Here is a 900867-nt window from a genome sequence, read left to right on the forward strand (position 1 = left end):
GGATCGCCAGCCTCGATCGCCTGCTCATAATAGCCGAGCGCCTTCGATGCATCAAGCCCAAGGGTCTCACCCTGGCGATAGAGATCGCCAAGCTTCGTCGCCGCTTCCGTGCGCCCCTTGTCCAGAGCCTGCTGGTAGAGATCGATAGCCTTGGCGATGTCCTTCGGAACGATCTTGCCGTCACGATAGATATCACCCAGAAGGAGCAAGGCGGATGGCTCACCTTCGTTCGCCGTCGCTTCGACGCCCTTGATGGCGTGATCCAGCTCTTCGCCCGGTTTGCCGGCTTTGATGATGGACTTCCATTGCTCCAGTGTTTGCTGTTGTGGCACGCCCGTGGCGTCCTGGGCGAATAAAGACCCGACGGCAAACGAGGTCACCCCCAAAACGCAGCCAAGAAAAATCGCTTTGTGATTCAACATGACAGTAAAATCCTAAACCAGAGAAAAGAAATACAATTTTTGGCCCGGAAAAGAGCCGCAAGCATAAACGTCAGGTGATCATCAAAAACGCGTTCACCACGCCACCTGCTCACCTAAATTATGACCAATAAAACGCGGACCTTAACCATATCATCTCGCAACTGCGAAAGTCTCTATGAAATCATGTTTAATTATGTGAAAACAATTTCGTGTAATCAAGCCCAAAAAAGACCATTGCGGGGGCGCTGTATGGTGGGTTTCAAGTTCTCTCCTGTTACTATAATGGCGGCGTAAAGCAGGAAAACGGGGAAAACACGCGCGAAACTGCGCTGCTGATTGTGTCAAAAACTCTTAATGGCTTGTTTTAATATAATTTCTTAATTCCGGGCAGATGTCTTTTTAATCGTCACGACACTCTGCCGAACGTGGGAAAACTGAATGAAAGTAGCAATTTTCGGCTTGGGTTATGTCGGCTTCACCGCCATGTGCTGCATCGCAAAAGAAGGCCATGATGTCATTGGCTTCGATGTCAGCGAGAAAAAAGTAAACCAAATCAATCAGGGCATTGCACCGATCACCGAGCCGGGCGTCGATGAACTGCTGCGCCAAGGCCTCGAAGCGGGGCGGATCAGCGCGCATACCGAGATCAGGAATTACATCGACGATTGCGACATGGCGATCGTCTGCGTGGGAACGCCGAGCGCGCCCGATGGCTCGCACAACATGTCCTATATCGCCGAAGTCACGCGCCAGATCGCTGCCGCCGTCAACCGCGATCGCACATCGCCGCTCACCGTCGTCTATCGCTCAACCATCCGTCCGGGCACGGTCGAAGGCCTTATCTCGCCGATCTTCGCCTCCGAACTCGGCGACACCTTCGAGCGCAGCATCGAACTCGTCTACAATCCGGAATTCCTGCGCGAATCCTCAGCCATCAAGGACTATTTCGACCCGCCGAAGATCGTCATCGGCACCGTCGATGGCCAGGCGAACGCACGCATGGATATCCTCAACCAGAACATTTCCGCGCCGACTTTCTACGTGCGCCTCGGCGAATCCGAGATCACCAAATTCGTCGACAACACCTGGCATGCGGTCAAGGTCGCCTATGCCAACGAGATCGGCCGCGTCTGCCTGCAGTTGGGTTTGAGCGCCAGCAAGGTGCACGAGATTTTCGTGTCCGATACGAAGCTGAACATCTCGCCCTACTACACACGCCCCGGCGGCGCCTTTGGCGGCTCCTGCCTGCCGAAGGACGTGCGCGCCATGCAGTATATCGCGGCGGATTGCGGCGCTCACACCCATCTTGTGGATTCCCTGCTGCGTTCCAACGAGGCGCACAAGTACCGCCTTTTCCAGCACGTGACCCAGGATCTGGCGCCCGGCTCGACGGTTCTGCTGGTCGGACTGGCCTTCAAGGCCGATACCGACGACCTGCGCGAAAGTCCGAATATCGATCTTGCCCGCGGCCTTCTGCGCGAGGGCTACAAGCTGTCGATCTTCGATCCGGCGATCAACGCGACCAAGTTGGTCGGCGCCAATCTCGGTTACGCCTATACCCAGATCCCGACGCTGTCCCAGCTTCTCGTGTCGAAGGAAACGGCTGAGGCCGCCGCCTACGACCGGGTCATCGTGACCAACCATACCTACAAGAGGCTCAATCTCGAAAAGAATGGCGACATCGTCAATCTGAACGCCCTTTCCTGAGATGACGACCATGGATCACGTGTTTCAAAGCAATGACATCAATGCCGGTACCCGCGACGCCGCTATTTCCGGGCAACTTGCCGGTAGAAAAGTCCTGATCATCGTCGAGAACTTGCCGGTTCCCTTCGACCGGCGCGTCTGGCAGGAGGCGAGAACGCTGAAGTCCGCAGGAGCGGAAGTGGCGATCATCTGCCCGACCGGCAAAGGCTACACGGAGCGCTACGAACTTCTCGACGGCATCCACATCTATCGGCATCCGCTGCCGCTGGATGCCGGCGGCGCGCTCGGCTACCTCCTGGAATATGGCGCCGCTTTGTTCTGGGAGACAGTTCTCTCGTGGAAGATCTTGTTCCGCCACGGCTTCGACACCCTGCACGGCTGCAATCCGCCGGACCTGATCTTCCTCATCGCCTGGCAGTTCAAGCTGCTGGGCAAGCGCTACATCTTTGATCACCACGATATCAATCCGGAACTCTATGAGGCCAAGTTCAACAAGCGCGGCTTCTTCTGGCGGCTGATGTGCCTGTTCGAATGGCTGACCTTCAAGACCGCCGACACGGTGATCTCGACGAACGAGAGCTACAAGAGGATCGCCATCGAGCGCGGCGGCAAGAATCCGAAGGATATCTTCGTCGTTCGCAGCGGACCGGATCTGACGCGCGTCAAGGCCGTTCCTGCCAATCCGGCCCTGAAGAACGGCCGTGACTTTCTCGTCGGTTATGTCGGCGTCATGGGCGAGCAGGAAGGCATCGACCTGCTTCTCGAAGCGGCTCGCCATCTGGTCTATGATCGCGGACGGAAGGATATCCAGTTCGCATTGGTCGGCGGCGGCCCGAGCCTGGCCGCACTGCAGACCATGTCTGAAAAGATGGGCCTCAAGGACTACGTCACCTTCACCGGTCGTGCGCCCGACCAGACCCTGTTCGAGGTCCTGTCGACATCGGATGTCTGCGTCAATCCCGACCGCGTCAACCCGATGAACGACAAGTCGACGATGAACAAGATCCTCGAATACATGGCAGTCGCCAAGCCAATCGTCCAGTTCGACGTCACCGAAGGCCGCTTCAGCGCCCAGGAAGCCTCGCTCTACGCCAGGGCCAACGATCCCGTCGATTTCGCCGACAAGATCGCCGAGCTTCTGGCCGATCCGGAGCGTTGCGCGAAAATGGGTGCATTCGGCCGAAACCGCGTGGAAACGCAGATGGCGTGGAGCTACGAGGTTCCGAAACTGATCGCGGCATACAAGACGTCGGCAAAGACACGTGATTAAAAGCACGCTGATCTATCTGCCAGCGTATATCCTACCGAGAGTGGCGGCCCTTGTGGTCATCCTTTTCGGGACAAGGCTCCTGACCCCGAGCGAATTCGGATATTTCTCGCTGACGATTCTCATCGGCGAATTTGCCGACACGGTGCTGACGAACTGGGCCCGCATCGGGATCGCACGCTTCGGCGTGCAATCCGGCGGAGTTTCCCGGCCTTTCGTCATCCGCATGGCCTGGCTGATGTCCGGCACGACGATTGTCGCGCTCGCGGCATCGGTTGCCATCAGTTGGGGTCTGGCCCCGGAGCGGGCCTGGGAAGTCGGACTCGCCGTCTGCTGCTATGTCGCGTCCGCCGCGTTCCTGAGGTTCGGTATCCGGCTCAACCAGATCGCCGAACGCACGAAGACCGCGTCGTCGCTGGAAGCGCTGCGGGCGGCGATCTATCTCGCCCTGACCCTGGGCGTCATGACCCTGAGACCCGACAGTTTCCTGGACGCCTCGCTGGCGGGCTGTATCTCGGGCGTCGTGGTGGGCATCATCGCCTGCCGGCAAGGTATCGCCCATGCGCGGCCGGACCTGCCGGATACGGTCGACTGGAAAGTCGTGATTGCCTTCTCCTGGCCGCTGGTCACCTTGACCCTCTTGGGACAGTTGGTCAGCAGTCTCGACAAGGCAACCCTCAAGGCCGTCCATGATGCCGCAACGCTCGGCATCTATACTGCGGCTTTCACGGTCGGACGCGCGGCATTTGACGTTGTCGGCGCCTCGTTCAATACCGGCGCCTTTGTCAGGCTCTCGGCGCTGTTCAACGAAGGCAAGACGGAAAAGGCGCAAAACCTTCTTTCGCAACAACTTGCCCTTATCCTGTCCGTCTTTTTGCCCGGGGCAGCCGTGCTTATCATAAGCGTGGAACTCATCGCGACCGTCCTGTTCAAGCCTGAATTCCTGCCGACATTTCTGACGGTCACGCCGCTTGTCGTCGTCGGAGCGATGGCAATCAACATCAAGTTCTTTGTCTACGACAATATCTACCACATGTTCCTGAGGAACATCCGGCAGATCCCTACCCTGGTGATCGGCTCCGCGGTATCGGTCGTCGTGGGTTTTCTGGTCGTCCCGGTTTTTCCGGAATACGGGGCGGCCTTGATGTTTGCCTCGGGCAGTCTTGCATCGCTCGCGATGAGCATCCTGTTGTCTTACAAACTGATGCGCGTGCCGCTGCCGGTCTCAAGCATTCTCACGTCAACGCTTTTGGCAATCTTCGCCTTTGTCGTGATCTGGTTCCTCAAGGTACACATACTCTACGCCGCTCCGGCCCTGGCTGCCCTGATCTGCCTTTGCATGGTGGGTGTTGTCTTCATCGGCGCATCCCTGTTCCTCTGCCATCGCAGCATGAAACGCATCCATGCCGAGCGGACCGCTTCCCCCCGCCGCCGCTATGCATTTCTCGCCAACAGCATGAAGCATGGCGGTATCGAGCGCGTTGTTCTGGCGCTTTGCAACGGCATGCAGGAGCGCGACGTCGACATCACGCTGATCCTGCGGATGAAAACGGGGCAGTATGTCGAGGATCTCCATCCCCGGCTGAAAGTCATCGAACTGGGTCACGCGTCCATGGCGCGGGGTTTCCCCAAGCTCCTGTGGCTGTTGCTGCGAGAGCAGTTCGACGTCGTTGTCTGCGGCGGCGACCAGCAGGCCATCGCCGCGGCGCTGGTCAATCTCGTCCCTTTCCAGCGGACGCGTTATGTGATCACCGAACACAGTAACCCGATCCTGAACGACAAGGCGACGAAAACCATCAAGACGAAGGTCGCGCGCCTGTTCCGGTCATGGCTGTTTCCGCGGGTGGCACATATCATCACCGTCAGCGGGGGGCTACGCGCGCCGCTTATCCAAAGCTTCGGTTGTGATCCCGATCGCACCACGACGATCTACAACCCGATTCCCGTCGCGCAGATTCAGGAGAAGGCAGCCGCGCCCGTACAGCATCGCTGGCTCGCGCAACACGACATGCCCGTGATCCTTTCCGTTGGGCGTCTGGATATCGCCAAGAACTTCATCGGGCTTATCGAAGCCTTTGCGATCGTTCGCAAAACGCGGGACGCCCGGCTGCTGATCGTCGGCGACGGACCGGAGCGGGACAGTCTGGAGAAAAAGGCAGCCGGACTAGGGCTGGGTCACGATATCGATCTGCCCGGCTTTTCCGAAAACCCTTATTCCTACATGTCGAAAGCCGACATCTTCGTGCTGTCGTCACAGTGGGAGGGTTTTGCCATCGTCGTGGCGGAAGCACTGGCCTGCGGCCAGAAGGTTGTCGCAACAGATTGCCCATCCGGCCCGGCCGAAATCCTGGACGGCGGACGCTACGGCCGCCTGGTGCCAGTCGCCGATCCACAATGCATGGCCGAGGCCATCATCGAAGTCCTGGACGAGGATTCGGACAAGGCTGCGCTGCAGGCACGGGCAGCGGAATTCTCCGTCGATATCGCGGTCGATCGTTATCTTGCCTTGATGGAGCGCATTTCAAAATGACGGTCTCTTCATCTTGCTTGCCCGTTGAAACAGCAGAAACGACACGGAACAAATTTAAAAAATATATTCAGCCGACAAGGTAATTCAGATGTCGAAAATGCCGAAGTATCCGTTGCGGAACTCGCTGATGATTGCCTGGAAATCGGAATGCTTCCGATCGACATCCACGGCCATGCTTTTCGGAACCAAGCTTTTCCTGATCGGCTCCAACAAACGGCGCGGAAAAGTTGCGCTGGGCCTGTATTATCTGTCACGGATGATCGAAACACTCCGGATATTGATGCGCGAGCGGCCTTCCTCCGTCATCTGCCTGAACCAGCCGCCGATGCTGCCATTGATGTGCTGGCTGTACGGTTGCTTCACCGGAGCGGCAGTGATCATGGACTTCCATTCGGGGGCGATTTCCAAATCCCAATGGAAGATTTTCCTGCCGCTCATCAGGCAGATCGCCCGCAGGTCGCCTTTTACCATCTGCCACAATCGCATCGACGGCAAAGCCGTTGCGTCCTGGAATGCGCGGGTCGTTCATATCCTGTCAATTCCGCGCGACGGGCTGGATGGGGTGACCTACAAGCTCCGGGACGGGCGTCCCCTCTTCCTGTTTTCCTGCTCTTTCGCGGAGGACGAACCGGTCGAGGTCGCGCTGGAGGCGATGAAAGCCTGCCCGGAATTCGATTTCGTGATTTCAGGCAACTACCGCAAGCGTCGGCTCGATCCCGCATCCCAACCCGCGCACATCAAGCTCGCCGGCTTCATGGATTTCAGCGACTACCTCGCCACCATGGCACAGTCCACCGCGGTCATTTCCTTGTCGACGCGTCCGCACATCATGCAGATGGCGGTGGAGGAGGCTCTTTCCGCTGGCATCCCGGTCGTCACGAACGTATCGCCGACATTGGCCGAAGTGCTCGGCGAAGGCGGCGTGTTCAGCGAATTGAACGCACCCTCCCTGGCCGCCGCCTTTCGCGATGTTGCTCGGCAATATGATTTTCGTATCAAGGGCATTTTGGAGGCCAAGGAGGCTGTTTACGGACAGATCGCCAAGGAAGTCCAGCAAGCCAGACAAATTCAGCCAGCAATTTTCGAGTGATTTATGGATTATTTGTGGGTCATCAACCGTTTAAGAGCCATGAGTCCGGCCGAGATCGTTCATCGGGCATTCGAAAAAACAAAAAAAATCACCGCAAAAGGCAAGTTCGAAGGCTGGGATCGATACGAGGCTTCAAATTTTGCCGAACCACTTCCAGGTTTGAAAGACCGGTTGCTGAACAGTTCGCCGGAACTGCGTGAAGCGGTGCAGGACGCGAGCCGGTCCATCCTGTCCGGGAAGTTTACAACGCTTGGCGTGAAATGGCCGCCGCGCCAGCCGGCTGGCCTATTCCCGAAGGACATCTGGCGTCTGGATCCCGTCACCGGCAAGCTCTGGCCGGGCGCCGACATTTATTGCTTCGACATTCCCTATCGCCATGAGAAACAGCTCGGCGACGTCAAATATGTCTGGGAATTCAACAGGCTGCAATTTCTTCAGCCGTTGGCGGCCGATGTTGCCCTGACCGGCAATCCGGAAGCACTCGCGGCTGTCGAAACGGCCATAGAGAGCTGGGCAGGTTCCAATCCTCCCTTCCGCGGCGTGCAATGGGCGGAAATTCTCAATGTCGCCATGCGCGCCATCAGTCTGCTCATCGTTTCCAGCTTCTGCGAAGGGCATCTTTCGCTGGAAACCGAGAAGCGGATTTCCACGCTGCTGCGAGCGCATGCGTTCTGGCTGGAGCGCTTCCCGTCGGCCTTTTCATCCGCCAACAACCATCTCATCGCGGAAGTCGCCGCCGAATATTTAGTTGCCGTCGCGATGGACCGAAAGGCCCCGTCCCATGCGCAGGAGAAGGCGTGGCGGATCCTGTGCAATGAGGTTGAAAAGCAATTTCTGCCGGATGGGATGAACGCCGAGCAATCACCGACCTATGGCGCATTCTCCGCCGAATTCGCCCTTCTCGCGATTGTCGTGGCCGAAGCAACAGGACGCACCGTGCCCGAAGGCATGCGGTCGAGGCTGGCGCGTTTTGCCGAATATGTCTTTTGCCTCGCGGACGGCCAAGGTCGTGTTCCCAATATCGGCGACAATGACGAGGGACGTGTCCTGATTTTGTCCCGGTATGAGGAACGTTATCCGGCATCCGTCGCAACGGCGATTGCCGGCGTTACCGGTGCCGACATAGCCGGCGTGGTTCATCCGTACCCGACGCTTCGGGACATCTTGTGGACGAAACAGCCGCCTATGTCCTCCCCGACCTCCGGCAATCGTACCTTCAGTGATGGTGGCTTGTCGATCGTTCGCGACACGATTGCCGAACGCTCCGTCATCATGACGTTCGATCACGGTCCGCTCGGATATCTGTCGATTGCGGCGCACGGGCATGCGGATGCACTGTCCATTTCCCTCAGCCTCGACGAACAGCCCGTGCTGGTTGATCCGGGAACATACCTTTATCATTCCGGCGGTACGTGGAGAAACTGGTTTCGCGGCACACGCGCGCACAACACGCTGAATATTGACGGGATGGATCAGAGCACGATTTCCGGATCCTTCAACTGGTCGCACAAGGCCAAAGCAACGCTGACCGCGCGGGATGACGGGCCGCCCTGGACATTTTCGGGGCGCCACGATGGTTACCTGAAGCGGTTCGGCGCGATGCACGAGCGGACCGTCGAACGGGGGAGCGAAACCGTGTTGATCACGGATCGTCTGACCGGAAGCAGGATCGATAAGGATGTCGAAATCGCCTTTCAGTTTGCGGCCGATCTGACCGTGGAGGTCAACGATCAGCAGGCTGTTGTCGCGCGCGGTGACGACCGGCTCCTGTCGATTGCCTTCTCCCATCCGGGAGTGGTGGACGTCCGGCGCGGCGGCGATATCGGCGACGGCGGATGGGTCTCGGAAAAATTCGGAGAAAAGCATCCTGCATGCCGCCTGACCTGGAAGGGCAGAATGCCGAGCGAGGGCGTCCGCACCAGCATGAACATCATTCAGAGCAAACAGAAGGCTGCTCCCGGCCGACAAGAGGACGTCAGATGACAAACATGGTTCAGCTGCCTGGAACGGACATGACCAGCAGCGTCATTGGCTTTGGATGCGCCTCGCTTGGCTCTCGCATTTCGAAACAGCACGGTCTCGCGGCCCTGAATTCGGCCTTTGACAAGGGCGTCACCTGGTACGACGTTGCGCCGGCCTATGGCGCGGGTGAAGCCGAGCCGATCATCGGGGAGTTTTTGCGTGGCCGTCGTGACAAGGTGCTGATCTGCTCTAAGGTCGGTGTCGTGCCGCCCGCCCGCAACGATATCCTAAAACTGGTCTACGCGCTGGCGCGCCCTGCCCTGACGGTCGCATCGGGGCTGCGCCGCAAATTTCGCAAGATGTCTGCGACCCGAAACCAGACACTTCCGCTGACGCCGGATTTTATCCGCGGATCGATCGAGCGCTCTCTGAAACGGCTTGGCACCGACCATCTGGATGTCTTCGCGCTGCACAAGCCCTCGGTCGAGGACATGCGGCGGGACGATGTGCAAAGGACGCTTGAAGACGTCCTGAAGAGTGGTAAGGCGCGCTACATCTCGGTCGCCGGCGGAGTGGACGCGGCGCGCGCCGCCATTGAGCATCCGGATATCTACCGGCTCGTCCAACTGGCCGATAATCCGACGTCGAGCCTCCTGCCGCAACTGACGGCAGAGGCCGGCCGGCCGCTGGCTTTCATCACCCATTCCGTTCTCGGCGTGGACGGCGCCATGGATCGCCTTTTGCAAAGCCTGTCGGAGCACCCGGACGATCTGAAAAAGATTCGTGCGGCAGGTTACGAAGGCAGCGAAAAGGAAGCGGTCGCGGCATTGCTTGTCGATCGGGCGCTGGCCTCGAACAGGCAAGGCGTGGTCCTCGCCAGCATGTTTTCGCAGAAGCACCAGGCGAGCAATATCGCCCGCGCAACGCGGCCGGTGAATCCGGATGCCATTCGGCTCGTCGATGCACTGGTCAAGGGAAAAATCCGCATCGAGAGCGTCGTATGATCGTTGAAGGACTGGATGGACTGGCGGAAAGCACGCACGATGTCTGCGTGATCGGCGCCGGCCCTGTTGGCATCACCCTCGCCCTCGAGCTTGCGAGCAAGGGAAAGCGCGTCCTGGTGCTGGAATCAGGCGGCCGGACACCGTCGCCGGTTACCCAGGAGCTTTCCCGTGCCGAAATCGCCGATCCGGTCGTCCATGACGACATGCGCATTACGGTCTCGCGCCAGTTGGGCGGCACATCCAATCTGTGGGGCGCGCGCTGCCAGCCGCTGGACCCTGTCGATTTCGAGCCGCGCGGCGCGCTTTTCGACGCAAGCTGGCCGATCAGGCACGCCGACATATTGCCATATTATGAAAAGGCCTGCGCCTATGCCAATTGCGGTGAACCGGTCTTTCGCAGCCATTTCGAAAGGTTGAGCAAGGCGGATGATCGGTTCGACACGGAGCGGATGGAGCGGTTCAGCCGCCGGCCGGCCTTTCAAAAGGCGCATGCCGAAGCGCTTGAAAGCAACCCGCTGATTTCCATCCGGTTGAACGCCACGGTCAGCGACCTCGTTCTGGACGACCAGGGCATAGTGAAATCGATCATTGTTTCGGATGCCTCCGGCAGCAGGATCGATCTCACGGTGAAGACCGTCGTTTTGGCGATGGGCGGGTTGGAAACGACAAGGCTTCTTCTGGCGTTACAGCGGAAATCGCCGGGCCTTTTCGGCGGACAGGATGGCGTGCTCGGCCGCTACTATATGGCCCACGTCATCGGAGAAGTCGCCGATGTAACCTGGACTGACGCGGAAATCGATGCAGCCTACGATTTTCAAACAGATGGTCACGGTTCCTACGCACGTCGGCGGCTCATTCCCAGCGATCGTGAGATCCTCGAAAAGAACCTTCCGAACGTTTCCTTCTGGCCGGTCGTGCCTCCCGTCGCGGACGCGCGACATCGCAGCTCGATTCTTTCCATGGTTTTCCTGGTATTTGCCTTCAAGCCAATCGGCAGCCGTCTGGTCGCGGAAGTCATCCGCCGCTACCATGCCCCTCAGGGCGTACCAAAAATACCGCATATTCTCAACGTCTTGCGCAATCTTCCCTCTGCAGTCACGTATGCGCCGTGGTTCCTGTATCATCGCTATATCAGCAAGATGCGCATTCCGGGCTTTTTCGTCCGCAATCCCGGTCTGACCTACGGACTATCCTACCATGCCGAGCATTTCCCGGCCGCCGACAGTCGAGTTTGGCTAACGGATGAAAAGGATGCGGCCGGATTGCCCCGCCTTGCGATCGATCTGAAATTTTCCCGCAAGGATGCCGAGGCGTTGCTCGACGCCCATCTTCTTCTCGACCGGTGGCTCCGGGACAACAGGCTCGGAACGGTCAATTTCCGGCAGCCTGTGGAACAGTCGGCGGCGGCCATCCTCGCGAGCGCCAATCACGGCACCCACCATATCGGCACCAGCCGGATGGGCAGGAACCGCGACGAAGGCGTGGTGGACGGCAATTTGAGAACGTTCGACGTCGGAAATCTCTACGTGGCGAGTTCGTCCGTATTCCCGACGTCAGGGCAAGCAAATCCGACACTCACGGCCGTCGCCCTTGCCGTCCGGCTTGCCGATCATCTGGCTTCGGCACAGCAGCCTTGACCGGTTGAGGTCACCCAAGCGACCTCAGCCCTTTTGGTTGGAATGATCGTTCGGCAGCGCGCCTGCCCTCACTCCTGTTATTTCCGCTTCATCGCCTCCGCCAGCGCAGCCCCAAACGCTCCTTGAGCCGGCGCCTGCGGTTTTTGCTGTTGGGTGCGCGCCAGAGTCTGGCGGGCCTGTTGGGCGGCTTTCGGGTCCTGTTTGGTATCGCGGCCGCCTGACTCCGCGGCACCGTCCTTGCGCATGGTAAGGCCGATGCGCTTGCGGGGGACATCGATCTCGGTGACGCGGACCTGGACGACGTCGCCGGCCTTCACCACTTCGTGCGGATCCTTGACGAAGCGGTCGGCGAGTTGGGAGACGTGGACAAGACCGTCCTGGTGCACGCCGATATCGACGAAGGCGCCGAAGGCGGCGACGTTGGTGACGGTCCCTTCAAGCAACATGCCCGGCTTCAGGTCCTTGATATCATCGACACCGTCGGCGAAGGTCGCGGTCTTGAAGCTCGGGCGCGGGTCGCGGCCGGGTTTTTCGAGTTCGGTAAAAATGTCCTTCACCGTTGGCAGGCCGAAGCGCTCATCGACGAAGTTTTTCGGATCGATTTGTTTCAGGGCCGCGCTGTCGCCCATGATCGCGCGCAAATCCCGGCCGCAGGCCGCGACGATCTTCTTGGCGACACCATAGGCTTCCGGGTGCACGGACGAGGCATCCAGCGGTTCCTTGCCGTCGCGGATGCGCAGGAAGCCGGCGCACTGCTCGAACGTGCGGGCGCCAAGGCGCGGCACCTTCATCAATTCCTTGCGGCTGGTAAACGCGCCAGTCGCGTCGCGATGGGCGACGATCGCTTCCGCCGAGGATTTGCCGAGACCCGAGACACGGGCCAGAAGCGGCGCCGACGCCGTGTTCAGATCGACGCCGACTGCGTTCACCGCGTCTTCGACGACGGCTTCCAGCGATCGGTTGAGGCGGCCCTGGTCGACATCGTGCTGATACTGGCCGACGCCGATCGATTTCGGTTCGATCTTGACCAGTTCGGCCAGCGGATCCTGCAGGCGGCGGGCGATGGAGACGGCGCCGCGCAGCGAGACATCGAGACCGGGGAATTCGTCGGCTGCGGCCTGCGAGGCGGAATAGACCGAAGCGCCGGCTTCCGAGACGATGACCTTGGTCGGCTTGGGGCCAGCCGGCAGCTGGGTCAGCATGTCGGCCACCAATCGTTCCGTCTCGCGACTGCCGGTGCCGTTGCCGATGGCGATCAGTTCGATCTTGTGCTTGCGGATCAGGCTGGCAAGCTCGGCCTGCGTGCCGCGAATGTCGTTCTTCGGCGGGAACGGATAGACGGTGGTGGTTTCCAGCAGCTTGCCGGTGCCGTCGACGATAGCGACCTTGACGCCGGTGCGGATGCCAGGGTCGAGGCCCATCGTGGCGCGCGAGCCGGCGGGGGCGGCCAGCAGCAAATCCTTCAGATTGCGAGCGAAGACATGGATCGCCTCCTCCTCGGCGCGCTCGCGCAATTCACGCATCAGGTCGAGCGACAGTGACATGGAGAGTTTCACCCGCCAGGTCCAGCCGATGACCTCCATCAGCCATTTGTCGCCCGGCAACGTGCCGATCGCAAAGACCGCAGCAATGGTGCGCTCGACCGGCTTGACCGGCGAGGTATCGTCCTGGTCGACGACGATATCGACGGAGAGGAATTCCTCGTTCCAGCCGCGCAGCATGGCGAGCGCCCGGTGGCCCGCGACTGTTGCCCATTTTTCGGAATGATCGAAATAATCCGAGAACTTGGCGCCGGCCTCCTGCTTGCCGTCGACGACCTTGGAGCGCAGGAACGCCACTTGCCGCATATGGGCGCGCAGCCGGCCGAGCAGGTCGGCATTTTCGCTGATGCCTTCGGCGATGATGTCGCGGGCACCGTCGAGCGCGGTCTTCACATCCGGCACATCGGCGGTGATGAAAGCCAGCGCGCGTTCGGCGGGCGCAATGCGGCGGTCGGCCAGGATCGCCTCGGCCAGCGGCGCCAGGCCTCGCTCGCGGGCAATTTCCGCCTTGGTGCGGCGCTTGGGCTTGTAGGGCAGGTAAATGTCTTCGAGTTCCGCCTTGGTGGTGACGGCGGCAATCTTTGTCTCCAGCTCGGCCGTCAGCTTGTCCTGCCCACGGATCGAATCGAGGATGGAGGCCCGGCGTGCTTCCAGTTCGCGCAGATAGACCAGCCGCTCCGACAGGTTGCGCAACTGCGTGTCATCCAGCCCGCCCGTCACTTCCTTGCGGTAGCGCGCGATAAAGGGAACGGTCGCCCCCTCGTCCAGAAGCTCGATGGCCGCAATGGCCTGGGCCGGTGTGGCCTTGATTTCCTGGGCAATGAGAACGGCGATGGATTTGGATGGCTGGGACATGGCATTCCGTGGCTTGCTGTGATTTGCAGGGACCATAGATGCACATGCCTTCGAGGCCAAGTGAAGGCATGGAAACAGCCGGCGGACGTCCACAGTCCTATACCCGTCGGCCCAGAAAGATCAGAAGGTCACCGGCTCCAGCGGTGGCCGTGCCTGTTCGAACGTGCGCAAGACCGTCTCGCGTTCGCCGATATAATCGCGGTTATAGGGAACACTTTCCAACTGATGCGACAGCTGGATCTGGAAGATCAGCAACTTGTCGTAAAGGAAGGCGGTTTCAGAGGCGGCGAGATAGAATTCCCACATCCGAAAGAATTTTTCGTCATAGAGACGGATCGCGTCGGCCTTGCGCGCCGTAAACCGCTCGCGCCATGCGCGGAGCGTCCAGGCATAGTGCATCGGTAGGATTTCGACGTCACGGATCATCAGCCCTGATTTCTCGATCGCCGGCACCACCTCCGACAGGGCCGGCATGTAGCCGCCCGGAAAGATATATTTTTCGATCCACGGATTGGTCGCCCAAGGCTTCTGCGCCTGGCCGATCGCGTGCACCAGCATGACACCCTGCGGGGCAAGCAATTGCGCCATCTTGTCGAAGAAACCGCCGTAATTGGCCATGCCGACATGCTCGAGCATGCCGACGGAGACGATGCGGTCGAAGAACCGGCCTTCCATGGTACGATAGTCCTGCAACTCGAAGCGGACGCGATTGCCCAGGCCGCGCCTGACGGCGCGGTCACGCGATACTTTCAGCTGTTCGCCGCTGAGCGTAATGCCGGTCACATCGACATTTTCCGCCTCGCACAGATACATGACCATGCCGCCCCAGCCGGAGCCGACATCAAGGACGGTTTGCCCCGGTCTGAGCAGCAGCTTGGCGGCGATATGTCGTTTCTTGGCCAGTTGCGCCTCGTCCAGCGAAATGCCCGGCGGCTCGAAGTAGGCACAGGAATATTGCCAGTCCTGATCGAGGAAGAGATCAAACAGCTTGCCCTCAAGATCGTAATGATGGGCGACATTGTGCCGGTTGCGGTTGGCCGGCAGGCGGCTCTTGATCTGTTGTTCGGCAACATGCAACAGCGCTGTCACCGTGTTGCTGACCGTCGCCGCATTTTCGAGCCCGTTGGCCTTCATCATGGCGATGATATCGAAAATGCCGCCCTCCTCCACAACGAGCCTGCCCTCGACATACATCTCGCCGAATGCCATGCCGGGATCGCGCAGGATGGCCTTTTCCGCCGCCTCGTCGAGGGTGCGCAGGGCAAGCGGCGGGCCGGAACCATCACCCAGCACGGCCTCTTCGCCGGATGCGATGGTCACCTTCAGATGTCCCGCTCGAACCAGCCGGCGCAGCATTGTCAGAAATGTCGTGTTCATTCCGAACCTCGGCGAAAACATGCGGATCGTCCGGTGGATCGCGATGCCGCCGAAGGTTCCCGGACTGGATCTGAAGAAGCGGGGCGCGATCGGACAAGATCCGGCGGCACCGGGCGAAAGATCAATCCATCAGCTTGGCCATGAAACTAGTGTTGCAGGGCTGTTCGGCAATAGCTTGGCAGGTCCTTATAGATTTATTTTCTCAGCAATTTGGGCCTCGGAGGTCGATCACGCCCTGCCCTTGAAGCCGCGCGCGGTCATGCGGCTGCTCGAGGTCCTGCACCGGACCAAGCGGCACGATCCGCGTCGGATTGATATGGGCGATCGAGTAATAGCCGCGCTTGATATGGTCGATCCGCACGGTCTCGCGGACGCCCGGCCACTGGTAGATCTCGCGCAGATAGTTCGAGAGATTGGGGTAATCCGCAATCCGGCGCAGGTTGCACTTGAAGGCGCCGTGATAGGCCGGATCGAAGCGGATCAGCGTGACGAACAGCCTTATGTCCGCCTCGGTGAAATGGTTTCCGGCGATATAACGGCTTGTCCCCAGATGCGCCTCAAGCCCATCGAGCGTCCCGAACAGACTGGCCACGGCTTCTTCATAGGCCTCTTGCGTCTTGGCAAAGCCGGCCCGGTAGACGCCATTGTTGACGGTGTCATAAATCGGCGTGTTCCAGCGATCAATCTCCGGACGCAGCGCCTGCGGGTAGAAGTCGAGCGTATTGCCGGTCAGATGGTTGAAGGCCGTGTTGAGAATGCGGATGATATCGGCGGATTCGTTGTTGACGATGCGCCCTTCCTTGCGATCCCACAGGACCGGCACCGAGACCTTGCCGGTATAATGAGGGTCGGAGGCGGAATAGAGTTCATGCTGATAACGAATCTTGCCGACGCGCGGGCCGGCATCCTGCGGTTCGGCGTAGGTCCAGCCGTTCTCACCGAGTTCAGGCTCGGAAATGGAAACGGAGATGATGTCCTGCAGCCCCTTGAGATTGCGCATCATCAGCGTGCGCGATGCCCAGGGGCAGAGATAGGCGACGAACAGCTGATAGCGGCCCTTTTCCGCCGGAAGCGCCTTCTGGCCGTCCGGACCGGGCGAACCATCCGCCGTGATCCAGGTGCGGAAGCTGGTCGGCTCGCGGTGAAAGGCGCCGCCCTTCATTTCGCTTGCCGCGACATCGCCCTTTTCCCATTTTCCATCGACCAGTTGCGGCATATCGAGCGTCCTTGTTCATCCGACCCAGGTGGTTTCTTGCCCAGGAATCGCATGCGCGCGCGGCACGAGCAAGCCGCAGCTTGCTCGACAGACTGTTCGATAAGTCGTGCAGACAGCAAAAAGGCGCCATTTCCGGCGCCTCTGTCTTACTTCGGGAATTCAAGTCCCATTTCGCGGAACCGCTCGGGATCGTCGCCCCAGTTTTCGCGGACCTTGACGAACAGGAACAGGTGCACTGGCTGATCGAGAATTTCGGAGAGTTCCTTGCGCGAGGCCATGGAGATCGCCTTGATGGCTTCACCATTCTTGCCGAGTGCGATCTTCTTCTGGCTGTCGCGCTCGACATAAATGACCTGCTCGATCCGCACAGAGCCGTCCTTGCGCTCTTCCCATTTCTCCGTCTCGACATGCGAGGAATAGGGAAGCTCCTGATGCAGGCGCAGGAACAGCTTTTCGCGGGTGATTTCGGCGGCAAGCTGGCGCATCGGCAGATCGGAGATCTGGTCTTCCGGATAATACCAGGGGCCTTCCGGCAGCTTCATGGCGAGATAGTCGAGGACGTCGTCGCAGCCGGAACCATTGAGCGCCGAGATCATGAAGGTACGTTCGAAATCGACAAATTCGTTGGCGGCGGTCGCGAGCTTCAACAGGTCTTCGCGCGACACCTGATCGATCTTGTTGAGCACCAGCATCTTCGGCTGCTCGACATGCTTCAGGCCTTCGAGAATGGTCTCCGCATCGCCCTTCAGGGCGCGTTCGCTGTCGATCAGCATCATGATGGCGTCGGCATCCTTGGCGCCGCCCCAGGCGGTCGTCACCATGGCGCGGTCGAGGCGCCGGCGCGGTTTGAAGATGCCGGGCGTATCCATGAAGACGATCTGGGCGGTCTTATGGATGGCGATGCCGCGCACGATGGCGCGGGTCGTCTGCACCTTGTGGCTGACGATCGACACCTTTGCGCCCACCAGCCGGTTCACCAGCGTCGATTTTCCGGCATTGGTGGCGCCGATCAGCGCCACAAAACCGGATCGGGTCGGGCCCTTGTCGGTGGTTTCCGGGATTGCGTCTGTTTCGCTCATACTGTCCGTCATTTCCAATTGGGCGATCGGGCGCCGGTCCGGCACGCGCAGTCGCATGTGTTTCTTACTACTTAGCGCTACAGCGACCTTTGCACGTCATGACTGACGCGCGGCGCTGTCAAGGATTGCCTGATCTTTCGGGAGAAAATCGCCTCCGGACAGATCAAGCCGTCTTCGTTGTCTTCCAGACGCCTTCGCGTTCCAGAATACTGGTGGCTGCCACCTGTTCGGCGGCGCGCTTGGAGCGATCGGCCCCCATGGCGGGCGCGATGCCCTGAATCTCGACCGTGACCGTAAAACGGGGATCATGGTCAGGTCCCGATCGGTCCTCGACGCGGTAGCTTGGCGTCACGCCGAATTTGGCGTGTGCCCATTCCTGCAATTCCGTCTTCGCATCACGGCGCGCGCCATCGACACGCACCGCCCGCGCGGCCCAATGGCGCTGGATGAAGCCGCGTGCCGCTTCCAGCCCGCCATCCAGGTAGATCGCGGCAATGAGCGACTCTACCACATCGGCCCGCACATTCAGCATGTGTTTTCCGGTGAGCATCTTCACGTCCGCGCCGGTGCGAATGAAGAGATGCAGCGAAAGCGCATCGGCCACGAGCGCGCAGCTTTCGGCACTGACGAGTTGGTTGAGGCGAACGGAAAGCTCGCCCTCGTCGGCATCCTTGAAGGTCTGGAACAGAAGTTCGGCGACGCAGAGCCCCAGCACGCGGTCGCCGAGAAATTCCAGCCGCTCGTAGTTCGATCCCTTGGCATTGCGGGCGCTGGCATGGGTCAGCGCCCGGTCGAGCCGCTCCTTCTGGGAGAAGCTGTAGCCGATCGCAGCCTCGAGCCGATCCCGGTCCTCATTGCCGAGCGATCGGTTCCTGCTCATTCGACGCCCTTGAAAATGCGGTCGTAGCGCAGGTTGGCCGGCCACTTCCAGATATGCGTGAACGATGTGTCGTTGCCGAGCGAGAAGAAGATCATCGAGGCGCGACCGACGAGGTTCTGCGCGGGCACGAAACCGACGTCGAAGCGGCTGTCGGACGAGTTGTCGCGGTTATCGCCCATCATGAAATAATGGCCCTCGGGAACGAGGAACTCGCGGGTATTGTCACCACGTGAATTTGAATCCTGGTCGAGCGTGTCGAAATTGACGCCATTGTCCAGTGTTTCACGGTAGACGGGCACATCGACCCCCTTGTCCTTGCCGTCGTCAGCCTGGAACATGCCGTCCGGCACGCGCTTGACGGCCTGGTCGTTCACAAACAGGATGCCGTCCCGCACCTGGATCTTGTCGCCTGGCAGACCGATCACGCGCTTGATGTAATCGATGTCCGGGTTCGGCGGGAAGCGGAACACGACGACATCACCGCGCTTGGGCTCGCTGGCGAAGATGCGGCCCTCGAAAAGATCGGGCGAAAACGGCAACGAATATTTCGAATAGCCATAGGCGAACTTGTTGACGAAGATGTAGTCGCCGATCAGCAGTGTCGGCATCATCGAGCCGGACGGGATGGTGAAGGGCTGAAAGAAGACCGTGCGGATCACCACGGCGAGAAGCAGCGCCTGGATGATGACCTTGACGTTTTCCCACAGGCCGCTGTCTTGCTTCTTCTCGATGTTTTCTGCCACGCCTGTCGTTCCTTGATCTGTTCTCCGCGGCATCGTGATGCCGGGCGGATGGAATGAATTCTGTTGTTCAGCGGCTGGTCGTCCGAGCCGAGGCTGCCTTATAAATATCGTGCGCGGCGCCATCATTTCAAACGAGCCAGGCCCGCTTGCGGGTCCGCTTCATCCGGACATGCTCTAAACTTTTCCTCAATCGGGAGCAACGGGCAGCGCTTCGATTATCACGAAGGCCTGCGCGAGCGGAAAATCGTCGGTGATGGTCAGGTGGATGACCGCCCGATGCCCGGCCGGCAGCATGTCCTGAAGCCGCTCGGCCGCACCGCCGCTCAGTTGCATCGTCGGCTTGCCGCCCGGCAGGTTGACGACGCCCATATCCTTCCAGAAGACGCCCTGCGCCATGCCCGTGCCGAGCGCCTTGGAACAGGCCTCCTTGGCGGCAAAACGCTTGGCGTAGGATTCCGCCCGGTTCTTGCGGCCTTCAGACTTGCGGATCTCGACGTCGGTAAAACAGCGCTGGGTGAAGCGCTCACCGAAACGGTCCAGCGAACTCTGGATGCGCCTGATGTCGATCAGGTCACTGCCGATACCGATAATCATCGAAACACGATACCCCTATGCGGACTGATGCCGGTCCGACCGGACAGAAGCAAACCGTTGAAGGTCTGCCAAGTTACAAATTCGTCAGGTTCAAAGGCTGTCCGCCGACCCAGCAACGCGTGGGTGGATTCTGCTCTGCCGACGGACCTGGCGGCGCGCCTGAAACAGCTTGGCCGCATAGAAAGCAATGACATAAAAGAACAGGGCGCTGAGGGCGGCAAGCGGCAAAGAGCCGACCAGCATCGGCTTCAACACCGGGGTCCACAGATGAGTGAGTTCCAGATGTCGCAGCATGTCAAGAATATCGTGTCCCGAAAGCGCGGCACGATCACTGGTACCCAGCAGGATGACGCCGAGTTCGTAGGTCGCCGCCAGAATGACGGGAATGGTCAGGGGATTGGCAAGCGCCGTCGATATGCCGGCGGCAATCAGGTTTCCGGAGAGGAGATAGGCAAGCGCGAGCGCGATGACGATATGAAGCCCGACAAACGGGGTCGCCGAGGACGCCGCACCGGCGGCGACGCCGACCGCGATGGAGTGGGGAGACGAGGACAGCCGCAGGACACGCATGGACATATAGCGCAGCCCGCGCGAAAACCCCTTTCGCGGCCACAGGAACTCACGGAGCTTGCCCGACAGCGTCGCCGGCTTCTTGCGTCTGAACAACATGCTGCTCTGATAAACGATGCGGATATGGCTGTTCAATGGCGCGGGCGCGAAAATCGGCATTTGCATCGGACGGAAGGCAAATATGCCGCAGGACCGATCATCGGGCCGGGCATTCCGTTCAACAATGCGCATCATGCGCAGAGGGTCATCTCGATATTCGCCTGATGCATACGTCCCGGCAGCCTGCCGAAACAGGCAGCCGGACATCAGGCATCAATCAGAAGGAGTTGCGGAACAGGCCGCGGTCGATCTGACGCTGGCGGTATTCCAGGTCGATACGGTCGATCGAGCCGTTCAGATAGTTCAATTCCCGCTCTTCAGCGGTCGGAACGCGCAAGGCGCGGGTGATGCTCTTCAGTTGCTTAAACATGGTAAACCTCTTTCGTTTACCTCCCGAGACAAAAGATAGGTGAGAATGCCCGAACTCACCAGAGCTACAAAAAGCGGGCAGCCATGCGCAAGTTGCATGGCCTGCACTTTTTGGCCGCATGAAATGCCCATTCAAAGTGCATTTGCCGTCGGGCTATGCGAAAATGGCGCCAATCATGGTCGAATGTAGACATAGCCTTCGGTCTGAAGTTGCGCGATGCGAACCACGCCGCCCTCATCGGCCCGCACAAACCCCGGCAGGAGATCGGCAATCTCGACCTTCTGCGCGGTCATGGTATTGCCGCAGGCCGCGAGGTGTACGCCCTCGGCGGTGATACGCGCCACCTGCTGGCTGGTCTTCGGATTGGCCTTTTGGAGGTGAAAGAAGCTGAGCGCCGGGCCATGCACGACAAGCACGATATCCACCGCCTGCGGGCCGCCCATTCCGTCTATATGGTTGCGGATATTGCCGAGCGCAAACATCACCTTCTCGCTATCGGCCAGATGATAGACCACCTTCTGTTTCGTCGACCCGGCAGGAACGGCGGTCGCGGCAGATGCAGCCCGTCCGGCAAACAGTCCGGCGATCGATGCCGCCAGGGCACGGCCGAAGATTGCACGGCGCTTGAATGTCATGGTCACCCCCCAGCGTTCGGATTCGAACTGAAATCAGTGCGTCGCCAAGGCGGCCTTGGCCTCATCGCTGCTCGCAAGCGGCAGGCAGGTCGAAAGATCCGTGCGGTCGAGACGGAAAACCATATCGTCCGAACCAAACTTCGCTCCTTGCGGCAGTTCGCTCCGCTCTTCCTCGAAATAGTCCTCGCTGACCCGCGCCCCGTTCGGAATATCGACGAGAATAGATGTCTCGTCCTTGATGCGCACGCCGATCGTACCGCCGTCGCAGTCGATGCCGCAGCGCAGGGCCTGCTTACCGTCCTCTCCGGCCGAGCAGCCGCCATAGGTGCTGAAGGTCTGCTTCAGATAGCGGAAGTTCACGGTCATGCCGAGCAGATACTGGCGCCCCGCCCCCTCCTCGTCCAAATGACTATCGACGAAGACCATCATGTCGCGGACATTCTGGTCGGGATGGCTGGCGAGATGAGCCTTGCTATATTTGCGGATATAGCAGGCATAGGCGTTCTCCTGGCCGACCGCCTTGCCGAACAGTTGCAGGTCGGCATCCGAGGCTACCGCGAAGCCTGCGGGCAATGTCAGGGTCATTCCGAAAACCAGTGCCGACATCCGCAGCCTTGAACGCATCCCATCCTCCATCCGACAGAGCGACAGTCTCCCACGAAGTCGGAGGCGGAACAACCGGTCTCACAGGGAACGGATGACGGGAAACGCTTATTCGAAAGAGCCTGAAAGACGCCGCAAAAGGCGGCGTCACTCGAAGACGCGCTTGACCGTCGAGACGCTCGGAAGGTCACGGATCTGGGTGATGAGGTGGTTGAGCTGGCGCAGGTCCCAGACTTCCAGATCGAGGTGGAATTCGCTGAAATCGGCGGCCACCTGGCCCATGGTGAGCAAGCGGATATTGATGTCGCTGGTCGCGATCGCCTGGGCGATTTCGGCGAGCGTGCCGGGCTCGTTCAGGGCATTGATCAACACGCGCGCCATGAAGCGGGTATTGTTGGCCTCGTCGAGGTCCCAACGCACGTCGATCCAGCGCTCGGATTCCTCGTCGAACTTCTGCAGGCTGGGCGACTGGATCGGATAGATCGTGATGCCCTTGTCCTTTTCCATGATGCCGACGATCCGGTCTCCCGGAACAGCACCCGACGGACTGAAATGCACCTCGGCATTGCCGGACAGTCCGCGGATCGGCAGCGCTTCCGGCCCCTCGCCTTCCAGCACGTCGAACATATCCTTCGGCCGTCCTGGCAGCTTGAACACCATGCCGGCGGCGCTGCGCATGTTGAACCAGCCATCATCCGTGTTCGGCTTGACGGTAACGCGCTCGTCCTGATGATCCGGGAAGACCGCCCGCAACACGTCGAGCGACGAAAGCTCGCCACGGCCGACGGCGGCGATGGCGTCTTCGATCTCCTTGTGACCAAGCCGATGCAGCACCGGTTTCATCGCTTCACGGGTGAAAGACTTTCCCGACCGCTCAAAGGTGCGCTCCAGAATCCGGTAACCCAGGCCCGAATATTGCTTGCGAATGGCGGCACGCGTGGCGCGGCGGATGGCGGCGCGCGCCTTGCCGGTGACGACGATTTCCTCCCAGGCCGGCGGCGGCACCTGAATGCCGGAACGGACGATTTCCACCTCGTCGCCATTGTTGAGCCGCGTCACCAGCGGCATGATGCGGCCGTTGATCTTGGCGCCGACGCAGGTGTCGCCGATATTGGTGTGGACAGCATAGGCGAAATCGATCGGCGTCGCCCCGCGCGGCAGCGCGATCAATTGCCCCTTCGGCGTGAAACAGAAAACCTGGTCCTGGAAGAGTTCGAGCTTGGTGTGCTCCAGGAATTCTTCCGGATTGTCGCCTTCGGCAAGGCTCTCGATCGTCCGCCGCAGCCAGGAATAGGCGTTCGACTTCGGCGACAGCTTGACCTCGCCGACCGGCTCGACGCTGTCCTTGTAGAGCGTGTGGGCGGCAATGCCGTATTCGGCGATCTCATGCATCAGCCGCGTGCGGATCTGCAACTCGATGCGCTGGCGCGACGGGCCGACGATGGTCGTGTGGATCGACTGGTAGTCGTTCTGCTTCGGCGTCGAAATATAATCCTTGAACCGGCCGGGCACGACGCGCCAGCGGGTATGGACGATGCCGAGCGCGCGGTAACAGTCCGGAATGTCGGCGACGATGATGCGAAAGCCCCAGACGTCGGACAGTTGTTCGAAGGACAGTGATTTCGACTGCATCTTCTTGAAGACCGAATAGGGCTTCTTCTGGCGTCCCTTGACGAGCGTTCCGGTCAGACCCTTGGCCTGGATGAGTTCGTCCAGTTCATCCTCGATCTTCTTGATCAGACCTTCGTTGCGGGTCGAGAGTTCGTTGAGGCGACGCGTGACAGTCTCGAAAGCTTCCGGATTGATATGGCGGAAAGAGAGGTTCTCCAGTTCCTCGCGCATGTCCTGCATGCCCATGCGGCCGGCGAGCGGCGCATAGATGTCCATCGTCTCTTCCGAGATGCGGGCGCGCTTTTCAGCCGACATGTGATCGAGCGTACGCATGTTATGCAGCCGGTCGGCCAGCTTGACGAGGAGGACACGCACATCGTCGGAAATGGCAAGCAACAGCTTGCGCAGGTTTTCCGCCTGCTTGGCCTTCTTGGTCACCAGATCGAGCTTCTTGATCTTGGTCAGGCCCTCGACCAGGGCGCCGATGTCCTCGCCGAACAGATCGTCGATTTCGGCCCGGGTCGCCGTCGTGTCCTCGATCGTATCGTGCAGCAGCGCGACGGCGATCGTCGATTCATCGAGATGCATCTCGGTGAGGATCGCCGCGACTTCGAGGGGATGGGAGATATAAGGATCGCCGCTCGCCCGCTTCTGCTGGCCATGCTTCTGCATGGCGTAAACGTAAGCCTTGTTCAAAAGCGCTTCGTTGACATCGGGCTTGTATTTTTGAACGCGCTCAACGAGCTCGTATTGGCGCATCATCCGCGGGCGGCTCCAGGAGAATCCGGAAAAGAAAAGGTGCGCCAATGATAGGAGTGGCGCACTGCTTTGCAAATACCGGCCTCACGCGAATTCCGAACGGAAGCGCGGCATTGTCTCGGCGCGTTGCTTTCGCCCTCCGGGCGAACGCGAAAGCGGCTCAGTAGTCGTCGCTTTTTTCCGGCGGGACCAGGCCTTCGATGCCGGCCAGCAATTCTTCTTCCGACATGCGGTCGAAGGTCACGACTTCCGGCTGATCGTCGTCCTGGCCGGACTGATCAGCGAAAACATTGGCAGCGTCGCCGCTGATCATCGATGCCGGATCGGACTCGGGCTCGTCGACTTCAACATGCTTCTGCAGCGAATGGATCAGGTCTTCCTTCAGGTCGCCGGGCGACAGCGTCTCGTCGGCGATTTCGCGCAGGGCCACCACCGGGTTCTTGTCGTTGTCGCGGTCGATCGTGATCGCAGCGCCCTGCGAGATCAGGCGGGCGCGGTGGCTTGCCAGAAGCACGAGTTCGAAACGGTTATCGACTTTGTCGATGCAATCTTCAACGGTGACGCGGGCCATTGCCTGTCCTTTGGATCGTGAGGCGCAGCGTGATCGCGAGTGCCGTGACACGCCCGCCGCTGTGCTGATTGACAAGATCGGAACCCGTCCAGCCGCCGGCTTGACGGTATGCGTGGCTCCGATTTCAGGAATTAAACTGCCCGATACAATCAAACCCGCAGGAATTCAAGTTTTTCCTGCATTGCGGAAAAGATATCCGCGCGATTTCGACGGTGAGCTGGATCGCAAACAAAAACGTCATCAGGCCATAATCCCCCAGGGATAGGCTTTGACATCCGCTTAAATGATGATTGAATGCCGCAAAATCCTGTTGCCACCTTGGGGAGCGCAAAACTCGGCACGGTCAAAAACAGGGAAAAATTGTCGGCAAAAAATTCCTAAAACAAGGTGGATATTTCTCGTTCTTCGCAAAAAACTGCGAGAAATAGCTCTTTCACTAGGAATTTTCTTAGATTAAAGCGAATGGTGGCTCGGAAAGCTGGCATATGATGAAATCTTAATGTAATCGAATATTCGCAAGGCTTGCGTCATTCTTTGCGCGGTCAGGTTGAAGATCAAAAAGACATTGAGACAACAAAAAGGAAATATGATGTTCGACCCACGCGAAAAAATCGCGCTCTTTATCGATGGGGCAAACCTCTATGCCGCGTCGAAAAGCCTTGGTTTCGACATTGACTATCGCAAGCTCCTCAAGGCGTTCCAGAAGCGCGGCTATCTGCTACGCGCGTACTATTACACGGCCTTGATCGAGGATCAGGAATATTCGTCCATCCGCCCGCTGATCGATTGGCTAGACTACAACGGTTACAAGGTTGTGACAAAGCCCGCGAAAGAGTTCACGGACTCGCTCGGTCGCCGCAAGATCAAGGGTAACATGGATATCGAACTGGCCATCGACGCGATGGAACAGTCCGAAACCGTCGACCACCTCGTCATCTTCTCCGGCGACGGCGATTTCACCACATTGGTGGAGGCGTTGCAGCGCAAGGGGCGCAAGGTCTCCGTCGTTTCCACAATGTCGACACAGCCGCCGATGATCGCCGACGATCTGCGTCGCCAAGCCGATCACTTCATCGAACTGGTCAGTCTCAAGGCCGAAGTCGGCCGCGATCCCTCGGAACGCCCCGTCCGCGTCACCGAACCGGTCAGCGGCGAATTCAACGACTAAGGCTTCAGCGCACAAGAAAAGGACCAGCCGACTTCTCGCCTGGTCCTTTTTTTGACTGAATGGCTCAGGATCAGTGATCCTTGAGAAGACGGCTCTTCTGGCGGTTCCAGTCGCGTTCCTTCTCGCTCTCGCGCTTGTCGTGCAGCTTCTTGCCCTTGCCGAGCGCCAGTTCGAGCTTTGCCCGACCCTGCTCGTTAAAGTAGATCTTGAGCGGAATGAGGGTCATGCCATCGCGATTGATGGCGCCCTGTAGCCGCGTCGATTCGCGTTTTGTCAGCAGCAGCTTGCGGCGACGACGCGGCTCGTGGTTGAAGCGATTGGCCTGCAGATATTCCGGAAGATAGGAATTGATCAGCCACATCTCGCCGCCCTCATCGGTGGCGTAGGACTCGGCGATATTGGCCTTGCCTTCACGCAACGACTTGACCTCGGTGCCGGTCAGGACAAGACCGGCCTCGTAGGTGTCGATGATCTCGTAATTGAAGCGGGCCTTCCGGTTTTCCGCGACAATTTTCTTGACCACGCGCTGGCTGCCTTTGGGTGCCATCAGTTCATCAGCCCCGCATGGCGAAGAGCCGCATCGATCGCCGCTTCCGTCGCCGGCTCGAGCGTGGAAAGCAGCGGCGAACGCACCGTGCGGCTCATCTGGCGCAGGCGGTTCAGCGCATATTTCGCGCCGCAGAGGCCGGGCTCCATGAAGATCGCCTTGTGTAGCGGCATCAGCTTGTCCTGATAATCCAGCGCCTTGGCATAATCGCCGGCAAGCGTGGCTTCCTGGAACTCGGCACAGAGGCGCGGCGCGACATTGGCGGTCACGGAAATGCAGCCCACGCCACCATGGGCGTTGAAGCCGAGCGCGGTCGCATCCTCGCCGGAAAGCTGGACGAAGTCGGGGCCACAGGCCATGCGCTGTTCGGAGACGCGCTCGATCCTGCCGGTGGCATCCTTCACGCCCATGATCGACGGATAGGCCTTGTGCAGGGCAGCCATCGTCTCGACGCTCATGTCCACGACCGAACGGCCGGGAATGTTATAGATGACGATCGGCAGTTTGATGGCTTCGGCAATCGCCGCATAATGCGCGAACAGGCCCTTCTGGGTCGGCTTGTTGTAATAGGGCGTCACGACCAGAACAGCGTCCGCACCAGCCTTCTCGGCGTGCTGCGCCAGTTCGACGGCCTCGGTCGTATTGTTCGAGCCAGCGCCGGCAATGACGGGGACGCGTTTCGCCGCGGTCTCGATGCACAGTTCAACGACGCGTTTGTGTTCGGCATGCGACAGGGTCGGCGATTCACCGGTGGTGCCGACCGGCACGAGGCCGTGGCTGCCTTCGCTGATCTGCCATTCGACATGCGCGGCAAAACTGTCCGTGTCCACGGCGCCGGAGGCGGTGAACGGTGTGACGAGAGCGGGAATGGATCCCTTGAACATGCACGACTCCTGACGGCCCGGGAGCTTGAAAACCAACCCACGCTTTAGCCGCATTTCATGGTTAGAAAACTGGCGCACCATAATCATGTGAGGTGCCTGCGGCAAGCACTCTATCACGCCATTCGGTGCCGGTTGGCGTATATCGGCCCGGCTTCAGCGGCGATTTCAACGTGTTTTCCGGACTAAACCGCCTGTCCGCGTGGACGAACCTGCCTTTATGGGATTGAATGGAAGCGAGTAACCTTTCGTTAGCAAATGCATCGCCAAATGACAGGATATCACGGGGCAGCGTGGGGTTGTTTATGCACGGGCATATGTCTTCAAAGCTGATCGCGATGCTCGGCGCGTCGGCGCTGACGTTGTGCGCCTTTACGGCCGCCGCCGAAACCGGAACCATTCCCGTACCGAAATCAAGAGCATTGGCGCTGGCGGCCACGCAAACCGTCCCGTCCCGCGATGTCACAGGCTCGATCCCCTCCATCACCGCAGCTATTCCCGTCAGCTCGGATCTCAAGACCGGGCTGGATGCGTTGTCCAACAAGGATGCGCCCAAGGCGATCGCGGCACGGAACGGAATGGCAAAAGGGTCGCTTGACAGCCATATCCTCACCTGGGCGATTGCCGTCTCCGGACAGAAGGGCGTGCCGTCCTACGAGATCGCCCGAGCCCAGCAGGAATTGAAAGGCTGGCCCGGTCTCAGCGGGCTGCGCGCCAATTCCGAGCGGGCGCTTTACCGCGAAAACCCGCCGCCCGCCGATGTTCTTGCGGCCTTCGGCACGACGCAGCCGGAAACGACCGATGGGACGATCATCCTGGCGCGCGCGCTCCAGGCGAACGGGAGGTCCGCCAAGGCAGCGAAATTGCTGCGCGGCCTCTGGGCTTCCGAAGCGCTGGATAAGGCGACCGAAAGCAATATCCTTGCGGAATTTCCCACCCTCCTGACAACCGCCGACCATAAGCGGCGGATGGAAATGCTGCTTTATCGCAGCCGGCTTGATCAGGCCGTCCGCTTCAGCGATCTCGGCAAGGCGCAATCGCTCTACCGGGCCTGGGTCGCGGTTTCGAAAAAGGCCGGCAATGCGGCGGCGCTGATCGCCGCTGTTGATCCATCCTGGCATGCGGAACCCGCCTATCTGTTCATCCGCATCGAATATCTGCGCAAGCAGGAAAAGTATGAAGAGGCGGCCAAGCTGCTCGCCACCCTGCCCCGCGACAAGGACAAACTGGTCAATCCCGGCGAATGGTGGGTCGAGCAGCGGATCATCAGCAGGGGCTTGCTGGATGACGGCAAGTTCAAGGCCGCCTACCGGATCGCCGCCGATCATGTCGCGGCCTCTGCGACCGATGTCGTCGATGCGGAATTTCACGCCGGCTGGTATGCCCTGCGTGGAATGGAGGACCCGGCGACGGCCGTCCAGCATTTCCAGCGCATCCTGAAAGCCTCGAACCGTCCGATTTCGGTAGCACGGGCCTGGTACTGGATGGGCCGCGCCGTCGAGGCTGGCGCGCCCGGAAATTCCACCGAATATTACACCAAGGCGGCGTCCCTTCCCGGCACGTTCTACGGACAGCTCGCTGCCGCTCGTCTTGGTCGCACGGCGCTGAATGTTGCTTATCCCTCGCCGACGACCGAAGACCGCGCGCGTTTCGACGGCCGGGAAGCGGTTCGCGCCATCGCGCGGCTGGAAGAAACAGGGCACGCCTGGCGGGCCAATAGTCTCTACCGGGTCTTGGCCGAAGACCTGACAAGCCCCGGCGAACTGGCCATCCTCTCATCGAAGGCGGAAAAGGCGGGCGGGCACCAACTCTCCCTGCAGATCGGCAAGATCGCCTTCGGTCGCGGCATCGATGTTGCTGCGCTTGCCTTCCCGATTGGTGTCATTCCGGCAAGCGCCAATATCAGCGGCTCCGGAAAGGCGCTGGCCTATGCCATCGCCCGCCAGGAGAGCGCTTTCAATCCTGCCGCCATCTCGCCGGCCAATGCGCGCGGGCTGCTGCAGATTCTTCCCGGTACCGCCAAGGGCATCGCCAGTCGCCTTGGTCTCGCCTATTCGAAGGAACGACTGACCACCGATACCGCCTATAATGCGACGCTGGGCGCGCAGTATCTCGGCGAGCAGATCGACGATTTCGCCGGCTCCTACATCCTGACCTTCATCGCCTATAATGCCGGTCCGCGCCGGGTGCCCGAATGGATCAACCGTTACGGCGATCCGCGCGGCAAGCCGATCGACGAGGTGGTCGACTGGATCGAGCGCATTCCATTCAGTGAAACCCGCAATTACGTTCAGCGGGTGATGGAGAATTACCAGGTCTACAAGTCCCGGCTGGGACAGACGGCCGACATTGTCCATGACCTGCGCATGGGCCGCTGACGTCCCTCCTCTCCTGCGAACATCAGCTGAACGCCTGAACGTGGCGGATCGCAGGCATGCGATCGGCTCTTCCCGCATCGCGCGCTTGCGCTATGGTTGCTCTGTCAAGGATGAAGGAGCATAGCGTTGGACACGGACAACAGCGGATTCGAGGAACGGTTTTTTACGGCAAGCGATGGATTGCGGCTTTATGCCCGCGATTATGGACATGCGGACGCTCAAAAAGACCTGCCGATCGTCTGCCTGCCGGGTCTCAGCCGCAACAGCCGTGATTTTCACCGGCTTGCCCTCCAGCTTTCCGGACAACCGGAAAGACCGCGCCGGGTCATCACTTTCGATTATCGTGGACGCGGACGCTCGGAATGGGATGCCGATACCGGCCATTATGCCCTTCCCGTCGAGGCGGACGATGTCCTGACAGGCTGCGCGGCACTCGATATCTCGCAGGCGATTTTCATCGGGACATCGCGCGGCGGCCTGATCGCGCATCTTCTGGCTGCAATGCGTCCGGTAATCCTGCGCGGCGTCATCCTCAACGATATCGGGCCGGTCATCGAAATCGGCGGCCTGCTGCAGATCCGGCAGTATCTTGAGGCACGGCCAGTGCTGCATTCCTGGGCAGAGGCCGTCGACAATCTGCGGCGGGTACACGGACCAGCCTTTCCAGCGCTCGATCCATCCGACTGGACCGGCATGGCGCATGCGATCTTTACCGAAAAGGACGGCGTCATTATTGCGGACTTCGATCCTGCCCTGATCGAACCGTTGCGCAGCCTCGACAAAAATACGCAAATCCCCGATATCTGGTCGCTTTATGAAGGGCTGAAACCGATCCCGCTCATGACGATCCGGGGCGAGAACTCCACCATTCTCTCGCAAGCGACATTTGCCGAGATGAAAGCCCGACGTCCAGACATGAAAGCTGTGACGGCGAAGGGCCAAGGACATGCGCCACTGTTGCATTTGCCTGAACTGGCCGCCGAGATCAGCGCCTTCATCAACACGCTTGCTTAGCCGCGCTTTCGACGGTTGAGACAGAACAACGACAGGTCTCAAAACGAAAAGCCCGGTCTTTCGACCGGGCTTTCCATCACTGACATGAAGCCAGAGATTAGAAGTCGCGCTGCAGACGGATGAAGCCCGAGACTTCGTCGCCGCCGACGCCGAAGCGACGCGAGTCGTCGATGTCCTGGTACTGAATGGTCGCGAGCGACTTCAGGCCATCGGTGATCTGGTAGCCAACCGTTGCGCCAACGCGCCATGCATCGACGTTGCTGATGAAAGCGTAGTCGCCGAAGTACTGACCAGCGATGTTCAGGGTCAGCTTTTCAGTTGCCTTGAACTCGTACGATGCTGCAACGGTCCATTCGGATTCGTTGTAGTATGCGTTCGGGTCGGTTGCGTAGACGCCAGCGAGGCTGAACGTGCCCGGGCCGACTTCAGCCGACAGGATAGCGCGGATGGCGCCGTCTTCGCGTTCGGTGTCGTAGCCACCGAGCAGGGTAGCCGTTACGCCACCGATCGAGCCGGAAACCATGGCAGCAACGCCAACGCCGTTGTCCTTGCGACCGAAGTCGTTCGGCAGACCAGCCGGAACGCCAATTACGCGGCCGATGCCTTCGAGTTCGTCAACCGAGATACCGGCCTTGAATGCGCCGCCATCGTAGGTGTACGAGATCGAGTTGAACAGGGTGTTGGTTGCGAGGGCGTCGGTTTCACCAGCGATGCCATCATCCCACCAGCTGTAGTAGTAGCCGAACTTGAAGCCAGCAATACCGAACGAAGCCGTGTCGAGCTTCGTTGCGCCGCCGTTGACAGAGCTGTCAGCGTTGGTCTGCAGAACGATGACGCTTTCGAGCGTGCCGAGTTCGGTGTCGTTCTTGGCGTCGAACTGCAGCTGACCGCGGGTGAAGGTATCCCAGTCGGACGTGCCGGACTTGTCACGACCGAAGTCGGTCTGGAAACGGACGAAGCCGCCGATCTTCAGGCAGGTTTCCGTGCCCGGGATGTAGAAGTAGCCCGTGCCGAAAGCGTCGCAAACGCGAACGTATTCCATGGGCTCCGGCTCAGCAGCTACGATAGCGTCAGCTGCCTGGGCGCCGGATACTGCTGCGAGAGCCGCAGCGGAGCCGAGAAGAAGGCTCTTGATGTTCATTTCTGACCTCCAGTCAAAAGTTTCAAACAGGTCTGGGTATTATACTGAAGGACAGTATTCCCTGCCCCATCCCCAACATTTAAGAAGTCGGACGATCAACCGCCCTTGCTTCCGGAGTTGAAAATACAAGACCGGACCGTTGGCGCAATCACCAACTTGCGAGTTCGTGCTGTTTGATGCGCCCTTCCCCATGTCCTGTTGCTGAAACGACACAAAATCGCCCCAAGCCGCCTTAAGTTCTTAACAAGAGATTAAGAAAACCCTTTATCCACCATGGGTTAGCCGGACCGGGAAGCGCCTTGCGCGTGTCATAACGAGGCAAGAATCAGGCAAAATCCGGGTCTGATGGCGGATTCGGCGGCAAACACGACACGTCGGAAATCTCCTGCGACGCATTCACAGCGACTGGAGAAAACGGAATCAGCGGGTCATGCCGATGACGGAACGGGCAGATTCGCGGAATCATCGCCAAAGCTTCTTCCGACTCGAACCGCTCTGATTCTGATCGGGCCGAATTCAAGGGGGCCGCCACGACAGCCTCGTGGTCTTCATATATAGTGTCGTCCGCACTGTTATAATGTCGAGCACCGCACGATGGAAAACGCGGTGGTAAATGGCTGCTTCTTTCGCGCGGGTTCCGCCTGTCCGTCTTAAAATTGTAAAACGAATTATGATAAGGCCCGCGTTTGGGGGTGGACTGTGGCGAGCCGCGATCAATATATTGCCCGGCGTCCGGCGTCCCCGTATCCGAGACTCTTGATAGGTCCGCCATACAGTGATCGACTACATCGAAAACAGCATCGAGAACGGCCGGCATATCGGGATGATCCGCGTGCTTTTAGGAACGGCATCGCTCGGGCTGCAACCTTTTCCAGCCCGAAAATTCAAGCGTCTCGTCGCGGACGGGCGCATGTTGCTGGAATACAAGGCCAATCGACCCAACAGGGCCGAAGAAATCCTTTTCAGGTTCTGCCGTCATCAGGCCCCGAGCCCCTGGGCCGTCACCTCTTATATCGCAAACGTCGTCAATCTGGGTGTTGACCGCCGATCCGGGGAAATCGCGCAGTCCAGGCATATGCCGCCGGAGCTCCTTCCCCTGATCGTTTCCGCAATGAAGCAGCGTGATGGCGATCTGGACGGAGCATTGCGCGCGCTGGAGGGCTCGGGCGGGGATTATCATGTGCGGAGCAAGATCGCTCATGCCCGGCGGGCGATCTTTCACCAGAAGCAGGACCACAATTCCCTCGCGATCGAAGGCATGAAATTCCTTCAGGACGAACCGGACCGGCTGCTGATACCCTTCACGATCACGACTGCCGGCGCGGCGGAATATGTAAAGCGCGACGACATTCTACGCTTCGCCATCCGCAGACTTCTGAGGGATCGCGATCGTATCTTGGATGATCCGGATTTGCTTCGACGCTTCTGGAACCACGGGCTGTCCGCGAGTTTGACGGTGTTCGACATCGATGGCGCGGTCACATTGCTGCGCGCAGCGAAAGGATTGAGAGTTCCAGGTGCCGCCGCGCGCCTGGAGGATCTTCTCCAGCTTCGTCAGGAAACCGAGGATTGGCGAGATATCATCGATGCGGTCTACCAGTCCATGCGAGCGAGAATGGATGACCCGTCCGATTCGGTTGAAACGGGACTTGTCAAACTGGTCGTTCCCGCCGCGGCCTTTCGCAAAAACCCGATCGACTATCCGGGGTTTAGAAGCGATATCCGCTTCGCGGTGAAAACGATAGCGAGGACGCTGACGTCCGCCGGATTGGATTTTCAGGTGACCGGCCAGATCCTCAATCACGGCAAACTGAGTTTTTCAGTTCCCTCTTTTTCCTATCACACGATCTCGCGTGACAGGAAAGCGTTGCATTTCAAGGAAACGGACAGGCCGTCCCGCTTCAGCTTCGATACGGGCGGTTACGCCGGATGGTCGGATTTCTCGACGAAATCCGTGGATGAACTGGATCTGCCAAGCGTCGACTACGACGAAGCGCTGGCTTTTTTCCGATCCGAGCAAGTCTCGATCATCGAAGGCAACATTTCCAAATATGCGCAGGCCGACCTTGCCTTCGCGGAGAAGCTACCGGACAAATTCGTCTTTATCGGACTTCAAGTGATCGGCGATGCCGTGCAGCGGCTCGCCTATGCATCGCCGTTCGCCATGATGGACGAGGTGATCGAGACCTGCCTGGAAAGAGGTCTATCGGTTGTGGTCAAGCGGCATCCCCAGGACAAGAACGGCCAGATCAGCGACTATCTGCGCTGCCGTGTGGAAAAAGGCCACATCAACCTGTCGACCGCCAGTATCCACACGCTGATCGCAAAATCCGAAGCCGTCTGCGTCATCAATTCCGGTGTCGGCGCGGAAGCGCTGCTGCACGAAAAGCCGGTCTATGTGTTCGGACGGGCCGATTATATGCAGGCCTGCTTCGTTTGCGAACATGCCGGTGATTTTACAAAACAATTCAGCCCTGGCCGCACGCGACTGCCTGCGGACCAATTGCATCGCTTCTGGTACCTGCTGCGCAATAGCTATGCCGTCAGTATCACCGACCGGGAAAAAAGCGCCCGGTGGATCCGCGAACGGGTCCTGCGGCATTTGCGTGAAACCGGCGTCCTGTCGACCTGATGTTATCATTTGGGCAGCCGCACCCACTCCACACGTCTTTCGTCTCGCCACAATCAGTGGACAAATCGAAAAATCGTTGAAATCAATAAGAGCGTTGCAATTATTGTCCGCATCCAACTGTCCCCTCGATCTCCCGGTCCGCACCAATGGCATGGCTCAAACAGTTCAATCGGTGGCGCCGCTCGCTGCGCTATCTGCTAAAATATCGCCTCAATCGGCCGGAATGGCCGAAACAGCCGCTGACCACTCCCGCATTGATCGTCGGATCAGCGCCGGTTTCTCATAAACCGCCGGGATTCGACGACCGATTCTTTGTGATTTGTATCAACGGCTCCCAGGCAGCAACCGAGGCCTGGAATATTGGCCGGCCGGATGTCACTTTCCTGCAGTTCAACCAGGTCAAGGGAAAGGGCGAACGGGCGGTCGCCGTCCGCAATGCGCTGAGCGGAAAACGCTGCGGCACGCTCCATGTCATCAGATGGCCGGAAAGCGAACAGGCCCTGCGCCAAGGGCTGGCGGCTTTTGACTACGGTTTCGACGACCTTCGCCTCATCGGGCAGTATCACCGCACCCGCCTGGCGGAAGATGTCCTTGGCCGCATCATCCGCGAGGGCGATAACGAAGCCAAATTCTCCAATGGCATCACCGCGGTTCTCTACGCCTTTCATAACGGGGCGCCGGCTGTCGTGATCACAGGCATCGACCCCTTCTCGAGCGGCCATGTCTATAACAGCCTCAACAAGGAGCGGCTGCATACGAACATGGATGTCGAAATCCTGCGTGAACTGTCGAATCGCGGCTTTCCGTTGTTCACCAGTGATCCGCAAGTGGCCGAATCGGTCGGGCTGCGCCTTTGGACGGGGGAAGCGATTGTCGCGGCCCGGTCCGCGTGACAGCACTGGTTACTCAATTCGCCGCCATGGCAAACCGCAGGCGCGCGCGGCGATAGGCATCGGGGATCGACAACGCCCAGATGAAAAGACCACCCGCATGCCGTCCCAGGAAGGATGTTTCCGGCGTGGTGGTGATATAGGTCAGGAACGAGAAGAGCACGACGAACAGCGCGAAGACCAGCCCACGTCGTGCTTCGCCGACCGCGACATGGCCACCGCCCGGCAGGATGACCGCCAGAAGAAGAACGAGATATGGATTCAGCGGTTTTGGCATAACAGGCCCTTATGCGGCTTGGAAAGCATGGGATGGTTGGACATCCTTGGTAAAAATGGCACTGAGTTCAACCGCCAGTTCGATCGCCCGCTCGATCGTTGATGCCGGCACGGTCTCCAGCGAGAACCGTGCCTGGCGCAGGAACATATGCGCGGCGCGCGTTCCCTGCGACGCCTGATAGATCACCCTCGTCGCTTTCTGCGTCATCACCGCCTCCTTGACCTGCGGATCGGCAAAGAGTTCTCCGAATTTCTCCCGGGCAGCAAGAGCCTGCTCCGGTGTCGCGCGGCCATCGCCGCGCATCAGCAGCGGCACCTCCGTTGCGGGCGGCGTCATCCAGTCCGGCAGGCCATGGACGAGCGAATAATATTCCGATCCGGTCGGACGGGCGAGCGCGCCCATTGTCGGAATGTCGCGCGCCTGCGTTCCGAGGAGCGTGACCGACAGCCAGAGTTGCGGCAGGCGGCGCGTCACCATCGTGTCGGCGATCAACTCGAGCCTGATCCTGCGACCGTCGGCGATTCGCCCTGTGACGACTGGAAATTGATCCGGCGCGAGACGAATATCCGGATCGCGCAGCAGGTCATGGGCTTCATCCAGCAGCCTGTGCCGTTTTCGAATGGCAGACCGATGTTCGGCGACGCCGGCGGCAACGATCAGGGCAAAAACCAGGAACGCCAGCACGCTGAACAGATAGGTGATCATCGACCTCTCCATGAACGAAAGACCCGCGGCCGACTTTCCGGCCGCGGGCAACTGTCTCGTCAATAGCCCTGCGGACGCGGCCAGGGCATGGTGAACTGATCACCCCGGCGCACATAGCGATAGCGGCGGAAATGGAACCAGAGGGAGGCAATGATGTAGAAGCTGACCATTGCGATAAGCTGCGTGCCATAGCCGAGGAACACGGCAACGTAGGCGGTGGCGCAGAGGATCAGAAGCACGATCGTCGGCAGCGGATGCATCGGGTGGACATAGCCGCGCTTGATCGTGTCGAGCGGCCATTTCTTGCGGAACATCACCATGTTGAAGGTCATGAACGTGTAGCCCAGCAGGCCCGACAGGATCGAGAAGGTCACCACCTGGTCGAGCGGCGCGCCGAGCGCGAAGATCAGTGCGATCGGCACCAGGAAGATGATCGAACGATACGGCGTGCGATAGACCGGATGCACCGCGCCGAACCAGATCGGCAGATAGCGATCGCGGCCCATCGAGAACCAGGCCCGCGAGGCGTCGTTGATGCAGCCATTGGCCGAGGCAAGCGTCGAGAACATGGTGCCGATGAACAAGAGCACCATCAGTCCGCTATTGCCGGTGACACGAGCCGCGTCGAAGAGCGGCGTGCCGGCCTGCCCGAGATATTCCCACGGGATCAAGCCCGAGCAGACATACCAGGTCATGGTCGCGGCGATCAGCAGCGTCATGATGCCGGCCATCGTGCCGTAGGGCAGCGAGCGCGCCGGCGAGCGCACTTCTTCCGCCGCCTGGCAGGTGCCTTCGATGCCGAGATAATACCACAGACCGAAATGCAGCGATGCAAGGATGCCGATCCAGCCATAGGGCATCGGATCCGTCGTCACGGCCGAGAAATCGAGTGGCACGCTCGACACCCCGAACTGCACAGCCAGGAAGAGCGCGATGATGGCGACGAAGGCAATGGCGGTGATGACGAGATTGAACGTCAGCGTCGCCAGAACACCGCGATAATTCAGCCAGGCGAGAAACAGCACGCAGAGAACGATGAACGGTTGCTGGTGCAGGCCGGTATGGCCCTGCATTCCGGCGACGGTATCGAGCAGGAAACCGATGGTGATGGCATTGGCCGCCTCCAGCATCGTATAGGCCATGACAAGGAACAGGCCGACATTGAAGGCCATCAATGGGCCGACGATATGCTTGGCTTGCGCATACTGGCCACCGGCGGCGGCAACCGTCGAGGTCACCTCGGAATCGATCATGGCAACGCAGGTATAGAGCAGGCCGGCCACCCAGCAGGCGACCAGGCCGGCGATCATGCCGCCCTTTCCGACGGCGAAGTTCCAACCCATATATTCGCCGACGAGGACGATGCCGACGCCGAGCGCCCAGATATGGGCGGGGCCGAGGACGCGCAACAACTGCAGCCGTTCGGGCTGCGCGGCGGTTTTCGTATCTACCATGTCGCGACCCTCACAGCGTGTGGCGTTCGGCTGCCGCTTCGATCTCGCCTTCGCGGGACGATGTCAGCAACTCGTTGTCATAGGTGGTGTCGATGCGAACCATGTCGAACAGCATCCAGGCGGCGAAGAGGGCCGAAAGCGCCCAGGCCGCGTATTCCAGAACAGTCCAGATATCCATTGAACTTCCCTACTTCTTCTTGTCGCCGAAGCGTTCCTGGATGACGTCGCGATATTCCCTGTCGGAAAGTCGCACCACCATGACGAAATAGCCGATCACCAGAATGGCCATAATCAACAGGGCAGCCCAACTGAACGAGTAATCGAAACGGGCAGTGATGATGTCGTTGGCCGCGGCCGGATCGGTGATCCCGAGCGCCGTCCATTGCTGCTGTTCGGTGGCGTTCTGGCCAAGCGCCTCCCAGGTTGGATTTTCAATTGGCGCCGGGGTCTTCGCGGCGCCCGCCAGACCGAGATAGAGCGGCAGATAAAGCGCTCCGATCGTCAGGACGAGAAGGGTGATGACGTCGAATATCTGTCCGGCGAAGCTCTGTTGCGGTGGTTTGTAGGCCATGGTCCCCTCCTAGCGCCGACGACGGCGCATCTCGTCGAGATGCTTGAGATCGAGCCCGTAGATGAAGTGCTTATCCTCCCGATAGTGCTTCAGCATCGCGAGGATGGCGGCCGTGTTGAACACCAGCACCAGGGCGCAGGCGGTCGCCAGGATGAAGCGAATGGCCGGCACGGAAATATAGGGCCAGACCCGGACCAGCGCGAAAAGCATCGTGCACCAAAGCACGGCGACAAAGATGATCAATCCAGCCTTGTCGCGCGAATGCATCCGATCGATGCGCGTCGCAAGATGCGCGTCGGCACCTGCTTCATGCGTTACCATGCGTTCCTCCCAGACCATGAAATGATGTTCCCGACTTGCCTTTCAGGCAAATTATTTTCTTTAGGAGAATATCGAGAAGAAACACGGCTCCGTCAAGGAGAACCTGCGCGCAAATGTCGCATTTGCACGAAAGTGAAGCAGAAAGTTTTGAAAAAGCCGATGTCCGCAGCGATGTCAATCGCCGGATGCCGGCGGCGCGGAGGGCGAAGCGGCGAGGTTCGGGATGCGGATTCGCATCCCGAAATCCCCTGGCCGGGCTTCAGGCCGCCACCGGCTCGCGCTGCCGGACGAAGGCGATCAGATCTTGAATGGTAATGAGCGGCATGGCGTGCGTTTCGGCGAAAGCCAGAAGTTCGGGAAGGCGCGCCATGGTGCCGTCGTCATTGGCGACTTCGCAGATGACACCTGATGGCATCAAGCCGGCGAGACGGGCGAGATCCACGGCAGCTTCCGTGTGACCCGGACGGGAGCGGACGCCGCCGGGATGGGAACGCAGCGGGAAGACGTGGCCGGGACGGGCAAACTCCGCCGGCTTTGCAGCGGGGTCCATCAGAGCCTTGACGGTCGCGGCGCGGTCCGACGCGGAAATGCCGGTGGTCGTTCCCGGCAGGTAATCGACCGAGACCGTGAAGGCGGTCTTGAGCAGTTCGGTGTTGTTGGGGACCATCAGGGGAATGTCGAGCGCATCCAGCCGCTGGCCTTCCATCGCTACGCAGATCAGCCCGCGTGCGTGCTTCATCATGAAGGCGATCGCCTCGGGTGTTACCGCTTCGGACGCGACGATGATGTCGCCCTCGTTCTCGCGGTCTTCGTCATCCACCACGACGATCATCTGGCCGCGCGCAAGGGCCGCGATCGCATCTTCAATTTTCGAGATTGCCATTTCATTGCCTTTCAAGGGTGCCGGTTTCGGCGTTAAACCACGGCTTTCGGCCGCCATTCATCCCTTGGGCGAACAGGCCCACGCGCCGCCCGAAAGGGCGGTTCCGCAGACATGTCCTCTTCCATCCGGACTCTAACCGTCGGCTCCGGCATCGCACCGGATCTGCTGACCCTTCCATTGGAAGGCGCTCGCGGGCTCCCGGATCGCTCCGGATACCGCCGGTGGGGAATTTCACCCCGCCCTGAGAACATTCTTTCAATAGCTTGAGGCAAGAGCCCCGTTCAAGCAAAAAAATTGCAACAATCTGTTCAAAATAACCGAACGAACTTCCGAAGCGCCATCACCAGCAGCAAAAGCCGCCATCGACCAGCAGATCGACGCCGGTCACGAAACTTGAAGCATTCGACAGCAGGAAGACCGCCGGGCCGACCATTTCATCGACATTCGCCATGCGCTGCATCGGCGTCTGCTCCTCGAACAGTTTTGTCTGATGCACCATTTCCGGCCGGGTATTCATCGGCGTTGCCGTATAGCCGGGGCTGATCGTGTTGACGCGAATGCCACGATCGACCCATTCCATCGCCATCGACTTGGTCATGTGGATGACGCCGGCCTTGGACGCATTGTAGTGGCACTGGTTGAGGCCCCGGTTGACGATGACGCCGGACATGGAGGCGATGTTGACGATCGAGCCGCGGCCGCTCTTCAGCATGGCGCGCGCTTCCGCCTGGCAGGACAGGAACACGCCCTTCAGGTTGATGTCCATCATCGTCTGAAACTGGCTTTCCTCCATCTCCTCGGCCGGATTGGCATTGGCGATGCCGGCGGCGTTGACGGCGAGCGTCAGCGCGCCGAGTTCGGCCTCGGTGCGCGCGACGGCGTCATTGAGCGCAGCGCTGCTCGTGACATCGGCGGCGATCTGGATGCTGCGGCAGCCTGCCCGCGCGATGAAATCGGCGGTATTGGCAAGACCGTCGTCGGTACGACGATCGAGAAGGGCTACATCCGCGCCGCACTGGGCAAGGCCCATCGCGATGCGCTGGCCGATGCCGCTGCCCGCCCCTGTGACGATTGCGACATTTCCAGAGAGATCGAAAAGCTTCGGCGCGTTGAGCTTGATTTCAGACATAGAGCATTTCCTTTCAGATCGTCGCCAATTCCATCACCGAGACGTCGTTTGCATCTTCGCGGTTCAGGATACCGGCCTGTTTTCCCTGGGCCATGACCATGATCCGGCCGGAGACGCCGAGCACCTCCTCCAGGTCGGAACTGACCACGATCACGGCAACGCCCTCGCGGGCGAGATCGATGATGAGATCGTAGATCGACGATCGGGCGCCGACGTCGATACCGCGTGTCGGCTCGTCGAGAACGACCACCTGCGGCTTGCGCGCCAGCCATTTGGCCAGCACCACCTTCTGCTGGTTGCCACCGGACAGTTCGCCCGCATTCTGGCCGCCACGCCCCTTGACGCCGAAGCGCTGGATGAACCCGTCGGCGAACTCGCGGATGCGGCGCGACGATATCCAGCCGTTGCGCGAGATTTCACCGAGATTGGCATAACCGATATTTTCCGCGATGGAATGATCGAGAACCACACCTTGCAGCTTGCGATCCTCCGGCACCAGAACGATGCCGTTGCGGATCGCGTCGATCGGCGAGCGCGGCGTCACGGGCTTGCCATGCAGCAGGACCTCGCCGGCGGAGATCGGGTCGGCGCCGGTGATGGCGCGCACGAGTTCGGTCCGGCCAGCGCCCATCAGGCCGGCAATGCCGAAGACCTCGCCCTTGCGGACGGAAAAATTGATGTCGCGGAATGTGTTGGCGGGCGAAGACAGGCCACGAACCTCAAGCGCCACATGCTCGGACGGTGTCGGCAAGCTCGGGAACATACGCTCCAGCGAGCGGCCGACCATGGCTTCGACGATGGTGCGGATCGGCACATCGCCCGTGTCGAATTCCTGAACCTTGGCGCCGTCACGCATGACGACGATGCGGTCGGCGATCTGGCGGATTTCCTCCAGCCGATGCGAAATATAGATGATGCCCACGCCATCCGCTTTCAGGCGGGCGATCTGCTGGAAGAGAAGCTGGGTTTCCTCGCCCCCGAGCGCTGCCGTCGGCTCGTCGAGAATGAGAAGGCGCGCGTTCAGCGTCAGCGCCTTGGCGATTTCGATGAGCTGCTGCTTTCCCGTCGACAGGCCCTCGACCAGACGATCGGGCGAGACGTCGAGGCCGAGCCTTTTCAGGCCATGGCGCGCCCGTTCCTCCATGCCCTTGCGATCGATGCGGCCCTTCTTCATCGGGTAACGACCAAGGAAGACGTTTTCGGCGATCGAGAGCTTCGGGAGCAGTTTCAACTCCTGATGGATCATGCCCACGCCTTCGTCCATCGCAGCGCGGGGATTGGCGGGGGCATAGGCTGCCCCCGACCAGGTCATGTCTCCGGCAGACGGCTGGACGGTGCCCGAGATGATGTTCGACAAGGTCGACTTCCCGGCACCGTTTTCACCGAGCAGCGCCACGACCTCTCCCGGATAGATGTCGAGATCGACACCATGGAGAACCTTGATCGGACCGTAGGATTTCTGCACCCCACGGAGCGAGAGGATGGGAGAGCGGGTCGTCATGGCGCTGCCTTTCGCATCAGGACGGATTACGGATGGTTCTTGACGAATTCCGGTGCATTTTCGCAAGTCGTCAGAACCGCGTTCGGGGTCTGGCGCTCTTCGACCTTCTGGCCGGCAGCGACCGCGATCGCGGATTCAACGGCGAGGACACCCATCTTCTGCGTGCTCTGGGTCGCGGTTGCGATGAACGGACCCTTGCACTTGGCAAGATATTCGAGCGCCGAGACGTCGCCGTCGTAACCGCCGATGATCACCTTGTCCGAAAGGTTGGCAACATCGACAGCCTTGGCGGCGCCCATGGCGAGACCATCGGCCTGACCGAAGATGATCGTGATGTCCGGGTTTGCCTGCAGCATGTTCTGGGCGATCGAGAAGCCTTCGTCCGCCGACCACATCTGGCTCCACTGCTGGTCGACCAGTTCGACGCCGGAGTTTTCATCGATGGCGCGCTTGCAACCGGTGAAGCGATCGACTTCCGGCGTCGTGCCCTTCTGGCCGTGGATGATCGCCATCTTGCCCTTGCCGCCGGCCTTTTCGATGATGTGCTTGCACACGGCATAGGCCGATTCGACGCTTTCACCGGCGATGAACGTGTCGCCCGGTGCGCCCTCGGGAACACGGTCGACGTTGATGACCGGGATGCCGGCTTCGCGAGCAAGGCGGGTCGGCACGGCGGCGGCGGCGGCGCCGGCCGGGATATAGATGAAGGCGTTGATGTCCTGTGTCATCAGGTCCTGCACCTGGCTGACCTGGGTGTTGGTGTCGTTCTTCGCGTCGACGACGACGACCTCGATGCCCTTTTCCTTGGCATGCTTTTCGACGCCCAGCTTGATCTGGTTGAAGAAGTCAGCCTGCAGGTTCGGAACGGCAAGGCCGATCTTCTTGACGTCGGCGGCGGCGGCCGGAAGTGCCAGGATCGAAGCAGCGGTTGCTGCGAGAAGCAGTTTGGACAGTTGCATTGGTTTCTCCTCCGAGTTACCCGGTGATCTCCTGCGCTTGCAGGTGCCACCTTCCCTTTTGCCGGCTCGCACCATTGCGAACCGTTATCAGCCCCTCGCCACGCTCCAGCCGCGAGGGGAAAGCCGTTATTTGCGCTTGCGATAGGTTTCCGCCGTGACGGCGAGCACGATGACCGCGCCGATGATGACCTGCTGCATGAAAGGCGAGACGCTGAGCAGGTTGAGGCCGTTGCGCAGGACACCGATGATGAGGACGCCGATAATGGTGCCGCCGATGCCGCCCGTGCCGCCCGACAGCGATGTGCCGCCGATCACGACCGCCGCGATGGCGTCGAGTTCATAGGAAACACCCGAGGATGGCTGGACGGAGTCGAGACGGGCCGCAAGCACCATGCCCGAAAGGCCGGCGAGGAAGCTGCAGACCACATAGACGAGCACCGTCGCGCGCGGGACGTTGATGCCGGCGAGGCGGGCGACTTCCGGATTGCCGCCGATGGCATAGAGCACCCGGCCGCCGTGACGGTAGCGCTGGTAGAGAAGCCCGACGATGAAGACCACGACCATCACGGCAACCGTCAGGGTCAGGAAGCCGCCAAAGCGCACGATGGCCATCATGTTGAACCAGGCCGGGAACCCGATGATCTGCTGGCCATCGGTGATCATGTTCGCAACGCCGCGCGTCATCGACATCATCGCCAGTGTCGCTATGAACGGCGGCACGTTGAAACGCGTGATCAGCAGGCCGGCGATAAGGCCGTTCAGCGAGGCAGCGACAAGCGCCAGCGAGATGGCGAGCCACATCGGCACACCCAGCACGACGTTGAGATAACCGAGCACCATCATCGCCAGCGCCAGCACCGAGCCGACGGCGAGATCGATGCCGCCGATCAGGATGACCATCGTCATGCCGACGGCCATCACGCCCAGAACCGTGATCTGGTCGAGCACGTTGAGGAAATTCCGGATCGACAGGAACTTGTCCGTTGCGAACGTGAGGAACAGGCAGAGCACGATCAGGCCTATCAGCGGACCGGTCGCGCCGCGAAGCGACGGTAGGAACCCGCCAGCGAATGCCTGTCTTTCCTTTACTGCCGCCACCATCAGCGCTTCTCCTCCCGGGCCGATGCCCTGCATCAAGGCAGCGCATCGCATAAATATTCAGTAATGTGTGTAAATTCGTATCCGGCAAAAATCCGAGTGTCAACACATGGCGAAAAACTTATTTTAGGCATTCTACACACATTTGAACTTGACTTGCCGAACTCTCATGCAAATATAAAGGCAACTGTATATTTATTCACAATGAGGTTTACATGCAGCCGAACGATCTCGACCGCATCGCTCGACAGATTCGCCTTCGCGATCTGCAGGCGGTTTTCGAAGCCGGCGCCGGCCATATCGGCGGGGAAATGTCGGCTATCGACATATTGACGGCGCTCTATTTCCGCGTTCTGCGCATCTGGCCGGACCAGCCGAAGAACCCGGATCGCGACCGTTTCGTCCTGTCGAAGGGGCATGTCGCGCTGGCGCTCTATGTCACGCTCGCCAAGCGCGGCTTCATTCCGGAGGAAGAGGTCGCCACTTTCCTGAAGCCGCATTCGCGCCTCAACGGCCACCCGAACTGCAACAAGGTGCCGGGCGTCGAGACCAATACCGGCCCGCTCGGCCATGGCCTGCCGGTCGCGGTCGGGATGGCAAAGGCGGCCAAGCTGACGGGCGCGAAGTACCATACCTATGTCATGACCGGCGACGGCGAGATGCAGGAAGGATCCAACTGGGAGGCGATCGCATCGGCCGCACAGTTCGGTCTCGACAACCTGACCCTGATCATCGACCACAACCGCTTCCAGCAGGGCGCCTCGTTGAAAGACACCAACAATCTCGCCCCCTTCCCGGCAAAGCTTTCGGCCTTCGGCTGGGACGTCACCGAAATCAACGGCAATGCCATGGACGAGATCGTTCCGGCGCTGGAAAAGCGTGGCAGCGGCCCGCATTGCATCGTTGCTCATACCAACAAGGGTCACGGCATCTCGTTCATGCAGGATACGGTCGACTGGCATCACAAGGTGCCGAATGCCGAACAGTACAAGATTGCCGTTGCTGAGCTTTCGGAGGCCCTGTGATGAAAGACGTAATGACCTCTCCCAAGCTGCATGACTGCCGCGACGCCTTCGTTGCCACATTGGAACGCCTCGGCGCCGACAATCCGAAGATCGTCGCCGTCTGCAACGACTCGGTCGGATCCTCCAAGCTCGGCGGCTTCAAGTCCAAGTGGCCGGAACGCCTGGTCAATGTCGGCATCGCCGAACAGAACATGGTCGGCGTCGGCGCCGGCCTCGCCAATGGCGGCCTGATGCCCTTCGTCTGCGGCGCCGCCTGCTTCCTGACAGGCCGGTCCCTGGAGCAGATCAAGGCCGACATCGCCTATTCCAATGCCAATGTGAAGCTGATCGGCATCTCGTCGGGCATGGCCTATGGCGAACTCGGACCGACACATCATTCGATCGAGGATTTCGCCTGGACCCGCGTCCTGCCGAATCTGCCGGTTGTCGCCCCCTGCGATTCGATTGAAACGGCCGCCGCCGTCGAATGGGCAGCGGGCTATGATGGCCCCGTTTTCCTCCGCCTCTCCCGCGTGGGCGTTCCGGATCTGCTGCCGGCAGGCCATAAGTTTGAGCTCGGAAAGGCAAACCTGCTGCGCGATGGCGACGCCATCACGCTGATTGCCAACGGCACCGTGACCCATCGGATGATGAAGGCCGCCGCCATCCTTGCCGAGCAAGGCATCGAGGCGCGCGTGCTGAACATGGCGACCGTTCGTCCGATCGACGTCGATGCCGTCGTCGCAGCCGCCCGCGAAACCGGCGCGATCCTGACCGCGGAAGAGCATTCGACCTTTGGTGGTCTCGGTTCGGCGATCGCGGAAGTGGTCGTCGCCGAAGCGCCGGTGCCGATGAAAATTCTCGGCGTTCCCGGTATCTTCGCCCCGACCGGTTCGGCGGAGTTTCTGCTGGATGAATTCGGAATGTCGCCCGCAGCCATCGCCGAGGCGGCCGTTGCACTGATTGCACGGACATCTTCCCGCATATCCTGATGTGCGATTAGATTCCGTGTGAGGCGCGACGAGTCCTTCCTAGTCGCGCCTCTAGTTTCTGCCGCAGGAGCAAATCATGACGACCGCCATCCTTGCCATCGACCAGGGCACGACCAACTCGAAAGCCGTGCTTGTTTCCACGGTCGGCGATATCCTGTCGCGCGGCGCGTCTCCGGTCGGCATCGAACATCCGCAGCCCGGCTGGGTCGAACAGAACCCGGTGCGTCTGTGGCAGTCCGTTCAGGAGGCTATCGCCGCCTGCCTTCAGGCGGCACCCGCCGTCGATATTCTCGGTATCGCCATTTCCAACCAGCGTGAATCCGTCACCATCTGGGATGCCAAGACCGGAAAGTCTCTCGGCCCGGTGGTCAGCTGGCAATGCCGCCGCAGCGCGCCAGCCTGCGCAGACCTGATCGCAGCCGGTCATGCGCCGCGCGTTCAGGCGCTGACCGGCCTTCCCATCGACCCGATGTTCCCCGGCCCCAAGATGAAATGGCTGCTGGATCGCGTTCCTGCCGGAAGCGATATCCGGCTCGGCACGATCGACGCCTGGCTGATCCATTGCTTCACCGATGGCGTCGTCCACGCCTGCGACGCCGCTAACGCCGCGCGCAGCCAGCTTTATGATCTCAACGAACAGGTCTGGAGCGACGAACTCTGCGACCTCTTCGGCGTGCCGAAATCCGCCCTGCCCGAAGTGCGCGACAGCGCCGCTCGGTTCGGCGTCACGAAGAACGTGCCCGGTCTCCGGGACGGCATTCCGATTGCGTCGGCGATCGGCGACAGCCACGCGGCTCTGTTCGGCCACGGTGCCTTCGAGCCTGGTGATGGCAAGGTGACATTCGGAACCGGCTCCTCGATCATGACGACCCTGCCGCGTTTCATCGCGCCGGAACAGGGCATCACCACCACCATCGCTTGGTCGATCGCCGGAAAGCCGACCTATGCCTTTGAGGGTAACATCCTCGTCTCGGCGGCATCCCTGCCCTGGATGGCGGAGATGCTCGGGCTAACCGACGTGCAGGCACTGACGGAACTGGCCGCAACGGCGGAACCGCAAGGCCCCGGCTTCGTGCCAGCCTTCGTCGGCCTCGGGGCGCCCTATTGGCACTCCGACGCCCGCGCGCTTTTCTCCGGCATAACCTTCAACACCACCCGCGCCCAGATGGCACGCGCCGTGACCGATTCGATCGCATTCCAGGTTCATGACGTCTTCAAGGCGATGTCGTCGCAATCCCCCACGGCGCTCGGCCGCCTCTATGCTGACGGCGGCCCCAGCCGAAATGATTTCCTGATGCAATGCGTGGCAGATATGTTGAACCACACCATCATCCAGTGCGATGCACCGGAAGCCTCCGCCCTTGGCGCGGCCTATCTCGCCGGCCTTTCACTGGGCATCTGGCCGGATCTCGCCGCGATTGCCGCCCTGCCGCGTTCGAGCAAGCCTATCACACCGCGTGCCTCCGATGCAGCAGCGCGTCTCCAAGTTTGGCAGGACGCAATCTACCGCTCGACCGCTCACAACCCTTCATTTATGAGTGAATAAAAATTCACTAATGGAGACCTCCGTGGGACGACTGAACGAGTTGCGACTGATCGCCAGAATAGCGCAAATGTACCATGTCGAGGGCAAGCGGCAGGCCGAGATCGCCGAGATCATGCATATGTCGCAGGCCACTGTTTCGCGCATGCTGAAGCGGGCCGAGCAGGAAGATATCGTGCGCACGACGGTCATTCCCCCGGCCGGCACCTTCGCGGATCTCGAAACCGCGCTGCGTGACAGATACAGCCTCACCGAAGCCATCGTCATCGACTGCTCGGAGGACCGTGACGGCGCCATCATGGCGCGGATCGGCGAAGCGGCGGCCCATTTTCTCGAAGTGACGCTGCAGCAGGACGAGATCGTCGGCGTCTCCAGCTGGAGCCAGACGATCCTGCGGATGGTCGACAATATCCATCCGCTGAAAAACGCCAAGGCGAAGTACATCGTGCAGATTCTTGGCGGCATGGGCGATGCTTCCGTGCAGACCCACGCCACGCAGCTGACGGCGCGCCTTGCCAAGCTCACCGGCGGCGAACCGCGTCTGCTGCTGGTGCAAGGCATCACCTCTTCGCGCGAAGCCAAGCTCGTCATGCTCGCCGATCCCGTGGTGCGCGAGACGATGGACCTCTTCGGCCGCTTGAGCCTTGCCATCGTCGGCATCGGCGCGGTGGAACCGTCGGAACTGCTCGCCCGCTCGGGCAACACGTTTTCCCGCCAGGAAATGACGATGCTGCATGAGGCCGGTGCCGTCGGCGAAATTTCCTACCGGTTCTACGACAGGCAAGGAAAGCCGGTCGAGACGCCACTCAACGAACGGGTCATCGGCCTGTCACTCGAGGAACTGCGCAAAACCGACCGCGTCATGGCCCTGGCCGGCGGCGAATCCAAGACACAAGCCATTGCTGGCGCTCTGAAACTGGGCGTCATCGATGTGCTTGTCACCGACAAGTTCACAGCAGCCCGGCTGACGGCCTGATCCATCCCGGACCAGTCCTGGCCTGCTGCGCATTATGGAGAAGAGACCATGACACGTTTTGCAGGCCAGACCGTCTTCGTGACCGGTGGCAACAAGGGGATCGGGCGCGGCATCGCCAAGCGCTTTGCCGAAGAGGGCGCGAAGGTCGCGATTGCCGCGATTGAGAACGATACGGTCGAGGCCGCAGCCACGCTCGCCAAGGAAACCGGCGCGGAAATCCTCGGCCTCGTGCTTGACGTCACCGACGCCAAGGCCGTGCAGGAAGCCTATGGAGAGGCGGAAGCCAAGCTGGGCGCGATCTCCATTTCCGTGCAGAATGCCGGCGTCATCACCATCGCCAAGGTCGAAAACCTGACCGAACGTGAATGGGACCTCAACCTCGACGTCAATACCAAGGGCGTCTTCCTCTGCTGCCAGGAAGCGATCCGCCGTTTTCGCGCCAGCGGCACCAAGGGCCGGCTGATCAACACCGCCTCCGGACAGGCCCGCCAGGGTTTCATCTATACACCACATTACGCCGCCTCAAAATTCGGCGTCGTCGGACTGACCCAGAGCCTTGCCAAGGAACTCGCTCGTGAAGGCATCACCGCCAACGCCATCTGCCCCGGCATCATCCACACCGAAATGTGGGACTATAACGACCGCGTCTGGGGCCAGATGCTCGGCGAATACGGTCCCGGCGAACTGATGGCCGAATGGATTGAAGGCATCCCGATGGGGCGCGCCGGCACCCCGGCCGAAGTCGGCGCCCTTGTCGCCTTCCTTGCCTCCGCCGACGCAGCCTATATCACCGGCCAGACCATCAATATCGATGGCGGCCTGATCATGTCGTAATCTTCGGCGACCGCATGACGTCGTGCCTTGGATGGCGCCAGATACAGGACCACATCACGATCCCGCGGCGCGGTGTGGTCGTTTCTCTCGTCAATTAATGCTCCAGTTGCCTCGCCCCTCGCCGATGTCCTTCAGAGCCGCATCACCATCTTGATCCGCTCCGCAATCCATGCCTCTATTCAAACGCATAGGCGGAGGATGGATCGTGACGGCAGAACGGGGAACGGTTAATTTGCGCAAGAATTCCAACCGTGTTGGGCCGGGCTATCCGCAGGTCGTCGTGCTTGTCGGCGCGACAGGCGACCTCTCCCGGCGCAAGCTGTTGCCGGGGCTGTTTCATCTGATCAATGCAGGCTTCATCCCGGGCTGCCGGATCGTCGGCGTTTCCCTCGACGACATCGATGTCGATGCCTTCCGTACCATCGCCCGGGAATCGCTGGACACGTTCCTGACCCGCAAGTTCACCAAGGCCGAATGGGAGGCTTTCTCCGAATCGCTTGACTATGTCTCGCTTTCCGCCGGCGCCGGGGCACTGAAGGAAGCGGTCGCCAAAGCCGAGGAAGCGCTCGGGCCTGAGACGCGGCGCGTGCATTACCTCTCGGTGCCGCCGAAGGCAGCGCTTCCGGCCGTCCAGCTTCTCTCCGAGGCCGGGCTGGTCGAACGCTGCCGCATCATCATGGAAAAGCCTTTCGGCACCGACCTTGCCAGTGCCGTCGAGCTGAACCGGAAACTGCACGAGGTGTTCGAGGAAAAGCAGATTTTCCGAATCGACCATTTCCTCGGAAAAGAACCGGCGCAGAATATCCTCGCCTTCCGCTTCGCCAACGGCCTGTTCGAGCCGATCTGGAACCGCAATTTCATCGACCATGTGCAGATCGACGTGCCGGAAACACTCGGCCTTTCCACCCGCGCCGCGTTTTACGAGACCACCGGCGCCTATCGCGACATGGTGGTCACGCATCTCTTCCAGATCCTTGCCTTCATGGCGATGGAGCCACCGACCGCGCTGGAGCCGGCGCCGATTTCGGAGGAGAAAAACAAGGTGTTCCGCTCCATGCTGCCGATCGAGCCACGCGACGTGGTGCGCGGCCAGTATGTCGGCTACCGCAAGGAGCCGGGCGTCGATCCCGAGAGCGATACCGATACGTTCATCGCGCTCAAATGCGCCATCGACAACTGGCGCTGGGCCGGCGTGCCGTTCTTTCTCAGGACGGGGAAGCGCCTGGCCGAAGGGCAGCGCATTATCTCGATCGCCTTTCGCGAGCCGCCGAAATCGATGTTCCCGGCAGGTTCGGGCGTCGGCGCGCAGGGGCCGGATCATCTCACCTTCGACCTTGCCGATGCCTCCAAGGTCTCGCTGTCCTTCTACGGCAAGCGCCCCGGTCCGGGCTTCCGGCTCGACAAGCTCTCCCTGCAGTTCGCAATGAGCGAAACCGGCCTGATCGGCGAAGTGCTGGAAGCTTACGAGCGCCTGATCCTCGACGCCATGCGCGGCGACCATACGCTGTTCACCTCCGCTGAAGGCATCGAGCGGCTCTGGGAAGTCTCCCAGTCCCTGCTCGACAACCCGCCGCCGGTTCGGCTCTACGATCAGGGCAGCTGGGGACCGAAGTCGATCCACCAGCTTATCGCTCCGCACGCCTGGCGCTTGCCGTTCGAGCGGGCATGGCGGGATTCGTCGAAGGGGTGACCTGAGGAAGCGAGGCGGCTGCGCGAAGTTTGAGTTGACCGTTTTCGATCGTGAAACGAGACTTGCGGCTGATAGCAAGGCAGGAGGAAGAATGATGGATGAGCCAAACCGCTGGCGCCATATGGAAAGCGCCCCCAAGGACGGCCGCCGGATCCTGGTCACCATCCATCCTTCCGAGCAGGGGGCATCGGAAGTCGATCTCGCCTATTGGTCGCATGGCGATCAGTTCGGTGCGGAAGGCTGGCGGGCCGCGGACTCATCGCCCGGCTGCGTCATCGAATATGCCGAGCCCGAATTGAAATGCTGGATGGCAATGCCCTCGGCAAACCCCAGTCGTACGTCCATGCCTTCGCCATGGAAAGGCGAAGAAGATCAGGAACTCGACGGCTCCGGTATTTGATACTGGAGAAGCCCAAGGTGAGATCGCCGCTGTGGGCGCAACCGCGCGTTATTATACCGCGACGCCCGCTCGGCACGGACGAATACTACAAATAGCAGCAGAGCAACCACGCTACGTGGATATACCCAAACGTGTTCAAGCCGTAATTAACGCGTTTTCCGGCTGATCGCCGCCGTCACGATCGGCACCGCCATCGCTGCGAGGGAGCCGAGCGGCAACCGTCGCAAAGCCATCGTCATAAGACATGAACTCGCGGTAAGAGCAGCAAACTTTGCCCACGGATAAGCACCGAGTTGGGATCGGGCGCTGGAATTGGCCCATCTGACGCTGGAGCGGGTCACCACGCCCACCCGCGCACGGATCAGGTCCAGCCTGGCGCGCAAAAGGTCGATATCTTTTTCGAGAATGTCGTGGCGAAGCCTGGCGCGCTCATCCGGCGTCGCGACGGTCTCCACAAGCGGATCGGCATCGTCGGAGCCGTAGAGGAAAACCTCCTCCTGCGGGATATGGGCCTTGTTCAACATAACAGCTCCTATCGTGACGGATGATGGTCGCCCTTATCGCCCTCTCCGGGCTTGGCCTTGGTCTTCGCCTTGGTGCGGCGGTCGGCGGACAGCGACTTACCGACATCCACGGACTCCTTGAAGCGGCCTTGCTCGTCTCGCCGAACATAACGCTTGTCGGTTCCGGTATCGATGGTTTCACGCTTGGTCATCATCCTACTCCTCTTGGCGGTGTCATCGCTGAAACGCCGGAGATTCCAAAAAGATGCATGCCAGCGCGCATTTTTCGCCGGAGACTGGAACCATACACGCTGGACAGATGTTTTTCCGCTGAACAGGGGCGCATCATGTCTGTCTTTCAATTTCGTTTTTCGGACCAGGAGGGGGACGTTGCTCCCGAAGAATTTTATGAATTCCAGGATTTGTTGGCGGCGATCGACGAGGCAAAGCGCGTTCTGGCGGAAATGGCGCTCGATGGCCTGCCAAACGAGCCGGGCGGTTCCATCGCCATCGAGGTCGTCACCGCTACCGGATCCGTTGCAGCCAAAGTCGGCCTGACCCTGAGCGTGGATTTTCCGATCGGGTAGGACCGAAAGCATAGACGGTTTCCAGTCGCATCAGGACGTTGCGGCTCTCAGGAATTCTTCGGTCGTGCAAAGATCGAGTTGAACGGAAAACCGGTTGCCCAGCAGCGCGAGCGAGGCATCATGGGTTCCGTCAGTCCCGCTACAGACGCCATCCGACAGCAGCACGACATGGTATCCAAGATCAATCGCGCCGAGTACGGCGGCAAGAACACAGACATCCGTCTCACCACCGCTGATCACCAGCGTTTCGATACCGGCGGATTTAAGCGCACCATCCAAATTGCCCTCCGTCCAGGGAGAATAGGTCCGTTTATCGAAAACCTTTGCCGGCGGCACGAGCCTGGAGAGAGACGGCACGAGATCGATGAAGCCGTCGGGCAGATGTTCGCGCGTCAGCATCCACCATTTTGTATAATAGTCCCGCCACGTCCCATTCATGTCGGACGCGTGCTCAGGCGGAATGAATCGGGTGAAGATCGTCGCTTCCGGAAAATGTCCGGCCACTTCCTCTACCTGCGGAAGGACGATGTTCATCCAATCGACATGCCATGGGGTGTCCTCCGCAAACAGCCGCTGCATGTCCACGCAGAGATGCCGCCAGTTCCCAAGCGCCCGCATCATCGTCTCCTTCATGTCAGCAACTGGAAAAGCGGCGAACGGTTCCCATCGGATTTCGATGGAAACACCGGCTCAGCTGCCAGAAACGAAACCCTCAATCCACCGCCGGTCCGACCGTATCGGCGACATAAGCGCCGCGCTCGCCCATCGGCACTGGCGGTCCCGTCGTCGTATCGCGGGCGGTTTGGTGTTCCAGTTCGGCGTTCAACTCGGCGCCGACGATCACGATGATGACCGAGATCCAGGTCCAGATCATGAAGCCGATCAGCGCGCCGAGCGCACCATAGGTCGCTTCGTAATTGGCGAAGGTCGAGAGGTAGAAGGAAAACAGGATCGAGGCCGTGAGCCAGAGCAGCGTGCTGAACACCGCCCCCCAGGTCAGCCAGCGGATCTTCGCATCTTCGCGGCTTGGTCCGACGCGGTAGATCAGCGCGACACCGGCGCCGATGACGACAAGGACGATCGGCCAGCGCAGGAGACGGATCAAGATTTCCTGCCAGCGGTCGAGCCAGAGATAGGAGAGAAGTGCCGGCACCCCGCCGATTGCCGCGATGAACACGGCCGCCAGCACCAAGGCGATCCCGGTGAAGGCCAGCGAGATCAGATTGAGGCGGATGATGCCGCGCTTTTCCGCCTCGCCATAGGCGATGTTCATCGCATCGAACAGCGCCTTGACGGCACTGTTGGCGCTCCACAGCGCGATGGCAAGGCCGACCACGAAGCTGATGCTCAGCGTCGAGGCTTTCGCCTGAACGAGCACATTGAGTTGCGTCAGGATGATATCGAAAGCGCCCGGCGGCAGGATATCGGCGAAAAAAGTAATGTGTTTGGCCATGGTGGCGGGATCGGCGATGAAGCCATAGAGCGACACCAGCGCGCCCAGCGCCGGAAACAGCGAGAGCAGGATGTAGAACGTCACACCGGCGGCAACGAGCGTGACCCGGTCTGCGATGACTTCACCGACCAGCCGCCAGAAGACATCCCGCAGCCCGCGCGCCGGAATCTGGTTCGGAGTGGTCGCGTCGCGCCCACGCCCGGGCTCACTCCGTTCGATCTTGGATGAAGTCTTCGTTTCGTCGTCATACCGCATGCGCCATCACCTCTCTTGTCGGAGATAGTGCGGATGACGCGCTTGACGATTACAGGAAGGAAGAAAGAACCAGACATTTTCATCTTGCCGTTTCGAACGTCACTTCCATGGATGGAACATCCGGCAGCAAGGCGAGTTGATCTCCTTCAACAGGAGAGCAGCCATGGAACAGAACACACCCAAGCCCGGTCCGGCCGGCACCACCGATCAGTCGCCCCGCTGGGAAGGTCCGAAGGAAACACGCCCGCGCGGCTACCTTCCGGCCACCGACGATCCGGAGATCGATCGCGATGCCGTCGGGGAAAACCTGAACGATCCCGACCGCAACAAGCTGAAAGACGCTGGCAAGACCAAGGGAGACAGGTGATGGCTCCCAAGACATCCTCCGCCAATACCATCCAAAAGGATGCCGAAGGACAATATGCGAAAGGGCTCGAACGGAGCGACAACAACGGCGTGTCGAGCGCCAAGCCGAGGGTGATCACCGGGTCCGACGACGCGACAGCCAACCGGACACAGCCTGGCAAGAAGCCGCCCGAAAAGGATTGGGACGTCAATAGCGACGAACGCGATATCAAGGACGACGAATTCAGAGGATAGCCGCTCTTCGTGCCGCACTACGGGTTTGCGATGCATTTGATCGAAGCCCCGTCGTTTCGCGCCGAATCGCGGTTCGCTGCGGCACCGTCCTGCCCTACCGAAAGCCGTGTCCATCTTGCCTTCCTAAGCGCGCGCCCTGCCACACGGCCTGAAAATTCAACTTTGTCGCATAGAACCGCAAAAATCCCTTGCAATAGAGGGCTCCTGACTCTAGTCAGGCGCTAACGGAGAGGTGGCCGAGTGGTCGAAGGCGCTCCCCTGCTAAGGGAGTATACCCGGAAGGGTATCGTGGGTTCGAATCCCATCTTCTCCGCCATTTTCCCGAATGATCCAATCCCGTCATTGCCAATTGCCCCAGACCCGTGTCCTGGGATAATCCTTGCCGTCAGTGGTGAACGCCCCGATTTCAGTAGGGCGCAACAAGAGATTCGGGAGCATCCATGAACAGCGACAACAAGCCGGTCACGCAAGTGACGATCGAGAAACGCCGCAATGGCCGCTGGAGCTTCGTGCTCAAGCGCGGCGCGGTGGTCTATCCCGCCCAAGGCCAGTTCACCAGCCAGTTGCAAGCGCATGCCGCAGGCCAGATGGCCTTGAAGGCGTTGGACAACAAGCGCTGACACGCCTGCCGTCAAGAAGAATGGCCGGGTCTGCAGCGGCAGCCCGGCCATTTTCGTTTCATCGGGTTGATCGGCCTCAGGACTTCCGTGCCAGCCGGTCCATCGCGGACTGCGTGGCTGCGCCGAATTCGCCGTCCAGCGGGCCGCCGTAATAGCCGCGGTCACGCAACAAGGCCTGAAGCTCCTTGCGGAAGGCCGGCGTGAAGTTGTTCGGCGAGGTCTTCATTTCGTTGAGCTTGGATGGATCGCCACCCTCGACACTGGCTGCGGCCCAACGCACGGCCTCCTTCGGGTCGGCCTTGGTGCCGAGACCAAAGTCATAGAGGCGGCTCAGATTGCCCATCGCATAGGCGCTGCCGGCATTCGCCGCCATTTCGTACCAGTTGCGGGCCTGGGCATAATCCTGCGGTACGCCATTGCCGACATCGTAGAACCAGCCGAGCAGCGCCATCGAATAGGCATCACCGACATTGGCGGCCTTTTCGTACCACTTCTTGGCTTCGGTATAGTCCTGTGTCGTGCCGAGACCGTTCTGGTAGGCCCAGCCAAGCGAGGACATGGCATTGGCGTCGCCGCCCTCGGCTGCCTTCTGGTACCAGGCAAGCGACTGGTTGAAGTCCTTCGGAACACCGTTTCCTTCACGGTAGAACCAGCCGAGCGTCGCCATGGCATTGGCATAACCCTGATTGGCGGAAGCCTGGTACCATTTCAGCGCCTCGGCATAATCCTGCTGAACGCCGCCATAGCCTTCACGATACAGCCAGCCGAGCGAGGCCTGCGCATAGGAATTGCCGGCATTGGCGGCCTGCTCGAACATGCTCTTGCCATTCTCGATATCGACCGGACCGTCTGTGCCGTAGATCGAGAACCAGGCGAGGTTGGTGAGCGCGTACATGTTGCCGCCGTCGGCGGCCTTCTGATAATTGCTACGCGCATCGACATAGTTGCGGCCGGCATCCTGGGCACGACCCAGCATGTTGACCAGCATCATGTCATCCGGATTTTCGTTGACCGCCTGGGCGCAGGCCGTCAACGCCCGTTCCGAATCGATCTTCAGGAAACCGACGCCGAGGAAACCCGGCATGGATTGCGGCTCGCCCGCGAGAAGGTAACAATCGCGCGACGCCTGCGTATCCTTGCCGGTTTGCGAGATGTTCAATCCCTTCTTCGGCTCGAGCGCGGCGATCTGGATTTCCGCCTCGGCCTTGTGCTTGCTGTCGGGATAGCGCTCCATGAAACGCGTCAAGGCAGCGGCATCGGTCGATTGCTTCAATGCTTCCCAGGCGATTTCATCCGGGGTCACGGTGGTCTGGGCTGCTTCTTCGAGCAGTTTCAGCTTCTTTTCCGCCAGCATCTTGTAGACCGGATCCGAGCCGTGCTTGGAAAGGAACACTTCGATCAGGTCCTTGTCGGCGAGATCGCGGATATTCTGCCAGTCCGCAGCGGCGGCGGACTGGCCGTTCGGCGAGACTTCCTGCGTGTTGCCGTTGTTGGTGACGTTGATATTGACTTCCTTGATGTTCAGGAAGATCTGCGCACCACCGAGCGAACCGTAGACGAAGGGCTCCTGTTCGCGGTTTGTCGCGCTCACCACATCGTCACGCACCTTGCCGAGCGCGATGCGCACGTCCACGCCCGGTTCCGTCAGGTATTTGGAGAGCGCCGTCGCGAACGGGCTGTTCCTGCCCTCGCCGTCCATCGCGACGGTGCCAGCCTTGGAAGCAAAGGCGACCAGAAGATCGGCCGACTCGGGCTCGACTCGGGCTAGACCACGGCTGACGGCGCGCGTCGAGATCGACCGGGTCATCGACTGCTCGAACGGATTGTTGCGGCAGGCGTCGAGAATGACCAGCTTCAGGCGGGTCGCGCCTTCCAGCGATCGCTGCACACGATCGAGCGGAATCGCCTCATCCTCGACGTCCTTGTCGGTCTTCAACGAAACATCGACCGGCAGCAGGAAATTCTGGCCGTTCATCTCCATGCCGTGGCCGGAATAATAGATGATCGCGACATCGGCGCCGGTGGCCGTATCCTCGAAATCACGCAGGGCCTTCACCATGGAACCGCGATCGACGTCATGAACGGTGGTGACGATGTCGAAACCGGCATCCTCGAACGACTGCTTCATCAGTTCGACGTCGTTGGCCGGGTTGTTCAGTTGCGATGTCTCCTCGTATTTTTCATTGCCGATCAGCAGGGCGACGCGTTTTGCTGCTTCGGCAGCACCCGCCTGAAATGCGAGAATAGAAAGCGAAATGAGAAAGACGGGCACCCAGCGCCGCGAATGAGCTTCAAACATGATTTCCCTCCGCGCCCGCACAGCCGTCCGGACGTCTCCGCCCCGCAAAACCGTACAGACATGATCCCTTGTAGATTCGGCGCGAGATTTTATCGCCGCGCTCTTTGCATGGAAGTATTACGTATGACCCACCTTGTTTCAATGTCCGCTTTTGCGCTTTTTTAAGCAAGGATGAAGACATTAGGGTGAAAATATATCCGTTCGGACAAAGGCCGGCGAACCAACCTGATTTTCGGAGTTTTCAATGTCGATGGTGATGCATCTCGCGGAGGCGAAGTTTGGCCAGCCGAGCATGACATACAAGCACTATTACATCGAGCGGCCCTGCCGCATTCTCGTCGTCGGCGAACACCTGAAACCGAAGACGAAATACCGGTGCCTGCTGCGTCATATCTCCGTTGGCGGCGCGATGCTCGATTTCAACGCCAATCTTATCCTGCCACGCCATTTCTTCCTGCAGGTCGAGGGCTTTCCGGAGGAGATAGGCTGTTCCGAGGTGCACCGGCGGCGCACGGAACTCGGCGTCCGCTTCAACGTACCAACGCCGCCGGAATTCGTCAGCCGTCTCATTCGGGCGAATTTTACCAGCGGCATGATCTGACACGCGGCTAATTCTGAAGCCTCCAGCAATCCAAGCGGTTCCCGATTCCGTAACACAGGGAAACGAGGATGAGCGCACATGAAATCCATGCTTTTCGCCTATGCCGGGACGCTCCTGTCGTTTCTGGTCGTCGATGCGATCTGGCTGGGGCTGGTCGCCCGCACCTTCTACCGAGACCAGTTGGGTGCCTTGATGCTGCCATCGCCGAACTTTGCGGTCGCCGCTATTTTCTACCTTTTTTTCGCCGTGGCGATCGTGTTGCTGGCTGTCATGCCGGGGTTCAAAGCGGGCTCTTTCACTCTGGCCGCGGGGTATGGCGCGGTCCTTGGACTGGCGGCCTACGGAACCTATGACATCACCAATCTCGCGACGCTGAAGGGCTGGCCCCCGATGGTCTCGATCGTCGATATGGCATGGGGCACGTTCGTCACGGCGCTCTCGGCCGGCTGTGGCTTCGTTGTAGCCCGCTTCTTTGCCGGCGAAATTGCCTGATTTAGGCACGCGCCGATCGCCGTTTGTCGCAATTTCGGTCCTAGTTAAATTTTTAAGGAATGTTTTCAACGGATTGCAACATCCCTGAACAATTGTGTGTCAAATCGATCATTGTCTTCGGAGGAAGGCTTTGGCCGACGAGGCCCACCAGCGCGGCAGCCGGATCCTGCTCCACCGCCCGCTGCAATCGAGGAATGGGTGATGCAGAATTCGACGATGTACTCCACGGTTAACTCGAAACTGTACGAGCAGCGTTTCGAGCGCTTCTCGGTCGCGCAGGCAGGGACGCTGATGGCCGTCAGACCCGCGCTTGGCGGCGTATCGACCCGGACCTGCAAGATGATGGAGATTTCGCGCGGTGGCGCCAGCTTTGTCGTCAACACGACGATCGGCCTGCCGGAGCATTACTACCTGACGATCGTCGGCACCAAGAAGCGCATCGGATGCGCCGAGGTTTACCGCCGCGACAACCAGATCCAGGTGCATTTCATCAAGCCGATCGACGAGGAATTTCTCCACCAGATCGTCCGCTACGAATTCTTCACCGGTGGTGAGCTGAAGAAGCATTGAGGAACGTGTCTCGCCAGTGGCGTATTTCGCTACCGGTTTCGGTTTCCTTGACGAGGAAACATCGCTAGTCTCCGCTGCGATTTCACCCACCGTCAGGCCGATCCAGCATGTCCGCATTCTCCAGGTTCACCCCCCTCGTCTCCTCCCTGCCCTCCACCATCCCCTTTGTCGGGCCAGAAGCAATCGAGCGTCAGCGCGGCCGCGCCGTTTCGGCACGGATCGGTGCCAATGAAAGCGGCTTCGGTCCTGCTCCGTCCGTCCTTCAGGCCATGACGGCTGCGGCGACCAGCGTCTGGAAATACAATGATCCGGAAAATTTCGAACTGAAGGAGGCGCTTGCCCGGCATCTGGGTGTTTCCGCTTCCAATATCGCCATCGGCGAAGGCATCGATGGCCTGCTCGGCCAGATCGTCCGGCTGGTGATTGAACCGGGTATGCCGGTGGTGACCTCGCTCGGCGGCTATCCGACCTTCAATTTCCATGTCGCCGGTCATGGCGGCCGGCTTGTGACGGTGCCCTATGTCGATGACCGCGAGGATCTCGACGGTCTTTTGGAGGCGGTGCGGCACGAAAACGCACCGCTGGTCTATTTTGCCAATCCGGACAATCCAATGGGTAGCTGGCATGATGCCGAGAGTGTCGTGGCTTTCGCCAAGGCCTTGCCGGAAGACTGCCTGCTGATTCTTGATGAGGCCTATGGAGAGACAGCGCCTGATGGTATGATCCCGGCCATCGAGGCGCTGATCGACAGGCCCAACATCATCCGCACCCGGACATTTTCCAAGGCCTATGGCCTTGCCGGCGCGCGCGTCGCTTATGCGATCGGGACGCCGGGCACGGTGCAGGCCTTCGACAAGATCCGAAATCATTTCGGCATGAACAGAATCGGCACCGCGGCGGCGCTGGCGGCGCTTGCGGATCAAGGTTATCTCAGGGAAGTCGTTGGGAAAATCGCGGCATCACGCGACCGGATCGCCGGGATCGCAATAAACAACGGGCTGAAGCCCTTGCCGTCGGCCACGAATTTCGTCGCCATCGATTGTGGGGAAGACGCGGTTTTCGCGCGCTCGATCGTCGATCGCCTGATGGCTGATCATGGCATTTTCATTCGCATGCCAGGCGTTGCGCCGCTCAACCGTTGCATCCGGATCAGCACCGGGCCGGAGGCGGATATGGCCCTTCTGGAGGAAGCCTTGCCCAAAGTCCTGAAAGCAATCGGTCGACGGTAGAGGTCGCGCCCCATCTTCGGAGGTCTTCGCCCCTACCGCCGTCCGGCGATGCGATCATATCTCAATGCATTGTCATCCATTCGCGAGCAGCGCGCAGGGCAAGGGCGAGGTCCGTCTTGCTCATCGACATCGTCAGGTCAGCGCGCAGCGCTGCTGCCCGGTCCGAACCCTTGATCGCAGCAATATTCAGCCATTTATGCGCGGCGACGAGATCGACATCGCAACCACGTCCGGTTGCATACATCAAACCCATTTCGCAGAAGACGTCCGCGCGGTTTTCGCCACCCATCGTGGCATTCGAAGCATTCTGAATGTCAAAGCGTGCCATTTTCTCTGTCCCTGTTTTTAAGGTTGTTACTGTCTGCAGTCCCTGTTTTTCTGCCCTTTTAGAGCTCCTCAGGAGGGCTGCCGTCTTGTGCGGCTTTCACCCTTCAGAGGTTGTCGGCGGGGTGTTTCCCCCTGCTCGTCTTATGGATTTGAGTATGCAGCAGTCGTTTCAATACACGCTTAAAATGCATGATTAATGTGAGACGAACAAAGTTCAAAGGATTGGTAAACTTGGCTTTTTGTTAAACATCGGACTGCCTTGTAAAGCTGGCTTTTGCTTCAATCTTTACGGAAAATTCAATTCCGGATTTCAACCAATCGCTAACCACGCGAAACGGTGCGCCACGATCAACTTCCCGGAAAACCCGGATCGCCCTGCTCCGCACACGGATTTTTTCGGCGGCAAATCGCAAAAACGCCTGTTTACGTTTACGTCCGCGTAAGTTACTTTTGAGGCGTTGAGCAGGGAGGAGACCGGCTCTGGAAACATATCGACTGGACCATGCGGCACAGCATGTGGTTCCGGCGAGCTCTACGGGAGGATAATCATGATCCGTACATTCATTCTGGCGGCCGCGATGACCATGGCCACGGCAAGCGCCGGCTTCAGCGCCGAACCGATCGTCGGCAACTGGAAGACGGCCAGCGGCGAGACGGCGGCCATCAGTTCCTGCGGTGGCGCCTATTGCATCACGCTGAAGACCGGCAAACATGCCGGAAAACGCATCGGCAGCATGAGCGGTGGCGGCAACAGCTATTCCGGTGAGATCACCGATCCCGCCAACGACAAGACGTATAGCGGCAATGCATCGATCAGCGGCAGTTCGCTGAAGATGCAGGGGTGTGTCCTCAAGGTTCTCTGCAAGTCGCAGACCTGGACACGCATGTAACCGACGAACGATCCGGCGGGGCCAGCCCCCCGCCGGAGCCTCTCTGCCTGTTCGTGTGCCCTCTGACCGAGCAGGATGGCTTGCGCATCATTGTCATCCGACAGGCCGCCGCTTCTTCCCCTTCCACATATACCGAAACACCCACAGATCGAAGCGAGCATCGCTGTTTGCGGCCGGCATCTCTGTCGAACACGAGAAGACATGCCGATACACTGCATGCATACGAAACCGGCAAGATGAACGGGAGATGAACCGGGATCTCAGGAAGAGTTCAGTTTGGCTGTGCGAAAAGGTCATCATCGAGTTGAACCCCGATCGACACACAAGACCAAACGGACAAAACCATGGACATTCTCGCCCGCCGCCTCACCATCATCAGCATGCTCATGGTCGTCTTCGCAATGCTGCTGGCAGCAGCCGTCAGCGCCGACACGCAGCGCCGCCGCCACCACAGCTTCGCCGGCTCGCTGGCTGACTGCACTGTCCACACCGCGCAATTCTGCGAACAAGCCAAACTCTAAGGAAAAGACGATGTCCGCCCTCTTCCAGTCCGCGACCACTGCACTGCGCATGCTCGCACTGGCGAGCCTGCTGATGGCTCCAATAGGGGCAGTTGCCTACAGTAAGGCTGCCGGCCACGGCATCGGCAAGCAGGGCGCAGGCCTCGTTCTCTTCGTTACGCTGCAGCGCCAGTCGATGAGCTAAACAACGGGTGGCGACAACAGCCGCCCTTGCGCTAACGATCCCTCTACCTTCCTATGTGCCCGCCTCAGGAAGGAACGCCATGCCCATCTCCGCATTTGCCATCTACGCGCTTGCAGCGCTTGCCGAAATCGCCGGCTGCTTCTCCTTCTGGGCCTGGCTGAAGCTCGACAAACCAATCCTTTGGCTGCTGCCAGGCATGGCCAGCCTCGCCCTTTTCGCCTGGTTGCTGACACTCGTCGATTCCGCCGCCGCCGGTCGCGCCTATGCGGCCTATGGCGGGGTCTATATCGCCGCCTCGCTCGCCTGGCTCTGGCTTGTTGAGGGTGTGCGGCCCGACCGTTGGGATCTGGCGGGCGTGACGCTTGCTCTTGCCGGAACCGTCGTCATCCTTGCCGGACCGCGCTGACGAATTGCGCCGCGTGGGCGCCGTCGGGACAATCCAATCTTGTCGTTTGCTTGTCAAAAACCCCACCCTATAATGCCGCATGAGCAAACGAATCTCTTCCCTTTCCGCCCTTTCCATCGCCACGCCGGACGCCTTTGAACCGCGGACGTTCGATGATCCCGTCGCCGCCGTCGATGCGCTGTCGGCGCTGTATGAGCGCAACACCAAATTTCTGGTCGATGCCTTCACGGAACTTGGACGCACCGGAACGCCGGTCTCCCGCTACCGCGCCTGCTATCCGCAGGTCAGCATCGAGACCAGCAGTTTCAGCCATGTCGATTCGCGCCTGTCCTACGGTTACGTCAGCGGCCCCGGCGTCTATACGACGACGGTGACCCGGCCAAAGCTGTTCCGGCATTATCTGAAGGAACAACTCGGCCTGCTGATCCGCAGCCATGGCGTCGGGGTCACCGTGTCGGAATCGGCAACGCCGATCCCGCTGCATTTCGCCTTCGGTGAAGGCGCCTATGTCGAGGCATCGATGGCCGAGAATATCGACATCCCGCTGCGCGACCTGTTCGACACACCGGACCTGACGACGACCGACGACGAGATCGCCAACGGCTCCTACGAGCCCGGCCCCGGCGATCCATCGCCGCTTGCCCCGTTCACGGCGCAGCGCATCGACTATTCACTCGCCCGGCTGAGCCACTATACGGCGACCAGCGCCACGCATTTCCAGAATTTCGTTCTGTTTACCAACTACCAGTTCTACATCGACGAATTCTGCGCCTGGGCGCGCCAGCAGATGGCCGATGGCGGCAATGGCTACACGTCCTTCGTCGAACCCGGCAACATCGTCACCCAGGCCGGCTCCGACAAGCCGGACTCCGACCTGACACTTGCCCGCCTGCCGCAGATGCCCGCCTATCACCTGAAGAAGAAGGGCCATGGCGGCATCACCGTCGTCAATATCGGCGTCGGCCCCTCCAATGCCAAGACGATCACCGACCATATTGCCGTTCTGCGCCCGCATGCCTGGCTGATGTTGGGTCACTGCGCCGGCCTGCGCAACAGCCAGACGCTCGGCGACTATGTGCTGGCCCACGCCTATGTGCGCGAGGATCACGTGCTCGATGACGACCTGCCGGTCTGGGTGCCGATCCCGGCGCTGGCCGAAGTGCAGGTCGCCATGCAGGACGCTGTGGCGGAGGTGACCGGCTATGAAGGCTACGATCTCAAGCGGATCATGCGCACCGGCACCGTCGCCACCATCGACAACCGCAACTGGGAACTGCGCGACCAGCGCGGGCCGGTGAAGCGCCTGTCGCAATCGCGCGCCATCGCGCTCGACATGGAATCGGCGACCATCGCCGCTAACGGCTTCCGCTTCCGCGTGCCCTACGGAACGCTGCTTTGCGTTTCCGACAAGCCGCTGCATGGCGAGTTGAAGCTGCCGGGCATGGCGACGGCCTTCTACAAGACGCAGGTCAGCCAGCATCTGCAGATCGGCATTCGCGCTCTTCAGAAGCTCGCGGCCATGCCGCCGGAAAAGCTGCATTCGCGCAAGCTGCGCAGCTTCTTCGAGACCGCCTTCCAGTAAACGTCACCGGCGCGGCGACAACAGGATCGACAGGAGCGTGCCGGCAACCGCCGACACGAGGATCAAGAGATGCGCATTGACGCTGGCGCTTGCCAGCAGATCAAGGGCCGCGCCCTGTGCCGGCGCGCCGAACGAAATAGCGCCGGCGGTGATGCCGGCCGGATAGGTGCCGACGCCGGCGGGCGCATGGACCGGCAAAACCGATGACAATTCGCCGCCGAGCGCGCCGCCGAAACAGGCGCTGAGCGGCAAAACGCCCATCGTGGCGAGCACCCAGGCAAGCACGGCGACCTTCGTCGCCCAATTGAGCACCGTCATCAGCCAGGCCCGCACGAAGGCGGCGGGAGACGCCGGCAGCCCCGCCTCAACCTCGGACAGCAAACGACCGAGCTTTTCCGGCAGGCGCCGCTGCAAGAGAGCCAGCACCCTGCCCTTCAGCAGGAACAGCGCCAACGGCGCGAAGAGGAACAGTCCCCACAGTAGCCAGCCCAGTGTCCGGTCGTCGCACGTGATGACGAGACCGACGCCGGCGGCGGCAAACAGGGCGTGCAGGTCGAGCAGCCGCATCAAGAGCAGCGCCGAGGTGCTGCGCGTCAGCGGAACCGAGAATTCCGAGCGCATGAGGATGGGAAAGCTGGTTTCCCCCGCCCGGAACGGCAGCATGATGTTCAGCAGATTATGAACCTGAGTCACCCGCAGCAGCGTCAGGAAGTGGCCACGGGTCTCGTTAGGAAAATAGTCGTAGATCCGGTAGCAGCGGATGAAATAGGTGCCGACCAGCAGTGTGAGCGCGGAAAGCACCGGCAAAAGGCCCATCTTGGCCCACTCTTGCAACAGAACCGGCCATCCCCATATCCACTGGATGAAGGCGGAATAGGCGATGACGGCCATCAGGGAGATGACGGTCACCCGGTTGCGGACGAGCCACCTATCCCGGCTGGCATCCCCTGCTGCATTCATCTATTGCTACTTTCCTGTCCGGTGCTATGGGACGGCTGGTTATCACGATAAGCCGGGCGAGAGAACCTGCAGCGTTTCAAAGGTTTTGATTTTGGATCCCATCTTGGAAGCAAACAGAGTAGCGACCGCCACCGACGAGGCGATCGAACTGTCCGTGGTCGTGCCGATTTATAACGAAGAGGAAAGCGTCGGGCCGCTGGTTCAGCGCATTCGCGAGGCCATGTCGAATTTCGACCGATCATGGGAGTTGATCCTCGTCGATGACGGCAGCACCGATGCGACGCTGCTCAACGCCCGCAAAGCGCTTTCGGACACCGGTCTGCGCCTGAAGATCGTCGAACTGCAGCGCAATTTCGGCCAGACGGCGGCCATGCAGGCAGGCATCGACACGGCGGTCGGCCGGCTGATCGCCACGCTCGACGGCGACCTGCAGAATGACCCGCGCGACATTCCGGCCATGGTGACGGCAATCGAGGAACGGGAACTCGACCTTCTGGTGGGCTGGCGCAAGAACCGGCAGGACGGGCTGCTGCTGCGCAAGATTCCGTCCTGGTGCGCCAATTACCTGATCGGCAAGATCACCGGCGTGAAGCTGCACGATTACGGTTGCAGCCTGAAGGTCTACCAGGCCTCGATCATCAAGCAGGTCAAGCTGATGGGCGAGATGCACCGCTTCATCCCGGCCTGGGTGGCGGGTGTCGTGCCATCAAGCCGGATCGGCGAAATGCCGGTCACCCATCACGCCCGCCAGCACGGCACGTCGAAATACGGGATTTCACGCACCTTCCGCGTCATTCTCGACCTGCTCTCGGTGCTGTTCTTCATGCGCTACAAGGCGCGGCCGGGTCATTTCTTCGGCTCGATCGGCCTGGCGGCCGGCGGCATCAGCGCGCTGATCCTGTTCTATCTGTTCATCGACAAGTTCATCTTCGGCAACAATATCGGCGGAAGACCGATGCTGATCGTCGGCGTCATGCTGTTCCTGTCCTCGGTCCAGTTGATCACCACCGGCATCCTTGCCGAGATGATGGCGCGGCTCTATTCCGGCGAGAATGACACGCCGCCCTATATCGTCCGCAAGATTTTCGACACCGACAGCACCGGCGCCTGACGACCTCACGCGGCCGGAGTAAGCTCGGCGCCGACCAGAAGCTTCAGTTCGCCGGGATGAATGCGCAAGGCGACATCGCGACCGATCGGCAAAAGCTCGCCATCGATGACACAGTTGATCTTATGGCGGGCGCGCGGAAAATGCAGATCGACCGAGGTTACGCTCATCTCGGTGATCAGCGGGCTTTCCCGGAATTTTCCGCGCAGGATATCGAAGGTCAGCTTGGCGACGCCCGACGGCTTGAGCGGTGGCGCGGTATAGAAGCCCAGATGCCCGCCGGTAACGTCATCGGCATACATCAGCGCGTTCGGGCCGAAGTGATTGTTCGACACCGAGATGGCCGAGACCTCGCGCTTTTCGCGCATGCCATCGACCTCGAACTCGATCTCGAATTCCGGCGGATTGAGCATGACGCCAAAGGCGGCCCGCGTACTGGCACGGATCTTTCCAAGCCTCGAGGCAAACGTATAGGATTCGCGGTAGCGCACCATGCGGGCATGCAGCCCCATGGAGAACTGGTGCACGAAGGCACGGCCGTCGGCGCTGCCGATATCGCCATCCACCACCCTGCCACCGGCCAGCACGTCCAGCACCGTCCAGATGTCGAGCGGCAGCTTCAGCGCGCGTGCAAACAGATTCATCGTTCCGGCCGGCACCACCCCGAGCGGAATGCCGTTTTGCCAGGCGACCCCGGCGGCGGACGAAATCGTGCCGTCGCCGCCGCCGGCGATCATCGCATCCAGATCGTCGCGCCGCGCGGTCCTTTGGAGCGCACCGCTCATCTCGCTGCCATTGACGACGGCGATCTCAATGTCATGTCCCGCAGCGCGAAAGATTTCCTCCGCCTTGGCGCCATATGCTTCCATATCCGTCGTGCGGAACGTGCCGCCATCGCGATTGAAAATGGCCTTGATCTTCATGAATTGTCCTTGGACTGTGCCGTGCGGAAGTTTATCATATAGGGTGACGGTCACGGATTTGCAGGTGGGCGCGCGCACCCGTGCGTGAATCCCGGCAAGCGGTTGTCAGGGCCTCGCCATGCGGCTATGTCGTCCACTCCAGACCACCATCCCTTCAGGACCGGACGAAAACAGGCATGAATTTTCTGGTCAGGCATCTTCAGACGCGCCCCGCCACGTTCATCTTTCTGGTTGCCGCCTATTTCGCGCTAAATGTAATCGTCCGCCTGTCGCTGCCCAATTCGCTGGAAATGGACGAGGCCGGCCAAATCCTGATGAGCCAATGGTACGCTCTCGGATATGACACGCAGCCACCCTTCTTCAACTGGATCCAGCATCTGATAATCGATGCGATCGGCCAGTCGCTGCTGGCGTTGAGCCTCGTCAAGAACCTGTTCCTTTTCTTAAGCTACGTCTTCTACTATCTCGCCGCCCGCGAGATTCTGACAGGCAAGGGACTGGCTGCAGCGGCAGCACTCGGACTGCTGACCATCCCGGAAATCGGCTGGCTGGCGCAGCGCGACCTGACGCATTCCAACGCCTCGCTGTTCGCCGCTTGCCTTTTCCTCTACGGGCTGTTTCGCACCCTTAGTCGGCCAAGTCTTTGCAGCTATGCCGTGACCGGCATCGCCATCGGCATCGGGCTCCTGTCGAAATACAATTTCTCGATTCTCTGCCTCTGCACCTTCGTCGCGGTCCTGGCCGTTCCCGCCTATCGCCAGCGCATCCTCGATTGGCGCATCCTGCTGACCGCGGGGGTCGCGGGATCGATCGTCTTTCCGCATGCGTTCTGGCTGTTGCAGAACTTTGAAATCGCATCCCATGACACCGTCAACAAGCTGGAAACCGGCGGGCAGGATGGTGTGCTCCTCCAGATGGGCCGTGGCCTCTCGGAACTGCCACTGACTGTCCTGAGCTTCTGCGCCCTGACGATTCTCGTCTATGCGACGATCGCCCGCGATCGTTTCTGGCCGAGCTTGCGTGCGCAGAACGATCGAATTCGGCTGGTGGAAATCATGTTCGGCGTGCTGCTGGTCTTCCTGCTGTTTCTGATCTTTTTCGTCGGTACGGCTGAACTGAAGACCCGCTGGGTATCTCCGGTCCTCTTCATGACGCCCCTCTATCTCTGCCTGAAGCTCGATGCACACGGGATCGATGAAACGGTTTTCCTCAAGCGATTCTTGCCGGTCATCCTGTTGCTGATGGTCTTGATCCCGGCATCACTGGTCCTGCGGATCGTCGCGGCCGGGCCGATGAACGTCCATCCGAAATTGACCGTGCCATACCAGGCCTTCGCATCAGAACTCGTCGCCAAGCCCGGCGTCCAGCCCGCTCTGGTGATCGCGCAGGACGCCTTCCTCGCGGGGAACCTGCGCATGCAACTGCCGGACATCCCGGTCGATACGGAAACCTACAGGCTCTACAGTCCACCCTTCGACTGGTCGGAGGACAAGCCCATCCTGTTGGTCTGGCGCGCGGGAGACAAGAATGCGCTGCAGGTTCCGGCAAACGTCGAGAGCCGCCTCAGGCAGCGGATCGGTACCGTGCCGCCGCTGCAGCCACAAACGATCGCGCTGCCCTATATCTACGGCAGCGACGGCGATCTCTTCCGCTTCGGCTATGCCTGGGTTCGCAAACCCTGATTGCTCGCCTCATGCGGCCGCCTGCGGCATGATGTTGTCGTCTCCCCAGCGCTTCATCGCCATGATCACCGGCTCGAGGCTGCGCCCGCGCGCCGTCAGGCAATAATCGACCCTTGGCGGCACGACGGCAAAGACCGTGCGATCGATCAGCCCGTCGGCCTCCAGTTCGCGCAACTGCTTGGTCAACATGCGCTGCGTGACGTTCTGCAGGCGGCGGCGCAATTCGTTGAAACGCATCGTGCCATCGAGAAGGTGATAGAGGATCACGCCCTTCCATTTTCCGTCGATCAGGTTGAGCACGCCCTCGACCGGACAACCGGGAGAGCAATCGAGTGTCTGATGACGAACGCGCGGCATTTCACGGTATCCTTTTGGGTACTATATACACTTTATGTGCATTCTTGCAGGCTTTGAATATAATGCGCATCTAGCTTCCATTCAAACCCGAAGGAGCCAACATGCGCGCTGTCGCCTACAAGATCCCTCAAGCCATTTCCGCCGAAACCTCGCTGATCGACGTCGACCTGCCTGTCCCTACTCCCGAGGGCCGCGATCTGCTCGTCGAGATCAAGGCCGTTTCCGTCAATCCGGTGGATGCCAAGGTCCGCGCCGGTTCCAAGCCGGAGCCCGATCAGTTGCGCGTCCTCGGCTTCGATGCTGCCGGCATCGTCAAGGCAATCGGCCCGAAGGTAAAGCTGTTCCAGCCCGGCGATGCGGTCTTCTATGCCGGCGCCATCGATCGGCCGGGGTCGAATGCCGAATTTCATCTGGTGGATGAACGCCTTGTCGGCAAGAAGCCGGAAACGCTTGATTTTCCAGCCGCCGCCGCCCTGCCGCTCACCGCCATTACGGCTTGGGAAATGCTTTTTCATCGGCTGAAGGTCAATGATCCCGTGCCCGGTGCGAACGCCATCCTGATCATCGGCGGCGCCGGCGGTGTCGGCTCGATCGCGATCCAGCTGGCGCGGGCGCTGACCAACCTCACGGTGATCGCGACGGCGTCACGACCCGAAACGCAGAAATGGGCCTATGATCTCGGTGCGCACCACGTGCTCGATCATTCGAAACCACTCGCCCGACAGATCGATCAACTCGCACTCGGAGCACCGGCGTTCGTCTTTTCAACGACCAACACGACTGATCATATCGGCGACATCGTCAACCTGATCGCGCCGCAGGGCCGGTTCGGACTGATCGACGATCCCGATACGCTCGATGTCGTTCCTTTCAAGCGCAAATCGGTCTCCATTCATTGGGAACTGATGTTCACCCGCTCGCTATACCAGACCAAGGACATGGAGGAGCAGCACCACCTTTTGGACGAGGTCTCTCGCCTGGTCGATGCCGGCAAGATCCGCTCGACGCTGACGGACAGCCTCGGAACCATCAATGCGGCAAACCTGAAGACGGCTCATGCCCTGATCGAGAGCGGCCGGACGAAGGGCAAGCTTGTGCTGGCTGGATTCTGACCAGTTCTCGCTTGTCGAATGAGGACTCAACGCAGTTCCCACGGGAACGCGTCCCTGCCATGCGCCTGCGTAAACAGGGGACAGCGCGGCACATCGAACACCTCCCAAGCCGGTGAAGCCGCGCTGCCCCGGAACCGCGCTCCGTAACGAAAGCGAAGCGCGGTTCCGGGGCGGCCCCTTCATCTGCCACCGGAGAACACAATGCCGTCCTTCATTGCCACCCTCGTCAATTCCCGCGCGTTCGGTTATCTCGCTCGCACTATCCTAACCTACATGTTCTGGGCCAGCGGTCTGGCCAAGCTCCTCGACTTCAACGCCGGGGTCGCGGAAATGGCCTTCTTCGGACTGGAGCCCGCCCCGTTGTTCAACATTGCGGTGGCGGTCACGCAGCTTGGCGGCTCGGCGCTCATTATCGCCAATCGCTGGACCTGGCTCGGCGCCGGCGCGCTCGGCATCTTCACCGCCCTCACCATCCCAATCGCCCATCCGTTCTGGACAATGCAGGAGCCGATGAAGACGCTGGAGTTCTATGTGGTGATGGAACACATCACGGTCATTGGCGCGCTGATGGTGGTTGCCTGGAAGTCCGCCCCGGCACGCGATGCGGTGGCTTCTCCCCACGCGGCTCTTGCTACGCAGGCAAACACGTAACGACACAAGCGAAGGCCTGCCGGATACGAGCCGGCAGGTCTTATCTGGGTTCCGGCAGTTTCAGCGTGCCGCCGGTCTTGATGGTGCGGATGGCAAAATTTGAGCGGATATCCGAAACACCCGGCAATGCCAGCAAGGTCTGTGTCAGCAGCGTCTCATAGGCGGCCAAATCTTCCACCACCACTTCCGCCAGGAAATCGGCGCTTCCGGAAATCAGGAAGCAGGACACGACCTCCGGGATCGCCAGAAGCGCGTCCTGCTGCGACACGGCGTTTTCCAGGCTGTGACGCCCCACCTTGATCTCGACGAAGACAGTGAGCCCGAGCCCGACCTGCTTGCGGTCGATATCCGCGCGATAGCCCCGCAGCACGCCGGACTTTTCGAGATTGCGGATGCGCCGGAGGCAAGGCGACGGCGACAGGTTCACGCGCTCGGCAATTTCCACATTCGTCGCCCGCGCGTCCTCCTGCAGGATGCGAAGGATGGCAATATCGAATTTATCCAGATTTGGCATTTTTGCAAACTATTCCCATCAAAATTGGCACATCATAGCGTTCAGTATAAATTCTTGGGCATTGTTCGCAAGGACATGCCCTAGCCTCCGGCGCTAGATTTTCTTTCGAGGAAACGGATTTCCGTTTCGAACAGAGAGGATAGCCCCATGACTACGCTCGCCTTCACCCGCACCGGCACCCCCTCGGCAGCAACTGGTTATCTTGGCGGCACGGTTACCGTCCTGATCTGGGCCAGCTGGATTCTTGCCACCCGCCACAGCGCGGCGACGCCGCTCGGGACGATCGATATCGGCCTGATCCGTTATGGCGTTCCCGCGATCGTATTGGCGCCGGTCTGGTGGCGGATCGGACCGTTGCCGAAGGGCGTGCCGCTTCATCTGCTCCTGCTGATGGTGGCGGGTTCGGGCGCGCTGTTCTTCCAGTTGACCACCTATGCCATCCACCAGACGCCGGCGGCGTCGGCTGGCATCCTGCTCGGCGGCTCCATGCCGCTGGCGGCCGCCCTGATCGGTGTTTTGATCTTCAAGGAGCGGCCGGATCGCAGCCGCTGGCTGGGGCTTGCCGCCATTCTCGCCGGCGTCGCCATCCTGCTTTACAGCAGTCTTTCGAGTGCCGGCATTCCCTGGACGAGTTTCATCCTGCTGCCCTCCGCCGCCCTGCTCTGGGCCAGCTATACCCATGCCTTCAAGCGCTCGGGGCTGACCGCCGTCGAAGCTGGCGCCGTCATCGCCTTCTGGTCGGCACTGATCCATATCGGCCTCGCGCTGATCTACGGATCAACACTGGCCATCACCCCGGCAAACGAGATCGCCCTGCAGGTCCTCAGCCAAGGCATCCTATCCGGCCTGACGGCGACGGTCGCCTATGGCACGGCGGTGCGGGTGCTGGGCGGCACGCAGGCGGCCGCCTTCACGGCGATCACGCCGGTCCTGGCGACGCTGGGCGGCGGCATTCTTCTGGGCGAACAGATCGGAGCGTTCGAGATCGGCGCGGCCGTCATCACCGGCCTCGGCGTTGCCTTGTCCACCGGCCTGTTTGCGGCCCGGCGCTGATCATCGTCACAATTCGATCAGAAGCGGCGGCCCGGTCAAACCGGGCCGGCCTTTGTGTCTCAAGCCTGCAGCACGACGACGCGGCCGCCGACTCCGACGCGTTCATAGAGATCGACCACGTCATGGTTGAGCATACGCACGCAGCCGCTCGACATGGCCTGCCCGATTGACCAGGGCTGCGTCGTGCCGTGGATGCGGAACATCGTGTCATTGCCGTTCTGGTAGAGATAGATCGCCCGCGCGCCGAGCGGATTGTTCGGCCCGCCGGGAACGCCGCCGGCATATTTGAGGTTCTTGCCGGGATCGCGGCGGATCATGTTGCCGGTCGGCGTCCATGTTGGCCATTCGGCCTTGCGGCCAATGTAAGCGGAACCCGCCAGCGCATAGCCGTTGCGGCCGACGCCGATGCCGTAGCGCATCGCCTCGCCATCACCGAGGATATAGTAGAGCCGCCGCGCCGGCGTATCGACGACCACCGTGCCGGCATCATGTTTCGTCGCATAGGCCACCTGTTGGCGACGCAGTTCCGGCTTGATCTTGTCGAGCGGCATGGCCGGCATCGGAAACTTCTCGTCGGGTTTCGCCGCATAGTTGGCCGCATGGTTCGGCCCATTGGTGGCGCAACCGGCAAGCAGTGCAGAAAAGCCGATGAGCAGGCCACGGCGGGAGATCGACATCGTGAGTTTCCTTAAGATCCGGTTGATGCGACCGAAATTAAGGAGAACATGGTTAATGGGCGGTTAAGCGCGTTGAAATCGTGCACGATTTGGATGTTCGCGTGCCTGCGACGACGCTCGACAGCAAAGGCAGGTTTTGTTGGCGGGCTCAAAGTGTCCTCCCTCATCAAGTCAGTCGTGCATCGGCGGCTTCATATTCCTTGAGCCTTGCATTTGCGATGACGACGATGTGTCGCATGAGGGCGCCGAGGGCTGTCATCTTTGATTTTCCCGCGGCCAGGAGGCGTCGGTATATGACGGCGAGGTGGCTTTTGCTGTGGCTTGCGGCCATGGCGGCGGTGAAGAGCAGCGGGCGGAGCTGGCGGCGCCCGCCGGTGGCAAATCGCCGTCCTTTATAGGTGCCGCTGTCGCGGGGATGCGGCGCACAGCCGGCGAGACTTGCGGCCTGCCTGCGGTCGATCCGGCCGAGTTCGGGCATGAGGGCGAGCAGGACGGGAGCGATCACCTTTCCGATGCCTGGGACACCGCGCAGGATCGCCTGACGCTCCTTCATCCGGCGGTTGCCGCTGACGGTCGCCTCGATCTGCCGGTCGATGGCATCGATGCGCCGCTTGATCTCGGCGACATGCCCGGCGATTTCGCGCGCGATCGGCTTGTTGCGCGGCGCCTTCAGCCGGTTTTCTTCCTGCACCCGCATGGCAACGAGGTCGGCCCGGCGTGCGACCAAAAGCTTCATGCGCGCGTCCTGTGGCTCCGGCGCCTGGAAGCGCGGCAGCGATTTTGCCCGCAGGAGGCCGTATTCGGCGATATGGCGGGCATCGATCGGGTCGGTCTTGGCCATCGTGCCGCAAGAGCGGATGAAGGCCTTCACCCGCGCGGCATCGGCGCGGTGGGCCGGGATGGCCAGGCTCTCCAGAACGCGCAGCAGTTCGTCTTCGTAACCGCCGGTCGCCTCGCAGATGGCAAGCATGCCGGTGCGTCCGGCATAGGGCTTCAGAGCCGCCTTCAGAGCAGCTGTCGTGTTGGAGACGGTGAGAGTTTTCAAGGTGCGGCTGTCGAAAAGGGTGACGGTATCCTTGGCGACATCACAGCCGAGGGTGGACTGGATTTCATCGGCATTCGCGATCATGATGGGGCTCCATGCTTGGCATTGTCTGCGGGCGCGGTGAAAACCGGCCCATTCAAGTCAACAAGCGATGCGAAGCTGGTGCGCTCACGGCCCAGGATGAGGCCGGTCGTCAAGACCTATTCCTGTTCGGGCGCGTGACCGCATCATGCCCGGGGTGGCCACCCCGGGCATGATCCAGCTTCACCCCATTAAAGCATGATTCAGACAGACAATTCCTGTGCCCGCCACAGGAATCCAGCCAGATCAAGTCATTGAGCTGAAAGAGTCTTTCGACCCGACGGACGTCGGGTCGCTGGATCCCCGCCACGAGGGCGAGGATAACGGGAGTTGAAGGAGCGCCGCAGAAAAAAACGAGCTTTCGGCAGACGATACGTCCGTCTACCCGTCTGATCCATGCAACAGAGTTACCACCCACCAACGACGACGGCCGACCTCTGCATCACATATTCGGATAAACTGGCCCTTCGCCGCCCTGCGGGGGCACCCAGTTGATATTCTGGTTGGGGTCCTTGATATCGCAGGTCTTGCAGTGGACGCAGTTCTGGGCGTTGATGACGAAGACGTCCTGTCCGTCCTTTTCCACCCATTCGTAGACGCCGGCCGGACAGTAGCGGGTCGAGGGACCGGCGAAGATGTCATGTTCGGAGCGCTTCTGCAGGTCCATGTCCTTGACCAGGAGATGCACCGGCTCGTTTTCCTCGTGATTGGTGTTCGACAGGAACACCGAGGAGAGACGGTCGAAGGTCAAAACGCCATCCGGCTTGGGATAGGCGATCGGCTTGTGCTGGGATGCCGGCTCCAGCGACTGGGCGTCGGTCTTGCCGTGCTTCAGCGTCCCGAAGAAGGAGAAGCCGAACAGTTGGTTTGTCCACATGTCGAGGCCGCCGAGCGCGACGCCGATGGCGGTGCCGAATTTCGACCAGAGCGGCTTGACGTTGCGCACCCGCTTCAGGTCCTGGCCGATGGCGCTGTCGCGCCAGCCGTTCTCGATCTCGACGACTTCGTCATTGGCGCGCCCGGCCGCGATCGCATCGGCCAGCTTTTCGGCGGCGAGCATGCCCGACAGGACCGCATTGTGGCTGCCCTTGATGCGCGGCACGTTGACGAGACCGGCCGAACAGCCGATCAGCGCGCCACCGGGGAAGGTCAGCTTCGGCACCGACTGGTAACCGCCCTCGGTGATGGCGCGGGCGCCATAGGTCAGCCGCTTGCCGCCCTCGAAGGTGCCGCGAATGGCGGGATGCGTCTTGAAGCGCTGGAATTCCTCGAACGGATAGAGATAGGGGTTCTTGTAGTTGAGGTGGACGACGAAGCCGACAGCGACCAGATTGTCCTCGAGATGATAGAGGAACGATCCGCCGCCGGTCTTCATGCCGAGCGGCCAGCCGAACGAATGCTGGACGAGGCCCTGTTTGTGGTTTTCCGGCCTGACCTGCCAGAGCTCCTTGATGCCGATGCCGAATTTCTGCGGCTCGCGGTCCCTGGAGAGATCGTATTTTGCGATCAGTTGTTTGGCGATCGAGCCGCGCACGCCTTCACCGATCAGCGTGTATTTGCCGATGAGTTCCATGCCGCGGGCGAAGTTCGGGCCGGGCTCGCCGTTCTTCTCTATGCCCATGTCGCCGGTCGCCACCCCCTTGACCGCGCCTTTCTCGTCATAGAGCACTTCGGTCGCGGCAAAGCCGGGATAAATCTCGACGCCCAGCGCTTCGGCCTTTTCAGCCAGCCAGCGACAGACGAGCCCGAGCGAGACGATGTAGTTGCCGTGATTGTTCATCAAGGGCGGCATGGCGAAGTTCGGCAGACGGATCGAACCGGCCGGGCCGAGCAGCAGGAACTGGTCGTCCGTCACCTTGGTCTTGAAGGGATGCCCCTCTTCCTCGCGCCAGCCCGGCAGCAGCCGGTCGATGCCGATCGGATCGACGACGGCGCCGGACAGGATATGCGCGCCGACCTCGGCACCCTTTTCCAGGACCACGATCGACAGGTCCGGATTGACCTGTTTCAGCCGGATCGCCGCAGAAAGACCTGCCGGCCCCGCGCCAACGATCACAACGTCGAATTCCATGCTTTCGCGTTCGGGAAGCTCTTGTCCGTCGCTCATCTTATCGTCTCCAGTCACACCCGGCCATTTTGCGCGGTTTTGTTCCCAATTCTGTCTTCCGTCATGGCAAATGCGGCCCCACTTGTCGAGCCAGTCTGCGACGGCAGCCAACCGCATTTGCGCATGAGGTCATGACGCAGGATACAAATACATGACGTGTACGTAAACGTCATATATTTTGTGCCGATTTGGATCGTGTCCACAAGATCAATGGTCGCCACTTCGACATGCAAACCCGCCTTGCTTTTGCCCGCTCCCTGTGCGAGGAGCCGCCCTTCAAAAATGCGCTGTCGCAGTCGCTCCCTACGTGACTGCCAAATTCCTGCCTTGAGAAGCGATGCAGAGGTCCCGCGACACCGTGGGCGCCTTGATGCGCGGTTGCGGGATCAAAGACTGGAGATAACCATGGCCAAGGCACTCGGCTTCGATTTCGGCACGACCAATTCGGTTCTGGCCGCGTCGCACGGCGACACGACCCAATCGCTGAATTTTACCAGTGCTGCCGGCACGACCGATTCGATGCGCACCGCGCTATCCTTCATGAAGCATGCGCAGTTAGGGGCGGCCGCCGTGAAGATCGAGGCGGGCCAGGCGGCAATCCAGCAGTTCATCGATAATCCCGGTGAAGCCCGCTTCCTGCAGTCGATCAAGACCTTCGCCGCCAGCCCCCTCTTCCAGGGCACGCTGATCTTTGCCCGGCGCAATAGTTTCGAAGACCTGATGCGATCGTTCCTCACCCGGCTCGCGGACTATGCCGGCGATGGCTGGCAAGAGGACTACAAGCGCATCGTCGTCGGCCGTCCCGTCCGCTTTGCCGGCACCAGCCCGGACGAAAACCTGGCGCTGGAACGTTACGAGCGGGCGCTGTCGTCCTTCGATTTTCCGGAGATTCATTATGTCTACGAGCCGGTCGCGGCCGCCTTTTATTTCGCCCAGAACCTGAAGAAGGACGCCACCGTGCTGGTCGCCGATTTCGGCGGCGGCACCACCGACTATTCGATCATCCGCTTCGAAAGCCATGCCGGCAAGCTGACGGCCGTTCCCGTCGGCCATTCCGGCGTCGGTGTGGCCGGCGACCATTTCGATTTCCGCATCATCGATACGGTGGTTTCGCCGCTGATCGGCAAGGGCAGCCAGTTCAGGAGCTTCGACAAGCTGCTGGATGTGCCCTCCAGCTACTATGCCAATTTCGGCCGCTGGAACCAGCTGTCGATTTTCAAGACGTTGAAGGACTTTACCGACCTGAAGCAACTGGTGCGCTCCGCCGTGGAGCCGGAAAAGCTCGAAGCCTTCGTCGACCTGGTCGATCACGACGAGGGTTACCCGCTTTACCAGGCGATCTCGGCCACGAAGATGCGGCTGTCGCAGGCGGAGGAAACCGAATTCTTCTTCAAGCCGCTGGGCGAAAAGAGCCGGCAGACGGTGCGCCGCAACGATTTCGAAAGCTGGATCGCGCCCGATCTCGCCCGTATCGAGGAAGCGCTGGAGGAGGTGCTCACCACGACCAACACCCTGCCTGAAGGCATCGATAAGGTATTTCTCACCGGCGGCACGTCCTTCGTGCCAGCTATCCGCCGCATCTTCGAAAACCGCTTTGCCAACGACCGCATCGAAAGCGGCGGCGAACTGCTGTCGATCGCCCACGGCCTGGCGCTGATCGGCGAACGGGACGATATCGAACGCTGGACTGCGATGGCGGCCTAAGCGACCGAAAGACTGGCACCGGGGGATGAAGGCAGTTTCCTCTTTCCCGGCCGCCCGGCCTTCTGTAGAAGGTGAGGCATGATTTCCACCGACAGGATGAGCCCGGCCGAACTTGCCGCCCTTCTGCATTTCCATGCGGAAGCGGGCGTCGAATGGCTGCTGGAAGACGATCCCGTCGATCGCTTCGCCGAATTCGAGCAGGCCAAAGCCGCGCGCGGCCCCGCCCCATTTGCAGCAACGCAAGCCGCGCAAAGAGCGCAGAGCTTCGAGCGCAACGATGTACCGCAAGCGCCGGCTGCCCGTGAAAACGGCAATCGCACAGCCGCCAAGGCACCGGCGCCGACCGCCGCGACCCCGCAGGTGGCTATTCCCCACGAGCAGGCGATTGCGGAAGCGCGCTTCGCCGCCGAATCCGCCCGCTCCCTTTCGGAATTGAAGAGCGCGATGGAAGCCTTTTCCGGCTGCAACCTCAAAAACAGCGCGCGCAACATGGTCTTCGCCGATGGCAATGCAGCGGCCGGTATCATGGTGATCGGCCCCGTGCCGAACGGCGACGACGACCGCGACGGCATCCCCTTTTCCGGCAAGCAGGGCCAGATGCTGGAACGCATGCTGGCGGCGATCGGGCTCGACCGGACATCCGCGCTGCTCACCAACGTCATTCCCTGGCGACCGCCGGGAAACAGGCCGCCGTCGGTGCGCGAAACCGATATCTGCCGCCCCTTCATCGAGCGGCAAATCGCGCTTGCCGAGCCCCGCCACCTGCTCGTTCTCGGCAATTTTGCCTGCCGCTTCTTTTTCGGCGGCAATGACACGATCCATCACATGCGCGGCGAATGGCGTGACGTCACTTTCGGCGGCACGACCATCCCTGCCATAGCCACGCTGCACCCGCAGGACCTCATGTCGGCTCCCGGCAGCAAACGCCTTGCCTGGCAGGACCTGCTCGCGTTTCGCGCCCGGATACGTGGTTAAAAGCCGGTTTCCAAAGGCTTGCCCGATTTGTGAACAAACGATGAAGAAAGCCATGCGGATTGCGCATACCAGCAACGCGCCGCTGTCCGTTGCGGAATCGATGTTGCGGTGCAATATAAAACCACGGGAGGAATGGAATAAGGAATTGAACCATGACGACCCGTTTTCGCCCCCTGCATTCGAGTTTTGAGACGCTCCGCCACGCCGGCTCGGCCTTGCGCACGCCTTTCAACAGCTTCGGCTCGGCTGCGAACGAACAGATGACGGCGGCCGGCTATGGCCACAAGACGCGTCCGAACCAGATTTTCGCGGAATTCATCCAGCGCTAAGCTGAGACAAGCGGCGCGCACCAATGCGCGCCATCGCTTCGATCTCTAAAAAGGTGTCCGATCATGTCAGTCCGTTCGCTCCGTTTCCTCATCGCCGATATCGGAACGGCCGTGCGCGCCTCGCGCGAATACACCCGCCTGAGCCAGGAATGCCCGGCAACCGATGCCAAGCGCAACACGGCCAGCGGCTTCCTGCCCCGCTGAGCAGCCAGGGATCTTCGGGTCGGGGGCCAGCAATTGCGCGACCTGCATAACTCTTTCGAAACCGAAACACGAAGGCCGGGGAGTATTTCCTCCGGCAACGGCGCGCTGTCGCCGGAACAACCACGGGTTTGACATCCGGCGAGAACGTTGATTGAGTACAGCTGCGGTTGTATTTTCGTCAGCGGTGCAAGGTTAGTGATGTCCCTGCTTTCAAAGGCCTTTTCGCTGATTCTTCGAAATTGGCCCTATTATTTGCTGTTCTGCGTCCTCGATCTCGCCTTGACGAGCATCGGCATCATCGCGATCAGCCAATGGAATCTGGGACTTCACGTCTCGCTCACCGCTGCGATGATCCTGCTCTGGCTGGCTTTCCTGTTCTTCATTCTCAGGGCCTCGATCCTCCAGAACCAGCCTGTACCCCATGGTGCCGCGAAGCCATCACTTGGCGCCTTCGTGCCGTTCGTGGCCAAAGGCTTCGTCCTCTATCTTATCGTTTTCGCCATATGCGCGCCGGTCTTTTTCGCCTTTGCCGGTCAGGCACCGTTGGGTCTCTTTCCGGACGCGACCATGTTCGGCCCCCTCCCCCTCTTCGTACTGGCGTTTTTCGCGGGCACGACCCTTGTTTTCTCGTCCATCTTCGCGCTGCTCGGAACCTGGTTGCCGGCGACGGTGCATGGCATCCGTCCCCAGTTCTCCGATGCCGCCGCTCGAGGATCGCGGATGTTCTGGCGGAGCTTTTTCCGGATACTGCCGCTTCTGATCGTCTTTCCGGCCATTTCCTGGGGCGTAACCGCCGTCCCGTTTCCGAGCCCCAGCCTGTTTCCAACCGGCTTGGCCGGTATCATCACGGTTCCGATGATCATCGAAACCGCCGTCAGCTACATTCTGAGCGCGCTCTTTGCGACGGTTATGATGGTCGCTCTCTCGGAAAACTATTTCGACGGAGAAAGGCTGTTACGCACCGCGCCGGTCGCAGCGTCCTGACCATCGGCGTGACTTATTCTTATGCCCTGCATTTTTGCGCCACTCCTTGTCGCAATCGACAGCGACGGCAAAACCGCATGCGACGACACTCTTGTGTAATTTCCGCAGCGGTGTACCAAGCTGGCACCCACGATAACCCGTTCCCGCGCTGCTGCTGAGCCGCCCAACATTTTGCACACTGGTCAGGCATCAGGTGCCCAGGAGCCCGCATGATTTCCAGCCTCAGATCCGTGTTCAGCCTGATGCTCTCCACATCGCTGATGATGGTCGGCTTCGGATTGGCGAGTTATGTGCTGCCGGTGCGGTCGGTGGCCGAGGGCTGGTCGACGCTGGTCATTTCGTGGATCGCGACAGGCTACACGCTGGGCTTCACGATCTCCTGCGTCATCACGCCGAAATTCGTGGCGCGCGTCGGCCATGTCCGGGTGTTCGCCGCGCTGATCACCCTGCTCAGCGTTGCCATCCTGATGTGCGGGCTTGTGGTCGATTGGCGAGCGTGGATCTTCTTCCGCGCGATTTCCGGCTTTGCGATCGCGGGCAGCTATCTCGTCATCGAGAGCTGGCTGAACGAGCGCGTGACCAATGAAAACCGTGGCATGCTGTTTTCGCTCTATCTGATCACCACCATGGTCGGCACGATCGGCGGCCAGTATCTCGTGCCGCTCGGCGATCCCACCAATTCGTCGCTGTTCATTCTCTGCGGCGTGCTGTTTTCCCTCGCGCTGTTGCCCACCGCGCTCTCTTCCTCGGCCATGCCCGCACCGCCGGCCCAGGCGAAGTTCGACGTGCCGGGGCTTTATCGCCGCTCCCCGGTCGCGGTCGTCGGCGCGTTTCTTGCCGGCGCCATGTCGGGTGCCTGGCTCAATCTCGGCGGCGTGTTCACGCAGAAGATCGGCCTATCGACGACCGAGGGCGCCACGCTTCTGGCAGCGCTGCTGGCCGGAAGCGCTGTCTCACAGATCCCGATCGGCCGCACCTCCGACAGGGTCGACCGGCGTATCGTCATGGTTGGCTGCGGCATTGTCGGGGTGATCTCGTGTCTTGCCATGGTGGCCTTCGTCGATGCAGGTCCGCTGATACTCTATGTCATCGCCGCCTTCGTCGGCTCGGTGCTGTTTCCGATCTATGCGCTGAACGTCGCCCATGCCAACGACCTCGCCCGGCCGAACGAATATGTCGAGGTCTCCTCCGGCATGATGATCACCTATGGCGTGGGCACGATTTCCGGCCCGCTGATGGTCGGCCCGGTGATGGACCGGTTCGGCCCGGCCTCGCTCTTTCTGGTCCTGGCGGTCTATTTCGCGCTCTATGCCGCCTATGCTGCATGGCGCATCGCCCAGCGCCACCAGCATGACGGCCTCGTTGCCAAGACGGATTTCCAGGCGAACACCGTACCGACACCGGGGACCGAAGCGGTCAACGCCATGAATCAGGCCGTGCGGCCGGGCGGGCTGATCGACGACGACACGGTGCCGCCCCGGGCGTACTGATCGCTATCCCTGCGGTGTGACGTGCTTGCGGGCGCCCTTGCGCTCGAGGCCAAGCTGGTGTTCGCGGAAAATGATGAAGATGCCGGCCGCCACCACGATCGCCGTGCCGATCAGCATGACACCGGTCGGCACCTCGCCGAACAGGAAATAGCCGATCAGCAGGCCGAGGATGATCGACGTATATTCGAACGGCGCGATGGTCGACATGTCGGCGTAGCGGTAGCTCTGGGTCAGCAGGATCTGCGCGACGCCGCCACAAAAGCCGGCCGCCATCAGGAGAAGGAAGGAATTCCACGGCAGCGGCTCCCAGCCGAACGGCAGCGTCAGCAACGAGAAGCAGGAGGCCGAGAGGGAGAAATAGAGCACGATCGTGTGCGTGCGCTCTTTCGCGATCAGTTTGCGCACCAGCACCATCGCGACGGCACCCAGCGCTGCCGACAAAAGCACGGCCAGCGCGCCGAGCGCTTCGCCCGAGCCGAATCCACCGTCCCGCAGCAAGGTCAGGCGCGGCCAGGTGATGATCATCACCCCGACAAGACCGATCAGAACCGCCGACCAGCGATAGACCCGCACAGTCTCCTTCAGGAAGACGGCGGCGAATACCACGGCCAATAGCGGCATCGCATAACCGATGGCGATCGCTTCCGGCAGAGGCAGATGCACCAGGCCGTAGAAACCGAAGCTCATCGCCAGGATGCCGATGAAGCCCCGAGCGAGATGGCCGAAAATATCCTTGGTGTGAAAGGCGGTGCGCAAGTGCCCCTTGACGGCGAGATAACCGAGGATCGGCACCATAGCGAAGGCGGAGCGATAAAAGGTGATCTGCCCGGTGGCGATCTCCGTTCCCGCCGCCTTGATCAACGTCGACATGCAGACGAAAACGAGTACGGAAAAGACCTTGAGCGCGATGCCCTTCATCGGGTGTGGAAATTCGGCATCCATGCAATCGGGCTCGTCAGGCAGGCGGCAGCGGGCCGAAAGTCTTTGCGAAACGACGGGCTGCGGGAGATGCGACAGAGAATCCATCGCTGGAATACAAATACTCTAGCGCGCCTCGGCTGCACGAGGGATCAATTTTCGTGATGCGAGCCGGAAATATTTGATGCACGTTCATCGATATCATAGTCTGCTGCTACCGGCGCAATAGACCGTATTCGCCCAAGCTCCCGGAATTTCTCTGGAAATTTGCGTCGCTTGTGCCAAAAATGCACAGCCGGTTTAAATATTGTTAGGGCGAATTTCGTAAATGTCTGATGCAAGTAAAGGGAGGATGGATTGGCGCGGTGAAAATGCGCACGCGCGATCGAAACTCCAGATCTCAGCCACCCCGAAGCTCCGCGTGTGTCGCTGAGCCTCATCACACTGACCAGGCCTTTCCGGCGGCATGACGCGACGGAAAACAAACGGGACACACAATGCGGACAGATACGGGCGAAATCATTCATCTGGAAGACTACCGGCCGACGGATTTCGTCCTTGAGAGAGTGGATCTCACCTTCGAACTGGACCCGACCGAAACTAAGGTCGAAGCTCGGCTGATCTTCCACCGGCGCGAAGGCGTGGCCGGGGATGTGCCGCTGGTTCTCGATGGCGACGAACTGAAGATGACTGGCTTGCTGCTCGACCAGGAAGAAATTCCGACAGCCAATTATGATGCCGCCGAGCATACGCTGACCATTCGCGACCTGCCGGCGTCGGCGCCGTTCGAGGTGACGATCACCACCGAAATCAACCCGGAGGCCAACACCAAGCTGATGGGCCTTTATCGCACCAGCAATGTCTATTGCACCCAGTGCGAGGCGGAGGGCTTCCGCCGCATCACCTATTTCCCCGATCGCCCCGACGTGCTCGCGGTCTACACGGTCAACATCATCGCCGACAAGGAAACCGCGCCGCTGCTGCTGTCAAACGGCAATTATCTCGGCGGCGCCGGCATGGGCGACGGCCGGCATTTCGCGGCCTGGTTCGATCCGCATCCGAAGCCGAGCTATCTCTTCGCGCTGGTAGCCGGCGATCTCGGCGTCGTCGAGGATACTTTCACGACGATGTCCGGCCGCGACGTCACGCTGAAAATCTATGTCGAACACGGCAAGGAGCCGCGCGCCACCTATGCCATGGACGCCCTGAAGCGGTCGATGAAATGGGACGAGGAGCGGTTTGGCCGCGAATACGATCTCGACATCTTCATGATCGTCGCCGTCTCCGATTTCAACATGGGCGCCATGGAGAACAAGGGCCTGAATGTCTTCAACGACAAGTACGTTCTGGCCGACCCCGAAACAGCGACCGATGCCGACTACGCCAATATCGAGGCGATCATCGCACATGAATATTTCCACAACTGGACCGGCAACCGCATCACCTGCCGCGACTGGTTCCAGCTCTGCCTTAAGGAAGGCCTGACGGTCTATCGCGACCACGAATTCTCGGCCGACCAGCGCTCGCGCACGGTCAAGCGCATCGCCGAAGTCCGCCACCTCAAGGCCGAGCAGTTCCCCGAGGATGCCGGCCCCCTCGCCCACCCGGTTCGCCCAACAAAATATCGCGAAATCAACAACTTCTACACGACGACTGTCTATGAAAAAGGCAGCGAGGTCACCCGGATGATCGCGACGCTCTTGGGCGCCGATCTCTTCAAGGCGGGCATGGAACTCTATTTCGATCGCCATGACGGACAGGCCGTCACGATCGAGGATTTCGTCGACTGCTTCGCCGAAGTCAGCAAGCGTGACCTGACGCAATTCTCGCTCTGGTACCACCAGGCCGGAACGCCGCTCGTCAGCGCGTCGACCGCCTATGACGCCGCCAGGCAGACCTTCACCCTGTCGCTGGAACAGATGGTGCCGCCGACGCCCGGGCAGAGCACCAAGGACCCAATACACATCCCGCTGCGGTTCGGCCTGCTGTTGGAAGACGGCTCAGAGGCTGATGTCTCATCGGCAACGGGCGCCGAAATCACTGGCGACGTGCTGCATCTCGTCGAGCGCAACCAGACCATTGTCTTCAACGGCATTACCTCGCGCCCGGTCCTGTCGCTCAACCGCGGTTTCTCGGCGCCGATCAACCTACATTTCGAGCAGGCGCCGGCTGATCGCGCCCATATCGCCAAGCACGAACGTGATCTCTTCGCCCGTTGGCAGGCCTTGAACGATCTCGCCCTGCCGAACCTCGTCGCGGCGACGGCCAGCGCAAGGGCCGGCAAGCCCGCGCAATGCGACGCGGCCCTAACCGAGGCACTGCTCGCGGCGGCAGCTGACGGCACGCTGGAGCCAGCCTTCCGTGCGCAAGCGCTCGCCCTTCCAAGCGAAGCCGACATCGCTCGCGAAATCGGCAGCAACAACGATCCGGACGCCATCCATACCGGACGCCAGCAGATCATGACGGCGATCGCACAGGCCGGTCGTGAGATTTTCACCAAGCTCGCCGACGAACTGGTCGATACAGGCGCGTTCAGCCCGGATGCTGCCAGTGCCGGACGCCGGGCGCTGCGCAATACCGCCCTCTCCTATCTCATCTATGCCGAAAACGCCCCCGATCGCGCCGCAGCAGCCTTCAAGGCGGCCAACAACATGACGGACCTCAGCCAGGCACTGACAATCCTGGCACATCGCTTCCCTGCGTCGGCAGAAGCAAAGGAAGCGCTCGCCACGTTCAAGGCACGCTTCGCCGACAACGCGCTGGTCATCGACAAGTGGTTCACCATTCAGGCGACCATTCCCGGCGCTGAAGCACTCGACCGCGTCAAGGCGCTGATGGGCGACCCGTCGTTCAACGGTTCCAACCCCAACCGCGTGCGTTCACTGGTCGGCACGTTCGCCTTTTCGAACCCGACCGGTTTCAACCGCGCCGATGGCGAGAGTTATCGCTTCCTCGCCCGCCAAATCCTCGATATCGATCCGCGCAATCCGCAACTGGCGGCGCGCATCCTGACGTCGATGCGGTCCTGGCGCTCGCTGGAGGAAATTCGCGCAAACCACGCACGCGATGCGCTGCGCGAAGTCGCAGCTGGCGCCAAGCTTTCGCCCGACGTCAGCGACATCGTCGAGCGCATGCTCAAAGGCTAGGAAATATCAAGAGGAATGCTCGGACAAACCCTGCGATTGCAGGGTTTTTTCGTTTCTGAAGGCGTCATGCAGTCCCCGATACGATTTTCCAATGACGAGAATTGGTTAACAAAGTTTTACGTTTTTCTCTGGACAACCCGAATCACAATTGATTCATTGGGGCAGGTTCGAGCGAGCGGCGCATCGAATCAGACGAGGGTTTACAGATTTGACCAAGATGGCGGAAGCGCAGCGGGGACGCGCAGCCGGCGAGCGGCTGCGTCCAAGATTTCCCGGCTTTTCGAGCCTGGAAAAGGACGTGATCCAGCACGCACGGATTTTCACCGAGCCGGCGGCTTTGCGCCTGGCCCGTGCCGAGCCGCTCCTGAAACGCTCGATCCCGATCCTGATCACGGCCTTTCTTCTCGTCGTCGCGATCTCGCGGATGAGCGGCATCATGGTCGAATATGCCCGCATGGAAGCAAGCTCGCGCCAGGCGACGATGCTTGCCGCCGCAACCGCCAGCGCCGCCCTGCAGGACAAGGGCGTCGAACTTTTCGACAAGGCGCAGAAATGGGATGTCGAGCAGCGCCTCAACCGAGCCCTTCCGCCCGACCTGCTCGAGCCCGGCGCCTTCATTCTGACGGTTCGCAATGACGGACGGATTTTTGCAAGCTCGCCGTCCGGCTCGCCCTATACCGGCCACACGCTTCCCAACGTGGCACCCGAAGTGGCCGCCTTTCAGTATTTCGGCGAACAGTCGACCGTGATGAAAACGTTCATCGGCGGCGGCGAGCATATCGTTGCCCTGATGCAGGTACCGGACGGCGCCGGCACCCTGATGGTCGCGACACCGCTGGCCCGGATCGACAAACTGTGGCGCGACGAGGTCTCGCTCAACGTCACGCTTTTTGCCGGCATTTCGGCCATCCTGCTGGTTATTCTCTACGCCTATTACATCCAGGCCAAACGCGCGCGCGATGCCGACCAGATCTTCGCCGAATCCAACCTGCGGGTGGAGACGGCGCTGTCACGCGGCCGCTGCGGCCTGTGGGATTTCGACATGCCGAACCGCCGGCTGTTCTGGTCACGCTCCATGTATGAAATGCTCGGCATGCCGCCGAAGAGCAATGTCCTGTCGTTTGGCGATGCCGCTCGCCTGATGCATCCGGATGACGGCAGCATCTACAAGGTGGCGCGCACCATTGCCAAGGGTGACGCCCGCCAGATCGACCAGATTTTTCGCATGCGCCATGCCGATGGCCACTACGTCTGGCTGCGTGCTCGCGCCCAGGTAATCCGCACGACATCCGGCCGCGTGCACCTGATCGGCATCGCCATGGACGTCACCGAACAACACCGGCTTGCACAACGCTATGCCGAAGCCGACCAGCGTCTGGCAGATGCCATCGAATGTACCTCGGAAGCCTTCGTGCTGTGGGACAAGAACGACCGTCTCGTGATGTGCAACGCCCACTACCAGCAGGCCTACAAACTACCCGACCGCGTCCTCGTGCCCGGCACCGAGCGTTCGGTGGTGACGGCCGCCGCGGCCCGGCCGATCATCGAACGCCGGATCGCCGATCCCGATCGCTCCAACCATTCGCAGACATCGGAAGTCCAGCTCTCCGACCAGCGCTGGCTGCAGATCAACGACCGGCGCACCCGCGACGGCGGCATGGTGTCTGTTGGTACCGACATCACGCTTTTGAAGCGCCATCAGGTGCGCCTGCGCGAATCCGAACGCCGCCTGATGGCCACCATCGGCGACCTATCGACATCGCGCATCACTCTGGAACGCCAGAAGGCCGAACTGTCGGTCGCCAACGCCAATTACCAGGCGGAAAAGGAACGGGCGGAAGCCGCCAACCGCGCCAAGTCGGAATTTCTCGCCAACATGTCGCACGAGTTGCGCACGCCATTGAACGCCATTCTCGGCTTTTCCGAAATCCTACAAAATCAGATGTTCGGCCCGCTCGGCTCGGAGAAATACGACGAATATTCCCACGACATCCATGACAGCGGCAAACATCTGCTGAACGTCATCAACGACATTCTCGACATGTCGAAGATCGAGGCGGGCCAGATGAAGATCAATCGCGAAACGATCGATCTGGCGCCGTTGATCGAGGAAACGCTACGCTTCACCACCATTCCGGCGCAACAGAAGAACATCTGTGTCGATCAGCAGATTTCCTCCGGCCTGACCATCACCGCTGATCGGCGTGCGATGAAGCAGGTCCTGCTCAATCTCCTGTCGAATGCGGTGAAATTCACCAATGAAGGCGGCAATATCTCGCTGCGCGCCCGCAAGGTCTCCGGCGCCGTGACGCTGACGATCGCCGATACCGGCATCGGCATCCCGCGCAGTGCGCTGCAGAAGATCGGCCAGCCGTTCGAACAGGTGCAGAGTCAGTATGCCAAAAGCAAGGGCGGTTCAGGCCTCGGGCTCGCCATCTCCCGTTCCCTAACGCTTCTGCATGGCGGCACGATGAGGATCCACTCGACGGAAAATGTCGGCACGATCATCACGTTGCGCATCCCCGATGCATCCCCTCGCCCGGGAGTGGAAAACAAGGCCGCAATTCCAGTCTACGCCTGAAGCGAACCCGAATTCAGGATTTCACGACCGTCTGGAATATCCGGCGGACGGCCTTGGAAAGGCGGCGAATATCCGCCTCCAGCACCTTGATATCCGGCGCGTCGCCGGCCCGGCACAAGAGGTCGATCAGGCCGGCCGGCGCGTCCTTGAGTTCCAGATCGCCTTCGATGCAAAGCCGCACCATCTGCGACAGATCCGTAAACAGCGCCAGCGCCTCCAGCACCGTGTCGAGATCGTTCGTCGTCAACAGGTCAGGGCCGAGCGCGCGCAAGACATCGGCGGTCGATGTCCCGCTTGCCGGCACCGCAGAGGCCTTCGCCGGCGCGATCAGGATCAGGTACTGGGCGATGAACTCGATATCGACGAGGCCGCCGGGAATGAGCTTGAAATCCCAGACATCCGCCGGCGGCTTTTCCTTGTCGATCAGATCGCGCATCTCGGCGACATCGGCGGTGACTTTCTTGATGTCTCGACGCTGTCCAAGAATATCGCCGACAATCGCGTTTGCCTGCTTGATCAGGCTCTGGTCGCCGCAGAGCACGCGGGCGCGGGTCAGCGCCATATGCTCCCAGGTCCAGGCCTCTTCCCGCTGGTACTTCTCGAAAGCGTTGATGCGCGTCGCGACCGGGCCCTTGTTGCCGGAGGGGCGCAGGCGCATGTCGACCTCGTACAACACGCCTTCCGCCGTCGGTGCCGAAAGGGCAGCGATCAGCCGCTGGGTTATGCGGGTGAAGTAACGCATGGAATCCAGCGGTTTCGGCCCATTCGATTCCGACGCCGCTTCGTCATAGTCATACAGCAGGATGATATCGACATCGGAGCCGGCCGTCAGTTCGTGGCTACCGAGTTTGCCCATGCCCACGACCGCCACGCGCCCACCGGGAAACGTCCCATGCGCGGCTTCGATTTCCCGCAATACGGCATCGAGCGCGGCGGTGATGATCAGGCCGGCCAGGTCGGTGAAGGCATGTCCAGCTTGCGTACCGGCAATGACCCCGGTCAACAGCCGGATGCCGATCAGGAAGCGTTGCTCGGATGCGGTGATCCGCAGGCGATCGAGGATATCCTCATAATGCCGGGCACCGGTCAGAAATCCCGTGATCCGGTTGGCCAGGTAGTCCCGCGTCGGCAACTCGACGAGAAGCCTCGGGTCGAGCATACCGTCGAAGACATGCGGCTTGCTGGCAATGACATCGGCCAGTCGCGGCGCTGCCGACATGATGTTGACGATCAGTGACAAAAGGCCCGGATTGTTGCCGAGCAGCGAGAAAAGCTGGATGCCGGCCGGAAGCCCCGCGATGAAGTGATCGAAGCGCAACAGCGCCTCGTCCGCCCGCTTGTTCTGGCCGAACACCCGCAGAAGCTCTGGCGTCAGTTCCGTCAGCCGTTCGCGCGCTTCCACCGATTGTGTCGCACGATAGCGACCGTAATGCCAGGTGCGGATCGTCCGGGAAATGTCCTGCGGCCGCTCATAGCCAAGATTCTTCAAGGTTTCGAGCGTGTCCGGGTCGTCCTTCTGGCCAGTGAAGACGAGGTTGCCGGTCTCGGTCGACAGTTTCGCCTCCTGCTCGAAGAGCTGGGCGTAACGCCGTTCCACCGTTTTCAGCGTTTTCGACAAGGCTGCGGAAAAGGCCGGTACGTCTGCAAAATCCATCATGTAGGCGATGCGCTTCAGCTCGGCATCCGTCGTCGGCAGCACATGCGTCTGCTCGTCGCGCACCATCTGGATCCGGTGCTCGACATCGCGCAGGAACCAGTAGGCGGTGACCAGTTCATCCGCCGTCGTCGCATCGATCCAGTTGGCCTTGGCAAGCCCGTTGAGCATCGGCTCGGTCGCACGCAGCCGGAGCTCCGGCATCCGTCCGCCGGCGATCAGTTGCTGCGTCTGGACGAAGAACTCGATTTCCCGGATGCCGCCGCGCCCGAGCTTGACATTGTGCCCCTTCACCGCGATCTCGCCATGACCCTTGTGGGCATGTATCTGCCGCTTGATGGAGTGGATATCGGCGATCGCCGCGTAATCCAGATATTTGCGGAACATGAACGGTGTCAGCTCGCGCAGGAAGGCTTCCCCAGCCTTCAGGTCACCGGCGACCGGACGCGCCTTGATGAAGGCCGCGCGCTCCCAGTTCTGTCCTCGGCTCTCATAATAGAGCATCGCCGCTTCGACGGAGATGGCGAGCGGCGTCGCGCCAGGGTCCGGACGCAGGCGCAGGTCGGTGCGGAACACATAACCGTCGCCGCTGCGTTCCTGCAGGATACGGATCAGCCGGCGCAACAACCGCGCGAAAACTTCCGGCGCTTCTTCGCGATCCGTGATCAACGCCGCCTGCGGCTCGTAGAACACGACAAGGTCGATATCGGAGGAGTAGTTCAGCTCGAACGCGCCGAGCTTTCCCATGCCGAGGACGACGACACCCGACTTTTCGCTGGGATGCTCGACATCCGCGACGAAGAGCTTGCCGGCATCATGCGCGCCCAGAAGCAGATGATCGATGACGGCCGAAACAGCGGCACCGGCGAAGTCGCTCAGCCAGCGGGTCGTCTCGCGCGCGTCAAAAAGCCGGGAAAGGTCGGCAAGCGCCACGGCAAAGGCGATGTCGCGTTTCGCCTGCCGCAGCCGCGCCATGATCTCGGCATCGGACAGCGGCTTGCCGGGCTCCGCCCCCTTCCAGGCCGAACGTGCCGTCGCGATGCAGGCTTCAAGATAGGGGAGAAGCGGACCAGCCAAGGCGTTTACAAGGACCGCCGGATGGGCGCTCGCCGTGTCTCGCAGATAGGGAGAGAGCGAGAAGGCAGTCGTCAGAAAGTCCTTGAGCGGTGCATTTGATGCCAGAAGCTCGCCGATTTCCGGGTGGGACTTCGTCATGTCCTTCAGGCTGGACTGAACGGACTTGGCGTCCGTCTGGCTCATCGGCCGAATGGAAAAATCACTGATCTCGGCAAGGCACCGTCCGTCCGTCTGCATCGTGACCTCTCCCATGTTCCCGATTTCGACGTTTCATGGGTATCAGGCCGATGGCGTTCGGAAAACCATGCTGGCGGTCAAACCACGATTGTTTTCAGATTCCGCCACAGTGTCGCTGAGTTCGAGCGCGCCTTGATGCATCTCCATCACCGCCTCGACCAGCGAAAGCCCAAGACCGGTGCCCGGCTTGCTACGGCTCTCATCCAGGCGCACGAAACGCTCGACCACATCATCGCGTTTGTCCTCAGGAATGCCGGGCCCATGATCGGCAACGGACAGGACGATCATGTCGTCGCGCCGGGCAAGGCTCACCCGGATCAATGGATCGGCTCCGCCCTCGGAATATTTGATGGCATTGTCGATGAGATTGCCGAGCGCTTGGCCGATCAATTCGCGATTGCCCGAGACATGAATGCCGGGTGGGACATCGGCCTCCAGCTTCAGTGCCTGATCATCGGCCACCGGTTCATAGAGTTCGACGCAATCGGCGACGCTACGCGACAGGTCGACATCGCTCATCTCGGCAGCAGCGGCCCCCGCCTCCACCCGCGAAATCATCAGCAGCGCATTGAAAGTGCGGATCAACTGGTCGGATTCGCCGATAATTTCCTCGAGCGAGGCACGATAACCCGAATTGGTCGCCTTGTGCGCCAGCGCCGCCTCCGCCTTGTTACGCAGCCGCGTCAGGGGTGTCTTGAGGTCATGGGCGATATTGTCGGACACCTGTCGTAATCCCTCGTTCAGCTTTTCGATCCGGCCGAGCATGGCGTTGAGCGATTCCGACAGCCGGTCGAATTCGTCGCCGGATCCGCTCATCGGCAAGCGCTGCGAGAGATCGCCCGCCATGATCCTTGTGCTCGCATCCGACATGCGGTCGATCCGCTTCAAGGCGTTGCGGCCGATGGCAAACCAGATGATCAGCGCGCCGATGACCATGACGCCGAGCGCCACCACCAGCGCCTGGCGCACCAGCACACGGAATTTCTCAGGCTCCTGCAGATCTCGGCCAACCAGAATGCGCAACCCGTTGTCGAGCACCAATACATGCGCCAGCGCCACATGGCTTTCCTTGCGGCTTTCGTCGGTATAGCGCTGATAGCGGAAGGCCTCGCCCGTCCAGCCCTCCCGGTCAAGCAGACCTGGCTGCAGGGAAGCGACATTACCGGCCAGGATTTCGCCCGTCGGACCGGCGATGACATAGAGATTGGCGCCGGGCTGACGCGCCCGCCGCTCCAACGCACGCAGGAGGCCGTTGACACCGCCACGGCTGTAGATGCTCTCGATCTGCGACACTTCGGCCGTCACCGCGTCGCGCGTCTGCTGCTCCAGCAACCGCTCGGACATCGCGGTCACATAGAAGACGAGAAAGGCCGCGCATAGCGCGAAGAGCACCAGATAGAGCGCTGAAAGACGAAGGGCGGTGGTGCGAAGGAGAACGCGCAGTCGGCTCATGGATCGGGGCGTCCGTCACCCTTGGCCATTTCGTCCTTGATCATGTAGCCCGAGCCGCGCACCGTGCGCAGCAGCGGCAGATCGAAGTCCTTCTCGATCTTCGAGCGCAGCCGCGACACATGCACGTCGATGACGTTGGTCTGCGGATCGAAATGATAATCCCAGACGTTTTCGAGCAGCATGGTGCGAGTCACCACCTGCCCCGCATTCTTCATCAGGTATTCCAGAAGTCGGAACTCGCGCGGCTGCAGCAGCAGTTCGCGGCCCTGCCGCCGAACGGTGTGCGACAGCCGGTCCAGTTCGAGATCGCCGACACGGTAGACCATGTCCTGCTCGGGCGCGCCCTTGCGGCGGCCAAGCACCTCGACGCGGGCAAGAAGTTCGTTGAAGGCATAGGGTTTGGGAAGATAATCGTCGCCGCCGGCGCGCAGCCCCGTCACACGGTCATCGACCTGTCCAAGCGCGGACAGGATCAGCACCGGGGTGTGAATAGCCTTGCGGCGCAATTCGCTGATCACCGAGAGCCCGTCGCGGCGCGGCAGCATGCGGTCGATGACGAGCACGTCATAAGTATTTTCGCTGGCCATGAAAAGGCCGCTTTCGCCGTCGCTGGCATGATCGGAAACAATGCCGGCCTCGCGAAAGGCCTTGGCCAGATAGGCAGCCGCCTCCAGGTCATCTTCGATAATCAGAATCTTCATGCGCGTGACCATAATCCCGGACCTGTCTCTTCCACAACCGGTTTGACCTTGGGAAATCGTGTCCTTCCGCCCGGCTGCGCGGCAAGACTTGCTCCTGAAAAGCCATGCTCCTGGAACGTCGGGCGCCGCGAAACTCTTGGGAGAGCTCGCGGCGCCCGGTTGTTCAGTGGAGCCGCATCAACCCTGGTTGATCGGCAGGGCCACGAAGCGGCTGGCATTGTCCACCTCGATCTGGAACAGCGCCTTGGTGCGGCCGTCCTTCTTGGCGGCTTCGATCACCTTGAGGATGTCGTCGGCCGACTTGACCTCCTGGTTGTTGACCGAAACAATCTTCTGGCCTTCCTTCAGCCCGCGATCACTCGCATCCGAGTCCGGATCGACCGAAGAGATTGTCACGCCATTGCCGTCATCAGCCGGCAGGACGGTGACACCGAGGTCGGCCAGAGCCTTCTCGCTCGAAGGCTGCTCATCCTGCTGCGGTTGCTGTTCGGCACCGGCGGAAGCTTCCTTGTCGGCCGGCAGCGTGCCGACTTCCAGCTTGACGCTTTCAGCCTTGCCGTCGCGCCACAGCGTGACGTCGACGCTGGTGCCCGGGCGCATCGCGCCGATCTTGCGGGCCAGTTCACGCGGTCCCTTGATCGTGTCGCCGTCGACGGCGGTGATCACGTCGCCCTTCTTGATACCGGCCTTTTCACCCGGAGAACCGGCCTGCGGCTCGACGACAAGAGCGCCGCCCGCTTCAGCAAGACCGAGCGATTCAGCCACGTCCTTGTCGACGGGCTGGATTTGCACGCCGAGCCAGCCGCGGGAGACTTCGCCGTCCTTCATCAGGTCGTTGACGACGTCCTTGGCAACGGATGCCGGAATGGCAAAGGCGATACCGACATTGCCGCCGGAAGGCGAGAAGATCGCCGTATTAATACCCACGACTTCGCCGTTGAGGTTGAAGGTCGGGCCACCGGAATTGCCGCGGTTCACGGCCGCATCGACCTGCAGGTAGTCGTCATACGGGCCGGAACCGATATCGCGGCCACGGGCCGAAATAATGCCGGCAGTCACCGTGCCACCGAGACCGAACGGATTGCCGACAGCCACCACCCAGTCGCCGACTCGGACCTTGCCGTCGTCGGCAAAGCCCACATAGGCAAACTTGCGCTTGTCATCGACCTTGAGGACCGCGAGATCGGTACGGCTATCCTTGCCGATCAGTTTGGCGTCGAGTTCGGTGCCATCGTTCAGAATGACGGTAAAGGCCGAGCCGTCGGATACGACGTGGTTGTTGGTAACGAGATAGCCGTCTTCGGAGATGAAGAAGCCGGAGCCTTGCGAGGTCGGGCGCAGACGACCGGGCTTGCCGTCACGCGGGCCATGGCCACGATCGGCACGCTTGTCATTGTCTTGGCCTCCGTTCGGGCCGCCAAATTCCTTGAAGAAGCGCTTCAGTGGGTGATCGTCGGGAAGGTCGTCAAAGCCACGACCGCCGAAATCGAAGCTGAAGCCGTTGCTGGCGTCATCGGAAACCGGGTTGGCCCGCGACTGGACCCGGACGGAAACGACGGCCGGCGAAACGGCATCGACCACGTTGGCGAAACTCGGAACCTGCGGCGCCTCGATCTTGACGGCGGCGGCAAAGGAATGGGTAATGGCGGCAGGAATGCCGGTCGACAACATGACAGCCGCGAGACCCGCGACGGTCGAGGTTTTCAAAACAGTCTTCAGGGAAGGACGCAGTGAGTGGTTCTTGAACATCCGATTTGCCTTTTCTCTTGAAAGTCTGGCTGACTGGAGGAACAGCCGATGAGAAAGGTTTAGTCGAACGCACCTTACTAGCGCGTGTCCGAGACGTGAACTTTTGGTAATGTTGGCTGAGTTGCCAAACGGGGTAATGTGTATAAAATTTCAACTCCATACACACGGAAGTACCATATGCGCACCAACATTGATCTTGATGACGACCTGTTGTCTCGAGCCATGGCGGCCACCGGCCTACCGACGAAGAAGGCGACGGTCGAACATGCGCTCAGACTTCTTGTGCGCAACGACCTGCAACGCAAGGCTATCGATGAAATGAGCGGATTAGGCTGGGATGGGGACCTCGAAGCGACGCGCCTTGATCGATCGGCCTGATCGGCTGTCGCAATGATCGTTGTCGACAGTTCAGTCTGGATCGCCAATCTGCGGGGCCTCGACACAATCCCTGTGCGCAAACTCAAAGTGATTGAGGACATGAACGAGATACTCGTCGGCGATCTCGTTCTGCTGGAAGTGTTGCAGGGAGCCCGCAACGAACGACATGCGCTACAGATAGAACGAAATCTCCGCCAGTTCTCGATCGAGCCAATGCTCGACGACGCGATCGCCGTTCAAACGGCACGAAACTACAGGCTTTTGAGAGAGGCCGGGCACACCCCGCGCAAGACGATCGACATGATAATCGGAACATTCTGCATACAGAACGGACATCGCCTTCTGCACGATGATCGCGACTTCGAACCCCTGACGAGAATTCTTGGTCTACAGACCCTTTAGCGGCTGGAGTCCTGCTCCGTTTCGGAGAGGGTTGCCGCCAGCCTCACCTTTTCCTCTTCCGTCAGAGGCGTCCCCGTGAACCCTGTGGGCCGTCGCCGAACAGCAGTCAGCATCGCGGCAACTCCGGCCAGCAGCAGAATGACCGGCGCCCCCCAGAGGATCAGCGTCTTCGTCTCGAAGCGGGGCTTGAGCAACACGAATTCGCCGTAACGCGATACGACATAGTCGATAACCGCAGCATCGCTGTCACCATTGGCGATCCGCTCGCGCACCAAAAGTCGCAAATCCTTGGCGAGTTCCGCGTTGGAATCGTCGATCGACTGGTTCTGGCAGACCATGCAGCGCAACTGCGCCGACAGTGCTCGTGCGCGCGCCTCCAGCGCCGGATCGGCCAGCACCTCGTCCGGATTGACGGCAAAGGCCGGCCAGGCCGAGAGCATCAGGAACAGGACGAAGACTAGGCGACGGATCATTGCGCCGGCTCCAGAACCTGCTTCTTCTGCTTTTTCGCCCGTGACGGAGCGCCGACGCGCAGGCGCCGGTCGCTGAGGGACACCGCACCGCCGGCCATCATGAACAGCGCGCCGCCCCAGATGCATAGGATCAACGGCTTCCACCAGACCCGCACCACGATACCGCCATCGGCCATGTCGTCGCCCAGCGACACGTAGAGCTGGCTGACGCCGAATGTGCGGATGCCAGCCTCCGTGGTCGGCATCTGCCGCGCCGTATAGAATCGCTTCGAAGACCAGACGTCTCCCAGCGGCGTACCTGCGCGGCTGATGCTGAAATGCCCGCTTTCCTCGCTGTAGTTCGGGCCGTTGCCATTGCGCAAACCGTCGAAGCGCAGCGTGTAACCACCCGCTTCCGTCGTCATGCCCGGCTTCATTTCGGCTATATGTTCGGTCGCGAAAGCCGTGACCGCAACAATGCCGATCAACGTCACGCCAAGCCCGACATGCGCCAGCGCCGCGCCGAACACGGACCGTGGCAGGCCGATCAGCCGTCGCACGGCGACCGAGCCGGCAACCTTGCCGAGGCCGGAACGGAGATAGAGCTCCGTCAGAGAACCGACGATCAGGTAGACCCCGAGGGCAAGGCCGAACAGGGCCATGATCGGCCCGCCGTTCTGCGCATAGTAGATGGCGGCGCCGGCCACCAAGCCGACAGCAACCGCCGCGAACAGACGTTGTCCGGCGCCCAGGAGATCGCCGCGTTTCCAGGCCAGCAGCGGCCCGAAGGGAACCGCCAGCAAGAGCGGCAGCATCAGCAGGCCGAACGTCATGTTGAAGAAGGGCGGCCCGACGGAAATCTTGTCGCCGGTCAGGGCTTCCAGCACCAGCGGGTAGAGCGTCCCGGTCAAAACCGTGGCGGCTGCTGTGGTCAGGATCAGGTTGTTGAAGACCAGCGCGCCCTCGCGCGAAATCGGCGCGAACAGTCCCCCGGCCTTCAGCCGCGAGGCACGGAAGGCAAACAGCGACAGCGAACCGCCGATGAACAGGATGAGAATGAACAGGATGAAGACGCCGCGCGTCGGATCGGTGGCAAAGGCGTGAACGGAAGTGAGAACGCCGGAGCGGACGAGAAACGTCCCCAGCAGCGACATCGAAAAGGTCATCAGCGCCAGGAGCACCGTCCAGATTTTCAGCGCCTCGCGCTTTTCCATCACCAGTGCCGAATGAAGCAGCGCCGTACCGGCAAGCCAGGGAATGAAGGAGGCGTTTTCCACCGGATCCCAGAACCACCAGCCGCCCCAGCCGAGTTCGTAATAGGCCCAGTAGGAGCCCATGGCGATGCCGGCGGTCAGGCAAATCCATGCGGCCAGTGTCCACGGCCGGACCCAGCGCGCCCAGGCCGCATCGATGCGGCCCTCGATCAGCGCCGCGACGGCAAAGGAGAAGCAGACGGAGAAGCCGACATAGCCGAGATAAAGCAGCGGCGGATGGATGGCGAGGCCGACATCCTGCAGCACCGGGTTCAGGTCACGGCCCTCGCCCGGCGCCTCGAGCAGCCTGTTGAAGGGATTAGAGGTCAGCAGGATGAACAGCGTGAAGGCTGTGCAGATCATCGCCTGAACCGCCAGCACATTGGCCTTCAGCGTATCGGGCAGGTTGTTACCGAAAACGGCGACCAGCGCGGAGAAGAACGCCAGGATCAGCATCCACAGCAGCATCGAGCCTTCGTGATTGCCCCAGACGCCGGAGAACTTGTAGATCAGCGGGATTTGCGAATGCGAGTTCTCCCAGACGTTCTGGACGGAGAAGTCCGACGTGACATGGGCATAGGTCAAGACGCAGAATGACAGCGCCACCAGCAGGAAGGTCGCCTTGGCCGCGACCGTGCCGATCTCCATCAGCGGACCATCGTTGCGCAGCGCGCCGATAATCGGCAGCACCGCCTGGATGAGCGATGTCGCCAGCGCCAGCACCAGCGCGTAATGACCAAGCTCGATGATCATCGGATATTCTCCTTGCCACCGAGCGAGACGCCCTGGGCCTCCAGCCGGTCCGCGACATCCTTCGGCATATATGTCTCATCATGCTTGGCAAGGACGGTGTCGGCAACGAAAAGCTGGTTGCCGTCCTTGAAGCTGCCTTCCGCGACGACACCCTGCCCCTCACGGAAAAGATCCGGGAGAATGCCGGTATAGCTGACCGGCACGTTGCCCAATGTATCGGTGACACTGAAGGTGATCGTCGCTCCCTCGCCGCGCTTCACCGAGCCGGTCTCGACCAGCCCGCCCAGCCGGATGCGTGTGCCCGGCGACAGGTTCGCCTTGGCGAGATCGCCGGGAACATAGAAATAGGCGACCGACTGGCTGAAGGCGAACATGACCAAGAGCACGGCGGCGGCGATGAAACTGACGCCGCCGCCGATGATCGTCAGGCGCTTCTGCTTGCGGGTCATTGCGCGCCTCCGTCGGTCTTCAAGCCAAGTTCGCTGGCCAATGCCAGCAGTTGTTTACCCTCGCTGCCGTCGGCCGGAAAGGCGGTCAGCCCCTGCTTCAGGGCATCCGCCGCCTTGTCCTTGTGGCCGAGCACGGCATAGGAGCGGATGATCCGCATCCATCCTTCGAAATTGTTCGGGTCAGCCTTCAGTTTTTCCGCAAGACTGCCGACCATACCTTCGATCATCGCGGTCCGGTCGCCGGCACTCATGTCCTGCGTCGCCGCGATATCGTCCGCTGTCGGGTTCCCGAGTTTGGCGCCGGCCTCGGCACTCTGCACCGGCTGGCCACCACCTTGAAGGCTTGTGATGTGATCGTTGACCAGCGGTAGCCAGGGCGCATCCGCCGGCGACGATGCGACGATCTTTTGGAAGGCGGTCAGGGCATCGGCCGACTTGCCTTCCTGCTTCAGTGCCAGTGCCAGATAGAATTGCGCGCGTGGATCATCCGGCTGGATGGCCAGCGACTTCTCCAACGCTTCCTGCGCCTCGCTCGTCACCAGCCCGCCCGACAGTGCGATCAGGCTTTCGGCGTAGCCGCCGAGCCGCACCGGCGTCGGTCCGAGAATGCGTAGCGCATTGCGGAACGCGTTAGTGGCGTCCTCGATCCGGCCGCTGCGATAATAGATCGGCGCCAGAACATCCCAGCCGGCGCCGTCCTCCGGATTGACCACCAACTGGCGCTCGGCTCGTGCGATCAGGATATTCATGTCATTGCCGGGATTGGCAAGACGGGAGGCGAGCGGCGCATCCGGCACGTCCGGATGTCCGGTCCGCAAGTAAAGACAGAGACCGACGGCAGGCAGGACGAGGACGATGGCAAGCTGCGCCAGCCGGTTGCCCCGGCGCGGTGCCGACACTGTTCCCGCAGCCTTGACGGCGTCGGATGCGGCCAGCAGGCGGCGGGCAATTTCGGCGCGCGCAAGCTCCGCGTCTTCGCCGGAAATCAGTCCGCCGGCCTGATCGCGCTCCAGTTCTTTCAACTGGTCTCGATAGACCTCGACGTCATGCGATTGGGGGGCTTCAACGCGGGCGCCAGCGCGCAGCAGAGGAAGCAGCAGAACGGCAGCGACGGCCGCCGTCAGGGTGGCAACGAGAATCCAGAACAGCATGTCCGCTCAATTACTATGCGGACGGCGCCATTCCAACCATTAAACCGTAAATGACGGAAATTTGAGGCGTTTCGCCGCAAGGGTCCCAACTCACTAGGGCGAGTGCGTCAGGTCAGGGGCGTCCAGGTTCCATTCGCATTGCGGCAGGCGGCGCCGCGGGCCACACTATCCTGCCCCTTGACGGTCACCGTATGGCTGTATTGCCGGCAATTCTGCGATCCGACCTGATAGGGCGCCGCTGCCACGACCGAGCCGCTGATGCCGGACCCTTGCCAGACCACTGGCTGTCCGCCGCGTGCGGCTTCGAGCGCGCGATACTCGGCTTCGAGCGCTCGCTGGCGGTCGCCCTTGCTGATCGAAAGACCGGTCTCGCGGCCGATGATACCACCGCCGAGGGCAGCGATGTAGGATGCCGACATGTTGGATGTCGTCAGCGTGCCGGCTTTGGCGCCGTTCGCCGAGGTCGTGCCACAGCCGCTCAGAAGCAGCGAGGAGGCGATCAGGCACGCGGCCGGGGGTGCTGAAAAGATGGTCGGAAAACAGGCCAGGTTTTTCATCGTGCGGGGCAGCTTTCGCGATTCCGTTGCATCGGCAGATCATGGGCGGCTCTACAACCGATTCCATGGTTGATTATCTTTTTACATTCCCCGCCGGGGCAGGCAATATCGCAGTGCAGAAAGCCGAGCCATTCGAACATTTTGCCTGTCATTCCGTCAAAAAAGTCACGGCGAACCGAAATCCGCCTTTTTATGACACAGCCGGCAGCACCAGCACCGCGCTCAGGCCCCCGCGCTCGCCGCGCGACAGCGCAAGCGTGCCCTGATATTCGCCGGCGATCTCGCTGACGATCGAAAGCCCCAGCCCCGTGCCCGGCTTGGTTTCGTCCAGACGTTTGCCGCGCTTGACCGCAACCGCGATCTGGTCCGGTTCCAGGCCTGGCCCGTCATCGTCCACCTCGACGATGATCCAGTTTCGCCGCCCGGGATCCCTGCCCTGCACACCTTCCGGTGCAATCTGCGCGGTGACGCGGACCTGGTCGTTGGCGTAGCGCGCCGCGTTGTCCAGAAGGTTCCCGACGGTTTCCTCGACGTCCTGCTGCTCCATCGCCAGGATCAGGCCGGGCGGCGAGACCGTCAGCAGGAAGGTCTTTTCCGGATGCAGCCGCCGCATCACCCGCACCAGCCGTTCCAGCACGGGCTCGACCTCCGTGCGCGCCAAAACGGATTCGCGCTGCGCGGCGATCCGGGCGCGGTTGAGATAGGATTGCACCTGCACCTGCATGGCGTCGGCTTGCGCCTTGACGAGATCGCCATGTGGCGCCTCCAGCACCCGCGCCTCGTTGATCAGCACCGCCAGCGGCGTCTTCAGCGAATGGGCGAGATTGCCGACCTGCATGCGTGCCCGCTCGATGATGCGGCGATTGCTGTCGATCAGCGCATTGACCTCACTCGCCAAGGGCTGGATTTCACGGGGAAATTCGCCGTCCAGCCGTTCGCTCTCGCCCGCTCGGATTTTTTCGAGCGAGCGCCGCGCCTGGTCAAGCGGCCGCAGGCCGAACAGGATCGCCAGCGCGTTCATGCCGAGCCCGCCGAAACCGAAGATCGACAGCGCCAGATAGAGATTGCGATTGAAATCGTCGATATCGGCTTCCAGCACATCGCGGTTGCCCGCTACCCGAAACCGGGCGGTGTGCCCCTGGATGTCGAGCACGACTTCCGTCTCCGCCACTTCTACGTCGTTGTTGAAGGAATCGACGGTCGTATAAAACCGCTCGTAGCGAATATCGAAGGGAACCTCATCGACGCTGGCGATCGGCAGCTTGCCGGAACCGAGCGATGTCGAGATCAGCGGCGGCGTCGCGAATTCGCCGATCGGCTCGACGATCCAGTACCAGCCGGTCTGCGGCTGCGAGAACCTGAGATCGCCCAGTTGCGGGCTTCCGGCCAGCACCTGCTTGTCGTTGACGACGATCGAGTTGATGACGTTGTAAAGCTGCGCGCGCAACAGGTCCTGGAAGCCGCGCTCTGACCCCTGACGATAGAGAGCCGAGATCACCACGCCGATCACCACCAGCGCCGCCACCGCCCAGATTGTGGAGACCAGAAGCACGCGTGCGGTCAGGGATTGCGGCCGCAGCATCAGCGGCACCGCGAAAAGGAGAGAAACGGAAGAGCGACAAGCCCGCGACCGGCGGCCGACATTGGCTGTATTGCGGAGATGATCATGTCCGCCGCCGCGCTCAGGTCTTGGCGTCCTTGTTGACGAGGCCCGGCGCCTGCATCCGGTAGCCGAGCCCACGGACGGTCTCGATCAGGTCATTGCCGATCTTCTTGCGCAGCCGGCCGACGAAAACCTCGATCGTATTGGAATCACGGTCGAAATCCTGGTCGTACATATGCTCGACCAGCTCGGTGCGTGACACCACCTGTCCCATATGGTGCATCAGGTAGGAGAGAAGCCGGAATTCGTGCGAGGTCAGCTTCAGCGCCACGCCGTTGACCAGCGCCTTGGAACCCTTGGTATCGAGCCGCACCGGCCCGCAGACGATTTCGGAACTCGCATGACCCGCCGCCCGGCGGATCAGCGCGCGGATGCGTGCCAGCACTTCCTCGACATGGAACGGCTTGGTCACATAGTCGTCGGCGCCTGCGTCGATGCCGGCCACCTTGTCGCTCCAGCGATCGCGGGCAGTCAAAATGAGGACCGGCATCGTCTTGCCGGCGCCGCGCCATTTTTCCAGAACAGTGATGCCGTCCATTTCGGGCAGGCCGATATCGAGGATCACCGCATCATAGGGTTCGCCGTCGCCAAGATAGTGGCCTTCCTCACCGTCGAACGCCTGATCGACGACATATCCCGCCTCCTTCAGCGTATCCGTCAACTGGCGATTGAGATTGACGTCGTCTTCGACCACGAGAATGCGCATGAACTGACTTTCTTCCCTCTACAGCGCCGCGCGTCAAATATGACGCGCAAAGGTCGCTGTAACACTTTAAATGTGCTGCGCGACCGATCCGGACAGGCCGCGCGTACTATCAGACTCACTGCATACCTCATTCTCAACCGTCCGAAAATATTGCGAGGCAGATGCAGGAGATGTTCCCTCACATGGGAACGCGCATCGTCACTTTCTTGGGACGTCCGCCATTGCCGGGAATCAGTACGGTGACCACGCATTGGCCATCGCCGGTGGGCTGGGCCGACAAAAGCTCGCCGCCGGTTTTGGCCACGACTTCCGCCGCCGCCTGGCCACAATCGCCGTCCACCGTGACAACCATCGATGGCACATCAATCGCCGGCGGTGCGAATCCGGTCAGACCCGCTGCAAGCGTTGCTATGATCAAAGGTGAAGACATGAACGCACTTTCGGCTCGAAAACATGGGCGATTTGGGAAGCATCACTGCAAATTCAATAAACGATACAGTCTGAATGGCAAATGAATGTCTGGATAGCGCCCTGTTTTGATCCATATGGATCGCTTCAGCGCAATCGCGTCCGCGCCGAAATCCGGCCCCAGATCGCAACCAGACCACCAACAGCGGCGACAAGCGTGGTCAGCCCGTCCACAACCCCGCTTTGATCTTCCGGCGCGATGTCCAGTCCGAACAGATTGCCGCAAGACGCAAGGATGGCGACAAGGCCGCCCCATACGGTTTTCGACAGGTACCAGTTTTTCAATTCGTTCATTTGACGCTCCTTTGAAAAATATTGGCGGATCTCACAGCGCCAGCACCGCTTGCGCGGGCACGCCGAGCGCAACCTTCTCGCCCCGTTGGCGCACCCGGATCGACAGGCTCGCCTGCACCGTTCCGAAATCGGCAAGCTCGAAAGCGCTGACATAATCGAAGACCGGCTCCGACACGTCGATCCTGCGCTTGACCACCCCGCCATCAAGGATTTCAACGCGGTAGCGCTCCTGCGGCTCGTCGAGTGCGATATCGCCATCGAGCCAGTGGTCGGCATCTCGCCTGGCGCAGCGTGTCCAGTGGATGCGGATCGCACCCGTTTCCAGCCGCCGCGCCCGCAGATGCACCGGCGCAATCGGGGTTTCAGCCCTCAATCCTCCGGCAAACACAAAAGGTCCCTCGGCCGTGGTCGCCAGTCCACCAGCTTCGACGATCCAGTTCATCACCCGCCCCGCCTCGTCGCCGTTCAAGCCCAGCTGCTTTACCGCACCGTTCAACACGGCAGCGGATGTGCCAGCCACGGCACCAGCCAGCATCGCATCCGTTGTTCCATGAAGCCCCCGCAGTAGTCCTGAAAGCCGCCAGCGCCCAGCGGCGATTTCCGTCGCCGACCGAAATCCAATGATCTCCCAGACACCGTTGGCGGCAAGCACCGCAATCCGGTTCTGCCCGTTCAACACCGCAGCCCTGCCAGCCGACGACAGTCCGCTGAAATGAAGGTCGAGCGTCAAGCTCCGTGCGCTATCGAACCGCCCGAGCACGCCGGCACCAAGCGCTTCGGTGAGGACACCTGTCTGCGCCGGCTGGTCCAGCCGTACCCGCGTCCTATATCCCTCCGTCGTCGCCGACGAGGATAGCAGCACCGAATGCCAGGGACGCGCAAACACCGCCCCGCGCGCAAAGCTTGCCGCCTCCCCGGCCTCGTATTGCGGCAGGTCCATCAGGTGGACGACGGGTGAAAACCCGTCGGAGGGCGTGCGCGGCTGATCGACATGACGCGGAGGCACGCTCTGCCCGCCGCCACTCGACGGCACATAGGCCCGCGCCTCGACCGCCCTTACCGCCCCGTCCTCGATCCGCCCAACGATAAAATGTCCGGCCGGTCCGTCCTCGAAGGCAATGATATCGCCCGGCTCAAGCGTGATATCCGCCGGAGACAGGGAAAACCGCACGCTGCGCCGCGAAACCTGATGGTCCCGCAGCGCATCCTCGACCGCCGAGGCCGCCGCGCCCTCATGAAGCGCGCCCGGCACAGACAGTCTCAGCACCCGTTCATTGGCCGGCGAAACCCGCCGCGACCGCGCAGTGGTCTGCCCATAAGCATTGGCCGGATCGAAATGGTCGAGAATAGCCTCGCTGCCGAAATCACTGTCGTGACCCCGCGCCTCTTCGTAAAGCGGCTGCTCGTCCAGATCCGCGAAGACCGAGACCACCGCCGGCGCAGCCGCCTGTTTCATCCGCGAGCGAAACTGCAGAATTCCTCCCGTTTCGACGGCGTCGATCTGCAGCGCCGCCATCAGCGGCTCCAGCACATCCCGGGCCGATGCCTGGTCCGATTGCACATAGCCGCCGAGATCACCACTCACCAGATCGGTATTCCCGTCCTCGAACCCATGGTCTGCGAGCACGGCGGCAATCACGTCAGCTGCGGTCGATGCGCCGAGCCGGCCATTCAGCCAATGCCCCACCTGCCAGTTGTCTCCGTCCGACCAAAGCTTGGTGTTTTCCGGAAAGGCCGGCAACGGCCGCGCATCCCAGGTCCAGACGAAGATATGATCCGGGTCGATGCATTCCGGTGCATCTACTCCAGCCCAGAAGTCATATTGTGCCTCCAGGAACCGGCGCTGCATCGCATCCCGACGTGCACCATTGGAGAAATACGGCACCGCTGTCTCCGAGGATTTCGGATCGGTGAAAACATTCGGCTGGTTCGCCCCCTTGTCGATTGCCGGGCAGCCAAGCTCCGTGAACCAGATCGGCTTGCTGCCGGGAACCCAAGCCGTCGGCAGCGCCTGCTCGACGCCGCCGATCCGGTCGTGGTGCGCCTGCCCCCACCAGTTGGCGATGTCCTTGTAGCGATAGACCCAGTGTTTTCCCGCCAGTCCGTCACTGATCGGCGTGCGCACCCGGTCGCGCCGGTCGGCATCGCCAGCATAGTACCAGTCATAGCCCTCGCCGGCCGCCACCATCGCCCGCATCGCATATGCATCGTCCACCACCCGGAAACCATCGGGATTGCCCTCGGTCAGATCGCCGTCGCGCCAGTCGGAGAGCGGCATGTAATTGTCGATGCCGACAGCATTGATCGCTGGAGACGCCCAGAGCGGATCGAGATTGTAATGAACCTCCCCCGATCCGTCCGCCGGGTGATAGCCGAAATACTCACTCCAGTCGGCGCCATAGGTCAGTTTCGTGGCCGGCCCCAGAACCGCCCGGACATCGGCACCGAGCGTTACCAGTTGCTCGACAAACGGAAACGCGCCGGTGCCGTCACGCAATTGCGTCAGTCCGCGCAGTTCCGAGCCGATGATGAACCCGTCGATCCCACCCGCCGCCTGCGACAGCAGCGCATAATGCAGGATCAGCCGGCGGTATCCCTCGTCGGCTCCTGTCGAGGTGACCGAGGTTCCGGAAACATCGAAATCCGTCACAGTCGCGGCTCCGCTGAAGGCCTCGACCTGGCTGCGCGCCGCACCTGTCTTGTCGGCACTTCCGGTCAGGCCCGGCGCCGGATGCGCGGTGATGCGCCCGCGCCAGGGATAGGCCGGCTGTCCCGTGCTGCCATAGGGATTGGGCAGCGTGTTTTCGGCCGGAATATCCATCATCACGAAGGGATAGAGATAGATCTTCAGTCCTCTCGTCTTGAGGTCGGCAATCGCCGCCACGACACTCGCATCGCTCGGCGTGCCCCCATAAGCCGGTCCGCCACCATTCCGGCTGACCACGGACGCACCGCCGCGACCAATGCCAGACACCAACCATACCCGGCTTTCGTCCTCGCGAACGGCCGTCTCAACGCCCGGCACGATCCGGCAATGCCCGGCGCGAAGATCGGTCCCGAACCAGGAGACGACCAGCGCCACCCGCTCGAGATTGGGACAAAGCGCCTGCAGTTCGTCGAGGGAAGCCTGCCAGTCCGACCCGGCATGGAAAACATTCCGGTTGATCAGCCGGCTTGCCCCCGCGCCGATCTTTTCCTTGACCACACGCGGATCATAGCCATGCTCGCTCGATCCGGGAATAATGGTCACAGCCCGGATATCCTTTTCCAGGCTTCCCACCGGTCGCAACACCTCGAACTGGATCAGCGGAATGCGGTTGCCGTAACCGTCGAGCGGGAAGCGCTCGAATACCGCATAGGCAAGCCCGCGATAGCCCGGCGCCTTGCCCGCCCCCTGCTTGGCCTCGATCAGCGGATCGGGCAGTTGGTCCGGCGTGCCGCGATGGACCCGCATCTCGATGCCGGGCAAATCCAGCTCCCGACCATCGGCCCAGACCCGCCGCACATGGGCGATCTCGCCTTCACAGATACCGAGCGCGAAATTGGCATGGTAGCGAAACGTCTCCACGCGCGGGCCGCTCGCCTTGCCGCCCTGCCGCTCGACACGCACCTCCTCCTCGAAACGCGTCGCCCAGATCAGCGTGCCACCGACACGCACCGTCCCATAGGCACGCGTGATCGCCGTTCCCTCGTCCGCGCCGGGAATGCGGGCATTGCCCAGCCGGGCGCCGGAGACGGTCGTCATGCCGTTGACGATCGAGCGATTGATAACGGATCCCGCCAAGGCACCGGCTGCGCGACCCAGCATCGCCCCGACCGGGCCGAACACGCCACCGAGCGCCGCACCCGCCGCCTGCAGAAGAATGGTCGCCATTGGGATCAGACCTTTTCGGGAAAACGGAAAACGCCGGCAATCCGCCGGCGCCAGGAGGGAACGAGCGCAGATCGGATCACCGCCGCCTGCTCATAAGCATGGATGAACCGGTCGTCGCCACAGGCGATCCCGGCATGCTTGGCCGGCAGGTCCGGCCGCCAGCGAAACAGCAGGAGATCGCCCGGTCGCATTTCGTACAGCGGCTCGCCAAAATGCCGCCGCGCCGCCTCAAATAACCGATCCGTGCCGCCTCGCTCCGCCCAGTCCGGCTGATAGGCCGGCGGCAATTCCGGCTCGGTGCCATAAAGTTCGCGCCAGACCCCACGCACCAGCCCCAGGCAATCGCAACCGACACCCTTCAGGCTCGCCTGATGCCGGTACGGCGTCCCGATCCAACTCTCCGTCAGTGCGACGACCCGCAAGGCAAATGGTATCCCTCCCTCTTCTCCCCACCGGGGAGAAGGTGGCGCGAAGCGCCGGATGAGGGGGGCGTCAGCCCCAAATCCCTGGCTCTGACGTTCCTCGCCATTCTCACTCATAGAGCGGTCGCCCATCATGCACGGTATCGCCATCGGCATAACCGAAGGCGAAATCGGACCCTGGCAGATGCGGAAATCCGCGAAAATTCAAGATGTTGGAAAATTTCGCGCCACAGGTGCCAAAACTCTTGTCACACCCCGCGGTCACCGTGAACGTATCACCGACCGCCAGCGGCAAGGGCGGCGGCAGCCAGAGCGACAGGACCACCCCGTCCCCACCCACACAATGATCCTCGATATCGCCGGCATGGCCGGCATTCGCGCCGGTGACGAAGCGGCAGACGCCCTGGCGATAAAATCCGCCAAGCGCCGCGTCGAGCCCCGACACCCTGACCTGCGTCTGGCTGAGAACCGCGACAACAGCCCCGCTTCCCCGATAGGCCGGATCGGTCAGGTCGACCTTGCACCAGCCGTCTCCCAGCACCGCATCGCAGCGTCGCCCGTAGATCCGCCCTTGCACCTGGTCGAGCCGATGCGTCAGCCGCCGCAACTCAGCGCGAAACGCTCCGCCCGCCCGCACCACCTCGCCGATCTCCTGCACCCGGAGCAGAACATGCTGTTCCGCCGGCGCCTGCCAGTTGGCCTGGAACACCTCGACCGTTGCGCCGTCATACCGCCCGGCGATCACATCCGCCTCGCTGATCGCCACGCTCGAAAACCCGCCGCTCACCTCGCCCGCCTCGACGGAAAGCCCGCTCGCCGTCTCGCTGTCTGCGGCCTGAAAACCGCTGGCCGCGAGGAAATCGGTGCCATCGAACGTGAGAACATGGTCATGCTCGGTAAACCCCAGCACGATCCCGTCCCGGCGCGTCACCCGCCAGCAATGGCACATCGTCGTGGCATCGCCGGCGAGATGGCTGGCGAGCGCGGTAGGCAGTGTTCTCATGGCTTGATCTCCACCAGCGGTATCGACGGAATGCGCCCGGCCTGGAACTGCGCCAGATCGACATCGATCCGGTCCGTGTCGAAGCGCACCGGCACATCGAATTCAAAGCCCGCCCGCACGATGGCGCCATCGGTCGGAATTTTTCCCGGTACGAAGGTCACCCGTCCACTCGCCGCATCCAGCGCAAAATCCGCTGGCGCCGCATCGACGCCGCCGACCGATAAGAGCAGCGTCCCAACAACCGGCTTGGCAATCTCGCGCGCGCCCGCCCCGCCGGCATCGCCATAGGTCTTGGCGAGTTGGAACACCGCCGTCACCCCGTCCCCCGTCCCGATCTCCTGGTCGACGGCACTCACCGCCTCTCCCGGCGCGCAGGACTTGAAATCCAGCGGGTCGCGAAACCGGAACCCGTAAACCTGCCCCGCCCGCGCCTCGAAGAAGGAAAGCATGGCATAGAGATCGCCGATCGACCTGATACCCGACCCGGCATCATAATGCCGCCGCGCATCGCGCCAGCGCCGGTTGCGGTTCTCGCGGCCGTTCGAAAGGCTGACAATATCCGTTCGCCTGACCGGCCCGCCGCTCGTGCCCAAGGCAAGACGCAGCGGAAACCGGACTTCATGGAAGCCTGTCGACATGATGATGTTCCGTGTGTGGAGTTGAAGGAAAAGAGCCCATGCGATTGTCAGCGCTTGACTAAAACGTATGCAGTGGCACTCTGCACAAACGGGACGGGGCAAGTCCTGTTTCAGTTGATTGCAAGAATTTCAGCTTCCGCGCGGGCCTACTGCATAATTCCTTAAATCGAAATCGATTTAAGGATAAAATTAGGCAGAATATTTAAAGTGTTACAGCGACATTTGCGCGTCATATTCGACGCGCGGCGCTGTAATCCTGGAACGGCGACAAGCATGCAACGCATCATGCAATACAGATTTCATCCCATCGATTCACATCGGCGAACAACACTTAAGTCACAGGAGGAATTCCAATGGCCACGATCAAGCTGGGCAGCAATTTCGCCCTCGACATGCGCAGTTTCAATTACGATATCGATGACCTTCCAGTTCTCACCGGCGCAAGCTACTCTTCTACCTTTATCCGCGGTACCTTTTCCAATGGCGTAAAAGTCTCGATCGAAGGGACCGACTTTACCTATAATAGCAAGGGCCTGCCCACCGGCGGCTTCGTGCGCAAATTCTTCGAAACACAGGGAGGTGTTGATCTGATCTCCGTAACCGGGATCAAGATCTCCGTCGCCAGCATCTTCAAGGCTGCTTCGACACCCACCACCGCCGACGACATCGCACTCTTCAAGGCGGCTCTCGGCGGCAATGACAGCCTCCAGGGCAGCAACAAGGCCGATGTACTGACCGGGCTCGACGGCAACGACAAGCTCTACGGCCGGCTCGGCAATGACAAGCTCTACGGCGGAAACGGCGACGACCTGCTCTATGGCAGCACGGGCCACGACTACCTGACGGGCGGCGGCGGCAAGGATACGTTTGTGTTCCGCAGCCGGTATGATTCCGAAGCCGACTCGGCCAAGCGGGACACGATCTACGACTTCTCCAGCCAGGACAAAATCGATCTCGCCGGCGTCGATGCAAATCATCTGCTGAGCGGCAACCAGGCCTTCACCTATATCGGCAAGTCCGTCTTCCACGGGGTCGCCGGCGAGCTACGCTTCCAAAAGCAGGCGTCCGACACCTATATCTACGGCGATGTCAATGGCGACAAGAAAGCCGACTTCGCCATCCACCTCGACGATGCCATCGATATCCAGAAGGCGTTTTTCATCCTCTGATCCGCGCCTTGCGATCGAAGCTGCCATCGCAGGAGGCCGGGTCATGCCCGGCCTCTTTGCCGTCAGAGGCGGTTCACCGCGTCAGATTCACATCCCCCGCCGCCCGCGCCCCACCGTCCGCGTCAGCATGGCCGCGATCTGCCCCTCGGATTTTCGAAAGCTCTGCACATCCGAGGCCGTCACATTGAAGACGACGTTCATCGCCCCGCCACCGGTCGAGGCCACCCCGAGTGCGCCGTCGGCGCCGCGCTTCAGCGGCAGGATCGCCTCCGAACCCGCCTCCCCCATCAGCCCGGTCTGCCCGTCCATCGGAAAATAGGTCGGCATCGAGACGACGCCACCATCGGCAAACGGCGTCACCCGGCCCGGCACGCCGCCATCGGCAAAGGCGCTGACCCCGCCAAAGCTCCCGGTCAGCCCGGAAAACAGCGACCCGATCGCCCCTTCGAGCGGCTTCAAACCGGCCGAAAGTGCGATCTCCGTCAGCCTGAGCCCCGCGCCCCGCAACACATCCTCCAGCCCCTTGCCGCCCCGCGTCGCCGAAGCCAGCGCCCCGGTCAGTGCCGAGCCGAACGACCGCGACCGATGTTCCAGTTCGTCGAGCACATCGCGCAACGCCGCCGCATCGTCCGTCGCCGCGGCAAAATCCATCTGTTCATCCGCCACGCCCATCTCCTTCCAACCTTGCGGCCGCCGCAACCGGGACCGCCTTCACCCCGCCTACTGCCTACTCACTACCGCCTATTCCCTCTCTCTATCCGGAAACGCCCGCATCAGCGCCTCGAACCCCTGCCGCCCCGGACCGGTCTCGCGCGGACGCAAGCCGCCCATGGCCGCCTGCATCTCGCGCGGCGTCATCATCCAGAAATCCCTTGCCGGCAACCGCAACAGGCAGAGCCCGGTGTGCATAGCCGGTCCCCAGGGAAAGGCCGGCGGCGAGCCGGCGCCCGTTGCGGCGCTCAAGGGTCCGGCGCCTCCTGCGCGCTCCCGAAGGTCGCCGCCAGCAGTTCACCCGTCAGGCGCGCCAGGCCGGCTATGCCGCCCTCGACGCCCATACCGGCGACGTCCTCGTCCGAAACCAGATTGCCGCCGCCGCGAAGACCGGCGCCAAGGATGCGGATCATGTCCTCCGCCTTCAAAAGGCCGGTGGAAAACCGCGCCGCCAGCGCCATCAGGTTGTCGGCGGCGAAGGCGGTTTCCAACTCAGCCAGGCTGCCGAGCGTCAGGCAGAGGATTCTCCGCTCGCCGTCGATCACTGCCTCCACCTCGCCCCGATGCCGGTTGGCGCGGGCCGTAGCTACAATGTGCCGCATCATCGTCACAGCGCCGTAAAGGTCAGCGCGCCCGCCGATTCCAGCGCCGCCTCGAACAGGATTTCGCCATTGTACTGACCGGAATATTCAAGCGCCGTCAGTTGGAAAGCGCCGGTCAGCGTGCCGAAATCGGGAATGACGATCTGCCAGTCGAGGATCGATCCGTTAAAGAAGGCGGCGCGCACCAGCCCGTCCGAGCTCTGGTCCTTGAAAATGCCGGCGCCAGAAACGGCGGCCCGCTGCACGCCTGCCCCACCGAGCAGTTCGCGCCATCGCCCGGTCGATTCCGCGTCGGTCGCATCCACCGTCTCGGCGTTGAAGGCAAGCCGCTTGGAGCGCAACCCCGCCACGGTCACGTAACTGCCGCCATTGTCGATCTTCAAAAGAAGATCCTTCCCCTTCTGCGCCACCATGTCGTTATCCTTTCAGAAACAAAGGCGCCCGTGAGGGACGCCTGTAAAATCATTGTAGAACTTGTGAAACGTCATTCGGTCACCGCGCGAAACCGCATCTCCGCCACATGCCCCTTCGCCCTGGCCTCCCGCCTCGTGCGCGTGCGCCGGTGAAACAGGTTGACCAGTACAAACCCGTCGAGGTCGAGATCGGCGTCGTCGAGCAACGCGCGCACCCGCGCCGCGATCGCCTGAACCGCGAGATTGCCCCCTTCGCCGGTGCGCACCTCAAGCGTCATCAGATGCTCTTCGCCCGGCTCGCTCGCCGTCGACGCGTCGCGGCTTTCGATCGAGGCGATGAAGACGACGGGCCGCTCCATCCGCGCCTGCAGATGGTCCCGCACGCCGTCGCCGCCGATCAACCCGGTCAGCGCCGCGTCATTGGAGAGCGCGAGGAAAATCGCCTTCTGCAAGACTTCAGCGGCGCTCATTGCCTCTCCTCCGTGCAGTTGCAGACCAGGTAGCGCCGCGTCTCGTCCGGATCGTAGAAAGCCCGAACGGTGAACATCCGGCCTCCCTTGCGAAACCGCATGCCGGCGGAAAGATCGTCACGAAAACGGATCCAGAGCCGGTGCGTCACGCTGAAGACCGCCTCGTCCGAACGTTCCTCTATGCGCGTCGCAACCGGTTCGATCCGTGCCCAGAGCGTTGCGAACGTCGTGAAGGTCGTCACAACGCCGCCCTGTCCATCACTGGCGTCGCTGCGCATCTCAAGATCCAGCCGGACCGACAATTGCCCCGGATCCAGTGTCATCGCTCCCATGGTCAAAGCTCCCGGCGCCGGAAAGGCGCGATCAGCCGGTCGTAACCGGCGGGCACGGCGGCCGGCTGACTGTCCGGGCAAACCGCGCCGCGAAACTCGTAGAGCAGCGCCGCATGCAGCAGCATCGCCCGTTTCAACGTGTCGGGAACATCCGTTCCCGTCGAACCGAAACCGGCCGAAAAATCGATCTCGATGCCGTTGATTGCCTGTCCCGGCGCCGGCTGTTTCGGCAGCACCAGCCGGGCCGGCCTTGCCTGACCGTCGAGCACGAAGCCGGACACATCGATCTCCTGCGGCAGCCCGGCTGCATCGTAAACCGTAACGCTCTCAATCGTTTGCACCGGTCCCCTGCCAATCTGAATCACGCGGGACGAAGGCCAGATGTCGAGATACATCCGGAATGTGCGGGTCAGCAGCGCCAGCCCGGTCGCCCGTTCCAGATGCTCGCGCACGGTGCGGATCAGCCCGGTGATCAGCGTATCGTCTGCGCTCAGATCGACACGCAGATGCGCCTTCGTCTCGGCAAGCGTCAGCGGCTCGCCGACCGGCGGCGCCAGTTCGGTAATGGTCATGGAAATCTCCGTCATGGGGATAAAATGGGTGGACGCAGCGGGAGGGGAGCTGCGTCCACCCTCGCGCACACGCAGCAGGGAAGACCGCCGGCGCGAATGGTCGTCACCCTTGAGAAAGGGCAACCTTACGTTTAGTCAAGATGCCGCGAATTTAATAAGCTTGATAGCCTCGAAATTCTGCACCCCGCCGCCGACCCGCTTGGTGGTGTAGAACAGCACGTAGGGCTTGGCGGAATAGGGATCGCGCAGCACCCGAACCCCGGTGCGATCGACGACGAGGTAGCCGGCGGCGAAATTGCCAAAGGCGATCGACGTGCTGTTGGCAGCAATATCCGGCATGTCCTCGGCTTCCGCGATCGGAAAGCCCATGAGCGAGGCCTGCTGCCCGGCAACGGCCGGCGGACGCCAGAGATAATTGCCATCGGCATCCTTGAACTTGCGGATTTCGGCCTGCGCCTTGCGGTTCATCACGAAGGAGGCATTCTGCCTGTGCCCGGCCTTCAGCGCATAGATCGTGTCGATCAGCGTGTCGGAGGGACCGCTCGCCTTGAAAGCGCCGGCGGCGCCCGTCGCGATATAACCGATATTGCCCCAGCTCCAGCTCGCCTCGGCAACATTGGTGTAGCTCAGGAAGCCCTTCGGCTTGTTGGTGCCGTCGCCGGAGACGAAAGCCGTGCCTTCCTGCTCGCCGAAGGCGATGTCGACCTCCGACGCGACCCAGTTCTCGATATCGACCGCGGCATCGTCGAGCAGCGCCGCCGTCGCCGCCGGCATCGCATAGAGTTCCATGGTCGGAAAGGACAGCTCGGCCAGTTGCGGCGTGGCGGTCTGCGGCCGCGCCGCCGTTTCCGCCACCCAGCCGGTCGCCATGCCGGCCAGCGCGAACGGTTTCTTCAGCACCGCGCCCGACACCTGGCGCACAGTCGAAAGCGCCCGGATCGGCGAAACCACCGACAGCCTGCGGCCGATTTCCGTATCCGTCTCGTTCGGCACCAGATAACCGCCGTCGCTGGAAGAGCCGATCGAAAATGCCTTGGCCTCCAGCTCGCGAAGTGCCTGCTCGTCGCCCCTGCGGATATAGCTTTCGAACGCCGCCTTGTGCTCCGTCGCCTCCAGGCTCGCCTCGCCGCTTCGACCGAGCGCCGGGCGCGCCTTCTTCAGCGCCATCTGGTCCATCAGCCGCTTCTGCTCGTCCATGGTGCGCGAGATGCGGTCCATCTTTTCGCGGGTGACGACATCGGCCGTCAGCTTGCTTTCGAGTTCGCCCAACCGGCGGTCGTTGGTTTCCTTGAAGGCTTCGAAGGCCCCCATGAAATCCTCGAACGCGGCGGTCATCGTCTCCGGCGCCGTCTTGATCTCTGGCGCCACCTTCATACCGGGCGCCACGCTGCTCAAATCGCTCATCAGCTTTCCTTCCTGTCAGAGCTTCGTCATCATCATCCGGGCCGCCCGCCGCATGGTGCGCACGAGCTCCGTTTCCTTGTCGCGGAAGAACCGCGCATTCTTGACATTCGACACACGCGCCGAGGGCAGCATCGGAAAGGTCACGATCGAGATTTCCCAGAGGTCGGCTTCGAGGATGCGGCGCACGCCGGTCTTGCCGTCGGTCTTCGCCTTCACCGTCTGGAAGCCGATCGACAGTCCGTCGAGCGCACCCGCCTTCATCAGCATGTGCACCTCCTTTGCGCGGGCAACGCCGGGCGACAGCATGCCTTCGACATAAAGCCCGCGCGCATCCTCCCGGATCGTCTTCCAGGCTCCTAAGGGTTCGCCGGGATCATGCTGGAACAGCATGCGCACCCCGGCTGCACCCCGCCGCGCCAGGGAGTGTGAAAAAGCCCCCGGCTCGATCGCATCCTTACCGAGATCGACCTCGCCGAAGATGCTGGCATAGCCGGAAAACCGTCCCTCCCCGGTCACGCCGGAAAGCGTCAGATTGGCAAACTTCTGCGTTCGCCAGACAGGCATCCTGTCGGTCGTCATGGTTCTCTCCAGAGTTTGATGAATTGCGTCGGGATGAATCGCGAATAGCGAATGGGGAGTAGCGACTGGCGAATAGGGAGCATCAAAAAGTGATCACCAGCGCGCCATTGCTACGCCCGGCCCACCCGCTCACTACCCACTGCCCCCTACTCACTAATCGCTATTTCCCCCTCCCGAACCTTTCCGCCACCCGTGCCGCCGCCCCCAGCACCCACCAGGCCGAAAGGCTGGCCGCCGCCGATCCGGTCAGCATCACTTCGGTGCCGGACAGGCTGCCGGCGATCCCGAGCCTCGAAACCAGCCACAGCCCGACCGGCCCCCCGAAGATCAGCCCGCAGATCAGCCCGGTGAAAAACCGCGACCCGGCTTCGCGTCGGCCCTTCGGCAGCATGTAGACGAGCGATACGGCCGCACCCGCGACCGAGCCAAGGCCCTTGGCCGCCCAGATCCCCGGGTCATTGCCAAAATCAGCCATTTGTTAAGTCCTTGATGCTATTATGGGAATTGACAAGAGATAACGGAACGGCAATCTCCTGCCGCAACGAAAGGCTTCGCTTGACGCAACGTCAAGGCGGTAAAATCCGTGAATCTTTTGAATCGCTTGCGGTCAGATGCTTTGAAACTGAATCAACCAGTTAAAAGATTGAATCCGACCGTCAGGGTCATCAGCGCAAAACATGCGCCAAGCCATTGATGATATTGTTTTTATCAACCTTCGAACTGATCCGGCAGATCGTCACCCTGGTCCGGCGCGATCGGATTTTGTCGTCCATGCCGAATGGCGACCACGACAATAACGCCGCCTCGCTCAGCATAGTCGATGACATAGGGTGCTGTCACATATCGCCGAACGCCGGGCAACAACGGCACAGCTTGGGCCGATTGCGGATATTCCCCGATGATCTCAGCCGCTTTCCGGATTTGCCGAACCAGCGCCCTGGCGGCCCGCTTGTCGAACCGACCAAGATAGGCCTGTTCCGCCCTGAGATAAGCCAATGCCCGTTCAGAGAATTGGACTTTCATCAGGCGGCATCATCTTCCGCCAGACGATCGAGCTCACGCAGAACGACATCGAGGTCGTAAACTTTGCCATCCCTGACGTCTTGGAGACCTTGCGCGATCTCCAGAATCTCCGCACCTTCATTGAGAAGATAATACCGCATCGCCCGCACCATCACCCAACTACGGGTTCGGTCGGATGCGGCGGCGATCGCCTCGATCTCCTGTAGCAAATCGACAGGCAGACGCAGGGTGATCGGGTCGGACAGGACAGGCTTGGCCATCTTCGCTTCCATTTTGTCATACGGCGTATTACAAAATAGCAGCAACACCCCCCTCGCTCAATAGCCCACCGCCTGCCGTTTCTCCTCGTCGCTGAGGAAATCCGCGTCCTTCATTCGCGCCCAGACCTCGCTGCGTTCGCCGGTCAGCCCGGTCACCTGGTCGAGATCCGGCACCAGCTTCAGGCCTTCGCCGAACCGCCCCGCAAGCCAGCCCGACAGCGCCCCGATGCTGCGGAAGATCAGCGGCAGCACGGTCAGCCGGTAGAACGCCCGGTTGGCCTCCTGGTAGTTCGCATAGGTGTTGTCGCCGGGAATGCCCAGCAGCATCGGCGGCACGCCGAAGGCAAGGGCGATGTCGCGCGCGGCACCATTCTTCGCTTCGACGAAATCCATGTCCTTGGGTGAAAGCCCCATCGCCTTCCAGTCGAGCCCGCCCTCCAGCAGCAGTGGACGACCGGCCCGCATCGGACCGGAATAACCCTCGTCGAGTTCGCTCTTCAGCCGGTCATACTGGTCGGCCGACAGATTGCCACCCTCCTTCGGCTGGTAGACCAGCGCGCCGGACGGCCGAGCCGAATTGTCGAGCAGCGCCTTGTTCCAGGTCGCCGCCGCATTGGAAAGGTCGAGCGCCATCTGCGCCGCTGCTAGTGGGGGAAAACCGAGATGATCGTCGAGCGGATGAAACAGCCGCAAATGCAGCAATCCGTCCCCGTCGGCCGAAATCCGCCGCACCATGTTCCCGACCCGATATTCGTAAGCCTCCGGCCAGCCGTCCCTGCCCTCGAGAATGCGCAGCCGGTCCGGTCGCAGCAGATGCAGTTCCCGCACCTCCCCGCCGATCGCGGCACTATCGACATAGGCATTGCCGGCGAGCAGCAGATGACCATAGAGCGTCTCAAGGAAATCGACGCCCGCCATCCGCCCGTTCGGCCGCGCCATCAGCGCCAGCAGCGGATGCTCGCTGCGCTCCTCGGTCCCCTCGTAGAGCAGCAACGGCACGCTGGCCGCGGTCTCCGAAATCAGCCGCACGGCGCGATGCGCCACCGGATTGCGCATGAAGCCTTCGCGCGCCAGCGCCGCATAGGAGCGCCCCGTCCAGTGCGCCCGCCCTCCTGCGCGATCGCGATGAAGCCGGAGCCGGACTTGGTTTCACGCTGAAGCTCTCCCGGGCGACGCCACGGCAGACGAAACGGATTTTTCATGAGATTGATGTCCTTGATTGAAGATCAAGCGAACGTAGAATGCAGTGAAGGGGCCGAAGCCGCTCAGACTGCTGCCAGGCCCCTAAGCCGGTTGTTTGTGAACGTGGTATCCCACCCTCCCTCATCCTCGCCCTTGTGGCGGGGATCCAGCGACCCGACGTCCGTCGGGTCAAAAGACTCTTTCAACCGAAGGATCGGGCTTGCTTTAGATGAGCCGAAGGCCGAATCCGCAACCGCTCGGTTCAATCCGACCCCGTCCGGATCGCCGCCCAATACTGCCGCCCATAGCTGGCCACCAGCGCCGCCCGGTCGCCGGCCGTTGATGATCCGCCGCGCGCCGGTCCAGTCCTGTCGCGCCGGGGAAAAATAGTCGCCGAGCTTGCGGCCGGTAAAGGCGCCTGTCTCCATCCCCTTGAACAGGATATCGACAGCCACGTCGGGCTCCATCGCGCGCTCGGGATGGGCGACGAGATCGATCCCCGTCATCCGGCTCATGCGCTCGTAGTTGGTCCGGTGCGTCAGTTGCACCAGACCGCGCCCCAGCCAGCTTCGTCCTTCCTCGTCCCGTCGCCAGTACGGCACGGAGACGGAGGGCAGCTTTCCGCGCCGCCAGGCGGCGTCCAGCAGCGCCATCGCCCGCTCGTCGCTCGCGGCGAGCGTTTCGCGCACAGGCTGCATCGTGCGGCCCGTCTCGTGATGCGCGGTTGCCAGCATATAGGCGAGAAAACGCTCATCCGCGCCAGTCGGTTCTCCCTCCCACCGGTCAAGTATAAGCGACAGCCCATCGACCTGTTTCTGGTTCAGACGCCCGTCGAAAAGTGATGTACGTACCGCTTGAAAGAAGTCTCGACGCCGGATCGCCATCGCCCACCTCTGTTGTTAATCACACTTGGAAAAAACCTGTCGATCTAAATCGATTTAACGAGTTTAAATCGTTTAAACAGTTTAATCGCCTGATTTACTTTGCGTTTAAGATGTGAGATCGAAATCCAGCAATATGATATTGCCTGAGATCGAGGAGGATCGCATGAACGTCGATGCCAAAAACCCGTCCGATGCCACCCGCTCGACCATCCCCCAGCACATCCTCGATCGCTTCGAGAAGGAATGGCACCAGATGCGCTCCAGTGCGGCCTCTGTGGCCAAATCCTTTCAGCGCGAAGACGACAAGCGCTGATCACTTTTCCCGCGTTCAAAGTCCTGTCGAGAGGGAATCTATCGGGTTCCGCAGACTGCTGGCAAACTCCCAGGCCGGTTGTTTGAGAACGAGCTATCCCCACTTTCCCTCATCCTCGCCCTCGTGGCGGGGATCCAGCGACCCGACGTCCGTCGGGTCAAAAGACTCTTTCAGCCAACGACTCGGGCTGGCTGGATTCCCGTGACAAGCACGGGAAAGACGGAGAGGAAGGTGGCTCCGAACGTCCCAAATGACGTCCGAAATCGTGGAAAGATGACTTTGTCAGCAGTGTGGGGAACCTTTCGGGTTCCGCCGTGTTTGCGCAGGTTGCAATAGCAGATTGAGAGGATCGCATGCCCGCTTCGTCCGTGCCCGCTTCGTCAATACCCGCACCGTATATCTCCCAGGCCCAGTTCGACCGTCTTGAGAACGAATGGCGCCAGATCCGCGAAAGCAGCGGCGCGAGCCCCAAGCCGCAGGCCCCGGGCAAATAATCCCGATCACCCGCCGCGCCGTCATATCCCCCGGACCCGCGGTTCGCCGCCGCCGTCCAGCATCAGCGCCGTCAGCGCCCAGACCAGCGCGTCCAGCCGGTCCGGCGAACGGCCGGATGACAGGCCGTCCGGACCAAAATCGCACATCTGATCTTCCAGTGCCGGAAACGAGGCGGCATGCACCACCCGACCCTGCTCGTAAAGCGCTGCCACCGGCTCGGCCCTGAGCCATTTTCCGCGCGACGCCCGAACAGCCGTCACCGGCAGCTGCGCATCGATGCCCTTGAGCACCGCCGCCACCATGTCGCCGCCCTGGTTCACTTCCGCGACGATCCGGTCGGCGTCGAACCGCTTGTAGGCCCTGACGACGGCATTCGCCCATCCGGCCGGGCTCGCGCCCTCCACCGAACAGTCGGCCACGACCACACCACGCCCTTGGCGATCGAGCCCCGCCACGACAATGCCGCAACAGGAGCCCGGCCCGGTTCCCGCCGGCGGGTCGACCGCGACGACGATCCGACCAAGTGGCCCGGTATCGCGCAGCCGTAACGCCTCGATCCCGGCGCGCGACCAGAGCGCATCCTCACGATCCTCGATCATCTCGCCGTCCAGTTCCTGCCGACCCAGCCGCGTACCGCCATAGCGTCCGGCCATGGCGGCGATGAAGCCCGGCGCCAGGTTGCCTTCATTGTCGCTGGTGCGGATGCGCCGCGTCTGCGTGCCGGGATCGGCCATCAGTGCCTTCAGCACCGGCACCGGCCGCGGCGTTGTCGTCACCAGCGCGCGCGGATCGGCACCCAGCCGCAATGCGAATTGCAGCATGTCCCAGGTTTCCTGCCCATGTTTCCATTTGCCCAGTTCGTCGCACCAGGCATAGTCGAATTGCGGCCCGCGCAGGCTTTCCGGATCCTCGGACGAAAAGATCTGCGCCACCGTCCCGTTCGGCCAGACGAGCCGTCGCCGCGACGCCTCGAAATCCGGCCGGTTGTTTCTCGCGATCCGGCAGATGCCGGAAACCCCATCGATCATCACCTCGCGCGCATCGCCCAGCGTCTCCGCCACCAACGCGATCCGCAGTCCCGGCCGCGCGTCCTTGCCTGCAGCCAGGGCCTGAACCCATTCGGCCCCCGCCCGCGTCTTGCCGGACCCGCGCCCACCCATCAGCAGCCAGACCCGCCAGTCGCCCGGCGGTGGCTTCTGTTCCTCGCGGCCGATCCGGCTCCAGTCGTTGCGAAAACGGATCAGATTTTGAAAGTGCTGGAGACGATCGAAGGGCGGACCCGCCGGCTCCACTTCGACCGACGTTGCGCCGCCAGCGGGATCGTCCGCGTCCGCCTTCATTGACCCGGTTTCACCCCGCATCGCCTCCGAAACACCCGTCCGTATCCCTTGTCCCACAGCCTCCGTTCCGGCATCGGCACCGGGCGCGACGACCGATGGCATGATCGCCGATGGCAAGCTTGGCAACGGCAGGTCAGCAAATTCCGCGCCATCCGTCTGCGCCTTCAAACACACCGTTACGCCCCGAATGTCCGCCCGGACGATGCCGAGGCGCTCCATCGCCGGTGAATAACGCCTTGCCTTCTTTTCAAACCGCCGAAACTCGGCATCAATCTTCCGGCGATCCTCGCGGGGCACCCGCCGTACCACAGCCACCTCCCCCGCCGGAAGGCTCGTGTCCATCCCGTCCGTCAGCACGTGCAGCGCCGGTGGCCTTTCGGGCAACCCGATCCTCGACGCGCTGGTCGAATTCGGCAAGCAGGGCCTTGTAGCTTTCCTCGTCGAAAGCGGCTTCTGCTTGTACTTGTCGGTCATGCGCAATCGTCCTCTGCAGGCTGTCGATCTTTTCCAGCGTCCGCACGATCACCGACATGGCCTCGATCGCCGCCTTGGCATCCGCCTGGACAAGCTTGCGGTCGATCTCCTGCCCCTCCGCCTGTGCCGTCTCGTCAGCCGCGCGCCGCAGCCGCTGGAACTGCTGCATCTGCTCGCGCAATTCCTTCGTCATGCCGTTCAGCATGTCCTGCAGGTCATCGAGCGGCGACACGGCCTCCGCCTTGGTCTCGAGGATCACCCGTCGCGCCAGATCCTCCAGCGCCGCATCCTCGCCCGGTGACACCCCGTCATAAACCGCCGCCTTCGGCCACAGACCGAAGAGCGCCGGATCGAAATCCAGATCAGACATGATGATATTGTCCTTGAATGTTTTCTCACCGCATGGGCGAAGATGTCGGTTCGCCCCTCTTCTCCCCGCCGGGGAGAAGGTGGCCGAAGGCCGGATGAGGGGGCCGAAGGCCACACCACGATACTCCGGCTCCCGCCGAAGCATCCCGCTTCACCCACTTTTCCGACTGTGCAATAACCCTATCAAACGACCGTCACGCCGTCAAGGATTATTTTCCTATTTCAAGAAAATTTTCTCTCCATTGCGCAAATCCCGCCCCGTGTTACACTTCCCGCCATGAGAACCGAGGACTTGGAAAAGCGGGCCTTGGGCCTGCCCGGCGCGGTTGAGAGCGCCCATTTCGGCAAGCGCGATTTTCGCGTCGGCAAGCGCATCTTCATGTCCCTGCCGGAAGCCGGTCGCGCCGTCGTCAAGTTCACGCCCGACCAGCAGAAACTCTTCCTCGAAACCGAACCCGGCCTCTGCGCCGCCGTGCCGGGCGGCTGGGGCCTCAAGGGCTGGACATCGGTCTATTTCTGCGATGCCGACGAGGACGTCATCGACCACCTGATGGAAACCGCCTGGCGCAATGTGGCGCCGAAGTCTCTCGTAAAAATTCCGGCGGAATAATGGCTTAGGACTGCCCCACCGTCAGCGGCCAGTCCACCAGGTAATCCTCGAAATCCTCGACATCGACGTTGTCCTCCGACACGGTGCGGCCGCGCACGGAAATGCCGGCTTGGTGCACGGTCTCCGGATCGCCCGACACGAGCGGATGCCACCAGTAGAGGTCGATGCCGTCACGCACCAGCCGGTAGCCGCAGGTCGGCGGCAGCCAGGTCAGCGTCTCCACTTCCTGCGGCGTCAGCTGGATGCAGTCCGGAACCGTCGCCTGCCTGTTCGGATAGTCCTTGCAGCGACAGCTTGTCCCGTCGAGCAGCGTGCAGCCGATATTGGTCCAGGCGATCTCGCCGGTGTCCCAATCCTCCAGCTTGTTGAGACAACAGAGCCCGCAGCCGTCGCAGAGGCTTTCCCACTCCGCGTTGGTCATCTCGGCCAGCGATTTCGTCTTCCAGAAGGGCAAGTCGCCCATGCCGATTATTCTTCCATCTGTTGAAATTCAGCGACAATTCTACAAAACATTGCCGGATTTTTAAGGCTCATTACCGATATCGACGTAGATTGGAAACCCGGCCCATGCAAATATCGGCCGGGACTTGAAGCCACTAGGATGCGACCGCATTGCAGGATCCAAGCCGAGACGAAGCCCCGGATGTCAATGGAAGCGCCCCGCAGGACGACCGTCCGCGCAAGCGCCATATCCTGTTGCGCATCGACTCGTGGATCGATTCGACCGTCTGGAATGCCGGTTTCCGGCTCGGCGTCTGGTGGGAGGATATCACCATCTTTTCCCGCCGTTTCACCGTGCGCGGCTGGAAGAAGGTGCTGTTCGAGGTGCTCGGCGAGGGGATGACCTGGGGCACGGCCGGTTCCGTGCTGATGCTGGCGCTCGCCCTTCCCGCCTTCGAGGAAACCAAGGGCAACTGGCGGGCCCAGAGCGATTTCGCCGTCACCTTCCTCGATCGCTACGGCAACGAGATCGGCCATCGCGGCATCATCCACGAGGATTCCGTGCCGATCGACGAGTTGCCGGACACGCTGATCAAGGCGGTACTGGCAACGGAAGACCGCCGCTTCTTCGATCATTACGGTATCGATTTCCTCGGCCTTGCCCGCGCCATGACCATCAACGCCCAGGCCGGCGGCGTGGTCCAGGGCGGCTCGACGCTGACCCAGCAGCTGGCGAAAAACCTGTTCCTGTCGAACGAGCGCACCATCGAGCGCAAGATCAAGGAAGCCTTCCTCGCCGTTTGGCTGGAATCCAATCTGTCGAAGAAGGAAATTCTCCGCCTCTATCTCGACCGCGCCTATATGGGTGGCGGCACGTTCGGTGCGGCCGCCGCCTCGCAGTTCTATTTCGGCAAGAGCATCACCGACATCAACCTCGCCGAAAGCGCCATGCTCGCCGGCCTGTTCAAGGCACCGGCCCGCTATGCGCCGCATGTCAACCTGCCGGCCGCCCGCGCTCGCGCCAACGAGGTGCTGACCAATCTCGTCCAGGGCGGCCTGATGACGGAAGGCCAGGTCATTGCCGCCCGTCTCAACCCGGCGACCGTCATCGATCGCGCCGAGGTCAGCGCCCCGGATTTCTTCCTCGACTGGGCCTTCGACGAAACCCGCCGCATCGCCGCCCCCTTCGCCCAGCATTCGCTGGTCGTGCGCACCACGATCGATATGGGGCTGCAGCAGGCGGCCGAGGAATCGGTCGAATCCAGCCTGCGCCAATATGGCGAGAGCTACAGGGTCAAGCAGGGCGCCATGGTGATGATCGAAAATGGCGGCCCGGTGCGCGCCATGGTCGGCGGCCGGGATTATGGCGAAAGCCAATTCAACCGCGCCACCAAGGCGCTGCGCCAGCCGGGCTCGTCCTTCAAGGTCTACACCTACACCGCCGCAATGGAAAAAGGCTTCAAGCCGACGTCCACCATCAGCGACGCGCCGATCACCTGGCGCGGCTGGTCGCCGCAGAATTATTCCAAGGGCAGCTATTCCGGCCGCGTCACCATGCTGACCGCGATCGCCAAGTCGATCAACACCGTACCCGTCCGCCTCGCCAAGGATGAACTCGGCACCGAGGTTATCGCCGAAACCGCGAAAAAGATGGGCGTCGAAACCCCTATCCGCACCGACAAGACCATGCCGCTCGGCACGTCGGAGGTGACCGTGCTCGATCAGGCGACGGCTTACGCCGTCTTCCCGGCCGGCGGCATGCAGTCGCGCCGCCATGGCATCAGCCAGGTCCTCAATTACGCCGGCGATATTCTCTATGATTTCAATCGCGACGAACCGCCCGCCAAGCGCGTCGTCAGCGAAGAGGCCAATGCCTCGATGAACTATATGCTGACCCAGATCCCGATCATCGGCACGGCCCGCAAAGCAGCCCTCGACAACGGCATCGTCGCCGGTGGAAAGACCGGCACGACACAAGCCTATCGCGACGCCTGGTTCGTCGGCTTCACCGGCGATTACACCACCGCCGTTTGGTTCGGAAACGACGACTATACCTCGACCAACAACATGACCGGCGGCTCACTGCCGGCCATGACCTTCAAGCGACTGATGGATTATGCCGAACAGGGCATCGAGCACCGCGCCATTCCCGGCATCGAAAACCCGTTGCCCGGTCCGGGCAAGAAGAAGGAGGCCGAGATCGCCGCCGCCAAGCCCGGCGACGAAAACGCCTTGCCGCCGCTCGTGCGTCCCCGCTCGCTGTCGGGCGACGTGACTCGTCTGCTAAAATCGCTCGGCGAAAAATTCAACGCCGCGCCCGCTTTGAAGGCCCCCGCCGAACTCCCCGGCAAGGTCGCGGAAATCGATCCGCAATCCACCGGCACGGTCATCAAGGGCGGCCGCAATGCGGGGCGGTAACGGGATGAATTTGAAGTTGATGGCCAGCCCCTCGCCCAGTCGCCCCCCTCTGTCCCTCCGGGACATCTCCCCCACAAGGGTGGAGATCATCAGAAAAATTTTTGGCCGCCTAGCTGGTTGGGCACAGAGAGCGCGGTCAATCTCCCCCCTTGTGGGGGAGATGTCACGGAGTGACAGAGGGGGGTACACCGCCGCATTCTCCGAACAATCGTCCCTCCCGTTTCTCCCCGCAAATCCCCGGTAAATCGCTCTTGTTCCGCATCCCCCTCCTCGTCGCCCTTGCTTTGTCCATCGCCTTCGGCGTCGGCATCGTCTCGACCGTCTCGGCCCTGAAGGCAACGGTTGGCTTTGGCGCGATCTCGCTCGGGCCCTGGGTCGCCTTTCCCGATGCGCAGACGGAGAATACCGACCCTTACGCGAAAGCGCATCGGGCACGGGCGGGAAAGCTGCTTTATGGTGGCGCGGAAGGCCTGCAGTTCACGGCGGCGGTCGATACATCGGGCGAACGCCTTTCGTCCGGCTGCACCTATGATATTACCGGCATAACGCCGCCGGCCCGGTTCTGGACGCTCTATGCCACCACCGCCAACGACCAGCCGATGAAGGCGCCGCCGGAACTGCCGACGGCCTTCAATGCCTGGACCGTCCAACGCCAGGCGGACAGTTCCTTCGTGATCCACGTCTCGCCGGTCGCCCAGCCGGACAACTGGCTGGCGATCCGCCGCGTCGGCGCCTTCGAGCTGGTGCTGACGCTGCTCGACACCCCGACCGCCGGCTCCTCCGGCGTCATCGATCTCGCCATGCCGACGATCGTCAAGACGGGGTGCCCGGATGCGTAGCCTATTGTTCGCCATCATCACCGGCCTCGTCGGCGCGGCACTGCTGCATATCGTCATCATCCTGACCTTGCCGCGGTTCACCGGCAAGGACGCCTATAGCCGCGTGCTGGGGCTCTATGAAATGGACAGCTTCTTTTCTCTCACCAACGAGCCCGGGCCGACAGGACTTGCCAATGACGATCCGTTCCTGCGTGTCGCCGTCTGCGGCTTTGCGGTCACGGGCGGTCCCGCCCGCTTCATCGCAAAGGGCTCGGTACCGTTCTGGTCGCTGTCGATCTATGATGCCGATTCCAACGAGGTCTTCAGCATGAACGACAAGACCTCGGTCAACGGCAATCTCGACCTGGTGATGGCCACGCCGATTCAGCTTGTCGATATCAGAAAGACGCCGCCCGAAAGCCTCGCCCAGTCGATCCTGGTGGAGATGCCGGAAGAGGAAGGTTATGCCGTTTTGCGCGCGCTGGCGCCGACCGACAGCTTCGAGGAACCGGTGCGCAATTTCCTGTCGGAAGCGAGCTGCGAGCCCTTCCGCCGGTAACCGTCAACAATGTTCAAAAGTCGGTTTGGGCCGAACAAAGCGGCCTCTGGGCAACAGGGAACAATCGTCCTGCGCCGCAATGTTCACATCTGCACGATGGGCGCAGATGAGTATCTTCGGAAGCGCCGCGGCGGGAAGCGGCACGAACCGGATCATGATGTCAGTGTTTCTTCGCCCTGCTCGGAACGGGCTTGGCCGGGGCTCCGCCCGGATGGCCGTCAAGCCGCTCGTAGCGGATGCCGGTAAACAACAGGATGACGGCATTGCTCGGCACAACCGGTCCCATCGAGGGTTTTGGCGGGGAACGCACGAGGCGGTCCTCTATTCTGATAACTTCTGCCATTCTCGTCTCCAAAACGGTGTTGAGACGGATGAACTACCGTACTGATTTCACCCTGCCCTTGCTGTGGGCTGACGCCTCCGGAACACCGGGTTCCGAACATCTGCGCCTTTCTCGTTTGCTCCTTCTTCCGGGACATCCGGACAATCGATGCATTCTTACATGCGGGATAGCAGGACCGTCGAGTGACCGAACACCTGCCATCTGATTGAGCCATACGATAGTTAATAGCTCCTTAATGGTCAAAACCCCAATCTTAGCGATAGAACCCGCTGTAAGGGCTGATTTGCCCGGTACACTAGCACCGGGCCCCGCTTGCAAGAACAACATTATTGGAAAAGTCCTGCCCGCGCCGTTCCCGACGGAACAGGAGTTATGAACGCATCAACGCCGGAAGAGCATCCCGAACACGAAAGACACACCGGCGACCGCCAGCAATGTGGAGACCGGCTCCTCGCGTACCCGTTCGCGCAATCGTTCCGCCAAGACCTCGGCCTCGGATGTCACGACAGCCTTTGCGCCGGTGCCGATGGCGGAGACGGATTCGGTCAAGCGCGCGATCTCGGCGCGCAGGTCCGAAATCTGGTTGTCGAGATCGGTCTTGGCCGCGCTTGCCTGGAGTTCAGCGTCGTTCGGCACGGTTGCGAATTTCTTTTCGACCATTGTCAGGGCTCCTTTTGCAATGATCCTTTTAACGCGACAGTCGATCATTGGTTCCCTTTAAGCCCAGCATGAAACCGGATGCGGAACGAACCGGCGTGGTTTGCGTTTCGTGGTCAGGCCTGGAAATTCATCAGACCGTGTCATCTCAAAAAAGACACAAAAACAAACGTGTAGTGCCTCACGAACAGCACGGAGCTGTGGCCGGGGGGCCATGTGAACAGGGATGGAACCTCAATGACCCGTCAAAAATATTCAATCAAGGCTCTAGCGCTGGGGGCGATTGCAGCGCTCGCCTCGCTGGTGCCTGCCACGGCATGGGCCGTGGAAGGTTTTGCCACCGCCAATGTCAACATGCGCTCCGGACCCAGCACCCGTTATCCGGCGGTCACCGTCATTCCCGTCGGCACATCCGTCGAAATCCACGGGTGCCTTTCGGATGTGCCGTGGTGCGACGTGTCCTTCTATAACGGTCGCGGCTGGGTTGCCGGTCGTTACGTGCAGGCCGAATATCGTCAAAACCGTGTCTATGTGGAGCCGAATTATTACGACAATCTCGGCATCCCGACGGTCACCTTCGAACTTGGTACCTACTGGGACCGCAACTATCGTAACCGCAATTTCTACCGCGAGCGTGATTACTGGCGCCGTGGTCATGACGGCGACCGGGTGCGCGACCGCGACCGCCGGCCCCGCGACAACAATTACGAACGGCCGCGTCGTGATAACAACTACGAGCGTCCCCGCCGCAACAACGATGATATCTCCATCGGTCGCCCCCGTCGTGGCGACAACGATAACAATGTCGAACGTCCCCGTCGCGACCGGGATCGCGACCGTATTGACAACCGCCGGGGCGACAGCGACCGCGATATCCGGAACCGCGAAAATCGTCGCGAACAAGAGCGGAACCGTGCCGAACGCCGTGATCGCGATAACGACAGAAATCAGTTCCGCAACGATCATCGTCGAAACGACGAACGCCGCAACAGCGACCGTCGCAGGGATTCCGACAACAGGGACAAAGTCGACAACAACCGGGGTCGGGACGGTGGAAACAACGACCGTGGCCGCCGTTGCCGCCCGGGAAGTGAAAACTGCACGTGAGGTCGTCCATTCAGGCTTCAATCCAAAGGCAGGCGGCTTGAAAAAGCCGCCTCAGACTGCTGACAAACTCCAACGCTGATTGTTTGAGGGCGTGGCAACCCCACCCTCCGTCATTCTCGCCCTTGTGGCGGGAATCCAGCGACCCGACGTCCGTCGGGTCAAAAGACTGTTTCAGCTCAAAGACTTGAGTTGGCTGGATTCCCGTGACAGGCACGGGATGACGGAGGAGATGGTAGTCGCAGAATGTCTTAAGCGACCTTCTGGGCGTCAGGAAATGACTTTGTCAGCAGTCTGAGGCGGCTTGAAAAAACCGCCTGTTCCCGTTTTCACGATGACGGCCCCGACGAAGTGACGCGACTGGAACAAAATCATCCCGCATGAGTTGTTCTCTCTTCTTGGGAGGGTATCATGCTTCATGGTCCGCAGCCGCATTGGGCAGGAGAGTATCGCCGTCGGCAATGCCGCAAGATGCTGGCGCCAGCCATCAGTGTCCTTGCCGAACATGCTCATCTTTCCGGATGGACGATCGAGGAGGTTCTGATCGCCATCGGCGACATCGCCGACGACCAGCTTTTCGACACCACCGCCCCCTCGCCGGCCACTTTCATTGAAAACGACGATGCACGCGCCGAGAAAGCGGTGGAAAAGCTTTATCCGTTGCGCGCTTCCCCGATGTCGTATCGCCGGTAAAGGGAATGTTAACCACGTCCGCGTAGGCTGGAAACACATTCAGCCATGATCGGCCAGATCGACATTCAATCCGTCGGCGCCAATGTTTTCAGCGTTTTAGCCTGTTCAACTCTTGGTGTCGCCCTCATCGTTTGAAGATAACCCTCCGATCCTTGCCTGAAATTTCGGTCCCTGTTCAGACATCGGCTCGACCCGGTGCCCCAGATTGGGAATGTGATGTTTTGCGTATGAGTGGGTGTATCAGTGGCGGACCGGTTTCGTGAGTTGGAAAGGCCGCAGGCGGGGCGGCTGAAGGACGTGGTCCTGATGGCGACCGTGACCGGATTCGAAGGGTTGCGGCATCCGCGCCGCAACGATCTCAAGCAATTCGCCGAACTGTTCGACCCGCTGTTTTCCGCCTCCAGCGACGAAGCTCGTCGCCAGACCGCCGCTGCACTGTCGCAGTGCCCGCATGTGCCGCAATCGGTCGCGCTGCGGATCGGCAACGCACCGATTTCCATCGCCGCCATCTTCCTCACCCGCTCGACTTCGATGACCGACGCGACGCTGATCGAGATCATCCGGACCCAGGGCCCGGCCCATGCGACCGCGATCGCGCGGCGTGAAAACCTCTCGGTCCAGGTGGTCGATGCACTGGTCGAACGGCGCCAGACGGGGACCGCTCCGGCAAAACAACAGGACGAAGCGTCCAGGCCGGCGCGACCGGACATACGCCTGCGCGAACCTGCCTCTTCCGACCCGACTGAAACGCGATTGCTGCGCGAAGAGCAGTTGCGCTCCGATATCAAGAACCTTGCCCGCACCGCCGTCACGGCCCACGCGCCCGCTGCCCAGCCTGGTCCGGCGATTGAGCCGATCAATGCGCTGCACGAGGCCCTGCTCGTCCGCTTTGCGCGTTCGCGTGAGGCCAATCTCTTCGCCGCCAGCCTTGCGGCCGCGCTTTCGGCCGGCCCGGAACTCGGCGAACGTATCCTGCTCGACATTTCCGGTCAGCAACTCGCCACTGCGCTGACCGCATTGGAAATGCCGCCGGAGGATAGTCTTTTCGTCCTGTCAGCCTTCTATCCGGATCTCACTGAGCGCCATGCCGGCACCACGCGCGGCGATATGCTGCTGGATTCACTCGACCTTCCGGCAAGCCGCGCCCGTGTGCAATCCTGGTTGCAGGCCGAGCAGGAAGAAAAATCCGGCGCCACCTACCAGCCGCATCTCGCACCCGATCGCGCCGCCGATCCGCGCCAGACCGCCGCTCGGCAGGACGCATCGGCACGCCGTCTCGTGGACGCCCGCAAAACCCGCGCGTTCGGTCGCGGCCGCTGATGAGCTAATCGTCCTTCCCGACCACGACGTCGAACAGGTCGCCGCGTTCGTCCACCTCGATCTCGACCACCCAGCAGTCCGGATCGAAGCGGATTTCGCGCGCGATCGCCTCGTCGACCATGTGAGATTCGACTCCTTCCATGCGGATTTCGAACAGCCGGTTCGGGGAGGGTTCCTCGAAAAAGCTCTGCGGTGCGGGAGCATAGAGTGTTTCAGTGCCAAGGCGCGACCGTTGGCGAATGAAGATCGCGCCGGCTTCCTCCGCTCCCTTGTGCAGCACGGCCGCATAACCGCCGAGCGTAAAGACGCGGCGAACGAGTGCGGAAACGACGATATCGGATTTCAGGCGCATGCGGCGGTGATACACCGGCGCGGATCAGCGTGCAAATCGCCGTTCCCGATGGAATGGACCATGTTCACGCCGGTTTTTCAGCCTTCGCGCGCAACCGCGCTTCCTTCAGCGCTTCGGTCTTCTTCCTGTCGGCGGCAACCCGCATTCCTTCGCTGGCGGTCGCCGTCGCCTTGGCCTGGTCAAAGTCGCCACGAGGCGATGCACCACGAGGCCTGCGATTGGGTATCTGGAACTGTGTCATGCGTTTTCTCCGACATTCGCGTTCCGGATCCGCAACCCCTGTCGCACCACATCCAGGAATTGCCCTTCTTGAAATGGTTTGGGCAGCCAGAGCGGCTGACGAAACGTGGCGGGGATGTCGCCGGGATCGGCACCCGAACAAAAAACGATGGGAATATCGCGGTCCTGCAGGAGCAGGGCGACATCCGTGCAATCTCCATCCCTCAACTGAAAGTCCAGAACCGCGATCGACGGGGTCTGGGAAGAAAGCCACGCCATTGCGTCTAAACATGAAGCTCGGACCTCAACAGCGAAACCCCCACCTTGCAGGATTTGTTCCATGTCGAGTGCAATAAAAGGCTCGTCTTCCAGTACGAGTATGGTTGGAGCGCGAGGCTGTGCGGACGCCATTTTAGCTCGTAACGCCTCAATGAAATCCGGCCCTCCCCCATCGGCGGATTGGGCAAGCACGACAGCCGCCGCCACAGCCTTGCGCCCATCCTTGTCGGAAATGTCGGATCCCCGCTCCGCGCACCATTGGCGAACGGCTGCGATCACCGTGCCGGCTTGGGGTACCTTGAGGAATAGCAAATCAAGAAGAGACATGGCTCTGCTCCATTCGATTGGGCAAGAGCAGAATGTCTCTTAAACAGTCACGGCCGGGAATGATATTGGCGTAGTGAGACTGGTGTTTTAGTTATACGCTACAACGCTCCAAATCGCATTAAAAAATTTAAATCCGCTGGTCGAATGTTCGGCGTCGTGTCGAAGAGCGTCTGGTCATTTCCCACGATGATAAGCGTGACACTGTCCGGGCCCTTCAAGGAGAGAAGACTGCGGTAGAGGCTGGCGAGGACGCGGCTGGACGCCAAAAAACCTGACGCCGGCAAGCCGGGTTTAGAGCATCGTTCCCTTAATACGCCCCATTCTGCTGGAAGGAATTTTGGCCAGAACCAAGGCGGCTGGCGAAAAGCGCAGCAGAAGCTGCGGTTGAGACGGCCACCGCCGGTAGTGGCCAAAATTCATCCAGTCCTTCGGGTTGGCTGAAAACGGCCGCCCACTGCGGCGGATGGCTGGACTGATGGATCTCGCATCGCTCTGCGCCATCCATCTTGTGGATCGGACGTTTTCAGCCAACAGAATGGGGCGTATTAAGGGAACGATGCTCTAAACTCCGATCAGACGCGGATCGCCAGCCTGAGCCCGCCCCAGTGGCGGCCGTTGACGAAGATCGGCGCGGAAATATCCTTCATCAGCACGAAATTGCCCGCCCCCATGTCGCGCCTATAGGTCTGGACGAGGAACGGCTGCGTGTTGCGACCGGCGGCGAGCCCTACCCGGTCGTTGAAGATGCGGCGGTTGCGGCAATTGGCGGTGTTCCAGTCGGTATCGCCGGGGCGCTGCGGATGCGAGAACTTGCGATTGTGCGTCGGCAGGTAGCCGTTCTCGTCGACAGCGGCGCAAAAGGCGATGCGATCGTTGCTGCCCGCGACCGGTTCAAGGATGCCGGGCAGGACACGGTCGGTGAATTCGGTGAAGCGGGTCATCATCTGCACCGGCGTGCTGCCGGGGATTTGCCGGTACTGCCGGTCAAACAGCGCATCCATGCCGATGCCGCCGCTCGCCACCTGGGCGTCGAATAGGGCGGAGATCGTCGCCGCCACGTCGCAGGCGCTGCGGATGAAGGGACTGTCGGGCGTTTCGAGGCCGGCGCTCGCCGTGACCTGGATGATCTTTTCCGAAACCGCAACGACGGCATCGACGCGCGACGAAGCTTTCTGCAAGGCGCCGCTGGATGTGTGGATTTCCGCCGCGATGCCGGTCAACTGTTCGGCGAAGGCCGCATATTGGCGATCCACCGCATCCGTCGTGCCGGCCACCGACGAAGCGCTGTCGAGAATGGTCGACATCACCTGTTCCATGCTGGCGAAGGACCCATGGATATCCCCGGCCTTGTCCTTGACGCTCTCGGCCGAGGACGCGGCCTGCGCGCCGGCCACCGTCAGCCGTTCGATGCGGCTGCGAAGCTCGCCCAGCGTCTTCTGGATCGACGCCGTGGTCTGCGAGGTCTGGAGCGACAAGGCCCGCACTTCCGCCGCGACGACGGCAAAACCCTTGCCGGCCTCGCCTGCCCGGGCCGCCTCGATTGCCGCGTTCAAGGCAAGCAGGTTGGTCTGGCGGGCGATCGTGCCGATCTCGCCGGCAAAACGATCGACATCGGCAAGCGCGCCGGAAAAGGATGAAATCTCCGCGCCGATTTCGCGCGTCGTGGCGACCATGTGGTCGATCTCCGACAGCGAGCCCTGCAACCGCCTGCCCTGTTCGCCGAGCACCGTGCGGGCAGTGGTCGCCGAGGCATCGGTCGCATGCAGCGAACGGGCGACCTCGCCATTGGCGGCCGCGATCGAACGGGCGGTGTCGGTGACGGAGGAAAACACGCTTGCATGGCGGGCGGACAGCGCCGCCGCATCCTGGATAGCGCCGGCGATGTCGACGAGATCGATACCCAGTCCCGCCGCCTCGCGCGCCAGATCGGCGACCACCTGTCTCAGAACCGTGGCTCCGGTGTCGCTATCGTCTTCGCCGGGCCCCAACCCCGTCTCGGGCATGCGTAAAGCCGTAGCCATCGTCCCAACCGCCTCCTCATCCGCAAGAGGGTGGCAGGACATGGTTAACGAAGTGGAAATGCCGGGTTTCGACTTTGGTCGTAAGGAAATCAGTTCAGAGAGCGCCGATTTCCTTCATCTTCTTCAGCACCTTGTCGCTCGGCTGGCCGGTTTCCGGCAGGCGATAGTGCTTTTCGAAGTGGCGGATCGCCGTGCGGGTCTGCTCGCCGGCGACGCCGTCGATCGACACGTCGGTATAGGCAAGGTTTGTCAGGCCCTTCTGGATATTCATCACCAGTTCGCTGGAGGCCGGAATGTCGACCTTCGGAATATAGTTCGGATCGATCTCGGCATTGCGGATGGCGGCGGCAACCGGATCAAGGTCACCCTTGCTCGCCTTGACGTTTTCGTAAGGGCGGGAGGCCGGTAGTGCCGCCGCCTGCCGCTTGCCCTTCTGCTCGCGGAGTGCTGCCAGCAGCGTGTCGGTCGCGGCGCCCGTCTCCGGGCGATCCGTCTGCTTTTCGAAACGCAGAATCGCCGCCGATGTTTTCGGACCCGTCTTGCCATCGGCCGGGCCGTCGTAGAGCCCCCGACGTGCCAGTTCCTTCTGGATGCTCGTCACCAGTGCCGAACCGTCCGCCGGCTTTTCCACCGGCTGGCTCTTTTCGATAGTTTGACCGGCGATCACATCCTCGATGCTTTCGCTCGGCTGAGGCTTCGGCTTGGCAATGCTGGCGGTTTCAGTGCCGGCTTCCGTCTCTGTTTCCGCGGCGGCAGCCTCATCCTCGCGCTGGATGACGAAGGTGGTCACCTTGCGCGGCTCGACACCTGTCTGCTCGTCCTCGACACCGAGATTGGCGGCCTGGGGATGCGTGAATGGCAGGCGGGTGCGCAGGAGCGGTGAAGGATGCGCGCCGGGCTGGTACCAGAGCGCATTGGCGGCGACGAAGCTGAAGACGACGGCGAACGCCATCGAGCCGCCGAAGACGCCGGGATTGCGCGCGGCAAGACCACCGGCATGGCTCAGGCCGCGCACCGCCAGGCTGGCCATCACCAGACCCGCGCTGCGCTGCGCCTTCTTTTTCTTCTCAGGCTGTTTTCGCTTGCGAGCCGTCATGCCCAGCGCTCCTGTTCACTCCGTCGGCATCCGTCCATCCCTCCGGATTGGCCTGACCGTTCGTCTTCTCCCGCGTACGCTCCTTCAGGCGCGGCGGGAACTCCACCATTGTCTGTTCCACAAGTTCCTGCTCCTCGAGCGGACGGATGCCCGATCCGTCGAGCGCGATGGTCACCGTGATCACGGTGCCCTCGCCCGGGCGACTGCGGATATCGAACCGTCCGCCATGCAGCGCCACCAGCCCCTTGACCAGCGACAGGCCAAGCCCGGTGCCTTCATACTTGCGGGTATAATCGTTCTGAATCTGCACAAACGGCTGGCCGAGCGTGGCCAGCTTGTTTTCGGCGATGCCGATGCCGGTATCGCTGACGATCAGGTTGAGATCGCTGCCGGCGATTTCGGCATCGATGGTGACCAGACCGCCGCGATCGGTAAACTTGATGGCATTGCCGACGAGATTGATCAGGATCTGCTGGATCGCGCGCTGGTCGGCATTGACCTCGCCGACACCGCGCATGATCCGGCTGGTGAGTTGCACGCCCTTTTCATGCGCCTGCAGGCTCAGCATCGCCTCGCAGGCATTGACCACATCGGCGACCCGGAACGGCTCGGGAATGAGTTCGTAACGGCCGGCCTCGATCTTGCTCATGTCCAGCATCGTGTTGACCACCGACAGCAGATGCGCGCCGGACTGGTTGATCAGCGAGACATATTCGCGCTGACGATCGTTTTCGAGCTTGCCGAAATATTCACCCGACAGAATGTCGGAAAAGCCGAGAATGGCATTGAGCGGCGTGCGCAACTCATGACTGACGGCCGCCAGGAACCGGGTCTTGGCGTCATTGGCGGATTCGGCCAGCCGCGCCTTCTGCGCCGCCTCCGTGCGCAGGCGTGCCTCTTCGGAGACGTCGCGCGACTGGACGAGGATCGCGGTAAGCGGCTCGTCTGAACTGCCGAGCGCCGTCATCTCGCAGCGCATGTGAACGAACTGCTCGCCTTCGGCAAAGACGTTGGGCTGCTCCAGCCTTATATCGATAGTCGCCTGGCGCTCACCCTGCCGCAGGTTATCGATCGCCTGCAGGAAGAGGATGCGGTCGGACACATGGATCTGCTCGATGAAGCCGCGGCCGTGCGGATTGCGCATCCAGGAAAGATAGGACTGCGCATCGCGGCCATGGATTTCAGTCACCGAGCCCCGGATGTCGTGGACGGTAACAAGGCCGGCGAAACAATCATAGTGAGCGCCGCCATTATCGATGACGATGGTCTTCACCTCGGCGATGTCGGCTGCGATCCTGCGGTTGCGCATATAGGCAATGGCGGCGACGCCGGTCATCAGCGCGGTCGAGGCAACCAGCGCCGCTCCGACCGGCAGCGCAACCGAGATCGGCAAGGCGGCGGAAAGGGCGAGCGGAACGGACGGGAGAGCGACGAGCGCTGTTGCGGCGATGGCACGGACGACGGCGAATTCGCGGCTTGCTTCCGGCTCGCCGGCCACCGGGCGCGGCAGCCAATGGCGCGCGACGTCATCCACCCGGGATGCCATCCTGCCAGCAATGTTACGCAATACGCTCAACGTCTAACCCTGTATGCTCGTTCTTTTCCGGAGCCATCATGGTTCCGTCCTTTATGCGGAAGTGCTCATCACCCCGACCGAAAACGGCCGTTTCAGGCGATGTCTCTACCCGTTCGAATTTCGCATCGGCGGCTTAATGAAAGGATAAATCAAATTGCGACAAAGCCCGTGAAACCGCTCGAAAATCCCATTCCGGGACAATTCGCGGCGGCTTTCTCTTTTGTGGTTAATGGGGTGTAAGCAACGGATTTCAGGTGGTTTTTCGCGGGACATTAACGTTTGTGGCAAGGGTTCTGGTTGCGGAATCCCGCATTTGCAGCCTTGCCGTCCGACCCCTCGCCTCGAACCTTAATGGCGGTCGTTAAAATACGCGCAAAATGCCATTCAAATGCAGATATTTCCAATTTTACGAAAAGTCGGTGCAAATGCCGCGTGTTTTGGCAAAGGCCTATTCCGACTCTCCTCCTAAGGTGTGATGACAAGGCGCCAAGGAGGCCAATCCGGCAAAGACCGGAGGCAAGGTTTGGACGCCGGACCAAAGGATGGGCAAAACGATGTGGTTTCTGATCAAGGGAACATTCTGGTTTTCGCTGGTGCTGGTAGCCCTGCCGTTTCTCGACCCGGCAAGCACCTCGACACTTGAAAACGGGCCGAAGGTCGATGTCGGCGACACGGTTTCGGCCGCGACCGAGGCCTTCGGCTATATCAGCGCGATCTGCGTCGAGAAGCCGGATGTCTGCGAGAAGGGCGCCGAGACCTTCGTTGCGCTTGGACACCGGGCGCGTGAAGGCGCACGGATCGCCTATCTCTTTCTCGACCAACAATTCGCCGAACAGAGCGACAAGGTGATGACCGGCACGATCGCCGCCACCCCGGATGCAATTGCCGATGCCGCCTCGAAGGTGGACCTGCCCGAAATTGAGCCGAAGGCCGCCGTCGTCGCCGAGGCGGAGGTCGAACCCTTCCTCGAACGGATCCCGGTGCCGGAAAAGCGCATCGAGCCGAAGAAGGTTCGCCAATAGATTTTCACGCCCTTCCCTGAAGTCTGCCGCTGCATAATTCCATCCTTAAAGCGGAACCGATATAAGGATAGAATTATGCAGCATCTTCAAAATGCTACAGCGACCTTTGCGCGTCAGGACTGACGCGCGGCGCTGTGGTCACTGGAAGACTGTCTTGAACTGCTGCGTTTGCGGCGGCCGTGAGGAACGCCCATCCCCTCACGGCCTTTTCTTTTTTAAGGTTTTCACCGGCTCCCGGTTTTCACGAGGGCGCCGATCGCCTATATCCAGCGGCATGGACCAGATGACATCACCGATCACGCCGCTTGCCGAGATCATCGACAATTGCGCCTATCTCGACGACTGGCAGGATCGCATGAGCTATGTGATCGAGCTCGGCCGCAAGCTGCCGGACATGCCGCAGGCGCTGCGCACCTCCGACAACAAGGTCCAGGGCTGCGCCAGCCAGGTCTGGCTGGTCACCCATGCCAACGACGACGACAGCGACCCGATCCTGACTTTCGAGGGTGAATCCGACGCCCATATCGTGCGCGGCCTCGTCGCCATCGTCCTGTCGATCTTCTCCGGCCGCCCGGCCTCCGACATCGTCAAGACCGACGCGCTCGACCTGTTTACCCGCATGGGCCTGATCGAATACCTCACCGCCCAGCGCGCCAACGGCCTGCGCTCGATGATCAAGCGCATCAAGGACGAGGCAGCGCAGAAATTGGTGGGGTGACGGGGTTTTTGGCAGGTCGGCTTCGGGGAACTGAGGCCAACTCCGTTCGGCCCGTTCCGACCCTCTGTCAAATCGCGGTAGCTGCAGACTCGAACAAGCTCGGTGATTAACGGTATTATGAGGTCTCTGGGGCTCGCGCGGAAAATATTTCCAGTACACATGACTTGATTATCCGCCCAGCCAATTCCCAATCCGCCTGCCCCTGTTCGGGAATTTCAGTCATTAACGCATGAGAAGTATCTGCCGGGAAATCGTCATTGGCCTTTATCGGATCATGGATTAGCCTCACCGCGCTGAGGCTCGATTGCGCGTTTAGCTCCGCTATTACCGTTCCCGCATTGATGCGAACTAGCTTTGCGTTCGCACCGTATTTGATCCGCGCCAAACTGCGAATAGTTTGCACAGAGTGGTCGATGTTGGATCCGAAACATTCCATCCAATTGTAGGATGGCTTATTGTTATCACTCGGTCTCGAAAGAAACGCGGCCGGATCAATGAACAATTGCTCGTCAACGGTGTCGACGAATTTAGCCCCTATTGACCTAAGGACGTGGTCGGTAGCAGGGATGTCTTGGTCCATTAAATGGCCGGAGCACTTGGGTCGCTAATCAAGAAGTTTCGAACGTTTGATAAAGGAACGTTATTCCACCGCTCAACCTTTTCCGTCGATTTGCCGAAAACGAGTGCCGATAGCCCATATCCAAGAAACTGCGCGGTGATCTGAAAGTCACCGTTCATCCAAGTCGCTCTATATTCGCCATTGTCTAGCATCGTAACTGCAGGTCGTTTAGTCAGCCGCCTATCGGAAACGATTGAGAGTAAGTCCAACCTTGATGCTGGCCGTGGTCTGATACCCTCCTCACGCGCGTCTTCATCCAAGACGGCTATGCGCTTTAGGACCTGTTCATAAACCTTCGTCGCCGCCATGTGACGCTTTAGATTTGTAAAGTCAGGCTTAGTTTCATGGGGAGCCATGGCAGCCCTCATAGTCGGCTTTGCAGGTCCACCACTAGGTCGATACGAAACTTTTGTCTCTTGCCGGAATCCGGTCGGGGCCGCTTGAACGCCTCGGGACGTCCCTGAGCCGTCCGCTTGCTGCAGCCACCTATTGGGTCGTGCGCTCGATCCACCCGATCCTGAAAACCGATTTTTCATAACAATATTCCCGCCATTGGGAACCGAATTCGGACCATATATCCGCGGGACTTGCTTGCGAGCCGGCATCATGTGCGCAACCGCCTCGCCTTGACAACCGATTCAATATCTTGATCGGAAAGCCCCTGTAAGGCTCCAAGTTCGAAGATTTTTTGTTCAAGCCAACCATACATCGCTGTTGCGGTACCCAGATCCATGACAAGTTCGCATTCTACCTGTCGGGTTATCCTGGAATCGGCCCGGGATAAAAGTTCGGGACCCACGGGTTGGCCGTTATCGTCTACTTCGAGTTCATTGAAAGTAGGAATGCTGTGGCCATCGTTTGTTATGGCCATCCGAACATAGCCAGCGGGCGAAGTTCCGCCCCACACACCTTCCGCGTGGACGACTCTGAAAAACGGACTTTTCTCGAATTTGATATCAATTTTTTGGTTCATGCCGGCGCACTCTTGTTACTATTACAACCCTATATAATGGCTCGATGGTGTCAACACTATCTCAACAACGCCGATGCTCCTTAAATCGCACGCCGTTTAATAGTTTAATCCACGTCGCCGGCTAGTCAAACCCATCCTCGATCTCTGGCGATTACACGTTCCGAAGCGACAGCGACGCTTATCTCCAAAAGGGGCACGATGTCGAACATCAACCGCCCGAGCCGAGTTCACGGTCAAATGAGAAATATCGTCGACGTAGGAAGAACGCGGCTCCAATGTCAGACTCATCTAAATTCATGCCCCCTTGTTTCTTTAGTACAAAATCTCCGGCCGATACCCCTCAGCACCCCAGCTGTGATTTCGCCGGTCCGCCGTCCGCGGCGGCGCATAATGGCGAGATAGCGCCATCAGCGCGGTGCGCAGCATCAGCTTGGCGGATCGTGCCGGCCATTGCCGTTCACGTTCCACAAGCTCCAGCCCCTTTTCAAAACAGCAGACATCGAGCGCCACGCCGCACAGTTCCGGCCCGACTGCCTCCATTGCCCGCGCTACCCGTCCTCGTGCCGCGAGCGCCGTGTCGCAGAGATCGGCGATGCCGCCTGCCCCACCCTTTGTCTTCGTCGACAACAGCGGTTCGTAGGTCATCGTCAGGCGCGGCTGCAATTGGCCACGGGTGAAATCGGCATGCAGTCGCTCGCCCGCCGAAATAGCCTCGGGCGGCATGAAGGCCTGGCCGCTTTTCTCCTTCAACCGAGTGAGCGCACCGAGCGGCGATTCCAGCCGGTTGACCCGAACGGACTGGCGAATGCCGCCGATCGTCGTGGTTTCGGTTTCGCTTAAGCGATGCTGTTCCTGGAAGGCTTCTTCCGGCGCCAGCATCGCGCGGCGCAGGAAGGCCGGCGCCTCCACTGTCGCCTGGATACCGGTTTCGTCCCGTACGGCAAGCCCGAGCGCCACCGCCTGTTCGATCGCGGCATGCGGGAACTGCCGCGCCGCACCGCCTTCGCGACGGATCGCCACGCCCGACACCATTGTTTCAACCGACAACCGGCCATGGCCGGTGATGTGGCGCAGCAATCGAACGATATCCTTCTTGCCCGACATCGCCTCACTCATGCTCGCGGCCTCCCGGCGCGCCGAAAACGGACGTGATGACGCGCTCCACCGACGAGACGAAATCGTCGTAAGCAGAATCGTCGCGACGATCCTCGACGACATTGCAGGCATGACTGACCGTCGTCCGGTCGCGGCCGAAAGCATGGCCGATGTCGGTCAGCGAAATCTGCAGCACGACATGGCAGACATACATGGAAATTTGCCGCACATGGCAGCTGGTGCGGCGGCGATCCCGGCGCAGCGGCACGCGTTCGCCGACCAGCATGACCATTTCCGCCGTCAGTTGGCGCACGACCCGGCAGCGCAGATGGGCCGCGACGGGAAGCACCGGTCCCCAGGGTTCGGTCACTGTCACGGCGCGATGCGCCGGCGGCACGGAAATCGCCTTTGTCTCCACAACGCACGGGATAAGCATGCTGCGGATCTTGGTTGGCGGGCGGTGGGAAGACTTGTCGATGTGCATGGCTCACTCCTCTGAATAGGAATTAATTCATACACCCTAGTGCGATCGCGAGGATGAATGAAACATCGCCCCCACAACCAGCCGTTGTTTTTTCACTGTTTTTACGCATTTTGACGGAAAAAATAGGTATATTTTCCTCATCGCAAAAATCCGAGATGAGATTCCATGCACGAAAAAGCCGGCCTGGCGATGCCAGACCGGCTTTTGGACTCACGGACAACAGGCCCGCGGTGCAGAGAGTTTACTTGCCGCGGCGCTTGCGGCGCTGGCCGAGGCCCATTTCCTTTGCGAGACGCGAGCGGGCTTCGGCATAGGCCGGAGCGACCATCGGATAGTCGGTCGGCAGGTCCCACTTCTCGCGATAATCTTCCGGCGACAGGGTGTGATGGGTCATCAGGTGACGCTTCAGCGACTTGAAGGTACCGCCGCATTCCAGACAGGTGATCTGGTCGTCCTGCACGGACTTGCGCACCGAAACGGCCGGCTTCGGCTTTTCGATGACGACAGCGGCCGGAGCCGGGCTGCTGGTATTGTTGAGTGCTGCGTGCACATCGCCGATCAGCGTCGAGAGTTCGGCGACCGGGACGACATGATTGCTGACATAGGCAGCAACGATCTCTGCGGTGAGTTCAACCAGTAGATCGTGGCCTGAGCCAAGCGGTAAATCCGTCATTCTTTCTTTCTCCTATCGGAATTCTTCTCATATGTCCGCGATGGGTTTATCGCGGACACAACCATGACATGCTGTGAAAATGTCCGAAAACCACGCCCTGCACCGCAGCTCGAAAGAACTTCTCCTCTCGGCTACCAAGCATCAAACCGCGACAAACCTTCATATTACCGCGGATTCCAGGGCGGAATGCGTTGCCAAAGCGCCGAACCGGCCGGCGCCTCAAAGCAACAATCAATATTCACAACCCATGCTGGAATTTCAGTACGAAGTAATATGGAAATGGACACTTTGCCTTTACTCGAATAACACTGATCTGACAAAAGTCCAATAATATTTTGTGCGATATTTAGCCTATTCATCTTGAAATGTGCGCACCGCCGCAAGGTGTTCGGAAACACTACGATACATTTGAAATCAAACGGCCCATGCGCGGACGATCCGCGCTTTTCTACTTCGAAAATGGCGATCCCGTGGCCGAAAGAACAACCTATGACGCAGGGCCGGACGGGTGCTTGCCCTGCGTCATCTGGTCGGTGACGGAAAGGTTCGTCAGCTTGTAACCGGCCTGGTGCGTGGCTTTCGCCAGCAGATGGGCCGAGATCGGCGCGGTCAGGACGATGAAGACGAAGCCCGCGAGCGCCCGCATCAGAATGGTGACATCGAGCGCATGCACGCCTGCCGCCAGTAGCAGCAGGCTGGAGCCGATCGTGCCCGCCTTCGAGGCCGCGTGCATGCGCGTGTAAAGATCGGGAAAACGCAGAAGACCCAGCGCCGCCAGGAGACTGAAGACCGAACCGATGACCAGCAACAGGCTGACGATGACGGCGACTGCGATATCGGGTTGCGGCGAGGTCATCGGGCTCTCCCGCTCTTGCGACGGGTCGAACGCCCGCCACGCTTTGGATTGCGCTCGCCGACAGTGCGCTCCACACGTCCTTCGGCTTGCTCCGTCCGACCGCGTGTCAGGATGAAACGGGCAAAGGCTATGGTGGCAAGGAAACCGGCGAGGCCGAGCGCGATGGCGATATCGATGTAGAGATTGTAGCCGCTGCGGATGGCGATGACGGCAATGAAGCCAATGGCGATGGCAACAAGCATGTCGAGCCCCAGCACCCGGTCCGGCAGTGTCGGCCCGCGTACGATCCGCACCACCGTCATGATCAGCCCGAGTGACAGGGCGACGAGCGCGAACAGGGTGGAAAAGGACAGGATGTCGGATGCGCTCACAGCGGAAAAGCCTCCCGAATGCGGCGCTCGAAGCCCGTCGAAATCGCCCGCCGCTCGGCGGCCGGATCCCGGCAGTCGAGCGCGTGTACATAAAGCGTCTTGCGATCTTCGGACACGTCAACCGACAGCGTGCCTGGCGTCAGCGTGATGAGATTGGCGAGAAGCGTGATCTCGAAATCGCGTGTCAGCGCCAGCGGATAGGCGAAGATGCCTGGCCTCAGCCGCATGTTCGGTCGCATCACTAGAATGGCGACCTTGAAGGCCGACAGCCACAATTCGCGGAAAAACAGGCCGGTCAGCAACAGCAGTTTGAGTGGCCGGACGATGGGAAGGCTCGCCGCCAATTGACCACGCACCAGCGCCAGCGACAGCGCCCCGACGGCGAAGCCGAGCACCAGATTGTGCGGGCTGAAGCTGCCGCTGACAGAAGCCCAGACAAGGGCCAGGAACAGGTTGGTGACGAGGAAGGTCATGGCGCTCCTCCGGCCGGAAAGACGCTGTCGAGATAGGCGGACGGCGTATCGAGCGTCAAGGCGGCGCTGCGGGCAAGGCCGAGCAGCGGCTCGGGAAACAGTCCGATAAGGATACCGATACCCGTCAGGACCAGAAGCGGTAGGAAGACCGTGACCGGTAGGGCGATGGCCGGCCCGGCAGGTTCGACGCTTGCGGGCCGCCAATAGGCAAGCAGGAAGACGCGGCCGGTTGCGATCATTGCCAGGAAGCCGGTCAGCAGCAGGCTTGCCGCCAGCCCCCAACTGCCGCCATCGAGCGCCGCCTTGACCAGCATGACCTTCGGCCAGAAACCGGAGAATGGCGGCAGGCCGGAGACCGAGAAGAACAGGACGAGCGACACCGCCGTCAGTAGCATGTGGCTCCGGTAGAGCCCGCCCATCTCTTCAAGCGAAAAACCGCCACCAATGCGCCCTGCAAGGCCGGCGGCCAGATAGAGCGCCGTCATCACCAGCATGGAATGCAGCGCGTAGAGGATCGTCCCGGCAATCGCATCCGCGCCGCCGAGCGCAATGCCCGCCAGCATGGCGCCGATGCCGGAGATCACGAGATAACCGAGCAGCCGGCGGATATCGTGTTGCGCCAGGGCTCCAAGCGCGCCGGTGACCATGGTCAGCACCGCGACACCAGCGATGACGGGGCTGAGCGCCAGCCGCTCCAGCGGGAACAGCATGATGAGAACGCGGATCAGCGCGTAGATCCCAACCTTGGTCAAAAGGCCGGCAAACAAGGCGGAGACGACGATGCGCGGCGTGTGATAGGAGGCCGGCAGCCAGAAATTGACCGGAAAGGCGGCCGCTTTCATGGCGAAGGCGAAGAGATAGAGCGTCGTCAGCGTCACGAGCGGCGCGGTTTCCTTCAGTTCCGGCGCCTTGCGGGCGATGTCGGCCATGTTGAGCGTGCCGAATATGCCATAGAGATAACCGGTGGCGATCAGGAACAGCGTCGTCGCGACGAGGTTGAGGAAGCCGTATTTCACCGCCCCGTCGATCTGGCCGCGTTCGCCGCCGAGCACCAGAAGGCCGAAGGACGAGATCAGCAGGACCTCGAACCAGACATAGAGATTGAAGATGTCGCCAGTCAGGAAAGCACCGCTGACGCCGGCCATCAGCAGCATCAGGAAGGGATAGAAGCCGTAGCGCCGGCCGCTGGCATTGATGTCGGCCAGCGCTGCCACTGCGCCGGCCAGCGCCACGATCGCAGCAGCGAGCGCAAACAGCGCGCCGGTCAGGTCGACCGTGAAAGCTATACCGAACGGCGGCAGCCAACGGCCCATGACCATCGTCACCGGTCCGTGCTGGACGACATGCCAGAGAAGCCCGGCATCGAGGCCAGTGAGGACCAGCAGCGCGAAAATCGCGATCAGCGGCTGCAGCTTGCCGCTGTGCCTCACCATCATCAGCACCGCGCCGATGCCGACGCACCAGGCGACCGGCAGGATCACCAGCCAGTCGAGCGGTGCCACCGGATCGAGGACCAAGGCGGCGGAGAGATCGAGGGAGGACGAGGAAAGGGCCATGGTCTGTCAGTATCCGAGCGGCGGCAGGGTATCGTCATCGGGCTCGGCCACCCGCATCGCATCGGTATTGTCGAATTTCAAATCGACATAGGCCCGCCAGGACAGCACCAGCAGGAAAGCAAAGAACGAGAAGGAAATGACGATTGCCGTCAGGATCAGCGCCTGTGGCAGCGGATTGGCCGTCGGGCCGGCCGGCACGTAGAGCCCAGCCCCGATCACCGGCGGCACTTCCCGCATGATGCGGCCGGAGGTGAAGATCAAAAGGTTGACCGCGTTGCCGAGAATGGCGACGCCGAGCAGCATGCGGACGATGAATTTCGACAACATCAGATAGACCGCGATCGCAAGGAAAATGCCGGTGAGAACGGAAAGGATCGGTTCCATCACTCGTCTCCTCTTTCCTCGAGCGACAGCGCGATCGAGGTGACGGCCCCGACCACCACGAGATAGACACCGATATCGAAGCTCATGACGCTCGACAGCGGCACTTCCTGGCCGAGGATGACCGGAGTGACCCAGAGCCCGGACATGAAGGGCACATGGAACAGCATCGACAGCAGCCCCGATAGCGTCGAGAGCAGCAGCCCGGCGCCTGCGATGGCGAGCGGATGAAAGACGATGGCGCGCCGCACGGTCTCGACGCCGAAGGCGATGCCGTGGATCGACAGGGCAGCAACCGCGATCAGGCCGCCGATGAAGCCTCCGCCCGGCTCGTTATGGCCGCGCAGCAGCACGAAGATCGAAAACAGCAGCATGACGGCGACGATGAAGGGGGTGGCAGTGCGCAGGATCAGCGATTTCATCGGCCCGCCTCCGGCTCGTCCGGATCATTGTCGGCGATGCGCTTGAGCGAACCGGCCCGCAAACGGATAAGCGACAGGATCGCGAGCCCGGCAATCATCACCACGGCGATCTCGCCCAGCGTATCGGTGCCGCGGAAGTCGACGATGATGACATTGACGACATTGGCGCCGTGCGCGATCGTTTTCGAATAGAGGTTGAAGAAATCGGTGAGCGTCGTGTCGAACGGCGCCTGCGTTACTTTCAGAAGGAACAGCGTGACACCCATCCCGCAGGCAAGCGCGATCGCCGCATCCGGCAGCGTCTGGCGGAACGGCCGGCGGTCGGTGGGAGACAGTCTCAGGCGTGTCATCACCAGCGCCAGGATGACCACCGCCAGCGTTTCGATCATGAACTGGGTGAAGGCAAGATCCGGCGCGCCATAGAGCAGGAAGATCACCGCGACCGAAAAGCCCTGAATACCGAGCGAGACGATGGCCGTCAGCCGGTCCCTCGCCAGAACCACGGTGACGAGGCCGGCGACCGCGATCACGATCACGGCAATCTCATGCAGCGGCACATCGCCGGGAAAGACCGGCGCGCTTGCCAGTTCCCCGAACAGGAAGGGTGGCACAAGCAGGACGAGCGCGAACAGTATGAAGGTCATCGTCATATAGGTGTCCAGCCGGCCATTCTGCAGCCGGCGGGTCACCGCCACGGACAGGCGGACAAGCCCGCGGATTGCCTGGTCGAACCCACGGTCCGGTCCCCAGCCGACGGCAACGAGGGCGTTGCCGATCGCGGAGCGGATCTGCGCCAACCGAAGATAGACGGCGATACCAAGGACGATCGTCAGGACCGACAGGGCAAGCGGCAGGCCGACATGAACAGCAAGAGACATGGCGACGGTGCGCCTCTCGCCGGCAATGGCCGATGCCATGGGCGAGGATATCGACGCATGCAGCGCACCGGAAAACACGGCAGCCGCCAGACCCGCGAGAGCCAGCACGGCCGGCCCCAACCAGAGCGGAAGCGGCGCTTCGTGCGCATGCCGCGGGGTGTCCACCACCTTGCCGGTGAAAGGTTTCAGTGCCACGGCAAAGGCAATAGTGAACATCAGCGCATTGCCGATAACGACCGGTACGGCAAGCGCGATCGCCCATGCATCGCCGGTTAGCAGCGCGGCGTAGATTTCCTCCTTGGCAAGGAAGCCGAAGAACGGAAACAGACCACCCATCGACAGGGCCGCCCCGAGCGCGATCGTAAATGTCAGCGGCATGGCCCGGCGCAAGCCGGAAAGCCGGGTGATGTCGCGCGTTCCCGTCTCGTGGTCGATGATGCCGGCCACCATGAACAGCGCGCCCTTGAACAGCGAATGGGCGACGAGATAGAGCACCGCTGCCTCGATCGCATGCGGCGCGCCAAGGCCTGTGAGCAGCACCAAGAGCCCGAGCGACGCCATGGTCGTGTAGGCGAGCATCAGCTTCAGATCCGTCTGGCGCACGGCAAGCAGCGCACCGATGACCAGCGTCGCCGCCCCGAACACCGGCAGGATCACCTGCCATTCGGTCGTGCCGCCCAGCACCGGATTGAGCCGCATCAGCAGATAGACACCTGCCTTCACCATGGTCGCGGAATGCAGGTATGCCGAAACCGGCGTCGGCGCTTCCATGGCATTGGGTAGCCAGAAGTGGAACGGGAATTGCGCCGACTTTGTAAAGGCGCCGCCCAGCACGAGAATGAGCACGGCGAGATAGAATGGGCTTGCCTTGACGATCGAGGCAAGCGGCAAAAGCGCCGAGAAGGCGGCGACGCCGGAGACGTTCCAGAGCAGCAGCAGGCCGGCGAGCAGGAACAGCCCGCCCGCACCCGTCACCACCAGCGCCTGGAACGCGGCGCGGCGCGCGGCTTCGCGACCATGATCGAAACCGATCAGCAGGAAGGAGGTGATCGAGGTCAATTCCCAGAAGACGAACAACATCAGCAGGCTGTCGGACGCGACGACACCGAGCATCGAGCCCATGAACAGGAGCAGGAAGGAAAAGAACCGGCCCTGATGCGGATGGCCTTTGAGATAACCGCCGGCATAGAGCACGATCAGCGCGCCGATGCCGGAGATCAGCAGGAGGAAGGTCAGCGACAGGCCATCGATCAGCCAGGAAAAGGTGAGATGGAGCGAGGGCACCCAGGCATAGCCGCCTGTGACGACCTCGCCTTTCGAGATGGTATCGGCAAAGCCGGCGAAATGGGCGAAGATGGCGACGGGGACCAGCGCCAGGATCCAGGCGGCGTTGTGCCCCAGTAGTCTTGTGAGCAACGGCGCGACGAGCGCGCCCAGGAACGGAAGGCAGAAGGCCAGAAATGTCAGGTCGACGACATTCATGGTTCCGTTCGTTCCTCCCCGGTATTACGGCAGCGAAGGATGTAAGATCCGGCGCCGATGACAGACCCTTTCGGGATAGGGCAAGCGACGGGCAAACTCAAGGATTGTCGGAACGGATCGGCGTCCCTCCCCAACATTTAGAGCATCGTTCCCTTAATACGATCCATTCTGTTGGCTTAAAACGGCCGATCCACAAGAAGGATGGCGCAGAGCGATGCGACATCCATCGGTCCAGCCATCCGCCGCAGTGGGCGACCGTTTTCAGCCAACCCGAAGGGCTGGATGAATTTTGGCCACGACCGGCGGTGGCCGTCTCAGCCGCAGCTTTTGCTGCGCTTTTCGCCAGCCGCCTTGGTTCTGGCCAAAATTCCTTCCAGCAGAATGGGCGTATTAAGGGAACGATGCTCTAGCCCTTTCCTCCAGGACGTATCGCCATAGATCAAGCCGTTGACCGACCGGCGGTGGCGTTTGCCGCCACGCGCAAGCCTCTTATATCCGACGAAATCAGGGAGAAACCGATGCAGAGTATCAGCACCTTGAAAGTGATGAAGACCGATGAGGAATGGCGTGCGCAGCTGACGCCCGAACAGTATCGGATCACCCGCCAGCACGGCACGGAGCGGGCTTTCTCCAGCCCGGATTTCGATCTCGACAAGAAAGGCGTCTATCATTGCATCTGCTGCAACCGGCCGCTCTATCGCTCGAACACCAAGTTCGATTCCGGCACCGGCTGGCCGAGCTTCTCCGCGCCGATCTCGCCCGACGCGGTGACTCAGCATCACGACCTGTCCTATGGCATGAGCCGCACCGAAATCCGCTGCGCCGATTGCGACGCCCATCTCGGCCATGTCTTTCCCGACGGTCCGCCGCCGACCGGCCTGCGCTATTGCATGAACGGCGTGGCGCTGACCTTTGAACAGGAATAATCAGCAAGCCCTCACAATGGGCGTGCTTTGCTCTCGACGACCGTCTCGATCGCCAACGGTGCACCGAACGCTTCCGAAAAGAGCGCGAACAGGCCGAGCGCCAGGCCGACGAGTGTCACCAGCGGCACGATCGCGAAGATCAGGATGAGCGACCAATTGCGCCCCGGCGTCTCATCCTCGTCGCCGTCCACCCAAAGCGGCAGCCGCTCGTCATCGACGCCGGAGCCCCGATGCGAGCCGGGGTCGCTGTGATCAACGCGCTTGCTACGCTTGGACATGTGCTCTTCCCTGTGCACCCACCATTTAAACGAGACCGGCGGGCATGGTTTGTGAAACATCTAAGAATGCTAACAATGTATGAATGCGCCCCGCCGGCCACAAACGCCCTCTACGGTTTCAATTCAGAAATAGTTTCAACTTGTGTTTCTTTTTCGGCAGGACGCGTGAATAAAGTTTCACGGCGTGGCGTTCCGAAATAAACGGTGCGCCGCACCGCCCAGGAGACTGAAAATGAGCCTGAAACACGTGTTGTCGGCAGTCGTCGCGCTTGCCGTCTCCTTCCCCGCTTTCGCCGCGGATGACTGGACGGGCTACGTCAATCCCCGCTTCGGGTTCAACGCGGCCGTTCCGCCCGGCTTTGCGCTCGCGCGCGAAAGCGACAATGGTGAAGGCGCGACCTTCCGTTCGGATGACGGACGCTCCGAACTCCTGCTGTTCGGCACGACGATCGTGGATGGGGATTTTTCCGACGAGGTCCGCCAGCGAATCGTCTGGAACAGGAACGAGGACTGGAACATCACCTATGACAAGGTGACCAAGGGGTGGGCGAGCTATTCCGGCGCCAAAGACTCGGACATTCTCTACGTGCGCGGCGTCCTCCTGTGCGACGGAAGTGCTGCCTATTTTCACCTGCGCTATCCGCAGGATGCCCTGAAGCACTTCAATCCGCTGATCGGCCGGATGGTCAAAACGCTGCGCCCTGCCGGCGGATGCGAACAGTCGCCGAAGGCAGCGCCGGGCGCCGCGCAAAACTGAAACCGGCGGGGACTGGAAGGGTCAGAGCGAAGCGCCGCTGATGCAGGTCAGCACGGCGGAATAGTGGACGGCTGCGGCGGTGACCACGAAACCGTGCCAGATGGCGTTCTGGAAACGTAGCTTTTCCCAGACGTGGAAGATCACGCCGCAGGAATAGATGATGCCGCCGACCAGGATCAGGATCAGCGTTGTCTCGGTCAGCTGCGACAAAAGCGGACCTGCGGCGAAGACGCCGCTCCAGCCCATGGCGAGATAGAGCAGGATCGCCACCCGGTCGAAGCGGCCGGGAAAGACGCATTTGATCAGCACGCCGACAAAGGCGATCGCCCAGATGCCGATCAGCATACCGAACAGGAAGGGATCATCCCAGCCGCGCTGCAGGAACGGCGTATAGGTGGCGGCGATCAGGATGAAGATCGAGGAATGATCGAAGCGGCGCAGGAACCATTTGGTCCGCGAGACCGGATAAAGATTGTAGAGGAAGGAAATCGACAGGGTCGCGACCAGGCCTGCGCCATAGATCCAGGCTGCTGCGAGCTGGCCGGACGTGCTCCAGACCGTGGCATAGAAGATCATCGCGGTAACGCCGATCAGGGCAAAGGCAAGCCCGACGCCATGAACGACGCCATCGGCGATCAGTTCGGAGCGATCGTAATTCCACTTAATGCTCTTGATCTCCACGACGGCCTCTCGAAACTTCCCTGATATGCTTGTAGCAGCATTTGTTTACAAAGCCGTGCATGCCCCGGCAACAGTGCGACAAAGGCAATTTGACACAGGGTTAAGAGCCGAAACAGGGCGGCCGGAATCAACAATTGCAACAGATCGACATCTGGCCGGCAACCGGGCGCGCTGTTCCCGGGGAGACTTGCGAAAGCGCCGGTTTTCAACACAATGCGCCGGACAGCCCAAGCAAGCGGGTCGCGAAAGGACATCGTCATGGCAAAACACCGTCACATCCGTGGGCTTTCCCCCCGCCTGCCCGTCGCCGCGATGCCGATCCTCACCCTGCTTGCCGCGACTGTTCTTCCCCTGCCGGCGCTTGCCCAGAGCGATCCAGCGACGGGACACGGTCATGCCTATCCGCCGCAAATGGCGCCACCGGCCTCCAATACCCGCGACGGCGCCTCGATCGGTACGATGCAGCCCATCAAACCCATGACGGACACCAGCGGCATCAACCCATGCGACACGCTGGCGGCTGATCCGCTCGACGGCGACCGGGCCAAGAATGTGACGCCGATCGAGATCAGCGCCATGGACGGCGATGCCGCGCTGGCCGCCTGCAAGAGCGCCTATGAAACCAAGCCGAACATCCTGCGCTTTACCTATCAATACGCCCGCGCCCTGGAAAAGCAGGGCGACTATGCCGCAGCGCTCGATCTCTACCGCACGGCCGCCGGCCGCGGTTATCCTGCGGCCTTTGCCGCCGTCGCCTATGCCTATGACAACGGCCAGGGCGTGAGCCAGGACGAGAAGGAGGCGATGCGCTGGTATGTCGACGCGGCGCAGCGCAACAATGCCTGGGCGATGTTCAATCTCGGCTATTTCTACGATTCCGGCCGTGGCGTTCCCGAAGACGACACGGTGGCGCTCGACTGGTACACGAAGGGTGCGCTCGGCGGGAATGCCCGCGCCATGAACGATGCCGGCTTTCTTCTGGAAACCAGCAATACGGTGCCGCGCGATCTGGAGGAAGCACGCCGCTGGTACGTCAAGGCGGCCGAGGCCGGCAATGCCGTCGGCATGACCAATGCCGCCAATTTCCACCTGAACGGCATTGGCGGACCGGTCGATACGACCCGGGCCTTCGACTGGTACAGCCGGGCGGCGGATTTCGGCAATGTCAACGCCATGAACGGCCTGGGCTACATGTATTTTTCCGGCATCGGCGTCACCAAGGACGTCGCCGAGGGCATGCGCCTCTACCGCCGGGCCGCCGATGGCGGCAATGCGACAGCGCTCACCAATATCGGCTATGCCCACGAGACGGGAGAAGGCGAGGTAAAGGACCTGAAACAGGCGATGGACTACTATCGTCGCGCCGCCGAGGCTGGCGATTCCATCGCCTTCAACAACGTGGCCAATTTCTACGACAAGGGCCTTGCCGTGAATGCCGATCCTGAACTTGCAGCCGAATGGATGGAAAAGGCGTTGCGTGCCGGCGCCAATTTCAGCCGCGGCCAGATGCGTGACAATGCGCAGAACTGGTCGCTGCCGTTCCGCAAGGCGCTGCAGCGCCGGCTTGCCGACCAGAAACTCTATTCCGGCCCGATCGACGGCGGCTTCGGCCCGCAGACACAATCGGCGATCGACAGCATCTTCGGTGTCCGCTAACGAAATCCCGCGACAGATTTTACCGGTCGATCAGCACGGCACAGCGGCAATGGCTGGCGACCCGGCTGGCGGTCGAGCCGATGAAATAATCGATCAAGCCCGGCCGGTGCGAGGCGATGATCACCAGGTCGCCTTCGGCTTCCTCGGCAAAGGCGTTGATGACGCCGGCCGCGCCGCCGATGCGGATTTCGACCCGGCCGTTGATGCCGTGCTTGTCCTTCAGTTCGGTCAGCGTCTGCGTCGCCTGCTTGCGTGACGTTTCCATCAGTTCCAGCGGAAAATCGACGATCATGTAACCCTGCGCATAGGCGTTCAGGTCCTCGACGACATTGAGCAGGATGATTTCGCCGCCATCATCGAGTAGCGACTGGGCACGTTCGAGAGTCTTCTCGCCATGCTCGAGATGATCCATGGCAATCGGAACGATGATTTTCTTGTACATGACAGTCTCCTCGGGTTCGCAGCGCCAGTTTCGGGCAGAGATGTTGCCGGGATCTCGCTGTGTTGCGCGACAGACTCAATATAGGCCCGAGCGCCTGAGAGTCACAGTCCCTGTGGCGAAGCGCCACGGATCATTGTCAACACTAGGAGAACGGTAAATCCTCAATACCGCACCTTCCGTGAACGCCGCGCACGCGTCATATATCTCTTCGAACCCATTCGACAGGCCCAATGAACAGGATTGCGCCATGGCCACTCTCGACAGACGCACCTTCCTCAAGTTTTCCACGACCGCAATCGTGACCGGAACCGCTGCCCGCACCGCCGGGGCAGCAGAAGAGATCAAACCGATGACCGAGCAAGCCGAAAACCACGCCATCCGCATGCCTGCCTATGTCGACCATTCGCACCTTGTGGTGCGCGACCTGCCGATGGTCTCCTCCTGGTACCAGGCGATCATGGGGCTGACGCCGATCGAGAAGACGGCGAGCGGCGAAACGCTCGGCGTCGCCGGCCGGTCGCTTTTGACGCTGACCACCGAAGGCAATGCGGCGATCGCGCCGCAGAACGCGCCCGGCCTGTTCCACACCGCCTTCCTCGTTCCCGACCGCGCGCAACTCGGCCGCTGGTTGGCGCATATCGCCCACAACAATGTTCCCCTGCAGGGCGCGTCCGATCATCTCGTCTCAGAGGCAATCTATCTCGGCGATCCGGAAGGCAACGGCATCGAGGTCTACCGCGACCGGCCGCGCGCCGAATGGGACTACCAGCAGGACGGCATGGTGAAGATGGCGACGCTGCCGCTCGACCTGCAGGCGCTCTATGACGAGGCGCCGAAGGACGCGTGGAACGGCATGGCGGATGGAACGGCGATCGGCCATATCCACCTGCAGGTCGCCGATATTCCCGAGGCCAATGCCTTCTTCCAGGGCGTGCTCGGCCTCGACCTGATGGCCACCTATCCCGGCGCCAGTTTCTTTGCCTCGGGCAAATACCACCACCATGTCGGCGCCAATATCTGGAACTCGCGCGGCGCGCCGAAGCGCCAGGCCAACATGACGGGCCTTGCCGATTACACGGTGCGCTTCAACGATCCCGCCAAGCTGCAGGCGGCATTGGCGGCGTTGGAAAAGCTGGAAATCCCGGTGACCCGCAATGGTGACACCCATTCGCTGGTCGACCCGTGGGGCATCGGCCTGAGACTGGAGGCCTGATAAGGCCTCCAGCCAGACTGCTGACAAACTCCCAAGCCGGTTATTGGAGAGCGCGGCGCCCCACCCTTCCTCATCCTCGCCCTTGTGGCGGGGATCCAGCGACCCGACGTCCGTTGGGTCAAAAAGCTCTTTCAGCCCAAAGACTGGCGTGGCTGGATTCCCGTGACAAGAACGGGAATGACGGGGAGGATGGTGGGTCCGTACGTCCCAGTGACGTCCGAAATCGCGGAACGATGATTTTGTCAGCAATCTGACTGGAGGCCTGATAAGGCCTCCAGTCTCAGGCCTTACCAGCCCTGCGGCTCGATATAGCGGCCATGGACCCAACCGACCTGCCAATGGGCGTTCTGGCCCGGATCGTGCCAGATCTGGCACCAGGTGGACCGCACCGCATTGCGCTGGGCGCCGCGCGACCAACCAGCGATATCGTTGAGATCGATGCCGTTCATGCAGCGACCGGTCATCTGCAGTCGGGCGCCGTTCGGATATCCGGCGCGGATGGCCGATTGCGACGATGGCCAGGCGCGCGCGTTCAGAACGTCGTTCCACGCGACGCCCGACACCTTCCAGGCAACGAATGTATTGGCCATCGCCATCGGCGCGGCAATTGCGACGACCGCGGCAGCCAGCGCGATTTTCATCAGGGTCTTCATGATCATGGTCTCCTCGGGCGGCATTTTAGCCGGCCACTGTTCTTGTCCCTGATCTTGGTTTAGCAGCTGCCGCCGGTATGGGTGGTTCCGGATGGAACAGGGTGGTTTCGGACAAGGCGGATATGGCTCAGGTCTCATGCGTCAACGCCAGCCTGCCACTACGGCTGGCAGGAAGAGACACGCCAATATTTCAGGAAATATACCTCGCCCAGCCTAGACTTTATTCATGATACATGCATCCTCAATTGAATAGAACAATGCGGGAGAATATCATGAACCTAATCTACAATGACGCGTTCAACGGTCAATCACATACTGTATCTCTGCCCGACTTCGATATTCTGAAAGTTTTCATTTATGGCTCCATTGATGTCGCGGGACAGGACCGAATTTTGGGAATTCGAGTCAATAAATCTATTTCAGGCTATCGCTCATATGTGATCCAAGACGGCGGCCACAAGGAAGGACGCAACGACGATACGTGCTTCGTTTTAGGAAGAACTGCGTGGAACTTGATGGCCCGCATTGGAGTAGAATATACGCTATTCAAATCAGTAGGAATTACTGGAATTGGCCAAACAACATTCTATCACAAAGCGAATTCAGGCGCTTTAGGTGCGCTTTTTTGTGGGGAATGCAGAGGTGCGTTCGACCCTTTCACATCGATCGAAAGTATTACATTCTTTGCGAGTGGCGGTCATTTTGACGGCAGAATGAAGTTGTATACTGTTTGAACCTCTCTGCCAGATCGGCAGTCTCATTTAATTAAGGCGCCCTCCGTCAGCTTGGCAATTGAATTACAGGCCAAGCCCCATGCCTTTGGCGAGATATTTGATCAGGGTGTGGGAGCAAACCCTGATCATCGATAATGCCAAAACCTCAGCACCTGATCAGGTCTTCGGAAATCTTCTCTCGCAAGCGGGAGGAGGATCAGATTGAGCAATTTCAGGATAGTGCACCTTCCTCACACTCAGTCTCTAGTGCCTCTCCCCCGATCCACCGACGGCGACGATCGAGAAAGGCTGGCCCTCGACCGGAATCGTCCGCTTCTCCTTCAGCGTCGCGGGGTCGATCATCCGCACGAGGCTGTGGCGCGGATCGGTGACGGCGATGGCGTCGTCGGCCATGGCGAGACGTGGGCGCGGGTCGCGCCAATGGCCATCCTTGCTATAGGGTTCGGTAATCACTTCGGAACCGGTGATCTCGCCCTTGACTACATCCAGACGATGCAGCTTGCCGTCCTCCGTGAGGATATAGCCATGGCGGGCATCCGCGGGATCGAGCACGAAATCGACGCGGCGGGTTGAAAGCTCCACGAGGCGATAGGGTGTATCGCTGTCGGGATCGATCAACACTACCTTGTCCTCCCCGTAATTGCCGAGGAAGAACTGCATGGATTTTCCGCCGAGTAATGTCGAGACTTTGCCTTTCGGCAGGTCCGGATCATAAGCCAGCATGTCCAGCTTCGGCCCATCAATACCGCCCGGTCGAGCGATCAGCACACCCTCCGCGCAACCGAAGGCAACGAGCCGTGCCGAGACGGCCTCTCCATGCAGCCCGGTGCAGGTGGCGACATCGCCTCGTTGCTTGCCATCGCGATCAACGACGCGCAGGCCCAGGCGCGGCGGCAACTCGTCCGGCTTCACCTCCACCGCCATGTTCGGCACTGAAACGAGAATACTGCTCCCCATCGGCACCGCCACGCCATGATGCGGCGCGGTCGTGTCGATCGCTGCGCCCTGCCCTTTGCAATCAAGAAGCGCGCTTTCCGCAAGAAGATCGACCTTGCCGCCCCGATCATAAAAGATCGCCACATCATCGCCATGGGTTACGACATGGCCCGGCTTTTCGCCGGTGATGACGGCGGGCAAGAGCTTCGGCTCAGAAACCTCGATATCGCGATGCTCGCCATGATCGGAAATGGCAATACCGGTCGACAGCACATTCACGGTGCCGACATCGCCCTGCACCGCGAACACCGTCCTGCCGCTCTCACTGGCGCTCAGCGCTGCATAACCTTTGAGATCATAACGCCCGAGTTCAGCGCCGCTCTTGGCATCGATCGCCCGGACTACCGGCTGTGTGTGATCGGCAACAAACAACCGCCATGTGTCAGTGCCATCGTCGGCGATCACGGGGACCGGAACGAGTGCGCTGACAAATGCAGCATTCCGCATCAGGCGGGTGAAATGGGTTCGCATCGGCTTCTCCTGATTTAATGTAATAACGTTACGTTTGTTATAAAGTTACATTCGCAATGTCTAGACCATGCACGTGAATTTCTCGGGAAAAACGAAAAAGGCCGCATGCGCGATCGCATGCGGCCTCTCAAGAATTTGATTTAATTTATATTATGCCGCGTGGCGCATGCGCCGCGCCATGGTGGACAGGGCGTCGCCGCCGGCGCTGCCACCCTCCAGCTTGAACCGGGCGAGCAGCGTCTGCAACTGGCGGCTTTCCTCGGCGAGCGTTTCGCTGGCGGCCGTGGTTTCCTCGACCATGGCGGCGTTTTTCTGGGTCATCTGGTCCATGTGGTTGACGGACGTATTGATCTCGGCAAGCGCGGTCGACTGCTCGCGGGCGGCGGTCGCGATGCTTTCGACGTGATCGTTGACGCGCAGCACGAGCTGTTCGATCTCCACCAGTGCATCGCCGGTCGCGCGCACCAGCGCGACGCCGCCGCCGACCTCGGAGGCGGACGCGCTGATCAGGTTCTTGATCTCCTTGGCGGCATTGGCCGAACGCTGGGCGAGTTCGCGGACTTCCTGGGCGACGACCGCGAAGCCACGGCCTGCCTCGCCGGCACGGGCAGCCTCGACACCGGCGTTGAGCGCCAGAAGGTTGGTCTGGAAGGCGATCTCGTCGATCACGCCGATGATCTGGCTGATCTTGCTGGAGGATTCCTCGATCCGGCCCATGGCGCTGACGGCGCTGCGAACGATCTCGCCGGACTTGCCAGCGCTGTCCTTGGTCTCGCGCACCATGTCGCGGGCTTCGTTGGCGCGCTGGGCGGAGGTGCGGACGGTGGCGGTGATCTCGTCGAGCGCCGCTGCCGTTTCCTCAAGGGCGGCCGCCTGCTGCTCGGTGCGCTTCGACAGGTCGTTGGCGGCGGAGGAGAGTTCCGACGAGCTGTCCTTGATCGTGCCGGCGGCGCCGCGCACATTGTGCATGGTCGAGCGCAGGGTCAGCATGGTGGCGTTGACATTGGCCTGCAGTTCGGCGAACGCACCCTGGAACTGGCCGTCCATGCTCTGCGACAGGTCGGCATCGGCAAGGGCGGCGATGACGCGGCGCACTTCGGCGATGGCATGATCGATGCTGCCGACCAGTTCGTTGACGCTGCCGGCGAAACGGTTGAGGTCGTCGTTCTGGTAGTCCTTGCCGATCCGGCCGGTGAAATCGCCGGCGACGGCGGCGGCAACGACAGTGCTGATGCTCGACTGCAGATCGCTGTTCAGCGCCTGCAACGAGGCCTCCTGGGCCTTCATATCGCGCATGACGAGCGCGTTGCGGCGGAAAACGTCGACAGCGCGCGCCATCTCGCCGATTTCGTCCTTGCGCTCGGCATCCGCGCCGGTGACCTCCAGATTGCCTTCGGCCAGGCGGCTCATGGCGGCAGTGAGCGAACGGACCGGCGCGGCAATGCCTCGGCGGGCGACGAGCAGGCTGACGACAGCGCCGAAGACGATGCAGGCGACGATGGCGGCAGCGACAACCAGCATGGCCGTGCTGGATTCTTCGAGCGCGGCAGCGCGGGCACCGGCAAGCGCCTCACCGGAATAGGTGCTGTATTCCTTGACCGCCGCAGTCACGATCTTCTGGCCATCGAGCGCGACACCGAGGGCAGCCTTGATCGCCTCGCCATTGGCCGGGTCGGCTTCCGCGACATCAACCATCGAGCGGATGCTGGCGAAATAGCTTTCCAGCGTCTGGCGGATCTTGCCGAGCTGCTGGACTTCCGTCGCATCTGCGGCGGCTTCGATCTTCGGCAGGCGAGCCAGCATTTCGCCGGAGCGCTTCTCGGTTTCAGCGCGGAAATCGGCGGCCTTTTCCGGCGCGGCGGCAAGCTGATAGGTCATGCGGCTGATGGCGATGATATCGACGCGCAGGTCCATCGCCTCGCGGGCAACCTCTTCCTCGGCACCGACGGAAACGATCGCGGATTCCAGCGCCGAAATGCCTCGGGCGCCGACAAGACCGATGACGAGGGAGGAAAGTCCCATGACAAAGACGACAAGGCCGATCTTCTGGAGGATGGAAAGATTGCGAAAGGTCATGACAGGACTCCGGCAGGCGCATGCCCGCGAACGAAATACGAAGGGAGAATTCAAGGCCTGATGCCTCTGGCACTGCGCATTGGGAGGGACATCGCGCTGCAGTGCACATTTGACGCAATCGCGCTAATGGACGGTTAAGGTCGTGTCCCAAAAGGTGGCAGAGGGCGGGTTGGAAAAGGCAGCGCGGCCTTTCCGATCAGGCGGGAATTTTCGCCGAAAGTTCCAGACCAAGCGCCTGCATCACCGCCAGCATGGTCTTCAGCGTCGGGTTGCCGTCCTCACTCAGCGAACGATAGAGCTGCTCGCGGGACAGGCCCGTCTTGTCGGCGATCTGTCCCATGCCTTTTGCACGCGCAACGACACCCAAAGCCTTGGCGACATAGGCGGAATCTCCCGTTTCGAAAGCTGCATCGAGAAAGGCGGCGATCGCGCTGTCGCTCGTCAGGTAATCGGCCGGATCGAATTCCGTAAATCGTTCAGCCATTGTGCAATCTCCATTCAGTGAGCAGCCGTTTTGCAAGCCCGATATCCTTGGCTTGGCTCGATTTGTCACCGCCACATAAAAGAAGGATGATCGTGTCGCCGTCCTGATGGTAATAGACCCGATATCCCGGCCCGTGGTGAATGCGCAATTCACTGACACCATCACCGACGCCTTGCGCGTCGCCCGCGTGACCGTCCGACAGGCGGTGAAGATGGGCGGTGAAGATGGGCGGTGAAGATGGGCGGTGAAGATGGGCGGTGAAGATGGGCGGTGAAGATGGGCGGTGAAGATGGGCGGCAATCAAACCCTTCGCCCGCTCGTCGCGAAGCTTTTCAAGCCACTTCCTGAACGTCTCGGACTGGATGAGGTTCATGAAATGAATGTAGTTTTTAAACTACGAATTGTCAAGCCTGTTCCCGACTGACGCCCTCGGCGGGCGGAGCGGGGCATATCAAGTACACCACTTTCCGCCTTGAACCTCCCTGCCCCGCCCTCTATCTCTGACACACCTTCCTTGCCACCGATTTGGCCCCGCCCGATTTGCCGGAGATTTTCCTTGTCCATCTTCAAGAACCTGCCGCCCGCTCCCATCGCCCCGAAAAAGCCGGTGACGGATACCCGTCATGGCATCACCCGGACGGACGATTATGCCTGGCTGCGCGCCGACAACTGGCAGGCGATGTTCAAGGATCCGTCTATCCTCGATCCGGAAATCCGCGCGCATCTGGAGGCCGAGAATGTCTACATGAAGGCAGCGATGGCCGATACGGAAGCGCTGCAAAAGACGCTGTTTGCCGAGATGAAGGGCCGTATCAAGGAGGATGATAGTTCCGTTCCGATGAAGGACGGGCCGTTTGCCTATGGCACCTTCTACGTCACCGGCGGCGAGCAGCCTCGCTATTTTCGGACACCCCGAGATGGGGGTGAGCGCACCGTACTTCTCGACGGTGACAAAGAGGCCGAGGGCAAGGCCTATTTCCGGCTGGCCGGCATCGACCATTCCACCGACCACAGCCGTGGCATCTGGGGTTATGACGACAAGGGTTCGGAATATTACACGCTGCGGGTCCGCGATCTTTCGACCGGTGACGATCTTGCCGACGTGATCGAAAGCACCGGCGGCGGCGGCGCCTGGGCGCCCGATGGCAAGAGCTTCTTCTACACCGTGCTCGACGACAATCACCGCCCGTCGAAGATCTTCCATCACATCATCGGCGAGCCGCAATCCGCCGACCGGCTGGTCTACGAGGAAGAGGATCCGGGCTTCTTCATGGGCGTCGGCGGCTCGATGCTCGATGACTTCATCTATATCGACATCCACGACCACGAGACCAGCGAATACTGGCTTTTGCCGACATCGGATCTCACGGGCAAGCCGCAACTGGTGGCGGCCCGCGAGACAGGGCTGGAATACTCCCTCTCTGAAGGCGGCGATGTCTTCTACATCCTGACCAATGCCGATGGCGCCAAGGATTTCAAGATCATGCAGACTCCGGTCGACAAGCCGGGCCGCGAAAACTGGGTGGATGTGGTGCCGCATACCGCCGGCCGGCTGATCATTTCACACGGCGCCTATGCCCGCCATCTGGTCTGGCTGGAGCGCGAGGCCGGCCTGCCGCAGATCAAGATTCGCGACCGCAAGACCGGCGAGGAACATGCGATCGCCTTTGCCGAGGAAGCCTTTTCGCTCGGCCTCTCGGGCGCCGCCGAATACGATACCGACGTCATTCGCTTTTCCTATTCCTCGATGACGACGCCGAGCCAGCTTTACGACTACAACATGGTGACGCGCGAGCGCACGCTTCTGAAGACGCAGGAAGTACCGTCGGGTCATAATCCGGACGACTATATCACACGCCGTGTCATGGCGCCGTCCTTCGATGGCGTGCCGGTTCCGGTCACCCTGCTCTACCGCAAGGATACGCCCCTCGACGGCTCCGCCCCCTGCCTGCTTTATGGCTACGGTGCCTACGGCATCGCCATTCCGGCCTCGTTCAACACCAATTGCCTGTCGCTCGCCGATCGCGGCTTCGTCTATGCCATCGCCCATATCCGTGGCGGCAAGGACAAGGGGTTCCAGTGGTACGAAGACGGCAAGATGGAGAAGAAGACCAATACGTTCAAGGACTTCATCGCCGCGGCCGACTATCTGAATCAGGAGAAGTTCACCTCCTACGCGAACATTGTCGCCGAGGGCGGATCGGCCGGCGGCATGCTGATGGGCGCGATCGCTAACATGGCGCCGGAAAAATTCAAGGGCATCATCGCCGCCGTTCCCTTCGTCGATGTCCTCAACACCATGCTCGACGACACGCTGCCGCTGACGCCGCCGGAATGGCCGGAATGGGGCAACCCGATCGAGGACAAGATAGCCTACGAGCGCATGGCGGCCTACTCCCCTTACGACAACGTCTCGGACAAGCCCTATCCCGCGATCCTGGCGCTCGGCGGCCTCACCGATCCGCGCGTCACCTATTGGGAACCGGCCAAATGGGTCGCGCGCCTTCGGGAAAAGACCACCGGCAAGGAACCGATCCTGATGAAGACCAACATGGACGCCGGCCACGGCGGGGCGTCCGGCCGCTTCCAGCGACTGGAAGAGATCGCGTTCGAATATGCGTTTGCGATCAAGGTGGCGGGGAAGATGTAGGGGGACGCACCAGGACTTCGTAATCCCGGCTTCCGGACTGAACGCTGGTGATGCGGACAGTCGTCTTTTGAACGACGTAAAGGATGACGATACGGCGCTCGAAGACGGCCATCCGCAATTCCGGAAAAATGTCGGGACGCTCGACATATGCCAGAGGCGCCGTGCCGATTTCGTCACATTTTCTTTGAATGCGCTTCACGTAGTTCAACGCGGTTTTGCGGCTGCCGCTTTTTTCCAGAACATATGAAAATATTGCGCGCAAATCCGCTAAAGCGGTTTTTCTGAAGACCACCTTATACGGCTTCATCAATGGCGGTTTTCTTCGGCCAGTCGTTCCAGCCAGTCATCCATTTCGTCCATGCTGATATCAGCGGAGCCGTCACTCAGCGAAGCGGCAACTTTCGCCCGTATCGTTTCCAGTCGGAGTTCATCCTCGCTTTCGCGCTGAAGCAGCAGTTCCACCGCCTCCTGCAGTACGTCACTGGTAGAAGCATAGCTGCCCGCCTTCACCCGGCTTTCAATCGCATCCACCATCTCGGATGGCAATGATACCTTCAATATCTCGTTCATGGAACACTCTCCAAATCCGTCGGCAAAGTAAAACAGTGGACGAAAATTGGCAATTCGTACTCTGCGTTTGGGAGAGCAGCCGAAGCGCTGATTGCTTCGCCCCCTGCAAGCCCCGCACACGCCCCACGCCATAATTCTCTCTGCAACCTTGAAGGGAGAATCGGCATGAAAATCGGCGACAGCATCAGCAGCTATTATCGTTCGCAAAACAACGGCCCGGCATCCGGCAGTGCGGCCTCCAGCCTGCTCATTCCGACAGATGGCGGCAACCAGCGCATGTCGGCGCCGTCTGTTTCCATCGGCGGGCCGGCGTCGTCCTCGTCGCTGTCGTCTGCTCTGTGGTTGTCGATGGCCGACAAGATGGAGGCAGGCGGGGGTTCTATTGCTGAAGCGCCGCAGGAAAAGGGTCCGGCCGACGAATTCCTGGAATGGTCGTCCATGTCGCTTGCCGAAAAGATCCGGGCGCAGTTCCTGGCCGGCAAGGATCTGACCGAGGAAGACCTGGCGAACATGGATGCCGACGCGCGCGCGGCGATCGAGGCCGAAATCAAGGCGGCGATCCAGCGCCAGCTCGGCATCGCCGAGAATGGCGATGCGGCACAGACCGAAAACGGTAATGTAGGCCTTTGAACGTGTGGCGCTCTTGTGATTCATTTGCCATACGAATAGCAAAACTGGGCGTCAATAATGCTCAGTTCCGCTCATCCTTCATCCTCAGCAAGGCTTCATAGTCCTTCCCTCCGGAGAAGATATTTGTGATGCAGACGCATTTCTTCTCAACGACATAGAGAATGACAACGCTACGCTCGAACACTGCCATGCGGATGCCGTCGCCAAGATCGTTCCTGGCAATACAGGCGAAAGGCGCACTGCAGATTTTTCGGCAACGATCGCGCAGCCGCCGGACATAATGCAAAGCCGTTACGGCGCTTCCGGTCCGTTCAAAGATGTAGTCGGCAATGGATTCGATGTCTCTTTGCGCAGACGGACGATATTCTATGGAAAAGATCTTCAAGCATCACCGGTATTTTGCAGCGAGACCCTCTATCCATTGGTCCATCTGATCAGCGGTAATGCTGGGCCGGGGATCGTCGAGCGAGGCTTTAACGCGAGCACGGATGGAGGCCATCGCTGCTTCGTGCTGCTGCTCATCGGCCAGAAAAAGCTTCATCGCGGCCTGCACCACATCGCTCGATGATGCGTAGAGACCTGCATCAACGCGGTTGTTGATGATTTCGACCAGTTCGGCCGGGAGCGTGACGTTGAGCTTCTCATTCATGGCGCGATCTCCATCGTGAGATCAAAATAAGCGAGAAAGCCAACCGTCGCAACACCGTTGCCGATCTGGGCGAAACCAAGGGCATTTTACGGAACGGCCGACGCAGGTTACTCTTCTCTGTCCGCGGTGATTTGCGGATAGATGCGGAGGAGATGCATGCCCGTTCATATTGCCCTCCTGCGGGCCGTCAATGTCGGCGGCACCGGCAGGCTTCTGATGAGCGAACTGAGAGCCCTATGCGAGGACGCGGGCTTTACCGACGTGAAAACCTATATCCAGAGCGGCAATGTCCTGTTCCGCTCGCCGCTGCTGGCGGATGACGCTGCCAAGAGGCTGGACGAGTCGCTGGCCCGGATCATGGGCAAGGCGCCGGGCGTGGTGGTGCGCAGCCGCAGGCAGCTCGAAACCATTGCCGACCAAAATCCCTTTCCGGATGCCAGGCCGAATTACCTGATGGTCAACTTCCTCCCCGAGCCGGCGCCGACCAATGCGCTGAGCGATCTCGTCACGCCGGATGGGGAAGAGGCCCATGTGTCGGGCCAGGAAATCTATGTGCATTATCCCAATGGCTCCGGCCGCTCGCGCATGACGCTGAAAATCCTGCGGCGGGCAACCTCCCGTAATCTCAACACGGTGCACAAGCTGGCGGAAATGGCCGCGGAGATGGAAGCACACTGATCTTTCGCTTTGAAGCGCGACGCCAGCATATTTTCGCCTCCTCCCCTTGCGGGCTGAACGCGAAATAGCACGCTCGGTCCCGCCGCCGGTTGAATTGTGCTCGGTGACAGAACATCTATGGGGATGTATTGCAAAGCGACGTCGTCCTGGATGGCTTACGCTCCTGTACAACTCAATTTCAGAGGTAAGGGACGACGATGGACAATCGAAATCAGCAGGCGGAGACCCGCAAGGCTGTCATTCCCTTCGATAACAGCTATGCCCGGCTGCCCGCGCATTTCCATGCGAGCGCCATCCCGACGCACGTGGCCGAGCCCTGGCTGATCAAGTTCAACCGGCCGCTGGCGGAGGAACTCGGGCTCGACGCCGATGCGCTGGAGCGTGACGGCGCCGCGATCTTTTCCGGCAACAGCATCCCCGAAGGTGCCGAACCGCTCGGCATGGCCTATGCCGGCCATCAGTTCGGCCAGTTCGTGCCGCTGCTCGGCGACGGCCGGGCAATCCTGCTCGGCGAAGTGATCGACCGCGCGGGAAAGCGGCGCGACATCCAGTTGAAGGGCGCCGGCAAGACGCCCTATTCGCGGCGCGGCGACGGGCGCGCGGCGCTCGGTCCGGTCCTGCGGGAATATATCGTCAGCGAGGCGATGTTTGCGCTCGGCATTCCCGCCACCCGGGCGCTTGCCGCCGTCGTCACCGGCGAACCCGTCTACCGCGAACAGGTCCTGCCCGGCGGCGTTATTACCCGGGTGGCGGCCAGCCACATCCGCGTCGGCACCTTCCAGTTCCTCGCATCGCGCGGCGATACCGACGGGCTGAAGACGCTGGCCGATTATGTGATCGACCGCCACTACCCCGACCTCAAGAGCAGCGACCGGCCCTATCTCGATCTCGTCAAGGCCGTCGTCGAGCGGCAGGCGGCGCTGATCGCCCGCTGGCTCTGCGTCGGCTTCATCCATGGCGTGATGAACACCGACAATTGCGCCATATCCGGCGAAACCATCGACTTCGGCCCCTGCGCCTTCCTCGATGCCTATGATCCGACCAAGGTTTTTTCTTCGATCGATCGCGGCGGCCGCTACGCCTATGCCAGCCAGCCGGCGATCGGACAATGGAACATGGCGCGGCTGGCGGAAACGCTTTTGCCGCTCATCGACCCCGAGCCGTCCGAAGCGGTCAGTCTCGCCAATGACGTGATCGCCGGATTTGGCGGCCTGTTCCAGGCGCATTGGCTCGACGGCATGAAGGCGAAGATCGGCCTGTTCACCGAGGAGGATGGCGATCTCGACCTTGTCCAGGGGCTTTTGACCGCGATGCATCAGGGAGGCGCCGATTTCACCCTGACGTTTCGCGCGCTCTGCGATGCCGCCGAAAGCGCCGACAAGGACGAGGCACTGAAGGCTCTCTTTGCCACGCCGCACCAGATCGAGGCCTGGCTTTTCGCCTGGCGCGAGCGGACCGGCCGTGAGCCCCTGTCGGACGCAGAGACCGCAGCCAAGATGCGCGCCGTCAATCCCGCTTTCATTCCCCGCAACCACCGCATCGAACAGGCGATCCGCGCGGCCGAGGATGATGGTGATTTCTCGCTGTTCGAGGCACTGCTGACGGTGCTGGCGAGGCCCTATGAGGATCAGCCGGGGTTTGCGGCTTACACGGCGCCTCCGCTGCCGCAGGAAGAGGTGTTGCGGACGTTTTGCGGGACGTAGGCAAAGCAGCTGACTCTTAATCAGCGGTTCTTCCCTTCACCCGCAGGGCTATCGCATATGGAAAGTCCCCTCCCCACAAGGGGGAGGGGCTTAAACTGCCGTCCCCTCCGTCATTGAAAACAAGGGGGCTGCGGCTGGGTCTCTCCCCCCTTGTGGGGAGATGGCCGACAGGCCAGAGGGGTCTTTTTCCATATGCGATCGCCCTGCCAATCACTCCCATCCGCCACTCCCGTCCGCCGCCGCGCAGCCATAGGGCGGCAGGCGGGATTCGAAGTTGGATTTCAGCTGGGCGCAGCCCCATTGCCGCAAGGGTTCGGGCACGCGGCTGTTCAGTTCGATGCCGACTTCGTCCAGCGGGTCGCTGGTATTGGTGACATACATCAACCAGCGGCCACCGATCACGCCGAAAACAGCGATGATGGCAACGATCAGCACGGTCAGCAGTCTTTTCATGGTTCCTCCCGGTATTTGGCGGTCAAAATAGCAGCGCCTGTTGGGATGGCACCCGTTCCGTGGTGCGCATCCACAGGCAGTGTGCAACCCATTCCGCCTTGACGCTGCCGCAACTCTGGAATGCCGGACATGCGCATAATGCATGGCTCGGGCGAACTGTGGCTATTGAAAGGCAGGCATGGCGCGTTAGTTGCCTTGTCACGGATCTTCTGGGCATCCCGCATTCCTGCTCGACGCGCACCGCTCCGCTTCGCTCCATCCTCCGCGTGCCTTTCCCGCAAGCGGATCCAGTCTCGTGACGGTTCATACCGTCACGTCTCTCCACCTCTGGGAGACCACTCATGCTTCTCATTCTGACGGCCATCGTCTTCGCCCTGATCGGTCTGGCACTTGGCGGCGGCGGGCTCTGGCTCATCGTGCTCGGCGGCAGCTGGTATTATCTCATTGCCGGCCTCGCCTTCCTCGTCACCGCCTTCCTCCTGTTTACCCGGCGCGGGGCGGCGCTCGCCGTCTATGCCCTCCTCATCCTCGGCACGCTCGCCTGGGCGATCTGGGAGGTCGGCTTCGACTGGTGGCAGCTTGGCCCGCGCGGCGGCATCATCATCCTGCTCGGGCTCTGGCTGCTGATCCCGGCGATCCGGCGGCAACTCGGTTTCATCAGCCCGACCGGTCAGGTGTACAAGGCAAGCGCCCTGCCCCTTGGTGTGGCGGTGATCGTCTCGATCGTCGTTGCCGGTTATTCGATGACGCAGGATCCGCTTGATCTTGCCGGCGAGCTGCCGGCGGGAACATCGGCAGCGACGCCCGATCTCGGCGGCAATGTGCCAGACGGCGACTGGCATCAATATGGTCGCACGCCCTATGGCCAGCGTTATTCGCCGCTCGCCCAGATCACGCCGGAGAATGTCGGCACGCTGGAGGTCGCCTGGCAATATCAGACCGGCGACGTGAAGCGGCCGGACGATGTCGGAGAGACCACCTACCAGGTGACGCCGCTCAAGGTGAGGGACACGCTCTATATCTGCACGCCGCACAATCTTGCCATCGCGCTCGATGCGGCGACAGGTAAGGAGAAGTGGAAGTTCGACGCCAATTCCGGCATGAACCCCGACCGGCAACACCAGACCTGCCGGGGCGTCAGCTATTATGCCGACCCCACGGCCGTTGCCGGTAGCCCCTGCGCCGAAAGGGTCTATCTGCCGACCGCCGACGCCCGGCTGATCGCGCTCGATACCGCCAATGGCCAGGTTTGTGAGAGCTTTGCCGACAAGGGCACGCTACATCTGGAAACCGGCATGAAATATAATCCGGCCGGCTACTACTACTCGACCTCGCCGCCGGTCATCGTCGCCGGCAAGATCATCATCGGCGGCGCCGTCAACGACAATTATTCGACCCAGTCGCAATCCGGCGTCATCCGTGCCTTCGATGTCGACAGTGGTGCGCTGATCTGGAACTGGGACTCAGGCAATCCGGACGTGACCGTCCCCCTGCCCGCGGGCCAGACCTACACGACCAACTCGCCGAACAGCTGGTCCGTCTTCAGCTATGACGAAGCGCTCAACCTCGTCTATATCCCGCTCGGCAACCAGGTGCCCGACCAGCTCGGCATGAACCGCAGCGAGGCGGTGGAGAAATATTCCTCCTCGATCGTCGCGCTCGACCTTGCCACAGGTGCTGTACGCTGGGTTCGCCAGACCGTGCATCACGATCTCTGGGACATGGACGTTCCGGCCCAGCCGGTGTTGCTCGACATCACGGCCAAGGACGGCCAGACGGTGCCGGCGCTGGTCGGCCCGACCAAGCAGGGCGATCTCTATGTGCTGGACCGGCGCACCGGCGAGCCGATCATTCCGGTGAAGGAAATCCCCGCCCCGACCGGCGCCATCCCGGAGGATTTCACCAGCCCGACCCAGCCGATCTCCGACCTCACCTTCTCGCCGCCGCCGCTGACGGGCAAGGATATGTGGGGCGTGACGATGTTCGACCAGCTCGCCTGCCGGATCGACTTCGCGCGGTTGAAATATGACGGCCGCTACACGCCGCCCTCGCTGGAAGGCACGCTCGTCTATCCCGGCAATTTCGGCGTGTTCAACTGGGGCTCGGTGGCCGTCGATCCCGAACGGCAGGTGATGTTCGGCATGCCGACCTACCTCGCCTTCACGTCCAGGCTCGTGCCGCGAGACCAGATCCCGCCGAAGGAACAGGATGAAAAGGGCTCCGAACAGGGCCTCAACCGCAATGACGGCGCGCCCTACGGCGTCTTCATGGGTCCGTTCCTGGGACCCCTCGGCATTCCCTGCCAGGCACCGCCATGGGGCTATGTCGCCGGGGTCGACCTGAAGAGCGGCGAGATCGCCTACAAGCACCGCAACGGCACCGTTTACGACATGACGCCGCTGCCCCTGCCCTTCAAGGTCGGCGTGCCCGGCATCGGCGGCCCGATGATCACCAAGGGCGGCCTCGCCTTCCTTGGCGCTGCCGTCGACAATTACCTGCGCGCCTATGACCTGACCACCGGCAAGGTGCTCTGGACCGGCCGCCTTCCGGCCGGCGGCCAATCGACGCCGATGAGCTACGCGACCGACGATGGCACGCAATACGTCCTCATCGTCGCCGGCGGCCATGGTTCGGTTGGGACGAAGCCGGGGGATTATGTGATCGCGTACAAGCTGGCGAAGTAGGCCCTAAGTACAATGGAAGCGGCAAAGCCGGGCGTCTCAAACGTCCGGCTTTTTTTATGGGACAGGGGTGCCGGAAACGATAGCATATATCCGTCATGTCGGACATGCCGGTATCGAGATTCGTCCGGGCACGAGATCGACTTCAGCCGGCCTGCGCCACTGACTTCAGGCGACCATTCCTGCGATCAGCTTACCGACCTCGGCGAAAACCGGCTCCAGTTCCTTCGTCTTTTTCGTCCCCTCGGCGATATAGACCGATGCCAGGATCGTATGGCCTTCGGTCGGCCGCATGAAGCCGATGTCGCCGGCTTCGCCATGGCCGCTGGTGCCGGTCTTTTCACCCACCGTCCAGCCGCCGGGAAGCCCTGCCCTGAGGCGTTTGCCCCCTGTCTTGTTGCCGACCAGCCAGGCGGCAAACTGGTCGCGCGATGACGGCGACAACGTATCCTGCAGCAGCAGCTTGCCGAGCGTCTCCGTCATCGCCCTCGGCGTCGTCGTATCGCGGGGATCGCCGACCTTCGCTTCGTTCAGCTCCGGCTCGGTCCGGTCGAGACGGGTGATGCTGTCGCCGATGGTGCGCAGCCAGGCGGTCAGGCCTTCCGGTCCGCCAAAGCTCGCCAGCAGCAGGTTGGCGGCTGCATTGTCGCTCATCGTCACCGCGGCATCACAGAGTTCGGCAACCGTCATGCCGCCGCCGACACGTTTCTCGACGACCGGCGAATAGGATAGGAGATCGCCCTTGGAAATCGGAATGCGCCGGTCGAGCTTCTCCTGCCCCTTGTCGACCCGCGCCAGCACGAACGCCGCCGCCAGCGCCTTGAAGGTCGAGCACATGGCAAAGCGCTCGTCAGGCCGGTGCGCGAAGGAGGCCTTGGTTTTCGTGTCGAGAACATGGACGCCGAGACGACCACCGGTGCGCTTTTCCAGCGCGGCAAGCTGTTTTTTGACATCGATGCCGGCGGCAAAGGCCATTGCAGGCGCCAATCCGGCGGCAGGCAGAAGCAGGCTGGAGCCGATGATGAAAGACCTGCGATTAAGCATGAAGGACATGTGAAGGGTTCTCCCGGAATGATTCAACGGGCGACACCAAGTCGTTGATCAGGCTAATGAATATTAACCGTTCCGCAGCGGTTGGATCGTCGCTGGCGATGATGCGTAGAGAGCGAATGTGGCCGGTCTTGGCCGGAAAAGCGGCAGTCCGGAATCTTGTTTTCGCCGCAGCGGTAAACGCCGACAAGATTCCGGTTGACAAAATCCAGGAAAAGGACAAATTGCCCGCCATGATCAGATCCGCGAACATCAACCGTTGGTATTTTACGCTGCTCCCATAGGTGCGGCTGTCTGATCTCGTTCAACAAGCCGCCATCAGGCGGCTTTTGTTTTTGACGGCACCTGATGGCGCAAAGCCCTAAGGAGCCTCGAAATGCTGCAGACCGCCACCCCGACTTCCCTCCTCCATCCGGCGACACGTGCCCCCATGGTCACCATCCGCACCGCCAAGCAACGCGACCTTCCGGCGCTCCGCGAACTGATCGCCGAGCTTGCCGCCCATCACGGCGACGCCGCCGTCGTCACGCCGGAAAATCTCGAGCGCGACCTGTTCGGCCGCATGCCCTGGATCACGGCGCTGGTGGCGGAAGCCGGCGGCGAACTGATCGGCTACGCCATTCTCGTTCCGCTCTACCGTGCCCAGCAGGGCGCGCGCGGCATGGAACTGCATCATCTCTACGTCCGCGCCGCCCATCGCGGCACCGGCATCGGCCGCCACCTCGTCGGCAAGGCGCGCGAACAGGCACGCATGGCCGGCGCGACCTACCTCTCCGTCAGCGCCGCCACCGGCAACTTCCAGGCTCACCGCTTCTACGAATCGGAAAACTTCACCCCCGGCCCGGTGACCGGCATGCGCTACCTGCAGACGCTGGCGTGATGAACGGCCTGACAACGCACCGTGCTCCCTTACCCCTCATGCCCGGCATCTGCAGCTGCCGTGGCATGTCGGGCGGGCGGACATCATGCCTCAGTAAGGGAGATTCGATGACGAGGCGACCCTTCCCAGCCGATCACGCAGCCTTGGACGCGGCAGCTTTTTTCAGAACCTCGGCGGCCCATTGGTTGAGGCTCTTGCCGGATAGTTCCGCAGCCTTTGCCGCCTGGGCATGCACGTCGGGATCGACGCGGAACATCATCTTTCCGGAATAAGATTTCTGTGGGTCCTTGCCGATCTTCGCGCAGGTCTCGATGTAATCATCGACGGCCTCGTGGAAGGCAGTCTTCAGGTCCGCGACCGTATCGGCATGGAAACCCACACCGTCGGCAATGCCGGCCAGCTTGCCGAAAAAGATTTCATCGGCGGCGTCGAATTCGATGCGGGCGGTGTAGCCCTTGTAGGACATGGTGTTCATGCTGCCGAGCATAAGGATGCTTGCATTAATTGCAAGCATCCAGACTGCTGACAAAGTCATCTTTCCGCGACTTCGACGTCATTTGGGACGTGCGGAGCCACCATCCTCTCCGTCATCCCGTGCTCGTCACGGGAATCCAGCCAGCCCAAGTCCTGGGCTGAAAGAGTCTTTCGACCCGACGGACGTCGGGTCGCTGGATCCCCGCCACAAGGGCGAGGATGACGGAGAGAGGGGGATGCCTCGTTCTCAAACAACCGGCTTGAGAGTTTGTCAGCAATCTGAATGCTTGCATAAAATGCAAGCACTACTCCACCGCAGGCACCGCCTTCAGATAGGCGGCGATCGCCTCGCGGTCGCTGGCAGGCAGCCTGGCCATGTTCCGCTGCACCTCGACCATCGAGCCGCCGACGGAATCGAATTCGGGTGTGAAACCGGTTGCGAGATAGCTGACGATATCGCTTTCGCTCCACGAGCCGATGCTCTTCGAGCCCGGCGTGATGTTGGGAATACGGCCCTGGCCTTCCGGATTGGGCGCGCCGGCGAGCCATTGCGCGCTCTCGAAACCGCCGAGCGCATTGCGCGGCGTGTGGCATTCGCCGCAATGGCCGGGGCCTTCGACCAGATATTGGCCACGGGCGAGCTTCGGATCGCTCGTATCGACCGTCACGCGCGGCTTGTCGGTGAAGAACAAAAGCTTCCAGCCGCCAAGCGCCAGACGGATGTTGAACGGAAATGGCAGGTCATGCGGCGCGGCGACATTGGCGCTTTTCGGCAGCGTCTTCAGGAAGCCCCAGAGGTCGTTGACATCCTTCGGCGCCAGCCGGGCATAGGAGCCGTAGGGAAAGGACGGGTAAAGATGTTCGCCCTTCTTACCGACGCCGCGCGTCATCGCATTGCCGAAATCGGCGAGCGTCCAGTTGCCGAGCCCGGCTGTTTCATCGGGAGAGATATTGGGCACATGGAAGGTGCCGAAAGGGCTGTTCAGCGGCAGACCGCCGGACAAGACCAGCTTGGCGTCGCCTTCGGATTTCGGGGCGGCGTGACAGCCCGTGCAGCCGCCTGCCCAGAAGATCTGTTCGCCATTGGCAATATCCGGATTGCCGAGGCCTTCCCAATGTGCGGCCGGCCAAGGCTCGGGTTTTGTCAGGAACCAGCCGGCGCCGGCAGCGACGACGCCGAGGAAAACCACCGTCGATACCAGTCTTCGAACCCGCGTGCCCATCCGTCTCTCCCGCCGTCGGTATTATAGTGGATCAGGCGCACCGGCGAAATGCCGGGCGCCTGATCGATCGCGTTGAAGGAGAAAGCTCTATCGCTACTTCTTGATGCGATAGAGCTCGTGACAGGCGCCGCAATCCTTTCCGAGCATGCCGGCGGCAGCACCAACGCCCGCCTGGTCCGCCGGAAGCTGCGCCAGCAACGTATCGGCGTCGGTGCCGAGCTTGGCGGCATGGGCCTTGAAGTCGTCCATGTTTTCCCAGATCTTCGGGCTCGCTTCCGAATTGGCGTCGGAGCCGGCCGGGAACTGATCCGGGAAGGCCTTGATATTGGTGCTGATTGTCGTCAGCGCCGTCTTCACGACGTCGGCGTCATACGGCTTTTGACCCTTGGCGATGCCGGCAAGTGCCCCCATCGATCCGCCGATCCCCTTCATCAGCCCTTCGCGGACCTTGACCGGGTCATCCGCGGCAATGACGGCGCTCGCGCCGCAGCCTGCAATCACCATTGCCGTCAGTATCGTTTTCAGCTTCATCCAAATCTCCAACTCTGGCGAGACGCCTCCCGGATTCGGCAAGCGGGTTCTCTTGATCGATGCGCCAGCATGATTGCATTTTGCGTTGGCGATGAAAGTAACATTTTTTTGAGATCGAATTTATTTCAGCGGGTGCAACGGCTTGATTTAACAGGAGCATCCTTTGTATGGCGATCAAGCCGGTGTCACCCATCCGTGCCAGGCCGTCAGCGCCGCCACCACGATCAGCACAACACCGACCGTCCTGCCGATGATTGCGGTGGCGCGCGGGCTGGCGACGATGACGTTGCGGCTCTTTCCGGCGGCGAGCGCGAGGCTGCCATAGACGGCGAGCTGCGTCACCGAGATCATGATCGCCATGACCAGCACCTGCGACCAGAGCGGCCCGAACTGGGGTTTCAAGAACTGCGGATAGACGGCGAGCATGAACAGATAGGCCTTCGGGTTGAGAAGGCTGGTCAGCGCGCCACGGCGGAAACTGGTCCAGAGCGACAGCCGCGCGCCCGGCTCCACCGAGGCAATGGCGATGCTGCTGCGGGCGAGCGAAACGCCAATCCAGGCGATATAAGCCGCGCCCGCCAGAAGCAGGACATTGAAGAGTTGCGGCACGAGATGCAGCAGGAAACCGACGCCGAGAGCGGCGTAGAGTGTGTGGAAGATGCCGCCCGCCATGATGCCTGCGGTTGCCGACAATCCCGAGGCGCGACCGCCGGTCAGCGCATTGGCCATGACGAAGACCATGTCCATGCCGGGCACGATGATGATGCCGAACAGAAGGGTAAAGAAGAGCCAGAGATTTTCCGCGTAGGTCATGTCAGTTGTCCGTCTTTGCAGAGGCTTAAGCCTGGAAAGGAGCACTTGTTTTTCAAGCGCTTTCAGACATTCTATAACCTGCCCCAACCGACAGGGTTCTGTCAGGAGCCTTCATCGGAATGCTTCAATCGAGCCAGAAAGGAGATGCTTGCGCAAGGCATCGCGACTGTTCGAGATCATCCAGATTCTGCGGCTTTCGGCGCGCCCGGTGACGGCGGCGCAGATCGGCGAACGGCTGGAGGTGACGGTGCGCTCGATCTACCGCGACATCGCAGCTCTTCAGGCGATGCGCGTGCCGATCGAAGGCGGACGCGGCATCGGCTATATCCTGAGGCCCGGCTTCGACCTGCCGCCGCTGATGTTTTCGATCGAGGAGACGGAGGCGATCGTGCTGGCGCTGGCGCTCCTGGAGCGCACCGGCGACGACGAACTGAAAGCGGCCGCCAAGCGCGTCAACCAGAAGATCGCCGGCGCCATGCCGACACCGCTACGCCAGACGCTGCAATCGAACGCGCTGCACGCCTGGGGCACGATCACGCCGCCGCCCTCGGGTCTCGACCTCGCCTTGGTCCGCAGGGCGATCCGCGACGAATGCAAGCTGCTGATCGACTACCGCGACGAACTCGGCCGCGCCACCGAACGCACCATCCGCCCGCTGGCGCTGATCTATTATTCGGCGACGGCCGTCATGGTCGGCTGGTGCGAGTTGCGCGCCGCCATCCGCAACTTCCGCGCCGACCGGGTGGAAAGCTGCGAACCAATGGACGATCACTTTCGCGGCGAGGGCGACGGCCTGAGAGACCTGTGGATCCGCGGATGGACGGTGAATGGCGGGATGGCCGGGCCCTGATCAACGCCGCGAAAGCCACGTTTGCATGCATCCCGAAAATAAAACTTCACGTCCCTGGCAGATGACCGCGCGGCCTTTAGAGCCGTCGAAAGAAGCAACGACGGAAAGTTCAAACCGTCCGGCCCGGCCGTAGCCGATGGAGGATTGACTCCGTCCCATTCCGCTGAAATACTTCACCACATGGCGAAGTATTTAACATCCGGCATGGACCGCACGTTTTCCGCGCTCTCCGACCCGACGCGGCGGGGTATTCTGGCACGGCTGGAAGGCGAGCCGGGTGTGTCGGTGAGCGAACTCGCACGGCCGCTTTCCCTCAAGCTTCCCGGCCTGATGAAGCATCTCGATGTCCTGTCGGATGCAGGACTGATCACACGAACGAAGACGGGCCGCACCGTCTCGGTCCATCTCTCGGTCGGGCCGATGCAGGAAGCGATGGACTGGCTGCGGCGCTACGAACGGCTCTGGACGGTCAGTCTCGACCGCCTTGCCGCGCTTGTCGAAGAGGATGACGAACAATGACGAAGCACCTGCCGAGCGTGACCATCGTGCGGCGAATCAAGGCGACGCCAGCGCGGATTTTCCAGGCAATCACCGAGCCTTCGCAGATGCTGCAATGGTGGGGGCCGGATGCCGGGCCGACGCTCAGTGTTGAAGCCGACGTGCGACCGGGCGGTCGCTTCAGCATCGTCTTCCGCCTCCTGAACGGAGACGAGCACAATCCGACCGGAATCTACAAGGAGGTCATTCGCGACCGCAAGCTGGTCTTCACCTGGGAATGGCCAGACATGCCGGAGCGGGAATCGCTCGTCACGTTCCTGCTCGAACCGATCGACGGAGGTACCGAACTGACGTTGATCCACGCGAACCTGCCCGACGAGGAGGCGCGCCAAAGCCACGAGACCGGCTGGTGCGGCCTGCTCGATAAACTGCCTGTTTTCCTGGGAGAAAAGATATGAGCGACCTGATCCTGACGACCTACGACTGGGTTCCCGAGATGCCGCGCGGCTTTGTCCGCGACATTCGCGTCCGCTGGGCCCTGGAAGAAGCCGGCCTTCCCTACCGCGTCGAGAGCGCTCCCTTCAAGGATCGCGGGCCGGAGCATTTTTCCCACCAGCCGTTCGGCCAGGTGCCCTGGCTGACCGATGACGGGATTTCGATCTTCGAAAGCGGCGCGATCCTGCTGCATCTGGCCGAGCGCAGCGACACGCTGATGCCGACCGATCCGCGCGGCCGGGCGCAAGTCCTGGAATGGCTGTTTGCGGCGCTCAATTCCGTCGAAATGGCAAGCCTGCCCTGGTCCCTGCTCAAATTCATGGGCCATGCCAGCGACACGCCCGGCTGGACCTTCCTCGACGACTTCCTCCATAAACATCGGCTGACGCATATGGAAACGGTACTCACGGATCGAGAATGGCTGGCAGGCGGTTTCAGCGTCGCCGACATCCTGATGGCCGACGTGCTGCGCCTCGTCGATCGCTTCGATGGTCTGGCGGCCTACCCCGCCTGCCGCCGCTACGTCACCCGCGCCACCACGCGTCCCGCCTTCACCAAGGCCCATGCGGACCAGATGGCGCATTTCGCGGCGGCGGATCGAGAACGCCCTATTTGAACAAATCCGGGTAACGTGTGCGCAGCGCCTGGATGGCGATGAAGGTTTTCATGCAGCTGATCTGAAAACTGTCGGCCATCTCGGCGAGCTTCGCCAACGGCAGTTCATGCACCTCGATATCCTCGTGCTCGGCCGCCAGCCCGCCGCCATCCTCGACCCGGTCGGCGAGGCTGTAGGGGGCGAGATAGATGCTGCTGCGTTCCGTCGAGATGCCGGGCGAAACCCAGAAACTGCCGAGATATTCGAGCGACTTGACGGCGACACCCGCCTCTTCCAGCGCTTCGCGGCGGGCGCATTCCTCCGCGCCTTCGGTTTCGATGACGCCGGCCGGCGCCTCGTAAAGCCGTTCGGTCTCGCCGGCGAAGATCAGCGGCGGGCGCACCTGATAGACGAGGATAGCCACCTTGCGCTCCGGATCATAGGGCAGCACGCAGGCGACCGCGCCATGGTCCTCGATCTGGTAGGTCCGTCTCTTGCCGTGCCGGTCGAGCAGGTGCAGCAGATAGCATTTGCTCCAGCCATCATAGAATTTTTCGGCTTTTTCGATGGTGATCAACGGCATGGCTGGGTTCCGGGGTTGGAGGCTTACTGCATAAAAGTGTTACAGCGACCTTTGCGCGTCATATTTGACCCGCGGCGCTGTAGGCGGCGCCAATCTAGCGAGTTGCTGGAAACACGCAAACCCATGCGCGGCGTCATCCACATCGCTTCGGTTCGCTCACGCGATGGCGAAGTCGGCATGGGTAAGGCCAAGGCCCGCTGCCACGACGGCAAGGGCAATGCCCGCCATTCCGTCGCTGCCGTCGGCATCATAGAACAGCTTGCCGGTTGCCGTGTCGTATATGATCCGGTCGTCGGCATCCCCGGCCAGCCCGCTCGTATTGGCGCGAAACGCGGATGAGGCAAGCGTTCCGGGCGCAAGCACCGTGAAGATCGCGTCGGAGAGCAGGAAGCGGTCGTCAGCGGGGTTGAAATCGATGATCGTATCGACATTGCCGGCGCCGGGCGTCGTGTTGAAAACGAAGGTATCATCGCCGGCAAAGCCGCGCAGCGTGTCGCTTCCACCCCGGCCCTCCAGCCGGTTGTGGCCCGCATTGCCGATGATTTGCTGGCCGAACTCGTTGCCCGCCAGATCGACGGGCGCGGTGCCGCTCGCGCCGTTGGTGGTCACGATTTCGACATGGATGCCAGCGCCGAGCCGGTAATCCACCGCCGCCATCACCCGGTCGGCGCCACCCTCCGCCGACCCTTCGACGATTGAATCCGCCGCATTGAAAACACGGTAGATGTCGTTGCCACCGAGGCCGCGCATCACATCGGCAGCACCCTTTCCGCCATCGTGCAGGATGTTGTCGCCGGCATTGCCGGTGATATCCTGTCGCATCAAATTGCCGGTCAGGTTGATCGCCGCCGTGCCGCCGGCCGATGTCGTGCGCAGGACTTCGATATCCGCCGTCTTCGACAGGACGTAGCTCGCCGATGCCGTCACCCGGTCAGCACGTCCTTCGCCCGCGGCTTCGATGACGACGTCGGATTGCGTGTTTACGTAAAAGATATCGTTGCCCAGACCACCCGTCAGGCGATCCGCGCCGGCGCCGCCATTCAGGATGTCGTTGCCGGCGCCACCGCTGATGACATCATTGCCGCCGAGCCCGAAAAACGTGTCGGCAGCGCCGGCACCGACGATCGTGTCCGAAAAATTTCCGCCGGCAAAGGTCCCGCCGACGGCCGTGGCGTGGAACTCGGTGGGGTCGAAGACCTGCTGGCGGATGCAGGTGCCGCTCCCATCGCCACCATCCTCGGACTGCCAGGTCACGACGAACCGGCCGTCGGCAAATGCCGCCACCGCCGGATTGAGTTGCTTGCCGGCGCTCACCGTATTGACGACGAAATCGTCGCCGGACAGGCTGCCGTCGACATTGAACAGGCGGGCGCGCACACAATAGGACGACCCGTCGCCGGCATCGCCGGAATACCAGACGGCAACGGCACGTCCATCGGCAAGCGCCACGATCTTCGGATCGACCTGGTTGGTGGCGGTGGTGGAATTGACGATGAAATCCGGGCCGGTGGGCACGCCGTCCTTCGTCAGAATACGCGCGCGGATGCAGCCGAGCGCACCATCACCGATATCGTCGGACTCGAAAATGACAAGCACGCGGCCATCGGCGAGAACCGTGAGGCCCGGATTGGTCTGGCCGTCGGAAATCGTGCTGTTGACGATGAAATCGCCGCTCGCCGCCGTGCCGTCCACGTCGAAGATCCGGGCGCGAACGCAGCCGCCGCTGCCATCGCCCGTATCCTCCGACGCCCAGGCGACCATGAAGCGGCCATCGCCAAGCGCCGTGATGACCGGCGTGATCTGCGCGCCCGTCGCGGTAGTATTGACGATGAAATCCGCGCCCGTGGCCTCACCATCGGCATTAAACAGCCGCGCGCGGACGCAGGTCGGATCGCCGTCGCCTGTGTCATAGGACTGCCAGATGGCGACGAAGCGCCCATCCTCTAGCACCGTCACGGCGGGCCGCGTCTGGCTTGCCGCCGCTGTCGAATTGACGATGAATTCAACCGCAGCCGGATCGCCATCCGCCCCGAATATCCGGGCGCGGATGCACGATGACGAACCGTCGCCCGCATCAAAGGAGGTCCAGAGCGCAACGAAACCGCCGCTGGGCAGCGCGCTGACGGTGGAAATCACCTGGTTCTTGTCCGTGATGGCGTTCAACACGAAATCGCCGCCGGCCGGGCTGCCATCGGCCTTGAAGATGCGCCCAAAGATATCCTGGCCACTCGACGGCGTATCCGACCGCCAGATCACCACATAGCCGCCATCGGCAAGACCGGTCACCTGCGACACGATCTGACTGCCTGACGTCGTGGTGTTGACGATGCTGTCCGTACCCAGCCGCTTGATCGGCACCGGTTTCTCCTCCGTCGGGACTGGATTTGATTAGGCTCAGGACTCATTAATCGAGCCAATAGCAGCAGGTTGCTGCGATGAGGATTGCTGAGAAGAATGTGTGGGCACATCGGTCGTATCTGGTCGCGATGCGCCTCCAATCCTTGATCCTGCCGAACATGTTCTCGATGCGATGGCGTTGCCTGTAGAGGATTTTGTCGTAGTCGGCTGGGTTCCTGCGTTTCTTGCGCGGGGGAATGCAGGGTGAAATTCCTTTGTCTTTCAGTCCGTTGCGAAACCAATCGGCATCGTAGCCACGATCTGCCAGCAGTTCCCTGGCGTTTGGCAGACGATCGAGAAGGTGTCGTGCACCCTGATAGTCGCTGGCATTGCCTGCGGTGAGGAAGAACAGCAAAGGTCGTCCCAGCCCATCGGTGACGGCATGCAGCTTGGAATTCAGGCCGCCTTTTGTTCGTCCGATACAGCGGGAAAGAGCCCCTTTTTTTGCAGACTGGCTGCGGTTCGGTGAGCTTTCAAATGGGTGGCATCGATCATCAGCCTGTCAGGCTGACCGGCTTTGCCCGCAAGCGCTTCGAAGATCCGGTTGAAGACGCCCAACTCGCTCCAGCGAATGAAGCGATTGTAGAGCGTCTTGTGCGGACCATATTCTTTCGGCGCATCTTTCCACTGAAGTCCATATTTTAAAACGTAAATAATACCGCTCACCACCCGGCGGTCGTCAACGCGCGGGATGCCGTGAGCCAGCGGAAAATAGGGCCTGATCCGGCCAAACTGTGATGGCGTCAGCAAAAACAAATCACTCATGGCAAAATCCTCCTGCCGTGAGTGAATCAAAACCCAGCCAAATTGGGAAGAGGCTTAATCAATAGGGTCTGAGCCTAGCAGGCGGAGGAAATGGGCTCAAGGGGGGGCGGTGGTGTCTCAGCTGTCGAAGTTTAATCGTTATATTTCTTGGCAGTGGCGCGCAATCGGTCGGTATGATCGTAAATCTGATCCAAGGAATCTATGATCAAACGCTCTTCTACTTCTCCGTCAAACAGCCCTATGTACTTAACCGATCTGTTGAAGTGCAGCCTCACAAGAGGTTTCCGATTATTGTTATCGATGAGCACCGCACAGTATGATTTGGCATCCCGCATCACCACGCGCTTCGGGCTGATAGTGTCGCGCACAATGGCCTTCACAATCATGTAACCTTCCCGCTCGTCATCGGTGGTTACGATTTCGGGATCCTCGGCTACGGGCTCGTCAATCTTCTCAATGACCTCAACTGTGTCCGCCAACGCATTTGAAAGACGGTTTTTCACCGTATCCATGATGACCTCACGGAAGGCGGCGCGCACAACACCCGTCATCAGTTCTCTGATCTGTGCCGTCATCCGACCTTCGTAAACACTGCTGGCAACCATTTTAACAAATTCCTCGGTGGGCTCCTCAATGAGCTTGGAAATCACCTGCTTAACGCCAGAGGTGTATTTTAACCGTTCCGCCGTAGCGAGAATGGCGTTTACGTCGAACGCCGCCTTTTCGAATTTACGCAACTCGGTCACAATTCCGGTATTGAAATCGGTCACGTCGAAAACGAAAAACGGCCTCGTATCAAGTTTGTTTGGTGCCTCCAGGTCGGTGTAAAAATTAAATGTCCGCCCGTTTGTCAGAATGGCAAATTTCGCATTTGTTACGCTGAAATATCGGTAGAGCTGGTCCAGATGTTTTTTCTCTAGAGCAACTGATATGGGCTTGCACTCGACCAGAATACGGATCTCATTGTCGATCTTGATCGCATAATCGACTTTCTCACCCTTCTTGCCAACCGCATCAGCGGTGAACTCGGGGATTACCTCTGACGGGTCGAACACATCGTATCCAAGGCATCGGAAAAACGGCAATACGACCGCCGTTTTAACGGCTTCCTCGGTCACCATTGTACTGGAATGCGACTTCACACGCTCAGATATAGCGCGCAAGCTTTCTTCGATCGTGCTCATGAGTCTCCCAACCCGTTATTCGTGTAGAGTTGCCGAACTACAAGCGAACGTCAACCCACCGTCCGAGTCAGCGTCCTGCTCTCCTCCCGCCCAAAGCCTTTTATCTCTATCCGGTCCTCGAAGAGTTCGACGATCGCGAAGGTGTTTTCGTCCGGCGTATCGACCATGCCCTTGAAGGCCACGAAAGGACGGCCGGCGGCTTCGCCGAAATTGCCGTCGTGGTTATGGCCGCAGACATAGCCGCGGAAGCAGGAAAAACCGGTCAGGAGATCGAGGAGGCGCTCGCTGTCCCAGAGGTTATGCCGATTGGGCGGAAAGATCGGGTAATGACAAAGGATCAGGACGGATTCGCCATCGGATTCAGCTTTTTCGAGGACGCCGGACAGCCAGGAAAACTGTGCATCGCTGAGCGAACCATTCCAGGGATGGGCATTGATGGCGCCGTTCGCCTGCAGCCCGCGCAGCCGTTCCGCCGCCAACACCGAGCGCGGATCACCGGCGGGGGCGGAGAAGACGCTGACATCATTGCCGTCGAGGATGACGAAACGCCATCTGCCGATGGCGAAGTCGTGGTAGCTGGCCGGCATGGACAGGCGGGTGGAGACCTCGGCGAGACGCTGCGGCGCGACCGCGAAATCATGATTGCCGAGCAGGAACAGGGTCCTGTGACGCAAGTCATCATAGACCGAGAGGATGGCGTCGAAATTCTCCCAGCCGCGATCGATGATGTCGCCGAGCGTGATGACGAAATCGAGCTCGGTCGCATTGAACGTTGCGACGGCCTCGGACACCTTGGCGAGACTTGCGGCACAATACCGGTTCATCGCCTCGTCCGGCTCGATATCGGCATATTGCGGGTCGGCGATGACGCCGAAGCGAAGAACGGGATTTTCTGTTGTCATGGCGGCTGGATAACGGAGCTGCGTGACGGTTTGGTGACGTCACTTCTGTCCGGCACGATCGCGTAAAGGGGATGACACGCAATTAAGAAATACACGCTATAGTGCCGTCGGATGCGGGCTGCTGAGACCTCTCAAGCCGATGATTTGACGAAGCAGTTCCCCACTCTCCGTCATACTCGCCCTTGTGGCGGGTATCCAGCCGCAGCGCGTCTGCGCTGCGAAAAGACTTCTCCGGCCCAAGGACTTGGGCCTGCTGGATTCCTGTGACAGGCACAGGAATGACGGAGGAGATAGTCGCTGTTCGATTTCTTAAGGTTGCCTACAGAATCGCCCGAGAATGCCTTCACCAGCAACAAAAAACCCGGCATCGCTGCCGGGTTCTGATGTCCAGTGACCGCGCCTTACGCAGCGGCTTCGTAAAGCTCGAGCACGTAGTCCCAGTTGATCAGGCTGTCGACGAAGGCTTCGAGATACTTCGGACGCGCGTTGCGGTAGTCGATGTAATAGGAATGTTCCCAGACATCGACGCCGAGGATCGGCGATGCGCCATGCACCAGCGGGTTTTCGCCGTTCGGGGTCTTGGAAATTTCCAGCTTTCCGCCCTTGACGGAGAGCCAGGCCCAGCCCGAACCAAACTGACCGGCGCCGGCGGCGATGAAATCGGCGCGGAACTTGTCATAGCCGCCGAGATCGGACTTGATGGCCGCGTCGAGCTTGGCCGGCAGGTCCTTGCCGCCACCGCCCTTCTTCATCCACTTCCAGAAGTGCAGATGGTTGTAGTGCTGGCCGGCATTGTTGAACAGCGGCTGGTTGGTACCGTAGGACTTCTTGACGATTTCCTCGAGCGAGAGATCGGCAAGGCCGGCTTCCTCGGCGAGCTTGTTGCCGTTGGTCACGTAAGCCAGGTGGTGCTTGTCGTGGTGATATTCGAGCGTTTCGCGCGACATGTAAGGGGTGAGCGCATCATAGTCGTAAGGCAGGTTCGGCAATTCGAAAGCCATGGTGGTGTCTCCTCTGCTGGCGGGATTCATGAAAGCCGGGCTGGAATTCATGACGGAAATCTGTGAGCCGGAACATAGGGACCACCGCCGCAACAGGCAACCGGCGCCATGCCAAATTTCGCTACAGGCTTGGAAAATACTTTTTGCTGGCGATTGTTCCATTTACCGGCAGGGGCACAGAATGGACACGATCCTCTTCCAGGCTTGTGGGCGACCCGTCCCGCAATCAATTCAAGGAATCACATGTCTTTCCACTATCGGTCCGCCGCGATCGCCCTGCTTGCCGCCAGCCTCTTTCCGACCGCTGTCCTTGCATCTTCGGACGATGCCTGGGAAGCGATGCGCGCGGATGTCTCGGCCAAATGCCTGGAAGCGGCTGCCGGCTCCATCGAGACGCCCCAGGCCGTCGTCGATCCCTTCGGCTCGGAAAGTTTCGGGCTGGCGCTCGTCAGCGGCAAACCAAAGGGCGCCGAGGGCAGGATCAGCCAGATCTGCGTCTACAACAAGCAGACGAAAGCCGTGGAACTCGGCGGCGAGCTGACCGAAGACATGCTGAAAACGCCGGCAAAATGACACCGGGACAATCCCGACGTTGATTTCGGTCCGGCATGCCGTCACAGATGAGGCATCATCGCGCAACACGAGATTCCGCCATGCTGTTTCACGGCCTGTCCGCCTTCCCGATCACGCCCATGGACAGACAGGGACGCGTCGATACCGGCGCGCTGAACGTCCTGCTGCAACGGATCGACACGGCCGGCGTCGATAGCGTCGGCCTGCTCGGCAGCACCGGATCCTACATGTACCTCTCCCGTAGCGAGCGGCGGCGGGCGATCGAGACCGCCACCGAATGCCTCAATGGTCGCACGCCGCTGATCGTCGGCATCGGCGCGCTTCGCACAGACGAGGCGGTGGCGCTCGCCCGTGACGCGCGCGATGCCGGCGCGCAGGGCCTCTTGATGGCGCCCGCTTCCTACACGCCGCTGACCGACGACGAAGTTTTCGAGCATTATGCCGCCGTTGCCGGAGCAACGGACCTTCCGCTCAGCGTCTACAACAATCCCGGCACGACGCATTTCACTATCGGCAATGCGCTGCTCACCCGGCTTGCGGAGGTTGATACGATCGTCGCGGTAAAGAACCCAGCGCTGCCCGCCGCCGACATCGCTGCCGCGCACCAGGCAACGAAGGCGGTCGTCCCCGCGAGCTTTGCCATCGGCTATAGCGGCGACTGGCTGGCGGCAAACGCCATCCTTGCCGGCGGCGTCACCTGGTACAGCGTCATCGCCGGACTGCTGCCGGAACCGTCCGTCAAGCTGATGCGGGCAGCACAAGCCGGCGATACGGCGGAGGTCCCCCGTATCAACGGCCTGTTCGAACCCTTCTGGACCCTGTTCCGCGAACTCAGCAGCTACCGCGTCGTCCACGCCACTGCCAACATCCTGGGCCTTAGCCCGCATCAACCGCCGCGTCCGATCCTGCCTCTGGCAGACGGCGAGCGGGTGAGATTGCAGACGGCGCTGGAGAGTTTGGCGGACGTGTGAGGACGACAACTGTTGATTTTATTGACATTTCCGATGCGGCCCTATGCTTCGCCGGCACATTCGATTCCATCGTAGAATCCGGCATTCGAAAGCCAGCCTTTACGGCCGTCCGTTGACGCCACCAAGCGAGAACAAGCCGGCGAGCGCGGGAAATAGCGAACGGCGGACGGGTTCTTCGGGCTCCGTCGCAGAGACATGTTTCTGCATCGACGCTTTACGGGCGGATAAATCGAAGGCCCGCTCGGCTTCCGACAGAAGTTCGTCGTTGTCGACAGGATGGTATTGCTGACCCATAGCACTCCCCTTTGTACAAGGATGATAAACCAGACAGGCGCGAGATTGTTCCACAGCGTGACGTCTGCGGCGTTCATGCGCGACGCACGCTTCGACTTGAAACCGCTCCTGCGATCCACGTTTCAAAACTAACCCATTGCGCAACAATCCGGAACAGAACAAACTCCCGCCGGGCCGCCTTAGGCAATATTGCGCCGCTGTCCCGCTTGATTTCGTACCCATCGATATTTGCGACATTCATCATTCAGGGGAAATTTCATGGCCAATCCGTTGTCCACGCTGGGTATTGTCCACACCGTCATCAGCGTCGTTCCGGTCGTTGCCGGCCTCTATTCCTTTTCGAAGTATACGGCGATCATTCCGAAAACCAATTCGGGGCGGATCTACGTCATCACGCTGTTTCTCTCCGCCATCACCTCCTTCGGCCTTTCGAGCACCGGCGGCTTCAATGCCGGCCATGCGATCGGCATCCTCGCGATGCTGGCGACGATCTTCTCCATCGTGATCGCCGGGCTCGGCTGGTTCGGCCGGCTCAATCGTTACCTGCAGGCTTTGTCGATGTCGTTCACCTTCTTCCTGCTGATGGTGCCGGCGATCAACGAGACGCTGTCGCGCCTACCGCCGGAGAGCCCGATCGGTAACGGCCCGGATTCGCCTCCGGTGCAGACGGTCACGGCCATCTGGGCCGTCATTTTCCTTGCCGGCATCTGTCTGCAGGCCTGGGTGATGCATCGCCGCGCGGGCGCGCCTGGGGTGCCGGCTTGAGACGGGGTTTGCTTGGTGGGCTCCGAGTTTGAGGAGGCTTACCCCCCTCTCAAGCGCTTCGAATAAAACCCACCCACTTCCCCCAACGGAACCCTCGTCCGCATTCAGCGTTCATGCACAATCCACTTTTCAGGGAGAAAGACGATGGAATTTCATCGGGGACGGTTGATCGACCATGTCCATCTGCGCGTCGGGGACCTCGCCGCGTCGAAACGCTTCTACCGGGCCGTGCTCACGACCGTCGGCGTCGACATCCAGCATGAGAGCGACACGGCGTTTGCCGCCGACGAACTCTATGTCGATGCCGCCGACGACACTGTCAGCCGCCTGCACCTCGCGTTCCAGGCCAAGACCCGCGAGGAGGTGAATGCCTTCCACGCGGCCGGGCTCGCCAATGGCGGTACCGACAACGGCAAGCCGGGCGAGCGGCCCTATCATCCCGGCTATTATGCCGCTTTCATCCTCGATCCCGACGGCAACAATATCGAGGCCGTGCACCATGGCCCGAACGTGCGCTCCGCCGCTGATGTGACCATCAGGCCGGCGTGAGCACAAAGCCCCGGCCGGCTGGAGTCGATAGCCTTCATTTCGCCGGGATTTTAATGGTTTGTTAAGTCACGACAAACCGGGAACATCCATATGGCGCTGGGCGCATCGCATCGCTTGCAGGACGGGATCGAAGCCGTCGAGACCATGACCCGCTTCGCGCTCGCCGTCCTGGCTCTGGCGTCGGGCGTCTATACCTATCTCGGGGTCCGCTCGATCCTCGACGGCTCGGCCACCGCCGTGTTCTTCGCGGCCCTCATCTATTCCAGCGCCGTCTCCGTCGCCATCTATGCGTTCTGGAGTTACATGGCGCGCTTTTATCCGCATGTGACCGGGGCTGGCGGGCGCGGCGCGATGATCGGCGTCATGGCGCTCGGCTGCGCCATGATCATTGCCATGTCGAGCTGGCTGAATGCGGCAGCACTCGCCGGCTCGGCCGCGCTCGAACAGCATCTGGCCGAAACCCTGGAGGACTATACCGCCGACCTCGACCGGGCCCACCAGAACGCGCTCGCGGCCCAAAGCCTGCTGCCCGACATCCAGCGCACATCCGAACGCTTCCAGCGCCTATCCGACCAGGAGCGGGAAAGCGGCGCGCTGACCGGCACGACCGGCGCCGGCAGCGTCGTGCAACTGCTTGGCCAGATGGCCGCCCAGTTGAACGAACTGGAGACCGGAATTTCGGCATCGCGTGAACGGGTCGCGTCGCTGTTCGGCGAGGGCCAGGCACATCTGGCCACCATGCGCGGGCTGGTTTCCGCCCCCGGCGCCATCGATCCGCGCGCCGACCAGTTCGCGGCCGAAGTCGTGGCGCTGACCGGCACGATCACCGCGCTGGAACAGACCTCGATCGCAGCCTCGGTGAAACGCGCGGCGGAAGACCTGTCGCTCGGCTTCATCGCGCCTGTCGCGAGCGGCACGGAAGCCGATCTCGCCAACCGGCAGGATCAGGTGATGGAGACCATCCGCACCTCCGTTGCCGCCCAGTCCAAGGTGCTGTCGGAAGCCGCCGACCAGATCCTGACGCGCGAGCCGGTGGGTGAACGGCGGTTCGTGCCCTTGTCTTCGGCCGCCGCCGTGTTGCGCTATGCCCCCGATTTCATCCCGAGCTGGGCCGGTGCCATCGCCATCGACCTCTTGCCGGCCGTGCTGGTCTTCATGCTGTCGATCGCCCATGGCGCACTACGACGGCAGGAACAGAGCCTGCCCTTTGCCGAGCGGATCACCGCCGCCGAGCTTCTTGAGGCCCTGGAAGTGCAAAAGGCGCTGCAGCGTAGCGGCATCGATATCGAGACGGCGATCACGGAAGCGGAAGCACGCGACCAGTCCAACATCACCAGCTTCGACCTCTCCGGCAAGGGACCGCGCAAATGACGGCGCAGGCACGTCTGCAAAGTTTGGGACAGCGGCTGAAAAGCTCACTTTTTTCGGTCGATGACGGCACGCTGATGCGCCACGCCTTCCAGTCCCTGCTGGCGATCTCCGCCGTCTTCATCATCATCGACTGGAACGAGTTGAGCGCGGCCGGCAATGCCAGTCCCGGCCTCGACCTGACGCAGCCGTTGACCGCGCCGGTCCTGCCGCCGGCCCTGACCGAGGGCGAGCCGGACAATGCCCCCTCCGAGATCACCGCCGATCCGACCGTGCTGAAACAGCCGATCCGTTTCGAGCTCCGGCCCGGTGGCATCCTGATGGCGCAAGGCTCGATCGAACCGGGGGCGGCGGCGCGCTTTGCCGCCGAGATCGAGGCGCGCGGCGAATATGTGAAGACCGTCGCGCTCGACTCTCCCGGCGGCTCGGTCAGCGATGCGCTCGCCATGTCAAAGCTGATCCGAGAGAAGAAGCTCGGCACGAAGGTCGCCGCCGGTGCGCTCTGTGCCTCCTCCTGCCCGATCGTCATGGCTGGCGGCATCACCCGCGAGGCCGACAAAGGCGCCGTCGTCGGCGTCCACCAGATCTTCAACGGCTCGACACAGAAGCTCTCGCCCGAACAGGCGATGTCCGACGCCCAGCGCACCACCGCCGATGTCAGCCGCCATCTCGAAACCATGGGCATCAAATCCGGCGTCTGGCTGCACGCCATGGAAACTCCGCCGGACCGCCTGTATTACCTGACGGCGGACGAGATGAAGGAATTCGGACTGGTGACGGCCGGGACGAAGACGGCCGAGACCAAGCCGTAGCGGCTGCGCTCATATCCGAATTAATTTCAACTCGGACAAAGCACCGAAATCGACTTCAAGTTGCGATTCCCCCCTCTTCTGCGGGTTGCAGCTTCTGCGACTCGCCGATAGACTTTTCGCTGCCCACCCACCAACCCACCGCACCCGTAACTCATCGCTCTTTCAACACCCGCTGCAAGGAAGAGTCCTGCTGCGCAAAGACCAAACAGGATATCGGAATGGCCGACATTACAGGTACCGCTGACAAAGATGTTCTGGTCGGCACGGATTCCCATGATTTCATTGAGGGCTTGGAGGGTGCCGATAAGATCAATGGCGCGGGGGGTGACGATGAAATCTATGGCGGCGCCGGCAACGATAATATCTCCGGCTCTTTCAGCGGTGACTATCTCGCGGGCGATGAGGGCAACGATACGCTGATCGGCAACAGCGGCAGCGACACGCTCGAAGGTGGGGAAGGCAAGGACAGCTATTACGGCGGCAGCGGCCGGGATACGATCAGGCTCGGAACGTTGGCGATGGCATCCGGTGAAACCGTGGACGGTGGCTCGGGGCGCGATGAGCTCGAAATCGACTATACGCTCTCATCGGTCAAGTTGAACATCACCATCAAGGACTGGATTTCCACCCAGACCCTGGCCGGTGGCATTCAGGTGATCAACGTCGAGCGTTTCACCATAACCGGAAGCAACTTCGGAGATGCGCTTACCGGCGGCCATTACTCGGACACGCTCAACGGCGGCGGCGGCAACGATGTGCTGTCCGGCGAACGGGGAGACGACTGGCTGGACGGCGGCGATGGCAATGACAAGCTTTACGGCGGCCTCGGCTCGGACAACCTTTCTGGCGGCAGCGGCACGGATTACCTTTCCGGCAGCAGCGGCGATGACACTCTGTATGGGGGCGATGGGAACGACACGCTGAATGGTGGTTCGGGAAATGATCAACTTTCCGGCGGCGGCGGCAACGATATCATTGAAGGCGGCAGCGGTGACGACACCGTCTCGGCAGGCTCCGGCAAGGATACCATTACGGATTCCAGCGGCAGCGATCGCCTGGTGCTGCATGGCCTGACGGAGAATTTCACAGCCAAGGCGTCCACCGAGATCACCACGCTCAAGAACGGAACATCATTCACCGGCTTCGAACATCTCACAATCGAGCTATTGGACGACGTTTCCCACCAGATTACGACCGGTGCCGGGAATGATGTGGTTTCCGTTTACCTGTCTGAATGGCTGGATAAGAGCGCCGGTAGCGACATCCCCAATGCGGATATTAATTCCTACAAGATCAGCACCGGTGCTGGGAATGATGTGGTCACCATCGACAATACCAGCAACGACTGGATCGATGGCGGTGCCGGCGATGACATCATTAGTGGCGCGGCGGGCAAGGACACGATCTACGGCGGCAGCGGCAACGACACGGTGATCATGGGCTGGGGCGGCAGCCATTTCGCGGACGGCGGCAGCGGTACGGACACCGTCGATATCTATCGCGACTATGGACAAGATCAGATTTTCTCGGTGACCGGGACGACGGCGACAATAACCGGCGGCATGACTCTCAAGAATTTCGAGCACTATGACGTGTGGTTTGGCGAGCAGGATGATGTCGTCAAATCCGTCGGATCCGCACTGAGCGTCACCTTCCACGGAGACAGGGGTAACGATACGTTGATCGGCACCGCAGGGGCGGACAAGTTGTATGGGGGCGACGGCAACGATAACCTGACGTCAGGCGATGGCGACGATCTCATCTACGACAATGAAGGCACCAATATCATCTCATCGGGCGATGGCAACGACAGCGTCTATGCAAGCGACCCATATGACACCACCTGGGTCGGCAATTACACGGTCAATCTGGGAACGGGAGACGACAGTTTCTACGGTACGGAATGGACCAAGAAGCTCAATCTCCAGGCTGGGGCAGGTATCGACTTTGCCTCGCTCGATTTCAGCAAATATACGACAGGCATCACCTTCCAGCTTTCCAGCCTCGTTACGGTTGCCAATGCACCTGTCACGGTCAAGAATGTCGAGCGGATCGCGCTGGTTGGAAGCAGCGGCAACGACGTCTTCACCGGCGGCGGCCTGAACGACGATCTGCGCGGTGGCAAGGGCAATGACACGATCAAAGGCGGCGCCGGCAACGACACCCTATACGCTGATGCCTATGGCCTCAGCGGTGGCAAGGACAAGGTTTATGGCGGGGCCGGCGACGACCTCGTCTATACCGGCGTCGGCGACAGGGCAGATGGTGGTGCTGGCAGCGATGTGATCATCCTAAACGCCTCTGAACAGACAAAGGATATCAGTTTCGTCTTCTCGACCGGGAAGGTCGATATCGACGCCGCGACGTCGTTTAATGCTTTCGAGATGCTCAGCTACCAAGGCGGCAAAGGCACGGACACCGTGACCGGCGGCGAACTGGCCGATTTTCTCGTCGGCAATGGCGGCGACGATATCCTGAAGGGCGCCGGTGGCAACGATCTGCTCAAGGACGGCGCTGGCAGCGACAAGCTCTACGGCGACAAGGGCGATGATATCCTGGCCCGCACATCAACGGCCGGCAAGGATGTTTTCACCCCTATCGGCAAGGATGTGTTCGATGGCGGCTCCGGGACGGACACGCTGTCGTTCGAGGAACCCTTCGTCGGGTCAGGCTTCGTCATCATTGATCTGATGACCCAGAGCAGGAACAACGGGTTGGCTCTCGGCCTGACGGTCAAGAACGTGGAGATTATCGAAGGCAGTGCGCTAGACGACGACATTCGCGGTGACGCCAATGCGAATATCCTCAAGGGAGGCGAAAGCGACGACGTGCTCCACGGCCGAGACGGCAATGATACGCTGAACGGAGGAGAGGGTGACGATTGGCTAACGGGCGGAAAGGGGAACGACAAGTTCGTCTTCGACGTCCATGGGCGCAGCGACTTTGGCGATGTCATCACAGATTTCACCCGCGGCCAGGACAAGCTGGCGATCGATCGGAGCGACTACGGCATCGCCGCGGCGGACAAGACGGTCACCCTCGTGGTTGGTGCCGATCCCGTCGCGACCGGCACGAAAGGTACGTTCCTGTTCGAAAGCGACAATGGCCGCCTCTGGTTCGATGTGGACGGCAAGGGGACAGTGGCCGATCTCGAACTCGTCGCCATTTTGCAGACCGTCAAGACGCTCTCGACCAGTGATTTCATCCTGATCTGAGACTGACAGGCTTCCGCTCCCACCCCTTCGTGGTATTGGGCGGAAGCTCCCGCAATATTCCCGGCTACAGGATGAACATACCCTTTGTCAGAGTGACCGCATCATCCAGATGCAGGACGAAATCGGCTTTCTTGTCGCCGTTGATGTCGCCATAGATGTAGGTATCGGATGCCGCCTTCTCGGTGCGGAGTTCGCCGGCTTTTCCGGTAAAGGCCTTGGTGGCGATGAGGGTGAAGGGCTGGTCGCCGGCGAGCTTGCTGTTCGCGTCGATGGCGGAAAGATCGATCTGGTCGTCCTTGCTGAAATCGAAGATCGTGTCGGTCGCGGTCTTGGATGTGCCGAGGTCCTTCACGGACTTGAAGATGAAGCTGTCTTTTCCGGTGCCGCCATAGAGATCGTCCTGGCCTGCCCCACCCGCAAGATAATCGTTTCCGGCGCCGCCGCTCAGCAAATCCTTGCCGGCGCCGCCTTCGAAAACGTCGTTGCCCTTGCCGCCATAGAGCTTGTCGGCGCCGCGCTGGCCGTGCACGAAGACGCTCTCGTTGCCGGCGCGGAAGGTGATCGGCGCATCGGTCTTGGTCTGGAACACGACATTGAAGCGGAGGTAGGATTGCTCGAAGGTCGTCGCGCCCTTGAGATCGACGGCGATCCAGTCATGGCCGAAGTGCATATCCCGGGCGTCGATATCCTTGATATTGGTCTTCAGCCGCACGCCGATGATCGGCTCGATCTTTCCCTTCAGGTCCGTGAAGACCGGTCCGTTGAAATCGACCGGCTTGTTTTTGCCCGTGGTCAGGTCGAGATAGCCCGTGTGCCAGAGCGCCGTGCCGTGAAAATCGAGCCCGATCCCCGTATTGGTCACGGTGGTGGTGTAGACCTCCGTCCCCTTCACCGTCAGGCCGGCGATCTCGGTCGGGCCATGGATCAGCGTATCGGATCCCCGACCATAGGTCATGCCGATCCTGCCGAAAAAATACTGATAATGCAGAACCTTGCCGTCGAAACCCATTCACCCACTCCGCGTCGTCAGAGACTGTAGAGCGAGCGGGTAAACGTTTCGTTAACCATGATTAAAGGGCGCTTTGCTTCCGCGAAGGAGGCCAACCCGTGAGGCGCCTCTATTCAGCAGCCGTGCGGGCGGTCCCGGCGAGATGTTCGCTGACGGCGAGATTCGCCATTGCGAGCGCCGCCTCACGGGTCTTGGCGGCGGCGACGAAACGGCCGTTGTGGCAGAAGCTGGCGCCCTCGACACCGCAAACCGCCTCCAGATCGCCATTGGTCAGGCCGGCCCAGGAGGCGGGCAGATCGGCGCGCACCTCGAAACCTTCATCGGCGCGGCGGATGGTGGTCAGGCACCAGTCCCGCTCGCGCGGATGGACGACGAACAGAAGATGATCGGCGCCGGCCCTGACGATGGCGGGGCGGAACGGCATGCCGGCCGGCAGTTCCAGCACCCGCCCCTCGCCGGTATCCTTGATTGCCTGCTGCACGATCGCCTCGGCGCGCAGCTTGGCGGCGATCTGGGCGATCCGGCCTTCAACGAAGAGGCGGGCGACAGCAAGCGCCGCATGGAAGCCGCGATCGTCGGCCTGCGGGTCTGCATCGTCAAACACAGGCTTCAGCGTTTCCAGAAGGACCGGCAGCGTGAGCGGGCTCAACGGACCGGCGATGGCGGGGCTGAGCGCGCCGTTGTCGACGAGATCGACCGGCAGCACGAAGCCGGCATCGAAGGTCGCATGCACGGGTTCGACATGCGCTTGCGGCAGGCCGTAGGCCAGCAGATAATCGCGGCCGAAATGCTTCCAGATCAGGCCGAACGAACTGTAGGGCTGGCCGTCGTCGCGCAACGGCGCGCCGCGCTGGTGGTGGTCGAAGATCTGCTGCGCGGTATCGTAGGCGCCGCCAACATCATAGATCACCCGGTCGGCGCCCGGCGTTATCCATTCCGGCGTCCGGCTGCGCACGATCTTCGCCTGCGGAAAGAGACGCGTGAGGATGACGCTGGACAGCAGTTCATCGGCATGGAAGCCACCGGAATGGGTGACGAGAAAGTCTGGGGTCATGCCGGAATGTGCCTTGTCGCTTGCGGTTGTCTCTGGTGGGCATCAGATAGCGGTTGGCGGCGGTTCGCTCAACCCGTCATTCCCGATTTACGCCTCGATTGACCTCATTGCCCGCGATCATGACGGGCGGCGGACGGGAATGGGCACATCCGACACATTTTCGTTCGGCCAAGTGCGAATCAGATGGACCTGCTCCGGGATATCATCCCGCAAATAGGTCTCGTTCCCCGGCAGCCCCATTGGATAGAGGGCGTTTCGGCTGGCTTCGTAAGCCACGCTCTGGTCCGTGCAGAGCAGCAGGCGCATGTCTTGCGGCGCGACATCCTTCCGGTTTTGCAAGGTCTCCACCGGCCCTGCATCGGACGACAGGCGCCCGTCGAAAGCCTGTGTCAGATATTGCGCCGATCGCTCGTTGCGCTCCCTTTCCGTCGTCGCGCCCATCATGACCACCATGACACGCCGGTCGTCTCGCTCCGCCAGCCCGACATAGTTTCGCCCGGAGGCACAGAGAAAACCGGTCTTCATGCCGACCGTGCCGCGGAAACGGGTCAGCAACTGATTGTTGGACTTGATCTCCTTGCCGTCGATCTTGACGGAAGACGCCAGGAAGAAGCGGCGATATTCGGGAAACAGCCGGTCCACTTCCAGCCCGAGGATCGCGAGGTCGCGCGCGGTCGTATAATTGTTCTTGTCGAACAGGCCGTTCGGGCTGGTAAAATGGGTTCCTGTCATGCCGAGACGCGCCGCCGTTTCGTTCATGCGGCGGACAAACGACACCTCGTCGGATGCGACCGTTTCGGCGAGCGCGACGGCAACGTCATTGGCAGACGCGGTGATCGTCGCGAAGAGGGAATCCTCCAGCGTCATGGTCCGCCCGAACGTGAGGCCGGATTCGAGAAAGGCCTGTTTCGAGGCATTGCGGCTCAGCGTCACCGGGGTCGTCAGCATCACCTCGCCGGAGCGAAGGGCTTCGAATGTAACGAGCGCCGTCATCAGCTTGGTGGTGGAGGCCGGATACCAGGGCACGCCGGCATCCTCCTGATAGAGAACCTTGTGGCTGTCGGCATCGACGACCAGAACGGGCGTGGCGCTTGCGGATGTCGCGGCCAGAAGGCATGCCGCGGCCGCCAGTCCTTTCCATGATCGCCCAACCATACCGCTTGTGTCCCTGTTCATATGCCTGTCTCCGAAGGAAGGCATCTCATTGCATCATGTGTCGCAAAAGGACAAGCGATTTACCGTCATCCCGCCGCGTCTGATCCGCTCGATAACGGGCGGTTCTCTCCTCACAAATCCGTCGCCGTCGCGTGTGCCCAGTCCATATAGAGGTCCTTCGCCTTGGCGGCGATCGGGCCGGGCTGGAGGTCGCGGTCTTCGAGCCTGGTGACGGGCACGACCTTGGAATAGTTTCCGGAGGTGAATATCTCGTCGGCGCTTTCGAAATCGGCGAGCGTCAGCGTGGTTTCGACCACGTCGAAGCCGGCGTCGCGCAGAAGGGTGATGACGCGGGTGCGGGTGATGCCGGCAAGGAAGGTGCGATTGGCGGCGGGCGTGAAGACGACGCCGTCCTTGACCATGAACACGTTTGACGAGCCGGTTTCGGCGATATTGCCGAGCATGTCGCGCACCAGCGCATTCGAGAAGCCGCGCTTGCGGGCCTCGATCAGGATGCGGCCATTGTTGGGATAGAGGCAGCCGGCCTTGGCATCGGTCGGCATGCATTCGATGGTCGGGCGGCGGAAGGGCGAGACGGTGAGCGTCTGTCCGCCGGGGCCTTCACCCATTGGGGCTTCGAACAGGCAGAGCGCAAAGCGGGTCGAATCCGGATCGACGGCGACGACGCTGCCGGGCATGCCATGTTCGCCCCAATACATCGGCTTGATATAGATCGCGGTCTTGCCGTCGAACTTCTTGCACCCTTCCCAGGCCAGCCCTTCGATATCTTCCGCTGTCACGATGGGCTTCAAGCCGAGCGCCAGCGCCGAGCGATTGACACGCTGGCAATGCAGGTCGAGATCCGGCGCGATGCCGTCGAACCAGCGGGCGCCGTCGAACACGGTCGAGCCCAGCCACATGGCATGCGAGGTCGGCCCGATCAGCGGCGGATTGCCGGACACCCATTCGCCATCGACATAGGTCCATGTGGTGCTGCGCGGGGATGTATCGACGGCCATGATGGTCTCCTTTTCTTTCGCTTTCTGCAATCGGCATAACCCGAAAATCGAGAACTGGGGTAAATAGGTACATCAAAAAAAGTCATGCCGTCCAACGTGGATTTTCCTCGCCTCTTGTGGGAGAGGATAAAAAATCAACATCTTAGCTTCAGCTCAGTGTTAGATTTTTGTTGGTGAGGGGGCGCTTCGTGCGTCCATACCTACCCCTCTCTTGCAATTTCTAACACTTAGCTGCGCTAAGAGTTGAAATTGCTTTCTCCCCCGCCGAGGGGAAGATAGAGTTTCGCGTCACCAACCAGGACCTTCCCCGATGAAAGCCATGTATTACGACGCCTTCGGCAAGACGCCCGAAATCCGGACGTTGCCGAACCCGACGCCGAGCGCGGATGGCGTCGTCATCAAGGTCGAGGCGACGGGGCTTTGCCGCAGCGACTGGCATGGCTGGATGGGCCATGATCCCGATATTTCCCTGCCGCATGTGCCGGGTCACGAACTGGCTGGCACGATTGCCGCGACCGGCAGGCAAGTGCTGCGCTACAAGGTCGGCGACCGGGTGACGGTGCCGTTTGTCTCTGGTTGCGGCCGCTGCGGTGAATGCCATTCCGGCAATCAACAGGTCTGCGCCAACCAGTTCCAGCCGGGCTTCACCCATTGGGGTTCGTTTGCCGAATATGTGGCAATCGATTTTGCCGACCAGAACCTCGTGCACCTGCCTGAAAACCTCGATTATGCCACGGCGGCCAGCCTCGGTTGCCGGTTCGCCACCTCCTTCCGCGCCATCGTCGACCAGGGCCGGGTGCGCGGCGGCGAATGGGTGGCGGTGCATGGCTGCGGCGGCGTCGGCCTGTCGGCGATCATGATCGCCACCGCGCTCGGCGCCAATGTCATCGCCATCGACATTTCGGAAACCAAGCTCTCCTTCGCCCGCGAGATCGGCGCCGTCGCCACCATCGACGCCAGCGTCACCGCCGATGTGGCGGACGCCGTGCGCGAGATCACCAAGGGTGGCGCGCATGTCTCGATCGATGCGCTGGGCTCCCCCGTCACCTGCTTCAACTCGATCAAGAATCTCCGCCGTCGCGGCCGCCATGTTCAGGTCGGCCTGATGCTCGGTGACCACGCAAGCCCGCAGATCCCGATGGCGCAGGTGATCGGCCATGAACTCGAAATCTTTGGCAGCCACGGTATGCAGGCCTGGCGCTACCAGGGAATGATGGCCATGCTGGAAACCGGCAAGCTCAACCCGCAAAAGCTGATCGGCCGCCATATCAGCCTGGAAGAAGCCGTGCCGGCGCTGATGACCATGGACACGGCGCAGGATCTCGGGATCAGCGTGATCACGCGGTTCTGAGAAACTGCGCTTTGAAAATCCAAAGCGGCTGATTTTATTCAAACATCAGAAAAAACTAACGCATGGCTGAAGAGACCGCGTGACACAGGGAATGTTGCAGTATATTCATTAACGCATATTCGCAAAAGTGACCTATAGTTCCCGAAAATCCAGACACGGATGGACGGGAGGAAATCATGGCGACGTTTCAGGCTGGCGGTTCCGGCATCAACATGCTGTCGATGCAGATTCAGACGCTCGATCCATCCGAATTCAACGACTTCAATTCAGTCACGACGACAAGCACCAGCATCGATTATTTTCTTTACGATGGCGACGGCGGCACCAACGGCTTTAATATCCACGACAGGTTCTTCGGCCAGTTCACCTATCAGCGAAACAGCAACAATAAGATCATCGACGTTTTAGGCACGGTTACCAGCCTTTCCTACAGCCTCAAAGGTTATTACAACGACGGACAGCCGGACAGCCGGAGTTGGTCCATCGATGGCGTCAGTATCGATGTCGGCGATTTCCGGTCCATGAGCAGCGGCCTGCTGCTCGAAAAGATGTTTTCAGGCAACGACACCCTTCGGGGCTCCCTGTATGCCGATACATTGCTCGGCTTTGCTGGCGATGACCTGATGTACGGCAATGGCGGCGGCGACACGCTGAATGGCGGCACGGGCGCTGACATCATGATCGGCGGCAGCGGCAACACCACTTATTATATCGACAACGCCTACGACGCGGTGGTCGAATTCTTCGGCGGCGGAACCGATACGGTCCATAGCAGTATCGACTATACGCTGGGACAGGCCGTGGATCGACTGGTGCTGACATCGGGGGTTTCCGGAACAGGAAACGAACTGAACAACATCATCACCGGCAACTACCTGAACAACGTGCTCGATGGCCGCGACGGTAATGACGACCTGCGCGGCGGCAATGGCGATGACATTCTGATCGGCAGCTACGGCGCGGACAAGCTCGATGGCGCCACGGGTCTGGACACAGCCGATTACAGTTCCTCGCGCATCGGACTGACCATCAGCCTTCTGTCGAGCAAGCTCAACACCGGGGATGCCGCCGGCGATACCTACAAGTCCATCGAGAACCTGACAGGCACCAGGTTTGCCGACCGTCTTGCCGGCAACAACAGCGCCAATGTCCTGACCGGCGGCAATGGCGACGACGTTCTGACGGGTTATGACGGCAATGACACACTGAACGGCAACAGCGGCAACGACACGCTGATGGGCGATGCGGGTGACGACATATTGAACGGTGACGCCGGCAACGATCTCCTGTTCGGCGGCAGCGGGGCGGATGCCCTGTTCGGCGGCGACGGAACCGATACAATCTCTTATGCCGCGGCTCTCACAGGCGTGATCGCCAGCCTCGCCAATGCCAGCATCAACAAACAGGATGCGGCCGGCGATACCTATAGCCAGATCGAGAACATCACCGGCTCGGGCTTCGATGACTATGTTTTCGGCAACAGCGGCAACAACCTCATCGACGGCGGCGCGGGCAATGACATCCTCAAGGGGTATGCCGGCAACGACCATCTGATCGGTAATTCCGGCGATGATGTCTTCGTCTTCAACACCGGGCTCAACGCCGCCACCAATGTCGATTCCGTCCAGGGTTTCAAACCTGCCGATGACGCCATATGGCTGGACGATGTCGTCTTCAAGAGCCTGAAGATCGGCTCTTTGTCCGGCAGCGCCTTTCACAAGGGCGCGGCCGCAGCCGATGCGTCCGATCGCATCATCTACGATCCGACGACGGGCAAGCTCAGTTACGATATCGACGGTGCCGGTGGCGCGGGCGCGACGCAGTTCGCGCTCCTGTCCAAGAACCTGGCGCTGACCTCGGCGGATTTCATCATCATCTAACGTATCCGTTTGCAGCATTCATCGCGTGCGATGGCTTTCAATCGGTCCGGCCTGCCCTATTTCCATGGACAGGCGCCGCGTGGCGTCGTCATAAATGGAGTAGACAATGGCAACATCCATGCTGATCAGCATCCTGATCACGTTTCTCGTTATCGTGCTTGTTCTGTATCTGGTTGCCAGACTGCCGATCGATGGCCGCGCCAAGCAGATCGTCCAGATCATCGTCATCATTATCGGCATCATTTCATTGCTGAAATATCTCGCGGTCTTCTGATCACGGGCGGGAGAGCGATCTCCCGCAGTCCTCTCCCCAACCCGGAAAGCGAGTGCATCCATTGGTAAACAAGAATGACGTCAAGGCCTCACCGAAGCCGACGGTCCGCCGAAGCGCGGAGGAGACGACCGCGGCGGCTCTCGACATCATCAACGCCGAACTGATCGCCCGCAACAAGAAAACCGCGATGCTCAAGGCACTGCGGCTCGCCCAGGAGCCGACCGTTGCAACCCCGGTCAAGAAGGCAGCGGCGAAGAAGAAAAAGGCATAGCCGCCGCGATTTTGCTCTTTTCGCGTCCGTGAGGCATCGCTATTTTCCTGATCAGGGGAATCAAAGAGGCGATCCATGGCACTGGCGGCGGAAAAGCAGGCAGTCGAGAAGCAGGCGGAGGCGCTCTACGGCCCCCTGCTCGAAACCAATCCCGCCCATCCGAACGGCTGGCCAGTCCGGATCATCGTCAGTTCGCAGACCGAAGCGCGGCACAATCGGGCGCTCTGGGCGCCGACGCACCTGATTTCGATCCGCGCGACCGGTTCGAAGCTGCTGTCGATGATCGACCTTCCCGCGGAGCGCCATCTCGAACTGCTGTTCGGCGACGTCATGGATCCCGACGAGCCTGATGCGGCCCGCGCCGAGGCGATCGAACGAGCCTTCGCCTTTGTCGATCAGTTGCCTGAGGACGCGCATTTGCTCATCCACTGCCTGCGCGGCATCGGACGCTCGACGGCGCTGACGCTCGGCATTCTCGCGCGCTATCTGACTCCGGACGAGGCCGCCGCCGCGCTGCACCGGCTTCGTCCAGAAGCCAAGCCGAACCGCCATGTGACAGGGCTTTGCGACACCGTGCTCGGGCTCAAGGGCAAGCTCGCCAAACAGGCCCTGCGTTTTCCCGCCAAGGTCTGGAAACCCGCCAAAAGTTGATCCCGCTTCCGTGCCGAACGATTGTGCGTCGCACAAATTTTTGACATGATCCCGGCCAACAACCGCAGACAAGCAGTAATCGCGAAATCGCCGGCTAAAACCGGAGGTACGCGATCGATAAAGACGCGACGATCCGCTTTTCAGAAGCAAGCGACCGCCGTGAATGGAATGACGGGAGGATAGTCGATGTCTCATGCTGCCTATGTGTTCGATGCCTATGGCACGTTGTTCGACGTGCACTCGGCCGTGCGCAAACATGCCGGATCGATCGGTGCGGACGGCGAGGCGTTTTCGACCCTCTGGCGCGCCAAGCAGCTCGAATATTCCTGGATCCGGGCACTGATGGGCAATTACACCGATTTCTGGACGCTGACGGAACAATCGCTGGACTACGCCTTCGCGCGCTTTCCCTCCGCCGACCGCAGCCTGAAGGCAGCATTGCTCGATGCCTACTGGCAGTTGGATTGCTATCCGGAAGTCCCGGCGGTACTGAAAAACCTCAAGGATCGCGGCGCCCGCATCGCCATCCTGTCGAACGGCACGCCGCAGATGCTGCAATCGGCGGTGAAGAAGGCCGGGCTTGACCTCATCATCGACGATATCTTTTCGGTCGAGGCCGTGCGTTCCTTCAAGACGGCGCCGACCGTCTATGACATGGTGACGACCAGCTACCGGCTTTACCCCGATGCCGTGTCCTTCCAGTCGTCCAACCGCTGGGACATTGCCGGGGCCACCAAATTCGGCTTCCGCACCGTCTGGATCAATCGCAGCGACATGCCCGACGAATATGCCGATTTCGGCCCGGCGCTGATCCTGCCTTCGCTGGAAAGCCTGTAAGACAAGGAGACGACGATGGCCTGGTCGGCGGAACAATATGTCAAATTCGAGGACGAGCGCACCCGCCCTGCCCGCGATCTGCTCCACCAGGTTTCCAGCATTCCCGACGGCCCGCTCTACGATCTCGGCTGCGGCCCGGGCAATTCCACCGAACTGATCCGCGACCGCTTTCCCGTCTACCTGCTCACCGGCATCGACAGCGACGGCAACATGCTGGATGCAGCCCGCAAACGTCTGACCGACATTGCCTTCGAACAGGGAGATTTGGCGCAATGGGAGCCGCCCGAGCCGGCAGCGCTGTTCTTTGCCAATGCCGTGTTCCAGTGGCTGCCGGATCACCTGGATGTTTTCGACAACCTGATGGACGCGCTTCTGCCGGGCGGGGTGCTGGCCGTGCAGATGCCCGACAATCTCGACGAGCCGACGCATGTCAGCATGCAGGAACTGGCCGAGGATCCGCGTTTTTCGCTGTTCTACCCCAAGGGCTGGAAGCGCCGCGATCCGCTGCCGGGACCGGATGTCTATCTCAACCGGCTGATGCCGAAATCCGGCTATGTCGATGTCTGGCACACCGTCTACTACCACCGCCTCGCCAATGCCGAGGCCATCGTCGAATGGGTCAAGGGTACGGGTCTTCGCCCCTATCTCGATGTGCTGCCCGAGAGCGTGCGGCAAGATTATCTGGCCGCCTATCTGGAGCGGATCCGGGCCGCCTATCCGCCGCTTTCGGATGGACGCGTCGTTCTCAGGTTTCCGAGGCTGTTCATCGTCGCGGTGAAGGGCTGAAGACCGGATGCGGTCTTTCTATTCCACAAATGGCTGTTCAAGCCCATGGATGGAGTGGATTTCGCGCGCCACCAGATGCTGAAGCCGCCAGAGGTTGCGGTCGCGGATGCCGAAATCCTCGAGGTGCGAGACGGTGTTGTAGAGATATTCCGCGCAGGACCCAACGTGGCCACAGGCGCGCGCCAGGATGGAGGCGACGACTTCCGGTGATTCACCGGGCAGTGCTCGCCGCTCTCCCGTCACGCCCACCCAGAAGCCCAGCGCCTTGAGCGCGCCTGTGGCGGTGCGGACCGGCAGCCAGCGCACCGAGCGCACGCCCTCGTGATAGGTCACCTCGCGGCGCAACATGCGCTCGATCTGCTGTACCCGGTCGTCGTCCGGCAGGCGGTAGATGACGCCCTCGCAGCGGCCGCCGCGTTCCAGCGCCATCATCAGGCCCGGCTGCTCGGTCGAACCGCGCCACCGCTTGATCGACAGGGAGAAGGCCCGATGCCAGCCGAACGCGGTTGCCCGCATACTGTCGATCGCCTCGAATTCCGGTTTCCAGATCAGCGAGCCGTAGGCAAAGACCCATAGTCCGCCCGGATCGCATTCGCTTTCGAGCTTCTCGGCAAGCCGCCGGTAATCGGCGTCATCCAGCTTCGAGAATGTCGGATCTGGACCGGGATCGGCTTCCTCGCGGTGGCAGAGGGCGACGAGATCGGGCGTCAGCGACATGGTTCTTTGCTTGGGCATTCACGGATCTCGATCAAGGATTTTCAGGTCGGCGGGTTTTGCCCCCGGGGATCATGGCCGCGCCGGCATCAAAGATACGACGCGGGTCAATAATGCCCCAAAGTTGGACGCTGCCTCCAGCGGAATTTCAGGTATTTCTAGGCATGTGGACCGATCCGAATGGCCTTTCAAGGCCTGATGCCCGGCGGACTGAGACCGACACTGTCATACGATGCCGGCAACGGCCGGCAGAATTGCCTTTATTCCTATGAACCAGACTGCTTCCATTCCAAAGAACCCGCGAAATGAGGAGGTACCCCTATGAAGAAATTAATCGCCGCGGCATTGTTCGCCGCCTTCCTGCCGGCCGTATCCTATGCCGCAGCCCTTCAATTCCCGAGCGAAGAGCCGGCTGCGTCGATCGACATTCCCGACAGTTGGAGCCCGACGGTCACCGATGACGGTATCGAGGCCAATGCCGGCGACGACGCCATCTACCTTTCCATCGACGTCACCGACGAGAAAGGCACGCAGGAAGTCATCGACGGCTGCATTGAATACCTGAAGACCAGCGGCGTCACCGTCGATCTCGCCACCCAGAAGGAATCGAGCGGCGAACTCAACGGCATGAAGGCCACCAGCCTGGACTGGGACGGCAAGGACAATGATGGCGATGTCAGCATCAGCCTGACCTTCGTCTCGCCGAAACCCGACAAGATCATGGTCATCACCTATTGGGGCACCAAGGGCATGCAGGAAGCGCATGGCGCGGAACTGCAGGCAATGATCGCCTCGCTGAAGCCGCTTTAACGAGACAATTTTCGGGCGGGTGGCATGAGGCCATCCGCCCGGGATCTCACATCTTCGCAGCCAGGAAATCGATGAAGGCCCGGATGCGGGCCGCCAGATGGTCATGCCCGGCAAAGACGGCATGGACCTGTTCCGGCTCGTGCGGATTGTAATCCGCCAGTACCTCCACCAGCGCCCCCTTTTCGATGAACGGCTCGACATCGAACCTGCCGATGCGGGCGATCCCGAGGCCGGTGAGGCAGAGATTGCGGGCAATCGAACCGCTGGAGGCCTGAACATTGCCGGGCGCTGGCCGGGTGTAGGTGGTACGGCTGAGCGGATCGCGAAACAGCCATTCGCGCGGATTGCGCCCGAAGCTGAAGGTGATGCAATTGTGGTGGATGAGTTCGTCCGGCGTCCGAGGCGCACCATGCAGCGCCAGATAATCCGGCGTCGCCACGGTGATGCGATAACTCTCCATTAGCTTGCGCGCCTTCAGCGTTGAATCCCGCATCGGGCCGACGCGGATGGCGATATCGGTGCGCTCCTCGATCAGATCGATGACACCGTCGGTCAGGGAAATATCGAGCCGCACCTCCGGATGGAGTGCCAGGAACTCGCCGGCGAGCGGCAGGATGTAACGCTCGCCGAAGCCGACCGTGGCGTTGATCCGCAACAGGCCGCGCGGCGTCGCCCGGCCGCCATTGGCAACCATCTGCTCGGTCTCGGCGATCTCGGCCAGTATCCGTTGCGCCCGGGCGAGATAGACCTCCCCTTCAGGCGTCAGAAGCAGTGAGCGGGTGGTGCGCACCAGCAGGCGCGTGCCGAGACGGTCCTCGATCCGCGTCACCAGCTTGCTGACAGCGGATGGCGACAGGTTCAGTCGCCGCCCGGCGGCCGAGAAACTCTTGAGCTCCGCCGCCGTGACGAAGACTTCCATCTCTCCCGCCCGATTGTCCATGACCTTATCCCTGTGAATTCATTTCACAGCCATTTATCCATTCCTCCGGATTATCGCGCAAGTGGCTTTGGCCCATATTCCACTCAACGAAACCCCGACGGTCCTCGACCGCCACCAACCACGCCCGCCTCCCAAGGGCGACAAAGGTGCTCCAATGCCACTTGCCCTCTTTGCGCTGACGATCGCGGCTTACGCGATCGGTACCACCGAATTCGTCATTGTCGGCCTGCTGCCGACGGTGGCCACCGACCTCGGCATCACCCTGCCGCTCGCCGGCCTCATCGTTTCCATCTATGCGCTCGGCGTCACCTTCGGCGCCCCGATCCTGACCGCGCTCACCGGCCGGATCGAGCGTAAACCCTTGCTGCTTGGCCTGATGGCCCTGTTCATCGCCGGCAATACGCTTGCCGCACTCAGCCCGTCCTATGAATTGCTGCTCGTCGCCCGCGTCCTGTCGGCCTTCGCCCACGGCGTCTTCTTCTCCGTCGGCGCCACCATCGCCGCCGATCTCGTGCCGGAAAATCGCCGCGCCTCAGCCATCGCGCTGATGTTCATGGGCCTGACGGTCGCCATCGTCACCGGCGTTCCGCTCGGCACTCTGATCGGCCAGACATTTGGCTGGCGTGCCACGTTCTTCGCCGTTGCCGGCCTCGGTGCCGTTGCGCTGATCTCGATTGCCGTGCTCCTGCCCGCGACGCTGTCGAAGGCTGCCCCGGCCAGCATTCTCGATCAGGTCCGGGTTCTCGGTTCGGGCCGGCTGCTGCTCGTGTTCGCCATGACGGCGCTCGGCTATGGTGGCACCTTCGTCACCTTCACCTTTCTGGCACCGATGCTGCAGGACGTCACCGGCTTTGCCGCCTCCTCGGTCAGCCTCGTGCTGGTGCTCTATGGCCTGGCGATCGCCGCCGGCAATATCATCGGCGGCCGCATCGCCGACCGCAATCCGGTGAAGGCGCTGATCTGGCTGTTTGCCGCGCAGGCCGCCGTTCTCGTGATATTCACCTTCACCTCGGTCTCGACTGTTCCGGCCCTGATCACGCTCGTTGCTCTCGGCTTCCTGTCCTTTGCCAACGTGCCCGGCCTGCAGCTTTATGTCGTGCAGCTTGCAAAGCAGCATCGCCCCGGCGCCGTCGATGTCGCCTCGGCGCTTAACATCGCCGCTTTCAATCTCGGCATCGCCGCCGGCGCCTGGATCGGCGGACTGGTCGTCGCCTCGCCGCTCGGCCTGCAGGCAACGCCGTGGGTCGGCGCGATCCTGGTCGCCGGCGCGCTGGTCCTGACGCTGATCAGCAGCGCGCTCGACCGCAAGCCGGAAGCAATCGCACAAGCGGCCGCTTGAACCGGCCGGCAAACGCCACAACTATAACCAGTCATTCCAGATCCGGCCGGCCGCCGGGTCTTCTCCCCGAAAGGACATTTCCATGCAGACTGTCAGCGCCAATGGCACCAATATTCCCGTTCTCGGCTTCGGTACCTTTCGCATACCCGGCCCGGAGGTGCTGCGCATCCTGCCGCAGGCGATCAAGATCGGCTTTCGCCACATCGATACCGCCCAGGCTTACCGCAACGAGGCGCAGGTCGGCGAAGCAATCCAGTCCTCCGGTGTTTCGCGCGACGACATTTTCCTCACCACCAAGGTCTGGGTCGACAATTACAAACATGCCGATTTCCTCGCCTCGGTGGATGAAAGCCTGAAGAAGCTGCGCACCGATCATGTCGATCTGCTGCTCCTGCACTGGCCGAGCAGCGGCGTGCCGCTGGCCGAGCAGATTGGCGCGCTGAACGAGGTCAGGAAGGCCGGCAAGGTGAAGAATATCGGCGTCAGCAATTTCAACACGGCGCTGATGGCACAATCGGTGGAACTCAGCGAAGCGCCCATCGCCACCAACCAGGTCGAATATCACCCCTATCTCGACCAGACGAAGGTGCTGGACGCCGCCCGGGCCACGGGCATGTCGATCACCGCCTATTATGCGATGGCCGACGGCAAGGTGCCGGCCGAGCCCCTGTTGAAGGATATCGGCTCGAAGCACGGCAAGACGGCGGCGCAGGTCGTGCTGCGCTGGCTGATCCAGCAGAAGGACGTGGTAACGCTCTCGAAGACGGCGACGGAAAGCCGCTTGGCCGAGAATTTCGACATTTTCGATTTCGAACTCTCCGCCGATGAGATGGCCGCGATCCACAAGCTCGCCCGGCCGAACGGCCGCATCGTTAGCCCCGGCGGACTGGCGCCCGACTGGGACAAGGCGGCCTGAGACGGGCTACAGACTGTCAGTGAAGGTAATACCTGGTGATTTGCAGGTCACTTGGAAATGATGCGGCTCATATCCTCCGTCATCTCTGTGCTTGTCAAAGAGATCCAGCCAGCTCAAATCATTGATCTGAAAGAGTCTTTTGACCCGACGGACATCGGGTCGCTGGATCTCCGCCACGAGGGCGAGGATGAGGAGAGTGGGGTGCGGATCGCGTTAAAGAACAGGCTGCGGTATCCAAGGCGACAAACAACTGTGATGCGCTCCGAAAAGAATCCATCGCAATTTGCTACGCCAACGCCAGCGCCGTCACATGCATGTCCGATCGCAGCTTGAATCCGATCGAGCCGTAGAGCGTGATCGCCGCCGTGTTGGTGCTGTAGGAATGCAAGTAGACGCGTTCTCCGCGCGCGCAGATTTTCCCCGCGACATAAAGCGACATCAAGCGGCCGAGACCCCGCCCGCGTACATCCGGATGGGTACAGACGCCGCTGAGTTCCGTGTAGCCGGGTTGCTTCAGCCGCTCGCCGGCCATGGCCACCAGCCGTCCATCCTGCTTGATGCCCCAGAACGAACCGAACTTTTGCGCGCCCAGCGTGAACGGCCCCGGCTTTGTCAGGATCGCCAGTTCCAACATCTCCTGTGCGTCGCCGTCGCCCAAGAGTTCAACGCGCGGATCGGTGATCTGCGGGAGTGGCTCCGCGGCCACCATCTGCACCAGCGAGGCGCGCGCCACGGTGGCCATGCCGTCCGGCACCAGCCCTTCGGTGGACTGCACCACCAGCAGCGTCTCGCCGGGAGAGGCAAGCGCGCGAAGAGCCTCGAGGCTTTCGGGACGATCATCGCCTGTCGCGGAGAAAAGGCTGACGGATGGCAGATAGCGGCGGGCAAGCGCGCCGCCTTGCGCCAGGGCGGAATGGCGCGTGCCCAAGGCACTCCAGATCGGGCGATCGAGGATATGGCTCATGGCTTTTTCCCCGAGGCGTCGGGACCACGCTGGGAGAGCGGTCGCTCGGCCAGCCCGTCCTCGATGGCGGCAAGCTGGGCGAGCAGCGGGCCATCCAGTCCGCCGCAGAGATCGATGACGGCGTTTTCGATGCGCGGCCAGACTTCTGTCTTGGCCTGCGCGATGAGGCGTTCCCCTTTTGTGGAGAGGCTTGCCGCCTTTCGCCTCTGGTCGCCGGGGATCGACTGGATTTGAACCAGATCGAGCGCTGCCAGTTGCGAAAGGCTGCGGGTTACGCCCGGCTGGCTGACGCCAAGCGCATCCGCAAGCTGCCCGACGGTCAGCGGACCAAGCCTGTCGAGTGCCGCAAGCAACGGATACTGTCCCGGCGCGATGCCGACGCCGACCTCGTCCATGATCTGCTGGGTATCGGCCTGCAGGCGCTCGCCGATCCGCTTCAGGCGGGATCCGAGACAGAGAAAACCCAGATTGCGAATGACATCTTCCATGACCGAGCTCCACTTACATAACAGATTATATAACGCGTTATACAAATGTCAATCCGTCTACCATGCCGGTCGCTGAAAGCGGTAGCGGTCAGGTGATGATAAAATCTGCTTCCGTCAGCACGAGGTTCTTCGTCACCAGCGCGAACTGGATACCAACCGCCGACCCCGTACCATCGGCATCATAGAACAGCTTGCCGGTATCCTTTTCAAAGATGATCCGGTCGCTGGCATCACCGGCCAAGCCTGTCAGGTTGATCGCGAAGGCGGTGGCCGACAGCGTTCCCGTGGTGGCAAGCGCGGTGAAAACGGCGTTTTCCAGATGGATCGTATCGTCGATGACACTGAAATCATTGATCGTGTCGATGTTGTCGGTCGACAGTATCGTGTCGAAGATGAATGTGTCCTCACCGAGACCGCCGACGAGTTTGTCGAGCCCAAGACCGCCGTTCAGCGTGTCGTCGCCATCCTTGCCCTGCAAAGTGTTCTTGCCGTTGTTGCCGATGACGATATTGGCAAGCTCGTTGCCGGTACCGTTGAAATCCAGCGTGCCCGTCAATGTCAGGTTTTCGACATTGGCGGCCAGCGTGTGGGCTGCCGACGCCTTGACGAGATCGGTTCCCTCGCCCGCCGCCTCCACGACAGTATCGCTGCCATCGACGATATAGATGTCGTTGCCGATCAGCCCCGTCAGCCGGTCGGTACCACCGCCGCCATTCAGCGTATCGTTGCCGGCACCACCGATGATCGACTGCTTGAGATTGTTGCCGGTCAAGGCGACGTCCTTGACGGTGTTCGAAAGGTTGGCAAAGATCATCTGCTCGACGGACTGGTCGTATTCCAGCGCGAAGCTGACCAGAGCGAACAGAACATCATTGCCGCCGCCCGAAACCTCGATCACGCGATCCTTGGCATTATCCACCAGATAAAGATCGCTGCCGGAGCCGCCGATCATGCAATCGGCCCCCGTTCCACCATCGATCGTGTCCTGCGCCGCGCCGCCATGGATCTCGTCATTGCCGGCGCCGCCCGTCAGCCGGTCGGTGCCCGCGTCGCCGACAATGTAATCGTTGCCGGCGCCACCGTTGATATCATCGGCATCAGCGCCGCCCTCGAGATGATCCGCTCCCTTGCCGCCGATGAGGTAATCCTGTCCGGCGCCGCCATAGACCGTTCCATCCAGCAATCCATTCGTGCCATCGTACCAGTCGTCGCCACTGCCAAGCAGAACATCGCCGACGATCGCGCCCTTGTTGACGATGCTGTCGACGGCCACCGCCTGCGACGAGAATGCATAGGCCGTGCCTTCGATCGTCCCTGTATTGACGAGGAACAAAGCGTCGCTGTTCTTGTTCAGGATGGCGGTTTCGCCCTCGATCGTGCCGCTATTCTTGATCTCGGTCGTTTTCAGGTTGCCGATCGGCGACGTAGCGTCGATTTCGATACCTGTGCCGGCGCTCCATATCGTGCCGCGATTGTCAATGCTGCCATCGAAACCCGTCATGGAAATGCCGGTGGCAAAGCCGCCGACATAACCGCTCTTTCCGATGAAGAGATTGCTGCCGAAGTTGCTTGCCGCGCCCCACGCGATCGCCGCCGTCTGGCCGATGACGGTCCCCTGGATATTGATGTTGATGCCATCGCCGATACCGTTGATCGCGATTCCGTCCGTCGATCCGACGGTGACGCCCAACCCGACGAATGCCGTCTCATAGGTCGCCAGCGACGCGCGGATACCCGTACCAACCGAATCCGTATTGAAGATACTGGATGCCATGACGCTGCTCCCCGTCGTTGAAGGAATGAAAGAGCGCGCAGCTTACCCTCGCGCCGCCAAAAGTCTTGGGGGCAGTGCCGACTATTTTTGGGTGATTGCGGACCGGAAAGAGGGGGATGGGCAATAGGAGCGATCGAAATGGTGCAGAATTCCGTCTGCATCGCCATCAAATCATCGGTGACCAGCACCAACTGAATCGACGTCGAACATTGTCATTTCTCCCCATTCCGATGCAGCGCTATCGCATATGGAAAAGTCCCCTCCCCAACCCCTCCCCACAAGGGGGAGGGGCTTAAACTGCCGTCCCCTCCGTCATCGAAAACAAGGGGCTGCGGCAGGGTCTCTCCCCCCTTGTGGGGGAGATGGCCGACAGGCCAGAGGGGGTCTTTCTCCATATGCGATAGCCCACCATTCCGTTGCTACGGAAGTTCGGATATGAGAGAGCCAAGGTCCGAACTTCGGATCGCCGGGAGGACAGCATGCACACGCAAAACGCCACAGCCGATTTCATGCCCGACTGGGCGGCCATCGTTGCCGTCATTCTCGGCGCATCGGCCTTTTCCGTGGCGCAGGGAATCACCTATCCGTTGATTTCGCTGACGCTGGAAAGCCGTGGCGTGACGCCGGCGATGATCGGTTTCAACGCCGTCGGTTTCGCCTTCGGTCTCGCGGCCTCGACGCTGATGCTCGGGCAGTTGACCTCGCGCATCCGCACCGACCGGCTGATCATCGTCAGCCTCATCGGCTGCTCTCTGTGCCTTGCAACCTTTGCCGCCACCGCCTCGCTGCCGGTCTGGTTCCTGGCGCGTTTTCTCCTCGGCTTCTTCGCCAGCCTGGTCTTCATGCTCGGCGAGGCCTGGATGAACGCCGCCTGCCCCGACCGGCTGCGCGGTCGCGTGTCCGGCCTCTATGGCGCCGGCGTCTGCGGCGGCTTCGCCGCCGGCCCGCTGGTCATTCCGCTTGTTGGCACCGAAGGCGGCTTCGGCTTTGCGCTGACGGCCGTCTATGTCGCGCTCGTCGCCTTTGCCACAGCCATCCTGACGCTGTCGACGAAGACCACGCCCGAGGCATCATCGACCCGCAGCGTCTTCATCTTCTTCGGCAAGGCGCCGCTTTTGATCGCCATGGTGCTGGCTTTCGGATTTTCGGATATCGCGGCGATCTCGGTCATGCCGGTTTATTTCGTCAAGACCGGCCATTCGGAAGCCTTCGCGGCGCTCAGCGTCACCGTTCTGGCGCTGCCGACGGCGCTTGCGCAACCGTTTATCGGTGTGGCGCTCGATCGCCTGCCGCGCCGGCAGGTGGCGACCGTGACCGCCGCAATCGCCGCCATCGCCTTTCTCGCGATCCCCTTCCTGACATCGCAGGTGACGATCCTGATCGACTTCGCACTCCTGGGCGCCGCGAGCTTCTCGCTCTACACTTGCGCGCTGACGATGCTGGGGGAACAATATCGGGGCGGGATGCTGGTGGCGGGCAGCGCCGCCTTCACGCTTGCCTATGCCGTCGGCAGCGGCGCCGGATCTGGCGCGACAGGCGCCGTCATGGACCTGCTCGGTCCTTCAGCAGCACCAATCGGCGTCGGCCTGGCGCTGGTCGTGTTCACGGCCGTCTTTGCGTCTGCAAAAACGGCCGTGAAAGAAAACGCTGGCTGATCAGACGAACTGGCTGAGACCCGGAACCGAGGCAACGACTTCGTCGACCGTTTCGGCACCGGCCTTTTCCTTGGCGTAACCGATGGTTTCCTTGGCGAGCGCGGTGATCTCGCCCATGCCGAGGCCCTGGCTCATCAACTGCTGACCGAGCGCCATGACGCCGCCGCCGGCACCGACAGCGCTGAGCAGGCCGCCGAGAAGACCGCCGCCGCCGGAGCCCTCTCCATTGAACTTGGCAACGAGTTCGGACGCGCCGGGTATGGCTTCGATCATCTTGGCAACCGGGCCATCCGCAGCTTCGCGCTGCAGGAAGCCGAGCATCATGCCGATGGCCTTTTCAGCCGTTGCCGGGTCGATGCCGACATTCTCCGCGACGCGGGTGACCAGTTCGTTCATGGGTGATTCTCCTCGTTTAATTGACGTGAACGTCAAGGTAAATTATCTCGGATTGAAACTCAAGCGCCGACCAGATCGGGTATCCACGGCGCGAGCACAATCATCGTTTCATGCCTTGAGCCAAATGACAATGCGACGCGAGCCCCATGTCTGGGGCCATTCATGGTCGTAATCCTTCTGTTGCCGGTGACGGGCACTCCTCCTATAACAGCGTTGAGAAAACAATGCGATGAAGGCGGCACCCCACGCTTTCAACACGAAACGGAAACGAGGCCCGCATGCTTGAGGACGGAAAGCTCTATATCGGCACCAGCCGCAAACCGGACGACACGATCAACAAGGGCGAGTATCTGGAGCTGAAATTCGGCAACCGGCACGGCCTCGTGACCGGCGCCACCGGCACCGGCAAGACCGTGACGCTGCAGGTGCTGGCGGAGAGTTTCTCCAATGCCGGCGTGCCGGTCTTCTGCGCCGACGTCAAGGGCGACCTGTCGGGCATCGGCGCGATCGGCGAAGCCAAGGACTGGGTGACCAAGCGGGCCGAGCAGATCGGCTTTACCGATTTCGCCTTCCAGGAATTTCCGGTGATCTTCTGGGATCTCTACGGTGAAAAGGGCCACCGCGTCCGCACCACCATGTCGGAAATGGGGCCGCTGCTGCTGTCGCGCCTGATGAACGCCACGGATGCGCAGGAAGGCGTCATCAACATCGCCTTCAAGATCGCCGACGAAGGCGGCCTGCCGCTGCTCGACCTGAAGGATTTCCAGGCGATGCTGAACTATATGGGCGAAAATGCCGCCGCGCTTTCCAGCAAATACGGCTTCATTTCCAAGGCCTCCGTCGGCTCGATCCAGCGCGAACTGCTGATCCTCGAACAACAGGGCGCCAAGAACTTCTTCGGCGAACCGGCGCTCAAAGTTTCCGACATCATGCGCACGACCCGTGACGGCCGCGGCGCGATCTCGGTGCTGGCCGCCGACAAGCTGATGATGAACCCGCGCCTCTACGGCACTTTCCTGCTCTGGCTGATGTCGGAACTGTTCGAGGAACTGCCCGAAGTCGGCGATCCCGACAAGCCGAAGCTGGTGTTCTTCTTCGACGAGGCGCATCTCTTGTTCAACGACGCGCCAAAGGTGCTGATCGAGCGTGTCGAACAGGTCGTCCGCCTGATCCGCTCCAAGGGCGTCGGCGTCTATTTCGTCACGCAGAACCCGCTCGACGTGCCGGAAACCGTGCTGGCCCAGCTCGGCAACCGCGTCCAGCACGCTCTGCGCGCCTATACGCCGCGCGAGCAGAAGGCGGTGAAGACCGCGGCCGACACGTTCCGGCCCAATCCGGACTTTGATTGCGCCACGGTGATTACCAATCTCGGCACCGGCGAAGCACTGATCTCGACGCTCGAAGGCAAGGGTTCGCCCTCAATGGTCGAGCGCACGCTGGTGCGTCCGCCCTCCTCCCGCGCCGGCCCGCTGACCGAGGCCGAGCGCGCCAATGTCATGAAGATCAGCCCGGTCGCTGGCCTCTACGACGAGGATTTCGACCGGGAATCGGCCTATGAGCTGCTCGCCAAGCGGGCCGCCAGGGCAACGCAGCAGGCCGAAGAACAGCGCCAGGCCGAAGAGGCCCCGCCGCCGGCAGCTCCCGGCGGCGGCGGCTGGACCTTGCCCGGCTTCGGCAATGACAGTGCGCCGGCGGAACCCAAACCGAAGGCCCGTTCCGGCTACCAGCGCGAAACCATCGCCGAAGCCGCGATGAAATCCGTCGCCCGCACGGTTGCGTCGTCGCTCGGACGGGCTCTCGTGCGGGGGATTTTGGGCAGCTTGAAGCGATAGAATCTATCGGCATTCACAATGCAAACGGCGGCCCGATGGAGCCGCCGTTCTTGTTTGGTGGATGTATCCGTTCTGCCGAACGCAGAGCACTCAGAGCATGAAATACCCCTTCGACAGGGCGACCGCGTCGTCGAGATGAATCGAGAAATCGGCTTTCTTGTCGCCGTTGGTATCGGCGTAAATGTAGGTGTCGGATGCCAGCTTGTCATAGCGCAACTCGCCGGCCTTGCCGGTGAAGGCGCCTTTTCCGAGATAGATGAACGCCTGGTCGCCGGCAACCTTCGTGCTGGCGTCGATATTGAAAAGATCGATACGATCGCCTTCTTCTCCAGAGAAGTCGAAGATCGTATCACGCGCCTCGTCCGAGTTGTTGGAGTCGGTGATATAGTTATATAGAAAGACATCCGCGCCCTTGCCGCCGGTCAGCTTATCTGCATCCCGTCCGCCATAGAGCAGGTCGTTGCCATCTACGCCGGACAGCACGTCAAAACCGTTCATACCGGCGAGCCTGTCATTGCCGCCACCGCCGATAAAGGTGTGAGAAGAGTCGTTGCTAACCATGATGTCATCGGCGTCCGAACCATCGAAAATCTCGACCTCATAATAATTCGAGCCTTCGGCTTCGCCGGTGTTGAGCCTGCGGTCGTCCAGACTCAGCGTCACCTGTCGTGAGAAATCCACTGTGTCAGAACCCCAGATGCCACCATAAACATCATCATAACTGCTGGCGATGATCAGATCGTCGCCAAGTCCACCATCGATCCGATCCTTGCCAGCACCTCCACCCAACACATCATTACCGTTGCCGCCCAACACCTTGTCGTTGCCATCGCCGCCGTCGAGCCGGTCATTGCCGTCTCCACCCCGAAGCACGTCGTTCCCACCCATGCCCTTCAAGGTGTCGTTGCCGGCCTCACCATAAAAAATATCGATGCCGCGAGTTCCGACCATGCGATCGGATGCCGCTGAACCGTGGAACTCCTCGATATTGAGATAGGTGGTAAACTGGGCTTCGCCGGTACTGTTGGTCGGAGTGGTCAAATCGAGGCTGGTTTTCAAAACAAAACGGACCTTGTCGAGGCCTAAACCACCATCGACGGAATCCTTGCCGAGGCCGGTATAAATCGTGTCATCACCATCACCGCCACGAATGACATCGTTACCTGCTTCGCCGTGAAGGATATCCCGGCCTTCGCCGCCATCAATGGTGTCATTACCCAAGCCACCATAAACGGTGTCATCAAGCCCTCCCCCATCCAGGATGTCGTTGCCATTTCCGCCCAAAAGATGATCGTTGCCGTCGCCACCCTTCAGCGTATCCGCCTTGACGCTGCCGAAATACCAGTCATCGCGGCTCGTCCCGGTCAGATTGAGGGCTCCCCGCTTGGAGAAGATGAAATCCCGCGATGTGAAAGAGGACAGCGCGAGATTCATCCAGGTTACCGAGACAAAACGGCCATCCACCTCAACTGTGAAGCCGATATCCGTTGGACTCTTCGATACCATGATGGCTTGAACCTGATCCAGGCTCGATATGCCGATCGTGGTTAGATCGATCTTTTCGACACCGACCTCGAAATCGGCAATCACCATGCTGACAGAGTAACGGTCGGAGAGAAAGAACGTATCATTGCCCGTGCCGCCATACAGGATATCCCCACCTCTGCCGTCGAGAATATCGTTCCCGGCGCCTCCGAAAAGCTTGTCGATGCCATCGCCGCCAATCAGATAGTCGTTTCCGCCGCCGCCGTAAATTTCATCGTCGCCAGCGCCGCCGTTGAGCGTCTCGCCCTCCCGGCTGCCGAACATCCGTCCCGAATAATGATTGCCCGTCTGGTTCTTCGCTCCGCTCATCGAAAAAATGAAGTCGGAAGCCTTCAAGTCGTGCATCGACACATTCTTGAGCGTTGCGCCGAAATTGAACTCTTCGGATGTATAGGCGTCGAAAACCGTATCCTTGGCATTCCGCATTTCAAGGATCGCCTGCATCTGGCCGAAATCCGATATTCCCAGTGCGGAAACGTCGATCTTGTCCTTTCCGACTTCGAAATCGGCAATGACATCCCAGGTGCCTTCCAGTTCCGCGGAAAACCGGGCAGCCAGCTTGAACGTGTCGGCGCCACCCATTCCATAGAGCGTGTTCCATCCGCCCTGGCCGTCGATGATGATATCGTCACCGTCGCCGGCAAACACTTCGTCGGAACCGGCGCCCGCCTTCAGGACATCGGCGCCATTGCTGCCGAGGAGGAAATCGTTGAGGGCGGTCCCGTTCCTCGGCTTTACATCGGATGACGTGAAGATAAAGTCGGAGGCACTGAGATCACCAACCTTGAGATCGCGAATCCTGTGCTCAGAAGGACGGGCGTAATTGGGCGCGTCAGAACCATAATACGTAACGATAGAGGCAAAGCCGCCGCTGAACGATGGTTTCAGGACCAGTTTCAACTGATCGAAACTGTAAATTCCAAACTCCGAAAGATCGATCTTGTCCACCCCGATCTTGAAATCTTCAATCGTGGAGGACGAAAAGCCGTAACCAACCAGCTTGAAGACATCCCTGCCGCTGTCGCCATAGACAGAACCACGGCAGATCAGGGTATCGTTTCCCTTGCCGCCGTGGGAAACATCATATCCGTTCAACATATCATCGCCCGCTCCACCATAGAGCGTCCCGCTTCCCCTTAAGGTGTCATTGCCGTCCCCACCATAAACAGTATCGCTCACACCGCCGGTCAGCGTATCGTCGCCCGCACTGCCGAGAATCGTATCAATATATTTGGTGCCGGACAGAACCCGGGGGCCGGACGTATCAAAGATGAAATCGTCCGCTGAAAGCTGATCGAACGTTATGTTCGACAGGTTCAGGATATGCCGAACCTTGTTGTATTCCAAACCAATGCCGACAGAGGTTGGGCCACGGTACACAAGGGACTGAAACTGATCCCAACTGGAGACACCGAGTACCGACAGATCGATCTTGTCTACACCAACCTGGAAGTCCTTGATCGTATCGTAGGTTGAACTCTTCGTCGTGATCAGGTTCGCCTTGATCACGAAGGTGTCGGCGCCACCCTTGCCATAGAGGATGTTCGTTCCCGGGCCACCGATGATGATGTCGTCCTCGGCCGTGCCGATCAGCTTTTCCTCAGCACTCGTCGTCCCGACAATCTTCGCCATGCTTTCCGCCATCCACCCAATTTAATTCGATAATCAGGCGGTTAAGCTGTGACGAACCTAATGCCCTGCCGCGCTATGCGATGATGGATTTATAGCAAGGGTTGCATTGGAAACAATCGCTGCGGGAGGATTCTTTTTCATCAGAAATGGATGACACCAAGCGAAACGGCCGCGGCGGCGAGTTCGGCACGGGTGGCGGCTTCGAAGCGCTTGCGGGCGTTTTCGACATGCTCGTGCGCGGTCGAGACCGCCATACCGAGTTCGGTAGCGATCTGGCGGTCCGACATGCCCCGGGCGATCAGCGCCAGGCAATCGAATTCGCGCGAGGTCAGGCCGGCAGGCGGTACGGGCAAGCGTTGCGCGGAGACGAGGCCGCGCAGGCGTTCGTGATAGCAGATGCAGAGTGCCGGCAGCAGGTGCTTCTGGGCATCGCTGATCAGTGTCCGTCGCGCAACGATGCTGACAATGCCCACACGCTTGCCGCCGCCGCGCGGCAGGGGAACAACAAGGCCGTCGACCCAACCGGCCTCCGCCGTGCGCTCCAAGGCTTCGGTCCCCGCCTGCGGCAGGGTGCGGTCCGCCCGCAGTTCCGCCCAGGTGAAGGGGCTGACGCGATGTTCAAGCGCGGTCACCAGCGGATCGCGGTGAACGAGGCCGGAAGAGAAATAATAATGTCGCCAGTCGTCCGGCCAGTCGATGACGTGAAAGACGGAACGGGAGCGGGATCGGAGATCCACCTCCCCTGTCGCGAATGTATCGATATCGCATCGATCGAGAACGGCGCGGAAGATCGCGGTGCAGGCCTCCGCTGTCTTGGCCCGCAAGACATCATGGATCGCGGCGAAGATATCGCCCGGCTCGACATCACCGATGAACATGTCCATGCGCGTATCCTCGCCCCACTGAACAGTGGAGAGCATAGGGCGGATTTTGACAAGCCGCCATCCCGATCAGCCTGTGAAGACAGAAACGCCCGGCGGATCGATCCACCGGGCGTTTTTTTGTCCTGATCCGATGAAGCCGTCTCAGGCCAGCTTGGCCGAAACTTCGTTTGAGGTGCGCAGCGCGTGGCTGTAGGGGCAGACGATATGGGCGGCGGCGACGAGTTTTTCGCCGATTTCGCGATCGATACCCGGCAGGTTCACCGAGATGGACGGGGTGATGTAGAAGCCGGTTCCGTCTTCGCGCGGGCCGATGCCGACGGTGGCGGTGACAGAGGCGTCATCCGGAATTTTTACCTTTTCCTTGCCGGCAACGAACTTCAGCGCGCCGAGGAAGCAGGCGGAATAGCCGGCCGCGAACAGTTGCTCGGGATTGGTGCCGGTGGCGCCATCGCCGCCGAGTTCCTTCGGAACGGTCAGCGTCACATCGAGAACGCCATTTTCACTGACGGCATGGCCGGCGCGGCCACCGGTGGCGGATGCCTTGGTTGTGTAAAGAATGGGCATGTCTGTCTCCTTGGTTCTGGGTTTGGCGGGAAAATTACGGGCAATGCATTTGCTTGTGTTTTCAATAGCGCATAATTTAATTTGACGCAATACAATTTTGCAAATTGCAAATCGTCGGCAAAACTGAGAGAATGCAGCATGGACGGAAATGATGACAACGGTAAGGGCATACTGAAGGATGGTGAAGCGCTGGCGCTAGGCCAGCAACTCTGCTTTGCCGTCTATTCCGTCGCGCATGCGTTCAACCGCACCTACAAGCCGCTGCTTGACCGTTTCGGTCTGACCTATCCGCAATATCTCGTGCTGCTTGCCCTCTGGCAGAAGGACAGCATGACGGTGAAGGGGATCGGTGAGGAACTCGGGCTTGATTCCGGAACGCTCTCCCCCCTGCTGAAGCGGCTGGAAACAGCCGGCTTCGTCAGCCGCACGCGCGACAAGAGCGACGAGCGCCAGGTCATCATCAGGCTGACCCCGAAAGGCCAGGACCTGAAGACCGAAGCCTTTGGTATCCTGATGGAAATCGGCAAGGCGACCGGCTGCAGCATGGAGGAGGCCGCGGCCCTTCGTTCGGCGCTCGGCGATCTCAATCGCCATCTGGATGACAATCAGCGCAGCTAAAACACCAGTCGATCCTTCCAATATGCAACCATCGCGGTATATCTGTCCGAGCGATTCTTGTCGCTGGGAGACGGTGGTTGCGCAACGGGTTTACATGGGAACGGCTCGGCCTCTTCGCGGGAGGGCTGAGCATCGCCGTAAGCCTTGCGATCATGTCGCTCTGGCTGATGCGTCCTGATGCGCTGGCGAAAGCTGCGCCTTTGCTGTTTGCCATGCAGTTCAATACCGCCTTGAGCTTCCTGTTGACCGGCATCGCCTATTCCTTGCTATTTTCAGGCATGCCTCGCCAAGCCATGCTACCGGCTTTGCTCACGGCAACCTTCACCGCGCTCATCCTCTGCCAGCATCTTTTTTTAGTCGACTTCGGGATCGACCGCTTTTTCGTCACCCCTTTTTTCACCACCAACACGGCCCATCCCGGGCGCATGGCACCCAATACCGCCGCCTGCTTCATCCTGATCAACGCCGCCGTGGTGCTGACCGCGTTCCTCAGGCGCCATTCGAATGTCAGGCTGATCTGCGCCGCCCTCGTCTGCATGATTTCCGTCAGCGCACTCATTGGCTATGCGCTCAGCATCACCACGGCGCAGGACTGGCTGCCCTTGGCGCGCATGTCGCCACAGACGGCGCTCTGCTTCTTCGGGCTTTCGACGGGGTTGATCTTCGCCGGCGTCGAGAAGCTCGGCTATAGCCAGGCGATCGTGGCAGCGACACTGGCGGCCTCCACCTATCTCCTGCTTCTGTCGCTGACCTATGTCGAGATGATGCGGCAGGAGGTTATGTTCACACAAGAGCTTCCGGCCGGCGAAAACGCCAATGCCCGCACCACCCTGCTCGGCGTATTGCTTCTCTCCGGTAGCGTCTTTGCCTGCCTGATCGTCTATGCCTTTCGAAGCGCCGAAAGCTCGCGCAGGATGGCGGTGCAGCTTTCCGAAAGTCGGCAACGTCTGGCAGCAATCATCGACACGGCGATCGATGGTTTCATCACCATCGACGATCGGGGCACCATCCTTTCCATCAATCCCGCCTGCGAACGGATATTCGGTTATTCCGCCGAAGAAATGCTGCGGCAGAACATCCGCATGCTGATGCCCCCGCCCTATCGTGACGAGCATGACCAGTATCTGGCGAACTACAAGAAAACCGGCGAAGCCAAGATCATCGGCGTCGGCCGGGAAGCGGAGGGGCAGCGCAAGGACGGATCGACTTTTCCGGTCGATCTCTCCATTGCCCGCATCGATCTCGGTCGCCAGGTAATCTACAGCGGCGTCGTTCGCGATATTTCCGAACGCAAGGCGTATGAACGCGATATTCTGGATGCGAATGCAGAACTGGAGGAATTCTCCTACCGGACCTCGCACGACCTGCGCTCGCCGATCGCCTCGTCGCTGGGGCTGATCTCGATTGCCGAGGACATGATCCGCCAGGGTGCCGGCGGACCGGAGGTGCAACCGGTGCTATCGCGCATCGATCAAAGCTTCCGCAAGCTCGATCATCTCATCCAGAACATCATCTATCTTACCCGTGCGAAGATGATGGACGAGCCGGATACGCCGATTGCCGTTGCCGCGGCCGTGCGCGAGACGGTGGAGAAACTGCATTTTACCGATGGCGGCCGCCGCACGGCCATGCATATCGATATTCCCGAAACGATGACCATCCACAAGAAGCTCAGCCGCTTCCAGATCATCCTCGACAATCTGCTGTCGAACGCGGTGAAATATCACGATCCGGCCGAGGCATCGCCGGAGGTCTTTATTCGCGCCTCGACCGTCAAGGGCCGCTTCGTCCTGTCGGTAACCGATAACGGGCTCGGCATTCCGCCGCAGAACGAACAACAGCTGTTCCAGATGTTCAAGCGCTTCCACCCGACGCATGCCCAGGGCAGCGGGCTGGGGCTCTATATCCTGCGCAAGAGCGTCGAGCATCTCGGCGGCACCGTTGCCTACAGGCGGCAGGACAAGGGCAGCATTTTTACCGTGACATTGCCGGAGGACCAGAGGAGATGAGCATGCATTCGATATTGACCGTCGATGACGATGAAAACGATCTGTTCATCTGCACCTACACGATCCGCCGGTTCGACCCCGCCATCAAGGTGGTGAAGGCCATGAACGGCCTGGAGGCGCTGGGCGTACTCAAGGACATGACACCGGATGCCATCATCCTCGATATCAATATGCCTGTCATGAACGGTTTCGAATTTCTGGAACACTATACCAAGGAGTTCGAGACACATGCTCCGGTGGTCGCGATGCTGACCAGTTCACACCATGCCGCCGACCGGGAGAGGGCGCTGAAATACGACTTTGTCAAAAGCTATTTCGAAAAGCCGTTGACGCCGGAAAACCTGCGCGTGATGACGGCGCTTCTCGGAGAAGAAAAGTACGGGGCCTGAAGGCCCCGTGCCAGCGCATATGCAAGCCCGAAACGATCAGATCACGAGGATCGGCGCCTTGTCGCGGACGCGGCCGTAGAGGTCGATGACATCCTGGTTGATCAGCCGCACGCAGCCCGACGACGTCGCCTTGCCGATCGACTGCCATTCCGGCGTGCCGTGCAGGCGGTAGAGCGTGTCCTCGCCATTCTTGAAAATGTACATGGCGCGGGCGCCGAGCGGATTGTTCAATCCCGGCGCCATGCCGCCATTGGCGATGGAATATTGCTGAAGATGCGGCTGGCGGGCGACCATCTCGTTCGGCGGCTTCCAGCGCGGCCAGGTCTGCTTCCACTGGATGACGCCCCTGCCCGACCAGGCAAAGCCCTCGCGGCCGATGCCGACGCCGTAGCGCATCGCGCGGCCGTTCGACAGGATGAGATAGAGGAAGCGTTCGCCGGTATCGACGATGATCGTGCCCGGCTTCTCGCCGAATGTGTTGTCGACCTCCTGGCGGTAGAAGCGCGCATCGACCTGCTGATAGGGAACGGCGGGAATGCTGAAGCCGCCATCATATTTGGGGCCGTACATTTCTGCATAATAGGCCGACTGCGCCGGCAGGCCGCTTGGCTCCATACGGGTTTCCGGCAGGCCGTTGCCGACGGCCTGTTCTGGCGTGCCATCGAAGCGGGGGCCGAAGTAACGGCCTTCCAGCCGCGGATCGCGAAAATAGGGGGCTGTCTCGGCCCGGAAACGGTCGGTATTCATGGATGACGTGCAGCCGGCAAGCCCTGCGGACGCGACAGCCAGTCCGGACGCGGTAAGAAACTGCCGGCGGGAGAAGGATTTGGAGAGGGTCATGAACTCTATAAATTCCGTTGACGCGGATTGGCGGATACGCGGCAGGGACCACGTGAGGCATCTACACCGGAGATGAGACACCGGCCCCTGCCACAAGTATGGCAATTGCGGCTGGAACGGGGCTTGCGGCTATCCGGTTCCACTGCTGCAGCGCAACAACAGATGACCGATGCAAAAAGAGCACATACCGGTGGTGTCTCAGCGCGACAGGAGAGCCACGAAGGCATTGGCACCGACAGGCCGGCTGACGAAATAACCCTGGATATCGTCGCAGCCGCTGGAACGAAGGAAATCGACCTGGGCCTGTGTCTCGACACCCTCGGCGATGACCTGCATCTGCAGTTTCTGCGCCAGCGAGATGATCGCTCCGGTGATCGCCTTGTCATCGGTATCGCTGGGGATATCCTGAACAAAGGAGCGGTCGATCTTCAACCGGCGGACCGGGAAACGCTTGAGCGCGCTCAGGGACGAATAACCGGTGCCGAAATCATCGATGGCCAGATGCACACCCAGTTCTTCCAGTTCGTGCATGGTGGCGATCGCGCTGCCGACATCCTGCATGATCAGGCTTTCGGTCAGTTCAAGCTCGAGATAGCAGGCTTCCAGCCCGCTTTCCTCCAGGGCGGCTGCGACGCGCGACACCCAGTTGCGTTCGCGGAACTGCCGGGCCGACACGTTGACGCTGACGACGATCGGCGGCAGGCCCGCATCTTGCCAGGCCTTGTTCTGGCGGCACGCTTCGTTCAGCACCCAGTCGCCGATCGGCACAATGAGGCCGGTTTCCTCGGCCAGCGGAATGAAATCGCCAGGCGACATCAGGCCGCGCTGCGGATGCTGCCAGCGCAGCAGCGATTCGGCGGCGAATATCCGGTTGGCCTTCAGGTTCATCTGCGGCTGGTAATGCAGCACGAATTCGCCGCGGGCGACAGCCTCGCGCAACTCCTCGTGCCGCTGAAGCTTTTCATGCGCCTTGGCCGCCATTTCGGCGTCGAACACCTGAAGATTGTTGCGGCCGGCTTCCTTGGCGCGATACATGGCGGAATCGGCATTGGCGAGCAGTTCGGTGGCGATCTGGCCATGATCGGGATAACAGACGACACCCATGCTGCAACTGACCTGCAGGGTGCGCCCGTCGAGGGTCAACGGGGCGCCGATGGCCGCGCGGATCTCTTCCAGCCGCGACACGACGACGCCGCTCTCGGTCGGCAGGCCGTTGAGCAAAATGATAAATTCGTCGCCGCCGACACGCACGATCATGTCCGACTTGCGCACGCAGCCGAGCATGCGCGCCGCAACCACGCGCAACAGTTCGTCGCCGGCCTTGTGACCGAGCGTATCGTTGATCAGCTTGAAATTGTCGAGATCAAGGAAGGCGAGCGCCACCCACTGGCCGCTGGCCCGCGCCTGCTGCAAGGCATTGGCGACGCGTTCGTCGAACAGGACGCGGTTCGGCAGGCCGGTCAGCGCATCGTGATGCGCCATGAAATGGATGCGCTCTTCCGACTGCCGTCGCTCGATGGCGATGCCGGCCAGATGCGCGGCCATGGAGATCAACTCGCATTGTTCGGTCGTCGGAACGCCGGGACTGCAGGAATAGAGCGCGAACGTGCCAAGCACGTCGCCTTGATAGGACCGGATCGGCGTCGACCAGCAGGAGCGATATCCGAACGGCCGCACGAGTTCGGCATAATCCTCCCAAAGCGGGTCGGTCATGATGTCTTCCACGAAGACCGGCTCTCCGCGCCAGGCGGCGGTACCGCAGGAACCGACCTTGGGACCGATCGGCACGCCGTGGATTGCCGCGCAATACGCTGTATCAAGCCCCGGCGCGGCACCCGTCAACAGGTGTTTCTTGTCCGGCGACAGCAAGAGGATCGAGCCGATGATCCCCGGCAGATGCGCCTCGATCATCAGGATGAGTTCGTTGAAGAACGTGGAGAGCGGTGTGCTCGCGGCGATCAACTCCAAAAGCCGGGCCTGGCCGACCAGCAGGCGCTCCGCCCGCTTGCGATCGGTGATGTCGCGCGAGACGCCGACGATCCCGATCGTGGCGCCCTGCTTGTTGCGCAGTGGCACCTTCGAGGTCATCAGCCAGCGCTCCTTGCCCTTGCTGACGAAGGCCTTTTCCTCCATGCCGAAGATCGACTGCCCCGTTTCGATGACATTCCGTTCCGTCGCCACCATATTCCCGACAAGTTCGGCGGGATGCAGGTCGAAATCGGTCTTGCCGACGATATCCTGCATTTCCTGGAATCCGTTGTCGGCGACCGTCGCCTGGTTGGCGATAAGGAAGCGGCCTTCGAGGTCCTTGGCGTAGATATAGTCGGGAATGTGGTTCATCATCGCCTCAAGCCAGTAGTGGCGATCGGCGATGTCGGGTTCGGGGCCGAACATGCGAGAGACTTCCGCACCCAGGCGCTGGCTTGCGGCGATCAGGCGCTGCGTGTCGTCGTTGCTGGCGATCCTGGTCGCGCCATCCTTGCGAAAACGGTCAAAGTTCTTCGTCAAGCAAGCCTCCAGGGACGGATGCGTCGATCAAACCGTCGATTTTCCTTGATTTCTCCCACGGTTTTAGCAGCGAGAAGTTATTCTTCCCTAAAGACAGTATTCGCAAAGGGCCGAATAATGCTTTTCTCCTCCGCCATTTTTGGTTTTCTCCATCGCCAGATGCTTAAATTTCGTATCATTTCGGTGCATGAAGCAATGGCATGATCTATGCTTGGCAAGTATAAAGGATTGCTCATGTACACCCGCCGCCTGCTCCTCTCCTCGATCGCCTCGCTCGGCATCTGCGCCACCACAAGCAGGGTTGCCATGGCCGCCAAGCTGAAGCCGCAGACGGACGGGTTGCGCGGCACGATCGACATATCCGGCTATGATGTCATCCCGAACGGCGTGTCGGACCAGAGCCAGGCGATGAACCGGCTGTTTATCGATGCGGCCGAACGGGGCCTGCCGGTTTTCCTGCCGGCCGGGGACTATCTGGTTTCCGGCATCACCCTGCCCGATACCCTCTGGCTCAGCGGCGTTCCCGGACGCACCCGGCTGATCCATGCCGGCGGCGGACGCTTCATGGCCGGCGAAGCGTTGGCCAAGCTGACCCTCTCGGACCTCGTCCTCGACGGCGGCGGCAAGTCGCTCGACGAGGAAGTCGGGGGGCTTCTCAACCTGCGCGCCGTCAAGGACCTGACGATCAGCAATTGCACGATCACCGGCTCGGCGAAACATGGGATCAACGCCGAACATTGCGGCGGCCGGATCGATGAGAACAGCATTTCCGGTGCGGCCTCTTCCGGCATTTACGCGGTGGAAAGCGAGCGACTGGCGGTCACCGGCAACACCGTCTTCGATTGCGGCAATGGCGGCATCCTGGTGCATCGCTGGCAGGCGGGCGAGGACGGTACGCTGGTCAGCGGCAACCGCGTTTACCGCATCACCGCGACCGACGGCGGCACCGGCGAGAACGGCAATGGCATCAATGTCTTCCGCGCTGGCGGGGTGATGGTGACCGGCAACCACATTTCCGACTGCGCCTTCTCGGCCATTCGCGCCAACAGCGCCAGCAACGTGCACATCGCGAACAACCAATGCCTGCGCTCCGGCGAGACGGCGATCTATTCCGAATTCGGCTTTCAAGGCGCGATCGTTTCCGGCAACCTGATCGACGGCGCGGCGAACGGCATCATCATCTGCAATTTCAACGAGGGCGGCAGGCTCGCGGCTGTCAACGACAATATCGTCCGAAACCTGCATGTCGACGGACCCTATATCCATGACGGCGCGGGCTTCGGCTTCGGCATCGCCGTCGAGGCGGATACGGTCGTCACCGGCAATATCATCGAGAACGCGCCGAAATGGGGGCTGATGCTGGGCTGGGGGCCCTATATGCGCGACGTCGTCGCGACCGGAAACCTGGTGCGCGGCGCAGGCGGCGGCTGTTACGTCACCGTGGTCGAGGGTGCCGGCACCGCCCTCATCGCCAACAACCTGTTCCAGGACGTCAAGGACGGCGGCATTCTCGGCTATCGCTGGAACGACAAGACGACCGGCGACCTGATGACATCCGGAGCCGGGGCTTTCGCGCACCTCACCCTCTCGAACAATCGCGTCAGTTGAGCCGAACCATCACAAGATTTCATGTCTGGTATCAACGGCTTCCGCTTCAAGCGGCGGCGGCATTGCCCTAACCTGCGCCCTATTCGACAAGAGGGGAAACAATCATGCTGACGATCTACGGTGTCTACCGCTCGCGCGCATCGCGCAATTACTGGATGGCGGAGGAAATGGGCATTCCCTACCGGTCCGTGCCGGTGATCCAGGCGCGCAGGCTCGCCGATCCCCTGGCGCCCGACGCGCCGCTCAACACGAAATCGCCGGCCTTCCTCACCGTCAACCCGATGGGCCTCATCCCGGCGATCGAGGACGACGGGCTGGTTCTGTCGGAATCGCTCGCCAACAATCTCTACCTTGCCCGCAAGCATGGTGGCCCGCTTTCGGGCGCCGATGTCCGCGAGGAAGGCGAGATGACCGCCTGGACGCTCTGGGCGGCGACCGAAGTCGAGCCGCACAGCGTCAGGATCGTGCTGACCTATGATAATGCCCGGGACAACACGCCGGAGGGACAGGCAGTCATAACAACCGCCGTTCACGGGCTGGAAAAGCCGCTGGCGCGGCTCAACACACATCTGCAGGCGACCGATTATGTGGTTGGAAACCGTTTCACCGTCGCCGATCTCAACCTGGCGGAAGTGATCCGCTATGCGATGAGCGAAACCTATCTGTTCGAAAAATACCCGCATATGAAAGGCTGGCTTGCCCGCTGCCATGCGCGGCCGGCCTTCGAGCGGATGATGGCGGGACGACACAAGGAAGTGGCGGACGCCTGACCGCCGTCAGGCAAAGCCCAGGCGCTGCATGCTGTCTTCGATTTCCTCTCGCACCCACTGCTTGAAGGCCGTAACCGTTGGCGTCTCGCGCCGTGACGGCGGCGTGACGAAATAATGCGCGAACCCCGTCTTCACCCGCACCGGAAACGGCACGACAAGACGACCTTCGATGATCGAGTAACCGGCCAGCGTCTGCCAGGCGAGCATGACGCCCTGGCCGGCGATGGCGGCGTCTAGGCAAAGTGACGCGTCGTTGAAGACATGGCGCGTGTTCATTGTTTCACCCGATAGACCGACGTCGCGCAGCCAAGTTTCCCAACTGAACATCGAACGGCCGTCGAGAACGGCGGGGACACCGAGAAGATCGCGCGGCGTCTTCAATCCTTCCGCCATTGTGGGCGAGCAGACCGGGAAGACCTCCTGCTCCAGAAGCAACTCGGCCTTCACATCCGGCCAGTTGCCCAAGCCAACGCGGATACCGACATCGACGCCGGAATTTTCCAGATTGACCAGAGCCGTCGTCGCATCGATGCGCAGGCGAATGTCGGGATGCTTCTCGGCGAAGCGATCCAGCCGGCATACCAGCCAGCGGGCAGCGAAAACCGGCGCCACGGAAATCGTCAGGATCGATTCGTCACGCCTGCGGGCGGTCGATACCGCCTGTGCGAGCGTCTCGAACCCGCCTGTCAAACGCGGCAGGAAGGTCTCCGAAAACGGAGTGCCTGTCAGCCCGCGCGGCGTCCGCTCGAACAGAACCCGGCCAAGCTGCTTTTCCGTCTTGATGATCTGCTGGCTGACGGCGCCGACGGTGACGCCCAATTCATCGGCAGCGGCCTGCAGCGAGCCGAGCCGGCCGACGGCCTCGACCGCGCGCAATCCATTGAGATGGACGGCATTCAGGTTTTCCATATAGTTTTTCTATACCACAGTCGCGGCAATCTCAATTGAAAATGCCGCTGTTTCGGACGAGCATCCTTTCCGTAACGAGAATAGGTGATGCCATGCTGAAGATTTTCTCCAATATCGGCAGATTGCTGCCCCGCCTGCCACGGGGCGAGGACATGACCGAGATCACCTGGCTGCGCGACGTTCTCAGGCACCCGGACATTGCCCGGATGGACGCGCGGGAACTCGGCGACCTGCCCTTTCCCACGCAGCCGATGCACCGAGATGCCAGCGCCGCCTGCCAGGCCTGATCAGATCGCGGCCTTGGCGCGCTTGACCGCCGGCCGCTCGGCCATGCGTCGGATGTGATCGGCGATACCGGGGAAACGACTGACATCGACGCCGTCGCCTTCAAGCCAGCCGCAGATCGTATAGAGATATGGATCGGCGATCGAATAGCTCTCGCCCATCACCCAGGGACCGGCCAGCATCTCGTTTTCGATCAGTGCGCAGCAATCGCTCATATTGCTGGCGACCTTCAGCGTCAGCGCCTCGATCACCGCCGGATCATCCGACCATCGGCTGCCGCGCCGCTTATGCGCATGGGCGACATGCACGGTCGAGCAGAGATAGGCATTGAAGGACTGGATCCGGGCAAATTCGAACGGGTCGCCGGGGACCGCCACAGGCGAATCCGGGAAACTCTGGCCGATGAAGGCAAGGATCGCCGGGGTCTCGGTGAGGATACCCCTGTCCGTCCTCAACGCCGGAACACGCCCCTTCGGGTTGATGCTCAAAAACTCGGGCGAGCGCTGTTCCTGCTTTGAAAAATCGACCACATGAAGCGAGAAATCGGCGCCCGCCTCCTCAAGCGCTATATGTGAAGCGAACGCACAGGTGCCAGGCGCGGAGAACAGTGTCAGCATGGTTTTGTCCTTTTCCGAAAAGCGATTTCAGGCCGCACGCGGCGTGATCAGGTCCAGCGCTGCTCCGATCTCGCGTCTCTTTTCCATCAGTTCGTAATCTGTCTGGAGCCTGAGGAAAAAGCCCTCGGAGAGACCAAAATAGCGGGCAAGCCGCAGATCCGTGTCAGCCGTGACCATGCGCTTGCCGAGAACGATTTCATTGATGCGGCGCGGCGGAACATGAATGGCCTTCGCCAGACCGTTCTGGCTGAGCGACATAGGCTGCAGGAAATCCAGCAGAAGAACGGCGCCCGGATGCGGGTTCTCGATCAGGTCCCCGTTAATGATAATCTGCGATTTCGACATTCTGCGCTTTTCCTTCAACCCATAAGAAGCAGATTCGCCACTGGTCGTTGACCCGGATGGAATATTGCCCTGCCCTGTCTCCTTTGAGCAATTCAAGCCGATTTCCGGGTGGTATCCGCAAATCATTCACGGTGGCTGCGGCGTTGATCAATCGTAATTTCCGAAGTGCAACGGCCTGCATGTCGGAGGGAAGCTTGCGACTGCGCTTGCCCTCCCAGATAAGTTGCGTTTCCTTGTCCGCAAAACTTCCGATCATGGAAAAACATAACGCGGTGCGTTATGGTTTTCAAGCGTCCGTGCTCAGGCAAAGGCCTGCGTGACCCGGACGTCGCCGACATGGATGCCGTTCCAGTTCTTCATCGAATGATTGGCCTGGATCATCAGGGCGGCGTGAAGCTCCGGTTCGTCGGTGAAGAAGCGGGCGAGCGTGGCGGCGACCATGGCTTCGGCGGCGCGGGTGGTGCCGTCCTCGCATTTCAGCGCGATGGCGATGCCCTTTTCCGGGATGGCGGCGCAGAACACACCTTCCGCGCCGGTCTTGGCGAAGATGCGGCCGGGGGCTGTCTGCATCAGGCGGGTACAGGCGCGTTTCGAGCCGGCGACAAAAAAGGGCTCGGCCATGCAGGCCTCGATCAGGCGCTTCGAGCCTTTGGCGCGCAGGGGATCGAGGCCATTGCCCGTCGCCATTTTCGCAAAGCCGTGGGCAAGGCCCTTGAGCGGCACGGCATAGGTGGGGATCGAGCAGCCGTCGGTGCCGCAATTGTCATGGGCGAGGACGGCGCCGGTCAGGCTTTCCATGACGCCGCGGATTTCGCGCTGCAACGGATGATCGTAGGTAACATAACCCGCCGTCTCCTCGCCGCTATGGCAGCAGGCGCAGATGAAGCCCACATGCTTGCCGGAACAATTGTTGTGCAGCGCCGTCGGTTGCGACAGGGTGCGGGCCTGGTTGATGATCGTATCCTGGTTGAACGACCAGTGATCGCCGCATTCCAGCGTCGCGACATCCCGGCCGGCCGCGGCCAGCATCGCGGCAGCAAGCTCGACATGCTCGCGCTCGCCATTGTGCGAGGAGCAGGCGAGCGCCAGCGCCCGGTTGTCGAAGCCATAGGCATCGGCCGCCCCCGTCTCCATCAACGGCAGCGCCTGCATCGCCTTGCAGGCCGAACGCGGGAAGACGCCGGCATCGGCATCGCCAAGCGAAAACACGGTTTTTCCGTCGCCATCGACGGCGATCACCATGCCGCGATGGCGGCTTTCGACGAGATTGCCGCGCGTGACTTCAACAAGTACCGGGTTCGACATGTTTGTGCCCTCAAAAATCCAAGTTCCGGCAGTGTCTTATCCCAAGACGAAACCTTTCAAAACCCGGACCCGCCCATGAAATTTCTGCGACGGCTGTTTCTCGCCATTCTGATCGTCTACCTCTTGCCGACGTTGGCATCGGCCGGCTGGTGGTATGTCAAGGACAGGCCCGGAAACTGGCGGGAAGCGGACTGGTCGTCTGCCAACATCCTGCCGAAACCGCAGGACAGCAACGAGGCTGCCGTCTACATCTTCTCCGCCACGACCGGCGGCCTGAAAGGTGCTGTCGCCAGCCACTCCTGGATCGTCACCAAACAGGAGGGCGACGACAGCTACAACCGCTATGACAAGGTCGGCTGGGGATCGCCGATCCGCCGCAACGCCTATGCCGCCGATGCACGCTGGTATTCCAACCTGCCACATCTGGTAACCGCCATCCACGGCGAGGAGGCCACCCGGCTGATCCCGAAGATCGAAGCAGCCATTCAGTCTTATCCCTATTCGAAGCCGGGCGCCTACCGCATCTGGCCGGGACCAAACTCCAACACCTTCGTCGCCTATGTGCTGCGCTCCGTGCCGCAGATCGGCGCGGTGCTGCCGCCGGATGCCGTCGGCCGCGACTATCTGCCGGAGGGCAAGCTGTTTGCGATCGATGCCGACGGGATGGACGCGCATGTGACACTCTATGGTCTGCTCGGCGTCTCCGCAGGCGTTCGGAGTGGGCTGGAGCTGCATTTCATGGGTCTTGTGGCGGGTTTCGACGTCATGCGTCCGGGTGTCAAGATTCCGGCGCTGGGGCGGTTTGGGGTGTAGGAAAAATTTGGTTCTGGGGTGCGATTACAGAAAACTATGGTAGGATTTTCTTCGAAATTCTTATGGAGACAAGGATGTCGCAGCCGCTCAAGCGCCAAGTCGTGGAACTTCCGGAACGCCTGGAAGCGCAGATCGCATCGCTGGCCGAAAAAACCGGCCGGTCTCGCTCCGTCATCGTCAGCGACGCGGTCGATACTTATGTCAACAATCAACTTCGCTGGCTGACGGACATGGATGCCGCCGTTCTTAATGCGAAGGAAGGGCAATCCTACGAGGGCGACGACGTGTTGGATTGGCTCTCAAGTTGGAGCAGCGATACGGAAAAAGGCAGGCCCCAACCTTCGAAGCGATAGAACCGTTTGATGCGCATACGGTTCACCTCTCATGCCATGCGGGATCTCGATGATCTGAAAGAATGGCTTCGCCGCAAAAATCCTGCCGGCTTCAAACCGGTGGCGGCGCAGATATCCAAAACCATCGAACCTGTTGCCAAGCATTCGGCGATTGGTCGCAAGACCTTGCGGGAAGACATTCGCGAGCTTGTCGAACCTCGCTACGGCTTCATCATTCCCTACACGATCATCGACAATACCGTGTTCATCTTGCGCATCTACAGCGCCAAGCGTTATCCGCTCGACCCGGCCACGGTTCCTGATCCCAGCGATCCAAAATAATCGGGCTGGGGCAGTCAGGCGCTACAAACAAACAAACAAAAAGGGCCGCTTCGCAGCGACCCTCCATGAGTTTTGGCCAGGTAACAGGCCGGGACCATGCTCTGCTGGAACATGACCCGCAGGAAGGCTGGTTCAGATCGAGGACTGCCTCGTCGTTGCCACCACAATTCCCATGCCTGCTACGAGGTTCGAAATCTCATTAGACACTGGATCACCTTCCTTTCGTTCCGTTGACGTTACATTGAAGGTAGTCCGTTTTCGCCAGATTGCAAGGGCGACGGATATAGACTTTAGAACGTCAGGACGATCTTGCCGATGTGATCGCCGGCCTCCATCAGGCGATGCGCCTCGGCCACCTCGGCGAAGGGCACGATCGCATGCATGACCGGCGCAATGTCGCCGTCTTCCAAAAGCGGCCAGACATTGTCCTCGAGGTCGTCGCGGATCGCCTCCTTTTCGGGCGCCGTGCGCGGCCGCATGGCCGAGCCCATGATATGCAGGCGCTTGCCGAGAATTGCCGCGATGTTGGCTTTTTCGACAACGGCACCGCCGAGGAAGGCGATGATCGACAGGCGGCCATCCTTGGCAAGCGAGCCGATATTGCGATCGAAATAAGGCGCTCCGACCATGTCGAGGATGACGTCGACGCCTCGGCCACCGGTCTCTTCGAGGATCACCGCCTTGAAATCCTCGTCGCGATAGTTGATCGCCCGCTTGGCACCGAGCGAGACGCAGGCATCGCACTTGTCCTTGCTTCCCGCCGTGACAAACACCTCCGCGCCAAAGGCCCGGGCGAGTTGGATGGCGGTGGTGCCGATACCGCTCGATCCGCCGTGGATGAGGATCTTTTCGCCTTCCACCAGATCGGCCATCTGGAAGACGTTCGCCCAGACGGTGAAAAAGGTTTCCGGCAGGGCGGCGGCGCGGGCGGCGTCATAGCCTTTCGGCCAGGGCATGGCCTGCGTTGCCGGCAGCGCGCAGAATTCGGCATAACCGCCTCCGTTTGCCAAACCGCAAACCTTGTCGCCGACGATGAAGCCTTCCGCCCCCTCGCCCATCGCTACGATCTCGCCGGCAACCTCCAGCCCGAGGATCGGGCCCGCGCCCGGCGGCGGCGGATAATTGCCGAGGCGCTGCAGCACGTCCGGACGGTTGACGCCGGAGGCTTCGACACGAATGAGGATATCGCCGGGCTTGAGGTCCGGCAGCGGGCCTCGTGCCAGCACCATCTTTTCCCGCCCGCCGGGAGACGGAAGATCGACATAGGTCATTTCGGTGGGCAGGCTCACGGCATTCTCCTTGGATTTTCTCGTTGCCGAATATCTAACGCGACCGGCGAAAAGGGCAAAGCCATGTTTGCCTCCGGCATCGTTTAACCCTTGCGGCGAAATCTCAACGAAGCAGCCGATGCTGCGCCGCATCATGGCGAAATTGCGCTCGCTTAAGCGGTCCGAAAATTAAACTTCTTTAATTTGAAACGACGGAAAACCGGGCCTAGCTTCATCCTCGAAACCGGGAGACGCCGGCGGTTCCCCCAAACCGCGACGCGACGAACTCCGGACGGTTTCACGACGATCGGTCCCGATGACTGGACCATATCAAGGACGACACCCATGCGTGCTCTTCTGACTTCCCTTACCCTCATTTCCGCGATCTCCCTTTCGTCCGCCGCATTTGCGGCCAATACCGCAACCGGCACCGTCCGCGCCTTCGACGCCAAGACGCTGACGTTGAAGGACGGGACCAGCTATATGCTGCCTGCCAGCTTCAAGGATCCCGGCATCAAGGTCGGCGAAAAGGTAAAGGTCGCCTATGACATGATCGGCAAGAAACATCAGGCAACGGCGGTAACGCCAGCGCAGTGACACGCAGAGCGTCCGCATGAGCGTACCCGACCGCGGCCAGACGCTTCGGGATCATGCAAAGACGGGCTGAACCCCATGATGGAGTTCAGCCCGTTTTGTTTTGAAAGCGTCATCTTGGCAGCCTTCGCAGCAGAAGGTCTCGATACGTTCCTCTCGACCGGCCAAACTTTCCCAGATCCGCCCAATATTTTTATTGATTGATGGATCAATCAAAAATAAGCTGCGTGCAATAGGGAGTTTTCGAATGCCGAAGGTCGGGATGGAACCGGTGCGCCGGAAGGCGCTGGTGGATGCGACGTTGCGGGCCGTGGGCGATCATGGGTCGCTGACCGTCACCATGTCAGAAATCGCCCGCCATGCCGGCGTTTCGGCGGCGCTCGCGCATCATTATTTCGGCTCCAAGGAACAGCTCGTTCTTGAGACCATCCGCAGCCTGCTTCGGCAGTTGCGGGCCGATGCGGTCGCGGCGCTTCGCGATGCAGCGACCCCGCGGGAAAAACTGTCGGCGGTGATCCGGGTGAATTTCCAGGCGCATCAATTCGCGCCGGAGACGGTTGCCGCCTGGCTTGCGTTTTATTCGGAGGCCCAGCGCTCTGAAGAAACCCGCCGGCTGCTGGTCGTTTATGCTCGCCGGCTGCGCTCGAATTTCCTGGCAAGCCTGCGCGCGCTCTGCCCGCTTGCCGATGCCGCCCGGATCGCCGAAGGCGCCTCCGCGATGATCGATGGGCTCTACCTGCGGCAGGGCCTGAAATCCGCCCCCGTCAGCATCGACGCTTCGATCGCGCTGGTGGAAGACTATGTGACGGCGCATCTGCGGCTTGTTTCAAACCAAATCATTTCCATGCAGAAAACCAAAGGACCGACGCCGTGAGCGCGCAGAAGCCCAATATCCTCATCATCATGGTCGATCAGCTGAACGGGACGTTCTTCCCCGATGGCCCGGCCGACTTTCTGCACGCGCCGCACATCAAGGCGCTGGCCAAGCGGTCGGCGCGGTTCCGCAACAATTACACGTCCTCGCCTCTCTGTGCCCCTGCCCGCGCCTCGTTCATGGCCGGCCAGCTGCCGAGCCGCACGCAGGTCTATGACAATGCCGCCGAGTACATTTCCTCGATCCCGACCTATGCGCATCACCTTCGCCGCGCTGGCTATTACACGGCACTGTCGGGCAAGATGCATTTCGTCGGGCCGGACCAGTTGCACGGGTTCGAGGAACGTCTGACGACGGATATCTACCCAGCCGATTTCGGCTGGACGCCGGATTATCGCAAGCCGGGCGAGCGCATCGACTGGTGGTATCACAATCTCGGCTCCGTCACCGGCGCCGGCGTGGCCGAGATCACCAACCAGATGGAATATGACGACGAGGTGGCCTTCCTCGCCAACCAGAAGCTCTATCATCTGAGCCGCGAACATGGCGACGAGGCCCGCCGTCCGTGGGCGTTGACCGTGTCCTTCACACATCCGCACGACCCCTATGTCGCGCGCCGCAAATTCTGGGACCTCTACAACGACTGCGACCAGCTCCTGCCGGAGGTGGGCGATATTCCGCTGGCCGAACAGGACCCGCATTCGCAGCGCCTGATTCATGCCTGCGACTACCAGAACTTTTCCGTCACGGAAGAGAATGTTAAGCGCTCGCGCCAGGCCTATTTCGCCAATATTTCCTATCTCGATGAAAAGGTCGGCGAACTCGTCGATACGCTGACGCGCACCCGGATGCTCGACGACACGCTGATCCTGTTCTGCTCGGACCATGGCGACATGCTGGGTGAGCGTGGTCTCTGGTTTAAGATGAACTTCTTCGAGGGTTCGGCCCGCGTGCCGCTGATGGTCGCCGGCCCCGGCGTGGCGCCCGGCCTGCATCTGGCGCCGGTTTCCAATCTCGATGTCGCGCCGACGCTGTGCGACCTCGCCGGCATTTCCATGGACGAGATCATGCCGTGGACCGATGGCGAAAGCCTGGTGCCGGTGATCAACGGCGCCGAGCGCGTCGCCCCCGTCGTGATGGAATATGCGGCCGAGGGGTCCTATGCGCCGCTCGTCGGCATTCGCGAGGGCAAGTGGAAATATGTTCACTGCGCGCTCGATCCGGACCAACTCTACGATCTCGAAGCTGACCCGCAGGAACGGACCAACCTTGCCGGCGTGCCTGCTCATGCCTCGACGCTGCGCGCCTTCCAGGCGATGCGTGATAGCCGCTGGGACATGGAAGCCTTCGACGCGGCCGTGCGCGAAAGTCAGGCGCGCCGATGGGTGGTCTACGAGGCCCTGCGCAACGGCGCCTATTACCCATGGGACCACCAGCCGCTGCAAAAGGCATCCGAACGCTACATGCGCAACCATATGAACCTCGACAATCTCGAAGAGTCCAAACGCTTTCCGAGAGGGGAGTGACCATGTCGAAATCCCGCAAGACGGACGGTATGCGCAAGTCTGTTTATTCGAACGATTTTTTGGGCCCCTGCATGGACAGCCCCGCCGACGAGATCGTCGACAATGCATGGGACGCGGATACGCTCGCAAAGCGGATCAAGTTCGCACGGCAGGCGCTCGACCTGGATCTCGACGCACTGGACGCCTACAACCTCCTCGGCATCCACGCCGCCACCCATGCGGAACGGATCGCGCTCTTCCGCGAAGCTGTCAGGATCGGTGAGCGGCAGTTTGCGCCGTACATCGCGGAAACCGCCGGACAGGACGCTGAGGAGGCCGGGTGGTGGAGCTTCATAGGCACCCGGCCGTGGATGCGCGCACAGCACAATCTCGGCCTTGCCCTGCTCGAAGCCGGCGACCGGCAGGAGGCGATATCGGTCTTCCAGACGCTGCTGAAGCTCAACCCAAACGACAACCAGGGCATTCGCATGCTTCTGATGAGGATCGCGGCGGAGGACGGCGACTACGGCGCCTGTAAGCTGCTGTTTGTGGACTATCCCGACGACTGGTCACTGGACTTTATCGCGACGCGGCTGCTTGTCGATATCGCCACGCGCAAGAAGATCGACTTTGCCGCCCATTTCGCTGCGATCGGGGAGAACAATCGTTACCTCCTGCCGCTGCTTTCCACCGCCGCGAAGGCTGACCGATGGCCGCGCCCGCCGCAGACCGACATGATCACCTTCGGCAGCAAGGACGCCGCTGCGATCTATCTGGACGCTTTCAGAAAGGCCTGGCAGCGTCGCCCCACCTTACTCGAACAATTCCGTCAGGCCTACGAAGCCGACAGACCGAATGCCCTGAAAAAGGAAGCGCCATGAGAGCCCAACCCAAAGCCTCCCACTTCATCGATGGCGAATACGTCGAGGACATCGACGGTACCGTCTTCGAGAGCATCTATCCGGCGACCGGCGAAGTCATCGCCCGGCTGCATGCCGCGACGCCGGCCATCGTCGAGAAGGCGATCGCCAGCGCCAAACGCGCGCAGCGCGAGTGGGCCGCGATGAGCCCGACGGCGCGCGGTCGCATCCTCAAGCGCGCCGCCGACATCATGCGCGAACGTAATCGCGAACTTTCGGAGCTCGAGACGCTCGACACCGGCAAGCCCATCCAGGAAACTATCGTCGCCGACCCGACCTCCGGCGCAGATGCCTTCGAATTCTTCGGCGGCGTGGCGGCGGCGGCGCTGAATGGAGACTATATCCCGCTCGGCGGCGATTTCGCCTTTACCAAGCGCGTGCCGCTCGGCGTCTGCGTCGGCATCGGCGCCTGGAACTATCCGCAGCAGATCGCCTGCTGGAAGGGGGCGCCGGCCCTCATCGCCGGCAATTCCATGGTTTTCAAGCCGTCGGAAAACACGCCGCTCGGCGCCTTGAAGATCGCCGAGATCCTGATCGAGGCCGGCCTGCCGAAGGGGCTCTACAACGTCATTCAGGGCGATCGTTCGACCGGGCCGCTCTTGGTCAACCACAAGGACGTCGCCAAGGTGTCGCTGACCGGCTCGGTGGAGACCGGCCGCAAGGTGGCGGGTGCTGCCGCCGCCGGCCTCAAGCATGTGACCATGGAACTCGGCGGCAAGTCGCCGCTGATCGTCTTCGACGATGCCGACCTCGAAAGCGCCATCGGCGGCGCCATGCTCGGCAATTTTTATTCGACCGGCCAGGTCTGCTCGAACGGCACCCGTGTCTTCGTCCAGAAGGGCATCAAGGACCGGTTCCTCGCGCGCCTGAAGGAGCGCACCGAGGCGATCGTCATCGGTGATCCGATGGACGAGGCGACGCAGCTCGGCCCGATGGTGTCGCGCGCGCAGCTCGACAAGGTCTTCTCCTATATCGAAAAGGGCAAGGCGGAAGGCGCGACGCTCGTTACCGGCGGCGGCATTCCGAACAGCGTCTCGGCGCAAGGCACCTATATCCAGCCGACCGTCTTTGCCGATGTCACCGACGACATGACCATCGCGCGTGAGGAGATCTTCGGGCCTGTGATGTGCGTTCTTGATTTCGACAATGAGGAAGAGGTGATCGCGCGGGCGAATTCCAGCGAACTCGGCCTCTCCGCCGGCGTCTTCACATCCGACCTCACCCGCGCCCACCGCGTCGTTGACCAGTTGGAAGCCGGCACGCTCTGGATCAACACCTACAACCTCGCCCCGGTGGAAGTGCCCTTTGGCGGCTCGAAGCAATCGGGTTTCGGCCGGGAAAATTCGTTGGCGGCACTCAACCACTACACGGAGCTGAAGAGCGTCTATGTTGCGATGGGGAAGGTCGAGGCGCCTTACTAAATGCATTGAGGGATACCCCCTCACCAAGTTCGTCCAGCCAATCGCCTTCGGCTCTTGGGGACTTCCTATCCTCTCCCGCAAGGGGAGAGGTAGGGTGCCACAAGCTCAGTCTTGATCGAGGCAAGGCAGTGCCGCGAGTTTACCTCTCCCCTTGCGGGAGAGGATACGAAGGCCGGGTAAGCGCAGCGAACCCTTGGCCGAAGTTGGTGAGGGGTTCGATGCCACCCACCGAAGTTCATTTAGCGGTTCCGTAAAGAACCCAAGGGGAATTTCATGCAGGCAGATTACATCATCATCGGCTCCGGCTCTGCCGGATCGGCACTCGCATACCGCCTGTCCGAAGACGGGAAGAATACCGTGCTGGTGTTGGAGTATGGCGGATCGGATATCGGGCCGTTTATCCAGATGCCGGCGGCGCTGGCCTGGCCGATGAGCATGAGCCGCTACAACTGGGGTTATCTTTCCGAGCCCGAGCCGAACCTCAACAACCGGCGGATCACGGCCCCCCGGGGAAAAGTGATCGGCGGGTCGTCATCAATCAACGGCATGGTCTATGTGCGCGGCTCCGCCGAGGATTACGGCAAGTGGGAGGCCTCCGGCGCGCAAGGATGGGGTTATGCGGATGTGCTGCCCTATTTCAAGCGCATGGAAAATTCCACGGGCGGCGAAGAGGGCTGGCGCGGTTCCGACGGGCCGATGCATGTGCGGCGCGGCTCGTTCAAAAACCCGCTGTTTCGGGCTTTCGTCGAGGCGGGCCACCAGGCCGGCTTCGAAATGACCGACGACTATAACGGTTCCAAGCAGGAAGGTTTCGGCCTGATGGAGCAGACGGTCTACAACGGCCGGCGCTGGTCGACGGCATCGGCTTACCTGCGCCCTGCCCTGAAGCGCCCGAACGTCCGACTGCTGCGCTGCTTTGCACGCAAGGTGGTGATCGAGAACGGCCGCGCCGTCGGCGTCGAGATCGAGCGGACTGGTCGGATCGAGGTGGTGAAGGCCAACCGCGAGGTCATCGTCTCCGCTTCCTCGTTCAATTCGCCGAAACTGCTGATGCTGTCGGGTATCGGCCCGGGGGCGCACCTGAAAGACATGGGCATCGAGGTGAAGGTCGACCGGCCGGGTGTCGGCGCCAATCTGCAGGACCATATGGAATTCTATTTCCAGCAGGTTTCGTTGAAGCCCGTCTCGCTCTATTCCTGGCTGCCCTGGTTCTGGCAAGGCGTTGCCGGCGCGCAATGGCTGTTCACCAAGTCGGGGCTCGGCATTTCCAACCAGTTTGAATCCTGCGCCTTCCTGCGCTCGGCACCGGGCGTGCGCCAGCCGGACATCCAGTATCACTTCCTACCGGTCGCCATTTCCTACGATGGTAAGGCGGCAGCGAAGAGCCATGGTTTCCAGGTCCATGTCGGCTACAACCACTCGAAATCGCGCGGCGATGTGACGCTTCGCTCGCCGGACGCGAAGGCCGATCCGGTGATCAGGTTCAACTATATGAGCCATCCGGAAGACTGGGAAAAATTCCGCCACTGCGTGCGCCTCACCCGCGAGATCTTCGGGCAGAAGGCCTTCGACCCGTATCGCGGTCCGGAAATCCAACCGGGCGAAGCGGTGCAGACCGACGACCAGATCGACGCCTTCCTGCGCGAGCACCTGGAAAGCGCCTATCATCCCTGCGGCACCTGCCGGATGGGCGACAAGAACGATCCGATGGCGGTCGTCGATCCGCAGACCCGCGTCATCGGCGTTGACGGCCTGCGTGTCGCCGACAGTTCGATCTTCCCGCATGTGACCTACGGCAACCTCAACGGCCCCTCGATCATGACCGGCGAAAAGGCCGCCGATCATATCCTCGGCAAGGGCATGCTGGCGCGCAGCAATCAGGAGCCCTGGATCAACCCGCGCTGGGAGACGAGCGATCGGTAAGGCCAAGGAGACTGATGAAGGGAACCCATAGGAATTCTATCATCGGTCCTTCGTATAGGGCTCAGTGGTAATCCTCTTCGCGCTGATGGCGGACGGCCAGAATGGTGATCGTTTCGGCATCTTCGATTTCGAAGAGCGCGACATAGCCCGACGATCCGAAGGGGATGACCAATTCGCGCAAGAAGGTGTTATCCGCATCTGCCTTGCGGGCGGAAAATGGAAAGTCCACGAGAGCGGCCAACGCCTTTCGAATGGCCGTCGTCGCGCGACCGGCAATTTCGACATCGAACGCCAAAAGATAATCGTAATGTCTGTCAAGATCATCCAGCGCCTGCTTGGAGAACCGAAGACTGTAACTCATTTGCCCTGCTTCAGTTTAGCCGCCGCAAGTTTGTTTTCCAGGTGAGCCAGCACCTCTTCGGCGCTGTAGTAAATTCCGGTGCGCTTGGCCTCTTCGCGGGATGCAAGGCCGCGGGCGATAAATTCAGCCTGTGTTTTTCGATAATGAACCTGCGCCTTGACGGCATTTTCCACGAAGGCGGACAGTGTCTCGCCCTTTTGCAGCACGCCTTCGGCGGCGGCTCTCAATTCAGGATCGACCCTGAGCGAAGGAAGTGTCGCAGTTTTCATAACCGTGCCTCGCGCGTTGCAATTGCGATGCACGATATCAAAAACAGGCGACCGTTTCAACGAAACAGCGCAACCCGCTCGCTACGCGGATCACAATGAAAGACGCACAGATAAACTACAAAAATTATAGATTTAGGCATAAATCGCGCCTTTTCACCCACTATTCTGCGATTTTTGCCGTGCGGAGAGATATTTGCTCTGATCCGCTGACATTAGAAATCCGTTTTTCTGTCTTTTGTCACACATGACTGCGATATTCCGGCATACGAAAATCAGGATATCCTCCCCATGACATCCGCATCGCTTGAAAACCGCGCCCAAGCGCTCAACAGCCAACTCGAAAGCCTCGATCTTTCCGGTCGGCTGGCGCTCGTTGCGTCGCTTGAGGGAAAATCGGTTTTCACCACCAGCCTTGGCATCGAGGATCAGGTCATTACCGCCGCGATCGGTATCGGCAAGTTCGGCATCGACGTCTCGACGCTGGAAACCGGCCGCCTGTTCAACGAGACAGTGGCGCTGATCGACAAGACCGAAGAGACCTACGGCATTCTCATCAAGCGCTTTTACCCCGAGCAGGACGATATCGATGCCTACGCCGCAAAATACGGCATGAACGGCTTCTACGACAGCGTCGAAGCCAGGCATGCCTGTTGTGGCGCGCGCAAGGTAAAGCCCCTTGCGCGCGCACTCGAAGGGGCAACCTTCTGGATCACCGGCCTGCGTCGCGGCCAGTCGGGCAATCGCGCCGACACGCCGTTCGCCGAGGCTGATCTCGACCGTGGCCTGATCAAGATCAATCCGCTTGCGGACTGGGACATCGAGACGATCCACGCCCATGTCGCGGCGGAAGAAATTCCGGTCAATCCGTTGCATGCGCGCGGTTACCCTTCGATCGGCTGCGAGCCCTGCACCCGCGCCATCAAGCCGGGCGAGCCCGAACGGGCCGGCCGCTGGTGGTGGGAAAATGACGAGAAGCGCGAATGCGGCCTGCATGTGCCGGAAACCGCTGCCTCGGCCCTTCCGCAATCTTCCATTCTGGCAAGCAGCATTGCGCGTTGATCCGCGCGGACTGCCCGCCAACCAGACCTTCTCCCGGAGACTTGAAATGCCCAGTACCCTTCCGGAAACGGAACTGCATAATCCCCAGTCGGCCAAGACGCCGCTCGATCCGCATCTGAAGGCGCTCGAAAACGAAGCGATCCACATCTTCCGCGAAGTGGCCGCCGAGTTCGACAAGCCGGTCATGCTCTATTCGATCGGCAAGGACTCCTCCGTCCTCCTGCATCTCGCCCGCAAGGCCTTCTATCCCGGCCGCGTGCCCTTCCCGCTGCTGCACGTCAACACGGGCTGGAAATTCCCGGAGATGATCACGTTCCGAGACGAGATCGCCAAGCGCTATGATCTCGACCTGATCGAGCACAAGAACCCGCGCGGCGCGACTGAAAACATCACGCCGTTCACCCACGGTTCGGCGCTCTATACGGACATCATGAAGACCGAGGCGCTGCGCCAGGCGCTCGACGCCGGCAAGTATGACGCGGCCTTTGGCGGCGCGCGGCGCGACGAGGAAGCCAGCCGTGCCAAGGAGCGCATCTATTCGTTCCGCACGCCGGACCACAAATGGGATCCGCGCAACCAGCGCCCGGAACTCTGGAACGTCTATAACGGCATGATCCGCCGCGGCGAAAGCGTGCGCGCCTTCCCGCTGTCGAACTGGACCGAAGTCGATATCTGGCGTTACATCCAGGCGGAAGACATTCCGCTGGTGCCGCTCTACTACGCCGCCAAGCGGAAATTCGTCGAGCGCGACGGCATGCTGGTCTGGGCCGAGGATCGCCGCTTCGAGCCGCTGCCGGGCGAAATGGTCCAGGAAGACGACATCCGCTTCCGCACGCTCGGCTGCTGGCCGCTGACGGGCGCCATCCGCTCGCAGGCCAAGACGCTCGACGAAGTCATCGCCGAACTCGAAATTGCAACCGTGTCCGAGCGTCAGGGCCGGGCCATCGACCGCGACCAGTCCGGCTCGATGGAAAAGAAGAAGCGTGAAGGATATTTCTGAGATGACCGCAAGCGTAACAGCACTCGCCGCCTCCGTGGCAACCGCCCTGCCGGACGCCCGGACCGCCGTCGTCTCCCGCGATACGCGGCCCTTGCGCCTTATTACCTGCGGCTCGGTGGACGACGGCAAGTCGACCCTGATCGGCCGCCTGCTCTGGGACACCAAGGCCGTCAAGGAAGACCAGGCGGCGACCCTGCGACGTGACTCAGGCAAGCAGAACGATCTCGGCCTGCCTGATTTCGCGCTGCTGCTCGATGGCCTCCAGGCCGAGCGCGAACAGGGCATCACCATCGATGTCGCCTATCGCTATTTCGCCACCGACAAGCGCTCCTTCATCGTCGCCGACACGCCCGGTCACGAGCAGTATACCCGCAACATGGCTACCGGCGCCTCGACCGCCGATCTCGCCGTGCTGCTGGTCGACGCCCGCACCGGCCTGCTCGAGCAGACCCGCCGCCATGCGACCATCGCCTCGCTGATGGGCATCAAGCAGTTTGTCCTCGCCGTCAACAAGTTCGACCTCGTCGGCTATGACCGTGCCCGTTTCGAGCAGATCACCCACGACTTCCGCGAACTGGCGCTGTCGCTCGGTGTTCGCCAGATCACCGCCATCCCGATGTCGGCGCTGAAGGGCGAAAACGTCGTCTATGACGGCAAGGCCTCGATGCCCTGGTATGATGGCCAGACACTGGTCGAAGCGCTGGAACTGGCGACTGTTCGCTCGACCCAGACCGTCGGCTTCCGCCTGCCGGTGCAGCGCGTCTCGCGTCCGGGCGAAAGCTTCCGTGGCTATCAGGGTACGGTTGCCGGCGGCTCGGTCAAGCCTGGCGACTCGGTCGTCATCCTGCCGTCCGGCATGGTCGCCAATGTCGCCAAGATCATCACCTTCGACCTCGTGCGCAACGCCGCCGTTTCGGGCGATGCGATCACGCTGGTTCTCGACCGCCAGGTCGATGTCGCGCGTGGCGACATGATCGTCTCGATCGACAGCCAGCCGCAGGTCGGCCTCGATTTCGACGCCCAGCTCGTCTCGCTGCAGCCGGAGGGCATCCAGCCCGGCCGCCGCTACTGGCTGAAAAGCGGCGCGCGCCGCCAGCGCGTCAGCGTCAATCCGGTGAGCCAGCTCGACCTGAAGACCGGCAGCTGGAGCCCGCAGGACGGCGCTCTGGCGATGAACGCGATCGGCAAGGTTCACCTGTCCTTCGACGAACAGGCTGTGTTCGACGCCTACGACCAGAACCGCACGACCGGCGCCTTCATCCTGATCGATGCCGACACCCACAACACGGTCGCCGGCGGCATGATTACCGCCAAGCGCTCGACACTGACCGGCATCCGCTCGGAAGAAGCGCGTGTTCTCCTCTCACTGCCGGCCGACCTTGCCGACCAGCTGATGGCAACCGAACTCTTCTCCCGCCGCCGCGACGAAACCGAAGTGCGCCGCATGACCTCGACCGAGGCCGCGGACATCTTCAAGGACGCCGCGATCGACATCTGAATGGATGTGCAAGGCTGTAGTTATGGGAAAGGGGCCATTTGGCCCCTTTTTCTTTCTGGCAAAGGGTTTCTCCTGGACGGACGTCAGCCTACGTCCGACCGCCCTCGATGATCGCCTTCAATCTTGCCAGGTCATCCGCCTTCAGCGTGTCCGGCTCAATCTTGTGGATCGGCCGGAACCAGGCGGCGGCCTCTTGCAGCGGCGCGGCATAGGGCGGCGGATAGAAGCCGAGGCCGAGCACCCATTCGCGCACCGTTTCCCGTTCCATCCGGCCCGCTCTGTAGCGATCGTGAATGCTGGTGACGGAGGCGATGAGATCGTCGATCTTCTTCAAAGAGAGGTCCTTATGAAGCCAGTGGCGCGACCTTAGCGGACGAGCAGCGCCGTCCAGTACATGCCGACGGCAAAGACCGTGTGGGCGACGAGATTGAGGACGCGGACCTTTGTGGGGTTCGGTGTTTTCGACGCTGCCCAGCCGATGCCGAGTCCTGGCTGCAACAGGAACCACCCTGCCCCGACCGTGACAATGCCGATGATCCATGCCGGCAGGAAGGTCGGTGCCGCAAGCCAGCCGGTGCCGGCGATCACCAGCGGCAGGAAACCGTAGATGATGCCGACGGCATAATGGCCGATCCATCCGAGCGCCAGCTCATGTTCATACGGCTCGGCCTTGCCGATATCCTCATGGAACACCTTGCCGTTGCGCAGATGCCAGAACCAGCGGCCGACCGGCGCCCAATTCGGCTTGCTCTGCCCCGGCAGGAAGGACAGCAGGATGGCCCAGAGGTCCATCAGCACCGTGCCGCCAATACCAATCGCCACGCAGCGCCAGAAGATATCGAACATGGCACGGGTTCCTGTCTGCTCGGACAGCATGATCGCCGGACATGCGAACACGCAAAAAACGGAAGCCCGCAGGAATGCAGGCGCCAGACGTTGTAGTGCATGTTCGGTTTTTCGGTCAAGGAAGGCGGTGACGCGATACAGGGAGTTTCGGCGCAAGGTTCGAAGGCAAAGGCTTCATGGGAAAAATGCGATTTTCGGGAATTTCGCGCCCTGACCGGCACGTGGTTGTCACCCATGTCTTAGGTACAACATGGTACCTATGTCTCCGGGCTGGACAGATTTTAGCTGGTCGGAGTGAGAGGATTCGAACCTCCGACCCCGTCGTCCCGAACGACGTGCGCTACCAGGCTGCGCTACACTCCGTGACCAGCGGGGCCTCTATAGAACAGCATTTTCCTTTCCACAAGCCGCAAAAGGCAAAAATATGAGACCCCGGCGGAAAAGTTTTCGAGCGGCCGGAATTTGCTGCCGCGCGGCGTATGCCCATATCGCAGATGGGGATGAAGCATTTGATTTTGTTGGACAACGCTTGACGGGGTCAACATCCCTTGGTTCAGTGCGGCCCGGGGACAAATGAGCAAGGCCAGGACGCGATTGTGCCGCGCGGCCGGGCGACACGAGGGGATGACCATGACATACCGTTTGACGATGCTGGCGGCAGCGCTTTCGATGCTTGCCGGCTGCACCACCACCGAGGAGGCCAACACCGCCATCCAGTCGCGCTGGATCGGCCAGCCGGCCGACGCCTTCTTTACCCGCTACGGACCGCCGGTCAACGACTTCCCGACCCGCGACGGCGGCACGATCTACACCTGGCGCGGCGGCGAGAAGACCAACTATATCCCGGCGCAATATGCGACATCAGACAATGACGACGATGATTTCGCCCGCACGAAGACGCGCACCGTCACCCGCACCTCCGACGATGGCGACGAGCAGGTGACGACGACGACCCGCACCTCGATTGGCTTTTCCGACAATACCCCGCGCATGATCTCGCCGGCGCGTACGGAAGACCTGTTCTGCGAGGTACAGATCAGCGCCGGCGAGGACGACCGGATCACCAGCATCCGCGCCAGCAACGACACAACCGGCGAAGGGCTGAGCCTGTCACGCTGCGCCGAGGTCCTCGAGGTGACCAAGTAGTCGGAAATCCCTGCCCGTGGGGCCTTTCGGCAACGCTTGTGAATTTAAGCGCGCAACCCTTCATATAAGTGCTTGACCCGATTTTCTTTCAAACGGTTTAGCGCTAGAGGCTGGGTTGAAAAGCCTTGGCCACAAGCGATTACGCCGCCTTGGCAGACCGATGTTTCAGAACGAACGCCAAAGGGACTTGGACAGATGAATTTCCGCTTGATGACCGTGGCCGGCCTTGCGCTGGCACTTGCCGGCTGCACGACCGTGGGACCCGCCCGCAACGCCGTTGAATCCCGCTGGAATGGCCAGCCGGCCGGCACCTTCTTCGCCCAGTTCGGCCCGCCGCAGTCCGATGTCTCGAGCGGCGACAACACGGTCTATGCCTGGAAGGGCGGCTACAAGAAGCGCACGATCCCGGCGCAGTACGCCGAAGGCGAAAACGGCAAGAAGGGCAAGAAGATCGCCTCTGCCCGCACCGAATTCCTCTCCTGCTCCGTCCAGCTGACCGTCTCCTCCGACTACGTCATCCGCTCCATCCACGTGCTCGGCGACGTCAAGAAGTCGTCCGGCCCGAGCTGGTGCGACGAGTTTTTGGGTGGCGAAAAGGCCGAGAAGGCGAAGTAAGTCGTTTGACGATTTGATTGGATTGATGGACCTGTCGGTGCAGATCGGCAGGTTTTTTTGGCAAAACGCATCAGAGGGCCAAAAATGCTTCCCGACAGCAGACGTCAGGTGATGCTGTCGCGATCATTCAGGGCGAGGATCATGCGAAAAACGTTGAACGACGACTTTGTTCGCCTCGATCACATCGGCATCTGCACGTAAGGTCGGCTTTCCTCCTGAAGCCATTTGATCAGCGATTTGATGACGGGAAGGTTCTTCCGCTCATTCTTCACGACCAGGTAGTGGCCGTCCGTGCTCGGCATGGTGTGAGGCAGGAAGCGCACGAGCTGTCCGGCGGCAATCTTGTCACTGACATGCGACTGCCAACCCATCAGAATGCCATGACCGGCGATCGCGGCGACCAGCGCGTCCGTGTAATAGGTATAATGATGCGCGATGTTCAGCCGCTCGCCATGGACATCGTGATACGCCATGAACTGCGACCAGTCCGGCCATTCACCGTGGTTGTCGCAATCAATGATCTTGTGGCGCCAGAGATCCTCCAACCGGATTTCGCCTCCGTACCTCGCCAGATAATCGGGGCTGCAGACCGGGAACAGCCGGTCATGAAACAGGTAATACACCTCGCCATCGGTCCATCCGCCCTGGCCATATCGCAGCGCGACATCGACGGAGCCCATCTGCAACTCCGCGCCACGATGCTGGCTCACCGTATGGAATCTGACATCGGGATGGTTTTCCCCAAACTGCATGATCCGCGGCACGAGCCAGAGGCTGGAGAACGAAACATAGGATGTGATCTTGAGCTCGACGGTTGTCCGGTTAACGCGCAGGCGCTCGACCGAGCCCGCGATCTCCTCAAGGCTGCGTGTCAACGTTTGTGCAAGTTCTCTGCCACGCTCGGTGAGTTCGACAGAGCGGTGGAGCCGATCGAAAAGCGGTGCGCCGATCATGTTCTCGAAGTCGCGGATCTGCCGCGTGACGGCCGGCTGACTGACGCCCAACTCGTTGGCGGCGCCGGTGAAACTCTTCAACCTGGCAGCCGCTTCGAAAGCGATGAGAGCGGCGAACGGGGGCAGCCGCGTGCGGAACTTTGTCATGGAAAACTCCTCGTCGTGTATGTTTCCGATAATCCACGGTTATGTCAAGGTGAGGCGAATTCGCGTTGACGCTTTGCATTACGGGCGCTGTAATAAGGTCACAAGCACGGCAAAAAACTGCTGGCAAAGGGGATGTGATGTCTGAGTTAATGCAGCCGGCGTCGGGCGATCGCCCCGCGCAAGAAATTTTCCACGTCGTGGCGAGCGCAGCTCTGCCTTGGGGCGATGGCGGCGGTGAGGGGTTTCTTGCGAAGGAACTGCTCAACGCCGAGGACGGGCGCCAGGCCTACATCATCAAGGTCGAGCCGGGCGCCTACGCCGGAAGCCATTCGCATGATCGCATGGAACATCTCCTCGTGCTGGAGGGAGATTTCTACGACCAGAACCAGACGTATGGAAAAGGCGACTTCGTCGTCCGCGAGCCGAAGGCGAACCACATTGCCGGGAGCCGCAACGGCGCACTCATCTTCCTCATGTTCACGTAGCCTGCGCCGCAGGGTCACATGCTCAATTCGCTCCTCCGCCAGGAGGCATGTAAGCCAAGCCTTGTCGCACCTGCGCGGGCAATAGCTAAGGACAAGCCATGAAGGCGTCCCCCGTCGTCCAACTGCAAGGCATCTGCAAGAGCTACGGCAATCATGCCGTGCTGAAAAACGTCGACCTGGCGGTCCAGGCCGGCGAAGTTCTGGCGATCATCGGCCCCAGTGGGTCCGGCAAATCCACGCTGCTGCGTTGCATCAATTATCTGGAAAAGCCGGACTCGGGCGTCGTCGCGGTGAACGGGCTTTCCATGCACGGCGGCACCGATCCCAAGCGGCACGAGCTGTTCCAGCTGCGCCGGAGCTTGGGCATGGTCTTCCAGTCCTTCAACCTCTTCCCGCACATGAGCGTGCTGCAGAATGTCAGCCTGCCGCAGCAGCGGGTGCTCCGCCGGTCACGCGCCGAGGCTGACAAGGTCTCGATGCAGCTTCTGGATCGAGTCGGGCTGGCTGACAAGGCGCAGCAATATCCGGGCCGGTGCTCGGGAGGCCAGCAGCAGCGCATCGCCATCGCCCGGGCGCTCGCGCTGGATCCGAAAGTCATGCTTTTTGACGAGCCGACATCGGCGCTCGATCCGGAACTCGGCCTCGAAGTGCTCGCAGTCATGCGCCAGCTTGCCGAAAGCGGCATGACGATGATTGTCGTGACGCACGAGATGGGCTTTGCCGAGAACGTGTCGGACCACGCGATGATCATGGCCGACGGCCGGGTCATCGAATATGGACCGAGCCGCGACGTCATCCGGTCACCGAAATCGGAGCGCGCCATCCGCTTCCTGCGCGCGGTCAACGAACGATGACCTTCGATACCGCGCTCTATATTCTGGCCGGACTGCCGACCACGATTGCATTGACGGGCCTGGCCCTGCTCTTCGGGGCGATTGTCGGCTTTCCGCTGATGCTGGCCGCGCAATCGACCGTCGCGCCGGTTCGTCTCCTGACGGTCGGTATCATCAGCTTCGTGCGGTCGGTCCCGCCGATCCTTTGGCTCTTCCTGATCTTCTTCGGCTTGGGTTCCGGACTGATCACGCTGACTGCATTCTCTGCCGCGGTCGTGGCATTCGGCCTGATCGCCGCCGTCAACATGGCCGAGATCTACCGTGGCGGAATGGTCGCGATCCATCCTGGGCAATACGAGGCCGCGACCGCGCTCAATTTCAGCACATACCGCCTCTACCGCGATGTCCTGATCCCGCAGATGCTGCGCGTTTCGATCCCTTCCGCCGCGACATATGCGATCGGCCTGTTGAAGGACTCCGCGATCGCCTCGACGATCGGCGTCGCCGAGCTTGCCTTTCGCGGCAACCAGATCTCGCTTCAAACCTATCGCGGCCTCGAAGTCTACGCGGTCGTAGGCCTCCTCTATATCCTTCTGAGCCTGCCGATCGCCGCCCTGTCGCGTGAGGCCGAGCGCCATCTACGTGCAAAGGTATCTCGCTAATGGACGCATTGCTCATGGGCGTAACCTGGGAAGATGTCCGCAGTTGGCTTCCCTCGTTTTGGAACGGCTTCCTGATCAGCGTACAGATCACGCTGGTTTCGCTCGCGATCGGGGTCCCGCTGGGCTTCCTGTTCGCCCTGGGCGTCCAGGTCAAGAGCCGGGCGGTTCGCTATCTGTGTCTGGCGCTGGTCGAGGTCGGCCGCGGCGCGCCTGCGCTGGTGCTGCTGCAGTTCGTCTATTTCGGCTTGCCCAGTGCCGGCCTGTCGGTCGGCGCCTTCGTCGCAGCCTGCATTGCCATCAGCTTCAACACCGGCGCCTATACGAGCGAGATCATCCGCTCGGGCCTGGAAGCCGTGCCGGCAGGCCAGAAAGAGGCGGCGATGGCGCTCGGCATGACCCGCTGGGACGGCTTGCGCTTCGTTATCATCCCGCAGGGTGTTCGCGTCGCGATCCCGGCCCTGCTCGGCTTTGCCATCCTGGTCTTCCAGGGCACGTCGCTTTGCTTCGCGATCGCCGTGCCCGAACTCATCAGCCGCGCCTACGATATCGGCTCGATGCAGTTCTTTTACTTTCCCGCGCTCGGCGTGGCCGGGATCTTCTACCTGGCCGTCTGTATTCCCGCCTCTTTCATCGTTTCATGGGCGGAACGCAGGGCAGGCGCATATTCGCAACGATAACTCCTGGAGGAACACCACATGGACATGACCAGACTGCTCGCTTCCGTCGTCGCCACGACTGCCATCATGACCGTCTCGGCCTATGCGCAAGACTGTAAGCCCAAGCACGAGATCACCACGGCCGAGGCGGGCTTCATCACAGTCGGCGCCGTGACTTTTGCGCCGTTCTCATACATCGACAACTCGGGCAACGTGCAGGGCGTGGACGCCGATATCCTGGCGGAGATCGCCAAGATGGAATGTCTCGAACTCAAGACGCTGCCGACCGATGCCGCAGCCGGCATCCAGACGATCGTCTCGGGTCGCGCCGATGTCAGCACCGGTGCTTGGTACCGCACCAAGGAACGCACGCGCGTCGTGAACCTTTCGGCACCGCTCTACCTCGACCAGATGGCGCTCTTTTCGAAGGACGGAATCACCGAGATGAGCACGCTGGAAGGCAAGACTGTCGGCTCCGTGCAAGGCAACCTCTGGGTCGCGGATCTGCAGAAGGTGTTCGGCGAGAACCTCAAGCTCTATCCGACCTCGGTCGCCATGCACCAGGATCTCGTTGCGGGTCGCCTCGCGGCTGCCTTCGATGGTTACTCGACCGGCATGAGCGCAATCAAGCAGGGTACGCTGAACGGCATCGAGGTGAAGGTCATGGAGGCCGACGAGCGCATCGGCGCCTCGCGCGAGGCCGGCCAGGGCACCTTTCCGATGAGCAAGAAGAATGAGGCCTTCACGGCCGCGATCGACGCCGACATCGCCGAATTGCACAAAAACGGCAAGATCGCCGAGATTCTGGTGAAGCACGGCCTCGAAGCCTCCGCCGCCGACACCGGCGCGCCGCGCCTCATCGAATAAAGCCCGCTTTCGACGGATCAAGCTCGCAAAATGCGCCAGCAGGCGGGAGACCATCCCGCCTGCGACATTGAACTCGTTCATTTTCTGGAAAAGTCACGTGCCCGAACCCACGACAGCCATGCTCGGTATTCTTGCCTTCGGCGTCCTGATCGCCGTCGTCAGGATTGCCATGCTTGCGATGCGCTGGCGGGTGGGTGCTGGCGCCCGGGTGCCGGTTCTTGCCGGACTTGCCGCGATGCCGCGGCGATACCTGCATGACGTGCATGAAGTGGTGGCGCGCAAGCCGGAAAATGCGCGCATGCACGCCACGCTCGCCGGCGGCCTGCTATCGGCGCTGGTTCTTGTCGCTGCTCTCGTCTTCCACGGGGGGACGCGGGCCCTGTCCTGGATGATCCTGGCCGCCTGCGCCGTCACGCTCTGCGGCCTGGTTCTGCAGGGGCGTCGCCGGTTGCCTCGTCGGCCGGCACATCTCTCCGGCGGCAAATGGTCTCTGCTCACGCCGGCTTTCGCGCTGGTCATCGCATCCTTCGCAACCCTTTCCATCGCCACGCTCGCCGGGCCGTCCGCTGCCTCGACCATATCCAGCGGCGTCGCTTTCGCATGTGGCCTGGCCGGTCTCGGCTGGCTGGCCTGGACCGTGACCAACGGCCCGATGCGCCATGCCGTCGCCGGCGCCCTTCATCTTGCCTTCCATCCCCGCCCGGCTCGCTTCGGAGCGAAGAAGCCGGATGCCGCCCTGCGCCTCCTGGATCTCGATGCACGCGTTCTGGGTGCCGAGACTGCCGGAAGCTTTGCATGGAACCGGCTGATCGGCTTCGATGCCTGCGTTCAATGCGGTCGCTGCGAAAGCGCCTGTCCGGCCTTCGCCGCCGGCATGCCGCTCAATCCCAAGCGCTTCATCCAGGATATCGCCGCCAATCTTTCCGCACCCGGAACGCCTCTGAGCTATGCCGGAAGCCCGCATCCCCATATCGATCTGGCGCATCGTGCCGCCGGGCCGATCGCGCCGCTGGTTTCGGATCAAGCGGATACGATGCTTGGCATCTCGCCTGAAACGCTCTGGGCCTGCACAACCTGTCGCGCCTGCGTCCAGGAATGCCCGATGATGATCGAACATGTCGATGCGGTCATCGATATTCGCCGCTTCCAGACTCTTGAAGAGGCCGCCGCTCCTGGCAAGACCGCCGAGGTGCTCGACAATCTCGACAAGACCGACACGGCCTGCGGCCGGGCGCTGTCCGAACGTCTCGACTGGGCCGCCGACCTCGCCCTGCCGGTGGCAAAGCCGGACTGCGAGGTCGATGTCCTGCTCTGGCTCGGCGAAACGGCCTATGACCGTCGCAACCAGCGCACGCTGCGCGCGCTTGTCACGCTCCTGCGCCAGGCCGGTGTCGATTTCGCCGTTCTGGAAGAGGAGCGCGACTGCGGTGATCTCGCGCGGCGCCTGGGCGACGAGGCGGGCTTCGTCCGGCTTGCGTCGGAGAACACGCGCATTCTTTCCGGATTGAGGTTCGGGCGGATCGTCACGATTGATCCGCATGTCCTCCATTCGCTGCGCAACGAGTATGCTCAATTCGGTGCTTCGCTGCGCGTCGAACACCATACCGAAGTGCTGATGCGTCTGGTGGAGGAAGGAAGGCTCAAGCCCGATCGCCTGGAAGACCGGCGCTTGACCTATCACGACCCCTGTTATCTCGGCCGCTACAACGGCGAGACGACTGCGCCGCGCGCGCTGCTGTCCGCCATCTCGACGGATTTTGTAGAGATGGAGCGTTCAGGCACGCGTTCGCGCTGTTGCGGCGGCGGCGGTGGCGCACCGATCACCGATATTGCGGGCGACAGGCGCATTCCCGACATGCGCATGGAGGATGCGAGGGAAACCGACGCGCAACTCCTGATCACGGCCTGCCCATACTGCACGCAGATGCTGGAGGGCGTCGCGCAGCCTCGGCTCGAAATCATTGACATCGCCGAGCTTTTGTTGGCGACGGCCGGCGAGGCCCGCCCATGATACGTATTTGCAGGCAAAGGCGGGCTCCTTCGGCATCCGGCACCGTGCCACGCATTGATCCGCGCCGGCATGAGGCGGATCATCGCGATGACGCCGTCGAACGTTTTGGCGCCGACGGCCTTCCACGTCGCGATCCCCACAAGGAGAAGAACCAGAGGCTTCGCCGCGAGCTGCGCACCCACTCGGCGATCCGCATCGGCCAAAACGCGCGCCGGCCTGCGGCGGCGCAGCGGATCGTGCTGGCCGATGACGTTTCCTGGATCATCGTCGTCAGCCTCTCGGAAGAGCCGTGGCCGGATGCCGAACGCGAACTGCTGGGTGCGGCACACACGGTGGCCGATGAAATAGGTGGCGGTGTAGTCCTGGTCCGCGTTGGTTTTCTGGATCCCGCGACAGACCTCGGGCAGATCGGCGCCGATCGTACCGTCCTCTTGCCGCTGATGACCGATCCGAATGCGCTCGCAGCGCATGTCGCGGCCGTGATTGAGCGCTTCAAGGCTTGCCATGTGTTCTTTGGCGAAGGCGGAGCCGATGCCGATGTCGCACGGCGTACGGCCATCCTGCTTGGGGAGCGACCGGCCACGTCCCTGCATCTGCTTTCGAGCGAGCGAGCCACTTTCCAGGAGGCCGGAGGCCGGACCGAAGTGTCCCGACCGCTGCCGAAGGTCGCGACGCTCGCGTCGGGCCGATTCGATGCCTATGAGAGCGGGATTGCGCGGGAAGGCAGAAGGATCGAGATCGAACTCAATGCCCCCGCCCCCGGCGTTCGCGATCTCGGCGTCGTCATCACCTCGCAAGCCGATGCGCCGCTCAACGAGGCGCGCTTCATCGTCAGCGCCGGCGACGGCGTCACCGACTGGGAGGCGTTTCGCGGCGTCACGGAAGCGCTCGGTGGAACGATTGCCGGAAGCCGTCAGGTCGTCGACGCCGGACATTTGCCACGGCATCGCCAGGTCGGCGCCTCCGGTACTCTGGTGGAGGCGCGCTGCTATCTGGCCTTCGGCATTTCCGGTGCGCCTCAGCATCTTCAGGGCGTGCAGCGTTGCCGCCATGTCATCGCCGTCAACACCGATCTGCACGCAGCAATGGTCAAGCGCGCCGATCTCGCCATCATTGCCGATGCGCAGCAGGTCATGCCGGCCTTGACCCGGCTTGCCGGAGGGCATGTCGATGCGTGATCCGAAGGTCGTCGTCCTTCTTTCAGCGGGCATCCACCCCGTCTCGGGTAGGGCACGCATGGCGCCCGGCGATGCGCGCGCGCTGGAAATGGCCTTGCGCCTCAGCTCCCATCCCATCGCCCTCCATGTCGGCGATTCATCGAACACAAGCCTGCGAGACTATCTCGGCATGGGCCTGGACACGATCGAGGTCCTCGGGACCTGGACCGACGGCGACGACATCGTGCCCACGCTTGGCGAGCGCCTCTCCGAACTGAAGCCTGATCTGGTGTTGACCGGCACGGCTGCCGATGCCGGTGAGGCGAGCGGGATGGTGCCCTATCTCCTCGCGCACGGTCTGGGCTTCAGGCACGTTTCCAGCATAGCCGCGATCGATGCGATCGAGGCTGGCGAGGCGATCGTGGTCCAGGCCTATCGCGGCGCGACACGCCGGCGATTGGCGGTCCAGCTTCCCGCGATCTTTTCCGCGAGTGAACTGGCACCGGTACCGCGCGCGCCGGCCTTTGCCCGTTCGAGGCGGGGCACCTTGCAAGTGACGGCCGGAACTTTTGCGAAGGATCACGAGGCAGCGACCTGGACACGAGCGCCGGCGCGCCGGAGGCCGAAGAAGATCACGGCCGGGCAGGTTGGCGGCGACAGTGCGCCTCTGGTCGGCCTGACACCGGATGAGGCCGCGCACCGCATCCTCGACTTCCTCAGAGACAAGAACATCATTCAGGAAAGCGGACAATGACAGTTAGCGTTTACGACGTCGTCGTCATCGGAGGCGGCATCATCGGGGCTGGCGCCGGCCAGCATCTCGCAGCCGCCGGTTACAAGACCGCCCTGCTGGAGCGCGGCGACTACGGGGCAGCCACGAGCAGTCGCACCTCGCGCCTGCAGCACTGCGGCCTGACCTATTTTTCGGCGGCAAACCACTCGATGTGGAGCTTCATCGGCCGTCCGGGTTATGCGCTGGAATGCCTGGAACTCGCCAGACGTGCGATGCGCGAGCGCGGCGACTTCGTGAAGACGTCGCCTCAGCGCGTTCGAAAGCTCGAATTCGTGGTTCCTTTCAATGCCCGTAGCGCGATATCGGGCCCGCGCGCACGACTTGCCTTCGGCATCCTGTCTCTCTTCGACAAGGGCGTGCCTCTCGACCTCAAGGTCATGTCGGCCAGTCAAGCCCGGCAACATCCCGGCCTGCAGGGCATGGCCGATCTGGACGAAGTGCGTGGTGCACTTGCCTTCACCGAATATCAGTATGTCTGGCCCGAGCGCATCGTCATGGACACGGTGATGAAGGCCCGCGATATCGGGCTGGAAGCCTTTAACTATGCCGAGGTCGTGGCGGTCCGGCGCTCCGAAAGCCAGGGTTGGCAGGTCGACGCGCGCTTTGCCGACGGAACGAGCCGGACCTTCGAGGCGAAGGCAATCGTCAATGCCGCCGGCGCCTGGGTGGACGACATTACCGGTCTCTGCTCGAACGCGGCACCGCGCCTCAACTCCGGCGCCAAGGGAACGAATGCCGTGGTGCAACTCCCGGCTTCGATGCGTGGCATCGGCATGGAGACGATCACGCCAGAGGGCGCCCCCTTCTATCTCATTCCTTGGGGCGATTTGCATTATGCGGGTCCGTGGGACACGCCGTCGGATGCCGATCATGCGGGCTACAGGGCTGGAGAGCCCGAGGTCGAAGGCATCCTGAAGATCATGAACCAGGTCTATCCGGGCCTTCCGTTGCGCCGCGACGACGTCCTCTATACCTGGGCCGGCGTCCGTCCACGCACGGCCCGCGAGGGCGAGCCGATGGGATCGATGGAGGTCATGGAACATGACCTGACCGATCAGGGCATGACGAACTTCTTCGTCTTCACGGGTGGCCTGCTGATGACCCACCGCGACGCCGGACGCAGGCTGACTTCGGCTGTGGCGCGCCGGCTTCAGCCCTCGGGTCCGAAACAGCGGCTGGATTATTCCGCCCGGCTGGTCCCCGAGGGCAATCGGGCGACAGAAGCCAGCGTGCGATATGCCGTCGAAAAAGAACAGGCCCGTTCGCTCGAGGACATACTGCGCCGCCGGCTTTCCCTGGGCTGGGACGAAGACCTCGGCCTTGCCCATGTCGAGGCAGTCTCCGTCATCGCCGCACCATTGCTCGGCTGGTCCGAGGACGAGCGCCGGATCAATGTCGCGGCATACATCCAGGCAACGATTTCCGACTTCAACCCGCGCGACCCGAGCCGCTGGAGCAGACCCGAATGACCGACACCCAAGCTCTTCTCAAGCCCTTCAAGCTGAAGCACCTGACGTTGCGCAACCGCATCATGTCGACGTCACATGCGCCGGGCTATGCCGAAGACGGCATGCCCAAGGACAAATACCAGCTTTACCACGCCGAAAAGGCGAAGGGCGGCATCGCCCTCACCAGCTTCGGCGGCTCCTCCTCCGTGTCGAAGGACTCCCCTCTGCCCTTCAATCAGATCGATGTCAGCGACGATCGCGTCATTCCGTATTTCGAGCAATTCGCTGACCGCGTCCATGCGCATGGCGCCGCCATCATGTGTCAGATCACGCATCTGGGCCGCCGCGGCTCGTGGGACTCGCGTGACTGGCTGCCCCTGATCGGCCCGAGCACCAATCGCGAGGAAATGCACGGTTCCTATGCCAAGGAGATGGAGGATTTCGACTTCCGCCGCGTGCGCCGCCATTTCGCGGAAGCAGCGGGCCGCATCCAACGCGGTGGCATCGACGGCTGCGAACTGATCGCGACGGCGCATCACCTGCTCGACGCCTTCCTCTCGCCCGTCGTCAACAAGCGAACCGACAAATACGGCGGCTCGCGCGAAAACCGCATGCGGTTCGTGATCGAGGTCATGGAGGAAATCCGCACCGTCGTCGGCAAGGACTTCATCCTCGGCATGAAGTTCGTGGCCAATGAATTGCAGGAAGGCGGGATGGACGCCATCGAGTGTCTGCGCATCACCCAGGCACTCGCCGCCACCGGCCTGCTCGACTACATCAATGTCCACCAGGGACATGGCGACACGGTGCGCGGCCTGCAGAGCATGCTGCCGGACATGTCCTACGATTCCGGCGCGTTCCTCTACCTTGCCTCCGCCGTGAAGACGGAAGTGGACATCCCGGTCTTCCACTCCTCCGCGATCCGTGACCTCGCCACCGCCGCGCGTGCCGTGTCGGAGGGCCATGTCGACATGATTGCAATGACCCGCGCTCACATTGCCGATCCGCATCTCGTTCGCAAGATGATGGAAGGTCGCGACGACGACATCCGCCAGTGCGTCGGCGCCAACTACTGTATCGATCGCGTTTCCGACGGCCATCCGGCAAGCTGCATCCAGAACGTCTCGACGGGACGCGAGGGCCAGCTGCCGCACGAGGTGACGAGCTCACCCGCCCGCAAGAAGGTGGTGATCGTAGGCGGCGGACCGGGCGGCATGGAAGCCGCACGTGTCGCGGCGCTGCGCGGCCACCAAGTGGTCCTGTTCGAGAAGGAATCGCAGCTTGGCGGCCAGTTGCGGCTCGCCCGCGCGCTGGGATGGCGCGAGAACATGGGCGGCATCAGCCGATGGCTCGACATGCAGGTCCGCAAGCTGCGCGTCGACGTGCGAACATCGACCGCGGCCACCGCGCCAGCCGTGATGGCCGAAGAGCCGGACGTGGTGATCATCGCCACGGGTGGGCGCCCGATGGTGCCGGAGATTGCGGGCCGCGAGCACATCACGTCCAGCTGGGACATTCTGTCCGGCGCCGTGAAGCCCGGCGAGAATGTGCTCCTCTACGATGTGACCGGCGACACGCAAGGCCTCACCGTCGCGGACTTCATGTCCGAACGCGGCTCGCTGGTGGAGATTGCCGCACCCGATCAGATGATCGGTGCCCACATGGGCGGTACGGGGCGTATCAACTTCATGAAGCGTCTGCACGAGCGCGATGTGATCATGACCCCCGGTTACTACCTGCGCTCCGTCTATCTCGAAGGCAACGCGCTGATCGCCGTGCTGCGCGAAGCCTACAGCGATCGCGATCAGGAGCGTGAGGTCACGCAGGTTGTCTGCGAGGCAGGTGTGTTACCGATCGACGATCTCTACCACGAACTGCGGCCGGCCTCGACGAACCTTGGTGAACTCGATCACCAGGCTTTCATCGACCTGGCCCCGCAGACCCTGGCGAACAACGAGGCGGGGGGCTATCAGCTTTTCCGCATCGGCGATGCCGTCTACAGCCGCAACATCCATGCCGCCATGTTCGATGCCGCGCGGCTCCTGCGAGGTCTTTGAGGAGCGTATCATGATCCATCTCGACGCCGGACGAATCCGCGAATTGCTGGACTATCGCTATCTGGTCGAGGCGCTGAGGAGCGCCCATGCCGGACAGGGCATGCCGCTGCTCGACCGGCGCATCACCGATGCGGGCGGGAACATGTTCGTCAATCTCACGGCCTGGTCTCCGGGGCGGGCCATCGCGGTCAAGCTGGTCGGCGTTTTCCCCGAAAATGTCGGGCGTTCGCCGCCCGAACCGTCGATCCAGGGCATCGTCGTGCTTTTCGACGGCGAGACGGGCAAGGCGTTGATGACCTGCGACGGCGCCGAGATGACCTATCGCAAGACCGCTGCGGATTCCGCGCTGGGCGCAAGCTTGCTCGCCCGTCGGGACGCACGCACCCTCCTGGTGATCGGCGCCGGCGGTCTTGCCCCGCACATGGTGCGCGCCCACCGCGCCGCGCGGCCGGAGCTCGACAGGTTTCTGATCTGGAACCGAAGCTCGGAAAAGGCGACGGCAGTTGCGGACGAACTCGCGAACGAAGGCATCACGGTCGAGGTCCAGACCTCGCTCGAGGCCGCATTGGCCATGGCCGATATCGTCTCGTCCGTCACCATGGCGACCGCACCGCTGATCAAGGGTGCTCTCCTGAAACCGGGCGCGCATGTCGATTTGGTCGGCTCCTACCTTCCGGATATGCGCGAAGCTGATGACGACGTGATGAGCCGTGCCGCCCTGATCTGCATGGATATCCGTGAGGGTCATGATTCCACCGGCGACATCATCCAGCCGATGGCGAACGGTGTGATCCGCTTCGAGGATATCCGCGCCGATCTCTTCGAGCTGGCAACCGGTGCCCATCCAGGGCGCATGTCTGACAGCGACATCACGGTGTTCAAGAATATCGGCGGTGGTCATCTCGATCTCTTTACCGCCATGGCGCTGCACCAGCGTGTCGCGGAGATATAAATCTGCGGCTTGTCCGCACTCCGAAGAATTCAGGCATTCCCGGACCAAATCCGTGAATGCCGTCCAAAGCCGAATCGATCGGCAAGCCCCCTGGAGGAGATAGACGATGTCATCGAACAACCCGGCCCGGACCGTGTCCGAGCGCTTCTCGACCGAACCGAAAAGCTACCGCAACTACATAGGCGGCCGCTTCGTCGAGCCATCCGCCTCGCAGATCGACGTTCTCAATCCAGCCACGGGCGCCATCGTCGGTCGCGTGCCGGAGAGCACCGCGCAGGAGATTGACGCGGCCGTGCGGGCCGCCAGGGCCGCCCAGTCCGCGTGGGAACAATTGCCGGCGATCGAGCGCGCCGGCCATCTGCGTGCAATCAGCGCCAAATTGCGCCAGCACCGCACCGAACTCGCCGACGTCATCGTGCGCGAGCAGGGCAAGATCCGCGGCCTTGCCGAGGTCGAGGTCGATTTCACGGCAGATTACATCGACTACATGGCCGAGTGGGCACGTCGCCTCGAAGGCGAGGTGCTGACGAGCGACCGACCGAAGGAGACGATGCTCCTCCTGCGTAAGCCGATCGGTGTCGTCGCGGGCATACTGCCCTGGAACTTTCCGTTCTTCCTGATCGCGCGGAAGATGGCGCCGGCTCTTGTGACCGGCAACACGATCGTCATCAAGCCAAGCGAGGAGACGCCGATCAATGCCTTCATCTTCGCCGAACTCGTCGCCGAAACGGATCTGCCGGCCGGCGTCTTCAATCTTGTCGGCGGCAAGGGCGCCAACGCCGGTACGGCGCTGGTCAAACATCCGGAGGTCGATCTGGTAACCTTCACCGGAAGCGTCGCTACCGGTACCCGCATCATGCAGATGGCCGCAGAGAACCTGACGCGAGTGAATCTCGAACTCGGCGGCAAGGCACCCGCGATCGTTCTTGCCGACGCAGACCTCGACCTCGCGGCCAAGGCCATCCATGCCTCCCGCGTGATCAATACCGGTCAGGTCTGCAACTGCGCCGAGCGTCTCTACGTCGAAGAGTCGGTGCACGACGCCTTCGTTGCGAAGTTGAAGGTTCTTTTCGAACAGACGCGCTGGGGCGATCCATCCGAAACGGACGATCTCGACATGGGGCCGCTCATCAACCGCGCCGCCCTCGACAAGGTCGAGGCAGCCGTGCGCAAGGCAACCGAAGAAGGCGCCAACGTCGTGACGGGCGGCAATGTGACCGGTCAGGACAAGGGCCATCATTTCGAGCCGACACTGATCACCGGCGCGACGGCTGCGATGGAGATCATGCGTCGCGAGACCTTCGGCCCCGTTCTCCCGGTTCAGGCCGTGAAGAACCTCGACGAGGCGATCGCGCTTGCCAACGACACCGAATACGGCCTGACCTCGTCCATCTATACGAACAACATCAACTCGGCGCTACGTGCCTGCCGTGAGTTGAAATTCGGCGAGACCTACATCAATCGCGAGAATTTCGAGGCGATGCAGGGTTTCCATGCAGGCCGCAAGAAGTCGGGCATCGGCGGTGCGGACGGCAAGCACGGTCTCTACGAATTCACCGAGACTCACGTGATCTACATCCAGGGTCAGTAACGCTCATGACGACAGGCCGGAGCTTCGCGCTTCGGCCTGCTGCATAATTGAAATGTCACAGCGCCGCGCGTCATATTCGACGCGCGGCGCTGTAGGCGCATTTCGGGAAATTTGAGTGTCGGGCGGAACGGTCCGCAACATAGGCAGGGTTCAGGATTGCCGGGTCGGGTTATCGACAACGGATAGCTCAATACCCGGTATCAAAAACACCACCAGCCTCGAACGAGACGCCCAGCTCGTGCCGGAAAACTGTCCGACAGTGCGAAATTAAGTTAAATCATTGATATATAAATAAAATATGGCTGGGGCGCCTGGATTCGAACCAGGGGTGCCGGTACCAAAAACCAGTGCCTTACCGCTTGGCTACGCCCCACCATTTGGCTTCCAGCAAATCACCGGGCCAAATCGAGAGCCGGTTTAGCAAAGGTGGGCGGATGCGACAACGCTTAAATTCGGGTTTGCGGCTGTTTTTCGTTGGATATCGCGCATTGGGTGGGCTGAGGGAAAGGAATGATCGGGAGATGTCACGAAGTGACAGAGGGGGATGAAGCGGCATGGCCGGGCGACCATGGGACGCAGCGATTCCCCTTCCCATCCCCTGCCACGCGCTCTAGTCTCCCTTTCAGAATCCGGAGACCCACATGAGCATCTTTCGCGCCCGCCCGCCTGCCAAGCCGACCGTTCTTCTTGATGACGACGTGGTCAGGATCACCCGGTGGGATTTCGAGCCGGGGGCGGATACGGGGCATCATGTGCATGGGATGGGCTATGTCGTCGTGCCGATGACGGATTGCGAGTTCCTCCTGGAAGAGCCGGGTGGCGAGCGGCGGGTGGATATCGCCAAGGGACAGGCCTATCGGCGCGAGGCCGGCGTCGAGCACAATGTCGTCAATGCCGGCAAGGAATTCATGTCCTTCATCGAGATCGAGTACAAGTGAAGAGACGGCGCATGAGCAATGCGGACGTGGAATTCGATGTCGATTTCAAGCCGGCCCATGGCGAGGCGGTTGATGTCGCCGATGGTGTGCAGCGGCTGACGGTCAACAATCCCGGCCCGTTCACCTTTCACGGCACCAACAGCTACATCGTCGGCGAGCGCTCGGTGGCGGTGATCGATCCCGGCCCGGAGGACGAGGCGCATTTCCAGGCGCTGATGGCGGCGCTGAAGGGGCGCGAGGTCACCCATATCGCCGTCAGCCACACGCATCGCGACCATTCGCCGCTCGCCCGGCGGCTGAAGGCTGAGACCGGCGCGCTCATCGTCGCCGAAGGGCCGCATCGCGCGGCAAGGCTGCTGCATGCGGGCGAGATCAATCCCTTCGCCGAAAGCTCCGACATGGAGTTCACCCCCGATATCGCGCTTGCCGATGGTGACACGGTTTTCGGCGACGGTTGGTCGCTGACGTCGATCCTGACGCCCGGACATACCGCCAACCACGCGTCCTTCGCGCTTGGCAATGCGGGCGGCCACACCGGCACGGTGTTTTCCGCCGATCATGTCATGGCCTGGGCGACGACGATCGTGGCGCCGCCGGATGGCTCGATGACCGATTACATGGCGTCGCTGGAAAAGATGCTCGGTCGCGACGACCGGCTCTATCTGCCGGGCCATGGCGGCCCGGTGCGGGAACCGGCCGCCTTCCTGCGGGGGCTGCGCGCCCATCGGCGCATGCGCGAACGCGCCGTGCTGGAGCGGGTACGGGCCGGTGACATCCTGATCCCCGACATGGTCAAGGTGATCTATGCCACCACCGATCCGCGCCTCCACGGTGCGGCGGCGCTCTCGGTCTTTGCCCATCTCGAAGACCTGCTCGAACGCGGCCAGGTGGAGACGGATGGCGTGCCGTCGCTGACCGGCGCCTTTCGCCTGGCACCCGGCGGAGCGAGCTGATGCACGAGCTGCCGGCCTATAGCTACCGTAACGATACCACCGTTCCCGCCTTTGCCGACGATCACCCGATCATCGTCTTCGACGGCGAATGTATCTTCTGCTCCGGCTGGGTGAACTTCGTGCTGCGCCATGACCGGCAGGGCCGCTACCGCTTCATTCCCGCTCAATCGCCGCTCGGCGAAGCACTTTACCGGCATTATGGCCTGAACAGCCGCGACTACGAAACCAATATCCTGATCGAGGACGGCACCGCCTTCTTCAAGTCGGAGGGGTCGCTGCGCATCGCGGCGGGCCTCGGCTTTCCGTGGACGCTGACCGGCATCTTTCGGCTGATCCCAAGGGCGATGCGCGATCCGCTTTATGAACTGGTGGCGCGCAACCGCTACCGGATCGCCGGACGGCGCAAGGCCTGTTTCGTGCCGACACCGGAGCATCGCAGCCGGTTTCTCGCATGAGCGAGCCGCATCCGCGCGTGCTGATCCTCGGCGGTTACGGTAGCGCCATTCCGAGGGACTAAGGGCTTGCCGAATGGATCGCCGAGGATCAATCTCCGGCGATCCCCAACAATTCAGCGTCCAGCGCATGCAGGAACTGGTCGGCAAAGGCGGCGCCCAGGCCCAGATCGTGCGGGCCGTAGCGGGAGGCGACGCGCATGTCGACGAAGGTGGTTTCGGCCTCTTCCCGCAGCCGGATGAGCACATCGAAACGGAAGCCGACGATCAGCGTGCGCCACTCGCCTTGCACCAGGATATCGGAGGGACGCTGGCCGGGGCGCGCATCGTCCGGGAGCGTTTCGGGGCGCGATAGAGGGATCGGCACGTCATCGGGATCGCTGTCGGCCGGGGCCGCCTCCTCGGACTTCACCGGCATGTCTTCGAGATCGGCCTCGGCATTTTCAACGCCGTCCTGGGCAACGATGGTGATGCCGGTCTTCTGCGTGACGATCTTGACGCCCTGGAAGACGCGGTCGAGCGCGCCATCATAGCGGCGGCCGGTCAGGCCGGGATAGGCAACGATCTGTGCTTCGCGGTCCTCCGGCGTCACCTCCTGCGGCCGCTTCAGCCAACCCTGATCGACCTCCGGCACCTCGATCCATGGCGGCGGCGTCACCGTGTCGGTGCTGACATCGTAGATCGCCGGCTTGGAAAAATATTCGCTGAGCGCATAACCGGCCGCCCCGATCGGCACGATGGCATAGACGAGCGCAACGAACGAGGCGATGCCACCGATAGCCGCGATCTGCCAGAGACGCACGAAGCCGATGACGGCCAGCACCACGGCCAACAGTGCCAAGCCCGCCGACAATGCCGCAAGCGCCGTGAAATGCGGCGTGATCAGCGGCCCGAAGCGATGCGCGAAAAGAGCGGCAGCGAAGAGACCGAAGGCGAAGCGGGCGATCCTGCGGGCCCAGCGGGCGGCAAGGGACGTGGGGCGCTCATACTTGATCATCATCTGGCAGAATCAATCCCCTGGTCGGACGCCACAACCTCTCGCTCCTGTTTAGAGCATCTTGGCGAAGACTGTGAAGCTGTTTTCGAAGCACCAGCAGGCCGCCATTGGACGCGGCAAAGCCTGCAACCCCTGTCCGCCAAGGGCTGCGCCGCAAATTCGCCATTCTCGTTCAGCATGTCTTGATAACGGGGATCAGGCGTGTTTCCCGGTCCCTGCGGCTTCGGACCGGTTTGCACACACATCGACATTTGCAGGCAGCGGCAAAACACCAGTTTTCCGGCGGCTTGAAAGGAGAGTGACATGCTATCATCCGAACCGAATACCGCCGTATCCGGCGCGCAAGCCGCCGCTTCCCCGGCCGATCCAGGCCTGACGATGGAACTGCTCGAACTGGAGCTTTCTCTCGATGGCTTCGAGCCCGATACCGGCACATTCGCCGACCATGTACGCGCTGCGGCCGCCGCCATCGATGGCGCCCTCCTGTTTGAACTTCCGGCTTCCGGCCTGGTCGCCGATTGCGAGCGGATCGCCGTCATGCGCATCCCGCAGGACGGCAGCCCGCTGATGACGACCGTGTTTGCCTGCCTGGAAAGCGACGGCACGACGATCCGCATCGAGAAGCCGGACGAACGCACGGCGGACCTGCGCAATTTCGCCGAAGCTTTTGTGGATGTGCTGCAGCGCATCTGATAGACGGTCGGATTGGATAGACATGACAAGGCGAGCCTATGCAAACCCGGAAATTCCTGTTCCTGGCGCTCCTTGGCGCCGTTGTTTCCAGCTGCGCGACGGTCACACCGGAAGAGCGCCGCGCCGCGGATGAAAAGACCTGCCTCTCCTACGGTTTCCGTCGCAATACGGATGCCTTGGCGACCTGCCTGCAACGGATTGAACTCGACCGGCGCGCCGATAGCCGCGCTTTTCGCTACGGCAATGATCCGATGATGTGGGGCTGGAACCGGCCGGTCGTGTATCGCTGACAACGTCGGCCATCAAGCCTCCCCGCAGCGCTTGAAAGCGGAACGGATTTTTCTCCGATCGGCCGCTGATCCCCGTTTCTTTTGCTTTGGCGGCGGCAATTCATGCCTATGATACTCGCGCCAACAACGGGAGATCATGTCATGAAAATCACTGCCGTGCTCGGTGCGCTCTGCGCACTGCTTGTCCTTTCCACAGCGCCTGCCTTGTCCGCCGAACGCTGGGAAGAATTGCCCGAACCCGCCGCCCTGCCGCAGGCCGCCAAGTCCGGCACGGCGCCGGTCAACGGTATCGACATGTACTACGCCGTCTATGGTGCCGGTCCTGCCGTTCTGCTGATCCACGGCGGTCTGGGCTATGCCGATGTCTGGGGCGCGCAGGTGGCGGACCTGTCGAAGGACCATACGGTCATCCTCGCCGAAAGCCGCGGTCACGGGCGCTCGACCCGCAATGCCGACCCTTACAGCTACGATCTGATGTCATCCGATTATCTGGCTCTGCTCGATTACCTCAAGGTCGACAAGACGGCGATCGTCGGCTGGAGCGACGGCGGCATCATCGGCCTCGACATCGCCATCCATCATCCCGAGCGGCTGACGAAGCTGTTTGCCCATGCCGCCAACTCGAAGACCGACGGCGTCATACCGACCGTGATGGAGAACAAGACCTTCGCCGCCTATATCGAGCATGCAGGGGAGGTCTACAAGAAAATCTCCCCGACGCCGACCGAATACGACGCCTTCGTCACCCAGATCAGCAACATGTGGGCGACCCAGCCGAACTGGAGCGATGACGACCTGAAAAAGATCACCACGCCGACCGCCATCGTGCTCGGCGACCACGACGAAGCGATCAGCCGCGAGCACACCGATTACCTTGCCAAGACCATCCCGGGCGCGCAACTGATCATCCTCAAGGACGCCAGCCATTTCGCGATGTTGCAGAACCCGGATGGGTACAATAAGGCGGTGCGGGAGTTTATTGATAAGTGAGGCTTCCGACGAACCAAAAGCAAGCCGGCAGCCGCAGTTAAAATGCCTTGGGCAAACCGGCTTGCTTCAATGTTTCATTGGCCGTGTGGCGCGATTTTACACCGTGGTCGACTGTGAAATGTCGCTGTGAAATTGGGCTAAACCAAATTTCGTGATCGCCCTTTCCGGCCCTTACAAACCGGCAGCCAGCCTTCGTCAACAAATCCTTGAGATCGCGCAGATAGCTGGACATCTTTGCTCAAAAATGCGGATTTGAAACTCTGGTCAAATGCTCCGACATGATGTGAACCGGAATTTCGCGGAGGTCCGAGGAAATATCGTTCAATTCCAGAAGATCCGAAATCGCCCCCAAAATCTTCGGCTCAAGCAGTTCCATCGTGTCGGCCTCGACAGCGAGCCCTTCAATATCCTGACTGGTAGCCACCCAGACCTTCGCCTCGTCATCCCATGCGGCGCGAACAATGATCGAGACGTGCTTCACGGAAATCTCCTCGGAGAACTTGGCGCCAATGTTGGCGTTAACTCGTAAAATATAGCATTGCCCAAGTCAATTTTCAGCCGCCCCTCACCCCTTCCCATTGATCGCCGCCTGCGCCGCTGCCAGCCGTGCGATGGGCACGCGGAAGGGGGAGCAGGAGACGTAATCGAGGCCTGTCTCCTCGCAGAAGCGGATCGAGGCCGGGTCGCCGCCGTGTTCGCCGCAGATGCCGAGCTTCAGGCCGTTCTTGGTGCGGCGCCCGCGTTCGGCGGCGATCTGGATGAGTTCGCCGACGCCATCGAAATCGAGCGAGACGAACGGATCCTTCTCGACGATCCCCTTCTGGATATAGGTGTTCAAGAACTGCGACGCGTCATCGCGGGAAATGCCGAAGGTCGTCTGCGTCAGGTCGTTGGTGCCGAAGGAGAAGAAATCGGCGCTTTCGGCGATGACATGGGCGCGAAGCGCGGCGCGCGGCAGCTCGATCATCGTGCCGACGAGGTAGTCGATCCCGATGCCGGATTCGCCGATGACTTCCTTTGCGATCGCATCGATGCGGGCCTTGACGTAATCGAGTTCCGATTTCAGGCCGACGAGCGGCACCATGATCTCGGGAACCACCGGCGCGCCGGTCTCGCGGGCTGCCTCGACGGCGGCCTCGAAGATGGCGCGGGCCTGCATCTCGCAGATTTCCGGATAGGAGATCGCCAGCCGGCAGCCCCGATGGCCAAGCATCGGATTGAACTCGTGCAGCGCATCGACGCGCTGGCGCAGTTCCGCCGGCTTCAAGCCGAGAACGGTCGAGACATCGGCGATCTCCTCGTCGGTCTTGGGCAGGAATTCGTGCAGGGGGGGATCGAGCAGGCGGATCGTCACCGGCAGGCCATGCATGATCGAAAACAGCTCGGCGAAATCGGATCGCTGCATCGGTAGCAGCTTGGCGAGCGACACCCGGCGGCCGGCCTCGTCGGCGGCCAGGATCATCTCGCGCATGACATTGATGCGCTCGCCTTCGAAGAACATATGCTCGGTGCGGCAAAGGCCGATGCCCTCGGCGCCGAAGGAGCGCGCCGCGCGCGCATCGGCCGGCGTTTCGGCATTGGTGCGCACCGTCATGCGGCGGCTGGAATCGGCCCAGGCCATGATCTTGCCGAAGTCACCGGACAGTTCCGGCTGCAGCATCGGGATCTCGCCTTTCAGCACCTGCCCGGAAGAACCGTCGATGGTGATGATGTCGCCCTTCTTCAGCGTGCCGCCGGCAGCGATCAGCAGTTCGTTGCGGGCATCGACACGCAGATTGCCGGCACCGGAGACGCAAGGGATGCCCATGCCGCGGGCGACCACCGCCGCATGGCTGGTCATGCCGCCGCGCGAGGTGAGGATGCCCTCCGCCGCATGCATGCCGTGAATGTCTTCCGGGCTGGTCTCGACGCGCACGAGGATGACCTTGCGGCCTTCTTTTTCGGCCAGCACCGCCTCATCCGAGGTGAAGACGATCTCACCTGTCGCGGCCCCCGGGGACGCCGGCAGGCCGGAACCGATAATGTCGCGGCGGGCACGCGGGTCGATGGTCGGATGCAGCAGCTGGTCGAGCGAGGCAGGATCGATGCGGGCGACGGCCTGGTCGTTGCTGATCATGCGGGCCTCGGCCATATCGACGGCGATGCGGAGCGCCGCCTTGGCGGTGCGCTTGCCGGACCGCGTCTGCAGCATCCAGAGCTTGCCGCGCTCGATGGTGAATTCGAGATCCTGCATGTCGCGGTAATGGCCCTCCAGCCGGTCGCAGATCGCCTGAAATTCCTCGAACGCTTCCGGCATCAGCTTTTCCAGCGACGGCCTATCTGAGCCCGACGCGATGCGGGCGGCCTCGGTGATGTTCTGCGGCGTGCGGATGCCGGCGACGACATCCTCACCCTGCGCGTTGACGAGGAATTCGCCGTAAAGCTCGTTTTCACCGGTGGATGGATTGCGGGTGAAGGCAACGCCGGTCGCCGACGTATTGCCGAGATTGCCGAACACCATGGCCTGGACGTTGACGGCGGTGCCCCAATCGGCGGGGATATTGTGCAGATGTCGATAGGTGATGGCGCGCGGGTTCATCCAGCTGGCAAAGACGGCACCGATCGCGCCCCAGAGCTGGACTTCCGGGTCCTGCGGAAAGGCTTCCCCAAGCTCTTCCTCGATCGTCCGCTTGTAGAGCGATATGACATGCTGCCATTCCACGGCGGAAAGCTCGGTATCCTGCTCGTGGCCGAGCCGACCCTTCTCGTCCTCCAGGATTTCCTCGAAGACATCGTGATCGAGCCCCATGACCACGTCGGCATACATCTGGATGAAACGGCGGTAGCTGTCCCAGGCGAAGCGCGCGTCGCCGGCATCATGGCCGAGCGCCTGCACGGTGCTATCGTTGAGGCCGAGATTGAGCACGGTGTCCATCATACCCGGCATCGAGGCACGGGCTCCCGAGCGGACCGACAGGAGAAGCGGTTTCCTGATATCACCGAAGATACGGCCGGTGATCGCCTCCATCTTCCCGATGCCTAAGGAGACCTGGGTCTTCAAGTCTTCGGGAATGCTGCGATCACCGGCATAATAGCGACCGCAGGCCTCGGTGATGATCGTCAGGCCCGGCGGCACCGGCAGGCCGAGATTGCACATCTCCGCAAGATTGGCGCCCTTGCCGCCCAGCAGGTGATTATCCACCGCCTTCCCCTCGGCTTCTCCGCCGCCGAAGGTATAAACCCACTTCGTCATCGCATATCTCCACCCATTCGGCTCCCACCGAAGGCTACAGTATCCCTTTCACGTTTGAAATGCACCGGAGGCAGAATTTTGCTGCATTGCAGCAAAATCGTGGGAATCCGTTGCAGGAATGACAGAACCGCTCAGCCTGCAATGCCTGCGGCACCGGCATGCGCCCTGCCGAAGCCTTTATTGGCCGCGACTAAACCGCTTCCCGCAACTGCTCGGCCGTCTGCAGGTCGACGGAAACCAGTTGGCTGACGCCCTGCTCGGCCATGGTGACGCCGAAGAGGCGGTTCATGCGGGCCATGGTGATGGGGTTGTGGGTGATGATGACGAAGCGGGTCTCGGTCGAGGCCGCCATCTCGTCCATCAGGTTGCAATAGCGCTCGACATTGTGGTCGTCGAGCGGCGCATCGACTTCGTCGAGCACGCAGATCGGCGCGGGATTGGTGAGGAAAACGGCAAAGATCAGCGCCATGGCCGTCAGCGCCTGCTCACCGCCCGACAGCAGCGTCATGGTCTGCGGCTTCTTGCCGGGTGGGCGGGCGAGGATTTCGAGGCCGGCGTCGAGCGGATCGTCGCTTTCGATCAACTGCAACTCGGCCGTGCCGCCGCCGAACAGATGGGTGAACAGCCGCTGGAACTGGACGTTGACGATATCGAAGGCGGCGAGCAGCCGTTCGCGACCCTCCCGGTTCAGGTTCTGGATCGCCGAGCGCAGCTTGCGGATCGCGTCGATGACATCCTCGCGCTCCTTCATCAGCGCATCCAGCCGCTCCGAAAGCTCCTTCTGCTCCTCCTCGGCACGCAGGTTGACGGCGCCCAGCCGCTCGCGCTCGATCTTCAGCCGCTCCAGTTCCCGCTCGATGTTGCGGATATCCGGCAGGTCGCCGTCGACAGGCAGGCCGGTCAAACGCAGGACCTCGTGCGGCGCGCAGGCCAAAGCCTCGCGGATGCGCGCCTCGACCTCGACCCGCTTTTCGCGGGCCGACACCAGCCGCTCCTCGGCGCGGCCGCGTTTTTCACGGGTTTCGGCAAGCTCGGAAAGCGCCGTCGCGGCGATGCGGTCGGCGTCGCGCTGGCGGTTTTCCGCCGCCGCCAGCACATCGGCCGCCTGACGCCGGGCCTCCTCCGACTTGGTCAGTTCGTTCATCAGGGCGCGGCGCTTTTCGTCGAATTCGTCGGGCGCCTCCAGCAGTTCCTCAGCCTCCTCGCGCGCCTCGCTCTCGCGGTCGCGCAGGGTCTCGATATGTTCCTGCGCGCTTGCAGCCCTCGTGTTCCAGGTCTGCCGCTCGGCCTCGATCGCGCGCAGCCGGCGTTCGCGCGCCTCGTTTTCGCGGGCCAGGCCGTCATTGATGGCGCGCGCCTCGGCCACCAGCGCCCGGTCGGTCGCGACAGCGGTCATCTGGCTTGCCAGCTTCTGCTCCAGAACGGTGAGGTCCGGCGCATCCTCTAAGGCCTCGCGGGCGGCTTCCATCTGCTCGCCGATTTCCTCGACCTGCAGCGCGAGTTGACTGGAGGTTTCGGCCAGGACGGCACGGCGGCGCATGAGATCGCCCGAGGCGCGCTCGGCGGCGGCCAATGCATCGCGGGCCTCGGCCAGCTTACGCACGACCATCCGCTGGGATTCGCGCGCCAGCCGCAGCCGCTCGTCTTCGGCGCGGATGCCGGCGGCGGCGGCGGCAAGGGCGGCCTCGCGGGTCTGTAGCTGGTCGCGGGCTTCCAGCGTCTCGTTTTCGAGTTCGGCCAGCCGGTTCTTCTGCGCCAAACGGAGTGCTGCCGCGCTCGGTGCATCCGCACCCGCGACATGTCCATCCCAGCGCCAGACGGCGCCAGCGCGCGTCACCAGCCGCTGGCCGGCCTTCAACGATGGCAGCAGCCTTTCAGCCGTTGCATCATCCTCGACAACACCGATCTGCCTCAATCCGCGATCAAGAACCTGCGGCGCGCGCACATGCTGCGTCAGCGGCACGGCCTCCGATGGCAATTGCGGATCGCCGGACACCTCCCCGGGCATGCGCCAATGAGCGGGGGCAGCGGGATCGAGCGGGGATTCCAGGTCTTCGCCCAAGGCGGCACCCAGTGCCGTCTCGAAGCCGCGATCGACCTTCATGTCGTCGACCACCGGTGGCGCGGCACCTTGCACGACGGACGCTTCCAGCATGCGGCGGATGGTGCGCGCTTCCGTCTCGATGCCGTTCAGCCGCGCGCGGGCGGCATCGACCGGCGGGCGGGCGGCAGTCTCGGCGAGACGGGCGGCGTTCAGCGCATCCTCGATATCAACAATGGCGCCTTCAGCATTTTCGAGCGCGATCTCGGCGGCCTCGACCTCCTCGCGCTTTTCCTGCGGGTCGGGCAGCGTCGAAATCTGCCGGTCCAGTTCATCGAGATCGCGGTTCTGGTCGGACAGTTGACGGGCAAGACGCGCCTGCCGGTCGGTGAGATCGCGGATGGTCTTTTCAAGCTGGTTACGCGTGGCCTGCGCCTCGGCCTTTTCGGCGGTCAGCAGACCCAGCTGGCGCTCGCCTGCCGCCAATGTCTCGCTGGCATCCGCCAGCCGCTCGCGCGCCTCCTCCGCCCGCTCGCCAGCCTCGGAGAGAAGGTCGCGCAGTTCGCTTTCCTCCTCGTCCAGCCGCGCCAGAATGCCGGTATTGTCGGCGATCAGGCGCTCCTCGCGCAGGATGTCTTCCGCCAGTTGCGACAGGCGACGGCTCAATTCGTCACGACGGCGCAGGATGCGGCCAGCATCCTCTTCCAGCTGCGACTTGGCGATCTGCAGCCGTTGCAGGGCGGCCGCCGCGCGGGCCTCGGCCTCGCGCAGTTCCGGCAGTTTCAGGCTGGCGATCCCTTGCGCCTTCGCCGCCTCCATCTGACCTTGAGCCTTCTCGGCCACCAGCGAGGTCGCCTGGTTCAGCTGGCTGTCGGCCTCGCCCTCGGCTTCCTTCGCCTGCACCCAGCGAATATGCAGGAGCATCGCCTCATGCTTTCGAATATCGGCAGACAGCATCTTGAAGCGATTGGCCTGGCGCGACTGGCGCTTCAGGCTTTCGATCTGGCTTTCGAGCTGGGAGGTGACATCCTCCAGCCGCTCCAGATTGGTCTCGGCGCCCTTCAGCCGCAGTTCCGCCTCGTGACGGCGCGAATGCAGGCCGGAAATGCCGGCCGCCTCTTCGAGCAACTGCCGGCGCGCCTGCGGCTTTGCCGCGATCAGCTCACCGATCCGCCCCTGCCCCACCATTGAGGGCGAGCGCGCCCCGGTCGAGGCATCGGCAAACAGCAGTTGCACGTCCTTGGCGCGAGCTTCCTTGCCGTTGATGCGATAGACCGAGCCGTTCTCCCGCTCGATGCGGCGGGTGACCTGGATTTCGTCGCTGTCATTGAAGGCTGATGGAGCGGTGCGATCGGAATTGTCGAGATAGAGTCCGACCTCGGCGGTGTTGCGGGCGGGGCGGTTTCCGGAGCCTGAAAAGATCACGTCGTCCATGCCCGACGCGCGCATGTTCTTGTAGGAATTCTCCCCCATCACCCAGCGCAGCGCCTCGACAAGGTTCGACTTGCCGCAGCCATTCGGCCCGACGACGCCGGTCAGCCCCCGCTCGATGACGAATTCGGAGGGTTCGACGAAGGACTTGAAGCCGAGAAGGCGGAGCTTGGTGAATTTCATGGGGTCGGCCCTGATGGTACGGACAGCGCCGAATACGCGGAGATTTCCCCCCCTCTGTCACTTGGTGACATCTCCCCCTCAGGGGGGGAGATTGGCCGCTCATGCTGTGCCCGCCTCACCAAAGAAGCGTCGTGGGAAAAGGATGATCTCCCCCCTTGAGGGGGAGATGTCACAAAGTGACAGAGGGGGGGAATCGTCCGCACACTCATCATATCAAAGCGCCCTCCCCGACCGTCCTGACGATATGCAGGCAGACATTGTCGATATCTTTCAACACATCGTCATTCCAAAACCGAAGTACCGTCCAGCCGCAAGACGAAAGCACCGCGTCGCGCCTGACATCATAAGCGCTTTCACCATGCTGCGTCCCGTCCACTTCCACGATGATCTTGTGCTCCGGACATGCGAAATCGACGATGTACCCGGCGATCGGAAGCTGTCTGCGAAATCCGAGCCCCATCAGCCGGTGTGCGCGGAGCTCGTTCCAAAGTTTCAGCTCGGCATCCGTGAGCGTTTTGCGCATGCGTTTTGCATTGCTGCGTGCGGCCGGGGAGGTTTCAGTTCGGGGCATTGCCATTGCCCTTCATATGCGCGCAAGAACAAGGCTTCAGATACGCGGCGCCTTCCCCCCCTCTGTCCCTCCGGGACATCTCCCCCTCAAGGGGGGAGATTGGCCGCTCCCTTTGTACTCGCCTTACAAAGGAAAAGGCGGTGGAAAAGAATGATCTCCCCCCTTGAGGGGGAGATGTCACGAAGTGACAGAGGGGGGGAAGCGTCCGCGTTACGAGAATCTGCAATTGCTGTAACAAAAAAACGGGCGCACCAAGGCGCCCGTCGATCGTTTGGAAACGGTCGGGATCAGAGCATCGAGTCGATAAGGCCCGACATGGTGGCAACCGACATTTCTCCGGAATATTTCTTGCCGTTGATGAAGAAGGTCGGGGTGGCGGCGACGCCGTAGTCCTTGCCGCCCTTCTGCATTGTGGCATTCACATCATCCAGAAGTTTCTGGTTCGTCAAGCAGGCCTCGAAGCTCTCCTGTGTAAAACCGGCCAGTTTCGACATCTGCAACAGCGCATCGCGGCCGTTCTGGGCGGCGGCCCAGGTTTCCTGCTGCTTGAAGAGCATGGAGACCATCGGGAAATACTGGCCTTCCGGCGCGCAGCGCGCCAGCATGAAGGCAGCCGCCGCACGCGGATCGAACGGGAATTCGCGCACCACGAAACGAACCTGGCCGCCATCGACATATTTTTCCTTGATGGCATCGAAGGTCTCGTTGTGGAAGCGGGCGCAATGCGGGCAGGTCATCGACATATATTCGACGATCGTCACCTTGGCGTCCGCCTTGCCGATCGACATTTCCGGCAGCGGGCCGGGTTCCATCAGCTTGGCGATCTCGATTTCGCCTTCCGGCTGCGGAAGCTCGACCTTGGCGGGGGCTGCTGCCTGGGCCATCTGCGTCTGGCCGGCATCTGCGGCTGGCTTGGCTTCGGTCGACGTGGTCGAGGCCGTTTCCGTCGCATCGACCGGCTTTGCTTCCGACTTCGTCGCCGCCATCATCGAGCCGCCATCGGCGGGTTTCATCGCATTGTTCGACGACATCATCGAGCCGCCGTCGGCCGGCTTGACCTCGGTCTTCGTCGCCGTATCGGTGGTCTCGGTCTGGCTGGTCGCCGCCGCATCCTTCTTTTCGTCGCTGCAGGCGGCCAGCGTCAGGGCGAGAGCGGCCACGGCAACGCCGCTCAGAAGACGCTTGTAAGGGCTCATTTCAGAAAGGAACATGGAGTTTCACCTGTGTAGGGGATGGACGAAAAAACGGTTGAAAATTCGATAACTTGCCTGCCGCAGGGCGGCAAGAGCCTGATGCTCACCAAAATTCAAACAATTGTGACCTGCTGATGTTCCAGCTCACTTTTTTCGGGTCGCCAGCACTGCAGTGCCGAGCCTTGTCAGCGCCGCCTTCAGCGCATCGCTCTCGATGCCGTCGACCAGCGTTTCCAGATGCCGGGCGCGTTCACCGGTGAGAGGCTTGGGCTTGCGATTGCGCTTCATCGGCGGCGAGACCGGCTTCTGGACGATCCGCATCTGGTTGACCGCCGGAAATCCGAAGAAGCCGTTGATCCGCTGGATCAGTTCGCCCTGTGCATGGGTAAGGAAAAGCGCCCGCGCGCCTTCGCAGGCAATGGTGAGGACACCGGGCTGGTAACCGCCCTCGCCCGCCATCTCGGCGGCGCGGCGCGGCCAGGTGATCTTTTCCGGCCGGGTGCAATCGGCGAAATCCTCGCCGGCGATCTCATCCCAGGAGCCGAGCAGCAGCGTATTGATGCCGGCGCGCTTGGATAGCACCGGATCGATCAGCCCATTGGCGACTTCACTGATCTGAACGACGCCCTTGCGGGTATAAGGTTGTTTCAACGGATAAGCCTTCGATTCCCGATCGCGCCTTGAAGGATGGCGAACACTTCGCCAAGTATAGGACGCAACCAACCCTCCGGCAAATGATGCAGCAGACAATGACAGCGGCCGACGCGGCTCAACGGCTTCTCACCTGGTACGACCGGCATCACCGCGACCTGCCCTGGCGGATTTCTCCGTCGATGGCGGCGCGTGGCGTGCTGGCCGACCCCTATCACATCTGGCTGTCCGAAGTGATGCTGCAGCAGACGACGGTGCAGGCGGTCAAACCCTATTTCCACAAGTTCCTGTCGCTCTGGCCTGTTGTCACCGACCTTGCCGCCGCCGATACCGAAGAGGTGATGAAGGCCTGGGCGGGGCTCGGATACTACGCCCGGGCGCGAAACCTGAAGAAATGCGCCGAAAGCGTCGCGCGGGATCATGGCGGCATCTTTCCGGATACGGAGGAAGGCCTCAAAGCGCTGCCGGGCGTTGGGGACTATACCGCCGCGGCCGTTGCCGCCATTGCCTTCAACCGCAGGAGCGCCGTGCTCGACGGCAATGTCGAGCGGGTGATTTCCCGCCTGCACGCGATCGAAACGCCGCTGCCATCGGCCAAGCCGCAGATGCGGGCGCTGGTGGCGGAGATGACGCCGACGAAACGTCCCGGCGATTTCGCGCAGGCGATGATGGATCTGGGCGCGACCATATGCACGCCGAAACGGCCCGCCTGCGCGCTCTGTCCGATCAACGAGGGCTGCCTGGCGTTTCGGACGGCCGATCCGGAAACCTTTCCGCGCAAGGCGGCGAAGAAGGAAAAGCCCGTGCGGGTCGGCGCGGCTTTCGTCGCGGTCAAACACGACGGTGCGGTCTACCTGCAGAAGCGGGCGGAAACCGGCCTGCTCGGCGGCATGACCGAAGTGCCGGGCACGCCTTGGACGTCGCGAGTTGATGGCGACAACACGATTGCGGCCCAGCCATTCGCCGCTCCCTGGGAGGCCTGCGGAACAATTACGCATGTCTTTACGCATTTTGAATTGCGCTTGTCGATCTATCGGGCCAATGTGGCAAATGAGAACAAAACAGGAAACGGCTGGTGGGAACCCTTCGCCTCCCTAGAGGCGCAGGCCCTGCCCACCGTCATGAAAAAAGCGATCGCCCAGGCACTCCCGCATGCCTTCAAGGGCGGCCGGCCAGCGCGATGAGGAACACCGCATGAGCATAGAAATCCGTCACATCGTCTTCGACATCGGCCGGGTGCTGATCCATTACGATCCGCATCTTCCGTTTTCCCGAATCATTCCGGACGACAAGGAGCGCAGCTGGTTCTTCGCCAATGTCTGCACCCATGACTGGAACATCGAGCAGGACCGCGGCCGCGACTGGCGCGAGGCGGAAGACCTGCTGATCGCCGATCATCCCACACATGAAGAGAGCATCCGGGCCTTCCGCAAGCACTGGCACGAGATGGTGCCGCACGCCTATGTCGAATGCGTCTCGATCATGGAAAGCCTGATCGCCAAGGGCTATGACGTGACCATGCTGACCAATTTCGCCTCCGACACGTTCAAGGAGGCGCAGAAGCGCTTTCCCTTCCTGACCCTGCCGCGCGGCGTCACGGTGTCCGGCGACATCCGCCTGATCAAGCCGGATGTGGCGATCTACCGGATGCATGCCGAATCCTTCGGGCTGGAGCCGTCGGCGACCCTGTTCATCGACGACAGCATGGCCAATGTCGAGGGCGCCCGAGCCGCCGGATGGCATGCCGTCCACTTCACCGATCCGCAAACGCTCCAGGCCGATCTTTCGGCCTACGGGCTGACGGTTTGAAACGGGAGACCGTGGACGTCATGCCGATTGATCCTGTTGCCTTGGTCGAGCGCTTCCACGCGGCGATCAACACGCTCGATTTCGGTACGATCGATGCCTTCTTTGCCGACGACGCGCGCTATGCGTCCGGCAAGGTCGGCGGTCTTAAGGGACGTGACGCGATCATGGCAGGCTTCCGGCGCTACTTCGACGAATATCCGGATCAGGTCGCCGAAGACAGTCTGATCGAGGCCCTCTCCCCGGTCTCGGCGCGCGCCGTCTGGCGTCTTTCCGCCACCAGCAGCATCACCGGTTCGCCCCTTCGACGGCAGGGTGAGGAAACGATCACCTTCAATGAACAGGGCTGGATCATCCGCGTCGATGTCACCGATTACTGACACCAAAAGCCCCTTTTGAAACCACCAAATCGCCGCATTTGGTTCAGGTATCATTCACCTTCCTGCCCTCATGATCTCCTCCAGAATTCAGCAGGTTAACAGAAGGGTACATGCATATGGCAATGACTATTCGCGGTACGAACGGCTACGACAAGATCGTACAGGGAAGCCGCAGCTTCGCTGAAATCTACGCCTATGACGGCGATGACGACATTTATCTCAACCGTACCGACAGCAAGGGCGGTGGCAACTATGTCAGCGCCGGCGACGGTGACGATTACGTGCTGAACTATTTCGAGGGCAGCAACAAGATCTACATGGGCAACGGTAATGACCTCTATGTCGCCGATATCCGGGCTGGTGTCTCGGGCGAATACGACAGGGTCTATGGCGGCGGCGGCAACGATCGCTTCGAACTCGACACCGAGGAGAGCGACTATTACGGCGACTCCGGAAACGACACCTTCCTGACCGTGGGCGTCGACAATTACTACAATGGCGGCTCCGGCACCGACACGATCAGCTATGCCCTGCAGGACGAATACGGTTCGCAGAAGGGCAAGGGCGTGACCATCGATCTCGGCGCGCAGAAGGCCTCGACCACCAAGGGGCATTCGGAAAAGCTCGTCAGCATCGAGAATGCTACCGGTACCAATCTCGGCCATGACGACATCACCGGCAGTTCGGGACGCAACGTCTTGAAAGGTCTTGGCGGCTCCGACATCCTCGACGGCCTCGGCGGCAATGACGACCTCTATGGCGGCGCAGGCAATGACGACCTTTACGGCGGTGACGGTAACGACGATCTCTATGGCGACTCCGGCGCCGACCGTCTTTACGGCGGTTCCGGCAGCGACGTCCTCGTCGGCGGCAGCGGAAACGACGACCTTTACGGCAGTTCGGGTGCTGATGACCTTGACGGCGGCTCTGGCGCCGACCTCTTGGTCGGCGGCACCGGCTTCGACTATCTGACGGGGGGAACCGGCGCCGATACGTTCGATTTCAATTCGATCAGCGAATCCGTCGTCGGTGCGAACCGCGACGTCATCACCGATTTCCACCGCTCCGAACTTGATGTCGTCGACCTGTCGACCATCGATGCCAACGCGTTGAGCAGCGGCAACCAGAAATTCACCTTCATCGGCAGCGCATCGTTCCACGACAAAGCGGGCGAACTGCGCTTCAGCAGCGGCGTGATTTCCGGCGACACGGACGGCGACGGCGTGTCCGACTTCCAGATCAAGATGAGCGGCGTCACCAAGATGTACGCCGACGACTTCTTCCTTTGAGCCACTCGTCTCGGATTTAGAGCATCGTTCCCTTAATACGCCCCATTCTGCTGGAAGGAATTTTGGCCAGAACCAAGGCGGCTGGCGAAAAGCGCAGCAAAAGCTGCGGTTGAGACGGCCACCGCCGGTCGTGGCCAAAATTCCTTCCAGCCCTTCGGGTTGGCTGAAAACGGTCGCCCACTGCGGCGGATGGCTGGACCGATGGATCTCGCATCGCTCTGCGCCATCCTTCTTGTGGATCGGCCGTTTTGAGCCAACAGAATGGATCGTATTAAGGGAACGATGCTCTAACACGGAGTCCCGCCTGCCCGGCGGGGCTCTTTTCGTTGTCCTGATGCCTAAAAACAGAAACGCCCAGGATCATTGCCGATCCTGGGCGTTTAAGTCTTCTTCCGGGACTGAAGGTACTAAACCGGAAGAAAACTATCTCTGTGCCGGGCAGTCCTGCGACCGCGCCGTCGGGCAATTTGCGGGTCTCCCCGCGCGTCTCGTGTGGTTGATCACCCGGTCGTCTTGCCTGAATTCAGGATATGCGCGGGATGGTTAAATTGTTCTAAAAGCCGCAGCCGATTTCCGCCGCCCGGCGCGATCGGCTCGAGGCAATCGGAATATACGGAAAGCCTACAATACTGAAAAAACTGTGTTTTTAACGCTAGGTTAGGTTTGATTCCATGAATAGACCCCAGGATCACGCCCAAAAGTTGCAGGCATGATGCTGTCTTGATATCTGCCTTTCGGGGGTAATCATGGAGCGAATATGGCAAAAGTAAATTTGAGCGGTTTTACGAAAACCGCGGGTCTCGATCTGCAGGATATTGCCGGAACAAAGCTGCACACCATCCTCGATTACGCCAACGAAAAATTCACGGCGACGGGCATTTATCTGTCGGACAATTCCAAGAATTACATGAAGTTTTCCGGCACCGGCCTGAAGTACAAAGTCGTTGGCGGCGAGGTTTTCGGCATCACGGCCGGTACGCTGACATCGTTCTCGATCGTCAAGAACGGCGTGACCATCATCAGTGAAAGCGGCCTTTCCCTTTCGGGCAAGGCGCTGGCGGCCGCATGGGATAGCGGCAGCACGACGAAGTTTCTCGATGCCTTGCTCGCGGCAAGCGACACGATCAACGGTACCGCCTATGCCGATAAATTCTGGGGCGGCGCAGGCAACGACACGCTGAACGGCCTTTCGGGCAATGACAATCTCAGCGGCAATGCCGGCAACGACAAGCTCTATGGCGGGTCCGGCAACGACAAGCTCTATGGCAATGACGGCAATGACACGCTATCCGGCGACAGCGGCAATGACGGCCTGTCCGGCGGTAATGGCGACGACAAGCTTTCGGGCGGCACGGGCAAGGACATTCTCAACGGCGGCGCTGGCAAGGATATCCTGACGGGCGGCAGCGGCGTCGATACATTCGTGTTCAAGACCAAGTATGGCGCCGACACGATCAAGGATTTCGACGCCATCGGCAGCGATCACGACATCATCGACCTGTCGGGCCTTGCATCGGTCACCAGCTTTGCCGACCTGAAGGCGCACCACCTGACGGTCGTCGGCACCTCTATCGTCATCAACGGCGGCAATGGCGACAAGCTGCTGCTGGAAAACGTCAAGCTCTCCAGCCTGGATGCCGGCGACTTCCTGTTCTGACGCAAACACTTATCTCTTCATAAACGGCCGGAATCTCGTCTCCGGCCGTTTTTTTGCATCTGCAAAATGAAGCTTAAACGTCTTCGGCGTGTTATGCTCGCCACATCGGCACAATCGAATCGGCCGACTGTTTCATTTCCCAGCACTCATATGAAACGTTTACTTTGAAACTTATGTTTTCCCCGTTTCGTTCCTGCCGTTGCAGACAGGAAAGGCAGCGCCGATGAATGGCAACACTGACACCTCGAACAAGAGCGCGGGCCCGCAGCCGTCGCAGGACCTGAATTCGGAAAGCCCTGCCCGCTGGGTCGTTCATTGTATCTGTTGCGAAACGCCGGTGGAGCCTTGGCAGACCAGCGGTTATGAGTTCGGCTACTGCGCGCATTGCTACGACCTGCTGATGGCGCCGACAGGGCAATCCTGACCCTCATCACTCCTATAACATCGGACGCAAAAACGCCGCGCATCCGGAGATGGCGCGGCGTTCTGACGGTCAATTGCAGTTCTGGCCGCCGATCAGTTGATCTTGGCCATGTCGCTACGAACCACGGCACGCAGATCATCGATCGGGCGCAGGCTACCGGCATCTTCGTAGTGCCAGAAGGTCCAGCCGTTGCAGGCATCGAGACCCTGTACCTTGGCGCCCAGACGATGGATGGAGCCGGCCTCACCGCCGCTTGCAACCGTTCCATCGGCGCGCACGATGGCGCTGTAACGGCGGCGTGCATCCGTCAGCACCGTGCCGGGCTTGATCATGCCGCTTTCGATCAGCGTGTTGAAGGCGACACGCGGTTCGGCCTTCTTGCCGGTCATGACCGACAGGGTGGCCTTGCCGAGCGGCTCGACGGCGGCAATGCGTTCGGCGGCGGCATCGATGTAGGACTGCTCGCGCTCGATGCCGACGAAATTGCGGCCGAGGCGCTTGGCGACGGCGCCGGTTGTGCCGGAACCGAAGAACGGATCGAGCACGACATCACCCGGCTTGGTCGAGGCCATCAGGATGCGGGCGAGCAGAGCTTCCGGCTTCTGGGTCGGATGCGCCTTCTTGCCGTCCTCGCCCTTCAGCCGCTCGCCGCCCGAGCAGATCGGGAACAGCCAGTCGGAGCGCATCTGCACGTCGTCGTTCGATGCCTTCAACGCATCGTAGTTGAACGTGTAGCCCTTGCCCTTGGAACTGGGGCTCGCCCAGATCAGGGTCTCGTGGGCGTTCTGAAACCGGCGGCCCTTGAAGTTCGGCATCGGGTTGGTCTTGCGCCAGATGATGTCGTTGAGGATCCAGAAATTGAGATCCTGCAACGTCGCGCCGACGCGGAAAATGTTGTGGTAGGAACCGATGACCCAGAGCGTGCCGGTGGGCTTCAGCACGCGGCGGCAGGCAAGCAGCCAGGCGCGGGTGAAGGCATCATAGGCCTCGAAGGACACGAACTGGTCCCATTCGTCATCGACGGCATCGACCAGCGACTGGTCGGGACGATGCAGCGAGCCGCCGAGCTGCAGGTTATATGGCGGGTCGGCGAAGACGACATCGACGGAGTTGTCGGGCAGCGCTTCAAGGGCAGCAACGCAGTCCCCCTTGATGATGGAATTGAGCCAGCCGGCAGGGCTGGCGCCGCGGGAGATTTCGGCCATTGAGACAACTGGGGACATGGACAACTCGCAAATACGCTTACTCGGAACGATTTCAGCCCTTATGGTTACCGAACTTGGTTACCAAATCCTGAAAGCCGGCGGAAATTCGCGAAATCATACAAGAGGATGGAGATATGCGGTTCATTTTGGACAGGGCGGCGGCTCTGTTCGTAAGGCGAAAACCGATATTTGAAAACCGGAAGTAACACCAGCATCCCTCATCCTCGTCCTTGTGGCGGGGATCCAGTGGCGCCGCGTCTGCGGCGCCGGAAACTCTCTTTTCGGAGTAAAAGCGCGTCTCACCGCGCAGACGCGCGGTGGCTGGATGCCCGCCACAAGGGCGAGCATGACGGAGTTCGGGGAAGGATATCCATACCAACGGAAACCCATGCACTCAAACCAGATGCCCCTCCTTCTCCGCATGAAAAACCCGGCTATCCTCCGGCGCCTGTTCGCGTTCCGCCATGCCATAATCACGGATGACGCCGGCGATCCTCAGGCGGTAGTCGGCGAAGGTGCCGTTGCGACCGGCGTGCTGGGCGGCCCGGTGGTCCGGACCGTTGCGCCATCTGGTGATGGCCGCCTCGTCGCGCCAGAACGACAGGGAGAGGATTTTGCCCGGCAGTTTCAGGCTCTCGAACCGCTCGATCGACAGGAAACCGTCGATCTTGTCGAGACGAGCATGCAATTGCCCGGCGAGATCGAGATAGGCGCTGCGCCGGCCATAGGCGGGCGTTACTTCGAAGATGACGGCGATCATGACGACCTCCCGGTCGTCTTCGGCCCGTCGGCATGGGGCAGCGAGACATTCTTCAGGAAAATCCGGTCTTCCCTGAGGATGAACCGTTCCTGCCTAGCGAACCGGTAGTTCTCGGCGCCGAGCGGATCGGCCTGCAGCCGGGCTCGATAGGCCTCGTAGGCCGCGAGGTTTTCGATGTTGTAGACGCCGTAGGCGGTGGTGGCCGAGCCTTCATGCGGGCCGAAATAGCCGATGAGATCGGCGCCGCAACGCGGGATCGCCTGGCCCCAGTTGCGGGCATAGGTCGCGAACTCCTCGCGCTTGAACGGGTCGATCTCGTAGCGGATGAAGCAGGTGATCATGGGTCTTTCCTCGGTTGCGGATGTCCTCTTCTGCCAGTTTGCAGGCCTTGAATGCTTCGACGACGATCGAAGTATGAGGCCTTGCCGATGGCCGGTGGCGCGATTAACATTCGGGCATGAAAGAAGGACCCGACATTGCCCAGATCGGATCGCTGATCGGCGATCCCGCCCGCGCCAACATGCTGACCGCGCTGATGGGCGGCAAGGCGCTGACGGCGACCGAGCTTGCGGGAACCGCCGGAATCACGCTGCCAACTGCCAGCTCGCATCTGTCGAAGTTGGAGGCGGGCGGGTTGATCGGCCAGCGCAAGCAGGGCCGCCACCGTTATTTCGCGCTGGCCGACGACGATGTCGGATTGCTGCTCGAAAGCCTGATGGGCTTTGCCGCCGATCGCGGTTTTACCCGCCACCGCACCGGCCCAAAGGACCCGGCGCTGCGCAAGGCGCGTGTCTGCTACAACCATCTGGCAGGCGACTACGGCGTGCGCCTGCTCGACAGCCTCGTCGCCGAAGAAGTGATCGCCGGCACGGGCGACCGGTTGGCGCTGACCAAGGAGGGCGAGAGGCGGATCACTGCGCTCGGCATCGACCTGTCGGCCCTGACGCGGTCGCGTCGGCCGGTCTGCCGCACCTGCCTCGACTGGAGCGAACGCCGTTCGCATCTGGCAGGATCGCTCGGCCAGGCCCTGCTCAGCCTGTTTCTCGACAAGGGATGGGCCAGGCGCGAGGCGGAAAGCCGGGCGGTGCGCTTCACCGCGACAGGCGAGAAGGAATTCGCGAGACTGTTTCCGGTCGCCGGCTGATCAGCCTTGTGTCGCTGCCACGAGCACGCCATCGTAGCCGCTGCTGGCAACGTTCGTGCAGAGCGCCGACCATTCGCATCTGTGGCAGGCCTTGCGGATCGTTCCCGCTGCAAACGCATCGCGCATCCTTGCAAGGAATTCCGCATCCGGACAGATGACGGCGCCGGGACCGGCGGGCCTTCCAAGCAAAGCCTCGACGGCTTTGCGCGCACGCTCGTCCCGGTCGGTGACGCTCTTTCGCCAGCAATGCGGATCGGGCTCATCCAGAAGCGGCGCGCAGATATCGTCCGGCCCCTCGACCACCAGGATGTCCTCACCGTCTGAAAGACGGGCGGCGATGCGGACATAGTTTTCGGTGAAGGCCTCGGTATAACCCTTGCCGATGAAGGTCAGCATGCAGAGCAGGTGATGCGGGCGCAGGCGAACGGTCATGAAAGCCCTGATATGATGGAACGGGAACCCGTGAAGGCGTGTTCCTATACCGAACGATTGGCACCCCGTCCCTTGCTATCCTATATTTGCCTCTGACAAGGGCGAACTCATTCGCCTGGACCGCACCGCATCGAAATGGAGTTCTGCAGTGAGCGTTGCCTTTACCAAGGAAGAAAGTTCCGAGACTGCGTCGGAAACCCTTCTGCCCGACCGCCCGATCTCCCCTCATCCGAACCTGGTGACGGAGGCGGGATTGAAGGCGCTTGAGCAGCAATTGCAGCAAGCGCGCGAGGCCTATGAGGCGGCCGCCGCGATAGAGGACATCAACGAGAAGCGGCGCCAGCAGGCAGGACCCTTGAGAGATACGCGCTATCTCGTGGCTCGCCTGCGCACCGCCGAACTCATCCCGGCACCCACCTCGACCGACATAGTCGCATTCGGCAGTACGATCACCTTCAGCCGCGATGACGGGCGCGTCCAGACCTATCGCATCGTCGGCGAGGACGAGGCCGACCCGAAGGCCGGTTCGATCTCCTTCGTCTCGTCGGTTGCGGTGCGGCTGATGGGCAAGAGCGTCGGCGATGTCGTGGAGGTGAGTGGGCAGGAGATCGAGATTACCGCGATCCGGTGAAGCCAATCAACTCGCCGCATACCTGCCTCCCGTTTCGCGCGGTTGAGCTTTCGGCCGGCATCGTGTAAACGGCCGGCATCTCCCCCAAGGATTCCATAGATGTCCAGCATTGATCTCATCCTGTTCGACTGCGACGGCGTTCTCGTCGATTCCGAAATCATCGCCAGCGAGGTCGAAGCCGAGCTTCTGACCGAGGCCGGCTATCCGATCAGCACCGAGGAAATGGCCGAGCGCTTTGCCGGCATGACCTGGCACAACACGCTGCTGGCCATCGAGAAGGAAGCCGATATCCCGCTTTCAGCCAATCTCATCACCAAGAACGAGGCGATCCTCGACAAGCGGCTGGCGAGCGATGTGCAGATCATCGACGGCGTCAAGCCGATGCTGGCGCAGATCAAATTGCCGCACGGCATCTGCTCCAACTCGACAACCGCACGGCTTGCGATGATGCTCGGCAAGGTCGGCATCAAGGATCATTTCGGCAAGCATATCTACTCGGCCCGCGATCTCGGCGAAGACCGGGTGAAGCCGAAGCCCGACATCTTCCTGCACGGCGCCAAGCAGTTCGGCGTCCACCCGTCCCGTGTGCTGGTGATCGAGGATTCCGTCCACGGTGTCCACGCGGCCATCGCCGCCGGCATGCGCGTCGTCGGCTTCACCGGCGCCTCGCACAGCTACCCGTCCCACGCCGACAAACTGACCGAAGCCGGCGCCGAAACGGTGATCTCCCGCATGAGCGCATTGCCGGGCGTCATCGCGGCGCTGTCGGAATGGTCGGAAACGCTGACGGCTTGAGCCGCCACGGAAGTGGCAAGCCTACCCTGAAGTTCCTCTCCCAGCACGGCTTGATCACCGGTCGCCAACGTTGGAGCGGAGTTGGGCTATATCTGGGGGCGGCTAACACGAATCTCGTGAAAGCCAATTCGCCCATCGTGATCGCTTTCCCCCGCCTATCTGATCGCTTGACATGATATCGGATGTGACATCAGATTAAAGCCATGATTGTGGTTGATGCCAATGTCGTGCTTTCGGCTTTCCGATCGTCGAACGGCGCATCCCACTTCCTTGTCCGCAAAATGATCGGGGGCGATGTTCCGTTTTCCGTCTCACCTGCGGTTGCGCTTGAATATGAAGATGTCTTGAAACGCCCCGGAATTTTAGGTGAAAAAACCTGGGCCAGTCATGGTGATATCGATACCGTTCTCGACGCGGTTTTCAGCCGGGCAAAACTGGTGTCTCCATGGTTTCGGTTCAGGCCGTTTCTGAACGATCCGAAAGACGACCTATATATAGAATGCGCTCTTGCTGCCGGTGCGAACACAATCGTGAGCAGCGACAGGCATTTTCACCATCCCGCCGTCGAAGCGTTCGGATTGAAAGTCATCAGAGCAGGAGAATTCGTCGCTGAACTGACGAGAAGGAGATGAACATGAGTACATATCCCTTGCGGCTTGCAGATCATGTGATGGAAGAAGCCAAACAGGTCGCGGCTGAAGACAACGTGTCGCTAAACCAGTTGTTATCGGCGTTCATCGCCGATGGAATCGGTCATCGCCGCGCGATCATGACACTGAAGAAGCGGGCCGGTCGCGGGGACGCGGACGCAGCGCTGGCGATCCTTGATCGTGCGCCGAATGTAAAACCTGATCCTGGTGACGAGCTTGCTGGAGAGTTGAAATCAGCGGCCCGGCCGAAGACGTAGAACAAGAAATCCCGGAAGACTGCTTTTGGCCGTTGCCCTGATCGTCGGCGCGTACAAGGCTTTCGGTTCGCCTTTGCAAATCACCCAGGGTTGCCAATCAACAAAAAACCGGCGCGAAAACCCCGCGCCGGTTTGTTCATTCAGCAGCAGAAAATCCCGCTTATTTCTTCTTCTTGCCCTTCACCGGGCCTTCGTCGAAGCCGACATAGACCTTGGCGAAATCGCCGGCACCACCGGGAATCGCGACGTCGGCCTTGGTGAAGATGAACTGGGTGGCGCCGGCGCCGGCAGCAACCTCGACCGGGTACTGCGTCAGTTCGGAATAGAGCGTGTTCTTGCCGTCGGTGGCGGCGACGCGGATCGGCAGGTTGACGGTGCCGGCACCACCGGCCGGGCCGGAGACGACGCGGCCCTGAACGACAATGGTCATGACCATCTGGCTTTCGTTCTGCACGCACTGGCGGGTCGTGTCGGCCAGCGACGCCTGGTAGACGATCTTGGTCGGATCATCCTTGGCGCCCTTGGCATAGGTGCGGTAATTGGCCGTTCCATCCAGCAGATAGACCTGCGGGCAGGTTCCCTGGATCACAGCCGGTGTCGGCGCGGCTGCGCTGCCGCCGGCATCGATCGCACCGCCGGTGTCGGTCTTGTTGCAGCCCGCTGCGAGCAAAAGAAGTGAAACGCCGAGAACACGGCCGGAAATTTTACCAAACACTTGCGATGACCCTCTGCCTTGCACGATTGATGTCGCCTGGGCATGGCTGACCGGAAAATGAGGTATTTTTCGGATTTCCGCCCCTGCAACTTGAGCCTTTCAAGACCCTTGGCGATGGTCTATAGCAGCGACGCATTGAAAAATCGATTGGAGTCTGAGACCGGAACGCCAATTTTTCAGGACACGCTGAATTGGCCGATCACGGGCGACAAGCCGATGTTTCCGTCAGCTTTGCCAAGGCTTGACGCAAAGGGAACCGCGAAACAATCCCGGTTTCCCTATGATGCCTCCCAATTCCCGCCGCACGCGCCCGCGGCTTCGAACGCATGACGAAGGATGGTCACGGTGAAGTATGTGTCGACGCGGGGCGAAGCCCCTTCGCTAGGTTTTTGCGATGCGCTGCTGGCGGGTCTTGGCCGCGACGGTGGCCTTTATGTCCCAAGCGAATGGCCGAGCTTCACAAAGAAGGAAATCCGGGCGCTGCGCGGCAAATCCTATCAGGACATCGCCTTTGCCGTGCTCTCCCCCTTCGTCGATGGCGAAATCCCGGATGACAAGTTCCGCGCGATGATCGACGAGGCCTATGCGACGTTCCGCCATCCGGCCATCGCACCGCTGGTTCAGACAGGGCCGAACAGCTTCATCATGGAACTGTTCCACGGCTCGACGCTCGCCTTCAAGGACGTTGCGATGCAGTTGCTTGGCCGACTGATGGATCATGTCCTCACCGAGCGCGACCAGCGCGCCACCATCGTCGGCGCGACGTCGGGGGATACCGGCGGAGCCGCGATCGACGCCTTTGCCGGCCGCGACCGCACCGACATCTTCATCCTCTTCCCGCATGGCAAGGTTTCGCCGGTGCAGCAGCACCAGATGACGACCTCTACCGCTTCCAACGTCCATGCGGTGGCGATCAAGGGCAATTTCGACGATTGCCAGGGGCTCGTGAAGGAAATGTTCAACGATGTCGGCTTCCGCGACGGCGTGGCGCTCTCGGGTGTCAACTCGATCAACTGGGCGCGCATCATGGCCCAGATCGTCTATTATTTCACCACGGCGCTGGCGCTCGGCGGCCCGGACCGGCTCATCTCCTTTACCGTCCCGACCGGCAATTTCGGCGATATCTTCGCCGGTTACGTCGCCCGCCAGATGGGCCTGCCGATCGACAAACTGATCATCGCCACCAACGAAAACGACATTCTCGCCCGCACACTGCAGACCGGCCGCTACGAGATGCGCGACGTCAGGGCAACCACCTCGCCGTCGATGGACATTCAGATCTCCTCCAATTTCGAGCGCCTGCTGTTCGAAGCCTATGAGCGCGACGCTTCCAAGGTGCGCGGCCTCATGGCGAGCCTCAAGCAGTCCGGCTCCTTCGAAATCGAGGCGGACGCGCTGAAGCGCATCCGCAAGCTGTTCCGTGCCGGGCGCGCCTCCGAGAAGGACGTGGCAAGGACCATCGAAAAGACGCTGGAGGCCACGGGCTACCTGCTCGACCCGCATACGGCGATCGGCGTCTTCGTCGCGGCCAAGCACGAGACAGCGAGCGTGCCGATGGTGACGCTTGCAACCGCCCATCCGGCGAAATTCCCGGACGCAGTAAAATCAGCCTGCGGTATTGACCCGGCGCTTCCAACGTGGCTTGCTGATCTGATGGTCAGGGAGGAGCGTTTCGACGTTCTGGACGCCGAGCTTAAAACCGTTGAGACCTTTATCAACGAGCGTGCCCGCATCCGGAGATAGGACGCAGAAAGACGTATGATGAAAGTTGAGTGCACCCGGCTCCAATCCGGGTTGACGGTCGTCACCGAGCACATGCCGCATCTCGAAAGCGTAGCACTCGGTGTCTGGATCAAATCCGGTTCGCGTGACGAAACAACGGACGAGCATGGTATTGCCCATCTGCTGGAACATATGGCGTTCAAGGGCACGGCCCGGCGAACCGCCCGCGAAATCGCCGAGCAGATCGAAAATGTCGGTGGCGAGGTCAACGCCGCCACATCCACGGAAACGACGTCCTATTACGCCCGTATCCTGCAGGACGATGTCCCCCTCGCCGTCGATATCCTCGCCGATATCCTGACGGAATCCTCTTTCGACGAAGACGAACTGCAGCGCGAGAAGCAGGTCATCCTGCAGGAAATCGGCGCCGCCAACGATACGCCCGACGACGTGGTGTTCGACAAATTCGCCGAGACCGCCTTCGCCAACCAGACGATCGGTCGCCCGATCCTCGGCACGCCGGAGACGGTCCTCTCGTTCTCGCCCGACCAAATCCGCAGATATCTCGATCGCAACTACACCACCGACCGGATGTTCGTCGTCGGTGCCGGTGCGCTCGATCATGACAGCTTCGTGCGACAGGTTGAAGACCGCTTCGCCAGCCTGCCGCAAAAGCCGACCGCCTCCCCCATTGCCGACGTTGCCCATTACACCGGCGGCGACGTGCGCGAGGATCGCGACCTGATGGATGCGCAGGTCCTGCTCGGTTTCGAGGGCAAGGCCTATCACGCCCGCGATTTCTACTGTTCGCAGATTCTCGCCAACATCCTCGGCGGCGGCATGTCGTCCCGGCTGTTCCAGGAAGTGCGCGAGCATCGCGGTCTCTGCTATTCGGTCTATGCCTTCCACTGGGGCTTTTCCGATACCGGCATTTTCGGCGTGCATGCGGCGACCGGCGGCGAGAACCTGCCGGAACTGATGCCGGTCATCATCGACGAGCTGCGCAAGGCTTCAATGAACATCGAGCAACAGGAAATCGACCGCGCCCGCGCGCAAATTCGCGCGCAGTTGCTGATGGGCCAGGAAAGCCCGGCGGCACGCGCCGGCCAGATCGCCCGCCAGATGATGCTCTACGGCCGCCCGATCCCGAATGAGGAACTGATGGAGCGCCTGTCCGGCATCACCGTCGAGCGCCTGACCGATCTCGCCGGCCGCCTGTTCTTCGACACAGTGCCGACGCTGTCGGCGATCGGCCCGGTCGAAAAGCTGGCACCGATGGGCGACATTCTCGGCGCACTCTCCAGCAAGGCTGCCCGTCCGCGCGCCGCCAACGGTTGATTCATTCTCGAAATTCGGCTGCGCGCTCTTCATGGGGCGCGCAGTTTTCCGTCATAACGGCAACACCCCACCGGCGCGGAGGCTTTCATGACACGATCGGTCTTTCGGTTTCTGTCACGGCAGCCGGACCCGGTCGAAATTGCCAGCGCCACCCACGTTTTGCGCCTGCCAAAGACATCCGACTATCGCCAATGGTACCAGCTGCGCAGCGAAAGCCGCGCTTTCCTCGAGCCGTGGGAACCGACCTGGCGTGCCGACGATATGACGGAAAGCGCCTTTCGAACCCGCGTGATCCGCAACGAACAGGAATTCTCGTCCGGCCAGGCTGTGCCGCTCTTTATCCTGTCGCGTGAGGAGAACACCCTGATCGGCGGCCTGACGATTGGCTATATCCGTCGCGGGGCCGCGCAATGCTGCATGATCGGCTACTGGATGGGCGAGCGTTTTGCCGGCAAGGGGCACATGGCGCAGGCGGTGAAACTGGCTATTCCCTACATCTTTTCCAGCCTTCAGTTGCACCGTATCGAAGCAGCCTGTATTCCCGAGAACCACAGAAGTATCCGGCTCCTTGAAAAGGCCGGGTTTCAGCGTGAAGGCTATTTGCGGGAATACCTGAAAATCAACGGACAATGGCGCGATCACCTGATGTTTGCCCTCCTTTCGCAAGACCGCATGCCAACGAAGAATTTGAGTGATTGATGCTTTTGAACCGCCTGCCATCGCTTCCGTCAGTCCAAAGGCTCATGGCTCTGGCCATGATCGTGACTGCGGCCCTGTGCTGGTTCAGCGTGGCCCCTGCCCTTGCGACGGAGCCGGTCAAGATCTCCCGCGAGGACACAGCTCTCGACCTGACGGCGACGACGGAAATCTATACCGGCCGTGGCGAAGCCTTCCAGGTTTCGACGGCGCCGGGCACCGACGGCATCGTGCGACGCATCGAGGTTCGCTCCAGTGCCGAGAACCACCAGGGCGACTGGGCGGTGTTCGCGCTCGCCAACGTCTCTGAAGAACAGCTGGAGCGCGTCATCGTCGCCCCGCATTTCCGTCTGGTGAACTCGAAACTGTTCTGGCCGGATCTCGGCTCGCAACGCATCCTGTCGATCACGCCGTCGGAAGGCTTTGCGCTTGATCGGATGCCGAGCGACGAAGCCGACGTCTTCCGCATCACGCTGAACCCCGGCTCGGTGATCACCTTCGTGGCGGAACTCGCCGGCCCCGACCTGCCGCAGATCTATCTCTGGCAGCCGGACGCCTACAAGGACACGGTCAATGCCTTCACGCTCTATCGCGGCATCGTGCTCGGCATTGCCGGCCTGTTGGCAGTGTTTCTGACCATCCTGTTCGTGGTCAAGGGAACCTCAATGCTGCCAGCGACGGCGGCACTCGCCTGGGCGGTTCTGGCCTATATCTGCGTCGATTTCGGCTTCCTGTCGAAACTGATCAACATCACCGCCGGCGACGAGCGAATATGGCGGGCGGGAAGCGAAGTGTTCCTGGCGGCCGGCCTGGTGATCTTCCTGTTCACCTATCTCAACCTCAACCGCTGGCACCAGCACCTGAGCTACGCGACGCTTGCCTGGATCCTTGGCCTTGGCCTGCTGTTCGGCGTCGCCATCTACGATCCGGCCATCGCTGCCGGCATTGCCCGCCTCTCCTTCGCACTGACCGGCACCGCCGGCATCATCCTGATCGCCTATCTCGGCTTCAACCGCTATGACCGCGCCATCCTGCTGGTGCCGGCCTGGCTGCTGATCCTCGTCTGGCTTTTTGGCGCCTGGATGACCGTGACTGGCCAGCTTGCCAACGACATCGTCCAGCCGGCGCTCGGCGGTGGTCTCGTCCTGATCGTGCTCCTGATCGGCTTCACGGTGATGCAGCACGCCTTTGCCGGCGGCGCCTACAGCCAGGGCCTGTTTTCCGATCTCGAGCGCCAGTCGCTGGCGCTGACCGGCTCGGGCGATACCGTCTGGGACTGGGACGTGGCGCGCGACCGCGTCGTCACCATTCCCGATATTTCCGCCCAGCTCGGCCTGTCGCCGGGCACCATGCACGGCGCCGTGCGCAACTGGCTGCCGCGCCTGCATCCGGACGACCGCGACAGGTTCCGCGCCACGCTCGACGTGCTGCTGGAACATCGACGCGGCCGGCTGAACCATGAATTTCGCGCCCGTGCCGAAGACGGCCATTATCACTGGCTGTCGATCCGCGCCCGGCCGGTGCTGGGCGCCAACGGCGAAATCATCCGCTGCGTCGGCACCATCGTCGATATCACCGAGCAGAAGAATTCCATCGACCGCCTGCTGCACAACGCGCTGAACGACAACCTGACGGGCCTGCCCAACCGGCAGATCTTCCTCGATAGGCTGCAGTCCATCCTGTCGCTGGCGCCGGGCTCGAGCGCCGTGCGCCCCACCGTCATCACCATCGATGTCGACCGCTACCGGCAGGTCAATGACAAGCTGGGCATCGCCGCCGGTGACAATATCCTGATCGCGCTGACCCGCCGCCTGCGCCGCCTGCTGAAGCCGCAGGACACGCTGGCCCGTCTTCGCGGCGACGAATTCGGGCTGATCCTGATGTCAGAGCGCGACCCGGCCAAGGTCGCCGATTTCGCCGACGCCGTCTCCAAGGCCATCATGGTGCCGCTCAATTTCGGCAACCGGGAAATCAACCTGACGGCCTCGATCGGGCTCGTTTCCTGGGTGGACCAACAGGAAAATGCGACCGGCCTGCTCGACGATGCCGAACTGGCGATGTTCCGCGCCAAGAAGGCCGGCGGCAACCGCGTCGAGCCCTTCCGCCCCGCCTTCCGCGCCTCCGGTACAGACCGACTGCAGTTGGAGCAGGATCTGCGCCGGGCGATCGAGCGCAAGGAATTGAGCCTTGTCTACCAGCCGATCGTGCGTCTGGCCGATGCCGAGATCGCCGGCTTCGAGGCGCTGATGCGCTGGGAGCACCCCAAGCGCGGCAGCATCTCGCCGACCGAATTCATCCCGATCGCCGAAGGCTCGGACCTCATCAACCAACTCGGCATGTTTGCCTTCGACAGGGCGACCAGCGACCTCACCGAATGGCAGATCCAGACCGGCGACCTGCCGATCTTCGTCTCGGTCAACCTGTCGAGCGCGCAACTGCTCAACAACGATCTCTACGACGACATCCGCGCCGTCCTCAACAAGAACCGCTGCGACGCGCAGAAGGTGAAGGTGGAGCTGACCGAGTCCCTCGTCATGGAGAACCCCGAACAGGCGCGGCTCGTGCTGCAGAAGCTGAAAGATGCCGGCCTGCGGCTGGCGCTCGACGATTTCGGCACCGGCCATTCGTCGCTCGCCTATCTCACCCGCTTCCCCTTCGACACGATCAAGATCGACAAGGCTCTCGTCAAGGATTCCAGCGACAAGCGCACGATCCTGCTCCGCTCGGTCATCACCATGGCGCGCGAACTCGACATGCAGGTCGTCGCCGAAGGCATCGAATCGGAAGAGGACGCCGTCGAACTGGCGCAGATGGGCTGCGATTTCGGCCAGAGCTTCCTCTTCGGCCCACCGATCGGTTCGGACTCCATCCAGCGGCTGCTGAAAGAGCGCTTTCCGCTGATGAAGCGGGCTTGAATACCGACCAATCTCCTCCAAAAGGCCAAGCAATAGCTCCGGCGATGGATGATGCATTTCCACCGGTAGATGCCGATTGAGCGTACAGTTTAAAGCCCGTGGCAGATAGTTGCGAGACCGACTATATAGTGGAAATGACTTCAGCTGGAGCGGACCCGTGAGCGTCGTCGCAGAGAACTTTGGTAGGCGCGTGGTCTCCCCACGAAAATTTCCAGAACTGGGAAAGCTACTTGCCCGGATTCAGGAAGCATACAATCCTGTCGATGTCATCCTCTACGGGAGCCAAGCAAGAGGAGAGGCGACGGCTCAAAGCGATTGGGACTTGAAGGTCATTGTTTCCGACGAAGCGCCTGAGCATGTGTTTTCGCCGCTGTTTGGGTGGAGCGTCCAGGAAGGGTCCGGTGTCTATGCAGATGTGTCTTGCATACGCTTGTCCGATTTCCGCGCCGATCTGAAAATTGCGAATTCGGCAGCCAGCCACATCGTAGACGACGGCATAGTGCTCACAAATGTCTGCTGAACTTCATATAGCCAACATGCTACGATTGGCTCGGGAGGATCTGGAAGCAGCCGAGATGCTCGCCGCCAGGAAAAACAGAAACGATGCCTACCACGCGCAACAAGCTGCCGAGAAAATTCTTCTTGCCCTCCTGACGTCCGAGGGTGTCAAGGCAGAGCGCAAGGATTCGCACCGCCTTGATGTCCTGCGCGACCTGCTGCCAGACGCCAACAGGTTCAAGGCGAGGTTTTCCCCATTGACGTTTCTGACCATCTACGCAACGGCATACCGCTATCCCAAGGATGCCGGGCGTCTGCCGGCGAGAGTCGAGAAGAATGATCTTGATCCGGCCATGGAAACCCTCAAGAAAATGCTGAGTGATGTCGCCGCCCATTTTGGCGTCAAACTGACCGATTCCGATAAAGTCCCGGCAATGTCGTCCGCTCCACCCCCGCTGACTGCCTGCCGATACTGTTTCGCCTTCTACTGAGCGTCCGTGGCACCCGCCTTCAGGATGAGCCGATTGATGAAATCGAGCTTCTGTACCACGGGCGGCGACAGCACGAAGGGATAGCTGTCCGCCTGGCCCATGCTGCGTTGCAGACTGTTGAGCGCGACGCTGAGCGGGATCCAGGAATCGACGAGATCCTGGGCGCTGGCGGCCCTGTAGGGATTGAAATCCACTTCGGCGGCCATGTCCTCGTGGCGACGCGGGTCGGTCGAGAGACCGAAGGACCGGGCCGTCTCCAGCGTATCGACGATGTGGAAGAAATGCGCCCAGCATTCGGCGAAATCCTCGGCCGGATGGCAGCTGGCATAGGTGCTGATGAAGCTCGCCTGCCAGTCGGGCGGCGGTCCCTGTTCGTAATTGCGCTTCAAGGCCTCGGCATAATCGGCGCTCTCGTCGCCGAACAGGGCCCTCGCCTCGGCCAGCGTTTCGTCATCACGCACCAGTTGAGCCCAATAGAAGTGACCGATCTCGTGGCGAAAGTGGCCGAGCAATGTGCGATAGGGCTCGCCCATCGACACGCGCACGCTTTCGCGCGTTGCGTCGTTAGCCTCGGCCGCCCGCAGGCTGATCAATCCGTCCTCGTGTCCCGTCATGGCCGGAACGACATTGCCGTTTGCATCCACGTCGTCGGCGAGGAAATCGAACACCAAACCGCCCTGCGGATCTATGTCGCGCCCGGGGCGCGGCAAGTTCCAGCGCAAGAGCGAATAGAACAGGTGCCGCTGCGCCTGGCCGATCTTCTGCCAGCGTGCCAACCCTTCCGGATTGTCGGTAACGGGCACGATGCGATTGTGACGGCAGGCCTCACAATAAATATTTCTCTCTTCGGCGGGGACGAGCCAGTTGCAGGTATCGTGCGCGGCGTTGGCGCAGAAGCGCACGTCAGCCTGCGTTCGGGAAATGCTCTGCCACAGATTGTCGCCTGCCGGCGTGACCGCCTGCATCGCCATGACTTCGGGAAGAAAACCGAGTCGCGACCCACAATTGATGCAGACCCGATTGTCGAAATGCACGGGATTTCCGCAATTGCCGCATTGATAGAGTCTCATGGAGAATTCGCCCGCCCGAGGATTACACCGACAATGGAATATTGGATGATATCAATAACGCAGAGAAATGCCCGCCGGCGCGAAGCACAGCGGGCATCGGCGCAAAAATCTTCCATCCAGTTGAACCCGTCAGGACAGTCGATATGCGCACCTTGGAGCCGCAGACGCATTATCAGGCGCGTCCGCGGCAAACCGGATTACATGCGATCAACGGCGTCCTTCACCGAATCCTTGGCCTTGCCGGTAGCGGTCTGCACCTTGCCCTTGACTTCCTGGCCCTTGCCTTCGGCCTGCAACTTGGCGCTGCCGGTGGCCTCGCCAGCCGCCTGCTTGGCCTTGCCCGCAACCTGGTTGGCTGCGCCGGAAATCTTGTCGGAAGTGCTACCCATATCAGTCTCCTTTAAAAGGGGAGGACATCTTGTCCTTGCGACTGGAAAACGGCGGGCAGTTCAAATTGTTCCGGCAGATCGACAGAAAGACGACAAAAACACCGGCTCAGGCGTGGCCGGCGTCCATCGACAGCATGGCGGGAGCAACGCCCATCAACGCCAATGCGCGATCATATTTATCGCCCAGATCCCGGTCGAAGATCAGCTCTTCGCTGGCCGGGCAATTGAGCCAGCCGTTGTTGGCGATCTCGCTTTCCAGCTGCCCGGCACCCCAGCCGGCATAACCGAGCATCATCATCGCCTTGGACGGCCCCTCGCCGCGCGAGATGGCGCGCACGATATCAAGCGTTGCCGTCAGGCATATATCGTCGCTGACCGGAATGCTGGATTCGCTGAGATAATCATCGGAATGCAGTACGAAGCCGCGGCCGGTCTCGACGGGACCGCCGGTCTGGATCTGAAAATCGCGGGTGACGCCCGGCAGCCGGATGGCCTGGGCCTGATCGATGATCCGCAAGTGGAGCAGCACATCCGGAAAGCTCAGTTGCTGGGGACGGTTGAGCACAAACCCCATCGCACCATCGCTGGAATGGGCGCAGACGAAGATCACGGTGCGGGCAAAATTGCTGTCGAACATGCCCGGCATGGCGATCAGGAACTGACCATCGAGCAAACCGCGTTCTCGTTTCTTCTGGAACGTCGCCATCATGGCTGTAGCCCTTATCGGTTCGGGGTCAAATGAAAAGCGTTTCCATCCTTGTCTTCTTGGTTTTGAAGGCTTTTGTTGGTTTCTTTCTCCTGCCCGATCAAGATAAAATGATCCCTTGGCAAAAACGGACATCTTTTAACCGCGCCCGGAAACCGATAAGCCTCACTGCCATGAAACATCATCGTCCCCTACAGAATGTGATGCAATTGCATGTTCTGGCAACCCTCGCCGGATATTTTTTTGCGGCCTCGATCGCCCATGCCGCAACAAGCGAATGGGTGGGCTCGGAAGGTGGCGATGTGCGGATCGTCGCCGCCAAGCCGCAGTCAGACGGCACGATCCCGGCGATCCTCGACATCCGCCTGAAACCGGGTTGGAAAACCTACTGGCTCGAACCCGGCGCCAGCGGCATCCCACCACAGGTCAGCATCGATCCATCGAGCGGCATTACCTTCTCCGGTCTCAGCTTCCCCGCGCCGAAGGCCTTCGACGATGGCGTGGTACGCTATACCGGCTATGATCAATCCGTTGCCTTTCCGCTGTCGCTGAAGAGCGAGACCAAAGGCGACCTGACACTCAAGGGATCGATCTTCCTCGGCATCTGCAAGGATATCTGCATCCCCGTCCAGGGCAGTTTCAGTGTTCCGCTCCCGGCGGCGCAGGTGGAAAATCCGCTGGAACGGGCGCGGATCGACAAGGCCGTCTCGACCCTGCCGCAGGTGCCGTCCGATGACTTCAAGGTGACGGCGGCCACCTTCGACACATCGGACAAGCGCTTGCGGCTTTCGGTCACCGCGCCCGGCGTGACGGCGAAAGCACCGGCGGAACTTTTCCTCTCAGGTCCGTCCGGCTACGGCTTCGGCAAGCCGGACAACATCGTCACGGAGAACGGCGTGACGAGCGTCGAGATACCCGTCCGAATCCCGGAAAAGGGCGGTGGGCTGACGGATGGATCGGTATTATTGGTCGTGCGCGTCGGCGATCGCAGCATGCAGACCACGCTTGCCTTTGACTAAGCCGAATCTATATTCCACATCGATCGTCCGGAGCCGATGGGCTCCGGCCTTCCCGAAAGACATTCAAGGAGCGAAAGCGTGACCATTTCTGTCGGAGACAAGCTGCCTGCCGCAACCTTCAAGGAAAAGACCGCCGACGGCCCGGTCGAAATCACCACCGACCAGCTGTTTTCCGGCAAGAAGGTCGTTCTCTTCGCGGTTCCCGGCGCCTTCACACCGACCTGCTCGCTGAACCACCTGCCCGGCTATCTGGAAAACCGCGATGCGATCCTGGCGCGCGGCATCGATGACATCGCGGTCGTCGCCGTCAACGACATCCACGTGATGGGCGCCTGGGCGACCTCATCGGGCGGCATGGGCAAGATCCATTACCTCTCCGACTGGAACGCAACTTTCACCAAGGCGCTCGGCATGGACATCGACCTCTCCGCCGGCACGCTTGGCCTGCGCTCCAAGCGCTATTCGATGCTGGTGGAAGATGGCGTGGTCAAAACCCTCAACGTCGAGGACAGCCCCGGCCAAGCCACCGTTTCGGGCGCCGCTGCGATGCTCGAGCAGATCTGATAACGAATGCCGCCGGCCTGAAGCGTTATCAAGCAGGCGGGCGGCACTCTCTTCAGGATGATCATGACCGATCTCCATTTCCGCAGAGCGGTTGCCGCTGACCTGCCCGCGATCATATCGATGCTCGCGGATGACCCGATCGGCCAAGGGCGCGAGACGGCGGGCGATACAACCGATGCTGCCTATGCAGCCGCCTTTTCCGCCATCGATGCCGATCCCAACCAGTTGCTCGCCGTTGCCGAAGACGGGGCTCACGTGATCGGAACGCTGCAACTGAGCTTCATTCCCGGCCTCTCCCGCAAGGGCGCCTGGCGCGGTCAGATCGAAGCCGTCCGCGTCGTCCGCGACCGCCGTAGCGAAGGGCTGGGCCGGCGCATGATCGAATGGGCGATCGCCGAATGCCGCAGTCGCAATTGCGCACTGGTGCAATTGACGACCGACAAGGCGCGGCCGAATGCGCACCGATTCTATGACCAGCTCGGATTTGTCGCCAGCCATGTCGGCTACAAGCTCCACCTTTAAACGCGGCCGAATAAGACAACTATTTTAGCGGATCCTCAGAAAATGAAGCCTGCAAAGGCTTCACAAGGAACTTCGGCTGCCTTTCCGAGTTGAATCAGCAATCGAATCGACGCGGAGACATTGCCATGACTTTGCGTATTCTCATGAGCTGCGTATTGCTCGGACTGATCCCGCACACTGCTGCGGCGCACGACGCGCCATCCGGATGGCGATATGACGCCAGTTGCTGTTCAGGCATCGACTGCCGGCAGATTTCGTCGGCCAGCCTGAAGGAACGCCCCGACGGTTATTTCATCACCATCGGAAACGAAGTCGTGCCCTACAATGACAGGCGTATCCACGACAGTCCGGACGGCTACGTCCATTGGTGTACGATCGGCGGTCGGGATAACGGCCGGACGATCTGCCTTTATGTGCCTCCCCGCGGATTTTGACGGATCAGACCTTACCCGTGGTACCCCTTCTGCCCTGCTAGGCAGAGCGTCACGGCAAAACAGACGTTTTGGGAAACCGCCTCGTCAGGCCCTGGTCTTCTTGAACGGTTCCATGCCCTTTCGCGCCAGTTCGTCGGCGCGCTCGTTCTCGGGATGGCCGGCATGGCCCTTGACCCAGTGCCAGGTCACCTTGTGGCTTCGGTTGGCGGCATCGAGCGCCTGCCAGAGTTCGCCATTCTTCACCGGCTTCTTGTCGGCGGTCTTCCAGCCGTTCTTCTTCCAGCCATGGATCCACTTGCCGATGCCGTCCATGACATATTTCGAGTCGGTATAGAGATCGACCTCGCACGGGGTTTTCAAGCTGGTCAGCGCCGTGATCGCCGCCAGCAGTTCCATGCGATTGTTGGTGGTTAAGGCTTCACCACCGCAGAGTTCCTTTTCCACGTCGCCATAGCGCAGCACCGCGCCCCAGCCGCCGGGTCCGGGATTGCCGGAGCAAGCCCCGTCCGTGAAAATATCGATATGTTTCATCAGGATCAGACTTTCGGCAATGGACGTCAGGCGGTTGCGGGCACGAGGCCATATTCGGCGGCGGAACCGACCGAGCGGTGGAACTGCAGTTTCTTCAGGTATTCCAGCGGGTCTTTCTTCACCACCAGCGCGCCGGGCGGAGTCATCAGCCAGTCGTAGAGACGGGTCAGGAAGAAACGCAGCGCCGAGCCGCGCGCAAGCAGCGGCAGGGCCTCGATCTCGGCCTCGGTCAGCGATCGCACGCTCTGGTAACCGGACAAGAGCGCCATGCCCTTCGTCATGTTGAAGGCGCCGTCCTTTTCGAAGCACCAGGCATTGAGGCAGACGGAGACGTCATAGGCGAGGAAATCGTTGCAGGCGAAATAGAAGTCGATCAGGCCGGACAGGTCATCGCCGAGGAAGAAGACATTGTCCGGGAAAAGATCTGCGTGGATGACGCCCTCCGGCAAGGTGGCCGGCCAGTTGGCTTCGAGGACATCGAGTTCCGCGGCGATCTCGGTCTTCAGTCCCATCTGCACCTCGTCGGCGCGATCGCGGGAATTGTTCCACAGCGGCCGCCAGCCACCGACTGACAACGCATTGGGCCTGCGGATGGCAAAGCCCTCGCCCGCCACATGCATCGCCGCTAAGGCCTTGCCGACCTCGCGGCAGTGATTGGCATCGGGCTTCCTCAGCCACATGCCCTCCAGGAACGAGATAACGGCGGCCGGACGGCCCGAAAGCTGGCCGAGCAGCTTGCCATCGGCGCGCGACAGCGGCAGGGGGCAGGACAGACCGCGATCGGCGAGATGATGCATCAGTCCCAGAAAGAACGGCAGGTCGTTCTGGTCCACCCGCTTCTCGTATAGCGTCAGGATGTAGGAGCCCTTGGTCGTGTGCAGCAGGAAATTGGTGTTCTCCACGCCCTCGGCAATGCCCTTGTAGGAGGTCAGCGTACCGACGTCATAGGCCTCCAGAAAACGGGAAAGATCGTCTTCGGTGATGTCGGTGTAAACTGCCAAGGTTTGTTCTCGTATTTGGGTCGGTGAAAACGGATGATGGATTATAGATCTTCGGGTCAAGCCCGAGGATGACGGAGAGAGAATATAATTGCGGCGAAGATGGCTGGCGTCCGAACAACCGGACCTCCCGAGCCGTCATCCTCGGGCTTGACCCGAGGATCCACGCCGCATCCACCCATCACTGATCTCCATTCACCCACACCATGTCCTCCACCGTCAGCGGCACATGGCGAAGCTCGCGGTTGACGAGGAAGTTTTCGGTTTCCTCGACCGTGTCGGCAAGCTCGACCACGGCCCCATAACGCTCGCGAAACGCCTCGATGATCTCGTTGACGATGACTTCCGGCGCGGATGCTCCGGCAGACAGGCCGACCGTAGCGGCGTCAGTGAAATCATCCCAGTCGATTTCCGACGCGCGCTGGACAAGCACGGATTTTTTCGCGCCGGCCCTGAGCGCAACTTCAACCAGGCGCTTGGAATTCGACGAGTTCGGCGCACCGACGATGATGAAATGGTCGCAGCCGGGTGCCGCCTGCTTCACCGCTTCCTGACGGTTGGTGGTGGCATAGCAGATCGAATCGGCGGCGGGTGCCGTCAGGTTCGGAAAGCGCTCGTGCAGCCGTTTGATCACGCCGGCGGTATCATCGACGGACAGCGTGGTCTGGGTGACGAAGCCGAGATTGTCCGGGTCCGGCGGCGTGTAGACGTCGGCATCCTCGACCGTCTCGACCAGCGACACCGCGCCCTCCGGCAACTGCCCCATCGTGCCGATCACTTCCGGATGGCCGGCATGGCCGATCAGCACGACATGACGGCCGAGCTTCTGGTGGCGCATCGCCTGCTTGTGGACCTTGGAAACCAGCGGGCATGTGGCATCGAGATAGAACAGGTTGCGGCTTGCGGCATCGGCAGGAACCGATTTCGGCACGCCATGGGCGGAAAACACCACCGGCTGCTTGCGATGCTCTTCCGGAATCTCGTCAAGCTCCTCGACGAAGATGGCGCCCTTGGCCTCAAGCCCTTCGACGACATAGCGATTGTGGACGATCTCGTGGCGGACATAGACCGGCGCGCCATATTCCTTCAGCGCCAGGACGACGATCTGGATCGCCCGGTCGACGCCGGCGCAAAAGCCGCGTGGACCGCAGAGGCGAAGGGTGATCGGGGTCTTTTCCGAGGTAGAAGAAGCCATGGGTCAGGAAGCCAGCACAGTCAGAACAAGAGCGAGGATTGCCGGCCCGCCCTGCACCAGAAGGATGCGCGGCTTGACCGACCATGCGCCATATATAGCGGCAACGATCACGCACACAAGGAAGAACACTTTCAACTGAAAGGCAAAATCCGGCTGCGATGCCAACAGCGACCAGACGAGGCCGGCGGCGAGAAAGCCGTTGTAGAGCCCCTGATTGGCGGCCAGAACCCTGGTCGCCTCGGCCTGCTCGGCCGACATGCGGAAGATCTTGCGTCCCGTCGGTCCGGTCCAGAGAAACATTTCCAGCACCAGAAAACCGACATGAAAGAGCGCCGTCAGGGCGATGAAGATATTTGCAAACACGCCCATGCGATTCTCCCGCGATTGAAGGCTCGGAATTTACGTCTTCCGCCGGAAGATGAACAGTCCGCTGACGACGACCAGGGCGGCAGCCAGGCCGTACCATGTCACCGCATATTGCAGATGGCTGTTGGGCAGGTCGAACTGGGTGACGCCTCCGATCGGCATGCCGCCCTCATGCGGGCTGGCGTCCGCATCCATGAAGAAGGGCACGACCCTTGCCGGATCGAGCCCGGCACTGGAGGCCATGACGTCGAGATCCTTCCAGTAGAAGATGTTCTTGGCGACATCGTTGTCCGGTACGACCCAGGACGGCTTGGCGGTAAGCTTGGCACGGGCAAGGCCGGTAACGGTCTGCTCACCCGTCAACTGGCCGAGCTTGCGCATTTCCGGTTCCTTGTTCTCGAAGGGAACGAAGCCGCGGTTGACGAACAGGACCTCACCATCGGCAAGCTGCAGCGGCGTGTAGATATAATAGCCGGTGCGCCCCTCATAGGTCGCGAAGAAATGGCGCTCCTTGTTGTTGATATAGGTGCCGGTGACGCGCATCGTGCGGTAATCGACATCCCCGCCCTCTTTCGCCAAGGCCTCGATATCGGCGAGATCGGCGGGCGGCGCGTGCCGGCGCGCATCGATCTCGGTAAGCAGCGCTTCCTTCCAGTGCAGCCGCTGAACCTGCCAGGTGCCGAGCGACAGCAGGATGGCGAACACTGTGAAAAGCAGCACGATACCTGCGATGCGGCCAAGCAGGCCGCCGCCTTTTCTTGGCGACGCCTCAACCACGGTCGATCTCGCCCTGTCGCGCATTGTTGCGGTATTGCAGGTTGATCAGCACGCCTTTGAGCATACGCATCAGCACGAGACTCAGGCCGCAGGCGAGCGGTATCCAGAGCAGGAAATGAACCCAGAGCGGCGGATTGATATTGACCTCCATCCACAGCGCCGCGCCGACAACGATGAAGCCGACGATCAGGATGACGAAGACGACGGGACCATCACCCGAATCGGCGAAAGCCAGATCGAGATCGCAATTGGCGCAAGCCGGCTTCACCTTCAGGAAACCGTCGAACAGCTTTCCCTCACCGCAGCGCGGGCAACATCCCCGCAGCCCGGCCTTCACCGGATCGACCGGCGGGAAATGCGCACTGTCTTCGTTCATGGCTTGGTCTTTCAGCTTGGCCTCTTCCCGGCAGCTACATTCGATCGACTAAGTATCTTCCAGCCACGCTTTCGTCCAACACAAAGGCTGCGACAAAAGGTGCTCTTCACGGGAATAGCAAGGTCTGTTCAGGAGGCGCGATCCGCGACGATGGTCATCTTTAGACCCAGCGTGGATACAATTTTGTGCAGTGTCTCGAAGCGTGTTTTCGAGCCGCCGCGAAGCGACTTGTACAGGCTTTCGCGCCCGAGCCCCGAAGCCTTGGCGATCTCAGACATCCCACGCGCTTTCGCAACGTCTCCGAGCGCGGCGATGAAAACATCCGGGTTTTCGTCTTCCATGGCGGCGGCAAGGTACTCGGCGATCAGTTCGTCATCATCGAGGAATTCGGAGGCGTCAAAAACCGAAGTCGTCGTCATTTCTTGTCCTTCTCCAAGTCTTTCGCCATTTTCAATGCGGCTGCGATGTCACGCTTCTGACTGGACTTATCTCCACCGATCAGCAGCAGATAAACGACACCTCCGGTCCTCTTGAAATAGACACGGTAGCCGGGACCGTGGTGTATGCGCATTTCGGAGACGCCATCACCGACCGGCGCGCAGTCTCCCAGGTTTCCGTGCTCCGCCGAGCGAATTCGCACCAGGATTCGCGCTTTCGCCTTAGGTCACGCAACGAAAACAGCCATTCCTTGAAGACGGTTGTGGCTTCAAATATCAGCATGATTTTTGTATCTTATTGGATACATCCGGTCAATCCTTCCTGAACTCCGCTCCACCGCAAACCACGAACGAAAACGGCCGCATCGCTGCGGCCGTCCGAAATTCGATGGTCAAGCCGGCATCAACCGTGCGCGACCGGTGCGCCCCAGCCGCCCCAGATGTAGATCGAGAAGAACAGGAACAGCCAGACGACGTCGACGAAGTGCCAGTACCAGGCGGCGGCCTCGAAGCCGAAATGCTGCTTCGGGGTAAAATCGCCCTTCAGCGCGCGCAGCAGGCAGACGATCAGGAAGATCGTGCCGACGAGAACGTGGAAACCATGGAAGCCGGTCGCCATGAAGAAGGTCGCGCCATAGATCGAATCCTTGAAGGCGAACGGAGCATGCATGTATTCGTAGACCTGAACAAAGGAGAACAGGGCGCCGAGCAGAACCGTCAGCGTCAGGCCGTTGATCAGGCCCTTGCGATCACCGTGCAGCAGCGCGTGGTGCGCCCAGGTGACCGTGGTGCCGGAAAGCAGCAGGATGACAGTGTTGTAGAGCGGCAAGTGCCAGGGATCGAGAACCTCGATACCCTTCGGCGGCCAGACACCACCCGTGAACGCCGTGCGGGTCGCCTGGATAGCTTCGCCCGGGAACAGGCTGGCGTCGAAATAGGCCCAGAACCAGGCAACGAAGAACATCACTTCCGAAGCGATGAACATGATCATGCCATAGCGCAGGTGAAGCGATACCACGCGGGTGTGATGGCCCTCGTGCGCTTCCTTGATCGTGTCCGCCCACCAGCCGTACATGGTGTAGAGCACGACAGCGAGGCCGATGAAGAACATCCACGGATGCGCCCATTCGATGCCGAACAAGTGGAGGGAACCGCCCGACAGGTAACGCATGTAGCCGACGCCGCCGAATGCCATGATGAAGGCACCGATCGAGGCAAGCAACGGCCATGGGCTAGGGTCGATGATGTGGTAGTCGTGATTCTTCTGATGCGCATCGGCCATGTGGATATCCCCGATAGTCTTTCTGTTCGTCGCTCCCGGCTTAGCCGAAAACGGTGATCTGTCAAAGTCTGTTGTCAGTTTCGACCGGCTTTCCCGTCAAGGCCGCTACCGGCTTCGAAGGTTCGCGGGCGTAGAAGGTATAGGAAAGCGTCAGCGTCCGAATGTCCTTGGTCTCGACCGACTTGACGATCTCGGGATCGACAAAGAACACAACCGGCATCTCCATCTGTTCTCCGGGTTGAAGCGTCGTCTCGGTGAAGCAGAAACACTGGACCTTGTTGAAATAGGCAGCGCCCGCCATCGGCGTGACGTTGAACACCGCCTGTCCTGTCGTCGGCTTCCTGGACAGGTTCTTCGCCGTGAAGTCGACCTGCACCGTCTCGCCGATCTTGACCTCGATCTCGCGCTGCACGGGCTTGAAATCCCAAGGCAGGTCGGAGGCGATATTGGCGTCGAAGGTCACCTTGATGGTCTTGTCGAGAATGACGTCTGACGCCTGCTCGACGCGCTTGGTCGTACCGTTATAGCCCGTCACCTTGCAAAACATGTCATAGAGCGGCACGGCGGCATAGGCCATGCCGGTCATGCCGACGACAAAGGCGAGACAGGATGCGACGATGACACCGTTCGCTCGTTCCTTTCTCGATGCTGGCTTGCCTGCGGTCATTGCCCTCTCCGCCTTACTGAACCATGCCGCTGCCGAACTTGATCAGCGTCACGACGTAGAAGATGGCAACGAGGCCGAAGAGGACGACGCCGAGCGCAATGTTGCGACCGCGGCGCGACTTCTTCTGAGCGGGAGTGAGCGTCAGGAGTTCCATCAGGCAACCTTTCCAGCAGTCAGCCACAGCGTGGTGACAAGATGATCGATCATCAGCGCGGAGAAGATCGCGAAGAGATACAGGATCGAGAAGGCAAACAGTTTCTTGGCTGGCAACATGCGCTCGTCGCCTTCCGGCATGCGATAGACACCGATCGAATACCAGATGAAGCCGAGACCGAGGGCTGCGGCGAACGCACCGTAGACCATGCTGGAGAAACCCAGGATCATCGGCACGACGCCGATGATCGCGGTAAGACAGGCGTAGATGACTATTTGCGTCTTGGTGACCGCCTCGCCGCTGACATTCGGCAGCATGGGCACGCCGACGGCACCATAGTCACGCATCTTGAACAACGCCAGCGCCCAGAAATGGGCCGGCGTCCAGAGGAAGGTGATCAGGAAGAGGACGATGCTCTCGATGGCAACGCCATTGGTGACGCAAGCCCAGCCGATCATTGGCGGGAAAGCGCCGGCGGCGCCGCCGATGACGATGTTCTGCGGCGTCGAGCGCTTCAGCCACATCGTATAGATGACGGCATAGAAGAAGATGGTGAAGGCGAGCAGCCCGGCCGACAGCCAGTTGATCACCAGTCCGAGAATACAGACCGAGAAGGCCGAGAGCACGAGACCGAAGGCCAGCGCTTCCCGCGGCAGGATCTTGCCCGCGGGGATGGGACGGGTCGCCGTACGCGTCATCACCGCGTCGATATCGGCATCGTACCACATGTTGAGGGCACCGGAGGCTCCGGCGCCCACGGCGATACAGAGGATCGCGATGAAGCCGAGGAATGGATTGATGTGTCCCGGCGCCATGACCATGCCGGCCAGCGCCGTGAAGACGACGAGCGACATGACGCGCGGCTTGAGGAGTTCAAAGAAATCGCGCGCAGACGCCTCCGAAAGGCGGATCGCGCCTTCCTGGCCGATTGCTTCGTGATTGTCGATGACCGTCATATTGTTTCCGTACCGTTTCGAGGCACTCCGGTTGCCCGCGTGCTTGCCACTTTCGTCATCCTCGGGCTTGTCCCGAGGATCTGCTTCACCTCTGCGTTTGCGGTTATACCGCAGATCCTCGGGACAAGCCCGAGGATGACGGCGCGGCATTTTGCCCACGCCCCGCAAGGTTACATCAGGCCGCCTTGGTCGACGGCCTGAACCATCGGCATCTTACTTGATGCGCGGCAGTTGTTCCCACTGGTGGAACGGCGGCGGCGAAGGCAACTGCCATTCCAGCGTGTTCGCACCCTCGCCCCACGGATTGTCGCCAGCGACGCGCTTCTTGGCGAAGGCTTCGAAGACACCGAAAAGGAAAATCAGCACGCCGACGGCCGAAATGTAGGAACCGTAGGACGATACCAGGTTCCAGCCGGCATAGGCATCCGGATAGTCGATGTAGCGGCGCGGCATGCCGGCGAGACCGAGGAAGTGCTGCGGGAAGAACACCAGGTTGACGCCGATGAACATGACCCAGAAGTGCAGCTTGCCGATGAACTCGGAGTACATGTAGCCGGTCATCTTCGGGAACCAGTAGTACCAGGCCGCGAAGATGGCGAAGACGGCGCCGAGCGACAGCACGTAGTGGAAGTGGGCAACCACGTAATAGGTGTCGTGCAGCGAACGGTCGAGACCGGCATTGGCGAGCTGGACGCCGGTGACGCCGCCGACGGTGAACAGGAAGATGAAGCCGATCGCCCAGATCATCGGGGTGGTGAAGCGGATCGAACCGCCCCACATCGTCGCGATCCACGAGAAGATCTTCACGCCGGTCGGGACCGCGATAACCATCGTCGCGAAGACGAAGTAGCGCTGCGTGTCGAGCGACATGCCGACCGTGTACATGTGGTGCGCCCAGACGATGAAGCCGACGGCGCCGATGGCGACCATGGCATAGGCCATGCCGAGATAACCAAAGATCGGTTTCTTCGAGAAGGTCGAGACGATGTGGCTGACGATGCCGAAGCCGGGCAGGATCAGGATGTACACTTCCGGATGACCGAAGAACCAGAACAGGTGCTGGAACAGGATCGGGTCGCCGCCGCCTTCAGGCGCGAAGAAGGCCGTGCCGAAGTTGCGATCGGTCAGCAGCATGGTGATGCCGCCAGCCAGAACCGGCAGCGAGAGCAGCAGAAGGAAGGCGGTGATCAGCACCGACCAGGCAAACAGCGGCATCTTGTGCATGGTCATGCCGGGAGCGCGCATGTTGAGAATGGTGGTGATGAAGTTGATCGCGCCGAGGATCGACGAGGCGCCGGCAATGTGCAGGCCGAGAATGACCATGTCCATTGCAGGGCCCGGCTGTCCGGATGTCGAGAATGGCGGATAAATCGTCCATCCACCTCCCGAGCCGTAACCGCCGGCCGGACCTTCGACGAACATCGAGAGCAGCACCAGCAGGAAGGCCGGGACGATCAGCCAGAAGGAGATATTGTTCATGCGCGGGAACGCCATGTCCGGCGCACCGATCATGATCGGCACCATCCAGTTGGCAAAGCCGCCGATCAGCGCCGGCATGACCATGAAGAAGATCATGATGAGCGCGTGCGCGGTGGTGAACACGTTGAACATGTGCTTGCCGCCGTCGATGGCGGCGTCGCCTTCGAAGCCGTAGACCATGGCAGCAAGGCCATGGAAAATCTGGATGCCCGGCTCCTGCAGTTCGGCGCGCATGACGACCGACAGCGTACCGCCGATGATACCCGCGAAGATCGCGAAGATCAGGTAGAGCGTACCGATGTCCTTGTGGTTGGTCGAGAGGAACCAGCGCTGAAAGAAGGTCAGCGGCTTGTGGGCGTGGTCGTGATCATGGTCGTGCCCATGGTCATGGGCATGGTCATGAAGGTGATCGTGATGAGCGGATGTTCCGGCCATTGGGTTGAGCTCCCCTTCGAATTCTTTAGGGCGAATTACTGTGCGGCATTTGCAGCGACGTCGACGGTCTTAGCCGCGCCGTCGGTTGCAGCCATGAGGGCCTTGTTCGCGTCACCAAGATTGGTGGCGGCGGCAGCAAGCCAGGTCGCATACTTGTCTTCACTGACAACGCGGATGGCGATCGGCATATAGGCATGGTCCTTGCCGCAGAGCTCGGAACACTGGCCATAGTAGAGACCTTCGCGGTCAGCCTTGAACCAAGTCTCGTTGAGACGACCCGGAACGGCGTCGATCTTCACGCCGAAAGCCGGCATGGCAAAGGCGTGGATGACGTCGGCTGCCGTAACGAGAAGACGAACAGTCTTGCCGACGGGAACGACGACCTCGTTGTCGACCGCGAGAAGACGCGGATAGGCTTCCCTGTCGGCCTTGCCGGCGGCGTCGCGGTCTTCATCCTTGAGAAGAAGGCTGTCGAAGGAGAGCGGGCTTTCGCCGACTTCATATTCATAGGACCAGTACCACTGGTTGCCCGTTGCCTTGAGCGTCAGGTCCGGGTTCTGCGGCGGCGTCAGCTGCGCGGTCAGAAGCTGGAAGGACGGGATCGCCAGGAAGAGGAGAACAACGACGGGACCGAGCGTCCAGACGATTTCGATCGCCGTGTTGTGGCTGGTCTTGGAAGCCACCGGGTTCTTGCTTTCGCGGAACCGGTAAACGATCCAGATCAGCAGCGCCAGAACGAACAGCGTGATCGGCACGATGAACCAAAGCGTGTAATGCTCAAACCATGTAATTTCTTCCATGATTCCGGTTGCCGCCGTCTGAAAGTTGGTCTGCCACGCGACCGGCTTGTCAGCAAAGGCGTTGGAAGCAAAAAGCAGACAGGCAGTGGATGCCAGAGCTGCATAAGCCTTGTTTTTCACAATAGTGTCTCCCTGGGCGCTTGATCAGGATCAAAGCGAAACGCAGAATCCTCGTCATACTGAAGCGCTTCAAACCACAGTTTGATCAGCGCCGCAACATCTGTCCCGTCAAGCCCCTGCGTCATTTTTGCGCAAACCCTGCTTTTCGCACAGGCTCTTAGCGGGCGCATGCCTCGAGACACCGCACGATGGCGGCAAGGCCCCATTTTTCATCCGTGAGCGACCCTATACCATATTAAGGACAGGCGGCACCATGCAGTTCGGCCCGATTGCGGAGTATTGGCAGCAAGTTGCGCGTCAAACTGGCCGCCAGGAGCCCCATTTCCGCCACACCGGGCTGGAATGTAGCCGCCGGGGCTTTTCATTTGCGTGCACGCACTTCAAGAATAGCCGCTACTGATTCTTAAGTTTGAGGTTTACATGGGCCTGCCCCTCCTTTCCCGGCTGCCGATCGCGGCGTTCGGACTTGCCGCCACACTCCTTTCCTTTACGGCGGCGGCCCAGCAACAGCAGCCCGGAACGCAGCAGCCAGGCACGCCGGGCACGGTGAAATCCAATCATGGCGCATGGTCGATCGTCTGCGACCAGCCGGCCGGCGCTTCCGCCGAGCAATGCGCGCTGATGCAGAACGTTATCGCCGAGGACCGTCCGGAAGTCGGCCTCTCCGTCGTCGTCCTGAAGACCGCGGACCGCAAGGCCAAGATCCTGCGCGTGCTCGCCCCTCTCGGCGTTCTCCTACCCAATGGCCTTGGACTGAACGTCGACGGCAAGGATATCGGCCGCGCCTATTTCGTCCGCTGCTTCTCCGATGGCTGCTATGCCGAAGTGGTGCTGGAAGAGGAACTCCTGAAAACCTTCCGGTCCGGAGCACAGGCAACCTTCATCGTCTTCCAGTCGCCCGAGGAAGGCATCGGCATCCCGGTCGACCTGAAGGGTTTTGGCGAAGGCTATGACGCGCTGCCTTGAGGTGGCACTACGCGAACCCCAGGAAGACAGCCAGCAATCGATTGACGGAAATCATCACTTCCGCATCCAGCCGGCCAAAAGCCGGACCGATCTTATCCCGGCGGATGGTCATGGTCTTGTCGATCATGACTTGTGATGCCTTGCGTAATCCATTTGTTTCATCGGGCTCGACGGACAGGCGTAAAAGCGGCGCATCCCGCAAATCCCCGGAAACAAGCAGCAGCGTCACCGTCGGGGCTTGATCAAACAGGTCGGATTGAATGATCAATGCGGGTCGCGGCTTGCCGAAATCCCCGGGAAAAGCAACCGTCACGAGATCCCCGCGCCTCATTCATCGATCCCATGGAGATCGACAAGGGCAGCATCCATGAATCCTGCCATATCCTCATCCGACGCCTCAGCGAGCGCAATCAACACGGACTGACGCCGGCATTCGTCAGCGAAGCCGGCCTTCCTGGCATCCGGCACCCAAATCTGTAACGGGCGGAGACCGGCGGCCCGCATGACATCTCTTCGCTGCTGAACTCGCTCATTCACCGCCTTTGCCATCGTCATCCGCCCTTTCGTTACATGTAACATAATTCCGCCCTTCCTCTTGTCAAGGATGAGGTCTACTGCGAACTCGAAACTTGCCGTGGCGACGCGGGGTCTCTACATGGAACGAGAATTCATCCATTCCGGAGCCTTGCCCATGAACACCGATCTCATCAAACTGTTCGACAGCGACGAGGCCGCCGTGCGCGAGGTTCTGGCGCAGACGCTGTCGGGTGCCGATGACGGCGAGCTTTTCATCGAGCACAGCCAGTCGGAATCACTGTCCTTCGACAATGGCCGTCTGAAGGGCGGCAGCTTCAATACCGACCAGGGTTTTGGCCTGCGCGCCGTTGCCGGTGAAGCGGTCGGGTATGCGCATGCGGGCGATCTTTCGCTATCGGCGCTGAAGCGCGCGGCCGACGCCGTGGGTGCGGTGACGCGCGGCTATGCCGGCAGCTATGCCGCAGCTCCGCAGCGCACCAACAGACGCCTCTACGGCGACGAGAACCCGATCGGCGAACCGAGCTTCGAGGCCAAGGTCGCCCTGCTGCAGGAGATCGACGCCTATCTGCGCGCCAAGGACCCGAAGGTTCGGCAGGTCTCGGCCTCCATCGCCGCCAGCTGGCAGGTGGTCGATATCCTGCGCGCCGACGGGCAGCGCATGCAGGACATCCGGCCGATGACCCGTCTCAACATTTCCGTCGTCGTCGGTGAGGGTGACCGGCAGGAGTCCGGCTCCTATGGTGTCGGCGGCCGGCGCGGCTTCGGCGATTTCGTCGCCACCGACAGCTGGCAGCGCGGCGCCGACGATGCGCTGCGCCAGGCGCTGGTCAATCTCGAGGCGATCGATGCGCCGGCGGGCACGATGGACGTTGTGCTTTCCTCGGGCTGGCCGGGCGTGATGCTGCACGAAGCCGTCGGCCATGGCCTGGAAGGTGATTTCAACCGCAAGAAGACCTCGGCCTTTGCGGGGCTGCTCGGCCAGACGGTCGCCGCCAAGGGCGTCACCGTCGTCGATGATGGCACGATCGAAAACCGCCGCGGCTCGCTGACCATCGACGACGAGGGCACGCCTTCGGCCTATAACGTGCTGATCGAGGACGGCAAGCTGGTCGGCTATATGCAGGACCGCCAGAATGCCCGGCTGATGGGCATGAAACCGACGGGCAACGGCCGCCGCGAAGGCTATGCCCATGTGCCGATGCCGCGCATGACCAACACTTACATGCTCGGCGGCGACAAGACGCCGGACGAGATCATCTCCTCGGTCAAGAAGGGCATCTATGCCGTCTCCTTCGGCGGCGGCCAGGTGGATATCACGTCGGGCAAGTTCGTCTTCGGCTGCACGGAAGCCTATCTGATCGACAACGGCAAGATCGGCGCGCCGGTCAAGGGCGCCATGCTGATCGGCAACGGCCCGGACGCGATGCAGCGCATCACCATGATCGGCAATGACATGAAACTCGACAGCGGCATGGGAAATTGCGGGAAGGCCGGCCAATGGGTCCCCGTCGGCGTCGGCCAGCCGCACCTGCGCATGAACGACATGACGGTCGGCGGCACGCGGGCGTAAAGCTCAGGCAGCCTCGGAAACAGTCAGTTCCACGTTAAGGCCGGCGGCAACGGCCATGTCAACCAGCGTGTCGAGGCCGAAGAGGTCGATCTTGCCACGCATCAGATCCGAGATGCGTGGCTGCGTTACGCCCAGCAATTCCGCCGCCTGCGATTGACTGGTCGTCTCCGCGGAAATCTTGTCCCGCAAGGCCGCCATCAGCGACGACCGCAGCTTCATGCTTGCCGCCTCGGCAGGTGTGTTTTCGATTGCGTCCCAGACGCTCGTGAATCGTTTATTGTTCAAAGCCGTATCTCCTTGACGAGATCCCTGTAACGTTTGGCCGCCAGATCCAGATCCTTCTTGCCGGTTTTCTCGGCCTTCTTCTGAAAACAATGTAAAACGTAGACAGTATCGGCCAGTTTGGCGATGTAAATGACTCTGAAGACACCGCTCGCGTCCCGCACCCGGATTTCGCGCACGCCGACGCCGATTGCCGTCATGGGTTTCCAATCGTCAGGGTCCCGACCGCGTTGCACCTGCTCAATCTGATAACCAGCTTCACGCCTTGCGGCGACGGGAAACGCGCGCAGGTCATCCAGCGCGCCACCACAAAACTCGACAGGCTTCTCGTCCATCATGCCTTGATTATACAAGTTTTTATATAAATCACAACCGAGGTGCCGACAACCAAAGAGACAACCGGCGTGGAACCAAATCCCCTTGCCGTCGTTATGAGCTCGAAGCCGCATAACTGTTTGAAAATGCGGTCGGTTCACAGCAAGGGAGACACATCATGGGACGCGGTATTTTGCTTTGGTTGCTGGGGGTTCCGATTCCGATCATCATCCTTCTCGCCCTCTTTTTCCGATAGGTGATGCGATGACGATACCGGTTTCAACGGTGCCAGCGGGCACGACGACCGAATCCTCGCACTCGGCGGTCAGCTGGGGCGCCATCATTGCCGGCGCGGTCGCCGCCGCAGCCGTCACTCTGCTTCTCACCCTGCTCGGCTCCGGTTTGGGCATGACAATGGTGTCGCCCTGGTCTTCCGAAGGCGTATCGCTGACCACCTTCGCCGTGTCGACGGCAATCTGGCTGGTGATCGTCCAGTGGGTCTCGTCCGGTCTCGGCGGCTATATCACTGGCCGATTGCGGACCAAATGGACCGGCGTTCATACCGACGAAGTGTTCTTCCGTGATACGGCGCATGGCGTCCTGGCATGGGCACTTGCGACGCTCATCGTCGCCGGCGCCCTCGGTTCCGCCGTTTCATCGACGATCGGGGCCGGCGTTCAGGCAACCGCAACGGTGGCTTCCGGCGCGGCGACTGCCGGCGCGGCGGCAGCGGGCGCGAATGCCGACGAGGTCGATACCGATGCCGCGACGTCCTATTTCGTTGACAGCCTGCTGCGCCCGGCCAATCCCGGAGCAGCTCCCACGGGTGCGGCTGCAACGGCAGATGATGCGCCGGCGCAATTGTCTCGCATCCTCACGCGGAGCGCTGCGTCCGGCGAAATGTCGGCCGAGGACCGCACCTATGTCGATCAGATGGTTGCAGCGAGAACCGGCCTTTCGGAAGCCGATGCCAAGGCTCGCGTCGATAGCGTGCTGAAGAGCATCGAGGACGCCAAGGTCGCGGCACAGGAAGCCGCCGACACTGCCCGCAAGACCAGCGCCACCATCGCCCTTCTCGGCGCCCTGTCGCTGCTGATCGGCGCTTTCGTCGCCGGCGTCGGCGCGGCCATCGGCGGCAGGCAGCGCGATGATATCGACGGCGTCACCGTCGTTCGGTAAACGCACGGGACAAAACGAGTCAAAAGGCGGGTCGCGAATGCGGCCCGCCTTTTCGTTTGGAACGATGGAACATGCAACTCCCGGATTCAGCCGGCGTTAACGCCGCCGCCGCTACAGTCGCGCACCGTCATTCACACAAGCGCCTCATCGGGCCGGATTTGGACAGCCGCCGTGAAAACCATGCTGCGAAAGATCGTCAAACGCGCCGCCATTACCGGCGGGCTCCAAGCTGCCCGAGTCTTGAGGGCCGGCGGTATCATGCGTCAGGCGCGCGGACGCGGCGCGATTTTCACGCTTCATCACGTCCGCCCGAAAAAGGCCCGTGCCTTCGATCCGAATGCGCATCTGGAAATCACGCCTGAATTCCTCGACGTCGCCATCACCCGTCTGAGGCGGGATGGCTACCGGTTCATTGCACTCGATGATCTCCCCGCGCATCTCGCCTCCGGAGACCGCCAACCGGTCGCCGTCTTCACGCTCGATGACGGCTATCGCAACAATCTGGAACATGCGGCCCCGGTCTTTGCCCGTCACGAAGTGCCGTTCACGGTCTTCGTCGCCGGCGGTTTTGTCGATCGCAAGGACATCCTCTGGTGGGAAACACTGGCGGATCTGCTGGGGCAAGAAAAAAGTCTGCGCTTCCAGTTTGAGGACGATGTCGAGCTGCTGCAGGTCGAAACCCTGCAGCAGAAGCAGGCAGCCTTCGACCGCATCGCCGCTTTTATTCACCGGATCGACGAGACGACCGCCGTCGAGCGGCTGAAAGCCATGGCCGGGCTCTATGATATCGACGCGCTGAAGCAGACCTCACGGCTGACGCTCGATGAGGAGGGTCTGCGCGAACTGATCCGCAACCCCTTCGCCAGCCTGGGCGCCCATACGATCACGCACCGGGCGTTGGCGCGCCTCACCGACGAGGTGGCGCGCCAGGAAATGGACCGTTCCGCCACAAGGATCGAGAAGATCACCGGACAGCGCCCGAAATCGCTGGCCTATCCCTATGGCGACACGGCCGCGGTCTCCGCCCGCGACCACAAGCTGGCTAAGGAACTCGGCTTCACCACGGCGGTGACGACGCAGCCCGGCACGCTTTCGGCCATGAACAACCTGACCGCCCTGCCCCGCATCTCGCTCAACGGTTATTTCCAGAAGGCCGGCTATGTCAGCGCGCTGGCGTCCGGTATCCCTTTCAAACTGATGGGGCGCGGCTGACAGGGCGCCTTAACAAGCGCCGGTTTCAGGGATACATCCGCACCTTGTTCCAGTCGCCATCCGGCGTGTCGCGGCGAAACTCGATACGATCATGCAGGCGGAAGGCGCCATCCTTCCAGAACTCGATCGATGTCGGCTTGATGCGGAAGCCCGACCAGTGCGCCGGGCGAGGGATATCACCGAGCGGATATTTCAGCGTGTATTCGGCGACCGCCTTTTCCAGCGCGAAGCGGCTTTCGAGCGGACGCGACTGCTTTGACGCCCAGGCGCCGATGCGGCTGCCGCGGGCGCGGGTCTTGTAATATTCATCCGCCTCCGCATCGGAGACGATTTCAACCGGACCGCGCACCCGCACCTGCCGGCGCAGCGTCTTCCAGTGGAAGCACATGGCGGCCTTCATGGTACCCAGGATCTCTTGCCCCTTCTGGCTCTCGAAATTGGTATAAAACACGAAGCCGCGCGGATCGAACTCCTTGAGCAGGACCATGCGGACATCCGGCAATCCATCGGCATCCACCGTGGCGAGCGCCAAGGCATTGGGATCATTGATCTCGCTACCATGGGCTTCCTTCAGCCACGCGCCAAAAAGGGAAAAGGGTTCGTTCTCGTCCGTGAAGTCACCAGTTGTTAACCCAGATTCGGTCATATTGCCTTCCAATGCCGTGATGTGTGGCGCGGATAGAGCCCGAAGGTCCGCCGCTCAAGAATAAGTGTCAGAGCCTGCCGATGGTCCGGTGACCACGAACTGCTCTATCGAGTCTGACAGGTATGCCGTTGCAAGACATAGCAAAGTGGATCGATGACACAAAGGCCTTATCCCGGCTGACGGGCCTTGTGGCCTTATGTCTTTCCGCCGGCCTGCTGTCGGGCTGCATGAGCGCCGGACTCGATCTGGCCGGCGGGCAGGATATCGATCGCAGCGTATCCACGAGTTCCGTCCCATCGGTCACCACCGAGGAAAACAATTCCGACGCGATTACCGTGCGCAACGCGGTCTCCTCCGCCGATGTCTCAAAGATCGGCACGACCCCGATCCCGTGGGCCAATTCAACATCCGGCAGCGCCGGCGTCATCAGCAGCATCGCCGAGCAACAGGTCAACGGCACGACCTGCCGCCGCTTTACGACGACCCGACATTCCTACCAAGGCATCGCCAAGTTCGACGGCAATACCTGTCTGCTTGGCAATGGCCAATGGTATCTGACCAGTTTCGGCCCGCGTAGCTGATCGACGCGTTCGGCCGTTTCGCTACCTGCCATTAACCACGCTTTCACAAACAACCTTGGAGTGCCCCTGATCGGGCCGTTTCGGCATGGGTTGGAGCCCTTCGACTAACCGTTATTTAAGCCTCCGCTTCTCATCATCGCCCTATCGGAAACGGCTGTCGCCAGCGCGTCTTCCAACAGTTTCAACAGGGCCGAACCAACCGCCGGACGCGGTGCACGGTCCCTCAAGGCGGTGGCATGCATGCGTGATCCCTATTCAGTGCTCGGCGTCAGACGCAATGCCGGACAGGACGAGATCAAGTCCGCTTGGCGCAATGTCGCCAAGGCGGTGCATCCGGACCAGAACCGCGACGATCCGCTCGCCACCCAACGCTTCGCGGAGGCCGGCCGTGCTTACGAACTGCTGAAGGACCCGAAGCAGCGCAACCGCTACGACCAGGCGCGCCGCGAGGCCGAACTGCGCCGCATGGAGGAAATGAAGCGCAAGTTGCAGGGCACCGAAGAGCCGACCATCGATCCCGAAACGGCCGAGGAGATGATTTCTCGCATTTTCGGTTCGGATGCCCCGACGTCAAAGCCTCAGGAAGCCCGCAAACCGCAGCCGCAGCAGGCGAAAGCTGAACCGAGGCCGGCACCAAAAACCGAGCCGAAGGCCGAACCGGCTCCCGAGCCGGAAGCCAGGGCGGACACGGCGGAAAAATCCCCGGTCTTCGGGGGATTCCCGCGCGCGACAGCTCCCGCCGCCGAACTGATCTCGTCGATCGTCCAGCGCATTCGCGGTTCGGCCGGCAGCAAGCCGGCGCAGGACAAGGTGCCTGACATTTTCTGCGATGTGATCGTGTCCGTCGAAGACATCTTCCGCCGCGAAAAGGCGACGGCCACCCTGCCCGACGGCCGGACACTAAAGGTCACGCTCCCCGCCGGCACCACCGATGGCAGCGTCATCCGCCTGAAGGAAATGGGCTATCGGTTGAACGGCATGCTGCGCGGCGATGTCGTCGTTGCCGTGCGCGTCCAGCAGGATGGCGACTTCCGCACCGATGGCACGGATTTGCGCACAACGCTTGCCGTCAATATCCAGGACGCCGTCCTGGGCTGCGAAGCGAAAGTCAAAACCTTGACCGGCACGGTCGCGGTAACGGTTCCCCCGTGGTCTGGCTCCGATCATGTGATCCGGCTTGCGGGCCACGGATTGCCGACAGCCGACGGCAAACGTGGCGATCTTCTGGTCGAACTGCGGCTGATGCTGTGGGAGAAACCGGATGAAAAGGTCACCGACCTCATGCGCAGCCTGCGCAACGGCTTGTTTCTTTAAACTTTTGCAACAGTGACGGTGGACGCTGACCCTTTGTTACGGGAACTAACAGTTCCTGATGTCACCCGTGCTTGAACCACCGGGGCGGCTATGTCATAGCCAGTGCTCAAAAATTCAGAACCGACGCGACCAGGCGGGCGCGAAGGTTCCGGCGGTTTCAACACATGCGGATTTCCGGTCAGCCAATGCCTGACGGACGCATGGGCAGCATTAGGGGCATCATATGTCGCAAACATCCGGTCTGATGACAGGGAAACGCGGCCTTATCATGGGCGTCGCGAACAACCGTTCGATCGCCTGGGGTATTGCCAAGGCAATTCACGCACAGGGCGGCGAACTCGCCTTCACATACCAGGGCGATGCCTTGAAGAAGCGCGTGGAGCCGCTGGCGCAGGAACTCGGTGCGGTCATGGCCGGCCATTGCGACGTCAGCGATGAATCGACCATCGACGCCGTCTTCGAAAACCTCGAAAAGCTCTGGGGCAAGATCGATTTCATCGTGCATGCCATCGGCTTCTCCGACAAGGACGAGCTGACCGGCCGTTACGTCGATACGTCTGCGGCCAACTTCGCGCTTACCATGAACATCTCGGTCTATTCCTTCACGGCCGTCGCGCGTCGCGCCGAAAAGCTGATGACCGATGGTGGCTCGATGCTCACCATGACCTATTACGGCGCTGAAAAGGTGATGCCGAACTACAACGTCATGGGCGTTGCCAAGGCTGCGCTGGAAGCCAGCGTCAAGTATCTCGCCGTCGATCTCGGGCCGAAGAACATCCGCGTCAACGCGATTTCGGCCGGCCCGATCAAGACGCTTGCAGCGTCCGGCATAGGCGATTTCCGCTATATCCTGAAGTGGAACGAGTACAACGCGCCGCTGCGCCGCACCGTCACTATCGAAGAAGTCGGCGATGTCGGCCTCTACATGCTGTCGGACCTGTCGCGCTCTGTAACCGGCGAAGTCCATCACGCCGACAGCGGCTATCATGTCGTCGGCATGAAGGCCGTCGACGCGCCGGATATCGCCGTCGTCAAGGACTGACGCTTCACGACCGTATTCCGGGGCTCTCTGTCAGCGGGTGCCCCGGCTCCCTTGCGCCGGGTCGTCATGACCCCTGCCCCGGAGTTTCTCCGTGACCATCTACATGATCCGCCACGGCCAGACCGACTGGAATGCGCAGATCCGCATGCAGGGCCAGAAGGATATTCCGCTCAACGATACCGGGCGTCGTCAAGCCAGCGGCAACGGCCACGCTCTGACGGCACTGCTCGGTCCCGATGCCAACACGCGGTTCGATTTCGTCTCCAGCCCCCTCCACAGAACCCGTGAAACCATGGAACTCATCCGCGAGGCCATGGGACTGATGCCTTCCGGCTACCGTATGGATGACCGGCTGAAGGAAGTCTCGTTCGGGGATTGGGAAGGCTATACGATGGCCGAACTCGAGCGGGAAATGCCTGAAAGGGTGGCGGAGCGCGAGCTTTCGAAATGGGATTTCATCCCGCCGGGCGCCGATGCCGAGAGCTATGAAATCCTCTCCTGGCGCGTCGGCGCGTGGCTGTCGAGCGTGACCGGCCCGACCGTTTGCGTCAGTCATGGCGGCGTCATCCGTACGCTGTTCAAGCTGTGCGGTGCGATGGATGCGGAGGAAGCGGCGCTCGGCGCCATTCCACAGGACAGGATTTTGAAGATTGAGAATGGCGCGATCGGCTGGCTGTAGACGCCCGGATCAGCCAATGCCAGAGCGCGAATGGCGGCGAAGGCAGACCCCTGCCACGCCGCGATTGCAAGAGAATTACTGAACGATTTCCAGGTCGTTGATGACGCGCTTGCCGTCAACCTCGGTGTAGAACACCAGAACCTTCACGCCTGCGGTCAGTCCATCGAAATTGAACTCCTCGGGCGCCTGATAGCTCTTGCCGTCATCGAGCGACAGGCTGAGCTTATCGGTATCGACGCCGGTGATCACCGCCTCGACGTCGGCGCTCTCGGCAAAAGCGGCGAGTGGCGAAAGAAATCCGGCAGTAGCCATCAACGCAGCAACGATGAAACGCATCGGTTTCGCCCTCTTCAGTGATTCAGTCAATTTTCTTGTGCCCATTGTTTGACCCCTGATTGTGGCAAAAATCGCCCATTGCCGTGACTTTTAAAAGTTTACCCGATTTGGAAACTTATGGTTAACCAAATCTTGATCGACGTACGCCATTCCACAGTTGAAGCACGGATTCCGTAACGGGAACAGTCTCTAAAGCCAATCTTAAGACTCCCCCGGTAGCTTTGGCTCCGGGGAATATGGGGTGCATGAGAGTGACTAGAAGCGCTACGATCCGCCATCGCGTCCGGACGCTCGCGAGGCTTGCAAAACCGTCGCTCGTTCCTGCGTTCATCGCGGCCGCGGTCGTCTTCACCGGCGGATATCTCTTCAAGGAACAGAACCGCGCAAACTTCCGCAACGAGTTGAAGAGCAACGTCCAGAGCGAGCTGAACCTCGTCTCGACGCGCCTGCAGAGCGAGATCAACAACAACATCACCGCGCTTCGCGGCTTTGCCAACAATCTTTCCGTCGCGCCCGACATGCCACCGGCGTTGTTCGACCAGCTTGCCACGAAGCTGCTCATCCAGAATCCCCAGATGGTGCGCGTCAGCGCGGCGCCCGATGCCGTCATCAGTATGACCTTTCCGCTTGCCGGAAACGAGCGGATGATCGGCACCGACTTCAAGAAATTCCGCTCCTCCCGTATCGCTGTCGATCGCGCCCAGTCGAAGGCAAGGCCGGTTATTGCCGGCCCCGTGCGTCTGCCAAGCGGCCGCACCGGCTTCAACCTCTTCTCCCCTGTCTTCACCAAGGCTGGCGAGAAGATTACGTTCTGGGGCTTCGTCGAAGCCATCGTCGACGAGAAGGACATCTACGGCAACGTCCGTCTTCTGGGTGACAAAACAGACGAAAACCAAGCCAAGGACGACACTCACCGGGTCGACATACAGCTGGCGATTCGCGACGTGTCTGTTCAGAACAACATTCAGGACGCGTTTTTCGGCGACACCGAGATCTTCGAGAGATCGCCGGTCATCCGCCAGTTGCGCCTGCCCGGTGGCGTCTGGGAACTGGCGGCCATTCCGGCGGCCGGCTGGGCGCAGGAGCCGGCCAACAGCACGTGGCTGGATGCGACGATCCTCATTGCCGCCGCCGTCGTCATTATCCCGATATTCCTGACCGGCGGGCTGGTGAACGAGCGCCAGCGCAACATGGCCAAGCTGCGGTCTCGGGAGCGCGAACTGCTGACCATGTCGCACCGCCTCAATCTTGCGCTTGAATCCTCCAAGATCGGCATCTGGGAAATCGATCTCGACACGCAGGAACGCAGCTGGGACGAGCGGATGTACCATCTGCACGGCCTGCCGCCCGGTAAGGGTGATCCGACCTACGCCGAATGGCGCAGGACCGTGCATCCGGACGATGTCGCCGCAGCCTCGCTCACCCTGTTCAAGGCGCTCGACGAGGATCTGGAATACCGCTCACATTACCGCATCGTCATGGCCGACGACAGTGTCCGCCATGTCCGCAATATCGGTTCCACCCATGTCGGCGTCGACGGCAAGGCAAAGATCACCGGCATCAGCTGGGACATCACCGACGACGTAATGATGACCGAGCAGTTGCGGAGCGCCAAGGCCACGGCGGAAGAGAAGAACACGGAGCTTGAAACCGCGCTTGCCGGTCTTTCGGAACGCGAACAACAGCTCGAAGCCATCACCCGGCGCCTCGACCTGGCGCTCGCTTCCTACCAGTGCGGCATGTGGGACGCCGACCTTACCTCCGGCACCACCTATTGGGACGAGCGCATGCACCAATTGCACGGGCTGGTCTATAACGGCGGCGAGACGACGCACGAAAAATGGATCGGCACACTGCATCCCGACGACCGCGAGGAAACGCTCGCCGGCGTCAACCGCACGATCGAATATGGCGTGCCCTATGTGCAATCCTGCCGCGTGATCCTGCCCGACGGTGCGGTCCGCCATGTCCGTTCGGTCGGCAAGATTCACACTTTGCCGGATGGTAACAGGAAACTGGTCGGCATCGCCTTCGATATCAGCGACGACGTGTTGATGACGGAGCAGCTGCGTTCGGCCAAGGCCATGGCGGAAGCCAAGAACGACGAGCTTGCCGAAGCCAAGGACCGGATCGAGCACAATGCGCTGCACGATCCGCTGACGGGCCTCGGCAACCGCCGCATGCTCGACATGGAGCTCGAGAGACTGGCCCACGCCCGCAAGGACGGCCTGCAGAACATCGCCATTCTCCATATCGACCTCGACCGCTTCAAGCAGATCAACGACACGCTCGGCCATGCCGCCGGTGACGCCATGCTCGTGCATGCGTCGGAAATTCTTCGCTCGAGCGTCCGCGCCGGCGACATGGTCGCCCGCATCGGCGGCGATGAATTCGTCGTTCTGGTTGCCGACCCGCCAAGCAAGGTGTTCCTGACCGCCCTTTCGGAACGCATCATCGTCCAGATGCGCCAGCCGGTCGATTACAACGGCTTCCCCTGCCGCTTCGGTGTCTCGATCGGCATCGCCGTTGCCAGCGACCTCGCCATCGATGAGCGCCAGCTGCTGGTCAACGCCGACATCGCGCTTTACCGGGCGAAGGAAAACGGCCGCAATCGCTACGAATTCTTCACCGACGCTCTGCAGGCCGAAATCGTCACGACGAAACGTATCGCCGATGAAATCCTCGAAGGCATCGAACGGAACGAATTTATCGCCTGGTACCAGCCGCAGTTCGAAGCCGGCTCGTTGCGTCTGGCCGGCGTCGAGGCGCTGATCCGCTGGAACCATCCGCGCGAGGGCGTGCTCACCCCCGACAAGTTCCTGCATATCGCCGAAGAACTGAATGTCGTCGCGACCCTCGACCGCATCGTGCTCGATCGCTCGCTGATCGACGCCATGCGCTGGGCAGCCGCCGGCATCGACGTGCCGAAGATCTCCGTCAACGTCTCGGCCAAGCGGCTGAGCGACGAGAACCTGCTCGCCTCCCTGTCGGGCCTCAGCTTCGCGCCGGGGCAGCTGTCCTTCGAACTGGTGGAATCGATCTTCCTCGACGAGAGCGACGACATCGTCACCGCCAATATCGAAGGCATCAAGAAGCTCGGCATCGACATCGAGATCGACGACTTCGGCACCGGCCACACCTCCATCGTCAGCCTTCTGAAGATCAAGCCGAAGCGGCTGAAGATCGACCGGCAGTTGGTCGCGCCAATCCTCAAGTCCCGCAGCGAACAGGCTCTGGTGCGCTCGATCATCGAGATCGGCCGCTCGCTTGGCATCGAGACCGTGGCCGAGGGCGTGGAGACGATGGACCACGCGGAAATGCTCGGCCTGCTGGGCTGCGACATGCTGCAAGGCTACGCCTTCGCCAAGCCGCTGAGCTTTGACAAATTCGTTGCCTTTGCCGGACACGAGGCGCTGCAACTCGCTTCCTGACCCCTCCCCGGCAGCAATTGCCCGATCATGCCAGAAAGGTTTTCCCTTTCCGGCATTTTCGCTCTAATAGTCACGGCCGAATGAATGTCGCAGGCGGGCGTCTTGAGGCGCGCGCCGTTTACACATCCGGTTGCAGATCATGTCGCATAACACTTTCGGTCATCTTTTCCGCGTCACAACCTGGGGCGAAAGCCATGGGATCGCGCTCGGCTGCGTCATCGACGGCTGCCCTCCCGGCATCCGCTTCACGCTTTCCGAGCTGCAGGCCTGGCTCGACAAGCGCAAGCCCGGCCAGTCGCGCTTCGTCACCCAGCGCCGCGAGGACGACCTCGTCAAGGTGCTCTCGGGCGTAATGATGGATGCCGACGGCGAAACGATGATCACCACCGGCACGCCGGTCTCAATGATGATCGAGAACACCGACCAGCGCTCGAAGGATTATTCCGAGATCGCCAAGAGCTACCGGCCGGGCCATGCCGACTATACCTACGACCTGAAATACGGCATTCGCGACTATCGCGGTGGCGGACGCTCTTCGGCCCGCGAGACGGCGGCGCGGGTGGCGGCCGGAGGCCTCGCCCGCAAGGTCGTGCCGGGTCTGCTCGTTCGCGGCGCCCTCGTCCAGATCGGCAAGCACAAGATCGACCGCGCCAACTGGGATTGGAACGAGATCGGCAACAACCCGTTCTTCTGCCCCGATCCGAAGATGGTGCCCGTATGGGAAGAGTATCTCGACGGCATCCGCAAGACTGGGTCCTCGATCGGCGCCGTCGTCGAAGTGATCGCCGAAGGCGTTCCGGCCGGCATCGGTGCGCCGATCTATGCCAAGCTCGACCAGGACATCGCCGCCAACCTGATGTCGATCAACGCCGTCAAGGGCGTCGAGATCGGCAATGGTTTTGGCGCCGCCGAAATCACCGGCGAGGAAAACGCCGACGAGATGCGCATGGGCAATGACGGTAACCCGATCTTCCTGTCCAACCACGCGGGCGGCATCCTGGGCGGTATTGCGACTGGCCAGCCGGTGATCGCGCGTTTCGCCATCAAGCCCACCTCCTCCATCCTCACCGAACGCCAGTCGATCGACTCGGACGGCAATAATGTCGATATCCGCACCAAGGGTCGTCATGACCCCTGCGTCGGCATTCGAGCCGTACCGATCGGCGAGGCCATGCTTGCCTGCACGATTGCCGACCATTACCTGCGCGACCGCGGCCAAACTGGCCGGTTGAAATAAACTTCGAGGAAGAAACCGATGTCCTTTGACCAGAAGCGTGTCGCCGATGCCATCCGGGCCTTCGAGGCCGGCGAGATCGTCGTCGTCACCGACGATGACGGCCGCGAGAACGAAGGCGACCTGATCGTCGCCGCCGTGCATTGCACGCCGGAAAAGATGGCCTTCATCGTGCGTCACACATCCGGCATCGTCTGCGCCCCCATGCCGAAGGAGGAGGCCAAGCGCCTGAACCTCAACGCCATGGTGGCCGAAAACGATTCGGCCCATACGACCGCCTTCACCGTCACCGTCGATTTCAAGCACGGCACCACGACCGGGATTTCAGCTGAGGACCGGACGCTGACGGTGCGCAATCTTGCCAATCCCAATGTCGGCGCCTCCGACTTCACCCGTCCAGGCCACATCTTCCCGCTGGTTGCCCGCGAAGGCGGTGTGCTGATGCGGTCCGGCCATACGGAAGCTGCGGTCGATCTCTGCCGTCTCGCCAGCCTGCCGCCGATCGGCGTCATCTGCGAACTGGTCAATGACGACGGCACGGTGATGCGCGGCCCCCAGGTGGCGGGTTTTGCCGAAACCCATGGTCTCAAGCAGGTCTCGGTCGCCGATCTCATCGCTTACCGACAGCGCAAGGACAAGCTGATCGAGCTGGAAAACAGCTTCGACATCGACACGCCCTACGGCAAGGCGAAAGGCCATGCCTATTCCCTGCCCTGGGATCCGATGCAGCATCTCGCCGTCGTCTTCGGCGATATCCGCGATGGCGTCGATATCCCGGTACGTCTGCATCTCGAAAATGTCGGCGCCGACGTCTTCGGCAAGGATTGCCAACTCGACACGATCATGAAGCGCATCGCCGACCAGGGCCGCGGCGTCATCGTCTACCTGCGCGAAGGCTCGGTCGGCGTCGGCATTTCACGGACGGCGCGCACGGGAAAACACGGGCACGAAGGCCATGACGAAGCGCAAGCGCGCGAAAGCGAATGGCTCGAAATCGGGCTGGGCGCCCAGATCCTCAAGGATCTCGGCATCACCTCGATCCGGCTTCTGTCAACACGCGAACGCCACTATGTCGGCCTTGAAGGCTTTGGGATCGAGATTACGTCGACGGATATTTTGTAGGATCGGGCGATGCCACGTTACGTGGCATCCCACCCCTCCAGAAACAGCACCCTCTCCACGCCTGCGAACTTCGCCAGCCGCGCCAGTTCCGCCTCCAGCCTTTCCATCCGGCCGGACGAGGTGCCCACACCCTTTTCCCACCACAGCCGCTTGACATCGAGCGTGCCGGACTTGCGGTCGGCCTTCATGTCGATGCGGCCGACGATGCGGTCGCCTTCGAGGAGGGGAAAGACGTAATAGCCGTATTCGCGCTTCGGCTCCGGCACGAAGATTTCGATGCGGTAATAGAAGCCGAACAGTCGTTCGGTGCGGTTGCGGTCGCGGATTAGCGGATCGAAGGGGCTGAGCACGCGCAGGCGGGCCGGCGGGTCCGTTAGGTCGCCGAGGTTATCGGGAAAGCCGTTGAAGGCGTAGGACAGGCGCGGCTTTTCGCCGTCGGCCGGTTCGATCAGCACTTCGGTCAGTTCGTCGCGATGCGCCGTCACCCAGGCCTTCGCCTCCTCCGGGCCGATCAGGGCGAAGAAGGCGGCGATCTCGCCATGGGTGGCAAAGCCCAGCCGTTGCAGCGCGCTGCGGCAGGCCCAGTCGACGAATTCCGCTTCGCTCACCTCCGGCTCGTAGTGATGAGCAGGCAGCACCCGTTCGGCGAGATCATAGATCTTCTGGAAATTCTGCCGGCCGGCAATCGCCAGCTTGCCGGTGTGCCAGTAATATTCGAGCGCCGTCTTGTTGGGATGCCAGTTCCACCAGCCGCCGGACTTGTGCTCGGCGACCTTCAGGTCGCGTGACATCACCGCCCCACCCTCGGCAATGCGCTGATAGGTTTCCTCGAACGTGCTGTCGAACCCCTCGCCTTGCCACTTGAGCCAACGCTCCTTGAGGATCGGTTCCCGCCGGGCGAAGCGGTGTTTCCAGTAGCGGAAGAAGGCCGACGGCAGGATGGAGGCGTCGTGCGTCCAGTGCTCGAACAGCGCACCGTCCTTTTCCAGAAGTTCGGTCAGGTGCTCACGCCGATAAGTCTGGTTGCGTGAGAACAGGATCTGGTGATGCGCCCGCTCGACCGTCGCGATGCTATCCACCTGCACGAAGCCGATATCATGGATGAGATCGAGCAGACCCTGCTTGCCGAGCGCCTTGTGGGGAGAGCCGGCCAGACCCTGCTTGTTGAGGAAGATGCGCCGTGCATCGCGGTTGGAAACGAGAATCGCCATGGGCCGATCACATCAAATGTTCACACTTTGTTCAAGCCCCAAACCGCAGGCCTCTTTCCATCGGCGTGAAATCTGTCCTATAGAGCGCCCACGTTACGTGCGGGGGACAGCGTTTGGACATTCGTTTTGCCGATTGCTCGGTCCGCTTCGGCGACCGTGTCGCGCTTCATCCGCTGACCCTCTCGCTTACCCAGCGACGCATCGGTATTATCGGGCTCAACGGCTCCGGCAAGACCACCTTCGCCCGGCTGATCAACGGCCTTGTGAAGCCGACATCCGGCGCTGTCACCGTCAATGGGCTCGATACGGTGAAGGACGACAAGAGCGTGCTCGGTCAGGCCGGCTATATCTTCCAAAACCCGCAGAACCAGCTGATCATGCCCGTGGTCGCCGATGACATCGCCTTCGGGCTGAAGAATCGCGGCCTTTCAAAAGCCGAGATCGAGGCGCGGACGCAGGCCGTTCTCGCTCGCTTCGGCATCAGCCATTTGGCGCGCCGCCGGGTGCACGAACTGTCCGGCGGCGAAACGCAGCTGGCGGCGATGGCGAGCGTCGTCGTCACCGGTCCACAAATCCTCATTCTCGACGAGCCGACCAACCAGCTCGACCTGAAGAACCGCCAGATGGTCGCTTCAACGATCGCCGGGCTGGAGCAGAACGCGCTGGTGATCAGCCACGATCTCCCGCTGATCGCCGATTTCGAGCGCGTGCTGCTGTTCCACGAAGGACGTCTGATCGCCGATGGCGACCCGACTGAAACCATCCGCCGCTATCATGAGGTGGCGCTGTGCTGACCAGTCTCTATGTCGAGGGCGAGACCTGGTTTCACCGGCTTGCGGTCCGGCCGAAGCTCATCCTGCTTCTCGTCGCCAGCCTGCTGCTGTTCATTATCTCGTCGCTGTGGATTCTCATCCCCGCTCTGTTGCTTGCGACAGCGCTCTATCTGTCGCTCGGCATGACGCTGCGCGAAGCCTGGTCGCGCGTCGGCTTCGTGTTCTTCACCATTCTCTTTCTGGCGCTTGTCAATCTCCTGCTCGTTTCGCCAGTCGACGTCGCGGTCATGGTCACGCGGTTGATGACACTCGTGATTCTCGCCGCCGCCATCACCGCCACCACGACGATCGACGCCTTCATGGACGAGATCACCCTGCTGCTTGCCCCTCTTGAGCGGATGGGTCTGGTGCGGGCGGCCGATGTCAGCCTGGCGCTGGGGCTGGTGCTGCGATTTGTTCCGGATATCTTCAGCCGCTATCAGGCGATCCGCGACGCGCACAAGGCGCGCGGTCTGCCCGTCAGGCTCTTGACCATTATCGGCCCGCTGATCATCCTCACTCTCAAAGATGCGGATATGATCGCCACGGCCATTGACGCCCGCGGCTTTCGCCGCCATTAAATGCGCGCATTCTAATAAATGCGATATCTGCCAACATGGCCCCGCCAACATCGGAAGACACATGACAACCAGAGACATCGTGCTAACAGCGCTCTTCGCCGCCATCATCGTGGTCCTCGGCCTCATCCCGCCGGTCACGCTCGGCTTCATCCCGGTTCCGATCACCGCCCAATCGATGGGTGTCATGCTGGCCGGCTGCATCATCGGCGCCAAGCGCGGCGCGCTCGCCTATCTGCTCGTCATCCTGATGGTCGCCATCGGCCTGCCGGTTCTGGCCGGCGGCCGCGGCGGCATGTCGGTTCTGGTCGGCCCGACCGGCGGCTTCGTCTTCGGCTGGGTCATTGCAACTTACGTCACCGGCCTGATCGCCGAGCGGTTCGTGCGTGACGGTCAGAGCGAAGTCCGCCAATTCACCGGCTTCTTCCTCGCCTCGATCATCGGCGGCATCGTCGTTCTCTATCTGATCGGCATGCCCTGGGTTTCGGTCGTGACCGGTTCGCCCCTGCTCGCGGTCGTTACCGGCTCGCTCGCCTTCATTCCCGGCGACATCCTGAAGGCCGCGATCGCAACGCTCGCCGCCCGCGCCGTGCTTGCCGGCTACCCGCTCCTGCCGCAGCGCGCCTGATCACTGCCCGCCTGAGATTTTGACCCTCCCGTGGCGACACGGGAGGGTTTGTCGTTTTTCACGGCTGTTGAAAACGGCTGGATTGTCCTACCTATGGCATGGACCTTGAAACCCCGACCCCGTAGGTTTCCCTCCCATGACCACCATCCTCTTCGAAAACCCGATCTTCCTCGAACACAAGGTTCCAGAAGGACATCCCGAGCGGCCGGACCGACTGAAGGCGCTGACGCAGGCGTTGGAGGACGAGCGTTTTTTGCCGTTGAAGCGGCAGAAGGCGCCGCAGGGCAACGAGGATCTGGTGCTGCTCGCTCATCCGGAGACACATCTGCGCACGGTGATGTCGGTGATCCCCGAGGAGGGCATCAACTCGTTCGAGGCCGATACCCATGCTAGTCCGGCCAGCCTGCAGGCCGCCTTGACCGGCATTGGCGGCGCGGTCGCGGCGGTCGATGCTGTGTTTGCCGGCAAGGCTGACAATGCCTTCGTCGCGTCCCGCCCGCCCGGCCACCATGCCGAGAAGAACAAGGCGATGGGGTTCTGCTTCTTCAACAATATCGCGATTGCCGCCCGCCATGCGCAGCAGCGTCACGGCGCCGAGCGTGTCGCCATCGTCGATTGGGACGTGCATCACGGCAACGGCACGCAGGATATCTTCTGGGACGATCCATCCGTGCTGTTCTGCTCGACGCACCAGATGCCGCTCTATCCCGGCAGCGGCGCCAAGACCGAGACGGGCGCCGGCAATATCGTCAACGCGCCGCTCTCGCCCGATACCGGCAGCGACCATTTCCGCGAGGCTTTCAAGTCGCGCGTTCTTGCGGCGCTTGAAGACTTCCGCCCCGATTTCCTGTTGATTTCCGCCGGATTCGACGCCCATCACCGTGACCCGCTGGCCCAGATCAACCTCGTCGCCGAGGATTTCGACTGGGCGACCGGCCGGCTTCTCGACATCGCCGGCAAGACCGCCAACAACCGCATCGTCAGCCTGCTCGAAGGCGGCTACGATCTCCAGGGGCTGGCCGAATCGGCCGGAACGCATATCTATCGCCTGATGAGAGGATGACCATGAACTCCAACCCGACAAACGACGTCTCGTCCCTCTCCTTCGAAAAGGCCGTCGAGGAACTGGAATCCATCGTCTCCGCGCTGGAGCGCGGCGATGTCGCGCTCGACAAGTCGATCGAGATCTACGAGCGTGGCGAGGCGCTGAAGAAGCACTGCGAAGCCCTGCTGGGCGCCGCCGAAAACCGCATCGAAAAGATCAGGCTCGATCGCGCCGGCAAGCCGCAAGGGGTAGAGCCGCTCGACGGGGAGTGAGGCGTCGAACGCAGGTGTTCACTTACTCCTCTCCACCTGCGCAACCCGTTTGGCTCGGGCATAAGCAACAAACTTCTCCACCAAAACCTTGAAGAAGCGTGGCGGAAGAAGACCGATTTCAACTGATTGGGCACCTCGACCGCTGATGGGCCTCAGGTCGGGTCCGGGCCAGGTAAACCCGTTGACTTCCGTTAACATGATCCATGAGCGGTCAGCGTCGAGCCCAAGGCGAACCTTGGTCTGCGCGGGAATTTCAATGGCGTCGCCGGAATTTCGAGGTGGCGAGTGAGTAATCGGCAAGACATATACTTTCTGATCACCATCGTCGGTCAACGCTGTCAGGACGATCGCACACGGCCGGTCCTTAACGCCCTCCTCCAGGCCGCGAAGAGATTCGTCATGCCAGAGATAGGCATAGCGAATAACCATGCCGACCTGAGGCGCCGGGAAACTCACGGCTTCCAATCTTTCAATTCTTCATCCAGATGGGCGTAGGCCGCTGACATTTCTGTTTCCGCGATCATAGCAAGATCATTTTCAGGCAGATCTTCCGCCAGCATCACATAGCGATCACGCCGTTTAAGACGCGCATACTCATCCGCTGACAGCAGGACAAGGCGTTCGCGGCCATTGCGCGTAATCGTAACAGCCTCGGTCAAGGCCTTGTCGGAAACGCTGCCATAATTCTTGATAAACTCCGCAGAAGAGATACGCATTCTACTAAACCTTCGAAATATTCGAATATTTCATATTATGCGTCAGTTTTAGCGAAGGGGCAATAACGCCGCTTTGATATCCGCCTGTTCAAAGGTTCGTACAAGGAATACGTTCGGAGCGAACCCGAAATGAGGATGTTACGTGATGAGCTTCTTCCCCGGAAACGACCCCGAAGCCGGCGATGCGCCGGCCTGTGATGCGATCGAGCACCTGATCATTCCGCGCACCAGCGATATCGGCAATCTGCAGGTGCGCCGGGCGCTGCCGACGGCAAAGCGGCGGCTGGTCGGCCCGTTCATCTTCTTTGACCGCATGGGACCTGCACTTTTGAAGGCGGGCCAGGCGCTCGACGTGCGGCCGCATCCGCATATCGGACTGTCGACCGTGACCTATCTGTTCGACGGCGAGATCAAGCATCGCGACAGCCTCGGCACGGAGATGGTGATTGCGCCGGGAGACGTCAACCTGATGACGGCCGGGCGCGGCATCGTGCATTCGGAACGGTCGCCGGAAAACCTGCGTGGGCTGCCGCAGTCGATTTCCGGCCTGCAGACCTGGCTGGCCTTGCCCGACAATCAAGAGGAAATCGACCCGGTCTTTACCCACACCGAAAAACGCAACCTGCCCTCGTTTCGCGACAATGGCATGGAAGGCCGCGTCGTCATCGGCACGTTCGAGGGCATGACCTCTCCCGTCTCGGTGTTTTCCGACACGATCTATGTCGATCTGAACATCGAGGCCGGGAAGAGCGCGCCCTTCGCCGCCGCCTGGGAGGAGCGCGCGCTCTATATCCTCGAGGGCGAGGCAATCATTGCCGGCGACCGGTTTGCCAACAATCAGTTGCTGGTTTTCCGCGCCGGCGACCCGATCACCATCACGGCGGGACCGACGGGCTGTCATGTGATGCTGTTCGGTGGCGCTGCCCTCGGTTCGGCGCGCCATATCTGGTGGAACTTCGTTTCCTCCTCCAAGGAGCGGATCGATCAGGCCAAGGAAGAGTGGCGCACCGGCCGGTTCGACATCGTGCCGGGGGACAGCGAAGAGTTTATCCCTTTGCCGGAACGGTAATATTCGTTAAACTCCCGGTTTGCACCGCAAGAAACCCGCTTTTGCAATCCCTATCGATTCTGTTAAGACGCGGGCTTCTTGACGACATACATCACTTGAAATCGCGCCTCTCTTCCCGGCGCGAGAACGAAGGCCTTTCAGCGTGACCCAATTGCCAGTCAATCCGATGCCGGCGACCCCTCTTCTCGATCAGGTCCAGTATCCCGACGATTTGAAGCGGATCGACGACAAGGACCTCCCGCAACTGGCAACCGAACTGCGTGCCGAGATGGTCGATGCCGTCTCGCGCACCGGTGGGCATCTGGGCGCCGGGCTCGGCGTGGTCGAACTGACGGTCGCCATCCACAAGGTCTTCAACACACCGCATGACCGGCTGATCTTCGATGTCGGCCACCAGTGTTATCCGCACAAGATCCTGACGGGTCGGCGCGACCGCATTCGCACGCTGCGCCAGGAAAACGGCCTGTCCGGCTTCACCCGTCGTGCCGAGAGCGAATACGACCCCTTCGGCGCCGCCCATTCCTCGACCTCGATTTCCGCCGGCCTCGGCATGGCTGTCGCGGCCGACCTGTCGGGCGAGCACCGCAACGTGATTGCCGTGATCGGCGACGGCGCTCTGTCAGCCGGCATGGCCTATGAGGCGCTGAACAATGCCGGCGCGCTTGATGCGCGGCTGATCGTAATCCTCAACGACAACGACATGTCGATCGCCCCGCCGACGGGTGCGATGAGCGCCTATCTCGCGCGCCTCGCCTCCGGCCGCACCTATATGGGCTTCCGCGATCTCGGCAAGAAGCTCACTGCCTATCTCGGCAAGACCGTGGACCGGGCGATCACCCGCGCCGTCGAGCATGCGCGCGGCTATGTCACCGGCGGCACGCTGTTCGAGGAAATGGGTTTTTACCATATCGGCCCGATCGACGGGCATTCCTTCGATCACCTGCTGCCGGTGCTGCGCAATGTGCGCGATAATTCCAAGGGGCCGGTGCTGATCCATGTGGTGACGCAGAAGGGCAAGGGTTATCCGCCGGCGGAAGCCGCCGCCGACAAATATCACGGCGTCAACACGTTCGATGTCATTACCGGCGCGCAGGCGAAGGCCAAGCCCAACGCACCCGCCTATACATCCGTCTTCGCCGAGGCGCTGACGCAGGAAGCGAGCTACGACGACAAGATCGTCGCCGTCACCGCCGCAATGCCGTCCGGTACCGGTCTCGACAAGTTCTCGGCTGCTCACCCGTCGCGCTGTTTCGATGTCGGCATTGCCGAGCAGCATGCCGTGACCTTCGCCGCGGGCCTCGCCTCGGAAGGCTACAAGCCGTTCTGCGCGCTTTATTCGACCTTCCTGCAGCGCGGTTATGACCAGGTCGTGCATGATGTGGCGATCCAGGGTCTGCCGGTGCGCTTCCCGATCGACCGTGCCGGCTTCGTCGGCGCCGACGGGCCGACCCATGCCGGCTCGTTCGACACGACCTATCTCGCCACCCTGCCCGGTTTCGTCGTCATGGCGGCGGCCGACGAGGCGGAGCTGAAACACATGGTGCGCACCGCGGCCGCCTATGACCAGGGGCCGATCTCGTTCCGCTATCCGCGCGGCGAAGGCGTCGGCGTCGATATGCCGGAGCGCGGACAGATCCTGGAGATCGGCAAGGGTCGGACGATGAAGCAGGGCTCCAAGGTGGCGCTCCTGTCATTCGGCACACGGCTGGCCGATTGCCTGCTGGCAGCCGAGGACCTCGATGCGGCGGGTCTTTCGACGACCGTGGTGGACGCCCGCTTCGCCAAGCCGCTGGATCACGATCTCATCCGCCAACTGGCGCGACACCACGAGGTACTGATCACTATCGAGGAAGGCGCCGTTGGCGGTTTCGGCAGCCATGTACTGCAGTTTCTTGCCCAGGAAGGCCTGCTCGACAATGGCTTGAAGGTCCGCTCGCTGGTCCTGCCGGATGTCTGGATGGAACAGGCAAAGCCCGAGGTCATGTATGCCAAGGCCGGCCTCGACCGCGCCGGTATCGTTTCGACCGTGTTCCGGACGCTCGGCCAGAAGCAGCAGGTCGGATCGAGCGTGGCCGGTTAGGGCCACTCCTCCATCATCCGCTTTTTGCACCTATCGCCCCGGCGTCACCGATCAGTGTGGCCGATGGCCGTTGGGATGATCCCGCCTGTTTGCGAGCTTCCAGCCACTGGCCGATCGCCAACTGGATCGCGCAGCAGCCGACGAGCAGCAGCAATTGCGCTGCAAGCGATATGCCGGGAACGACCTTCATCAGCACCATGACGCAGAAGGCCAGCAGAAGTCCGCTCGCAAAGATTGCCAGGCTATGGCGGCCGGCAATGCAGAGCAGCCGCATGGACGGGTGATTGGACGCCTTCTTCACCCAGCCGGTATTCCAGGCGAGATAGAGGATTGCCAGCACGTTGATGATGCGCAAGGGACCTTCATTGGTCTTGGAAACCATCTGGTGCAGCAGATTGCCAGTCGTGCCGTCTATCGGGGCGAAATGAACAGCCAGATTGGCCGGGATGGCCGCCACGGCGAAGACGGCGGCGGCGATGAACAGAGGCCTGGTGTAAGGCAAGACGGTCTCGCCGCGTTTCAGGCGGATACCAAGGCAGATGCCGATCACGAAGATCAGTTGCCAGGAGAGCGGGTCGAAATACCAGCTCCTGTCTGCCAGCGCGACATTCGGAAAATTGACGTGGCCAAGTCCCGCCAGCAGCCAGACGGCGCCACAAACGGCTAAAAGAGCGATTCTCGACCTGTCGTGAAGGACGAAGACGAAAGGCGCGAGCAGCAGAAGCAGGACATACATCGGCAGGATATCGAGATTGCCCGGCATGAAAAGCAGCGAGATCGCCTGTATGCCGCGCAGCAGCGGATTTTGCCAGAACTCGCTCATGGCGCCATCCCACACGGCTTCATGGAAGACCGCGAGCACGAGAGACGACACCATCGCCATAAAGACAAACAACATCAGATGAGTGAAATAGAGCCGCAGCGCCCGTCGCCAGGGGCGCTCCATCTGCAGGCCCATATCCGGGCGATAATAGGCCAGCGCCGAGGACATCCCGGCGAGCAGCACGAAGATTTCGGACGCATCGGAAAATCCGCGCGATTGCTGGAACGTTTGCGAAAAGGTGAATTCCGCGTGGCCGATGAAAATCAGGAGAAGCGACAGCCCCCTGAGAAGGTCGATCCTGTTTTCGCGCTGCCCGCTCATTGCCGGTCCCCAAGCCTGTCGAGATCGCGCAATCCGCGACCAGCACATGCATTAGGCACAAATCGTTACGCACCCATTCGATGCGACCAGCGCAATTTTAACGATTTGTCTTTTCTTTAAGTTTGGGAACGGGTTACGCATCATTCATCCGGCCTGTGTTGCAGGATGAGAATTTCCAGGTCCTTTTGCGGAGAGAAGTCCTCTGCCGTCATCTGGAACGTCGTCGGCCCGGTCTTCTTCACGCCGCTGCCGCAGAAGCTGATGAGGTTTCTCGGGTCGCCCTTGTCGACGGTGAGCGTAAAGGACTTGATCGGGCCGCCCCAGTTGTTTCCAGTGGTCAGGATGTAGGAAATCCAGGCCTCGGTATAGAGCGTCTGGCCGTCATCGCTCGGCGGCGACAGTTTCCGCGTCGCCTTGACGAAGGCGTCGTCGATGCAATAGCGCGCCTTGTAGACCTCGAACCGCTCGCCCTGCGGCTTGCCCTCGTCCAGGAAGGTCACGGCGACGGTGCCGCCGACACTCGGCTTGTAGCGGTGCGAGACGTGGATATCCCTGCCCGGCGGAAAGGTCACCTTCCACCAATAGGCCGAGCGCAGGGTCCAGATCGGCGTGCGATGTTCCTTCATACCGTCACCATCGTCATAGACGTCGTTGAAGAGCATGCCGCGTTCCTTGAAATCCGTGGCGACTTCGTCATCGAGATCCGCCAGGGCTTCGGCCGTCGCATCGGCGAAAGGCAGGAGCGGCACGTCCTGTTCCTCGAGCGCATCCGTCACGTCGAGACTGTTGGCGATCGCCCGCTGCTCGAGCTCGACCTTGACCGGCTCGCCATCCTGGGTGACGGAAAAGCCGAGGAAATTGTCGGCCTGCATGTCGTCCATGGCGATATTGGCGTTCATGCCGCCGACAATATCCGGCATCGGAAAGGCGACGATGCCGGACACCGGCTTGTCGGTCGTGTTGCGAAAGACGTAGTCGACGCGGATTTCGTCGCGCGAGATGAACAGGTCTTCCTTGACCATCTCGATGTCCAGCGTCTGCACATAGGTGAGGCCGCCGGTCTTCAGATCCGCCATCGTGTCATTGGCAAAAGATGCGCTCGGCAACAGGGCGATGGCAAGAAGGCAGGATCGGATACGCATCGGTTTCTCCTCCGGAACGGGATACGCATCTGGCACGACTGAGACGGGGACGCCAAGTGTTGGCGCGACATTGAACCGAAAATGGGCGGTGCAAAGCAGGAATCCGCTTCGGACATTGGCTGGCTGTTGTCGCGACCTTTGTTCAGCTTTAGCAAGCGACGAGCGAACAATGAACGTCCCGCCGGGGGCTTGCGGCATCCAGAAGCCTGCAGCGGCGCATTATTTGGCGGGAAATCGGCAAAGTGCTTGCAAGCCGGGCTTCGACGCGCCATGAGAACCCATGTCAAACGAACCGAAAACCACTGTCCGTCTCGATCAGTTGCTGCTGAACCTGGGGCTTGTCGCCAGTCGTTCGCGCGCCCGCGACGCGATCCAGCGCGGCACCGTTACCGTCAACGGCCGTGTCGTTACCAAGGCCAGTTCCACCTTTCCCGAGGATGTGACGATCGCGATCGACGATCCGGTCCAGCCCTATGTGTCGCGCGCCGCGCTGAAGCTGAAGGCAGGCCTCGAGCATTTTGGATTGTCGCCTGCTGGCCTCGACTGTCTCGATATCGGCGCCTCGACCGGCGGCTTCACCGAAGTGCTGCTGCACAACGATGCCGAACATGTCATTTCGATCGATGTCGGTCATGGCCAGTTCCATCCCCGGCTGGAGGCCGACCCGCGCGTCACCAATATCGAGGGCCTGAATGCCCGCGTGCTGGACGAGGACCATCTCGAAGGCCGGGAAATCGGCTTCGTCGTCTCCGACGTCTCGTTCATCTCGCTGAAGCTGGCGCTGCCGCCGGCACTCGATCTTGCCGAGCCGGGTGCCCACTGCATCCTGCTCGTCAAGCCGCAGTTCGAAGCGGGCCGCGAGGCGATCAGTAAGGCCGGATTGCTCAAGGAGCCGGAAACGGCGCCGGCGGTCGCCGCCGAACTGGAACGCTGGCTGGTCGAGGATATGGGCTGGGTCAGCCTCGGCCTCATCCCCTCGCCCATTTCCGGCGGTGACGGCAACCAGGAATATCTGCTTGCCGGACGCAAGCCGGTCGACGATGACGACGGGCCCGAAGAAGACGAGACTGGGAACGACGACGAATGAGCACGGAAACGCTGACCATCGAGCGGCTCGGCCAGTCCGGCGACGGCATTGCACGCGGGCCGTTCGGCCCTGTCTACGTTTCCTTCACGCTGCCCGGCGAGACCGCGGCGCTGGCGGTCAACCGGGACCGCGGCACCGTCATGTCCATGTCGGAACTGTCGCCCGAGCGCGTCGAGCCGAAATGCCGGCATTTCGGCCCGCACGGCGAAAACGGCACCTGCGGCGGCTGCACGCTGCAGCATGCCAGCGACAGCCTCTACCAGAACTTCAAGCGCCAGTTGGTGCTGGACGCGCTGAAATCCAAGGCCTTGCAGGCCGATGTCGCGCCTCTCATCCTTGCACGGCCGGGCGAACGCCGCCGAACCGTCTTCACCGCACGGCGCACCGAAAAGGACCTGCTGCTCGGCTATAATCAGGCCGAGAGCCATCACATCGTCTCGATTTCCGAATGTCCCATCGCAAGCCCCGGCATCGTGTCGCGGCTTGCAGTGATCCGGACGATCGCCAAGGCGATGGCTGTCGGTGCCGAACCCTTCCGCATCACGGTGCTGGAAACCCTGTCGGGCCTCGACCTGTCCTTCGAAGGCATCAAGGCGATGGACGACCGGCAGCGGCGCACGGCAATCGACACCGTGCTGGGCTTGAAGAGCATTGCCCGCCTCAGCCTGAACGGCGAAATCCTCGTCGAGCCGGTCAAGCCGGTGATCGACTTCGGCAGCGTTTCCGTCTCGCCTCCGCCCGGCAGCTTTACCCAGGCGACGAAGCCTGCCGAAGAGGCGATGGCCGAACTGGTGATTAGTCATCTCGGCAAGGCCAAGCGCGTCATCGACCTGTTTGCCGGCTCGGGTACGTTTTCCTTGCGCATCGCCCGCAAGGCCAAGGTGCATGCGGTCGAAGGCGAGGAAAAGCCGTTGAAGGCGCTCGATTTTTCCGCGCGCAACACGCAGGGCCTGAAGCCGGTGACGGTGGAAAAGCGCGACCTGTTCCGCCGGCCGATGATGGCCTCCGAGCTGAAAGTCTATGATGCCATCGTCTTCGATCCGCCACGCGCCGGCGCGGAAGTGCAAACCAAGGAAATCGCCCGCTCCGGCGTGAAGAAAATCGTCGCCGTCTCCTGCAATCCAGTGACGCTGGTGCGCGATCTCCGCATCCTCGTCGATGCCGGCTATCGCATCACGTCCGTAACGCCGATCGACCAATTCCTCTGGTCCTCGCATGTCGAAGTCGTGGCGACGCTGGAGAAGTAGGCCTGCGCTCGATCAGCAAGAATAACCTGCTGAAAAGCAAAGGCCCGGATTTTCATCCGGGCCTTTGCTCAGACTGCTGACAAACTCCCAGGCCGGTTGTTTGAGAACGAGGCATCCCCACTCTCCCTCATCCCCGCCCTTGTGGCGGGGATCCAGCGACCCGACGTCCGTCGGGTCAAAAGACTCTTTCAGCCCAACGACTTGGGCTGGCTGGATTCCCGTGACAAGCACGGGAAAGACGGAGAGGATGGTGGCTTTGCACGTCCCAAATCGCGTCCGAAGTCGCGACAAGATGACTTTGTCAGCAGTCTGAGCAAAGGCCCGGATCTTCATCCGGGCTTTGCTGCTGTCCGATGCCTTCCATCACGCAGCGCGGCGGCCGTAGGATGGCTGGCGGAAAGCCGCAGCCTGACTGTCGCCGAGTTTGAACTGGGCGAGCAGGTCGTTCAGCGCCGCAGCTTCGGAAGCCAGACCATGGCTGGCCGCCGTCTGTTCCTCGACCATGGCGGCGTTCTGCTGCGTGCCCTGGTCCATGGTGTTGACGGCGGTGTTGATCTCCTGCAGCCCGGTCGACTGTTCGCGGGTGGCGGTGACGATCGCGCTGATATGCTTGTTGATTTCCTGCACCTCCGAGACGATCACTTTAAGCGACTGGCCGGTTTCGCCGACCAGATCGACGCCGGTCTTCACCTGGCTCGAGGACTTCGAAATCAGTGCCTTGATCTCCTTGGCGGCGTTGGCCGAACGCTGGGCGAGTTCGCGGACTTCCTGGGCGACGACGGCAAAACCCTTGCCTGCGTCACCGGCGCGGGCAGCCTCGACGCCCGCGTTCAGCGCCAGCAGGTTGGTCTGGAAAGCGATGTCATCGATAACACCGATGATGTTGCTGATCTCATCGGACGACGTCTCGATGCCCTGCATAGCATCGACGGCATTGCGGACGATCTCGCCGGACTTTTCCGCACCGGCGCGGGTGCGGGCGACCAGTTGGCCGACTTCCTCGGCGCGGCGGGCGCTGTCCTTGACCGTCGTGGTGATTTCTTCGAGCGCTGCCGCGGTTTCCTCGACGGAAGCCGCCTGCTGTTCGGTGCGGCGGGCGAGATCGTCGGCCGCATGGCGGATTTCGCTGGCGCCGGCGTCGATGGCACGGGCATTGGTGCCGACAGCCTGCAGCGCATGGTGCAACTTGGTGACGGAGTTGTTGAAGTCGGCGCGCAGGCGGTCGAGATGGGCGACGAAGGGAATGTTAATCCGATAGCCGAGATCGCCATCGGCCAGGCGGCCAAGGCCGGTCGCCAGCGCTTCCACGGCCTGCTGGATATCGGCGGTTTCGCGGGCTTTCACGGCTTCGCGTTCGCGACGTTCATGCTCCGACAGCGAGCGGCCGGATTCGGCCTCGCCTTCCAGACGGGCCCGCTCGATCGCATTGGCGCGGAACACGGCAACGGCTGCGGCCATCGAGCCGATCTGATCGCGACGATCCTGACCGGGAATTTCAGCCTTGAGGTCGCCGGCGGCAAGCTTCTCCATCGCGGCCGTCATATCGGTCACCGGACGGACCACAAGGCGGCTGAGCAGGGTCGCAAGGAAGACGATCATCAGGCCGACGCCAAGAAGAGTGGCGATGGTGGCGGCGATGCGGAACTGGCTGATCGCCGCATAGGCAACGTCGGCATCAACCGCGAAACCGACATACCATTCGACCGACGGCAGGCCGGCCACCGGCACGAAGCTGACGAGCATCGGCTTGCCATCAAGCTCGGTTTCCATGATCGCAGAGCCGATCATCGGCGTCGCGGCCGGAAAGGCGTCGGCGAGCGTCTTGGTCACCAGCTTGGCATCGGGATGAACGAGGATCTGGCCGGACTTGTTGACGAGGAAGGCAAAACCTTCACCGCCGACGTCGATTTCCTTGATCATCGAGACCAGCGTCTTCAGCGAGAAGTCGCTGCCGGCGACGCCGAACAGCTTGCCGTCCTTCTTCACCGGTACGGCGGCGCTGATGATCAGGTCGCCGCTGGAAGCGTCGATATAGGGCTCGGTCAGCACGCTGGCATCGGCCTTGACGGCATCCTGGTACCAGGGGCGCTGGCGTGGGTCGTAGTCTTCGGGCATCGGCGAGGCCGGCCACATGGTGAACTTGCCGTTCTCATCGCCGACATAGGTGGTCATGAATTCCTTGACGAGCACGTCGTTCTTCAGCGCGCCTTCGAGACCCGCCGCATCTGCGGCATTGCCGGCGGCGTTGGCAGCCATGGCGGTCAGCGTGACGCGACCGTTCAGCCAGTTGGCAACGCTCTGGGCGGCCTGCTTGCCGGAAGAGGAGATGTTCTCCTCGACGGCCTTCGTCGTCACATCATGCTGGAGCGTGTCGATATAGACGGAGAAGCCGGCGAATGCGGCGACGACGACGAGAGACGCGGCGACAAGGATGCGCGTCATGAGGTTCGATCTTTTGGACAAAGTAGGCTTCCCTGTTGGACCCGGCTCCTCCACCGGGCGAAAGTCGATCTGATCCGCACGCGAAACCGCCGGCCGGGCGAGAAACGCGGGGCTGTTTCTTCGAATACGGAAATGGGGACATGCCACGGCGGGCGGGGACGGCGCGCTTCATGCGGCCCTGCAGGATCGGCCGATGAACCGGCCCGCGAATGGGCAAACGATATAGAGACGTACTTAAGGCAGCGTTAAAATGGAATAGCTTGAAAAAAGCGGTATTTTAGCGCTTTCCGGCTATTCCGCAGCCTTCTTCAACGCCGAAAGCAGTCGCGGCTTCTTCAGGCCCCAGGCGGTTGCCAGATGCATCGAGGAGGAAATGCCGGCGTCGAGCATGAACGGACCGGGCGTGTCCGCACGGGGTCTCGATGCCGGTCTCGGTTTCAGCGGTGTGCCATGTCCCATGCCCTCGATCAGGTAGAACTCCACCAGCGCCTTCCCGGACGTATCCTTCCAGACTCTGCGGATATGTCCATCGACCTCACTCTGCGTGAAGCCGGCACTGTCCAGCCCGTGCACATCCAGCCATTGCTGCAGCAGGGCGTCGGCATTGGTGAGCGAGACGGTGTGGTCGCGCGTTCCGTGCCAGATGGAGACGGTCGGAAAGTCGCGGCTGACCGGCGATGCGCGACGGACGAGGTCTCCCCAGTCTTTCGCGGAATGGTCCGGAGCGCTCTTCATGGCCGCAAGCGCCCGATGCGCATCCCGCGCCGCGCCATAGGGCAATCCAGCAATGATGCCGCCGCCACAAAAGACATCCGGATAGGTCGCCAGCATCGCCGCCGTCATGGCACCGCCGGCCGACAGTCCGGTGATGAAGACGCGCTTGCGGTCGATGCCATGAGCCGCGACCATCCTGGCGACCATCTGGCGGATCGACATGACCTCGCCGCGATCGCGCGTGACATTGCTAGGGCGGAACCAGTTGAAGCAGAGGCTGGCATTGTTGGACCGGGTCTGCTCGGCATAGACGACGGCAAAGCCACGCTCGCGCGCCAGCGTCGACCAACCGCTGCCGCGATCGTAACCCTCGGCGGTCTGCTGGCAGCCATGCAACACCACGACCAGCGGCGCCTTCTTCGGCAGGTCCGGCGGCACATAGCGCAGCATGCGCAGGCGGCCGGGATTGGAGCCGAAATTTACAACTTCCTCCAACCGGCTGGCCGTTTTCGTCCTGCTCGCTGTTTTCGCTCTCGCCGCCACGGGCGCGGGCGATACCGCGGATGCCGCAGCCACCGCCTTGCGCGTCACCTTGGCGACTTTCGTCAAGGTCCTCTCCCAGCGCCTCTGCCGCTTGAGCATGTCGGAAAAGGAGAATTTGAATCGAGACCGCATGAGAACCCCTTCATTTTCCCGGCCTCCTCCCAAAGACCGGCAGTCCTCCACGCATAGGGTTCAATATGGGACGCGTTGGGCGGGCGGCAAGGTTGAAAGGGTGTTTCAGTGGGTCAGGGAAATAAGTACGTGGCGGCTACTTGGGAGTACGCAGTTCACCCCCCTCTGTCACTTCGTGACATCTCCCCCTCAAGGGGGGAGATCATTCTTTTCCCTTACTTCGTTCGCGTGAGGAAGGCACAGAGTCTGCGGCTCATCTCCCCCCCTGCGGGGGAGATGTCGGCGTAGCCGACAGAGGGGGGTGTTGCGGCATAGAAACTTGGCTACGCGCCAGCGCCTTACCTACGCATGAACGCTTCGAACGCCGCCCGCGCCTCGGCGCTCTTCAATTGCGCAGCGAAATGGCCGGCCTCCTCGTCGATGCGCGCCAAGACGTCCGAGCGGTCGCCGCGAATGAGGTTGCGGGCGATCCGCAGGGCTTCCGGCGGCTTTTTCGCGAGGCTGGCGGCAAGCGCCAATACGTCCTGTTCGATGGCAGCGGCATCGGCGATCTTCCAGATCAGGCCTGCATCCCGCGCCTCCTCGGCGGTGAGAGGTTCCCCGGCGGCCAGGAGCGCAAAGGCACGCTGATGGCCGGCGAGGCGCGGCACGATCAGGCTGGAGGCCGCTTCCGGCACCAGGGCCAAGTCGACGAAGGGTGTCTTGAAGACGGAGCGGGAAGAGGCGATCGTCAGATCGCAGTGCAGGTGGATGGTGGTGCCGATGCCGATCGCCAGGCCATCGACGCCGGAAATGACGGGCTTTGCCGCCGCCGCCAGCGCCCGCAGGAAATCGATGACCTCCTGCCCCATCGTGCCGCCCATGGCGAATGCCATGAAATCGGCCATGTCGTTGCCGGCGGAAAAGCAGCCCTCCGTGCCGAGGAAGGCCGTGACGCGGACGGTGTCGTCGGTCGCCGCGGCGGTCAGTGCATTGGCCATCTTGGTATACATGGCCCGGGTGATGGCATTCTTCTTGGCCGGGCGGTTGAAGCGGATCACCTGAACGCCGGGATGGGCTTGCGGCCGCTCGATCAGAACGTCGTCGGTCATGAGATTCTCCTTAGGCCGGTTCAGGCAAGAGCGATGCGGGCGGCGGCAAGGCTTGCCGCACCGTTGACGATGCGGTCCTTGAGCGACGCCGTCTCGGACAGGAGGTTTTCGGCGGCGAAGCGGCAGAGCGCGATCCGGGCATCGCGTCCTGCGTCTCCGGCTTCTGCCAACCCGCCCCTGGCAAGATAGACGCCGGTGAGCGTAAGCCCGAACAGCCGCTGATAGGCCGTCGCGCCAGCCAGCGCCTCTGCCGGCTTTCCGTCTGCAAGACGCGCCAGCAGCCACTCGGTCGCCTCCGAAAGGTCGGTAAGCGCATCGTCGAGCCGCGCGGCGGTTTCGCCGAAATCGGCGAGGTTCGAGGCGGCGACGTCGCCTGCAACCGCCTTCAGCTCATCGATGAAGCCACGCACATGGGCACCGTCGGACAGAGGCAGCTTGCGGGTCACCAGATCGATCGCCTGGATGCCGTTGGTGCCTTCGTAGATCGGCGCGATGCGCGCGTCGCGGAGATAGCGCGCGGCCCCGGTTTCCTCGATGAAGCCCATGCCGCCATGGATCTGAATGCCCATGGACGCGACATCGACGCCGATATCGGTACCGAAGGACTTGGCGATCGGCGTCAGCAGGCTGGAGCGCTCCTGCCAGTGGCGGGCGCTGTCGCCCTCCGAGACATGGGCGCGATCGACGGCGCGGGCGCAGGCGAAGGTGATCGCCCGGGCACCCTGCGTCACCGCCTTCATGGTCAGAAGCATGCGGGCGATATCGGGATGCTCGATGATCGGGCTCATGCCCGTGCCCTTCCAGCCCGGCGCCTTGCCCTGCGTGCGGTCGCGGGCATAGGCGAGCGCATGTTGGGTGGCAGCCTCCGCCATCGCCACCCCCTGCGTTCCGACGGCGAGACGCGCATTGTTCATCATCGTGAACATGCAGTTGAGACCCTTGTTCTCCTCGCCGACGAGATAGCCGATCGCCCCCTTTTCATCACCAAACTTGCCGTCGCCATAGACCATCGTGCAGGTCGGCGAGGCATGGATGCCGAGCTTGTGTTCGATCGAATGGCAGAAAAGATCGTTGCGCGCGCCGAGCGAACCGTCCTCGTTGACGAGGAATTTCGGCACCAGGAAGAGCGAGATGCCGCGTGTTCCTTCCGGCGCGCCCGAGATCCGGGCCAGAACCAGATGGACGATATTGTCAGTGAGATCGTGTTCGCCGAAGGTGATGAAGATCTTCTGGCCGAAAATCCGGTAGGTGCCGTCATCACGGCGCTCGGCGCGCGTCTTCAGGACGCCGAGATCGGAGCCGGCATGCGGCTCCGTCAGGTTCATCGTTCCCGTCCATTCGCCGGAAATCATCCTGGCCAGGAACACCGCCTTCAGCGTATCCGAGCCGTGTTTTTCAAGGGCGTCCACCGCCCCCATGGTCAGCATCGGCGTCAGTGCGAAGGCCATCGAGCCAGCGTTCCATAGCTCCATCGCGGCTATGTGCAGCATGTGCGGCAGCGCCTGGCCGCCAAACTCCTCCGGCGCGGTCAGGCTGTTCCAGCCGCCGGCGGCCCAGTTGCGGTAGAGATCGCGCCAGCCGTCGGGCGTCACAACCTTGCCGTCGACCAGCTTCGAGCCCTGACGGTCGCCGATATCAGCCAGCGGCGCAATCTCCTCGGTGGCAAAGCGGCCGGCCTCACCGACGATGGCATCGACGAGGTCCGCGTCGAGATCGCCATAGACGCCTTCGGCCAGATCCTCGCCGAGACCCGCCACATGCTTGAGCGTGAACAGAATTTCGTCCACCGGTGCCTTGAACATCTTGTCTCCTCCCGCCACCACAAGACACCTTTCGGGTTTGGTCGTCCAGTGATGGCTTTTCGTTTGCCGAGAAATTATTGATTTTTACGTAAACGTCAATATTTGAATGCACGCTCCTGTCATGCCATTCGCCGGCGCTGCAACAAAACTGTCATGAAACCTGAATAAAGCGAGGCTTGGCTTCCTCTCAGAACCCTGCCGCATGAACCTGATCTCCACTGAAATCCCCGGCATCGTCTGGGCCTATCGATTTCTGCCCGATGAAAACCGCTGCGTTCGCATTGCGGCCGATTCGTCGATCGACGCGCTGATCGAGGGCGAAGGCTGGCTCTGGCTGCATCTCGCGCTCAGCGACGCGCGCACCCCTGCCCTGATCGAACGCATTGCCAACTTGCCGCAAAGCGCACTGTCGACGCTGACAAGCCACGACACGCAGGCGGCGGTGACTGTATCCGACGACATGGTCCACGGCACGCTGGTCGATTTCGAACGCACCTTCGACGCCGAGACCAAGACGATCGGCTGGCTGCATTTCGCCGTCACCGACAAACTCATCATCACCACGCGCCTGCATCCGCTGCGCAGCATCGACCGGGTGAAGTCGGCCGTCGAGAAGAGTGCCCGCTGCGGCCGGCCGATCGACCTGTTCGAAATGATGGTGGTGGAATTCCAGCGCACGCTGATCAGCCTGGTGCTCGAACTGACGGAAGAACTCAACGTCATCGAGGACGATGTCTACGGCGAGGCGGGCCATAACAGCCAACCGCGGCTTGCGCCGCTACGGCGAACCGCCGTGCGCCTGCACCGTCATCTGCGCACGCTGCTGGCGCTGTTGCGTCGCGCAGGAACCTCCGAGGAGGACGAGGTGCCACCGGGATTCATCGATGTCGCCGAACGCCTGTCGGACCGGCTGGAAACGGTCGACCGCGACGTCTTCGCGCTGCAGGAGCGTGCCCGCCTGCTGCACGAGGAAATCGACAGCAAGCTCTCCTCCGAGACCAACCGACACCTTTACATCCTGTCGCTGATGACGGCGTTTCTGCTGCCGCCGACGCTAGTCACCGGTTTTTTCGGCATGAACACGTCAAGCCTGCCTTTTGCCGACGGCGTGCATGGAACCATGATCGCCGGACTGTTCATCGTGCTTTCGATGTGGTTTGCCTGGATGATCCTGAAGCGGATCGGCATTCTGTAAACAGCAAAAGGGCCGGAGAAAATTCGGCCCTTGGACTGCTGACAAAATCATTTCCTGACGCCGCTGAAGGTCGCTTGGGTCATTCTGCGGCTACATTTCCTCCTTCATTCCTGTGCTCGTCACAGGAATCCAGCCAGCTCAAGTCTTTGAGCTGAAACAGTCTTTTGACCCGACGGACGTCGGGTCGCTGGATTCCCGCCACAAGGGCGAGAATGACGGAGGGGTGGGTTGTCACGTCCTCAAACAACGAGCTTTGGAGTTTGCCAACAGTCTGCGGGCCGGAAAAAATCCGGCCCTTGGAACTCTTGATCCGAAGGGATCAATACGGGGAATTGCACTGACGACGCGGGCCGCTATACGGCTGATACGTGTTGTCATAGGCGCGGTAGCTGCGATAGCGATTTGCGCACCACTCGACATGGCTACCGCCATAACGGACCGTCGGCTGGGCCGCGGAACCGGCGATGATGGCTCCGGTCGCGAAAGCCGCCAGAGGGAACCACATGCCGTTATACTCGCGATAGCCGCGACGACGTTCGCGATAACCGCGATGGCCGTTGTAATAACTATGACCGCTGCGGCGGTGATAGCCCCGGCGCCAGTCATCGCCATTGCGGCGGTGGTGGCGGTACTGGACGTCCACGACGTCACCGGCACGTTCGGCCTTTATTGGCACCGGAATCTGCGTGAATGCCACCGAGGGCGTGAAAGACGTGGCCAGCAGCGCTGCCGAAAGTGCCAAGGTGGCCGCTTTTAATCCAAAAACACCCATGGTGTTCCTCCATTTCATTCTATCCGACATGATCGTCATGCGGTGAAAACGGAGAAATGGTCTTTTTGTTCCAATCACAAACGGCGTGAACGGCGTCATCAGACCTAGCGAGAGACGTGGTAACGATGCGTTAACCATGTTTGCGCACCCTCATTGCATGGAAAAGTGTCGCAAACCACGTCTGCGCAAGGTTTTCCGCCTCGCCGTTCTCCTCGGCGTCGCGCTGCTTTCGGGTGCTGCAGATGCGCGCGATCTCATGCCTTGGCGCTCAACCAACCATGCATTGGTGATCGATGCCTATGAACTGAACATCATCGACTGGGACAAAATGCTCAAGGACCGGCGGATCGCGGCCTTTATCTCGAAGGGCTCGGACGGCCTGCCGGAAAGCTTTGCCTGTACCGGCGACCATGGCGGCGATACCGTCGCCCACTGCAAGACGATGTGGCGCAAATATGCGGTCAGCCGCGAACTCTACCAGACGCGGCGGCTCGTGGCCCGCGCCAGCGGCCTGCTGTGGGGCGCCTATCATCTTGCCCGCCCCGGCAATCCGATCGATCAAGCCAACCATTTCCTCGATTACGCCGATCCGCGCGACGACGAATTGATGGTGCTCGACATCGAGGGCATAGATGCCGAAAAATACATGTCGCTGGAGGATGCGGGCATCTTCGCCGGCCATATCAAGGCGCGCACGGGCCGCTACCCGATGCTCTACACCAACCATTCGACAGCGCGCCATATCGCCGCCAATCGCGATCGCTTTCCGATCCTATCGCGCCTGCCCCTTTGGTATGCCCGCTACAAGCCGGGCATCCGCAACGTCTTTCCGATGGGAAACTGGGACAGCTACGCACTGTGGCAATTCTCGTCGGCCGTCAATTGCGGCAAACGCCGCTGCCCCTACCGCGTCGCCGGAACGCTCGACGACATCGACGTCAATGTCGCGGCAGTGAACGCCACGGAATTGAAGAAGGTCTGGGCCACGGGCGAGTTGCTGCCGGAAAAGCCAATGGACAAGCCCATGCTGATCGCCACCGCTAATGCCGAGGTATCGTCGAGCCTAGGCGTGGACATGACCGTGACGGGGTCGATCGGCGGCGGCAACACCCCGACGCCCGCGCAAATCTCCCGCCGTGACGAATAAATCCGCCAGCTAATTTACCAAGGACACTTATTTACGTGCGTAAGTGCGACCTGACATTGACGATATTCCTTCATCTAGTAACATCTGAAAATTATAATACTCTTATATTTCGGGGAAACACCATGGCCAAACTTACTTTCAGCAAATACGCACCTTATGACTATAGCCTGTGGGATGAGCCGGAAAGCCACACGCTGAGCGTCAGTTCCGACAAGAAAACCCTGACGATCAAATACGGCTCCCCCACCGAGGGCGGTGTCTCCAAGATCGTCCTGAAGGGCACCGCGCTGTCCTTCAAGGAAGGCCTTGTCCATGGCGGCACCATCGCCTCGATCGACTTTCTCAATGCGTCCTCCAAGATCATGGCAACCTACAGCGAATTGGCTTTGCGCGGCTTCCAGTTCAAGATGAGCGATCTGTTTGCAACCACCGGCATCATTCACGCCGGCAACGACACGATAACCGGCTCGGCCCAACGCGATCTCATCGACCCCGGCGCGGGCAACGATATCGTCAAGGCGGGGGCCGAGGACGATTTCATCACCGATTACAAGGGCAACGATACCTACGATGGCGGCGCCGGTAATGACCAGGTCGATTACTCCTTCGGAAGCAGGCTGGGCTGGGAACCCTATAAGGCCGTTATCGTCGATCTGCGGGCAGGAACCGCGACGGATCCCTGGGGCTACAAGGACAAGCTGATCAGCATCGAGCAGGCGCGCGGCACGACGCTGAACGACAAATTCTACGGATCCGACAATGCCAATGGCGACCGGTTCATGGGCTATGCCGGCAATGACTACATCGATGGCCGCGGCGGCAGCCAGGACCAGGTTTCCTACAAGCGCGACGCCAGGCACGGGGGTGTTGACGGGGTAACCGTCGATCTTTCCAAGGGGATCGCCATCGATGGCTTCGGAGACACCGACACGTTGAAGAACATCGAATGGGTTGAAGGCGGCCAGTACAACGACAAGATCACCGGCAATTCGAAATCCAATTTCCTGGTCGGCTTTACCGGCAATGACACAATCAAGGGCAATGGCGGCGACGACTGGATGGCCGGCGAAGGCGGCAATGACAAGCTCTATGGCCTCAACGGCAGCGACGATGTCTTCGTTTTCCGCGGCATCGGCGGCTCGCTCGGCTCCGACCAGATCTTCGCCTTCAAGGATGGCGAAGACAAGATCCTGTTCAACGCCGCCACGGGGGTGGACAACAAGGCGGACCTGAAGCTCACCCAGTCCGGTGACGACGTCGTGATCAAATATGCCATGGGCACGATCACCGTCGACAACATCACGGTCGCGAAGCTGACGACGGCCGACTTCATCTTCGAATAGCAGGCTCCGGCAGGACAGCCTCCCTATTTCTGGGGAGCTGTCCTGCACGCCTGGCGCTTGTCTTTCGCCATCATCGCAAGCATATCTTTACCATGGCCGGCTAATGACGCGGCCAAAGGGACAGATTTTACGCCGCAGTATTGCAGGATGATCTAAAGGCATGTCCCGAAGACCACTGCACATGATGAGCAGATGACGACAAAGATTGAAATCAGCAGCAACCGCACGAAACCCGTATCCGTGCTTCAGGCGGACAGCATCTTCGTGATCAACAAGGGCGTAACGCTCAGCACGACCGCGACCGCCATCGTCGCGACGAGCGCTGCGACCGCGCGCGATTTCTACATCAACGGCACGGTGATCTCAGGCTCCAGCTATGCCTTCCAGTTCGGCACGACCGCGGTTACCGACAGCAAGAGCGAATTCGTCGTCAGCAACACCGGCCGGGTGTCGGGCAAGGAATACGGCCTCAAGATCAACAGCGGCAGCCTCGAACTGACCAATCAGGGCACGATCGGGGCGAAGCTGACCGCGATCACCGCCGGCGGCAAGGCGACCCATCTCGTCAATTCCGGGCTGATCGAATCCTCCGCCTCCATCGGCATAGCCGCATCCGGCGCCGGTTCCGTCATCACCAATCACGGCACGACCCATGCGGCGACCAATGCCGTCCAACTTTCGGGCGCATCCGTTGTTCTTACCAACAATGGTGAACTGCGCTCCGACAAGGCCGCCGCGATTTCCTCGTCCGGCGCGAGCGCGACGCTGACCAATCACGGCACGGCGATCGGCCATGGCAACGCCATCGTCTCCTCGGGCACGTCCGTCAAGATCACCAATGACGGCGCGGTCACCTCTACCAAAGGGATCGCCATCCAGGCGAAGGGGGCAGCCGCAATCGTCACCAACAGCGGTACGATCAAGGCTGTCAAGGATGCGATCGTGCTCCTGGGCGACGACGGCAAGGTGACCAACAATGGCCTTATCAAGTCCTCGGCCTATGCGATCTCGGTCTCGGCGGATGACGCCATCGTCACCAACAACAAGACGATCACCGCTGGCGGCGGCGTGAAAGTGGCGGGAACCGGCGAAACCGTGACCAATTACGGCACGATCACCGGCACGCTCTCGACACTGGCAACGGTGGATTTTTCCGGCGCCTCGAAATCGAGCCTGCACAACAGCGGCCTGATCAAGTCGGCCGGCACCGCCTTCCTCGGCAGCAATGCCGTCGATTCCGTCTTCAACAGCGGCACCATCAACGGCACGATCCGGCTTGGCGGCGGCAACGATTATTTCGACGGCACCGGCGGCAAGGTCAACGGCACCGTTTCAGGCGGCGCCGGTAATGATGTCTACGTGGTCAGCGACGCGGCGATCAAGCTGTCGGAATCGGCCGGCGGCGGCACCGACCTCGTCAAATCGAGCGTCTCCTTCACGCTTGCGGCCAATATCGAGAACCTGACGCTGAACGGCGCGGCCAGCATCAAGGCCACCGGCAATGCGCAAGCCAACCTGCTGCATGGCAATAGCGGCGCCAACACGATCGACGGCAAGGCCGGCAATGATACGATCTGGGGCCATGGCGGCGCCGATATCCTCACCGGCGGCAGCGGCGCCGACCAGTTCGTCTTCGCGACCAGGGACGGCAAGGACACCATCACCGATTTCGCCGCAACCGGCTCGGCTCATGACCTGCTGGATCTCACCGGCCTTGCCAGCATCACCGATTACAAGGACCTGACGAAGAACCACATGCGGCAGGTCGGCAGCGACGTCCTGATTGACGGCCTGAACGGCGACAGCATCCTGCTGAAGAACGTCAAGCTCGCGGCGTTGGACGCCGGGGATTTTATTTTTTGAGGGGATGGGGCACAAGCCGAAACTGTGCCTTCTCAAGGACCTTCCAGATCGAAATCCTCGTCGAGCGGCATGCCGGGAGGACGTTCCCGGCCATGGCGGACGGCAAAGATGCGGATGGCGTTTCCACGAATTTCGTAGTCCACCAGATAAGCGCCCATCACCATGCGCAACACGCCCGGCATCGGCAATTCACCGCTGATATGCCCGGCCGACGGAAACCGCGCGAGCATGTCCTTCAACCGCTTCAGACTGTCCGCAAAATGCTGGGCCGCTTGCGGACTGCGCGAGCGAAGATAGGCGGCCTCCGTCCTGACGTAATCTCGCGCGGCCGGAGACAGCGTCACTTTCAAGCGGCAGCCCCTTTGACGATCGCTTCGACTTCGGCGATGACGTCGTCAAGATCGTGTTCCTCTCCCTCATCCATGGTCTTGCGCGCCTTGGCGATATCGAGGATCTCCTCCCCTTCCGCCGCGAGATAGGATTTGAGCGCACGCACGATGACCCAGCTTCGGCTGCGATCGCAGACCTCAGCGATTTCCTCGATCCGGGACAAAATATCCAGGGGCAGCCTCAGGGTGATGGGATCAGACAATTCACGTCCGGACATCGTTTTCACCTCCATTTGTAATACAAGGTAAGCGATATCGCGACAGGGGTCAAACGAACAGGATCGCAAGCCGCCATCCTGTGCGGGACAGCGGCTCCTGCTTCAGGCTGGTCGCTTCACGCTTCGATCTGCACGTCCCCAATCGGCCGCGAGCAGCAGGCCAGGATGTAGCCTTCGTCGATCTCGTCGTCGAGGATGCCGCCATTGTGGTTCATCTCGACCTCGCCAGAGACCTTCATGACGCGGCAGGTGCCGCAGAGGCCGCCTTCGCAGGCGGCGCCGATGCGCACGCCGGCCGCGCGCGCGGTCTGCAGAATGGTCTGGCCGGGCTGACACTTCGCTTCCTTGCCGGCCATGGTGAAGGTAATGGTCGCAACGGTGGCGCCGTCTTGCCCCGCTCCATCGCGGATCGCCAGTTCCTCCGCCGCCGGTGCGGCTGCCGGCTGGAAGCTCTCCTCATGATAGCGGGCCATGTCGAAGCCGACGCTTTCCAGCATCGCCTTCACGCCCTTCATGAACGGCTCCGGCCCGCAACAGAAAACCGTGCGTTCGCGGAAATCGGGGGCAAGCAGCGCCAGTTTCGAGGTTTCGATCCGACCGCGCAGGCCGTGCCAGCCGTGGCGTGGCGCATGGGTCTCGACGATGAAGCCGAGGTTCATCTTCGGCATGTTGCGTGCGATGTTTTCAAGCTCCTCGCGAAACAGGAGGTCGTCCGGCTGACGGGCGCAGGAGAGGAACGTAACGTCCGTCTGCGGCGCGCAATCGGCCATCCAGCGGGTCATCGACATCATCGGCGTGATGCCGGAACCGGCCGAGATGAACAGGTATTTCTCACCCGGGTGGCGCACGAAGGAGAAATCACCGAGCGGCCCGAAGGCCTTCAGCTTCATGCCCGGCTTCAGGTGATCGAACATCCAGCGCGTGCCGATGCTCGCCGCCTGTGCCTTGACGGTGACGGCAATCGAGAACGGACGCGAGGGCGTCGAGGACAGCGTGTAGGTGCGCATGACCGGATCGTCCGGCGTGACCGGCAGTTCGAGCGTGACGAACTGGCCCGGCAGATATCGAAACCAGCTATCCCTGTCGGCCTTGAAGCCGAAGGTCATCACATCCGGCGCCTCATGGGTGACGGAAATGCATTCCAGGAGCTGTTGCCGGTCGTTGAAGGGTTGCAGTTCGTCGAAGTGCCGGAAAGATGAAGCTATCGTCATGTCAGGCAACCCGAACCAGAGGGGTGGAGGCTCCGTGCAGGCGGTCAGCCAAGAAATTGGTGTACCATTCGACGAACTGCATCACGCCGCCCTCATGTTCCGGCGAATAGGGTCCGGGCTGATAGGCGGGCGAACGGATACCAAAAGCGTTTTCCTCGACGATCTGGCGATCCTGGTCGTTGGTCTCGGTCCAGACATGCGTCAGTTCCTCGAGATTGTAGTCGACGCCTTCGACCGCATCCTTGTGCACCAGCCACTTTGTCGTGACCTGGGTCAGTTCCGGCCCGAGCGGCAGGACGCGGAAGGTGATGGCGTGGTCCCCCAGAACATGGTTCCAGGTCGAGGGATAATGGAACAACAGGAGCGTACCGATATTGCTCTGGCTGACATCGTCGGACAGCTGGCGCTTGACGGCGCGTTTTCCCGACATCGTGTAGCTTTCGGCTTCCTGGATCAGCGGCATGCGGGCGACGCGGAACTGTCCGCTCCTGTCCATCTTGAATTCGCTCGGCAGGCCGGATGCCTCGCACTTTGCCCAATGCTCGGCGATGACCGGATCATCCTTGGCGCCCTGCACGCCAGTGGCCGTCGGGGCTTCCGGATAGGTGCGGCAAAGCTCCGGATGGTTGGCGGCGCAATGATAGCATTCGCGGTTGTTTTCCCAGACGAGCTTCCAGTTGCCCTTCTCGATGATCGTGCTTTCGAAGGCGACCTTGGTGTCCTTCAGATTGTGCGGCGTGACATAGGAGGAAACCATGTCGCGAACCGGCTGGAAGTCCATCGCGGCGTCGGCCAGGCAGATGAAGATGTAGCCGCCGATGGTTTCGCAATGGATCGGCTTCAGACCATGCTGGTTCTTGTCGAAATCCTCGCCCATCTGGCGGGCAAAGAGCAATTTGCCGTCGAGTTCGTAGGTCCACTGGTGATAGGGACAGACAAGCTTGGCGGACGATCCCTTACTCCCGGCGCACACCCGCGAGCCGCGATGGCGGCAGGAATTGTGCAGCGCCCGGACGGTGCCGGTGCGATCGCGGACGATGACGACCGGATATTCGCCGACCTGGACGGTGAAATAATTGCCGGCCTTCGGGATTTCGCAATCATGGCCGATAAACAGCCAGTCCTTGTACCAGATCTCTTCCATATCGAGCTTGAAGAGGCCCGGATCGGTGTAGAATGCCTGTTCCAGGCTATGCCCGGCGCGCCGGGTCTTCAATTTGCGGAGAACTTCGCTGCGGAGATCCATGATCTGTTCCTTGTGCTCGCCACGTTTCACGAGTTGCCGCGCACAGGAAGGAACCACCCGCGCCGGGAAAGCGCGTGGTTTCGTGGTTCATCTTCCGGCTGCCCGCCGCAACCAAAACATCAATGTCTTCACAAGGCTGGTTTCCGGGCTCTGGAGCCGTCCTTTCGGACTATCCCGGCGCCTTCCCGGATTTCTCCAGTGGCCTTTTGCCGAGGTTTCGCTCCACCACCGTTGCGGGGGCAGCGCCGGATTTTGACCGGCTTCCCAATTCTCCGCCTTCCCATCGAGGCGACACCTTGAGTGTCTTTATCTAGCCCTATCTTAAAGCCGGGCAGGCGTCGATTAGCGACATCCAATTCCAGAATGACGACAATGTTCATGCTGCCGTAAAAACGTGCGGAACCGTATATTTTATAAGCAAAAACAACAGAATTATCTAGAATTTCAGCAGACGCCGCGTTTTCAGCCAGCGGACCGAACCGGTCACGGAGCGACCGTCTCTTTACGACATTTCTCGACGCGTGAAATCGTGTCGCAACGCAAGCGCCGCACCATGATGGGCGGTTAACGTCCGGAAAGATTACGTTAACCTCGACGCTGTAATTTTCCCGATGGAGAGTTTTCGCCCCGGCCTGCTCAGCAAGCCGCTGTGATTCTGGTGCTGGCCCATGTCAAACCTGAAATATTTCGACGCTGCCGCCGTCAAGAAACCGGTTCAATCGCCGAAGGCCGCGATCTATACCGAGTTTCTGCGCACAGGACGCATCAACCGGCACAAGGACAATTGGGACGCGACCAAAAGGCGGTACCTGACCCATGATGAGGTAGCCGCCCGCACCGGCAAGAAGCTCGAAACGGCGGGAACCGTGACGCACGAGCGGATCAACGGCTTCCACCAGTCCATCCAGTTTCCGAAGATGCTGTTTCACCGCACGCTCGCAGGCAGCCCGCATCTCGGCTATTGCCATGTCACGGCGGCACGCACGAAATTCGCCAAGTTCGACGATGTGCGCTGGTCCTTCTATATCGCCAACTTCTTTTCCGACATCGGCGACGACGAGCGCTTCTTCGACAAGATCAAGATGGGCTATTCGCGGATGTACTTCGCCGTGGCGACAGAGATGGACGCCGAGGCGGGCAAGCTCAGCATCAACCGGGCCATCCACCAGAATGGCCTTCTGTTCCGCACCCGCGATCCGAAGGAAGCGCTGAAGAACGTCTTGATGCTCGGCGCACGCAACGAACAACTGCGGCGCATCATCAGCAGCCTCTAGAGCATCGTTCCCTTAATACGATTCATTCTGTTGGCTCAAAACGGCCGATCCACAAGAAGGATGGCGCAGAGCGATGCGACATCCATCGGTCCAGCCATCCGCCGCAGTGGGCGGCCGTTTTCAGCCAACCCGAAGGGCTGGATGAATTTTGGCCACGACCGGCGGTGGCCGTCTCAACCGCGGCTTCTGCTGCGCTTTTCGCCAGCCGCCTTGGTTCTGGCCAAAATTCCTTCCAGCAGAATGGGGCGTATTAAGGGAACGATGCTCTAGCCGCGCCTATTTCTTGTAGATCAGCCAATCCCTGCCGACCGGCGCCTCGTCCTCGACACCGTGAACGGCCGTGTGGTCACCGCCCTTCGCCTGCGCCCGGGCCATTGCCTTTTCAGCGAGATTGACAAGGGCGAAGGCGTTGCCGGCACTATCAGCCGTGCAGACTCCGACGGAGAGCGTGCCGTTGCCAAGACTTCGGCCGGTTTTCGGATGTTTGAACTCGGTGCCGCGAAGGCTGGCGCGCAGCAGCGAGAGCAGCCGGACGATCTCACCCTGATCGCTTGTGTTGAGCAGGAAGCCGAAACGAACGCCGTCGAGACGCACGGCCAGTCCGCTGGACGGAAATGCCTGCTGGATCACGCCGCCGATATGGCGGGCCAGGTGTTCGGGCAGCGCCGCGATCTGCTGGCCGGACAGGCGCGGACCGGGGTCGAGCTCGGCAATGGCGATGCCGCAGGCAAGCGGCCGCTCCAGTTCGCTATAGACGCGCGCGAGCGCCTTGTTGAAAGAGCGGCGGTTACCGAGGCCTGTTGCCGCATCGGTGAATTTCGTCGCCTCGAAATCCGCAAGCTCCTTCTGGATGCCGGCGATGACGGTCGATTGCGTGATGACGCTCTGTTCCAGCTCCGCATTCTGCGAAACCTGGCGTTCGGTCGCCTGCTGCAGGGCGCGGATGGAATTTTTCAGCACCGACTGGCCGGCCTCGTCCGTGTCGCCAAGGGCTTTCGAGGCCTCGCCGATGATGCGGCCGTAATCGCTGAGCGAGGTCTTTTCCCGCGTCAGCAGGGTCATGAAATTGCTCATCTCGTCCCGCACCATGGTGGTCGAGCGGGCAAGGACGCTGGCTTCGTGATGATGCGGAAGATATTTGCGGCCAAGCTCGTCCAGCGCAGCCTGGGATTTGTATTTCCCCAGCGCGATGAAGTCCCGCACCAGCTCCGGATTGGCACCGGCATAGGCTTCGTAGACAAGTTCGTAATTCCGGGGAACCGCGTCTATGCCCATCTGGTGCATGGCCGTTGCGATACGCAGCGCAAGGTCATTCGGCATGGATTTCTTCTGGGCCATTCTCGCTCCGGGTTCACGCGGGGTTTACATGGGTTAACACGGGGCACTTTCCGTTGTTCTAACCGGAACCCTCGGATTTTAGGCAATGGCCGTCCATTGGCGGACGAAGCCGCGAATGCCCTTGGCAAGGCCGCGCCAAGAGCTGTAAAGGAGACGTCAGCGCGCCGGGCCGGCGAGACTTGCAGGTCCGCGCCGACCCTTGGAAAGCGCATGGCCCTGATCATCGATACACGCACCGAACCGGACCGCGCCCTGGCGCTGGCCTGCGAAACGCTCGAGGCTGGCCTGCCGGTCGCGATCCCCACGGAAACGGTCTATGGGCTGGCAGCTGACGCGACCAATCCCGATGCCATCGGCCGCATCTATGAAATGAAGGGCCGCCCTCGCTTCAATCCGCTGATCTGCCACGTCGCCGATTTCGCCATGGCCGAACGGCACGTCACCTTCGATCCGATCTCACGCCGGCTCGCGGAGGCCTTCTGGCCCGGTCCGCTGACGCTGATCCTGCCGCTCAAGGGCGAAAGCGCCGTGCATTCGCTCGCCTCCGCCGGGCTCGATACGCTGGGCGTGCGCATGCCCGACGGCTTTTCGCGCGCCGTCATTGCCCGTTTCGGCCGACCGCTGGCAGCACCCAGCGCCAATACGTCCGGCAAGATCAGCCCGACCAGCGCCGCCCATGTCGAAGCAGACCTCGGCGACAAGCTCGCTCTGATCCTCGATGACGGACCGGCCGATATCGGGCTGGAATCGACGATCGTGAAGGTGGAGGGCGACGAGATCCGCCTGCTGCGGCCGGGCGGCCTCGATGTCGCCGATATCGAGAGGCTGACCGGCAGGACCGTCTTGCGCGCCGAAACCGCGGGCGCCGCGATCGAGGCTCCCGGCATGCTGGCGTCGCACTATGCGCCGGGTGCGGCCGTGCGGCTCGATGCCACCGACGTCCAGCCGGGCGAGGCGCTGATCCGGTTCGGCGGCAAGCCGCTGCCGGGCGAGGACAAGGCCGCGCTGGTGCTTGATCTGAGCCCGGCAAGTGACCTGCGCGAAGCCGCCGCCAATCTCTTTGCCTATATGAAACAGGCCGACGCCTCGAGCGCCGGGACCATCGCCTTTGGGGCAATCCCGAACGAAGGCCTGGGCGAAGCCATCCTCGACCGGCTCGAACGGGCCGCCGCGCCAAGGGATGGGGAAGCCCCGTGAACGCGCTACACACTCTATCGTCCCCTCTCCCCGCCTGCGGCAAAGACCCCCTCTGGCCTGTCGGCCATCTCCCCCACAAGGGGGGAGAGACCCAGCCGCCGACCCTCGTTTCAGATGATGGACAGAGCGGCAGGTTAAGCCCCTCCCCCTTGTGGGGAGGGGTTGGGGAGGGGTCTTTCCCATATGCGATGGTCTCCCCGCGCGCGGGGAGAAGGGACAAGCGGCAAGCCCCACCGCCTCACCAATGGAACGCTCATCTATGATCTCTCCCGAACTCATCGAAAGCTTCGCTGAAATCGTCGGCCCGGCCAACGCCCTGACAAGCCCGGGCGACATCGCACCCTATCTCGTGGAAACGCGAGGCCTCTACAAGGGAACGAGCCCGCTCGTGCTGAGACCCGGCAGCGTCGAGGAAGTCTCCGCCATCATGAAGCTCGCGACCGTGACCGGAACTTCGATCGTGCCGCAGGGCGGCAATACCGGGCATGTGGCCGGAGGGATTCCCCGTACGGGCGAAAACGACGTGGTGCTGTCGCTGGAACGGCTGAACCGCATCCGCGACATCGATCCCGTCGGCAATGTCATCGTCGCCGATGCCGGCTGTATCCTCGCTGATATCCAGACGGCGGCCGAGGCCCATAACCGGCTGTTTCCGCTCTCGCTCGGCTCGGAGGGCTCCTGTCGGATCGGCGGCAATCTCTCCACCAATGCCGGCGGCACCGCGGTGCTGGCCTATGGCAATATGCGGCAACTGTGCCTCGGTCTCGAAGTCGTGCTGCCGACCGGTGAAGTGTGGGACGGGCTGCGGCGGTTGAAGAAGGACAATACCGGTTACGACCTGCGCGACCTGTTCATTGGTGCCGAGGGCACGCTCGGGGTCATCACCGGCGCCGTGTTGAAACTGTTTCCGCAGCCGCTCGGCCATCAGGTCGCCTTTGCAGGATTGAGGAGCGTCGCCGATGCACTGGCTTTGTTCGACAAAGCGTCAAGCCTCTGCGGCCCGGCACTGACCGGTTTCGAACTCATGCCGCGCCTTGGCGTCGAGTTCACCGCGAAGCACATTCCCGGCGTCCGCGATCCGATGGAAACGACGCATGCCTGGTACGCGCTCATCGACATTTCCACTTCCGATTCGGCCGAAAGCGCGGAACGAATGATGCAGGCGCTGCTGGAAGCGGAAATCGCCAGCGGGCTGGTCGAAAACGCGGTGATCGCGACCAACGAGGCGCAGCGCAAGAGCCTCTGGCACATGCGCGAAAGCATGTCGCCGGCGCAGAAGCCGGAAGGCGGGTCGATCAAGCATGACGTCTCCGTGCCGGTATCCAGCATTCCCGCCTTCATGGCGGAGGCTGACGCGGCGGTGATGGCAGCCATTCCCGGCGCCCGCATCTGCTCCTTCGGGCATATGGGCGACGGCAATATTCACTACAATATCTCGCAGCCCATCGGCGCCGACAAGGACGCTTTCATCGCCCGCTGGCGCGAGATGAATGCGATCGTCCACGGTATCGTGCTGCGCTACAACGGTTCGATCTCGGCAGAGCATGGCATCGGCCAGTTGAAGCGCGACGAACTCGCCGAAGTGCGCGCACCGATCGAGATCGACCTGATGCAGCGGATCAAGCACGCCTTCGACCCCGCCGGGATCATGAATCCCGACAAGGTGCTGAAGGCTAAAGGGTGATAAACAATTAGCCGCCGAGGCGCAGTTGCGACAGACTCATCAGCGTATCGGCGCTGATGCCGCCGCGACCGCTGTTCGACAGGATCAATTCCGCGCCGGAAACATCGACATTGTTTTCAATGTCATAGAGCGCGGTAAACCGCTGCAGCAGCTTTTCCAGTTTTTCCGGATCGTGCAGGTCCTCGATCTCGAGTACCCTGTTGATATAGGCGTACTGGATGTCGACATCGGCGCTCGACATCTCCTCGGGGATGCTGAAGGTCGTCTGGATGACCTGCAACAGCGCGCTGTCTGCGAGAAGATCGTAGGCGGTGTTGACGCCTTCTGCCATGCGGCGGAAATAAAGCGCCAGCCGCACGCCGGCATTGTCCTCGCCCTTTTCCTCTTCCAGTGTCTGATTGAGATAGAGGTTTTCCGTTTCCAGCAAGCCGCGCCGGGTCTGGATACCCTGCGTCGGCCTGGCGAGATTGCCCTCGCTGTCGAAATTGTAGGCGGAGACGATCTGCTTGTAGACGTCCGTGTTCGGCTCGGTGTTGATGAAGCTCTTGGGATCGGTGAAATCGGATTCGAACATCTGGCGCAGATAGTCCGTCGTCACCTCTTCCGGATCGAGACCTGCGGCAACGACGATGAAATCGACCAGGCGTTGGTTGGAGAGTAGACCGTCGAGCGTTTTGATCTTCTCGATCTCGGCGCTGTAATATTTCGACTCTTCCGTCGCCTTGGTCTTGTCGTCTTCCGTACCGAACCGGCTTTTCTCGATGACATAGGACTTGGCGGTGTTGAGGATTTCCGATTCCGACTGGGCCAGCATCGGCGTGCCCAGCGTTCCATCGGTCTTGAAATTGAAGGCCTTGACGAGTTCGACGTAACGCTCGTCCTTCAGCGTATAGACATAGCTCTTGGGATCGGTGAGATCGCTCGTCAGAACCTTTCTCAGCTTGCGCGCAGAATCGCCTTCGTTTTCCAGGCCCACGGCCGTCAGCGCCAGCTTCATGATCTTGGTGTCGGACAGGAGACCGTCGACATCGGAGACCAGGCTGATCAACGTTTTGTAGGACGTGATCAGCGCCTCGTCGGCCGCCTCGTCGGCATCGTCATAGCGGGCTATCCACAGGGCATCGGTTTGGGTCGTCTGGGCCGCCGTCTGCGCGTTGCCCGCGGTCACCGTTCCGTCTGTCTGGAAATTGAACGCCGCCGCCAATTGCCTATAGACGGCGTTGTATTCCCCGCCCTGCGTATTGGCGTAGCTGGTGGGGTCGCTCAGATCGCTGGTGACGATGTTTTCGAATGTCGACGTCAGGAAACCCGATGGCAGGCCATAGGCGATGCGCAGATAGGCGAACATCCGGCTGTTACCGGTGATATCGCTGACATTGTCCACCGTCGTAATCGTCGAATCGTAATAAAGCTTGTTCAACTGCGCGGCCGAAGAGGACAGGCGCGGCTGCTGGAAGACATAGGCTTCGTTGGTCGATGCTTTCTGCGCATCCGACATCGCCTTGTCGCCGCTGGCCAGCGTGCCGTCATCCTGGAAATTGAAGGCGGCGGCAAGCGGCGTGTAGTCCGGCGCATTGTTGATCTGCACCTGATACTGCGCGATCAGCTTGCGGGCGGCGCTGGTGCTGTCGGCAAGCTCCGCCGGCGTGGCGTTATTCTGGACGGAGGTGATCTTGTCCTGCAGACCCTGGAGATACGCTGCCGCCTTGACGTTCACATAGCTGCCGGAGTCGCTGACGTCGCTGGTGACCACGCCCTTGAAGTGAGCATAGTCCATATATTTCGGATCGAAGCCGAAGGCGGTCAGGACGTAATTCTTAAGCTTCTCGTTCTGCCAGAGCTGGTCGACATTGGTGACGGTGTCCATCACTGCGTTAAAATAGACCGAGTCCGATTTGACCGCATCGTCCTGGTTGGTGATGGTCTGGTTGTAGAGTCCGATCAGCGCGTCTTCCTGTGCGTCGCTTTGGACCACTTCCGTCGATTGCGAGAAACTGAAGGCCATCGCGAAATTGCGATAGCGTTCGTCCGTCAGCATGTTGGCGTAGCTGCTGTCGTCGCTGAGGTCGCTTTCCAGCACCTTGCGCATGAAAGCCGTGGCATAGGTCATGTCTTCCAGGCCGTGGGCTTTCATGGCGTAAGCGTAAAGCCGGTAGTCGCCGAGGAAGTCGTCGATCGACGTAACCTTGCCGATATTGTCCTTGTAATACTGGCTTTCGCGGGCAACCAGCACCTGTTCGGAGGTGCGCTGCAGGCTCGTCTTCATGTCGCGGGTAATGAGATTATAGTCGATATAGGTGGAAACCATTGCCGCTCTGCCGATCGCCTGAAACTGTTGACGGAACGCCATCCGAACGGACGCAATTCCGCACCCTGCGGTCATAACCTCGGCCAAGATGGACGGTCTGCCTTGCGCGTGGCTTTTCCCGCAAGCCGCCCCGACATGTGCGAAATGCCATAGATTTTTTTCACATTTGAGAAACCCTGCCGCGTTGGCCTTTGCTAACCATCAGGAAATGCAAAGTTTTTTAACTGCGATTTTTAAGTCGTCTCAAACGGGAGCCGCCTATCTTGAGGTCACAGAGGACGAAAAGTCCCGAAGAGAAGACCGGGAACCGGCTCTCAAGGAAAACAAGGGCGATTGAAATGCTGAAGACACTTTCTCAACCGGCTTGGGTCGAAACCACGCTGCGACTGGATCCGAAACGCTTCCCCCAGCAGGCAAGCTACAGCTTGCACGGACAGCCGAGCAATGTCACCATCAGTCTGGACGAGCGCGGCGCCGTCATGCGCAAGGTTCTGCCGTCCAGCGGATTGCCCCTGTCGATCGCCCTGCCCGCCCGCGCCTTCAAGGGTGTCGCGGCCCGTGCCATCGACCACGGAGACGGAGAAGTGACCGTGACGCTCGAACTTCATCATGACGATCCGGACCTGTGCATTCCGCTGCTGGTCGCCCATGATCTCGCCGATATCGCCGCCGACTGGCGCAGCTGGTCGGAAGCCTACCGCATTCCGATGCTGATGGTCGAAGCCGACGGCGTTGCCCGACCGCTGGAAGATCATCTCGGCGAAGTCCGCACCCGCGAGATCAAGCCACGTCGCCGCCACTCTCTCTTCAACGATCGCCGCCCGCGTTTCCTGATGCGCCGCTCCACCGGCAGCCTCGGCGTGACCATGAAAATCGATGGCCGGGAAATCATCGCCCGCAACTGATTTTCGACACAATCCTCGACACCTCCTCCAGTGCAAAAGACCGGTCGTCCCCTGCGGCCGGTTTTTTGTTTTTTTGTTTTCAGTCGGTTACGGAGGATATTCCGGAAACACCGGCAAAGCCTTCTTGATGCCATATGCGGCCAGCACAGTTGGGCAACGAGAAGGAGACAGCCATGCGCACATTCATCCGCGCGGCGATTGCCGCGATTTCCGTCCGCTTCGCCAAAACGAAGAAGAGCCGCGACACGGATTTGAGCTGGGCTTGAATATGATGGTTTGCTGCGGTGGACCCTTGCCCTCCGGCCCCGCCGGAGGGTTTTTTATATCAGCCGGACAACAAGGGCCGCGCAAAGCCCGATGAAGACGATCAGGCCGACAATGCCGTTGAACTTGAACAGCGCGAGGCACTGCGTGGGGTCGTGAATATCGAGCACCAGGATCTGGTAGAACAGCAGAACGGCCGCGACCAGAAGGCCGACATAGGCGAGGAAGCCGGCGCCCGCGAAGGCAAACGCGATGAACAGCAGGAAAACCGTCAGCCCGTAGAGACCGAACAACCACGGACGCGGCCTATCCCCGAAACGTCGGGCCGTCGAGCGGACACCGATCAGTTCATCGTCCTCCTTGTCCTGATAGGCATAGATCGTGTCGTAACCGACCGTCCAGGCGATCGCCGCCAGATAAAGCACGACCGCCGCGATGCCGATGCTGCCGAACTCGGCCGACCACCCCATCAGCGCCCCCCAGGAAAAGGCCAGCCCGAGGAAGAATTGCGGCCAATCGGTAAAGCGCTTGGCGAACGGGTAGACCGCGACGAAGACCAAGGAGAAGACACCGAGAAAGATCGAAAAGCCGTTGAACTGCAACAGCACGAGCAGTCCCACCAGCGCCTGCAGCACCATGAAGACCTTGGCCTGAAGCCGCGTCACGCGGCCGGAGGGCAGCGGTCGCGACCGGGTGCGCGCCACTTCCATGTCGATGTCATGGTCTATGATGTCATTGTAGGTGCAGCCCGCACCGCGCATGGCGACCGCGCCGATGAAGAAGAGGATGAGGTGCAGGACGAAGCGGCCGGCCGAGAACGTGCCGAGCGATGCCGCCGCATTGGCAGCGAGCCCCGCCGACCAGAAGCAGGGTAACAGCAGCAATTGCCAGCCGATCGGCCTGTCCCAGCGCGCGAGTTGCGCATAGGGCCAGAGCGGTCTTGGCAGGACGCGGTAGACCCAATTGTTGGACGGCGCATCGTGAACGCGCCCGGAATCGGCTGGACTGGTGCTCATGCCGCTTGTTTGCAGCGACCGACAGGCGCGGTCAAGCGATCAGGCCCTGTGTGCTTCAATCCAGCGAGAAATCGAAGCGATAGGTCGCCGCAAGGCCGAACAGCAGCTGGTTGCGGCTGCCGCCTTCCTTGACGATGCTCGAGTCGGCGGCCGGTCCCATCAGGCGCTTGTATTCGACGAAGGCGCTGGTATCGAGCTTTTCGGTCGCCTGCCAGGTGATGGCTGCACCTGCACCGACGGAACCGATGCCGCCGGAGGGCGTATATTTGGAATAGCCGGATTTTGCCGCTTCAGACGAGCTTACCCCGTAATAGGCGTCGAAATAATCGCCGGTCGCCGCCGACAGGCGCGGACCGGCAGACAGGCGGACATTGTCGCTGACATCGACGAAACCATCGGCAGCGACATCGGCAACCAGGCCGTGATGGCTGCGGATGCCCTGGCGCAGTTCGGCGCGGATGCGCAGCCAGTCCGTCGGATAGACTTCGGCGAAACCGCCGAGTTCACCGCCGAAGCGCACGGGATCGAGCCCTTTCAGGTCGGAGGACGTATCCTCGTCGCGCTCGAAGATCAGCTTTCCGGCGACGCCGGCGCGGAATGCGCCTTGGTCCACGAAGGCAAAAGCCGGATTGTCGTTACGCGAGGAGAAGCGAACCGTGCTGCCGGCGCGTCCGAACGAGATCAACGGCGCGGCCTGGAACAGGCGATCCGAACCGCCGTCATATTTCGGCCCGATGAAGCCGGTCGCGCCGACCTTCAGATACCAGTCCCCCGACCAGAAATGCTGACCATCCTGCGCATTCGCAGAGAGGGACGCAGCAAGAAAAAGACCTGCGGAAAGAGCGAAAACAGACGGACGGAACAAGGCGGCAACTCCGGATACAAGCCCTTGGACGCACGATGCCAAGGATCCCGGCAACGAAAGGGCAAACTGACATGGGTCGTTTCGGCGCGTTATAGCCTTGCCTCCCTACCATCCCGTTAACCAGACGTCTTCAGCCATTCTTTCCCGTGATGTGCTGCTTATATTCAACAGGATCATGGATTTAACAGGTAACTGCCCGCCTCATGCCGCGCGGGATTTCAGATAGGTGCTGGGTGAACTGCCGAGCATGCGGCGGAACATCGTCGTGAACGCGGCGATGTTTTCGTAACCGGCGTCGAGCGCGACATTGGTGACCGGTTCTCCCGCTGCAAGGCGCGGCAGCGAGGCGAAAAGGCAGGCCTGCTGTCGCCAGGTGACGAAGCTGACGCCGGTCTCGGTGCGAAACAACCGGGTGAAGGAACGACGGCTCATGCCGAGCGCGCCCGCCCAGTCGTCGATGCCGGCGTTGGCGTCGGGCGCCTTTAGAAAATGTCGGCACAAGCGGGTGAGCCGCTCGTTACCGGGAAACGGCAGGCCAAGCGGTCGCTCCGGCAGGCGGCCGATTTCGTCGAGCAGCAATTCCATGATCAGCAACTGGCGCCGCTCGGACATCGGCCTGTCATCCGACAATACCAGTTCCTCGATCAGACTTGCGGCAAGCGTCGTCACTTCCAGCACACGCGGATCCTGCACATCGACGACGGAGGCGCCGACATAGATCGAATGCATGCGCACATCGCTGATCATCTCGGTGGAATGCTCGAGTCCGGCGGGAATGAGCAGCGCGTGACCGGGCGGGATCATCCAGCGCCCGCGCGTGGTGCTGACCAGCACGACACCGCTGCGCGCGCACCAGAGTTGCGCCTTCCCGTGGCTGTGGGCCGGAACCCGGAAGCCGGCGGGATAAACACGCCCAAGCGCCACGACCGGTTCATTGGCCATCTCGATCCAAGACAGGCTGGCGAAATGGTCTTGTTGGTTCTGGATTGTCGCACCGGTCAGGTCGATTGTTCGCATTTGGCCCACTCTCGAAAGTATGCGACCAGAGCACGAAAGCAGGCCACATTCAAGCATTGTAGAGACGGTGTTTATCCAAAATACGTGAACGACGGGCAAGGAACACCAGCCATGGCCAGTATTACATCGGGCGCACCGATCAACGCGGAAAAGACGGCGGTTTCCGTCATTCTCGCCGTCAGCTTCTGCCACATGATGAACGACATCATGCAGTCGCTGCTGACCTCGCTCTATCCGCTGCTCAAGGAAAATTATGCGCTCGATTTCGTCCAGATCGGCCTGCTGACGTTCGCGTTCCAGGTCACAGCATCGCTGCTGCAGCCCGCCGTCGGCGTCGTCACCGACCGCTGGCCCATGCCGTTCTCGCTGCCATCGGCCATGCTGTCGACCTGCGCCGGCCTGATCACGCTCGCCAATGCCCATGAATTCTATGTCCTGGTCATTGGCGCCTGCCTGATCGGCATCGGCTCGGCCATCTTCCATCCGGAAGCGTCGCGCATCGCCCGGCTTGCCTCCGGTGGCCGCCATGGCCTCGCGCAGTCGCTGTTCCAGGTAGGCGGCAATACCGGTACGGCGATCGGGCCGCTGCTGGCCGCCTTCATCGTCGTGCCGCGCGGCCAGGGCAGCCTCAGCTGGTTCTCGATCATCGCGCTGACGGGCTTCGTCGTCCTGTCCTGGGTCAGCGTCTGGTACACCCGCCATCGCCGCAGTTCGGCCGGTCGCAGGGTCGTGAGCCGCACCCTGCCCCTGCCTCGCAACCAGGTCATCTGGACGCTGATCGTGCTGGTTATCCTGACCGCGACGAAGAATGCCTATCTCTCCAGCCTGTCCAGCTATTTCACCTTCTTCACGATCGATAAGTTCGGTCTCGGCGTTCAGGATGCGCAGTTGCTGCTCTTCCTCTTCCTCGGCGCTTCGGCTGCCGGCGTGATCTTCGGCGGCCCGATCGGTGACCGTTTCGGCGCCCGCTTCGTCATCTGGTTCTCGATCCTCGGCGTCATCCCGTTTGCACTGCTGCTGCCCTATGCCAACCTGTTTTGGACGGCAGCACTGGTCATCCTGATCGGTTTCATCTTCTCCTCGGCCTTCTCCGCCATCGTGGTGTTCGCGCAGGAACTGGTGCCCGGCCGCGTCGGCCTGATCGCCGGCATGTTCTTCGGCTTTGCCTTCGGCTTCGGCGGCATCGGCGCCGCGGTCCTCGGCATCTTTGCCGATCGCAACGGTATCGAGTTCGTCTATACCGTCTGCTCCTACATGCCGCTGCTCGGCCTGTTGACGGTCTTTCTGCCGAAACTGCCGAGCCACCGCTAGGCTCAGAACGGCTTCAGCACCACCAGAAACACGATCGCGGCAATGGCTGCGATCGTGATCAGACCGGAAGAACCGAGAAATCCGGGCGGCGTGCGGCCCGGATCGTTTGCCAGCCGCCGCACGGTCGCGGACAGGTTGCCGTGCAGCGCCGACAGCGCGATGACGACAGCCAGCTTGGCATGCAGCCAGGGCTGGCTGAACCAATCCCCTTCCCACGCCACGACAAGTCCGAATATCCAGGCGAGCCCCATGGCCGGCGAGGTGACGCGACTGTCCCAGCGCTTGATCGCCGCAAGCAAGGCGGTCTCGCGCTCGGAGCGCGGACAAGCCGCTTCCCGTAGCCAGAGAAAGCCCGCGGATAGCAGCACCATGCCGCCCATCCAGATGATGACCGTCAGGATATGCAGAGATTTCAACACCAGATAAAGCACGCAAGCCTCCCATTATTGGAGTGATATTGTTGGCACCGATCGCGGGACTTTTCGAGCGGGCCGAGACCTGCAATGGTGTCGCAGTTGCTTCCGATTTCAAGATTTCCCCAAAAAGGCAGACCAGAAGCCATCCCAACAAAATAGCTTGACACGATTCGGACATTTCCCTTTGTGCAACATTTCCATACGGACAATTTCATCCACCATGAGTTGCAAATGACATTTCTCAAACTGGTGAAAAAGTAGCGGGAACGCCCGTTTCTTCAGTCGTTGCGACATTTCGTCAAGAGACAGGACGAAGCCATCCCCTTGTAAGTATTCATCAAGCATTGCGCGCTAAGGTTCACCTGGGACTATCGGGGTGACCTTCATGCGCATATCATTCCTTGCCGTTTCCGCCGCTCTGGGCGCTTCGTTTGCAGCATCGCCGGGACACGCCGAAACGCTCAATCTGCTGATCTGGGAATCCTATATCGACCAGAACATCATTGATCGCTGGACAAAAAAGACCGGCGTCTCCGTCAATCAGATCTATTACGACAGCGGCGATGCGCGCGACGAAGTGCTGTCGGATCCGAACAGCAATATCGACATCGCCGTCGTCGGCGAGAACGGCGCCGAACTGTTCGGCAAACGCGGCGTGCTGGAGCCGCTCTCGGACAAGAACGTCGCATCGCTGAAGGATTACAAGCCCGAGTGGAATGCGCGTTGCGCCGGTTACGCGATGCCCTATCTCTGGGGCACCATGGGCATCGTCTACCGGTCCGACATGGTCAAGACCACGCCGACATCCTGGAACGACCTGATGTCGCCGGCGCCGGAACTGAAGAAGCATATCGCCATGTACGACGATCACAACGAGGCCTTCATTGCGCCCCTGGTCTTGCTCGGCAAGTCGATCAATGCCAACGACAACGAGACGCTGAAGGCCGCCTTCGAAGTGATGAAGAAGCAGGCACCGTTCGTGCTGACTTACGATTACGTGATTACCTCGATCCAAGACCCCGATATCGGCAAAAACATCCATATGGCGCTCGCCTATAGCGGCGACCAGCATGTGCTGAACGAGAAGGCAGGCACGCCTGGCGTCTGGCGCTATGCCGTACCGAAGGAAGGCACGCTCTCCTGGCTCGACTGCATGGCCGTGACATCAGCCTCGCCACGCAAGGCGCTCGCCTTGGATTTGTTGAACTATATCGGCTCTGCCGAAAGCGCCGCCGCCAACGCACAGAGCCTGACCATGCCGACCGCCAGCGAAGCGGCGTTGAAACTCATTCCGGCCGAGATGCGCGACAATCCGGAAATTTACACGCCGGCCGACATTCTCGCGAAGAGCCAGTACCAGAAGGAGCTTTCCGTCCAGTCGATCCAGACCCGCCGGCGCATCATCAGCTCGATGGCAAACTTCCAGTGACGCTTGGCAAACGCGCTTTTTTCCTGATCTTTCCGGTCGTGCTGGCAGGCTACCTGCTTGCCGCCGTGTCGGCCTATGTCGCACAGGGGCACTCCGTGCTTGCGCTCGAACGGGCACGCCTGTCGCAACAACTCGATCACATCGCCGCCATCTTCCGAAGCGAAGTCGCCCAGAGCCGCAGCTTTCTCTATTCGATCCTTGAAGGCAACGCGGTGCGCCTGTTCGTGTCCGAGACCGACGAAGCTTATCGCAACAATGCGCTGAGCCTGCGGTTGCAGCAGAGCATCGGCTCGCTGTCCGACGATCCGAAGAAATTCGTCTCCTTCGCCATCCTCAATCCGGACCTGTCGACCGGCTACTATTTCGAAAACAGCGACGATCCCTTTGCCGAAATCGGCGAGGCGCAGTTTTCACTGGCACGCCGGCTGACGGGCGGCAGCCAGCTCAGGGACTGGACATTCCTTCACGATGTGCAGACGCGACAACTGATCGTCTATTCCGAATTCATCGATCCCGTCACGTTCAGCCGGCCTTTGCCGAGCGCCAAGACGGGCGCGCTGCTTGTGCAGGTCGCGATCGAACCTACCCAGTTCCTCGAGATGCAGAAGACGCTGCAGGCGGAATATGAAACCGAGATCGAATTTGATACCGCACCGCTGCTGGTTGCCCGCGAGGATCTTTCCGCTTCCGTCCGTCTTGCGCCATCGGTGTTTGCGACGCTGTCGGCGCCTGAAAATCGCCAGTCCGGCAATATGGACCAACTGAAGCTGCTGCTCGGCTTTGGCGCGCTGACCATGAGCCTCGTCTCGGTCGGACTAATGATCGTGCTGATCCGGCGCTTCATCACCAATCCGATCTCGGCGCTCGACCTGCAGGTGACGGCCGTCATGAACGGCACGAACGACGGCATCAGGGAAACCGGCGCTGCCGGTGAAATCGGCCGTTTGACAGGCAATATCAAGCAATTGCACGACCAGTCACAGCGCGCGCTGAAGCTGGTGCAGCATGCGTCCTGGACCGACACGCTGACGGGCATCAGCAATCGCGGCCATTTCAACACGCTTGCCGCGGATATCATCCATGACGTGATAACCGAAGGCCGGCATTGCAGCCTGCTCTTCATCGACATCGACAACTTCAAGTTCGTCAACGACAAGTACGGCCACGAGGTCGGCGACGAACTCCTGAAAATGCTGGCGGCGCGGATTGAAGCTGCTGTCGGCGCGATCGTCATCCGCCGCGCCTTGGCTCCCATGGTCATTGCCCGGCTTTCCGGTGACGAATTCGCCATTCTCTTGCAATCGACGCATCGCGACGGGACAATCCGGGAAACCTGCGACGCGGTTCTCGCGCTTTTCTCGAACGGCTTTGAAGTCCGCGGCAAGCATTATCCGGTCACAGCCAGCATCGGCGTCGCCATCTGTCCGACGGATGCGACCAATCTCGCCGAACTGGTCTCGAACGCGGATGCGGCCATGTACCAGGCCAAGACCAACGGCAAGAACCGCTCTTCTCGCTTCTCCCGGGCGCTGCAGGACAAGCGCGACCGGGTCCGCCATATCCAGGAAGAGCTGCGGCTGGTCGATCCCGACGAGCAGTTCCACCTCGTCTACATGCCGATCGTCGATGCCGGCGGCAAGGTGACGGGTTGCGAGGCCCTGCTGCGCTGGGTTTCGCCTGTGCTCGGCAATGTGACGCCGGACGAATTCGTGCCGATCGCCGAGAGCAATGGCCTGTTCACCAAGATCGACTGGTGGGTGATCAACCGCGCCATGTCCGAGCACAATCGCCTCAAGGCACTGTTCGGGCAGGAGACGGTCCTGGCCATCAACATTTCCTCGGCCGAACTGCACTCCAAGTCGATCAGCGATTATTTCGTCAGCTGCGCGCAGACGCATGGGCTCGACCCGCGGATAATCGAAATCGAGTTGACGGAGACCTACGCGGTCAAGCTCGGTGACCAGTTGCATCGCAATATCGAAAGCCTGCGCGAGCGCGGCTTCCGTATTTCCATCGACGACTTCGGCGCCGGCTACACCTCCGTCCAGCAAATCATCGAATATACCGCCGACACGATCAAGCTCGACCGTGCCTTGGTGGACAACCTCGCCAACGAGGAATCGCTGCCGGCGCTCAAGGCGATGATCGCGCTCTGCCACGCACAGGACATGGCGGTGGTCGGCGAAGGCGTCGATACGAGTGAAAAGCTGGCCATGCTGACGGCGGCCGGCTGCGATCATTTTCAGGGCTATCTCATCAGCAAGCCGCAGACACTGTCGGATCTGGCGATCTGGGCACTGAAACGAACGGCCGAAATCAACGGCCATGATGGCGACCGCATTCTGGTCAGTGATCGCAAGCGCCGCGCCGGGACCTCCGATCTGTTCTGAACGCGGGGAATGCTGGTAAAGCCCGGATTTCTCCTTGACCTCGCGCCCCCCTCGCCTTAACCGCCTTTTCAACACTTACAGCGCCGCGCGTCAAATATGACGCGCAAAGGTCGCTGTACCACTTTAAATATGCTGCATAATTTTATCCTTAAATCGATTCCGATTTAAGGAATTATGCAGTAAGGCGCGGGAGCAGGCGATGAGAGTTCTTTTGATCGGATCGGGCGGACGCGAGCATGCCTTGGCATGGAAGCTGGCTCAATCGCCGCTCCTGACCGCGCTTTTTGCTGCTCCCGGCAATCCTGGAATCGCCGAGGAAGCCACCATCATCGACCTCAACACCGAGGACAACGGCGCCGTTCTCGCTTTCTGCAAGACGGAAGCCATCGACTTTGTCGTCGTTGGCCCGGAAGCGCCGCTGGTGGCCGGTCTTGCCGATACGCTACGCGCGGGCGGCATCGCCGTTTTCGGCCCATCTGCCGCCGCGGCCCAGCTTGAAGGCTCCAAGGGCTTCACCAAGGATATCTGCGCCAAGTATAATATCCCGACCGGTGCCTACCAGCGTTTTACATCGGCCGCACCGGCGAAAGACTATATCCGCGCACAGGGAGCGCCGATCGTCATCAAGGCGGATGGTCTGGCCGCCGGCAAGGGCGTCACGGTCGCGATGACGCTGGACGAGGCGCTGGATGCCGTCGACAGCTGCTTTTCCGGCGCGTTCGGTGCTGCCGGCGCCGAAGTCGTGGTCGAGGCCTATCTCGATGGCGAGGAGGCAAGCTTCTTTTGCCTATGCGACGGCAAGACCGCGCTGGCGCTCGCCTCCGCGCAGGACCACAAGCGCGTCGGCGACGGCGATACCGGCCCGAACACCGGCGGCATGGGCGCCTATTCGCCTGCTCCGGTGATGACGCCTGACATGGTCGAACGCACCATGCGCGAGATCATAGAGCCGACCATTGCGGGCATGTCCGACAGCGGCTATCCCTTTACCGGCGTGCTGTTTGCCGGACTGATGATCACCGCCAAAGGCCCGGAACTGATCGAATACAATGTCCGTTTCGGCGATCCGGAATGTCAGGTGCTGATGATGCGGCTGAAAAGTGATCTGCTGCCGCTGCTCCACGCGGCCGCGACAGGCACGCTTGCCTCCGTCAGCGCCGAATGGCGTGACGACGTGGCGCTCACGGTTGTCATGGCGTCGAAGGGTTATCCCGGCACCTACGAGAAGAACACGCCGATCGCCAGCCTGCCGGCGGCGGGTGATGTCACGAAAGTGTTCCATGCCGGCACGGCCCTGAAAGACGGCAAGCTGGTCGCGACCGGTGGCCGCGTGCTCAACGTTACCGCCATGGGGAAAACCGTCAGTACGGCCAAGGACACGGCCTATGCGACGCTCGATCAGGTGAAATGGGACAACGGTTTCTGCCGCCGCGACATCGGCTGGCAGGCTGTCGCCCGCGAGAAGACGGCCTGAAAACGAAAAACTCATTCAATTTTTACCAATTCTCCTGACGGGAACGTAACGGAGAACGGATATTTTCGTCTGACGATTTCAGAGGAGAATACCGATGCGCGCCCTGTTGTTCACTCTCGCCAGCCTCGCTTCAGCCGGTGTCGCCAGCGCGTCGTCGATTGAAAACCTCGCAACCGGTCCGACCGATGACCGCAGCGTCGCGCATTTCTCATGTCCCGATTGCACCGCGCCGGTCGTGGCCAGGAAGAACCTCTATGTCGTTCCGGAAATCGCCCATGGCTCGGAGCGGACGGAACTGAAGACCATCAACGGCGAGTTAAAAGTAGTGCGCACCGAAGCCTGGCTCGGCGGCTCCCCCGTGGTCTTCATCAGCAAGGCTTCGGACGATGATATCAAGGCTGCGGGAGCGAAGACCGCGCCTCGGAAACAGCCGCTGCAGACTGCCATAACAGCCGAAAAGCCGGCGCAATCCGAAGCCGCGGCGACGACGACACCGGTCATCGATACCGCCGCGAAAACCGGCTCGCTCGACACTGCGTCCATGGCCAGCATGGCGTCGCTCACGCCGCAAGACAGCCATTCACAAGAAGTTGATCTCGAAAAGTTCGAACTTCGGTTAAAATAATCTCGACCTCAACAGTCCCTGCCCTAGCCAGTCGTGCTTTACGGCTGAATCGGGCATTCGCCTCCAGGCGAGAAATTGCGTCCCCGAGAGAAGCGGGGGCGCAATTTTTTTGCCTTCTCGCCGTCCTCGGCCAAGGCAGACATCATCCGGTTATGTCAAGCTTGGCCGCCAGATCCTCGACCTGTCTGTCCGTCATAGCGCACGGCATGGCCCATGAGACAGGCGCTGACGTGGTCATGCCGCTTCTTCGATCACTTCCACGGAGACGCGGATGCCCGCCGCCCGCTGCAAATGCATGATCACATTAAACAGATTGTCAGCGCGAGGATTTCCGTTGGCGCTGAACATGCGCATCAGGCTTTTGGAGGAAATGCCGACGCTTTCGGCCAATGTCTCAAAGCCGATTGTCGCATTGATGTAATCACGGAGCACGGCCTTGCCGTCATCCAGATTGCCGGACAAAAGCAGATCAAGCGCTTCGGACAGCAAGGCGGAACGGAAAGCCTCGTCGCGATCGGCGCGCGCCTTGATCGTTTCACGAAAATCCCGTGTCAGCGTCATGATCACTTCTCCGCTTTCCGCCGTTTGTAGATCAGCCATCGCGCATGGGCGTCATCTATATCGCGTTGCTGGCGCTTCTTGGTGCCACCACCCAGGAGAAGGATCAGCACATTGCGCACGATTCCGAAATAGATTCGGTAACCGGGGCCAAAGTCGATCTTCAACTCCTGCAGTCCGCCGCCAATGCCTTTGACATTGGAAATATTGCCGCGTTGCAGACGATTCAACGCGACAACGACACGTGCGGCAGCCTGAGCATCCAGGTCATTGAACCATTCCGCGAAGGGACTGGTACCATCGACATCAATATACTCTTTCAGCTCCGGCATCGCATGGTAACCTATACGGTACTTTTGGCAAGCTCGACCGGAGTGATGCTAAAACGCGTCTCGGTCTTTCAGACTCGTTCTCACGCTTTCGCTTCTTTTTGTGGTATGTCGTTTTCGCAAAACCGCTGCACACTTTTGCGCGACATGCTCACCCCGCGATCTTCGAGAAATCGGCCACCGTTCCCGTGGCGGCGCGGATCTGGCCGAGCAGCGCAAGACGGTTGGCGCGGATGGCCGGGTCATCGTCATTGACGAGGACATCGGCGAAGAACTGGTCGACAGGGCCGCGCAGGGTCGAGAGCGCTTCCATGGCGGAGCGGAAATCCTCGCCGGCGATGGCCTTGCTGGCGTCTGACGAAGCCTGCGTGACTGCGGCGTAAAGCGCCTTCTCGGCATCAAGCTTCAAAAGCGCAGGATCGACGGTCGCGGCGACCTGTGTGCCCTTCTTTTCCTCGGCGGCCAGCAACTGCGTCGCACGCTTGGTGCCGGCCAGCAGGTTCATGCCCTCTTCCGACGTGATGAAGGCGGTGAGCGCCTCGACACGGCGGGCGACCATCAGGAGGTCGTCATTCGCGGCGGTGGCTGCGCCCCCCTCATCCGCCCTCCGGGCACCTTCTCCCCGCTGGGGAGAAGAGACCGATGCCGTATCCTCGCGCTCCCTCTTCTCCCCAGCGGGGAGAAGGTGGCCCGAAGGGCCGGATGAGGGGGGCGCAGCCAGCACCGCATCGATCAGGTCGTGGCGGGCACCGAGGTCACGCAAGTAGACCTTGAGGCGGTCGTGGAAGAAAGAGAGGAGATCCCGGACAATCACCTCGCCCGGGAGAAACCTGACAAATCGGTCTTCGTTCATTACATCGACAGAGCCTTGGAAATCTATCTCACCAGATAACATCGAAGATTTGTTTATGTACCAAAACGCATCTTTTTCTGCCGGGTCTTTCGTCATTAGGCTATGAGGATAGCCTCTGAAACTCCCAGTCTCCGTTTTATAATAAAGCGCGTGCCTCGCTTCAAATTTTTGAATATAAATCTCGTAAGCTTTCGACAAGATCTCATTCATTTTAAGCTGGTTATTCCGCTCTAACATCATGCGGATGACGCCGAGCGCCGCACGCCTCAGCGCATACGGATCCTTCGACCCCGTCGGCTTTTCATCGATCGCCCAGAAGCCAACAAGCGTATCCAGCTTGTCGGCCAGCGCGACCGTCAGGCCGACGGCATCTCCCGGCAGGCGGTCAGAAGGGCCGTTTGGCTTCCAGTGGTCCTCGATCGCGGCCGCGACAGACGCATCCTCGCCCTGTAGCAGGGCATACTTGCGGCCCATGACGCCCTGCAGTTCCGGAAATTCGCCGACGGCTTCCGTGCGCAGGTCGGCCTTGGCCAGCACCACGGCGCGATCGACGAGGGCCGCGTCCGCACCGGTGACCTTGGCCAATTCAGCAGCCAGCGTGCGAATGCGGGCAACGCGCTCGCCCTGCGTGCCGAGCTTGGCGTGGAACGTCACGTTCAGCGCATCGAGCTTGGCCATGCGCTGGTCGAGCGGCTTTTTGAGTTCGAGGTCGAATTTCGCGGCCGAGGCTTGAAGCGTTTCAAGGTCCGGCAGGTTGCCCTGGTCGCGGGTCCAGAAATGCTTGGCGTCGGACAGGCGCGCGCGCACGACCTTGCCGTTGCCGTGGACGATTTCCTTGCCGCCGTCGGTTGCCTCGATATTGGAAACGAGAATGAACTTGTTTGACAGGCCTTCCTCACCCTGTTTGCGGGTGACGAAGCATTTCTGGTTGGTCTTGATCGTCAGGCGGATGATTTCGGCCGGGATCGCCAGATAATCCTCCTCGAAGGCGCCCATCAGCACCTGCGGCCATTCGACGAGGCCGGACACTTCTTCCAGCAGGCCTTCGTCCTCGACCAGGTCCAGCCCGTTGGCAAAGGCGATGTCGCGGGCGTCATGCAGGATGATATCCTTGCGGCGCTCGCCGTCGAGCACGACCCTGGCCTTTTCCAGCTTTTCGATGTAATCGCCGAAGCGGCGAACGGTGATCGCTTCCGGCGCATGGAACCGGTGTCCGTAGGTGACATTCGAAGCGACGATGCCGTCAACCTCGAACGGAACGACCTGCGTTTCCTCGTTTTCCGGGCCGAAGGTGCAGACGATCGACTGCAGCGGCCGCACCCAGCGCAGGGAGCCGGGCTTTGCCGAGGCAGCACCCGAGCGCATCGGCTTCGGCCAGGGGAAATTGCGGATGATACCGGGCATCACCTCGGCGACGATCTCCTCGGTCGGCCGGCCCTGCTTGACGATATGGGCGATATAGAAATCGCCCTTCTTCGGATCGCTGTGGACATGCGCATCGGAGATCGAGGCAAGGCCCGCCTTGCGCAGGAACCCTTGAATCGCCTGTTCGGGCGCCGAGGTTGCCGGCCCCTTGATATCCTCGCGCACATCGGCCGAGCGGGTGTTGAGACCGCGAATATCCAGCGTCAGGCGGCGCGGCGTCCAATATTCCCGCGCGCCCTCATAGGTCAGCCCCGCCTCGACCAGCGCATCGGTCAGAAGCTTCTTCAGGTCACCGGCAGCCTTGCGCTGCAAACGGGCCGGGATTTCCTCGGAGCGGAGTTCAAGTAGAAGATCGGGCATGGACGGGATGCTTTTCTATGGGATCGATGGACTGCGCGGGACTTAGCAAGCCCGGCAGCAAAAGTCATCCATTCAATGGCGAAAAGTCAGGTTCTCATGCAGCATCGCGGACAGGGATTCGCTCAATCTCCGCACGATTTCGCTCCGCCTCGATTTTCAAGTCGTAGCTCACCTGCAAGCTCATCCAGAGTTCCGGCGTCGTGTTGTAGAAGCGCGCAAGGCGAAGTGCCGTATCCGTGGTCATCGCGGTCTTGCCTGCGACTATACGTTCGATCCGAGTCCTCGGAACATTCAGCTTCTTGGCAAGCATGCCGGCACTCATCTCCAACGGATCGAGATAGAGTTCCTTGAGAATTTCGCCCGGATGGATTGCGGGCAAGATATTACCAATCATCGGACCTCTCTCCTAATGATAATCGACGATCTCGACATCATCGGCGCCACCTTCCGACCACGAAAAGCAAATGCGCCATTGCTGGTTGATGCGAACCGAATATTGCCCCTCACGGTCACCCGACAGCTTCTCCAGTCGATTGCCGGGTGGCGACATCATATCCTTCAAGTCTCTCGTCGTATGCAAAAGAGCCATCAACTGCTGCGCACGCCGAACGAGATCCGCCGGAAAACCCTTCTTCACACTACCGTTCGCCACGGACAGCGTAAGTTCATCCTTGAACGAACGGATCATCCGCGCCTCCGCATTGTATCAGAGCATGATACATAAAAGCAGAGGCGTCAAGTATCACGACGCGATACAAAGGGCTGCCGGCTTTTGGCCCCTCACCACCCGCCTCCGCCACCGCCACCTCCGCCACCGCCGGAAAAGCCGCCGCCGGAGGAAAACCCGGAGGATGAGCTTTTGGGCGGTGGCGGCAGCGAGGAGGTCATGGTGCTGGCCATGGAACTGGCGAAGCCGCCCATGCGGTTGCCGAAGGAACCCGACTGGAAGGAATCGCCGTGATACCAGGCCGGCTGGTAGGCGGCGGCCCCTGCCGCCGCAGCGAGAAGCCAGCGATCGAACGTATCCGCCCATGGCTTTTCGACGCCGAGCGCCACGGCATAGGGCAGCAGTTTTTCGAAATGCTGCGGCGACATGTCCGGCGCGCCGGCCATGTTCATCCGCTCCTTTTCCGCCAGCGTCAGATATTGCCGGAGCCCATCGACGCCATCCATCATCTTCGAGCCGAGCGGCGTCGGCGCGCCCATCAGGTAGAGGAACAGCACATTGACCAGTACGATGCCACCCACGCCCAGAAGCAGCGGCACCTGGTGGCTTGACAATGCCGTGCTGACGACGACAGCCAGCGCGCTGAGCGCCGCCGCGATCAGGAAGAAGCCGAAGAAGGCGACGACGATGATCGCGCCGATCCGGGCAAACAGGCTGCCACGGCGCTTCAAGAGCTTGGCGAGGCTGACCGACAGCAGCGAAATGAAGACGGAGGCCAGAACCGGCAGCAGGACCAGCAGAACCGTGCTTTCGTTGAGAATGCCGGCGACGAAGACCGCCACAACGAACAGCGCCGACAGCACGATTCCACCGACCACATAGGCCGTATTGGCGTGGTAATACTTGTTGCGGTGCTCCTTTTCCATGGCGCTGCGGAAATCCGTTCCGACTTTCTGCACCGTTGGTCCGTTCGCCTTGTCGATCGTCAGCTTGCCGCCACGGCTCTGCACGGCGGACAGGAGCGCCGCCTCGCCGGTGGGCAGCGATGGCGGCTGCGTCTTGGCTGTCCTTGTAATGACGAGGGAGTTCTTCAGGTCTTCCAGCACCACATAGCCTTCGACTGCAAGATTGAGCGCCGCCGCCGAGAGGGCCGTCCAGCCCTCGCCGGAAAAACCCTTGTTGTCGATATAGTTGACCAGCGCTGGCGAAATGCCCCCAGGCGCATCCCAGCGCGGTACGACGACGCCGCGCGCGGGATCGCGGCCGACTTTCAGCCACATGCGCGAATAGTAGAGCGCCGCAATAACGAAGCCGGTGATGGCCAGGATCGGCGGTAGGTTGTCCTGCAGCCACCAACTGCGTTGCTGGGAGACAGAGGGCGGATCGATGCTGCCTTTCGGCATCTTGACGGCGATGGTCAGACCCTCATGGGCCCCGAGCGGACGGGTCGTGACGAAGACGAGTTGCGATCCCATCTTCGTAAAGCTGGCATTCCTGTCCGTCGCCCCTTGCCCGCCGGTAAAAACGGCCATGTCCTCGGCTTTTACGCCGGGCGGCAGCGTCACGGTCGCCGACACCTCATTGATCGGAAACACCCAGCCATTGCCGGTCACATTCCAGTAAAGCTCGTCATGATCGTTGAAATAACGGATCTGGCGGCCGGTCTCGTAAGTGATCCGGAAGATGTGCTGGCCGGCGGGCAGGAAGACATCCTTGTCGCCGGTATAGATGCGGATGCCGCCGCTGATGCTTTCGGTGTGATAGGGCTCTGATACGCCGTCGCGCTCGACGGAGACGAGATTGAAATCGACCCGGACGGTGCGGCCGCTGTCATCGACGAAGGTCATCGGGAAGTCGCGGTAGATACCGCGCTTGATCTGGTCGCCCTCGACATTCGCCGTGATCGTTTCGCTGACCGTCAAGAGGCCGCTTTTCGCCACCGTGATATCGGATCGATAGGCGGTGATGATCTCCTCGGCGCGGGCGGCAACGGCCAGAGCGAGGAAGACATGGAGGAAACCGAGTATCGCGATCAGGCGTTTCATGCGGTGGGTCCCCTCCTTGGTCTTCCGGTGATGCTGTTACATTGACTTAAGGCCGGTCACCCGTGAAGGCGACGCCGAGCGAGGCGAGTTCGTCCCAATAGCGCGGATAGGTCTTGGCGACGCAACCGGGATCAAGAATGGTGATGCCGTTGATCTTCAGCCCCGCCAGCGCAAAGCTCATGGCGATGCGGTGATCGGCGAACGTGTCGATATCGGCCGGCAGCGTCTGACCGGCCAGCGCCGGATCGGAGGCAACCAGCAGATCATCGCCTTCTTCAACGGCGAGACCCGGCCGGATATTCGTAAGGCCGGTTGAAAGTGCGCGGATCCGGTCGCATTCCTTGACGCGCAGGTTTTCGATGCCGACGAAGCGCACCGGCGTTTCGTTGAAGGCGGCGAGAACGGCAAGCGTCGGGATGGCATCCTGCATCTGCGAGCCGTCGATGACGGCAGGCATGCGTGGGAAGCTGGCGATGACCTCATGCGCCTTCGCGTCTGGCTGCGAAAACGCTTCCGCCGCCACACCGAGATCGATCCGCCCCCCCGTCAACACTTCCGCCGCCCAGAGATAGGTGGCAGCCGATGCATCCGGCTCGATGAGATAGTCGGTCGCCGTATAGCCAGTCGGCGCAACCTGCCAGACGGAAGGGCTCGCCTGTGTCACCTCGGCACCGAAGGCCCGCATGGCGGCAACCGTAAGATCGATATAGCCGCGCGCGCCGATTTCCTCACCCGCCAGCTCGATATTGACCGGACGCGAGCCGCCGGCCGCCGCCATCAGGAGGGCCGAGACATACTGGCTGGAAAGGCCGGCATCGATGGTGACGTGATCGCCTGAAAAATCGCCGGTGCCGGCAACGGTAACCGGCGGGCAGCCCGTCTCGGCCTCAACCTTGACGCCGAGTGAACGCAGCGCGGCCACAAGCGGCGCTATGGGCCGCTTGCGCATATGCTGGTCGCCATCGACGACCACCGTGCCATCGACAAGTGCTGCCGCAGCTGTCAGGAACCGCGTTGCGGTACCGGCGTTGCCGAGAAAGAGCGGCTTGTCGGCAGGCAGAAGCTTGCCCGTGCCGGTGACGACGAAGGTCGTGTCATCCGGCTCGGAGATGTCCACGCCCATGGCACGAAGCGCTTCCGCCATATAACGCGTGTCATCGCTCTTCAAAGCGCCGGTCAGGCGGCTCGTGCCCTTGGCAAGGCCGGCAAGAAGAAGCGCCCGGTTGGTGATCGACTTCGACCCCGGCGGGCTGACGCGACCTTCCAGCGGATGGCCGGGCGGCAGGATGGTGAGTTTCTGGTCTGCGTTGCTCATGCTCATGTCTCTTGATGCCTTCGGCGCGGCCTTTTGGCTGGGCCGTGGACTCCTGTCGATAATGGAAAGTCGTCTACGATGGAAAGCCGTTTCGGGCTAGATCAAAACTTCACAACCGGCACGGCGCGGTCGGCCTCGTTGGTGATTTCGAAATAGGCGGCTTTGGTGAAGCCGAAGGGGCCGGCGACGAGATTGGACGGGAAACTCTCGACCTTGACGTTGAGATCGCGGGCGGCGCCGTTGTAATAGCGGCGCGACATCTGGACTTCGTCTTCGATGTCCTCCAAGGACTGTTGCAGCTCAGCGAAGTTCTGGTTGGCCTTGAGGTCCGGATAGGCCTCCGCCAGCGCGAACACCTTTCCGAGCGCCTGGCTGAGCATGCCTTCGGCCGCCGCGCGTCCCGCCACGTCTCCGGACGGCACGGCTTGGGCCCTGTTGCGCAGTTCGACGATCTCCTCCAGCGTGCCTTTCTCGTGGGCGGCATAGCCCTTCACCGTCTCGATCAGGTTCGGGATCAGGTCGGCGCGGCGCTTCAGCTGGACGTCGATGCCGGACCAGGCCTCTTCCTTCACCTGCCGCGCCTTGACCAGGCCGTTATAGACGAAGATCAGATAGAGGATCACGGCTGCGGCAATGGCCAGGGCAATCATCGGCTTTTCCTTCCGGGAACATGTGTTTTCACCAAGCTTAAGGTGCACCGCCCGCCGTTGAAAGCCAAATTCTCCGGGGCGCGATCACCGCCCCGCCTTTTCCCATCACGAGCCGTCTTTCCCTGTTCCGCGGGGAACCGCGCGAAAATGCGGTTTCATCGATAGTGGGTCCATCGAACAACGCCCAACACAAAGAACCGGCCCCATGAAAACGCTCGCAACCCTCATCAACATCATCGCCTTCACGGCCTTGTTCTTTGCCTATGCGAGCGTTGGCAATGTGGAAAAGCCGACCGGCGTTCGCCGCGCCCTGCAGACCTATGCCGGTCAGCTGCCGACAGGCACCTTTCCGACCCTGAAGCCGGTCTGGCAGGTCGGCACCGACGCCAGCGATCTGATTTGATTTTCGATTGAGAGTTGTCGGTGGCGCGTGCAACGCCACCTGATCTGGAGCCCTAGAGCATCGTTCCCTTAATACGCCCCATTCTGCTGGAAGGAATTTTGGCCAGAACCAAGGCGGCTGGCGAAAAGCGCAGCAAAAGCTGCGGTTGAGACGGCCACCGCCGGTCGTGGCCAAAATTCATCCAGCCCTTCGGGTTGGCTGAAAACGGTCGCCCACTGCGGCGGATGGCTGGACCGATGGATGTCGCATCGCTCTGCGCCATCCTTCTTGTGGATCGGCCGTTTTGAGCCAACAGAATGGATCGTATTAAGGGAACGATGCTCTAGCGCCGGGTGGCGCTTGGCCGCTGCATCGGCGTTTCATGCATTTCCATGATTTGGCCGAAGCAGACCACCGCCACGCGCTGCTCCGTCGTCTTGGCGATATACATGTATTCGTCCGCCCGCTTGATGAAGGAGGCCGGTGTATCGTCCGGACGCAGGAAGGTGACGCCGACGGCCGCTCCGGTATAGGTCACATGGCCATCGATCGGGATCGGCTTGAACACACGCTCCATCGCATCCTGCAGGTTCTGCTGGATATCACCTGCCAGTTTCAGATCGACATCGAGCAGGACGACGAACTCGTCGCCACCGACCCGGGCGATGAAATCCGTTGCACGAAAGCTTTCGCGCAGGCGGCTGGCAATAATGCGCAGGACCTCGTCGCCGGCGGCATGGCCCAACGTGTCGTTGACAGCCTTAAAGCCGTTGAGGTCGATAAAGGCCAGCGCCAGCTTTCGATCGTTCAGCATGCTGCGCGCGACGGATTCGGTGACGACCTCGTCGAAACAGGCCCGGTTCGGCAGGCCGGACAGGGCATCGGTTCGTGCCGACGCCTTCAGGGCGTTTTCGATTTCGCGCTGCTGGCGGACACGGGCCGACACGTCAACGATCACCTCGACATCGAAGGAGACACCATCGACGACCGTACGTTGTGCCGAAATCAGGGTCGGAATGATCGTGCCGTCGGCATAGGTAATATCGACTTCTTCCAACTCGTAAGAGCCCTCTTCCGCCAGTAGGCGGTGGCGGCGGTCGCGCGCCGGATTGTCGATCGCGGCGCCATCCGAGGTCAGCTTCTTGCCGCGAATATTCTCCCATTTCAGGCCGGTCAGCTTCAGATAGGCATCGTTGACCTTGGCATAGCTCGACGTCCTGGTGTCGCTCGTCGTGATCGACATCGCAATCGGCGCATGCTCGAACATGCGCATCAGCATCGAGGCCAAGACGTCTGGCGGGAGGATATCCTCGTCTTCCATGGTGCATCCTGATTATTCGCGTGCAGCCACCCTAGAGCAAAACCTTTAAGAGGTTGCTGAGGTGAAATCGTGATCTGCGGCTCGTTATTGCGCGCAGATCGTGTGAGATATGCGAGAAACAATAGAAGGGTTGTTGTTTTCACGCAGCATAAGCCAACGTTGCGTTTCCACGCCTAGTTATAACTCGGGATTGCAGCAATCCATGTCAGGCGTATCCTTGGGTCATGTTTTCCGCGTAGCTCGGACATTTTGATTCCGTGCATTCCGGCCATGAAGGCTACTCCGAAACCTTACGGCGCGACGCAGGGCAAAAGCGACCCGCCAAACCATCGGTGAAGTGCGAAACTTGAAACATGACCATCATCTCCATGATCACTCTCTCGGCACTGGTTCTCGTCTGCATGAGCCACATGGCAGCAACCCGCGCGCAGAAACAGGCACAGAAGCAGCCGATTCTCGTTCCGGTACGGGTCCGCTATCCGGGGCGTCGCTGATACCCCTGGAAACCGCGCGCACCGCTTCGGTTACCGCTGATCCAGCCCGGCCCCTTTGGGCCGGATATCCGCCCAGGCGCGGCCGCGCCTGGTGCTAGATACATAAGGCGCCTCATCCTTGAACAAGGCGGCTCATGCCGCCTGGTTGGCCAGATTGATCCCACCGGCATCCGTCAGCAGGAACGCCTCGCCGCAGGCCTTGGCAAGCGTGCGGACGCGCAGGATATAGCTCTGCCGTTCCGTCACCGAGATCACACCGCGCGCGTCGAGCAAATTGAACACGTGGCTGGCCTTGATGCACTGGTCATAGGCCGGAAAGACGCATTTATGCAGGGTCGCGTTGGCGCCGGCATCGGGCGCACCGGCGGCCAGAAGCGCCACGCATTCCTTTTCCGCATCGATGAAATGCTGCTGCAGCATCGCCGTGTTGGCGTATTCGAAATTGTGGCGTGAATATTCCTGCTCGGCCTGCAGGAAGACGTCGCCGTAGGTGATCTTCTCGTCGCCTTCGCGGCCGTTGAAGTTCAGGTCGTAGACATTATCGACACCCTGCACGTACATGGCAAGGCGTTCGAGACCATAGGTCAGTTCACCGGAGACGGGCGAGCACTCGATGCCGCAGACCTGCTGGAAATAGGTGAACTGCGACACTTCCATGCCGTCGCACCAGCATTCCCAGCCGAGACCCCAGGCGCCGAGCGTCGGGCTTTCCCAGTCGTCCTCGACAAAGCGGATATCGTGCAGCAGAGGATCGAGGCCGATCGCCTCGAGCGAACCGAGATAGAGTTCCTGCAGGTTCGACGGATTGGGCTTCAGGATGACCTGATACTGGTAATAGTGCTGCAGGCGGTTCGGGTTCTCGCCGTAGCGCCCGTCCGTCGGACGGCGCGACGGCTGGACATAGGCGGCCCGCCAGGGCTTCGGACCGAGTGCCCTCAACGTCGTCGCCGGATGGAACGTACCGGCGCCGACTTCCATGTCATAGGGCTGCAGAACCGCGCACCCCTTGTCCGCCCAATAGGCGTGGAGCGTCAGGATCAGCGCCTGGAAGGAACGCTTCGGGTTCATATGGTCCGGGAGAGCGGCGGTCGTCATGGCATCAGTCCAGGTTGAAATCGGCTGGCTGTCTGGTGCCATGATGGACGAAGGGGGTCAAGGGGCGTGCCGAACCTGCGGAGCATAAGTGGTCCATCACTGCCGCGTTGCCGACAATTCCCCCATTATGGTAAGCTCGCATGGAAACAAGGGATCCATGCATGACCGTCAAGATCGACATCGAACTGGATGATACCCACCGCGCATTCGCAGAGAAGATGGTGGCGGATGGCCGCTATCCCTCCGTCTCCAGTGTCATTCAGGCCGGTATCGAACAGATGATGGAGAACGATGCTCCGGCCGACCCCCTGGCCGGCATGGCGAACGAAATCCGGCGACGAATGGAACTGCCGAAGGACCAGTGGATTCCACTCGAAGGCGATACGCTGTTCAGCGACATTCGAGCCCTTATCCGTGCCAAGAAAGCAGAACGGCAGTGAGCTATAGGGTCACCCGCCACCCTCTCGTCCGAGACGATCTTTCCAAGATAACCATTTTTATCGGTGAATATGCCGGGTACGATGTCGCCGAGGAGAAGATCGACGCGATTGAAACAACTTTGCTTTCACTCCGTGATTTCCCGCATGTGGGCACAATCAGAAATGAAATCCATCCGGGGCTTCGCGTCATCCCAACGGCGGGTAAGGCAGTTGTCTGCTTTACGGTGACGGACGACCGGCAGGAAGTCTATGTCGTCTGCGTCACCTATGGCGGGGCGGATTGGCAACGTCGCGTAAAGGAACGCCAGTAGCGTCTTTATCTCTTGCGTTGGCGTCGGCGCGATCGAATTTCCAATCAGCCGAAGCTTCAGCTGAAACTCTTGGATTCGTTCCAAGGCCGCTTCCTTAGCTGCAACACGACCATTTCCATCACTCCGGCTTCTTCAGCCGATATTCCCCCGTCACCGGATCCTTGACCAGCGTCCCTTGAGTGCCCGTTTCCTGCTGGCGGCGGGCCTCCTGCTGGCGGCGGGTGAGTTTTTCGGCGTCGGCCACGAATTTGCGGTAGCCGAACCAGGCGACGGCCGCGAACAACAGCAGTAGGATCAATTGCGGCATGTGCGTCCCCCCCTCTTCCGCTGATATCAAAGGCCGAAGCGGCCCCATAATGCTCTTTCCTCGGCCACATCGGCAAGGCCGGAGACGGCGGAAGCGGCAAAACGTTCGGCCATGCCGTTGGCGATCGATGCGCCGGGCTGGCGTCGACCGAACAGACCGCGCGATGCCGAGACAAGCTGCAACTGCGTCTTGTCACCGAAACGCTTCTTCAATTCGCCGCGCATGTCGCCGAGGCTATCGATCAGCCCGAGTTCCTGGCTGCGCTTGCCCGTCCAGAACAGGCCGGAGAAGATGTCCGGCGTATCGGCCAGCAGATGGCCGCGCCGCGCCTTGACCATGCCGATGAAGACCTCGTGGATTTCCAGCTGCAGGCCTTTGAGGAATTCGATGTCCCGTTCCTTTTCCGGCTGGAAGGGATCGAGCATGACCTTGTTGGAGCCGGCTGTATAGACGCGGCGTTCGACGCCGATCTTTTTCAACAGTTCCGGAAAGCCGAAACCGCCGGAAACCACACCGATGGAGCCGACGATCGAGGTCGGATCGGCGATGATCTCGTCGCCCGCCAACGCGATCATGTAGCCGCCGGAGGCCGCGACATCCTCGACGAAGATGATGACGCGCTTCTTCTTTTCCTCGGCAAGGTCACGAATGCGCTGGTAGATTGCCCGTGACTGGACGGGCGAGCCGCCAGGGGAATTGACAGAGATGGCCACGGCCGGCGCGCCCTTCATCGAGAACGCCTTTTCCAGCACCGGGGAGATCGTCGCAAGGTTCAGCGCCGGACGAAATTGGCTGCCGCCCGCCATGATCGCACCGTGCAGCCGCACGACCGGGATCGTCACGCCCTCCTTGCGAAAACGCTTCGGCAACAACTTCCTCAACAACCCGGCCATCGATACTCCCTGACATAAGTCTTCAATCATGCGTGTTGGCATGTATGCATTGGTGCGCCAAACGCAATGGCACCCCTCAAAAATCATCGCCTGCGGGCATAGGCGGCACGACCATTGTTCAGATCGTCGACGAAGGGCGAGAACTTGTGGGTGCTCTCTTCATGCATGATCAGCGGCGCTCGAAGCGTCAGCCGCGCGCGGCTCTGCTTGATGGCGGTGACGAGGATGCGGACGGCGTTTTCGCCAGCGCGCGGGTGCAGCGCGGTGATTTCGATGCCACCGAAACGCCGGCCGCAAGCGGCGATGATATCGGCGATCGATTCCGGCCGGGCGATCAGCGACACCTGCCCTCCCGGCTTCATGATCGCGCCCGCCGTGCGGATCCAGATGTCGAACAGACCATCGGTCATCGCATGCGCCTCGGCTTTCAGCGTATCCGGCGTCTTGCGGTCGCTTGCATCATTGAAAGGCGGGTTCATGATGACGTGATCGAAGACATCGCCTTGCAGACCGGCCGCCACCCGCGCTCGTCCGGCCAGCGTCACGTCGGCCTCCAGCACGGAGACACGGGCGGCGAACCGGCTGTTTTCCGCAAGCGCCAGGCTTCGTCTCGCAAACTCCGCCATCAGCGGCGAGCGCTCGACGAGCAGTACCTCAGCCGTCTCAAGCCGCGAAGCGACCGCCATCCCGGCAGCACCGGCACCGGCTCCGAGGTCAGCGACACGGCAAGGCTTTTCGGAGGTGACGAGCGACGCCAGCAGCATGGCGTCCATGCCGGACCGGTGCCCCTGCCCCAGCGGCTGGACGACATGGAATTGACCGCGGTGGAAGCTGTCGATGGTTTCGGTGGTCATGCGGCGGCTCCGAATCCTGGGCCGGCATACCCCCCTCTGTTCCGGAGCCTGCCCTCGGGCTTGCCAAAGGCAAGACCCGGGGGTGACATCTCTCCCTCAAGGGGGAAGATCACCGCGAAGGGCAGTGCGCCCCTAACCAGTTGCGCTCTGAGTGTTCGACCAATCTCCCCCCTTGAGGGCAGGGTAATCGCATATGGATTGCGAGGGGCGTGCGAATCTCCCTCTTCTCCCCAGCGGGGAGAAGTGCCGAGCGGATGCGAGGCGATGGCGAAGCCGGAGCCAGACAGAGGTGGCCTTCGCCCCCCCTCATCCGGCGCTACGCGCCACCTTCTCCCCGCTGGGGAGAAGAGGGGGAGCAAGCCGAAGCTCATATGCAATAGCCCTGCCCTTGAGGGGGAGATGTCACGCAGTGACAGAGGGGGCAAGCCTGCCAAAAACGATGCATGAGCCGTCAAGCCTCCCGCAATTCCGCCCCAAGCCCCGCGTCGATCAGGATCTGCCGCGCTTCGTCGGCCTCGTCCTCATCGACCAGGAAGCGGCGTGGCAGGAGGCCGAGCGAGCCTTCCAGAATGCTCATGCCCTGATCGGCGATCAGGTAGATAATGCCGGCCTCCTTCATCAGGCTTTCCGCGAAAGAGAGCACGACGACATCGTTGGTGCGGATCAATTCCTTCATTCCGGTTCGTTTTCCTGCCTTATTTAAGGGGCCGGGACAATTCGCCTCTTGCCGCCACTAGCCCCCCTTTCTATTGTCCAAACTGGAATTTGAACAGGAGTGCCTTCAGTTGGGCGTAGTGATACCGCTGGAAGACAGCAAAAACAAACAGGCATCCGTGAAGCCGCTCGTCGACCTGACCAAGGCGGACATGGAGCGCGTCAACCAGCTTATTCTTTCCAAGGCCGGGTCCGACGTCCAGATGATCCCGGAAGTCGCCAACCACCTGATCTCGTCCGGTGGCAAGCGACTGCGGCCGATGCTGACGCTGGCTTCCGCCTCGATGTTCGGCTTTACCGGTGATGCCCATGTCAAGCTCGCGACCTCCGTCGAATTCATGCACACGGCCACGCTCCTCCATGACGACGTGGTCGACGAGAGCGACCTGCGGCGCGGAAAATCGACGGCGCGGATGATATGGGGCAACCAGGCCAGCGTTCTCGTCGGCGATTTCCTGCTCGGCCAGGCCTTCCGCATGATGGTCGAAGTCGGCTCGCTCGATGCGCTCGACGTGCTCTCGACGGCGGCTTCCGTCATTGCCGAAGGCGAAGTGCTGCAGTTGTCCGTCGCCAAGAACATGGAGACGACGGAAGATGATTATCTTTCCGTCATTCGTGCCAAGACGGCCGCCCTGTTCGCCGCCGCCGCCGAAGTCGGCCCGATCGTCGCAAAGACCGACAAGGCCAGCCGAAACGCGCTGAAATCCTACGGCATGAACCTCGGCCTCGCCTTCCAGTTGGTCGACGACGTGTTGGATTACGGTGGCAAGGCCGCCGATCTCGGCAAGAATGTCGGCGACGATTTCCGCGAAGGCAAGATCACGCTTCCTGTCATTCTCTCCTATCGCCGCGGCACGGCCGACGAGCGCAGCTTCTGGCGCGAAGCCATCGAGGGCGGTGAAAGCAACGACCAGAACCTCGAAAAGGCGCTTGGCCTCATCACCCGCTATGGTGGCCTGGCCGACACGATCGCACGCGCCCAGCACTACGGCACCATCGCGCGTGATGCTCTTGCTCCCCTGCCGCAATCTCCCTGGAAATCGGCCCTTCTGGAAGTCATCGATTTCTGCATTGAGCGGGTGAGCTGATCGCGCGATCGGAGAGCTTTGCACGCCGAAGAGGAAATTCTTGCCGCACTGCGCCAAAAAAGCCATTCTGTTCATCAATGCTTGGCGCATGTCGGTTTTTCGGTTGCGTGATTCACATCACGAAAACGTTTGCCGGCATGTCGAATTGCGTTTTGTCCCGTGCTCAAACCGATTCCGGTTTCTCGGGTAATGCGTTATTGATCTGGGACTGATTCCGCGCGAATCCGGCGATGGCGCCAATCGGCGCTGCCCGTAACGAAAGGCTTGTCATGCGGCAAAAACACCTTCTTCGCCTGCTCAGCGGCGCAGCATTCCTGGCCTTGGCGTCCCTGACCGGCGCGTCCCAGAGCTTTGCCGAGGAAAAGGCCGCCGTAGAAGAAAGCAAGCCCTTCGACGTCAACTCGGTGAACAGCTTCTCCGGCGCGTTTCTGGCTGCCCGCACGGCCGATGTCGACAAGGATCTCGATACCGCGACCCGGCTCTACCGCACGGCGCTGGAGTTCGAGCCTGACAATAACGATGTCAAGCAGCGGCTGATGATCACCCTTCTGATGAATGGTCAGTTCGAGGATGGCGTGAAGATCGCCGAGGAGCTGAAATCGGACGGTTCCGTCGAGCGCATCACCACGATCGCCCGCGCCGTCGAGGCGATCCGCAAGAAGGAATACCGCCGCGCCGAAAAGATTCTGAATTATGAAGGCCCGAACGACCTCGACAGGCTGATGAACGGCCTGCTGCTGGGCTGGGCGAAGGCCGGCGAGGGCAAGCCGAAGGAAGCAATATCAGCGATCGATGCCATGGAAGGCCCGGAATGGTTCAAGATCTTCAAGTCCTATCATGGCGGCGCCATCGCGCTTGCCGCCGGTGACAAGTCCACGGCGCGCTCGAAGCTGAACGACGCCGTTCTCGACCGGGAAGGCGGTGCGGCCGCTCCTGATACGTTCATGCGTGCGGTCGTGGCACTGGCAAAGCTCGAAGCCCGCGACGGCAACAAGCAGAAGGCGCTCGATGCCGTCTCCGTCGGCGAAAACTTCATCAGCAACTATGCGCCGCTCGGTGCGCTCCGCAAGAGCATCGAAGACGGCAAGCCGCAGGAACAACAGGTTCGCAGCGCCGCACAGGGCGCGGCCGCCGTACTGTTTTCGATCGGTGCAGCCCTTAACCGCGACGGCGCGGAAGACATCGTCTCGCTTTACCTGCAAACGGCTCGCGCGGTCGATCCCGACAGCGCCGACATTCTCGTCATGCTGGGCGGCATTGCCGAAAACCTGAAGAAGCCGGAACGCGCGATCGAACTCTACAAGAGCGTGCCGGAAAACTCGCCGATGCGGCGGTTGTCCGAAATGCAGCTGGGCCTAAGCCTTGCCTCGATCGGCAAGACGGAAGAAGCCAAGCAACATCTGAAGGCGCTGATCGATCTCGATCCGAAGGATATGCGCAGCTATATCGCCTATGGCAGCGTGCTGTCCGATGCCAAGGACTACAAGGAAATGGGACTGCTCTACGACCGTGCGGTCGAAGAGATCGGCCCGGTTCCGCAGCGCAGCCACTGGACGATCTTCTTCCAGCGCGCCATCGCCTATGAGCGCCAGAAGATCTGGGACAAGGCCGAGCCGAGCTTCAAGAAGGCGCTCGAGCTCAACCCGGACCAGCCACAGGTCCTGAACTATCTCGGCTATTCCTGGGTCGACATGAACATCAACCTGGAAGAAGGCCTGACGATGATCCGCAAGGCCGTCGATCTGAAGCCGGATGACGGCTACATCGTCGATTCGCTCGGCTGGGCCTATTTCCGGATGAACCGTTTCGACGACGCCGTGGTCGAGCTTGAGCGTGCCGCCGAACTGATGGCGGGTGACGCGACGATCAATGACCATCTGGGCGATGCCTACTGGCGTGTCGGGCGCAAGCTGGAAGCTGTGTTCCAGTGGAACCAGACGCTGGCCCTGAAGCCGGAAGAGGCGGAAATTCCGAAGATCAAGGCGAAGATCGAAAACGGCCTGCCGCCGGTCACAGCCAAGGTTCCGGCCGCCGCCGATGCGACGGATGGCGGCCAGCCGAAGAAGGTAACGCCGGACGCGACCACGCCCGGCAAGAAATCCTGATCCCGGTTTAAGATGACGAATGAAGCAGGGATCCGGGGCTTCGCGCTCACGCGGGTGGCGCCAGCGAAGATCAACCTCGCCCTGCATGTCGTCGGTCTGCGGGCGGATGGCTACCATCTTCTCGACAGTCTCGTGACCTTTGCCGATGCGGGCGACCGCATCGGCTTTTCCGTTTCCGGCCGCGACCGCTTCACGATCTCCGGTCGCTTTGCTACCGATCTGCCGGTGGCGGAGAGCGCTACCGCCGATACCAATCTGGTGCTGAAGGCCCGCGATCTCCTGCGGGCGCATCTGGCCGAAACCGGAATCCCGACCGGACCGGTCCATCTTCATCTCGAAAAGAACCTTCCCGTCTCTTCCGGCATCGGCGGCGGCTCCGCCGATGCGGCCGCAGCGCTTCTCGGCTTGATGGATCTGTGGGAGGCGCCGGTTGCCGCCGATAGTCTCCTCGACATCGCGCTGAAACTCGGCGCCGACGTGCCGATGTGCCTGAAGGGCAAACCGCTGGTCGCGCGCGGCATTGGCGAGGACATCGAGCTTCTGCCGGCCTTCCCGTCCTTTCCGATGCTGATCGTCAATCCGCTGAAGGCGGTTTCGACGCCGGTGATCTTCCGCATGCTGACGAGCAAGACCAATCCCGCGCTGGTGATGCCGAAGGCCGGGACTGAACGGGACGGGTGGATGTTTGCCCTGAACGGCATGCGCAACGACCTGGAACCGCCGGCACGCGTGCTGGAGCCGGCCATATCAGCCGTTTCCGATGCACTTGGCGGTGCAGACGCTGCCTTCGTGCGGATGTCAGGGTCCGGCGCCAGTTGTTTCGGACTTTTTGCCACAGTGGCGGAGCGGGATGCGGCCGCCGACATGCTTTCACGGCAAAACCCCGACTGGTACGTTCTGGCCTGCAACAGCATCGGTTGAAAGGAAACACATGATGGCCGAAACTAATCAGGCAAGACGCTTCATCCCCGTTGGCATCGCCGTCCTGACCGTCTCCGATACCCGCACGCTGGCGGACGACCGCTCCGGCGATACGCTGGTGGCGCGGATCGAGGAGGCTGGTCACCGGCTTGCGGCACGCGCCATCGTACCCGACGACAGGCAAATGATCGCCGCGCAGGTGAAGGCCTGGACGCTGGACAAGGCGATCGACGTAGTGATCACCACCGGCGGCACAGGCTTTACCGGACGGGACGTGACGCCGGAAGCGCTGGAGCCGCTGTTCGAAAAGCGCATGGACGGTTTTTCCGAAGTGTTCCACCGCATCTCCTACGACAAGATCGGCACATCGACGATCCAGTCGCGGGCAACCGGCGGCGTTGCCAATGCCACCTTCATCTTCGTGCTGCCCGGTTCGCCCGGCGCCTGCCGCGACGCTTGGGACGGCATCCTGAAGCAGCAACTCGACTACCGGCACATGCCCTGCAATTTCATCGAGATCATGCCGAGGCTCGATGAGCACCTGAAGCGCGGCTGATCGTCTCCGGTAGCAACGGCTTGTTTTCCCTGTTCCATTCGAAACAGCGCGCATCCCCATGCCCGGCTAAAACTGTCCTCACGATAGAAACGACGAGGAGAGCGGGCATGGTGCGCATACGCATCGACGCAAACCTGGATGGCAACGGTTCGGCCGAGGTTCAGATCGGTATCAGTTACGCAGCACGAATGCGGCGGGCTCGATTCTCCAGGCGCCGCCACGGGAAGCGATACGACGCGCCGGCCGCGGCCGGAGCGGAAAGCCCTTTTTCAGACCAGCTATTTCAGTCAAGCAGGGCGGACCCCAAAAAGGGTTCGCCCCTTTTCTCGTCGCTTGCAAGGCGGGCTCAGTCCGCTCAGACCCCGTCCGCGCCGAGACGATTGCCGATCGCGACCCAGGCTGGCACCAGTTCGCTGCCCAGTCGGCGCACCGCCCGCCCGGTGGCAAAATCGCTGAGCGGCATGCCCGATTTCGCGATCGCCGCTGCCTGCTGCCGCGACAGGAGGAAGCCGAGCTCCAGCGGCGGCGTGCGGGTCACGATCCGCCGGAGGAACGGTCGGCGATGCAGCCTGGACGGCGAAAACCGCGCCGGCGTCCTGCCGAGCGTCATATATTCGGCAATATCGTCGATCCAGCGACCGGCCGGCCGCGCGCCCGGCTCCAGCAGAAGCAGCCAGTTGCCACGCGCCGAGCGGACGATCTCCTTCATGTCCCAACTGGTGCAGAACCGCGCACCGGCGGCATCGGCGACCCGGCTGGAGCCGTCGCGCGAGGCATGATCGAGGATGATCACGTCGCTCACCAGCCCTTCAACGGCACCTGCGACCAGCGCGGACAGGGTCTGCGCCAGCTCGGCTTCGTTGTTGCGGGTTTCCATGATGATCGTCAGCATCGCCGTCAATACCGCATCGCACACAGAATTTCCACAGAGCCTTCGTTTCGGGGGAATTTACTTTTCATTCATGATGAATGCGCGCGCAAGCGAACGGTCTTCCTGCCGTTGCCCGATCCTTCCACGCTCCTGCGAATAACCACATCCGCGATTTTGTTCTTGCATTGTTCTCGTTTTCGCGATAGGAAAATAATCAGAAAATTTGGAATGCCGGTATCGGCGTTTCCCGGAGAATCCCATGAACGAGCTGTCTCACATCAGGCAGGGTGCCTTGGCGCCTGCCCATACGGCAGATATGGCCGAAGCGATGATCGCCGGTTCGGGACTTCGCATCGAGGTCGATCGCCGTCGCGGACGCGGTGCGGCCCTCAACACATCCGGCCGGTTCGAGCCGGTCTCGCGCACGCTGGAGGATGACGGCTGGAACTCGATCGAGGACCTGCCGGAATTCAAGACCGACGTACAGATCGAAAAACCGCGCTCGATCATCAGCCGCAACGATTCGCCCGACATCCCCTTCGATCGCTCGGTCAATCCGTACCGGGGATGCGAGCATGGCTGCATCTATTGTTTCGCCCGGCCGACCCACGCCTATATGGGCCTGTCGCCGGGGCTTGATTTCGAGGCGAAGCTGTTCGCCAAGCCGGATGCCGCCAAGCTTTTGGAGCGCGAACTGGCAAAGCCGGGCTACAAGGTCCGCCCGATCGCCATCGGCACCAATACGGACCCCTATCAGCCGATCGAGAAGGAATGGCGGATCATGCGCCAGGTCCTCGAGGTGCTGAAGGCGGCCGATCACCCGGTGATGATCGTCACAAAGTCGGCCATGGTCATACGCGACATCGATATCCTGGCGCCGATGGCGGAGAAGGGGCTGGCCAAGGTCGGGCTGTCGGTGACGACGCTCGATCGCAAGCTGGCCCGACTGATGGAGCCGCGCGCCTCGACGCCCTCGAAGCGGCTGGAGGCAATCAAGGCCCTGTCGGACGCGGGCATTCCCTCCACCGTGATGATGGCGCCGATCATTCCGGCCCTCAACGACCACGAGATCGAACGGGTGCTGGATTCCGGCAAGGCGGCCGGGGCGGCATACGCAAGTTATGTCCTGCTGCGCCTGCCGCTGGAGGTAAGCCCGCTGTTTCGCGACTGGCTGCTCCGCAACTATCCGGATCGCTACCGCCACGTCATGTCGCTCGTTCGCTCGATGCGCGGTGGCAAGGATTACGATGCCGAATTCGGCAAGCGCATGAAGGGCGCCGGTCCCTATGCCTGGCAGATCGGCCGGCGCTTCGAGATGGCCGCCAAGCGGCTGGAACTGAACGTCACCCGCAAGCCACTGAATTGCGACTTGTTCGTACCGCCGCTCGGGACCGGCGTGCAGCTGTCGCTGCTTTGAAATTGACCATTATCTCCGGAACACCCGCGCCGGAGATGAGCATGCCGATGTTGTTTCTTGCCCCGAGGCACATCGGCCCTCCTCCGGCAGCCGCCTCACGCCGGAGGACTTGCAGGGAATCGGGCTTGTGTGCAAGGTCCGCCGCATGACCAGACGCACGCCGCCCGATTCCCCCTTTCTTTTCGAGACAATCGACGGTCCGGATTTCAGTTTCGAGCTGGCGGGTCGCCGGGATGGTCTCTGGCCGGTCGCGGGAACGGACGAAGCCGGACGCGGGCCTTTGGCCGGCCCGGTGGTCGCCGCCGCCGTCATTCTGGATCCCGACAATATCCCCGAAGGCCTAAACGACAGCAAGCAATTGTCCATCACACGGCGCGAGGAACTATTCGACATTATCCTGTCCTGCGCAACCGTCTCGATCGCCTCCTCCGGCGCCGGCCGCATCGATGGAACGGATATTCGCAAGGCCAGCCTCGACGCCATGCGTCGCGCCGTGCTGGGTCTCTCCAGCCGTCCCGCGCTGGTTCTGGCCGATGGCCGCGACGTGCCGTCGGGGCTTCCCTGCCAGGGCAAGGCGGTGATCAAGGGTGATGCCCGCTCGGTCTCGATCGCCGCCGCCTCGATCGTCGCCAAGGTGGCGCGTGACCGGATGATGACGCGGGCCGATCTCGTCTTCCCCGCCTATGGCTTTGCCATGCATGCCGGTTACGCCACCCGCCGCCACCGCACCGCCATCGACGATCACGGCCCCTGCCCGCTCCACCGGATGAGCTTTCGCCCGCTTCGTCAGGACGGCACTGACCCCATCGAAGACGACCTCTCTTGACCCTTTGGAACAACCAGGCCGCTCGGACATTGTTCTTGGATGTGCGGTCATCGGCAGCGAAGACACAGCTGCATTTTTTCTTGTATCGATGGTACCCGCGGTAACAAACGGCAAAGCGGACGGGATATAGGTTCAAACGAACTGTTTAGCCCGCGATTCTATGAAAGGATCGAACACTTGCTCTTTGGTCTGATTTTGATGGCTGCCACAGCAGCGGCGGACGTTTCCGCAGCAGAGCAACCGACGGTCGATGCAATGCAGGCAGACCTACAGACGGCCTATTCCTGCAAGGAGATCGACGGCCGCAAGGTCTGGAAGGGCGGACTTGCCTATTATATCCAGTCCTTTGTCTATGACGGACAGGAAGTGGCCGACGAGACCGACATGGCGACCGACGCCGTTCTTCCCGGAGACAATAGCCCGGAAACCATGCGCGAATTCGAACAGGCCTGCCTGACGATGGCGCCGTCCGCGCAAGCCGGCAATTGATCCAGCGGCAATTTCTTCCGTGTTATAACTGACGGTGGTAGCGCGTAATTTCGGCATCGGTCCTCTTCTCTCCAACGGAGAGAAGAGGACGTTCGTTGCGGGTCTCCCCATTCTACATCAGACTTCACTGCAAAATTTTTTCTCGGCAAACATCTCTCAAAACACAAAAAAAGGCCGGCGCGAGCCAGCCTTTTTTAAATTGCAGTGAACCAAGCAATCAGTTCAAACGGGTCTTCACGTCGCTGATTGCCTTGGAAAACAGGGCCGACTGTGTTGCTTCATCGGACTTTGCCGTGATGACGCTTTCGGCGGCAGCAATCGCGATGTCGACAGCGACGGCGCGAACCGAGTTGATGGCGTCGGCTTCGGCCTGCTTGATCTTCTGTTCCGAAAGCGCCGTGCGGCGAGCGACGAATTCGTCGGTCTTCTGCTTGGCTTCGGCGGTCAGCGCCTCGGCTTCGCGCTCGGCTGCGGCAACGATGTTGGCAGCTTCCGCTTCGGCTTCCTTGCGCTTCTTCTGGTATTCGGCCAGCAGGCTCTGGGCTTCGGCGCGCAGGCGCTTGGCTTCGGCCAGTTCGTTGGTGATGCGGTCGGCGCGCTCGTCGAGCGACTTGGCCAGCATAGCCGGAACCTTGAGGTAAACGATCAGGGCGAGGAAGAGCACCAAGCCAACGGTAGCCCAGAATGTGGCCAGTGAGGTCATATCCATGATGCGCTCCTTACTTCGTCGATGCCTTGACCGCGGATGCGATCTCGGCCTTCGATGCCTTGCCACCGATCAGCTGCTCGACGACGGCGGTTGCCGTTGCCTCGGCGATCGAGCCGACATCAGCCAGCGCCTTCGCCTTGATATCGGCAATGCGGGCTTCAGCGGCGGAAATCTTGTCGTTCAGGCTGGTCTCGACCGCGGTGCGGTCGCTCGCAGCCTTGGTCTTTGCGGCTTCGCGCGCAGCGGATGCGATCGCATTGCCCTTGGCCTTTGCAGCGGCCAGTTCCTGTTCGTAAGCCGCGATGGCTGCATCAGCCTCGGCCTTGGAGCGGGCGGCGTCATCGAGATCGCGCGCGATCGTATCGGTGCGCGTTTCGAGAATGCTGCCGATGCGCGGCATGACGACCTTCGACATCAGAAGGTAGAAAAGACCGAAGCTGATCGCCAGCCAGAGAAGCTGCGATGCGAATGTCGAAGAATCGAAGGGCGGGAACACGCCAGAGCCATGTCCGCCTTCATGGGCTACACCGGTTTCGGTGTGGACCTCGCCGGCAGCGGCGTCGTGGGTCTCTGCGCCTTCGGTGGTGGTCGACTGGGCATATGCCGAAGTCACGAACATGCTCACCTCCAGGTGCATTCAAAGTAGTCTGGCAAAAGTAGTCTGTCAGAAAAGATGCGGGCCGCGGTTGTTGCCGCGACCCTTGCCTTCAAGCCGAACTTAGACGGCGAAAAGGAGCAGCAGCGCTACGAGCAGCGAGAAGATGCCGAGAGCTTCCGTAACGGCGAAGCCGAATACGAGACGGCCGAACTGGCTGTCTGCTGCCGACGGGTTGCGCAGGGCGCCCGAGAGGTAGCTGCCGAAAATGTTGCCGAGGCCGAGAGCCGTGCCGGCCATGCCGAGGCAAGCGAGACCTGCGCCGATGTACTTTGCTGCTTCCGCGTCCATGATTTTCTCCTTCGAAATGGTTGTTGCGGCTAACTTTGGCACTTTCCTGAAGAGGAAAGCCCCACGACTTTATTCCTTAGTGGCCACCCGGATGCACTGCGTCGTTGAGGTACATGCAAGTCAGCACCGCAAAGACATAGGCCTGGAGGAAGGCGACAAGGAATTCGAGACCCGTGAGGGCCACGGTCATGATGAGCGGCAGGACCGCCCCTCCTATACCCAACGCGCCCATGGTTCCGAGCGAGGCGACGAAGCCTGCGAACACTTTCAGCGTGATGTGACCGGCCAGCATGTTCGCGAAAAGACGAACCGAAAGGCTGATCGGACGGGACAGGAAGGAAATGATTTCGATGGAAACCACGAGTGGCAAGAGGATGCCGGGTACGCCAGAGGGCACGAACACGTTGAGGAAGCCAAGGCCGTGCTTATAAAAACCGTAAACCAGAACCGTGCCGATCACGAACAGCGCGAGCGCGAAGGTCACGATGATCTGGCTGGTAATGGTGAAGAAGTAGGGAACCATGCCGAGCATGTTTGCCGTCAGGATGAACATGAACAGCGAGAACACCATCGGGAAGAATTTCATGCCGTGCGAGCCGGCGCCTTCGCGCAGCATGGAGGCGATGAATTCATAGGAAAGCTCGGAGACGGACTGCATGCGGCCTGGAACCAGGCTGCGCTTCGACGTCGTGAAATAAAGGAAAGCCGTTGCGACGGCAAGCGTCGCCACCATGAACAGCGAGGCATTGGTGAACGAAAAATTGATGCCACCGATATGGATCGGAATGATCTCGTTGATCATAAACTGGTGGGTCGGATCTACCTTGTCGCCTGCCACAGCCGCTCTCTCTCGTTCTGGCCCGCCTTGCGGCAGGTATTGTCACCCTGCGACGACTGCCTGTCAGGCATCATCACTCTTGTTCTTGATGCCCTTGCCCGGCTGATCCGCGGGATGAGGCGCTGCCACCATGCCCGCCGAACGCAGCACGTTCAGCACACCGGCACAAAATCCAAGGAGGAGAAGGATTATCATCCCCCACGGCCCTGTACCCGCAAAATGGTCCAAAAGATAGCCCAGAAGCGCACCGACAATGATGGCCGCCACAAATTCGCTCGAAAGCTTGACGGCGACCTGATAGCCCTTGCGATTTTCGGCAGCGCGCGCTTCGTCCGCAGCGTACTTCGGATCTTCCCTGCGCTTTTCAGACAGTTCCGAACCGAGGCGTTCCAGCCGGTCTTCCAGACCTTCCTTCGGATTTTCCGTCACGTGGCATCCTTCCCTTTGTCCCCCCAGGGTCATAAACCATGAGCCTGGTCACACAAAGGCCGGATTTGAGACCAGCGTTCGGCCCGTTTTGAAGTCGGCCGCAACATAGTTTTAGGTTCTGGTATAGTCAAGGCACCAAGCACGCTTGTTACCCTACAATATTATTGATAAAAACAATAACTTGTGGTGATTTTAGATGCGTCTGCCGAGAATCGGCGGGAATCACCCGCGATAGGGCCGTGGTGACCGGCCGGGCAGGAAGGGCCGGCTGGTAGATGTCAGGCGGATTCTCAGCTCCAGCCGCCGCCATAGGTGCGGTAGAATATGTGCTTGCCGATCTTGGATACCCGCTTCATCGTCGGACCCCAGTCGGGCTTCACGTAATTGGCGTGATAATGCGTGGCCGAACCGACTTCCGGGAACCAGATCTTTCCGGCCGTCACGGCCAGGGCGATCTCATGGGCCGTCTGCCATGCGGAGCGCGACCAGACGATATCGGGAATGCGATCACAGGCGAACGAAAACTGGCAGCGGTTGTACCAGCCCTTGTTCTGGTAAACGACGCCGCAGATTGTGCCCGGATAGGCCGGGTTGCGCACCCGGTTGAGGATGACCTGCGCAACGGCCGCCTGCCCCTTCATCGATTCGCCGCGCGATTCGAAATAGATGCCGGAGGTCAGGCATTTCTGCTCTGCCTCGGAAAAGACGTCGGCCGGCAGTGGATTGGCCGCCCAGGCATGATCTTCCGGTGAGATATCGGGAATGAACCGGCCGCCGGTCTTGTCTTCGCGAAGGATCGAATCGAATGGCGACTGGCGCGCATAATCCGGCTCCGCCGGGGCATAGGCGGTCGCCAGGATATCGGCGGACTGGTTGGTCACCAGGCTTGCCAGCATCGGCGACATTCCGGCGTCGCTCGTCGGCGCCTTCTTCTTGTAGAAGGCCGTGGCGATCTCGATTTCCTTGCCCCTGATCTCCGGCTTCGAGAAGGCCATGCGCTCCCCACTGTCAAACACCGGGGTCATCAGCGAGCTGGTGCGCTGCAGGATCGAACCGGCGGTGAAGTCCTTGGGCGGCGTCACCGGCGAAACGGCGATGATGCGACCCTTCTTGTCGCGGCGATTGACGCGCTCCTCGTCGGTGCGCGGGTCTGTCTGCTTGTTGTCGGCCATCAGCGAAACCGTCTCGCCGTCCGGCAGCCTGATCCCCGCCCCGTCGCCGATCGCGCCGGTGGTGATCGGGTCATTGAACACCACATCCACATCATGCAACGATCCCGCCGGCGAGCGGGTCATGACCATGCGCCAGCGCTCGCCGCCACGGTTGATACCGGACAGGAAGGTCGCCAGATCGGAATGGGCGGAAACGGAGGGAAAGCCGACGAAGAGACCGATGCCGAGCACCAGCGGAGCAGTCCAGCGCGCGGGCGACAAACGGGACTTGCGATGGAACTGCTTACTGTTACGCACCAACCGTACTCCACGCATTAGAGCGCCGCGCGTTCATCAAAACGCGCAAAGGACGCTCTACTTGTTGAATCCAGAGCATCTTTTTCGGTTCAAGTGATTCCACTTGAACCGGGATGCTCTAGCAGACGCAGGTTCTCACCCGGCAAACCGGTGCCGACATGCATTCCCCCGCGGAAGTGAATCAAGAAAACGGACACTGCGCCATAAGGCGCCTAAGCCGCTTCAACCATGCGATGACAATGAAGCATTAACCTTGATGGTTGGTTAATGCAGGCATCGGGGAATTAGGGATCGGAACAGGCACACAGCTTCAGAAGTGCTCGAAACGTCACGATCTTGCGGAGAACGAATATGGATGTAATATCTTTTGTATGACAAACGGGATGACACCTGATGGCAAGCCTGATGAGTTTGCGTGTCGATGATGCGCTGAAGGAGCAGTTCCTCGAAGCTGCAAATCTTAACCAGCAGTCTCAAAGCGAGGCGATGCGCGAGGCATTGAAGGTCTACGTTCAGAATACGCGAGACCAGAAGATGCGCGAGGCGGCGGCGCGGATCAGAGCGAACGTGGAACACGAAGCCGAAATCATGGAATGGCTCGCAGAGTATCGTGTGATGCGTGACGACAATTAAACGCGGCGCCGTTTATGTCAGCGCGGAACGCGGAAGCTACACAAATAAGCCAAGGCCCGTTGTCGTCATTCAAAATACGAATATTCAGCTGGACAGCGTTATCGTCGTTCCGCTGACCACCTTCGATTCAGACGGATATCCCATTCGAGTGGAAATAGCGCCCACACGCGAAAACGGGCTACAGAAACGATCATTTGCCATGTGCGACAAGATCGCCGCCGTACCACGAAAAAATCTCGGCAGTCAGGTAGGTACGCTCACCGTCGATCAATTAACCGGGATCACCAGCGTGCTCGGGTACCTTTTGGGAGATGAACGCGCAGTCGATAAAACGGATTGACACCCGGGCTTGTCCGGCATCTCCCTGCTCAGATGATCACATGCGATCCAAGTTCCACCACCCGGTTCGTCGGCAGGCGGAAATAGTCGGACGGGTCGATCGCGGCGTTGGCGAGCGCGATGAACAGCCTGTCCTGCCAGTGCGGCATGCCCGATTGCGCGTCCGGCACCAGCTTGCGCCGCCCGAGATAGAACGACGTCGACATGATGTCGAACTTCAGGCCGGTCTTGCGGAACAGGCCGAGCGCCTGCGAGACGTTCTGGGTTTCCATATAGCCGAAGCGCATTTCCAAGAGACTGAAGCGTTCCGAAAGGCTGCTGGCGCTGACGCGCTGGTCCTTGGGCACGATCGGCGTGTTGACCGTGCGGATCGTCAGGATGAAATTCTGCGCATGCAGCACGTGATTGTGCTTGATGTTGTGAAGGAGTGCTGCCGGTGTCGATTCCGGATCACTGGTGAGGAAGATCGCGGTTCCCGGCACGGAGGCCGGGGCGTGTTCGCTCTTGCGCTCGATCGATTTCACGAACGATGCCAGCGGAATATCGGTGTGTCGGGTCTTGTCGTGCAGGATTTTTGTGCCGCGCTTCCACGTCCACATGATCACGATGATGGTCGCGGCGATCAGCACCGGCACGTAGCCGCCGTCATGGATTTTCAGCATGTTGGCGCCGAAGAAGATCATTTCGAGGAAAAGCAGCGGCAGGAGGACAAGGACGGCAAAGGATACCGGCCATTTCCACCGGAGTCGCACGAACTCGTAAGCCAGAAACGTATCGACCACCATCGCGCCGGTGACGGAAATACCATAGGCGGTCGCAAGCGATTCCGACGATTCGAATACGAAGACCAGCACCATGACGCCGAACATCAGCAACAGGTTGACATTGGGCAGGTAGATCTGCCCGGTCTGGGTTTCAGATGTGTGGAAGATCGCCATGCGCGGCAGGAAGCCGAGATGGATCGCCTGGCGCGTCAGCGAGAAGGCGCCGGTGATGACCGCCTGCGCGGCGATGATCGTGGCACAGGTGGCGAGAATGACGACCGGCAGCAGCGCCCATTCCGGGAACATCAGGTAGAACGGGTCGGACATGGCTTCCGGATGCTTGAGCACCAGGGCGCCCTGCCCCAGATAGTTCAAGGCCAGCGCCGGAAACACGAAACCCATCCACGCCCATTGAATGGGTTTGCGGCCGAAATGTCCGAGATCGGCGTACAGCGCCTCCGCGCCGGTCACCGTCAGGAACACCGCGCCGAGCACGACGATGCCGACATAGCCGGCATGGATGAGAAAGTTGACGGCATAATAGGGGTTGAAGGCCGCCAGAATGCCGAAGTCGTCGCTGATATGGCTGATGCCGGCAACCGCGAGGACGAGGAACCAGATCACCATGATCGGCCCGAAGAACTTCGACACGGCCGCCGTGCCGCGCGACTGGACGGCAAACAGCAGGAGCAGGATGACGACGGAAATCGGCACGACATAGGGCGACAGCGTCGGCGTCACCAGTTTCAGGCCCTCGACCGCCGAGAGAACCGACAAAGCCGGCGCAATGATCGCATCGCCGATGAACAGCGCGGCACCGGCAATGCCCAAAAAGAACAGCCGGTTGGCGCGCTTGCTGGAATATTTCATCAGAAGCGCCAGCAGCGACAACGTTCCGCCCTCGCCATCATTGTCGGCGCGCAGCAGGAACAGTACGTATTTCAGGGTCACGATGATCGTCAGCGTCCAGATCATCAGCGAAATCAGGCCAATGATCTCGAAACGCGTCACGCCATCTTCCGCGACCGGGCGCAGGGCTTCACGGAAAGCATAGAGCGGGCTCGTTCCGATATCGCCGTAGACGACGCCGATAGAGCCAAGCGACAGGGCGAGAAGTTTTCGCATCTGCTGATCGCGCGTTCCGGGTGTAGCTGCCGAATGGGACATCTGCGTATTTCCGGCTTTTAAAGCCAGCCTTTCCAGCGAAAGAAATAGAACGGGATGATCGCGGAAACCACCATGGCGAGGAGCGCCAGCGGGTAACCGAGCGTCCATTGCAATTCCGGCATGTGGACAAAATTCATGCCATAGAGCGAGGCGACCAGGGTCGGCGGCAGGAAAACAACGGACGCGATCGAGAAAATCTTGATGATGGCGCTCTGCTCGACGCCAATCAGGCCGAGCGAGGCATCAAGGAGGAAGGTGATGTTGCCGGAAATGAACGCGGCATGTTCCGACAGCGACTGGATATCGCGCGAAATCGTCCGGCACAGTTCCCTTGCGTCCCGGTTCTCCTGGATGGTCGGCACCGTGTAGAGGAATGTCATGACACGGGAGAGCGACGCCAGGCTGTCACGGGTCTTTGCCACCAGACGATGGTGCGACGCCACGTCGAGCAACTTCGCTTCGAGATAATGCGGCGGCCGGCGCTTGCCGGAACGGTCGCCGAAGACCTGCAGCGAAAGCGTATCGATCTTTGCGACGGCAATTTCGAGGATTTCGGCCGTGCGGTCGATGATCGTCTCGAAGAGACGGGTAACGAGAACCGTCCCCGTCGCGCAGCCACCGGGGATGCGATGCATGGCGGCCGTAAACAGATCGAACGCCTTGGGCTCATCGTAGCGCACGGTGATCAGCAGGCCCTTCGTCAGTACGAAGGCGACATCGGTCAGTTCCGGATGGCCGCTTTCCGCCTTGCAGACAAGCGATGCGGTCATGAACACCGCATCCTTTGCGGTGTAGAGCCGGCTTGAGGGCTCGATGTCCTTCATGTCCTCGCGCGTCGGCACCTCGATGCCGAGAAAGCTCTCAACCAGCACGTCCTCGGCTTTGTCCGGGCGCAAGAGATCGACCCAGACGACGTCGGAAGGCATGGAGGCAGGCGGCTTCTCCGCGCTGATGACGACGGATTCGCCATTGGCCCGATAGGCAGTGATCATTCTGCTGTCTTCTTCCGGGTGTCATTCACGTGAGCACCATCGATCGATGCGCCGCCGCAGGAACAGGCGGGGGCGAGATCAAGGCCACATCCAGGCGAAAAAGACCGGTCGTGTGAATTCAAAGCTGCGCGAAGCAGGTCCATATGGAAACTCTCGTCGTTTACGACAAAACCTCAAACAGTCATCACGGTCATGCGGAGCCCGACGGAGGGCAGCGCCGCTGGTACATCCTTGCGGATGCGGGGAGGCATATGGAACAAGGCAAACCCAAAATCAATGCAGAAAGTGGCTATACGCCACGATGTCGCCCGAAGACTTAACGGCGCTGCATCGCAAAATGTCAACAGTCTTACCGCATCGGACGCGTTTTCCGAAGCGGACGAACCGCCGTTCTTTTACTCGAAAACGATGTTCGGCACCGCCCTCGACATATCGCCCTGGCTCGCCGTTACCTGGCTCCATACCTTGGCGGCAATGTCGCGGTAAACGCGGGTGACTTCGCTGTCGGGCTCCGAAACGACGACCGGGGTTCCGGCATCGGACGTTTCGCGGATACCCATCGTCAGTGGAACCTCCCCAAGGAAGGGCACACCGATGCGCTCGGCTTCCTTGCGTGCGCCGCCATGGCCAAAGATGTCGTAGCGATTGCCCGTGTCCGGCGCGATGAAATAACTCATGTTCTCGATGATGCCGAGCACCGGCACCTCGACCTTGCGGAACATTGCCAGGCCCTTGCGCGCATCGATCAGTGCCAGGTCCTGCGGCGTCGAGACGATGACGGCACCGGCAAGCGGTACCTGCTGCGCCATGGTCAGTTGCACATCGCCCGTGCCCGGCGGCATGTCGACCACGAGCACATCGAGATCACCCCAGGCAACCTCGCGCAGCATCTGCAGGAGCGCCGACTGGATCATTGGCCCGCGCCAGATCATTGCCACTTCCTCATCGACGAGGAAGCCCATCGACATGACCTTGATACCGTAATTTTCCATCGGCCGGATCATCCGGCCCTCGATCTGCTGCGGCCGGCCGGACATTTTCAGGAGGCGGGGCATGGAGGGGCCGTAGATATCGGCATCGAGAATGCCTACACGCAGGCCGTTGGCCTTCAGCGCCAGCGCCAGGTTGGCCGATGTCGTCGACTTGCCGACACCGCCCTTGCCGGACGCGACCGCGATGATGGCGCCGACGCCGGGAATGCCGGATTTGCCGGGAGCGGCCGGGCGCTGCTGCGTCGGTGCCGGCGCGTGGCTGTGTCCCGCATGGGAATGTCCGGCGTGGGAATGGCCCGTATGCGATTGGCCGGCTGGGGAAGCGGCGGGCCGCTGGACCGGTGCCGTGGACGAAACGCCCTTCTTGTCGGCCGTCAGTGCCACCATGGCGCCCTTGACGCCTGGGATTTCCTTGACCACCCGCTCGGCGGCGGCGCGCAACGGATCAAGCTCGCGGGCGCGCTCGGCGGGAACGGTGATCGAGAAATAGACTTTCGAATCGGAGATGAAGACATCGGAGACGAGGCCCATATCGACGATGTTTCCCTCCATGTCCGGGCCGCGAACGCCCTTGAGCTTGGTGAGAACCTGTTCCTTGGTAACCTCGGTCATGTCATTCACTCCTGCCGCCAGCGCGGCTGGTTTGCTTTGCTGTCTGTTTTCGATGCGCGATGTGCTGGAAGTTAGATAATGGAGCCGGCGGGTTTCGCCAATGCGACCAAATGGAAAAACAGCCGCTCACAAGCAAAGACCGCCTCCAGCCTTCGGGTGTCCGTCCATCCGGGATCACCTTGAGCTGAAAGCGGCCTTGTCTCTCGCAACCTTCTTGGGCGCAGTCTTATTACAGTCCCCTCTGGACCTGCTTTCAACAAAGCAGAAAGCGTGCCAGTTCGGAAATCACCCTCAAAAGCAGGCAATCGGGACTGGCGATGCCGCAATGCAACATCAAGCACGCTCACTTATTGTGCAGATGCGCAGTCATGTCTTTCCGGTTGCCGGATTTTGAAACAGGCGCTGCGGCAAGGCAGCACTCTGTCCTTCGCTAAAATTCGTCCCAGCCGTCGTTCGCGGGCGCCGCACCGCTGTGTCCGAAGGCGCCTGCCAGCTTTTGTCCGAGCGAACGCGCCGGAGACTGTACGGCGGGGGTCACGGCGGATGCCGGGCGGACTGGAGGCCGCGAGACGGGTATGCTGCGAACCGGGGCTGGCGATCCGCGATGTTGGCTTGCTGCCGGAGCTGCCCGGTGCATGACGGCTTCGGAGGCATCGCCGAGCTTGAAGTTGGACAGGAGCGACGTCAGCGCCGAGGCCTCGGCGGCCAGCGTATGGCTGGCGGCGGTCGATTCCTCGACCATCGCCGCGTTCTGCTGCGTGCCTTGGTCCATGACGTTGACGGCGCGGTTGATGTCGTTCAGTCCGATCGACTGTTCGCGGGCCGCCTCGACGATCGAAGAGACGCGCAGGTTGATTTCATCGACTTCATGGACGATCACTTCCAGCGCCTTGCCGGCCTGACCGACCAGATCGACGCCGGTCTTCACCTGATTACCGGATTTCGAGATCAGCGCCTTGATTTCCTTGGCGGCGTTGGCCGATCGCTGCGCCAGTTCGCGCACTTCCTGGGCGACGACGGCGAAACCCTTGCCGGCTTCACCGGCGCGGGCTGCCTCGACGCCAGCATTCAGCGCCAGAAGGTTGGTCTGGAAGGCAATTTCGTCGATCACGCCGATGATGCTGCTGATTTCCTGCGACGAGCTTTCGATCTGGGCAACGGCATCGATGGCGTTCTTGACGACCGCGCTCGATGTCTGCGCGCCCGATTTGGCCCTGGCGACCAACTGGCCGGCTTCTTCGGCACGAACCGTCGAATCGCGAACCGAGGCGGTGATTTCGTCGAGCGCTGCAGCCGTCTGTTCGACGGAGGCTGCCTGCTGTTCGGTACGCTTGGCGAGATCGTCGGCCGAAGAACGGATTTCCGCCGAACCGGCCTGGATACCCTGCGCGTTGTTTCCGACCGATTGCAGCGTCTGTTGCAGCGTGCTCATGGAAGAGTTGAAGTCTTCACGCAGCGCATCGAGCGAACCGATGAACGGCGTTGCCAGGCGGAAGGTCACGTCGCCTTCTGCCAGACGCTGCAGGCCGGTGCCGAGTTCGGTGACGGCAAAGCGCATCTGGCGGTCGTTTTCCTGGGTTTCAGCGGCGCGGCGCTGGCGTTCTTCCTCGCCGAGCGTGCGGCTCTCAGCGGCTTCGGCTTCAAGGCGCTGCTTCTCGATGCCGGCGTCACGCAGGATGGCGAGCGAGCGGGCCATGCCGCCGATTTCGTCGTTGCGATCAGCGTCAGCGATGACGATGCTGGTATTGCCCTGGGCGATCTCCCCCGTTGCATGAACGACAGCCTCGATGCGGCGGCGGAAGCGATTGGAAATCAACACGCCGAGCAGGACGAGCAAAACGGAGGCGACGGCAATGATGCCGACGGAAATCCACGCCATGCGTGTCAGATAGGCAAAGACGGTGGCCTTCGGAACCGAAACGACCGCATACCAGGCCGTATCCGGCAGAAGCTGGACGGGAACGGCAACCGAAATGAAGTCGGTGCCGTCTTCGCCGACCGTATCGGCGGGCTTGCCGGGATTGTCGAGCATCTGCTGCCAGGCGGTGGCATCGACGCTGCTGTCCTTGAACGCCTTGCCGAGATTGGCGGCGTTGACGTGGCTCAGGAAGTTACCGTTCTGGGAAACGAGCGCCACATTGCCATCGCCGAGCGGCTTCATCTCCGCGAGCTTGGACGTCAGGCTGTCGAGCCCAATATCGATGCCGGTGACGCCGAGCGGCTTGCCATCGACCGTGACCGGACCGACCAGCGTGGTGATCAGCACGTCCTTGCCGTCGATCGCGTATTTATAGGGTTCGATCACCGTCATCTTCTGGTTTTTGAACGGCAACTGATAATAGTCGCCCGGGCCGTCCTTGTCATAATCGACCAGTGCCGCGACCATGATCTTGTCGCCTGAGCGCACCCAGTAGGGAACATACCGACCGGTGGCATCGTGGCCTGGCTTGTTGACGAATTCCGCATCCTTGCCATCGAAGGCGTTGGGCTGCCAGCCGGTCCAGACGCCGAGCGCGAAGGGATTGTCTTCCAGCGCTTTCTTGAGCATCGCATCGGCTGTCGCCCGGTCCGCGGCGCCAGCCGTCTGGACGGCGCTGAAAACGCTCTGGAAGCCGTGAACCAGTTGCAGGCCTTGCGACATCTGCGCCTTCAGATCGGCGGCGGTCAGTTCAGCGGCTGCATTCATTTCATCGACGCTGCGACGCTTCACCTCCGAATAGGAAATGGCAAACAACGTGCCGGCCGTCACGACCGTGGCGAACAGCCCGGTGGCAACGACGGAGAAGATATTTCGGGAGGTCGCAGTCTTGAACAGCATGTAATATCCTCGAAAGCGCAACGCCAACGGGCAAGGCTCCGGCTGCGTCGCATGAAGTCATCTTTTGAAAAAAGGTACGAGAGGATACGATCCGGACGGCGCTGTCAGTCCCCTGTCGACGGATCGATCCGTCGAGACTGCCAAGCGCTTCGATGACCTTTGCCGATCATTGTCGACAACGGAAACAGTCAGTGCCCTCCCGATGAAATCATTTCACCGGCAGTAAAGGTGCACCGCAAACATTAATGATCGTCTAAAATACGAGAGGCAATCGCAACTTCCGCTTAAGAAATAGGCGGAATATACTCGGATTAATCTCTTGGAGCGGTTTGCCCGGTTGAAGGGAACGACACTCTAGCTGATGTAACCCTTTTTCATCGCCTTGACGACGGCCTGGGTGCGGTTGACCGCGTCGAGCTTTTTGCTGACATGGTTGAGGTAATGATTGACCGTGTGCTCCGAAAGACCGAGGATACCGGCGATCTCCGAACTGGTCTTTCCGGCCGCCGTCCAGTTGAGACACTGGATTTCGCGCTCCGACAGGGAAACACTGGTGTCCTTCCAGAAGGAACCGATCTCCGTCAGCCGGTTGTAGATGTGGATCGCGATCATCTGCAGTTCCATCATCGCGGTCATCGGCAAGTCGCTGCGTTTGCCCATGAAGATGACCGTCGCACGGCTGCCGTCGGCGTCGTGAACGGGGAAATAGTTGGCCTGGAAGATGCTATGTTCGCGCAGCATCGCGATATATTCGTTGGCCTGCGGCGGGCGGCCGCTTTCCTTTTCCCAATCGTCGAGCGTCAGCTGGAAAGGCGTGGTGGTTTCCCGCAGCCTGCGAATGCCGGTCGAATGCTTGAGCAGCGAGATGCTGTCATACTTGTTGACCAGTTCCGTCGGCATGTTCGACAGGATCGAGGCCGACGCGAGTTTTTCAGCGTCGAATGTCGGGACGACGCAAATCATGAATGCCTTGAAACCGAACGCCTGGGTGGTCCGTTTCATATAGCGGATGGCATCGAACTGCGTTTCCAGCGCGGCGATCTCGGCGGCGAAATCCCCACCGCGCGGCTGCTCCGTTTCCACTGGGTCTGCCATCAAAGTATCGCGCATTCGCGGGCTCCGCCGTACGGCTGCAGTGATTGCCGGGAGAGCCCACGTCGGCTCCACCCCTTTTGCCCCTCATTCAGCATTCCGGTTTCCTGCTTGCATTCATAACATAGTCTCAGTTGATCAGTCCCGCGCGGATTGCCTTGGCCACGGTCTGCACGCGATTGACGGAATCCAGCTTGCGGGTCGCACGGCTGAGATAGTGATTGACGGTATATTCCGAAAGAGCAAGGATTTTTGCCATTTCTGTCGTGGTCTTGCCAGCTGCGGCCCAATGCAGGCATTCGATCTCGCGCCGCGACAGGCCGCCGGGAACCCGCGTGCGCAGTTGCTTGGCCTCGCTCAGGCAGCTGAACAGATATCCGGCGAGGAAGGTCAGTTCCTTCACTTCGGCCGCGGTCACCCCGTCGCGATCGCCGCCGAAGGCAACCGCGCCGCAGGTGCCGTGGACATCGTGAACCGGGACATAGACGCCACGGCGGAGATTGACCCGCTCGAACAGGCTGATGACCGCATTGCTCTTGCCGTCCGAACGCCGGCGAGAATCGAGCGAAGAGTCATAGGTGAAGGGAATGGTGCTGCGCTGCAGGCGCTCGATCACCGGGCTGCCGGTCATCATGCTCGCATCGTCGTAGCTGCGCAGGAAATCCTTCGGCCAGTTGGTCATGACCACGCATTCCGACAGCGTGCGAGAGGTCTTCGCCGGCACGACCATCACGAGGAAGCCATGAAAACCATAGGCGTTGGTGACCTGCTCCAGGGCTTTCCGGATGTCCGCTTCCTTCGTCATGTTGCCGACGATCCGCTTGTCGTGGGCAAGCGCGATGGATGAGGGATGTCCGCTGAAGTCGACCATTTTCTCTACTTCTTCCAGCCTCTTCGGCCGATTCGCCCAAGATTTGCGAGGATTGTTCCGCCGCATCCAAGGCGCCTTTGTTTCCGTTCCGGATTCCGGCGAAGCCATTTTCGAAGCGGGGATCGAAGGCCGGCAACGCGGAATCTGATATATTAATGCTATAAGCCCGGTTCTTCGACGTCCAGTCGGTTTCCCTAATTAACCGTAAAGCACCACCAAAGACTAACGCCCGGGTCCGAGACGGATTTGAACGTCCTCGATGATGGCCATTGCCGCCTGGCGAACCACGTCTGCCCAGGCCTCCAATTGCTCCATCGTCACCCGGTAAGCCGGCCCTGTCACCGAAACGCCGGCGACGAGGTCGAAGCCCGCATCGTGGATCGGAGCCGCGACACAACGGATATCCGCTTCATGTTCTTCCCGATCAAAGGCATAGCCCCGCAGGCGCACCTCGTCCAGATCGCATTTCAGCGATGCTGCGGAAAGATGTGTATTGGCGGTGAACCGACGGAAAGCCAGCCTCCCGATCGTCGCCGCCAGCCGCTCGGGCGGCAAGACCGAGAGCGCCGCCTTGCCAAGCCCGGTACAATAGACCGGCGAGGCATTGCCGATCTGCGATTCCATCCGTACCGTCTGGCGGCTCTCGACCTTGTCGACATAGATGATTTCGATGTCGCGCAACACGCCGAGATGAACCGTCTCGCCGGTTTCTTCATGCAGCCTTTGCAGATGCGGCCCGGCAATCGACCGGAACTGGTTTTTCGACCAGGCGCGATAGGCGAATTTCAACAGCCGCAGGCCCGGCTCGTAGCAGAGATCACGCCGCTGGATCAGCAGTCCCTCCTCCACCAGATGCGACAGCTGTCGATGCAGCGTGCCGCGCGGTTGGCCGGACAAAGCGAGGATATCGCTGAAGCGAAGCGGAACCTCCGCCGTCACCACGGTTTCCAGCACCGAAAGGACCTTGCCCAACGTGCCGGTCCCGGTATTCTGCGCAACCGCAGGACGGGTGTCGCCCGCCTCATCCCGTTCCATGAATTCCGTCCTGCTCCATTCAACCTGGGCGGCTTCGATCTTGACAACGCCAAGCCTGCGGCGCGATAATTCCACATAATAAGAGCTTGTTCCATATAATGGAACGACATGACTGTGAATGCAAGCCTTATCTGCTAGATTGGCTGCATCGGGGAGAGCAAAACACCATGGCTTTGCCGGCCGCACATTTTCACGACCTTAAAGGGCGCGGCGTCCTGATCACCGGCGGCGGCTCGGGTATCGGCGCCGCCTTGGTCGAAGGTTTCGCGCGGCAGGGTGCACGGGTCGCCTTTCTTGACATCGCCGAAACGGAAAGCCGGGCGCTCGTTGAAGCATTGGCACCCTCGGTCGAACATGCCCCGGTTTTCCTCGCCGCAGACCTGCGCGACGCCGAAAGCCTCGGGGCGATCGTCGACAAGGCGGCCGAGGCGATCGGCGGCATCTCGGTGCTCATCAACAATGCGGCGCGCGATGACCGGCAACCACCTGAAGCTGTCACGGTGGAGAGCTGGGACGAGAGCCAGGCGGTCAACCTGCGGCACGTCTTCTTCATGTGCCAGGCGGTGGTGCCGCATATGAAACGGGCCGGTGGCGGCTCGATCATCAATTTCTCGTCCATCGCCTTCATGCTGAACATGGGCGAAATCCCCGCCTATGCGACGGCGAAGGCCGGGATCATCGGCCTCACCAAATCGCTGGCGGGCAAGCTCGGGCCGGATGATATCCGCGTCAACGCGGTCCTGCCGGGCATGGTGGTGACCGAGCGGCAGAAGAAACTATGGATCGACGACGCCGCGATTGCCGGCATGATCCAAAAACAATGCCTGAAGCACATGCTCGTCGCGGAAGACCTGGTCGGCCCCTGCCTGTACCTCGCCTCCGACTGTTCGGCGCGCATGACGGCCCAGGCCATGATTATCGATGGAGGCGTATTTTAATGACGGCAGCATCCTATGCGGCAGTGGACTGGGGAACATCGAGCTTCCGTCTGTGGATCGTCAGCGAAAGCGGCGCTGTTCTGGCCGAACGGCGCAGCGGCGAAGGCATGACGACCGCCGCGCAGACCGGCTTTTCCAAAATCCTCGAATCGCATCTTTCGGCCGTTTCCGCGCCGCCGCACCTACCAGTGATCATCTGCGGCATGGCCGGCGCCCGCCAAGGCTGGGTCGAGGCCGGCTATCTCGACACACCCGCCCCGCTTACAGGCATCGTCAAGGCGGCCGTCACCGTGACCGACGCCAACCGTGATATCCGCATCCTGCCGGGTCTGGCCCAGCGTGATCAGGACAGGCCCGACGTCATCCGCGGCGAGGAAACCCAGTTGCTCGGCGCGATCTCGCAACTGGGCGGCGGCAGCCACCTTGTCTGCATGCCCGGCACGCACAGCAAATGGGTGCGCGTCACCGGCGGCATCGTCGATGGCTTCTCCACCTTCATGACCGGCGAACTGTTCGACGTCATTTCCAAGCACTCGATCCTCAGCCATGCCGTCGCCGATGCCGGCGCTTTCGACGCAACGAACGTGGGCTTCCTGAGCGCCGTGGCAACCGCTGCAAAGAACCCCGCCATGGCCACCAACCTGCTGTTCACCGTGCGCAGCGGCCAGCTGCTGCACGGCTTGACCGCGCCGGCGGCGAAAGCCCGGCTTTCCGGCACGATGATCGGCCTCGAAATCGCCGGCGCGCTCAGCACCGCAAAGCCCGGCGCCAACGTCTGCCTCGTCGCCTCCGGTCCACTGGCGGGCCTGTATCAATCCGCCCTGTCCGCCCTTGATCTCACCCCTGTCACCATCGACGCCGATGACGCCGTCCGCCACGGTCTTGCCGCCGCCGCGCAAGCCATCTGGCCCGCCTGAAGGCCGCACGGCCGATAAAGAAAGAAACACCATGACCCGCATCCCCTTCCCCCCGATGAAATATCCGTTGATTGCCATCCTGCGCGGCCTGAAGCCCGAGGAGACCCAAGCCGTGGTCGGCACGTTGATCGACGCCGGCTTTACCGCCATCGAAATCCCGCTGAACTCGCCCGATCCGTTCCGCTCGATCGAGATCGCCGTGAAGATGGCGCCGGAAAACTGCCTGATCGGAGCGGGCACGGTTCTGACGACCGAGCAGGTGGAACAGCTTCATGGCGTCGGCGGCAAGCTGATGGTCAGCCCGAATGTCGAACCCTCGGTAATCGCGCTCGCCGCCGCCCGCGGCATGGTGACGATGCCCGGCGTCTTCACGCCGACGGAGGCCTTGGCCGCCGCCAAGGCCGGTGCGACGGGGCTCAAATTCTTCCCCGCCAGCGTGCTTGGCCCGTCCGGCATTTCCGCGATCCGCGCCGTCCTGCCGCCGGAACTCGAAATCGCCGCCGTCGGTGGCGTGTCGGAGACCAATTTCGCCGATTATGCCAAGATCGGCGTCAAGAGTTTCGGCCTCGGCTCCAGCCTCTACAAGGCCGGTATGGATGCCGCCGAGGTTGGCAAGCGGGCAGCGGCCACCATCAAGGCCTATGACGACGTTTACGGAGGCTGACCATGACCGAGACCGTTCCCTTTTCCGGCAAGATCCTCTGCGACCTCAATCTCGAACTTGGCGAAGGCCCGACCTTCGATCCGGCTACCGGCACCGCCTGGTGGTTCAACATCAAGGGCCGCGAACTGCATGAACTGCATCTGGAAACCGGCCGCAAGGCGGTGCATGCCCTGCCCTTCATGGGCAGCGTGCTTGCGCTCATCGATGCCGGCCGGCAGCTCATCGCATCGGACAAGGGCTTGTTCATCCGTGACACGGCAACCGGCGACCTCACCGCCTATGCCGTAATCGAGAGCAATCCCGGCAACCGTTCCAACGATGGCCGGGTCCATCCGTCCGGCAGCCTGTGGATCGGCACGATGGGCCGCAGCGCCGAAAAGGGTGCCGGCGCGATCTATCATGTTGCCAAGGGCACCGTGACCCGGCTCTACGGCAATGTCAGCATTCCCAACAGCATCTGCTTCTCACCGGACGGCACGATCGGCTATTTTGTCGATTCCGCCATCAACCACATCATGCGCGTCGAACTCGATCCGAAGACCGGCCTGCCGGTGGGCGACGCGACCGTCTTCAGCGACCAGAGCGGCAACCCCGGCGATGTCGATGGTGCTGTGTGCGATGCGGACGGACTGATCTGGAATGCCCGCTGGGGCCAAGGCGCCGTCGACGTCTACAAACCGGATGGAACGAAGGTGAAGCGGTATTCCGTGCCTGCGACACAATCCAGCTGCCCCGCCTTCATTGGCGCCAAGGCCGACCGGCTGCTTGTCACCTCCGCCTGGCAGGGCATGGACGCGGAAGCGCGCAAGGCCGATCCGAATGCCGGCCGCACCTTTGAACTCGGCATCACCGTCAATGGCCGCTTCGAGCCGAACTACACGCTCTGAGCCGATTAGAGCGTCGTTCCCTTAATACGATCCATTCTGTTGGCTCAAAACGGCCGATCTACAAGAAGGATGGCGCAGAGCGATGCGACATCCATCGGTCCAGCCATCCGCCGCAGTGGGCGGCCGTTTTCAGCCAACCCGAAGGGCTGGATGAATTTTGGCCACTACCGGCGGTGGCCGTCTCAACCGCAGCTTTTGCTGCGCTTTTCGCCAGCCGCCTTGGTTCTGGCCAAAATTCCTTCCAGCAGAATGGGGCGTATTAAGGGAACGATGCTCTAGGCATAAAAGGAGCCGGGTTCATCGCCCGGCTCTCAGACTGCTGACAAAGTCATCTTTCCGCGTTTGCTAACGTCATTTGGGACGTACGGAGCCACCATCCTCTCCCTCATTCCCGTGCTCGTCACGGGAATCCAGCCACCGCGCGTCCGCGCGGTGAGAGAACTTTCCTTCTCGGAGGCTTGTTCTTTCACGCGACGGACGTCGCGTGGCTGGATCCCCGCCACAAGGGCGAGGATGAGGGAGAGTGGGGCTGCCACGTCCTTAAAGCAATCGGCTCGGGAGTTTGTCAGCCTGGAGCCCGGCAATCAACCGGCTCTTCTGCTTTTATTTCCATGCCGTCTCAGGCATGTGCCGCAATCGCCGCCGGCCGAGCCACCCGCAATCGCCACCAGACCTGTCCGCCATAGAGCGCCAGACCGGCGGCAACGAACAGTTCCTTGTATTCCGTCGGATCCCACAGCCGCACCAGCCGGGCGGGTTCGACAAGGAAAAGCTCCTGGATCGCCACGATCGAGATCGCCACGCCGGCAAACAGCAGGAATTCCTGCCAGAGGCTGTTGCGCAGCGCTCCGTTGGCCAGCACCAACAGGATGATCACCGTCATCATCATCGACATCTGGATGGGCAGAACGCCCCAGCGGCCACAGTTGAACGCGGCCATCGGCGCGCTGGCGACCAGCACGAACAGGTTGGGCAGGAACGCGGCCATCGGACCATCGCCGAGCCGCCTGCGGAAGAACAGGCCGGCGAAGGGGAGAAGGACGAGCAGGACGAAGGCGCCGCAATAATAGACCAGCTCCGAAACGCCGGTCGATATATTGTGGAAGTTGAATTCTTTCTGGTCGTTCAGTTCGATGAAGGCTTCCGGCGTCGCCACGTGGAAGACCCGCTGCATCCAGGAGATTTCCTCCATGCCGACGACGAAGAAGATGAACGCGAAAAATGCGCCGGCGAGACAGGCGAGCCAGACCTGACGCCCGCCGCCGGCCCGCGCATTGGCCGGTTGGCTGATCGACACCATGGCAAAGAAACCCGCCGCTACGAACAGTAGCAATGCCGACAGCCACTCGAAAGGTCCGTCTTCCAGTGAGAGGGCATTGAAGAGTTGCGGATTGCGCGAGAACAGCCAGGCGCACCACACGGCAAACAGCGTGACACCAAGGCTCATAAGAATCCGGCTCGTGGGCAGCCGGGGCACGATCGGCGAGCCGATTCTCAACCCATCTTCCCAGAGCGCATGGACGAGCGCCACCGACAGGAGCAGCGCCACCACCGACCGCAGGATGTCATAGACGACGAGTCTCGGCGCGATCTCGGGGATATAGCTCAACCCGAGAACCGTGTGCTCATAGACGATCATAGCCGCCATGACGACGATCGAAATGACGACCATGCGCAGGAAATGAAGCGGTATAAACATAGCAACAATCCCTTGATGCAGCCGATGTCCAGGCCATCATACGCTGCAGCTAAAATTAGAAAAGCTGCAGGCGCAATTTCCTGAAAGAGTGGTAAATTTGTAAAACTCTAAATGTCGTCGCCAGGGCTGCCGTGCGGTTACCGCCTGCAAGAAGCGGGAGACATTATCGCGACAATTGCTTACCGGTTTGCCCTCGCATTCGGAGGCAACCGAAAAAACCAGGTAAAAAGTTCCATCCAACAGTGTGCATTTTTTACGGAACCACTCACGGACTGCCACGTTGTCTCAGCATCACCGGTGTGGCGGAACAATTGAACCCCGCGCCTTGATCGACAAAGAGAACGAAAGGTAGGTTTGACATGACCAAGAAACTCGTAGCTTCCGTCGCTGCAGGTGCACTTTTTGCAGGCGTAACCGTATTTGCTCCGATGACATTCGCCCAGGACACCACGCAGCCGGCGGCCCAGCCGCAGGCCATGGAAGCCCAGCCCGCTGGCGAACAACCGGCAGATGCCATGAAGAAGCCGATGGACCAGGCTGCCCAAGCAGCCCCCGCTGCCGGCGCCGGCTACCTGACCGAGCAGGGTGAAGACCAGATCGCGGCCAGCACCTATATTGGCCAGTCCGTCTACAACGCTTCCGATGAAAGCATCGGCGAGATCAACGACGTGATCTTCACCAAGGATGGTTCTGTCGAAGCAGCCGTGATCGGCGTTGGCGGCTTCCTCGGTATCGGCGAAAAGAACGTCGCCGTTCCGCTCGACACAATCACGGTCGCCGACGTTCCGAATTCCGACGAACTGAAGCTGACGACCCAGGAAACGGCCGATACGCTGAAGGCCGCTCCGGAATTCAAGACCAAGTCGCAGCAGGTCGCCGAGCAGAATGCCAATGCCCCGGTCGATACCTCGACCACGTCGTCCACGACGCCGGCAACGGACATGAAGCCGGCTGAACAGCCCGCGACGAACAACTAAGGCCATTCGGCTTTGAGTATGCGGCGGTCCCTCTGGGGCCGCCGTTTTGTTGTTGGGTAAATGACATGGAGCGGTTATTACCCCTCACCCAAGCAATACCCCTCACCAAGCGCGCCCAGGAACTCGACTGCGTCTCGCTCGGGCTTGCTATCCTCTCCCGCAAGGGGAGAGGAAAAACCTGCCGCACCGCCTTGCCTCATCTGAGGACGGTGAGCGTGGCACCCCTACCTCTCCCCTTGCGGGAGAGGATACGCAGACCGCGAGAGGCGTAGCCGATCGCCTGGTCGAAGTTGGTGAGGGGTAAATCCTCCCCTCAATACCAGGCATCCGCCATGCCATTCTTCCGCTTCGTCATATACTCCGTCAGCGCCTCATCGATAGCGATATCGAGCGGCGGCGCTTCGTACTCCGCCAGCACCTTCTTCCAGCGCCTGTTGGCCCGCGTCGCCATGTCGGTCGAGCCGCCCTCCTCACTCCATTTCTCGAACGGCTCGTTGTCGGAGAGGTTCGAATCCCAGAACGCCGTCTGGTAGTTGCGCATCGTGTGATCGCAGCCGAGAAAATGGCTGCCGGGGCCGACCTGCAGGAAGGCGTCCATCGCCAGCGTATTGTCATCGACGACGACGCCGGCGAGGTAGGAATGCAGTGCGCCGCAGAGGTCGGTATCCATCACGAACTTCTCGTAGGACATGGCCAGCAGGCCATCGAGGAAGCCGGCGGAATGCAGGATGAAGTTGGCGCCGCAATGCACGGCCGACAGCATCGACATGACGCCCTCCTGCATCGCCTGCCCATCCGGGAGCTTCGAATTGGAGAAATTGCCGGCGCAGCGCAGTGGCAGGTTCAGCCGCCGTGCAAGCTGTCCGATCACCATCGAGCCGATCGCCGGCTCCGGCGTGCCAAAGGTCGGCGAACCCGAGCGCAACGACATCGACGACAGGAAATTGCCGAAGATCACCGGCGCGCCCTTGCGCTCCAACTGCGTCAAGGCGCAGCCGGCCAGCGTTTCGGCATAGGACTGGGCAATCGCGCCGGCATTGGTGACCGGGCCCATGGCGCCGCCGAGGATGAAGGGAACGATGACCGCCGCCTGGTTGGCGCGGGCATAGGCGCGCAGAGACTTCGTCATCGTGCCGTCCCAGACGAGCGGCGAGTTGACGTTGACATTGCCGAGGATAACGCAGTTCTGGTCGACGAAATCACGGCCGAAGACGATCCGCGCCATGTCGATCGAATCCTCCGCCCGGTCCTCCGCCGTGATGGAGCCCATGAACGCGCGATCAGAATATTTGATATGGCTGTAGACCATGTCGAGATGGCGCTTGTTGACCGGCACGTCGACCGGCTCGCAGATCGTGCCGCCAGAATGGTGCAACCAGGGGCTCGACTGGGCGAGCTTGATGAAATTGCGGAAGTCCTCCAGCGTGCCGTAGCGGCGCCCGTTGTCGAGATCCATCACGAAGGGCGAGCCATAGGCCGGCGAGAAGACGACATTCTTGCCGCCGATTTCCACGTTGTGCGCCGGATTGCGGGCATGCTGGGTAAACTGCGCCGGCGCGCTGGAGACGATCTCGTTCAGCATACCCGGCTCGAACCGGACCAGCACGCCATCAACCCTGGCGCCCGCCTGTTTCCAGTAATCGAGCACGACCGGGTCGTCACGGAATTCAATGCCGACTTCAGAGAGAATGCGATCGGCAACCCGCTCGATCTTGACGAGGTTTTCCTCGCTCAGGATATCGTAGGTCGGGATGTTGCGGGCGATATAGGGAACGCCGGTTATCTTTGCCGAATTGTCGCGACGGGAGCCCCGCGCGGAGCGGGGACGTCGTGCGGATTCGGTTTCTGCGGCCACCAGTGTTTCCATGCGATCCTCCCATCGTTTCAATCGAGGCTAATGACGAAACGACGCATTGTAACGCTGGAAAAATTCAACACATCATATAAGCTCAATTTATGGATACCCTGCGCCGCCTGCTGCCCTCAGCCTCCAGCCTGATCGTCTTCGAAGCGGCCGGGCGCCACCAGAATTTTACCCGCGCCGCCAATGAGTTGGGAATGACACAGGCCGCCGTCTCCTATGCCGTGCGCGGGCTGGAGGATCAACTGGGCGTGCCGCTGTTTCACCGCGTCCACCGTGCCGTGCAGTTGACGGAAGCCGGCGAGAAATTCCATGCCGACGTTTCGCTCGGACTGTCGCGCATCCAGAAATCGGCGGAGGACATCCGTGCCAAGCGGCGCGAGGCCAATGTGACGCTTGCCGCCTCGACGGCGTTTGCCTCGATGTGGATGCTGCCACGCCTTAACAAGCTGCGCGAGGACCTGCCGGATATCGACCTGCGCATCCAGACCAGCGTGCGCGATCTCGATCTGGAAGAGGAGCCGATCCCGCTCGGCGTGCGCGGTGGCGGCGATCCCGCCAACTGGCCGCGCTATCACACCGCCCTTCTGGCGCGCGAAGTCATCACCGCCGTCGCCTCCCCCGCCTTCGTCGAGGCCAATGGCATGCCCGAGCGCCCGGCCGAGCTGCTGCGGCATCCGCTGATCCACCTGGAGGAACCCATTCGTCGAGCCTATAGCTGGCAGGAATGGTTCGCGAGCGCCGGCGTCCCCTACCCTTCCCAGGCAAGACGGTTGACGCTCAACGATTATGTGCTGGTGATCCAGGCGGTGCTGGCGGGAGAAGGCATCGCGCTCGGCTGGAACCATCTCATCGATCGCCAGGTGCGCTCCGGCGCGCTGGTTCCGGTCGGCAATCATGTGCTGAAGACGGATCTGGCCTTCTATGTCGTCTGGCCGCGTTCACGCGAACTCAACCACCAGGCACGACGGGTACGCGACTGGCTGATCGAGGAAGGGCGCGAAGGCCGGCGCACCGGTCAGACGGCGATGGACAACGCCGATTCCTGATATTTTTCCGCAAGGTAACGCAGGGTCGTGACGGCGTCGGCCGGCTTTCCGTAGAAATAACCCTGCCCCATGCCGCAACCGAGGCCCTTGAGCTTCAAGGCTTCCGAGAAATCCTCGATCCCTTCTGCGACAACTTCCAGATTGAGCCCGTCGCACATGGCGATGATCGCCTTGACGATATGCTCGGACGCGCGGTCGGCGGAAATGCGCGAGACGAAGGCGCGATCGACCTTGACCTTGTCGAACGAGAAATCCCTGAGCCGTCCGAGGCTCGACTGGCCGGTGCCGAAATCATCCAGCGAAATACGCACGCCGGCTGCCCGAAGTTCGGTGACGATCTTCTGGGCGACGTCGGCATCGGTCATGACGGCTGTTTCGGTAATCTCCAGTTCCAGCCGGCGCGGATCGAGGCCGGCACGCTGGATGATCGACAGAACATTAGTGCTGGTGGACGGGTCCATCAACTGCGCCGAGGACAGGTTGAAGGACAAAAACAGTTCCTTCGGCCAGAGCAGCGCCGTCTCGGCGGCCTTGCGCAGCAGCGTCTCGGACAGGGAATCGATGAAGCCGCGCTCCTCGGCGAGCGGCACGAAGACCGCCGGCGAGACATAGCCGAGATCCGGATCGCACCAGCGCGCAAGGGCCTCGAAGCCGACGACCGTATCGGTCTTCAAATTGACGATCGGCTGGAAATGGACATCGACCTCATCGGCGATGATGGCATTGCGCAGCGCCTGCTCGAGCTGTGTCGAGCGCTTCATCTCCTGGGCGATTTCCTGGGAATAGACGGTGATCTGCCCGCGACCGCGACGCTTGGAGCGGTACAGCGCCGTATCGGCGCTTTTCAGCAGGTCCTCGAATTCGTCGCCGGCAAACGGATAGATGGCAAAACCGAACGAGGCGGACAGGCGGACGTTGCGGTCGCCGAGATCGAAGGGAGCCGACAGAACCTCCTTCAGCATGTTGCCGACTTTTTCGGCGGCCTTGCGCTCGAAGACCAGCGGCAGAACGAAGGCGAACTCGTCGCCGCCGGCACGGATCACGGTCGCGCCATCGGGAACGCAGGCAAGCAGCCGGTTGGCCACCTGACAGAGGATTTCATCACCGGCGCTCGGTCCGAAAAGATCGTTGATGGGCTTGAAGCCGTCGAGATTGGCAAGGCCGATGGTAAAGGGCGCGGGATCGCTGGCGCGATCGGCGGCGATCTGGCGCACCTTGTCACGCAGCCTGTACGAATTGCCCAGACCGGTCAGCGGATCGGTGTAGGCCATCGCATGCAGGTCGTTCCGGCTGATGTGCTGAGACGATGTTTCAGCAGAATTCATGCAAGCATTCCCGGGATTGGATTCAAAGCGCAGTGTCGAGAACAGACGATGGGCATCGAGGGTTAACATTTCGAAAGTTTCCCGTGCCCACTTCCCGCATGTTCCTCCCCAATTCTGGGGAGTTGACAGGAGTACCGGTCAAATCTGTTGCGTACCTTTCCCTTTCTCCATTCTTTCCGGCGTGCAATTTTTTTCGTTAGCCGGCCATCCGTTCCGTCTTCGTGCTGACGAACTTCCGATAGACGCTTTCGATCATGTCCGGGCTGATCGGCTTGGTGATGTGATCGTCCATTCCGGCCTGTTTTGCCTGCTCGATATCGATGTCCAGCGCCTGCGCGGTGACGGCGACGATCGGGGTCTGAAACGACGACGTCTTCTCCAGCGCGCGGATGGCACGTGCCGCGTCGAAGCCGTTCATCACCGGCATCGAGACATCCATCAACACGAGGTTCGGCCGGTATTGCTGCCACAGCTTGACCGCTTCCTCGCCATTCGCGGCGATGCGATAGGAGATACCGAGACCTTCGAGGATCTGCGAGAAGACGAACTGGTTGATCTCGTTGTCTTCTGCGACCACGACCTCGACTTCCGGTGCCGGTCGTCCGCCGATCTCTGCCTCCGGTACGATGATATCCCAGTCGACCGGACCATCGGCATCGGCCGAAGGCAGGGCGCCAACGCCGTTTTCGCACAGCGTCTGGATGTTGGAGAGGAGGTCGACAGCCTTCCAATCCTTGGCCAGCATGAGCGAGGGCGAGGCCGTCCAGTTGGAGACGATCATCAGCGCATCGGGCATCGTGCCGTCGATCAACAGCGCATCGATCGCGATCCCGCGGGCGTTGGACATATCCCTGAAGGCCGCGAGCTCGGCGCTGTTGCGCACGGCGCAGGCATCGTAGCCCCAGCGGCGCAGCTGCGGCACCAGGTTGACCTCGAGCGCCGCCGCATTGGTGATGACCAGAACGCGGTGCTTGCCGGCCGAGACCGGATCGATGATCGCACCGGCTTCGACGAGATGCTGCATGTCGATCGAGCGGAACGGATCGTAGCAGTTCTGCGCCGGCTCGAAGGCGCTGTAATCCTTGATGTCCAGCGGCGACCTGCCGGATACGATGGCCTCCGGATCATTATAGCCGATCACCAGGTCGGTCACGTCGTTCATGCAGGTGACCAGCAGATGCTTGCCGGGGTCGCCCACCCTGAACCGGCGCGTCACGACCCAGAGATCGTCGCCATCGGCCTGGACCAGTTGCTCCGGCAGCAGATGCATTTGCCCGGTTTCCAGGGTGTGTCGGTCATGGCGCTCGAATTTCTCGGCAAGTTCCGGATCGATGAGATCCCAGACGGAACGCCCGAGAATGGCGTCCGCCGTCATGCCGTGAATGGCGCAGAAGGCCTTGTTGACGGCGATATAGTTGAGGCTGCGATCCTTGACGCAGATCGGATTGGGCAGGCAGTCGAGAATACCCTCGGTCAGTTCAACCCGTTCCAGGTCCAACTGCATCTGCTCTTCGCGCTTCTTCTGCTCGGAGACATCGGTGATGGCGACGATGCCGAGGCCGCTCGACAGGCGGCGCTTGCGCACGCTGATCCAGCGGTGACGCCCGATGCGTTCCACGACCTCGAAGCGTTCGCGCCAGTGATGCGACAGGTTTTCGGAAATCCACTCATCGCGATTGGCATGCCGGCGGCTGGATTCCGGCGCGGTGCCGTTGCGCACGCCCGAATCGAAGATGGCGCCGAGAAAATCCTTCAGTCGCGTGCCGACCTCCAGGAATTGAGCCGGAATAGGATAGAACTGCAAGATGGGCCGGCTGGCGAAAACGATCTCATCATTTTTGTCGCAGACAAGAATAGCCAAGCCGAGCGCGTCGGACGTCGCTTCGAGCACAGTTTTCTGGATGTTCGCGCCGAGTGACGCTACATCATTCATTGCATAGCCCTCATATAAGCTTGCGGCTTCTGTTCCGGGACATGCTGACCAACGCGCCTTCAACGGCCGTATTTGGGGTTCAACTCCTGGGCGGTCAGCTGCGCCGCAGGCTCCAAATGACAAACCCGTGCTCATTCAGGTTCTTGGCGAAAGTCGCAGCTTTGTATTAAAGGCTGATTAAATTCGAATGACTTTGTCGCGCATGTGCCTGTTCGACACAGCCGGGGATAGATCGTTTGCACCGCTTTTCATATGCCCGCGAATCCCGGACAATAGGCCCATGCCAATCAAGCAGCTCTCCGAAACCCTCATCAACCAGATCGCCGCCGGCGAGGTCATCGAACGGCCGGCCAGTGCCGCCAAGGAACTGATCGAGAATGCGCTGGACGCCGGTGCGACCCGGATCGAGATCGCCACGGCGGGCGGCGGAAAGACGCTGCTGCGCGTGGTCGACAACGGTTCCGGCATGGGGCCTGATGATCTGGAACTCGCTGTTCGCCGCCACTGCACTTCGAAGCTCGATACCGATCTTCTCGATATCCGCACGCTCGGCTTTCGCGGCGAGGCCCTGCCCTCGATCGGCTCCGTTGCGCGGCTGACGATCACCAGCCGGCCGGCCGGCGCCAGCCATGGCGCCGAAATCGGCGTGTTCGGCGGCAAGCTGCAGCCGGTGAAGCCGGCGGCCGTCAATCAGGGCACGGTCGTCGAGGTCCGCGACCTGTTCTTCGCCACCCCTGCCCGGCTGAATTTCATGAAGACGGAACGGGCGGAGGCGTCTGCCATCTCCGACGTCGTGCGCCGCATGGCGATCGCCTTTCCAGGCGTCCGTTTCGTGTTGTCGGGCTCCGACCGGACGACGCTGGAATTTTCCTCGACCGGCGACGACCGGCTGGCGCGCATCGCCCAGGTGCTCGGCCGTGATTTCCGCGACAACGCCATCGAGATCGATGCCGAGCGCGAAGGTGCGCGGCTGACCGGTTTCGCCGGTGTGCCTACCTTCAATCGCGGCAACTCCCTGCAGCAATATGCCTTCGTCAACGGTCGTCCGGTGCAGGACAAGCTGATCTGGTCGGCGCTGCGCGCTGCCTATGCCGAAACCATTCCGCAGGGGCGCTATCCCGTCGCCGTCCTGTCGCTCACCGTCGATCCCGATGTCGTCGATGTCAACGTCCATCCCGCCAAGTCGGACGTTCGCTTTCGCGATCCCGGCCTGATCCGCGGCCTGATCATCGGCGCGATAAGACAGGCGCTGGCACAGGATGGCGACCGGGCATCGACCACCGGCGGCAGCGGGCTGATGCGCGCTTTCCGCCCGGAACAGCCCCGGCCGGCGACCCCATGGAGCGCTGCCTCGTCCCCTTACCGGCCAATGGATTTCGGCGCGCCGTCACCGGCCTTCAGGGAAGCGCCACAGGCCGCCTTCGCTACTATGGCCGCGCCCTCTGCCCGGGCGGCCATCTTCGAGACCGAAACCGTCTCCGCCCCGCAGCCGGAGAAATCGCACCCCTTGGGCGCGGCGCGGGCACAGCTGCATGAAAACTACATCGTCGCCCAGACCGAGGACGGCCTCGTCATCGTCGACCAGCACGCCGCCCATGAACGGCTGGTGTTCGAGGAACTGCGCAAGGGCCTAAATTCACGTCCGATCCCGGCGCAGGCTTTGCTCATTCCCGAGATCGTCGATCTGCCCGAGGACGATTGCGACCGGCTGATCAGCCACGCCGCCGAGTTTTCCCGTCTGGGGCTCGGCATCGAACGCTTCGGCCCCGGCGCCATCGCCATCCGCGAGACCCCGTCCATGCTCGGTGAAATCGACGCCGCCGGGCTGGTGCGGCAACTGGCCGACGAACTCGCAGAATGGGACACCGCCAATGGCCTCGCCAGCCGCCTCGACTATCTCGCCGCCACCATGGCCTGCCACTGCTCCGTCCGCTCCGGCCGGCGGCTGCGACCGGAGGAGATGAACGCGCTCCTGCGCCAGATGGAGGCAACGCCGGGTTCCGGCCAATGCAACCACGGCCGCCCGACCTATATCGAGCTGAAGCTTTCCGACATCGAGCGGTTGTTTGGGCGGAGTTAGGTTCGTTGTGTTGCCGGAGTTGCCCCCTCTCTTGCAATTTCTAACACTTAGCTGAAGCTAAGATGTTGAAATTGCTTTCTCCCCCGCCAAGGGGGAGATAGACAAACGCGCAGCCAATTTCTGGCCAAGCCGGGGATAAAAGGCGCTGGGAGATACCGCATCCTTACCTCTCCCCCAGTGGGAGAGGACACAAAATCAACATCTTAGCCAAAGGCTAAGTGTTAGATTTTGTTGGTGAGGGGATCTCCACCGCACGACAAAATCCCCGCCATAAAAATCCAGTCTACGATACCCCTCGTCCCGCCACGGATACACTGCCAGCCGTGGCAGCGAGGCGGGGCCGGCGCCGGGTTTGGGGAAAGGACGGACGTCCCCATAGCCGGGGTCCAAGCGAAATTTCCCCTCCGCAGGCTGTTGCTGCTGCGGGCGTGCGATGCACAGAGGGCCGATGAGGCCGTAGTGGAAAAAGTGCGTGGGCAAAAACCGCCGAACGGGGCGCTGGCAAGAGCCACTTTCCCACACCCAAACGAGGTTCTTTCGAGCGCCCCGGCCGAACTGCTCTTTGAAAACCACGGCGATTTTTCGCGCGTGGGTGAATCTATTGGACAGACCGGACGGCGAAGCTGTTGCGTGCAACGGGGTGATCGCGATAGATGATGTCCGAAGACGCAGCGCCTTGACGCCTCGATAGCATCGAAAACGATGCCGGCCAGGATGCGCTCGCAAAAGCGGATACGGAGATGCGGGGTCGAAGGATGATGAACAGATTTGAAGGCAGCAGCAATCGGGAAGCCAAGATCCGCTATCTCGACGGCGATTTCCAGATCGTGCTGCCGGGCTCCCATGTCACCTGCGTCGTGACCGGTGCCGCCATTCCCGTCGATGAACTGCGCTATTGGAGCGTTGCCCGGCAGGAACCCTATGCCGATGCGGAAGCGTCCTTCGAGGCCGACAAGCGCGCCGGAATCCTGCCGAACCAGAAGAACTGATATCCGCCGGCCGGCACCGGCCAGTTATCGTCAAGCCGTCGATTTGCGCAGATTGCGCAACCGCGCGGCCTTCACGGCGGCATCGATAATCTTGGCTGGCGAGGCCGGATCATCGAAACGGATTTCCACCTCGACCACCCTGCTCTCCTTCGACAGTTCCGCCGCGCGCCCATGGCCAGCCTCGAGCCGCACCATGTCCTTGGCCGTGGTCACGAGCCGATAGCCGTTGGCGGCGGCGTGGTCGATGAGATCGGCGACCTCGTCATCGGAGAAATGATGGTGATCGGGAAAGCTGCGGGTTTCCGCCAGCACCGCGCCCATGCCGCGCAGGGTGCGGTAGAATTTTTCCGGATCGGCGATACCGGCCCAGGCCATGACCGGCACATCCTTCAGGCTGCCATCATCCAGCGGTTCGACAGTCGCCTCGTAGATCTGCTTGCCGGCGCGGGCCGCCCGGCGGATCAGCGCATCGGCGCGGTCATCATTGCCGATCTTCAGCAGAGCCGAGGCATGACGGATCTGCTGGCGGACCGGCGCGCGCACGGGGCCGGATGGGATCAGGAAGCCGTTACCGATGCCGCGCCGGCTGTCGATCACCAGCAGCGAGAAATCGAAGGTCAGCCGGGCGCTCTGGAAGCCGTCATCCATGATGATGAGGTCGGCACCCTCGGAGACCAGCCGCCGGGCGCCCTCCACCCGTTTTCGGCAGATGACCGTCAGTGCCTCGCGCGCCAGCAGCAGCGGCTCGTCGCCGACATCGCGAGCGCGGTGATGCGCCGGGTCGACAACTGTCGTCACGTCGAGCGAGCCGCCATAACCGCGGCTGAGAAAACCCGGCTTCAGGCCCTTTTGCCGGGCAGCCCGCGCCAGCGCGATCGCCGTCGGCGTCTTGCCGGCGCCGCCGACGGTGAAATTGCCGACGCAGATGACGGGAACAGGAACAGAAACACGGCGGGCGTGATCCATGCGCGAGCCGGAAATGCGGCCGTAAACCCAGGAAAACGGCCAGAGGCCGTAAGCACGCCAATCCGCTTTCGTCCACCAGAACGGTGGTGCATCAGAAACCATCAGTCCTTCCAGGCCTCCCCGCGCCGTCAGCTCGGTATTGCTGCGCGCGGCAAAATTCTCGTCGTTGCGGAAACATTTTTTCAAACGGAAAAGCCGTCCCGATCCGCGACACAAAACGGCAGATTGTCGGGAATTGCAAGCCTTGCGCGTCGTCGCAAAAGTTATGAGCGTTCATCATGGGAGCCCTGAACAACCCTTGCGGTGGCGGAAGAGGGCTCGCCTATACCGAGTGTTAACCAGTCTGGGGCACTCTGGATTAACTACATTTGGTAACTTCCGTTTTCTTGTTTTTCGTAGCGGACCTTAAATGACGAATATCAGCTTCAACTCGGCGGCCACCGCCGCTTTGGCGATTCTGCGCCATAACGATTCTACCCATGCTAAACTTCAGGATGTCATGACCACGGGCATGCGCATCTCCGAAGCGGCTGACAACGCAGCCTATTGGTCGATCGCAACCGATATGCGCAACACGACCAAGGCGACCAGCACGGTCATCGACGCGCTGGAGCTGGGCGCCGCCCTGATCGACGTTTCCTACCAGGCCATGGAAGACCTGGTCGATATCACCTCCGAGATCAAGGCCAAGATCGTTGCGATGCGCGAGCCCGGCATCGATCGCTACAAGATGAGCGCCGAGGTCTATGAACTGGAAAAGCAGTTCCTCGCGACCACCCAATCCGCCTCCTTCAACGGTCGCAACCTGTTGGCCCCGGGCAAGCTGAATTTCACCGAGAAGACCTATGTCGATGGCAATGGCAAGACCCTGAAATATATCGAGATGACACCGCCGGACACCAATATCGTCTTCGGCGGCATCGTCGCGAGTTATACCAAGGGCCGGATTGGCATCATCAACATCTACGGCGACAGCAATCTCAACGTCTTCGGACCAGCCACCTACAAGAACGCCAACGGCACGCTGACCGCCGAGAATGGATTGGTCGATACACCGCAGGCGGACGGCATGACCAATGGCGTGCCGCATGACGATCCCGCCAAGACCACGGCCTGGCTGCCCGCCTTCAACGGCCGAACCCAAATTGGCTTTACCAACGGCGCCCAGACCGACGACATGTTCAGCGCTTCGCATCTCGGCGAAGTCCCCGACGATCTCATCGACTATGCGATCGATACGCTGCTCGAGCGCTATGAGGGAATCCACTCGACGCTGACCGACCGCGCCGCGACGCTCGGTTCGCTCGGCATGCGCATCGACATGCAGACGGACTACAACAAGACCCTGACGGACACGATCCAGAAGGGAGTGGGACGGTTGGTCGATGCCGATATGAGCGATGCTTCGACCAGGCTCAAGGCCATCCAGTCGCAGGTTCAGCTCGCCGTCCAGGCCCTGAACATTGCCAACAACTCACCGTCGCTGCTGATGCAGTTGTTCCAATAGGATCAGGCAAAGCGGCTTAGCTCAGCACCGTTTCCAGTTCGGTGATGTCGTTCAGGCAATGATCCGAGGCCGCCGCGAGCGATTGCGGCGAGCCGGTGCCGGTCAGCACAGCGACCGTCAGCCCGACGCCGGCATTACGGCCCATGTGAAGGTCGTGATTGTTGTCGCCGACCACGGCGACCTGGTTCGGCTGAAGGCCCGTCGCCTCGCAGAAGCCGATGACCATGCCGGGCTGCGGCTTGGTGCCGAAGCCGCTGTCATACCCCGCGACATAATGCAGATAACCGTCGAAGCCGAAGCGTTTGGCGGTTTCCCGGATCGAGCGCTCGTTGTCGCTGGAGGCAACACCAAGCCGGTAGCCCTTGGCGTGCAGTCCGGCAAAGAACGCTCCGAGATCGGTGACGGGCACGGCATAGGCGGCCGAATTTGCAAACAGCCCGTCGAGCTTTACCGTCAGGGCCTCGACCGTATAGGGCGCGCCGGCAGCGACCATGCCGGTGGCGATCTCCACCGTATTGCCGGCGGCAAGCAGGCTGTCTGGCGTCACGTAACCGGTATCCGGATCCATGCCGCCCGCGACCAGCAGGCGGCGCGCCAAGGCGTCGTCACCATTGGCGGCGATGCTCGCCACTTCATAGTTCACCGGCACCCAGCTTTTCGCATAATCGAGCAGCGTCCCGTCCTTGTCGAAGAGGATGCCGGTTATGGTCTTGTCGGTCATCATGGGCATCCCGATTGAAAAGAGTGGACGTCAGTTGTCGCCGCGCGGCTGCAGCCGCGCCTTCACCGTCAACGGATTGATGTAGGGTTCCAGCCCCCGGATCGTCGCCGACAGCGCACCGCGCATTTCATGCACGGTTTCAAGCCCGGCATCGATCATCTTGCGACGTACCTCGTCGTTGACGAGAAGATAGTTGACGCCCTTGGCCAACATCTCGACATCGCGGATGATCTTGGCGCTGCCGTTCTTGGCCAGCATCTGGTAGGTGTCGCGGAAATTCTGGACATTGCCGCCCGACAGGATGGCGCAGCCGAGCATGGCCGGCTCCAGCGGGTTCTGCCCGCCCTCGGCAAACAGCGAGCGGCCGACGAAGGCCACTTCCGTCATGCGCAGGTAGAGCCCCATCTCGCCGATCGTATCGCCGAGGAAAATGTCCGTCTCCGGCGTGATCGGATCGTTGCGGGTGCGCCGCGCGACCGTCAGGCCCTTGGCGTTCAGCATCGCCTCGATGGCGTCGCAGCGCTCGGGATGACGCGGCACGATGATGGTGAGCAGACCGGTGCGCTCCTTCAGCGCCCGGTGGACGATCCCGGCAGCATTTTCCTCGCCCTCGAAGGTCGAGATCGCCGCCCAGGTCTTGCGGTCGCGGATCTGCTGGCGATAGTGCCGCAGCGCCTGAGCGTCATGCGGCGGCGCGTCCGTATCCACCTTCAGGTTGCCGGACACCATGACCGGAAGGGCGCCGAGCGTGCGGAAACGGTCGGCATCGAGTTCAGACTGGGCGATGACCAGCGCCAGGTTTTCAAACAGCGCATCGGCCAGCCAAAGCCGTTTCTTCCAGCGCCCGAAGGTGCGGTCCGACAGGCGGCCGTTGACCAGGACCTGCGGGATATGGCGCTGCCCGAGTTCGACGATGGTCATCGGCCAGATTTCGGATTCGGCGATGATCGCAAGGTCCGGCTCCCAGTAATCGAGGAAGCGGGCGACGGCCGGCTTGAAGTCGAGGGGAACATACTGGTGGATGATGCTGGAGCCGAGCCGCTCGGAGGCAACGCTCGCCGATGTCTTCGTGCCGGTCGTCAGCACGACGGAGATGCCGCGGCGCGAGACTTCCTTGATCAGCGGAATGACGGCCGTCGTCTCGCCGACGCTTGCCGCATGGAACCAGACCAGCGGCCCCTGCGGCCGGGCGGCGCTGGCGTGGCCGTAGCGCTCCTGGCGTCGTGTGGAGTCTTCCTTGCCCTTGGCGGCGCGTGCCGCGAGGTAGGACCATACGAAGGGATAGATCGCCGAACCGATCCAGCGATAGCTGGACAGCGCCAGCCGGGCGAGCATGCGGCTCATGACAGAAAATCTCCGCTGGCGCGGCCGATGTTCGAAAGAACCGTCGCGCTTTCCACCGTGGCTTTTTCAAGCCTGGCGCCGACCTGTCCGGATCGCACCGGCATCAAGCCTGTTCCGGATCGAGCAGCCGGTGCATGTGTACGATGAAATAGCGCATATGCGCGTTGTCGACCGTCATCTGCGCCTTGGACTTCCAGGCCGTGAGCGCGCTGTCGTAATCCGGATAAATGCCGACGATATCGAGCTTTTCCAGATCGCGGAACTGTACACCGGTCAGCGTCGTCAATTCGCCGCCGAACACCAGATGCAGCCGCTGTTTCTTTTCCGAGTCCTGAGCCATCAGATTTTCCAATTTTCTTCACGTGTTTTCTTGTGGTTTGCGGCATCCCGCCGCAAAGGTCAATGGCCCTCCAGCCCTTGTGCAGCGGCAATCAATGCCGGCAAAGCGGGCGTTGCCGCAGCGCACAGGACCGTATGACGAACATTGGGGCGATTGTAGGAAAGCGGCTGACCGCCAAGGTTGAAAAGCGCCCCCCCTGCCCGCTCGAGGATGAGATCGGCGGCGGCCAGATCCCAGTCATGCGAGTTCTTCTTGACCACCGTCCCATCGATGCGGCCATCGGCGATCATCGCGATCCGATAGGCAAGCGACGGCACGTGCGGAATGCGCGTCACGCCCGTCCGGTAACCGGGGGCCAGTAGCTTCACAGCATCCTCGGCAAGCGCGATGCGGACATCGGCCCCGTTCCGGGTTGTCACGCTTATGGTCGCGCCGTTCTTGATCGCCTGCCCCGCCTGCGTCGCCTGGAACAGTTCATCCAGCGCCGGCGCAAACAGCACGCCGGCGACCGGACGCCCGAGATGGACGACGGCAACGCTGACGCACCAGACATCCTTGCCGGCAATGAAGGCGCGCGTTCCATCGATGGGATCGACCACGAAGACGGTGTCGCAGCCGAGCCGCGCGTCGTCGTCATCGGTCTCTTCCGACAGCCAGCCATAGTTCGGCCGAGCCGCCAAAAGCTTTTCCTTGAGGATGTCGTTGGAGGCATAATCCGCCTCGCTGACCGGGGAACGACCGCCGTTCTTCCACTGGACGTCCGGGTCCTTGCGGAAGTAGGACAGCGCCTTTTCGCCAGCGGCCTGCGCCGCCTCGGTGATCAATTCCAGATCACTGGTCCATTGCTCCGGCGACGGGCGGACGACATTCATCTCGGTCTTTCCATTTCCCGCGGCCCGGCCGGCCGCGTTGAAGTTTGTGGGCAGGCGCCTACTTGCCTGCCAGCGTCATGCCTTCGATCGCCAGCGTCGGCGCGGCAACGCCAAACTTGCGGTCGATATCGTCGGCCAGTGTGATCGCCATGAACATCTGCTTGAGGTTCGACGCAATCGTGACCTCAGAGACCGGGAAGGTCAACTCGCCATTCTCGATCCAGAAGCCGGATGCGCCGCGACTGTATTCGCCGGTCAGCATGTTGACGCCCTGGCCGATCAGTTCCGTGACGTAGAAACCGGTTCCGACATTACGGATGAGATCCTCGCGCGAGACATTGCCGGGTTCCAGCGCGAAATTCGTCGGCGCCGGTGTGACGGCCGGACCGCCGCGCACGCCGCGTCCATTGGTTTCCAGCCCGAGTTCGCGACCGGTGGACGTCGACAGGAACCAGTGCTGGAGCACGCCGTCCTCGATCATCGACAGCTTCTGCCCGGTCACGCCTTCACCGTCAAAGGGCCTAGAGGAGGAACCGCGAACGATCGACGGATCATCGGTGACGCTGATGCCGGCCTTCATGATCTGCTTGCCCATCATATCGCGCAGGAACGTCGTCTTGCGGGCAACCGACGCGCCATTGATCGCACCGGCGATATGGCCGGCAAAGCCGCGCGCGATGCGCGGATCGAATATGACGGTGAGGTTCTTCTGGGTCGGCACCTGGCGCGGATTGAGCCGCGCCACCGCCCGTTCGCCGGCAGTGCGACCAATTTCAGCGGAGGATTTCAGATCGGCGAAATAGAGGCGGCTATCGAAATCGTAATCGCGCTCCATCCGCGTACCCTCACCCGCGATCGCGCTGACGGAGCGGCCAAAGCGGGTTCCCATATAGGCGCCGGAAAATCCGTGCGAGGTGACGAGAACGAGACCGCCCATGCCGGCGGAGGCACCGGCGCCGCTGGAATTGGTGACACCGGAGACGGCAAGGGCTGCTTCTTCGGCTTCAAGGGCTGCTGCGGTCAGGGCTTCGGTCGAAACGTCCGTTGTATCGTGGAGTTCAAGATCAGGGTAGGACTGCGCCAGCCGACTTGCGTCCGCGAGGCTGGCATAGGGATCTTCCGGCGAGGCCTTGGCCATGGCGACGGCGCGTTCGGCGAGCACCTTGAGATCGAAGCCGGGATTGGCCGAAACGCTCGCAACCCGGCGGCCGACGAAGACGCGCAGCGAAAAATCGTCGCTTTCCGATGCTTCCGTTCCCTCGACCTTGCCGAGCCGTACCGAAACGGAGCGGGAGCGTCCACGGACGACGACGGCATCCGCCTGGTCGGCGCCGGCCTTCAGAGCGAGATCGAGAAGTTCGGTGGCCCTTGCCTGCAGAACGTCGGTCTGGAGAACGCCGGAATCGGGAGTATCGGACATGATTTAGCCTTTCATTCCCGCTCCATTTATTGTGCAGTGGCACGGGCATCAAGGGCATATCCTGATTCTTCGCCGGCGCCCCGGTTGAAATACCGGATTCCAGGCATCTCCCTGTCCGAATGACGCAATATCCGCGGAAAACATCCGTGGCTCCAAGAAAGAACAGATGCATGTCGACGACAACGGCCCTCGATTCACAGACCTTGCTGCTGCTCGCCGGCGCCGTCGTGGCAGCCCCGATCTTCAAGAAGCTGGGGCTCGGCACCGTGCTCGGCTACCTCGCCGCCGGCGTCCTCATTGGTCCTATCCTGCATCAGATCAGCGATGGCGAGCAGATCCTCGGTTTTGCCGAACGGGGCGTCGTCTTCCTGCTGTTCGTCATCGGGCTTGAACTCAAACCATCCCGCCTCTGGCAGATGCGGCGCGACATCCTGGGCCTCGGCACCGCACAGGTGCTGCTGACCGGCGCCGCCCTATCCGCCATCGTCTTTGCGACCGGATTGCTCGATTGGGCCGGCAGCGTCATGAGCGGCTTTGGCCTCGCCCTGTCCTCGACAGCATTTGCCCTGCAGATCCTCGACGAGAAGGGCGACACCAATTCACGTTATGGCCAGCGCGCTTTCTCGCTGCTCTTGCTGCAGGATCTGGCGATCGTGCCGCTTTTGGCACTGATCCCCCTTTTGGCGCTGCAGGCTCCGGAAGACACCAGCCCGCCGCTGGAGGATTTCGGCATTGCGGTCGGCGCCATTCTCATCATGGTCATTGCCGGCCGCTACCTGATCAATCCGCTGTTCCAGATCATCGCCCGCACCGGCGCCCGCGAAGTCATGATCGCGGCGGCGCTGCTGGTCGTGCTCGGAGCGGCGACGCTGATGCAGCTTGCCGGTCTCTCGATGGCCATGGGGGCCTTCCTCGCAGGCGTGCTGCTTGCCGAATCTTCCTATCGCCATGAACTGGAAGCCGATATCGAGCCGTTTCGCGGCCTGCTCCTCGCCTTGTTCTTCATGGCTGTCGGATTGTCGCTGAAGATCGATGTCATCCTCGACAATTACCAAATCATCCTCATCGCAGTGCCGGCGCTGATGCTGGTCAAGGCGACGATCATCTATGCACTTTGCCGGATGACCGGCTCGCCGCACAATGACGCGGTGCGTATCGGCCTGCTCCTGCCGCAGGGCGGCGAATTCGGCTTCGTGCTTTTCACCGCCGCCGCCGCAGCAGGCGTGTTCTCCGGCGACTGGGCCTCGCTGCTGATCGTCATCGTCACGCTGTCGATGGCGCTGACGCCGCCGGCCTCGGCTCTGGCGAACCTTTTGATGCGGGAACAGGACGACGTGACCGAGGAACTCGAGGAGGATTTCGACGGTGCCGGCGCCGACGTGCTGATGATCGGCTTTTCCCGTTTCGGCCAGATCGCCTCGCAGATTCTGCTGGCCGGCGGACGAGAGGTGACGATCATCGATCATTCGGCCGCTCGCGTGCGCCAGGCCGCCACCTTCGGATTCCGCATCTATTTCGGTGACGGCACACGGCTCGATGTGCTCAGGGCAGCCGGCATCGAGCGTGCCAAGATCGTCGCCGTCTGCACCCAGAAGATGGAGATCACCGACAAGATCGTTGACATGGTGCAGGCGGAATATCCGAACGCCCGCATCTATGCCCGCGCCTATGACCGCCAGCACACCCTCTCGCTCCGGGCGCGCGGCGTCGACTACGAGTTGCGCGAGACATTCGAATCAGGCCTTCTGTTCGGCCGCAAGACGCTGGAGGGACTGGGGATCGGCGACAACGAGGCCCTAGCGATCACCGACGACATCCGCCGGCGCGACGAGGCACGCCTCGTCATCCAGGAAGCCGAAGGCATCAGCGCCGGGCGTGACATGCTGCACTACCAGCCGGTCAAGCCCGAACCGCTGGTCAAGCCGAAGCGCGAACAGGCACCTGCGCTTGCGGCCGATGACGACATGCTGCCGGCCGGCCCCAAGCCGACGAACGATGCGATGGCGGGCGCGGATTGAGGACGGTCAGGCCTTGCCTGCGGCCTTGAAGGCCGCATCCAGCGCTACCTTTAGCTGATCCTTGACACCCGCCGTCGCCGCCAGCACGTCCTGCGCTTTCAGGAAATCCATCACGCGGAAACGGTTGACCTCCGGGCGCAGCAGGATATGCGGCGGGTGCGCCTTCAGCTTCATGGCGATGATCGACTGCATCATCAATTGGCTGGCGCCAAACAAGCTGTCGATCCGGCTCGGCATGGTTTCGCCATCACCATCCGGCCCGCCGACGACGTCGATGCCGATGATGATATCGGCCAGTCCGGTAAGGTGATCGAACGGCACGGGGTTGTAGATGCCGCCGTCGATCATCACCCGACCGTCGATGCGCACCGGCATGAACACGGCCGGCAATGCGGCGGAAGCGGCCAGCGCCTGGAACAGGTCGCCGCTTGAACAGACACGCTCGGCCTGGCCGTAGTAATCCGTCGTCATGACATTGAGCGGGATTTGAAGGTCGGCGAAATCCTTCGGGATCTTATCGGGCAGGAAGGCCGGCAGGATCCGCTCGATATTGAACTGGCCGAAGCGGAAACCGCCGGTCACCGCCTGGGTCAGGCTTGCCGGGCGCAGGCTCCACAGCCGGTTGAAGATTTCCGCGCGCCGCCCAACGGTCGCCAGCGTGTGGCTGCGAATATCCGCGCCGGTGAGCCCCGATGCCATGCCGGCACCCATGATCGCCCCGATCGACGAGCCGGCGATCGCGACCGGTCGAATGCCGAGTTCATCCAGCGCTTCGATGACATGGATATGCGCCAGGCCGCGCGCGCCACCACCACCGAAGGCGATTGCGACGGTCGGATCATTCGATGATGTCGATGGTACGAGGCCTGAAGTCATGTTCGGCGTCGCTCCCGTGTCACTGTGCTCGGTAACGATAGAAATGCATCTTCGTGTCGCCGAACAGGCGATCTTCGATGAAGGTGAAGCCGTCCTGCAGAACCGGCACGACATCCGCCCGCTCTTCGAGGATGGCAAGGGCGCCATCGACCAGCCAGTCGCCTTTCGCCGCTGAAGCCAGCGCCTTTTCACCCAGGCCCTTGCCATAGGGCGGGTCGGCGAAGAGGAAATGGAACGGATCGACCGTACCGGCCGGACCGAGATCGGTGGCATCGCGGCGGAAGACGCGCGCCCGGCCGGTCAGGCCGAACGCTTCGATGTTGGTGCGCAGCAGTCCCCTGCCCTCGGCGCCCATTTCAACGAACAAGGCCTGGCGGCAACCGCGCGACAGGGCTTCGAGCCCGACCGCGCCGGTTCCAGCGAAGAGGTCGAGCATACGCGCGCCATCCAGCGCCTCCGGATAGGCGTGGCTCAGGATATTGAACAGGCTTTCACGCGTCCGATCCGTGGTCGGCCGGATGTCGCTGGACCTGGGCGTCTCCAGAGCGCGCCCGCGAAACTCGCCGCCGACGATCCGCACGCGCGCTTAGTTCCCGCGTCCGCGCGGCTTGCCACCACTTGGGCCGCCACCGCTCGGGCGGCCACCTGAAGGTTTGCCGCCACCTGGCTTGCCGCCACGCGGGCCGTCGGTCCTGCCGGCAAACGGCTTTGCGCCTCCTGGCTTTCCAGTGGCCGGCTTGCCACCGAAGGACTTTCCGCGCGGCTTGTCGCCAGTTGGACGGTCTCCGCGTGGCGGACGATCTCCGAAATCACGTGGCTTGCGGTCACCATCATCGCGCGAAAAAGACTTTTCGCCGAAAGGCTTGCGCGGCCGGTCGCCCTGGGGACGATCACCGGTTGGGCGGTCGCTGCGGGGACGATCGGAGAAGGAACGGGCGCCTTCAGCGCGCGGCTTGCGATCGCCGAACGGCTTGTCGCCGCCTTCACGGCGGGCCGGACGGTCGCCATCCCGGCGCGGTGGACGATCTCCCTGGGGACGGTCGCCACGCGGTGGACGATCGCCGAAGCTGCGGGCGCCGCGATCATCGCCACGCTTGCGGTCGCCACCGCGACCTTCGTCGCGGCTCGGCTCTTCTGTTGCCCTGATCCAGTCCCTGTCGTCATCATCACGGGTCACGATGACCCGCGGACCACGATCCGGACGATCGTAGACGGAGGCCTTCTTGCGGTCAGGATCGAACTTGCGGTTGGATTTCGTCGCCAGGCCGTCCTTGGTCTTGCCATAACGCTTGCTGGTCGGCGCGCCTTCCGGGCGTTCGCGGCGCACCGGCTTTTCGGCGGCGTCGGCCGCCTGGGCGTCCTTCGGCTTCTTCTCCGCCAGCGGACGGGCGCCGGGCGCCATCCAGACATTGGTCTTGCGGGCGCGGAAACCGGGCTCGCGCTTCGGCTGGTCGTCAAACCTCGCAGCCGGCGCATCGCGTCCGCCACGCTCCTTGCGGTCCGGGCGGGCACCGCTCTTGTCGTCACGACGAGTGTCGAGGCGCGACAGCGCACGTTCGCGCTTGTCGCCGGCCTTTTCCTTGAAACCGCCACGCTCGCGGGCCTCCGGCTTGCCGGCGGCCCAGTCGTTCTTCTGCGGCTTTGTCTCTTCGGCCGCCTCGTTGTCGAACAGCGGCGCGTCGAAATTCGCCTTGGCGTCCTCGATCAACCGTGGGCCGAGCTGGTCGCGCAGGGTGCGACCGCGGATTTCCTGGGCCTGGCCTTCCGGCAGTTCGCCGAGCTGGAACGGGCCATAGGAAATGCGGATCAGCCGGTTCACGTCGAGACCGAGCGCGCCCATGACGTTCTTGATTTCGCGGTTCTTGCCTTCGCGCAGGCCCATGGTGATCCAGACATTGGATCCCTGGACCTTGTCCAGCGTCGCCTCGATGGCGCCGTAGAGCACACCATCGACGGCGATGCCGTCGCGCAGCTTGTCGAGTTCTGCCTGCTCGATCGTACCGTGGGCGCGGACGCGGTAACGGCGCAGCCATCCGGTCGAGGGCAGTTCCAGCACGCGTGCAAGACCACCGTCATTGGTCAGCAGCAGCAGGCCTTCGGTGTTGATGTCGAGACGACCGATGGACAGGACGCGCGGGAGGTCTTCCGGCAGGTTGTCGAACACCGTCGGGCGGCCTTCCGGATCGGCATTGGTGGTCACCAGGCCGGACGGCTTGTGATAAAGCCAGAGGCGCGTGCGCTCGATGCCGCGGATCGGCTGGCCGTCCACTTCGATATGATCGGCGAGCGTCGCGTTGACGACCGGGCTGTCGAGCAGCTTGCCGTTCAGCGACACGCGGCCTTCCATGATCATCCGCTCGATGTCGCGGCGCGAGGCAACGCCGGCGCGCGCCATGATCTTGGAGATGCGCTGCGGCACATCGGCGCCAACGGTTTCGGTTGCCGTCGGCCGTGGCTTGCGCGGCTTCTCGGTTTCGCTGCTTACAGCGCCCTCATGATCGGCAGCGGCCTTGCGCGCGCCGGTATAGGGCTTTTTGTCGGACCGTGCGGATTTACCGCCAGGCCGCTGGGGCTTGTCTTTGAATGTCATTTGTGTTGCCTGCCTTTTGGGCTGTCCTATCAGGTCAAGGCCCTTGGGTTAAGAGAAATTATCACGGGTCTCGACGATGGGCGAAACTGCGGCTGAAAGCGGCCGGTTCATGGATTTGGCGCTCGACGAGGCGAGAGCCGCGGCAAAACGCGGTGAAGTTCCCGTCGGCGCCGTTCTCGTCCTCAATGGCGAGGTATTGGCGCGCGCCGGCAATCGCACCCGCGAATTCAACGACATCACCGCCCATGCGGAGATCGAGGTCATCCGGCAGGCGGCAAAGACCATCGGAGCGGAACGGCTGAACGGCGCCGATCTCTATGTCACGCTCGAGCCCTGCACCATGTGTGCCGCTGCCATTTCCTTCGCCCGCCTGCGCCGGGTCTACTACGGCGCCGAGGATTCGAAGGGCGGCGGCATCGACAACGGCGTGCGTTTCTTCAACCAGCCGACCTGCCACCATGCGCCTGACGTCTATTCCGGCCTGTCCGAGACGGCCGCTGCCGAAATTCTACGGGACTTCTTTACCGCGAGACGCTGACAGCGCGATTCAACCGGCCGCAAAGGCCTCGAGAGCAGGACCGGCGAGACGATAGCGCGTCCATTCGCTCAAGGGTTCCGCACCGATCGCCTCATAGGCCTTGATCGCCGGCTCGTTCCAGTCGAGTACGCTCCACTCGAAGCGGCCACAGCCTCTTTCCACCGCGATCCGCGCCAGGTGCCGCAGCATCGAGCGACCGGCGCCCGTGCCGCGCTGGTCGGGCGTGACATAGAGATCTTCGAGATAAAGCCCGTTGCGGGCGAGCCAGGTGGAATAGCTGTAGAACCAGACGGCGAAACCGACGGGCACCCCATCACGCTCGCAGATCGCAGCCTTCGACACGGAATCCGGACCGAACAGCGAATCCGTTACGGACTGGACGGTTGCCTCGACCTCGTGTTCGGCTTTTTCATAAGTGGCAAGTTCGGTGATGAAACGCAGGATCGTGCCTGCGTCATCCGGGGTGGCGTCGCGAATGGTGAACATCGGCGATCAGAAAATCTGGTACCACTTCTTGCCGCTGCCCTTGATCGCGGCTTCCTTCTTGCGGCGGCGTTCCTTGACCTGCTCGGGCTCGCCGAGATCGGCCGTCGCCTCTTCCGGCAGCTTGCGATATTCCAGCGGCGGGTCGCTCAGGAAGCGGCGCTTGTCGGCATAGGCGCCCATCTGAATCTTGCGGGCCTCGCGATAGGCCTGCGTCTGTTCGTTCTTGGTCAGCGCGCGGCCATTGGCATTGGCCTTGGCGAGCGGCGAGACATAGCTCGGATTGTCGGCATTGGCGTCGGCCTCCTCACGCAGACGCTGGCGCGTGTCCTCGGGAGATTCGATCCACTGCGGATTGTCCTTGGTGGCGAGGTTGGTCTGCGGCTGAACCAGCGCTGTCTTTTCGTCTTCCGGCGGCAGGACGAGACCGGGGCGCGGCTGGTACTTGAGGTTCTTGGGCTGTTCAGCCTGAAGGCTGACCGCGCTGCCGAGACCTTCGACCAACTGCTCGCCGGCGGTCTTGTCCGTACCGTAGGTCGGGCCGCCCATGCAGCCAGTCAGAACAAGACTGCCAGCCACGATGCCGAATAGGCCGGCATACAGTCGAAACTCTCGCGTCATTCCCATGAAAACCCTTCCAGCGGTGCCGGCACGATCGATAGTGAGCGTCATCGCTGCGCCCATGACGTATAAATCCGCCAAATTTCAGGCAGGTTTTACCGGATGAGCCGCGAAAGCGCAATTCACCCGGTAAACAATCCCTTAAGAAGCGTAGCCGAGTTCCCGAAGTGCTGCCGCATCACGCGCCGATACATCCGGGAAAGCAGCATCCGAGCCGACATCGGCGGTGATCCGCCAAGACCGGGCGCATTTTGTGCCTTTTGCCAGCTTCGGATACACCCCAACACCCGCCACATCACCGAGCATGAAGCTGTCTGCCGGCGGCATAGCTTTCTCAATCGTGATGTCAGATGTAATGCAGATTTCTGCTAGATCCTGACCTTCCAGCGCGGAAGCAAGATCGTCACCGAGAATGAACACGATCGGTGCGGCTTCCAGCGAGGAGCCGATCCGCTTGTCCTTGCGCTCGACTTCCAGCGCACCGGTGACGACCGAGCGTACCTTGCGGATCTTCGTCCACTTCTCATTCAGCGCCGCATTTTCCCACTCGGCCGGAACCTGCGGGAACTGCTCGAGATGCACCGAGACCGCCGACGGATCGCGCGACAGCCATGCCTCTTCGGTGGTAAACGGCAGCATCGGCGCAAGCCACAGGACCATGCAATCGAAGATCTTGCGGATCACGTGCAGGGCCGAACGGCGGCGCAGGCTCGACGGCGCGTCGCAATAGAGTGAGTCCTTGCGGATGTCGAAATAGAAGGCCGACAGTTCGATATTGGCGAAGTCGATCAGGGCGCGGGCGATCTTCTTGAACTCGAACGCGTCATAACCTTCGCGAACGAGCTGATCGAGCTCGAACAGGCGGTGCAGCATCAGCTTTTCGAGTTCCGGCAGCTCACTATAAGCGATCTCCTCGCCCTTGTCGTGCGCCAGCGTGCCGAGCATCCAGCGGATGGTGTTGCGCAGCTTGCGATAGGCATCGACATTGGTCTGGATGATCGTCTTGCCCAGGCGCTGGTCTTCCCAATAGTCCGTGGTCATGACCCAGAGGCGCAGGATATCGGCGCCGGCATCCTTCATCACGTCCTGCGGGGACACGACATTGCCTGTTGATTTCGACATCTTCTGGCCCTTCTCATCCATGGTGAAGCCATGGGTGACGACCGTGTCATAGGGAGCGCGGCCACGGGTGGCAGCCGATTCGAGCAGCGAGGAATGGAACCAGCCGCGATGCTGGTCGGAACCTTCCAGATAGACGTCGGCCGGCCATTTCAGGTCGGGGCGGTCTTCCAGCGTGAACGTGTGGGTCGAGCCACTGTCGAACCAGACATCGAGGATGTCCATGACCTGGGTCCACTTGGCATGGTCGTGGCCATCGCCGAGGAAACGATCCTTGGCGCCTTCCGCGAACCAGGCATCCGCACCTTCGGCGTCGAAGGCTTCGAGGATGCGCTTGTTGACCTCTCCGTCCTGCAGGACATTGCCTTCTTCGTCGGCGAAGACGCAGATCGGCACGCCCCATGCTCTTTGGCGGGAAAGCACCCAGTCCGGACGCTGCTCGATCATCGCACGCAGACGGTTCTGGCCGGCGGCGGGTACGAAACGGGTGTCGTCGATGGCGCCAAGCGCACGCGTGCGCAGCGTCGTGCCGTCCTTGAGGTCCTTGTCCATATAGACGAACCATTGCGGCGTGTTGCGGAAGATGATCGGCTTCTTGGAGCGCCAGGAATGCGGATACTGATGCTTCAGGCGGCCACGGGCAAACAGCGCGTTGCGCTCGATCAGCGCCTTGATGACGCGGTCGTTGGCATCGCCCTTCTTGCCTGCGTCATCCATGACACGCGCGCCCTCGAAACCGGGAGCGTCGGCGGTGTAGGTGCCGCTGTCATCGACCGGGAACGGGATGCGGGTGTCGATGCCGCGCGCTTCGAGTTCCTTGACGGACGACATCCAGGCTTCGAAGTCTTCGCGGCCGTGCGACGGGGCGGTGTGGACGAAACCGGTACCGGCATCGTCGGTGACGTGATCGCCGGCGAGCAACGGAACGGTGAAGTCGTAGCCGCCACCGAGGCCCCTGAGAGGGTGGGCACAGGTGATGGAAGCCATCTCGTCAGCCGACAGGCCACGCAGACGATTGAAGGTGAGCTTGGCCTTGGCAGCGGATTCCTCTGCAAGAGCATCGGCAAAGATCAGCTTTTCACCCGGGCGCGGGCCGAAGTCGTTTTCGGCGGCCGTGACCTCGTAGAGTCCATAGGCAACCTTCGGAGAATAGGCGATCGCGCGGTTGCCGGGGATGGTCCACGGGGTGGTTGTCCAGATGACGACGTAAGCCCCGCCGATATCATTTTCATATTCGGTGATGGTCGATACATATTCGGGATCGTCAATCGCCGTGAACGCATCGATGTCTTTATATTCTCGGCTAACCGGGAACTTCACCCAGATCGTGTCGCTCTCATAGTCGTGATATTCGACCTCGGCTTCCGCCAGCGCGGTGCGCTCGACAACCGACCACATGATCGGCTTCGAACCGCGATAGAGCTGGCCGCTCATGGCGATCTTCAGGAGTTCGCCGGCGATGCGGCTTTCGGCGTGGAAATTCATCGTCAGGTACGGATTGTCGAAATCACCGACGATGCCGAGGCGCTGGAACTCGTCGCCCTGCACCTTGATCCATTTTTCGGCGTAAGCGCGGCATTCCTTGCGGAACTCGATCATCGCGGCCGGTTGCTTCAGGTCAGGCTTGGGCTTGCCCTTGGAGCGGTAGTTTTCTTCCTCGATCTTCCATTCGATCGGCAGGCCGTGGCAGTCCCAGCCCGGAACGTAGTTGGAGTCAAATCCGCGCATCTGGAACGAGCGAGTGATGACGTCCTTCAGGATCTTGTTCAGCGCGTGGCCGATATGGATATTGCCGTTGGCATAGGGCGGGCCGTCGTGGAGGACGAACTTTTCGCGGCCGGCGGCCGACGCGCGAAGCTTCTTGTAGAGGTCCATCTTCTGCCAGCGGGCCACCGTTTCCGGCTCCTTCTGCGGCAGGCCGGCGCGCATCGGAAATTCGGTTTCGGGCAGGTAGAGCGTCTTGGAATAGTCGAGTTTTTCGGCTGTATCGGTCATGGTTTTTGCAATCACTGTTGAGCGCGTGTCGCCGCGCATGCGAACGGGATATCTTCAAGGGGATAACGGTGACGCTCCGGAGGAACGCCGAAAACCCGGACCTTCCGGCGGCTATCAGAGCGCTGGGAAGGCCGGGCCAATAATTCGCAGATCACGGTTCAATCGACGATATCGGGTCATGGTGGCCGGTTGTTTAAGCGGTTTTCGGCCGAAAAGGAAGATGAAAACGCCAAAGTTTCGAACAAGGATGGGGCTATGACCAGCGGATGGAACTGTTGGTTCTTCCTGTGATAACATTGCGTGGATCGTTTCCGAACAGAACGATCTGTTGCGGGAGCATGATATGGTCAAACGGACATTTTTTGTGAAAGCGCTCTGGGATGCGGACGCCAAGGTCTTTTACTCGGAAAGCGACATCGAAGGCTTGCATATCGAAGCCGACACGGTCGAGCAGTTCGAGGACGTGATGTTCGATACGGCGATCGACCTGATCGTCGCAAATCATCTCTGATCGTGCATTTCGAACACAAATATTGGAACGTTTGCGAGCCTTAGTTGAAGGCAGGAAAGTATCTCCCTCTTCTCCCCGGCGGGGAGAAGTGCCGAGCACGGCGAGGCGATGAGGGGGTGCCGGCGGAGCGGCACCCAGCGGCATAGTTTGAAGGTGGCCTTCGGCCTCCTCATCCGGCCTTTCAGGCCACCTTCTCCCCGCTGGGGAGAAGAGAAAGCCAATCAATCCTTCGGATTTGCCACCACGAACGAACGCAGCGCGTCGTTGATGCGATCCTGCCAGCCCGGGCCGTCATCCTGGAAATAGTGCAGCACGGAACTGTCGAGTTTCAGGGAGACCAGTTCCTTGGTTTCCGGCAAAGCGCGCTTTTCGACGGCGGGCGCAGGGGCTTTCTTGGCCGGTTTGAACAGGGCTTCTGCGGCGTCCATGGCGCTGACGGGGCGGCGGGGCGTGGTGGCCATGATGTGATCCTCGATTAAGTGCGGCCAGCGTCGTGCCGGGCCTATCAGTTTCAGAATGCAATCTTGCGGTCGATCTGGCTCAGCGCTTGCACACCCGACAGAAGCGCGCGGGCCTCGGCATCATCCTGCTTCATCTGCACCACCAGCGGCTCGAGGCCATCGAATTTCAGCTCGTCACGCAGATGGCCGAAGAAGGAGACCGAGCAGACCTGGCCATAGAGATCGCCGGAGAAATCGAAGACAAAAGTCTCCAGCAGCGCGGTGCCGTTGCTGTCCACGGTCGGTCGCTTGCCGAAGCTGGCGACACCGTCGTGGACGATACCATCGGCGCAACGGAAGCGGACGGCGTAAATGCCGTTGCGCAGCTCGACTTCCGGCGGCAGTTGCATGTTGGCCGTGGGATAGCCGAGCGTGCGGCCAAGTTGCTTGCCGCCGATCACCTCGGCTTCCACCGTATAGCGATAGCCGAGCAATCCGGCGGCCTGCGCCACGTCGCCTTCGCCGAGCAGGCCGCGGATATGGCTGGACGAGATGACCGAAGCGTTCTCGTCACGGAAGGCATCGACCAGCGTCACGCCGAAACCGTTCTCGCCGCCGGCCGCCATCAGGAAGGCCGGGCCGCCTTCCCTGCCCTTGCCGAAATGAAAATCGAAGCCGGTGACGACATGGCTGGCATGCAGCCAGTCCATCAGCACGGACCGGATGAAATCGGAAGCGGACAGCTCGGAGAAGGTACGATCGAACGGATATTCGATGACGGCGGAAAAGCCCATGCCTTCCAGGATGCGGGCCTTAAGCGGCGCGGGTGTCAGCCGAAACACCGGGCGGTCGGGACGGAAGACACTGCGCGGATGCGGCTCGAACGTCAGGACGAGCGCCGGAACGCCCCGCGCGCTTGCTTCTTCGAGAGCCCGGTTCAGGACCGACTGATGGCCGCGATGGACGCCGTCGAAATTGCCGATGGCGATAACGCCGCCGCGCAACGCTTCAGGCAGGGGTTCGCGGGTCTCGTTGCGATGGAAAACCGTCATATCCGTCACGCCAGTCATCTGTTCCGCAGTCCGATCGGCCGGTGCTAAAGCGCCGCCGCCATTAAGCCAGCCTCGGCATCCACCACTTCGGCGTGGCGCCTTCGCTTTTCAGGAAGCCCGTCAGCTTTGCCTCGTCAGTCTTTTCCGCCGTCATATATTCGGCTGCATGAATTCCGGCGCTGATATAGAGGACATCGAGGCCGAAATCCTGCGCGCCCTTCACGTCCGTCGGCATGCCGTCGCCGACCGCGATCACCCGCGCCAGATCGAAGCCGCCGCGTGCCGCCTTGGCCTCGGACAGCGAGGCACGGTAGATCGGCACATAGGGCTTCCCGGAAATACGAGTTTCCCCGCCCATTTGCTCATAAACCTTGGCAATGGCGCCGGCGCAAGGGATCAGCCGATGGCCGCGCTCGACGACGAGGTCCGGGTTGGCGCAGATCAGCGGCACCTTGCGCTTGACCATGCCCGAAAGTGTCGCGCGGTAATCCTCGGCCGTTTCCGTCTCGTCGTCGAAGAAGCCGGCGCAGACGATAATCTCGGCATCTTCCGAGGATACCATGCTGACGCCCAGCCCCTCGATCAGCGGCAGGTCGCGTTCGGCACCGATGAAATAGATCTTCTTCGGGCCGGCGGTGATCAGCGCCCGGGTCACGTCGCCGGAGGTGACAATGCGGTCATAGGCGCTGTCGGGCACGCCGAGCCCGCGAATCTGGACGATGACGCCTGGATGCGGGCGTGGCGAATTGGTGATGAGGACGACGGTCAGGCCCTTGGCGCGCGCTTCGGTCAGCGCCTCGCAGGCCTCCTTGAAGGCCGCGACGCCATTGTGCAGCACGCCCCAGACGTCGCACAGAACGACGTCGTAGCGGCTGGCGATGTCGCGAAAACTGTTGATCCGAACGGCCATGCTGGTTTCCCGCAGAAAAAATTGGTCGGGGTGACATCGCAGGCAGGCGGCCAAAACACAAGACTGGATGCCGAAAATGGCGGCGGAATCCCAAGGATTCGGGCATCCGGCGCGTCTCGGATGCTAAAAATTGCCGATCAGCCAGCCCGCGACGGCGCAGATGGAAAGTGTCGTCACCATCCCGCGTTTGAGACCAAAGAGCAGAACGACCGCCAAAAGCGTCAGCAGGAATGCCGGCCACTGAAAGCTCTGCCAGACGGGAAGCGGCAAGGAGAGCGGCCCCGCCGCATAGCGCGTGACCTCGGCGAAGAGCACATGCAGGCCGAACCAGACGGCGAGATTGAGGATGACGCCGGTGACCGCCGCCGAAATGGCTGAGAGCGCGCCCGACAGCGCCCTGTTGTTGCGCAGCGTCTCGACATAGGGCGCACCGAGGAAGATCCACAGGAAGCAGGGCACGAAGGTCACCCAGGTCGCAAGCGTGGCCCCGAGCACACCGGCCGACAGCGGATCGAGCCCAAGCGGCGTGCGGAAGGCGGCCATGAAGCCGACGAAGGACAGCACCAGAACCAGCGGCCCCGGTGTCGTCTCGGCCAGTGCAAGACCATCGAGCATCTCGCCGGGTTTCAGCCAGTGATAGGTCTCGACCGCCTGCTGCGCGACATAGGCCAGCACAGCATAGGCGCCGCCGAAGGTCACCACCGCCATTTTCGAGAAGAACAGGCCGATGGCGAGATACACATTGTCGAAGCCGATCACACTGGCGATCAGAATGAAAGGCGCGATCCACAGCGCCAGCCAGAGACAGAGAACCCGCACTGTCCGCCCCCAACTTGCGGCGTGATCCGGGAAGCCGGCGTCGATGACCGAGGGCCTGTCGGCCATCGCCCGTTTTGCGGCCGCAGTCAAGGCGTTTTCACCCGTTTCCGGCTGCATCCGGGTGGCGATATAACCGGCGATGCCCGCAGCGAGCACGACCAGCGGAAACGGCAAGTCGAACAGGAAGAGTGCCGCAAACGCGAGCGAGGCGACGATCAGCGAAAACCGCGTCTTCAGCGCCCGCCGGCCCACCCGGATGACCGCTTCGACGACGATCGCCAGCACCGCGGCCTTCAATCCGAAAAACAGGCTGGAAAGCCAGTCCGTCTGGTGAAACAGCGCATAGGCCGACGACAGGCCGAGGATGACGAGGAAGCCCGGCAAGATGAACAGCAGACCGGCGACGATGCCGCCGCGCGTGCCATGCAGCAGCCAGCCGATATAGGTAGCGAGTTGCTGCGCCTCCGGTCCCGGCAGCAGCATGCAGAAATTCAGCGCGTGCAGAAACCGGCTTTCGGAAATCCACCGGCGCTCTTCCACCAGTTCCTTGTGCATGAGGGCGATCTGCCCGGCCGGGCCGCCGAAACTCAGGAGACCGATCTTCGCCCAGACTTTCGTTGCCTCGGAGAAAGATGGATGGGGCGGTGTCACATTCAGGTCGTGTTGTTGGGTCAAGAGCATGCCGATCAGATAACCATGATCGATGAAATATTTTCGACAGGCCGTCCTTGACTCAATCCTTGGCCATCCTTATCTCCAAGCCGCTGGCACTCACTCAACAGGAGTGCTAACATCCATCAATCGGATCGCAAAGACGATCCGTGAAGTCATTTGATCGAGGGATTAGACAATGACAAGCACCAATTTCCGTCCTCTGCATGACCGCGTCGTTGTACGCCGTGTCGAGTCCGAAGCCAAGACCAAGGGCGGCATCATCATTCCGGATACCGCCAAGGAAAAGCCGCAGGAAGGCGAAATCGTCGCCGTCGGCACCGGCACCCGTGACGACAAGGGCTCGCTCATCGCGCTCGACGTCAAGGCTGGCGATCGCGTTCTGTTCGGCAAGTGGTCGGGCACCGAAGTCAAGCTCAACGGCGAAGACCTTCTGATCATGAAGGAAGCCGACATCATGGGCATTATCGGCTGATCTGAGCCGGTCTTCACTTTCCTCATTCCAAAAACCAATTGGGCTCAAGCCCGGGAGTTTTTATCATGGCAGCCAAAGAAATTAAGTTCGGCCGCACCGCACGCGAAAAGATGCTGCGCGGCGTCGACATCCTCGCAGACGCAGTGAAGGTCACGCTCGGCCCGAAGGGTCGTAACGTCATCATCGACAAGTCCTTCGGCGCACCGCGCATCACCAAGGACGGCGTTTCCGTCGCCAAGGAAATCGAACTGGAAGACAAGTTCGAAAACATGGGCGCGCAGATGGTCCGTGAAGTTGCTTCGAAGACCAACGACATCGCCGGCGACGGCACCACGACGGCAACCGTTCTCGCCCAGGCCATCGTTCGCGAAGGCGGCAAGGCCGTTGCCGCCGGCATGAACCCGATGGATCTGAAGCGCGGCATCGACCTCGCTGTTTCCTCCATCGTCAAGGACCTCATTGCCAAGGCAAAGAAGATCAACACTTCGGAAGAAGTGGCCCAGGTCGGCACGATCTCGGCCAACGGCGAGAAGGAAATCGGCCAGTACATCGCTGACGCGATGCAGAAGGTCGGCAATGAAGGCGTCATCACGGTTGAAGAAGCCAAGACCGCCGACACCGAACTCGAAGTCGTCGAAGGCATGCAGTTCGACCGCGGCTATCTCAGCCCTTACTTCGTGACCAACCCTGAAAAGATGGTTGCCGAACTGGAAGACGCCTACATCCTTCTCCATGAGAAGAAGCTCTCCAACCTGCAGGCCATGCTTCCGGTTCTCGAAGCCGTCGTTCAGACCGGCAAGCCGCTCCTGATCATCTCGGAAGACGTCGAAGGCGAAGCTCTTGCAACGCTCGTCGTCAACAAGCTGCGTGGCGGCCTGAAGATCGCTGCCGTCAAGGCTCCGGGCTTCGGCGATCGCCGCAAGGCCATGCTCGAAGACATCGCCATCCTGACCGGTGGCCAGGTCATTTCCGAAGACATCGGCATCAAGCTCGAAAACGTCACGCTCGAAATGCTCGGCCGTGCGAAGAAGGTTTCGATCTCCAAGGAAAACACGACGATCGTCGACGGTTCCGGCAAGAAGGCCGAAATCGAAGGCCGCGTCGCGCAGATCAAGGGCCAGATCGAGGAAACCACCTCCGATTACGACCGCGAAAAGCTGCAGGAACGCCTTGCCAAGCTCGCTGGCGGCGTTGCCGTCATCCGCGTTGGCGGTGCGACCGAAATCGAAGTGAAGGAAAAGAAGGACCGTATCGACGACGCGCTCAACGCAACGCGCGCTGCCGTTCAGGAAGGTATCGTTCCCGGTGGTGGTACGGCTCTGCTCCGCGCCTCGATCGTTCTCGACCTCAAGGGTGCAAACGACGATCAGACCGCCGGTATCTCGATCATCCGCAAGGCACTTCAGTCGCTGGTTCGCCAGATCGCTGAAAACGCAGGTGACGAAGGCTCGATCATCGTCGGCAAGATCCTCGAAAGCAACACCGACAACTACGGCTACAACGCCCAGACCGGCGAATTCGGCGACATGATCGCCATGGGTATCGTCGATCCGGTCAAGGTCGTTCGCACGGCTCTGCAGAACGCAGCTTCGGTTGCTTCGCTGCTGATCACCACGGAAGCCATGATCGCTGAACTGCCGAAGAAGGATTCGGCCGGCGGCGGCATGCCTGACATGGGCGGCATGGGCGGCATGGGCGGCATGATGTAATAAGGCGTTCCATTCAGAACTTATGAGAAAGGCGGGCCGCAAGGTCCGCCTTTTTTTCAATCACAGCACCAAACCGGCCCAAGAATGGTAACAAGCTACGGCATTTGGCTCATTGCCGACCCGAGCTCGAATCAGGTTCTCATTGCCCTGCCGTGAATAGTCCACAATCTTGAGGTTCGATGGCCGACGGAGCGAGAAATATTTCTGAAAAGACCATTGAAGCATATGCAAAAGCAATTATAACAGCGCTCCAAGTGAACCAAGATTCATGGGGTTTCAAAGGCCGGACAGTTTGACAATAAAATTGGTCAAATTTTCGCTATTAACTGTGTGCCCAACATTACTTTGATCCCAAACCATAAAACATATAGATTTTCCTCGCGTACAATTTGCTCCGTCTGGGATCGAAACCCGGTCAAGACTTGAAAATTGAGCTTTCTATAACTTGCAAGCCACAGAACAGAGTGATGTGAAATCCGCTCGCGTACGCGTTGCTGCAAAATGGAAATCGTTTCTTGCGACCCCACGGGGCGCGACTGAATGAATTTCGAATTTCGTGCACATACTGGGGTGAACTGTGTTTAAGATCGCAAGAGCAGGCCTTTCGCAGGTTCCGGGTCCGCATTCTTTCGCCATGGGCGAAAGCGGCCAGGAACTGCTGGGACAATTCTGCTTTTCGGAGGGCTGGTCGGGCGATCTGTCGAACGGCCTGTTCCGGCTTGGAGATAGCGCCGCTGCCATGCACGGCCTGCAGCAGCCGGAATGCGGCCTGCTGAACCTGGTGCGTTGCTATGACAGCACTGATCGCAATCATGTGCTCGAATTGTTCGAACAGGCCGCGACGACGTCGTCGTCCTTCTGCTTCTCGACGACGATCAGCCTCGCCTCGGGCCAGAAGCAGCCGGTCTTCTGTGTGGGCGAATCCAGCGGCTTGGAACAGCGCTATTCAGGCTCGATGCTCGGCGTGTTCTTCTTCCCCCGTTTCCAGCTGGAAACGAAGGGCCGCCTGTTCAGCATCCACCAGTAGGCAGCCGCAGGTTACGGCAGCAATGTCTTGAGGTCCGCCTGCGGATTCTCAAGGATCGAACGATCCGGCGTCAGGCCGAGGTCCAGCAGTTTCTTCCCCGTCACATAGGCCTTCGCATCGTTGAGCGCGTCGACGGCAATCAGCTTGCCGCCCATGAAATACCAGACCGACACACTGCCTTCGCGCTGGCCGGCGCGCACGACCGTTTCGTCGTGGCCCAGGCCAAAGCCGGCGATCTGCAGCTTGACGTCATACTGATCCGACCAGAACCAGGGCTTCGGCTCATAGGGCGCCTCGCCGCCGGCGAGAAGGGCGGCGACGGCCTCGGCCTGGTCGACGGCGTTCTGGACCGATTCCAGCCGGATGCGCATGTCCTTCCAGGGCTGCACGGCGCAGTCGCCCATCGCGTAAACATGCGGATCGGAGGTGCGGCCAAAGCAATCGACGACGATGCCGTTGGCAACCTCCAGCCCGGCTTCGCGGGCAAGCGCGTCATTGGCCGTGACGCCGATGCCGACGATGACAAGATCAACCGGAATGGTCGTGCCGTCGGTCAATTCGGCCGCCGTTACCCGGCCATCGGTTCCAACGAGGCGTACAAGGCCGGCGCCTTCCCGGATATCGACGCCGCGCGTGGTGTGAATATTACGTACCAGATTTGACGTCGCGGCAGACGCCACGCGCTGCAGGATCCGGTCGGCCATCTCGATGACGGTGACATCGAGCCCGCTGGACCGGGCGACCGCAGCCGCCTCGAGACCGATATAACCGCCGCCGATGATCAGCGCATGCTTGCCGGGCTGCATCTCTTCGGCCAGACGATCGGCATCGGTGAAATCACGCACGACGAAGACGCCGGCGAGATCGCCGCCGACGCTGGCAGGCAGCTTGCGCGGCGTCGAGCCGGTGGCCAGGGCCAGGTCGCCATACTCAAGCGTCGATCCGTCACTGAGGGTGACCGTCTTGCTCGTCCGGTCGATGCCGGTCACGGATGTGGAGAGGCGGATGTCGATATCATGCTCGCCGTACCAGCCCTCCGGCCGGTAGAGCAGACGATCGAGATTCATTTCGCGCAGGAGATACTTCTTGGAAAGCGGCGGCCGCTGGTAGGGATGGCTGGCCTCGGCTGCAATCATGGTGATCGGACGGTCGTCCTTCAGCGCCCGGAGTTTCGCCACCAAGGCAAAGGCGGCCTGACCGCCACCCACAACAACAAGTCTGCCTGCCACTTTTGTTCCACCCGTCGAAAAAGCTTCTTTTCTCCAGACGTAGCCCGTCCGCCCGAGTTTCGTCAACTCGGGCGGACGCTAGTGGGTGGCGCGATCAATCGCGCTTGGGGATATCGAAACCCTTCTGGACGGCCGGGCGGGCCATGGCGCGATCAACCCAGGCCATGACATTCGGGAAGCTCGAATATTCCAGAACATCCCCGCCACCGTAGAATTTGCGGGCGCCTTCGATCCACGGGAAGGTGGTGATATCGGCGATCGTATAGTCGTCGCCCATCAGCCACTGGCGGCCTTCCAGTCGCGCCTCCAGCACGCTGAGCAGGCGCTTGGACTCGTCGCGGTAGCGTTCCATCGGATAGGAGTTGTTGGCGACCTTGTCGGCGGCGAATTTGAAGAAATGGCCGAACTGGCCGAACATCGGCCCAACACCACCCATCTGGAACATGATCCAGGACAGCATTTCGTAACGTGCCGCCGGATCGGCCGGGATGAGCTTGCCGGTCTTTTCGGCGAGATAGACGAGGATGGCGCCGGATTCGAACAGGCCGATCGGCTTGCCGTTCGGGCCATTGGGATCGATGATCGCCGGAATGCGGCCGTTCGGATTGAGGGAGACAAATTCGGGCGACTTCTGGTCGTTGGTGCCGAAGGAGATCAGATGCGGCTCATAGGCAAGGCCGAGTTCCTCGAGCGCGATCGAAACCTTGACGCCATTCGGCGTCGGCAGGGAATAGAGCTGGATGATATCGGAATTTTGGGCGGGCCAGCGGGTGGTGATCGGGAAGGCGGACAGATCGGCCATGGAGAACTCCTTGGGGGGCAGGAGTCGGAATATAAGACCGTCGCGCCGGGATTTTCAGGGGCGGAACGACATTTATCATTTGCAGCCAACAGAGGCTCTCCGGTTTGAGCGGATGTCTCCATGCGCCTTATAGACGATCAAAGAGCCCCGTTCACCGCCGCGATGATCTTGCCCACCAGCGGATTGCCCTCATGCTCGGCCTTCCGTGCGCGCACCAGGCAAGCCTGTGATTTCAGGATGACACCGTCGGAGAGGATCTTCAGGTGATTGGCCTTCAGGGTCGAGCCGGTCGAGGTGATGTCGACGATGATATCGGCAAGGCCGGCTGCAGGGGCGCCCTCGGTGGCGCCGAGACTTTCGACGATGCGGTAGAGCTGGATGCCGTGCTGGCTGGAGAAGAATTGTTGGGTCAGCCGCCAGTATTTGGTGGCGATCGCCAGGCGGCGACCGTGGCGGGCGCGGAAGTCGGCGGCGACATCGCCGAGATCGGCCATGGTATCGACATCGAGCCAGATATCCGGCACGGCGACGACGACATCCGCGTGACCGAAGCCGAGCCGGGCGCAGAATTCCACGCGGGCATCGGCTTCCGAAAGTCCCTCGCGGATCAGGTCTTCGCCGGTAACGCCGAAATCGATCGAGCCGCTGCCGATCTCCCGCGAGATTTCCGAGGCGGACAGGAAGGCGATCTCGACATCGTCGAGGCCTTCGATGCGGCCGCGATAGGAGCGCTCGTTGCCGACGGCGACGATTTTCAGCCCGGCTCTGTCGAAGATGGCAGAGGCGTCTTCCTTCATGCGGCCCTTGGAGGGCAAGGCAATGGTGATCATCAGCGCTCTCCCCTCACCGCTTCGATCCGGTCGAGCCAGAGCGAGAAGCCGACGGCTGGAATGGTATCCGCCGCACCCAGCAGCGTCAGCATGCGGTCATAGCGGCCGCCGCCGGCCAGTACGCGGTGATCGTTGCGCAAGGTCACCTCGAAGACGAGGCCGGTGTAATAATCGAGAGGGCGGCCGAAGGCGGCCCGCCAGGTGATATCCGACAGTTTCACCCCGGCATTGGCGAAGGCCGCAACACGCGCGTCAAAACGATCGACGGCGGCCTGCAGCGGCAGGCTGGTGCTCTTGGCGAAATCGGCGAGCACGCCGGGCGCATAACGCAGGCTGACATTGAGCGACAGGAATTCGCGCAGCACGTCCAGCTTGCCGGGATCGAGGGAGGTGCCCGCGAGCGCCAGCTTTTCCTTCAGGCGGCGGGCAATCTCTTTTGGCGCGCGGCTGGCATTGGTGAGGTAACCGGTCGCTTCCATGACGCCATCGATATGGGCGATCAGGCCGTCGTCGTCACCTGTCGCCAGCAGTGCTTCCACATCGGCGTCAATCCCGGCCACATGCTCCGGCCTTGCCAGCCGCAGCATCAGCGCTTCCAGTTGCGTCTGCTCGCCAAAGGCGCGGATCAGCCGCTTCTGCCAGCCGGCCGGCAGGCCGAGTGCCGCGACGACCGCCTCGAACATCGCCTGGTCGCCCATGGTGACAGACAACGGTTGCTCCGGCAGAAGCCTGCTCAGGATCACCACGGCATCGGCGACGGCACGGGCATCGGCACCGGCGAAATCACGCGTACCGAGATCCTCGATCCCCGCCTGATAGAACTCGCTACCGCCTTCGCGGCGCTGGCGGAAGACCTCGCCGAGATAGGAGTAACGCTTCGGCGTTCCCGTCGCGGTTTCGATATGGCGAATGCAAACGGGAATGGTGAATTCCGGTCTGAGGCACAGGTTTTCGCCGGTCTCGCTCTGGGTGAGGAAGATGCGGCGGCGCAAATCCTCACCGGCCATGTCGAGGAAGGGTTCGGCGGGCTGGATGACGGGGGTATCGACGCGCGTCGTGCCCAGTCGCTCGAAATCGGCCAGCAGGTCGGCTGCGAAGGTGGGGAGGTTGATCAGGGGCATGGGCGAAGTCCGATATCGGCCAAAAGACCCCTCCCCAACCCTCCCCACAAGGGGGAGGGAGCAGGCAAGGCGCCACTGCCGTTTCCGATTGGCAATTTCGAGTTTGCCGAGATTCCTGCAAGGCGAATGAGCCTGTAGTTCCAGATTAAACCGTCATGGCTGAGAAAAAGAGATACAGTTCCCTGAAATCGAGGCAAACGCCGTCCTACTCCCTCCCCCTTGTGGGGAGGGTTGGGGAGGGGTTTTATCGCCGCCCCGCTAAAACTCATTTCGCCCGCGCCCGATCCTCGGCCTGCGCCGCCAGCATTTCGCGCACCTTGGCGACAAGCTCGGCTTCCAGCACGGAAACCTGCGCCACGCGGGCTTCGCGCCATGTCGCGTTGTCCTCGATCTCGCCGGAAAGGCGCTTGCCCTCGATCAGGTCCTTGATCTGCACAACGCCTTCAGCGCGCTCGTCGCCGCCCTGGATGATGGCGATCGGGGCGTTGCGGCGGTCGGCATATTTCAGCTGGTCACCGAAGTTTTTCTTGTTGCCCTGGTACATTTCGGCGCGGATGCCGGCATGACGCAGTTGCTGGGTAAAGAGCTGGTACTTGCCGAGGCTGTCCGTGTCACGGTCCATGACGCAGACGACGACCGGAGCGACGACCTCTTCCATGCCGAGCTTGCCAAGGTTCTTCAGCGCCGTCATCAGGCGCGAGACGCCGATAGAAAAGCCCGTGGCCGGCACAGGCTGGCCCATGAAGCGCGAAACGAGCCCGTCATAACGGCCGCCGCCGCCGACAGAACCGAACACGACCTTCTCGCCCTTTTCGTTGGTGACAGCGAACTGGAGTTCGGCTTCGAAGACGGGCCCGGTGTAGTATTCGAGGCCTCGGACGACGGAGGGGTCGATACGAATTTTATCGTCGAGGTAACCGGCCGCCTTAACGAGTCTTGATATCGTTTCCAGTTCATCAATGCCTTGTCGACCAATCGCACTATCCGGCATCTGCTGCCTTAGCATGTCGAATACGCCGTCCGGTGAATAACTAAATGGAGTTGCCTCACTCGTTTCCAATGTCTTTGAGTTTGTGGCGCCATCATTGGGCAAGGCTTTAGGAAGAGCCATAAAAAACAAAATGCCAATTACGGTTTCGATTTGCCAATCGGCCAACTGTGCGCCTTTTGTGAAATCCCCGCTTTGGTCGGCACGTCCGTTGCCCAGTAGTTCTCGCACCCCGTTCAAATGCACCTTATCAAATTTATCAATCGCGCGTAAAACTGTTAGCCTTCGGCCAGCCTTGTCATCGCCATCAAGCTTAATGGTCTCCAGCACCCCATCCAGAACCTTCCGGTTGTTGACCCGGATCACATAATCCCCGCGCTTGATGCCAAGCGCTTCCATCGTATCGGCCATCATCATGCACATTTCGGCATCCGCCTGGACACCGGCGGCGCCGACGGTGTCGGCGTCGAACTGCATGAACTGGCGGAAGCGGCCGGGACCGGGCTTCTCGTTGCGGAAGACGTAGCCGGCGCGGTAGGTGCGGTAGGGCAGCTGGATTTCGTTGAAATTCTCGGCGACATGGCGGGCGAGCGGGGCGGTCAGGTCATAGCGCGCGCTCATCCACTGCTCGTCGTCGTCCTGCAGCGAGAAGACGCCTTCGTTCGGGCGGTCGCTGTCGGGCAGGAATTTTCCCAGCGCATCGGTATATTCGAACAGCGGGGTTTCGACGGGGTCGAAGCCATAGCGTTCGTAGACTTCCCGAATCTTCCCCGTCATCTCGTCGACGGCGCGGATATCGGCGGCGGAGCGATCGACGAAGCCGCGCGGCAGGCGGGCTTTCAGCTTCTGTGGCTTCTTCTTTTTATCGTTCATGGCGGCAGCACTTTCAGCGTCGATCGGTCAAGTCTTTCGGGGCTTTCCCTATCCGATCACGCACAGCGCGGCAAGCCTTTGCGCCAAGCGTCAAGGGTGCGGCACATGTCTAAAGACGCTGTGAAAGCGTATCCCAATCATGGACGATGGCACCCTCGGCGATGGACGCCTCGGCTTGCGGAATGAGGATCGAATGCGTGTCGCCGCGAATGACGCCCTTCAGCTCCGACTGGAAGCTCATCCGCTTCAACTGTACGAAGCCTTCCGGGATCGATGTCACCGACATCGACGCACCGCCATAGAAATCGACGCTGGCGATTTCGCCCGCCTTGAGGCTCGCGACCATCGCCCGGTCCTCAATGAATTGCTGGTAGAGACCGGTCATGTATCGGCGGATGCTCTTGCCGACAAAGGCTTTCATCTGCGGCGTCTCGACGAATTCCTGCTTCGAGCCCGCAAGATAGCGGATATCCTCGCCTTCCCAGAGATTGCGGCTGTCGCGCGCCGTCACGATCGACTGCATCAGGACCCGGCCGGCATAGACATCGGCGCGACGCAGGAAATCGACGATAGCGCCGATGGCGCGCAGGTCCGGCGTCGCAATACCGCGCTCCCAGCGCGAGACCGTCGGCAGGGAAAAGCCCAGCTTCCAGGCAATGTCGCTCTGGCTCAGGCCCGTCTTCAGCCGGTAAGCGCGCAGTTGCCGGACCAGTTCGCTTGCCAGAACGCTCGACATCCATTCCTTCCAAAATCCCAGGTTGAAATATCAATTAAATAAAACCAAAAGGGCAGCAAACGATCAATCACGGGCATTTAAGTTACGGTTTTTATGCGATATTTTCAATTTGTAGAGAGCATATCCTGCAGGCTGCAACGGCACGACGAAGACAAGACCAATCCTTTTCTCCCGCAGGTAAAGCCTACTGCATAATTCCTTAAATCAAAATCGGTTTAGGGAAAAATTATACAACATATTTAAAGTGTTACAGCGACGAGACGGCCTTGGGTTGGAACATTGTCTCGATATCGCAAAGAGTGCGGATGGGAAGCTGGGAGCGACCGACGGCATGCTGCAGTTCATGAAACCGGGTGTCGGCACCATCCTGCCCGAAGACGCGCGCGCCCATGAGGAATGGGTGGAGGTCCTGATGCGGCAGGACTACGTCATCGAAACCTGGCATTGCGATCTCTCGACCGGCCTCTTTACCATCGGCGACATCACCCGCAACCGGCATAGCCTCGGCGACAATCTCTGCGGCCTGCTGGATATCATCCGCGGCTACCCGGAGGATCACCACAAGACCGTCCTCAACATCCTGGAAGAAGCGACGGCCGAAGCCTCCTCCTTCTGTTTCTGCACAACGATGCGGAAGGACCGGCAAGAGGATGCGCCGCTGTTCTGCGTCGGCACATCGACCATCGGCAACGGCGTGTCATCGGCCGGCCGGATGCAGGGCATCTTCGCCTTCACACCGGTGGATTGAGCCGCTCGGTCGAAAAGACGCCCGCTCTCCTTTTCATCGCGAACCGATATCCCTATCTTGCCGGCATGCGCCATGCTCTCGTCATTCTCGCCGTCTTCTGCGCCCTGATCAGCGGCTGGACTCCCGCGCTTGCGCAGGTGCAGGACCTTGGTGGGATGAACATGAACGGCGCGATGCATCACGGGTCGGCCGTTCACGCCATACCGGCCACCTCCGCCGATGTTCATTGCCCCCCGGAGAGCAAGGCCTGCGCCCATCATCCGAAAATGGTTCACCCGCTGCTCTGCGCCGCCTGTTTCGCCGTGTTGACGGATGCATCCGGGTTGGAGCGGGATGCGATCGACGCGGGCACAGTCCTGCCCGCATTGCAAAAGCCGCTGCTGGCGACCAGCATCAAGCCGCGGTTCCCGCCTCCCAAGGCTTTCGTCCTGTTGCCCTAGGCGCGGGGTACGCCCGCGAATTTCGAAACAGACATGAAAGAGAGCACATATGTCTCTGAAACTGATCACGGCTGCCGCCATGCTGGCCGCCACGTTCACCACGTCCCTTGCCGCAGAGGAGATGGATCACAGCAAGATGGGCCACGGCTCCATGAAAACCATGGAACAGCCGAAGGGCGACGCCGGCCCGTCGAGCAAGGCGTTCGCCAAGGCCAATGCCACGATGCATGAAGGCATGGACATCACCTTTACCGGCAATGCGGATATCGACTTCGTGCGCGGCATGATCGCCCATCATCAAGGGGCAATCGACATGGCGAAGATCGAACTCGAATACGGCAAGGATGCTGACCTGCGCAAACTGGCAGAGGACATCATTTCCGCCCAGGAAACGGAAATAAAGACCATGAAGGACTGGCTCGCCCGCAACGGCGGCTGACCTCAAGCCCTATGCGAAAACGGCGCCGGAGCATGCCTCCGGCGCCTGACCCGCCGGCTTTTGCGCCCGCATTGACGATATCCGGCATCAGGCACATACTTCCCGTGTCAGAACGTGGAGGACGTCATGAAGATCTTCAAGAACATTGCTGGCATTCTCGTTATTCTCCTGGGTGCGCTGTGGATCCTGCAAGGCGCCAACATCCTGACCGGCAGCCCCATGTCCGACAACAAGGAGTGGCTGGTCATCGGCGCCATCCTCGTCGCCTTCGGCCTCGGCCTTCTCTACGAAAACAACCGCTCGACCACGGCGCGGTTCCACTGAATATCAAGGCCGCACGAAGGATGCCCTGAGGCCTTCGACCTTCTCCCGGCAGAAGCAGCCTTCGATATGGTCGTTGACCAGGCCCATCGCCTGCATGAAGGCGTAGATCGTCGTCGGGCCGACGAAGGTCCAACCGCGTTTCTTCAGGTCTTTCGAGATCAGCGTCGAGGTGGGTGTCGTCGGATTGGCGGCGATGGCTTCCCAGGTGACGGCCTTCGGCCGTTCGTTGACGCCGGGCTCGTAGCTCCAGAAATAGCGGGCGAGCGAGCCGAATTCGGCCTTCAGTTCCTGCGCACGCTTTGCATTGTTGATGGTGGAAACGATCTTGCCGCGATGGCGAACGATGCCGGGATCGGCGAGGCAGCGGGCGATATCCTCATCGCCGAAACCCGCCACCACATCAAAATCGAAGCCGGCAAAGGCCGCGCGAAAAGCGTCGCGCTTCCTTAGGATCGTCAGCCAGGACAGGCCGGACTGGAAACCTTCGAGGCAGATCTTCTCGAACAGCCGGATGTCGTCGGCCATCGGCTTGCCCCATTCCTCGTCGTGGTAGCGCTGGTAATCCGCCAGATTGGCATGCCAGGCGCAGCGGTCGCGCCCGTCCTCGCCGGTGATGATACCCTTTGCCGTCACGCTTTCCTCCGTGCTTTCCGCGCTTTACCATTCGCCAACCATAGTCCTAAAGCGGACGATAACCCTACCTAAAGCTTTACCCGTGCGAAGGCGTTTTAATGAACGGGCATTTACCATTCGGTTGCCGCCCGGTGCCACCATCGTCCCATTCCGCCAGTGTTTCTGGCGTCAAAATTCCAGTCGTGCTGCGCCCGCCCCGCGGATGGCGAAGCTATGACATGTCCCCGGCGAAAGGTAGCGAGCCCGTCCGATGCTGAAAAAAACCCTCATCCTTGCCACAACCATCCTTGTCGCGTTCACCAGCCTTGCCGAGGCGCAGGACCGGTACCAGAATCGTCCGCCCGTCGTCATCAGTCCGGACCTGACCGCCCCCTGGGTTACCCAGCTTGGCGGCACTGTCGAACCCCGCGTCTACCGCCAGCAAAAGCGCCGTATAGCCGTTCGCGCGCCGGTCGCCACCCGAAAACAGTATCTCTTCCAGCGCAACGTGCAGCGCTCCGGAACCACCCTTGCCCAGCCTGCCGCGATGACGCGGGCGCAGCCGAAGCCTCAGCGGATGGACCCGCAATTCCTGCCGCAAACCGTTGCCTATGAGACGCAGGAAAAGGCCGGCACGATCGTCATCGATACCAACAACCGCTTCCTCTATCTGGTGACCGGCAGCGGAGAAGCACGGCGTTACGGCGTCGGTGTCGGCAAGCCTGGCTTCGAATGGGCCGGCGCCCACAAGATCACCCGCAAGGCCGAATGGCCGGGCTGGACACCGCCGAAGGAAATGATCGCCCGGGAAGCCGCCAAGGGCCATTACCTGCCGGCCTCGATGGAAGGCGGACCGGCCAATCCGCTCGGTGCGCGCGCCATGTATCTCGGCTCGACGCTCTACCGCATCCACGGCACGAATGCCCCCTGGACGATCGGCTATGCCGTTTCGTCCGGCTGCATCCGTATGCGCAACGAGGATGTGACAGACCTCTATGAGCGCGTGAAGGTCGGCACGAAGGTCATCGTCATCTAACGCTTCCGGACTTGCCGAAAGGTCCAAAAGTGACCTTTCGGCAACAACCGTTCCCGTCGATACAGCGCATGCGATCACATTTGCTCTATCCAGCCGCCGTGAGACTTGCACAAAACGCGATTGTGAATAGCGTTTCGTGCCTTGGGACTTGAGAGGGATTCTGGATGAAATATGCGTTGAGAACATTGGCCGCGGCGGTTGCGACCACCATCCTGCTTGGCGCCTCGGGCGCCGCGGCGTTCATGCCCGCGGAGCCGGCAAACACGAAGACCGGCTCGGACGTCACGCTGGTTGCCACGCAGAAAATGCCGGCCAAGCAATTCTGGCGCACCAAGGTGCGGCTGCGGACGGATGAGCCGACAGGCACGATCATCGTCGATACCAACAACAAATATCTCTATTACATCGAAGGCCCGAACAAGGCGACGCGCTACGGCATCGGCGTCGGCCGCGAAGGCTTCGGCTGGTCGGGCGTGGTAAAGGTGCAGCGCAAGGCCGAATGGCCGGGCTGGACGCCGCCGAAGGAAATGATCGCCCGCGAGCGCAAGAAGGGCCATATCCTTCCGGCCTACCAGGAAGGCGGCATCGACAACCCGCTCGGTGCCCGCGCACTCTATCTCTACAAGGGCCGCAACGATTCCGGTTTCCGCATCCACGGCACCAACCAGCCTTGGACGATCGGCCTCAACATGTCGTCCGGCTGCATCCGCATGATGAACAAGGATGTGGAGCATCTCTACGATCGCGCCTCGATCGGTGCCAAGGTGATCGTCATCGGCCCCGGCAACAAGCAGGGCGACGTGTCCTTCGATGACCGCGGCGTCGATATCCTGCGCACGATCTTCGGCGGCTGAGAATTCAGCGTCCGGATTTGAAAGCCGCCTGGAGTGATCCATGGCGGCTTTCTTGTTGATGGGGATGCTTTCCGACGGCGTTTTCCACCTCCGCCGTCATCTCTGTGCTTGTCACAGAGATCCAGCCAGCTCAAGTCATTGAGCTGAAGGAGTCTTTTGACCCGACGGACGTCGGGTCGCTGGATCCCCGCCACGAGGGCGAGGATGAGGGGGAGTGGGGTTGCGGCTGTCGTCAAACAACCGGCTACAGGGGTTGTCTGCGACCAGATTGGCGAAAGCCAACGGCATCGGACTCCCTGCTTTCAAGTCTCCTCAACCGACCGAGCATTCCGCTGTACCGGTCCGGATCACCTGCTGCTCATCCGAACCCGCCGGAGCCTCGGCGCGATAGATCTGCAAACGGTATGTGCCGGTATAGGCCGGGTCATCCGCCTCGCTGCTTTTCGTTTCCACGACGAGATCGAAGGAGGCAAACGGACCATCGGCGGTTTCGGAATAGATCCGCAGCTTGAGTTCGTTTCCGTTGAGCCAGTGGTGCGGCAGATGGCTCGGCGCGAGCGTGACCTTGCGCAGGCCGTCGGGCGCGAAGGGATCTCGAATTTCGGCCGCGCCGTGGAAGTTCAGGAGCCCCTCGCCCAAGCCATGGCTGAAGGCGCTTTCCGCATCGAGCGACAGAACCTTGTCGTCGACCGTGCATGAAAAACCGCCGGAGGCAAAGGCAGGCCCCGGCGGACAGGATGGCGACAAGAACGGCAATTGGCACGAGACGCATGCGGCTTCCCCCGACGGCAAGATCATCCTGCCGAAGAGCTTATGCCAGCCGGCCTTTCTCCGCCATAGGCCCAGTCGAGAAGTTCGACCGTGTGGAGAATCGGCATCGCCGTGCCCGTGGCAATCTGGGTGATGCAGCCGATATTGCCGGTGGCGATGATATCCGCCTTCGTCGCCTCGATATTCTTCACCTTGCGCGCCTTGAGCGTCGCCGAAATCTCCGGCTGCAGGATATTGTACGTTCCGGCCGAGCCGCAACAGAGATGGCCTTCCGCCGGATCGCGCACGGCAAAGCCGGCATTCTTCAACAGCAGTTTCGGCGCCATGGTGATCTTCTGGCCGTGCTGCATGGAGCAGGCGGAATGATAGGCGACAGTGAGGTTCTTCGGTTCCTGCCGCGGCAAGTCGAGGCTCGCCAGATATTCGGTGATGTCCTTGGCCAAGGCGGAAACCCGTGCGGCTTTGTCGGCATAGGCAGGGTCAAGCCGCAGCATGTGTCCATAATCCTTGATCGTCGTGCCGCAGCCCGACGCAGTGATGATGATCGCGTCCAGCCCGCCTTCGTCGGCCGCCTTGATCCAGACATCGACATTGCGCCGCGCCGCCGCGAGCGCCTGTTCCTCGCGGCCCATGTGATGCACCAGCGCGCCGCAACAGCCCTCGCCTTCCGGCACCACGACCTCGACGCCAAGCCGTGTCAGCAACCGGATCGTCGCTTCGTTGATCCCGGGTTTCAAGACCGGCTGGGCGCATCCGGTGAGGATCGCGACGCGGCCACGCTTCGGCGCACTCGCCGGGCGGGTACCGGGTTTCGAGGCCGGGGATGGCGCGGCGATTTCCGTCGGCGCCAGATCGAGCATGACCCCAAACGTCTTCAGGAACGGCACCCGCTTCAGCAGCCCGGCAAACGGCCGGCCAAGTCTTGCGGCCTTCAGCGACAGCCGAAAGCGCGAGGGGTAAGGCAGGACAGCGGCCAGAACGCTGCGCACCAGCCGATCCTTCAGCGGCCGCCGATAGGTCTGCTCGATATGGACGCGGGCATGATCGACCAGATGCATGTAATTCACGCCCGAGGGGCAGGTGGTCATGCAGGCGAGACAGGACAGGCAGCGGTCGATATGGGTGACGACTTCCTCATCCGCCGGACGGCCGTTTTCCAGCATGTCCTTGATCAGGTAGATGCGCCCACGCGGGCTGTCGAGCTCGTTGCCGTGCGTCACATAGGTGGGACAGGTGGCGGTGCAGAAGCCGCAATGCACGCATTTGCGCAGGATGGATTCGGATTCAGCCACATGCGGATCGGCAAGCTGGGCGGGGGTGAAGGTGGTTTGCATCAGGCTTTGAGCTCCGAACTCGTGGAGGCATACCCCCCTCTGTCCCTTCGGGACATCTCCCCCACAAGGGGGGAGATTGGCCGCTGGCTTTGTGTCAACCTCACGGAGAAATCGGCTAGGGAAAAGATTAATCTCCCCCCTTGAGGGGGAGATGTCACGCAGTGACAGAGGGGGGTAAGGCGCGGCATATTCTTCATCCCATCTTCCCCGGATTGAAAATCCCCTTGGGATCGAACTTGTCCTTCATCCGTGCCGACAGTGCTGCAACGGCCGGAAGCTCCGGTTCGAAGGCCGGGGTAATATCGCGCACCGCATCCGACGCCCGTACCAGCGTCGCGTGCCCGCCGCCCAGTCCCTTGATGTAGCGGCGCAGGAGTTCGGCTTCCGCATCGGCTTCCATGCGCAGCCAGACGAGGCCGCCCTGCCAGTCGTAGAAGGCATCGACGCCGGCCTCGAGCCGCAAAGCGGCGACAAGCTGGTGGCCGGCGGTTGGCGCGATCGAGACGCGCCAGAGCGCCTTCCTTGTGCCGTCCGCATAGGGCTTGACGTCGCGGATGTCGCGCCAGAGTTTTTCTGTCACCTCCGGATCAAGGACGGCAACGGGCGCCACAGTCGCCAGCGCCGCCCGCAATTTTTCGGACCTGACGGAAACCGAGGCTGCCAGTCCCTCGATGCGCAACACGGTTGCAGCGCCAGCCGGAAAATTGCTGCCGATGAAGCGGTAACGCACCGTCTCCGTCAGATGCGCGGCGCCGGAAACCTCGACCGGCATGGCCAGCGCATGCGCCATGGCGGCGGCCGCCTGCGAATCGTCCAGCCCGAAGGCGACGACCGTCGCGGCGACCGGCGGCAGGGGCAGGACCTTGAACGTGACTTCGGTGAGCAAGCCCAGTGTTCCATGGGCGCCGCAGAGCAGCTTGACCAGATCGAGCCCGGTGACGTTCTTCATCACCCGGCCGCCGGACTTGATGACCTCGCCAGCGCCATTGACGAAGCGGATACCGAGCAGGTGGTCGCGCGCGGCGCCGGCCGTCAGGCGGCGGGGACCGGAGACATTGGCGGCGAAGACACCACCGATGGTCGGTTCTCCCGACGTGCCCATGACGCCGCGATGGTCCATCGGCTCGAAGGCCAGCATCTGGCGGTTTTTCTTCAGCGCCGCCTCGATCTCCGCCATCGGCGTGCCGGCTCCGGCGCTCATGGTCATTTCCGCCGGATTGTAGCTGATGATGCCGGAGAGCCGGCGGGTCGACAGCACCTGCTCAGCGCGGACAGGGTTACCAAGTCCGGCGCGCGTTCCGCCACCGATGATCCTGAGCGGCGTTGCGTTTTCTACCGCCTCTCGGACGAAATCGACGACCTCCTCTTCGGATGCAGGTTCGAAATCCATGCTCATGCAGCCGGGCGCCCTTCCAGCGGGAAGACCTTGGAGGGGTTCAGGATCCATTGCGGATCGAAGGCGGCGCGCGCCGCCATCTGCTGGTCAAGATCGACCTGGCTGAACTGGTGCAGCATCAGGTCGCGCTTCTCGATGCCGACACCGTGCTCGCCGGTGAGACAGCCGCCGGCATCGACGCAGAGGCGCAGGATATCGTTTCCGGCAGCCTCGGCGCGGGCGGCATCCTCGGGATCGTTGATATTGTAGAGAATCAGCGGATGCATGTTGCCATCGCCGGCGTGAAAGACATTGGCGACCCTGAGGCCGTAGCCGTCGATGATCTCGCTGGTCTTTTTCAGAACATAGGAGAGCTGGCCAAGCGGCACCGTGCCGTCCATGCAGATATAATCGGCGATGCGGCCCGTCGCTCCAAACGCGGACTTGCGACCCTTCCAGATCAGCGCTGCCTCGGTTGCCGACTGGCTCTCCTTGATCGTCGAGACGCCATGACGGCGGGCGATCGCGATGATGCTCGCCAGCATCGCCTCCATCTCGGCCTCCGATCCCTCGACCTCGACGATCAGCAAAGCCTCGACATCCATCGGATATCCAGCCTGGGCGAAGGCCTCGCAGATGCTGATGGCCGGCTTGTCCATGAATTCGATGGCGACGGGAATGATGCCTGAGCCGATGACCTCGGCGACGCAGGCTCCCGCCTCTTCAGAGGACATGAAGCCGAACAGCACCGGCCGCGATCCTTCCGGCCGCGCCAGCAAGCGTACAGTCGCCTCGGTGACGATGCCGAGTTGTCCTTCCGAGCCGCAGACGAGGCCAAGCAGGTCATAGCCCGGCGCATCCAGCGCCTTGCCCCCGAGATCGACGATGGTGCCGTCGAACAGCACCATCTTGACCCCGAGCAGGTTGTTGGTTGTCACACCATATTTCAGGCAATGGGCACCGCCGGAATTCATGCCGATATTGCCGCCGATCGTACAGGCAAGCTGCGAGCTCGGGTCCGGCGCATAGAAGAAGCCGTCGGCAGACACGGCCTCGGAAATATTGATATTGGTGACGCCGGCCTGCACCGTCGCGGTGCGGTTGGCGAAATCGATATCGAGGATGCGCGACATCTTCGACAGACCGATCACCACCGCGTCGGCCTGCGGGATCGCGCCGCCCGACAGCGACGTGCCAGCGCCGCGCGGAACGACAGGAATGCTGTATTTGCTGCAATACTTCAAGACGGCAGCCACCTGCGCCGTCGTTTCCGGCAGGGCAACGGCGAGCGGAACCTGGCGATAGGCGATGAAAGCATCCGTCTCGAACGGCACCAATCCGCGCTTCTCGCTGATCAGACAGCCTTTCGGCAGGAGATCGGCGAGATCGGCAATGATCATGTCTCGGCGGGCGAGCACCGATGGCTTGGGCTCCAGAAAGGCGATCGTCTCCGGCATCTCGTCATCCCTGCGTCCAAGTGGTATTTTTTCTTTACCACTATCCTCATAATCCGGCAAATGATAATCAGTTTTTCCGGTTCCGAAACAATGGTCAAGATTGATGACAAATCTGGGCGATCTTGAGGTCTTCACCCGCGTCGTCGCGACTGGCAGCATGTCTGCGGCTGGCCGCGCGCTCGGCTTTTCGCCCGCCGTCATCTCCAAGCGCATCAAGCGGTTGGAGGATCGGCTCGGCACGCGGCTGTTCCAGCGCACGACCCGGCAGATCTCGCTGACCGAGGCGGGCCAAGGCTTCCATGACCGCGTTCTCGGGATCATGGCCGGGATCGAGGAGGCGGAAGCCTTCGCCTCCGGGCGCTCTGGACAGGCCCTGGGCACCCTGCGCATCACCGCGCCCACTTCCTTCGGCCGCATGCATGTCGCGCCGCATCTCGCCCGCTTCATCGAGGATCATCCGGACCTCGTGATCAATATCGTCCTGTCGGACGAGTTTTCCGACATTGTCGCTGAAGGCTTCGACTTGGCGATCCGGATCGGCGAACTCAGCGATTCGACGCTGGTCGCCCGCAAGCTGGCGCCGGTCCGGCGCATCCTCTGCGCATCGCCTGCCTATATCGCCCGCTTCGGCATGCCGGAGACAACAGATGATTTCAGCCGCCATATCTGCCTGCGCCAGCACAATCACGACACCTGGAAGCTTGAAAGCGCCGGCGGAACGATGAGCTACAAGCCGCAGGGCCGGCTGATCACCAATTCCTCCGAGGTCGTGCGCGAGGCAGTTCTCTCCGGCGCCGGTATCGCGCTGCGTTCCACCTGGGATGTCGGTGGCGATCTGAAATCGGGAAAGCTCGTGCAGGTCCTGCCCGAATGGGAAGGGTCACGAAACCTGTTCGTTTCCGCTCTCTATCCCAGCCGTCAATTCCTGCCGGCCAAGGTGCGGCTGTTCATCGATTACCTGACAAGCCTTTATGGCCCGGAGCCTTACTGGGAGCGGTAGCAACCTTATCCCAGAAGCCATAGCGGCGGGCGTGCTTGCGCTTGAGATCGGCGACATAGTCCTCATGCGGCATCAGACCATCGTTGCCGCCGGGCCGCGCGGCGAGCACCGCGAGCTTCTCCAGATAATCCGCGCCCACCCCATAGTATTCGAGCAGGCCGCGGCCGACGATGCGTTCGAGCAAGGCACGATAGAGTGCCGTGGCGGCGGCAGGGTAATCCGTTTCGAAAATTTCAGCTGCCGGCAGGAGAAATTCGTAGAACTCTCCTTCCCAGACACCCCAACGGCGGATGACGTAGCGCGCAGCAAGATCGAGCCTTGGCCAGGCGAGATAGAAACGCAGTGCGGCATGCGGCTCGCGATGGTCCTCGACAAAGGCAAAGGCCCTGTCGAGCGCCTCGAACTCCTCGAAATCCCCGGCCTTGGCAATGTATTCCCTCAGGATTTCGACATCGAGGTTCTTCTCGAAGATCTTCCAGCGCAGCGCCTGCGCCGTTGGCCGGTCCTTCATGCCTTCGAGGATGGCGGCTTCGAGCTGATCTTTGTCCGGAAGGGCTTTGAGGTTGCCATGGAATACATCGCTGCGGCGCATGAAACCGACACGTGACTTGCGTGGCCGCCGCACCCAAGCCAGCGCTTCGGCAAACCGCCCGGCGGCATGGAGGCGGTCGGCAACGACCGTCGGCTCGCGCAACGTATCCGGCAGTGCCTCTTCGATAGCGACATATGTATCGAGGTCTCCGAGCGCATCGGCGATGGCACGCCGCACATGCACGATTGTAGGGAGAAGCGGGCTGCCCGCCGGAATCTTCATCATTGGAGCCAATACGGCATCCCATGTCTTCAAGACCTCCGGAGGAAGACCCGCGGCGACCCTTGCAGCCAGCATCGTGCGGAAACCATGGTAATCCATGCCGGCAAGCGTCGGCGTCAGCAGCGTCGGGAAATGCGCCTGTTGCTCGGCCGACGCCCGTTTTGCGAGATCCGATGCAGCCTCGCAGGCCTGGGCATAGATGCCGGCGATACGGCCGCTGGAATCGTTGGCGCGCTCCGCGATACCGTCATAGCCGAGCACGAAGCGGATCAGCCTCTCCAGTGCCATGCCGGGATCGACGGCGCCGAACTCCTTGATGATACTGGCGGAAATGCTGTCGAGGTCGTTGCCGAAAGCGCGCTCCTTTTGCCAGCGGATGCGTGAGGTCGCCTTTTCCAACGTGGCGAGACGACTATCGACCAGCTTGGCAATGCCCGCTCCGCCACCAATGCCGGCCAGCGCCGCATTCAGGCGCTTCTTGAAGGAAGGGTTGAGCGCTGCTTCATCCAGCGCAAGCTCGATAAGCTTGTCGAGACCGAGGACGGTCAGCCCGCCCCGGTCCAGTTTCGCCTTTTTCGTCGCTTTCGCTGCTTTCGCCATGGTTTGGAACCGACCGAATCCTTGTTAACAAGCCCCAGACTTAAAGGCTTTCGCGGTCCTCGTCTGCATGATGTTTGCGGATCGCCCGCACGACCAGCCACATGACGAGTACGGCCACCGGTACGAAAAACCCCGTCAGCAGGCTCGACTTGACCGGCAGGCCCTCGCTTTCGAGCGCCTTGGCGAGATAGCCGAACAGGCCGACGACATAATAGGAGATCGCGGCGACCGACAGGCCCTCGACGGTCTGCTGCAGGCGAAGCTGCAGTTTGGCGCGTCGATCCATCGAGTTCAGGAGGACGCTGTTCTGCCGCTCCAATTCGACATCGACCCAGCTTCGAAGCAGGGCGGTGGCGCGGGTGAGCTTGCGCGACAGGTTGGCCTGGCGCTCCTCGACTGACTGGCAGGTGCGCATGGCGGGTGCCAGGCGCCTTTCAAGGAAGGTTCCGAGCGTCTCGTAGCCGGGCACGCCGGTTTCCGTCAGCGAGCGGATGCGCTCCTGGACGATGCCGTAATAGGCGCGGCTGGCGCCGAAACGGTAGAGGCTGAGGGCCGCCCCGGCCTCAAGCTCGGCCGCGAGCAGCGTGATTTCGGACAGCATCTCGTCGGCCTTTTCGCGGGCGGACGTGCGCATACGCTGGGTGACGCCGGTCAGGCCATCCTCGATCCGGCGGATGTCCGGCGACAGCGACTGCGCTAAGGGCAGGCCGACCATGGCGAGCGTCCGGTAGGTCTCGATATCAAGCAGCCGCTGGACGAGCGCGCCGGTGCCGGCTTCCGTCATGCCGCGATCGATGACGAGGATCGGTGTCAGGCCATCGCCGTTCTGCCGGAAGTCGGTGAGCACCACAGCCTGACCACCCTTGACGTCACTATAACAGAGGCTGGTCGGATCGAACTGGCTCATGGCGGCGCGCGTTTCCGGCGTATCCGAACGGATTTCCAGCCGGATGCCGGAGATCAGCGTGCCGGGCGGTGAAAAGCCGTCGCCGAACGGATGGGTGGTGACCTCGCCGCCGAAGCGATCGGGGATCTCGCCATCCCAGAAATAGGTGGAGAATTCGGTGTGCCGCTCCCAGCGTAAAGTCCCCTGCCCCCAGGACAAGGCATGGTGATTGGCTTCGCGGCTGGGCGGCGAGACGCCGCGGGCGCGTGACAGATCAGACAGCACGGCATGGTCGACCCCCGAACCGCCGTCCGTCATGAAGGCAAGCTGGAAGATCACCCGCGGCGACCGCACCAGCGCATATGGACGCGCATGAATCTCGCCCAGCGCCTGCGCGCGGGCCGGTGCCGACGGAAATGCAAAGCTGCGTTTTGCCATGAAGCGTTTTCCCCTCTCACGCATCAATCAGAACCCTCTTATCAACAGGGCGAGCAAAAGGGAAAGGACGCATTGACGCAGCCCCGACATTCTCCATCGTGGCGGCGGAAAGTGGCAAAAGAATTTGACCACTTTGGTACGCGTGGCTAGATTGCGGCCAAGGAGAATTGCCGTGACAGACGACATCATCGATGCCTTTGCCCGCATCCCTCACAGCCGAACCTCCGGCGAAATCATCCAGCAAATCGAACTCCTGATCCTTGAAGGCGTACTGCGCGACCAGGAGCGCCTGCCGAGTGAACGTGACCTGTCGCGCCGACTCGACGTCTCGCGGCCGATCCTGCGCGAGGCGCTGAAGGAACTGGAAACACGCGGGCTTCTGGTCAGCCATCACGGCGGCGGCACGTTTGTCGCCGATGTCATCGGCCAAGTCTTTTCCAAGCCGGTGATCGAACTCATCGCCCGGCACCCGAAGGCGACGCAGGATTATCTCGAATATCGTCGCGAACTCGAGGGCATGACCGCGGAACTCGCAGCCCGGCGCGCGACGCGCTTCGACAAGGACATGCTGACGAAGATCATGGAGGAGATGCGCGCCGCCCATCTCGCCGGTTCGGCCGAGGGCGGCCTGAAGACCGATGTCGACCTGCACAGCGCGATCGGCGAATGCGCCCACAACATCATCCTCTTGCATACGCTCCGCGCCTGTTATCGGCTGTTGAGCGGTGGCATCTTCTTCAGTCGCGAAGTCCTGTTCGCGGCTCCCGGCGCCGGCGACAGGCTGCTTGCCCAGCACGAGGCGATCTACGACGCGATTATGGCTGGCAATCCGGAACGGGCACGCGAAGCGGCGCAGGATCATATCGACTTCATCATCACGGCGACACGCGACGCCGAACGGTCCGGCGAATGGGCTCGCATCTCCCAGTTGCGCATGCAACAGCGCGGCCGTCCGGCATCCGCCCCGCTCCTGAAGACCGCCGCGGACGACGAGCGTTGATCAAGATTTTCGGAAATGACGTGGATTGCCTCGCCAAGGCCGCAAACACACTCTAGGACGGCGCGAACAACACGTTTCGCTGGTGCAATCCACCTAAAATTGGCGGTCTTCCGCTTCGCGGCCTCTCATTTAGGCCGCGCCGCGATACTATATATGCTTCACGAAATCTGTTCGTTTACAGCCTGCACGAAGCGGGCATAGTGGAACGATATTTGAACTCGATGATTCTATTTTTTGAAAGGTCACCCTGACGTTGAATATTCTGAACCGAATCGCAGCCGATCTACGCCTGATGTTCCGCCGTCCGGTGCGAATGCAGTGTGCGGCGCTGTGTTATCGATTCAAGAAGAAAAGCGCGGCCCCCGAACTTCTGCTGATCACCAGCCGCGACACCGGCCGATGGGTCATTCCGAAGGGATGGCCTATGGAAGGCAAGCTCTGCCATGAGGCGGCCGCACGCGAGGCGTACGAAGAAGCGGGCGTCAAGGGCGAGGCGGGCGCGGAACGGATCGGCTTCTACATGTACGACAAGGGCATGCACCACGGCCTGAAAGTTCAGTGCATGGTGCAGGTTTACCCGATCGTCGTGCTGGACATGCTGAAGAATTTCCCGGAAAAGGGCAGCCGTAAAATCGAATGGGTGACATTCGACGAGGCATCTAAACGGGTCGCCGAACCGATGCTGAGGGATCTGATCTTGAATTTCGAGAAGCGGCTACTGGCCACCATGCATCCCGCTCCCCAATCGATGGCGCGATAAGCGCTCGCCATCCGGCCAAGCGGATAGCGTGACGTAAGGCCTGTCGGGCATGGTTCGAATCGAACAGCCCGTCGCCTGCATGAATGGAGAAAAGACGGTGAAACCGCTCCCGAGCCTCGAAAAGCCAACCCTCGACAATTACCTCGACAAGGTGACGCTCAACGAGCAGGCGACGAACCATGTGCTGCGTCCCTGGGCGGGCATCGGGCTCGGAATGCTGTTCATGCTGATCAGCATGATCCTCGCCGCCGCCTATGTTTCCGAGGAACCGGGCTTTCTGATCATCGTCGCCGCCGCCGCCGTCGCCGGCTACATGGCCATGAACATCGGCGCCAACGACGTGACCAACAATGTCGGCGCCGCCGTGGGATCGAAGGCGATCACCATGGCCATGGCGCTCGTCATCGCCGCCGTCTTCGAAATTGCCGGCGCCGTTTTTGCCGGCGGTCGGGTGGTTTCCACCATCGAGGCCGGCATCGTTGACGCAGCAATGATGCCGACCGGTATCTCCTTCGTCTGGGTGATGATGGCGGCGTTGGTCTCCGCCGCCGTCTGGATCAACATCGCCACCTGGTCCGGCGCCCCGATCTCGACCACGCACTCGATTATCGGCAGTATCCTGGGCTCGGGTGTCGCCGCCGCCGGTGTCTCGGCGATCCACTGGACATCGCTTGCCGGGATTACCGCAAGCTGGATGGTATCACCCATTCTCGGCGGAGGGATCGCCGCCCTTCTGCTGGCCTTCATCAAGACCTTCATCATCTACCGTGAAGACAAGATCACGGCAGCCATCTTCTGGACGCCCTTCCTGATCTCAGCGATGACCGGCTCCTTCGCTGCCTATTTCGCTGTCATCGCTCTGGAAAAGGTCGTCCATATCTCGCTGACCAACGGCATCCTGATCGGCCTCTCCGTCGCAGCCGTCACCATTCTCGTCAGCCGGCCCTGGGTTGTTCGGCAGGCCCGGGGCCTGGAAAACCGCAACCAGTCCCTGCGCAAGCTGTTTCGCATGCCGCTGATCCTGTCGGCGGCGCTTCTCTCCTTCGCGCATGGCGCCAACGACGTTTCCAACGCCGTCGGCCCGCTGTCGGCGATCGTCGCCAATGTCAACGGGCTGGCGATCGTCAAGACGACCTATGTTCCGCTCTGGGTCATGCTGATCGGCGCCTTCGGCATTTCCTGCGGCCTGCTGCTGTTCGGCCCCAAGCTCATCCGCGTCGTCGGCGAGGAGATCACCAAGCTCAACCCGATGCGCGCCTATTGCGTGGCGTTGGCGACAGCCATCACGGTGCTGATCGCCACATCGCTTGGCCTGCCTGTCTCCACCACCCATACGGCGGTCGGTGCGGTCTTCGGTATCGGTTTCTTCCGCGAATGGTATACCCGCAATTCCACCCGTCGCCTCGAATATGTCCGCAGGAAAACCGGCCATATGGATTTCGAGCGGCGGGTGAAACACAGCCCCGAGGAAAGCCATCGGCGCCGTCTGGTGCGGCGCTCGCATTTCATGACGATCGTCGGCGCCTGGGTCATCACCGTCCCGGTCTCGGCCTTGCTTTCGGCCGTCGTCTATTTCATCTTCGCCGCCCTCTTCATCTAAGGACATATCCCATGCGCGCCAATTTTCGCATGCAGCGGCTGTTTGTCGATGTGCCGCTTGCTGAGGGCACGATCTACGAGGCCTCGAAGGAACAGTTCAACTATCTCGTCAACGTGCTGCGCTTCGAGGCCGGCGATGCAGTTTTGGTCTTTAATGGCCGTGACGGCGAGTGGCGCGCGGAACTGTCCTTTCCGACGAAGAAACGGCTGTTTCTGACCACGGTTGAGCAGACACGGCCACAGCCAGCCCCTTGCGATCTCCACTATCTTTTCGCGCCCCTGAAGGTCGGTCGGCTGGATTATCTCGTGCAGAAGGCCGTCGAAATGGGTGCTGGCCTGCTGCAGCCGGTGATGACCCAGCATGTGCAGGGCAAGATCACCAATCTCGACCGCGTCCGCGCCAATGTGATCGAGGCGGCCGAACAATGCGGCGTGCTCGGCATTCCCGGCGTGGCCGAACAGCGCAGGCTGGAAGATGTGCTGGAAAACTGGCCGGTCGACCGTCGGATCATCTTTTGCGACGAGGGGGATGCCGGCCAGAATCCGCTGCCGGTGCTTGCCGGTATCAAGGAACGCAAGCATGCCCTGCTGATCGGCCCGGAAGGCGGCTTCTCGGATACGGAACGCAGCCTGTTGCGCAGTCTCGATTTCGTCACCGCGATCCCGCTTGGACCGCGCATCCTGCGCGCCGACACCGCAGCCGTCGCGGCCATGGCCGTGATCCAGGCAGCCATCGGCGACTGGCGATAGCAGTTGCGACATTTTCGCGACTGCAAGGTGTTGAAAAATTGAACCGGACTTGAAAGAATTTCACTTGCACCACACGTGAAACCGGTTCAATCACCCTCCTGAATTCTGCCGTCCGGCAGGTTTAAGCCCGTTCAAAAGAAGACGCCCATGGCCAGAGATACCACCGACCAGACGCCGGTTAGCTCCGTCGCAGAACTGACCGAATATCTGGCCGAGGGCAACAAGCCGAAGGACAGGTTCCGCATCGGCACGGAGCACGAGAAGTTCGCCTTCTTCAAGGCCGACAACAGCCCGGTTTCCTATTTCGGCGAGGCCAGCATTTCGGCGCTTCTGAACGGCATGGCGGAAAAGACCGGCTGGGAGCCGATCATCGACGCCGGCAACATCATCGGCCTTGCCGAACAGTCGGGACAGGGCGCGATTTCGCTGGAGCCAGGCGGCCAGTTCGAACTGTCCGGCGCGCCGCTCGAAAACCTCCACCAGACCTGCAAGGAATCGAACCAGCATCTTGCCGTGCTGCGCGAGATCGCCGAACCGCTCGGCATCCGCTTCCTCGGCATCGGCGGCAGCCCGAAATGGACGCTGGCGGAAACCCCGCGCATGCCGAAATCCCGCTACGACATCATGAGCCGCTATATGCCGAAGGTCGGCACGCAGGGCCTCGACATGATGTATCGCACCTGCACGATCCAGGTGAACCTCGACTTCTCCTCGGAAGAAGACATGCGCCGCAAGATGCAGGTGTCGCTCAAGCTGCAGCCGCTCTCGACGGCGCTGTTTGCAAGCTCCCCCTTCACCGACGGCAAGCCGAACGGTCTGCTCTCCTGGCGCGGCAACATCTGGCGCGACACCGACAATCAGCGCGCCGGCGTCCTGCCCGCGGTCTTCGACGCCGATTTCGGCTTCGAGGACTATGTCAAATGGGCGCTCGACGTGCCGATGTATTTCGTCGTCCGCGACGGCAGGTATCACGACTGCACCCACGTCACCTTCCGCCAGTTCATGAATGGCGCGCTGAAAGGCGAGCTGGCTGAGTGGGAACCCAATATGGGCGACTGGACCAACCACCTCTCCACGCTCTTTCCGGACGTACGCCTCAAGCGTTTCCTCGAAATGCGCGGCGCCGACGGCGGTCCCTGGCGCCGAATCTGTGCGCTGCCGGCCTTCTGGGTTGGCCTTCTCTATGACGACGAAGCGCTCGCGGCAGCGGAAGACCTCACCCGCGGCTGGACCTACGAGGACACGCTTGCCATGCGCAATGTCGTCCCAGTTGAGGGTCTCAGGGCCACGCACAATGGCAAGTCCTTGTTCGACCTTGCCCGCGAAGTGCTGTCGATTTCCCGCCTTGGCCTGAAGAACCGCAACCGCCTGAACGGCGACGAGATCGACGAGAGCATCTTCCTCGCGCCTCTCGACGAGGTTCTCGCCAAGAAGGCGACGCTTGCCGAGGATTTGCTCGCCCTTTACAACGGGCGCTGGAACGGTTCGGTCGATCCGGTCTTTACCGACTACCAATACTAGTCCGGCCCCGTAAAAACCGGTTCCCACCTGTCATTTCCTCGTTATAGTGCAACGACATGCGTCGTTTCGCCTGCAGGAGAGAACTGGATATGATCCCGCTTTTTGACATGATGATGCAGGCGCAGAACGGCAACGCCATGGACGTGATGGCCAAGCAGTTCGGCCTTGCCCAGGAACAGATGGCCAAGGCAACGGCGGCACTGATGCCGGCCTTCTCCACGGCGCTCAAGCGCAACACCACCAACCCTTATGATTTCGGCGCCTTCCTCACCGCGATGTCGAGCGGCAACCACGCGCAATATTTCGAGGACATGAGCAAGGCCTTCACACCGCAGGGCATGGCCGACGGCAACGGCATCCTCGGCCAGCTTTTCGGCTCCAAGGAAATGTCGCGGGCGGTGGCCGCTCAGGCGGCTCAGATGACCGGCATCGGCCAGGAAATCTACAAGCAGATGCTGCCGGTCTTCGCCAGCGCGATCATGGGCGGCCTGTTCAAGCAGGCGTCTGGCCAGATGCCCGGAATGGCAAACCCGTTTGCCAACACGCCGATGGAAGCGATGATGAAGCCCTGGCTCGAGGCCTCCGGCTTCGCCAGGAAACCGGAGCCGGCGCCCAATCCATTCGACAATCCCTTCACCCAGGCGATGCAGGGCTTTTTCAGCATGGGCAAGCCGGAAGACAAGCAGCCGACCGCGCCGGACCTGTTTGCCGGCAACCCGTTCGTCAAGGCTTTTCAGGACATGATGGGCGCCGGCACCAATGCGAAGCCCGAGCCTGAAAAGAAGCCGGCGGACAAGAACCCCATGGCGCCCTTCACCGACATGTTCAACAGCATGTTCGACAGCGGGCTGGAAGCGCAGAAGGAATATCAGAAAAGCATCGACGGGCTGTTCGAGACTTATCGGAAGAATACGTCGAAGTAATTAAACTTAATATTCCACCTGCCTGATATTACGACCTCCGATTGACAAAATCCGATATACCGGCAAGATTAATTCATATTCTCTACCAGTATTCGACATGAATTCGCGCAAATGCGGGAGCGAAGCCGCTCGTAAACTGCTTGCGCATGACACGACCGCATTTGCCCGACGACAGAGCGTAGCAGCGGTAGATTCTCAGCAAATTGAGGCGGCGAGCAGGCTATATTAAAAGGGGATGATCATGACGACGACGCCCACGCTGTGGAAGTCCGGCTTCCAGGTGAACACAACCGATGATGGGGTCTATGGTGAAACGCAAAACGGCGCCAAGATCGTAGCCCTCGCCAATGGTCGCTTCCTTGTCGTCTGGGTCGATGATTCCGGCGGTCTATTCGGCTTTCCGGGCCTCGAAGTGCTCGGCCAGATCTTCGACGCGCAGGGACGCCCGGTCGGCAACGAATTCACCGCCGGCTTCATCTACAATGACGACAACCAGCAGGCTCCGGACATCATCTCTTTCGATGACGGCAGTTTTGCCGTCGCCTATCAGACGACGGACGCCGTTCCGATCGGCGACGGCGAAAACATCAACATCGACTATTACAACGCCGATGGCAGCTTCAGCCACAATATCGACCTTCGGCAGAACTTTGCGGGTCCGCCTGGAGTCGATGAGCGCGCACCGTCGATCGTCGCGCTGGCCAATGGCGATGCTGCGATCGTTTACGAGCAGAGCGACAATGGCGCCGCCTCGAATATTGTCGGCCATATCCTTGCCAACCAAGCTGCGGGCACGCTGATCAATTTCGAGACGACGGCGGAAGCCACCCGCGCGGCTGACCTCGCCGTGCTTTCGAACGGCAGCCTGATCGTCGCCTATGAGCGCGATCTGACCATCGGCGCCGGGACCGATTATACCCAGATCTGGTATTCCGTGCGCACAGGCGCCGGCGTGCTGACCCAGAAGCTCGTGGCCAGCACCGACCTCGGCACGGTGGCCAAGCCGGTCATCGCGACGCTGCCGAATGGCGGCTTCGTCATCGCCTGGACGGATTCCGATGCTGGCCCCGGCGCGCCCGGTGCAGTCGCCCGTTATTTTTCCGCACCCGGCGTGGCCGGCGTTGAGATCCTGCGCGAAACATCCGGCATCGGCAGCGCACCGACCGTGACGGCGCTTTCCGATGGCGGTTTCGTGCTTGGCTGGAGCGACGGCACGGCGCACAGCCTGGAAGGCCAACGCTACAATGCGTCCGGCCAGGAAGTCGGCACCGAGTTCACGCTGGCGACGACCGGCAATCCCTCGCAGATGCAGTTCTCACTGCTCGACGACGGTCGCTTCGTCGCAACCTTCACCGCCGATAGTGGCGGCGACAGGGATATCCTGCTGACCATCTTCGATCCGCGCACCAGCCCGATCCAGGGCACCAGCGGCAAGGACGTGCTGACCAGCCGTATCGAGGGGGCTACGGTGCAGGGGCTCGATGGCGACGACTTCCTCTATGGCATGGCGGGCAATGATACGCTGGAAGGCGGCATAGGCGCCGATTACCTGAGCGGTGGAACCGGCGTCGATCTGGCTTCCTACAGCACTGCGGCCGCCGCCGTGACCGCCGATCTCGTCACCCCGGCCAACAATCTCGGCGAGGCCGCCGGCGATCGCTACAATTCGATCGAGCGCCTGATCGGCTCCGATTTCAACGACACCTTGTTTGCCAACAGTTCTTCCAACGTGATCTACGGCGGCAAAGGCAATGACACGCTGGATGGCCGCGCCGGCAATGACACGCTCAGCGGACAGGAGGGCAACGATACGCTGACCGGTGGCGCGGGCGCGGATTATCTGTCCGGCGGAACCGGTTCCGACACAGCCTCCTATACGGCAGCAACCGCCGGTGTCGTGGTCAACCTGAAGGGCCCGGCTGCCAATACCGGCGAGGCCAAGGGGGACACTTATAATTCGATCGAGAACATTGAGGGCAGCGCCCATTCCGACAACCTGACCGGTTCGGATTCCACCGCCAACAGGATTCTTGCCGGCGCCGGCAATGACGTGTTGAACGGCGCGACCGGCAACGACCTTCTGACCGGCGGCGGCGGAAAGGACTACTTCGTCTTCAACACGGCCCTGAACGCCAACACCAATGTCGACACGATCAACGACTATGTCCGGCTGGACGACACCATCCGGCTGGAAGACTCGATTTTCGTCAACATCGCGAAAAACCCCAATGGCACGATCGTTTCGGCCGCCTTCAAGGAGTTGGGCAGCGGCGCGGTCGATTCCAGCGACAGGATCATCTACAATCGCACGACCGGCGAACTCTTCTACGATCGCGACGGCTCCGCCGGGACCTATGGGGCGATCAAATTCGCCGTCATCGACAACACGTCCGGCGTCAATTCCGGTCTGACCTCGGCGGATTTCGTGCTGATTTGAAGGGTCCCTTCAGGCGTCCAAAACGAAAAAGCCCGGTGCGGGCTTGGGACCGCGCACCGGGCAAGCAGCAGGGCATATTGGCTCAACCCTGCGGGGAACGGTAACGCGCAGAGGCGGCTGCGCGTCCCTGTTGCGCGGCGCGTCTTTCGACGCATGAGGAGCGCAACAAAACTTGGAAGCTGCAGGTGTTCCGGTCGCCCGACACCATACTGCAGCGAGGGAATACGTCAATCTTTGCGCGCATTCCTGTAGAAAATATTCGCACGGTTGCGAGAAGCTGCCGTCAGGTGTCGGCCCGGATCTTCGAAGAAGGACGATGTCAGGGCTTCGCGCACCTCATGGCGGCAGAGCCCCATGTCGAGCAACTGATGATCGTCGAGATCGTCCAGACGGCCGATGGCGTTTCGGTTACGCAGCAGGCGCCAGACCGTCTTCATCCCGCCCGTCAGCCCCGTCAGACGGGATGCGGCGGTCAGCTTCCCGGTCAGGGTGAGATCGAGGGTGGAATCGGTCGTGCGCATGATACTTTCTCCTTCTTTTTGGCACGAAGCGACCCATCCCCGCAGGGAGGTCAGCGCGGGGGGCGGGTCGAAACTTTGATGGTGATCCGGTCGGCGCCTTGTAGTGCGGGGCCGGTTGGTTGATGCGTTTTGCAGGTACAAATTCGCAAATCCTTATTGATCAGTCCAACGAATGTTTCTAATGATATTCATCAAACAATTTTATAGGTACTCTCCTGAAGGACCTGGGCCATGGCCGCACCTCTCGATATCGACCAATTGCAGACATTCGTGGCCATTGCCGACACCGGCAGCTTCACCAAGGCGGCGGATCGGGTCTTCAAGACCCAGTCGGCCGTTTCGATGCAGATGCGACGCCTGGAAGAACGGATCGGCAAGCAGCTTTTCGCCAAGGACGGGCGCGGCAACCGGCTGACGGCGGAGGGTGACCGGCTCCTGAACTTCGCCCGCCGGATGATCCGGCTGAACAACGAGGCGATCGCCTCCTTCGACGATAACCGGCTGGAAGGCATGCTGCGGATCGGCACGCCCGACGACTATGCCGACCGCTACATGCCGGAAATCATCGTCCGTTTCGCCAAGACGCATCCGAATGTCGAACTGAACATCGTCTGCGAGCCCTCGGTCGATCTGGCCGAGAAGATGGCGAAAGGCGAGCTCGACATCGCTCTGGTGACGCACAATCCGCGCGCCCGCGCCTCCGATGTCGTGCGCACCGAGCCGCTCTGCTGGGTCAGCTCGATCAATCATCCACTGCCGGAAAACGCGCCCGTGCCACTTGCCGTGGGAAAACGCGATTGCCAATGGCGCCAGGCGGCCTGCTCGGCGCTCGATGCGACCGGCAAGGAATACAATATCCTGTTCACCAGTTGGTCATCGACCGTCGTCGCGGCGGCGGTTCTCGCCGGCATGGCGGTTTCGGTCCTGCCGGAATCGGCTTTGCGCACGGGCATGAAGGTGCTGAGCCAGGCGGACGGCTTTCCGGCGCTCGCTCCGGTGCAGATCGGCATCATGAAGCGGCCGGGCCTGTCGCCGTCCCTGTCGAACGCGATCACCAACCACATCACCGCTTGCCTCGATAACATCACCCCGAACAGCGCGGGCGACGATCTCGACGGTGACATCAAGAGCTTCCCGCGCTATCCGCGCCTGCGCCAGAGCCATATGCTGCCGGGCTGGTAAGCCGCTCATCGTGGCAAATAAAAAGCCGCGCTCTTTCGATTGAATGGGCGCGGCTCTGCTTTACGCAGATTGTATTGCCGTATGGCCAAATGCGCCCGCATGGACGCCCTGCATTAGCTTATCGTCATAAAAATAGTTAATAATCGCAATGGCTTGATCGCCAGCGCAGGGAACTCATAGCCGAAGGCATGACCGAACCCAAGATGAGACGGTGAACCATTTTTGGTCTTATCTGCAGATTGCATGAAAACAGCCGACGAAAGCTGATCTTTCAATGAGGCCGCTTCTGGCTGCGGAATTGGCCCTCTCATTACCCCAGGGCCATCGCATATGAAACATTCCCCCTCCCCAACCCCTCCCCACAAGGGGGAGGGGCTTAACCCGCCGCTCCGTCCATCGTTTGAAATGAGGGCCGGCGGCTGGGTCTCTCCCCCCTTGTGGGGGAGATGGCCGACAGGCCAGAGGGGTCTTTACTCCATATGCGATAGCCCTGCTCACTACCCGGAGTATCGGGAGCCTCAATTCGTTAAGCCAAACAAACACAAACGGCCGCCACCGTTTCCGGCAGCGGCCGTTTCGATTGTCGTTATTCGATCAGTTCAGGTCGAACCGATCCGCATTCATGATCTTGGTCCAGGCCGCGACGAAGTCGCGGACGAACTTTTCGCCGGCGTCGCTCTGGCCGTAGACTTCGGCAAGGGCGCGCAGCTGCGAATTCGAGCCGAAGACGAGATCGACACGGGTGGCGGTCCACTTGACCTCACCGGTCTTGCGGTCACGGCCTTCGAAGACGTCCTTGTCCACTGAGGCAGCCTTCCATACCGTGGCCATGTCGAGCAGGTTGACGAAGAAGTCGTTCGTCAACATCTCCGGACGCTTGGTGAAGACGCCGTGCTGCGACTGGCCGACATTGGCATTCAGGGCACGAAGGCCACCGACGAGCACCGTCATTTCCGGCGCGGTCAGCGTCAGGAGCTGAGCCTTGTCGATCAGCAGTTCCTCGGGCGAAACCGTGAAGCTGGTCTTCTGATAGTTGCGGAAGCCTTCCGCAACCGGCTCGAGCACCGAGAAAGATTCGACATCGGTCTGTTCCTGCGTAGCGTCCGTGCGACCCGGCGTGAAGGGAACCGAGACGTCGTGGCCAGCGTCCTTCGCTGCCTTTTCGACGGCTGCGACACCGCCGAGCACGATCAAGTCGGCGATCGAAATCGTCTTTGCGCCGGACTGGGCATCGTTGAAAGCGGCCTGGATCGCTTCGAGCGCGACAAGCACCGTGCCGAGTTGGTCAGGCTGGTTTGCTTCCCAATGACGCTGCGGAGCAAGACGGATGCGGGCGCCGTTGGCACCGCCGCGCTTGTCGGAACCACGGAAGGTCGAGGCGGACGCCCAGGCGGTGGAAACCAGCTGCGAGACCGACAGGCCGGAGGCAAGGATCTTTTCCTTCAGCGAGGCGATGTCGGCGTCATCGACCAGGACATGATTGATGGCCGGGATCGGATCCTGCCAGATCAGGTCTTCGCTCGGGACTTCCGGACCGAGATAACGGGCCTTCGGACCCATGTCGCGGTGGGTCAGCTTGAACCAGGCGCGGGCAAAGGCATCGGCGAACTGGTCCGGGTTTTCGTAGAACCGGCGGGAGATTTTCTCGTAGGCCGGATCGGCGCGGAGCGCGATGTCACTCGTCAGCATGGAGGGTGCGTGGCGCTTCGAGGCGTCATGCGCATCCGGCACGGAACCGGCACCCATGCCATGCTTCGGCGTCCACTGATGCGCACCGGCCGGGCTCTTCGTCAGCTCCCATTCATAGCCGAACAGGTTCCAGAAGAAGTTGTTGCTCCATTTCGTCGGGGTCGAGGTCCAGGTGACTTCGAGACCGCTGGAGATGGTGTCGCCACCACGGCCGCTGCCGTAGCTGCTGGCCCAGCCGAGACCCTGCTGTTCGATATCGGCACCTTCCGGCTCCGGGCCGACATGCGCCGCATCACCGGCGCCATGGGTCTTGCCGAAAGTATGGCCGCCGGCGATCAGCGCCACGGTTTCCTCATCGTTCATCGCCATGCGGCCGAAGGTTTCGCGGATGTCGCGGGCCGAGGCAATTGGGTCGGGATTGCCGTTCGGGCCTTCCGGATTGACGTAGATCAGGCCCATCTGCACGGCGGCCAGCGGGTTTTCGAGATCACGCTCGCCGCTGTAGCGCTTGTCGTCGAGCCAAGTGCGCTCGGCGCCCCAGTAGATGTCTTCTTCCGGCTCCCAGACGTCGGGGCGACCGCCGGCGAAACCGAAGGTCTTGAAGCCCATGGATTCCAGCGCGCAATTGCCGGTGAGGATCAAAAGGTCGGCCCAAGAGAGCTTGTTGCCGTATTTCTGCTTGATCGGCCAGAGCAGGCGGCGGGCCTTGTCGAGGTTGACGTTATCCGGCCAGCTGTTGAGCGGCGCGAAACGCTGCGTGCCCGACGAAGCGCCCCCGCGGCCATCGCCCGTGCGGTACGTGCCGGCGCTGTGCCAGGCCATGCGGATGAAGAACGGGCCGTAATGGCCGAAATCGGCAGGCCACCATTCCTGCGAATCCGTCATCAGGGCGAAGATGTCCTGCTTGACGGCGGCGAGATCGAGCGTCTTGAACGCTTCTGCATAGTTGAAGGCCGCGCCGAACGGATCGGACAGGGCCGAGTTCTGGTGCAGGATCTTCAGGTTGAGCTGGTTGGGCCACCATTCCCGGTTCGACGTGCCTTCGCCCGCATTGCTGGTGAGCGAGCCGTGCATGACCGGACACTTGCCCGTTTTCTCGACTTTGGCGTCCATGTTTGCCTCCTGTTGATGCGCAATTAGATGGGGTTCGCCGCAACATCGTCTAAATGTTCCATAATTTCCAATTGTATTTAATGCAAATATCGATAGGATAAACTTATCATGATCACCCTGCGGCAAATGCGCTATTTTGATGCTCTGGCGACAACCCGGCATTTTGGACGGGCGGCCGAAATGGTCAATGTCAGTCAGCCGGCCCTATCCACTCAGATCGCCGAAATGGAGCGACACCTCGACGTCAAGGTGATCGAACGCAACCGCAACGGCGCACTCCTGACCCGGCAGGGAGAGGCACTGCTGCCGGACATTCGCGCCATCCTGCTGTCCGTCGATGCGCTGCATGATCGCGCTCGCCAAGCGACCGGTGTGCTTGAAGGCCGCCTCCGGCTGGGAATTATCCCCACCGTCGCGCCCTATCTCGTGCCCAAACTCATTCCGATGATGCGACAGCGTTATCCCAAACTGGACGTGGAGCTGCGCGAATTGCTGACGACCGGCTGCGTCGATGACGTCAAGCACGGCAAGCTCGATTGCGCCATCGTCGCGCTGCCGCATGGAGACGACAGCCTGCGGTCGCGCCCGCTGTTCGTGGACCGCTTCCTGATCGCCAGCGCCGAGGACGAAAACACAGTGCTGGTCTCGCCGATGACGGAAGCGCAGGTGGACATGGACCGGCTGCTGCTTCTCGAGGAAGGTCATTGCCTGCGCGACCAGGCGCTTGCCGTCTGCGGCACGAATGCGGGCCGCAGCGTTGCCAATTATGGTGCAACATCGATGGCAACGCTGTTGCAGATGGTCAGCCATGGCATGGGCATCACGCTCATCCCGGAAATCGCCGTCAAGGACGAGCGAACCCGCAACCGTATGCGCATCGTCCCCTTCGCCGAACCGCAACCCTCCCGCCAGATCGGCCTCATCTGGCGCAACCGCAGCGGCCGCGACAGTGACCAGCAGGCGCTGGCGGCCTTGGTGCAGGAGGCTGCGGGGGAGTTGTTGGGGTGACTGGCAATCGAGCATGCGGAGCTTTACCCCCTTTGTCACTCCGTGACATCTCCCCCACAAGGGGGAGATTGACCGCCTACGATTTGCGCTCCTGACCGTCATACTCGGAAATCTCTGCTCCATAGAGTGAGCGCGGAGTCAGCGGCTCATCTCCCCCCTTGTGGGGGAGATGTCGGCGTAGCCGACAGAGGGGGGTGAGACCGCGAATTCAGATGTATCGGACAATTCTCACACCACCTTCGCCTTCAGGAACTCGACCGTCCGGCCCCAGGCGAGATCGGCGGCGGTCTTGTCGTAGCGGGCGGCGGAGGTGTCATTGTTGAAGGCGTGGTTGACGCCATCGTAGATCTGGATGGTGAAATCCTTGCCGGCGTCGGTCAATGCCTTCTTGTAGGCATCGATGCCGGCATTGATGCGATCGTCGAGACCGGCATAGTGCAGGAGAAGCGCCGCCTTGATCTTCGGCACGTCCTCGGCCGGCGGCTGGGCGCCGTAATAGGCGACGCCGGCCTTCAGGTCGGGCGACGCGACGGCGAGCTTGTTGACCATGCCGCCGCCCCAGCAGAAGCCGATGGCGCCGGCCTTGCCGGTGGCCGCATCGTGCCCGTCAAGAAAGGTGACGGTCGCAACGGCATTCTCGACGGTCTGCTTGCCATCCAGAGCGCCGATCATTTCGCGCGCCTTGTCTTCGTCGGACGGCGTGCCGCCGGCGGGAGACAGGAAATCCGGTGCCAGTGCCACAAAGCCCTCCAGCGCCATGCGGCGGGCGACGTCCTTGATATGCGGGTTGAGGCCACGGTTCTCGTGGATGACGATGACGGCAGGCAGCTTGCCGGCGGCATCGGCGGGACGCACCAGATAGCCCTTCATGTCGCCGCCGGCGCCGGGATAGGTGATGTCCTCCGCCTTCACGCGCGGGTCGGCTTCCGGGATGATTTCGGCCTGGGCGCTGTTGGCGGCAAGCAGCGGTGCGATCGCCGCGGCGCTTGCGGCCGAGCCTGTCAGGATGGAGAGCTTCTGCATGAAGCCGCGACGGTCGAGGGAAAGATGGGTATATTCGTCGTAGGCGTTGATCATCGCCTGGGTGATGACGGGCTTGTCCATTGTTGTTCCTCCGGGTTGCCGCGCATCGCGTAGTCGTTACGGCGCGCGTATGATGGTGGCGGGCAATGCTGAACGTAAGGCAGATCGCTGGGGACCGGACCAACAGAATTGCGGCACGGCGAGCCGGAGGCAACGGCGCAACCGTTAACTTGACGTAAACGTGATCCGGCCGTGAGGACGACGACCGGATCACGGCACCAGCCTATTGCATGTACCAGCCGTGGCTGACGACGAGCGACTGGCCGGTCAGCGCGTTGGTCTCGAAGCCGGCAAACAGCAGCGCCACTTCGGCGACATCCTCGACAGTGGTGAACTCGGTATCGACCGTGCCGCCAAGCATCATCTTCTTGACCACTTCTTCTTCGGAAATCCCAAGCCTCACGGCCTGTTCCGGGATCTGCTTTTCGACCAGGGGGGTCTTGACGAAGCCGGGGCAGATAACATTGGCGCGCACGCCGTCCGGCCCGCCTTCCTTGGCAACGACCCGGGCAAGACCGAGCAGGCCGTGCTTGGCAGTGACATAGGCGGATTTGAGCGGCGAGGCCTCATGCGAATGCACCGAGCCCATATAGATAATCGCGCCGCCCTTTTGCGCCTTCATGTGCGGAATGCAGGCCTTGGTCGTCAGAAAGGCGCCGTCGAGATGGATGGCCAGCATCTTCTTCCAGTCGGAAAAGGCATAGTCCTCAATCTTGTTGACGATCTGGATGCCGGCATTGGAGACGAGCACGTCCACCCTGCCCCACTTTTCAACGACGGATGCAACGCCGGCATTGACGGCCTCTTCGCTGGTGACGTCCATGGCGACGCCGATGGCCTCGCCCGGGCCGGCGGCCGTCAAATCCTTCGCTGTCGCTTCGGCCGCGTCGAGCTTCAGGTCGGCGATCACGACCTTTGCGCCTTCCGAGACATACTTCTTGGCGATCGCCTGACCAATGCCGCTGGCCGAGCCGGTAACGATGCAGACCTTGTCCTTGAGTTTCATGGTTCTAACTCCTCATTTTGCAAGATAATCATGGACCACTTCGCCGAGGCCCAGCGTCAGGTCCGAGAGAATATGGATGGCGGATTTGACTTCAAGCAGTACCTTGTCGCGACGATGGTCATGCCCTGTTGACCCGCTCATGCTTTTCACAGAGGTCGAAGACGCGGATCCCGTTGATCGGACGCGTGCGGCCCTGCCAGTCCGGATGGGTCAGCGTGTGGACCACGTCGTCATGCCCGGCCTTCCAGTGCTCCTCAACGGAAAGCCGCGAGAACTCGTAGTCCTTCGAGCCGCCCTCATAGGCCGCATGCCGATAGATCAGATGCACCATGGTGACGGCGGAATCATTGCCGATCTTTTCAAGCAGCCGCGCATCCGGATCGTCCTTCAGCTCATCCGGCAGTTTCTCCATCAGCCGCTTGGCCGCCATGCGGATGGTTTGCAGCTTGCGGAACTGGTCGGTGTTGAGGCGCGTGCGGCTGGAAAAGCGGATTTCCTTCTCGCGAGCATCGACATCGAAAAGGTCCTTGGGCAGAGATCCCTTGGCACTGAACAGATCGACCTGGAAGATGCACAGGTCGCTTTCCAGTTCCTCGCCGCCGAGAATGCGTTGCAGCGGCGTGTTGGAGACGATGCCGCCATCCCAATAATAGCGGCCATCGATCTCGACCGGTGCAAAGCCCGGCGGTAACGCGCCGGACGCGGCGATGTGCCGTGTCGTGAACTCGCTGTGCCGATTGTCGAAATAGTTGAAATTGCCGCTCATCACGTCAACGGCGCCGAGGCTCAGCCGGATAGCGCCGGAGTTCAGCAGGTCGAAGTCAATCAGGCCGGCCAGCGTCTCCTGCAACGGCGCCGTATCATAAAGGCTGATCGCGGCCATCGGATCGCCGGGAATATTCCAGGGCGCAAAGGCCCGCGGCGTGAAGAAACCTGGTACGCCGGTCAGCGAGCCCAGCATGGCGGCGGATTCGTTGAACCATTTGCGCATCACGTCGCCATTGCCGAAGAAATGGCCCGGTAAGCCCGAGGACACGCGATGCCAGAACGTGCGCAGATTGTCGACACGATGCTCGACGGGGCTTCCGGCGATGATCGCCGAATTGATCGCGCCGATCGAAATGCCTGCCAGCCAGTCCGGCCGGATACCGGCCTCGTGCAGCGCCTCGTAGGCGCCGGCCTGATAGGCGCCGAGAGCGCCGCCGCCCTGAAATACCAGCACGGTCTTTTCTGTCGGAATTGTGCTCACCGGATGCTTACCCCTGGAATGCTGCGTTTGCGAACATACAATACCCGGGTGGGATGTCGCGTTCCGTTTTCGCAGATTAAGTTTTGGTAATGCGGAAAGACGATAAGAAGTTATAATGTATTCATTTCAGATGCTTGCCGGTAACAAGCGGCATCAATTTCCTATCTTTGGCGCGGATGATAATCCAGCTTTGTGCACTGCGCAATGCAACAGAATGTGACGACGGATCGCGGTCACATCATGGCAAGATGCGCGGCGAAAAACATCCACAGCACGAAATTGAGGACGAAGCCGACAACGAACAGCCGCTGGCGGACCATCAGTCGGTTCGAGGTGACATGCACATAGGCATGGGCCAGGCGGCTGAGCACGAACAGCCAGGCGATGATGACGACCGCCTGGCTGACGCCGGCCGTCACGTAGAGAAGCACGCAAACCAGATAGAAGAGCAGCGGCAGTTCGAACTGGTTGATCAGGTTGCGCGCGACGGTGGCGCTCGGCGACGGCTCGATCGTCGGAATCTTGTAGTCATGCGCCTTTGCAGTACCCGCCCGCACGGCGCCGAATCTACGCCGCATCATCAGAAGATAGATGCAAAACACGAGCATGACCTGCGCGATGACGGGCCAGAAGATTGCAGTCGATGTGGGCATGAAGACTCCGTCGATTCGAACCCAAGTTCATGTATGGCAGCGACGCTCCAAATCCAGCACTTTCGACCTTGCTGCCTTACGGATCGCCGGACGTTCAGAAAAACGAGAGGCGGCGAAGTTACCCTCGCCGCCTTTGAAATTTCAGACTTGAATTGTCGCTTACATCGAGCCGGGATAATTCGGGCTTTCGCGCGTGATCGTCACGTCATGGGCATGGCTTTCGCGCAGGCCGGCACCGGAAATGCGCACGAAGGTGGCGCGTTCCTGGAAGTCCTTGATGGTGGCGCCCCCAACATACCCCATCGAGGCCTTCAGACCGCCGGCGAGCTGATGCAGCACGCCCGATACCGGACCCTTGTACGGCACCTGGCCTTCGATGCCTTCCGGCACCAGCTTCAGCGTGTCGCGCACTTCCGCCTGGAAGTAGCGGTCTGCCGAGCCACGCGCCATGGCGCCGACGGAACCCATGCCACGATAGGCCTTGAACGAGCGGCCCTGATAGAGGAAAACCTCGCCCGGGCTTTCGTCCGTTCCGGCGAGCAGCGAACCGATCATGCAGGCCGACGCGCCGGCAGCAATGGCCTTGGCGAGGTCGCCGGAGAACTTGATGCCGCCATCGGCGATGACCGGAATGTTGGCTGCCTGCGCCGCTTCGACCGCCGACATGATGGCCGCAAGCTGCGGCACGCCGACACCGGCAACGATGCGGGTGGTGCAGATGGAGCCCGGACCGATACCGACCTTGACGGCATCGGCGCCCGCATCGATCAGCGCCTTGGTGCCATCGGCGGTGGCGACGTTGCCGGCCATGATGCGAACCGAGTTCGACATGGTCTTGACCTTGGTGACGGCATCGAGAACGCGCTGCGAATGGCCATGCGCGGTATCGACGACGATGAGGTCGACGCCGGCATCGATCAGACGCTCGGCCCGTTCGATACCGTCATCGCCGACGCTGATGGCGGCGGCGGCGCGCAGACGCCCCTGGGCATCCTTCGAGGCATTCGGGTTCAGCTGCGACTTTTCGATATCCTTGACCGTGATCAGGCCGATGCAGCGACGGTCGCCATCGACAACCAGCAGCTTTTCGATCCGGTGTGTGTGCAGAAGGCGCTTGGCTTCCTGCTGATCGACATTCTCGCTGACCGTGATCAGGTTTTCCCTGGTCATCAGTTCATAGATCTTCTGGTTCGGATCCGACGCGAAACGGACGTCGCGGTTCGTCAGGATGCCGACGAGACGGCCCGGCACCGAGCCGGTGGCATTTTCGACGACCGGGATGCCGGAGATCGAATACATCTTCATCAGCGCCAGCGCGTCGGCAAGCGTGGCATCGGGACCGATTGTCACCGGGTTGACGACCATGCCGCTTTCGAACTTCTTGACCTGGCGAACCTGTTCGGCCTGTTCGATCGGGGTCAGGTTGCGGTGGATGACGCCGATGCCGCCGGCCTGCGCCATGGCGATCGCCAGGCGACCCTCGGTGACGGTGTCCATGGCGGAGGAAAGGATCGGCAGGTTGAGGTCGATGTCCTGAGCAATGCGGGTGGCGATGTTGGTCTGCCCCGGCATCACTTCGGAATGTCCCGGTTGCAGAAGAACGTCGTCGAAGGTCAATGCCTCCAAACCGGTCGCCGTTTCGATGATGCGTGCCATGGCCAATCCCTTCAGTAAATGGTGCCCTCTCCGCACGATCGAAAACCGTGCGGCGGGAGACTCGCCCCGTTCAACGGGCGAGAGTTTCTTGGAAGTTGGCGAGGGCTGGTAACACGGATATGACGGGTTGGAAAGTGGAAAGGCCGGCATCATGCACCGTTTGTCACAGCGATGGCAGACATTGCGTCGCGAAAGCAACGGACTTGTATTTGACCGCGATTGCGCTATTTTTGGAGTGTCGATGCAGGGGCGAACCTGCACCGACGTTTACTGCCTATCTGAGGATTTGAAACCGGACAGAGGCCTGCCAGCCAGTCCGGTTTTTCCTTAGTGTCAGCGTGATGCTAAATGGCAGATACCACATAGATCACCTCCACGTTAAAAGACAAAGCTGATGCCACAGTCGGGAAAGCTCATCCACCCGATGCGCCGGCTGGCGGGACGCCGCTGCTTCTGCCTTAAAACCGTGCCACAGTATCAAACTCGCTGTCGCCCGCAAGCAGCCAAGGCGTACCTGCTGCCCCTATAAATTGCGAGAAATCAGATTTCGAACTGGTAGGTCTCCGGCGCGAAACGATAGCCCTGCTCGTGTTTTTCGATGAAGCCGACGGCCGGGAACGGCATGTGGTAACCGACGAAGGGCAGACGGTCGGTGGCGATCATGTCGAACACCGTCTTGCGCGCGGCGGCGGCCTTCGCCTTGTCCATGTCGAATTTCACTTCCCAATCCGGCCGCTGCAGCGACAGGACGAAATGATTGGCGGTGTCGGCGGTGAGCACCAGACCCTTGCCTTCCGATTCGACCTTGAACACCATGTGGCCCGGCGAATGGCCGAAGGCGGCCATGCCGGTAATGCCGGGCACCACTTCGCCGCCATCGCCGATGAAGGTCATCTTCTCAGCCAGCGGCACGACATTCTTCAAGACGCCCTTGTGGCCACCCTCCGCCGGCGTGCCGACACGGGCCTCGTCCCTCCAGAAATCATATTCGACCTGGCCGGCGACATAACGGGCATTCTTGAAAGCCGGCGCACCACCTTCCATCAGACCGTTGATGTGGTCGCCATGCATGTGGGTCAGCACGACGACGCTCACCTCATCCGGCGTGTAGCCGGCGGCGACGATGCCTTCGAGCAGATGCCCCGCACCCGCCTCACGGCCGCCCTCGCCCATGCCCGTATCGAACAAGACGAGATCGGTGCCCGTATCGATCAACGTGGGCGAGAACCCGTTGACGAATTTTTCCGTCGGCAAGAAATTCGCCTTCAGAAGATCGGCAACCGCCTCGGGCTTCTGGTTGGTGCCAAATGTTTCCTCCGGCTTTTCGGCGATGCGGATACCGTCGCTGATGACGGTGACGCCAAAAGTGCCGATCTTGAAGCTGTTGGTCCTGCCTGCCGGTGATTTCATGCTCTCGGCTTTCGGTTCGCTTTGCGCCAAAGCGCTACTGGTCACGACGAACGGCGCGGCCAGCGCGCCGGCGGCTGCTGTCCCAAACAAGGCACGACGGCTTAATGGAAAAGATGTCATCTTGCTGTTCTCCAATGGGGTTCTGGCAATGGATTGCGGATGGTGACATCCGGCAAAGGCAACATCTAGCGTCTTGACAGGCAATGCCAGCAGGACTCACACGGATGTGATCGCAAGTTGAACGCGGCGCCCCGACTTCCGCCTGAAACACCCTATGTCCGTGGCGTCACATTCCCATGCAAGGCCTTCGCATGAACCGCATCGTCCCGATGATCCTCGCCGTCGCTCTGTTCATGGAGCAGATGGATTCCACCGTCATTGCCACCTCGCTGCCGGCGATCGCCCATGATCTCGGCGTCGGGCCGATCACGCTGAAACTGGCGCTGACCTCCTACATGGTATCGCTGGCGATCTTCATTCCGCTCAGCGGCTGGATGGCCGACAGGTTCGGCGCCAAGCGGATTTTTCGCGCCGCCATTCTCGTCTTCATCGTCGGGTCGATCTTCTGCGCCTTTGCCAACAGCGTGCTCGCCTTCGTGCTTGCCCGCTTTCTGCAAGGCATGGGCGGGGCGATGATGACCCCGGTGGCGCGTCTCGTGCTGGTCCGTTCCACCCAGCGCAGCGAACTGGTCGGCGCCATGGCGCTCTTGACCATTCCAGCCCTCGTCGGGCCACTGGCCGGCCCGCCGCTCGGCGGTTTCATCACCACCTATTTCTCCTGGCACTGGATCTTCCTGATCAACGTCCCGGTCGGCATTCTCGGCTATATCCTTTCCGGCATCCATCTGCCGGAAATCGTCAGCGAGGCTCCCCCACCGATCGATATCAAGGGCTTCTTCCTCAGCGCCGTCGCAGCTTCCGGCACCATGTTCGGCCTCTCTGTGATGAGCCTGCCGGCCCTGCCGCCGCAGATCGGGGCGGTCGCCGTCGTCATCGGCATCATCTGCGCCATCCTTTACGTCCGCCACGCGCGGCATCATCCGGCACCACTCCTTGATCTCAACCTTTTCAACGACAGTGCGTTTCGGGCAGCCGCGATCGGCGGCACGCTGTTCCGCATCTCGATCGGCGCCGTGCCCTTTCTGATGCCGCTGATGCTGCAGGTGGGTTTCGGCCTGACGCCGTTCCAGTCCGGCATGATCACCTTCGTCGGCGCCGTCGGCGCGCTGACCACGAAATTCTTCGCCAAGCGCGTCCTCATCTTCGCCGGCTTCCGCACGACGCTGATCTTCGCCTGCATCACCGGCACAATCCTGACCTTCGTCAACGGCCTGTTCACCCCGGCAACACCCTATGCGGTGATGATGTTCATCCTGCTGCTTGCGGGCTTTGCACGCTCGTTCTTCTTCACCAGCGTCAACGCACTGGCCTTCGCCGACATTCCGGATTCGATGGCGAGCAAGGCGACGTCGATGACCGCGGTCCTGCAGCAGATGAGCCTGGCGCTCGGCGTCGCCGTTGCCGGCGCGATCCTGGAAATCGAAACGACGCTGACCGGCTCACCGCTCGAACTGCGCGACTTCCAGATCGCCTTCATGCTGATTTCAGCGATCACGCTCACGGCGATCATCCCGCTGATCGGTATGTCGAAAACAGCCGGCGCCTCGGTTTCCGGGCATAGAAAGCACCTGGACCCGGAAGAGGAGATCGTGGCGGTCAAATAGGAAAGACCAAGCTATTCCGGCTTTTCGCAGACGGCCGACAGTTTGTTGCCGTCGGGGTCGCGGACGTAAGCGGCATAGAAATGCGCATGGAATGGCCGGAGGCCCGGCCCGCCTTCATCGGTGCCGCCATGGGCGAGCGCGGCTGCATAAAAGGCATCGACCGCGGCACGGCTTTCCGCTTCGAGCGCGACCATGGAACCGTTGCCGATCGTTGCAGCATTCCGGTCATAGGGCTTGACCACCCATAGCCGGCAACGCATGTCGCTTTCAGCGCCATAGCCGATTTCGACATCATCCTGCTTGCGGCGCGCAAGTCCAAGCGGCGCGAGCGCCGCGTCATAGAAACGCTGTGCCCGATCAAGATCGTTACTGCCGAGGGTGATATAGAGGAGCACTTTACTCGGCCTCGACCGAATCCCGCTCGTCCGCCAGATAGCGCTCGTCGACCGTAGTCTCGGCTTCGCGCAACGACGGGGCACCGGGCTTGCGCCCCTTGAAACCCTTGGCGAGCAGGAACATCTCGACCGATTCCGCCCGCGAAGCCGCCGGCTTCACATGGATGACCTGCTTGAAATTCTGCTTGAGCAGCGTCAACAGTTCGCGCTCTGCGCCGCCCTGGAAAGTCTTGGCCAGGAAATGTCCGCCCTCGGCCAGAACGTCGATCGCGAAATAGGCCGCGACCTCGCAGAGATGCATGGTGCGGATATGATCGGTCTGGCGATGGCCGGTCGTCGGCGCCGCCATGTCGGAAAGCACCAGATCGGGCGTGCCGCCAAGCGCCGTCATCAGCTTTTCAGGCGCCGACGGATCAAGGAAATCGAGCTGCAGGATATGCACGCCAGCCAGCGGATCGAGTTCCAGAAAGTCGATCGCGACGACCTTCGGCTCGGCATCGGTCGAATTGGTGACCTTGGCGGCGATTTGCGACCAACTGCCGGGTGCCGCACCAAGGTCGATGATACGCTTTGCGCCGGACAGGATTTTATGCTTCTCGTCGATCTCCAGCAGCTTGAAGGCCGCGCGGGCGCGATAACCCTCGAGCTGCGCGCGCTGCACATAGGGATCGTTGATATGACGCTCCAGCCAGCGCCGCGACGAGGCCTTGAGCTTGCCCTTCTTGACCTTCTGGCCCAGCTTGCGCCCGGTGCGGTTTCCGCCGATCGGGGGTTTGGTCATTGCGTGTTTCCTTCGTGGGAACCGTACGGGGCTAGGCCGCGCATGGGACGCCGCGCGCGGCCGCGCCGCCAGACGCCGTCATCGGCCATCATGTCGGTGAGCAGCCCTTCGCGCAGGCCGCGATCGGCAACGCGCATGCGCTCCGACGGCCAGCGGCGGCGGATGGCTTCGAGAATGGCGCAGCCGGCCAGAACCAGATCGGCCCGGTCCGGCCCGATGCAGGGATTGGCGGCCCGGGCAGTGAAATCCCAGGACAGCAGGCGCGCCTGCATGGCCGAAACCTCGTCATCCGACAGCCAGAGCCCGTCGACCTTGCGGCGATCGTAGCGCGGCAGATCGAGATGGACGCCGGCCAGCGTCGTCACCGTTCCGGACGTGCCGATCAGGTGAAAGCCGTTCTCATCGCCCGGATTGTCGAGCGTATGGATCGCCGGGCAATCGAACTTGGCGAGCATGCCCTGGACTTCCTGGACCATTGCCTCGAAACCCTGCGGCGTTACATCCTGCCCGCCATGACGCTCCGACAGGGTGACGACGCCGACCGGCAGCGATGTCCAGTGGGTGATGTGATTGGCGAGCCGGCTGGAGCGGTTGTCGTCGATCTTGATGACGGCGATTTCCGAGGAGCCGCCGCCGATATCGAACAGCACCACCGATTTGGTTTCGCGGCCGACCAGCGACGAGCAGCCGGACACGGCAAGCCGCGCCTCGGTTTCGCGCGTGATGATCTCGAGCTCCAGACCGGTTTCGGCCAATACGCGCTTGAGGAACACCTCACCGTTTTCCGCGGCGCGCGTCGCTTCCGTGGCAATCAGCCGTGTCTTGCGGATATCGCGGGTCTTGAGCTTTGCCGCGCAGACCTTCAATGCATCAATCGACCGGTCCATCGCGTCCTGCGACAGGCGCCCGGACGCGCCAAGCCCCTCGCCCAGCCGCACGATCCGCGAGAACGCATCGACGACCCGGAATTGCCCCGGCCGCGTCGGCTGGGCGACCAGAAGGCGACAATTGTTGGTGCCGAGGTCGAGCGCGGCATAGAGCGGCGAGCTTTCAAAACCATGCCCGTGCCCGTGGCCATGCGCGATGCCGTTGCCGCGCCGCTCCTCGCTGCCATTCTGACTGGGCGCCGGACGCTCTTCGACCTTGCGGCTCGGAAATACATGAAACGGCTGTGGCCGCGTCGCGACATCCGCGACGGGGCGCGGCTTTTCGCTGGTCGCCAGCGGGCGACCCTGCAGGCTGCGTCTCTGCCGGTGTTTCTTGTTGCGCTTTTGGCTGGAATGGTCCGGCCTCGGATGGTCCGGCCCGGCAACAGCCACCGGCTTTTCAGCAGGGGCGGAACCATCCGGATGGATCGAGGCGACATGATTCGTCGCTGCATGCTGCGTCTGGGCGGATTTCGACCGGCGCCGGCGCTTGCGTTTGCGCACGGGTTCGCCGCTCGCATCTCTCACTTCGGGACGCCCTGTTTCTCCGGCATGGCCGGAGGAACTGGCATTCGCAGGGACCATGCGCGACGGTTTTCCCCGTCTGCGCTTGCCCTTGCCGAAACGGGACGGTGACTGCCCTTCGTTGCGGCCTGCTGCCGACGCCCCGGAAACGGACGGCTGTTCGCCGCTGTCGGGGTCTCTCACGTGTCTGTCCATTGCGCCGCGCGGAACGATAGCCGCTCAAGGCGCTCTCTTGATTTTCGTTGGGCCGACTTTACCAGCGCCGGCCCAATTCACCAAATTCTTTTTGCGCCTGCATCAAACCCGGTGACTCCGGCCTTCCGCATCCCCGCGAAAACTCATTTCACCGCCCGCCAAATTTTTTCCCAAAATCTATTTGCATCCGCCGATTCTTTGTTTATAAGCCCGCCTCACCAGCCGGGCGCACATATCGCCCCCTGAGCGTTGGGGAATAGGTTAACGGTAGACCCACGGACTCTGACTCCGTTAGTCCTGGTTCGAATCCAGGTTCCCCAGCCAAACGATTTCAAACACTTAGCTGCATTTTTCATGTCAGGCATGTTGCAGACGTGTTGCATCCATTTCCCTTGATTTACAACGGTTTCCTGCCACACTCGGCAAATCCACGCGACATGGAATGCAACATGGAATGCAACATGGAATGCAACATGGGAGGCTCTTGAATGGCTCGTTCAGGCTAACCAGATGTCCACAATCGAACTTTGCATAATCGTAGCTCTCTTGGTGATGTCTTTTTCCCCGCTCTTCCTTTTCATGGGACGGCGGGCCCGAGACACTGCTTACAAAACGAGGGTTGGTGTGTTGTTGGGGTGGGCTGGCACAAACCTGGCCCTTGTTTGGCTTGTAATCCAATTCATAAAATTGTTTACGCGCTGAGCCGCTAATCCTTCGCAGCTAAGGATGGTCAACAAAAAGATTCTCTTACAACGGGCCGGAAGCATGCCGCAATTTCAACTGAACGCATCAAGAATATGGCAGGCGTCCAAGCGCTTCCACAATTATGCGAAAATCCTTGTTGTCGGCCTCATCCTCTTCGAGCTCTTCTTGCTATTTGGTGGCCGATGGGTCCTGATCTCGCAAGAACGATCCTCGCGGGGAAGCTCAATACGCTTCGGCAACGTCGATTTAGAAAAGCGTTCTTGGGATGAGTTATCATGTACATATTGGACGGGCAGAAGCGTACAAACCTTAATCGACAGCGCGGAGTACGACTATGTTGTCATTCCCGAGTGCCCGTTCATACTGACTCGACCGTAGCTCCTGCCTTTTTCTTTACGCTAGGTCAGGCCTTCCGGCTACCGTAGCTGCGATTGAGGACGTTGATCCCGCTGCGCGCCTTGCTGTCCCAAGAAGCGGATAAGCGGTCGCCTGATCCACCGCTGACATTGAGCTGCAATGAGGATAGGGTGAGGTACCGATACGGGGGAGCGGTCGCGATGCAGAAGAATTTGGAGGAGGTTTTTCACCAGGAAATGTTGGCGATTTACGATAAGTGCGCCACCATCGGTTATTACCCGCGTGAATTTCGCCGCATGGTCTTGGAACACAAGGGCGTTGGCGCTGCGAAGCGCTTGATCCACCGACCTGAAACGACCGGCCTTAATCGGCTCGCTTCCGAGGGAAAGCTTGAGTGGTCGATGGAATACCTGATGGCGGATACTCGCTTTTCCGCTCTATTCGATGAGAAAGAGTTGCACACTGCCCGTCACCGCGTTGGAATTCCACGCCGTCCTTAAGGCACGCTGATCGTGTAAGGTCCACTGAGTTCGGGAGAATGATTGCCGGCGTGGGTTTGCATTCTTAATTTGGCGAGGCGAATTTGACCATCGTTCACCTTGTTTCCCCCTTGGCCGTCGAGCGGTGTGCCTGCCCGATCAGTGGCATTCCCACATGTCGTGTGCCGTGCTACAATAATGCTTACTTTTATGAGCGTTTGAACCAAAGGATGCCCTCTCGGGCGACGGTCTCGACGGGTAATTGATCCTTATCGGAATAGGATGTCGGCCTTCAACACAGGAATTCACTATGACCGAGAAAGCTGCGATAGGTTTACAACTTGCGACGGCAGCGCTGTGTGCCGTTTCTGTCGCGTTAGTGGGAGCTATTTTCGCGCAAACATTGTCACAGGCAACAACGCTGGGCGAACACTCTAAAACGCTTCAGTCGGTAGAAGCCTCTGTTGCAGGAATAGATGCCACAATCGCTGCTGCCAAAGCGGAAATCATCGCGGAATATTCCAGCAGTCAAAATTCTCTTCGCGGCGACGCCGATTTCCTGAAGGCCCAAAACGCCGGCATGATGGTTCAGATGGGAGAGCTGAAAAGGGTTGTGGAAGCGTCATCCATCGATCTGCCGGCATTGATCGCAAAGCTCGGGTTTGTTGAACAATCGGATATTATGCACGCAGTTATATATAACGGCAGCATATTTGCGGTTCCAAGCTCCCCGGACGCAATTCAAAAATTGCTGAATGCCGGATTGAAGCGGGAGATGATCATGGATACAGTTTCCGCGTTCAAGGTGGCTCCTGCTTCGCTTGCAATGCCAGATGCGACCGTGGCAAAGCCGTAGACTACTTTTCAAGCGATCTGCTCAGTCTAGAACCGCCCGTCACTTAAGCTCAGGCAGCGCCGTACATCAAAGGAAGGCTGGGTTTTCACTCGGCCTTTTTCTTTACCGCGTCCCGCCATCGATCGGCCGGAGATAGTTATCAGCAGCGCGCCGACGGTTGATCCTCCGCTGCGCTGGCGTGACGTGCTTCCCGCAGGTCGGCGCCAGGCCAAGATCGTCCTCCAGCGCCATCGCTGCCTTGTCGGCGTCATACATGGCAATGAAGTTGGAACTGGCGCGGGCGATCGATTGGCTTGGAACCTAATTCGCTTTTGAAGGTTGGAGGGGCCATGAGAGACACCGAACAAAAAGCAAAGGCCGGAATGGGCCGCTTCGTCATCTTGATCTTAGGGATCGCCCTATTGCTCGCCGGCATCTACGTCGTCTTCGAGACACCCGGTGAAACGCAGGGGCAACCTTCACCCCATGCAATCGATCAGTCAGGTTAATGCCAATGGCAAAAAATGACACACCAACCGGCTTAGCGCCGTCCGCCAGTTCCCCCAGCGAAAAAAGGACAAAGGTACAACTCGGGCGTGGCGCCGTCATGTTTATATGCGGCGTGGCTCTTGCGGCTTTCGCGATTTACACCTTCGTCGTGATCTACGGCCTTGTTACAGCCGCGCAGTGAACACTGCCCGGTTATGCGGGAGTGGGTAGAACCCGACCAAAGCAGCTCGCAATCTAACCGATGCTGGAGCACTTCAAATGGAGTGTCTTCGTTTTCAACATGTACGGCATGAACTATGCTCCAGTCGTAATCGTGGTGCGGGTCGTAAGAAGCCTGGGTTTCAGCCGGCCTTTTTCTTTGCCTGCGATTTTGCCGGCTCGCTATCGAGAAATGCTGCTTTCTGGAGCCAGTCGACGATAATCCGTCGGACCATTTCAGGGCGCGCCACCCCACCATCATCTTGACCTGCCGCTGCCATGTCTAGCGCCGCAACGATCTCAGGGCGAAGCATCACGTTGACCTGTTCGCCGCGACCGATTGCGGGGCGACCACGTCTATTTTTTTCTAGATTTAAATCTTGACCACTCATGAAATAAAATCTAGATTAAAAATCAAGCCAAGGCAAGGCGCCAACCTCGCTCTTGGCTCTAACCACACCGATCATTGGAGGATCGAATATGGCTTCCCACACTATAAAGCTTTCTGCACTTTTCACCAATCCCGCCGTGAAGGCCGCGTTCGAGCGCGCCGAGCGGGACAACGGTACCGAACTGGTGGTGCCGGCGCCACGAGACCCAAATCTAATTGGCAGTTCGGGCGCTTCTATGCGCTGGCGCGACCGCCTGGAATATGCAGCAATGGCCGCTCCGGCTGGCTATTGAGAAACCCGTTTATCACTATCAAAGGGGGATGAAATGCTTGATATGAATGAGAGCACCGCAAGGCGCATCATAGATGCGATCGCGGTGGCGATAGATGGAAAGCCATCTTCGGCGAAGACGTTCGCGCCCGCCCCGTTCACTGAGCTCGCGGATTTTGATTCCTGGGGGCAACAGAACAACAACAGCCTCAACGACACCACCCGTACAGACGCGCTCACGGTGGCGTACTTGCTCCTTTCTGGAGGGAGAATTCCCCTGCAGGGTATTCAGGTGCAGGGGGCCTTTTTTCGCCCAGACAAATGGATTGTTGGCGCGCTTGTGAAGAAGGGACGCGCGCAGGTAGATGCCTCTGGAAAGTATGTTGTTTTCACCCAGGATGGCTGGGACTGGATGGCCGGCATTCTCGAAAAGCTCAAGACGGCTTGAACTCTCTCTTTTTCTCAGTCCTCTCAACCAGGGTAGTTACCTGATGTCCGCATTGACGTTGATCTCCCCTGCCGAGGGTATCGTGCAAGCCTCCGACCTGAGCGAGTCCGCGCTCGACTATGGCCGCGCTGCGCTATCCACGAACACCATGCGGGCCTACAGCGGCGATTGGGAGGAATTCCAGACGTGGTGCGCCGATCGGGGCCGCGGCTCTCTGCCTGCCACCCCTGCGACCGTGGCAAACTTTGCATCTGCTCTGGCTAGCGCTGGCAAGAAGGTGCCCACAATCGCGCGCAAGCTGGCTGCCATCCGGTTCTTCCATCGCGGTGCCGGTGAAGAGAACCCGACCGACAATGCTGGCATGTCTGCCATCCTGAAGGGCATCCGTCGGACCGTCGGCACGGCGCCGCGCCAGAAGGCACCAGCGACGGTTGACGTCATCCATGCACTGATGGCCCGCATCGCAACTGACACCCTTCAGGGCAAGCGCGACCGCGCTCTGTTGCTGCTCGGGTTCGCTGGCGCGTTCCGTCGCTCCGAGCTGGTGGCAATCACCGTCGAGGATCTGACCTTCAGCAACGAAGGCGTTGACGTATTCCTTCCCAAATCGAAGACCGACCAGGAGGCAAAAGGCCAGTCGGTGGCGGTTCTAAATGGAAAGGCGCTGAAACCGGCTGACAGGCTGCAGGAGTGGCTTGAGGCGGCCGCCATCACAAGCGGTCCGATCTTCCGACGGATCAACCGTGGCGACCATTTAACAGGCGAGCCGCTGACTGCTCAGACGGTGGCGCTGATCGTGAAGCGCTATGCCGAAGCCGCTGGGCTTGATTTCGAGAAGCTTTCCGGTCACTCGCTGCGCGCCGGCTTTGTAACGTCGGCCGCTGAAAACCGGGCCAGCATATCGCGCATCATGGAAGTGACCCGCCATCGCGATCCCCGGACGGTCGAGACCTACGTGCGCAGAGCCGATCGATTTAAAGATCACGCTGGCGATGGGTTTCTTTGACTACCCAATTTGCTCCAGCAGCGCGTCGCTTATGTTTTTCGCTATCGCTGTGGTTGGCATCTCTTTGAATCCCTCTGCTGAGAGTGAGATCCAATCATCGCCGTGGCCGAGCCGGGAGGTAATTTCTGTCGCGAATGGAGAAGATGAGCCATGGGAAATCCATTTGGGAAATCCGACTGGATTGCGCCGAGACCAATATATTGACGGCCCCCCTTCCCCAACATGTCGTGACATCGCTCCACTTCTATGTCCTACCCACGCCAGTTTTTCTAGGCGCGGAAACCCAGGTACTTCTAAGAACAGGCTGAACGCCCAAGTTCCAGAAACGCTGCGTCCGGCGCACAGTGAAGCGAAGTCTTGAACATCGGTGAGGGCACCATATTGGCGAAGTGAACACGTGCCGTGAACTACCTCAAGGGACGAGGTTAGGTTGTGTTCCAACATTGAGGCCAGCAACGATAGCCCCGTGTTCCATATTTTCATTTGCTGCTCTTGCAGCCGTACCAGCCTCGCAACGACAGGGCTGTATCCTTGCTCTTTCGCTGCGGATCGCTCCATACCCGTAAGCGCGCCGTCTATCCGATCAAAAATCAAGTCGATGAAACCGCTTATGTCTCCACCAACATCGGATTCTCCAAGTGCGTCGATATAGCGGTCACGTTCAACTTTCTTGATTATAATTGGCGGGTACCCTGCTCTTATAAGCTCCAGGTTACCTATAGCTCGCGAGACCCGACCGTTGCCGTCAATAAAGGGATGCACGTGAGTCAGCCATGCGTGAAGTACAGCTGCTCTGATGGGTGCTGGAGCGTCGGCATTTGCAACTGACCATTGCTGCCAAACCTCCATCTGAGCCATAACTTCACCCCAAGTTCGCGGCGGGGTATGTTGAGCGCCTTTAATTCTAACGCGCTCTGATCGAAACATGCCGGCGCCTGGTCTATCCCCGAGTAGCAATCCATGTATTTCGAGTAACTGTTCTATGTCAGTCGGACTACCCCCTTGCGCAATTTCCACGACGCGGTTCAAAGCCCTGTCAAGCGCAACGGCATCCCTGATAAATGCAGGATCGTGACCCGTTATGGTTATTCCCTTTAGGACGGCTAATTCTGTTTCACCCGCCGAAAGGGTACTGCCTTCAATGGCGTTCGACTCCGCCACCTGCTCAAATCGCTTCTCCCCGTAATAAGCGCGGAGTGTTTTTTGCGTTAGAACATCCTTCCGCCTGAGAAGCGAAACGCGATCCTCAACCGCGTCAAGTTTTTGTTTGATTTCGTGCTCAACGCTGGCTGGGAGGGTGTAAGGGGTGGCATCGAGACGGAACATTCTTTTCTTTCAAACTATTTTTGGACAGGCGTGTGTCACTGGGATTGTCGCCGGTTTCACTCAACAAGCCTCGAGATTTTCACTTGCGCGGAAATTGCTAGCTTCCTGTTTTCTTCACTCAATTTGTCGCCGAGTAACACGCTCCCGCGTTTCATAAACTTCAGTAAAATCAATATCTCAGATGAGTTAAAGGATGGGCTGGGAAACATTGTAATAGCCTGAACCTTAGGACCAATGAAGGATGCGGCCGCTATTAGATCGTGGTGATCAATAAAAATCAGATCGTGAATTGCCTCCATCACTAAAACACGAAGCACGGCCGCTTCGTCCGCCGTTAGACCCAACTGAATCTGCTCAACCATTTATCCGACCTTCCACGGCGGGTGCGTAGTTTGCCCAAGGTTGCCGATGTTCGAGTGATAATCAAGCGCCCATATCGGCAGCGATAAGGGGGATTATCGCTATCTTTCGCGCCGCTTGACTCCTGCGTGCATCATGTCAGCTTACGCGTTTTGGACGTGGGGACGTCTGGTCTGGGGGAAGCATGAAAATTTGGGTGGTTGCGTGGGCGCTTGTGTCTCTGGTCACGCTGGGTGGTTGCAAGTCGAGTTACACCTATGAGCCCATAATTCCCAATCCCCCAAACCTTGAGATGGCGAATGCGCAGTGCGAGATGATGTCTACCTCAGCCGAACAGGGAATGGTTGCGTGGGGCACGCCTGGCTACGTCGCTGGCGCCCAAATCGGCAACGCGATTGGAAACGGCATCCGGGTTGATCAGTTCATGCGCCAATGCATGACGCTGCAGGGCTGGAGGCGCGTTCAAAATCTGACTGACAAGACTTCGCACGCAACGACAACCCCTCAAGCGGCCCCCGCGCTGAGTCCGGAGCGGCGTGGAACGTATGTTGACGCCCTAGGCTTGCGGCACATTGCAAGCAAGTGCTCAATTACTTTGCCGGCGTCTGTCCGCGCCGATCTTGAGCGCCTGAACAGCGCGTCTCAGGAAATCGACCCGTCTGTTGCGGCAGATGGGAAAGCGAAGGGCGAGAAAATCTACAACGATCAGGTCAAATTGGCCGGGAAAAGTCAGGCGTGCAAACGCGTAGCCAAAATCATTTCGGAAATGTGATGACAGCCAAGTCTGCTCGCGAATGCGCCGCCTTGCCTTATGGCCTCATGAGACGAGGCATACGTGAGTAATGAACTTCGGATTTTGGAATTGATGCGAGCGGCGTATGATTCGCAGAAGATGGCTTTGCCTCCAATCGGTTGGAAGCAAGATCGGCAGAGGGACCGCATTCTGCGCGTACCGATAGCGTGCGATTGCGGCACCGTTAATTTGACTGGCGTCTCAATTATTGGAACAGCATGGACTGATGAACCGGACGAGCGGGTGACATTTCAGCTCGCAATGGACGTCGATGGCACGGACTTCCGCATTGCTCGGATCGATTGGCGTCCGCGCCAGCCCCATACCAACAAACTTGGTCCACCTGAACTACGCGGCGTAACAGCCTATACCAGCATCCACGACTTCCCCGAAAACGCGGCTCTCGGCATAGAAGAGATGCAAAAGCACAATCTGCCGATCATCAAGAAAATTGATCCAGAGCCTCCTAATTTTAACGAACTTCTCGCCTATGTTCGTGATACGTTTAAACTTAACAACGCCTTGGACATACCGGTGCCACCATGGTCGCAGGAATTACATCTGTGAATGACCCCGTTTCCGTCGCGAATTTCGCCGAGCGGATTGCGGGGGAGCTTGTACGCGCCCGCCGCTCGTCTCGTGGGGTTGTCATAACCACACCGGTACTCTTCCCTTCTGGCGCCCACGTAACGATCCTTGTCACGTTCACTGGCGACCGTTGCCTCGTCTCTGACGACGGCGCAGCTTATGCGGAAGCAGACCTGATGGGAGCCGGCGAAATCTTTCGTCGGGTGGCGCGATCAATCGCAGATGAAGTGGGCTTGAGATTCAACAACTTCGAGATATTTGAAACCGACGCTCGCATCGATACCCTTCCAGGTATCATTGCCATCGTGGCTGACACGGCACGGAGAGCTATTCACGTCACTGCAGAGCGTTTGGCGCGAAAGCTCGACTTCGATTTGAAAACATCGATCGTTGATAGGCTGATCGATGTTTTCGGCGCAAAGCGAGTTTCGGCTGATGCCGAGATAACAGGCGCCTCTACACATAACTGGACAGTGGATGCACTTGTCAAAACCGAAGGCGCGGAGATTGCAATCGAAGCAGTCTCGCCGTCCCCGATCTCCGTTTCGTCCGCATATATGAAGCTCGACGATATCCGGAGGTTAGACGGGGCTCCTCGCACAGTAGCAGCGCTAAAGGGAAAGCAACAGTTTGGCGCTGACCAGCTTCTTATCCTCGGTCGCACTTCGAAGCTCGTGGACGTCCGGTCCGACTGGCGAGAACTGGAACGTCTGGCGGCTTAACTTCAACGCATCGCGTTCTACAAACCCCTCCCTCGCGCGGCGGGGTTTCTTGTTCGGTGATGCCTCGCACAGCTGTTGAGAATTCCCGTTATCGCTAGTAAAATTGCCGGGCGCCGCCGTGCCACAGGATCTGCATGAAGCTCACGATCGATAGAATTGGCGTAAGATAAAGTTTCAGAGAGGGGTGGCGATAAAACGCAAGAATTCATCGCCGACTGTAGTGCTCCGCTTCGCCAAAAAAACTGCCGATGTGCCCATGGCAACCATGCCGCCTGTATCCGCCAATCCTTCGCGATCAAGGTCACGAAACACGCGCTGCATGACAGGTTTGGGCATTACGCTCTCAGGTAGGGCCGCCTCCAATACCGCCATCTGAGATCCCGCGTACATGGTCTTCGCTGCCGCGACCATTTCGGGCGACGCAGTAGGGTCAGCCAAAAGGGTCAACACCTTGATATGCGCCGGCGAAAACTGATCGAGGTATGAGAAAAACACTCCTCTTAAGGTCTCCTCAATTTCGTAGCCTGTAGCGATGTTGAGCACAGCGTTACGCAAATATTCTAACTTCTCCTCTCGGCTTGTTTTCATAGATGCTTGGGTAGCCTCGTACACCGCCGAAACAAAGTCGTCGTTGCTCTCCAAGTCATGAGGATCGAATCCCTCTAACCGGTCCTCTAGCTCGCGCAACCCTTTGCCTAGGCGCTGAAACCATTCGTCGCGCCGCTTTTCCAACGGCGCCGCAACAAACCGCTGAACAATTGCTCCAGCAGCATAACTTCCACCTGGTATGATTGATGTAGCAGCATCGATGGCCGTCCGCGCAACTTCATAGCCGAACGAACGCTTATCTTCGGTCGGATACTCCTCCAGCGGGCCTTTCATCTTCTCTGACATCTAAACGCCTCCTCTTTTATTTGTCGGCCGCTGACACGGAAACCAGGGAATTCCAAGCTTCCTTGTACGGAGCCAACCAATTTGGCCCACATCCGATATGTACGCCAGTTTTGTCAAAGTCAGGTAGGAAGCGACGCATATCCGTGTCCTTGCGCTGCTGCCCTTTCTTACCAGGGGTTGAAAGCCATACAGCGTATGACCGTTGCAAAACGTCAGCTACTAGCGCGCTGGGTATCAGGAAGCAGGATGGCGGATCTGTAAGAGTTTTTCCAAAATCCAGAAAAGCGTAAAATAGGCGGTCTGAGACAATGCTCTCATGTTTTTTCCCCATGTGCCACCCGCCGTCCGACCCCTTTTCCACCCGCGTTTTAACCTGTACTGCACATAAGCGATCACCGATATCATCCGTTACGACGATATCGCAGTTGGGAACCCCGACGGGCGCCAGCGCGGCGATTAGGCCGCGACGAAGCAACTGACACATTACGTAGTGCTCGCCGGCGGCGCCGAGGACCGTGGATGCCGCGACCATAACCTCTCCCCAACAATTATTCGCGCGTTTTGAAAAGCTTTGCATGCCCCTGCGTTAAGCATTGTGCCTTTAAAGCACCTCTTTACTCAAGAGTGCGCCTTGTTGATTGTGCGAGTTCAACTACTGGAGATTTGAGCGGGGAAGTAGTGTCCAGATCGTTGAATAATGGGCCGGCACCGGCATTATGGGCTTACCGCTCTGCGTTGCGGCGTTCAATATCTGCAAAGGCTTCTATCTCTTCCCGCGTCTGCATGCGCGACGTGACCGAGGATAGCGCATCGAGACCGCCGTGCGGATAGCTAAGGATCATGTTCTCCTGCACTTCCGTCACCATCATCCACCCGCCCACGCCGGGGTTCTGCTGCGTTTGGTCGGCCATGAGGCGTGGCATCCCCGTTTTGACGTCAGCCGCAAACCTTGTCTGAGCCTCAAGATCGACCATCGGAGAAACATGGACTCCGTCAATCCTCTGGATTTGGCCGCTCGCCCGATAGTTCGAAATCCAATGTGAGGCCGGCCCCAAGCGCCCCCAGCCGGCAATGTAGACATCGACATCCTGCTTGACGGCATAGGCTTCGCTCGGGTCGAGGTATTCGCCGACCAGCACATCCTTGAAATGCTCGATCAGGTATTGAACGGCGCTATCGTAATCGGCGGCGCCTGCAGATATCGACCGCTCGAACACACGCAGCGCTCCGACATGACCACGCACAGCCACCACCATCCGCAACCAAGGCAGCAGCGAATACTTGACGATATTGAACTGAACACCATCGCTGTTGGTCGTTTTGGTATCCGTGAACAGGCAGACGCGCTCGCGCTGCACGAGGATGTTGACCGCGCTCATAAGGAAAACTCCCAGTAGTCGCCGCCTGCGGAAATGGCGGAACCGACGCTGGCTACCGTGGCTGCTGTCGCGGCGCTCATCCCGATTGCTCCTGACGTGAGGATCGACGTGAACAATGGCGTCAAGATCGGATCGCCGTTAACCTGGCTTTGCATGCTGGTCGCGATGCCGAGCCCGTAGCGCTGCAGCATCATGCGATGATGAAAGCTCATTGCGTACTCCTCACGAGAAAGACACTTATCGCTACCTATTTGCCCTTCCAGGCGTTGGACTGGCTGAAGATCATTTCCTCATAGGCTCGCTCATGGTCGGCAAGTTCAGCCATCGGCCGGCCGTCGCGGGTGAGTGTCAGATCAAATGCCGAGCGGCCGACCTTGGCGGCCTGGAGATGAGCATTGCCCATGTCTTGGCACATCTGGTCATAGGACGCATCGCGATGCGCAACGGCCAATTCTTCCGCCGTGGCAGCACTGTCACCCAGCCGAAGCTCAGAGCCGCCCCTTGCATGCTGGACGACAGCTATGTGATTTGATCGGATACCGCGCTGGATGGCATCATATGTCTCGCCTGATGGCGATACCCCGGCTGTCCACTCCAGAGTGCAGTCGTAGCCCATGGAAAGCTCCCTGGTGCCGTTCTCGACCGCGTCGATGGTTGCCGCGTCGGCCAAAAGCATGGACACCCGGATAAACTCGCCGTCGCGGGCAACTTCGCCGTCGCTCCAGCCCTTGGCAACGTCACGCCAATTGATCGCTGATACCGGCTTGTTTGGATGCCCGAGGGTCACCGGCCGGTGCGCGAAACTCTGCATGGTGTCCTTGCTGAACACCTCGTCTGCCGGTCGGAAGACACGCACGCGCTCCATTTCCGGCTTGCCGACTTCGGCGCCCGTGTACATCTGGACATTGTCTGCCCGAGCAACGCGCGCGTTCACGGTCAAGTAGCCGTCGGCCGTGCGGCGCTTGTTGTCGATCGTCAATTTGTCCTGCATGTGCATGTCAGTTCCTTTCGAAATGAATATGGCGGAGAGCTCACCTCAAGACGCTCAAACCTCTCCGCCCCACTGCTCGCCAAGACGGTCACCACTTCACCCCGGCGATTCAGAACTCAGTGTGTCGTTGCCTTCCAACCATTGGTGAGGCCGGAGACCATGTCCGCATACGCCCGGTCAGCCTGCGCCTTGCCATCGTTGATGCCGGTTGCAATGCCGTCCTTGACGAGAGCGGCGAACGGATCGGCGTTTGCCTCGTCAGCGAGGAAGTCGAAGCGGCAATCGATATAGGCTTGTGTTTTGCCTGCGACAGCATCGGCGCCGAAACGCCCTTGAACGACCTCGCGACGAATTGCGTCTTCGGAAAGGTTGCTGGTGTCGAGCTTCGGCGCAATCTTCCTGGCTGTCTCGATGACTTTGCCGCGAAGGCTTGCGCGGCGTTCGATCTCGGCTTCCTGATCGTTGTATCGTGCAGTGGCGGCCTCGATATTGCGGTTAAGCGATGCGATCTGCGCATCCTTCGCCGCGATTTCAGCAAGGCGCCGCTTGCGCAGCTCGATCGCTTCTGCATCGATCCTGGCAGCCTCTGCATCCATGGCCTGCACGAAATATTCGACATCGGCGGCGGTCGGCAGTTGCAGCGGGTTGGCATCGGTAAAGGGGCTCGCAGTAGCCTTCCCGGCGGCGTTGTCGCGCGAATGCTGAATGAACTTGGCAACGGCGTCCTCAACGCCTGGCGTCAAGCTGCTTGTGTTGTTTTGCTTGGGCATAGGTTGTCCTCTCAATTATCGATCGAACGACGGCCAGAGATAGCCGTTGATCGTTCCGTCCTTTCGGAATTTGGGTAGGCGCACAGCATCCACCAGCGCCGGCCACGATATCTCTGGATTGACGGCCCACTGGTCAGGAAAACCTCGCGCTCGCTGCTCTGCGGTCGCATGGCCGTGAAACTTGGCGTTGGATGCGCGGATGCGCTCCATCAGAGCCGCAATCTTGCGAGACAGTTCGTCGTATTCCTTCAGGTCTTCGATCAGTTGCTCGCGCTCGATCAACGCGGCCTCGTGCGCAATGCGGCGGGCCTCAGCGTCCTCGCGGCTTCGGGTCGAAGTCAGCAAACCACTCAGTTGCTCGGCTGCGGTCTCCAGCCTCTTGCTGCGGAAAATGGCGTATTCCATCTGCCGGCGGGCTTCCGCCACCTCCGCAGGCCGGCGCTTCGGGTCCAGGGCGCGGGCCTCGGCTTTCTCGCCCTCTGCCTTGGCGGCATAGTTCGTCCGCGCGACTTCAGCAAGCAGTTGAGCGAGTTCGGCGGATACCAAGGCGTTCGAGAATGCGTCGGCGATACGGTCGTCCAAGCTGGTCTTGGCGTTCTGCTCTTCGCGGATTGAGATAACTTGTCCGGCTTGCATGGCCATCGGCTGCTCCTGTTGTGGAGACCGATAAGACCATGGGCGCTCGATCGGCGGTATTCGAAGAATTTGGAACTATGTGGAAGTCTGTGCCCATTCCGGCCGCAAATTGCAGAGCTTCGTTCAGCTATCGGCCGCCGCCCCGGATTTCTTCGAGAAGATCGATGCCACGGGAAAGGTATGCTGCCACGAGTGGATGATGCCGTTCGCCGCACCGGAGAAGCTCCAGCGCCTGGGATGCCCCGTCCAGCCTCATCAGCAGCGCCGGGAATGAAATCTGCAATGGCGAGTGCTTGTCTGCCTGCCGGCCGACACCATCGCGTTGCGCCCATTTCCGGATTGTCTTGTCACTGACCTGGGCGAAATACATCGCTGTTTCGATCCGCACGATTTCAGAGGGCAGCATCGGAACGGGCAGTTTCCGAGCGATAGCGGCATGCTCCGGCAACGCGGCCGGAGCTTCCGATAGGTAGCGATAATGGTCATTCTCGACAGCTTTTTTGCTCGCGAAATTATCACTCGTCATGGGAGATCCTTTGACGTGCAAAACCTTCGGCTTCCGCCAGAAGCCGCCGAACCGCGATGACCTCGCAGCTATACCGGCCATGCTTGAACGCCCCGTTCTTGGAGCCGCTGGGAGCGCCGGCACGGGCGCCATGGAACCGGCACACGGTCTTAAACCGCTCTGCCGGCGCCTGGCACGGTTTCTTCGTCCGCTTCGAAGTTGCCGTACAGCGCGGCGCTGACTGGAATGGATAAATCGTCTTGTTCATGGGATTGTACTGCCTTCTGACTGGTGGCCCTCCCCCCGTGGGCGACATTTCCGACAATAGCCTGGCCGCCTTCGTAGACGTGGACATGCTTGACGATGACCTTCTGGCTTCCGCCGTTGCGGTGCTTACGGAGCGCTTCCATCTGCGTTGTGAAGGTTCGCATCAGCTTGTTGACGACACGCTCCTGGAGGTCGAGCTGGGGGATGGTCTCGGTGTGGTTCATCTTCCGGGTGAAGGTCATGCTCGCCAGGTGAACGGCGGCCATCTGCAGGGCGAGCATGGTTTCGAGGTGGTCCCGAGGCTCGATCCCCCGCACCAGGGCAACCGCAACGTTGAGCGCGTCGATATCGACCTCCGAGCCCTTCGACGTCACGTTGATGAGCTGTTGGATTGCGCCGGAGTACATCGTGCCATCGGTGATGCCGAGCGCCTTGGCAATCATCGACTGTCCCAGAGCCGGAGATACGTGATCGGGGATGACCGATGTCGGTGTTTTCTTGAACATCGGGAATTTCAGGCTTTCGCTGAGCGGGCGCATGAGTTCCCTGTCTGCGTCGGTCAAAACGTATTTCTCGGCTGGGACTGGCTCCTTGCTCGCTGAGGGTCTTTTGGCGGGTAGGTTCTTCGTGGCGGGTTTCTTGCTGGTGGCCATTTTCAGTTCTCCTGATGTGTTGCGGTCGCCCGCACCTGGTGGGGTGACGCCTGCGGGTTCGTCATCCGGCGTCCATCCACGGTTCGAGATCAAATTCGAAGAGGTCGCCGTGCATCAGCAGCGGCAACAGCTTGGGGCGTTCCATGTCGGGGACGTTGTGCTTGCGCAGGAACGCGAATGCGGCCTCCAGCGTTTTCGGCGCAGGGAACGGCTTGCGGCTGAGAGGGCGCCCTTGCAGCGACTTCGGGTGCTTCCAGTCCTGCCATGCGATCTTCGGCTTCGGAGGTGGCGACACGTCACCGGGGAAGTCGCCTTCATCGTCGGGGACGGATTCGAGATCAATCTCGTCGTCTTCCGATGAGGAAAACTCGATTGGCTCTGGAGCGGGTGAGGAGGCGACTTTCGGGGCAATCACCGAAGGCTCAGTTTGAGGCTGCGCTTTTTTTTCTTCGACCGAAGGTGCAATTCCTACCGAAGGTGCAGTTCGCGTATACGTATCCTCTAACTTATCTTTCCTGTCATAAGCAGAGTCTTTATCAAGGGTATTCCTATCAAGTATATTGGTGCACCCGGGTGAACCTTCGGTGGCCGGGTTCTGCACCTTCGGTTGAGGCTGCACCTTCGGTTTTTGCACCTTCGGTTCAAACGCGTTTTGCACCTTCGGTTGATCGTCAAAATGCACCTTCGGTGAAACATGATTTTCGTCGGTTTGCACCTTCGGTTCGGGCATCTTCAAATAAATGCGGCGAAGCTTGCCGATGACGATACCTTGCTCGTTCCGCTTGGCGCTGGTGACGCGATCAATCAGGTTAAATTCGCCTAGCGCGATCAGGCCGCGCTTCGCTGTAGAGGTGTTGTTGGTGCCGATGGCGCTGGCAATCTCCTCATCGCTCGGGAACGCGAAACCGTACTCACGATTGACGAACGTCGGCAGCACGCCGGCCACTCGAAAACCAGCCTTGGGAAGGGCGCAGCTTGCGGCCACGCTCCTCCATTCGTCCCGCAACTTGTTGAACGTCGCGGCGTCTGTTTTGAAGTCGATCCTGGCGCTGGTCATGTGCGCCCTTTCGTCTTGCCGCGATGCAGGCGGGTGTGATGTGACCGGCAAAGCCACTCGACCAGCAACGGCCGGCGATAGTCGCGATGATGCGCGTCGGTCTTGGGATGGCCGCACACTCGGCACGGCATCGGGACGAGGCGACCAGCGCGGATGGCGGCGGCGACCTGCAGATGCGCCCGGTAGCGTTCCGGGTTTTCCTTACGCCAACGCTGCTGGCGGGTGAGCTGCTTTTCGGTGTCGTCGGTCATCGGCGCCTCCGATCGTAGAAATCGATGATCAGGTAGGCAGGTCTGGCGATGAGGTCGCCCAGATAGGCGACCCCCTTTGCGATTTTCAAAAGCGTGATGGCCGTGACGAGGGTGATGAGCTTCATGACTTGCCCCCGGGAACGAGGGTTCGCAGGAAGTCGCGGAAGGTGAAAGGCTCGTCGTCAAACCCCATGTCAGCGGTTTCTTCGAGCCAGCCGTTTTCGAGGATGACCGCCACCTTCATGCGGATATCTTCCGCTGTCTGACACTGGTAGCGGACGAAATCCTTGCAGGAAGCCCACGCCTGTTCGTAGACGGGACCGGCGGCGGTGAGTTCGCCGTTTTCATCCTGCGTCGCCATCCATGCATCGCGATCGGCGATATAGCGCGTGTGAAGGTCGAGAAGGGCGTTGCTCATGACAGCGCATCCTTCATGCCTTCCAGACGTTCTTCGGCGGACTCCAGCCTGCTTTCGATCTCGATTAAAACCGCTTGGATCGCATTCGTTGCGTTGGTCGAAACGGAGCTGTCGGCAGCAGCCATGTAAACAGCTCCGGCCAGATATCGAGTACTAACAAGGAGATCCACGATATCGACAAGCTGGCTCTTGAGGGTGGTGGTCATCGTGCCGCCTCCTGAAGCCGATCATGGAGCTTTTCAGCCTTTTTGAGGAGGTTGGCGGCATCTATCCAAACCTCACCAGCGAGCCAGTCGGTCACGTCAATGCTGTCCTTCTGAAACATCAGGACAACGTTGTTGCCGTCGATCTCCCTTGCGCGGGCAAGGTCGAGGGCGCCGGCAACACGCTCCATGAGAAGGTAAGATTTCCGTTGTGCGTTATGGATATCGCACCAGATATCCTCGAATTCCTTCCGAAGCTCGGGAATGGTGATCGAGGCTGGCATTCCGTCCAGCGCGGTGATAGGGTTTGTGTCGTTCATTTTGAAATCCTGCGGAGGGTTTGAGGATTGAACTTCGGCCTGGCAAAGCGTTGGCGCGCTTGCCGGGCCTTTTGCGTTCTGAAGGGCACTCACGATGCGTCCTCCATGAAAAAGCTGATGAGCTTGCTGCGGCTGGCGACGTAACGTTCGCCCACCTGCTTCACCATCGGCAGGTTGCCGCACTGGATCATGTGATAGGTCTGGCGATAAGTGCGCCCGATCAGCTGCCCGATCGCACCGACTCCCCAAACTAAATCCATCTCGGGCGCGTCCTTAGCGTCCATTTTTCGCACTCCATGATAACCGCATGACTACAGAATGTAGCCATTGCGCATGATCGTTACAGAATGTAATGATTGACGTCAAGACGATCTAGTTACAGAATGAAGTCATGACGGATAATTCGAAGGAATTGTTGGCCAACATTGCTCCGTTCGGCCTGCGAATGCAGGCTGATTTGAAGGAGCGTATCAAAGCGCATGCGGACAAAAATAATCGATCGATGAACGCAGAGATCGTCGCGACCTTGGAGCGCGAGTATCCAGCGCCCGCTGACGTTATGCACATCCATTTAGGCAATATCCGTCGGGCGCTCGACAAATACGAGCGGGAGACTGATCCTCGCGCCCGGATGCACCTTCAGACGATGGTAGAGGCGATGGTTACGTCGGGCCAGAACCTGGAAATTAATTGGGACGAAGAGGGAGAAGCCCCACAGCTTGGAAAAAAAAGCGAGATCGTCGAAGTCATCAACACCGCTTCGGATATGTCCACGGTCAACTCCGTTGCCGACGCCCTCAAAAAGGGCGATGTCGCGGCCGCCGTTAGGGCACTTCATGTTGACGTTCAAGGGGAGCTAGGAGACGCGCTTAGGTCCGTATTCGCCGAGGATGCCACCTTGGAGCTCTATGCTGACCTCTTGCCAAAAATTGTCAGAGCAAAAAAACTCGCCGAAACAGGACGATAGCTATGAGCGTCCGCAAGCGCGAATGGACAACTCCCAAGGGCGTCGAGAAATCCGCCTGGATTGTCGATTACGTTGATACGACCGGCAAGCGCCGGCTGAAAACCTTCCGCCTGAAAAAGGAAGCTGACCAGTTCGCGGCGACGGCCACGGTTGAGGTTCGCGAGGGCGTGCATGTTGCGGACAGTGCTACGGTCACAATCGAGGAAGCCGGTAAGCTCTGGCTGAAATCCGGCGGCGCGGCCGGACTGGAGCGCACCTCGCTCGACCAGCGCAAGCAACACCTCAATCTACATATCACTCCCCTCGCCGGCTCGGTGAAGCTGACGAAGGTCACAGCACCGTGGCTGCGATCGTTTCAAGATGAGCTGCGGGAGACGGGCCGCTCGGCCGCTATGGTCAAGCGGGTTACGATCAGCCTCGGCAGCATCCTCGCCGATGCCCAAGCGCGCGGGTTGGTGATCCGCAATGCCGTGCATGAGTTGTCGAGGGCAAGGTCAGGCACCAAGTCATCAGAGAAGCGCGCCAAGGCGAGGCTGCGGGTCGGGGTGGACATTCCAACCAACGCGGAGACGAAGGCTATTCTGGACGCTGCGGCGGGCCGCTATCGCCCGCTGTTGGTGACGATGATCTTCACCGGCATACGGGCCAGCGAAGTTCGCGGCCTGCGGTGGGATGATGTAGATCTCAACAAGGCGCTGCTACACGTTCGCCAGCGTGCCGATCGGTATGGCGACATGGGCATGCCTAAGTCGGAAGCGGGACAGCGCACGGTCCCCCTGCCCCCGCTGGTGGTAAACACGCTCAAGGAATGGAAACTCGCCTGCCCTGCCAGCAAGGAAGGTCTCGTTTTCCCGAACACCGTGGGGAAAATCGAGGATCATCAGAACATGCTTCGGCGCGGCCTATGGCCCACGATGATCGCCGCCGGACTCACGGTGCCTACCGGCAAGCCCGACGAGAACGGCGAAGCGATGGTAGAGCCGAAGTATTCAGGGTTCCATGCGCTGCGGCACTGGTATGCGTCTTGGTGCATCAACCGCAAGGCTGATGGCGGCTTGGAGCTGACACCCAAGGCGGTTCAAACCCGGATGGGCCACAGCTCAATTCAGGTGACGTTCGACACCTACGGACACCTTTTTCCGGCGCCTGACGAAGGCGAGGAAATGGCTGCTGCGGAGCGCGCTTTATTCGCAATTTCGGGCGGCAAAAGTGCGTGACCCCTATCTGCCGAAATGTTTGTCCGCGACATGAACGCGACATGGCGCATGGGAATGCCTGCAAAGCAAGGCCTCGTATAACACTCTGACTCCGTTAGTCCTGGTTCGAATCCAGGTTCCCCAGCCAATTCTCCCTAAAAGCCCTTAATTCCTTGATTTTCCAGTCGTGCCGGATACCGTTTTGGCATCATTGGCGACCTGATGCCTGCTGGTGCCCATAGGTAACTCCCACGGCTTCCTGAACTGGCGTCATCAGTGGTCCAGCAGCGGCTGTCACGGGCTTGGCCGTGCACCACAAAGTCGAGAATCTGATCCGACGCAGAAACATCTTCTGTTGGCGTGCGCATCCCCTCCGTCTTCGTCATTGCCGCCCAGGCAGCCGCCTTCACTCAGCTTTCATTGCTCCGCCTATAAAAGGCACGGATCATCGGCCGGAAGCTTATATATGATTGGCCGAACTGAAGATGGAAGCGATGTCCATCGAGAAGCAACTCCAGTTCCCGTCAGGGGATCGGTACGGTGTCGAGATATCCAATCGGCTCGGTCAGCCAGGCTGGATTCCATATAGACGTTGCCTGTGGATCGCGAACCTCGGTTTGTAGGTGCGGCCAAGCGGCGATTTTCATCAGTTTCGGGAGGACTGCCATTATGCCGGGCATAAACGGCATCTGACGTCGGGCTCATCCATCGGAATTATTTCAGGGCGCCGGGAACTCTGCCCGCCATCGCAGGTTAGACGTATCCAGACACGAGAGGAATCATCATGACGACAGAAGATACAGCACGTTCGATTTTCGTCACCGGCTTGAAGAACGCGCATGCCATGGAAAATCAGGCGCTTTCTATCATGAAGCCGCAGGTCAGCAGGATCGAGAATTACCCGGAGGTCGCAGCACGCCTCGATCAGCACATTCGCGAAACCGAAAATCAGATAACCCGGCTCGAAGAGCTGCTCGACAGTTTTGCAGAAGATCGCTCGGCCCTGAAGGATATGGCGCTCTCCTTCACCGGTGCCATGGCCGCGATGGGACATACCATGGCAGGCGACGAGATCGTAAAGAACTCGTTCGCGAACTTCGCTTTCGAGAATTTCGAGATCGCCGCCTACCGGTCACTGCTCACTATCGCCGAACATGGTGGTTTCTCCGCCTCAACCGCCGCGCTCCAGGCCAATCTCGATGAAGAACGGGACATGGCCGGCTGGATCGAACAGAACCTGGCCGATGTCACGCTCAAATTCCTCTCCCTGAAGGCAGCTGGCGAAACAGCAAAGGTCTGACGGCAATGGCAATGGGAGACATCCTGTTTCTAGTTGGTGGCGCCACTCCGGTGGTGGCGCTGGCCTTGCTTCTCTGGTTAGGGCCACGCAGGCACCGTTCCTTCCGCGATCCACGAGAGCGGTGATGCCGTTTGTGTATTTCCATCGCAGCGATGGGCGCCGCTATTATCTGGATCGGCAGGGGCGATATGTGGCGTGCGGTGACCTGGCTCGGCGAGAGGCAAAGCAGATACTCGCTCGCCACCTCATCGAAAGCGCAACAACCTCAACCACGCTGGGACTGGACGTCGAAGCGCAAGACCTGAGCGGTCGGACCATCTTTCAGGCATGTGTCATCGCAGCCGTTTGGTGACGACCACATTTGTGAAATTATCCGTCATTGACTGCCGGTAGAGTCCAAGAAGGCCGGCCGATGGATAAACACCGCAGCGCGGATCATAGCCAGTGTTCGGTTTGGCGTTGTCTTGCCAGACAAACGAACTGATTGGCGTGCGGAGGATGGCCGATCCGGGTCGCGCTGATCGTCCGCCGCCGGCGAACCTTCTCAGCTTGCATCCATCGGGAACTTTCCACCGTGAACGTGGTTCGCCCCGGTCATCAATTTTTTTGAGGAAATCCCATGCCCAAGACCGTTATCGGACTCTTCCTCGCCTTGATATTCGCCTCGTCCCAATCGACTGCCGTTGCACAGCAAAGCCCCTCTTCCGAGGATTTCGCGCGAGAAGCTGCGATTTCAAATGAATTCGAGCTTCAGGCAGCCCAGCTTGCCGTGAAACGTGGCAAGGATCCGCGCGCGATCACGTTTGCCAACGATATGCTCCGCGACCACGGCAATGCCTCGGCCGGGCTGGCCGAGGCGGCCAAAAAGGACGGCATTCGTCTTTCGACCGCCCTCGACGACCGCAGAAAAAAAACAATTCGACTCCCTGCAATCGGCGACCGAAACGGACTTTGACCAAGCCTATCTCTCAACTCAGATCACCGCTCATGAGGATGCCGTCGCCCTATTCGACGCTTTTGCAAAGAGCGGGAACGCCGGCGCCCTCAAGACGTTTGCGCAGCGGACACTCGGAACGCTGCGAATGCATAATGTCCGGGTGCATGACATGACGGACGAGAAATAAGCGGCGGAAGGAATATGATCATGGCGCCGAAGGACAGCGACGCTACCCCACTCCACAAGAGAGCGGACAAGCAACAAATCGAGGAGGATGCCGAGGGACAATTCGCAAAGTCAGGCGGATCGAAGGGCCAGCGGTAAGCACTGGTCGTCTTACATCGATCAGCCTTCAAGCTCCGTCGGCCGCTCACCTCGCTGAGTTCTTATCCGACGATGCTTACAATCAAGCCGCCGTGAATATCGCGTCGAGCACGATTACGGTATAGAGCGTGAACGCTGCCACGGCGATGCTGCTGATCACGATGATCACACCTTTGCCGACAACGAGTTTACGTCGTTTCTTTGCTGGAGTGTCCGCGGATGGCGCAAGGCCCGTTGGCGTATCGTGGCTGGTCATGATGTGTTCCTTTCTTCAAGGAAGCCAACTGGATACCGCACCAATAGTTCCGGCAGCCGCCACTTGGCGGCTGATGCCTGTCCATCAAACATTTTCGGAATTCCGTCACTGCCTGTCGGGTTCGCCGCCTCGGTCATGCCGCACTCTTTTACCGGTTGTTCCAATACGGTATGCTCTTCGTGGACAAATGGCGTATCACTGCGCGCGACCTTCCAGATCATGACGCGGGATTGCGTTGGAGACGAAATGAAATCCTCAAGCATGCCGGCTGAGCGGCTTAAGATCGGCTTCGTCCTGGCGAAGTCGTTCACGTTGTCGGCCTTTGCGCTGTTCGTGGATACGCTGCGGCTGGCGAGTGATGAGTTCGACCGGTCGGGTCGGGTGCTCGCGGATTGGGAGGTGCTGGGCAGCACGCGGCACCTGATCACGTCGAGTTGCGGCGTCAAGGTCGCGCCGACGTCCGATTTCATCGATCCGAGCCAGTTTCACTACATCGTCGTGGTCGGCGGGCTGCTCAATACGACCTCGACCGTGGATCAGGATACCGTCAACTTCCTGAAAAAGGCGGCGGCAAAGAACGTCAAGCTGATCGGCGTTTGCACCGGCACCTTCATTCTCGCTGAAATCGGCCTGATGAAGGAACATCGGACCTGCGTCAGCTGGCTGCATTACAATACGTTCCGCGAGCGTTTCCCCGACCATCCGGTTCGCTCTGACCGGATCTTCAATCTCGACCGGACGCGTGGCTCCTGCGCCGGTGGCAGCAGTACCGCCGACATGGCGGCCTTCATCGTGCGGCGGCATATCAGCAAGGAAGCCGAGCGCAACGCGCTGGAAGTGCTGCAGATCGAGAAGGCCCGCACCGCCCTTGCCATCCAGACCCGCAAGCCGCTGTCCATCGAATGCAAGGACCCGCGAATCCGCGCCGTGCTGATCATGATGGAACAACATGTCGAGGGTACACTGCCGATCGAGGAACTTGCCTCATCCGTCGGCCTGTCGCGGCGGCAGCTGGAGCGGCTGTTCATGAACGAGACCAAGAGTTCGCCCGCCCTCGTCTATCGGCGCGTGCGGATGGAGCGAGCCAAGCAGCTGCTCACCAGGACCAAGGCGCCGCTGATCGAGGTTGCGCTGGAAGTCGGGTTCGAGAATGCCTCGCATTTCTCCCGCGCCTTTTCGCAGGCCTTCGGGCAAAGTCCGACGAAGCTGCGCGCCGCCTTGGCGGCCATCGAGGACTGATCCGAACCGTCAGTCTTCGAACCGGCTTTCGCTCTCGCGGTCGCGCTCGTAAAGCTTCATTGGAAATGGCGGCAGCCAGGATTCACGGCGGATCATCCACAGTTCGTATGTCGGCTGGAACTGGTCGGGCGCGTCGAGCGATCCGAGATGGATCTCGATCTCGTCTCCGGTGCGGCCAAAGACTGGCGAGCCGCAACGGGGGCAGAAGAAACGGCCGGCATAGTCGCGCGTCTCGCCCTCGATCGTCACCGCGTCCTCCGGAAAGATCGCCGACGCATGGAACAGCGCGCCATGATGCTTGCGGCAATCGAGACAGTGGCAGATACCGACCCGGTACGGGGTTCCGGTCGCGACGAAGCGGACATCGCCGCACCGGCAACCGCCTGTAAACTGCTTCATGGTGCATCTCCTCTCGCCCAGCCGACGGGCGGACAGCACCGCAATTACCCCGCGCCGTCAAGAATAGATCGCGGTTTGCCGCCGAGAGGACGCGGCGCCCAAGGCATCCGCATATGCCCCTCTGACCTAGCGGCCATCTCCCACATGGGACGGAGTGACCGGATTCGATCGTGCCGCAAACAGTCTTGCCCCTCTCCCCGCGTGCGGGGAGAGGGGCAAGACTGTTCTCTTCGAAAATGTGGAAGCGAAGCCCCTCATCCGCCCTCCGGGCACCTTCTCCCCGCGCGCGGGGAGAAGGAAGGAGCAAACCGCTCCTCCACGCACAACAGCAATGCCGGGGAGAACTCAGCCGCCGCCCTTTCAGATTGCGGGAAACCGGCTGCTTACTGAAGGGCTCCTCCATCGCGCCGAAGCGTCAGGCCGGACGTCTTGTCGAAGAGGTGGATGCGCGCCTCATCGAAGGAAAATGTCAGCCGGTCGCCGGTTTTCGGGCAGGAGACCGCATCGACCAGGGCACCGATTTCCTTGCCGGCGACCTTGAAGGTCACCAATGCGTCGTTGCCATGGAACTCGATGAGATCGGCGACCCCGGTCAGGACATTGCCGGCGGTCGAAGGAGCCTGCACCAGGTCCGGCGGGCGGATGCCGAGTACCGCTTCCTGGCCGGGTTTCAGGTCAAATCCATGTCCGGAAATCTGGACGTCGGTTCCTTCCGTCCGCAACACCCAGCCCGCCTCTCCGCGCGCGATGGTGACGTCGATCAGGTTCATGTTGGGCGTACCGATGAAGCCGGCGACGAACAGGGTGCGCGGCTTGCCGTAGATATCGGCCGGCGTTCCCACCTGCTCGATCGCGCCGCCCTTCATCAGGACGATACGGTCGGCGAGCGTCATCGCCTCCAGTTGGTCATGCGTCACATAGATCGTGGTCGTCTGCAGCTTCTGGTGCAGGCGCGCGATCTCGACGCGCATGTGATACCGGAGCTTGGCATCGAGGTTGGACAGCGGCTCGTCGAACAGGAACACTTTCGGCGTCTTGATCATGGCGCGGGCGATGGCCACGCGCTGCTGCTGGCCGCCGGAGAGTTCGGCCGGCTTGCGCGACAGGTAGGGTTCGAGGCCGAGGGTGGTGGACACGGCCTTGATGCGCGCGTCGATATCGGCCTTCGGTATCTTCATCCGCTTCAGGCCGAAGGCGATGTTGTCGTAGATCGACATGTGCGGATAGAGCGCGTAGTTCTGGAACACCATGGCGACACCGCGGTCGCGTGGTTCGAGCTCGTTGACCGCCGTGCCGCCGATCGAGACGGTGCCGCCGGAAATCTCCTCAAGGCCCGCGATCATCCGGAGCAAGGTCGACTTTCCGCATCCGGACGGACCGAGAAAGACGATGAATTCGCGATCGGCGACCTCGAGGTTGAAATCGCTGATGACGTTGACGGCGCCGTAGTTCTTGTCGACGCCGGAGCAAACGATATTCGACATCTCAGTTTTCCTCCACTTGCATGCGAATATGCAGTTTGACGTCCGTCGGCCGGGCGGCGGCGGCCCGCTCGAACGCGGCGATGCTCTCGGCGAAATCGAAGGTTTCCGTGATGAGCGGCATCAGGTCGACCTTGCCCGAGGCGATGAGCTGAAGTGCCCGGTCGAAGATATTGGCATAACGGAACACCGTCTCGATGCGCACTTCCCTGGCGATGGCACCGGACACATCGAAGCTCACCGGCTGGACCGGCAGGCCGACCAGCACCACGGCGCCGCCGGGGCGGACGAGATCGAACAGGCCGGAATAGGCCTTGGCGCTGCCGCTGGCTTCGAAGACGATATCGGCGCCCCAGCCGGCTGTGCCGGCCTGGATGACGTCATCAAGATTTTGCTCGCCGATATTGACAGGGATGATGCCCGGATAGCGTCCGGCGATTGCCAGCTTTTCCGCGCTGAAGTCGGAGATGTAGACGCAGGCGCAGCCACCGGCGAGTGCCGCCAGCGCCACCATGATGCCGATCGGCCCGCAGCCGACGACCACGGCGACATCACCGGGCGAGATGCGCGCGCGCGCGGCCGCTTGCATGCCGATCGCGAAAGGCTCGACCATCGCGCCTTCGGCGAAACTGACATTGTCAGGCAGCTTGTAGGTGAAGGCGGCGGGATGGACGACATAGGGCGTCAGCACGCCATGAACAGGCGGCGTCGCCCAGAAGCGCACGTCCGGATCGACATTATAGATGCCGAGTTTCGAGGCGCGCGAAGAGAGGTTCGGAATGCCCGGCTCCATGCAGACGCGCTCACCAGGCACCAAGCTACGAACATTGCTGCCGACCTCGACGATCGTTCCGGCTGCCTCATGCCCCAGAACCATCGGTTCGCGCAGCACGAAGGGGCCGATTGCACCATGGGTATAATAATGCACATCGCTGCCGCAGATGCCGACCGTATGGATCCGGATCCTGACATCATCCGGGCCGATGTCCGTCGGCAGGTCGATATCCCTGAGGGCAAGCAGGCCCTTCTGCTCCAGAACGAGAGCTTCCATCTTGTGATCCTTTACGATGACTTACGCTTGAAGGCGCTGTTGAGCATGCCGCTCAGAACTCCGATGAAGAGCAACGGCGGAATGGAAAGAAGAACGACCGACGCGTTCAGAATACCCCAGGGCACGTCGCGGCCAAGCTGCGTCAGTTCCGAGGCGACGATCGGCAGGGTCTTGGCGTCGGACGTCGTCAGCATCAGAGCGATCAGGAATTCGTTCCAGACCAGCACGAAGCTGAAGGCGACGGCGCCGATCAGGGAGCGCGAGGCGATCGGCAGCGCGATCAGGAAGAAGATTGCGAACGGGCCGTAGCCATCGACGCGTGCCGCCTCCTCGACCTCCTTCGGCACCCGCGCAAAGGCGGGAACGCTAAGCCAGACGACGGTGGCGAGCGTCAGCAGAGTATAGGTCACGATCATCGACAGCCGCGTGTCGTACAAGCCGAAATCCAGCCAGATCACCATCAGCGGGATGGCGACGGCGACCGGCGGCAGGAAGCGCAGCGACAGGACGAAGAACTGGATATCCTTCGACCAGCGGTTCGGATAACGTGCGATGGCATAGGCTGCCGGCAGGCCGAGAACGGCGCCGATCAGCACCGCCATTCCCGAGATGATCACCGAATTGAGCAGTCCGGCGAAGACGCTGTCGCGCCCCAGCACATAGGCGAAATTGTCGAGCGTCGGGGTGAAGATGAAGAGCGGCGTCGGCGTGACGATATCGACGCGGTTCTTGAAGGCGTTGAGAACAGTCCAGAAGACGGGGAAGACGGCGGAGAAAGCCGCCAGCGCAAGGATAACCTTTCCGGCGGTGCGACCGAAGTGACGCGAGCTCATATCCGGGCCCTCTTCCAGAGAAAGGTAAAGGCGACGGATGTCGCAATCATCATCAGCACGGCCATGCTTGAGGCATAGGAAATCCGGCCGGATTCGATGAACCCTTGCGAGAAGGCGTACATATCCAGCGTCTCCGTCGAAATACCGGGTCCGCCGCGGGTCATGACATAGATGAGGTCGAAGGCGCGCAGCGACTCGATCATCTTGACGAAAGCGAGCGAGATCAGCGGCGCCTTGAGCATGGGCAGCGCGACATAGGCGTAGACCTCCCAGGTCCTGGCGTGATCGAGCCGTGCGGCCTCGAACGGCTGCGGCGGCAAGGTCTCCAGCAGCTTCAGGACGATGACCGAGAAGAACAGGCCCCATTGCCAGACATCGACCAGCGCGACGGTACCGAGCGCCGTCAGAGGATTGGACAAGAGGTCGAGCGGCTGCCCGGTAATCGCCTTGTAGGGATAGGTGATGATCCCGTAGAGCGGATGGAAAGCGAATTTCCAGACGAAGGCGGCGGAGACGCGCGGCAGGATCACCGGCACGAGGAACAGCAGCGACAGGACGTTGCGCATCCTCTGCGTCGTGCATTCGAACAGCAGGACGCCGAGCCCGATCGCCATCAGCAGCGTCAGACAGACTGTCAGTACCTCCCAGGTTAAGGAGACTTGGATGGCATTGATGAAACGCCTGTCGGAAAAGAGAGAAAGATAATTCACCAGGCCGACGAACTGGCCATCGGGGCGGCTAAGCTCGCGATCCTGAAACGAAATGACGATGGCATAGACCGTCGGCACAAGGGCCAGCACGGCCAGGATGGCCATTGCGGGCGTCAGGAAGACCGCCGGCAAAACATGTTTGGCTTTCATGGGGTACCCCTCCGGCGATGAAACGCCGATGGACAGAAACCCCGGCGGACAAAGGCCCGCCGGGACACGGAAACAGAGGCAGCTCGCCTTACTGGCTACGCGCAACCAGATCCTTGGCGAAACCGTCGAGCTCGTCGAGGCCATCCTTTATGTCGGTACGGGTTCCGGTGATCAGTTCTTCGAGGATGATGCCCCAGCGGTCGCCGAGATCCGGCCATTGCGCGTTCTGCCAGAAATTCACCGCCGTCACCTTGCCGGTTTCGGCCAGAGCCTGGCCAAGATCCGGGCCATAGAGTTCGGCGAACTTGTCGCTCGTCATCACGCTGGTGCGGTTGAGCTCGCTGAACTGGCCTTCCTCAAGGCGGCGCTGCTCGTTTTCCTTCGATGTCGCCCAGCCGATGAAGAGGCCGGCGCACTGCTTGGCCGCATCATCCGCGTTCGCCTTGGTGCCGATGGCAAGGCCGTGGCCGTAACCGCCGCCGGTCAGCGGTGTCGGCGGCGGCAGGTAGCCGATCTTGTCGGCGACCTGCGACGACTTCTTGTCGAGCGCCATGCCGACCAGCGGCGTGGATTCGATCAGCATCGCGACCTGGCCGGACGTGAACGCGCCGACGGCCTCGTCCCAACCACCGGTCTGGCTGCCCGGGGCGGAAGATTTGAAGATTTTCAGGTAGGTTTCGGTCGCCTTTACGGCCGCTTCGCTGTTGAATACCGGCGTCTTGCCGTCGAACCAGTTGCCGCCGAAGCCCTTGAAGAACGGCATCCAGCGCCAGACATTGGCGCCGGACCCGCGCTGGCCGCGAAGCGCCGTGCCATAGATGCCCTTGTCGGGCTGGTTGAGCTTTTCGACCGCCGCGACATACTCGTCGAGCGTCTTCGGCGGCTGGATGCCGGCGGCTTCCAGCAGGTCCTTGCGATAGACCATCAGGTCTCCGCCACCTGTCAGCGGCGCGAACCAGGCCTTGCCGTCATAGGTGGCGACTTTCTGGCGACCGGGATCGAAATCGGTGTAATCATAATCCTTCGGGTAATAGTCGAGCAGCGGCGCGACCCAGCCGGACGACGCGAACAGCGCGACATTGGCCTCGTCAATATAATACACATTGTACTTGCCGATGGTCGAGGCGTCGGCCTTGGTCTTGGCGCGGCGATCGTTCTCGTTGAGATAGTCGATCTGGAAATCCGCCCCACCTGACAGCTTGGTGAATTCGTCCTTGTAATTCTCAAGCAGGGTCAGGCCGTCCCGCGGCTGAGCGAGAACGCGGATGGTGCCGGAGCACTCTGCGGCATGGGCTGCGGGTACTACGGCGCCAAAAACTGCGCATGCGATAGCGATGCTCGAAACGAGCGATTTGTTGATCATGATGTCCTCCTAAAGGTCCCTGACGCAGACGATCTCCCAATCGTTCCGCGCCTCCCGGCGATGTTGGTCGCGAACAAATAGTACGATCCACGGCGCAGACTACTAGCGCGCTCCATGCATCGAATCTGTATTTTAATGCGCTATGCGGATTGCCCTTCGAGGGGTCGGACCGGACGCCGCTGGCTTGTCAGCCTGCGATAGGCCGACGGCGTGACCTTGTGCTGCTTCAGGAAGGTCCTGTTGAAATTCGATATGTTGAGATAACCGACCTCGAAGCAGATGTCGGTAATGGGCATATCGGTTTCCGACAGGAGCTTGCAGGCCTGCCAGATCCTGAGCTTGTTGACGTGATCGGTAAAGCTGTTGCCGGTGTTCTTCTTGAAGAAACGCGAGAACGCGCTTTCGCTCATGCCGGCGAGATCGGCGACCTCGTCGATGTGAATATCGGATGCAAGATGCTCGAAAATATAGATCAGCGAGCGCTGCAAGACATCAAGGTTCCCGGCGTCGAGTTTTGGCGCGAATTCGGGCGAGGACAGGATCTCGTATTCATCCGAAGACGACAGAAGCTCCAGCAACTGGATGAACAGGGACAGGCGGGCAAACCCCTTGAGACTGCCCATCCGCTCGATCATCCCGGCACCATCGCACCGGGTGTTTCCGGTAAAGACAAGCCCGCGCTCGCACCGGCCGAAGAAGGCGTCGAGTTGGTTGAATTCCGGCAGGGTCTCCGCGATCGTCTTCACCCGCGTCGGATCGAACTGGATAACGACATCCCTGCCCGCAATGATCTCGCCAGGCTCCGTCGCGGTCACCCAGTCATGCGGCAGGTTGGGGCCGACGACCGTCAGATAGCCCGAATGAAATTCGCCGATATGATCGCCGACAAAGGCCATGCCGCTGGCGTTGCGGATCAGGTGGATTTCGATTTCCGGATGAAAGTTCCAGACGTTGCGTTCCCAGGGGTAATCATCGACCCGCCAAAGGAAGGTCTCGTTCACATCCGTCACGATGTGCTCGTAGGTGGGAAGATTGCCGGCAAGCGACGCCGTCTTCACGCCCAGGGCGCGCTTCGCGGCGGACGGCTTGTTGTTCTTCAGCATGGCGCTCCCTCGCTCTTGGTTCTTCGCTATAGCATGACGCGTGACGGCTTTGGAGACCGGCGAGCCGGACGCATATCCCTCCCGTACAGCCCAGCACGCTGGTTGAAATCACAACGCCTGAGCGAGACAACCGCTTCACAATCCTCGGCGCCTCAAAATACCGTGCGATGTCGAGAGCAGCGGCAAATGCACCGATGCAACAGTCCGGTGAAAGAATCGATGCTGAAGAGTTTTCTGTTGTGGCAGATAAAAAATCTGATTTACTGCCATCGGGCTACTAGGCTTTCAGGGGGAACGCCGATGGTTTTGACTCGCAGGGATACTTTGCTTGGTGGTTTAGCGTTACTAGGCGCGAGTGCGGTGCAAAAACCGGCTTTCGCGGCTGCAGCGTCCTATTTCAACGGTACGGCTGTCGATAATGGCGTGACCTACAAGGCGACGAACTTCGCCAAGATCGATCCGAAGTGGCACCGTCAGGTTGTCAAATATTTCAGCACCGAGCCGATCGGCACCGTGGTCGTCGATACCAGGCATCATTTTCTCTACCTGATCATGGAGAACAAGACGGCGATCCGCTACGGCGTCGGCGTCGGGAAAGAAGGCTTCAAGTGGTATGGCCGCGCCACGATCGACAGCAAGACGCTCTGGCCGAAATGGACGCCGCCGCCCGAAATGCGCAAGCGGCATCCCGAGCTTCCGGAATTCGTCGAGGGCGGCTCATCGAAGAACCCGCTCGGGCCGCGCGCGATGTATCTTCTGCGCGACGGCGTCGATACCGGCTATCGCTTCCACGGCACGCTGGATCCGGGCAGCATCGGTAAGGATGCCTCCAGCGGCTGTATCCGCATGTTCAATGAGGACGCCATCGATCTCTACCAGCGTTGCCCCATCGGGACGGCGGTGCAGGTTCTCCCGCATATTGCCGACCAGGCACCCCAGGTCAGCAACGCAACCCAGGTCGAATAGGAAATCCTTGATGTCTTCCATGATTGGTTTCACGAGGCGCCTCGCCGCCGCGGTCGCTCTTCTGGCGCTTGCGGGCTGCACCACCCCCGATATCGCGGCTGTCGAAGAGCCCGCAGCCGTGCCGATGACCGGCAACACCAACGACCCGGCTCCCGGTTTCGAGACGGTTTCCACCGGCAGCGAGGAAGAGTTCATCCTCAATGTCGGACGCCGGGTCTATTTCACCCAGGATTCAGCCAACCTGGACTCCGTGGCACGAGCGACGCTCGACAAGCAGGCCTCCTGGCTCAACCAGAACCCGAGGTGGCTGGCCAAGCTACAAGGCTTTGCTGACGATTCCGGCTCGCCCGCCAAGATGACGACCCTGTCGCAGAAGCGCGCCGATGCCGCGATGGCCTATCTTGCCTCGAAGGGCGTCGATCCCAAGCGAATGTGGGCCAAGGGTTACGGCAACGATCGCGAAGTCCGCGACTGCAATGATCGCTCCTGCAAGGTCCAGAACCGCCGCGTCGTCGTCAACCTGCGCACCACGCGCGACTAAATTAGTCGTCGCGCGATTCTATCTGAACGAAAATGCGGATGGGCGCCCGCCTCGCTTCAGGCGCCAAGCGTTTCCGACTGCGTGATTTCTACTGCTTCCGGCACCGGCATGACGACATCAGGGGTCGGCGGCGTATCCAGCAATTTGCGGATCGCCATCACACCCCTGGCCGTGTCCGACCAGCTTTGGCGCCAGACCAGCAGGCCGACGCATGAGATCGTGGCGATGATGAAGGCGGCGGGGCCGAGAAACCAGAGGGCGGCGGCGACGGTGAAATAATAGGAGCGAACGCCGACACTGAACGACCTGAGCGCCGGGTTGACCACGAGCGTCAGCGCCTCCGCCCAGGCCTCGATATCGCGCTGTTCCTCGCGCGAAGGGCTGGCGCCGATGGCGGCAAGGCAATAATTGATCTGCCGCACGGCCCAGATAAAATCGGACAATCCGCGCAACAGCGTCGCCATCACCAGAACGACCTTGCACTGGAACAGCCAGATCGGCCCCATCGCCGTGAACTTGCCGATGATGCCGGCCTCGACGCCGATACTGGGTTCCATGAACAGCGCGCTGCTCATGCCGACGATGACGATCAGATTGGCGGAGCCAAAGAACGAGGCCGAATTGATGGTATGGCCGAGGATGGCAGCGTCGCCAATGAAATTGTTGTCGCGCGTCAGCACTTCGCGCATCCAGGCCTTGCGGACCCGCATCATGTCGAGCAGCAGGCTATTTGCCCGGCGCGGCCAGCCGATCGCCATCATCGGCTCGATACCGATCCACGTCACCAGAAACAGGACGATGGCAACCCAATCCAGATATTGCACCGGCAACCTCCCCAGCCTCTCAACGGCAATAGAATGCCGTGCAGCGGCGGCGTCAACGACGAACTTGCCCGCCCGGCTACGGAAGCACTCGACAAGGGCACGCCCGAGGCCATATTCGTCGAGGTGACAGAGGGAGACGACGATGGCCACCGGGCTGATAGCATTACTGGACGATGTGGCGGCGATCGCCAAGCTTGCGGCGGCGTCACTGGACGACGTGGCGGCCCAGACGGCAAAGGCCGGCGCCAAGGCGGCCGGCGTGGTGATCGACGATGCGGCGGTGACGCCCCGTTATGTCGTCGGCCTGTCTCCGGCACGCGAATTGCCGATCATCGCCAGGATCGCAATGGGATCGCTGAAGAACAAGCTGCTCTTCCTGCTTCCCGCCTGCATGCTGCTTGGCTATTTCGCGCCCTGGCTCATCACGCCGCTGCTGATGATCGGCGGCATCTACCTCTGCTATGAAGGCGCCGAAAAACTCTATGAGGCCGTGATGCCGCATGCCGCGCATGCGCATGAGGAAGCCGTGTCCGGTACGGTCGATCCGGTGGAACTGGAGAACCAGAAGATCGCCGGTGCGATCCGGACGGATTTCATCCTCTCGGCCGAGATCATGGCCCTGACGCTTGCCAATGTCGCCACGTCGAACATCTACACGCAGGCCGCTGTGCTGGCATCCGTCGGTATTCTCATCACCCTTGCCGTCTACGGCGTCGTCGCTATCATCGTCAAGGCGGACGATGTCGGACTGTCTCTTGCCGCTTCCTCGGTTGGCGCATTGCGCGCCCTTGGTCGCGGCCTTGTCATCGGCGTGCCCGTCTTCCTGAAAATCCTCGCCGCCATCGGCACCGCCGCCATGCTCTGGGTCGGAGGCAGCATTCTTGTCCATGGGCTTGCCGAACTCGGCTATCATGCGCCTGAGCATGTGATCGAAAAGGCCGCCGGCGTCGTCAGCGAGGTGATCGGGTTGTTGTCGGGCGCTGTCCATTGGCTGGTGACATCGGCGATCCAGGCTGTTCTGGCGATTGCCGTGGGTGCCGTGACGATTGTCGGTGTGCATGCCGCAGCCCCCGTGTTCGCGACGCTGCGATCGAAGAACCCGTGATGGCCATAAGAGGTCGATCAAGATTCGGGACGCAATGACCGAGACCGGTTCACCGGCGCGGGAGGCGGAAGTCGTCCTCAACATCTTTGCCGACGGGTGCTATGAGCCGCGCAGCCGGCAAGGTGGCTGGGCCTTCGTCGTCTATCGCGATGCAGAGGAAATCGCGTCGGGTTTCGGTGGCGTTCAAGACACTGCCAACAATACGATGGAACTCATCGCCGTGCTCAACGCAGCCGAATGGATCGAGGCCAACGCCGGCGGTGAATCCGTTACTCTGTGGACCGATTCCGTCTATGCGCTGAACGGCTGCAATCGCTGGCGACACATCTGGAAAAACAATGGTTGGAAGAAGATCAGCCCGAACGCGAAAGCGCGAAACCGGGCGATCCCGGACGTGGATATATGGAAGGCCGTCGACGCTCTTCTGAGACGCCTCCCGCTCGTCATCGTCTCATGGTGCAAAGGCCATTCCGGCCTCCCCGGCAATGAGCGTGCCGACGAACTGGCCGAGAAAGGGCGTCAGCGACGCACGTAAGCAACAATGCATGACCCGTGCGATCAGACTCGGTGGGCGCAACAATATTCGATGATCTCGGTTTCGATCTCGGAGCAGATCATCTCGTACTCCCTGACGACCGGACAATTGTCCTCGCCCGGCGCCGCGCGTAACCGCTGAAGCGCGACGCTCGCATCCTCATAGGCTTCGAAAAGACCGGTCACGGGAACCGACTTGGTCGCGAGAACCTGAAGCTTGCCGCGCAATCGCGGCAATCGCAGCATCAGCCTGGAAAGGCCTCTCTCCCCCGCACCGTGCGGCAATCCTTCGCTGCTGATTCCCAGGCTCACCAACCCACCTCCGGTCGAATGCAACTGGTGCATTCTATGCCCTGAGTGACGTTTGATAAGTACGTTACTGTAACAAAGGCTGTATCAATGTGGGCGCTCGCCTTCGCGGTCGCCCACGATTGAAATTTCTTCAGTGCAGTCCAAACAGTTTCAGCAATTCCTCGCGGTGGCGCACGAATTCCGGAGCGCTGCGATCGCGTGGACGGGGCAGGTCGATCGGGATCAGGCGCGGTTCGCCGCCCTTGCCGCGCGGCAGGATCAGGATACGGTCGGCGAGATAGATGGCCTCCTCGAGGTCATGGGTGACGAGGATGGTCGTCACATCCTCTTCCTGCCAGATGCGGGCGAGTTCCTGCTGCATCTCGATCTTCGTCATGGCGTCGAGGGCACCGAGCGGCTCGTCGAGCAGCAGGATTTCCGGTTGTACGGCAAGAGCCCGCGCAATACCGACTCGCTGCGCCATGCCGCCCGACAATTGTCGGGGGTAGGCCGTTTCGAATGGCTGCAGCCCGACCAGCCGGACATAGTGACTGGCCCGGGTTCTCGCCTGCTCGCGGGACAGCCCACCCGTTTCCAGTCCGAAGGCGACATTGTCCAGCACGGTGAGCCAGGGCAGTAGCCGCGGCTCCTGGAAAATGACGGCGCGTTCTGCGCCCACACCCTTCACCGTCTTGCCATCGACGAGAACGGTGCCGGCATCGGCTTCCTCCAGCCCCGCCAGAACCCGCAGCAGGGTGGTCTTGCCCGAACCGCTCGCCCCGACGATGGCAAGGCTTTCACCGGGGCGAACATGAAGGCTGATATCCTTCAGCACCTGGAGTGCTGAACCGTTGAGGCTGTAGGATTTGGAAAGGTGACGGATCGTCACCTCCCCACGGCGGGTTTCCTGCGTGCTGGTCATTTTTGGTCCTCAGTTGCTGACCGACTTGCCGTCGGTGGAAAGAAGGATGTCCTTGGCGGCCAGTTGGCCCTCCTTCAGCTTGCCTTCACGAACCAGCACATCGATCCAGAACTGGACGTCACGCTCGACCGGCAGACCGCCGGCACGCACGCCGTAGCCGCGGAAGTATTGGGCGATATCCGGATTTTCACCGCGCTCGGCGAGCGTCTTGGCGAAAATCTTCCTGGTTTCTTCCGGATGCTCGCGGGCATAGTCGAGGGCGCGCGCCGACTGTTCGACGAATATCCTGGACGCTTCCGGATGCTTGTTGACAAAATCGCGGCTCAACACCACGAAGCCGCCGGCGATATCGCCGAGCACATCGGTATCCTCGAAAATCGCCCGCAGACCGCCGTTCTTGCGGGCCACGCCCTCGAAGGTCGTCTGCCAATAGCCGAAGGCGGCAATATCGACCTGCTTGGAACGCAGCACCTGTTCGAGTTGCGGACCTGGAACGACGACCTGATTGGCGGCGTCCGCCGGCAGGCCGACCGAATGCAGCGCTTCGCGGATGGTATAATCGAGATGGGCGCCGAGCGTGTTCACCGCGATGCTCTTGCCGGCAATGTCCTTGATATCCTTGATCGGGCTGTCTTCCAGCACGTAGAAGATCGACTGCACATCACTGTTGATGCCGTTCGACGGATAGGCCGCGACGAAATCATTGCCGCCGATGATCGAATTCAGCACGGCCGCCGATGCAGCGCTGCCGATCTCGACATCACCCGATGCAAGCGCGATCAGCGAGGCCGGGCCGCCTGCGGCATAGCCAATATTTTCGAGCGTGACGCCGGTGCCATCGAAATAGCCGAGTTCGGCCGCCAGTTCATGAGCGGACAGGCCACCCTGGCTGGCGAGAAACCGAAGTTTCACTTCATCGGCGGCAGCTGCGGGGGCCGCGAGACCGACGGCGATGGCGGCGGAGAGGAGGAGATGGCGGGGATGGAATGTCATGGCTGTTTCCTTTGATAGGTGAAATCGAGACAGGAGAGTCAGGCGCCGGGTTGGGACCAGCGGCACAGCCTGCGCTGCAGAAGGACAAGCAGGGCATTGGCGGTCAGCCCGAGAAGGGCGAGCAGAAGGATCGCCGCGAACATCAGCGGGATCTGGAAATTGTACTGGGCGTTCATGACCTGGAAGCCGATGCCCTTGTTGGCGCCGATCATCTCGGCGGCGATCAGGAGCAGAAGCGCCGTCGTCGCCGATAGACGCAGGCCGACGAAGATCGCCGGTACCGAAGCCGGCAGGATGACGCGGCGGAAGATCGTCAGCGGTCCGGCGCCATAGGTGCGCGCCATCTCGATCAGCTTTTTGTCCACTTCCTTGACGCCGCCGATCGTGGCCAGCAGGATCGGGAACAGCGTCGCCCAGAAGATGACGAAGACCTTTGACGTCTCGCCGAGGCCAAGCAGCAGGATGAAGACCGGATAGAGGGCGAGTGCCGATGTCTGGCGGAAGAGCTGCAAGATCGGATCGAGCGCCTGCTCGACGACCCGGATCTGCCCCATGAACAGACCGAGCGGAATGCCCACCACGACGGCGGCAACAAAAGCGATGCCGGAGCGCTGGAAGCTGATGGCGATATCATCGAGAAGCGCGCCGCTGGCAATGCCGTTCCACAGTGCCGACAGGATCAGGTCGAGCGGCGGAAACACGGCCGGATTGACCCAACCGCGCGTGCTCGACACCTGCCAGAGGATGAGGAAGCTGAGGATGACGCCGTAGCGCGCCAGAAACTGGCGGAGCATACCGCGAACACGGGATGCCAGAAGCGAAGGTGTACGATCCCCGCCTTGTAGACCAAGGCCGGTCGGAAAAATGGAAGTGACGTCGAGCGACATAGCTGTTTCTCCCTATTCGGCGGCCTGGAGGACGGCATTGGCCGCCCAACGATTGATGGGGAAAGGCAGGCCGAGATTTTCGCGCAGCGTCTTGCCCTCGTAGGCGGTGCGGAACAGGCCGCGGCGCTGCAGTTCCGGGATCACCAGATCGACGAAATCGTCGAGCGCGGTTGGAAGCCAGGGCGGCAGGATGTTGAAGCCATCGGCCGCTTCGTTTTCGAACCAGGCCTGCAGCGTATCGGCGATCGTCTCGGGCGTGCCGACGATGGTGTAGTGGCCACGAGCCGACGCGATCCACTGATAGAGCTGGCGGATCGAGAAATTGTTTTCATCGGCGATCTGGCGGATCAACGCCTGACGGCTCTTCATGCCCTCGGTCGGCGGCGCCGGCGGCAAGGGACCATCGAGGTCATATCCGCGCAGATCGAGCGTTCCTCCGGTCAAGCCGTTCAACAGACCGATCCCGTCTTCCTCGACAATCAGCGAGGTCAGGCGATCGTATTTCTCCCGCGCTTCCTCCAGCGTCCGACCGACGAAGGCGGATACGCCGGGCATGACGAGGATGTGGTCGGGATTGCGGCCGAGCGCCCGGGCGCGGGCCTTGATGTCACGGTAGAATTCCTGGGCGGTCTCGATGTGCTGGTGCGCGGTGAAGATCACCTCGGCCGTGGCTGCCGCCAATCCACGCCCGTCCTCGGATTGCCCGGCCTGGACGATGACCGGATATCCCTGCGGCGAGCGCGAGACGTTGAGCGGACCGCGCACCTTGAACTTCTCGCCACGATGGTCGGTATCGTGCAGTTTGTCGGGATCGAAGAAGACGCCGGTTTCCTTGTCGCGGATGAAGGCATCATCTTCGAAACTGTCCCAGAGCTTCTTGACGACCTCGACATGCTCGCCGGCGCGGCGATAGCGTTCGGCATGGGGAAGCTGGGTCTCGAGGTTGAAATTCTGCGCCGTCAGATCGCCGGTCGTCGTCACCACGTTCCATCCGGCTCGGCCCTTCGATATAAGGTCCAGCGAGGCGAATTTGCGGGCGGTGGTGTAGGGCTCCTCGTAGGTGGTCGATGAGGTGGCGATAAAACCGAGATGGGTGGTCAAGGGCGCGAGCGCCGAGAACAGTGTCACCGGCTCGAAGCCGGCCACCTTGGCATTGCCGCCTTCGCGCGCGCCGCCAAAGCCGATGGCGAGGTTGTCGGCCAGGAAATAGGCATCGAACAATCCACGCTCCGCCGTCAGCGCCAACTGCTTGTGAAACTCGAAACTGGTGGCGCCATCGGCCGGCTGATCGGGATGCCGCCATGAGGCGACATGCTGCCCACCACCGGGAAGAAATGCTCCGAGCCTGATCTTGCGTGTCATGACGTTTCCTCTCTTTGCTCTCATCCGAGGCACAACCAGTGCCATTGCCCAGAGCATACTTTGTCTATGTTTTTAGTAGAGAAATGACATTCGATGTTTTCCCGCGACGGTAAAATGATTTTCCGCGCATGAGGGCAATATGAAACGAATGGACGCAGTTTAAAGAATTCGCGGTCTTGAGCAGTGCCTGCGGCAGAAGCTCGCAGTCCTCGAGGAAGCGGCAATGACGGTTAATTCACTTCCCGTCCGCTATTCCGAAAATTTCTGCGATTTCCCCTTGCACCTCTAGCCACTAGAGCATGTATTGAATGAATCCTGCCAACAGGAGCGGATCATGACGATGAATGCGATACAATCCCGCTACCGGGTGGATGGCATGGATTGCGCCAGTTGCGCATCCAAGATCGATACCGCGGTACGCCGCGTGCCGGGTGTTTCGGATGTTTCCGTATCTGTCACAGCAGGCACGATGACTGTTCATCACGACGCCACCATCGATCTCGCGGCCATGGCACGGAAGGTTACCGGGCTCGGCTATCCCGTCTCGCCGCTTGGCCAGAATGACCCGTCCCCCCCGGCAAGGGCAGCGTGCTGCGGCCCTGACCACGACCATCACGGGCACGGTCACGGCGACCACGAAGGCCACGATCATGCAAAGCCAGCCGTGGCCGACACCATCGGGCTTCACGGCCATGATCATGGCCCGACCGACGGTTCCTGGTGGAAGAGCCGCAAGGGCAAGCTGACGATCGCCTGCGGTGCGGCACTGCTCGCCGCCTATGGCATCGGCCATCTCGTGCCGTCGATCGCGTCTGTCCTCTTCATCGCCGCCATGCTGGTCGGGCTGATCCCGATCGCCCGCCGTGCCATCATGGCGGCGATGGCCGGCACGCCGTTCTCGATCGAAATGCTGATGACCATCGCCGCCGTTGGCGCCGTCTTCATCAATGCCGGCGAGGAAGCCGCCGCCGTCGTCTTCCTCTTCCTCGTCGGGGAATTGCTCGAAGGGGTCGCGGCCGGAAAGGCGCGCGCCAGTATCCAGGCGCTGACCGCGCTCGTTCCGAAGACCGCGCTTCTCGAGGAAAATGGCCAGACCCGCGAGGTCGCGGCAGACAGCCTGTCGATCGGCGACATCATCCTGGTCCGGACCGGTGACCGCATTCCCGCTGACGGCACCATTGTCTCCGGCGAAGGCGCGATCGATGAATCGCCGGTCACCGGCGAGAGCACCCCGGTCAACAAGGGCGTCGACGCCACCGTCTTTGCCGGCACCATCAATACGGTTTCGGTCCTGCGCATTCGGGTCACTGCCGCGGCAGCCGACAACACCATCGCCCGCGTGGTCAAGCTGGTCGAGGAAGCGCAGGAATCCAAGGCGCCAACGGAGCGCTTCATCGACCGGTTCTCCCGCTATTACACGCCCGGCGTGGTCGTCGTTGCAGCGCTTGTCGCCATCGTGCCGCCGCTGCTTCTCGGCGGCATCTGGAGCGAGTGGATCTACAAGGGCCTCGCCATTCTGCTGATCGGCTGCCCCTGCGCGCTCGTTATCTCGACGCCAGCGGCGATCGCCGCCTCGCTGTCATCGGGCGCCCGGCGCGGATTGCTGCTCAAGGGCGGCGCTGTCCTGGAAAACATCGGCCGCGTCACCGCCGTCGCGCTCGACAAGACCGGCACGCTGACCGTCGGCAAGCCGAACGTCACGGATATCATCGCCTTCGATCGTTCCGAACGGGACGTGCTGGTTTATGCCGCTGCTCTCGAGACCGGATCGAGCCATCCGCTGGCGACGGCTATCCTCGCCAAGGCAGCGGAAAAGAAACTCGCCGTTCCGCCTGCCACCGATGCACGGGCGCTGGGCGGCAAGGGCGTGACTGCGACCGTGAATGGTGCGGAGACTTTCCTCGGATCGCCTAAGTCGGCCGACGAACGCGTTCCCCTTTCCGGCGAGCAGATGGCGCGGATCACCGCGCTGAACGACGACGGCAAGACGGTATCGGTGCTGCTCATCGGCGGCGTCTTGGCCGGCGCCATTGCCATGCGCGACGAACCGCGAGCCGATGCATTGGCCGGCCTCAAGGCGCTTACCGATGCAGGCATACGGACGGTTATGCTGACCGGCGACAACACGCGCACCGCCACCGCCATCGGCAAGCAGCTCGGTATCGAGGTTCGCGCCGAACTGATGCCGCAGGACAAGCAGCGCATCGTCGGCGAACTAAAAGCCGAAGGCCTTGTCGTTGCCAAGGTCGGTGACGGCATCAACGACGCGCCGGCGCTTGCCGCCGCCGATGTCGGCATTGCCATGGGTGGTGGCACGGACGTCGCGCTTGAAACGGCGGACGCCGCCGTGCTGCACGGCCGCGTTGCCGACGTCGCCGCCATGATCGACCTGTCGAAGCGGACCATGGCCAATATTCGCCAAAACATCACCATAGCACTGGGCCTGAAAGCGGTTTTCCTCGTCACCACCATCATCGGTGTCACGGGGCTCTGGCCGGCTATTCTGGCCGACACCGGCGCGACGGTACTGGTAACGATCAACGCGCTGCGGCTGTTGCGGCCTGTCGCCACGTCTTGAAATAGCAATATCCACGGATCACTTTAGGCGGACAGGAATGGAGTTGCAGAATGCTGACCATCGGTGACCTCTCCCGTTCGACGGGCGTCAAAATTCCGACGATCCGCTACTACGAGCAGATGGGGCTGCTGTCCCATGCCGAGCGCTCCGACGGAAACCAGCGGCGTTATTCCACGCGCGAGCAGGAGCGGCTGTCGTTCATCCGCCATGCCCGCGACCTCGGCCTGACTATCGACGCTATCCGGGAGCTGATCGACCTCAGCCAGCATCCGGACCACCCCTGCGCCGATGCCGACCGGATCGCAGAGACACAGCTTGCCGAAGTGCGCCGCAAGATCGCCAAGCTCCGCAAGCTTGAAACCGAGCTCGAACGGATCACCAGCCATTGTCACGGCACGCAGGTGAAGGACTGTTACGTCATCCGGGCGCTCGCCAACCACGATCTCTGCGAGACCGATCACGCCTGACGAGGGCATGCGCATAAGAGACGCCCCGATCGGCGTCAGTCCGCGGTGACGTCCCAGTTGTCGTCCGGGTTGAACGTCTTGATGTCGGCCGCGATCGTCTCGGTATCGTCGCCCAGGTCCGCCTGGTAGACGGTGCCGTTGGCATTGATCTCGAACGTGTTCACGCCGGTTTCGCCGTAGCGGATCGGCCAGGCGATCAACGCGAAGCCGGCGATCATGTTGCCGTTGATGATGTAATCAAATTTGCCACCGGCGATGTTTTGCCCCTGACTGGTGAGAATGCGATAGCGATAGCCGAAATAACCGGCACCGGATTTCGCCTTGGACAAAGCCTCGTCACTCTCGAAAGCATCGCCGGCGGGGCTGTCGCCAGCGCCAAGATCCGGCGACCAGTAGAGGCCATCGGTCTTGCCGTCGCTGCTGAGCAGCTTCTGGGCATATTCCATGACGCCGTCGTCATCATGATCCGCCGAAGCATATTCCTTCTGTGCTTCGACATAGGCGCGCAGCGTGTCGATCGTCTGGAGTTCGTTCTCACCGACGCGGCGGTTGATGATCTCCTCGAAGCCGGCAAAGGTATCGAAAGCCCACTTGCCGTCGTCACCCTTGACGATGGGGAAAGGCAGTGTCCAGAGCTGGTCGCCGATATCGAGCAGCTTGCGGCCATCGACATCGCGAACGATAAGCTTCTTTTTGGCGCCATCGCGAATCTCGGCATAGGTGTCCATGACCCCTTCCGCCGTCTTCGTTTTGGCCGGATCAAGGCCAAGCAGCGTCGCCAACTTGCCGAAATCATCCGCCGCCAGCGCCGCCCTGAAGGCATCGACGGCCTGTTCCGGCGTATCGAACAGAGGCGGATCCTTCTCGGAAGCGTAACCGGCGATCACAGAATCGTCAGTTGGTTCCGCGGCAATCGCAAACCCGGCGACCGAGCCCAGAAGGACGGCTGAAAACACCGAACTCAGAAGCAATTTTTTGACGGAAAGTGTCATGACTGTCTTCCTTGTTCCACACATTACCGGCGACGTCCGCCACCGCCGCGACCACCACCACCGTGATGTATCTTCCGCCCGCCGCCGCCATGGACCTGGCGTCCACCGCCGCCGCGATTGCCGCCGCCCATCGATTGCCGGCCGCGGTTGGACTGGATCTGCGTGCGCCGGCCATTGTCGACATTGCCGATTGCCGAAGGTTTCCTGGGGCGATTGTCGATCCGGCCCGCCGGCTTCGGCTTCGCCGCCGGCCGGTTGGCTTTCACATTGCCCTTGGCCTTCGGCTTCGCATTGGCCGCGCGGTTGGCGGCCTGGCCCTGCTTCTTGCCGGCTGCCGCTGCGGCCTTGCCGTTGCCCTGCTTGTTGCGCGCGGCCGCCTTGTCGCGGTTGATCCGGTCCGCATCGATCTTGCTGTTGCGGACGTCCTTGACTGATATATTGCCGGGCTTGTTGCTGATATTGCCGACGCGATCGTTGCTGATGTTGCTGGCTCTGGCCTTGAAGCTGTTGCGACCGTCAGCCTTGATATTGTTCTTGAAAGCGTGGTGGTCGATCTTGTTGAACTGGTTCCGGTCGAAGTTGATCTTGTCGCGATCGACATTCTTCCAGTCGATATCGCCGATGTTCACCTTGCCGTTGAAGTCGCGATCGTTGAAGCAGTTGTTGCAATCGATATCGACATCGCCGTTCCAGCGGCCACCCCAGACGCCCCAATCATCCCAATCGACGACGGAAGCCCAGATCGCGCCCGTCACCGCGCCCGCGAAGAAGGTTGCCGTCGGCAGGTAATAGCTCGGATAGGGTTCCGGATAATATGCGATCGGGGCCGGCACATAATCCGGCTCGTAAAGCATTTCCGGCGGGTATTGCGGGACGTAGATCTTTTCGCTGCTGACCGACTGGATCAGGACATTGTCATTCTCGTGAACCACCTTGATCTTGTCGTCGGTCTTGATGATCTTGTCGGCGACGGCCTTGTCGCGCAACTGCTGGATGGCGATCAGCACGTCCTTCTGCTGGTTCGCCAGCGCCTCGCCGAGCGATTGCGTCCAGTCGAGATCGTCGCTCATCATCTTGACGATCTGCGGATAGTTCAGAAGCGAAACGACGCTGCCGTCCCAAGTGGACTTGGGTTTCAGGTCGGGCTTCTTCGTCAACTGATCCAGATAGCGCTGTGCCTCGATGATCTGCAGCGGATAAAGCGATGCGGAGGTAACCAGCGCCACCAGTTCGTCCGGATAGAGCGCGATGCGGGCAACGAGAACCTCGAGTTCCTCATCGGTCAGGGGTTCGGTCGTGTCGTCGGCCGCCGAAGCATCCGCGGCCGCGGTCTCCTGCGCGAAGGCGGGCGAGACATGCGCGGGCATGACCGTGGATATCGAAAAGGCGAGCATCAGCCCAAGACCTGCGGCGAGGCGTGATCCATGGATCAGAGGCATGTCTTCAATCCCCTTTTGAGCGGAGTGGCATCCTTGCAAATTCATGCGACAGGTGTCCGGCTCGCGTGACGCCGGCATGGCAAACAGTCTCCATCGGCCGATTTCGTGTCGCGACATTCTCTCCGGCCCCGGGGCGAAGTATAGTTGGACTTAAGGCCAATTGCACCCATAATCTCAACCCTGCCTTGTCTTGATGAGAGGTGGCTCTGCAAGGAGATGCCAGCTTGAAAGCGAACTTTGAAGCGGATACTGAATGAAGGCAGCCGGCGCGGTGTGGCTGCTTCAGGAGGTTGGGTTGCGTCTTATCCTGCGTGCCATTCTTGTCATCGCCCTTGTGTTGATCGTCATCCTCACCTCCGTCTGGGCCAGCCTGGCGCTCTGGTACCGCTTGCCGGTGGCGGACATTCCGAGAGGCGTCATCGCGGGCCTGTTCGCCGTTCTCGGTCTTTTCACAGTGGTGATGCTGTTCGGGCGCTGGCGGCTGAAGGCGATGATCGTCTATGCCGTGACATTCGCACTGGTCTGCGTCTGGTGGAGCACGATCCAGCCGGACAGGAATGCGGACTGGGCGCCGGACGTCGCCCGTCAGGTTACCGGCACAGTCGATGGCGACGTGCTGACATTGACCGACCTGCGCGATTTCGAATGGCGCAGCAACACCGACTTCACCGAGCGTTGGGAAAACCGCAGCTTCGATCTCAGCAGGATCGAAGGCGTCGACCTGTTCATGTCCTATTGGGCGGGACCGGAAATGGCGCATTTCATCCTGAGTTTCGGCTTCCAGGGCGGGGAACAACTGGCATGGTCAGTCGAGGTGCGGCGGCGAAAGGGCGGCGCATTCTCACCCATCGCCGATCTGTTCAAGACCAACCCTTTGGTGATTATCGCAGCCGACGAGCGCGATGTCGTCGGCGTTCGCTCGAATGTGCGCGGCGAGGACGTGCAGATATACCGGCTGCGCGCATCGCCTCAGGCAGCGCGGCGCCTGCTTCTGGAATATGTCGCTGACGCCAATGCGTTGGCGCGAAAACCGGAATTCTACAATTCGCTGACGACCAACTGCACCACGACCGTCGTCAAGATGATGCGAGCCGTCGGCGGCACGATCCCGCTCGACTGGCGATTGATCGTCAACGGTTATCTTCCGGATTATGCCTATGATCACGATGCCGTCGACACATCGATACCGCTGGCGCAGTTGCGGCAGAGCGCGCATATCGCCGAACGCGCCAAGGCCGATGGTTTGTCTGAGGATTTCTCAAAGGCGATCCGCGTCGGCGTACCCGCGCCGGCCAAGCGGACGGCACCGTAAATCAAACGACGGTCAGTCGTCCCAGGACGTGGACGCGACATAGGTTGCAGCCAGCGCCTCGATGCCGTCCCGGTCATCATGATCGAAGCGGCCGGGCAGCGGACTGTCGAGATCGATGACGCCAAAAACGCGGCCGTCGCGCAGCAGCGGCACGACAAGTTCCGAGCGTGAGGCGGCATCACAGGCGATGTGTCCCGGGAAGGCATGCACATCCTCGACCAGCACCGATTCGCCTCGAGCAACAGCCGTTCCGCAGACGCCGCGACCGACCGCGATGCGCACGCAGGCCGGCTTGCCCTGGAACGGTCCGAGCAGAAGCTCGTCCTCGCTGTGCAGGAAATAGAACCCAGCCCAGTTGAGATCCGGCAACATCTGGAAGATCAGCGCCGAGGTATTGGCGGCATTGGCGACCGGATCGCCTTCGCCCGACAGCAGGGCCTGCAGTTGCGCTCCAAGCTCCCGATAGAATGCCGGCTTGTCCGTTCCCGATATCGCTCTTGCTTCGAACATGGATTGTTATCCTTCTTTTGGAGGCCTCGAATAGCACAGGGCAGCGGCGGTGTTAATCGCTGGGCGGCACGCTCCCGAACGGTGGAGAAACCAAACAATCTCCTGCCGCTTCAAAATCCTCATTTCAATTGTTCGCAAAATCTGCGACACGGCTGGTATCCGCAAGGATCGGACGCGACTGCTATTAACTTTAGAATAGGGTCGGGCGGGCAGATTGACGTCTCTCTCGCTGCCACGAAAGAACGTGGCCGTCCTGTTTTTGCCGCAGCGCGCTCCTGACTTCTTCCAGCGACCCACCCCGCGCAAGGGATGCGCTCTAGCATATTTGCTTTGCCCGACCAGGGTGCCTTTTGGAATAGCGCATATGGATGGCCAAGCACTTGTTGCGGCGCAAGCCGCATTCGAACGGGGCGATTTCGTTGAAGCCTTGACGATCCTGACCCCGCTGCTTAGCGACACGATGAATCCACCCGCCCGGATACTCTTGGGGGAAACACTGGCCAGGCTCGGGCTGTTGGCGGAAGCGGCGCAGATTTTCGAACAGGCCGCCGATGGCGCCGACAGTCCTTGCGATAGCCGGTTTCAGAAGCGGGCGGTGATGCTTTATGCTGAGGCCGGCGACGACGACCGGGCGCAACTGCTGGGTATCCGGCTTCTCCCCAGCCTGCCGGAGGACGCCGAACTCGCCTATGCCCTCGCCCGCTCCTTCCGGCGCAGCGGCGACGCCGCGCTTGTCGATCTCGTCAAGAACACGCTGGCCGGCAGTGATGACCCCGATCATCTGAAGCTCGCCGGCGACATTCTCAATGAGGAGGAGCGCAACCCGCTGGCGCTGACGGTCTTCGGCAAGCTGGCGGCGCTTTATCCCGACGACCCCTTCACCCAGTTCAAGTTCATGTCGGTCGCCCGCGACTTTTGCGATTTCGCGGCGATCGAGAAACTGGAGACGGCGCTGGGCGCGCGGCTGGCGACGGGAGACCTGTCGGCGCTCGAAGGCGAAACCGCCTATTCCAATCTCTTGCGCTGCGGCGACGAACGGCTGAACCGCAGCGCTATGAACAATCCCGGCCTGACCGCCCCTCCCTCGCCCGCTGCCAGCCGGCAAAGGCGAACGCGCCCGCATGGCTGGGTCGACAAAATCCGCGTCGGTTATCTCTCCAACGACTTCTTCAGCGCGCATGCCACCATGCGGCTGCTGCGAAACGTGCTGGAGGCACACGACGCCTCTCGTTTCGACATCACCCTTTTCTGCTACACGCCGGAACACCATACGATCAACGAATACGACAACCGGCAAAGATGGGGCCGCGTGGTTTCCATCCTCGGCAAGACCGATGCACAGGCGGCCGATATCATCCGCCAGAAGGGCATCGATATCCTAGTGGATCTGAAGGGACACACCGGCGGATCGCGGTCGAACATCCTCAATCAGATGCCCGCTCCCGTTCAGGTCGCCTGGCTCGGTTTTCCCGGCAGCGGCACCCATATCGACTGCGACTTCGTCATCGGCGACCGGATCGTGCTGCCCGACAGTTCCAGACCCTTCTATCACGAGAAATTCTGCCGCCTGCCGGAGAGCTACCAGCCGAACGACCCTGTCCACCGCGCCCTGCCGCCAGCAGCCAGCCGCCGGCTCCTCGGCCTGCCCGAAGACCGTGTCGTCCTTGCCGCCTTCAATGCGGCTCGCAAGATTTCACTGGAGGTCGTCGATCACTGGGCCGAGATACTGCGTCGCGCGGACCATGCCATTCTCTGGGTGATGATCGACGGTGCGCTCGCACGCAGCAATTTCCTCGCGGCCTTTCAAGCGCGCGGGATCGCCGCGGACCGCATCATCTTCGCGCAGTCGGCGCCCTACGACGCCCATATAGCCCGGCTGCAGGCAGCGGATATCGGACTCGATACCTTTCCCTATAATGGCCACACGACCACCTCGGACAAGCTCTGGGCGGGGCTGCCGGTGGTGACGTTCAGGGGCAGCAATTTTGCCTCGCGGGTTTCCGAAAGCCTGCTGACCACGCTCGGCGTGCTCGAACTGGTGGCGCCCGATGCCGATGCCTTCGTGGACATGGCCGTTGCCTTGGCGGAAAACCCATCGGAAGTGGCGCGCCTGAAAGATGTCATATCCCGGCGGAGATTCACCGCCCCGCTGTTCGACGCCGAGCGATTCTGCCGCCATCTGGAAAGCGCCTATGACACGATGGTGGAGTGCGCCAAGGCGAAGCTTCCCCCCGATCATTTCGACGTTGCTCAACTCCCGCCGCGAACGGAAGCCTTTTCATCGCGCTCTTGAAGCTTAAATAACCGTATGACGACGCGCGCGCCGATAGCGCCGTTTCTCATCCCGGAATCTGAAAGGCGCCGATCATGGCCGAGAAATTCATCGTCCTTCCCTACCGCAGGGTGCGCGGCAATCTTGTGCCCGGCGAGATGCGGCAGGCCTCGAATGCCGTCAGTGCCGAGAAGATCGCCGGTGCCATGGCCAGCCGCTTTGCCGGAGTCGCCGCCTATGCCGTCGAGGTCGACGAGGAGTCCGGCGACATGACCAGTCCGCGGTTGCTGGCACAGTTTGGTGAGATCGCGGAGTTGCCCTCCTCCTAAGGCTTCGTGTTAGCCACAGCTTTTCAAGGAACATTCGCCCCACCAAGGCGTTTAGGGCTCAGTTGCCTTCAACGCTTGATGGCACAGGCTACCATTTCTCGAAAGGATGTGAACGCCATGAATCAACGTTTTGACCCCACTGACCGTCCCACGAATCCGACGGCATGGCCCGCCGATCAGGCCGGCCAGCGCATCGATCCGGTGACATCCCAGCCGGTGAATGATCCGCTTCTCAACCAACGCCGGCCCGAAGACGTCGAGGTGCGCTCGTCCCGCTCGACCTGGCCTGTGCTGATCATCCTGCTTGCGGGCCTCGTTCTGGCCCTGCTGGTCTGGTTGCCGGCTGAAATGTCGACCGACCAGACGACCGATACGGCCACACCGCCGGCCACGACCGACCAGAGCACGACGGCCCCGGCTGACAACGCCACGCCGCCGGTCGACAATAGCGCGACGCCGGGCACCGCTACGCCCGACACGTCGGCAACTCCGAATGCGACGCCGGCAACGCCGGATACGCAGACCCCTGCCACCGGCGCTGACCAGCAGCCCCAGACGAACGGCACGGCTCCGCAGACCAACGAGACCGCTCCGGCCAACTAATCGCCGGTCTGGACAGATGCGAAAGGTGGAACTGTTCCGGCGGTTCCACCTTTTTCGTGTCCGGCAGATTCAGTCTGCCGGCACCAGTTTGGAATGAACTAAAACCGCCGCCGGTCGTTACTCTTCCAATCCAACCACTGAGGATAGATCCATGATCGACGGGACGACGAAGACCACGGGGCGGGAAGAGGATTATCGCGACTACGAGGACCGCGATGTGAACGAAGGCTGGCCCTATGCGGACGGCACTCCCGGCTCCGAGACCAAGGTCGCCAATGGCTCATACGGGCAATCGAGCGAGAATTTCGACGAGGCCGGCAATCCTGGTTTCGAGCGGAGCAGCGATACCGCGATCGAGAGCGCCAACGGCCCCGACCTGTTCGGTGACGATACCGAAGCAGACGTCGAGGACGACGCGCTGGAAGACCTGATTTCCAACGCGTTGGAAGACAGCGAGATCGAAACGTCCGGCGTCGATCTCAAGGCACGGCGGGGCGCCGTCTTGCTGAGCGGCACGGTCGATACGGCACAGGAGCGTCGGCAGATCGAGTCGCTGATCTATGGTATTCCGGGCGTAACCAAAATCCGCAATGCTTTGAGGACAAGCGGTGTCGATGAGGGCATTCCAAAGGATTGGGACGAGTGATAGGCGGTCTGGATTGACCGGTTTGCGGCCCGGCATCCAGCGCCGGTCCGCGGGTAAGCTTTGAGAAGGGATCAATGTTGGGAGCCAGAGCCGAAGATACGGAAGATGCGCAGGATCATGCCGGAAAACCCGTGACACCGGCGCATTTTCTGGTCGGCCTTGGTCGCGGCGTTGCCGGCGCCCTCCTGTTCGCCCTACCGATGCAGATGACGATGGAAATGTGGGCGCTTGGCTTCACCATGGATCGCTGGCGCCTCGTTCTCCTGCTCCTCCTCGCCATTCCGCTGCTGATCGGCATTTCCCATAGAATCGGCTTCGAAGAGACATTCTCGCTTCGGGAAAGCGCCCGCGATGCGATGATCGCCTATGGCATCGGCATCGTCACGAGTGCGGTGATGCTGTCCCTGTTCAAGCTTCTGATGGCGGATATGCCGATGCAGGAAATAGCCGGCAAGATCGCGGTCCAGGCCGTGCCGGCCAGCATCGGCGCGCTGCTCGGACGCAGCGAACTGGGCAGCGGCAAGGACGACGCCGACGACGATGCCCAGGCCGGTTATGGCAGCGAACTGTTCATGATGGTGGTCGGCGCGCTCTTCCTGAACCTCAACATGGCCCCGACGGAAGAGATGATCCTGATCTCCTACAAGATGACACCCTGGCATGCGCTCGCCACCATCCTTCTGTCGATCGCGCTGATGCATGCCTTCGTCTATGCCGTCTCCTTCAAGGGCGGCCATGAACTCTCGAGCGATACGCCTTGGTGGCATGCGCTGATCCGCTTCACCCTTCCCGGCTATGTAATCGCATTGCTGATCAGCCTATATGCGCTGTGGAGTTTCGGACGGCTGGATGGCGGCTCGTTCACGCCGGCAATGATGGCCATGATCGTCCTGGCCTTTCCCGGCGCGATCGGTGCAGCCGCGGCACGATTGATTTTGTGAGAACATTGAGATGGCGCAAGAGGCAACACAAGGCAAACGCGGGAAAAAGACGGTGTCCAAGCAGGCACACTGGGCCGAATGGGCCACGGGCGTACTCTGCACCCTCCTCGTCCTCGCGATGACCGGATGGATCGGCTATGAGGCCATGTTATTCACCGGCGGCACACCGGATCTCACGGTGCGGATCACCCGACAGCAAGCAACATCCGGCGGCTATCAGGTTTCGTTCGTTGTCGGGAACAGCGGCAAGCGAACGGCGGCGGCGGTTCCCGTGACGGGGACGCTCAGCGATGGCGACACGGTCATCGAGACAAGGGAGGTGACCTTCGACTATGTACCTCAACAGTCTAACGCCACCGGCACGCTGCTGTTCAAGGAAGATCCCTCCGCCCACAGGCTTGATCTCCGCGCATCGGGCTATGCCGATCCGTGACCCGGATCAGACGCCATTCTGCCCCACAGTCATCCGCGGCACGGCGGATGTCGCATTCCAGCCAAATTGACTTTCGGACGGATCACCCTCGCCGGGACTCCAGAAACTCGCGGACGGCATGGTCTGACCGGCTTCCTTCGACAGAAGCATAATGACGGCCCGCCTTGCCTCGGCCGGCCGGGAAAACACGCGTCCGTCCAGGCTCCAGACGCTGAACTTCACCGCCATGAACCGGAACCGCTCGCCGTCCGGTACCAGCGCGCCAACGGCATCACCGTTGAACTCGACAACCTGTTTATGCATGATATAAATGCTCCCGCTGCCGTGTGTACGGCAGTCATTTCCATATGTCGCGCATGGCAAGACAGACCGAACCCTCGCTTCAGCCAACCTGATAAACGGCTGGGATCGACATTGGTTCCGTCATCGGGAATTTTTTTAAGTCGGCGCGAAAGGCAGTCGCGTCCGCCCAAGGGCGGAGCGTTGATGGAACCCGTGGGGCCTCGAGAATCTGAACCTCAGGCGACGAAGCGGTCGGGACGATATGGCTTGATGTCGATGACCGTCTTTTCGCCGGTCATCTTTTCGGCGAGCGCGCGGCCGGTCACCGGGCCGAGCGTCATGCCGTGATGCGCGTGACCGAAGGCGAACCATAGGCCTTCGTGGCGCGGCGCCTTGCCGATGATCGGCATCATGTCCGGCGTGCAGGGGCGCGCGCCCATCCACGGTTCCTCGTCGCGCCGTTCGGCCAGCGGGAAAAACTCACGGGCGACGCGCTCGGCGCGGGTCAGTTGCACCGGCGTCTTCGGCGCATCGCGATTGGCGAACTCGGCGCCGGTGGTCAGCCGGATGCCGCGCAGCATCGGCGCGAGGAAATAGCCCTTCTCTGCATCCAGCACCCAATTGTTGAGCTGGGCACCGTCCTGCATACCGTAATGCATATGATAGCCGCGCTTGACGGCGAGCGGGAAGCGATAACCGAGCTTGCGGGTCACCGTATCGGCCCAAGGACCGAGCGCGACGACGACTTCCTTGGCTTCGAGCGGGCCTTCCGGCGTCGCAACGCGCCAGCCGGCGCCTTCCAGCACATGTTCGAGCGTCGCGGCATCGCCCGAGACAAGACGGCCGCCAAGCGACTGGAAATAGATGAGATAGGCCTTGTTGAGGCTGTGCGGATCGCGGATCGACCAGGGATCGGTCCAGCGCAGGCCGCCCGTCAGATCCGCCTTGATCGACGGTTCCATGGTCTTCAATTCGCTGGTCGACAGTTTCTGATGATTGACGCCGAAGGTCGAGGAGAGCTTTTCGGCATCCTTGTAGGCGGCGTCGCGGGCGGCTTCCGTGCGGAAAACCTTCATCCAGCCGTCCTTGCGGATAAGATCGCCAGCGCCCGACGCGTTGATCAGGTCATCGTGCTCGGCAATCGAGCTTTCGATCAGCGGCGCGTACATGGAGGCGATGTTCTGATGCTGGGTAAAGCCGGAATTCCACCAGTAACGGATCAAAAAGGGCACCAGCCCCGGCAACGCCCGGAAATGATAGTGCGCGTCGATCGTGTTGTTCAGCGCATAGCGGAACAGCGCGCCGAAATCATGCGGAAAACCATAGGGGAAGACGCCTTCGCGCTGGATCAGGCCGGCATTGCCATAGGACGTTTCCTCGCCCGCGCCGCGGCGATCGAGCAACACGACGGACTTGCCGCGCCGCGCCAGATGGATGGCCGTCGACAGGCCAACGATGCCCGCCCCCAAAACAACGACATCTGTCTTCATGCCCCGTTCTCCATTCCCGGCGTTGCCGCCATTTACTTCTTCAGCTTGCCCATGATCTGCTCGAGGAAGCCGAGCATCAGGGCGGACACGACAAAGGCCAGATGCATGATCGTCGCCCACATCAGCTGGTCATTGGTATATTGCTGCGTATTCAGGAAAATCTGCAACAGGTGAATGGACGAGATCGCCACGATCGAGGAGGCCACCTTGATCTTGAGGCTGCCGGAATCGAGTTTTCCGAGGAAGGAGACTTCCGCGTCCGCCTCGTCGAAGCGGCTGACGAAATTCTCGTATCCGGAAATCATCACCATGACGATCAGGCTGGCGACCAGTGCAGCATCGATCAGCCCGAGCATGGCGAGGATCATGTCCGCCTCGTCATAGGCAAAGACCATGATCGCGATTTTATAGAACTTGTAGGCAAAGGACACACCATAGAGCGCGAGAGCGGCGACAAGTCCGAGGTAGAAGATCACCAGGAGCCAGCGGCTCGACAGAATGATCCGTTCGACGATGAGTTCCAGCGACTTCATGCTCCGGGCGGCTCCCGATTGGACGATTGCGAAATGGTCAGGGCATGAATAGCCAAGCCTTGGTCCTTCGGCAAGGCAAGGACCGCGACAGGTCGTCTCAGTGCATGAAAAAGGGAGCGATGCTTTCGCAACGCTCCCTTCAGCTTGCTGACAAACCCTACGGGCCTTCTTCCTTGGTGTCAGATTCACGGAACGTCTCTGAATCGAAAGGTGAACGGATTGGAATCAAAGAAGCTGCGCCGAGACCCCAAAGGGGTTTGTCAGCAGTCTGAAGGGAGCGATGCTTTCGCAACGCTCCCTTTAATCGCGTTCCCTGAGATGGGATCAGGTTCTGCGCATCAGCCCAACCACCAGCGAGATGACAAGGAAGGCCAGGAACAGGAAGAAAAGGATCTGCGCGATCCCGGCGGAGGCGCCGGCGATGCCACCGAAGCCCAGGACACCGGCGATGATGGCAACGACGAGGAAGACGAGAGCATAGTACAGCATCGGGGATTCTCCTTGGTTTGTTCGTCTTTCCATAAACGTATTAGGAGTAGTTTTGTTCCAGCCGCTCTCCAGAGCGCCTCATCAAGGCAGATCTACACACTTCCTTAACCATGGCGTTGAAATTTGGCCCAATTTGACACGGTTAAGCCACTTCGTTCGCGGAACATTACCGACACAGGGGACGTTGTGAAGGCATATACATCATGCGAGATAGTAAAATGACCGTATCGACATCGAATATCTGGAAGTCGGCAGCAGCAGCAGTCCGGCAGCCCATCCGGGCACGGGACAAGAACTTGCATATCGGCAAGACGCTGCGTGATCTCTACTTCAAGGACGACATGCCGAAGACAGAAGGATATTTCGCCGATCTTCTGAACGAGCTCGAAGCGTCCGAACGTAGCAACGACAACTAGAGCATCATTCCCTTAATACGCCCCATTCTGCTGGAAGGAATTTTGGCCAGAACCAAGGCGGCTGGCGAAAAGCGCAGCAAAAGCTGCGGTTGAGACGGCCACCGCCGGTCGTGGCCAAAATTCATCCAGCCCTTCGGGTTGGCTGAAAACGGCCGCCCACTGCGGCGGATGGCTGGACCGATGGATGTCGCATCGCTCTGCGCCATCCTTCTTGTGGATCGGCCGTTTTGAGCCAACAGAATGGATCGTATTAAGGGAACGATGCTCTAGCACACAAGATCATGACGGAAGGGTAACGGCGGCCAACTGGTCGCCGTTTTTGTCGCTGCCTCAAACCAGGAAAAGCCGGCACGCCCTGTCGATGCCGGCTCCCGTCATGTGTTTACTTTGACGGCGCACGCAACAGCACGCCAACCGGATTCGCCTTGTAGGCCGTCTCATCATAGGCAACCTGGCTTTCCAGTTGAGCCTTGGTGAAAGGCGAATAGATGGTCATCGTTCCGCTGGCATCCGCCATGACCTGCACGCTCTCGGCACTCATCGCCACGGGCTTCTCGCCGATGCCAAGAAAACCACCGACGTCGATGACATAGGCTTCGACCTTGCCGTTCTGGCCGACCAGCACGTCACCGATCTCGCCGACCTTCGTGTCGTCGGCCACCTTTACCTCCGTGCCGATCAATTTGTCGGTGCTGATCTGGGCCGGATCGATCAGTTTCATTTCGGGTTCGGTCGATGCGGTCGTGTCGGTATCGAGCGGCAGAACCGCATCCGGATCCGTCATCTGCGGCGTGGTCCCGAGCGTCGGCTGCGTCGATTGCGCGGTCTCGTCCTTCAAGACCGGCGAATTTACGGGAGCGGCATTGGCGTTTCTGTTTTCGGCGTCCTTGTCTTCCGGAAGCGTCGCCAAGGAACCATCCATCATCGCACCACGTTCAAATTGCGGGGCGGCCTCCAGCTCTTCCTTCGTCGCAGAAACCACGATGATGCGCTGGCCATCGCGATCCGACCAGGATACGCGATCGAAGCCGACAGCAACATCCTTTTCACCAAGGCCGAGAAAACCGCCGACACCAACGACCAGCGCTTCGGCTCCGCCATCGGCATTGATCACAACGTCGTTGACGTCGCCGATCGCTTCGCCCTGCTCATCAGCACCGGTATAAACGGTCTTGCCGAGAACAGTGCTAGCTAGAATCTGCTCGGGCGCCGCGGAGAAATAGCCGCTCGGACCTTGCTTGGTGGTTGGGCTTGCGTCCTTTGCAGGATCGGCCTTGTTGGCGGCATCCTGCGCAACGGCGCCGGTTGCCAATGACGCCGCAAGGACCGTCGTCGCCAGGAGGATACGGATCATGGTGGACTCCTTCATGCTGTATCGGGGCTCAATTCGGCTGGCGCAATATCATTGCCCGCCGCTGGGAATACTGACTTGAACGGCAGTCATCCCGTGTTAGTTCCGACCTTTCCAAAAGGCCGCACATCGAAACGGCACGCGAGGGGATTCGCGTGCCGTTGGGTTTTCATTTGAAATGTCAGTGGCGGGAGGACCACTCGTCGATCTGCCGCTCGGCTTCATCCTTTTCGACGCCGTAGCGAACCTGGATGCGGCCGGCCAATTCCTTGCGGCGGCCATTGATCACATCGAGATCGTCGTCCGTCAGCTTGCCCCACTGGGTCTGGGCCTTACCGCGATACTCGGTCCACTTACCTTCAATCATATCCCAATTCATTGCGGTGCTCCTCTAGGTTGGTATGAAATCAACGCCGCGTGCGTGGAAAAGGTTCCACTTCGCGGGATAATCAATTGCTGATCACGTCCTTGCGGTCTCTCTTCTCAGCGACCATCACCGGTGCCGTCGGATCATCGAAGGTGATCCGTACGTCCAGTTCCTCGGATGGAGTGATATCCCAGGTAATCGTGGCATCTTCGATAAAAAGGGCCGGATCGACGGCCGCGCATTTCCCATAGACGATCTTGTAACCGTCACGCGCCGCTTTGATCGCCGGGCTCAGCAGTTCCTGGCATTCCTCGGCGGTCTCAAACCCCACGGCCGGGGCAGGCAATTCCGTGCATTGAATATTGCCCTGGCTGCATCCGACCAGCATCATGATTGCGGCAATGTGTTCCATCGTCGTGCTCCTTGCACAATGATTTACTTGAGAAGGTAACGGACATGCACGCCGGGATGTTCCCGAAAAAAATGCCGGGAACTTTTGCGCCGATCCAGCGTTGTGAAAGGGCGTCAAGGAATGCCTGGCGTGACTTTGGTGAACCCGGATACCCGCGCCGAGAATGGCCGCCTGCCCAGACAACCAACCTCCCCTAGGCAATGACCGAGACGTCCGTTCAAGGAATGTCAGCCATGTTGCGTCCACCTTTTGCCCATTGGTTATCCGAAGATACCGGCATGCGAACCGTGCTGATTCATGGCATGGTCATGGGACCATCCTTCTGGAGCAGTTTTGCCCCCAGCATCGTGAGAGAGGGTCGCTCGGTCGCCTATCCCTTGCCCGGACATAGCCCGTGGACGCTGGACGGTTTTGGCGGAATTCTGAGAACCGAGGATATTGTCGATGCCTATGCGCAGGCGATCGAACGGGATTTCGACGGCGAGCCGGTGACCCTCATCGGCCATTCGACCGGCGGCTTCGTCTCGCTGCTTCTGGCAAGGCATCGGCCCGACCTGGTCAGCAATGTCATCCTGATGGGGGCTTTTGCTTGCGGGCGCTTCGAAGGCCAGGAACGGATGGCGTCGCGCATCCTGCGGCTACCCTTGCTGGGCCGGCACCTGTTCATCCGGCTTTTCACCCGCTGGATTTCCACACGCGAAAATTTCCGCTGGGGCTCGCTCGAAACCGTGTTCGACAAGAACGTGGGCTGGGAGACAGAGGAAACTGCGGCGACCATGGAGAAGGTGCGCGAACAATTGCTGAACTCGAAGGCCGACGAGATCGCCGCCTTCGTCTCCTGGATGTCACGAACATCGGTGTTGGCCGAGCTGTCGCGGATCGATGTGCCGGTGCTCAACATCATCGGCGCGCGCGACGCCATCGTGCCGCCGGCACACCAAATTCATCTGTCCGGCCGCTTGCCGCGTGTCCAGACGGTCATCCTCGACAAGGTCGGCCACCTGCCGATGGCCGAGGCGCGCGACAAGGTTGACCGGTTGATCGGCGCCTTCCTTCTGCTCGGTCCGCTGACGCCAAAAAGTAACCAGACACTTACTGATATTTCGCAGGCTACTCCCTTTGCCAACCCCGTTCCGCGTGGACTTTGAACAGGGCAATATGACGCTGGAACAAAATCGCGTGACAAGAGTTTTGAGAGCGGAACCCGTGGCCCCAAAGGCCTTGAACCTGAAGAGGAAATACGATGCTCGGTACGATTCTCCTGATTGTCCTGATCCTTCTGCTGATTGGCGCATTGCCGACGTGGGGTCACAGTCGCAGCTGGGGTTACGGCCCCTCGGGTGGCCTCGGACTGATCGTCGTCATCCTTCTCATCCTTGTGCTGATGGGTCGGATCTGACCCGCAACGTTCCGCATTCCATCTTCATCCAGACCTTTGAAAGGAAGCCACCCATGAAAAAGATCCTCCTCGCAATCGCTCTCATCATGCCTCTCGCAGCGTGCACCGCCACGGAAAAGGGCGCGGGCATCGGCGCTGCGTCCGGCGCCATCATCGGCGGCGCTGCAACGGGCAATGTCCGTGGTGCGGCAGTCGGTGCAGCCATCGGCGGTGTCGCGGGCGCGCTGATCGGCAATGCCAACGAGCCGGGCAAGTGCTACTATCGCGACCGCTACGGCCGCCGCTACATCGCAAATTGCTGATTGGCCGGCGTCATATCGCAGACAAGGGAAAACGGGCTTCGGCCCGTTTTTCATGTCTTCGCCATGGAAAGGAAGGACGAGACCGGGTCTCGATCAGGAACGGGGTTTTCCGAGTTGCTCTGCCTGATCCAGTTTTTCGAGGAGATCAAGGAACATGTCGGGGATCGGCTCTTCCTCGACCGCCGTGTAGAGCGCCTTCAATTTGGTGGCGATCTGGGCATTCGGCCCCTTGAGAGAACCGTTCCCATTTCGCGCCGGTCCGGCACGCCGATGATTTTCGGGGATGTCACTCATCGACGGTTTCGCTCCTGAACCCGCAGCCATCATCACAAAGCCGCTACGCTTTCCTGCGTCTATTTGATACACGCAAAGTCTTGCGATATTCCGAATTTTTACGGAGTTTGCGGCGTCCCTACAGAAATTGAATCTGCTTCAAAACTTCCCATAAACCATAAAACATGTTCAAACCGATGCCACGGTTCGACTCGGAATAGCGTCGCGCATCGGCAGCTTTGCCCGGCATCATACTGAAGGAAGTCATAAATGTCACTTTCCATGCGGATCGCAGCCCACCTGCCCTATCTCCGGCGCTTCTCCCGCGCGGTAACCGGATCGCAGACCTCGGGCGACGCCTATGTGGCGGCGGTGCTGGAAGCTCTCATTGCCGATATCTCGCTTTTTCCGCAGGGCAGCAATGACAGGGTGAATCTGTTCAGGCTGTTCTGCTCGCAGATGGACGAAATCAGCATCGACCTGCCGGAAACCGCCTCTCCCTTCAGTTGGGAAAAGCGTGCGGCGGCCAACCTGTCGCTGATCCCGCCGGCAGCCCGCAAGGCCTTCCTGCTCGTCTCGGTCGAAGGCTTTACCCCAGCGGAAACCGCGGAGATCCTGGACGTGAGCGAACCGCAAGCAGCCGAACTCTTGCGCGAGGCTTCCGAGGATATTTCACGACAGGTTGCCACCGAAATCCTGATCATCGAGGATGAACCGCTGATCGCCATGGACATCGAAGACATGGTGCTCAGCCTCGGTCATACGGTGGCCGGTGTGGCGAGAACCTACGACGAAGCGATCACACTCTTCGAAAAGGCCATGCCGAAGATGATCCTTGCCGACATCCAGCTGGCCGACGGCAGTTCCGGCATCGACGCCGTCAACGAAATCCTCAAAAGCGCGACGATTCCGGTGATCTTCATCACCGCCTTCCCGGAACGCCTTCTGACCGGGACCAAGCCTGAGCCGGCCTTCCTGGTGACGAAGCCGTTCAATCCGGAAATGGTTAAGGCACTGATCAGCCAGGCGCTGTTCTTCGACGAAAACGCCAGGGCCGGCCGGGCCTGATTTAGCCTGATCTCTATTTTCTCGGCGAAGGCCGTTCGATGGCGAAGGCGTCGAACCAGCTCTGTCTGTTGCCGGCGCAGAGTTCGGCCAGGATGCGCGACGCCATGAAGCTGAAGGTGATGCCGTTGCCGCCGTAACCGTAGGCGGCAAGGATACGCGGCATGCCGTGTACCGCGCCGATCAGCGGCAGGCCATCCTCCGTTTGCCCGAAGGTGCCGGACCACGCGAAATCGACGTCACGTTTTGCGGCTGGCCATAGACCGGCGAGGGTCTCGACCAGATGCGCCGTCTTTCCCGGCATCTTGGCATCGCGTTCAGCAGGATCGACGGTATCGTCGTCACCGCCTCCGATGATGATCCGGCCATCAGGCGTAGTGCGGGCATAGTGATAGTTTTCCGACGCCTCCCAGATCAGTTCCCCGCCCGGCCAGAGCTTTTCAGGTTGCTGGCGCACCGTGGCGATGGCCCAGCTCGACGATGTCCGGTGGATTTCCGCGTGCACGAAATCGGGCATGACATAACCGGTGGCGAGAATGGCATGCCGCGCCTCGATCACGAAGGGTCCATCCGTCTCGATGGTTACCGCTCCGGGCGCATCGTGATAGGCGGTGACCATGGCGTCGATCAGTCGCGCGCCACGGGCCACGGCATCGTTCAAAAGTCCCCAGGACAGAAGCAGCGGATCGGCGTCGGCCGACCCCGGCGAAACGATCGCCGCCGGCCGGTCAATGCCGGTGCGCGACAGAAGATCGGCGTGATCGAGCAATATGCCGGGCAGTCCCGCCCGCTCACGCAGCAGGTATTCGCGGCGCAAGGCATCTGGCCCGACATCGTTCGCTGCGATATAGAGGGTCGAGCGAGGACGCAGAGTGCATGGCAGTCCAAGGTCGCCGACAAGGCTGCGCAGCCCCTGCACGGCAGCGACGCTGTGCCGGTAGATTTCAACGGCGTGGTCAAAGCCGTAGAAATCTGTCAGTTCCCCAAGTTTTCGATCGATGTCCCACTGCAACATGGCCGTGCTGGCAGCTGTGCTGCCGAGCCCAGGGGGCTCCTTATCGACGACGGTGACGTTTACACCGCGCGCGGCCAGATGCTGGGCAGCCAGCGATCCGGTAATACCGCCGCCGACGACCAGCACATCTGTCTTGAAGCTCTCGGTCAAAAGATGCTTGAGGGGTGGCCGTTTGCCTTTTCCCCATGGGGATCTGCCGCTGTGAAGATCGTCCTGAGCGATTTGATCGCTATCGAGCATTGGTGGCATGCAACGGCTTTCTCTACGATACGCAAACATTGATGGCCTGGCGCAGTCTCTCGTTTCAATCGACTCTGTCAGCCCGGCAGCTGTCGTTCCGGCGGCTGGGTGCGGACCTCGTTGAAGATGGTCATGGCGATCAGCGACAGGGGCAGCGCCAACATGGCGCCGACCGCGCCCCACATCCAGGTCCAGAAGATGATCGCAATGAAGATCAGGAACGGGTTGATCTCCAGCCGATGGCCGAGGATCGAAGGCGTCACGATGTTTTCCATCACGAGATGAAGAATGAAGAAGCCTGCAGCCGGCGCCAGCGCCAGGAGGAGCGCATCGTGGGTCATCAGGCCCGCGCAGAGCAGCGCGACCGTCATGATGGTGACGCCGAGATACGGGATAAAGCTGGAGACAAAAGCGAACAGGCCCCAGACCGGAGCCATTGCCAGCCCCCCAACAAAGGTGATGGCGGCGGTGATCGTCCCGAGCACCAAGTAGATCAGGCTTGCTGTGGAGAAGTAAAAGCCGACAGCGTTTTCCGTAGCGTTCATGATGCGGATCGCGGCCAGCCGGCGTTCCCGGGTCGCGAAGGCCAGGATGATCGTCTTGCGCAGATGTGCGCGCCCGACGAGGAACAATCCCAGCGCCGCCAGGAAAATCATGATCTGGATAAAGGCTGGTGTTATGCCCGAAGCGACGAGCCCCAGCATGGTGCCGGCGTTCTGAATGACGACATCGGTCATCGCCTTCTGATTGGTGCCGGCAATGGCGAGCCTTGCCCATTCAAACCGCTGCAGATAGGGCAAGACCCGTTCGATCGCCCCTTCAAGCATGGCCGGAGCCTGGCCCGCCAGCGATGTCAGCGGTTCGATGGTCGCATTGATCAGGAAGAACAGCCCGACGACGAAGACCAGCGCGAGGAGCAGTCCCCCAAGCACCGGCGGCAAGCCGAAGCGTGCAAGACGATCGGCCGCGAGGCCCAGAACCATGCCGACAACGATAGCAAGGGTCACCGGCATGAGGATCGCTTCCATCATGTAGATAACCGCCGAAGCGAAGATGATAAAGGTACCAACGATGCTCCAGGCAACGACGAGATCCAGCCCGGACTTGGGCGCGGTTTGCGGTGGCGCTGCTTCCGCCGCCCGCGCTTCGATCTCCGCCTGTTTTCGCTGCTTGATCAACCCACTCGCCGGGAAGGCGCCCATTTCGTTCTCTCCACTTGCCCGGCCCGGCCAGCGGGTCGAATGGCGATGATCCATGTCCGGAAAATGCCGCGGACGGACGGCGCTTTGGCTTGTCCACGGTCTGACAGCGGTTAACGCATCGGTTGCGAAAAAGTTCCTCGGAGCGGACTGGCGCAAATAGGGAACCACGATGCGTGCCGACGTTTCATATATTGGATGTCGCCGGCTCCGAGGGAGGAGAAGACGAGACGGCGCGCAACAGATCATCGTCCGATCGGATGTTATCCGGAGCAGAGGAACCATTAATTGCCATGATCATGTGGCGCTAAAGGCCGTCGACAAATAGTGCCGGCAGCAGAGCGGGATTCGACACGTTTCACCGCGGCAAGCCGTCCGGCTTTCCCGATCTACGCCCGAATTTGTCCCGAGATCGGGAAGGTCACCCGAACACGCGTGCCGGCCATGTCCCTGTCATAGACAAGCGTGCCGCCCATCGTCGCTGCCATCGAATTGAGGATTCTGGTTCCAAGCCCCGTTCCCTTGGCGGGCAATTGCGGATTCATGCCGACGCCATCGTCTTCCACCAGAAGCTCGATCGTCTCGGCGTCACGCCGCGACAGCCGGACCCGTATTTCGCCGGCGCGCCCGCTCGGATAGGCGTATTTGAAGGCATTGGTGACGAGTTCGCTGACGACGAGCCCAAGTGGAACGACCTTATCCGTCGGCAGTTGGGTGGCCTCAACCGAAAGAGCGACCGTATGCGGTCGCGCATCGTCTCGCATGGAGGACTGAAGTTCGCCGAGCAGGCTTTTCAGGTAGTCGTCGATATCCACCACGCCGACCTGGTTCTTGGCGTAGAGATGACGATGGACGTTGCCGATCGCATGAATGCGGACCTGCGTTTCCTGCAGGGCAGCCACGGCCTCCGGGTCGGTCACCAACGAGGCCTGCATGCGCACAAGCGAGGCCGCGAGGCTCAAGCTGTTGGCGACGCGGTGATTGACCTCACGCAGGAGAAGCTCGGCCCGATCGCGTTCCTGATGCACGGCCTCCTGCGCGGCCGCCGTTTCACGACGAAACCGCGCCCGTTCCAGAGCCTGCCTCAGTGCTGTTCCCAGGACATCGAAAAACTCTGCCGAGACGCTTTTCGTCACATAATCTTCGGCGCCCCGCTTCAGTGCTTCGACTGCGATGCTGGCTTCGCCTGCGCCTGTTACGTAGACGACAGGCGGATGGTCCCTGATCGCGACGATGGCCGGGAGGATATCAAGGCCGGTTTCGCCCAACAGGTAGTGATCAAGCGCGATTGCGTCCACATTCCCGGCTTCCAGAACGGCCATGCCGGCTTGCCGGTCGAGCGCGGTCACGACGTTGAAACCCTGACGCGTCAGGTTCTTGCGCAGGAGGACGCCAAGCGCTTCATCGTCATCGATGTACAGGATGCGCATCTCGCCGTTGCCTGCATAGCGCTCCATCAGCACGCCTCCGGCACGGTTACCACCGAGAGGAAGAGCCCAAGCTGCTGAATGGCGTTGACGAACTTATCGTATTGCATGGGCTTGGCCACATAGACGTTTGCACCGAGATCATAACAGCGATGGACCTCGACCGGATCGTCCGTCGTGGTCAGAATGATCACCATCAGCCGTTTCAAATGCTCGCTCTCGCGCACTTGGGCGAGGATATCCATGCCGGTCATGTCGGGCAGATTGAGATCGAGCAGGATAAGGAGTTGCTTACCCTCGTGCGCCTCGCCCGTACCGTCCGGGCCGAGCAGATAGGACAGCGCCGCCGTTCCGGTCACGAAGGACACGATTTCGTTGGTCACGCCGGCCCGGCGGATGTTTTTTTCAATCAGACGAGCGTGGCCTTCATCATCCTCGATCATGATGATGACGACAGGCTGTAAACCAGTGTTCATTGCTCCCCCCTGTCCTTGACAAACCGCAGATCGGTCGCGAGGCTGACGAAGAAGGTTGTCCCCTCTCCCAAGGTCGATTTGACGAGAACGTCTCCTCCCAGACGGCGAACCAGCGCACGCACATGCGCCAGGCCTATGCCTTCACCCGGCCTGTCCTGCGAACCCGAGCGCCGAAACAATTCGAAAATCCGTTCCAGATCCCGCTCCGCAATCCCTCGGCCATTATCGCTGACGTCGATCACGACCTGATCTCCGGCAATCGCGCCCGTCACGCGGATCACCGGCGGGCGGGTCGCATGCGCGTATTTTACCGCATTATCCAGAAGGTTGCCAAAAATTTGCTGCAGGGCAAGTCGATCAGACGAAATATGCGGCAGGTCCGGCGCGATCTCCACCCTGGCATTCGTTTCATCGAGCCTGTGTTGAAGATTGGCGACCGTCTCGGACAGCAAGTCCGCAAGGCTGAGCCGCTCGGCCACCAGCTGCCGGCTACCGGCGCGCGCCAGCCGCAGGATCTCGTTGATCAGATCGTCCATGCGCTTCATCGAGGAGCGGATGAACCCCAGCGCTTCAGGAATATCGACATTGACGGCCTCGCCAGCCTGCTTCTCGATCAACGCATCGCGCTCGCCCTCCGGCTTTTTCACATAATCGGCAAAGATCGCCGACGCCCGCTCCAGTTCGGACGTAAAGCCCATGATGTTGACGAGAGGCGCCCTCAGATCGTGGCCGACAATATAGGCGTAACTCTGCAATTCACGATTGGCGCGTTCCAGATGCCGCGTGCGCTGACCGATCCGGACTTCCAGCGTTTCATTCTGGTGGGTAAGCGCCTTGCGCGCTTCTTCGAGCTGGACGGTGTGACTGAAGATGACCCAAATGGCGCCGCCGACAAGCACAACAAGCAGGACGGCGCCGCCGGCAATGGTGATCATCAGCCATTCCGTTGCTTTGCTCAAAGCTCGGCGCTTCTGGAAGCCGATATTGCCGGTGATGGCGTCGATCCGGGTCATGATGTGGTGGATCTCGTCCATCGCCACCTTGCCGGCATCCGCCTGTACGATCGCGAGAGCCTCTGCATCGCGCCCCGCCGTCTTCAGCGCGACGGTGTTCTTCATTTCGCTGATCTTGGTTTCGATCAGCGATTTCAACCGGTCGATGGTCGTGCCGCTGATACCGACCTTGAGCATATCCCCGCTAATACTGAGAAACTGCAGCCGGACGAGTGCTTCAGCCCGCTTGAACGGCGAAAGATATTTTTCCTCACCGGCGAGAAGATAACCACGCTGGCTCGTCTCCGCATCCTGTACGAGATTATAGAGAAGGAGCGCGCGCGCATTAAGCCGCGAGGCTTCGAGCGCCTGTTGCGAATTCTCGCGTGCATCATAGGCAAAACGCAAGGATGTGAGCACAAGCCCCAGGAGAAGAACTGCGCCGGCAAACAAGATCAGTGGCACGGTTCGGGAAAATACCGAACGCCCGATCATCACAACCTGCCCCCATGCATGACGGTCAAGTCCCTCTCCCGCCTGGACCGTCTGTCCCCGCTTTCGGCGCGGATGGATTACCGAGCGATTCCCCATGAACGTCTAGATTTTGAACGTACAGCGTCCAGAAAAAAAGAAAACCGTTTATGTGCCGATTTGATCGACGCCGTCAGTATCTTTCCGGCGGGAAGACATGCAGCGTGAGGGAAAATAGACCAAGGCCGAGAATAACGACGATGAGGGTATTGGCGACATCTTCCGAAGTCGCGGGCAGAACACCGAGACCGACAATAGCGCCGATCAGCAGGAACAGAAAAATCCTTGGCAACCAGTACAGCATGGCACGTCCCTTCATTGTTGGAGAGTATCCCGGAGGACCGCCCTTTAACGGGAATGACGTGTCTTTGTTCCACTTTATCGGCCTCCCAAACGAGAAACATTTTGAAGCGCCCATAGGTGATCCACTTCTTCATTGCCGCGTATCGAATTGTATCACGCGATGGAGACCGTCATGAAGATGCTCATTGTTGCCTGCTTCAGAATGGCCATGTCCGGCCTCGCGCTCGCGGCCGAGGCGAACCATTTGAAGGAAGCGGATATCCGCAACCAGATCATCGGCCGGACGATTTATCTGGCAGCACCCATGGGTGGCGAGTTTCCGCTCAACTATCATACGTCCGGCGTGGTGGATGGCAGCGGCAAGGCGCTCGGTCTCGGCAAATTCATCCAGCCGACCGACCGGGGTCACTGGTGGATCCAGTCCAACAAGCTCTGCCAGCAGTTCGAGGTCTGGTACGACGGCTCGAAAATGTGTTTCGACCTGACGGATGCTGGCGAAAACAAGGTGAAATGGGTTCGGGACAACGGCGAAACCGGGATTGCCCGGATCGGCAACTGAACCCATGAAAAAGCCGGCACTCCAAGGGAATGCCGGCTTTCATACATGCGATCGCTGCGATCAGAGAGCGGCGACGACGATGACTTCAACGAGGTATTCCGGCGTTGCCAGCTTGGCTTCACCGGTGGCGCGGGCCGGGGTGTTGCCCTGCGAGGCCCATGCATCCCAGACGGCGTTCATCTTCGGAAAATCGACCATGTCGGCGAGCCAGACCGTTGCCGACAGAATGCGGCTCTTATCGGTGCCGGCCAGCGCCAGCAGGCGATCGACGGAGGCGAGAGCCTGCTTGGTCTGCTCGGCAACGTCGGAGCCGGCCTCGCCGACCTGGCCCGCGAGATAGACGGTGCCGTTGTGAACCACAGCCTGGCTCATGCGCGGGCCGGTTTCGAAGCGTTTGATATCCATCTTTCCATTCCTCGTAAATGCGGCGGACCGCAGTCTGAAAATCGTGTGACGCTGGCGCTTTATCGCAGATCGCCGGTCGGTGGAACCGCGATTGTGAAATCGTGCCGCCAATCAGGCGGCATTTTTCCGGGCAAGGCGCGCCTTGATGCTGTCGACATCGGCGCGCGGCGTGGCCGCGAACAATGTCTTGGTATAGCTGTGCTTGGGATCGGCGAAGACTTCTTCGCGACTGCCGTATTCCACCGCCTCGCCGTAATACATCACCATCACGTCATCAGCGATGTAACGCACCACGGAAAGGTCGTGGCTGATGAACACATAGGTCAGTTGGAACTCGTCCTGCAGATCGGCCAACAGGTTGAGAACCTGCGCCTGCACGGAGAGGTCAAGTGCCGAGACCGGCTCGTCGAGCACGAGAAGCCGCGGATTGAGCATCAGCGCCCGGGCAATGGCGACGCGCTGACGCTGGCCGCCGGAAAACATGTGCGGATAGCGGCCGTAATGCTTTTCCTCGAGTCCGACCTTCTTCAGCATGGCGATCGCCTTGTCGCGGCGGTCGTCGGCCTTCATGTCCGTATTGATGATCAGCGGCTCGGTGAGGATTTCGCCGATCTTCTTGCGCGGATTGAGCGTGCCGTAGGGATTCTGAAAGACGATCTGCACCTTGCGGCGCATGTCCGGCGTCAGCTTTTCACGGGCAATATCGACCTTCTGGCCATCGATCAGCATGTCGCCCGAGGTTGCCGGGTCGATCATGGTAACGATGCGGGCCAGCGTCGACTTCCCACAACCGCTTTCGCCGACGATCGCCAGTGTCTTGCCCTGATCGACCGAAAAGCTCACGCCCTTGACGGCGTGAACGGTCTTGCCCTTTTTCAGCAGGCTGCCCGGGATATGATAATCGCGGACAAGGTTTCTGGCTTCGAGAACATGGGTCATCGAACAGCTCCTGCAAAGATCTGGTCGTCGGTGAGGAATTCCGCGATCGTCGGAAGACGGTCGCCTGTGGCGTTGTCCGGAAGCGCCGACAGAAGCGCGCGGGTATATTCGCTCTTCGGGGATTCAAACAGAGAAAGCACGTCCGCCTCTTCGATCTTGCGGCCCTTGTACTGGACGATGACGCGGTCGGCGGTCTCGGCCACCACGCCCATATTGTGGGTGATGATGATCAGGCCCATGCCGTTCTCGGCCTGAAGCCGCATCAGCAGGTCAAGGATCTGCTTCTGGATGGTCACGTCGAGCGCCGTCGTCGGCTCGTCGGCGATCAGGAGCTTCGGATTGCAGGCGAGCGCGATGGCGATCATCACGCGTTGGCACTGACCGCCCGACATCTGGTGCGGGAAGTGGCTCAGTCGTTCTGCCGGGTTGGGAATGCCGACCAGTTCGAACAGTTCGATCGCCCGCGCCCGCCGCGCCGCCTTGCCGAGACCCAGATGGATGCGCAGGACTTCCTCGATCTGGAAACCGACGGTGAAGCACGGATTGAGGCTGGCGATCGGCTCCTGGAAGATCATGGCAATGTCCTTGCCGACGATCTTGCGCCGATCCGACGACGACAGGCCGAGCAGATCGATATCGTTGAACTGCAGCTTGTCGGCGGTCACCTTGGCTGTCCAGGGCAGAAGGCCCATGGCGGCGAGCATCGAAACCGACTTGCCGGAACCGGATTCGCCGACGATCGCAAGGACTTCGCCGGCATTGACCTTCATCGAGACACCATCGACGGCGCGGAACGGACCGGCCGCGGTCTGGAATTCGACAACGAGATTTTCAACTTCGAAAAGGGACATCAGGACCTCTTCAGCTTTGGATCAAGCGCATCGCGCAGGCCGTCGCCCATCAAGTTGATGGCAAGGACGGTGATGAGAATGGCGAGACCGGGGAAGGTCACGACCCACCAGGCGCGCTGGATGAACTCGCGCGCTTCGGCAAGCATCGTGCCCCATTCCGGCGTCGGCGGCTGTGCGCCCATGCCGAGGAAGCCGAGGGCCGCCGCATCGAGGATCGCCGCCGAGAAGGCGAGCGTCGCCTGGACGATCAGCGGCGCAAGGCAGTTCGGCAGGATCGTCCGGAACATCAGCCGCAACGTGCCGGCACCCGCAACCCTGGACGCGATGACGTAATCCTTGGTACGCTCGGACATGACGGCGGCGCGGGTCAGACGCACGAAATGCGGCAGATTGACCAGCGAGATCGCGATCATGGCATTGAGCAGGCCGGGACCGAGAACGGCGACCAGAACCAGCGCCAGAAGCAGCGACGGGAACGCCAGGATGATGTCCATCACCCGCATGATGATCGTATCGGTACGACCACGGAAATAACCGGCGACCAGGCCGACGAGCACGCCGGAAATGACCGACAGCGTCACGACCACGAGACCGATGAACAGCGAGAAACGGGCGCCGTAGATCAGCCGCGACAGGATATCGCGACCGACGGCGTCGGTCCCGAGCAGATAAGTCCACTGCCCGCCTGAGGCGACCGCCGGAGGCAGGAGCAGAACGTCGCGGTTCTGGATGCTCGGGCTATGCGGCGTCACCAGCGGTGCGAAGATGGCGAGCAGCAGGATGATCGTGAAGATCACGAGGCCGATCACCGCGCCCTTGTTGCGCGAGAAATAGAACCAGAATTCGGCAAGACCGGATGGCGGGGCGGTCCCGGACGCAGGAACGGCGTTTGTATCGACAACAGCCATGGGACCCTCCTCAGTGTCGGATGCGGGGATTGACGAGGCCATAGAGCACGTCAACGATGAGGTTTACGACCATGATCACCGCGGCGATCAGCATCAGACCGCCCTGGACGACCTGATAGTCGCGCTTGAAGACGGAATCGACCATCCATTTGCCGATGCCCGGCCAGGAGAAAATCGTCTCGGTCAGGATCGCGCCGGCCAGGAGCACGCCGACCTGCAGACCGATCGTGGTGATGACCGGGATCAGGGCATTGCGCAGCGCATGCACGCCGATCACCCGGAACGGCGACAGACCCTTCGAGCGGGCGGTGCGCACATAGTCTTCGCCAAGCACTTCCAGCATCGCCGAACGCGTCTGGCGCGCAATGACGGCGAGCGGAATGGTCGCGAGCACGATGGTCGGCAGGATCAGATAGGTGACGGCGGACTTGAAGGCGCCCGCCTGCCCCGAGATCAGACTGTCGATCAGCATGAAGCCGGTCACCTGCGGGAAGAAGTACATCAGCGAAATGCGGCCCGAGACGGGCGTCCAGCCGAGATAGCCGGAAAAGAAGATGACGAGCAGCAGGCCCCACCAGAAGATCGGCATGGAATAGCCGACAAGTGCCGTTCCCATCAGCGTCTGGTCGAGCCAGGTGCCGCGCTTGACCGCTGCGAGGACGCCCGCGGGAACGCCGAGTGCGACAGCCAGGATGATGGCGCAGAGCGACAGTTCGATCGTTGCCGGAAACAGCTGCAGAAAATCATCGAGCACCGCGCGCTTCGTGACGATGGAGCTGCCGAAATCGCCCTGCAGGAGATTCATCAGATAATCGAAATATTGCATGTACATCGGCCGGTCGAGGCCGAGTTCCGCCATGATCTGCGCGTGCCGCTCCGGCGACATGACGCGCTCACCCGACATCAGCATGACCGGATCGCCTGGCAGAAGTCGAATGAAAGAAAACGCTATGAGAGATACCCCGATAAAGGTGGGTATCAGAACGGCGAGCCGTCCGACGATAAAGCGCAACATGGGAGCCAATCCCTTCTTCTTGTTATTTTTAAAAACCGGCGGCCCGAATTTCGAGCCGCCGGCCACAACACACTCTTTTCGGTGTGCCTTTCTCGTAACCGATCTTATTCGGCGATATCAACACCGTCGAAGATGAAATCACCGAGCGGCGACTGGACGAAGCCCGAAACCTTCTTGCTCATCGGCACGACGGCAAGCGAGTGGTCAAGCGTATTCCAGGGCGCTTCCTTCTTGAAGACGACCTGGGCCTGCTCGTAAAGTTTCGTGCGCTCGGCCACATCGGCGGTTTCCTTCGCCTTGGTCACGAGATCATCGAATTCCTTGTTGCACCACTGCGCGCGGTTGTTGCCGCCAACAGCGTCGCAACCGAGCAGCGTATCCAGGAAGTTATCCGGATCACCATTGTCACCCGTCCAGCCGAGGATCGCGGCACCGTCGCGGTCCTTGGCAGAAGAGAGCTTCAGATATTCGGCCCATTCATAGGATACGATTTCGACTTCGACACCGATCTTGGCAAGGTCGGCCTGCATCAGTTCGGCGGCCCGGCGTGCATTGAGCATGTACGGACGTGCGACAGGCATTGCCCAGATTTTCATCTTGAGGCCGGTGACGCCAGCATCTTCGAGCATCTTCTTGGCCGCTTCCGGATCATACTTGTCGTCTTCGACGGCATCGTTGTACGACCACATTGTCGGCGGGATCGGGTTTTTGGCAACCGTTGCCGCACCCTGGAAGACCGCATCGACGATGGCCTGACGATTGATCGCCATATTGAGGGCCTTGCGAACCTCGACCTTGTCGAATGGCGGAACCAGCGTGTTGTAGGCGAGATAGGAAACGTTCAGGCCGGCCTGTTCGGACACGTTGAGGTTCGGATCAGCCTTCATTTCGGCGACATCGGCGGCGTTCGGATATGACATCAGGTGGCACTCGCCAGCCTTCAGCTTCTGCGCGCGGATTGCGGCATCGGTCGTGATGGCGAAGACGAGATCATCGATCTTCTGCTTGCCGCCCCAATAGTCCGGGTTGGCCTTGTAGCGGATCGCGGCATCCGGCTGATAGGCAACGAAGGTGAACGGACCCGTGCCCAGCGGCTGCTGGTTCATCAGTTCCATCTTGCCGTCGGCCTGCAGCTTGTCGGCATATTCCTTGGAAACGATGGAGATGAAGGGCATGCCGAGGTTGGCGAGAAGCGGTGCTTCCGGGCGCTTCAGGGTGATCTTGACCGTCAGGTCATCGACCTTTTCGACCTTGTCGAGGACATCCGGCAGGCCCATGCCGGAGAAATATTCCCAGGACGCGCCGGGTACATACTTGTTCCAGGGATTGTCGGCCTTGTACTGGCGCTCGAACGAGAAGATCACGTCGTCCGCGTTCAACTCGCGCGTCGGAGTGAAATAGTCCGTCGTCTGGAACTTGACGCCCTTGCGCAGCTTGAAGGTATACTCCTTGCCGTCAGCCGAAATTTCCCAGCTTTCAGCCAAGGCGGGCTCGAGTTCGGTCGTGCCGCGCTTGAATTCGACCAGACGGTTGTAGACGGTGTGGGCGGCGGCGTCGAACGTCTGGCCACCGGTGTACAGGCCCGGATCGAACCCTTCCGGCGAGGCTTCGGAGCAGTAGACAAAGGTCTTCGACCATGCAGAACCGGCCATCAGGGTGGCGATCGCGGTTGCTGCGAGGAGAGTAGTGAGCTTTTTCATGAGCTTTGCTTCCCAGTTTTGTTCTTGTTCTCATAATTTTTCTGACGCAGAAGCCGTTGTTTCCGGTCAAGGCCGGATGGAACGACATTTGCCCCGGCATTGCAATAAGCATCCGGAAAAATTTGTCCAATTGGAAAATTCATCCAGATCCGACAGGAGTGACGCTATACACGACTTTTTTGAATGAACAACCGGCGAAAGACGAATCAAAATAGCCCCTCGGAAAATGTCAATCGCAAATTGCACGGATAGTTCCAAAGCGCTTCAAGTGGCATAAGACACTTGCGGGGCGGGGAGGACTGTCAAGCTTTGATCTGCCAGGCGGGGATAGATGAAAGCGACCATATGCAGTCCTCCCACTCGCCGCCCTTCTCCGCACCTCGACACCCCCCTTCCAATTCTGTCGCTCCCTCCTATTTTCGTTTGAAATACCAGTTGCTTGTGACGAATCGCACGGTAAACTGGTGTTCGCGGATCACTGTGGAGGACGGCCGCGTCGTGGCAACTCTTCTGAAAAACCACCGGCGATATCATTTTGACGGCGATTTGGAGAAAGCGCTCAATCGCGTCGATTTCTTCCGGATTTTTCACACCATGTCGCTGCGGTTCGGTTTCGATCATTTCGGAATCCTGCAACTGGGGAATGAGGGCGACGCCTGCATGCTGTCCAATCGGCTTGCGCTGCACGATCTGCCGTCAGGTCTTGCCGAGGAATATGACAAGCGCCATCGCTTCGGCGATTCCGTCGTGTTCAAGAGCCTCCATACGTCCACCATTCCTTCCGTCTGGAAAGCCGGCGACCCGCATATGGGCGGCGGCGGCAATCTGCTCGATCAGCTCGGCTTCGAAATGCTCATATGCGTGCCGGTCACCGGTATCAACGGCGCCCGCTATGCCGTGCTGTTCCTGGGCGATGGCGAGGATATCGAGCAGCAGCAGCATTTCGAACTCTGCTACGACGCCGTCTGCGCTTTCGATTTCTTCTACCGGCTGGTCCTGTCCAACAAGGCGGGCCTTGGTCTCACGCCCCGCGAGACGGAGATCCTGCGGTGGATTTCCCACGGCAAGACCGCCAGCGAAATCGCTCTCATCGTTTCCGTGTCTGAACACACGGTCAACTCGCACACGGCCACCATCCTGAAGAAGCTGGACGTCGTCAACAGAACCCAGATGGTCGCCAAGGCAATCCGGGAGCAGATTATCCAATAAATAGAATCACGAAGCCTATACCTGCCGGAGGGAACCGGACACGATTTTCATCAACAGCCATTCCATTCAACGGAACAGCCACACTATCATGACCAACCCGATCCACATCCTTCTCGTCGACGACGATCCGGCCGAAAACCTGATCATGCGTGGAATCATGAGGAAGGTGACGAGCGCCGAAATCCACCTGCATTATTGTGAAACGATCGATGCGGCCCTCGACTTCATCAAGTCCGGAAAACCTGTCTCCATGGTGCTGATGGATAACCGGCTACAGCCGCAAGCCGATTTTCGTGAAACCGTCCCCGCCATGCGGCAACAGGGCTTCATCGGCCCGATCGGCGTGATTTCCTCGTCGGTTGCCGATCCCTATTTCCAGAACATCGAAGACTATGGCGTCGACTTCCGTATCGACAAGGCTCAACTCGATCCAACCGCGATTGAATTCATCCTGCGGGAATATGTGACGAAGTGACAGGGCGCCTGATTTGGTGATGCGACCCCGACAGCAAAAAGCCCGGGCGAACCGGGCTCAGATTGTTGACAACCCTTGAAGCTGATTGTTTGGGGACGTGGCAACTCCACCCTCCGTCATTCTCGCCCTTGTGGCGGGAATGACAGAGGAGATGGTCGCTGCAGAATGTCCCAAGCGACCTTCAGCGGCGTCAGAAAGCGCCTTTGTCAGCAGTCTGAGCCCGGGAGAGCCGCCTTTTTGAATTTCAGGATATCCGTGCTGTAAAAATCAGGCAGCCACCGTCTTCGGCTGGGTCAGGTGATCGAGGCCGAGCAGGAAATTGATCTGCGGCCGCGCTTTCACAAGGTCATCGATCGAATACTGCTGAAGCACCTCGAAGAAAGCGTTCAACGCCTTGCGAAGCGCTGCGTTCAGGCCGCAGCTATCGACCAGCGGGCAATCGATTTCGCCGGCTTCGAAGCATTCCGCCATGGCGAAGCTGTCCTCGGTCACCTTGACGACGTCAAAGAGCGTAATTTCGGATGCCGGCTTGGGCAGGCGCACGCCGCCATTGCGGCCGCGCACCGTCTCGACCAGACCGGCCCTGTTCAAGGGCTGCAGGATCTTGAAGAGGAAGAGCTCGGAAACACCATAGGCCTTGGCGATTTCCGGAATGCGGCTGAGACGGCCGTCATTGGCGGCACAATACATCAACATGCGGACGGCATAGTTCGTTTGCTTCGTCAGGCGCATCACCAACTCCAGACTTCAAAATTCCGGCTCGTCCATTCCGGACGACAACCCTGTGAACTCGTGCGGCACATGAATTAAACAGCGAATCTGCCAATCGTCCGACGTTCGTGTCTCACATATAGGACGGATGCTAGTTTGGAACAATTCCAAAAAGCAGAAAATCATCTGGACGTGATCATGATCGGCTTCACGCGCCCTGTCCACCCTCGGGACAGCGAAAGCCGATGAAACGGATCGCGTTCAACAACTGCATCGCAAGGGTCAGTTTTCCGTCGTCTTGCGATGCAGTTCCGCTTCATAATCAAGGATCGCCTTGCGCCGTTCCGGCGTGCCGGGGTGGGACGAAAGGATGCTGGTTTCCGAAGTATCGCCGAGTTTCTTCTCGATGATATCGAAGAAGCGGGCGATCGCGGTCGGATCATAACCGGCCTTGTCCATCAGTTCGACGGAATAGCGGTCGGCCGCTGCCTCGGCGGAGCGCGAATAGGAGAGCGCCAGCAGACCACCGCCCTGAACGAGCAGGTCTTCGACGCTGTCACCGATATCGCCGGCGATCATCATGATCAGGCCGGCCATCCCAGCGGCGCGGTAGATCTGCCGCAGGCTGTGCTCCAGTTCGACATGACCGATCTCGTGCGCCAGCACGCCGATCAGCATTTCCGTGTCGTTGCCGGCAAGCGCGACCAGTTCGTCGGTGATGATCAAAGTGCCGTCGGGAAGCGCAAACGCATTCGGGCCGATCGCCCCGCCCTTGCGGAAATTGAGCGTATAGGCCGAGGCGCCGCGCGCGGATTTCTCGGCAATGCGAGCGAAACCATCGGAAATCGCGCGCTTTTTCGCGTCATCCAGTGCCGATTTGCCGAGAACGGTGCGATCCATGGTTTCCATCGTACCGGCGGACATCAACTCGGGCACCACCGGCGGCGTCACGGCGACGGCGACCTCAACGAGGAGCGGCAGCGCGAAGCGATAGACGAGACCGGACAGCAGGAAGACGCCAACCACGAAGGCGATCAGCCGCGGGCGAAAACCCTCCAGGCCATGGATGAAGCCGACATTGCGGCGACCGTTCGCCCGTAAGAGCCGGTCAACCGCATCATTGTCGAACGTCTCGAACAGCGCCCCGTCCGGAAACTGGATGCGGCGCGGGATCGAGCCGACCCGATCCGAAATATCGAGCGCCGCGAAGCCGGACGCGGACAAAGGGGTGAGATCATTATCCGCGACTGCGGCGATCTGCCCTTCCCTCTGGACAAGACGGGCCGGCACCGAGCGACTGGAATCGCGCGGATGCCAGTCGCCCCGGATGGACGTTTCGGCATCAGAAGCCAAAATCGAAGCCCTCGAAGTCCATGAATTCGGCGCCCACGGCCGTGCCCTCCTGCTCTACCGCCGCGAAGATTTCCCCAACATCGCCATCGAAGCGGATGGCCGTATGCTCGTTGACATAGCGCGCCATGCGCACCGCCGCCCAAGGGCGCATCAGGCCGAGGGTCGCGACCGTGACGATCACGTTCGAAACGGCGATCCACACATATTGGAAACGCGACAGATCGCTCTTGAGGGCATGCTTCCCGTCGAAAACCGTCGAAGACCAGGCGATGTTGCGGACGCCGGCCCGATAGAACAACGCGGCAATGCCGAAGGACAAGATGATTGCGATGTAACCCGCAACGGCGAAAATCATCAGCGAGGAGGTCATTTCCGGTGTCAGCCCACTGGAATTGTCGACCAGGGCCACAATCAGAGGGAGGTTGATGAGTGCCACGGCGCCGATGACGAGAATGCCGAGAACGATGATCAGCGCCGAGAAAAACCAGGTCTGATAAATCTGGCCGAGCCGGGGATCGGCCGCAAACGACCGGCCGCCATAACGCAGATTGTTGCCGATATACCGATACATCCAGCGGCTGGCGAGAGGCGTCAGGATGCCGAGCGTGATCGCAGCCAGCATCGGGCCAAACATGAAGGCGACGAAGGCGCCGCCCATCTTGCCGACGAAATCGAAGCGGATGTTGCGATAGCTGGTGACGCGGGCGCTGAACCGCAGGCCGCGCATGATGAGCCAGGGAAAGAAGAAAAGGACGACGACCGCCAGCGCGATGCCTGCCAGCGGGAATGCGGCCAGAAGGATGTTGTAGACGACCAGATAGGTAAAAACGATCAAGCGGCCGATGAAAATTTGCTTGCCCTTGGCGTGATATTCGAAGGCGCGGCCGAGCAGCACCGTATTGCCATAGAAATAGCGGTTGCGCCGCACCTTGGCCCAGGCGGAATAGATGCCGACCGTGATGATCGTCAGCAGAATGTTGACGATCCAGATGCCGAAATATTCCGAAGCCCGTCCGGTGAAGGACAGCCGGTGGAACTGTTGCGATGCCGGTGGCAGTGTTGCTGTCTCGATCGAGCTCATGGTCGCCCCTCTTTCGTCCTGTCCGATACACGGAAGAACGGCCGATGATCCCCCGATATTCGACCGCCGGTTCGAACTCTTAAACGGCGATAACGGCGGGTCAACCGCAAGTCGGCGATGGCCACAAAAAAGGGCCTCCATGAGGAGGCCCAATCGGGGAGGATCTGATTTTGCCGGAGCTTATACCAAGGATCGATGGTGGGAACCCATAGGTTTCCATCATCGATCCTTGGTATTACTTCATCGTCGGCATGACGAACTCGGCACCGTCCTTGATGCCGGACGGCCAGCGCGAGGTGATCGTCTTGGTCTTGGTCCAGAACTTGATCGAGTCCGTGCCGTGCTGGTTGAGGTCGCCGAAGGACGATGACTTCCAGCCGCCGAAGGAATGGTAGGCCAGCGGAACCGGGATCGGAACGTTGACGCCGACCATGCCGATGTTGATGCGGCTGGCGAAGTCGCGGGCAGCGTCGCCGTCACGCGTGTAGATCGCGACGCCGTTGCCGTATTCGTGCTTCATCGGCAGGTCGAGGGCTTCCTCATAGTTCGTGGCGCGGACGACGGAGAGCACCGGTCCGAAGATTTCCTGCTTGTAGATGTCCATGTCCGGGGTGACGTTGTCGAACAGGCAGCCGCCGACGAAGTTGCCGTTTTCATAGCCCTGCAGCGAGAAATCACGGCCATCGACAACGAGATTGGCACCGTCTTCGACACCCTTGTTGATCAGGCCGAGAATACGCTCCTTGGCTTCCTTGGTAACGACCGGGCCCATATCGGCCTTCTCGTCGGTGTAGGGACCGATGCGCAAGGATTCGACCATCGGCGTCAGTTTGGCGATCAGGCGATCGGCGGTTTCCTTGCCGACGGGAACGGCAACCGAGATCGCCATGCAGCGCTCGCCGGCCGAGCCGTAGCCGGCGCCCATCAGGGCATTGGCGGCCTGATCGAGATCGGCATCCGGCATGATGATCATATGGTTCTTGGCACCGCCGAAGCACTGCGCGCGCTTGCCGTTCGTCGCGGCCGTTCCATAGACGTAGCGGGCGATCGGCGTCGAGCCGACGAAGGAAACAGCCGAAATGTCCGGATGCGTCAGGATCGCGTCGACCGCGCCCTTGTCGCCGTTGACGACATTGAGGATACCGGCCGGCAGACCGGCTTCGATCATCAGTTCGGCCAGGCGGATCGGCACGGACGGATCACGCTCCGAAGGCTTCAGGATGAAGGCGTTGCCGCAGGCGATGGCCGGCGCGAACATCCACATCGGGATCATGGCCGGGAAGTTGAACGGGGTAATGCCGGCGCCGATGCCGACCGGCTGGCGGATCGAATACATGTCGATATTCGGGCCGGCGCCTTCGGTGAATTCGCTCTTGGACAGATGCGGGATGCCGATGACGAATTCGCAGACTTCGAGACCGCGAATGACGTCGCCCTTGGCATCGTCGATGGTCTTGCCATGCTCGCGCGACAGCATTTCCGCCAGCTCGTCCATGTTGTCGTTGAGGAGCTGAACGAACTTCATGAAGACGCGGGCGCGGCGCTGCGGGTTGGTGGCGGCCCATTTCGGCTGTGCAGTCTTGGCGTTCTGAACCGCAGCATCCATTTCCGCGTCGCTGGCCAGCGCCACGGTTGCCTGAACTTCGCCGGTTGCCGGGTTGAAGACATTGCTCGTGCGGCCGCTGGTGCCGGCAACCTTCTTGCCGCCGATGAAATGACCAATCTCGTACATGGGTGATCCTCCTGATCTTGATTATGGCCGCAGTGTCGCACTACAATATGCACAAATCAACGCGCGATATTCAGGAACCGTTGTGCAAAAATTGATGTCGCATTCGGGAGCCCTCTATGGACCAGCAGGACGAAAGGATCATCCGGATCGCGGAGCTGGAAATCGACCCCGCCCACCTCGCCGAATACCGCACGCTTCTGGCGGAAGAGATCGAGGCGTCCATTGCCAAGGAACCCGGCGTCGTGATGCTGCACGCCGTCGCCGAGCGTGAGCGCCCGGAGCAGGTTCGCATCCTTGAAGTCTATGCCGATCGCCAAGCCTATGAAGCACATATCCGGACACCGCATTTCCTGAAATACAAGGAAGGCACGGCCTATATGATCAAGGCCTTGAGGCTGATCGACGTCGATCCCATCGCCGTCAATGCAAAGGTTTACCCATGAACTGGGATGATGTCCGCGTTTTCTTGGCCGTCGCCCGCAGCGGCCAGATTCTCTCGGCCTCCAAGCGGCTTGGCCTCAATCATGCGACGCTCAGCCGGCGGGTGACGGCGCTGGAGGAAACGCTGAAGACGCGGTTGCTGATCCGGCGCACCAATGGCTGCGACCTGACGGCGGAGGGCGAAATATTCCTGCATGCGGCCGAGCGGATGGAGACAGAGATGCTGGCCGCGCAGGCGCAGATCGGCCGGATCGACACGGCGATCGCCGGGACTGTTCGCGTCGGAGCGCCCGATGGTTTCGGCGTTTCCTTCCTGGCGCCACGCCTCGGCAAGCTGACGGCCCGCTTTCCGGAACTGCGCATCCAGTTGGTACCGGTGCCGCGATCGTTTTCTCTGTCGCAGCGCGAGGCAGATATCGCCATCACGCTGGAACGGCCCGAACAGGGGCGGCTGATCTCCTCGAAGCTGACGGATTATACGCTCGGGCTCTATGCCTCACGGGATTATCTGGCCTCCCATGGTGCACCGGAAACGGTCGAGGACCTGAAGGCGCACCGACGCATCGGCTATGTCGAAGACCTGATCTTCACCGCCTCGCTGAATTTCACCGGCGAGGTGATGCGCAGTTGGGATGCCTCCTTCGAGATATCCAGCGCCACCGGCCAGACCGAAGCCGTGCGCTCCAGCGCCGGCATCGGCATCCTGCACAATTACATCGCCCGGCAATATCCAGAGCTCGTCCGCGTGCTGCCGGAAACGACGATCCGGCGCGGCTACTGGACGACCTACCACGAAAGCGCCCGCGACCTCGTCCGCGTCCGCACCGTCGTCGATTTCCTGCAGGAACTGGTGACCGAGGAACACCATATTTTTCTGTAGGGTGGTTCCGATTGAAACGTTTCGCTCAGTCTGGAATTGAGAAGGTCGCTGGCGATCGGAATCCGTCATCTTTCCCCATGGAGGGAAGGTACGATAAACTCTGGAGGGGTGTGAGCGGATTGAAATTAGGGTTTATCAGGCTCCCTAAAACCCTCTAAGTGGCTAATTTTCCAAAAGGAAAATGGTACGGTTGGGGGGTCTCGAACCTCCGACCTCAGGTGCCACAAACCTGCGCTCTAACCAACTGAGCTACAACCGCACAAAGGGAAGCGGGACAGACATAGGTCGTATCCGCTTGCCGGGTCCAAATACGGGCAGTCGGTCTTTTTTGCAAGACATAACTTGCGCCCCTATGTGAAAAAACCGGGTGATAACTCACCCGGTCTGTCTTGAAGGCCGTGCCGGCTGGGCCGGCGGGGCCGAAATCAGGCCTTCTTGAAGCCGGAGAAAGCCTTTTCGGCGGCGTCCTTGCCGGGCTTGGCAACGGTTTCGGCGACCTGGCGGGTGGCTTCCTGCATCGACTTGGCCTGCTCGAGCGCGAGCTCAGCCTGCTTGCGGACGAAGGCCGTCTGCAGTTCGAACAGCTCGGAGATCGACTTGACGCCGATCAGCGCTTCCAGGTGCGAGAGCGAGCTTTCGGCATTGGTACGCAGTGCGTCGATGGCCTTCAGGCCGAGCGCGACGGAGCCGGACTGCGCGCTTTCGAGCGTCGCTTCAACGGTCTTGGTTGCGTCTTCGGCGGCGGTCTTCATCTTCGCATAGGCGTCCTTGGACTGGGCAGCACCCTTTTCCGCGAAATCGCGGAAGGTCTCGGTGACCTTTGCCGGGTCGAACGAGGCAAGCGAAAAGACGTCGTCGATTTTCTTGGTAGCCATGATCAGCGCTCCTTAGTTTGGGCCCTCTCATGAGGCACCCTGATTTGGTGATGACGATCATATAGGCGATTTCATTGTGCATTGCAACATATTTGTGCATCGCACCATTCGATAAAATGACCGGTATTAACCTTCCGCCGCGAAAGGCCTGTGGGCCTGGGCTTACCTTCTGGACCCATGGCCCGCTGGCGGTTATTAATAGACTGTTAACAATCCCGTCCGTGTGGCGGTTTTTGAAGCCAGGTCAGCCGATGCCCGCAAAATCGTACCCCTTCATCGACATCGCCGTTCACGAACGGGTGCGGGAGCATTTTGCGCGCGGCGATGCCGCCGTGCTGTTTTCACCGGATATGAACCAGGTGCTCTGGTCGAATGGCGAAGGGGCGAGCCTGTACGGCCTACCCTCGATCTATGATTTCATCGATACCGGCGCCAATCGCGGCGATGCCGCCTATCGCCAGATGGAAGCCGCCGCCCGGCAACTGGAGCGAAGCGGCGACCGGCGCGGCTTTCTGATGCGCATCGCCTCGGGCTTCCAGCGCGCTTCCGTCAATGCCTCGGTCGAGATGATCACCGTGCGTCCCGGCGAAACGGCGATCCTGTTTGCAGCCCCGCGCGGCGGCAAGCCGCTGAGCCCCGAGGATCGCGCCGCCCGGATGATCTCCGGCTTCGACGATCCGGACACGCATATGGCCGTGCTCGACGGCGACGGCGCGATCCTTGCCGCCTCGCCGGGTTTCGATGCCCTGTCGATGACGCCGCAGACCTGTCGCTCGCTCGTCGGCGCTGTTTCCCGCGACAGCGACTGGCTTTTGAAGCGCCCGATCCCCACCGGCAAGGGCCACCTGCCCGCCGCCATCGGCAAGCTGTCCGACAGCCCTGCTTTGCACCTCCTCTTCGCCGTCGAAACGATCCTCGGCAACATGGACGCCGGCTCGGATTTCCAGGAGGTCGACGAGGCGGAAACGGTGGCCGCGACGCCCGAGCCTGCCGTGGCCGAGGTGGCATTCACCGCCACGTCCGTGGCGACCGTGCCGGACGATGTCATTGGCGGCATTGGCGAGATCGAAGAGATCGAGGCCGAGAGCGAGGACTTTGCCGACGAGGCGGGTGCGGACACGGTTTCGGCCGCGGCGGCGGAAACGACGGACGATAGCGTGGCGCAGGATGTTTCGGCGGAAGACACGCGGCCGGTATTGCCGGCAGAAACTGCTGCTGTCCAGGCCGTGGAACTTCCGTCTGGCGATGATGCTGCCGATCCCCCGGAATCGGTTGAGACCGTTGCAGAGGCCGATGACAACGCCGAGGATGAGGCAAACACTTCTGTGAACACTGCGGAGGAATCTGCGGCAGACGAACCGGCAAGCCTCGACAATGCCGTTGCAGAGCCCGTGGCAACCGAGATTGAAGAAGACATTCAGGGCGAAGCAGCGGCTCAGGAGATCGAGGCCGTGTCAGAGAGCCGGCTGGACGCTCCGGCCGAAGAAGTCGTGGCTTCCGACAAAGCAGAATCGTCGGAAGCCGGAAGCCTCGCCGATGAAGACGTCGCCATCGCCGATTCCGAAGCCACGGAGATTATCGAAAGCGGCGAAGTCATAACAACAGACGAAATCTCAGCCGCCCACGGCGAGACAGCCAAAGCTGCCCCCGTCGCGGAGACGGAGGTTACCCCCGCAGAGCCCGCTCATGCGACCGACGGTTTCCGCTTCAACCCGAACAGCCGGGCGGTCCGCTTTGTCTGGAAGATCGACGCCGATGGTCGCTTCAGCGAGATTTCCGAGGAATTCGCCACGGCCGTCGGCCCCAAGTCGGCCGACGTTTCCGGGCAGCGTTTTACCGACCTGGCCGAGCGTTACCATCTCGATCCCGACAACACGATCGGCGAACTGCTGAAGCGGCGCGACACCTGGTCGGGCAAGACGATCCTCTGGCCGGTCGAAGGCTCAAGCCTTCAGGTTCCGGTCGATCTGGCGGCCCTTCCCACCTATTCGCGCAACCGCGAATTCGACGGTTTTCGAGGCTTCGGCATCGTCCGCGTCGCCGATGCCGTCGCGGACGACCTCGCCATGGGCCTGACATTGGCGAACGTCGCCGCTCCCGCCGAGGAGCCGGCGCCCGTTATGTCCGACGAGGTGACCACCGAACCGGTCGTCGAAATGGTCGAGGATCATGCGGAGCCGGCCGAGGTTGCACCCGTTTCGGAAGATGCGTCCGCGAGCGAGGACCCGACAGCCGACGATGCAACACCGGAAACAGGGACAGTGGCAGTTGACGACCAGCAGCCGGCCGGCGATCCTGCAGCCGAGCAACCGTCCTCCGACGACGAAGACCCCTTCGCCGAGTTCGGCAGGACACGCGCCGCCACCGATCTTCCGCCGGAAGACCCGTTCCGTGGGGAACGGCCGGCACTGAAGCTGGTCGAAACGCAAGGCCGCCGCGCCTCCGACAAGATCGTCACGCTCGATCATCATCGGCCCCAGGGTGCCGAGACCTTGACCCGCACCGAACAGGCCGCCTTCCGCGAAATCGCCCGCCAGCTTGGCGAGACCTTCGGAAAGCGGCCGAATGATGCGGTCCCAGGAGTGGAAACGCCTGCTGTCGAGGACCCATTCGATGGTGTCGCATCGAAAACCTCGCAGACGCTCCACGGTGATGATTTCGCCGGTCTTGATGCTGTGACTGCATCAGACGAAAACGAGCCCGATGACACCGACACGCCGCAAGACGAAGCGTTGGATAACGTGGCCGCCGAGCGGCTGGCGCCGATCGTGCCGGCGCGCACCAGCAGCAACAGCAGCCTGACGCGGGAAATGCTCGACAATCTGCCGCTGGCCCTTCTAGTGCATGGCGGCGATGAACTGTTCCACGCCAATTCGGAATTCCTGGCACTGACCGGCTATGCCGATCTCGACGAGTTGCGCCAGGAAGGCGGCATTGATGCGCTGTTTGCCGGCGACGAAGACGGCCTGTTCGACCTGCCCGACGGCACGATGATGGTGATCCGCCAAGACGGCCATCTTGTGCCCGTCACCGCCCGGCTGCAATCGATCCGCTGGGAACACAAGAGCGCCCTGATGATGGCGCTGTCCGCCGTGCATGAGCCGCCCGCTGCCGCCGCCGACAGCCAGCCGGTCGAGGTCGAACCGGTCAGCGAGACGGATGCTGATCTGGAAGCACTGCGGATGGAAACGGAGGAGTTGCGCTCGATTCTGGAAACCGCAACCGATGGCGTGGTTGTGGTCGGTTCCGAGGGAGAGGTCCGCTCGCTGAACCGCTCGGCCAGCGCCCTGTTCAACTATGACGACGGCGAAATCCGCGGCAAGCCGTTCGCGACGCTGTTTGCCCATGAAAGCCAGAAGGCGGTGCTGGATTATCTCTCCGGCCTGTCCGGCCACGGCGTCGCCAGCGTGCTCAATGATGGGCGCGAGGTGATCGGCCGCGAAGCATCCGGTGGCTTCATCCCGCTGTTCATGACCATGGGCCGCCTCTCCTCTTCCAACGGCTTCTGCGCCGTCATCCGCGACATTACCCAGTGGAAGCGGACGGAAGAGGAACTGCGCAATGCCAAGCGGGCGGCGGAAACGGCAAACGCCCACAAGAGCGATTTCCTCGCCCGGGTGAGCCATGAAATCCGCACGCCCCTGAATGCCATCATCGGCTTTTCCGATATGATGGCGAGCGAGCATTTCGGCCCGATCGGCAATCCGCGTTACGTCGAATATGCCGGCGATATCGGCCGCTCCGGCCGGCATGTGCTCGATATCGTCAACGACCTCCTGGATATCTCCAAGATCGAGGCCGGCGAGATGGATTTGGAATTTACCGCGGTCGAGATCAACGACGCAGTCTCGGAAGCCGTGTCGCTGGTGCAGCCGCAGGCCAACAGCCAGCGGGTGATCATCCGCACATCGCTGTCCGGTTCCGTGCCGAACGTCGTCGCCGACAATCGCTCGATCAAGCAGATCGCGCTGAATATCCTGTCCAACGCCATTCGTTTCACCCCTTCGGGTGGGCAGATCGTCGTCTCGACGGCCTATGAGGCAAACGGCAGCGTCATCCTGCGCATCCGCGACACCGGCGTCGGCATGACCCGGACCGAGCTTGAACAGGCGATGAAACCTTTCCGGCAGGTGACCACGGGTGCCCGCAAGCGCGGCGACGGCACCGGTCTCGGCCTGCCACTGACGAAGGCGATGGCGGAAGCCAACCGGGCGCATTTCTCGATCAGCTCTTCGCCGAACGAAGGCACGCTGGTGGAAATCGCCTTCCCCTCGCAACGGGTGCTGGCGAACTGACAGTAACCGGCAAGCGTCGGAAACAGCAGGCAAAAAAAGAGGCAGCTAAAAAGCTGCCTCGATAGTTGAATGCTAAAACAGGTGCTCGAGAAGGTATGACGTCATGTCCGTTCCGGCATCTCTGCCGAAAGCCAACCCTCACATCGGGTGGCCTCAAGTTGAGATCAACATGCGCTGCCATTCGTAAACAAAACCTTTCCAGAGACCCCGCAAATTTTACGCATCTGCAGCAATGAAAAGAGCTTTGGTTAATTCCGCAGGCCCGAAATCCTTAACGAACTGCAGTCAGTTCTTCAGCTCCGAAAGGCCGGCATAGAGGTCGAGCGCTTCCGGATTGGCAAGCGCTTCCTTGTTCTTGACCGGCCGGCCGTGAACGACCTCACGCACCGCAAGCTCGACGATCTTGCCCGACTTGGTGCGGGGAATGTCCGTGACAGCGACGATCTTGGCCGGGACGTGACGCGGCGAGGCGCCGCTGCGGATCTTGGCCTTGATCGCCTTGACGAGGTCATCCGTCAGTGTCTGGCCGGCGGAGAGACGCACGAACAGGACGACGCGGACATCGTCTTCCCAGTCCTGGCCGATGCAGATTGCCTCGGCGATCTCCTCCATCTGCTCGACCTGATTGTAGATCTCCGCCGTGCCGATGCGCACGCCGCCCGGATTGAGCGTGGCGTCGGACCGGCCGTGGATGACGATGCCGTCATGCTCGGTCCATTCGGCGAAATCGCCATGGCACCAGACATTGTCGAAGCGCTCGAAATAGGCCGCCTTGTATTTGGCGCCCTCAGGGTCATTCCAGAACATCACCGGCATGGAGGGAAAGGCCTTGGTGCAGACGAGTTCGCCCTTTTCCCGACGCACCGGATGGCCGTCGTCGTCCCAGACATCCATGGCAAGCCCAAGACCAGGCCCCTGGATTTCGCCGCGCCAGACGGGCTTCAGCGGATTGCCAAGCACGAAGCAGGAGACGATATCCGTGCCGCCGGAAATGGAAGCAAGCTGGACGTCCGGCTTGATGCCCTCATAGACGAAGGAGAACCCTTCGGGCGACAGTGGCGAACCGGTCGAGGTCATCAGCCGCAGGGCGGACAGGTCATGCGTCGTGGCCGGTGTGAAACCACCCTTACGCACGGCATCGATATATTTCGCCGAGGTGCCGAAGATCGCGAACTGTTCGTCGCGGGCATAGTCGAACAGGACATTGCCGTCCGGATGGAAGGGTGAGCCGTCGAACAGGCAGAGTGTCGCCCCGATCGCCAGCCCCGACACGAGCCAGTTCCACATCATCCAGCCGCAGGTGGTGAAATAGAAGAGCTTCTCGCCCTCTCTCAAGCCGCAATGGAACCGGTGTTCCTTCAGGTGCTGCAGCAGCGTGCCGCCGGCGGAATGGACGATGCACTTGGGAACACCCGTCGTGCCGGAAGAGAAGAGGATATAAAGCGGATGCGCAAAGGGAAGCGGCGCGAATTCCAGCGGCTCTTCCTTGAAGGGAGCAATGAAGGCCGACAGCGTCTTGGCGTTGTCGATGGACGCAGCCAAAGCCTCGGCATCGCCCGCATAGGGAATGATCAGCGACGGCACGCCGAGCTTCGCCGTCACCGCCCGAACCTTGGCGGAGACATCCTGCGGCTTGCCGGCATACCAGTAGCCGTCGCAGGCGATGAACAGCTTGGGTTCGATCTGGCCGAAACGGTCGAGTACGCCCTGCTCGCCGAAGTCCGGGGAACAGGAGGACCAGATGGCGCCGATCGAGGCGGCGGCGAGCATCAGCGCGATGGTTTCGGGCATGTTCGGCATCATCGCGGCGACGCGGTCACCCTTGCCAATGCCGGCGGCCTTGAAGGCCTGCTGCAGGCGCGAAACCAGTGCGCGCAATTCGTCGAAGGACATGCGCGACTGCGCCTTGTCCTCGCCTCGGAACACCAGAGCATCGCTGCTGCCAGTGTGACGCAGCAGGTTTTCGGCGAAATTCAGCGTCGCATCGGGGAAAAAGCGGGCGTCCAGCATGTGGTCGCCGTTCACCAGCGCCCGCTCGCCGCGATCTCCGACTACGCCACAGTGCTCCCAGACGGCGGTCCAGAAATCGGCGCGGTGGCTGACCGACCAATTGTGAAAGGCGTCATAATCGGCAAAGGTTCTGGAGAAGCGTTGCCCGCACCAATCGATGAACTGCTTCATCGGGGTCTGCGCGATGAATTCGGGTGACGGTGTCCAAAGGGGCCGATCTGATTGCATGCGTTCCTCCGCTTCCCACGCCAGCCTCTATATCATGCTGCGACGCAAGATAAACAGGCCGCGCGGGGGATGGCTATGGCAGTTGCGACATTTCCCTGACCCATCGTTTGATTTCTCACCGATGAAAGCCTATCCACATTCCTTCAAAACGATTGAAAGCATGCCGGACGGCCATGACGCCATTCTTCGATACATCCAAGTGGAAAGCCGGATTTCGTGTGCTTCTCGGATCGCGGACATTCGCCATTCTGGTTGCCGGCGTTTTCGTCGCCATCGTACTGTTCAAAGTCGCTCTTCCGCTTTTCGTCTCGACTGCGAGTGTCAAGACCAACATGGAGCGGGCCTTGTCCTCATGGACCGGTGCTCGGGCAAGCATTTCCGGTGATCCGGAAATCAGCTTCTGGCCACACCCGGTCCTGACGCTGCGCAACGTCACATTCGAAGGTGGAGAGACGGACACACCGCATCAACTCGCGACAGCCGACGCCATCGCCGCCGGCTTCGATATTCTCGCGGCTTTGCGCGGCACTCCGGTGTTTTACGATTTTCACCTGGTCAACCCAGCCTTTACGGTGGAGCGCAGGACGGATGGCAGTTTCAACTGGCGCCGGGCCGGCTGGATGGCCGATGCCGTCGCCAATGCTTCCTCGGCGTCCCCATCCACGGTGCGCAACATACCGATCGGCGATATCACCATCGATAATGGCAGCCTCGACCTCATCGACCGGATGACCGACAGTGCCTACCGGGTCAAGAACATATCCGGCTCGGTCCAGTGGCAGACGCCGACGGCGCGGATGAGCGCCAGCCTCTCGGCCCTGATGAACGGGCAGAAGGTCGAGTGGTCGCTGATCTGCGACGAGCCGCTGATGCTTTTGTCGGGCCATAACAGCGCGATCCAGACATCCTTCACCTCGACACCACTCAGCTTTGCCTTCGATGGCACCGGCAATGGCTCCGACAATCCTTTCGTGTCCGGCCAGTTGCAATTGTCGGCCCGGTCGGTCCCGACGGTGCTTGCCTGGCGTGACGCCCAGGCACTGCCGGGAAGTACGGCGGAAGCGCTCGCCATCGACACCAGCATGACAATGTCGGGCGGGACGATGAAGATGGACAATCTGTCCCTGTCTCTCGGTGGAGACAGCGCGACCGGTGTGCTCGACATCGCCTGGTTTCACCGCAACGGCCCGCGTGTTGATGGAACGCTGGCCTTTGACCGGATTGACCTCACGTCCCTTGTTGCTTCCGTCCTACCGTTGCAGACCGGTTCCGGCATGGCCGGAAAATTGCCCGACGTCGGCTTTCTGAAACAGATCGGCTTCGACCTGCGGCTTTCAGCTCAGGAGGCAGCCTACGGGCCCGTCGCGCTGACGGATATCGCAGCCGGCATCATGGCGGAAAACGGCCGTCTTTCGATCGATATCGGCGACGCCACCTATTCCGGCGGCTCGCTCAGCGGTCGTCTCGCCCTTGCCGGCAACGGCGCGGATGGTGGCCAGCTTCAGGCATCCTTGCAGAATGCCGACCTCGGGGCCCTCGCCGCCGGTTTCGGACTGGGCGGGCCGTTGCCGCTCGGTCGCGGCCTGTTGAGCGTCGATCTTTCCACCAAACAACCCCTGTCGGCGATCACGCTCAGCGGCGTTTCGGGCGAGGTGCGCTATCAGGCTCGGGATGGGGTATTGACGAATTTCAACGCGCCCGAATTCGAGCGCCTGGCCAGCGCACGCGATTTCTTCCCGGCAAGCCAGGCCAGCGACGGCTCCTTCGCCTTCACCACGGCGGAGATCGTCGCAACGCTGAAGCGCGGCGAGGCCGAACTTGTCAAAGCCGATATTCGCGGAGATGGAAAAACGCTCTCCTTTGCCGGCGTGGTTCCCTATCACAGCGGCGGCCTGGCACTCGCCGGCGCCATCCGGCCGGACGATACAACCCTGAAACCGGTGCGCTTCTTCATCGGTGGCTCCTGGCCAAATCCGGTCATCTCGCCGCTGTCGGCCATCCCGGCGGAGCCTTGAGACGGTTCCGTCGACTTTATCACAGGGCCATCTAAAATAAGCTGTCGAATCAGCCGACTGGAGATGTGCCCGTGCTGCGTTTTCTTGCCGCCCTGCTCAAGATTGCCCTGGCATCGCTGCTGACCGGCGCGGCTCTCTCGGTGTTCAACATTTCTTCCGAGCAAATCCTGCAGCAGGCCGGGCTGACGCCCGATATCCTCTGGAGCTATCTCGTGCGCTTTAGCAACTGGGCACTGCCGAACATCCTGCTCGGCTCGATGATCGTTCTGCCGATCTGGCTTTTGACCTATGTCTTCCTGCCGCCGCGCGAGAGGGAGCGGGAGCACGACTGACGCTCCCGTCCATTCTCTTAGTGAGCGAAAGCCGCCTGCTCGTCCCTGACCCGCTGGATTTCACGGCGCCGGGAGACGACAGAGGCGATCAGCACGCCGATGGCGACGATGCCGATCAGGATGGTGCAAACAGCGTTGATCTCAGGCGTCACGCCCAGCCGGACCTGACTGTAGATGCGCATCGGCAGGGTGGTGGCGCCGGGGCCGGAGGTGAAGCTCGAAATCACCAGATCGTCCAGTGACAGCGTGAACGCCAGAACCCAGCCGGAGAACACCGCCGGCGCGATGACCGGCAAGGTCACCTGCAGGAAGGTGGCGACCGGCGTCGCGCCGAGATCCATCGCCGCCTCCTCGATCGAGCGATCGAAGCTGAACAGACGCGACTGCACCACGACGGCGACGAAGCACATGGTGAAGGTGATATGCGCCAGCGTCAGCGTCCAGAAACCGCGATCAAAGCCGATGGCGACGAACAGCAGCAGCATCGACAGGCCGGTAATGACCTCCGGCATGACCAGCGGCGCATAGATCATGCCGGAAAACAGCATGCGGCCGCGAAAGCGGGTGTAGCGCGTCATGGCCAGTGCGGCGAGCGTTCCGAGCACTGTCGCGATCGTCGCCGAGATCAAGCCGACACGGATCGTCACCCAGGCCGCATCGAGCAGCGCCTGATTGTGAAAGAGCTGCACATACCATTTGGTCGAGAAGCCGGCCCAAACCGTCACGAGCCTGGATTCATTGAAGGAAAAGACCACCAGAAGCACGATCGGCAGATAGAGAAAAGCGAAGCCGAAGACGATCGAGGCGATGTTGAAACGGGACCAGCGCTGCATGATTATCTCCCGTCCGCTTTGGCTTGCGCGTGCTGGAAGAACATGATCGGCACCACCAGAATGAGCAGCAGGATGGTCGCCACCGCCGCGGAAACCGGCCAGTCACGATTGGCGTTGAACTCGTTCCACAGCGTCTTGCCGATCATCAGCGTTTCCGATCCGCCCAGCAGATCCGGAATGACGAATTCGCCGACGGCCGGAATGAAGACAAGCATGCAGCCGGCGATGACGCCCGGCATGGACAGTGGGAATGTCACGCGCCAGAAGGCCCGGATCGGCGTGCAGCCGAGGTCTTGCGCCGCCTCGGTCAGGCTGTGATCCATCTTTTCCAGCGAGGAATAGATCGGCAGGACCATGAACGGCAGGTAGGAATAGACGATACCGATATAGATGGCCGTGTGGGTGCCGAGGATGATCAGCGGACTATCGATGACGCCAAACTGAATCAGAAACTGATTGAGCAGGCCTTCCGGCTTGAGGATGGCGATCCAGGCGTAAACACGGATCAGGAAGCTCGTCCAGAACGGCAGGATGACCAGCATCATCAGGGTCGGGCGGATCGTGTTCGGCGCCTGTGCCATGCCATAGGCCATGGGATAGGCGATCAGAAGCGTCAGGAAAGTCGAGATCGCGGCAATCCAGAGGCTGGACCCGTAAGCCTTGGCATAGAGCGCGTCCTCGGTCAGCCAGACATAATTGTCCATCGAGAACTGTTTGATGTTATCGATAAACCCTCCGATACCCGCCGCCAGATCGAAGACCGGCAGATAGGGCGGCATCGCCGTCGCGGTCTCCGACAGCGAGATGCGGATGACGATGAAGAAGGGAATGAGGAAGAAGAACAGCAGCCAGGCATAGGGGATGATGATCACCAGCCGGTTGAAGATTGCCGATCCGAATTTTGACATGGCCTCAATCCTTCAGCACGACGCCGGCATTTTCATCGAAGGAAATCCAGACCTCCTGGTCGTAGCCCAGCGGGTCCTCGACAGCGCGCACGGCATTCAGCGACGAGGCCTTGATGACCTTGCCGTCCTTCAGCTTGACATGGAAAACCGTCATGTCGCCGAGATAGCCGATATCCCAGATTTCGCCCTGCGCAGCATTGAGCGGCGCGCAGGCGGGCTGGTCGCGGCTGACCCGGATCTTTTCCGGCCGGATGGCGAGGGCCGCCTTGGCGCCGACGGCCGGGGGTTCGGACGAAGCGACGCGCACCGTGAAGCTGGTTTCCGTGACGATATCGACGGCGCCGTTGGCGGCGGCCGACACAGTGCCATCGAAAATATTCACGTCGCCGATAAAATCAGCGACAAACCGCGAGTTCGGCGCCTCGTAGATTTCCGGCGGTGTCGCGACCTGCACGACCTTGCCATGCGCCATGACGGCGATGCGGTCGGCCATGGTCATCGCCTCTTCCTGGTCGTGGGTGACGACGACGAAGGTGAGGCCGAGTTCCTGCTGCAGATCCATCAGTTCAAACTGGGTTTCCTCGCGCAGCTTCTTGTCGAGCGCGCCAAGCGGCTCATCAAGCAGCAGCACCTTCGGCCGCTTGGCAAGCGACCGGGCGAGCGCCACGCGCTGGCGCTGGCCGCCGGAAAGCTGATGCGGCTTGCGCTTGGCGAACTTGTCGAGCTTGACCAGTTTCAGCATCTGGTCGACGCGCTCGGCGATGTCGGCCTTGGGCATGCCATCCTGCTTCAGGCCGAAGGCAATGTTGTTCTCGACCGTCATGTGCGGAAACAGCGCATAGGACTGGAACATCATGTTGACAGGACGCTTGTAGGGCGGAATGCCGGCAAGGCTCTGGCCGTCGAGGATGATCTCCCCCGAGGTCGGCTGTTCGAAGCCGGCGAGCATGCGCAGAAGCGTGGACTTGCCGCAACCCGAGGCACCGAGCAGCGCGAAGAACTCACGCGGATAGATGTTCAGCGAGAGATCATCGACCGCAACGAAATCGCCGAATTTCTTGGTGACGTTCTTGACCGCGATGTACGGTACGGAATTCGGATCCGCCCATGGGGCAAAGGAACGCCGGATACTGCCAAGTGACTTCATCATCTATCCCCGAATGACATGTCTGGCGGTCGTCTGCCCCGCCCTGCCCTAAAGCACGTCGCGATCCTTCAGATTCGCTTGCCGTGCTTTAGCCCTTTGTTTTTGCGCATGTCTTGATCCCGAAACCGGTGACCACTTTCGGGAGACATGCTGTAAAAGAAAATTGCCCGGATTTTTGAGGTCCGGGCAATTCCTTGAAACTTACTGGCCGGTGACCACCTTGGTCCACATGCGCGTCAGCACGCGCTGCGCTTTTGCATCGAAGGGCGTTGTCGTGAAGAGCTTCTTCATCACGTCTTCCGGCGGATAGATCGCCGTGTCGTCGATCACGTCCTTGCTGATGAACTGTTGGGATGCCTTGTTGCCGTTGGCGTAGAACACGACGTCGCTGGCTTTGGCGATGACTTCCGGCTTCATCAGGTAATTCAGGAATTCATGGGCTTCCGCCACATGCGGCGCATCGGCAGGGACGGCCATCACGTCGAACCACATCTGCGCGCCGGTCGGCGGAATGGAGTAATCGACCGTGACGCCGGCCTTGGCTTCGGCAGCGCGATCCCGCGCCTGGAAGATGTCGCCGGAATAGCCAAGTGCCAGGCAAATATCGCCATTGGCGAGTGCATTGATATATTCCGACGAATGGAACTTGCGGACATAGGGGCGGATCGACGACAGCAGCTCTTCCGCCTTCGCCAGGTCATCCGGCGCATGGCTGTCGGGATTGAGCCCGAGGTAAAGAAGAACGCTCGGCACCACATCCGTCGGCGAGTCGAGGAGATAGATGCCGCAATCCTTGAATTTTGCCGCGACTTCGGGCTTGAACAACACGTCCCAGGTCGGCTTCTCATCCGTCCCGAGGATCTGCTTCGCCTTCTCGACATTGTAGCCGATGCCGGTCGTGCCCCACATGTAGTCGATGGCATATTCGTTGCCCGGATCGTAGGTCGCGACGCGCGTGGTGATCTCGTCCCACATGTTCGACAGGTTCGGCAGCTTCGACTTGTCGAGCTTCTGGAAAACGCCCGCCGCGATCTGCCGCTGCAGGAACGTCGCGGTCGGCACGACGACGTCGTAACCGGTGCCGCCGGCAAGCAGCTTGGTCTCGAGAATCTCGTTGCTGTCGAAGACGTCGTAGACGACCTTGATGCCGGTTTCCTTGGTGAAGTCCTCCAGGATGCTGGCGTCGATATAGTCGGACCAGTTGTAGACGTTGACGACGCGCTCCTGCGCCATGGCAATGGTGGCGGTTCCGCTCAGGATCAGGGCGGCAAAGGCGGTGGCAATCTTTCGCGACATGAAATTCCCCTTTTTTATCGGGCCAGCCCGGACACGCTATCGCCACGCACCCATCAGCCGAACCCGTATGGGTCTGGAAGTTAGGCATGTTTTCCGACAACCACAAGCGCTTTTACGCGCTCTGCGTAGACATCGCGCTGTCCGCGTAAATTTAAGGCTTCTTGTAAAAACCTGAATCTTTTCAGCGGCGGATAAGCTCCTCATCCGTCGCCTGCCGCCGGATTAACCATACAACCAGATCGGTCCCGGCAATCGGCGTTTACGATTGATTAACCCTGTTTTCGATGCGATTTTCACGACTGCGTTTGCGTTTTGGAGAGTGCGTATCATGAGTGCCAAGTCGCCGAGGATCGACCCGCGGGAACTGAAGCGGCTGTCCGTTCTACAGCCCCACAAGACCCTTCTCGCCATCGGCTCCGACTGGGCCATGATTGCCGGCGCGATCGTCTTCAGCAAATACATGCAGCATCCGCTTGCCTATGTCGCCGCGATCCTCGTCATCGCCGGACGGATGCATGCCTTCGGCTGCCTGATGCACGAGGCCGCCCATTACCGTATCATCAAGAACCGCAAGGTGAGCGACGGGATGAGCGATCTGCTGCTCGCCTGGCCGATCATGGCGACCGTCGATGGCTACCGGATGAACCATCTCGCCCATCACCAGCACACCAATACGAACGACGATCCCGACTGGGTCTCCAAGCTGGGCATGGCGCAATTCACCTTCCCGCGAAAGCTCTGGCGCGGCATCGTCCAGCTGCTCGGTTATCTCGTGGCGGTGAATTCCGTGCGCGACATCCTGCATATGGCCAAACGCATCGCCAAGCACGACCGTTCGACGCGCACGTACAAGCTGCTGCGTCTCGGGTTCTATGTCTCGGCCGCCGTCATCTTCTCGGTCTTCGGCCTGTGGACGGACTTCACGCTTTACTGGCTGGTGCCGTTCTTCACCTTCTTCTGCCTGTTCCTCTATGTCCGCAGCGTCGCCGAACATTTCGGCAGCATGGATTATTCCGATGAACTCGGCAGTTCGCGCACAGTCTATCCGCACATGTGGGAAAAGTTGTTCTTCGCGCCCCACAACATCAATTACCACCTGGAGCATCACCTCTATCCCGGTGTGCCCTATTACAACCTGCCCGAACTGCACGCCGTGCTGATGCAAAATCCGACCTATGCCGCACGGGCGCATGTGACGCGCGGCTATACGACGGGGCTCGCCTCCGAATGCTTTGCCCCGCATGCCCCGCTGCTCCCGGCGCATCATCCGGTCAGCTACTGAAAATCGAAGGCGCTGAGCCCGGTCACCATTTCGTCCAGCCCAAGCGGGCGGGTGACCGGCGGTTCAGCCCGCGCCAGACAACCCTGCCGCTCGCAGAGACGACAGGCCGTGCCGGCGGCGACGGTGACGACAGGCGTTTCGCCATAGACCGTCTCTCCGGCATGGGCGAGATCGCAGCCGAGGAGCACGGCCGTTCGGCGCACACGCTCCTGAAAACCGGCGCGTGGACCTTCGACCGTGCGGGCGATCGTCAGGAACTCACCGCCCCCCAAGATGTCGGCCCGCTCGACCAGAACCTGCCCCGCCTGCGAGAAGGCCGCATGGATCGGCAGCTTCGGACAGTTGCCGCCGAACCGCGCCTGCGGAAACCCTTGCGCGCCGGACCGGCGCAGGTGATGGCCGGCGTGATCGATCTCCATCAGGAAGAACGGTACCCCCATGGCACCGGGTCGCTGGAGCGTCACCAGTCGGCTTGCCGCCTGCTCGAAGGACACCTGGAACCGGGCGCTGAGCACATCGACATCATATTTCGCCCGCTGCGCCGCCGACAGGAACGCACTGTAAGGCATCATGATCGCATGGGCGGCGTAACGCGCGAGCTCGAAGCGACCGATCCGATGGGCTTCACCTGTCGAAAACGCCAGTTGGTCCAGATCCGCCCCGATCGCATCCGCAAAGGCGATCTGCGCTGCTTCCATGGCGATCTCCCGCAGCTGGTCCTGGGCCGACAGTCGCTCCGACAGAAACAGCCGCATCGAATGGCGATCGAAGCGGCGGCGCAGATCAGGCATGACGTGGACCGGCAGGGCACGAACGCTCAACCCGTGCTCCTTCCGCAGCCAACCTTTCAGGGCACCGGTGAGATCGTCGCCGGGTGCAAGCCGCGCGTGAAACGCTTCCGCCGCCTCGTCGATGCGGGCAAAATAACACGGCCGGTTCTCGAAGATGTCGCGCACCTCATCCATCGGCAAGCGCGCTTCCGAGAGCGCCGCCATATGCCCCTGATCGGCAAGCAGACCACTCAGGTCCTTCAGCCTTGACGACTGCTCCTTATAGGCACGGTACAGCTTGAGGATGCCGGTGGCGACATTCGGCGCGGCCTCGGCCACCTCGATCAGTTCCTGATCGCCCGGCAGTTCGCCTGAGAGGAGCGGATCGGCGAACATTTCGCGCAATTGGGAAATGCTGCCGGAGGCTTCCCCCTGCAGCTCATCCAGATCGACCCTGTAGACCGAGGCGAGCTTCAGGAGCAGCTGAACGGTCAACGGCCGCTGGTTGCGTTCGATCAGGTTGAGATAGGACGGCGAGATGCCGAGCGCTTCGGCCATGGCCGTCTGCGTCAGCGACAATCCATTGCGGATGCGCCGCACACGCGCGCCGGCGAAAATCTTGTTTTCAGCCATTTGTCACACCCTTTACATGCCATTCGTCAAAATCAAGATTTACATGTTTTACAAAATTACAAAAGCAGTTTGTAAAACACAAGACATCGTAACCCTTTTCAGATCACCGATCTTCCGTTTTCTCTGGCCGTTATGTGCACTGCACTGTAAAAAAAGTCACATGACATTTCGGCTGACGGCCACGGACTAGACGAAAGTCTCAAGCGGTCAACATTTCAGGAGGATGGACTATGACTGATTTTTACAATCTTGTTCCGAATGCACCGCTGGGCCGCTTCGACGGCATCGAACGGCCGTACACGGCAGAGGACGTCAAGCGGCTGCGTGGCTCGGTCCAAATCAGCCATACGCTCGCGGAACGCGGCGCCAATCGCCTCTGGCAGTTGATCCAGGAAGAGGATTTCGTCAATGCGCTGGGCGCCATGACCGGCAACCAGGCCATGCAGCAGGTTCGCGCCGGGCTGAAGGCGATCTATCTCTCCGGCTGGCAGGTCGCCGCCGACAGCAACACCGCCTCGTCCATGTATCCGGACCAGTCGCTCTACCCGGCCAATGCCGCACCGGAGCTTGCCCGCCGCATCAACAGGACGCTCCAGCGCGCCGACCAGATCGAGACCTCCGAGGGCAAGGGCCTTTCGGTCGACACCTGGTTCGCCCCGATCGTCGCCGATGCGGAGGCCGGTTTCGGTGGACCGCTCAACGCCTTCGAAATCATGAAGGCCTTCATCGAGGCGGGCGCCGCCGGCGTCCACTATGAGGACCAACTGGCCTCGGAAAAGAAGTGCGGCCATCTCGGCGGCAAGGTCTTGATCCCGACGGCGGCCCATATCCGCAATCTCGATGCCGCCCGCCTGGCAGCCGACGTCATGGGCACGCCGACACTGGTCATCGCCCGCACCGACGCCGAAGCCGCCAAGCTCCTGACCTCCGACATCGACGAGCGCGACCAGCCCTTCGTCGATTACGACGCGGGCCGCACTGCGGAAGGCTTCTATCACGTCAAGAATGGCATCGAACCCTGCATCGCCCGCGCTATTGCCTATGCGCAGCATTGCGACCTGATCTGGATGGAAACCGGCAAGCCGGATCTCGAACAGGCCCGCAAGTTCGCCGAGGCCGTGCACAAGGTCCATCCGGGCAAGAAGCTGGCCTATAATTGCTCGCCGTCGTTCAACTGGAAGAAGAACCTCGACGATGCGACGATCGCCAAATTCCAACGCGAGCTGGGCGCCATGGGCTACAAGTTCCAGTTCATCACGCTCGCCGGCTTCCACCAGCTGAACTTCGGCATGTTCGAATTGGCCCGCGGCTACAAGGACCGGCAGATGGCCGCCTATTCCGAGCTGCAGGAAGCGGAATTCGCAGCAGAGATCAACGGCTACACCGCAACCAAGCACCAGCGCGAAGTCGGCACCGGCTATTTTGATGCGGTCTCGATGGCGATCACCGGTGGCAAATCGTCGACGACGGCCATGCATGAATCGACCGAACACGAACAGTTCCGCCCGGCGGCGGAGTAAGAAAACGCCCCTCCCCAACCCCTCCCCACAAGGGGGAGGGGCTTAACCCGGCAGCACCCGGTCCATTCCAACGAAGCTCGGACACGGAGCTGGCGATTGGACAGGGAAGGTGCCGCAAATAACTCCCTCCCCCTTGTGGGGAGGGTTGGGGAGGGGTCTTAAAATGTCACATTCAACAACCCCCAGTGAAAAGAGGAGAAATGCGATGACCGTCCAGACCCCCATCAAAACCCACGTCAAGGAACGTGCCGAAGAGCAGGCTTCTGCCATGACATCCGAGCAGCAGGCGATGATCCGCATGGTCGCCAACGACCTGCATCGGCTCAACCAGGCGGTCATGAAGGCGGTGGACGCCGGCGTTTCCGTCGAACTCGTCCGCTCGGCCCGGCATCATGGCGGCGAGGGCAACTGGGGGGATCTGCTGATCCCGGTCATCGTCACCCAAGGGCGTGGCTGAAAGCAGAGCAGCGGCACCGAGGCCGGCGGATCAGATTCCGCCGGCATTTCTATTCGGCCTCAACCTTTGAAATCCAATGCGGCAATCTCCTCATGCTTTACGGCCTATCAGACAGTCCGGCTCGGCCGCTTGCCGGCGATGAGATCGGCATGGCTTTTCAGGAGCCGGAACAGCCGGTCGGATACGGTGCGGATTTCGCGGCGATGGCGATCCTCGCTGTTGGTGACGATCCACTGGGCATGGCGCAGCGGCTTCAGATCGTCGCCCGCCCGCTCCAGCCCCGGATCAAGATCACCGACGAAGCACGGCAGTACCGCCTGCCCTGCCCCAGCGCGCGCCAGATCGAGCAGCGAGCGCGGGCGGCTGACGATGACGGCGATCGATGCCCCGGCATTCTCGTGCGGCCAGCGCAGATAGGGCGAGACGGCGTCCTCTTCCGACACCGAAATCCATGACGTGGCAAGCCCGTCCGGCGCATTCCTCTGGCGGTAGGCGGCATAGGCAACCTCGCCGGCAAGGCGGCGGGTCAGGCTGGGCTCATCGGGCACGACGGCCCGGATGCCGATATCATGCTCGCGGTGGGCCAGTGTCGCCCGCCGTTCGGAGACGGACATGTCGAGCCGGAAGCCGTCCCGGTCGCTGCGGATCGCCTGGATGTTCTCGCAGATCAGCCAAGTTCCCCAGGTGCCGGCCATCAGCCGCACCACCGAGGTCCCATGCGCCTCCTGGCGCCAGCCATCGACCTTGCGGACCACGGCGTCCATCGCCTGAATCTGTTCGAACAGGGCCTGTCCGTCGGCGGTCAGCCGGTAGCCGGTCTGGCTGCGCTGGAACAATTGCCGGCCGACATTCTGCTCGAGATCGAGCACGCGCCGACCCACCGTCGCCGGACTGAGGCCGCTCGCCTGACTGGCGCCGGTCAGCCCGCCATGACGGGCGACCGCGAGAAATATCTGGTAGGCATCCCAACTTATGTTTTTCATGATTGAAAGACATAAGCCATTTTCTTCCATTTATAAATCTATTTTTGAATCATAGGTTGAGTGCGTAGACGAAGCGCGGCCAAGACCGCCTCCCAACCCACAGAGACCAGGAGCCGTCAGGCGGGAGATCGATTCCCGCATCGGTTTCTCGTTGCCAGAGGAGACCACTATGCCGGAAATGATGGGCGTTGCCCTGATGATAGACATGCTGGCGAAGACCAAGCGCAAGACATATGAATTCGACGACCTGAAGCGCCGCAACAGGCTCGCGGATCGTCTGACCGCCGCCGCGAGGCGGCTGCGCCAGCGCTGGATGTAATATCCTCAAACGACAAGACCCGGCGCGAGCCGGGCCTTTGCACGTTCAACGATGGCTTCGCCGTCAGGCGGCGCGGCCGACCTGCCTGCTGCCGCCACTGACCGGCTCCAGGCGGAACTGCTCGACCAGCATCATCAGCGTGTCGGCCTGGTTGGCCAGTTCGCGGCTGGCATTGGTTGCCTGATCGACCATGATGGCGTTCTGCTGGGTCATCTGGTCCATCTGGTTGACGGAGCCGTTGACCTCGTTCAGCGCCGCCGCCTGGTCGCGGCTCGCAGTGGCGATCATTTCCACATGGCTGCTGACCGAGACGATCTGGGTGCTGATCGAGGCGAGCACCGCGCCGGTCTCCTGGACCAGTTGCGAACCGGAATTCACCTCGCTGGTGGACTTGTTGATCAGGTCCTTGATCTCACGGGCGGCACCGGCGGAGCGCTGCGCCAGTTCGCGCACTTCCTGGGCGACGACGGCAAAGCCCTTGCCTGCATCACCGGCACGCGCCGCCTCGATACCGGCATTGAGCGCAAGCAGGTTGGTCTGGAAGGCGATCTCGTCGATGACCTCGATGATCTGCTCGATCTGGCGGGACGCATCCTCGATCCGGCCCATGGCCGCGATCGCGTTCGACACCACGACCGCCGAGCTGTCGGCGCTCTTCTTGGTATGGGTGACGGCGACATTGGCTTCGTGCGCACGCTCGGCCGACGACCGGACGGTGACGGTGATTTGGTCGACGGCGGCGGCGGTTTCTTCCAGCGATGCGGCCTGTGCCTCAGTGCGCTTGGAGAGCGAGTCTGCCGAGGCATGCATGTCGTTGCCGCTGCGCTGGATGGACAGCGCGTTGTTGCGGATCTGCAGCAACGTATCCTGCAGGCGGATCAGCGAACCGTTGAAGTCCATGCGCAACTGTTCAAGACGGCCCGTGAATGGCGTGTCGATCTGCTCGGACAGGTCGCCTCGGGCCAGGCGACCGAGACCGGCGGCGAGCTGGCTGACGGCGAAATCGATCTGGCTGTCGAGAGCCCGCTTTTCGGCGTCGTTGCGCGTCCTTTCGGCATCCGCTTGGGCGCGCTGCTCTTCGCTTTCCGCCTCGATGCGGACCTTGGAAAGCGCATTCTCCTTGAAGACGCCAAGCGCACGGGCCATGTCGCCGATTTCGTCGCGGCGGGCACCGCCGTCGATCGACGTGTCGAGCGCACCATCGGCAAGGCGACGCATGGCGGCGGTGATCTGGCCGATCGGACCTTTCAGCGTCAGCACCAGCGCACCGCCGGCCAGAAGCGCGATCAGGATGCCGGAGACGGTGGCGAAGACGGAAACCTGGTTTGCCTTGTCACGCTCGACCGATGCCGTGGTCTTCTGGCCTTCGGCAAAGGCGGTCAACTGGCCCCAGATATTGTCGATCTCGGCAGCGGCGGCGGCAAATTCGGCTTCGCGCTTCTTGCTGATATCGACCAGCGTGAGGCTGTCGGCATCCATTTTCTCGATGACCGGCTTCAGCGAACCAACGAGATCGGAGAAGAACTTCAGGTCGCCGGCGGTCTGGGCTAGGCTCTGCACGTCCTGCCCCATGATGGAAAACTCGCGTGTCAGGCGCTTGCGGCCAGCCTCGTCGGATTTTTCAAGGAAGCTCGCGGCGGCGATGCGGATGGAATAGACGGAGTTCACCAGCTTGCGGGTGTCGGTCAGAACCGTGCCGGCCTTGACCAGCGGCGCGTCGAGCTTGCCGAAGGTCGCGGTCGCATCCTTCATCTTCACCGTCGCCGCGGTTTGGAACTGGATGCTGTTCTGGCGGAACCGGGCAACGAGACGGCCGATTGCGGTGGCGTTTTCTTCGGTAACGCCGCCGGTATCGATCAGGCCCTTGATCTCGGCGAGCGTCTTCTTGAAGGTTTCGGCAACCGCCTTCTGGTTGGCCGGCAGTGCGGAGGTGATCTTGCGCTGAACCTTGGTCAGGTCGCCATAGGAATCGGCCACCAGCTTGATCTTGGCTCCCGGCGTCGCGGCCTTGGCAAAGGCGGACATGAAGGCCACAAGCGTGTCGCTGGACGAGGTCAGGCGATCGGCTTCACGCAGGATCGACTTTGCAGCCTCTTCGTCCTTGCGGACGACGCGCTCCATTTTGGTGGCTTCTTCCAGAACCTTCATCTGCTCGCCGAGCAGGCTGCCGAGGCTATCGGAAATGGATTTGCGCAGGGCGACTTCCTGCTCATAAAGCGTCCAGAGCTGACCGACCCGGTCGCCGATCTTGGTCGAGCCGTCGACGGCGACCTGCAGCTGCTGGCGGCCTTCCGCGTCGTTGACCTGCGCCAGCGTATCCGCCAGCACACCCTGCTGGGCTTCCAGCTTGCCGAGCACGGCCTGACGGGTGTCTTCCGATGTGTTCTGCAGGAAGCTGTTCATGCCCGCATAGACATCCTTGAAGCCGCTCAGCGACTGCAGGACGCTGTTGGAGATCTCCATCCGGCCCTGCAGCAATCCGGACGCATAGAGCCCGGTGATACCGACGGCACAAATGCTGACGACGAAGGGCATGATGAACAACAGCACCTTCGTCTGGATTTTGAAGCGGGCAAGAATCTTGTCGATGAACATGGACGCACCTTGGCTCGCAGCCTGCCTCGGCCCCTCCAAACCTTTTCAGGCTTCCCCGGCACGCAAACAAGCTGATGATTTTAATCGAAAACCATGCGGCGCATCGCCGCCAGCCTGCCAGGCATTCATTGCATGACCCGCCACTTCCCCGAGGCAGATCACGGCAGACTCCGTTGGGGACGTATTCTTCAACGTGAACGATTAAGATTTAAATAAATGCGACCTAAATCGTTTCAGGCGCGCCGCAGAAAAACTGCCCCCGTGAAACCGGGCGTCAACTGGCCACCACATGACAGCGCCTCAATCAGGCTGCGCGGAAAGCCAGCCTGATCCAGGCCTACAAACGAAGACTCGGAGAGCTCGGCTTTAAAAGGACAGAAAGCTCGGAAGCGCCGCGAGGGCAGCAAGAGCAAAGGTCGCGATCACGGATACGCGGACCAGAAGAGCTTTTCGCGTGCGGCTTTCATCGCTTTTTGCGATGGCAATGGCGCGGGCTGTGGAACGGCTGCGTGACTGGTTCATGGCATCATGTCCTTTCGACCAAAGCAACAATAGACCCGGATGATCCGGACCGCCAGCCCACATCATGTTGCGACGGCATGGATAAGGGAAAAAATGTCACTTTTCTGAAACAAATCACGAAAAGCGCACCTTCGCCGCCCCCATGAACCGGTTGTGCCAGCTTGGGAAACAGGTTCCGACAGATGTCTTAAGATTGGTTGAAGACCGGCTGATCCCCGAAGATAGCTAAGCCGCCTGGCCCGCGGAAAAGCCCGAAGCCCAGGCCCACTGGAAATTATAACCGCCAAGCCAGCCGGTGACATCGACGCATTCGCCGATGAAATAGAGGCCTGGGACATCGCGAGCCTGCATGGTGCGGGAATCCAGCGCCCTGGTATCGACACCACCCAGCGTGACCTCGGCGGTGCGGTACCCTTCCGAGCCGGCCGGCGTGATCGCCCAATCCTTGAGGCGAAGACAGAAGGCGTCGATGACCTTGTCGGAGAGATCGGCGAGCGTGCGGTTGCTCAGCCCCGCCGTCTCGGCGAAGAATTGCGCCAGCCGCTTCGGCAGGAGTTCGGAAAGCGCGGTCTGCAGCGCCTGCCGGCCGTTGTCCCGGCGCGCGGCCTTGAGTGACGCGACGATATCGACGCCGGGCAACAGCCCGATGCGGATATCTCCGCCCTCGCGCCAATAGGAGGATATCTGCAGGATGGCCGGGCCGCTGAGCCCTCGGTGGGTGATGAGCAGCGCCTCCTCGAAGGCCGTCTTGCCGAAGCGGACCTGCGCATCGACGGCGACGCCGGCAAGCGCGCTTAAGGTTTCGAGTTGCGCCGGATCGAGCGTCAGTGGCACCAGCGCCGGGCGGGTTTCGATCAACGGCAGGCCGAACTGCTCGGCGATCCTGTAGGCAAGCCCTGTCGCGCCCATCTTCGGGATCGACTTGCCGCCTGTCGCCACAATCAGCGAGGCGGCATCGATCGCACCATCGCCCGTTGCCACCCGAAAGCCGGACGCGGTCTTTTCGACCGACCGGATCTCGGCGCCCAGACGCAGGACGGCGCGGGCATCCTTCATCTCGGTCAGCAGCATGCGGATAATGTCCTTGGCGCTGTCGTCGCAGAACAATTGGCCCAACGTCTTTTCATGCCAGGCGATCCCGTGACGATCGACCATGCCGATGAAATCGTGCGGCGTGTAACGCGCCAATGCCGACTTGCAGAAATGCGGGTTGGCGGACAGGAAGTTCTTCGGGCCTGCATGGATATTGGTAAAATTGCAGCGACCGCCGCCCGAAATGCGAATCTTCTCGCCCGGCGCCTTGGCATGATCGAGCACGACGGCGCGGCGTCCGCGCTTGCCGGCTTCGATGGCCGCCATCATGCCGGCAGCCCCTGCCCCGAGTATCACCACGTCGAATTGTTCAGCCAAGATATCCGTTCCTGTTCAGCTTCCTTTCGAAGGCGGACATTCGAAAGTCAATCACATCCCGTGCACGGGATTGCAAATACTGCCGATAGGGCGCGCAAAGTCCCGGTTTTGACCCTAGCCAATTGCCAAACTCTGTCTATGATGCCCCATCCGAACCCAAAACCGGTGATTTATGCCTGTCAGAAGAAATGCTGCCCAACCGACTGCAAGGACCGTCAAAAGCACTAAAATACCCGCCGCACTGCAATCTCCACGAGGAGTGAAGACCTGGAAGGAAGCCGCCGACTGGCTGAAAATCCGTGGCATCGAAGACATCGAATGTATCACACCCGACATCGCCGGCGTCCCGCGCGGCAAGATGATGCCCTCTTCGAAATTCACCTCCAACACCTCGCTGGCGCTGCCCTCGGCCATCTACCGCCACACGATTTCAGGCGAATATCCGGAAGAAACCGGCGATTTCCGTTATGACAGCCGCGACAGCGACATCAAGCTGGTGCCCGATCTCTCCACCCTTTCGGTCGTTCCCTGGGAAAGCGATCCGACGGCGCAGGTCATTTGCGACATCGCCGGCTCCCAAGGGGAAAACGTGCCCTATACGCCCCGCAACGTCCTGAAGAACGTTCTCGAACTTTACCGCCAAAGGGGTTGGAAGCCGGTCGTCGCCCCGGAAATCGAATTCTATCTGGTCGCCAAGAACGAAGACCCGGATTATCCGCTGCATCCGCCGAAAGGCCGTTCCGGCCGCGCCATCCAGGGCGGTCAGGGCTATTCGATCGCCGGCGTCAACGAATTCGACGAACTGATCGACGACATCTACCATTTCTCCGAAAAGCAGGGCCTGGAGATCGACACGCTGATCCATGAGGAAGGACCGGCGCAACTCGAAATCAACCTTCGCCATGGCGATCCGATCGAGCTTGCCGATCAGGTGTTCCTGTTCAAGCGCACCATCCGCGAAGCGGCGCTGAAGCATGGCATCTATGCCACCTTCATGGCCAAGCCGATGCAGGGCCAAGCGGGTTCCGCCATGCACATCCATCAGTCGATCGTCGAGATCAATACCGGGCGCAACCTGTTTTCCAATGCCGACGGAACAGCGTCGAAGGAGTTCTTCGCCTTCATCGGCGGCATGCAGAAATACGTGCCGAAGACCCTGTCGATGATGGCGCCCTACGTCAATTCCTACCGGCGCCTGACGCCCGATATGTCCGCCCCGGTCAACAATGCCTGGGGTTACGACAATCGGACGACGGCGTTCCGCGTGCCCGTTTCCGATTCTGCGGCGCGCCGGGTGGAAAATCGCCTGCCGAGTTCCGACGCCAATCCCTATCTGGCGCTCGCGGCTTCGCTCGGCTGCGGTTATCTCGGCATCGTCCAGGGGCTTGAGCCATCGGCGCCGGCGGAGGATACGGCCAATGGCGGAACGATCGACCTGCCGCGCGGCCTGCTCGAAGCCATTTCGCTGCTCGAATCGGAACCCTCGCTCGCCGAAATCTTCAGCCCTGAATTCATCGCCATCTACGGCGGCGTGAAGCGCGGCGAATTCGAAACCTTCATGCAGGTGATCAGCCCCTGGGAACGCGAATACCTGCTTCTCAATGTCTGACAGGAAAGGCGTGGCCATGCCTTGGCAAAGCCCGATCTCGCCCGGTTACTCCTGGTATGAAGCCAATGCGCCGGAAAGGCCGGAATACCCGGCTCTTCCCGGCTCGGTCGAGACCGATGTCGCCATCGTCGGCGGTGGCTTCACCGGCCTCCAGGCCGCCTATAACCTGGCGTCGAAGGGCGTGCGGGTGACGCTGATCGACGCCTGTCGTTTCGGCGACGGCGCATCCGGCCGCAATGGCGGCCAACTCGGCACCGGCCAGCGCTGGTCGCCGGAGGAACTTGAGGGCTCGCTCGGTTTCGAGCGTTCGAAAGCGTTGTTCGATCTGGCCGAGGATGCGAAGAAATATCTTCTCGACTTTTCCGAAAGCCACGGCATCGACATCGAGTTCGTGCCGGGACAGCTCAATGTCTGCCACAAGAAGAGCCACGAGAAGGACTATCGCAAAAGCGTCGAGATCGCCGCTTCGCGATATGGCTATACGCACCAGAGTTTCATGGACCGGGACGAGACCGTGTCGCGGTTGGGTTCGATGCGCTACCTGTTCGGCATCCGCGATATCGGCACCGGCCATATCCAGCCGATGAAACTGCTGGTCGGGCTGGCACGGCAGGCGGCCTTGGCCGGGGCGGCGCTGCACGAGCAGACCAAGGCACTCAAGATCACCCAGGCCGGCGGCAAGGTCAGCATCGAGACTGACAAGGGAACGATCCGGGCCGACCGGGCGCTGATCGCCTGCAACGGTTATATCGGCAATCTCGAACCGGTCACCGCGCGCCATGTCATGCCGATTCGCTCCTTCATCGGCGCGACACGCGTGCTGACCAATTTTCCGGACGTTTTGCCGGGCGGTGAGGCTGTCGCCGATTCGCGTTTCGTCGTGCGCTATTTCCGCAAATCGCAGGACGGACGGCTGTTGTTCGGCGGCCGCGAGGCCTATACGGCCGACAATCCGCGCGAGATTACCGCCCATATCCGCCGGCAGATCAGCGAGATCTATCCGTCGCTTGCCGATATCGAGATGACCCATGCCTGGGGCGGCTCGGTCGGCATCACCCTGCCCCGCCAGCCCTTCGTGCGCGAAGTGATGCCGGGCGTGACCTCGATTGGCGGTTATTCCGGCCATGGCGTCATGCTGTCAAACTACTGTGGCAAGCTCTACGCCGACCTCGTCACCGGAAACCGATCTGACCTCGATCTTTTCAAAGAGCTGGACATACCGGCATTCCCCGGAGGCACGCGGTTCCGTTCCGTGCTTTTGTTCCTCGCGCTCAGCTGGTATGCCCTGCGCGACAAGTTCTAAAAGCGACCTCCGGATGCGGCATTTTTGCATTTTGTTGCGACGCACCCTTTCGCTTTTAAATCGATTAGATTATACACTCCTCAGACTAGAACGAGATCGAGATTTCTCATGAGCAGCCAGATCATCCCTGTGGAACCCTTTGACTATGTGGTTTTCGGAGGCACCGGCGACCTTGCCGAACGCAAATTGCTTCCCGCCCTCTATCATCGCCAGCTCGATGGTCAATTGAGCGACCCGACCCGCATCATCGGCGCATCGCGCAGTGCGCTGAGCCACGAGGAATACCGCAAGTTCGCCACCGACGCGCTCAAGGAACACCTGAAGAAGGGTGAATATGACGAGGCGCAGGTCAAGATCTTCACCGATCGCCTGTTCTATATTTCCGTCGATGCCAAGTCGGACAACGGTTGGGACAAGCTGAAGGCCATCCTCGACGAAGGCAAGGAGCGCGTGCGCGCCTTCTACCTCGCCGTCGCGCCGGGCATCTTCGGCGATATTTCGGAGAAGATTCGCGACCACAAGCTGATCACCAAGACGACCCGTATCGTCGTCGAAAAGCCGATCGGCCGCGACTTGGCCTCCGCGCTCGACCTCAACGACACGATCGGACGGGTGTTCAAGGAAGAGCAGATTTTCCGTATCGACCACTATCTCGGCAAGGAAACCGTGCAGAACCTGATGGCGCTGCGCTTTGCCAATGCCCTCTACGAGCCGCTCTGGAACTCGTCCTATATCGACCACGTGCAGATCACCGTCGCCGAATCCGTCGGCCTGGAAAGCCGCGCGGGCTACTATGACAAGGCCGGCGCGCTGCGTGACATGGTGCAGAACCACATCCTCCAGTTGCTCTGCCTCGTCGCCATGGAAGTGCCGCCGTCGATGAACGCGGAGGCTGTGCGCGACGAAAAGCTGAAGGTGCTGCGTGCGCTCAAGCCCATCACCCCCGGCAATGTCGAGAAGATGACGGTTCGCGGCCAGTACAAGGCCGGCGCTTCCGCCGGCGGCGCGGTCAAGGGCTATCTCGAAGAACTGGAAGGCGGCGTTTCCAACACGGAAACCTTCGTTGCCATCAAGGCCGAGGTCAACAACTGGCGCTGGGCCGGCGTGCCCTTCTACATCCGCACCGGCAAGCGCATGGCCGGCCGCATGTCGGAAATCGTCATCACCTTCAAGCCGATCCCGCATTCGATCTTCGACGAAGCCGCCGGCCGCATCGAGGCCAATCAGCTGATCATCCGCCTGCAGCCGGACGAAGGCGTCAAGCAGTCGCTGATGATCAAGGATCCGGGTCCGGGCGGCATGCGCCTGCGCAATGTTTCGCTCGACATGACCTTTGCCGAAGCCTTCAACGCCCGCAGCGCCGACGCCTATGAGCGCTTGTTGCTCGACGTGGTGCGCAACAACCAGACGCTGTTCATGCGCCGCGACGAAGTCGAGGCCGCGTGGAAGTGGGTCGATCCGATCCTGAAATCCTGGGAAGCCGTCAACCAGCAGGTTCAGGCCTATACGGCCGGCACCTGGGGGCCGAGCCAGGCCATCGCACTGATCGAACGCGACGGCCGTACTTGGCATGAAGTGATCTGAGGACAAACGAATGGCGGCTGCGATGCATGTATTCGACAATGGAGCAGCCCTTGCGGAAGGGCTGGCCACCGCAGTGAGTTCGGCGCTGGCCGACGCCGTGGCTGCTCGCGGAGAAGCCAGCATCGCCGTCTCCGGCGGCTCGACGCCGAAGGCCTTCTTCAAGGAGCTTTCGGCCAAGGCGATCGACTGGACAAAGGTCACTGTCACCCTGGTCGACGAACGCTTCGTCGCGCCGGACAGCGACCGGTCCAACGAGAGACTGGTGAAAGACAACCTGCTCGTCAACGCGGCCGCGGTAGCGAACTTCCAGCCACTTTATTATCCAACCGCATCGGCCGAGGAATCGGCCGCCGCGGCCAGCAAACAGACAGCCGGCTTCGGCACACCGTTCGATGTCGTCATTCTCGGCATGGGCGGCGACGGCCACACGGCTTCGTTCTTTCCCGGCGGCTCGCGGCTCTCCGAGGCGCTTGATCCGGCAACGCCGCGTGGCGTCATGACCATGGAAGCGGATGGCGCCGGCGAGCCGCGCCTGACCTTCACCTTTTCCAGCCTTCAGGATGCCCGACTTCTGGTGCTTCATATCGAGGGAGCGGCCAAGAAGGACGTCCTTGCCAAGGCCGAAGCGGCCGGAGACGAGGTCGAGATGCCGGTTCGCGCGATCTTGCGCCGGGCCGCCTCGCCGCTCCAGATTTACTGGGCCGCCTGACACACAGATCCGGGGACCCAAGACCCGGTTGACCGAAACCATGTGAGATCACAGGAGTGGCGCACACTCCGGAACAGGATTGTCATGTCCGCAGATAGCCGCATTGCCGCGATCACCGCCCGCATCGTCGAACGCTCGAAACCTTACCGCGAGCCCTATCTGGACCGGATTCGCTCCGCCGCTTCCAAGCGCGTCACGCGGTCGGTTCTCGGTTGCGGCAATCTCGCCCATGGCTTCGCGGTCTGTTCCCCCTCGGAGAAGGTTGCCCTCTCCGGTGATGAAGTGCCCAATCTCGGTATCATTACCTCCTATAACGACATGCTCTCGGCCCATCAGCCGTTCGAGACCTATCCGGCACTCATCCGTCAGGCGGCTGCGGAAGCAGGCGGCGTGGCGCAGGTGGCCGGCGGCGTTCCGGCCATGTGCGATGGCGTGACGCAAGGCCAGCCCGGCATGGAACTGTCGCTGTTTTCCCGCGACCTGATCGCCATGGCGGCTGGCGTCGGCCTGTCGCACAACATGTTCGACTCGACCGTCTATCTCGGCGTCTGCGACAAGATCGTGCCCGGCCTGATGATCGCCGCGATGACCTTCGGCCACCTGCCGGCCGTCTTCGTTCCCGCCGGCCCGATGACATCCGGCCTTCCGAACGACGAAAAGTCCCGCGTCCGCCAGCTGTTTGCCGAAGGCAAGGTCGGCCGCGACGAACTGCTGGAGGCCGAATCGAAATCCTATCACGGTCCCGGCACCTGCACCTTCTACGGCACCGCCAATTCCAACCAGATGCTGATGGAGATCATGGGCTTCCACCTGCCCGGCGCCTCCTTCATCAATCCGGGCACGCCGCTGCGCGATGCGCTGACGAAGGAAGCGACCAAGCGGGCGCTCGCCATCACCGCGCTCGGCAACGAATTCACGCCGGCCGGCGAGATGATCGACGAGCGCTCGATCGTCAACGGCGTTATCGGCCTGCATGCCACCGGCGGTTCGACCAACCACACGATGCATCTCGTCGCCATGGCCCGTTCGGCCGGCATCGCGCTGACCTGGCAGGATATTTCCGAGCTTTCCGACATCATCCCGCTGCTCGCCCGCGTCTATCCGAACGGGCTTGCCGACGTGAACCATTTCCACGCCGCCGGCGGCATGGGTTACCTGATCAGCCAGCTTCTCAAACACGGGTTGCTGCATGACGACGTGCGCACCGTCTTCGGCCAGGGACTGCAAGCCTACGCGATCGACGTCAAGCTCGGCGAGAACGGCACGGTTGCCCGCGAACCGGCCCCGGAAGTCAGCCATGACCCGAAGGTACTCTCGACGGTCGAGCAGCCCTTCCAGCATTCGGGCGGCCTGAAGATGCTGTCCGGCAATCTCGGCAAGGCGGTCATCAAGATTTCCGCCGTCAAGCCGGAGCGCCACATCATCGAGGCGCCGGCCAGAATCTTCCACGACCAGTCGGAGTTGCAGGCAGCCTTCAAGGACGGCAAGCTCGAAGGCGATTTCGTCGCCGTCGTCCGCTTCCAAGGCCCGAAGGCCAACGGCATGCCGGAACTGCACAAGCTGACCACCGTGCTCGGCATCCTGCAGGATCGCGGCCAGACGGTGGCGCTTGTCACCGACGGCCGGATGTCCGGCGCCTCGGGCAAGGTGCCGTCAGCCATCCACATGACGCCGGAAGCCAAGGACGGCGGCCCGATCTCGAAGATCCGCGAAGGCGACATCATCCGGCTCGACGCGGTTCACGGCACCATCCAGGTCCTGGTCGACGCCGCTGAACTCGCCGGCCGCGCACCGGCCGAAGCCGATCTGTCCGGCAATGATTTCGGCATGGGCCGGGAGATGTTCGCCCCGTTCCGCGCGGCCGTCGGGTCGGCCGATCATGGGGCGAGCGTGTTTTTCCACTAGGGAACAAGCAAATCCCGTCATCCGGCCTTCACCCTCTCCTTGAGATCGGGACTGTTGCACCGCAAAAGCCCCGCTCCCCACCATCATCATCAGTGGTTCACCAAGGGCTTCCAGTGGTTCCCAGCAAGAGAGCGAAGAAAGCAAATAGCAGCCCAAATATCACGAAGAAGATAGCTGCGATCGATGTGATAAAGCCCACAATGAAAATGAATAATCGACACACTCCGCGCCATATCGATTTTCTGTTTGCATCAGAAATATCGTCGAACATCCATGCCCCCGTGCTGCTCATTTTACCCAACTCTAGGCTGGCACGAACAGACCCCTTATAGGACAGGCCACTGATTTTCCACCGCCACTGTCACCCAAGATCATTCGTATCTGCGTGCGGCATACAAAAGATCAGCCGCATGTTGCCATGGATTGGCACTAAACGTGCCGTCCCGGTCGGATGCCCACGCCTGCATAGCTTTTAGGAAGCGTTGCAGGTCGTCGTTCTCCCAATCATCTGTTTGTTGTGCTCCCAGCTCGGCACTGAGCTGTGCGAGGTACTGGAGGAATGTCTCTCTATCGTGCACGCCATGATTCATGCCGGAATAAATGGCAGGTCACTGAGAAGTCGGCAAGTGGATCAAACCCATCGCCCAACCATCGAGTGCCACAACTGGTCCCTCAGCGGACATGCGGTGCCAGTTGGAACAAATTATGGAGTTGTGCCTCTGCACTCCAGTTAGCTGGCCTGTTCGTCTTCTCGCCGAACCATTGCAGCTCATTTCGCCAGCGGTTTCGATGAGCCCTTAATGAATCCAACACGCTGAGACTAGCTAAACCGCTCGCAGCAGGGTCGTCATCAAACCCAGGCTCCCAGAGGCAACAGGCACAAATTTTTAACCCAACTAAACCACCGAATTCATCGTAGGTCGGCTCTGTCGCATAGGCCGAGAAACCACAAGCTGGGCACAAATAGTGTCCATCTGGAGCTGCAATATTGAACTGTCTCGCATCTGTCATTCCTGAAGTCTAGCTGACGCGTGATCTGTGCGCAAGGAGACCGTGATGAGCCGAAAGCCACCCCAACACTCTACCACCACCCCACCATCGGGAGGCAGGCATCTCGGCATGTCCACCGCAGGCAGAATCATTCCGTGTCACGGCAGCGGCCCTGGATGCATGTCCCGCCGGCCGTCGTAGCGCTCGATCGTCAGGTCGAAGAGGTCGATATTGTCGATGCAGCGGGCGTTGACCGAGACCTTGCCGGCGGGATAGCCGGTGCGTAGCAGGGCGACACCGCAGGTGGGGCAGAAGTGATGGCCCTCGGTGATGCAGCGCCAGACATAGGTGGAGATCTGGCGCTTTTCGCTGAGAAGCCTGATCCGCTCAGCCGGCACTTTCCAGTGCAGGAAGCCGGAGCGCCGGCAGGTCGAACAATTGCACTCGATCAGTTCACCGATCTCCTCGTCGATTTCAAAGCGGATTTCGCCGCAGTGACAGGAAAGCGTGTAGGGTTTTTCCATGCTTGTCGATCCTGCTCCAGTGACCTTGCCAGGGGCATCCTGCCATGAAGACGGCGTTAAGCACACGTCTGCCGAGTTGGACGATTTTGCAGGTCAGCTTGGAAATTGTGCGGCTTCAATCCTTCTCCGTCAGTTTTCCCGCGCTTGTCACAGGAAACCAGCCACCCAAATCTCTGGGCGAAGGGGGTCTTTTGACCCGACCGACGTCGGGTCGCTGGATACCCGCCACAAGGGCGAGTATGACGGAGAGTGAGGTACGGCTCCATCAAATAACCGGCTTCAGGGCTTGTCAGCTGCCTGAGCCCGCCCGCACCAAAGGTGAAACGGGCCTGCTCATCAGATTCCACGATCAGACGCGGTACGTCTTGCCGTTGGCGTCGAACAGATGCAGCTTGGCCTTGTCCGCCGTGAAACGGACCTTTTCGCCGCGTTTGATGTCGAGGATGCCGGGAACCTTGGCGATGATCGGCTCGCCCGCGACGAGGCCCTCGATGTAGAGGAGCGTAACTTCGCCAAGCGCCTCGATGATCGACACCGTGCCTTCGAACAGGAAGCTGTCGCCGGTCGAGACGCGCAGGTCTTCCGGGCGGACGCCGAAGCTGGCCGTCTTGCCGTTTTCGGAGGCGGTCGTCGGAATGTCGAGCACATCCGTCTTTCCGCCGGGCAGTTCGACCGTCGTTTCAGCGCCAGTGGCGACGATTTTGGCCGGGATGATGTTCATCGCCGGCGAACCGATGAAGCGGGCGACGAAGAGATTGGCCGGGCGCTCGTAGAGTTCCAGCGGCGGGCCGACCTGTTCGATATGGCCGGCCGACAGCACGACGATGCGATCGGCAAGCGTCATCGCCTCCACCTGGTCGTGGGTGACGTAGATCATCGTCGTATCCGGCATCGACTCGTTCAGCTTGGCGATCTCGATGCGGGTCGCGACACGCAGGGCCGCGTCGAGGTTCGACAGCGGCTCGTCGAACAGAAAGACTTTCGGGTTGCGGCAGATCGCCCGGCCAATGGCGACGCGCTGGCGCTGACCGCCGGAGAGCGCCTTGGGCAGGCGGTCGAGATATTTGGTCAACTGCAGGATATCGGCGGCCGAGCGGACGCGGCGGTCGATCTCCTCCTTCGATTCCTTGGCGATCCGCATGCCAAACGCCATGTTGTCATAGACCGTCATGTGCGGATAAAGCGCGTAGGACTGGAAGACCATGGCGATGCCGCGCTGCGATGGCGGCACGTCGTTGACGAGGCGATCGGCGATGTACATTTCACCACCGGAGATTTCCTCAAGACCGGCGATCATCCGCAGCAGCGTGGATTTTCCGCAGCCGGACGGACCGACGAAGACGATGAATTCGCCCTGCTTGATGTCTAGATCGATGCCATGGATGACATCGACCGCACCGTAGGACTTGCGGATATTCTTCAGTTGCAAACCTGCCATGTCATCCTCCCCTTCATTCTCTCATTTTTGGCCGGGCCTTTGCGCGGCCGGCTTGATCCGATTTATTCGACCCGGGCAAAGAACCCGCCCCAGGCCGGAAGCGTGATCCTGTCGTCCGACACATGCGATGCAAAGCCGTGGCCATCGAGAATCTCCAGCCGTTCGATCGGCCGCTCGATGCTCGTCGGCTCGCCGCTCATGTTGAACAGGCAGAGGATTGTCTCGTTGCCGAATGTCCGCTCGAAGCCAAGCACCGGCGCGGTATAGGGCCGGAACTCGATCTCGCCCTTGGCGAAGGCCGGATGGTGCTTGCGGAAGGCCAGGAACCGCCGGTAATGGTTGAGAACCGATTGCTGGTCCAGTTCCTGAACCGAGACGGCCCGCTCAAGATGTTCCTTCGGCACCGGCAGCCACGGCTTGCCGTCGCCAAAACCGCCATTGACCGCATCCGTGTCCCAGACCATCGGCGTGCGGCAACCGTCGCGGCCCTTGAAATCCGGCCAGAACTGGATGCCATAGGGATCCTGCAGGTCTTCGAAAGCAAGAGCCGCTTCCGTCAGGCCGAGTTCTTCGCCCTGATAGATGCAGGCCGACCCGCGCAGCGTCGTCAACAGGCTGACGAGGAATTTCGCGTGCGCCGTGTGATCAGCGATGTCCTGGCCCCAGCGGCTGACATGGCGCACGACGTCATGGTTGGAAAAGGCCCAGCAGGCCCAGCCTTCCGGCGCGGCGCGGGCGAAATCGTGCAGGACCTGGGCGACACCTGCCGGCGTCAGCGGATCGGGCGCCAAGAATTCGAAGGCGTAGCACATATGCATCTTGTCGTTGCCGGACGTGTATTGTCCGGCGATCTCAAGGCCGATCTGGCTGTCGCCGACTTCGCCGACGGCTGCGATTGCCGGGAACTCGTCCATGACGGCGCGGAAGCGCTTCAGGAATTCGAGGTTTTCCGGCCGGTTCTTGTCGTAGAGATGTTCCTGGTAGTTATAGGGATTCACGGCCGGCGCGGTATTGGCATTGCGGCGCTCCGGCGCCAGCGCCGGATTGTCGCGCAGTTCCAGGTCATGAAAATAGAAGTTGATCGTATCCAGCCGGAAGCCATCGACGCCGCGTTCCAGCCAGAAACGCTCGACGGCCAGCAGGGCATCCTGCACTTCCGGATTGTGCAGGTTGAGGTCCGGCTGCGAGGTCAGGAAGTTGTGCATGTAATATTGCAGGCGGGTCGGATCCCACTGCCAGGCCGAGCCACCGAAGATCGACATCCAGTTGTTCGGCGGCGTGCCGTCCGGCTTGGAATCCGACCAGACATACCAATCGGCCTTCGGATTGAAGCGACTAGAGCGGCTTTCGGCGAACCAGGGATGCTGGTCCGACGTGTGCGACAGGACCAAGTCGATCATCACGCGGATACCGAGACGATGGGCTTCCGCGATCAGCGCGTCGAAATCGGCAAGCAGGCCGAAGATCGGATCGACTCCGGTGTAGTTCGACACGTCGTAGCCGAAATCCTTCATCGGCGATGTGAAGAACGGCGAGATCCAGATGGCATCAACACCCAGCGAGGCGACATGCGGCAGCCGCGCGGTGATGCCCTTCAGGTCGCCGATGCCGTCGCCGTTCGAGTCCTGGTAGGAACGCGGATAGATCTGATAAATCACCGCGCCCCGCCACCAGTCCCGGTCGGCCTGCAATGTCGAACCACTTGCCTGGGTCATGCTCATATTCATTTCTGTGGAAGTCCCTTGGATTTAAGAAGTCTCAGCCGCCCTTGACCGAGCCTGACAGCAGACCGCGTACCAGATAGCGCTGCAGCGTGAAGAACACGATCAGCGGCACGATGATGGTGATGAAGGCCGATGCGGTCAGGATTTCCCAGTTGCCGCCGCGCGAACCAAGCAAGTTGACGAGACGTCCGGTCAGAACCAGTTCGTTATTGCCGGTTCCGAGGAAGACCATGGCAACGAGCAGGTCGTTCCAGGTCCACAGGAACTGGAAGATCGAGAAGGAGGCGAGCGCCGGGAAGGAGAGCGGCAGGATGATCTTGATGAAGATATCGAAATCGGAGGCGCCATCGACCCGTGCCGATTCCATGATCTCGCGCGGCAGGCCGGCCATGTAGTTGCGCAGCAGATAGATGGCCAGCGGCAGGCCGAAGCCCATATGCGCCAGCCAGATACCGACATAGGTCTTGGCGGGAACACCGAGGAAGGCGCCAACGCCGTTATAGAGCTTCAGCAGCGGGATAAGCGACATCTGCAGCGGCACGACCAAAAGGCCGACGACGACGGCGATCAGGATCGCGCGGCCGGGAAACTTCATCCAGGCCAATGCGTAAGCGGCGAAGGCAGCGACGAGGATCGGGATGACGGTTGCCGGAATGGCGACGGTCAGCGAGTTGATGAAGGACGCGCCGATGCCCTCTGCGGCCATGACTTCGCGATAGTTGTCAAAGGTGAAGCGCGGCGGGACGGCGGCGGTATAGAAGATGCGCTGTCCGCGCGTGCCTTCCATACGGGTCGGCGAGACGATTTCGTAAGAGCCGTCTTCCTTGACGGTCAGTGTCTGGCCGTCGCCGATGTCGGCGGCAGTACCGACCGCGAATGCGGTCGGCTGCAGCGGCCGAAAACCAAAAGCCGAAACCTTTGCATTGCTGCCCTCCAGCAGGTTGCCTGATATGACGAACTTGCCGTCACGTTCGACCTGCGTTTCCGGCGAGGCTGCACGCCCGGTCAGGTTCTGCGACGAGGTGGAAAGGGCCGTCCACCAGCCGGAGACGGCCAGTTGGTCCTTGTCACGCAGCGACGAGATCAAAAGGCCGGCGGTCGGCAGGGTCCAGAGCACGACCAGGAGGATGACGGAGATATGGACGAGCCAGACGAGTGGCGAGCGGGAAGAAGCAATCATCTCAGTGGCCCTCCATTTCCTTGGTAGCATTGCGGATGTTCCAGATCATGATCGGGATCACCAGCACCATGATGATGACGGCGATCGCCGCACCGCGCCCGAAGTCACCGCCACCGCGGAACATCCAGTCGAACATGAGATTGGCGAGAACCTGGCTTTGCCACTGCCCGTTCGTCATCGCGAGCACGATGTCGAAGACCTTGAGCACCAGGATGGTGATGGTGGTCCAGACGACGGCGATCGTGCCCCACATCTGCGGGATCATGATCTTGAAGAAAATCTGCAACCCGTTGGCGCCATCGATGACGGCGGCTTCCACGGTTTCCTCCGGGATGCCGCGCAGCGCGGCCGACAGGATGACCATGGCGAAGCCGGTCTGGATCCAGATCAGGATGACCATCAGGAAGAAGTTGTTCCAGAAGGGCAGCGTCACCCAGGCTTCCGGCGATCCGCCGAAATAGACGACGATGGCGTTCAGGAGACCGATCTGCTCGGTGCCTTCGGCGCGGTAGTCGTAGATGAACTTCCAGATCACCGAGGCGCCGACGAACGAGATCGCCATCGGCATGAAGATCAGCGTCTTGGCGATATTGCCCCACCAGATACGGTCGGTCAGCGCCGCGATGATCAGGCCGAAGAAGGTGGCGGCGGCGGGAACGACCAGAAGCCAGAGGAAGTTGTTGTAGATCGACTGGCGGAATTCGCCATCGTTGAACATCCAGATGAAGTTGTTCAGTCCGACGAAATTCTCACCTGCCCTGTCATGCAGGCTGAGCCAGACGGAGGCGATGACGGGATAGATCAGGTAGATGGTCAGCGAAAACAGCGCGGGACCGAGGAAGAGCCAGGGCCGGATGGCATTGGTGATGCGCAGGTTGCGCGAGGCGACCGGGCCGGTCAGTCCCTTCGATGGAAAGATCTTGTCGAGAATCCAGTTCGTGCCGAAAAAATATGCGGCGCAGGCCAGAACCCCCGCAGCCATCGTGGCAATGGCGAATAACAACTGCTGCATGGCATGTCCCCTCCCCGAGATTGCTTATTGGAGGAGAGTTTTACCCCCCTCTGTCAGCTTCGCTGACATCTCCCCCACAAGGGGGGAGATCGTTCTTTTTCCTTAAGCGCCCCAAAGCCGATGGCAATCTCCGCCATGAGGGGAGATGTCCCGATAGGGACAGGGGGGTGCCCCTCGACATCTTACTTGATCGAGTCCCATGCCTTCTGGATGCCGTCGGCAACGTCCTGCGCCGACTTGCCGCCGACATAGTCGACCATGCCGGTCCAGAACGCGCCCGCGCCGATCTTGCCCGGCATCAGGTCGGAACCGTCGAAGCGGAAGGTCGTGGCGTTGAGCAGGATTTCGCCCTGCTTCTTCATCGGGCCGTTGGCATAGGCGTCCTTGTTGGCGCTCTTCAGCGGCGTCAGGAAGCTCGACTGCGCCATCCAGACTTCATGCGCGATCGGCGTTTCGAGGAATTCGATGAAGGCGCGCGCGGCCGGCGTATCCTTGGTGATCATGGCCAGCGTGCCAGCACCGAGAACCGGGTTGCCGAGATCCGGCTTGCTTGCATACGGCGGCATGTAGAAGAAGTCGGCGTCTTCGCCGACGACCGTGCCTTCCGGGAAGAAGGACGGGATGAACGATGCCTGGTGGTGCAGGTAGCACTTAGGCGGCGAAGCAAACAGGCCCTTCGGGCTGTCGCGGAAGTCGGCCGAGGCAACAGCGGCGGCACCGCCGTCGACATTCTTGTCGTTCTTGGCGAACCAGCCGAACTCGTCGATGGCACCGACCACGGCCGGATCGTTGAACGGCAGCGCGTTGGTGACCCACTTGTCATAGACGTCGGCCGGCTGCGTGCGCAGCATCATGTCTTCGACCCAGTCGGTCGCCGGCCAGCCGGTCGCACCGCCGGAGCCGAGACCGATGCACCAGGGCGTGCCGCCGTCGGCCACGATCTTTTCGGTCAGCGCCTTCAGATCTTCCATGGTCTTCGGAACTTCATAGCCCGAATCCTCGAAGTTTTCCGGCACGTACCAGACAAGCGACTTCACGTCGATCTTGTAGGGGAATGCGTAGAGTTCCTTCTTGCCGTCCTTGCCGGCATAGGTCGAGAGATCGACCCAGGACTGGCCAGCGGCATAGTTTTCGAGGAGCCACTTCTGGGTCTCCTCGCCGAGCGGCGTCAGGTAGCCCTTCGAGGCGAGGTCGGCGATGAGGCCCGGTTGCGGCAGAACGGCGACATCCGGCGGGCTGCCGGCCTGCGTGTCGATGACGATCTGCTGTTCGTAGTTTTCCGACGAGGAATACTTCACGTCGACGCCGGTCGCATCGCGGAAATAATCGAGAACGGATTCGACAAGGGCCTGGTCCTCACCACGCCAGGGTCCGAAGATGGTCAGCGTCTGACCCTTGAGGTCGTGACCCTTCTTGAACTCCTCGTAGCTTGACCAGTTGAACTTGGAATCTTCACCCGGCTTGAATTTCAGCTCGGCGGCATTTGCGGCGCCAGCCACAAGCGCAAGCGCTGCCACTCCCATCAAGAATGTTCTTTTCACGTCATTTCCTCCCAAGAAAGACCCGACCCATTTTGTTGTCGGGCGAACATCATTGCGCCCGCAAGAATTCAAAGCGCTTTGAGTTTGCTAACAAACCATTCCGACAGGCAGGAAGTCAAGTGCTTTCCCACGACCAGCTAAAACAGCCCGGATTTATGCGCTGCAGCGAAGGTTTGCGCCGCAATGAAGGCAATTTTCCTTTGTTGGCGTGCAATGGAGTGTTACAAAATCGTTCGCGCCTTGACATTAAAATAGGAAATTCTAATAAAAATCAAAGCGCTTTGGGAGGATGCGCTGGCAATGAACGTGAATTTGAAACAGCTGGCGGAGATGCTGGGCCTGTCGCAAACGACGGTCAGCCGGGCGCTCAATGGCTATCCCGAGGTTAATGCCGAGACACGCCAGCGCGTGCTGAGCGCCGTGCGCGATACCGGATATCGCCCCAATCGCGCCGCGCAAAGGCTGGCGACCGGCCGCGCCGGCTCCATCGGTCTGGTCATGCCGATCGCGCAGGGAATCGATTCGGACGTGCATTTTGGTGAATTCCTGGCCGGGCTCGGGGAAGAATCCGTTCGGCACGATTTTCATTTCGTCATTAATCCGAGCTCGCCCGAGGACGAGGAGACCACATTCAAGCGGCTCGCGGCCAGCGGCAATGTCGATGCCCTGTTCCTCGCCTATGTGCGCGCCAATGATCCGCGCATCGCCATGCTGAAATCGCTGTCGATCCCCTTCGTCGTGCATGGCCGGGCCATCGGACAACCGGCCGACTATCCGTTTCTCGACATCGACAATACCGGCGCCTTCTATGACGCGACGCGCCTGTTGATCCAGCTTGGCCACAGGCGGATCGCATTGATCAATGGGCCGGGAAACCTGACCTTTTCCATCCGCCGGGCCAAGGGCATGCGGCGGGCGCTGGAGGAAAACGGCATCGGGCTGGATGAAGGACTGGTGCAGCACTCGCTGATGACCGACGAATATGGTCACCGCGCCATGCAGCAGTTTCTCGATGGCGACAGGCCGCCGACGGCCGTGCTCTGTTCCAGTACGGTCATGGCGCTCGGCGCGGTCAGGGCCATCAACAAGGCGGGGCTGCAGATCGGCAGCGATATCTCGCTGATCGCCCATGACGACGTGCTGCCGATGCTGAAGCCGGAAAATTTCAGCGTTCCGTTGACGACGACACGCTCGTCGCTGCGGGCAGCCGGCTCGCGCATCGCCACAAGGCTGATTTCGCGCATCCTGAAGACCGGCGACTATCCGGATCAGGAACTCTGGCGGACGGAACTGATCGTCAGGGCCTCCACGGGCCCTGCCCCGAGATCATAGAGATCAGCAACAAGCCTTTCGGCTTAGAACTTCGGCGCTTTCCTGCCGGCCTTGCGATAGGCGGCAATGACCGTGTTGGCCATCAGCATGGCGATGGTCATCGGGCCGACACCGCCGGGAACCGGGGTAATCACGCCGGCAACCTTGGCAGCCTCCTCGAAGGCGACGTCGCCGACCAGGCGCGACTTGCCTTCGCCTTTCTCCGGCGCCGCGATGCGGTTGATGCCGACATCGATGACGGTGGCGCCGGGCTTCACCCAATCGACCTTGACCATTTCCGGCCGGCCGACGGCGGCAACCAGGATATCCGCACCGCGGCAGACGGCGGCCAGATCCTTGGTGCGCGAATGGGCGATCGTCACCGTCGCATTGGCAGCAAGCAGCAGCTGCCCCATCGGCTTCCCGAACAGGTTGGAACGGCCGATGACGACGGCGTTGAGGCCGGAAAGATCCTCGCCATGCGTGCGCTTGACGAAGACCATGGCGCCCGCCGGGGTGCAGGAGACAAGCCCACCATCGAGATCGCCGGTCGCCAGCTTGCCGGCATTGACCACATGTAGACCATCGACATCCTTTTCTGGCAGGATCGACTGGATGATCGGCTCGGAATTCAGATGCTTGGGCAGCGGCAGCTGGACGAGAAGGCCGTGCAATGCTTCGTCGGCATTGAGTGTCTGGACCAGCGCGGCGAGTTCTTCCTGCGTCGTGTCTTCCGGCAGCGTGTGTTGCACCGAGGTGAAGCCGCATTCCTTGGCCATGCGGCCCTTGGCGCCGACATAGGCATGACTGGCTGGATCGTTGCCGACAATGACGACGGCGAGGCCCGTCTTGACGCCCGTTTCATTCGTCAGCGTCTCGGATGCGGACTTCACGGCATCGATAACCGACGCTGCAACTTGCTTGCCATCAATCACGGTCGTCACGGTGTTCTCCCAGATGGTCGTTGTATTTTTCACTCTAGTGTCGGCGGCTAATATCGATGGCCTCAAAGCGTCCTAAGCTGTCCAGATCGAATAAATCAAGGCCGAACGAACAATGATAGGCGTGAATGTCCCGCGCCGTTCATTTTCTTGCATTGCTGAGCAGATGGACGGAACCCGCATCGGAGCGCGATTCGGATTATCCTTTGTCGAAGAGGTTTAGCGACCGGTACCGGTCCGCAGTCTGGCATAATGCTCGACGCGGGAACGCAGTGCACGAAGATCGGCATGCACCTTGGCGACATTGCCATCTTCCCGTTCGTAACCACGGTTATCGCGCGGATAATCGCGATCATAGTCCGGCACTACCGGTTGTTGGACCGGAAAGGCCGACAGCGCCGCTGAGGATGCTTCGGCATGATGCGGCGACGGTGTGCGTGTTCGCACAATCGATTTGGCGGCCAGCGGCTCCTCGAAACGTCGCGAGGGGGCCGGGCCGCTCGGGTGATCGTCGCGGCCTGGTGGATCACGCTCGGGAACGATGATCGGCGCGCGATTCGACCGGCGGAACATGTCGCGTAGGCTCCGGTAGGCGCCGAGCGCGATCCCGAGCCCGACACCGGCCATGAACCCGGCGATCATCCCACCGATGGCGATCAGCTTGCGCGACGGGCCGTTGGCCTGAAGTGGCGGCTCCGCGGACGATATGACACGGATATTCTTCGAGGTCAGTTTTTCTTCCTGGCCGGTTTCACTCGCCCGCTTCAGGAAGGATTCGTAGATCGTCCGGGTCGCATTGGCCTTGCGCTCGAGTTCGCGCAACTCGATGAAGCCGGTGGATGAATTGACCTGCTGCGCCTTCCGAACGGCAAGCTGCTGAAGGAGGTCCTTCTCCGTGCGGATCGCCCGGTCGAGTTCGGTCTGTGACGTCGCCTCGATACGGCGCAACGCATTGCCGATTTCGGAGCGGGCCACTTCCAGCGCCTGCGCCGCCGCCAGCCTTTGCGGATGGCGCGGGCCAAGGCTCGCGTCGAGCGAACTCAGTTGGGCGCGCGCCTGCGAATATTGCTTGCGCAGTTCCTGCAGCGTGACGGAGCTGACCTCTTCCGGGAAGGCTCCGCTCAGCACGTCGTTCAGCTGCGTCTTGGTGGCGAGATCGGCCTTGGCTCTCGCATCGGCAATGCGGCTGCGCACCGCGCCGACCTGATCGTTCAATGTCAGAAGCTGCTTGTCGGAAATCAGTTCGCCGGACGCGCCGACGATGTCGTGGTCGGCCTTGTATTTTTCCACCGCGTTTTCAGCCGCATCGAGTTCCTTGCGCAGATCCGCCAGCCGGCTGTCGAGTGCGGCCGTGGTGCGCTGGAAGAAACCGGACTGGGCGGCCTGTTCCTCGTTGAGGAAGGTTGCAACGATACGGTTGGCAATCAGCGCCGATTTCTTCGGATCGCGACTTTCGACCTCGACGGTGATGATGAAGGTTTTCGGATCGCGCGACACGGAGACGGCATCGCTGAGCTTCTCCAGTGTTTGCGGGTTGACCCCGGAGGCCGGCGCGGGATGTCCCTTGCTCGGAGACACGATATCGCGGATGACGTCGATGCCCGCCACCAATCCACCCTTGCTCGCGGCGCTTCCACCGAATTCCGGATCACGATCGAGACCCAGATCGACGGCGACCTTTTCAAGCACGGTGCGCGAACGAAGAACCTCGAGCTGACTGTCGACCAGCGCCAGGATCGCTTCGGTCGCCAGGCTTTCCTTGGACAGGTCCGAATCCGTCAGCCGCACTTCGCGCGGATCAACGTAAAGCTTACTTTCAGCGACGTAGTTGCTGGGAGTGGACAAGGCGACGAGCACGCCACCGACAGCGCCGGCGACCGTCAGGACCAGGATGGCTTTGCGCAATTGCCAGACCGAGGTCAGGATCGTCGCGAGATCGATCAGGGGACGATCCCGCGTATCGTCATCGTAAAAATCGGAGTTCGATACCGGGGAAACAACGTAGCGTTCAGGCTCGGAAGAGGTTTTCGTCTTTTCCCCACCGTTGAACCAGGAGGACAGGCGGCCGGCGGCCTTCGGCTGGTCCGCCGATTCGACCGTGGGCTGGGCCGCCTTCGGCCGTTGCGCCGTCGAACTCGACAAGCGATCGAGCAACGAGCCGGGACTCTGCCGCGAAGCGGCACGGCGCGGGGCTTCCTGCTCCTTCGACGCAAGGTCGAGGAGGGAGCGGCGAACCGCAGTCCGTTGATTGTCATCCGGATCGAACATCGAAACCCTGCACACGCCCGCAATTGGGCACATCAATGAATATGAACGGAGCTTAAGTTTTTATGGGAAACAAACCGTTAACGACGAGACCCCTGATCACCCCGAATTCATTGCGTCCGGGCGCCACCAAACCGCTCATTAAGTTTTAAGGTCTAGAAACGGAACAGCACAGCTGGACCCCGCCCCGTGATCGATTTTGCCAAGTCCATTTACAAGCGCCACAGCGGCGTGATTCACGCCTATATCTCGATGACAGGCGGATCGGCAGGCCGACTGGTTCTGTCGCTCGTCTATTTCATCTGCGTCGCCAATGGGCTTTCGATCGCGCAATTCGGCCTGTTTGCCACAGCATCGGCTGCCGGCATCATGATCTCGCGCGTGCTCGCCTTCGGATTCATGTCGCCGCTCTACCGGGTCGCGACCGTCAAGCCGCTGCTGGTCGGCACCTACAGCGCCGGCTTTGTCGTCGGTGCTCTGGCGTCGCTGCCGCTTCTGGCCATTCTGTGCCTGGCGATCTACTACGCCGTCTTCGAGCGTGACATGGCGCTTCATGTCTTCCTTGCCTTCATGATCGCGGAAATCATCTGCTGGCGCGGGCTGGAAGTCGTCGTCATCGTGCTCAACGGCCTCGGACGCTTTGGTCGCGCTGCCCTGCTCGTTGTCATCGGCACCGGCATTCGCACGGTCGCGGCCCTTGCCTTTGCGCTTCTGCACTGGTCGTCGCTGGAGACATGGTCGCTGTTCTATCTCGGGGCCAATGCACTGGCGCTGCTGATCGCCATTGTCTGGTACTTTCCGCGCGTGCGTCTGCGCTGGCGTCCGAAACTGTATTTTCGTCGGTGGGCCGATTCCGTCTCGGTCGCGGGCGCCGAGGTTTTGTTCTATATCCAGTCGGAATTCGACAAGATCGCCGTGCTGGCGATCGGCGGCCCGCAGGTTTCGGGGATCTACGCGATCATCATGCGACTTGCCGACCTGACGGCGTTGCCGGTGCGCTCGTTCAACACGCTGCTGGTCCAGAAGATCATGCGCACGCCCGGCACGATCAGTTCCTGGCGCACACGCTTGACGATCGAGGGGCTGGTCGCTGCGGTCTCGTTCCTGGCGATCGCCGGCATGGCCGTCTATCTCTGGATCTTTCCGCGTGGTCTCGGCAACAACGTCTCGGAAGCGGCACCCTTCCTGATGGCGGTGCTGCTGGTGCCCTCGTTTCGCAATCTGGTCGAGTATCATTCCGAACTGCTCTACGCGACGGGCCTTACCGTACGTCGCATGTTCAATCTCGTGATTGCTGGTATCGTCAAGGTCGCGTTGCTGACCGTCCTTTTCAAGGCAAGCACGGATGTCGCCTATTGGGCACCGCTGCTCAACGGTGTCTACCTGGCGCTCTACGCAGCATCCTTCGCTCTCACCTACAGCGCCCTGCGCCGCGAATCCGGACGAGTGATCTGAAGAAAGTCAGGCGGCACGTTCGAGAACGATGTTGCGGATGTCCGTCAGGTCGTGCCCGACGAAGGACTGCACGCCGATTCCAATCTGGTGCGGCGCCATGTCGTTCATGAAATGCCGAAGTCCGTCGATGTCGCGCGCATAACTGTCCTCGAACCAGAGCACATGGCAGAGACCATCGGGCGAGGCCACATGCCCCTCCCCTTTCAGAACCTCATCGACGAAACGGCCATAGATCAGGCATTCCGAAAACTGGCGCGTGCGGATGATGGCGCGGGCCCAGTTGCGGCCGTGCAGCGCCTCAATATGGTCGAGCAGTGCGCGCGCCGTATCCGTGCGCCAGGCGATCAGCGTGTTGATGTAATCATTGGCCGGCAGGCTGAAGGGACCGATGCCAAGCAGCCGGTCCGAATGGGCGAGCCATTCCAGGTGGTTAGAGCGCATGCGCTGGCCGATCGCGCCCTCCTTGCGATAGAGCACCAGCCGATCACCCTGCCACAGATTGACCGGATCGAAATCGCGCAGGAAGACGACATCGGAATCGACGGCGAACATCACGGGCTCGTCAATATGCCGCGCCAGCGCAAGCCGGCGCAACTGCTGCGCCTGCCAGCCCCGCAGCGGCAGGCTGTAGGGGCTGATCCACAATTTGCGGCGTCCAGCCGTCGTTGGATCCGGCACGGCATGCAGCCACCAGGGCAAAAGATCGCTTTCGCTGATGACCTTCCGGCGTGGACCTTCCAATTGCCGAAACAACATGACGTCGAAGGACGCCACCAGCAGGTAGTGAACCCAATCGCCTTTCAGCCGCAGGTCCATGCTCTCGCACAGCAGGCGGCACCGCTCGAAATCATTGGCGTAGGACGCTGTCACGACAGCAGTGCGCATACTGGTATCCGTCAGAAGGATCTGGAACCGGACCGGCGAGCGCCGACCGGCGAAGCATTGGAGTTCCCCCGCAGCTTATGACGCAGGATATAAAAGAGGAAGCGTGGATTTCCGAGCAGATAGCGGCGCCAGAGGCGGCCCGGCTCATGGATCAGCCGATGCAGCCATTCAAGACGCAGGCGCCGGACGGTGAGCGATGCGCGCGGCACTTCTCCCGCCATGAAATCGAACAAAGCACCGACACTGATCACCAGCCGGGCATGGCCGGGACCGACATGACGATCAATCCACTTTTCCTGTTTCGGGCTGCCCATGGCGATCAGCAGGATATCCGGCTTGAGTTCGCGAACCTTGGCCATGATCACGTCGGACTGGGATTCGTCGAAAAATCCGTCGGCAACGGGGATGAACTCGTGCCAGGGCGAATGCTTGCGGAAACCTTCGACAGCACGTTCCAGCACATCCGCACGGGCACCGATCATCGCCACGCGGCGCGGCGTCGTCATGTAGGTCATCAGCCCCGGCACGAAATCGGTGCCGTTGAGATTGGCCGGAAACACCTTGCCGTGGAACAGCCAGGACGCGATATCGACGCCATGGCCGTCCGGAAGGACGATATGGCGATTGAGGACGGCGCGGTAATCGGCATCATGCATCATCAGGTTGGCATTGTTGGCGTTAAGGAACGAAATCACCGTCTGGCCGATCGGCAGCGACGCGATCTCATCGGCAAAGGCGAATGCATCCGCCCAGCCGAAATCGCAAACGGGCAAATCGAGGATCGCGCGTTGCGACGCGACGATCGATGTCTCTGGAAAAACATTCATCGGGACTTGCCTCCCTCATGCACGGCAAAGCCGAATGGCACACCGGCTGCCTTGTTGGCCGTCCGGACCGGCTCGGGATTTTCGTCGCTGGAAGCAAAGCCCTTGGCGATGACGGGTTGCCCGAGACCGGAGAGCCCCTGCGCGAGCGTTTCGAGCAGCCTTGCCTTCTGGGCCTGGTGGAAAACTCGGCCGGACAGGCGCTTGCGATCGCCGCCGCGCACCTCGGCCACCCGCTCGGTGAGCAGGCGCGCGAACTCGGCGGGGTCGTCGGTGATGGAGCAATTAGCCGGCGGCGCGCCGATGCCGCGCAACGATGCACGCGTAGCAACGCTCGGCATGCCGAGTTCGAAGGTCTCGATCGTTTTCAACTGCACGCCCGTGCCGCCACGGCTGATCAGCGGAACGACGGCACCAGCCTCGACAAAGGCGCGTGCATCCGGCACGCGGCCGAGGAAACGGACGCCGGGATGCGAAACGGAGGGTGTCGCCGACAGTTGGCCGGCAATGGCGATGGTCATCTCGGCCGGCAGTTGCGGCACGACCTTCGACAGGAACCAGTCGAGGCCGATGCGATTGGGCCGCCAGCTCCAGGTGCCGATCAGGGCAAGATCATATTCGACGATCGTGCCGATCCGATCCTGCGGCGGCTCCCAGCGGGTGATCAGCGGCAGCACCGCCGCGCGGTCGCAGACCGTGTAGCCAAACCCGAAGCGATCGGCTTCCGCGAAGGTCCAGATCGCCGAGGCCGCCTGCGTTAACTGCTTTTCGACCAACCCGAGATGACGCGCCTCGCGCCGGAACAACATCCGCTCGAGCCAGCCGGACGCGATCTCGGAGTTCTCGAGCGCCGAATCCGCCTCGACATTGTGGGCGATGTAAATGGTCGGGTACTTCTGGAACACGGTGGCGAACGCCGCCGGCAGTTGCACGGAATTGAGGATGATGCCGTCGAACGGCTGCAGTTCCTGCAGGAGCGCATCGATGCGGTCGGCGTCCACGGTCAGCATCTTGGCGGAGGATACGGTCGTGCGATTCAGCAGGGCCTTGGCCAGCCAGCGCAGTTTCGTCGCGGCACCGACCTTGGCATTGGCGACTTCCAGCTCGCCGAGGAGATGTGTCTCGCCGCCCGGCGCCACGGTCTGGCCCGGCTGCAAATAGCCGATGACACTGACCTGGTGTCCAAGGGCGCAAAGACCGTCGAGGACGGCACGGTTTGCAATGTCGAAACCCGATGAAGGGTTCTCCACCGGGACCAGCGAGGAAACGAAAACCAGATGCATGTCGCCACACGAGACTTGAGAACAACTGTGACGACTGTATCAACGCGATGTAAAATGACCTTTAAATCATTCATTCAAAAGCGAAATCGGAAATTCAGCATCTGTTTAGGAAGATTTGGTTTAGTGCTTTTCATATCCCCGCCTTCAACAGGTTGCCGCCATGACCCCGCCCCTTCAGCATGTAACCGTGTTTTATCAGGCGACAGTCGATCCGACGGACAATGTCGAACTGGTGGTCACGCTGCCGACCTTTCGCCGACCCGAGCACCTGATCAAAACGCTGAAAACCGTGGTGTCTCAAGCCCCTGGCTGCGCTTTCGCCATCGTGGTGATGGAGAACGACGCCGATGGTCTGGAGGGGGCGAATGCCGCGAAAATGTTCTTCGCGGACCACCGCGTCAACGGTCTGGTGGTCATCGCTCACCAGCGCGGAAACTGCCATGCCTACAATGCCGGCTGGTCGATGGCGCTGTCCCAATATCCGAACCTTCGAGCGATCGCCGTGATTGACGACGACGAGGTTGCCGGTCCGGATTGGCTCGACAGTCTCGTTTCGATACAAAAACAGACCCGCGCGGATCTCGTCGGCGGGCCGCAACTCCCCGATTTCGAAGACCGGACACGCAACGACCGCAAGCGGCACCCCGTGTTCATGCCTCATTATGACACGAGCGGTCCGGTGCCGATCCTGTACTCTTCCGGAAACGTCCTGATCACGCGCCCTGTGCTGGACGCGATGCCCCGGCCGTTTCTCGATCCGCTGTTCAATTTCATCGGTGGAGGCGACAGCGACTTCTATCGGCGCTGCCGGCAAAAGAATTTTACCTTCGGTTGGGCAAAGGAAGCCTGGGTCGCAGAAACGATCCCGGCGCGGCGGACGGAGATGTCCTGGATTCGCGCACGCAGCCTGAGAAACGGCGCCATCTCGGCCATGCTGGAGCATCGCGCGCGGCCAGGTTTCGCAGGCCGGTCAAAGACCATAGCCAAATCGCTGGCGCTTCTGGCGGTATCCCCGTTTCGCGGCATCAAACTGTGGCGCTCCGCCAATCTGCCGTCGGCGGGGCTCTACCATTTCTACGTCGCGCTGGGGCGGCTGATGATGGAATTCGGCTTCGTCAACGAGCAGTATCGCAATCCCGAAAAGAACTGATGCGATGTCCTGCCAGGCTCAGTGCCCGGCCGAGGCTGCCTTCTCCGGCAGCACGTCATGGGCTGTCTGGCCATTCTTGTCGACGATCGGCACGGGCTTGCGCTGTTTTTCGTTCGCCGCATTGGCAATGCGGGCAACATCGGTCTTCGACAGATATTCGAGTTGCTCGACCAGCACTTCGAAGATGACCTCGTCGCGAAGCTGCTTGTTGAGGCCTTCCTTCACCGCCGTCTTGAAATGGGCGAGGTCGAAACTGTTGGAATCGCCGACATTGATCAGTTTCTGACCGACGAGAATGTCGAACAGGGCGTTGGTCACCGATTCCTTCAGTGGAATTTCCAGGTTCTTGGCCTTGGCCTTGTCAACCGCGAATGAAAGCTTCGTCAGGAAATAGCCCTGCACGCCGCCGTCGGTGATGACAGGCACGGTAATGAGTTCACCCGGCACGTATTCCTGCAATGCCCGGCGCTCGGCCTCCGCGTCCGACACGATGGGCGCGGAAGCATGCTGGATCGAGAAATACACGGATCCAAGCGAGACCGCGCAAATCCAGACGCCGGTGACAACGAGTTTGAGCATCAGACGTCGCCGTACCGGAACTGCTGTTCGGAATAGATGCCATCCGCGTCCGCATCCTGAACCGCGGCCTTGAGGATATCGACAACCGAGCGGCAAGCCTCCATATGCGCGTTCACCTTCTGGGAATTCGCCATGAGCTTGGTCTTGATATGCTTGGTCTGCGCGACGAATGCTGGCGAAATTTCGTCCGGCGATGCATCGCGATGCAGCATCGTCAGTTCATACAGGCAGCGGCTCTTGCGGGCGTTCGACGACTTCAGATCGAAGGTCGGATCGACGCCGATCCGCATGCTCTCGTTGTCGAGGATCATTTCGAGGCGCCCCAGCACGTTCTGAATACGCACGTCACCCGCTGCAACAACTTCCATCACTTCGCTCCCGTTGGCGCTGGCTGCACGCGGGTCGTGGCCCTTGGCGTGATGCATGCGCGAAACTTCTGTATCAGGCTAACCCAGGCCGTAGCCGGGATATCCTACTGCTGTTCGGTCTTGTCTTCCGTTCCCGTGAAGTCGGCGACCGCCTTGCGTTGGTATTCCTGAACCATGCTCATCGCGACATTGCTGTCGTTGCCGCCGAGCGAGGCGTTGACCCGGTCGGTGCCGTCGGATCCGACGATCCGATCCGTCACCATGCTCTTGGCGATGCCGATGCCGTCGCCCTTGGCCATGGTATTGCCGATCTGCTCGGCCATCATGCTCTTCCAGATATCGCCGGCCGTGCCCTTGCCGTAGACTTCCTCGCTCTCGGCCGGAAGCATCGACTTGACGAAGTTCTGCAGCACCATGGCTTCGAACTTGCGATAGGTCTCGGGAATTTTCTTGGCTTCGGCGCGGTTGTTGATGTCGCCGAGGCTATTGGTCGGGCTGTTCTGAAGAACCGCAACCGTATTGGCAAAACCGTTTCCATTTTCGGCGAGGCTCGTTGCCTGGAAGGCTGCGCGGTTGGCCTTCAGCCGCGCCTGCGCTTCCTGAACCTCAGCCGGATCGGCGGCGCGGACGACATCCAATACCAGGTCGCTTGGAGGAGAGATTGCCATGCGGTGTCCTCTTGATCACGGAGATCACCCGGCGATTCCTTTCGCACAGGATAATTCCGCAATTTCAACAGTTTGAACGATTGGCCCGGACGCAGACGCGACCGATCCTGAAGCCACACTATGAGTGGTCAACCTTACCGGAAGCTGGTGACTTGCTCATCACATGCTGGTCCACCAGATCGTAGATCGCATTGTCGGCACTCTCGCGGTCTTCGAGAGCCCGCGCATCCTTCATGTTTTCTTCCAGCCGGTCACCTTTCACGCGCTCCTTGAGGACGCGGGTCTCGTGCACCTGCTGGATGCCGAGCAGCATCTGGTCCTTCTGGGCGAGGCGACCGAGCTGCGACGAATAGTGTCCGGAAAACATCGCATGCAGCGGGCTTGCCGACCCCATGGCGTCGACCACGACGTCGATAGTCTCCGCAAGTTCACGGCGCTGCCTGGAGGTTTCTGCCAGTTCGCTTTCCGCCATCTGTTCGAGATGACGCTGGACGGCGACGAGGCGCTTGAGCTTTTCGGAGCGGGTTTTCATGTCAGGGTCAACTCCCTTGCATCATCGGGGCAAAACCATCCGCGAACAGTTTCAGCATGGCGGCGATGCCGAGATAGAGCAGAAACATGCCACCCATGATGAGATAGGGAAGCGAGATGAAATAGAGCGGGATCTGCGGCGCCAGCTTGTTGACCATGCCGATGGCGATGTTGAACAAGAGGCCGTAGATCAGGAAGGGGCTGGCCAGCCGCAACATGATGTAGAAAGTGGTTTCGAGGGCATTGGTGAGCGTGATCAGGACGCCCTGCTGGTCGAAGCCGCTGCCCAGCGGCATCACCGTGTAGGAATCGACGACGCTCGCCAGGATGACATGGTGGAAATCCAGCATGAACAGCAGCATCAGGCCGGCAAAGCTGATCAGGTTGGTCAGCTGGTTTTCCGGCGTGTCTTCGAGCACGTCGTTGGCCGGCGGCGCGTTGAAACCCATCATCATGGTGACGACCGTTCCGGCGAACTGCAGCCCCAGCACATAATAGCGGGCGATCAGCCCGATGACGCTGCCGATCACGGTTTCGGTGGCAACGATATAGATATAGGTATGCCCCTTGCCGGAAATCTGCGGATAGATCTCGTTCCACATGATCGGCAGGATCGCCATGGACACGGCCACGGCGACGAAGAGGCGGATCTGCACCGAAACGCGCGCCGTGGAAAATCCCGGCATGACCATGATGCAGGCACCGATCCGGCAAAATGCGGCGAAAAGCGCCAGCACCGTGCCTTCAGGATCGGAAATCATGAAATCGAGCCAATGATCTTGATTTCGAGGCCCTTGGCGAGCTCGACATGGGACAGGACCGGCAATGTGGCAAACAGGCGCTCGATGATCATCCGGACATAAGACCGGGATTCGGGCGAACTTACCAGCACGAATGGCATGCCGCGATCGAGATGTTCGCGGATCACCTTGGTCGCCTGTTCGCTGAACTCTTCCAGATGGCGCGGGTCGATATCGAACTCGACGATTTCGCCCTTGGCGTCGCGCTTCAGCGCCTGGTGGAACACCATGTCCCACTTGTTGCCGAGGCGCAGGACACGCAGCGTACCGTTGTCGGCGAGATCGCCGCAAAGCTGCTGCGACATGCGGACGCGAACATGCTCGACGATCTGTTCGGTCTTGCGGACATGCGGCGCGAGTTCCGCGACGGCTTCGAGAATGAGGTGCAGGTTGCGGATTGAGACGCGCTCGGCGAGCAGCAGCTTCAACACCGCCTGCAGGCCGGAATAGGACATGTGCGAGGTGCAGATTTCGTCCGCCAGCTTGCGGTATTCCGGATCGAGGCGCTCGATCAGGATCTTCACGTCCTTGTAGGACAGAAGCTGCGGCAGGTTGTTGCGGATGACTTCCGACAGATGGGTCAGGACGACCGAGACGTTGTCGATCGGGTGGAAACCCTCGCGCTTCAGATCCTCGGTGAATGCCTCCAGGATCGAAACCGCCGGCATGCCGAATGCGGGTTCGCGGATATCGTCCCCCGGCAGGCTTGGTTTGCGACCGCCGCCGGTGACGACGATGACTTCGCCGACACGCACCGTGTTGGAGGCGATCGTCGTGCCGTGAATGCGGACATGATAGGCCTTGTCGGGGATGGCGATATCGTCGGACACCTTAATTTCCGGAACGATGAGACCGTACTGGCCGGCAAACTTGCGGCGCATTTTGCCGACCCGGAAGGCAAGCTCCTGATGAGCGCCGAGAAGACGGGTCGACACCTGCTTGCCGAGCAACAGCTCGATTTCCGCCGTCTTGAGGACCGACTTGACCGAGTCCTTCTCCGTGTCGGTCTTCTGCTGCGCGGTCTGCTGTTCCTGCTCGTGCTTGATCTTGTTGGCAGCTTCGAGCCGGCGGGGAATGACGTAGCTGATGAATGCCATGCCGCCGCCGAGGGCCGCGAACGGCAGGAAGGGAAGGCCCGGCATGAGGGAGAGCATGATGATCAGGCCGGATGCGACCATGAGCGCGCGTGGATAACCGGCCAGCTGGTTGACGACGGCCTGGTCGGTCGAGCCCGACGTGCCGCCGCGCGACACGAGCAGGCCGGCGGCCAGTGAAACGATCAGCGCCGGAATCTGCGAGACCAGACCATCGCCGACCGAGAGCTTGACGAAGACATCGGCCGCTTCGCCGATCGACATGTCGTGGCGAACGTAACCGATGATAATGCCGCCGAAAACGTTGATGGCGGTGATCAGCAGGCCGGCGATGGCATCGCCGCGAACGAATTTCGAGGCACCATCCATGGAGCCGAAGAAGGAGCTTTCCTCTTCCAGCTCGCGGCGGCGGCGCTGCGCCTCCTTCTCGTCGATCAGGCCGGCTGACAGGTCGGCGTCGATCGACATCTGCTTGCCGGGAATGGCGTCGAGGGTGAAGCGGGCGCCGACTTCCGCGATACGCGTCGCGCCCTTGGTGATGACGATGAAGTTCACCGTGATCAGGATGAGGAAGACGATCAGGCCGATGACGAAATCGCCGCCCATGACCAGTTCGGCAAAGCCGGCGATGACGCCGCCGGCGGCGTCATGTCCCTCGTGACCATGCGAAAGAATGACGCGCGTCGTCGCGATATTGAGCGACAAGCGGGTCATGGTCGAGATCAGCAGGATGACCGGGAAGGAAGAGAAATCCAGAGGCTTCTGAATCCAGAGGGAAACCATCAGAATGAGCACGGAGAACGCGATGGAAAAGGCCAGCCCGATATCGATCAGAAACGGCGGAATCGGCAGGAAGAGGATCGACAGGATCGCGACGATGCCGAGCGCGAAGCCGATATCCCGGCCTTTTGGCGCGAGTTTCGGGATGACGAGTGCAGGTGGTTGTGCCATCGGAAATTCCGTCTCTTCATGAGAGGCGGACAGCATTCATACCTGCTGCCCATACTAGGCGGCAGATTTAACGCCCCAAGCTTGCGCGAGGGTGGCATCCAGGTCGGAAAGAGAGGGAAGGCATTTCCAAGAGCAACGACGCCCGCGAAACGGGCATCCGGATCGTCAGAATCCGCTTTGAATGCGGGAAAAGACGATATTCGTGAAGATCGATATCTGCGATCCGACGAAGGAGGCCGAAAGTGCGACCGTCACCAGAACGGCGAGGATTTTCGGTACGAAGGTCAGGGTCATTTCCTGAACCTGGGTCAGCGCCTGGATGAAGGCGATGACGACACCGACCACCATGGCGGCGAGAACGGCAGGCCCGGAGGCGACGACCACTGTCCAGATCGCCGCCTGCACGATATCGAGGGCATCTGCCTCATTCATGGGCGTTCACTTTATGGTAACGCCGGGCCCGATAACCATTTCTTCCTTGTTATCGAGAACGGCAATGATTCCATCGGAATATAGCTTTACTTCCGTGACGACGCCAGTCGTCTTGCCGTCGGCGCTGGTCACCGTCTTGCCGATCACCGCATTGGCTTCGCTGAGCGACGTGCGCTGAAGCAGGCTTTCCAGGTTGGTGTTCGTCTTGATCGTCTGCTCGACCTGCGAGAAGGTGGCAAGCTGCGCGATCTGCTGGGTCGAATCCATCGGCTCCGTCGGATCCTGGTTCTTCATCTGCGCCACGAGCAACTTCAGGAAGCTGTCGTAGTTCAGGCTGGCCGAGGCAGACGCGTTTGACGCGTCGGAACCCGTTCCCGTCGTGTTTGACGCTGCCCTGTTCGCCGAAACGCCGCTTACCGCCATGGTGCGATCTCCTTGCGGATCTGCTCGATCGTCGCAGGAGTGATCTCCTGGCTGTTGAGAATCCGGTCCTCGGCAGCATAAAGGCCGCGAATGGCCTTCAGTGCGTCAAACGCACGGCCCTGCGTCACCATGCCGTCGATCCGCTTCAATTCCGAAACGATATCTTCGTTCTTGAAGCAGTTGAGCAGCATGATCACCGACTTGCGGAACATGATCGTCGACTGCTCCGCGCCTTCCGGGTTGATCAGGATCATCTGAGCGATGAAATAGAGCTGCTTCAGCGGCGTGTTGGCATCTTCCGGCTGCAGGACGTGGTTTTCGAGCAGGAACGTCACGTCGTTCAGGAATTCGACCGCGACCTTGCGATCGACACGCAACACCGCCCCGTTGACAAAAATCCGTTCGCCCGACTTCAGCGAGATACGCAGTGTGCTTTTCATTTGAGTCCATCCCTGATGATGGTTGTGATATCGATGATGCCCTGGAAATTCGAGGACTCGCGCTTGCGGATCTTTTCCGTCTCGCCGAGTATCCAGATGGCTATGGAGATGAGATTGGCGCGCAACTCATCGTTCAGCTGGTTGTCCGAGGCCCGAAGATCCTCGATGAACCGGATCCAGACCCGCCTTGTGTAGTAGATCGCCTCGATCGCTTCCCTCGAGTAACCCTTCTGCGTTCTTGCGGCTGCAAGCAGCGCAATGGAGCGGTCGAGTACTTGCCGTTCGCGATCCTTGGAGTCGGCGACGCCGTCCTCCATAATCTCGGCGTATGAAAACTGATACATTCAGACATCCTTCATGTTTGTCCTGGTCCTCACCGCATCAGAGGAAATTTATCAAACTCAGTTGCTGAAGCCGCGACGTCAGCGTGTAAGAGGTCTCGATCTGGGTCAGAAGCGTGTTCATGCGCGTCGATGCCTCGTAAGGGTCCACGCCCTCGATGTCGTTGACATGCGTCTGGATCAACTTGATCTGGCCATCGAGCGAAGTGTTCGCCTTCGTGACCCGGGATTCGGAGATGCCGAGCGTGCTGCTTTCCTTGATCAATCCAGTGGATGCTTGCTGGGCGTAATTCTGAGCTGACATATTGACCACGGTTCGGACATCCGACGCGAGGTCCAATCCGAGCAGTTCGGTTGTTATAACCGCTGCAAGCGCGAACTTGCGCACACCGTCCGAGTTGGCGTTGGTGGTACTCGGAACCACTTCATTGGCGCTAATCCGGCTTATGATGTTTTGATCGGAAGCACTCGACCAATCCGTAGTCCACTGCGACCCCGTATACATGCCTTCGACAATACCAATAAAGTTCGTCATCTGCGCGGCAGTGATTTCACTGTCGTCGGTAATGCCGTTGGCGAGTTTGAAGGCACCGAAGGCATCATCGAAGGATATTTTTGCCGGTGAACCCGCCGTGTATTCAGTAAGCGGCATCACGTCGGTGTTTATGCCCGACAACAGGAATTCACCATTGAACTGAACGTTGGCGGCAGCCGAGAATGCCTGGAGTGCACCGTTGATGTCGGTTTTGGCGATCGAGAGACGCGACGCGTCGTCGTTGCCCAACGTTGCAATCAGCGTGGTGTTGATCTGTTCTGCGGCCTTGCGCATGGTTTCAAGCGACATCTGCGAGGCCGACAGTCGCTGCGTCACGACTGCGTTTGTGTCTTTGAGGTTCTCAAGACGAGCGAGTTCGTTTTTCAAACTGACCGCACGCGAAGACGTGGCGCCCAGTTCCGCGCCCGCGTCGGCAAACTTTCCCGTCGTGACTTCCAGCTGTAGCTTGATGACTTCCAACTGCCCCTGCTGGATAGTCGAGCGCATGGCATTTTGAACTGCCAGGTTGGAAACGTAGGATGTCTTCATGATTACCTCACCGTATCCAGAAGCGTCCTCAGCATTTCATCAACGGTGCTGAGCAACTTAGCGGATGCCTTGTAGGATTGTTCCAGATCGAGCATCAGCGACAGTTCTTCATCAAGGCTGACGCCGGTCAAATTGCTGAGAGCCTGCTGTGTCTGCGACAGCATGGCGGATTTGTTTTCGTTTGCCGTGGTTGCGGACTTACGCAACTGTTCCAGCCAGCCGATCGACGAAGAGGCGTATGTCATGATCGTGCCTTCCGAGCCGAGCCCCGCAGCAGGATCGAATGTCACTTTGGGATCAGCCATGCCGGTGATGTAGCTGTCCAGCAGATCGGTAAAGCCCGCGGAGCCGGAACCCGCCGCTGCCGGTGCCGAATTGAAACCGCCATCGCGCAGCTTGGTCGGGGATTGCTCCGCCTCGGGGTTGACGATCAATGTCGATGCCAGCCCGACGATATGGCCGGCATTGGCAGCCGTCGCTCTCGCCTCCGTGGCCAAGGCGGTATCCGCAGGTGTCAGACCAATATCATCCGAGCTCATGAAAAGCCCGGTTGTCGTGGTGGTTACACCTGCAGTCGTGGTGGTTTGCTCGAAGATCTTGACCAGCCCGCGTGCGATCTCATCGAGTTGAAACTGCATCTGGGGCGCAACGTCGTCGCGGATCTGAAGCAATGCCGAAAGCGTGCCCTGCCCTGTCGTATTGCCATCCGTGCCAGGCTTCAGCGCTCTCCCGTCAACCAGGACAGGGAAACCGGAGTCGGCTGCGGAATAGTTATCTTTCGGTGTGGACGTTACTTTGCGGGCAATGGTTTCGAACAGTACCGTTCCGTCACTCGAATAAACCACCATGTCCGCATTTGAACGCGTGACAGTCGAAATGCCGATGATTTCCGAAATCGATTTCAGGAGCTTGTCACGCTGATCAAGGGCGTCGCTCGCATCCTTGCCAGTGGCAATCGACCCCACGATATCGTTGTTGACGGTTTCGAATTTCGTCAGGTATTCGTTCAGGAGCGAAACCTGAGACTGAATTTCCTTGTCGGCATCGCCGCGTAACCCCTGCAGCGTCTCCGAACTGCTTTTGAGCGAATTCGCAAGATCTTTCGCATCCGCAACCGTCGAGGATGCGATCGTGATGTTGCTCGGCGACGCCGCGAACGTCTGCAGGCTCGACTGGAACGTTGCGAGATAACTCGACGGCGACGACGGATAGTCGTTTCCACCGAACAATGATTGCATCCGTTCCAGCCCATCAAGAAGGCGGGACTGCGACGAAGTGGCAGAAATATTGTTGATATTCTGTTTGAACAGCGCGTCGTTTTGCGCCCGCTCGATCTTGATATAGTACGAGCCTTGGGAATCGATGCCCATCAGGGCGAGACGGCGCACGTAGTCTGCGTTGCCGGAATTGGCGATATTCTTCGATACGATGGCAGTCTGCTGCCCCGTATTGCTGAATATCGTTTGGGCCGTTGAAATTGCGGCAGCGAGCGACATGCGCAGTCCGTCCCTTAATATTTACTGATCAACGCTTCAGGTTCACGAGAACGTCCAGCAGGTCGGCGCCTGTTTGGAACACTTTCGAGTTTGCCGTGTAGCTACGCTGGGATTCGATCATCGCCGTCAGTTCTTCCGCGATATCGACGTTCGAGCTTTCCAGTGCGCCGGAGATGATGTTGCCGAAGTCGCCGGAGCCGGCAAATCCGGTGACGATGACGCCGGATTCGGTGCCCTGCGAATAGACGTTGCCCGACTGCGGCACGAGGTTGTCCGGGCTTTGAACGTTGGCAAGAGCGATACGGTAACGCGGCTCGAGCTTGTTGTTCTCGTACTTGACGTAAACGATGCCGTCGTCGTCGATCTGGAAGCCTGCGACCTTGCTCGGCGCATTGCCGTCAATGGTGCCGCCGTCCGGATTGAACTTGTAGCCCAGCTGGGTGGTCTCCGCGAGGTCGATCGACAGGACGCCGAGATCAGCGCCGGTGCCGGTAAGCGCGGCCATGGCCGTCGTCGAGATCGTCGTCGGAGTTGTCGTCAGGTCGCCAGCCGAGTTGAATTCAAGCGTCTTCGTGCCGAGCGAGGTGCCAGTGTCGCGATCGACGACTTCGACCGACCACTCGTTTGCGTCAGTCTTCTCGTAGTTGAAGTCGAGGATGCGCGTGTTGCCCTGGCTGTCATAGACGATCAGCGAGGTGGTCGAGACGTCGCCGATGGCAGCACCCGAAGGCAGGTTGGCGCCCATCGTTCCAGTGGACGAACCCTTCGCGACCAAACCGTCGGAAGCGAGGTTGACCTTGCTCAGGCCGTCGAAACCGTTGACGACGACCGTCGGATCGGAGCCATTGCCGTATTCGTAGCCGAGGAGGCTGTAGCCGGCCGAATTGACGAGGTTGCCGTCGCCATCCTGCGTGAACGCCCCGGCGCGGGTCAGGAATTCCTGGCCGTTGCCGCCCGATACGATGAAGAAACCACCGCCATCGAGCGCCAGATCGGAGCCGGAGGTCGTGTAGACCTTGGCGCCTTCGGTGCCAATGCTGTAGCGGATCTTGGTTTCGACGCCACCGGAATTGTAGGAGCCGTTGGTCGTCGGCAGGATCATCGAGGAGAATTCCGTCGAGGCCCGCTTGTAACCCGTGGTGTTGGCATTGGCGATGTTTTCAGCCACCGCGCCCAGACGGTTTGCCTGTGCATTCATGCCAGAACCACCGGTTCTCATCATTCCGTAAAGACTCATGTCCGATCCTCGTTTTCGTCGTTATGGCAAGACTATGGGGTGGGCCTTGCGTGAACCTGTCTTGAGGGTGGATCGGAATGCCGCCACATCCGAACCACCGGTTCGCAAACGATTATTCCCAGTCGATGCAGTAGCCGAGGAACCGCTTGGAATCGATCGGGTCGAAGCCGAGCTTCTTGCGCAGTTTCTTGCGCAGCTTGCTGATGTGGCTTTCGACGACGTTCTCTTCGACGTCCTCGTCGAAGATGCCGTAAATCGCGTTGAAAATCTGGGACTTGGAAACGCGGCGTCCGCGGTTTGCGACCAGATATTCGAGAATGCGGCGCTCGCGGCGCGGCAGTGCGAAAACTTCACCCTGAACTTCAGGGTCGCGACCGTCGGAGAAGACCCGGATCGGGCCGATGTCGGTGAAGTTCACCAGCGCCTTCAGGCGACGGCGGATAGCCGCAGCTCGGGCCAGTATCTCCCGGGGATGAACCGGCTTGCGCACGACGTCGTCGACGCCGCAGTCGAAGAACGCCAGTGTCTGTTCCAGGGACGGCGAATCGCTGATCGCGATCACCGGTGCGGTGGTCCGGTCCCGGATCGCCCGGGGAAGGGCCATCGCCCGTTCGCCCTGGCCGATCAGGAAGGCTTCGACAGCGTCGATATCGCTGTCGGCAGCCGTGGAAACCCAGTCGCCAAATTCGCTTGGATCAAACCCTTGGGAAGGTACGCCTTCGCGTCCAAACAGGGAAGTATATCCGTCTTTCACGAGCTCACGCTCATCAACCACTACGATCATTCGTCCGCCTCCGAATCAGTATGGTGCCTCGATGACCAAGAGGTACGAATCGGGGGATTCTCGAACAACTATGGAAAGTTAGTGGGTGAAATTAATAGTAGATTAAGATTTCTGTGCCGATTTGAGCTAGATATAGTGGGTGGCTCAAAATGGAGCACTAATTTTTTTGTGGAAACGTTAACGCGTCCTTAAGAATCGGCTTGCGCTCAAATTTTCTCCATATTTCGCGAGGCGTACTTTTGCACGTCATGCTGAAGAAGAATATCTCTTTCAGGTTGTATTATTGACAGAACGCAGACGCGTTGGACGTCCACTTTCCATAGCCTGTCGCGACCAGATTCGCGATCACCCGGCAGACATATTTCTTCTGCGCGGGGTCGTTGTTCGGTCCCGCATGATAGCGGGCGACGGCCATCGTCCAGGTTTCATGCCTGGCGTGAAGATTGGAGAGAAAGCGCGCCGCATATTCGACGTTCTTTCTCGGGTCCAGCATCTCGCTCGGCGATGCAAAATTCTCGCCGTGGAAATGATAATTGATCTGCATGCAGCCCAGATCGATCAGCTTGGCGCCCTGCGCGCGCGCCTCGGCAAAACGCTGCAAGACGCCTTGGGCGCTGTTTTCGAAATAGGCCTTGCCCTCGATATTCATGGCGAAGGGCTGGAGCGACCCCTTGCGCCCCGTCTCGGTCAGGCCGACCGAATAGAGGATGCCCGGAGGAATCTGGTACTTGGCCGCAGCCGCCGTGATCTCGCTTTCGCAGGCGCCGGCGGTCGCATGGGCATTACATATAGACGTCACCAGTCCGGCCAGCGTCAGCCCCAGAAGACGGGTCGCTCGTGCCTTCATTCCCAGTCCACCTTCCGCCGCTTTGCTGCTGGCTGCCATTGTCGTTGCGCTGGCCCCTGCCCTGGGTGGAGCCATCCGCCGACGCCTCGCGGCCCTGCTGGCCGGTCTGAGGCTGCGCCTGCTGTTGTGCCGAGCCTCCGGACGAATCCGGAGCGTTGAAAACGATATTCACCTGGTCGACGGCGAAGCCCTGGGCTCGCAGCGCCTTCACCATGGCATTCTGGTCGTCGCTGAGCTGCCGGAAGGCATCACCCGTCTCGACCTTCAGCTCGACATGCAATTCGTCTTCCTTGAGCCGCAGCGTGGCCGTGACGGTGCCGAGATCGATCGGATGCATCTGGATCTTCAGCGTATTGAGAACCTTGCCTGTGGAGCCTTGCGCCAAAGGTCCAGCCTCGGTCGATTGCAGCGCCTTCGCCCATTCCGGGTTGCTGACGATCTGGCTGGTCACCGCGGATGCATTGCCGGTGGGAGCGAGACCGAGATATCGCCGGGCTTCCACGACGGTGACGGTTTCGGCCTTGGCGCTGACCGCAGTCACGTCGTTCTTGACCACGGCCTTGTCACCATCCGAGGCAACATTCATCGAAACAGCCTGCCCCTTGCCATCGGCGCGGGCGAAACGGAAAATCTGGTCGGTGTCCGCCGAGGCGGTCGTGCTGGTCGTGCCGGTGTCAGCGGTCGCCGCTGGCTTGTCGGCAGTCTCGGTTTTTACCGTGGTCGCATCCTGTGGCGCGGCCGTGGCCTTGCCGGCGCGATCCGCCAGCGCATGGAATTCCGACAGGGTTGGCGTCGCCTCCGCGTGCGTCGCCGAGGTTGCGGGTGTCGGCGGCGTTTGCGTGCTCAGCAGCGTCAGCAGGTGGCTGACATCCGCGGCGGCCGGCGCGTCGTGATCGGCAGCCTTGGACGCGGCCGTGTGGACCGGCTTTTCGCTCCCGGCGTCGTTCGCCTCCGCCGCCTTCACCACGGGATCCTTGATTAGATCGGCGACCTTCTCGCCAACCGCGGCATTCCCGGCCTTTTCAGCCACGGCGACTGCGTTGGCGCCGATGTGCTGCAGGCTGATGGAGGGCACGTCACGCGCCTTGGCGTCGGGCTTCGACAGCACCGGTGCTGGCTGGAGATCCGTATCGTCGGCAACCGACGGGCCTGGTGTCGGGTCTGACTTCAACTCCGATTTCAGATCGAACACGGGCAGAGGGTCCATACTCACGCGCGTATCGGCGTTCCGAACATCGCTGGAAGCCGTCGGCTTGTTCGCGACGCTGACGTCATTATCCTTCGACATCGGCTTGCGTGGGGCAAACCCGTCATCCTCAGCGAGCCGGAGAGCCGGTTCTTCGCTCACGCCGATTGGAGCCGGACTGACCTTATCGTCATCGGAAATGACGGTCGTCGTCTTTGCGTCGGCTTGTGAATCCGCCTTTGGATCGTCCTTTGCCCGCAGCTTGATTTCCGCATTGGCGATCGGCCCGTCGTGACCCTTGGACTTGCCGGCGATTGCCGCGCTGAGCGCAGTCTCCGTCTTCACATCCGCCTTTGCATCGTCCTTCGCCCTCAGTTTGATTTCCGCATTGGCGATAGGTTCAGCATGAACCTGAGACTTGCTGTTGATCGTTTCATGCTGCAACGTCGTCGTCTTGGCGGCGCCGGCCGTCAGCTTTTGCGCAATGGCGATATTGGCGCGCGGCGTGGATTCCGCAGCGGCCTTGCCGTCGATTTCGATCGTCGGTTGCTTCTTCTTGCCCGCATCGGCAAAGGCGTTCTCGAAAGCCGAACGCTGCTTGGCTGCATCCATCTCGTGATGCTTGCCGGCCAATTTCGATGCGGATTTGGCGGATCGCAGGTTTGCTGCGAGCAGATTGTCGTCAACCGTCTTCATTTGTCTTCATCCCCCTTCAGGAGAGAATCGATCTCGTCGAGTTTCGACCGACCATTGGTCAGAAACGCATCGAGAACCGGATCAGGCGCGCTGTTTTCCGACGATGCCACTTGCTGTTCCCCGTCCGATGGCCCGGCATATGCGACCGCATCGGATGCCGGGACTGCAAACGGGCTATCGCCGCTGCCCGTCTCTGCTCCGTTTTTCTCCGTTGTCTTTTCCGGAACGACTTTAGAAACAGTCGCTTGCGTCAAGCTTTCTGAATCGGGAGCGCGCAACACTTCCTCAGCGACCACGGTCGCCGCCTGTCGCAGCGCCTCGTCTCGCGGCGAGAGTTCGGCTTCGGGAATGGCACTGATATCCTTGACGGCTTCGAGGATTCCCTTCGACGGGATACCGACGAGACCGGAATAGAGGCTGGCCAAGGCTTTCGGACCGGCATCCGTGCCGTCGGAAAGCGCCTCGGCGCGTCCGGACGCAAGCGTCGCCAGTTCCTGCATGCCGCCGATCGCGGCGCGACGAGCGATGCGCAGGTAGACCTCGCGCTGGCGCGGCTTGTCCATGAAGCCGAGGATTTCCTGGATCTTCGCTTCCGTCTCAGCGCTGTAATTGGCAACGGCGAGCTCGACGAAGACATCGGCGAACTGGCTGGCATAGGGAGAGGCCAGGAAGCGACGGGCATAGGAGAGGGAATAGGCGAAACCCTTTGCCGGGAGGTTGCCGCGTGTCGCCAGCGCAATCGAACGCCGCAGGGCGGCTTCCTCGATATTGGTGCCAGGCGAGGTCAGCCGGGCCCAGTCGTAATATTTCAGCGAGTCGGCGGGATTCTGCATCGCGGTGGCGTTGCCAAGGACGAGGTAGAGATAGGGACCAATCCGCGAATTGCGGTATTCCGAGATCGCCTTCTCGAGATTGGCGACCATCAGGCCACCCTTGCCCGCAAGGTAATGATTGAGCGCATCGATGATGCGGCTGTCGAAATTGCCTTCGAGGTCGTGGTTGGCGAGATAGGAAAGCGTCGCCGGGTTACCACCGCTCATCGCATAGATGAAGGCCGCATCGACATTTCGCGGGTCGTCGAACACCGACGGATCGGCGTCGCGCAGGCTCTTGTCGATCGCAGCCAGCATGAAGCGCTGCATCTCGGCGGCCGAATGATCGCCGAGCACGATGGAATCCTGAATATGCTGCAAGGAACGCAGCATCTTGTAGGGCGGCAGATCCTCAAGCTCGCCTGCATGCGCCGCGAGGCCCGAAAAGGCCCCGATCGCGCTGGCGCAGAGAAGAAGTGTGCGGATCGCCTTCAACATCACGCTCAGCCCTGGTTCGTCTGCAACAGGATTTCGATGCGGCGGTTTGCCGGTGCGAGCGGATCGTTGGTCACCTGCAGCCGCTTGTCGGCAAAGCCACTGATCTGGCTGACGCGGCCTTCGGCAAGGCCACCGCGAAGAAGCATGTAATAGGCACTCTGCGCGCGGTCGGACGAAAGCCGCCAGTTGTCATAGCCACCATTCGTGAAGGGACGTCCGTCGGTATGGCCACGGATGGCGACGCTCCCCTTGCGAGCGGCCAGCAGTTTGCCGATCTTCTCCATGGCGACGACCATGTCCTTCTGCGGCACGGCCGAACCGACGCCGAACATCGGTGCATCACCCTGCTCGCTGATCGTGACCAAAAGACCGCCTTCAGTCGGGGTCACCAGCAGTCCTTCGGACAGCTTGCCGGCGGCGGCGCCGATTTCCTTTTGGATTGCGGCCTTCAGCGCCTCGGCCGCCTTCTCGTCCGGTTTTTGCGAAGCGGCCTTCTCTGCCTCCGCCTTCAATTCCTCGGCCTTCAATTCTTCTGGCGACTTTTCCTTGCCGGCGGCATCCTTTGTGTCGTCGCTTAGGCCATTGCCGGCCTTCGCCTCAAGGCTTTCGCCGCCTTTTTCTGCATTCTGAAGCTCGACCTGCTTCGTCCAGAAGTCCGGATCGAAGGGATCGCGATAGGCTTCGCCGCCCTCGGCGCCCGTGGCCGGGCCCGATGTCGAAGCGCCGCCCTCGCCCTTGGCGCTGATATTCGCCTGCCGGCCGGTTTCGTTGGCGATTTCGGACAGGACCGAATAGGGATTTTCGAAGAAGTCAGCGTCGGAATATTGCGTTTCCTCGCCTGACGTCGCCGTCATGTCGGTACCGCTCTTGGCCGAGCCGCCGGTCTTGGTCTCGGTACCGTCGACCTTCGACTTCATCTGGTCTTCTTCACCCTTGGCGTCCTTGGCTGGCGCCTTGACGCCCTTTTCGGACGGCTTGGCATCGCTCAGTTGGACAGGGTTGAAATAGGAGGCGAGTGCCGCCTTGGTCTGCGGGTTGGCCGCATTGATCAGCCACATGACGAGGAAGAACGCCATCATGGCCGTCATGAAGTCGGCATAGGCGATCTTCCAGGCGCCGCCATGATGACCGTCGTGATGGCCGCCATGGCGCTTGATGATGATGATTTCGTTCTTGCCGTGATGATGGCCTTCATTCTCACTCATGCCAGCACCTTACTTACGGTATCGGCCCATGCGGCCATTCTCGTCACCAAGACGGATTCGCCGAACTCGACCGACAGGTCGATATCGGTGGATTCCTGGTGGCGGAAAATCAGGGTTTCGTCCTTGAGATGACGCTTCAGCGCTTCGAACAGCGGCAGCGGCCCCTTGACATGAATCTTGCAACCCTCGCCGGCATTGATCGTATGGTTGATCACCTGCGCGAGGTCGGCGATCGATTTCTGCTGCAGCACCTGGTCCATGACCGGCGCCAGCACGCGTGCAGTCTGGTCGGACAGCATGGTGACCATCTGCGATCCGATTTCCGAAAAGCGACCGTGGATCATCGCCGCGATCTCGGTGTCGCAACGTGTGCGCATGGCTTCGAGTTCAGCCGCATGACACGCGGTCAGCTTCGCGATTTCCTCGGCGTGCAAGACGGCCTGCTCGCTCTCGGCCTCGCTGCGGCCCTGCGCGAACGCCTCGCGGCGCTCCGCGTCAAGATCGATCTGCGGCTGAGGAGGCTGTTGCAAGATTTGAGGCTGCTGTTTCATCGCGAAAACACTCTCGGTCGAAACATCGTCATCCAGATCCGGAAAATACCGCGGCGGAACGATGGAGAGATCAAGCTTCGGAGTGCTGAAATCCTTCAGATAGCGGGAGATAGATGCGCTCATGGGCGCGCTCCCGTGATCCGGGTCGAGGTCGCGGCCCGTCCAGGCCCCCGCTCGGTTGCCGACAGCATTTGGCCCGGAGACCTGAAAATATAAGACTGTGACACTTCCGGAATGTCTCCTTCAGGACCTTGCAAGCGGCTGATGCCGACAGGCCTGGCCCGAACATTTTCTATCCGTATCGGCTCACTGCCCGGATGACCGGAGGCATGGGGCCGCATACAACGGCAGCGCAACATTCATATTGGCTGGCAACCGGGACGAGGATGGCTGCGGTTGGAGACTATCCGGCCAAACTTGCGCGAAAATGTAGGGTGTTGGACCGCGCTTGGGCAATGAGCGCGGTCCAACCGTTTCCACCGAACCGATGACCGGCGGCGCGGCGGAAGGCCGTGCCCGACGCACCAAAGCGGAGCGACGGTGCGGAATGATGGCAAGGACCGGATTGATGCCCATCGGTCCGCCAGGGTCGCGCTTACTGCTGGAACAGGCGCAGGATGTTTTCGGAGTTGGTATTGGCGATCGAGAGCGCCTGGATGCCGAGCTGCTGCTGCGTCTGCAGGGCCTTGAGGCGGGTCGATTCTTCGTTCATGTCGGCATCGACGAGACGGCCGACGCCCTTGTCGATCACGTCCATCAGGTTGGCGACGAAGTTTTCCTGCATGTCGATGCGGCTGGTGATGGCGCCGAGCGTCGATGCAGCGTCCGTCAAGTTGCTGAAGATCAGGTCGACGGCGCTGATCATGCCTTCAATATCGTCATCGTCTGTCGTGGTGTCGAGTTCGACCAGGACCGAGCCTGACGGCGCCGTGCCGCCTGCAGCGAGAATCAGGTGGTAAGTGGCGTTTGCGGTCGTTGCCGGTGTCGTGCCGACCGGCTGGGCGACTGTGATGCCCTTCGTCAACTGGCCGAGCGAAGAATCCTTCGTGTCGATCAAGATCGATGCGGCAGTGTCGTAATCAAGCGTCGAGACGGAGACGGTACCGTCGGTCGCACGGTTGAAGGATGCCACGATCGACTTGGTTCCGGCAGGCGTCGTCGTCGAATTGTAGAGCCAGTTCTCGCCCGAGAACGATGCCGATTCGGCGGCCGATGCAAGCTGGTTCTTGAGTTCGGTGATTTCCTTGTTGATCTTGGTCTTGTCGACGCCCGGTTCGCGTGCGGCAACCAGCTTGGCCTTGATTTCGGAGACGACCTCGATCGCCGAACTCATGCCGGCATAGGACGTGTCGACCTTCGCCGCGCCCAAGCCGAGCGCGTCCTGAACAGTCGAGAGTGCTGCATTGTCCGAGCGCATGGTCGTCGCGATCGACCAGTAGGCAGCATTGTCGGCTGCTGTCTCGACGCGATAACCCGAAGAGATACGGCTCTGGACCGTTTCCATGTTCGTATTGATAGAACGCAATGTCTGGAGAGCCGCCATCGCGGCGGAATTGGTCAAAATGCTGGTCATGGTCATTGCCCCAGTTCGAAAAATTAAACGGAACATTCCGGATTGAGAACCGGCAGCGACGGGACCAGCGTCATGCAAACTGTCCGATGTTTAGCCCAGGGACAGCCTATCGCTCTTAACGGACACTTAACAGTCTTATGGTTAACAAAACATTAAGGACGTTAGCAAGTCGGTAATGAAAATGAAGAAAAATAAATCTGAATTGCCGAAACGTTAAGACGACTTCTCTTTGAAAACAAACGAAAAAGCCGCGCCTCTTGCGAAGCGCGGCCTTTTGAGTGCCAGGGGCGACGGTGTTGGCCGCCCGCTGTCCTTGTCGCGTTTTCCGATCCGATTAACGGAAGAGCGACAGGATGTTTTCAGAGTTGGAGTTGGCGATCGAGAGAGCCTGGATGCCGAGCTGCTGCTGCGTCTGCAGAGCCTTGAGGCGGGTCGACTCTTCGTTCATGTCGGCATCGACGAGGCGGCCGACGCCCTTGTCAATCACGTCCATCAGGTCGGCCATGAAGTCGTCCTGCATCGAGATGCGCTTGTTGGTCGCACCGAGCGTTGCAGCAGCGTCCGTCAATTCGGTCAGCATCGAGTCAACGGCGCTGATCATGCCTTCGATGTCGTCGTCAGCGGTCGTTGCGCCCAGTTCGACTGCAACGGAACCCGACGGAGCCGTACCGCCCGAAGCAACGATCAGGTGATACGTCGCGTTGGCCGTACCGGTACCGACAGCGGTACCCTGCTCAACTTCAACGCCCTTGGTCAGCTGGCCGAGCGAGGAATCGACGGTATCGATCAGAACCGAGGTTGAAGCGTCGAATTCCAGAATGCCGACAGCGACGTCGCCGGAGGCCGAACGGGTGAACGAGCCGACCATTTCCTTGGTGCCGAGAGCATTCGTGGAAGAGGCGTCGCGATAGAGCCAGTTTTCGCCGGAGAAGGAAGCCGACTGAGCGGTCGAAACCAGCTGGTTCTTGAGTTCGGTCAGTTCCTTGTTGATCTTCAGCTTGTCAACGCCCGGTTCGCGGGAAGCGACCAGCTTGGCCTTGATTTCGGAAACAACGTCGATGGCATTGTCGAGGCCAGTGTAAGCGGTGTCCGTCTTGGCAGCGCCAAGGCCGAGTGCGTCCTGAACCGTGGAAAGAGCCTTGTTGTCCGACTTCATGGTCGTTGCGATCGACCAGTAGGCAGCGTTGTCGGAAGCGTCGCCAACGCGCAGACCCGAGGAGATACGGCCCTGGGTCGTTTCCATGCCATCGGCAATGGAGCGCAGCGTCGAGAGTGCTGCCATTGCAGCCGAATTGGTGAGAATGCTCGTCATAGTAAACTGCCCCTTTTGAACAGGTGAAATGGAAGGGCATTCCGGTCGTTACCGGGAAACAGCAGCCAGCTTCATGCCTGCTAACGCGTTAAATTTCTTGGTTAACCCGCCGTTTCGATGGTCATAGAAAACACCAACATGGTTAAAGAAAACCTAAAGGAGCAAAAACATTTTCGCGGACATAAAAAAAACCGCACCTCTTTCGAGATGCGGTTTTTCCGTCGGTCGCGGACCTGCCGTTTGGGGGGGATGGCCGGCCCGCGCCTTTTTCGATTAACGGAACAGCGACAGGATGTTCTGCGAGTCCGAGTTGGCGATCGAGAGAGCCTGGATGCCGAGCTGCTGCTGCGTCTGCAGAGCCTTGAGGCGTGTCGACTCTTCGTTCATGTCGGCATCGACGAGACGGCCAACGCCCTTGTCGATCACGTCCATCAGGTCGGCCATGAAGTCGTCCTGCATCGAGATGCGCTTGTTGGTCGCACCGAGCGTTGCAGCAGCGTCCGTCAGGTCGGTCAGCATCGAGTCAACGGCGCTGATCATGCCTTCGATGTCGTCGTCAGCGGTCGTTGCGCCCAGTTCGACTGCAACGGAACCCGACGGAGCCGTACCGCCCGAAGCAACGATCAGGTGATACGTCGCGTTGGCCGTACCGGTACCGACAGCGGTACCCTGCTCAACTTCAACGCCCTTGGTCAGCTGGCCGAGCGAGGAATCCTGCGTATCGATCAGAACCGAGGTTGAAGCGTCGAATTCCAGAACGCCGACAGCGACGTCGCCGGAAGCCGAACGGGTGAACGAGCCGACCATTTCCTTGGTGCCGACAGCAGCCGTGGAAGAGGCGTCGCGATACAGCCAGTTTTCGCCGGAGAAGGAAGCCGAAGTTGCCGTCGAAACCAGCTGGTTCTTGAGCTCGGTCAGTTCCTTGTTGATCTTCAGCTTGTCAACGCCCGGTTCGCGAGCGGCAACCAGCTTGGCCTTGATTTCGGAAACAACGTCGATCGCGGCGTTCAGACCGGTGTAAGCCGTATCCGTCTTGGCAGCGCCAAGGCCGAGTGCGTCCTGAACCGTGGAAAGAGCCTTGTTGTCCGACTTCATGGTCGTTGCGATCGACCAGTAGGCAGCGTTGTCGGAAGCGTCGCCAACGCGCAGACCCGAGGAGATACGACCCTGGGTCGATTCCATGTCGGAGCTGATGGAGCGCAGCGTCGAGAGTGCTGCCATTGCAGAAGAGTTTGTCAGGATGCTTGTCATTGGGGTTGTCCCTCTAGATACAAAATACAAGATTGGGGACATACCGGACTGAAATACTTACCGGTAATGGCGGTTCGGCATCATGCCACTCGGCTTCCTGTTGGTCAGAAAGTCCAAATCCGTCATGTGAGGGTAATGTCGCAGCCAAAGCTTTCGATATGTTTAAATGCCGGGCGAATATCAGAGCCCCCTCAAACACGAATAGCGCTCACCGGGTCGATGCGCGAAAAATTTTATTGTATTAAATCAAATAGATAATGGAAACAGGGGCGGAGCATTCCGGTCAGGAAATTGACCGTTCATTAACCACGAATGGCAGATCAGTTGAAAGATCTGACCAAGCTGCCGACGAGCAGGTTCCAGCCATCGATCAGGACGAAGAACAGGATCTTGAACGGCAGTGAAATTGACGTGGGCGGCAGCATCATCATGCCCATGGCCATGGTGATGGTGGCAACGATCAGGTCGATCACCAGGAAGGGCAGCATGATCAGGAAGCCGATCTCGAAGCCGCGCCTGATTTCGGAAATCATGAAAGCCGGGACGACGGCGCGCAAATCGACCTTGTTATCGACGACGACGGTCTGCCCCTTCTCCTGGGCGATATCGACGAACAGCTGCAAATCCTTGTCGCGCGTATTGGCGAGCATGAACTCGCGGAACGGTTCCGAGATGCGGGTCATCGCCTCGGTCTCGTTGATCTGGTTCTGCAGGAGCGGATTGACGCCCTCCTGCCAGGCGCGGTCGAAGGTCGGCGCCATGACGTAGAAGGTCATGAACAGCGCCAGGCTGACCATGATCATGTTGGAGGGCGTGGTGGCCAGTCCCATGCCCGAGCGCAGGATGGCGAAGGCAATGACGAAGCGCGGAAAGCTCGTCACCATGATGAGGATGCCCGGCGCCACCGACAGGACGGTCAACAGGCCGAAGGTACGGATGATCCAGGACGCCACCGAGCCATCGACGGGCGTATTCAGGATATCGCTTGGGAAGCCCTGCGCTCCCGCGATACCCGACATCGCCACCATGGCTGCTATGAATGCGACTGTACGGATCATGTGCGAATCATTGGATGACGAAGGTCCTGAAGATCACATTGGTTACGCGCCCTTCGGAGCGAAGGTCAACCCGTTCCTCGATATCGTCCTTGAGATACTGAAAGCCGCGCGGCCCCTGGATCTGCTGCAGCGACACCGTCTTCATGTAGGCGGCGATATCCTGGTGGATCTGCGTTGCGACGGACACGTCGGGCGCGCCCTTGAACAGCAGCGCGACCTCGAGCCGGACCCAGTTCTCGGACGGATAGGCAAGGTTGGTGGTGATCGGATCGAGCTGGACGACGCCGTTCGCCTCGGTGGCGATCAGCGGCAGCCCCTCGTCCTTCTTGGCGGCCTGCTCGCCGCCCGCCGATTTTTCCGCGGCTTCCTTGCTGGCAACGGCCGCTTTCGCCGCCTCGATCAGCTTGGCTTCTTCCTCGGTGATCGGCTTGGGCGCCAGCATGCCACCGACGACCCAGCCGCCGCCGCCGGCAATCAGCGTCAGCACGGCAAGTGCTGCGATCAGGATGATCGGCGATGATTTCTTCGGCGCCGCGTGGGCTGTCTCTTCTTCCATCTTCCAAATCCATCAAGAGCAAGCCGCGACGCTCGCGGCGGTATCGAAGCGTCAGATCGGCGAGACGATGTCCATGACCTGTTGACCCCACGGCGGCTGCTGCACTTCGCTCAGGCGACCGCGGCCACCATAGGAGATGCGCGCTTCGGCGATCTTGTCGTAGGAAATCATGTTCTTCGCGTCGACGTCATAGGGACGCACGATGCCGGCGACGTTGAGGATACGGATTTCGTGGTTGACCCGGACCTCCTGCGAACCGCTGATCAGCAGGTTGCCGTTCTCCAGGACGCCGGTGACGACAGCCGCGACCAGCAGGGCAAGCTTCTCGGATCGCTCCGTGGTGCCCTCGCCCTTCGTCTTGGTATTCGAGCCGTAATCGAGGCCACCCTTCCAGCCGAAGTCGCTGGTCTGCGAATTGCCGTTCGCGCCGATATTGAAGCCGCTGTCATTCGTGCGGCTCCGGTCGGTCTTGTTGTCGAACGAGGCCTTGTCATCGATACGGATGTCGACGGTCAGGATATCGCCGACCTTGAGCGCGCGTGCGTCCTTGAACAGCGCCGCCTGGTTGTCGCTCCACAGCGAATAGCCATTGGCGACCTGGCGCGGCTCCTTCGGATACATCGCCATCTGCGGGGTCTGGGCATATTGCAGACCGCTGCCGATGGGGCTCATCGACGGCGCCCTGCCAATCTCGCTAAATGTCTGGTTGGTGCATCCCGACACAAGGCTTGCAGCGAGGAGAACCGAGAGCGGATATTTCATGACGGTTCCTTTGATGTCTGTGAATCGCTGGCGCTGGAAATGATATTCGTGAGAACCGCCGCCTTTTCGCTGGTCATCTCGCTGAGGATCAGGCTCGACTGGCGCGGCGGCAGCTTCATGACGATGGCGGCCGCGATGGCGGGATTGACGAGCTCAAGCTGTCCCGCGGCTGCGTCGGCCTTCATGGTCTTGTAGATATCGACCAGGCCGAGTTCGGCCTGCTTGAGGAAATCGTTGCGGCGCTTCAGCCAGTCCTCATATTCCGCCCGCCGCTCTTCGAGCTTGGCGATGCGGGCATCGACTTCGGCCTGCAGGTCTTCCAGGTTCTTCTTCTGCAGGAGGTAACGCTGATCGCGCGCGGCGTCGGCGATATTGGTGCAGAACTGCTGGATCTCGTTGCCGTTTGCCGGAACGGTCGTGACGGGTGCTGCCACCTCCTGCGCAAACGCGCCGGGCATGGCCAGCATGGTGCCGACCGCCGCGATCATCACGAGGCGACGACGCAAGCTGTTGGAATGGCCAAGGAAACTATGTTCGGTCATTGCAGTACGAGCTCCGCCTGGAGGGCTCCGGCTGTCTTGATGCCCTGGAGAATGGAAATGATGCCGTCCGGCTTCACACCGATACTGTTCAAGCCGGCGACCAGCGATCGCAGGTTGGACCCGTTGAGGATGGCGACCGTGCCGCCGTCCTGCGATGCTTCGATCGTCGTGTTCGGCTCGACGGCCGTTTCGCCGCGCGAGAAGGGCTCAGGCTGGATAATGGTCGGCGTTTCGGAAACCTGGACCGTGAGCGTGCCGTAACTGACCGCGACTTCGTTGATGCGAACATCCTGGCCGATGACGATGGTTCCCGTCCGCTCGTTGATCACGACACGGGCCGGCACGTCGGTTTCGACGACCAGGTTCTCGATATCGGCCATCAGCCTGGAAAGGTCGGCCATTTTGGGCTTGTCGATGACGACCGACTGGGAATCGCGCGCCTCGGCGATGCTTCCGCCGAACTGGGATTTGCCGTATTTGTTGATCGCCGCCGCCATGCCGACAGAAGTCGAGAAGTCGGGATTGCGCAATTGCAGGACCAGGCTGAAGGCGTCCTTGAACTTGGCCGGCAGTTCGCGCTCGATGATGGCGCCATTCGGAACGCGGCCGGATGTGGTAACGCCCTGCGTGACCGACGCGGCATCGCCCTGCGCGCTGAAGCCGGTGACCACGACCGAGCCTTGCGCGACCGCGTAAATCTGGCCGTCGGCGCCGGAGAGCGAGGTCATGACCAGCGTACCGCCGCGCAGCGAAGTGCTGTCACCGAGCGAACCGACGGTCACATCGATGCGGCTGCCGGGGCTTGCGAACGGCGGCAGGTTGGCGGTGACCAACACGGCGGCGATATTCTTCGAGCGGGATTCGCCGCCCTGCGTCGAGATGCCGAGATTCTGCAGCATGGCGCGCAACGACTGCTCGGTGAACGGCGAGGAACGAAGGCTGTCGCCGCTTCCCTGCAGGCCGACCACGAGACCATAGCCGATCAGCTGGTTTTCACGGCCCGACTGCAGCGAGGCGATATCCTTGATGCGCGATGCCGCTTGTGCCGGCGTGATCGTCATCGCGAGCACGGCCAGGCATGCGAGGCACCATTTGCCGAAACGAAAGATCATTTTGCCACCACGTGAATTGTGCCGTCTTCCATCACCGTTCCGGAAACGATGACGCCGGAATCGGTGTTGCGAACCCGGATGAGATCACCGACCGCGGCATTCTCCAGCGGTGCACCGCCGGCCGTAATGGTGAGGGGTCCGTTGGTAAAGACGATCCGCACCGCCTTGCCTCGCTCGACGGCATAGGGATCGCGCAGTCCGGAAACGAGGATGACGCGACCGGCGAGAAGCGTTCGGCTGGTTACCTTGCCGGTGACCTGGTCGATGGATATCGCGTAATCGCCTGTCAATGCCGGGTTGGTGACCTCCACCGCTTCCAGTTGGCTGGCCGTGATGACTTCGCCGGGATAGATCGTCTGCGTGGGAATGACCGCCATGCGTTTTTCGGCAAGGGCCGCATCCGCGGACATCAGGCATGCGCAAATGGAACCGGTGACCGCCAGCGCCCGCAGAAGAAATCCCCTGCGGGTGGCGACGCCAGTCGTGGTCGATGCTTTTCCAGTCCGGCGAAACGTCATGTTTGCCATTCCCCCTTTTATCTCAGGTTCTTGCTGACCGTGCCGGCCATTTCGTCGGCGGCCTGAATGATCTTCGAATTCATTTCATAGGCGCGCTGCGCGGAGATCAGGTCGGTGATTTCCTTGACCGGATCGACGTTCGACGCTTCGAGATACTTCTGCTTGATCTGGGCATAGCCCGGATCCGCCGGCGTGCCGATGACCGGATTGCCGGATGCGGGCGTTTCCTTGAACAGGTTGTCGCCCTGCGGCTCGAGACCGGCTTCGTTGACAAAGTTGGCGATGGTCAGCTGGCCGATCGAGGTCGGGATCGAGCTGCCGTCGATCTTGGCGAACACTTCGCCGGATGTGGAAACGGTAATCTCGCTCGCATTCGGCGGAACCGTGATGGCCGGGGCGACCGCGTAACCGTCGATGGTGACGAGCTGGCCGGTATCATTGGTATTGAAAGCGCCGGCGCGGGTATAGGCCGTTTCGCCATCCGGCATGTCGATCTGGAACCAGCCGCGCCCGACAAGCGCGAGGTCGAGATCGTTGCCGGTGGAGATCAGGCTGCCCTGCAGATGCAGATTGCGCACCGCCGATGTCTGCACGCCGAGGCCGACGATCGCGCCTTCGGGAACGATAGCCTGGTTGGCGCGGTTCGGCACGCCCTGGGCGCGTTCGGTCTGGTACAGGAGGTCGGAGAACTCCGCCCGCGCGCGTTTGTAACCGGTGGTGTTGATGTTCGCGATGTTGTTCGCGATCACTTCCAGGTTGAGCTGCTGGGCATTCATGCCGGTCGCGGCGATCGAGAGAGCCTTCATGATATCTGTCCTTTAGATCGGCATACGTGCGATTTCGAGATAGGCGCTGACCACCTTGTCGCGGATGGCGATGGCGGTTTGCAGCGACTGCTCGGCATTCATGACGGCGTCGACGACTTCGCGGGTGTTGGCCTCGCCGCGGATGCCCTGGATCGAAGCCATCTCCGACTTCTGCAGGCTGCCGACCACGTCACTGGCCATGCTGCTCATGACATCGGCAAAGCTTTGGGACTGGCCGGCTGCCGCCGCGCCGCCGAGAATGCTCTGCGCCGATGCGGTGCTTGAGGAGGATGCGACGTCCTTGACGGTGGAAATCGCCGCGCCGATGGTCTGGATTGCATTGATCATTATTGCGAAGCCTTCAGAAGGTCGATGGTTGCGGAAATCAGATCACGGGCCTGGCGCGTGGTCTGGAGATTGGCCTCGTAGGAACGGTTTGCTTCCCGCATGTCGGCCATTTCGATGAGAACGTTGACATTCGGCAGCTTGACCATGCCCTTGTCGTCCGCCGCCGGATTGCCCGGATCGAACTCGATCGTGAAATTGGAATCGTCGGTGCCGAGGCGCTGGACCTCGACGGTCGATGCGCCGCTGATGCGATCGATTTCGGCTGAGAAGCTGACCGTCTTGCGACGATAGGGATCCGCGCCTGGCGCATCGCCTGTCGAGCGCGCATTGGCGATGTTTTCCGAAACGACGCGCAGGCGCGTCGATTCCGCTTCGAGACCGGAGGCCGATACCTTGAGAGCTGAAACCAGAGGATCCATGGCCGTTATTTCCGTACCGTCATGAGCATCATCCGGTGAAACGCTTTCACGAGCCCCGCATTGAGCTCGTAGTCGCGCTTGATCTGACCGGTTTTCATCAGTTCGCTTTCCAGCTGCACGCTGTTGCCCGACTGCTCGACCTGCGCATCGCTGATCATGCTGGTTTCGGTCACCTGGGCAGCCATGGCGCCTTCGGTGAAATGGGCTGGGTTGGTCGCGGCCATCTGAACGCCGGTTTGCTGCATCACGCTCTGGAACGGCTTGACGTCCTTGGCGGCGTAATGCGGCGTATTGGCGTTGGCGATGTTCCCGGCCACGACGTTCTGGCGAACTGCCAGCCATTGCGCCTGCCGGGACGCGAGATCAAAAAGCTGTATAGGTTGCATCATGCGACTCCATGCTTGTTGCATCCGAACCTAGGGAAGCAATCTTGCGTGGGACTGATGCGGATGGCGCTTTGACGGCAACAGCCATCATTGCTGCAACGGCAGTGTTCTCCTGCCTTGCATTGTGGTCCGAGAACCGGAAAATTGAGAACGGGAAATGATTTGGCGCGTCATGAACCATGCTGCTGCGCATGGCCATGGGGCGCATGCGCAGCAGGGGCTGCCGGCGATCAGGATCGCGCGGTCATTCAGCCCGATAGATTTCGCCCTTGGAGGTGATCATCACCCAGCGCCCGTCGCGCTGTTCCAATGTTGCAAGGCGACTGTTGTCCGGCAAGGTCGAACCGATCTTGACAATATACATGCCGCTGCTGTCTTCGATCAGCGCACGGCCATTGGCCACATGCATCAGGCGAAAGCCGCTGGCAGCCGGGAACGGCTGTTCGCGGTCGTCTTCGACGCCAGCCTTCTGGAGCCCGCCGGGCACTGTCGCCGTGGTCAGTTGGTCGAGGGCGGCCTGTGTGTCCGGGTCGCGGCTCAGCGCGGCGATCGGCGAAGCCTGTCCGCCATTGCCCGCCGGCATTTCGCTCACGCTTCCCTGCCAGAGCGTCGGCATCGAGAATTTGTCCTGATGCAGAAAGGCGTACCAGGGAAAGAAAGTGGCAAGTGCGGCCAGCGCGATGCCGGTCGCGCCCAGCGCCTTGTCGATGATCGGCGTACGTTCGGTGCGCTTGCGCTGCGGCACGATTTCGTCGGCGTCGTAATCTGTCACCGTTACCCCCTCGCCCGCGTGTTCTGCGCAGTCCCCTGGTTACCCATGCCGGCTGCCGCCTTGAGCGCATTCGCCAGATCGGTAAACGCATCGAAAGCCGGCTTTTCGCCGGGTGTCTGTTTGAGAATGTCGTAGATCACCGGCACCTGCTTGATCGCCATGTCGAGATCGGGATCGCTACCCGGCCGGTAACCGCCGATCAGCCGTAGGTCGCGGGTTTCCTCGAAACGGTGGATCAGCGACTTCAGCCGCGAAACCAGCTTTTCCTGGTCCGGCGTCCAGGCCTTGCGCGCGAGACGGGAGACCGAGGCAAGCGGATTGACCGGCGGGTAGCGTCCCTCTTCGGCCAGGCTGCGGTCCATGACGATATGACCGTCGAGAATACCGCGCGTCGAGTCGGCGATCGGGTCGTTGTGATTGTCGCCATCGACGAGAATGGAGATGATCGCCGTGATTGTCCCTGCCCCTTCGGCGCCCGGGCCGGCACGCTCCAGCAGGCGCGGCAGTTCTGTGAAGACGGAGGCCGGATAGCCGCGCGCGATCGGCGGCTCGCCGGATGCGGTCGCGACTTCACGGATGGCGTGGGCAAAACGGGTGACGCTGTCGACGATCAGGAGAACGTTGTCGCCCTGGTCGCGATAATGTTCGGCGATCGTCACCGCCGTCAGCGGCGCCATCTTGCGCAGCATCGGGCTTTCATCGCTGGTGGCGACGACGGCAACCGATTTCGCCAGGTTGTCGCCCAATGTATCTTCGATGAATTCGCGCACTTCGCGGCCGCGTTCGCCGACCAGCGCGATGACGACCTTGTCGAAGGCGTCGGCACGGGCAAGCATGGACAGAAGCGTGGACTTGCCGACGCCGGAGCCGGCGAAGACGCCGAGACGCTGGCCAAGGCAGAGCGGCGAGAAGATGTCGATCGCGCGCACGCCGGTGCGGAACCCATGTTCGACCCGTTTGCGGGTCATGGATGGCGGCGCGGTGTTGGAAATCGGTCGGCGGATATCGCCTTGCAGCAGCGGGCCGCCACCGTCGATCGGCTCACCCAACGAATTGATGGTGCGGCCGCACCAGGACGCCGTCGGCGCAATGCGGAAGGCGCCCTTGCGGATGACCGTGTCGTGGATGCCGATCGGATCGCCCGGCTCGATCGGGCAGACCACCACGGTTTCCTGCTCCACCTTGACGACTTCACCGAGATGGGTACCGGTCGAACTCTTGTGGGCGACGAAGTCCCCGAGCCGGACATGCCGGGAAAGACCGCTCACCGTGTAATAACCCGCCGAAATCGACTGGACGTGACCACCCGGTGCGATCGAGAATTCCGGATTGGAATAACGCCCGACCAAGCCGGCAAGCGCTGCCAGCGATGTCGAGGAATTGCGGATCTGGATAGGCTCGTTCTGCATTCCGGCTCCTGCCGTCTTTCCTGCCCTGCCTTCGACGGCTCACCGGGCTGGCTTCAGTCGTTTCTTGATATCGGTGATGGCTACTTGCTGCCGCCCAGCGTCTTGATCGCTTCATCGAGCGAGCCTTCGCTGTCACGCAGCAGCGCCGTGATGTTTTCGAAAGCACGCGACACCATGATCAACTGCGACATTTCCTGGACGGGATTGACGTTGGATTCCTCGACATAGCCCTGCATCACGCCGACATCCATGCGGTCAACAACCGGCTCTGCCTGCGAATTCGGAATGACGGAGCTGTTGTCGTAGCGCGAAAAGCCGTTGGCGAAATTGGCTTCGTAGAGACCGAGCGCCGCGACTTGGGTGCCGTTCTGCTGGATCGAACCGTCGGCGCCGACCTTGATGTCGCCCGCCTGATTATTGAGCTGGATCGGACCGCCGCCGGCATCGAGAACCGGATATCCCTTGAGCGTGACGAGATCGCCGTTTTCCGTCAGCGTGAAGCGACCGTCGCGGGTCAGCGCGGTGCCGCCGGGCGTATCGATCTGGAACCAGGCCTCGCCCTTGACGGCGAAATCGAGCTGATTGCCGGTGCGGCTCAGGCCGCCATTGTTGGTGTTGAGGAATTCCTGTCCTTCGGACACGAAAGATACTTTCGTCGGCTGCGTGTCGCCGAGAAGCTGATTGAATTTAACCTCGGTCGAACGGAAGCCGACGGTCGTCGAATTGGCGACGTTGTCGGCCAGCGTGTTCATGCGTTTTTCAAGCGCCATCTGGGAGGAGACAGCAACATAGAGACCGGTTTGCATATCAGCGTCCCCCGAGTTTCAGCGTATTGATGGAAAGAAGCAGATCGGAGGAAATGCCGTAGCCGCTCGACGAGCCGAAGACCGCGAGAGGATCATAAGGGTCGGAGGAATGGTCGATTTCCCACAGCGCCGTGAAGCGCTCGAGCAGCTTCGTCAGCTTGGCCGGATCCTTGAAATCCTTGATATTGATGTTTTTCTCGATCGTCTCGGCCTGCTTGTCGATATCGGAAGCGGCGAATTCGTCGGGCATTTGCAACAGCGTGCGCGCGACCTGCGCCAGCGCATTGTCAGCGAGCAGGCCATAGGCATTGGTGATGGTGGGCGCCATGCGTTCGAAATAGAGCGCCAGTCGGACACCGGAATTTTCCTGGCCGGCATTCTGCTCGAGCGTCTGGCGGGCATATTTGTCTGCCACGCCCCTCTGCGCCTTCTCGAAGGACGTTGCCGCCGTGCCCTGGCGAGCAAAGTTCAGGGATTCGACCAGGTCTGTGTAGCGGCTGTCGGTGAGCTGCTTGGCAAAGGCGTCTTCCGTGTCGATGCCTTCGGTCAGTACCTTGCGCATGAAGGCCTTGGCGTACCCCATGTCTTCGAGGCCGTGAGCCTTCATCGCGTAATTATAAAGTCGCGTGTCGGCGAAGAAATCATCGATCGTTTTCACGTTGCCGATGTTCTCGAGATAATACTCCGTCTCGCGGGCGACATCCGGTTGTTCGGATACCCGTTCAAGCGACTTGGACAGGTTGCCTGCTATCATCTGGTAGCTGGTATAGGTCGTCGTCACGACGTTTCCCCGTTCATCCATTGGAAAGAGCGCCCATTCGCGCCGATCATGCGGAAATTGCCGCAGCTTGCTTGCGCGAACCTGTTTGCACGCAGAGGCGGCAATCGGGGTCAACAGCCAGCCTCACGCAAGGCTCAAGGCCTAACCATACCGTCGAAAATCCATCATTGCGGCAGGTATCGACATGAACATCATTATCGGTCTGGTCTTGACCATCGGCTGTATCCTTGGCGGCTTCATCGCCATGGGTGGCCATATGGAAGTTCTGAACCAGCCGTTCGAGCTCGTCATCATCGGCGGCGCCGGCCTCGGCGGTTATGTCATGGCGAACTCGATGAAGGTGCTGAAGGACACCGGCAAGGCGCTCGGCGAAGCCTTCACCCACAAGGTTCCAAAGGAGCGCAACTATCTCGACACGCTCGGTGTGCTCTACAGCCTGATGCGGGACCTGCGCACCAAATCGCGCAACGAGATCGAAAGCCACATCGACAATCCCGATGAATCCTCGATCTTCCAGTCGGCGCCGACGGTTCTGAAGAACAGGGAACTGACGGCCTTCATCTGCGACTACGTTCGCCTGATCATCATCGGCAATGCCCGCAGCCACGAGATCGAGGCGCTGATGGACGAGGAGATCAACACGATCACCCATGACAAGATGAAGCCCTATCATGCCCTGACAACGATGAGTGATGCCTTCCCGGCCATCGGCATTGTCGCCGCCGTTCTCGGCGTCATCAAGGCCATGGGCGCGATCTCGGAAGCGCCGGAAGTGCTGGGCGGCAAGATCGCTGCCGCACTCGTCGGCACGATGCTCGGCATCTTCCTGTCCTACTGCATAGCCAGCCCGGTGATCGCCAACGTCAAATCGGTCCGCGAAAAACAGAACCGCCTCTACATCATCGTCAAGCAGACGCTGCTTGCCTATATGAACGGCTCGGTTCCCCAGGTGGCGCTCGAATACGGCCGCAAGACCATCTCCGCCTACGAGCGTCCGTCGATCGACTCCGTCGAGCAGGAAATGATGAACCCGGGCGGCGGCAGCGAAAGCAAGGCGGCTTGATCGGATGACTTCGGCTTTGGAAAACAATGTCTACAATTTCGACCGCAAGCTACTCGCCCGCATGACCGGCGCGCTCGGGGACAACAAGACGATCGGCAAGCTCTGCGCCGATCTCGGGCAGGTCTTCACCGAATTCCTGCCGGATATCTTCCAGAACGAAACCGGCCTCGACATCGAGATCGGTTATGGTGGTTTCGACACGGGACTGAAGTCCGAACTGATCGCCAAGCTGGGCAATGGCGTGGCGCTGAGCGACACCATCCTGCGCAACTGGTGTCCCGATTTCATTCTCAGCTGCGACAGCCCGATCATCATCACCCTGATGGAAGTCTTGCTCGGCGCTCCGCCGACCGCGATCGAAGAGCCGAAGCCCCGCAACCTCTCCAATATCGAGCTTGATGTCGCGACGATGGTGTTCGAGAAGATCGCCGAAGTACTGAAATCGGCCGTCAATGCGCCTGGAGGTTTCGAGCCGACCTTGAGCCGGCCCTACAATGCCAGCCAGCGCCCGGCCGCCGATCCGGACGTCGCCGATGTCTACGCGGCCTGCGTCAACGTCACCATGGGTCTCGGTCCGGTTCTGTCGACCTTCTCGATCATCGTGCCGCAACAGGTTCTGCTGAAGACCAACATCGTTTTCCCCAAGGGTGTCGGACAGGCCCGCAAGGCCAAGACGGCCTGGACCGAACAGCTCGAGCAGCAGGTCCGCCGCTCAGCGGTCACGCTGGAGGCGCGCATCAACCTGCAAAGCCTGACACTCGATACGATCAGCCGTCTGCAGCCGGGCGACGTCATTCCCTTCCAGGACATCAAGGACGTGCGCGTCGAGGTCAATGCCAACGGCCGCGACATGTATACCTGCGAATTTGGCCGCTCCGGCGCCAAGTACACGGTGCGGATCAAGGATACCCAAGGCTCGGAGAACGACATCCTCCGTCACCTCTTGAGTTAAAAATCCCCTGCCTTACCCGGCAACATGGTTGGGGCAAGTTTCAACTGGAATAGTTTGCACATGGCTACGAAGAAAGCATCAATTGACGACCAGACGATCCTGAACGCCGGCGACGCCGAGCTTGATCAGGCGATCGACGATCTGCGTGGCGTCCTGCAGAGCGACACCACCGGAGCGCTGCCGCAAACCGATTTCGGCATGGATTTTGGCGCATCGTCGACGCTGGGTGAAACATCCGATTTCGGCAGCCCCTTCGAGAGCACGGACAATGACCTCGCCAGCTTCGGCGGCGACAGCTTCGGCGATCTCGACAGCGGTTCCACCTCGTCGTTCGATACGGGCTCGTTTGGCGGCAGCGATTTCGGTGGCGGCAGTTTCGAGGAACAGGCGTCGAGCGAACCGGGCAGCGGCATGTCGGCGAACATGGACCTGATCATGGACATCCCGATCGATGTCCAGATCGTCCTCGGCTCCAGCCGCATGCAAGTTTCGGGACTTATGAACCTGACGGAAGGCGCAACGATCGCGCTTGATCGGCGGATCGGCGAACCGGTAGAAATCGTCGTCAACGGCCGTGTCATCGGTCGCGGCGAAATCACCGTTCTCGATGAAGATGAAACACGTTTCGGTGTGAAGCTCATCGAAATCAAGGGTGCCAGTAAAGTTTGAACCCGGTTAGGGTCAAGAGGATCGATCCATGATGGATTTTGACAGTTTTGAAAGTACGGCGGTTTCCAAGCCCCTCTCCCAGATGGACAAGGCTGCGGCTGTTCTCCTTGCAATGGGCAAGCCCATTGCCGGCAAGCTGTTGAAATTCTTCACACAGAGCGAGTTGCAGGGCATTATCGCCTCGGCGCAGTCGCTCCGCTCGATCCCGCCCCACGAGCTTGAAATCCTAGTGAACGAGTTCGAGGACCTGTTTACCGAAGGCGCCGGCCTGATGGACAACGCCAAGGCGATCGAAGGCATTCTCGAAGAAGGCCTGACGCCGGACGAAGTCGACGGCCTGCTTGGCCGCCGCACCGCCTTTGCCTCCTATGAAGCCAATATCTGGGATCGCCTGCAGGATTCCGATCCGGTCGCCGTCGCACAGAGCCTCGGCAAGGAACATCCCCAGACGATCGCCTATGTCCTGTCGATGATGCCGTCGACCTTTGGCGCCAAAGTTCTGCTGCAGCTACCGGAAACCGACCGCGCCGATATCATCAACCGCGCCGTCAACATGAAGAATGTCAGCCCGAAGGCTGCCCAGATCATCGAGACCCGCGTCCTCGAGCTGATGCGCGAACTCGATGCCGACCGCAATTCGACCGGCTCGATCAAGATCGCCGAGGTCATGAACGAACTGGAGAAAACCCAGGTCGATACGCTGCTGGCCTCGCTCGAATCGATCAACACCGATTCGGTCAAGAAGGTCCGCCCAAAGATCTTCCTGTTCGACGACGTGCTGACCATGCCGCAGCGCAGCCGCGTCCAGCTGTTCAACGACGTGTCCGGCGACATCATCACCATGGCGCTGCGCGGCTCCAATATGGACCTGCGCGAAGCAGTGCTCGCCTCGATCGGCGCGCGCCAGCGCCGCATGATCGAATCGGATCTCGCCTCCGGCGACGCCGGCATCAATCCGCGCGATATCGCGATTGCTCGCCGCTCGATCACCCAGGAAGCCATCCGTCTCGCCGCCAGCGGCCAGATCGAGCTGAAGGAAAAGGCTGCCGTCGCAGCCTGATCCACGCTTCCGCTTTTCCCAAACGTGTCGCGATCTTTCAGATTCGCTCCTTACGCTTTAGCTTTTGTTTTGGCGCGCGTCTTTTCGCAAAACCGCTGCACACTTTTGCGAGACATGCTTTAATTCCCGCGAGTTTCTGTGAAGCGCCGGTTTTTCGGCGCTCTCGCCCCTTGCATGCCCCAAGGCCTCGCTCCACAACGGTCTCGACGGCGAAAGCCGTCGTGGAGCGAACGATCCCTGTCGCACTGACCGGAATGTCGATTCGTCTCCGCATCGAGGACGCAGGGCATGAGGTCTTCATCCGATGTCGGACGATCAGGACAAGGAAAGCAAAACAGAAGCCGCGTCCGAGAAAAAGATCGCCGACGCGATCGAGAAGGGCAATACGCCGTTCTCCCGCGAAGTGACCATGTTCGCCTCGGTTGTCGCCATCTACATCTTCATCGTCTTCTTCCTGCCGCAGGGCGCCGCGACCGTCGCCGAAGCACTCAAGGACATTTTCGAGCAGCCGGAGGCCTGGCGCATCGAGACGTCGACGGATGTGGTCGCGCTGATCACGCACCTGTTTTCCAAGGCGGGCGCCCTGCTCATCCCGTTCTTCGTCCTGCTGATCGTCTTCGGTATCGGTTCGTCTGTTCTGCAAAACCTTCCGTCGCCGGTGCTCGACCGCATCGCGCCGAAGATGAACCGGATTTCACCGGTTTCGGGCTTTACACGCATCTACGGCATCCAGGGCCTCGTCGAGTTCGCCAAGGCGCTTTTCAAGATCCTGATCGTCTCGATCGTCATCGTCCTCACGCTTTGGAACGATTATTACGCCTCGCTCGAATCGATGTTCTCCGACCCGTTGACGATCTTTTCGACCATGTCCGATGATCTCAACCAGATCATGATCGTCATCCTGATCGCCACCGCCATCATCGCCATCGCCGACTTCTTCTGGACGCGCCACCACTGGCATACCGAGCTTCGGATGACGAAGCAGGAGGTCAAGGAAGAGCTGAAGCAATCCCAAGGCGACCCGCTCATCAAGGCACGGCTGCGTTCGATCGCCCGCGACCGGGCGCGGCGGCGCATGATCACCTCGGTTCCACGCGCCACGCTCGTGATCGCAAACCCGACCCACTATGCCGTTGCGCTGCGATACGTCCGCGAAGAGGGCGACGCGCCGGTGGTAGTCGCCAAGGGACAGGACCTCGTGGCGCTCAAAATTCGTGAAATGGCGGAGGAAAACGGCATTCCGGTTTTTGAGGATCCGCCTCTCGCACGCTCAATGTTTGCGCAAGTCTCGGTGGATAGTGTGATTCCACCGGTGTTTTACAAAGCAGTCGCTGAACTCATTCACCGGGTCTACGCAACGCAGCCGAACACGAAACGGATGACGTAATCCCGATGAAAAAATGCGAATATTCCGAACAACGCGAGAAAATTGTGGCCGAAGCAATCCGTCCGGTAGCGACGGAATTGCGGCTGATCGATGCGGCCGATTTCATCGCGCTGCTGCGGTTCGAATCGCATGCGAGCCTGACCGACCTGGTCTCGTCCGCTGCCGAACTCTATTTTCTGCCCGGCACGGTGAATTTCGGCATCGGCGGTAATTACAAGCTGGACTGGGACTGCGTGCCGGAAATCACGCTGGACCTCGAACTGAAGCCGGATGGCGTCACGGTCTACGCCCAGCTGGCTCTCGGCAAGGATACCGCAGGTCTCGAGATCAACCACATCGCCTTCCAGACGCCTTCCACCGACCCCGATGAGAATACGGCATTCCTGGCGGACAGCCTGAACGCCGCGAAATTCGTCAGATCCTATCCGACCGCTCTTGCGAGTTGAGGTCGCGATCCCGGCCATGACGGCCGAAAACAATCCCTTTAGCTGATATAACCGAGACGAATGGCCTTGGCGATCGCCTGGATTCTATTGACCGAATCCAGCTTGGTCGTTGCTGCGCCGAGATAGGCATTGACGGTATGGACCGACAAACCCATTTTTTCGGCGATTTCTTCGCTGATGTAACCGTCGCCGGCCATCTGCAAGCAGCCGATCTCGCGATCGCTGAGCGTTTCGGAGGGCGCCATGCGGCGCTCGTCGGCAGCGAGAAGGTCGGTCATGATGTGGCAGCTGCGGCCGTGCAGATCGATGATGACCTCACTCGTCAGGTCGATATAGCTGCCGGTAAAGATGACGTAGCCATTGCCCTGCGCGCCGAGCCGGACCGGAAAGGCGATGGCCGAATAGGGCAAGAGGCGCGCGGTGAACCGGTGGGTGAAGCGGGCAAAATCGGAGGCCTCGGCCGCCTGATGTTCGCCCATGCCGTTCCACATCACCGGAAGCAACGAAGAGTCCAGATGCGCCAGCATATCGGCGCCATAGGCCGTGACCAGTTCGTGCGCGGCCGTCTCTGCCGTGACGCCCCAGTTGTCGATGACGCAGGTCAGTTTGCGCGCCGATGGCAGGCTGTTTCCGTTCAGGCGCAGGACGGCAAAGTGCTTGGCGTTGATCTGCTTCTGCATCGCCTGGAGCCGGGCCACGAGCGTCGCTGCGCGTGATGCCCGGGCCGCCTGTTGCCGTCCCGACTTGCTATCGTCCGGCGTGCGTGAATTCGGAAGGAAATGGGTCATGGCCGGCTTTCCTAGACGAGGTTGTTGCGAACGGCGTAAGCGATGGCCTCGGAACGGGTCTTCGTGGCCGTCTTGCGCATGACGCTGGTAATGTAGTTGTTAATCGTGTTGCGCGAGATCCCGAGAATGACGGCGATCTCGTCGCTGGTCTTGCCTTCGGCAATCCAGAACAGGCACTCGAGCTCACGCTCGGTCAGTTCGAAGTCGCGGTCACAGCGCACGCTGCGCCCGGTGGTGAAGCTGGCGAAGTAGCCGGTAAGCAGGCCGACATCACGGAGGCTTTCCTGCGACAGGATCACATCCTCAGGGAAGAGGAGCATCAGCGAGAGGCGCGTGCGGCCGACATTGAAGGTGATGGCACAATATTCGCGGCTGATGCCGCGGCTGACGTCGATGTCGTCCGGCAGCGTCATGAAGACCGGCTGCATCACCGACAGGCATTTCTCCATCTCGTTGGTCTTCGAATGGAGCTGGGACATGACCTTGCCGAGCCGCTTGACGACGTCGAACGGCCAGTCGGAGCAGACGACGAAGTCGAGACCCTCGTCCTGCGACAGGTCGTACCGCGCCAGGAGATAGTGGGTTGCGCCCACATAGTCCGTCAGGGCCGCGAGCCCCTTGTTGAGGTTACCACGCTCGGCGAATTCACCGAGTTTGCGGATCAGTTGTTCCTTGGAAAAGGCCCGTCCAACACCGCGCACCGTGGCGACCGGCGCAGGCCAGATCGCAATCTCCGTCTGTAGAGCATCCATGACATTACCCCCGTGATGGATTCGTCCGTGCTCATTGAAGCGTTTTCCGCCGCCGCCGCCGGCAACTGTGTCTGGGTATTCCGCCGTCCCGGACACACGCAAATCAGTACGCGAATCACTACATAAAATGTACATTGCTCCCTACGAAAAACTACTGCCTCCATATCGGGATTTACTTTTCACAAAATCCGTGAACCGATTCGGGAAATCATTGTGAAAGCCGAGAGTTGCATTCGCCAAATCGCGGACCACTCAGAATAACAAATTGATATTAAACTAGTTTTATAACCGCCCATCGTTTTTTATCCACCGCGACAGAGGTGAGCGGTTGCGAAAATGGCTCGCAATGGCTGAAAATCGACGCGACAAATCACCTGTTTTACGACTTGCCACATTTGTCAAGTTTTCATTTTCTTATTTGTTTTCGTATGATGTTGCGAAATTGCATCAACATCTTTCAAGGGTAGATTTTGTAACTCTGTGCAAATAACGCAGTTAACCTTTAAATATTATCTTTGTAATATTTGAGTCCCGCTGAATCTAAACTGAATCAATGAATCTATACCCTCACCGTCGACGGCAATGATTAAGGCAAAGACTCACTGTCCCCAGGAAAAAATTAACGATTTGTTAAATATAACGAATCTCGCAGCACGCCATTACGTCGATCGAGTCGGCTGCGGTTCTTCTCAACCCGGTTAGCCGTGGCTGAATACAGAAAGCAAAGACGGGTGTATTTTAAGGACAATCGGCGACGCGGGCTTCTACCCGGATCCACAGCCAAAACCGCGCGCGGCTACGGCCAGTACACGGCCCTCACAAGCTACAATCCTCAATTGAACCCGCATACTACTTGGACAGCCAAAAGAAAACCCGCCGGAGAGGCGGGTCATCAGGTTCGATCGGTTCGGGTGGGAGTTTGCAGCCCGGCTCAGGCGGCCTTGTCGGCGACCCACTTGCGGAGAATCTTGGCGGCGCGTTCCTCGCTGATCTCCACCATGCGCGAGAGCCTGCGTTCCGGACCTTCCTTGACCTTGCGGTTGAAGCCACCTTCGCTCTCGTCGCCCAGGCTGAGAAGGTCGTCGGTGCTGTCGAAGCCAAAATCGGAACCGAAGCCTTCCATGAGAGCGCCGCCGGCGGCGCTGCCGGTCGCGGCAGGAGAGAAGTCCGGCAATTCGAGGCCGACGGCTTCGTTCTCGACGAGAGCCGTGCCGCCACCGGCGCCGAGCCCCATGGAGCGGGCCAGGGGACGCATGCCCATCCAGACCACCACGAAGGCGACCGCGACGAAGGCAAGCGCATTGATGATGCCACTGAGGTTGCGGGTCAGCGTTTCCATGACGCCCGGGCCTGCGACCGGCTCGTCGAGGAGCTGGGTGTTGACGAAATCCATGGCGGTCAGCGTGATGACGTCGCCGCGAGCCGGGTCGAGGCCGACGGCCGAGGAAACGATCTTCTGCATTTCCTGGATATAGGAGTCGATCTTTGCCTGGTCGGCGCCTTCGCCAACCATGGCGGCGACGCGACCGCGGTTGACGACGACGGCGACGGAGAGCTTTTCGACCGTGTAGCTGCTCTTGACGGTCGCGACCGTCTTCGAGTTGATCTCGTAATTGGTCTGCTCTTCCTTCTTCTCGGTCTGGTCGTTCGACTGCGGACCGGAGGTCGCGCCCTGCGGAGCGGCCTGCGGGACATTCTGCTGCACCGTGGCGGCGTTGTCGGCTTGCTGCTGGCTGGACTTCTGCTCTTCCTTGGTGACGCGTGTCGAACGCTCGACACGGGATTCCGGATCGAAGACCGTTTCCTGAATCTGCTGGGTATCGGTGTTCAGCTTCGCGGTAACGCTGGCGCGGAAATTGTCCATGCCGAGGAAAGGTGCAAGCGCCTTGTCGATATTGCTTTCGATTTCGTTCTGGACGTTCTGGACGATGCCGAGCGACTGGTTCATCGCGCTGTTGGACGGATCGTCGCCCGAGGCCAGGAGCTGGCCGGCCGAATCCAGGATCGTCACGTCGTCGATGCTCAGACCCGGAACGGACGATGCCACCAGATGGCGGATCGATGCGGCCGAGGAGCGGCCGACACTGGCATTGCCGCGGATCATGACCGATGCCGTCGGCTTCTGTTCCGTCTTTCTGAAGCTGCCGCGGTCGGCCATGACGATATGGACGCGCGCGGCGGAAATTCCGGAAATCTGCTGGATGGTGCGGGCAATTTCGCCTTCGAGGGCACGAACGCGGGTCACTTCCTGCATGAAGGAGGTCAGACCCAGCGATCCGACATTGTCGAACAACTCGTAACCGGCATTGGCGCTGTTGGGCAGGCCTTTGTCGGCAAGCAGAAGACGGGCCTTGCCGGTCATGCCGACCGGGACTTGAATGCTTGTGCCGTCCGCGCCGACCTCGAATGCAATGTTCGCCTCTGCCAATGCGACGCTGACCTGATTGAGGTCAGTGGTCTCGAGCCCGACATAGAGCGATTCATAGGCTGGTTTGTTGACGTAGAGCCCGGCGGCGAGAACGATCCCGACCGCGATAACCCCGGCCGATATCAGCGCGATGAGCTTGCCCTGTCCGAGATTGGCCAGATTTTTCGTGACCGTCGAAAGTTGATCCAACAGATTCATTCTGTTTCCGCACCCAGTGGCGCATGTTCCGTTCGGGCAACATCGCCCGGGGGAGTTAACATGCGCAGATCCAAACATTCGGGTTTCTGTGTCGATCCAGCGCCTATGGCTTCGTCAAATCACGCGCAAATCTACCAGTCCCGATTGGCACACTAGAAAACGAAACTTGCGCGAACTTGTCTTAGGAAGCACTTTCGACAGCGATACGGAAAGGATTGCACACCGGCAGGACGCTCAAAACACGAAAGCCGCCCGGGAGGCTTCCTGAGGCGGCGTTCGGTAAAGCAGTGATGGATCAGCGGCCTAAGTGTTCAGAATGCCTCGAAATCTCCGGCTGTTTCCGTCAGCGGTTGGGAATGGCCATGGCGCAGCATGCCGTTGCCGAGCGACTTCTGCATGTCGGCGAGCTTCACCAAGTTGAGCGCAGTGGTCACATCGACAAGCCAGGATTGCGGAATGGCTGCTGTCACCGTGTCGATGAATTCGGCAAGACCACGCGTTTTCTGGACGGCAAGATCAATCCCCTGCAAAACCTTCATGCGATCGGCAGCTTCCAGGACAGCTTCGCCATGGATGTCGCTGAGCATGGGTTCGATCCGCTCGATGAGATAAGCGACGTCATACAGCTCGGACACGATGCGCATCATCACATCGGGGAGCGCCTCGTCGACGTGAGGCATATGGCTCTTCAATTCAGTCAGCATTATCTGTCCTCACGCTGGCAACAATTGCCGTTCAAACGCCCCTGTCGAACGGCTGGTACTCAATACTCTGCCAAAGTTGCAGTCCGGGTGCTGAACCCGGAAAGCAACCCAAGCGCTAGAAAAACTCGATCGAATTGTCGACCGGCTTCGGAGCCGGACGCGGACGCTGCTCCTGGGCAACAGCCTTCTGCGTCTCGACACCCGTCAATGCATACTGCCGGGCGCGGCCGCTGAGCGGCCAGTATTCGAGCTTGCGACCGTGGTCGCCGCCCGTGCTCTCGCCGACAACCTGAATGCCTTCGTCCATCAGGAACTGCCGGGCGAACAGGGCATTCTGTTCACCGACATTGGAGAAGCGGGCAATCGTCTTCGCACCACCGAAAATCTTCGCCTCCAACCGCTCGCGACGGGCGCCCTTCTTCAGAAGCCCGTTGATCAGCAATTCCATCAGATGCACGCCATAACGCGTCGCATCTCCCCCTGATGAAATCGCATCCGCCGAGCCCGGCAAAAGAAAGTGGTTCATTCCACCAACACCTGCGATCGGGTCACGCATGCACGCCGCCACGCAGGAGCCGAGAATGGTCGACAAAACGACGTCAGGATCATTGACCACTTTCCACTCGCCCTGGATGACATGCACACGCTTGATCGCAGTCTCAGTGATCATTTCAATGCCCCGAACACAGCTTCGATCGCTGCCTTCATTTTTTCGATGGTGAAAGGCTTGGCCAGCACGTTGTTGGCGCCAAGCGCCGCTGCCTTCGTCACGAGCGCCCTGTCACCCTGCGCGGTCAGGATGATGAACGCGGCTTTCTTTGTCGCAGGATTGCTGCGCACGGCTTGCAGGAGACCGAGGCCGTCCATCTTCGGCATATTGAAGTCCGAGATGACCAGATGATGCGGCTGCTGGGCCATGATCTTCATGCCCTGCTCGCCATCGCCGGCTGCGGTGATCTGCTTGAAACCGAGCTGTTGCAGGGCATCGCCCAACAACAGACGGCTGGTGACCTGATCGTCGACAATCAGAACTTTGATTTTTTCCGCTAGGGACATTTATTCGCTTCCTTCTCTTCGGGCGGCGGTGCTTTTCAATACTTCTTCCCCGATTGAGCTGAGGGGTAGTTGTGTTTCGACGGCGCCCAGTTCAAAGGCAACCCTCGGCATTCCATACACGACGCAGGTTTTTTCATTCTGACCGAATGTGCGGGCACCTGCGTGGCGCATTTTCAAGAGACCGGATGCGCCATCACGGCCCATTCCGGTCAGGATCACGCCGACTGCGTTTCGACCGGCCAGTTCCGCGACCGAATCGAATAGCACATCCACCGAGGGGCGATGACCATTGACGGGTTCGCGGTCCAGCAGACGGCAGCTGGGCGAAGAAGGATTGACGACCTGCAGGTGGCGTTCACCACCCGGCGCCAGATAAATCTTGCCGATCTCCAGACGGGCACCATCCGTCGCTTCCTGCACGGTCGGGGCGCAGAGGCGGTTCAGGCGTTCGGCAAAGCTCTTTGTAAAAGTATGCGGCATGTGCTGCGTAATCACCGTGGGCGGGCAATTGGCAGGGAATTTCTGCAGGACGGAAATCAGCGCCTCGACACCGCCGGTGGACGAGCCGATGGCGATGATCTTGCGACCGGCCCGGTAGTCGGCAGCACCAGTATTGGTGTTGGCGGCGCTCGGGGCTGCGGCCTTGTTGCCGGAGATGATGAATTTGCGCTGCGACCGTGCGGCCGCCTTCACCTTGTCCGCGAGGTCGCTGAACGGACGCGGATCACCCGGCAAGGGCTTTCCGACGCAATCGAACGCGCCGATTTCAAGCGCCGCGATCGAGGCCTCAGCCCCCTTGTGCGTCAGCGTCGATACCATGATGACCGGCATCGGCCGCAGCCGCATGATCTTCTCGAGAAATTCCAACCCATTCATATTGGGCATTTCGATATCGAGCGTGATGACGTCCGGATCGAGGTCCTTGATCGCCTGGCGCGCCTGCATGGCGTCGGCGGCCTGGCCGACGACCTCGACTTCGGGGTCATTGCTGAGGATTGCCGTGATCAGGCCACGCATCGTGGCGCTGTCGTCGACGACAAGAACGCGGGCTGCGGTCATCAACGCCCTCCCTTCCCGGTATAGCGGTAGGTGGTGATGCCGATATTGTCGAAGACCGACTTGGCGTCACCGGAAACCCGCTCCGAGTGGCCGATATAAAGCGTGCCCTTGGCATTGAGCATGCCGGCGAACCGGGTCCAGATCTTCTGCTGCGTCGGCTCGTCGAAATAGATGACGACGTTGCGGCAGAAGATCACATCGACCTGGCCCTTGAACGGCCATTGCGCCATCAGGTTCAACTCGTTGAACGTAATCAGTTTCTTGACGCGGTCATCGACCTGCCACTTCTGGCGCCCATTGATGTTGACCTCGGAGAACCACTGCTTGCGCATGGCCGGGGTGACGGTCTCGAGCGCGGTCGCGTCATAGGCGCCTGCCCTGGCGAGCGCCAAAATCTTCGGGTCGATGTCAGTCGCCAGAATCTTGAAATCATAGTCGGTAACGTTCGGCATCATCGACAGCACGGTGAGCGCGATCGAATAGGGCTCCTGCCCGTCCGAACAGGCGGCCGACCAGATGCGTACGCGGCCACCGGCCTTGGCGCGCGCGATCAGTTCCGGCAACACGTCGGTCTTCAGGTGTTCGAAATGATGGTTCTCGCGAAAGAACCGCGTGAAATTGGTGGTCAGGTGCGAGAGCATGTCGCGGCGTTCGGCGGCGCCGGCCGGCGACGACACCAGCTGGCAATATTCGCGAAAACCCTTCAGGCCGAGATTGCGGATATGCTTCGACAGCCGCGAATAGACCAGCGATGCCTTCGATTCGTTGAGATAGATGCCGGCATCGGCATAGATCATGGCAGCGATTTCCGCGAGGTCGCGGCGCGTCAGCGGATATTCGCCGCTCGCCAGGCACTCGTCCGGGGGCAATCTGCTGTCAAAGGCGGCCGGCATGCTCATGCAGCTTCACTTTCAGAATGAGGGAAGACGGCTTCCAGTTCGATCAGGCAGATCATGCGCTTGTCGATCGCCAGGACACCGCGGGCAAAGGTCCGCTCGAATTCAGACGTCATGTCCGGCGTCGGCTGGATGTCTTCTTCGTTAATCGTCAGGATGTCGGACACCGCCTCGACCAGAAGCCCGACGACCTTGTCCATGACCTGCGTCACGATGATGACGTGGCGCACGGTCGGCTCCGTCGGTTTCATGCCCAGACGCGCCGACAGATCGATGATCGGCAGCACGACCCCGCGCAGATTGATCACGCCAAGCACATACTTTGGCGCATGCGGCATCGGGGTTGCCTTGGTCCAACCCCGAATTTCCCGCACCGACATTACGTTGACGCAGAATTCCTGATCCCCGATCCGGAACGCGATGAGTTCGCGTCCCGCCTTGGTCAGATTTTTTGCGAGAGACGTCATAAGCTTATCCTGCAGCAGCGAGCGATGATTCGTGTTGCAGGGACTGGCCGCGCGATGCTGCGACGACAGCATCTACGTCCAGGATGAGAGCGACGCGGCCGTCACCGAGAATGGTGGCGGCGGCAATGCCGGGCACATGCGTATAATTGGCTTCCAGGCTCTTGATGACGACCTGGCGCTGGCCCTGGATGGCATCGACCATCAGCGCGCGCTGGCCGCCCCCTTCGGATTCCACCAACAGGGCAACGCCTTCGACCGGATTGGCCTGGGTGGCGCGGAAGTTCAGGATGCGCCCGACATCGACCAGCGGGCAGAAGGAGTTGCGGATCGAGATCAGGCGCTGCGTCGCACCAAAGGAATGGATCGACGCGGCATCCGGCTGCAGGGTTTCGACGATGGCCGTCAGCGGCACGACCAGCGTCTGGCCGGCGACCGTGACCACCATGCCGTCGAGGACGGCGAGCGTCAGCGGCAGGCTCATGCTGAAGACGGAGCCATGGCCGGGCTTCGACGAGATGTTGATACGGCCGCCCAGTGCCTGGATCGAGCGCTTGACGACGTCCATGCCGACGCCGCGACCGGAAAGGTCGGACACCTTGTCGGCGGTAGAGAAGCCGGCGTGGAAGATCAGGTTGTCGATTTCTTCGTCTGACAGGTTGGCATCGGCGGCGATCAGGTCGTTGTCGATCGCCTTCTGGCGGACCTTCTCGCGGTTGATGCCGGCGCCGTCGTCGGACAGTTCGATGACGATACGGCCGGACCGATGCTTGGCGGTCAGCTTGACCGTTCCTTCGGCGGGCTTGCCGGCGGCAAGGCGCTTTTCCGGCATTTCCAGGCCGTGGTCGACCGCGTTGCGGATCATGTGGGTCAGCGGTTCGGCCAGCTTGTCGATGACCGTCTTGTCGACTTCGGTGTTTTCACCTTCCGTGACCAGACGAACCGACTTGCCGGTGATATCGGCGATTTCGCGGACGGTACGGGCCATGCGCTGGAAGACCGGCTTTACCGGCTGCGCGCGAATGGCCATGACCGAGTCCTGGATCTCGCGGGTGAGCTGCTGCAGCTCTTCCAGACCCATGTTGATCGAGGAGACGCCGTTCGAGTCATTCTCGATGACACTCTGCGACAGCATGGCCTGGTTGATGACGAGCTCACCGACGAGGTTGATCAGGCGGTCGACACGGTCGAGGTCGACGCGGATCGTCGGGGCAGCGGCCGAAGAGGCTTGCTGCGCATTGTTCTGGGCGGCGGCAGCGGCAGCCCCCTTGTCGCTGGCGGGCGCACGGGCAGCACTGCCGGCCATCTGCAGCACATTGCTGGCTGTCTCGGCGGCAGCGACCGCTGCTTGCTGGGCAGCAGCGAGCCGTTCTTCTTCCTCGACCACGCCGATCGGTGCATCCGGCTCGCCATCGAGTACGGAGAGATCGAACGGAACCGGCTGCATCGGCAGCTCGTCGTCATCGCCGGCGCCTGCTTCACCGGCGTCGAGAGCCGTCACTTCGAGATCGCAATCCCACTCGGCGAATTCGAACACCGTACGGATGGCGTCTTCGCCCTTGTCGGTCTTGATCGAAATCTTCCAGGAGAAATAGGCGGTTTCCGGGTCCATCTGGTCGAGGCCCGGCAGGCTGTCCATGTTGCAATGGATGCTCATCTCGCCAAGACGCGAGAGGTCGCGCAGCAGGAGCGTCGCTTCGTTGCCCTTGGTGTAGAGTTCCGACTTCGGCTTGAAGACGATGTCGTAGGACGGTAGGTCGCTTGCCGCTTCGTCCTCGCCGCCAAAGTCGTCGAAGGAGAATGCGACCGGCATGAAGCCTTCGTCATTGGTCACCGGGGCTGCGGCGACGGGCGCCGGAACCGCTTTTGCAACAGGAACCGGCTTGGGAGCAGCGGCGACGGTTGCGGCGGGCGGCGGCGCTTCGCCCTTGGCGAGTGCCTCCAGTTCGCGGATCAGCTGTGCCGAGCGGGCCTGATCCACACTGCCGCCATCGCGGGCGACATTCGTCAGGTCGGCCAGAACGTCGGCCGACTTCAGCATCACCTTGAGGACTTCCTGGGTCGGTTCCAGCTTGTTGGAACGAACGCAATCAAGCGTGGTCTCGAACACATGCGCGAAAGAGACAAGATCATCCAGCCCGAAAGCTCCGGCACCACCCTTGATGGAGTGGACCGCGCGGAAGACCGCGTTCACCGTTTCCGGATCACGGTCGCCGTCATTGAGCCTCAGGAGACCGGATTCCAGTTCCGCGAGCTGCTCCTCGCATTCCTGGAAGAAAATCTCTTTGATTTCGTTCATATCCATGGGGGCAATCCTGGCTTTAAGCGGTTACGCGCTCGATGGCATCGATCAGTTTGGTCGGATCGAATGGCTTGACGATCCAGCCGGTAGCACCTGCCTGGCGGGCGCGGTTCTTCTTTTCAGCGTCGCTTTCCGTCGTCAGAACGAGGATCGGGATGGCCCTGTACTTTTCGTTCTTGCGCACGCCTTCGATGAAACCGAAACCATCGAGACGGGGCATGTTGATGTCGGTGACGATGACATCCGGATTGGCATCTTCCAGAACTTCCAGCCCCTCGATGCCGTCTTCCGCCTGGATCGTTTCGAACCCGGCATTGTTCAGCGTCACGAGAAGCATGTTCCGGATTGTCCGGGAATCATCGACCGTGAGAACTTTCTTTTTCATGTCTCAAATCTCCTTTGCCATCAGGTGATCGATATTCACCCCGATGAGCTGTGTCGTTTTCGTGAAAGCGTCCGACACCTTGGCGAAGGTGAACGACTGTTTGTCCTCTTCCCAGCTTTTCGCTCCGGCCATGAGGACCTGAACACACAAGGCGCCGACGCGCTCGACCGCCGAAGCATCGATGACGAGTGCATTGCCGCGCAAACCCGCCAGCTTGCCGTGCAGCGCATTGGCCTCGTTCAGATCGAGGATCGGTGCGAGGCTTAAACTTTTCTGAGCGGCCTTCTTGGTTGCCATCTCTACTTTCCTTGTCTGACTGGGAATAATTTACACAGATGGTTCGACTGGGTTTCCGCGCGCGGAACGGATCGGACACGCTGAACTTCGAAAATCGCCGAGGACGGCAGATTGTGCTTGTGGCGGCTCTGCATCAGCGCCCCCATCCGGCAAGCCGGCCCTGAAGACCGTATCCATCGTCGAACCCGTCCACGGCCTCGTCGGTTTCTTCGTTGCCTTGCGCAATCTCGATCCGCGCCTTGGCTGGTGTCGAAACCTGCGGCGATTGCCGCTGGACGTGGAACTGGCGGATCGTCTGGCCGAGTTCGAGAATAACCGTCTGCAGGTCGTCGCAGGTTTCCCTGGCGTCGGCCGCCTGACCGGCGCTTGCTGCAATCTCGACACCAATACGGCCAAGGTCCGACGTCGCCGCTTCGAGGCACGTGACCTGCTCGGCGGTTTCAACCGCGATGCCGGCGATCGCGTCGTTGATGCCGCGGACCTGTTCGACGATGCTGCTGATTGCATCCTGGGTGCGGCCGACACGCTCGACGCCGGCTTCGACCTGCGACTTCGTGCTCGATACCAGTTGCTTGATCTCACGCGCCGCATCGCCCGAACGCTGTGCAAGCGCCCGCACTTCCTGGGCGACGACGGCAAATCCGCGTCCGCTTTCGCCGGCGCGCGCGGCTTCGATGCCGGCATTGAGCGCCAGCAGATTGGTCTGGAAGGCAATCTCGTCGATGACGCCGATGATCTGACCGATCTTTTCAGCCGAAGCCTCGATGTCGGCCATGGCGGAAATCGCCTGCCCGGCGATCTCGCCGCTGCGTTCGGCGGACTGGCGGGTGACGGCTACATTTTTTTCGGCCCCGCGTGTCTGAACAGCATTCTGCTTGACCCGCTCAACGATCGTCGCGAGCGAGGCAACGGTATCACCGAGGGCGTCTGATTGTTCGCGTGCCTTTGCCGAGAACTGGCCGGTCTGGCCCGCAAGCTGCTGCGACGAGGTTTCCATGATCGCGGCACGGTCCGACAGGCCGATGATCTCGCGCTGCATACCGTCGAGCGCGTCGTTCAGATCCTGTGCCAGCGGCTGATAGGCGGCGGCCCCGTCGGTCGGCGCGCGGACGGACAGGTCACCCCGGCCTAACGCTTGAGTGACATCGCCGAAGATTGCCAGTGCCTCGGCCTCGCCCGCCTTGCGCTGTTCGGCAAGGGCGCGCTGATGGCTGTGGCGCTGCTCGTTGAAGCGGAGGGAAACGGAAATCTCGGTATCGACGAAAACGGTGCGCACCAGTGCGGCGACGAGGTCCGCAAGCTCCTGCCTGCGCGACTTGCCGAGCGGCAAAACCGACTTCGGCCAACATTCCTCGATCATCGAGCAGATCAGGCGCTCCAGCACGACAGCGTGGCCGGCGATCTGCCAGCGCGGATCGAGACCCATCTTGCTTTCGGTATCGGAGAGAACCTTGACGCGCTCGGCATAGAGGCTATCGAAACGAGCGTCGGTCAGGACGCTCCAGTGCGAGGCCTTGAGGTCGTGCAGCCGGTCGATCTGCCGATCGCTGGTGAAATGGCGGGCGGCATCGGGGAATGTCTGGAGACGCTGGAACAGGTCGCGCAAGGCCAGTTCGACCTGGGCGCCGAGCGACTGGCGGTTCTTGCGCAGGACGTCGGTCTGGTCTGCGTCGAGGCCAGCAAAACGCAAGCGCTCGAGCAGGCTGCCTGCCTGAGCCTTCCTGGTCTGATCTGGCGACGTTACCTGCCTCACGCTATTCCCCGGTCTGCTACGCAATTCTTGAAAGCCGATCGGCTCTCACAAGTATTCTCAAAGAATTCAAACTGCTTCTGCATGTCCGCCTGCCTTGCCGCCTGCGGCCTTCTCCCCTTCACCAACCGATCGAGAACGACGCCCGGCATCCCCGCCTGCAAGTGCCTGTGGAGACGACAGCCATGCTGTCGGCCACGGCACACGGCCGCTTCATTCTCATTGTCAATTCGGTGAAGTGCATACCGGATCAAGACCGGTTCGGCGGTGCGGCGTCATGCCATGTCAGGAAACAGAATTTCCCACTCCGACGTGTGAGACCATGTTTATGGTTAATTCCTTGCTTGAAGGTTAACGGTTGATAGCCCGTATCTTCTTTCACTAAAATTGGGCCGATATCGCAGCAACCCGATGCTGGCCGGGCGTTTGCGCCGGACAGAGAAACAACAGGTTCTCAATGGTAAAACTTGGGAGTTGCACTGTTGAGGGCAGTTTATTAACTAATGCCTATTCTGACCGGCGTAAGCCATGCGCAAGCATAGCCGGCCACGTTGAAGCGGCATCATGACGATGACGTAGAAGGGACGAGCAATGATTGTTCTGGGACTGAGCGCCGTGCTTATCGCCACCCTCACAATGGCAGCGATTTCCATCCTCCTGAACATCGAGGATGATCGCAAGTCTTTGAACTCGCGGGTTTTTTAAGAACAGCCCGAACAAAATTCGTCAGATGTGACTTAAATTTGCCGGCGTTGCTGCGCGCCGACACATCTCTTTCCGATTTTGCTCAGACCACGTCCGAACGGTTCGCTTCGGCGAACCATGCCTGCGCATAGGCCCTGTACGCTGCAGGCGCCTCATTGCTGAATCGCGTTGTATGAACCTGCGCCCGGCTGCCATCGGCAAGGCAGGCCGCACCAAGGCTCGTGCCCGTGGCGCTCTGGCTGCCGATCAGAACCGGCCGACCGGTGGCAGCGGCCAACATGCGCAGATAGGCCTGATTTCCGGCGAATGGCCCCTCGACGACGATCTCCCCTTCCGCCCCGATCAGGTCGAGACAGGTCGCCGTCATCAGCGCCAGGTGGAAGGACACGACCGCCAGCCGCTCCGCCGGCGACAGCGATGCCTCGTCGCAGGTCCAGCGCGCCCTGGCATGCGGGAAAGGTCCAGAACCTTCCGGCAGCGATGGCAGGAGCATCCGCAGGCGATCCACGACGGCAGCTTCCGCCTCCACGGACGGCGTTACCGGCTGATCCTTCATCAGCATGGAAAACGCCCGTCCCCCCATGAACCGCGCCGACGGCACGGGATCGCCGAGCGCGTTGACGTTGATCAGCGTATCGCGTGCCTCGTCCAGCGCGACCTTCTTCGCGCCCATGGCCATGATCACCACCCAGGTTCCGGTCGAAACGACAGAGAATGGCGCCGGCCGCGTCAAGACATGCGGCAGCAGTGAGGAATTGGAATCATGAATGCCGCAGAAGACCGGCAGGCCCTCGGGCAATCCGGTGTCCCTCGCCGCCTGCACCGTCAGCCCGCCTAAAAGATCGCTTGCCCGGCGAACCGGGGCAAACAATGGCCGCCAGCCACGTTCATCGACCATGGTGGAGAAATCGCCGGTCTGGGGATTCCACAGATCGGTGTGGCAACCGAGCGAGGTCAACTCGTTGGCGAGCACGCCGCTCAGACGATAGGACCAGTATTGCGCATAGGTGAGGATCGTCGCGACCCTGGCAAAGTGCTCGGGATACGTTTGCTCCTGCCAGTTAATCTGCGCACCGATGTTCAGGCCCATCGGCAAGCGGGCGGCGCCGGTCTCCGCGAAAGGCGGTCGTACCTTGTTGTATTGCGCCGATAGAGTATCCGGTCCGGTGAATTCATAGTCCAGCAGCGGCAAGGCAAGATCGCCATTCGCGTCGAGCAGCACCGCCGTCGCGCCATGCGTGGTCACCGAGATCGCGTCGATCGGCGTTTCCGCGTGCAAAGCCGCAAGGCTTTCGGCGATAAACCGCCAGACGCGCTCGACATCGAAATGCGGATAGAGCCCGTCATTCGAAACGCCGTTGGCCGTCTTGCGCACGGCGATTTCCTCGAAGCGATCAAGATCGACAAGCGCGACCTTGGCATTCGTCTTGCCGATGTCGATGACGGCGATGATTTTCATGGGATCACTTCATATGGAAGACGGTGACGAGCGGCACGGCAACAGGCTCGTTATCGGCCTTCACCTCCATGATGTCAGCCATATAGGCCCACCATTTCTGCATCACCGGATGCGACGGCAGATCCGCGATCGTGTGGTCATCCCGCCGCCAGAGCACAGCGAACAGCAGGTTGGTTTCCTCGTCCAGATGAATGGAATAGTCGGAAACGCCGGCGTCGGTCAGGAGTTGCGATAGCTCCGGCCAGATCGCATCGTGGCGGGCCTTGTATTCCTCGGTCATGCCGGGATTGAGGCGCATGCGGAACGCATATTTTTCCATGGATCGTCCTCCTATCGCGCCGTGCGGCGGCGGGTGCGCGACCAGATGATCGGCAGGGCGATGACGCAGATCAGGAGCGCGCCGATGAAGATCGACATGACGATGCCAGGCACGTTCAGGAGGCCAAGACCGAAGGTGACGAGACCCATGATGAAGGCGGCGATGACCACGCCCTGAATGGTGCCGGAACCGCCGAGGATCGAGACGCCGCCGAGAACCACCATCGTCACCACTTCCAACTCCCAGCCGACCGCAATCGACGGACGGGTGGAGGCAAGACGGGAGGTGAGCAGCACCGCCGCGATGCCGGACATCAGGCCCGTCAGGCAGAACAGGATAAACTTGACCCGCTCGACCCGCACGCCTGAGAACCGCGCCGCAACGGGGTTATTGCCGATGGTGAAGACCTGACGGCCGAAATTCGTGTGGTGCAGCAGCACATAATAAAGAAGAGCAAAGAGCAGGAAGAGCGCGAACTCGAAGGACACGACCCACCAGACATAACCCTGGCCGAAATAGTCGAAGCCGGCGGGATAGCCTTTGAACGCCTGATCGCCCAGCACGATGTAGGAAATGCCGCGGAAGAAGCTCATCGTGCCGATTGTCACGACGATAGACGGCAGGCCAAGACCAGTAACGAGGAAGCCGTTGAAGATGCCGCAGATCAGGCCCGTCAGGATGCCGATCGTTACCAGACCCGGCACATCGACGCCGAACTGCAGAGCGACGCCCATTGCGGTCGATGCAAGCGCAATGATCGAGGCGACCGACAGATCGATTTCGCCGGCGATGATCAGCAGCGCCATGGCGAGCGCGATGATCGCCTTTTCCGTGAAGTTGAAGGTCGCATCGGACAGCGACCACGGCGACAGGAAATAGGGCGAGGCAAACGAATTGACGATGAACAGGACGATTCCGACGATCAAAAGCAGGGTCGGCCATGAAAAGACGGCCCCGCGCAACGGGCTGTCGAGACGATCGGGGATATGGCGCGTTCCATGCGCTGTGTCGGTCATGACGTTGCCTCTGCTTCGCGAAGAATAAGCCGGCTGCCGCGCTTTTCGCCACGGGCATTGAGGACGACGGCCAGGATGATGGCGGCACCGGAGATCGCCATCTGCCAGAAGGGCGAGACGTTGATGACCGGCAATGCCGAGTTGATGACGCCGAGGAACAGGGCACCAAGGAGCGCGCCGGCAACCGTGCCGACACCGCCGGAGATGGAAATGCCGCCGATCACGCAGGCCGCGATGATGGTGAGTTCATAGCCCTTGGCGACCTCGACGGAACCGATGACGTAGCGCGACACCCAGAGATAACCGCAGAAGCCGGAGAGCAGACCCGAGATCAGGAAGGTCGCGAACTTGGTGCGGCCGACATCGATGCCGGCATAGACCGACGCCGTCGGGTTGACGCCGACAGCATAGATGGCGCGGCCGAGCGCGGTGCGCGTCATCAGGATGAAGAAGGCGATAGCGACGACAATGGCGTACCAGGAGAGCGCCGGCAGGCCGAGGAACTCGATGCGGGTATATTGCACGAAAGCCGGGCTCAGCTTGTCGGCATTCACCCACTGGCCGCCGGCGATCAGGAAGATGATGCCGCGGTAGATGGTCAACGTACCGAGCGTGACGACGATCGCAGGGATGTTCAAAAGCCAGATCAGGATACCGTTGAAGGCGCCGAGCGCGAGACCGCAAAGGCAGGCAAACAGCATCAAAGCCGGGATCGGAATACCGGGGAAAGCGGCGTTGATCAGCGCCACGATCATGCCCGTCAGCGCCAGATTGGACGCCATGGAAAGATCGATCGAGCGGGTGAGGATAACGGCCATCTGGCCAAGCGCCAGGATCATCAGCATGGCCGTATCGTTGAAGATACCGGCGAGTTTGCCGGGGCCTGCAAAGCCCGGTGCGCGAAGGTTGGTTGCGATGATCATCACCGCGACGATGGCGGCAAGCCAGAATTCGCGGGATTTGACAACGGTATTCATGCCGCTTTCTCCCCAATGCCTGCGGCAGCGCGGACGAGGGTCTCCGCATCGAAGCCGCCGTTCTTTTCGATGGTGGTGGCGATACGGCCTTCGCGCATGACGATGATGCGATCGCTCATGCCCATCACCTCGGGAAGTTCCGATGAAACCATGATGACGGCGAGGCCTTGGCTCGCAAGCTCGCTCATGAAGGCGTGAACGGCGGCCTTGGAGCCGATGTCGATGCCCTTGGTCGGTTCGTCGAGAATGATGACGCGTGGCTTGGTGGCCAGCCATTTGGCGATGACCACCTTCTGCTGGTTGCCGCCGGAAAGCGTGCCCACATTCTGGCTGAGCGAGGCAGCGCGCAGATCAAGGCGCGTCGCATATTCACGCGCCAGCGCAAACTCCTCGGCCAGACGCAGAAAACCGTTCTTGGAGGTTCGGCGCAGCGACGGCAGCGAGATGTTCTGGACGATCGGCATATCGACGACGACGCCCTGCTTGCCGCGCTCTTCCGGCACATAGACGATGCCGTTTTCGATCGCGGCGGCCGGACTGCGGATCACGGCGATATCCTCGCCGATCTTGACCGCGCCCTTGGAAGGCTTGGTGATACCAATCAGCGCCTGCATCAATTCGCTGCGGCCGGCGCCGACGAGGCCGTAGAAGCCCAGGATCTCGCCTTTGCGCAGGGTGAAATTGATATCCGCGAATTCCGTCGGATGACAGTAGCCGGAGACGGTCAGCACGGTTTCGCCGAGCGTGGTTTCCTGCTTGGGGAAGACATGCTCGACGGAGCGGCCGACCATCATGCGGACAATCGTATCCTGATTGGTTTCGGCAATCAGGCCGTTGCCAACCATCTCGCCGTCACGGAAGACGGTATAGCGGTCGGCGATGCGATAGATCTCGTCGAACTTGTGCGAGATGAACAGGATCGCCTTGCCGTTCTTCTTCAGGAGCTCCATCAGCTCGAAGAGGTCCTGGATTTCCTTGTAGGACAGCGCCGCCGTCGGTTCGTCCATGATCACCACGTCGGCGTCGATCGACAGTGCGCGCGCCACGGCGACCAGATGCTTGTTAGCGATGCTCAGGTCCTTGAGGCGGGTATCCGATGCGATATGACCAGCGCCGATCTCCTTCAGGAGCTTCGACGACTTTTCGCGCATCAGGCCCCAGTCGAGCGTCTTGAAACGGGTTTTCGGCGCATGGCCGAGATAGATGTTTTCCGCAACGCTCAGCTCATCGAAAAGCACCGTTTCCTGATGGATCGCGGTGATGCCGAGCTTGAAGGCGGCATGTGGAGAAGACAGCGTCACCAGATCGCCATTGATGCGGATTTCGCCTTCGTCCGGCTGATATATGCCGGTCATGGTCTTGACCAGCGTCGACTTGCCGGCACCGTTTTCACCGATCAGGGCCGTCACCTGTCCGGGATACAGCTCAAGCGCGACCTTGTGCAGCGCGCGAACCCCGGGAAAGGTCTTGGTGATGCCGGACAGCGTGATCTTCGGCGTCGAAGATGTAGGCATGCTCTCGGGCTTGCGTTGAGGCAATGTCATTGGTCAGCTTCGTTTCAATCGGTTACGGTGATCGCCCGAAAAGCCGGGGCGCCAGGCGGTGCGTAAACCGCGCCCGCAGATCAGACCGGCGACGCGAACGCCGCCGGCCGGATTTATGAGCGGATTAGTAGATCTTCGAGAATTCCTCGATGTTCGACTTGTCGAACGTGAACGGGGCAGCCATGGCGGCCGAGTTCGTATCGTCGAGGGTGATTTCACCGACCTTGCCGATCGAGAACTTCGCGCCCGGCTTGGCTTGGGTGCCGCCGATCAGCTGGTGGCTGAGGTAGACAGCGGAATAGCCGAGGTCGATCGGGTTCCACAGAGCAACAGCCTGCGACGAGCCGTTGTCGATGAACTGCTTGAACTCGGACGGCAGGGCGAGACCGGTGACATTGACCTTGCCGATCAGCTTGTCATCGGTGACGACCTGTGCGGCGGCAACGACGCCGACAGTGGTCGGAGCGATGATCGCCTTCAGGTTCGGGTAAGACGAGATCAGGCCCTTGGCTTCGTTGGTGCTCTTGACCGAGTCGTCATCGCCGTAAACGACGGAGACGAGATTAATCTTCGGGAACTTCTCCGGAAGAATCTTCTTGGCGGCATCGATCCAGGCGTTCTGGTTGGTGGCCGTCGAGGATGCCGAAAGGATCGCGACGTCGCCGCCTTCCGGCAGATAATCGGCGGCGAGCTTGATGATGGTTTCGCCGATCAGGTTGGTGTCAGAGGGGTTCAGGTGAATCTGGCGACCTTCCGGTGCAACGCCGGAATCCCACGAGATAACCTTGATGCCACGATCCATCGCCTTCTTCAGAACCGGAACGAGCGCGTCCGGGTCGTTCGATGAAATGGCAATGGCGCTGACGTTCTGGGCGATCAGCGAGTTGACGATTTCGATCTGGCCTTCGGCGGTTGCTGAGGTCGGGCCGGTATAGATTACTTCAACGCCACCGATTTCCTTGGCAGCGTTTTCAGCGCCCTTGGCAGCCGCATCGAAGAAGCCGTTGCCGAGCGATTTCACCACCAGCGCGATCTTTTCCTGCGCCATTGCCGGTGCAGCCATCATGGTTGCCGCCAAGGCGGTCGTCAGGGCCAAAGTCTTCAGAAATTTCATTACATTCTCCTCCCAATCGAGCCACGCGCACCACGATGGTCCGCCTTGTCAGCTCAGTTCCGTCAATTTCATCGGCTCCCCGCTTGGCGAAACGCCGTCGCGAGCAACCGTTGAATTCCCCCCTTCCCCGCAGGCTTCATGCCGTCGAGGAAGCGTTTTCCTTCGTGTCCGGCTTCGTATTGGCGATAACCAACCCGACGCCGGCATCTTCGAGCATCTGGACATGTCGGTCCTCGATGCCGGAATCCGTGATCACCGTGGTGATGCGCTTCAGCCCGCAGAGAATGAGGCTGGAGCGCTTGTGAAACTTCGACGAGTCGATCAGCACGACGAGTTCGTCGGCCTGGTCGATCAGCTTCTGCTCCGCCTGGATGAGCAGCGGATCGCCTTCCATCAGGCCGAGCGGGCCGAGACCCTGGGCGCCCATGAACATGCGGCGCGCATAGAAATTGCGCGTCACGTCATTGTCGAAGGGGCTGAGGATAATGTTCTGCTCACGGTAGATCGTGCCACCGGACAGCATCACCGTGTTCTTCGAGTGCTTGAGCAGATGCTCGGCGATCGGGAAGGAATTGGTGAACACCTGCATGCGCCGATTGGCGAGGAAGTGCACCATCTGGAACGTCGTCGTGCCGCCATTGATGATGATCGGCTCGCCGTCCTGACAGAGCGCCACCGCCTCCTTGGCGATCGCTTGTTTCTGGCGCGCATGCAGCCCCTCGTTGACGCTGAAAGGGCGCCCGGCCAGACCGACGAACTGCGGCGGATTGATCGCTTCGGCGCCACCACGCACCCGGCGAAGACGCTTCTGCACGTGCAGCGCAGCGATATCCCTGCGGATCGTCGCTTCGGAACTGTCCGTCAGATCGACCAGCTCAGGCACGGTAATGACCGGCTTGTCCTGGACAGCTGACAGAATGATCCTGTGTCGCTCTTTCTCGTGCATTGCGCTCCTCCAACACTGTCTATGCTTCCATCACGACCGCGCATTGTCAATCACATTCAGTCATATTTTTTCATTGTGCAGTGCAATATGATTGTTTTTGATTGTTTGTGATTGACAGCGGCGCGGATTTTATGTGATCTGACGGCAACCAATGCGCTCCCGACCCACGGGCATGCGCAGCATTACCGGGAGGAAATGAGATGCTCGACAAGCAACAAGGCTCACGCCTTGCCAATCTTTGGGATGACGGCAAGGCGGCCGGAATGAGCGAGCCGGAACGGCTTCTCTACCGCTCCAACCTGCTCGGCTCGGACAAGCGCATCACCAATTATGGCGGCGGCAACACCTCCGCCAAGGTCATGGAAAAGGATCCGCTCGGCAGCGGTCTTGTCGAGGTCCTGTGGGTCAAGGGTTCCGGCGGCGACGTCGGCACCATCAAGATGGATGGCTTCTCGACACTCTATATGGAGAAGCTGGAAGCCCTGAAGGGGCTCTATCGCGGCCTCGAGCATGAAGACGAAATGGTCGGCTACCTGCCCCATTGCACCTTCAACCTCAACCCGCGCGCCGCGTCGATCGATACGCCGCTGCATGCCTATGTGCCGAAGAAGCATGTCGACCACATGCACCCGGACGCGATCATCGCCATTGCCGCCTCCAGCAACAGCCGCGAACTGACCCAGAAGATCTTCGGCGACGATATCGGCTGGCTGCCCTGGAAGCGCCCCGGCTTCGAACTCGGGCTCTGGCTGTCGAAATTCTGCGCCGAGAACCCGAATGCGCGCGGCCTGATCCTGGAAAGCCACGGCCTGTTCACCTGGGGCGACACCGCCAAGGAAGCTTACGAGACGACGATCGAGATCATCAACAAGGCCATCGCCTGGTTTGAAGAGACGAACACGGCGCCGGCCTTTGGTGGTGCGGTGAAGCCGGTTCTGGCACCGGAAGAACGCCGCGTTGTCGCGCAAAAACTGATGCCGGTCATTCGCGGCATGATCAGCGCCGATGAGCGCAAGCTCGGCCATTTCGATGACAGCCAGGCCGTACTCGATTTCGTCACCTCGAAGAACCTCGCGCCGCTGGCCGCCCTCGGCACCTCCTGCCCCGATCATTTCCTGCGCACCAAGATTTGCCCGCTGGTGATCGATTTCGATCCGGCCAATCCGGACATCGACAAGACGCTGGCCGGCCTCGAAGCCGCGATCGCCGAATACCGCGCCGGCTATGCCGCCTATTATGAGCGCTGCAGCCATGACAACAGCCCGGCCATGCGCGATCCGAATGCGGTCGTCTACCTCATCCCCGGCGTCGGCATGATCACCTTTGCCAAGGACAAGGCAACAGCCCGCATTTCCGGCGAATTCTACGTCAATGCCATCAATGTCATGCGCGGCGCTTCCGGCGTCTCGACCTATGTCGGCTTGCCGGAACAGGAAGCCTTCGACATTGAATACTGGCTCCTGGAAGAAGCCAAGTTGCAGCGCATGCCGAAGCCGAAAATGCTGGCCGGCAAGATCGCGCTGGTCACCGGCGGCGCCGGCGGCATCGGCAAGGCGACGGCCAATCGCCTGATGCAGGAAGGTGCCTGTGTCGTTCTCGCCGATATCGACGAAGCGGCTCTGGCTTCGGCTTTGAGCGAACTCGGCGGCCGCTACGGCAAGGATTTCGTTCGCGCAGTTACCATGAATGTCACCGACGAAGTTGCCGTTGAGAAGAGCTTTGCCGACACGCTGCTTGAATTCGGCGGCCTCGATATTCTCGTATCCAATGCCGGCCTCGCCTCTTCCGCAGCAATCGAAGATACGTCGCTGGCGCTGTGGAACAAGAATATGGACATTCTAGCGACGGGCTATTTCCTTGTTTCGCGCGAAGCCTTCCGCATCTTCCGCAACCAGAAGGCCGGCGGCAACGTCGTCTTCGTCGCTTCGAAGAATGGCCTTGCCGCTTCGCCGGGCGCTTCGGCCTATTGCACCGCCAAGGCCGCAGAAATCCATCTCGCCCGTTGCTTGGCACTGGAAGGTGCGAGCGCCCAGATTCGCGTCAACGTCGTCAACCCGGATGCCGTGCTGCGCGGCTCGAAAATCTGGTCGGGCGAATGGAAGGAGCAGCGCGCCGCCGTCTATAAGACGGACATGGAAGGGCTGGAAGCGATGTACCGCGACCGCTCCATGCTGAAACTTTCGGTCTTCCCGGAAGATATCGCCGAAGCGATCTACTTCCTCGCCTCCGACATGTCGGCCAAGTCGACCGGCAACATCATCAATGTCGACGCGGGCAACGCCCAGTCGTTCACGCGCTGATCCGGAGAGCGATATGACACTGATGATCACACGCGACGTCATCGACGCCGACAATGCCAAGCGCTTCGCCGACCTGAAGGCGGACTATGACCATCTCGGCACGCAGCTTGCGCGCCGGGGCGTCGATATCGACGCCGTCAAGGCGAAAGTATCGGCTTACGGTGTCGCCGTCCCCTCCTGGGGTGTCGGTACCGGCGGCACACGCTTTGCCCGCTTCCCCGGCGCCGGCGAGCCCCGCAACATCTTCGACAAGATCGAGGATTGCTCGGTGATCCAGCAATTGACGCGCGCCACGCCGACCGTCTCGCTGCATATTCCGTGGGACAAGGTCGAAGACCTGAAGGGCTTGAAGGAAAAGGGCAACGCGCTGGGCCTCGGCTTCGACGCAATGAACTCCAACACCTTCTCGGACGCCCCGGATCAGGCGCATTCCTACAAGTTCGGCTCGCTCTCCCATGCGGATGCGGCCACGCGCCAGCAGGCCGTCGATCACAATCTCGAATGCATCGAGATCGGCAAGGCGCTGGATTCGAAGGCACTGACAGTCTGGATCGGCGACGGCTCCAACTTCCCGGGCCAGACCAATTTCACAAAGAGCTTCGAGCGCTATCTCGACGCCATGAAGAAAGTGTATGCGGCCCTGCCGTCGGACTGGAAGGTCTTTACCGAACACAAGATGTTCGAGCCGGCCTTCTATTCGACCGTGGTGCAGGACTGGGGCACCAACTACCTGATCGCCCAGGAACTCGGCCCCAAGGCCTACTGCCTCGTCGATCTCGGCCACCATGCGCCGAACGTCAATATCGAGATGATCGTTGCGCGTCTCATCCAATTCAAGAAGCTCGGCGGTTTCCATTTCAACGATTCGAAATATGGTGACGACGACCTGGATACGGGTTCGATCGATCCCTACCGGCTGTTCCTCGTCTTCAACGAACTCGTGGATGCGGAGACGCGCAAGGCAGACGGTTTTGCGCCGATGCACATGCTCGACCAGAGCCACAACGTCACCGACCCGATCGAGAGCCTGATGAACTCGGCAACCGAAGTCAGCCGCGCCTATGCACAGGCCCTGCTGGTCGATCGCAAGGCGCTCGAAGAGTATCAGGATGGCAATGACGCGCTGATGGCGACGGAGACGCTGAAAGCCGCCTTTCGCACCCATGTCGAACCGATCCTTGCCATGTCGCGCTATGAAGCCGGCGGCGCGATCGCACCGGTCGCAGCTTACAGGGCGAGCGGATACCGCGCCAAGGTGGCTGGCGAACGCCCGGCATCGAAGAGTGGCGGTGGCGGTATCGTCTGAGCTTACTTTCCAAACAAAAAGTGCCCCTCATCCGCCCCTTCTTGTTTCGAAAGGATGGCGGGCACCTTCTCTCCGCTTGACGGGGAGAAGGGACCAGCGGCAAATTTCGTCGTCCCCTCTCACGGCAAGCGAGGAGAGGGTTAGGGTGAGGGGCATTTCCGGAAGCTCAGAGCATCCGCCTCCCCAATCCCCAATATTTTCAAATTTCCCCTTATCGCGTGCAGGCTCCTGCCCTAGTTTCTTCCGCAGATACAACGGAAAGGAACCATCCATGGGTATCGAGAGCATTCTCATCTTCATTCTCATTGGCGCCATTGCCGGTTGGCTGGCCGGCGTCATCGTTTCCGGCTTCGGCTTCGGCCTGCTCGGCAATATCGTCATCGGCATCATTGGCGCGTTTATCGCCGGCGCGCTCTTTCCGCGTCTCGGCTTCGGTGTCGGCGGCGGCATTCTCTGGGCGATCATCCATGCAACGCTTGGCGCCGTCATTCTTCTGGTGCTGATCAGGATCGTCAAACGCGCCTGACGCAGATCACACAGACCAGCCCGCTCAACAGGCGGGCTACCCCTGCTTCTCATGGGAGATATCATGACCGACCTCTACGATCCGCGGATCGAGCAAGCCCTCAATTCCTTCATCACCGACCACCCGGAAATCCACACGCGCGACCAGGCGATCGCCGCGATCCTGGTCAACTGGTTCACCAGTCACGGCTATCTGCCGCACGATCAGGAAGGCATCCGTCCGGAAAACCTTGACGCGTCGAACGACGACTGAAACAAATCCGGTCAACCGCATCCCGATCCCGCGAGACCTCATGAGCCTTTCTTCCGTCAAGACCTTCTTTGCCGAACACGCGCCCGATATCGACGTAATCGAACTCACGCAAAGCACCGCAACGGTCGCGCTGGCGGCGGAAGGCCATGGTGTCGAGCCGGCGCAGATTGCCAAGACGCTGGCGCTGCGGGTCGCCGACGATGTCATCCTGATCGTCACCCGCGGCGATGCCCGTCTCGACAACAAGAAATACAAGGCACGATTTGCCACCAAGGCACGCATGCTCGGCTTCGATGAAGTCGAGGCGGAGACGGGTCATCCCGTCGGCGGCGTCTGCCCATTCGGGCTTACCAAACCGCACAAGATCTTTTGCGACATTTCGCTCAGGGCTTTCGACGAAGTCGTTCCCGCCGCCGGCGCGCCGCATGCGGCGGTAAGGATCAATCCCGAGCGGATGGCTACCCTCGCCTCGGCGGAATGGATCGACGTTTCCGAGATTTAGCGACACGACCATGGCCGGCCCGCCTTTTAATGGACACAAAGGTTGCCTTGAAGTTAACATCAAATGATGGCGCCACTTCGGCCTCAGGCGTTCCTCGCCTTTTTCTTTCCTGTCATGACGAAGGAGTTACGACGCAATGAATAGGCTTGTGTGCTTGGCTCTGCTGACGACCGCGACTGCGGGGCCGGCAATTGCCATGGATCAGTCGCTGGTGCGGCAATTCGAAAAACTCGATCCGCAAACCCGCCTCGAACAGCGATGCGACACCGAAGCGATGTGGAAAATCAACGCCGACAAGACAAGCTTCAAGCCGGACAAGGTGATTGCCTACACATTCGGAGATCCGATCGTCGAGAACGACCAGATCAGGGCGCCCGGCGCGGTTTTTCGCAGCAAGGGGGAGTGGTACAAGCTGAAATACAAATGCAGCGCGGGCCCGGACCATATCGAGGTGCTGTCATTCAAGTACAAGATCGGCGACCTGATCCCGCGCGAGGAATGGGACGCACACTATCTCTATCCGTAAGTCCGGCGTTTACAGCGCCGCGCGTCAGATATGACGCGCAAAGGTCGCTGTATCATTTAAAATATGCAGTAGGCCTCCGCGGCCTTCCTCCTTACCCGTTACAGGACGATGAACAGGATCATGGCGGAGCCGAGCGACAGCGCGGCCATGATATTCAAGAGTGTCTTCATGATATGGTCAGTCATGTCGAACTTCCTCAACCCGACAGGAACAGCCTTTAGCCATCCGGCTCCGCCACCTGCCTTGCGGTGAACTTAGCCCGCTCCGGCAACACGTTGCCGATTGCGCCAAATCTCCTATCTTACAACGGATCAACGGTGATTTTGATCCACGCGTGGACGATTCTGCTCTAATTTGCGCCTGATTGATTAAGAATGCGTCACGCAGTACGGGCGCATCGTTAAAGCTGATTAACCATGATGAACCCGGTGGCTTGAGTGGGACCGAAGCGGTCGCAATCGCCAACCGTCGGTGGCGACGAACACGGATGAGAGATCGTTTGGAAAGGGACGTCGCTCACGAAGAGCACGCATAGCACATCTGTCGATGCGGATGTCTTGCGATATGGACTTCAGGAAATGCGCGGACAGAGGTCAACGCGCGTGCGAAAAACGATTAGCAACCAAGGTGACAACGATGGCCGATCCTGATCAGTCGAGATCAGGATTTGGGCTTCTGCTCCTCACGGACGGCTTCGTCATGGTACCAGCTGTGATAGTCGACGACCATGACATGCTTCGGCTGGAACTCGGCAACCGTTGCTGCCTTGTCGAAGCGGCGGCCACCCAGCTTCCGTCCGCCGGCGGGAAATTGAACAATCTTGGCGGTCTCGCCAGTTGACGTTATTGCCATATGCCATTGTCCTCTTTTACCGATCCCAACCGGATCAATTTCCTGACTGTAGCAGACTTGCGCGGGAAATGCTCGGATTGATTAAAAAAAAATCATAAAGCCTAAAAAATAGGCTATTTTTTAGGCATGAACGTCTAGACGCGATTTTCGAGATAAATTTTGTGCGTGTGCACGCAAGTCAAATTGTCTCGGTTTTTGCGCAAAATTTGCGCAAAGCGGGCTGTCCCCCTCAGAAAACGAAACGGAAATGGATGATGACGGAGGAGTTTCATCCGAAAATCTTCAAATCTGCCAGTGACTTCGCATTTGCGACCGGAATAACCGTTTTGCGCCGCAACCGAAGACCGAAAAATGCCCATAGCGACTAAAAAGACCGCTCTTTTCCTTTAGGGGCACGAAACTGGCACGCCGCATGCATGGAGGATGGCAGCCGTTGGCGGCGGGGCACGGTACGGATTTTCAGTGGCCCGCATCATCAACCCATGAGAGGTTAGAAATGACGAAATTTAAGCTCGAGTATATCTGGCTCGACGGTTACACCCCGGTTCCGAATCTTCGCGGCAAGACGCAGGTCAAGGAATTCGAAACGTTCCCGACGCTCGAACAGCTTCCGCTCTGGGGCTTTGACGGTTCGTCGACGATGCAGGCCGAAGGCCGCTCGTCCGATTGCGTCCTGAAGCCGGTTGCCATCTATCCTGATCCGGCCCGCACCAACGGTGTACTCGTCATGTGCGAAGTCATGATGCCGGATGGCGTCACGCCGCACGCCAGCAATGCTCGCGCCACCATTCTCGACGACGAAGGCACCTGGTTCGGCTTCGAGCAGGAATACTTCTTCTACAAGGACGGCCGTCCGCTTGGCTTCCCGGAGCATGGCTATCCGGCTCCGCAGGGTCCGTACTACACCGGCGTCGGCTATTCGAACGTCGGCGATATCGCCCGCAAGATCGTTGAAGAACATCTCGACCTCTGCCTCGCTGCCGGCATCAACCACGAAGGCATCAATGCCGAAGTGGCCAAGGGCCAGTGGGAATTCCAGATTTTCGGCAAGGGCTCGAAGCGCGCCGCCGACGAAATCTGGATGGCTCGCTACCTGCTGCAGCGCCTGACGGAAAAATACGGCATCGACATCGAATATCACTGCAAGCCGCTCGGCGACACCGACTGGAACGGCTCGGGCATGCACGCGAACTTCTCGACCAAATACATGCGCGAAGTCGGCGGCAAGGAATATTTCGAAGCCCTGATGGCCCAATTCGACAAGAACCTGATGGACCATATCAGCGTTTACGGCCCGGACAATGACAAGCGCCTGACCGGCAAGCACGAAACCGCTCCGTGGAACAAGTTCTCCTACGGCGTTGCCGACCGTGGCGCCTCGATCCGCGTTCCGCATTCGTTCGTCCGCAACGACTACAAGGGATACCTGGAAGATCGTCGCCCGAACAGCCAAGGCTGCCCCTACCAGATCGCTTCGCAGATCCTGAAGACGATCGCCGAAGTCCCGACGGCAAGTAGCGTTTCCGCCGCCGCCTGATCGAAATCTCATGGCGTCGATTGCTCGCGATCGACGCCATGATTCTGTCTGAACTCAAGAAGTTCAGCCGCAACGTGCGAAAGTCTGCTTGGTCCTTCACTTCCGCTCATGACGCTCTGGTAATCGCGTCTCACCGTCACTAGATTCACGGCTCTGAGACAGATGAAGAGAACGCGGTGTAGCCATGCAATTCCCCCCCGGCACGACTTCCAGCCTCCTGCGTGATCCCGGCATGCTGTCGGTCGACAGCAGCAGCCTCGTCGACTGGCTGATGACGGAGACCAACGACGAGCGCTTCATCGACAACATCTTCGTGGAAATGTGCGGGAAGCTGCTGGAGGCCGGCATTCCGGTCTCGCGCGGGACGCTGCATTTCCGCACACTGCATCCGCAGTGGTTGGGTGCAAAAATCCTCTGGCGAAAAGGCCTGCGCGAGGCGGAAATCAGCACGTTCGGTTACGGCGTCGAGGATACCGCCCAATTCCGCCACAGCCCGGTGAGCGATATCCACGGCGGCGCGGCTGTCGTTCGCCAGCATCTGGAGCCGGTTTTCGGACCCTCGCCCGCCTATCCGCTCTATGACGAACTGCGGCTGGAAGGGCATACCGACTATATCGCCTGGCCGCTCAAGCACACGCTGGGCAAGAAGCACATCATCACCTTTGCCAGCGACCGTCCCGGTGGCTTCAGCGACGACGACTTGCGGTTTCTCGCCGACCTCCTGCCGGCCTTCGCGCTTGTCAGCGAAATCCGCCTGAAAAACCGGCTGGCGCGTACCCTCTTGGAGACCTATGTCGGCCCTCACGCCAGCGAACAGATCCTGGCCGGCGCGACGACCCGCGGCAGCGGTGTCACTGTCGGCGCCGCCATCATGATCTGCGACCTGCGCGACTTCACCGGAATTTCCGATCTCTGGCCGCGCGATGATGTCATCGAACTGCTGAACGGTTATTTCGATGCCATGTCCGAGCCGGTCGAGAAACACGGCGGCGAAATCCTGAAATTCATGGGCGACGGTCTGCTGGCGATCTTCCCGCTCAGCAACCCCTCCGCCTGCGCCGATCTGCTCCATGCGATCCGCGAGGCGCAGGTCGCGATGGCTGCGCTGAACGACGCCAATGTCAAGAAGGGCCACAAGCCACTCGGCTATGGAATCGGCGTCCATGTCGGTGACGTCATGTACGGCAATATCGGCTCGCGCAGTCGCCTCGACTTTACGGTCATCGGCCCGGCCGTCAACATCGCCTCGCGGCTTGAAAGTCTGACCAAGGAATTGAAGCGTCCGGTTCTTCTATCGCGCGCGTTCGTCGAAATGGCAGGCTGCCAGGCCGGCATGGAGCATCTTGGCCTGCATCCCTTGCGGGGCCTGGGCGAACCGATCGAGGTGTTGGCGTTCTGAAGCAGTTGCGGCCCTGTCAAAGGTCCGTGACTGAAGTCGCGGCCTCCAGCCGGTACATCCGCCAAACGCCGCGTCGCCCACATCGAACTTTCTGGAATCACACGCGTTGAAGGAGTTCATCGGAGACAGACCGCATGGCGCAAGCCCATCCATTCGATACATCCAGCAACGCCTCGCTTTCAGATGCAGAGGTTCTCGACCAGGCAGAAGTCCTCGTCGATGAATTTCTTGCTTTCATCCGCCGCGAGGAAATCTGGAACGATATTCTCGACGTCAACACCCTGCCCGTCTCCAAGAGCACGCTCGTCAATGCCTTCCGCCTCGTCATCGCCACCGAGTCGCGTCCAGCTTACCGCCGGCAACTGGCCAAGGCTGGCCTGATGCTTGCCCGGTTTCACCGGGATGTCGGTCCGCGCATGTCGCTGATCCCGGTTCGCCCGGATGAAACCTCGTGCCATGCGAAGCCCGAAATGAACGTCAAAGAACAACAGGCCTATCTGGACAGGTTCGATGCCGCCTACAGCCTTGTAGGCCCGGATCTGAAACGGCTGGGCGGCATGTTCGAAGCATCCATGCAGATGGCCGCCAAGCGCGAAATCCGCCGTCAGGCCCAGCAGGACGCCTCCGGCTCTGACGTCACTTACACCTGGTATGGTCATCACTGAACTTGTCAGCGGCCTAACTTAAATCCCGCATCGCATCAAATGGACCGACATGCTGCGGCGGGTCCGGGTTTTCGTCCGGATTGGGCACCGGCACTTCATCGGGAAGCCTGTCGGGCTCCGGCTCCTCGATCGGCGGCACCGGTTGTTCGAGCGGTGGGATGGCGGGAATGCCGCCAGGTGTATCCGGGCCGGGGATTGGATCTGCGGGTATGGTCATGTGGAATCTCCAGTGTCTTTTTCAAAACACCGACATCCGGACTATGTTCCCAAAAGAGCGATTGCTAGTCCGGTCCTGACAGGACCAGTTGCTCGGCCTCGTCGCGGTTCATGGCAAAGACCCGTTTGCCGGTCTCGAAGGAAAATCCCTGCCGGGCAAAACTCGAGAGTTCCTTGACCTTCCGCTTCTCGTCGAGATCGCCGCGCCGGAACGGTCCGAAGCCGCGCTTTCTGGCAAAGACGATGGCGGCGAACAGGTCGTTGCTTTCCTCCAGCGCGACGGCCGCGATTTCGGCATCAATCCCCTTGGCCGACAATTTCTGCGAGATGACGCGTTTCGACTTGCCGCCGCGCACGGCACTGCGCGTCCTGATGCCGGCATAGGCGGCATCGTCCAAACCGCCGATCTCATGCGCGAACGTGACGGCAGAGGCGGCGGTCGCCTTCACCTGTACCGGGGTGATATCTTCGAACTTCTCCTTCGCCTTGCGGGCGATCGCGTCGAAGAGTTCCTTCTCCGTCATCATCTTGCGCCCGAGACGATAGATCGTCGAGTTGCGCGCCCAGGACATCATCCGCTTGGTCGGGACGTCGGATTGCACCTCGTCATCCGCAAATACGGGCTTGTCTCCATCTGCCGTCATGGGTTCGGCATCATGCTCCGGTTTCGTGGGGTCAGGACCATATCCCTGTCCTACCGGTCTGCCCCGTCAGATCAAGCGCAATCTGTGAACGCCGGCATTGACGGCGCACACAAACGCAACTCCTTACTACCGCCTGCCACATTATCGGCCACTCTCACGGGAGCAGTCGGATTTATCCGCTCCGGGCACTGGAAAAACCATGACGCCAAACTACCTGTTCCTGATCGGCATCCAGTCGAAATTCAATTTTCAAATACCGTGTGGCCGCATGCGGCGCCGGAAAAATCGTGAGGGCGCACCGTGGTTACTTTCACATTGAATGGAAAAGAACGCACTTTTGATGGCGATCCGGATACGCCGCTGCTCTGGGTGATCCGCGATTTCGAGAAACTCACCGGAACCAAATACGGCTGCGGCGTTGCCCAGTGTGGCGCCTGCACCGTCCATCTGGACGGCATGACGCGCCGCTCCTGCATCACGCCGATCTCGACGGTCGACGGTTCCGAAGTCATTACCATCGAAGGGATTGACGGGCCGGAAGCAAAGGCGGTGCAGGCGGCCTGGGTCGCGATCGACGTTCCGCAATGCGGCTACTGTCAATCCGGGCAGATCATGTCCGCCGTTGCGCTCCTGCAGGTCACGCCGAAGCCGAACGATGCGGATATCGATGGTGCCATGACCGGAAACCTCTGTCGATGCGCGACCTATCATCGAATCCGGCAGGCGATCCACAATGCCGCCGATGCGATGGAGGGTTGAGCCATGACACTGCAACAGATGTCTACCACCCGCCGCGCCTTCCTTACCGGCAGCGGTCTCGTGATCGGCCTGGCACTCGTCCCGCGCAACATGGCCGCGTTCGCCGCTCCGAGCGGCATCAAGGCCGGCGGCGAAGATGCGCTGACGGCACTCAACACCTTCGTCAAGATCGGCACCGACGACACCGTCACCGTGCTCTCCAAGCATATCGAGATGGGTCAGGGCCCGTTTACGGGACTGGCGACGCTCGTCGCCGAGGAACTCGACGCTGACTGGTCGCAGATGCGTGCGGTCCATTCCCCGGCCGACGACAAGGTCTATGCCAATCTTGCCTTTGGCCTGCAGGGGACCGGCGGCTCCACATCGATCGCCAATTCCTACGAGCAATTGCGCAAGGCGGGTGCGACGGCGCGCGCCATGCTGGTGGCGGCCGCCGCCGAGGAATGGGATGTGCCGGCCGGCGAGATCACCGTCGAGAAAGGCCGCGTCAAGCATGCCGGTTCCGGCAAGGAGAGCGGCTTCGGCGCCCTGACCGTCAAGGCCGCGGCCCAGACCCCGCCGGAAAATCCGTTGCTCAAGGACCCGTCGACATTCGTGCTGATCGGCCAGGAACTGCCGAAGCTCGATACCGTCGGCAAGACCAATGGCACGGCGATCTACACACTCGACATCGTCACTGACAACATGCTGGTCGCCGTCGTCGCCCATCCCGATCATTTCGGCGCTACGGTCAAATCCTTCGATGACACCGAGGCGCGCAAGGTCATGGGCGTGGTCGACGTCAAGCAGGTGCCGCAGGGCGTCGCTGTCTATGCCGACAACACCTTCGCGGCCTTGCGCGGTCGCGCCAACCTGAAGGTCGAGTGGGATCTGTCCAACGCCGAGACAAGATCGAGCGAGGAACTGGCGGCGGATTACGCCAAGCAGTTTTCCGAAAAGGGCCTGGAGGCGACCAACAATGGGGACACCGACAATGCCTTCCAGCAGGAAGGCTTGCAGACGCTGGAGGCGGAACTCGTCTTCCCGTTCCTCGCCCATGCCCCGATGGAGCCGCTAGACGCGGTCTTCATCAAGGCCGAGGACGGATCGCTCGATGTCTACAACGGCGCGCAATTCCCGGCCATGGACCAGATGACGGCTGCCAAGGCTATCGGGCTCGATCCGACGAAGGTCCGGGTCAATACGCAGCTCACCGGCGGCAGTTTCGGCCGCAAAGCGCAGTTCGGCTCGCCCTACATGAAGGAAGCAGCCGATGTGTTTGCGGCGACGGACGGCAGCCGCCCACTCAAGCATATGTGGACCCGCGAGGACGACATTCGCGGCGGCTTCTACCGGCCGATGTATGCCCACAAGATGCGCGGCGCGATCGACGCGGACGGCAAGATCACAGCCTGGGAACAAGTCATCGTCGGCCAGTCGATCATGGGCAAGGCCGATCTGGACGAGACCTCCGTCGAGGGCGCGTCGAACCTGCCCTACACCATCCCCAACCTACGCGTTACCGCGCACAATACCAAACTGGCCATTCCGCCGCTCTGGTGGCGATCGGTCGGGCATACGCATACGGGCTTTGCCGTCGAGACCTTCGTGGATGAACTCCTGCAGAAAGTCAGCAAGGATCCGGTCGAGGGCCGCCTCGCGCTGCTGACCAACGAGCCCCGGCATACCGGTACCTTGAAAAAGGTGGCTGAAATCGCCGATTGGGGCTCGAAGGTTCCCGATGGGCGGTCGCGCGGTGTCGCGGTCGTCAAGAGCTTCGGCACCTATGTCGCGCAGATCGTCGAACTGTCGCTTGGTGACGACGGAGCACCGCGCGTGCACAAGGTCTGGTGCGCGGTGGATTGTGGCGTCGCGGTCAATCCGAACGTCATCAAGGCACAGATGGAAGGCGGCATTGGCTACGGCCTCGGCGCCGTCCTCTTCGATGCGGTGACGCTCGGCAAGGGCGGCAAGATCATACAGTCCAACTTCCACGACTATCGCTCGCTGCGCATCAACGAGATGCCGGCAGTCGAGGTTGCGATCGTGACATCGACGGAAAAGCCGAGCGGGGTGGGGGAACCCGGCGTTCCGCCTGTCGGGCCGGCCGTCGCCAATGCCTGGCGGCGCCTGACCGGCAGTCCGGTCCGGCACCTGCCGATCGTCAGTGTCGTGACATCGTGAGGGCTGAACCATGAAAAACCGTATGATCGCTCTCGGCGTCGCCAGCCTCGGTGTCGCCGTCTCTCTCTTTGCCGCCACCTTCTCGGCTGCGCAGGACACGGAAACCGAAAAATCCGCACCACTCAAAACGGCGGCGGACTTCCAGTCCATCACCGATGCCAAGCAGCGCTCCTTGGCGCTGTTCAAAGAGGCCGGCAAGGTCATCCAGCATCCACGCTGCGTCAACTGCCACCCTGCAACCGACCGACCATTGCAGACCATGGCCATGGTCAAACATCAGCCACCGGTGACGCGCGGCGATGGCGGCATGGGCATGCCGGGCATGACCTGCAACACCTGTCATGGGCAGGAGAATGTCGAGGTCATCGGCCAGGCCGAAACGCTGAAAAGCATTCCCGGCCACCCGGCCTGGCATCTGGCGCCGATCGAAATGGCCTGGGAAGGCAAGTCGCTCGGAGAAATCTGTCGGCAGATCAAGGACCCGGAGCGCAACGGCGGCAAGACGCTGGCCGAGATCACCGAGCACATGGCGCATGACAGCCTCGTCGGCTGGGGCTGGCAGCCGGGTGCCGGGCGCGAACCTGTCCCCGGTTCGCAGGCGGTTTTCGGTGAACTGATCGCCGCCTGGGTCGAAAGCGGCGCAGCCTGCGAGTGACCGAAATATCATCCGACCATCATGCGAAGGGCGCGGCATTGGCCGCGCCCCTTGTCGACAAATGGGCCATCAGCGCAGCAGGCCCTGCCCGCCATCCACCCAGATCGGCGTTCCCGTGACATGGCGGGAAAGATCCGAGGCGAGGAACACCACGACATCGGCCACGTCGGCGCTCTTGCCCGGTTTGCCATCGGAGATCGGCACCTGCCCCGCCGGCCATTCGACGGGAATGGCGGTTTCCTCTTCGCCGCGCAATTGGGTATTGGCGTCGATATTGGTTTCGATCTCGCCGGGGCAGACGGCATTCACCCGGATATGGTGCCGCGCCAGCTCCAGCGCCAGTTGCTGGACCATGGCCACCTGTGCCGCCTTTGTGGCCGAATAGGCGGTCGCGCCCGGCGTGGTGAATGTGCGGGTCCCGTTGATCGACGAGATGACGACGATAGACCCGCCACCAGCCGCCTTGAGATGGGGCACGGTCAGGTGAATCGTCAGGTATGTGCCGCGCAGGTTGACCGCGATCGTCTCATCCCATTCCGCTGGCTTCAGGTCATCGATCGGCGCCCAGACACCATTGATGCCGGCATTGGCGACGACGATATCAATCCGCCCATGCGCACCGATCAGGCGATCGACGGCTTGGCGCATCTCGTCCGCTTGCGAAATATCGGCAACGAGCGTCATCGCCTTGCCGCCGGCAGCGGTGATTTCGTCCGCTGTCTCCCGAAGTTCATCTTCCGTCCGACCGAGAACCCCGACGACCGCGCCCTTTCGCGCCAGCGCCAGCGCGGACGCCTTGCCGATGCCGGAACCGCCGCCGGTAACCAGTGCCACTTTTTGTGAAAACTCCATGATATTCCGCTCTCCCTGTGAGGAAGCGGAATTCATCAGCTGTCAAAAAGTTCATCGCCGGCAATGCGAAAATAGGCGCGCTTATCTACCCCGGAATTGCGGCGCCCGCTTCTCGACGAAAGCGGCCATGCCCTCCTTCTGGTCCTCGGTCGCAAACAGGCCGTGGAAAATCCGGCGCTCGAACAGGATTCCCTCACGCAGGCCGCTTTCCAGTGCCCGATCGACAGCCTCGCGCGCCGCCATGGTCGCGAGCTTGCCATAACCTGCGATCGTCCCGGCGGCGGCCAGCGTTTCCTCCATCAACTTGGCGGCCGGCAGGACGCGGGCGACGAGGCCGCAGCGCTCAGCCTCCGTCGCATCCATCATCCGGCCTGTCAGGATCATGTCCATCGCCTTAGCCTTGCCGACCAGCTTGGTCAGCCGTTGCGACCCGCCCATGCCGGGCATGACACCAAGCTTGATCTCCGGCTGGCCGAACATCGCGGTTTCCGACGCGAAGATCATGTCGCACATCATTGCCAGTTCGCAGCCGCCGCCCAGCGCATAGCCCGATACCGCAGCGATTTTCGGCGTGCGGAAGGCGGCGAATTTATCCCATGCCGCGAAGAAATCCTCGCCGAACATGTCGGTGAATCCCTTGTCGGCCATTTCCTTGATATCGGCGCCCGCTGCAAATGCCTTTTCAGACCCCGTCAGCACGAAGCAGCCGACGCCGGGATCGCGATCGAGCGGCGCAAGCTCGGTGGCGAGTGCGTTCATGATCTCGGAATTCAGCGCGTTGCGGGCAGCCGGCCGGTTGAGCGTGACGATGACGACCCGGTCCTGCTGTTCGACGATGATCGGTTTTTCCATGAATTGGTCCTTGGCGAAGAGTGAACGGACGATCAGCGATCGGCGGATTTTTCCCTGAGGAGATGGATGATACCGGAAAAATCCGTGTCGGCATGCCCGAGATCGTTGAACATCTGGTAGAGTTCCGCCGCCTTGGCGCCGAGCGGCGTGGTCGCCCCGCTCGTTGCGGCCGCCTCCTGCGAAAGCTTCAGGTCCTTCAACATCAGGGCGCCGGCAAAGCCCGGCTTGTAATCATTGTTGGCCGGCGATGTCGGGACGGGTCCCGGCACCGGACAATAGGTGGTGAGCGACCAGCACTGACCCGACGACACCGAGGCGACGTCGAACAGCGCCTGATGCGAAAGCCCGAGCTTTTCGCCCAGAACGAAAGCCTCGCCGACGGCGATCATGCTGATGCCGAGGATCATGTTGTTGCAGATTTTGGCCGCCTGCCCTGCTGCCGCTCCGCCGCAGTGAATGATCTTCTTGCCCATCGCCCGGAAGATCGGCGCCGCATCGGTAAAGGCCCGTTCTTCACCACCGATCATGAAGGTCAGCGTTCCCGCCGCAGCACCGCCGGTGCCGCCGGAGACCGGCGCATCGAGCGACGGGCAACCCTTTGCGGTCGCCATCTCATGCGCCTTGCGGGCGCTGTCGATATCGATGGTCGAACAGTCGATCAGCAGCGTGCCCGAGGGCACGATGGCAACCATTTCCTGCCAGACCGAAAGGACATGCTTGCCAGCCGGTAGCATGGTGATCACCACATCCACAGCCGCGACCGCTTCGGCAAGTGACGAGCAGGCCATGATTCCATTTTCACGAGCCTGATCCAGCAGGGGTTGGGCCAAATCGAACCCCTTCACCGCATATCCTGCCTTGACCAGATTGGCCGCCATCGGGCCGCCCATATGGCCAAGGCCGATGAAACCGATGGATGTCATGGGGTTGATCCTTCCGTGGTCGCAAAGAGCGGATGGGCAGAGGGCTGGAAATAGGCATCGACGTCGGCTTCGGTCACATCGGCAAGCCGGGCCGGGCGCCATTGCGGATTGCGGTCCTTGTCGATCACCGCCGCCCGAACGCCCTCGTAGAAATCATGGCTGGCGAGAACTGCGGCTGTCGCCGCAAATTCACGCTCCAGGCATGCCTCAAGACCCGCCCGCCGTCCGAGCCGCAGCAAACGCAGAGTAACCTTGAGGCTGAGCGGCGATTTTGCCGAAAGCGTTGCGAGGCATTTTTCCGCGAAGGCGCCGCCATCCGCTCGCAGCGCCGCGACAATTTCCTCGACTTTATCGAAACCAAAGAAGCGGTCGATGGCATTCCGGTTCGGCGCAAGTATGCCGCCCGAAGGTCCACTCGAAAACCTTCGGATCACATGCCACGCCTCGCCATCGACATTTTTGCCCGGAAGGCCGGCGAGCGCTTCGACGAGCGCCGGCAGGTGTTCCGACGGCACATGGATATCCGCGAAGCCCGCGAGGATGGCGTCGGCGGCGCCGAGCGGTTCTCCCGTCAGCGCCACATAGGTGCCGAGTTCGTTTTCTTCGCGCGTCAGGAACCAGGAGGCGCCAACATCGGGAAAGAAGCCGATCCCCGTTTCCGGCATGGCAAAGCGGGTCCGCTCGGTGACGATGCGGTGGCTGCCATAGACGGAAATGCCGACACCGCCGCCCATGACGATGCCGTCCATGACGACGACATAGGGCTTTGGGTAGCGGCCGATGCGGGCGTTGAGCGCGTACTCCTCGCGCCAGAACGTCGACGGTGCGTCGGAGCCGGCTTTTCCGCCATCATGGATGGCACGGATATCGCCACCGGCGCAGAGGCCGCGCTCGCCCTCACCCGTGACGAGAACAGTTGCGACGGTGGGATCGTGTTCGAAGTCGTCGAGCGCCGCCTCGATATCGCGCACCATGCCCAGGGTCAGGCTGTTGAGCGCCTTGGGCCTGTTGAGCCGGATGCGGCCGAGCGCGCTCTGACGTTCGACGATGGTTTCCGGCGCGGTGGGAGCGGGTTGCGGATCAGACATAGAATCAGACATGGAGGGCATGGCCAAGCGCCTTCATCGCGGCTTCCTGAAAACCTTCGCTGCGGGTCGGGTGGGCGTGGATGGTGGCTGCGACATCCTCGAGCCGGGCGCCCATCTCGATCGCCAGAGCAAAAGCGCTGGACAGTTCGGACACGCCGGCACCGACTGCCTGCACGCCAAGAACGAGATTGCTGTCGGCGCGCGCGACGATCCGCACGAAGCCGTCTTCGGACAGCATGGTCATCGCGCGCCCATTGGCATTGAACGGAAACTGTCCCACGCGCACCTCATACCCTTGCGCCCGCGCCTCGTCCGGCGACAGGCCGGCGGTAACGATTTCCGGATCGGTGAAGCAGACGGCCGGGATGCAACGCTTGTCCCAGGTTCGCTTCCGGCCGGCGACGATCTCGGCGACCATTTCGCCCTGCGCCATGGCACGGTGCGCCAGCATCGGCTCGCCGGTGATATCGCCGATCGCATGGATGCCGCGCATCGATGTCCGGCAGCGGTCGTCGATCCGCAGGAACCTGCCGCTGCGGTCGAGGTCCAGTTCCTCCAGCCCCCAGCCTTCCGTGCGCGGCTTGCGGCCGACGGTGACGAGGATTTTGTCGGCGGGAAGCTGTTCCTCCGCCCGCTCGGCCGTCTCGATCAGAAGCGCATCGCCGGCGAGACCCTTGGCCTTGGCACCGGTCAGAACGCGGACACCGAGATCGGCAAGGCGCTTTGCCACCGGCTTGACCAGATCGGCATCGTATTGCGGCAGGATTTGTGGTGTCGCTTCGACCACGGTCACCGTCGAGCCGAGCTTGGCGAAAGCGGTTCCCAGCTCCAGCCCGATATAGCCGCCACCGACAACCACCAGCTTTTGCGGCACGGTTTTCAGGGATAGCGCTTCGGTCGAGGAAATGACCGGGCCGCCGAACGGCAGGAAGGGCAACTCCACCGGTTCGGAACCGGTGGCGATCACCACCGTCTCGGCGCGGATGACCTGCATGCCAGTTTCGGTCTCGACCTCGACGGTCTTGCCGTCGCGGAATTTCGCCCGACCGTGGACGATCTTGACCCGGGCCTTACGCAGCAGGCCCAGCACGCCGCTGTTCAGCCGGCCAACGATACCGTCCTTCCAGGCGATGGTCTTGGCAAGATCGAGTTTTGGCGCCTCAAGCGAAATGCCGAGCGGGCTTCTGGCGGCGGCCATACGGCTGACCTTCTCGAACTCTTCGGCCGCGTGGATCAGCGCCTTGGAAGGGATGCAGCCGATATTCAGGCAGGTGCCGCCGGCCTTGACGGCTTCGACAATGACCGTATCGACCCCGAGCTGGCCGGCCCGGATGGCGCAGATATAGCCGCCCGGACCGGCGCCGATGACGAGAAGCTTGCAGACGATCTCTTTCATGGGCTCAGCTTTCAATGAAAATCAGCGCGGGGGTTTCGAGCAGCGCCTTGATCCGCTGGATGAAAGTCGCCGCATCCCAGCCGTCCACAACCCGGTGATCGAAGCTCGAAGACAGATTCATCATCTTGCGCGGGATAAACTGGCTGCCGTCCCAGACCGGCCGGGTCACGATCTTGTTAACGCCGACGATCGCCACTTCCGGGTGGTTGATGATCGGTGTCGTGGCGATGCCGCCCATCGCGCCCAGCGACGTGATGGTGATGGTGGAACCGGACAGTTCCTCGCGCAGTGCCGAGCCGGTCCTTGCGGCCTCGGCCAGTCGAACGACCTCGGCCGCGCAATCCCAGATGCCGCGCGCTTCCGCATGACGCACCACCGGCACAGTCAGACCCGCCGGCGTCTGGGTGGCGATGCCGATATGAACGGCTGCGTGGCGGCTGATGATGCCGGCGTCGTCGTCGAAGGTGGCGTTGACCACCGGCTGCTCGTCGATTGTCTTTACCATGGCCCGCATCAGGAAGGGCAGGATCGTCAGCTTGGTCTGGTCTGGCTTGCGGCTCGCATTCATCGTCGCGCGCAGGTCTTCCAGATCGGTGACGTCGATTTCCTCGACATAGGTGATATGAGGAATGCGCGAGGTCGCCAGCACCATCCTTTCGGATATACGTCGGCGCAGGCCGGTGACCTTGATCTCCTCGACGGCGGTCTTCCTGGCAAGACCAGCCGGCGCGGATTTCGTCTGCGCGCCATGCGCCAGAAACTGGTCGAGGTCGTCATGGGTGATGCGCCCGGCTGGGCCGGTGCTCGTAACCTGCCGCAGGTCGATGCCGCCATCCTGCGCCCGAAGGCGGACGGCGGGCGATGCCAGCGGCTTGTCGAGCGCGCCGGGTGCAGCTCGGGCTCTCTTCTCCCCAGCGGGGGGAAGGTGCCCCCCCCGGATCTCGCCCTCGGCAAGCTCGAGGAGAGGCTCCGGGCCGGATGAGGGGAACGGCTGGCCGAGAGGGGGCGAAGACTCCCCCTCATCCGCCCTTTGGGCACCTTCTCCCCGCTGGGGAGAAGGGGAAGAAGCCGTCACCGTTTCCGCCGTGGCGACGGCATCCGCCTCGCCGCCCTCGCCCGCAACCTCAATCCGGACCAACGGCGCCTTCACGGCGACAGTGTCGCCGATCTCGGCGCCCAGCCAAAGCACGGTGCCGCTGACCGGCGACGGGATTTCGACGGTTGCCTTGTCCGTCATGACGGCGGCAAGCACCATGTCCTCGCGGATGGGATCGCCGACCTTGCAGTGCCATTCGACAAGCTCGGCCTCCGCGACGCCTTCGCCGACATCCGGCATCTTGATGGTGAATTCGCCCATGATTAAGCCTCCATCACTTCGGCAAGCGCACGGCCAACCCGGCCGGGTCCGGGGAAATAATCCCACTCCTGCGCATGCGGATAGGGCGTGTCCCAGCCGGTGACGCGAACCACCGGTGCTTCCAGGTGATAGAAGCAATGTTCCTGCACCAGCGCCGTGAGTTCCGCGCCATAGCCCGATGTCAGTGTCGCCTCGTGCACGACGACACAGCGACCGGTCTTCGAAACCGATTGCACGATCGTATCGAGATCGAGCGGCAGCAGGCTGCGCAGGTCGATCACCTCGGCATCCACGCCTATCTCCTCCGCCGCCGCCAGCGCGACATGCACCATCGTGCCATAGGCGACAACGGTGACGGCGGATCCCCGACGGCGGATTTCCGCCTTGCCGATCGGAATGCTGTAATGCCCCTCCGGCACCTCGCCCAGTTCATGTTTGGACCAAGGCGTCACCGGCCTGTCGTGGTGGCCGTCGAAGGGACCGTTGTAGAGGCGCTTCGGCTCAAGGAACATCACCGGGTCGGGGTCTTCGATCGAGGCGATCAGCAGGCCCTTGGCGTCATAGGGATTGGAGGGCACCACGACCTTCAGGCCGCAGACATGGGTGAACAGGGCCTCCGGGCTCTGGCTGTGCGTCTGGCCGCCAAAGATGCCACCGCCGGTCGGCATGCGCAGCACGATCGGGCAGGTGAAATCACCGTTCGAGCGGTAGCGGATGCGGGCCGCTTCCTGGGTGATCTGGTCATAGGCGGGGTACATATAATCGGCGAACTGGATTTCGACACAGGGTTTCAGGCCATAGGCGGCCATGCCGATCGCCGTGCCGACAATGCCGCTTTCGCTGATCGGCGCATCGAAGCAGCGGGTCTTGCCGTATTTCGCCTGGAGCCCCTGCGTGCAGCGAAAGACACCACCGAAATAGCCGACATCCTCGCCGAACACGACGACATCATCGTCACGCTCCATCGAGACGTCCATGGCGCTACGCACGGCCTCGATCATCGTCATCCTGGCCATGTCAGTAACCTGCCTTCTGCCGCTGGCGGCGAATATGCGCGGGCATTTCGGCATAGACGCCTTCGAAGATATCGCGCACCGAGGGTTTTCCGCCCGCATGCAGGGTGCCGTGCATCTCGGCCTGCTTCTGCGCCTGGATCACCTCGTCGAGGATCTCCGCTTCGGCCTGTACATGCCGCTCCTCAGACCACACCCCGCGCACGATCAGGTGCTTCTTCAAGCGCAGGACAGGGTCGCCGAGTGGCCAGGCCTCAGACTCGGTTTTCGGGCGGTAAGCGCTCGGGTCGTCGGACGAGGAATGCCCCCCGACCCGGTAGGTGACATATTCGATCAGGGTCGGGCCGAGATTGCGCCGGGCACGCTCGGTCGCCCAGAGGGAAACGGCGTAGACGGCGAGATAGTCGTTGCCATCGACGCGCAACGCCGGAATGCCGAAGCCGAGACCACGGGCTGCAAAGGTACCGGAACCGCCACGGGCAATGCCCTGGAAAGTCGAGATTGCCCACTGGTTGTTGACGATATTGAGAATGACCGGAGCCTTGTAGGTAGAGGCAAAGACCAGCGCTGAATGAAAGTCGGACTCCGCCGTCGAGCCATCGCCGATCCAGGCGGCGGCGATCCTGGTGTCGTTCTTGATGGCGGACGCCATCGCCCAGCCGACGGCCTGCACATATTGCGTGGCGAGATTGCCGGAGATGGTGAAGAAGCCATGCTCCTTCGACGAATACATGATCGGCAGCTGCCGCCCGCGCAGCGGATCTTTTTCGTTCGAGAAGATCTGGTTCATCATCTCGACCATCGGGTAATCGTCGGCGATCAGCAGGCCGGCCTGCCGATAGGTCGGGAAATTCATGTCGCCCTTCTTCAACGCCTTGCGGAAGGCGCAGCTGACGGCTTCCTCGCCCAGATGCTGCATGTAGAACGAGGTCTTGCCCTGCCGCTGCGCCATCAGCATGCGGGCATCGAAAGCCCTGAGCTTCATCATGTTGCGCAGACCCGTCAGCAATTCCTCATCCGACAGCAACCCAGCCCAAGGGCCGACCGCCTCGCCGTCACGGTTCAGGACACGGATGATCGAATAGGCGAGATCGCGGATGTCTTCCGGTGCGGCATCGACCTCAGGGCGCGGCACGGCTCCGGCCTTGGCGATGTTGACGTTGGAAAAATCCGGCATGCCGCCGGGCCGGACGGCCGGTTCCGGTACATGCAGGCTCAATTGCGGGAACTCGGTCATGCCTCGTTCTTCCTCCCGTTTTCGCCCTTGCCTTCCAGTCTCCTCCCGGAAATAGGGCGATTTTTCTTATAGACTACGCGCAATGACGATGCGCTGCACGTCGCTGGTGCCTTCATAGATCTGGCAGATGCGGACATCGCGGTAGATACGCTCGACCGGATAGTCCGACATGTAACCGTAGCCGCCATGGATCTGGATCGCATCCGAGCAGACCTTTTCGGCCATTTCCGAGGCAAACAGTTTTGCCATGGAAGCCTCGGTCAGGCAGGGCTCGCCCGCCTCTTTCAGCGCAGCGGCATGCAGCACCATCTGCCGCGCCACGGTGATCTGCGTTGCCATATCGGCCAAGCGGAAAGCGACGGCCTGGTGCTCGATGATCGGCTTGCCGAAGGCGATGCGCTCGCGGGCATAATCGCGCGCCGCCTCGAAAGCCGCCCGCGCCATGCCGACCGATTGCGCGGCGATGCCGATGCGACCGCCTTCGAGATTGGCAAGCGCGATCCGGTAGCCTTCGCCCTCTGCGCCCAATCGCAGCTCCGCCGGAATGCGCATGTTGGAAAAGGCGATCTGGCAGGTGTCGGAGGAATGCAGGCCGAGCTTCTGCTCGACGCGGACGACCTCGTAGCCGGGCGTATCCGTCGGCACGATAAAGGCGGTGATGCCCTTCTTGTCGGCATCGGGATCGGTGACGGCGAAGACGATGATCACATTGCCGTTCTTGCCGGAGGTGATGAACTGCTTGGCGCCGTCGAGCACGTAGTGATCGCCGTCGCGGCGGGCACGGGTGCGCAGGTTCGAGGCGTCGGACCCAGCCTGCGGCTCGGTCAGCGCGAAACCGCCGATCCATTCGCCGGAGGCGAGCTTCGGCAGGAAACGTTGCTTCTGCTCTTCCGTGCCGAATTTCAGGATCGGGACGCAACCGACCGAACTGTGGACGCTCATGATGGTCGAGCAGGGACCATCGCCGGCGGCGATCTCCTCCAGCGCCACGGCATAGGCGACCGTGCCAGTTTCCGAGCCACCATAACTTTCCGGCACCAGCATGCCGAGGAAACCGAGTTCACCCATTTCCTTCAGTTCATCCTTGGGAAAGGCATGCGACACGTCCCGTTCGGCCGCGCCGGGCATGAGACGCTCACGGGCGAAGTCGCGGGCCATGTCGCGGATCTGGATCTGTTGTTCGGACAGGATCATGAGGCCGCGTCTCCCTAATGCCGCTCGACGGCGATCGCCGTCGCCTCGCCACCACCGATGCACAGCGAGGCCATGCCGCGCTTCAGATCATAGCGCTCGAGGGCCGCCAGCAATGTAACGATGACACGGGCACCGGAAGCGCCAATGGGATGACCGAGCGCACAGGCGCCGCCATGCACGTTGACCTTGTCATGCGGCAGGCCGAGATCGCGCATCGCCGCCATGGCGACGACCGCGAAGGCCTCGTTGATCTCGAACAGATCGACATCCATAAGGTCCCAGCCCGTGCGTTCGCTGAGCTTTTTCAGCGCGCCGATCGGGGCCGTCGCAAACAGACTGGGTGCCTGTGCGTGGGTGGAATGGCCGGCAATGGTGGCAAGCGGCTTCAGGCCACGACGATCGGCCTCGGAGCGGCGCATCAGGACGAGTGCCGCAGCGCCATCCGAAATCGATGAAGCATTGGCGGCCGTCACCGTGCCGTTTTCGCGGAAGGCGGGTTTCAGGGTCGGGATTTTTTCGAGCCTTGCCTTGCCCGGCTGCTCGTCGCGGCTGACGACCTCTTCGGTTCGTCCCGACTTGACGGTCACCGGCGTGATTTCGGCATCGAACAATCCGTCCTCGATCGCCTTCTTGGCGCGGGTCAGCGAGGTCACGGCAAAATCGTCCTGGGCCGGACGGGTGAACTGGTAAGCCTCGGCGCAATCCTCGGCGAATGTCCCCATCAGCCGCCCCTTGTCATAGGCATCCTCCAGCCCGTCCAGGAACATGTGATCGATGACGCGGCCATGGCCGAGCCGGTAACCGCCGCGGGCACGGTCGAGCAAATAGGGCGCATTGCTCATGCTTTCCATGCCGCCGGCGACGGTAATCGCGGCGCTGCCGGCGAGAATGAGGTCATGGGCCAGCATCGTCGCCTTCATGCCCGAACCGCACATCTTGTTGACGGTCGTCGCACCGACGCCGAAGGGCAGCCCGGCACCGATGGCCGCCTGCCGCGCCGGTGCCTGCCCCTGCCCTGCCGGCAGAACGCAACCAAAGATGACTTCCTCGACAAGATCAGGCGCAACACCGCTACGCTCCAGCGCGGCGCGGATGGCGACGGCTCCGAGTTCCGGCGCGGTGGCGCCCTGCAGATCACCCTGGAAGCCGCCCATGGCGGTGCGGGTCGAACCGACGATGACGATGGGATCATGCACTGTCATTTAAAACCTCCCGTATCCGTCTCAGCGCGGCGCCATGCGCAGCGCACCGTCCAGCCGGATGACCTCACCGTTCAACATGCTGTTCTCACAGATATGGCGCACCAATGCGGCAAATTCATCGGGTCGACCGAGACGCGGCGGAAAGGGCACGCTCTTGCCAAGCGCATCCTGCACCTCCTGCGGCATGCCCGCCATCATCGGAGTCTGGAAGACACCGGGCGCGATGGAGACGACGCGAATGCCATAGCGCGCCAGTTCCCGGGCGATCGGCAGCGTCATGCCGACGACGCCGCCCTTGGAGGCGGCATAGGCCGCCTGGCCGATCTGGCCATCGAAGGCCGCGACCGACGCCGTATTGACGATGACGCCGCGCTCGCCGCCGCTGTCGGGATCCTCGTTCTGGATTGCTGCTGCGGCAAGCCGGATCATGTTGAACGTGCCGACGAGATTGATGCCGACGGCGCGGGCAAAGCTTTCCAGTCGATGCGGGCCGTCACGCCCAATCACCTTTTCGCCCGGCGCGATGCCCGCGCAGTTCACCAGACCGTGCAGATGACCGAAGCTGTCGAGCGCCGCGCTGACCGCAGCCGAACCGTCCGCCTCGCTGGTGACATCGGTGCTGACAAAGCGAGCGCTTTCCCCGAGTTCCGCTGTAATCTGATTACCAGCATCCGCGTTGATATCGGCCACAACGACACGAGCGCCGGTTTCGACCAGCAAACGGGCAACGGCAGCGCCGAGGCCGGAACCGCCGCCGGTGACAATGAAGACCTTGCCTGGGATCATCATGACAGGGCGATCCCGACCTGATGACGTTCGGGTGCCGATTTTCGATCCATCCTGCAGCCCTCCCGTGCCGCGCTTCATCGCAAGGGCACGCGCTCCTCAGCCATGCCACCTTGCCGAACTCTACGCTGACGCTGTATTGCAAGCGATGACGGAAGTGTCCTTCCTTTTTCTGCCACTTTTACCATATGGGAGCATGACCGATGATGGATTCCGACCGGCGGATGATCTCGCTCTCCTTCGTGGAGGAAGCACTCGACTGCCTGCGCCGGCAGGGCAAGGCGACCGCTCCGCTGTTGACCTCGCTGGGCCTGCCCCCAGTGGTCGACAAGCCGATTTCCGCCGAAACCTATGGCGCCCTGTGGCTGGCCGTGGCTGCCGCGGTCGACGACGAGTTCTTCGGCATGGGCGGGCGGGCGATGCGGCGCGGCAGCTTCACGCTGCTTTGTCATTGCGTGCTGCATGCGCCGACGCTGGACCAGGCGCTGCGCCGTGCGTTGCGGTTTCTCAACGTCGTGCTGGAAGATCCAAGCGGCGAACTCGTGGTGCGCGACGGACTAGCCGAGATCGTTCTGACCGACAAGGGCACGGCGCGCTCGGCCTTCGCCTACCGTACATATTGGATCCTGCTGCACGGCATTACCTGCTGGCTGGTCGGCCGCCGCATTCCGATCCGTCGGGTGGATTTCCGCTGTGCCGAACCCGAGCAAGGTGCCGATTACCGGCTATTCTTCGGCGCCCCCGTCCAGTTCGGGCAGCCCGTCAGCCTGCTGGCCTTCGACCGCACCGTGCTCAAGCTCCCGATCGCTCGCAGCGAGCAGGCACTGAAACAATTTCTGCGCGGCGCACCGGCCAATATCCTGGTACGCTACCGATATGACGCGGGGCTTGCGGCCAGCGTTCGCAAGCGCCTGCGCCAGACACCGCCCTCGGCCTGGTCCGGCTTCGGCGACCTTGCCGCGCAGATGCGCATGTCGCCCTCGACGCTTCGGCACCGGCTGCACGGCGAGGGCCAAAGCTATGCCGGGATCAAGGAAGAAATCCGCCGCGACTTGGCGATCGACCTGCTCTTGGGAAGCGACCGCAGCGTTGGTGAGATCGCCGCGCAACTGGGCTTTTCAGAACCCAGCGCCTTCCACCGGGCCTTTCGCAAATGGACATCCCGAAGTCCTGCCACATTCCGGCGCCAGGCCATCGCGGCCGAAACCGAGACATGATGCCACCCTGTCGTCTGTCCAGCACGGAAACGTGGCGATGGCAATCTATTCCTCAACACCGCCCGACCGATCGGCCGGGCCGACGCGGCGTTCTACAGCGCCATGTCCGCTTGGGCCGCAACCGCATCACAAGCCGCTGACAGATTCCTGGTTTCCGCTCATGGTCGGCGGCCCGGAGATTTGAAGCGCTGTTTTCCCGGGACTTATGCCGCGCTGGCCGGAGCAACCGTGTCTAAGCGAAATGACAAGCGAAACTTGAGGCCGTCGGTGGCGAAGTCCGTCTCGCTCTGGGGCTCCAAAGGCCCCGGAAAAGCGCTTCGGATAAGCTTGGACCCGAAACCCTCACTCGCCGGCGTGGCAATGGCCGGTCCGTCCCGCTCCTTCCAGTCGAACTCCACCCGATCGCCGTTCAGCGCCCATTTGACGTCGAGCCGCCCGTCGGCTTCGCTTAACGCACCGTATTTCAGTGCGTTTGTCGCCAATTCGTGCACCACGAGAGACAGCGCCGTAACCGCCTCCGGCGTCAGCAGGCAGGGCGGCCCGGACAGACTGATCTGGTTGCCCCGGTCGCCACCAACCGGCCGCAACGCGCGCTCGACCACGTCCCTCAATTCGGCGGCCTTCCAGTCATCGGACAGGAGAATGTCATAGGCGCCGGCCAGGGCGCTGACGCGGCTGGCAAAGGTCGCGTTTTCCTCGGAGCGATTGCGGAAGGTCTGGCGAGCGATGGCCTGGACAACGGCCATGGTGTTCTTGACGCGATGCGACAGTTCCTTCGCCATCAACTTGCGTTTTTCCTCCGCGCGGCTGGTCTCGAGCCGCCGGACTTCGAGTTCGTCGAGCAAGCCATCGACGGAGGCCCCGACCTGGCCGAGCTCGCCGTAATGGCCCTTCATCTTCGTGCGGCTGTCGGTCTCTCCTTCGCGCCAACGCTGGAGCACCGACACGATATGATTGATCGGATCGAGGATGAACCGGTTGCCGACGAAGACAGCAGCACACAATGCGAGCGCGGCACCGATCGCCATCATGACGAGACCCGTGATAGAGGCGCGGTTGACGGGCGCGAGCGCCTCGGCCTCCGACAGGCCCGCGCTGACATAGAGGGGATTATTCCGCGACACTGGCGTATAACCCATGATCCGCTTGGTGCCATCCTGGCTGATCAGTTCTATCGTGCCCGGGGCTTCCGCGGAAAGCAGCGTCTGATACTGCTCCGGTATCGTGGTTCCGACGAACCGTTGCGGCTCCGGATTGCGGGCGAGGATCACGCCCTTTCTGTCGGCGACCGTAACCGAACCGCCCGTTGGCAGACCACGCTCCAGAATACGCTCTTCCAACCAATCCAGCCGCACCCCGGTTGCGAGAACGCCGACCGTCCTGGAATCCTGCTTGATCGCGAGCGCCATGGGCAGGATCGGCGCGCTGGAAACCCGCGCGATCGTATATTCTCCGACGACAAGCTCGTCCGTCTTCAGGGCGCGCTGCACATAGTCGCGATCGCCGAAATTCGTTCCGGTCTTCCAGCCCATGCTGTCACAGATCAGCTTGCCGGTTTCATCGAGCACAAGGATATTGCGAACCGGCGCGAGCTTCGATGCGACCGACTTCAGGACCGTGTTGCAGCTGGCGGAATCACGTTCGGCGATGGAAGGTATGGCGGCGGTTGCGATCAGCAGACCCTTGATGCCCTCGATGACGCTGCCGATTTCCGAGGCAGCCTGGCGCGCCATTTGGGCGGCTTGTCGATGCACCTCCGCATTGCGTTCGGCACGCGCGGCAATCTCGTTATAGGCGAGCATGCCGATGGCAGGTGTGAGTGCTGTCAGTGCAACGGCAACAAGTCGTTTTTTCACGCTCCCGTCCCCCGCCGCGACCGGACTGCCACACATTTCATATTCGTCTTACATGTGTCGGCAGGTCATGCCAAGTGCAGGATATTGCAGCAGCATGACCACGAATATGATCAGCAACGCCATCCCGAGACCTCCGACCCGGCGCACGGGCTTCCGTACTCGGAAGCTTCCAGGAGAGGCACCAGCCGGCTCTTCCCGTCGCAGGCGATCTCATCCCTTGCGCGAACGCTCGGTGATTGGATCGTCGCCCGGCGGCGGTTCCCAACCGAACACGCTGCGCCCACCGAATTCCGCCGACCTGCTGAACTCCCCGGCGACGATCTCCTTGAGGTCCGGCCCCGTGACATATCGCTCCAGCTGCCGGGACTGATCGTCCAGCCGCCTCAATGCCTGCAACTCCTCGTCGCGCCCGAGCCGGCCCTTGCGCACGGCGGATTTCATGACATTGATGGTTTCGTCATAGACTTTCAACGGTACCGGAAAAGGGTGTCGATCCTTGCCACCATGCGCCAGCGAAAAACGCGCCGGATCGGAAAAGCGGCAGGGCGCGCCATGGACGACCTCGGCAACCATGGCCAAGGCCTTGACGGTGCGCGCACCGACGCCTGGCGTCAGCAACAGCCCTTCGAAATCCTTGGGCCCGCGATCGGCCGCCGCTGCCAGGTTGCCGTGCAGGCGCCGCATGTTCACGTCTTCCTGGCGGACATCGTGACGCGCCGGCATGATGAGATGCGGCAGCATCGGCTGCGTGCCGGCGGCCAGATCGTCCTGCGGTGCCAGTTGCCTTTCGAGCGCGCAAACCTCCTTGACGATCCTGTCCGGCCCCAAGGACGCCAAAAGGTCCAGCTGCCGTTCGCGAGACTGGTTCGCCCGGCGATCGGCGAGATTGATGATCTCGCCCTGTTCGCGGCCTTCGATCGCCGCATGCGGGGAATCGACGAAACTGGTCAGCCCTTCGGACAGCCAGTGATAGCGCCGGGCTTGCCGCCGGCCGTCGTTCATGCCCTGCTGGACCACGACCCATTTGCCGTCGTCGGTGACGATGAAACCGTGCAGATAGAGATCGAAACCATCTTGCACGGCGGCGCTATCGACCTTGGCGACTAGCCGGCTCGTGGTGGCGAGCGTCAACCCATCGATCCCGACACGATTGCCGATGGCGACCAGTTCGTCCGGCGTCTTGCGCGATTGTGCCCCGCGGCCTCCACAGACATGGATTCCGAGCTCGCCGGACATGGGAACGAGACCGCGCTTCAGGGCGCCGATCACACTGGTGGTAATGCCGGACGAGTGCCAGTCCATGCCCATGACGGCGCCGAAGGACTGAAACCAGAAGGGGCTCGCCATCCGGCGCAGGAACTCGTCGCGACCGTAATGCTGGACGATCGCCTCCGTGATCAGCGCGCCGAGCCGCGTCATCCGGTCGCCCAGCCATCGGGGCACCCGGCCGCCGTGCAAGGGGAGATCAGCGCTGCCTGCCCGCTGTGTCAAAGCGTTGTCCTCGAATGGGTCCGTGCGACCATGATCCGGAAGCCGCGCCGGAATTTTCGCGCTCCGTCGGGTGCGTGACTATCATATGTGCAGCCCTGGTCGGAATTTCCAATGTTCATGTACATTTCGGAAACCGTTCACAGCTTCTTGCTGAGGAAGAGCGAGTCCTTCAGACCAAACCGCCAGGGAATATCGGCCGCCTTGGTAATACCGATGCGCAAGCCGGTGGAAACGGCTCGGGGCTCGTCCGGAACGGCAAGATGAAAAGGGTCTTCCGCCAGCGACCGACCGTCGAAGTCGTCCGTGACGCCAAGCGCCTGGCAGAGGCGTCCCGGGCCGGAACAGAGCAGCGCCGGCCTCTCAAGTCCGCGCCGCTCCCGCATGATGTCCAACCCCGTCAGCGGCTGTAGCGCACGGATCAGGACGGCGCTGCGGGGGTGGCAGACGAAATTCAGGCACCAATGGATGCCATAGGAGCGATAGACATAGACGCTGGCGGGCGAACCGAACATGGCCCGGTTGCGATGTGTTTGCCCCTTGAAGCTGTGAGACGCCGGATCTTCATCGGTATAAGCCTCCGTCTCGACGATCAGGCCGCCGACACCGGCGATCTCAAATGTGGCACCGATCAGATCGAGCGCAACGGTCGGCGCCGGACGATCGAAAAACGCTTTCATCCGATCTCGCAATATCGACGACAACATTTTTCTCCCTGCAACCACTTTGTTTTTATTATATCAAGCCATGTCATCGGCTGCTTGAAACCGGCTGGCGACGCGCTACATCGCGCGAGCGTATTCGGATTGCGGTGGCAAGTGGAATAGGCACGATGATATAAATTTCTTGGCCATCATTCATTTCATGACGAGAGCATTCATGACGCAAAGCGTAACGCCCGACACTTCCAAGCGAAAGTTGGGTCTCGATCCAGTCGTTGCCTTCAGCCTTGCGGGCGCCATCGCCTTCTTCGTGCTCAGCGGGACGCTCGCCTATTTCAATCTGCACAGCCTGCGGGAAAACAATGAGAAGGTAATACACTCCCACGAGGTGATCGTCGCACTGAATGAACTGCTCTCCAGCACCCAGGATGCAGAGACGGGGCAGCGCGGCTATCTGCTCGCCAATAATGCGCGTTATCTCGACCCCTACCATGCGGCGCTCACCGCGATCCCGCAGAAACTCATCGAAATCGCCGAACTGACCAAGGACAATCCGGCGCAGCAGCGCAGGATTCCCACTCTGCGGGCGCATGTGGAGGCCAAGCTCGCGGAGCTGAAAGAGACCATCGAACTTCGCCGCAGCCAAGGCGTCGAGGCAGCGCTTGCGGTGGTCAATTCCGATCGCGGCAAGACTGCGATGGATGCGATCCGCGCGCAGTTGGGTGTGATGGGCAAGGAAGAGCTCGCACTGCGGCTGCAGCGCATTGCCGAAATGACCAGCGCCTACAACACGGCGCTCGCCAGCAGCGTGCTTGCCGGTTTTCTCGGCATTCTCCTGACGATCTCCATCGGCGTGCTGATCCGCCGGGCAACGCTCGCCCGCCGTCGCGAGGAATGGCTGCAGGCCGGCCATGTGGGCCTCAGCGCCGTCATCATGGGTGATCAGCGCACCGAGGTGCTTGGCGACAATGTTCTTGCCTTCCTGGCAAAATATGCCGGCGCGGTCGCCGGCGCATTCTTCGTTTCCGACGACAAGGCCTATCGCCGTGCCTCGACCTATGGCGTACCCGCAGGTGCTGCCATTCCCGCGCGCTTCAACGCGAAAGAAGGCCTGCTCGGCCAGGCGGCAGCCGAAGCGCGGCCGATGATTGTCGGCGAAGTCCCCGAAGGATATCTCTCCTTCGGTTCGGCGCTTGGGCGCGACAAGCCGCGGCATCTGGTCATTTCGCCCGGCAGCGTCGATGGCGACGTCAATGCAGTGATCGAGCTCGGCTTCCTGCGTCCGGTCGACGAGAGCGTGCTCGCGCTGCTCGAACAGGCCTCCGCATCGATCGCGACGGCTGTCCGCTCCGCCAATTATCGCGTGGAACTGCAGAACCTTGTCGCGGAAACACAGCGGCAGTCGGAAGAGCTGCAGGTGCAGAGCGAGGAGCTTCGCGTTTCCAACGAAGAGCTGGAAGAGCAGAGCCGCGCCTTGAAGGAATCACAGGCGCGGCTGGAGCAGCAGCAGGTCGAACTGGAGCAGACGAACTCGCAATTGGAAGAGCAGACGCAACAACTGGAAGGCCAACGCGACGATCTGGAGCGCGCCAACGCGACGGTCCAGCTCAAGGCGCGGGAACTGGAACAGGCGAGCCAATACAAGTCCGACTTCCTGGCCAACATGTCGCACGAACTGCGAACGCCGCTCAATTCCTCGCTCATCCTTGCCAAGCTGCTCGCCGATAACCCCGACGACAACCTCTCGGCGGAACAGGTGAAATATGCCCAGACCATCCAGTCGTCCGGCAACGACCTGCTGAACCTGATCAACGACATTCTCGATCTTTCCAAGATCGAGGCCGGCCATATCGACATCCGTCCGGAGCCGGTGTCGATCGAGCGGTTCACCAACAACCTGCGCCAGCTTTTCGATCCGATCGCGCAAAACAAGGGCCTTGCCTTCGAGGTGGAGGTGTCCCCGGAATGTCCCGCCATCATCCAGACGGACGTGCAACGGCTGGAACAGGTGCTGAAGAACCTCCTGTCGAACGCTTTCAAATTCACCGCTGCCGGAAAGGTCGGCCTTTCCATCCGGCGTGCCGCCGATGGCAAGATCGCACTGGCGGTCAAGGATAGCGGTATCGGCATCGCGGAAGACCAGCAGCGCAGCATCTTCGAGGCCTTCCATCAGGCCGACGGCACCATTAGCCGGAAATATGGCGGTACCGGGCTTGGCCTGTCGATCTCGCGCGAACTCGTCCGCCTGCTGGGCGGCGCCATCAACCTGAAAAGCCGGCCCGGTGAGGGCAGTACCTTCACGGTCACCATTCCGGAATCCTACGATCCGACAACTGTCGCGCCGCGCGAAGCCGCTGACACGTCGGCGGGCCCAACCTCCGCTCCGAACCCTGTGGAGCATCGTGGCCTGGCAGCCGATCGTCACTCTGTCGTGGAGGACGACCGCGCCGCGCCGCCGGACGACAAACGTGTCCTCCTCGTCATCGAGGACGACGAGACATTCTCAGCCATCCTGCGTGACCTGTCCCGCGAAATGGGTTTCCGTACGCTGGTTGCCGGAACCGCGCAGGAGGCACTCGATCTCGCAAAACAATTCATGCCGAATGCCATCGTCCTCGACGTCGGCCTTCCCGACCAATCGGGCCTTTCGGTACTGGACCGCCTGAAGCGCGATGTCCGCACCCGCCACATACCGATTCATATCGTATCGGCCAATGATCACACCGAAACCGCGTTCTCGCTTGGTGCGGTCGGCTATCTGCAAAAGCCGGTGCAGCGCGAACAGCTGGTTGGTGCGCTTGAAAAGCTCGAAGCCAAGCTGTCGCAGCGCGTTCATCGCGTCCTGATCGTCGAGGACAACGAGGTCCAGCGCGAAGCCGTCGCCAAGCTCCTGACCTCGCACGACGTCGAAACCGTCGTCGCGGGAACGGCCGCCGAATGCCTGCGGCTTCTCAAGGAACAGACGTTCGACTGCATGGTGCTGGATCTCTCCCTGCCCGATGCGTCCGGCTATTCGCTGTTGGAAACACTTAGCCAGGAAAGCGCCTATGCCTTCCCGCCGGTCATCGTCTATACCGGCCGCGTCCTCTCTGCCGATGACGAACAGCAGCTGCGCCGCTATTCCAAGTCGATCATCATCAAGGGGGCGAAATCGCCAGAGCGACTGCTCGACGAAGTCACGCTCTTCCTGCACCAGGTGGTTTCCGAACTGCCTGACGAGCAGCAGAAGATGATCCGCAAGGCCAGAAACCGCGATGCTCTTCTCGAAGGACGGCGCATCCTCGTGGTCGAGGATGACGTCAGAAACGTCTATGCCCTCACCAATATCCTGGAGCCGCGCGGCGCCATCATCGAGATCGCCCGTAACGGACAGGAAGCGTTGGACAAGCTGGAAAAGGCAAGCAGCGGACAGGGCAGCGCTATCGATCTGGTTCTGATGGACGTGATGATGCCGGTGATGGACGGCCTTACCGCCACCCGCGAAATCCGCCGCAATTCCGGCTGGAAAAAACTGCCGATCATCGCGCTGACCGCCAAGGCCATGCCCGACGACCAGCAGCGCTGCATCGACGCCGGTGCCAACGACTACATGGCCAAGCCGCTGGACGTCGAAAAGCTCCTGTCGCTCGTACGTGTCTGGATGCCCCGGTGACCGAGTTGTCCGCGCCCGATAAGATCGAGGACATCGAAATCCGGCTTTTGCTGGAAGCGCTATATGTTCGCTATCACTACGACTTCCGCAATTATGCCATGGCCTCCATCAAGCGGCGGCTCAGGCAGGCCCGTGAGCAGCTGGGGTTTGCAACAATATCCGCCATGCAGGAAAGCGTGCTGCACGATCCGGCCATGCTGCCCCGCCTGCTTGGATATCTGACCGTGCAGGTCAGCGAGATGTTTCGCGATCCCAGCTATTTCCAGGCCATTCGTGAAAGGGTGATCCCGCATCTGCGGACCTATCCGTCGCTCAAGGTCTGGGTCGCGGGATGCAGCGGCGGCGAGGAGCTTTATTCGCTGGTCATCCTGTTCCGCGAGGAAGGCCTTGAGGACCGGACTCTGTTCTATGCCACCGACATCAACCAGGATGCGTTGCGCACGGCCGAAGCCGGGATTTACAATCTCGACCGCATCCAGCTGTTTACCGAGAACCACCGGCGATCCGGCGGAAAGTCGTCCCTGTCGGACTATTACAGCGCCGCTTACGGCCGGGCGTCCTTCGACAAGACGCTGCGCGACCATGTCGTCTTTTCCGACCACAGCCTGGTGACCGACGCTGTGTTTGGCGAGATGCATCTGATCTCCTGCCGCAACGTGCTGATCTATTTCGACCGGCCGCTGCAGGATCGCGCCATCGGCCTGTTCAAGCATTCCCTGACACGGAAAGGCTATCTGGGGCTGGGCGCCAAGGAGACCATGCGGTTTTCCGCCCATGCCGCATCCTTCACGGATTTCGTGCGGGAGGAGAAAATCTACCAGAGGACGGACAGATGAGCGAGGCCCGCCCGCAGGCGATCGTCATCGGCGCCTCCGCCGGCGCGCTGGAGGCTCTGACCGCCATCCTGCCCGGCCTGCCCACCGGCTTTGACCTGCCTGTGATGATCGTCGTCCATATTCCTCCGGACAAGCGGAGCGTGCTTGCCGACCTGTTCCGGGCAAAGTGCCGGATCAACGTCGTCGAGCCCGAGGACAAGGAACCGATCTGCGGCGGCACGGCTTATTTCGCACCACCAGACTATCACCTGCTGGTCGAAGGCAACGGCACCTTGGCGCTGTCGAGCGACGAGACCGTCCTGTTTTCGCGCCCGTCGATCGACGTCCTCTTCGAAAGTGCCGCCGATGCCTATGGTGCCGATCTCGTCGGCATCGTGCTGACAGGCGCCAATCAGGATGGCGCCGCCGGTCTGCGCGCTGTTGTCGAGGCCGGCGGAATGGCGATCGTCCAGACGCCGGAAAGCGCCTTTGCCTCCGCCATGCCCGAGGCCGCAATCGCGATGTGCCCGACCGCCGAAATTCTATCGCTCGACGCGATCCTCTCATTTTTGCAAAAGGTCTGATCCGGATGAGCCCCGTTTCCTTTCTTCTCGTCGATGATCTGGAGGAAAACCTTCTGTCTCTCGAGGCCCTGCTGCGCCGGGATGGTCTTAATCTCCTGAAAGCCCGCTCGGGAGACCAGGCGCTCGAACTCCTGCTGGAAAACGAGGTGGCGCTGGCGCTGATCGATGTGCAGATGCCGGGCCTGAACGGTTTCGAGCTTGCCGAACTCATGCGCGGCAACGAGCGAACGCGACGCGTGCCGATCATCTTCGTGACAGCTGGCACGGCTGATGTACAACGCCGTTTTCGCGGTTATGAGGCCGGCGCGGTGGATTTCATCCAGAAGCCGATCGAGCCCGACATCCTGCGCAGCAAGGCCGACGTGTTCTTCGACCTTTACCGGCAGCGCCAGCAGATCGCCGGCCAGCGTGACGAACTCGAAGCGCAGGCACAGGCGCTGAAGGAAGCCGACCGCCGCAAAGATGAATTCCTGGCGACCCTTGCGCACGAATTGCGCAATCCGCTGGCGCCGCTGCGCCATGGCCTCGATATCCTGCGCCGCGATCCCGATGGCGAAGGCAGCGCCGAGATCCGCGACATGATGGACCGCCAACTGGTGCATCTGGTCCGGCTGATCGACGATCTGCTCGATGTTTCGCGCGTCAGTCAGGGAAAGATCGAGCTTCGCAAGGATAGGATCGACGTCGAGGGTGCGGTACGATCGGCCATCGAGGCCAGCCGCCCGCTGATCGACCAGTCAGGGCATTTGCTGACCGTCGATATGCCACAGGAACGGCTCTGGCTCGATGCCGACCATACCCGCCTTTCGCAGGTTATCGCCAATCTTCTGAATAACGCCGCGAAATACACGCCGGCGGGCGGGCGGATCGGCGTTTCCGTGCAGACCGATGGCGACGAGGCCGTCATCGCCGTCTCCGACAATGGCATCGGGATTCCCGCCCAGATGCGCTCGCAAGTGTTTCAACTCTTCACGCAGGTCGATGACCATCTGGACCGGGCGCAAGGCGGTCTCGGTATCGGCCTCGCGCTGGTTCGGCAGCTCGTTGCGTTGCATGGCGGCACCGTCGAGGCCGACAGCGCCGGCATGGGCAGCGGCAGTGTCTTCCGCATCCGGCTACCGCTGGCCTCGACACCGGAACCAGCGACGGACGTCGAGCAGCCGTCAGCTTCCGCTCCCGCCGCCTCGGCAAAGCCGCTCAAGGTTCTGGTCGTTGATGACAACACCGATCTCGCCTTTATGCTTGGCATGATGCTGGAAGAAATGGGCCATGAATTCGAGCTCGCCCATGATGGACACAAGGCTCTGCAGGCCGCCAGGCATTATCGGCCCGACGTCATCCTGCTCGATATCGGGTTGCCCGGCATGGATGGCTACGAGGTTTGCCGCGCTTTTCGCCAGGAAGAGCTTTTCAAGGATACGCCGATTTTCGCGCAGACCGGCTGGGGCCAGAGCCGCGACAAGGCCAAGGCGTCGGAGGCCGGCTTCGATCAGCACCTCACCAAGCCGGTGGCTTTCGAGGATCTGGAGAAGCTCCTGACGAACGTGACCGTTTCGTCGGCATCGCCGAATTGAAAGCAATCGCTTACATCAGGTTGCGACAGACGAAAGATCGCGCATCGTCAAGGCATTTTCAATGGCGGCGCCCGACGCCGTATTGTCGAATACGCACCAGCTATCCGGCCCGAGAATGCCGAGAAAAGAACGGATCTGCTCATCCGCATAGCTCGAATGGTACACCTTCGGACTGCCATGCAGGCGCATATAGCTGGGCGGCTTGATGAAGTCGGCCGCCGTCCAGACCAGAGCGGGATCGGCGAGCACCCGGCCGATATTGTGATGCTCAAGCAAGGACAAGGCCCTGTCTGACGCCCAGCTTCCGTGGCGAACCTCGATGACGATCGGTCCGGCATGCGCGAGCCGCATCGCGGCAAGAGCGGCCTTCGCCTCGTCCTCATGGAAAGGCAGGCTCGGTGGCAGTTGACACAGAAGCGGGCCGAGCTTTTCGCGCAACGGCGCGATATCGCCGAGGAACAGAAGCAGCGCCTCGTCTATGTGCTTCAACCGAAGAACATGAGTGATGTCACGCGGCAGCTTGACGGCGAAGCGGAAGTCGTCCGGAACGGCAGCTGCCCAGCGCTCGAAGGTCGTCGGCCGATGCCGCCGGTAAAAGGTCGAGTTGACCTCCACGCCCCTGAAAACGGCAGCATAACGAGAAAGGCCGCTTCCTTCGTCCGGAAAGCGATCGGTCACCGTTTTCGGGATCGACCATGCGGCCGTAGCGATGACGGGTCCCTCGCGATCGCCAGGCACCGCTGCCACGGCTACCCCTCTTCGCCGGGATATTGCGCCTTTTTCAGAAGCCCGGCGAGATGCGCGGTGTTGCGGGCCAGCATGGAAATCATCGTCTCGACAACCTTTGGCGTCTTTTCCAGATCGACGAAATTCGTCGATCCCATGGCTTCGCCGACCCAGTAGGCAACAGCATTGGCAGGAAGAGTGAAGCCGACATCGTTCAGCGCCTGAAACACCTCCGCCGAAACATGATGAGCCCCGTCTTCATTGCCGACCACGGCGACGGCCGCGACCTTGCCATAGGAAACCATGCGGCCTTGGTCGTCCGTTTCGTCGAGGAATGCATCCATCCGTTCCAGCGCCCGCTTGCAGACACTCGACGGCTGACCGAGCCAGATCGGCGTGCCGACCAGCAGGATATCGGCGTTCAGGATTTTCGCGCGGATCTCCGGCCAGGCATCCCCCTCGCCTTCATCGGATGATACGCCGGGCTTGATATCGTGATCGGCAAGCCGGATGATCTCGGTTTCAACGCCGTATTGCTTCAACTCCTCGACAATGAGTTGAAGCAGCCTTGCCGTCGAGGATGCTTCGTCTGAAGCCGAAGACTTGAGGGTACTATTGAATGCAATTGCCGTGAGAGGCATGGAGAACTCCTTTCATGCATGCGGTAGCGCATCCGGATCGACCACCATGTCGCTTCCTCGACATCATTGGTGAATGTTCACGGCTGAAGGCCGCGCATCCGGTTTATAGTACGCGTTATGGATCAAAAGCAGCGACGGGGCGAAGATACCGACCAGCATCAGAAACAACGTGTTCGTGCCGTCATGGCTCACCTGTCGCCAGAATGATGGCCGCAGATGGCGTCATCGGATGCTCGCGTGGCAGCGTGTAGAGGTAGCCGACCGTTAGCGCCAGCGCACCAAAGATCAGATTTGCCAGTGCAATCGTCAAAATATCGTCATCCATGGTCGGCTCCTCGCATCGGAACCCTGTGGAGCGATGAAAGTTCCGGGTGGCCGCATCCGAATGCCGGCACCTTCCAATCATGACGGCCTTGGATACGGCTCTCAGTTGGCTTTGGAACAAAAATAGTGCTCGGGAGTTAATCCCGTCGCTTTTGGGAGGAGTTGGAAATGATCATTCAGAAAGCCGAGCGTTGCGCCGATGTCATGTGGTCCGAACCAGTGGAGATCAGGTTGGGATATGGCCAGCCCGAGAAAATCAGCGGCCCGCTTCAGGCGCTCAATTGCCTGGCGCAACGTTGGCCGGATACCGGGGGCGAAGAATATCTGAAAGCCAAGACGCTCTGCATGGCAGCGTTGGGAGAACGCATTCCCTGCGCCGGCGTGCGAGATGCTTTCGTTGCCGCGGCAGCCGAAGCCGACATGCTGGTGCCCGCCAATTAATCCCGAAGGCAGCGCGGCTCTACCGACGTGCGGCGACGAGATGTGCCATCAAGCCGACGGACAGGCCGGCAATCAGGCATCCAGCAACACCAATCCCCAGCGAGCGCCGTGACGCGGAAGGCCATGTTGTATGGCGTGCCTGATCGAACGATTGCGGCAGTTCCGAAATTTTCTGCTTTAAATAGGCGACATAGGCCGTCAACCGGCGCAGTTCTTCCGAGTGGTCGGCCGCATGGGAAAGCGGAGCATTTGTCCGCAATTCTGGTTGCTGCTCCTGGAGCTCGGCAAAATAATCCTCCAGTTCATTGTCATGTCTCGTCGCATTCCTGCCGCCGATCGTCTTGCTGCCACCGTGCATCATGGTCATTTCCTCTTCGTTGACGCGAAACTAACGCGGAAGGGGGCAAAAGGATGCATTGCCATTGTTTCATGCCTTTGGAACAATCGGCGTCTATCCAAGTTGCTCGCGAAACAAGGAGATATCCGATGGATAGAGAAGACCAGATTCGCGACCGCGCCTATTCATTATGGCAATCGGAAGGTAGCCCCGATGGACGCCACGCCGATCATTGGCGCCGGGCAGAGGAAGAAATCGGTGGTGAAAATATCGCCACCCTGTCATCAGATTTACCGGGTCCGCCGGAGATGGATCTCGAACCGGTTCCCGTGACGGACGCTGCCAAAGTGACATCCGAGGACGTGCCGCCGGCACGCTCCGGCCAATCGGCGAAGAACGAAGCCCCGGTCGAATCCGGCGGATTGGACAATCCCGTCCATCATGTGGGGCGCCAGCCGCTGGATCCACTTACGAAATAAATCACGGCTTCGATGTCATTGCCCGCGCAATTTTAACCTCTGCGCGGGCGCCTGCGGTTGGCAAGGATGTGCGACTGGACGACTATGCCGGCATAGGGCTGGCCGCCAACCGGACGTTGATCTCCCTAAACTGTTCGGCCATTTCCTTTGCCCGCGGTGCGGTGGAGGATTATGCGATCGACCCGGCATCTACGAGCATCACCGGTCAGTGTGCTGGAAAAGACCGGCCCTGACTGGACGCTCATAACGCCGAAAGGGCGGATCTGTGCCGCGAAGGTGATCCTCGCCAACAACGGCGATCTCAAAAGTTTCGGCTTTGCCCGCCGCCGGCTGATGCATGTCTTCCTTTATGCGTCGATGACCATTGAACTGCACAAGAACGCGCTGTCACGGCTCGGCGGACCATCCCGCTGGGGCATCACCCCTTCGGACCCGATGGGCACGACCATGCGCCGCATCGACACCGCGCAGGGCGGCAACCGCATCGTTACCCGAACCTGTGCCAGCTACAGTCCGGGCATGGTGACCTCGCAGGCAGCCGTCGAACGCGCTTCCAAAAACGCATCGCCGCAAGTTCGCCGATCGTTTCCCGACAATTGCCAACGTGCCGATGGAATAGAGCTGGGCCGGTCACCTCTGCCTCACCTGGAACGGTGTCGCCGTCATGCGCGAGCTCGAGCCCGGCCTGTTCTCCGCCTGCGCCGACAATGGTCTCGGCACCGTTCGAAGCACGCTGACGGGCATAGCGGCGGCCGATCTGGCGATGAACCACGCATCGAAAATCCCCGCCCATTTCCTCGCAGAAGCGCAACCCAAGAAACTCATGCCCACGCCCTTCGCCAGGATCGGGGCAACCCTCTATTTCCGCTGGAAGGAGTGGCTGGCGGGGGAAGAATTAGGTTATGTCCGACAGCCCTCTCCGCAAACCGATCAGACCAGAGCGCGCCGCTATTCATCTCCCGCCTCCGCGACATCGGATAAATCCGGATTGACCGCCGTCAGGACCTGCGGGTTCTTTCGCCATTCTTGCCAACGTTCGGACAGTTTCGATCCGCACCTCCACGAGGAGGCGACCTCCCCACGGTCTCGACGCGCAGCCTGTTTCGCTGGTTTCGATCCACGCCTCCGCGAGGGAGGCGACCCGGCCCTTGAAACCGATGAACGGGCCTTCATCGTTTCGATCCACGCCTCCGCGAGGGAGGCGACACGATGGCGACCGACGAGATTTGCGGCCTGTTCGTTTCGATCCACGCCTCCGTGAACGGGATCGCGTAGATGATCCGGCGATGTCCGTGGCGCCTGGCGTGATCGAGCGCGAAACCAAGAGAGGCCAGAGTCTTGCCGCCGCCGGTCGGCACGGTCAGCGTAAAAAGACCGGGCTGTTGGTCGGCGCCGCCGCGCACGCTCCGGAGAATATCGGAGCGCAGGCGGTTGAGATCACCCTCCGCCTTACCGAAGCGGGCGATATGTGCGTCGAATCGCGCCAGGAAATCGTCGAGCAGGTCGGCAAGCGGCGTCCATGCGCGATCCGCTTTTGTCTTTCCAAGCGAGATATAGAACCCTTCTGTGTCCTTGAAATCCGCGTCCACCAGGCAGGAAAAAATCATCCGCCCCATGAAGGACAGGGCAAAGTCGCGCTCGCTCCTGTCAGCCGGAAGGTTTCGCATCATCGCGGGCACGAGGCCGGAGACATCCGGATGCAGTTCATCCTGCCAGACGGAATCCAGTGCCACGGGACGCTCCATCCGGATGTTGAAACAGCCATCCGTGTCGTTCGACCGGTCCGGCAGGCCCGCATGGTGTCCCAGGATCGCATAAGCGATCAATTCGGCGACGGCGGCATCCGGCCCTGTCGCCAATTGTTTCAAAATCTGGGCTCCGGCCGTGGAATGATCTACACGGACATTCGCGCCCGCAAGTATCCGCTGAAAGTCGGGATTGTACTTTCCGAGATCATGAAAAAGCCCGGCGACAAAGGCGGCGCGCTCCAGACCGAAAGGCCGGGCCATTTCCGCCGCGAGCTTGGCCACGGCCACAAGGTGGTCCCTCAGCCCCTGCCAGTCTCGAGTATCCCCTTCCGTTCCGCTATGCGCATACCAGTCCATCGCATCCCCCCTTCATTGGACTCCAGGAAGAGACTGGCGCGAACTCGATATCTTCCGGGCACATCGCCGGCAAGAAAAGTAAAAGCCTTACGCGTCTACATCCATAGGATGTATTCAGAGATATTTTCCGACGATAGTCAAGTGAAAGTTGCATGAATGACTATCATGCTGGTCCCGGTCATGGCCGACCCCGGCGGCGCAGCATATTCGCATTGAAAGCACGCTTTGAAAGGCGTGCGTCATAATCACGTCATCGCAGAGGTGTGGGATTTGGGACCACCGCGAAAAAACGCTATCGAACACGCACTCGCGGTGCTCAATAAGAACGGATTAAAACCGGAAGGCCAAAGGCTGAAAGAACATGATATGGTGCCCGGAGGCGGATTTGAACCACCGACACGCGGATTTTCAATCCGCTGCTCTACCAACTGAGCTATCCGGGCATCCCTGCTTGTCAGCAGTGGTTCCGCTTGAAGAACCATGGGGCGGTTGGTTGCGCCCCGGAAGCGAGCGGGGTTATAACATCTTGTTCGGCGGTGTCCAGCACCAAATGACGATTTTTCGACAGGAAAATGTCAGTGGATGCAAATATCTGAAAAATAATGGATATCCGCCGAAATTTCAGGCGGTTACTCCTCGTCGCCGGCCTTTGACTCGTCGTCAGCAACCGGGATAGCATAGGAGCCGGTCAGCCAGCGGTTCAGATCGACATTGCGGCAGCGGTCCGAACAGAAGGGATAATGGTCGCGGTGCGACGAGCGCTTGCATTCCGGACATGCCACGGCCTTGCGCAGGGGCGCGATATTGGTTGTCGCCTTGTTGCCTTCGGAACCCATGGCCTCAGCCTTTCGCCCAGTTGCCGTGCACGTCGTAGCCCTCGCCCGACAGCAAGCTGACTGTCTCGTACAGCGGCAGGCCGACGACGTTGGTATAGGAACCAACCAGCTTGACCACGAAACTGCCGGCAATACCCTGGATGCCGTAGGCGCCGGCCTTGCCGCGCCACTGGCCCGACGCGAGATAGCTGTCGATATCGTGGCTGGAAAGCCGCTTGAACCTGACTTTGGTATCGATGACCTTCTGGCGCACCGTACGGTCAGGCGTGATCAGGCAGACGCCGGTATAGACGCGGTGACTGCGGCCCGAGAGGAGATGGAGCGCGCTCGAGGCCTCGCTGACCAGTTCGGGCTTGCCCAGGATACGGCGGCCGACGGAGACGACGGTGTCGGCAGCGAGGATATAGCTGCCTTCCCAGACCGGTTCGCCCTTGATGGCGGCGAGTGCCGCGCGGGCCTTTTCCGCCGACAGGCGCCAGGCGAGCGAGCGCGGATGCTCGGTGCGCTTCGGGGTCTCGTCGAGATCCATCGGCATCAGGCGCGCGGGTTCGATGCCCGCCTGCGCGAGCAATTCGACACGCCGCGGCGAACCGGAGGCCAGGATCAGCTTCTGTGTCAATACCATCGCAACCAAGCCGTCTTTTCGGAAACTTGCGGCAGATGCCGCGATGCTTACTTGAAGCGATAGGTGATACGGCCCTTGGTGAGGTCGTAGGGCGTCATTTCGACAAGCACCTTGTCGCCGGCGAGAACGCGGATACGATTCTTGCGCATGCGGCCTGCCGTGTGGGCAATGATCTCATGTTCGTTTTCAAGCTTCACGCGGAAGGTTGCGTTGGGAAGCAATTCGGTAACGACGCCCGGGAATTCGAGGACTTCTTCTTTCGCCATGTAGGATATGTCTTTCTGTGCTTCGATGCGGACGCGGACGCGCCCTTTAAAAAATTTGGCGGAAACTACACAATCGCCGCGGTTTTGTGAACAGCAGCGATCTTCTTTTCCGATTTTGTGAAGGCGCTATGCCATCTTCTCGGGCATTTGTCCAAGCAAACGATGCCTGATCAGCGTCGCCAGGTGATTTCGAACGTCGCGATAGGCCGAAACGATCTGTTCGCGCGTGCCGGTGGCGACCGTCGGGTCCGGTGTCGGCCAGTATAGGACATCGATCGCCATCGAGCGCGTCAATTCAAGCGCTGCGTGATGCGCTTCCGGCGCCAGCGTCACGATGAGATCGAAATAATCGTCCTCCAGTTCGTCCAGCGTGTGCGGCTGATGTCGCCCAACCGTCAGCCCGATCTCCTCCAAGACCACGTCGACGAAGGGATCGCGCTCGCCCGGCCGCACACCGGCAGAAGCGACATAGGTGCCGGCCGGCAGCATGGCCTTCGCCAGCACTTCCGCCATCGGCGACCGGATCGCATTCATGCCGCACATGAACAGCACCGAGGCCGGCGATTTCGCGCTGCGCTGCTCTATCAGGGGCGAAGCGGCGATCGTCACGCTCAGCCCCGCCAGTAGAGCACGCAGACCAGCGTGAAGAGACGCCGCGCCGTATCGAAATCCAGCTTGATCTTGCCCGACAGCCGATCCATCAGCGTCTGCGAGCCTTCGTTGTGAATGCCGCGCCGACCCATGTCGATGGCCTCGATCTGGCTGGGCGTCGAGGAGCGGATCGCCTCGTAATAGCTTTCGCAAATCATGAAATAATCCTTCACGATCCGCCGGAACGGCGTCAGCGACAGGATATGGGTGGCGACGGCGTCACCGTTTTCCAGCGTGATGGCAAAGACCAGCCTGGAATTGATCAGCGACAGGTTCAGCCGGTAGGGGCCGCCCGGATGGCCCGCGGGCTCGAAGGCGTTTTCCTCGATCAGGTCGAAGATCGCCACGGCGCGTTCATGTTCGACATCGGGCGTCGAGCGGCCGATGGTTTCATCCAGCACGACATCGCAGAGGCGGTGGCTGGCCGTGGCTGTCATCCCTCATCCCCGAGATTGAGCCGGATGGCGACCGAGCGCGCATGCGCCTCCAGCCCCTCGGATCGGGCAAGCGCGATCGCCGCAGGCCCAAGGTCACGCAACTGGTCGACGCCGAGCCGCAGGATCGAGGTGCGCTTCATGTAATCGAGCACGCCGAGGCCGGAGGAGAACCGGGCCGACCTCGCCGTCGGCAGGACGTGGTTCGAGCCGCCGACATAGTCGCCGATCACTTCCGGCGTATGGCGGCCGACGAAGATGGCGCCGGCATTGCGGATTTTCGGGATCATCGCATCGGCATCGGCAAGCGCCAGCTCCAGATGTTCGGCGGCGATGCGATTTGCGAGCGGCACCGCCACCTCAAGATCAGGCACGAGAATGACCGCGCCGAAATCACGCCAGCTGGCGCGGGCGGTGTCGCCTCTGGGAAGCGTGCGCAACTGGCGCTCGACGGCGGCTTCGACGGCGGCGGCAAACGACGCGTCGTCGGTGATCAGGATCGACTGGGCGCCGACATCATGTTCCGCCTGGGCGAGCAAATCGGCGGCGATCCAATCGGGATCGTTGTCACGGTCGGCGATAACAAGGACTTCCGAAGGGCCGGCGATCATGTCGATGCCGACGGTTCCGAACACCTGCCGCTTGGCGGCCGCGACATAGGCGTTGCCGGGTCCCATGATCTTGGCGACCGGCGCGATGGTGATGGTGCCATAGGCAAGTGCGGCGATCGCCTGGGCGCCGCCGATCCGGTAGATTTCCTCGACACCCGCCATGCGCGCGGCGGCGAGAACGGCCGGATTGATCGAACCACCATTGGCCGGCACGACCATGACGATGCGCTCGACGCCCGCCACCCTGGCCGGCAGCGCGTTCATCAACACCGAGCTCGGATAGCTTGCCGTGCCGCCTGGCACATAAAGGCCGACGGCATCGATCGCCGTCCAGCGGGAACCGAGGCCGACACCCATCGAATCCTCGTAGATATCGTCCTTCGGCCGCTGGCGGGTGTGATGCGCCTCGATGCGGACAGCGGCGACCTTGAGCGCGCCCAGAACTTCCGCTGGCACCTGGTTGATGGCCGCGTCGATTTCCTCAGATGTCACCGCCATGCCGGTCACCGCGAAATCGAGACCGTCGAATTTCTTCGTGTAGTCGGCAAGGGCCGCGTCACCACGGGTGCGGACATCGTCGATGATCGCCCGCACGACCGCGTTCACATCCTCGGATACTTCCCGCTTGGTCGTCAGAAAGGCTGCGAACTGCTCTTCAAAGCCGGGGGTGAGATAGTCCAGACGAATGGCCAAGGGAAAGAATCCTCAATCGGTAATCGGCAGTCGCGCGTGGCTTGAGAGCCAGCGGTCGAAATTCGGGCGCCAGAAGTCAGGAGCCGGCCGGATGGCGGGGCTTGAAGCCGGTTTCCCATGCGCCGCCGGTATCCGCAAGCTGAACCTCGATACATTCCACATCGATCATGATCGAAGCGCCGCCCGAGAGCACGAATTCCACCGTTCCATCTGGCCCCTCGCCGTTCTGCTCGAACTGGATCGACAGCAGCGACAGGACCTCTTCACCATCCTTGCGGTTAAAGCCGATGGAGCGGACCGCAGAGACACGCTTGAACAGGAGCAGGCTGCGGCGGCGCTCGAACGACTTGCCACGTCCCTCCGCCGTTTCCCAGACGAAGCGATTGATCACCAGAGACAGTTGCCGAGAGCGCGGCACATAGGCAAGGCCCGACACCTTGAACACCGCGTCCTGCACATGGGCGGACACGATCCCGAGGTCCTCGGCGTCCAGCGCCATCAGCTTCAAACTATCCATGCCGTCAATCCCCTGTCCAGGCGCCTGTCTGCGACCGCAAGGCGGCCGCCATGATGACAAGGACATAGGACGCCGGTATCGAATCCGCAACAGCGCGAGGTGCTCAACGACCGGTCAGCGATCAATCGCTGACGCGTTCAACCTGTGCGCCGCAGGCATTGAGCTTTTCTTCCAGTCGCTCGAAACCGCGATCGAGATGATAGACACGCGACACCATCGTATCGCCTTCCGCCACCAGGCCGGCGATGACCAGCGACACCGAGGCGCGCAGGTCGGTCGCCATGACGGGCGCACCCTTCAGTCGTTCGACACCCTCGATCTTGGCGGTCTGGCCGGACAGCGATATCTTGGCGCCGAGACGGGCCAGTTCCTGCACATGCATGAAGCGGTTTTCGAAGATCGTTTCGGTAATGTGCGAAATGCCCGACGACTTGGTCATCAGGCCCATGAACTGCGCCTGCAGGTCGGTCGGGAAACCCGGGAAAGGATCGGTGACGACGTCGACCGGCTTGATGCCACCGCCGTTGCGCACGACGCGCAGCCCCGTTTCGGTCTCGGTGATCTCGGCGCCGGCGCGGCGGATGGCTTCGAGCGCCGTGTCGAGCAGGCGCGCATTCGTGCCTTCGAGCACGACATCGCCGCCGGTCATGGCAACGGCCATGGCATAGGTGCCGGTCTCGATGCGGTCCGGCAGGACGCGGTGGCGCGCGCCCGACAGCGAGGTGACGCCCTCGATGGTGACCGTCGAGGTGCCGGCGCCGGTGATCTTGGCGCCCATGGCATTGAGGCAATTGGCGAGATCGACGACTTCCGGCTCGCGCGCGGCATTGCCGATCACGGTCGTGCCGTTGGCGAGCGTTGCCGCCATCATCATCACATGGGTCGCGCCGACCGAAACCTTCGGAAAGACATAGCGGGCGCCGATCAGGCCGCCCCTGGGCGCCGTCGCATTGATATAGCCGCTGTCGATCTCGATATTGGCGCCAAGTGCCGTCAGCCCTTCGATGAACAGGTCGACCGGGCGCGTGCCGATGGCGCAGCCGCCGGGCAGCGAGACGCGCGCCTTGCCTTCACGGGCCAGAAGCGGACCGATGACCCAGAAGCTGGCGCGCATCTTGGAGACCAGTTCGTAAGGAGCGGTCGTATCGACGATATTGCGCGAGGTGAAATGGATCGTACGGGAATAGCTCTCCCCTTGGCGCTCGCGGCGGCCGTTGACGGAGATGTCGGCGCCGTGATTGCCGAGGATGCGGATCAGCTGCTCCACGTCGGCCAGATGCGGCACGTTTTCCAGCGTCAGCGTATCGTCCGTCAGAAGCGAGGCGATCATGAGCGGCAGGGCGGCATTCTTGGCGCCGGAAATCGGGATGATGCCGCGAAGCTCGTTGCCGCCGGTAATTCTGATGCGATCCATAGGGTACCTTACGGGCGCCGCCCGCCTTTCGTGACAATCCGTCTTGAAGAGATTGGCGCCTCCATAAAGGATGCGCCGTGAAATGAGAAGCAAATTGAACCGTGACGGTAAACCGCCGGCGGGGCGAGGTAGAATTTGCATCCGTCCGCCATATCCGTCTCCACATAGGAAGACCGGCGCAGCGAAAACAGACATCTACGCCACACGATATCCGCCCCCGGATCCCGTGATGACGCGAGGCCGGATTATTCCGCCGATTCGTCCGTTTTTACGGCAGGCAGGCCGGAAGTTTCATCCGCCGCACCGGATCGTCGCGCACGCCCCTGCTGCTTTCGCCGCAAAAGATTGTCGCGCAGGGTCTTTGCCGCCCTGAGCCGGCGCGCCTCGGCCTGGCGCTCGGCTTCGTGCCCCGGCTCCAGATGGCCGCCACGCCCTTCGGGGGCGGCATTGTCACGTGTCTGATCGTTGTCATCTTGCATGGTGCTGAAATAGCGCAAAACCCGATCCTCCGAAAGTCCACCCGCCTTTTCCCCGGTTCATGCAACGAATTTCGGTTTTGCGGCTTGCACTCCGCAACGACCTATGGCAATAGGCCCTCGCTCGCGCCGGACAACACCGATCCGCCGCACGATGCTGCTATAGCTCAGGGGTAGAGCACTCCCTTGGTAAGGGAGAGGCCGAGAGTTCAAATCTCTCTAGCAGCACCAGTTTTCTTCCTTTGAATTATCAAGACATTTGATCGGCGCTTTCCGCCGAGCCCCTTCCAGCCGCCATGACTGCAATCGTCAGTCCAGCCGATAATAGGGATCTTCCCGGTAGGTTGCGCCGACATAGCAATTTGTCCCGAAGCATCTTGGGCTTCTCCGGTCTCTCGCCGGATAATAGACGTGGGGAGGCGCTTTTCGGTGATGATAGCCGACCCTCGGCGCAACGTAATAATCGTGGCGCTCGATCACGACCTGCTCGCGGTAAAGGGTGCCGGGACGGGCGGAATAGGACGCGTAGCCGCCATCCTCGACGCAGCCCGTCAACGTGACAGCGGACATTCCGAGAGTAGCGAGAATGAAGAACGGCTTGCGGCTCATGTTGACCTCCAGAACGGGGAAACAGTGCTATCCTGACACAGAAGCAAGCCTGGCTGCACCGGAGAACGGCAGGATGGTTAAAGCCGCCGCAAGATGAGCTTACTGGCACATCCCATTTCTCATTCCCTTCTGCCGATCCGGCGCACCTGACCCCAGTCCCGGCGCTCCGCTCCGGGTCGCACGATGGCCCATCTTGACTTCGAGCAAAAATGAGAACATATAGTGAACATACAGAACATTGCCGGATGGCGACATCGCGGCTCAGCCTTGGGGTCAGATATGAGTTACATCGAGGAAATCACGGCACGGACGCAGGCGGTGCTCGAACGGTCGCGGGCATTCCGTGAGCGCTCCCAGGCGATGCGGGAGGAGCATAAGGCGTTGATCGAGCGCGCTTCGATCAAGTCCGGCCAGCTTCATTTCGTCTTTCCTGCATCAGGTCAGAACACGGCAAAACACTAGCGACGCGCAAGGTTGGAACGCTAAAGTCCTTTGTCACAATATTGGGCCCCTGCTCCGCGCACAGTCTCGTGATATGAGCATCGGTGTTGATTGCATGGCTGTGCCGGTCTACTTAGGCGGCATTGAAACAAGGCTTCGAGTCCCGACGATGGCAATTTCCGATCTGATCCTGCAGTTGCAGCATGCCAAAGAGCCCAGCAGGGATCTCGACATTTCGATCGGGATCGTCATGGGCTACAAGCGTCATGTGAAGACGGTGGGCAAGGGCGAGGGCGGCAAGGAAGAACGTAAGGTCGTTTGGCTCTATCCGTCCGACGGTGATGAAAGCAGTAGCTTGCCCTCTTTTACCGGCAAGATCGACGATGCCTATTTTCTGGCGCAAAGTCTGGTGCCCGGCTGCGTCGGCGGCGTCAGTTGGGATTCGCGCGGCGGAACGGCCAAGATCGATGACGGCCCCTATTTCACCGCAAACACGCCGGCCATCGCGCTATGCATCGCAGCGCTCAGCGTCAAGCATTTCCAGGAAGCCGAAGCCAAGTAGGTTTTGGCGCACAACCAGGCAACGAACGCAACCTCTCCAACGGGTAAATCCAGGCTCTACACGGCGTTTTGAACGAGCACCGTCGACTCAGGCCTGCGAAAATATTGACCGTGCCGCCTCGCCCGTGACATGCTCCGACAGCCAACCACAAGGAGTGGCCCGGATGAAATCTCTTGTCTTCCTGAGCGCAATCGCACTCCTGCTGGCTTCCTGCACGGCGCCGGTGGTCGAGCCCATCCCCGGCAGCATCACCTATGGCGGCCAGCCGCGAACCAAACTGACGAAATCGCCGGTTGGCAGCCGTGTGCACAACTCCTTCCGCACCTTAAACGGTGTTGCCTACGAGACCTATATCATCGAGCCGGATCGCTCGCTGAAGCTCATCCGGCGCGAAATCCGCAGCGACTATTTCGATCAGAATTGAGCCAGTATCAACCCGTCAGACGGCGCTTCTCGGCGCCGCCGCGACCAGCCGCGCATAATCGATGGCCGAGAGCATGTTGGCGTGGTTGGCTTTACCCGTTCCGGCAATATCGAAGGCCGTGCCGTGATCGACAGAGACGCGATCGATCGGCAGGCCGAGCGATACATTGACCGCCGTCTCGAAGGCGACCAGCTTGATCGGGATATGACCCTGGTCATGATACTGCGCAACGACGAGATCGAAGGCACCGCCATAGGCGCGGGCATAGACCGTATCGGCTGAAATCGGCCCGACCACGTCGATGCCCTTGGCCTGCGCCAGTTCGACCGCCGGCGCCAGGAACTTCGTGTCCTCGTCACCGAACAGGCCGCCCTCGCCGCAATGCGGGTTGATACCGGCAACGGCGATGCGCGCCTTCTTGCCGAGCCGCAGGAAATGCCGATGCCCCGCCTCGATGGTCGCCAGCACCCGCTCGACGGTCGCCCGCTCGATCGCGGTGCGCAACGAGACATGGGTGGAGACGTGGATAGTGTTCAGCCGCTCCGAGGCGAGCAGCATGAAGGAGCTTTTCGAGCCGGTGAGATGGGCGAGAAGGCCGGTATGGCCGTCAAAATGATGGCCGGCGAGATTCATCGCCTCCTTGTTGATCGGGGCGGTGACGATGCAATCGACAGCGCCGGACTGGGCGAGTTCGACGGCACGCTTGATATAGCGCACCGACGCATCGCCGGCGACAGGGCTGACCTTGCCGATCTCCGGCAGGCTGCCGTCTATGGCGACCTCGTCGACCGCAATTGCACCGGTGGACGGCGTGGCGGAAAATGTGAGTTCGGTGCCCGTTACCCGATTGGCCCGTTCCAGCGCCTGCACGTTACCGACGATGACGAAATTCTCCCTATCGGCCTGCGGCAGGGCGGCCAAGGCCTTGACGATGACTTCCGGCCCGACGCCGGCCGGGTCTCCCAGCGTGACGGCTACGCGCGATGTGTTCATGCTTCATGTCCTCCGTGGCGGGCCTGCCGCCTCTTCTGCGATGCGGTTCCGCCGATCGCAGGTCTGTTCCAGTCAGTATGCGGCTTGATAGATCGAAAGAATATCGCCTCGGCCAAGATCGCGTGGATTGTTATCGAGCAGCCGGCGAATGGCAAAGGCATCGTCAGCCATTGCGCCGAGATCTGTCTCCGGCACGCCAAGCCCCGAAAGCCGCATCTCGATACCGAGCGCGGCGCAGAATTCGAAGGTCGCGTCGAAGACGGAAGCCTGGTGGCCGCGTGCCTTGAGATTGAGGGCTTCGATCACCTGCGCCGTCTTTTCCGGCACCGATGGCGTGTTGAAGGCAAGCACATGCGGAAAGATCAGCGCATTGGCCGCGCCATGGGCGACGTGCCAGCGGGTTCCGAGGGGATAGGCAAGCGCGTGGCCGCCTGCGGTATTGACCGGGCCGAGACAGAAGCCGCCATAGAGCGAGGCAAGCGACAGGCCGGCGCGTGCCTCGGCATCCGAACCGTCAGCAACGGCACGGGCGAGAAAGCGGCCGACCAGACGCACACCCTCGATCGCATAGAGATCGATCATCGGATGTGCCTTGCGATTGGTGAAGGCCTCGACGCAATGCGCCATAGCATCGACGCCGGTCGCGGCCGTGGTTGCGGCCGGCACGGTGAAGGTGAGGCTGGGATCGATGATGGCGATATCGGCGAGCATATGGATGCTTTCGACCGCAAGCTTGGCCTGCGTCGCGGGGTCAGTGACGAGTGCGCGGATACCGGCCTCGCTGCCTGTTCCGGATGTGGTCGGCACCTGCGCGAGGGCTGCCCGGCGACGGCCGGTGACTTTTCCCGCCCCGACAACATCGCGCAGCGTCTGGGTGGAGCCAGACAGAACTGACGCAAGCTTGGCGAGATCCATCGCGCTGCCGCCGCCGAAGCCGACGATTAGATCGGCGTCCGCCGCATCCGCTGCCGCCAACACCAGATCGAGATTGTCGGTATCAGGTTCGGGCTTCACCTTGGAAAAAACGGTGACCTCGCCTGGCAATTCCAGAACGCCGACACGCGATGCATTGAACGCGTCGGAAATCACCAGCACGCGCGAAAACCCTTTCACCTTTGCCCAGGCGCCAAGCTTTCCGGCAACGCCGACGCCGAATTCGATGATCTCCGGGCGAACGATCGCGATGGGGGCGCTCAGGCTGATCATGGGCTCTTCCTCGTCGTTTCTGCGCTCACACCTCTCAGCGGCGCGAACAACATGTAAATTTGTTACATGTATCCCCGTTTCTTGGCAAGGGTGAAGGTTCACCGTAATCCGATTTTCTGCCAAACCCAGTCGGATTTTCGTCAGACCAACCGAATTAGGAAGCCATAATACTGTGTTTTTTAACGAAATTTTTGAAAACAGTTTTTACTCGGCGGGTTTCTTGGATACGCCAAAGAGGGCTGGAAAAACATGGCTGTCCAGCGCTGAAAATTGTATAAATATCGGCGTTTCCGTCGGTTTCGGACTGCTTTGCAGCAGAATCGAACCCAACTTGTTAAAAACAGGAACACATGGTGCCGATTTCACGCATTTGTAAAAGCAAGGCGATGATCTGATGCGGGAACCGTCCGTTCGGTCCCCGCCTTCAAGCCGGCATTCGGCCGGTAAAGCGGGGCTCCAGCCGCACATATTTGATGGCGCGGCGGTAATAGGTATAGGCGATATGCAGCGCGCCATCCGCCCCCTCGACGATCGAGGGATAGGAATATTCCCGGTTGAGCGCATCCTTGGAATTGTTGGTCAGGCAATATCCGTCGCCGGTCTCGAGATCGACAGGATCGGTGAATGACCTTGCGCCATCCGCCGAGAACACAAGGCTCATCGGCGCACGCGGAACACCCCAGATGGCCTTGCGTGCATCATTCCGCTCCGTCGCAACGACCTCCGGCGCCGGGGGCGATTCCTCCGCCTCAATCTCGTCATAGAGCGAATGGCGCCGGTCGGATGAGGTCAAGCAATTGGAATGATTGTATATCACCGCGATTCGTCCATCCGAAAGCGCGGTCGCCTGGATCGAGGAATTGTTGTTCGGCAGCAGGGTCGGCTCCGGCGCGCTCCAGGTCATTCCGTCATCATCAGACACACTGCGCAGGATCTGGGTAGCGAAGCGATTGCGGAACAGGGCAACCATGCGCCCGTCGCCCTGCGGAACGATGTTCATGTGCACGGCACCGATGCTGTCGGGCACATCGACCATCTGCCAACTGACGCCGGCATCACGCGAAACGAGCACGGCGGCCGTATCGACATCGCCAGTCCAACGCTGGCCGGGAGCACCGATGCATCGAAACACCGGCAGCAGCCAGACGCCGGCTCCGTTGACGACGACCGGCTGACGCACGAACGTGCCGGGACTGTCGCAGAGAATATCGACCGGTCCGAATGTCAGGCCACCGTCCTTCGATATCCGCCGCTTGACGACAGCCCCGTCCTGATTTCCGGACGTCTGCGAAGTGAAGATCAGCCAGATCTTGCCATCCGGCGCGGTAAAGATCAGCGGGTTCTGTTCGGATTTCGCCGGATCGTCCGACATCTTTTCCGGCGCCGACCAGGTGTCTGAACCAGGTAGTAGTCGCGACATATAGATGGAGATGTCGCCCATCCCCTCCATCGTGCCGCCAAACCAGACGCAGGTCAGCGTGCCATCGGGCAGAAAGGCCAGATTGGCGGCGTGGTTCTGCACGCAAGGCGATGGCAGGAAGGCGTCGAAACGAAGCTTTTCGCCACCGTCCGGCTTGATGACGCCGTTCATAAGAGGCGGAATTTGCTCGGGTTTCAGGCCGGAACCGGATGTCATGGCACCCTCCTTCACGGCAGTTGCGCGAACTTGACGGCGAGATCGGCCTGGTCTGCGGCGCTTAGCGCCATCAGCGGCGCGCGCGGTCGCGCCCAGGCGGAATTGCCGTTCTTCAGGCCGACCATCGCCTTGATCGTCGGGATCTGGACGTAGGAATTCGACAGCGACCGGTAGGCATTGATGCGGGCCTGCGCCGCCTCGACGTCCGCTGCGCGCGTGGGATCGTTGGCATGGTCGTAGACGGTACGCAACGAGTTGGCGACCAGGTTGGACGTCGCGGTAATGCAGCCCGCGCCGCCCGCCTTGATCAGCGGCAGCAGCAGCGGGTCAGCGCCGGCCAGCACCGAAAATCCCGGGAATGCGGCAATCAGCGCTTCCATATTTGCGAAGTCGCCGAAGGAATCCTTGATGCCGACAACTGTGTCCGGGAAGGCCTCGATCAACCGGCCGATCAGCGGCAGGCTCAGCGGAATGCCGGAAACCTGCGGAATGTGATAGAGAACGACCTGCAGCCGGTCGTCGGCAATCGTTTCGATGATCCGCGCATAGGCAGCGAAGAGGCCGTCGTCAGACACACCTTTGTAATAGAAGGGCGGCAGCATCACGACGCGGCTGACGCCGGCCGAAAGCGCATGTTTCGTAAGCTCGATCGTATCGGGAATGGCTGCGACGCCGGTACCGGGCATCAATTGGTCGCCGGGAATACCGGATTTCAGCGCGGCTTCGAGTATCCCGCGGCGCTCGGCCGAGGAAAAGGAGTTTGCCTCGCCGGTCGTGCCCAGCAAAGCCACGCCATGGCATCCCTCGTCGAGAAGACGCCGGCAATGGGCTGCGAACAGGCCGAGATCAGGCGTATCATCGGCGTTGAGCGGCGTCGTGGCAGCGCTGTAGACGCCGGTGATCTTGTGAATGGTCATGGTGCGAATTCCTCCCGCCGCATACGCCGGCCGATATTCCGGTCGCCGCCATCACCCGCTTCTTCATCAATCATGACAAGTTGTCAAGAAAAATTCCGTTCCAAAAATTCCACACATAAAATACGCCATTGAAAAATAACGGTTTAATTCATAAACTCAGAACCGACATGAATATTCCAAAGAATTAATGTTGACATATTTACAATATCGATCCAGTGTCTGGCATCATCATGGCGCGGCAATCTGTCAGGAACCGGAGAGCGGAGGGCGCGATGACAGCATCTATTGGAGGATCAGATGTCTAACCCGAACAATCAAGCCGGCTCGTCGCAGCCGCAGATCACACGCCGCAGCGCCCTGAAACTCGGTCTTGGCACCAGCGTCGCGCTCGGTCTCTTCGGCCTGAGCGCCCGCATCGTCGTTGCTCAGGAGGGCCAGGTACTCAAGGTCGCGAACCCGGCCTTCAACCAGGATTGGTCGCCTTTGCGCGGTGGTGGCGTGCCCTATCGGTGGAATTCCGTCTGGTGGGCGTCGCCAATGTATTTCGACTCGAAGGGTGAACTGCACCCTTACGTCTTTACAAGCTGGGAGCCGGACGCAGAGAACAAGACATGGACCTTCAAGATCGATCCGAAGGCCGTTTTCTCTGACGGCAGCAAGATCACCGCTGAGGACGTCAAGGGTTCGTGGAACGTCTCGGCCATGCCGAACACCAAGAGCCAGCGCGCCGATCAGGTCCTGGGCAAGGTCGCAGGCTACGCCGATGTCGGCGCCGGCAAGGCCAAGGAAATCTCCGGCATCGCCACGCCGGACGAAGGTACGGTCGTCGTCACGCTATCCGAATCCGACCCGATCTTCTTCATGCGCCTCGGCAACCACATTGCGCCGATCACCAAGGCTTCGCAGTCCCGCGGCGAAGACGGCGAGGAAATCGCCGAATGGTACATGCCGGCCAATAACGCGGTCTATTCCGGTCCGTTCAAGCTGACCAGCATCGACCTCGACGCTGGCAAGCTGGTGTTCGAGCCGAATGAAAACTTCTTCGGCCCGAAGCCGAAACTTGCCCGCATCGAGATCGACTCGATCGAAGACAATGTCACGGCAACGTCCCTTCTGAAATCCGGCGAGTACAATGCCCATACGGAGCTTGTCACCTCGACCATCATTCAGGATCTCGGTGCCAGCTTTGCAGAGGGACCGCTGATTCCGACCAGCCAGCATTTCTGGTTCAACTCGTCGCGCGCGCCGATGGACGATCCGAAGGTTCGCCAGGCGCTGATCATGGCCGTCGACCGCGAAGGCCTGATGAAAGCCTCGTTCCCGGATGGCCCGCACAAGAAGACCGACCAGGTCCTCAACTCCGTGCCGGGCGCCGACAATTCCGGCTTCGAGCCCTACCCGTATGATCCGGAAGGCGCCAAGAAGCTGCTGTCGGAATCGACCTATGGCGGACCGGAACGGCTTCCGAAGCTTCTGTTCGTCGGCGTGTCCGGCCCGGCCATCGAGGCCGCCGCCCAGTTCATCGCCGAACAGTGGCGCCAGAACCTTGGCATCACCGCCGTCGACATGAAGCCGCAGCAGGACGCCTATGCCGGTCCGGACCAGAACGCGGTCCAGATCTTCCGCGACGATGTCGGCACCCGCGTTCCCGATGCCGTCTCCTATCTGGCCGGCTCCATCGCCTCGACCTCATCGAACGCGCAGAACAAGCTCGGCGGATACAAGAACGACAAGGTCGATAGCCTGCTGGCGGAAGCAGCGACCAAGGCAGCGGATGATCCGCAGCGCGTCGCCCTTGCCCAGGAAGCCCAGAAGGCCTTCCGCGAAGACTGGAACTTCATTCCCTGGTACGCCCAGGCGATGTCGCGCTGGGCAACCGACAAGGTATCCGGCATGGACAAGAACCTCGACTGGCAGGTCGTCGCCCCCTGGGACATCTCGATCGCCTGAGGCGTCGTGATGCCGAACACTTCTGTGCGGGAGCGGAGACCCGCTTCCGCACGGACTGCGAATGCTGGAGTATGATTGCGGACTTTCGCCGCAGGGCAAAGCTCAAGGCATCATCTTCTGAAACGAACGGTGGGGAACTGCCATGCTGCGTTATATAACAACCCGTTTCCTTGTCTGGATCCCATCCGTCCTTCTTGTCATGCTCGGCGTCTATGCACTGGCCTATTACGGCGCCGGCGATCCGATCAAGCTGATATTCCTGCGCGCGCCCGGCGACGTCGCCTACAATCCGGAGCGTATCGAGGCGATCCGCGAAAGCGCCGGCCTCAACCGTCCCTTCCTCATCCAATTCGCCAGCTATATCTGGAACCTGCTGCACGGCAATTTCGGCAATTCGCTGAGCTCCGGCCGCTCCGTCTGGGCAATGATCTCGGCTGCAGCGCCCGTTTCCTTCAAGCTCGCGCTCTGTTCCGTCATCCTCACCGCCGTCGTCGCCATTCCGCTCGGGCTGATCGCGGCGCTCAACCAGAACACTCGCACCGACTATGCCATCCTCGGCTCGGCCCTGTTCCTCTGGGCGATCCCGGCCTATGTCGCCGGCCCGATGCTGATGGTCCTGCTGATCATGATCCTTCCGGGCTCGGCGGTTCCTTATGGCTGGGGCGGAGTCTTCGACGTGCGTATCCTGCTGCCGCTGATCGTCCTGTCCTTTCAGCCGATCGCCCTCATCGTACGCCAGACGCGCGCCGCTGTCATTGAAGTGCTGTCGGAGGATTTTGTTCGTACGGCACGGGCAAAGGGCGTTCCAGAGGTGATGGTGGCACTCCGCCATATCCTCCGCCCGGTTTTGACGCCGGTGGTCACCCAGCTCGGCCTGATCATGATCACCATCGTCAACGGCGCCATCTTCGTCGAGCTGGTCTTCGGCCTGCCCGGTCTTGGCCGCCTCACGGTGCAGGCGCTGACCAATACCGATTATCCCGTCATCCTTGCCATCACGCTGATCGGCTCGTTCCTGGTGATGATCTCCAACCTCTTGGTCGATGTGCTTTATCCGCTGCTCGACCCGCGTGCCAACGACACCAGAAGGAGCCGCTGACCATGTCCGTCGTTCCCATGACCAACGCTCCCATCGAGATCGAACCGCCCGTCAGCCTCTGGCGAGACGCCTGGCACCGGCTGCGCCGCAACAAGCTCGCCGTCTTCGGCCTCGTCGTCGTCGTCATCCTCGCCTTCACAGCTCTTTTTGGCCCGTACCTGACGCCTTACGACTTTCTCAGCCAGGACCTCAATTCACGCAATCTGGCGCCGTCGCTGTCTCATCTGTTCGGCACGGACGATCTCGGGCGCGACGTGTTCAGCCGGGTCATCTACGGAACACGCACGGCCTTCCTCGTTGCTATCGTCGTCACCTTCATCGCTGTCCTCATCGGCGTGACGCTCGGCGCCCTCGCCGGCTTCTTCGGCGGCTGGCTGGACCGGATCGTCATGTGGCTGACGGATATGACCATGTCGATCCCCAACCTCTTGCTCGTCGTCGTCATCAATGCTTCGCTGAAGTCGCCGATCGCCAGCTGGATGGAGAGCCGTTATCTGGCGACGCTCAATCCTTTCTACCGCGAAACGATCTGGGTCGATTTCCTGCTGGTCTTCGGCTCGATGGCGCTGATCTCCTGGCCGCCCTATGCGCGCCTTGTCCGCGCACAAGTGCTGTCGATCCGCTCGCGGCCTTATATCACCGCCGCCCAGGCCCTGGGCCTGACCAACCGCATCATCCTGATGCGCTATGTCGTGCCCAATGCGCTGGGACCACTGATCGTCGCCGTCAGCGCCGGGCTCGGCACCGCCATGGTGCTGGAAAGCGCCTTCTCCTTCCTCGGCGTCGGGGTCAATCCGCCAACACCCAGCTGGGGCAACATGATTTCCGACGGTCTGCGCGTCTGGCAGCATTATCCGCATCTGCTCGCCGCCCCCGCCGCCGTGCTCGGCCTCGCCTCCGTCGCCTTCTCGTTCCTGGGCGATGGACTCAACGACGCACTCAATCCGCGCGGAGCGAAATGATGATGATGGCCAATGATATTCGCCCACAACCATCGGCCAAGACCGGCGAACGCCTTCTCGACGTCAAGGGCCTGACGATCGAGATCGAGACCCGCAACGGTCCGGCGACCATCGTCGATGGCATCGACCTGCATGTCGACAAGGGCGAGACGCTGGGCATTGTCGGCGAATCCGGTTGCGGCAAGAGCCTGACCATGCTGAGCTTGATGCGGCTCTTGCCCAACAAGATTCGTGTGACGAAGGGCGAAGCCAATTTTGCCGGGCGCGACTTGCAGACGATGTCGAATTCGGAGCTGCGCAAAGTGCGCGGCGGCGATGTCGGTTTCATCTTCCAGGACCCAATGACTTCGTTGAACCCGGTGATGCGCATCGGCCAGCAGCTGGCCGAGCCGCTGATTTACCACCGCGGCATGTCGAAGGCCGAAGCCCGCAAGCGCGCCGGCGAACTGCTGAAGCTCGTTGGCATTCCCGGTGCCGAGGACCGGCTGGACGCCTATCCGCACGAACTGTCCGGCGGCATGCGCCAGCGCGTGATGATCGCCATCGGCCTTGCCTGCAATCCGCAGCTGCTGATCGCCGACGAACCAACCACTGCGCTCGACGTCACCATCCAGGCGCAGATCGTCGATCTGGTGAAGGACCTGCGCAATAAGCTCGGCATGTCGGTTGTCTGGATTACCCACGACCTGGCGCTGATCGCTGGCCTCGTCGACCGCATCAACGTGCTCTATGCCGGCACCGTCGTTGAGGATGCGCCCGTCGATGCGCTGTTTGCCAATCCGAGCCACCCCTATACCCAAGGGCTGCTTGCCTCGATCCCGAAACTGTCAGACGAACGCTCGATGCGCCTGAGTTCGATCGGCGGCACGCCGCCGGAGCCCGGCCGCCGTCCCAAAGGCTGTCCTTTCGCGCCCCGGTGTCCCCTTGCGGAAGCGGTCTGCCATGAGATGGTTCCGTCGCTGGAAGGCATTGGCCCGAACGGCGCGCATCGTGTTGCCTGCTTCGTTGCCCAAAGAAAACTGGAGGCCGCGTGATGGCTGCCCAACCGCTGATGCGTATTGAAAACCTGGTGAAGCACTTCCATGTGCGGCTCGGCGCCTTCGGCGAGCGCGCTGCCACCGTGCATGCGCTGGATGATGTGAATTTCGACATTTTCGAGGGCGAAACGCTGAGCCTTGTGGGCGAATCCGGCTGCGGCAAGTCGACCACCGGCTTCACCCTGCTCAACCTGCACCGGGCAACCGAAGGCAAGGTGATCTATCAGGGTAAGAACATCGTCGAACTCGACGAAAAGGCTATGCGGCCCTATCGTCGCCAGTTGCAGATCGTCTTCCAGGACCCCTACTCGACGCTCAACCCGCGCATGACGATCGGTGAAGCCGTCGGCGAGCCGATCCTGTTTCACAAGCTCGCCACCAAGGCAGAACTCAAGGACCGGATCGCCACGTTGCTCGCCGATGTCGGCCTGCCGCCACGCTTTGCCTCGCGTTATCCGCATGAACTGTCCGGCGGCCAGCGACAGCGTGTGGCGATTGCCCGCGCGCTCGCCTGTCAGCCGAAATTCATCGTCTGCGACGAAGCGATCTCGGCGCTCGATGTGTCCGTCCAGGCGCAGATCATCAACCTGCTGCTCGATTTGCAGCAGAAATATGGGCTGACCTATCTGTTTATTGCCCACGACCTTGCGGTGGTGCGCCATATCAGCGACCGTGTCGGCGTCATGTATCTCGGGCGTCTGGCCGAGCTTGCGACCCGCGAGGAACTGTTCGAGCATCCGCTGCATCCCTATACGAAGGCGCTGCTGTCGGCTGTGCCGGAGGCCGATCCGGCGCATGAGCGCAGTCGCAAACGGCAGATCCTGCAGGGCGACGTGCCGAGCCCGCTCTCGCCGCCCGCCGGATGCCGTTTCCACACCCGCTGCCCGATCGCCATGGATGTCTGCGGCAAGGTCGTGCCGGAATGGCGCGAGGCCCGGCCGGGCCATATGGTCGCCTGTCATGCGGTCACCGAGGGTCTGCCTGGATGACATTGAAAGTCGCCATTATCGCCGATGACCTGACGGGTGCGCTCGATACCGGCACACCCTTCGTCGAGGCCGGCCTGAAGGTGGTCGTGGCGATCCAGGTGGAGGCTCTGACCGAGGCGCTGGCGCGTGATCCGGAGGTGCTGGTCGTCAACACGGCGTCACGCGCCCTGCCCGAAGACGAAGCGGCGGCCCGGATCGCAGCTGTTCTTTCCGCCCTCGGGCCTGCAAAGCCCGATATTCTGTTCAAGAAGATCGACTCGCGGCTGAAGGGCAATGTCGCCGCCGAAAGCCTGGCGCTGGCGAAAGCCGCCGGCCGCCGGCACATCATCGTCGCCCCGGCGATCCCCGACCAGCAGCGCTTCACCGTCGATGGCGCCGTCACCGGCCGTGGTGTCGACAAGCCCCTTCCCATCCGCCCGCTGTTTCCAGCGGACGTCAATACTGTCGAGGTGTTCGATGCCATAAGCGATGGGGATTTGGACGATCTGGTACACCGGACCGACTGGAGCAACGCTGTTGCCGTCGGCGCGCGCGGTCTTGGCAGCGCCTTTGCTAGGGCCTTCTTTCGACCGGCAGTTGCGCCGCCGGCCTTTGCGCCAACCTCTGAAACATTGTTCGCCTTCGGCTCCCGTGATCCGATCACCTCCTCTCAGATCGCCCAACTTCACGAACACCGCTGGATCACCTCGATAGCGGACGCACCCGCCGGAGCGCTGCCCGTTGCCGCTATTAAGTCGCTTCCCGCCGTTGCGCGCTGCTCCGGCGAACAGGTCTCGAATCCCGAGGATGTCGTCGCCCGCTTTGCGAAGGGTATCCGCGATGTGGTCGCGCGAACGCGCCCGGACATGCTGATGATGGGAGGCGGCGATACGGCGCTTGCCATCCTCAGGGAACTTGGCACCAGCGTTCTCGTGCCGAACGGCGACATCGAGGCGGGTATTCCCTGGTTTGAAATCAGCGGTCCCGATGGCCGGACATTTCGCTGCGCGGTTAAATCCGGGAGCTTCGGCAATATCGATTCTTTGCTAAAACTCGTGCCCGAGAATCTGTTAAGTGAAGCGATGTCCAATGGGACAAGGATCGAAAAACAGGCGTGGTGAAAAGAATGGCGCAAGATGCCCCCTCAATCGGAGAGCCCGGCGCAAACGCCAAGCCAGAGCGCGGCAAGTCGGTCAGGCTTGTCGATCGCGTCTTCGACCAGTTGAAAGAGCGCATCCGCTCGGGCAACTATCCTCCGGATTCCCGCCTTCCGGGCGAGCATGAACTGGCCTCGATCATGGGCGTCTCGCGACCGATCGTTCGCGATGCGCTTGGCCGGCTGCGTGAAGAAGGCATGGTCTATTCCCGCCAGGGCGCCGGCACCTTTGTGAGTGCCCAGGCGTCGCCGGCAACGCATCTGGCCTATTCGCCGGTCAAGACCATCGCCGATATCCAGCGTTGCTACGAATTCCGACTGACGATCGAGCCAGCCGCCGCCTTCTTCGCGGCGCAACGGCGTGACGAGGCCGCCATCCAGAAGATCGCCACCGCCCTTGCCGATCTGCGCGAGGCAACCAGCCACCAGCTCCATCGCACTGATGCCGACTTCGTTTTCCATCGCTGCGTCACCGAAGCGGCGAACAATCACTATTACACGGCCTCGATCGACGCGCTGAAGCCGCATATCGCCGTCGGCATGCATTTGCATGGCCTCTCCTTGATGGGGCCGCGGCTTGGGCTGGAGCGGGTGTTCGACGAGCACAATGCCATCTACCGGGCAATCGCCGACGGTCGGGCGGAGGATGCACAGAAGGCCATGCGACTGCATCTCGAGGGTTCACGCAACCGCCTGTTTGAAGATCGCGTCCTCGACCTTTCCTTTTAATTCCGGTTTGGACCCAACAAAAAAGCCAGCACCCGATGAGTGCTGGCTTTTGAATGCGTGTCTCGCGCCAGCCCGAAGCTGTCGAACGATCAGTCGCCGAGACGTTCCACGTTGCGGACCGCGCTCGTCGCGCCGCTTGCCAAGCCGATGGGTCGGGCGACGATCGACAGGAACTTGGCGAAATCGACGGACGGATGGCGCGATGCATAGATCACGTCGCGGCTCTTGACCGGGAATGTCTGTCCGACAATCAGGCTGTCCGGCCGGCTCATGTCGAGACGGTAGACGATCGGGTAGCGACCCTGGCTGTCCGGCGCCATGCCCTTGTTCAGCATGGCGTTGAAGCGCTCGCGGCCAAGCAGGCTTGAAACAACGTCGGCTTCTTCGTAGCGGAAAATGAAATAACCCTTGGCATCGACGGCATTGTCGTCGCCGCCACCGGCCAGCGCCACGGCTTCCAGAATGTTCAGGTCGTTGGCGCCGAATTCGACGCGCTTGTTGATCCGGGTCGAGCCGAGAACGGTGAAAGTGCGCGGGTCACGGGTCACGAAAACCTGGTCGCCCGGCAGAACGCGGACGTTTTCCGACGGATTTTCGATGATCGACTTCAACAGCGCGGTGCCGGTCTTCTTGCCGCGAACCAGGGTAACGTAGGTTTCATACGGCTGGGCGGTCGGGCCGCCGGCCTTGGCGATGACTTCGTTGATCGTCTCGCTGACCAGGCTGAGCGGCACGACGGCAGAATGGCCGACCGCCCCCGAAACGGTGACATTGCGCGATGCGGTTGCCATGCTGGTGACGATGACGTCCGGTTCGACAGCCTTCTTGACCAGTGCGTCGAGAATGGTCTGGCGCGCCTGTTCGAGCGTCTTGCCGGCGAACTGTACCAGACCAACATAAGGAATGGACGCCATGCCGTTCGGCTGGACCACGAGGTCGAGATTGGTCTGCTTGGATTCCGTCGTGGAAAACAAACCGTCGCTGCCGGCTTCGAAGATGGTGATCTTCAACTGGTCGCCGACGCCGATGACCACGCGCCCGACACCGCCACCAATACCGAATCGCCTGTTCATTGCCGTTGCGACATATTCCGACACCAGACGCGCCGAACGCGCATCGACGTCTATAATGTCATAGGCAGCCGTGTTCGTCCGGCCAAGCTCCTTACCTGAAAGGCCAGCATCCTTGATAATTTCAGAAGAAACAGGGCCTTCGCCCGGAACTGCCTGACATCCCGTCAAGAGGGCACAAATCAGGATCGCATTCAAACGGTTCAATTAAAGCACTCCGAAATCGACTCCAAAATGGCATTCGAGATACCATCGGCGCCGCTGCATTCTGATAACCGGAATTCCGATCGCCCCTTGAAAAGCACAATCATTGTCCCACAACAAGCCATTCCAGGACACAGCCGCCGAAATAATTCGCGGTGCGCCTTTCCGGCAATAGGTTCTCCACAACGGTTACGGCATGTCTCCATAAGTGTGTTGGACGCCCATACGCCAAGTGTATGTTCGCACAATAGGGTTGAAAGCTAGTGAACATGGGTTAAAAGGACGCTAATATAGCTGGCGTCGAAAGGATGACGATCCGCTCCCGCGGGTCCGAAGGGAAGTTCCGATTGCTTTTTCGCGTTTCAAGTGTAAGCAGCTAAAACAACTCACAGCAGTTTAGAGCGTTCGATAAAATATGACAGTTGAAATCATAGGGCGCGCATGTCTCGCCCCGGGAGCCAATTCGCCTCAGGCGTTGTTTCGCATCCTGCGCCAAGGCAAATGCACCGTCACACGCATACCTTCCGACCGCTGGGATCTTGCTCGCTTCTGGCATCCTGTCATTGGCAATCCGGGCAAGACCTATTCGTTTGCGGCCGGCGTACTCGACAGCGTCTATGATTTTGATCCGGCTGCCTTCGGCATGTCGCAGCGCGAAGCCATGTATATGGATCCGCAGCAGCGCGTCCTGTTGCAGCTCGCGTGGCGCGCGCTCGAGGACGCGAACATTTCCGTCCCATCGCTGCATGGCGAAAATGTCGGCGTCTACATCGGCGCGTCGAGCCTCGACCATGCCAACCTGACAGTCGAGGACCCGGCCGCCGCCGGTCCCTACTTCATGACCGGCAATACGCTGTCGATCGTTTCGAACCGTATTTCGCATATTTTCGGCCTCAGCGGCCCCAGCATGACGGTCGATACCGCCTGTTCCTCGTCGCTAGTCGCCCTCGACCAGGCGATGCGGGCGCTGAATGACGGGGAAATCGACACGGCCATCGTCGGCGGCGTCAATATCCTCGCGCATCCGCTGCCTTTCGTCGGCTTCGCACAGGCCCGCATGCTGTCGCCTGAAGGCCTCTGCCGCGCCTACGACAATGACGGCGGCGGCTATGTGCGTGCCGAAGGCGGCGTCGTTTTCGTCTTGCGCCGCTCCGACCGTGCCAAGCAGGAAAAAGACCGCAGCTACGCCAAGATCATCGCGACCGGCGTTAATTCCGCCGGTCGTACCAACGGTATTTCACTGCCGTCGCGCGAAGCGCAGGCCAACCTGCTGCGCGCGATCTATCAGGGCAACAACATCGATTCCAACCAGGTCGCCTTCGTCGAAGGCCATGGTACCGGCACCAAGGTGGGCGACCCCGCCGAAGTCTGGTCGATCGGCACCGTCATCGGCGCCAACCGCCGCGCGCCCGTACCGATCGGCTCGATCAAGTCGAACATCGGCCATACCGAGCCGGCGTCCGGCCTGTTCGGGATGCTCAAGGCCGTCATGGCGCTTGAGAATAACTATCTGCCCGCCTCGCTGCATTTCGATACGCCGAACGAAAATATCGATTTTGACGGTCTGAACGTCCGCGTCACGGCCAACCCGATCGAGCTTCTGCGCGGCAAGCGCGCCCGCCTCGCCGGCATCAACTCCTTCGGCTTTGGCGGCGCCAATGCCCACGTCGTCATCAGCGATCCGGATCCGGTTCAGGACGAGCGCCACCGCAACAACGCCACCGGCCATGTCTTCATGGCGAGCGCCCACACCGCCAACAGCCTCGAAGACCTGCTGAAGTCGTACAAATCGGCCTTCGCCAAGGCCTCGAAGGAAGAGGCACGCTCCATCATTGCCGCTTCCGGCGCCAATCGCACGCAGATGCGCCATCGCTTCGCCGCGCGCAGCGATCATCCCGAAGACATCATCCGTGCCATCGCCAGCCATCTGGAAAAGCCGGCTTCTGACATCGGGGAAGCCGGTGAAGCTGTCACCAAGGATGCGAAAGTCGCCTTCGTCTTCTCCGGCAACGGCTCACAGTGGGCCGGCATGGGCGTCGAGGCTTTCCGTGAAAACCTGCATTTCCGGCAGTGCTTCACCTCCGTCAGTGCGCTGTTCAAATTCCACTCGGACATCGTCCTCACCGATCTGTTGACCGATCCGGATCTCGACAAGAAACTGTCCGACACCAAGGTCGCCCAGCCACTGCTGTTCGCGGTTCAGGCGGCACTGTCGGATTCGCTCGTTGCCATGGGCATCAAGCCGACCGCCGTCTTCGGCCATTCCGTCGGCGAAATCGCCGCCGCCTATGCGGCCGGCACGCTGTCGCTGGTCGATGCCGTCTCGATCGTCGCCAAGCGCTCGCTGCATCAGGACCTTCTGGCCGGCCAGGGCACGATGGCAGCCGTCATGCTCGGCGAAGATGCCGCAAACGCCTTTGCCAAGACCCGTGGCCTCGAGCATGTCTGCGTCGCCGCCATCAACGCGCACAATTCGGTGACGATTTCGGGTCCCGCCCACGAAGTGTCCGCCTATCGCGACGCCGCCCGCAAGGCGAAGATCCCGGTCCAGATTCTCGACATCAACTATCCGTTCCACCACCCGATCATCGATCAGGCGAAAAAGGCCTTCCTCGGAGACATCCCGGATATCGCGCCGCGCAAGTCGGAACTCGCCTATCTGTCAACCGTCACCGGCTCGCGGCTGGACGGCACGCAACTGGATCCGGACTACTGGTGGAAGAACGTGCGCGAACCGGTGCGCTTCCAAGCCGCGACCGAAGCCGCCATCGAACTCGGCTGCAGCCTATTCATCGAAATCTCGCCGCGCCCGATCCTCTCGTCCTACTTGAAGGAAACAGTCAAGCAGGCGTCGATCCCCGGCATGGTCGTGCCGACCCTTCTGCGCGACCCCGGCGAAAAAGGCCAGGATCCGATCTCGCGCGCCATGGCGCGAGCAATCTCCCACGGCGCCGCCTTCGACGAGGCCCGCCTGTTCGGCAAGCGCAATGCCTTTGTCCGCCTGCCCAACCTGCCATTCGAACTGACCGAACTGCGTCCGGCATCGACCAGCGATGCGACCGATCTGTTCGGCCGCGGCTCCAAGGTCCCCTACACGCTTGCAGGCTGGCGCGCCGACCTCAACAGCGGCAGCTGGAAGAACCATGTCGATGCCCATCTGTTTCCGGACTTGGCGGAGCATATCGTCGATGGCAAGGCCATCCTGCCGGGAAGCGGTTTCATCGAAATCGCCATTTCCGCCGCGCAGCAATTCTACGGCACGCCGGTAGTCGATATCACCAACCTGGAAATCGTCCGGCCGCTGGAACTCGCCGACAACCGGATGATGGAACTGTCGACCGTGCTCTCGCCGGAAACCGGGGATATCGAAATCCGTTCGCGCGAACGCCTGTCGGAAGACGATTGGGCCGTGCATGCCGTGGCCCGCAGCCGCAAGCCGATCCCGGTAAATACGGCCGTTTCCGCGAACCCGTTCGCCGGGATGGAAAAGACGGCGACGGTCACGCCGGCCAAGGCCTACGAAACCGCCCGCCAGTTCGGCCTCGACTACGGCCCGCGCTTCCAGCTAATGGCGAAGGCCGTCTCCTATGGCGACCGGTTCATCGATGTCGAACTGAAGGAGCCGGAAGATGCCGGCAACCCGTTCGTGACATACAGCCTCAACCCGATTTCAGTGGATGCGACGTTCCACGGAATGGTGGCGCTGTTCGATCGCTTCACCGGCGAAGCCGGTGGTGCACCTTACATTCCGGTCCGTTTTGGTTCCGTTCGCATCAGCAATTCCGGTTTGACCGTCAAGCGCGCCGTGGTCGAAATCGAGCGCATCAGCGCCAACTCGATCAAGGCGAAGTTCCGCTTCTTCAGCGCCGATGGCGAACTCATCGCCGCGTTCGACGATTGCCGTTTCCGCCGGACCTACCTGCGTCAGCACAAGACGCTCGACATGCTGTCCTTCCACTACGAGGCAATCCCGTCGGATCGCGCCGCGCCGCTTTCAGCCGCGGTCTCTTCGACCGCCTTGCCGCTGCCGCTGGTCGCTGCCACCGACGATACCGGCATCGACAATACGACGCTTCTCTTCAATGCCGCGATCTACCGTGCCTGCCATGAGATAGCGCTGAAGCTCGGCAAGGGGACGGCGAAGATCGACACGCGCTCGCTTCCCGGCGACTTTGCCTTCCGTTGCTTCCTGGCGAACTGCCTCTATGTCCTGGAAGATGCCGGCCTGTGCGAGCACAAGGGCGGAAGCTGGAAGATCGCGACCGAGTTCTCGCTGCCGCCGGTCGGCGACATCCTGAAGGAACTCTATGGTGAGTGCTCCGAGCGCGCCGTCGAAGCCGTGCTGATCAACAATTCCTATGCGGAAGCGCTTGATCGCATCGACAGCCTGTTTGCCGCCGAGATTTCCGGTATCGAACCCGAGGTGGGCACCAAGCCGCAGGGCTTCATCAGCGATGCGACGCTGGATCACCAGACGGTACACTCGGAATCCACCCGCCAGCGGATGGAACTGGTTCTCGACGCCGTCGAAAAGGCGTTGGAAAGTGAAAACGGCAAGCGGGATCTCAGGATTGTCGAGGCCGGTACCGTTTCCGCCGGATTCACCAGCCGCCTGGCGACCCTGGCGACGAAATATGACGCCAGCCTGATCGTTGTCGAGCCGCGTGAAAATGCGCAGCGCAACCTCGAAATCGCCTTCGAGGAACACGCCCATGTGCGGGTCCTCAAGAAGGACGCCTTTGGCAGCCTTCCGGCTTTCGATCTCGCCGTCAGCGCATCGGACACACTCTTCCAGTTGGTCGACGAGGATGCGGCGATCCGCAACGCGATACGGACCAGCCTTGGCGAAAACGGCGCACTGGTCGCCGCGACCAATGCGCCGACCGTGTTCAGCGATTTCACCTTCGGGCTGACCGAAGGCTGGTTCGCTCGCAGCCAGGCCATCGATTTCCCGATCGGAAAGCTCGCCACCGTCACCCAGTGGCAGAAGTGCCTGGGCGACCTCGGCCTGCGCAACGTCACGGTAGAGGATCGCGAGCTCTCGCATGGCAATATCATCGTCGTCGAAGCCCAGGGCGGGCGGCTGACCGAGGCCAAGCAGGCGGATGTTGCGCGGCCGCTCGATGTGGCGACGCCAGTCATCGTCCTGCATGAAGGCAGCGTCTCGGCCCTGCACAAGGGGCTGCCGTCGGGCAAGGACGCCATCCAGTCGCCTCTCGTTCCGGTTCAGGTGAGCGGCGATTTCGACATGGACAAGGCCAAGCTGGCGGAAGCCCTTCAGGGTCTTCACGACAAGCCGGTACGCGCCGTCTATCTGTCGGCGGCGACATTAAACGATCGTAGCGAGGATTCGGCTGTCCTGCAGAGCCGCGTCCTCTCACTCAGCGCCTTCGCCGAAGCCCTGCGCCAACATTATGCGGATGCCGAGCCAGCCGCCGAACAGCGCCCGCGCCTCGTTGTCGCGGCCCCCGGCGGTTCGCCGGTAACGGTGGCTTCGCGTTCGAAGGACGTGGCGGGCTCCAGTGTCAACAGCGGCCTCTGGGCTTTCACGCGCGTTCTCCAGAACGAGTACGATATCCTCGACATCCATTCGCTCGACCTGACCGGCCCGAAGGCCGATGCCGGCAGCCAGCTCGCCACGGCGATCGTCCTGCTTTCGGATGAGAGTGGCAACCGAGAATGGCTGCTGGACGGCAAGACGGGCATCCTGTCGGAAATCCGCGCCGTTCCGGGTCCGGTCAGCCAGGCGCTGCGCCGCACCTCCAGCTTCAAGGCAGCGACTATCCGCCAACGCGTCAGCTCGCAGGTTGGCAGCATTGCCTGGGAAGAATCAGACATCCCGCGGCCCGGCCCCGACGATGTCGTGGTCGCCGTTGCAGCGACCGGCCTCAACTTCCGCGATGTCATGTGGGCCATGGGCCTTCTGCCGGAAGAAGCGCTTGAAGACGGCTTTGCCGGCGCAACGATCGGCATGGAACTGTCCGGCCACGTCGTCGCCATCGGCAGCGGCGTCAAGGATCTGTCGGTCGGCGATGCCGTCATGGCAATCGGTCCCGCGGCGTTCTCGACCCACGCCGTCGTGTCCCGTTCAGGCGTCGCCCGTCTGCCGGAAACCGTCAGCCCGGTCGCGGCAGCAACCGTGCCGGTCGCCTTCCTCACCGCCTATTATGCGATGATGGAACTCGGCCGCATCCGTGCGGGTGAAACGATCCTGATCCATGGTGCAGCCGGCGGTGTCGGTCTTGCCGCCCTGCAGGTCGCCAAGCTTGCCGGTGCCAAGGTCATCGCCACGGCCGGCACGCGCGAGAAGCGTCGCTTCGTCAAGATGCTCGGCGCCGATCATGTCTTTGATTCGCGTTCGCTGGCCTTCGTCAACGACATCCTCGGCGTCACCGGCGGCGAAGGCGTGGACCTCGTCCTCAACTCGCTATTCTCCGAGGCGATGGAACAGAGCCTGTCGCTGGTCAAGCCGTTCGGCCGTTTCCTCGAACTCGGCAAGCGCGATTACTATGCCGACAGCAAGATCGGCCTGCGTCCGTTCCGCCGCAATATCAGCTATTTCGGCATCGATGCCGACCAGTTGCTGGTCAATGCGCCTGATCTGACGAAGCGGATCTTCACCGAGATCGGCGCCCTCTTCGAAGAAGGCAAGCTGGTGCCGCTGCCCTATCGCGCCTTCGGGTTCGACGAGATCGGCAACGCCTTCCGCCTGATGCAGAATGCCGGCCATATCGGCAAGATCGTCGTCCTGCCGCCTGTTTCCGGCCGCGACGAGGTTGCCAATCGCCCGGCCGGCCGCATGCAGATCGATAGCCACGGCGTGCATCTGGTCGTCGGCGGCATCGGCGGTTTCGGCCTTGCAGCCGCGAACTGGCTGGTCGACAAGGGCGCCCGCAACATCGCACTCTCGACCCGCCGCGGCGTCGCCGATAGCGAAACGCTGGAAGCGATCAAGCGCTGGGAAAGCAAGGGTGTTTCGGCAACGGTTCACGCCTGCGACATCACCGACGAAGCGGCAGCCGACAATCTGCTGCGGACGCTGCGCCAGATCGCACCGCTGAAGACCGTCGTTCACGCCGCCATGGTTCTCGACGACGCGCTGATCAACAATCTCAGCCGCGAGCGCAATCGTCCGGTCATCGACGTCAAGGCCAGGGGTGCCGCCGTTCTCGACAGGCTGACTCGTGCCGATACGCTGGAGCATTTCATCCTGTTTTCCTCGGCAACGACGCTCGTCGGCAATCCGGGACAGGCCAACTATGTTGCCGCGAACGGCTATCTCGAAGGTCTGGCCCGCACCCGCCGTCTGGAAGGCTTGCCCGGTCTTGCCATCGGCTTCGGCGCCATTGCCGACAAGGGCTATCTGGCCCAGAATACGGACGTCAATGACCTGCTCTCCAAGCGCATCGGCAAGACCGCGCTAAAGGCGCAGTCGGCCCTTAATCAGGTCGAAAGTTATATTCGCTCCGATCCGGGCACGGTCGATGCGGCCGTGGCGATGATCTCCGAGCTCGACTGGGCCGCCGCACGCAACCTGCCGGTCGTTCGCAACGCCCTGTTTGAAGTCATCCTGCGCACGGCCGACCAGCATTCGTCGGGCAGCGATGGCAAGACGATGGATCTGGTGGCGATGATCGAAGGAAAATCGGCGCAGGAAGCCGAGGACATCCTTTACGATCTGGTTGCCGGCGAAATCGCCGCCATCCTGCGCGTCTCCAAAGATACGATCTCGCGCAACAAGATTCTGAAGGAAATCGGTCTCGACAGTCTAATGGCCGTGGAACTCGGGATCAGCTTCCAGCAGAATACCGGCTTCGACATGCCGCTCAGCGGTGTCGCCGACAATACCACTGTTGGCGATGTGGCCCGCAAGCTGTACGACAAGGTCAGCAAGCGCGACAACGGCAGCGAGGAAGACAGCGAGCCAGCCGACAACAAGATCGTCAACGAGCTCACGCAGCGCCATACGGGCAACGGAGCCGGAAACGATACGGAGAAGGCAGTCAGTCAATGAGCAAGAACGAGGAACGTCAAACCGCTTCGAAGATGAACAGCAGCCTGAAGGAAAACCTGCTGGACCGGATGCGCAATGCGCACCAGTCTTCCGAACGAAACCGCATGGCGCGCTCCGAGCGCGACGTTCCTCCGCCTGTTCGCCGCAAGCAGACCCGTTTCGAGGACCTGCCGGAATACAAGCAGGTTCTGACTCAGAAAGTGGCGAGCGAGCAGCTCGGCATCGACAATCCATTCTACCGGGCGCACCAGACGGCGGCCGGCGCGACGACCGTCATTGACGGCCGCAAGCTGATCAATTTCGCGTCCTATGACTATCTCGGACTGAACCGTCACCCACATGTGCTGTCGAACGCGCGCGATGCTATCGGCACGTTCGGCATCTCCGCCTCCGCCAGCCGTCTCGTCGCTGGCGAACGTCCGGCCCATGCCGAACTCGAGGAGCGCATCGCCTCCTTCTACGGCGTCGATGCCGCCGTCTGCTTCGTCAGCGGTTATCTCACCAATGTCGCGGCGATCAGCTGCCTGATGGGCCCGAAGGATCTCGTCGTCCACGACGAGTTCATCCACAACAGCGCGCTGGCCGGCATCAAGCTGTCCGGCGCGACGCGGCGCCTGTTCAAGCACAATGATGCCAACGACCTGGAGCATGTGCTGCGCACGGTTGCCGGCGACTATCGCCGCATTCTGGTGATCGTCGAAGGTGTCTATTCGATGGATGGCGACATCGCCAACCTGCCGGGAATCATGAAGCTGAAGGCCGAATACGGCTTCTGGCTGATGGTCGATGAAGCGCATTCTCTCGGCATTCTCGGCAAGCACGGCCGCGGCACGTTCGAACATTTCGGCATCGACCCGCGTCAGGTCGATATCTGGATGGGCACGCTGTCCAAGACCACGTCGAGTTGCGGCGGCTATATCGCCGGCAGCGCGGCACTTGCCGCCGTCCTCAAGGCGACCGCCGGCGGCTTCGTCTACAGCGTCGGCCTCGCGCCGGTTCTCACCGCATCGGCCATCGCCAGCCTCGACATCCTTGAAAGCGAGCCCGAGCGCGTTGCCGCGCTGAAGCGCAATGGCGCCTTGTTCCTGAAGCTCGCCCAGGAGGCGGGTCTCGACACGGGCTTGAGCGCCGGTTTCTCGGTCGTCCCCGTTCTGGTGGGCGATTCGTTGCGCGCCGTGCAACTCTCGAACGATCTCCTGACCGCAGGCATCAACGCCCTGCCGATCATCCATCCGGCGGTGCCGGAAGGCCTGGCGCGCCTGCGCTTCTTCATTACCAGCGAGCATACGGAAGAGCAGATCCGCCAGACCGTTGCCGTGACGGCGGAGAAGCTGAAGGACCTGACGGAGCGGAACTTCGGCCTCGCCTCGATCGACATCCAGCAGATGATGAAGATGCTGGCCTCCCGATAATCTGGCCGTCATCCGGCAGCCAGCCCCTTCCCATGAACCGGACCGGTCTTGCGGCATGACTCATGTGATCATTACGGGCGGCTCGAGCGGGATCGGACTGGCGCTGGCGCGGGTCTACACGAAGCGCGGTGTGCGGATTTCCCTTTTGGCCCGCACGCTTTCGGCCCTTGAGGCGGCTCAAGCCGAACTTGCTCGCGTAAACCCGGACGCCGCAATCCGGATCGAAAGCGCTGATGTGGCCGACGAAGTCCAGACCCTTGCCGCGATCCGCCGCTGCGAGGATGCCTTCGGTCCCTGCGATATCCTTGTTGCCTCGGCCGGTATCGTCGAGCCCGGCCTGTTCGAGACACTGTCATCGGACGCGTTCGAACGGCAGATGCGGACGAACCTGTCGGGCAGCGTCCATGCGGTGCGGGCCGTCTATGCGGGCATGAAAGAGCGCCGCTCGGGAAGGATCATGCTGGTCTCGTCCGGCGCCGGGCTGATCGGCATTTACGGCTATACCGCCTATTCCGCCTCGAAATTTGCCCTGCACGGATTTGCCGAGGCCCTGCGCTCCGAGGCAAAGCCGCATGGCGTCCGCGTCTCCGTCTGCTTTCCACCGGATACGGAAACGCCGCAATTCACCCGTGAGCTCGAACATCGTCCGCTCGAGGCGGCCGTCATCATGGGGAGTGTCGCCCCATGGGCGCCGTCCGCCGTTGCGGCCCGGATCGTCCGCGCCATCGACAAGGGATCGTTCGAGGTTTTCTTCGGGCCGTCGCTCGGTGCGCTCGGCCGTTTCGGCTCCACCGTGAAACCTTTCCTCAACTGGTGGTTCGATCGCGCCATCCTCAGGATCGGCCGCCGCCCCTGAATGGGCACAGTCTGTCTGTAACAGACCTCACGCCTCGATTCGCCGAGCCCTCGGCGACGATCGAAAACGCCTATCCACAGTGCTTGATGGGCCGACACGTTGCTCCGACAGAATCGCTTTCGGTCGGGGATGAAATACTCTAAGTGTCGTCTTGTCGCGACGATGGCAGACAGACCGGCGGCGGGTGAAAGAACATGAAGGTTTCCGTTTGGCGTTGACGTCGCTCCACATGCACGACCATCCCGTGGCGCTGACTTTATTCTGCTACGTGCTTGCCTGTTCCGTGATCCTGTTCACCGACAGGTTCGCGCTTCCCAAGCGCGAGCGCCGCCGCAACAGGCCGCCGGCCAGTATCAGCCGCGCGCTCATGGACATACTCGCGCGGCTTCCCATCATCGCTCTGGTCTTTGCCGGCTTTTTCGCCATTTCCTGGCGCCCGCTCTATGCCAGCGCCGGCACGATGAGCTTCTTCGTCATCTTTACCGGTATCTCGCGCGCCAAATACAAGTTCATCCGCGAGCCTTTGGTCTTCTCCGACATTGCCCTTGTCGCCGACGTCTTCAAATACAAGTCGATCTTCTATGCGAATTCGCTGAATATCGTCTTCTGGCTGGTCGCCTTCCTCTACGTGTTCGGGGTGTCCGCGCTCTACATGTATTTCGAACCGCATCTCCTGCCGGCGAGCAACAAGCTGTTCTGGATCACAGTGATGATCCTGATCGCCGATCTGCCGTGGATTCTTCTGTTCTACGGCCCGGTCAACAGGCCGGTGGCGGATCTGGCACAGCGCCTGGTCGGCAAGCCCAACGTCAAGGTCAGCACCTACCGTTTCGGCACCTTCGCCTCGGTCATCTATCATTTCATCATCTGGCTCGGCCGCCGTCGCGAACAGATCGTCGCCGACCTGTCGGAACGCCTGCTGGCCGCGGTGCAGGATCTGATCGGCCATGATGCCGAGAACAAGGCGCCGCTGGTCATCGTCTGGCAGTCGGAATCCTTCATCGACATGCGCAATTGCGGCGTCGACGGCATCGAACTGCCGACGATAGACCGGCTGCAGAATATGGCTGCGCAATGGGGGCGTCTCGCGACGGTCTTCGAAGGCGGTTATACGCTACGGACCGAATTCGCCGTGTTGAGCGGTCTTGTTCCCGACGATCTCCACATCGACGCCAGCTACCCCTATTTGCGGGCCAGCCACTATACGAACGTCGTCTGGCCAACGAAGCTGAAGAAGGCTGGGTGGAACACACATTTCATGCATCCCTACGACCGGACATTCTTCCTGCGCCATAAGGCGATGCCGCAACTTGGCTTCGAGAAGATGACCATGCTCGACGAGTTCGATCATGATCCGATGTTCGACGGTCCATACGTCTCCGATTTCTCGCTGACCTACAAGGCCATCGACGAGCTGGACAATCAGACGGATGCCAAGGGCAGTTTCCTGTTTGTCGCCTCGATGGCCAATCATGGCCCGTGGGAGCCCGGGCGCGTCGAGGGGCTGACCGATCCGGTCGAAATATACCTCGATATCCTGCAGCAGTCCGACAAGGCCCTCGGCGAGTTGGTGGATCACTTGAACAAACTCGACCGACCGGTCTGGTTGTTGTTCTACGGCGACCATGCACCGCTGCTGAAATCCTTTGCCGACCCCTTCCCGGACCCGCGCACCGACTATTTCATCGTGCCGCTGGGCAACGCTCGCAAGTCGCATCACACACCGACGGCTCCGCGCAGCGAAGAGCCCTGGAAACTGTTGGAAGCGCTGCTCAAGCATGCCAACCTGCACAAGGATGATCTGCGCTAGTGCCGATGCGGATATCCGGGAGCCTGACGATGGTAGTGCAGCAGTGACGCCGCGTGTCTTTCTCTTCCTGCAGGGACCATCCTCGCCGATCTTCACCAAGATCGCCGATCGCCTTGAGGCACTTGGCCACCTCTGCCTCAGGATCAATCTCAATCCCGGTGACCAGATCTTCTGGCGGCGCCGGGGCGGGCATAATTATCGTGGGCGCGGTGGCGATGCCTGGCGGACCTATCTCGCCGTCTTCATGGACGAGCATGCCGTCACAGACCTGGTGCTTCTGGGCGAGGAGCGCGACTACCACCGCGTGGCGGTCGAGATCGCGAAGACCCGCAGTCTCGACATCTTTGTAATCGAGATGGGTTATCTGCGCCCAGACTGGTTGACGCTGGAACGTGGTGGCATGTCATCCAACTCGCATTTCCCGGCCGATCCCAACGTCATCATCGAGGCCGCGCGTGCCTTGCCGGAGCCGTGCTGGAAGCGGCGTCATACGCAGAGCTTCGTTGCCGAAGCTGCCTACGACCTGCTCTACAATCTGCCCAATGTCTTCCTGTGGTTTCTCTTTCCCCATTATCGGCGGCATGCGCTCTTTCATCCGCTGGCGGAATATGCCGGCTGGGTGATGCGGCTGGCGGGCAATAGCAAGCGCAAGCAAATGGCGGGTTCGATCATCGAAGCGCTCACCGTCGACGGCACACCCTTCTTCGTCTATCCGTTACAGCTCCAGACGGATTTTCAGCTGCGCGCGCACTCGCCTTACAACGACCAGCGTGAAGCAATCGATGCGGTGCTCTCCTCCTTTGCCGCGCATGCGCCAAAGGCGTCCCGACTGGTCATCAAGATCCATCCGCTCGACAACGGGCTGATCGGCTGGCAACGCTATGTCACCGATCTGGCAGACCGGCTCGGAGTGATGGAGCGCGTGACGTTTCTCGATGGTGGCGATCTCAACGTCCTGCTTGCCAAGGCGGAGGGAACGGTAACGGTCAATTCCACCGTCGGGCTAAGCGCCTTGCAGAAGGGCAGGCCCGTCAAGGTCCTCGGAACCGCGATTTTTGACGTTATCGGGTTGAGCGACCAAGCCAGCCTCGACGCCTTCTGGCGCGCGCCGATGCGGCCCCAAGACGATCTTCGGGTCGCCTTCTTCCGCCTGCTCGCGGCAACGATCCAGGTGCGCGGCAATTTCTACTCAGCTGGCGGGACCGATGCCGGGGCAGATGCGATCGCCCAGCGGCTGCATGAACGATCGGTCAATCAGCCAGGCGCCTTCATCGATCCGCCGCCGCGCCAAAAGCCCCCGAAGATCAATCGTCGTCATCGTTGATCGGCTCAGAAGTCCGCCATTCTTCCATTTCCTCTTTCGAAAACAGGCGGAAACGACGACGGTTCCAGGTGATGCCGCGCTTTACGACAACCGCGGGCGTTCCGGCCAGAACCACGCCGCTTTCCTTGAAGGTCTTGTTGACGAAAGATTTGGCACCGACGACGCAATCGTCCGGAAGCACCGTCCCCTTGTTGAGAATGGAGCCCACTCCAACCCAGACATGGTCGCCGACAACAACAGATTTCGGACGGTTCAGACGGCGGCCATCGCTCTTGCGGATCAGCGAGTGGGCGTCGCTCGTGCGAATTTCGATCCCGCGCGAAAACATGCACCAGCGGCCAACGGTGACATTGCCGCGTTCCTGGCTGAGGACATAAACGGACTCGAAGGTCGTCCCTTCGCCGATCGACACTGTCTGATCGGTTCCCTTGATCATGAACTCGCCGCAAAGTCGGCAATTTTCACCGATGATGAGACGATTTCCTTGGCCTCGGATGGTGATATGCCCGGTGAAAGATGAGGATTTTGGCAGTTCGACACTGTGTCCAGTGCCAAAAAGCCGGATGGTCGCGATCAGGCGCCCCTTGGCATCAACCGTGTTGTTCCGCCCCCGGTCGATCATGGTGGCAAACGGATAGTAGAAACGGATCTTCGGCAGGGATTTGAAAAAACTGCCAATTCTCTCAAAGACATTCATTCTGAAAAACCGTGCACGCCCGTTCGAACCGAGCCCTCATAGACCATGAAGATGTGGGAAGAAAGTCGGGCTACCTGCCAAGCAACAGGACAAGGCCGATGGCCCTGCCCTGCGGTGCAAGCGAATTCAGGTCCGGTCACGAATGTTGTAATAACCCATGACGAAGACGGCCCAGGCAAAGAGCAGGCCGAGAGAAACCAGGAACGAATTGAGGAACCGGGTCGGGTACTGCGCCATCTCCGACAATGTCGGCTGGATGAAGACTGCCAGATAGCGTTGCTTGCTGCTGGCATCCAGGCGTGCCTTCTCCAGGCTTGCAAGAGATGCCGTATAGGCGCGTTCGGCAAATTCGCGTTCCGTTTCGAGCGCTTCGTACTTCTGGATCCGGCCGGCGACATCGCCCGTTGCCGATCCACGCGCCGACTTGTCGGAAACGTTGCCACTGCCCAGTCGCTGCCGTTCGGAGTCCAGCTGCTGCTCGACACTGGCGATGCGTGCTTTCAGCACGCGAACACGCGGCGTGTCCTCGCCCATTTGCGTAAGAGCGGTTGCCAGATCGGCGTTCATTTGAACCAGTTGCGCTTCCAGACCGCCGATCAGCTGGGCCGCGAGCTTCGCACCCTCGACCGGATCGACTTCCTGCGACATGTCGCGATAATCGCGCACGGCAACGCGGGCATTGGTAAGTCGCTCTTCCGCAACGCGCACTTCATCGCCAGCCGACGTCAGGACACCGCTGCGGGCCTCCGCCGAAAGGTTGTTGACGAGCTCATCGCACTTTTCGATCACGAACTGGGCGATCTCGCGGGATTGTTGCGGATCGAAAGCCTTGACCTGCAGCTGCATGATACCCGAGGCGTGGTCGTAATTCACGTCGACCATTTCGCGCCAGTATTCAAGCTTGTCCTCGACCGGCAGGCCGCCGGCCAAGCCATAGAAATAATCAAGCCCGCGCGCATGGTAGATCCCCTCCAGATCGAACTTCTTCTCGACCTCGGCCAGCATGCGCTCGCTGCGGATGAAGTCCATCAGGATATAGCTGTCGGACTGCGTGTTGCCAGTCGAAGCCTGGGTGAACATGCCAAGAATGTCCGATCCGCCGGAAGCCTCGATGCTGCGCACGGAGAAGGATGCCGTGCTGTGATACTGGTCTGCCGCCAGGAAGATCATGTAGATGGACGCAAGGGTGCCAGGAATGGCGACGAACAGGATGAAGCTGGCGATGATCATCGCATGGCGCAGGCGAAGCGAACCGATGCGGCCTCGCCTCTTGACTTCCTGCGTGATGATCGTGTGGATCTTGTTGCGGCCCGGCTTTACCTTGGCGATCGGCATCGCCTTGCTCGGAACCAGCAGACGATCGTCATTGCCCAACAGGCCTTCCAGGAGATGGACGCTTTTCGGCTTTACGACGTCCTTGCCCGTCAAACGGTCCGGGCCGATATCCGTCGCCGCGGCACTTGGAGCCGCATTCTTGATGACCGCCATTACCGTTCCTTCATATTCCTGTTGTGGGCGCCGATAGCGTCCTCAATATCATCATAATAGGTTAATTTGCCATTTTCCATAACCACCCCACAATCGCAATAATCGCGGATGGTTGTTGTACTGTGCGAAACCATAATGACGTCGGAGTCTTGTAGTCTGCTCTCAAAGACAACCTTGCATTTCTTCTTGAAATTCGCGTCGCCGACAGCAGTGATTTCATCGACGAGATAATAATCGAAATTCACGCCCATGCTTAAACCGAATGCGAGACGGGCTTTCATGCCGGATGAATATGTACCAACTGGCGCCTTGAAGAAAGGCCCCAATTCGGCAAATTCCTCGACGTACTGGATCAGTTCGCGCGTATCGACGCCGTAGATGCGGGCGACGAAGCGAACATTTTGCTCGCCGGTCATGGTCCCTTGGAAACTTCCCGAAAATCCCAACGGCCAGGAAATCTTCCCGTGACGGATGATCCGGCCGCTGTCCAGACGGATCGTGCCGGCGATCAGCCGTAGCAAGGTTGACTTGCCGGCACCGTTGCGTCCCAGAAGCCCGATGCTCTTACCCCGTTGCAATACAAGGGAAGCGCGCTCGATAATGGGCTTGTTGATGCCTTTGGTGCGCGCGAATTTCGTCGCCTGCTCAAGCCTGATCATTCGTTTCTCAACACAGCGGAAGAAGCGGAAAAAAGGACCATTCCAAAAAAGAATGTCAAAAATGCGAAAGTGTAGGCGTAGGATATATCCAGGCCGACAGCCCGGTACTCGTCATAAAACCCCGTACGGAAATGCATGGTCACGTGAATCAGCGGGTTATAGAAAATGATCTCTCTGTAAGGGTGGGGAATTGCGTCCGGCAGAAAGAATACGCCCGAGATCAGATAGAGCGGCCTGTTAACGATCCCGTAGACCTTTTCGTACAGTGGATATTTGATGAACAGCACATTATTGGACAGCCCCACGCCGAGACCGAGCATGCTGGCGATAAAGGCAGCTTCGACGATTGGCGGCCAGGAAAGCTCCGGTGGAAAGCGCATCGTACCGACGATCACGGACAGGACCACGGCGGCAACGGCGACGGTGGTGACCAACTGCAGGACATAACGCGCCACGATCGTGTCGATCGGCGCGACATTCGGATAACTCAAAAGCGATTTGTTCGCCCGTACGGCGCCGTTCAGGTACGTCGCCATCGCCTGATAGAACTGGAAGCCGATATAACCCGTTCCAAAGAACAAGGGAAAGCTGATGCCAAGGGCCGGCGCGCGTGCAATCGCCTGGAAGATGATCGTCAGCAGCGCGACATTCGCGGCGGGATCAAGGAGAGCCCAGATGTAACCGCCCGGTTTGCTGCCGAAACGGGCTTCCATTTCTCGGATGAGCAAGGCGGAAACGACCCGCGTATGGGTAACCACATGTTCCAAACAGGCTGCTTTCTCAAGTACCGAACGCCGCATCGCCGCTTCGGCGCGACGCACATGCGCCTTCCATAGACCAATCCGTGCAACACCGCCACTTTTGCGGCGGGCACCCTATCACGTTCATTTTCAAAAAGATCGTGCCGTCAGTATGGCTACTTGTCGAACGGGTAGAGAATTCGGCCGATCAATCTGAATTTCGGATTGGAAAGCTCGCGAAAGAACTGGATCGGATCCTCGCGATAGTTCTCTGCATCCCGCCCGTGGCCGATCCCGGCGATGAACGGCGAAACGATCGGCGTCAGCAGATGCCGCCAGCCAAGAACGCCGTAGGGGCCCCAGGCCTGCCATTTGGGACCGGACGCGCGATAGGGTTTGTCAGCAACATTCCCCCCGGCGAAATGGCGCCGGATGCCATCGACCGTTTCCTCGAAGGAAATGCTCCGGCCCGTTTCTGGCTCGAAATAGCGCGGATAGAGCAGGTATGCGCCGGCAAACAGTGCCGCGATCGACAGGTTTCGCCCCCGCCGCGGATTGGGCTGGCGGTCGTCCGTCAGGCCCCATCCGGCATAGAACGGGCAGCCTTGTGCCGTCACCTTCAGCCCGCGCAACAGCGCCTCGAAGCCCGCCAGCGAGGTGATCGTGTAGACATGGTCGACGGTCTCGAAGGCACGAGCCATCGGCAACGGCTCGGTCAATATCTGGCAGAGATGGCGGACATCCTGCGGATCGGACTGGGCCAGACGCACGCGGTTGAGGATATCGGGATGCGGCTTGTAGATGATCTGGGCGTCCGGATTTTCCGCCGCCGCCAGCCGCACCAGATCGTTGTTGGTCACCGCTGGCAGGCAGCCGAACTGGATCGAGGCATCATCCTCGACCTGGCCGATCACCAGCACGCGCTTGACCGTCTTCGGGCCATAGAGGCTGTCGATATCCGTCTTCATGTCGCTGTTGTACTTGCTGACCCCCGTCTCCAGCAGGAAGCGGATGCCTTCCGCGGCGCGGGCGAGAAGACGCGGATCATTATCGAAATCGTAGGTCGCAAGCAGGCGTTCGAGATCGGATGGCGTGCGGCAATCGAAGTAGGCCGTGCCAGTGTCGAAGGCAAGCGAGAGCGGCGGCGTCCGGCTGGCATTGGCCTCGACAGAACGAATGAAGCCATCCTCGATGAAGAAGACCGGGATGCCATTCTCTGCTGCGAAGGACCGCAACCCGTCCGGCGCCCTCAAGCTCCAGACGAAGATCTGCGGCTTGTCGGTCGCAAGGATCCGAGCCGCCCATTCCTCCTCGAATTCATTGTCTCGGGCATACATGGGCACGAAGACGAAGTCGCATTCCGGGAAATAGCGCTGGAAGACGGCCTGCTTCCAGCCGTGGATGTGAAACGCGAATGTAACGACTGGAGCGCCTGGCGCGCTTCGATCCGGAGTCGGGTGAGGAGAGTGCTGCTGTTCAGGCAATGGCATCCGCTCGCAAAATCCTTTCCCCCGTGCCCGCCGGCATCAATATGGCGGCGCGGAGGCGTCCTCCACGGCGCTATCGAAACTCAGGCAACGCCCGCGCGCAAGAGATCATGAATGTGCAGGATACCCGACGGGATGCCGGTTTCACCGACCAGGAACAGCACGGTCACCTTCTGCGCCTGCATCAGTTCCATCGCCGCGCTGGCAAGGATCGAACCCTTGATGACCCGCGGATTGTGCGACATGACCGTATCGACCGTTTCCAGCAGCAGGTCGCGCGACATGTGCCGGCGCAAGTCGCCGTCGGTGATGACACCGACCAGCTTGCCCGTCTCATCGGTCACGCCGAGGACACCGAACCCCTTGGACGACATCTGAATGACGGCATCGCCCATCGGGCTGCCGAGCGGCAGGAGCGGGACAGCCTCGCCATCATGCGCCAGTTCCTGCACCAGCAGCAACTGCGAGCCGAGCTTGCCGCCCGGATGGAAGGTCTTGAAATCCTGAGCCGAAAACCCGCGCCGTTCCAGAAGCGCGATTGCCAGCGCATCACCGACGGCCAGTTGCAGCATCGCCGAGGTGGTCGGCGCCAAGCCATGCGGGCAGGCTTCCTGGACCTTCGGCAGGGTGATGGCGACGGTCGAATTGCGCGCCAGCAGGCTTTCCGCGTTGGAGGTCAAGGAAACGATCGAAACATTGAACCGCTTGGCATAGGTCAGCATGTTGCCGAGTTCGACGGTTTCGCCGGACCAGGACAGGAGGATCAGCAGATCGTCCGAGGTGATCATGCCGAGGTCGCCGTGGCTTGCTTCCGTCGGATGGACGAAATAGGCGGAGGTACCGGTCGAGGCCATGGTCGCCGCGATCTTGCGGCCGATATGCCCGCTCTTGCCGACACCCGAAACCACCACGCGGCCACGGCTGCGGGCGATCAACGCGACGGCTTCGATCAGGCTGTGCGACAGCGCCGGGTCCGAGGCAAAGCTCGCGGCAAGCGTGTTGATCCCGTCGACAGCCGTTGTCATCGATCGTCCGATCGATTCAATCACAGCCTGATCTTCCGGGGTTTTCGTACCGACTTGCCTGAGACCCATCATATGCTCCAAGACCTTCATTGCGTGTCCGGTTATAGCCAGAGCGTTCTCAGATCAAATTAAAATGGCCAAATCACGCGATTTCCGCGCAATCGTTGCGGGAAAACGTCAGTTCACCGTGCTGCAACGTGCCAGCGACACCTTAGCTGGCGCGCTTTTCGGCGATTTCGTCATCCGAAAGCAGTGGCTTGCCCGGATTGTTGACGAAGGCTTCCAGCGTCATCGTGTCGAGAATATCGGCAATGGCGTCGCGAACGATCGTCATGGAATGGCGAACTTCGCAGGTCTCGGGATCATTGCAGTCGTCACAGACCTCATAGGCCGTGCGGCTCGCACAGCGGATCGGCGCGAGCGGGCCGTCGAGCGTACGCACGACCTGACCGATCCTGATCTCGGTTGCGGGGCGCGACAGGGAATAACCGCCACCGGGGCCTTTCTTGGAGCGAAGGATGCCGGCATTTCTCAGTTCCAGAAGGATCGTGTCGAGAAACTTTTTCGGAATATTGTTGCGGCTCGCAATTTCGGTGATGAAGGCCGTCTCGCCCGGATCGAGCCTGGCAAGATCAACCAGAGCCTTCAGTCCGTATTTTCCCTTTTTCGTCAGCATCGCAGTTCGCTCTTTCCACAGACCAGCGCTCAAATGGCTTCGATCTGCCGTGCCATCCCATCAAACCGGCATATCACAAGAGAAGCCTTGCCAGTATACCGATTTAGTCAAAAGATGGCCAAACTGCGGTTTTCACGCATCTTTATGGTTTACGCGACGGCGTACACCGCGGAAGTGTCAGCGGATCGCAACACTGGCTGCCTGTTGCCCTGTCCGGTCATCAATTGCCTGACCGCCGTGCGCGCCTCGTCCGCCGAGCGGAAGTACCGCGAATCGAGATCCCAGACGTGATACTTGACTGCGACGAACTTCATGCCGCCCGCATCCGGGACGACGACACCGACAGCTTCTCCGCCAAATTCTATAACCTGCTTGTTCATGGAAAACGCTCCTTCCACGCCCGGGCGCGGATCATTCTCAATCGTGCAAAATTCAAGGAAAGGACTGGTCTTGAGTCACATTCGCGAAATGACGCGGATGCAAAGGTCTTTCGTTGCGCGACAATAGGAACGCGAGCCGCAAAGAGTGGCGACGTGATGATTGGCAAACATGGCACTCTCCTTTGGCATTGACCGGAGGGTTCACCCTGGGTCGGTTACAGACGTCCGCCGGACACTTCTCATCTGCGGATGATCAATAATTACAATAGACTACAAATCCAGTCAACTAAAATTGGACTACGTTGAAAAATAATTCCACATATTACGCAGCAATAGCGATTGGAGGGATATCGTTTTCAACTCCGCCGCAAAATTGGAATGTCGATCTAGTGCTGGAACAATTTCTCAACATTCCACAATGATATGTAGGTCCCGCATGGGACAAAAAAAGGGCAGCCGAGGCCGCCCTTTCAAATTTCCTGCATTCGGGGAGGAATCAGCTCTTGGCCAGCTCCGTGCCCGGCGCGCGGGTCGCTTCCCGGTCCTTCCACCAGCGGCTGAGGAACAGCAGGATCGGACCGCCGATATAGATCGACGACGTCGTCGCGACGATGACGCCGAAAATCATCGGCCAGGCGAAGCTCTTCACCGCATCACCGCCCCAGATCGCCATCGGCACCAGCGAGAACGCCGTCGCCATCGAGGTGAAGATGCATCGCGCCAGAACCTGGTTGATCGACATGTCGATCAGATCGGAGAACGGCATCGACTTGTACTTGCGCAGGTTTTCACGCATGCGGTCGTAGACCACCACCTTGTCGTTGACCGAGTAGCCGATCATCGTCAAGAGAGCCGCGATGGCCGTCAGGTTGAAGTCGATTCCGGTCAGCGCGAAGAAGCCGATCGTCTTGGTGATGTCGAGCAGCAGCACGGCGATGGCGCCGACGGCGAAGTGCCATTCGAACCGCCACCAGATGTAGAGCAGGATCGCCAGCATGGCGAGCACCACGGCGAGGAAGCCCGAACGGGCGAGTTCCGCCGAGATGGTCGGGCCGACGACTTCCGTCCGCTCGAAGCTCGAATCGGGAATGACCTGGGCGACGCCGTCCTTGATCTTGTTGAGCGCAACGGTCTGTTCCTGCTCACCACCCGGCTGGCGCTGGATACGAATCAGCACGGACTTGTTCTGGCCGAATTCCTGCAGGGCGACTTCGCCGAGGTGCAGGCCTTCGAGCTCGCCGCGCAACCTTGCAAGATCGATCTCGTTCTTCGAGGTCGCTTCCACTTGGATACCGCCGACGAAGTCGATGCCGTAGTTCAGGCCCGGATGGAAGAAGAGGACGACGGAGCTGACTGACAGGAACGCCGACATGCCGATGGCGACGAAGCGCCCCTTCATGAAGGAAATGCTCGGCAGATGCGGAACCCTGCCGAACAGCGACGGGATTTCCAGCTTCTTCATCTTGCGGCGGACGACGACTTCGCGCATCGCCAGACGGACGATGGTGATCGAGGTAAACATCGAGATGACGATGCCGAGCATCATGGTGATCGCGAAACCGCGCACCGGACCGGTACCGAACATGAACAGCAGGATCGTGCCCGCAAGCGTCGTGACGTTACTATCGATGATGGTCGCATAGGCCTTGTTGAAGCCGATATCGAGCGCCTTCATCGCCCCTGCCCCGCCTTCCGTCTCTTCGCGAATACGGGCGTTGATCAGAATGTTGGCGTCCACCGCCATGCCGATGCCGAGGATGATACCGGCGATGCCGGGCAGCGTCAGCGTCGAGCCGAGCATGCCGAGCACGCCGATCGTCAGAATCGTATGCAGCAGCAGGCCGAGATTGGCGATCAGGCCCCAGGCGCCGTAAAGCACGACCATCAGGGTGACGACCAAGGCGAAGCCGGCAAGACCGGTATAGATGCCCATGCGGATGGAGTCCGAACCGAGGTTCGGGCCGACAGAGCGTTCTTCGATGATGGTGAGCGGCGCCGGCAGCGCGCCGGAGCGCAGCAGCGCCGACAGGACGGTGGCTTCCTGAGCGGTGAAGTTGCCGCTGATCTGGCCCTGGCCGCCGGTGATCGGCTCGTTGATGCGCGGCGCGGTCAGGACCTTGTTGTCGAGAACGATGGCGAAAGGCAGGCCGACATTGTCGCGGGTGATTTCGGCGAACTGACGTGCGCCCTGGCTGTCGAAGGTGAAGGAGACGATCGGCTCGTTGGTCTGCTGGTTGAAGCCGGCCTTGGCGTCTGCCAGACGTTCGCCGGCGATGGCGACGCGGCTTTCGACGGCATATTTGCCGCCGTCATTGGCGCCCGGAAGAATGTCCACGCCGCGTGGCGGCGGATTCGGCGAATTCGGATCGACGGAGGTGTCGACCATGTGGAAGCTCATCTGCGCGGTGGAGCCGAGCAGTTCGCGCAGATGCGTCGGGTCCTGCAGGCCCGGCAGCTGGACGAGGATGCGGTCCGAGCCGACGCGCTGGATCAGCGGTTCGGCAACGCCGACCTGGTCGACGCGACGACGAATGATCTCGAGGCTCTGGTCGACGGCGGCGGTCATGCGTTCGGTGAGGCCGGCCTCGGTCAGCTTGATCGTGATCGTGTCATCGACCGTGGTGACGTCGATATCCGAGGTCGCCGCGCCGAAGCCGAGCGTGCCGACTGGGGCCGCCAGTTCCTGAATCTTCGGCATGATCTTGTCGCGATCCGCCTGGTCGGCAATCTTGATAGCTATCGTATCGCCCGCGATGCGCGCCGACGAGGTCGGTAGCCGCACGCTGCGAAGCGCGCCGCGGATATCGTCGAGAAGCGTGTTGAGGCGAGCCTTGCGCAGGCCGGCCGCATCGACTTCCAGGACGAGGTGGGAACCACCCTTCAAGTCAAGCCCGAGCGTGACGGGCTTCACCGGCAAAAAGGCGGCGTATTGCTGCTGGACAGCCAGCGGCAGCACGTTTGGGAGCGCCGCGAGGACCCCGAATAGGGTAATCGCGACATAGGCCAGAATGGCCCATTTCGAAGTGCGCATGTTGAGGTTTCCATTATAGCCCGCATATCTCGACAGGGCCAAGGACAGCGGGTGTGACAGTCGAATTGAGAACTGCGCCGCAGCGCATAAGCCGCCCTTGAGGGCAGCCGTCAGGCGCCGAAGGCCGGAGGACCCCGGACGCGAATGATGTCGCCGCGCCGACCGGTGGCACCATCACGCGAAAGAGCCATGACGGGCATGCCGCCATAGGTAACGCCGGCAACGAGGATGGCGGCGGGCAGCAGGAACGGCACCGGCCCGCCGGGCGAGGCTTTGCCGTCGGCCCGATCCGCGGTGAAGCGTAGGTCGGCAACCGGGAAGGCCCGCATGACATGCCGCGACAGGGTCGTGTCGGTCGGCCCGCTTTCGGGGACCGCGACATTGCCGGCATTTTGCTGGGTGGAGAAACGCGAGGAAAAGCCCTGCGCCGAGGCGACGAACTGCATGGCCAGCGCGGCCGCCAGAATCCAGAGCACGGCAAAAAGCTTGCCGGCGCCTCTGCGATCGATCCTGTTGCCGTTCATGCCCATGAAGGACATTTCCTTCCCATTGGCGGACAGTTTTCACTGCAAATCGCCGCACCACGAGCCGATTCAGCCCGCAAGTTGGCTTAAAAACCATCGCTCGTGGCCAAAGTCAAATCCTACCACCCGCGCGACGGGTTGAACATCCTACCACGGGCTTGCCTCACGCTGTGACGCCGGTCGTGCGCGTCTGGTGGATTTCGATGAGCGACGGGCCGCCGCGCTTGCGAGCCTCGGTAAGCGCTGCCGGCAGATCGGCCGCTTTCGACAGTCGTACTGCGGGCACGCCATAGGCGCCGGCCGCCAGCATGAAGTCAGGAGCCGATGGTTTCACGCCCTCTGGCGTGATCCCGGATTCGACCATGAAGTTTTCGATCTCCTGATAACCGTCATTGTTCCAGACCAGGAAGATGACGTTGGCGCCGATATCGACCGCCGATCCCAGCTCCGCCAAAGAAAACTGGATGCCGCCATCGCCGACGAGGCAGATCACCGGCTTTTCCGGATCGGCCACAGCTGCCCCCACCGCCGCCGGCGGAGCATAACCGAGAGCGCCGAAACCAGTCGCCGAGTTGAACCAGGATTTTGCCCTCGGCGCATCGCAATAGAGATTGCCGGCATAGACGGCCTGGGTGGAATCGCCGACGATTACCGCATTCGGTAGGGCCTGGTAGATCGCGTCGATCACGGCGATCTCTGCGCGCATCTTCGCCGTCAGTTCCGTCATTGCCGCCTTGCGGGCCGCCGCCGCCCGCTCCTTGCCCCTCGCCGCAGGCTTCGTCGTCAGGAAAGCCAGCATGCCCGAGACAGCCGCCTTGGCGCCCGAGAGGATCGACAGCGCCGCATGCGGACCACGCGCCAACTGCGCCGCATCGATATCGGTGCGGATCAGGTTGCCGAGGATCGGGAAGCCGCCATCGGCATACATGTCGTAATCGGTCTGGCCCATCTCGGTGCCGAGCGCGATCACCAGATCCGCGTCGGAGACCAGTCTACGCACAGCCTTCAGACTCGGACTTGCAGGCACGCGCAGCGGATTGCCGGCCAGCATGCCGCGCGCATTGACGGTCATCACCACCGGCGCGCCGATGCGCTCGGCCAGTTCGCGGATTTCCGCTTCCGCCGTGATAGCGCCTCCACCGCAGATAATCACCGGGCGGCTGGCATCGCCGCACAGGATCGCGGCCTTTTGCAGCGTTTCGGCATCCGCGCGCGGCCGCGTCGCGGTCGCCTTGCGCAGGGGCGGCGTGGAAATCCGCGCGGTCATCACGTCTGTCGGGATTTCGATATGCACCGGGCCGGGGCGGCCGGAGGTAAGGATGGCGAACGCGCGTTCGACCACCGGCGCCAGATCGGCCGGGTTGAGCAGGGTCTGCGAATAGAGCGCCAGCGTCTTGATCATGCCGTGCTGGTCGGGCAGTTCATGCAGCAGCCCGCGCCCATGGCCGAGCGAATCCCGCCGGTTGACGCCGGAAATCACCAGCATCGGGATCGAATCCTGCCGGGCTTGCGCCATCGCCGTTATCGTGTTGGTGAGACCCGGCCCGGTGATGACCAGCGCCACGCCCGGCTTGCCGCTGATGCGGGCATAGCCATCGGCCATGAAGCCGGCCCCCTGCTCGTGACGGGGCGTCACATGCCGGATTTTCGAGGCAGCGAGGCCCCGATAGAGCTCGACCGTATGGACGCCGGGAATGCCGAAGACGGTATCGACCCCATTGGCCTCGAGCAGGTCGACCAGCACTTCACCGACGGTTTTCATCTCTGCCACGCTCATGCCCGGCGCTCCCGACGCGAGACCAGCTGGAGTGCCAGATCGGCGATGCGGCGGCAGGCCTCAGTGATCGCCTCTTCCGGCACTGTGAGGCTCATCCGCACATAGGGCGTCGCGTGCACGCCGAAGGACGATCCCGGCATCACCGCGACATGTTCCTGTTCCAGAAGCGCCCAGGCAAAGGCCTCGCCGGTCAGCCCGGTGCCGGCGACATCGAGCAGGATGAACATGCCGGCTTCCGGCGGCAGCGGCGTCACGCCCGGCACATTCGACAGGTGCTCGACGATCAGGTCGGCGCGCGCCTTGAAGGAGGCGCGCATGGCCGCCGACGTGCCGATTTCGTGGGTCAGCGCATAGGCCGTCATGTCGGCGATGAAGGGCTGGACGCCGAACAGCATGGTTTCGGACACCGGCAGCAGCCGGCTTGCGAATTCCGCCGGGCCGACGGCCCAGCCGCTGCGGAAACCGGGCGCCGCATGGGATTTGGAAATCGATGACACGACGATCGTCCGTTCGGCAAGATCGGGATTGTCGAAGGGCGAGGCGAAGGTCGCGTCGAAGATCAGTTCCTCATAAACCTCGTCGCAGACGATCCAGAGATCGTGGCGGCGGCAGACCTCGCCGATCTCTGCGATTTCCTGCGCGGTCAGCACGGCGCCGGTCGGATTGTGCGGCGTATTCAACAGCAGCACCCGGCATTTCGGGGTGATCGCCTTTTCGAGGTCGGCGGCCTGCATGTGAAAGCCATGCTCCGGCTTCAGCGGCACCGTGACGCGGTGGGCGCCGGTCGACTGAACGACGCCTTCATAGGTCGCATAATGCGGATCGCCGACCAGCACGCCGTCGCCGGCCTCGACCAGGCCCATCATCACCGTGAACAGCGCCGTCTGCGTCCCGGGAAAGCAGAGTACGTTTTCAGCCGTTACATCCGGACGGCGTCGGGCATAACGTGCCGTCAGCGCGCTGACGACCGAGGGCTCGCCTCGGCCATTGGAATAACGGTAACGGCCGGCATTCATCGCCCGTTGCGCCTCGGCCAGAAGCGAGGGATCGGCCGGCATATCCGGTTCGCCGATGGTCAGCTGGATGACATCCGCGCCCTCGCTCTGCATCTGGCGCGCGCGGATATGCAAGGCCCATTTTTCGGAGCCGAGATCCGCCAGGCGGTCGGTGATCGATGAATAGCGCATGGTGTCTCCTGGATATCAGACTGCTTTGGCGGCGCGGCCAGTTGCCGCGTCGTGAGTTTCGTGTGTGCCGAGCGAAAGGCCCAGCAGAGCCTCGATCGAGGACAGGGCAACGGAAACCAGTTCGGTTTCCTCGAACAGTTCGCCCGCAAGGCAGCCTTCCAGCCAGAGCCCGTCGATCATGCCGTTGATGGCGATCGCATAGCGGCGGCAATCGACCTCGCTGTCGGGGCGCCCCTCTGACCGCAGGAAATCGCCGATCAGCCCCTGCAGGTCGTTGCGGAAGCCCAGATAGCCCTCGCGGTGAATGCCGGCAAGGTCCGGGTCCACCCGCACCTGGCTGATGAACGAGGCCCAGAGCGACAGGCTCCGCCCATTCGCCACCGGCGCGGTGAGGTTGAGCGTGATGAACCGGCGCAGCCGCGTGCGTGGGTCTCCCTCGATATCCTCGGCCTTGGCCGCGAAACCCGCCAGTACCGAGCGATAGGCCTCAGCCACCATCTGGTCCTTCGAATTGAAATAATGCCGGACGAGGCCCGCCGTAACGCCGGCGCGGATGGCGATCTGGCGGACCGTCGCGCCCTTCAGGCCAAGCTCGGCGATGGTGTCGAGCGTGGCCTCGATCAGTTCCTGCCGCCGTTCTCCCTCCGGCGCGCGATGGAACGTCCGGCGGTTCATGCGGCCCGTCGCAGCACCGGCCGCGTCAGGCAGGTCGGGCCGCCCTCGCAGGCAATGCACAGCGCGTCAGCCTCGAAGACCTCCACCTTGCAGCCGGCGGCCTCCATGGCCGCCTTGGTCTTGGGGAAGCCCGCCACCATGATCACCTCGTTCGGGCGAACCGGCAGGACGTTGAGGCTCAAGCCGTTGCTGGCATGGAATTCATCGGCCGGCGCCTCGATCATGGTGATGCCCCATTCCTTCAGCAACTGGTAAAAGGATGCCGGCAGCAGCGGCGCGAAGACCAGCGCCAGGTCGCGCGACAGCGGGCTCATCACCGACATCAGGTGCAGGCAGGCTTCCTCGCCCTGCCAGAGCGGCAGGTCATAGCCGAGAACGTCGATGCCGTGGGGGCTGAGCATCTCGGTCAGCTGTGAAATACCTTCCTCGTTGGTGCGCACGCCGCGGCCGACGATCAACGTCTCGGCATCGAGCCAGATGCAATCGCCGCCCTCGACCGTGCCGGGCGAGACGATGCGCCCGAGGATCGGGATGCCCGCCTTTTTGTAGGCGGCTTCGTGCAACGCCGTTTCCTTTTCCCTGAGCGGCTTACCCATGCGTAGGATGATCGCGCCATGATTGGACATCAGAGACGGATCATGGGTGAACATAGCGTCGGCCAGACCGTCACCCTTGTCTTCCAGCCAGAGGATTTCGGCACCGGACTTTTCCACCAGACCAGCGAACTCGGCATATTGCCGCACGGCCTTTTCACCATCGAATGTCGGGCCATAATGCCATTGCGCCGGATCTGCCGAGGCAAGGCTCGCGCCCGGCCGGCGCATCAGCACGCGCACCAGATTGGCCGACATCTCCTGCGAACCATAAGCCGTCATCGTCTACTCCTGTCGGAAATTTGATCATGTGGAGGGGCTGCCAGAAAATGCAGCGTCGGCGTTATTATACGGTTGAATAATTTCTGCACAAGTGCCACGATGGCTTTCATGGAACAGCGTGACAGGCAAAAATGCCGCACGAAAAGAAAACCAGGGGAACTGTTTTCATGCGTTCGAAGCCGGCTCTCTGCCTCATAGGGGCAGAACTTTCATGACGAAACCAGCCCAGGCAATTGCGGTCTCACAACTCCACAAACGCTTCGGGCCGCTTGAAGTGCTCAAGGGCGTTTCGCTGACCGCCAACCAGGGAGACGTGATCGCCATCATCGGCGGCTCCGGCTCCGGTAAATCGACTTTCCTGCGCTGCATCAACATGCTGGAACTGCCGACAGCCGGCACGGTCACCATCCATGGCGAGACCATCGCCATGAAAAAAGATGGTCGCGGCGGACAGATGCCGGCCGACCGCAAGCAGGTCGAACGGCTGCGCACCCAACTCGGCATGGTTTTCCAGAGCTTCAATCTCTGGCAGCACATGACCATCCTGCAGAACGTCATCGAGGTTCCCGTCCACGTGCTCGGCAAGTCGAAGGCCGAGGCGATCGAGACGGCCGAGGCGCTCTTGCGCCGCGTCGGCCTTTTCGAAAAGCGCGATGCCTATCCGGCCTTTCTCTCCGGCGGCCAACAGCAGCGCGCGGCGATCGCGCGGGCCTTGGCGATCCAGCCGCTGGTCATGCTGTTCGACGAACCGACCTCGGCGCTCGACCCGCAACTGGTCGGCGAGGTGCTGACCGTCATCGGCGATCTTGCCAAGGAGAAACGCACGATGATCCTCGTCACCCACGAGATGAAGTTCGCGCGCAACGTCGCCAATCACATCGTCTTCCTGGCCGACGGCATCATCGAGGAACAGGGCTCGCCGGACGAAATCTTCGGCGCACCGAAATCCGAACGCCTGAAGAAGTTCATCAGTTCGATCCACTAAAAACCAAAAAAGGGAAACAGCATGAAAAAGACGCTCACGACCATTGCTTTGTCGCTCGCTCTCGGCATGGCCGCCGCCGGTGCCGCCGTTGCGGATCCGGTCAAGGTCGGCTTTGCCGCCGAGCCCTATCCGCCCTTCACCTCACCGGATGCCTCCGGCAATTGGGAAGGTTGGGAAGTGGAATTCCAGAAGGCCGTCTGCGCCGAAGCCAAGCTTGAATGCGTGATCACGCCTGTCGCCTGGGACGGCATCATTCCGGCGCTGACCTCCAAGAAGATCGACATGATCATCGGCTCGATGTCGATCACCGAGGAACGCCGGAAGACCATCGATTTTTCCGACAAGTACTACAACACCCCGACCGGCGTCATCGGCCCGAAGGACGTTGCGTTTGAGCCCACGCCTGAAGGCCTCAAGGGCAAGACAATCGGCGTTCAGGTCTCCACCGTCCATCAGGTCTACGCCAACAAGTATTTCGGCGAGAACGGCGCGACGGTGAAGGAATACCAGACGCAGGACGAAGCCAACAACGATCTGGCCGCCGGCCGCCTCGATGCCGTTCAGGCCGACGCGATCGCGCTCGGCGCTTTCCTCGCCACCGACCAGGGCAAAGCCTGCTGCGACCTGAAGGGCAACGTCAAGGACGATCCGGCCATCCTCGGCGCCGGCGTCGGCATCGGCATCCGCTGGGGCGAAGACGAACTGAAGGCCAAGCTCAACGCCGCCATCAAGGCGATCCGCGAGAACGGCACCTACGACACCTTCTCGAAGACGTATTTCGACTTCAATATCTACGGGGAGTGATCGCACAACGCCCGCGGTGGCAACCCCGCCCCTCATCCGCCCTATCGGGCACCTTCTCCCCGTTTGGACGGGGAGAAGGGACGTGCGGCAAACTCCGTCATCCCCTCTCCCCGCATGCGGGGAGAGGGCTAGGGTGAGGGGCAACCACCGAGGAAAAGACGAACTCAATGGCTGATCCCGCATCCCTCATCAACTGGAGCCTGCTGGCGCTCGAGCCGCCCGGCTGGGGCGGCGTGCTGCTCAAGGGGCTCATGAATTCGATCATCATAGCCATTGGCGGCTATACGTTCGGTCTTGTGCTCGGCATCGGCGGCGCGGTCGGCAAGCTCTATGGCGGCCCGATTACTCGTGACCTGATGGAGTGCTATACGACGATCGTGCGCGCCGTGCCCGAACTCGTCCTTATCCTGCTGCTCTATTACGCGGGCACCGATCTGCTCAACCATCTGCTCGTTTTCTTCGGTCTCGGCGAGGTAGATATCAGTGGCCTTGCCGCCGGCATCTTCGTCATCGGCATCGTCCAGGGAGCCTATTCCACCGAAGTCCTGCGCGGCTCCATCAAGGCTGTGCCGGCCGGGCAGATCGAGGCCGCGCGCGCCTATGGCATGTCGCCGACCAAGGTCATGACCCGCATCACCCTGCCGGCCATGCTGCCCTATGCCATTCCCGGCCTTTCCAATCTCTGGCTGATCGCCACCAAGGATACCGCCCTTCTTGCCGTCGTCGGCTTTTCCGAACTGACGCTGGTCACCCGCCAGGCGGCAGGTGCAACCAAGGCCTATCTCCTGTTCTTCTGCGCCGCCGGCGCGCTCTATCTGGCGCTGACGCTGGTCTCCGATCTCGTCATCAAGATCATCGAGCGCCGCGCCCGGCGCGGCTTCGTGGAGCAGTCATGACCGGCGTTCCGCTCCCAGACACCACGCCGCCCGATATCACCACCCATGCGATGGCGATCCTGCCGGATGATCTGCCGACCGCGGATCGCTTTTTCAAGCCGCACCGGATCGTCCTGATCCTGATCGCCGCCGCGCTCGTCTTCTGCATCGCCTGGTTCATGCGATGGGACTGGATTCCGCAATATCTGCCGAAGCTCGGCTATGGCATAGTCGTCACGCTCGCGATGCTGTTCAGCACCTCGATCCTCGGCTTCCTTATTGCCGTGCCGCTTGGCCTCGTACAGGTCACCGGCCCCTGGCCGCTGAAGGCGCTGGCGAAAACCTTCTGCACCGTCATTCGCGGCACGCCGCTGCTGCTGCAACTCTGGCTTCTCTATTACGGCCTGGGCTCGCTGTTTCCGCAATTCCCGGCCATCCGCCAGTCCTTCCTCTGGCCCTATCTGCGCGAATCCTGGCCCTATGGCGTGGCGGCGCTGACGATTTCCTTCGCGGCTTACGAAGGCGAGATCATGCGCGGCGCCTTTGCCGGCGTGCCGGCCGGCGAACTCGAGGCAGCGAGGTCCTATGGCATGAGCCGCTGGACCGTGTTCCGCCGCATTTGGCTGCCGCGCGCCATCCACCGCGCTTTGCCGACGCTGAACGGGGAAACGGTGCTGCAGCTGAAATGCACGCCGCTCGTCGCGACCATCACCATCATCGACGTCTATGCCGTGATTTCCAAGGTCCGGCAGGATACCTTCATCACCTATGAGCCATTGCTCCTGCTCGCGCTCATCTACATGTGCCTGACGGGAATACTCGTCATGGCCTTCCGCACTCTTGAAAATCGCATACCAACGCGTGGTGCCTGACATGACAATGAACATCAATCTGACCAACGCCATGCCGGAGCTGGTCGCGATCCGCCATGACCTGCATGCCCATCCGGAACTGGGGCTCGCGGAATTCCGCACCTCGGATTTCGTCGCCACCTGCCTGGAAGGCCTGGGTTATACCGTGACCCGCGGCCTGGCCAAGACCGGCCTCGTCGCGACCCTGAAGAACGGCAGGAGTGAGCGCTCGATCGGCATTCGCGCCGACATGGACGCCCTGCCGATCCTTGAGGAAACCGGGCTCGATTATGCATCGAAAACGCCCGGCCTGATGCATGCCTGCGGCCATGACGGGCACACGACCATGCTTCTGGGCGCCGCCCGCGCCCTTGCCGAGCGGAAGAATTTCGACGGCACCGTGCATCTGATCTTCCAGCCGGCCGAGGAGAATTTCGGTGGCGCCAGGATCATGATGGATGACGGGCTGTTCGACAGATTCCCCTGCGATGCCGTCTTTGCACTCCATAATGAGCCCGGCCTGCCCTTCGGCCAGTTCGCCCTGCGCGAAGGTCCGATCATGGCGGCGGTCGATGAGGCGAAGATCACCGTGCACGGCCGCGGCGGCCACGGCGCCGAGCCGCAGGAAACCGCCGATCCCATCGTCTGCGGCGCCTCGATCGTCATGGCCCTGCAATCGATCGTCTCGCGCAACATCCACCCGATGGACCCGACCGTCATCACCGTCGGCTCGTTTCACAGCGGCTCGGCCAGCAATATCATTCCCGAACGCACCGAAATCGTCGTCGGCATCCGTTCCTTCGACCCGAAGGTCCGCGACGAACTGGAACGCCGCATCCGGCTCATCGCGGAACATCAGGCGGAGAGTTTCGGCATGACCGCGACGGTCGATTACCAGCGCAGCTATGACGCAACGATCAATCACAAGGCGGAGACGGATTTCGTCCGCGACCTCGCCATCCGCTTTGCCGGCAAGGACAAGGTTGTCGACCTCGAACGTCCGTTCATGGGCAGCGAGGATTTCGCCTTCATGCTGCAGGAAAAGCCCGGCACCTATTTCTTCCTCGGCTCCAGCGTCACCGGACAAGAAAAATCGCTGCATCACCCCGGCTACAATTTCAACGACGACCTCTTGCCGATCGGCGCCGCCTTCTGGACGGAGCTGGCGGAAGCCTATCTCGCTCGAGAGTAGCTCCCGAACAAGAAAAGACCGCAGGAAGGGACAATTTCCTGCGGCAAGTTGGGACAGTCGTCAGTAAACTCTGGCGTCGGTAGCCTTGATTTCGAAAATGCTCAGTCGAAGAAGCGGACACTGCTGAGCGCAGCGAAGCTATAGCCGGTGTCACGACGCTTCATGATTGACGCCTGGCGATGGTCGAGCACAAACTCGCCGCTCGATGTGGTGATGACCAGTACCGAATGGCTGCGGCCTTCCGGCGTCGAGACGCTGGCGACCCGCATGGCGCCAGCCGGAAGGCCGGCGCGGATCAGGTGGCTGCGCTTCATCATCGCATATTCGTCGCTCGTGCCCGGCAACTGGTTCAGCGACAGGAACTCACGCTGAGCGCGGATCGTCGGCATGGCGCGATTGACGTTGCGATTGACGGAAGCCAGCACCGTGCGCAGCTTGTTGGTATAGGCGATGACGTTGCGGCTCGAGGTGCGGCATTCATTGCCATATTGCAGGCAGAAGAGCTGATAGGAAAGCTTGGTGCGCTCGCTAAGCTCGACATTGCGGACCGGCACGGTCGCGCTGATGGAGCGGGCGGCGGAGGAAATGCTCATGGCCTGCGAAGGCAGAGCGGCGGTGACTGCGATACCGATCGACATTGCGACCGCAGCGAGAACTTTTTTGAGCATGACCCTGTCCCTGTTTTATCCCGTCCGTCTGTTCCTGTCCGAACAGCGTCGAGTTTTAAGGCGCCGGATTCATTCCGGCTGCGGGGAAAGCATCATGCTGCGAAACTGTTTGGCTGGTTTCGTTCTCCGATAAGATGACCATAACCACCACAGTTTGCGGGCCGCTTAAATCGATGCGTACAATTTTACACAATCCGCATTTTTAAGAAAATCAGGTTCAAAACAGCCGACAAGTTGATGAAAAGGCGACCGATCGGATCTCCTCGCTGTTGCAAAGCCTCGCTCAAGTTTCCCGCGCTACCTCTAAAGCACATGTCAGCAGGCAATGGCTTCCGGCAGGAGACAGGACCGCACCCTCCTCCACGCGGACGTTACTTGCCTGCTGGCGTGACCAATTCCGGATTCGCGGCCGCGCGGCTCTCGAACCCCGCTGACGTCACGAGGCAAGCCATGACACATCTCTCGATCTGCATTCCCCTGGACGACGCCGCGCAGGACGCCCTGCCGCTGGTGGCCGCGCTCACGGAAAACAGAACCACGGAACTTGAGATCGTCATCGCCCGGCCCGCCGACGTGGTCATGTCCGAGGCGCTTCTCAGCCTCGTGACCGGCGATGCCCGCGTTCGCGTCATCGATGCAGAAGCGGGCATCAGCCGCCAGGCCCTCTGGCGTGAGGCTGTCGCCGCCACCACCGGCAACTGGGTGACCCTCGTCAAGCCCGGCGACATGATCGAAAGCGATCTCGCCGTCATGGTCGCCTTCCTTGAAACCCATTCGCCTGATGTCGATGCATTGGCCTGGAACGCCTTCCAGATCGATCGCCATGCCGAGCGCGGCAAGACGGGTTCCGTCGCCATTCCCGCCGGTTACCAGATCGAAACGCTCGACAAGACCGCGATGCTCAGGGCCTTCTTCTGCTGGGAAAACAGCCTCAGCGTTCCGAAAATGCCCTTCGGCCTCTATCACGCCGCCATCCGCCGTTCTCTCGTCGATGCCCTGCTGGAACTGCCGGAAGCGCGGGACTGGTCGACGCCGCTGCCGCAGTATGAATGGGCCGCCAAGGTCGGGCTGTTTGCCAACGAACTCGCCTTCTGCGCCCGCCCGATGTCGGCAATCAGCACCTCGCCTTACATGGCCGAGGCGCCGCGCCACGAATGGAGCTTCCCCTTCCATTCCGGCCTCGGTCTTGCCGGCGCGGTGGCGGAGGTGCAATTCCACGTCCTGCGCGAACTGGGCTCGGACTGGTCCGGCAACACCGAAGCCTTCGTGCGCGCGCTGACGATCGAATGCATGATGGAAACCAGCCGCGAGGCCTTCGTGGCCAAGGGCAATGCCTATTTCGCGGCGCTGCGTACATTCGAAGGCGGCCATCTCGCCGCGCATTTCCGCCCGGAATTCCGCGAGGTCCGTCCGCAGGACACGCGGCGCGGCCTGCATGGCAAGGCGCTCTTGGTCGATCGCTTCCTCGGCGGCGCGCAGGATGCCGGCGAGTTCTACAACACGATCAGGCTGATGCTGGCGCCCATCGGGCTGATCTGCGGCGGCGTCGTTCGCGACGGTGAAAAAGTGATCGCATGACCGGCACGCCCTCCCGCATTTCCTACACCAGGCCCTCGATCACCGAGCTGGAAGTGGCCTATGCCACCGATGCCGCCGCGAATGGCTGGGGCGAGCGCTGCTACGACTATATCGTCCGGTTCGAGGACGGTTTCCGCCGCCACCTCGGCGTTGCCCATGCGATCGCCACATCGAGCTGCACCGGCGCCATGCATATGGGCCTGGCGGCACTCGGCATTGGCGAAGGCGACGAGGTCATTCTCGCCGACACCAACTGGATCGCGACAGCGGCGCCCGTCGTTCATCTCGGCGCGACGCCCGTTTTCGTCGATGTCCGCCCCGACAGCTGGTGCATCGATCCCGATGATGTCGAGCGCCATATCACCCCGAAAACCAGGGCGATCATCGCCACCCACATCTACGGCAATCTCTGCGATATGGACCGCCTGCTCGACATCGGCCGCCGGCATTCCATTCCCGTCATCGAGGACGCGGCGGAAGCGATCGGGTCCGAATGGCATGGCCGCCGCGCCGGCTCCATGGGCATTTTCGGCACCTTCTCGTTTCACGGCACCAAGACGCTGACGACAGGCGAAGGCGGCATGTTCGTCACCAGCGACAGCGCCCTGTTCGAAAAAGTCCTGACGCTGAGCAATCACGGTCGCGCCCGCAGCCAGAAGAAGCAGTTCTGGCCGGATGACGTCGGCTTCAAGTACAAGATGTCGAATATCCAGGCGGCCCTCGGCTGCGGCCAACTGGAACGCATCGAGAGCCTGATCGCCCGCAAGCGCGAGATCCTCGCGCACTACTGCGACAGGCTCAAGGCCTACCAGAGCGTCAGCCTCAATCCGGAGGCGCCCGGCACCGTCAACGGCGCCTGGATGCCGACGGTGGTGTTCGAGCGCGACCTCGGAATCACCCGCGACATGCTGCAGCAGGCCTTCAATGACGCGAATATCGATGCGCGCGTGTTCTTCCATCCGCTGAGCAGCCTGCCGATGTTCAACGAAAAGCGCGGCAACCGGCATGCCTGGGATATCCCGGAGCGGGCCATCAACCTGCCCAGCTATCATGACATGACCGAGGACGAGATCACCCGCGTGGCGGATGTCGTCATCGGCTTGATCGACAGCCGTTCCGCGGCTGCCCTGCCCGGCGAACAGCGCCTGGCGAAATCCGCTTGAAGCAAAGGCGACCCATTCCATGACCACCAAAGACGACCGCCAGGAATTCGAAGCCCACAAGGAAGCGATGTGCCTGGCGCTGGGCAAGGACGACAAGGTCTTCAAGCAGTCGATCGACACGATGCTGGCGCTCGATACCTACGATTATTCCTATCTCTGGAGCTGGATGGGCGTTCCGATCATCCAACTGCCCGCCGATATCATGGCGACGCAGGAAGTCATCTGGAACACCCGGCCCGACATCATCATCGAAACCGGCGTCGCCCGCGGCGGCTCGATGATCTTCATGGCCTCGCTTCTCGCCATGACCGGCAACGACAAGGGCAAGGTCATCGGCGTCGACATCGACATCCGCGCCCATAACCGCGAAGCGATCGAGACCCATCCGATGGCAAGCCGCATCGCGTTGATTGAGGGCGGCTCCGTCGACGACAGCACGCTTGCCGCCGTGCGCGACCTTATTCCGGTGGGCGCCCGCGTCATGGTCGTCCTCGACAGCGACCATTCCTACAAGCACGTTCTGGCCGAATGCCGCGCCTATGGCCCGCTGGTCACGGAAGGCTGCTACCTCGTCGTCGCCGACACCGCCGCCGCCCACTGGACCGCCGACCAGGCCCCGAAGAAGCGCTCGAAAGCCTGGTTCGCCGGCGACGAACCGCTGAGCGCGCTGAACGACTACCTCAAGGAAACCGACCGTTTTCGCGTCGATCCCGTCATCAACGGCAAGCTGGTGCTGGCCTCTTCGCCGGGCGGCTATTGCGTCCGACTGCCGGATGCCGGTTGAGCTGATTTGACTGAAATATGAGGCCCCGGTCGCAGGTCGCGCCCGGGGCCTTCTGTTTTTACAAAAATACCGATTCCTGCGAAAACGGCCCCCCAACCTCCGTCATGCCTGTGCTTGTCACAGGCATCCAGCCACCGCGCGTCCGCGCGGTGAGAGAACGTCTTCACCAAGAATGCAAAAGAGGCTTCCGCGCCGCAGACGCGGCGCTGCTGGATACCTGTGACAAGCACAGGTATGACGGAGAGTGGGGGATGCCCCTCGCTAATCTGCAACCGATAGGCAAAAGGTCCCGGAGACTAAAGCAGCAAGCTGGAAACAAAACCTCCAGCCCACTGCGGCAAACCCATCACCCCGCCAGCGTGATCCTGTCGATCCGGCCGCCGATCTGGGCACCGATATAGAGGTTTTCATAGCACCGTGCAGGAAAGCCCGCCTCCTTCATGTGAAAGGACGTTTCGTCGATGTCGTAATCGACCCGGCGCAGTTCGATCAGGCCGTCCTCGAAGGTGGCGAAGGCCGCGCGGCTATCGCCGTCACGGGGTTGTCCGACAGCGCCGGGGTTGCAAAAGGTCCGGCCGTTGACGTCGAGCCGGACCTGCACATGCGTATGGCCGGCAAAGAAGGTCTCCGCCCCCTCCGGCAGGTCCTTCTCCGAGATCTGGTAGAGATACTGGTCGACAGGATCGCGCCAGCCGCCATGGGTGAAATAGGTCGTCCCGTCTATGACATAAGGCTTTGACTGCGCCAGCCACGCCACCTGCTCGGGAGAGATGATGCCGCGCTGGTATTCTGTGATGTCGGAGACCAGCTTGGAGCGCGGGCAGCCTTCGCCGCTGACGATATAGTGGTCGTGGTTGCCGAGAATATTGACGACACCGCGCGCGCGTAAAAGGTCGACGCATTCACCCGGCTGCGCATAATAGCCGACGACATCGCCGAGCGAGAGGATCCGCTCGCAGCCAAGCGCATCGATCTTGTCCAGCACGGCCGTAAGCGCCGGGAGATTGCCGTGAACGTCCGAGATGATTGCGATCATGTCACCACATAGTCTTCGTAATAGCGCCAGCCACGTCCTGGCTTGATCTCAGGCGCGGCCAGCAGCCGACCAAAGAGATAATATTCGACCGACATGACGGCTTCGTTATAGCCGAAGGCGGCACGGAGCGACGTGCTGCTGGAAAAGCGCGGATTGATCTCGAGCAGATAGGGCGTGTCGCCGTCCATGCGGAACTGGTAATTGGTCGGGCCGACCGGCTTGAAGATAGAGGCCAGCTTCTCGACCGCCGCCGCCAGCACGGGATGATCCACCACCTCGGCATATTGCGTATTGCCGGCAACGGAGAGCTTGCGGCGGAAGATGATCGGCGGAAGCGCCGTGCCGTCTCCGAAGCCGAAGGCACCGACGGTGAATTCCTGCTCGTCACTGCCGATGAATTTCTGGATCAGGAATTCGTCCCTGCTCTTGCGGCTCCAATAGTTGAAATCGTCCTCGTCCTTGAGGACCGCGATGCCGCGCGAGCCGTTGCCCTGCCGCGGCTTCAGCAGAAGCGGCAGGCCGAGATCGCGCACACATTCCGCAAAGCCGGCGCCCAGGCGCGCGGGAATGGCCGGCAGGCCCAGCCGCTCCAGCTCGACGCCGAAATCCCATTTGTCCTGCGCCAGTTCGATGACGGCGGGATCGTTGAGGACGATGCGGGCGTGAAGATCGGCGAAGGCCGCCCGGTTGCGGCTGAAAAACAGGACATCGAGTTCCAGCCCCGGCAGGACGAGATCGACCGCCTCATCGCGCAACAGGTCCTTCCAGAAGGTGAGATAGGCGTCAGAGTCCTCGTCGACCGAGGGCTTCGCGAAGAAGGCATCGCACCAGTAGCGCCCGATCCCGTTCGGATCGCGATCGACGCCGATGACACGGACCTCAAGGCCCGACAGCCGCAACGACCGGATGATCCCCTGCCCGATCAGCGCACCGACCGCCGTCACGGCGATGGTGATCGCTTCTGCGGGTTTCTTCGTTGCATGCATCGTCATGTCAAGTCCATGGGTCCAAAGGCGTGCGCTGTTCCGGCATCGCGGATCATCGCGATACCATCGCGCATGCAGATGGCGGGATGAAGATCGAGCTGAGCGAAAGCCGCGGCACCGCTTGGAAAATGGATCGGCCGAAACGGCGTCTTTTCCGGCACGATGATCGAGCGGCCACCCTGACCGAAGACCTCGAAGGCGAGATCGGCGATTTCCTCGATGGTCAGCGATTCCGGATGGGCGATATCGAGCACATCAGCAACCTCGCTTTCGGCTGCCCGGATCATCAAGTCGGCGGCGTCGCGCACATGCAGGAAGTTGCGCACGCCGTCCGATCGCGGCATACGAATATCCTCGCCGCGCGAGGCATAGGCGATGATCCGGCCGAACCAGGCCTGGTGATCGCAGCAGCGACCTTCGGCATCGAAGAGTTGGGAAAAGCGCAGGCTACAGAACCGCGTCTTCCGGCGCTGCAGCGCCCAGTCGAACACCTGCTCGGCAATGCCCTTGCTCAGGCCATAGGAGGTGAAATTGCCGGGATCGAGCGTCCGGTCGGACGAGGCCGATCCGGCATAGATGAGGGCATTCGCCTTGAGATCGCGAACAAGCCCCGCAACGGCAAAGGCGCTTTCCGCATTGGCCGCGAAATTCTGCCGGAACCCGTCATCGCTGTCACCGGCAAATGTCGCCGCGCAGTGGAACACCACATCGGCGCTGATCGAGGCGGGAACCGAAATCGAGGCGGGAACCGAAACGGCAGCGTCCATAAGGTCGAAGGCGATATCGTCCGCCTCGGAACGCCCGATGGTCACCGTCGCGATGCCCTGCTCCTGCAGTCGCTTCACGAGCGTACTGCCGAGCATCGAACGCGCGCCGATGACGGCGGCGGTTTTCATTGCAGCGTGGCTTCCATCAGGAGGGCGACGCAGAGATCGGGGAAGTCGATGCCGACCCGCAGCATCGCATCGAGGTTCTCCTGGAAGTCCGGCAGGGTCTTCAGCACGGCCAGCGGCAGCGGCTTCAGGTAGATGCCCTCTTCCAGACTTACCGCATAACCGTGATCCTGCATCTCCTGTTTCAACGTATCGCGGCAATACTGGCGCTTGTGGCCGAGCGCATGGTCGTTGGCGTTGAGGCTGTAGATGTCGTCGATCTTGCCGAGTTCGACGCCGAGCCGCCGGTTCATCGACTTGGCATTGGGAACCGCGACGAAGATGCGGCCGCCGGGCTTCAGGAATTTTTTGAAACGCTCCAGCAGCATGCCGGGATCATCCACGTGCTCGAGGATGAAGCCCATGACGATGACGTCGAAGCGCTCGTCGGTCTCGAAATTCTCGAAATAGGAAAAGACCACTTCGCCGGCGAAATCCGGGCTCTTTTCCTTGAAGAGATCGATGACCAGCTGCGAGCCTTCGATGATCACGTGGCGATCGCAGGCGGCATTGAACAGGCCGGGCGTATAACCATGGCCGATCCCGAGTTCGAGGATCGAGCCGACCTTGCCGAAACGCTTGATGATGCGCTCCGGATACCAGTTGAGGATGAGATCGTTTTCGATGGCCGTTGCGGCATTCGGACGATACTCGGATGTGACAGCATCCAGATTTTCTGTCGTCATTGGGTGAATTCCTTCCAACCGATCGTTCCCGAATTGATCATGGCAGCGCCTTCCGACCCGCAATTGGCGATCAGATCCAATGCGGTGACATAGGGGGTGAAGTCGCCGTGCAATTGCGGATAGGGGGTGCGCTCGTAGCGCATATATTCGACGGAAATGCCCTTTTCCTCGAACAGGCCGTGGTTCAGGTAATGCCGGGCGCCGTGACCGGTAATGTAGACCTTGCCGTCCAGATGCTCGACGATGTCGCAGACCCGTTCGCTGCTCGCGCCCGGCACCGGCAGGGCCTCCGACGAAAGGAAACGCGGGCTGAGGCCGAAATAGGCGGCAAGCTCCAGCATGGACAGGCGCGCGATATCGGCGACCGTCCCGGCATCTTGGACGAAGACGCGATCGACCACGCCGAGCATGTCCTCACGAAACGGTGCCTTCAAATAGGCCTGCCGCAGGATTTCGCGGTGCCGGCCGCGCCAGTCCGTGCGGTCATCGAGCATGACCTCGTCGATCCGCTGGCCGAAATGATAGTCGCGCAGCGGCAGGGTCATCCAGCTGACGCCATTGACGCCCTTCACCTGGACGCGGTTGCTGAAGCTGCCCTTGGAATATTGCACATCGTCATAGTGGACGAAGACATCCGCCAGTCGAATCTGCTCCAGCAGGCCCACCCAGGGAAAGTACATCGACTGTGAGATAACGATATTCCGGCTCATGATCCGTTCAAGCAGTCCCGACTTGCTAACCGGAACTCAGCCGTGGCAACGGCTCTCCGGAAAATTCGACGGGGTCACACTACCGCCAAAGCCTTTCGCGAGGCTGGCTGTGCGCCATGTCACCCGTCGATCCAGACGAGTTCCAGCCCCGGACGGTGAAGCGCCGCCTGACCGGCAATGGCGGCCCGTGCCTTCAGCGGATTGAGCCCGACGAAAACGACATCGATATCGTCCTCGATCTTCCCGGGCGACAGGACCGGCCGGTTGAAATGCACCGATCCCTGAAGCTTCGGGTTCTGGTCGAGGAAGACGCGGAAATCGACATCTGCCTCGATGCGGCTGCAGATCCAGCTGCCGTAGAAACCGGAACCGTAGATCGCCCCGCGCTTGCCGGAAAACTTCTTCGCTGCGCCATCGAGCCGATGGGTCGCGTCCTTCCAGAAGGCGCAGATTTCCTTGGCCTTGTGGGCGGCATCGGCAACTTCCTGCCGGTCGACCGCTTCCGCTGCGGTCTCTTCCAGTCGGCCGGCGACGATGAAGAAGGCACCCGGGAAGGCGGCGCTATCGACGACTTCCAACGCAAGGCCGGAAAGCGCCAAGGCCCGCTTCAGAGAGGCGATGCTGAAATGGTTGAGATGGTCGGCCACCGTCATGTCGCCGGGATTGGCGGCAACGTCCGGCATGGACAGGAGCAGCCGTCCGCCAGGCGCCAGCAGTCCGCGCAAAGTCTTCAAGAAGGCGACGGGTTCGGCGACATGTTCGATGACGAAATGGCTGATGATCGCCTGGAAGCGGCCGCTCCAGCTATCGGGAACCGAATAGCTCGCCTGGTCTTCCGGCTTTACCCAGCCGTTCCACGCGGCCACATAGTCGCGGCTGACGTCGAAGACATGCGGATGAAGATCAGGCCGCGCGCGGCACATCTTGCGCAGCGTGTCGGCCTTTCCGGCACCATAGTCCAGGATCGACGCGCCCCGCGGCAAATCCATCAGCTTCAGCCCGATTGCGGCCTGATGGTCTGTCCGGTAGATCGGCGTTCCGTCGGCGGCGACCGCGAATATCTGGTCGTGATCGTCGGATTCCAGCGAGATGCGGTAGGTCTTGTCATAGAACGTGTCGATATCCGGCAGATCGGCACATTGCGCGTGACCGCATTCGTCGCAGACATAGGCGAGCGTCGGAATATCGATGAAGGCCATCATCGAGGTCAGAGCCGGGGCCGACGCTTCATAGGAGGCCTTGGCGATCGGCGTCGCGCAGACGCGGCATGCGGTCGTCATGCCGACGTCTCCCCGTCGGTCACCAGTTCCGGCAGGACCTTGGAAAAATCGACGCCGGCAGCAAACGAACCGCACCAGCCGATGCGAACGCCGAGCGGATCGGCGAAGTTGAAATAGCGGAACTGGATGCTCCAACGCGGCATCTTGGAGACATTGTGCCCGCCCTGATGCATGGTCAGGAAGTCCATCAGGATGAGATCGCCGGGGTTCGTCAGCGGCGCGACGACCTCGTATTTCGCCAGCCGCTCCTCGCAGCCGTCCATGAACAGCGCATAGGCGCCTTTCTTGCCGAGGCCCGCGTCGTCACGATAGACCGGGATCAGGCCTTCGGCATGCGAGCCCTCTGCAATATGCACCGGCCCCATGTCCGGTGTCACCGGCAGCAGCGGTGTCCAGAAGACGACGCCGTCGAGGCTGCGCAACTGGCCGGGGAATTCCTGGTGCCACTGGGCGCGGAACTTTTCCTCGCCGGGATTGTCGATGCGAATACCGTAGCCGCCTGCGGCGATGCCCGGAATGGAACCCGGATGCAGATGCTGGAACACGGTCTGATTGACGGCTTTAGTGACCAGTTGCATGAAGGCCGGAATTTGCTTGACCGCGTCATAGACCTCGCCGCCCCAGGCACGGTTCTTGGCGATCAGCGCCGGATAGGCAAGCGTCATCGCGTTCCAGGCCGTATCGGTCGGCGCGTCCACGCCGTATTTGGCGCAGAGCAGTTCAAGGATGATCCGGATGCCTTCCTGGATCGGCGCCACATCGCGCTGCGCGTCGTAGAATTGGGGCAGTATCGCATAACCCTTGGCCGCGAAGTCGTCCCTGACCGACGCAGGGATGATTACTTCATTCTGAATCATGCTGTTCACATCCTTTCGATGTCGCAACCCCGCACCCTATGCGGGAAGTGCCGGCGAGGCGCGCATGCTCTTTCGAGCGGTCCGCCCTGCGCGCCTCGCCGGGTCCTCGTCTGCTTACGCGGCCTTGAAATGCTCGTCGAATTTCAGCGTCAGGTCCTTCACGGGCGCGATCATCTGGTCGATCAGATGGTAGAGTTCGGCCGGTGTCTGGACGCCTGCGGCTTCCTCATCGATCAAAAGGTAGCCCTCGGCGATGCCGGTAAAGAACTTGGCATCGGTCGGCTCGACATAATCGACCGGCTTGAAGTTCTTCAGATACTTGCCGCCATGCCAGCGCGAGAACGCAGCGCGGTAACCCGCGACCATGCCGTCATAGGCTGCGCGGTTGCCCATCATGCCGCAATTGATGCCGCAGGCTTCGGCGAAGTTCGCTTCCCAGCCGTTGACCGCGGCGTAACCGTAGGTCGAGCGGAACCAATGCTGGACCACGGCGATGCAGGCGGCGAGCCCGAGGATCGACGGAAACGGAAAATCCTTCATATGCGGATCTTCGTCGATGTTGCGGCCGGTCTCGACCATGAAGGCCGCATGCATCTCGGTGATCTTTTCGGTGATCTTGATCTTGGCGGAGTTGCTTTCCGCGCAGGAGCCGAGAACAGAGAAGGGACGTTCCGAGTAGAACATGTTTTCGGCGGTCACGAGCACCTTGCAGACATTCTCGAAGTCGACGACCGGGTATTCGCAATACTTGCCGCCGAATTTCGCCTTGATCTTGTCCATCACCCGCTTGGAAACCGCGCCGTGGTAGAAGCCGAAGGCCATGTTCGGGGTCGACTTGCTACCCTTCCAGGAGAAGAACTCCTGATACAGAAGCGCGCGCGGCAGCCGGTGTACGCCGGTGTTCAGCGGCACGGAAACGTTGCAATGGTTCGGACGGTTGCCCGGCCAGTTATAGGTCAGGCGGCTCCAGACCATCACGTCGACGGCCTTGTGCTCCTGCTGCGAGCGGATCAGAAGGTCGGTCACGTCGATATCGACATAATCGTCGTCACCGATCATGCAGATGAACTCGCCCGTGGCGGCCTCGACGCAGCGGTCCCAGTTCTCCACCATCGGCAGAACGCGGCCGGTGGAGGGCAGATATTTGACGCGCGGATCGGCGATCACGTCTTCCATGAACGTGTTCATGATGGAGGCATCGTCGGAATTGTCGGCGAAGACGAACTCCACGTCGGTGCGCAGGTTCATCAGCTGGCTTCTGATCGTTTCCTGGAAATAACGCTGGCGGTTACGCGAGGGCACACAAATCGTCAGTTTCGGCTGGGCGAACATGAAATTTCTCCGTTTCTCGCACACTAGACACGAGGGCTTTCCCGAAGCTTGCCCGCGACCCATCGTCCACGGCGCCGGTTTTCAGCTTTTCAGGAGAGGACTTGCTTGCTAAGCAGCGACGCGAGCGGTCTTGCGATGCAGCATGAGCCGCGTTGACATGACTTCGGAGACCCGCATGCAGAAGAGCCCGGAAGACTGCACGTCGATGGCAGACATCCGCGTCGAGATCGACCGGATAGACCAGGCCCTCATCGCGCTGTTCAAGGAGCGCTGGGGCTATATCGGACGGGCCGCGGAGATCAAGAAGGAGGCCGGGCTGGAGGCCGACATCCCCTCAAGGGTCGATCAGGTGCGGCGCAACGCCCGCAAGAATGCCGACAAGGCGGGCCTGAACCCCGATTTCTACGAGGACATCTGGGCACGCCTCATCCAGCATTCGATCGAACACGAACTGGACATTCTCGGCGACAGCGGCAAATAATCGCCGCCGGCGTCAGCCGATCTTGACGCTCGGCGGCTCCGATTTCTTGACCGGCTTTTCGAGGGCGGCTTCCGGCAGGCCGACGTCGGCTACGGATGCACCGTCAGCGTCGGCACCGCCGTTACGAACTTGCCACCCCAATCGCTGATATACGAAAGCTGCTGTTTGATTTCGGCCTGAAGGTTCCATGGCAGTATGACCACCCTTTCCGGTTTTTCGGCTTTGAGAATGTCCTCGGTGACAACCGGGATACGGCTTCCGGGAAGCAGAAGACCCTGCTTGGCCGGGTTCTTGTCTACGACGAATTGCAGGAAATCCGGCTTGACGCCGGCGAAGTTCAGGAGCGTGTTTCCCTTGGCGGCGGCGCCATAGGCGGCGACCTTCAGGCCTGCCCGCCGGCTCTCGATCAGGAAACTCAGGAAGCCGTCGCGCACCGTCTGCGCAGCGGCCTGGAAATTCGTATAGAAGGCATCTCCGAGCATGCCTGCAACCTGTTCGGTCATAAGTGTCTCAGCGACGGCGGCGGTGACGACATGCGTCCCGGTATCGCTGCGCTGCGCGAATACCCTGAGGCTGCCACCGTGCCAGGGCGTCGTCTCGACGTCAAAGACGGACAACCCGTTGGCCTCGAACACGCGTTTCACCGCTGTCAGAGACAGATACGAATAGTGCTCGTGATAAGCGGTATCGAACTGCGCCTCGCGCACCATATTCAACAGGTGCGGAAACTCGAAGGTCGCGACGCCGTTTTCCTTCAGCAGGCGGGTGAAGCCAGCGACGAAATCGTTGATGTCGGGCACATGCGCCAGCACGTTGTTGGCGGCCATCAGGTCGGCTGAGCGACCCTCCGCCGCCAGCTTCTCGCCAAGCTCCGCGCCGAAGAACTCCTCGATGATCTCGATGCCTTTTTCCCGTGCCGCAGCCGCCGTGCTGGCTGTCGGCTCGATACCCAGGCACCCGATGCCGCGCGCCTTGGCATATTGCAGCAGATAACCGTCATTGGCGGCGATCTCGACAATATTGGACGCCGTGGTCAGCCCGAAGCGGGACTGCATGTCGGCGACATAGCGCTCGGCGTGCTTCAGCCAGGAGGTCGAGAACGAGCTGAAATAGGCATAGCTGGAGGAAAAGAAGGTCTCGCGATCGGCAAAGTCCTCGGTCTGCACCAGCCGGCATTCGGCGCAGGTGCGGATGACCAGCGGATACCATAGTTCCGGCATATGCCGTTCATCGGGCTTCACGTAAGAATTTGACGGCGGCGCGGTTCCGAGATCGAGGAACGGCACCATATGCGTCGATCCGCAGTGACGGCATTTCATGCGGCAACTCCACGATAGTCCTGCGGCAGCAGCGGATGGCCCGCATCGCGCGGCGACAGGTTGATCACCGGCAGCGGCCAGTCGACGGCAAGCGCCGGGTCCTGCGGATTGAGCCCGCCTTCGGCTTGCGCGGCATAGGCCTGCGAATGCGCGTAGATCATCCTGATATCATCGGTCAGCGCCTGGAACCCATGGGCAAAGCCCTTCGGGATCAGCAGCGACGTGCCATTGTCCTCGGAAAGCTCGACGGCGAAATGCTGGAGAAAGGTCGGCGATTCCGCGCGGATATCGACGGCGACATCGAGGATTTTGCCACGCGTACAGGTGACGAGCTTGATTTCGGCATGCGGCGGGCGCTGGAAATGCATGCCGCGCACGGTGCCGCGCTGCCGCGTTCCCGTCTCGTTGAGCTGGGCGATATTGCCTTGCCAGCCGAAGGCAGCCAGGTCCTCGGCGCAGAAAAGCCGCGACAGGAAGCCCCGGTCGTCCGACAAGGTCTTGCGGCCGATCACGAAAAGTCCGCGAAGCGGTGTCTCGTGCGCCGTGAAGCGCCCGCTCATCCAGCCGCCCTCAAGGGTTCGGCCTGAATGGACAATCCGGCGAAGTCCCGGATGTCGGCAAGGCAGAGATCGAGCGCCGCCTGGCCGTCGCATTGGCCACGATACCATTCCATTGTCCGCTTAACGGTTTCCGACAGCCGCCACCGCGGCTGGTAGCCGAGTTCGGCCTTGGCCTTGTTGCTGTCGAGAACCAGATAGCCCGCCTCGTGCGGACCGTCTGTTCCGTCGCCCAGCATCATGGCGCCGCCACCGAAATGGCGCTCGGCCATCTTCAACACCGCGCCGACCGACGCCGCCTCGCCGTGATCGGGACCGAAATTATAGCTTTCGATGCCATCAGGCGCCTGCCAGAGGCGTTCGGCAAGCCCCATATAGCCGCCGAGCGGTTCCAGTACATGCTGCCAAGGGCGCACGGCGCGCGGGCGGCGCACCTGCAGCGTCTCGCCGCTCTGCCAGGCCCGCACGGCATCCGGAATCAGCCGGTCTTCCGCCCAGTCGCCGCCGCCGATGACATTGCCGGCGCGCGCCGTGGCGAGACCGATCCGACGCGCCGCGAAAAAGGACGAACGATAGCTTGCCGCGACGATTTCCGCCGCCGCCTTGCTGGCACTGTAGGGATCGTGGCCGCCGAGCGGATCGCTCTCCATGAAGGCGAGGCCGGTTTCGGCATTGTGATAGACCTTGTCCGTCGTCACCACGACGATCGACCGCACATCCTCAGACATGCGTAGCGCATCGAGCAGGTTGGCCGTGCCGATGACATTGATGTCATAGGTCTCCGCCGGACTGCGATAGCCCGCCCGCACCAGCGCCTGGGCTGCCAGGTGAAAGACCACTTCGGGCTTGGTGTGCAGCACGTGATTGTTGACGGCATCACGATCGCGGATGTCGATGATGCCTTCTCCGGACGTGTCCCCGCCCAAGAGCAAGTACAGCGACGGATCGGTCTGCGGTGCCAGCGAAAGGCCTGACACATCGGCGCCCAGTTCACGCAGCCACAGCGTCAGCCAGCTGCCCTTGAACCCGGTATGTCCGGTGACCAGAACGCGTTTGCCGCGCCAGAATTCGTTTGTCATACGCATCACCAGCTTTTCCACGGCGGAGCGCCGCTTTGCCAAAGGGTCTCGAGATGATTCTTGTCGCGCAGCGTATCCATCGGTTGCCAGAAGCCCTCGTGGAAATAGGCTTGCAGTTCGCCTTCCTTGGCGAGCCCCATCAGCGGCTCACCCTCCCAGCTCGAATGGTCCGCCTCGATCCGGTCGATCACGCGTGGCGACAGCACGAAGAAGCCGCCATTGATGAAGCCGCCCTCGCCTTCCGGCTTTTCGATGAAGCCCTGCACCTCGGTGCCTTCCAGCTGCAGCGCGCCATAGCGTGCGGGCGGGCGCACCGCGGTCACCGTCGCTTGCTTGCCGTGGCTCTTGTGGAAGGCGATCGTGGCGCCGATATCGACATTGCTGACGCCGTCGCCATAGGTGAAGCAGAAGGCTTCCTCATTCTTCAGATAGGATGAGACCCGCTTGAGACGGCCGCCGGTCATCGAGTTTTCGCCGGTATCGACCAGCGTCACCCGCCAGTTTTCGGCACTTTGACGATGGAATTCGATCGAGTTCTGCGACAGGTCGAAGGTGATGTCCGACATGTGCAAGCCGTAATTGGCGAAATATTCCTTGATCATGTAGCCCTTGAAGCCACAGCAGATGATGAAGTCGCGCACGCCATGGGCGTAGTAGAGCTTCATGATGTGCCAGAGGATCGGGCGACCGCCGATCTCGATCATCGGCTTGGGGCGAAGATGGGTTTCTTCCGCGATGCGCGAACCAAGGCCGCCGGCGAGAATGACCGCTTTCATGTCTTCCTCCGGCTAGATGCGACGGTGATCGCCGGCAAAGGCGGCAACGACCTGGCGGAGGGAAATGATATGGCTGTTGGTCCGGCGCGGATCGGGTCCAGGCCTGCGCGCCGTCTTCAGCCGCACGGCCAGCGGCCTTGCGGTCATACGGTTTTTGAGGCGGGGAAACTCCATGATGCTCAGGTCCAGTCAGTCTATCCTGACTGGCACCCTAGAGCGTGAAGCTGTCGTCAAACTGGAGCGGCGACATACACCGCTCCACGCGGTGTCAGCGATGCGCCGAAACCAGAAGCCGCTGGATTTCGTCGATGTCGTAGCTGTTCTTGCGGGCGAGATGGCGCTCCCAGTCCAGCGCCGTGCCGACGATCAGGTCGAGATCGTCGAAGGCCGGCGTCCAGTCCAGTCGCTGGCGGGCGATGGTGGAATCGGCGACGACGCTGACGGCATCGCCGGCGCGACGGGCGGAATAATCGATCTGGAATTCCCGTCCGTGGACGCGCTTGACCGCCTGCAGCACCTGCAGGACGGAATAACCTTCGCCATAACCGCAATTGGCCACCAGCGGCTCGCCGCCATCACGCAGATATTCGAGCGCCTTCAGATGCGCCGCGACGAGGTCGGAAACATGGATATAGTCGCGCACACCCGTTCCATCGGCCGTCGGATAGTCGGTTCCGTACACATCCACCTTGAGGCGCTTGCCAAGCGCTGCCTCGCAGGCAACCTTGATCAGGTGCGTGGCACCAGCCGTTGATTGGCCCGTGCGACCGCGCGGATCGGCGCCGGCGACGTTGAAGTAACGCAGGGCGACATAGCGGAAATTATGGGCGTTCGCGGCATCGCGTAGCATGATCTCCGACATCAGCTTCGACATGCCATAGGGGCTTTCCGGATGCAGCGAGGCGGTCTCGCGTACCGGTAAGGGATCGTCCGGCGTGCCATAGACGGCGGCCGTCGAGGAAAACACGAAATGCTGAATCCCGGCTTCCACGGCGGCGGCGATCAGCTCGCGCGTCTTGGCCGTGTTGTTCTCATAATAGGACAGTGGATCGGCGACCGATTCCGGCACGATGATCGAGCCGGCGAAATGAATAATCGCGTCGATCCTGTTCTCGGTGAATATCTGGGAGAGGACGGTTCGATCGGCGACATCTCCGAGATAGAAGCGCGCTTCCGGCGCCAGCGCCCAGCGAAACCCAGTCGAGAGCCGATCCAGCACCACGACGTCCTGGCCCGCATCGACCAGCGCCCAGACCATATGGCTTCCGATATAGCCAGCACCACCCGTTACAAGAACAGCCATTGCACTTACTTCCCCGTCCCGTTTCGACAGGAAGCATCAAAGTACAAATTTCTTTCCGAAGCCTCACCCGCAGACGTTCAGACGGCGAAACCAAAAGTATTGTTCAATGTATAGTTAGGACACCATTGGAATATCCGATAAAATTTTATCGAATATCAGCATAATGATCAGAGCCCGGCAATGTAACCGGACAACCGCTCGGCCGCCGTGGCAATCTGGCCGGGGTCACGCAGGAAGCAGGCGCGCATGAACAGTGAGCCACCGGCACCGAAGGCCGTTCCGGGTGCCAGGCCGACGCCGGTCCGGTCGACGATATCGAGCGCGGCGCGGCGGGCGTCCGTGACTCCGTCGATCTTCAGGAACGCATAGATCGCGCCATCCGGCTTCAGGGTCTCGACACGGTTGGTGGCGATCAGCGCATCGCAAAACAGATCGCGCGACAGCGTCGCCTTGGCGACATTCTCGGCAACGAACGCATCCCCCTGATCGAGCGCAACAGTCGCGCCCGCCTGGATGAACTGCGCCACACCCGAGGTCGAATACTGGATGAGATTCTCCAGCACTTGCCCGATCGCCGACGGCGCGACGATCCAGCCGGCTCGCCAACCGGTCATCGACCAGTTTTTCGAGAAGGAATTGACGAACAGGATGCGCTCATCCTCCTCCATCACATCGAGGAAGGACGGCGCCCGCGGACCATTGTAATAATAGAGCGCGTAGATTTCGTCGGCCATGATCCACAGGCCGTGCTTGCGGGCGAGCGACAGGATGGCCTTCAGATCGTCGTGCGTCGCGGTCCAGCCGGTCGGATTGGACGGCGTGTTGACGAACAGCGCCCGCGTCTTCGGCGTGATCGCCGCTTCCAGCTTGCCGATATCCAGCTGCCATTTGCCGTCCATGAATTCCAGCGGCACCGCAATCGCCTTGACACCGGACAGTTCAGCGCTGGCAGCGAAATTCGGCCAGGCGGGCGACAGGAACACCATGTCGTCGCCGGGCGAGGTCACGGCCTCGATCGCCAGCTTGATCGCCTGCATGCCGGAACCGGTGACATAGAAATTATCGGGGGACATCGTCTTGTTGAAATGCCGCTGGTAATAGCGGGCCAGCGCCTCGCGCAACGGCGGGACACCGCGCTGCCAAGTATAGAAGGTCTCGCCGGCAGATAGCGACGCCTGCGCCGCCTTGGAAATGAAATCCGGTGTCGGCAGGTCACCCTCGCCGACCCAGAGCGGGATCAGCCCGTCCCGTCCGCGCGCATAATTCACCAGTTCGACGATTCCGCTTTCCGGCGCGGCAAGAGAACGGGGGCTGAGACTGGACATGATGGTCATCGGCGGCTCCTCGCGCATGACCCCGAAAGTCGAAACAACTTCCGGGGTCATGCGCAACTTGAAAATTCCAGAGCGCCGCTTCTAGCGTTTTTCCACATCACGATCACGCGAAATTCGCTGACGGATTTATCGATTTTGGTGATGCATCGAACGGCCAGCGCGTCTTATGCGCGCTGCGTCTTCAGGAGGTCGCGGATTTCGGTGAGAAGCTGAACATCGACCGGCGGTGGTGCAGCCGGCTCCTCGTTCTTCTGCTTTTCCATCGTCGCGCGCATCTTGTTGACGCCCTTGACCAGCAGGAAAATGATCCAGGCGAGAATGACGAAATTCAGCACGACCGTGAGGAAGTTGCCATAGGCAAACACGGCGCCCTGCTCGCGGGCGGCGGCGAGCGACGTCGCGGTCACGGTGCTTGAGAGCGGAATGAAGAAATTGGAGAAGTCGATGCTGCCGATGATGGCGCCGACGATCGGCATGATGATGTCGTTGACGAGCGAGTTGACGATCAGCGTGAACGCGCCGCCGATGATGATCCCGACCGCCAGGTCCATCACATTGCCCCGGGCAATAAATGCCTTGAATTCATTCAGCATCAGTCTCTCCTTGTCTTTGAGCCAAACCGGCCGCACCCGTCTCTTTATGCATCGCCGGGTGCCTGCCCGATGCTAACCGAAAACGATGCCAAGTAAATCGCAGGGCGGAAAATAGCGCCGCCAAATAAATTTCTTTTATCTCAAAAACGAAAGCCGGTTCTTTGACTTAAGGCTTAGACAACCCTGATTTTCTTCCCTTCCGTCTTGTCCTATGCTGGCTCCCGAGGACAAGGAGGAGACATGCTTTCGGGCTCGATCATTTTCGCGGCCGCCTTCGCCTATCTGCTGCTGCTGTTCGCGGTGGCAAGTTACGGCGATCGCAAGGCACGGAAAACCGCTGCTGCCGGAAAAGGCAGGCCGCTGGTCTATGCCCTCAGCCTCGCCATCTACTGCACGTCCTGGACCTATTTCGGCGGTATCGGGCTTGCAGCCGAGCGCGGGCTCGAATTCACCGGCATCTATATCGGCCCGATCCTGATGTTCACCATCGGCCTGCCGGTGATCCGCCGCATCATCGCACTCGCCAAGGCCGAGAAACTGACCTCCGTCGCCGATTTCGTCGCCGCGCGCTATGGCAAGAACCCCGGTGTGGCGGCCATCGTCGCGCTGATCTCGCTGATCGGCGCCATCCCCTATATTGCGCTACAACTGAAAGCCGTCTCCAGCTCCGTCGCGGCCATGGTGGATACCAGCGGCTACGGCATCGGCGCCGGCCAGAATTACATCGATCTGCCGCTGCTCGTCACTCTCTTCCTCGCCTGCTTCGCCATCGTCTTCGGCACCCGCCACACCGATGCGACCGAGCATCAGGACGGCCTGATCCTGGCGATCGCCATGGAATCGGTGGTCAAGCTCCTGGCGCTGGTGACGGCCGGCGTTTATGTCGTCTTCTTCCTGTTCGATGGCCCCACCGATCTCTGGACAAAGGCACTCGCCAATCAACAGGTGATGACCGCCCTGCATTACCAGACGCCGCTGTCGCGCTGGATCCTGCTCGTCGGCCTCTCTGCCTTTGCCATCATCATGCTGCCCCGGCAGTTCCATGTCACCGTCGTCGAAAACCGCACGGACAAGGACCTGCGCACCGCCGGCATCCTCTTCCCCGTCTATCTGGTCGCCATCAACCTCTTCGTTCTGCCGGTCGCCATCGGCGGCGTGCTGACCTTTGCCGGCAGCGGCGAGGCCGATCTCTACCTGCTGCGCCTGCCGCTTGCCGCCGACATGCCGATCCTGACGCTCATCACCTTCATCGGCGGCTTTTCCGCCGCCACCGCCATGGTCATCGTCGCCTCGGTGGCGCTATCGATCATGATCTCCAACGATATCGTCATGCCGGTCTTCCTGCGCCGGAACCTCATGGGACGCGGCGGCTTCAACGACGTCGCCGGCACGCTGCTGAATGTCAGGCGCACCGCTATCTTCGCCGTGTTGCTGCTCGGCTACGGATATTATCGCTCGGCCGACATGAGCGCCGGCCTTGCCTCGCTCGGCATGCTTTCCTTCGCGGCGATCTCGCAGATGGCGCCGGCCCTGTTCGGCGGCCTCGTCTGGCGACAGGCCAATGCGCGCGGCGCGATCGCCGGCATGACGCTCGGCTTTTTCGTCTGGGCCTATCTTCTCTTTCTGCCGAGCCTCGGCGGACCGGACAATTCCCATGTCGCCACAGCGGTCCTGAGCTTCCTCTTCCCCTTCACCAGCGCATTTTCGGAAGCTGCCGCTGATCCGCTGGTCAATGCCACCGCGCTCAGCCTGCTTGTCAACGTGATCGCCTATGTCATCGGCTCCCTCACCCGTGCCCCGAAGCCACTGGAGCGGGTGCAGGCCGGCGTCTTCATTCGCCGCAAGTCACGCACCGAAAAGGCGTTTCGCGGCCGCAAGACCAAGATTACCGTGCTGGACCTCAAGACCACCATCGCCCGCTATCTCGGTGAGGAGCGGATGCAGCGGTCGTTCCAGACCTATGAGCGCCAGTCGGGCCGCTGGCTGGAAAACCAGCAGCCGGCCGATATGGGCCTGATCCATTTTTCCGAACAATTGCTCGGCAGCGCCATCGGCTCCTCGTCCGCCCGCCTCGTCCTCTCGCTGGTCCTGCAGCGGCTGGACGACACATCATCCGACACCGCCTGGCTGCTCGACCAGGCATCCGAGGCGCTGCAATACAATCAGGACATGCTGCAGACGGCCTTGTCGCAGATGGATCAGGGCATCGCCGTCTTCGACAGTTCCAACAACCTGATCATCTGGAACCGCCGCTTCCGCCAATTGCTGGACCTGCCGGAAAGCGCCGGACAGGTGGGCTTTCCGCTCGGTGAGATCGTCGCCTTGCTGACAAAACGTGGCGATATCCGCAAGGAGGACGCCAGGACGCTGATCGCCAACTTCCTGACACTCGACAAGCCGTTCCTGCTGGAGCTTTCGGGCGGCAGCCGCATCATCGAGGTGCGTACCAACGCCATGCCGGACAAGGGCATCGTCACCACCTATACCGACATCACCCAGCGCGTCGCCGCCGACATGGCACTGAAACAGGCGAACGAGACGCTGGAACTGCGCGTTGCCGAGCGCACCGGCGAACTGACCCGCGTCAACAGGGAAGTCGCCGAAGCCCGTGCGTCGGCCGAGGAAGCCAATATCGGCAAGACGCGCTTCTTCGCCGCCGTCGGCCACGACATCCTGCAGCCGCTCAATGCTGCCCGGCTCTATTCCTCGTCGCTGGTCGAGCGGCTCGGCGGTTCCGAAAACAGCGCACTGGTGCAGAACATCGATTCCTCGCTGGAATCGGTGGAAACCATTCTGGGCGCCGTGCTCGACATTTCGCGGCTCGACACGGGGGCGATGAAACCACGGCTGCAATCCGTGCCGCTCAACGATCTCCTGCGCCGCATCGAAACCGACTTTGCCCCCGTCGCCCGTGCCGCCAACCTCGAACTAACGGTCATGCCGACCTCGCTCACCGTGCGCACCGATCCCAATCTCCTGCGTCGCCTGGTGCAGAACCTCGTCTCCAATGCCATCAAATACACGATCGAGGGCAAGGTTCTGGTCGGCGTGCGCCGCGAGGGCGGCAATGCGATCATCCAGGTGCTGGATTCCGGCATCGGCATTCCCGCCTCGAAATTCCGCACCGTCTTCAAGGAATTCGCCCGCCTCGACGAGGGCGCCAAGACGGCGTCGGGGTTGGGGCTCGGGCTGTCGATCGTCGATCGCATCTCGCGCGTCCTCAATCACAACGTCGACCTGCAGTCCAAACCCGGCAAAGGAACACGCTTCCGGGTGACGATGCCGATCGACCGCAATGCCGGCGCCGGCGCCAAGACCGCCACTCCAGCACCCGCCCGCACCGCCGAGCCGCTGCACGGCCTGCGCGTCCTGTGCATCGACAATGAACCGCGGATCCTCGAAGGCATGAAGTTGCTGCTCGAAGGCTGGGGCTGCACTGTGACGACCGCGCCCTCGCTTTCCGCCTGGCAGGAAGGACAGGCCGGCGGGGACATTCGGCCCGACGGGATCATCGCCGACTACCATCTCGACGACGGCACCGGCATCGACGTGATCCGCGCCATCCGCCTGCATTTCAGCGCTGACATTCTCTCCCTGCTCGTCACCGCCGACCGTTCGCCCGAAGTCCGTGGCGCCGCCGAACGCGACGGCATCGCGCTCCAAAACAAACCCGTCCGCCCCGCCTCGATGCGGGCCTGGCTTACCCAGCTATCGGTCTCCATGAAGGCGGCGGCGGAGTGAGGTCAAGAGAAAAGCAAGAAGTTCGAAACCGTCCTTGAAATTGAAATCCGATATGTTCAAGATTACGATGTCTTTTCAGCCGGTGTTGTGATGATCGAAGAAACAGTCGATTTGAGATTTCTAGCCAAGCAGGGCCAGAAGATTCTGGAAGACATGCGCATCTTTCGGCAAGAAGTGTCCGAGGTGCGAACTCTAGCCTTGCAGACCTATGAATATTCCCGGCGCATTGAACGGCGGCAAGCCGAATTGCGCGACGATCTCGAAATCACCATCAAGATGGAATTCGGCGGCGGGCTGGCTCATCTTCAGACAGCCATCGAACGTTCGCTGGCAAGAATTGAGGCCAAGACCGAGGAACTCGTCGACCGGGTCGAGACGCTCGAATCGAAGCCGTAAGCGCTTTATCTGTCTCGGCCTAAGCCGCCACAGCCGCGATCTTGCCAAGCTGAATCACCGCTTGGGTGCGGCTGTCGACGTTGAGCTTGAGCAGGATCGCCGAGACATGCGCCTTGATGGTGGCCTCGGAGACGCCGAGTTCGTAGGCGATCTGCTTGTTGAGCAGACCTTCGGCGAGCATGCCGAGCACGCGGGATTGTTGCGGCGTCAATGTCTGCAGGCGCTGCAAAAGGGCGGCGACTTCCGGCTCATATTCCATGCCGCGCACGAAACCGGCTGGTGTGAAGATGTCGCCGGCCATGACCGTGTCGATTCCCTGGCGGATTTCGTCGATGCCGGCGGATTTGGACAGGAAGCCAGATGCGCCGAGTTCCAGCGCCCGCTGGATCGTCGCCGGGTCGTCATGGGCAGAGACAATCATCACCGGCAGGCTCTGGAATTCGGCTCGGAGCGCGATCAGCCCCGACAGGCCGCTGACGCCCGGCATGGTGAGATCGAGCAGCATCAGGTCGGCCGAAACAGTATCGATCGCTGCCTGCCGCGCCGAGGTGAAGTCCCCGGCCTCGATGATCGTCGGATTGCCGGGCATGCCGGAGAGCGCCTGGCGCATCGCGCCGCGAAACAGCGGGTGGTCATCCGCGATGATGATGGTCAAGCCTGTCGTCATGACGCTCCCTCCCAAGAGCTTTGCGACAGGCAAATCCTCCAATTTCCCTGCCGCGCGTGCGGATCCGGTCAGGTCTTTTGAGGTCCATCCTCCGTCTTTCCCGACGGCGACCTTTCCTCGTCCTCCAGATCCTTCACAATTCCCATGAAACTGCGCATCATTCTTTCCATGATGCTCATCGTCTGGTCAATCTCTTCCTTGCTCGGAAGCCTTGGTTTGAGGCCGCTCTGTCCGTTTGCGGTAGCTTTCTCCAAGGTTTCGATGCGCTTGGTCAAAAGGTCCAGTTCCAGCTCGAAGGCCGTGCGCTCGTCGGCGGCCATCCGGCAGATGATCTCGCCGTCCTTTTCCTGGCAGAGCGAAACCTCGCCGGTCTGCGTGTCCAGCCGCGCGATGCCGCTGTCGGTCTTCTGCATGGCATAACGCCCCGGCGCCGGCTCCTGGGCCATCGCCGCAAAGGCGCTCAACAGGCCGCCAAGCGCGACCACCGGCATCAGCATCCTCTTCATCGCATTCTCCTTGATTGCCAAAACCGGATATCGTCACAAAAACCGGCCTGTCTTTCGCTTCACGGTGGACTTTCGCAGAAGATTGCGGCAATTCCGCAAAGGATATCGTCCAGGCTCCAGGAAACGGCGGCATGCCCCACGTCATCTACAAAATCGTTCCGGCAACTCTATGGCAAAATGCCCGAGCGCGTGGAGAATTCAAGGGCGCCGCGATCGACCTGACGGACGGCTATATCCATTTCTCCACCGCCGAGCAGGCAATCGAGACCGCCGCGCGTCATTTTTCCGGGCAGGACGGTCTGTTGCTGGTCGCCGTCGATGGCGACAGGCTCGGCGATGCGCTCGTCTATGAACCCTCGCGCGGTGGTGCGCTGTTTCCGCATCTCTATGGCACGCTAACGCTCGACGCCGTTCTCTGGGAAAAGCCCCTGCCGCTCGATGCCGGCGGTGCCCATATTTTTCCGGAGCTTGACCAATGATCGATCTCTTCCAGTCGCTTGCCCGTCGCAGCCTGTTCCTGTTCGATCCGGAAGCGGCCCATGGCCTCTCCATCACGGGCCTGAAGACAGGTCTTGTTCCCTCGTGCGCCGCCCCGGCCGACACGCGCCTTGCCCAAACTGTCGCCGGCCTCTCTTTTGCCAATCCTATCGGCATGGCCGCCGGTTACGACAAGAACGCGGAGGTTCCAGAAGCGCTGCTGCGGCTCGGCTTCGGCTTCACCGAGATCGGCACCGTCACGCCGAAGGCCCAGTCCGGCAATGACAAGCCACGTATCTTCCGTCTGGTCGCGGATGACGCCGTCATCAATCGGCTCGGCTTCAACAACGAGGGGCACCAGGCTGCCTTGCAGCGCCTGCGCACCTGCTCGCGTTCGGCGATGATCGGCGTCAATATCGGCGCCAACAAGGACAGCGCCGACCGCATCGCCGATTATGTCGCCGGTATTCGTACTTTCTACGATGTCGCCCGCTATTTCACAGCCAACATCTCCTCTCCGAACACGCCGGGCCTGCGCGACCTCCAGGCGCGCGAAAGCTTGTCTGCGCTGCTGTCGGCGGTGCTTGCGGCGCGCGACGAGGAAGCCGCGAAGGTCGGCAACCGCGTACCGGTCTTCCTGAAGATTGCCCCCGATCTCACCGAGGAAGGCATGGACGATATCGCCGCCGAGGCGCTGTCGCACAATCTCGATGGCCTGATCGTTTCCAACACCACGCTGTCACGCGAAGGGCTGAAGGACCAGCGGCAGGCGAAGGAAAGCGGCGGCTTGTCCGGCAAGCCGTTGTTCGAGAAGTCCACCGCCGTGCTTGCCAGGATGCGCAAGCGCGTCGGGCCGGACCTGCCGATCATTGGCGTCGGCGGTGTCTCATCGGCCGAAACGGCGGCGGAAAAAATCCGTGCCGGCGCCAATCTGGTCCAGCTCTATTCCTGCATGGTCTACGAAGGCCCGTCGCTCGCCGGTCGCATTGTGCGCGGCCTGTCGCAGCTGTGCGACCGCGAAAAACTCGGCTCGATCGCCGAGATCCGCGGCACGCGCACCGATTACTGGGCGGCCCGGAACGTTTGAGCCGAGCGGCGCGGCACCAGTGCCATCAGGAAGGTGCCGCGAAACAGCAGGAACAGATTGAGCCCCGCCCACAGGCCATGATTGCCGAAGGCGGGCACAAGAAGACAGAGCGCCAGAACATAGCCGGCAAAAGCCAGGAGCATCATGTTGCGCATGTCGCGCGACCATGTGGCGCCGATGAACACACCGTCCATCAGGAAGGCGAGCGCCCCCGTCAGTGCCGTGATCGCCGCCCATGGCATGTAGATATAGGCCTCCGCCCGCACGTCGGCCGCCGTCGTCAGAAGGTCCACCAGACTGTTGCCGAAGACGAGGAAGGCGATCGTGGTCATGCCGGCGAGCGCCAGCGACCAGGTGGCGGTCATCCGCAAGGCCCGGTCGAAGGCGGGACGGAACCGCGCGCCGATCGCCCGGCCTGTCAGCTGTTCGGCGGCGTTGGCAAGCCCGTCGAGATAATAGCCCGCCACCAGGAAGATGCTCATCAAAACGGAATTGGCGGCGAGCGTCACCGGGCCGAACGAGGTGCCGATCCGCGTCATCAGCATGAAGGCGGCCAGTAGCACGAAGGAGCGGATCATGATGTCGCGGTTCAGCCCGAACAGCGGCTTCAGGCGCTCGGTGGAGAAGATGGCCGCCCAGGTCGGTGCCGCGGATCGGTCGAAACGGGCGCGCACCAGCGCGAACCCGACGACGGCACCGACCACTTCGCCCGTCACCGTCGCCAGCGCCACGCCCATCACGCCCCAGCCAAGATAAAGGCCGAGCGTGATCGACAGGACGATGTTGATGCCGTTGATCAACGTCTGCAGCATCAGCCCGGTCGTGCCCTGTCCGCGCCCCAGCACGAAGCCGAGGATGGCATAGTTGGCAAGCGAGGCCGGCCCCGCAAGGATGCGACAGTTGAAATAGGTGCGTGTCACGGCCTCTATCTCCGGCCCCGGCGCCAGAAGCCAGAGGCCGAACGACAAGAGCAGCGGCGACACCAGAATGAGGGCACTGCCACAGACAAGCGCAATGATCAGCGAACGCCAGAACACCGCCTGCTCTTCCGTCTTGTCGCCGCGCCCGAAAGCCTGCGCCACCAGCCCGGTCGTGGCTGCCCTCAGGAAATTGAAGGTGGTAAAGATGAGGTCGAAGATGATCGCGCCGACGGCAAGGCCGGCCAGCAGCGTCGCCTGTCCGAGACGGCCAATGACCGCCGTATCGACCAGGCCAAGCAGCGGCGTCGTCAGGAAACCCAGCGTCATCGGCACGGCGATCGACAGGATCAGCCGGTTGGTGACGAGAAATGGGCCTGCGCCGTCAGCGTTTTCGGCGATTTCGGATGTCTGCGCCGCGCTCATGCCCTGCTCCCTGAAGCCAGCCCTGAACCCTTGAGAATCACATCAGCTGGTTGACAGCACCATGGCCCAATAGGGTCGGTTTCCGGAAGCCGGATTCCGCATCACGGCGACGCCCAGTCCGCGATAATTCGGGCCGAGCATGTTTTCCAAATGCTTGGGCGAGTTGTACCAAGCCGTATAGGCCTTTTCGGCGCTGTCCTGACCCGAAGCGATGTTTTCCGCCGCCGGCAGGGAAACGCCGCTGCCCTTCATGCGATCGAGGAAACTGTCGCCCATGCCGATCAGATGCGACATTTTCCCGGCCTTAGCCATGCGGCCGGCCTGCGAGAGTGCTGCCTGCGCCGCTGCCGGGTCGCGCACCAGTGGTTCCAGCCCTTTCTGCTTCCTCAGGTTATTGACGTAACCGAGCGTCGCATCGGTCTGGTCGCTGCCGTCACCGCTCGGGGTGATCTTGGGCGTGCCGCAGGAAGCCAATAAACCGAGCGAAAGAATGGCGCCCGTGCGCAGCAGATTGCGCCGCGAGGCAAGGAAAGTCTGATCGTTCATGTTACCGCCGGTAGCTGAGGATGCGCAGGATGATGAAGACCGGGATCACCACGGCTGCACCCAGCAGCAGGTAGTCACCGACCTTTCCGAGGGCCGCGAAGCCCGAATTCCAGATGTCGAGAACAAAATCCCGGACCGTGTAGAGAATGCCGTACGGCGTCCAGCCGAAAACGGCCATGACGAAACCGACGATGATCGAGACCACCAGCAGCTTAACCAGCACACGCAGGGGCGAATCGCCCAGAAATCTGTTCACTCCATCGGCCATGACGTCATGATTCTCCTGTTTCGCCATTCTGCTGTTTGCCTGACATAAGCTGCGGGACGGCCTGCCGCAAGCTGCAAGGATTGGCGATGCCGGCCTTGCGGATCGCGATCTGCTAAATCACGCCTTGCCATTTTAGCGGCCCCGCGCGAAAAGCGCTGAACGTCGCGAGCAGAAGCCCGTGGCGCAGGATCAAGGCACACGACCATCAGTTCCAATCAGCTCTCCTCCGGCAACCTGATTGCCGATCGCCGTACCGAATATGCGCATATGCTGGCGACCGAAGGCGACCATGCCGCGGCGGCCGACCTGATGCGCCAGGCGCTGGAACTGGTTCCCGACTGGGCGGCCGGCTGGTTCCGCCTCGCCGACTATGAGGAGAAATCGGGCCGCAAGGAGGCGGCTGTCGAGGCGCTGCGAAAAGTCTTGGGCCTGAACCCGGAGGATATTTTCGGCGCTTCGCTGAAGCTAACCTTCCTCGGCAGCGCGCCGGCGGACGGCCAGCCGCCGAGCCAGCATGTCGAGCGCCTGTTCGACGATTATGCCGATCGCTTCGATGTTTCGCTCGTCGACAAGCTCGGTTACAATGTGCCGGAAACGCTGACGGCACTGCTGGAAGAGCATATCGGCGAGGCCCGTATCGCGCATCTGGTCGATCTCGGCTGCGGCACCGGCCTGTTCGGCGCGCGCATCCGCGCCCGCACCGATTATCTCGAAGGTTATGACCTCTCGACCAACATGCTGGCCAAGGCGGCAGACAAGCATGTCTACGACCATCTCGGCCAAGCCGATCTTTTCCTTCCGCCGGAGACGTCCGGCCTGTTCGACGCCAAAGCCACCCATCGCGCCACCCTCGTCAGCGCCACCGACGTCTTCCTCTACCTCGGCAATCTCGACAGCATCTTGGTTCTAGTCACCGAATTGCTTTCGCCCGGCGGCATCTTCGCCTTTTCGACAGAGGATGCTGGAGACAATGGCGACGTCGTCCTGCGCCCGTCGCTGCGCTATGCCCATTCGCGCGACTATATCCGGCGGCGCTGCGCCGAGTTCGGGCTGACAGTGCTGGCGGATCGTGAGACCATCATTCGCAATGATGGCGGCAAACCCCTCTCCGGCATGCTGTTCCTTACGCGGAAACCGGCCTGAACGAACGTTTCTTGCGAAGTTGAAATAGGTCAGCATTACTTACTTATTTTACTTGATCATGACAGTGGAAATCGCGATAAATGCTGCATCGCACACAGACGGCGCAGTCGAAAGATCGTGCCTGCACTTTCACTTCATTTCCATCAAACATGTCGCTCGACCTGCCATTCCGGCCGGTCCGAAGCACTGTTCGTTTGCCGCCGGAGATTGTCGCATGAGCCTCATTGCCGCACTTGGCTTCTGGAATACGAACGCGACCCGCCATACGGCGGTTGAAGACGTGCAGGGTATCTTTTCCGGCAGCCTCGTCGCGGCGCTCGGGCTTTATGTGCTGGCAAGCGCCGGCCTTCTGACCGGCAGCACCGCCGGCGTCGCCTTTCTGCTGCATTATGCGCTGGGCATCAATTTCGGCCTTGCCTTCTTCCTGCTCAACGTGCCGTTCTTCTACCTGTCCTGGAAGCAGCTCGGCATGGGCTTCACGGTGAAGACCTTCATCGCCATCAGCATCACCTCGCTGCTCACCAATGTGCAGGGGCAGGTGTTCCAGATCTCTGAAATCCATCCGGCCTGGGCTGCCCTTCTCGGCGGCCTGCTGCTCGGTTTCGGCCTTTTGGCGCTCTATCGCCACCGCGCCAGCCTCGGCGGAGTCGGTATTCTCGGCATCTACATGCAGGAGCGTTTCGGCATCCGCGCCGGCCTCGTGCAACTCGCCATCGATCTGTGTGTCCTTGCTGCCGCCTTCTTTGTCACCACGCCTCCCGTGGTGTTCTATTCCGTGCTCGGCGCGGTGGTCTTCAACCTGTTCCTGACTATCAATCACCGCGCCGACCGCTACATCGCTTTGTAGACCGCACGTCCTCCAGGCGGAGGAGACGCTGCGCGCAAAGCGAGGTGATGAGGGGGCCAAGGGCGCGGTCTTGCAAAGGACTGCGCCGCGCCACTGCCACGGGCGGCACCGGCTGCCCCCTCATCCGACTTTGAAAGCCCAAATGAAACGAGAGCGGAAAGGCTACCCTTCCCGCTCAAACTGCTGACAAAGTCTTTTCTAACGACTCTGAAGGTTGCTCGGGGCGTTCTGCGGCCAGCATTTCCCTCCGTCATCTCTGTGCTTGTCACAGAGATCCAGCCAGCTCAAGTCTTGAGCTGAAAGAGTCTTTTGACCCGACGGACGTCGGGTCGCTGGATCCCCGCCACGAGGGCACTGCTGTCCGGCTTAAAATGATTGGACAAGGCGCACGGTGTTGATTCTACTCGTGTTCGAGCGTTTGGCGACGGTCTCGGACATGGATAGAGGAGCAACCCCGTGCGGCATTACAATAGCGTCTTTCATGATCTTTTGAAGCGTGTTCCATGGGCAGTCTTCGACAGGCTTGTGGAGGAGCACGGGGCCGACAAGCATGTCCGGCGGTTGTCGACGAAGACGCAACTGGTCGCGCTTTTGTATGGCCAGTTGGCGGGTGCGGTCAGTCTGCGCGAGATCGCCGGCGGCCTGGAAAGCCATGCGGCGCGGCTTTATCATCTCGGCGCCCGTCCTGCCTCGCGCTCGACATTGGCCGATGCCAATGCAAAACGTTCGAGTGCGGTGTTTGCCGGGCTGTTCGTCGAACTGACAGCCAGGATCGGACGCGGTCTGCGCCGGGCGATCGGCGAAGCGATCTACCTGATCGATGCGACGGGAGTGCGGCTGTCGGGAGCCGGATCGCAATGGGCGCGGTTTTCCCATCAGGCCTGCGGTGCAAAGGTCCATGTCATCTACGATGCCGGTGCCGAGCGGCCAATCTATGCGGCCGTCACACCTGCAAATGTGAATGACATCACCGCCGCCAAGCAGATGCCGATCGAGCCCGGCGCGACCTATGTCTTCGATCTCGGCTATTACGATTTCGGCTGGTGGGCCGGGATGGACAAGGCCGGATGCCGGATCGTGACGCGGTTCAAGTCGCATACGCCCCTGAACGTGACACAAGAGCAGCTGGTCGATGATCCCGGCTCCATTCTCTCGGATCGCATCGGTCTCTTGCCGGCGCGCCAAGCCGGAAGCTGCCGCAATCCATTCGGCGATCCGGTGCGCGAGATCACCGTCAGAACGGATACGGGAAAGGTCCTGCGTCTCTTGACCAACGATCTCGATGCGCCGGCACAGGAGATCGCCGACCTCTACAAGCGGCGCTGGGCGATCGAACTGTTCTTCCGGTGGGTCAAGCAGACCCTCAAGATCCGCCATTTTCTCGGCACATCCGAGAATGCGGTCCGCATCCAGATCGCCGTCGCCCTCATTGCGTTCCTGTTGCTGCGCATGGCCCAGGCCGACCAGAAAACCATCCAAAGCCCACTCGCATTCGCCCGTCTCGTGCGCGCAAACCTCATGCACCGCCGCCGAACCGACCGACTCCTCAAGCCGCCGCCAGACAACCGGCACGACAAAACACAGATGGTCTTCTCATGGACCTGAATTTAAACCGGACACCAGTGCCACGAGGGCGAGGATGACGGAGAGTGGGGTTGCACCTCCTCAAACAATCAGTTTAGGGGTTTGTCAGCGGTCTGAGCGGAAAGGTTACCCCTTCCGCTCTCGTTCAGTTTTAAACGATGCTCAGGCGGCCTTCGCAACCTTGTCGATCGGATGCTGCGAGCGGAACGAAACGGCAATGCGGTTCCAGACATTGATGGTGCCGATCGCAACCGTGATCTTGGCAATGTCCTCAGCCGAGAAATGCGCCGCCAGCGTTTCATAGGCATCGTCCGGCGCGCCGGTCTGGGCAAGGTTGGTCACCGCATCGACCCAGCCGAGCAGTGCCCTCTCGCGGGCGTCGTAAACCGGCGATTCCCGCCAGACGCACATCAGGTTGATCCACTGTTCGCTCAAGCCGTCGTGGCGCGATTCTTTGACATGCATATCGACGCAATAGGCGCAGCCGTTGATCTGCGAGGCACGCAGCTTGATCAGGTGGATGAAGCGGCGCTCCAGGCCGGAACCTTGCACATAGTTTTCAAGCGCCACTACGGCCTTGAAAGCGTCCGGGGATGCCTTGGTCATGTCGAGACGAGGATGCATGTGTCTTCTCCTTGGTTGAGGGCTCAGCGAGCTGTTGCCTTACGTTCGTGGATTTCAAGAAAGGCGCAGCTGCGGGCGGCGATGGGACCATCGTCGATTTCCGCCAGCTGGACGCCGAGATCGGCGATCGTGGTCTTGGCGAGTTCAGCCCGGTAGACCCGCTCCGCCCGCAGCATCGTGGCTGAGATGTTGCATGGCTTGGTGAAATAGCGGTTCGGCACAGGGTTCGGCCCCCGTTGACGGATTTCGCCACAGCGGAAAGCGGGGGCCGGTCCTTCGACGGCGAGAACGACGTCGAGCAGTGTAATATCAGCTGGCTTCTTCGCCAGCCGGTAGCCACCCCTTGGACCGGGAACGGTTTCGAGAATGCCGGCGCCGGACAGCGCCTGCAGATGCTTCAAAAGATAGCTCATGGAAACGCCGTGAAATTCGGCGATCGCGGCGGCGGACAGGACGCTGCCTTCCGAAAGACCCGACAGCATCGCAACACTGTGAATGGCCTGCTCCACACCCTCGCCCATCTTCATCGGTTGGCCTCCATTTCTATCGTAGATATTTTTTATCCATGATTATACGAAAGGTCAAGCGGCAATTTTCAGGCCTCTGCTTGCGTTCGGGAAATGGGGCGATAGAAGGGAACGGATCGGCCAAGGAGAATGACGACAATGATGGTGATACCGGCAAAATCCGCCTTCGCGGCCATGATGGCATCAAGTGCGGAGCGCCACTCGCTGGTCGATGACGCGCAGGGCGTCCTGTCCGGCACCATGCTCGCCGTGCTCGGCATCACGCTGTTGTCGAGCGCCGGCCTGCTCACCGGCGGCACGCCCGGCATCGCCTTCCTCGTCCACTACGCGACCGGGTTCAGCTTCGGCGCCTGCTTCTTCGCCGTCAACCTGCCCTTTTATTATCTCGCCTTCCGCCGCATGGGCCTCGCCTTCACGCTGAAGACATTCATGGCCGTGGCGTTGACATCCGCTATGTCGGAAGTCCTGCCCCGCACCCTCGGCCTCGCCCAGGTCGATCCGCTGGTCGGCGCCCTGTTTGGCGGCCTGGTGATCGGCGCCGGACTGCTCGCCCTCTTCCGCCACCGCGCCAGCCTCGGCGGGGTCGGCATCCTGGCGCTCTACATCCAGGATCGCTTCGGCTGGCGCGCAGGCTTCGTGCAACTCGCCTTCGACGGCACGATCGTCGCCTGCTCCTTCTTCCTCGCCAGCCCCTTCATCATCGCCTGCTCGATCCTCGGCGCTGTCGTCATGAACCTGACGCTCGCCATCAACCACCGCAAGGATCGTTATATCGCGATGTAATACCAAGGACCGATGATGGAAACGCATAGGACCGGCGCGTATCGGCTCAAGATTTCGATCAGATGCCTCAAGAGGCGAATTCCTGTTTCTTCAGCTGATCGATCGCATTCAGCGCCTCATACGGCGACCATCCGGCGTGGACGGCGGCCTCGACAAGTCGGGCTTCGGCATCATGCTCCAGTTTCTGGAAAAGGGGTTCCAGCGCCTCTTGCACTGTCAGGATATGCTCATCCGGTGGAATGACCTGTTCATCAGATGCTGACAACGGCATGACGCCCTCCTCTTTTGTTCTTACCCTCGAAAATTTTGCATGAATCCATCAATGCACGACCCCAGAAAGGGTTCCCTCGTGTTTTGATTTTTTTGTCGCGGCGCAGTTTTCCCGCTGAACCCACTGCGTTCCCGCAAAGATCACTCTTCAATTCCCGCCGGTTTGATCTACATTTGTTCGCGTGAACCAGATCGATTCCGCCACGCGCCCGCAGATGCCGCTCAACCTGCCCCCACCCTTCCTGCGCTGGTTCGCGGAAAAGGGCTGGCAGCCGCGCGCGCATCAATTGGAGCTCCTGTCGCATGTGCAGGAAGGGAAAAGCATGCTGCTGATCGCGCCGACGGGTGCCGGCAAGACGCTGGCCGGTTTCCTGCCCTCGCTGGTTTCGCTGACGGAACGCGGTAAAATCCCGCCGGGCTCGGCTTTTACCGGCATCCACACGCTCTACATCTCGCCGCTGAAGGCGCTGGCCGTCGATATCGAGCGCAACCTCATGAAGCCGGTTGGCGACATGGGCCTGCCGATCCGAATCGAGAACCGCACCGGCGATACGCCCGCCTCCAAGCGCCAGCGCCAGAAGATCAATCCGCCGGATATTCTCCTGACCACGCCCGAGCAGGTTGCCCTGCTGCTCGCCAATGGCGAAGCGGAACGGTTCTTCAAGGACCTCAAATATGTCGTGCTCGACGAATTGCATTCGCTCGTCACCTCCAAGCGCGGCCATCTCTTGTCGCTCGGTCTTTCTCGCCTGCGGCGGCTCGCACCCCGCATGCAGGCAATCGGCCTCTCCGCCACCGTCGCCGATCCGATGGACCTGCAACGCTGGCTAGTCGCTCAGAAGGAGGGCGAGACCCATAACGCCGGGCTGATCACGGTCACCGGCGGCGCCCGGCCGGAAATCTCGATCCTGTCCACCGAGGAACGCGTGCCCTGGGCCGGACATTCGGCTGCCTATGCCATCGGCGACATCTACAAGGCGATCGGCGAGACCAAGACGTCGCTCCTGTTCGTCAACACCCGCAGCCAGGCAGAACGCGTCTTCCAGGACCTCTGGACCATCAATGACGACAACTTAGCCATTGCGCTGCATCACGGCTCGCTCGATGTCGGCCAGCGCCGCAAGGTCGAGGCGGCCATGTCCGAAAACAAGCTGCGTGCCGTGGTCGCCACCTCGACGCTCGATCTCGGCATCGACTGGGGCGATGTCGACATGGTCATTCATGTCGGCGCGCCGAAGGGTGCGTCTCGTCTTGCCCAGCGCATCGGCCGCGCCAATCACCGCATGGACGAACCGAGCCGCGCCATCCTTGTGCCGGCCAATCGCTTCGAGGTGATGGAATGCCAGGCGGCTCTGGACGCCAATTATCTCGGCGCGCAGGATACGCCGCCGGTCGGCAAGGGCGCGCTCGATGTGCTTGCCCAGCATGTGCTCGGCATGGCCTGCGCCGCCCCGTTCGATCCGCTGGAGCTTTACGCCGAGATCACCAGCGCCTCCCCCTATACCACACTTCCCTGGGAAACCTTCGAGCGCATCATCGATTTTGTCGCCACCGGCGGTTATGCGCTTCGCTCCTACGAGCGCTACGCCAAGATTCGCAAGACGCCGGAGGGCCGCTGGCGCGTCTCCAATCCGATGATTGCCCAGCAATATCGCCTGAACATCGGCACGATCATCGAATCGCCGATGCTCAATGTCCGCCTCGTAAAGCACAATGCCCGCGGATCGCTGGGGCGCGGCGGCATGGTGCTGGGCAAGGTCGAGGAATATTTCATCGAAATGCTGTCGCCCGGCGATACTTTCCTGTTTTCCGGCAAGGTGCTGCGCTTCGAGGGCATCCGCGAAAGCGAGTGTCTGGTGAGCCAGGGCTACAAGCTCGACCCGAAGGTTCCCTCCTATAACGGCGGCAAGTTTCCGCTTTCGACCTATCTCGCCCAGCAGGTGCGTAAGATGCTGGCCGATCCCGCCCGTCACAAGGCCCTGCCCGATCAGGTCCGCGACTGGCTCTCGCTGCAGGCCGATCTGTCGATGCTGCCGAAGGAAGACGAACTGCTGATCGAGACCTTTCCACGCGGCAGCCGGCACTACATGGTGATCTACGCCTTCGAGGGACGCCTCGCACACCAGACGCTCGGCATGCTGCTCACCCGCCGGCTCGACCGCGCCGGCTTGAAACCCCTCGGCTTCGTCGCCACCGATTATTCGCTGGCGATCTGGGGGCTGGAGGACTTGGGCAGCGCCTTCCGCAAGGGCCGGCCGACGCTCGCCGACCTGTTCGACGAGGATATGCTGGGCGACGATCTCGAAGCCTGGCTGAACGAGAGCTTCCTTCTGAAGCGCACCTTCCGTAACTGCGCCGTCATTGCCGGCCTGATCGACCAGCGCCATCCCGGCAAGGAAAAGAGCGGCCGGCAGGTCACCGTCTCGGCCGATCTGATCTACGACGTGCTGCGCAGCCACGAGCCGGATCACATCTTGCTTGAGGCTACCCGCAACGATGCCTCGAGCGGACTTTTGGAGATCGAGCGGCTTGGCGATATGCTGGCGCGAATCAAGGGTCACATCACCCATCGTCCACTGGACCGGATTTCGCCGCTGGCCGTGCCGGTCATGCTGGAAATCGGCAAGGAGTCGGTCAACGGCGACGCGCAGGATTTCCTGCTGGCCGAAGCCGCCGACGAGCTGTTCGAGGATGTGACCGGCGAGCACCACCTATGACGTCGCGCCGGAAAATCATGCATCGCATAACCCATGCCCTTTCTGCCCTGCCGGACAATCCGGCGCTGTCCGCACGCATCGCCATCAACGGCGTCGCCGCGATCTGCGACCCGCTGGGCGGGCTTTATCTCCCGGATCTCGACATCCTCGTCGTTTCCGACCTGCATCTGGAAAAGGGCTCGGCCTTTGCCCGCCGCGGCATGATGCTGCCGCCCTACGATACGCTGGCGACGCTGCGCATTCTCGAAGCGGTCGTCGCCCGGCACGATCCGAAGACCGTCATTAGCCTTGGCGACAATTTCCACGACCGGGTCGGCTCCGCCCTGATGCCGGAGCAGTTTCGCGGCATGATCGAAACCATGGCGCGCGGCCGCGAATGGATCTGGATCAACGGCAACCATGATCCTGACGGCACTATAGGCCTGCCGGGCACGTCCACCGACGAACTCCACTATGCCGGCCTGATCTTTCGCCACGAACCCGCCAAGGACGCCAGCCCCGGCGAAATTGCCGGTCATCTCCACCCGGCCGCCACCGTGACGCGCCGCGAAAAACGGGTCCGCCGCGCCTGCTTCGCCGGCGACGGCAGCCGCCTCATCATGCCCGCCTTCGGCGTCACCACCGGCGGCCTCGACCTGCGCCACAAGGCCATGCACGGCCTGTTCGACCGCACCAATCTCATCGCCCACATGCTCGGCCGCGACCGAATCTATTCGGTGCGGTTTTCCAATTTGATGGGATGACGGAGAAACTTTTCGCGAAAACGAAATCATGATAACTGTTGTTAACTGTTATCATGATGGCGAAGATGGACGATGGCCAGTTTTGCACTGAACGAGCATTATGAGCGGTTTATCCAGTCCCAGCTGGAATCCGGACGCTACAACAATGCCAGCGACGTCGTGCGGGCCGGACTCAGGATGCTCGAGGATTTCGAGGCTGCTCGTGAACGGTGGCTGCTAGAGGAAATTCCCTCACGCTTGGAAGACATTCGCCGGAATCCGGGAAAAGCTGTTTCGCTTGAGGATGCTTTTTCTCGACTGGAAGCGCGTCATCAAGCCATCGTCGCGAAGACATAATGACACGCCACTATCGCGTCGTCCTGCACCCGAAAGCAGAGGCCGAACTAAACGCGGTCTATGATTCTATCGCGGAAAAAGCGGGTGCCGTGACCGCGTGAACCTTCGTATCCGGCATTCGAGATTTCTGCTCCAAACTGTCGGACTTCCCTGAGCGAGGCACAGAACGGGTCGAACTCATGCCGGGATTACGGATCGTCGGATATAAACGTAGCGTGAGCGTCGCATTCGTTGTCGAGGTTGAAACCGTCATTGTCCTCGGCATTTTCTACGGCGGCAGAAATTTCACCGACGAGACTTTTGAAGACCGGCGGTAACTTATCCGACCGACACTCGGTTCCCAGGAGAAAACCGCTTGCAATATGCAATCGGATTTATCATCATCCGGCCAGATGAAACCCGGTTTTGGGAGAAGCGACCGTGGCCAAGCTGTGCATCTGGAATCTCATCACACTCGACGGCTTTTTCGAGGGCGAGACGAAGTGGGACCTTCAATTCCACGGGCGCGCCTGGGGTCCGGAGCTCGCCGACCTGTCGAAGGAATATGGAGATACGACGGACACGCTGGTCTTCGGCCGCGTCACCTATGAGGGCATGAAGGCTTACTGGACGACGGCGGAAGAGGAAGACGAGGTCAAGGCTTTCATGAACGGTCTGCCGAAGCTCGTCGCCTCGCGCACCATCACGACGAGCGACTGGAACAATACCACCGTCACCGCAGATATCGTCGAGGATATCAGCCACCTGAAACAGACGGCCATCAAGCCGATCCGCGTTTTCGGCAGCAGCGAACTTTGCGACAGCCTGCTGAAGGCCGGCCTGGTCGATGAGATCAAGCTCTGCGTCGTGCCGGTCCTGCTCGGTCGTGGCACGCCATTCTTCAAGCCGGGCCGCGATATGACGACGCTCACGCTGAAAAGTGCGACGACGACCGCCGGCGGCTCCGTTATCCTCACCTATGAGGTCGAGAACGGCTAAAACGCGTTGAACGTCAATGTCGTCAGCGACCGGTTGATGCCCGGCACGGTGGCGATATTGTCGTTGATGAATTTGCCGATATCCTGCTCTTCATCGACATAGACCTTGATCAGCAGGTCGTAATCGCCGCTGGTCGAATACATTTCCGAAACGATTTCCTTCTTGTAGATCACATCGGCCACCTCATAGGTCTTGCCGGGGGCGCATTGCAGCTGGACGAAAATCGGCTTCATGGCACGGGTCTCCTGATATCTCCTCCGCAAATAGCCTGTTTTGACGCCGAGGCAAACCCGCCTTTGGATGGCTGCGCAGGACAGGCAGACCCCGCAGATCGGACATTTGCATTTCACCCAGTACGGCAAGACGGTGATCGCCATCGCCCAACAGCTTTATCGGTGTGGACGGGGCGTAACGCAAACACCCGAGGGTGCCGAATGAAAACTCAATCCCGGCGGAAGACGATACTGGCGAGCCAGCCGGTGACAACGGCCAGAAGCACGGCGATTATGCCGTAGAGGAAGGGCGACTCGTGCGCCGCGCGGGTGATGGCCTGCTCGAGACCGGTCTTGACGACACGCAATGGCAGGGCTTTGGCGGCAACGAAAACACCGTCCCGAAACAGATAGGCGCGCACGATATGCACACCGTTGGGAACATCGGCCGGCAAGCGGACCGATGCCTTGAACAGGCTGGAGCTGATGAACTGCACGCCGCCGGGATCGCGTTGATAGACGCCGCTCGTCTCGCGCAGGCGGCGGAAGGCGTCGCGGAATTCCGTCAGGTTGCTGCCGTCGCCGATATAACCGAGCGGGATCAACGGCATGTGCGCGACGCCGATACCCATGTTTGTCATGTCGCCGGGCGGCGCGATGGTCTCGATGTCACGCGTGCTCGACAGCGAATAAGATTCCGGCACCAGTTCGAAGGTCATGGAATTGGTGTTGATCCAGATGCCGAAGACGCGCTCCTTCTTGCGCACCGTGGTGTTTTCCTTCGGCCCTTCGAGCGCCACGACGATATTGTACTTGCCCTGCGCCAGGATATTGGCGTCGAAGCCGTCGATCGCCCCGAAGATCGTCAGGTCCGCGCCGCGAAAATCCGATGTGATCGAGATTTCGTCGGTCGAGATGCCGATATCCAGCTTTTCGGCGAAATCGATCGGCTCCGCCTGCACGGCCATCGGCAGTGCAAGAGTGGCAGCCAGCAGGAGGGCGCGCATCAAGGTCCGCATCAGAAACCGAACCCCGCGGAAACGATCGAATAGACTTCCTTCGGCGGAATGACGAGTTCGATGGCAAGACGGATGCCGACAGCAAGAACCAGCAGCGCCAGGAGCGCCCGCAATTGTTCGCCACGCAGCCGCTGGCCGACGCGTACGCCATATTGCGCACCGATCACGCCGGCGATCATCAGAACGAAGGCAAGCACGATATCGACCGTATAGTTCGCCGTCGCCTGAACAATGACGGTATAGGCCGAGACGAAGATGATCTGGAACAGCGAGGTGCCGACAACGACGTTGGTCGGGATGCGCAGCAGATAGATCATTGCCGGCACCATGATGAAGCCGCCGCCGACACCCATGACCGAGGTCAGGATGCCGATGCAGAAGCCGAGTGCGGCAATCGGGATGACACTCAGATAGATCTTGGATTTCTTGAACCGCATCTTCAGCGGCAGCCGATGCACCCAGTTGTGATGACCAGGCCTTTTCAGCGTGACGGTCTCGTTGCGGGCGGCGCGGCGCAGGGCGATGATGCTTTCCCACAGCATCAACGAGCCGACAGTGCCGAGCAACAGCACATAGGCGAGCGAAATGACGAGATCGAGCTGGCCGATGCGGCGCAGCAGCGCGAAAATCCAGATGCCGACGGTCGCGCCGGCGAGACCGCCGCAGAGCAATACCGTCCCCAGCTTGATATCGATCGTGCCGCGTCGGAAATGGGTGATGGCGCCGGAGATCGACGAGGCGACGACCTGGTTGGCGCCGGTGGCGACAGCGACGACCGGCGGGATGTTGTAGAAGATCAGGAGCGGCGTGATCAGGAAGCCGCCACCGACGCCGAACATGCCCGACAGGAAGCCCACGGCCGCGCCCATGCCGAGGATGATGAGTATGTTCACCGACAACTCTGCGATGGGCAGATACACTGTCACGGCCGGACCTCTAAATATGCCAATAGCCCGCAATGCGGGCGGAAACGTCAGAGTGGCAACTGATTCACCACGGGAAATTCGTAAGGGATGGAAGGGCCTGAAAACCAATTGTCAAAATTGCGAATTCAATGTCATTCCGTCATGCACTTGGGGGTCAGGCCCGTCAACCTTTGACAAGGCTGCAGTCTACCCCCTCGCCGCTCTCTATGTGCGGTCGGTCTGCGGCATGAATAGGGCCGCAGACGCCATGTTCAGCCGTTCCGCTTCAAGAGTTCCTTGACCAGCGCATCGGTGATCTGGCCGGTTGGCTCCTGGCCGATCGATTTCTGGAAGGCCTTGATCGCCGAGACGGTCTTCTGCCCCATCTCGCCGTCCGGCTTGCCAGCGTTGAAACCATTGTTGTTGAGGATCGCCTGGATGTTGCGTAGCGCCTTCTTCATATCGACGGAGGCGGTCTTCACACCCTTGCCGACCCAGGCATCCGGCACGTCGACCGAATTCGCGTTGGCATCGAGCGGCGTCACCTTCCACGCGTCGAACTTGGCCTTGGCGCTCTCCAGCTGTTCGGGCTTCAAGGCCTTGCCGACTTCGTCGCGCTTCTGGGCGGCATCGGTATCGCCGTCGCGGGCAGCGATGGCGAACCACTTGTAGGATTCTTCCAGGTCCTGCTTCACGCCATTGCCGCGGGCATAGAGGATCGCCAGGTTGAACTGGCTGTCGCGGATGCCGTGCTCGGCAGCTTCGCCGAACCACTTTCCGGCAGCAGCGAAATCCGGGGACGTAGCGCCGCCACTTGCCAGCATGACGGCCAGATTGTGCATGGCGCTGGCATTGCCCTTTTCGGCGGCCTGCAGATAGAGCGTGCGCGCCTTCGGCAGGTTGCGGGCAACGCCGCTGCCCTTTTCGTAAAGGCTCGCCAGACGGTACTGGGCCGGGATGACACCGGCATCGGCCGAACGCTGGTACCATTTTGCGGCCTCGGCCAGATCGGCCTTGACGCCACGGCCTTCGGTATAAACAGCACCGATCTCGAACATCGCCAGCGCGTCGCCCTTCTTGGCAGCCTCGACGAGCGCTTCCGGCTTGATCTCGGCGGGAACGGCAATGTCGGCGGCGGCAGCCGGGGCTGCGGCTTCGACCTTCGCACCATCGGCCTTCGTCGTGTCGAGGCTGGCAGCCGTATCCGACGGGACGGGAGCCAGCATCTGCGACGCGCCGTCGGTTGCCGACTTGACGGCTTCGGCCTGCGGCAGGCTCTGCTGCGGTGTTGTGGTTTCCGGCTGGCTTGTCTGCGGCTCGGCCATCGCCGGCAGTCCGGCATCATCCTGGCCGCCATCCTGCCCGACCGCATCCTCCGCAGCCGCATCTTCTCCAGCCTGCGGCTGCAACGTGCTCAACGGCTCGACATTGTCGCCATCGACAGTCTCTTCAGCCGGCGTCACCGGAGCGACATCGGCGGTTGCCGGCACATCCTTGGCGACCGGCTGCTCGATCACGGCGACCGGGGCTTCGACCGCGCGATCGCCACGGATCAGCGTGTTGACCAGCGGATAGGACATGATCGCCAGCAATACGGCGCCGACAGCCATCAGGATCGGGCGACGATGACGGGCAAACGCGCCACCGATCGACGACGGCGAAGCGCCGCTCTTGCCACGATTAAGGGTATCGACCTCCTCGACGGCCAGTTGCGCGGCACGGCGCGCGGCGGCGATGAAGTCCGCCTTGTCGCCTTCGCTCGGCTGGGCGGCGCGGGCATTCTGGCCGGCGCGGACGCGCTCGAGGATCTTCTTGACGTCGGGCACGCCGGAGCCCGGCTCCAAGAGTTGGTTGGCCATGTCTGGCTCGATCGTCTCGGCCGCGTCCATCGGTGGCGTCGGATCGACGAGCTGGCGCTCGACCGGACGTACCGGCTCGCTACGCTTGCCGGAGAAACGCTTGGCAAGGCCGGCCAAGAGACCGGTCTTGACGACAGGAGCGGCAACGGCGGCAGACTTTACGTCTACCTGTTCGACATGGGCCGGCTCCGAAACCACGAAGGCTTCGGCTACGTCGGCGCGCGCCGCCATGGCCGGCTCGGCTTCGGCGGCCAGCGCATGCATATCGCGCTTCAAGTCCTCATAGCGGCTGCCCAGCTCGACCTCAGCGAAGGGATCATCCTGCGCGTCGAAAACCGGCTGCGACGCCCTGGGCATTTCCGGCTGACGCTGTTCCTGGTAGTCGCGCAGGCCGAAGGCTCGCGGCGCTTCCTGGGCAACACCACGCTCTTCCAGACGTTCCAGTTTCTCGGCGATATGAACGAGCGTTTCATGCAGGGCTTCGAACGTGCGCGCCGTGCGATCCTCGCTGGAGCGGCTGAGATCTTCGAGAACCTTGAGATCATCGGCCAGCGCCGAGATCGCCGCCATATCGGTGCCGCCGGATGCGATCTGCGCGGGGCCGTTCTTCGAATAGGCTTCCATCACCGCTTCGGCCGCCTGGCGGGCAGCCTCGATGATATATTCGTCGCTGGTTGCCAGATATTCCTCAAGTGCCGTCATCCGACCTTCGAATTCGGCAGGAACGACAGCCGGCGCAATGGTTTCGCGCGGCTGGCTGACGAGGCTCGACAGGTTGGCGATCTGGTCCTGCAGGCTGCGCAGGATTTCGCTGTCGTCCTGCGGCGCGGCATGGGTTTCCTCAAGACGGATGGCGATATCCGTCAGCTGGTCCTCGAGCCGGGTAAAGCGGTCGTTGCCGGCAAAGGAGACCGGCGCCGCATCGAGCGAATCGATCCGGCGGGCGAGGTCATCGAGACGTTCGGCAAGCGCATCGTTGACGGCGCCCTGGTCGAGCGCGTCGATCTTGCGCGAAATGTCGCTGAGATAGTCCGTCAGGTCCGGTTGGACCGAAGCCTTCTGCGACCGCTCCATCATCATCGACAACTGGTCGAGCCGTTCCTCGAGACGGACGGCGGCCTCTTCGTTGGCCAGTTCCTCGACGCGGGAGGTCAGTGCCTCGATCCGTGCAGCCAGACCATTGTCGTTCGGGCGCGACAAGGCATCGATCCGGTGCGAGAGATCGGCCAGATGATGTTCGACCCGATCGACGCCGGACAGATCCGGGGCCACCGCGAGGCTTTCAATCTGCCGCGACAGGTCTGCAAGCCGGCCTTCGACACGGTTGACGCCGGACGTGTCCGGCTTATGGATCAGGCTGTCCATCTGGCGCGAGAGGTCGGCGAGCCGGCCTTCGACGCGGGTCACACCGGCACTGTCGGGCGTCGGGGTGCGACCGCTGGCGACGATCGCGCGGCTGATTTCGTCGAGACGGGCATCGAGGTCGGAAAACTGCGAAGCGAGACGCCGGTCGTCCGGCTGCATGTGGCGGCCGATCAGTTCGATCGCCTGGGCGACCGAGATCAGCTTGTCTTCCAGTGCATGCAGTGCCGGGCCGCTGTTCATCGAGCCGATCTGCGCCTTGATCTCGTCGAGACGGTAGGCGAGCGCCACCAGTTCGTCGTCGCGGTTCGTGTCGAACACGTTCAGCCGGTCTTCGACGCCCGTCCAGCGGGTTTCCATACGACGCACGCTGTCCTCGCGGGCCAGGCCCTCGATCATGCTGCGCAGGCCATCGAATTCGTGCTTCAGCTCATCGGTCTGGGCAGGCGACGCCTGCTTGCCCAGTTGGTTGATGCTGTCGGCCAGCCGTTGCAAATCGCCGCGCATATCCTCGGCCAGCGCCTGATCCTGGCCGGCGTCCGCCGTGATGCCGCGGATTTCGGCGCGAAGCGTTTCCATCTCGCGTGCCAGGCCGTCGGCGATGTCCTTCTTCAGTTCCTGGCGCAGGCCAACCAGTGACTGGGCGATCTCGGCCATCGCCGGATCGGGACGCTGCGGCTCGTTGCGGAACTGCTCCGAACGCAGCGGCTCGCGGCGCTGGGGCTCCTGGCGATAATTCTCCTGGCGCAGGTTTTCCTGACGGATCGGCTCCTGACGGGAAGGCTCTTGGCGGGACGGTTCGCGGCGGGCGGGCTCGCTCCGGAACGGTTCGCTGCGATAGACCTCGCTGCGCAGCCGTTCGCTGAGCGGGCGCTCGGGAAGCGGAATTTCACGCTTGGGGAGGACCGGTGCCTGCACCGGGCGGCGCTCGTCGTAACGTGCTTCCTGACGCGGCTGCACCCGTTCGCGGATCGCATCGCGCTCGCGGCTGGCGTTCAGCGCGCGTTGGCGCTGCATGATTTCGGAGATCGGGTCGTGCCGCTGCGCGGGCATTTCGCGCTCCAGCACATCCCGGCCGCGCTGTTCGCGCCCGCCGGTCCCCATCAATCCTTCGATACGCGCTTCCAGTCCTTCGATCGTGCGGTTCAGCGCATCGAGGGACGACCTGTCGCTGTAGGCGCCAGAACCCGGATTGCCCGAGCGTGGAGTGTTTGATCGCGATCCGTTCATCGTTTCTTCGCCTCTTTCCATCGGCCCAATCGGATTCTGGATGTTTAAAAGGCAAATCCCCACCTTCCGATCCGGTCCCCGATCCGGACAAGGCTGCAATGACGCGAAGACAGAACTGTTGCAGCCGTGACCATCTCAACACGCACTTTCCCGAAACGTGGTAAACAAGCCGTTAACCTGGCTGAAAATTTTTTAACGATTTGAGCGCATGCTGAATTTGGGGCGGCTTTCACATCACTGTTCCGGCTATCGGCCGGCCACCGATCAAAGTTTCCCGATTTGCCAATTTTGACGTTTACGCAAACGTCAAAGTTTTGTAGCATGGCGAAAATGACATGGCGCACCCATGACAGGGTTACAGGTGAGGAACAGGAAACATGCCCAGCTATAAGGCTCCGGTAGAAGACACGCTTTTCATTCTCAACGACGTTCTCGGCATCGAGCGCTACAACAACCTGCCCGGCTTTGCCGATGCGACGCCGGACATGATCGAGGCGATCGTCGGCGAGGCGGCCAAGCTTGCCGAGGAGGCGCTGTTCCCGGTCAATCTGTCGGGTGATCAGGAAGGCTGCAAGCGCTCGGACGATGCCACGGTGACGACGCCGAAGGGCTACAAGCAGGCCTTCGATCTCTATCGCCAGGGCGGCTGGCTCGGGTTGTCCGTTCCGGAGGAATATGGCGGCCAGGGCCTGCCCTACACGCTGCACACCGCTGTCGGCGAATACATGTCCTCGGCCAACATGGCGCTGACCATGTATCCCGGCCTGACGCAGGGCGCGATCGCCGCGATCCTCGTGCACGGTACCGACGCGCAAAAGGAAACCTACCTGCCGAAGATGGTCACCGGCGACTGGACCGGCACGATGAACCTGACCGAGCCGCATTGCGGCACCGACCTCGGCCTGCTCCGCTCCAAGGCCGTGCCGCAGGGCGATGGTTCCTACAAGATTTCCGGCCAGAAGATCTTTATCTCCGCCGGCGAACACGACATGTCGGACAATATCATCCATCTGGTGCTGGCCCGCATCGAAGGCGCACCGGAAGGCGTGAAGGGCATTTCGCTGTTCATCGTTCCGAAGTTCCGTGTCGAGGCGGATGGCTCCGTCGGAGCCCGCAACACGGTGTCCTGTGGCGCGATCGAGCACAAGATGGGTATCCACGGCAATTCGACCTGCGTCATGAACTACGACGAAGCGGTCGGCTACCTCATCGGCGCGGAGAACAAGGGCCTCAACGCCATGTTCGTGATGATGAACGAGGCCCGCCTCGGCGTCGGCCTACAGGGCCTGTCGGTGGCGGAAGTGGCCTATCAGAACGCCGCCATCTATGCCCGCGACCGTATCCAGGGTCGTTCGCTGTCTGGGCCGAAGGCGCCGGAGAAGAAGGCCGATCCGATCATCGTCCATCCCGATATCCGCCGCGTGCTGATGACCATCAAGGCCTTCAACGAGGCCGGCCGCGCCTTTACCTTGTGGACGGCGCTGAAATCCGACATCGCGCATCGCGGCGACAACGAGGCCGACCGCCAGGCCGCCGACGACATTCTCGGCCTGATGACGCCAATCCTCAAGGGCGTGCTCACCGACAAGGGCTTCGACCATGCGGTCATGGCCCAGCAGGTCTTCGGCGGCCACGGCTATATCGAGGAACACGGCATGAGCCAGTATGTCCGCGACGCCCGTATCGCCATGATCTACGAGGGTGCCAACGGCATCCAGGCGCTCGACCTCGTCGGCCGCAAGCTGGCGCTGAACGGCGGCCGGGCGATCACCGCCCTGTTCAAGGAAATCGGCGACTTCTGCGAGGAAAACCGCGCCGACGAAAAGCTCGCCCCCTATACCAAGGGCCTGAAGAAGGGCTTGAACGACCTGCAGGCGGCCACCATGTGGTTCATGGGCAATGCAATGGCAAAACCCGACAATGCTGGCGCCGGCTCGACCGACTACATGCACCTCTTCGGCCTCGTCGTGCTCGGCTACATGTGGGCCAAGATCGCCAAGACGGCGGAAGAAAAGCTGGCCGAAGGCGCCGGCGACCGCGAGGCCTACCTGAAGAACAAACTCGTCACCGCAAAATTCTTCATGGAACGCATCATGCCCGAAACCGCGCTGCGCAAAGCCCGCATCGAAACCGGCGCGGATACGTTGATGGCACTGGACGCGGCGGCGTTTTGAAGGTTGGACAACCTTGAGGGAAAGTTATATATTGATATAACTTTCCTATGGAGGCGAAAATGGCTGTATCGACATTACGCAATGTAGGTGGCTCAGTGATGATGGCCATTCCGAAGCCATTTCTGGATACGCTTGGACTGGGGGCGAATTCCAAGCTTGATGTAACGATCGAAGATGGGCGTCTTGTTGCCGTGCCGAAGGCACGTCCCAAGTACACGCTCGAAGAACTGCTCGCACAATGCGATCTTGATGCACCTTGGTCGGAGGAAGAACGCGAATGGATGGATGCCCCATCGGTCGGTAACGAGATCATCGACTAATGGAAAGAGGAGACATCTGGTTTGTCGATCTTGAACCAACGTGTAGGCGAGAACAGGCCAAGGCGAGATACGTCCTTGTCCTGACACCACGTACTTTCAATCAACTCGGCGTCCAGGTCATCGCTCCGATTACCGCTGGCGGAGAATTCGCCAGAACCAAAGGCTTGACGGTTCCTATGTCCGGCGCAGGCACGAAGGCTACAGGTGTTGTGTTGTGTCACCAGATCAGGGCGATAGACCTCAAAGCGAGGGGCGGTCGCTTTATCGAGAAGGCACCGGATTTCATCATCAACGATGTGTTGGCGCGCGTATCTGCCTTTTTGGAATAACACTCATACGAATGACGGGCGCCAAGCGCTCTACAGGGAGATGTAACAATGACCGAAGTCTTCATTTACGACCACGTGCGCACGCCGCGCGGCCGGGGCAAGAAGGATGGGGCGCTGCATGAAGTGCCCACGCCGCGCCTTGCCGCCAAGGTGCTGGAAGCACTGCGCGACCGTAACGGGCTGGATACGTCCACCGTCGACGACATCATCATGGGCTGCGTCGATCCGGTCTTCGAAGCCGGCGCCGTCATCCCCAAGGCAGCCGCCTTCGAGGCCGGTTACTCCAACAAGGCGCCGGGCATGCAGATTTCGCGCTTCTGCGCGTCCGGCCTCGACGCCATCAACTTCGCGGCCGGCAAGATCGCTCAAGGGGCCGATGACATCGTCATCGCCGGTGGTGTGGAATCGATGTCGCGCGTCGGCATGGGCATGTCCGGCGGCGCCTGGTACATGGATCCGTCCGTCAACTTCCCCGGCTATTTCATGCCGCAGGGCGTCTCGGCCGACCTGATCGCCACCAAATACGGCTTCTCCCGCGATGACGTCGATGCCTATGCCGTCGAAAGCCAGAAGCGGGCCGGCCATTCCTGGGACAATGGCTATTTCGACAAGTCGGTCATCCCGGTGAAGGACCAGAACGGCATCGTCATCCTGGCCAAGGACGAGCACATGCGTCCGACCACGACCATGCAGAACCTTGCCTCGCTCAACCCGTCCTTCCAGATGCCCGGCGAAATGGGCGGCTTCGATGCCGTCGGCATTCAGGCCCATCCGGAAATCGAGCGCATCAACTACGTCCACCATGCCGGCAATTCCTCCGGCATCGTCGACGGTTCGGCCGGCGTTCTGCTCGGCTCCAAGGCCGGTGGCGAGGCGATGGGCGTCAAGCCCCGCGCCCGCATCAGGCATTTCGCCAATATCGGCTCCGACCCGGCCCTGATGCTGACCGGCCCTGTCGACGTCACCGAAAAACTGCTCAAACGCGCCGGCATGTCGATCGCCGATATCGACCTGTTCGAACTCAACGAGGCCTTTGCCGCCGTTGTCCTGCGCTACATGCAGGCTTTCGACATTCCGCACGACAAGATCAACGTCAACGGCGGCGCCATCGCCATGGGCCACCCGCTCGGCGCCACCGGCGCGATGATCCTCGGCACCGTGCTCGACGAACTGGAACGCCGCGGCCTTCAGACCGCGCTGGTGACGCTCTGCATTGGCGCCGGCATGGGCACCGCGACGATCATCGAGCGGGTGTAATTTAGCCCCCTCCCCCTTGTGGGGAGGGGCTTAACCCGGCCGGATCGCCTCATCGGGCGGCGGCATGGAGCCAAGCCAAGATTCAAGGGAAGAGGAATCCCAACATGACAACCTACACCAATTTCACCATCGAGACCGACGAAGACGGCATAACGCTGGTTACCTGGAACATGCCCGACAAGTCGATGAACGTCATCACCGCAGACGTCATGACCGAGCTTAACGCCATCATCGACCAGACGGTCGCGGATGAAGCCGTCAAGGGCGTCGTGTTCACCTCCGGCAAGTCCACCTTCTCCGGCGGCGCCGACCTGTCGATGATCAAGGGCATGTTCACGTTCCAGCAGGAACAGAAGAAGATCGACCCGGACAATGCCGCGCAAAAACTGTTCGACCTCACCGGCAAGATGACCGGCCTCTACCGCAAGCTCGAAACCTCCGGCAAGCCGTGGGTCTCGGCGATCAACGGCACCTGCATGGGCGGCGCGTTCGAACTGTCGCTCGCCTGCCACGGCCGCGTCGCCGCCAATTCGAAATCCGTCAAGATCGCCCTGCCCGAGGTCAAGGTCGGCATCTTCCCCGGCGCCGGCGGCACGCAGCGCGTTCCGCGCCTGACCAACGCGCAGGACGCCCTGCAGATGATGACCACCGGCTCCTCGCTCACCCCGCAGCGCGCCAAGGCCATGGGCCTCGTGCACGAAGTGGTCGATCCAGCCGAACTGATCAATGCCGCCAAGGCGATGATCAAGAACGGTCTGAAACCCGTCCAGCCTTGGGACGAAAAGGGTTACAAGGTTCCCGGCGGCGGAATCTGGACGCCGGCGGCGGCCCAACTCTGGCCGGCCGCTTCCGCCATCCTGCGCCGCGAAACATCGGGCAACTATCCGGGCGGCCTCGCCATTCTGAAATGCGTCTACGAAGGCCTGCAGGTTCCCTTCGATACCGGCCTAAAGATCGAGCAGCGCTATTTCACCGAGATCCTGCAGACCACCGAAGCCTTCTCGATGATCCGCTCGCTGTTTATCTCGATGCAGGAACTCGGCAAGGGCGCCCGCCGCCCAACCGGCATTCCGAAGGCGGACCTGAAGACCGTCGGCGTCGTCGGCGCCGGCTTCATGGGTGCCTCGATCGCCTATGTCTCCGCCGCCGCCGGCATCAAAGTTACCCTGATCGACCGCGACATCGAAGCCGCCACCAAGGGCAAGACCCATTCCGAAGGCTTGGTGAAGGACGCGATCGGCAAGGGCCGGATGACACAGGAACAGGGCGAGGCCCTGCTCGCGCTCATCACCCCATCCGCCGATTACAACGACCTCAAAGACGTCAAGCTCGTCGTCGAGGCCGTGTTCGAGGACCGCCAGGTGAAGAAGGACGTCATCGAAAAGGTCGAGGCGGTGCTTTCCGAAGATGCAATCTTCGCCTCCAACACCTCGACCCTGCCGATCACCGGCCTTGCGAAGAATTCCAAGCGCCCGGCCCAGTTCATCGGCATCCACTTCTTCTCGCCGGTCGAAAAGATGATGCTGACGGAAGTCATCCTCGGCAAGGAAACCGGCGACGTGGCGCTCGCCACCGCGCTCGATTTCGTCGCCGCCATCAAGAAGACGCCGATCGTCGTCAACGACACGCGCGGCTTCTACGTTAACCGCTGTGTCTTCCGTTATATCCACGAAGCCTATGACATGCTGATCGAAGGCGTGCCGGCGGCGATGATCGAGAATGCCGCCAAGATGGCCGGCATGCCGGTCGGGCCGCTGTCGCTCAACGACGAGGTGGCGATCGACCTCTCCCAGAAGATCCTCAAGGCGTCGATCGCCGATCTCGGTGAGGCCTCCGTCGATCCACAGCATATGACGCTGATCAACAAGCTGGTCGACGATCTCGACCGCCGCGGCCGCAAGAACGGCAAGGGCTTCTACGACTATCCGGCCAAGCCCGCCAAGAAGTCGCTCTGGCCGGGCCTCAAGGACCTCTTCCCACAGAAGAGCGCCGACAGCTTCGACGTCGAGACGATCAAGCAGCGCTTCCTCGTCACCATCGCGCTCGAAGCCGCCCGCACCGTCGAAGAAGGCATCGTCACCGATCCCAGAGAAGCCGATGTCGGCTCCATCCTCGGCTTCGGTTTCGCCCCCTATACCGGCGGCACGCTGAGCTATATCGACGGCATGGGCGTCAAGACCTTCGTCGCGCTCTGCGAAAAGCTCGCCGCCACCTACGGCGCCCATTTCCAGCCAACACCGCTGCTCAAGGACATGGCCGCCAAGGGCGAGACGTTCTACGGCCGGTTTGATCCCTATGGTGCAGCCGCAAAGGCGGCCTGAGCGCATCGCGGCCTGCGTCGTTCACGGACAGGCTGCCGGGCCTGTCTGATTCTGACAAGGTCATTTTCTCCTTTGCTGACAGGGATTGGGAAAACAAGCGGCAGCCAACACCACCGTCATTCTCGCCCTTGTGGCGGGAATCCAGCCGGCCAAGTCCTTGGCCGAAAGAGTCTTTTGACCTGACGGACGTCAGGTCACTGGATCCCCGGGACAAGCCCGAGGATGACGGAGGACGGGGTGTCCGCTTTCGTCAAACAGCCGCTTTCGGGTTTGTCAGCAGTCTGACGCCCCGGAGGGGGCCCGTCTGTTTATGCCTGTCGGCACAAATGGCATCGGGACTGCCGGACCAACGCCACCACGATCCGTCTCATTGTCCAAAAAACCAAACAGCCTGTGCCGATTGCCCATCATTATCGCGCAGCCGAAAACGACCTATCTGTGAGATGTCCCAACAACGGAGCATCATCATGTCCAGTCTTGAAAAATCCGGCACGTTCACCCTCGGCGACCGCACGGTCAAGCGCCTCGGCTACGGCGCCATGCAGCTTGCCGGCAAGGGCGTCTTCGGCCCACCGAAGGATCGCGCGGAAGCCGTTGCCGTGCTGCGCGAAGCCATCGAAAGTGGCGTCGATCATATCGATACCAGCGATTTCTACGGCCCGCACGTCACCAACCAGATCATCAGGGAAGCGCTGCACCCCTATGGCGACGACCTCGTCATCGTCACCAAGATTGGGGCGACACGCGGCGCGGATGCCTCCTGGAACCCGGCCTTCTCGAAGGAAGCGCTGACGCAGGCGATCCACGACAACCTGAAAAACCTCGGCCTCGACGTGATCGAGGTGGTCAACCTGCGCGCCATGTTCGACGTCCACGGCCCGGCCGAAGGCTCGCTCGAAGAGCCGCTGAGCGTTCTTGCCGACCTGCAGCGCCGGGGCCTCGTCAAGCATATCGGCCTCTCCAACGTCACCGCCAAACAGGTGGCCGACGGCCGCAGGATCACCGATATCGTCTGCGTCCAGAACCAGTACAATCTCGCCCATCGCGACGACGATGCCTTCATCGACCAACTGGCTGCGGAAGGAACGGCTTACGTTCCCTTCTTCCCGCTCGGCGGATTCTCGCCGCTGCAATCCTCGACACTGTCAGATGTCGCCGCACGGGTCGGTGCAACGCCGCTGCAGGTGGCGCTCGCCTGGCTCTTGCAGCGCTCGCCCAATATCCTGCTGATCCCCGGAACCTCCTCGCGCGCCCATCTGCGCGAAAACCTCGCCGTCGCCGACCTCGTCCTGCCGGCCAATGCCATCCGCGATCTCGACGTCATCGCCGCCGCCAAGGCAGCCTGACGTCGAACCGACCATCGCGCGGCCGCGGAAAGCCGCGCGATGGTCCTTTGCCCGGCGCTCCTAAGAGATAGGGCTTCCGCACATAGCAAAGTCCCCTCCCCAAACCCTCCCCACAAGGGGGAGGGGCTACAATGCCGTACCCTTCGCAACCCAATCACAGCAACCCGCAAGAAGAAACCGCTTCGAAGACAAAGGGCTCAGCGAGATGGATTCGTCTTGGCTGGCCACAAGGCGAGACTGCGGGTTAAGCCCCTCCCCCTTGTGGGGAGGGGTTGGGGAGGGGTCTTTTCCATATGCGAGCCCCTCTGCCCGATCCCCATCCCCTCGCCTCATCCTCTTCCGTCGGTTATGGTTCCACACCAGACGGAGGACGCAGCATGACGGGTAAAACACCAGAGCAAGCCGAGGCATCCGGCGCCAAGGCCACGCCTGCCGAAACCAAACCGGCCACCAAAAAGAACGTCACCAAGCCGAACGCCCCGCCAACCGGCCCCGTCCTGCTCTCCGGCGGCAATCCCCAGATCGCCAAGGGCCACGGAGACGCCCCCGTCCAGGCCTATATCGCCGCCATGCCCGGCTGGAAAAGCGCCATCGGCCACCGCCTCGACACTCTGATCACGAAAACCGTCCCCGACGTGCAAAAGGCCGTCAAATGGAACTCGCCGCTCTACGGCATGGACGGAAAGACCTGGTTCCTCGGCATCCACTGCTTCGATAAATATATCAAACTCGCGTTCTTCCGCGGCACATCGCTCACCCCCATGCCGCCGGTCGCCTCCAAGACCGCGCATGCACGGTATCTGCATATCCACGCGGACGGCGTGTTCGATGAGGCGCAGTTTGTGGATTGGATGCGGCAGGCGAGTGGCATGCCGGGGGAGAAGGTGTGAGAGTGCTGGTGCCGCATCCATTTTCCGCCGTCATCAAGTCAGTCGTGCATCGGCGGCTTCATATTCCTTGAGCCTTGCATTTGCGATGACGACGATGTGTCGCATGAGGGCGCCGAGGGCTGTCATCTTTGATTTTCCCGCGGCCAGGAGGCGTCGGTATATGACGGCGAGGTGGCTTTTGCTGTGGCTTGCGGCCATGGCGGCGGTGAAGAGCAGCGGGCGGAGCTGGCGGCGCCCGCCGGTGGCAAATCGCCGTCCTTTATAGGTGCCGCTGTCGCGGGGATGCGGCGCACAGCCGGCGAGACTTGCGGCCTGCCTGCGGTCGATCTGGCCCAGTTCGGGCATGAGGGCGAGCAGGACGGGAGCGATCACCTTTCCGATGCCTGGGACACCGCGCAGGATCGCCTGACGCTCCTTCATCCGGCGGTTGCCGCTGACGGTCGCCTCGATCTGCCGGTCGATGGCATCGATGCGCCGCTTGATCTCGGCGACATGCCCGGCGATTTCGCGCGCGATCGGCTTGTTGCGCGGCGCCTTCAGCCGGTTTTCTTCCTGCACCCGCATGGCAACGAGGTCGGCCCGGCGTGCGACCAAAAGCTTCATGCGCGCGTCCTGTGGCTCCGGCGCCTGGAAGCGCGGCAGCGATTTTGCCCGCAGGAGGCCGTATTCGGCGATATGGCGGGCATCGATCGGGTCGGTCTTGGCCATCGTGCCGCAAGAGCGGATGAAGGCCTTCACCCGCGCGGCATCGGCGCGGTGGGCCGGGATGGCCAGGCTCTCCAGAACGCGCAGCAGTTCGTCTTCGTAACCGCCGGTCGCCTCGCAGATGGCAAGCATGCCGGTGCGTCCGGCATAGGGCTTCAGAGCCGCCTTCAGAGCAGCTGTCGTGTTGGAGACGGTGAGAGTTTTCAAGGTGCGGCTGTCGAAAAGGGTGACGGTATCCTTGGCGACATCACAGCCGAGGGTGGACTGGATTTCATCGGCATTCGCGATCATGATGGGGCTCCATGCTTGGCATTGTCTGCGGGCGCGGTGAAAACCGGCCCATTCAAGTCAACAAGCGATGCGAAGCTGGTGCGCTCACGGCCCAGGATGAGGCCGGTCGTCAAGACCTATTCCTGTTCGGGCGCGTGACCGCATCATGCCCGGGGTGGCCACCCCGGGCATGATCCAGCTTCACCCCATTAAAGCATGATTCAGACAGACAATTCCTGTGCTTGTCACAGGAATCCAGTCACGCGACGTCTGTTGCGTGGAAGACTCTCTTCCTCTCCGCAAATACACTAAGCTTCTTCACCGCGCGGACGCGCGGTGGCTGGATGCCTGTGACAAGCACAGGCATGACGGAGAATTGGGCGCCGACAGCCGCCAAAGTGACATCCGAGCGCAACGCGTTATTCCTTATCCTTCACCAATCCTCTTGCCACCCCGCTACCAATCTCGCACTTTCCAACCATGAAGGGGTATGCCTACATCCTCGCCTCGAAGCGTAACGGCACGCTCTACATCGGTGTAACAACCGACCTGCCCGGCCGCTTGTTCGAGCACCAAAATGAACTGACGCCCGGTTTCACCAGCCGCTATGGCGTCAAGACGCTTGTTTGGTTCGAGGAATACGATCTGGTGACGACGGCAATCACACGCGAAAAGACCATCAAGAAATGGCCGCGCCAATGGAAACTCAATCTGATCGAGGCGATGAATCCGGATTGGGAGGATATCGCATATTATCTGCATGGGCTTTGAGGCGTGGCGGATGTCGGGAACTGGTATGACCGACAGCGGCCTCTCCCTCAGGTTCCGCCGCAAGGCACCCATTTTCCTCCGTCATTCCTGTGCTCGTCACAGGAATCCAGTCACGCGATGTCCATCGCGTGGAAGACTCTCTCTCTCAGCAGATGCGAAGTTCTCACCGCGCGGACGCGCGGTGGCTGGATGCCTGTGACAAGCGCAGGCATGACGGAGAGTTGAGAGCCGACAGCCGCCAAACAGCTACCTCCGAATACGCTCTTCTCCAAAAAATCTCATCCCCGTTGATCCCCGCCTCCCGCCCCTGCCCCATACTGGCCCTGTCTCCACCGCCGGAGTGTTTCGCGAGACGGTCGCGGGCAGGTGGGGGCCGGTGCCCTGGTTTGAGCCGTAACGTGCGGCAGGGATCAGGGAGGTGAAAGCCATGGCGGGCATCCCCGCCTATCAAGTCTCCCCCGGGGCCGCCAGGCTCCGGTTCGGTTGAGCCGTGCAAGTGGCGAGCCTGTCTCGAAAGGACAAGCGGAAACCAGGCCATGCAGCGAGGCGAGGCAATCACCTGTAGGGGCTGGGCGCCTCGAAAGGACACCGAAGGCCACGCGCATGCGGAGCCACACACTAAAATTCACATGAGGTTCCGCATGCGTGTGGGCTCTCCAGCAATGTCGAACACGGGCCGGACGGTCGCGTGACCGAAAGCGCATGCGCAAAGGAAACAGGATGAAGATCAGGACCAAGGAAGAAGAACAGCGTTACCAGGAGGAACAGGACGCCGAGCCCTATATGCCCGGCTTCACCTGGGGCGAATACCGAAGGCTGCCGGAACGCCAGCAGCAGCGCGAGGAGCAGAAAATCATGCAGCTTCCCGCCAGTTCGCTCGGATACTGGAAGACCTGCACGCTGCCGTCCTGCCGGCGCGCAAAGGCCTGTCGCGGCTTCCTGTCGGAGATACAGTCGAGAACGCCCGGCTACCACAAATTATTCCCGCCCTGCATTCACGATGGCGCCCATCGCCAGGCAGCGACGCTGAAGGAGCTCGGCAGGCTCTGGGGCATGCCGGAGGACGACCCGACCACATGAAAAAGCCGCCGGTCAAACCGGCGGCAAAGACTGATGACGAACCCCGAAAGCCGATTATTTGACGAGAGCCCATCCCTGCCCTCCGTCATACTCGCCCTCGTGGCGGGTATCCAGCGACCCGACGTCCGTCGGGTCAAAAGGCTCTTTCGGCCCAAGGACTTGGGCCGACTGGATTCCTATGACAAGCACGGGAATGACGGTGGAAATAGCAATCGCAACGCGTCCCAGACAGCCTTCAAAGTCGTCAGAAACAGGCTTTGTCAGCAATCTTGGCCTGATCTTAGGCCCCCATGCCCTGGATGGCCGAGACCTGCCAGTCGCCGCCGCGCTTGCGCAGGAAGGTCCAGAGCTCGACGGCTTCCGTCGGCTGGTCCGGATCGCCCTCGACGACACGGCCGGTGGCGCGGTCGCGGGTGACATCGATGCTCTCGTAGCGCATGGCGACCGTCGCATAGTCGTCGCCATTTTCATTCCAGGCTTCGGCCACGTCGCCCTGCACCAGTTGCACGTCGCTGACCTCGTTCTTCACGCCCTTGGTGGCATTCTCGCTCAGTTCCTCGGCCAGCCAGGACATGGCTTCCGGCGTCGTCAGCTTGCGCAGCGTGCCGTAGTCCTCGGCCGCATAGGCCGCCTGAACCTGCTTCAGCATCGCCTCGAACTGGCTCAGGTCGTCCTCGCCGACACCGATCTCGTCAGCCGACTGGTTGGCCGCCTGCCGGCTGTTACGCGCCGACTCGGCGTGTCCGCCGCCGCCGATCTGCGGAATCTTGAAGGACGGCATGCCGGAGCTCTGGCCACCGAAACCCTGCATCGGCGAGCTGCCCGAATAGCCCGTCGCCTGACGCGGCGAATAGCCGGCGGCTGCCGGCTGGCGGCCACGGAAGAAGCGCAGGGCGAGCATCACGGCCCCGGCGATCAGCGCCATCTGCAGGATCATGCCGAGCATGCCGGCCATGCCGCCAAAGCCGGTGCCCATCATCATGCCGATCAGGCCGCCGAGCGCCAGACCGCCGAGCATGGAGCCGGCAAAGCCGCCGAACAGGCCGCCCGGACGCTGCGCGCCGGGACGGGCCGCCTGGCCCATGTTCTGCTGCGCGCCGGTCTGGCCCTGATTGCTTTGCGGCGTCATCGTCCGGTTGATCGGCGTCGCGTCGGCCGGCGCCGTGCGGGTGACCGGCGGCGCGGAAAAGGTGCGGCTGCCACGGCTGCCGAAGCTGCTGCCGCCACGTCGGGCCTCGGCGAGATCCACCACCGTCAGCATCACCATCGAAGCAACCGCAACGGTTGCGAGAACCCGTCCAAACCTGAACATCAAACCCAATCCTGTTGTTTCCCACGGGCACGCGTGACGCGCCCTATGCAGGACATATGGGGGCATCGGGATCCGAATTGAAGGCTTTTACGCCGCAGTTCACGGTAAAGCGGCGCGCGAAAGCCCGGGAACGACCGTAAAAGACCAGTGCGGCATTCATCCCCGCCAGCGGAATCGAGGCGATAATCCCAAAAGAAAAGGCGGCAAACCCGCCGCCTTTTCGCTTTTATGCCTCGTTGACCGCCTAACCGATGAAGGTGTCGTACAAGAGCTTCAGATTGAGCACGACGATGATCGAGGCGACGAGCCAGGCGATGGCGGCGACATATTTTGGGATGACGAAATTGCCCATCTTCTTTTTATCCGAGACGAAGCGTACCAGCGGAATGACCGCGAAGGGCAGTTGCATCGACAGGATGACCTGGCTGAACACCAGCAATTCCGCCGTACCCCTCTCGCCATAAATCCAGGTGACGATGACGACGGGGATGATGGCGATGCCGCGGGTGATCAGGCGGCGGGCCCATTGTGGGATGCGCAGCCGGAGAAAGCCTTCCATGACGATCTGGCCGGCCAGCGTCGCCGTCACCGTCGAGTTGAGGCCGGACGCCAGCAGCGCCACGGCAAACAGGGTGGAGGCGATTCCAAGGCCAAGCAGCGGCGACAGCAGTTCGTAGGCCTGCCCGATCTCGGCAACATCGGTGCGACCATTGGCGTGGAAGACGGAAGCCGCGATGATCAGGATGGAGGCGTTGATGAACAGAGCCAGCATCAGCGCGATCGTGCTGTCCGTCGTCGCCCACTTGATCGCATCGCGCTTGCCCTCGTCGGTGCGCTTGTAGTTGCGGGTCTGGACGATCGAGGAATGCAGATAGAGGTTATGCGGCATGACGGTGGCGCCGATAATGCCGATGGCGATGTAGAGCATTGCCGGGTTGGTGATGATCTCGGACGACGGCAGGAAGCCCGAGAGGACAGCGGCGACCGGAGGTGCGGCGGCAGCGATCTGGATGACGAAGCAGCCGGCGATGACGATCAACAGCGCGATGACGAAGGCCTCGAGATAACGGAAGCCCTTGTTCATCAGGAGCAGCAGCAGGAAGGCATCGGCCGCCGTGATCAGCGCGCCGCCGATCAGCGGAATGCCGAACAGGAGCTGCAGCGCGATCGCCGTGCCGATCACTTCGGCGAGGTCGCAGGCAATGATCGCCGCCTCGCAGGCCAGCCAGAGCAGGAAGTTGACCGGCCGGGAATAGGTGTCGCGGCACGCCTGCGCCAGATCGCGGCCGGTGGCGATGCCGAGCCGGGCGGCAAGCGCCTGCAGGAGGATCGCCATCAGGTTCGACAAGAGGATGACCGTCAGCAGCGTATAGCCGAACTGCGATCCGCCGGCGATGTCGGTCGCCCAGTTGCCGGGGTCCATATAGCCGACCGAAACCATGTAACCCGGCCCCATGAACGCCAGCAAGCGGCGAAACCAGATCCCGCCGGAGGGCACGGCAATACTGGCATTGACTTCGGGAAGGCTTGGGCGGGCGTCCTCCTTCGGGCTGGAGAAGGTCCAGCTCTGTTGCGGCGGAAGGGCGGCTTGCGTTTCGGACATGCATGGTCTCCGGACGGAATGGGGCGATTTTCCCAAAAGCTATGCCAAGGCTCAACATTATGCAATAGGCTATATTGTATCGACGGGGCTTTTTCTGGTGATGGCTACGCAGTGGACGGCGGGATAAACCGTTATGAAAAATCCGAGCCCGTGCTATGAAATCGCACGATGCATCGCACCGAGACCTGAGAGGACCACGCCACTTGCCGCGCCGCCCCGTTCCCCGCACGGATCCGCTTCCCGACGCGGACATTCACTCCGAGGGCTTCCGGCAGACCCGCGAAGCCCGTCGCGGGGCGCTGGTGGAGGATTATGTCGAACTGATCGCCGACCTGATCGAGGATGGCAACGAGGCGCGGCAGGTTGATATCGCCGCCCGCCTTGGCGTCGCCCAGCCGACGGTCGCCAAGATGCTGGCCCGGCTGGCGGCCGAAGGCCTCGTCTCGCGCAAACCCTATCGCGGCGTGTTCCTGACCGAAGCCGGCCAGAAGATGGCACAGGAAAGCCGCGCCAGGCACCAGACGGTGGAAGCCTTCCTGCGCTGCCTCGGAGTCAGCCCGGAAACGGCGCGCATCGATGCCGAGGGCATCGAACACCATGTCAGCGGCGAAACGCTCGAAGCCTTCCGCCGCTTCATCCAGCGGAAAGCTTAACCGGCCCGCGGCCGCCGGCCGAAGCGTTCGCCCAGAATGATGATCATGCCGGCGGCAAAGATCAGGCCGGCGCCGACGAAGACCTGCGATGCCGGGATATCGCCCCAGATCAGGAATCCGAGACCGAAGGCCCAGATCAGCGACGAATATTCGAACGGCGCCAAAACCGACACCGGCGCCCGTCGCATGCCTTCGAACAGCGCATATTGGCCGACGCCCGCAACCAGTCCCGTGCCGGCCATCAGCGCCACGTCGGTCAGGCTCGGCGGGACATAATCGACGGCAACGGCAATGCCGGTGAACAGGATGAAAAAGCCGCTGGAGATCGTCATCTGCACCAGCGTCACCTCCTGCAGCGCCGTCTTGCGCAGAAGCACGGTCGAGATCGCCCAGAACACGGCGGCCTGCAGTGCCAGCCAGACCGGCAGGCTGAGTTTCATGCCGGTACCGAACGGATCGGTGGCGATCATAACGCCAACGAAACCGACGAGCACGGCGATCCAGCGCAATGGCGGTACATGCTCCTTGAGGATCGGCACGGCAAGGATGGTGATGAGGATCGGCGAGGCATAGTAGAGCGTCGTCAGTTCCGCGAGCCCGAGGTCACGCGCGGCGGTGTAATAGGACAACCAGGCGGCAAGCAGCAGGATATTGCGCACGAACATGGGCTTGAGTACCGGCGAGCGCCAGGCCCGGCCAACCAATGACTTGCCGCCGATCATGAAACAGATCGAGAAGATCGTCACGCTGCGCACGAACAGAATCTGCCAGACCGGCAGCGCCACGACCAGCCACTTGACCGCCGCATCCTGCAACGAGAACAGGAAATAGGAAAAGATCGTCAGCAGGACGCCGGAAAGAACGGAGGTAGTCACGAAAATCTCCCGATGCGCGACGCATCGTCGGCATGGCCCGTGATAGCGCGGCGCGCGGTGGCGGGAAAGACGGGGCAATCCACCGACCTGTGGCGAAAAATGGGGGTGCCGGCAGTGGCGCCTCACCCTACGCCCTCGGACTTGCGGAGCCCGATGCTAGATTCCGAGCACAGAAAGCATGATGAAGGTGGCGAACAGCACGAAATGGGTCATGCCCTCGATCGCATTGGTCTCACCATCGTTGAGGTTGATGGCGGCGGCAATCAGCGTGATGGTCACCATCACCGTCTGCACCGGCGACATGGCCATGATGAACGGCTGGCCGGTATAGAGCGCGATCGCCTCCACCACCGGCACGGTGAGGATGACCGTCGAGAGCGAGGCCCCAAGCGCGATATTGACGACGGCCTGCATGCGGTTGGCAAGGGCTGCCCGCATCGCCGTCATGATTTCCGGCGAGGCCGAGATGGCGGCGACGACAAGAGCGGCCATGACCGGCGGCGCGCCGCTGCCCTTCAGACCGAAGGTGAGCAGGCCGGACATGACCTCGGCCAACACGCCGATGACGACGACGCCGACAACGAGGATACCGATGGAGACGGCAACCGGTTCTTCCTGCGGCGCCCGCTTTACCGTGCCTTCGCGCTTCGGATAGCTGTAGCTGAAGAAATAGCTGTGCACGCCGACCTGCATCTTCAGGAAGACCGCATAGAGGGTCACCATCGCGACGATGGTGAAGGCCGAATAGACATGCCATTTCGCCGCCGGCACGAATTCCGGCACGATCATCGAAATGCCCATCGCCGTCAGGATCATGACGCTGTAGGTGCGGCTGGAATCGTCGTTATAGGATTGCTCGCCATGCTTGAGGCCGCCGAGCAGCGCCGCCAGCCCGAGAATGCCGTTGATATCAAGCATGACGGCCGAATAGATCGTATCGCGCACCAGTGTCGGCGACATCTCCTCGGCGCTCATCATGATCGCCAGGATGATCACCTCGACGAGAACGGCCGACAGCGTCAGGATCATGGTGCCATAGGGATCGCCGACCTTCGCGGCCAGCACCTCGGCATGATGGGCGACGCGCATCGACGCAAGCACGATGGCAAGCACGAGACCTGCGGCACCGATCAGCGCCGCCGCCTGCCCCATCTCCAGCAACGCATGCTCGAACAACAGGCCGAAACCGGCGATGACAATGGCAACGCCGAGCAGGCGTTCGGATTTGATGATGGAAGACAAGCAGGCGCCTCGCGAGCAGCGGAACGGATGCCAATCAAGTATAGGCGGCGGAGCGGACATTTCAATTGGCGCGACGCCTTTCAAGCAGGAAGGTGTGCAGGATTATTTTCCTCTCTCGCTTTACTCCAGCCCCTATTTTCGCTAATCTTCAGCCAAGACAGAAGCCGGACCAGCCAACCGAAAGCGTCACGCTTCACCGCCTGCAGGATGCGCAACGATGTTTTCCCATGACCGTATCTGGAGCGCGATCGACGCGCTCGCCGAACGTCATCAGCTATCCCCATCGGGCCTTGCCCGCCGGGCCGGGCTTGATCCGACCTCGTTCAACAAGTCCAAGCGCCATTCCGCCGACGGACGTGAACGCTGGCCGTCGACGGAATCGATCGCCAAGGTTCTCGACGCCACCGGTTCGACCATCACCCAGTTCATGGACTTTCTGCGCCCTGGCCCGGCCGCGGGCGCCCTGCCGGACGGCGCGTTTCCGCCGCAGTCCGGCTCGATCCCGCTGCTCGGCTTTGCCCAAGCCGGTGCCGGTGGCTTCTTCGATGATGGTGGTTTTCCGGCCGGCCAGGGCTGGGACGTGGTCGAGTTTCCGGCCGCACCCGGCGCCAAGGCCGGCGTTTATGCACTCGAAATCCAGGGCGACAGCATGCTGCCGCTCTACCGCGACGGCGACGTGCTGATCGTCGAGCCCGGCGCCCAGATCCGGCGCGGCGACCGCGTCGTGGTCAAGACGACCGAGGGCGAGGTCATGGCCAAGATACTGGTCCGCCAGACCGCGCGCAGTATCGAACTGCTCTCGCTCAATCCCGATCATCCGAACCGAAGTTTCGAACTGAGCGATGTCGAATGGATCGCCCGCATCATCTGGGCCAGCCAATAGGACAGTTTTCCTGATGAAGAAGCATCTGCTCACCGCTGGCGGCGGCCTTCTCTGTATTGCGCTGACGATCTTCATTCTCATGAGCGGCGCCTCGACCATCCAGGGACGGCAGACGGCAGCGACACCGGATTTCACGCTTGAGACGCCGGATTTGAACGATGTGCCGGACCTCGGGGGAGACGCCATGGGCACGGATGTGCCGCTGCCCGGAGCAGACGGCGGGCAGACCGATACCGGGCCGGGTGACGGTGCGCCCGCTGATGTTGCGCCGATCGATGGAGGCCAGATTGGTGGAGACAAGGTCGAGGGCGGCGAACTCCTCTCGGACCCGACCAAATCCGATCCCGCGCTTTCCGGCTCCATCTCACTTCCATCCGGCGAAAGCGGCATGGTGGCGCCGCAGAACAGGGTGGTGCGCGATATCGGCCCGGAGCAATTCGGCCTTCCCGAGGAGGTGAAGGTACAGCCACTGGAACGGATCGAACCCCGCCAACCGCTATCGGATCCGGTCGCCAAGCCTCAGCCCGTGCCTGTCGTTCTGCGTCACCCCGTTGCCCTGTCGGCCGGTCTGATCCGCTTTGGTGACAGGCAGTTGCAACTGGAGGGACTGGCGCCGCAAGACGCGGAGCGGACCTGTGGTGATGGCGCCACGACCTGGCCCTGCGGCACGGTCGCACGCACTGCCTTCCGCAATTTCCTCCGCGCCCGTGCCCTTCGCTGCACCGTTCCGAAGAACGGCTGGCAGGGCACGGTAACGGCCGCCTGCACTGTCAGCGATCTCGATCCGGCCGCATGGCTGGCCGAAAACGGCTGGGCGGAAGCGCAGGCAGGTTCTCCGCTGACGAGCAAGGTGGATGCGGCCCGTAAATCCCGTCTCGGTTTCTTCGGCGACGATCCCAGGGATTTCGGCGCTACGCCCGAGGTACTCGACGGGATGGACATGGCCAACGAACCGCCGTTGGAGATGGATGAGGGAAAACAGGGCTTGTAAGCCGCGCCCGCCACCCATACCTGTGAAGCCCATCAAACAGCACGGACCCTCTATGCCCACGACCCTCAGCCATCACGAAGCCCTCATCTATGTCATGGTGATGATGTCGGCGGTCGATACCATGATGACCGATGACGAGTTGGAGCGCATCGGCCGGCTGACCGGTTTCCTGCCGGTTTTCGAAGGTTTCGACGATGAACATCTGACGCACACCGCCCGTGAATGCGCAGCCCTTCTCGCTGGCCCCGAGGGTCTGGATATCACGCTCGAGGTCGTGCGCGAGGCCTTGCCGTCACGCCTCTACGACACGGCCTATGCGCTGGCGGTCGAGATTGCCGCCGCCGATCATTCCATTCGCCAGGAGGAAATCCGTCTGCTGCAGTTGCTGCGCGACCGGCTGGGCCTCGACAAGCTCACCTGCGCGGCGATCGAGCGCGGTGCCATGGCCCGCTTTCGCAAATAGGAAGTTAATAGATACCGGCGGGGAAATAGCGCAGGTAGATCTCGTTGAGCCTGCCCTTTCGCGAAAGCTCGAGCAGCGCATGATCGATCGCCTGCGTCAGCGCCGGATCGCCCTTGCGGTTCATGATGGCCAGGCCTTCTCCGAGAAAGCGCGGCGAGAAATAGGCGCCATCGAGAAGAGTGCAGCAATTGGCCGCCTCGCTGCCGGCAGTCCAGAACGACAATTGCATGCCGTCGGAAAAAGCCGCGGCGATCTTGCCCTCTTTCAGTGCGGCAAGCATCGCCTCGCGTGCCGGAAAGGAGGTCGCGGTCAGCTTCGGAAAGAAGGCTTTTAGCATCGCCTCATGCGTGGTGCCGGCAACAACGCCGACCGGTCTGCTGCCGATTTCAGCGACGGACAGCGCATTGCCCATTACCCGCCGGTTGGCGGAGAAGCGGGCCGGCAGCTTCATGAAGACACGCGAGAAAGCGAAGCGCTGGCGCAATTCCGGGCTGATGCCGATACCGGCGACGACGGCTTCGCCCTGTCCGCCTTCCAGCGCCGGTTGCAATTCGGCGAAGGTTACCGCCTGGATCTGGCATTTGGCTTCGATGTCGAGTTCCCGGCAAATCTCGCGAACGAGATCGACATGAAAGCCAGAGAGCCGGCCTGATTGATCGATGAAATTGAATGGTGGGAAGTCGACCGTGGTCAGGAAGCGCAACCGCGCCAGACCGCTCAGGTCCGGCTTGGCGATCCGCTCGCGGGCATCGAACAGCAGCGGCATGTCATGAACATCGTCCTGAGCGTGCGATATGGCCGAAAAAGGCGCAACCAGAAGCACGCAAAGCGCGAAAATCCCATAAAATTTTAGGGATGCACGGAAAACGCGTGTCATTATGATTGTTCCCGGGGTCAGACAAGGGGATATTGCTGCGCAAGCAGCAACGGGGATTTCATGCGTCTCGGAGAATATCCGGACAATTCCGGAATGGCTACCGTAAACGAACCATCGGCCGCGTCCTCGACACCCGCTGCCGCACCGGCCCTGTTCGCGCCAGCGTTGAAGGAAGAAGGCCGCCTGCTTCTGCGGATGGGCATCGGCAAACCGCTGATCGCCCGAGCCATGCTCGCGGCGCAAAGCCACGGCACCACCGTCGAGGCGGAGCTTCTGGCCTCCAGCGAGATCGAAGAGACCATCTATTTCGAAGCGCTCGCCGAGATGCTCGGTCTCGATTTCCTGCCGGAGATTGATCCAGTTCGGGTACAGGATATTGCCGGCTTGGACATCCAGTTGCTTCGGCCTGAAACCCTGCGTATGCACCATCCCTCCAGGCCGCCGGTCACCATCATCGTTCCCTCGTTGACCCGCCTCAAGGACGTTGCAGCGCTTCTGGAACGGACACCGCTGCTTAGACAGTCGCTCGCCGCTTCGTCACCATCGGCGGTACGCGCCGCCGTCTGGCAGGCAGGGCGGCTCCGCCGGGTCTCGACCACGACCCGGTCCTTGTTCGAGACCGGACCGCTTCACAGCGCCCGCATCACCTTCTGGGGCAAACAGGGTTTTTACGCCGGCATCCTGCTGAGCAGTCTGCTGGTCATGGCCGTGACGCTGCCGATGCTTGGCCTGATGATGCTGCATGTCGTGCTGTCGCTGTTCTATCTCGCCAATTTCCTCGTCCGGTTCTATGCACTTGGTTGCGCCTTCAGGCAGGAACGAGCACCGGCGCGCCTCCCACAGGAACTACCGGAGGCGCCCTTACCGGTCTATTCTGTGCTGGTCGCGCTCTACAAGGAGAAGAGCGTCGCGGAGCAACTTGTCGATGCCCTCAACCGGATCGACTGGCCGCGCTCGCGGCTGGATATCAAGCTGGTTTGCGAGGAGGATGACCTGGAGACTATCGCGGCGCTGGAGGCCATGCGGCTTGCGCCGGAATACGAGATCGTCCGGGTGCCGGTGCACCTGCCGCGCACCAAGCCGAAGGCACTGACCTATGCGCTGCCGGGTGTGCGCGGCGCCTTTGTCACCGTCTATGACGCGGAAGATCGAATGCATCCCGGGCAGTTGCGCGAGGCCTATGCCGCCTTCCGCGCCGCCCCTTCACGCGTCATCTGCCTGCAAGCGCCGCTGATCGTCACCAACGCCCGGCAATCTTGGCTGAGCGCACTGTTTGCGGTGGAATATGCCGGCCTGTTCCGCGGTCTGCTGCCGATGCTGTCGCTGACCCGGCTGCCGCTACCGCTCGGTGGCACGTCCAATCATTTCCGCACCGCCGAACTCAAGCAGATCGGCGGCTGGGATCCCTACAACATGACCGAAGATGCCGATCTGGGCCTTCGCCTGCATCGGCTCGGCTATCGATCCCAGGTCATCTTCAAGCCGACTTTCGAGGAAGCGCCAATCACGCTACCAATCTGGCTCGGCCAGCGCACCCGCTGGTTCAAAGGCTGGCTGCAGACCTGGCTGGTGCTGATGCGCAGGCCAGCGCAATTGCGCCGGGAAATAGGCTGGCTCGCCTTTTCCGTCTTCCAGGTGCTGATCGCCGGCATGCTCCTGTCCTCGCTCTGCCACCCGGTCATTCTCGGCTTCCTCGTCTATCTCGGCTGGGCGATGGTTCAGGACGGAACCCATGTCGACAACTGGCTGACCTTCTGGCTGTTCGTCTGCGATGTCGTCAACATCTTCGGCAGCTACGCCGTCTTCATCGCGCTGGGGCTGAACCGGATGACGAAGCGGGAGAAGCGCGCGGTCGGTTGGCGCTGGGCGTTCGTGCCCATCTATTGGCTGATCATGTCATGGGCTGCCTGGCGGGCGCTGCTGGAACTGCGGACCAGCCCGTTCTCCTGGAACAAGACGCCCCACGTCGCCGTCGGCGCCACGGGTGACCACTAGAAGCGTTTCGCTCATTTGCGAGGAGACGCGTCGCCGACAAAATGCAGCGTATCGCCCTCCACCGGCGGCTTGTCGGTCACCACGGGTGGCTCGACGTCTGGACGCGCTTCATCGGCCTGATAGCGCTTCAGCACCCGCTCGATACTGTCGTAGCGCCGCATGAGCGAGATAATGCCCGGCAGCATGCCGTCGCGAAAATCATTGGTGGCGCTGAAGAACTTGAACTCGTTGGCGAGCACGTTCTTGAGTTGCTCACGCTCTTCTTCCAGCCGGCGCCGGTATTCGGAATTTTCCAAGAACATGGCGAGGCGACGTTTCCCGTTGCGTAAACTGCCTATAAAAACCGCCGCGACGGACGGCTGAAAATCGCGCAAGCACCGAAAGAGGGTGGAGCGGGTAGCGGGAATCGAACCCGCACGATCAGCTTGGGAAGCTGACAAGCTACCACTACATCATACCCGCAACGGCTGTGAGGTTTTCACCAAGCGCGGCTACCTGTCAAGGCGTTGCGTTGAGAAAACCGAACCCAAGAGGATGCCGCGCCGGCTATTCCGAGCGGAAATGCTTGGACAGTTTGAGGCCCTGCGCCTGGTAGTTCGAGCCGAGGCCGAGGCCGTAGAGGCCCTGCGGCCGCTCCATCATATGCTCATAGACCAGCCGGCCGACAATCTGGCCGTGTTCGAGGATGAAGGGGACCTCGTGGCTGCGGACCTCGAGCACGGCGCGGCTGCCCTTGCCGCCGGCCGAGACATGGCCGAAGCCGGGATCGAAGAAGCCGGCATAATGGACGCGGAACTCGCCGACCAGCGGATCGAATGGCGTCATCTCGGCGGCGTAGAGCGGCGGCACGTGCACGGCTTCGCGCGAGACGAGGATGTAGAATTCATCGGGATCAAGGATCAACTCGTCGCGGCCACGGCTGTAGAGCGGCTCCCAGAAATCGTAGATGCCATGCACGGCCTTCTTGTCGACGTCGACGACAGCTGTGTGATGCTTGCCGCGATAGCCGATCAGGCCGTCGTCGCCGGTGCCCTTGAGATCGATCGACAAGGCAATCCCCGCCCCCGAGACATTCGGCGTTTCGCTGGCGACCAGAACATCGCTTTCATGCAGCGCCATGACTTCGGCCTCTGTGAGCAGCGCGTGGCCGATGCGGAAGCGGATCTGTGACAGGCGCGAGCCGCGCCGGACGATGACCGGGAAGGTGCGCGGGCTGATCTCGAGATAAAGCGGGCCGGCATAGCCGGCGGGGATCTTGTCGAATTCCTGGGCACGATCGGTGATGACGCGGGTGAAGATATCGAGGCGGCCGGTCGAACTCTTCGGATTGGCGGAGGCCGACATCCCGGCCGGCAGGTCGAGGCTTTCCATCAGCGGCACGATATAGACGCAGCCGGTCTCCAGCACCGCCCCTTCCGACAAGTCGATGACATGCAGTTTCAGCCGGTCCAGCTTGTCGGCGACCAGATGACCGGGACCCGGCATGAAGCTGGCGCGCACGCGAAAAGCTTTCGAGCCCAGGCGTAGGTCGAGGCTTGCCGGCTGGATCTGGTCGATATCCAGCTTGGCTTCGCTTTTCAGCCGTCCTTCGTCAAACAGCGCCGCGATGGCGCGATCGGCTAGAATGCCCGTCGCCCTGGTCATCTCATCGTCCTCTTTGCCGCAAACGGCACGTCATAACCCAAATTGTCCCTGTGACATATCTTCTCGCTCGCGGGAATTGACGCAAGCACGGCTAATCAGTAAATACTGACTTATCCCGTGGTGATTTGGCCGGTCGGCTTGCAGCCACGTTAAACAAGTAGCTAAAAAGGCCGGGTTTGAAACCGGCTTGCTTTTTCGCGGCCGGTTTTTTTGTGTTGAAAGAGACGATAATGAGCAAAACCTGGCGCCCCGCGACACAGCTCGTTCATGGTGGCACGACCCGTTCCAATCATGGTGAAACCTCCGAAGCCATCTTCATGACGCAGGGCTTCGTCTACGACAGCTCGGAAGCCGCCGAAGCGCGCTTCAAGGGCGAGACCGACGGCTTCATCTACGCCCGCTACGGCAGCCCGACCAACGACATGTTCGAACAGCGCATGTGCATGCTGGAAGGCGCCGAGGATGCGCGCGCCACGGCATCCGGCATGGCCGCGGTTTCGGCTGCGATCCTCTGCCAGCTGAAGGCCGGCGATCATATCGTCGCGGCCCGTGCTTTGTTCGGCTCCTGCCGCTGGGTGGTGGAAACCCTGGCGCCGAAATACGGCATCGAATTCACGCTGATCGACGGGCGTTTCCTGGAGAACTGGGAAAAGGCGGTCAAGCCGAACACCAAGGTGTTCTTCCTCGAAAGCCCGACCAACCCGACGCTGGAAGTGGTCGATATCGCCGGCGTCGCCGAGATCGCCAACCAGATCGGCGCCAAGGTCATCGTCGACAATGTCTTTGCAACGCCGCTGTTGCAGAAGCCGCTGGAGCTTGGCGCCCATATCGTCGTCTATTCCGCGACCAAGCATATTGACGGACAGGGTCGCTGCCTTGGCGGCGTCATCCTTTCCGACAAGGAATGGATCAACGAGCACCTGCACGATTACTTCCGCCACACCGGCCCGGCCCTGTCGCCGTTCAATGCCTGGACGCTGCTGAAGGGCATCGAGACGCTGCCGCTCAGGGTGCGCCAGCAGAGCGAGAATGCGTCGCGCGTGGCCGATTTCCTCGCCGAGCAGAACCAGGTCGCCAAGGTCGTCTATCCCGGCCGCAAGGACCATCCGCAGGCCGATATCATCGCCCGGCAGATGAAGGGCGGCTCGACGCTGGTCTGTTTCGATCTGAAGGGCGGCAAGGAAGCGGCCTTCAAGCTGCAGAACGCGCTCGAGACCGTCCTGATCTCCAACAATCTCGGTGATTCCAAGAGCCTGATCACCCATCCGGCGACGACGACGCACAAGAACCTTTCCGAAGAGGCACGCAACGAACTGGGCATTTCGCCCGGCACCGTGCGCTTCTCGGCGGGGATCGAGGACAGCGAAGACCTGATAGAAGATTTTGCCCGGGCACTGAAATCCGTCCAGGCCTAATCATTCCCAGATCGTTCAAGACGCCCGTGTCCTGCCGGATGCGGGCGTTTTCTATGTCCTGAAGCTGGCACGAGCCAGCATCAGCCGCGACAGCGTCGTGTAGAAACAGACAAGCGCGAAGAGGACGGCGATCTCGGGAAACCAGTATGGGAAGAGGCAGAAAGCGAGGAAGACGGCGATCGTTTCGGTCGCTTCGGCAAGGCCGGTGGTGAAATAGAGTGATTTCGCGCCGCGCACATCCGTCGTCAGCCCGCGCCTCTCGGCCATGACGGCAAAGGCGAGGAAGCTCGCGCCGTTGATGTAGAAGGCGAGAAGCAGCAAGCCGCCGGCAACGCCGTTCTCGTACGGATCTGAAAGGATGAAGGCAAAGGGGATGAGGCCGTAGAAGGCGAAGTCGAGGACGATATCGAGGAAGCCGCCGAAATCGGTCTTTGCCGTGGCGCGCGCAACCGCCCCATCCAAACCGTCGCAGATCCGGCTGGCGGCGATTAGAATAAAAGCCGGCATCAATTTGTCGACTATGATGGCGAAGGCTGCCGCGAGCCCAAGCAGGAAACCGGCGACAGTGACGGCATTGGCACCGATGCCACGGGCCGCCAGAGCACGCCCGCCACGGTCAAGCCAAGGATCCAACTGCTTCCTGATAAGGCCGTCGAGCATGCTGTTTCGTATCCTTACAGTTTACCCTATCCGTTATTCTTGAAGAAACCATCTTGCTGTAGAGTATCGCCTATAGACTTGAAAAGGGTTTGCATATGTACCGCGCGCTCACTCGCGATATCGAGGTAACGGTCGAGCCGTATTATCTGGAGGAACAGTCCGATCCGGATGACAGCCGCTATGTCTGGGGCTACCGTATCCTGATCTCCAATCTGTCCGGCAAGACGGTGCGGCTGATGACACGCTACTGGCACATCACCGATGAAAACGGCCAGGTGGATGAAGTCAACGGGCCGGGCGTCATCGGCGAACAACCGGTTCTCAGCCCAGGCGATACCTACGAATACTCCTCAGGCTGCCCGCTCGACACACCATCCGGCGTGATGTTTGGCCATTACTCCATGGAAACCACCGAAGGCGAGGAATTCACAGTCGATATCCCCGCCTTCTCGCTGGATTCGCCCGGCCAGACCCGGACGTTGAATTAAAGCGCCTTATCCAAGATAAAGCGCCCCAATGGCCGCTTTTTACTGTGGCCGGATCTCGGTTGCTTCGAACCGGTAGGTCGTCGAGCAGAATTCGCAGGTGACCGAAACCTTCCCGTCTTCCATCGAATGCTCGATGTCCTCCTGGCTGAGGCTCGCCAGCACGTCGCGCAGCTTTTCGCGTGAACAGCTGCACTTGTCGTAGACAGCCTGCGGCGGATAGACCTTGACGCCACGCTCGTGGAACAGCCGGTAGAGCAAACGCTCGGTCCCGACGGTTGGATCGGTCAGTTCGTCGGCATCGATGGTCTGGACCATGACGCTGGCTTCACCCCAGAGATCGTCGACTTCGAAATCGCCATCCGCATCCGTCGTGTCGCCGTCACCTCCATGCAGGTCGCGCTGGCGCATGCGCTCCGGCGCGTCGGGCAGGAACTGCGCCACCATGCCGCCAGCCCGCCAGCGATGACGCGGCTTGCCGTTTTCATCGCGGTCGAGCAATTCGGCAACGCCGAGGCGCACCTTGGTCGGGATCTGTTCCGACTGGCGGAAATAGACGCCGGCGATCTCCTCCAGGCTCGCACCATCTAGCGGCACGATGCCCTGGTAGCGTTGCATATGGGCGCCCTGATCGATGGTAAAGGCCAGAACGCCCTCCCCCAGCAGCTCTTGCGGCTGGGTCTGGCCGTTATTGACTGCAACCGCCAAGGCTTCCTCGCTGTAACGGGCATAGGCGCGCACACGGTCCGGCGTCGCGAAATCCGCGACGACCAGATCGACCGGGCCGTCGCTCTTTGTCTGAACGATCAGCTTGCCTTCGAATTTCAGCGAGGTGCCAAGCAGGACCGTCAGCACGACTGTTTCGGCAACAAGACGGGCGACCGGCAGCGGATAATTGTGGCGTTCGAGAATGGCATCCAGCATCGGGCCGAGCTGGACGGCGCGGCCGCGCACATCAAGGCCTTCAACCTGAAACGGTACGACGTGATCGTCACCGGCAAAATCGAATTCGCCGAGGCCCGGCATGGTTTCCGTCATCATCTTGCTCCTTCGTGTTCGGCCACAGATGCGCCCGAGGAGCCGAGCCCCGCAGCGACGCGATGTCCGATCTGTTCATTGATCCCGTGCCGTCCCGGTTTGTCCAGAGTGCATCCGGAAAAAGCGGCGGCCGGTCTTGTCGCTTCAGGGTCGAAGCGAACGGATGGTTGGCGTCATCAACGACGATGACCGGTCGCGTGTTCGGCGCCGGTCATCTTTCTGGTCCATAGATCGTGTGCCGCCCGGCCGTTTTCAAGTCGCGTGGGCGAGCCTGCTCACAGGGCGCCGAGGCACCAGGCAAGGACCGACTTCTGGGCGTGCAGGCGGTTCTCGGCCTCGTCGAAGACGACGGATTGCCTGCCGTCGATGACCTCGTCGGTGACTTCCTCGCCGCGATGGGCTGGCAGGCAGTGCATGAACAACGCATCCTTGTCCGCCCGCTTCATCAGCGCCTCATTGACCTGGAAAGGCTGGAAGACATTGTGGCCGCGGGCGCGATGTTCCTGGTTCATGGAGACCCAGGTATCGGTGACCACGCAATGAGCGCCATCCACGGCCTGTTCAGCCTCATGATAGAGCTTGATATTGCCGCCATTGTTGCGGGCCCAGTTGAGGATCTTGTCGTCCGGCTCGGAACCGAGCGGAACGGCCATGTTCATCTGGTAGCCGAAACGGGCAGACCCCTCGACGAAGGAATGCAGCACGTTGTTGCCATCGCCGGTCCAGGCGATCGTCTTGCCCTTCACCGGCCCGCTATGCTCCTCGAAGGTCATGATGTCGGCCATGATCTGGCAGGGATGCGTTGTATCGGTCAGGCCGTTGATGACAGGGACGGTCGCGTGTTCGGCCAGTTCCAGCAGGCGGCTGTGATCGGTGGTGCGGATCATGATGGCGTCGACATAACGCGACAGGACCTTGGCGGTATCGCCGATGGTTTCAGCGCGGCCAAGCTGCATTTCGGTGCCGGAGAGAAACAGCGTTTCGCCGCCGAGCTGGCGCATGCCGACATCGAAGGAAACACGGGTACGGGTCGACGGTTTTTCGAAGATCATCGCCAGCATCTTGCCGGCCAGCGGCTTTTCCGCCGTGCCGGCCTTGGTGGCTACCTTGCGGACGCGGGCGTCGTCGATGATGGTTCTCAGGTCATTCGACGTCATTGCGGAGAGGTCGAGAAAGTGTCTTGTATCGGCCATTCTATTCAAATCCTGTCATTATTCGAGCATGCGGGAAACGTCGTTCAGACTGACGCCTGTCGTCGTTCCACCGTCAGATGCTCGGCCGCCCGCTCGATGCGGGCGAGACCCTCGCGGGCCTCCTCCGCCGTCGTGGTGAGCGGGGGCAGCAGGCGAATGACGTTTTCACCCGCAGGAACGGCCAGCAGGTGTTCCGCCCGGATGGCCTTCAACAGGTCTGCCGACGGCACCTTGGCCTTGATGCCGAGCATCAGGCCATCGCCACGGATTTCCTCGATGACATCGGGGAAGCGATCGGCAAGCGAGGCCAGTCCTTGGCGGAAGACCAAGGCCACATCGCGGACATGCGGCAGGAAATCGTCGGCCAACACGACGTCAAGGACGGCATTGCCGACGGCCATGGCGAGCGGATTGCCGCCATAGGTCGATCCATGCGTACCGGCGACCATGCCGGCTGCCGATTCCTCGGTCGCAAGGCAGGCACCGAGCGGGAAGCCGCCGCCGATACCCTTGGCGACAGCCATGATGTCCGGGGTGATACCCGACCATTCATGGGCAAACAGCTTGCCAGTCCGGCCGACGCCGCACTGGACCTCGTCGAAGATCAGGAGGAGGCCGTATTCGTCACAAAGTGCGCGCAGTTCCTGCAGGAATTCCTTGGGAACGGTGCGGATGCCGCCCTCGCCCTGGATCGGTTCGATCAGGATCGCGGCCGTCTCCTCGGTGATGGCGGCCTTCAGGGCCGGCATGTCGCCGAACGGAACCTGATAGAAGCCCGGAGCCTTCGGACCGAAGCCCTCGAGATATTTCGCCTGTCCACCGGCCGCGATGGTCGCCAGCGTGCGGCCATGGAAGGCGCCTTCGAAGGTGATGATATGGAATTTTTCCGGATGGCCCTTGGCGAAATGGTAGCGCCGCGCCGTCTTGATCGCGCATTCCAGCGCCTCGGCGCCGGAATTGGTGAAAAACGCCTTGTCGGCAAAGGTCGCATCGGTCAGCCGGCGGCCGAGGCTTTCCTGGCCCGGAACCTCGTAGAGATTGGACAAGTGCCAGACCTTCTCGGCCTGCTCCTTCAGCGCCGATACCAGATGCGGATGGGCATGGCCGAGCGAATTGACCGCGACGCCGGCGGCGAAGTCCAGATAGCGGGTGCCGTCCTCGGCGATCAGCCAGACGCCTTCGCCGCGCTCGAACCGAAGGGGTGCGCGGGCATATGTGTCGTAAAGCGGCGTGGCATCGGCCATGGCGCAAGTCTCCTCAATCATCACGGCGTGATTGTCTGGGTCACGTGTTTACACCGGGCTGAGGCCAGCCCTGAAAAATCAAAATGCCGCCTTGCGGCGGCGATGGCACTATCTTCATTTCGCACCGCGATGTCAACAAAAGGCCATGGTTTGCAGCCATTCCCGCGCACCGAACGGCCCGCGAATTTTTTTACGCCACGCTCTTGCAAAAATACCACGCATCGCAAGCAAGTTGGGGAAAACTCGAAAATCGATTCGGCGTGATTCATGGGACTCTTGTCACGGAGTCCCCCGGGCTCTACGTTAATAAACAATTACTAGAACGCATGCGGCGGACCTAGTCACCAAAAGTGTTATCGCGTTTCAACCTCGGATCGTTGCCGGGGTCCGGTGGAGGATTCGACCATCACCAACGCTGTGAATGGAGACATGACCATGAACTGGACTGACGAGCGGGTCGAGAAACTCAAGAAATTGTGGTCCGAGGGTCTGAGCGCGAGCCAGATCGCCGCTCAACTCGGCGGCGTCAGCCGCAACGCCGTCATCGGCAAGGTGCACCGGCTTTGCCTGCCGGGCCGCGCCAAGGCTGGCGGCACCACGACGACAGCTCGCGCAAAGCGCCCGGCACCGGCTGCTCCGCGCACGGCCGGCAACACTTTTGCCTCGCGCATGACCGCGCCCCGCGCTGCAACGCGGACGACCGGCGCTGCCGTAATGAAGGAAGAGGTCGAGATCGACGCGATCGAACAGCGCGAGGAGGCTCCAGCCAGCAATGTCGTCGTTCCGATGTCGCGCCGTCTGGGTCTGACTCAGCTTACCGACCGCACCTGCAAGTGGCCGATCGGCGATCCGATGAAGGAAGAGTTCCACTTCTGTGGCAACGACTCTCCCGATACGTCACCCTACTGCACGTTCCATGCGAAGCTGGCCTACCAGCCGTCCGCGGAACGCCGCAGGGCACGCTGAGGCACAGCGTCACACGCATCAAAAAAGGGGCCGAAATGGCCCCTTTTTCATGTCCGGCCGAAAATTGACAGATCAGCTTTCCAGCGAATATCCGGCGCCGCGCACGGTGCGGATGACGTCCTGCATGTTGGAGAAGTTCAACGCCTTGCGCAGACGGCCCACATGGACGTCGACGGTACGCTCGTCGACATAGATATCGTGACCCCAGACGCCATCCAGAAGCTGGGAGCGCGAGAACACGCGGCCCGGCGAGGCCATGAAGAATTCCAGTAGACGGAACTCGGTCGGCCCGAGGCGCACTTCGCGGGCCTTGCGATGGACCCGGTGGGTTTCGCGGTCGAGTTCGATATCGCCGCATTTCAGAAGCGTGGAGAGGACTTCCGGCTTCGCACGGCGCAGCATGGCCTTCACCCGCGCCATCAGTTCCGGCGTCGAGAACGGCTTGACGACATAATCGTCGGCGCCGGTGGCGAGACCGCGGACGCGCTCGCTTTCCTCGCCACGCGCGGTCAGCATGATGATCGGCAGGCGCTCGGTTTCGGAACGCTGGCGCAGGCGACGGCAAAGCTCGATGCCGGACACACCCGGCAGCATCCAGTCGAGGATCAGCAGGTCGGGAAGACGCTCCTGCAGGCGCATTTCGGCTTCGTCACCACGGTTGATCGTATCGACTTCAAACCCTTCGGCCTCAAGGTTGTAGCGCAGGAGGACGCTCAGCGCCTCTTCATCTTCAACAACGGCAATTCTTGGCAGCATAGTCCATGAGCTCCTTGGCGCCCGGTCCACCTGGCATGCCGAGCGGCTCCAGCGGCCGCGCGCGCCTTCACGTAAGAATCGGCTTACTTATTTGTGCGACGCGATCAGTTTCCGACCGCACCGACGGTGTTGGCCGTGTCGTCCTTCGGCCGCTCGCCGACCAGCTGCGCGCCGGTCGCCATGTAGTAGATCGTCTCGGCGATGTTGGTCGCATGGTCGCCGATGCGCTCGATGTTCTTGGCGCAGAACAGAAGATGGGTGCACGGCGTGATGTTGCGCGGATCTTCCATCATGTAGGTGAGAAGTTCGCGGAACAGCGACGTGTAGATCGCATCGATCTCGCCATCGCGCTCGCGGATGCTGTTGGCCTTTTCAGGCGAACGCGACGCGTAGACATCGAGAACTTCCTTGAGCTGAACGAGAGCAAGCTCGGCCAGGTGTTCCAGGCCACGGGCCAGCTGACGCGGCAGGGTCGAGCTGGCAACGGCGATGACGCGCTTGGCGGTGTTCTTGCCGAGGTCGCCGACGCGTTCCAGGTCGGCGGCGATGCGGATCGAGCCCATGATTTCGCGCAGGTCGGCCGCCATCGGCTGGCGCTTGGCGATGGTGATGATCGCCTTTTCGCCGATCTGGCGCTCGGCATCATCGAGAATGGCGTCGTCGGAGATAACCTTCTGGGCGAGCGCCAGGTCGGAATTGACCAAAGCGCGCACGGATTCGGCAACCATCTGCTCGGCCAGACCGCCCATTTCGGAGATGCGGCGGGTCAGGTATTTCAGATCTTCGTCATAGACGGAAACGATGTGTGTAGACATGATTGTTTTTCCTCGTGATCACAATCCAATTGGGAAACAGCCGCCTCCCCGAACGCCGGGCAGGCCACGGGACATATCCTCAGCCGAAGCGGCCCATGATGTAGTCCTGGGTGCGCTGATCATCCGGGTTTGTGAACATCTTGTCGGTGTCGTTTTCCTCGACGAGATTGCCGAGGTGGAACATGGCGGTGCGCTGCGACACGCGGGCGGCCTGCTGCATCGAATGCGTCACGATGACGATCGTGTAGTTGGTGCGCAGTTCGTGGATCAGTTCCTCGACCTTGGCGGTCGCGATCGGGTCCAGTGCCGAGCACGGCTCGTCCATCAGGATCACTTCCGGGCTGACGGCGACGGCGCGTGCGATGCACAGGCGCTGCTGCTGGCCGCCGGAGAGACCGGTGCCGGATTCATGCAAACGGTCCTTCACCTCGTTCCAGAGGCCGGCCTTCTGCAGGCTCTGCTCGACGATCTGGTCGAGTTCCGCCTTGGTGCGGGCGAGACCGTGGATCTTCGGACCGTAGGTGACGTTCTCGTAGATCGACTTCGGAAACGGGTTCGGCTTCTGGAAGACCATGCCGACGCGGGCACGAAGTTCAACGACGTCGATGCTCGGATCGTAGATATCGCCACCATCGAGCGTAATCTTGCCGGTAACGCGGCAATTATCGATCGTGTCGTTCATGCGGTTCAGCGTCCGCAGGAAGGTGGACTTGCCGCAGCCGGAAGGGCCGATCAGCGCGGTCACGGTGTTTTCGCGGACATCCAGGTTCACGTCGTACAGCGCACGCTTCTCGCCATAATAGACCGAAACGTCCTTGCCGATCATCTTCAACGGGACAGTGTTCATTTTCTGGTCCAGCGCCTTTTCAACTGCTGCTTCTGACATCATGTTCATGTTCTTACCTCACTACCAGCGACGCTCAAAGCGACGCCGCAACAGGATTGCGCCCAGGTTCATGACGACGAGGAAGATCAAGAGGATCATGATCGCACCCGACGTCCGTTCGACAAATGCACGTTCGGCTTCGTTGGCCCACATATAGATCTGCACTGGCAGTGCCGTGGACGGCTCCATCGGCGAGCCGGGATAATCGACCACGAAGGCGACCATGCCGATCAGCAGAAGCGGCGCGGTTTCGCCGAGCGCATGCGCCAAGCCGATGATCGTGCCGGTGAGAACGCCCGGCATGGCGAGCGGCAGAACGTGGTGGAAGATCGTCTGCATCTTCGACGCACCGAGGCCAAGGGCGGCCGAGCGGATCGACGGCGGAACCGCCTTCAGCGCGGCGCGGGTGGCGATGATGATCGTCGGAAGCGTCATCAGCGTCAGCACCAGGCCACCGACCACGGCGGCCGAACGGGGCATGCCGGCGAAGTTGATGAAGATCGACAGGCCGAGCAGACCGTAGACGATGGACGGAACGGCCGCGAGATTGTTGATGTTCACCTCGATCAGGTCCGTCAGGCGGTTTTTCGGGGCGAACTCTTCAAGATAGATCGACGCGCAGACACCGATCGGCAAAGCCAGCACGAGCACGATCAGCATCATGTAGAGCGAACCGAGGGCCGCAACGCCGATACCGGAGGCTTCAGGACGGCTCGATGCGCCATAGGTGAACAGGCCTGTATTGAACTCCTTGGCGAGCGCACCACTGTCGGACAGGGTCGCCATCCATTTGATCTGCTGATCCTTCACCTTGCGGTTCGCCTCGGCGACCGTCAGGTCGATCTGCCCCTTGTTGGCGCTGTCGATATTGCCTTCAGCCAGAAGCGATACGTTGACGGTGGTGCCGATGATCGCCGGATCGGCAACAACGAGATCGCGCAATTGCGTGCGGGCGCTTGCAGACACCATTTCCGTCGCCTTCTTGACCAGCGCCTTGTCGGCCGGGTCGATGGCAAGCACCTTGACGAGGGCATCGCGGACCAGAAGAGGATAGTTGGCAGTCATCAGCTTGGCGGGATTGGTGCCACGCTCGTTTTTCGGATCGATGATCTTTTCGGAGAACTCGATCGGCAGGGTGATCGCCGTCTGCTGGAAGGCGGTGTAGCCCTTGGAAACGACTGTCCAGAGAAGCACGAACAGGAAGAACAGGCCGATCAGGATCGCGGCGAAGCCATAGGCCTGGAAACGGCGTTCGGCTGCATAGCGCTTCTTGATGCCGATATCGCGTCTTGCCTGGGCCGGGCGCTGAAACGTGGACTGTACGGAGGATGTAACGTCGGTCATTCGTACTGTTCCCGATATTTGCGCACGATGTAGAGTGCATAGATGTTGAGGCAGAGCGTTATGGCGAACAGGGTGATACCGAGCGCGAAGGCCACCAGGGTCTGCGGCGAGTTGAACTCGAGGTCGCCGGTCAACTGATTGACGATCTTGACGGTAACCGTCGTCATCGCTTCGAACGGATTGAGCTGCATGCGGGCGGCAACACCGGCGGCGAGAACCACGATCATGGTTTCACCGACTGCACGCGAAGCCGTCAGCAGCAGTGCGCCAACGATGCCGGGAAGGGCGGCCGGGAGGATGACGCGCTTGATGGTTTCCGAGCGGGTGGCGCCGAGACCGAGCGAGCCATCGCGAAGGGCGCGGGGCACCTGCGTAATGATGTCGTCCGAAAGCGACGACACGAACGGGATCAGCATGATGCCCATGACGAGACCGGCGGTCAGGACGCTCTGTGCCTGGATGAAGTTGACGTAATTGCCGGTCACCAGGCCATTAAGCTGGGCCGACATGTCGCGCAGGAAAGGGCCAACCGTGATCAGGGCGAAGAAGCCGTAGACGATGGTCGGGATGCCGGCGAGAATTTCGAGCAGCGGCTTTGCGATACCGCGAACCGCAGGCTTGGCATATTCGGCCATGTAGATTGCGGCGAAGAGGCCGATCGGCACGGCAAAGAGCATGGCGACGAAGGCGATGTAGAGCGTGCCGGCGAGAAGCGGCAGCAGGCCGAATTGACCTTCCGTGCCCCCGCTGCCGGCAGCCGAGAAGCGCGGATCCCAGACCGTGCCGAAGAAGAACGTGCTCGGAGAGACCGACTGGAAGAAGCGGATCGCTTCGGACAGCATCGAGCCGACGATACCAACCGTGGTCAGGATCGCGATGGACGAGGCAAGAAGCAGGGCGCCCAGCATGGCGCGCTCGACACGGTTACGTGCCCGGAAAGGCGCGCTGATGCCACGGATGGCAAAAACAGCGCCGGCAACGGCGATGACCAGCACGACGACAGTCATCGCCCAGCCGCTGGTGCCCTTCATCGAATTGTAGGTCTGCGCTGACGTGACCATGTAGGCTTCGCCGGTATTCGCCATCGGCACACCCTTGGCGGCCAGCGCGTCGCGCAGAGTGGCCGGATCGCGCGTGACGGCGGCCATCTCATCGGCGCTCAGGAGCCGCAGACCGTTAGCAACCTGCACGACCTGACCGAGCATCAATTCGGTGGTTGCGACACCCTGGCTGCGGACACTTTCAGGCAGGGAGTCCCTGACGGCGTTTTCGACGAAGAACGGGCTGGCGATCAGCCAGAGGGCCAGAACGACGGCGGCCGGCAGGACTGCCCAGATGGCAGCATAGACGCCGTGATAACCTGGAAGGGAGTGGAGTGCGGACAGCTTGCCGTTTGAGCTCGCCATCGCCCTGGCGCGGCCGGCAAAATATGCACCAAGGCCAACGATCAAAACGACCAAAAATATAAGTGAGATGCTCATCGATAAATCCCCCCGGCCTTGTCAATCAGTGAAAGCCGGCAAATCCGAACTCGGGAGGTACGGCACGGCAAAACTGCCGTGCCGCGTTTTCTCATAGCTATTACAGCATGTTGCCGTCGGTGAACGCCTTGCGGTCAGCTTCGCGTTCCGCGTCCGGAGCCGGAACCAGGCCGTAAGCGGCCAGCGGGCTGTCCGGGCCGACCATCTGATCGTCGAGGAAGAATTCGACATATTCCTTCAAGCCCGGGATAACGCCGAGGTGAGCCTTCTTGACGTAGAAGAACAGCGGGCGCGAAACCGGGTATTCGCCGGAAGCAATCGTTTCGCCCGACGGCACGATGCCGCTGACGGTTGCGACCTTCAGCTTGTCAGCATTGTTTTCGTAGAAGGACAGACCGAAGACGCCGATGCCGTTCTTGTTGGAAGCGATACGAGCGAGCGTTTCGGTGTAGTCGCCGTCGATGTCGATCGCCAGACCGTCCTTACGGACGGCGATGCACTTGGCAGCAGCTTCTTTTTCGTCTGTAACGAGCGCCTTGATCGCATCTGCAGCGCCAGCGTCCTTGCAGCCGTGAGCGAGCATCTTCTCGTCGAAGACTTCGCGCGTGCCATGCTTTTCGCCCGGGATGTAGGCGGCGATTTCAACGTCCGGCAGGTCCTTGTTGACTTCCGACCACTTCTTGTAGGGGTTGGCAACGAGCTTGCCGTCAACGACGACTTCAGCAGCGAGTGCGAGGTAGAGGTCCTGCGGAACCAGCTTCAGGTCGGCATTGCCGGCGTCGGTTGCGAAGACGATGCCGTCATAACCGATCTTGACTTCCTGAACTTCGGTGACGCCGGCTGCCTTGCAGGTTTCCAGCTCACTGTCTTTGATCTTGCGCGAAGCGTTGGCAATGTCGATCGTATCCGGGCCAACGCCCTTGCAGAATTCCTTCAGGCCGGCACCGGTGCCGCCGGATTCAACGACCGGAGTCTTGAAGTCGGGGAAGGTTTCGCCGAAGGTTTCGGCAACGATCTTGGCATAGGGCAGAACGGTCGAGGAACCGGCAACCTGGATCTGGTCACGGGCAACGGCTACGCCGGCAAAAGCGGCGGAAGCAACCAGAGCTGCGACGGTGAGTTTCAAGGACTTCATCAGAATTCTCCCAGAATGGGCTTGTGTGGGTGCGCTTTTCATCAGCGCTCGCTTTCGCCGTGTCGATCGGCTGCCCTAGTTAGCGCCCGATGCCCACATCTTTTATGTCAGTTTCAAGAAACATTTGTGACAGATCAAGTCGCTGAAAATACTTGTCTATTTTTCAAATTGACGTTTTCGCCGCGAAGTTTGTGTCAAAACCTCACGGTAAAGACGGTGCCCTTGCCGACCTCCGATTGCACCAGCAACCGGGCTCTGTGTCGCGTCAGGATATGCTTGACGATCGCCAGCCCGAGGCCAGTACCCTTCTTGGACCGGCTGGCTTCGACATTAACCCGATAGAAGCGTTCGGTAATCCGCGGAACATGTTCGGCCGGGATACCCGGGCCGTGATCGCGGACGGACACCTCGGCCGGTTGATCGCCGCCGCCCGACAATACGACTTCGACCTTCTTTCCTTCCTGGCCATATTTGCAGGCATTCTCGATCAGGTTTTCGAAGACTTCCGTCAGTTCGTCGCGGTCCCCCTGCACGACGACCGGCTGTTCGGGCACGATCAGCGTCACCTCGACATCCAGATCCTCCGCCAGCGGCGCCAGGGTATCGCGGACATGGGCGAGCAAGGGGCCGAGATCGATCGCCTCGTCCGGCGCGATATGGGATTTCAGCTCCAGCCGCGACAAAGACAGGAGATCGTCGACGAGACGGCTCATGCGTGTGGCCTGCTCATGCATGATGCCGAGGAATTTCTCGTGCGCCCTGGCGTCGTTGCGGGCCGGCCCCTGCAGGGTTTCGATGAAGCCGCGCAGCGAGGCGAGCGGGGTGCGCAGTTCATGGCTGGCATTGGCAACAAAATCGGATCGCATCCGGTCGATGCGGCGCGCCTGCGAAATATCGCGGTAGGACAGCACATAGAGCCGTCGATCGGCCGGCGACCGGATTTCGGCGGCGGCGACACGGACGATATAGACCGCCTCGGAAGGAAAGCGCTCGGAATGTTCGATCTGGTTGGCCTTGCCGGTCCCGATCGTCTCACGGACCATGTCGAGGATGCCGGGGGAGCGAACGCGTGCCGACAGGTCGCTATTGGCTGGAATGGTGCCGAAAGCCTTTTCCGCCGCCTGATTTTGCAACAGCACGGTTTCATCCGCAGCCACCACGATGATCGGCGTGTCGAGTGCATTGAAGACGCTGGCCAGAACCCCGAGATTGTCGGTCTCGATCGGCGTCGGGACCGCTACGGGAAGCGGCGGCCGTGGATCGGCGGAACGGCTGAGCAGCGCCGCCATCCAGACCAGCCAGAACAACAGCACGGCGACCGCATGAACGCCCAGGACGATGGCGGTGCAGGCGGCGGCGGCCGAAATGCCGATATACCACTTCTCCGACCAAGCCCTGTCGATCAAGTGCTGCCAGACTGTCTTTTTCTCTTCCAAGATGCTCTCTCGTTGACGGATACAATCAGCCGCTGATATCGGAGATTCATGACATGATTTTCACGGCATGCTTGAATTCGCAATGCAATTATGGCCTGCTCCCGTGAAATCGGCGTCGCCCGAGGAAGCTTTCGGCAAGGACATATCATGATGGAGACTGCAGGGTACAAGCCGGTGGACCTTCTGATCAACGGCAAGCAGCGCATTTTCGACATAGACAATCCGGAACTGCCCTCCTGGATCGACAAGGCCGCGCTGGACTCGGGAAACTACCCGTATGACAAGAAGCTTGATGGCGATCTCTATGACGATACGCTGGAAAAGCTGCAGATCGAGCTTGTAAAACTACAGTTCTGGCTGCAGGCGACGGGCAAGCGGGTGATGGCGATCTTCGAAGGCCGGGATGCGGCCGGCAAGGGTGGCGCGATCCATGAAACCCGCGCTTATATGAATCCCCGCTCCTCGCGCGTTGTGGCACTGACCAAACCGACCGAAACCGAACGCGGCCAATGGTATTACCAGCGCTATATCGCGCATTTCCCGACCGCCGGCGAATTCGTGATGTTCGATCGCTCCTGGTACAATCGCGGCGGCGTCGAGCCCGTCATGGGCTTCTGCACGCCTGAACAGCAAGAGCACTTCCTCAAGCAGACGCCGCGCTTCGAAAAGCTCGTCACCTCGGACGGCATTTGCCTGTTCAAGTTCTGGCTGGATATCGGCCGCGAGATGCAGTTGAAGCGTTTCCACGACCGGCGCCACGATCCCTTGAAAGTGTGGAAGCTGTCGCCGATGGACATCGCGGCGCTGACGAAGTGGGACGACTATACCGAGGCACGCGACCTCATGCTGAAGGAAACCCATTCCGAGCACGCGCCCTGGACTGTGGTGCGCGCCAACGACAAGCGGCGGGCGCGGCTGGATCTCATTCGCCACATCCTGACGACGCTCGATTACGACGGCAAGGACAAGGGAGCAATCGGCGAGATCGACGGCAATATCCTCGGCTTCGGTCCCGATTTCCTGAAGTAGAGACCAGCCAGACAGGCTCCGTCGGGATCACTGCCCCGGCAGAATCCGGACGGCATAGAGACTGAGGCTGCTGCCGGAGCCGGTCACATCGCTGTTGATCAGGATATGACCGGGCGAGCTCGGCGCCAGACTGCGGTCGAACGTCACCTTGAACAGCATGTTGCTCTTTTCCTCGTTGACCGTGAAGCGGTGACGACCGCAATCGCCGAGCGAAGCGAAATCGCATTCGACGGAAAACTGGGTCTGCTTGCCGGAATCCGCCTGGACGCTGAGCGCCACCGTCGACGTCTTGCCGGAAATCTGCCCGAGCATGGCCGTCGGAATCTCGATCCGCACATTGCCATCCTGATCCGGCGAGGCCGATGTGATGCGCAGGCGCTGGCCCTTTTCGTCGGTGACTGGGTCTGCTGCGACGCGGGCCTCGACTGAGACCCTGGCCATGTCGGCCGGGGTGAAGACATCGACCCAGTCGCCGGTGAAGCCCGACTGGGTTCCGAGCGTCTTCAGCCCTGCCCCACCGTCAAAATCCTCGGACTGGACCGTAGAGGGCGGATTGGCGACACTGGTGTCGCGCTCCGCCGCCGTCTTCAAAAGTCCGCTCGTGTCGACCCACCAGACGGCCCCCAGAAACGCCGCGCCCAATGTGGTGACGACCATGACGAAGGACAGGAAACTTCCACGCTTGTGCCGACGCGGCTTTGCCGGAGGGATAACCTTGGCAGCCTTGCCGCGCTTGCCCGTGACCTGCGGCTCGGCAGCCACGGCGGCAACAGCAGCCTCGTCCGCACGCGCGATTGCACGGCGGTCCGGACGCAAGCCATCCAGCCCGCCATCGACGACGGGTTCAACCCCACCATCGAACGCAGCAGTAGACCCCTGCGGCGGCAGATGGGCACCATCGTCGAGTTCCGCCGCCGGCACGCGGCTGTCGGTTTCCGGGCGCACCGGCGAGACGGTGGAAGCCTCCGCCTTCAGGGCGGTGCGCTCTTCCAGTTCGATCCCATGGATGATGGCTTCCAGCCGGTGGCGCTGCTGCGCGATGACCTCCGGATCATGGACATCCTGCTTGCGCAGGCCGGCCTCAAGCGCATTTCGGGCCGACTGATAGATGCGCGCACGGGTTTCGGAACTCGTCCGGTCGGACCGTTCCAGCGCGTGCCTGATGGCAGTTTCCAGTCCGCTCACACTTCGTCCTTCCTACAGCGCCACGCGTCAAACATGACGCGCAAAGGTCGCTGTAACGCTTTAAATATGCTGCATAATTTTATCCTTAAATCGATTCCGACTTAAGGGGAATTATGCAGTAGTGCGGGCATCGAAGCGCCGAACCAGAGCATGCCGCATGTGGCCAAAGCCGATAAAGCGCCATGCCACCAAAATTTCCCTTCGACGTCGCAGCAACGCGCGCCTCGGTTCCCCGATCCATGGCAGCGGAAATCCTCTTGAAAAACCGGACCGCTTTTGGATGTGTTAACAATTGGGTAACGGTTGAAACACCGATCTGCAAGCCTTGCGCGCCAAAGTCCCGGCCTATGCAGGGGAAAACCCGGCGGTTTCAGTGCTGGCGCGTGCCTTGGGCGGCACAAATCGCCTTTGCAAAAGACTGAGTCGCTGCTAATATTCTTACGTTTACGAAAACGTCAAATAAATGAACCCGGGAGCGAACACTTGTCCTTGCCAGCCCTTCTCAACGGCACCACCCGGCTGCCGGTCGTCGCAGCGCCGCTTTTCATCATCTCGCATCCGGCGCTGACGCTCGCCCAGTGCAAGGCCGGCGTGGTTGGCTCTTTCCCAGCGCTCAACGCCCGCCCGGAAGCGCAGCTGGACGAGTGGCTGGCCGAGATCACAGAGGAACTGGCCGCCCATAACAGCCGCAACCCTGGCAAGCCGGCGGCCCCCTTCGCCGTCAACCAGATCGTTCACAAGTCCAACAAGCGGCTCGAGCATGATTTGATGCTCTGCGTCAAATACAAGGTGCCGATCGTCATCTCGTCGCTCGGCGCCGTGCCGGAGGTCAACGCCGCTGTTCATTCCTATGGTGGCATCGTGCTGCACGACGTCATCAACAACCGCCATGCCAATTCGGCCATCCGCAAAGGGGCCGATGGCCTGATCGCGGTTGCTGCCGGCGCCGGTGGCCATGCCGGCACGCTGTCTCCGTTTGCACTTGTCCAGGAAATCCGCACCTGGTTCGACGGACCTCTTCTCCTGTCCGGCGCGATTTCCACCGGCGGCGGCGTCCTTGCAGCCCAGGCGATGGGCGCCGACATGGCCTATATCGGCTCACCCTTCATCGCGACTGCGGAAGCCCGCGCCAGCGACGCCTACAAGCAGATGATCGTCGACAGCAGCGCCGGCGACATCGTCTATTCCAATTATTTCACCGGCATTCACGGCAACTACCTGAAGCCCTCGATCGCCGCCGCCGGCATGGATCCGGACAACCTGCCGGAAGCGGACCCGTCCAAGATGGATTTCGAAACGGCAACCACGGGCGCCAAGGCCTGGAAGGACATCTGGGGCTGCGGCCAAGGCATCGGCGCCGTCACCGAAATCGCGCCCGTCGCAACGCTTGTCGACCGGTTGGCGGGCGAATACGCACTGGCGCGCCAACGGCTGGCCCTCTGAAACCATACCACACGGATTGTCCCGCGCTTTTTTCCTGTTCTCAAAACTTGATGGCTTGAAATCCCAACAATTTGCAGGTATCAGCCCCTCACACATCGTTCCGCAGCCACTGCGGAACGCATGCGGGCCGCTTTAGCTCAGGTGGTAGAGCACATCATTCGTAATGATGGGGTCGCAGGTTCGAGTCCTGCAAGCGGCACCATTTCTTTTCTGACCGGTTATAGGCAATCTCTAAGCGCAAAATCTTCCGCATGACTACCCGAAGCGTTCCGCCAGAACGCCAGCGGGGGCAACAGCGCCTGTGAGCCTTCCGGTCTTCCCGGGCCCAGTCGAAGGGGTATCGATCAAAGCGCCAATCACGATGAAACTGACCGCAGCGAGAAAGCCGAACGCAACATATGAGAGTTTCGCAAGCATCGGATGAACTCCTGTTTCGCTGCGTGTTCAAACGCGGATTTCCCACAAGAGTTCCAGGCTTTCGGCCACGATCAATAAATTCATGCTTTCATCGTCTGATCGCCATGCAACAGATACGCGGCAACAACCGCGAACGTATAAAAGACCCGGCCAGGTTTGACCGAATCCTTTATGAGTGCGCGAAAACAGCCCTCCGCCAATGCGGAGGGCTGGCCACATCAGTTCACGGATGTCAGCGTCATCGATGCGCCGCCGGCCGCGAGGTTAAGGCCGATCTGGCCGGTGACGCTGATCGTCTGCAGGTGGATCGAGCCCGACGTGCCGCCGACCAGGACGTTGGCGCCGATGCCGGCACCCACGGTCGCTTCGGCGCTTGCGCCCTGATAGAGGCCGCTCAGCGAACCCTGGTGATAGCCGGCGGTCGGTGCCAGCACGGCCCAGACGAGCTTGCTCCTGGTGGTGAAACCGAGATCGACGCCCATCTTGCGGATCGCGCCGGTATAGTGGTCCGTCCGCTCAGCACCGACGGTGGAGCGGAAGGTGCAATCTGCTTCTCTGGCCGAGCCAAGAACATACCCGACACCGCCACCGACTTCGCAGGTCAGATAGCCGATCTTTACGCCGCCGCGCACATCGGATTCTTCATAGGTCGGCGCCGGAGCACCTTCGACGGGATCGGCCGCCATCACCGCGGAGGTGCCGCCTGCAAAGAGCGTGGCCGCGGTGAGCGCCATGGCAAAAATATTCTTCATGTTGTCTTCCTTCTAAAACCGTGACCGTGCATGCGTTCGGTCGAACAACCGGCACATTGACCGGCAGGAGTGGCCGGAATCTTGCCTGTCGGCGTCCTTGACGCTCCAAGCAGGGAACGCGCAAGGAGGCAGGCCGTTCCACAGTTCAACTGCCATTGGGTCATTTCGAAGGCACCCTGCTCGCACGCCAACCCGATCCTACGGCTGGCGCTGGGATGGTTGGTGCGCAATACCGGGAACACCCCATGGAAAAAGAAGCCTCAAGCCCCGGACAAGCGATGCGCCCTACTCTCTCCTCTCTCGGCATGATGCCGGCCAAGAAAGGACAATGATATGTCGAACATCGGCGAATATATACCGAGCGCCCAGGACGCGGCCATCGCCTTGCTGCTGCAGGACGACAATGGCGACAAGCTCACCGACATTCTCGTCGATGCGCTCGACGAAGCCTTCCGAATCCTGCGCGACGAAATCACGACCTATCCGCTGAATTAAGCATACAGGGCGGCTTGCCCTTCGTTCGCTGCCCGTTGTTTCGGGACGACGAATCATCGACCGGATTTCGCCGTCGAGGGTGAAGCGGCCTCTCCTCCCGATCAAAAACTGCCATCAATCCGCGCTATGATGCCCTGTCGGACCTATCCGGCGATGCTGGGCCGCGTCAAACATGGTTAATTTTTAACTATTTCTGACCTATCAGCGGAACGGATTCGGCGGATGGGCCGTTGATGCGAAAACCGGGAGGGACCTTTGATGATCTTCAACCTGCTCAAGTCCAAACGCGAAGAAACGACCGACACCGGCACGTTTGCCGATGGTGTCTTCACACTTCCGGAAATCGAGATCGGCTCCGTTTCGCGCCGCCTGCGTGGTCACATCGCCCATCAGCGCGACTATGGCAGCGACCGGACAATCGCACCGCTGCCTGCCGGTTTCGCCTGAGAAAAACCCGACAGACTGCTGTGATCACGGCCGCGCGCTCAGGCGCGCGGCTTCAGCTTCATGTGCCGGTTGACGTCCTTGTAGAGCAGGTAACGAAACTTGCCGGGACCGCCGGCATAGCAGGCCTGCGGGCAGAAGGCGCGCAGCCACATATAGTCGCCGGCCTCGACCTCCACCCAATCCTGATTGAGCCGATAGACGGCCTTGCCCTCCAGAACATAAAGCCCGTGTTCCATGACATGCGTTTCAGCGAACGGGATGATCGCGCCCGGCTCGAAGGTAACGATCGTCACATGCATGTCATGGCGCAGGTCGTTAGGATCGACGAAACGGGTCGTCGCCCATTTTCCTTCGGTGCCGGCCATCGGTGACGGGGCAATATCTGCTTCGTTGAGGAACAGCGGCGTCGGTTGATCCAGTCCCTCGACAGCCTCATAGGCCTTGCGGATCCAATGGAAACGAACGGCTTCATTGCTGGTATTGCGCACCGACCATTTGCTCGCCGGCGGAATGAAGGCGTAGCCGCCTGGCGTCATGCGGTGAGATTCGCCATCCAGCGTCACCGTCAGTTCGCCCTCGACGATGAAGAGCACCCCTTCGGCATCAGCATCGAGTTCCGGCCGGTCGCTGCCGCCGCCAGGCGCGACTTCCATGATATATTGCGAGAAGGTCTCGGCGAAACCGGAGAGCGGACGTGACAGGATCCACAGCCGCGTCTTATCCCAGAACGGCAGGAAGCTGGTGACTATATCCATCATCACGCCCTTGGGGATGACGACGTAAGCCTCGGTGAAGACGGCGCGATCGGTCAGCAACTGCGTCTGCGGCGGGTTGCCGCCCGTCGGGGCGTAATATGTGCTGTTCATCTGCGTTCCTGGATTTTCGAATTGTAGGCCTCGCGGCGGCAGGATTGCCGGTTAGCTCCTTGGAAATTATTAGCGCAAGCCGGTACGCAGATCACGCGGCAATTCCTCTCCGTTTCCGGATTCAGTTTCGTCTATTGTGGGGAAATCGGTGGTTTCGTTTCCAATCCGGTGGCCCTTGTGCATCCGGGCAATCCCGTCTTCCTTATGTGATGATCCGGCCGGGAGGTGCCGGCTGGGCGGTGACTTCACGTAACCATTCGCGCCAGATGGAGACCAGCAGAGCCATCAGCACCGGGCCGACGAAGAGTCCGAGAAATCCCATGGTCTTCACACCGCCGACCAGACCAAAGAAGGTCGGAAGGAAAGGCAGCTTGATCGGGCCGCCGACGAGGCGCGGCCGCAAGGTCTTGTCGACGATGAACAGCTCGATCGTGCCCCAGGCGAACAGCGCCACGCCGGCAAAGACCGAGCCGCTGGCGACCAGATAGACCGATACCAGCGTGAAACAGAGCGGCGCGCCGCCAGGGACGAGCGCCATGATGCCGGTGATGATGCCGAGTGTGACCGGCGATGGCACACCGGCCATCCAGTAGGCGATGCCGAGCACGATGCCCTCGCCGATGGCGATGACGCCCATGCCGGTCACGGTCGAACTGATGGTGAGCGGCACGATACGGGAGACGCGCTCCCAGCGCATCGGCAGGATACGTTCGCCAAGCTTGTCGAGTTGCCCCACCAGCTTCTCGCCGTCACGATAAACGAAGAACAGGGTGATCAGCATGAACAGCAGTGTCAGGAAGGACTGGAAGGCGGACGCGCCGACAACCAACACGCCGCGATAGATATTGCCGATGTTGGAGCCGCTGACCAACTGGACGAGTTCCCCGAGCGCGCCGGGATGGCCGACATATTTCGCCCATTGCTCGCCAAACCAGACACCAACCCCGGGGATCTGCGTCAGCCAGGCCGGGACGGCAGCACCGGACGCGTTCGTCTCGATGATCCAGACCACCCAACTGCGGACTTCGTCGACCGCATAGACGGCGGCAAGCGAAATCGGCGCGACGATGAAGGAAATGACGGCAACGATGGCGATCGTGGCGCCGAGCGTGCGATTGCCGCCGATGACGACGAGCAGCCGCCGATAGATCGGCCAGCTGGCAAAACCGATGACAAGCGCCGCGAGCACCGGCACGAGAAAACCGTGAAAGAAATAGACGCCGGCGAGAAGGACGAAGACGAGCAGCCAGCGCGCAGCGGCAATAGGTCCGACGAGCGCGGAACGCTCATAGGCCGGCCGGCCGAACAGCCGCGGCTCCTGCGGCGTTTCCTCCCGTTCGCGATTGCTCAATTGCAAAAACATCTCCTTCCGCGGTCGCAGGATGACAGCAAAAGCCGCCCCGCACCAGCGTGTTTCCATTCGTTGCCGCCATGTGGCGAAACATGCGCCTACGTAAGTATGATCGCATCGTCAACACAAGGGGATGACAGCCGCATTTCACGGTAAGAAAAGGCTTGCGGCAAGGTGGCGCAGCTTGACGAGGTCAGGCTGCGCGTGCGGCTCGCGACCGGTCGAGGAACACCGACGACAGGAAGATGCCGATACCGGCCACCGCCATCATCGCACCGACGAGGCCCGTCGACGTCCAGCCATAACCGGCGGCGATCGACAGGCCGCCCAGCCAGGCGCCGAGCGCGTTGGCAAGGTTGAAGGCGGAGTGGCTGAGCGCTGCCGCCAGCGTCTGCGCCTCGCCGGATACATTGATCAACCGCATCTGGACGCCCGGAACGACGGCAAAGCCGCCACCGATCAGAAGCACGTTGACCACCGCCATCCACGGCGTATGCATGGTGAAATAAAAGAGGACATAGGCGACGAGGTTGAAGACAAGCGCGATGCCGATGGCCGACATCAGCGACCAGTCGGCCAGACGCGAACCGACGATATTGCCGAGGATCATGCCGGCGCCGAAGACCGAGAGCATGATCGGGACGGTGCCGAGCGACACGCCCGCCACGTCCGTCAAGGCCGGCGTGATATAGCTGAAGACGGCGAACATGCCGCCGCAGCCGATGGCACAGATGCCGAGCGTCAGCCAGACCTGCGCCTTGCCGAGCGCACCGAGTTCGGTCAACGGCGAGGCTGTCGGATTGGCGCGGTCGCGCGGAACGTAGAACCACGTGAGGACAACAGTCAAAACGCTGATGGCACCGACAATGCCGAAGGCGGCGCGCCAGCCGAGCGCCTGGCCGAACCAAGCGGCGAGCGGCGTTCCGAGCAGGGTTGCGACCGTCAGGCCCATCATAACGCGGCCGATGGCACGTGCCTTCTGGTGTGGCGCGGCCATGCCGGCTGCGACGAGCGCCGCGACGCCGAAAAATGCGCCATGCGGGAGGCCGGCAAGGAAGCGCGCCGCGACGAGAAGTCCGAAGCTGCTGGCGACCGCGCTGGCAAGATTGCCAATCGCAAACAGGCTCATCAACATCAGCAGCACGTTATGACGCGACGACTTGGCGGCGAGCACGGCAAGCAACGGCGCGCCGACGACAACGCCGATCGCATAAGCGCTGATGACATGGCCGGCATAGGGAACGGAGACAGCCATGTCTTCTGCGACCTGCGGCAGCAGGCCCATAATGGCGAATTCGCCGGTGCCTATCCCGAACCCACCGACAGCGAGGGCGAATTCGGCACTGGACAGGCCACCCCAACGGGCGACCGGAGCGGGGGAAAGAACGTTATCAGCCATAAAATGATCCATCGGCAGCCTTGCGGCGCAAACTGTTTGGTCTTGAAAATGGGACGCCGGCCAGGATTGGGAGGAACGAGCCGAACTATTGCATTGCAATATCCTTTTTCACAGCCGCGCGCAAAGCAAATGCTGCGCCACCATCCCGAGAAATCTGGCCATCTGATATATCGATTCCATCCTTAATTGACGTTTACGTTAAAGTTATATAATTGCGAATGGGCTTGATGGGGCATGACAAAAGCCTCATCTTGAAATGGCGAAGGAATCTGGAGGGATTGTTTCGCCGACGCATATTCTGACAGCGACCGGAAGGCCTTGCGACAGGATACGTGAATAAATCAGGTGGAACGAGCGCATGCGCCGCGCTTGGAAGCCGTTAAGGTAGGCAGCATGAGGGAGAGAGACATGCCGGATACACACATGCAGACGCCCGGGACCCATGCGAGCAAGCCGTGGCTTCAATCCTATCCGGCGGGCATGCCGGCTGAAATTGCTCCCCTGCCCTACAACTCGATCGGCGACCTCTTTGTCCAGTCGTGCCAGAAATATGCCGGCCGCGCGGCGTTTACCTGCATGGGCAAAACGCTGACCTTCGCCGCTCTCGACGCCCAGAGCCGCAAGATCGGCGCCTGGCTGCAATCGACCGGCCTTGCCAAGGGCGACCGCGTCGCCGTGATGATGCCGAACATCCTGCAGAATCCGGTCATTGTGTTCGGCATCCTGCGCGCCGGCTATACTGTCGTGAACGTCAATCCACTCTACACGCCGCGCGAACTCGAACATCAGTTGAAGGATGCCGGCGCCAAGGCGATCTTCGTGCTGGAGAATTTCGCCCATACGGTCGAGCAAGTGGCGGCCAGGACCAGCCTCAAGCATATCGTCGTCACCACGATGGGCGACCTGCTCGGCGTCAAGGGCCTGATCGTCAATATCGTCGTGCGCAAGGTGAAGAAGCTGGTTCCCGCCTGGTCGCTGCCCGGCCACCTGTCGTTCAAATCCGTCCTCGCCAATGGCGGCCGGCAGACGCTGAAATCCGTCGATGTCAAGCCGAGCGATGTTGCTTTCCTGCAATATACCGGCGGCACAACGGGCGTTTCCAAGGGCGCAACGCTGACCCATTCCAACCTTCTGTCGAACATGGCGCAGATGGGTCTCTGGCTGGAAACCGCCTTCACCCACCGCAAGCGCCCGGATCATCTGGTTTTCCTCTGCGCGCTGCCGCTCTATCACATCTTTGCCCTGACGGTGAACGCGCTGATGGGCCTGAGCACTGGCGGGGAAAACATCCTCATTCCCAATCCGCGCGACATTCCGGCCTTCGTCAAGGAAATCGCCAAGTACAAGATCAACATCTTCCCGGGCCTCAACACGCTGTTCAACGCCCTGATGAACAATGCCGAATTCCAGAAGCTCGACTTCAGCGATCTCGCGCTCACCTTCGGCGGCGGTATGGCCGTGCAGCGGCCTGTCGCGGAGCGCTGGGAAAAGATGACGGGATCGCCGATCAAGGAAGGCTACGGCCTGTCCGAGACTTCGCCGGTCGCCACCGCCAATCGCCTGGACCAGAGCGAGTTCACCGGCACGATCGGCTTGCCGCTTCCTTCGACAGATGTCGAGATCCGCGACGAGGACGGCAACATGCTGCCGCTCGGGGACATCGGCGAGATATGCATCCGCGGCCCGCAGGTCATGGCGGGTTACTGGCAGCGTCCGGAGGATACCGCGAAAGCCATTTCCGCCGATGGCTTCTTCCGCTCCGGCGATATCGGCTTCATGAACCCGCAAGGGCTGGTAAAGATCGTCGATCGCAAGAAGGACATGATCCTCGTCTCGGGCTTCAACGTCTTCCCGAACGAGATCGAGGAAGTGGCGATGACCCTCGCCGGCATCCTCGAATGTGCCGCGATCGGCGTACCGGACGAGCACTCGGGCGAAGCGGTGAAACTGTTTGTCGTCAAGAAGGACCCGAACCTGACGGAAGCCGACGTCAAGGCCCATTGCATCGCCAATCTCACCAACTACAAGCGCCCGAGATTCGTCGAGTTCCGTACCGAACTGCCGAAGTCGAATGTCGGCAAGATCCTGCGCAAGGATTTGCGCGGCTGAGAGGAACCGGTTTTCCTTGTCAGAACCCGTTGGAACGACTATTTTAGCGGAGTGGTGACTGGAGCGCTAACTCCAGCCACCTTTGTTTATCTTAAGAAATGGACCCGCACGGTGATTGACCAGCTCGTGCGGGTTTTTCTTATGCTAAACGTGATGCCAAATGGTCGAGACCACATGGTTCACCTCCACATTCAGGGACAAGGCTGCGTCCTGCTACAGTCCGGGACGCCCATTCGCCCGGATGCGCCGGCTGGTTCGGCGCGGCTGCTTCTGCCCCTGAATTCGCCAAATCTACTGTAAGCGAGCGTGGATGCAACCGTCCGGACAGGTCGGATTTAAATCCATTTAAAAGCGCGGGCTTTTTCGCCGCTTCGGACAGGAAGTGCTTGATTTGCAGGGGCCAAAGCGACTAGCTATCGCGACCCTTCCGCAAAGCAAGGAATCCCGCGATGACCGCTCTTGTCGACCAGCTGAAATCCACCGTCGCCGACACCAACGCAACCGATCTGAGGGCCGCTTTTGCGAGCGATCCCAAGCGTTTTTCGCGGTTCAGCATCACGCTCGACGACATGCTGTTCGACTATTCGAAATGCGCGGTGAACGACAGGATCATCGACGGACTGGAAGCCATCGCCAAGGCCGCAAAGGTTGCCGAAAAGCGCGACGCGATGTTCGCCGGTGACATCATCAACATCACCGAAGGCCGCGCCGTTCTGCACACCGCGCTGCGCAACCGCTCCAACACGCCCGTGCTGGTCGATGGCAAGGATGTGATGCCGGATGTCAACGCCGTGCTGGACTCCATGGGCACGTTTTCCGACGGCATTCGTTCCGGCACCTTGAAGGGCGCCACGGGCAAAAAGATCACCGACGTGATCAATATCGGTATCGGCGGCTCGGATCTCGGCCCGGTCATGGCAACGCTGGCACTCGCGCCCGAACATGACGGTCCGCGCCTGCACTTCGTCTCCAACATCGACGGCGCCCACATCGCCGACACGCTGAAGCTGCTCGACGCTGACACCTCGCTGTTCATCGTCGCGTCGAAAACCTTCACCACCATCGAGACCATGACCAACGCGGCAACCGCACGCGCCTTCATCGCCGATGCGCTCGGCGAAAAGGCTGTCGGCAGCCATTTCTGCGCCGTTTCCACCGCGCTCGACAAGGTCGCCGCCTTCGGCATCGACAGCGACCGCATCTTCGGTTTCTGGGATTGGGTCGGTGGACGCTATTCGATCTGGTCGGCCATTGGCCTGCCGCTGATGATCGCCATCGGCAAGGAGAATTTCGGCGAGTTCCTGGCCGGTGCCCATGCCATCGACAACCATTTCCGCACGGCACCGCTGCGCGAGAACATCCCGATGATGCTCGGTCTTCTCGGCTTCTATCACCGCAACGTGCTCGGCTACGCCACGCGCGCCATCCTGCCCTATGACCAGCGCCTGTCGCGCTTCCCCGCCTACCTGCAGCAGCTCGACATGGAATCGAACGGCAAGGGCGTGACGCTTGACGGCACCGCGGTCGAGGGTAATTCCGGCCCGGTCGTCTGGGGCGAACCCGGCACCAACGGCCAGCACGCCTTCTACCAGCTGATCCATCAGGGCACGAGCATCATCCCGGCTGAGTTCATGATCGCGGCCAATAGTCACGAGCCGAACCTGCGCCATCAGCATGAACTGCTGATCGCCAATTGCTTGGCGCAGTCGGAAGCACTGATGAAGGGCCGCACGCTGGAAGAGGCCAAGGCGCAGATGGCGTCGAAGGGCCTCGACAAGGACTTCATCGAGCGGATCGCGCCACACCGCGTCTTCAATGGCAACCGCCCGTCGCTGACCTTCGTCTACGACAAGATGACGCCGTTCACCTTCGGCCGCCTGATCGCGCTCTACGAACATCGCGTCTTCGTCGAGGGCGCCCTGTTCAACATCAATTCCTTCGACCAGTGGGGCGTCGAGCTTGGCAAGGAACTGGCAACCGGCCTGCTGCCCGTCGTTGAAGGCAAGGAAAGCGCGGACGGCCACGATTCATCGACGGCCGGCTTGGTCGCGGCCCTTCTCAAGGCTGCGAGCTAAGCTTTCCCGCCTGCGGGCGACCTGGATGAATGCAGGCTGAACGCACACTTCAGCCTGCATTCGAACATAATGCGCTATCTCTTCCCTCACGTCTTCAAGCCGGAAAAAATTCCGGCGACGCGGGGATCGGGGCAGCACGGTGGAGCATTATTTCTTTGATTTGCACTTCGGCGGCGAACAGGTCGTCGACGATGAGGGCGTCGATCATTTCGACGTCGGCTCTGCCGTCTATTACGGCCAGCAAATCGCCGACCGGATCGGCCGCGACGCCGATTACCGCTCGCTCGCCGTCCATATCCGGACCTTCGAAGGTTCCCTCCTCGCCGTTCTCACCGCCTCAGCCGGCCGCGGCCTCGAACAGCGGGCACTGATGGGACGGTAGTCAAAACCGCCTCTCCGGCGAGGATGCGCGCCACAAGGCGTTCAGTTCAAGTGACTTGAGACATCCGTATCCGGCGGCTTACAACCCGATCTCATAGCTCCATGGCGGGTTCGCACCTGCCCGTGAGACGGTGACGGCCGCCGCCCTGGCTCCAAGGGTGAGAGCGTCGCGAACGGCCTCTTCGCTCAGCGTCGCCACCTGCGCCTTGGTCAAGAGGTTGTTCATCTTCAGCGATGCGAGAATGCCGGCATCGAATGTATCGCCGGCGCCGACCGTATCGACGACGGTGACCTTCTCGCCGCCGACCGAGATTTTGCCGCGCGTAGTATAACCGTCTGCACCGTCCGCGCCCTTCGTGATGACGACGAGCTTTGGACCGCGCTGCAGCCACTTGGCTACCAGTTCCTCATGCGTGCCCTCCTCGCCGAACCAGTCGAGGTCCTCGTCGGAGAATTTGACGATGTCGGACATTGCCGCCATGCGCAGCATGCGGGCCTTGTGGGCTTCGGCGTCCTTGATGAAACCGGGGCGAATATTGGGGTCGAAGGAGATCACCCGCTTTTCATGCTCGCGCGTCATCAGCGCTTCGTAAGTCGAGCCGCACGGTTCGGGGATCAGGCTGATGGCGCCGAAATGCAGCGCCTCACAGACATCGCCAAGTGCCGGCAGGTCGTTCTTGGTGATCATCCGGCCGGCCGTGTTCTCGTCGAAGAAGGCATAGGTGGCGGAGCCGTTGACCAGCTTGACGAAGGCGACCGTGGTGTGCAGCGACAGGGTCGCGCAAGGGGCGAAATCGACATTGCTGGATTTCAGGGTCTCGCGCAGCATGTCACCGAACATGTCGTCGGACAGGCCGGTGAAGAAGCCGGTGGGGATGCCGAGCCGGCCGAGCGCGATCGCGGTGTTGAAGATCGCGCCGCCGGAATAGGGTGCGAACGCCGTTTCGCCCGCCGTCGTCTGGCGCGGCAACATGTCGATCAGGGCTTCCCCACAGCAGATGATCAAGACGACGTCCTCCCCTTCAATGACCTTATTTCAATCGATTTAATCTAAGTTACCGGCAATTTCCAGCGCCGTTTTCAACCCGTCGCCAGGGCACTCACACCGCCATTGCGGCCAGACCATTCGAGCGGCGCATTGAGGAAAGATTCGACCTCCGACAGGGTGTTTTCGTCGAACAGTTGCTGCTCACGCGCGACGGCTAGAACGTTGCGCCAGGTGGCGATGTTGAGCAGGGTCACGCCCTTGTCCTTCATCTCAGCCCGCGCCTGCGGGAAGATATCGTAATAGAACAGCGCGATGCCATGATCGACCACGCCGCCGGCGGCACGGATCGCATCGATGAACTTGAACATGGAGCCGCCGGCCGTCGTCAGGTCCTCGATGACCAGCACGCGCGCGCCTTCCGCCATATGACCCTCGATCTGCGCATTGCGGCCATGACCCTTCGGCGCCTTGCGCACATAGATCATCGGCAGCGACAGACGCTCGGCCAGCATCGCGGCAAAAGGGATGCCCGCCGTCTCGCCACCGGCAATCACGTCGAACTGTTCGAAACCGGCCTCGCGCAGCACGGTGGCGGCGGCAAAATCCATCACCGTCGAGCGGATGCGCGGATAGGAGATCAGCTTGCGGCAATCGATATAGACCGGGCTCGCCATGCCGGACGCCAACTTGTAGGGCTTGTCGGCGCTAAAATGCACCGCCTTGATTTCCCAGAGCATCTTGGCGACAAGTTCAGCCATGACGGCCTTGTCTGGAAAGGATGTCTGGATCATCGGCGGGCTCCTGCGCTGTCGGGAATTTTGTCCTTCGCCGCATAGCAGGTCAGGGTGTCGAACACCAGAGGGACGGACGCTGCAGCGGCGGCAGAACGGCCCTCTTCGACGTCGATCAACAGGCTTTGATTCAACCCAATTTCGTCGTTGCCGCAAAGGCCCTCAGATCACCGCCCAATGCAGCGGGAACATCGGGTCGAAGACGGTTACGGTTCCAGCGCCGGTCTCGATCTTGTCCGGGAATTTTACGGGCTCGTCCTGTTTGCGGAGCGTCATCGTCTCCTCGTTGACCGGCAGGCCGTACCAAGCCGGGCCGTTCAGCGAAGCGAAGGCTTCCAGCTTGTCGAGGACGCCTTCCTGCTCGAACACATGGGCAAGGCAGCTCATCGTGTTGATCGACGTATAGATGCCGGCGCAGCCGCAGGCGCATTCCTTCAAGGGATCCACATGCGGGGCACTGTCGGTACCGAGGAAGAACCGCCCGTCGCCGGATATTGCGGCGGCGCGCAACGCGAGACGATGCAGCTCGCGCTTGGCGACAGGCAGGCAGTAATAATGCGGGCGGATGCCTCCGACGAGGATGGTATTGCGGTTGATGATCAGGTGATGGGTGGTGATCGAGCCGGCAAGATTGGCTTTCGACGCCTTGATATAGTCGATGCCGTCCTTGGTGGTCACATGCTCCATCGTCACCTTCAGTTCCGGCAGGCGGGCGCGCAACGGATCGAGCACGGTTTCGATGAACACCGCCTCGCGGTCGAAGATATCGACGTCCGGCGTCGTCACTTCGCCGTGGACGCAGAGCGGCAGGCCGATCCTGGCCATGCGCTCCAGCACCGGCATGGCATTTTCGAAATTGCGCACGCCGCCATGCGAATTGGTGGTGGCGCCGGCCGGATAGAGCTTGACCGCCTTGATCAGGCCGCTCTTGTGGCCGGCCTCGACATCATCCGGGTTCGTACCTTCGGTGAGATAAAGCGTCATCAGCGGCTCGAACCGGTCACCCTTCGGCAGCGCCGCCATGATCCGATCGCGATAGGCCGTCGCATCGGCCGTCGTGACGACGGGCGGCACGAGATTGGGCATGATAATGGCGCGGGCAAAATGCCGGCTTGTATCGCCGATCACACCCTTCAGCATGTCGCCATCGCGCAGATGCAGGTGCCAGTCGTCAGGGCGGCGTATCGTCAGCTCGGTGACCGGCTGTGGGCTCATGCGGATATCTCCAGGCAAGCATGGACTTTCGGAAACACAAGCTCCGGCATATCGATGAAGCTGAAACAGAAATAGCGTCTCAGGTTTGCTCGATCCCCCTCCACTCTCCGTCATCCTCGCCCCTGTGGCGGGGATCCAGCGACCCGACGTCCGTCGGGTCAAAAGACTCGTCTCACCGCGCAGACGCGCGGTGGCTGGATTCCTGTGACAGGCACAGGAATGACGGAAGAAATAGGCGTGCTCAGCCGTGTTCGGCCCTCCGATAGCATCATTCGCTCACCGGAAACAACAGGGATCGCCGCGATCAATCCGTTTCGAAAATCTCGATCGCGATATCCGCTGGCCGCGAATTGTCGATGATGCGCTTGCCGTTCGGCAGGTCGTTGCCATAGAGCTTCCATTCGATCCCGGCCGCATCCAACCCGTAACGGATCCAGCGCTGGCGCAACCGCTCTTCCAGCACCGCGTAGGGCGGGCCGACGAAGATCGACAGGTCGAACATGCCGTCGAGCCGCGACCAGGGAGCCTCGTCGAGCAATAGGTAATTACCTTCTGCCAGGATGATACGGGTTTCGGGCGAAACCAAGCGGGCAGACGCGATGGCGATCTCGCGTGAACGATCGAAGACGGGAACCAGCACCTCCTCGTCCGCCCGGCGCACCGCCGAGATGATATCGAAGAAGGCCCGGACATCGAAGGTTTCCGGCGCGCCCTTGCGCTTCAACAGGCCGCGCTCTTCCAGGATGCCGTTGTCCATGTGAAAGCCGTCCATCGGCAGGACGGCGGACTTTTCACCGCGCCGGGTCAGCTCTTCCTGAAGCGCATCGGCAAGGGTGGATTTGCCGGCCCCGGGCGGGCCGGCAATGGCGACGATGAAGCGGGACGATTGCCCCGCCTCTCCGACGATCCGGTCCGCAATCGCGGCAAGCGTCATGCTCATGCCGCGACGGCCTCTGTCGGCACCTTTGCACCGGTCATGAAGGCAACCGCATCCGACATCGTGTAATCCTTCGGATTGATGACGCAGAGGCGCTTGCCGAGCCGGTGGATATGGATGCGATCGGCAACCTCGAAGACGTGCGGCATGTTGTGGCTGATCAGCACGATCGGCAGGCCACGCGAGCGCACGTCGAGGATGAGCTCGAGAACCTTGCGGCTCTCCTTCACCCCGAGCGCTGCCGTCGGCTCGTCGAGAATGATGACCTTGGAGCCGAAGGCGGCGGCGCGCGCCACGGCAACGCCCTGACGCTGGCCACCCGACAGGGTTTCCACCGCCTGGTTGATGTTCTGGATCGTCATCAGGCCGAGCTCGGAGAGCTTGTCGCGAGCGATCTTTTCCATCTTCGGCCGGTCGAGCATGCGGAAGATCGAGCCGAGCGGTCCCGAGCGGCGGATTTCGCGGCCGAGAAACATGTTGTCGGCGATCGAAAGCGCCGGCGAAAGCGCCAGGTTCTGATACACCGTCTCGATGCCGGCCGCACGCGCCTCCATCGGATTGGAGAAGTGCACGACATTGCCTTCGAGGCGGATTTCGCCCTCGTCGGGCCGGATGGCGCCGGAGATCGCCTTGATCAAAGAGGACTTGCCAGCCCCGTTGTCGCCGATCACGGCAAGGATTTCGCCGGGATAGAGGTCGAAGTCGGAGTTATCGAGCGCGGTGACACGACCGTAACGCTTGACGATGCCCCTTGCAGTCAAGAGGGGTGCGGTGAGGAGCGGTTCCATCAGCCTGCTACCTTTCTGATCCACTGGTCGATCGCGACCGCCGAGATGATAAGGACGCCGGTGAGGCCGACTTTCCACTGCGGGTCGGCACCCATCATGTTGAGCCCCATGGACACCACACCGACGATCATGGCGCCGATCAGCGTGCCGAGGATCGATCCGCGTCCGCCAAAGAGCGAGATGCCGCCGATCACGGCCGCCGTGATGGCCTGGAGATTGTAGTCGGTGACGGCCCATGAGGGGGAGATCGAACCGTTTCGGCCGATCGAGACCCAGGCGGCAAGTGCCGCGATCAGCCCGGCAAGGGTGTAGGTTCCAAGCATCACGCGATCGACGCGGATACCCGAGAGCTTGGCGGCTTCCGGATCGTCGCCCACCGCATAGAGGTGACGCCCCCAGGCCGTGTGATTGAGCGCATACCAGAGTGCCAGAACAAGAACGACCATGACGATGACGCCGAGCGTGAACACGGCCGATCCGATCTTGAAGCTTGTTCCGAACAGTCCGAGCAGCGGCGCCGAGGTCTCTATATCGGCGCGCCGGATCGTCTCGTTGGCCGAATAGATGAAATTCGTGGCCATGATGATGTACCATGTACCGAGCGTCACGATGAACGGCGGAAGCTTGATCTTGGCGACGAGAAAACCATTGAGCAGGCCGCAGACCGCGCCGGTCAACATGCCCAGCGGAACCGCGATTAAGGCCGGCATGCCGTATGTTACAGCGCAATTGCCCATGACAACGGCCGACAGAACCATGATCACACCGATCGACAGATCAATACCGGCGATCAGGATGACAAGCGTCTGGCCGGCGCCGAGGATGCCGACGACGGCGATCTGCTGCAGGATCAGCGTCAGCGTGCCTGCGGTGAAAAAGCGTTCGCCCTTCAGCACACCGAAAACGATGATCGAGAGGATGAGAACGATAGCCGGCGTCGCGGCCGGTTTGGAATGTAGAAAATGCTGAATGCGATGGAGCATCGACTGGTTCTCGAAGCTGGCGACGGACGTGTCGCTCTTGTCGAGAACCTTCTCGAATTCCTGGATGCTGGCCATGTATCCCTCCCAAGGGTCGGAAACCGTCCCGGCCTATGGTGCCGGTTATGCCGGTTTGAAAAAGGGCGGCCGAGACCGCCCTTCGCGTGAGATAGTGAACCGAAAGGTTTGGGGCATCAACCCCAGCACTTGTCCGTGCCGGTCTTCACGTCGATCGACTCGACGCCGGCTGCCGGCTTGTCGGTGACCAGCGCCACGCCGGTATCGAAGAAGTCCTTGCCTTCGGTCGGCTTCGGCTTGGTGCCGTCCTTGGCGAACTGGGCGATCGCCTCGATGCCGAGCGATGCCATCAGCAGCGGATACTGCTGCGAGGTCGCGCCGATGACGCCTTCGGCGACCGACTTCACACCCGGGCAACCGCCGTCGACGGACACGATCAGCACGTCCTTTTCCTTGCCGACAGCCTTCAGCGCCTCATAAGCGCCGACAGCGGCCGGTTCGTTGATCGTGTGAATGACGTTAATGTCCGGGTCCTTCTGGAGAAGGTTTTCCATGGCGGTACGGCCACCCTCTTCGTTGCCGTTGGTCACGTCATGGCCGACGATACGCGGATCGTCCTCGTCGCCGATCTTGTTCGGGTCCTTCGGGTCGATGCCGAAGCCCATCATGAAGCCCTGGTCGCGCAGGACGTCGACGGTCGGCTGCGAAGGAACGAGGTCGAGGAAGCCGATCTTCGCATCCTTGGCCTTGTCGCCGAGTGTTGCGGCGGCCCAGGCGCCGATCAGCTTTCCGGCCTGCAGGTTGTCGGTGGCAAACGTTGCGTCGGCAGCCGTTGCGGGATCGAGCGGGGTGTCGAGCGCGATGACCAGCAGGCCGGCGTCCTGAGCCTTCTTGACCTGATCGACGATCGCCTTGGTGTCGGAAGCGGCGATCAGGATACCCTTGGCGCCATCGGCAATGCAGGACTCGACGGCGGCAACCTGGCTGTCGTGGTCGCCATCGACCTTGCCGGCATAAGACTTCAGCTCGACGCCGAGTTCCTTGGCCTTGGCTTCAGCACCTTCCTTCATCTTGACGAAGAAGGGGTTGGTATCGGTCTTGGTGATCAGGCAGGCGGATACGCCCTGAGCCTGTGCCGGAGCAGCGAATACGACGCCAAGCGCCAGCGCGCCGAGAGCGGCGGAAACAATAGTCTTCTTCATGAAATCCTCCCAAGGATTGAACAATGGAGCCGGTTTTTCCAGCCCGGTCAGGCCTCGCCCGCCGCAACCTTTCCTCCGTCGCGGTTGGCGCTTCCGGGCATAAAACAAACACCAAAAATCGGACCTGTCAATAAATAAATCAAATTGAATTATTATTGCGATGTGGCATTCTCTGCGAGGAGAATGTGCATGCGCCGTCTATTGGTGCAGTGCACGCATAAGAAAATGGCAATGAAGGCGCGACCCGCCAAACGACCCGGAACTTCAATCCGGGCAGCGGATCGCACCGGTGGAGGAACCGGGGAATGACATCACCATCCGATGCCGGAAGCGCATCGACCGTGCCGGACGTTATCGATCCGGGCGGCGGCGCGAACCTGACGCGGGTGCGCGCCTACAACGAACGGTTGGTGATGTCGCTTGTGCGCCGCCACGGCAGCCTGTCAAAGGCCGATATCGCCCGCCGTTCCGGCCTGTCTGCCCAGACCGTCACCGTCATCATGCGTGCGCTGGAAAAGGACGACCTGCTGATGCGCGGCGACCCCGTGCGCGGCAAGGTCGGCCAGCCGTCGATCCCGATGCGGCTCAATCCGGATGCGGTCTATTCCTACGGCGTCAAGATCGGGCGGCGCAGTTGCGATCTGGTGCTGATGGATTTTGTCGGCAATATCCGCCTGCAACTGCACCGGATTCATGCCTATCCGATGCCGGACGAGATCCTCGCTTTCATCACCGAAGGTATTCCGAAGCTTGAAAAGATGCTCACAGAGGAGCAGAGAAGCCGCATTGCCGGCGTCGGCATCGCGACGCCATTCCAGCTGTGGAGCTGGGCCGGGGAAACCGGCGCGCCGACGGAAAAGATGGACGCCTGGCGCGGTTTCGACCTGCGCGAGGAGTTGGCGGCGCGAACGCGTCATCCGGTCCTCCTGCAGAACGATGCAACCAGCGCCTGCGGCGCCGAACTGATCTTCGGCGTCGGCTCCAGCTATCCGGATTTCATCTATTTCTACATCGGATCCTTCATCGGCGGCGGCATCGTGCTCAATTCCTCGCTGTTTTCCGGCCGCACCGGGACGGCGGGCGCCGTCGGTCCGCTGCAAGTGTCGGACAGGAACGGCAAACCGCAGCAGCTTTTGAAGATCGCCTCGATCTACGTTCTCGAAAACCTGCTGCGCGACACGGGCATCGACCCCAAGCCACTGTGGTATTCGGCCGATGAATGGATCGATTTCGGCGAACCCCTGGAGGCCTGGATCCAGCTGACGGCCGCGGCCCTAGCCCAGGCGATTGTTTCGTCCGCCTCCATCATCGATTTCGGCGCGGCGGTGATCGATGGCGGCTTTCCCGGCTGGGTCCGTGAGCGTATCGTGGCGGCCATCCGAAAGGCGGCCGGCGAACTCGATCTCGAAGGCGTCATCCTGCCCGATATCGTCGAGGGCGCGGTCGGCGCCCAGGCGCGCGCCATCGGCGGGGCAAGCCTGCCGCTGTTTTCCCGCTATCTCATCGACACCAACGTTCTCTTCAAGGAGACAGCCTGATGCTGAAAGGCCTGAACCCGCTCCTGAGCCCGGAGCTCCTTGCAACACTGCGCGCCATGGGTCATGGCGACGAGATCGCGCTGGTCGACGGCAATTATCCGGGCCTCGAGCACGGCCGCCGGTTGATCCGCATGGACGGCCATCACCTCATCCCGGTTCTCGACGCCATTCTCAGCGTCATGCCGATCGACGATTTCGTGCCGGAAGCGATTTTTCGCGCCACGGTCAAGCAGGATCGCGACGCGCTGGATCCGGTGCATCACGATATCATCGCCTGCTGTGCCCGGCATGAGCCCGATCACGCTGTCGCGCCTTTGTTGGGACCGGATTTCTACCCGCGGGTCCGGGCTGCCCATACCGTCGTTCAGACCAGCGAGCCGAGGCTCTACGGCAATGTCATCCTGCGCAAGGGCGTCATCTATCCCTGACCAGCGAAACGTCCGCACACGAAAAAGGCCCGCCGGCGGTTGCCGACGGGCCCTTTTTGTCAATTCAATCTTGATCAAGAGCGGCGCGCGTCGAGCGACAGCGAGCCTGGGCCGAAAGCGGCAAGGACGAGGAAGCCGCCAGCCATGCTGAGGTTCTTCATGAAGTGGATCGACTGGTTCTGGTCGGCGAAATCAGCATGAGCGATGAACGCGGTGGCAATGCAGAAGAGAGCCAGGATGTAAGCGGCCGGGCGGGTGAAGAAGCCGACGAGGATGGCGATGCCACCCAGCAGTTCGACAGCGGTGGCGATGATTGCCGCGACCATCGGAACCGGCAGGCCCATGCTGCCGAAATAGCCGGCCGTGCCGCCGAGCGCGGTCAGCTTGCTCCAGCCGGCGGTGATGAAGATGATGGAGAGGAGGATACGCCCGACAAGGGCAACTGCGTTCTGCTGCATGGAAGATAACTCCGGTTTGGGTTCGTTGTTGACGATAGATTTATCAGCAAATCCAAATTCAGCCAGCCTGCCGGCACGAAACAGATTGTTCACAATAACAAAACAGCCGGACCAGATCGTCAATGCAACGTGCTTTACGACGATAGCGGAAATGCGGAGGGCGGCACTCCCAGTCAATCACAGTCAATCACAGTCAATATCGTGTGCTAACCGTCGCTCGACGGTGTTTTTTGTTGCAACACCGGAAAGACTGCGAGAAGAATTTCAGCGCGGCAGAGTTAACATGCGGACGGGGTGGCAGTATGAGTGAAATCAACAAGAGTCCGGCCTTCTGGCGTTCCTTTCCGATCTTCGAGGAATTCGACAAGGAAACCGTCTCGGCGATCGCCGCACTAGCCACCTACCGAAAATGGACTGCCGGAGCCGTCATCTTTCAGCGTGGCGACGAGGGCACCTACATGATTGCCGTCCTGTC

At 61.1% G+C, this 900867-nt stretch carries 899 protein-coding genes, 9 tRNA genes, 5 pseudogenes and 3 riboswitches (2 of these 916 cut by a window edge); of the genes and pseudogenes, 378 read left to right on the top strand and 535 right to left on the bottom strand.

Annotated features, from left to right (window positions below; genetic code table 11):
- Window positions 1–332, bottom strand: the 5' end (the start) of a protein-coding gene (locus tag ACST81_RS16990; protein WP_438749341.1) for a hypothetical protein. Its footprint begins 2296 nt before the window's first position; only the first 332 of its 2628 coding nucleotides appear in the window; it begins with the start codon at window positions 330–332; its stop codon lies beyond the left edge, outside the window.
- Window positions 333–860: 528 nt separating this feature from the next.
- Here ACST81_RS16990 and ACST81_RS16995 point away from each other — a divergent pair.
- The 7 genes from ACST81_RS16995 (at window position 861) to ACST81_RS17025 (ending at window position 11619) form a co-directional block, all read left to right on the top strand.
- On the top strand, window positions 861–2129 hold the full coding sequence (locus ACST81_RS16995; RefSeq protein ID WP_438749342.1) for a nucleotide sugar dehydrogenase: 1269 nt from the start codon (window positions 861–863) through the stop codon (window positions 2127–2129).
- Window positions 2130–2139: 10 nt separating this feature from the next.
- Entirely contained in the window at window positions 2140–3399 is a 1260-nt protein-coding gene (locus ACST81_RS17000) for a glycosyltransferase family 4 protein (protein ID WP_438749343.1), read from the top strand.
- A complete protein-coding gene (locus tag ACST81_RS17005) occupies window positions 3392–5926 on the top strand; it encodes a glycosyltransferase (RefSeq protein WP_438749345.1) in 2535 nt (844 codons plus the stop codon). Before ACST81_RS17000 ends, ACST81_RS17005 begins: the two co-directional genes overlap by 8 nt.
- A gap of 88 nt (window positions 5927–6014) precedes the next feature.
- Entirely contained in the window at window positions 6015–7016 is a 1002-nt protein-coding gene (locus ACST81_RS17010) for a glycosyltransferase (RefSeq protein WP_438749346.1), read from the top strand.
- Window positions 7017–7187: 171 nt separating this feature from the next.
- Window positions 7188–8999 (top strand): alginate lyase family protein, encoded by a 1812-nt coding sequence (locus ACST81_RS17015; protein ID WP_438749347.1) that lies wholly within the window; start codon window positions 7188–7190, stop codon window positions 8997–8999.
- Complete coding sequence (locus ACST81_RS17020; protein ID WP_438749348.1) at window positions 8996–9982, top strand: aldo/keto reductase; 987 nt, start codon at window positions 8996–8998, stop codon at window positions 9980–9982. Before ACST81_RS17015 ends, ACST81_RS17020 begins: the two co-directional genes overlap by 4 nt.
- Complete coding sequence (locus ACST81_RS17025; RefSeq protein ID WP_438749350.1) at window positions 9979–11619, top strand: FAD-dependent oxidoreductase; 1641 nt, start codon at window positions 9979–9981, stop codon at window positions 11617–11619. Before ACST81_RS17020 ends, ACST81_RS17025 begins: the two co-directional genes overlap by 4 nt.
- A 77-nt stretch (window positions 11620–11696) precedes the next feature.
- Here ACST81_RS17025 and ACST81_RS17030 read toward each other — a convergent pair whose 3' ends face one another.
- The 13 genes from ACST81_RS17030 to rpoZ all read right to left on the bottom strand — a co-directional run bounded on the left by ACST81_RS17030 (window position 11697) and on the right by rpoZ (window position 25122).
- Window positions 11697–14015 (bottom strand): Tex family protein, encoded by a 2319-nt coding sequence (locus ACST81_RS17030; RefSeq protein WP_438749351.1) that lies wholly within the window; start codon window positions 14013–14015, stop codon window positions 11697–11699.
- A gap of 120 nt (window positions 14016–14135) precedes the next feature.
- A complete protein-coding gene (locus ACST81_RS17035; protein ID WP_438749352.1) occupies window positions 14136–15392 on the bottom strand; it encodes a class I SAM-dependent methyltransferase in 1257 nt (418 codons plus the stop codon).
- Between the two features lie 202 nt (window positions 15393–15594).
- Window positions 15595–16608 (bottom strand): glutathione S-transferase family protein, encoded by a 1014-nt coding sequence (locus tag ACST81_RS17040; RefSeq protein WP_438749353.1) that lies wholly within the window; start codon window positions 16606–16608, stop codon window positions 15595–15597.
- Between the two features lie 146 nt (window positions 16609–16754).
- Window positions 16755–17699, bottom strand: a complete 945-nt coding sequence (gene era, locus ACST81_RS17045; protein WP_438753628.1) for a GTPase Era — start codon at window positions 17697–17699, stop codon at window positions 16755–16757.
- Between the two features lie 151 nt (window positions 17700–17850).
- Window positions 17851–18567, bottom strand: coding sequence for a ribonuclease III (gene rnc, locus ACST81_RS17050; protein WP_438749354.1), 717 nt, complete (start codon window positions 18565–18567; stop codon window positions 17851–17853).
- On the bottom strand, window positions 18564–19310 hold the full coding sequence (gene lepB / locus ACST81_RS17055) for a signal peptidase I (RefSeq protein WP_438749356.1): 747 nt from the start codon (window positions 19308–19310) through the stop codon (window positions 18564–18566). Before lepB ends, rnc begins: the two co-directional genes overlap by 4 nt.
- Window positions 19311–19496: 186 nt before the next feature.
- Window positions 19497–19904, bottom strand: coding sequence for a holo-ACP synthase (gene acpS, locus ACST81_RS17060; RefSeq protein WP_438749357.1), 408 nt, complete (start codon window positions 19902–19904; stop codon window positions 19497–19499).
- A gap of 90 nt (window positions 19905–19994) precedes the next feature.
- Window positions 19995–20573, bottom strand: a complete 579-nt coding sequence (locus tag ACST81_RS17065; RefSeq protein WP_438749358.1) for a DUF2062 domain-containing protein — start codon at window positions 20571–20573, stop codon at window positions 19995–19997.
- Between the two features lie 217 nt (window positions 20574–20790).
- Entirely contained in the window at window positions 20791–20943 is a 153-nt protein-coding gene (locus ACST81_RS17070) for a DUF3563 domain-containing protein (protein ID WP_325462505.1), read from the bottom strand.
- Window positions 20944–21116: 173 nt separating this feature from the next.
- On the bottom strand, window positions 21117–21578 hold the full coding sequence (locus tag ACST81_RS17075) for a DsrE family protein (RefSeq protein ID WP_438749360.1): 462 nt from the start codon (window positions 21576–21578) through the stop codon (window positions 21117–21119).
- Window positions 21579–21611: 33 nt separating this feature from the next.
- Window positions 21612–22163, bottom strand: coding sequence for a hypothetical protein (locus tag ACST81_RS17080; protein ID WP_438749362.1), 552 nt, complete (start codon window positions 22161–22163; stop codon window positions 21612–21614).
- Between the two features lie 165 nt (window positions 22164–22328).
- A complete protein-coding gene (locus ACST81_RS17085) occupies window positions 22329–24554 on the bottom strand; it encodes a RelA/SpoT family protein (RefSeq protein WP_438749363.1) in 2226 nt (741 codons plus the stop codon).
- A 157-nt stretch (window positions 24555–24711) separates the two neighbouring features.
- The gene (rpoZ, locus tag ACST81_RS17090) at window positions 24712–25122 is read right to left on the bottom strand and encodes a DNA-directed RNA polymerase subunit omega (protein WP_438749364.1); all 411 of its coding nucleotides are present in this window, start codon (window positions 25120–25122) and stop codon (window positions 24712–24714) included.
- Window positions 25123–25711: 589 nt separating this feature from the next.
- On the opposite strand from rpoZ, the gene ACST81_RS17095 reads away from it, so the two are divergent.
- Window positions 25712–26290: a LabA-like NYN domain-containing protein gene (locus tag ACST81_RS17095; protein ID WP_438753631.1), complete on the top strand. Its 579-nt coding sequence runs from the start codon at window positions 25712–25714 to the stop codon at window positions 26288–26290.
- A gap of 70 nt (window positions 26291–26360) precedes the next feature.
- On the opposite strand, the gene smpB is transcribed toward ACST81_RS17095, so the two are convergent.
- The gene (gene smpB / locus ACST81_RS17100; RefSeq protein ID WP_325462501.1) at window positions 26361–26837 is read right to left on the bottom strand and encodes an SsrA-binding protein SmpB; all 477 of its coding nucleotides are present in this window, start codon (window positions 26835–26837) and stop codon (window positions 26361–26363) included.
- Window positions 26837–27721: a 4-hydroxy-tetrahydrodipicolinate synthase gene (dapA, locus tag ACST81_RS17105; RefSeq protein WP_438749366.1), complete on the bottom strand. Its 885-nt coding sequence runs from the start codon at window positions 27719–27721 to the stop codon at window positions 26837–26839. Before dapA ends, smpB begins: the two co-directional genes overlap by 1 nt.
- Before the next feature lie 314 nt (window positions 27722–28035).
- Here dapA and ACST81_RS17110 point away from each other — a divergent pair, with 314 nt between their 5' ends.
- Window positions 28036–30096, top strand: coding sequence for a lytic transglycosylase domain-containing protein (locus tag ACST81_RS17110; RefSeq protein ID WP_438749367.1), 2061 nt, complete (start codon window positions 28036–28038; stop codon window positions 30094–30096).
- 126 nt (window positions 30097–30222) lie between these two features.
- Window positions 30223–31110: an alpha/beta fold hydrolase gene (locus ACST81_RS17115; protein WP_438749368.1), complete on the top strand. Its 888-nt coding sequence runs from the start codon at window positions 30223–30225 to the stop codon at window positions 31108–31110.
- 97 nt (window positions 31111–31207) lie between these two features.
- On the opposite strand, the gene ACST81_RS17120 is transcribed toward ACST81_RS17115, so the two are convergent.
- On the bottom strand, window positions 31208–32251 hold the full coding sequence (locus tag ACST81_RS17120; protein ID WP_438749370.1) for a porin: 1044 nt from the start codon (window positions 32249–32251) through the stop codon (window positions 31208–31210).
- 775 nt (window positions 32252–33026) lie between these two features.
- Between ACST81_RS17120 and ACST81_RS17125 the strand changes: the two genes are divergently transcribed.
- Both ACST81_RS17125 and ACST81_RS17130 read left to right on the top strand, forming a co-directional pair.
- Window positions 33027–34883, top strand: coding sequence for a capsular polysaccharide export protein, LipB/KpsS family (locus ACST81_RS17125; RefSeq protein ID WP_438749371.1), 1857 nt, complete (start codon window positions 33027–33029; stop codon window positions 34881–34883).
- Between the two features lie 146 nt (window positions 34884–35029).
- Window positions 35030–35776 carry a membrane-anchored protein gene (locus tag ACST81_RS17130; RefSeq protein WP_438749372.1) on the top strand — a complete coding sequence of 249 codons (747 nt, stop codon included), beginning with the start codon at window positions 35030–35032 and terminating at the stop codon, window positions 35774–35776.
- Window positions 35777–35789: 13 nt separating this feature from the next.
- Here ACST81_RS17130 and ACST81_RS17135 read toward each other — a convergent pair whose 3' ends face one another.
- From ACST81_RS17135 to ACST81_RS17185, 11 genes are all read right to left on the bottom strand, one after another.
- Window positions 35790–36050: a hypothetical protein gene (locus ACST81_RS17135; protein WP_438749373.1), complete on the bottom strand. Its 261-nt coding sequence runs from the start codon at window positions 36048–36050 to the stop codon at window positions 35790–35792.
- Window positions 36051–36059: 9 nt separating this feature from the next.
- On the bottom strand, window positions 36060–36755 hold the full coding sequence (locus ACST81_RS17140; RefSeq protein ID WP_438749374.1) for a hypothetical protein: 696 nt from the start codon (window positions 36753–36755) through the stop codon (window positions 36060–36062).
- A 59-nt stretch (window positions 36756–36814) separates the two neighbouring features.
- A complete protein-coding gene (locus tag ACST81_RS17145) occupies window positions 36815–38209 on the bottom strand; it encodes an APC family permease (protein ID WP_438749375.1) in 1395 nt (464 codons plus the stop codon).
- A gap of 10 nt (window positions 38210–38219) precedes the next feature.
- A complete protein-coding gene (locus tag ACST81_RS17150) occupies window positions 38220–38387 on the bottom strand; it encodes a hypothetical protein (RefSeq protein WP_438753796.1) in 168 nt (55 codons plus the stop codon).
- Window positions 38388–38396: 9 nt separating this feature from the next.
- Complete coding sequence (locus ACST81_RS17155; protein WP_438749376.1) at window positions 38397–38780, bottom strand: hypothetical protein; 384 nt, start codon at window positions 38778–38780, stop codon at window positions 38397–38399.
- Window positions 38781–38789: 9 nt separating this feature from the next.
- Window positions 38790–39101 carry a hypothetical protein gene (locus ACST81_RS17160; RefSeq protein WP_438749377.1) on the bottom strand — a complete coding sequence of 104 codons (312 nt, stop codon included), beginning with the start codon at window positions 39099–39101 and terminating at the stop codon, window positions 38790–38792.
- A gap of 259 nt (window positions 39102–39360) precedes the next feature.
- Window positions 39361–39984, bottom strand: a complete 624-nt coding sequence (gene ribB / locus ACST81_RS17165) for a 3,4-dihydroxy-2-butanone-4-phosphate synthase (RefSeq protein WP_438749378.1) — start codon at window positions 39982–39984, stop codon at window positions 39361–39363.
- A 109-nt stretch (window positions 39985–40093) separates the two neighbouring features.
- Window positions 40094–40237, bottom strand: a riboswitch (FMN riboswitch).
- Between the two features lie 87 nt (window positions 40238–40324).
- The gene (locus ACST81_RS17170) at window positions 40325–41113 is read right to left on the bottom strand and encodes an SDR family oxidoreductase (protein WP_438749379.1); all 789 of its coding nucleotides are present in this window, start codon (window positions 41111–41113) and stop codon (window positions 40325–40327) included.
- Window positions 41114–41126: 13 nt separating this feature from the next.
- The gene (locus ACST81_RS17175) at window positions 41127–42614 is read right to left on the bottom strand and encodes a sugar ABC transporter ATP-binding protein (RefSeq protein ID WP_438749380.1); all 1488 of its coding nucleotides are present in this window, start codon (window positions 42612–42614) and stop codon (window positions 41127–41129) included.
- Window positions 42615–42640: 26 nt separating this feature from the next.
- The gene (locus tag ACST81_RS17180) at window positions 42641–43573 is read right to left on the bottom strand and encodes a substrate-binding domain-containing protein (RefSeq protein WP_438749381.1); all 933 of its coding nucleotides are present in this window, start codon (window positions 43571–43573) and stop codon (window positions 42641–42643) included.
- A 126-nt stretch (window positions 43574–43699) separates the two neighbouring features.
- A complete protein-coding gene (locus ACST81_RS17185) occupies window positions 43700–44674 on the bottom strand; it encodes an ABC transporter permease (RefSeq protein WP_438749382.1) in 975 nt (324 codons plus the stop codon).
- Between the two features lie 212 nt (window positions 44675–44886).
- Between ACST81_RS17185 and ACST81_RS17190 the strand changes: the two genes are divergently transcribed.
- The 7 genes from ACST81_RS17190 to ACST81_RS17220 all read left to right on the top strand — a co-directional run bounded on the left by ACST81_RS17190 (window position 44887) and on the right by ACST81_RS17220 (window position 52110).
- On the top strand, window positions 44887–45696 hold the full coding sequence (locus ACST81_RS17190) for a transketolase (protein WP_438749383.1): 810 nt from the start codon (window positions 44887–44889) through the stop codon (window positions 45694–45696).
- Window positions 45696–46667, top strand: a complete 972-nt coding sequence (locus ACST81_RS17195; protein ID WP_438749384.1) for a transketolase family protein — start codon at window positions 45696–45698, stop codon at window positions 46665–46667. Before ACST81_RS17190 ends, ACST81_RS17195 begins: the two co-directional genes overlap by 1 nt.
- Before the next feature lie 76 nt (window positions 46668–46743).
- The gene (locus ACST81_RS17200) at window positions 46744–48213 is read left to right on the top strand and encodes an FGGY family carbohydrate kinase (protein WP_438749385.1); all 1470 of its coding nucleotides are present in this window, start codon (window positions 46744–46746) and stop codon (window positions 48211–48213) included.
- A 22-nt stretch (window positions 48214–48235) separates the two neighbouring features.
- On the top strand, window positions 48236–49186 hold the full coding sequence (locus tag ACST81_RS17205) for a sugar-binding transcriptional regulator (RefSeq protein WP_438749386.1): 951 nt from the start codon (window positions 48236–48238) through the stop codon (window positions 49184–49186).
- Between the two features lie 48 nt (window positions 49187–49234).
- Window positions 49235–50020: an SDR family oxidoreductase gene (locus ACST81_RS17210; protein WP_438749387.1), complete on the top strand. Its 786-nt coding sequence runs from the start codon at window positions 49235–49237 to the stop codon at window positions 50018–50020.
- Between the two features lie 232 nt (window positions 50021–50252).
- Entirely contained in the window at window positions 50253–51710 is a 1458-nt protein-coding gene (gene zwf, locus ACST81_RS17215) for a glucose-6-phosphate dehydrogenase (protein ID WP_438753634.1), read from the top strand.
- Window positions 51711–51804: 94 nt separating this feature from the next.
- Entirely contained in the window at window positions 51805–52110 is a 306-nt protein-coding gene (locus ACST81_RS17220; protein WP_438753636.1) for a hypothetical protein, read from the top strand.
- A gap of 146 nt (window positions 52111–52256) precedes the next feature.
- Here the strand turns inward: ACST81_RS17220 and ACST81_RS17225 are convergent, their stop codons facing one another.
- Together ACST81_RS17225 and ACST81_RS17230 are read right to left on the bottom strand one after the other, a co-directional pair.
- The gene (locus ACST81_RS17225; protein WP_438749388.1) at window positions 52257–52634 is read right to left on the bottom strand and encodes a hypothetical protein; all 378 of its coding nucleotides are present in this window, start codon (window positions 52632–52634) and stop codon (window positions 52257–52259) included.
- An 8-nt stretch (window positions 52635–52642) separates the two neighbouring features.
- The gene (locus ACST81_RS17230; RefSeq protein WP_438753639.1) at window positions 52643–52825 is read right to left on the bottom strand and encodes a hypothetical protein; all 183 of its coding nucleotides are present in this window, start codon (window positions 52823–52825) and stop codon (window positions 52643–52645) included.
- 135 nt (window positions 52826–52960) lie between these two features.
- Here ACST81_RS17230 and ACST81_RS17235 point away from each other — a divergent pair, with 135 nt between their 5' ends.
- Complete coding sequence (locus tag ACST81_RS17235; protein ID WP_438749389.1) at window positions 52961–53200, top strand: DUF6894 family protein; 240 nt, start codon at window positions 52961–52963, stop codon at window positions 53198–53200.
- 30 nt (window positions 53201–53230) lie between these two features.
- Here the strand turns inward: ACST81_RS17235 and ACST81_RS17240 are convergent, their stop codons facing one another.
- Window positions 53231–53818 carry a cysteine hydrolase family protein gene (locus ACST81_RS17240; RefSeq protein WP_438753641.1) on the bottom strand — a complete coding sequence of 196 codons (588 nt, stop codon included), beginning with the start codon at window positions 53816–53818 and terminating at the stop codon, window positions 53231–53233.
- Window positions 53819–53912: 94 nt separating this feature from the next.
- A complete protein-coding gene (locus ACST81_RS17245) occupies window positions 53913–54908 on the bottom strand; it encodes a YihY/virulence factor BrkB family protein (RefSeq protein ID WP_438749390.1) in 996 nt (331 codons plus the stop codon).
- A 163-nt stretch (window positions 54909–55071) separates the two neighbouring features.
- Between ACST81_RS17245 and ACST81_RS17250 the strand changes: the two genes are divergently transcribed.
- The 4 genes from ACST81_RS17250 (at window position 55072) to ACST81_RS17265 (ending at window position 56128) form a co-directional block, all read left to right on the top strand.
- Window positions 55072–55275: a hypothetical protein gene (locus ACST81_RS17250; RefSeq protein WP_438749391.1), complete on the top strand. Its 204-nt coding sequence runs from the start codon at window positions 55072–55074 to the stop codon at window positions 55273–55275.
- The gene (locus ACST81_RS17255) at window positions 55275–55508 is read left to right on the top strand and encodes a hypothetical protein (protein WP_438749392.1); all 234 of its coding nucleotides are present in this window, start codon (window positions 55275–55277) and stop codon (window positions 55506–55508) included. Before ACST81_RS17250 ends, ACST81_RS17255 begins: the two co-directional genes overlap by 1 nt.
- Before the next feature lie 226 nt (window positions 55509–55734).
- Window positions 55735–55824 (top strand) — tRNA-Ser (locus tag ACST81_RS17260).
- 124 nt (window positions 55825–55948) lie between these two features.
- On the top strand, window positions 55949–56128 hold the full coding sequence (locus ACST81_RS17265; protein ID WP_438749394.1) for a hypothetical protein: 180 nt from the start codon (window positions 55949–55951) through the stop codon (window positions 56126–56128).
- A gap of 76 nt (window positions 56129–56204) precedes the next feature.
- On the opposite strand, the gene ACST81_RS17270 is transcribed toward ACST81_RS17265, so the two are convergent.
- Window positions 56205–58427, bottom strand: a complete 2223-nt coding sequence (locus ACST81_RS17270) for a caspase family protein (protein ID WP_438749395.1) — start codon at window positions 58425–58427, stop codon at window positions 56205–56207.
- Window positions 58428–58671: 244 nt separating this feature from the next.
- On the opposite strand from ACST81_RS17270, the gene ACST81_RS17275 reads away from it, so the two are divergent.
- The 4 genes from ACST81_RS17275 (at window position 58672) to ACST81_RS17290 (ending at window position 61319) form a co-directional block, all read left to right on the top strand.
- Window positions 58672–59028 carry a hypothetical protein gene (locus tag ACST81_RS17275; RefSeq protein WP_438749396.1) on the top strand — a complete coding sequence of 119 codons (357 nt, stop codon included), beginning with the start codon at window positions 58672–58674 and terminating at the stop codon, window positions 59026–59028.
- Between the two features lie 78 nt (window positions 59029–59106).
- Window positions 59107–59520 carry a DUF2177 family protein gene (locus ACST81_RS17280; protein ID WP_438749397.1) on the top strand — a complete coding sequence of 138 codons (414 nt, stop codon included), beginning with the start codon at window positions 59107–59109 and terminating at the stop codon, window positions 59518–59520.
- A 201-nt stretch (window positions 59521–59721) separates the two neighbouring features.
- Window positions 59722–60090: a PilZ domain-containing protein gene (locus ACST81_RS17285; RefSeq protein ID WP_438749398.1), complete on the top strand. Its 369-nt coding sequence runs from the start codon at window positions 59722–59724 to the stop codon at window positions 60088–60090.
- 107 nt (window positions 60091–60197) lie between these two features.
- A complete protein-coding gene (locus tag ACST81_RS17290; RefSeq protein WP_438749400.1) occupies window positions 60198–61319 on the top strand; it encodes a pyridoxal phosphate-dependent aminotransferase in 1122 nt (373 codons plus the stop codon).
- 61 nt (window positions 61320–61380) lie between these two features.
- Here ACST81_RS17290 and ACST81_RS17295 read toward each other — a convergent pair whose 3' ends face one another.
- Window positions 61381–61647: a sel1 repeat family protein gene (locus ACST81_RS17295; RefSeq protein ID WP_438749401.1), complete on the bottom strand. Its 267-nt coding sequence runs from the start codon at window positions 61645–61647 to the stop codon at window positions 61381–61383.
- 547 nt (window positions 61648–62194) lie between these two features.
- Here ACST81_RS17295 and ACST81_RS17300 point away from each other — a divergent pair.
- From ACST81_RS17300 to ACST81_RS17320, 5 genes are all read left to right on the top strand, one after another.
- Window positions 62195–62536, top strand: coding sequence for a DUF2147 domain-containing protein (locus ACST81_RS17300; RefSeq protein ID WP_438749402.1), 342 nt, complete (start codon window positions 62195–62197; stop codon window positions 62534–62536).
- A gap of 344 nt (window positions 62537–62880) precedes the next feature.
- Window positions 62881–63057, top strand: a complete 177-nt coding sequence (locus ACST81_RS17305) for a hypothetical protein (protein WP_325466622.1) — start codon at window positions 62881–62883, stop codon at window positions 63055–63057.
- A 10-nt stretch (window positions 63058–63067) separates the two neighbouring features.
- A complete protein-coding gene (locus tag ACST81_RS17310; RefSeq protein ID WP_438749404.1) occupies window positions 63068–63241 on the top strand; it encodes a hypothetical protein in 174 nt (57 codons plus the stop codon).
- A gap of 85 nt (window positions 63242–63326) precedes the next feature.
- Window positions 63327–63647 (top strand): YnfA family protein, encoded by a 321-nt coding sequence (locus ACST81_RS17315; protein ID WP_438753644.1) that lies wholly within the window; start codon window positions 63327–63329, stop codon window positions 63645–63647.
- Between the two features lie 79 nt (window positions 63648–63726).
- The gene (locus tag ACST81_RS17320; protein ID WP_438749405.1) at window positions 63727–65229 is read left to right on the top strand and encodes an AMP nucleosidase; all 1503 of its coding nucleotides are present in this window, start codon (window positions 63727–63729) and stop codon (window positions 65227–65229) included.
- Window positions 65230–65232: 3 nt separating this feature from the next.
- On the opposite strand, the gene ACST81_RS17325 is transcribed toward ACST81_RS17320, so the two are convergent.
- Window positions 65233–66189, bottom strand: coding sequence for a lysylphosphatidylglycerol synthase domain-containing protein (locus tag ACST81_RS17325; protein WP_438749406.1), 957 nt, complete (start codon window positions 66187–66189; stop codon window positions 65233–65235).
- A 103-nt stretch (window positions 66190–66292) separates the two neighbouring features.
- Here ACST81_RS17325 and ACST81_RS17330 point away from each other — a divergent pair, with 103 nt between their 5' ends.
- Window positions 66293–67300, top strand: a complete 1008-nt coding sequence (locus tag ACST81_RS17330; RefSeq protein ID WP_438749408.1) for a glycosyltransferase family 2 protein — start codon at window positions 66293–66295, stop codon at window positions 67298–67300.
- Between the two features lie 5 nt (window positions 67301–67305).
- On the opposite strand, the gene ACST81_RS17335 is transcribed toward ACST81_RS17330, so the two are convergent.
- On the bottom strand, window positions 67306–68220 hold the full coding sequence (locus ACST81_RS17335; protein ID WP_438749409.1) for a diacylglycerol/lipid kinase family protein: 915 nt from the start codon (window positions 68218–68220) through the stop codon (window positions 67306–67308).
- A gap of 176 nt (window positions 68221–68396) precedes the next feature.
- Between ACST81_RS17335 and ACST81_RS17340 the strand changes: the two genes are divergently transcribed.
- Entirely contained in the window at window positions 68397–69902 is a 1506-nt protein-coding gene (locus ACST81_RS17340; protein WP_438749411.1) for a glycosyltransferase family 39 protein, read from the top strand.
- A 9-nt stretch (window positions 69903–69911) separates the two neighbouring features.
- On the opposite strand, the gene ACST81_RS17345 is transcribed toward ACST81_RS17340, so the two are convergent.
- Window positions 69912–70259 carry a winged helix-turn-helix transcriptional regulator gene (locus ACST81_RS17345; RefSeq protein ID WP_438749412.1) on the bottom strand — a complete coding sequence of 116 codons (348 nt, stop codon included), beginning with the start codon at window positions 70257–70259 and terminating at the stop codon, window positions 69912–69914.
- 101 nt (window positions 70260–70360) lie between these two features.
- Between ACST81_RS17345 and ACST81_RS17350 the strand changes: the two genes are divergently transcribed.
- Window positions 70361–71371, top strand: a complete 1011-nt coding sequence (locus ACST81_RS17350) for a zinc-binding alcohol dehydrogenase family protein (protein ID WP_438749413.1) — start codon at window positions 70361–70363, stop codon at window positions 71369–71371.
- A 201-nt stretch (window positions 71372–71572) separates the two neighbouring features.
- A complete protein-coding gene (locus ACST81_RS17355; RefSeq protein ID WP_438749414.1) occupies window positions 71573–72022 on the top strand; it encodes a DoxX family protein in 450 nt (149 codons plus the stop codon).
- Window positions 72023–72062: 40 nt separating this feature from the next.
- Here ACST81_RS17355 and ACST81_RS17360 read toward each other — a convergent pair whose 3' ends face one another.
- Window positions 72063–72536, bottom strand: a complete 474-nt coding sequence (locus ACST81_RS17360) for an Lrp/AsnC family transcriptional regulator (protein WP_438749415.1) — start codon at window positions 72534–72536, stop codon at window positions 72063–72065.
- 147 nt (window positions 72537–72683) lie between these two features.
- Here ACST81_RS17360 and ACST81_RS17365 point away from each other — a divergent pair, with 147 nt between their 5' ends.
- The gene (locus ACST81_RS17365; protein ID WP_438749416.1) at window positions 72684–73589 is read left to right on the top strand and encodes a DMT family transporter; all 906 of its coding nucleotides are present in this window, start codon (window positions 72684–72686) and stop codon (window positions 73587–73589) included.
- 59 nt (window positions 73590–73648) lie between these two features.
- On the opposite strand, the gene ACST81_RS17370 is transcribed toward ACST81_RS17365, so the two are convergent.
- From ACST81_RS17370 to ACST81_RS17380, 3 genes are all read right to left on the bottom strand, one after another.
- Window positions 73649–74266 carry a L,D-transpeptidase gene (locus ACST81_RS17370; protein WP_438749418.1) on the bottom strand — a complete coding sequence of 206 codons (618 nt, stop codon included), beginning with the start codon at window positions 74264–74266 and terminating at the stop codon, window positions 73649–73651.
- A gap of 166 nt (window positions 74267–74432) precedes the next feature.
- The gene (locus ACST81_RS17375; protein WP_438749419.1) at window positions 74433–75395 is read right to left on the bottom strand and encodes an IS110 family transposase; all 963 of its coding nucleotides are present in this window, start codon (window positions 75393–75395) and stop codon (window positions 74433–74435) included.
- A 439-nt stretch (window positions 75396–75834) separates the two neighbouring features.
- The gene (locus ACST81_RS17380; protein ID WP_438749420.1) at window positions 75835–77499 is read right to left on the bottom strand and encodes an electron transfer flavoprotein-ubiquinone oxidoreductase; all 1665 of its coding nucleotides are present in this window, start codon (window positions 77497–77499) and stop codon (window positions 75835–75837) included.
- A gap of 405 nt (window positions 77500–77904) precedes the next feature.
- On the opposite strand from ACST81_RS17380, the gene ACST81_RS17385 reads away from it, so the two are divergent.
- The 6 genes from ACST81_RS17385 (at window position 77905) to ACST81_RS17410 (ending at window position 83185) form a co-directional block, all read left to right on the top strand.
- Window positions 77905–79203, top strand: coding sequence for an Hsp70 family protein (locus ACST81_RS17385; RefSeq protein WP_438749421.1), 1299 nt, complete (start codon window positions 77905–77907; stop codon window positions 79201–79203).
- 78 nt (window positions 79204–79281) lie between these two features.
- A complete protein-coding gene (locus ACST81_RS17390; RefSeq protein ID WP_438749422.1) occupies window positions 79282–80178 on the top strand; it encodes a uracil-DNA glycosylase in 897 nt (298 codons plus the stop codon).
- A gap of 152 nt (window positions 80179–80330) precedes the next feature.
- Window positions 80331–80507: a hypothetical protein gene (locus ACST81_RS17395; protein WP_112405756.1), complete on the top strand. Its 177-nt coding sequence runs from the start codon at window positions 80331–80333 to the stop codon at window positions 80505–80507.
- Between the two features lie 63 nt (window positions 80508–80570).
- Window positions 80571–80711, top strand: a complete 141-nt coding sequence (locus ACST81_RS17400; protein ID WP_438749423.1) for a hypothetical protein — start codon at window positions 80571–80573, stop codon at window positions 80709–80711.
- 198 nt (window positions 80712–80909) lie between these two features.
- Window positions 80910–81695, top strand: a complete 786-nt coding sequence (locus ACST81_RS17405) for a hypothetical protein (RefSeq protein WP_438749424.1) — start codon at window positions 80910–80912, stop codon at window positions 81693–81695.
- Window positions 81696–81904: 209 nt separating this feature from the next.
- Window positions 81905–83185 (top strand): MFS transporter, encoded by a 1281-nt coding sequence (locus ACST81_RS17410; RefSeq protein ID WP_438749425.1) that lies wholly within the window; start codon window positions 81905–81907, stop codon window positions 83183–83185.
- Window positions 83186–83188: 3 nt separating this feature from the next.
- Here the strand turns inward: ACST81_RS17410 and ACST81_RS17415 are convergent, their stop codons facing one another.
- Window positions 83189–84127 carry a DMT family transporter gene (locus tag ACST81_RS17415; RefSeq protein ID WP_438749426.1) on the bottom strand — a complete coding sequence of 313 codons (939 nt, stop codon included), beginning with the start codon at window positions 84125–84127 and terminating at the stop codon, window positions 83189–83191.
- Window positions 84128–84600: 473 nt separating this feature from the next.
- Here ACST81_RS17415 and pepN point away from each other — a divergent pair, with 473 nt between their 5' ends.
- Window positions 84601–87249, top strand: a complete 2649-nt coding sequence (gene pepN / locus ACST81_RS17420) for an aminopeptidase N (protein ID WP_438749427.1) — start codon at window positions 84601–84603, stop codon at window positions 87247–87249.
- A gap of 208 nt (window positions 87250–87457) precedes the next feature.
- Window positions 87458–89830 carry a PAS domain-containing sensor histidine kinase gene (locus ACST81_RS17425; protein WP_438749428.1) on the top strand — a complete coding sequence of 791 codons (2373 nt, stop codon included), beginning with the start codon at window positions 87458–87460 and terminating at the stop codon, window positions 89828–89830.
- A gap of 13 nt (window positions 89831–89843) precedes the next feature.
- Here the strand turns inward: ACST81_RS17425 and ACST81_RS17430 are convergent, their stop codons facing one another.
- The 4 genes from ACST81_RS17430 to ACST81_RS17445 form a co-directional block, all read right to left on the bottom strand.
- On the bottom strand, window positions 89844–92798 hold the full coding sequence (locus tag ACST81_RS17430) for a bifunctional [glutamine synthetase] adenylyltransferase/[glutamine synthetase]-adenylyl-L-tyrosine phosphorylase (protein WP_438749430.1): 2955 nt from the start codon (window positions 92796–92798) through the stop codon (window positions 89844–89846).
- Between the two features lie 42 nt (window positions 92799–92840).
- Window positions 92841–94250: a sensor histidine kinase gene (locus ACST81_RS17435; RefSeq protein ID WP_438749431.1), complete on the bottom strand. Its 1410-nt coding sequence runs from the start codon at window positions 94248–94250 to the stop codon at window positions 92841–92843.
- On the bottom strand, window positions 94247–94963 hold the full coding sequence (locus tag ACST81_RS17440; RefSeq protein ID WP_438749432.1) for a response regulator transcription factor: 717 nt from the start codon (window positions 94961–94963) through the stop codon (window positions 94247–94249). Before ACST81_RS17440 ends, ACST81_RS17435 begins: the two co-directional genes overlap by 4 nt.
- A gap of 165 nt (window positions 94964–95128) precedes the next feature.
- Window positions 95129–96700, bottom strand: coding sequence for a Do family serine endopeptidase (locus ACST81_RS17445; protein WP_438749433.1), 1572 nt, complete (start codon window positions 96698–96700; stop codon window positions 95129–95131).
- A 177-nt stretch (window positions 96701–96877) separates the two neighbouring features.
- Here ACST81_RS17445 and ACST81_RS17450 point away from each other — a divergent pair, with 177 nt between their 5' ends.
- Window positions 96878–97078 (top strand): type II toxin-antitoxin system VapB family antitoxin, encoded by a 201-nt coding sequence (locus tag ACST81_RS17450; protein WP_438749434.1) that lies wholly within the window; start codon window positions 96878–96880, stop codon window positions 97076–97078.
- A gap of 12 nt (window positions 97079–97090) precedes the next feature.
- On the top strand, window positions 97091–97480 hold the full coding sequence (vapC, locus tag ACST81_RS17455) for a type II toxin-antitoxin system VapC family toxin (RefSeq protein ID WP_438749436.1): 390 nt from the start codon (window positions 97091–97093) through the stop codon (window positions 97478–97480).
- Here the strand turns inward: vapC and ACST81_RS17460 are convergent.
- The 5 genes from ACST81_RS17460 to ACST81_RS17480 form a co-directional block, all read right to left on the bottom strand.
- Window positions 97477–97953, bottom strand: a complete 477-nt coding sequence (locus tag ACST81_RS17460) for a cytochrome c-type biogenesis protein (protein WP_438749437.1) — start codon at window positions 97951–97953, stop codon at window positions 97477–97479. The two genes, vapC and ACST81_RS17460, sit on opposite strands and share 4 nt — an antisense overlap.
- Window positions 97950–99938: a heme lyase CcmF/NrfE family subunit gene (locus tag ACST81_RS17465; protein ID WP_438749438.1), complete on the bottom strand. Its 1989-nt coding sequence runs from the start codon at window positions 99936–99938 to the stop codon at window positions 97950–97952. Before ACST81_RS17465 ends, ACST81_RS17460 begins: the two co-directional genes overlap by 4 nt.
- The gene (gene ccmE, locus ACST81_RS17470; RefSeq protein WP_438749439.1) at window positions 99935–100387 is read right to left on the bottom strand and encodes a cytochrome c maturation protein CcmE; all 453 of its coding nucleotides are present in this window, start codon (window positions 100385–100387) and stop codon (window positions 99935–99937) included. Before ccmE ends, ACST81_RS17465 begins: the two co-directional genes overlap by 4 nt.
- Entirely contained in the window at window positions 100384–101538 is a 1155-nt protein-coding gene (ccmI, locus tag ACST81_RS17475; RefSeq protein WP_438749440.1) for a c-type cytochrome biogenesis protein CcmI, read from the bottom strand. Before ccmI ends, ccmE begins: the two co-directional genes overlap by 4 nt.
- A 107-nt stretch (window positions 101539–101645) precedes the next feature.
- Window positions 101646–102041, bottom strand: a complete 396-nt coding sequence (locus ACST81_RS17480) for a hypothetical protein (protein ID WP_438753646.1) — start codon at window positions 102039–102041, stop codon at window positions 101646–101648.
- On the opposite strand from ACST81_RS17480, the gene ACST81_RS17485 reads away from it, so the two are divergent.
- Complete coding sequence (locus ACST81_RS17485; RefSeq protein WP_438753798.1) at window positions 101956–102168, top strand: hypothetical protein; 213 nt, start codon at window positions 101956–101958, stop codon at window positions 102166–102168. The genes ACST81_RS17480 and ACST81_RS17485 overlap by 86 nt on opposite strands.
- Before the next feature lie 117 nt (window positions 102169–102285).
- On the opposite strand, the gene ACST81_RS17490 is transcribed toward ACST81_RS17485, so the two are convergent.
- The 8 genes from ACST81_RS17490 to ACST81_RS17525 form a co-directional block, all read right to left on the bottom strand.
- Window positions 102286–103674, bottom strand: a complete 1389-nt coding sequence (locus tag ACST81_RS17490) for an ATP-binding protein (RefSeq protein WP_438753647.1) — start codon at window positions 103672–103674, stop codon at window positions 102286–102288.
- A gap of 103 nt (window positions 103675–103777) precedes the next feature.
- Window positions 103778–104464 (bottom strand): two-component system response regulator FeuP, encoded by a 687-nt coding sequence (gene feuP, locus ACST81_RS17495; protein ID WP_438749442.1) that lies wholly within the window; start codon window positions 104462–104464, stop codon window positions 103778–103780.
- Window positions 104465–104642: 178 nt separating this feature from the next.
- On the bottom strand, window positions 104643–104894 hold the full coding sequence (locus tag ACST81_RS17500) for a hypothetical protein (protein WP_438749443.1): 252 nt from the start codon (window positions 104892–104894) through the stop codon (window positions 104643–104645).
- 125 nt (window positions 104895–105019) lie between these two features.
- The gene (locus ACST81_RS17505; RefSeq protein ID WP_438749445.1) at window positions 105020–105226 is read right to left on the bottom strand and encodes a hypothetical protein; all 207 of its coding nucleotides are present in this window, start codon (window positions 105224–105226) and stop codon (window positions 105020–105022) included.
- A gap of 31 nt (window positions 105227–105257) precedes the next feature.
- On the bottom strand, window positions 105258–109100 hold the full coding sequence (locus ACST81_RS17510) for a baseplate multidomain protein megatron (protein WP_438749447.1): 3843 nt from the start codon (window positions 109098–109100) through the stop codon (window positions 105258–105260).
- Window positions 109101–109105: 5 nt separating this feature from the next.
- Window positions 109106–109522: an NlpC/P60 family protein gene (locus ACST81_RS17515; RefSeq protein WP_438749448.1), complete on the bottom strand. Its 417-nt coding sequence runs from the start codon at window positions 109520–109522 to the stop codon at window positions 109106–109108.
- A gap of 109 nt (window positions 109523–109631) precedes the next feature.
- On the bottom strand, window positions 109632–110525 hold the full coding sequence (locus ACST81_RS17520; protein WP_438749450.1) for a DUF2163 domain-containing protein: 894 nt from the start codon (window positions 110523–110525) through the stop codon (window positions 109632–109634).
- Window positions 110522–111163: a phage distal tail protein, Rcc01695 family gene (locus ACST81_RS17525; protein WP_438749451.1), complete on the bottom strand. Its 642-nt coding sequence runs from the start codon at window positions 111161–111163 to the stop codon at window positions 110522–110524. The genes ACST81_RS17520 and ACST81_RS17525 overlap by 4 nt, the downstream gene beginning before the upstream one ends.
- Window positions 111164–111516: 353 nt before the next feature.
- Between ACST81_RS17525 and ACST81_RS17530 the strand changes: the two genes are divergently transcribed.
- Window positions 111517–112332 carry a calcium-binding protein gene (locus ACST81_RS17530; RefSeq protein ID WP_438749452.1) on the top strand — a complete coding sequence of 272 codons (816 nt, stop codon included), beginning with the start codon at window positions 111517–111519 and terminating at the stop codon, window positions 112330–112332.
- 87 nt (window positions 112333–112419) lie between these two features.
- On the opposite strand, the gene ACST81_RS17535 is transcribed toward ACST81_RS17530, so the two are convergent.
- From ACST81_RS17535 to ACST81_RS17600, 14 genes and pseudogenes are all read right to left on the bottom strand, one after another.
- Window positions 112420–112983, bottom strand: coding sequence for a phage tail tape measure protein (locus tag ACST81_RS17535; RefSeq protein WP_438753650.1), 564 nt, complete (start codon window positions 112981–112983; stop codon window positions 112420–112422).
- A gap of 90 nt (window positions 112984–113073) precedes the next feature.
- Entirely contained in the window at window positions 113074–113295 is a 222-nt protein-coding gene (locus ACST81_RS17540) for a rcc01693 family protein (RefSeq protein WP_438749453.1), read from the bottom strand.
- Window positions 113292–113648 carry a gene transfer agent family protein gene (locus tag ACST81_RS17545; protein WP_438749455.1) on the bottom strand — a complete coding sequence of 119 codons (357 nt, stop codon included), beginning with the start codon at window positions 113646–113648 and terminating at the stop codon, window positions 113292–113294. The genes ACST81_RS17540 and ACST81_RS17545 overlap by 4 nt, the downstream gene beginning before the upstream one ends.
- A gap of 2 nt (window positions 113649–113650) precedes the next feature.
- The gene (locus ACST81_RS17550; RefSeq protein ID WP_438749456.1) at window positions 113651–114058 is read right to left on the bottom strand and encodes a phage major tail protein, TP901-1 family; all 408 of its coding nucleotides are present in this window, start codon (window positions 114056–114058) and stop codon (window positions 113651–113653) included.
- Window positions 114059–114129: 71 nt separating this feature from the next.
- Window positions 114130–114528 carry a DUF3168 domain-containing protein gene (locus ACST81_RS17555; protein ID WP_438749458.1) on the bottom strand — a complete coding sequence of 133 codons (399 nt, stop codon included), beginning with the start codon at window positions 114526–114528 and terminating at the stop codon, window positions 114130–114132.
- Window positions 114525–114860, bottom strand: a complete 336-nt coding sequence (locus tag ACST81_RS17560; protein WP_438749460.1) for a phage head closure protein — start codon at window positions 114858–114860, stop codon at window positions 114525–114527. The genes ACST81_RS17555 and ACST81_RS17560 overlap by 4 nt, the downstream gene beginning before the upstream one ends.
- A gap of 2 nt (window positions 114861–114862) precedes the next feature.
- Window positions 114863–115432, bottom strand: a complete 570-nt coding sequence (locus tag ACST81_RS17565) for a head-tail connector protein (protein ID WP_438749462.1) — start codon at window positions 115430–115432, stop codon at window positions 114863–114865.
- Between the two features lie 135 nt (window positions 115433–115567).
- On the bottom strand, window positions 115568–116836 hold the full coding sequence (locus tag ACST81_RS17570) for a phage major capsid protein (protein ID WP_438749463.1): 1269 nt from the start codon (window positions 116834–116836) through the stop codon (window positions 115568–115570).
- Between the two features lie 15 nt (window positions 116837–116851).
- A complete protein-coding gene (locus ACST81_RS17575) occupies window positions 116852–117415 on the bottom strand; it encodes an HK97 family phage prohead protease (RefSeq protein ID WP_438749464.1) in 564 nt (187 codons plus the stop codon).
- A 160-nt stretch (window positions 117416–117575) separates the two neighbouring features.
- Window positions 117576–117890, bottom strand: coding sequence for a DUF6107 family protein (locus ACST81_RS17580; RefSeq protein ID WP_438749466.1), 315 nt, complete (start codon window positions 117888–117890; stop codon window positions 117576–117578).
- A gap of 233 nt (window positions 117891–118123) precedes the next feature.
- Window positions 118124–118438, bottom strand: coding sequence for a type II toxin-antitoxin system RelE/ParE family toxin (locus tag ACST81_RS17585; RefSeq protein WP_438749468.1), 315 nt, complete (start codon window positions 118436–118438; stop codon window positions 118124–118126).
- On the bottom strand, window positions 118438–118698 hold the full coding sequence (locus tag ACST81_RS17590; protein WP_438749471.1) for a CopG family ribbon-helix-helix protein: 261 nt from the start codon (window positions 118696–118698) through the stop codon (window positions 118438–118440). Before ACST81_RS17590 ends, ACST81_RS17585 begins: the two co-directional genes overlap by 1 nt.
- 57 nt (window positions 118699–118755) lie before the next feature.
- Window positions 118756–119900, bottom strand: a pseudogene (locus ACST81_RS17595) (phage portal protein).
- A 242-nt stretch (window positions 119901–120142) separates the two neighbouring features.
- Window positions 120143–120764 (bottom strand): annotated as a pseudogene (locus ACST81_RS17600) (hypothetical protein).
- A 163-nt stretch (window positions 120765–120927) separates the two neighbouring features.
- Between ACST81_RS17600 and ACST81_RS17605 the strand changes: the two are divergent.
- Complete coding sequence (locus ACST81_RS17605; protein ID WP_438749472.1) at window positions 120928–121077, top strand: hypothetical protein; 150 nt, start codon at window positions 120928–120930, stop codon at window positions 121075–121077.
- Window positions 121078–121592: 515 nt separating this feature from the next.
- Here the strand turns inward: ACST81_RS17605 and ACST81_RS17610 are convergent.
- Complete coding sequence (locus ACST81_RS17610) at window positions 121593–122912, bottom strand: DNA-packaging protein (protein WP_438753652.1); 1320 nt, start codon at window positions 122910–122912, stop codon at window positions 121593–121595.
- A gap of 268 nt (window positions 122913–123180) precedes the next feature.
- Window positions 123181–123756: a hypothetical protein gene (locus tag ACST81_RS17615; protein WP_438749474.1), complete on the bottom strand. Its 576-nt coding sequence runs from the start codon at window positions 123754–123756 to the stop codon at window positions 123181–123183.
- A 276-nt stretch (window positions 123757–124032) separates the two neighbouring features.
- Between ACST81_RS17615 and ACST81_RS17620 the strand changes: the two genes are divergently transcribed.
- Window positions 124033–124365 (top strand): MmcQ/YjbR family DNA-binding protein, encoded by a 333-nt coding sequence (locus tag ACST81_RS17620; RefSeq protein ID WP_438749476.1) that lies wholly within the window; start codon window positions 124033–124035, stop codon window positions 124363–124365.
- A gap of 4 nt (window positions 124366–124369) precedes the next feature.
- Here ACST81_RS17620 and ACST81_RS17625 read toward each other — a convergent pair whose 3' ends face one another.
- Window positions 124370–124828 carry a YcgN family cysteine cluster protein gene (locus ACST81_RS17625; protein ID WP_438749478.1) on the bottom strand — a complete coding sequence of 153 codons (459 nt, stop codon included), beginning with the start codon at window positions 124826–124828 and terminating at the stop codon, window positions 124370–124372.
- 149 nt (window positions 124829–124977) lie between these two features.
- On the opposite strand from ACST81_RS17625, the gene ACST81_RS17630 reads away from it, so the two are divergent.
- The 3 genes from ACST81_RS17630 (at window position 124978) to ACST81_RS17640 (ending at window position 128601) form a co-directional block, all read left to right on the top strand.
- Window positions 124978–127224 carry a transglycosylase domain-containing protein gene (locus ACST81_RS17630; protein ID WP_438749479.1) on the top strand — a complete coding sequence of 749 codons (2247 nt, stop codon included), beginning with the start codon at window positions 124978–124980 and terminating at the stop codon, window positions 127222–127224.
- Window positions 127225–127475: 251 nt separating this feature from the next.
- Window positions 127476–128063, top strand: a complete 588-nt coding sequence (locus tag ACST81_RS17635; RefSeq protein ID WP_438749480.1) for a DUF1214 domain-containing protein — start codon at window positions 127476–127478, stop codon at window positions 128061–128063.
- Window positions 128056–128601, top strand: a complete 546-nt coding sequence (locus tag ACST81_RS17640) for a DUF1254 domain-containing protein (RefSeq protein ID WP_438749481.1) — start codon at window positions 128056–128058, stop codon at window positions 128599–128601. The genes ACST81_RS17635 and ACST81_RS17640 overlap by 8 nt, the downstream gene beginning before the upstream one ends.
- Window positions 128602–128761: 160 nt before the next feature.
- Here ACST81_RS17640 and ACST81_RS17645 read toward each other — a convergent pair whose 3' ends face one another.
- Both ACST81_RS17645 and ACST81_RS17650 read right to left on the bottom strand, forming a co-directional pair.
- Window positions 128762–128944, bottom strand: a complete 183-nt coding sequence (locus tag ACST81_RS17645) for a hypothetical protein (protein ID WP_438749484.1) — start codon at window positions 128942–128944, stop codon at window positions 128762–128764.
- 381 nt (window positions 128945–129325) lie between these two features.
- Window positions 129326–129604: a hypothetical protein gene (locus ACST81_RS17650; protein ID WP_438749485.1), complete on the bottom strand. Its 279-nt coding sequence runs from the start codon at window positions 129602–129604 to the stop codon at window positions 129326–129328.
- Window positions 129605–129859: 255 nt separating this feature from the next.
- Here ACST81_RS17650 and ACST81_RS17655 point away from each other — a divergent pair, with 255 nt between their 5' ends.
- The 3 genes from ACST81_RS17655 to ACST81_RS17665 all read left to right on the top strand — a co-directional run bounded on the left by ACST81_RS17655 (window position 129860) and on the right by ACST81_RS17665 (window position 132718).
- A complete protein-coding gene (locus ACST81_RS17655; protein WP_438753653.1) occupies window positions 129860–130708 on the top strand; it encodes an SH3 domain-containing protein in 849 nt (282 codons plus the stop codon).
- Between the two features lie 408 nt (window positions 130709–131116).
- On the top strand, window positions 131117–131398 hold the full coding sequence (locus ACST81_RS17660) for a hypothetical protein (protein WP_438749487.1): 282 nt from the start codon (window positions 131117–131119) through the stop codon (window positions 131396–131398).
- 243 nt (window positions 131399–131641) lie between these two features.
- Complete coding sequence (locus ACST81_RS17665; protein WP_438749489.1) at window positions 131642–132718, top strand: DUF2336 domain-containing protein; 1077 nt, start codon at window positions 131642–131644, stop codon at window positions 132716–132718.
- A 4-nt stretch (window positions 132719–132722) separates the two neighbouring features.
- On the opposite strand, the gene ACST81_RS17670 is transcribed toward ACST81_RS17665, so the two are convergent.
- The 6 genes from ACST81_RS17670 to ACST81_RS17695 form a co-directional block, all read right to left on the bottom strand.
- Window positions 132723–133070 carry a DUF1491 family protein gene (locus ACST81_RS17670; protein ID WP_438749491.1) on the bottom strand — a complete coding sequence of 116 codons (348 nt, stop codon included), beginning with the start codon at window positions 133068–133070 and terminating at the stop codon, window positions 132723–132725.
- Window positions 133071–133134: 64 nt separating this feature from the next.
- Complete coding sequence (locus ACST81_RS17675; protein ID WP_325463358.1) at window positions 133135–133311, bottom strand: hypothetical protein; 177 nt, start codon at window positions 133309–133311, stop codon at window positions 133135–133137.
- On the bottom strand, window positions 133308–133895 hold the full coding sequence (locus ACST81_RS17680) for a response regulator (RefSeq protein WP_438749492.1): 588 nt from the start codon (window positions 133893–133895) through the stop codon (window positions 133308–133310). Before ACST81_RS17680 ends, ACST81_RS17675 begins: the two co-directional genes overlap by 4 nt.
- 572 nt (window positions 133896–134467) lie before the next feature.
- A complete protein-coding gene (locus tag ACST81_RS17685; protein WP_438753655.1) occupies window positions 134468–135898 on the bottom strand; it encodes a methyl-accepting chemotaxis protein in 1431 nt (476 codons plus the stop codon).
- Window positions 135899–136010: 112 nt separating this feature from the next.
- On the bottom strand, window positions 136011–137012 hold the full coding sequence (locus tag ACST81_RS17690) for a peptidoglycan-binding domain-containing protein (protein WP_438749494.1): 1002 nt from the start codon (window positions 137010–137012) through the stop codon (window positions 136011–136013).
- Window positions 136984–138558: a sensor histidine kinase gene (locus ACST81_RS17695; RefSeq protein ID WP_438753658.1), complete on the bottom strand. Its 1575-nt coding sequence runs from the start codon at window positions 138556–138558 to the stop codon at window positions 136984–136986. The genes ACST81_RS17690 and ACST81_RS17695 overlap by 29 nt, the downstream gene beginning before the upstream one ends.
- A 584-nt stretch (window positions 138559–139142) precedes the next feature.
- Between ACST81_RS17695 and ACST81_RS17700 the strand changes: the two genes are divergently transcribed.
- Window positions 139143–139610, top strand: coding sequence for a DUF5330 domain-containing protein (locus ACST81_RS17700; protein WP_438749497.1), 468 nt, complete (start codon window positions 139143–139145; stop codon window positions 139608–139610).
- 295 nt (window positions 139611–139905) lie between these two features.
- Window positions 139906–140328, top strand: a complete 423-nt coding sequence (locus tag ACST81_RS17705; protein ID WP_438753660.1) for a SufE family protein — start codon at window positions 139906–139908, stop codon at window positions 140326–140328.
- A 1223-nt stretch (window positions 140329–141551) separates the two neighbouring features.
- Here ACST81_RS17705 and ACST81_RS17710 read toward each other — a convergent pair.
- The 11 genes from ACST81_RS17710 to ACST81_RS17760 all read right to left on the bottom strand — a co-directional run bounded on the left by ACST81_RS17710 (window position 141552) and on the right by ACST81_RS17760 (window position 150591).
- A complete protein-coding gene (locus ACST81_RS17710) occupies window positions 141552–141920 on the bottom strand; it encodes a hypothetical protein (protein WP_438749499.1) in 369 nt (122 codons plus the stop codon).
- A 312-nt stretch (window positions 141921–142232) separates the two neighbouring features.
- Window positions 142233–143036 (bottom strand): DUF6456 domain-containing protein, encoded by an 804-nt coding sequence (locus tag ACST81_RS17715; RefSeq protein ID WP_438749500.1) that lies wholly within the window; start codon window positions 143034–143036, stop codon window positions 142233–142235.
- Window positions 143029–143499 carry a helix-turn-helix domain-containing protein gene (locus ACST81_RS17720; protein WP_438749503.1) on the bottom strand — a complete coding sequence of 157 codons (471 nt, stop codon included), beginning with the start codon at window positions 143497–143499 and terminating at the stop codon, window positions 143029–143031. Before ACST81_RS17720 ends, ACST81_RS17715 begins: the two co-directional genes overlap by 8 nt.
- 241 nt (window positions 143500–143740) lie before the next feature.
- Window positions 143741–144172, bottom strand: a complete 432-nt coding sequence (locus ACST81_RS17725) for a MucR family transcriptional regulator (protein ID WP_438749505.1) — start codon at window positions 144170–144172, stop codon at window positions 143741–143743.
- Window positions 144173–144659: 487 nt separating this feature from the next.
- Window positions 144660–145028 (bottom strand): monovalent cation/H(+) antiporter subunit G, encoded by a 369-nt coding sequence (gene mnhG, locus ACST81_RS17730; protein WP_438749508.1) that lies wholly within the window; start codon window positions 145026–145028, stop codon window positions 144660–144662.
- On the bottom strand, window positions 145025–145399 hold the full coding sequence (locus ACST81_RS17735) for a cation:proton antiporter (protein ID WP_438749511.1): 375 nt from the start codon (window positions 145397–145399) through the stop codon (window positions 145025–145027). Before ACST81_RS17735 ends, mnhG begins: the two co-directional genes overlap by 4 nt.
- Window positions 145396–145872, bottom strand: coding sequence for a Na+/H+ antiporter subunit E (locus ACST81_RS17740; protein ID WP_438749513.1), 477 nt, complete (start codon window positions 145870–145872; stop codon window positions 145396–145398). Before ACST81_RS17740 ends, ACST81_RS17735 begins: the two co-directional genes overlap by 4 nt.
- Entirely contained in the window at window positions 145869–147428 is a 1560-nt protein-coding gene (locus tag ACST81_RS17745) for a Na+/H+ antiporter subunit D (RefSeq protein WP_438749515.1), read from the bottom strand. Before ACST81_RS17745 ends, ACST81_RS17740 begins: the two co-directional genes overlap by 4 nt.
- A gap of 6 nt (window positions 147429–147434) precedes the next feature.
- The gene (locus ACST81_RS17750; RefSeq protein WP_438749517.1) at window positions 147435–147812 is read right to left on the bottom strand and encodes a Na+/H+ antiporter subunit C; all 378 of its coding nucleotides are present in this window, start codon (window positions 147810–147812) and stop codon (window positions 147435–147437) included.
- Window positions 147812–148231 carry a Na(+)/H(+) antiporter subunit B gene (locus ACST81_RS17755; RefSeq protein ID WP_438749518.1) on the bottom strand — a complete coding sequence of 140 codons (420 nt, stop codon included), beginning with the start codon at window positions 148229–148231 and terminating at the stop codon, window positions 147812–147814. Before ACST81_RS17755 ends, ACST81_RS17750 begins: the two co-directional genes overlap by 1 nt.
- The gene (locus tag ACST81_RS17760; RefSeq protein WP_438749519.1) at window positions 148228–150591 is read right to left on the bottom strand and encodes a putative monovalent cation/H+ antiporter subunit A; all 2364 of its coding nucleotides are present in this window, start codon (window positions 150589–150591) and stop codon (window positions 148228–148230) included. The genes ACST81_RS17755 and ACST81_RS17760 overlap by 4 nt, the downstream gene beginning before the upstream one ends.
- Before the next feature lie 518 nt (window positions 150592–151109).
- Between ACST81_RS17760 and msrB the strand changes: the two genes are divergently transcribed.
- On the top strand, window positions 151110–151517 hold the full coding sequence (gene msrB / locus ACST81_RS17765; protein WP_438749520.1) for a peptide-methionine (R)-S-oxide reductase MsrB: 408 nt from the start codon (window positions 151110–151112) through the stop codon (window positions 151515–151517).
- Between the two features lie 11 nt (window positions 151518–151528).
- Here the strand turns inward: msrB and ACST81_RS17770 are convergent, their stop codons facing one another.
- Window positions 151529–151795, bottom strand: coding sequence for a hypothetical protein (locus tag ACST81_RS17770; protein ID WP_438749522.1), 267 nt, complete (start codon window positions 151793–151795; stop codon window positions 151529–151531).
- A gap of 232 nt (window positions 151796–152027) precedes the next feature.
- Between ACST81_RS17770 and ACST81_RS17775 the strand changes: the two genes are divergently transcribed.
- Complete coding sequence (locus tag ACST81_RS17775) at window positions 152028–152552, top strand: hypothetical protein (protein ID WP_438749523.1); 525 nt, start codon at window positions 152028–152030, stop codon at window positions 152550–152552.
- 21 nt (window positions 152553–152573) lie between these two features.
- On the opposite strand, the gene trhA is transcribed toward ACST81_RS17775, so the two are convergent.
- The gene (gene trhA, locus ACST81_RS17780; RefSeq protein ID WP_438749525.1) at window positions 152574–153233 is read right to left on the bottom strand and encodes a PAQR family membrane homeostasis protein TrhA; all 660 of its coding nucleotides are present in this window, start codon (window positions 153231–153233) and stop codon (window positions 152574–152576) included.
- 258 nt (window positions 153234–153491) lie between these two features.
- Between trhA and ACST81_RS17785 the strand changes: the two genes are divergently transcribed.
- Window positions 153492–154889, top strand: coding sequence for a hypothetical protein (locus ACST81_RS17785; RefSeq protein ID WP_438749528.1), 1398 nt, complete (start codon window positions 153492–153494; stop codon window positions 154887–154889).
- Window positions 154890–154908: 19 nt separating this feature from the next.
- On the opposite strand, the gene ACST81_RS17790 is transcribed toward ACST81_RS17785, so the two are convergent.
- A complete protein-coding gene (locus tag ACST81_RS17790) occupies window positions 154909–155331 on the bottom strand; it encodes a universal stress protein (RefSeq protein WP_438749529.1) in 423 nt (140 codons plus the stop codon).
- Between the two features lie 349 nt (window positions 155332–155680).
- Here ACST81_RS17790 and ACST81_RS17795 point away from each other — a divergent pair, with 349 nt between their 5' ends.
- Entirely contained in the window at window positions 155681–156544 is an 864-nt protein-coding gene (locus ACST81_RS17795) for a VOC family protein (protein WP_438753662.1), read from the top strand.
- A gap of 287 nt (window positions 156545–156831) precedes the next feature.
- Here the strand turns inward: ACST81_RS17795 and ACST81_RS17800 are convergent, their stop codons facing one another.
- Entirely contained in the window at window positions 156832–157197 is a 366-nt protein-coding gene (locus ACST81_RS17800; protein ID WP_438749531.1) for an SH3 domain-containing protein, read from the bottom strand.
- A gap of 272 nt (window positions 157198–157469) precedes the next feature.
- Between ACST81_RS17800 and ACST81_RS17805 the strand changes: the two genes are divergently transcribed.
- Window positions 157470–157931 carry a hypothetical protein gene (locus ACST81_RS17805; protein ID WP_438749532.1) on the top strand — a complete coding sequence of 154 codons (462 nt, stop codon included), beginning with the start codon at window positions 157470–157472 and terminating at the stop codon, window positions 157929–157931.
- A gap of 243 nt (window positions 157932–158174) precedes the next feature.
- On the opposite strand, the gene ACST81_RS17810 is transcribed toward ACST81_RS17805, so the two are convergent.
- From ACST81_RS17810 to ACST81_RS17825, 4 genes are all read right to left on the bottom strand, one after another.
- Window positions 158175–159398, bottom strand: coding sequence for a hypothetical protein (locus ACST81_RS17810; RefSeq protein WP_438749534.1), 1224 nt, complete (start codon window positions 159396–159398; stop codon window positions 158175–158177).
- A gap of 150 nt (window positions 159399–159548) precedes the next feature.
- A complete protein-coding gene (locus ACST81_RS17815; protein ID WP_438749536.1) occupies window positions 159549–161474 on the bottom strand; it encodes a methyl-accepting chemotaxis protein in 1926 nt (641 codons plus the stop codon).
- A gap of 196 nt (window positions 161475–161670) precedes the next feature.
- Window positions 161671–161958 (bottom strand): addiction module antidote protein, encoded by a 288-nt coding sequence (locus tag ACST81_RS17820; protein ID WP_438749538.1) that lies wholly within the window; start codon window positions 161956–161958, stop codon window positions 161671–161673.
- Window positions 161951–162331 (bottom strand): type II toxin-antitoxin system RelE/ParE family toxin, encoded by a 381-nt coding sequence (locus ACST81_RS17825; RefSeq protein WP_438749540.1) that lies wholly within the window; start codon window positions 162329–162331, stop codon window positions 161951–161953. The genes ACST81_RS17820 and ACST81_RS17825 overlap by 8 nt, the downstream gene beginning before the upstream one ends.
- A gap of 183 nt (window positions 162332–162514) precedes the next feature.
- Between ACST81_RS17825 and ACST81_RS17830 the strand changes: the two genes are divergently transcribed.
- A complete protein-coding gene (locus ACST81_RS17830; protein WP_438749541.1) occupies window positions 162515–164608 on the top strand; it encodes a S9 family peptidase in 2094 nt (697 codons plus the stop codon).
- Here the strand turns inward: ACST81_RS17830 and ACST81_RS17835 are convergent.
- Window positions 164586–164915 carry a type II toxin-antitoxin system RelE/ParE family toxin gene (locus ACST81_RS17835; protein ID WP_438749544.1) on the bottom strand — a complete coding sequence of 110 codons (330 nt, stop codon included), beginning with the start codon at window positions 164913–164915 and terminating at the stop codon, window positions 164586–164588. The genes ACST81_RS17830 and ACST81_RS17835 overlap by 23 nt on opposite strands.
- On the bottom strand, window positions 164915–165178 hold the full coding sequence (locus ACST81_RS17840) for a ribbon-helix-helix domain-containing protein (RefSeq protein ID WP_438749546.1): 264 nt from the start codon (window positions 165176–165178) through the stop codon (window positions 164915–164917). Before ACST81_RS17840 ends, ACST81_RS17835 begins: the two co-directional genes overlap by 1 nt.
- A 165-nt stretch (window positions 165179–165343) precedes the next feature.
- On the opposite strand from ACST81_RS17840, the gene ACST81_RS17845 reads away from it, so the two are divergent.
- Window positions 165344–165808, top strand: a complete 465-nt coding sequence (locus tag ACST81_RS17845; RefSeq protein ID WP_438749547.1) for a hypothetical protein — start codon at window positions 165344–165346, stop codon at window positions 165806–165808.
- A 61-nt stretch (window positions 165809–165869) separates the two neighbouring features.
- Here ACST81_RS17845 and ACST81_RS17850 read toward each other — a convergent pair whose 3' ends face one another.
- Both ACST81_RS17850 and ACST81_RS17855 read right to left on the bottom strand, forming a co-directional pair.
- Entirely contained in the window at window positions 165870–166193 is a 324-nt protein-coding gene (locus ACST81_RS17850; RefSeq protein ID WP_438749548.1) for a type II toxin-antitoxin system RelE/ParE family toxin, read from the bottom strand.
- 3 nt (window positions 166194–166196) lie between these two features.
- Window positions 166197–166457 (bottom strand): ribbon-helix-helix domain-containing protein, encoded by a 261-nt coding sequence (locus ACST81_RS17855; RefSeq protein WP_438749549.1) that lies wholly within the window; start codon window positions 166455–166457, stop codon window positions 166197–166199.
- Between the two features lie 156 nt (window positions 166458–166613).
- On the opposite strand from ACST81_RS17855, the gene ACST81_RS17860 reads away from it, so the two are divergent.
- Both ACST81_RS17860 and ACST81_RS17865 read left to right on the top strand, forming a co-directional pair.
- A complete protein-coding gene (locus ACST81_RS17860) occupies window positions 166614–167135 on the top strand; it encodes a DUF1697 domain-containing protein (RefSeq protein ID WP_438749551.1) in 522 nt (173 codons plus the stop codon).
- A gap of 197 nt (window positions 167136–167332) precedes the next feature.
- Entirely contained in the window at window positions 167333–168838 is a 1506-nt protein-coding gene (locus tag ACST81_RS17865; RefSeq protein ID WP_438749552.1) for a protein adenylyltransferase SelO, read from the top strand.
- Between the two features lie 210 nt (window positions 168839–169048).
- Here ACST81_RS17865 and ACST81_RS17870 read toward each other — a convergent pair whose 3' ends face one another.
- Window positions 169049–169291, bottom strand: coding sequence for a hypothetical protein (locus tag ACST81_RS17870; protein WP_438749553.1), 243 nt, complete (start codon window positions 169289–169291; stop codon window positions 169049–169051).
- A 341-nt stretch (window positions 169292–169632) separates the two neighbouring features.
- On the opposite strand from ACST81_RS17870, the gene ACST81_RS17875 reads away from it, so the two are divergent.
- Window positions 169633–171975 (top strand): glucose/quinate/shikimate family membrane-bound PQQ-dependent dehydrogenase, encoded by a 2343-nt coding sequence (locus ACST81_RS17875; protein ID WP_438749555.1) that lies wholly within the window; start codon window positions 169633–169635, stop codon window positions 171973–171975.
- A gap of 165 nt (window positions 171976–172140) precedes the next feature.
- Here ACST81_RS17875 and bla read toward each other — a convergent pair whose 3' ends face one another.
- Both bla and ACST81_RS17885 read right to left on the bottom strand, forming a co-directional pair.
- A complete protein-coding gene (gene bla, locus ACST81_RS17880) occupies window positions 172141–173025 on the bottom strand; it encodes a class A beta-lactamase (RefSeq protein ID WP_438749557.1) in 885 nt (294 codons plus the stop codon).
- Window positions 173009–173257: a hypothetical protein gene (locus ACST81_RS17885; protein WP_438749558.1), complete on the bottom strand. Its 249-nt coding sequence runs from the start codon at window positions 173255–173257 to the stop codon at window positions 173009–173011. The genes bla and ACST81_RS17885 overlap by 17 nt, the downstream gene beginning before the upstream one ends.
- A 141-nt stretch (window positions 173258–173398) precedes the next feature.
- Here ACST81_RS17885 and ACST81_RS17890 point away from each other — a divergent pair, with 141 nt between their 5' ends.
- Window positions 173399–173902, top strand: a complete 504-nt coding sequence (locus tag ACST81_RS17890; RefSeq protein ID WP_438749559.1) for a GNAT family N-acetyltransferase — start codon at window positions 173399–173401, stop codon at window positions 173900–173902.
- A 133-nt stretch (window positions 173903–174035) separates the two neighbouring features.
- Here ACST81_RS17890 and ACST81_RS17895 read toward each other — a convergent pair whose 3' ends face one another.
- The 4 genes from ACST81_RS17895 to ACST81_RS17910 all read right to left on the bottom strand — a co-directional run bounded on the left by ACST81_RS17895 (window position 174036) and on the right by ACST81_RS17910 (window position 176943).
- Entirely contained in the window at window positions 174036–174377 is a 342-nt protein-coding gene (locus tag ACST81_RS17895; protein ID WP_438753665.1) for a type II toxin-antitoxin system HicB family antitoxin, read from the bottom strand.
- 304 nt (window positions 174378–174681) lie between these two features.
- The gene (locus ACST81_RS17900; protein WP_438749561.1) at window positions 174682–175599 is read right to left on the bottom strand and encodes a c-type cytochrome; all 918 of its coding nucleotides are present in this window, start codon (window positions 175597–175599) and stop codon (window positions 174682–174684) included.
- A gap of 93 nt (window positions 175600–175692) precedes the next feature.
- Window positions 175693–176130 (bottom strand): c-type cytochrome, encoded by a 438-nt coding sequence (locus ACST81_RS17905; protein ID WP_438749562.1) that lies wholly within the window; start codon window positions 176128–176130, stop codon window positions 175693–175695.
- Between the two features lie 174 nt (window positions 176131–176304).
- Window positions 176305–176943, bottom strand: a complete 639-nt coding sequence (locus ACST81_RS17910; RefSeq protein ID WP_438749563.1) for a LysE family translocator — start codon at window positions 176941–176943, stop codon at window positions 176305–176307.
- 148 nt (window positions 176944–177091) lie between these two features.
- Here ACST81_RS17910 and ACST81_RS17915 point away from each other — a divergent pair, with 148 nt between their 5' ends.
- The 4 genes from ACST81_RS17915 (at window position 177092) to ACST81_RS17930 (ending at window position 179402) form a co-directional block, all read left to right on the top strand.
- Window positions 177092–177793, top strand: coding sequence for a helix-turn-helix transcriptional regulator (locus ACST81_RS17915; protein ID WP_438749564.1), 702 nt, complete (start codon window positions 177092–177094; stop codon window positions 177791–177793).
- A 180-nt stretch (window positions 177794–177973) separates the two neighbouring features.
- Window positions 177974–178312: an ArsR/SmtB family transcription factor gene (locus ACST81_RS17920; RefSeq protein WP_438749565.1), complete on the top strand. Its 339-nt coding sequence runs from the start codon at window positions 177974–177976 to the stop codon at window positions 178310–178312.
- Window positions 178309–178749 carry an SRPBCC family protein gene (locus ACST81_RS17925; RefSeq protein ID WP_438749567.1) on the top strand — a complete coding sequence of 147 codons (441 nt, stop codon included), beginning with the start codon at window positions 178309–178311 and terminating at the stop codon, window positions 178747–178749. The genes ACST81_RS17920 and ACST81_RS17925 overlap by 4 nt, the downstream gene beginning before the upstream one ends.
- Complete coding sequence (locus ACST81_RS17930) at window positions 178746–179402, top strand: glutathione S-transferase family protein (RefSeq protein ID WP_438749568.1); 657 nt, start codon at window positions 178746–178748, stop codon at window positions 179400–179402. Before ACST81_RS17925 ends, ACST81_RS17930 begins: the two co-directional genes overlap by 4 nt.
- Here ACST81_RS17930 and ACST81_RS17935 read toward each other — a convergent pair.
- The 6 genes from ACST81_RS17935 to ACST81_RS17960 all read right to left on the bottom strand — a co-directional run bounded on the left by ACST81_RS17935 (window position 179395) and on the right by ACST81_RS17960 (window position 186213).
- Entirely contained in the window at window positions 179395–179964 is a 570-nt protein-coding gene (locus ACST81_RS17935; protein WP_438749569.1) for an NUDIX domain-containing protein, read from the bottom strand. The two genes, ACST81_RS17930 and ACST81_RS17935, sit on opposite strands and share 8 nt — an antisense overlap.
- A gap of 156 nt (window positions 179965–180120) precedes the next feature.
- Window positions 180121–182322, bottom strand: a complete 2202-nt coding sequence (locus tag ACST81_RS17940; protein ID WP_438749570.1) for a calcium-binding protein — start codon at window positions 182320–182322, stop codon at window positions 180121–180123.
- 46 nt (window positions 182323–182368) lie between these two features.
- Window positions 182369–183126 (bottom strand): IS5 family transposase gene (locus ACST81_RS17945; protein WP_438749571.1). Its coding sequence is split into 2 segments (ribosomal slippage): window positions 182369–182793 and window positions 182793–183126, totalling 759 coding nucleotides; the frame shifts between segments, so codons are not numbered across the junction.
- A 131-nt stretch (window positions 183127–183257) separates the two neighbouring features.
- Window positions 183258–184310 carry a type I restriction endonuclease gene (locus tag ACST81_RS17950; RefSeq protein WP_438749572.1) on the bottom strand — a complete coding sequence of 351 codons (1053 nt, stop codon included), beginning with the start codon at window positions 184308–184310 and terminating at the stop codon, window positions 183258–183260.
- Between the two features lie 50 nt (window positions 184311–184360).
- Entirely contained in the window at window positions 184361–185212 is an 852-nt protein-coding gene (locus tag ACST81_RS17955; RefSeq protein WP_438749573.1) for a metallophosphoesterase, read from the bottom strand.
- A gap of 401 nt (window positions 185213–185613) precedes the next feature.
- Complete coding sequence (locus ACST81_RS17960; protein ID WP_438749574.1) at window positions 185614–186213, bottom strand: superoxide dismutase; 600 nt, start codon at window positions 186211–186213, stop codon at window positions 185614–185616.
- 243 nt (window positions 186214–186456) lie between these two features.
- Here ACST81_RS17960 and ACST81_RS17965 point away from each other — a divergent pair, with 243 nt between their 5' ends.
- Both ACST81_RS17965 and ACST81_RS17970 read left to right on the top strand, forming a co-directional pair.
- The gene (locus ACST81_RS17965; protein ID WP_438749576.1) at window positions 186457–186786 is read left to right on the top strand and encodes a hypothetical protein; all 330 of its coding nucleotides are present in this window, start codon (window positions 186457–186459) and stop codon (window positions 186784–186786) included.
- Window positions 186787–186866: 80 nt separating this feature from the next.
- Window positions 186867–187757 carry a dihydrodipicolinate synthase family protein gene (locus ACST81_RS17970; protein ID WP_438749577.1) on the top strand — a complete coding sequence of 297 codons (891 nt, stop codon included), beginning with the start codon at window positions 186867–186869 and terminating at the stop codon, window positions 187755–187757.
- Window positions 187758–187856: 99 nt separating this feature from the next.
- Here the strand turns inward: ACST81_RS17970 and ACST81_RS17975 are convergent, their stop codons facing one another.
- Window positions 187857–188051, bottom strand: coding sequence for a hypothetical protein (locus ACST81_RS17975; RefSeq protein WP_438749578.1), 195 nt, complete (start codon window positions 188049–188051; stop codon window positions 187857–187859).
- Window positions 188052–188309: 258 nt separating this feature from the next.
- On the opposite strand from ACST81_RS17975, the gene ACST81_RS17980 reads away from it, so the two are divergent.
- The 5 genes from ACST81_RS17980 (at window position 188310) to ACST81_RS18000 (ending at window position 194760) form a co-directional block, all read left to right on the top strand.
- A complete protein-coding gene (locus ACST81_RS17980) occupies window positions 188310–188816 on the top strand; it encodes a hypothetical protein (RefSeq protein WP_438749579.1) in 507 nt (168 codons plus the stop codon).
- 144 nt (window positions 188817–188960) lie between these two features.
- The gene (locus ACST81_RS17985) at window positions 188961–189365 is read left to right on the top strand and encodes a VOC family protein (RefSeq protein ID WP_438749580.1); all 405 of its coding nucleotides are present in this window, start codon (window positions 188961–188963) and stop codon (window positions 189363–189365) included.
- Window positions 189366–189455: 90 nt separating this feature from the next.
- Entirely contained in the window at window positions 189456–190736 is a 1281-nt protein-coding gene (locus tag ACST81_RS17990) for a hypothetical protein (protein ID WP_438749581.1), read from the top strand.
- Window positions 190733–191545, top strand: coding sequence for an ATP-dependent Clp protease proteolytic subunit (locus tag ACST81_RS17995; RefSeq protein WP_438749583.1), 813 nt, complete (start codon window positions 190733–190735; stop codon window positions 191543–191545). The genes ACST81_RS17990 and ACST81_RS17995 overlap by 4 nt, the downstream gene beginning before the upstream one ends.
- Window positions 191546–191763: 218 nt before the next feature.
- Window positions 191764–194760: a calcium-binding protein gene (locus tag ACST81_RS18000; protein WP_438749585.1), complete on the top strand. Its 2997-nt coding sequence runs from the start codon at window positions 191764–191766 to the stop codon at window positions 194758–194760.
- A 64-nt stretch (window positions 194761–194824) separates the two neighbouring features.
- On the opposite strand, the gene ACST81_RS18005 is transcribed toward ACST81_RS18000, so the two are convergent.
- From ACST81_RS18005 to ACST81_RS18020, 4 genes are all read right to left on the bottom strand, one after another.
- Window positions 194825–195769 (bottom strand): calcium-binding protein, encoded by a 945-nt coding sequence (locus tag ACST81_RS18005; protein ID WP_438749586.1) that lies wholly within the window; start codon window positions 195767–195769, stop codon window positions 194825–194827.
- A gap of 109 nt (window positions 195770–195878) precedes the next feature.
- Window positions 195879–196823 carry an MYG1 family protein gene (locus ACST81_RS18010; RefSeq protein ID WP_438749587.1) on the bottom strand — a complete coding sequence of 315 codons (945 nt, stop codon included), beginning with the start codon at window positions 196821–196823 and terminating at the stop codon, window positions 195879–195881.
- Between the two features lie 117 nt (window positions 196824–196940).
- On the bottom strand, window positions 196941–197999 hold the full coding sequence (locus ACST81_RS18015) for a D-alanyl-D-alanine carboxypeptidase family protein (RefSeq protein WP_438749588.1): 1059 nt from the start codon (window positions 197997–197999) through the stop codon (window positions 196941–196943).
- A 110-nt stretch (window positions 198000–198109) separates the two neighbouring features.
- Window positions 198110–198997: a branched-chain amino acid aminotransferase gene (locus tag ACST81_RS18020; RefSeq protein WP_438749589.1), complete on the bottom strand. Its 888-nt coding sequence runs from the start codon at window positions 198995–198997 to the stop codon at window positions 198110–198112.
- Between the two features lie 310 nt (window positions 198998–199307).
- Between ACST81_RS18020 and ACST81_RS18025 the strand changes: the two genes are divergently transcribed.
- The 7 genes from ACST81_RS18025 to tam all read left to right on the top strand — a co-directional run bounded on the left by ACST81_RS18025 (window position 199308) and on the right by tam (window position 205047).
- Window positions 199308–200348 (top strand): zinc-dependent alcohol dehydrogenase family protein, encoded by a 1041-nt coding sequence (locus ACST81_RS18025; protein WP_438749590.1) that lies wholly within the window; start codon window positions 199308–199310, stop codon window positions 200346–200348.
- 176 nt (window positions 200349–200524) lie between these two features.
- Entirely contained in the window at window positions 200525–202228 is a 1704-nt protein-coding gene (locus ACST81_RS18030) for a calcium-binding protein (RefSeq protein ID WP_438749591.1), read from the top strand.
- A 106-nt stretch (window positions 202229–202334) separates the two neighbouring features.
- Window positions 202335–202502, top strand: coding sequence for a Thivi_2564 family membrane protein (locus tag ACST81_RS18035; RefSeq protein WP_113242950.1), 168 nt, complete (start codon window positions 202335–202337; stop codon window positions 202500–202502).
- A 52-nt stretch (window positions 202503–202554) separates the two neighbouring features.
- Window positions 202555–202773 carry a hypothetical protein gene (locus tag ACST81_RS18040; protein ID WP_438749592.1) on the top strand — a complete coding sequence of 73 codons (219 nt, stop codon included), beginning with the start codon at window positions 202555–202557 and terminating at the stop codon, window positions 202771–202773.
- 75 nt (window positions 202774–202848) lie between these two features.
- Window positions 202849–203424 (top strand): phosphatase, encoded by a 576-nt coding sequence (locus ACST81_RS18045; RefSeq protein ID WP_438749593.1) that lies wholly within the window; start codon window positions 202849–202851, stop codon window positions 203422–203424.
- A gap of 186 nt (window positions 203425–203610) precedes the next feature.
- Entirely contained in the window at window positions 203611–204261 is a 651-nt protein-coding gene (locus tag ACST81_RS18050) for a haloacid dehalogenase type II (protein ID WP_438749594.1), read from the top strand.
- A 15-nt stretch (window positions 204262–204276) separates the two neighbouring features.
- Entirely contained in the window at window positions 204277–205047 is a 771-nt protein-coding gene (gene tam, locus ACST81_RS18055; protein ID WP_438749595.1) for a trans-aconitate 2-methyltransferase, read from the top strand.
- Between the two features lie 18 nt (window positions 205048–205065).
- Here the strand turns inward: tam and ACST81_RS18060 are convergent, their stop codons facing one another.
- Complete coding sequence (locus tag ACST81_RS18060) at window positions 205066–205782, bottom strand: gamma-glutamylcyclotransferase (RefSeq protein ID WP_438749596.1); 717 nt, start codon at window positions 205780–205782, stop codon at window positions 205066–205068.
- Between the two features lie 300 nt (window positions 205783–206082).
- On the opposite strand from ACST81_RS18060, the gene ACST81_RS18065 reads away from it, so the two are divergent.
- Entirely contained in the window at window positions 206083–206571 is a 489-nt protein-coding gene (locus tag ACST81_RS18065) for a histidine kinase (protein WP_438749598.1), read from the top strand.
- 46 nt (window positions 206572–206617) lie between these two features.
- Here ACST81_RS18065 and ACST81_RS18070 read toward each other — a convergent pair whose 3' ends face one another.
- Window positions 206618–207511 carry a LysR family transcriptional regulator gene (locus ACST81_RS18070; protein ID WP_438749599.1) on the bottom strand — a complete coding sequence of 298 codons (894 nt, stop codon included), beginning with the start codon at window positions 207509–207511 and terminating at the stop codon, window positions 206618–206620.
- Window positions 207512–207665: 154 nt separating this feature from the next.
- Here ACST81_RS18070 and ACST81_RS18075 point away from each other — a divergent pair, with 154 nt between their 5' ends.
- Window positions 207666–208850 (top strand): MFS transporter, encoded by a 1185-nt coding sequence (locus ACST81_RS18075; RefSeq protein WP_438749601.1) that lies wholly within the window; start codon window positions 207666–207668, stop codon window positions 208848–208850.
- 82 nt (window positions 208851–208932) lie between these two features.
- On the top strand, window positions 208933–209766 hold the full coding sequence (locus ACST81_RS18080; RefSeq protein WP_438749602.1) for an aldo/keto reductase: 834 nt from the start codon (window positions 208933–208935) through the stop codon (window positions 209764–209766).
- Window positions 209767–210052: 286 nt separating this feature from the next.
- Here the strand turns inward: ACST81_RS18080 and ACST81_RS18085 are convergent, their stop codons facing one another.
- The 3 genes from ACST81_RS18085 to ACST81_RS18095 form a co-directional block, all read right to left on the bottom strand.
- On the bottom strand, window positions 210053–210730 hold the full coding sequence (locus ACST81_RS18085) for a GNAT family N-acetyltransferase (RefSeq protein ID WP_438749604.1): 678 nt from the start codon (window positions 210728–210730) through the stop codon (window positions 210053–210055).
- The gene (locus tag ACST81_RS18090; RefSeq protein WP_438749606.1) at window positions 210727–211218 is read right to left on the bottom strand and encodes a MarR family winged helix-turn-helix transcriptional regulator; all 492 of its coding nucleotides are present in this window, start codon (window positions 211216–211218) and stop codon (window positions 210727–210729) included. Before ACST81_RS18090 ends, ACST81_RS18085 begins: the two co-directional genes overlap by 4 nt.
- Before the next feature lie 88 nt (window positions 211219–211306).
- Window positions 211307–212992, bottom strand: a complete 1686-nt coding sequence (locus tag ACST81_RS18095) for a calcium-binding protein (protein WP_438749607.1) — start codon at window positions 212990–212992, stop codon at window positions 211307–211309.
- 479 nt (window positions 212993–213471) lie between these two features.
- Here ACST81_RS18095 and ACST81_RS18100 point away from each other — a divergent pair, with 479 nt between their 5' ends.
- Entirely contained in the window at window positions 213472–214647 is a 1176-nt protein-coding gene (locus tag ACST81_RS18100; RefSeq protein WP_438749609.1) for an MFS transporter, read from the top strand.
- Here the strand turns inward: ACST81_RS18100 and ACST81_RS18105 are convergent, their stop codons facing one another.
- Window positions 214648–215043, bottom strand: a complete 396-nt coding sequence (locus ACST81_RS18105) for a hypothetical protein (RefSeq protein ID WP_438749610.1) — start codon at window positions 215041–215043, stop codon at window positions 214648–214650.
- A gap of 278 nt (window positions 215044–215321) precedes the next feature.
- Here ACST81_RS18105 and ACST81_RS18110 point away from each other — a divergent pair, with 278 nt between their 5' ends.
- A complete protein-coding gene (locus tag ACST81_RS18110; RefSeq protein ID WP_438749612.1) occupies window positions 215322–216875 on the top strand; it encodes a helicase HerA-like C-terminal domain-containing protein in 1554 nt (517 codons plus the stop codon).
- Window positions 216876–216965: 90 nt separating this feature from the next.
- On the opposite strand, the gene ACST81_RS18115 is transcribed toward ACST81_RS18110, so the two are convergent.
- The 3 genes from ACST81_RS18115 to ACST81_RS18125 form a co-directional block, all read right to left on the bottom strand.
- A complete protein-coding gene (locus ACST81_RS18115) occupies window positions 216966–220052 on the bottom strand; it encodes a calcium-binding protein (protein WP_438749613.1) in 3087 nt (1028 codons plus the stop codon).
- Window positions 220053–220192: 140 nt separating this feature from the next.
- Window positions 220193–220936: an autoinducer binding domain-containing protein gene (locus tag ACST81_RS18120; RefSeq protein ID WP_438749615.1), complete on the bottom strand. Its 744-nt coding sequence runs from the start codon at window positions 220934–220936 to the stop codon at window positions 220193–220195.
- Between the two features lie 141 nt (window positions 220937–221077).
- A complete protein-coding gene (locus ACST81_RS18125) occupies window positions 221078–221500 on the bottom strand; it encodes an organic hydroperoxide resistance protein (RefSeq protein ID WP_438749616.1) in 423 nt (140 codons plus the stop codon).
- A gap of 138 nt (window positions 221501–221638) precedes the next feature.
- Between ACST81_RS18125 and ACST81_RS18130 the strand changes: the two genes are divergently transcribed.
- The 3 genes from ACST81_RS18130 to ACST81_RS18140 all read left to right on the top strand — a co-directional run bounded on the left by ACST81_RS18130 (window position 221639) and on the right by ACST81_RS18140 (window position 224516).
- Entirely contained in the window at window positions 221639–222118 is a 480-nt protein-coding gene (locus ACST81_RS18130) for a MarR family winged helix-turn-helix transcriptional regulator (RefSeq protein ID WP_438749617.1), read from the top strand.
- 77 nt (window positions 222119–222195) lie between these two features.
- Window positions 222196–224127, top strand: a complete 1932-nt coding sequence (locus ACST81_RS18135; protein WP_438749618.1) for a sensor histidine kinase — start codon at window positions 222196–222198, stop codon at window positions 224125–224127.
- Between the two features lie 2 nt (window positions 224128–224129).
- Window positions 224130–224516, top strand: coding sequence for a response regulator (locus ACST81_RS18140; protein ID WP_438749619.1), 387 nt, complete (start codon window positions 224130–224132; stop codon window positions 224514–224516).
- A 36-nt stretch (window positions 224517–224552) separates the two neighbouring features.
- On the opposite strand, the gene ACST81_RS18145 is transcribed toward ACST81_RS18140, so the two are convergent.
- Together ACST81_RS18145 and ACST81_RS18150 are read right to left on the bottom strand one after the other, a co-directional pair.
- The gene (locus ACST81_RS18145; RefSeq protein ID WP_438749620.1) at window positions 224553–225356 is read right to left on the bottom strand and encodes a L,D-transpeptidase family protein; all 804 of its coding nucleotides are present in this window, start codon (window positions 225354–225356) and stop codon (window positions 224553–224555) included.
- A gap of 198 nt (window positions 225357–225554) precedes the next feature.
- Window positions 225555–227864 (bottom strand): sensor domain-containing protein, encoded by a 2310-nt coding sequence (locus tag ACST81_RS18150; protein WP_438749622.1) that lies wholly within the window; start codon window positions 227862–227864, stop codon window positions 225555–225557.
- Window positions 227865–228098: 234 nt separating this feature from the next.
- On the opposite strand from ACST81_RS18150, the gene ACST81_RS18155 reads away from it, so the two are divergent.
- A complete protein-coding gene (locus ACST81_RS18155) occupies window positions 228099–229472 on the top strand; it encodes a TIGR03808 family TAT-translocated repetitive protein (protein WP_438749623.1) in 1374 nt (457 codons plus the stop codon).
- 104 nt (window positions 229473–229576) lie between these two features.
- The gene (locus ACST81_RS18160; RefSeq protein ID WP_438749625.1) at window positions 229577–230242 is read left to right on the top strand and encodes a glutathione S-transferase family protein; all 666 of its coding nucleotides are present in this window, start codon (window positions 229577–229579) and stop codon (window positions 230240–230242) included.
- A gap of 6 nt (window positions 230243–230248) precedes the next feature.
- Here the strand turns inward: ACST81_RS18160 and ACST81_RS18165 are convergent, their stop codons facing one another.
- Window positions 230249–231151, bottom strand: coding sequence for a LysR substrate-binding domain-containing protein (locus ACST81_RS18165; protein WP_438749627.1), 903 nt, complete (start codon window positions 231149–231151; stop codon window positions 230249–230251).
- 92 nt (window positions 231152–231243) lie between these two features.
- Between ACST81_RS18165 and ACST81_RS18170 the strand changes: the two genes are divergently transcribed.
- Window positions 231244–231438: a hypothetical protein gene (locus ACST81_RS18170; RefSeq protein WP_438749628.1), complete on the top strand. Its 195-nt coding sequence runs from the start codon at window positions 231244–231246 to the stop codon at window positions 231436–231438.
- Here ACST81_RS18170 and ACST81_RS18175 read toward each other — a convergent pair whose 3' ends face one another.
- The 4 genes from ACST81_RS18175 to ACST81_RS18190 are packed head-to-tail and all read right to left on the bottom strand — an operon-like array spanning window position 231439 to window position 233703.
- Window positions 231439–232053 (bottom strand): glutathione S-transferase family protein, encoded by a 615-nt coding sequence (locus ACST81_RS18175; RefSeq protein ID WP_438749629.1) that lies wholly within the window; start codon window positions 232051–232053, stop codon window positions 231439–231441.
- Window positions 232054–232080: 27 nt separating this feature from the next.
- Entirely contained in the window at window positions 232081–232398 is a 318-nt protein-coding gene (locus ACST81_RS18180) for a HigA family addiction module antitoxin (RefSeq protein WP_438749630.1), read from the bottom strand.
- On the bottom strand, window positions 232373–232654 hold the full coding sequence (locus ACST81_RS18185) for a type II toxin-antitoxin system RelE/ParE family toxin (protein WP_438749631.1): 282 nt from the start codon (window positions 232652–232654) through the stop codon (window positions 232373–232375). The genes ACST81_RS18180 and ACST81_RS18185 overlap by 26 nt, the downstream gene beginning before the upstream one ends.
- 44 nt (window positions 232655–232698) lie before the next feature.
- Window positions 232699–233703 carry an asparaginase gene (locus ACST81_RS18190; RefSeq protein WP_438749632.1) on the bottom strand — a complete coding sequence of 335 codons (1005 nt, stop codon included), beginning with the start codon at window positions 233701–233703 and terminating at the stop codon, window positions 232699–232701.
- A 75-nt stretch (window positions 233704–233778) separates the two neighbouring features.
- On the opposite strand from ACST81_RS18190, the gene ACST81_RS18195 reads away from it, so the two are divergent.
- From ACST81_RS18195 to ACST81_RS18205, 3 genes are all read left to right on the top strand, one after another.
- A complete protein-coding gene (locus ACST81_RS18195) occupies window positions 233779–234516 on the top strand; it encodes a DUF3750 domain-containing protein (protein ID WP_438749633.1) in 738 nt (245 codons plus the stop codon).
- A gap of 74 nt (window positions 234517–234590) precedes the next feature.
- Window positions 234591–234869, top strand: coding sequence for a CopG family ribbon-helix-helix protein (locus ACST81_RS18200; RefSeq protein ID WP_438749634.1), 279 nt, complete (start codon window positions 234591–234593; stop codon window positions 234867–234869).
- A gap of 36 nt (window positions 234870–234905) precedes the next feature.
- Window positions 234906–235190, top strand: a complete 285-nt coding sequence (locus ACST81_RS18205) for a type II toxin-antitoxin system RelE/ParE family toxin (protein ID WP_438749636.1) — start codon at window positions 234906–234908, stop codon at window positions 235188–235190.
- Window positions 235191–235480: 290 nt separating this feature from the next.
- Here ACST81_RS18205 and ACST81_RS18210 read toward each other — a convergent pair whose 3' ends face one another.
- Window positions 235481–236479: an NAD(P)H-quinone oxidoreductase gene (locus ACST81_RS18210; protein ID WP_438749637.1), complete on the bottom strand. Its 999-nt coding sequence runs from the start codon at window positions 236477–236479 to the stop codon at window positions 235481–235483.
- A 324-nt stretch (window positions 236480–236803) separates the two neighbouring features.
- Here ACST81_RS18210 and ACST81_RS18215 point away from each other — a divergent pair, with 324 nt between their 5' ends.
- The 7 genes from ACST81_RS18215 to betA all read left to right on the top strand — a co-directional run bounded on the left by ACST81_RS18215 (window position 236804) and on the right by betA (window position 243695).
- On the top strand, window positions 236804–237055 hold the full coding sequence (locus ACST81_RS18215; protein ID WP_438749638.1) for a DUF1344 domain-containing protein: 252 nt from the start codon (window positions 236804–236806) through the stop codon (window positions 237053–237055).
- 75 nt (window positions 237056–237130) lie between these two features.
- Window positions 237131–237256, top strand: a complete 126-nt coding sequence (locus ACST81_RS18220; protein ID WP_438749639.1) for a hypothetical protein — start codon at window positions 237131–237133, stop codon at window positions 237254–237256.
- Between the two features lie 43 nt (window positions 237257–237299).
- Window positions 237300–237926 carry a transcriptional regulator BetI gene (gene betI, locus ACST81_RS18225; protein ID WP_438749640.1) on the top strand — a complete coding sequence of 209 codons (627 nt, stop codon included), beginning with the start codon at window positions 237300–237302 and terminating at the stop codon, window positions 237924–237926.
- Complete coding sequence (gene betC / locus ACST81_RS18230; RefSeq protein ID WP_438749641.1) at window positions 237923–239452, top strand: choline-sulfatase; 1530 nt, start codon at window positions 237923–237925, stop codon at window positions 239450–239452. Before betI ends, betC begins: the two co-directional genes overlap by 4 nt.
- A gap of 2 nt (window positions 239453–239454) precedes the next feature.
- Window positions 239455–240312, top strand: a complete 858-nt coding sequence (locus tag ACST81_RS18235; protein WP_438749642.1) for a tetratricopeptide repeat protein — start codon at window positions 239455–239457, stop codon at window positions 240310–240312.
- Window positions 240309–241772: a betaine-aldehyde dehydrogenase gene (gene betB / locus ACST81_RS18240; RefSeq protein ID WP_438749643.1), complete on the top strand. Its 1464-nt coding sequence runs from the start codon at window positions 240309–240311 to the stop codon at window positions 241770–241772. The genes ACST81_RS18235 and betB overlap by 4 nt, the downstream gene beginning before the upstream one ends.
- 273 nt (window positions 241773–242045) lie before the next feature.
- Window positions 242046–243695: a choline dehydrogenase gene (gene betA, locus ACST81_RS18245; protein WP_438749644.1), complete on the top strand. Its 1650-nt coding sequence runs from the start codon at window positions 242046–242048 to the stop codon at window positions 243693–243695.
- Between the two features lie 61 nt (window positions 243696–243756).
- On the opposite strand, the gene ACST81_RS18250 is transcribed toward betA, so the two are convergent.
- Both ACST81_RS18250 and ACST81_RS18255 read right to left on the bottom strand, forming a co-directional pair.
- Window positions 243757–244056: a type II toxin-antitoxin system RelE/ParE family toxin gene (locus tag ACST81_RS18250; protein WP_438749646.1), complete on the bottom strand. Its 300-nt coding sequence runs from the start codon at window positions 244054–244056 to the stop codon at window positions 243757–243759.
- The gene (locus tag ACST81_RS18255) at window positions 244053–244325 is read right to left on the bottom strand and encodes a YlcI/YnfO family protein (protein ID WP_438749647.1); all 273 of its coding nucleotides are present in this window, start codon (window positions 244323–244325) and stop codon (window positions 244053–244055) included. Before ACST81_RS18255 ends, ACST81_RS18250 begins: the two co-directional genes overlap by 4 nt.
- A gap of 288 nt (window positions 244326–244613) precedes the next feature.
- Between ACST81_RS18255 and ACST81_RS18260 the strand changes: the two genes are divergently transcribed.
- Genes ACST81_RS18260 through cysN form a run of 3 tightly spaced genes read left to right on the top strand, consistent with a single transcriptional unit; the run spans window position 244614 to window position 247882 of the window.
- A complete protein-coding gene (locus ACST81_RS18260; protein ID WP_438749648.1) occupies window positions 244614–245384 on the top strand; it encodes a phosphoadenylyl-sulfate reductase in 771 nt (256 codons plus the stop codon).
- A gap of 46 nt (window positions 245385–245430) precedes the next feature.
- Window positions 245431–246384 carry a sulfate adenylyltransferase subunit CysD gene (gene cysD, locus ACST81_RS18265; RefSeq protein WP_438749649.1) on the top strand — a complete coding sequence of 318 codons (954 nt, stop codon included), beginning with the start codon at window positions 245431–245433 and terminating at the stop codon, window positions 246382–246384.
- A 1-nt stretch (window position 246385) separates the two neighbouring features.
- Window positions 246386–247882: a sulfate adenylyltransferase subunit CysN gene (gene cysN, locus ACST81_RS18270; RefSeq protein WP_438749651.1), complete on the top strand. Its 1497-nt coding sequence runs from the start codon at window positions 246386–246388 to the stop codon at window positions 247880–247882.
- A gap of 88 nt (window positions 247883–247970) precedes the next feature.
- Here the strand turns inward: cysN and ACST81_RS18275 are convergent, their stop codons facing one another.
- From ACST81_RS18275 to ACST81_RS18285, 3 genes are all read right to left on the bottom strand, one after another.
- Window positions 247971–248216 (bottom strand): hypothetical protein, encoded by a 246-nt coding sequence (locus ACST81_RS18275; RefSeq protein WP_438749652.1) that lies wholly within the window; start codon window positions 248214–248216, stop codon window positions 247971–247973.
- A gap of 32 nt (window positions 248217–248248) precedes the next feature.
- On the bottom strand, window positions 248249–248728 hold the full coding sequence (locus ACST81_RS18280) for a DUF2938 domain-containing protein (protein ID WP_438749653.1): 480 nt from the start codon (window positions 248726–248728) through the stop codon (window positions 248249–248251).
- A gap of 286 nt (window positions 248729–249014) precedes the next feature.
- Window positions 249015–249091: transfer RNA gene (locus ACST81_RS18285), tRNA-Pro, on the bottom strand.
- A 267-nt stretch (window positions 249092–249358) separates the two neighbouring features.
- Between ACST81_RS18285 and ACST81_RS18290 the strand changes: the two genes are divergently transcribed.
- Window positions 249359–249874, top strand: a complete 516-nt coding sequence (locus ACST81_RS18290; protein ID WP_438749655.1) for a hypothetical protein — start codon at window positions 249359–249361, stop codon at window positions 249872–249874.
- A 195-nt stretch (window positions 249875–250069) separates the two neighbouring features.
- Complete coding sequence (locus tag ACST81_RS18295; protein ID WP_438749657.1) at window positions 250070–250489, top strand: hypothetical protein; 420 nt, start codon at window positions 250070–250072, stop codon at window positions 250487–250489.
- Between the two features lie 179 nt (window positions 250490–250668).
- Here ACST81_RS18295 and ACST81_RS18300 read toward each other — a convergent pair whose 3' ends face one another.
- A complete protein-coding gene (locus ACST81_RS18300; protein ID WP_438749658.1) occupies window positions 250669–251589 on the bottom strand; it encodes a LysR substrate-binding domain-containing protein in 921 nt (306 codons plus the stop codon).
- Window positions 251590–251726: 137 nt separating this feature from the next.
- On the opposite strand from ACST81_RS18300, the gene ACST81_RS18305 reads away from it, so the two are divergent.
- From ACST81_RS18305 to aldA, 12 genes are all read left to right on the top strand, one after another.
- The gene (locus ACST81_RS18305; RefSeq protein ID WP_438749659.1) at window positions 251727–252074 is read left to right on the top strand and encodes a cupin domain-containing protein; all 348 of its coding nucleotides are present in this window, start codon (window positions 251727–251729) and stop codon (window positions 252072–252074) included.
- 98 nt (window positions 252075–252172) lie between these two features.
- Window positions 252173–252928, top strand: a complete 756-nt coding sequence (locus tag ACST81_RS18310; RefSeq protein ID WP_438749660.1) for an amino acid ABC transporter ATP-binding protein — start codon at window positions 252173–252175, stop codon at window positions 252926–252928.
- Window positions 252925–253569: an amino acid ABC transporter permease gene (locus tag ACST81_RS18315; RefSeq protein ID WP_438749661.1), complete on the top strand. Its 645-nt coding sequence runs from the start codon at window positions 252925–252927 to the stop codon at window positions 253567–253569. Before ACST81_RS18310 ends, ACST81_RS18315 begins: the two co-directional genes overlap by 4 nt.
- Window positions 253569–254246 carry an amino acid ABC transporter permease gene (locus ACST81_RS18320; protein ID WP_438749662.1) on the top strand — a complete coding sequence of 226 codons (678 nt, stop codon included), beginning with the start codon at window positions 253569–253571 and terminating at the stop codon, window positions 254244–254246. The genes ACST81_RS18315 and ACST81_RS18320 overlap by 1 nt, the downstream gene beginning before the upstream one ends.
- Before the next feature lie 18 nt (window positions 254247–254264).
- Window positions 254265–255092 carry a substrate-binding periplasmic protein gene (locus ACST81_RS18325; RefSeq protein WP_438749664.1) on the top strand — a complete coding sequence of 276 codons (828 nt, stop codon included), beginning with the start codon at window positions 254265–254267 and terminating at the stop codon, window positions 255090–255092.
- Between the two features lie 97 nt (window positions 255093–255189).
- The gene (locus tag ACST81_RS18330) at window positions 255190–257103 is read left to right on the top strand and encodes a DUF3483 domain-containing protein (RefSeq protein ID WP_438749665.1); all 1914 of its coding nucleotides are present in this window, start codon (window positions 255190–255192) and stop codon (window positions 257101–257103) included.
- 44 nt (window positions 257104–257147) lie between these two features.
- Window positions 257148–258281: an electron transfer flavoprotein subunit alpha/FixB family protein gene (locus tag ACST81_RS18335; protein ID WP_438749666.1), complete on the top strand. Its 1134-nt coding sequence runs from the start codon at window positions 257148–257150 to the stop codon at window positions 258279–258281.
- Window positions 258274–259014: a hypothetical protein gene (locus tag ACST81_RS18340; protein WP_438749668.1), complete on the top strand. Its 741-nt coding sequence runs from the start codon at window positions 258274–258276 to the stop codon at window positions 259012–259014. Before ACST81_RS18335 ends, ACST81_RS18340 begins: the two co-directional genes overlap by 8 nt.
- Window positions 259011–260522: an FAD-dependent oxidoreductase gene (locus ACST81_RS18345; protein WP_438749670.1), complete on the top strand. Its 1512-nt coding sequence runs from the start codon at window positions 259011–259013 to the stop codon at window positions 260520–260522. Before ACST81_RS18340 ends, ACST81_RS18345 begins: the two co-directional genes overlap by 4 nt.
- The gene (locus ACST81_RS18350) at window positions 260519–262558 is read left to right on the top strand and encodes an FAD-dependent oxidoreductase (protein ID WP_438749671.1); all 2040 of its coding nucleotides are present in this window, start codon (window positions 260519–260521) and stop codon (window positions 262556–262558) included. The genes ACST81_RS18345 and ACST81_RS18350 overlap by 4 nt, the downstream gene beginning before the upstream one ends.
- A 10-nt stretch (window positions 262559–262568) precedes the next feature.
- Window positions 262569–263510: an ornithine cyclodeaminase family protein gene (locus ACST81_RS18355; RefSeq protein WP_438749672.1), complete on the top strand. Its 942-nt coding sequence runs from the start codon at window positions 262569–262571 to the stop codon at window positions 263508–263510.
- Between the two features lie 106 nt (window positions 263511–263616).
- Entirely contained in the window at window positions 263617–265101 is a 1485-nt protein-coding gene (gene aldA, locus ACST81_RS18360; protein ID WP_438749674.1) for an aldehyde dehydrogenase, read from the top strand.
- A 299-nt stretch (window positions 265102–265400) separates the two neighbouring features.
- On the opposite strand, the gene ACST81_RS18365 is transcribed toward aldA, so the two are convergent.
- A tRNA-Gln gene (locus ACST81_RS18365) sits at window positions 265401–265474 on the bottom strand.
- A 268-nt stretch (window positions 265475–265742) separates the two neighbouring features.
- Here ACST81_RS18365 and ACST81_RS18370 point away from each other — a divergent pair.
- The 3 genes from ACST81_RS18370 to ACST81_RS18380 are packed head-to-tail and all read left to right on the top strand — an operon-like array spanning window position 265743 to window position 267447.
- A complete protein-coding gene (locus ACST81_RS18370) occupies window positions 265743–266039 on the top strand; it encodes a cupin domain-containing protein (RefSeq protein WP_438749675.1) in 297 nt (98 codons plus the stop codon).
- 11 nt (window positions 266040–266050) lie between these two features.
- On the top strand, window positions 266051–266992 hold the full coding sequence (locus ACST81_RS18375; RefSeq protein WP_438749677.1) for an MBL fold metallo-hydrolase: 942 nt from the start codon (window positions 266051–266053) through the stop codon (window positions 266990–266992).
- Window positions 266992–267447 carry a thiol-disulfide oxidoreductase DCC family protein gene (locus tag ACST81_RS18380; protein ID WP_438749678.1) on the top strand — a complete coding sequence of 152 codons (456 nt, stop codon included), beginning with the start codon at window positions 266992–266994 and terminating at the stop codon, window positions 267445–267447. Before ACST81_RS18375 ends, ACST81_RS18380 begins: the two co-directional genes overlap by 1 nt.
- Window positions 267448–267535: 88 nt before the next feature.
- Here ACST81_RS18380 and ACST81_RS18385 read toward each other — a convergent pair whose 3' ends face one another.
- Window positions 267536–268444, bottom strand: coding sequence for a DUF1499 domain-containing protein (locus ACST81_RS18385; RefSeq protein WP_438749679.1), 909 nt, complete (start codon window positions 268442–268444; stop codon window positions 267536–267538).
- Window positions 268445–268744: 300 nt separating this feature from the next.
- Here ACST81_RS18385 and ACST81_RS18390 point away from each other — a divergent pair, with 300 nt between their 5' ends.
- The 3 genes from ACST81_RS18390 to ACST81_RS18400 all read left to right on the top strand — a co-directional run bounded on the left by ACST81_RS18390 (window position 268745) and on the right by ACST81_RS18400 (window position 270414).
- The gene (locus tag ACST81_RS18390; RefSeq protein ID WP_438749680.1) at window positions 268745–269134 is read left to right on the top strand and encodes a hypothetical protein; all 390 of its coding nucleotides are present in this window, start codon (window positions 268745–268747) and stop codon (window positions 269132–269134) included.
- 38 nt (window positions 269135–269172) lie between these two features.
- Window positions 269173–269424 (top strand): hypothetical protein, encoded by a 252-nt coding sequence (locus ACST81_RS18395; protein WP_438749681.1) that lies wholly within the window; start codon window positions 269173–269175, stop codon window positions 269422–269424.
- Between the two features lie 141 nt (window positions 269425–269565).
- Window positions 269566–270414, top strand: coding sequence for an alpha/beta fold hydrolase (locus ACST81_RS18400; RefSeq protein WP_438749682.1), 849 nt, complete (start codon window positions 269566–269568; stop codon window positions 270412–270414).
- A 37-nt stretch (window positions 270415–270451) separates the two neighbouring features.
- On the opposite strand, the gene ACST81_RS18405 is transcribed toward ACST81_RS18400, so the two are convergent.
- From ACST81_RS18405 to ACST81_RS18435, 7 genes are all read right to left on the bottom strand, one after another.
- Window positions 270452–270646, bottom strand: a complete 195-nt coding sequence (locus ACST81_RS18405) for a type II toxin-antitoxin system HicA family toxin (protein ID WP_438749683.1) — start codon at window positions 270644–270646, stop codon at window positions 270452–270454.
- Between the two features lie 6 nt (window positions 270647–270652).
- Window positions 270653–270895, bottom strand: coding sequence for a DUF1902 domain-containing protein (locus tag ACST81_RS18410; protein WP_438749684.1), 243 nt, complete (start codon window positions 270893–270895; stop codon window positions 270653–270655).
- Between the two features lie 84 nt (window positions 270896–270979).
- On the bottom strand, window positions 270980–273646 hold the full coding sequence (ppdK, locus tag ACST81_RS18415) for a pyruvate, phosphate dikinase (protein WP_438749686.1): 2667 nt from the start codon (window positions 273644–273646) through the stop codon (window positions 270980–270982).
- Between the two features lie 190 nt (window positions 273647–273836).
- Entirely contained in the window at window positions 273837–277301 is a 3465-nt protein-coding gene (locus ACST81_RS18420; RefSeq protein WP_438749687.1) for a chromosome segregation SMC family protein, read from the bottom strand.
- 208 nt (window positions 277302–277509) lie between these two features.
- Entirely contained in the window at window positions 277510–277872 is a 363-nt protein-coding gene (locus tag ACST81_RS18425; RefSeq protein WP_438749688.1) for an endonuclease domain-containing protein, read from the bottom strand.
- Window positions 277873–278159: 287 nt separating this feature from the next.
- Window positions 278160–279083: a DsbA family protein gene (locus ACST81_RS18430; RefSeq protein WP_438749689.1), complete on the bottom strand. Its 924-nt coding sequence runs from the start codon at window positions 279081–279083 to the stop codon at window positions 278160–278162.
- A 126-nt stretch (window positions 279084–279209) separates the two neighbouring features.
- On the bottom strand, window positions 279210–279716 hold the full coding sequence (locus ACST81_RS18435; protein ID WP_438749690.1) for a DUF721 domain-containing protein: 507 nt from the start codon (window positions 279714–279716) through the stop codon (window positions 279210–279212).
- Between the two features lie 98 nt (window positions 279717–279814).
- On the opposite strand from ACST81_RS18435, the gene mutY reads away from it, so the two are divergent.
- The 6 genes from mutY (at window position 279815) to ACST81_RS18465 (ending at window position 285272) form a co-directional block, all read left to right on the top strand.
- A complete protein-coding gene (gene mutY, locus ACST81_RS18440) occupies window positions 279815–280900 on the top strand; it encodes an A/G-specific adenine glycosylase (protein ID WP_438749692.1) in 1086 nt (361 codons plus the stop codon).
- Between the two features lie 10 nt (window positions 280901–280910).
- A complete protein-coding gene (locus tag ACST81_RS18445) occupies window positions 280911–281525 on the top strand; it encodes an HAD family hydrolase (RefSeq protein ID WP_438749693.1) in 615 nt (204 codons plus the stop codon).
- A gap of 20 nt (window positions 281526–281545) precedes the next feature.
- A complete protein-coding gene (locus ACST81_RS18450; protein WP_438749694.1) occupies window positions 281546–281902 on the top strand; it encodes a nuclear transport factor 2 family protein in 357 nt (118 codons plus the stop codon).
- A gap of 116 nt (window positions 281903–282018) precedes the next feature.
- The gene (locus ACST81_RS18455; RefSeq protein ID WP_438749696.1) at window positions 282019–283191 is read left to right on the top strand and encodes a calcium-binding protein; all 1173 of its coding nucleotides are present in this window, start codon (window positions 282019–282021) and stop codon (window positions 283189–283191) included.
- A 757-nt stretch (window positions 283192–283948) separates the two neighbouring features.
- A complete protein-coding gene (locus ACST81_RS18460) occupies window positions 283949–284848 on the top strand; it encodes a calcium-binding protein (RefSeq protein ID WP_438749697.1) in 900 nt (299 codons plus the stop codon).
- 223 nt (window positions 284849–285071) lie between these two features.
- Complete coding sequence (locus tag ACST81_RS18465) at window positions 285072–285272, top strand: hypothetical protein (protein ID WP_438749698.1); 201 nt, start codon at window positions 285072–285074, stop codon at window positions 285270–285272.
- A gap of 92 nt (window positions 285273–285364) precedes the next feature.
- Here ACST81_RS18465 and ACST81_RS18470 read toward each other — a convergent pair whose 3' ends face one another.
- From ACST81_RS18470 to ACST81_RS18480, 3 genes are all read right to left on the bottom strand, one after another.
- Window positions 285365–286495: a site-specific DNA-methyltransferase gene (locus ACST81_RS18470; RefSeq protein ID WP_438749699.1), complete on the bottom strand. Its 1131-nt coding sequence runs from the start codon at window positions 286493–286495 to the stop codon at window positions 285365–285367.
- A gap of 376 nt (window positions 286496–286871) precedes the next feature.
- Window positions 286872–287237: an antibiotic biosynthesis monooxygenase family protein gene (locus ACST81_RS18475; protein WP_438749700.1), complete on the bottom strand. Its 366-nt coding sequence runs from the start codon at window positions 287235–287237 to the stop codon at window positions 286872–286874.
- On the bottom strand, window positions 287234–287578 hold the full coding sequence (locus tag ACST81_RS18480) for an NIPSNAP family protein (protein ID WP_438749701.1): 345 nt from the start codon (window positions 287576–287578) through the stop codon (window positions 287234–287236). Before ACST81_RS18480 ends, ACST81_RS18475 begins: the two co-directional genes overlap by 4 nt.
- 116 nt (window positions 287579–287694) lie before the next feature.
- Between ACST81_RS18480 and ACST81_RS18485 the strand changes: the two genes are divergently transcribed.
- The gene (locus ACST81_RS18485) at window positions 287695–288381 is read left to right on the top strand and encodes a metalloregulator ArsR/SmtB family transcription factor (RefSeq protein ID WP_438749703.1); all 687 of its coding nucleotides are present in this window, start codon (window positions 287695–287697) and stop codon (window positions 288379–288381) included.
- Here ACST81_RS18485 and ACST81_RS18490 read toward each other — a convergent pair whose 3' ends face one another.
- Window positions 288382–288813: a DUF1284 domain-containing protein gene (locus ACST81_RS18490; RefSeq protein WP_438749704.1), complete on the bottom strand. Its 432-nt coding sequence runs from the start codon at window positions 288811–288813 to the stop codon at window positions 288382–288384.
- Between the two features lie 148 nt (window positions 288814–288961).
- Here ACST81_RS18490 and greA point away from each other — a divergent pair, with 148 nt between their 5' ends.
- The 4 genes from greA (at window position 288962) to ACST81_RS18510 (ending at window position 291146) form a co-directional block, all read left to right on the top strand.
- Window positions 288962–289444, top strand: a complete 483-nt coding sequence (gene greA / locus ACST81_RS18495) for a transcription elongation factor GreA (RefSeq protein WP_438749705.1) — start codon at window positions 288962–288964, stop codon at window positions 289442–289444.
- A gap of 99 nt (window positions 289445–289543) precedes the next feature.
- Window positions 289544–290239, top strand: coding sequence for an HAD family hydrolase (locus ACST81_RS18500; RefSeq protein ID WP_438749706.1), 696 nt, complete (start codon window positions 289544–289546; stop codon window positions 290237–290239).
- Window positions 290240–290442: 203 nt separating this feature from the next.
- Entirely contained in the window at window positions 290443–290871 is a 429-nt protein-coding gene (locus tag ACST81_RS18505; RefSeq protein WP_438749708.1) for a putative toxin-antitoxin system toxin component, PIN family, read from the top strand.
- Between the two features lie 2 nt (window positions 290872–290873).
- Window positions 290874–291146, top strand: coding sequence for a hypothetical protein (locus tag ACST81_RS18510; RefSeq protein WP_438749709.1), 273 nt, complete (start codon window positions 290874–290876; stop codon window positions 291144–291146).
- Between the two features lie 160 nt (window positions 291147–291306).
- Here the strand turns inward: ACST81_RS18510 and ACST81_RS18515 are convergent, their stop codons facing one another.
- A complete protein-coding gene (locus ACST81_RS18515) occupies window positions 291307–291861 on the bottom strand; it encodes a hypothetical protein (protein WP_438749710.1) in 555 nt (184 codons plus the stop codon).
- Window positions 291862–292197: 336 nt separating this feature from the next.
- Here ACST81_RS18515 and thrC point away from each other — a divergent pair, with 336 nt between their 5' ends.
- From thrC to ACST81_RS18545, 6 genes are all read left to right on the top strand, one after another.
- The gene (thrC, locus tag ACST81_RS18520; RefSeq protein WP_438749711.1) at window positions 292198–293604 is read left to right on the top strand and encodes a threonine synthase; all 1407 of its coding nucleotides are present in this window, start codon (window positions 292198–292200) and stop codon (window positions 293602–293604) included.
- A gap of 15 nt (window positions 293605–293619) precedes the next feature.
- Window positions 293620–294921, top strand: a complete 1302-nt coding sequence (locus ACST81_RS18525) for a M16 family metallopeptidase (protein WP_438749712.1) — start codon at window positions 293620–293622, stop codon at window positions 294919–294921.
- An 87-nt stretch (window positions 294922–295008) separates the two neighbouring features.
- Complete coding sequence (locus ACST81_RS18530) at window positions 295009–295620, top strand: GNAT family N-acetyltransferase (RefSeq protein WP_438749713.1); 612 nt, start codon at window positions 295009–295011, stop codon at window positions 295618–295620.
- A gap of 56 nt (window positions 295621–295676) precedes the next feature.
- Entirely contained in the window at window positions 295677–298532 is a 2856-nt protein-coding gene (locus ACST81_RS18535) for an EAL domain-containing protein (protein WP_438749714.1), read from the top strand.
- Between the two features lie 157 nt (window positions 298533–298689).
- Window positions 298690–299052 carry a nucleotidyltransferase domain-containing protein gene (locus tag ACST81_RS18540; RefSeq protein WP_438749716.1) on the top strand — a complete coding sequence of 121 codons (363 nt, stop codon included), beginning with the start codon at window positions 298690–298692 and terminating at the stop codon, window positions 299050–299052.
- The gene (locus ACST81_RS18545) at window positions 299042–299521 is read left to right on the top strand and encodes a HEPN domain-containing protein (protein WP_438749717.1); all 480 of its coding nucleotides are present in this window, start codon (window positions 299042–299044) and stop codon (window positions 299519–299521) included. Before ACST81_RS18540 ends, ACST81_RS18545 begins: the two co-directional genes overlap by 11 nt.
- Here the strand turns inward: ACST81_RS18545 and ACST81_RS18550 are convergent.
- The 3 genes from ACST81_RS18550 to ACST81_RS18560 form a co-directional block, all read right to left on the bottom strand.
- Complete coding sequence (locus ACST81_RS18550; protein WP_438749718.1) at window positions 299515–300591, bottom strand: zinc-binding metallopeptidase family protein; 1077 nt, start codon at window positions 300589–300591, stop codon at window positions 299515–299517. The two genes, ACST81_RS18545 and ACST81_RS18550, sit on opposite strands and share 7 nt — an antisense overlap.
- Before the next feature lie 197 nt (window positions 300592–300788).
- Window positions 300789–300980 (bottom strand): CsbD family protein, encoded by a 192-nt coding sequence (locus ACST81_RS18555; RefSeq protein WP_438749719.1) that lies wholly within the window; start codon window positions 300978–300980, stop codon window positions 300789–300791.
- 106 nt (window positions 300981–301086) lie between these two features.
- Window positions 301087–301689 carry a YqgE/AlgH family protein gene (locus tag ACST81_RS18560; RefSeq protein WP_438749720.1) on the bottom strand — a complete coding sequence of 201 codons (603 nt, stop codon included), beginning with the start codon at window positions 301687–301689 and terminating at the stop codon, window positions 301087–301089.
- 200 nt (window positions 301690–301889) lie between these two features.
- Here ACST81_RS18560 and ACST81_RS18565 point away from each other — a divergent pair, with 200 nt between their 5' ends.
- The 4 genes from ACST81_RS18565 to ACST81_RS18580 all read left to right on the top strand — a co-directional run bounded on the left by ACST81_RS18565 (window position 301890) and on the right by ACST81_RS18580 (window position 304225).
- Window positions 301890–302705: a protein-disulfide reductase DsbD domain-containing protein gene (locus ACST81_RS18565; protein ID WP_438749721.1), complete on the top strand. Its 816-nt coding sequence runs from the start codon at window positions 301890–301892 to the stop codon at window positions 302703–302705.
- Window positions 302706–302783: 78 nt separating this feature from the next.
- Entirely contained in the window at window positions 302784–303269 is a 486-nt protein-coding gene (locus ACST81_RS18570) for a peroxiredoxin (RefSeq protein ID WP_438749723.1), read from the top strand.
- A 63-nt stretch (window positions 303270–303332) separates the two neighbouring features.
- Window positions 303333–303791 carry a GNAT family N-acetyltransferase gene (locus tag ACST81_RS18575; RefSeq protein ID WP_438749724.1) on the top strand — a complete coding sequence of 153 codons (459 nt, stop codon included), beginning with the start codon at window positions 303333–303335 and terminating at the stop codon, window positions 303789–303791.
- 125 nt (window positions 303792–303916) lie between these two features.
- Window positions 303917–304225, top strand: a complete 309-nt coding sequence (locus tag ACST81_RS18580; RefSeq protein ID WP_438749726.1) for a hypothetical protein — start codon at window positions 303917–303919, stop codon at window positions 304223–304225.
- Window positions 304226–304309: 84 nt separating this feature from the next.
- Here ACST81_RS18580 and rnhA read toward each other — a convergent pair whose 3' ends face one another.
- The 14 genes from rnhA to coxB form a co-directional block, all read right to left on the bottom strand.
- The gene (rnhA, locus tag ACST81_RS18585) at window positions 304310–304756 is read right to left on the bottom strand and encodes a ribonuclease HI (RefSeq protein WP_438749727.1); all 447 of its coding nucleotides are present in this window, start codon (window positions 304754–304756) and stop codon (window positions 304310–304312) included.
- Between the two features lie 26 nt (window positions 304757–304782).
- Window positions 304783–305757 carry a homoserine kinase gene (locus ACST81_RS18590; protein ID WP_438749728.1) on the bottom strand — a complete coding sequence of 325 codons (975 nt, stop codon included), beginning with the start codon at window positions 305755–305757 and terminating at the stop codon, window positions 304783–304785.
- Window positions 305758–305935: 178 nt separating this feature from the next.
- The gene (ispH, locus tag ACST81_RS18595; RefSeq protein ID WP_438749729.1) at window positions 305936–306949 is read right to left on the bottom strand and encodes a 4-hydroxy-3-methylbut-2-enyl diphosphate reductase; all 1014 of its coding nucleotides are present in this window, start codon (window positions 306947–306949) and stop codon (window positions 305936–305938) included.
- 3 nt (window positions 306950–306952) lie between these two features.
- A complete protein-coding gene (locus ACST81_RS18600) occupies window positions 306953–307318 on the bottom strand; it encodes a DUF1304 domain-containing protein (RefSeq protein ID WP_438749730.1) in 366 nt (121 codons plus the stop codon).
- A gap of 30 nt (window positions 307319–307348) precedes the next feature.
- Entirely contained in the window at window positions 307349–308116 is a 768-nt protein-coding gene (locus ACST81_RS18605; protein WP_438749731.1) for an SURF1 family protein, read from the bottom strand.
- Complete coding sequence (locus tag ACST81_RS18610; RefSeq protein WP_438749734.1) at window positions 308085–308468, bottom strand: DUF983 domain-containing protein; 384 nt, start codon at window positions 308466–308468, stop codon at window positions 308085–308087. Before ACST81_RS18610 ends, ACST81_RS18605 begins: the two co-directional genes overlap by 32 nt.
- 128 nt (window positions 308469–308596) lie before the next feature.
- Complete coding sequence (locus tag ACST81_RS18615) at window positions 308597–308887, bottom strand: addiction module antidote protein (RefSeq protein ID WP_438749735.1); 291 nt, start codon at window positions 308885–308887, stop codon at window positions 308597–308599.
- Window positions 308884–309108: a type II toxin-antitoxin system RelE/ParE family toxin gene (locus ACST81_RS18620; RefSeq protein ID WP_438749736.1), complete on the bottom strand. Its 225-nt coding sequence runs from the start codon at window positions 309106–309108 to the stop codon at window positions 308884–308886. The genes ACST81_RS18615 and ACST81_RS18620 overlap by 4 nt, the downstream gene beginning before the upstream one ends.
- Before the next feature lie 200 nt (window positions 309109–309308).
- The gene (locus tag ACST81_RS18625; protein ID WP_438749738.1) at window positions 309309–310187 is read right to left on the bottom strand and encodes a cytochrome c oxidase subunit 3; all 879 of its coding nucleotides are present in this window, start codon (window positions 310185–310187) and stop codon (window positions 309309–309311) included.
- Between the two features lie 61 nt (window positions 310188–310248).
- On the bottom strand, window positions 310249–310854 hold the full coding sequence (locus ACST81_RS18630) for a cytochrome c oxidase assembly protein (protein ID WP_438749741.1): 606 nt from the start codon (window positions 310852–310854) through the stop codon (window positions 310249–310251).
- A gap of 13 nt (window positions 310855–310867) precedes the next feature.
- A complete protein-coding gene (locus ACST81_RS18635) occupies window positions 310868–311008 on the bottom strand; it encodes a hypothetical protein (RefSeq protein ID WP_438749743.1) in 141 nt (46 codons plus the stop codon).
- Window positions 311008–311964 (bottom strand): heme o synthase, encoded by a 957-nt coding sequence (locus tag ACST81_RS18640; protein ID WP_438749745.1) that lies wholly within the window; start codon window positions 311962–311964, stop codon window positions 311008–311010. The genes ACST81_RS18635 and ACST81_RS18640 overlap by 1 nt, the downstream gene beginning before the upstream one ends.
- Before the next feature lie 213 nt (window positions 311965–312177).
- Window positions 312178–313878 carry a cytochrome c oxidase subunit I gene (ctaD, locus tag ACST81_RS18645; protein ID WP_438749747.1) on the bottom strand — a complete coding sequence of 567 codons (1701 nt, stop codon included), beginning with the start codon at window positions 313876–313878 and terminating at the stop codon, window positions 312178–312180.
- A 35-nt stretch (window positions 313879–313913) separates the two neighbouring features.
- Window positions 313914–314798 carry a cytochrome c oxidase subunit II gene (gene coxB, locus ACST81_RS18650; protein WP_438749749.1) on the bottom strand — a complete coding sequence of 295 codons (885 nt, stop codon included), beginning with the start codon at window positions 314796–314798 and terminating at the stop codon, window positions 313914–313916.
- Window positions 314799–315218: 420 nt separating this feature from the next.
- Here coxB and ACST81_RS18655 point away from each other — a divergent pair, with 420 nt between their 5' ends.
- Window positions 315219–315764, top strand: coding sequence for an invasion associated locus B family protein (locus ACST81_RS18655; RefSeq protein ID WP_438749751.1), 546 nt, complete (start codon window positions 315219–315221; stop codon window positions 315762–315764).
- A 7-nt stretch (window positions 315765–315771) separates the two neighbouring features.
- Here the strand turns inward: ACST81_RS18655 and ACST81_RS18660 are convergent, their stop codons facing one another.
- A complete protein-coding gene (locus ACST81_RS18660; RefSeq protein ID WP_438749753.1) occupies window positions 315772–316095 on the bottom strand; it encodes a type II toxin-antitoxin system PemK/MazF family toxin in 324 nt (107 codons plus the stop codon).
- Complete coding sequence (locus ACST81_RS18665) at window positions 316092–316313, bottom strand: antitoxin MazE family protein (RefSeq protein ID WP_438753668.1); 222 nt, start codon at window positions 316311–316313, stop codon at window positions 316092–316094. Before ACST81_RS18665 ends, ACST81_RS18660 begins: the two co-directional genes overlap by 4 nt.
- Before the next feature lie 142 nt (window positions 316314–316455).
- Here ACST81_RS18665 and tldD point away from each other — a divergent pair, with 142 nt between their 5' ends.
- Window positions 316456–317871: a metalloprotease TldD gene (gene tldD, locus ACST81_RS18670; protein WP_438749754.1), complete on the top strand. Its 1416-nt coding sequence runs from the start codon at window positions 316456–316458 to the stop codon at window positions 317869–317871.
- Window positions 317872–317874: 3 nt separating this feature from the next.
- On the opposite strand, the gene ACST81_RS18675 is transcribed toward tldD, so the two are convergent.
- Together ACST81_RS18675 and ACST81_RS18680 are read right to left on the bottom strand one after the other, a co-directional pair.
- On the bottom strand, window positions 317875–318156 hold the full coding sequence (locus ACST81_RS18675; RefSeq protein ID WP_438749756.1) for a helix-turn-helix domain-containing protein: 282 nt from the start codon (window positions 318154–318156) through the stop codon (window positions 317875–317877).
- On the bottom strand, window positions 318153–318491 hold the full coding sequence (locus ACST81_RS18680) for a type II toxin-antitoxin system RelE/ParE family toxin (RefSeq protein WP_438749758.1): 339 nt from the start codon (window positions 318489–318491) through the stop codon (window positions 318153–318155). Before ACST81_RS18680 ends, ACST81_RS18675 begins: the two co-directional genes overlap by 4 nt.
- Before the next feature lie 241 nt (window positions 318492–318732).
- Here ACST81_RS18680 and ACST81_RS18685 point away from each other — a divergent pair, with 241 nt between their 5' ends.
- Window positions 318733–319647, top strand: a complete 915-nt coding sequence (locus ACST81_RS18685; RefSeq protein WP_438749760.1) for a hypothetical protein — start codon at window positions 318733–318735, stop codon at window positions 319645–319647.
- A 180-nt stretch (window positions 319648–319827) separates the two neighbouring features.
- The gene (locus ACST81_RS18690; protein WP_438753669.1) at window positions 319828–320859 is read left to right on the top strand and encodes a polysaccharide deacetylase family protein; all 1032 of its coding nucleotides are present in this window, start codon (window positions 319828–319830) and stop codon (window positions 320857–320859) included.
- 25 nt (window positions 320860–320884) lie between these two features.
- Here the strand turns inward: ACST81_RS18690 and pdxH are convergent, their stop codons facing one another.
- Complete coding sequence (gene pdxH, locus ACST81_RS18695) at window positions 320885–321505, bottom strand: pyridoxamine 5'-phosphate oxidase (protein WP_438749761.1); 621 nt, start codon at window positions 321503–321505, stop codon at window positions 320885–320887.
- Between the two features lie 128 nt (window positions 321506–321633).
- On the opposite strand from pdxH, the gene ACST81_RS18700 reads away from it, so the two are divergent.
- The 4 genes from ACST81_RS18700 (at window position 321634) to ACST81_RS18715 (ending at window position 325121) form a co-directional block, all read left to right on the top strand.
- On the top strand, window positions 321634–322086 hold the full coding sequence (locus tag ACST81_RS18700; protein ID WP_438749763.1) for an RT0821/Lpp0805 family surface protein: 453 nt from the start codon (window positions 321634–321636) through the stop codon (window positions 322084–322086).
- A gap of 240 nt (window positions 322087–322326) precedes the next feature.
- The gene (locus ACST81_RS18705) at window positions 322327–323400 is read left to right on the top strand and encodes a DnaJ C-terminal domain-containing protein (RefSeq protein WP_438749765.1); all 1074 of its coding nucleotides are present in this window, start codon (window positions 322327–322329) and stop codon (window positions 323398–323400) included.
- Between the two features lie 223 nt (window positions 323401–323623).
- Window positions 323624–324442, top strand: coding sequence for an enoyl-ACP reductase FabI (fabI, locus tag ACST81_RS18710; protein WP_438749766.1), 819 nt, complete (start codon window positions 323624–323626; stop codon window positions 324440–324442).
- A 91-nt stretch (window positions 324443–324533) separates the two neighbouring features.
- The gene (locus ACST81_RS18715; RefSeq protein WP_438749768.1) at window positions 324534–325121 is read left to right on the top strand and encodes a histidine phosphatase family protein; all 588 of its coding nucleotides are present in this window, start codon (window positions 324534–324536) and stop codon (window positions 325119–325121) included.
- A gap of 75 nt (window positions 325122–325196) precedes the next feature.
- On the opposite strand, the gene ACST81_RS18720 is transcribed toward ACST81_RS18715, so the two are convergent.
- Window positions 325197–325457, bottom strand: coding sequence for a DUF1344 domain-containing protein (locus tag ACST81_RS18720; protein WP_438749770.1), 261 nt, complete (start codon window positions 325455–325457; stop codon window positions 325197–325199).
- Between the two features lie 245 nt (window positions 325458–325702).
- Here ACST81_RS18720 and ACST81_RS18725 point away from each other — a divergent pair, with 245 nt between their 5' ends.
- From ACST81_RS18725 to ribB (ACST81_RS18735), 3 genes are all read left to right on the top strand, one after another.
- Window positions 325703–328888: an EAL domain-containing protein gene (locus ACST81_RS18725; protein ID WP_438749772.1), complete on the top strand. Its 3186-nt coding sequence runs from the start codon at window positions 325703–325705 to the stop codon at window positions 328886–328888.
- A gap of 139 nt (window positions 328889–329027) precedes the next feature.
- Window positions 329028–330125, top strand: coding sequence for a chorismate synthase (gene aroC / locus ACST81_RS18730; protein WP_438749774.1), 1098 nt, complete (start codon window positions 329028–329030; stop codon window positions 330123–330125).
- Between the two features lie 18 nt (window positions 330126–330143).
- Window positions 330144–331244 carry a 3,4-dihydroxy-2-butanone-4-phosphate synthase gene (ribB, locus tag ACST81_RS18735; RefSeq protein ID WP_438749776.1) on the top strand — a complete coding sequence of 367 codons (1101 nt, stop codon included), beginning with the start codon at window positions 330144–330146 and terminating at the stop codon, window positions 331242–331244.
- Window positions 331245–331261: 17 nt separating this feature from the next.
- Here ribB (ACST81_RS18735) and ACST81_RS18740 read toward each other — a convergent pair whose 3' ends face one another.
- Window positions 331262–332455, bottom strand: a complete 1194-nt coding sequence (locus ACST81_RS18740; protein WP_438749778.1) for a winged helix-turn-helix domain-containing protein — start codon at window positions 332453–332455, stop codon at window positions 331262–331264.
- 113 nt (window positions 332456–332568) lie between these two features.
- Here ACST81_RS18740 and ACST81_RS18745 point away from each other — a divergent pair, with 113 nt between their 5' ends.
- The 5 genes from ACST81_RS18745 to ACST81_RS18765 all read left to right on the top strand — a co-directional run bounded on the left by ACST81_RS18745 (window position 332569) and on the right by ACST81_RS18765 (window position 335790).
- On the top strand, window positions 332569–333249 hold the full coding sequence (locus ACST81_RS18745; protein WP_438749780.1) for an energy-coupling factor ABC transporter ATP-binding protein: 681 nt from the start codon (window positions 332569–332571) through the stop codon (window positions 333247–333249).
- Window positions 333243–333848 carry a CbiQ family ECF transporter T component gene (locus tag ACST81_RS18750; RefSeq protein ID WP_438749782.1) on the top strand — a complete coding sequence of 202 codons (606 nt, stop codon included), beginning with the start codon at window positions 333243–333245 and terminating at the stop codon, window positions 333846–333848. Before ACST81_RS18745 ends, ACST81_RS18750 begins: the two co-directional genes overlap by 7 nt.
- A gap of 61 nt (window positions 333849–333909) precedes the next feature.
- Window positions 333910–334473, top strand: coding sequence for a biotin transporter BioY (locus tag ACST81_RS18755; protein WP_438749784.1), 564 nt, complete (start codon window positions 333910–333912; stop codon window positions 334471–334473).
- A 136-nt stretch (window positions 334474–334609) separates the two neighbouring features.
- The gene (locus ACST81_RS18760) at window positions 334610–335536 is read left to right on the top strand and encodes a histone deacetylase family protein (RefSeq protein ID WP_438749786.1); all 927 of its coding nucleotides are present in this window, start codon (window positions 334610–334612) and stop codon (window positions 335534–335536) included.
- Entirely contained in the window at window positions 335533–335790 is a 258-nt protein-coding gene (locus ACST81_RS18765) for an exodeoxyribonuclease VII small subunit (protein ID WP_438749788.1), read from the top strand. Before ACST81_RS18760 ends, ACST81_RS18765 begins: the two co-directional genes overlap by 4 nt.
- A gap of 18 nt (window positions 335791–335808) precedes the next feature.
- On the opposite strand, the gene ACST81_RS18770 is transcribed toward ACST81_RS18765, so the two are convergent.
- On the bottom strand, window positions 335809–336246 hold the full coding sequence (locus ACST81_RS18770; RefSeq protein ID WP_438753672.1) for a hypothetical protein: 438 nt from the start codon (window positions 336244–336246) through the stop codon (window positions 335809–335811).
- On the bottom strand, window positions 336243–336506 hold the full coding sequence (locus ACST81_RS18775) for a type II toxin-antitoxin system Phd/YefM family antitoxin (RefSeq protein ID WP_438749790.1): 264 nt from the start codon (window positions 336504–336506) through the stop codon (window positions 336243–336245). The genes ACST81_RS18770 and ACST81_RS18775 overlap by 4 nt, the downstream gene beginning before the upstream one ends.
- A 145-nt stretch (window positions 336507–336651) precedes the next feature.
- Between ACST81_RS18775 and ACST81_RS18780 the strand changes: the two genes are divergently transcribed.
- Both ACST81_RS18780 and dxs read left to right on the top strand, forming a co-directional pair.
- Entirely contained in the window at window positions 336652–337575 is a 924-nt protein-coding gene (locus tag ACST81_RS18780; RefSeq protein WP_438749792.1) for a pirin family protein, read from the top strand.
- 166 nt (window positions 337576–337741) lie between these two features.
- On the top strand, window positions 337742–339655 hold the full coding sequence (gene dxs / locus ACST81_RS18785; protein WP_438753674.1) for a 1-deoxy-D-xylulose-5-phosphate synthase: 1914 nt from the start codon (window positions 337742–337744) through the stop codon (window positions 339653–339655).
- 13 nt (window positions 339656–339668) lie between these two features.
- On the opposite strand, the gene ACST81_RS18790 is transcribed toward dxs, so the two are convergent.
- Both ACST81_RS18790 and ACST81_RS18795 read right to left on the bottom strand, forming a co-directional pair.
- The gene (locus ACST81_RS18790) at window positions 339669–340799 is read right to left on the bottom strand and encodes an OpgC family protein (RefSeq protein WP_438749794.1); all 1131 of its coding nucleotides are present in this window, start codon (window positions 340797–340799) and stop codon (window positions 339669–339671) included.
- 140 nt (window positions 340800–340939) lie between these two features.
- Window positions 340940–341941, bottom strand: coding sequence for a DUF4424 domain-containing protein (locus tag ACST81_RS18795; RefSeq protein ID WP_438749797.1), 1002 nt, complete (start codon window positions 341939–341941; stop codon window positions 340940–340942).
- Between the two features lie 280 nt (window positions 341942–342221).
- Here ACST81_RS18795 and ACST81_RS18800 point away from each other — a divergent pair, with 280 nt between their 5' ends.
- Both ACST81_RS18800 and ACST81_RS18805 read left to right on the top strand, forming a co-directional pair.
- A complete protein-coding gene (locus tag ACST81_RS18800) occupies window positions 342222–343028 on the top strand; it encodes a TlyA family RNA methyltransferase (RefSeq protein WP_438749799.1) in 807 nt (268 codons plus the stop codon).
- Window positions 343025–344275 carry a class I SAM-dependent RNA methyltransferase gene (locus ACST81_RS18805; RefSeq protein ID WP_438749801.1) on the top strand — a complete coding sequence of 417 codons (1251 nt, stop codon included), beginning with the start codon at window positions 343025–343027 and terminating at the stop codon, window positions 344273–344275. The genes ACST81_RS18800 and ACST81_RS18805 overlap by 4 nt, the downstream gene beginning before the upstream one ends.
- Before the next feature lie 363 nt (window positions 344276–344638).
- Here the strand turns inward: ACST81_RS18805 and mcpU are convergent, their stop codons facing one another.
- The 4 genes from mcpU to ACST81_RS18825 all read right to left on the bottom strand — a co-directional run bounded on the left by mcpU (window position 344639) and on the right by ACST81_RS18825 (window position 350999).
- A complete protein-coding gene (gene mcpU, locus ACST81_RS18810) occupies window positions 344639–346738 on the bottom strand; it encodes a methyl-accepting chemotaxis protein McpU (RefSeq protein ID WP_438749803.1) in 2100 nt (699 codons plus the stop codon).
- A gap of 270 nt (window positions 346739–347008) precedes the next feature.
- Window positions 347009–348040 (bottom strand): extracellular catalytic domain type 1 short-chain-length polyhydroxyalkanoate depolymerase, encoded by a 1032-nt coding sequence (locus tag ACST81_RS18815; protein WP_438749805.1) that lies wholly within the window; start codon window positions 348038–348040, stop codon window positions 347009–347011.
- A gap of 404 nt (window positions 348041–348444) precedes the next feature.
- Complete coding sequence (locus ACST81_RS18820) at window positions 348445–349197, bottom strand: crotonase/enoyl-CoA hydratase family protein (protein WP_438749807.1); 753 nt, start codon at window positions 349195–349197, stop codon at window positions 348445–348447.
- Between the two features lie 20 nt (window positions 349198–349217).
- Window positions 349218–350999 carry an acyl-CoA dehydrogenase gene (locus tag ACST81_RS18825; protein WP_438749809.1) on the bottom strand — a complete coding sequence of 594 codons (1782 nt, stop codon included), beginning with the start codon at window positions 350997–350999 and terminating at the stop codon, window positions 349218–349220.
- A gap of 202 nt (window positions 351000–351201) precedes the next feature.
- Between ACST81_RS18825 and ACST81_RS18830 the strand changes: the two genes are divergently transcribed.
- Entirely contained in the window at window positions 351202–352194 is a 993-nt protein-coding gene (locus ACST81_RS18830) for a transporter (protein ID WP_438749811.1), read from the top strand.
- A 319-nt stretch (window positions 352195–352513) separates the two neighbouring features.
- Here ACST81_RS18830 and ACST81_RS18835 read toward each other — a convergent pair whose 3' ends face one another.
- On the bottom strand, window positions 352514–352966 hold the full coding sequence (locus ACST81_RS18835; protein ID WP_438753675.1) for a BA14K family protein: 453 nt from the start codon (window positions 352964–352966) through the stop codon (window positions 352514–352516).
- A gap of 157 nt (window positions 352967–353123) precedes the next feature.
- Between ACST81_RS18835 and ACST81_RS18840 the strand changes: the two genes are divergently transcribed.
- The 3 genes from ACST81_RS18840 to ACST81_RS18850 all read left to right on the top strand — a co-directional run bounded on the left by ACST81_RS18840 (window position 353124) and on the right by ACST81_RS18850 (window position 357319).
- Window positions 353124–354113 (top strand): glycoside hydrolase family 25 protein, encoded by a 990-nt coding sequence (locus ACST81_RS18840; protein WP_438749813.1) that lies wholly within the window; start codon window positions 353124–353126, stop codon window positions 354111–354113.
- A 122-nt stretch (window positions 354114–354235) separates the two neighbouring features.
- A complete protein-coding gene (locus ACST81_RS18845) occupies window positions 354236–355456 on the top strand; it encodes a hypothetical protein (RefSeq protein ID WP_438749815.1) in 1221 nt (406 codons plus the stop codon).
- A gap of 192 nt (window positions 355457–355648) precedes the next feature.
- On the top strand, window positions 355649–357319 hold the full coding sequence (locus tag ACST81_RS18850; protein ID WP_438749816.1) for a hypothetical protein: 1671 nt from the start codon (window positions 355649–355651) through the stop codon (window positions 357317–357319).
- Window positions 357320–357351: 32 nt separating this feature from the next.
- Here ACST81_RS18850 and ACST81_RS18855 read toward each other — a convergent pair whose 3' ends face one another.
- From ACST81_RS18855 to ACST81_RS18870, 4 genes are all read right to left on the bottom strand, one after another.
- Window positions 357352–357669 (bottom strand): type II toxin-antitoxin system RelE/ParE family toxin, encoded by a 318-nt coding sequence (locus ACST81_RS18855; protein WP_438749818.1) that lies wholly within the window; start codon window positions 357667–357669, stop codon window positions 357352–357354.
- Window positions 357666–357926, bottom strand: coding sequence for a CopG family ribbon-helix-helix protein (locus tag ACST81_RS18860; RefSeq protein WP_438749820.1), 261 nt, complete (start codon window positions 357924–357926; stop codon window positions 357666–357668). The genes ACST81_RS18855 and ACST81_RS18860 overlap by 4 nt, the downstream gene beginning before the upstream one ends.
- Before the next feature lie 116 nt (window positions 357927–358042).
- A complete protein-coding gene (locus tag ACST81_RS18865) occupies window positions 358043–359137 on the bottom strand; it encodes a 2Fe-2S iron-sulfur cluster-binding protein (protein ID WP_438749821.1) in 1095 nt (364 codons plus the stop codon).
- Window position 359138: 1 nt separating this feature from the next.
- Window positions 359139–360383 carry an aromatic ring-hydroxylating oxygenase subunit alpha gene (locus ACST81_RS18870; RefSeq protein ID WP_438749822.1) on the bottom strand — a complete coding sequence of 415 codons (1245 nt, stop codon included), beginning with the start codon at window positions 360381–360383 and terminating at the stop codon, window positions 359139–359141.
- 117 nt (window positions 360384–360500) lie between these two features.
- Window positions 360501–360697: riboswitch (cobalamin riboswitch) on the bottom strand.
- A 354-nt stretch (window positions 360698–361051) separates the two neighbouring features.
- Here ACST81_RS18870 and ACST81_RS18875 point away from each other — a divergent pair.
- Entirely contained in the window at window positions 361052–361657 is a 606-nt protein-coding gene (locus ACST81_RS18875; RefSeq protein WP_438749823.1) for a DUF6656 family protein, read from the top strand.
- Between the two features lie 276 nt (window positions 361658–361933).
- Here ACST81_RS18875 and ACST81_RS18880 read toward each other — a convergent pair whose 3' ends face one another.
- Window positions 361934–362995: a GGDEF domain-containing protein gene (locus tag ACST81_RS18880; protein WP_438749825.1), complete on the bottom strand. Its 1062-nt coding sequence runs from the start codon at window positions 362993–362995 to the stop codon at window positions 361934–361936.
- Between the two features lie 210 nt (window positions 362996–363205).
- On the opposite strand from ACST81_RS18880, the gene ACST81_RS18885 reads away from it, so the two are divergent.
- Window positions 363206–364192: an L-threonylcarbamoyladenylate synthase gene (locus ACST81_RS18885; protein ID WP_438749826.1), complete on the top strand. Its 987-nt coding sequence runs from the start codon at window positions 363206–363208 to the stop codon at window positions 364190–364192.
- A gap of 259 nt (window positions 364193–364451) precedes the next feature.
- Window positions 364452–365876: an FAD-binding oxidoreductase gene (locus ACST81_RS18890; protein WP_438749827.1), complete on the top strand. Its 1425-nt coding sequence runs from the start codon at window positions 364452–364454 to the stop codon at window positions 365874–365876.
- A 7-nt stretch (window positions 365877–365883) separates the two neighbouring features.
- Here ACST81_RS18890 and ACST81_RS18895 read toward each other — a convergent pair whose 3' ends face one another.
- Window positions 365884–368226: a DUF1217 domain-containing protein gene (locus tag ACST81_RS18895; protein ID WP_438749829.1), complete on the bottom strand. Its 2343-nt coding sequence runs from the start codon at window positions 368224–368226 to the stop codon at window positions 365884–365886.
- 296 nt (window positions 368227–368522) lie between these two features.
- Here ACST81_RS18895 and ACST81_RS18900 point away from each other — a divergent pair, with 296 nt between their 5' ends.
- A complete protein-coding gene (locus tag ACST81_RS18900) occupies window positions 368523–369089 on the top strand; it encodes a DUF6101 family protein (protein ID WP_438749831.1) in 567 nt (188 codons plus the stop codon).
- Window positions 369090–369409: 320 nt separating this feature from the next.
- Here the strand turns inward: ACST81_RS18900 and ubiA are convergent, their stop codons facing one another.
- The 3 genes from ubiA to ACST81_RS18915 all read right to left on the bottom strand — a co-directional run bounded on the left by ubiA (window position 369410) and on the right by ACST81_RS18915 (window position 372251).
- Window positions 369410–370369 carry a 4-hydroxybenzoate octaprenyltransferase gene (ubiA, locus tag ACST81_RS18905; protein WP_438749832.1) on the bottom strand — a complete coding sequence of 320 codons (960 nt, stop codon included), beginning with the start codon at window positions 370367–370369 and terminating at the stop codon, window positions 369410–369412.
- Window positions 370370–370424: 55 nt separating this feature from the next.
- Window positions 370425–371234: a MipA/OmpV family protein gene (locus ACST81_RS18910; RefSeq protein WP_438749833.1), complete on the bottom strand. Its 810-nt coding sequence runs from the start codon at window positions 371232–371234 to the stop codon at window positions 370425–370427.
- A 201-nt stretch (window positions 371235–371435) separates the two neighbouring features.
- Window positions 371436–372251: an AraC family transcriptional regulator gene (locus tag ACST81_RS18915; protein ID WP_438749834.1), complete on the bottom strand. Its 816-nt coding sequence runs from the start codon at window positions 372249–372251 to the stop codon at window positions 371436–371438.
- Window positions 372252–372362: 111 nt separating this feature from the next.
- Between ACST81_RS18915 and ACST81_RS18920 the strand changes: the two genes are divergently transcribed.
- Entirely contained in the window at window positions 372363–373562 is a 1200-nt protein-coding gene (locus tag ACST81_RS18920; protein WP_438749835.1) for an MFS transporter, read from the top strand.
- 2 nt (window positions 373563–373564) lie between these two features.
- On the opposite strand, the gene ACST81_RS18925 is transcribed toward ACST81_RS18920, so the two are convergent.
- Complete coding sequence (locus tag ACST81_RS18925; protein WP_438749836.1) at window positions 373565–373993, bottom strand: CopD family protein; 429 nt, start codon at window positions 373991–373993, stop codon at window positions 373565–373567.
- Window positions 373994–374363: 370 nt separating this feature from the next.
- Here ACST81_RS18925 and ACST81_RS18930 point away from each other — a divergent pair, with 370 nt between their 5' ends.
- The 4 genes from ACST81_RS18930 to ACST81_RS18945 all read left to right on the top strand — a co-directional run bounded on the left by ACST81_RS18930 (window position 374364) and on the right by ACST81_RS18945 (window position 379896).
- A complete protein-coding gene (locus tag ACST81_RS18930; protein ID WP_438749837.1) occupies window positions 374364–375407 on the top strand; it encodes a polyamine ABC transporter substrate-binding protein in 1044 nt (347 codons plus the stop codon).
- Entirely contained in the window at window positions 375404–377797 is a 2394-nt protein-coding gene (locus ACST81_RS18935; RefSeq protein WP_438749838.1) for a putative bifunctional diguanylate cyclase/phosphodiesterase, read from the top strand. Before ACST81_RS18930 ends, ACST81_RS18935 begins: the two co-directional genes overlap by 4 nt.
- Window positions 377798–377996: 199 nt before the next feature.
- Complete coding sequence (gene purD / locus ACST81_RS18940; protein WP_438749839.1) at window positions 377997–379271, top strand: phosphoribosylamine--glycine ligase; 1275 nt, start codon at window positions 377997–377999, stop codon at window positions 379269–379271.
- A 94-nt stretch (window positions 379272–379365) separates the two neighbouring features.
- Window positions 379366–379896 carry a plant virulence effector HPE1-like domain-containing protein gene (locus tag ACST81_RS18945; RefSeq protein ID WP_438749840.1) on the top strand — a complete coding sequence of 177 codons (531 nt, stop codon included), beginning with the start codon at window positions 379366–379368 and terminating at the stop codon, window positions 379894–379896.
- A 234-nt stretch (window positions 379897–380130) separates the two neighbouring features.
- Here ACST81_RS18945 and ACST81_RS18950 read toward each other — a convergent pair whose 3' ends face one another.
- The 9 genes and pseudogenes from ACST81_RS18950 to ACST81_RS18990 form a co-directional block, all read right to left on the bottom strand.
- Entirely contained in the window at window positions 380131–380457 is a 327-nt protein-coding gene (locus ACST81_RS18950; RefSeq protein ID WP_438749842.1) for a helix-turn-helix domain-containing transcriptional regulator, read from the bottom strand.
- A gap of 2 nt (window positions 380458–380459) precedes the next feature.
- A complete protein-coding gene (locus ACST81_RS18955) occupies window positions 380460–380786 on the bottom strand; it encodes a type II toxin-antitoxin system RelE/ParE family toxin (RefSeq protein ID WP_438749843.1) in 327 nt (108 codons plus the stop codon).
- A 148-nt stretch (window positions 380787–380934) separates the two neighbouring features.
- Window positions 380935–381585 (bottom strand): annotated as a pseudogene (locus ACST81_RS18960) (DALR anticodon-binding domain-containing protein); the annotation flags it as partial.
- Window positions 381559–383421: pseudogene (glyS, locus tag ACST81_RS18965) on the bottom strand (glycine--tRNA ligase subunit beta); the annotation flags it as partial. The pseudogenes glyS and ACST81_RS18960, both read right to left, overlap by 27 nt.
- 94 nt (window positions 383422–383515) lie before the next feature.
- Window positions 383516–383812 carry a HigA family addiction module antitoxin gene (locus ACST81_RS18970; RefSeq protein ID WP_438753678.1) on the bottom strand — a complete coding sequence of 99 codons (297 nt, stop codon included), beginning with the start codon at window positions 383810–383812 and terminating at the stop codon, window positions 383516–383518.
- A 15-nt stretch (window positions 383813–383827) separates the two neighbouring features.
- Window positions 383828–384109 carry a type II toxin-antitoxin system RelE/ParE family toxin gene (locus tag ACST81_RS18975; protein WP_438749845.1) on the bottom strand — a complete coding sequence of 94 codons (282 nt, stop codon included), beginning with the start codon at window positions 384107–384109 and terminating at the stop codon, window positions 383828–383830.
- Window positions 384110–384201: 92 nt separating this feature from the next.
- Window positions 384202–386133 carry a DUF2207 domain-containing protein gene (locus ACST81_RS18980; protein WP_438749846.1) on the bottom strand — a complete coding sequence of 644 codons (1932 nt, stop codon included), beginning with the start codon at window positions 386131–386133 and terminating at the stop codon, window positions 384202–384204.
- A 46-nt stretch (window positions 386134–386179) separates the two neighbouring features.
- Entirely contained in the window at window positions 386180–387454 is a 1275-nt protein-coding gene (gene aroA / locus ACST81_RS18985) for a 3-phosphoshikimate 1-carboxyvinyltransferase (protein ID WP_438749848.1), read from the bottom strand.
- Between the two features lie 95 nt (window positions 387455–387549).
- Window positions 387550–388098 (bottom strand): LemA family protein, encoded by a 549-nt coding sequence (locus tag ACST81_RS18990; protein WP_438749850.1) that lies wholly within the window; start codon window positions 388096–388098, stop codon window positions 387550–387552.
- Between the two features lie 205 nt (window positions 388099–388303).
- Here ACST81_RS18990 and ACST81_RS18995 point away from each other — a divergent pair, with 205 nt between their 5' ends.
- Window positions 388304–388501 (top strand): hypothetical protein, encoded by a 198-nt coding sequence (locus ACST81_RS18995; protein ID WP_438749851.1) that lies wholly within the window; start codon window positions 388304–388306, stop codon window positions 388499–388501.
- 322 nt (window positions 388502–388823) lie between these two features.
- On the opposite strand, the gene ACST81_RS19000 is transcribed toward ACST81_RS18995, so the two are convergent.
- Window positions 388824–389801: a diguanylate cyclase domain-containing protein gene (locus tag ACST81_RS19000; RefSeq protein ID WP_438749852.1), complete on the bottom strand. Its 978-nt coding sequence runs from the start codon at window positions 389799–389801 to the stop codon at window positions 388824–388826.
- A 353-nt stretch (window positions 389802–390154) separates the two neighbouring features.
- Between ACST81_RS19000 and ACST81_RS19005 the strand changes: the two genes are divergently transcribed.
- Window positions 390155–390295, top strand: a complete 141-nt coding sequence (locus ACST81_RS19005) for a hypothetical protein (RefSeq protein WP_438749854.1) — start codon at window positions 390155–390157, stop codon at window positions 390293–390295.
- Window positions 390296–390427: 132 nt separating this feature from the next.
- Here ACST81_RS19005 and ACST81_RS19010 read toward each other — a convergent pair whose 3' ends face one another.
- Window positions 390428–391390, bottom strand: a complete 963-nt coding sequence (locus tag ACST81_RS19010; RefSeq protein ID WP_438749855.1) for a glycine--tRNA ligase subunit alpha — start codon at window positions 391388–391390, stop codon at window positions 390428–390430.
- Window positions 391391–391551: 161 nt separating this feature from the next.
- On the opposite strand from ACST81_RS19010, the gene ACST81_RS19015 reads away from it, so the two are divergent.
- Both ACST81_RS19015 and ACST81_RS19020 read left to right on the top strand, forming a co-directional pair.
- Window positions 391552–391830, top strand: coding sequence for a type II toxin-antitoxin system ParD family antitoxin (locus tag ACST81_RS19015; RefSeq protein ID WP_438749856.1), 279 nt, complete (start codon window positions 391552–391554; stop codon window positions 391828–391830).
- The gene (locus tag ACST81_RS19020; protein ID WP_438749858.1) at window positions 391827–392141 is read left to right on the top strand and encodes a type II toxin-antitoxin system RelE/ParE family toxin; all 315 of its coding nucleotides are present in this window, start codon (window positions 391827–391829) and stop codon (window positions 392139–392141) included. Before ACST81_RS19015 ends, ACST81_RS19020 begins: the two co-directional genes overlap by 4 nt.
- Before the next feature lie 118 nt (window positions 392142–392259).
- Here ACST81_RS19020 and ACST81_RS19025 read toward each other — a convergent pair whose 3' ends face one another.
- The 4 genes from ACST81_RS19025 to ACST81_RS19040 form a co-directional block, all read right to left on the bottom strand.
- The gene (locus ACST81_RS19025; RefSeq protein WP_438749860.1) at window positions 392260–392448 is read right to left on the bottom strand and encodes a hypothetical protein; all 189 of its coding nucleotides are present in this window, start codon (window positions 392446–392448) and stop codon (window positions 392260–392262) included.
- 26 nt (window positions 392449–392474) lie between these two features.
- A complete protein-coding gene (locus tag ACST81_RS19030; protein ID WP_438749861.1) occupies window positions 392475–393341 on the bottom strand; it encodes a S49 family peptidase in 867 nt (288 codons plus the stop codon).
- 83 nt (window positions 393342–393424) lie between these two features.
- On the bottom strand, window positions 393425–394195 hold the full coding sequence (locus ACST81_RS19035) for a tRNA1(Val) (adenine(37)-N6)-methyltransferase (RefSeq protein ID WP_438749862.1): 771 nt from the start codon (window positions 394193–394195) through the stop codon (window positions 393425–393427).
- A 451-nt stretch (window positions 394196–394646) separates the two neighbouring features.
- Window positions 394647–394871: a putative signal transducing protein gene (locus tag ACST81_RS19040; protein WP_438749864.1), complete on the bottom strand. Its 225-nt coding sequence runs from the start codon at window positions 394869–394871 to the stop codon at window positions 394647–394649.
- Between the two features lie 109 nt (window positions 394872–394980).
- Here ACST81_RS19040 and ACST81_RS19045 point away from each other — a divergent pair, with 109 nt between their 5' ends.
- From ACST81_RS19045 to moaB, 4 genes are all read left to right on the top strand, one after another.
- Complete coding sequence (locus tag ACST81_RS19045; protein WP_438749865.1) at window positions 394981–395997, top strand: polyprenyl synthetase family protein; 1017 nt, start codon at window positions 394981–394983, stop codon at window positions 395995–395997.
- A 269-nt stretch (window positions 395998–396266) separates the two neighbouring features.
- A complete protein-coding gene (locus ACST81_RS19050; protein ID WP_438749867.1) occupies window positions 396267–398102 on the top strand; it encodes a tetratricopeptide repeat protein in 1836 nt (611 codons plus the stop codon).
- A 12-nt stretch (window positions 398103–398114) separates the two neighbouring features.
- Window positions 398115–399023, top strand: a complete 909-nt coding sequence (locus ACST81_RS19055) for a 4-(cytidine 5'-diphospho)-2-C-methyl-D-erythritol kinase (RefSeq protein ID WP_438749869.1) — start codon at window positions 398115–398117, stop codon at window positions 399021–399023.
- 13 nt (window positions 399024–399036) lie between these two features.
- Window positions 399037–399579 carry a molybdenum cofactor biosynthesis protein B gene (gene moaB, locus ACST81_RS19060; RefSeq protein WP_438753680.1) on the top strand — a complete coding sequence of 181 codons (543 nt, stop codon included), beginning with the start codon at window positions 399037–399039 and terminating at the stop codon, window positions 399577–399579.
- Window positions 399580–399934: 355 nt separating this feature from the next.
- Here the strand turns inward: moaB and ACST81_RS19065 are convergent, their stop codons facing one another.
- Entirely contained in the window at window positions 399935–400471 is a 537-nt protein-coding gene (locus ACST81_RS19065; RefSeq protein WP_438753682.1) for a glycosyl transferase, read from the bottom strand.
- A gap of 238 nt (window positions 400472–400709) precedes the next feature.
- Here ACST81_RS19065 and ACST81_RS19070 point away from each other — a divergent pair, with 238 nt between their 5' ends.
- The 3 genes from ACST81_RS19070 to ACST81_RS19080 all read left to right on the top strand — a co-directional run bounded on the left by ACST81_RS19070 (window position 400710) and on the right by ACST81_RS19080 (window position 403182).
- Window positions 400710–401867, top strand: a complete 1158-nt coding sequence (locus ACST81_RS19070; protein ID WP_438749870.1) for a PA0069 family radical SAM protein — start codon at window positions 400710–400712, stop codon at window positions 401865–401867.
- 145 nt (window positions 401868–402012) lie between these two features.
- Window positions 402013–402693: a ribonuclease HII gene (locus ACST81_RS19075; RefSeq protein ID WP_438749871.1), complete on the top strand. Its 681-nt coding sequence runs from the start codon at window positions 402013–402015 to the stop codon at window positions 402691–402693.
- Between the two features lie 198 nt (window positions 402694–402891).
- Window positions 402892–403182 carry a hypothetical protein gene (locus ACST81_RS19080; protein WP_438749873.1) on the top strand — a complete coding sequence of 97 codons (291 nt, stop codon included), beginning with the start codon at window positions 402892–402894 and terminating at the stop codon, window positions 403180–403182.
- Between the two features lie 217 nt (window positions 403183–403399).
- Here ACST81_RS19080 and ACST81_RS19085 read toward each other — a convergent pair whose 3' ends face one another.
- The 6 genes from ACST81_RS19085 to ACST81_RS19110 form a co-directional block, all read right to left on the bottom strand.
- Entirely contained in the window at window positions 403400–403885 is a 486-nt protein-coding gene (locus ACST81_RS19085) for a F0F1 ATP synthase subunit B (protein WP_438753685.1), read from the bottom strand.
- A 16-nt stretch (window positions 403886–403901) separates the two neighbouring features.
- Complete coding sequence (locus tag ACST81_RS19090; protein ID WP_438749875.1) at window positions 403902–404510, bottom strand: F0F1 ATP synthase subunit B; 609 nt, start codon at window positions 404508–404510, stop codon at window positions 403902–403904.
- Between the two features lie 99 nt (window positions 404511–404609).
- Entirely contained in the window at window positions 404610–404837 is a 228-nt protein-coding gene (locus tag ACST81_RS19095) for a F0F1 ATP synthase subunit C (protein WP_037106138.1), read from the bottom strand.
- A gap of 76 nt (window positions 404838–404913) precedes the next feature.
- Complete coding sequence (locus tag ACST81_RS19100; RefSeq protein WP_438753686.1) at window positions 404914–405639, bottom strand: F0F1 ATP synthase subunit A; 726 nt, start codon at window positions 405637–405639, stop codon at window positions 404914–404916.
- Window positions 405640–405738: 99 nt separating this feature from the next.
- Window positions 405739–406104: an AtpZ/AtpI family protein gene (locus tag ACST81_RS19105; RefSeq protein WP_438749877.1), complete on the bottom strand. Its 366-nt coding sequence runs from the start codon at window positions 406102–406104 to the stop codon at window positions 405739–405741.
- A gap of 290 nt (window positions 406105–406394) precedes the next feature.
- A complete protein-coding gene (locus tag ACST81_RS19110; protein ID WP_438749879.1) occupies window positions 406395–407573 on the bottom strand; it encodes a cell wall hydrolase in 1179 nt (392 codons plus the stop codon).
- Between the two features lie 393 nt (window positions 407574–407966).
- Between ACST81_RS19110 and ACST81_RS19115 the strand changes: the two genes are divergently transcribed.
- A complete protein-coding gene (locus ACST81_RS19115; protein WP_438749881.1) occupies window positions 407967–408206 on the top strand; it encodes a ribbon-helix-helix protein, CopG family in 240 nt (79 codons plus the stop codon).
- Window positions 408193–408546: a type II toxin-antitoxin system PemK/MazF family toxin gene (locus tag ACST81_RS19120; protein ID WP_438749882.1), complete on the top strand. Its 354-nt coding sequence runs from the start codon at window positions 408193–408195 to the stop codon at window positions 408544–408546. Before ACST81_RS19115 ends, ACST81_RS19120 begins: the two co-directional genes overlap by 14 nt.
- Window positions 408547–408574: 28 nt before the next feature.
- Here ACST81_RS19120 and ACST81_RS19125 read toward each other — a convergent pair whose 3' ends face one another.
- The 7 genes from ACST81_RS19125 to ACST81_RS19155 form a co-directional block, all read right to left on the bottom strand.
- Window positions 408575–410476 carry a potassium transporter Kup gene (locus ACST81_RS19125; protein WP_438749883.1) on the bottom strand — a complete coding sequence of 634 codons (1902 nt, stop codon included), beginning with the start codon at window positions 410474–410476 and terminating at the stop codon, window positions 408575–408577.
- Window positions 410477–410493: 17 nt separating this feature from the next.
- Entirely contained in the window at window positions 410494–411468 is a 975-nt protein-coding gene (locus tag ACST81_RS19130; protein WP_438749884.1) for a magnesium transporter CorA family protein, read from the bottom strand.
- A gap of 395 nt (window positions 411469–411863) precedes the next feature.
- Window positions 411864–413072, bottom strand: coding sequence for an iron-sulfur cluster carrier protein ApbC (apbC, locus tag ACST81_RS19135; RefSeq protein ID WP_438749886.1), 1209 nt, complete (start codon window positions 413070–413072; stop codon window positions 411864–411866).
- Between the two features lie 430 nt (window positions 413073–413502).
- A complete protein-coding gene (locus ACST81_RS19140; protein WP_438749887.1) occupies window positions 413503–415890 on the bottom strand; it encodes a methyl-accepting chemotaxis protein in 2388 nt (795 codons plus the stop codon).
- Between the two features lie 354 nt (window positions 415891–416244).
- A complete protein-coding gene (locus ACST81_RS19145; protein WP_438749888.1) occupies window positions 416245–417000 on the bottom strand; it encodes a LuxR family transcriptional regulator in 756 nt (251 codons plus the stop codon).
- A 112-nt stretch (window positions 417001–417112) separates the two neighbouring features.
- Window positions 417113–417853, bottom strand: coding sequence for a helix-turn-helix transcriptional regulator (locus ACST81_RS19150; RefSeq protein WP_438749889.1), 741 nt, complete (start codon window positions 417851–417853; stop codon window positions 417113–417115).
- A gap of 222 nt (window positions 417854–418075) precedes the next feature.
- Window positions 418076–418888, bottom strand: a complete 813-nt coding sequence (locus ACST81_RS19155) for an IclR family transcriptional regulator (protein WP_438749890.1) — start codon at window positions 418886–418888, stop codon at window positions 418076–418078.
- 167 nt (window positions 418889–419055) lie between these two features.
- On the opposite strand from ACST81_RS19155, the gene ACST81_RS19160 reads away from it, so the two are divergent.
- Genes ACST81_RS19160 through ACST81_RS19175 form a run of 4 tightly spaced genes read left to right on the top strand, consistent with a single transcriptional unit; the run spans window position 419056 to window position 422294 of the window.
- Window positions 419056–419826 (top strand): SDR family NAD(P)-dependent oxidoreductase, encoded by a 771-nt coding sequence (locus ACST81_RS19160; protein ID WP_438749891.1) that lies wholly within the window; start codon window positions 419056–419058, stop codon window positions 419824–419826.
- A complete protein-coding gene (locus tag ACST81_RS19165; RefSeq protein WP_438749892.1) occupies window positions 419826–420743 on the top strand; it encodes a 2-dehydro-3-deoxygalactonokinase in 918 nt (305 codons plus the stop codon). Before ACST81_RS19160 ends, ACST81_RS19165 begins: the two co-directional genes overlap by 1 nt.
- Window positions 420744–420774: 31 nt before the next feature.
- On the top strand, window positions 420775–421407 hold the full coding sequence (locus ACST81_RS19170; RefSeq protein WP_438749894.1) for a 2-dehydro-3-deoxy-6-phosphogalactonate aldolase: 633 nt from the start codon (window positions 420775–420777) through the stop codon (window positions 421405–421407).
- Window positions 421408–421409: 2 nt separating this feature from the next.
- On the top strand, window positions 421410–422294 hold the full coding sequence (locus ACST81_RS19175) for an SMP-30/gluconolactonase/LRE family protein (protein WP_438749895.1): 885 nt from the start codon (window positions 421410–421412) through the stop codon (window positions 422292–422294).
- A 619-nt stretch (window positions 422295–422913) separates the two neighbouring features.
- Here ACST81_RS19175 and ACST81_RS19180 read toward each other — a convergent pair.
- Window positions 422914–423993: a hypothetical protein gene (locus ACST81_RS19180; protein WP_438749897.1), complete on the bottom strand. Its 1080-nt coding sequence runs from the start codon at window positions 423991–423993 to the stop codon at window positions 422914–422916.
- A gap of 359 nt (window positions 423994–424352) precedes the next feature.
- On the opposite strand from ACST81_RS19180, the gene ACST81_RS19185 reads away from it, so the two are divergent.
- Complete coding sequence (locus ACST81_RS19185; protein ID WP_438749898.1) at window positions 424353–424970, top strand: PRC-barrel domain-containing protein; 618 nt, start codon at window positions 424353–424355, stop codon at window positions 424968–424970.
- A gap of 313 nt (window positions 424971–425283) precedes the next feature.
- Here the strand turns inward: ACST81_RS19185 and ACST81_RS19190 are convergent, their stop codons facing one another.
- Window positions 425284–426837, bottom strand: a complete 1554-nt coding sequence (locus tag ACST81_RS19190; RefSeq protein ID WP_438749900.1) for a trimethylamine methyltransferase family protein — start codon at window positions 426835–426837, stop codon at window positions 425284–425286.
- 89 nt (window positions 426838–426926) lie between these two features.
- Between ACST81_RS19190 and ACST81_RS19195 the strand changes: the two genes are divergently transcribed.
- Entirely contained in the window at window positions 426927–427880 is a 954-nt protein-coding gene (locus ACST81_RS19195) for a LysR substrate-binding domain-containing protein (protein ID WP_438749901.1), read from the top strand.
- On the opposite strand, the gene ACST81_RS19200 is transcribed toward ACST81_RS19195, so the two are convergent.
- Both ACST81_RS19200 and ACST81_RS19205 read right to left on the bottom strand, forming a co-directional pair.
- A complete protein-coding gene (locus tag ACST81_RS19200; RefSeq protein ID WP_438749903.1) occupies window positions 427850–429205 on the bottom strand; it encodes a putative bifunctional diguanylate cyclase/phosphodiesterase in 1356 nt (451 codons plus the stop codon). The two genes, ACST81_RS19195 and ACST81_RS19200, sit on opposite strands and share 31 nt — an antisense overlap.
- 196 nt (window positions 429206–429401) lie before the next feature.
- The gene (locus ACST81_RS19205) at window positions 429402–431138 is read right to left on the bottom strand and encodes a response regulator (RefSeq protein WP_438749904.1); all 1737 of its coding nucleotides are present in this window, start codon (window positions 431136–431138) and stop codon (window positions 429402–429404) included.
- A gap of 280 nt (window positions 431139–431418) precedes the next feature.
- Between ACST81_RS19205 and mutL the strand changes: the two genes are divergently transcribed.
- Both mutL and ACST81_RS19215 read left to right on the top strand, forming a co-directional pair.
- The gene (mutL, locus tag ACST81_RS19210; protein WP_438749905.1) at window positions 431419–433218 is read left to right on the top strand and encodes a DNA mismatch repair endonuclease MutL; all 1800 of its coding nucleotides are present in this window, start codon (window positions 431419–431421) and stop codon (window positions 433216–433218) included.
- Window positions 433219–433973: 755 nt separating this feature from the next.
- The gene (locus ACST81_RS19215) at window positions 433974–434207 is read left to right on the top strand and encodes a DUF2093 domain-containing protein (RefSeq protein WP_438749906.1); all 234 of its coding nucleotides are present in this window, start codon (window positions 433974–433976) and stop codon (window positions 434205–434207) included.
- 30 nt (window positions 434208–434237) lie between these two features.
- On the opposite strand, the gene lpxK is transcribed toward ACST81_RS19215, so the two are convergent.
- On the bottom strand, window positions 434238–435275 hold the full coding sequence (gene lpxK, locus ACST81_RS19220) for a tetraacyldisaccharide 4'-kinase (protein WP_438753688.1): 1038 nt from the start codon (window positions 435273–435275) through the stop codon (window positions 434238–434240).
- Between the two features lie 307 nt (window positions 435276–435582).
- Between lpxK and ACST81_RS19225 the strand changes: the two genes are divergently transcribed.
- On the top strand, window positions 435583–436680 hold the full coding sequence (locus tag ACST81_RS19225; RefSeq protein ID WP_438749908.1) for a flagellin: 1098 nt from the start codon (window positions 435583–435585) through the stop codon (window positions 436678–436680).
- Window positions 436681–436696: 16 nt separating this feature from the next.
- On the opposite strand, the gene ACST81_RS19230 is transcribed toward ACST81_RS19225, so the two are convergent.
- The 5 genes from ACST81_RS19230 to ACST81_RS19250 all read right to left on the bottom strand — a co-directional run bounded on the left by ACST81_RS19230 (window position 436697) and on the right by ACST81_RS19250 (window position 441377).
- Window positions 436697–437404, bottom strand: a complete 708-nt coding sequence (locus ACST81_RS19230) for an HAD family hydrolase (RefSeq protein WP_438749910.1) — start codon at window positions 437402–437404, stop codon at window positions 436697–436699.
- Window positions 437405–437431: 27 nt separating this feature from the next.
- Window positions 437432–438745: a lipid IV(A) 3-deoxy-D-manno-octulosonic acid transferase gene (waaA, locus tag ACST81_RS19235; RefSeq protein ID WP_438749912.1), complete on the bottom strand. Its 1314-nt coding sequence runs from the start codon at window positions 438743–438745 to the stop codon at window positions 437432–437434.
- A 103-nt stretch (window positions 438746–438848) separates the two neighbouring features.
- Entirely contained in the window at window positions 438849–439085 is a 237-nt protein-coding gene (locus tag ACST81_RS19240) for a DUF4170 domain-containing protein (RefSeq protein ID WP_438749914.1), read from the bottom strand.
- Window positions 439086–439144: 59 nt separating this feature from the next.
- Window positions 439145–439957 carry a 3'(2'),5'-bisphosphate nucleotidase CysQ gene (locus ACST81_RS19245; protein ID WP_438749915.1) on the bottom strand — a complete coding sequence of 271 codons (813 nt, stop codon included), beginning with the start codon at window positions 439955–439957 and terminating at the stop codon, window positions 439145–439147.
- Between the two features lie 58 nt (window positions 439958–440015).
- Window positions 440016–441377, bottom strand: coding sequence for a TldD/PmbA family protein (locus ACST81_RS19250; protein ID WP_438749917.1), 1362 nt, complete (start codon window positions 441375–441377; stop codon window positions 440016–440018).
- Window positions 441378–441547: 170 nt separating this feature from the next.
- Between ACST81_RS19250 and ACST81_RS19255 the strand changes: the two genes are divergently transcribed.
- Window positions 441548–443395, top strand: coding sequence for a monovalent cation:proton antiporter-2 (CPA2) family protein (locus tag ACST81_RS19255; protein WP_438749919.1), 1848 nt, complete (start codon window positions 441548–441550; stop codon window positions 443393–443395).
- Between the two features lie 6 nt (window positions 443396–443401).
- Here the strand turns inward: ACST81_RS19255 and ACST81_RS19260 are convergent, their stop codons facing one another.
- Genes ACST81_RS19260 through ACST81_RS19270 form a run of 3 tightly spaced genes read right to left on the bottom strand, consistent with a single transcriptional unit; the run spans window position 443402 to window position 446861 of the window.
- On the bottom strand, window positions 443402–444271 hold the full coding sequence (locus ACST81_RS19260; protein WP_438749920.1) for a patatin-like phospholipase family protein: 870 nt from the start codon (window positions 444269–444271) through the stop codon (window positions 443402–443404).
- 19 nt (window positions 444272–444290) lie between these two features.
- The gene (gene rsmD / locus ACST81_RS19265; RefSeq protein ID WP_438749921.1) at window positions 444291–444851 is read right to left on the bottom strand and encodes a 16S rRNA (guanine(966)-N(2))-methyltransferase RsmD; all 561 of its coding nucleotides are present in this window, start codon (window positions 444849–444851) and stop codon (window positions 444291–444293) included.
- Between the two features lie 6 nt (window positions 444852–444857).
- Window positions 444858–446861, bottom strand: coding sequence for a pseudouridine synthase (locus tag ACST81_RS19270; protein WP_438749923.1), 2004 nt, complete (start codon window positions 446859–446861; stop codon window positions 444858–444860).
- A gap of 76 nt (window positions 446862–446937) precedes the next feature.
- On the opposite strand from ACST81_RS19270, the gene ACST81_RS19275 reads away from it, so the two are divergent.
- Window positions 446938–447399, top strand: a complete 462-nt coding sequence (locus tag ACST81_RS19275) for a nucleoside deaminase (protein WP_438749924.1) — start codon at window positions 446938–446940, stop codon at window positions 447397–447399.
- Between the two features lie 9 nt (window positions 447400–447408).
- On the opposite strand, the gene ACST81_RS19280 is transcribed toward ACST81_RS19275, so the two are convergent.
- The 3 genes from ACST81_RS19280 to ileS all read right to left on the bottom strand — a co-directional run bounded on the left by ACST81_RS19280 (window position 447409) and on the right by ileS (window position 451617).
- Window positions 447409–447885, bottom strand: a complete 477-nt coding sequence (locus ACST81_RS19280) for a GNAT family N-acetyltransferase (RefSeq protein ID WP_438749925.1) — start codon at window positions 447883–447885, stop codon at window positions 447409–447411.
- A gap of 6 nt (window positions 447886–447891) precedes the next feature.
- Window positions 447892–448509, bottom strand: coding sequence for a hypothetical protein (locus ACST81_RS19285; protein WP_438753691.1), 618 nt, complete (start codon window positions 448507–448509; stop codon window positions 447892–447894).
- A 135-nt stretch (window positions 448510–448644) separates the two neighbouring features.
- A complete protein-coding gene (ileS, locus tag ACST81_RS19290; protein ID WP_438749927.1) occupies window positions 448645–451617 on the bottom strand; it encodes an isoleucine--tRNA ligase in 2973 nt (990 codons plus the stop codon).
- A gap of 343 nt (window positions 451618–451960) precedes the next feature.
- Between ileS and ACST81_RS19295 the strand changes: the two genes are divergently transcribed.
- Window positions 451961–452128 carry a DUF1902 domain-containing protein gene (locus ACST81_RS19295; RefSeq protein WP_438749928.1) on the top strand — a complete coding sequence of 56 codons (168 nt, stop codon included), beginning with the start codon at window positions 451961–451963 and terminating at the stop codon, window positions 452126–452128.
- A gap of 221 nt (window positions 452129–452349) precedes the next feature.
- Here the strand turns inward: ACST81_RS19295 and ACST81_RS19300 are convergent, their stop codons facing one another.
- From ACST81_RS19300 to chrA, 4 genes are all read right to left on the bottom strand, one after another.
- A complete protein-coding gene (locus ACST81_RS19300) occupies window positions 452350–452589 on the bottom strand; it encodes a BrnA antitoxin family protein (protein WP_438749929.1) in 240 nt (79 codons plus the stop codon).
- A gap of 50 nt (window positions 452590–452639) precedes the next feature.
- Window positions 452640–453620: a bifunctional riboflavin kinase/FAD synthetase gene (locus ACST81_RS19305; protein WP_438753693.1), complete on the bottom strand. Its 981-nt coding sequence runs from the start codon at window positions 453618–453620 to the stop codon at window positions 452640–452642.
- A 61-nt stretch (window positions 453621–453681) separates the two neighbouring features.
- Window positions 453682–454530: a TIGR01459 family HAD-type hydrolase gene (locus ACST81_RS19310; RefSeq protein ID WP_438749930.1), complete on the bottom strand. Its 849-nt coding sequence runs from the start codon at window positions 454528–454530 to the stop codon at window positions 453682–453684.
- Between the two features lie 123 nt (window positions 454531–454653).
- Window positions 454654–456024: a chromate efflux transporter gene (gene chrA, locus ACST81_RS19315; protein ID WP_438749931.1), complete on the bottom strand. Its 1371-nt coding sequence runs from the start codon at window positions 456022–456024 to the stop codon at window positions 454654–454656.
- A 175-nt stretch (window positions 456025–456199) separates the two neighbouring features.
- Between chrA and groES the strand changes: the two genes are divergently transcribed.
- The 3 genes from groES to ACST81_RS19330 all read left to right on the top strand — a co-directional run bounded on the left by groES (window position 456200) and on the right by ACST81_RS19330 (window position 459232).
- Entirely contained in the window at window positions 456200–456496 is a 297-nt protein-coding gene (gene groES / locus ACST81_RS19320; RefSeq protein ID WP_438749932.1) for a co-chaperone GroES, read from the top strand.
- A gap of 65 nt (window positions 456497–456561) precedes the next feature.
- Window positions 456562–458205: a chaperonin GroEL gene (gene groL, locus ACST81_RS19325; RefSeq protein WP_438749933.1), complete on the top strand. Its 1644-nt coding sequence runs from the start codon at window positions 456562–456564 to the stop codon at window positions 458203–458205.
- Window positions 458206–458782: 577 nt separating this feature from the next.
- Window positions 458783–459232: a hypothetical protein gene (locus tag ACST81_RS19330; RefSeq protein ID WP_438749934.1), complete on the top strand. Its 450-nt coding sequence runs from the start codon at window positions 458783–458785 to the stop codon at window positions 459230–459232.
- 11 nt (window positions 459233–459243) lie between these two features.
- Here ACST81_RS19330 and ACST81_RS19335 read toward each other — a convergent pair whose 3' ends face one another.
- From ACST81_RS19335 to ACST81_RS19360, 6 genes are all read right to left on the bottom strand, one after another.
- Window positions 459244–460461 (bottom strand): NAD(P)/FAD-dependent oxidoreductase, encoded by a 1218-nt coding sequence (locus ACST81_RS19335; RefSeq protein ID WP_438749935.1) that lies wholly within the window; start codon window positions 460459–460461, stop codon window positions 459244–459246.
- Between the two features lie 94 nt (window positions 460462–460555).
- Window positions 460556–461263, bottom strand: a complete 708-nt coding sequence (locus ACST81_RS19340) for a glutathione binding-like protein (protein WP_438749937.1) — start codon at window positions 461261–461263, stop codon at window positions 460556–460558.
- A gap of 137 nt (window positions 461264–461400) precedes the next feature.
- Entirely contained in the window at window positions 461401–462096 is a 696-nt protein-coding gene (gene hisG / locus ACST81_RS19345; RefSeq protein WP_438753695.1) for an ATP phosphoribosyltransferase, read from the bottom strand.
- Window positions 462093–463214, bottom strand: coding sequence for an ATP phosphoribosyltransferase regulatory subunit (locus ACST81_RS19350; RefSeq protein WP_438749938.1), 1122 nt, complete (start codon window positions 463212–463214; stop codon window positions 462093–462095). Before ACST81_RS19350 ends, hisG begins: the two co-directional genes overlap by 4 nt.
- A gap of 265 nt (window positions 463215–463479) precedes the next feature.
- Window positions 463480–465075, bottom strand: coding sequence for a histidine--tRNA ligase (hisS, locus tag ACST81_RS19355; protein ID WP_438749939.1), 1596 nt, complete (start codon window positions 465073–465075; stop codon window positions 463480–463482).
- Between the two features lie 109 nt (window positions 465076–465184).
- Window positions 465185–465811 (bottom strand): helix-turn-helix domain-containing protein, encoded by a 627-nt coding sequence (locus ACST81_RS19360; RefSeq protein ID WP_438749941.1) that lies wholly within the window; start codon window positions 465809–465811, stop codon window positions 465185–465187.
- A gap of 331 nt (window positions 465812–466142) precedes the next feature.
- Here ACST81_RS19360 and ACST81_RS19365 point away from each other — a divergent pair, with 331 nt between their 5' ends.
- The 4 genes from ACST81_RS19365 to ACST81_RS19380 all read left to right on the top strand — a co-directional run bounded on the left by ACST81_RS19365 (window position 466143) and on the right by ACST81_RS19380 (window position 467762).
- Entirely contained in the window at window positions 466143–466559 is a 417-nt protein-coding gene (locus ACST81_RS19365) for a hypothetical protein (RefSeq protein WP_438749942.1), read from the top strand.
- A complete protein-coding gene (locus ACST81_RS19370) occupies window positions 466556–466999 on the top strand; it encodes a hypothetical protein (RefSeq protein ID WP_438749943.1) in 444 nt (147 codons plus the stop codon). Before ACST81_RS19365 ends, ACST81_RS19370 begins: the two co-directional genes overlap by 4 nt.
- 49 nt (window positions 467000–467048) lie before the next feature.
- Window positions 467049–467438 (top strand): CopM family metallochaperone, encoded by a 390-nt coding sequence (gene copM, locus ACST81_RS19375; RefSeq protein ID WP_438749944.1) that lies wholly within the window; start codon window positions 467049–467051, stop codon window positions 467436–467438.
- 126 nt (window positions 467439–467564) lie between these two features.
- Window positions 467565–467762 (top strand): hypothetical protein, encoded by a 198-nt coding sequence (locus tag ACST81_RS19380; protein ID WP_438749945.1) that lies wholly within the window; start codon window positions 467565–467567, stop codon window positions 467760–467762.
- 3 nt (window positions 467763–467765) lie between these two features.
- Here ACST81_RS19380 and ACST81_RS19385 read toward each other — a convergent pair whose 3' ends face one another.
- Entirely contained in the window at window positions 467766–468395 is a 630-nt protein-coding gene (locus ACST81_RS19385; protein ID WP_438749946.1) for a DNA-3-methyladenine glycosylase I, read from the bottom strand.
- Between the two features lie 250 nt (window positions 468396–468645).
- On the opposite strand from ACST81_RS19385, the gene ACST81_RS19390 reads away from it, so the two are divergent.
- Complete coding sequence (locus tag ACST81_RS19390; RefSeq protein ID WP_438749947.1) at window positions 468646–469410, top strand: L,D-transpeptidase family protein; 765 nt, start codon at window positions 468646–468648, stop codon at window positions 469408–469410.
- Window positions 469411–469574: 164 nt separating this feature from the next.
- Window positions 469575–470264, top strand: coding sequence for a L,D-transpeptidase (locus ACST81_RS19395; RefSeq protein ID WP_438749948.1), 690 nt, complete (start codon window positions 469575–469577; stop codon window positions 470262–470264).
- 312 nt (window positions 470265–470576) lie between these two features.
- On the opposite strand, the gene ACST81_RS19400 is transcribed toward ACST81_RS19395, so the two are convergent.
- The 4 genes from ACST81_RS19400 to ACST81_RS19415 all read right to left on the bottom strand — a co-directional run bounded on the left by ACST81_RS19400 (window position 470577) and on the right by ACST81_RS19415 (window position 475201).
- The gene (locus ACST81_RS19400; protein WP_438749949.1) at window positions 470577–471011 is read right to left on the bottom strand and encodes a hypothetical protein; all 435 of its coding nucleotides are present in this window, start codon (window positions 471009–471011) and stop codon (window positions 470577–470579) included.
- Between the two features lie 47 nt (window positions 471012–471058).
- A complete protein-coding gene (gene glcF / locus ACST81_RS19405; RefSeq protein WP_438749950.1) occupies window positions 471059–472369 on the bottom strand; it encodes a glycolate oxidase subunit GlcF in 1311 nt (436 codons plus the stop codon).
- A 193-nt stretch (window positions 472370–472562) separates the two neighbouring features.
- Window positions 472563–473765, bottom strand: coding sequence for a glycolate oxidase subunit GlcE (glcE, locus tag ACST81_RS19410; protein WP_438749952.1), 1203 nt, complete (start codon window positions 473763–473765; stop codon window positions 472563–472565).
- Window positions 473762–475201, bottom strand: a complete 1440-nt coding sequence (locus tag ACST81_RS19415) for an FAD-linked oxidase C-terminal domain-containing protein (RefSeq protein ID WP_438749954.1) — start codon at window positions 475199–475201, stop codon at window positions 473762–473764. The genes glcE and ACST81_RS19415 overlap by 4 nt, the downstream gene beginning before the upstream one ends.
- Before the next feature lie 103 nt (window positions 475202–475304).
- Here ACST81_RS19415 and ACST81_RS19420 point away from each other — a divergent pair, with 103 nt between their 5' ends.
- A complete protein-coding gene (locus ACST81_RS19420) occupies window positions 475305–476201 on the top strand; it encodes a LysR family transcriptional regulator (protein WP_438749956.1) in 897 nt (298 codons plus the stop codon).
- Here the strand turns inward: ACST81_RS19420 and ACST81_RS19425 are convergent.
- Together ACST81_RS19425 and ACST81_RS19430 are read right to left on the bottom strand one after the other, a co-directional pair.
- The gene (locus tag ACST81_RS19425) at window positions 476149–477615 is read right to left on the bottom strand and encodes a DUF6880 family protein (RefSeq protein WP_438749958.1); all 1467 of its coding nucleotides are present in this window, start codon (window positions 477613–477615) and stop codon (window positions 476149–476151) included. The genes ACST81_RS19420 and ACST81_RS19425 overlap by 53 nt on opposite strands.
- Before the next feature lie 40 nt (window positions 477616–477655).
- On the bottom strand, window positions 477656–478939 hold the full coding sequence (locus ACST81_RS19430; RefSeq protein ID WP_438749960.1) for a DUF3422 family protein: 1284 nt from the start codon (window positions 478937–478939) through the stop codon (window positions 477656–477658).
- A 172-nt stretch (window positions 478940–479111) separates the two neighbouring features.
- Here ACST81_RS19430 and ACST81_RS19435 point away from each other — a divergent pair, with 172 nt between their 5' ends.
- The 7 genes from ACST81_RS19435 to ACST81_RS19465 all read left to right on the top strand — a co-directional run bounded on the left by ACST81_RS19435 (window position 479112) and on the right by ACST81_RS19465 (window position 487929).
- The gene (locus ACST81_RS19435) at window positions 479112–479939 is read left to right on the top strand and encodes a FadR/GntR family transcriptional regulator (protein WP_438749961.1); all 828 of its coding nucleotides are present in this window, start codon (window positions 479112–479114) and stop codon (window positions 479937–479939) included.
- Window positions 479940–480192: 253 nt separating this feature from the next.
- A complete protein-coding gene (locus ACST81_RS19440; RefSeq protein WP_438749963.1) occupies window positions 480193–480699 on the top strand; it encodes an NUDIX hydrolase in 507 nt (168 codons plus the stop codon).
- Window positions 480700–480778: 79 nt separating this feature from the next.
- On the top strand, window positions 480779–482299 hold the full coding sequence (locus ACST81_RS19445; protein ID WP_438753698.1) for an inorganic phosphate transporter: 1521 nt from the start codon (window positions 480779–480781) through the stop codon (window positions 482297–482299).
- A gap of 11 nt (window positions 482300–482310) precedes the next feature.
- Window positions 482311–483048, top strand: coding sequence for a 16S rRNA (uracil(1498)-N(3))-methyltransferase (locus ACST81_RS19450; protein ID WP_438749966.1), 738 nt, complete (start codon window positions 482311–482313; stop codon window positions 483046–483048).
- A 147-nt stretch (window positions 483049–483195) separates the two neighbouring features.
- Window positions 483196–484569: a glutamate--cysteine ligase gene (locus tag ACST81_RS19455; protein ID WP_438749967.1), complete on the top strand. Its 1374-nt coding sequence runs from the start codon at window positions 483196–483198 to the stop codon at window positions 484567–484569.
- An 89-nt stretch (window positions 484570–484658) separates the two neighbouring features.
- Window positions 484659–485492 carry a DUF937 domain-containing protein gene (locus ACST81_RS19460; RefSeq protein WP_438749968.1) on the top strand — a complete coding sequence of 278 codons (834 nt, stop codon included), beginning with the start codon at window positions 484659–484661 and terminating at the stop codon, window positions 485490–485492.
- A 241-nt stretch (window positions 485493–485733) separates the two neighbouring features.
- Window positions 485734–487929 carry a calcium-binding protein gene (locus ACST81_RS19465; protein ID WP_438749970.1) on the top strand — a complete coding sequence of 732 codons (2196 nt, stop codon included), beginning with the start codon at window positions 485734–485736 and terminating at the stop codon, window positions 487927–487929.
- Between the two features lie 227 nt (window positions 487930–488156).
- On the opposite strand, the gene ACST81_RS19470 is transcribed toward ACST81_RS19465, so the two are convergent.
- Complete coding sequence (locus ACST81_RS19470; protein ID WP_438749972.1) at window positions 488157–488450, bottom strand: DUF1127 domain-containing protein; 294 nt, start codon at window positions 488448–488450, stop codon at window positions 488157–488159.
- Window positions 488451–488681: 231 nt separating this feature from the next.
- Here ACST81_RS19470 and ACST81_RS19475 point away from each other — a divergent pair, with 231 nt between their 5' ends.
- The gene (locus ACST81_RS19475; RefSeq protein WP_438749974.1) at window positions 488682–489632 is read left to right on the top strand and encodes a LysR substrate-binding domain-containing protein; all 951 of its coding nucleotides are present in this window, start codon (window positions 488682–488684) and stop codon (window positions 489630–489632) included.
- A gap of 594 nt (window positions 489633–490226) precedes the next feature.
- On the opposite strand, the gene katG is transcribed toward ACST81_RS19475, so the two are convergent.
- Window positions 490227–492434: a catalase/peroxidase HPI gene (katG, locus tag ACST81_RS19480; RefSeq protein ID WP_438749975.1), complete on the bottom strand. Its 2208-nt coding sequence runs from the start codon at window positions 492432–492434 to the stop codon at window positions 490227–490229.
- A 108-nt stretch (window positions 492435–492542) separates the two neighbouring features.
- Between katG and ACST81_RS19485 the strand changes: the two genes are divergently transcribed.
- A complete protein-coding gene (locus ACST81_RS19485) occupies window positions 492543–493442 on the top strand; it encodes a LysR substrate-binding domain-containing protein (RefSeq protein WP_438749976.1) in 900 nt (299 codons plus the stop codon).
- A 228-nt stretch (window positions 493443–493670) separates the two neighbouring features.
- Here ACST81_RS19485 and ACST81_RS19490 read toward each other — a convergent pair whose 3' ends face one another.
- The 7 genes and pseudogenes from ACST81_RS19490 to ACST81_RS19520 form a co-directional block, all read right to left on the bottom strand.
- Window positions 493671–494546 (bottom strand): dienelactone hydrolase family protein, encoded by an 876-nt coding sequence (locus ACST81_RS19490; RefSeq protein ID WP_438749978.1) that lies wholly within the window; start codon window positions 494544–494546, stop codon window positions 493671–493673.
- A gap of 202 nt (window positions 494547–494748) precedes the next feature.
- Window positions 494749–495531 (bottom strand): 3-hydroxybutyrate dehydrogenase, encoded by a 783-nt coding sequence (locus ACST81_RS19495; RefSeq protein WP_438749979.1) that lies wholly within the window; start codon window positions 495529–495531, stop codon window positions 494749–494751.
- Window positions 495532–495543: 12 nt separating this feature from the next.
- Window positions 495544–495639: pseudogene (locus ACST81_RS19500) on the bottom strand (acetoacetate decarboxylase); the annotation flags it as partial.
- A gap of 10 nt (window positions 495640–495649) precedes the next feature.
- On the bottom strand, window positions 495650–496780 hold the full coding sequence (locus ACST81_RS19505; RefSeq protein ID WP_438749981.1) for a DUF3734 domain-containing protein: 1131 nt from the start codon (window positions 496778–496780) through the stop codon (window positions 495650–495652).
- Window positions 496781–497013: 233 nt separating this feature from the next.
- Window positions 497014–497433 (bottom strand): MAPEG family protein, encoded by a 420-nt coding sequence (locus ACST81_RS19510; protein WP_438749983.1) that lies wholly within the window; start codon window positions 497431–497433, stop codon window positions 497014–497016.
- A gap of 159 nt (window positions 497434–497592) precedes the next feature.
- Window positions 497593–499089, bottom strand: coding sequence for an IMP dehydrogenase (gene guaB, locus ACST81_RS19515; RefSeq protein ID WP_438749984.1), 1497 nt, complete (start codon window positions 499087–499089; stop codon window positions 497593–497595).
- A 540-nt stretch (window positions 499090–499629) separates the two neighbouring features.
- Window positions 499630–500619 (bottom strand): MBL fold metallo-hydrolase, encoded by a 990-nt coding sequence (locus ACST81_RS19520; RefSeq protein ID WP_438749985.1) that lies wholly within the window; start codon window positions 500617–500619, stop codon window positions 499630–499632.
- A 191-nt stretch (window positions 500620–500810) separates the two neighbouring features.
- Here ACST81_RS19520 and ACST81_RS19525 point away from each other — a divergent pair, with 191 nt between their 5' ends.
- A complete protein-coding gene (locus ACST81_RS19525) occupies window positions 500811–502223 on the top strand; it encodes a DHA2 family efflux MFS transporter permease subunit (RefSeq protein ID WP_438749987.1) in 1413 nt (470 codons plus the stop codon).
- An 11-nt stretch (window positions 502224–502234) separates the two neighbouring features.
- On the opposite strand, the gene ACST81_RS19530 is transcribed toward ACST81_RS19525, so the two are convergent.
- From ACST81_RS19530 to ACST81_RS19540, 3 genes are read right to left on the bottom strand one after another with little or no spacing between them, the layout of a single operon-like run.
- On the bottom strand, window positions 502235–502618 hold the full coding sequence (locus tag ACST81_RS19530) for a VOC family protein (RefSeq protein WP_438749988.1): 384 nt from the start codon (window positions 502616–502618) through the stop codon (window positions 502235–502237).
- Between the two features lies 1 nt (window position 502619).
- On the bottom strand, window positions 502620–503399 hold the full coding sequence (locus ACST81_RS19535; protein ID WP_438749989.1) for an RlmE family RNA methyltransferase: 780 nt from the start codon (window positions 503397–503399) through the stop codon (window positions 502620–502622).
- A complete protein-coding gene (locus ACST81_RS19540) occupies window positions 503396–505033 on the bottom strand; it encodes a Ppx/GppA phosphatase family protein (protein ID WP_438749991.1) in 1638 nt (545 codons plus the stop codon). Before ACST81_RS19540 ends, ACST81_RS19535 begins: the two co-directional genes overlap by 4 nt.
- A 262-nt stretch (window positions 505034–505295) precedes the next feature.
- Here ACST81_RS19540 and ACST81_RS19545 point away from each other — a divergent pair.
- From ACST81_RS19545 to ACST81_RS19560, 4 genes are all read left to right on the top strand, one after another.
- A tRNA-Gln gene (locus tag ACST81_RS19545) sits at window positions 505296–505369 on the top strand.
- A gap of 938 nt (window positions 505370–506307) precedes the next feature.
- The gene (locus ACST81_RS19550) at window positions 506308–506607 is read left to right on the top strand and encodes a hypothetical protein (protein WP_438749992.1); all 300 of its coding nucleotides are present in this window, start codon (window positions 506308–506310) and stop codon (window positions 506605–506607) included.
- Between the two features lie 289 nt (window positions 506608–506896).
- Complete coding sequence (locus ACST81_RS19555) at window positions 506897–507442, top strand: hypothetical protein (protein WP_438749993.1); 546 nt, start codon at window positions 506897–506899, stop codon at window positions 507440–507442.
- Window positions 507443–507771: 329 nt separating this feature from the next.
- Complete coding sequence (locus ACST81_RS19560; protein WP_438749994.1) at window positions 507772–507930, top strand: hypothetical protein; 159 nt, start codon at window positions 507772–507774, stop codon at window positions 507928–507930.
- A 342-nt stretch (window positions 507931–508272) separates the two neighbouring features.
- Here the strand turns inward: ACST81_RS19560 and ACST81_RS19565 are convergent, their stop codons facing one another.
- The gene (locus ACST81_RS19565) at window positions 508273–508521 is read right to left on the bottom strand and encodes a hypothetical protein (protein ID WP_438749995.1); all 249 of its coding nucleotides are present in this window, start codon (window positions 508519–508521) and stop codon (window positions 508273–508275) included.
- A gap of 88 nt (window positions 508522–508609) precedes the next feature.
- Here ACST81_RS19565 and ACST81_RS19570 point away from each other — a divergent pair, with 88 nt between their 5' ends.
- Genes ACST81_RS19570 through ACST81_RS19580 form a run of 3 tightly spaced genes read left to right on the top strand, consistent with a single transcriptional unit; the run spans window position 508610 to window position 510245 of the window.
- Window positions 508610–508813 carry a hypothetical protein gene (locus ACST81_RS19570; RefSeq protein WP_438749996.1) on the top strand — a complete coding sequence of 68 codons (204 nt, stop codon included), beginning with the start codon at window positions 508610–508612 and terminating at the stop codon, window positions 508811–508813.
- Window positions 508814–508846: 33 nt separating this feature from the next.
- Complete coding sequence (locus ACST81_RS19575) at window positions 508847–509239, top strand: hypothetical protein (protein ID WP_438749997.1); 393 nt, start codon at window positions 508847–508849, stop codon at window positions 509237–509239.
- Window positions 509240–509282: 43 nt separating this feature from the next.
- Window positions 509283–510245, top strand: coding sequence for a site-specific integrase (locus ACST81_RS19580; RefSeq protein WP_438749998.1), 963 nt, complete (start codon window positions 509283–509285; stop codon window positions 510243–510245).
- Here the strand turns inward: ACST81_RS19580 and ACST81_RS19585 are convergent, their stop codons facing one another.
- Both ACST81_RS19585 and ACST81_RS19590 read right to left on the bottom strand, forming a co-directional pair.
- Window positions 510246–511571: a Fic family protein gene (locus tag ACST81_RS19585; RefSeq protein WP_438750000.1), complete on the bottom strand. Its 1326-nt coding sequence runs from the start codon at window positions 511569–511571 to the stop codon at window positions 510246–510248.
- Between the two features lie 56 nt (window positions 511572–511627).
- Window positions 511628–511933, bottom strand: a complete 306-nt coding sequence (locus ACST81_RS19590; protein ID WP_438750003.1) for a hypothetical protein — start codon at window positions 511931–511933, stop codon at window positions 511628–511630.
- Between the two features lie 182 nt (window positions 511934–512115).
- Here ACST81_RS19590 and ACST81_RS19595 point away from each other — a divergent pair, with 182 nt between their 5' ends.
- From ACST81_RS19595 to ACST81_RS19605, 3 genes are all read left to right on the top strand, one after another.
- Window positions 512116–512703 (top strand): hypothetical protein, encoded by a 588-nt coding sequence (locus ACST81_RS19595; RefSeq protein ID WP_438750004.1) that lies wholly within the window; start codon window positions 512116–512118, stop codon window positions 512701–512703.
- A 63-nt stretch (window positions 512704–512766) separates the two neighbouring features.
- The gene (locus ACST81_RS19600; RefSeq protein WP_438750006.1) at window positions 512767–513291 is read left to right on the top strand and encodes a hypothetical protein; all 525 of its coding nucleotides are present in this window, start codon (window positions 512767–512769) and stop codon (window positions 513289–513291) included.
- Window positions 513288–514034, top strand: a complete 747-nt coding sequence (locus tag ACST81_RS19605; RefSeq protein ID WP_438750007.1) for a hypothetical protein — start codon at window positions 513288–513290, stop codon at window positions 514032–514034. Before ACST81_RS19600 ends, ACST81_RS19605 begins: the two co-directional genes overlap by 4 nt.
- 174 nt (window positions 514035–514208) lie before the next feature.
- On the opposite strand, the gene ACST81_RS19610 is transcribed toward ACST81_RS19605, so the two are convergent.
- The 16 genes from ACST81_RS19610 to ACST81_RS19685 all read right to left on the bottom strand — a co-directional run bounded on the left by ACST81_RS19610 (window position 514209) and on the right by ACST81_RS19685 (window position 522662).
- The gene (locus ACST81_RS19610; protein WP_438750008.1) at window positions 514209–514928 is read right to left on the bottom strand and encodes a hypothetical protein; all 720 of its coding nucleotides are present in this window, start codon (window positions 514926–514928) and stop codon (window positions 514209–514211) included.
- A gap of 16 nt (window positions 514929–514944) precedes the next feature.
- The gene (locus tag ACST81_RS19615) at window positions 514945–515460 is read right to left on the bottom strand and encodes a hypothetical protein (protein WP_438750009.1); all 516 of its coding nucleotides are present in this window, start codon (window positions 515458–515460) and stop codon (window positions 514945–514947) included.
- 190 nt (window positions 515461–515650) lie between these two features.
- Window positions 515651–516307 carry a hypothetical protein gene (locus tag ACST81_RS19620; protein WP_438750010.1) on the bottom strand — a complete coding sequence of 219 codons (657 nt, stop codon included), beginning with the start codon at window positions 516305–516307 and terminating at the stop codon, window positions 515651–515653.
- Window positions 516304–516519: a hypothetical protein gene (locus ACST81_RS19625; protein ID WP_438750012.1), complete on the bottom strand. Its 216-nt coding sequence runs from the start codon at window positions 516517–516519 to the stop codon at window positions 516304–516306. The genes ACST81_RS19620 and ACST81_RS19625 overlap by 4 nt, the downstream gene beginning before the upstream one ends.
- A gap of 35 nt (window positions 516520–516554) precedes the next feature.
- Entirely contained in the window at window positions 516555–517298 is a 744-nt protein-coding gene (locus ACST81_RS19630; RefSeq protein WP_438750013.1) for a DUF2213 domain-containing protein, read from the bottom strand.
- A gap of 116 nt (window positions 517299–517414) precedes the next feature.
- The gene (locus ACST81_RS19635; protein WP_438750015.1) at window positions 517415–518068 is read right to left on the bottom strand and encodes a hypothetical protein; all 654 of its coding nucleotides are present in this window, start codon (window positions 518066–518068) and stop codon (window positions 517415–517417) included.
- Between the two features lie 15 nt (window positions 518069–518083).
- Window positions 518084–518710, bottom strand: a complete 627-nt coding sequence (locus ACST81_RS19640; protein ID WP_438750016.1) for a hypothetical protein — start codon at window positions 518708–518710, stop codon at window positions 518084–518086.
- Window positions 518711–518831: 121 nt separating this feature from the next.
- Window positions 518832–519230, bottom strand: a complete 399-nt coding sequence (locus ACST81_RS19645) for a hypothetical protein (RefSeq protein WP_438750017.1) — start codon at window positions 519228–519230, stop codon at window positions 518832–518834.
- Between the two features lie 149 nt (window positions 519231–519379).
- The gene (locus ACST81_RS19650; protein WP_438750018.1) at window positions 519380–520129 is read right to left on the bottom strand and encodes a hypothetical protein; all 750 of its coding nucleotides are present in this window, start codon (window positions 520127–520129) and stop codon (window positions 519380–519382) included.
- Window positions 520130–520190: 61 nt separating this feature from the next.
- Window positions 520191–521186 (bottom strand): hypothetical protein, encoded by a 996-nt coding sequence (locus tag ACST81_RS19655; RefSeq protein ID WP_438750020.1) that lies wholly within the window; start codon window positions 521184–521186, stop codon window positions 520191–520193.
- Window positions 521183–521437 carry a hypothetical protein gene (locus ACST81_RS19660; RefSeq protein WP_438750021.1) on the bottom strand — a complete coding sequence of 85 codons (255 nt, stop codon included), beginning with the start codon at window positions 521435–521437 and terminating at the stop codon, window positions 521183–521185. Before ACST81_RS19660 ends, ACST81_RS19655 begins: the two co-directional genes overlap by 4 nt.
- Window positions 521434–521562 carry a hypothetical protein gene (locus ACST81_RS19665; protein ID WP_438750022.1) on the bottom strand — a complete coding sequence of 43 codons (129 nt, stop codon included), beginning with the start codon at window positions 521560–521562 and terminating at the stop codon, window positions 521434–521436. The genes ACST81_RS19660 and ACST81_RS19665 overlap by 4 nt, the downstream gene beginning before the upstream one ends.
- Entirely contained in the window at window positions 521559–521855 is a 297-nt protein-coding gene (locus ACST81_RS19670) for a hypothetical protein (RefSeq protein WP_438750024.1), read from the bottom strand. The genes ACST81_RS19665 and ACST81_RS19670 overlap by 4 nt, the downstream gene beginning before the upstream one ends.
- Window positions 521852–522061: a hypothetical protein gene (locus ACST81_RS19675; RefSeq protein WP_438750026.1), complete on the bottom strand. Its 210-nt coding sequence runs from the start codon at window positions 522059–522061 to the stop codon at window positions 521852–521854. Before ACST81_RS19675 ends, ACST81_RS19670 begins: the two co-directional genes overlap by 4 nt.
- Entirely contained in the window at window positions 522058–522378 is a 321-nt protein-coding gene (locus tag ACST81_RS19680; RefSeq protein ID WP_438750027.1) for a hypothetical protein, read from the bottom strand. Before ACST81_RS19680 ends, ACST81_RS19675 begins: the two co-directional genes overlap by 4 nt.
- An 89-nt stretch (window positions 522379–522467) precedes the next feature.
- Window positions 522468–522662 carry a hypothetical protein gene (locus ACST81_RS19685; protein ID WP_438750028.1) on the bottom strand — a complete coding sequence of 65 codons (195 nt, stop codon included), beginning with the start codon at window positions 522660–522662 and terminating at the stop codon, window positions 522468–522470.
- Between the two features lie 107 nt (window positions 522663–522769).
- Between ACST81_RS19685 and ACST81_RS19690 the strand changes: the two genes are divergently transcribed.
- The 6 genes from ACST81_RS19690 (at window position 522770) to ACST81_RS19715 (ending at window position 526965) form a co-directional block, all read left to right on the top strand.
- Entirely contained in the window at window positions 522770–523345 is a 576-nt protein-coding gene (locus ACST81_RS19690; RefSeq protein WP_438750030.1) for an Arc family DNA-binding protein, read from the top strand.
- Between the two features lie 2 nt (window positions 523346–523347).
- Complete coding sequence (locus ACST81_RS19695; RefSeq protein ID WP_438750031.1) at window positions 523348–524562, top strand: tyrosine-type recombinase/integrase; 1215 nt, start codon at window positions 523348–523350, stop codon at window positions 524560–524562.
- 763 nt (window positions 524563–525325) lie between these two features.
- Complete coding sequence (locus tag ACST81_RS19700) at window positions 525326–525841, top strand: ferritin-like domain-containing protein (RefSeq protein ID WP_438750033.1); 516 nt, start codon at window positions 525326–525328, stop codon at window positions 525839–525841.
- 124 nt (window positions 525842–525965) lie between these two features.
- Window positions 525966–526193 carry a DUF6894 family protein gene (locus ACST81_RS19705; protein WP_438750035.1) on the top strand — a complete coding sequence of 76 codons (228 nt, stop codon included), beginning with the start codon at window positions 525966–525968 and terminating at the stop codon, window positions 526191–526193.
- A 267-nt stretch (window positions 526194–526460) separates the two neighbouring features.
- On the top strand, window positions 526461–526796 hold the full coding sequence (locus ACST81_RS19710) for a DUF4142 domain-containing protein (protein ID WP_438750036.1): 336 nt from the start codon (window positions 526461–526463) through the stop codon (window positions 526794–526796).
- Window positions 526768–526965, top strand: a complete 198-nt coding sequence (locus ACST81_RS19715; RefSeq protein WP_438753700.1) for a DUF4142 domain-containing protein — start codon at window positions 526768–526770, stop codon at window positions 526963–526965. Before ACST81_RS19710 ends, ACST81_RS19715 begins: the two co-directional genes overlap by 29 nt.
- A 219-nt stretch (window positions 526966–527184) precedes the next feature.
- On the opposite strand, the gene ACST81_RS19720 is transcribed toward ACST81_RS19715, so the two are convergent.
- Together ACST81_RS19720 and ACST81_RS19725 are read right to left on the bottom strand one after the other, a co-directional pair.
- On the bottom strand, window positions 527185–527358 hold the full coding sequence (locus tag ACST81_RS19720; protein ID WP_438750038.1) for a hypothetical protein: 174 nt from the start codon (window positions 527356–527358) through the stop codon (window positions 527185–527187).
- Entirely contained in the window at window positions 527355–527579 is a 225-nt protein-coding gene (locus tag ACST81_RS19725) for a hypothetical protein (RefSeq protein ID WP_438750039.1), read from the bottom strand. The genes ACST81_RS19720 and ACST81_RS19725 overlap by 4 nt, the downstream gene beginning before the upstream one ends.
- Before the next feature lie 25 nt (window positions 527580–527604).
- Between ACST81_RS19725 and ACST81_RS19730 the strand changes: the two genes are divergently transcribed.
- The gene (locus ACST81_RS19730; protein WP_438750040.1) at window positions 527605–528597 is read left to right on the top strand and encodes a GlxA family transcriptional regulator; all 993 of its coding nucleotides are present in this window, start codon (window positions 527605–527607) and stop codon (window positions 528595–528597) included.
- 9 nt (window positions 528598–528606) lie between these two features.
- Here ACST81_RS19730 and ACST81_RS19735 read toward each other — a convergent pair whose 3' ends face one another.
- The 7 genes from ACST81_RS19735 to ACST81_RS19765 all read right to left on the bottom strand — a co-directional run bounded on the left by ACST81_RS19735 (window position 528607) and on the right by ACST81_RS19765 (window position 535687).
- On the bottom strand, window positions 528607–528996 hold the full coding sequence (locus ACST81_RS19735; protein ID WP_438750041.1) for a GFA family protein: 390 nt from the start codon (window positions 528994–528996) through the stop codon (window positions 528607–528609).
- Between the two features lie 383 nt (window positions 528997–529379).
- Window positions 529380–530480: an ABC transporter ATP-binding protein gene (locus ACST81_RS19740; protein ID WP_438750043.1), complete on the bottom strand. Its 1101-nt coding sequence runs from the start codon at window positions 530478–530480 to the stop codon at window positions 529380–529382.
- A gap of 1 nt (window position 530481) precedes the next feature.
- Window positions 530482–531528 (bottom strand): NAD(P)-dependent alcohol dehydrogenase, encoded by a 1047-nt coding sequence (locus tag ACST81_RS19745; protein ID WP_438750045.1) that lies wholly within the window; start codon window positions 531526–531528, stop codon window positions 530482–530484.
- Window positions 531529–531539: 11 nt separating this feature from the next.
- Window positions 531540–532361, bottom strand: a complete 822-nt coding sequence (locus tag ACST81_RS19750) for a carbohydrate ABC transporter permease (protein ID WP_438750047.1) — start codon at window positions 532359–532361, stop codon at window positions 531540–531542.
- Window positions 532358–533221: a carbohydrate ABC transporter permease gene (locus ACST81_RS19755; protein ID WP_438750049.1), complete on the bottom strand. Its 864-nt coding sequence runs from the start codon at window positions 533219–533221 to the stop codon at window positions 532358–532360. Before ACST81_RS19755 ends, ACST81_RS19750 begins: the two co-directional genes overlap by 4 nt.
- 88 nt (window positions 533222–533309) lie before the next feature.
- Window positions 533310–534584 (bottom strand): ABC transporter substrate-binding protein, encoded by a 1275-nt coding sequence (locus ACST81_RS19760; RefSeq protein WP_438750050.1) that lies wholly within the window; start codon window positions 534582–534584, stop codon window positions 533310–533312.
- 140 nt (window positions 534585–534724) lie between these two features.
- Complete coding sequence (locus ACST81_RS19765; protein WP_438750051.1) at window positions 534725–535687, bottom strand: AraC family transcriptional regulator; 963 nt, start codon at window positions 535685–535687, stop codon at window positions 534725–534727.
- A gap of 300 nt (window positions 535688–535987) precedes the next feature.
- On the opposite strand from ACST81_RS19765, the gene ACST81_RS19770 reads away from it, so the two are divergent.
- On the top strand, window positions 535988–536653 hold the full coding sequence (locus tag ACST81_RS19770) for a L,D-transpeptidase (protein ID WP_438753703.1): 666 nt from the start codon (window positions 535988–535990) through the stop codon (window positions 536651–536653).
- A 10-nt stretch (window positions 536654–536663) separates the two neighbouring features.
- Window positions 536664–537194 carry an OmpA family protein gene (locus tag ACST81_RS19775; RefSeq protein ID WP_438750052.1) on the top strand — a complete coding sequence of 177 codons (531 nt, stop codon included), beginning with the start codon at window positions 536664–536666 and terminating at the stop codon, window positions 537192–537194.
- Window positions 537195–537250: 56 nt separating this feature from the next.
- Here ACST81_RS19775 and ACST81_RS19780 read toward each other — a convergent pair whose 3' ends face one another.
- On the bottom strand, window positions 537251–538018 hold the full coding sequence (locus ACST81_RS19780) for a DUF599 domain-containing protein (RefSeq protein ID WP_438750054.1): 768 nt from the start codon (window positions 538016–538018) through the stop codon (window positions 537251–537253).
- A gap of 142 nt (window positions 538019–538160) precedes the next feature.
- Between ACST81_RS19780 and ACST81_RS19785 the strand changes: the two genes are divergently transcribed.
- The gene (locus tag ACST81_RS19785) at window positions 538161–539123 is read left to right on the top strand and encodes a DUF808 domain-containing protein (RefSeq protein WP_438750055.1); all 963 of its coding nucleotides are present in this window, start codon (window positions 538161–538163) and stop codon (window positions 539121–539123) included.
- Between the two features lie 34 nt (window positions 539124–539157).
- The gene (locus ACST81_RS19790; RefSeq protein WP_438750056.1) at window positions 539158–539658 is read left to right on the top strand and encodes a ribonuclease H family protein; all 501 of its coding nucleotides are present in this window, start codon (window positions 539158–539160) and stop codon (window positions 539656–539658) included.
- A gap of 23 nt (window positions 539659–539681) precedes the next feature.
- On the opposite strand, the gene ACST81_RS19795 is transcribed toward ACST81_RS19790, so the two are convergent.
- The 5 genes from ACST81_RS19795 to ACST81_RS19815 form a co-directional block, all read right to left on the bottom strand.
- Complete coding sequence (locus tag ACST81_RS19795; protein ID WP_438750057.1) at window positions 539682–539969, bottom strand: hypothetical protein; 288 nt, start codon at window positions 539967–539969, stop codon at window positions 539682–539684.
- A 130-nt stretch (window positions 539970–540099) separates the two neighbouring features.
- Complete coding sequence (locus tag ACST81_RS19800) at window positions 540100–540870, bottom strand: ABC transporter ATP-binding protein (protein WP_438750058.1); 771 nt, start codon at window positions 540868–540870, stop codon at window positions 540100–540102.
- Between the two features lie 9 nt (window positions 540871–540879).
- Window positions 540880–541863, bottom strand: a complete 984-nt coding sequence (locus ACST81_RS19805; protein ID WP_438750059.1) for an ABC transporter substrate-binding protein — start codon at window positions 541861–541863, stop codon at window positions 540880–540882.
- A 38-nt stretch (window positions 541864–541901) separates the two neighbouring features.
- A complete protein-coding gene (locus ACST81_RS19810; protein WP_438750061.1) occupies window positions 541902–542750 on the bottom strand; it encodes an ABC transporter permease in 849 nt (282 codons plus the stop codon).
- A 12-nt stretch (window positions 542751–542762) separates the two neighbouring features.
- Window positions 542763–544112, bottom strand: coding sequence for an LLM class flavin-dependent oxidoreductase (locus tag ACST81_RS19815; RefSeq protein WP_438750063.1), 1350 nt, complete (start codon window positions 544110–544112; stop codon window positions 542763–542765).
- A gap of 334 nt (window positions 544113–544446) precedes the next feature.
- On the opposite strand from ACST81_RS19815, the gene ACST81_RS19820 reads away from it, so the two are divergent.
- Complete coding sequence (locus ACST81_RS19820) at window positions 544447–546690, top strand: heavy metal translocating P-type ATPase (protein ID WP_438750064.1); 2244 nt, start codon at window positions 544447–544449, stop codon at window positions 546688–546690.
- Between the two features lie 50 nt (window positions 546691–546740).
- Window positions 546741–547157, top strand: a complete 417-nt coding sequence (locus tag ACST81_RS19825; RefSeq protein ID WP_438750066.1) for a MerR family transcriptional regulator — start codon at window positions 546741–546743, stop codon at window positions 547155–547157.
- A gap of 35 nt (window positions 547158–547192) precedes the next feature.
- Here the strand turns inward: ACST81_RS19825 and ACST81_RS19830 are convergent, their stop codons facing one another.
- On the bottom strand, window positions 547193–548149 hold the full coding sequence (locus ACST81_RS19830) for a DUF2950 domain-containing protein (RefSeq protein ID WP_438750067.1): 957 nt from the start codon (window positions 548147–548149) through the stop codon (window positions 547193–547195).
- Between the two features lie 23 nt (window positions 548150–548172).
- Window positions 548173–549582 (bottom strand): DUF3300 domain-containing protein, encoded by a 1410-nt coding sequence (locus ACST81_RS19835; RefSeq protein WP_438753705.1) that lies wholly within the window; start codon window positions 549580–549582, stop codon window positions 548173–548175.
- Window positions 549583–549841: 259 nt separating this feature from the next.
- Here ACST81_RS19835 and ACST81_RS19840 point away from each other — a divergent pair, with 259 nt between their 5' ends.
- Window positions 549842–550900 carry an Lnb N-terminal periplasmic domain-containing protein gene (locus ACST81_RS19840; protein WP_438750068.1) on the top strand — a complete coding sequence of 353 codons (1059 nt, stop codon included), beginning with the start codon at window positions 549842–549844 and terminating at the stop codon, window positions 550898–550900.
- Window positions 550901–550912: 12 nt separating this feature from the next.
- Here ACST81_RS19840 and ACST81_RS19845 read toward each other — a convergent pair whose 3' ends face one another.
- Entirely contained in the window at window positions 550913–551410 is a 498-nt protein-coding gene (locus tag ACST81_RS19845; protein ID WP_438750070.1) for a GAF domain-containing protein, read from the bottom strand.
- Window positions 551411–551774: 364 nt separating this feature from the next.
- Here ACST81_RS19845 and ACST81_RS19850 point away from each other — a divergent pair, with 364 nt between their 5' ends.
- The 6 genes from ACST81_RS19850 (at window position 551775) to ACST81_RS19875 (ending at window position 556634) form a co-directional block, all read left to right on the top strand.
- Window positions 551775–553703, top strand: a complete 1929-nt coding sequence (locus tag ACST81_RS19850; RefSeq protein ID WP_438750071.1) for an O-linked N-acetylglucosamine transferase family protein — start codon at window positions 551775–551777, stop codon at window positions 553701–553703.
- A 74-nt stretch (window positions 553704–553777) separates the two neighbouring features.
- The gene (locus ACST81_RS19855; RefSeq protein ID WP_438750072.1) at window positions 553778–554011 is read left to right on the top strand and encodes a hypothetical protein; all 234 of its coding nucleotides are present in this window, start codon (window positions 553778–553780) and stop codon (window positions 554009–554011) included.
- 117 nt (window positions 554012–554128) lie between these two features.
- Window positions 554129–554614, top strand: coding sequence for a hypothetical protein (locus tag ACST81_RS19860; RefSeq protein ID WP_438750073.1), 486 nt, complete (start codon window positions 554129–554131; stop codon window positions 554612–554614).
- A 151-nt stretch (window positions 554615–554765) separates the two neighbouring features.
- Window positions 554766–555260, top strand: a complete 495-nt coding sequence (locus tag ACST81_RS19865; protein ID WP_438750074.1) for a BON domain-containing protein — start codon at window positions 554766–554768, stop codon at window positions 555258–555260.
- Window positions 555261–555334: 74 nt separating this feature from the next.
- The gene (locus ACST81_RS19870; protein ID WP_438750075.1) at window positions 555335–556201 is read left to right on the top strand and encodes a TIGR02587 family membrane protein; all 867 of its coding nucleotides are present in this window, start codon (window positions 555335–555337) and stop codon (window positions 556199–556201) included.
- A gap of 52 nt (window positions 556202–556253) precedes the next feature.
- Window positions 556254–556634, top strand: coding sequence for a TIGR02588 family protein (locus tag ACST81_RS19875; RefSeq protein WP_438750076.1), 381 nt, complete (start codon window positions 556254–556256; stop codon window positions 556632–556634).
- Between the two features lie 6 nt (window positions 556635–556640).
- Here the strand turns inward: ACST81_RS19875 and ACST81_RS19880 are convergent, their stop codons facing one another.
- From ACST81_RS19880 to ACST81_RS19895, 4 genes are all read right to left on the bottom strand, one after another.
- On the bottom strand, window positions 556641–556937 hold the full coding sequence (locus ACST81_RS19880) for a hypothetical protein (RefSeq protein ID WP_438750077.1): 297 nt from the start codon (window positions 556935–556937) through the stop codon (window positions 556641–556643).
- A 215-nt stretch (window positions 556938–557152) separates the two neighbouring features.
- The gene (locus ACST81_RS19885; RefSeq protein WP_438750078.1) at window positions 557153–558406 is read right to left on the bottom strand and encodes an NAD(P)/FAD-dependent oxidoreductase; all 1254 of its coding nucleotides are present in this window, start codon (window positions 558404–558406) and stop codon (window positions 557153–557155) included.
- A gap of 32 nt (window positions 558407–558438) precedes the next feature.
- The gene (locus ACST81_RS19890) at window positions 558439–558939 is read right to left on the bottom strand and encodes a TIGR00645 family protein (RefSeq protein ID WP_438750079.1); all 501 of its coding nucleotides are present in this window, start codon (window positions 558937–558939) and stop codon (window positions 558439–558441) included.
- Between the two features lie 324 nt (window positions 558940–559263).
- Window positions 559264–559428, bottom strand: a complete 165-nt coding sequence (locus tag ACST81_RS19895) for a DUF1328 domain-containing protein (RefSeq protein ID WP_025426013.1) — start codon at window positions 559426–559428, stop codon at window positions 559264–559266.
- 218 nt (window positions 559429–559646) lie between these two features.
- Here ACST81_RS19895 and ACST81_RS19900 point away from each other — a divergent pair, with 218 nt between their 5' ends.
- The gene (locus ACST81_RS19900) at window positions 559647–559844 is read left to right on the top strand and encodes a hypothetical protein (RefSeq protein ID WP_438750082.1); all 198 of its coding nucleotides are present in this window, start codon (window positions 559647–559649) and stop codon (window positions 559842–559844) included.
- A gap of 382 nt (window positions 559845–560226) precedes the next feature.
- Here the strand turns inward: ACST81_RS19900 and ACST81_RS19905 are convergent, their stop codons facing one another.
- From ACST81_RS19905 to ACST81_RS19915, 3 genes are all read right to left on the bottom strand, one after another.
- Window positions 560227–561198, bottom strand: coding sequence for a PRC-barrel domain-containing protein (locus tag ACST81_RS19905; RefSeq protein WP_438750083.1), 972 nt, complete (start codon window positions 561196–561198; stop codon window positions 560227–560229).
- Window positions 561199–561376: 178 nt separating this feature from the next.
- Window positions 561377–561574: a CsbD family protein gene (locus ACST81_RS19910; RefSeq protein WP_325462341.1), complete on the bottom strand. Its 198-nt coding sequence runs from the start codon at window positions 561572–561574 to the stop codon at window positions 561377–561379.
- 70 nt (window positions 561575–561644) lie between these two features.
- Window positions 561645–561974 (bottom strand): hypothetical protein, encoded by a 330-nt coding sequence (locus ACST81_RS19915; RefSeq protein WP_438750086.1) that lies wholly within the window; start codon window positions 561972–561974, stop codon window positions 561645–561647.
- Window positions 561975–562252: 278 nt separating this feature from the next.
- Here ACST81_RS19915 and ACST81_RS19920 point away from each other — a divergent pair, with 278 nt between their 5' ends.
- The 3 genes from ACST81_RS19920 (at window position 562253) to ACST81_RS19930 (ending at window position 563675) form a co-directional block, all read left to right on the top strand.
- Complete coding sequence (locus ACST81_RS19920; protein WP_438750088.1) at window positions 562253–563122, top strand: alpha/beta fold hydrolase; 870 nt, start codon at window positions 562253–562255, stop codon at window positions 563120–563122.
- Window positions 563123–563217: 95 nt separating this feature from the next.
- Window positions 563218–563373, top strand: coding sequence for a DUF3309 family protein (locus ACST81_RS19925; RefSeq protein WP_325462338.1), 156 nt, complete (start codon window positions 563218–563220; stop codon window positions 563371–563373).
- A 53-nt stretch (window positions 563374–563426) separates the two neighbouring features.
- The gene (locus ACST81_RS19930) at window positions 563427–563675 is read left to right on the top strand and encodes a glycine zipper domain-containing protein (protein ID WP_325462337.1); all 249 of its coding nucleotides are present in this window, start codon (window positions 563427–563429) and stop codon (window positions 563673–563675) included.
- 93 nt (window positions 563676–563768) lie between these two features.
- Here ACST81_RS19930 and ACST81_RS19935 read toward each other — a convergent pair whose 3' ends face one another.
- Window positions 563769–563888, bottom strand: a complete 120-nt coding sequence (locus ACST81_RS19935) for a NepR family anti-sigma factor (RefSeq protein ID WP_438753708.1) — start codon at window positions 563886–563888, stop codon at window positions 563769–563771.
- A gap of 330 nt (window positions 563889–564218) precedes the next feature.
- On the opposite strand from ACST81_RS19935, the gene ACST81_RS19940 reads away from it, so the two are divergent.
- Window positions 564219–565016, top strand: coding sequence for a response regulator (locus tag ACST81_RS19940; protein WP_438750091.1), 798 nt, complete (start codon window positions 564219–564221; stop codon window positions 565014–565016).
- Window positions 565017–565029: 13 nt separating this feature from the next.
- Here the strand turns inward: ACST81_RS19940 and ACST81_RS19945 are convergent, their stop codons facing one another.
- The 6 genes from ACST81_RS19945 to ACST81_RS19970 form a co-directional block, all read right to left on the bottom strand.
- The gene (locus ACST81_RS19945; RefSeq protein ID WP_438753710.1) at window positions 565030–566268 is read right to left on the bottom strand and encodes an NAD(P)/FAD-dependent oxidoreductase; all 1239 of its coding nucleotides are present in this window, start codon (window positions 566266–566268) and stop codon (window positions 565030–565032) included.
- A gap of 77 nt (window positions 566269–566345) precedes the next feature.
- Window positions 566346–567470: an AI-2E family transporter gene (locus tag ACST81_RS19950; protein ID WP_438753712.1), complete on the bottom strand. Its 1125-nt coding sequence runs from the start codon at window positions 567468–567470 to the stop codon at window positions 566346–566348.
- A gap of 386 nt (window positions 567471–567856) precedes the next feature.
- Window positions 567857–568924 carry a sensor histidine kinase gene (locus ACST81_RS19955; protein ID WP_438750092.1) on the bottom strand — a complete coding sequence of 356 codons (1068 nt, stop codon included), beginning with the start codon at window positions 568922–568924 and terminating at the stop codon, window positions 567857–567859.
- The gene (locus tag ACST81_RS19960; RefSeq protein WP_438750093.1) at window positions 568924–569370 is read right to left on the bottom strand and encodes a response regulator; all 447 of its coding nucleotides are present in this window, start codon (window positions 569368–569370) and stop codon (window positions 568924–568926) included. The genes ACST81_RS19955 and ACST81_RS19960 overlap by 1 nt, the downstream gene beginning before the upstream one ends.
- The gene (locus ACST81_RS19965) at window positions 569367–570857 is read right to left on the bottom strand and encodes a sensor histidine kinase (protein WP_438750094.1); all 1491 of its coding nucleotides are present in this window, start codon (window positions 570855–570857) and stop codon (window positions 569367–569369) included. The genes ACST81_RS19960 and ACST81_RS19965 overlap by 4 nt, the downstream gene beginning before the upstream one ends.
- Before the next feature lie 169 nt (window positions 570858–571026).
- Window positions 571027–571212: a hypothetical protein gene (locus ACST81_RS19970; RefSeq protein WP_438750097.1), complete on the bottom strand. Its 186-nt coding sequence runs from the start codon at window positions 571210–571212 to the stop codon at window positions 571027–571029.
- A gap of 156 nt (window positions 571213–571368) precedes the next feature.
- Between ACST81_RS19970 and ACST81_RS19975 the strand changes: the two genes are divergently transcribed.
- Window positions 571369–571755, top strand: a complete 387-nt coding sequence (locus tag ACST81_RS19975) for a hypothetical protein (protein ID WP_438750099.1) — start codon at window positions 571369–571371, stop codon at window positions 571753–571755.
- A 60-nt stretch (window positions 571756–571815) separates the two neighbouring features.
- Here the strand turns inward: ACST81_RS19975 and ACST81_RS19980 are convergent, their stop codons facing one another.
- The 6 genes from ACST81_RS19980 to ACST81_RS20005 all read right to left on the bottom strand — a co-directional run bounded on the left by ACST81_RS19980 (window position 571816) and on the right by ACST81_RS20005 (window position 577573).
- Entirely contained in the window at window positions 571816–572160 is a 345-nt protein-coding gene (locus ACST81_RS19980; RefSeq protein ID WP_438750100.1) for a RidA family protein, read from the bottom strand.
- A gap of 111 nt (window positions 572161–572271) precedes the next feature.
- Window positions 572272–573099, bottom strand: a complete 828-nt coding sequence (locus ACST81_RS19985; protein ID WP_438750101.1) for a dipeptide ABC transporter ATP-binding protein — start codon at window positions 573097–573099, stop codon at window positions 572272–572274.
- On the bottom strand, window positions 573096–573950 hold the full coding sequence (locus ACST81_RS19990; protein WP_438750102.1) for an ABC transporter ATP-binding protein: 855 nt from the start codon (window positions 573948–573950) through the stop codon (window positions 573096–573098). Before ACST81_RS19990 ends, ACST81_RS19985 begins: the two co-directional genes overlap by 4 nt.
- A complete protein-coding gene (locus tag ACST81_RS19995) occupies window positions 573950–574858 on the bottom strand; it encodes an ABC transporter permease subunit (protein ID WP_438750104.1) in 909 nt (302 codons plus the stop codon). Before ACST81_RS19995 ends, ACST81_RS19990 begins: the two co-directional genes overlap by 1 nt.
- A gap of 10 nt (window positions 574859–574868) precedes the next feature.
- Entirely contained in the window at window positions 574869–575873 is a 1005-nt protein-coding gene (locus ACST81_RS20000; RefSeq protein WP_438750105.1) for an ABC transporter permease subunit, read from the bottom strand.
- Window positions 575874–575977: 104 nt separating this feature from the next.
- Window positions 575978–577573 carry an ABC transporter substrate-binding protein gene (locus tag ACST81_RS20005; RefSeq protein WP_438750106.1) on the bottom strand — a complete coding sequence of 532 codons (1596 nt, stop codon included), beginning with the start codon at window positions 577571–577573 and terminating at the stop codon, window positions 575978–575980.
- 498 nt (window positions 577574–578071) lie between these two features.
- On the opposite strand from ACST81_RS20005, the gene ACST81_RS20010 reads away from it, so the two are divergent.
- Complete coding sequence (locus tag ACST81_RS20010; protein WP_438750107.1) at window positions 578072–578782, top strand: helix-turn-helix domain-containing protein; 711 nt, start codon at window positions 578072–578074, stop codon at window positions 578780–578782.
- Window positions 578783–578870: 88 nt separating this feature from the next.
- Window positions 578871–579257 carry a response regulator gene (locus ACST81_RS20015; protein ID WP_438750108.1) on the top strand — a complete coding sequence of 129 codons (387 nt, stop codon included), beginning with the start codon at window positions 578871–578873 and terminating at the stop codon, window positions 579255–579257.
- Window positions 579258–579524: 267 nt separating this feature from the next.
- Here the strand turns inward: ACST81_RS20015 and rirA are convergent, their stop codons facing one another.
- The 4 genes from rirA to ACST81_RS20035 all read right to left on the bottom strand — a co-directional run bounded on the left by rirA (window position 579525) and on the right by ACST81_RS20035 (window position 584134).
- Window positions 579525–579989, bottom strand: a complete 465-nt coding sequence (gene rirA / locus ACST81_RS20020; RefSeq protein ID WP_438750109.1) for an iron-responsive transcriptional regulator RirA — start codon at window positions 579987–579989, stop codon at window positions 579525–579527.
- Window positions 579990–580250: 261 nt separating this feature from the next.
- Window positions 580251–581321 (bottom strand): M48 family metallopeptidase, encoded by a 1071-nt coding sequence (locus tag ACST81_RS20025; protein WP_438750111.1) that lies wholly within the window; start codon window positions 581319–581321, stop codon window positions 580251–580253.
- Complete coding sequence (locus tag ACST81_RS20030; protein ID WP_438750112.1) at window positions 581311–582402, bottom strand: YjgN family protein; 1092 nt, start codon at window positions 582400–582402, stop codon at window positions 581311–581313. Before ACST81_RS20030 ends, ACST81_RS20025 begins: the two co-directional genes overlap by 11 nt.
- A 235-nt stretch (window positions 582403–582637) precedes the next feature.
- Window positions 582638–584134: a CoA-acylating methylmalonate-semialdehyde dehydrogenase gene (locus ACST81_RS20035; RefSeq protein ID WP_438750113.1), complete on the bottom strand. Its 1497-nt coding sequence runs from the start codon at window positions 584132–584134 to the stop codon at window positions 582638–582640.
- Between the two features lie 116 nt (window positions 584135–584250).
- Between ACST81_RS20035 and ACST81_RS20040 the strand changes: the two genes are divergently transcribed.
- Both ACST81_RS20040 and ACST81_RS20045 read left to right on the top strand, forming a co-directional pair.
- Entirely contained in the window at window positions 584251–584577 is a 327-nt protein-coding gene (locus ACST81_RS20040; RefSeq protein WP_438750115.1) for a putative quinol monooxygenase, read from the top strand.
- The gene (locus ACST81_RS20045; RefSeq protein WP_438750116.1) at window positions 584574–585455 is read left to right on the top strand and encodes a LysR family transcriptional regulator; all 882 of its coding nucleotides are present in this window, start codon (window positions 584574–584576) and stop codon (window positions 585453–585455) included. Before ACST81_RS20040 ends, ACST81_RS20045 begins: the two co-directional genes overlap by 4 nt.
- A gap of 182 nt (window positions 585456–585637) precedes the next feature.
- Here ACST81_RS20045 and ACST81_RS20050 read toward each other — a convergent pair.
- Window positions 585638–585714, bottom strand: a tRNA-His gene (locus ACST81_RS20050).
- Window positions 585715–585880: 166 nt separating this feature from the next.
- Complete coding sequence (locus ACST81_RS20055) at window positions 585881–586330, bottom strand: phasin (RefSeq protein ID WP_438750118.1); 450 nt, start codon at window positions 586328–586330, stop codon at window positions 585881–585883.
- Between the two features lie 251 nt (window positions 586331–586581).
- Here ACST81_RS20055 and ACST81_RS20060 point away from each other — a divergent pair, with 251 nt between their 5' ends.
- Entirely contained in the window at window positions 586582–590625 is a 4044-nt protein-coding gene (locus ACST81_RS20060) for a PAS domain S-box protein (RefSeq protein ID WP_438750119.1), read from the top strand.
- Between the two features lie 285 nt (window positions 590626–590910).
- Here ACST81_RS20060 and ACST81_RS20065 read toward each other — a convergent pair whose 3' ends face one another.
- Window positions 590911–592863 carry an acetoacetate--CoA ligase gene (locus ACST81_RS20065; protein WP_438750121.1) on the bottom strand — a complete coding sequence of 651 codons (1953 nt, stop codon included), beginning with the start codon at window positions 592861–592863 and terminating at the stop codon, window positions 590911–590913.
- Between the two features lie 173 nt (window positions 592864–593036).
- Here ACST81_RS20065 and ACST81_RS20070 point away from each other — a divergent pair, with 173 nt between their 5' ends.
- Window positions 593037–594878: an AsmA family protein gene (locus ACST81_RS20070; RefSeq protein WP_438750122.1), complete on the top strand. Its 1842-nt coding sequence runs from the start codon at window positions 593037–593039 to the stop codon at window positions 594876–594878.
- Window positions 594879–594949: 71 nt separating this feature from the next.
- A complete protein-coding gene (locus ACST81_RS20075) occupies window positions 594950–595210 on the top strand; it encodes a DUF6460 domain-containing protein (RefSeq protein WP_438750124.1) in 261 nt (86 codons plus the stop codon).
- 17 nt (window positions 595211–595227) lie between these two features.
- Here ACST81_RS20075 and ACST81_RS20080 read toward each other — a convergent pair whose 3' ends face one another.
- The 4 genes from ACST81_RS20080 to ACST81_RS20095 form a co-directional block, all read right to left on the bottom strand.
- A complete protein-coding gene (locus ACST81_RS20080; RefSeq protein ID WP_438753714.1) occupies window positions 595228–596046 on the bottom strand; it encodes an ABC transporter permease in 819 nt (272 codons plus the stop codon).
- Window positions 596046–596951 carry an ABC transporter permease subunit gene (locus ACST81_RS20085; protein ID WP_438750126.1) on the bottom strand — a complete coding sequence of 302 codons (906 nt, stop codon included), beginning with the start codon at window positions 596949–596951 and terminating at the stop codon, window positions 596046–596048. The genes ACST81_RS20080 and ACST81_RS20085 overlap by 1 nt, the downstream gene beginning before the upstream one ends.
- 4 nt (window positions 596952–596955) lie before the next feature.
- Entirely contained in the window at window positions 596956–598098 is a 1143-nt protein-coding gene (locus ACST81_RS20090; RefSeq protein WP_438753717.1) for an ABC transporter ATP-binding protein, read from the bottom strand.
- 201 nt (window positions 598099–598299) lie between these two features.
- Entirely contained in the window at window positions 598300–599394 is a 1095-nt protein-coding gene (locus ACST81_RS20095) for a polyamine ABC transporter substrate-binding protein (protein WP_438750128.1), read from the bottom strand.
- 328 nt (window positions 599395–599722) lie between these two features.
- Between ACST81_RS20095 and ACST81_RS20100 the strand changes: the two genes are divergently transcribed.
- Window positions 599723–600676: a fatty acid desaturase family protein gene (locus ACST81_RS20100; RefSeq protein WP_438750129.1), complete on the top strand. Its 954-nt coding sequence runs from the start codon at window positions 599723–599725 to the stop codon at window positions 600674–600676.
- On the opposite strand, the gene ACST81_RS20105 is transcribed toward ACST81_RS20100, so the two are convergent.
- The gene (locus tag ACST81_RS20105) at window positions 600670–602079 is read right to left on the bottom strand and encodes a helix-turn-helix domain-containing protein (protein ID WP_438750130.1); all 1410 of its coding nucleotides are present in this window, start codon (window positions 602077–602079) and stop codon (window positions 600670–600672) included. The genes ACST81_RS20100 and ACST81_RS20105 overlap by 7 nt on opposite strands.
- Window positions 602080–602309: 230 nt before the next feature.
- On the opposite strand from ACST81_RS20105, the gene aceA reads away from it, so the two are divergent.
- Entirely contained in the window at window positions 602310–603599 is a 1290-nt protein-coding gene (gene aceA, locus ACST81_RS20110) for an isocitrate lyase (RefSeq protein WP_438750131.1), read from the top strand.
- 205 nt (window positions 603600–603804) lie between these two features.
- Window positions 603805–604056 carry an SMc00767 family acetate metabolism repressor gene (locus ACST81_RS20115; protein ID WP_438750132.1) on the top strand — a complete coding sequence of 84 codons (252 nt, stop codon included), beginning with the start codon at window positions 603805–603807 and terminating at the stop codon, window positions 604054–604056.
- A 107-nt stretch (window positions 604057–604163) separates the two neighbouring features.
- Here the strand turns inward: ACST81_RS20115 and ACST81_RS20120 are convergent, their stop codons facing one another.
- On the bottom strand, window positions 604164–605039 hold the full coding sequence (locus tag ACST81_RS20120; protein WP_438750133.1) for a LysR family transcriptional regulator: 876 nt from the start codon (window positions 605037–605039) through the stop codon (window positions 604164–604166).
- A 169-nt stretch (window positions 605040–605208) separates the two neighbouring features.
- On the opposite strand from ACST81_RS20120, the gene ACST81_RS20125 reads away from it, so the two are divergent.
- Window positions 605209–605358, top strand: a complete 150-nt coding sequence (locus tag ACST81_RS20125) for a hypothetical protein (RefSeq protein WP_438750134.1) — start codon at window positions 605209–605211, stop codon at window positions 605356–605358.
- A 63-nt stretch (window positions 605359–605421) separates the two neighbouring features.
- On the opposite strand, the gene ACST81_RS20130 is transcribed toward ACST81_RS20125, so the two are convergent.
- The 3 genes from ACST81_RS20130 to ACST81_RS20140 form a co-directional block, all read right to left on the bottom strand.
- Window positions 605422–607953 carry a methyl-accepting chemotaxis protein gene (locus tag ACST81_RS20130; protein ID WP_438750135.1) on the bottom strand — a complete coding sequence of 844 codons (2532 nt, stop codon included), beginning with the start codon at window positions 607951–607953 and terminating at the stop codon, window positions 605422–605424.
- Between the two features lie 366 nt (window positions 607954–608319).
- A complete protein-coding gene (locus ACST81_RS20135; RefSeq protein WP_438750136.1) occupies window positions 608320–608475 on the bottom strand; it encodes a hypothetical protein in 156 nt (51 codons plus the stop codon).
- Window positions 608476–608700: 225 nt separating this feature from the next.
- Complete coding sequence (locus ACST81_RS20140) at window positions 608701–609885, bottom strand: NAD(P)/FAD-dependent oxidoreductase (protein WP_438750138.1); 1185 nt, start codon at window positions 609883–609885, stop codon at window positions 608701–608703.
- Window positions 609886–610057: 172 nt separating this feature from the next.
- On the opposite strand from ACST81_RS20140, the gene ACST81_RS20145 reads away from it, so the two are divergent.
- The 5 genes from ACST81_RS20145 to edd all read left to right on the top strand — a co-directional run bounded on the left by ACST81_RS20145 (window position 610058) and on the right by edd (window position 616995).
- A complete protein-coding gene (locus tag ACST81_RS20145; protein WP_438750139.1) occupies window positions 610058–611494 on the top strand; it encodes a glutamine synthetase family protein in 1437 nt (478 codons plus the stop codon).
- 16 nt (window positions 611495–611510) lie between these two features.
- Window positions 611511–612797 (top strand): NAD(P)/FAD-dependent oxidoreductase, encoded by a 1287-nt coding sequence (locus tag ACST81_RS20150; protein ID WP_438750140.1) that lies wholly within the window; start codon window positions 611511–611513, stop codon window positions 612795–612797.
- Between the two features lie 108 nt (window positions 612798–612905).
- Window positions 612906–614381 (top strand): glucose-6-phosphate dehydrogenase, encoded by a 1476-nt coding sequence (gene zwf, locus ACST81_RS20155; RefSeq protein WP_438750141.1) that lies wholly within the window; start codon window positions 612906–612908, stop codon window positions 614379–614381.
- A 10-nt stretch (window positions 614382–614391) separates the two neighbouring features.
- A complete protein-coding gene (gene pgl, locus ACST81_RS20160) occupies window positions 614392–615090 on the top strand; it encodes a 6-phosphogluconolactonase (protein ID WP_438750142.1) in 699 nt (232 codons plus the stop codon).
- Between the two features lie 84 nt (window positions 615091–615174).
- Window positions 615175–616995, top strand: a complete 1821-nt coding sequence (gene edd, locus ACST81_RS20165) for a phosphogluconate dehydratase (protein ID WP_438750144.1) — start codon at window positions 615175–615177, stop codon at window positions 616993–616995.
- 371 nt (window positions 616996–617366) lie between these two features.
- Here the strand turns inward: edd and ACST81_RS20170 are convergent, their stop codons facing one another.
- The 7 genes from ACST81_RS20170 to ACST81_RS20200 form a co-directional block, all read right to left on the bottom strand.
- On the bottom strand, window positions 617367–617585 hold the full coding sequence (locus ACST81_RS20170; protein WP_438750145.1) for a DUF7660 family protein: 219 nt from the start codon (window positions 617583–617585) through the stop codon (window positions 617367–617369).
- A gap of 558 nt (window positions 617586–618143) precedes the next feature.
- Entirely contained in the window at window positions 618144–618509 is a 366-nt protein-coding gene (locus ACST81_RS20175; RefSeq protein ID WP_438750146.1) for a GFA family protein, read from the bottom strand.
- A gap of 349 nt (window positions 618510–618858) precedes the next feature.
- Complete coding sequence (locus ACST81_RS20180) at window positions 618859–619947, bottom strand: ABC transporter ATP-binding protein (protein WP_438750147.1); 1089 nt, start codon at window positions 619945–619947, stop codon at window positions 618859–618861.
- Between the two features lie 62 nt (window positions 619948–620009).
- Window positions 620010–621662: a beta-galactosidase BglA gene (bglA, locus tag ACST81_RS20185; RefSeq protein WP_438753718.1), complete on the bottom strand. Its 1653-nt coding sequence runs from the start codon at window positions 621660–621662 to the stop codon at window positions 620010–620012.
- A gap of 43 nt (window positions 621663–621705) precedes the next feature.
- A complete protein-coding gene (locus tag ACST81_RS20190; RefSeq protein WP_438750148.1) occupies window positions 621706–622851 on the bottom strand; it encodes a carbohydrate ABC transporter permease in 1146 nt (381 codons plus the stop codon).
- A gap of 1 nt (window position 622852) precedes the next feature.
- Window positions 622853–623863, bottom strand: coding sequence for a carbohydrate ABC transporter permease (locus ACST81_RS20195; RefSeq protein ID WP_438750149.1), 1011 nt, complete (start codon window positions 623861–623863; stop codon window positions 622853–622855).
- A gap of 182 nt (window positions 623864–624045) precedes the next feature.
- Window positions 624046–625404: an ABC transporter substrate-binding protein gene (locus ACST81_RS20200; RefSeq protein WP_438750150.1), complete on the bottom strand. Its 1359-nt coding sequence runs from the start codon at window positions 625402–625404 to the stop codon at window positions 624046–624048.
- 300 nt (window positions 625405–625704) lie between these two features.
- Between ACST81_RS20200 and ACST81_RS20205 the strand changes: the two genes are divergently transcribed.
- Window positions 625705–626736 (top strand): LacI family DNA-binding transcriptional regulator, encoded by a 1032-nt coding sequence (locus ACST81_RS20205; RefSeq protein WP_438750151.1) that lies wholly within the window; start codon window positions 625705–625707, stop codon window positions 626734–626736.
- A 23-nt stretch (window positions 626737–626759) separates the two neighbouring features.
- Here ACST81_RS20205 and folD read toward each other — a convergent pair whose 3' ends face one another.
- Both folD and ACST81_RS20215 read right to left on the bottom strand, forming a co-directional pair.
- The gene (folD, locus tag ACST81_RS20210; RefSeq protein ID WP_438750152.1) at window positions 626760–627659 is read right to left on the bottom strand and encodes a bifunctional methylenetetrahydrofolate dehydrogenase/methenyltetrahydrofolate cyclohydrolase FolD; all 900 of its coding nucleotides are present in this window, start codon (window positions 627657–627659) and stop codon (window positions 626760–626762) included.
- Window positions 627660–627875: 216 nt separating this feature from the next.
- Window positions 627876–629924, bottom strand: coding sequence for a GumC family protein (locus tag ACST81_RS20215; RefSeq protein ID WP_438750154.1), 2049 nt, complete (start codon window positions 629922–629924; stop codon window positions 627876–627878).
- Between the two features lie 186 nt (window positions 629925–630110).
- On the opposite strand from ACST81_RS20215, the gene ACST81_RS20220 reads away from it, so the two are divergent.
- Window positions 630111–631376 carry a lipopolysaccharide biosynthesis protein gene (locus ACST81_RS20220; protein WP_438750155.1) on the top strand — a complete coding sequence of 422 codons (1266 nt, stop codon included), beginning with the start codon at window positions 630111–630113 and terminating at the stop codon, window positions 631374–631376.
- Between the two features lie 6 nt (window positions 631377–631382).
- On the opposite strand, the gene ACST81_RS20225 is transcribed toward ACST81_RS20220, so the two are convergent.
- From ACST81_RS20225 to ACST81_RS20235, 3 genes are read right to left on the bottom strand one after another with little or no spacing between them, the layout of a single operon-like run.
- Window positions 631383–632261, bottom strand: a complete 879-nt coding sequence (locus ACST81_RS20225) for a DUF6492 family protein (RefSeq protein WP_438750156.1) — start codon at window positions 632259–632261, stop codon at window positions 631383–631385.
- Between the two features lie 11 nt (window positions 632262–632272).
- On the bottom strand, window positions 632273–633088 hold the full coding sequence (locus ACST81_RS20230) for a WecB/TagA/CpsF family glycosyltransferase (RefSeq protein ID WP_438750157.1): 816 nt from the start codon (window positions 633086–633088) through the stop codon (window positions 632273–632275).
- A complete protein-coding gene (locus tag ACST81_RS20235; RefSeq protein ID WP_438750159.1) occupies window positions 633085–634368 on the bottom strand; it encodes a glycosyltransferase in 1284 nt (427 codons plus the stop codon). The genes ACST81_RS20230 and ACST81_RS20235 overlap by 4 nt, the downstream gene beginning before the upstream one ends.
- A 160-nt stretch (window positions 634369–634528) precedes the next feature.
- On the opposite strand from ACST81_RS20235, the gene ACST81_RS20240 reads away from it, so the two are divergent.
- The gene (locus tag ACST81_RS20240) at window positions 634529–635518 is read left to right on the top strand and encodes a glycosyltransferase family 2 protein (protein ID WP_438750160.1); all 990 of its coding nucleotides are present in this window, start codon (window positions 634529–634531) and stop codon (window positions 635516–635518) included.
- Between the two features lie 18 nt (window positions 635519–635536).
- Here ACST81_RS20240 and ACST81_RS20245 read toward each other — a convergent pair whose 3' ends face one another.
- From ACST81_RS20245 to ACST81_RS20420, 36 genes are all read right to left on the bottom strand, one after another.
- Entirely contained in the window at window positions 635537–636097 is a 561-nt protein-coding gene (locus tag ACST81_RS20245; protein ID WP_438750161.1) for a hypothetical protein, read from the bottom strand.
- Window positions 636097–636465, bottom strand: a complete 369-nt coding sequence (locus ACST81_RS20250) for a hypothetical protein (RefSeq protein ID WP_438753720.1) — start codon at window positions 636463–636465, stop codon at window positions 636097–636099. The genes ACST81_RS20245 and ACST81_RS20250 overlap by 1 nt, the downstream gene beginning before the upstream one ends.
- Before the next feature lie 104 nt (window positions 636466–636569).
- The gene (locus tag ACST81_RS20255; protein ID WP_438750162.1) at window positions 636570–637133 is read right to left on the bottom strand and encodes a rod-binding protein; all 564 of its coding nucleotides are present in this window, start codon (window positions 637131–637133) and stop codon (window positions 636570–636572) included.
- 118 nt (window positions 637134–637251) lie between these two features.
- Window positions 637252–637665, bottom strand: coding sequence for a hypothetical protein (locus ACST81_RS20260; RefSeq protein WP_438750163.1), 414 nt, complete (start codon window positions 637663–637665; stop codon window positions 637252–637254).
- Between the two features lie 7 nt (window positions 637666–637672).
- The gene (gene fliR / locus ACST81_RS20265; protein WP_438750164.1) at window positions 637673–638425 is read right to left on the bottom strand and encodes a flagellar biosynthetic protein FliR; all 753 of its coding nucleotides are present in this window, start codon (window positions 638423–638425) and stop codon (window positions 637673–637675) included.
- On the bottom strand, window positions 638422–640509 hold the full coding sequence (flhA, locus tag ACST81_RS20270) for a flagellar biosynthesis protein FlhA (protein ID WP_438750165.1): 2088 nt from the start codon (window positions 640507–640509) through the stop codon (window positions 638422–638424). The genes fliR and flhA overlap by 4 nt, the downstream gene beginning before the upstream one ends.
- Window positions 640510–640674: 165 nt before the next feature.
- Complete coding sequence (gene fliQ, locus ACST81_RS20275) at window positions 640675–640941, bottom strand: flagellar biosynthesis protein FliQ (protein WP_325465252.1); 267 nt, start codon at window positions 640939–640941, stop codon at window positions 640675–640677.
- A gap of 6 nt (window positions 640942–640947) precedes the next feature.
- Window positions 640948–641364, bottom strand: coding sequence for a flagellar hook assembly protein FlgD (flgD, locus tag ACST81_RS20280; protein WP_438750166.1), 417 nt, complete (start codon window positions 641362–641364; stop codon window positions 640948–640950).
- Complete coding sequence (gene flbT, locus ACST81_RS20285; RefSeq protein WP_325465250.1) at window positions 641355–641804, bottom strand: flagellar biosynthesis repressor FlbT; 450 nt, start codon at window positions 641802–641804, stop codon at window positions 641355–641357. The genes flgD and flbT overlap by 10 nt, the downstream gene beginning before the upstream one ends.
- Window positions 641801–642148, bottom strand: a complete 348-nt coding sequence (gene flaF / locus ACST81_RS20290; RefSeq protein ID WP_325465249.1) for a flagellar biosynthesis regulator FlaF — start codon at window positions 642146–642148, stop codon at window positions 641801–641803. Before flaF ends, flbT begins: the two co-directional genes overlap by 4 nt.
- Before the next feature lie 37 nt (window positions 642149–642185).
- A complete protein-coding gene (locus ACST81_RS20295) occupies window positions 642186–643229 on the bottom strand; it encodes a flagellar hook-associated family protein (protein ID WP_438750168.1) in 1044 nt (347 codons plus the stop codon).
- 2 nt (window positions 643230–643231) lie between these two features.
- Window positions 643232–644725 carry a flagellar hook-associated protein FlgK gene (gene flgK, locus ACST81_RS20300; protein WP_438750169.1) on the bottom strand — a complete coding sequence of 498 codons (1494 nt, stop codon included), beginning with the start codon at window positions 644723–644725 and terminating at the stop codon, window positions 643232–643234.
- A 28-nt stretch (window positions 644726–644753) separates the two neighbouring features.
- A complete protein-coding gene (locus tag ACST81_RS20305) occupies window positions 644754–645962 on the bottom strand; it encodes a flagellar hook protein FlgE (protein WP_438750170.1) in 1209 nt (402 codons plus the stop codon).
- Between the two features lie 112 nt (window positions 645963–646074).
- Window positions 646075–646746, bottom strand: coding sequence for a transcriptional activator Rem (gene rem, locus ACST81_RS20310; protein WP_438750171.1), 672 nt, complete (start codon window positions 646744–646746; stop codon window positions 646075–646077).
- Between the two features lie 280 nt (window positions 646747–647026).
- Window positions 647027–647593, bottom strand: coding sequence for a transglycosylase SLT domain-containing protein (locus ACST81_RS20315; RefSeq protein WP_438750172.1), 567 nt, complete (start codon window positions 647591–647593; stop codon window positions 647027–647029).
- A complete protein-coding gene (fliK, locus tag ACST81_RS20320; protein WP_438750173.1) occupies window positions 647529–649475 on the bottom strand; it encodes a flagellar hook-length control protein FliK in 1947 nt (648 codons plus the stop codon). The genes ACST81_RS20315 and fliK overlap by 65 nt, the downstream gene beginning before the upstream one ends.
- A complete protein-coding gene (motC, locus tag ACST81_RS20325; RefSeq protein ID WP_438750174.1) occupies window positions 649472–650785 on the bottom strand; it encodes a chemotaxis protein MotC in 1314 nt (437 codons plus the stop codon). Before motC ends, fliK begins: the two co-directional genes overlap by 4 nt.
- 5 nt (window positions 650786–650790) lie before the next feature.
- Entirely contained in the window at window positions 650791–651990 is a 1200-nt protein-coding gene (locus ACST81_RS20330; protein WP_438750175.1) for a MotB family protein, read from the bottom strand.
- Window positions 651987–652664: a hypothetical protein gene (locus tag ACST81_RS20335; protein WP_438750177.1), complete on the bottom strand. Its 678-nt coding sequence runs from the start codon at window positions 652662–652664 to the stop codon at window positions 651987–651989. Before ACST81_RS20335 ends, ACST81_RS20330 begins: the two co-directional genes overlap by 4 nt.
- A gap of 472 nt (window positions 652665–653136) precedes the next feature.
- Window positions 653137–654114, bottom strand: a complete 978-nt coding sequence (locus ACST81_RS20340; RefSeq protein WP_438750179.1) for a flagellin — start codon at window positions 654112–654114, stop codon at window positions 653137–653139.
- Window positions 654115–654448: 334 nt separating this feature from the next.
- Complete coding sequence (locus tag ACST81_RS20345) at window positions 654449–655426, bottom strand: flagellin (protein ID WP_438750180.1); 978 nt, start codon at window positions 655424–655426, stop codon at window positions 654449–654451.
- A 273-nt stretch (window positions 655427–655699) separates the two neighbouring features.
- Window positions 655700–656677, bottom strand: coding sequence for a flagellin (locus ACST81_RS20350; RefSeq protein ID WP_438750181.1), 978 nt, complete (start codon window positions 656675–656677; stop codon window positions 655700–655702).
- Window positions 656678–656997: 320 nt separating this feature from the next.
- Window positions 656998–657735 carry a flagellar type III secretion system pore protein FliP gene (gene fliP, locus ACST81_RS20355; protein WP_325465158.1) on the bottom strand — a complete coding sequence of 246 codons (738 nt, stop codon included), beginning with the start codon at window positions 657733–657735 and terminating at the stop codon, window positions 656998–657000.
- 7 nt (window positions 657736–657742) lie between these two features.
- Complete coding sequence (locus ACST81_RS20360; protein ID WP_438750182.1) at window positions 657743–658291, bottom strand: flagellar basal body-associated FliL family protein; 549 nt, start codon at window positions 658289–658291, stop codon at window positions 657743–657745.
- A gap of 51 nt (window positions 658292–658342) precedes the next feature.
- Entirely contained in the window at window positions 658343–659053 is a 711-nt protein-coding gene (flgH, locus tag ACST81_RS20365) for a flagellar basal body L-ring protein FlgH (protein WP_438750183.1), read from the bottom strand.
- On the bottom strand, window positions 659050–659541 hold the full coding sequence (locus tag ACST81_RS20370) for a MotE family protein (RefSeq protein ID WP_438753722.1): 492 nt from the start codon (window positions 659539–659541) through the stop codon (window positions 659050–659052). The genes flgH and ACST81_RS20370 overlap by 4 nt, the downstream gene beginning before the upstream one ends.
- Window positions 659542–659591: 50 nt before the next feature.
- Window positions 659592–660707: a flagellar basal body P-ring protein FlgI gene (locus ACST81_RS20375; protein WP_438750185.1), complete on the bottom strand. Its 1116-nt coding sequence runs from the start codon at window positions 660705–660707 to the stop codon at window positions 659592–659594.
- Window positions 660704–661225: a flagellar basal body P-ring formation chaperone FlgA gene (gene flgA, locus ACST81_RS20380; RefSeq protein WP_438750186.1), complete on the bottom strand. Its 522-nt coding sequence runs from the start codon at window positions 661223–661225 to the stop codon at window positions 660704–660706. The genes ACST81_RS20375 and flgA overlap by 4 nt, the downstream gene beginning before the upstream one ends.
- Before the next feature lie 17 nt (window positions 661226–661242).
- The gene (gene flgG / locus ACST81_RS20385; protein WP_438750187.1) at window positions 661243–662031 is read right to left on the bottom strand and encodes a flagellar basal-body rod protein FlgG; all 789 of its coding nucleotides are present in this window, start codon (window positions 662029–662031) and stop codon (window positions 661243–661245) included.
- 12 nt (window positions 662032–662043) lie between these two features.
- Window positions 662044–662379: a flagellar hook-basal body complex protein FliE gene (locus ACST81_RS20390; protein WP_438750189.1), complete on the bottom strand. Its 336-nt coding sequence runs from the start codon at window positions 662377–662379 to the stop codon at window positions 662044–662046.
- Complete coding sequence (gene flgC, locus ACST81_RS20395) at window positions 662379–662798, bottom strand: flagellar basal body rod protein FlgC (RefSeq protein WP_438750190.1); 420 nt, start codon at window positions 662796–662798, stop codon at window positions 662379–662381. Before flgC ends, ACST81_RS20390 begins: the two co-directional genes overlap by 1 nt.
- Before the next feature lie 5 nt (window positions 662799–662803).
- Window positions 662804–663184: a flagellar basal body rod protein FlgB gene (gene flgB, locus ACST81_RS20400; protein WP_438753724.1), complete on the bottom strand. Its 381-nt coding sequence runs from the start codon at window positions 663182–663184 to the stop codon at window positions 662804–662806.
- Window positions 663185–663428: 244 nt separating this feature from the next.
- Window positions 663429–663956 (bottom strand): flagellar protein, encoded by a 528-nt coding sequence (locus ACST81_RS20405; protein WP_438750191.1) that lies wholly within the window; start codon window positions 663954–663956, stop codon window positions 663429–663431.
- A gap of 2 nt (window positions 663957–663958) precedes the next feature.
- Complete coding sequence (fliI, locus tag ACST81_RS20410; protein WP_438750192.1) at window positions 663959–665365, bottom strand: flagellar protein export ATPase FliI; 1407 nt, start codon at window positions 665363–665365, stop codon at window positions 663959–663961.
- A gap of 80 nt (window positions 665366–665445) precedes the next feature.
- Window positions 665446–666171 carry a flagellar basal-body rod protein FlgF gene (gene flgF / locus ACST81_RS20415; RefSeq protein ID WP_438750193.1) on the bottom strand — a complete coding sequence of 242 codons (726 nt, stop codon included), beginning with the start codon at window positions 666169–666171 and terminating at the stop codon, window positions 665446–665448.
- A 1-nt stretch (window position 666172) separates the two neighbouring features.
- Window positions 666173–666952 (bottom strand): DUF1217 domain-containing protein, encoded by a 780-nt coding sequence (locus ACST81_RS20420; protein ID WP_438750194.1) that lies wholly within the window; start codon window positions 666950–666952, stop codon window positions 666173–666175.
- A 184-nt stretch (window positions 666953–667136) separates the two neighbouring features.
- Between ACST81_RS20420 and motA the strand changes: the two genes are divergently transcribed.
- The 6 genes from motA (at window position 667137) to ACST81_RS20450 (ending at window position 672529) form a co-directional block, all read left to right on the top strand.
- Complete coding sequence (gene motA / locus ACST81_RS20425) at window positions 667137–668015, top strand: flagellar motor stator protein MotA (RefSeq protein ID WP_438750195.1); 879 nt, start codon at window positions 667137–667139, stop codon at window positions 668013–668015.
- Between the two features lie 4 nt (window positions 668016–668019).
- Window positions 668020–668967 (top strand): FliM/FliN family flagellar motor switch protein, encoded by a 948-nt coding sequence (locus ACST81_RS20430; protein WP_438750196.1) that lies wholly within the window; start codon window positions 668020–668022, stop codon window positions 668965–668967.
- A 60-nt stretch (window positions 668968–669027) separates the two neighbouring features.
- Window positions 669028–669636: a flagellar motor switch protein FliN gene (fliN, locus tag ACST81_RS20435; protein WP_438750197.1), complete on the top strand. Its 609-nt coding sequence runs from the start codon at window positions 669028–669030 to the stop codon at window positions 669634–669636.
- Between the two features lie 28 nt (window positions 669637–669664).
- The gene (fliG, locus tag ACST81_RS20440; RefSeq protein ID WP_438750199.1) at window positions 669665–670696 is read left to right on the top strand and encodes a flagellar motor switch protein FliG; all 1032 of its coding nucleotides are present in this window, start codon (window positions 669665–669667) and stop codon (window positions 670694–670696) included.
- Between the two features lie 304 nt (window positions 670697–671000).
- Window positions 671001–672083, top strand: a complete 1083-nt coding sequence (gene flhB, locus ACST81_RS20445) for a flagellar biosynthesis protein FlhB (protein WP_438750200.1) — start codon at window positions 671001–671003, stop codon at window positions 672081–672083.
- A complete protein-coding gene (locus ACST81_RS20450; RefSeq protein WP_438753726.1) occupies window positions 672083–672529 on the top strand; it encodes a hypothetical protein in 447 nt (148 codons plus the stop codon). The genes flhB and ACST81_RS20450 overlap by 1 nt, the downstream gene beginning before the upstream one ends.
- 38 nt (window positions 672530–672567) lie before the next feature.
- Here ACST81_RS20450 and visR read toward each other — a convergent pair whose 3' ends face one another.
- The 20 genes from visR to ACST81_RS20550 form a co-directional block, all read right to left on the bottom strand.
- Window positions 672568–673317 (bottom strand): transcriptional regulator VisR, encoded by a 750-nt coding sequence (gene visR, locus ACST81_RS20455; protein ID WP_438750202.1) that lies wholly within the window; start codon window positions 673315–673317, stop codon window positions 672568–672570.
- Between the two features lie 11 nt (window positions 673318–673328).
- Window positions 673329–674069, bottom strand: coding sequence for a transcriptional regulator VisN (visN, locus tag ACST81_RS20460; protein WP_438750204.1), 741 nt, complete (start codon window positions 674067–674069; stop codon window positions 673329–673331).
- 931 nt (window positions 674070–675000) lie between these two features.
- Entirely contained in the window at window positions 675001–676695 is a 1695-nt protein-coding gene (gene fliF / locus ACST81_RS20465) for a flagellar basal-body MS-ring/collar protein FliF (protein WP_438750205.1), read from the bottom strand.
- Between the two features lie 311 nt (window positions 676696–677006).
- Window positions 677007–677399, bottom strand: a complete 393-nt coding sequence (gene cheT / locus ACST81_RS20470; protein ID WP_438750206.1) for a chemotaxis protein CheT — start codon at window positions 677397–677399, stop codon at window positions 677007–677009.
- A 115-nt stretch (window positions 677400–677514) separates the two neighbouring features.
- On the bottom strand, window positions 677515–678069 hold the full coding sequence (gene cheD / locus ACST81_RS20475; protein ID WP_438750207.1) for a chemoreceptor glutamine deamidase CheD: 555 nt from the start codon (window positions 678067–678069) through the stop codon (window positions 677515–677517).
- Entirely contained in the window at window positions 678066–678455 is a 390-nt protein-coding gene (locus tag ACST81_RS20480) for a response regulator (RefSeq protein ID WP_438750209.1), read from the bottom strand. Before ACST81_RS20480 ends, cheD begins: the two co-directional genes overlap by 4 nt.
- Complete coding sequence (gene cheB, locus ACST81_RS20485) at window positions 678456–679517, bottom strand: protein-glutamate O-methylesterase CheB (RefSeq protein ID WP_438750210.1); 1062 nt, start codon at window positions 679515–679517, stop codon at window positions 678456–678458.
- The gene (gene cheR / locus ACST81_RS20490) at window positions 679514–680413 is read right to left on the bottom strand and encodes a protein-glutamate O-methyltransferase CheR (protein WP_438750211.1); all 900 of its coding nucleotides are present in this window, start codon (window positions 680411–680413) and stop codon (window positions 679514–679516) included. Before cheR ends, cheB begins: the two co-directional genes overlap by 4 nt.
- A complete protein-coding gene (locus ACST81_RS20495) occupies window positions 680410–680877 on the bottom strand; it encodes a chemotaxis protein CheW (RefSeq protein ID WP_438750212.1) in 468 nt (155 codons plus the stop codon). The genes cheR and ACST81_RS20495 overlap by 4 nt, the downstream gene beginning before the upstream one ends.
- Window positions 680878–680881: 4 nt before the next feature.
- Window positions 680882–683179, bottom strand: coding sequence for a chemotaxis protein CheA (locus ACST81_RS20500; RefSeq protein WP_438750214.1), 2298 nt, complete (start codon window positions 683177–683179; stop codon window positions 680882–680884).
- Between the two features lie 16 nt (window positions 683180–683195).
- Entirely contained in the window at window positions 683196–683561 is a 366-nt protein-coding gene (gene cheY1, locus ACST81_RS20505; RefSeq protein ID WP_037156535.1) for a chemotaxis response regulator CheY1, read from the bottom strand.
- A 3-nt stretch (window positions 683562–683564) separates the two neighbouring features.
- The gene (locus ACST81_RS20510; protein WP_438750215.1) at window positions 683565–683858 is read right to left on the bottom strand and encodes an STAS domain-containing protein; all 294 of its coding nucleotides are present in this window, start codon (window positions 683856–683858) and stop codon (window positions 683565–683567) included.
- A gap of 133 nt (window positions 683859–683991) precedes the next feature.
- On the bottom strand, window positions 683992–685611 hold the full coding sequence (locus tag ACST81_RS20515; RefSeq protein ID WP_438750216.1) for a globin-coupled sensor protein: 1620 nt from the start codon (window positions 685609–685611) through the stop codon (window positions 683992–683994).
- A gap of 784 nt (window positions 685612–686395) precedes the next feature.
- A complete protein-coding gene (locus ACST81_RS20520; protein WP_438750217.1) occupies window positions 686396–687772 on the bottom strand; it encodes an FGGY-family carbohydrate kinase in 1377 nt (458 codons plus the stop codon).
- Between the two features lie 4 nt (window positions 687773–687776).
- Window positions 687777–688091, bottom strand: a complete 315-nt coding sequence (gene rhaM, locus ACST81_RS20525; protein ID WP_438750218.1) for an L-rhamnose mutarotase — start codon at window positions 688089–688091, stop codon at window positions 687777–687779.
- Between the two features lie 11 nt (window positions 688092–688102).
- On the bottom strand, window positions 688103–689107 hold the full coding sequence (locus tag ACST81_RS20530) for an ABC transporter permease (RefSeq protein WP_438750219.1): 1005 nt from the start codon (window positions 689105–689107) through the stop codon (window positions 688103–688105).
- A complete protein-coding gene (locus ACST81_RS20535) occupies window positions 689104–690084 on the bottom strand; it encodes an ABC transporter permease (RefSeq protein WP_438750220.1) in 981 nt (326 codons plus the stop codon). Before ACST81_RS20535 ends, ACST81_RS20530 begins: the two co-directional genes overlap by 4 nt.
- A complete protein-coding gene (locus ACST81_RS20540) occupies window positions 690081–691628 on the bottom strand; it encodes a sugar ABC transporter ATP-binding protein (RefSeq protein WP_438750221.1) in 1548 nt (515 codons plus the stop codon). The genes ACST81_RS20535 and ACST81_RS20540 overlap by 4 nt, the downstream gene beginning before the upstream one ends.
- 124 nt (window positions 691629–691752) lie before the next feature.
- The gene (rhaS, locus tag ACST81_RS20545) at window positions 691753–692742 is read right to left on the bottom strand and encodes a rhamnose ABC transporter substrate-binding protein (RefSeq protein ID WP_438750222.1); all 990 of its coding nucleotides are present in this window, start codon (window positions 692740–692742) and stop codon (window positions 691753–691755) included.
- 136 nt (window positions 692743–692878) lie between these two features.
- Window positions 692879–693688, bottom strand: a complete 810-nt coding sequence (locus ACST81_RS20550) for a DeoR/GlpR family DNA-binding transcription regulator (protein WP_062583342.1) — start codon at window positions 693686–693688, stop codon at window positions 692879–692881.
- Between the two features lie 200 nt (window positions 693689–693888).
- On the opposite strand from ACST81_RS20550, the gene ACST81_RS20555 reads away from it, so the two are divergent.
- The 6 genes from ACST81_RS20555 to ACST81_RS20580 all read left to right on the top strand — a co-directional run bounded on the left by ACST81_RS20555 (window position 693889) and on the right by ACST81_RS20580 (window position 699100).
- A complete protein-coding gene (locus ACST81_RS20555; RefSeq protein ID WP_438750223.1) occupies window positions 693889–695988 on the top strand; it encodes a bifunctional rhamnulose-1-phosphate aldolase/short-chain dehydrogenase in 2100 nt (699 codons plus the stop codon).
- Between the two features lie 13 nt (window positions 695989–696001).
- Complete coding sequence (rhaI, locus tag ACST81_RS20560; RefSeq protein WP_438750224.1) at window positions 696002–697294, top strand: L-rhamnose catabolism isomerase; 1293 nt, start codon at window positions 696002–696004, stop codon at window positions 697292–697294.
- 271 nt (window positions 697295–697565) lie between these two features.
- A complete protein-coding gene (locus ACST81_RS20565) occupies window positions 697566–697820 on the top strand; it encodes a GlsB/YeaQ/YmgE family stress response membrane protein (RefSeq protein WP_438750225.1) in 255 nt (84 codons plus the stop codon).
- A 63-nt stretch (window positions 697821–697883) separates the two neighbouring features.
- Window positions 697884–698072, top strand: coding sequence for a hypothetical protein (locus ACST81_RS20570; protein WP_438750228.1), 189 nt, complete (start codon window positions 697884–697886; stop codon window positions 698070–698072).
- Between the two features lie 40 nt (window positions 698073–698112).
- Entirely contained in the window at window positions 698113–698574 is a 462-nt protein-coding gene (locus ACST81_RS20575) for a YbaK/EbsC family protein (RefSeq protein WP_438750229.1), read from the top strand.
- 136 nt (window positions 698575–698710) lie between these two features.
- Entirely contained in the window at window positions 698711–699100 is a 390-nt protein-coding gene (locus ACST81_RS20580) for a DUF930 domain-containing protein (RefSeq protein WP_438750230.1), read from the top strand.
- A gap of 660 nt (window positions 699101–699760) precedes the next feature.
- On the opposite strand, the gene ACST81_RS20585 is transcribed toward ACST81_RS20580, so the two are convergent.
- Window positions 699761–699952, bottom strand: a complete 192-nt coding sequence (locus tag ACST81_RS20585) for a DUF2735 domain-containing protein (protein WP_438750231.1) — start codon at window positions 699950–699952, stop codon at window positions 699761–699763.
- A gap of 496 nt (window positions 699953–700448) precedes the next feature.
- On the opposite strand from ACST81_RS20585, the gene ACST81_RS20590 reads away from it, so the two are divergent.
- The 3 genes from ACST81_RS20590 to ACST81_RS20600 all read left to right on the top strand — a co-directional run bounded on the left by ACST81_RS20590 (window position 700449) and on the right by ACST81_RS20600 (window position 703553).
- The gene (locus ACST81_RS20590; protein WP_438750232.1) at window positions 700449–701489 is read left to right on the top strand and encodes a glutamine synthetase beta-grasp domain-containing protein; all 1041 of its coding nucleotides are present in this window, start codon (window positions 700449–700451) and stop codon (window positions 701487–701489) included.
- A 232-nt stretch (window positions 701490–701721) separates the two neighbouring features.
- A complete protein-coding gene (locus ACST81_RS20595; protein ID WP_438753729.1) occupies window positions 701722–702888 on the top strand; it encodes an adenylate/guanylate cyclase domain-containing protein in 1167 nt (388 codons plus the stop codon).
- A 134-nt stretch (window positions 702889–703022) separates the two neighbouring features.
- Window positions 703023–703553: a hypothetical protein gene (locus tag ACST81_RS20600; protein WP_438750233.1), complete on the top strand. Its 531-nt coding sequence runs from the start codon at window positions 703023–703025 to the stop codon at window positions 703551–703553.
- 13 nt (window positions 703554–703566) lie between these two features.
- On the opposite strand, the gene ACST81_RS20605 is transcribed toward ACST81_RS20600, so the two are convergent.
- On the bottom strand, window positions 703567–703770 hold the full coding sequence (locus tag ACST81_RS20605; RefSeq protein ID WP_438750234.1) for a hypothetical protein: 204 nt from the start codon (window positions 703768–703770) through the stop codon (window positions 703567–703569).
- Between the two features lie 64 nt (window positions 703771–703834).
- On the bottom strand, window positions 703835–704413 hold the full coding sequence (recX, locus tag ACST81_RS20610; protein ID WP_438750235.1) for a recombination regulator RecX: 579 nt from the start codon (window positions 704411–704413) through the stop codon (window positions 703835–703837).
- Between the two features lie 300 nt (window positions 704414–704713).
- On the opposite strand from recX, the gene ACST81_RS20615 reads away from it, so the two are divergent.
- From ACST81_RS20615 to ACST81_RS20625, 3 genes are read left to right on the top strand one after another with little or no spacing between them, the layout of a single operon-like run.
- The gene (locus tag ACST81_RS20615; RefSeq protein ID WP_438750236.1) at window positions 704714–705172 is read left to right on the top strand and encodes a (2Fe-2S)-binding protein; all 459 of its coding nucleotides are present in this window, start codon (window positions 704714–704716) and stop codon (window positions 705170–705172) included.
- Between the two features lie 3 nt (window positions 705173–705175).
- Entirely contained in the window at window positions 705176–707335 is a 2160-nt protein-coding gene (locus ACST81_RS20620; RefSeq protein WP_438750237.1) for a molybdopterin cofactor-binding domain-containing protein, read from the top strand.
- Window positions 707336–707345: 10 nt separating this feature from the next.
- The gene (locus ACST81_RS20625; RefSeq protein WP_438750239.1) at window positions 707346–707990 is read left to right on the top strand and encodes an Isoquinoline 1-oxidoreductase subunit; all 645 of its coding nucleotides are present in this window, start codon (window positions 707346–707348) and stop codon (window positions 707988–707990) included.
- A 69-nt stretch (window positions 707991–708059) separates the two neighbouring features.
- Here ACST81_RS20625 and ACST81_RS20630 read toward each other — a convergent pair whose 3' ends face one another.
- The 11 genes from ACST81_RS20630 to ACST81_RS20680 all read right to left on the bottom strand — a co-directional run bounded on the left by ACST81_RS20630 (window position 708060) and on the right by ACST81_RS20680 (window position 719893).
- On the bottom strand, window positions 708060–708842 hold the full coding sequence (locus ACST81_RS20630; RefSeq protein WP_438750240.1) for an SDR family oxidoreductase: 783 nt from the start codon (window positions 708840–708842) through the stop codon (window positions 708060–708062).
- A gap of 81 nt (window positions 708843–708923) precedes the next feature.
- Window positions 708924–709694, bottom strand: coding sequence for an enoyl-CoA hydratase (locus tag ACST81_RS20635; RefSeq protein ID WP_438750242.1), 771 nt, complete (start codon window positions 709692–709694; stop codon window positions 708924–708926).
- Between the two features lie 32 nt (window positions 709695–709726).
- Window positions 709727–710617: a 3-hydroxyisobutyrate dehydrogenase gene (gene mmsB, locus ACST81_RS20640; RefSeq protein WP_438750243.1), complete on the bottom strand. Its 891-nt coding sequence runs from the start codon at window positions 710615–710617 to the stop codon at window positions 709727–709729.
- Window positions 710614–711717, bottom strand: coding sequence for an enoyl-CoA hydratase/isomerase family protein (locus ACST81_RS20645; protein WP_438750244.1), 1104 nt, complete (start codon window positions 711715–711717; stop codon window positions 710614–710616). The genes mmsB and ACST81_RS20645 overlap by 4 nt, the downstream gene beginning before the upstream one ends.
- The gene (gene lpdA, locus ACST81_RS20650; RefSeq protein WP_438750245.1) at window positions 711710–713101 is read right to left on the bottom strand and encodes a dihydrolipoyl dehydrogenase; all 1392 of its coding nucleotides are present in this window, start codon (window positions 713099–713101) and stop codon (window positions 711710–711712) included. The genes ACST81_RS20645 and lpdA overlap by 8 nt, the downstream gene beginning before the upstream one ends.
- A 4-nt stretch (window positions 713102–713105) precedes the next feature.
- Window positions 713106–714458, bottom strand: a complete 1353-nt coding sequence (locus ACST81_RS20655; RefSeq protein WP_438750247.1) for a dihydrolipoamide acetyltransferase family protein — start codon at window positions 714456–714458, stop codon at window positions 713106–713108.
- 2 nt (window positions 714459–714460) lie between these two features.
- Entirely contained in the window at window positions 714461–715474 is a 1014-nt protein-coding gene (locus ACST81_RS20660) for an alpha-ketoacid dehydrogenase subunit beta (protein ID WP_438750248.1), read from the bottom strand.
- 1 nt (window position 715475) lies between these two features.
- Window positions 715476–716708: a 3-methyl-2-oxobutanoate dehydrogenase (2-methylpropanoyl-transferring) subunit alpha gene (locus tag ACST81_RS20665; RefSeq protein ID WP_438750249.1), complete on the bottom strand. Its 1233-nt coding sequence runs from the start codon at window positions 716706–716708 to the stop codon at window positions 715476–715478.
- Window positions 716709–716774: 66 nt separating this feature from the next.
- Entirely contained in the window at window positions 716775–717902 is a 1128-nt protein-coding gene (locus ACST81_RS20670) for an acyl-CoA dehydrogenase family protein (RefSeq protein ID WP_438750250.1), read from the bottom strand.
- Between the two features lie 14 nt (window positions 717903–717916).
- Window positions 717917–719104 carry an acetyl-CoA C-acyltransferase gene (locus tag ACST81_RS20675; RefSeq protein WP_438750251.1) on the bottom strand — a complete coding sequence of 396 codons (1188 nt, stop codon included), beginning with the start codon at window positions 719102–719104 and terminating at the stop codon, window positions 717917–717919.
- A gap of 21 nt (window positions 719105–719125) precedes the next feature.
- On the bottom strand, window positions 719126–719893 hold the full coding sequence (locus tag ACST81_RS20680) for a 3-hydroxyacyl-CoA dehydrogenase (RefSeq protein ID WP_438750252.1): 768 nt from the start codon (window positions 719891–719893) through the stop codon (window positions 719126–719128).
- 200 nt (window positions 719894–720093) lie between these two features.
- Between ACST81_RS20680 and ACST81_RS20685 the strand changes: the two genes are divergently transcribed.
- On the top strand, window positions 720094–721107 hold the full coding sequence (locus ACST81_RS20685; RefSeq protein WP_438750253.1) for an AraC family transcriptional regulator: 1014 nt from the start codon (window positions 720094–720096) through the stop codon (window positions 721105–721107).
- 203 nt (window positions 721108–721310) lie between these two features.
- On the opposite strand, the gene ACST81_RS20690 is transcribed toward ACST81_RS20685, so the two are convergent.
- From ACST81_RS20690 to ACST81_RS20700, 3 genes are all read right to left on the bottom strand, one after another.
- Window positions 721311–722963, bottom strand: a complete 1653-nt coding sequence (locus ACST81_RS20690) for a sensor histidine kinase (protein WP_438750255.1) — start codon at window positions 722961–722963, stop codon at window positions 721311–721313.
- Window positions 722964–723173: 210 nt separating this feature from the next.
- A complete protein-coding gene (locus tag ACST81_RS20695; RefSeq protein WP_438750257.1) occupies window positions 723174–724454 on the bottom strand; it encodes a DUF763 domain-containing protein in 1281 nt (426 codons plus the stop codon).
- Window positions 724455–724591: 137 nt separating this feature from the next.
- A complete protein-coding gene (locus ACST81_RS20700) occupies window positions 724592–725131 on the bottom strand; it encodes a DNA-3-methyladenine glycosylase (protein ID WP_438750258.1) in 540 nt (179 codons plus the stop codon).
- Window positions 725132–725330: 199 nt separating this feature from the next.
- On the opposite strand from ACST81_RS20700, the gene ACST81_RS20705 reads away from it, so the two are divergent.
- From ACST81_RS20705 to ACST81_RS20720, 4 genes are read left to right on the top strand one after another with little or no spacing between them, the layout of a single operon-like run.
- Complete coding sequence (locus ACST81_RS20705) at window positions 725331–728765, top strand: response regulator (protein ID WP_438750260.1); 3435 nt, start codon at window positions 725331–725333, stop codon at window positions 728763–728765.
- Window positions 728762–729601: a CheR family methyltransferase gene (locus ACST81_RS20710; protein WP_438750261.1), complete on the top strand. Its 840-nt coding sequence runs from the start codon at window positions 728762–728764 to the stop codon at window positions 729599–729601. The genes ACST81_RS20705 and ACST81_RS20710 overlap by 4 nt, the downstream gene beginning before the upstream one ends.
- Window positions 729598–730164, top strand: coding sequence for a chemotaxis protein CheB (locus ACST81_RS20715; RefSeq protein WP_438750262.1), 567 nt, complete (start codon window positions 729598–729600; stop codon window positions 730162–730164). Before ACST81_RS20710 ends, ACST81_RS20715 begins: the two co-directional genes overlap by 4 nt.
- 5 nt (window positions 730165–730169) lie before the next feature.
- The gene (locus ACST81_RS20720; RefSeq protein WP_438750263.1) at window positions 730170–731738 is read left to right on the top strand and encodes a response regulator; all 1569 of its coding nucleotides are present in this window, start codon (window positions 730170–730172) and stop codon (window positions 731736–731738) included.
- Between the two features lie 15 nt (window positions 731739–731753).
- Here ACST81_RS20720 and ACST81_RS20725 read toward each other — a convergent pair whose 3' ends face one another.
- The 3 genes from ACST81_RS20725 to ACST81_RS20735 all read right to left on the bottom strand — a co-directional run bounded on the left by ACST81_RS20725 (window position 731754) and on the right by ACST81_RS20735 (window position 733430).
- On the bottom strand, window positions 731754–732485 hold the full coding sequence (locus ACST81_RS20725; protein WP_438750264.1) for a DUF72 domain-containing protein: 732 nt from the start codon (window positions 732483–732485) through the stop codon (window positions 731754–731756).
- A gap of 2 nt (window positions 732486–732487) precedes the next feature.
- Window positions 732488–733105, bottom strand: a complete 618-nt coding sequence (locus ACST81_RS20730) for a flavodoxin family protein (protein ID WP_438750265.1) — start codon at window positions 733103–733105, stop codon at window positions 732488–732490.
- A 181-nt stretch (window positions 733106–733286) separates the two neighbouring features.
- Window positions 733287–733430, bottom strand: coding sequence for a hypothetical protein (locus ACST81_RS20735; protein WP_438750266.1), 144 nt, complete (start codon window positions 733428–733430; stop codon window positions 733287–733289).
- A gap of 167 nt (window positions 733431–733597) precedes the next feature.
- On the opposite strand from ACST81_RS20735, the gene ACST81_RS20740 reads away from it, so the two are divergent.
- Window positions 733598–733870 carry a DUF982 domain-containing protein gene (locus tag ACST81_RS20740; protein WP_438750268.1) on the top strand — a complete coding sequence of 91 codons (273 nt, stop codon included), beginning with the start codon at window positions 733598–733600 and terminating at the stop codon, window positions 733868–733870.
- Window positions 733871–733889: 19 nt separating this feature from the next.
- Here ACST81_RS20740 and ACST81_RS20745 read toward each other — a convergent pair whose 3' ends face one another.
- Window positions 733890–734231 carry a hypothetical protein gene (locus tag ACST81_RS20745; protein WP_438750269.1) on the bottom strand — a complete coding sequence of 114 codons (342 nt, stop codon included), beginning with the start codon at window positions 734229–734231 and terminating at the stop codon, window positions 733890–733892.
- A gap of 125 nt (window positions 734232–734356) precedes the next feature.
- On the opposite strand from ACST81_RS20745, the gene ACST81_RS20750 reads away from it, so the two are divergent.
- Entirely contained in the window at window positions 734357–734686 is a 330-nt protein-coding gene (locus ACST81_RS20750) for a DUF2934 domain-containing protein (RefSeq protein ID WP_438750270.1), read from the top strand.
- Between the two features lie 210 nt (window positions 734687–734896).
- Window positions 734897–735667, top strand: coding sequence for a hypothetical protein (locus tag ACST81_RS20755; protein WP_438750272.1), 771 nt, complete (start codon window positions 734897–734899; stop codon window positions 735665–735667).
- Between the two features lie 188 nt (window positions 735668–735855).
- On the opposite strand, the gene ACST81_RS20760 is transcribed toward ACST81_RS20755, so the two are convergent.
- The 11 genes from ACST81_RS20760 to ACST81_RS20810 all read right to left on the bottom strand — a co-directional run bounded on the left by ACST81_RS20760 (window position 735856) and on the right by ACST81_RS20810 (window position 743335).
- On the bottom strand, window positions 735856–736791 hold the full coding sequence (locus ACST81_RS20760; protein WP_438750274.1) for a CRISPR-associated endonuclease Cas3'': 936 nt from the start codon (window positions 736789–736791) through the stop codon (window positions 735856–735858).
- 367 nt (window positions 736792–737158) lie between these two features.
- Window positions 737159–737234 (bottom strand) — tRNA-Phe (locus tag ACST81_RS20765).
- Window positions 737235–737420: 186 nt separating this feature from the next.
- Window positions 737421–737627: a DNA gyrase inhibitor YacG gene (gene yacG, locus ACST81_RS20770; protein ID WP_438750275.1), complete on the bottom strand. Its 207-nt coding sequence runs from the start codon at window positions 737625–737627 to the stop codon at window positions 737421–737423.
- Window positions 737628–737631: 4 nt separating this feature from the next.
- Window positions 737632–738252 carry a Maf-like protein gene (locus tag ACST81_RS20775; RefSeq protein WP_438750277.1) on the bottom strand — a complete coding sequence of 207 codons (621 nt, stop codon included), beginning with the start codon at window positions 738250–738252 and terminating at the stop codon, window positions 737632–737634.
- Between the two features lie 47 nt (window positions 738253–738299).
- The gene (gene infA, locus ACST81_RS20780) at window positions 738300–738518 is read right to left on the bottom strand and encodes a translation initiation factor IF-1 (protein ID WP_004435948.1); all 219 of its coding nucleotides are present in this window, start codon (window positions 738516–738518) and stop codon (window positions 738300–738302) included.
- Between the two features lie 126 nt (window positions 738519–738644).
- Entirely contained in the window at window positions 738645–739061 is a 417-nt protein-coding gene (locus tag ACST81_RS20785; RefSeq protein ID WP_438753732.1) for a low molecular weight phosphatase family protein, read from the bottom strand.
- Window positions 739062–739129: 68 nt separating this feature from the next.
- Window positions 739130–739606: a UPF0262 family protein gene (locus ACST81_RS20790; protein ID WP_438750279.1), complete on the bottom strand. Its 477-nt coding sequence runs from the start codon at window positions 739604–739606 to the stop codon at window positions 739130–739132.
- Complete coding sequence (hisD, locus tag ACST81_RS20795) at window positions 739603–740907, bottom strand: histidinol dehydrogenase (protein ID WP_438750280.1); 1305 nt, start codon at window positions 740905–740907, stop codon at window positions 739603–739605. Before hisD ends, ACST81_RS20790 begins: the two co-directional genes overlap by 4 nt.
- A gap of 76 nt (window positions 740908–740983) precedes the next feature.
- On the bottom strand, window positions 740984–741424 hold the full coding sequence (locus ACST81_RS20800; RefSeq protein WP_438750281.1) for a DUF2948 family protein: 441 nt from the start codon (window positions 741422–741424) through the stop codon (window positions 740984–740986).
- 121 nt (window positions 741425–741545) lie between these two features.
- The gene (gene murA, locus ACST81_RS20805) at window positions 741546–742838 is read right to left on the bottom strand and encodes a UDP-N-acetylglucosamine 1-carboxyvinyltransferase (RefSeq protein ID WP_438750282.1); all 1293 of its coding nucleotides are present in this window, start codon (window positions 742836–742838) and stop codon (window positions 741546–741548) included.
- A 245-nt stretch (window positions 742839–743083) separates the two neighbouring features.
- Window positions 743084–743335: a hypothetical protein gene (locus tag ACST81_RS20810; RefSeq protein WP_438750283.1), complete on the bottom strand. Its 252-nt coding sequence runs from the start codon at window positions 743333–743335 to the stop codon at window positions 743084–743086.
- Between the two features lie 135 nt (window positions 743336–743470).
- Between ACST81_RS20810 and ACST81_RS20815 the strand changes: the two genes are divergently transcribed.
- Window positions 743471–743545: transfer RNA gene (locus tag ACST81_RS20815), tRNA-Thr, on the top strand.
- A gap of 78 nt (window positions 743546–743623) precedes the next feature.
- On the opposite strand, the gene ACST81_RS20820 is transcribed toward ACST81_RS20815, so the two are convergent.
- A complete protein-coding gene (locus ACST81_RS20820; protein ID WP_438750284.1) occupies window positions 743624–743923 on the bottom strand; it encodes a hypothetical protein in 300 nt (99 codons plus the stop codon).
- Between the two features lie 279 nt (window positions 743924–744202).
- Here ACST81_RS20820 and ACST81_RS20825 point away from each other — a divergent pair, with 279 nt between their 5' ends.
- The 3 genes from ACST81_RS20825 to ACST81_RS20835 all read left to right on the top strand — a co-directional run bounded on the left by ACST81_RS20825 (window position 744203) and on the right by ACST81_RS20835 (window position 745350).
- Complete coding sequence (locus ACST81_RS20825) at window positions 744203–744385, top strand: hypothetical protein (RefSeq protein WP_438750286.1); 183 nt, start codon at window positions 744203–744205, stop codon at window positions 744383–744385.
- Between the two features lie 148 nt (window positions 744386–744533).
- The gene (locus ACST81_RS20830) at window positions 744534–744926 is read left to right on the top strand and encodes a hypothetical protein (protein WP_438750287.1); all 393 of its coding nucleotides are present in this window, start codon (window positions 744534–744536) and stop codon (window positions 744924–744926) included.
- Between the two features lie 163 nt (window positions 744927–745089).
- Window positions 745090–745350, top strand: a complete 261-nt coding sequence (locus ACST81_RS20835; protein WP_438750288.1) for a hypothetical protein — start codon at window positions 745090–745092, stop codon at window positions 745348–745350.
- A 15-nt stretch (window positions 745351–745365) separates the two neighbouring features.
- On the opposite strand, the gene pdxA is transcribed toward ACST81_RS20835, so the two are convergent.
- The 4 genes from pdxA to ACST81_RS20855 all read right to left on the bottom strand — a co-directional run bounded on the left by pdxA (window position 745366) and on the right by ACST81_RS20855 (window position 750102).
- Entirely contained in the window at window positions 745366–746343 is a 978-nt protein-coding gene (gene pdxA, locus ACST81_RS20840) for a 4-hydroxythreonine-4-phosphate dehydrogenase PdxA (RefSeq protein ID WP_438750290.1), read from the bottom strand.
- A 72-nt stretch (window positions 746344–746415) separates the two neighbouring features.
- On the bottom strand, window positions 746416–747549 hold the full coding sequence (locus ACST81_RS20845) for an iron-containing alcohol dehydrogenase (protein WP_438750291.1): 1134 nt from the start codon (window positions 747547–747549) through the stop codon (window positions 746416–746418).
- A 424-nt stretch (window positions 747550–747973) separates the two neighbouring features.
- On the bottom strand, window positions 747974–749185 hold the full coding sequence (locus ACST81_RS20850; protein WP_438750293.1) for a sialidase family protein: 1212 nt from the start codon (window positions 749183–749185) through the stop codon (window positions 747974–747976).
- 11 nt (window positions 749186–749196) lie between these two features.
- The gene (locus tag ACST81_RS20855) at window positions 749197–750102 is read right to left on the bottom strand and encodes a dihydrodipicolinate synthase family protein (protein WP_438750295.1); all 906 of its coding nucleotides are present in this window, start codon (window positions 750100–750102) and stop codon (window positions 749197–749199) included.
- Window positions 750103–750399: 297 nt separating this feature from the next.
- Here ACST81_RS20855 and ACST81_RS20860 point away from each other — a divergent pair, with 297 nt between their 5' ends.
- The 7 genes from ACST81_RS20860 (at window position 750400) to ACST81_RS20890 (ending at window position 758003) form a co-directional block, all read left to right on the top strand.
- Window positions 750400–752052 (top strand): ABC transporter substrate-binding protein, encoded by a 1653-nt coding sequence (locus ACST81_RS20860; RefSeq protein ID WP_438750296.1) that lies wholly within the window; start codon window positions 750400–750402, stop codon window positions 752050–752052.
- Window positions 752053–752194: 142 nt separating this feature from the next.
- Entirely contained in the window at window positions 752195–753151 is a 957-nt protein-coding gene (locus ACST81_RS20865) for an ABC transporter permease (RefSeq protein ID WP_438750298.1), read from the top strand.
- 2 nt (window positions 753152–753153) lie between these two features.
- Window positions 753154–754113: an ABC transporter permease gene (locus tag ACST81_RS20870; protein WP_438750300.1), complete on the top strand. Its 960-nt coding sequence runs from the start codon at window positions 753154–753156 to the stop codon at window positions 754111–754113.
- Complete coding sequence (locus ACST81_RS20875; protein ID WP_438750301.1) at window positions 754113–755147, top strand: ABC transporter ATP-binding protein; 1035 nt, start codon at window positions 754113–754115, stop codon at window positions 755145–755147. Before ACST81_RS20870 ends, ACST81_RS20875 begins: the two co-directional genes overlap by 1 nt.
- Complete coding sequence (locus tag ACST81_RS20880; RefSeq protein WP_438750304.1) at window positions 755147–756139, top strand: ABC transporter ATP-binding protein; 993 nt, start codon at window positions 755147–755149, stop codon at window positions 756137–756139. The genes ACST81_RS20875 and ACST81_RS20880 overlap by 1 nt, the downstream gene beginning before the upstream one ends.
- Window positions 756136–757239, top strand: a complete 1104-nt coding sequence (locus ACST81_RS20885) for a four-carbon acid sugar kinase family protein (RefSeq protein WP_438750306.1) — start codon at window positions 756136–756138, stop codon at window positions 757237–757239. The genes ACST81_RS20880 and ACST81_RS20885 overlap by 4 nt, the downstream gene beginning before the upstream one ends.
- Window positions 757240–757244: 5 nt before the next feature.
- Window positions 757245–758003, top strand: a complete 759-nt coding sequence (locus ACST81_RS20890; RefSeq protein WP_438750308.1) for a FadR/GntR family transcriptional regulator — start codon at window positions 757245–757247, stop codon at window positions 758001–758003.
- 89 nt (window positions 758004–758092) lie between these two features.
- Here the strand turns inward: ACST81_RS20890 and ACST81_RS20895 are convergent, their stop codons facing one another.
- Window positions 758093–759280, bottom strand: a complete 1188-nt coding sequence (locus ACST81_RS20895) for a polysaccharide biosynthesis/export family protein (protein WP_438750310.1) — start codon at window positions 759278–759280, stop codon at window positions 758093–758095.
- A gap of 412 nt (window positions 759281–759692) precedes the next feature.
- On the opposite strand from ACST81_RS20895, the gene ACST81_RS20900 reads away from it, so the two are divergent.
- The 5 genes from ACST81_RS20900 to ACST81_RS20920 all read left to right on the top strand — a co-directional run bounded on the left by ACST81_RS20900 (window position 759693) and on the right by ACST81_RS20920 (window position 772693).
- Window positions 759693–767291, top strand: coding sequence for a type I polyketide synthase (locus tag ACST81_RS20900; RefSeq protein WP_438750311.1), 7599 nt, complete (start codon window positions 759693–759695; stop codon window positions 767289–767291).
- A complete protein-coding gene (locus ACST81_RS20905) occupies window positions 767288–768703 on the top strand; it encodes an aminotransferase class I/II-fold pyridoxal phosphate-dependent enzyme (protein ID WP_438750313.1) in 1416 nt (471 codons plus the stop codon). The genes ACST81_RS20900 and ACST81_RS20905 overlap by 4 nt, the downstream gene beginning before the upstream one ends.
- Before the next feature lie 55 nt (window positions 768704–768758).
- Window positions 768759–769559, top strand: coding sequence for an SDR family oxidoreductase (locus tag ACST81_RS20910; RefSeq protein ID WP_438750315.1), 801 nt, complete (start codon window positions 768759–768761; stop codon window positions 769557–769559).
- A 229-nt stretch (window positions 769560–769788) separates the two neighbouring features.
- Window positions 769789–771369, top strand: a complete 1581-nt coding sequence (locus ACST81_RS20915) for an LTA synthase family protein (RefSeq protein WP_438750317.1) — start codon at window positions 769789–769791, stop codon at window positions 771367–771369.
- Window positions 771356–772693: a capsule biosynthesis protein gene (locus tag ACST81_RS20920; RefSeq protein WP_438753733.1), complete on the top strand. Its 1338-nt coding sequence runs from the start codon at window positions 771356–771358 to the stop codon at window positions 772691–772693. Before ACST81_RS20915 ends, ACST81_RS20920 begins: the two co-directional genes overlap by 14 nt.
- On the opposite strand, the gene ACST81_RS20925 is transcribed toward ACST81_RS20920, so the two are convergent.
- The 14 genes from ACST81_RS20925 to ACST81_RS20990 form a co-directional block, all read right to left on the bottom strand.
- A complete protein-coding gene (locus ACST81_RS20925; RefSeq protein ID WP_438750319.1) occupies window positions 772674–773390 on the bottom strand; it encodes an acyltransferase in 717 nt (238 codons plus the stop codon). The two genes, ACST81_RS20920 and ACST81_RS20925, sit on opposite strands and share 20 nt — an antisense overlap.
- A gap of 126 nt (window positions 773391–773516) precedes the next feature.
- Window positions 773517–774878 (bottom strand): RkpR, polysaccharide export protein, encoded by a 1362-nt coding sequence (locus ACST81_RS20930; RefSeq protein WP_438750321.1) that lies wholly within the window; start codon window positions 774876–774878, stop codon window positions 773517–773519.
- Window positions 774878–775537, bottom strand: a complete 660-nt coding sequence (locus ACST81_RS20935) for an ABC transporter ATP-binding protein (RefSeq protein WP_438750322.1) — start codon at window positions 775535–775537, stop codon at window positions 774878–774880. Before ACST81_RS20935 ends, ACST81_RS20930 begins: the two co-directional genes overlap by 1 nt.
- A complete protein-coding gene (locus ACST81_RS20940) occupies window positions 775534–776304 on the bottom strand; it encodes an ABC transporter permease (protein ID WP_438753735.1) in 771 nt (256 codons plus the stop codon). Before ACST81_RS20940 ends, ACST81_RS20935 begins: the two co-directional genes overlap by 4 nt.
- 149 nt (window positions 776305–776453) lie before the next feature.
- Window positions 776454–777767, bottom strand: coding sequence for a capsular polysaccharide export protein, LipB/KpsS family (locus tag ACST81_RS20945; protein ID WP_438750324.1), 1314 nt, complete (start codon window positions 777765–777767; stop codon window positions 776454–776456).
- An 80-nt stretch (window positions 777768–777847) separates the two neighbouring features.
- On the bottom strand, window positions 777848–778858 hold the full coding sequence (locus tag ACST81_RS20950) for a KpsF/GutQ family sugar-phosphate isomerase (protein ID WP_438753737.1): 1011 nt from the start codon (window positions 778856–778858) through the stop codon (window positions 777848–777850).
- Between the two features lie 142 nt (window positions 778859–779000).
- Window positions 779001–779465 carry an RrF2 family transcriptional regulator gene (locus tag ACST81_RS20955; protein ID WP_438750326.1) on the bottom strand — a complete coding sequence of 155 codons (465 nt, stop codon included), beginning with the start codon at window positions 779463–779465 and terminating at the stop codon, window positions 779001–779003.
- Between the two features lie 149 nt (window positions 779466–779614).
- Entirely contained in the window at window positions 779615–779845 is a 231-nt protein-coding gene (locus tag ACST81_RS20960; RefSeq protein ID WP_438750329.1) for a hypothetical protein, read from the bottom strand.
- 496 nt (window positions 779846–780341) lie between these two features.
- Window positions 780342–782876, bottom strand: a complete 2535-nt coding sequence (gene secD / locus ACST81_RS20965) for a protein translocase subunit SecD (protein ID WP_438750331.1) — start codon at window positions 782874–782876, stop codon at window positions 780342–780344.
- A 110-nt stretch (window positions 782877–782986) separates the two neighbouring features.
- The gene (locus ACST81_RS20970; protein ID WP_438750333.1) at window positions 782987–783406 is read right to left on the bottom strand and encodes a hypothetical protein; all 420 of its coding nucleotides are present in this window, start codon (window positions 783404–783406) and stop codon (window positions 782987–782989) included.
- 157 nt (window positions 783407–783563) lie between these two features.
- Window positions 783564–785177, bottom strand: coding sequence for a 5-guanidino-2-oxopentanoate decarboxylase (locus tag ACST81_RS20975; protein WP_438750335.1), 1614 nt, complete (start codon window positions 785175–785177; stop codon window positions 783564–783566).
- On the bottom strand, window positions 785174–786364 hold the full coding sequence (locus ACST81_RS20980; RefSeq protein ID WP_438750337.1) for a pyridoxal phosphate-dependent aminotransferase: 1191 nt from the start codon (window positions 786362–786364) through the stop codon (window positions 785174–785176). Before ACST81_RS20980 ends, ACST81_RS20975 begins: the two co-directional genes overlap by 4 nt.
- 15 nt (window positions 786365–786379) lie before the next feature.
- Window positions 786380–787039, bottom strand: coding sequence for a TetR family transcriptional regulator C-terminal domain-containing protein (locus tag ACST81_RS20985; RefSeq protein ID WP_438750340.1), 660 nt, complete (start codon window positions 787037–787039; stop codon window positions 786380–786382).
- Window positions 787036–787914, bottom strand: coding sequence for a dimethylarginine dimethylaminohydrolase family protein (locus ACST81_RS20990; protein WP_438750342.1), 879 nt, complete (start codon window positions 787912–787914; stop codon window positions 787036–787038). Before ACST81_RS20990 ends, ACST81_RS20985 begins: the two co-directional genes overlap by 4 nt.
- A gap of 211 nt (window positions 787915–788125) precedes the next feature.
- Here ACST81_RS20990 and ACST81_RS20995 point away from each other — a divergent pair, with 211 nt between their 5' ends.
- From ACST81_RS20995 to ACST81_RS21015, 5 genes are all read left to right on the top strand, one after another.
- The gene (locus ACST81_RS20995; protein ID WP_438750344.1) at window positions 788126–788899 is read left to right on the top strand and encodes an ABC transporter ATP-binding protein; all 774 of its coding nucleotides are present in this window, start codon (window positions 788126–788128) and stop codon (window positions 788897–788899) included.
- A 21-nt stretch (window positions 788900–788920) separates the two neighbouring features.
- Window positions 788921–789703, top strand: coding sequence for a transporter substrate-binding domain-containing protein (locus ACST81_RS21000; RefSeq protein ID WP_438750346.1), 783 nt, complete (start codon window positions 788921–788923; stop codon window positions 789701–789703).
- A gap of 167 nt (window positions 789704–789870) precedes the next feature.
- Window positions 789871–790599, top strand: coding sequence for an ABC transporter permease (locus ACST81_RS21005; RefSeq protein WP_438750348.1), 729 nt, complete (start codon window positions 789871–789873; stop codon window positions 790597–790599).
- A gap of 50 nt (window positions 790600–790649) precedes the next feature.
- Window positions 790650–791450 (top strand): ABC transporter permease, encoded by an 801-nt coding sequence (locus ACST81_RS21010; protein ID WP_438753738.1) that lies wholly within the window; start codon window positions 790650–790652, stop codon window positions 791448–791450.
- A 1-nt stretch (window position 791451) separates the two neighbouring features.
- Window positions 791452–792621 (top strand): M20 aminoacylase family protein, encoded by a 1170-nt coding sequence (locus ACST81_RS21015; protein ID WP_438750351.1) that lies wholly within the window; start codon window positions 791452–791454, stop codon window positions 792619–792621.
- 101 nt (window positions 792622–792722) lie between these two features.
- On the opposite strand, the gene ACST81_RS21020 is transcribed toward ACST81_RS21015, so the two are convergent.
- On the bottom strand, window positions 792723–793289 hold the full coding sequence (locus ACST81_RS21020; RefSeq protein WP_438750353.1) for a transglutaminase-like cysteine peptidase: 567 nt from the start codon (window positions 793287–793289) through the stop codon (window positions 792723–792725).
- A gap of 450 nt (window positions 793290–793739) precedes the next feature.
- Between ACST81_RS21020 and ACST81_RS21025 the strand changes: the two genes are divergently transcribed.
- The 3 genes from ACST81_RS21025 to ACST81_RS21035 are packed head-to-tail and all read left to right on the top strand — an operon-like array spanning window position 793740 to window position 796814.
- Window positions 793740–794867, top strand: a complete 1128-nt coding sequence (locus ACST81_RS21025; RefSeq protein ID WP_438750354.1) for a hypothetical protein — start codon at window positions 793740–793742, stop codon at window positions 794865–794867.
- Window positions 794864–796030, top strand: coding sequence for a DegT/DnrJ/EryC1/StrS family aminotransferase (locus ACST81_RS21030; RefSeq protein WP_438750356.1), 1167 nt, complete (start codon window positions 794864–794866; stop codon window positions 796028–796030). Before ACST81_RS21025 ends, ACST81_RS21030 begins: the two co-directional genes overlap by 4 nt.
- A gap of 19 nt (window positions 796031–796049) precedes the next feature.
- A complete protein-coding gene (locus ACST81_RS21035; protein ID WP_438750358.1) occupies window positions 796050–796814 on the top strand; it encodes a cephalosporin hydroxylase family protein in 765 nt (254 codons plus the stop codon).
- 346 nt (window positions 796815–797160) lie between these two features.
- Here ACST81_RS21035 and ACST81_RS21040 read toward each other — a convergent pair whose 3' ends face one another.
- The 8 genes from ACST81_RS21040 to ACST81_RS21075 form a co-directional block, all read right to left on the bottom strand.
- Window positions 797161–797850, bottom strand: coding sequence for a metallophosphoesterase family protein (locus ACST81_RS21040; RefSeq protein ID WP_438750360.1), 690 nt, complete (start codon window positions 797848–797850; stop codon window positions 797161–797163).
- Window positions 797847–798842, bottom strand: a complete 996-nt coding sequence (locus tag ACST81_RS21045) for an ATP-grasp domain-containing protein (RefSeq protein WP_438750362.1) — start codon at window positions 798840–798842, stop codon at window positions 797847–797849. Before ACST81_RS21045 ends, ACST81_RS21040 begins: the two co-directional genes overlap by 4 nt.
- Window positions 798839–799732: an NAD-dependent epimerase/dehydratase family protein gene (locus ACST81_RS21050; protein WP_438750363.1), complete on the bottom strand. Its 894-nt coding sequence runs from the start codon at window positions 799730–799732 to the stop codon at window positions 798839–798841. Before ACST81_RS21050 ends, ACST81_RS21045 begins: the two co-directional genes overlap by 4 nt.
- On the bottom strand, window positions 799729–800454 hold the full coding sequence (locus ACST81_RS21055; RefSeq protein ID WP_438750365.1) for a class I SAM-dependent methyltransferase: 726 nt from the start codon (window positions 800452–800454) through the stop codon (window positions 799729–799731). Before ACST81_RS21055 ends, ACST81_RS21050 begins: the two co-directional genes overlap by 4 nt.
- Entirely contained in the window at window positions 800451–801164 is a 714-nt protein-coding gene (locus tag ACST81_RS21060; RefSeq protein WP_438750367.1) for a WbqC family protein, read from the bottom strand. Before ACST81_RS21060 ends, ACST81_RS21055 begins: the two co-directional genes overlap by 4 nt.
- Window positions 801165–801283: 119 nt before the next feature.
- Window positions 801284–802444, bottom strand: coding sequence for a class I SAM-dependent methyltransferase (locus ACST81_RS21065; RefSeq protein WP_438750369.1), 1161 nt, complete (start codon window positions 802442–802444; stop codon window positions 801284–801286).
- Complete coding sequence (locus tag ACST81_RS21070) at window positions 802441–803301, bottom strand: phytanoyl-CoA dioxygenase family protein (RefSeq protein ID WP_438750370.1); 861 nt, start codon at window positions 803299–803301, stop codon at window positions 802441–802443. The genes ACST81_RS21065 and ACST81_RS21070 overlap by 4 nt, the downstream gene beginning before the upstream one ends.
- Window positions 803302–803415: 114 nt before the next feature.
- The gene (locus tag ACST81_RS21075) at window positions 803416–804633 is read right to left on the bottom strand and encodes a glycosyltransferase family 2 protein (RefSeq protein ID WP_438750372.1); all 1218 of its coding nucleotides are present in this window, start codon (window positions 804631–804633) and stop codon (window positions 803416–803418) included.
- Between the two features lie 175 nt (window positions 804634–804808).
- Between ACST81_RS21075 and ACST81_RS21080 the strand changes: the two genes are divergently transcribed.
- Window positions 804809–805114, top strand: a complete 306-nt coding sequence (locus ACST81_RS21080) for a chorismate mutase family protein (protein ID WP_438750373.1) — start codon at window positions 804809–804811, stop codon at window positions 805112–805114.
- Between the two features lie 89 nt (window positions 805115–805203).
- Here the strand turns inward: ACST81_RS21080 and ACST81_RS21085 are convergent, their stop codons facing one another.
- From ACST81_RS21085 to mscL, 8 genes are all read right to left on the bottom strand, one after another.
- The gene (locus ACST81_RS21085) at window positions 805204–806433 is read right to left on the bottom strand and encodes a methyltransferase domain-containing protein (protein ID WP_438750374.1); all 1230 of its coding nucleotides are present in this window, start codon (window positions 806431–806433) and stop codon (window positions 805204–805206) included.
- Window positions 806430–806993 carry a dTDP-4-dehydrorhamnose 3,5-epimerase family protein gene (locus ACST81_RS21090; RefSeq protein ID WP_438750375.1) on the bottom strand — a complete coding sequence of 188 codons (564 nt, stop codon included), beginning with the start codon at window positions 806991–806993 and terminating at the stop codon, window positions 806430–806432. Before ACST81_RS21090 ends, ACST81_RS21085 begins: the two co-directional genes overlap by 4 nt.
- On the bottom strand, window positions 806990–808075 hold the full coding sequence (gene rfbG, locus ACST81_RS21095) for a CDP-glucose 4,6-dehydratase (RefSeq protein WP_438753739.1): 1086 nt from the start codon (window positions 808073–808075) through the stop codon (window positions 806990–806992). Before rfbG ends, ACST81_RS21090 begins: the two co-directional genes overlap by 4 nt.
- A complete protein-coding gene (rfbF, locus tag ACST81_RS21100; protein ID WP_438750376.1) occupies window positions 808075–808845 on the bottom strand; it encodes a glucose-1-phosphate cytidylyltransferase in 771 nt (256 codons plus the stop codon). The genes rfbG and rfbF overlap by 1 nt, the downstream gene beginning before the upstream one ends.
- A gap of 12 nt (window positions 808846–808857) precedes the next feature.
- Window positions 808858–809019 (bottom strand): hypothetical protein, encoded by a 162-nt coding sequence (locus ACST81_RS21105; RefSeq protein WP_438750377.1) that lies wholly within the window; start codon window positions 809017–809019, stop codon window positions 808858–808860.
- Between the two features lie 94 nt (window positions 809020–809113).
- Window positions 809114–810148 (bottom strand): UDP-glucose 4-epimerase GalE, encoded by a 1035-nt coding sequence (gene galE, locus ACST81_RS21110; RefSeq protein WP_438750378.1) that lies wholly within the window; start codon window positions 810146–810148, stop codon window positions 809114–809116.
- Window positions 810149–810315: 167 nt separating this feature from the next.
- Complete coding sequence (locus ACST81_RS21115; RefSeq protein WP_438750380.1) at window positions 810316–811482, bottom strand: pyridoxal phosphate-dependent aminotransferase; 1167 nt, start codon at window positions 811480–811482, stop codon at window positions 810316–810318.
- A gap of 164 nt (window positions 811483–811646) precedes the next feature.
- The gene (mscL, locus tag ACST81_RS21120; protein WP_438750381.1) at window positions 811647–812075 is read right to left on the bottom strand and encodes a large conductance mechanosensitive channel protein MscL; all 429 of its coding nucleotides are present in this window, start codon (window positions 812073–812075) and stop codon (window positions 811647–811649) included.
- Between the two features lie 240 nt (window positions 812076–812315).
- On the opposite strand from mscL, the gene ACST81_RS21125 reads away from it, so the two are divergent.
- Both ACST81_RS21125 and ACST81_RS21130 read left to right on the top strand, forming a co-directional pair.
- Window positions 812316–815816, top strand: a complete 3501-nt coding sequence (locus ACST81_RS21125; RefSeq protein WP_438750382.1) for a PAS domain-containing hybrid sensor histidine kinase/response regulator — start codon at window positions 812316–812318, stop codon at window positions 815814–815816.
- A gap of 90 nt (window positions 815817–815906) precedes the next feature.
- A complete protein-coding gene (locus tag ACST81_RS21130) occupies window positions 815907–816212 on the top strand; it encodes a hypothetical protein (protein ID WP_438750383.1) in 306 nt (101 codons plus the stop codon).
- A 19-nt stretch (window positions 816213–816231) separates the two neighbouring features.
- Here ACST81_RS21130 and ACST81_RS21135 read toward each other — a convergent pair whose 3' ends face one another.
- Both ACST81_RS21135 and ACST81_RS21140 read right to left on the bottom strand, forming a co-directional pair.
- Complete coding sequence (locus tag ACST81_RS21135) at window positions 816232–816879, bottom strand: response regulator transcription factor (RefSeq protein WP_438750384.1); 648 nt, start codon at window positions 816877–816879, stop codon at window positions 816232–816234.
- Window positions 816880–816947: 68 nt separating this feature from the next.
- Window positions 816948–817385, bottom strand: coding sequence for a hypothetical protein (locus ACST81_RS21140; protein ID WP_438750386.1), 438 nt, complete (start codon window positions 817383–817385; stop codon window positions 816948–816950).
- Window positions 817386–817516: 131 nt separating this feature from the next.
- Between ACST81_RS21140 and ACST81_RS21145 the strand changes: the two genes are divergently transcribed.
- Entirely contained in the window at window positions 817517–817864 is a 348-nt protein-coding gene (locus ACST81_RS21145; protein WP_438750388.1) for a DUF952 domain-containing protein, read from the top strand.
- Complete coding sequence (locus ACST81_RS21150; RefSeq protein WP_438750389.1) at window positions 817861–818949, top strand: quinone-dependent dihydroorotate dehydrogenase; 1089 nt, start codon at window positions 817861–817863, stop codon at window positions 818947–818949. Before ACST81_RS21145 ends, ACST81_RS21150 begins: the two co-directional genes overlap by 4 nt.
- Here the strand turns inward: ACST81_RS21150 and ACST81_RS21155 are convergent.
- The 3 genes from ACST81_RS21155 to ACST81_RS21165 are packed head-to-tail and all read right to left on the bottom strand — an operon-like array spanning window position 818925 to window position 821106.
- Window positions 818925–820292: an MATE family efflux transporter gene (locus ACST81_RS21155; protein ID WP_438750390.1), complete on the bottom strand. Its 1368-nt coding sequence runs from the start codon at window positions 820290–820292 to the stop codon at window positions 818925–818927. The genes ACST81_RS21150 and ACST81_RS21155 overlap by 25 nt on opposite strands.
- Window positions 820293–820334: 42 nt before the next feature.
- Window positions 820335–820838: a CAP domain-containing protein gene (locus ACST81_RS21160; protein ID WP_438750392.1), complete on the bottom strand. Its 504-nt coding sequence runs from the start codon at window positions 820836–820838 to the stop codon at window positions 820335–820337.
- A 1-nt stretch (window position 820839) separates the two neighbouring features.
- Entirely contained in the window at window positions 820840–821106 is a 267-nt protein-coding gene (locus ACST81_RS21165) for a DUF6460 domain-containing protein (protein ID WP_438753741.1), read from the bottom strand.
- A gap of 204 nt (window positions 821107–821310) precedes the next feature.
- Here ACST81_RS21165 and ACST81_RS21170 point away from each other — a divergent pair, with 204 nt between their 5' ends.
- The 3 genes from ACST81_RS21170 (at window position 821311) to ACST81_RS21180 (ending at window position 824701) form a co-directional block, all read left to right on the top strand.
- On the top strand, window positions 821311–822249 hold the full coding sequence (locus ACST81_RS21170) for a methyltransferase (RefSeq protein WP_438753742.1): 939 nt from the start codon (window positions 821311–821313) through the stop codon (window positions 822247–822249).
- Between the two features lie 214 nt (window positions 822250–822463).
- Window positions 822464–823096: a YitT family protein gene (locus ACST81_RS21175; protein ID WP_438750393.1), complete on the top strand. Its 633-nt coding sequence runs from the start codon at window positions 822464–822466 to the stop codon at window positions 823094–823096.
- A 456-nt stretch (window positions 823097–823552) separates the two neighbouring features.
- On the top strand, window positions 823553–824701 hold the full coding sequence (locus ACST81_RS21180; RefSeq protein ID WP_438750395.1) for an IS4 family transposase: 1149 nt from the start codon (window positions 823553–823555) through the stop codon (window positions 824699–824701).
- Between the two features lie 141 nt (window positions 824702–824842).
- Here ACST81_RS21180 and ACST81_RS21185 read toward each other — a convergent pair whose 3' ends face one another.
- Both ACST81_RS21185 and ACST81_RS21190 read right to left on the bottom strand, forming a co-directional pair.
- A complete protein-coding gene (locus tag ACST81_RS21185; RefSeq protein ID WP_438750396.1) occupies window positions 824843–825304 on the bottom strand; it encodes a carboxymuconolactone decarboxylase family protein in 462 nt (153 codons plus the stop codon).
- Between the two features lie 23 nt (window positions 825305–825327).
- Complete coding sequence (locus ACST81_RS21190; RefSeq protein ID WP_438750397.1) at window positions 825328–825831, bottom strand: RrF2 family transcriptional regulator; 504 nt, start codon at window positions 825829–825831, stop codon at window positions 825328–825330.
- A gap of 141 nt (window positions 825832–825972) precedes the next feature.
- Between ACST81_RS21190 and ACST81_RS21195 the strand changes: the two genes are divergently transcribed.
- Window positions 825973–826614, top strand: coding sequence for a YitT family protein (locus ACST81_RS21195; RefSeq protein WP_438753744.1), 642 nt, complete (start codon window positions 825973–825975; stop codon window positions 826612–826614).
- Window positions 826615–826681: 67 nt separating this feature from the next.
- Here ACST81_RS21195 and ACST81_RS21200 read toward each other — a convergent pair whose 3' ends face one another.
- Window positions 826682–826885, bottom strand: coding sequence for a hypothetical protein (locus ACST81_RS21200; RefSeq protein WP_438750398.1), 204 nt, complete (start codon window positions 826883–826885; stop codon window positions 826682–826684).
- 214 nt (window positions 826886–827099) lie between these two features.
- Between ACST81_RS21200 and ACST81_RS21205 the strand changes: the two genes are divergently transcribed.
- The 4 genes from ACST81_RS21205 (at window position 827100) to ACST81_RS21220 (ending at window position 831658) form a co-directional block, all read left to right on the top strand.
- A complete protein-coding gene (locus ACST81_RS21205; protein ID WP_438753745.1) occupies window positions 827100–829601 on the top strand; it encodes a ligase-associated DNA damage response DEXH box helicase in 2502 nt (833 codons plus the stop codon).
- A gap of 17 nt (window positions 829602–829618) precedes the next feature.
- A complete protein-coding gene (gene pdeM, locus ACST81_RS21210) occupies window positions 829619–830344 on the top strand; it encodes a ligase-associated DNA damage response endonuclease PdeM (protein ID WP_438750399.1) in 726 nt (241 codons plus the stop codon).
- Between the two features lie 72 nt (window positions 830345–830416).
- The gene (locus ACST81_RS21215; protein ID WP_438750400.1) at window positions 830417–830680 is read left to right on the top strand and encodes a type II toxin-antitoxin system ParD family antitoxin; all 264 of its coding nucleotides are present in this window, start codon (window positions 830417–830419) and stop codon (window positions 830678–830680) included.
- Between the two features lie 420 nt (window positions 830681–831100).
- A complete protein-coding gene (locus tag ACST81_RS21220; protein ID WP_438750401.1) occupies window positions 831101–831658 on the top strand; it encodes a dihydrofolate reductase family protein in 558 nt (185 codons plus the stop codon).
- On the opposite strand, the gene ACST81_RS21225 is transcribed toward ACST81_RS21220, so the two are convergent.
- The 4 genes from ACST81_RS21225 to ACST81_RS21240 form a co-directional block, all read right to left on the bottom strand.
- Window positions 831655–831891 carry an Lrp/AsnC ligand binding domain-containing protein gene (locus ACST81_RS21225; RefSeq protein WP_037104964.1) on the bottom strand — a complete coding sequence of 79 codons (237 nt, stop codon included), beginning with the start codon at window positions 831889–831891 and terminating at the stop codon, window positions 831655–831657. The genes ACST81_RS21220 and ACST81_RS21225 overlap by 4 nt on opposite strands.
- Before the next feature lie 209 nt (window positions 831892–832100).
- Window positions 832101–832877 (bottom strand): TIGR02186 family protein, encoded by a 777-nt coding sequence (locus tag ACST81_RS21230; protein ID WP_438753747.1) that lies wholly within the window; start codon window positions 832875–832877, stop codon window positions 832101–832103.
- Between the two features lie 11 nt (window positions 832878–832888).
- Window positions 832889–833815, bottom strand: coding sequence for a sulfite exporter TauE/SafE family protein (locus ACST81_RS21235; RefSeq protein WP_438750402.1), 927 nt, complete (start codon window positions 833813–833815; stop codon window positions 832889–832891).
- Between the two features lie 251 nt (window positions 833816–834066).
- Window positions 834067–838245, bottom strand: a complete 4179-nt coding sequence (locus ACST81_RS21240) for a peptidoglycan-binding protein (protein WP_438750404.1) — start codon at window positions 838243–838245, stop codon at window positions 834067–834069.
- Between the two features lie 377 nt (window positions 838246–838622).
- On the opposite strand from ACST81_RS21240, the gene ACST81_RS21245 reads away from it, so the two are divergent.
- From ACST81_RS21245 to ACST81_RS21275, 7 genes are all read left to right on the top strand, one after another.
- A complete protein-coding gene (locus tag ACST81_RS21245; protein WP_438750405.1) occupies window positions 838623–840419 on the top strand; it encodes an acyl-CoA dehydrogenase C-terminal domain-containing protein in 1797 nt (598 codons plus the stop codon).
- 59 nt (window positions 840420–840478) lie between these two features.
- Complete coding sequence (locus ACST81_RS21250; RefSeq protein ID WP_438750406.1) at window positions 840479–840739, top strand: AbrB/MazE/SpoVT family DNA-binding domain-containing protein; 261 nt, start codon at window positions 840479–840481, stop codon at window positions 840737–840739.
- Complete coding sequence (locus tag ACST81_RS21255; protein WP_438750407.1) at window positions 840739–841068, top strand: type II toxin-antitoxin system PemK/MazF family toxin; 330 nt, start codon at window positions 840739–840741, stop codon at window positions 841066–841068. The genes ACST81_RS21250 and ACST81_RS21255 overlap by 1 nt, the downstream gene beginning before the upstream one ends.
- Before the next feature lie 48 nt (window positions 841069–841116).
- The gene (locus tag ACST81_RS21260; RefSeq protein WP_113103769.1) at window positions 841117–842325 is read left to right on the top strand and encodes an acetyl-CoA C-acetyltransferase; all 1209 of its coding nucleotides are present in this window, start codon (window positions 841117–841119) and stop codon (window positions 842323–842325) included.
- Window positions 842326–842429: 104 nt separating this feature from the next.
- Entirely contained in the window at window positions 842430–844646 is a 2217-nt protein-coding gene (locus tag ACST81_RS21265; RefSeq protein WP_438750408.1) for an FAD-dependent oxidoreductase, read from the top strand.
- Between the two features lie 467 nt (window positions 844647–845113).
- Window positions 845114–845992 carry an aldo/keto reductase family oxidoreductase gene (locus tag ACST81_RS21270; RefSeq protein ID WP_438750409.1) on the top strand — a complete coding sequence of 293 codons (879 nt, stop codon included), beginning with the start codon at window positions 845114–845116 and terminating at the stop codon, window positions 845990–845992.
- A 377-nt stretch (window positions 845993–846369) separates the two neighbouring features.
- The gene (locus ACST81_RS21275) at window positions 846370–846882 is read left to right on the top strand and encodes a DUF1801 domain-containing protein (RefSeq protein WP_438750410.1); all 513 of its coding nucleotides are present in this window, start codon (window positions 846370–846372) and stop codon (window positions 846880–846882) included.
- A 33-nt stretch (window positions 846883–846915) separates the two neighbouring features.
- Here ACST81_RS21275 and ACST81_RS21280 read toward each other — a convergent pair whose 3' ends face one another.
- Entirely contained in the window at window positions 846916–847878 is a 963-nt protein-coding gene (locus tag ACST81_RS21280) for an IS110 family transposase (protein ID WP_438750411.1), read from the bottom strand.
- A gap of 459 nt (window positions 847879–848337) precedes the next feature.
- Here ACST81_RS21280 and ACST81_RS21285 point away from each other — a divergent pair, with 459 nt between their 5' ends.
- Together ACST81_RS21285 and ACST81_RS21290 are read left to right on the top strand one after the other, a co-directional pair.
- Entirely contained in the window at window positions 848338–848628 is a 291-nt protein-coding gene (locus ACST81_RS21285; RefSeq protein WP_438750412.1) for a GIY-YIG nuclease family protein, read from the top strand.
- Window positions 848629–849348: 720 nt separating this feature from the next.
- Complete coding sequence (locus ACST81_RS21290; RefSeq protein WP_438750413.1) at window positions 849349–849708, top strand: hypothetical protein; 360 nt, start codon at window positions 849349–849351, stop codon at window positions 849706–849708.
- A gap of 280 nt (window positions 849709–849988) precedes the next feature.
- On the opposite strand, the gene ACST81_RS21295 is transcribed toward ACST81_RS21290, so the two are convergent.
- Window positions 849989–851020, bottom strand: a complete 1032-nt coding sequence (locus ACST81_RS21295) for a Tim44 domain-containing protein (RefSeq protein ID WP_438750414.1) — start codon at window positions 851018–851020, stop codon at window positions 849989–849991.
- Window positions 851021–851264: 244 nt separating this feature from the next.
- Window positions 851265–852623: an Nramp family divalent metal transporter gene (locus ACST81_RS21300; protein ID WP_438750415.1), complete on the bottom strand. Its 1359-nt coding sequence runs from the start codon at window positions 852621–852623 to the stop codon at window positions 851265–851267.
- A gap of 155 nt (window positions 852624–852778) precedes the next feature.
- On the opposite strand from ACST81_RS21300, the gene mntR reads away from it, so the two are divergent.
- Window positions 852779–853276, top strand: coding sequence for a manganese-binding transcriptional regulator MntR (mntR, locus tag ACST81_RS21305; RefSeq protein ID WP_438750416.1), 498 nt, complete (start codon window positions 852779–852781; stop codon window positions 853274–853276).
- Here mntR and ACST81_RS21310 read toward each other — a convergent pair.
- Both ACST81_RS21310 and ACST81_RS21315 read right to left on the bottom strand, forming a co-directional pair.
- Window positions 853273–854151, bottom strand: a complete 879-nt coding sequence (locus tag ACST81_RS21310) for a DMT family transporter (protein ID WP_438750417.1) — start codon at window positions 854149–854151, stop codon at window positions 853273–853275. The two genes, mntR and ACST81_RS21310, sit on opposite strands and share 4 nt — an antisense overlap.
- Window positions 854152–854307: 156 nt before the next feature.
- Window positions 854308–855393, bottom strand: coding sequence for a calcium:proton antiporter (locus ACST81_RS21315; RefSeq protein ID WP_438750419.1), 1086 nt, complete (start codon window positions 855391–855393; stop codon window positions 854308–854310).
- A gap of 217 nt (window positions 855394–855610) precedes the next feature.
- On the opposite strand from ACST81_RS21315, the gene ACST81_RS21320 reads away from it, so the two are divergent.
- The 3 genes from ACST81_RS21320 to ACST81_RS21330 are packed head-to-tail and all read left to right on the top strand — an operon-like array spanning window position 855611 to window position 857730.
- Window positions 855611–856276, top strand: a complete 666-nt coding sequence (locus ACST81_RS21320) for a S24 family peptidase (RefSeq protein WP_438750420.1) — start codon at window positions 855611–855613, stop codon at window positions 856274–856276.
- Window positions 856277–856289: 13 nt separating this feature from the next.
- The gene (locus ACST81_RS21325; RefSeq protein ID WP_438750421.1) at window positions 856290–857267 is read left to right on the top strand and encodes a thermonuclease family protein; all 978 of its coding nucleotides are present in this window, start codon (window positions 856290–856292) and stop codon (window positions 857265–857267) included.
- A gap of 52 nt (window positions 857268–857319) precedes the next feature.
- Window positions 857320–857730: a tellurite resistance TerB family protein gene (locus ACST81_RS21330; RefSeq protein WP_438750422.1), complete on the top strand. Its 411-nt coding sequence runs from the start codon at window positions 857320–857322 to the stop codon at window positions 857728–857730.
- A 4-nt stretch (window positions 857731–857734) separates the two neighbouring features.
- Here the strand turns inward: ACST81_RS21330 and ACST81_RS21335 are convergent, their stop codons facing one another.
- Window positions 857735–858607: a transporter substrate-binding domain-containing protein gene (locus ACST81_RS21335; RefSeq protein ID WP_438750424.1), complete on the bottom strand. Its 873-nt coding sequence runs from the start codon at window positions 858605–858607 to the stop codon at window positions 857735–857737.
- A 93-nt stretch (window positions 858608–858700) separates the two neighbouring features.
- On the opposite strand from ACST81_RS21335, the gene ACST81_RS21340 reads away from it, so the two are divergent.
- Window positions 858701–860602: a glycosyltransferase family 2 protein gene (locus ACST81_RS21340; RefSeq protein ID WP_438750426.1), complete on the top strand. Its 1902-nt coding sequence runs from the start codon at window positions 858701–858703 to the stop codon at window positions 860600–860602.
- An 11-nt stretch (window positions 860603–860613) separates the two neighbouring features.
- Here the strand turns inward: ACST81_RS21340 and ACST81_RS21345 are convergent, their stop codons facing one another.
- The 3 genes from ACST81_RS21345 to ACST81_RS21355 all read right to left on the bottom strand — a co-directional run bounded on the left by ACST81_RS21345 (window position 860614) and on the right by ACST81_RS21355 (window position 862246).
- The gene (locus ACST81_RS21345; RefSeq protein WP_438750427.1) at window positions 860614–860976 is read right to left on the bottom strand and encodes a hypothetical protein; all 363 of its coding nucleotides are present in this window, start codon (window positions 860974–860976) and stop codon (window positions 860614–860616) included.
- 14 nt (window positions 860977–860990) lie between these two features.
- A tRNA-Gly gene (locus ACST81_RS21350) sits at window positions 860991–861064 on the bottom strand.
- 84 nt (window positions 861065–861148) lie between these two features.
- On the bottom strand, window positions 861149–862246 hold the full coding sequence (locus ACST81_RS21355; protein ID WP_438750428.1) for a 2'-deoxycytidine 5'-triphosphate deaminase: 1098 nt from the start codon (window positions 862244–862246) through the stop codon (window positions 861149–861151).
- A 107-nt stretch (window positions 862247–862353) separates the two neighbouring features.
- Window positions 862354–862432: riboswitch (SAM riboswitch) on the top strand.
- Between the two features lie 44 nt (window positions 862433–862476).
- Between ACST81_RS21355 and ACST81_RS21360 the strand changes: the two genes are divergently transcribed.
- Window positions 862477–863661 (top strand): O-succinylhomoserine sulfhydrylase, encoded by a 1185-nt coding sequence (locus tag ACST81_RS21360; RefSeq protein WP_438750429.1) that lies wholly within the window; start codon window positions 862477–862479, stop codon window positions 863659–863661.
- Window positions 863662–863712: 51 nt separating this feature from the next.
- Here ACST81_RS21360 and ACST81_RS21365 read toward each other — a convergent pair whose 3' ends face one another.
- Complete coding sequence (locus ACST81_RS21365) at window positions 863713–864321, bottom strand: CDP-alcohol phosphatidyltransferase family protein (RefSeq protein WP_438750430.1); 609 nt, start codon at window positions 864319–864321, stop codon at window positions 863713–863715.
- A 95-nt stretch (window positions 864322–864416) separates the two neighbouring features.
- On the opposite strand from ACST81_RS21365, the gene apaG reads away from it, so the two are divergent.
- Window positions 864417–864809, top strand: a complete 393-nt coding sequence (gene apaG, locus ACST81_RS21370; RefSeq protein WP_438750431.1) for a Co2+/Mg2+ efflux protein ApaG — start codon at window positions 864417–864419, stop codon at window positions 864807–864809.
- Window positions 864810–864848: 39 nt separating this feature from the next.
- On the opposite strand, the gene ACST81_RS21375 is transcribed toward apaG, so the two are convergent.
- The 4 genes from ACST81_RS21375 to ACST81_RS21390 form a co-directional block, all read right to left on the bottom strand.
- Window positions 864849–865844 (bottom strand): Hsp33 family molecular chaperone, encoded by a 996-nt coding sequence (locus tag ACST81_RS21375; protein WP_438753750.1) that lies wholly within the window; start codon window positions 865842–865844, stop codon window positions 864849–864851.
- A gap of 275 nt (window positions 865845–866119) precedes the next feature.
- Window positions 866120–867037: an ornithine carbamoyltransferase gene (gene argF, locus ACST81_RS21380; RefSeq protein WP_438750432.1), complete on the bottom strand. Its 918-nt coding sequence runs from the start codon at window positions 867035–867037 to the stop codon at window positions 866120–866122.
- Window positions 867038–867081: 44 nt separating this feature from the next.
- Window positions 867082–868281 (bottom strand): aspartate aminotransferase family protein, encoded by a 1200-nt coding sequence (locus tag ACST81_RS21385; RefSeq protein WP_438750433.1) that lies wholly within the window; start codon window positions 868279–868281, stop codon window positions 867082–867084.
- 20 nt (window positions 868282–868301) lie between these two features.
- A complete protein-coding gene (locus ACST81_RS21390; protein ID WP_438750434.1) occupies window positions 868302–868550 on the bottom strand; it encodes a hypothetical protein in 249 nt (82 codons plus the stop codon).
- A gap of 166 nt (window positions 868551–868716) precedes the next feature.
- On the opposite strand from ACST81_RS21390, the gene ACST81_RS21395 reads away from it, so the two are divergent.
- Window positions 868717–869247, top strand: coding sequence for a GcrA family cell cycle regulator (locus ACST81_RS21395; RefSeq protein ID WP_438750435.1), 531 nt, complete (start codon window positions 868717–868719; stop codon window positions 869245–869247).
- Between the two features lie 72 nt (window positions 869248–869319).
- Here the strand turns inward: ACST81_RS21395 and phoB are convergent, their stop codons facing one another.
- The 7 genes from phoB to phoR all read right to left on the bottom strand — a co-directional run bounded on the left by phoB (window position 869320) and on the right by phoR (window position 877100).
- Window positions 869320–870003: a phosphate regulon transcriptional regulator PhoB gene (gene phoB / locus ACST81_RS21400; RefSeq protein WP_325465677.1), complete on the bottom strand. Its 684-nt coding sequence runs from the start codon at window positions 870001–870003 to the stop codon at window positions 869320–869322.
- 104 nt (window positions 870004–870107) lie between these two features.
- Window positions 870108–870818 carry a phosphate signaling complex protein PhoU gene (gene phoU / locus ACST81_RS21405; protein WP_438750437.1) on the bottom strand — a complete coding sequence of 237 codons (711 nt, stop codon included), beginning with the start codon at window positions 870816–870818 and terminating at the stop codon, window positions 870108–870110.
- Between the two features lie 79 nt (window positions 870819–870897).
- Window positions 870898–871713 carry a phosphate ABC transporter ATP-binding protein PstB gene (gene pstB / locus ACST81_RS21410; RefSeq protein WP_438750439.1) on the bottom strand — a complete coding sequence of 272 codons (816 nt, stop codon included), beginning with the start codon at window positions 871711–871713 and terminating at the stop codon, window positions 870898–870900.
- A 12-nt stretch (window positions 871714–871725) separates the two neighbouring features.
- Window positions 871726–873048: a phosphate ABC transporter permease PstA gene (pstA, locus tag ACST81_RS21415; RefSeq protein ID WP_438750440.1), complete on the bottom strand. Its 1323-nt coding sequence runs from the start codon at window positions 873046–873048 to the stop codon at window positions 871726–871728.
- Entirely contained in the window at window positions 873045–874529 is a 1485-nt protein-coding gene (pstC, locus tag ACST81_RS21420; RefSeq protein WP_438750441.1) for a phosphate ABC transporter permease subunit PstC, read from the bottom strand. Before pstC ends, pstA begins: the two co-directional genes overlap by 4 nt.
- A 100-nt stretch (window positions 874530–874629) precedes the next feature.
- Window positions 874630–875664 carry a substrate-binding domain-containing protein gene (locus tag ACST81_RS21425; protein WP_438750442.1) on the bottom strand — a complete coding sequence of 345 codons (1035 nt, stop codon included), beginning with the start codon at window positions 875662–875664 and terminating at the stop codon, window positions 874630–874632.
- 194 nt (window positions 875665–875858) lie between these two features.
- Window positions 875859–877100, bottom strand: coding sequence for a phosphate regulon sensor histidine kinase PhoR (gene phoR, locus ACST81_RS21430; RefSeq protein WP_438750443.1), 1242 nt, complete (start codon window positions 877098–877100; stop codon window positions 875859–875861).
- Between the two features lie 147 nt (window positions 877101–877247).
- Between phoR and ppk2 the strand changes: the two genes are divergently transcribed.
- The gene (gene ppk2, locus ACST81_RS21435; protein WP_438750444.1) at window positions 877248–878129 is read left to right on the top strand and encodes a polyphosphate kinase 2; all 882 of its coding nucleotides are present in this window, start codon (window positions 877248–877250) and stop codon (window positions 878127–878129) included.
- 27 nt (window positions 878130–878156) lie between these two features.
- Here ppk2 and ACST81_RS21440 read toward each other — a convergent pair whose 3' ends face one another.
- The gene (locus tag ACST81_RS21440) at window positions 878157–879314 is read right to left on the bottom strand and encodes a biotin transporter BioY (protein ID WP_438750445.1); all 1158 of its coding nucleotides are present in this window, start codon (window positions 879312–879314) and stop codon (window positions 878157–878159) included.
- Between the two features lie 483 nt (window positions 879315–879797).
- Here ACST81_RS21440 and ACST81_RS21445 point away from each other — a divergent pair, with 483 nt between their 5' ends.
- Together ACST81_RS21445 and ACST81_RS21450 are read left to right on the top strand one after the other, a co-directional pair.
- Window positions 879798–880757: an NAD(P)H-dependent flavin oxidoreductase gene (locus ACST81_RS21445; protein ID WP_438750447.1), complete on the top strand. Its 960-nt coding sequence runs from the start codon at window positions 879798–879800 to the stop codon at window positions 880755–880757.
- 126 nt (window positions 880758–880883) lie between these two features.
- Window positions 880884–880959, top strand: a tRNA-Thr gene (locus tag ACST81_RS21450).
- A 433-nt stretch (window positions 880960–881392) separates the two neighbouring features.
- Here the strand turns inward: ACST81_RS21450 and ACST81_RS21455 are convergent.
- On the bottom strand, window positions 881393–881926 hold the full coding sequence (locus tag ACST81_RS21455; protein ID WP_438750448.1) for a DUF992 domain-containing protein: 534 nt from the start codon (window positions 881924–881926) through the stop codon (window positions 881393–881395).
- Window positions 881927–882259: 333 nt separating this feature from the next.
- Between ACST81_RS21455 and ACST81_RS21460 the strand changes: the two genes are divergently transcribed.
- Together ACST81_RS21460 and ACST81_RS21465 are read left to right on the top strand one after the other, a co-directional pair.
- Complete coding sequence (locus tag ACST81_RS21460) at window positions 882260–882421, top strand: hypothetical protein (protein ID WP_438750449.1); 162 nt, start codon at window positions 882260–882262, stop codon at window positions 882419–882421.
- A gap of 258 nt (window positions 882422–882679) precedes the next feature.
- Window positions 882680–882868 (top strand): hypothetical protein, encoded by a 189-nt coding sequence (locus tag ACST81_RS21465; protein WP_438750451.1) that lies wholly within the window; start codon window positions 882680–882682, stop codon window positions 882866–882868.
- A 38-nt stretch (window positions 882869–882906) separates the two neighbouring features.
- On the opposite strand, the gene ACST81_RS21470 is transcribed toward ACST81_RS21465, so the two are convergent.
- The 3 genes from ACST81_RS21470 to ACST81_RS21480 form a co-directional block, all read right to left on the bottom strand.
- The gene (locus ACST81_RS21470) at window positions 882907–883734 is read right to left on the bottom strand and encodes a bifunctional allantoicase/(S)-ureidoglycine aminohydrolase (protein WP_438750452.1); all 828 of its coding nucleotides are present in this window, start codon (window positions 883732–883734) and stop codon (window positions 882907–882909) included.
- 202 nt (window positions 883735–883936) lie between these two features.
- The gene (locus ACST81_RS21475) at window positions 883937–885091 is read right to left on the bottom strand and encodes an AI-2E family transporter (protein WP_438750454.1); all 1155 of its coding nucleotides are present in this window, start codon (window positions 885089–885091) and stop codon (window positions 883937–883939) included.
- Window positions 885092–885278: 187 nt separating this feature from the next.
- Complete coding sequence (locus tag ACST81_RS21480; protein WP_438750455.1) at window positions 885279–886484, bottom strand: MFS transporter; 1206 nt, start codon at window positions 886482–886484, stop codon at window positions 885279–885281.
- Between the two features lie 408 nt (window positions 886485–886892).
- Between ACST81_RS21480 and ACST81_RS21485 the strand changes: the two genes are divergently transcribed.
- The 3 genes from ACST81_RS21485 (at window position 886893) to ACST81_RS21495 (ending at window position 891050) form a co-directional block, all read left to right on the top strand.
- Window positions 886893–888593, top strand: coding sequence for a long-chain fatty acid--CoA ligase (locus tag ACST81_RS21485; protein WP_438750456.1), 1701 nt, complete (start codon window positions 886893–886895; stop codon window positions 888591–888593).
- Window positions 888594–889042: 449 nt separating this feature from the next.
- Complete coding sequence (gene pgi, locus ACST81_RS21490) at window positions 889043–890668, top strand: glucose-6-phosphate isomerase (protein WP_438750457.1); 1626 nt, start codon at window positions 889043–889045, stop codon at window positions 890666–890668.
- A gap of 139 nt (window positions 890669–890807) precedes the next feature.
- On the top strand, window positions 890808–891050 hold the full coding sequence (locus ACST81_RS21495; protein WP_438750458.1) for a DUF6894 family protein: 243 nt from the start codon (window positions 890808–890810) through the stop codon (window positions 891048–891050).
- 78 nt (window positions 891051–891128) lie between these two features.
- Here ACST81_RS21495 and ACST81_RS21500 read toward each other — a convergent pair whose 3' ends face one another.
- From ACST81_RS21500 to ACST81_RS21530, 7 genes are all read right to left on the bottom strand, one after another.
- Window positions 891129–892055 (bottom strand): carbohydrate kinase family protein, encoded by a 927-nt coding sequence (locus tag ACST81_RS21500; protein WP_438750459.1) that lies wholly within the window; start codon window positions 892053–892055, stop codon window positions 891129–891131.
- Between the two features lie 74 nt (window positions 892056–892129).
- Window positions 892130–892828 carry an orotate phosphoribosyltransferase gene (locus tag ACST81_RS21505; protein WP_438750460.1) on the bottom strand — a complete coding sequence of 233 codons (699 nt, stop codon included), beginning with the start codon at window positions 892826–892828 and terminating at the stop codon, window positions 892130–892132.
- 162 nt (window positions 892829–892990) lie between these two features.
- Window positions 892991–894043: a dihydroorotase gene (pyrC, locus tag ACST81_RS21510; RefSeq protein WP_438750462.1), complete on the bottom strand. Its 1053-nt coding sequence runs from the start codon at window positions 894041–894043 to the stop codon at window positions 892991–892993.
- Between the two features lie 304 nt (window positions 894044–894347).
- Window positions 894348–894977 (bottom strand): nucleoside triphosphate hydrolase, encoded by a 630-nt coding sequence (locus ACST81_RS21515; protein WP_438753753.1) that lies wholly within the window; start codon window positions 894975–894977, stop codon window positions 894348–894350.
- Between the two features lie 2 nt (window positions 894978–894979).
- Window positions 894980–895768, bottom strand: a complete 789-nt coding sequence (locus tag ACST81_RS21520; protein ID WP_438750463.1) for an ATP-binding cassette domain-containing protein — start codon at window positions 895766–895768, stop codon at window positions 894980–894982.
- Window positions 895768–896826 (bottom strand): ABC transporter permease, encoded by a 1059-nt coding sequence (locus ACST81_RS21525; RefSeq protein ID WP_438750465.1) that lies wholly within the window; start codon window positions 896824–896826, stop codon window positions 895768–895770. The genes ACST81_RS21520 and ACST81_RS21525 overlap by 1 nt, the downstream gene beginning before the upstream one ends.
- Before the next feature lie 116 nt (window positions 896827–896942).
- Entirely contained in the window at window positions 896943–897968 is a 1026-nt protein-coding gene (locus ACST81_RS21530; protein ID WP_325465704.1) for a sugar ABC transporter substrate-binding protein, read from the bottom strand.
- A gap of 305 nt (window positions 897969–898273) precedes the next feature.
- Between ACST81_RS21530 and ACST81_RS21535 the strand changes: the two genes are divergently transcribed.
- Window positions 898274–899506, top strand: coding sequence for an ROK family transcriptional regulator (locus tag ACST81_RS21535; RefSeq protein ID WP_438750466.1), 1233 nt, complete (start codon window positions 898274–898276; stop codon window positions 899504–899506).
- Window positions 899506–899934, top strand: coding sequence for an RbsD/FucU family protein (locus tag ACST81_RS21540; RefSeq protein ID WP_438750467.1), 429 nt, complete (start codon window positions 899506–899508; stop codon window positions 899932–899934). Before ACST81_RS21535 ends, ACST81_RS21540 begins: the two co-directional genes overlap by 1 nt.
- Window positions 899935–900008: 74 nt before the next feature.
- Here the strand turns inward: ACST81_RS21540 and ACST81_RS21545 are convergent, their stop codons facing one another.
- Complete coding sequence (locus tag ACST81_RS21545) at window positions 900009–900428, bottom strand: DoxX family protein (RefSeq protein WP_438753755.1); 420 nt, start codon at window positions 900426–900428, stop codon at window positions 900009–900011.
- 266 nt (window positions 900429–900694) lie between these two features.
- On the opposite strand from ACST81_RS21545, the gene ACST81_RS21550 reads away from it, so the two are divergent.
- Window positions 900695–900867, top strand: partial view of a Crp/Fnr family transcriptional regulator gene (locus tag ACST81_RS21550; protein WP_438750468.1) — the 5' end (the start) only. Its footprint extends 532 nt past the window's final position; only the first 173 of its 705 coding nucleotides appear in the window; the start codon lies at window positions 900695–900697; its stop codon lies beyond the right edge, outside the window.

Origin of the sequence: Pararhizobium sp. O133, from assembly GCF_051669845.1 — a bacterium.
Lineage (GTDB): Bacteria > Pseudomonadota > Alphaproteobacteria > Rhizobiales > Rhizobiaceae > Pararhizobium.

Excerpts from the sequence above, each read along its gene's own strand:
- ACST81_RS16995 (WP_438749342.1), top strand. The coding sequence starts at position 861 with ATGAAAGTAGCAATTTTCGGCTTGGGTTATGTCGGCTTCACCGCCATG.
- ACST81_RS17000 (WP_438749343.1), top strand. The coding sequence starts at position 2,140 with ATGGATCACGTGTTTCAAAGCAATGACATCAATGCCGGTACCCGCGAC.
- ACST81_RS17010 (WP_438749346.1), top strand. The coding sequence starts at position 6,015 with ATGTCGAAAATGCCGAAGTATCCGTTGCGGAACTCGCTGATGATTGCC.
- ACST81_RS17020 (WP_438749348.1), top strand. The coding sequence starts at position 8,996 with ATGACAAACATGGTTCAGCTGCCTGGAACGGACATGACCAGCAGCGTC.
- ACST81_RS17025 (WP_438749350.1), top strand. The coding sequence starts at position 9,979 with ATGATCGTTGAAGGACTGGATGGACTGGCGGAAAGCACGCACGATGTC.
- ACST81_RS17030 (WP_438749351.1), bottom strand. The coding sequence starts at position 14,015 with ATGTCCCAGCCATCCAAATCCATCGCCGTTCTCATTGCCCAGGAAATC.
- ACST81_RS17035 (WP_438749352.1), bottom strand. The coding sequence starts at position 15,392 with ATGAACACGACATTTCTGACAATGCTGCGCCGGCTGGTTCGAGCGGGA.
- ACST81_RS17040 (WP_438749353.1), bottom strand. The coding sequence starts at position 16,608 with ATGCCGCAACTGGTCGATGGAAAATGGGAAAAGGGCGATGTCGCGGCA.
- era (WP_438753628.1), bottom strand. The coding sequence starts at position 17,699 with ATGACGGACAGTATGAGCGAAACAGACGCAATCCCGGAAACCACCGAC.
- rnc (WP_438749354.1), bottom strand. The coding sequence starts at position 18,567 with ATGAGCAGGAACCGATCGCTCGGCAATGAGGACCGGGATCGGCTCGAG.
- acpS (WP_438749357.1), bottom strand. The coding sequence starts at position 19,904 with ATGATTATCGGTATCGGCAGTGACCTGATCGACATCAGGCGCATCCAG.
- ACST81_RS17065 (WP_438749358.1), bottom strand. The coding sequence starts at position 20,573 with ATGTTGTTCAGACGCAAGAAGCCGGCGACGCTGTCGGGCAAGCTCCGT.
- ACST81_RS17070 (WP_325462505.1), bottom strand. The coding sequence starts at position 20,943 with ATGTTTAAGCAACTGAAGAGCATCACCCGCGCCTTGCGCGTTCCGACC.
- ACST81_RS17075 (WP_438749360.1), bottom strand. The coding sequence starts at position 21,578 with ATGACATTCAAGCGCCGTGCAATCTTCGGCCGTGCCCTGGCGGCATCG.
- ACST81_RS17080 (WP_438749362.1), bottom strand. The coding sequence starts at position 22,163 with ATGACCCTGACATTGCCCGCAGGCTTCGCGGTAGCCTCGGATGCCGAC.
- ACST81_RS17085 (WP_438749363.1), bottom strand. The coding sequence starts at position 24,554 with ATGATGCGCCAATACGAGCTCGTTGAGCGCGTTCAAAAATACAAGCCC.
- rpoZ (WP_438749364.1), bottom strand. The coding sequence starts at position 25,122 with ATGGCCCGCGTCACCGTTGAAGATTGCATCGACAAAGTCGATAACCGT.
- ACST81_RS17095 (WP_438753631.1), top strand. The coding sequence starts at position 25,712 with ATGTTCGACCCACGCGAAAAAATCGCGCTCTTTATCGATGGGGCAAAC.
- smpB (WP_325462501.1), bottom strand. The coding sequence starts at position 26,837 with ATGGCACCCAAAGGCAGCCAGCGCGTGGTCAAGAAAATTGTCGCGGAA.
- dapA (WP_438749366.1), bottom strand. The coding sequence starts at position 27,721 with ATGTTCAAGGGATCCATTCCCGCTCTCGTCACACCGTTCACCGCCTCC.
- ACST81_RS17110 (WP_438749367.1), top strand. The coding sequence starts at position 28,036 with ATGTCTTCAAAGCTGATCGCGATGCTCGGCGCGTCGGCGCTGACGTTG.
- ACST81_RS17120 (WP_438749370.1), bottom strand. The coding sequence starts at position 32,251 with ATGAACATCAAGAGCCTTCTTCTCGGCTCCGCTGCGGCTCTCGCAGCA.
- ACST81_RS17130 (WP_438749372.1), top strand. The coding sequence starts at position 35,030 with ATGGCATGGCTCAAACAGTTCAATCGGTGGCGCCGCTCGCTGCGCTAT.
- ACST81_RS17135 (WP_438749373.1), bottom strand. The coding sequence starts at position 36,050 with ATGCCAAAACCGCTGAATCCATATCTCGTTCTTCTTCTGGCGGTCATC.
- ACST81_RS17140 (WP_438749374.1), bottom strand. The coding sequence starts at position 36,755 with ATGATCACCTATCTGTTCAGCGTGCTGGCGTTCCTGGTTTTTGCCCTG.
- ACST81_RS17145 (WP_438749375.1), bottom strand. The coding sequence starts at position 38,209 with ATGGTAGATACGAAAACCGCCGCGCAGCCCGAACGGCTGCAGTTGTTG.
- ACST81_RS17150 (WP_438753796.1), bottom strand. The coding sequence starts at position 38,387 with ATGGATATCTGGACTGTTCTGGAATACGCGGCCTGGGCGCTTTCGGCC.
- ACST81_RS17155 (WP_438749376.1), bottom strand. The coding sequence starts at position 38,780 with ATGGCCTACAAACCACCGCAACAGAGCTTCGCCGGACAGATATTCGAC.
- ACST81_RS17160 (WP_438749377.1), bottom strand. The coding sequence starts at position 39,101 with ATGGTAACGCATGAAGCAGGTGCCGACGCGCATCTTGCGACGCGCATC.
- ribB (WP_438749378.1), bottom strand. The coding sequence starts at position 39,984 with ATGGCAATCTCGAAAATTGAAGATGCGATCGCGGCCCTTGCGCGCGGC.
- ACST81_RS17170 (WP_438749379.1), bottom strand. The coding sequence starts at position 41,113 with ATGTCTGAAATCAAGCTCAACGCGCCGAAGCTTTTCGATCTCTCTGGA.
- ACST81_RS17175 (WP_438749380.1), bottom strand. The coding sequence starts at position 42,614 with ATGACGACCCGCTCTCCCATCCTCTCGCTCCGTGGGGTGCAGAAATCC.
- ACST81_RS17180 (WP_438749381.1), bottom strand. The coding sequence starts at position 43,573 with ATGCAACTGTCCAAACTGCTTCTCGCAGCAACCGCTGCTTCGATCCTG.
- ACST81_RS17185 (WP_438749382.1), bottom strand. The coding sequence starts at position 44,674 with ATGGTGGCGGCAGTAAAGGAAAGACAGGCATTCGCTGGCGGGTTCCTA.
- ACST81_RS17190 (WP_438749383.1), top strand. The coding sequence starts at position 44,887 with ATGCAGCCGAACGATCTCGACCGCATCGCTCGACAGATTCGCCTTCGC.
- ACST81_RS17195 (WP_438749384.1), top strand. The coding sequence starts at position 45,696 with ATGAAAGACGTAATGACCTCTCCCAAGCTGCATGACTGCCGCGACGCC.
- ACST81_RS17200 (WP_438749385.1), top strand. The coding sequence starts at position 46,744 with ATGACGACCGCCATCCTTGCCATCGACCAGGGCACGACCAACTCGAAA.
- ACST81_RS17210 (WP_438749387.1), top strand. The coding sequence starts at position 49,235 with ATGACACGTTTTGCAGGCCAGACCGTCTTCGTGACCGGTGGCAACAAG.
- ACST81_RS17220 (WP_438753636.1), top strand. The coding sequence starts at position 51,805 with ATGGATGAGCCAAACCGCTGGCGCCATATGGAAAGCGCCCCCAAGGAC.
- ACST81_RS17225 (WP_438749388.1), bottom strand. The coding sequence starts at position 52,634 with ATGTTGAACAAGGCCCATATCCCGCAGGAGGAGGTTTTCCTCTACGGC.
- ACST81_RS17230 (WP_438753639.1), bottom strand. The coding sequence starts at position 52,825 with ATGACCAAGCGTGAAACCATCGATACCGGAACCGACAAGCGTTATGTT.
- ACST81_RS17235 (WP_438749389.1), top strand. The coding sequence starts at position 52,961 with ATGTCTGTCTTTCAATTTCGTTTTTCGGACCAGGAGGGGGACGTTGCT.
- ACST81_RS17240 (WP_438753641.1), bottom strand. The coding sequence starts at position 53,818 with ATGCGGGCGCTTGGGAACTGGCGGCATCTCTGCGTGGACATGCAGCGG.
- ACST81_RS17245 (WP_438749390.1), bottom strand. The coding sequence starts at position 54,908 with ATGCGGTATGACGACGAAACGAAGACTTCATCCAAGATCGAACGGAGT.
- ACST81_RS17250 (WP_438749391.1), top strand. The coding sequence starts at position 55,072 with ATGGAACAGAACACACCCAAGCCCGGTCCGGCCGGCACCACCGATCAG.
- ACST81_RS17255 (WP_438749392.1), top strand. The coding sequence starts at position 55,275 with ATGGCTCCCAAGACATCCTCCGCCAATACCATCCAAAAGGATGCCGAA.
- ACST81_RS17265 (WP_438749394.1), top strand. The coding sequence starts at position 55,949 with ATGAACAGCGACAACAAGCCGGTCACGCAAGTGACGATCGAGAAACGC.
- ACST81_RS17270 (WP_438749395.1), bottom strand. The coding sequence starts at position 58,427 with ATGTTTGAAGCTCATTCGCGGCGCTGGGTGCCCGTCTTTCTCATTTCG.
- ACST81_RS17275 (WP_438749396.1), top strand. The coding sequence starts at position 58,672 with ATGTCGATGGTGATGCATCTCGCGGAGGCGAAGTTTGGCCAGCCGAGC.
- ACST81_RS17280 (WP_438749397.1), top strand. The coding sequence starts at position 59,107 with ATGAAATCCATGCTTTTCGCCTATGCCGGGACGCTCCTGTCGTTTCTG.
- ACST81_RS17285 (WP_438749398.1), top strand. The coding sequence starts at position 59,722 with ATGCAGAATTCGACGATGTACTCCACGGTTAACTCGAAACTGTACGAG.
- ACST81_RS17290 (WP_438749400.1), top strand. The coding sequence starts at position 60,198 with ATGTCCGCATTCTCCAGGTTCACCCCCCTCGTCTCCTCCCTGCCCTCC.
- ACST81_RS17295 (WP_438749401.1), bottom strand. The coding sequence starts at position 61,647 with ATGGCACGCTTTGACATTCAGAATGCTTCGAATGCCACGATGGGTGGC.
- ACST81_RS17300 (WP_438749402.1), top strand. The coding sequence starts at position 62,195 with ATGATCCGTACATTCATTCTGGCGGCCGCGATGACCATGGCCACGGCA.
- ACST81_RS17305 (WP_325466622.1), top strand. The coding sequence starts at position 62,881 with ATGGACATTCTCGCCCGCCGCCTCACCATCATCAGCATGCTCATGGTC.
- ACST81_RS17310 (WP_438749404.1), top strand. The coding sequence starts at position 63,068 with ATGTCCGCCCTCTTCCAGTCCGCGACCACTGCACTGCGCATGCTCGCA.
- ACST81_RS17320 (WP_438749405.1), top strand. The coding sequence starts at position 63,727 with ATGAGCAAACGAATCTCTTCCCTTTCCGCCCTTTCCATCGCCACGCCG.
- ACST81_RS17325 (WP_438749406.1), bottom strand. The coding sequence starts at position 66,189 with ATGAATGCAGCAGGGGATGCCAGCCGGGATAGGTGGCTCGTCCGCAAC.
- ACST81_RS17335 (WP_438749409.1), bottom strand. The coding sequence starts at position 68,220 with ATGAAGATCAAGGCCATTTTCAATCGCGATGGCGGCACGTTCCGCACG.
- ACST81_RS17340 (WP_438749411.1), top strand. The coding sequence starts at position 68,397 with ATGAATTTTCTGGTCAGGCATCTTCAGACGCGCCCCGCCACGTTCATC.
- ACST81_RS17345 (WP_438749412.1), bottom strand. The coding sequence starts at position 70,259 with ATGCCGCGCGTTCGTCATCAGACACTCGATTGCTCTCCCGGTTGTCCG.
- ACST81_RS17350 (WP_438749413.1), top strand. The coding sequence starts at position 70,361 with ATGCGCGCTGTCGCCTACAAGATCCCTCAAGCCATTTCCGCCGAAACC.
- ACST81_RS17355 (WP_438749414.1), top strand. The coding sequence starts at position 71,573 with ATGCCGTCCTTCATTGCCACCCTCGTCAATTCCCGCGCGTTCGGTTAT.
- ACST81_RS17360 (WP_438749415.1), bottom strand. The coding sequence starts at position 72,536 with ATGCCAAATCTGGATAAATTCGATATTGCCATCCTTCGCATCCTGCAG.
- ACST81_RS17365 (WP_438749416.1), top strand. The coding sequence starts at position 72,684 with ATGACTACGCTCGCCTTCACCCGCACCGGCACCCCCTCGGCAGCAACT.
- ACST81_RS17370 (WP_438749418.1), bottom strand. The coding sequence starts at position 74,266 with ATGTCGATCTCCCGCCGTGGCCTGCTCATCGGCTTTTCTGCACTGCTT.
- ACST81_RS17375 (WP_438749419.1), bottom strand. The coding sequence starts at position 75,395 with ATGATCGCGAATGCCGATGAAATCCAGTCCACCCTCGGCTGTGATGTC.
- ACST81_RS17380 (WP_438749420.1), bottom strand. The coding sequence starts at position 77,499 with ATGAGCGACGGACAAGAGCTTCCCGAACGCGAAAGCATGGAATTCGAC.
- ACST81_RS17385 (WP_438749421.1), top strand. The coding sequence starts at position 77,905 with ATGGCCAAGGCACTCGGCTTCGATTTCGGCACGACCAATTCGGTTCTG.
- ACST81_RS17390 (WP_438749422.1), top strand. The coding sequence starts at position 79,282 with ATGATTTCCACCGACAGGATGAGCCCGGCCGAACTTGCCGCCCTTCTG.
- ACST81_RS17395 (WP_112405756.1), top strand. The coding sequence starts at position 80,331 with ATGACGACCCGTTTTCGCCCCCTGCATTCGAGTTTTGAGACGCTCCGC.
- ACST81_RS17400 (WP_438749423.1), top strand. The coding sequence starts at position 80,571 with ATGTCAGTCCGTTCGCTCCGTTTCCTCATCGCCGATATCGGAACGGCC.
- ACST81_RS17405 (WP_438749424.1), top strand. The coding sequence starts at position 80,910 with ATGTCCCTGCTTTCAAAGGCCTTTTCGCTGATTCTTCGAAATTGGCCC.
- ACST81_RS17410 (WP_438749425.1), top strand. The coding sequence starts at position 81,905 with ATGATTTCCAGCCTCAGATCCGTGTTCAGCCTGATGCTCTCCACATCG.
- ACST81_RS17415 (WP_438749426.1), bottom strand. The coding sequence starts at position 84,127 with ATGGATGCCGAATTTCCACACCCGATGAAGGGCATCGCGCTCAAGGTC.
- pepN (WP_438749427.1), top strand. The coding sequence starts at position 84,601 with ATGCGGACAGATACGGGCGAAATCATTCATCTGGAAGACTACCGGCCG.
- ACST81_RS17430 (WP_438749430.1), bottom strand. The coding sequence starts at position 92,798 with ATGCAGACGGACGGACGGTGCCTTGCCGAGATCAGTGATTTTTCCATT.
- ACST81_RS17435 (WP_438749431.1), bottom strand. The coding sequence starts at position 94,250 with ATGAGCCGACTGCGCGTTCTCCTTCGCACCACCGCCCTTCGTCTTTCA.
- ACST81_RS17440 (WP_438749432.1), bottom strand. The coding sequence starts at position 94,963 with ATGGTCACGCGCATGAAGATTCTGATTATCGAAGATGACCTGGAGGCG.
- ACST81_RS17445 (WP_438749433.1), bottom strand. The coding sequence starts at position 96,700 with ATGTTCAAGAACCACTCACTGCGTCCTTCCCTGAAGACTGTTTTGAAA.
- ACST81_RS17450 (WP_438749434.1), top strand. The coding sequence starts at position 96,878 with ATGCGCACCAACATTGATCTTGATGACGACCTGTTGTCTCGAGCCATG.
- vapC (WP_438749436.1), top strand. The coding sequence starts at position 97,091 with ATGATCGTTGTCGACAGTTCAGTCTGGATCGCCAATCTGCGGGGCCTC.
- ACST81_RS17460 (WP_438749437.1), bottom strand. The coding sequence starts at position 97,953 with ATGATCCGTCGCCTAGTCTTCGTCCTGTTCCTGATGCTCTCGGCCTGG.
- ACST81_RS17465 (WP_438749438.1), bottom strand. The coding sequence starts at position 99,938 with ATGATCATCGAGCTTGGTCATTACGCGCTGGTGCTGGCGCTGGCGACA.
- ccmE (WP_438749439.1), bottom strand. The coding sequence starts at position 100,387 with ATGACCCGCAAGCAGAAGCGCCTGACGATCATCGGCGGCGGCGTCAGT.
- ccmI (WP_438749440.1), bottom strand. The coding sequence starts at position 101,538 with ATGCTGTTCTGGATTCTCGTTGCCACCCTGACGGCGGCCGTCGCTGCC.
- ACST81_RS17485 (WP_438753798.1), top strand. The coding sequence starts at position 101,956 with ATGTTGGATGTCGTCAGCGTGCCGGCTTTGGCGCCGTTCGCCGAGGTC.
- feuP (WP_438749442.1), bottom strand. The coding sequence starts at position 104,464 with ATGCGCATTCTCGTGGTCGAAGACGACGTCAATCTCAATCGCCAGTTG.
- ACST81_RS17500 (WP_438749443.1), bottom strand. The coding sequence starts at position 104,894 with ATGTCTTCACCTTTGATCATAGCAACGCTTGCAGCGGGTCTGACCGGA.
- ACST81_RS17505 (WP_438749445.1), bottom strand. The coding sequence starts at position 105,226 with ATGAACGAATTGAAAAACTGGTACCTGTCGAAAACCGTATGGGGCGGC.
- ACST81_RS17510 (WP_438749447.1), bottom strand. The coding sequence starts at position 109,100 with ATGGCGACCATTCTTCTGCAGGCGGCGGGTGCGGCGCTCGGTGGCGTG.
- ACST81_RS17520 (WP_438749450.1), bottom strand. The coding sequence starts at position 110,525 with ATGAGAACACTGCCTACCGCGCTCGCCAGCCATCTCGCCGGCGATGCC.
- ACST81_RS17525 (WP_438749451.1), bottom strand. The coding sequence starts at position 111,163 with ATGTCGACAGGCTTCCATGAAGTCCGGTTTCCGCTGCGTCTTGCCTTG.
- ACST81_RS17530 (WP_438749452.1), top strand. The coding sequence starts at position 111,517 with ATGGCCACGATCAAGCTGGGCAGCAATTTCGCCCTCGACATGCGCAGT.
- ACST81_RS17535 (WP_438753650.1), bottom strand. The coding sequence starts at position 112,983 with ATGGATTTTGCCGCGGCGACGGACGATGCGGCGGCGTTGCGCGATGTG.
- ACST81_RS17545 (WP_438749455.1), bottom strand. The coding sequence starts at position 113,648 with ATGATGCGGCACATTGTAGCTACGGCCCGCGCCAACCGGCATCGGGGC.
- ACST81_RS17550 (WP_438749456.1), bottom strand. The coding sequence starts at position 114,058 with ATGGTGGCGCAGAAGGGGAAGGATCTTCTTTTGAAGATCGACAATGGC.
- ACST81_RS17555 (WP_438749458.1), bottom strand. The coding sequence starts at position 114,528 with ATGAGCGCCGCTGAAGTCTTGCAGAAGGCGATTTTCCTCGCGCTCTCC.
- ACST81_RS17560 (WP_438749460.1), bottom strand. The coding sequence starts at position 114,860 with ATGGGAGCGATGACACTGGATCCGGGGCAATTGTCGGTCCGGCTGGAT.
- ACST81_RS17565 (WP_438749462.1), bottom strand. The coding sequence starts at position 115,432 with ATGACCATTACCGAACTGGCGCCGCCGGTCGGCGAGCCGCTGACGCTT.
- ACST81_RS17570 (WP_438749463.1), bottom strand. The coding sequence starts at position 116,836 with ATGAGCGATTTGAGCAGCGTGGCGCCCGGTATGAAGGTGGCGCCAGAG.
- ACST81_RS17575 (WP_438749464.1), bottom strand. The coding sequence starts at position 117,415 with ATGACGACCGACAGGATGCCTGTCTGGCGAACGCAGAAGTTTGCCAAT.
- ACST81_RS17580 (WP_438749466.1), bottom strand. The coding sequence starts at position 117,890 with ATGGCTGATTTTGGCAATGACCCGGGGATCTGGGCGGCCAAGGGCCTT.
- ACST81_RS17585 (WP_438749468.1), bottom strand. The coding sequence starts at position 118,438 with ATGAAAGTCCAATTCTCTGAACGGGCATTGGCTTATCTCAGGGCGGAA.
- ACST81_RS17590 (WP_438749471.1), bottom strand. The coding sequence starts at position 118,698 with ATGGCCAAGCCTGTCCTGTCCGACCCGATCACCCTGCGTCTGCCTGTC.
- ACST81_RS17605 (WP_438749472.1), top strand. The coding sequence starts at position 120,928 with ATGAACGTCGATGCCAAAAACCCGTCCGATGCCACCCGCTCGACCATC.
- ACST81_RS17610 (WP_438753652.1), bottom strand. The coding sequence starts at position 122,912 with ATGAAGGCGGACGCGGACGATCCCGCTGGCGGCGCAACGTCGGTCGAA.
- ACST81_RS17615 (WP_438749474.1), bottom strand. The coding sequence starts at position 123,756 with ATGTCTGATCTGGATTTCGATCCGGCGCTCTTCGGTCTGTGGCCGAAG.
- ACST81_RS17620 (WP_438749476.1), top strand. The coding sequence starts at position 124,033 with ATGAGAACCGAGGACTTGGAAAAGCGGGCCTTGGGCCTGCCCGGCGCG.
- ACST81_RS17625 (WP_438749478.1), bottom strand. The coding sequence starts at position 124,828 with ATGGGCGACTTGCCCTTCTGGAAGACGAAATCGCTGGCCGAGATGACC.
- ACST81_RS17640 (WP_438749481.1), top strand. The coding sequence starts at position 128,056 with ATGCGTAGCCTATTGTTCGCCATCATCACCGGCCTCGTCGGCGCGGCA.
- ACST81_RS17645 (WP_438749484.1), bottom strand. The coding sequence starts at position 128,944 with ATGGCAGAAGTTATCAGAATAGAGGACCGCCTCGTGCGTTCCCCGCCA.
- ACST81_RS17650 (WP_438749485.1), bottom strand. The coding sequence starts at position 129,604 with ATGGTCGAAAAGAAATTCGCAACCGTGCCGAACGACGCTGAACTCCAG.
- ACST81_RS17660 (WP_438749487.1), top strand. The coding sequence starts at position 131,117 with ATGCTTCATGGTCCGCAGCCGCATTGGGCAGGAGAGTATCGCCGTCGG.
- ACST81_RS17670 (WP_438749491.1), bottom strand. The coding sequence starts at position 133,070 with ATGCGCCTGAAATCCGATATCGTCGTTTCCGCACTCGTTCGCCGCGTC.
- ACST81_RS17675 (WP_325463358.1), bottom strand. The coding sequence starts at position 133,311 with ATGACACAGTTCCAGATACCCAATCGCAGGCCTCGTGGTGCATCGCCT.
- ACST81_RS17680 (WP_438749492.1), bottom strand. The coding sequence starts at position 133,895 with ATGTCTCTTCTTGATTTGCTATTCCTCAAGGTACCCCAAGCCGGCACG.
- ACST81_RS17685 (WP_438753655.1), bottom strand. The coding sequence starts at position 135,898 with ATGCCCGAGACGGGGTTGGGGCCCGGCGAAGACGATAGCGACACCGGA.
- ACST81_RS17690 (WP_438749494.1), bottom strand. The coding sequence starts at position 137,012 with ATGACGGCTCGCAAGCGAAAACAGCCTGAGAAGAAAAAGAAGGCGCAG.
- ACST81_RS17695 (WP_438753658.1), bottom strand. The coding sequence starts at position 138,558 with ATGGCATCCCGGGTGGATGACGTCGCGCGCCATTGGCTGCCGCGCCCG.
- ACST81_RS17700 (WP_438749497.1), top strand. The coding sequence starts at position 139,143 with ATGTGGTTTCTGATCAAGGGAACATTCTGGTTTTCGCTGGTGCTGGTA.
- ACST81_RS17710 (WP_438749499.1), bottom strand. The coding sequence starts at position 141,920 with ATGAACCAAAAAATTGATATCAAATTCGAGAAAAGTCCGTTTTTCAGA.
- ACST81_RS17715 (WP_438749500.1), bottom strand. The coding sequence starts at position 143,036 with ATGAGTGAGGCGATGTCGGGCAAGAAGGATATCGTTCGATTGCTGCGC.
- ACST81_RS17720 (WP_438749503.1), bottom strand. The coding sequence starts at position 143,499 with ATGCACATCGACAAGTCTTCCCACCGCCCGCCAACCAAGATCCGCAGC.
- ACST81_RS17725 (WP_438749505.1), bottom strand. The coding sequence starts at position 144,172 with ATGACGGATTTACCGCTTGGCTCAGGCCACGATCTACTGGTTGAACTC.
- mnhG (WP_438749508.1), bottom strand. The coding sequence starts at position 145,028 with ATGACCTCGCCGCAACCCGATATCGCAGTCGCCGTCATCGTCAGCCTG.
- ACST81_RS17740 (WP_438749513.1), bottom strand. The coding sequence starts at position 145,872 with ATGACCTTCCTCGTCACCAACCTGTTCCTGGCCCTTGTCTGGGCTTCT.
- ACST81_RS17745 (WP_438749515.1), bottom strand. The coding sequence starts at position 147,428 with ATGGCCCTTTCCTCGTCCTCCCTCGATCTCTCCGCCGCCTTGGTCCTC.
- ACST81_RS17750 (WP_438749517.1), bottom strand. The coding sequence starts at position 147,812 with ATGGAACCGATCCTTTCCGTTCTCACCGGCATTTTCCTTGCGATCGCG.
- ACST81_RS17755 (WP_438749518.1), bottom strand. The coding sequence starts at position 148,231 with ATGAAATCGCTGATCCTGCGCACTGCCACCCCCTTCATCGTCGCCGTC.
- ACST81_RS17760 (WP_438749519.1), bottom strand. The coding sequence starts at position 150,591 with ATGAATGTCGTCGACCTGACATTTCTGGCCTTCTGCCTTCCGTTCCTG.
- msrB (WP_438749520.1), top strand. The coding sequence starts at position 151,110 with ATGCAGAGTATCAGCACCTTGAAAGTGATGAAGACCGATGAGGAATGG.
- ACST81_RS17770 (WP_438749522.1), bottom strand. The coding sequence starts at position 151,795 with ATGTCCAAGCGTAGCAAGCGCGTTGATCACAGCGACCCCGGCTCGCAT.
- ACST81_RS17775 (WP_438749523.1), top strand. The coding sequence starts at position 152,028 with ATGAGCCTGAAACACGTGTTGTCGGCAGTCGTCGCGCTTGCCGTCTCC.
- ACST81_RS17785 (WP_438749528.1), top strand. The coding sequence starts at position 153,492 with ATGGCAAAACACCGTCACATCCGTGGGCTTTCCCCCCGCCTGCCCGTC.
- ACST81_RS17790 (WP_438749529.1), bottom strand. The coding sequence starts at position 155,331 with ATGTACAAGAAAATCATCGTTCCGATTGCCATGGATCATCTCGAGCAT.
- ACST81_RS17795 (WP_438753662.1), top strand. The coding sequence starts at position 155,681 with ATGACCGAGCAAGCCGAAAACCACGCCATCCGCATGCCTGCCTATGTC.
- ACST81_RS17800 (WP_438749531.1), bottom strand. The coding sequence starts at position 157,197 with ATGAAGACCCTGATGAAAATCGCGCTGGCTGCCGCGGTCGTCGCAATT.
- ACST81_RS17805 (WP_438749532.1), top strand. The coding sequence starts at position 157,470 with ATGAACCTAATCTACAATGACGCGTTCAACGGTCAATCACATACTGTA.
- ACST81_RS17810 (WP_438749534.1), bottom strand. The coding sequence starts at position 159,398 with ATGCGAACCCATTTCACCCGCCTGATGCGGAATGCTGCATTTGTCAGC.
- ACST81_RS17815 (WP_438749536.1), bottom strand. The coding sequence starts at position 161,474 with ATGACCTTTCGCAATCTTTCCATCCTCCAGAAGATCGGCCTTGTCGTC.
- ACST81_RS17820 (WP_438749538.1), bottom strand. The coding sequence starts at position 161,958 with ATGGCTGAACGATTTACGGAATTCGATCCGGCCGATTACCTGACGAGC.
- ACST81_RS17825 (WP_438749540.1), bottom strand. The coding sequence starts at position 162,331 with ATGAACCTCATCCAGTCCGAGACGTTCAGGAAGTGGCTTGAAAAGCTT.
- ACST81_RS17835 (WP_438749544.1), bottom strand. The coding sequence starts at position 164,915 with ATGAAGCCGTATAAGGTGGTCTTCAGAAAAACCGCTTTAGCGGATTTG.
- ACST81_RS17840 (WP_438749546.1), bottom strand. The coding sequence starts at position 165,178 with ATGAACGAGATATTGAAGGTATCATTGCCATCCGAGATGGTGGATGCG.
- ACST81_RS17845 (WP_438749547.1), top strand. The coding sequence starts at position 165,344 with ATGAAAATCGGCGACAGCATCAGCAGCTATTATCGTTCGCAAAACAAC.
- ACST81_RS17855 (WP_438749549.1), bottom strand. The coding sequence starts at position 166,457 with ATGAATGAGAAGCTCAACGTCACGCTCCCGGCCGAACTGGTCGAAATC.
- ACST81_RS17860 (WP_438749551.1), top strand. The coding sequence starts at position 166,614 with ATGCCCGTTCATATTGCCCTCCTGCGGGCCGTCAATGTCGGCGGCACC.
- ACST81_RS17865 (WP_438749552.1), top strand. The coding sequence starts at position 167,333 with ATGGACAATCGAAATCAGCAGGCGGAGACCCGCAAGGCTGTCATTCCC.
- ACST81_RS17870 (WP_438749553.1), bottom strand. The coding sequence starts at position 169,291 with ATGAAAAGACTGCTGACCGTGCTGATCGTTGCCATCATCGCTGTTTTC.
- ACST81_RS17875 (WP_438749555.1), top strand. The coding sequence starts at position 169,633 with ATGCTTCTCATTCTGACGGCCATCGTCTTCGCCCTGATCGGTCTGGCA.
- bla (WP_438749557.1), bottom strand. The coding sequence starts at position 173,025 with ATGTCCTTCATGCTTAATCGCAGGTCTTTCATCATCGGCTCCAGCCTG.
- ACST81_RS17885 (WP_438749558.1), bottom strand. The coding sequence starts at position 173,257 with ATGGCGGGCAATTTGTCCTTTTCCTGGATTTTGTCAACCGGAATCTTG.
- ACST81_RS17890 (WP_438749559.1), top strand. The coding sequence starts at position 173,399 with ATGCTGCAGACCGCCACCCCGACTTCCCTCCTCCATCCGGCGACACGT.
- ACST81_RS17895 (WP_438753665.1), bottom strand. The coding sequence starts at position 174,377 with ATGAACACCATGTCCTACAAGGGCTACACCGCCCGCATCGAATTCGAC.
- ACST81_RS17900 (WP_438749561.1), bottom strand. The coding sequence starts at position 175,599 with ATGGGCACGCGGGTTCGAAGACTGGTATCGACGGTGGTTTTCCTCGGC.
- ACST81_RS17905 (WP_438749562.1), bottom strand. The coding sequence starts at position 176,130 with ATGAAGCTGAAAACGATACTGACGGCAATGGTGATTGCAGGCTGCGGC.
- ACST81_RS17910 (WP_438749563.1), bottom strand. The coding sequence starts at position 176,943 with ATGACCTACGCGGAAAATCTCTGGCTCTTCTTTACCCTTCTGTTCGGC.
- ACST81_RS17920 (WP_438749565.1), top strand. The coding sequence starts at position 177,974 with ATGGCGAAGTATTTAACATCCGGCATGGACCGCACGTTTTCCGCGCTC.
- ACST81_RS17925 (WP_438749567.1), top strand. The coding sequence starts at position 178,309 with ATGACGAAGCACCTGCCGAGCGTGACCATCGTGCGGCGAATCAAGGCG.
- ACST81_RS17930 (WP_438749568.1), top strand. The coding sequence starts at position 178,746 with ATGAGCGACCTGATCCTGACGACCTACGACTGGGTTCCCGAGATGCCG.
- ACST81_RS17935 (WP_438749569.1), bottom strand. The coding sequence starts at position 179,964 with ATGCCGTTGATCACCATCGAAAAAGCCGAAAAATTCTATGATGGCTGG.
- ACST81_RS17950 (WP_438749572.1), bottom strand. The coding sequence starts at position 184,310 with ATGAGCACGATCGAAGAAAGCTTGCGCGCTATATCTGAGCGTGTGAAG.
- ACST81_RS17955 (WP_438749573.1), bottom strand. The coding sequence starts at position 185,212 with ATGACAACAGAAAATCCCGTTCTTCGCTTCGGCGTCATCGCCGACCCG.
- ACST81_RS17960 (WP_438749574.1), bottom strand. The coding sequence starts at position 186,213 with ATGGCTTTCGAATTGCCGAACCTGCCTTACGACTATGATGCGCTCACC.
- ACST81_RS17965 (WP_438749576.1), top strand. The coding sequence starts at position 186,457 with ATGTCTTTCCACTATCGGTCCGCCGCGATCGCCCTGCTTGCCGCCAGC.
- ACST81_RS17970 (WP_438749577.1), top strand. The coding sequence starts at position 186,867 with ATGCTGTTTCACGGCCTGTCCGCCTTCCCGATCACGCCCATGGACAGA.
- ACST81_RS17975 (WP_438749578.1), bottom strand. The coding sequence starts at position 188,051 with ATGGGTCAGCAATACCATCCTGTCGACAACGACGAACTTCTGTCGGAA.
- ACST81_RS17980 (WP_438749579.1), top strand. The coding sequence starts at position 188,310 with ATGGCCAATCCGTTGTCCACGCTGGGTATTGTCCACACCGTCATCAGC.
- ACST81_RS17985 (WP_438749580.1), top strand. The coding sequence starts at position 188,961 with ATGGAATTTCATCGGGGACGGTTGATCGACCATGTCCATCTGCGCGTC.
- ACST81_RS17990 (WP_438749581.1), top strand. The coding sequence starts at position 189,456 with ATGGCGCTGGGCGCATCGCATCGCTTGCAGGACGGGATCGAAGCCGTC.
- ACST81_RS17995 (WP_438749583.1), top strand. The coding sequence starts at position 190,733 with ATGACGGCGCAGGCACGTCTGCAAAGTTTGGGACAGCGGCTGAAAAGC.
- ACST81_RS18000 (WP_438749585.1), top strand. The coding sequence starts at position 191,764 with ATGGCCGACATTACAGGTACCGCTGACAAAGATGTTCTGGTCGGCACG.
- ACST81_RS18005 (WP_438749586.1), bottom strand. The coding sequence starts at position 195,769 with ATGGGTTTCGACGGCAAGGTTCTGCATTATCAGTATTTTTTCGGCAGG.
- ACST81_RS18010 (WP_438749587.1), bottom strand. The coding sequence starts at position 196,823 with ATGACCCCAGACTTTCTCGTCACCCATTCCGGTGGCTTCCATGCCGAT.
- ACST81_RS18015 (WP_438749588.1), bottom strand. The coding sequence starts at position 197,999 with ATGAACAGGGACACAAGCGGTATGGTTGGGCGATCATGGAAAGGACTG.
- ACST81_RS18020 (WP_438749589.1), bottom strand. The coding sequence starts at position 198,997 with ATGGCCGTCGATACATCCCCGCGCAGCACCACATGGACCTATGTCGAT.
- ACST81_RS18025 (WP_438749590.1), top strand. The coding sequence starts at position 199,308 with ATGAAAGCCATGTATTACGACGCCTTCGGCAAGACGCCCGAAATCCGG.
- ACST81_RS18030 (WP_438749591.1), top strand. The coding sequence starts at position 200,525 with ATGGCGACGTTTCAGGCTGGCGGTTCCGGCATCAACATGCTGTCGATG.
- ACST81_RS18035 (WP_113242950.1), top strand. The coding sequence starts at position 202,335 with ATGGCAACATCCATGCTGATCAGCATCCTGATCACGTTTCTCGTTATC.
- ACST81_RS18045 (WP_438749593.1), top strand. The coding sequence starts at position 202,849 with ATGGCACTGGCGGCGGAAAAGCAGGCAGTCGAGAAGCAGGCGGAGGCG.
- ACST81_RS18050 (WP_438749594.1), top strand. The coding sequence starts at position 203,611 with ATGTCTCATGCTGCCTATGTGTTCGATGCCTATGGCACGTTGTTCGAC.
- tam (WP_438749595.1), top strand. The coding sequence starts at position 204,277 with ATGGCCTGGTCGGCGGAACAATATGTCAAATTCGAGGACGAGCGCACC.
- ACST81_RS18060 (WP_438749596.1), bottom strand. The coding sequence starts at position 205,782 with ATGCCCAAGCAAAGAACCATGTCGCTGACGCCCGATCTCGTCGCCCTC.
- ACST81_RS18065 (WP_438749598.1), top strand. The coding sequence starts at position 206,083 with ATGAAGAAATTAATCGCCGCGGCATTGTTCGCCGCCTTCCTGCCGGCC.
- ACST81_RS18070 (WP_438749599.1), bottom strand. The coding sequence starts at position 207,511 with ATGGACAATCGGGCGGGAGAGATGGAAGTCTTCGTCACGGCGGCGGAG.
- ACST81_RS18075 (WP_438749601.1), top strand. The coding sequence starts at position 207,666 with ATGCCACTTGCCCTCTTTGCGCTGACGATCGCGGCTTACGCGATCGGT.
- ACST81_RS18080 (WP_438749602.1), top strand. The coding sequence starts at position 208,933 with ATGCAGACTGTCAGCGCCAATGGCACCAATATTCCCGTTCTCGGCTTC.
- ACST81_RS18085 (WP_438749604.1), bottom strand. The coding sequence starts at position 210,730 with ATGAGCCATATCCTCGATCGCCCGATCTGGAGTGCCTTGGGCACGCGC.
- ACST81_RS18090 (WP_438749606.1), bottom strand. The coding sequence starts at position 211,218 with ATGGAAGATGTCATTCGCAATCTGGGTTTTCTCTGTCTCGGATCCCGC.
- ACST81_RS18095 (WP_438749607.1), bottom strand. The coding sequence starts at position 212,992 with ATGGCATCCAGTATCTTCAATACGGATTCGGTTGGTACGGGTATCCGC.
- ACST81_RS18100 (WP_438749609.1), top strand. The coding sequence starts at position 213,472 with ATGCACACGCAAAACGCCACAGCCGATTTCATGCCCGACTGGGCGGCC.
- ACST81_RS18105 (WP_438749610.1), bottom strand. The coding sequence starts at position 215,043 with ATGAACGAACTGGTCACCCGCGTCGCGGAGAATGTCGGCATCGACCCG.
- ACST81_RS18110 (WP_438749612.1), top strand. The coding sequence starts at position 215,322 with ATGCTTGAGGACGGAAAGCTCTATATCGGCACCAGCCGCAAACCGGAC.
- ACST81_RS18115 (WP_438749613.1), bottom strand. The coding sequence starts at position 220,052 with ATGGCGAAGATTGTCGGGACGACGAGTGCTGAGGAAAAGCTGATCGGC.
- ACST81_RS18120 (WP_438749615.1), bottom strand. The coding sequence starts at position 220,936 with ATGGACATGTTCATCGGTGATGTCGAGCCGGGCGATATCTTCGCCGCG.
- ACST81_RS18125 (WP_438749616.1), bottom strand. The coding sequence starts at position 221,500 with ATGCCCATTCTTTACACAACCAAGGCATCCGCCACCGGTGGCCGCGCC.
- ACST81_RS18130 (WP_438749617.1), top strand. The coding sequence starts at position 221,639 with ATGGACGGAAATGATGACAACGGTAAGGGCATACTGAAGGATGGTGAA.
- ACST81_RS18140 (WP_438749619.1), top strand. The coding sequence starts at position 224,130 with ATGCATTCGATATTGACCGTCGATGACGATGAAAACGATCTGTTCATC.
- ACST81_RS18145 (WP_438749620.1), bottom strand. The coding sequence starts at position 225,356 with ATGACCCTCTCCAAATCCTTCTCCCGCCGGCAGTTTCTTACCGCGTCC.
- ACST81_RS18155 (WP_438749623.1), top strand. The coding sequence starts at position 228,099 with ATGTACACCCGCCGCCTGCTCCTCTCCTCGATCGCCTCGCTCGGCATC.
- ACST81_RS18160 (WP_438749625.1), top strand. The coding sequence starts at position 229,577 with ATGCTGACGATCTACGGTGTCTACCGCTCGCGCGCATCGCGCAATTAC.
- ACST81_RS18165 (WP_438749627.1), bottom strand. The coding sequence starts at position 231,151 with ATGGAAAACCTGAATGCCGTCCATCTCAATGGATTGCGCGCGGTCGAG.
- ACST81_RS18170 (WP_438749628.1), top strand. The coding sequence starts at position 231,244 with ATGCTGAAGATTTTCTCCAATATCGGCAGATTGCTGCCCCGCCTGCCA.
- ACST81_RS18175 (WP_438749629.1), bottom strand. The coding sequence starts at position 232,053 with ATGCTGACACTGTTCTCCGCGCCTGGCACCTGTGCGTTCGCTTCACAT.
- ACST81_RS18180 (WP_438749630.1), bottom strand. The coding sequence starts at position 232,398 with ATGTCGAAATCGCAGATTATCATTAACGGGGACCTGATCGAGAACCCG.
- ACST81_RS18185 (WP_438749631.1), bottom strand. The coding sequence starts at position 232,654 with ATGATCGGAAGTTTTGCGGACAAGGAAACGCAACTTATCTGGGAGGGC.
- ACST81_RS18190 (WP_438749632.1), bottom strand. The coding sequence starts at position 233,703 with ATGTCGAACCCGGTACTTGTTGAAGTCACGCGCGGCAATCTCGTCGAA.
- ACST81_RS18195 (WP_438749633.1), top strand. The coding sequence starts at position 233,779 with ATGAAATTTCTGCGACGGCTGTTTCTCGCCATTCTGATCGTCTACCTC.
- ACST81_RS18200 (WP_438749634.1), top strand. The coding sequence starts at position 234,591 with ATGTCGCAGCCGCTCAAGCGCCAAGTCGTGGAACTTCCGGAACGCCTG.
- ACST81_RS18205 (WP_438749636.1), top strand. The coding sequence starts at position 234,906 with ATGCGGGATCTCGATGATCTGAAAGAATGGCTTCGCCGCAAAAATCCT.
- ACST81_RS18215 (WP_438749638.1), top strand. The coding sequence starts at position 236,804 with ATGCGTGCTCTTCTGACTTCCCTTACCCTCATTTCCGCGATCTCCCTT.
- ACST81_RS18220 (WP_438749639.1), top strand. The coding sequence starts at position 237,131 with ATGATGGAGTTCAGCCCGTTTTGTTTTGAAAGCGTCATCTTGGCAGCC.
- betI (WP_438749640.1), top strand. The coding sequence starts at position 237,300 with ATGCCGAAGGTCGGGATGGAACCGGTGCGCCGGAAGGCGCTGGTGGAT.
- ACST81_RS18235 (WP_438749642.1), top strand. The coding sequence starts at position 239,455 with ATGTCGAAATCCCGCAAGACGGACGGTATGCGCAAGTCTGTTTATTCG.
- betB (WP_438749643.1), top strand. The coding sequence starts at position 240,309 with ATGAGAGCCCAACCCAAAGCCTCCCACTTCATCGATGGCGAATACGTC.
- betA (WP_438749644.1), top strand. The coding sequence starts at position 242,046 with ATGCAGGCAGATTACATCATCATCGGCTCCGGCTCTGCCGGATCGGCA.
- ACST81_RS18250 (WP_438749646.1), bottom strand. The coding sequence starts at position 244,056 with ATGAGTTACAGTCTTCGGTTCTCCAAGCAGGCGCTGGATGATCTTGAC.
- ACST81_RS18255 (WP_438749647.1), bottom strand. The coding sequence starts at position 244,325 with ATGAAAACTGCGACACTTCCTTCGCTCAGGGTCGATCCTGAATTGAGA.
- ACST81_RS18260 (WP_438749648.1), top strand. The coding sequence starts at position 244,614 with ATGACATCCGCATCGCTTGAAAACCGCGCCCAAGCGCTCAACAGCCAA.
- cysD (WP_438749649.1), top strand. The coding sequence starts at position 245,431 with ATGCCCAGTACCCTTCCGGAAACGGAACTGCATAATCCCCAGTCGGCC.
- cysN (WP_438749651.1), top strand. The coding sequence starts at position 246,386 with ATGACCGCAAGCGTAACAGCACTCGCCGCCTCCGTGGCAACCGCCCTG.
- ACST81_RS18280 (WP_438749653.1), bottom strand. The coding sequence starts at position 248,728 with ATGTTCGATATCTTCTGGCGCTGCGTGGCGATTGGTATTGGCGGCACG.
- ACST81_RS18290 (WP_438749655.1), top strand. The coding sequence starts at position 249,359 with ATGACATACCGTTTGACGATGCTGGCGGCAGCGCTTTCGATGCTTGCC.
- ACST81_RS18295 (WP_438749657.1), top strand. The coding sequence starts at position 250,070 with ATGAATTTCCGCTTGATGACCGTGGCCGGCCTTGCGCTGGCACTTGCC.
- ACST81_RS18300 (WP_438749658.1), bottom strand. The coding sequence starts at position 251,589 with ATGACAAAGTTCCGCACGCGGCTGCCCCCGTTCGCCGCTCTCATCGCT.
- ACST81_RS18305 (WP_438749659.1), top strand. The coding sequence starts at position 251,727 with ATGTCTGAGTTAATGCAGCCGGCGTCGGGCGATCGCCCCGCGCAAGAA.
- ACST81_RS18310 (WP_438749660.1), top strand. The coding sequence starts at position 252,173 with ATGAAGGCGTCCCCCGTCGTCCAACTGCAAGGCATCTGCAAGAGCTAC.
- ACST81_RS18315 (WP_438749661.1), top strand. The coding sequence starts at position 252,925 with ATGACCTTCGATACCGCGCTCTATATTCTGGCCGGACTGCCGACCACG.
- ACST81_RS18320 (WP_438749662.1), top strand. The coding sequence starts at position 253,569 with ATGGACGCATTGCTCATGGGCGTAACCTGGGAAGATGTCCGCAGTTGG.
- ACST81_RS18325 (WP_438749664.1), top strand. The coding sequence starts at position 254,265 with ATGGACATGACCAGACTGCTCGCTTCCGTCGTCGCCACGACTGCCATC.
- ACST81_RS18340 (WP_438749668.1), top strand. The coding sequence starts at position 258,274 with ATGCGTGATCCGAAGGTCGTCGTCCTTCTTTCAGCGGGCATCCACCCC.
- ACST81_RS18345 (WP_438749670.1), top strand. The coding sequence starts at position 259,011 with ATGACAGTTAGCGTTTACGACGTCGTCGTCATCGGAGGCGGCATCATC.
- ACST81_RS18350 (WP_438749671.1), top strand. The coding sequence starts at position 260,519 with ATGACCGACACCCAAGCTCTTCTCAAGCCCTTCAAGCTGAAGCACCTG.
- ACST81_RS18355 (WP_438749672.1), top strand. The coding sequence starts at position 262,569 with ATGATCCATCTCGACGCCGGACGAATCCGCGAATTGCTGGACTATCGC.
- aldA (WP_438749674.1), top strand. The coding sequence starts at position 263,617 with ATGTCATCGAACAACCCGGCCCGGACCGTGTCCGAGCGCTTCTCGACC.
- ACST81_RS18370 (WP_438749675.1), top strand. The coding sequence starts at position 265,743 with ATGAGCATCTTTCGCGCCCGCCCGCCTGCCAAGCCGACCGTTCTTCTT.
- ACST81_RS18375 (WP_438749677.1), top strand. The coding sequence starts at position 266,051 with ATGAGCAATGCGGACGTGGAATTCGATGTCGATTTCAAGCCGGCCCAT.
- ACST81_RS18380 (WP_438749678.1), top strand. The coding sequence starts at position 266,992 with ATGCACGAGCTGCCGGCCTATAGCTACCGTAACGATACCACCGTTCCC.
- ACST81_RS18385 (WP_438749679.1), bottom strand. The coding sequence starts at position 268,444 with ATGATGATCAAGTATGAGCGCCCCACGTCCCTTGCCGCCCGCTGGGCC.
- ACST81_RS18390 (WP_438749680.1), top strand. The coding sequence starts at position 268,745 with ATGCTATCATCCGAACCGAATACCGCCGTATCCGGCGCGCAAGCCGCC.
- ACST81_RS18395 (WP_438749681.1), top strand. The coding sequence starts at position 269,173 with ATGCAAACCCGGAAATTCCTGTTCCTGGCGCTCCTTGGCGCCGTTGTT.
- ACST81_RS18400 (WP_438749682.1), top strand. The coding sequence starts at position 269,566 with ATGAAAATCACTGCCGTGCTCGGTGCGCTCTGCGCACTGCTTGTCCTT.
- ACST81_RS18405 (WP_438749683.1), bottom strand. The coding sequence starts at position 270,646 with ATGTCCAGCTATCTGCGCGATCTCAAGGATTTGTTGACGAAGGCTGGC.
- ppdK (WP_438749686.1), bottom strand. The coding sequence starts at position 273,646 with ATGACGAAGTGGGTTTATACCTTCGGCGGCGGAGAAGCCGAGGGGAAG.
- ACST81_RS18420 (WP_438749687.1), bottom strand. The coding sequence starts at position 277,301 with ATGAAATTCACCAAGCTCCGCCTTCTCGGCTTCAAGTCCTTCGTCGAA.
- ACST81_RS18425 (WP_438749688.1), bottom strand. The coding sequence starts at position 277,872 with ATGCCCCGAACTGAAACCTCCCCGGCCGCACGCAGCAATGCAAAACGC.
- ACST81_RS18430 (WP_438749689.1), bottom strand. The coding sequence starts at position 279,083 with ATGTTCCTTTCTGAAATGAGCCCTTACAAGCGTCTTCTGAGCGGCGTT.
- mutY (WP_438749692.1), top strand. The coding sequence starts at position 279,815 with ATGACAGCGGCCGACGCGGCTCAACGGCTTCTCACCTGGTACGACCGG.
- ACST81_RS18445 (WP_438749693.1), top strand. The coding sequence starts at position 280,911 with ATGAGCATAGAAATCCGTCACATCGTCTTCGACATCGGCCGGGTGCTG.
- ACST81_RS18450 (WP_438749694.1), top strand. The coding sequence starts at position 281,546 with ATGCCGATTGATCCTGTTGCCTTGGTCGAGCGCTTCCACGCGGCGATC.
- ACST81_RS18455 (WP_438749696.1), top strand. The coding sequence starts at position 282,019 with ATGGCAATGACTATTCGCGGTACGAACGGCTACGACAAGATCGTACAG.
- ACST81_RS18460 (WP_438749697.1), top strand. The coding sequence starts at position 283,949 with ATGGCAAAAGTAAATTTGAGCGGTTTTACGAAAACCGCGGGTCTCGAT.
- ACST81_RS18465 (WP_438749698.1), top strand. The coding sequence starts at position 285,072 with ATGAATGGCAACACTGACACCTCGAACAAGAGCGCGGGCCCGCAGCCG.
- ACST81_RS18470 (WP_438749699.1), bottom strand. The coding sequence starts at position 286,495 with ATGTCCCCAGTTGTCTCAATGGCCGAAATCTCCCGCGGCGCCAGCCCT.
- ACST81_RS18475 (WP_438749700.1), bottom strand. The coding sequence starts at position 287,237 with ATGATCGCCGTCATCTTCGAAGTAACGCCCGCCTATGGCCGGCGCAGC.
- ACST81_RS18480 (WP_438749701.1), bottom strand. The coding sequence starts at position 287,578 with ATGATCACCTGCTTCATCCGCTACGAGATCGACCCGTTCAAGCGCGAG.
- ACST81_RS18485 (WP_438749703.1), top strand. The coding sequence starts at position 287,695 with ATGAAAGAAGGACCCGACATTGCCCAGATCGGATCGCTGATCGGCGAT.
- ACST81_RS18490 (WP_438749704.1), bottom strand. The coding sequence starts at position 288,813 with ATGACCGTTCGCCTGCGCCCGCATCACCTGCTCTGCATGCTGACCTTC.
- ACST81_RS18500 (WP_438749706.1), top strand. The coding sequence starts at position 289,544 with ATGTCCAGCATTGATCTCATCCTGTTCGACTGCGACGGCGTTCTCGTC.
- ACST81_RS18505 (WP_438749708.1), top strand. The coding sequence starts at position 290,443 with ATGATTGTGGTTGATGCCAATGTCGTGCTTTCGGCTTTCCGATCGTCG.
- ACST81_RS18510 (WP_438749709.1), top strand. The coding sequence starts at position 290,874 with ATGAGTACATATCCCTTGCGGCTTGCAGATCATGTGATGGAAGAAGCC.
- thrC (WP_438749711.1), top strand. The coding sequence starts at position 292,198 with ATGGTCACGGTGAAGTATGTGTCGACGCGGGGCGAAGCCCCTTCGCTA.
- ACST81_RS18525 (WP_438749712.1), top strand. The coding sequence starts at position 293,620 with ATGATGAAAGTTGAGTGCACCCGGCTCCAATCCGGGTTGACGGTCGTC.
- ACST81_RS18530 (WP_438749713.1), top strand. The coding sequence starts at position 295,009 with ATGACACGATCGGTCTTTCGGTTTCTGTCACGGCAGCCGGACCCGGTC.
- ACST81_RS18535 (WP_438749714.1), top strand. The coding sequence starts at position 295,677 with ATGATCGTGACTGCGGCCCTGTGCTGGTTCAGCGTGGCCCCTGCCCTT.
- ACST81_RS18545 (WP_438749717.1), top strand. The coding sequence starts at position 299,042 with ATGTCTGCTGAACTTCATATAGCCAACATGCTACGATTGGCTCGGGAG.
- ACST81_RS18550 (WP_438749718.1), bottom strand. The coding sequence starts at position 300,591 with ATGAGACTCTATCAATGCGGCAATTGCGGAAATCCCGTGCATTTCGAC.
- ACST81_RS18555 (WP_438749719.1), bottom strand. The coding sequence starts at position 300,980 with ATGGGTAGCACTTCCGACAAGATTTCCGGCGCAGCCAACCAGGTTGCG.
- ACST81_RS18560 (WP_438749720.1), bottom strand. The coding sequence starts at position 301,689 with ATGATGGCGACGTTCCAGAAGAAACGAGAACGCGGTTTGCTCGATGGT.
- ACST81_RS18565 (WP_438749721.1), top strand. The coding sequence starts at position 301,890 with ATGCAATTGCATGTTCTGGCAACCCTCGCCGGATATTTTTTTGCGGCC.
- ACST81_RS18575 (WP_438749724.1), top strand. The coding sequence starts at position 303,333 with ATGACCGATCTCCATTTCCGCAGAGCGGTTGCCGCTGACCTGCCCGCG.
- ACST81_RS18580 (WP_438749726.1), top strand. The coding sequence starts at position 303,917 with ATGACTTTGCGTATTCTCATGAGCTGCGTATTGCTCGGACTGATCCCG.
- rnhA (WP_438749727.1), bottom strand. The coding sequence starts at position 304,756 with ATGAAACATATCGATATTTTCACGGACGGGGCTTGCTCCGGCAATCCC.
- ispH (WP_438749729.1), bottom strand. The coding sequence starts at position 306,949 with ATGGCTTCTTCTACCTCGGAAAAGACCCCGATCACCCTTCGCCTCTGC.
- ACST81_RS18600 (WP_438749730.1), bottom strand. The coding sequence starts at position 307,318 with ATGGGCGTGTTTGCAAATATCTTCATCGCCCTGACGGCGCTCTTTCAT.
- ACST81_RS18605 (WP_438749731.1), bottom strand. The coding sequence starts at position 308,116 with ATGCGCGACAGGGCGAGATCGACCGTGGTTGAGGCGTCGCCAAGAAAA.
- ACST81_RS18610 (WP_438749734.1), bottom strand. The coding sequence starts at position 308,468 with ATGAACGAAGACAGTGCGCATTTCCCGCCGGTCGATCCGGTGAAGGCC.
- ACST81_RS18615 (WP_438749735.1), bottom strand. The coding sequence starts at position 308,887 with ATGACGACGACTTCGGTTTTTGACGCCTCCGAATTCCTCGATGATGAC.
- ACST81_RS18625 (WP_438749738.1), bottom strand. The coding sequence starts at position 310,187 with ATGGCCGATGCGCATCAGAAGAATCACGACTACCACATCATCGACCCT.
- ACST81_RS18630 (WP_438749741.1), bottom strand. The coding sequence starts at position 310,854 with ATGACCGCAGGCAAGCCAGCATCGAGAAAGGAACGAGCGAACGGTGTC.
- ACST81_RS18635 (WP_438749743.1), bottom strand. The coding sequence starts at position 311,008 with ATGGAACTCCTGACGCTCACTCCCGCTCAGAAGAAGTCGCGCCGCGGT.
- ACST81_RS18640 (WP_438749745.1), bottom strand. The coding sequence starts at position 311,964 with ATGACGGTCATCGACAATCACGAAGCAATCGGCCAGGAAGGCGCGATC.
- ctaD (WP_438749747.1), bottom strand. The coding sequence starts at position 313,878 with ATGGCCGGAACATCCGCTCATCACGATCACCTTCATGACCATGCCCAT.
- ACST81_RS18655 (WP_438749751.1), top strand. The coding sequence starts at position 315,219 with ATGGGCCTGCCCCTCCTTTCCCGGCTGCCGATCGCGGCGTTCGGACTT.
- ACST81_RS18660 (WP_438749753.1), bottom strand. The coding sequence starts at position 316,095 with ATGAGGCGCGGGGATCTCGTGACGGTTGCTTTTCCCGGGGATTTCGGC.
- ACST81_RS18665 (WP_438753668.1), bottom strand. The coding sequence starts at position 316,313 with ATGGCAAAGGCGGTGAATGAGCGAGTTCAGCAGCGAAGAGATGTCATG.
- tldD (WP_438749754.1), top strand. The coding sequence starts at position 316,456 with ATGAACACCGATCTCATCAAACTGTTCGACAGCGACGAGGCCGCCGTG.
- ACST81_RS18680 (WP_438749758.1), bottom strand. The coding sequence starts at position 318,491 with ATGATGGACGAGAAGCCTGTCGAGTTTTGTGGTGGCGCGCTGGATGAC.
- ACST81_RS18685 (WP_438749760.1), top strand. The coding sequence starts at position 318,733 with ATGACGATACCGGTTTCAACGGTGCCAGCGGGCACGACGACCGAATCC.
- ACST81_RS18690 (WP_438753669.1), top strand. The coding sequence starts at position 319,828 with ATGCTGCGAAAGATCGTCAAACGCGCCGCCATTACCGGCGGGCTCCAA.
- pdxH (WP_438749761.1), bottom strand. The coding sequence starts at position 321,505 with ATGACCGAATCTGGGTTAACAACTGGTGACTTCACGGACGAGAACGAA.
- ACST81_RS18705 (WP_438749765.1), top strand. The coding sequence starts at position 322,327 with ATGCGTGATCCCTATTCAGTGCTCGGCGTCAGACGCAATGCCGGACAG.
- fabI (WP_438749766.1), top strand. The coding sequence starts at position 323,624 with ATGTCGCAAACATCCGGTCTGATGACAGGGAAACGCGGCCTTATCATG.
- ACST81_RS18720 (WP_438749770.1), bottom strand. The coding sequence starts at position 325,457 with ATGCGTTTCATCGTTGCTGCGTTGATGGCTACTGCCGGATTTCTTTCG.
- ACST81_RS18725 (WP_438749772.1), top strand. The coding sequence starts at position 325,703 with ATGAGAGTGACTAGAAGCGCTACGATCCGCCATCGCGTCCGGACGCTC.
- aroC (WP_438749774.1), top strand. The coding sequence starts at position 329,028 with ATGTCGCATAACACTTTCGGTCATCTTTTCCGCGTCACAACCTGGGGC.
- ribB (WP_438749776.1), top strand. The coding sequence starts at position 330,144 with ATGTCCTTTGACCAGAAGCGTGTCGCCGATGCCATCCGGGCCTTCGAG.
- ACST81_RS18740 (WP_438749778.1), bottom strand. The coding sequence starts at position 332,455 with ATGGCGATTCTCGTTTCCAACCGCGATGCACGGCGCATCTTCCTCAAC.
- ACST81_RS18755 (WP_438749784.1), top strand. The coding sequence starts at position 333,910 with ATGACAACCAGAGACATCGTGCTAACAGCGCTCTTCGCCGCCATCATC.
- ACST81_RS18760 (WP_438749786.1), top strand. The coding sequence starts at position 334,610 with ATGACCACCATCCTCTTCGAAAACCCGATCTTCCTCGAACACAAGGTT.
- ACST81_RS18765 (WP_438749788.1), top strand. The coding sequence starts at position 335,533 with ATGACCATGAACTCCAACCCGACAAACGACGTCTCGTCCCTCTCCTTC.
- ACST81_RS18775 (WP_438749790.1), bottom strand. The coding sequence starts at position 336,506 with ATGCGTATCTCTTCTGCGGAGTTTATCAAGAATTATGGCAGCGTTTCC.
- ACST81_RS18780 (WP_438749792.1), top strand. The coding sequence starts at position 336,652 with ATGAGCTTCTTCCCCGGAAACGACCCCGAAGCCGGCGATGCGCCGGCC.
- dxs (WP_438753674.1), top strand. The coding sequence starts at position 337,742 with ATGCCGGCGACCCCTCTTCTCGATCAGGTCCAGTATCCCGACGATTTG.
- ACST81_RS18790 (WP_438749794.1), bottom strand. The coding sequence starts at position 340,799 with ATGAGCGGGCAGCGCGAAAACAGGATCGACCTTCTCAGGGGGCTGTCG.
- ACST81_RS18795 (WP_438749797.1), bottom strand. The coding sequence starts at position 341,941 with ATGCGTATCCGATCCTGCCTTCTTGCCATCGCCCTGTTGCCGAGCGCA.
- ACST81_RS18800 (WP_438749799.1), top strand. The coding sequence starts at position 342,222 with ATGTCAAACGAACCGAAAACCACTGTCCGTCTCGATCAGTTGCTGCTG.
- ACST81_RS18805 (WP_438749801.1), top strand. The coding sequence starts at position 343,025 with ATGAGCACGGAAACGCTGACCATCGAGCGGCTCGGCCAGTCCGGCGAC.
- ACST81_RS18820 (WP_438749807.1), bottom strand. The coding sequence starts at position 349,197 with ATGACCGACGACGTTCTGATCGAGCGGCCGCAAGCCCATCCCGGCGTT.
- ACST81_RS18825 (WP_438749809.1), bottom strand. The coding sequence starts at position 350,999 with ATGTTCAAGGCACCGGTGGACGAAATTCTGTTCACGCTCAAGCATGTG.
- ACST81_RS18830 (WP_438749811.1), top strand. The coding sequence starts at position 351,202 with ATGAACCTGATCTCCACTGAAATCCCCGGCATCGTCTGGGCCTATCGA.
- ACST81_RS18835 (WP_438753675.1), bottom strand. The coding sequence starts at position 352,966 with ATGGGTGTTTTTGGATTAAAAGCGGCCACCTTGGCACTTTCGGCAGCG.
- ACST81_RS18840 (WP_438749813.1), top strand. The coding sequence starts at position 353,124 with ATGGAAAAGTGTCGCAAACCACGTCTGCGCAAGGTTTTCCGCCTCGCC.
- ACST81_RS18845 (WP_438749815.1), top strand. The coding sequence starts at position 354,236 with ATGGCCAAACTTACTTTCAGCAAATACGCACCTTATGACTATAGCCTG.
- ACST81_RS18850 (WP_438749816.1), top strand. The coding sequence starts at position 355,649 with ATGACGACAAAGATTGAAATCAGCAGCAACCGCACGAAACCCGTATCC.
- ACST81_RS18860 (WP_438749820.1), bottom strand. The coding sequence starts at position 357,926 with ATGTCCGGACGTGAATTGTCTGATCCCATCACCCTGAGGCTGCCCCTG.
- ACST81_RS18865 (WP_438749821.1), bottom strand. The coding sequence starts at position 359,137 with ATGACGATAGCTTCATCTTTCCGGCACTTCGACGAACTGCAACCCTTC.
- ACST81_RS18870 (WP_438749822.1), bottom strand. The coding sequence starts at position 360,383 with ATGGATCTCCGCAGCGAAGTTCTCCGCAAATTGAAGACCCGGCGCGCC.
- ACST81_RS18875 (WP_438749823.1), top strand. The coding sequence starts at position 361,052 with ATGTCAAACCTGAAATATTTCGACGCTGCCGCCGTCAAGAAACCGGTT.
- ACST81_RS18880 (WP_438749825.1), bottom strand. The coding sequence starts at position 362,995 with ATGGCCCAGAAGAAATCCATGCCGAATGACCTTGCGCTGCGTATCGCA.
- ACST81_RS18885 (WP_438749826.1), top strand. The coding sequence starts at position 363,206 with ATGGCCCTGATCATCGATACACGCACCGAACCGGACCGCGCCCTGGCG.
- ACST81_RS18890 (WP_438749827.1), top strand. The coding sequence starts at position 364,452 with ATGATCTCTCCCGAACTCATCGAAAGCTTCGCTGAAATCGTCGGCCCG.
- ACST81_RS18895 (WP_438749829.1), bottom strand. The coding sequence starts at position 368,226 with ATGGCGTTCCGTCAACAGTTTCAGGCGATCGGCAGAGCGGCAATGGTT.
- ACST81_RS18900 (WP_438749831.1), top strand. The coding sequence starts at position 368,523 with ATGCTGAAGACACTTTCTCAACCGGCTTGGGTCGAAACCACGCTGCGA.
- ubiA (WP_438749832.1), bottom strand. The coding sequence starts at position 370,369 with ATGAGCACCAGTCCAGCCGATTCCGGGCGCGTTCACGATGCGCCGTCC.
- ACST81_RS18915 (WP_438749834.1), bottom strand. The coding sequence starts at position 372,251 with ATGCGAACAATCGACCTGACCGGTGCGACAATCCAGAACCAACAAGAC.
- ACST81_RS18920 (WP_438749835.1), top strand. The coding sequence starts at position 372,363 with ATGGCCAGTATTACATCGGGCGCACCGATCAACGCGGAAAAGACGGCG.
- ACST81_RS18930 (WP_438749837.1), top strand. The coding sequence starts at position 374,364 with ATGCGCATATCATTCCTTGCCGTTTCCGCCGCTCTGGGCGCTTCGTTT.
- purD (WP_438749839.1), top strand. The coding sequence starts at position 377,997 with ATGAGAGTTCTTTTGATCGGATCGGGCGGACGCGAGCATGCCTTGGCA.
- ACST81_RS18945 (WP_438749840.1), top strand. The coding sequence starts at position 379,366 with ATGCGCGCCCTGTTGTTCACTCTCGCCAGCCTCGCTTCAGCCGGTGTC.
- ACST81_RS18950 (WP_438749842.1), bottom strand. The coding sequence starts at position 380,457 with ATGACGCTGACACGGGATTTTCGTGAAACGATCAAGGCGCGCGCCGAT.
- ACST81_RS18955 (WP_438749843.1), bottom strand. The coding sequence starts at position 380,786 with ATGCCGGAGCTGAAAGAGTATATTGATGTCGATGGTACCAGTCCCTTC.
- ACST81_RS18975 (WP_438749845.1), bottom strand. The coding sequence starts at position 384,109 with ATGATCCGTTCGTTCAAGGATGAACTTACGCTGTCCGTGGCGAACGGT.
- ACST81_RS18980 (WP_438749846.1), bottom strand. The coding sequence starts at position 386,133 with ATGAAACGCCTGATCGCGATACTCGGTTTCCTCCATGTCTTCCTCGCT.
- aroA (WP_438749848.1), bottom strand. The coding sequence starts at position 387,454 with ATGAGCATGAGCAACGCAGACCAGAAACTCACCATCCTGCCGCCCGGC.
- ACST81_RS18990 (WP_438749850.1), bottom strand. The coding sequence starts at position 388,098 with ATGATTGCCCTGGCCATTGCCGCAGCCGTGATCCTCTATCTGATCTTC.
- ACST81_RS18995 (WP_438749851.1), top strand. The coding sequence starts at position 388,304 with ATGAAAACGCTCGCAACCCTCATCAACATCATCGCCTTCACGGCCTTG.
- ACST81_RS19000 (WP_438749852.1), bottom strand. The coding sequence starts at position 389,801 with ATGGAAGACGAGGATATCCTCCCGCCAGACGTCTTGGCCTCGATGCTG.
- ACST81_RS19005 (WP_438749854.1), top strand. The coding sequence starts at position 390,155 with ATGACCATCATCTCCATGATCACTCTCTCGGCACTGGTTCTCGTCTGC.
- ACST81_RS19010 (WP_438749855.1), bottom strand. The coding sequence starts at position 391,390 with ATGACGACCGCCGCTCTCCCGGACCATATGAACCCGAAGCGTTCCTTC.
- ACST81_RS19015 (WP_438749856.1), top strand. The coding sequence starts at position 391,552 with ATGACCGTCAAGATCGACATCGAACTGGATGATACCCACCGCGCATTC.
- ACST81_RS19025 (WP_438749860.1), bottom strand. The coding sequence starts at position 392,448 with ATGCCGCAATTGATCCTACTGCTGTTGTTCGCGGCCGTCGCCTGGTTC.
- ACST81_RS19030 (WP_438749861.1), bottom strand. The coding sequence starts at position 393,341 with ATGGCCGGGTTGTTGAGGAAGTTGTTGCCGAAGCGTTTTCGCAAGGAG.
- ACST81_RS19035 (WP_438749862.1), bottom strand. The coding sequence starts at position 394,195 with ATGACCACCGAAACCATCGACAGCTTCCACCGCGGTCAATTCCATGTC.
- ACST81_RS19040 (WP_438749864.1), bottom strand. The coding sequence starts at position 394,871 with ATGAAGGAATTGATCCGCACCAACGATGTCGTCGTGCTCTCTTTCGCG.
- ACST81_RS19050 (WP_438749867.1), top strand. The coding sequence starts at position 396,267 with ATGCGGCAAAAACACCTTCTTCGCCTGCTCAGCGGCGCAGCATTCCTG.
- ACST81_RS19055 (WP_438749869.1), top strand. The coding sequence starts at position 398,115 with ATGACGAATGAAGCAGGGATCCGGGGCTTCGCGCTCACGCGGGTGGCG.
- moaB (WP_438753680.1), top strand. The coding sequence starts at position 399,037 with ATGGCCGAAACTAATCAGGCAAGACGCTTCATCCCCGTTGGCATCGCC.
- ACST81_RS19065 (WP_438753682.1), bottom strand. The coding sequence starts at position 400,471 with ATGCTGACGATCATCATGGAAACCCGCAACAACGAAGCCGAGCTGGCG.
- ACST81_RS19070 (WP_438749870.1), top strand. The coding sequence starts at position 400,710 with ATGAACGAGCTGTCTCACATCAGGCAGGGTGCCTTGGCGCCTGCCCAT.
- ACST81_RS19075 (WP_438749871.1), top strand. The coding sequence starts at position 402,013 with ATGACCAGACGCACGCCGCCCGATTCCCCCTTTCTTTTCGAGACAATC.
- ACST81_RS19080 (WP_438749873.1), top strand. The coding sequence starts at position 402,892 with ATGGCTGCCACAGCAGCGGCGGACGTTTCCGCAGCAGAGCAACCGACG.
- ACST81_RS19085 (WP_438753685.1), bottom strand. The coding sequence starts at position 403,885 with ATGACCTCACTGGCCACATTCTGGGCTACCGTTGGCTTGGTGCTCTTC.
- ACST81_RS19090 (WP_438749875.1), bottom strand. The coding sequence starts at position 404,510 with ATGTTCGTGACTTCGGCATATGCCCAGTCGACCACCACCGAAGGCGCA.
- ACST81_RS19095 (WP_037106138.1), bottom strand. The coding sequence starts at position 404,837 with ATGGACGCGGAAGCAGCAAAGTACATCGGCGCAGGTCTCGCTTGCCTC.
- ACST81_RS19100 (WP_438753686.1), bottom strand. The coding sequence starts at position 405,639 with ATGATCAACGAGATCATTCCGATCCATATCGGTGGCATCAATTTTTCG.
- ACST81_RS19115 (WP_438749881.1), top strand. The coding sequence starts at position 407,967 with ATGGCAAGCCTGATGAGTTTGCGTGTCGATGATGCGCTGAAGGAGCAG.
- ACST81_RS19125 (WP_438749883.1), bottom strand. The coding sequence starts at position 410,476 with ATGTCCCATTCGGCAGCTACACCCGGAACGCGCGATCAGCAGATGCGA.
- ACST81_RS19130 (WP_438749884.1), bottom strand. The coding sequence starts at position 411,468 with ATGATCACTGCCTATCGGGCCAATGGCGAATCCGTCGTCATCAGCGCG.
- apbC (WP_438749886.1), bottom strand. The coding sequence starts at position 413,072 with ATGACCGAGGTTACCAAGGAACAGGTTCTCACCAAGCTCAAGGGCGTT.
- ACST81_RS19140 (WP_438749887.1), bottom strand. The coding sequence starts at position 415,890 with ATGCTGTTCAAGACTGCGACCTCCCGAAATATCTTCTCCGTCGTTGCC.
- ACST81_RS19145 (WP_438749888.1), bottom strand. The coding sequence starts at position 417,000 with ATGCGCGATACTTTGATGGCAGACCCAGTGGAAACGGAGCAGCCGCGC.
- ACST81_RS19150 (WP_438749889.1), bottom strand. The coding sequence starts at position 417,853 with ATGGTCGACTTCAGCGGACATCCCTCATCCATCGCGCTTGCCCACGAC.
- ACST81_RS19155 (WP_438749890.1), bottom strand. The coding sequence starts at position 418,888 with ATGGAACGGGATGAGGCGGGCGACACCCGTCCTGCGGTTGCGCAGAAT.
- ACST81_RS19160 (WP_438749891.1), top strand. The coding sequence starts at position 419,056 with ATGGCTTTGCCGGCCGCACATTTTCACGACCTTAAAGGGCGCGGCGTC.
- ACST81_RS19165 (WP_438749892.1), top strand. The coding sequence starts at position 419,826 with ATGACGGCAGCATCCTATGCGGCAGTGGACTGGGGAACATCGAGCTTC.
- ACST81_RS19170 (WP_438749894.1), top strand. The coding sequence starts at position 420,775 with ATGACCCGCATCCCCTTCCCCCCGATGAAATATCCGTTGATTGCCATC.
- ACST81_RS19175 (WP_438749895.1), top strand. The coding sequence starts at position 421,410 with ATGACCGAGACCGTTCCCTTTTCCGGCAAGATCCTCTGCGACCTCAAT.
- ACST81_RS19180 (WP_438749897.1), bottom strand. The coding sequence starts at position 423,993 with ATGTTTATACCGCTTCATTTCCTGCGCATGGTCGTCATTTCGATCGTC.
- ACST81_RS19185 (WP_438749898.1), top strand. The coding sequence starts at position 424,353 with ATGACCAAGAAACTCGTAGCTTCCGTCGCTGCAGGTGCACTTTTTGCA.
- ACST81_RS19190 (WP_438749900.1), bottom strand. The coding sequence starts at position 426,837 with ATGGAAACACTGGTGGCCGCAGAAACCGAATCCGCACGACGTCCCCGC.
- ACST81_RS19195 (WP_438749901.1), top strand. The coding sequence starts at position 426,927 with ATGGATACCCTGCGCCGCCTGCTGCCCTCAGCCTCCAGCCTGATCGTC.
- ACST81_RS19200 (WP_438749903.1), bottom strand. The coding sequence starts at position 429,205 with ATGAATTCTGCTGAAACATCGTCTCAGCACATCAGCCGGAACGACCTG.
- ACST81_RS19205 (WP_438749904.1), bottom strand. The coding sequence starts at position 431,138 with ATGAATGATGTAGCGTCACTCGGCGCGAACATCCAGAAAACTGTGCTC.
- mutL (WP_438749905.1), top strand. The coding sequence starts at position 431,419 with ATGCCAATCAAGCAGCTCTCCGAAACCCTCATCAACCAGATCGCCGCC.
- ACST81_RS19215 (WP_438749906.1), top strand. The coding sequence starts at position 433,974 with ATGATGAACAGATTTGAAGGCAGCAGCAATCGGGAAGCCAAGATCCGC.
- lpxK (WP_438753688.1), bottom strand. The coding sequence starts at position 435,275 with ATGGTTTCTGATGCACCACCGTTCTGGTGGACGAAAGCGGATTGGCGT.
- ACST81_RS19225 (WP_438749908.1), top strand. The coding sequence starts at position 435,583 with ATGACGAATATCAGCTTCAACTCGGCGGCCACCGCCGCTTTGGCGATT.
- ACST81_RS19230 (WP_438749910.1), bottom strand. The coding sequence starts at position 437,404 with ATGATGACCGACAAGACCATAACCGGCATCCTCTTCGACAAGGACGGG.
- waaA (WP_438749912.1), bottom strand. The coding sequence starts at position 438,745 with ATGAGCCGCATGCTCGCCCGGCTGGCGCTGTCCAGCTATCGCTGGATC.
- ACST81_RS19240 (WP_438749914.1), bottom strand. The coding sequence starts at position 439,085 with ATGGCTCAGGACTCGGAAAAGAAACAGCGGCTGCATCTGGTGTTCGGC.
- ACST81_RS19245 (WP_438749915.1), bottom strand. The coding sequence starts at position 439,957 with ATGAATGTCGTCCGCCCGTCGCCGGAGCAATGGACCAGTGATCTGGAA.
- ACST81_RS19250 (WP_438749917.1), bottom strand. The coding sequence starts at position 441,377 with ATGTCCGATACTCCCGATTCCGGCGTTCTCCAGACCGACGTTCTGCAG.
- ACST81_RS19255 (WP_438749919.1), top strand. The coding sequence starts at position 441,548 with ATGTCGACGACAACGGCCCTCGATTCACAGACCTTGCTGCTGCTCGCC.
- ACST81_RS19260 (WP_438749920.1), bottom strand. The coding sequence starts at position 444,271 with ATGACTTCAGGCCTCGTACCATCGACATCATCGAATGATCCGACCGTC.
- ACST81_RS19270 (WP_438749923.1), bottom strand. The coding sequence starts at position 446,861 with ATGACATTCAAAGACAAGCCCCAGCGGCCTGGCGGTAAATCCGCACGG.
- ACST81_RS19275 (WP_438749924.1), top strand. The coding sequence starts at position 446,938 with ATGGGCGAAACTGCGGCTGAAAGCGGCCGGTTCATGGATTTGGCGCTC.
- ACST81_RS19280 (WP_438749925.1), bottom strand. The coding sequence starts at position 447,885 with ATGTTCACCATTCGCGACGCCACCCCGGATGACGCAGGCACGATCCTG.
- ACST81_RS19285 (WP_438753691.1), bottom strand. The coding sequence starts at position 448,509 with ATGGGAATGACGCGAGAGTTTCGACTGTATGCCGGCCTATTCGGCATC.
- ileS (WP_438749927.1), bottom strand. The coding sequence starts at position 451,617 with ATGACCGATACAGCCGAAAAACTCGACTATTCCAAGACGCTCTACCTG.
- ACST81_RS19295 (WP_438749928.1), top strand. The coding sequence starts at position 451,961 with ATGGTCAAACGGACATTTTTTGTGAAAGCGCTCTGGGATGCGGACGCC.
- ACST81_RS19300 (WP_438749929.1), bottom strand. The coding sequence starts at position 452,589 with ATGGCCACCACGCCCCGCCGCCCCGTCAGCGCCATGGACGCCGCAGAA.
- ACST81_RS19305 (WP_438753693.1), bottom strand. The coding sequence starts at position 453,620 with ATGACGGTTTTCCATCGCAACGAGACCCGCGAACCCCTGCCTGAAGCG.
- ACST81_RS19310 (WP_438749930.1), bottom strand. The coding sequence starts at position 454,530 with ATGGCCGTTCGGATCAACAGTTTTCGCGACATCGCCAGCCGCTACGAC.
- groES (WP_438749932.1), top strand. The coding sequence starts at position 456,200 with ATGACAAGCACCAATTTCCGTCCTCTGCATGACCGCGTCGTTGTACGC.
- groL (WP_438749933.1), top strand. The coding sequence starts at position 456,562 with ATGGCAGCCAAAGAAATTAAGTTCGGCCGCACCGCACGCGAAAAGATG.
- ACST81_RS19340 (WP_438749937.1), bottom strand. The coding sequence starts at position 461,263 with ATGGCCGATCTGTCCGCCTTCCCGATCACCACCCGCTGGCCCGCCCAA.
- ACST81_RS19350 (WP_438749938.1), bottom strand. The coding sequence starts at position 463,214 with ATGCCCCTGATCAACCTCCCCACCTTCGCAGCCGACCTGCTGGCCGAT.
- hisS (WP_438749939.1), bottom strand. The coding sequence starts at position 465,075 with ATGAACGATAAAAAGAAGAAGCCACAGAAGCTGAAAGCCCGCCTGCCG.
- ACST81_RS19360 (WP_438749941.1), bottom strand. The coding sequence starts at position 465,811 with ATGTCGAGCGTTCTGGCAAGCGAACTGGTCCGGCAACTGCGCGCTTAC.
- ACST81_RS19365 (WP_438749942.1), top strand. The coding sequence starts at position 466,143 with ATGCTGCAGTTCATGAAACCGGGTGTCGGCACCATCCTGCCCGAAGAC.
- copM (WP_438749944.1), top strand. The coding sequence starts at position 467,049 with ATGTCTCTGAAACTGATCACGGCTGCCGCCATGCTGGCCGCCACGTTC.
- ACST81_RS19380 (WP_438749945.1), top strand. The coding sequence starts at position 467,565 with ATGAAGATCTTCAAGAACATTGCTGGCATTCTCGTTATTCTCCTGGGT.
- ACST81_RS19390 (WP_438749947.1), top strand. The coding sequence starts at position 468,646 with ATGCTGAAAAAAACCCTCATCCTTGCCACAACCATCCTTGTCGCGTTC.
- ACST81_RS19395 (WP_438749948.1), top strand. The coding sequence starts at position 469,575 with ATGAAATATGCGTTGAGAACATTGGCCGCGGCGGTTGCGACCACCATC.
- glcF (WP_438749950.1), bottom strand. The coding sequence starts at position 472,369 with ATGCAAACCACCTTCACCCCCGCCCAGCTTGCCGATCCGCATGTGGCT.
- glcE (WP_438749952.1), bottom strand. The coding sequence starts at position 473,765 with ATGAGCATGGATTTCGAACCTGCATCCGAAGAGGAGGTCGTCGATTTC.
- ACST81_RS19415 (WP_438749954.1), bottom strand. The coding sequence starts at position 475,201 with ATGCCGGAGACGATCGCCTTTCTGGAGCCCAAGCCATCGGTGCTCGCC.
- ACST81_RS19420 (WP_438749956.1), top strand. The coding sequence starts at position 475,305 with ATGACAAATCTGGGCGATCTTGAGGTCTTCACCCGCGTCGTCGCGACT.
- ACST81_RS19425 (WP_438749958.1), bottom strand. The coding sequence starts at position 477,615 with ATGGCGAAAGCAGCGAAAGCGACGAAAAAGGCGAAACTGGACCGGGGC.
- ACST81_RS19430 (WP_438749960.1), bottom strand. The coding sequence starts at position 478,939 with ATGGCAAAACGCAGCTTTGCATTTCCGTCGGCACCGGCCCGCGCGCAG.
- ACST81_RS19445 (WP_438753698.1), top strand. The coding sequence starts at position 480,779 with ATGAATGGAGAAAAGACGGTGAAACCGCTCCCGAGCCTCGAAAAGCCA.
- ACST81_RS19450 (WP_438749966.1), top strand. The coding sequence starts at position 482,311 with ATGCGCGCCAATTTTCGCATGCAGCGGCTGTTTGTCGATGTGCCGCTT.
- ACST81_RS19455 (WP_438749967.1), top strand. The coding sequence starts at position 483,196 with ATGGCCAGAGATACCACCGACCAGACGCCGGTTAGCTCCGTCGCAGAA.
- ACST81_RS19460 (WP_438749968.1), top strand. The coding sequence starts at position 484,659 with ATGATCCCGCTTTTTGACATGATGATGCAGGCGCAGAACGGCAACGCC.
- ACST81_RS19465 (WP_438749970.1), top strand. The coding sequence starts at position 485,734 with ATGACGACGACGCCCACGCTGTGGAAGTCCGGCTTCCAGGTGAACACA.
- ACST81_RS19470 (WP_438749972.1), bottom strand. The coding sequence starts at position 488,450 with ATGCGCACGACCGATTCCACCCTCGATCTCACCCTGACCGGGAAGCTG.
- ACST81_RS19475 (WP_438749974.1), top strand. The coding sequence starts at position 488,682 with ATGGCCGCACCTCTCGATATCGACCAATTGCAGACATTCGTGGCCATT.
- katG (WP_438749975.1), bottom strand. The coding sequence starts at position 492,434 with ATGGACGCCAAAGTCGAGAAAACGGGCAAGTGTCCGGTCATGCACGGC.
- ACST81_RS19485 (WP_438749976.1), top strand. The coding sequence starts at position 492,543 with ATGATCACCCTGCGGCAAATGCGCTATTTTGATGCTCTGGCGACAACC.
- ACST81_RS19490 (WP_438749978.1), bottom strand. The coding sequence starts at position 494,546 with ATGGACAAGCCCGTCATCACCCAGGCGATGATCAACGCCTACGACGAA.
- ACST81_RS19495 (WP_438749979.1), bottom strand. The coding sequence starts at position 495,531 with ATGAAACTCAAGGACAAGGTCTGCATCGTTACCGGCTCGGCCAGCGGC.
- ACST81_RS19510 (WP_438749983.1), bottom strand. The coding sequence starts at position 497,433 with ATGCCCACATCGACTGCAATCTTCTGGCCCGTCATCGCGCAGGTCATG.
- guaB (WP_438749984.1), bottom strand. The coding sequence starts at position 499,089 with ATGGCACGCATCATCGAAACGGCGACCGGTTTGGAGGCATTGACCTTC.
- ACST81_RS19520 (WP_438749985.1), bottom strand. The coding sequence starts at position 500,619 with ATGACATCTTTTCCATTAAGCCGTCGTGCCTTGTTTGGGACAGCAGCC.
- ACST81_RS19525 (WP_438749987.1), top strand. The coding sequence starts at position 500,811 with ATGAACCGCATCGTCCCGATGATCCTCGCCGTCGCTCTGTTCATGGAG.
- ACST81_RS19535 (WP_438749989.1), bottom strand. The coding sequence starts at position 503,399 with ATGACCAAACCCCCGATCGGCGGAAACCGCACCGGGCGCAAGCTGGGC.
- ACST81_RS19550 (WP_438749992.1), top strand. The coding sequence starts at position 506,308 with ATGCAGAAGAATTTGGAGGAGGTTTTTCACCAGGAAATGTTGGCGATT.
- ACST81_RS19555 (WP_438749993.1), top strand. The coding sequence starts at position 506,897 with ATGACCGAGAAAGCTGCGATAGGTTTACAACTTGCGACGGCAGCGCTG.
- ACST81_RS19560 (WP_438749994.1), top strand. The coding sequence starts at position 507,772 with ATGAGAGACACCGAACAAAAAGCAAAGGCCGGAATGGGCCGCTTCGTC.
- ACST81_RS19565 (WP_438749995.1), bottom strand. The coding sequence starts at position 508,521 with ATGAGTGGTCAAGATTTAAATCTAGAAAAAAATAGACGTGGTCGCCCC.
- ACST81_RS19570 (WP_438749996.1), top strand. The coding sequence starts at position 508,610 with ATGGCTTCCCACACTATAAAGCTTTCTGCACTTTTCACCAATCCCGCC.
- ACST81_RS19575 (WP_438749997.1), top strand. The coding sequence starts at position 508,847 with ATGCTTGATATGAATGAGAGCACCGCAAGGCGCATCATAGATGCGATC.
- ACST81_RS19580 (WP_438749998.1), top strand. The coding sequence starts at position 509,283 with ATGTCCGCATTGACGTTGATCTCCCCTGCCGAGGGTATCGTGCAAGCC.
- ACST81_RS19585 (WP_438750000.1), bottom strand. The coding sequence starts at position 511,571 with ATGTTCCGTCTCGATGCCACCCCTTACACCCTCCCAGCCAGCGTTGAG.
- ACST81_RS19590 (WP_438750003.1), bottom strand. The coding sequence starts at position 511,933 with ATGGTTGAGCAGATTCAGTTGGGTCTAACGGCGGACGAAGCGGCCGTG.
- ACST81_RS19595 (WP_438750004.1), top strand. The coding sequence starts at position 512,116 with ATGAAAATTTGGGTGGTTGCGTGGGCGCTTGTGTCTCTGGTCACGCTG.
- ACST81_RS19610 (WP_438750008.1), bottom strand. The coding sequence starts at position 514,928 with ATGTCAGAGAAGATGAAAGGCCCGCTGGAGGAGTATCCGACCGAAGAT.
- ACST81_RS19615 (WP_438750009.1), bottom strand. The coding sequence starts at position 515,460 with ATGGTCGCGGCATCCACGGTCCTCGGCGCCGCCGGCGAGCACTACGTA.
- ACST81_RS19620 (WP_438750010.1), bottom strand. The coding sequence starts at position 516,307 with ATGAGCGCGGTCAACATCCTCGTGCAGCGCGAGCGCGTCTGCCTGTTC.
- ACST81_RS19625 (WP_438750012.1), bottom strand. The coding sequence starts at position 516,519 with ATGAGCTTTCATCATCGCATGATGCTGCAGCGCTACGGGCTCGGCATC.
- ACST81_RS19630 (WP_438750013.1), bottom strand. The coding sequence starts at position 517,298 with ATGCAGGACAAATTGACGATCGACAACAAGCGCCGCACGGCCGACGGC.
- ACST81_RS19635 (WP_438750015.1), bottom strand. The coding sequence starts at position 518,068 with ATGCCCAAGCAAAACAACACAAGCAGCTTGACGCCAGGCGTTGAGGAC.
- ACST81_RS19640 (WP_438750016.1), bottom strand. The coding sequence starts at position 518,710 with ATGGCCATGCAAGCCGGACAAGTTATCTCAATCCGCGAAGAGCAGAAC.
- ACST81_RS19645 (WP_438750017.1), bottom strand. The coding sequence starts at position 519,230 with ATGACGAGTGATAATTTCGCGAGCAAAAAAGCTGTCGAGAATGACCAT.
- ACST81_RS19650 (WP_438750018.1), bottom strand. The coding sequence starts at position 520,129 with ATGGCCACCAGCAAGAAACCCGCCACGAAGAACCTACCCGCCAAAAGA.
- ACST81_RS19655 (WP_438750020.1), bottom strand. The coding sequence starts at position 521,186 with ATGACCAGCGCCAGGATCGACTTCAAAACAGACGCCGCGACGTTCAAC.
- ACST81_RS19660 (WP_438750021.1), bottom strand. The coding sequence starts at position 521,437 with ATGACCGACGACACCGAAAAGCAGCTCACCCGCCAGCAGCGTTGGCGT.
- ACST81_RS19665 (WP_438750022.1), bottom strand. The coding sequence starts at position 521,562 with ATGAAGCTCATCACCCTCGTCACGGCCATCACGCTTTTGAAAATCGCA.
- ACST81_RS19670 (WP_438750024.1), bottom strand. The coding sequence starts at position 521,855 with ATGAGCAACGCCCTTCTCGACCTTCACACGCGCTATATCGCCGATCGC.
- ACST81_RS19675 (WP_438750026.1), bottom strand. The coding sequence starts at position 522,061 with ATGACCACCACCCTCAAGAGCCAGCTTGTCGATATCGTGGATCTCCTT.
- ACST81_RS19680 (WP_438750027.1), bottom strand. The coding sequence starts at position 522,378 with ATGAACGACACAAACCCTATCACCGCGCTGGACGGAATGCCAGCCTCG.
- ACST81_RS19685 (WP_438750028.1), bottom strand. The coding sequence starts at position 522,662 with ATGGACGCTAAGGACGCGCCCGAGATGGATTTAGTTTGGGGAGTCGGT.
- ACST81_RS19690 (WP_438750030.1), top strand. The coding sequence starts at position 522,770 with ATGACGGATAATTCGAAGGAATTGTTGGCCAACATTGCTCCGTTCGGC.
- ACST81_RS19695 (WP_438750031.1), top strand. The coding sequence starts at position 523,348 with ATGAGCGTCCGCAAGCGCGAATGGACAACTCCCAAGGGCGTCGAGAAA.
- ACST81_RS19700 (WP_438750033.1), top strand. The coding sequence starts at position 525,326 with ATGACGACAGAAGATACAGCACGTTCGATTTTCGTCACCGGCTTGAAG.
- ACST81_RS19705 (WP_438750035.1), top strand. The coding sequence starts at position 525,966 with ATGCCGTTTGTGTATTTCCATCGCAGCGATGGGCGCCGCTATTATCTG.
- ACST81_RS19710 (WP_438750036.1), top strand. The coding sequence starts at position 526,461 with ATGCCCAAGACCGTTATCGGACTCTTCCTCGCCTTGATATTCGCCTCG.
- ACST81_RS19720 (WP_438750038.1), bottom strand. The coding sequence starts at position 527,358 with ATGACCAGCCACGATACGCCAACGGGCCTTGCGCCATCCGCGGACACT.
- ACST81_RS19725 (WP_438750039.1), bottom strand. The coding sequence starts at position 527,579 with ATGATCTGGAAGGTCGCGCGCAGTGATACGCCATTTGTCCACGAAGAG.
- ACST81_RS19730 (WP_438750040.1), top strand. The coding sequence starts at position 527,605 with ATGAAATCCTCAAGCATGCCGGCTGAGCGGCTTAAGATCGGCTTCGTC.
- ACST81_RS19735 (WP_438750041.1), bottom strand. The coding sequence starts at position 528,996 with ATGAAGCAGTTTACAGGCGGTTGCCGGTGCGGCGATGTCCGCTTCGTC.
- ACST81_RS19740 (WP_438750043.1), bottom strand. The coding sequence starts at position 530,480 with ATGTCGAATATCGTTTGCTCCGGCGTCGACAAGAACTACGGCGCCGTC.
- ACST81_RS19745 (WP_438750045.1), bottom strand. The coding sequence starts at position 531,528 with ATGGAAGCTCTCGTTCTGGAGCAGAAGGGCCTGCTTGCCCTCAGGGAT.
- ACST81_RS19750 (WP_438750047.1), bottom strand. The coding sequence starts at position 532,361 with ATGAGCTCGCGTCACTTCGGTCGCACCGCCGGAAAGGTTATCCTTGCG.
- ACST81_RS19755 (WP_438750049.1), bottom strand. The coding sequence starts at position 533,221 with ATGAAAGCCAAACATGTTTTGCCGGCGGTCTTCCTGACGCCCGCAATG.
- ACST81_RS19760 (WP_438750050.1), bottom strand. The coding sequence starts at position 534,584 with ATGATCAACAAATCGCTCGTTTCGAGCATCGCTATCGCATGCGCAGTT.
- ACST81_RS19765 (WP_438750051.1), bottom strand. The coding sequence starts at position 535,687 with ATGCTGAAGAACAACAAGCCGTCCGCCGCGAAGCGCGCCCTGGGCGTG.
- ACST81_RS19770 (WP_438753703.1), top strand. The coding sequence starts at position 535,988 with ATGGTTTTGACTCGCAGGGATACTTTGCTTGGTGGTTTAGCGTTACTA.
- ACST81_RS19775 (WP_438750052.1), top strand. The coding sequence starts at position 536,664 with ATGTCTTCCATGATTGGTTTCACGAGGCGCCTCGCCGCCGCGGTCGCT.
- ACST81_RS19785 (WP_438750055.1), top strand. The coding sequence starts at position 538,161 with ATGGCCACCGGGCTGATAGCATTACTGGACGATGTGGCGGCGATCGCC.
- ACST81_RS19790 (WP_438750056.1), top strand. The coding sequence starts at position 539,158 with ATGACCGAGACCGGTTCACCGGCGCGGGAGGCGGAAGTCGTCCTCAAC.
- ACST81_RS19800 (WP_438750058.1), bottom strand. The coding sequence starts at position 540,870 with ATGACCAGCACGCAGGAAACCCGCCGTGGGGAGGTGACGATCCGTCAC.
- ACST81_RS19805 (WP_438750059.1), bottom strand. The coding sequence starts at position 541,863 with ATGACATTCCATCCCCGCCATCTCCTCCTCTCCGCCGCCATCGCCGTC.
- ACST81_RS19810 (WP_438750061.1), bottom strand. The coding sequence starts at position 542,750 with ATGTCGCTCGACGTCACTTCCATTTTTCCGACCGGCCTTGGTCTACAA.
- ACST81_RS19815 (WP_438750063.1), bottom strand. The coding sequence starts at position 544,112 with ATGACACGCAAGATCAGGCTCGGAGCATTTCTTCCCGGTGGTGGGCAG.
- ACST81_RS19820 (WP_438750064.1), top strand. The coding sequence starts at position 544,447 with ATGACGATGAATGCGATACAATCCCGCTACCGGGTGGATGGCATGGAT.
- ACST81_RS19825 (WP_438750066.1), top strand. The coding sequence starts at position 546,741 with ATGCTGACCATCGGTGACCTCTCCCGTTCGACGGGCGTCAAAATTCCG.
- ACST81_RS19830 (WP_438750067.1), bottom strand. The coding sequence starts at position 548,149 with ATGACACTTTCCGTCAAAAAATTGCTTCTGAGTTCGGTGTTTTCAGCC.
- ACST81_RS19840 (WP_438750068.1), top strand. The coding sequence starts at position 549,842 with ATGAAGGCAGCCGGCGCGGTGTGGCTGCTTCAGGAGGTTGGGTTGCGT.
- ACST81_RS19845 (WP_438750070.1), bottom strand. The coding sequence starts at position 551,410 with ATGTTCGAAGCAAGAGCGATATCGGGAACGGACAAGCCGGCATTCTAT.
- ACST81_RS19850 (WP_438750071.1), top strand. The coding sequence starts at position 551,775 with ATGGATGGCCAAGCACTTGTTGCGGCGCAAGCCGCATTCGAACGGGGC.
- ACST81_RS19855 (WP_438750072.1), top strand. The coding sequence starts at position 553,778 with ATGGCCGAGAAATTCATCGTCCTTCCCTACCGCAGGGTGCGCGGCAAT.
- ACST81_RS19860 (WP_438750073.1), top strand. The coding sequence starts at position 554,129 with ATGAATCAACGTTTTGACCCCACTGACCGTCCCACGAATCCGACGGCA.
- ACST81_RS19865 (WP_438750074.1), top strand. The coding sequence starts at position 554,766 with ATGATCGACGGGACGACGAAGACCACGGGGCGGGAAGAGGATTATCGC.
- ACST81_RS19870 (WP_438750075.1), top strand. The coding sequence starts at position 555,335 with ATGTTGGGAGCCAGAGCCGAAGATACGGAAGATGCGCAGGATCATGCC.
- ACST81_RS19880 (WP_438750077.1), bottom strand. The coding sequence starts at position 556,937 with ATGCATAAACAGGTTGTCGAGTTCAACGGTGATGCCGTTGGCGCGCTG.
- ACST81_RS19885 (WP_438750078.1), bottom strand. The coding sequence starts at position 558,406 with ATGAAGACAGATGTCGTTGTTTTGGGGGCGGGCATCGTTGGCCTGTCG.
- ACST81_RS19890 (WP_438750079.1), bottom strand. The coding sequence starts at position 558,939 with ATGAAGTCGCTGGAACTCATCGTCGAACGGATCATTCTGTCGAGCCGC.
- ACST81_RS19895 (WP_025426013.1), bottom strand. The coding sequence starts at position 559,428 with ATGCTGTACTATGCTCTCGTCTTCCTCGTCGTTGCCATCATCGCCGGT.
- ACST81_RS19900 (WP_438750082.1), top strand. The coding sequence starts at position 559,647 with ATGACCGTATCGACATCGAATATCTGGAAGTCGGCAGCAGCAGCAGTC.
- ACST81_RS19905 (WP_438750083.1), bottom strand. The coding sequence starts at position 561,198 with ATGATCCGTATCCTCCTGGCGACGACGGTCCTTGCGGCGTCATTGGCA.
- ACST81_RS19910 (WP_325462341.1), bottom strand. The coding sequence starts at position 561,574 with ATGAATTGGGATATGATTGAAGGTAAGTGGACCGAGTATCGCGGTAAG.
- ACST81_RS19915 (WP_438750086.1), bottom strand. The coding sequence starts at position 561,974 with ATGGAACACATTGCCGCAATCATGATGCTGGTCGGATGCAGCCAGGGC.
- ACST81_RS19920 (WP_438750088.1), top strand. The coding sequence starts at position 562,253 with ATGCGAACCGTGCTGATTCATGGCATGGTCATGGGACCATCCTTCTGG.
- ACST81_RS19925 (WP_325462338.1), top strand. The coding sequence starts at position 563,218 with ATGCTCGGTACGATTCTCCTGATTGTCCTGATCCTTCTGCTGATTGGC.
- ACST81_RS19930 (WP_325462337.1), top strand. The coding sequence starts at position 563,427 with ATGAAAAAGATCCTCCTCGCAATCGCTCTCATCATGCCTCTCGCAGCG.
- ACST81_RS19940 (WP_438750091.1), top strand. The coding sequence starts at position 564,219 with ATGTCACTTTCCATGCGGATCGCAGCCCACCTGCCCTATCTCCGGCGC.
- ACST81_RS19945 (WP_438753710.1), bottom strand. The coding sequence starts at position 566,268 with ATGCTCGATAGCGATCAAATCGCTCAGGACGATCTTCACAGCGGCAGA.
- ACST81_RS19950 (WP_438753712.1), bottom strand. The coding sequence starts at position 567,470 with ATGGGCGCCTTCCCGGCGAGTGGGTTGATCAAGCAGCGAAAACAGGCG.
- ACST81_RS19955 (WP_438750092.1), bottom strand. The coding sequence starts at position 568,924 with ATGGAGCGCTATGCAGGCAACGGCGAGATGCGCATCCTGTACATCGAT.
- ACST81_RS19960 (WP_438750093.1), bottom strand. The coding sequence starts at position 569,370 with ATGAACACTGGTTTACAGCCTGTCGTCATCATCATGATCGAGGATGAT.
- ACST81_RS19965 (WP_438750094.1), bottom strand. The coding sequence starts at position 570,857 with ATGATCGGGCGTTCGGTATTTTCCCGAACCGTGCCACTGATCTTGTTT.
- ACST81_RS19970 (WP_438750097.1), bottom strand. The coding sequence starts at position 571,212 with ATGAAGGGACGTGCCATGCTGTACTGGTTGCCAAGGATTTTTCTGTTC.
- ACST81_RS19975 (WP_438750099.1), top strand. The coding sequence starts at position 571,369 with ATGAAGATGCTCATTGTTGCCTGCTTCAGAATGGCCATGTCCGGCCTC.
- ACST81_RS19980 (WP_438750100.1), bottom strand. The coding sequence starts at position 572,160 with ATGGATATCAAACGCTTCGAAACCGGCCCGCGCATGAGCCAGGCTGTG.
- ACST81_RS19985 (WP_438750101.1), bottom strand. The coding sequence starts at position 573,099 with ATGACCCATGTTCTCGAAGCCAGAAACCTTGTCCGCGATTATCATATC.
- ACST81_RS19990 (WP_438750102.1), bottom strand. The coding sequence starts at position 573,950 with ATGTCCCTTTTCGAAGTTGAAAATCTCGTTGTCGAATTCCAGACCGCG.
- ACST81_RS19995 (WP_438750104.1), bottom strand. The coding sequence starts at position 574,858 with ATGGCTGTTGTCGATACAAACGCCGTTCCTGCGTCCGGGACCGCCCCG.
- ACST81_RS20000 (WP_438750105.1), bottom strand. The coding sequence starts at position 575,873 with ATGTTGCGCTTTATCGTCGGACGGCTCGCCGTTCTGATACCCACCTTT.
- ACST81_RS20005 (WP_438750106.1), bottom strand. The coding sequence starts at position 577,573 with ATGAAAAAGCTCACTACTCTCCTCGCAGCAACCGCGATCGCCACCCTG.
- ACST81_RS20015 (WP_438750108.1), top strand. The coding sequence starts at position 578,871 with ATGACCAACCCGATCCACATCCTTCTCGTCGACGACGATCCGGCCGAA.
- rirA (WP_438750109.1), bottom strand. The coding sequence starts at position 579,989 with ATGCGCCTGACGAAGCAAACGAACTATGCCGTCCGCATGTTGATGTAT.
- ACST81_RS20030 (WP_438750112.1), bottom strand. The coding sequence starts at position 582,402 with ATGAGCTCGATCGAGACAGCAACACTGCCACCGGCATCGCAACAGTTC.
- ACST81_RS20035 (WP_438750113.1), bottom strand. The coding sequence starts at position 584,134 with ATGTACGAGATTGGTCATTTCATCGGCGGCAAGAAGGTTGCCGGCACC.
- ACST81_RS20040 (WP_438750115.1), top strand. The coding sequence starts at position 584,251 with ATGGACCAGCAGGACGAAAGGATCATCCGGATCGCGGAGCTGGAAATC.
- ACST81_RS20045 (WP_438750116.1), top strand. The coding sequence starts at position 584,574 with ATGAACTGGGATGATGTCCGCGTTTTCTTGGCCGTCGCCCGCAGCGGC.
- ACST81_RS20055 (WP_438750118.1), bottom strand. The coding sequence starts at position 586,330 with ATGGCTACCAAGAAAATCGACGACGTCTTTTCGCTTGCCTCGTTCGAC.
- ACST81_RS20060 (WP_438750119.1), top strand. The coding sequence starts at position 586,582 with ATGCCCGCAAAATCGTACCCCTTCATCGACATCGCCGTTCACGAACGG.
- ACST81_RS20065 (WP_438750121.1), bottom strand. The coding sequence starts at position 592,863 with ATGCAATCAGATCGGCCCCTTTGGACACCGTCACCCGAATTCATCGCG.
- ACST81_RS20070 (WP_438750122.1), top strand. The coding sequence starts at position 593,037 with ATGACGCCATTCTTCGATACATCCAAGTGGAAAGCCGGATTTCGTGTG.
- ACST81_RS20085 (WP_438750126.1), bottom strand. The coding sequence starts at position 596,951 with ATGTCAAAATTCGGATCGGCAATCTTCAACCGGCTGGTGATCATCATC.
- ACST81_RS20090 (WP_438753717.1), bottom strand. The coding sequence starts at position 598,098 with ATGAAGTCACTTGGCAGTATCCGGCGTTCCTTTGCCCCATGGGCGGAT.
- ACST81_RS20095 (WP_438750128.1), bottom strand. The coding sequence starts at position 599,394 with ATGTCGCGAAAGATTGCCACCGCCTTTGCCGCCCTGATCCTGAGCGGA.
- ACST81_RS20100 (WP_438750129.1), top strand. The coding sequence starts at position 599,723 with ATGAGTGCCAAGTCGCCGAGGATCGACCCGCGGGAACTGAAGCGGCTG.
- ACST81_RS20105 (WP_438750130.1), bottom strand. The coding sequence starts at position 602,079 with ATGGCTGAAAACAAGATTTTCGCCGGCGCGCGTGTGCGGCGCATCCGC.
- aceA (WP_438750131.1), top strand. The coding sequence starts at position 602,310 with ATGACTGATTTTTACAATCTTGTTCCGAATGCACCGCTGGGCCGCTTC.
- ACST81_RS20115 (WP_438750132.1), top strand. The coding sequence starts at position 603,805 with ATGACCGTCCAGACCCCCATCAAAACCCACGTCAAGGAACGTGCCGAA.
- ACST81_RS20120 (WP_438750133.1), bottom strand. The coding sequence starts at position 605,039 with ATGAAAAACATAAGTTGGGATGCCTACCAGATATTTCTCGCGGTCGCC.
- ACST81_RS20125 (WP_438750134.1), top strand. The coding sequence starts at position 605,209 with ATGCCGGAAATGATGGGCGTTGCCCTGATGATAGACATGCTGGCGAAG.
- ACST81_RS20130 (WP_438750135.1), bottom strand. The coding sequence starts at position 607,953 with ATGTTCATCGACAAGATTCTTGCCCGCTTCAAAATCCAGACGAAGGTG.
- ACST81_RS20135 (WP_438750136.1), bottom strand. The coding sequence starts at position 608,475 with ATGAACCAGTCACGCAGCCGTTCCACAGCCCGCGCCATTGCCATCGCA.
- ACST81_RS20145 (WP_438750139.1), top strand. The coding sequence starts at position 610,058 with ATGCCTGTCAGAAGAAATGCTGCCCAACCGACTGCAAGGACCGTCAAA.
- ACST81_RS20150 (WP_438750140.1), top strand. The coding sequence starts at position 611,511 with ATGCCTTGGCAAAGCCCGATCTCGCCCGGTTACTCCTGGTATGAAGCC.
- zwf (WP_438750141.1), top strand. The coding sequence starts at position 612,906 with ATGAGCAGCCAGATCATCCCTGTGGAACCCTTTGACTATGTGGTTTTC.
- pgl (WP_438750142.1), top strand. The coding sequence starts at position 614,392 with ATGGCGGCTGCGATGCATGTATTCGACAATGGAGCAGCCCTTGCGGAA.
- edd (WP_438750144.1), top strand. The coding sequence starts at position 615,175 with ATGTCCGCAGATAGCCGCATTGCCGCGATCACCGCCCGCATCGTCGAA.
- ACST81_RS20170 (WP_438750145.1), bottom strand. The coding sequence starts at position 617,585 with ATGAATCATGGCGTGCACGATAGAGAGACATTCCTCCAGTACCTCGCA.
- ACST81_RS20175 (WP_438750146.1), bottom strand. The coding sequence starts at position 618,509 with ATGGAAAAACCCTACACGCTTTCCTGTCACTGCGGCGAAATCCGCTTT.
- ACST81_RS20180 (WP_438750147.1), bottom strand. The coding sequence starts at position 619,947 with ATGGCAGGTTTGCAACTGAAGAATATCCGCAAGTCCTACGGTGCGGTC.
- bglA (WP_438753718.1), bottom strand. The coding sequence starts at position 621,662 with ATGACCCAGGCAAGTGGTTCGACATTGCAGGCCGACCGGGACTGGTGG.
- ACST81_RS20190 (WP_438750148.1), bottom strand. The coding sequence starts at position 622,851 with ATGATTGCTTCTTCCCGCTCGCCACTCGTCTGGCTCGTCCATATCTCC.
- ACST81_RS20195 (WP_438750149.1), bottom strand. The coding sequence starts at position 623,863 with ATGCAGCAGTTGTTATTCGCCATTGCCACGATGGCTGCGGGGGTTCTG.
- ACST81_RS20205 (WP_438750151.1), top strand. The coding sequence starts at position 625,705 with ATGAACGTGAATTTGAAACAGCTGGCGGAGATGCTGGGCCTGTCGCAA.
- ACST81_RS20215 (WP_438750154.1), bottom strand. The coding sequence starts at position 629,924 with ATGTTCGATCCGGATGACAATCAACGGACTGCGGTTCGCCGCTCCCTC.
- ACST81_RS20225 (WP_438750156.1), bottom strand. The coding sequence starts at position 632,261 with ATGCGCACTGCTGTCGTGACAGCGTCCTACGCCAATGATTTCGAGCGG.
- ACST81_RS20230 (WP_438750157.1), bottom strand. The coding sequence starts at position 633,088 with ATGAATGTTTTTCCAGAGACATCGATCGTCGCGTCGCAACGCGCGATC.
- ACST81_RS20235 (WP_438750159.1), bottom strand. The coding sequence starts at position 634,368 with ATGCATCTGGTTTTCGTTTCCTCGCTGGTCCCGGTGGAGAACCCTTCA.
- ACST81_RS20240 (WP_438750160.1), top strand. The coding sequence starts at position 634,529 with ATGACCCCGCCCCTTCAGCATGTAACCGTGTTTTATCAGGCGACAGTC.
- ACST81_RS20245 (WP_438750161.1), bottom strand. The coding sequence starts at position 636,097 with ATGCTCAAACTCGTTGTCACCGGCGTCTGGATTTGCGCGGTCTCGCTT.
- ACST81_RS20250 (WP_438753720.1), bottom strand. The coding sequence starts at position 636,465 with ATGGAAGTTGTTGCAGCGGGTGACGTGCGTATTCAGAACGTGCTGGGG.
- ACST81_RS20255 (WP_438750162.1), bottom strand. The coding sequence starts at position 637,133 with ATGGCAATCTCTCCTCCAAGCGACCTGGTATTGGATGTCGTCCGCGCC.
- ACST81_RS20260 (WP_438750163.1), bottom strand. The coding sequence starts at position 637,665 with ATGAAAACCCGCTCCGAAAAGCTCAAGCGCCTCGTCGCCGTCCAGCGT.
- fliR (WP_438750164.1), bottom strand. The coding sequence starts at position 638,425 with ATGATTTCCGATCCTGAAGGCACGGTGCTGGCGCTTTTCGCCGCATTT.
- flhA (WP_438750165.1), bottom strand. The coding sequence starts at position 640,509 with ATGGCACAACCACCTGCACTCGTCATCCCGAAACTCGCGCCAAAAGGC.
- fliQ (WP_325465252.1), bottom strand. The coding sequence starts at position 640,941 with ATGAATGAGGCAGATGCCCTCGATATCGTGCAGGCGGCGATCTGGACA.
- flgD (WP_438750166.1), bottom strand. The coding sequence starts at position 641,364 with ATGGCGGTAAGCGGCGTTTCGGCGAACAGGGCAGCGTCAAACACGACG.
- flbT (WP_325465250.1), bottom strand. The coding sequence starts at position 641,804 with ATGAAAAGCACACTGCGTATCTCGCTGAAGTCGGGCGAACGGATTTTT.
- flaF (WP_325465249.1), bottom strand. The coding sequence starts at position 642,148 with ATGTATCAGTTTTCATACGCCGAGATTATGGAGGACGGCGTCGCCGAC.
- ACST81_RS20295 (WP_438750168.1), bottom strand. The coding sequence starts at position 643,229 with ATGAAGACATCCTACGTTTCCAACCTGGCAGTTCAAAATGCCATGCGC.
- flgK (WP_438750169.1), bottom strand. The coding sequence starts at position 644,725 with ATGTCGCTCGCTGCCGCAATTTCAACGGCCCAAACGATATTCAGCAAT.
- ACST81_RS20305 (WP_438750170.1), bottom strand. The coding sequence starts at position 645,962 with ATGAGTCTTTACGGAATGATGAGAACCGGTGGTTCTGGCATGAATGCA.
- rem (WP_438750171.1), bottom strand. The coding sequence starts at position 646,746 with ATGATCGTAGTGGTTGATGAGCGTGAGCTCGTGAAAGACGGATATACT.
- ACST81_RS20315 (WP_438750172.1), bottom strand. The coding sequence starts at position 647,593 with ATGAAGGCACGAGCGACCCGTCTTCTGGGGCTGACGCTGGCCGGACTG.
- fliK (WP_438750173.1), bottom strand. The coding sequence starts at position 649,475 with ATGAAGACGGTTGACGACAATCTGCTCGCAGCAAACCTGCGATCCGCC.
- motC (WP_438750174.1), bottom strand. The coding sequence starts at position 650,785 with ATGTTGAAGGCGATCCGCACACTTCTTCTCTGCGCCAGCGCGATCGGG.
- ACST81_RS20330 (WP_438750175.1), bottom strand. The coding sequence starts at position 651,990 with ATGAGTGAGAATGAAGGCCATCATCACGGCAAGAACGAAATCATCATC.
- ACST81_RS20335 (WP_438750177.1), bottom strand. The coding sequence starts at position 652,664 with ATGAGCGCATCTATCTCCCGCTATCTGAAGGATTTCAGCACTCCGAAG.
- ACST81_RS20340 (WP_438750179.1), bottom strand. The coding sequence starts at position 654,114 with ATGACCAGCATTTTGACCAATTCCGCCGCGATGGCGGCTCTCCAGACA.
- ACST81_RS20345 (WP_438750180.1), bottom strand. The coding sequence starts at position 655,426 with ATGACGAGCATTCTCACCAATTCGGCTGCAATGGCAGCACTCTCGACG.
- ACST81_RS20350 (WP_438750181.1), bottom strand. The coding sequence starts at position 656,677 with ATGACAAGCATCCTGACAAACTCTTCTGCAATGGCAGCACTCTCGACG.
- fliP (WP_325465158.1), bottom strand. The coding sequence starts at position 657,735 with ATGATCCGTACAGTCGCATTCATAGCAGCCATGGTGGCGATGTCGGGT.
- ACST81_RS20360 (WP_438750182.1), bottom strand. The coding sequence starts at position 658,291 with ATGGAAGAAGAGACAGCCCACGCGGCGCCGAAGAAATCATCGCCGATC.
- flgH (WP_438750183.1), bottom strand. The coding sequence starts at position 659,053 with ATGAAATATCCGCTCTCGGTTCTCCTCGCTGCAAGCCTTGTGTCGGGA.
- ACST81_RS20370 (WP_438753722.1), bottom strand. The coding sequence starts at position 659,541 with ATGATCGCGGCGGTCGGCACCATGCTGGCCATGCCCGGCGCGTTTGCG.
- ACST81_RS20375 (WP_438750185.1), bottom strand. The coding sequence starts at position 660,707 with ATGATCTTTCGTTTCGGCAAATGGTGCCTCGCATGCCTGGCCGTGCTC.
- flgA (WP_438750186.1), bottom strand. The coding sequence starts at position 661,225 with ATGACGTTTCGCCGGACTGGAAAAGCATCGACCACGACTGGCGTCGCC.
- flgG (WP_438750187.1), bottom strand. The coding sequence starts at position 662,031 with ATGAAGGCTCTCTCGATCGCCGCGACCGGCATGAATGCCCAGCAGCTC.
- ACST81_RS20390 (WP_438750189.1), bottom strand. The coding sequence starts at position 662,379 with ATGATCAATGCAATCCAGACCATCGGCGCGGCGATTTCCACCGTCAAG.
- flgC (WP_438750190.1), bottom strand. The coding sequence starts at position 662,798 with ATGGATCCTCTGGTTTCAGCTCTCAAGGTATCGGCCTCCGGTCTCGAA.
- flgB (WP_438753724.1), bottom strand. The coding sequence starts at position 663,184 with ATGCAACCTATACAGCTTTTTGATCTCGCGTCCCGGCAGGCGCAATGG.
- fliI (WP_438750192.1), bottom strand. The coding sequence starts at position 665,365 with ATGCAGAACGAGCCTATCCAGATCCGCAATTCCTCGACATCGCTGGCA.
- flgF (WP_438750193.1), bottom strand. The coding sequence starts at position 666,171 with ATGCAAACCGGTCTCTATGTTGCTGTCTCCTCCCAGATGGCGCTTGAA.
- motA (WP_438750195.1), top strand. The coding sequence starts at position 667,137 with ATGAACATCATTATCGGTCTGGTCTTGACCATCGGCTGTATCCTTGGC.
- ACST81_RS20430 (WP_438750196.1), top strand. The coding sequence starts at position 668,020 with ATGACTTCGGCTTTGGAAAACAATGTCTACAATTTCGACCGCAAGCTA.
- fliN (WP_438750197.1), top strand. The coding sequence starts at position 669,028 with ATGGCTACGAAGAAAGCATCAATTGACGACCAGACGATCCTGAACGCC.
- fliG (WP_438750199.1), top strand. The coding sequence starts at position 669,665 with ATGATGGATTTTGACAGTTTTGAAAGTACGGCGGTTTCCAAGCCCCTC.
- flhB (WP_438750200.1), top strand. The coding sequence starts at position 671,001 with ATGTCGGACGATCAGGACAAGGAAAGCAAAACAGAAGCCGCGTCCGAG.
- visR (WP_438750202.1), bottom strand. The coding sequence starts at position 673,317 with ATGACCCATTTCCTTCCGAATTCACGCACGCCGGACGATAGCAAGTCG.
- visN (WP_438750204.1), bottom strand. The coding sequence starts at position 674,069 with ATGGATGCTCTACAGACGGAGATTGCGATCTGGCCTGCGCCGGTCGCC.
- fliF (WP_438750205.1), bottom strand. The coding sequence starts at position 676,695 with ATGAATCTGTTGGATCAACTTTCGACGGTCACGAAAAATCTGGCCAAT.
- cheT (WP_438750206.1), bottom strand. The coding sequence starts at position 677,399 with ATGCTGACTGAATTGAAGAGCCATATGCCTCACGTCGACGAGGCGCTC.
- cheD (WP_438750207.1), bottom strand. The coding sequence starts at position 678,069 with ATGATCACTGAGACTGCGATCAAGCGTGTGCATGTCATCCAGGGCGAG.
- ACST81_RS20480 (WP_438750209.1), bottom strand. The coding sequence starts at position 678,455 with ATGTCCCTAGCGGAAAAAATCAAAGTTCTGATTGTCGACGATCAGGTC.
- cheR (WP_438750211.1), bottom strand. The coding sequence starts at position 680,413 with ATGAGCATGCCGGCCGCCTTTGACAGCAGATTGCCCCCGGACGAGTGC.
- ACST81_RS20495 (WP_438750212.1), bottom strand. The coding sequence starts at position 680,877 with ATGACGTCTCTCGCAAAAAATCTGACCAAGGCGGGACGCGAACTCATC.
- ACST81_RS20500 (WP_438750214.1), bottom strand. The coding sequence starts at position 683,179 with ATGGATATGAACGAAATCAAAGAGATTTTCTTCCAGGAATGCGAGGAG.
- cheY1 (WP_037156535.1), bottom strand. The coding sequence starts at position 683,561 with ATGAAAAAGAAAGTTCTCACGGTCGATGATTCCCGGACAATCCGGAAC.
- ACST81_RS20510 (WP_438750215.1), bottom strand. The coding sequence starts at position 683,858 with ATGGCAACCAAGAAGGCCGCTCAGAAAAGTTTAAGCCTCGCACCGATC.
- ACST81_RS20520 (WP_438750217.1), bottom strand. The coding sequence starts at position 687,772 with ATGAAAATCATCGCCGTCATCGACATCGGCAAGACGAATGCCAAGGTC.
- rhaM (WP_438750218.1), bottom strand. The coding sequence starts at position 688,091 with ATGGAAAAATATGCGTTCCGCATGCGCCTCAATCCCGGCATGACCGAG.
- ACST81_RS20530 (WP_438750219.1), bottom strand. The coding sequence starts at position 689,107 with ATGACCGACACAGCGCATGGAACGCGCCATATCCCCGATCGTCTCGAC.
- ACST81_RS20535 (WP_438750220.1), bottom strand. The coding sequence starts at position 690,084 with ATGAATACCGTTGTCAAATCCCGCGAATTCTGGCTTGCCGCCATCGTC.
- ACST81_RS20540 (WP_438750221.1), bottom strand. The coding sequence starts at position 691,628 with ATGACATTGCCTCAACGCAAGCCCGAGAGCATGCCTACATCTTCGACG.
- rhaS (WP_438750222.1), bottom strand. The coding sequence starts at position 692,742 with ATGAAATTTCTGAAGACTTTGGCCCTGACGACCGCCTTGGCGGCAACC.
- ACST81_RS20550 (WP_062583342.1), bottom strand. The coding sequence starts at position 693,688 with ATGCACGAGAAAGAGCGACACAGGATCATTCTGTCAGCTGTCCAGGAC.
- ACST81_RS20555 (WP_438750223.1), top strand. The coding sequence starts at position 693,889 with ATGCTCGACAAGCAACAAGGCTCACGCCTTGCCAATCTTTGGGATGAC.
- rhaI (WP_438750224.1), top strand. The coding sequence starts at position 696,002 with ATGACACTGATGATCACACGCGACGTCATCGACGCCGACAATGCCAAG.
- ACST81_RS20565 (WP_438750225.1), top strand. The coding sequence starts at position 697,566 with ATGGGTATCGAGAGCATTCTCATCTTCATTCTCATTGGCGCCATTGCC.
- ACST81_RS20570 (WP_438750228.1), top strand. The coding sequence starts at position 697,884 with ATGACCGACCTCTACGATCCGCGGATCGAGCAAGCCCTCAATTCCTTC.
- ACST81_RS20575 (WP_438750229.1), top strand. The coding sequence starts at position 698,113 with ATGAGCCTTTCTTCCGTCAAGACCTTCTTTGCCGAACACGCGCCCGAT.
- ACST81_RS20580 (WP_438750230.1), top strand. The coding sequence starts at position 698,711 with ATGAATAGGCTTGTGTGCTTGGCTCTGCTGACGACCGCGACTGCGGGG.
- ACST81_RS20585 (WP_438750231.1), bottom strand. The coding sequence starts at position 699,952 with ATGGCAATAACGTCAACTGGCGAGACCGCCAAGATTGTTCAATTTCCC.
- ACST81_RS20590 (WP_438750232.1), top strand. The coding sequence starts at position 700,449 with ATGACGAAATTTAAGCTCGAGTATATCTGGCTCGACGGTTACACCCCG.
- ACST81_RS20595 (WP_438753729.1), top strand. The coding sequence starts at position 701,722 with ATGCTGTCGGTCGACAGCAGCAGCCTCGTCGACTGGCTGATGACGGAG.
- ACST81_RS20600 (WP_438750233.1), top strand. The coding sequence starts at position 703,023 with ATGGCGCAAGCCCATCCATTCGATACATCCAGCAACGCCTCGCTTTCA.
- ACST81_RS20605 (WP_438750234.1), bottom strand. The coding sequence starts at position 703,770 with ATGACCATACCCGCAGATCCAATCCCCGGCCCGGATACACCTGGCGGC.
- recX (WP_438750235.1), bottom strand. The coding sequence starts at position 704,413 with ATGACGGCAGATGGAGACAAGCCCGTATTTGCGGATGACGAGGTGCAA.
- ACST81_RS20620 (WP_438750237.1), top strand. The coding sequence starts at position 705,176 with ATGACACTGCAACAGATGTCTACCACCCGCCGCGCCTTCCTTACCGGC.
- ACST81_RS20625 (WP_438750239.1), top strand. The coding sequence starts at position 707,346 with ATGAAAAACCGTATGATCGCTCTCGGCGTCGCCAGCCTCGGTGTCGCC.
- ACST81_RS20630 (WP_438750240.1), bottom strand. The coding sequence starts at position 708,842 with ATGGAGTTTTCACAAAAAGTGGCACTGGTTACCGGCGGCGGTTCCGGC.
- ACST81_RS20635 (WP_438750242.1), bottom strand. The coding sequence starts at position 709,694 with ATGGAAAAACCGATCATCGTCGAACAGCAGGACCGGGTCGTCATCGTC.
- mmsB (WP_438750243.1), bottom strand. The coding sequence starts at position 710,617 with ATGACATCCATCGGTTTCATCGGCCTTGGCCATATGGGCGGCCCGATG.
- ACST81_RS20645 (WP_438750244.1), bottom strand. The coding sequence starts at position 711,717 with ATGTCTGATTCTATGTCTGATCCGCAACCCGCTCCCACCGCGCCGGAA.
- lpdA (WP_438750245.1), bottom strand. The coding sequence starts at position 713,101 with ATGAAAGAGATCGTCTGCAAGCTTCTCGTCATCGGCGCCGGTCCGGGC.
- ACST81_RS20655 (WP_438750247.1), bottom strand. The coding sequence starts at position 714,458 with ATGGGCGAATTCACCATCAAGATGCCGGATGTCGGCGAAGGCGTCGCG.
- ACST81_RS20660 (WP_438750248.1), bottom strand. The coding sequence starts at position 715,474 with ATGGCCAGGATGACGATGATCGAGGCCGTGCGTAGCGCCATGGACGTC.
- ACST81_RS20665 (WP_438750249.1), bottom strand. The coding sequence starts at position 716,708 with ATGACCGAGTTCCCGCAATTGAGCCTGCATGTACCGGAACCGGCCGTC.
- ACST81_RS20670 (WP_438750250.1), bottom strand. The coding sequence starts at position 717,902 with ATGATCCTGTCCGAACAACAGATCCAGATCCGCGACATGGCCCGCGAC.
- ACST81_RS20675 (WP_438750251.1), bottom strand. The coding sequence starts at position 719,104 with ATGACAGTGCATGATCCCATCGTCATCGTCGGTTCGACCCGCACCGCC.
- ACST81_RS20680 (WP_438750252.1), bottom strand. The coding sequence starts at position 719,893 with ATGATGATCCCAGGCAAGGTCTTCATTGTCACCGGCGGCGGTTCCGGC.
- ACST81_RS20685 (WP_438750253.1), top strand. The coding sequence starts at position 720,094 with ATGATGGATTCCGACCGGCGGATGATCTCGCTCTCCTTCGTGGAGGAA.
- ACST81_RS20700 (WP_438750258.1), bottom strand. The coding sequence starts at position 725,131 with ATGAAAGCGTTTTTCGATCGTCCGGCGCCGACCGTTGCGCTCGATCTG.
- ACST81_RS20705 (WP_438750260.1), top strand. The coding sequence starts at position 725,331 with ATGACGCAAAGCGTAACGCCCGACACTTCCAAGCGAAAGTTGGGTCTC.
- ACST81_RS20715 (WP_438750262.1), top strand. The coding sequence starts at position 729,598 with ATGAGCGAGGCCCGCCCGCAGGCGATCGTCATCGGCGCCTCCGCCGGC.
- ACST81_RS20720 (WP_438750263.1), top strand. The coding sequence starts at position 730,170 with ATGAGCCCCGTTTCCTTTCTTCTCGTCGATGATCTGGAGGAAAACCTT.
- ACST81_RS20730 (WP_438750265.1), bottom strand. The coding sequence starts at position 733,105 with ATGCCTCTCACGGCAATTGCATTCAATAGTACCCTCAAGTCTTCGGCT.
- ACST81_RS20735 (WP_438750266.1), bottom strand. The coding sequence starts at position 733,430 with ATGGATGACGATATTTTGACGATTGCACTGGCAAATCTGATCTTTGGT.
- ACST81_RS20740 (WP_438750268.1), top strand. The coding sequence starts at position 733,598 with ATGATCATTCAGAAAGCCGAGCGTTGCGCCGATGTCATGTGGTCCGAA.
- ACST81_RS20745 (WP_438750269.1), bottom strand. The coding sequence starts at position 734,231 with ATGATGCACGGTGGCAGCAAGACGATCGGCGGCAGGAATGCGACGAGA.
- ACST81_RS20750 (WP_438750270.1), top strand. The coding sequence starts at position 734,357 with ATGGATAGAGAAGACCAGATTCGCGACCGCGCCTATTCATTATGGCAA.
- ACST81_RS20760 (WP_438750274.1), bottom strand. The coding sequence starts at position 736,791 with ATGGACTGGTATGCGCATAGCGGAACGGAAGGGGATACTCGAGACTGG.
- yacG (WP_438750275.1), bottom strand. The coding sequence starts at position 737,627 with ATGGGTTCCGAAGGCAACAAGGCGACAACCAATATCGCGCCCCTGCGC.
- ACST81_RS20775 (WP_438750277.1), bottom strand. The coding sequence starts at position 738,252 with ATGGTATTGACACAGAAGCTGATCCTGGCCTCCGGTTCGCCGCGGCGT.
- infA (WP_004435948.1), bottom strand. The coding sequence starts at position 738,518 with ATGGCGAAAGAAGAAGTCCTCGAATTCCCGGGCGTCGTTACCGAATTG.
- ACST81_RS20785 (WP_438753732.1), bottom strand. The coding sequence starts at position 739,061 with ATGTGCGGCATGAATGCGATCCGGTCGCCGATGGCGGAAGTGCTGGCG.
- ACST81_RS20790 (WP_438750279.1), bottom strand. The coding sequence starts at position 739,606 with ATGACAGCCACGGCCAGCCACCGCCTCTGCGATGTCGTGCTGGATGAA.
- ACST81_RS20800 (WP_438750281.1), bottom strand. The coding sequence starts at position 741,424 with ATGGATAGTTTGAAGCTGATGGCGCTGGACGCCGAGGACCTCGGGATC.
- murA (WP_438750282.1), bottom strand. The coding sequence starts at position 742,838 with ATGGATCGCATCAGAATTACCGGCGGCAACGAGCTTCGCGGCATCATC.
- ACST81_RS20820 (WP_438750284.1), bottom strand. The coding sequence starts at position 743,923 with ATGAGCCGCAAGCCGTTCTTCATTCTCGCTACTCTCGGAATGTCCGCT.
- ACST81_RS20825 (WP_438750286.1), top strand. The coding sequence starts at position 744,203 with ATGAGTTACATCGAGGAAATCACGGCACGGACGCAGGCGGTGCTCGAA.
- ACST81_RS20830 (WP_438750287.1), top strand. The coding sequence starts at position 744,534 with ATGGCAATTTCCGATCTGATCCTGCAGTTGCAGCATGCCAAAGAGCCC.
- ACST81_RS20835 (WP_438750288.1), top strand. The coding sequence starts at position 745,090 with ATGAAATCTCTTGTCTTCCTGAGCGCAATCGCACTCCTGCTGGCTTCC.
- pdxA (WP_438750290.1), bottom strand. The coding sequence starts at position 746,343 with ATGAACACATCGCGCGTAGCCGTCACGCTGGGAGACCCGGCCGGCGTC.
- ACST81_RS20845 (WP_438750291.1), bottom strand. The coding sequence starts at position 747,549 with ATGATCAGCCTGAGCGCCCCCATCGCGATCGTTCGCCCGGAGATCATC.
- ACST81_RS20850 (WP_438750293.1), bottom strand. The coding sequence starts at position 749,185 with ATGACATCCGGTTCCGGCCTGAAACCCGAGCAAATTCCGCCTCTTATG.
- ACST81_RS20855 (WP_438750295.1), bottom strand. The coding sequence starts at position 750,102 with ATGACCATTCACAAGATCACCGGCGTCTACAGCGCTGCCACGACGCCG.
- ACST81_RS20860 (WP_438750296.1), top strand. The coding sequence starts at position 750,400 with ATGTCTAACCCGAACAATCAAGCCGGCTCGTCGCAGCCGCAGATCACA.
- ACST81_RS20865 (WP_438750298.1), top strand. The coding sequence starts at position 752,195 with ATGCTGCGTTATATAACAACCCGTTTCCTTGTCTGGATCCCATCCGTC.
- ACST81_RS20870 (WP_438750300.1), top strand. The coding sequence starts at position 753,154 with ATGTCCGTCGTTCCCATGACCAACGCTCCCATCGAGATCGAACCGCCC.
- ACST81_RS20875 (WP_438750301.1), top strand. The coding sequence starts at position 754,113 with ATGATGATGGCCAATGATATTCGCCCACAACCATCGGCCAAGACCGGC.
- ACST81_RS20880 (WP_438750304.1), top strand. The coding sequence starts at position 755,147 with ATGGCTGCCCAACCGCTGATGCGTATTGAAAACCTGGTGAAGCACTTC.
- ACST81_RS20885 (WP_438750306.1), top strand. The coding sequence starts at position 756,136 with ATGACATTGAAAGTCGCCATTATCGCCGATGACCTGACGGGTGCGCTC.
- ACST81_RS20890 (WP_438750308.1), top strand. The coding sequence starts at position 757,245 with ATGGCGCAAGATGCCCCCTCAATCGGAGAGCCCGGCGCAAACGCCAAG.
- ACST81_RS20900 (WP_438750311.1), top strand. The coding sequence starts at position 759,693 with ATGACAGTTGAAATCATAGGGCGCGCATGTCTCGCCCCGGGAGCCAAT.
- ACST81_RS20905 (WP_438750313.1), top strand. The coding sequence starts at position 767,288 with ATGAGCAAGAACGAGGAACGTCAAACCGCTTCGAAGATGAACAGCAGC.
- ACST81_RS20910 (WP_438750315.1), top strand. The coding sequence starts at position 768,759 with ATGACTCATGTGATCATTACGGGCGGCTCGAGCGGGATCGGACTGGCG.
- ACST81_RS20915 (WP_438750317.1), top strand. The coding sequence starts at position 769,789 with ATGCACGACCATCCCGTGGCGCTGACTTTATTCTGCTACGTGCTTGCC.
- ACST81_RS20920 (WP_438753733.1), top strand. The coding sequence starts at position 771,356 with ATGATCTGCGCTAGTGCCGATGCGGATATCCGGGAGCCTGACGATGGT.
- ACST81_RS20925 (WP_438750319.1), bottom strand. The coding sequence starts at position 773,390 with ATGAATGTCTTTGAGAGAATTGGCAGTTTTTTCAAATCCCTGCCGAAG.
- ACST81_RS20930 (WP_438750321.1), bottom strand. The coding sequence starts at position 774,878 with ATGGCGGTCATCAAGAATGCGGCTCCAAGTGCCGCGGCGACGGATATC.
- ACST81_RS20935 (WP_438750322.1), bottom strand. The coding sequence starts at position 775,537 with ATGATCAGGCTTGAGCAGGCGACGAAATTCGCGCGCACCAAAGGCATC.
- ACST81_RS20945 (WP_438750324.1), bottom strand. The coding sequence starts at position 777,767 with ATGCCATTGCCTGAACAGCAGCACTCTCCTCACCCGACTCCGGATCGA.
- ACST81_RS20950 (WP_438753737.1), bottom strand. The coding sequence starts at position 778,858 with ATGGGTCTCAGGCAAGTCGGTACGAAAACCCCGGAAGATCAGGCTGTG.
- ACST81_RS20955 (WP_438750326.1), bottom strand. The coding sequence starts at position 779,465 with ATGCTGACGAAAAAGGGAAAATACGGACTGAAGGCTCTGGTTGATCTT.
- ACST81_RS20960 (WP_438750329.1), bottom strand. The coding sequence starts at position 779,845 with ATGAACAAGCAGGTTATAGAATTTGGCGGAGAAGCTGTCGGTGTCGTC.
- secD (WP_438750331.1), bottom strand. The coding sequence starts at position 782,876 with ATGCGCACTTCGAAATGGGCCATTCTGGCCTATGTCGCGATTACCCTA.
- ACST81_RS20970 (WP_438750333.1), bottom strand. The coding sequence starts at position 783,406 with ATGGGCATGAACGGCAACAGGATCGATCGCAGAGGCGCCGGCAAGCTT.
- ACST81_RS20975 (WP_438750335.1), bottom strand. The coding sequence starts at position 785,177 with ATGAGCGTGGCAGAGATGAAAACCGTCGGTGAAGTGCTGGTCGACCTG.
- ACST81_RS20980 (WP_438750337.1), bottom strand. The coding sequence starts at position 786,364 with ATGCGCTATTCATCGATCACCGACCGCCTGGCGGATCTCGGCTCCGAA.
- ACST81_RS20985 (WP_438750340.1), bottom strand. The coding sequence starts at position 787,039 with ATGAACCGCCGGACGTTCCATCGCGCGCCGGAGGGAGAACGGCGGCAG.
- ACST81_RS20990 (WP_438750342.1), bottom strand. The coding sequence starts at position 787,914 with ATGACGGCTTATGGTTCGCAGGAGATGTCGGCCAATCTGGTGCGCGTG.
- ACST81_RS20995 (WP_438750344.1), top strand. The coding sequence starts at position 788,126 with ATGACGAAACCAGCCCAGGCAATTGCGGTCTCACAACTCCACAAACGC.
- ACST81_RS21000 (WP_438750346.1), top strand. The coding sequence starts at position 788,921 with ATGAAAAAGACGCTCACGACCATTGCTTTGTCGCTCGCTCTCGGCATG.
- ACST81_RS21005 (WP_438750348.1), top strand. The coding sequence starts at position 789,871 with ATGGCTGATCCCGCATCCCTCATCAACTGGAGCCTGCTGGCGCTCGAG.
- ACST81_RS21010 (WP_438753738.1), top strand. The coding sequence starts at position 790,650 with ATGGCGATCCTGCCGGATGATCTGCCGACCGCGGATCGCTTTTTCAAG.
- ACST81_RS21015 (WP_438750351.1), top strand. The coding sequence starts at position 791,452 with ATGACAATGAACATCAATCTGACCAACGCCATGCCGGAGCTGGTCGCG.
- ACST81_RS21020 (WP_438750353.1), bottom strand. The coding sequence starts at position 793,289 with ATGCTCAAAAAAGTTCTCGCTGCGGTCGCAATGTCGATCGGTATCGCA.
- ACST81_RS21025 (WP_438750354.1), top strand. The coding sequence starts at position 793,740 with ATGACACATCTCTCGATCTGCATTCCCCTGGACGACGCCGCGCAGGAC.
- ACST81_RS21030 (WP_438750356.1), top strand. The coding sequence starts at position 794,864 with ATGACCGGCACGCCCTCCCGCATTTCCTACACCAGGCCCTCGATCACC.
- ACST81_RS21035 (WP_438750358.1), top strand. The coding sequence starts at position 796,050 with ATGACCACCAAAGACGACCGCCAGGAATTCGAAGCCCACAAGGAAGCG.
- ACST81_RS21040 (WP_438750360.1), bottom strand. The coding sequence starts at position 797,850 with ATGATCGCAATCATCTCGGACGTTCACGGCAATCTCCCGGCGCTTACG.
- ACST81_RS21045 (WP_438750362.1), bottom strand. The coding sequence starts at position 798,842 with ATGACGATGCATGCAACGAAGAAACCCGCAGAAGCGATCACCATCGCC.
- ACST81_RS21050 (WP_438750363.1), bottom strand. The coding sequence starts at position 799,732 with ATGAAAACCGCCGCCGTCATCGGCGCGCGTTCGATGCTCGGCAGTACG.
- ACST81_RS21055 (WP_438750365.1), bottom strand. The coding sequence starts at position 800,454 with ATGACGACAGAAAATCTGGATGCTGTCACATCCGAGTATCGTCCGAAT.
- ACST81_RS21060 (WP_438750367.1), bottom strand. The coding sequence starts at position 801,164 with ATGAGCCGGAATATCGTTATCTCACAGTCGATGTACTTTCCCTGGGTG.
- ACST81_RS21065 (WP_438750369.1), bottom strand. The coding sequence starts at position 802,444 with ATGACGACCGCATGCCGCGTCTGCGCGACGCCGATCGCCAAGGCCTCC.
- ACST81_RS21070 (WP_438750370.1), bottom strand. The coding sequence starts at position 803,301 with ATGATTCAGAATGAAGTAATCATCCCTGCGTCGGTCAGGGACGACTTC.
- ACST81_RS21075 (WP_438750372.1), bottom strand. The coding sequence starts at position 804,633 with ATGTTCGCCCAGCCGAAACTGACGATTTGTGTGCCCTCGCGTAACCGC.
- ACST81_RS21080 (WP_438750373.1), top strand. The coding sequence starts at position 804,809 with ATGCAGAAGAGCCCGGAAGACTGCACGTCGATGGCAGACATCCGCGTC.
- ACST81_RS21085 (WP_438750374.1), bottom strand. The coding sequence starts at position 806,433 with ATGAAATGCCGTCACTGCGGATCGACGCATATGGTGCCGTTCCTCGAT.
- ACST81_RS21090 (WP_438750375.1), bottom strand. The coding sequence starts at position 806,993 with ATGAGCGGGCGCTTCACGGCGCACGAGACACCGCTTCGCGGACTTTTC.
- rfbG (WP_438753739.1), bottom strand. The coding sequence starts at position 808,075 with ATGCGTATGACAAACGAATTCTGGCGCGGCAAACGCGTTCTGGTCACC.
- rfbF (WP_438750376.1), bottom strand. The coding sequence starts at position 808,845 with ATGAAAGCGGTCATTCTCGCCGGCGGCCTTGGTTCGCGCATCGCGGAA.
- ACST81_RS21105 (WP_438750377.1), bottom strand. The coding sequence starts at position 809,019 with ATGGAGTTTCCCCGCCTCAAAAACCGTATGACCGCAAGGCCGCTGGCC.
- galE (WP_438750378.1), bottom strand. The coding sequence starts at position 810,148 with ATGGCTGTTCTTGTAACGGGTGGTGCTGGCTATATCGGAAGCCATATG.
- ACST81_RS21115 (WP_438750380.1), bottom strand. The coding sequence starts at position 811,482 with ATGACCATCATGTCCAGTCTCAGCCCCCGTTCTCTTGCCGCGCCGGAA.
- mscL (WP_438750381.1), bottom strand. The coding sequence starts at position 812,075 with ATGCTGAATGAATTCAAGGCATTTATTGCCCGGGGCAATGTGATGGAC.
- ACST81_RS21125 (WP_438750382.1), top strand. The coding sequence starts at position 812,316 with ATGCTTTCGGGCTCGATCATTTTCGCGGCCGCCTTCGCCTATCTGCTG.
- ACST81_RS21130 (WP_438750383.1), top strand. The coding sequence starts at position 815,907 with ATGATCGAAGAAACAGTCGATTTGAGATTTCTAGCCAAGCAGGGCCAG.
- ACST81_RS21135 (WP_438750384.1), bottom strand. The coding sequence starts at position 816,879 with ATGACGACAGGCTTGACCATCATCATCGCGGATGACCACCCGCTGTTT.
- ACST81_RS21140 (WP_438750386.1), bottom strand. The coding sequence starts at position 817,385 with ATGAAGAGGATGCTGATGCCGGTGGTCGCGCTTGGCGGCCTGTTGAGC.
- ACST81_RS21145 (WP_438750388.1), top strand. The coding sequence starts at position 817,517 with ATGCCCCACGTCATCTACAAAATCGTTCCGGCAACTCTATGGCAAAAT.
- ACST81_RS21150 (WP_438750389.1), top strand. The coding sequence starts at position 817,861 with ATGATCGATCTCTTCCAGTCGCTTGCCCGTCGCAGCCTGTTCCTGTTC.
- ACST81_RS21155 (WP_438750390.1), bottom strand. The coding sequence starts at position 820,292 with ATGAGCGCGGCGCAGACATCCGAAATCGCCGAAAACGCTGACGGCGCA.
- ACST81_RS21160 (WP_438750392.1), bottom strand. The coding sequence starts at position 820,838 with ATGAACGATCAGACTTTCCTTGCCTCGCGGCGCAATCTGCTGCGCACG.
- ACST81_RS21165 (WP_438753741.1), bottom strand. The coding sequence starts at position 821,106 with ATGGCCGATGGAGTGAACAGATTTCTGGGCGATTCGCCCCTGCGTGTG.
- ACST81_RS21175 (WP_438750393.1), top strand. The coding sequence starts at position 822,464 with ATGAGCCTCATTGCCGCACTTGGCTTCTGGAATACGAACGCGACCCGC.
- ACST81_RS21185 (WP_438750396.1), bottom strand. The coding sequence starts at position 825,304 with ATGCATCCTCGTCTCGACATGACCAAGGCATCCCCGGACGCTTTCAAG.
- ACST81_RS21190 (WP_438750397.1), bottom strand. The coding sequence starts at position 825,831 with ATGAAGATGGGCGAGGGTGTGGAGCAGGCCATTCACAGTGTTGCGATG.
- ACST81_RS21195 (WP_438753744.1), top strand. The coding sequence starts at position 825,973 with ATGGTGATACCGGCAAAATCCGCCTTCGCGGCCATGATGGCATCAAGT.
- ACST81_RS21200 (WP_438750398.1), bottom strand. The coding sequence starts at position 826,885 with ATGCCGTTGTCAGCATCTGATGAACAGGTCATTCCACCGGATGAGCAT.
- ACST81_RS21205 (WP_438753745.1), top strand. The coding sequence starts at position 827,100 with ATGCCGCTCAACCTGCCCCCACCCTTCCTGCGCTGGTTCGCGGAAAAG.
- pdeM (WP_438750399.1), top strand. The coding sequence starts at position 829,619 with ATGCATCGCATAACCCATGCCCTTTCTGCCCTGCCGGACAATCCGGCG.
- ACST81_RS21215 (WP_438750400.1), top strand. The coding sequence starts at position 830,417 with ATGGCCAGTTTTGCACTGAACGAGCATTATGAGCGGTTTATCCAGTCC.
- ACST81_RS21225 (WP_037104964.1), bottom strand. The coding sequence starts at position 831,891 with ATGAAGCCGATTTTCGTCCAGCTGCAATGCGCCCCCGGCAAGACCTAT.
- ACST81_RS21230 (WP_438753747.1), bottom strand. The coding sequence starts at position 832,877 with ATGCGCGCCCTCCTGCTGGCTGCCACTCTTGCACTGCCGATGGCCGTG.
- ACST81_RS21240 (WP_438750404.1), bottom strand. The coding sequence starts at position 838,245 with ATGAACGGATCGCGATCAAACACTCCACGCTCGGGCAATCCGGGTTCT.
- ACST81_RS21245 (WP_438750405.1), top strand. The coding sequence starts at position 838,623 with ATGCCCAGCTATAAGGCTCCGGTAGAAGACACGCTTTTCATTCTCAAC.
- ACST81_RS21250 (WP_438750406.1), top strand. The coding sequence starts at position 840,479 with ATGGCTGTATCGACATTACGCAATGTAGGTGGCTCAGTGATGATGGCC.
- ACST81_RS21255 (WP_438750407.1), top strand. The coding sequence starts at position 840,739 with ATGGAAAGAGGAGACATCTGGTTTGTCGATCTTGAACCAACGTGTAGG.
- ACST81_RS21260 (WP_113103769.1), top strand. The coding sequence starts at position 841,117 with ATGACCGAAGTCTTCATTTACGACCACGTGCGCACGCCGCGCGGCCGG.
- ACST81_RS21265 (WP_438750408.1), top strand. The coding sequence starts at position 842,430 with ATGACAACCTACACCAATTTCACCATCGAGACCGACGAAGACGGCATA.
- ACST81_RS21270 (WP_438750409.1), top strand. The coding sequence starts at position 845,114 with ATGTCCAGTCTTGAAAAATCCGGCACGTTCACCCTCGGCGACCGCACG.
- ACST81_RS21275 (WP_438750410.1), top strand. The coding sequence starts at position 846,370 with ATGACGGGTAAAACACCAGAGCAAGCCGAGGCATCCGGCGCCAAGGCC.
- ACST81_RS21280 (WP_438750411.1), bottom strand. The coding sequence starts at position 847,878 with ATGATCGCGAATGCCGATGAAATCCAGTCCACCCTCGGCTGTGATGTC.
- ACST81_RS21285 (WP_438750412.1), top strand. The coding sequence starts at position 848,338 with ATGAAGGGGTATGCCTACATCCTCGCCTCGAAGCGTAACGGCACGCTC.
- ACST81_RS21290 (WP_438750413.1), top strand. The coding sequence starts at position 849,349 with ATGAAGATCAGGACCAAGGAAGAAGAACAGCGTTACCAGGAGGAACAG.
- ACST81_RS21295 (WP_438750414.1), bottom strand. The coding sequence starts at position 851,020 with ATGTTCAGGTTTGGACGGGTTCTCGCAACCGTTGCGGTTGCTTCGATG.
- ACST81_RS21300 (WP_438750415.1), bottom strand. The coding sequence starts at position 852,623 with ATGTCCGAAACGCAAGCCGCCCTTCCGCCGCAACAGAGCTGGACCTTC.
- mntR (WP_438750416.1), top strand. The coding sequence starts at position 852,779 with ATGAAATCGCACGATGCATCGCACCGAGACCTGAGAGGACCACGCCAC.
- ACST81_RS21320 (WP_438750420.1), top strand. The coding sequence starts at position 855,611 with ATGTTTTCCCATGACCGTATCTGGAGCGCGATCGACGCGCTCGCCGAA.
- ACST81_RS21325 (WP_438750421.1), top strand. The coding sequence starts at position 856,290 with ATGAAGAAGCATCTGCTCACCGCTGGCGGCGGCCTTCTCTGTATTGCG.
- ACST81_RS21330 (WP_438750422.1), top strand. The coding sequence starts at position 857,320 with ATGCCCACGACCCTCAGCCATCACGAAGCCCTCATCTATGTCATGGTG.
- ACST81_RS21335 (WP_438750424.1), bottom strand. The coding sequence starts at position 858,607 with ATGACACGCGTTTTCCGTGCATCCCTAAAATTTTATGGGATTTTCGCG.
- ACST81_RS21340 (WP_438750426.1), top strand. The coding sequence starts at position 858,701 with ATGGCTACCGTAAACGAACCATCGGCCGCGTCCTCGACACCCGCTGCC.
- ACST81_RS21355 (WP_438750428.1), bottom strand. The coding sequence starts at position 862,246 with ATGACCAGGGCGACGGGCATTCTAGCCGATCGCGCCATCGCGGCGCTG.
- ACST81_RS21360 (WP_438750429.1), top strand. The coding sequence starts at position 862,477 with ATGAGCAAAACCTGGCGCCCCGCGACACAGCTCGTTCATGGTGGCACG.
- ACST81_RS21365 (WP_438750430.1), bottom strand. The coding sequence starts at position 864,321 with ATGCTCGACGGCCTTATCAGGAAGCAGTTGGATCCTTGGCTTGACCGT.
- apaG (WP_438750431.1), top strand. The coding sequence starts at position 864,417 with ATGTACCGCGCGCTCACTCGCGATATCGAGGTAACGGTCGAGCCGTAT.
- ACST81_RS21375 (WP_438753750.1), bottom strand. The coding sequence starts at position 865,844 with ATGACGGAAACCATGCCGGGCCTCGGCGAATTCGATTTTGCCGGTGAC.
- argF (WP_438750432.1), bottom strand. The coding sequence starts at position 867,037 with ATGGCCGATACAAGACACTTTCTCGACCTCTCCGCAATGACGTCGAAT.
- ACST81_RS21385 (WP_438750433.1), bottom strand. The coding sequence starts at position 868,281 with ATGGCCGATGCCACGCCGCTTTACGACACATATGCCCGCGCACCCCTT.
- ACST81_RS21390 (WP_438750434.1), bottom strand. The coding sequence starts at position 868,550 with ATGAATCACGCCGAATCGATTTTCGAGTTTTCCCCAACTTGCTTGCGA.
- ACST81_RS21395 (WP_438750435.1), top strand. The coding sequence starts at position 868,717 with ATGAACTGGACTGACGAGCGGGTCGAGAAACTCAAGAAATTGTGGTCC.
- phoB (WP_325465677.1), bottom strand. The coding sequence starts at position 870,003 with ATGCTGCCAAGAATTGCCGTTGTTGAAGATGAAGAGGCGCTGAGCGTC.
- phoU (WP_438750437.1), bottom strand. The coding sequence starts at position 870,818 with ATGTCTACACACATCGTTTCCGTCTATGACGAAGATCTGAAATACCTG.
- pstB (WP_438750439.1), bottom strand. The coding sequence starts at position 871,713 with ATGAACATGATGTCAGAAGCAGCAGTTGAAAAGGCGCTGGACCAGAAA.
- pstA (WP_438750440.1), bottom strand. The coding sequence starts at position 873,048 with ATGACCGACGTTACATCCTCCGTACAGTCCACGTTTCAGCGCCCGGCC.
- pstC (WP_438750441.1), bottom strand. The coding sequence starts at position 874,529 with ATGAGCATCTCACTTATATTTTTGGTCGTTTTGATCGTTGGCCTTGGT.
- ACST81_RS21425 (WP_438750442.1), bottom strand. The coding sequence starts at position 875,664 with ATGAAGTCCTTGAAACTCACCGTCGCAGCTCTGGTTGCTTCCGCCGCT.
- ppk2 (WP_438750444.1), top strand. The coding sequence starts at position 877,248 with ATGATGGAGACTGCAGGGTACAAGCCGGTGGACCTTCTGATCAACGGC.
- ACST81_RS21455 (WP_438750448.1), bottom strand. The coding sequence starts at position 881,926 with ATGAAGAATATTTTTGCCATGGCGCTCACCGCGGCCACGCTCTTTGCA.
- ACST81_RS21460 (WP_438750449.1), top strand. The coding sequence starts at position 882,260 with ATGTCGAACATCGGCGAATATATACCGAGCGCCCAGGACGCGGCCATC.
- ACST81_RS21465 (WP_438750451.1), top strand. The coding sequence starts at position 882,680 with ATGATCTTCAACCTGCTCAAGTCCAAACGCGAAGAAACGACCGACACC.
- ACST81_RS21470 (WP_438750452.1), bottom strand. The coding sequence starts at position 883,734 with ATGAACAGCACATATTACGCCCCGACGGGCGGCAACCCGCCGCAGACG.
- ACST81_RS21480 (WP_438750455.1), bottom strand. The coding sequence starts at position 886,484 with ATGGCTGATAACGTTCTTTCCCCCGCTCCGGTCGCCCGTTGGGGTGGC.
- ACST81_RS21485 (WP_438750456.1), top strand. The coding sequence starts at position 886,893 with ATGCCGGATACACACATGCAGACGCCCGGGACCCATGCGAGCAAGCCG.
- pgi (WP_438750457.1), top strand. The coding sequence starts at position 889,043 with ATGACCGCTCTTGTCGACCAGCTGAAATCCACCGTCGCCGACACCAAC.
- ACST81_RS21505 (WP_438750460.1), bottom strand. The coding sequence starts at position 892,828 with ATGATCCAGACATCCTTTCCAGACAAGGCCGTCATGGCTGAACTTGTC.
- pyrC (WP_438750462.1), bottom strand. The coding sequence starts at position 894,043 with ATGAGCCCACAGCCGGTCACCGAGCTGACGATACGCCGCCCTGACGAC.
- ACST81_RS21515 (WP_438753753.1), bottom strand. The coding sequence starts at position 894,977 with ATGACGCTTGCCGCGATTGCGGACCGGATCGTCGGAGAGGCGGGGCAA.
- ACST81_RS21520 (WP_438750463.1), bottom strand. The coding sequence starts at position 895,768 with ATGGAACCGCTCCTCACCGCACCCCTCTTGACTGCAAGGGGCATCGTC.
- ACST81_RS21525 (WP_438750465.1), bottom strand. The coding sequence starts at position 896,826 with ATGGCCAGCATCCAGGAATTCGAGAAGGTTCTCGACAAGAGCGACACG.
- ACST81_RS21530 (WP_325465704.1), bottom strand. The coding sequence starts at position 897,968 with ATGAAGAAGACTATTGTTTCCGCCGCTCTCGGCGCGCTGGCGCTTGGC.
- ACST81_RS21535 (WP_438750466.1), top strand. The coding sequence starts at position 898,274 with ATGACATCACCATCCGATGCCGGAAGCGCATCGACCGTGCCGGACGTT.
- ACST81_RS21540 (WP_438750467.1), top strand. The coding sequence starts at position 899,506 with ATGCTGAAAGGCCTGAACCCGCTCCTGAGCCCGGAGCTCCTTGCAACA.